The sequence below is a fragment of the Klebsiella ornithinolytica genome, from assembly GCF_030505655.1.
Lineage (GTDB): Bacteria > Pseudomonadota > Gammaproteobacteria > Enterobacterales > Enterobacteriaceae > Klebsiella > Klebsiella ornithinolytica.
The window spans coordinates 4,392,239-5,314,984 of the sequence record NZ_CP130153.1; the positions used below are offsets into that span (position 1 = coordinate 4,392,239).

Here is a 922,746-nt window from a genome sequence, read left to right on the forward strand (position 1 = left end):
TAAAGTGCATAATCAAACGGGGGGTCATTATTTTATATATTCATCAGCTTTTTGGCGGCCGACGTGCGGCCGCTAAAAGGCGATGCAGGACTCAAACGGCGGCAAGCATCCCGCCATCAACAAACAACAGATGTCCATTCACAAAATTAGCCGCCGGGGAGGCCAGATAGACCGCGGCGCCAATTAATTCTTCCGGTTTTCCCCAGCGCGCAGCTGGGGTTCTTTGATACAGCCAGGCAGAAAAATCCCGATCGTTAACTAATGCTGCGGTCATTTCTGTGGCAAAATAACCCGGAGCAATACCATTAACCTGAATATTATATTCGGCCAGCTCCACACACATTCCACGCGTTAGCATTTTGACCGCCCCTTTCGATGCGGCATACGGTGTAATAGTCTTACGACCTAATTCACTCTGCATTGAACAAATATTAATTATTTTCCCTGAGCGGCGCATCATCATATATTTAGCCACCTGCTGAGAAACAAGGAAAACCCCTTTCTGGTTAACCTCAATCACCTGGTCCCATTCATCCTCAGGAAATTCGGTGAAGGGATAACGACGCTGGATCCCGGCGTTGTTAATCAAAATATCAATCGCCCCGATCTGCGCCTCAATCCGCGCAATGGCCTGTTCAACCTCGACGCTGCGGGTAACATCGAAAGCCACGCCCGTCGCACGATAGCCCTGCTCACGCAGCGCCTGCGCCGCGGCGTCTGCTTTCTGCTGCGTGCGGTCATTGATAATAATCTCGGCCCCATACTCCGCCAGACCTTCCGCCAGCAGATAGCCAATACCTCTGGCGGAGCCGGTGATCAGCGCGCGCTTGCCGGATAAATCGAATAAATTTCTCATAAAAACTCTTTTCCATGTACTGTTATGCGTAACTGTATACGCGTAACAGTTGTATTTTAAAGAGGGAAAAGAAGAGAAATGATCAATTTGTGATCAGTGCAACATTTACAGGAGACAGGCAGAAGATGGACATCTGAACGCGGCATTTACGCCCGGGCGTAAATGCCGCGAGAAAGGCGCTAGGCGGCGGTACGGCGACTGCGTTGCAGCATCACGGCCAGCTGCCAAAGGTTAACCAGCACGATAACTGCGGTTGCGATAAAGACCCAGCGAAAACCGGCCATTGCCGATACCGAAGCGCCAATCAGCGGCCCGACCACATTTCCCAGGTACATAAACGACTGGTTATAACCGAAAATACGCCCGGTCACCTTATCACTGCTGTATTTGAGCAGCAGAGTCTGCACCGCCGGCAACATTGCGCCATCGGCAAAGCCCAGCAGAAAACGCAAGACGCCCAGCTGCAGCGGGGTGGTGACGAACGACATGGCGAAAAACATCACCACCGCGCAGCACAAAGTGGCCAGCAGGATGCGCGAGGTTCCGATGCGATCGCCAAGTTTGCCTAAACGCGGCGCGGAGATCAGCGCGGAAACTCCGGGTACCGCGGCAATCATCCCGGCGAGAAAGGCGATATTGTTGCTGTCCGGCGCCATTGACTTGATAAACAACGCCAGTATGGGGCCGATAGAGCCATTGCACAGTTGAATGACCAGGGTTGTGAAAAACAAGCTAATCACCAGCCCAGGATAAGGTAGCGACGCCAGCACTTCCCTGCCGCTTAAGCGATCGGCCTTGCTGGTCTGCGGCCGGACGCCCTCTTTAATCAGAAATAGCGTGACAAGAAAACTGACCGTCAGCAGAATCGCGGTGATAAAAAAGACCGCCCGCAGCCCAACATGGTCGGCCAGGAAGCCGCCCAGTAGCGGCCCGCCGATAACGCCGCTGATTTGCGCCGTCGATAGCGTACTGAGCGCCCAGCCGCTGCGTTCCCGCGGTACCTGAGAGGCCACCAGCGCCATCGCGTTCGGAATATAGCCTGAGGTCAACCCCATTACCGCACGCAGGATAAACAGCTGCCAGACGTTGGTGGCGAAGGCCTGAAGCAGAATGGCAATCGCCATACCCAGCGAGGCGCGCAGCAGCATCAGCTTACGCCCTTTACGATCGGCCAGACTGCCCCACATGGGTGAGACAATAGCCGATACAAGGAAGGTGACGCTGAACGTCAGCCCCGACCACATCGATAACGCCTCGTGAGACGTCACGCCGAGCTGAGAAACATAAAGCGGCAAAAAAGGCAGAATTTGACTGATCGCCAGGCCGGTGAAAAAGCAACCAAACCAGACGGAGATGAGATTGACCTTCCAGGATTCCATAACTACACGTATTCATTAATTTTTTGCGAATTATTACCTAGCTTAGCAATTTCCACTCATCGACGTATTACCAGAGATGCGCTGAGCCTGAGTTTAGTGTTTTATCGCTCGAATAAATTTTTTGTCGAACATTATCAGGACCAACCGCCGCCCCTTCAGCGCGTTCTGCTGACCTGCAGGGTGCGCTGGACGGCAATCGAACAGCTTTTAGCCTGCCGCTTTCCAGGAGCAACATTCTGGCAGCCATGCGCGCATTGCACATGCTATGTTATGTGCTTTGTTGTCATCAGGATGGAAGTTGAAATGGCTAAGATGAGGGTTGGGATCGTTTTTGGCGGTAAGTCGGCAGAACATGAAGTGTCGCTGCAATCGGCGAAAAATATCGTTGAAGCAATTGATAAAACACGCTTTGATGTCGTTCTGCTCGGCATTGATAAACAGGGACTCTGGCATATCAACGATGCCGGTAACTATCTGTTAAACCCGCAGGATCCTGCCCGTATCGCCCTGCGTCCTTCCGACGTCACCCTGGCGCAAATTCCTGGCCGTGACGCGCAACAGCTGATCAACGCCGACAGCGGCCAACCGCTGGCCGCCATCGATGTGATTTTCCCGATTGTTCACGGTACCCTCGGGGAAGACGGATCGCTGCAGGGCATGCTGCGCATGACTAACCTGCCCTTCGTCGGTTCCGACGTCCTCGGGTCCGCCGCCTGTATGGACAAAGACGTCACCAAGCGCCTGCTGCGTGATGCCGGACTGGCGATTGCCCCGTTCATCACCCTGACCCGCGCCAATCGCCAGCAGTTCAGCTTTACGCAGGTGCAAGACAAACTCGGCCTGCCGCTGTTCGTCAAACCGGCCAACCAGGGTTCTTCGGTAGGCGTCAGCAAAGTCAACAGCGAAGAGCAGTACCAGCAGGCGGTCGCGTTGGCCTTTGAATTCGACCATAAAGTGGTGGTGGAACAAGGAATTAAAGGACGGGAAATTGAGTGTGCGGTGCTGGGGAACGATCATCCTCAGGCCAGTACCTGCGGCGAAATCGTCCTCAACAGCGAGTTCTACGCCTACGATACCAAGTACATCGACGATCAGGGGGCGAAAGTGGTAGTTCCTGCGGCCATTGCCAGCGATATCAACGATAAAATTCGCGATATTGCCATTCAGGCCTACCAGACGCTGGGCTGCAGCGGCATGGCCCGCGTTGATGTTTTCCTGACGGAAGAGAACGAAGTTATCATCAACGAAATCAATACGCTGCCAGGTTTTACCAACATCAGTATGTATCCGAAGCTGTGGCAGGCCAGCGGCCTGGACTACACCAGCCTGATCAGCCGCCTGATTGAACTGGCGCTGGAGCGCCATGCGGCAGACCGCGCGCTGAAGACATCCATGAACTGATTGTCTTTTCCCGGGTGACGGCGCGTGGCGCCTTACCCGGGCTATCTGAGACGCAGCGCCGCAATCCCGGCCACCTTCCCGCTACGGAGAACGCGTCCGGCCTAGGCTTCTTCCACCCCGGTCTGGCGGCGGATAATCTTTCCTGCGATCCAGAAGCTAATCACCCAGGTCACCAGCCCGACGGCATAGGATTGCCAGCCTTGCGTTTCAAAGCCCAGCAGCCCCACCACGCCGTTCAGAATAAAAATTAATCCCAGCGCAAACGCGTAGTAATGCCAGTCACGGCGAATTTTTTCAGTGAGTTTCATGGCCCCTCCGACAACAAAAAAAGCATCTTCGCACAGCCGGAATCCGCGGTCTGTAGCCCCGGGGAGAATTATCACACATTGGGATATCGCTCTAAGTTCCGCAAAATGATCCGCCCACCCGCTCCCGGGTAGAAAACAGGAATATTCCTGGTCGTAAATTACCAGCAATCTGATACTGAGAACCCCTTCCCGCTGCCAGAATAATCGCTATGCCGCGATGCACACCAGCAGGTCAGTCAAGTTCGGAGGGTAAGATGGCTGAGTTCGCCTTTTCAAAATCACTTATTGCCGCTAAAAAAAGAAGTGCCATCACCCGCAGCAATATTGCCTATGCCCTGTTTGTGCTGTTCTGTTTCTGGGCCGGCGCGCAGATGTTAAGTATGCTGGTACATGCCCCCGGCGTTTTCGAGCACCTGATGCAAATCCAGGACAACAGCTCGCCCCGAATTAAGATTGGGCTGGCGGTGGGGACCCTGTTTGGTCTGATCCCCTTCCTGTTCGGCGGTCTGTTGATCGGCGTACTGGGGCTTATCCTGCGCTGGAGCGATAATCGCTAGCGACGCGCCATACAGCTGGCCCGCCTCTCATCAACGCGTTTCGCAAACCAGGCCGTGGTCAGATTGCGCGTAATTTTAGGGCTCTCAAGCTGAATCCCCGGCAGTATCTCCCGCGGCAGCGCTTTGCCTGCTTTCTTATCCGCCAGACGGAAAACCTGTTGGTACAGTTCGGTTTTTTCAAACGCCAGGCTGTCGCCTTTTTTCAACTGCCGGTGGATGTCATCATCGCTCATCGCCAGCTGCCCGGCTAAACGGCGTACCGCCAGCTCCGTCGTCCCTGCATCATCGCTATCATAACGAATTAAATCACCGTCCAGCGCCAGCTTCACGCCGCTCGCTTTACTGACGGCATTCTGAAACGCAGCATTGCGGCTGGCGTACCAGCCCGCGTTAAAATCTGCAAAACGGTACAGCGGCACGCTGTAGTTCGCCGGATAGTTGAGCAGGTGCCGGGTACCAAACCACAGGCCGCCGCGCAGGCTGAACACTTCCTGGCGCACGGTGCCGTTGATTTTCCACGGGTAGCCATCGGTATGCTGTTCGGCAAACGCAATGCTCACCTGCATTGGTCCGCCGGTATGCACCGGGTTAAGTGAACCGAATAACTTCTGCCCCATAGGCACCATGCCGATAAAATCGTCAAACACGGCGCTAAGCTGCTTTTCCGTTTTCACGTTATCCAGCCGCTCGCTGTAGCTTTTGCCGTTGGGTGACGGAATTTTCAGCGCCGTGTGCACAAGGAAAACCGGGATATGCATCTTCTCGGCCCGGCGGTCTATCTCTTGCCAGGCGATTTTGCTCAGCCCCGGCACCACCGGATCGGATTGATAGTTGGACTCCTGCTGCGCGACGGCCAGCACCGAACAGACGTTCTCTTCCGTCGGTGCCAGCTTCTGACTTTCGAAGGTTTTGGCAATCGCCTGCGCCCATTCATCCCTGTCCTTCACGCTGGCGGGCATTTTTTGCCGCACCACCGCGGCAACGTCAACGGGCTTTTCGCCCTCTTTCAGTACCGGCGCCGTGTTGCTGGTACAGGCGCTCAGAACAACCCCAGCCAACAGCGTCAGGACGCAGGAAACTCGACGTGGTACCGCGGCTGCCCTGCACTTTCCTTGTCTTTGCATCATCCTTCAATCTGCCTCTGCTATGGGTGGGGATCGGTAATCAGTTTAGCGTCTGGGTAACAGGCTGCAGCTCTTTACCATCCAGTTCGCGTTCAAAACTACGCAGACGTTTGTAGATGGACATCAGTTCCACCAGCGTCGTCCACGAGCTAATCAGGTACTGGAACGAGCCGCGTACCTGGCCGAACACGTTGGTAATCTGCGTCATCAGGCCCAACGTAATCGTACCGGCAACGATCGACGGAAACAGCAGGAACAAACCGAAAACGTTATCCACCTGCAGATAAAGAATGCGGGCGATGTTGAAATACATGTAGTGGAAATAGAGGCGGAAATAGTTGCGACGAACGGCGCTAAACAGCTCGCGCACTGTCGGCGGCGTGGCGCGGGATTCATCATCTTCGCCATACACCAGCTCTTTACGATACGCCGCTTCCACGCGCTGGTTTTTAAATTCCAGCCCCGGCAGTTTGATCCCCACGACCGCCAGCAGGCCGGTCCCCATCAGTGACCACACCACCGCTGCAATCACCAGGCCATACGGCAGGTGACCTACAATCGGCAGATCCGGCACGTGTTCAGACAGCGTGACCAGCACCGGCAGGAAGGCAATCAGCGTCATCACGGCGTTGATAAAGCTCACGCCCATATCCTCAAGGGTAGAGGCAAAGCGCATGGTATCTTCCTGCACACGCTGAGCGGCACCTTCGATGTGGCGCAGGTGATGCCAGTGGGCCATATAGTGTTCGTTCATCGCCGTACGCCAGCGGAAAACGTAGTGGCTGACGAAAAAGTTGTTCATCACGCCAATTATCACCGCGATCACCGCAATGCCGAGGAACACGCCAATTTCCTGATAGAACTGGTTAATACTGACTTTATGCGGCGTGGCCAGCGCGGTCTGGATCAGATCGTAGAACGGCGCATACCAGGCGTTGATCGCGACCCCAACTTCCACCAGAAACCAGGTTACAAAGATGATCAAAGAGGTGCCGAGAATCGACCAGTATTGCCAGCGGTGTGGGCTGTAGGTAAACCAAAACAGCGCAAAAATGCCCACGCAGAAAACGTAGTAGGCATAAAATACCAGATAGTTCAGCGACCAGAATCGCGCAGCGCTGATGGCAACATTTTGTGATGCCCCGGTCAAACGCAGCAGCCAGTCGCCACCGCCCGCCTGCCAAAAGATCACTGCAAGCAGCGACCAGACAAAGGCAGAAAGAAAAAACGGCCCCGGTTTGGGGAAAAAAGATTTAAACATCATCTACTCCTGCTAACTTCTTTATCGTTCTGGCTATGCTGTGTACCACGAAAACGCCCGCCGCATCACTGTAGCAGCCTGGGGAGGGCGGTCGGATGATGAGACCAAATATCAGCAGCTTAGTTCGTCTGCCATTCGGCCAGAATTGTTTCTACGGATTTCACGCGTACGGGATTGCCGGGTACGGTTAGCGTACGCCAGACGTCGTTGTAGTGGTCAATCAGCGTTACGGCCTGCGCAGCCGGACGGTTCGCCGTGGTGTGCGCATCCTCAGCCACGGTGATGGCATAGCCGCGGCTGGCGCCGTTTTTGATGGTGGTATCGACACAGTAATCGGTCGCGCAGCCGCAAATCACGAACTGGTGGATTTGATGCTCGCTCAGTACCTGCTCAAGACGCGTTTTATAGAACGCATCGCAGGCGGTTTTGGTGACATAGAGGGCGTCTGCGGGGGGTTCCAGATCCGCCAGCAGCGCAAAGCCTGCACTCCCCTCTTCCAGACCGCCGTCCTCGGCATGCTGAATAAAAATCACGCGATCCGCGGCGCGAATCAGACGGTTAATATGCGCGACGCAGCGTTCGCGCTCAATACGCGGCGTCGCAAAGACGCCATTTTGCATATCTACTACCATCACCACTCGTTGAGCCGCCATGTTTCTCTCTCGTCACCCGATACATCAAACGCTCATCATACGCGCCCACCGGAGAAAGCGGATATCCGAAAGCATAAAAAAGTCCTTTTTACGCACGGTTACGTTTTTCTGCTAAATATTGTCGTTATTCCACTTCGTTCAGCCGCGCTTCGTAGTATAAATATGCCCTATATCTCTTCTTATCATTATGGATACCCCAGTTGAAACGTAGTCTGCTTATTTTTGCTGCGCTGTGTGCGGCGTCATGGACATCGGTCCAGGCAGCTCAACCGATCGTTGACCCGGAATTTGCCGCCAATGTGGTCGATCGTTACGCCAACCATATCTATTACGGTAGCGGTGCCACCGGCATGGCGCTGGTTGTTATTGATGGCAACCAGCGCGTGTTTCGTAGCTTTGGCGAAACGCGTCCGGGCAACAATGAGCATCCGCAGCTGGATTCGGTTATCCGCATTGCTTCGCTGAGTAAACTGATGACCAGCGAGATGCTGGTAAAAATGCTCGATCAGGGCGTCGTCAAGCTCAACGACCCGCTCAGTAAATACGCGCCGCCGGGTGCCCGGGTACCGACGTATCAGGGCACGCCGATTACGTTGGTCAACCTGGCGACCCACACCAGCGCGCTGCCGCGCGAACAGCCCGGTGGTGCGGCGCATCGTCCGGTCTTCGTCTGGCCAACGCGCCAGGATCGCTGGTCGTGGCTGTCGACAGCATCGCTGAAAGCGGCCCCGGGATCGCAGGCCGCTTACTCTAACCTCGCGTTCGATCTGCTGGCAGACGCCCTTTCTACGGCAGCGGGAAAACCCTATCCGCAGCTATTTGAAGAGCAAATCACCCGGCCGCTGGGTATGAAAGACACCACCTTTACCCCTTCACCGGATCAGTGCCGCCGCCTGATGGTCGCCGAGAAAGGCGCCAGCCCGTGCAACAATACGCTGGCGGCAATCGGCAGCGGCGGCGTCTACTCGACGCCGGGCGATATGATGCGCTGGATGCAGCAGTTCCTTTCCTCCGATTTCTATACCCGCGGGCAGCAGGCTGACCGTATGCAGACGTTGATTTATCAACGTAGCCAGCTAACACGGGTTATCGGTATGGATGTGCCGGGCAAAGCGGACGCTCTGGGTCTTGGCTGGGTCTATATGAAACCGAAAGATGGCCATCCGGGGATTATTCAAAAAACCGGCGGCGGCGGTGGATTCATTACCTATATGGCCATGAACCCGCAGGCAAATATCGGTGCCTTTGTGGTGGTCACCCGCTCATCGCTGACCCGCTTTAGCAATATGAGCAACGGTATTAACGATCTGGTCAGCGAACTCAGCGGCGGACAGCCGGCGCCGATCCCGGAGTCCTGATTTTTTTCGCGACCGTATTAATAGTCAGAAGGCAAATGGTTGATGCTTACCAGTTTGCCTTTATTCATCTCGATATATCCGCCCTTTCGCAGGGCGGCAAGAACTTCGGCAACCACAGAACGTGAAATACGCGTTTTTTGATGAATATAATTCATCACTCCAATACGAAAACGCAATTGTTCATCCCAGTCAATCATCGACAGTAGCGTCGCCCGAATTTGTTCATAAGAGTTATGACCAATCAATTGTAAATCGCGTTGTTCCATAATACGACTATGCCATACCAACCAGCAGAATGCGTTACGCCACAAATTATTCTGTTCAACTATTTTAAGCGCTTGTGAAGAAGAAAGATGGTAACCCTTACATTTTCCCTCAGTTACTAATTGATATCGTGACTCATTTTTCATCATGCCATCAGCCAACCCTATAATAAAAGGGGCCTGGGCAATACCAATGAGTATATTTTCATTTCTACGCAGAGAAATTACACCTTCCAGAATGACAATCGTTTCGCCGCAATGTATATCATTAACAAATACAGGCTTTTTTTCACGACAAAACTCGAAGTGAGTGCCATATTTGGACAAGTACTGATCTAGCTGACCAAATGCAGCAAGCGGTTTACTCAGCGATAACATTGATACGTTCCTGACAATAATGCCCGTCAAATCCTTGACGGGCATAGCCTTTGATTAAATATCTACAATGTTTTTTTCACTGCAAATCATCTTACCAGGTGTATTTAACGCCTACGTTAGCGGCCCAGTCTTGATCAACATCGCCGCCGCCGAGGTAATTCACACCCGTGTAGGCGCTGAAATTACGGGTAAAGCTAAACTGCGTACCCAGCCCAGCACGTACCGCAGAACCTTCGGTACCGTTGTTGATAGAATCACCGTTGACTCTGGTGTGGTTATCCGCGTCGTCATAAACGTAGGCCAGCTTGAAGTAAGGTGTCAGCGCCTGGTCATCGCTGTAAGCGAAGGTATAACCGACATCAATACCCAGTTCGTAACGCAGGCTATCGTAAGACTGGTCGCCAACTTTCATGCCATTGCTCAGGCGATAGTCGTCACCAGACTGGAACAGACCCGATATGCTGCCGTACGGCGTCACATACCCGGCATCACCCAGTTTCGCATCGTACCCCAGCTTCAGACCGAAGCCCCAGGCATCAGAAGAGGTGCTACCATCAACATACTGACCGTTGCTCATACTGGCAGACAGGTCATTGTTGAAATGAGAGTAGTTCAGAGAACCATCAATAAAGACGTTGTTTGCAAAGCGAGCAGAAGTGTAGAGGTAAGCCGTCTGGCTGTCCTGCTCGACCTTACCGGTACGATCGTTGAGCTCGCCTTTCGCAAAGCCTGCGGCCGCCCCGACGATCCACTGGGCATAGTTACCATCAATTTTGCTATCCAGACCGACCATGACGCCGTTAACGTTCTGATCGTAGCCGATGGTGCTGTTGTCGCCGTTGAAGCTACCACCGAAGTAGCTTCCCCAGGCCCCACCGTTATCGGCCAGACCATGACGCGATTGGGTCAGACGAGTCGCCACGGTATCCTGCTGCAGGTTCCAGATATTGCTGTTGGCAGACGGGATGCTCAGCGCCATATTCGCATAGTCGGTCAGCCTGCTCTGCTCCAGAACAACGGTGTTGCCTTCCTGCTTAGCCTGGTAGGTGTAAGCACCGAGATCGGCTTTGTTAGCCGCAGAAAAGGCAGCCGTGCTGTGCTTATCGTTAACATAAACCAGCTCTTTGCCTTTGTAAGCAGCAACTGACCCCTTACCATCCGCATTATCAATACGAACTTTGTAGTTGCCGGACGTAGCCGCCACGGCGTCGCCTGCGTTATCCACTTCGGACTGGTCGAAAGAGGTGTCGGCGTCACCATTGCCATTCACCGTCAGATGACCATCAGAGTTCATCGCGATTGTGCCGTAACCGTAATTAGACTTCGTGGTGTCATGAGTACGATCGTTCGCAAGATCGGCGTTTAGCACAAAGTTATTGCTGTGAACATTCAACACACCAGAATGCACATTGCCGTGTGAATCGGTCACGCTGGTCAGATTCAGCCTGTCAGCCTGCAGCGCATACGTCGTACTGTTGCCCACATCCAACATACCATTGTTAGTGATATTGATGGTGTTGGCATACAGTGCGGCATCATCCACGCCCCAGCCAGCGGAGACATCATCGGCAATCGTTACGTTACTGTTATCAATAGTCAGCGCGTGGGTCGCCACATGACCATCTTCATTGATATTCAGAGCAGAACCGCCGGTCAGGGAGATAGTGTCAGAAACCAGGGTGGAATCCGCGACGCTCACGACTGAACCACTGTTGATGCTCAAGGTATCAATCAGAGAGGTTTTGCTTGTATCCCAGCGCGAGCCGCCGTTCAGCGTCACATTGAACAGACCGCTCTGGTAGACTTCGTTGCCGATAACATGACCGTTTTCATCATAGGCCGTGTCGCCGTTATTGATACCATAAGTCGACCAAGGCCAGAGGCTATTTGCGGCAATATCAAGCAGCGTAGCCGTTGCTTCAGTGCCCACGGCAAAGTCGTCGTAAACGCCATCGCCATCAGAATCCACCTGATGCATGGACATCGCTGCTCCAACCCACTTACTGCCGTTATTCAACGTGACATCCATACGGTCGGTACCATCCCAGCCATTAGTGTCTACCGCGGAATTGGTATCACGATAGCTGTCTGCGCCATTCGGGAAGAAATTGTTGTCAAAATTGCTGGAAAACAGGATATCGCCCATGAGGGTAGAATTAGTGAGGTTAACGGTCGTCTGCATCGCGTTATCCGCATTCGGATTCGCGATAGCGGAGATCGCAACATCATCACTATTAACGCCAGTACCGGTATAATCGCTGGCATTATTGTTGCTGCCGAACCAACCGGAGGTGCCTTCATCTGACCATGACCCTGACGTCACGGTAGAGTCCGTAACATTGATTGTGTTATGAAACACTTCGCTGCTGTCGACGCCAGTGCTGACAGTATTATCGTCAATATCTCTCCACTCATAACCCTGAGTCAGGGCGATACCCGCGACATGGGAGTTATTTTTGATAACCAGATCCACCTCTTGATCCAGCGTAATCGCCGTCCCGAGATCGTAAATGTCAACAATATGGCTATCTACGGTGCCATCAGCATGCGTACCGTTATAGGTATAATGTTCATAGTTATCATCAATGGTTGAGCTATCAACGGTCAGAGCCAGACGGTCATAAACATAACCTGTAGCATCGCGATCTACACAATCGGTAGTCATGCACTCAGAGGTGATCATCCCATGAATTGTGCTGTTTTTAATGGTCAGACTATTACTGTTGGCGTTGGTCGAAATCCCATCATCAAGATAGTAAGTAGAGATCACGCCATTGACGACAGCTTTATTAATTACCGGATAAATATCACCGTTATAAATACTATCAGTCGCGTAATTATTCCAACCGACATAACCATTATAGTAAACATCGTCAGCATAGGCTGAGTCATTATAATGATTAAATGTTGTGTAGGTGGTTCCAGAAATATCAGTAGAAGCACTTGCCTGAGAGGTGACTGCCAAAGTGCAGGCTAATGCTAATTGTGAAACTACAAATTTCTTTTTCCAAGGGTGCATTTGTCATCCCTCCTCGGGGACGTAATATCGTTGATCCATCAATTATTAATGCATAGAAGAATATTATTATGCTTCGCGACAACGATTATGCGGTATCACCCGAGAAAGGTTCAATTATTTTTCATCCAAAGTCCGAAACCGGACAATGATTTTATAACTCAAGCCGGAAGTTTAAAAACAAAGTAAACAATTTCATCTAATTACCTAAAGAAAACACACACCATACAGCAAATAAATATTTATACCTGAAAACAAAAAACCAATGAATAAATAAAAAATCAGATTAAATCCATTTCAGGAGCCAATAAAACCATCAATATTTAACATGTACAAAAATAAAAATATTATCTGCAAATATGTTTAACTCATCACACCGATGAGATTTACACTCTCATTATCGCCATTCCCTGCATGGGCCGTTTTGAGCCACTTTCGTAAAACACCCGTACACAAACTCAGGTATACTGTGCTCTTTCATTTCACAAAATCAGGCAAACCATGACAGATTTAATCACTCGCCCCCGCCGTTTGCGTCAATCCGCTGCGCTGCGCGCCATGTTTGAAGAGACAACACTGAGTTTGAATGACCTGGTGTTGCCGATCTTTGTTGAAGAAGAAATCGACGATTACAAAGCCATCGAAGCCATGCCTGGCGTGATGCGTATTCCGGAAAAATACCTGGCGCGGGAAATCGAGCGTATCGCCAACGCCGGTATCCGCTCGGTGATGACCTTCGGTATTTCGCACCATACCGACGCGACCGGCAGCGATGCCTGGAATGAGAACGGCCTGGTGGCGCGTATGTCACGCATCAGTAAGGACGCAGTACCGGAGATGATTGTTATGTCCGATACCTGCTTCTGTGAATACACTTCACACGGCCACTGCGGCGTATTGTGCGACCACGGCGTCGACAACGACGCTACCCTGGTGAACCTTGGCAAACAGGCGGTGGTTGCCGCTGCGGCAGGCGCCGATTTTATCGCGCCCTCCGCGGCAATGGATGGTCAGGTGCAGGCGATTCGCCAGGCGCTGGACGCCGCCGGTTTTACCCGTACGGCCATCATGTCCTACTCCACCAAGTTTGCCTCTTCATTCTATGGCCCGTTCCGCGAAGCGGCCGGTACCGCGCTGAAAGGCGATCGTAAAACCTACCAGATGAGCCCGATGAACCGCCGTGAAGCTATTCGCGAATCCCTGCTGGATGAAGCCCAGGGCGCAGATTGCCTGATGGTCAAACCGGCCGGCGCCTATCTTGATATTCTGCGCGATATCCGCGAACGCAGCGATCTGCCCCTCGGCGCCTATCAGGTGAGCGGCGAATACGCGATGATCAAATTTGCCGCTCAGGCCGGCGCTATCGACGAAGAAAAAGTGGTGCTGGAAAGCCTCGGTGCCATTAAGCGCGCCGGTGCCGATCTGATCTTCAGCTACTTCGCCCTCGATCTGGCTGAAAAGAAAATCCTGCGTTAATTTCCCGTCATTCCCCCGGTAGCCCTACGCTTACCGGGGCTACGGCCTGCTCCGGTAGCCCCGTTCAGGCGCCAGCCGCAACCCGGGGGAATGAACTCGCGTCAGTCCCAAATCTTCACTCAACTGTAATCTGAGCGACATCTGCACCTTCTACTGTCTGGGCAGGACGGAGGAGGAAGCGCTATGTTTAGTCTCGACAATGTACTCGACGACCTGTGGCCTCAGGCGAGGCCTGCCCCCTGGCAAAAAAAACTACTCAGAAAATTACTCCATGAAGAAGAGTTTCAACAATTTGCCGCTCGCCATCGCCACCTGAAAGGGCTTGATACGGTCGAACAGGTGCTCGAACATCTCAATATCCGCTGCGCCATCCCGGCACACGATCTGGAACAAATCCCTGAACACGGTCCGCTGGTGATCGTCGCTAACCACCCCACCGGCACGCTTGACGGCCTGGCGTTACTCTATGCCGTTTCCCGCGTGCGCCGCGATGTCAAAGTCGTGACTAACCGCCTGTTAACCCATCTTGAACCGCTGAGCTCGCTGTTTATTCCCGTTGACAATATCAACGGCCGTACCGCCAAAACTGCGCTGCAACAGATGGATAACCAGCTGCAGAACGGCGGCGTGCTGATCTTTTTCCCTGCGGGAGAAGTCTCACGCCCGACGCGCCGGGGGATCCGCGATAAAAAATGGCACTCTGGCTTTATCAAACTGGCGACCAGGTACCGCGCCCCGCTGCTGCCGGTATGGATCCGGGCGCACAACAGCGCGCTGTTTTACGCCAGCACTCTGCTCTCCGACAATCTGCCGCTGCTGCTACTGATGCAGCAAATGTTCCGCCGGCGTAACAGCAGCCTGCCGATCGCTATCGGTCAACAGATTGCCTGGTCCTCGTGGTACAGCGCGCAAACGCCTCCGCGCGAACTGGCGGATCGCTTCTATCGCCACGTTGAGCGGCTGGGCAAAGGGATGCCGGGGGTATTTAAAACAGAAAGCGCCATTGCCCGTCCCGAGGATCGCGCCCTGCTTAAGCGCGAGCTCAGCCAGGCGGAGTGCCTCGGGCGCACGGCAGATGGCAAAATCATCTATCTGTGGCAGCGCGACGGTAAGGAAGATGCGCCGCTGCTGCGCGAGCTGGGCCGCCTGCGCGAGATTGCCTTTCGCGCGGTGGGCGAAGGCAGCGGCAAACGCCGCGACGTTGACAGCTATGATGACGATTACCTGCACCTGATTCTGTGGGACGAAGAGGACCTGGAAATCGTCGGCGCCTATCGCTTTATGCCTACCGCCATGCAGCTGGAAAAACGCGGCCTGGAAGGGATCTATAGCTACAGCCTGTTTCACTACGACGCGCGGATGGAGGATATCCTCACCCACGGGATTGAACTGGGTCGGAGCTTTATTCAGCCGCGCTACTGGGGGCGTCGCGGGCTGGATTATCTGTGGTGCGGCATCGGGGCCTGGCTGGCGCGCTACCCGCACTATCGCTATCTGTTCGGCCCGGTCTCCATTTCCGGCGGCCTGCCGCCCGCGGCTCGCGATCTGCTGGTGGCATTCTACCGTCTGTGGTTCCCGGCGACGCATCCGCTGGCGGAATCCCGTCGCCCTTATCCTGCCTCCCTACCGGATGTGCTGACGCAGTTTGGCGGGGAAGATTACAACGACGACCTGGCGCGGTTGAAATCCCTGCTCGGCAACCTCGGCTGCGCGATCCCGCCGCTGTATAAGCAGTATTCGGAAGTCTGCGAGCCTGGCGGCGTGCAGTTTATCGATTTCGGCAGCGACCCGGATTTCAACAACTGCGTGGATGGTCTGGTGCTGGTAGATTTGACCTATCTGAAGGCCAACCGCTATCAGCGCTATATTGGGGTGCATTTAGACGGGCAAAAATCGGCATAAAGACCTCTTCCCGGAGGCGCGCTATCAGCACTAAATCGGCGCGCATTTATCGCGCGTTATCTCCCGGCCTGCGGCGCGTTGCGCCCCAGCCGGGTGACAGAAATTACCCCGCCCGGTAATAGGGCTTATCCCCGAGAATCGTCGCCCGGTGCATAATGCGCCGCTGCGGCAGGTAATCGGCGTTGGCGTAGTGCTGGGTGACGCGGTTATCCCAAATCGCCACGTCGTTCGGCTGCCAGCGCCAGCGTACCTGAAACTCCGGCTTTGTGACGTGGGCGAACAGGAAGCCGAGCAGCGCCTCGCTCTCTCTTTCCGTCACGTCGACAATGCGGGTGGTGAACCCCTCATTGACAAACAGCGCCTGTTTGCCGGTCACCGGGTGGGTGCGCACCACCGGGTGCAGCAGCGGCGGGTTTTTCGCAACCGCCTCCAGCCAGCGCCGATGCTCCTCTTCGGTTTTGCGGTATTTATACTCCTGGAACGATTTACGAAAATCATGCTCCGCCCGCAGGCCGCTTAGCAGCTGGCGCACAGGCTCAGAGAGCGCCTCATACGCCGCAACGCCGCTGGTCCACAGAGTATCGCCGCCGGTTGAAGGCAGCTCTTTTGCCGCCAGGATCGCCCCGGCGGGCGGCGTCGCAATAAAGGTGACATCGGTGTGCCAGTTATCGTTATCCGGCGGATTATCGTCGTGGGTATCGAGAACGATAATCTCATCAACGCCCGGCGCATGGGGATAAACCGGATGAATATGCAGGTCGCCAAAGCGCAGGGCGAGATCCCGCTGCTGCTCGGGCGTAATGTTCTGCTCGCGAAGGAACACGACCTGATGGCGCAATACCGCGTGATACAGCTGCTCAAACTGGTTGTCGCTCAGCGGGCGGGTAATGTCGACGCCGGAAACCTGCGCGCCAATATATGGCCCCAGCGGGGTAATGCTTAAACGTTCGCTCATTGTACTTCTCCATGCCAGGGCGTCAGGCGACGCTGCAACGCGCGCAGCCCCAGTTCCAGTAAAAAGGCGATGATCGCAATCACCGCGATCCCGGCCAGCACCACATCGGTGGCGAGAAACTCACCGGCGGACTGCACCATAAAACCTAATCCGCGGGTGGCGGCAATCAGTTCGGCGGCCACCAGCGTTGACCAGCCCACCCCGAGCCCGATACGCAGGCCGGTGAGAATTTCCGGTAATGCGCCGGGCAAAATCACCAGCCACAGCACCTGCGCCCGGCTGGCGCCTAAAGATTGCGCGGCGCGAATCCGTACCTGCTGGGCGCTTTTCACCCCCGCCAACGTCGACATCACCACTGGCGCAAAAATCGCGAGATAAATCAGTAATATTTTTGGCGTTTCGCCAATGCCGAACCAAATGATCACCAGCGGCAGCCAGGCCAGCGGCGGCACCGGTCGATACAGTTCGATCAGCGGATCGAGAATCCCGCGGATCGTCGGGCTCAGGCCCATGGCGATCCCGACCGGCACGCCAAGGATCGTCGCCGCAACCAGGGCGACCGCGATCCGTGTCAGGCTCGCCGCCAGATGTTGCCAGAGCGTGGCATCCATAAAGCCCTGCGGGCCGGCAATGACGATCAGTTTCTGTAATACCTGCTGCGGCGGCGGAAGAAACAGCGGGCTAATCAGCTGCAGGGCGGTCACGCCCCACCAGATCGCCAGCAGCACCGCCAGCGTGGCGAAACTCAGCGTCAGCTGGCGGGAGAGCGGCCAGCGCCACTTCAGCGTCCGCGGCTGGGGTTTGTCATTAATCACCACGCTCATGAGAAGGCCTCCCGTTGTTCAAATACCCGGCTCAGGACATATTCACGCTGTGCGATAAACTGCGGGTCAGATTTAATGCTGCGGCAGGATTCGCCGGCGATAAAGCGGCGACCAAAATTCAGCGGCAGCCGCTCCAGCACCCGGCCCGGCCCCGGCGACAGCAGCACCAGTTCGGTGGCCATAAATACAGCCTCTTCAATATCATGCGTAATCAGCAGTACCTGTTTGCCGGTCTCGTGCCACAGGCTAAGCAGCAGGGTTTGCATCTGCTCGCGGGTGAAGGCATCCAGCGCGCCAAACGGCTCATCCAGCAACAGCAGCTGCGGGTTTGCCGCCAGCGCTCTGGCAATGCCGACCCGCTGGCGCTGGCCGCCGGAGAGCTGCCAGATAAAGCGCTTTTCCGCTCCTTCGAGGCCCACTTTCTTCAGCATCCGCACCGCGGTTTCCCGGCGAGCAGCTTTGTCCACGCCCGCCAGCTGGAGTCCCAGCGCGACGTTATCCTGTACGTTGCGCCAGGGCAGCAACCCTTCATGCTGAAACACCACGCCGCGCTCGGCGCCCGGCCCTTCTACCCGCTGGCCTTCGAGGGTGATGCTGCCGTGCTGATAAGGCACGAATCCGGCAATCAGGTTCAGCAGCGTGGTTTTACCGCAGCCGGAGGGTCCGAGGACCACCAGCAATTCGCCGCTGTCCAGCGTCAGGTTGATATCCGCCAGCGCCGGTTTACCGCCGTAGTCGGCGGAAAGATGCGAGATTTGCAGCATCGTGGCCTCCTTTACTTCACAAAACGGTCGGTGACGTACTGGCTGTAGTCGGTGCCGGCCGTCGGGACTTTGCCCTGCTCTTTGAGGAACTTCGCGGTGTCGACGATCGCTTGATTCACCGGACCATTCAGCTCCTGGGCCTGCTGCGCGGCGGTGAGATAGGTATTGCCTTTTACCAGCCCCGGCACATCGGCATCCGGCACGCCGCTCAGGCGCGACAGCTTGCTGATATTATCCGGCTGCTTCAGCCACGCATCCGGATTGGCAATGTACGGTTGCTGGGCATCGATCGCGCTTTTCGCAAAAGCTTTCACAATCTCAGGGTGTTTCTCGGCAAAATCTTTGCGTACCACCCAGACATCCAGCGTCGGCGCGCCCCACTCTCCCACCTGGGATGAATCGGTCAGCACTTTGCCCTCTTTTTCCAGTTCGTTCACCGCCGGGGCCCAGACATAGGCGCCGTCAATGTCTCCGCGCTGCCAGGCGGCAATAATCGCCGGCGGCTGCAGGTTGATAATCTGCACCTGGCCCGGCTTAATGCCCCAGTGTTTGAGCGCCGACAGCAGGCTGTAATGGGTTGTGGAGATAAACGGTACCGCAATGCGTTTACCGATCAGGTCTTGCGGTTTGCTGATGCTCTTTTTCACCACCAGCGCTTCAGAGTTTCCGAGCTTTGACGCCAGCAGGAACACTTCAATCGGCACCTGTTGCGTGGCGGCGACCGCCAGCGGGCTGGAACCGAGGTTGCCGATTTGCACATCGCCGGATGCCAGCGCCCGCACGATGCTCGAGCCACTATCGAATTTGCGCCAGTCAACGGTTGCGCCGCTCGCTTTGGCAAAGGTGTTATCCGCCTGGGCGACTTTCGCCGGCTCAGCGGAAGTCTGATACGCGACGGTGACGTTGACCGCCTGCGCCTGGAATGCGGCCAGTGCCAGTGCGGCAATGAGTGTAATACGCGATGATAGTGCCATAGTGTCTGCTTCCCATAGTTGTTATGGGTGCAGTATTTCCGCCGCGATGCATTTGATGAAGTAATTAAAAATTCTTGCTAAGAACAAAGTGTTTTTAGAAAAAAAGCGGCAATGCTTATACACAAAACCATTCAAGATGCGTCGAGGCGGCAAGGGAACGACAAATCCGTCGGGAACGAATTTGTACAGCCGCAGGCTGCCCCCGAAGAGAAGCTGGGATGCCTCTCATACAATCCCTGGAGCATAGATAACGATGTGACCGGGGTTTCTGACAAATCTGCGGGAGCGGATTTGAACGCTGCTCGCAGCGGCCTCGTAAGGGGCGGGCCGAGTAATCTACAGCCCACAAAGCGGCAGCTTGAAGGATGACGTGTATTAAGATTTCGTTACATTCGTTACATATCCGCACCCCGGAGATTGCCAGCGCAGCGGCGGCAGGCATCATACAACCATGATTCGCTATGAGAGTATGAATATGATTCGTGTTGTGCTGGTCGATGACCATGTGGTGGTGCGCTCCGGTTTTGCGCAGCTACTCAGTCTCGAAGAGGATCTCGACATCGTTGGCCAGTTCAGCAGCGCGGCGGAAGCCTGGCCGGCGTTATTACGCGACGACGTCAACGTGGCGGTCATGGATATCGCCATGCCGGATGAAAACGGTCTGAGTCTGCTCAAGCGCCTGCGCGCGCAAAAACCGCAGTTTCGCGCCATTATTCTCAGCATTTATGACACCCCGACTTTTGTACAGAGCGCACTCGATGCGGGCGCCAGCGGCTATCTGACCAAGCGTTGCGGCCCGGAAGAGTTAGTGCAGGCGGTCCGTTCTGTCGGCATGGGCGGACACTACCTGTGCGCCGATGCGCTGCGGGCGCTGCGCGGCGGTGAACAACCGGCGAGGGTGCTGGAGGGACTCACCCCGCGTGAACGTGAAGTGTTTGATTTACTGGTCAAAGGCGATAGCGTAAAAGAAATTGCCTTCAAGCTCGATCTCAGCCACAAAACGGTGCATGTCCATCGCGCCAACGTTCTGGGCAAATTGCACTGCCAAAGCACCATCGAACTGGTGCACTTCGCGCTCGACCACCAGCTGCTGGCAGGGCATTAATGTCGCGCAGCCTTCGCCACGGGGTCATTTCGCTGTTCATTGTGCTGGCCTGGGGAACCGGCTGGCTGATGCTGTGGACGCTCGGGTTTTATCTGACCCATAACGGCCAGCAGGCGGCGCTGTTCCTGCCGCACGGCGTCTATCTGGCGCTGCTGATCCTGCTTTCGCGCCGCTACTGGCCCGCGCTAGTGATCCCCCCTCTGCTGATGCTGCTCTGGCTGCGCAGCGAACAGCTGCTGAACGGTTATATTCTGCTGGCCGCGCCGTTGATTAGCCTGCTCCCTGCCGCTCTCGCTCAACAGTTCTGGCATCGTTTTCCTCTCTACTGGCAGCGGCTGACGCTGCTGCTGGCCACGGTGACCGCCAGCGCATTACTCAACACCGCCCTGCTCTCGTCGTTTGTCAAAAGCCCGGCGATGATGCTCGGTCTGGCCTCGTTTACCGGCGGCGTGCTGCTGACGCCGTTTGTCTATCTGATTTTTGAATTCCTGCGCCAGCAACACCGCTACCACCTGCTGGGGCTGGATACCAACAACCCGCCGTTGCGCACTTCGTTAATCATCTGGTGCAGTCTGTTCTTTATCATCGGCATCGGCACCCAGATGGTGCTGTCGCCGGAAATCGAGCGCCTGCTGTTAATTGTGGTGTTTTTGCCAAACGTGGTGATGGCGTGGAAGTTCGGCTGGCAGGGCGGCGTCCTCTCTGGCCTGCTGGGCAGCATGATGATCACTATCGCCCGCCAGGTTGGCGTCGGATTCAGTAATCTGGTGGAGCTGGAAATTTTTCTGGCGACTCAGGCGCTGCTCGGCATCGGGCTGGGCATTGCCATCAGCCGTCAGCAGCATCTGGCGCAAAACCTGCACCACTACCGCCAGCGGCTGGAAACGGAGCTGGCGGCGCGACGGGCGCTGACCGAAAAGCTGATCCACACCGAAGAGGACACCCGCAAAAGCCTGGCGCGCGAACTGCATGACGAAATAGGCCAGAACATCACCGCCATTCAGATCCAGTCGCAGCTGGTAAAACGGGCGCGCGATCCGGCGCAGAGCCAGGCCGCCGCCAGCCAGATTAACGAGCTCGCCCGGCGTATTCACCACTCCACCCGCCAGCTGCTGCGCCAGCTGCGTCCCCCGGCGCTCGACGAACTGTCGTTTAAAGAGGCGCTGCACCATCTGCTCAATGAGTTTGCCTTTGCCGAGCGCGGTATCCGCTGCCATTTTGACTACCAGCTTACCGCCACCCCGGAGAGCGAAACGGTGCGTTTCACCCTCTATCGGTTGCTGCAGGAGTTGCTCAATAACGTCTGTAAACACGCCGACGCCAGCGAGGTCGCCATTGCCCTGTTTCAGCAGGGGACGCGGCTGCGCCTCGAAGTGAAGGATAACGGCGTCGGTATCAGCCCAGACAAAATTGCCGGATTCGGTATCCAGGGTATGCGCGAGCGGGTCAGCGCCCTGGGCGGCGAGCTGACGCTGGAATCGCAGCGCGGGACGCGGGTAATTGTTAACCTGCCCACAAATTTGCAACAAACAGCCTGCTAACCAGGAAAAAGTCTTAGCCACTGCGGACTTTCTCTCATCCCCTTTCGAATTCACTTTCTTATAGTCAGCAAAACGGAGACGGCTATGCACGCACGCTCAGCAACCGACATCAATCAACATTACCGGACGCTGCGTCCACAGCTGCTGATGTACATGGTGATCGGCTATGCCGCGTTTTACCTGACGCGTAAAAGCGTCAACTACGTACTGCCGGCGCTGCAAACGGATCTGGGGCTGGATAAAGGCGATATCGGCCTGATGGGGTCGCTGTTTTATCTGGCCTACGGCGTGTCGAAGTTTACCGCCGGGCTGTGGCACGACAGCCACGGGCAGCGCTGGTTTATGGGCGTTGGCCTGTTCGCTACCGGCCTGCTGAACGTGGTGTTCGCCTTTGGCGAGTCGCTGACGCTGCTGCTGGCGGTCTGGTCGCTGAACGGATTTTTCCAGGGCTGGGGATGGCCCCCCTGCGCCCGCCTGCTGACCCACTGGTATTCGCGCAACGAACGCGGTTTCTGGTGGGGGTGCTGGAATATGTCGATCAATATCGGTGGGGCGATTATCCCCCTGATTAGCGCCTTTGCCGCCCACTGGTGGGGCTGGCAGGCGGCGATGCTGACACCGGGGATTATCAGCATGGCATTGGGGATCGGGTTAACGCTGCAGCTGAAAGGGACGCCTCAGGAAGAGGGACTGCCGTCAGTGGGCGCCTGGCGCCAGGATCCGCTGGAACTGCGGCAGGAGCAGCAAAGCCCGCCGATGGGGCTATGGCAGATGTTGCGGACCACGATGCTGAAGAACTCCATGATCTGGCTGCTGGGCGTCTCTTACGTGCTGGTCTACCTGATCCGCATTGCGCTCAACGACTGGGGCAACATCTGGCTGACGGAGAGCCACGGCGTCAATTTGCTCAGCGCCAATGCCACGGTCATGTTGTTTGAAGCGGGCGGGCTGCTTGGCGCACTGTTCGCCGGTTGGGGCTCGGATCTGCTGTTCAGCGGCCAGCGGGCGCCGATGATTTTGCTTTTCACGCTGGGGCTGATGGTCTCCGTCGCCGCCCTCTGGCTGGCCCCGGTGCATCACTACGCGCTGCTGGCGGTCTGTTTCTTTACGGTGGGCTTTTTCGTCTTTGGCCCGCAAATGTTGATTGGCCTCGCGGCGGTGGAGTGCGGACACAAAGCGGCGGCGGGTTCGATTACGGGTTTTCTCGGCCTGTTCGCCTATCTGGGGGCAGCGCTGGCGGGCTGGCCTCTGTCGCTGGTCATTGAACGCTACGGCTGGCCGGGCATGTTCAGTTTGCTCTCGGTCGCCGCGGTACTGATGGGTTTATTGCTGATGCCGCTGCTGATGGCGAGCATTACTACCTCTGCTGCTCAAAGGATAAAATAATGAAAAAAACGCTGGTCCCTACCCTGATTGCTTCCGGCATTGCGCTGGCGACGCTAAGCGGCGCGGCGCACGCCAAAGGTCGACTGGTGGTCTACTGCAGCGCCACCAACGAAATGTGTGAAGCCGAAACTAAAGCCTTCGGCGACAAATATGATGTGAAAACCTCGTTTATCCGCAACGGTTCCGGTAGCACGCTGGCGAAGGTCGATGCCGAGAAGAAAAACCCGCAGGCCGATGTCTGGTACGGCGGCACCCTCGATCCGCAGTCCCAGGCCGGTGAAATGGGTCTGCTGCAACCCTATCAGTCGCCGAATCTTACGCAGGTGATGGAGCAGTTCCGCGATCCGGCGAAGCTGAAAGGCAACTACTCTTCGGCGGTGTACGTCGGCATCCTCGGCTTCGGCGTGAATACCCAGCGCCTGAAAGAGAAAAATCTGCCGGTGCCAAAATGCTGGAAGGATCTGACCAAAGCGGAATACAAAGGCGAAATCCAGATCGCCGACCCGCAAAGCTCCGGCACCGCCTATACCGCGCTGGCGACCTTCGCCCAGCTGTGGGGAGAAGATCAGGCCTTTGATTACCTGAAACAGCTCAACGCCAACGTCTCTCAGTACACCAAATCCGGTATCGCCCCGGCGCGTAACGCCGCCCGTGGTGAAACGGCCATCGGCATCGGCTTCCTGCACGACTACTCGCTGGAAAAAGAACAGGGCGCACCGCTGGAGCTGATCTCTCCCTGCGAAGGCACCGGCTATGAAATTGGCGGCGTCAGTATTCTGAAGGGCGCGCGCAACCTCGACAACGCCAGGCTGTTTGTCGACTGGGTATTGTCGAAAGATGCCCAGGAGCTGGCGTGGAAAAAAGGCAAGTCTTATCAGATCCTGACCAACACCACCGCCGAAACCTCGCCGAACTCGCTGAAGCTCGACGACCTGAAGCTTATCAACTACGACATGGATAAATACGGCTCAACCGACGTGCGTAAAGCGCTGATCAATAAATGGGTCAGCGAAGTGAAGATGGGTAAATAAGCCCACTCTTGCGGTTAATGCCGGGCAGCGGCTTCGCCTTGCCCGGCCAATACCTTCCTCAACACCGGAACCGCTATGTCACACACACTTGCACTCCATCCCGTGAAAAAACGGGATGCGATATTCCTTTGGGTTTTGTTTGGCTGGCTGGCGTTCGCCCTGCTGCCAAGCTGGAGCCTGGATTACGGTCTGCTGGAGTCCACGAGCGATGAAATCGTCGCGGCCTACGGCTGGTCACAGTTCAATATCAGCTGGCTGTGGTATCTGTTGCCGAGCCTGCTGCTGATTCGTCCATGGCAGGAAGCGGCGCGGGAGCAGCGCGGCCGCCACTACCTCGACGCGGGCTGGGCGCTGTTATGTATGGCGTTTATCGTCATCAGCGCCACCGTTGAAGGTCGTGGGTTAGGCTACGCCACCATCGTGCTGTTTGTCGCGCTGGGCGCTATCATGACACTGGCGCTCACCCGCCTTGAATGGCTGGGCGGCGACCGCTTTGTGATTGGTTCGCTGGTCACCATCGTCGCGTTAATTGGCGTCTTTATCGTCTGGCCGAGCATCGCCATTTTTATCCCGATGTTCACCAACGACGCCGGCGAGTTCGCGCCGCTGGCGTTTATGGCCGTGCTGTCGCAGGCGCATATTGTCCAGGTGATCCTCAACTCCATCGCCCTGTCGATTGCGGTAGGCATCGGCTGCACCTTCTTCGGGCTGGTACTGGCGATTTACACCACCCGCATCGCCAGACGCAGCGCCGTTATTGGCCGCATCTTCTCGATTCTGCCCATCGTCACCCCGCCGTTCGTCGTCGGCCTCGGCGTAACCCTGATGATGGGCCGTTCCGGCTATGTCACCGAGTTTATGGTGGAGTGGTTCGGCTTAACCAACACCAACTGGCTGTACGGGTTTACCGGTATCTGGTTAGCGCAGGTGCTGGCCTTCACCCCAATGGCGTTTATGATCCTCGACGGCGCGATTAAGACTATCCATCCGTCGCTGGAGGAGGCGTCGTACACCCTGCGCGCCAGCCGCTGGCAGACCTTTAACGGCGTCTTCGTCCCGCTGCTGAAACCGGCGCTGGCGAATGCGTTTTTGATCGTCATCGTCCAGTCGCTGGCCGACTTCAGCAACCCGCTGGTGCTCGGCGGCAACTTCGACGTGCTGGCAACGCAGATCTACTTCTACATCACCGGTTCACAGCTCGATTATCAGGCGGCGAGCACGCTGGGCGCGTTCCTGCTGCTGTTCTCCCTGCTGGTGTTCTGTATTCAGTATATGTGGATCGGCAAGCGCTCCTACGTCACGGTCTCCGGTAAGTCCTATCGCGGCGACGTGCAGCCGCTGCCGGTGACCCTGGTGTGGAGCGTGATCGCCATTCTGGCGGTGTGGGTAGCCTTCAACGCCCTGCTCTACGGCAGCATTTTCTACGGCAGCTTCACCGTCAACTGGGGCGTGGACTACACCCTGACGCTGGATAATTTTATCAAGTTGTTCGGTCAGGGCATGAGCGACGGGGCATGGCCTTCGCTACTCGACACCCTGCTCTACGCCGGGATCGCCGCGCCGATCACCGCCGCCTTCGGCCTGTTGATCGCCTGGGTCGTGGTGCGCCAGCAGTTTAAGGGCAAAAAGACCATCGAGTTCACCACCATGCTGTGCTTCGCGGTACCGGGCACCGTGGCGGGCGTCTCCTATATTCTCGCCTTTAACAGCGCGCCGGTGTACCTCACCGGAACGGCGGCGATTGTGATTATCTCAATGGTGATGCGTAACGTGCCGGTGGGCATTCGGGCGGGCATTGCCGGCCTAGGCCAGATCGATAAATCGCTGGATGAAGCCTCGCTCAGCCTACGCGCCGGAAGCCTGCGCACCATTACGCACATTCTGCTGCCGCTGCTGCGCCCGGCTATTTTGTCGGCGCTGATCTACAGCTTTGTGCGCGCCATTACTACCGTCAGCGCCATTGTGTTCCTCGTGACGCCGGATACCCGCGTGGCGACGGCCTACATTCTGAACCGCGTGGAAGACGGCGAATACGGCGTGGCGATCGCCTACGGTTCGATTCTGATCGTGGTGATGCTGGCGATTATTTTCATCTTTGACTGGCTGATCGGGGAAGCGCGTATCTCCCGTTCAAAAGCCAAAAACCAGGCGTAATGGAGCGCACTATGAGTCAGAAAAATTTTGTTGAGCTGCGCAACGTCACCAAGCGATTCGGCAGCAACATGGTTATCGACACTATCAATCTCACCATTCCGCAGGGGCAAATGGTGACGCTGCTCGGCCCTTCCGGCTGCGGTAAGACGACTATTCTGCGCCTGGTGGCCGGGCTGGAAAAACCGAGCGAAGGACAGATTTTCATTGATGGTGAGGACGTTACCCATCGCTCGATTCAGCAACGCGACATCTGCATGGTGTTTCAGTCTTATGCCTTGTTCCCGCACATGTCGCTGGGGGATAACGTCGGCTACGGTCTGAAGATGCTTGGCGTGTCGCGCAGCGACGTGAAAGCGCGGGTGAAAGAGGCGCTGGCGATGGTGGATCTGGAAGGATTCGAAGACCGCTATGTCGATCAGATCTCCGGCGGTCAGCAGCAGCGCGTGGCGCTGGCGCGCGCCCTGATCCTCAAGCCGAAGGTGCTGCTATTTGATGAGCCGTTGAGTAACCTCGACGCCAACCTCAGGCGCAGCATGCGCGATAAGATCCGCGAACTGCAAAAACAGTTTGATATCACCTCGCTGTACGTGACCCACGATCAGAGCGAAGCCTTTGCGGTTTCCGATACCGTGCTGGTGATGAATAAAGGTCATATCATGCAGATCGGCTCGCCGCAGGATCTTTACCGCCAGCCCGCGTCGCGCTTTATGGCGAGCTTTATGGGCGACGCCAACCTGTTCCCGGCCGCCTTCAGCGAGGATTTTGTCGATATTTATGGCTATCGGCTGCCGAGACCGCTGCATTTTGCCGCCCAGGGCGAAGGCAGCGTCGGCGTACGTCCGGAGGCGATTACCCTGAGCGATCGCGGCGAGGAGAGCCAGCGCTGCACCATCCGCCACGTGGCCTATATGGGACCGCAGTATGAGGTGACGGTGGAGTGGCACGGGCAGGAAATTTTGCTGCAGGTGAACGCGACGCGGCTGCAGCCGGATGTCGGCGAGCAGTATTACCTCGAAATCCACCCGTACGGGATGTTTGTGCTGGCCGATGCGGCGTAACGGATGCCGGGTGGCGGCTTACGCCTTACCCGGCCTACGGTTCGGATACCTTGCCGGTCGGGTAAGCGCAGCGCCGCCTGCGCATGGGGTTCTGCAACCGGATGACCTCGGAATCCACCCGGACCGGATGTTTGTGCTGGCCGATGCGGCGTGACGGATGCCGGGTGGCGGCTTACGCCTTACCCGGCCTACGGTTCGGATACCTTGCCGGTCGGGTAAGCAAAGCGCCACCTGCGCATGGGGTCCTGCAACCGGATGACCTCGAAATCCACCCGGACCGGATGTTTGTGCTGGCCGATGCGGCGTGACGGATGCCGGGTGGCGGCTTACGCCTTACCCGGCCTACGGTTCGGATACCTTGCCGGTCGGGTAAGCAAAGCGCCACCTGCGCATGGGGTCCTGCAACCGGATGACCTCGAAATCCACCCGGACCGGATGTTTGTGCTGGCCGATGCGGCGTGACGGATGCCGGGTGGCGGCTTACGCCTTACCCGGCCTACGGTTCGGATACCTTGCCGGTCGGGTAAGCAAAGCGCCACCTGCGCATGGGGTCCTGCAACCGGATGACCTCGAAATCCACCCGGACCGGATGTTTGTGCTGGCCGATGCGGCGTGACGGATGCCGGGTGGCGGCTTACGCCTTACCCGGCCTACGGTTCGGATACCTTGCCGGTCGGGTAAGCAAAGCGCCGCCTGCGCATGGGGTCCTGCAACCGGATGACCTCGAAATCCACCCGGACCGGATGTTTGTGCTGGCCGATGCGGCGTGACGGATGCCGGGTGGCGGCTTACGCCTTACCCGGCCTACGGTTCGGATACCTTGCCGGTCGGGTAAGCAAAGCGCCACCTGCGCATGGGAGTTCGGATACCTTGTAGACCGGGTAAGCGCAGCGCCATCTGCGCATGGGAGTTCGGATACCTTGTAGGCCGGGTAAGCGCAGCGCCACCCGGCGCCCACTCAGCGCTGCGCGTTCAGCTCAGCAATATCCTTCGGCGTCGTCCGGCAGCAGCCGCCAATCAGTTTCGCCCCTGCGGCCAGCCATCGAGGTAAATATCCCGCCAGCGTTTCACACGCTTCGCCGTGGTGATGCCAGGTTTTGCTCACCGGGTCATAATGCTCGCCGGAGTTGGGGTAGACCACCAGCGGCAGCGCCGTCAGGCTATGCAGATGCTCCAGCGCCGCGGTGGTCTCTTCCAGCGCAATACAGTTAATGCCCAGCGCCACAATCTGCGGGTAGTTTGCCAGTATGGAAATCACTTCCCGCAGCGGCGTCCCGTCGCTGAGATGCTGCGCATCGCGCAGGGTAAACGAGAACCACGCCCGCGCACGAGGATAGGTACTCAACAGCTCAGCCAGCGCCTTAATCTCGGCAAAGCCGGGCATGGTTTCACAGGCCAGCAGATCGGCCCCGGCGTCGAGCAGCGCTTCCACCCGCGGACGGTGGAACGCCTGAAACTCTTCGTGGCTACGGACATAATCGCCACGATACTCCGAACCGTCCGCCAGGAACGCGCCGTACGGCCCGACTGAACCGGCAACCAGCAGCGTGCCCGCCTGCGGGTTCTCCGCCAGATACGCTTCCCGTGCCTTGCGCGCCAGTTCAACGCTTTTACCGATCAGCGCCTTCGACTGCGCTTCATCCAGCCCGCGGGCGGCAAACCCCGCCGGAGTAGCCTGATAGCTGGCGGTAATCGCCACCTGCGCACCGGCGCGAAAGTAGTCCAGATGGACTTCGCGGATAAGTTCCGGGTTGTCGACCAGCACTTTCGCCGACCACAGGCTGTCGGCAAGATTGCAGCCGCGCGCTTCCAGCTCCGTCGCCATCGCGCCGTCCAGCAAAATAAAGGGCTGTGCGTCCAGGATGGCGGTTAACGGATTATTCTGCGACATGTTGAGGCTCCTGGGTCAATGCCCGTGAACGAGTCAGGTAGTACGCACCATAACACAGGGCGACGAACGGAATCCCGCACCACAGCGCAATTCTCTGGCTGGGGTCAAAGGCGAGACCAATACAGGCCACCAGACACAAAATAAAGCCCAGCACCGGCACCAGCGGGTACCACGGAGCGCGATAGTGTAGTTCGCTCAGCGCTTTCCCCTGCTGGAGGTGGCGGCGGCGGAACATAAAGTGCGATGCGCAGATGCTTAGCCAGACCGCCACCACCGCAAAGCCGGAGATAGCCGACAGCGCAACAAAGACCGTATCCGGCGCCACCACGCTGGAAAACAGCGCCAGTACGCCGCCCAGCATACTGACCGACAGGGCGATCAGCGGCACGCCGTTCTTGTTGACTTTGGCAAAACAGGCCGGCAGCGTCTTTTCATTCGCCAGCGACCACAGCATCCGCCCGGAAGCATACAGCCCGGAGTTGGCCGCCGAGAGAATGGCCGTGAGGATCACAAAGTTAAAAATGTCCGCCGCATAGGGGATACCCACCTTCTCGAACACCAGCACAAACGGGCTTTTTTCCACCCCCGCCTGCTGCATCGGGATCAGCGCCGCCAGCACAAAAACGGTGCCGATAAAAAAGATAATCAGCCGCGCGATGGTCGTGCGGATAGCGACCGGGATGACCTGATGCGGGTTTTGCGTCTCGCCGGCGGCAATCCCGATAAGCTCAGTACCGGAGAAGGCGAAATTCACTGCCACCATGGTCATCAGAATCGGCAATCCACCGTGGGGGAACCAGCCTTCGGCGGTGATGTTGTGCAGACCCGGCGCCGATGAACCATCCTGCATAGGAATAAAGCCAAAAATGGCGGCGCCGCCAAGAATAATAAAGGCAATGATGGTGACGACTTTCACCAGCGAAAACCAGAATTCACCTTCGGCGAAGAAGCGTGTGGAGATGACGTTAAGGCCAAAGATCAGCGCGCAAAACAGGACGCACCAGATCCACACCGGCACCTGCGGAAACCAGTACTGCATGCAAAACCCGGCGGCGGTGAAACTTGAACCCAGCGCCACCGTCCAGGTCAGCCAGTAGAGCCACGCCACGGTATAACCGGTCGCCGGACCGAGATAGCGTGCGGCATAGACGTGAAAAGCGCCGGTTTCCGGCATCGCCACCGACAGCTCGCCCAGACACTGCATCACCAGCCAGACCACCAGCGCGCCGATCAGATAGGCCAGCAGCGTACCCGCCGCGCCGGTCGTGGAGATGATATACCCGGTATTAAAGAATAACCCTGTGCCAATGACGCCACCCAGCGACAGCATAATCAGATGACGCGTCTTCATGGTGCGCTTTAACTGCCCACCTTCTTGTTGTGTTGTTTGCATATTACCTTCTAAACGTATGGACATCTAAACATCCAAAGAGGGTCTGTTATACCCTGCCGATGGCTAAAATGCAAAGCGTGCTGCACCATCCCGTCGCGCGATTGCCCCGTCTTTTGCCCCATTTTTGTTCATCTTGTGCCGCCGGGTGAAGCGCAGACGCCAGCCCTGTTCTGGCATCCTCTTTGCAGCGTCCTGCTCATCTTCATCTGGCGAGGCAGCGAATATGACAGGGCACACCACGACATTAAAAAGAACGCTCGGCAGTTTCCGTTTATGGGGGATCGCCGTCGGGCTGGTCATCTCAGGCGAATATTTTGGCTGGAGCTACGGCTGGTCGCAGGCCGGGACCTTGGGTTTTATGATTGTGGCGCTGGCGATTGCCGCCATGTACTGCGCCTTTATCTTTAGCTTTACCGAGCTGACCACCGCCATTCCGCACGCGGGCGGCCCCTTCGCTTACGCCTACCGCGCATTCGGCCCGACCGGCGGTTTTATTGCCGGTTTCGCCACCCTGATTGAGTTTGTCTTTGCCCCGCCGGCGATTGCCATGGCGATCGGCGCCTATCTTAACGTCCAGTTCCCGGCGCTGGACCCTAAATGGGTCGCCTGCGGCGCCTACGTGGTCTTTATGACCCTCAATATTCTCGGCGTCGGTATTGCCGCCACCTTTGAGCTGATCGTCACCCTGCTGGCGATTTTCGAACTGCTGGTGTTTATGGGCGTGGTGGCGCCGGGCTTCTCATGGAGCCACTTTACCGCCAACGGCTGGGCAGGCGCAGAGAGTTTCAGCGGCCTGGCGCTGCCGGGAATGTTTGCTGCGATTCCCTTTGCTATCTGGTTCTTTCTGGCCATTGAAGGCGCATCGATGGCGGCCGAAGAGGCAAAAGATCCGCAGCGTACCATCCCACGCGCGCTGGGGGGCGGGATCCTGACCCTCACCGTGCTGGCCCTTGGCGTGATGGTGTTTGCCGGCGGCGTTGGCGACTGGCGCACCCTGGCCAACATCAACGACCCGCTGCCGCAGGCGATGAAAATGGTGGTCGGCACCAGCAGCGGCTGGCTACATATGCTGGTGTGGCTGGGTCTGTTCGGTCTGGTGGCTTCGTTTCACGGCATCATCATGGGCTATTCCCGGCAGATCTACTCGCTGGCGCGGGCGGGCTATCTCCCTGCCGGTCTTGCCACTCTCAACCGTCGAACCCGCACGCCGCATCTGGCAATCCTCGCCGGCGGCGTGGTTGGCGTGGCCGCGATTTTCTCCGACTCGCTGATTACCATCAGCGGGATGCCTCTGACCGCCTGTATCGTCACCATGTCGGTATTTGGCGCTATTGTTATGTATATCACCTCGATGGCGGCGCTGTTTAAGCTGCGCCGCAGCGAGCCAAATTTGATTCGTCCGTTCCGCGCGCCGCTCTACCCGTGGGCACCGGCGTTCGCCCTGGCGATGGCGGTACTCTGTCTGGTGGCGATGGTCTGGTATAACCCGCTGCTGGCGCTGATTTTCGCGGCGATGATGCTGGGAGGCTATCTGTGGTTTCGCAAAACCGCGTCCTCCCGCGAGCGTGCGCCGGCGGATCCACAGCTGCGCATTGTCTCCTGAGGAGGCGGCATGTATAAAACAACGCTATCGGGCCAGGTCTGGCGCTTTGATAGTCTGAAGACGTTAATGGCGAAGGCCTCTCCGGCGCGCTCCGGCGATGCGCTGGCGGGCGTGATCGCCGAAAGCGCCGAAGAGCGAATGGCGGCAAAAATCGCGCTGGCGGAGGTCCCGCTGACCGAGATTCTGGCCAATCCCCCGATCCCATATGAACAGGATGAGGTCACCCGGCTGATTATCGACACCCACGATAGCGGTGGATTCGCCGCTATTCGCCACCTGACGGTCGGGGATTTTCGCGACTGGTTGCTGGATGACGCGACCGATACCGCCACCCTGCAACGGGTCGCGCGGGCGATAACGCCGGAAATGGCGGCGGCAGTCAGCAAACTGATGCGCAATCAGGATCTGATCCTCGCCGCCAGCAAGTGCCAGGTCATTACCCGTTTTCGCAATACGATCGGGCTGCCGGGTCATCTTAGCGTCCGCCTGCAGCCCAATCACCCGACGGATGACATGAAGGGCATCGCCGCCAGCATGCTTGACGGCCTGCTGTACGGCGCGGGCGATGCGGTGATCGGCATTAACCCGGCAAGCGACAGCCTGCCGGTGCTGGCGCAGCTCAACCAGATGCTCGACGATATTATTCAGCGCTTCGCCATCCCCACTCAGTCCTGCATTCTGACCCACGTCACCAACACCCTGCAGCTGATTGAGCGCGGCGCGCCGGTCGATCTGGTGTTCCAGTCGGTGGCGGGAACCGAGGCGGCCAACAGCGGTTTTGGTATTAATCTGGCCTTACTGCAGGAGGCGCGTGAGGCGGCGCTAAGCCTGAATCGCGGCACCCTCGGCAACAACGTGATGTATTTCGAAACCGGCCAGGGAAGCGCCCTCTCCGCCAATGCGCATCACGGCGTCGATCAGCAGACCTGCGAAGCGCGCGCCTATGCCGTTGCCCGCCATTTTGATCCGCTGCTGGTCAATACGGTGGTCGGTTTTATCGGCCCGGAATATCTCTACGACGGTAAGCAGATCATCCGCGCCGGTCTGGAGGATCACTTCTGCGGCAAGCTGATGGGGCTGCCGATCGGCTGCGACGTCTGCTATACCAACCACGCCGAAGCGGATCAGGATGATATGGATACTCTGCTGACCCTGCTGTGTACCGCCGGGCTGACGTTCTTAATCGGTGTGCCGGGCGCGGACGATATTATGCTCAACTATCAGAGCACCTCCTTTCACGATGCGCTGTACGCCCGTCGCTTACTCGGCCTGAAACACGCCCCGGAGTTTGCCGCCTGGCTGACGAAAATGCGCATTATCGACCCGGATGGCACCCTGCGTCTGACCGATGCCCGCCATCCGCTGCTGTCCGTCCTGCCGCAAGGAGAACCGGTATGAATCCCCCCGACGCCTGGAACCCGCTGCGTGAATTTACCGATGCGCGCATTGCGCTGGGGCGCAGCGGCGCCAGCCTGCCCACGCGCGAAGTGCTCAATTTTGGTCTGGCTCATGCCAGAGCCCGGGACACTATTCACCGGCCGTTTGACAGCGAACAGCTGGCACCGGGGCTGGCGGAAATGGGGCTCTCCTCGCTCACGGTACGCAGCGCCGCCGGCGATCGGCATATTTACCTTAACCGTCCGGATCTCGGGCGCCGACTGGATGAGGCCAGCCGCGCCGATCTCGCCGCCAGCGGCGTGCGCCCGGCGGATCTGCTGCTGGTAATTGGCGACGGGCTCTCCTCGTATGCCGTGCATCGTCAGGCTCTGCCGCTGATCCGCGCGCTGCTGCCCTATCTACACACGCTGGGCATAAGCCTTGCGCCGGTCGTGCTTGCTCATCAGTCCCGGGTGGCGCTGGGGGATGATATTGGCGAAACGCTGAAGGCCAGGGCGGTGGCGATATTAATCGGCGAGCGGCCGGGGCTCTCTTCGCCGGATAGCCTTGGCGTCTATCTCACCTGGCAACCGCATCGTCAACGGCTGGAGTCGGAGCGTAACTGTATTTCGAATATTCGCCCGGAGGGGCTGAGCTATGATGCCGCCGCCTTTAAGCTGGCGTGGCTGCTGGAGCAGGCTTTTTTACGTCGTTTGACCGGCGTGCGTCTTAAGGATGAGAGCGATAACCCGGCGCTGCATGGCAAGGTAAGACCGCTGGGGATGGCACAGATTTAAAGCCGCTGGAGGCTGCGGCATGGCATCCCGCTCGCCGCAACCTCCAGCAGCCTCGCGCTACACAAAGCACACCTCGTTCCAGTAGGCTTCACGCGTCCAGCGTCGCTCAGTATGTCTTATCATGACGGAACCACCGTGTTTCAACATTGCCGATATCCACGCCGTAAAGGCTGGCGACCGGCAATATTGCCTCCATCATTCGTTGGGTATCCTGCTGCCCGGCTTCACCGTTAGATAAAAAAGCCAGCCAGCGCGTTAATCGTTGCCATAGAGCTACTTTCATTTTTCCTCCGTCGGGAAGCGATTTGCCTGACCGTATTTCAACCACAGATGACCCGAGCCTGGAAATATCAATTCCGGGTTTTCAATCCCGGAAGACGCATATCATCCCGCCGGTCACGTCGGCAAATACCCATGCGCTCTCTAAGTTCTTTTTTGCTATAGATAAGAACTTTTTCTTCTTTGCCGGAGACGGTCGGTTTGTGGGAGCGTGATAAGCACAAAACAAAAACAGGGATTCAGGGGAAATAATCATGCGCATTGCAAAAACGAAAATCGCGCTGGCGCTGGGTGTTCTGGCGCTGACCGCACAGGTTCAGGCAGACCAGCTGGCGGATATTAAAGCCGCCGGCGTGGTGAAAGTCGCCACCTTCGACGCCAACCCGCCGTTTGGCTCGGTCGACCCCAAAACTCACCAGCTGGTGGGCTATGACGTCGATTTCGCCCAGGCGTTGGCAAAATCGCTTGGGGTAAAACTGGAGCTGGTCGCCACCAACCCAGCCAACCGGATCCCGCTGCTGCAATCCGGGAAGGCCGACCTGATCGTCGCCGACATTACCATCACGCCGGAACGTGCGCAGGTCATTGATTTTTCGACCCCGTATTTTGTTACCGGCCAGCAGTTCCTCGTGCCGGTCAAATCTGCCGATCGGCTCGACAGCTATAGCAAAGCACGGATCGGCGCGGTTAAAGGCACCACCGGCGAACAGGCGCTGCATCAGCGTTTCCCGCAGTCTCGCGTGCTCTCCTATGACGATATTCCGCTGGCGCTGACCGCCCTGCGTAACGGCAACGTCCAGGCCATCACCCAGGACAGCACCATTCTCGCTGGCCTGCTGGCAGAGGCGCCGGACAAAGCTAACTTTAAAATCATCCCCGATTTGCTGAGCAAAGAGGAGATCGGCGTTGGCGTCAAGAAAGGCGAACCGGCGCTGCTGAAAGCGGTCAACGACGAGCTGGTCAATCTGGAAAAATCGGGCCAGGCCGCCAAAATCTATGATGTCTGGTTTGGCCCTGCCACCAAAACTCCACAGCCGCGTGCGTTTACCATAGAAGCTAAATAATATGTTATCGGGTCTGTTTTCACGCTCCGCGGCTTCGTCCGCGGATTTTTCGCATTTGCAGCGCGCCAGTATTGAATTTCGCCAGGCGGCAAAACGCTACGGCGACCATCAGGTACTCAACGGCATCAATCTGCAGGTAGAACCCGGGGAAGTAGTCGCGATCCTCGGGCCATCAGGATCGGGAAAATCAACGTTGATCCGTCTGATCAATCAGCTCGAATCCCTCAGCGGAGGCGAGATTCTGATCGACGGCAAACCCACTCGCCACCTCACGGACAGCGCGCTGCGTCAGCTACGCAGCCGCGTGGGCTTTGTTTTCCAGCAGTTCAACCTCTATGCCCATCTGACGGCGCAGGAAAATATCACCCTGGCGCTGGAGCGCGTGCACGGCTGGGAAAAAGCCGCCGCGCGCGAACGCGCGCTGGCGCTGCTGCAACAGGTCGGGCTGGAGGATAAAGCCCGCCAGATGCCGGCCCAGCTCTCCGGCGGCCAGCAGCAGCGCGTGGCCATTGCCCGCGCCCTCGCCTCGTCGCCGCAAATTATTCTTTTCGATGAGCCCACCTCGGCGCTCGATCCGGAAATGATCGGCGAAGTGTTGCTGGTCATGAAGAAGCTGGCGCACAGCGGCATTACCATGGTGGTCGTGACGCATGAGATGCAGTTTGCTCGCGAAATTGCCGACCGGGTGGTGTTTATCGACGGCGGCGATATTCTCGAAGTGGCGCCGCCGGCGGACTTTTTCGCCCGGCCACAGCACGCCCGCACGCGGCGTTTTCTGCAAAAGGTGCTCAATCCGCTGCACCAGGAGAGTCTCGAATGAACCCGGTTCTCGACTGGCACGGCGTGCTGAGCGGGCAGCCGCTGCAGTGGATCATCTCCGGCTTTCTGACCACCGTGTGGGTCAGCCTCGCCGGGATGATCCTGGCTACCGTCCTGGCGGTACTGCTGCTGGCGCTGCGCTTAGGCGGCGGCCGCGCCGGACGCGGCCTGGTAGCCTGCTGGGTCTCGCTGTTTCGCAATACGCCGCTGCTGGTACAGCTGCTGTTCTGGTATTTCGCTGCCTGGAACCTGCTGCCGCTGACGGCGCGGGATTTCATCAATGCCGACCACGCCTGGTCCATTCTGCCGGGTAACGTCTGGTGGCTGACCCCGGAGTTTCTCTGCTCGATGTGGGGGCTGGGAGTATTCACCTCGGCATTTCTGGTGGAAGAGATCGCCTCCGGGCTGCGTGCCGTCAGTCACGGTCAGCGGGAAGCCGCTCTTGCGCAAGGTTTTACACCGTGGGGCGAACTGCGTCATATTCTGCTGCCGCAGGGGCTGGCGAACGCCTGGCAACCGATTATCGGCCAGTATCTGAACCTGATGAAGCTCTCGTCGCTGGCCAGCGGCATCGGCTTTGCCGAACTGACCTATCAGGTGCGGCAAATCGAAAGCTATAACGCCCATGCGCTGGAGGCCTTCGCCGTCGGCACGGCGCTGTATCTGGTGCTTGGGGTGGTGATGGGGATGGCGCTGGCGCGTCTGGGTCCGGGCGCCACGCAGCACAGGAGCGCACAGCATGAACGCTAATCTGGCGGTCATCGCCGATAACCTCGATTACCTGCTGTGGGGACGGCTGGCGGACGGCATTCCCGGCGGCGTGGCGCTGACGCTGATGATGGCGATCGGCGCCGCGGCGCTGGCGCTTCCTCTCGGCATTCTGCTGGCAGGCGCCGCCTGGCGCTATGGCGGGCTGGTGCGCCGACTGCTGTTCCTGTGGGCCGAGCTGATTCGCGGCATTCCGCTTATTTTCGTCATTTTTTGGCTCTGGTATCTGCTGCCGATGCTGACCGGGAGCGACCTGCCGGGGGCGGTAACGGTCACCCTGGCGCTGGCGTGGTTTACCGCCGCCTCGGTGATGCATTCGGTGCTGGCGGGGCTGCAGTCATTGTCCGCCGGACAGTTTGAAGCGGCACGAACCCAGGGATTTTCTGCCGGACAAGCGCTGCGTTTAATCCTGCTGCCGCAGGCGCTGCGCAATGTTCAGCCTTCACTGGTGGGGATTTTTATCAACCTGCTGAAAGACACGTCGCTGGCGTTTATTGTTAACGTGCCGGAACTCACCACCGTTGCCGGCCAGGTCAATAACCGGGTGCAGATCTACCCGCTGGCGATTTTTGTCTTCACCGGCGCGGTCTATTACCTGCTGTGCTGCGGCCTGAGCCTGCTGGCTAACCGTCGTTATATCCGGCGCAACGGCGACAGGCGTTACGCCCGCGGATAAGACACGGCGGCGCATTCGTGCGCCGCCGGTCTGGCTTCTCTCCCGGGCAGATAGCGCAACATCGCTCGCGCAATAACCGCACCGTTCACTGTTTTTTCGTCTTACCGTCATATAACGATCACATAAAACGCCATTAATAGTGCCCAGTTTAATGATGAATCTGGACGCTCTTATGAATAGTTCTCTTGCCGCGGTAACCGACACCGATTATCCGCATTTTGGTCAGCCGAATACCGCCCGGCAGCGGAAAGTCTTAAGCGTGCGCAACCTGAATAAGTCTTACAGCGCGCAGCAACCCGTACTCGATAACATCAGTTTTGATCTGCATGCCGGCGAACTGGTGGGCGTGATCGGCCGCTCTGGTGCCGGTAAGTCGACCCTGCTGCATGTGCTGAACGGCACCCACAGCGCCACCGGCGGTGAAATCCTCAGCTACCCGGAAGTGGGCATGCCGCACGATGTGGCGAAGCTAAAAGGCCGCGCGCTGAACGCCTGGCGCAGCGAGTGCGGCATGATTTTCCAGGACTTCTGCCTGGTGCCGCGTCTTGACGTGTTAACCAACGTGCTGCTGGGTCGGCTGAGCCAGACTTCAACGCTGAAATCCCTGTTTAAAATCTTCCCTGATGCCGACCGGGCGCGGGCCATCTCCCTGCTCGAATGGATGAACATGCTGCCGCATGCGCTGCAGCGGGCGGAAAACCTCTCCGGCGGGCAGATGCAGCGCGTGGCGATTTGTCGCGCGCTAATGCAGAACCCCGGTATTTTGCTGGCCGATGAGCCGGTTGCCTCTCTCGATCCGAAAAACACACAGCGCATCATGAACGTACTGCGCGAAATCAGCGAACAGGGCATCAGCGTGATGGTGAACCTGCACTCGGTGGAACTGGTGAAAGAGTATTGCACGCGGGTTATTGGCGTAGCGAAGGGCAACATTATTTTTGACGACCATCCCTTACTGCTGACTCAGGATATTCTGCATCAGCTGTACGGGGATGAAATTAGCCAATTGCATTAATTTCCACTCACACGGACAAGATAATGAAACAATACATCACTGGTGCAGTTCGTATATCCGCCGCGGTCGCGGGAATGATGATGGCATGGCAGGCAGGCGCTGCGGAGCAGCCGAAAGAGTTAAACCTGGGGATCCTGGGGGGCCAGAACGCCACCCAGCAAATTGGTGATAACCAGTGTGTAAAACAGTTTCTCGACAAAGAGCTGAACGTCGATACCAAATTACGCAACTCCTCTGACTATTCCGGCGTTATTCAGGGTCTGCTGGGCGGTAAAGTCGACGTGGTGCTCAGTATGTCGCCTTCCTCTTACGCCTCGGTTTATATCAATAACCCGAAAGCGGTGGATATTGTCGGTATCGCCGTGGATGATAAAGATCAGTCCCGCGGCTACCACTCGGTGGTCGTTGTCAAAGCCGACAGCCCGTATAAATCGTTAGACGATCTGAAAGGCAAAGCCTTCGGCTTCGCCGATCCGGACTCCACTTCCGGCTATTTGATCCCGAACCACGCCTTCAAACAGAAATTCGGCGGTACTTCGGATAACAAATACAACAACTTCTTCTCCAGCGTAACCTTCTCCGGCGGCCACGAGCAGGACATCCTGGGCGTGCTGAACGGCCAGTTCGCGGGTGCGGTCACCTGGACGTCGATGGTCGGCGACTACAACAGCGGCTATAGCGTCGGTGCCTTCAACCGCCTGATTCGTATGGATCACCCGGATCTGATGAAGCAGATCCGTATCATCTGGCAATCGCCGCTGATCCCCAACGGACCGATCCTGGTCAGCAACGCGCTGCCGGCTGACTTTAAAGCCAAAGTCATCAGCGCGATCAAAAAGCTGGATACCGAGGACCACGCCTGCTTTGTGAAAGCCATGGGCGGTACTCAGCATATCGGCCCGGGTAGCGTGGCTGACTTCCAGCAGATTATCGATATGAAACGCGAGCTGGTAAGCGCCCGTTAATCCCGCCCCAACGCCGCCTCCGCGTAGGCCCGCGTGAGGCGGCGGCATACTGAAGACCCATCGACGTATGAATATACCGAATACCGAATTTGAACGTTATTACCAGCAGGTACGCGCGCGACAAAAGCGCGATACCTTTAGCTGGTCGCTGCTCCTGCTGGTGCTTTATTTCGCCGCCGGCAGCGCCGCTGAATTTAATCTCTTCACCATCTGGCGCTCGCTGCCGAATTTTCTCGATTACATGTTTGAGACGCTGCCGACGCTGCACGTCAGCGCTCTGTTCGCCGATGTCCACACCAAAGGCTCGCTGGCCTACTGGGGCTATCGTCTGCCGATTCAGCTACCGCTGATCTGGGAAACATTACAGCTGGCGCTGGCTTCCACTCTGATTGCGGTGGTCATTGCCACTCTGCTGGCGTTCCTCGCCGCCAATAACGCCTGGTCACCGCCGCCGCTGCGTTTTGCCATCCGCGTTGTGGTGGCATTTTTACGCACCATGCCGGAGCTGGCGTGGGCGGTGATTTTCGTGATGGCCTTCGGCATCGGCGCCATTCCCGGATTTCTGGCCCTGATGCTGCACACCATCGGCAGCCTGACCAAGCTGTTTTACGAAGCGGTGGAAAGCGCACAGGACAAACCGGTACGCGGCCTGATGGCCTGCGGGGCTTCACCGATCCAGCGCATTCGCTTCGCGCTGTGGCCGCAGGTCAAACCGATTTTTCTCTCCTACGGCTTTATGCGTCTGGAGATTAACTTTCGCTCGTCAACCATTCTTGGGCTGGTGGGCGCCGGCGGGATCGGTCAGGAGCTGATGACCAACATCAAGCTGGATCGTTACGATCAGGTCAGCATCACGCTGCTGCTGATCATCATCGTGGTGTCGCTGCTGGATATGCTGTCCGGCCGCCTGCGGCAGTGGGTTCTTGAGGGCAAAAAATGAGTCAATGGCAAAGCCAACCGGATGTCGCCGCCAGCCGTCGGCAGCATCGTCAACTGTATCAAGCCCAGGGGCGCTATTTGCGTTTCGTCGCTCTGCTGACGCTGGCAAGCTTACTTTACTACGTCTGGTTTTTTACCCAGTTTGGCATCAGCGGCGAGCAGCTCACCACCGGTCTGCAGCAAATTAGCCGCTATCTGCTGCGGATGTTTGTCTGGCACGACTTTTTCAACTGGCCGTTTGCCTACTACTTCACGCAAATCGGCATCACTCTGGCGATTGTCTTCGTCGGGACCCTGACCGCAACGGTGATTGCGCTGCTGCTCTCTTTCCTCGCGGCACGTAACATTATGCGCGGGTTGATTCCCGGATTTATCGCCCTGCTGATGCGCCGCCTGTTTGACGTGCTGCGCGGTATTGATATGGCTATCTGGGGGCTGATTTTTGTCCGCGCCGTGGGCCTTGGGCCGCTGGCCGGGGTGCTGGCAATTATTATGCAGGATACCGGACTGCTCGGGCGGCTGTATGCGGAAGGACATGAGGCGGTTGACCGCTCACCGGGGCGCGGACTAACCGCCGTGGGCGCAAACGGCTTGCAGAAGCATCGCTTTGGCATTTTTACCCAGTCTTTCCCGACATTTCTGGCGCTGAGCCTGTATCAGATTGAGTCGAATACCCGCTCCGCCGCGGTGTTAGGCTTCGTCGGCGCCGGCGGTATCGGCCTGATTTATGCGGAAAACATGCGGCTGTGGAACTGGGACGTGGTGATGTTTATCACCCTGCTGCTGGTCGTCGTGGTCATGGCGATGGACACGCTCTCGGCGTGGCTACGCCGCCGCTATATTGGCGGCAACGTGGTGCCCTTGTTCAAAGCGGAGTAACCTGCCTCCCCGGCTACCGGGGCAGCAGAGCCGGCAGGGATGATGCCGGGGGCCCGGTAAAAATCGGGCTCAAAGGCTCCACGCCAGCACCGGCCAGTTGTAGCTGGCATTCACCGCCGTCAGCTGCGGACACGGGTTAACCAGTCGGACATGGTCTGCATGCAGACACAGCGGCAGGTCATTGATCGAATCGGTATAGAAGGTCACCTCGCCGCTCTCGTGCGGCCAGGTTTTCTGCCATGCCGCCAGCCGCACCACTTTTCCCTGCTGGTAGCTTGGCGTACCGGCAATCACTCCGCTATAGCCGCCGTCGGCCATCTCCACGTCGATACCTAACGCCTGCTCAATCCCCAACGCCGAGGCCACCGCCTGCACCAACAGGCTAACCGAGGCCGAAATCACCAGCATCTGTTCGCCCTGCGCACGCAGGGTTTGCAGCAGATCCCACGCCTGCGGATAGACGCGCGGCATAATATCCTGCTGCACGCAGCGAGCCACCAGCGCATCGACCTCCGCCTTCGGCACGCCAATGAGCGGTGCCTGGATTAAGGCGACGTAGTCGGCGATATTCATTTCACCGCGATCGTAATCGTCCATCAGCATCGCCTCCCGCGCCAGATACGCCGGATCGCTCACCCACCCTTCCCGCACCAGGAACCGGCTCCATACCGTGCTGCTGTCGCCCTTAATCAAGGTATTATCCAGATCGAAAATCGTCAGATTTTTGGACATTGTTCATTTTCCCTAATCAGCAAAATTGGCTCGCCAGAGCATGCTTAACGAAGATGACAGGAGAATGACTCGCCTGCGCACCGGACAAAGGGTAGCAAAAAGAGAGGAAAAACGGGTCAGATTAGCGGATCGGTGGCGATATGCCGCGAACCATGACGACATTAATGTCGCCCTACGACTATCCCTGAAGGCTCATCACCAGCAGTACCGCTATCAGCAACAGCGGGTAAATCCGCGCGTGCCAGCGATCCGGCAGACGTGTCAGCCAACGGGCGGCTAACCGCAGTCCCAGCCAGCTGCCGGCGACCAGCAATGCCGCGGCCGACAGCCAGATATGCCCCAAAAATCCTACCGGTAGCCCTGTGGGCGATACGCCGGTCATCGCCACCCACGTGGCGGTAGCGCTCGCCGACAGCGGCAGCGTCAGCACATTGGCCGTTGCCGCCGCTTCCGGCATCGTCGCGCCGCGACGACGCATCAACGGAACGGTCATGACGCTGCCACCGACGCCAAGAAACGACGCGATCAGGCCAATTACGCCTCCCGTCGTCAGCTCGCGCGCGGCAACCGGCGCAGAACGTCGGACGCCAGGGGCCATAAAACCCGGACGAAAATAGCAGTCGAGAATGGTCACCAGCAGATAGCTGACGAACAGCCAGCGAATCCACCGCCCGTTCGCCGAGAGCGCCAGCAACGCCCCGGCGATCCCCCCGAGGGCAATGCCCACGAACATCATCCGCAGAGGACGCCAGCACAGCGTTCCACTGCGAAGATGACGCCAGGTTGCCAGCAGCGCCGCGCAGAGCATCACCAGCGCAGAGGTGGCCACCGCAATATGCATCGCCTGCCCGCCGACATCGCTCTGCGCGCCCCACGCCGCGGTCACCAGAAGAGAGATCAGCGGCACGGTGACAAAACCGCCGCCAAAACCAAACAGCCAGGTCGTGACGCCACACGCTACACCGCAGATAAAAAGCCAGCACATCATTCGATTCTCCTCCATTCAGAGTCATCACGATATAGAATAACGACATGGCTGACTTACGATTAAAAGCCATCATCTTACGATTTTCAGCCAGAAGGATGCGTCATGCGCAATATTGCGGTGAACGATGTCGATGACCTCCCGCGCCGGGTGCTGGCGCTGGGTAGCGATTACCCGGCCAATACGCAGCTGGCGCGCCACAGCCATCGCCGGGCGCAGTTTCTCTATGCCATGAACGGGATGATGAAGGTGGAAACGGATGACGGGCAGTGGCTGGTTCCGCCCTACAGCGGCGTGTGGATCCCGGCTACCCGCCCGCACCGGGTGCTGATGCCGGGAGTCAGCACCCACAGCCTGTACATCGAACCGGATGCGGCGCCGCGTGCCGGAGAACGCTGCGAGGTGCTGCAGGTCTCTCCCCTGTTGCATCAGCTGCTGCTGAGCGCCTGCCAGCTACCGCTGCTTTACCACGAAGACGGACACGATGGCGCGTTAATCGAACTGGTTTTGCATGAGTTGAAGGCCGCCACTCCGCTGCCGATGTTTACCCCCCTGCCGCAGAGCGCGCCGCTGGTTGCGCTGTGCAGCGACTTTCTGCGCCAGCCGGATATTCACAGCACCCCGGAACAGTGGGCCGCCAGGCTGAATAAAAGCGCCCGGACTTTTCATCGCCTGTTTCGCCAGCAGACCGGCATGGCATTTCGCGACTGGCGCCAGCAGGCCTGCCTGATGTACGCCCTGACGGCGCTGCGAGAAGGCAGAACGATCACCGACGTGGCGCTCAGCCTGGGATATGAACACCCGGCGGCCTTTACCAGCATGTTTCGTAAAACGATTGGCCAGGCGCCCACCGCGTTTGTCCGCCAGATGAACGGCGGCCCGGTCTGACGCCGCCGCCCTTTCCAGTCGGCGTTACCGCACCGCGCTCTGCAGCCAGTCCAGCAGGCTCGCCACGGAGAGATCCGCCGGGGCCCGCGCCGTCGGTTGACCCGATTTCACCATCAGCAGCGCAGGTAAACCACGAACCCCCAGCGCTGTCGCCAGTTCCTGATGGCGATCGGCATCCAGATAGCGTGTCTCCAGCGCCGCCAGGTGGCTTGCGAGGTTCGCATGACCCAGCAGCTGCCACAGCTTACGGCAGTGGACGCAGCGTTCGGCGCCGACGAACAACAGCAGCGCAGACGCACTATGCAGCTCGCTTTCCGCGCTCAGCGCTGTGAACCGGCTCTCCGCGACGCGGAACAGTTTCGGGCTGCGACGCAGGGTATCGTTATCGGTCGCCACACACAGCGCATCGGCGCTTTTACTGTAGGGCTGCACGCCGGCGACGCGCACCACGCTCTGCGCCGGACCTGCCGCCGCTGCACCGGGCTGGCGTAAAGTCCGCACGTCAACCGCCGCAATCGGGACTTCGGACGGTTGCGCCAGCTGCGGGATCCAGGCATACGGAATACGGTAGGCGCGGTAAACCATATTGTTATTCAACGTCTTGCCCCAGAATGGCGAAATATATTCCCAGACAATTTCATGGTCTCGGGTCACTTCAAAAATGCGGCCGTTGGAACCTTCGTTGATGAGGGTATTGCCGTTTTCCAGGCGCTGCATATTGCTGATATACGGGCTATAGAACCGATACGAATCGGTTGGCTGCGGGAGATCCGCCTCATACGGCGAGTAGCGCCATTCGATATCGAGCGTCACCGGGTTGATCTCAAGGATCCGCGAATAGTCGCGCCAGGCATTTTTCACCCCGTCCGCCGACGCCGGATTGGGGGCGCCGTACCCGGCCCAGCCACCGTTATCGAAGATCAGAATATTGCCCGCCCCCGGCAGTCCCTGGGGGATCATATGCGCATGGTGCTGGCCGATAATCCAGCCGATGTGCTTCAGCTCCGGTTTGCTGTAGTCCGGGCCGAGCTGCCAGACGATCTTGCCGCTCTGTTTATCGATAATGGCGATAATGTTGGATTCGCGCGCGTCCCAGATAATGTTGTCAGGATGGAAACGCGCGTCGCCGGCGTCATACCATTTGTTCGGTCCCAGCGTCGACATGGAGTTGATGTGCATCCAGTCCCCCATCCCGCCGCCGCTGGCGCGCATATTGGGGTTATTACGCAGCGCCGCACGCGCCGCGTCGTCAAAACCCAGCTCGTGGAAATGATCGCTGCAGCGCCATTCCCACACCACATTGCCCTGCCAGTCGACCTCAATGATGGTGTCATCGAGCAGCAGCTTGTCGGAAATCTCTTCGTTCACCAGGTTGGTGTGGGCCAGAATCAAGGTGTTGCCGCCGTCAACCTGCGGCTCCAGCCCCGGAGCGTAATAGCCCACCGGATTCCCGGCGCGCTGATAATCATGGTGCGCGCGCGCCATCCAGCGTGGTGTCTGACCCGGGTCGCTCACCTGCTCATAGCGGTCAAATTTCCAGGTGATATTGCCTTCCCAGTCCACCTGAATCAGGTCGAGCATATCCTGCATACCGTAACGGGGATCGCGTTCGCCGCTGTGGCCCAGAATCGTCCCGCCGGGCAGGATCTTATTCGGAAAGCCGTGCAGCTCGGGCCATTCACGGACCACGTTGCCATTCATATCGACCAGAATCGCCCCGCGTTCGGTGGCCTGAAAAACGGTATAGCCGCTCCATGCGCGCTGCGGATCGTAAAGCGTGGCGCCGGTCGGGTAGACGGAAGGATGTCCCATGTTGTCACTCCTTAAATAGTCAAATCAGGCACAAGTAATCAAGTTACGAATCTGGCGGCAGGCGGCGGAGAACAACTCATCATCGCGCTGTCGCGGATGCGGTAGCGCCAGCGTCACCACCTCACGAATCCGACCCGGACGGGGAGAGAGCACCACGACCCGGTCGGCCAGCGCCACCGCCTCTTCCACATCGTGGGTCACCAGTAGCGTGGTGGTCCCCGCGCTGCGATGAATATGCAGCAGCTCCTGCTGCAGGGTATGGCGCGTCAGGGCATCCAGCGCGCCGAAGGGCTCATCAAGCATCAGAATTTGCGGACTGGCGATCAGCCCACGGGCAATCGCCACCCGCTGGGCCATCCCGCCGGAAAGCCGGGATGGCAGCGCATGGGCGAATTCCTGCAGCTGTACGCGCTCCAGCATCGCCAGCGCGCGCTGGCGCTTCACCCCACGACTCAGCTTTTCATCCGCGAGGCCCAGCATCACGTTGTCGATCACCGTCAGCCACGGAAACAGCCGCGGCTCCTGAAAGACGATACCGCGCTCTTTGCCCACGCCGCGTACCGGCTCGCCGTTGATGCGGATCTCCCCCTGCGTCACCGGCTCAAGGCCAATCAACATCCGTAGCAGCGTAGATTTGCCGCAGCCGCTGCTGCCAACCAGCACCACCAGTTCGCCGGCGGCGATATCGAGGCTGAAGTTCTGGAGTGCCGTCACCTGTTGCCAGGATTTACGCACGTGGCGAAAAGAGACCAGGGTCGAGGCGGTCATAGTTGCTCCTGTTGGCGCCAGCGGGTGGCGCGAGATTCCAGTAAACGTCCGGCTTTATCCAGCGCCGCGCCGGTGATACCAATCAGCACCATGCCGCAGAGAATGGTCGGCATATCCAGCAGCTGCTGGGCGTTGATCATCAGACTGCCGATACCGGTCCCGGAGGACATGAAATATTCCGCGCCGATGTTGCCCAGCCATGCATAAATCAACGCCAGGCGCAGACCGGCAAATATGCCCGGCGCCGCCCCCGGTAAAATCAGCGCCCGCAGACGGGTCAGCGGGGCAAAGCGCAGCACCTTTGCCACTTCATCAAGCTGCGGATCGCGCTGGCTGACGGCCTGCAAGGTGCTGAAAAACATCGGGAATAAAGAAGCCAGGGCGATAAACACGATTTTTCCGCCGTTATCGTTGCCGACCCACGCGGTCAGCAGCGGCAGCCAGGCAAAGAGCGCGATATGGCGCAGGACATTCAGCGTCGGGGTCAATATCTGCCCGGCGCGCGGACGCAGGGCCAGCAGCAATCCGCACAGCAGCCCAATCGCGATCCCCAGCGCGCCGCCGGCAAAGGCCCGTCCCAGACTGGCCAGCATCGCAACAGGCAGTTCCCCGCTGACCGCTCCGGCCATAAAGCGCTGCGCCACCGCCAGCGGCGAAGAGAATAATGTGCTGTCGATCCAGCCGCGATGGCTGGCCAGCTGCCACAGCACCAGCAGGATCAGCGGCAGCTGGAATGCATGCCAGCTGGCCCGCGGCTTCCAGGCCAGCCGTCCGGTAGCGGCCTGCGGCCAGAAGACCAGCCGGGCATAGACCCGGTTGGCCGCCCACTCCATCAACAACCCGCTCAGCCCCACCACCGCGATGGTGACGAAGACAATATCCAGCTGAAACAGCTGGCGGCCCCAGACCATCAGGTAGCCGATCCCTTCCGACGAGGCCAGCAGCTCGACAACAATCAACGACACCCAGGCCTGGGATAGCGCCAGCCGCAGGCCGGTAAACCAGCCCGGCAGGCTCGCGGGAATCACCAGCCAACGCAGCCTCTGCCAGCGGGAAAAATTCATCACCTGCGCCGCTTCCCCCAGCGCTGGCGAGACGCTGGTCACCGCCAGTTGCGTGTGGATAGTCATCGGGACAAGAGTGGTTTTGACGATAACCGCCAGCTTCAGGCCGTTATCGATGCCAAACAGCACCATAAACAGCGGGATCCAGCCGAGGGTGGGGATCTGCGCCAGGGCATAAAATAGCGGTTCTACCCGCTGAGCCGCGGCCGGTACGAGACCAAACAACGCCCCCAGGAGGGTACCCGCCGCTACCCCCAGCAGCAGCCCGACGGCCAGGTGCTGGAGGCTAAACCCCCATTGCGCCAGCAAATCGCCGCTGAGGAGCGACAGCGCGGTATCGGCGACGACCGCCGGGGCGGGCAGGATCTGCTCCGGCATCCAGCGCTCTACGGCGGCGATGTGCCACAGCAGCACGATCAGCGCCGGCAGCAGCAAGGGCCAGCCGTTTAGCCTGATAGCAGGCCAGGAGAGCCTGCGTCTTTTCAAGATCATCTGCGACATAGCGGTCCGTTTTGAGTGAAATCATCACCCTATAAAACCGTCCTCGCCGTCTGGCGTCATTGCGTTTGGTGAATAATCCCGATGCAACAAATGCATCTCAGCCTGGCGGACAGGCGGGCTCTGATTTAGCTTATTTTTGCCTTTGCTCTGCGAATAAAAGCATTTAACAGGACGCGGTGAGCCTCTTTAGGGTGAGAAAAAACTCAGGGAGTCACCACCAATGATGAAAGCTATTTTTACCCGTACGGCGCTGGCGCTGGTTGCCGTAGTTACGCTGATTGCCAGCGCGCAGGCCGAGAGCCTGCGCACCATTCGCATTGGCGTGCCGGATCAAAGCGCCGGCAGCAAACCGTTTATTGAAGGGCCGGTCGGGATGGCCTTTATCCGTCATCAGCTGGAGACGGTGTTTAAACCGCAGGGTGTGGAGGTGCAGTGGCAATTCTTCAAGGGCGCCGGCCCGGCGGTGAATGAAGCGCTGGCCAACCGGCAGCTCGATTTTGTCTATCTCGGCGATCTGGCGGCGATTATCGGCAAAGCCAACGGTCTGCCAACCCGCCTGCTGCTGGGCAGCCGCGGGTCGGAATCCTACCTCGCGGCCACCAGAGCATCGGGAATTAAACAGCTGGCAGACCTGAAAGGGAAACGCGTGGCGGTCTATCGCGGTACCGCAGACCAGCTGGCCTTCGATCGCGCCTTGCAAACCGTCGGGCTTAGCGAACGCAATATGCAGGTCATTAATCTCGACTGGAGCGCCGGGAAAGCCGCGTTGGCCGCCGGTCGCGTGGATGCGGTGTGGGGCGGCGTCTCGCTGCTCGCGCTGCGCGGCGATAAGATTGACGTGGTGGTAAAAAGCGGTGATTCAGGCCGGCAAAATACGACCCAGGCGGCTTTTCTCGGAACTCAGGACTTTATTCAGGCCTGGCCGCAGGCCACCCAGCAAATTATTGACGTGCTGGTGAAAAACGCGGCGGAAATCAGCAACCCGGCGAATCGCGAGACCTGGTCGGCAGAGATGGCGCAGCAGAGCCAAATTCCACAGGCGCTGTTCCTTGAGGATCTGCAGCCGCAGGATCTCAACTTCAGCACTTCGCCGCGCATCGACCCCTTCCTGGCCGACAGCTTCAGCAGCAGCGTCGAGCAGGCCAAAACGGGTCGCCTCATTCGCAACGCCTTTGCGGTAACGCAGTGGGCAGACGGGCAGTTTGTCGAACAGGCGCTAAAGACCCTGCAGCTGGAAAACCACTGGCCGCAGTATGATAGCCAGGGCCAGGCGGCGAACGCCGGCTAAGCCTCCTCTTCCTGCGCCAGCAGCTGGATCTGATGCTGGCGGTCGGTATGCAGGATAATATCGATAAACCTGGCGACCAGCGGCGAAAGCGCGGCATGAACCGGGGAGATCACCGCGAAGCGGGTCTGCATCAGCCGCCACTCTTCCGGAAGGTTGCTGAGCTCCAGCTTCACCAGGCGATGGCTGTGCTGACACAGGGCGAAGCCGTCTTCGCTGGCAAAGCTTATCGCCTGAGTGTGCGCTAGCGTCGACAGCAAGGCGTAGACGTGATCGCATTGAATCGCCGGGGTGAAATCCTGCCGCTGGCTGAGAGTCGCCAGCACTTTTCGCACCCCAGGAGGCAGGTACGGCGCGGCGAAGGGATAGCGCAGCATCTCCTCAATGGCTACCGGGCCGATCTGAGCCAGGGGATGGTCGGCATGACAGATGAAAAAACAGCGCTGCGGGTTGAGCGGCTGTACCCGCAGCTGCGGATCCAGCTCCGCATGCCAGCTGTCGGCCACCACAAAGGGAAACTGCTGGGTCGTCAGCGCGTGATGCAGGGCAAACCAGTTATCGACCTGAAAGCGCACCCTCGCCTGCGGGAGACGGCGATGAAACTCTCCGATGGCCGCCGGGATCAGGCGCGCCGCGGGCGCCGGGCCACAACCGAACGCCACTTCGCCATTTTCACTATCGTCCGTTTCCCCCAGCAGGCTGCTCAATTCAATGTTTAACTCCTGGAAACGGCGGGCGTAGGGCAGCAGCTTTTGCCCGTGTCGCGTCAGCGTCGGCAGCTTATTCTGCCGGTCGAATAAAGGATGGCCGACGCTCTGCTCCAGCGACTGAATACTGCGGCTGAAGGCCGATTGCGACAGGCATACCGCCTCGGCGGCGCGGTGAAAACTACCGTATTCAACCAACGCGACAAAATTGCGCAGCTGGCGAAAATCGAGATGCATAAGCTTGCCTCACAGGGACCTGGAGCGGACAAAGTACTGGACACCGCCCCCAGCGTGCAATGGCCGGATGATGAGGATCTTTCACCTTCGGCAAAGAGAAAAGAGTCATTAACATCAGATGCGTCTTATAGGCGATCGCGAAATAGTGTTTCATGGTGAAATAATTTATTAACAAGCGACACCACAGCTTTTTCTCTTATATTTAACTGGAGCAATGAAAAACGTGAAGTAACAAGTTTACTCTACGTAAGGTTTCGTAAATTTTTCAGCGAACCATTCTGACAATATAGCGGATACGCTATAAATACCCACGGCCCATTCCCCTCACGAAAAATAACGATATGACGCCTAAACTTGCTCACGCTTTATTATTGGTGCCTTTTTTGATTCTGGCAGGATGCTCATCTTCATCTAAACATCCGCCAAAAACCGCCGCCAAACACCAATATGCCCCGATCGATAGCGGATCTGACGATCTGATTCCGGTGGTTGCCGCCCTTCACGATCAAATGCACACCTGGCACGGCACCCCCTATGAATGGGGCGGTACCGAGCAAAGCGGCGTCGACTGTTCCGGCTTCGTCTGGCGAACGCTCAAGGACCGCTTCAATTTGCCCATGGATCGCGTAACAACGGGCGATCTCCTGCATATGGGCGTCCGCGTCAGCAAGCAGCAGCTCCGTCCGGGGGATCTGGTGTTCTTCCGCATTCGTGGCGGGATGCACGTCGGTTTCTATGACACCGAGCACAACTTCCTGCACGCCTCCAGCAGCCAGGGCGTTATGCGCTCCTCGCTGGACAACCCTTACTGGAACTCGGTCTTCTACCAGGCGCGTCGCCTGCCGAAAGAGTATAACGCGCAGATCACCATGAATAGCGACCATCAGCACCTGGCTAAAAATCATTAACCCATTTCAATAAAAAACCGCAGCAATAACGCTGTAATGCCGATCGTTTAAGGGTCGGCAGACCGATTTGGCAGAGGTGTAAGAATCGGTCATCTCACCGAGATGACCGATTCTTATGCGGCGCTGTCAGGTTTTCAACATATCTGCAGGAGTTTCTGGCTCGTGTGTTCTGTGGAATATTCCGTTCACGTGAGGTTCCGCACGCTGCTTTTTCCTGCGCTGCAGGTGAACGGCCCCCTGCGGCATGTCCTGTTATTCCATGCTGACCATTCCGCCGCTGAAAAACCTTCTGCAAGGATATCGCAACGTGACGGCCACGGGAGGACAGCGCGGGAGTTAAGGCGCCTCAGGAAAACGGGCGAGAACGCAGGTGCGCATCGAGAACTGGCCGCCAGATGAAGCCGGAGTGGAGCATACCGCGCAGCGCCCATTTTCAGCGCAATGCCGTTCCCCACAGCGGGTATGAGAAAAGGGGCGGATTCACCGTGAACGGAACATGCCACCGTTCTGGCAACAACAAACGTTCGCACAAACCACCGTTTACCGGCTCGCCCTGGCCTGCGATAAAGCAAAAAAAATGCTGGTCACCTTTAAGTGACCAGCATTACAGCAATAACGCTGCGGTTTTTTGTTCCGCCAGCCAACCGCCTCGGGAGTCTCCTTCGGCGGTCGCGGATTAGAACTGGTAAGTCATACCCAGTGCGACGATGTCGTCATTGTTGATAGCGAGTTTATTATCGCTGTTCAGCTGGTTGATTTTATAATCAACGAAGGCGTTCATGTTTTTGTTGAAGTAATAAGTCAGACCCACGTCAATATAGTTCACCAGGTCCTCGTTACCAACGCCTTCAATATCTTTGCCTTTTGACAGCACATAGCCCAGAGACGGACGCAGACCGAAGTCGAACTGGTACTGAGCAACGGCTTCAAAGTTCTGCGTTTTATTGGCAAAACCACCGCTGATTGGCGTCATTTTGCGGGTTTCAGAATACATAGTGGCCAGGTAAATATTGTTGGCGTCATATTTCAGACCGGTCGCCCAGGCTTCCGCTTTTTTACCCGCGCCGCGCGCCAGCAGGTTCTGATCATTGGTACGGTCAGAGCTGGTATAGGCCGCGCTGATGGCAAAATCGCTGCCGCCGAAGTCATAGCTTAACGAGGTCCCGAAGCCGTCGCCGTTCTGTTTTTTCGCTTCGCGGCCTTCGTTTTTACCCTGATATTGCAGAGTCATATCCAGGCCATCCACCACGCCGAAGAAATCGGTATTGCGGTAGGTTGCCAGACCGCTGGCACGCTTGGTCATGAAGTTGTCGGTCTGAGCGGAAGAGTCACCGCCGAATTCCGGGAACATATCGGTCCAGGCTTCAACGTCATACAGGGCGCCGAGGTTACGACCGTAATCGAAAGAACCGTAGTTTTTCAATTTCAGGCCGGCAAACGCCAGACGGGTTTTCTGGGTGGAGTCGCTTTCCGTTTTGTTGCCGGAGAATTCAGATTCCCAACGACCGTAGCCGGTCAGCTGGTCATTAATCTGCGTCTCGCCTTTGATACCGAAACGGACATAGGTCTGGTCGCCATCTTTACTGTCATAGTCGCTGATGTAGTGCATCGCTTTGACTTTGCCGTAGACGTCCAGTTTGTTGCCGTCTTTATTATAAACTTCTGCTGCCTGTGTAGCTGAAGAAGCGACAAGACCCATCATCATTAATGCCAGTGAGCTCTTTTTCATTATTCAGTCCTGGTGATTTATTTATACGCGCTAATCAATTCCGGGCGAAGGCCCCGTGAAAAACAGGAGGTTTTTTAACGCTCCGATATTAAAAATTTATGACAATGTGGAACTTTTTATAAAAAAGAGTGTTTAGATGTTTCCGTCATAAATTTGTCATCGTGTTACTCCACAATGCCCGATCTCGCGCAATAAAGTGGCTCGTCCAATACGCCAGGTGTTGGCAAGCGGCCTGAGTCCTGTTACAACATCAGCTCGATATCGATATTCCTTTTGAACGGCAGAGAATCATGAGTGATAGCCAGACGCTGGTGGTAAAACTGGGCACCAGTGTTTTAACGGGCGGATCCCGTCGCCTGAACCGCGCCCATATCGTCGAATTAGTGCGTCAGTGCGCACAGCTGCACGCGATGGGCCACCGTATTGTCATTGTGACCTCCGGGGCGATTGCCGCCGGGCGTGAGCACCTCGGCTACCCGGAACTGCCCGCGACCATTGCGTCGAAACAGCTTCTGGCTGCGGTAGGACAGAGTCGTCTGATCCAGCTGTGGGAACAGCTGTTTTCTATTTATGGTATTCACGTTGGCCAGATGCTGCTGACCCGTGCGGATATGGAAGATCGCGAGCGCTTCCTCAATGCCCGCGATACCCTGCGCGCGCTGCTCGATAACAACATCGTGCCGGTCATTAACGAAAATGACGCCGTGGCGACCGCCGAGATTAAAGTCGGCGATAACGACAATCTCTCCGCGCTGGCGGCAATCCTTGCCGGCGCCGATAAGCTGCTGCTGCTGACCGACCAGCCGGGTCTGTTCACCGCCGACCCGCGCAATAACCCGCAGGCGGAACTGATCAAAGATGTCTACGGCATTGATGACGCCCTGCGCGCCATCGCCGGCGATAGCGTTTCCGGCCTCGGCACCGGCGGTATGGGAACCAAGCTGCAGGCCGCCGATGTCGCCTGCCGTGCAGGTATCGACACCATTATTGCCGCCGGCAACCGTCCTGGGGTGATTGCCGATGTGATGGAGAGCGTGTCGGTCGGTACCCGCTTCCACGCGCAGGAATCGCCGCTGGAGAACCGCAAACGCTGGATCTTCGGAGCCCCGCCGGCGGGTGAAATTAGCGTTGATGCCGGCGCCACCCAGGCGATTCTGGAACGCGGCAGCTCCCTGCTGCCAAAAGGCATCAAAACCGTCACGGGTAACTTTTCCCGCGGTGAAGTTATCCGCATCCGCAATAGCGAAGGTCGCGATATTGCCCACGGCGTCAGCCGCTATAACAGCGACGCGCTGCGCCTGATTGCCGGCCAGCACTCGCAGCAGATTGATGCCATTCTGGGTTACGAATACGGCCCGGTTGCCGTGCATCGTGACGATATGATTATCCGTTAAGGAGCTGAAAATGCTGGAACAAATGGGCATTGCTGCCAAGGCGGCCTCGTACAAACTCGCGCAACTCTCCAGCCGTGAAAAAAATCAGGTGCTGGAAAAGATCGCCGATTATCTCGAAGCGCAGAGTGAAGAGATTCTGCGTGCGAACGCCGAAGACCTGACGGAAGCGCGCGCCAATGGCTTAAGCGACGCGCTGCTCGACCGCCTGGCGCTTAACCCGGCGCGTTTAAGCGGCATTGCGAACGATGTTCGCCAGGTGTGCAACCTGGCCGATCCGGTCGGCCAGGTGATCGACGGCGGTCTGCTTGACAGCGGTCTGCGCATCGAACGCCGCCGCGTGCCGCTGGGCGTGGTGGGGGTGATTTATGAAGCCCGTCCTAACGTCACCGTCGATGTGGCTTCCCTGTGCCTGAAAACCGGCAATGCCGCGATTCTGCGCGGTGGGAAAGAGACCTGGCGCACCAATGCCGCCACGGTGAAAGTGATTCAGCGGGCGCTGGAGGAGTGCGGGCTGCCGGCCGCGACGGTCCAGGCGATTGAGAACCCGGATCGCGCGCTGGTTGGCGAGATGCTGAAGATGGATAAGTACATCGATATGCTGATCCCACGCGGCGGTGCCGGTCTGCACAAGTTGTGCCGCGAGCAGTCCACGATTCCGGTGATCACCGGCGGGATTGGCGTGTGTCATATTTATATTGATGATTCGGCCGACATAGCTGAAGCGCTGAAGATTATCGTCAATGCCAAGGTTCAGCGCCCAAGCGCCTGTAACTCGGTAGAAACCTTGTTGGTCAATCAGCATATCGCCGACCGTTTCCTGCCAGCGCTGAGTAAACAGATGGCGGAAAGCGGCGTGACGCTGCATGCTGACGCCACCACCCTGCCGGTATTGCAAAACGGCCCGGCAAACGTCGAGCCGGTGAAGGCGGAGCAGTACAACGATGAGTATCTGTCGCTGGATCTGAATGTCAAAGTGGTCGCCGGCCTCGACGAGGCCATCGCCCATATCCGCGAGCACGGTACCCAGCACTCTGACGCCATCCTGACCCGCACGTTGAGCAATGCCAACCGCTTTATCAACGAAGTGGATTCCTCTGCGGTATACATTAACGCCTCTACCCGCTTTACCGACGGCGGCCAGTTTGGCCTCGGCGCAGAAGTGGCGGTCAGCACCCAGAAGCTGCACGCGCGCGGCCCGATGGGCCTGGAAGCGTTAACGACCTACAAGTGGATTGGTTTCGGCGACGATACGATTCGTGCTTAAGTCAAATCGGCAACGGCAGTGAAATGGGGGCGATTGCCCCCATTTTTATTTACTGGTTAATATCCAGGCTATCACAGGCAGAAGAGCCATTATTATCAATAATCAAGGTAATATCTTTGTTGTGGAAATCACGCATATCGAAAACCACGCTCTCCGCTGTGGCAATATGCTTTTCTACACGATGCGTCGCATCTTTGATAATCGCTTTCACCCCGTCAGTTTTCCCGCAGTTTTTATTGACTGACGTAATACGTAAGGTGTCATATTCCCCGACGAACATCCTGACAACAGTCGGCGTTGTCGCACCAGGGTGGGCGTAGATTCGGCCTTCACGATACATACTAAACTGACCCCAGGTGTCGCCCTTCTCTATCGCCGCGCTGAGATAACTCTCCGTAAGATTGTTTTCATACTCCGCTTTCCATGAGGGGTAGGAACGGGAAAATTCATCAATCATGCTTCGGTATTCATTGATTGTATACGGCCTGATTTTTTCATAGACGTATGCCTGAACACCGCCGCTGAGTATAAATGGCTGACTCACTCTTTTATAAGCGGCACCAATGCCCTTACCTTCCAGGATAAGATTATTTGGCAGATATATAACCTGTTGTCCATGAATCCCAAGGTGCGTTTGAGCAGGGTCGGTCACAATAGCATAACGAGAACTAAAGGCTTCAGTCGCCAGTTTATCACGCAAATCTACCTGCGAGACGTTGGCGATATGGCTGACAAATGATGCCGGTGATATGGCTGAAAACAGATCATTATTAAGTGAACCGCTGGATGCAAAAACAGCCACCTTATCATCTGGTTCAACACGCGCACTCATAAAGGCAATCAGCTCATGATAATGGTCAAAGTTTTCTAATCTGAGAGGATACTCTTTGCCTGGCAGATAGCGGCTAACTAATTCCGGTTTACCGAATGGTTTTGAATACGTGCTAATAAAGACTGCAACCGTAAATAATGAGAATGCGATCGTAAGCGCTATCGCCAGCCCCTTACTTAACCTATCAAAGAATAGTTTCAAAGCCGAAAGCACGAGTATTGCCAACCAAAAACAGAATGGCATTCCATGCTGCATCCCTGGCGTCTGTGTTCGGGTAAATATAATATAGGTGATGATAAAATTAGCTAAGGCAAAAGCACAAAGAATTTTAAGCCGAAAACTGGTTCCAAAAACAATATATAACCCACCCACTAAAATTAATGGCACCAAATATAAACCAGCATAATTCAGGGTTATAAAGAACGTTGCTTGCTCTGTTGCTTTGTATGCGGAATAAATATCAGAATAGTTGGTCGTCAGTATTCTCTCCGCCAGTTCAAACTGAAAAACACAGACTAAGAAAATAACTACCAGCCCAGAAATAGTAAAGAAAATAAAGTATTTTAATATTCTTTCCTTACTAAACCTAGCCGTTTCACCAAACAAAAAAGTATTTAAGAAAGGTAACGTTACAAACAATGAAACTACGCTATAGGCATACCACCGCCGGAATGCAAATGGCAACCATAGTAATACTCCCATTGCGATTGCAAGTAATACAAAGCGGAACCCTCGATAATTTAATATATTAACTTTAAACAGAATCAAGCAGCACAGCGATAATGGAATCATTCCTATAATATCAGGATAGCCACGCAATGTTGGCGTGATAAAAGGAATAAAACTTGCCAGAAAAACAAAGATATACGGCTGGTATTTTTTGTCCACATCTGCAGCAGTCGCAAACAAGCGCATTGCAATATAAGCAAATGGCAACAGATAAAGAATATACACACCCAATATATAAGCTTCCCGGTTTCCTATCGGCAGATAGTTAAACGGGATCAGTGCAATGACTGGCAAAGGATTATAATCAGCTGAATAGACTGAAGATTTTATACTAGCAAGCCATTGACTAAATGAGCCTTGCAGTAAGTCAGTATACTCATTCCATACCACCCAGTAAAATCTGGAATCCCATGTATAAGCCTGATTTTCACTTGCCACAAAGGAATAACAAAGTACTGATAGTATGGCGATGAATGCCACATACAATATTCCTCTGCTTATTTTTTCGTTATTCATCATCAACCTTCTGCTGCGTTGTTTTTTCGATAAAATATTTAGGCCGAGCTTTAGCCTCCATATATATCTTACCTACATACTCACCAATGATGCCTAACGATAGCATCTGTACCCCGCCGAGGAAGAAAATAGCGATCATGACTGAAGCCCACCCTTCAACGGTATTTCCTGAGAATTTCTCAAACAGCGCATAAATTGCTGCAAACACCGAAAGAATACTGATCGCAAACCCTGAGATTGCGATAATCCTTAATGGGGTAATGGTCAGAGAAGTGATGCCTTCAATTGCCAGGGCAAGCATTTTTTTTAATGGATACTTCGACTCACCGGCCAGACGTACTGTTCTCGAATAGGCGACCTGGGTGGAACGGTAACCAATCAGTGGTACTAATCCACGTAAATATAAATTTTGCTCTTTAAAGCTCAGCAGCGCCTTTTTTGCGCGATCGCTCAACAATCGAAAATCGGCATGCTGTGGAACCTGCTGAACGCCCATCCACTTCATACAACTATAAAAGAGACCCGCGGTTTTTCTTTTAAATGGCGAGTCAGATGCCCGATCATTACGTACACCATATACAATCTCATTACCATTGAGGTACTCTTTAACCATTAACGCAATAACAGATGTATCATCCTGAAGATCTGCATCAATGCTCACGGTAATATCCGATTCGGCGGCCTCAAGACCCGCAACCAGGGCTACCTGATGACCACGATTTCTTGAAAGCTTAACTCCTTTAACCGTTGAGTAATCCATCGATGCCTGAGCAATCAACTGCCACGTTGAGTCACGGCTGCCATCATCAACGAATAAAATATAGCTATCAGCGGAAATCAGTGTTGCCGTGACTAATTCCGCCAGAACCGCTTGTAATTCAGATAAGCAGTGACTGAATACTTCTTCCTCGTTGTAACATGGCACAACAATAGCCAACTTTGGTTGTTTCATTATTTCATCACCCAGAGTTTATTAATTAAAAAACCAGCAATTGTATAAACAATCATGCCACATAACTGAGATATATAAGTCAAATCAGGGAATATTAATAAAAATATTTTAACTGTTATAATATTTGCTACCCAGCATATTGCACAAGATGCCAAAAACTTTATAAACCGTTTGCCGCTCAGCGCTTTTGAAAACGTAAATAACGAATTAACGACAAAACTAAACAGAATACCTACCACATACCCCATGGCATTTGATAGATATATCCCAACCCCGGCAGACATTAATAAAAATATCACCACCGCAGTTATTGCTGTGTTCAATAACCCCACCATTACATATTTCAACGCGGGATTAGAAAGTATTTTTTTCACTGCATCACCCTATTATTAACCACCACTGATTTTATCATTCAGGGGAAAGCTGACAACTACTAAGGTTAGCCAGTGGCCTTTAGTTGCATACAGTTAGCATTTTTACAGCTCTGGTAGGCTGTAGTAATGGCGTTTTGAAACGTGTCGCTAAAGAGCAGCTCGCGCCCATCCCCTGAGCAATTCAGGTCAATGATCGTCGTAGAAGTGGACAATTTGATGTGTAATACCGTGCAGATGCTGGAAAAATAGCCATTCGATACAAGAGGGCATTGACGCCCCCTCCACTTAGTTTTAACCTTTTACCCCGTGATTCACGTTCGTGGACGCGTCCTCTTCAGGGCCGATATAGCTCAGTTGGTAGAGCAGCGCATTCGTAATGCGAAGGTCGTAGGTTCGACTCCTATTATCGGCACCATCACTTAAAGATCCTTATAAATCAATATGTTAAACTTAAAGGTCTGCCTTTAATTCATCTATAAGAATCGGTAAATCATCCCTCATAGCTGCCGTTATGGTTGATATGGCAATTGGGATGTTAACTGTAACGGCCTGTCGTTGTACCGCTCGAACAGGTGCAAGCTCAACTCGAAGCTGATGACTTCCAATGTCTCAAAATTGCCCAATAAACGCTTAAAAGTTACGCATTCAGCTCCGATGCCCCTTACAGTGCTTCCTGAGGTATACCTAAATGAATCAGCAAAGGAGGAAGTCAGAGGAGGAGTTAACAGAGAGGCGATGATAACCAACGCCCCTGATAAATTAGCTATTTTGTGCGTTTGCGGCCGCAATTCTCACGCCACAGATAAAATCCCCCATGCCAGCACCAACGCTGTTACCATCGGCTACGTAATCGCCCTGAAAATCTAATCTCCCATCCATACCGAAGAAACTCAGCTTTCCGAAGCCATTGTCACAATCCGCATTTTTGATGCTGACTTTGTAGTATTTGATTGTCTTATCGCTTTTGTTATCGAACATCATAAGGATAGATGACTCGCCTTTGATGTTTTTGAAAGTACCCTTTTTAGCTGAATACTCAGTGGTGTCATTAGATGCAACCGAAATCCAGTTACTTGAATTTTCTGCAATAGCAACCTGTGACAGAAGAAGTACCGACAAGCCCAGCCATGAGATTTTCTTAACCATAAACGCCATTCCATTTATAAGAGTTTTCTTAATTCTATCCACGCTTTCAGTAACGTTCAATGATGCATCACAGACACTGCTATTTATCAGAGGGGGCAGGGATGCTTACATCGGCACCAGATGCCTCCGCCATCATAGAGACATTTCCAACGCTATTTTCCCGTATGCAGGCGCAGCCAGTCGCTGAGGTTAAACCGTCAGTGCGGCTCAACATGTTAAGTAAAATTGCGATGCATGTCGGGGCGGAAAATGCCGGTCCATTTGCAGGCATTGTGGGGTTGAACCGGCACTGATTACAGCTAATGCGAGCTGAAAATCGGGAGGGCAAAAATGCCTGAGCGGATGATTATCAGCGGCTGTAAACCACCGGCCGCGCCGTTGCAATGTGCTTTTTTGGCTGCACGCCTTCCGTTAACCGCGGGCGAGCTCGAATAGCTGGCCTGTCGCCGGGGTCAGACCTGACATATGGATACAGGCATGGACCATCCCCTGCAATCGCTCGCTGCGCACCTTAACGCCAGCTTTCTGAAGCCGTTGCGCATAATCTTCAGCCTCATCGCGTAACGGATCATATTCGCAGCTCAAAATGGTGGCCGGAGGTAAGCCGCTGAGTGAAGCGGCATGCAGCGGTTCGGCGTAGGGATGACGACGCAGGCCAAGATAGTTGTCCCAGCAAAACGCCATCGCATCTCGCGTTAAAAAGTAGCCTTCGGCAAACTCCCGGTAGCTCTCCGTCGCCATATCGCGACTTAACGCTGGATACAACAACAGCTGATGCTCGATATGAGGCCCCCCGCGGTCCCGAGCCAACAATGCCGTAGCCGCAGCCATATTTCCTCCAGCGCTATCGCCGCCCACCGCTAACCGACTGGCATCTATACCCAGACGATGCGCCTGCTCGTAAACCCAGCATAGTGCCTGATAGACATCTTCCAGGGGGCGAGGAAACGGATATTCTGGCGCCAGCCGGTAATCAACCGACAGAATTATCCGGCCCGTCGCGTTAGCCAATGCCTGGCAAGGTTGATCGTACAGCGCCAGAGACCCCAGACACCAACCGCCGCCGTGGGCAAACAGCATTGCTGGCCGGGCGCTCCCGTCATTTGCCGCTACGGGCTTATAGGCGCGAAGCATAATGCGATGGCCGTCATCAGCGACAACGATATAATCCTTAATACCTCCGCTCATTTCCCCTTTGCCCTGCAGCTGGCGCAAACCCGTTTCTGTCGCCATTCTCATATCGGTCAGCGACACGGGCGCCGGTGTTCCCGCCAAAGAGGCCAAAAACTCGGCAATACGCTTATCAAGCGGCATAACAGGTCCCCTCTGACAGAAATGGCACAATCAGCGCGATAAAAACCTCATGGCACTCTTCGGTAATAAAATGTCCGCAGTCGGCCACCGTCTCGCCGCGCAAATCATGCGCGTTGCCTCGTAAGGTGGCCAGCGGCGCATCGCCCGTCGCGTGCTCCGCACCGATTGTTAGTACCGGCATGGTTAATGGCGTTTGCGCGCGTAATTGATTCTGTCGAATGGTTTCCGGGATCGCCCGATAGTACTCAAAGCCCGCTCGCAATCCACCCGGAGTCGAATAAGCGGCAATGTAAACCTCTGCGGCGACCCGATCGCGGCGATGGGACCAGCGGTTGAAAATATAGGTGAGATACTGTGATTCACGCCCGTAGGTCAAGGTTTCAGGTAAATCAGTCAACTGATTGAACATGAAGTGCCACAGAAAAATGTTCTCCTCCGGCGCGACAAAAATCGGCGGTGGCGGAGCAAGACCAGGGATCACCGCTTCTGTCAGCACCAGGCGCTCAACGGCCTGCGGAAAATCGCTCGCCATAGCGTAGCCAATCCACATGCCGACATCGTGCCCCACCAGACGGTAACGCGAATGTCCCAGTTGCGTCATCATCGTATGCAACATCACGGCGATACTTCCGGTGTCGTAACCGTCGCGCGGTTTGTCCGAATCGCCGATGCCGGGCGGGTCTACGGCTATCGCCTGAAAACCAGCCGCGGCCAGCGCACGCATAACATGGCGCCAGGTATACCAGGTCTGCGGCCATCCGGGGATCAGCAGGACTGGCTGCCCTTTCCCTGCGACAACGCAGTGGATACGTTGTCCGTTTACCTTCGTATAGACGTGTTGCGTCCCGGGATCCTGTTCCAGGATCTCGTCATATGGCTGTTTCATGGGGGACTCCCTGTGATATTACGGCTTAGCGAATGCCGAGTAATGTATTGATCTGATGAGGATTAACCTGTGCGCCGGCGAAATCGTCGAACACTTTATCAGTGACGTTAATGATGTGGTCGCGGATGAAGGCAGCACCTTCCCGGGCGCCGTCCTGCGGGTGTTTCAGGCAACATTCCCACTCCAGGGTAGCCCAGCCGGAATAGTCATATTGTGCCAGCTTCGAGAAGATGCCATTAAAATCAACCTGACCATCCCCCAACGAGCGAAAACGGCCTGCACGGTCAATCCACGATTGATAGCCACCATAGATGCCCTGGCGACCGGTGGGATTAAACTCGGCATCCTTGGCGTGAAACATGCCAATAACATCTTTATAAATATCAATAAACTCCAGATAGTTAAGCTGCTGAAGCACCATGTGGCTGGGATCGAAAAGTACCTGACAGCGAGGGTGTTCCCCTACCCGCTGATGAAACATTTCGAACGTCACCCCATCATGCAGATCTTCGCACGGGTGGATTTCATAACACAGGTTAATACCCTGCTCATCGCAGGCATTGAGTACCGGCAGCCAACGTCTGGCCAACTCGTCGAAAGCCGCTTCGATTAACCCTGCCGGACGCTGCGGGAACGGAAACAGATAGGGCCAGGCCAGCGAGCCGGAGAACGTGCCCAGCTCGCTGAGACCAAGCCGTGCTGAGGCTTTGACGGCCAACAGCAGCTGCTGCCGCGCCCATTCACCGCGCGCCTGCGGATCACCATGCAGTGCCGACGGCGCAAAACTGTCGCACATGGCGTCGTAAGCCGGATGTACCGCCATCAGCTGGCCGAAAATATGGCTGGTCAGTTCACTGACGACCAGGCCATGTTCCGCCAGCATTCCGGTGAGGTCATCGCAGTAGGTCTGGCTCTCCGCCACGGTGGCTACATCAAACAGACGCCGATCCCATGCCGGAATTTGCAATGCTTTGAAGCCGGTTTCCGACGCCCATCGGGCAATCGCAGGCAAGCTGTTGAACGGGGCTATCCCATCACTGAATTGGGCGAGATGCAGGCTTGGGCCTTTGATGGTTTTCATCGTAAACTCCTATTGTTTGTCGATTGACAAACAATAGGAGTAAAATCGGAGAACCACAAGAAAAATTTATAAATTCTTTGGTAATAGCGCAGGATTAAGCGATCCTGTGTGACTGAACGGCAGGCAAAATGGAGCAGCACAATGGCAGGCAGACCGCGCGAATTTGATCGCGAACATGCGCTTTTGAAGGCGCGCAATCTCTTCTGGCGACAGGGATATGAAGGTACGTCAATGTCGGATTTAGTGGCAGAACTTGGCATCGCTTCCGCGCGCATTTACAAAGCGTTCGGTTCAAAAGAACAGTTGTTCCGACAGGCCATCGCCCATTATGAAAGCCAGGAAGGCGGGTTTGCAGATCGGGCCTTCGCCGCTGAGAACAACGTGCAGGAGGCGATCAAAAAGATGCTTGTCGACGCCGTGCGCCTGTACAGCCAGGCGGAATTACCGCGAGGATGTATGGTCGTCGCCTCTGCCGCGAGTGTCAGCGCGGAAAATGATGAGATCAAAACCTGGCTGGCCGAACATCGCCTGCAACGCACGCAACAGATCATCGACCGACTGAGACAGGCGGCGGATAACGGCGAGATACCGGATACAACCGATGCCGACAGTCTGGGAGACTATTTCGCCGTCTTTTTGCATGGTCTTTCCGTTCAGGCGCGCGACGGTGTCTCAGAAGCGCGATTGTTAGCGGCAGTTAACGTCGCGCTTAACGCGCTGCCGTGCACAGCGTAACGCATTGTCGCCAGCAATAAATCTTTTAATATCAACGGGTCATTAGTTTACCATCGCAGGTCAGGAAGCCTCACGATGACCACGAGACGCCACCCGTTCTCGTTTGTCTCCTTTCGCACCTCCTCACTGTCTGCATGGATGGCTATGCCGACGGGAAACATCCCCGACGGTGTGTCGGACCGGGTTAAATAAAGGGCCTGCGGTTTCCCGCAGCCTGGGGCGCAGTCGCGTGGCTGACATCACTTGCCGTTTGCAAGCGCATTGACAGCACCAGCTGTAACGTTACACTAAACCGTTATTGTTGATGATCCTCATCAGAAAACGATGCAGGATCAGGCTTGTCGACCCCGTATAAAGCGGCGCGGAGAATCGCTCTCGTCCGCGCCTCGCCCACCGCTGCAAAGGAGATGTATGGCAAACATTCGCGATGTCGCAAAGCATGCTGGCGTGTCCGTCAGCACCGTATCCAACGTGCTCAATGGCCGTACCGACCAGATGCGCGAAGAGACGCTGGCGCGTATCCAGCAAAGCATGCAAACGCTCAATTACTTTCCTAATCGCGTCGCCCAGCAGCTGAAAACGGGCCAGGCCAAAATGATCGGCCTGCTGGTTCCGTCCATCGTCAACCCCAGCTTCGCCTCGCTGGTCCGTGAAGTGGATCTGGCGGCAAAAAAGCGCTTTTATCGCGTGCTGATTGGTAACACCTACCGTCAGATTGAAGAAGAAGAAGCCTTTCTGGAAGATATGTTTGCCCACGGCGTGCGCGGCATTATTGTCGCCGCCGGTGATATTGAAAAACCGCATTTTGTGCGTGCCGCCTCTCAGGGCATGATCATGGTCAACTACGACAGTCGTATGCCGGCCAGCGCCGGTTCCGGCGGTCTGGCGCTCGACAGCGTATCCATGGATAACGTCGAAGCCGGACGTTTAGCCACAGAGCATCTGATTGCGCGCGGGTGCCGACACCTGACCTTCGCCACCGTCGCCGGTATGATCCCGAGCCGCGCCCATAAAATCGAAGGCTTTCTCAGCGCGGTGCAACGCCACGGGCTATTTCGTGAGGGCATGATTGTCGAGGAGAAGACGCAAGCGGCGTACGGTGATGCGGAAATGACCGAACTGGGCCGATCGCTGGCGCAAAAAATCTGCCGCCAGTCGCGCCGTCCTGACGGTATTGTGGCAATTAATGACGCGCTCGGCATTGGGCTGATGGCCGGCCTGCACGAAGCCGGGATTAGCGTGCCGGGAGAGATCTCCATCATCGGCATCGATAACATCCCGCTCTCCGGGCTGGTTTATCCCAGATTAAGTTCGGTGATGCCTCCGCTGAGTGATATGGCGGAGGTCATGGTACAACGCCTGATTGAGCGGACGGACAACCCCTCCCTCCCGCCGCAGGAGTTTTTGTTTACGCCTTCCCTGGTGTGCCGTCAGTCGGTACGCGATGCGCCCGAGGTCTGACTCTCGCGCCGCTGTGTTTGTGCCTGTGACGGGAGAAGAACACGTTGCCCTTCTCCCGCGTCACAGTAGCGTCGGGCCGACGGTGAGCAGAATATTGGCAAAGCGGCGGGTCTCGCCAGAGGCGACAACCAGCAGGGTATCCGACGATTTCGCCAGCGCGTAAAAGGCCTCCCGGGTCACATATTCCACTGCGGTCGACTCAGCAAGCAGAGTGCGATATTCACGCGCAATCGTATTATCAAAATCATCCGGGCAGGACATCAGCACCGCTTTTTCAATATTGATGTAGCCGAGCATTTTTTGCAGGATGACCACGCTGCTAATTAAACCCGGGGAAAAATTGAGATAAATAATCCGCGCCCGCGGAGATGAGTTGGTTAAAAATGAATAATTAGCATCGGCGATAAGAATATTGGCTTTATGGCCACACTGGGCCAACGCCTGGAGCAAATCCGGATGAATAATTTCTGTTTTGATCATGACTACGTTCTCTTAATATGGGCGGGATATAACCCGCCCTGAGATTTATGCCCGATAAATACCGCCGTTAATATCCAGAGTCGCCCCGGAGATAAAGCCATCGTATTCCGAGGCAAGGAAGCAGATCGCGCGTGCGATATCTTCAGGCGTACCGGCTCTTCCCAGCGGAATATCTTCGATAGTCCGATCGGCCGAGGCCTGAGTGGTATGCTGGTTATGAAAACGTGTCCCCAGAATCAGCCCTGGCGCCACCGCATTCACCCGAATACCAAACTCGCCAAGCTCTGCGGCAAGGGAGCGGGTCCACGTCAGCACCGCGCCTTTAGTCATCGAATAGACCAGCGATCCGGAGTGCCCGCCGGAGCGTCCGGCTAACGAGGCGAGATTGACGATACTCGCGCCGTCAGTCGCCTCTTTTAACCACGGCAGCGCCGATTGAGTCACATTGAGCATGGTCGTCATATTGACATCAATGACGGTACGCCAGAACTGCGGGTCAATTTCACCGAGCCATTTGCGGGCAATAATTCCCCCGACGTTATTCACCAGAATATCGATGCCACCTAAGAACGCTGCCCCCTCGGCAACGCAGCGCGCCGCATCCGCCTCGTTGGTCAAATCCGCATAGCCGCAGGCGGCCTTGCCTCCCCGCTGTTGGGCAATCGCGATTAATTCTCTGGGGCCTTCTTCACCGCTGAAATAGTGAATATAGATATCACATCCGGCCTCAATTAATTTTCTCGCAGTCTCTTTACCAATACCTTGCTCAGCGCCAGTAATAAAAACTTTCTTTCCCGTTAATGACCCCATTGCATACTCCTGTTTCAGAATAAATCCGCCATCGGCGCATAATATTTATCAGCGAGAGATTCAGGACGTTGTTATCCCCACCTGCAGGCGTGTTAAATATCAGAACCTGAGCGATACCTGTTGACCTTGCGCCCTGCCGATATTGACAGGACGCCTCTTTTAACCGTGTTTAAATAACGGAATACTGTTGACGACTGGATTCACAATTAATAACCAGCGAGCCCCGGCAACCATGTTGTTAATGGTGGGACCATAGCCACGATAATAATCCCGACGAAGACTACCGCCAGATATTTTGCCATGGGCCGAATAACGTGTTTCATCTCCACGCCGCAAATGGCGCAAGTGGTATAAAGACCGAGTCCGATAGGCGGTGAAAAGAGACCAAAACCCATTGCCATAATCATAATGATGCCGAAATGCAGCGGGCTGAAACCAAGCTGAACGGCGATCGGTACCAGAATCGGCGCAAAGATAATCAGCGCCGGAGCCCCTTCCAGAACGGCGCCAAAAATAACCAGAATAACGATGGTTAATAGCAGAAACAGCCAGGCTCCCTGCTCAACCCCAATGCTGACCAGTAATTCCGCTATTTGCTGCGGGATCATCTGTATCGTCAGCGCATAAGAAAGGCTGGTGGCGCAGGCGACGATAAACAGCAGCACTCCGGACATGGCGGCGATATCGATAAACATTTTTACCGTCGCTTTGAACGTCAGTTCACGAAATGCAAGGCGACCGACGACGATGGCGTAAATCACTGCAAAAGCGGAGATTTCTGTCGAGGTGGCGATCCCCATCATAACGCCGCGGCCAATCATAAAGATCATCACCAGCCCAACGGCGGCACCAAGGTAGAGCTGCGTGCGCGGCCGTAATACCGGATACGCTTCGCTAACGTTGATTTTGCCGCCAAACCGGTTGGCGGCAATCATCAGCAGTACCAGCAGGCAGACGGCGGGCACCAGGCCTGCAATAAACAGCGCGCCAATCGAGATGTTCGCGACAAAGCCCATAACAATCAGATTCACGCAAGGTGGGATTGTTTCGGCCATCACGGCCGAGGCGGCAAACACCCCGGCGGCCTCTTCGCCATCCTGTTTAGCCCGACGCACCGCCGGCATCAGCACGCCGCCAACCGCCGCAACATCTGCCAGTTTGGAGCCGGAGATCCCGGAGAAAAAGGCCATCGACAGTACGGTAGTCATATTGAGGCCGCCGCGAAAGCGCCCCATGCCACGCACGATAAGTTCAACGAGCCGCGTTGACATCCCGTTGATCTCCATGGCGGCACCGGCAAGCAGGAAGAACGGAATAGCCAACAGCACGAAGTGATCTACCCCCGCCGCGACCTGCTGGGAGAAAAAGACAAACGGTAATGACGGATCGCAGATAAAGAACACCATCGCCGACAGACCAAGGGTAAACGCAATCGGTACGCCGGCGAGAATACCGAGCACAAAGCAGATCAGCATTAGCCCGGCAGCAGCGCTGGCGGGATCGGCCATGAGCGAGAGTTTCATATAGCCAATGGCGGCCAGAACCACAATGCCAAGGCCGCTGAACAGCACAACCCGAACACGTTCTCGCAAGGCCAGCTCCAGCGCCGCCACCATCATAACCAGCGAACCAATCAGCACCGGAATGACGTAGATTGTCTGCGGTAAACCGGTCTCCGTGGTTTGCAATCGCGCGGCCTGCACCAGGTCGTAGCTGGAAACGACGAGCCCAACCGAGACCAGAAACAGGATCCAGCGGCTGGCATGAACGACATAGGGTCGAACCCGTTCAGGCAGGAAACGCAGGAACAGATCGACGCCAATATGGCCCCCTTTCGCCGTCGAGGTGGCCACGCCGAAAAACACCAGCGCAATCATCAGCGCGCGAGCCACCTCTTCGGCCCAATGAATGGGCGAGTGCAGCGCATAGCGCCAGATGACGGATGCAAACACCACCAGCACGTTGATAAACAGCACCAGCGCTCCGGCCCAGGCGGTTAAGGTGGTTAAAAAGCGGCTCAGTTTGCCCAATAGCGCAAGGGCAACGCACCCGTCCTTTGCTTTAATAGAGATATCAGCCATGTTGAATCTTCTCCACAAGATTGCCAATCTCACCGCTTAACCACGCCGTGGCACGGGCGGGTTAAGCGGCGCCGATCATGACGGGTCTTTTGCCGCCGCGGTAATTTCATCAACGATGGGCTTCATATCCGGATATTGCTTGAGGAACGACTGCCACACGGGCTGCACCTGCTGATAGAAGAACTGGCGATCGGTTTCGCGGAACGTCACCCCTTTTGCTTCAAGGTTCTTTATTGCTTCCTGTTCTTTTTTACCCGCTTGCATGCGTTCATAGTCCGTCGCCTCTTTCGCCGCCGCCAGCACGTCCGCACGCAGCTCCGGCGGGATTTGTTCGAAACTCTTTTTATTCATCGCAATCATCAGCGGGTTGTAGCTGTGGCGAGTCAGGGTGCCGTTTTTGATGATTTCATAATATTTGCTCGCATAAATCGTCGGGGCATCGTGCTCTACGCCGTCAATAACGCCCATTTGCAGGCTGGAATAGACTTCACCGCCCGGCATCGGGATCGCCACCGCCCCCATATGGTTTAACGTGGCAATGAAATTAGGCACCGGCAGCACGCGAATTTTCAGGTTCTTTAAATCCTCCGGCTTTTCAATTACCTTTTTGGTATAAATATTGCGAGCGCCGAGGTTAAAGCCGTAGCCGAGCACCATCACGTTGGCTTTATCCATCATTAAGGCGGAGAGTTTTTCCCCGGCGCTGCCGTCCAGCGCTTTCCCTACCTGACTGTAATCTTTAAATAAATAACCCAGATCCAAGACGCCCATTTCAGGTACCAGCGTGGCCCAAATGGATGTACCGGAGATCATCATATTAATTGCGCCAATGCGAACCTGCTGCGTCGCATCGGCCTCTTTGCCCAACATGCCATTGGCAAAATAGTTGAGCTTAATTTGCCCTTTCAATTTCGCATTGTTGTTAATGTTTTCCTGAAAACGGCTGAACCAGATGTAGTGCGCCGAGGAGTCGTCCGCGGGGAGAGAAGAATAAACGCGGAAGTTGAGCGCCGCATGGGCTAAGGCGCTCACCGCACTTCCCGCTATCAGGGCCGAGCTCAAACAAGCAAAAGCTAAAAAACGTCTGGCCGAACAAAACTGTGTCATTTTCATCATCGTTATCCTTTCACGTACCGTTGAGGTGTCTGTAGCACCTTCGGGCCTCGCTAAATCGCCAGGGACTTCACTCATAACCGGAGGGTAAATTTCTACTGTAACGTTTTAGTGTAACGTTACAGACCGTATTCGCCTCGCCAGATAAAAGCAAGTTGCTTCCCCCCGTCATCGCGCATGATGTGTGAATTTTGTGGCAGGCGTCGCGAATTCAGACGCTGGTTTTACATCGTGAAAACGTCGTCATCGCTGTTTAGTCACTGTTTAGTCGCTGCTGTCATCTGACTCTGGCGACTACACTAAACAAACACAGGCGTACCTGGCTGGCGTAAAAGAAGAGGGCCGGAAAAGTCTTTACCGGGCATGACGCGGGTTCGCGCCGAGAGACGTTGGTAAACGTGAAGGCTATCGCAAACGCCGCTTTTGATTCTCCGCTACGCTGGAGTACGCCGTTCAACCGTTAACCTTCTGAGACAGGAAATAACCATGCAACTGAATGACCTAACCTTGTTCCGCCAGCAGGCATTTATCAATGGTGAGTGGCGTGATGCCCTCAGCAGCGATGTCATTACGGTGACCAACCCGGCGAACGGAGAGGTGCTGGGCTCAGTCCCTAAAATGGGCGCAGAAGAGACGCGCGATGCGATCCAGGCCGCCCATCGCGCCCTTCCCGCCTGGCGACAGCTAACGGCAAAAGAGCGCGCCGCGATCCTGCGCCGCTGGTTCGATCTGATGATGGCAAACCAGGACGATCTGGCCCGGCTGATGACCCTGGAGCAGGGCAAACCGCTGGCAGAAGCAAAAGGCGAGATTGGCTACGCCGCTTCATTTATCGAATGGTTTGCCGAAGAGGGAAAACGCATTTATGGCGATACCATTCCCGGTCATCAGGCCGATAAGCGCCTGATCGTGATTAAACAGCCGATTGGCGTTACCGCCGCGATCACGCCGTGGAATTTTCCAGCGGCGATGATCACCCGTAAAGCCGGCCCGGCGTTAGCCGCCGGCTGCACAATGGTACTCAAACCCGCCAGCCAGACCCCTTTTTCCGCGCTGGCGCTGGCCGAACTGGCCAGACGCGCCGGGATCCCTGACGGCGTATTTAACGTGGTGACCGGCTCCGCCAGCGCGGTAGGTAATGAACTGACCGGCAACCCGCTGGTGCGTAAGCTGTCGTTTACCGGCTCCACGGAAATCGGCCGCCAGCTGATGGCGCAGTGTGCCCAGGACATCAAAAAAGTTTCGCTCGAACTGGGCGGTAACGCGCCGTTTATCGTGTTTGACGATGCCGATCTGGATAAAGCGGTAGAAGGCGCCATGGCGTCGAAGTTTCGTAACGCCGGGCAGACCTGCGTCTGCGCCAATCGCCTGTACGTGCAGGACGGGGTGTATGCGCGTTTTGCCGAAAAACTGCAGCAGGCGGTGGAGCAGCTGCATCTCGGCGACGGCCTTCAGGCGGGGGTCACAACCGGACCGTTGATTGATGAGAAAGCCATTGCCAAAGTGCAGGAACATATTGCCGATGCCGTCGGGAAAGGCGCCCGGGTCATCACCGGCGGGAAAGTGGATGCCCTCGGCGGCAACTTCTTTCAGCCGACTATTCTGGTCGATGTTCCCGACGGTGCAAAAGTGGCGAAAGAAGAGACGTTCGGCCCGTTGGCTCCTCTGTTCCGCTTCACAGATGAAGCGGATGTCATCCGCCAGGCCAACGATACTGAATTTGGCCTCGCCGCCTACTTCTATGCCCGTGATTTGAGCCGCGTTTTCCGCGTCGGCGAAGCGCTGGAGTATGGGATTGTGGGCATCAATACCGGGCTGATTTCCAACGAAGTCGCCCCGTTTGGTGGCGTGAAGGCTTCCGGTCTGGGCCGCGAAGGCTCGAAGTATGGCATTGAAGACTATTTAGAAATCAAATACATGTGTATTGGCCTTTAATTCACGTCCGTTCCAGGCAGCGGAGTCCCGATGGGATGACCCTTCGGGCTCTGTTTGCGCCGCCGGCTACTCGCTTTTCTTGTAGCGCGGTAGCTCAACAACCGGATAGGAATACGTCTCCTGTACAATGCAGCGGTCAGGTGTCGCCATCCCGGAATAGAAGAAATAATAGTCCTGGCTGTCGGGGAAAAAGACCAGATCGTCGCCATTCTGAAAACGCGTCACGCGAAACGGGACATTGCTTTTGGTTTGCGCCTGTCTTATTCCGGCAGCAACCTGGAAGTGATCGCCCCATTTCATTGTCGACAGCTGGTAATGGAATTTTGAGATCGTCACGCTTTTGCGTAACGAGCAGGACAATTTCACTGCAGTCCCGGCAAATGCCGGAGAAAGAAACAGGCTTAACAGACTCATTAGTAATACAATCTTCATAAATATCTTTATTTTACAGGGCCATGTGGTGACGGTAACACGGATAGCCTGTTCAGGCATTCTCTCGGGACACATTTCCTCGGTACGGCGCGCTTCTAAGAAAAATCCTATAAACAGGGTGATGGAAATAAGTCCGACATCACTCAACGACACCAGTGATTAATGAAAATCTGGCAGTTTGAGGGCGGGTAAAGGAATAAAAAAATCCACGCGCTCGGGCGTGGATTTTTTTCGATATAACCAGATAATCGGCGAGATATCAGGCGCGCAGTCTGAGCGGCTCGCTAAAGTCATCGGCGGGTTCCAGCTTCAGGCTGAATGTCGCCAGCAATGCGTTAGCCCGATCGTGGAAATCACGCAGCGTTTTCTCAAGTTTCTCGCTGACTTCCGGATCGTCAATAGCCACCGGCCGCCAGCTCCCTTCTTTATCGAACAGGCCAAACTGATAGCTGTAAGTGAAGCGTGATGCCTGCGCTTCCATCTCCATCCACCATCCCCAGAACTCTCGTTTTTCCGGGGCGGGTTTTACATTGACGCAAACTGCCAGGCAATCGAAAAAGAAGCGGTTGTCTTCACACTGTTCTTCACGAATATAAGGGCCAAGAGCCGTGAATTTCTTAATCAGCTTACTCTTGAGGTGTCCACTCGGTAACGTCATTGCGATCTCCTTTAGTGATGCAACTGTTTTACCAAATCAATAAAATTTAGCAATATATTAACTAAATCTCTGATTGATCCAGCGGGCAATCTGGCGCAATGCGCGATCGAAATTGTGATAAACGGGCTTAAATGGAATCTCAAGCAGCTTACCATCGGCGGATGACGACGTAATTAAGCGCGATTCCTCTTCCGGGCTGAACGGATCGTTTTTCCAGAAGCCAGAAAGCATCGGCGTCGGACAGCGACGGCCCAGAAGCCCCTGGGTTTTTAATGAGTAGCGGTTCAGCTCTATGCGCAATGCTTCATCAGATGCATCGTGCATGCCCAGCCGCGATGCCAGAACGTCGAGATACATTTCCGGAACCCGGCCCTGGTGCAGCGGATCCACCAGCAGGTTATGCACCACCGGGCCGAGGCAGGCCACGGCTTTTAAGCGCTGCGGCTCCAGATAACCCAGACGGACGGCGACATTCGCCCCAAAACGGAAACCGAACGCTGCAACCCGGGTATGATCGACCCACGGCACATTCGTCAGGTGCCGCAACGCATGCTGATGCAGCAGGCTGGTATCCTGGGTTAGCTTCCATTTTGACGAGAAGCCTATCGAAGGCATATCCAGCGTCAGCATGGCAATCCCCAGCGGCGCAAAATAGTTCTCATACAGGCTGTAGTAGTCCGTCTGCAGCGCATCCAGACCGCCGCACATCAGGACCACCGGGAACGGACCTTCGCTTTTCGGCATATGTAAAAAGCCGGTCACCGGCGCGCCGCCGGGCACAGGAAACTCCAGCTCGCGCAGCTCGCCCGGCAGGCGAAGAGCCGCCTCTTCATAGGCCCGATTAGCCAGCGCCTGCGCCTGCTCCGCCAGCTCATCACCTTTAATATGTGGGTAGGCGGCAATGCTATAGAGATTGGATGCATGCAGCCAGTGGCGCCCGCTGCTCAGCGGATCGGCTTCCTGCCCGGCCTTTTGCTGCCAGATCATCGCCTGTTTGGCCCATTCGAAAATCCAGTTGCCGCCGCGATAGCCCACCACGGTGTCATAAAGCTCCGGATCCGTACGCTCAGCATCGCTCATCACAATGCGCGCCTGCACATCCAGGATCTCCTGTGGCGCCACGCCGCGCCAGATCCACATCAGACGGTTAATCAAGCGATACCAGTGATCGACATTGCTCCCGTCGAGCGCAGAGTGGATCGGCTGTTGCGAACCCGACGCAAACCGGCGCACCAGCGTAGACGTTTCTGGATGTTTGAATCGAGGTTTAAACAGTGTTTCGCTAAGGTTAGCTTGTGACATGTGCAGCCTCCATCGTGTTGCCACTCCGGGCTATTGTAACCTGCATACGGGCAAAAAAAACCACGCCCGGCATAACCGGGCGTGGTAAATAGCACTCACCTTGTAAATTAACGACCTGAGATCGGCGGTACGAACACCACGCCCATATCCCACGGTTGTTCAATCCAGGTATCCTGCGGGATATCAACAACATAATCATCAACCAGCGGACGACCAGCCGGTTTAGCAAAAATGGTAACGAAGTGTGCTTTTGGGTACATTTCGCGAATAGCGACGGCGGTACCGCCGGTATCGACCAGGTCATCGATCACGATGAAACCTTCACCATCACCTTCAGCGCGTTTCAGGACGGTCAGCTCGCGCTGGTTATCGTGGTCGTAGCTGGAAATGCAAACGGTATCAACATGACGAATACCCAGTTCACGCGCCAGTAATGCACCCGGTACCAGACCACCGCGGCTTACGGCAATAATGCCTTTCCATTGTTCAGAAGGCATCAGACGATTGGCCAGTTTGCGGGCGTGAATCTGCAACATGTCCCAGGTGACGACGTATTTTTCGCTCATGTGAAGTGTCCCAGCCTGTGTTATACGGCTTAAATGATGTTCGAGGGGGAAAATGGTTGCGCGAGATTATAGAGATCTGACGCACTAAAAACCAGTGTTAAGCGGCCATCCCAGCGCTTTTTGCGTTGTTTACACTACCAGTCGGCGTGGAAAGTGGTATTCTCAACCCCACCGCGCAAGCCTGCGCCTGTTGTATTTTTTATTGCTAACCCTCGACCTGCAAAAGACTTTTGCAGGCGATCGTAAGGAGACTCATCGTGTCTGAATTGTCTCAATTATCCCCGCAGCCGCTATGGGATATTTTTGCCAAAATCTGCTCCATTCCCCATCCGTCCTATCACGAAGAACAACTCGCTGAACACATCATGGGCTGGGCAAAAGAAAAAGGCTTACACGCAGAACGCGATCAGGTTGGCAACATTCTGATTCGTAAGGCCGCCACGGCCGGTATGGAAAACCGTAAACCGGTTGTTCTGCAGGCGCACCTTGATATGGTGCCGCAGAAAAATAACGACACCGTTCATGACTTCACTAAAGATCCGATTCAGCCATATATCGATGGCGAGTGGGTCAAAGCGCGCGGCACCACCCTGGGCGCGGATAACGGCATCGGTATGGCTTCTGCGCTGGCAGTGCTGGCTGATGACAGCGTCGTACATGGCCCGCTGGAAGTGCTGCTGACCATGACCGAAGAAGCCGGCATGGACGGCGCGTTTGGTCTTCAGGCTAACTGGCTGCAGGCCGATATCCTGATCAATACCGACTCTGAAGAAGAGGGCGAAATCTATATGGGTTGCGCCGGCGGTATCGACTTTACCTCCAACCTGACCTTAACCCGCGAAGCGGTGCCGGCAGGTTTCCAGAGCTTTAAGCTGACCTTAAAAGGGCTGAAAGGCGGTCACTCCGGCGGCGAAATTCACGTCGGTCTGGGGAACGCCAACAAGCTGCTGGCCCGTTTCCTCGCCGGTCACGCGCAAGAGCTGGACCTGCGTCTGGTCGATTTCAACGGCGGCACCCTGCGTAACGCCATTCCGCGTGAAGCTTTCGCTACCGTCGCGGTCGCGGCCGATAAGGTCGATGCGCTGAAAGCGCTGGTCGCCACCTATCAGGACATCCTGAAAAACGAACTGGCGGCAAAAGAGAAAAATCTGGTGCTGCTGCTGGACTCTGTCGTCAACGACAAAGCGGCCCTGACCGTGCAATCCCGTGACGGCTTTGTGCGTCTGCTCAACGCCACGCCAAACGGTGTTATTCGTAACTCTGACGTGGCAAAAGGCGTTGTCGAGACCTCTCTGAACGTCGGCGTCGTGACCATGACCGATGATAATGTTGAGATCCACTGCCTGATTCGTTCGCTGATCGACAGCGGCAAAGATTACGTCGTCAGCATGCTGGATTCACTGGGTAAACTGGCGGGCGCGAAAACCGAAGCCAAAGGCGCATACCCTGGCTGGCAGCCGGACGCGAACTCACCGGTGATGCATCTGGTGCGTGAAACCTATCAGCGTCTGTTCAACAAGACGCCGAACATCCAGATTATCCACGCCGGCCTGGAATGCGGTCTGTTCAAGAAACCGTACCCGAATATGGATATGGTCTCAATCGGGCCTACCATTACCGGCCCGCACTCTCCGGATGAGCAGGTGCATATCGAAAGCGTTGGTCAATACTGGACGCTGCTGACGGAACTGCTGAAAGCGATTCCTGCGAAGTAAGTTACGGCAATAAACGGTCCGGATAGCGGCGCGTGGCGCCTTATCCGGGCCGTCTCACCTTCTCCATACGGTAATTAATAAACGTCTCGCCGCGCACCGCCACCTGCTGTTCTTCCACGACCCTGAAACCATGCCGTTCAAAACACGGTTTTGCCGTAATGCTCGCGTCGACCGTCAGGGAGCCATGCGGTATCTGCGTAAACAGTTCCTGGAGTAGCGCGCTGGCAATACCCCGGCGGCCATACTCCGGCGCTACAAACAGGAGATCGATATAGCGGTCCACGGCGGTGATAAACCCCACAGGACGCTGGTCCATCGCCGCGACCCATACCAGAGACTCCCTCATTTTGTGCCGCCAGCGGGTCTCGTCTATCTGCGCCCAGGCGGCTATCTGGCGGGGTGAATAATCATGGCTGGCGGTCTCTTGTACCGCGCGCAGAAAAATGGCGCACAGCGCAGTAAAATCATCGTCGCGATAAGGTCTGATCTTCAGCATCGTTATAACCCCAGCACCAGCTGCCGCTCCAGTTGAGGATCGAGCAGCGTCACATGCAACCCGACCAGCCGCACTCCGCGACCGCCCCGCCGTTCGTGCCAGGCTTTGTAGGCGGTGGAGAGCAAATCCTCTTTATTCAGGCGCGGCCAGACATGTTCCTGAGTGGTCAGCTGAAAATCATTGAATTTCAGCTTTACCCCCTGACGGGCAATCAGAAGGTCCGGTTTGACCTTCAGCACCCGCCGCTCCAGCTCTGGATAGAGGTGCTCAATGATGCTCTCACAGGCAGACCACTCGTGGATATCCTCCACCAGCGTACGCTCAACGCCAACCGATTTACGCTGTCGGGTGTTGTTGATCTCCCGCTCATCGATTCCCTGGCTACGCTCCCACAGGATCCGACCCAACTTACCAAAACGGCGGAGCAACATCGCCAGGTCGCTTTTCTGCACATCTTCACAGGTACGCAGCCCCATGCTTTCCAGCTTTGCGGCTGAGACTTTCCCCACGCCGGGGATCTTCGCCAGCGGCAGCGTTCGGACAAACTCCGCGACCTGATGCGGCGCAATCACAAACTGACCGTTGGGTTTATTCATATCGGAAGCAATTTTCGCCAGAAATTTTACCGGCGCGATACCGGCAGAGGCGGTCAGTTGAAGCTCGTGAAAAATGGTCTGGCGAATCTCTTCCGCGATCAGCGTCGCAGAGCCCTGGCAGTGAACGCTATCGCTGACGTCGAGATACGCCTCATCCAGAGACAGCGGTTCAATTAACGACGTGTAGCGTGAGAAGATTTCCCGGATATGGGACGAGGCCTCTTTGTAGGCATCAAAGCGGCCGGGTAGCAGGGTTAAATGCGGGCAAAGCTTGAGGGCCATCGCGGTCGGCATCGCGCTGCGTACGCCAAATTTGCGCGCCGGATAGTTGGCCGTGCTGATCACCCCCCGCTGTACCCGGCTACCGCCGATGGCAATGGGGATATCACGCAGGGCTGGATTATCCCGCATTTCCACGGCGGCAAAAAAGCAGTCCATATCGACATGGATAATTTTGCGCATACTCAGCCCTCAACGATTACTGGTTAAGTATACAGTAATAATACAAGGAATGAGAAGCGGGGTTTGTAGGGCTGATAAGCTTGCGCCATCAGGCAATAATGCCCGGCGGCGCAAGCTTGCCGGGCCTACGGAGAGATCAGAGGATCCGATTTTGCTGGCGCTGTGCTTCACGAGCCATGCGCTTTTTACGTGCATCGCACGGCTCCGGGCAGTCGCAGACCTTCTCAAGCCCCAGCGATGAGATACCGCCGCAGCTGCCCTGGAGACTTTTGCGCTTTATCAGATATCCTAAGGACATCCCCAGAATAACCAGCGCGAAAATGACGAAGGTTGCCACAAACACCGTCAACATCATTAACCTCCAAAGTCATCCAACATGATGTTGTCATCCTCAACGCCAAGATCTTTTAGCATCTTGATCACTGCGGCATTCATCACCGGCGGCCCACACATATAAAACTCGCAGTCCTCCGGCGCCGGATGATCGCGCAGGTAGTTTTCATACAGCACATTGTGAATAAAGCCGGTGTGGCCGTTCCAGTTATCTTCCAGCTGCGGATCGGAAAGCGCCACGTGGAAGGTAAAGTTCGGATTTTCACGTGCCAGCTGTTCAAACTCATCGTCATAGAACATTTCACGCAGCGAACGGGCGCCGTACCAGAAGCTGATTTTGCGCTTGCTGTGCAACCGTTTAAGCTGGTCGAAAATATGCGAACGCATGGGCGCCATACCAGCGCCACCGCCGATAAAGACCATCTCGGCGTCCGTCTCTTTCGCGAAGAACTCGCCGAACGGCCCGGAAATCGTCACCTTATCACCGGCTTTCAGCGACCAGATATACGAAGACATGATCCCCGGCGGCGCATCCGGCACTTTCGGCGGTGGCGTCGCAATACGCACGTTGAGCATAATGATGCCCTTCTCATCCGGATAGTTCGCCATCGAATAGGCGCGCAGCGTCGGCTCTTTAACCTCGGAAACATAGCGGAACAGATTAAATTTATCCCAGTCCGCACGGTACTCGTCCGGCACGTCAAAATCGGCATACGCCACTTTATGCGACGGACATTCAATCTGAATATAGCCGCCCGCGCGGAACGGCACGCTTTCGCCTTCCGGGATGGCCAGCTTCAGCTCTTTAATGAAAGTCGCTTTGTTATCATTGGAGATAACTTCACACTCCCATTTTTTGACGCCAAAAATCTCTTCCGGCAGCGCGATCTTCATGTTTTGTTTCACGGCGACCTGACAGGCCAGACGGCAGCCCTCTTTCGCCTCGCGTTTGCTGATATGGGAAAGTTCGGTAGGCAGGATATCACCGCCCCCCTCCTTCACCGTCACCCGGCACTGGCCGCAGGAACCGCCGCCGCCGCAGGCAGAAGAGATAAAGATCCCGTTGCTGGACAGCGTATTCAGCAGCTTATCGCCCGCCGGCGTGCGAATCTGTTTATCCGCTTCATTATTGATTTCAATAACCACATCACCGGCGTTGACCAGCTTCGAGCGCGCCGCCAGGATCAGCCCCGACAGCACCAGCACGATCAGCGTGAACATCACGACGCCAAGAATAATTTCCATACTTTCCGCCCTTATAGCTGCACACCGGAGAATGACATAAAGCCCAGCGCCATCAGACCTGTGGTAATAAAGGTGATCCCTAACCCGCGCAGACCCGCGGGCACATTTGCGTATTTCATTTTTTCGCGGATGCCCGCCATCGCCACAATCGCCAGCATCCAGCCGATACCGGAGCCGAAGCCATACACGATGGATTCCGGGAAGTTATAGTCGCGCTGCACCATAAAGGAGACGCCGCCAAAAATGGCGCAGTTCACGGCAATAAGCGGCAGGAAGATCCCCAGTGCGTTGTACAGCGACGGGAAATACTTATCGAGGATCATCTCCAGAATCTGCACCAGCGCGGCGATCACCCCGATAAAGGTGATGAAGTTGAGGAAGCTCAAATCCACCCCGTCCACCAGCGCACCGTCGCGCAGTACGAGGTTATAAATCAGGTTGTTCACCGGCACGGAAATGCCGAGCACCACCGTCACCGCTACGCCAAGACCAAACGCCGTGGAGACTTTCTTCGACACCGCAAGAAACGTACACATGCCGAGGAAGAAGGCCAGCGCCATGTTTTCAACAAACACCGCGCGGACAAAAAGACTGAGGTAATGAGCCATACTCGGTTACTCCTTCTCCTGCTGTTCCGGCTTCCAGCTGCGCAGCGCCCAGATCAGCAGACCGATGATGAAAAACGCGCTCGGCGCGAGCAGGAACAGGCCGTTCGGCTGATACCAGCCGCCGTTCTGCACGGTTTGCAGCACGGTGACGCCAAACAGTTTGCCGCTGCCGATAAGCTCGCGCAGGAAACCGACAATCATCAGAATGGCGCCGTAGCCCAGACCGTTACCGATACCGTCCATAAAGCTCGCCAGCGGCGGCGACTTCATGGCATACGCTTCCGCGCGCCCCATCACGATACAGTTGGTGATGATAAGCCCGACGAACACCGACAGCTGTTTGGAGACTTCGTAGGCGTAGGCGCGCAGCAGCTGATCGACGACGATCACCAGCGAGGCGATGATCGCCATCTGCACGATAATGCGCACGCTGTTGGGAATATGGTGGCGGATCATCGAGATAAACATGCTGGAAAACGCCGTCACCAGCGTTACCGCGATAGTCATGACGAATGCGGTTTCCAGCTTGGTGGTCACCGCCAGCGCCGAACAGACCCCCAGCACCTGCAGGGCAATAGGGTTGTTGCTAATCAACGGCCCAACCAGCACCCGTTTTACTTCTTTCATCTCATCGAGCTCAGCCATTGTTCAGGCCTCCTTCACGAATCTGCTTGAGGAACGGACCAAAGCCCTGCTCCCCCATCCAGAAATCAAAACTGTGCTGCACGCCGTTGGACGTGAGCGTTGCGCCGGAAAGGCCGTCAACCGCGTAGTCATCACCCTGACGCGCACCGCCTTTCACCACTTTCAGCGCCGGCATGCCGCTGTCGTCGAGCACTTTTTTGCCGATGAACTGTTTACGCCAGGCGGGGTTTTCCACTTCGCCGCCAAGGCCCGGCGTTTCGCCCTGATCGTAATAGGTGATGCCTTTCACGGTACGGCCATCGGTATCAAGCGCCACAAAGGCGTACATCATCGACCACAGGCCGTTGCCGTAAATCGGCAGCACCACTTCCTGAACCTTTTTCTGCTCGTCTTTCACGAGGTAGATTTCCACCACGTTAGTACGACGCTTGATGCCCGCCGGATCCTGGCTGGCCTCCAGCACGGTACTTTGCTCAGGATCTTTCAGCGCCAGCCCCTGATTAAAGGAGTCCGGATCTTTTTCCAGCAGTTCGCCGCTTTTCAAATCCAGCAGCCGCGGGCTGATGCGCTCGGCAAACACCGAGGCAATCTCCTCCTGCTTCATGTCCGGCTGCATAAGCCCGGCAACGGAGAGAATGTTACGCTGTTTATCGAGCGCTTTTTGCTCCTGCTGGCGCGGCTTCAGCCCCACCGCAGAACCGGCAACAATGACCGAGCAGACCAGGCAAAGCACCAGCACCACCAGCAGCGTTTTGCCGATGCTATCGTTACTTTTTTTCTCAGCCACGCGACTTCCTCCGCTTGATATTGGCCTGCACCACCAGGTAATCGAACAGTGGCGCAAAGAGGTTGGCAAACAGAATGGCCAGCATCATCCCTTCCGGATAGGCCGGGTTCACCACGCGGATCAGCACGCACATCGCGCCAATCAGCGCACCGTATGCCCACTTTCCTTTGTCGGTGAACGACGCCGACACCGGGTCGGTCGCCATAAACATCATGCCAAAGGCAAAACCGCCGAGCACCAGATGCCAGTACCACGGCATGGCAAACATCGGGTTGGTATCAGAGCCAACAAAGTTAAACAGCGTTGCCGTGGCAATCATGCCAATCATCACCCCGGCGACAATGCGCCAGGAGGCGACGCGACCGAAAATGATGATGGCGCCGCCAAGCAGAATCATCAGCGTCGAGACCTCGCCGATGGAGCCGGGAATATTGCCGAGGAAGGCATCCATCCAGCTGACCGGCTGGCCGCTGGTGACATTCACCAGCGCTTCACCGCCGCGGCTCGCCCACTGAGAAAGCGGCGTTGCGCCGGAGAAACCGTCCGCCGCCGTCCACACCAGATCGCCGGAAATTTGCGCCGGATAGGCGAAGAACAGAAATGCACGCCCGGCCAGCGCCGGGTTGAGGAAGTTACGCCCGGTGCCGCCGAAGATCTCTTTGCCAATCACCACGCCAAAACTGATGCCCAGCGCCGCCTGCCATAACGGCAGCGTCGGCGGCACAATCAGCGCGAACAGAATGGAGGTAACAAAAAAGCCTTCGTTGATTTCGTGTTTGCGCACGATGGCGAACAGCACTTCCCAAAAGCCGCCGACGATAAACACGGTGAGATAAATGGGCAGGAAGAACACTGCGCCCAGCCCCATCATGCTCAGCCAGCCCGCATCCGGGCCAAAGTTCACCCCCAGCCACTGCGCCACGCTATAGTGCCAGTGGCTGGCGATCACCTGCTGCAGCTGCTCCGCGCCGTAGAGTTTGTGTAGCGCCGGGATAGTTTGCAGCCCGACGTTGTACATGCCCCAGAACATCGCCGGGAACACCGCCAGCCACACCAGGATCATCATCCGCTTGAGGTCGATGGCATCACGGACGTGAGAGGCCCCTTTCGTCACCTGACCCGGGGTATAGAAAATAGTCGCCGCCGCCTCATACAACGGGTAGTACTTTTCCAGTTTGCCGCCGTGGGTGAAGTGCGGCTCAATTTTTTCCAGCAGATTTTTCAAACCCATCACTTATCCTTCCTGCTCAATGCGGGTTAAGACGTCACGCAGCAGCGGGCCGTATTCATATTTTGCCGGGCAGACGTAGGTGCAGAGCGCTAAATCTTCTTCATCCAGCTCCAGGCAGCCCAGCGCCTGCGCGCTGTCGGTGTCTCCCGCCAGCAAATCCCGCAGCAGATGCGTCGGCAGAATATCCAGCGGCATCACGCGCTCGTAGTTGCCGATGGGAACCATCGCACGCTCGCCGCCGTTGGTATCCGTTGAGAAACTGAACAGTTTGTGTTTGAGAAAATGTCCGAGCGTGGTGCGGGTAATCGAAAATTTGTCTTTGCCCGGCATCACCCAACCAAACAGCTCCTTCTCACGCCCTTCCTTCACGACGCTCACCTGCAGGTGATAGCGACCAAGGAACGCATACGGCCCCTGGGCGTGGGTACCGCTCAGCACCGAGCCGGAAATGACCCGGTTTTCCCCCGCCAGCAGCTCACCGGCCAGCAGTTCATCAAGACTGGCGCCGCAGCAGGTTTCGATCAGCCGCGGCTCTTTGACCTGCGGGCCCCCGAGCGCAATCACGCGTTTGCTGTAAAGTTCCCCGTCGAGAAACAGCCGGCCGATGGCGATAACATCTTGATAGTTAAGGTGCCAGACCTGTTTATTCAGGCTGACGGGCTCAAGGAAATGGATATGGGTGCCTGCCAGCCCGGCCGGATGCGGCCCGGCGAACTGGTTAAAGGTCACCTGCCCTGCGGGGTGGCCACCGAGCTTGCCGCCGCTGGCCTGGCAGACATGCACTTTGCCATCCGTCAGGCTGGTGAGCACGGTGAGTCCCGCATCGAAGGCCTCGCGGTGGGCCAGAATAATCGGTTGCGGATCTGCCGCCAGCGGGTTGGTATCAATAGCGGTCACGAAAATCGCCGCCGGTACGCTCCCCGGCACCGGCGTTTTACTAAACGGACGAGTGCGGAATGCCGTCCATTGGCCGGAAGTCAGCAGCAGCTGCTGCACAGTTTCCCGCGCCAATCCAGCCAGGTCGCCCGGTGCATAGCGGGGGAAGGAGACGGCCTCATCGCCGTCGACATCGATAACAATGGATTGCAGAACCCGACGTTCGCCGCGATGGATGGCGCCAATCACCCCAGCCGCAGGTGCGGTAAAGCAGACGCCGGGGTTCTTTTTGTCTTCGAAGAGGATCTGCCCTTTTTGTACCCGGTCACCTTCGCGCACCGCCATTGAGGGGCGCATACCGACGTACTCCTCGCCCAGCAGCGCGACGCGTTTGACGGCAACCTGAGAAGTTTTCTGCTGTGATGGCATGCCAGCTATGGGCAGATTCAGCCCTTTCGTGATTTTAATCATATCGTTAGCAGGTATCCGTAACTTAAACCTCGATATCAGACCGAGGCCAGCAACATTGATGGGAAATCAGAGAAAAGGAAAAGCTGAGTCCTGGCGGTTCACAAGACGGGAGAGAAGCATCCTTTCTTACCCTGATCGTTAAGCGGCGCAAGTGTAACATTTCGTGAGCGGCGTCAGTAGATAAACCACGATTAACTACCTATAAAATGAGATCTATTGCGCAAAGTTCTGACTGCGCTTTGACGTCGGATTCGCTATAAAGGACAACTAAATTGTAAACGCGGTAAGGCCGCGCTTGCGAAAAAATGCCGTGATGCTAATGTGAGCGCTCTAAATCCAGAAAAGTCTGATTTCGGGTATCTCTTGCCGTCCTGGCAATGTGGTTTTTGATTTATCAAGGAACAAGCAGTATGCGCAAAATCGCATTATTTATTGCGATGCTTCTGTTGCCGTGCGTTTCATTTGCTGGGTTACTCAGCAATAGCGGCTCGACGACGCCGGTTAGCAAAGAATACAAGCAACAATTAATGGGTTCCCCGGTTTACATTGAGATCTTCAAAGAAGAGCGTACGCTCGATCTCTACGTCAAAATGGGCGAAACCTACCAGCTACTCGACAGCTACCGGATCTGTAACTATTCCGGCGGTCTGGGGCCGAAGCAGCGTCAGGGCGACTTCAAAAGTCCGGAAGGGTTTTATAGCGTGACGCGCAATCAGCTCAAGCCTGACAGCCGTTTCTATAAAGCCATTAATATCGGCTTCCCGAACGCCTACGATCGCGCCCATGGTTATGAAGGTAAATACCTGATGATTCACGGTGCCTGCGTATCCATCGGCTGCTACGCGATGACCGATACCGGCATTGATGAGATTTTCCAGTTTGTAACCGGCGCGCTCGTGTTCGGCCAGTCCAGCGTGCAGGTCAGCATTTATCCTTTCCGCATGACCAATGCCAATATGGAACGCCACAAATACTCCTACTATGCGGATTTCTGGAAACAGCTGAAGCCAGGCTACGACTATTTCCAGCAAACCCATAAGCCGCCGGTTATCTCAGTGGCCGATGGCCGCTATATCGTCAGCAAGCCGCTCAGTCATGAAGTTATCCAGCCGCAGCTGGCTTCAAACTACACGGTCCCCGAGGCAAAATAACGCCCACTCGCCTGGCATGATTTTATGCCAGGTCTCGTTGCCGGTCAGCGGCTGAGTGGCGATAACGGTGACCACATCGTTAGGTGTGGTCTCCCGTTGAAAATCGATTTCTACGTCCTGATCCAGTAACGTTGCCACGCCAAACGGCGCCCGCCGCGTAATCCAGTGCAGATTCGTCGAGCAAAACGCCATCACGTAACGCCCGTCCGACAACAGCATATTAAAGACGCCTTTTTCCCGTAGCGAGCCCGCGAGGGTGGCGATAAAGCTGAACACTTCAACCATATCGTCCGGCGTCCCCGAATAGCGCTCGGTCAGGCAGTGCAGCAGCCAGCAGAAGGCTTTTTCGCTGTCGGTCTCGCCGATCGGCTGGAGATTTCCGGTATCCAGGGACTCATAGCCCTCTAACTGGCCGTTATGAGCATAGGTCCAGTTGCGTCCCCACAGCTCGCGGGTAAAGGGATGGGTGTTTTCCAGCGCAACGATACCGCGGTTAGCCTGGCGAATATGGGCGATGACCGAGCACGATTTGATGGGATAGTCCTGTACCAGTTTCGCAATCGGCGACTGGAAGCTGGGCTGCGGATCTTTAAATGTGCGACAGCCTTTACCTTCATAAAAGGTAATACCCCAGCCATCTTTATGCGGGCCGGTGCCTCCACCGCGCTGAACCAGCCCGGTAAAGCTAAAACAAATATCTGTTGGCACATTCGCGCTCATCCCGAGCAATTCGCACATACATCACCTCTTCGCACTTTCAGGCAGTGCCGGGTGGCGCGCAGCTTACCCGGCCGACAACTCAGCCCGCAGGTCGGGCAAACACAGTGCCGCCCGACACCATGTCATCAGGCCTTAACCATCTCTTTTTCGATCAGCATAATCAGAATATGAATCACTTTAATGTGAATTTCCTGAATACGATCGGCATAACCAAAATGCGGCACGCGAATTTCAACATCGGCGGAACCGGCCATTTTACCGCCATCTTTGCCGGTCAGCGTGATGACCTTCATCCCCTGCGCGCGGGCAGCCTCAATCGCCTTAATCACGTTGCCGGAGTTGCCGGAGGTGGAGATACCCAGCAGCACATCGCCAGCGCGACCCACGGACTCGACGTAGCGGGAGAAGACGTACTCATAGCCAAAATCGTTACTGACGCAGGACAGGTGGCTGACGTCTGAAATCGCAATCGCCGGATAGCCGGGGCGATTTTCACGATAGCGCCCGGTCAGTTCTTCTGCAAAGTGCATCGCATCGCAGTGGGAACCGCCGTTACCGCAGGAGAGGACTTTACCACCGGCCTTAAAGCTATCAGCCAGCAGCACCGCGGCACGCTGAATCGCGTGAATATTGGCTTCGTCCTGCAGAAAGTTAGCCAGCGTTTCCGCCGCTTCGTTCAGTTCGTTACGAATAAGATCCTGGTACATGAGGATAATCCTTCAGTATGGTTGGAATAACCCTGGCAGTGTACCGGATAGGCGCCGAAGCGAGAAGAAGCAGCCGACGTTATCCGCCGTGGTTTTGATTTTACGTGCCGCATTTACGTACAACAATGTGAGCAAGGTTGTAATTATTTTGTAAACACATTGCTAAAGCCAATAACATCCACTACAACCATATCATCACAAGTGGTCAGACCTCCTACAAGACAGGGAGCATTTCTCTATGATGATTTTGAGTATTGTTGCAACCGTTGTTTTACTCGGTGCGCTCTTCTATCACCGAATTAATCTCCTGCTGAGCAGCGTGATTTTGCTCGTCTGGACCGCGGCGCTCAGCGTTGCCGGGCTGTGGAATATCTGGCTGCTGCTGCCGCTGGCGATTATTCTGCTGCCGTTCAACTTTGCGCCGATGCGCAAGTCAATTTTCTCGGCACCGGCATTCCGCGCATTCCGTAAGGTGATGCCGCCGATGTCGCGTACCGAAAAAGAGGCCATCGATGCGGGCACGACCTGGTGGGAAGGCGACCTGTTTCGCGGGACGCCAGACTGGCAGAAACTGCACAACTATCCGCAGCCGCGCCTGACCGCCGAAGAACAGGCGTTCATCGACGGGCCGGTAGAAGAAGCCTGTCGCATGGCGAACGATTTTGAAATCACCCATGAAATGGCCGATCTGCCGCCGGCGCTGTGGGCCTACCTGAAAGAGCATCGTTTCTTTGCGATGATCATTAAGAAAGAGTACGGCGGCCTGGAGTTCTCCGCTTACGCTCAGTCACGGGTGCTGCAAAAGCTCTCCGGCGTTTCCGGTATCCTGGCGATTACCGTCGGCGTGCCGAACTCCTTAGGCCCGGGCGAACTGCTGCAACATTACGGTACTGAAGAGCAGAAAAACCACTATCTGCCGCGCCTGGCGCGTGGTCAGGAAATTCCGTGCTTTGCGCTGACCAGTCCGGAAGCGGGCTCTGACGCCGGCGCCATCCCGGACAGCGGCGTCGTCTGCATGGGCGAATGGCAAGGCGAGCAGGTACTGGGCATGCGCCTGACCTGGAATAAGCGTTATATCACCCTCGCCCCTATCGCGACCGTATTGGGCCTGGCTTTTAAACTCTCCGATCCCGACCGTCTGCTGGGCGGCGAAGAAGATCTGGGCATCACCTGTGCGCTGATCCCGACCAGCACCCCGGGCGTCGAAATTGGCCGTCGCCACTTCCCGCTGAACGTGCCGTTCCAGAATGGTCCGACCCAGGGGAAAGATATTTTCGTGCCGATCGATTACATCATCGGCGGCCCGTCGATGGCCGGCCAGGGCTGGCGGATGCTGGTGGAATGCCTGTCCGTAGGACGCGGCATCACCCTGCCGTCTAATGCCACCGGCGGACTGAAATCCGTGGCGATGGCGACCGGCGCCTATGCCCATATTCGTCGCCAGTTCAAAATCTCCATCGGTAAAATGGAAGGCATCGAAGAGCCTCTGGCGCGTATTGCCGGTAACGCATACGTGATGGATGCCGCCGCTTCGCTGATTACCTACGGCATCATGCTGGGAGAGAAACCGGCGGTGCTGTCGGCTATCGTCAAGTACCACTGCACCCATCGCGGACAGCGCTCAATCATTGACGCCATGGATATCACCGGCGGAAAAGGCATCATGCTGGGCGAAGGTAACTTCCTCGCCCGCGCCTATCAAGGGGCACCAATCGCTATCACCGTCGAAGGGGCCAATATCCTGACCCGTAGCATGATGATCTTTGGTCAAGGGGCGATTCGCTGCCATCCGTACGTACTGGATGAAATGGCCGCCGCGCAAAGCAACGATGTTAACGCTTTCGACAAACTGCTGTTTAAACACATTGGTCACGTCGGCAGTAACAAAGTCCGCAGCTTCTGGCTGGGCCTGACCCGCGGGCTGACAAGCAGCACGCCGACCCGTGATGGCACTCGTCGCTACTACCAGCACATGAACCGTCTGAGCGCGAACCTGGCGCTGCTGTCCGACGTCTCCATGGCGGTGCTGGGCGGCAGCCTGAAGCGTCGCGAGCGCATCTCCGCGCGTCTCGGCGATGTCCTGAGCCAGCTCTATCTCGCCTCTGCGGTGCTGAAACGCTATGACGATGAAGGGCGCAATGAAGCCGACCTCCCGCTGGTCCATTGGGGCGTCCAGGATGCGCTGTATCAGGCAGAACAGGCGATTGACGATCTGCTGAAGAACTTCCCGAACCGTTTTGTCGCGGGCGCCCTGCGCATTGCTATCTTCCCGACCGGCCGTCACTACAACGCGCCGTCCGATAAGCTGGATCATAAGGTGGCAAAAATCCTGCAGGTTCCGAGCGCGACGCGTTCACGTATCGGTCGCGGCCAGTATCTGACCCCGAGTGAACATAACCCGGTCGGTCTGCTGGAAGAGGCCCTGCTCGATGTCATGGCCGCCGATCCGATTCATCAGCGTATCTGCAAAGAGCTGGGTAAAAACCTGCCGTTTACCCGTCTGGATGAACTGGCCCGCAACGCGCTGGCAAAAGGTTTAATCAATCAGGATGAAGCCGATATTCTGACCCGTGCGGAAACCAGCCGTCTGCGCAGCATTAACGTTGACGATTTCGCAGCCGATGAGCTGGCGACCAAACCGGTAAAGCTCCCGGAGAAAGTCCGCAAGGTTGAAGCCGCATAAAACAATAACAGTTACCACATCACGACCAGGGCGGGGAATTTCCCCGCCTTTCTTTTTTACCCGGCGACCGACATTCAGCTGTCTGCGTTATCATTTTTTTAACAACATATTCCGCTCAGCAGCGAGAGACTGATATGGTGTTAAAATTACCCTGATGCTCTCATGATGATGGAGTTCAACACTGTGCCTGGTTTGAAAATTACGTTGTTGCAACAACCCCTGGTGTGGATGGATGGTCCCGCCAACCTGCGTCACTTCGATCGTCAACTGGAAGGCATTACCGGACGTGACGTCATAGTCTTGCCGGAAATGTTCACGACCGGATTCGCTATGGAGGCCGCAAAGCAGTCGATGTCAGCCGAAAACGTCATTGACTGGATGCAGAGTAAAGCGGTGCAAACAAATGCCCTGATTGCCGGCAGCGCGGCGCTGCAAACCGATCGCGGGCCGGTTAACCGCTTCTTGCTGGTCGAGCCCGATGGCACAACCCACTTCTATGACAAGCGCCATCTGTTCCGCATGGCCGAAGAACATCATCATTATGAGGCGGGTAACGAACGGGTTGTTTTTGAGTGGCGCGGCTGGCGAATTCTGCCGCTGGTGTGTTATGACCTGCGCTTCCCGGTGTGGTCACGTAACCATAACGACTACGATTTAGCGCTCTATGTGGCCAACTGGCCTGCCCCACGCTCACTTCACTGGCAGTCCCTGCTGGTGGCTCGCGCCATCGAGAATCTGGCCTATGTTGCCGGCTGTAACCGCGTCGGCACCGATGGCAACGGCCATCATTACCGCGGCGATAGCCGCATTATCAGCCCGCAGGGAGAAATTCTGGCAACGGCAGAACCCCATCAGGCAACGCGTCTGGATGCAGAGCTGTCGATGACGGCGCTCAAAGAGTATCGTGAGAAGTTTCCGGCCTGGCAGGATGCCGATCCGTTCACCCTGAACTGATCGTCTTCTCTCCCCTCGTTAACCGAGGGGACCCCGTTTTATACCTCGCCGCCGCCTCTTTTTCCCCCACCAGCCCGCAGAATAAGCGGGAGAAATAATATTTTTCCGGCGGGATTATTTCTGTTCTACACTCATTAAGTGGATAAAATTCAACAAGAACGAGCTTCATTTTCAAATAACTTTCAGCTTTTTTAAAACGATTCCATCTCGGTCCTGGTCCGGTTTTATTACCCGACCGGTACGGTTGTGCGCGCATTCTCAGCGAGAACAAACCATCATGGAAAATAATAATCTGCTTGTTGTTGAAAAAAGACTGGTTGCCCGTTTTCTGGATATGTTCATTCGCTTTGGACTTATCCTGGCATTAGCCTCTTTCTGCTATACCGTGTTTTCTCCGTTTCTTAATATGATGCTGTGGGCCGTTATCCTGGCCGTCACCCTCTACCCTCTCCATCAGTATTTTGCGACCAGGCTGGGAGGAAAACAGGGCTGGTCCTCAACCCTGATAGTCCTGCTCGGCATTGTGCTGATCGTGGTCCCCACGGTGCTGATGATTAGCTCTCTCGGCGAAAGCGTCAGCGTGATGATTGATAAGCTCAGCGGTCGTGCTTTCGTCATTCCGCCGCCATCAGCACATATCGCCACCATTCCCATCGTCGGAGAAAAAATTAGCGTCCTGTGGTTAAAAGCGTCCAACGATTTACCGGGGCTGATTAGCAACTATCGCACTCAGATAGGAGACATCGCGAAAGCTACCCTCGGCATTCTTGCCAGTATGGGCGGTGGATTGCTTGGTTTTATCCTCTCCTTCATCGTGGCGGGGATTATCATGACCTGGGGCGCCGCCGGGGCAGACAGCGCCCGGCGCATTGCCATCCGCCTGACGGATGAGAACAAAGGACAATCTTTGGTGAAACTGTGCACCAGCACGATCCGTGCGGTGGCGCAGGGCGTTATCGGCGTCGCGCTTATTCAGGCGCTGCTGGTGGGCGTCATTATGATCGTGGCAGGTATTCCGGCCGTGGGGATCTTCTTTATTCTGGCGCTGATCCTCGGGATCGCGCAGATTCCGGTGATTCTGGTGACCGCACCGGCGATTGCGTTGATGTGGAGCCTCGGCGATCACGGAACGGCTATGAATATCGTCTATACGATCTTGCTGATTGTGGCCGGTATGGCTGACAACGTGCTCAAACCGCTAATGCTCGGGCGCGGTGTCGATGCGCCTATGCCTGTGGTACTGCTTGGTGCATTAGGCGGCATGGCGGCCAGCGGTATTCTCGGTATGTTTATCGGCGCGACCCTACTCTCTATCGGCTATCGTATCTTCATGTCGTGGGTCAACGATGGGCAGGTCGGCGATGGCCAGACTCCCGTCGTTCCGGACGACAAAGATGCTCAATGAGCACCGTGCCTGGCGTCTCCTGTTCACCGCTGGCGCCGGCCTTGTTCTCACCGCATGCACGACGCTGGGGCCAGACTATCATCCGCCGAAAACGCCGGAGCTAAGCCACTGGCAACCGGCTACGCAGCGGATGGCTTCCCGGTCGACGCCTGCCGATTACGCGCGGTGGTGGACGCAGCTTAACGATCCGACCTTAACGGCGCTGATTAACGAAGCGCTGCGAAAAAATCCGGATGTCAAAATCGCCGGTTTGCGTCTGCTGGAATCCCGGGCGCAGCTGGGGATCGCCGAGAGTTTACTGGGACCGCAGGCGACGATCGGCAGCGGCGATCTGCTGCGCACCGGCCAGCAACGTTCGGGAAACTATAGCTCAGGGACCCGCTACAGCGCCGGGGTCAATCTGGGATGGGAGATCGATTTCTGGGGTAAGTTTCAGCGCGGCGTCGAATCCGCCGATGCCAGCTATTTCGCCACGCTAGCGCAGTACGATGATATTCAGGTGCTGATGGCAGCCGAGGTGGCGCAGTGGTACGTCAATATCCGCATGCTGGAAGCCCGCCTGCAAATTACCCGCGGCAATGCGAAGATTCAGCAACGTAGCCTGCAGATCACCGAGCGGTTATTCCTCAGCGGCAACAGCGCAGAGCTGGACGTTCAGCAGGCAAAAACCCAGTACCTCTCCACGCTTTCGACGATCCCCCAACTGGAAACCAGCCTCGCACAGAGCCAGAATGCCCTGAGCGCGCTGCTGGCACGCAAACCCGGCCCCCTGCCGGAAATGGCGAGCCAGACCGGCGATATCCCGTCAGGCGAACTCTCATTAGTGTCTGAACTTCCGGCCAACCTTCTGCGCCGGCGGCCCGACGTCAGGGCTGCTGAACGACAGATGGCCGCACAGTCGGCGCTTATCGGCGTGGCGGAGAGCGAGCTCTACCCGTCCATCTCACTGATCGGCAGCGTCGGAATAAGCGGCAGGAGCGAGAGTAATGGCACGCTCAGCTGGGCGGCGGGCCCGACGTTTAGCTGGAATCTGCTGGATCAGGGGCGGCTCGGGAATCAGGTTCTGGTTCAGGATGCCCGTTTTCTCCAGCTTCACGAACACTATCGCGATACCGTCTTTCAGGCCGCGCGTGAAGTCGACGATGCGGCCATCGCCTACGCCAATGATAAAGATGAAATTGTGTTGCTGACCCAAACGGGTAAGGCCGCCAGCCGCTCCCTCGAAATAGCCAACACACAGTATCGTGAGGGAATGGCTGACTTTCAGCGCGTCCTTGACTCACAGCGGGCGCTGTTCAACCAACAAGAACGGTTGGTCAGCAGCCGCGGTGCGGCGATGCGCGATCTGATCGCGCTTTATAAAGCGCTGGGCGGCGGCTGGGAAAGTGGCCGAACACGCCCGCTGGTCGATGCTGCGACGGAATCGCACCTACGCCAGCGTGATAACTGGCTGCCGCTGCTGAATACCCCGCTTCCTTCCGCCACATCCCCTTCAGAAGGACCTTCGCCATGAATGCCTCCTCCCCTTCACCAGGACAAGCCAGCCGTCGTACGGCCATCGGCCTGGTGGTGCTGATTGTACTGCTGATCTGCTTGTATTTAGTCACGGACAGAGTGACGCCCTATACCTCGCAGGCCAGGGTACAGGCCTTCGTCATTCCGGTCGCAGCGGAAGTAACCGGGCAAATAAAGAAGGTATATGTTCGTGACAATCAGCGTGTCGCTATGGGCGAACCGCTGTTTGAGCTGGATCCGGAACCTTATGATATCGCCCTGGCGCGCGCACGTTCGGATTATGCCACGGTGCTCAGCGCCGTGAAGGCCAACGGTGAAAGCGTGGTGGCGGCAAAGGCTGGCCTGCAGGCCGCCGCCACCGCTTACCAGAATGCCGCGAAAGATGCCGAGCGCCAGGAGCGGCTCTATCGTGAAGATCCCGGTACTATTTCCGTCCGGCGTCTGGAGATTGCCCAGGCCACCCGGGAAACCGCCCGTAGTCAGATGGCCGCCGCCGCCGCCGACGTGCGTCGTGCCATCGAAGCCGCCGGTGCAGCCGGCGACAATAATTCTCAGCTGTTAAGCGCCCGGGCCGCGGTGCGCAAAGCCGAACTGGACCGCAGTAAAAGCACCGTGATTGCCGGCAGCCGCGGGCTGATTACCGATTTACGCACCGAAGTTGGCCAGTTTGTTGGCGCGGGCGCCCCGGTGATGACATTGATTGCCCTGAACGATGTCTGGATCAACGCAGACATGACCGAAAATAACCTCGGTCGTATCCGGCCGGGTAATAAGGTGGCAATTCTTCTCGACAGCATGCCGGGACACATTTTTAGCGGCCAGGTACTCAGCATCGGCTATGGTATCAACGCATCGCAACCCCCGCCGGCCGGCGGCCTCCCTACCGTGGATAACAATCGTGACTGGCTCCGTCAGGCCCAGCGCTTCCCGGTTAAAATCGCCTTTGCAAGAGATGATGCCCCGCCGCCCACCAGCCTGCGGGTTGGCGGGCAGGCGGATGTGCTGGTTTATACCAGCGGCAGTAGCCTGCTGAACGTTGCGGGCTACCTGTATATCCGAGTCATGAGCCTGTTCTCCTGGCTCTATTAGGAGACCTGCGCGATGCATAACGTGGACCGCGCCGTACTGAGAATAAGCTGTGGTAGCGGACTGGCTGCGCTGGTCTGCTACGCCAGCGCGCTGCCGATGCCGCACCTCGGATGCATCATGGCCTGGATTGTGCTGTGCCAGGGGAAACCTTTAGCGCTGAAAAAAGGTCTCGTGATGGGTTCTCTCCTGATAGTCACCATGACGGCTGGCATTCTGATGGTGCCATTACTGACCTATTACGCCCTACCAGGCGTGCTGCTCACGGCGCTGTTGCTGTATCAGCTGATGTTAACGGGTCTTTACGGGAAGACCACGCTGTCGATGCTGCTGGTGGTGGCGATAGCGGTGATTCCCATTGCGGGGCTGATTGAGCAGGCGCTGGCGATGGGACTGGCGCAAATGCTGGGGATCGGTTTTATTACCGGTACGCTGGTCAACGGGCTGGCGGTGGCGTTATTCCCGCCATCGCCGGGCCAGGCGCCCCCGCCCAGGGAGTCGCCGGCGGTCAGCTCTCCCCATCTCAGAGCGCTACGGGCGGTGATCATTGTGCTCCCCGTCTGGCTTCTGGCGCTGAGCCACCCGACGTTCTATATCCCGGCGGTGATGAAAACCGTCACGCTGGCGCAGCAGGCGACGACGCTCACCACGAAAACGTCGGGGAAAGAACTGGTGCTATCGACGCTACTGGGCGCGCTGTTGGCGCTGGGGCTGTGGTTCGGTCTTAGCCTCTGGCCGTCGCTGCTAATGCTGGTTCTCTGGCTGAGTCTGGCCAGTCTGTGGGTGGCCCGGCGACTGGTTCGCCTGGTGGCGGGACGGTTTCCGCCCTCTTTCTGGAGCAATGTCTGGATAACCGCCCTCATTCTGTTCGGGCCGGCGATTCAGGACAGCGATTCCGCAAAAGATGTCTGGACAGCCGCCGCGATGCGCTGCACGTTATATCTCATCATCGCGCTCTATGGCTGGGCCTGCATCGCCCTTCTCGAGCGCTGGCGCCCCCTTGACTCATCCTCAACAGAACTTCACTCAGGAGATTAACATGTTGCTTCCGCTGATTACGGGCATGCCCGTTATCCTGTGTAATATGCTGCTGCAATCTCTGGTGTCCATCTGGTGCATTCGCTTTTATCTCAAGCGTTTCCACAGCAAAGAGGGGCTACTTGCCGGCGTACTGGCGCTGTTTGGCACCATCATCATCATTTTAATGGGTAATTTGCTGCAGATTTTGCTCTGGGGAGTGCTGTTTGTCTGGCTGGGCGAGTTTCCGACGCTGCTGGATGCGGTGTATCACTCCGGGGTTAACTTCGCGACATTGGGGTATGGCGATGTTGTGATGAGCGCCAGATGGAAGCTGCTCGGCCCGCTGGAGGCGGTCAACGGGGCGCTGATGATCGGTCTGTCCGGTGCCTGCATGCTGGCCGTTATGCAACATCATATTCGCAAACAATTGAAATATATGAAATGAACTCGGTGAGTTTGTTTTTACGAGCGCCGAAACGACGAAAGCCTGAATCATTGCTGATTCAGGCTTTCTGAATAGTGGCGGAACGGACGGGACTCGAACCCGCGACCCCCTGCGTGACAGGCAGGTATTCTAACCGACTGAACTACCGCTCCACTTACTGTTCCCTTGGGAACGAGGCGAATATTACGGATTCCCCGTAACGCCGTCAACGCTTTTTCTTCAGTTTTGAATCGTTTGCTGTAAAAATCACCCGTCAGATGATTTTTACAGCATATCTCAGTGGCTCAGGCGCGCCACAGGCAGCTTCCGCCTTTCTTTTGCACCAGATCGAGTCGGGATTCATGGCTCACGATCTCGTCATCAGTCGCATAAACCACGCGTAACTTGCTGGCGGCGCGAACAACCCGCTGTATTCCCATTTCTCCGGCCTGCTGCTGCCCCTCACCTTCCATTGAAAATGCCATCGTCGTCTGACCACCGGTCATCATCAGATAGACATCGGCCAGAATCTGGGCATCGAGTAATGCCCCGTGCAGCGTACGCTTACTGTTGTCTATTTCATAACGTGAGCACAGCGCATCCAGGCTATTACGCTTACCGGGGAACATTTTCCGCGCCAGCGCGAGGCTATCGGTGACTTTGCAGAAAGTATTCGTTTTCGCAATGCCGCGATTCAGCTTGCTGAATTCATAATCCATAAAGCCGATATCAAACGAGGCATTATGGATGACCAGCTCCGCGCCGCGGATATAGTCTATAAACTCGTCGGCCACATCCGCAAACACCGGTTTATCCATCAGGAATTCATCGGCGATCCCGTGAACGCCAAACGCTTCCGGGTCCACCAGCCGGTCCGGTTTCAGATAAACATGGAAGTTGTTCCCGGTGAGGCGGCGGTTGATCACCTCTACCGCACCGATCTCAATGATCTTATGTCCTTCGTAGTGCGCACCGATCTGATTCATACCGGTGGTTTCAGTATCGAGAACAATCTGTCGTGTAATTGCAGTGCTCATATCAGTCATTTATGTCAGACTTGCCGTTTATCTATCGATTTCAATTACAGGAAGTCTACCAGAGATGCTTAAACAGGTAGAAATTTTCACCGATGGTTCATGCCTGGGAAATCCTGGGCCCGGTGGTTATGGGGCAATTTTACGCTATCGCGGAAAAGAAAAAATCTTTAGTCAGGGCTATCACCTCACCACCAACAACCGGATGGAGATGATGGCGGCAATCGTCGCTCTCGAAGCGCTGAAAGAGCAGTGCGAAGTGATCCTCAGCACCGACAGCCAGTACGTGCGTCAGGGGATCACCCAGTGGATCCATAACTGGAAAAAACGCGGCTGGAAAACCGCTGACAAAAAACCGGTTAAAAATGTCGATCTCTGGCAGCGCCTGGATGCCGCGCTCGGTCAGCATCAAATCAAATGGGAATGGGTCAAAGGCCACGCCGGTCACCCGGAAAATGAACGCTGTGATGAGCTGGCACGCGCTGCCGCCTCCAGCCCGACGCAGAGCGACACCGGCTACCAGCCAGAAAGCTAACTCTGCCCGTTGCGCCACTGCCGCGTGGCGCCAACCGTCTGACGCAGCTGCGTTTTTGCTTTTCCTGATTTCATCGGGTTTAGCGTCAGCGGAACCGTCCGTTTTCGGGCAACAATCAGCTGCAGGCAGCCCAGAGCCGGCAGGTGCGCGCTGAGGAGTTTGCCGCCATGCCTGGACCAGGGCAGTACCTGATAGCGGCCATAATGCAGCACCTCAAAATTCAATAACGCCAGCCAGTCCAGCTGGCGCGTCAACGTAAACATCCGGCTGTTGTAGGGGGTCGTCTTACGTAATACCGGCACCAGCTTACGCAGCCCCATCAGACTGACGGGGTTAAAGCCGGTCAAAATCATCCAGCCGTCATCAATCAATACCCGGTCGGCCTCACGCAGCAAACGATGCGGATCGCTGCACCACGGCAAAGTATGCGCCAGCAGGCAGGCATCAACCGATTTTTCCGCAAAAGGAAGATGCAGCGGATCGGCTTTCACCTGAATCGGGTTGCCCTGCAAAGATACATTCACCTGATGAGAGATAGCACAGGCTTCCGTATTGATTTCCGCGCTCAGATTGCCAATCTTAAGCAAATGAAAGCCATATAATTTAGCCAGCCACGGTTTCATCTGCCGTTCCAGCGATTCGCGATAGTATTCGCCCCAGGGCATACTGGACCAGTGCTCGGGCGCTGTGATTGTCTGAGGTATCCTTGCCGGCTTCATCGCAACCTTCCGCTACGCTTTGAGAGGTAATTAATGAATCTTATCAGCATTCCCGCATTTCAGGACAACTACATCTGGGTTCTTAGTGAGGAGAACGGCCGCTGTCTTATCGTCGATCCCGGCGAAGCGGCGCCGGTACTGGCCGCCATCGAGACCAATCACTGGCAACCCGAAGCCATTTTGCTGACCCACCACCACCACGATCATGTTGGCGGCGTAAAACAACTGCGTGAAAAGTTCCCGGATCTTGTGGTTTACGGACCGGCAGAAACCCAGGATAAAGGCACCACTCACCTGGTGGCCGATGGCGATCGGGTGATGATTTTGGGTCACGAATTTTCTATTTTTTCCACGCCCGGTCACACTTTAGGACACATCTGTTTCTACAGCGAACCTTATCTTTTCTGTGGCGATACAATGTTTTCCGGCGGCTGCGGAAGACTTTTCGAAGGAACGGCGGATCAGATGTATCAATCATTTAGGAAAATAAACGCGCTTCCTGAGGATACTCTGATTTGTTGTGCACATGAGTATACTTTAGCAAATATGAAGTTTGCATTGAGTATCCTGCCTCATGACAGGGATATAAATGATTACTACCATAAAGTTAATGAGTTACGTGCAAAAAAACAAAAAACACTCCCCGTAACTCTGAAAAATGAGCGACGTATAAATATTTTTTTACGCACGGATGACAATGATTTAATTAAAGAAATATCCAAAGAAACAAATTTGCAACACTCTGCGCAGAGATTTGCCTGGTTAAGGTCAAAGAAAGATGACTTCTGATATTTAATTCTTGTCATTCGCCGCCTTCACCGTTATTCTTGCTCGTCTTTTAAGCAACTATTGACACACACATGAAGGCACGAGCGATTTTACTCGCCTCTGTCCTGCTGGTGGGGTGCCAGTCGTCGAAAAACGATGGCAACGTCCAACAGCACGCACAGAGCCTTTCTGCAGCTGGTCAAGGGGAAGCAGGTAAGTTCACAAGTCAAGCGCGCTGGTTAGATGATGGAACCTTCTACGCGCAAGACCAGGATCTGTGGACTTCCATAGGCGACGAGCTAAAGATGGGAATACCGGAAAATCCCCGGATTCGCGAACAAAAACAGAAGTATTTAAGTAATAAGAGCTATCTCCACGATGTAACTTTACGGGCAGAGCCGTATATGTACTGGATAGCCGGGCAAGTTAAGAAACGTAACATGCCAATGGAACTGGTATTACTACCCATAGTGGAGAGCGCTTTTGACCCGCACGCAACGTCTGGCGCCAATGCCGCAGGCATCTGGCAGATCATTCCGAGCACCGGGCGCAATTATGGTTTGAAACAGACCCGCAGCTACGATGCGCGTCGTGACGTCGTCGCCTCTACAACGGCGGCGCTGGATATGATGCAGCGTCTGAACAAGATGTTCGACGGCGACTGGTTGTTAACTGTCGCAGCGTACAACAGCGGCGAAGGTCGGGTGCTGAAGGCAATGAAAGCGAACCGTTCGCGTGGTAAACCCACCGATTTCTGGTCACTTCCATTACCGCGGGAAACCAAGGTGTATGTGCCTAAAATGCTGGCGTTGAGTGATATTCTCAAAAACAGCAAACGTTATGGCGTGAAGCTGCCGACGGCAGACGAAAGCCGTGCGCTGGCGCGTGTTCGCCTCGACAGTCCGGTTGAGATTAGCCAGCTCGCAGATATGGCAGGTATACCCGTCGGCAAGCTGAAAACCTTCAACGCCGGCGTCAAGGGATCAACCCTCGGTGCCAGCGGGCCAAAGTACGTTATGGTGCCACAAAAGCACGCCGCTCAGCTGCGTGAATCACTGGCCTCTGGCGACATTGCCGCCGTGCAACCTACGCTGCTGGCGGACAACACGCCGTTGACCAGCCGTAGCTACAAGGTGCGTTCGGGTGATACGGTTTCCGGGATTGCTTCGCGTCTTGGCGTATCGACGAAAGATCTGCAGCAGTGGAATAACCTGCGCGGGTCTGGGTTGAAAGTGGGCCAAAACCTGGTGATTGGCGCCGGTAGCAGCGCGCAGCGTCTTGCCAACAACAGCGATAGCATCACCTATCGCGTGCGTAAAGGCGATTCGTTGTCGAGCATCGCGAAACGTCACGGCGTGAATACACGTGATGTGATGCGCTGGAATAGCGGCACGGGTGATCTGAAGCCTGGCGACCAGCTGACGCTGTACGTGAAGAACAGCGACAGGCCAGACTCCTGATATATCGACTTAATAGAAAAGGCACCGGAATCCGGTGCCTTTTTGTTTTAACGCGTTTTTTGTTTTAAAGCGCTTTATGCGCTTCAAACATAATCGTATCGCTGGTAAATGAGCCGTCCTGCTGCAAAGCGAAATAGGCTTTGACCTCTGCGGATGCGCTCTCCTGATATAAACGGATGGCCTCCACCAGCGGCGCTGGCGTGCGCATGCGGGCGACCCAGGAGGCAAATTCCAGCGGCAAGCGATCGGTCAACAGCTGATTGACGGCCAGCCCGGCCTCATTCGCTAACGCCAGCCATTCTCCGCTCGAGTAGTTACGCACATGGGACGTATCACGCAGCGCTTCAACGGTTTGCAGCCAGATATCGCGTACGGGATGCCCGGGCGACATCACATCCATAATAATCATCACGCCGCCCGGCTTCAGGACGCGCTTAACCTCACGCAGCGCCTGGCCAACATCATGCCAGTGATGGGCAGAATAGCGGCTTATCACCACATCAAAGCTGGCATCGGCAAACGGCAGCGTTTCAGCATACCCCTGTTGGGTAGCAATATTGGTGAAACCTTTATCTTTTGCGGCTTCAGCAACCACCTCCAGCATCTGGCTCGATAAATCATAAGCCGTGACCTGCGCCACCTGCCCCGCTGCGGTAAAGCTGGCGTGCCCTGCCCCGCATCCCATATCCAGCAACGTTGCCTGTGGGAAATCGGCCAGCCGTTCAGCCAGGCGCTGCAGATCGCGCCCGGAAGCGTGCACGGCGCTGGTCAGGTAGGCGCTAGCCTGTGAGCCGAACTGCTTTTCGACATTGTCATGGTGAGAGCGTGTTGTCATTGTGTTGTCCTTCGGTTGTGTGAGTAATTAAGGGCAGCATCATGCTGAGCGCAGACCTGCCCGATGGCAGGCCTGACATACCTTAATTAATCAGGCTTGCCGGGACTGAATTCGACTAGTAGCGGGTTGTGGTCAGAGGCGCGCGTCACCAGCACGGAAGCATCGTGTACGCTTAACCCACGATAGAAGACAAAATCAAGCGGGCGACCAAACGCGCGGCGGCGCTGATCGTCAGGGAAACGGACTTCACGCAGCGACATTTCTCGCGCAAAGTGATAGAGCGCATTCATTCGTGAGCGGCTCCAGGCATTGAAGTCACCGGCCATAATCACCGGTCCACTGTGATGGGCAATTTGATCGCCAATCGGCAGCAGCTGCTTGCTGTAGACATCGACGCCGAGGCTGAAATTTACTGCGTGAATATTCACAACCATCAGTAAACGCGTATCCGGCAGCGGATACACGGTCACTAACGCAGACTTTGCCAGCCGCAGAATCGGCTCACGCTCGCGCAGCGGGCAGCAGTACACCGGATGCGCCGAAGCCAGCGTCATGACACCAGAGGGGTGCTGCGGCAACACCAGAGCCGGAACCTGATCGGCGGCCAGGTAGTTCGTCGTCGCAAATCGCACCATTTCAGGGGTCGTTTGTGCTTCCTGTAACAGCACAAGATGGGCATCTTTACCGAAGTTCTTGAGAACGGACTTCCACTCAGCGCGCTGCTGCTTAAAGATATTCCACACCAGGACGCGGATCTTTTCATCTGTGCTTAATGGCACGCCGGCAGGAAATGCCTGGCCCACGCTTGCGAATGACCCCGGAGGCAAAATTCTCTCCGCGGGCTGTCCGGCAACGTAGCGCATAGCATAAGTGTTCTTTCGCAATTTGGGCATCAAACCTCGATAACAGGAAACCAGCCTGACTGCGGCTGGTTCTTCTGTTATAGGGACTTTCACGGGTACTTTCAATGCAATTCGCGAGAAACCTTTATCCTTCGACGTTCACCGTCTTTGCCGGTCGGTACTTATCCAGACGCCCACTGCGCACTACCAGCAGCAGCGCAGCGAAGACAATGATGGCCCCTATCCACGGCGTCTCGGCCAGACCATAGCGCTCCACCGTTTGCCCACCGATAACGGAACCTAACGCTATGCCAACGTTGAATGCGGCGATATTCAGGCCGGAGGCCACGTCAACCGCACCCGGCGTATACTGCTCGGCTTTTTGCACTACGTAAACCTGCAGCCCCGGCACGTTACCGAAGGCAAAAATCCCCATCACCAGCACCGTTGCCAGCGCAGCATACTGGATACTGGCGGTAAACTGGAACACCAGCAGCAGGACGACCAGGGCGGCAAAGATAAATTTCAGTGCCGCAACGGCCCCATGCTTGTCGGCCAGTTTTCCGCCCCAGACGTTGCCAATGGCCACCGAGATACCATAGCCCAACAGAATCCAGCTCACCGTTGATGGACTAAATCCGGCCAGCTCCTGCATCATGGGGGCCAGGAAAGTAAACGCGGTGAAGACCCCGCCATATCCCAATGCGGTGATGGCATAAATCATCAACAGGCGCGGATGGGTGAGGACTTTTATCTGATCGCGCAGGCTTGCGCTGGCGCGGCCTGGGATGTTGTTCGGTACCAAAATCAGACTGCTCACCAGTGCAATGACGCCGAGAATGGAGACGGCGAGAAAGGTTTCTCGCCAGCCAAAATGCTGACCGATAAAGGTCCCGATCGGCACACCGGTCACCAGGGCGACCGTTAAGCCACCAAACATAATGGCGATGGCCGAAGCGGCTTTCTCTTTCGGTACCAGGCTCGTCGCGATAGTTGAGCCAATTGAGAAAAACACACCGTGTGCCAGGCCCGTCAGCAGACGTGCAAAGACCAGCGTCGCATAGCCAGGAGCCTGCCAGGCCAGCAGGTTACCGGCGGTAAAGAGCACCATCAGCGCCAGAAGCAGCTGTTTACGCGGCATACGTCCGGTTAATGCGGTCAGCACCGGCGCCCCGATGGCGACCCCCAGTGCGTAGATAGAAACCAACAGGCCGGCAGAAGGCAACGAGATCGCCAGTTGTTCCGCAATCGTGGGGACCAGCCCCACAATCACAAATTCCGTGGTACCAATAGCAAAGGCACCGATTGTTAAGGCAAGTAGCGCCAGTGGCATAATTTACTCCATATCATCAGGATTAAGATGACACGTAGTATGAAGCGGTGTTTAAATAACAAAAACTATCAAAGTCTCAATAGAATTTTGCTACAGGTGCAATAATGAGAGCCACTTCAGAAGAGATAGCCATCTTTATCGCCGTCGTTGAAAGCGGGAGCTTTAGCCGGGCGGCCGAACAGCTGGGGCAGGCTAACTCCGCCGTCAGTCGGGCGGTAAAGAAGCTGGAATCAAAGCTTGGCGTTAGCCTGCTGAACCGCACAACCCGTCAGCTCAACCTGACTGAAGAGGGAGAGCGCTATTTTCGTCGCATGCAGATTGTTCTGCAGGAGATGGCAGCGGCGGAGAATGAGCTTCTGGAGACCCGGACGACGCCGAGGGGATTGCTACGCGTTGATGCCGCTACGCCGGTGATGTTGCATTTCCTGATGCCGCTGGTGAAACCTTTCCGCGAGCGTTATCCGGAAATGACCCTGTCGCTGGTGTCATCAGAAACTTTTATCAATCTGATTGAGCGTAAGGTCGACGTCGCGATCCGCGCCGGCACGTTAACAGATTCCAGCCTTCGCGCCCGGCCGCTTTTTAACAGCTACCGTAAAATTATCGCCTCCCCGGACTATCTGGCTCGCCACGGTACGCCGAAAAATGTCGCTGACCTGAAAGATCACCTGTGCCTGGGCTTTACCGAACCGGTCTCGTTGAATACCTGGCCTGTCTCCTGCTGCGATGGCCAACTGCTGGAAGTGAATTGTGAGATCTCGTCGAACAGCGGGGAAACCCTTAAGCAGCTATGTCTGGCGGGGAATGGTATTGCCTGTCTGTCCGATTATATGGTCAACCAGGAAATTGTGCGCGGGGAGTTTGTTGAACTGCTGGCCGAGAAACGCCTGCCGGTTGAAATGCCGTTCAGCGCGGTTTACTACAGTGACAGAGCCGTTAGCACGCGCATCCGGGCATTTATCGACTTTCTTAGCGAGCACGTAAAACAGCTCCCGCAGGAGCTGTGATACGCGCGTTCCCGACCGCTCTTTTCGCGCACTCGGCCAGGCACTGTACTGATTCAGACGATCAATCCCACTCAGGCGCCAGGCCTTCCGGGCTCACCAGACGATCGTTGCAATCCAGCGCGGCGATCGCTTTGCGATCCTCCTCATCCAGCTGAAGATCCTGAGCTTTCAGGTTGCTCGCCAGGTTTTCACGCTTCGTTGAAGATGGGATCACCGCGTAGCCTTCTCCCAAAGCCCAGGCCAGAATCACCTGTGCCGGCGTCGCATTGTGTTTCGCCGCAATGCCCGCAATCACTTCATCTTGCAGCGCCTTACCATAAGCCAGCGTCATGTAAGAGGTGATATGGATACCGTGTTCCGCAGCCCACTCCACCACTTTACGGTTTTGCAGGTACGGAGAGAGCTCAATCTGATTGGTCGCGATATTTTCTGCACCGACGGCGGCAATCGCACGTTCCATTAGCGGGATGGTGAAGTTAGAGATACCAATCTGGCGGGTCAGCCCCTGCTTTTTCGCTTCCAGCAGCGCCGGCATAAATGCTTCGACGGCAACGGTATCGTTCGGCGACGGCCAGTGGATCAGCGTCAGATCGACATAATCTGTACGCAGCTTCTGCAGGCTCTCTTCAAGACTGGCGATAAGCTTTTCCGGGCTCAGGTTTTCAATCCATATTTTGGTGGTGATAAACAGCTCATCACGCGCCACGCCGCTTTCGGCGATAGCCTGGCCAACGGCCGCTTCATTATCATAGATCTGGGCGGTATCTATCGTACGGTAGCCCAGTTCCAGCGCCGTTTTCACTGATGCGATGACAACGTCATCTTTCAGGCGGAAGGTTCCAAGACCAAATGCAGGGATTGCCATAAAATTCCTCTTTTTTACTTAGTGTTAACTCATTGAGAATGATTATGACTGAGGCGATAGAGGGGAAAAAGATCGATAAATGCAGAGGATTTTTGCTGAAACAGCAACAATAGTACGACGGAAAAAGAAAAAGCCCTGAGCAAATGCTCAGGGCTTTTAATAAGTGGCGGAACGGACGGGACTCGAACCCGCGACCCCCTGCGTGACAGGCAGGTATTCTAACCGACTGAACTACCGCTCCACCGAATTTTTCTACAACTACTGATTTTTACATCAGTTTACTGCGTAATTTGATGCCTGGCAGTTTATGAATCACTCTGTGATTCACCCTTCGGGCCGTTGCTTCGCAACGTTCAAAAGCGTTCACTTTTGTCCTACTCTCTTTCGAGTAGTGAACTGCCTCAAAGGTCAGTGCCATACTTCTAATTTGATGCCTGGCAGTTCCCTACTCTCACATGGGGAGACCCCACACTACCATCGGCGCTACGGCGTTTCACTTCTGAGTTCGGCATGGGGTCAGGTGGGACCACCGCGCTATCGCCGCCAGGCAAATTCTGTTTTCACCCCGCATTTCTGCGTGATGATTTAATCTGTAATCAAGCTGAACATTCGTCTCTTCGCCAAAACAGCTTCGGCGTTGTAAGGTTAAGCCTCACGGTTCATTAGTATCGGTTAGCTCAACGTATCGCTACGCTTACACACCCGACCTATCAACGTCGTCGTCTTCAACGTTCCTTCAGGACCCTTAAAGAGTCAGGGAGAACTCATCTCGGGGCAAGTTTCGTGCTTAGATGCTTTCAGCACTTATCTTTTCCGCATTTAGCTACCGGGCAATGCCATTGGCATGACAACCCGAACACCAGTGATGCGTCCACTCCGGTCCTCTCGTACTAGGAGCAGCCCCCCTCAATTCTCCAGCGCCCACGGCAGATAGGGACCGAACTGTCTCACGACGTTCTAAACCCAGCTCGCGTACCACTTTAAATGGCGAACAGCCATACCCTTGGGACCTACTTCAGCCCCAGGATGTGATGAGCCGACATCGAGGTGCCAAACACCGCCGTCGATATGAACTCTTGGGCGGTATCAGCCTGTTATCCCCGGAGTACCTTTTATCCGTTGAGCGATGGCCCTTCCATTCAGAACCACCGGATCACTATGACCTGCTTTCGCACCTGCTCGCGCCGTCACGCTCGCAGTCAAGCTAGCTTATGCCATTGCACTAACCTCCTGATGTCCGACCAGGATTAGCTAACCTTCGTGCTCCTCCGTTACTCTTTGGGAGGAGACCGCCCCAGTCAAACTACCCACCAGACACTGTCCGCAACCCGGATCACGGGTCTACGTTAGAACATCAAACATTAAAGGGTGGTATTTCAAGGTTGGCTCCACGCAGACTGGCGTCCACGCTTCAAAGCCTCCCACCTATCCTACACATCAAGGCTCAATGTTCAGTGTCAAGCTATAGTAAAGGTTCACGGGGTCTTTCCGTCTTGCCGCGGGTACACTGCATCTTCACAGCGAGTTCAATTTCACTGAGTCTCGGGTGGAGACAGCCTGGCCATCATTACGCCATTCGTGCAGGTCGGAACTTACCCGACAAGGAATTTCGCTACCTTAGGACCGTTATAGTTACGGCCGCCGTTTACCGGGGCTTCGATCAAGAGCTTCTCCTTACGGATAACCCCATCAATTAACCTTCCGGCACCGGGCAGGCGTCACACCGTATACGTCCACTTTCGTGTTTGCACAGTGCTGTGTTTTTAATAAACAGTTGCAGCCAGCTGGTATCTTCGACTGATTTCAGCTCCACGAGCAAGTCGCTTCACCTACCATCAGCGTGCCTTCTCCCGAAGTTACGGCACCATTTTGCCTAGTTCCTTCACCCGAGTTCTCTCAAGCGCCTTGGTATTCTCTACCTGACCACCTGTGTCGGTTTGGGGTACGATTCGTTGTTACCTGATGCTTAGAGGCTTTTCCTGGAAGCAGGGCATTTGTTACTTCAGCACCGTAGTGCCTCGTCATCACACCTCAGCGTTAACAGAAGTCCGGATTTACCTAAACTTCCCGCCTACATGCTTAAACCGGGACAACCGTCGCCCGGCTAACATAGCCTTCTCCGTCCCCCCTTCGCAGTAACACCGAGTACAGGAATATTAACCTGTTTCCCATCGACTACGCCTTTCGGCCTCGCCTTAGGGGTCGACTCACCCTGCCCCGATTAACGTTGGACAGGAACCCTTGGTCTTCCGGCGAGCGGGCTTTTCACCCGCTTTATCGTTACTTATGTCAGCATTCGCACTTCTGATACCTCCAGCAACCCTCACAGGCCACCTTCAACGGCTTACAGAACGCTCCCCTACCCAACAACACATAGTGTCGCTGCCGCAGCTTCGGTGCATGGTTTAGCCCCGTTACATCTTCCGCGCAGGCCGACTCGACCAGTGAGCTATTACGCTTTCTTTAAATGATGGCTGCTTCTAAGCCAACATCCTGGCTGTCTGTGCCTTCCCACATCGTTTCCCACTTAACCATGACTTTGGGACCTTAGCTGGCGGTCTGGGTTGTTTCCCTCTTCACGACGGACGTTAGCACCCGCCGTGTGTCTCCCGTGATAACATTCTTCGGTATTCGTAGTTTGCATCGGGTTGGTAAGTCGGGATGACCCCCTAGCCGAAACAGTGCTCTACCCCCGAAGATGAGTTCACGAGGCGCTACCTAAATAGCTTTCGGGGAGAACCAGCTATCTCCCGGTTTGATTGGCCTTTCACCCCCAGCCACAAGTCATCCGCTAATTTTTCAACATTAGTCGGTTCGGTCCTCCAGTTAGTGTTACCCAACCTTCAACCTGCCCATGGCTAGATCACCGGGTTTCGGGTCTATACCCTGCAACTTAACGCCCAGTTAAGACTCGGTTTCCCTGCGGCTCCCCTATACGGTTAACCTTGCTACAGAATATAAGTCGCTGACCCATTATACAAAAGGTACGCAGTCACCTAACAAGTAGGCTCCCACTGCTTGTACGTACACGGTTTCAGGTTCTTTTTCACTCCCCTCGCCGGGGTTCTTTTCGCCTTTCCCTCACGGTACTGGTTCACTATCGGTCAGTCAGGAGTATTTAGCCTTGGAGGATGGTCCCCCCATATTCAGACAGGATACCACGTGTCCCGCCCTACTCTTCGAGTTCACAACGTGTGCATTTTAGTGTACGGGGCTATCACCCTGTACCGCCGGACTTTCCAGACCGTTCCACTAACACACGCGCTGATTCAGACTCTGGGCTCCTCCCCGTTCGCTCGCCGCTACTGGGGGAATCTCGGTTGATTTCTTTTCCTCGGGGTACTTAGATGTTTCAGTTCCCCCGGTTCGCTTCGTTAAGCTATGTATTCACTTAACGATAGTGTGACGAATCACACTGGGTTTCCCCATTCGGAAATCGCCGGTTATAACGGTTCATATCACCTTACCGACGCTTATCGCAGATTAGCACGTCCTTCATCGCCTCTGACTGCCAGGGCATCCACCGTGTACGCTTAGTCGCTTAACCTCACAACCCGAAACTGTTTCGTAAAACAGTCCGCGTTGCGAAAATTTGAGAGACTCGAACACACCGCTTTTTCCTCTCTTATTACGGAGAAAGGAAACAGTGTGTCGTTTCAATTTTCAGCTTGATCCAGATTTTTAAAGAGCAAAACTTCGCAGCATACCTTTTCAGGTACACTCTGAAGTTTTCTTGTTGTGCAGCAGTAAAGGATGGTGGAGCTATGCGGGATCGAACCGCAGACCTCCTGCGTGCAAGGCAGGCGCTCTCCCAGCTGAGCTATAGCCCCATCGTAATGCTAAATCTCTTGTACCGGTAATTCAGACTGAGACAAGGCGTGGAAGGACGAAGCATACTGAAGTATGCGAGTCGTTTCACAACGCAGTATTCAGGATGAATTTGGTAGGCCTGAGTGGACTTGAACCACCGACCTCACCCTTATCAGGGGTGCGCTCTAACCACCTGAGCTACAAGCCTGCAGAGATTTTTTACTGCTTATTTTTCATCAGACAATCTGTGTGGACACTACAAAGGCAGGTTCTTTCAGGTAAGGAGGTGATCCAACCGCAGGTTCCCCTACGGTTACCTTGTTACGACTTCACCCCAGTCATGAATCACAAAGTGGTAAGCGCCCTCCCGAAGGTTAAGCTACCTACTTCTTTTGCAACCCACTCCCATGGTGTGACGGGCGGTGTGTACAAGGCCCGGGAACGTATTCACCGTAGCATTCTGATCTACGATTACTAGCGATTCCGACTTCATGGAGTCGAGTTGCAGACTCCAATCCGGACTACGACATACTTTATGAGGTCCGCTTGCTCTCGCGAGGTCGCTTCTCTTTGTATATGCCATTGTAGCACGTGTGTAGCCCTACTCGTAAGGGCCATGATGACTTGACGTCATCCCCACCTTCCTCCAGTTTATCACTGGCAGTCTCCTTTGAGTTCCCGGCCGAACCGCTGGCAACAAAGGATAAGGGTTGCGCTCGTTGCGGGACTTAACCCAACATTTCACAACACGAGCTGACGACAGCCATGCAGCACCTGTCTCAGAGTTCCCGAAGGCACCAAAGCATCTCTGCTAAGTTCTCTGGATGTCAAGAGTAGGTAAGGTTCTTCGCGTTGCATCGAATTAAACCACATGCTCCACCGCTTGTGCGGGCCCCCGTCAATTCATTTGAGTTTTAACCTTGCGGCCGTACTCCCCAGGCGGTCGACTTAACGCGTTAGCTCCGGAAGCCACTCCTCAAGGGAACAACCTCCAAGTCGACATCGTTTACAGCGTGGACTACCAGGGTATCTAATCCTGTTTGCTCCCCACGCTTTCGCACCTGAGCGTCAGTCTTTGTCCAGGGGGCCGCCTTCGCCACCGGTATTCCTCCAGATCTCTACGCATTTCACCGCTACACCTGGAATTCTACCCCCCTCTACAAGACTCAAGCCTGCCAGTTTCAAATGCAGTTCCCAGGTTGAGCCCGGGGATTTCACATCTGACTTAACAGACCGCCTGCGTGCGCTTTACGCCCAGTAATTCCGATTAACGCTTGCACCCTCCGTATTACCGCGGCTGCTGGCACGGAGTTAGCCGGTGCTTCTTCTGCGAGTAACGTCAATCGCCAAGGTTATTAACCTTAACGCCTTCCTCCTCGCTGAAAGTACTTTACAACCCGAAGGCCTTCTTCATACACGCGGCATGGCTGCATCAGGCTTGCGCCCATTGTGCAATATTCCCCACTGCTGCCTCCCGTAGGAGTCTGGACCGTGTCTCAGTTCCAGTGTGGCTGGTCATCCTCTCAGACCAGCTAGGGATCGTCGCCTAGGTGAGCCATTACCCCACCTACTAGCTAATCCCATCTGGGCACATCTGATGGCATGAGGCCCGAAGGTCCCCCACTTTGGTCTTGCGACGTTATGCGGTATTAGCTACCGTTTCCAGTAGTTATCCCCCTCCATCAGGCAGTTTCCCAGACATTACTCACCCGTCCGCCGCTCGTCACCCGAGAGCAAGCTCTCTGTGCTACCGCTCGACTTGCATGTGTTAGGCCTGCCGCCAGCGTTCAATCTGAGCCATGATCAAACTCTTCAATTTAAGTTTGATGCTCGTGAATTAAACTTCGTAATGAATTACGTGTTCACTCAGAGACTTGGTATTCATTTTTCGTCCGAGGACGTTAAGAATCCATGTCACTTTGAGTGCCCACACAGATTGTCTGATAAATTGTTAAAGAGCAGTGCGACGGCGCTGAGCGCTCTGTCGCGAGGTGGCGTATATTACGCTTTCCTCTTTCAGAGTCAACCTCATTTTTCAGAAGTTTTCTCTTTCAACCCGGCGGCTTGTTTGCCGTTGTTCCGTGTCGATGGAGGCGCATTATAGGGAGCCGAACGGGAATGACAAGCGGAAAAATACATTTTTATTTCAACCGCTCATCTTTTGTACTTAACGCCTATTTTTGCTGCTTTTTGATGGCTTCCGGCAGGTCTGCCAGGCTATTCAGCACCCAGTCTGCGACATTTTCCGCTTCCGGCGTGACCGGCTTACCGGTACGAACCAGGACTTTAGTCCCAATAGATGCGGCGGCGGCGGCCTGCATATCTTCCACTTTATCGCCAACCATATAAGAAGCAGCCATATCTATATGAAGATAGTCGCGCGCCGAGATCAGCATCCCCGGGTGCGGCTTACGGCAATCACAGGTCTGACGGAACTCTTCAACCGTCCCCTGCGGGTGGTGCGGGCAGTAATAAATACCGTCCAGGTCGATACCGCGATCGGCCAGAGACCAGTCCATCCATTCGGTCAGCGTTTCAAACTGCGCTTCCGTGAACTTACCGCGCGCGATGCCGGACTGATTGGTGACCACCACCAGGGCGAATCCCATCTCCTTTAACTGACGCATCGCGTCAATGACGCCATCGATAAATTCAAAGTTGTCGATTTCGTGGACATAGCCATGATCGACATTAATCGTGCCGTCACGGTCGAGAAAAATTGCGGGTACTGACTTTGCCACCGGTTTGCTCCTGATAAAGGCTAGTCTGATTAGTATCGCATGTTTCTGCAGGCAAGAAAGTGCTCATTATACAGAGGCTGATTGATTTAGACGTCTGGATGCCTTAACATCCATTTCATTGACAGGCATCGCCTGGACACGGCAGAAGAAAATGCCACGGCAAACGGCTAAACGATAATAAATAACTGATGATTAAACTTTCGAATATCACCAAAGTGTTCCTGCAGGGGAATCGCACCATACAGGCTCTGGACAATGTCAGCCTGCATGTCCCTGCCGGACAAATTTATGGCGTGATCGGTGCATCCGGCGCCGGTAAAAGCACGCTGATTCGCTGCGTTAACCTACTGGAACGTCCGACCGAAGGCAGTGTCCTGGTTGACGGTCAGGAGCTGACCGCGCTGTCTGAAAAAGAGCTGACCCGCGCACGTCGCCAGATTGGCATGATTTTCCAGCACTTTAACCTGCTGGCCTCGCGCACCGTCTTCGGCAACGTAGCGCTCCCTCTGGAGCTGGATAATACCCCACAGGCGGAAATTAAGCGCCGCGTGACCGAACTGCTGGATCTGGTCGGTCTTGCCGATAAACATGACAGTTACCCGGCAAACCTCTCCGGCGGTCAGAAACAGCGTGTGGCTATTGCTCGCGCGCTGGCAAGCAACCCGAAGGTACTGCTGTGTGACGAAGCCACCAGCGCCCTGGACCCGGCAACCACGCGCTCCATTCTGGAACTGCTGAAAGATATCAACCGTCGCCTGGGCCTGACGATTCTGCTGATTACCCACGAGATGGATGTCGTCAAACGCATCTGTGATTGCGTCGCGGTTATCAGCAATGGCCAGTTGATCGAACAGGATACGGTGAGTGAAGTCTTCTCTCATCCGAAAACTCCGCTGGCCCAGCAGTTTATTCAATCCACGCTGCATCTGGATATTCCGGAAGACTACCAGGCTCGCCTGAAGCCGACCGCGCTACCCGATAGCGTTCCTATGCTGCGCATGGAGTTCACCGGCCATTCCGTCGACGCTCCGCTGCTCTCTGAAACCGCCCGCCGCTTTAATGTGAATAACAACATTATTAGCGCGCAGATGGATTACGCCGGCGGCGTGAAGTTCGGCATTATGCTGACCGAGATGCACGGCACGCAGGAAGATACCCAGGCGGCCATCGCCTGGTTGCAGGAACACCATGTAAAAGTAGAGGTACTGGGATATGTCTGAGGCAATGATTTGGCTGCTGTTGCGCGGCGTGTGGGAAACGCTGGCCATGACGTTCGTCTCCGGCTTTTTCGGTTTCGTCATCGGCCTGCCGGTGGGGGTGCTGCTGTACGTCACCCGCCCGGGACAGATTGTTGCCAACGCAAAACTGTACCGGACGCTGTCCGCGCTGGTTAACATTTTCCGTTCCATCCCTTTCATTATCCTGCTGGTGTGGATGATTCCGTTTACTCGCGTGATTGTCGGTACGTCCATTGGGCTGCAGGCCGCCATTGTGCCGCTGACGGTTGGCGCGGCGCCGTTTATCGCCCGTATGGTGGAAAATGCGCTGCTGGAAATTCCGACCGGGCTTATCGAGGCATCCCGTGCGATGGGCGCCACGCCGATGCAGATCGTGCGTAAGGTGCTGCTGCCTGAAGCACTGCCGGGTCTGGTAAACGCTGCAACCATCACCCTCATTACGCTGGTCGGCTACTCCGCGATGGGCGGGGCGGTGGGTGCCGGCGGTCTGGGGCAGATTGGCTATCAGTACGGCTATATCGGCTACAACGCGACGGTAATGAATACCGTGCTGGTATTACTGGTTATTCTGGTTTATTTAATCCAATTCTCTGGCGATCGTATCGTCCGGGCTGTAACTCACAAATAACATTATCTACACCTCCTCATTCGGGTCGTCTCCGTGCGGCCCAATGACTCGTGTACACACAGACTCTGACAGAAAGGAAATAACATGGCCTTTAATTTCAAAACCTTTGCGGCAGTCGGCGCATTAATCGGTTCTCTGGCTCTGGTGGGTTGTGGCCAGGATGAAAAAGATCCGAACCATATTAAAGTCGGCGTCATCGTTGGTGCCGAGCAGCAGGTTGCCGAAGTGGCACAAAAAGTGGCGAAAGAGAAATACGGTCTCGACGTTGAGCTGGTGACCTTCAACGATTACGTTCTGCCGAACGAAGCATTGAGCAAAGGCGATATCGACGTTAACGCCTTCCAGCATAAACCGTACCTCGATCAGCAAATTAAAGACCGTGGCTACAAACTGGTTGCCGTGGGCAACTCCTTTGTCTATCCGATTGCCGGTTATTCCAAAAAAATCAAATCACTGGATGAGCTACAGCCGGGCTCCCAGATTGCCATTCCTAACGATCCGACCAACCTCGGTCGTTCCCTGCTGCTGCTGCAACAGGTGGGCCTGATCAAACTGAAAGAAGGCGTTGGTCTGCTGCCGACTTCCCTGGATATCATTGAAAACCCGAAAAACCTGAAGATTGTTGAGCTGGAAGCACCGCAGCTGCCGCGCTCCCTCGACGATGCACAGATTGCGCTGGCGGTTATCAACACCACCTACGCCAGCCAGATCGGCCTGACTCCGGCCAAAGATGGTATTTTCGTAGAAGGTAAGGATTCTCCGTACGTGAACCTGATTGTTGCTCGCGAAGACAACAAAGATGCGGAAAATGTTAAGAAATTTGTTCAGGCTTACCAGAGCGATGAAGTTTACGAAGCCGCTAACAAAATCTTTAACGGCGGTGCAGTGAAAGGCTGGTAATCTCTTTTCACCGTAATATCATTCAGGACGGGCTTTATGCCCGTCTTGTCATTTATGCAAGCACCTGATTCAATAGCGCCCTGTTTGATCATTTATTGAGGAAATACTATGCGTGCTTTACCGGTCTGTTTGTTAGCACTCATGTTAAGCGGCTGTTCTATGCTAAGCAGATCTCCCGTCGAACCTGTACAAAGCACCGCAACCGCACCGGCCAAAACGGAGCCTGCCAAACCGAAAGCAGTACGTCCGGCGCCGGTAAGAATTTATACCGATGCCTCCGCACTGGTCGGGAAGCCATTCCGCGATCTTGGTGAAGTGACCGGCGAATCATGCCAGGCCAGCAATCAGGACTCGCCGCCCAATATCCCAACCGCCCGCAAGCGCCTGCAAATCAACGCAGCTAAAATGAAAGCCAACGCGGTCCTTCTGCACAGTTGTGAAGTCACCAGCGGCACACCAGGATGCTATCGCCAGGCCGTTTGCCTGGGTTCAGCGCTTAACGTCTCGGCGCAATGAGTGCTTTTCAGTTTGCGCAGATAGGCGTTATCCGCTCGCCATATAAAGAAAAATTTGCCGTCCCGCGCCAGCCAGGCCTGGTCAAACATGGCGGCGGCGAATTGCATCTGCTGCCACCTTATAACCAGGCTGATGCCGTCCGCGGCCTGGAAGCATTCAGTCATCTGTGGGTGCTGTTTGTTTTCCATCAGACGATGGAAGGCGGCTGGCGCCCCACCGTGCGCCCTCCCCGCCTCGGCGGCAACGCGCGCATGGGCGTGTTCGCCACGCGTTCAACGTTTCGCCCGAATCCCATCGGGATGTCGCTGGTTGAACTGAAAGGCGTTCGCTGTCATAAAGATCAGGTCATCCTTCAGCTTGGCAGTCTGGATCTGGTTGACGGTACGCCGGTCGTCGATATCAAGCCTTACCTGCCGTTTGCCGAAGCCCTGCCGGATGCCAGCGCCAGCTACGCCCAGCAGGCGCCGCAGGCGGAGATGACGGTCAGCTTTACCCCTGAAACGCAGGCGCAGCTCTTCGCCCTGGAAAAGCGCTATCCGCACCTTAAAGCGTTTATTTGCGAGGTGCTGGCGCAGGATCCGCGGCCGGCCTATCGTAAAGAGGAAGAAGCGGGAAAAACCTATGCCGTCTGGCTGCTCGATTTTAACGTACGCTGGCGCGTGATTCCGTCCGGTTTTGAAGTCTTTTCCCTTGAACCGCGCTAATTTTATTTTCCTCTCTTTTGGCATCTTTGCCACACTGGTAAACTAAACCACTTTTTTTGTTTCAGGCTGGTCCCCCAGCCTGTTCCGATCGTCCAAATGGAACCGTAACAACATGCGTACTAGCCAATACCTGCTCTCCACTCAAAAGGAGACACCTGCCGACGCCGAAGTCATCAGCCATCAGTTGATGCTGCGCGCCGGGATGATCCGCAAGCTGGCCTCCGGGTTGTATACCTGGCTGCCGACCGGCCTGCGCGTCCTGAAAAAAGTCGAAAACATCGTGCGTGAGGAGATGAACAACGCCGGTGCCATCGAGGTGTCCATGCCGGTAGTTCAGCCAGCGGACCTGTGGCAGGAGAGCGGTCGCTGGGAGCAGTATGGTCCGGAACTGCTGCGTTTTGTTGATCGTGGCGAACGTCCGTTTGTTCTCGGTCCGACGCATGAAGAGGTCATTACCGACCTGATCCGTAACGAGCTGAACTCTTATAAGCAGCTGCCGCTGAACTTCTTCCAGATTCAGACCAAGTTCCGTGACGAAGTTCGCCCGCGCTTTGGCGTAATGCGTTCTCGTGAGTTCCTGATGAAAGATGCCTACTCTTTCCATACCTCTCAGGAATCGCTGCAAGAGACCTACGATGCGATGTATGCCGCCTACAGCAAAATCTTCACCCGCATGGGTCTTGATTTCCGCGCGGTACAGGCTGACACCGGCTCAATCGGCGGTAGCGCGTCTCATGAGTTCCAGGTTCTGGCGCAGAGCGGCGAAGATGACGTGATCTTCTCTGACAGCTCTGACTTCGCGGCCAACATTGAGTTTGCTGAAGCCGTTGCGCCGAAAGCGCCGCGTGCGGCGGCAACTCAGGAGATGACCCTGGTCGATACGCCGAATGCGAAAACCATCGCTGAGCTGGTCGAGCAGTTCAACCTGCCGGTTGAGAAGACCGTCAAAACGCTGCTGGTTAAAGCCGTTGAAGGTAGCAGCTACCCGCTGGTTGCCCTGCTGGTGCGCGGCGACCACGAGCTGAACGAAGTGAAAGCAGAAAAACTGGCGCAGGTTGCCAGCCCGCTGACCTTCGCCACTGAAGCAGAAATTCGCGCTATCGTTAACGCAGGTCCGGGTTCTCTGGGGCCGGTGAATATGCCGATTCCGGTGGTTATCGACCGTACCGTGGCGGCAATGAGCGATTTCGCTGCCGGCGCCAATATCGATGGTAAACACTACTTCGGCATTAACTGGGATCGCGATGTGGCGACCCCGGAAGTCGCCGATATCCGTAACGTTGTCGCTGGCGATCCGAGCCCGGATGGTCAGGGTACGCTGCTGATTAAACGTGGCATCGAAGTGGGTCACATCTTCCAGCTGGGAACCAAGTACTCCCAGGCGATGAACGCTTCGGTACAAGGTGAAGACGGCCGTAACCAGGTGCTGACGATGGGCTGCTACGGCATCGGGGTAACCCGCGTGGTGGCTGCAGCCATTGAGCAGAACCATGACGACCGCGGTATTATCTGGCCAGACGCGATTGCGCCTTTCCAGGTCGCCATCCTGCCGATGAACATGCACAAATCCTACCGCGTGCAGGAGCTGGCTGAGAAGCTGTATAGCGAGCTGCGCGCCCAGGGTATCGAAGTGCTGATGGATGACCGTAAAGAGCGTCCGGGCGTGATGTTTGCCGATATGGAGCTGATTGGTATTCCGCATACCATCGTGCTCGGCGATCGCAACCTCGACAATGACGATATCGAATATAAATATCGTCGCAACGGCGAGAAGCAGCTGATCAAAACCGGCGATATCGTGAATTACCTGGTTAACGCAATCAAAGGCTGAACCCACCGCTAAACGTAAAAAGGCCCCGCATCTGCGGGGCCTTTTTTATGTTGGCAACCAGGTTCGCCGCGGCCTTTGTTTGCCGCGTTCGCGAGAAAACGGCTTACTGGCTACAGTCTTTGCCCGGCACGAATTTAATATCTTTATCCGCCATCAGCGTTTTCACCATCTCCCCGCTATCGGGGTTGGCTTCCAGCGTAAAGTGCCCTTCTACCACCAGCAGCACCGGGCGCGTTTGCGTCCCGCGAGCGGCGGCATAATCGCGCTCAAGCTGGGCATTGTTAGCCACCGCGATCCGCTTACCGGTCGCGCAGTCGGTGAAGGTGGCCGCATCCGCCATATAGAAATACATCCCGCGCATGGTCATCGGCGTCGTCGGCAGACTGGCTTTGACCGATTTCAGGGTGTAGTTGAGCGTTGACTCAATGGGGTTACCTTCCCGATCGAGCATTTCCAGGGTTTCCCCCTTCGCGCGATAGTAGGACTTCTCACCTTTGCTGTCGGTCAGGACCAGCTTATCGGCGGTCCGCGCCCAGGTCCCGTACGAGGCGAACGATGACGGCTCACGGCTGACGCCCTGGTAACGTTCGTTCATTACCCAGCTGCCATCCTTTTCGAGGAACAGCGAGGTTTCAATCCCTTCACAATCGGCGCAGGGCAAAATACCACGCCAGCTTTGCTGCATCGGCTTCAGTTCTTCCATCGGCGCCGGCTGTAACATCTCGACATCCGAACGATGGTTGCAGCCAAATAGCGCAAAGAGCGAACACGCTACGGCAACAGAGAGTACGATTTTCTTCACTGTTAATTCCTTATAATCCATTCCACCCGTTCGCCATGCCGCCTACTGACGAACTTTCCCACGCAGTGCTTTGACAGAGGACTTTTGCGCCTTCGAGGCAAGACGACGCTCTTTTGACGCCCGGGTCGGCCGGGTCTCACGGCGACTTTTTTGCACTGCGGTTAATTCTTTTATTAACGCAACCAGACGGGAAATGGCCGCTTCACGATTCATTTCCTGGCTGCGATATTCCTGAGCCTTAATGATAACCACACCATCGGCAGAAATTAAGTGGTGACTGGCAGCCAGCAATCGTTCTTTATAATACTCAGGCAGGCTGGATGCTTTTATGTCAAAGCGCAGATGGATGGCGGTAGACGCTTTATTCACGTGCTGACCGCCCGCGCCCTGCGCGCGTATCCCGGACAACGTTATCTCTTCATCCGGAATAACCACGCTGCGGCTAATCGTAATCATGCCGACGGCTGCCACGCCGTTAAATGAATTTCCAGATTATTCTTAGCGTCAGATAGCCAGATTCCGCCGTCCTGTAAAGTGGCCTGTAGCACCATTGAACGATCGGCAAAAGCGCTGAGCCGGGCGAGCTGCTCATCATCCAGATACCAGACCGTCAGTTTGCTAAACTGCGCCATTTTGCTCTTGTTCTGCTGCCACCAGATTTCCGCTGCCCGGCTATTGTAGGCAAACAACACCACCTCCTGCGCCCGTGAACACGCTTTTTTAATCCGCCGCTCATCCGGCAAACCAAGCTCAATCCACAGGTCAACGCCGAGATGATCGTTGAGCAGCCACAGCTCCGCCTCATCATCAGACGAGAGACCACGGGTAAACTGCAGACGTTCGTCGGCGTATTTTATCCACGCCAGCAGGCGTAGCATCATGCGCTCCTGGGTTTCCGACGGATGCTGAGCCAGCGTCAGGCTGGCATCCAGAAACTGGTTGCGATCGAGATCGGCAACGTTCACCGTAGCCTTATAAATTGTCGCTTTCAGCGCCATGAATACTCTCCTGAAATAAATGGCGTACATTGTAGCGAAACTGGCGACAAAAGGCTGCCGGCAATCGGCGGCTCTCTTTTCATCCTGCTGATATTGCTTAAATGACTATGGTATAGTCACCTTGCTAAACAGAGTGTATCTTCGTAGGCTTAAACTTGCATCCCACGGTTGAGTCAGAATACTGACAGGAGGGCATGTGGACCAATATTGTGAGTTAATACGCAAGCGGTATGCGGAAATAGCCAGCGGAGACCTAGGGTATATTCCAGATGCGCTGGGTTGCGTGTTGAAAGTATTGAATGAAATTGCGGCGGATGAGGCCCTTTCGGAGTCAGTCAGGGAAAAAGCCGCCTGTGCGGCAGCAAACTTACTGGTGAGCGATTATGTCAATGAATGATACTTATCAACCCATCAACTGTGATGATTATGACAACCTCGAACTTGCCTGCCAGCATCATCTGGTGCTTGTCCTGACGCTCAAAGATGGTGAGCAGCTGCAAGCGAAGGCGAGCGATCTTATCTCGCGCAAAAATATCGAGTATCTGGTGGTGGAACTGAGCGGAAACATTCGCGAGCTACGCCTGGATAAAATCGCCAGCTTCAGCCACCCGGAAATCGGTACCGTGGTGGTAAGCGAGTCCTGAATAAAAACGGGTGGCTCAGCCGCCCGTTTTCCTCCATATCATCTCTACCCCTTCGCCTTCCCGCGCTTCCCCTTCGCAGGTTACGAACAGCGAATCCGCCGCCGCAATCAGCGTCTCACCGTAGAACAGCAGCGGTGTGGTATCGCGGCGCCAGGGGGCAACGCCCAGCTCCTGCCAGATTTTCTTCAGCTTGCGGCCGCCGTGACGGCCGACAATATGCAGATTTCCGCTGGCGCGAAAGCGCACCGTCACCGGCTCTTCACCACGCGGGGCGCGTAACGGTCCGCCTGACCGCAGCGTCAGTTCGCCCAGACCTTCCGGCAGCCGTAGCGGTCGCCGGTAGTCCGGCCACGGTAGCACCACATCCGTCTGGCCAGGTTGATATCTGACCCACCACAGCCGCTGCTGATAACGACGCACGGAAAAATCGCCAAGTCGCAGGCAGGGAAAAGCATCCTCCCGCGCCAGCGCGACTTCGCGCCAGATACGCTCCGGCATCTCGCGCGAGGGCATCGGCGCAGAGTGCCCGGCCAGCCAGCGCCGCAGCAGCGCAGCGCGGCGCGGCGCGCTCATGGACGCCAGCGCGTCGATAGCTAACGAACCGTCATCCGCCACCAGTTTTGCCAAATCTTCCGCCAGCAGTTCATCCAGCAGCTGCTCCTGTTCGCCGCACAGGCTGGCGCTACGGGCAACCGCCTCGGAAAAATGGGGCCAGCGCGCGTTAAGCTGCGGAACAACGCGCAGACGGAGGAAGTTACGATCGTAGGTATCATCCTGATTGCTCTCGTCCTCAATCCAGCTAAGCTGATGAGCCAGCGCCCACTGGTGCAGCGTTTCACGACGGGTATTCAGCAGAGGGCGCAGCAGTCGCGTAGCGGCAAACCCCGAGGATGCCGCCATCGCCGCCAGCCCGGTTGGGCCGCTGCCGCGTTTGAGCGCCAACAGGAAGGTTTCACACTGATCGTCGAGGTGCTGAGCCGTCACCAGGGCTTCTCCCGGCTGCAGCGCCATCCGGAAAGCCTGGTAGCGAGCCTGCCGTGCGTGCGCCTCCACGCCCAGGCCATCATCCGCGAGGGTAACGCGCTCGACCACCAGCGGAACCTGCCAGTGCTGGCAAACCTGCTGGCAGTGCGTAACCCAGCTATCGGCATTCGCGCTCAGGCCATGGTGAATATGGATGGCCCGCAGCTGCAGCGTCGGGTCCCGTTCACGCCAGCAGACCAGCTGATGTAAAAGCACCGTCGAATCCAGACCACCGCTGAAGGCGACCAAAAACTGACGATAGGGGTGTAGGGTTTGCGCAATATCGGGCGTCATCATCTTGATAGTGTCGCTGGGGAGATAGCCCGGCACATTATCGGGCCGGGCGCGCTCTGGCAAGGGTTACTGCTGATAAATCTCCAGCGGCAGGCCGTCGGGATCGTTAAAAAAGGTGAAGCGTTTGCCGGTAAAAGGATCGATGCGAATCCCCTCACAGGCCACGCCATGCGCTTCCAGATGGGCCACCGCCGCGTCAATATCATCGACGCTAAAGGCCAGGTGGCGCAGCCCACAGGCTTCCGGACGGCTCGGACGGGCGGGAGGAAACGGGAAAGAGAACAGTTCGATGACATACTCGCCATTCAATGCCAGATCGCCCTTCCACGAATCGCGCTCTTCACGATAAAACTCGCTCTGCAACGTAAAGCCCAGAATATCGCAGTAAAAGGCTTTGCTCTGCGCATAATTGGTCGCGATGATAGCAATATGGTGAACCCGTTTTAAACCCAGCATGTCTACTCCTCCAGTTAATGCCATCCAGGTTACTCGCGCCGCTTAGCGCGGCGCAAGCAGTGAGTCATTTTTTAAGACTCGTACCCGGTAGACGCCGTCGTCATCGCGCTTCGCCCCGTGGATATCCGTTTCAAAGCCCGGATAATGGCGCCCAATCGAGCACAGCATCAGCAGGAAATCGAGCACCGCCCGGCTCTCTTCGGTAATCATCTCTCCGGGCATCAACAGCGGTACGCCCGGCGGGTACGGCAGAATCATATTAGCCGAAATGCGCCCGACCAGATTTTCCAGCTCAATGGTTTCGACTTCACCTTTGATTTGCCGCTGCCAGGCCTGATGCGGCGTCATTTTCATTTCCGGCAGCACGTCAAACGCGCTCAGCATCAGCTGCGACAACTGGTGCTGGCGGATCAGGCGATGGATCCCCTGCGCCAGATCCTGAATACGCATATTGCGATAAAAATCGGGATCTTCCGCGTAGAGATCCGGCAGCATGTTCTTCACTCGCAGGTTGAGATCGTAGGCGCGCTTAAACTCGGTTAAGCCACGTAACAACCCCATCGCCCGGGTTTTATCAATACCAATACTGAACAGGAACAGCAGGTTGTAGGGACCCGTTTTCTCCACTACCACGCCGCGCTCATCGAGGAATTTCGCCACCAGCGCCGCCGGGATCCCCTCATCGTCCATATTGCCCTGTTCATCCATTCCCGGCGTCAGGATCGTCACCTTCACCGGGTCGAGGAACATATGGTTATCGTCAGCATCTTTAAAACCGTGCCAGTTCTCACCGCCTGCCACCGGCCAGCACTGCACCTGCTCGATATTCTCCGGCTGCCAGATATCAAAGAACCAGCCGTCAGTCTCTTCGCGCAGACGCTGGACCTCTTTGCGGAAATCCAGCGCTCGCTCAATGGAGCGTTGGATCAAACGCTTGCCAGAATTGCCGCGCAGCATGGCCGCCGCGGTTTCTATCGAAGCAACGATCGGATAGCTCGGCGACGTCGAGGTGTGCATCATAAACGCTTCATTAAAGGTCTCTTCGTCGTAGCTGCCTTTAATGTGGATAAGCGAGGCCTGCGACAGCGCGGCCAGCATTTTGTGCGTTGATTGTGTTTCGAAGACGACCTTACCCGGAATGCGATCGCCGCTCATCCCGCTTTTCCCCTGGTAGATCGGATGGAAATGAGTGTAAGGCACCCAGGCCGAGTCAAAATGGATCGAGGGCACATCGAGCGTCTCTTTGATCCAGGTGGTGTTATACAGCAGCCCGTCATAGGTGGAGTTGGTAATCACCGCATGTACCGGCCACCCGGCGCCACCCGTGGTATTCACCTTCTGCTGAATGCTGTCGCGGGTAAATTCACGCTTCGGGATGCCGCCGAGGATCCCCAGCGCATTACGCGTCGGTTTCAGCCACAGCGGCACGACATCGCTCATCATCAGCAGGTGCGCCAGTGACTTATGGCAGTTACGGTCAATCAGCAGCGTGCTGCCCGCCGGTGCCGAATACATGCCGACAATTTTGTTCGACGTCGAGGTGCCGTTCGTCACCATGTAGCTCTGCTCGGCACCAAAGGCGCGGGCGATATACTCCTCGGCTTCGAGATGCGGGCCGGTGTGGTCGAGGAGCGACCCCAGCTCGGTGACCGAAATCGACACGTCGGCTTTCAGCGTATTGCCACCGAAAAAGTCATAAAACAGGCAGCCAACCGGGCTTTTCTGGTACGCGCTTCCCCCCATATGCCCCGGCGTACAGAAGGTATATTTTCCCTCCTGCACATAGTTGAACAGGGCTTTGGTAAACGGCGGGGTAATGTTATCCAGGTATTCGCGCGTGTACTGGGCGATTCGGGTGGCGATCTCTTCTGCCAGGCCAAGCGCGTATTCAAAGAACCACAGCGTCATACGCAGATCCTGGCTGCTGACATCCATCGTCGAATGCGCGTTGATGAAGGCGTATAGCGGGAGATATTCATTCAGCTGATTGATATCGCTGCACAGATCGGCGTTGTACTCATCCCAGTCAAAGATGACCCCGCAGATCCGCGGATTATGTTCGATAAACTGCAGCAGGTCGGCGCTGTTTTGCGGCCAGATAGTCTGAAAGCCTTGCCGTTGCAGGGCTGCTTCCAGCTCTTTGATCGGTTCGTCTTTGTGGTAGACGCCGTGGGGCCCCATGATGGCGATGATATTCACGCTTTCCTCCTGGAATTGACCTGAGTCAGGCATCATATCAATCGCGCTGGCGTATCGCACATAAAAAAGGGGCCGGAAAGTCCGGCCCCAGGCAATATTGACGCGAGAAATAATCAGGCGTAGCCGTAGCTCATCAGACGCTGGTAGCGACGATTTAACAGCTCCTCTTCACTCAGCGTGTCGAGGTCAGCCAGATCCGCCAGCAGCTGCGCCTTCAGGCTTGCCGCAATGGCTTCCGGGTTGCGATGAGCGCCGCCCAGAGGTTCCGGGATAATTGAGTCAATCAGCTTCAGCTCTTTCAGACGCGGAGCGATGATCCCCATTGCTTCGGCCGCCAGCGGGGCTTTATCCGCGCTTTTCCACAGAATGGAGGCGCAGCCTTCCGGCGAAATGACCGAGTAGGTGCTGTACTGCAGCATGTTGACCTTGTCGCCAACGCCGATCGCCAGCGCGCCGCCGGAACCACCTTCCCCGATAACGGTACAGATGACCGGAACGCTCAGACGCGACATTTCGCGCAGGTTACGGGCAATCGCCTCAGACTGGCCGCGCTCTTCCGCGCCTACGCCCGGGTACGCACCCGGAGTGTCGATAAAGGTGATGATCGGCATTTTGAAACGCTCAGCCATCTCCATCAGGCGCAGCGCTTTACGATAGCCTTCCGGCGCCGGCATCCCGAAGTTGCGGCGAATCTTCTCTTTCGTTTCGCGCCCTTTCTGGTGGCCGATAATCATCACCGGACGCCCGTCCAGACGCGCAATACCGCCAACAATGGCTTTATCGTCAGCGTAAGCGCGGTCGCCAGCCAGTTCGTCAAATTCGTCGAATGCCAGGCGAACATAATCCAGGGTGTACGGGCGACGTGGGTGGCGTGCCAGTTGAGCAACCTGCCATGCACCCAGATCGGCGAAGATTTTACGCGTCAGTTCAACGCTTTTTTCGCGCAGACGATGCACTTCTTCGTCGATGTTAATATCGAGTTTCTCATCCTGACGGCTTACCGCAGTCAGGGAATCGATTTTCGCTTCCAGCTCTGCAATCGGCTGTTCAAAATCAAGGAAATTCAGACTCATAGTATTCCTGTATTAGTCAAACTCCAGTTCCACCTGCTCCGAGCCGATAAGGCCACGCAGATCGTTGAGTAAACGATCGCTCGGAGAGACGCGCCATGTTGCGCCAAAACGCAGCCGCGCGCGCGCATCCGCCCTCTGATAATAGAGGTGTACTGGAATGGTTCCCGAACGGTGGGGTTCCAGAGACTGACGGAGTCGGTTTAAAAGCTGGTCATCAATTTGCCTGTCCGTCAGCGAGATAGCAAGCCCGCGAGCATATTTTTCCCGGGCTTCGTCAATGTCCATGACTTCACGGGCGGTCATTTTAAGCCCCCCGCTGAAGTCATCAAAGCTGACCTGTCCGCTGACGATAAGTATGCGGTCTTTTTCCAGCAATTGCTGATATTTATCCAGCGCGTCGGTAAATAACATCACCTCCAGACGCCCGGAACGGTCATCCAACGTACAGATACCGATACGATTGCCGCGCTTGGTGACCATTACCCGCGCAGCAATAACGAGCCCCGCCGCCGTGGTGACTTTACCACGATCGGTCGGATGCATGTCTTTGAGTCTCACGCCGCCAACATAGCGCTCAATCTCTTTCAAATACTGGTTGATAGGATGGCCCGTCAGGTACAGCCCCAGGGTCTCCCTTTCACCATCCAGCACCACCTGCTCCGGCCACGGCTGGCAGTTGGCATAGGATTGCTCGATTTGCTCCGGCTCTTCCGCCAGCACCCCGAACATATCCGCCTGGCCAATCGCTTCGGCTTTCGCATGCTGATCGGCGGCCTTCAGCGCATCGCCCAGCGAATTCATTAATGCCGCGCGATGCGGCCCGAGACGGTCAAACGCCCCGGACATAATCAGTTTTTCCAGCACCCGGCGGTTCAGCTTTTTGGTATCGGTGCGGGCGCAAAGATCGAACAACTCGCGGAAATAACCACCGTTGTTACGCGCTTCAATAATGGCTTCGATCGGGCCTTCGCCGACCCCTTTAATCGCGCCGATACCATAGACGATTTCACCGTCGTCATTCACGTGGAAATGGTACAGACCGGAGTTAATATCCGGCGGCAGGATTTTCAGGCCCATCCGCCAGCACTCGTCGACCAGCCCCACCACTTTTTCGGTGTTATCCATATCCGCGGTCATCACCGCCGCCATAAACTCGGCCGGATAGTGCGCTTTCAGCCACAGCGTCTGGTAGGAGACCAGTGCATAGGCTGCCGAGTGCGATTTGTTAAATCCGTAGCCGGCGAATTTCTCCACCAGGTCAAAGATTTTGATCGCCAGCTCGCCGTCAATGCCGTTTTTCCTGGCCCCTTCTTCAAAGGTACCGCGCTGCTTGGCCATCTCTTCCGGCTTTTTCTTACCCATCGCACGACGCAGCATATCCGCGCCGCCGAGGGTATAGCCTGAGAGCTCCTGGGCAATCTGCATGACCTGTTCCTGATACAGGATAATGCCATACGTCGGCTCAAGCACCGGTTTCAGACACTCATGCTGCCACTGCACGTCCGGGTAAGAGATCTCTTCGCGGCCGTGTTTACGGTCGATAAAGTTATCTACCATCCCCGATTGCAGCGGCCCCGGACGGAACAGGGCCACCAGCGCGATCATATCTTCGAAGCAGTCGGGCTGCAGGCGTTTAATCAGATCTTTCATGCCGCGCGATTCAAGCTGGAAAACCGCGGTGGTTTCCGAGCGTTGCAGCATATCGAAGCTTTTCTTATCGTCCAGCGGGATCGCCGCGATATCCAGCGGCGGCTCGCCGTGTTTCGCCCGCCGCTTGTTGATCATCTCCAGCGCCCAGTTGATGATGGTCAGCGTACGCAGGCCAAGGAAGTCGAACTTCACCAGCCCGGCGTATTCGACGTCGTTCTTATCAAACTGGGTGACCGGATGGAGACCGGCTTCATCGCAATATAGCGGGGCGAAGTCGGTAATTTTGGTCGGGGCGATAACCACGCCCCCCGCATGCTTACCGGCGTTACGCGTGACGCCTTCCAGCTTACGCGCCATGTCGATCAGCGCTCTGACCTCTTCGTCAGCTTCGTAGATCTCCGGCAGCTGCGGCTCGGCCTCAAACGCTTTCGCCAGCGTCATACCCGGGTCGGGCGGCACCAGTTTTGAGATCCGATCCACGAACCCGTACGGGTGGCCGAGCACGCGGCCCACGTCACGAATAACCGCTTTCGCTGCCATCGTACCGAAGGTGATGATCTGCGATACCGCGTCGCGACCGTACATCTCCGCCACGTGCTCGATAACCTGATCGCGCTTCTCCATGCAGAAGTCGACGTCAAAGTCGGGCATCGATACACGTTCAGGGTTCAGGAAACGTTCAAACAGCAGATCGAATTCCAGCGGATCCAGATCGGTGATTTTTAAGGCGTAGGCGACTAACGACCCGGCGCCGGAACCACGTCCCGGCCCTACCGGTACGCCGTTATCCTTGGACCACTGGATAAACTCCATGACGATCAGGAAGTAGCCGGGGAAGCCCATCTGGTTAATTACCTGAAGTTCGATATCCAGTCGTTCATCGTATTCAGGTCGGCGTTTAAGCCGCTCTTCAGGATCAGGGAACAGGAAAGCCAGACGCTCTTCCAGGCCCTCTTTTGATTTTTTAACCAGATAATCTTCCGTCGTCATATCCCCGGTCGGGAACTGCGGCAGGAAGTATTCGCCAAGACGCACGGTAACGTTGCAGCGCTTGGCGATTTCGACGGTATTTTCCAGCGCCTCCGGAATATCGGAGAACAGCTCGCACATTTCATCTTCGCTGCGCATATATTGCTGCGGCGAGTATTTGCGCGGGCGCTTCGGATCGTCCAGGGTAAAGCCGTCATGGATCGCGACGCGGATCTCATGCGCATCGAAATCACCGGTTTCCAGGAAACGCACATCGTTGGTCGCCACGACCGGTAAACCGCGTTCTTCAGCCAGCTGCACGGCGGCGTGTAAATAGGCCTCTTCATCGGCGCGGCCGGTGCGGATCAGCTCCAGATAGTAGCGATCCGGGAAATGCTGCTGGTAGAAAGAGAGACATTGATCGACCAGCGCCATATTGCCACGCGTCAGGCTGACGCCAACATCGCCTTTACGCGCGCCGGAAAGCAGGATCAGCCCTTCCTGATGTTCGGCCAGCCAGTCCCGGTCAATCCACGGCCCCAGCGCGCCATAGCCGCGTTGATAGGCACGTGAAATCAGCAGCGTCAGGTTTTGATAACCCACATTGTTGGCCGCCAGAACCGTGAGTTCGGTGAACTCATCGCCCATCAGTTCGCTCTGGACGTGAAAATCCGCGCCGACAATAGGCTTCAGGCCCGCGCCATGTCCCGCTCCGTAGAACTTCACCAGTCCGCACAGGTTAGTAAAATCGGTGATCGCCAGCGCAGGCATGCCAAGCGAGGCCGCCTTTTTCACCAGCGGCCCGGTTTTTGCCAGCCCATCGATCATGGAATAGTCGCTATGCACCCGCAGGTGGACGAAACGTGGTTCAGACATCTTCAGATTCCGGTTTACTTATTTCTCGACACAAGAATCAGGACGCAAGGCCCAGCGCGCGTTTTACCGGGCCAAAACTACGCCGATGATGCTCGGTTGCGCCATGTTCGATCAGTTTTTCCAGATGGAAAGCGGTAGGATAGCCTTTATGCTGCGCAAAGCCGTATTGAGGAAATTCAAGGTCCAGCTCAGCCATTTCCGCATCGCGCGCGACTTTAGCCAGAATAGACGCTGCGCTGATTTCTGCCACCCGGCTGTCGCCTTTGACCACCGCCTGTGAAGGCACAGGCAGCGGCGGGCAGCGGTTGCCATCGATCAGCACAAACTCCGGCACAACCGGCAGAGCAGCAACGGCGCGCTGCATCGCCAGCATGGTCGCATGCAGAATATTCAGCTCGTCTATTTCGTGCGGTTCCGCACGGCCGAAACTCCAGGCCAACGCTTTCTCTTTGATTTCATCGAACAGCGCCAGACGACGCTTTTCGCTTAATTTTTTGGAGTCATTCAGACCCACAATTGGCCGTGCCGGGTCAAGGATCACCGCGGCGGTCACGACCGCTCCGACCAGAGGTCCCCGACCGACTTCGTCTACGCCGGCGACCAGGTGAGTATGCGGATACACAAACTCAATCATTTTGCTAACTCCAGTACTGCGTCCGCCGCCTGCTCATCCGCATTACAACGAATTTGTTGATGCAGCGCGCGGAAAGTGTCATGCATGTCATGGCTGGTTTTACCATCGGCCAGCAGCGGCCGCAGCGCCTTCGCCAGCAACGCAGGCTGGCACTCATCCTGCAGCAGCTCTTTGACCAGCTCGCGGCCGGCCAGCAGGTTCGGCAACGAAACGTAGTCGGTTTTCACCAGTCGTTTCGCCAGCCAGAAAGTGAACGGCTTCATACGATAGCCAACCACCATTGGACACTTGGCCAGCATGCACTCCAGCGCCGCGGTTCCGGAAGCCAGCAGGGCCGCATCGCTGGCGATCATGGCATCGCGCGCCTGACCATCCAGCAGATGTACCGTAAGATCCGGCGCCGTTTCCGCTTTAATACGTTCGAACTGCTCCCGCCTTCTGGCATTCACCAGCGGCACCAGGACCTGCAGGTCGGGATAATCTTTGCGCAGAATCTGCGCGGTTTTCAGAAAGTCTGCGCTGAGCATTTCGACTTCAGCGCCGCGACTCCCCGGCAGCAGCGCCAGGCAGTGCACATCCCGGGCAATGCCCAGGCGATCCCGCGCGGCGCCTTTATCCGGATCCAACGGCATGGCATCCGCCATGGTATGGCCGATAAAGCGGCAGGGAACGTTAAATTTGTCGTAAAACGCTTTTTCGAAAGGCAGAAATGCCAGTACCAGATCGGTGGATCTGCCAATTTTGAAAACGCGTTTTTGCCGCCATGCCCAAACTGACGGGCTGACGTAATGGATCGTTTTGATACCCTGCTTCTTCAGATTACCTTCGAGGGTAATATTGAAGTCAGGCGCATCAATCCCGACGAATACGTCTGGTTTAAGCTCGGTAAATCGCCGGGTGAGATCGGCGCGGATATGCAGCAGGCGACGCAGGCGACCGAGCACTTCGACAATGCCCATCACCGCCAGCTCTTCCATCTCATACCAGGCCTCACAGCCTTCGGCCTGCATCAATGGCCCCGCCACGCCGACAAAGCGGGCATCGGGAATACGTGCTTTAAGGGCGCGGATGAGACCTGCACCAAGAATATCGCCGGAGGTTTCTCCGGCGACCAGGGCAATCGTCAGGGGACGCTGTGCAGACATTAACGAATCAGACCGCGCGTGGAGCGGGCGAAGAAATCGACAAATGGCTGAACTTCAGGATACTGAGTCGCCAGCTCGGCGATTTCCGGCTTCGCTTCATCCAGCGTTTTCCCGCTGCGGTACAGCAGTTTGTACGCATTGCGAATCGCGGTGATGGCTTCGCGGCTAAAGCCACGGCGCTTCAGCCCTTCAATATTGACGCCATACGGCGTTGCGTGGTTGCCCTGGGCAATCACGAACGGCGGGACATCCTGCGCGACGCCGGAGCAGCCGCCGACCATGACGTGTGCGCCGATAATGCAGAACTGATGGACTGCCGTCATGCCGCCGATGATAACGAAATCATCCAGCGAGACATGGCCGGCGAGCGTGGCATTGTTGGCCAGAATACAGCGGTTTCCGACCGTACAATCGTGCGCGACGTGAGCGTTGATCATCAGCAGGTTATCGCTGCCCACCTTCGTTAATCCACCACCCTGTACTGTGCCACGATGGATGGTGACGCTTTCGCGGATGCGGTTGCGGTCGCCAATTTCCACACGCGTCGGTTCACCAGCGTATTTCAGGTCCTGGTTAACTTCACCGATGGAAGCGAACTGATAGATCTCGTTATCACGACCAATTCTGGTATGGCCGTTAACAACAACATGAGACTTCAGTACGGTACCTTCGCCAATTTCGACGTTAGCACCAACAATACAAAACGGGCCAATGTGAGCGTTAGCACCGATAACGGCGCCTTCTTCCACGATGGCAGTCGGATGAACAAAGGCGGTTTTATCAATCACGTATCAGGCCTCCCGGCTACGCGCACACATCATCGTTGCTTCGCAAACCACTTTACCATCAACCAGCGCGACGCCTTTAAAACGAGTCAGGCCGCGACGGGTTTTCTCGAAAGTGACTTCCATAATCATCTGATCGCCTGGTACTACCGGACGTTTGAAACGCGCTTCATCAATCCCGGCGAAGTAATAGAGTTCACCCGGTTCGAGCTTACCTACGCTTTTGAATGCCAGAATGCCGGTGGCCTGCGCCATCGCTTCCAGAATCAGCACGCCCGGTAAAATCGGTTTACCAGGGAAGTGCCCCTGGAAAAACGGCTCGTTAACAGAAACATTTTTTACTGCGCGCAGAAAACGACCTTCTTCAAAATCCAGCACACGGTCTACCAGCAGGAACGGGTAGCGGTGAGGGAGAAGTTCCAGAATCTCTTCAATGTGCAGAGTATGAGTTTCAGTAGTCAAAATACTCTTCCTGTCTAAATATACTAAAAGGCAATAATAACACGGCCTGCGGCAATCTTATGAATGCAACAGGCCGAAAATTTTTACACTTCATCTCTCAGGCAGTGTCTTTGTCAGCGGCGGTTGCCGCCCGGATACTGCTTTGCATGATTTTGTGTGTCAACTGATGCGCTAATCTTGCTGATTAACCTTACGCTCAATCGATTTGAGGCGTTTGTTTATCTCATCAATATTCATCACCAGCGCCGCGGTTTTACGCCACACCTTATTCGGTTGCAGCGGAATCCCTGAAGAATAGACGCCAGGCTCGGTGATAGGACGCATGACCATCCCCATACCGGTGACGGTGACTTTGTCGCAGATTTCCATATGTCCGTTGATTACGCTGGCTCCGCCAATCATGCAGTAACGGCCAATTTTCAGGCTGCCTGCCATGATAACGCCACCTGCAACGGCAGTATTGTCACCAATCACAACGTTATGCGCAATCTGACACTGGTTATCAATGATAACGCCATTGCCAATCACGGTATCATCCAGCGCACCACGGTCAATGGTCGTACAGGCGCCGATCTCCACGCGATCGCCAATGATGACGCGACCGAGCTGCGGGATCTTCACCCAGTTGCCGCGGTCGTTGGCATAGCCGAAACCATCGGCACCGATAACGGTGCTGGACTGAATCAGGCAATTCTCACCGATCTCAATCTCGTGGTAAACGGTCACGTTGGCCCACAAACGGGAGCCAGCACCAATTTTGGTCTTTTTCCCAACGAAGCACCCGGCGCCAATCACCACATTGTCACCCAGCACAACATCAGATTCGATCACGGCGTTAGGGCCAATCGAGACGTTTTTACCCAGCGTCGCCGTGGCATCAATCACCGCACTCGGGGCGATATCCTGCGCCGGCTGCGGCGTGGTATCCAAAATTTGAGCCATTCGCGCATAGGTCAGGTAGGGATTACGCACTACCAGCGCGGCGCTTTGGGCAAAAGGTAAATCATCCTGCGTCATGACAACGGCAGAAGCCTGGCAAGCGGCCAGGTGCTCACGGTACTTAGGGTTGACCATGAACGTAATATGACCTGCTTTTGCAGTCTGCATGGACGCAACGCCGGTGATGACGATATCGCCATCACCGTGTAATTCTGCATCCAACTGCTGTGCTAGATCAGCCAGTCGAATAGAAGGCATTACTTATTTAACCTGTTTCAGCACATCAGCGGTGATGTCTTTTACATCGCTGCTGTTGTATGCAACGGCATTAGAATCAACAACCAGGTCGATGCTCTGGCTGCTCGCTACGCTTTTCACAGCAGTCTGGATACGGTTAACCAGTTTGCCGCGCTCTTCGTTGGAGCGACGTGCACGATCCTGCTCAAAAGACTGCGCCTTCTGAGAGAAGGTCTGGCGCTGAGCCATGACGTCTTTTTCCAGCTTGGTACGGTCAGCACCCGGTTTCATGGACTGCAGACGCTGCATTTTGGACTGCAGATCGCCTTCCATACGCTGCAGCTCGCTCGCGCGGCCTTTGAACTCGTTTTCCAGCGTGTTAGAAACGCCTGTTTTCTGGGCAACCTGTTGGAACAGGCTGTTCATGTTAACCATTGCAATTTTATCTGCCGCCTGAGCGGAAGTTACCATTGCTAAACCCAGACCTGCAGCTAATAACCACTTTTTCACAATTAACTCCTTACCATCCCATGAGTACCCAGGGGTACCGTTATTTGCGTGGCCAGGCGATAACCGTGATTATCGCCTAAAGTCAGCGCTATACTGCACTTACATTCCATTGCTGCCCGCAATTACCAGGTTTTACCAATGTTAAACTGGAACTGCTCGGCCTTGTCTCCTTCGTACTTTTTAAACGGTTGGGCGTAGGAGAATACCAACGGCCCCAACGGCGACATCCACTGTACCGCAATACCAGCGGACATACGGATGTTGCTCGGATCACCGTAATCCGGATAACCCGCGTAAGCGCTCGAATCCCAGTGAGTATCCCACACGGTACCCATATCCCAGAAGAAGGAGGTACGGACCGAGTTAGCATATTTGTCGCTGATAAACGGCGTCGGAGTAATCAGCTCCAGGCTGGCCACGGCCATGGCGTTACCGCCCACTGCATCATCCGATTTACACGGTGCAGATTCAGTGCTCTTACAGTTACTGTCATAGTTATCATCGCCATCGTGGCGATTGCTGGCCGGGAAATAAACCGCTTTCGGACCAATGGTGTTCGACTGGAACCCGCGCACGGTGCTTGAACCACCGGCATAGAAGTTCTCGTAGAACGGCATCTCTTTGCTACCAATACCGTCGCCATAGCCGAAGCGAGTACGTCCCAGAACCACCCATTTGTGATCGTTATCGATCGGCACGTAGGTCGCGGTATCCAGCGTAGCTTTGTAGTATTCGTTATCAGAACCTGGAATGGTCACTTTACCATTCAGGTTGACACGCGAACCTTCCGTCGGGAAGAAGCCGCGGTCGAGCTTGTTATAGGTCCAACCGTAGTTGAAGGTGAAGTCGTTGGCGCTGAATGAGTTTTTATCATCGGTATTTTCCGGATATTGACCCATTGAGTTCAGATAACGCCACATCGACACCTGCGGCTGCATATTGGACAGGGAGTTATGGACATACCCTAAGCCCGCGCGCAGCGTATTGTATTCGTTAACCGGGAAGCCCAGCGTAACGTCCGTACCATAGCTTTTGTTGGTATAGTCAGACAGATCCGCATCGTTCGCGTCGAAGTCGTTATAGAAAATACGACCACCGAGACTCACGCCATCAACGGTGAAATACGGGTTAGTGACCGACAGTTCAGTATAGGTCTGGTAATCGTTTTTGGTGCCGTTAATTCCGACGGAATAGCCGGTACCCAACCAGTTGTCCTGCTGAACACCGGCCTGGAAGCTGACGCCACTTTCCGTACCGTAGCCGATACCAAAGTTGAAGCTACCGGTGTTACGTTCTTTGACTTTATAGACTACGTCGACCTGATCCGGGCTGCCCGGTACGCGCTGCGTATCGGTATCGACCGTTTCAAAATAGCCTAAGCGGTTGAGACGATCTTTACCCTGGTCGACCAGATCGCTGCCCAGCCATGCCCCTTCCATCTGACGCATTTCGCGACGCAGAACGGAGTCTTTGGAGGTGTCGTTGCCCTCGAAGCGAATTTTACGTACGTAGTAACGGTTGCCCGCATCGACGTTGACGTGCAGCTTCACGGTCTTATCGCTATCGTTAATTTCCGGCTGAGACTGGACGCGCGGATAAGCGTAGCCATAGCGACCGAGGAGTTTCTTAATATCATTCTCCATTTTGGTCACTTTGGCGCCGTTATACAGCTCGCCCGGCTCGACTTTGGTCAACGCTTCGATTTCTGCCGAATGTCCCGCCAGATCGCCCGTCACCTGAACACCAGAAAGCTTGTACTGCTCGCCTTCAGTGATATTCACAGTGATGTAGATGCCTTTTTTATCCGGCGTCAGGCTCACCTGAGTGGAGTCGATGTTGAAACGTGCGTAACCGCGATCCAGGTAGTAACTGCGCAGGGTTTCGAGATCCCCGGCCAGCTTCTGCTTCTGGTATTTGCGATCGCCGACCACGTTCCACCACGGCACTTCATCGCGCAGCTGGAATGTTGAGATCAGTTCATCGGTACTGAACGCATGGTTACCGACAATGTTAATCTGCTGGATTTTCGCCGAGACGCCTTCCTGGAATACCAGTTTCAGGTCGACGCGGTTACGCGGCAGCGGCGTAACGACAGCTTTTACGCTGGCGCTGTACTTACCGACGCTGTAGTAGAAATCTTCCAGCCCTTTCTCGATATCAGCGAGGGTCGTGCGGTCAAGGGACTCCCCAACGCGAACGCCGGATGCCTCAAGGTTTTGCTTGAGCATGTCATCCTTCACCGACTTATTACCGGAGAAAGTGATGCTGGCAATCGTTGGGCGCTCTTTCACCTGCACCAACAGGGTATCACCATCGCGCAGGACGCGGACGTCCTCAAAGTTGCCAGTGGCAAACAAAGCACGAATGGTGTTACTGATATCATCATCGGTCACCGTATCGCCAGGACGCACGGGCATACTGAGGAGGGCCGCACCAACAGCGACACGCTGCAAGCCTTCGAAATGAATGTCCTTCACCACGAACCCTTCAGCACCGTATACGGTTGCGCTGCTAAACAGCAGCGACGCTATGAGCAACTTTTTCATCGCCATCGTTATTATGCGTTCTTCCTAACAAACTCTCTTACAACCGAGAGAAATCATTGAAAAGTGCAAGCCCCATTAACAACACCAGCAGTATTGAGCCAATGCGATAACTAAAGTCTTGAACTCGCTCGGATACCGGCCCGCCCTTCAGCTTTTCAATCGCCAAAAATAGCAGGTGCCCCCCGTCCAGGACGGGAAGCGGGAACAGATTGATTATTCCGAGGTTCACGCTAATCAGCGCAAGGAACATCAGATAGTAAATCAATCCAAACTCCGCTGACATTCCAGCCCCCTGGGCGATAGAAATCGGCCCGCTGAGGTTGTTCAGTTTGACATCACCGGTTATCAATTTACCCAGCATCCTGACGGTTAATGACATCAGTTGCCAGGTTTTATCCGTGGCTTCAGCAATGGCGGCAAACGGCCCGTACTGACGCACTGTTTTATATTCATCAGGCAGCGGGATGACCTTAGGTACGACCCCTGCAAACCCTTCGGCTTTACCTTTTGCGGATCGGCTATCTGGCGTCAGCGTAACAGACAAGGGACTCCCCTGTCGCTCGATGTCCAGAATCAGCGCCTTACCCGGATTATCACGCACCAGATTTACAAACGTCATCCACTGCGTTAACGGTTGACCATCGACTTTAACGATCCTGTCGCCCGCTTGCAAACCGGCCTTCTGCGCCGCCGAACCAGATTGTACTTCAGCCAGCACCGTATCAATCTGCGCGCTGCGAGGCTGAATACCCAGCGATGTCACCGGATCTTGTTTATCCGGCTCAAACGCCCAGTGCCGCAGATCGAGGATTTTATCCTGGCGCTGACTGCTCCCGAAAGGGGCGACCGTAACTATTGTTTGCTCGTCGCCTATCTTCGAGACCAGCGCCATACGCACTGCATCCCAATCAGGCGTTTCGATGCCATCTATCGCTTTAAGTTCCGTTCCTTTTGCAATTTGTGCGTGTGCGGCAATCGAGTCGGGTACTATTTCACCAACAACCGGACGGACACCAGGGACACCGATGATAAACACCAGCCAGTAGGCAAAGATGGCAAAAATGAAGTTCGCGACAGGACCAGCGGCAATGATGGCCGCACGCTGGCCAACGGTTTTGTTATTGAAAGCGTAGTGGCGCATCTCAGGCGCCACTGGCTCGACGCGTTCGTCGAGCATTTTGACATAGCCGCCGAGTGGAATAAGAGCGATGACGAATTCCGTTCCCTGCTTGTCAAAACGTCGCCATAACGCTTTACCAAAGCCGATGGAAAAGCGTTCAACGCGAACGCCGCAGCGACGAGCCACCCAGAAATGGCCAAACTCATGCACGGTGATCAATACGCCCAGCGCAATGATAAAGGCAGCCAAATTCCAGAGAACGCTTAGCATAAAACCTTCCGTCAAATCGTCCTGAAGACCAACAATAGCAGACAAGCAAACACCGGTACCGCCGCCGTCAGGCTATCGATACGATCCAGTATTCCACCGTGTCCGGGAATCAGATGACCGCTATCCTTAATGCCGGCCTCTCGCTTAAACATACTCTCTGTCAGATCGCCCAGCACCGATGCCAGTGCCGCAACAACGGAACACACCAGTAATACCGTTGGGGTAACATCCAGATTTGCCCACTGACCGTAGGCCCAGGAGATGATCGCTGCCGTCACCAGGCCGCCGAAGAACCCCTGCCAGGTTTTACCCGGAGACACTTTCGGTGCCAGCTTATGCTTGCCGAACATCTTGCCAAACATATAGGCGCCAGAATCCGCGCCCCAGACCAGAATCATCACGTACAGCAGCCACAGCGCGCCGCTGTAATGGTTATCCGCATAATGCCAGGCGCGCAGCGCCAGCATGCCCCAGAAGAACGGGACGATGGTCAGAATACCAAAGATCAGACGCAGCGCTTTCGAGTTGCGCCAGAAAGCAGCGGAGGCCGGGTAAGAAAGCACCAGCAGCAGCGCCACAATCCACCAGCCAAACGACGCCCAGAGCGATCCCTCAACCAACGGTTGATGAACGTCGTAGTGATATTCCGGCATCAGGAAAAGCATCAACGCCAGTAGCAGGCCACACAGCAGCGCCAGCCAGATGCGTTGTGAAGTTGAAGTGAAACCGCTAAATTGCCCCCACTCCCACGCAGCGAGCATACACACCACGAGCGTGACGATGGCAAAACCCGCAGGCGGCAACAGAAAAAGCGCCGCAATCACCACGGGGATTAAAACGAAAGCCGATATCAGGCGATACTTCAGCAAAAGTGACCCCCATCAGGCATGATTGCCACCCGGCTCAGTGCCGCCGAAACGACGCTCTCGATTAACAAAGGCATGGAGTGCACCTTCAAAGTCCTGTTCAGCAAAATCGGGCCAAAGAACATCGGTAAAGTAAAGTTCGGCATACGCAATTTGCCAAATCAAAAAATTACTGATGCGATGCTCTCCCCCGGTCCTAATAACTAAATCTACAGGTGCCAGTTCATGCATACAGACCTGCTGACTCAGCATGTCTTCCGTGATCTGTTCGGGCCGAAGTAACCCGTTCTGAACCTGTTCGGCCAGATTGCGGACACCCTGAATAATATCCCAGCGCCCACCGTAGTTCGCCGCAATATTCAGCGTTAAGCCCGTGTTGTTCTCCGTCAGCGCTTCCGCTTTGCGGATACGCTCCTGCAGGCGAGCATTAAACCGCGTCGTCTCGCCGATGATCCGCAGACGAACGTTATGCCGATGCAAGCTTTTCACTTCGCTATCCAGCGCCCAAACGAACAGCTCCATCAGAGCACTGACTTCCTGCTCGGGGCGGTTCCAGTTCTCGCTGCTGAATGCATATAGCGTCAACGCTTCAATACCATTGTTCGCCGCGAAGGAGACCGCGCGACGAACCGACTTCGCCCCGGCTTTATGGCCGAATGCGCGAATTTTTCCTTGCTGTTTCGCCCAACGACCGTTGCCGTCCATGATAATGGCGACATGACGACAGCCATGCGCAGGCGATATTTCGCTGACAGTGTGATTAGCAGACAACATAACGCGTTTTAAGTCCATAATAAGGATTAGCCAAGCCACTAAACGCGAGCAACCGGTCAGCGCTGTATACGCATTTTTATCCAGTGCCGAAGCTACAGCTAATCGCAGAGAACAACCCAAAGCTTTACGCAAAAAAGCCGTGTTTTTCCACGGCCACCACAATCTTTTACAACAAAATGCAACGATTGGGTGGCGCAGACTATATCACCGAAGCCCAGCGCCCACAAATATCACAACGTGTCGGGAGGTTCAGCCCCGCGTTGTCAGATGTTTTATCTGCTTCTGCGCAACGACCCTGGCCTGAGCATCAATAACCAGCACTTCATCAATGCTTTGCGGCTCATCAAGCGCCAGCTGATCCAGTACCGCCAGGTTGACTCCCGCAATATCGGTAAAGCGAATCTCTTCAGCCAGGAAGGCCGCCACGGAGATTTCGTTGGCCGCATTCAGTGCCGTTGTCGCCGCCTGACCTTGATCAAATGCGTCCATCGCCAGCTTGAGACACGGATAGCGCCCGTAGTCCGGCGCGGAAAAGCTCAGCTGACTCAGCTGGCAGAAGTCTAACGCCGGCACGCCAGAATTCAGGCGGTCTGGCCAGCCCATCGTATGGGCGATAGGCGTACGCATATCCGGTTCGCCGAGCTGTGCAATGACGCTGCCGTCAAGATAACGCACCATCGAGTGAATGACGGACTGCGGATGGATCAGCACTTCCATCTGCCGGGCTGAAGCGTTGAACAACCAGCGGGCTTCGATATATTCCAGCCCTTTGTTCATCATCGTGGCGGAATCGACAGAGATTTTGCGTCCCATTGACCAGTTGGGGTGACGGCAGGCCTGATCCGGCGTCATCGCCGCCAGTTCCGCTATCGCCGTTTCCCGGAAAGGACCACCGGAACCGGTCAGCAGAATCGACGATACGCCGTTCTGCGTTAAGTCAGCGTATCCAAGATTATGCTGTACGGTTACAGGCATACTCTGAAAAATCGCGTTATGTTCGCTGTCCACGGGCAGCAGGTGCGCACCATACTGCTGTACGGCATCCATAAACAGACGTCCGCAGGTGACCAGCGACTCTTTATTCGCCAGCAGCACCGTTTTGCCGGCACGGATGGCGGCCAGCGTTGGCACCAGCCCCGCAGCACCCACAATCGCCGCCATGACCTGGTCAACGTCGTCCAGCGCAGCCACTTCAGCGGCAGCCTGCTGGCCGCTCAATACGTCAGTGCGGCTACCGTTTTCACGCAGGCGGATGCGCAGCGCGTCGGCGCTTTGTACATCGTCCATCACCGCGTAGCGGGGAGAAAATTCCAGACATTGTTCAACCATGCGGTCGACATTTTTCCCTGCGACCAGCGCGGCGATGGAAAAGCGATCGGGGTTATGGCGCACCACATCCAGCGTGCTGCAGCCAATTGAACCGGTCGAACCGAGAACGGTTAATTGCTTCATGAGATGTCCAGAAGAATTGAGACAGGATAAAAAGAAAAACGCCGTCAGAAAGCCCTTACGCCACAATGACCCGGGAGCAGATCGGCGGTCTATCACCTTCAGCAAGCGTGCCAAAGGCTACAGGGCCGACCGTTTTAACACAATCCCAGGAATTGAGCGTTCGGTCTTCTGTACGGCGTTTCAGACTTAACGCCCGCAGCTCATCAATCAAAGTGGGCGGCGAGCGTATCGGCAGAGAATCAGAACTGCATCAGTTCCGCTTCTTTATCGGCCAGCGCCGCATCCACTTTCTTAATGGCGGCGTCAGTCATTTTCTGCACGTCGTCCTGAGAACGGCGATCGTCATCTTCGCTGATCTCTTTGTCTTTCAGCAGCGCTTTAACTTTGTCGTTAGCATCACGACGCACGTTACGGACAGACACGCGAGCCTGTTCGGCTTCGGCACGCACGATCTTAGTCAGATCTTTACGACGTTCTTCGGTCAGCGGCGGCAGCGGAACGCGGATGTCGGTACCCGCAGAGCTCGGGTTCAGACCGAGATCGGAAGCCATGATCGCTTTCTCAACGGCCGGGCTCATCGAGCGATCGAATACGTTGATTTTCAGTGTACGGGAGTCTTCTACCGTGACGCTTGCCAGCTGACGCAGAGGCGTCGGCGTGCCGTAATATTCCACGACAATGCCATCCAGCAGGCTGGGAGAAGCACGACCCGTGCGTATTTTGCTGATTTGGGTTTTGAACGCTTCGACGCATTTTTCCATGCGTACTTCAGCATCTTTTCTGATATCGCTAATCACGTTACGAATCCTTGAAAACTTGTCTCAGACAGACCAGACGGTCGCTCACCGTAAAAGTGAGCTAAGTATAGTCAGGTTTAATGCAAATCACCGGGCAATAAGCCCGCGAAAGTAAGGCGGAATATTACCCGGATTTGGCGCTGACGGGAATTATTCCGTAATCAATGTGCCTTCTTTTTCGCCCATCACCACGCGACGCAGTGCGCCGGGTTTGTTCATGTTGAAGACGCGAATCGGCAATTTATGGTCACGCGCCAGGGTAAAGGCGGCCAAATCCATGACTTTCAGTTCTTTATCGAGCACTTCGCTGTAGGTCAGCTGATCGTACATGGTGGCAGACGGGTCTTTGGCCGGGTCAGCGGTAAACACACCGTCGACTTTGGTGGCTTTCAGCACAACATCGGCTTCGATTTCAATACCGCGCAGACAGGCAGCGGAATCGGTGGTGAAGAACGGGTTACCGGTCCCTGCTGAAAGAATCACGACGCGATTGTTACGCAGCAGGCTGATGGCTTCCGCCCAGCTGTAGTTATCACACACGCCATTCAGCGGAATCGCTGACATCAGGCGAGCGTTCACATAGGCGCGATGAAGTGAGTCACGCATCGCAAGACCGTTCATCACCGTTGCCAGCATGCCCATGTGGTCGCCCACAACGCGGTTCATCCCCGCTTTCGCCAGCCCAGCACCACGGAACAAGTTACCGCCACCAATCACTACGCCAACCTGAATACCCAGTTCAACCAGTTCTTTGATTTCCTGAGCCATACGGTCAAGTATGCTTGCATCAATACCGAAGCCTTCCGAACCCTGCAGAGCTTCGCCACTTAACTTAAGCAGAATACGTTTGTAGACGGGTTTTGCATTGGTAGCCATGTTTCTTTCCTGAGACTGTCAACGAGTGAGATGAGTTAATTCTGGCGACATTGTATGCCGCTTTTCAGCACCGCCACTATAAGCGATGAGCTGAATTTACAAAACGGGCACAAAAAGAAGCCGCCCTCAGGCGGCTCCTTTTGAAAATTAAGACTGCTTGGACATCGCAGCAACTTCTGCTGCAAAGTCAGTCTCAACTTTCTCGATGCCTTCGCCCACTTCAAAGCGGATGAAGCCAGTAACGTCGGCATTGTGCTCTTTCAGCAGCTGAGCAACAGATTTGCTCGGGTCCATAACGAAAGGCTGGCCGGTCAGAGAAACTTCGCCGGTGAATTTCTTCATGCGGCCTTCAACCATTTTCTCTGCGATTTCTTTCGGCTTACCAGACTGCATCGCGATGTCCAGCTGAACCTGGTACTCTTTCTCAACCACTTCAGCAGAAACGTCTTCCGGCTTAACGAATTCCGGCTTGCTTGCTGCGATGTGCATTGCCAGCTGTTTAACCAGCTCCTGGTCAGCGCCTTTAGCCGCAACCAGAACACCGATACGTGCGCCGTGCTGGTATGAACCCAGAACGTCGCCTTCCAGGGAAGCCACGCGACGGATGTTGATGTTCTCACCGATTTTAGCAACCAGCGCAACACGCTCTTCTTCGAACTGTGCTTTCAGAACTTCAACGTCGGTGATTTTGCCAGCGACCGCAGCGTCCAGTACTTTATTAGCAAATGCCTGGAAACCACCATCTTTAGCAACGAAGTCAGTCTGGCAGTTAACTTCCAGAATGATGCCGTAGGTACCGTCGATCTTAGTGATGATCACGCCGTCAGCAGCAACGTTACCTGCTTTTTTCGCCGCTTTGATTGCGCCGGATTTACGCATGTTTTCGATTGCCAGCTCAATGTCGCCGTTCGCTTCGGTCAGCGCTTTTTTGCAATCCATCATGCCTGCGCCAGTACGCTCACGCAGCTCTTTTACCAGGGATGCGGTAATTTCAGCCATTCTTAAATCCTCGGGAGATGTGAACTGCCCGGCCGGGGGCCAAACAGTATAAATTGAAAAAAGGGGCCGAAAATGGGCCCCTATTCATACACGGTACTAATAAGGGGTGAAACCTTATTATTCAGCTTCTACGAAGCTTTCTTCCGCCTGAGAAGCCAGATCCTGAGAACGACCTTCACGCACGGTTGCAGCTACAGCGCCCAGGTACAGGCTAACAGCGCGGATTGCGTCGTCGTTACCCGGGATAACGAAGTCTACGCCGTCCGGATCGGAGTTAGTATCAACGATAGCAAATACCGGGATACCCAGGTTGTTTGCTTCTTTGATAGCGATGTGCTCGTGGTCAGCGTCGATAACAAACAGTGCGTCCGGCAGGCCGCCCATGTCTTTGATACCGCCCAGGCTGTTTTCCAGCTTGTCCAGCTCACGAGTGCGCATCAGCGCTTCTTTCTTGGTCAGCTTCTCGAAAGTACCGTCCTGGGACTGAGTTTCCAGGTCTTTCAGACGTTTGATGGACTGACGAACGGTTTTCCAGTTAGTCAGCATGCCGCCCAACCAGCGATGGTTCACGAAGAACTGGTCGCAGCTGTTAGCAGCTTCTTTTACCGCTTCGCTTGCAGCGCGTTTAGTACCAACGAAAAGGATTTTACCTTTACGAGCAGAGATCTTGTTCAGTTCAGCCAGAGCTTCGTTGAACATCGGTACAGTTTTCTCAAGGTTGATGATGTGAACTTTGTTACGCGCGCCGAAGATGAAAGGCTTCATTTTCGGGTTCCAGTAACGGGTCTGGTGACCAAAGTGAACACCAGCCTTGAGCATGTCGCGCATGGAAACAGTTGCCATGTTTAAAACCTCTATAGATAAAGTTGGGGTTATGCCTCCACGTATCCCATATTACCGACCCTAAAGGGCACCCCGGAATATGTGTCGATACGTGTGTGTTATTTACACAAAGTGAGATTTGTCGCTTCAGTCCATCCTGTGTAGTACGAAATGGAACGGAAGTCCGGCGCGCTTTATACCACAAAACCCGATCGGAAACCAACTGTTGTTGACGCTGAGTGCTGTTAATGATTCTCAATTTGGCACCAGGACACCCGGACTGTTAACATTGGCAGGAATAACTCTATTATTGTCGAAAAAACCGACACAGCTGGACACAATCCATGGCTATATCTATCAAGACATCTGAAGACATCGAAAAAATGCGCGTCGCCGGCCGCCTGGCCGCTGAAGTGCTGGAAATGATCGAACCCTACGTTAAACCGGGCGTCAGCACCGGCGAACTGGACCGCATCTGTAACGATTATATTGTTAACGAACAGAAAGCGATCTCCGCCTGCCTCGGCTACCACGGTTACCCGAAATCCGTGTGCATCTCTATTAACGAAGTCGTCTGTCACGGGATTCCGGACGACGAAAAACTGTTGAAAGACGGCGACATCGTCAACATTGATGTCACGGTAATTAAGGATGATTTCCACGGCGACACCTCCAGGATGTTCATCGTCGGCAAACCGACGATTCTCGGCGAGCGTCTGTGCCGCATCACCCAGGAGAGCCTGTATCTGGCCCTGAAGATGGTTAAGCCGGGAATCAACCTGCGCGCGATCGGCGCAGCTATCCAGAAATTCGTCGAAGCGGAAGGTTTCTCGGTGGTGCGTGAATATTGCGGTCACGGTATCGGTCGCGGTTTCCATGAAGAACCGCAGGTGCTGCACTACGACTCTCCTGAAACCAATGTGGTGCTCAAGCCGGGCATGACCTTTACCATCGAACCGATGGTCAATGCCGGTAAGAAAGAGATCCGCAGCATGAAAGACGGCTGGACGGTGAAAACCAAAGACCGGAGCTTGTCTGCGCAGTACGAGCATACTATTGTGGTGACAGAGAACGGCTGTGAGATTCTGACGTTACGTAAGGATGACACCATCCCGGCGATAATCTCGCACGACGCATAACGAAAAGCCGGCGCCCGCCGGCTTTTTTTATGACGGGCGTCCTGCCCGTCACCCGATGGGCCGCCGCAGGCGACGTTAAAAATCGCTCCCGGCTTTTTTATGACGGGCGTCCTGCCCGTCACCCGATGGGCCGTCGCGGGCGACGTTAAAAATCGCTCCCGGCTTTTTTATGACGGGCGTCCTGCCCGCCACCCGATGGGCCGTCGCGGGCGACGTTAAAAATCGCTCCCGGCTTTTTTATGGGCGATAGTTATTTTCTTATGGTGACGCGATGAGCAACTCTTTACCTGACACTGTCTCCCCTACCCTCTCCGGTCAGCCAGAGAATCCGGGTAGCTGGCCGCAAGGTGATTTGACCTGTGCCACCATCAAGGCACACCTCGATATTTTCCAGCGCTGGCTGGGTGAAGCGTTTGATAGCGGTATCGCCGCCGGTCAGCTAATCGAAGCGCGCACCGAATTTATCGACCAGTTGCTCCAGCGCCTGTGGATTGATTTTGGCTTTGGTCCGGTCAGCGATCTGGCGCTGGTCGCGGTCGGGGGGTATGGCCGCGGCGAGCTGCACCCGCTCTCCGACGTCGACCTGCTGATTCTCAGCCGCAAAAAACTCTCCGATGAGCAGGCGCAGAAGGTGGGCGAACTGCTGACGCTGCTGTGGGATATCAAGCTCGAGGTCGGCCACAGCGTACGCACGCTCGAAGAGTGCCTGCTGGAAGGACTGTCCGATCTTAGCGTCGCGACCAACCTGATTGAATCTCGCCTGCTGATTGGCGATGTGGCCCTGTTTCTTGAACTGCAGAAACATATCTTCAGCGATGGTTTCTGGCCTTCAGAGAAGTTTTTTGCCGCCAAGGTCGAAGAGCAGAACATCCGCCACCAGCGCTACCACGGCACCAGCTATAACCTCGAACCAGATGTGAAAAGCAGCCCTGGCGGCCTGCGAGATATCCACACCCTACAGTGGGTCGCCCGTCGCCACTTCGGCGCCACCTCGCTGGATGAAATGGTTGGCTTCGGCTTTCTCACCGAAGCCGAACGTAACGAGCTTAACGAATGTCTGCACCAGCTGTGGCGGATTCGCTTTGCGCTGCACCTCGAGTTAAACCGCTACGATAACCGCCTGCTATTCGACCGCCAGCTCAGCGTCGCCCGCCGACTGCGCTACGAAGGCGAAGGCAATCAGCCTATCGAATACATGATGAAGGATTTTTTCCGCGTCACCCGGCGGGTCAGCGAACTGAATCACATGCTGCTCCAGCTGTTTGATGAAGCAATCCTCGCCCTCACCGAAGATGAAAAGCCGCGGCCCATCGATGATGATTTTCAGCTGCGCGGCACGCTGATTGACCTGCGCGACGATACGCTGTTTATGCGCGAACCGCAGGCGATCCTGCGCATGTTCTATATTATGGTGCGTAACAGCAACATCACCGGCATCTACTCCACGACGCTTCGCCACCTGCGCCACGCGCGGCGCCATCTGACGCAGCCGCTGTGCTATATCCCGGAAGCGCGCACGATTTTCCTCAGCATGTTGCGCCACCAGGGCGCGGTCAGCCGGGGGCTGTTACCGATGCACCGCCACAGCGTACTGTGGGCCTATATGCCGCAGTGGTCGCATATTGTGGGCCAGATGCAGTTTGACCTGTTTCATGCCTATACGGTCGATGAACATACGATCCGCGTGATGCTGAAGCTGGAAAGCTTCGCCAAAGAAGAGACCCGCAGTCGCCACCCGCTGTGCGTAGAACTGTGGCCTCGCCTGACGCACCCGGAGCTGATTCTGATTGCCGCCCTGTTCCATGATATTGCTAAAGGTCGCGGCGGCGATCATTCTGTCCTCGGTGCCCAGGATGTGCTGAAATTCGCCGAGCTGCACGGGCTTAACTCGCGGGAAACCCAGCTGGTGGCCTGGCTGGTGCGCCATCATCTGTTGATGTCGGTCACCGCTCAGCGCCGTGATATTCAGGATCCGGAGGTCATCAAGCAGTTTGCCGAAGAGGTGCAAACCGAAAACCGCCTGCGCTACCTGGTGTGCCTGACCGTCGCCGATATCTGTGCGACCAACGAAACATTGTGGAACAGCTGGAAGCAGAGCCTGCTGCGCGAGCTCTATTTCGCCACCGAAAAACAGCTGCGTCGCGGGATGCAAAGCACGCCAGATATGCGCGAACGGGTACGCCATCATCAGCTGCAGGCGCTGGCGCTCCTGCGGATGGAAAATATTAATGAAGAGGCGCTGCATCAAATCTGGAATCGCTGCCGCGCCAACTACTTCGTGCGCCATACGCCGAACCAGCTCGCCTGGCACGCCCGCAATTTGCTCAAACACGACCTGAGCAAACCGATGATCCTGCTCAGCTCGCAAGCCACGCGCGGCGGGACCGAAATTTTTATCTGGAGCCCGGACCGCCCGTACCTGTTTGCCGCCGTCTGTGGCGAACTGGATCGCCGCAACCTCAGCGTTCACGATGCCCAGATTTTTACCACCCGCGACGGCATGGCGATGGATACCTTTATTGTACTGGAGCCGGACGGCAGTCCGCTTTCCGCCGATCGCCATGAGATGATCCGCCACGGCCTGGAACAGACCATCACCCAACGCAGCTGGCAGCCGCCGGCCCCGCGCCGTCAGGCGGCGAAACTTCGCCATTTCTCCGTCGTTACCGAAGTCAATTTCCTGCCAACGCACACCGACAGAAAATCGTTTCTTGAGCTGATTGCGCTCGATCAGCCGGGCCTGCTGGCTCGCGTGGGTCAGGTGTTCGCCGACCTCAATATTTCGCTTCACGGGGCCAGAATTACGACAATTGGTGAGCGAGTAGAAGATTTATTTATAATCGCGACGGCGGACCGGCGTGGGCTTAATAATGCGCTCCAACAAGAAGTACAACAACGGTTGACAGAGGCCCTCAATCCAAACGATAAAGGGTGACGAACTTTTAATGTGTAAAGAGAAAGAGTAAAACAATGCAGCAATTACAGAATGTTATTGAGTCCGCTTTTGAGCGTCGCGCCGACATCACGCCGGCAAATGTGGATACCGTAACCCGCGAAGCGGTTAACCAGGTGATTTCTCTGCTTGATTCCGGCGCGCTGCGTGTCGCTGAAAAAATCGATGGCCAGTGGGTCACCCATCAATGGCTGAAGAAGGCGGTTCTGCTCTCTTTCCGTATTAACGATAACCAGGTTATCGACGGTGCGGAAAGCCGCTACTTCGATAAAGTGCCGATGAAATTCGCTGACTATGATGAAGCGCGTTTCCAGAAAGAAGGCTTCCGCGTGGTTCCGCCGGCGGCGGTTCGTCAGGGCGCATTTATTGCCCGCAACACCGTGCTGATGCCGTCCTACGTCAACATTGGCGCCTACGTTGATGAAGGCTCCATGGTAGATACCTGGGCCACCGTGGGTTCCTGCGCGCAGATCGGTAAAAACGTGCACCTGTCCGGCGGCGTCGGCATCGGTGGCGTGCTGGAGCCGCTGCAGGCTAACCCGACAATCATCGAAGACAACTGCTTCATCGGCGCACGCTCTGAAGTGGTTGAAGGCGTGATCGTTGAAGAAGGTTCCGTGATCTCCATGGGCGTGTACCTGGGTCAAAGCACCAAAATTTACGATCGCGAAACCGGCGAAGTCCATTATGGCCGCGTTCCGGCGGGCTCAGTGGTGGTTTCCGGCAACCTGCCGTCGAAAGATGGCAAGTACAGCCTGTACTGCGCCGTTATCGTGAAGAAAGTGGATGCGAAAACTCGCGGCAAGGTCGGCATTAACGAACTGCTGCGTACCATCGACTAAGCAGAATAAAAAGCGGGAGATATCCCGCTTTTTTTATATTTGAAGCTGGCGAAGATGGATCTTTTCGTTAATTATTCAAAGGTTATGATGATATCAAAGGTACCGTTATGTACGATAATCTGAAAAGTCTTGGCATTACCAATCCTGATGAGATCGATCGCTATAGCCTGCGGCAGGAAGCCAACAACGACATTCTGAAAATCTATTTTCAGAAAGACAAAGGCGAGTTCTTCGCCAAAAGCGTCAAGTTTAAATACCCGCGCCAGCGTAAGACCGTTGTCGCAGATGGCGTAGGCCAGGGGTATAAAGAGGTTCAGGAAATTAGCCCGAATCTGCGCTACGTTATCGATGAGCTGGATCAGATCTGCCAGCGCGATCGTACCGAAGTCGACCTCAAACGTAAGATCCTTGACGATCTGCGTCATCTGGAAAGCGTCGTCACTCATAAGATCAGTGAAATTGAAGCCGATCTGGAAAAACTGACGCGGAATAAATAAGTTGGTTTTCACTCCCTGGCCGGCGATGCTTTCCGGGGAGAGACCCACAGCAACCCGGAGAAGACACTGTGTCGCTATCCGGGCTATCTTCTAACGCTGTTCATCCAGCTGCAGCGCAATATAAAGCAGCAAACGATCGTCAAAACTCCCCAGGTCCAGTCCCGTCAGTTCAGCAATACGATTCAGGCGATACTCCAGCGTATTACGATGAATAAACAGCGCCTTTGACGTCGCCAGCGGCTGCACGTTATGGCGAAACCAGGCTTGTAGAGTACGCCGCAACAGACCGTTATTATCCATCGCCTTCAGCCTGACCAGAGGACGGGCGAGTTCATTGGCCTGCCAGCCGCCGCGCAGGCTATCGAGCAGCACCGGTAACATTAAATCCTGATAAAAATAGCTGCGGCTCTCGGGCATCCGCTGTTTGCCGACCATCATCGTGGTACGCGCGGTGCGCCAGGAACGGGCGATGCTGCCGGGGCCGGTAAAGAAGTTCCCCAGCGCCACGCGAAAGCGCAGCTGGCCGTTTTCTTTCATTCGGGCGATCAGCTGATCGATTCGTTTGCGGTGATCCTCCGCGTCCCAGCGACCAAAGGCATTGAATGCCGGTTTGAGCACCACCATCTCGGTCAGTGAGACAATCGCCACCAGATTGTTGCGATCGGGCGTGGTCAGGGCGGTTTGCAGCTGCTGCAGTTCGGCCATGGCGCTGTCTACCCCGAGCTGACCGCTATCCACTTCAATCATCGCGACCACGCGAGGCTGGTTCAGATCGATGCCCAACCGCTGCGCCCACTCGGTTAAGGCGGGCGTATTCTCTTCTGCCTGAATCAGGTTCATGACCAGCTCTTCACGCAGGCGGCTATCCTGGGCCAGAAGATGCATTAACCGCGACTGCTCCAGCATCATCTCGGCGGTCATGCACACCAGCTCGCCATATTTGCGCAGCGTTTCTGGTTCGCCGGTGAGGCCAATCACGCCGACGATCTCCCCCTCCAGACGCAAAGGCAGGTTAATCCCCTGACGCACGCCGTGTAGATGACGAGCAACCGCATCATCAATATCCACGACCCGCCCCTGGGAAAGCACCAGCAGCGCCCCTTCGTGCAATTCCCCAATTCGCTCGCGATCGCCGCTGCCGATAATGCGCCCGCGGGCGTCCATTACGTTGATATTGGTATCAATGATGCGCATCGTTCGCGCAACGATATCCTGCGCCATGTTGGTATCAAGATGCCAGCCAGCCATGTAACCCTCCCGTCAACAGGGGGTCAGCATAAAAGAGTTGGCCGAACGTCGCATTGTGCATATGCATAAAGCCAGGCAGAGAAGTATGGAGTTGCGGGTGGAGTCACAGAAAGGAAAGCGCGGCGGATAGCGGGGCAAAAAAAAGCCCCTTCCCGCAACGAGGAGAAGGGGCTGGTTTAGCCGTTAGCGATTACTGCATCAGCAGATAGATAGTGCTATCGCCACGCTGGATGTTCAGCGCCAGCACCGAAGGTTTGGCATCAAAGATTTTGCGCAGATCGGCGATATTTTTCACCGGCTGCTGGTTAGCGCCGACGATGATGTCGCCTTTCTTGAGGCCAATTTGTGCCGCCGGAGTCCCCGCTTTCACATTATTGACCACCACACCTTTGTCCTGACCTTTGTTGCTCATTTCCGCACCTTCAATACCATTGAAGATGGTGCTGGAGTCAACCTGAGTCTGGTTGCTCTGCTGCAGTTCGACGGTCGCATTGACCGCTTTGCCGTCGCGTACCAGTCCCAGCTGGACTTTGCTACCGATAGGCATAGTACCGACTTGCGCACGCAGCGCCGCGAAGCTGCTGATAGGCTTACCGTTCAGCGAGGTAATCACGTCACCGGCTTTGATACCAGCCTTCGCCGCCGCAGAACCCGGCATAACCTGGCTGACGAAGGCACCGCGCTGCGCATCGACCTTCATCGCTTTCGCCAGTTCAGAGTTCAGCTCGGTCCCCATAATACCCAGCTCGCCGCGTTTCACCTGGCCATACTTAACCATCTGCTCGGTCAGGTTTTTGACCATGTTACTCGGGATGGCAAAACCGATACCGATATTGCCGCCGTCCGGCGCCAGGATCGCGGTATTAATCCCGATCAGTTCGCCGTTCAGGTTAACCAGCGCACCGCCGGAGTTACCGCGGTTGATCGCCGCATCGGTCTGGATAAAGTTTTCGTAGTTTTCAACGTTCAGGCCGCTACGGCCAAGCGCGGAGACAATACCCGAAGTGACGGTTTCACCCAGACCAAACGGGTTACCGATCGCGACGGTGTAGTCACCGACGCGCAGCGCATCGGAATCTGCCAGCTTAATCGCCGTCAGATTTTTCGGATCCTGAATCTGGATCAGCGCAATATCGGAACGCGGATCTTTGCCAACGACTTTGGCATCAAACTTACGTCCGTCGCTCAGCTGTACTTTAATCGTGGTCGCATTATCCACAACGTGGTTATTGGTCACGACATAGCCTTTAGCCGCATCGATGATCACCCCGGAGCCCAGCGCCATAAATTTCTGCTGCTGACCGCCATCACCCGGCGCCCCGCCGCCCTGTCCACCGCCCTGACAGAACGGAGAACTCTGGAACGGCGAACCATCCTGGCAGAACGGTGAATTATCACCAAAGAACTGCTGGAAGTTACGCGGCATCCGCGGAGTGTTGACCGTTGTGCTGCCTTCAACATTAATGCTGACAACCGACGGCATCACTTTTTCCAGCATCGGGGCCAGGCTTGGCATTTGCTGTGTACTTGAGGCCGAAGAGGACGTTTCTGCCGCGCTCGCAGAGAGCGGGGATAACGCCAGACCTAAACTCAGAGCCAGTGCACTCATTGCTAACGTGGTTTTTTTCATATGTCTCAATCTCGATTTTAGATAATGCAAATTGCTATGTATGTGACTATCAGAGTCATTTTATCGCGCTAAGTTCCGGAATTAAGCATCTGGAAAAAGTAAAAATTTATTGTTCGTCTTTACAAAACCTGTACTTATTCCACCGCCATCAAGCGTCGATATTCATCCCAGGCATACAAATCCGTCATCCCACTGATATAGTCCTGTATCAGACGGCAGCGATAATAATATTCCATCACCGGAAATTCTTCAGCATCGCGCGAAACCTTATTTACTGCTTCAACATAGGCCAGCCGATGACGCGTCGAAAGTTTCTGGAACAAGCGCGAGGCGATAGGTAAGCTCCTCACCCGCTCTTTCTCCACTAATAAGCTAAACTCCTCCAGCGATAATTTTAACAGCGGCTCATAGATATCCAGAAGACCGCTAATCACCCGATAGCCTTGTAATTCCAGCTGCTCAACGTCTGGATGACTAAACACATGTTTTATCGCAACGTTTTTATATAGTTCCAGCAGCTGACTGCAGTCGCTATCGTCCTCAAGCAGCGCATGATTAAAATCACCGGCAAAGATCTTCGGTAAATTATCGATAAACCGGCGTGCCGCATACGGCACCAGTTTATTCAGCGTGTTGACCCGTAAATACATAAAGAACTGATCTTCTGTACTTCGACTCAGAGAATTCGCGCGCGATTTATCCCAGGCATTTTCTACCACTTGCGAAAATAAAGAGCCTTTTTCATGCTGCCCCCACGCCTCGTGAAGCAGCTGATAAAGTTGTTCTACGCTGAAAATACGTTTTTCTACCGCATCCTCAAGATCGGCCACACAATATGAGATATCGTCCGCCGCCTCCATAATCCAGGTCAAAGGAAAACGATTGTAAGGAGCCAGCTCCAGTTCTTTACGCAACCTCGCAATATAGCCCTCTTCGGCTAAATAATAACCAGGCTTCTTCATTAAATAACTGTGGCTGGAGGGAAGTTCTCCCCGCCACCACGCCGGGCGCGTATATTTTAGAATGCAGCCAACCTGCGCCCAGGTCAGATTCATCCGCATCAGGGTATGCACTAAGCGAATACCCTGCGCGTTGCCTTCAAACCAGCACAGATCCTGACGAACTTTGCTCCGCAGCACATTCAGTTCGTCAGCGCCCTCCTGCAAACGGAGCGCCTCCACCGTACAACGATCCTGCGCTAACGGCGCGCCGGCGGCATCGTCAGGCGCGAGCCGCTGACGGAACCAGTCATTAATCGCCGCCTCGCCAAAATGGCCGAACGGCGGATTGCCGATGTCATGCATCAGGCAGGCCATTTCCACCACGCTCTCAAACGGTCCGGTGAGTTCATCCAGCCCGTAGGCTTCCAGCAGACGCTGCTCTTTCAGGCGACTGAGGATCTCTTTGGCGATATAGCGTCCCACCTGCTGAACTTCAAGGGAGTGGGTTAAACGAGTCCGCACCGCGGCATTACGTTCCAGCGGGAAGACCTGGGTTTTTTGCTGTAAACGGCGGATTGCCGGCGAGTTGATAATTCGCCCGCGATCGCTTTCAAAAATACGCAGGATCTCACGTTCCGTTTCGACCCCCTGCGGCGAGCGGTAGCGCCGACGCCAGTTAATCTTGTTGCGAAAATCAATCTTTGCCATGGCCTCTCCCGCGCGAGCAATAACGTTTCCCTTTGAGTGCATGATAGACTATGCAACTAAACCTGACACATCGCGAGTAAATCTATGAAAATCGGCATTATTGGCGCTATGGAAGAAGAAGTTACCCTTCTGCGCGACAAAATCGAAAACCGTCAGACTCTGACCCATGGCGGGAGCGAAATCTACACCGGCCAGCTGAACGGTACCGATGTCGCCCTGTTAAAATCAGGCATTGGCAAAGTGGCGGCGGCGATGGGCGCGGCCCTGCTGCTGGAGATTTGCAAGCCGGACGTGATTATCAACACCGGCTCCGCAGGCGGACTGGCGTCGACGCTGAAAGTCGGCGACATCGTCATCTCCGACGAGACCCGCTACCACGATGCCGACGTCACCGCCTTTGGTTATGAGTATGGCCAGCTGCCAGGCTGCCCGGCAGGCTTCAAAGCCGACGATAAGCTGATTGCCGCCGCGCAAAGCTGCATCGAAGCGCTGAATCTGCACGCGGTGCGCGGCCTGATCGTCAGCGGTGACGCCTTCATCAACGGCTCGGTCGGGCTGGCGAAAATCCGCCACAACTTCCCGCAGGCCGTAGCGGTTGAAATGGAAGCAACGGCGATTGCCCATGTTTGCCACAACTTCGGCGTACCGTTCGTGGTGGTACGCGCGATTTCCGACGTGGCGGATCAGCAGTCTCACCTGAGCTTTGATGAGTTCCTCACCGTTGCCGCCAAACAGTCCACGCTGATGGTGGAAAAACTGGTACAGACGCTGGCGCGTGGCTAAGTCGCTAAAACGGGCGCTTGCCGCTCTGCTGCTGCTTACCCCGGCGTGGCTCTTCGCCGCGCCGCGGGTTATCACGCTATCCCCCTCCAATACCGAACTGGCCTTTGCCGCCGGTATTACGCCGGTTGGCGTCAGCAGCCATTCCGATTATCCGCCGCAAGCGGCCGGTATCGAACAGGTTGCCAGCTGGCAAGGGATGAACCTGGAACGCATTGTCGCGTTGCAGCCGGACCTGATTCTGGCATGGCGCGGCGGCAATGCCGAGCGGCAGGTTAATCAACTGAGCGCGCTGGGGATCAAGGTACTCTGGGTCAATACCGCGACGATTGAAGAGATCATTGCGACGCTGCGACAGCTGGCGCAGTGGAGTCCGCAGCCGGAAAAGGCTCGCGCATCCGCACAGCGAATGCAGGACGACTATGATGCCCTCAAAGCCCGCTACGCACATACGCCGAAAAAACGCGTCTTTCTGCAGTTTGGCAGCAATCCCCTTTTTACCAGCAGTCGGGGATCGATTCAGGACCAGGTGCTGACGTTGTGCGGCGGTGACAACATTTTTGCCTCCAGCCCGGTTCCCTGGCCCCAGGTGAGTCGTGAACAGGTCCTGGCAAGGCAGCCTCAGGCCATTGTTATCGCCGGTGATGCCAGCAGACTCCCTGAAGTTGAACGTTACTGGCATAATCAGTTAAAAATTTCCCTGATTGCAGTAGATGGCGACTGGTTTGAACGCGCAAGCCCGCGTATTATCCTCGCCGCAAAACAGCTCTGCGAGGCGCTCGGGCAGGTCAAATAGCGCCGTTTGCGCAGGGTAATAACGACATCCGCTACAGAGAACGCCAGTGTAACCGACATACGTACGGTTGGCGGACGCCGTGCGGATGCAATTTGGTGAGTAAAAATAGCCTAAGGATCCGGGCGCTTAACGAGAACTGACGATGCTTGTCTATTGGCTGGATATTATTGGCACCGCCGTATTTGCTATCTCGGGCGTATTGCTGGCCGGTAAACTCCGGATGGATCCCTTTGGCGTGCTGGTGCTCGGCGTTGTCACCGCCGTGGGCGGTGGGACCATTCGCGATATGGCGCTCGCCAACGGCCCGGTGTTCTGGGTAAAAGACCCCACTGATCTGGTGGTGGCGATGGTCACCAGCATGCTGACCATTCTGCTGGTGCGCCAGCCACGTCGACTGCCGAAATGGATATTGCCGGTGCTTGATGCCGTTGGTCTGGCGGTATTTGTCGGCATCGGAGTGAATAAAGCGTTTCTGGCCCACAGCGGCCCGCTGGTCGCTATCTGTATGGGTGTCGTCACCGGCGTAGGCGGCGGGATCATTCGCGACGTACTGGCGCGCGAAATTCCGATGATTTTACGCACGGAAATCTATGCCACGGCCTGTATTGTCGGCGGTATCGTGCACGCCACGGCCTATGACACTTTTCATGTTTCGCTGCAGAACTCGGCGATGATGGGCATGGTCGTCACGCTGATGATTCGCCTTGCGGCCATCCGTTGGCATCTGAAGCTGCCGACTTTTGCCCTCGATGATCACGGGCGATAGAACGGGGAAATTGCCCCGGCGGAGAAAAACTACCGGGGCGAGAATCCAGTGCGGGGATCAGACGCTGAATGAAGACCCGCAGCCGCAGGTACTTTTCGCATTCGGGTTGGTCACGATAAAACGCGAGCCTTCCAGGCCTTCAGTGTAGTCGACGGCACCGCCGACCAGATACTGCAGGCTCATCGGATCGACCACCAGGCCGACGCCCTGTTTTTCGATGGTCATATCGCCTTCGTTAACCTGATCGTCGAAGGTGAAGCCGTACTGAAAACCACTGCAACCACCACCGGTGATATACACACGCAGTTTCAGGTTTGGATTGTCTTCATCTGCAATCAGGAATTTTACTTTTTTGGCTGCAGCTTCAGTAAACTCCAGCGGCAACGCTACGTCATCACTCATTTTATGCTCCCATTGATACTTCTGACCGGTTAAAGAATAACCCGACCTTATGAGCCATTATCTAATACCCTGGTAAATCGTTCAAGTATTCTCCCCGGCAACCTGCTGCGCTTTTGCCGCCTGTTCTGCGGCCTGTTTCGCCAGCGTGCGCTCCAGGATCGTGGAATACAAAGGCTTACCGCCAAGGAATTGCGCCAGTAGTGTTGCGCCAAGACAGGTAATAATCATTGGCAGAATGAGCTGATAGTTATCGGTCATCTCCAGCACCAGCACAATCCCGGTCAGCGGAGCGCGGATTGACGCCGCCAGCAGGGCCCCCATTCCGGCAATCGCAAAGGTCCCGGCATCCAGATGATAGGCCGGCAGCATCGGCGTGACGGCCATCCCGAAGGCGGTTCCCAGCAAGGTTCCCAGCGCCAGCATCGGCGCAAAAATGCCGCCGGGCGCCCCGGAGGAGAAACAGAGTAACGTGGTTATCACGCGGGCGATAAAGATAAACAGCAGCAGGCCAACGGAAAAGTTGCCCGCCGCAGCAATCGGAATCAGGTTAAAACCGCCTCCTGCCGCCGCCGGTTGAATCAGCCCGAGAACGCCGCACATTCCGCCAATTAGCCCGCCGATCAGTACCCACTTTTTCGTATTGCCGCCATGAATACGCTGGAACATATCCTGGGTGCGCAGCACCAGGCTATTAAACAGCGGGCCAACGCAGCCAAAAATCATCCCCAGGATCAGGTACAGCCACAGCGTATTCACCGGCGCATCGCTCAGCTTGCCGACCTCAATAATCGCCGATTCGCCATTAAAGATACGGAACACAATGCTCGACATAATCACGCCGGTAAAGACGGCTTTAATCGAAATCAGGTTGTAGCGAAACTGCGGGCGCATCTCTTCGATAATGAATAAAATCCCCGCCAGCGGCGCGTTAAATGCCGCAGAGAGCCCCGCCGCGGCCCCGGTGGCCAGCAACGTGTGGCGCGCTTCGGGGCTGCGCATGCGGAAAATATCCAGCACCATTCGCCCGACGTTGCCGCCCAGCTGTACCGTTGGCCCTTCGCGACCGAGCACCATGCCGGCGCCCAGCGTCCCCATCCCGCCGATAAATTTTACCGGCAGCACTCGCCACCAGCGAACCGGACGCAGCTCTTCCAGCGCCCCTTCGATCTCCGGTATACCGGATCCCCCTGCCTCCGGCGCGAAACGACGCACCAGAAAATAGCCCACCATCGCCAGCAACGCAGATAAAATAAAAGCCAGCGGCCAAATCAGGAACCCGTGATCCGCCACCTGCACCAGGGAACCGATGCGCATGTTCTGCACCCAGCTGACGCTCTTTTCAAAGGCGACCCCCACCAGCCCGGCCAGCGTGCCGACCACCGCGGCCATCAGCAGCACCGCCAGCGGCGTTTTGTCACGTTGAACTAATCGACGTACCACATCGCCACGACGCAAGCGCACGATTTGTTTTGCTTCAAAAGTAGAGGCTTCTGTTTTCATACTCTTATCGTCAATAGTCATACAAATACGAAGGGGACATTTTAGCCTTCTGAACGTCCTACGTCGCGGGAAAAATGCACCTGCTGCGCTTTGTTTCAATTGGGCAAAACTTTCATAACTATCCTGGAATAACTTAGAATAACCAGCAAAACATTTATCACGAACCAGGATCATGGCAATGAGCAAATCTGAAACACTCTATAGCGCCGCACGTGAACTCATCCCCGGCGGCGTGAACTCGCCGGTCCGCGCCTTTAGCGGCGTCGGCGGTACACCGCTGTTTATCGAACGCGCCGACGGCGCCAGGCTGTACGATGTCGACGGTAAAGCGTATATCGATTATGTCGGCTCCTGGGGCCCCATGGTACTGGGCCATAACCATCCGGCCATTCGCAATGCGGTGATTGAAGCCGCGGAGCGCGGCCTGAGCTTTGGCGCGCCGACGGAAATGGAAGTCAAAATGGCGGAGCTGGTGACCGAACTGGTCCCAACGATGGATATGGTGCGGATGGTGAACTCCGGTACCGAAGCGACGATGAGCGCCATTCGCCTGGCCCGTGGCTTTACCGGCCGTGACAAAATCATCAAATTTGAAGGGTGCTATCACGGCCACGCCGACTGTCTGCTGGTGAAAGCGGGCTCCGGCGCGCTGACCCTGGGCCAGCCGAACTCACCGGGCGTACCGGCTGATTTTGCTAAACATACCCTGACCTGCACCTATAACGATCTGGCCTCCGTTCGCGCCGCGTTTGAGCAATATCCGCAAGAGATTGCCTGCATCATCGTGGAGCCGGTAGCCGGCAACATGAACTGCATCCCACCGCTACCGGCGTTCCTGCCGGGCCTGCGCGCGCTGTGCGACGAATTTGGCGCGCTGCTGATTATCGATGAAGTGATGACCGGCTTCCGCGTGGCGCTGGCGGGCGCGCAGTCATACTACGACGTGGTTCCGGATCTGACCTGTCTGGGCAAGATCATCGGGGGCGGTATGCCGGTCGGCGCATTTGGCGGTCGTCGCGATGTGATGGATGCCCTGGCCCCGACCGGCCCGGTGTATCAGGCCGGAACCCTGTCTGGTAACCCGATCGCCATGGCAGCCGGTTTTGCCTGCCTGAGCGAAGTCGCCCAGCCGGGCGTCCACGAAACGCTGACCGATTTAACCAATCAGCTCTCTCAAGGGCTGCTGGATGCCGCGCGCGAAGCGGGCATTCCGCTGGTGGTGAATAATGTGGGCGGCATGTTCGGCCTCTTCTTTACCGATGCCGAAACGGTCACCTGCTATCAGGATGTGCTGAAGTGCGACGTTGAACGCTTTAAGCGTTTCTTCCATCTGATGCTGGAAGAAGGCGTCTATCTGGCGCCATCGGCGTTTGAGGCCGGCTTTATGTCGATTGCCCACACCCCTGATGATATCAACGATACCATCGCCGCCGCCCGTAAGGCGTTTGCGAAGCTGTAATTCAAGACCGGGCAGCGCAAGCTTGCCCGGCCTGTGTTTTTGTCGCCCCGGTAAGCGAAGCGCCACCGGGGAAAATTATCGGCTCTGTTTCCTCAGCAGATAAATAAAGTACGGCGCGCCGATAAAGGTCGACAGCAGACCTGCGGGGATCTGATACGGGAACATCATCATTCGCCCGCACCAGTCGGCAAAGACCAGCAGCAACCCGCCGATCAACCCGGCCATCACCATCTGCGGCATCGTCCGGCGGAATCCCATCATGCGCGCAATATGCGGCGCCATCAGGCCAACAAAACTCAGCGGGCCGATAGTCAGCGTGGCGGACGCCGTCAGGCCAGCGGCCAGCAGCAGCAGAGCGACCCGCGACGGCGTCAGCGCCATACCTACCGCGCGTGCGGCTTCACCACCCAGCGGCAGAATCGTCAGCCAGCGCCGACACAGCGGCACCAGAATCAGCAGCAGCACCATCGCCATCCCGCTCCGAACGACCATCTCCGGCGTGGCGCCGTAAGTCGAGCCGGAAATCCACGTCAGAATCTGCGCCATGCGCGGATCGCCGCTGGCCTGCAGCATCATCAACAGCATAGTGAAGGCGGTGCTGAGCGCCATCCCCGCCAGCAGCATCCGGTGCGGCGAGAAACCGCCGCGCCCGGCAGCCACCAGGATCACCAGCAGCGTCGCCGCCGCCCCCAGGCTACCGGCCGGCAGCAGCCAGCCGAAAGCGTTGCCGGGAACGAAAAACAGCATCAGGACAATACCAAAAGCTGCGCCGGAGCTGATGCCCAGCACTTCCGGGCTGGCCATCGGGTTACCGGTCAGGCGCTGGATAATACACCCCGCGACCGCCAGCATCACCCCGGCGAACAGCGCGGCGAACACCCGCGGCCAGCGCCACGGCATCAGTTGATCCAGCAGCGTGCCGCTCGCCCAGTGCCAGCTCTGCGCATCCCGCCCAAAGGCCAGGGCGACGAGGAGCGCCAGCAGCAGGATCAGCAAACCGCCAAACGCAAATCCCCGTACGTTTTGCCGTTCCACCAGCACTTTATCGCCGGCATTCATCACCGGCGCACTGATGCTGCGCAAGCGCGGCAGCAGCCACAGCAGCAGCGGCGCGCCGATCAGCGCCGTCACGGAACCGGTGGACACTTCCCGCCATACCCGGGTCAGCCACAGAATGATCTGGTCTGACAGCCAGAGAATGAGCGCGCCAATCACCGCCGACAGCAGCAGACGCGACAGCAGACGACGCGCGCCGAGCATTTTCGCCAGCAGCGGCGAAAACAGGCCGATAAAACCGATAATCCCCACCGCATTCACCAGCAACGCGCTGATAACGATCGCCAGCGTCAGCGTGGCCAGACGCGCCAGAGAGAGCGCCAGTCCGAGATTACGCGCCACGCCATCATCCAGCCCCATCAGCGTGAGGGGACGCAGCAGCAGCAACGTTAACATGAGGCCGCCGAGCAGCTGCGGCCACAGCCGTTGCACCACGCTCCAGTCGGTTTGCGTCAGCGTACCGGTGCTCCACAGGAACATACTTTGCAGCTGATCGTGATGGAAAATAACCATCAGCTGGTTCAGCGCCCCGCAGTACAGACTGACCACCAGACCGGCAAGAATCAGGGTTACCGGCGACAGCCGTTTTCCCCACGAGACGCCGAAAACCAGCGCCCCGACAAGACAGGCCCCCGCCAGTGCGGCGAATTGCGACGCCAGTACGCCGGGAATCGCCCACAGCGTCGTCACCGTCATCCCCAGCTGAGCGCCGGTCGCGACCCCGAGGGTGGTCGGTTCCGCCAGCGGGTTGCGCAGCACCTGCTGGAACAGCACGCCCACCAGTCCGAGCCCCGCGCCAACCAGCAGCGACACCGCCAGTCTCGGCAGCAGGCTGTAGTGGAACAACATCTGAGCGATATTGTCGATATCCGGCTGCCACAGCGCCTGGCGCCACTCGTGCTGCGGCAACGCCGCCTGGAGATTCAAGAAGCTGAGCGCAAATGCGGTCATCGCCAGCACCGTCAGCAGCAGTGCCGCCAGAGGAGACAGTCGCGATCTCATGCCTCACCTCCCTGGACATCCGCCAGCACGCGGGCAAAATGCATTGCCGACAGCGTCGCACCGTAGAACCAGACAGCCGGCACGCGCTGGAAGCGCCCTTCGCGGACAAACGGCATCGCCTGCCAGAGCGGCGTACTCATCAGTTGGCTCATTTCGGCACGATTACCGTGGTCGAAGCAGATAACATCGGTCTCTTTGTAGGCGGCCAGTCGATCGATTCCCACGCTGACGCTGCCCCAGAAGGCGGTTTCACCGCGCCAGGCATTTTTAATCCCCAGGCGATCGAGCACCTCCTGAAACAGGCAATTATTGCCGAAAACCAGGACATGGCGGGGATCGAGCAAGGTGATCATCAGCAGCGGACGATCGCCACGGCGGGCGAAACGCGGGCGCAGATTCTCCATCAGCGCGTCAAATTCCGCCAGATGGCGCTTCGCCGCCTGCTGCCGGCCAATCAGCTCGGCCATCTCGTTGAGAGATTGCTGCGCCATCTGCAGCGGTCGTTTACCGTCGCTGAAGGTGAATCCCCGCCCCGGGGCAATGCGCGCCAGCTTCTCTGGCGACGGCCCATATCCGGCCGACCAGACGATAAACGACGGTTTCATCTGCGTCAGCAGCTCAAGATTCGGCTCCGTACGCAGCCCGACATCAATCACCGAGGAAGGCAGCGCCGGTTCATTCACCCACAGGTTATAGTTCGGGATATCGGCCACGCCATAGGGCGTCACGCCAAGCGCCAGCAGGAGTTCTGCCGGCAGCCACTCCAGCGCCACAATACGCTGCGGATCGAAGCTTGCGGCCTGGGCGCCGCGCATCTGCCACAGCAGGGGCGACAGGGCCATCGCCGCCAGCAGACGGCGACGGGTAATGAAAGGGGTCTTTTCCATCAATAGACAAAGCTTACCGGCGCGCTACCCGCCGGATGCGGCAGAATACCCATCGGAATACCGTAAATTTGCTCCAGCGTTTCGCTGCGCATCAGCTGCGCGGGCGTGCCCTGAGCAATCATCTCCCCACCACGTAACGCGACCAGATAATCACAGTAACGGGCAGCCATGTTGATATCGTGCAGAACGGCGATCACCGTTAACCCGCGCTGTTGACTCAAACGATGCACCAGCGCCAGGACATCCACCTGATGGGCAATATCCAGCGCCGAGGTAGGTTCATCCAGCAATAAACAGCGGCTGTCCTGCGCCACCAGCATGGCAATCCACGCCCGCTGGCGCTCACCGCCTGACAGGCTGTCAACCAGCCGGTGCGCCAGCGGCTTAAGGCCGACCAACGCAATCGCCTCTTCAACTTTTTCCCGGTCGGCGGCACCGAAACGCCCCAGCGCGCCGTGCCACGGATAGCGGCCGATGGCCACCAGCTCGCGCACGGTCATCCCTTCCGCCGGCGGCAGCTGCTGCGGCAGATAGGCCACTTTACGGGCAAAGGCCTTGCTGCTCCAGCTGTCCAGAGGCTGCCCGTCCAGCAGCACATCGCCTTCCGACGGCGGCTGATGACGGCCGAGCATTTTCAGCAGTGTGGATTTGCCGGAGCCATTATGGCCAATCAGCCCCGTCACTTTTCCCGCCGGGAAAGTTAAGGAGAGAGGATGCAGCAGCGTACGGCCAGGTACGCGAAAGGTAACGCGATTCAACGAAAACGTGGTATCAGAGTGCGGAGAGTTTTCCTGCATAGCGGCGACCTGGTGAACGGCGCGGCGAACCGCGCCCGGTAAGTGATTAGAAGCGGAAGGTTCCGGTCGCAATAACCTGACGTCCTGCGCCCCAGTAGCACGCGTATTCGCTGTAGCAGCTGGATACGTACTCACGATCGAACAGGTTGTTCACGTTGATCCCCACAGACGATCCTGGCAGACCAAAACGCGCCAGATCGTATTTCACCGTGGCATCCATCAATGCATAGCCGGCCACGTTGAAGGAGTCGTTTTTCTTCCCGGTGTCGGTATCATTTTTGTAGTAGCTCACCGTCGAGCCGATATAACGCGCCCCGGCCCCGACCGTCAGACCGCTCAGCGCGCTCTCGTGGAAGGTATAATCCGCCCACAGCGACGCCATGTTGCGCGGAACTTCCGCCGGACGTTTGCCTTTGAATACGGTGTCTTCGGTGTACTCCGCATCGGTATAGCTATAGGCCGCCGTCAGGTTGATATTGGCATTGACCGCTGCTTTTGCTTCCAGCTCAAAGCCGCGTGAGCGAATTTCACCTGTTTGAATGCTATAAATTCCGTACGGATCGTTGGGATCCGCGGTCAGGTTTTTGTCTTTGGTCAGCTGATAGACTGCCGCGGTCACCACCACCGGCATATCTTTCGGGACGTATTTCACGCCCGCTTCATACTGCTCGCCGCGAGAAGGATCGAACGGCTTGCCTTCGCGGGAAGAGCCGGAAACCGGTTCGAAGGACTGGCTATAGCTGAAGTACGGAGAGATGCCGTTATCGAACAGATAGTTAATACCACCACGCCAGGTAAACTGCTGATCGTGGTTTTCCGCGAGATCGTTAGAAGAGCGCGTCAGGGTCGAAGCCATGGCGTAATCATAGCGGCCGCCCAGCGTCATTACCCATTTGTCCCACTCCATCTGGTCCTGAGCATACAGGCCGGTCTGCTCCATGCGGTTCAGCACCGCGTAGGGGAAGTTCACGTTGACGTTCGCATTACCGTATTGCGGATTGTTCATGCTGATTGAATCGGCAGAACCGTATTCCGCATTCACATCGTTACGCATGCGCGAATAATCAACGCCGGTCAGCAACGTATGGTTAACCGCGCCGGTGGCAAAATCAGACTGCAGCTGCGTATCAACGGTGAACGTATTGAGATGTTCATCAGAACGCACATAGGCGCGGTTGATTTGGCCCGGAGCCGAATAGCCGTTACCGTAAACGGAGCGATACAGCGTCTTCACGTCGGTATAGCGCAGGTTCTGACGCACCGTGAAGGTGTCATCGAACTGATGCGAGAAGCTGTAGCCGACCATCTGCTGACGGCGGGACATCTTGTTATCCGGCTCGCCTTCGTTGTAATCAGTCGGCAGCTTATGGGCATTGCCGTTGGCATCGTAATACGGCACCACGGTCCCTTCGCGAGGCAGCCAGCCGTAGTAACCGGCATACGGATCGTTCTGGAAGTTGCTCAGGAAAGTGAAGTCGGTTTTATCATCCGGACGCCAGCTGAAGGAGGGCGCGACCGCGTAGCGAGTCGATTTCGCCATCTGCTGCTGCGCATCCTGACTGCGGCCTAAACCGGTCAGTCGATACGACCATACGCCGTTATCATCGATGGCATCACTGAAGTCAAAACCGGTCTGCCACAGATTATCGGTACCCATTTTGAACTGAATTTCTTTCAGCGGTTCGGTCGTCGGACGCTTGCTCACCATACTGACGATGCCGCCAGGGTTGCTGTTGCCGTACAGCACCGATGTTGGCCCACGCATCACTTCCACACGTTCAAGGAAATAAGGGTCCATCGACACTTCTGAATAGTTATTCCCCTGCAGCTTCATGCCGTCCAGATACTGGTTGGTATTGACCGTTGTGGAGGTCGTGAAGCCGCGAATGGTCACCACATCATAGGTGGTAGAGCTGCCGCGGGTGGAGAAGACGCTCGGCGTATAGGACAGCGCCTCTTTCACCGTCGTCGGCTGCTTCATGTCCATCTCGGCACGGGTGACGACGGAGACAGACTGCGGTGTTTTTTCAATCGGGGTATCGGTTTTGGTCGCAGTTGCCGAATGTTTCGCCGCGATCGTGGGCGACGGGCCCCAGGCACTCTCTTGCGCGGCAGGTGCCGCGATAACGGTGATGGTTTCTTCTTGTTTCGGTTCAACTGCTGCCTGCGCATAGACAGACATGCCGCTAACCGCCGTGGCTACTACGACTGCGATTTTACGCAGCGAGTGATTTGGCTGAGCAGTTTTTGGACGCGCCATGGGTATATCTCTGATGAAAGTGAATGATAACGTAAACGAGAATTATTATTATGACCGTTGACATAATAGGCGAAACGCAGAATACAAGGCAAGTGGTATGCCCCGCGCTGAAGACTGAAGGATGAAATAATAACCAGGCAGTTATTGTGGGGTTAAGTGACTGTTAAGTAATGTGCAGAAAAAAAAAAGCCCTCTGATACATCTGTATCAGAGGGCCTGGTGACGACGATCAGTTACCGCCGAACATATCCTTAATCCAGCCTGCTACGCCATCGCTCTTTTCCTGCTTCGCGGGCTGTTGCTGTTGCTGCTGTTGTTGCGCCGGCTGCTGCTGTCCGGACTGATTGAACGGATTGTTCTGCTGCTGCTGCTCCAGCTGCTGCTGTTGCATCTGCTCGCCCTGGCGACACAGCGCATCCGGCGTGGTTGTCCAGACCGGAAGCGAACGCATCCCCCCGCTACACACGAAGTTGCCATTGCTGTCCACGCCCATATCCACCACGTCTTCCGGTGCCGTCAACACCAGCGGCGTCGGCGTCTGGTTAGCCAGATAGCGCTGGTAAATAGACATGGCGCCGCTGGCACCGTAGAGTTTCGTCGGCTGGTTGTTATCGCGACCCACCCAGGTAATGGTCACCTGACCGCCGTCAATACCGGCAAACCAGGTATCGACGTTATTGTTGGTGGTCCCGGTTTTCCCTGCCAGATGCAGGCCCGGATACTTCGCGCCAAGCTGACGGCCGGTACCGCGCTGCACAACCTGCTGCATGGTCCACAGCGTCATGTACGCCGCCTGCGCCGGCACCGCACGCTCTGCCTGCGGATAGCTCTGATACAGCACGGTACCATCTTCGGCGATGACCGAACGCAGCGCCGAAAGCGTCGCGCGGTTACCGCCGCTGGCGATGGTCTGGAACGCCTGCGCGACTTCGATCGGCGTCAGGTTCAACGCCCCGAGAATCATCGCCGGTACCGGGTGCAGCTGATCTTTCGGCACGCCCAGTTTGACCCAGGTGTCGGTTATCGCCGGCAGGCCCAGCGCCATCCCGAGGTTAACGGTCGGCACGTTCATCGAGCGCGTCAACGCATCCACCAGCATCACCTGACCACTAAAGCGACGATCGTCGTTCTGCGGGGACCAGGTCTGACCGTTTGGCAGACGGATGGAGATCGGTGCATCGGCAATCGAGGTGTTCAGGCGATACTGGTTCGGCAAGCTCAGCGCCGTCAGATAGGTCGCTGGCTTCGCCAGAGAACCGATTGAACGGCGGGCCTGCATCGCGCGGTTGTAACCGGCAAACTGCGGTTCCGCACCGCCGACCATCGCCCGCACTTCGCCCGTAAAGCGGTCAACGACCACCATCGCGGTTTCCAGATCCGGCAGCTTACGCTGTTTCTTCAAGGCCGGAATGCCGTCGGTCGCCGCTTTTTCTGCCGCATCCTGCGCAACGGAGTCAAAGGTAGTAAAGATCTTCACGCCGGAGAGATCTTTCACCTTATCGCCCAGTTTCGCCTGCAGCTCCTGACGAACCATCTGCATAAATGCCGGCTGTGGAGAGATCACGCCGCCGCGCGGCTGCACGCCCAGCGGACGCGCGCTCAGCATGTCATACAGCTCCTGATCGATCACGTTCTGCTGCTGCAGCAGACGCAGCACCAGGTTGCGTCGTTCCAGCGCCAGCTTCGGATTACGCCACGGGTTGTAAATCGATGCCCCTTTCACCATCCCGACCAGCAGCGCCTGCTGGTCGAGGCTGAGTTCTTCGACCGGGCGGCCAAAGTAATAGAGGCTCGCCAGCGGGAAGCCGCGAATTTCGTTGTCGCCGCTCTGACCGAGGTATACCTCGTTCATATACAGCTCAAGGATACGATCCTTGCTGTAACGCGCATCAACGATCAGCGCCATATAGGCTTCGTTCGCTTTACGCCAGTAAGAACGCTCGCTGGAAAGGAACAGGTTTTTCACCAGCTGCTGGGTCAGCGTACTGGCCCCTTGCACCGTGCGCCCGGCCGTCAGGTTCGCCAGCACCGCACGACCAATCGAGTACAGGCTGATCCCGTCGTGTTCATAGAAGTGACGGTCTTCGGTCGCCAGCAGCGTATCCACCAGCAGGTCCGGGAAACCGCTGCGCTTGACAAACAGACGCTGTTCGCCATTTGCCGACTGCAGCATCGTGATCAGCCGCGGATCGAGACGGAAGAAGCCGAACTGGCGGTTGTTCTCCATATTCTCAATCGTTTCCAGATGATCGCCGTCAAAGGTCAGGCGTGCACGCACCTGCCCTTCTTTACTATCAGGGAAATCAAACGGACGACGGATCATCTCAATGCTGTTGGCCTGCACGGTGTACTCGCCCGGACGCGTCATCGCGCTGACCTGGCGGTACTGCGTGGCATTCAGCAGACGCACCATCTCATTTTTGCTGATCTGCATATCCGGTTCGAGGTTAACCATCCGGCCATAGACCGCCGCCGGAAGCTCCCAGACTTTGCCGTCGATACGGCTACGGATTTTCTGATCGAGGTAGACACCGTAAGCGGCAACCAGCACCGCGACCACGATCCCTAGCTTGAACAGTAGCCATAGCCAGGTACGTTTACGGCGAGGCTTGTTACCTTTGCCTTTTGCTTTCTTCGGCATCGGCTCTTGATCCTCATAATCATCATCGTCGTAATCATCGTCGTAGTCCTCATCCCGGACCCGACGACGAGTCACTTTTTGTTTTGCCGGACGCGAGGGCTTTCCCTTACGTCCGATAGGCTCGCGGTCATCTCCCGCCATGCTTTTTCTCCGCAACTTTCAGGCGTAAAAGCCTGATTCTCAATACTTCCTCTTGAAAGAGGAAGAAGATATCTCTCAAATTCACGCCCGGAGGTCTCAACCCGCAGGCCACGACCTCGGTATCACAGCACTTCGCGTCTCAGGGCGCGGTCATGATGTATGTTTATGTACTCCTGGAGAATTCATAATATAAATCATCATGTTATACGCATCGCCTGACGAGAATTTTGGGACATAGCACAAATAGTCCAGGTGACACAGGATAGCACTAAACCGGGACAGGCTTAACCAGCATTTTACTCCCTCACGACGTAACAAAAGCGAAAATATTATGTTTTTTAATAACATAAAAAATATTCTCCGCCGTTCATCGTCTCAGCGGTCTGTCTGAGGACCTCTGTCACGATAAAAAACAAAAACCTCAGCGCGGATTGAATATTATATTCTGAGTGTGACAAGAAATATTCTGGCAAGAAGTAAAGAGAAACATTAAGCCATTTGACGATAAAAACGGGAGCGCCTTAACAAATATCTATAATAATATTTCCTGATGACAGCATGAAAATATTTGTTAAACTGTCCTTCAGTTAACCCGATCCCTTTAATATATTATGCGAACTTCCGTTATATTTCCGCTGCTCATGATTGCCGTTCTCGCGGGTTGCCAGCAGAACCGTTCGTCTACGCTCAGCCCCGCCATCAGCAACGAAGCGCAGCTGGAACAGCTCTCTTCCGTGGCCGCCGGCGCGCGTTATCTGAAAAATAAATGCAGCCGTAGCGATCTTCCTTCCGATGACGCTATCGACCGCGCGGCATGGAATGTTGGCAAAAAGAGAGGATGGAGTAATATTGATTACGCCACGCTCAACCAGCGCAGCACGCAAATGTATCAGCAACTGCAGCAGGACAGTACGCCGGAAACCACCAAATGCAGCCAGTTTAATCGCCAGCTGGCGCCCTTTATTGATAGCTTACGCAGTCAATAAAATGACGAAATAGCTCTGCTGTTTATTATTTCGCACCGCTTTATTCCCCTTGAGGGCTATCTTCAATAATGCCTCCCGGCCAGTCGTCGAGAGCCGCAAGGGTAAATGTCTTACCGTTAAAACTGAATAGCGTGACATCCTGCTGAATTTGCTCAATCACCAGATTCGGCAGCGGCGACTCCCCCTCTTTCCAGGACTGACCATTTAACACGATGCTGCGTTTCTCCGCCGAGGACGCGTAGACATGCGCGCTATAGCGCAGCGCCGGCAGATTATCGTCATCGACGATAGCCTCGGGTTTCGCTTTCTCAGGTTCCGGGGCGGCGACCGGCTTAACCTTTTTTTGCGCCGAGGAAGCCATTGGCACCAGTGCCGCATGCGCCGCCGGCACAACCAATGCTGATGTTACAGGGGGATTGCGCCACTGCTCGCCCGCAAACCAGCCGAGGGCAATCAGCAGCGCGGCATAGAGTGGCACAATCGGATACGGCACCTGCACCATGCGTCCAACCACCACCGGCGGTTCGCCCTCATGCGCAATTGACGCGGGCAAACGGCACGCTTTGTCATCAGAAACGATCACGCTCTCTCCTTTCCCCATAAAACAATAGCCCGGCAATGTCTGCCGGGCTATCAGGCCCCCTTCTCAGGGAGCGGCAAAAGCCCCGGCGTTACTTACTGCTCACCGGCAGCCCCGTCCCCTGGGCATCGCCCTGAGGTTTTTCCAGTACCGCCACGGACCAGGCTGGCAGGGTAATCGCGCCATTGGCCGCAATCTCCACGCCGCTCGCCAGCGATCCGTCACCGGCAGCCTGCTGGATGGTGCTCAGCTGCAGATTGTCGCCGATGAAATCATTGAGGGTCCGGCTCTCGGATGCGGCGTTGATCGCCACCACCAGCCCATCAACCCGGCTATCGAGACTCGCCCCTGCCTGCACGCCATCATCGATGGTCATGATCAGCAGACCGGCCTGCTGATCTGGCCCGGTATTACGGAAATCCACGCGCTTCATCACCGCGCTGCCGTCGCCTAAGGTGAACAGCGGGGAGGATTTACGCAGCCCGGTCAGCTCCTGGTAGAATGCGGTCATCTGCTTCAGCTCCGCTTCGCCAGGCGTGGCAACCATCTCTTTAACGCGAGAAATCACCTCATAGTTGCTGCCGTCATCGCTGATGCGCGGCATCCCGACATTAAAGTTATTGTCCTGCATGGCATAGTCCACGCGGTTAAACCAGTCGCCGGAGTCGTAGGAGTCGCGGGTAAAGGATTTCGAGCGCAGCAGTTCAGAACCCTGCTGGTCGAAAGCAATCCCCTGCCCCAGCATCACCGTCGCCAGCGACACCGCCTGCATCCGCACGCGCGTATTCAGGTCAGCCTGCTGCGCGGCTTTGTAGGTAATCATGTCCCACAGCGTCTGGTTGTCGTGCTTCGAAACATAGTTGACGACTTCCGTCGGGTCAGCGGCATAGCCGCCAGGTGCGCCGTTATAGTCAATTTCGCTGCCTTTCTTCACCGCGCCGTCTTTATCGATCAGGATAAAATCGGCAAGGTTACCGGCCATCCCCAGACGAGTCAGGTCGGCCAGGTGATGAACCTGGTCATCGTTCAGACGGGTCAGCTCGTTGGGCAACACGCCCGCGCCGCTGCCAACCCCCTGGTTTTCACGCAGCGCATCGCCGGAATCGAACGGGCCGCCGCCGCGGACGGCGTCGCGCAGACGATCGGAGAACGTACCGATGCCAGTGCCTTTCAGGTTGATCTGCGAGGCAATTTCAAAGCGATCGCTCTGGTTAGAGTCCCAGCCTTCGCCGAAGAAGTAGATATCCGGGTTCAGGGCCTTAATGCGATCCCACGCCGAAAGAATTTGCGCTTTCGGGTGATAGCCCATCAGGTCGAAGCGGAAACCATCGATTTTATAATCCGTGGTCCACACCGCCAGCGAATCGGCAATAAGCTTCGCGAACATCCGATGCTCAGGCGCTGAATCCGAACAACAGGTGGCTGACTCAACGCTGCCGGTGCTTTCATTCAGACGCTGATAGTACCAGGGCACTATTTTATCCAGCACCGACGTACGGTCAGTTGGTCCGGCGGCATTAGTATGGTTGTACACGACATCCATAATGACGTTCATGCCCAGATCCTGCTTGATCGTCTGAATCATGGTGCGAAACTCTTTGATGCGCGTCGTCCCCTCCGGATTGGTCGCGTACGAACCTTCCGGCACCGTATAGTGGAACGGATCGTAACCCCAGTTATAGGAGTCGGTCTGCGCCACCAGGGTGTTCAGCGCCTGAACCTGCGGATTGTCCTGGCTATCGCCCTGCTTCAGCTGATTGAGCACCTCTTCAACGGTGGAGCCGCTGGAGCAATACCCGGCAAATTCGCTGCTCTTCACCGCGCTGTTAACGTCGCACAGGTGGCTGAACGACTGCTGGATATCGGCGACTTTATCGCTGAACTCGTTGACCGTTGCCAGATCGAAGACCGGCAGCAGCTCAACGTGCGTGACGCCTGAAGCGGAGAGCTTCTTCAGATGCTGCACCATATTGCTGTCGCCGGCGGTCAGCGCAAGGTATTTACCGCGCAGTTCGGCCGGAACGGTCTGATCCCAGGCGGAGAGATCGCGAATGTGCGATTCATGAATCGTCATTTTCGCCAGATCGGCTTTGGTTTTCTGAGCATGCGGCATTGTCAGACTATCCCAGCCTTCTGGCTTAAGATCGCTGTCGTTGAGGTCAACGACCTGACTGTATTCCGAGTTAGTGGATAAGCTATGGGAGTACGGGTCAGTCACTTCATACTGTTCAACCTGGCGCGACTGCGGATGGTAAACCGTCAGCGCGTAGCGATAGAACGCCCCTTTCAGGTCGCTACCGCCCTGCCATGTCCAGGAACCCGATGCGCTGTCACGGGTCATCGGATGGCTGGCCACCACTTTTTTATCCGCGCTGTAGAGCACCAGATCGACCTGCTGCGCGGTGGGCGCCCACAGACGGAAATTGACCCCGCCGTCGCTCATCTGAGCCCCGTAATTCAGCGCTTCCGCCGCCGGCGCATAGGTATCATCCAGTACGCCCGCCGTCTGCACCTGGGTGGCGGAAATCAGGATCCCGTCCTCTGCGGCGGCAATGGCTACCGTTTCCCCCTGCAGCAACTCATCCGTTTTGGCATCATCCGGCAGTTTAAACGCCGCATAGCCTGAAAGCTGCGGGAAACGCATGCTGACCTGCTGGCTGATGGTGGTTGGCGTCAGCTTCAGGTAACGGTCGGTAAATTTTCCTTCGCTATCGGCCGCCACTTTGCTGCTGTGGCTGTAGTACAACCGGACGATTGGCTTGTCTTCGCCAGCCGGCCACAGCAGCGTCGTTTTATCAACCCAGTGCGCTTCGGCAAGCGCCACGCCGAAAGCGGCGCGGAAGGCGTCAGCGCGAGAGTCATAGATCGCGCTGTTACCCGCGATCACCGATACCGTGCGATCGGTGAAGTCGCCAAAGGACACGCGCAGGTCGCTGTCGATCAACTTGTTGGTGCCATCTCTGACGATGACGTTGATACAACCGCTCTCTTTATTCAGTGGAATGACCCAGTACGGGCCGTATTTATCGCTACCGGCCGGCGTCGTGCTGACGTCATTCCAGTCGGCTACCGGCGCGCTTAAAGCATCGCAGGTTTCATTATTCCAGAGATACAGGTTCTTACTGCTGTAATCCGCCGGGCTGGTACCGGTGATCCCGGCAATATCGACCAGATGGATGACGGCCTGATTCGCCGTCGCCATCACGGCCTCACCAGGAACCGCCACATCGGGTAAACGAACAACGACATCCTGGTTATCAGGATTGCCAGGGTTATCAGGTGAACCAGAGGAAGAAGATGAAGAACTATTATCGCAGCCGCTAAGTAAAATCAACGAGCCAAGGAATAGGGCATTACAGGTATATCTGAGCATTCGATAGTCCCTAATATGCTTAATAATTTATGAAAGGTAAGAAAAGATGTTTATCTGTAAAGCGTCGCAATTAGATATTTTTGTTTTCTCCGGTTCAATCATCCATTAACAATTAATGGGGGGGCGTAGGTGGCCGGGGGAGTAAAAATAAAAAGGGAATGACGACCCGGATCGCGAAACTCATTATGATTCGCGACGACAAATCCGGTTTCTCGCAATAAAAGCTCGCAATATAAAAAAACCACCCACCAATATAGGTAGGGGTACTGTATCGCCTCGAGGGAAATAAAATGAGCAACGGAATAAAAAGATATATTTCTGTGATGCAGTTAACACTAATAAATAAAAAATACATGCATTACGCACCGCATATTGCCATGCTCGTCACCTTATTACTGATTGGCCAACAGCTGGCAAAATTAAGCTGGCGAATGATACTCCCTGCTTCCTCTACGGGTATTGAGATGAATGACGCGCCGGAGATCGCCGCGCTCATCCCGGCACCAAAAGCTGAATTACCGGTATTCACACTGTTCGGTCGCGCAGAAAAAAAACCGCCGTCATCAGCGCATGACGGCGGCCTCGAACAGGCCCCGATCTCTTCCCTTAAGCTGCGGATTACCGGCCTGCTCGCCAGCAGCGACGCGGCCCGCTCGATTGTCATCATGGCAAAAGGAAATCAACAGGTTAGTCTGATGACCGGCGACAGTACACCGGGTAATGAAGCCCGGATTATCGCCATTCTGCGCGATCGCATTATTGTCAGCTACCGGGGCAGAAATGAAGCAATTTTACTCGCGGATGCCCCCACGGCGAAAACCGCTGGCGCCCCTGGCACCGCGCTTAATTCATCACTCAGCCAGATTCGCCAGCAGCCGCAAAATATTCTTAATTACCTCAATATTTCCCCGGTCATGGTCAATCAACAGCTCAGCGGATATCGGCTTAATCCCGGCAAAGACCCCACGCTTTTCCGTGAATCTGGTTTACATGAAAACGATCTGGCGGTCGCTTTAAACGGACTTGATCTTCGCGATCGGCAACAGGCTCAGCAGGCATTAAAACAGCTCCCGGAGCTCAGTGAAATAACCCTAACCGTCGAACGCGAAGGCCAGCGACAAGATATCTATTTAGCATTGAGGGATGAATAATTGGCAAAGACAACGATTTTCCGCCTGATTTTCACCACTCTGATGATATTCAGCTCGCTGTTATTCAGGCCGCTGCACGCGGAAGAATTCTCCGCCAGCTTTAAGGGAACCGACATTCAGGAATTTATTAATACCGTGAGTAAAAACCTGAATAAAACGGTCATCATTGACCCCAGCGTACGCGGCACCATTACCGTCCGTAGTTACGATATGCTCAACGAAGAGCAATATTATCAGTTTTTCCTCAGCGTACTGGATGTCTATGGTTTTGCCGTTATCAATATGAATAACGGCGTGCTCAAAGTGGTACGTTCGAAAGATGCCAAAACCGCCGCGGTCCCGGTCGCCAGCGATGCCGCCCCCGGCGAAGGGGATGAAGTCGTGACCCGCGTGGTTCCGCTGACCAACGTGGCCGCCCGCGATCTGGCGCCGCTGCTGCGCCAGCTCAACGATAACGCCGGGGCCGGCAGCGTGGTGCACTACGAGCCGTCCAACGTGCTGCTGATGACCGGGCGCGCGGCGGTGATCAAACGTCTGCTGACCATCGTCGAGCGCGTTGATAACGCGGGCGATCGCAGCGTAGTCACGGTTCCGCTCTCCTGGGCCTCCGCCGCCGACGTCGTCAAACTGGTCACCGAGTTAAACAAAGACACCAGTAAATCTGCGCTTCCCGGTTCGATGGTCGCGAACGTGGTCGCCGACGAGCGTACCAATTCGGTACTGGTGAGCGGCGAGCCGAATTCACGGCAGCGAATTATCACCATGATTAAACAGCTCGACCGCCAACAGGCGGTACAGGGCAACACCAAAGTTATCTACCTCAAGTACGCCAAAGCCGCCGATCTGGTGGAGGTGTTAACCGGCATCAGCAGCACCCTGCAGAGCGACAAGCAGAACGCGAAACCGGTGGACGCGCTGGATAAAAATATCATTATCAAGGCCCACGGCCAGACCAACGCCCTGATTGTCACCGCCGCGCCGGACGTGATGAACGATCTTGAGCGAGTGATCGCCCAGCTGGATATACGCCGTCCGCAGGTGCTGGTGGAAGCAATCATTGCCGAAGTTCAGGACGCCGACGGCCTCAACCTCGGCGTCCAGTGGGCCAACAAAAATGCCGGGATGACCCAGTTCAACAACAGCGGTCTGCCGATGTCGACGGTGATTGCCGGCGCCAATCAATACAACAAAGACGGCACGGTCACCACTTCGCTTGCCAGCGCGTTAAGCTCGTTTAACGGCATCGCCGCCGGGTTTTACCAGGGCAACTGGGCGATGCTGCTGACCGCGCTCTCCAGCAGCAGCAAAAACGATATTCTCGCCACCCCCAGCATTGTCACTCTCGACAACATGGAAGCCACCTTTAACGTCGGCCAGGAAGTCCCGGTGCTCAGCGGTTCGCAAACCACCTCCGGGGATAACATCTTCAACACCGTTGAACGTAAAACCGTCGGTATCAAGCTCAAGGTCAAACCGCAGATCAACGAAGGCGATTCGGTGCTGCTGGAGATCGAACAGGAGGTCTCCAGCGTCGCCGACTCCGCCTCCAGCACCAGCGCTGATTTAGGGGCCACCTTCAACACCCGCACGGTGAATAATGCGGTGCTGGTGGGCAGCGGCGAAACGGTGGTGGTCGGTGGACTGCTGGACAAAAGCGTCACCGATACCGCGGATAAAGTGCCTCTGCTCGGGGATATTCCGGTTATCGGCGCCCTTTTCCGCTCCAGCAGTAAGAAAGTCTCCAAACGGAACCTGATGCTGTTTATCCGCCCGACCATCATCCGCGATCGCGATAGCTACCGTCAGGCCTCTTCGGGCCAGTACAACGCTTTTAACGAAGCCCAGACTAAACAGCGCGGCAAAGAGAACAACGAGGCGTTGCTGAGTGACGATCGGCTGCATATCTACCCGCAGCAGGACACCGTGGCTTTTCGCCAGATAAGCGCCGCCATCGATGCCTTCAACCTCGGAGGCAAACTATGACGCCAGCAACCGAGGCTCGCCCGCTACTGCCCTTTGTCTACGCCCGCGCCCACAATATCGTGCTGCTCAGCGATGGCGCGACGTCTCTGGTCCGCTGCCTGCGCAGCACGTCCGCTCAGGCGTTGCTGGAGGCGCGGCGGGTCGCGGATGGCCCGATCGCCGTTGAACATCTCTCCGCTGAAGAGTTTGAAAAGCTGTTGCTGCTGAGCTACCAGCGGGACTCAGCAGAAGCCCGGCGCATGATGGCCGATATCGGTAACGAGCTGGATTTATACACCCTGGCCGAAGAGCTGCCGGACACCGACGACCTGCTGGACAGCGAGGACGATGCGCCAATCATTCGCCTGATTAACGCCATGCTCACCGAGGCCATCAAAGAAAAAGCCTCTGATATTCATATCGAAACCTACGAACGCCATCTGCAAATTCGCTTTCGGGTGGATGGCGTCCTGCGCGAAATCCTGCGCCCACAGCGCCGTCTCGCCGCCCTGCTGATCTCACGCATTAAGGTCATGGCAAGCCTCGACATCGCGGAGAAACGCATTCCGCAGGACGGGCGCATGGCGCTGCGCATTGGCGGGCGCGCCGTCGATGTTCGCGTCTCAACGCTGCCTTCCAGCTACGGCGAACGCGTGGTGTTGCGTCTGCTGGACAAAAACAGCGTCAACCTCGATCTGCTCACTCTGGGGATGCCGCCCGCGCTGTTGCAGCAGGTCGACGATCTGATGGCTCGTCCGCACGGCATTATTCTGGTTACCGGCCCCACCGGGTCAGGAAAAAGTACCACCCTGTACGCCGCCCTCAGCCGGCTCGACGCCCGGGAGCGCAATATCATGACCATTGAGGACCCGGTCGAATATGAGCTGGAGGGTATCGGCCAGACCCAGGTCAACGCCAAAGTGGAGATGACCTTTGCCCGCGGGCTGCGCGCGATTTTGCGCCAGGATCCGGATGTGGTGCTGGTGGGGGAAATTCGCGATGGCGAGACGGCGCAGATCGCCGTGCAGGCCTCGCTGACCGGACATCTGGTGCTCTCCACGCTCCATACCAACAGCGCGCTGGGGGCCATTTCACGTCTGCAGGATATGGGCGTCGAGCCGTTTTTGCTCTCCACTTCGCTGCTGGCCGTCATGTCACAGCGTCTGGTGCGCCGCCTTTGCCCGCACTGCCGCCAGTCGCAGCCGGCCGATGCGCAAACCGCCGGCCAAATGGCCATCGCCCGCGGAACGCCGCTGTGGCGGGCGGTCGGCTGCGCAGAGTGTAGTTTTACCGGTTATCGCGGACGCACCGGGATCCATGAACTGCTGCGGATTGACGATCGGGTGCGCATGGCCATCCACCGGGGAGAAAATGAATTAACGCTGATTCAGCAGCTGGGGTCGGACTACACCACTCTACGGGATGCCGGGCGGGAAAAGGTGCTGGCCGGAATCACCAGTTGGCAAGAGGTGGTCAGAGTGACCGAACAGCGCGCGGGAGAAGCAGACTAAAATGGCTATCTTCCGTTATCAGGCGCTCGATGAGCATGGCAAAACCCAGCGCGGCGTGCAGCAGGCCGACTCCGCCCGTCACGCCCGCCAGCTGCTGCGGGAAAAAGGCTGGCTGCTCCTGGAGATTCACGCCGTTGCGCAGGCCACGCCGGGCTCCCCTCGATCGCTGCTGACGCGGCGCACCAGTGCCAGCGATCTGGCCTTGCTGACCCGCCAGCTGGCCACGCTGGTGGCGGCCGCCATCCCGCTAGAGAAAGCGCTGGATGCCGTGGCGCAGCAGTGCGAAAAAGCCCATCTCAAGACCCTGATGGCGGGCGTGCGTGGCAAGGTGCTTGAAGGCCATTCGCTGGCGGAATCCATGCGCGGTTATCCGGGCTGTTTCGACCAGCTGTACTGCGCCATGGTGGCCGCCGGGGAAACCTCCGGCCATCTTGACGGCGTCCTGAACCGGCTGGCGGACTATACCGAACAGCGCCAGCAGCTGCGCGCCCGTCTGCTGCAGGCGATGATCTACCCTATCGTCCTGACGCTGGTCGCTATCAGCGTGATCGCCATTTTGCTCTCCACGGTGGTGCCCAAAGTCGTCGACCAGTTTGTCCATATGAAACAGGCGCTGCCGTTCTCCACCCGCCTGTTGATGGCCCTCAGCGATCTCGTCCGTACCGCCGGCCCCTGGCTGTTGCTGACGCTGATCGGCGGAGGCCTGCTGCTGCACTACGCCCTACGTCAGCCCGCGCGGCGCCTGCTGTGGCACAAACAGCTGCTGCGCCTGCCGCTGATCGGTCGGGTCGCCCGCAGCATCAACAGCGCCCGCTATGCCCGAACCTTAAGCATTCTGAACGCCAGCGCCGTTCCGCTGCTGCTGTCGATGCGCATCAGCGCGGAAGTGCTGAGCAACGCGTGGGCACGCCGCCAGCTGGAGGCGGCCACGGAGTCGGTACGCGAAGGCATTAGTCTGCATCGCGCCCTGGAAATGACCGCCCTCTTCCCGCCGATGATGCGCTACATGGTGGCCAGCGGCGAACAGAGCGGAGAACTCAACGGCATGCTCGAACGTGCCGCCGACAACCAGGACCGCGAACTGAGCGCGCAAATTCAGATGGCGCTCAGCCTGTTTGAACCTCTGCTGGTGGTGGCGATGGCTGGAATGGTGCTGTTTATCGTTCTGGCGATCCTGCAACCGATCCTGCAACTCAACACCCTTATGAGTATGTAATTGTCTTAATGGAGAAAAATATGCAACGGCAGCGCGGCTTCACGTTACTGGAAATTATGGTGGTGATTGTCATCCTCGGCATTCTCGCCAGCCTGGTGGTGCCCAACTTAATGGGCAACAAAGAAAAAGCGGATCGCCAGAAGGTGGTCAGCGATCTGGTGGCGCTGGAGGGGGCGCTGGATATGTACAAACTGGACAACAGTCGTTACCCCAATAGCGAACAGGGTCTGCAGGCGCTAGTCAGCCGACCGACCGCCGAGCCGCAGGCGCGTAACTACCCGGAGGGCGGCTATATCCGCCGTCTGCCTCAGGATCCGTGGGGCAACGACTATCAGCTGCTCAGCCCGGGACAGCATGGTCAAATCGACGTGTTTAGCGTTGGCCCTGACGGAATGCCGGACACCAACGACGATATTGGCAACTGGAATATCGGGAAAAAATAGTGCGACAGCGCGGCTTCACGTTACTGGAAATGATGCTCATTTTGCTGTTGATGGGCGTCAGCGCGGGCATGGTGATGCTGGCGTTTCCGACATCGCGCGAGGATGACGCGGCACAAACTCTTGCGCGCTTTCAGACGCAGCTGCGCTTTATCCGCGAACGCGGGCTACAGACCGGCCAGTTCTTTGGCATCTCGATTCACCCCGATCGCTGGCAGTTTATGCTGCTGCAACCGCGCGATGACGCTGAGGCGAATCCCGGCACGGAGGAGAGCTGGTACGGTTATCGCTGGCTGCCGTTACCGCCGGGTCGCGTCGCCACCGCAGGCGAGGTCGCATCGGGAAAACTGACCCTGAGCTTCCCGCATGATGCCCAATGGACCCCGGGGGAACAGCCCGATGTTCTGCTGTTTCCCGGCGGCGAGGTCACGCCGTTTCAGCTGCAGATCGGCAGCGCCGAAGGGATCGCCGTCGATGCCCGCGGCACAATCCGCTCAGCCCGACAGGATGATGGACGATGAAAGCACAATCCGGAATGACGCTCATCGAAGTCATGGTCGCCCTGGTGGTCTTTGCCCTGGCCGGGCTCTCCGTCATGCAGGCGACTCTCCAGCAGACCCGCCATATGGGGCGGATGGAGGAGAAAACCCTCGCCGGCTGGCTCGCCGATAACCAGCTGGTACAGCTGAAGCTGGAAAATCGCTGGCCGGCGCTGAGCAGCTCGGAAACCACGGTACAGGCGGCGGGAAGCCGCTGGTATATCCGCTGGCAAGGCGTGGAAACGGAAATCCCGCAGCTGCGGGCGCTGGATGTCGAGGTCCGTCACGATAAGCGTGATAAGACGCCGATCGCGTCCCTGCGCACCTACGTGACTCAGCCATGACCAGAGGCAAGATGCACGGCTTCACCCTCGTGGAAATGCTGCTGGCGCTGGCTATTCTGGCGGCGCTGAGCATCGCCGCGATGGCGATTCTGCAAAACGTCCTCCGCGCGGATAGCCTGACCCGGGAAAAAACGCTGCACGTTGAGGCGCTGCAACGCACCTTCAGCCAGATGGCCGCCGACTTCAATCAGATTATCCCGCGCCGCAGTCGCGAGAGCGCCAGCCTCTTTTTTGCCGGACGTTTTCAGCTCCACAGCGATGACTGGGCGATAGCCTTCAGCCGCAACGGCTGGCCGAATCCATTGGGGATGCTGCCGCGCTCCGAGATCCAGAACGTCAGCTACCGCCTGCGCCAGCAGCAGCTGGAGCGGCTGAGTTATGATCAGCAGGATCCGCTCACCGGCGTCGAACCGACGGTGGACGTCCTGCAAGAGGGCATCCAGGCCTTCCGTCTGCGCTTCTATGCCAATGGCCGCTGGCAGGAGCGCTGGGACAGCACACAAAGCCTGCCCCAGGGGCTCGAAGTCACCCTGACGCTGGACGGCTACGGGGATATCACGCGCCTGTTTCTGATAACGCCCGGAGTCAGCCAATGAACCAGCGACAGCGCGGCGTCGCGCTCCTGATGGTGCTGCTGATCCTGGCCCTGATGATGGTGCTGGCAAGCGCGATGACCGAGCGCACGGCGCGCCTCTATCAGCAAACCGCCACCACCCTCGATAACCTGCAGGCAAAATGGTATGCGCTAGGGGCGGAAACCATGGCCGCCGCGCTGCTCCAGCGCGATGCGCTGGACTCTCCGAACCAAACTCATCTGGCGCAAAACTGGGCGCAGGAGGGGCGCCGCTTCACGGTCAACGACGGCGAGATTAACGCGACCATCACCGATGGCCAGGCCTGCTTTAACCTCAATGCGATCAACCGCGGCAGCGGCGAAGAGAGCGAAGAGATCCCCTGGCCGGCGCGCGCCTTTACCCGCCTGCTGGAAAACCTCGGCACAGAGCCGCTACGGGCGCTCCAGCTCACCGCCGCGCTACGCGACTGGATCGATGGCGACCGGGCGCCGCGCCTCAACGGCGGCGAAGATGAGGTATACATGGCGCGCTCGCCGGGATACCTCACCGCGAATCAGAAGATCCAGGACGTCAGCGAACTGCGGCTGATTGCCGGAATGGACGCCGCGCTGTATCTACGCCTGCTGCCCTTTGTTTGCGCCCTGCCGGACGACGCCCTGCAGCTCAACGTGAATACGCTCAGGCCAGACCAGGCCCCGCTGCTGATGGCGCTCTTTCCCACCGGCGTCAATCTCCAGCAGGCGCGCCAGCTGCTGCAGGATCGCCCGCGCAGCGGCTGGAACAGCGTTGCCGCTTTCCTGGCTCTGCCGGCTTTACAGCAAAGCGATACCGCCGCCGCCCGCCCGTGGCTGACGGTTCACAGCGAGCGGTTTGTGGCCGCCTTCACCGTGGTCATGGGCAGCACGCGTTATCAGCAGCGGAGTGTCCTGCAAAAAGAGGGACGGACTTTCCGTATTATCCAGCGGCGTTATGGACTCTATAGGGTGGCCGATGAATCACGATAAAACAGCGCAGCGGGAGATGCTCATTGTGCGTCTTGCTGCCCCCGAGCGCCCCATCGCCTGGCGACTGACCTGCCCGGGTGACCCGCAACGGGAAGCCTGCGGCGAGTGGTCCGCCACCGGCGCTGACTCCACGCTCCCCGATCTGGCGCAACGCTATCCCGCCTGGGTACTGGTCCCGGCCAGCGACTGCGCCTTCCACCACGTCACGCTCCCGGCGGGCCTGCGCAAAGCGCCGCAACAGGTGGTGCCGTTTTTACTGGAAGAGCAGCTGGCCACCGACGTCGACGAGACCCACTTCGCCCTGCTCCACCGTCAGCGCGAGCACTGTGCCGTCGCGGCGATAGCACGGCAGAAGATGGCCGCCTGGCTCACCCGCTGCGACGAGCCAGGGCTCAATATTCTTGCGCTGACGCCGGATGTATTGACGCTGCCCTGCCACCCCGATCGCTGGAGCGCGGTACAGGCCGATGACCAATGGCTGATTCGCCAGGACGCCTGGCGCGGGATGGCGGTAGAAACCCCGTGGCTTGCGGAATTACTCGCGGCCTGGGAAACGCTGCCGCCGATCGATTGCTATTCCCCGCCGCCTGCCACCTTCGTCCCCTGGCGCGCGCTCGCGCCGCAGGATGTGCTCGCCCTGGCGGCGGCGAACCCGGCGGCCCGGCGGATCTGTTTACGTCAGGGGGCCTTTGCGCCAAAGCGTCGCTGGCAGCCGGCCGGCCGGCGCTGGCGCCCGACGCTCGCCGCGGCGGCAGCGCTGGCGCTGCTATGGAGCACCAATACCGTGCTTGACCACCTTGCCCTGAGCCGCCAGGCGGATGCGGCCCGGGAGGCCAGCCAGGCGTTTTATCGCCACTGGTTCAAAAACGATAAAAACGTTATCAACCCGCGGCTGCAGATGCAGCAGCACCTGCGCCAGCTGGAGGCAACAACCGCCACCTCACCGCTGGTCGCCCATATTCGCACCTTGCAAAATATGGTCTCCGATACCCCGGGGATTCAGCTGCGGGCGTTGACCTGGGATGCTGCCCGCAATGCGCTTCAGCTCGATATTTCGGCGGTTTCTTCACGGGCGCTGGAGCAGTTCACCGCCCGCGCGCAGGCCGGTTTTCGCGTGCGTACAGGAGAAATGAAGCCCCGCCCCGACGGAATTGAAGGGCGTCTGACGCTGGAGGGCAACGATGGCTAACTGGCTTATGTTATGGCAACAGCGCACCCGTCGGGAACAGCGTCTGTTAATCGGCATGGGGCTGCTGCTGGCGGTGGGCATCATCTGGTACGCGCTCTGGCAGCCGTGGCTCAGTCGGGAAGCCCGCTGGCAACAAATGCTGGTCAGAGAGCAGGCAACCCTGCGCTGGATGCAGCAGCAAACGCCCCGGCTCCAGCAGCTAGCCCGCCACACGCCGGAGGCCGCGACCGCGACGAAGGAGGATCTCTCCGCGGTCATCATGCGTGAAGCCACCCGCCTGGAGCTGGCGATTGTCCGGCTACAGCCGCAGGGCACCCGGATAAACGTGACGTTGCCGGCCTGCACTTTTCAGGCGCTGATGACCTGGCTGGACGCCCTCGCCCGCCAGGGGATCCTCGCCTCTTCTCTGGCCGTCAGCGCTCAACCGACGCAACCCGGTTGGGTGACGGTGACAACCCTGGTGCTGGAGCGTCCGCATGCCCCGTAAAGTCGCGTTCGGCCTGCTGATCGCGGGGATCTATCTGTTCTGGCTGCTGTTGACCGCGCCGGCCCGTCTGCTGACTTTCGCCCTGCCGGACGGCGTCAGGGTCGGTGAGCTCACCGGAACCGTATGGCAAGGTGAGGCCCGACAGTTAGCCTGGCGCGGCGTCCGCCTTGACCACCTTCGCTGGACGCTGACCTTCTCGTCCGGCCTTCCCGGCTGGCGGGTCACGCTTGACGACCCCGACGGCTTACGCGGACACGTCTCGCTACAGGGCATGACCACGCTCCGCTTGCAGAACGGCCTTTTTACCATCCCCGCTAACCTTGCCAGGCTCTGGCTGACGCCGGCGCTGCCAGCCGAAGCCCGCGGCCAGATCACCCTGAATCTGTCGGAAGGTCGCTTTAACCAAACCGGCTGCCAGCAGGTGTCCGGCGGTCGCGTGCAGTGGCGGGAAGCGCAGCTAAGTTCTCCGGCCGGTTCCCTTGAGCTGGCCGACGTAAGCGGCAAATTTAGCTGCACGCCGGCAGGGGCGCTGGCGCTCACCCTCAGCCAGGACTCTCATCAGCTCAGCCTCACCGGCGAAGGCACCTTGAGCCCCGATGGTCGCTACGCCTTTCGCGGCAAGCTCCAGACACGTCAATCAACCCCAGCCCTCCTCACCCTGCTTGTTGCCCAACATCAGCGCCAGGATGAGCAGGGACGCATTCCCTGGCAGCTGCAGGGAAAATGGTAATCACAGGAGACATCATGACGCTACTGAGCGCATTTTCGTTGCAGTTCCCCCTGTTATGGGGCGGATTGTTGTTTATTTTCGGCCTGACGTTTGGCAGCTTTTTTAACGTGGTTATCTACCGTTTGCCGCTGATGATGCAGCAGGAAGAGTCCGCACGATTCAACCTGTGCGTTCCCGCCTCCTTCTGCCCCCAGTGCCAGCGGCCCATCATCTGGCGGGATAATATTCCGCTGCTCAGCTATCTCTCACTCAAAGGGCGCGCCCGCTGCTGCCAGGCGCCCATTTCTCAGCGCTATCCGCTGACGGAACTGGCCAGCGGACTGCTCTTTGTGTTGGCCGGCTATCTGCTGACGCCGGGATTATCGCTGCTGGGGGGCCTGATCCTGCTCTCCACGCTGCTGGTACTGGCGATCATCGACGGCCAGACTCAGCTCCTGCCGGATCGGCTGACTCTGCCGCTGCTGTGGGCCGGTCTGCTGTTTAATCTCAACGGCACGTTTGTCCCGCTCAGCGAAGCGGTGATCGGCGCCATGACGGGCTATTTATCACTGTGGACGGTTTACTGGCTGTTTCGCCTGCTGACCGGCAAAGAGGCGCTAGGATACGGCGATTTTAAGCTGCTGGCGGCACTCGGCGCATGGTCCGGCTGGCAGATCCTGCCGCAGACGCTGCTGTGCGCCTCGGCCAGCGGCCTGATCTGGACCTTGCTGCAACGGCGGATCACGCTCCAGTCGCTGGATCAGCCGCTGGCCTTCGGCCCCTGGCTGGCGCTGGCGGGCAGCGGCCTGTTTCTGTGGACTCAGACGCTGTAACCGCGGCTCGACAAGCCCGGCTACGAATACTTTTTGGTGCGCCGCGTCGGCGCGGTATTGGCCGGGTCGTCCGGCCAGACATGTTTGGGATAACGTCCCTTCATCTCTTTTTGCACCTCGCGATAGGTCCCCTGCCAGAAAGCGCTGAGGTCACGGGTAATCTGCAGCGGACGCTGCGCAGGCGACAGCAGCTCCAGCACCAGCGCGATCCGCCCCTGAGCTATCGTCGGCGTGGTGGCTTCGCCAAACATCTCCTGCATACGTACCGCCAGCGCGGGCGGATTGTCGGCATGGTAGCGGATCGCTATCCGGCTTCCGGTCGGCACCGTGTAATGGGTTGGCAGTTCGCTGTCCAGCTTCTGGCGCAATGACCACGGCAACCCGTTTTGTAGCGCCTGGCGCACATCCAACGCTTTCAGCGCGCGCAGCGAGTGCACTCCGCTCATCTGCGGTAGCAGCCAGGCTTCAAGCGAGTCCAGCAGCGAAGCATCGTCGACGGCCGGCCACGCCTCTTCTGGCAGCCATTGTGCCGCGCAGAGCAGGCGCAGACGCAGCTGTTCGGCTTCCGGCGTCCAGTTAAGCACGCCGAGGCCCTTATCGCGGATGCCGTTGAGCATCGCCTGATGCAGCTCCTCTTCCGAGGGTTTCGCCAGCGGCTGGGTTTTTAACACCAGTTGACCGATGCAGGTGCGTCGCCAGGCCTTCAGCGTCCCCTGCGTTTCATCCCATTCGACGGTATCGGAACGCTGCGCCAACCCGGGGCACTGCGCCAGCAGCGCATTGACATCCAGCGGCAGCGCCAGCAGAATCCGCGCGTCCGGCGAGGTGCTTCCCTGCAGGAGCAGAGGCGCAATCAGCCATTCGTGGCGCCCGAGCGCATCATCGGCGTCCAGCATCGCCCCCATCCCGTTGGCGAGCTGATAGCGCCCTTCCTGACCGCGGCGACGGGCAATCCGGTCGACAAATGCCGGTGCCAGCAGCGGCGCCAGGCGTTGCGCATCGGGCTGACCATCGCGGCTGCCCAGTCGCTTCAGAAGCTGTTGCGCCCGCTGCTGCCAGTTCGGCTGCTGGCGGGCAAACGCCGCGCCGAGATCGCTGTTTCCGCCGCGCGGAGGCTCTTCGAGGATCGCCGCCAGTTTCGCCGCAGTCGCCGCATCATCCGCATCAACTGCCGCTGTCAACATGGCCGCGAGCCGCGGGTCATTACCCAGGGTGGCCATTTTGCGCCCGCGTGCCGATAACCTGTCGCCCTCCAGCGCCGATAGCGCCGTCAGCAAACGTCGGGCCGCGGCCAGGTTTGCTTCCGGCGGCAAATCGAGCCAGTTCAGCTGCGCCGGATCGTGGCATCCCCACTGGAAGAGCTCCAGCAGCAGCGCCGAGAGATCGCTGTGCAGTATCTCAGGATCGCTCTGTACCGCCGCGCGTTCCGCCTGCTCTTTGCCGATCAAATGCAAACAAATCCCCGGCTCCAGACGGCCGGCGCGACCGGCGCGTTGGGTCATTGACGCCTGGCTGATGCGTTGCGTCACCAGTCGGGTTAAACCGGTACGGGCGTCAAAGCGAGCGACGCGCTCCTGGGCGCTATCGACCACCAGCCGGATACCTTCGATGGTTAAGCTAGTCTCGGCGATATTGGTTGCCAGCACCACTTTGCGCTGACCTTCGGCGGCCGGGAGAATCGCTTTACGCTGCTCGCTTAGCGGCAGCGCCCCGTACAGCGGGCAAAGCACCACATCGTCGGCCACCCGCTCAGCCAGCTGCGCCTGGACCCGCTGAATTTCCCCCACGCCCGGGAGGAACAGCAGCATCGAGCCGCGCTCCTGGCGCAGCAGCTCCGCAGCGGCGATAGCGACCGCTTCATCGAAACGCTGATGAGCGGCAAGCGCCTGAAAACGTTTTTCCACCGGGAACGCACGCCCTTCAGAGGAGAGGGTCGGAGCCGAGGGCAGCAGCCGCTGCAGACGATCGTTATCCAGCGTCGCTGACATAATCAGCAGTTTAAGATCATCGCGTAGCCCCTGTTGGACATCCAGCAGCAGCGCCAGCGCCAGATCCGCCTGCAGACTGCGCTCGTGGAACTCATCGAGGATCACCAGTCCGACGCCGCTCAGTTCGGGATCGTGCTGGATCATCCGCGTCAGAATGCCTTCAGTCACCACCTCCAGCCGCGTATTCGCTCCGACGCAGGTTTCCGCGCGCATCCGGTAGCCGACGGTCGCCCCCGGTTTCTCACCCAGCAGCTCCGCCAGACGTTGTGCCACGTTGCGGGCGGCTAATCGCCGCGGCTCCAGCAGGATAATGCGCCCGTCGATATGGCCATCGGCGAGTATTTGCAGCGGCAGCCAGGTCGATTTCCCGGCGCCGGTTGGCGCAGTGAGCAATACCTGCGGCGCCTGCTGGAGTGCAGAAAGAAGTTCAGGGAGGATGGCGGCAACCGGCAATTGGGACACGAATGGCTCCGGAGGTTAACATTTGAGGGCAAGCATTGTAGCATCCTGATAATTCATTACCGAGTCTCTATCATGTCCGAGCCGAAAAGGCTGTTTTTCGCCCTTGAGCTGCCTGCTGAAGCCCAGCGGCAAATCGTTCACTGGCGCGCGGCGAACTTTGCGGAAGATGCCGGACGGCCGGTGGCCGCAGATAACCTGCACCTGACGCTGGCCTTTCTTGGCGAAGTCAGCGCGGACAAGCAGCGTGCGCTGGCGGCGCTGGCCGGACGCATCCGCCAGCCCGGATTTACGCTCACCCTCGACGATGCCGGCCAGTGGCTGCGTTCCCGCGTGGTGTGGCTCGGCACCCGCCGGCCTCCGCGCGGCCTGCTACAGCTGGCCAGCATGCTGCGCGCCCAGGCGGCACGCAGCGGTTGCTATCAAAGCCCGCAGCCGTTTCATCCGCATATCACCCTGCTGCGCGAGGCCCGCCACGCGGTGCCCATTCCGCCCCCGGGCTTCAGCTGGACTTTTGCCGTCAGTGAGTTTGTGCTTTATGAATCCCGTTTTTCCCGCGGACGCACCCGCTATACCGCGCTGGAACGTTATCCCTTCAACAAGGAAAGCTGATGCTGTTCAATCCACCTTTACAATCCGCCATCCTGATTAAGCGTTACAAACGGTTTTTGGCGGATGTGGTCACCCCCGACGGTCGGGAACTTACGCTACACTGCCCGAATACCGGCGCGATGACCGGCTGCGCGACACCCGGCGACACTGTCTGGTACTCCACGTCGGATAACCCGAAACGCAAATACGCCCATACCTGGGAATTAACGCAAACCCAACGGGGCGCGATAATTTGTGTTAATACTTTACGCGCGAATATACTGGCAAAAGAGGCGATACTGGCGGGGAACATTGTCGAACTTTCTGGCTATAACACGCTGAAAAGTGAAGTAAAATACGGCGAGGAAAAGAGTCGTATCGATATTATGTTACAGGCAGAAGAGCGACAAAACTGCTATATTGAAGTGAAATCGGTTACGTTGGCGGAAAATGACAGCGGTTATTTCCCCGATGCTGTTACCGAGCGCGGTCAAAAGCACCTTCGGGAGCTGATGAGCGTGGCGGCGGCAGGTGACCGGGCCGTAATCTTGTTCGCCGTGCTCCATTCGGCGATTGACCGTTTCTCACCCGCGCATCATATTGATGCCAGATACGCACAGCTGTTGATTGAGGCGCAAACCAAGGGGGTAGAAATTCTCGTTTATAAAGCGGAACTTTCTACCGAAATGATGACTCTGAATAAGCCGATTACCGCGGTGTTAACCCCCGGTAAATAAACGGCTAAATTGTGTCCGGGTCGCGAGCGCAAATACGCTTTTCTTCACAGGGTTGTCAAGTGTAACGTTTAGATAATTGCTATCCGGAAAAGCATCTGCTATTTATAGCGGCCTGATTTTTCCCCCAACATGGGGATCGATAGTGCGTGTTAAGGAGAAGCAACATGCAAGAAGGGCAAAACCGTAAAACATCGTCCCTGAGTATTCTCGCCATCGCTGGGGTGGAGCCATATCAAGAGAAGCCGGGCGAAGAGTATATGAACGAAGCCCAGCTGGCGCACTTCAAGCGTATTCTTGAAGCATGGCGTAATCAACTCAGGGATGAAGTGGATCGCACCGTATCGCACATGCAGGATGAAGCAGCTAACTTCCCGGATCCGGTCGACCGTGCCGCTCAGGAAGAAGAATTCAGCCTGGAACTGCGTAACCGCGACCGCGAACGTAAACTGATCAAAAAGATCGAGAAAACGCTGAAGAAAGTCGAAGACGAGGATTTCGGCTTCTGCGAATCCTGTGGCGTTGAGATTGGCATTCGCCGTCTGGAAGCGCGTCCGACCGCTGACCTGTGCATCGACTGCAAAACGCTGGCGGAAATTCGCGAAAAGCAGATGGCTGGCTAATCCGCTTCGCTATCGTATCTCCGGCGGGAGTCTCTCCCGCCTACATGTTTTATTAGTCACCCATGAATGACTCACACTATATTGGCCGCTTTGCCCCCTCACCTTCCGGCGAACTTCATTTCGGCTCTTTGATTGCCGCTCTCGGCAGCTATCTTCAGGCCCGTGCGCAAAACGGTATCTGGCGCGTACGCATTGAAGATATCGATCCGCCGCGGGAAGTCCCCGGCGCCGCCAGTACGATTCTGCGCCAGCTAGAGCACTACGGCCTGCACTGGGACGGCGAAGTGCTGTGGCAGTCGCAGCGTCACGAAGCCTACCGCGAACGGTTGGCCTGGCTGCACGAACAGGGGCTTTGCTATTACTGCACCTGTACCCGGGCCCGTATTCATGCCGTCGGCGGCGTGTATGACGGCCACTGCCGCGATTTACGACTTAGCGCAAACGACGCCGCCCTGCGCTTACGTCAGACGCGCCCGGTCCTCGCGTTTTATGACCGTCTGCGCGGCACCCTCGTCGCCGATGAAGCGCTGGCGCGGGAAGATTTCATTATCCATCGCCGCGACGGTCTGTTCGCCTATAATCTGGCGGTGGTGGTGGACGATCATTTCCAGGGGGTCAGCGAAATCGTCCGCGGGGCGGATCTTATCGAACCGACGGTGCGCCAGATTTCGCTGTATCAGCATTTTGGCTGGCAGGCTCCGGACTATGTCCATCTGCCGCTGGCAGTGAATGCCCAGGGGAATAAACTCTCCAAACAAAACCACGCCCCGGCGCTGCCGGAGGGCGATCCGCGTCCCGAAATTATGCGGGCGTTAATGTTTCTTAATCAGGATATTGAGCAGGAATGGCGAGCGTTAAGTATTGAGGATTTACTGAAGAATGCGGTAGCCAACTGGGACCCGCAAAAAATCCAGCATTCTCAAATGACTCTCGCTGAGCTATGATTAGCCGCTATTTTTCTCGTCGCCTTTCAAGTTGCTCCTGCGTTGGTGCACTTGTTCACCCCGGTCACATAGCGATCTATGCGCCTGGGACTCACAAGTTTGCCGCCTTGCTGCAACCCGAAATGCATAGAGTAATATTTTGATCTGAAGTCCGTCTGACACTACGAGGTGCAACATTTTTACCCGAGTCGCTAATTTTTGCCGTAAGGTGCTAAGCCGTGAAGAGCGCGACGCAGAAGCCGCCGTTGAACAAACGCATATGACGGTTATCCCGCGTGAACAGCATGCAATTTCCCGCAAAGATATCAGTGATAATGCCCTCAAGGTGCTCTATCGACTGAACAAGGCGGGCTATGAAGCCTATCTCGTCGGCGGTGGCGTACGTGACCTCCTGCTCGGTAAAAAACCGAAAGATTTTGACGTGACAACCAGCGCGACGCCGGATCAGGTTCGTAAACTGTTCCGCAACTGTCGTCTGGTGGGCCGTCGTTTCCGCCTGGCGCACGTGATGTTCGGGCCGGAAATCATCGAAGTCGCCACCTTCCGCGGCCACCATGAAGGACACACCACCGATCGTGTGACTTCACAGCGCGGCCAGAACGGGATGCTGCTGCGCGACAACATCTTCGGTTCGATCGAAGAAGATGCCCAGCGTCGCGACTTCACCATTAACAGCCTGTATTACAGCGTGGCTGATTTTACCGTGCGCGACTACGTCGGCGGCATGAAAGATCTGCAGGAGGGCATGATTCGCCTGATTGGCGATCCGGAAACCCGCTACCGCGAAGATCCGGTCCGCATGCTGCGCGCTGTGCGCTTTGCCGCCAAGCTCAATATGAACATCAGCGCGGAAACCGCCGAGCCGATTCCGCGTCTTGCCGCACTGCTCCATGACGTTCCTCCGGCGCGTCTGTTCGAAGAAGTCCTGAAGCTGCTGCAGGCGGGCTACGGCTATGATACCTACATGCTGCTGCGCGAATATAACCTGTTCCAGCCGCTGTTCCCGACCATCACCCGCTACTTTACCGAGCGCGGCGATAGCCCGATGGAACACATCATTACCCAGGTGCTGAAGAATACCGATAACCGCATCCATAACGATATGCGCGTTAACCCGGCGTTCCTGTTCGCGGTCATGTTCTGGTATCCGCTGCTGGAAATGGCGCAGAAAATCACCCAGGAGAGCGGTCTGGCCTATAACGACGCTTTCGCCCTGGCAATGAACGATGTGCTGGATGAAGCCTGCCGTACGCTGGCCATTCCGAAGCGTATTACCACGCTGGTACGCGATATCTGGCAGCTGCAGCTGCGCATGTCCCGCCGCCAGGGCAAACGCGCGTGGAAGCTGATGGAACATCCGAAATTCCGCGCCGCCTACGATCTGCTGGAGCTGCGTGCCGGCGCCGAGAAAAATGGCGAACTGCAGCGTCTGACCAAATGGTGGGGCGAGTTCCAGGTTGCCGCGCCGCCAGATCAAAAAGAGATGCTTAACGAGCTCGATGACGAACCCGCGCCGCGCCGCCGTCATCGTCGCCCGCGCAAACGCACCCCGCGTCAGGGTGGTGCATGACCCGCGTCTACATCGCAATCGGCAGCAATCTGGCCTCTCCTCTGGAGCAGGTCAATGCTGCCGTGACGGCGCTGGCTGCCATTCCGGACAGCCGGATGGTCGCCGTCTCCTCTTTTTACCGCACGCCGCCGCTGGGACCGCAGGATCAGCCTGACTACCTCAACGCCACCGTCGCCCTGGACACGCATCTGCAGGCGGAAGCCCTGCTGGATCATACCCAGCGCATCGAGCTGCAGCAGGGCCGTCAACGCAAAGCCGAACGCTGGGGCCCCCGTACGCTGGATCTCGATATCATGCTGTTTGGCGATGCGGTGATAAACAGCGAGCGCCTGACGGTACCGCACTACGATATGAAAAACCGCGGTTTTATGCTGTGGCCGCTGTACGAGATTGCCCCGACGCTCCATTTCCCCGATGGCACCGCTTTGCGTGACGTGCTGGAAAACCTCGGTGCCGAAAAGCCGGCAATCTGGTAGAGCCCCCTTCCCCATTGTTAGCCATTACGGCGATCGTCGTTATCGATTGCCTAAAACCATTGCCCCTCTGAATGCTGCTGTTAGAATGCCGGTTAATATGACTTTCATCATCAGGAAACGTTATGAAACCGACCACTATCGCCCTGCTGCAGAAATGCAAACAGGAGAAGCAGCGCTTCGCCACCATCACCGCCTATGACTACAGCTTTGCGAAGCTGTTTGCCGATGAAGGGATCAACGTGATGCTGGTAGGGGATTCGCTGGGCATGACGGTGCAGGGGCACGACTCGACCTTGCCGGTGACCGTGGAAGATATCGCCTATCACACCCAGGCGGTACGTCGCGGCGCCCCCCTTTGCCTGCTGCTCGCCGACCTGCCGTTTATGGCCTATGCCACCCCGGAACAGACTTTTGCTAACGCCGCCATCGTGATGCGCGCGGGCGCTAACATGGTCAAGCTTGAAGGCGGCGCCTGGCTTGCGGAAACGGTGAAAATGCTGGCGGAACGCGCGGTGCCGGTTTGTGGCCACCTTGGCCTGACCCCACAGTCGGTCAATATTTTCGGCGGCTATAAAGTGCAGGGCCGCGGCGATGCGGCGCAGGCGCTGTTCGACGACGCGCTGGCACTGGAAGCGGCAGGCGCACAGCTGCTGGTCCTTGAGTGCGTCCCGGTCGAGCTGGCTCAGCGTATTACCGAGGCGTTAACCATTCCGGTTATCGGCATTGGTGCAGGCAACGTCACCGATGGTCAAATTCTGGTGATGCACGACGCTTTCGGGATCACCGGCGGCCATATTCCTAAATTTGCTAAAAATTTCCTGGCTGAAGCGGGCGACATGCGCGCCGCAGTGCGGCAGTATATTGCCGACGTGGAGTCCGGCGTTTATCCGGGCGAAGAACACAGTTTCCATTAAGGAGTCTTGTTGTGCTGATTATTGAATCCCTGCCGCTGCTGCGCCAGCATATCCGCCGTTTGCGCCAGGAAGGTAAGCGTATCGCGCTGGTTCCCACTATGGGCAACCTGCACGACGGCCATATGCAGCTGGTGGATACCGCAAAAGCCAGCGCCGATGTCGTGGTGGTCACTATTTTCGTCAACCCGATGCAGTTCGACCGCCCTGACGATCTGTCGCGCTACCCGCGTACGCTGCAGGATGATTGCGAAAAGCTGAACAAACGTAAGGTGGATTTTGTTTTCGCCCCCGCGCCGGCAGAGATCTATCCGCACGGTACCGAAAACCAGACCTATGTGGATGTCCCGGGGCTGTCGACCATGCTCGAGGGTGCCAGTCGTCCAGGCCACTTCCGCGGCGTATCGACCATCGTCAGCAAGCTGTTTAACCTGGTCCAGCCGGATGTCGCCTGCTTTGGCGAGAAGGACTTCCAGCAGCTGGCGCTGATTCGTAAAATGGTTGCCGACATGGGTTACGATATTGAGATAATCGGCGTGCCGATTATTCGTGCTAAAGATGGTTTGGCGCTGAGCTCACGCAACGGCTACCTCACCGCAGAGCAGCGTAAAATTGCGCCGGGCCTGTATAAAGTGCTGAGCGCCGTCGCCGGTAAGCTTGCCGCCGGTGAACGTAACCTGGATGAAATCATTACCCTTGCCGGGCAGGAGCTGAACGAGAAAGGCTTCCGCGCCGACGATATCCAGATCCGGGATGCGGATACGCTGCTGGAGCTGACGGAAACCAGTAAACGTGCGGTGATCCTGATGGCCGCATGGTTGGGACAGGCGCGGTTGATCGATAACCACATCGTCGAGCTGGGTCAGTAGACAAGGGTTAAAAATCTGGCAATATTGCCGGACATTTACTCAAAGCGGATGTCATGTCCGCTTCGTATCATTAAGGTATAGACCCTGACTAATCCGGTTGCAGACCGGCGGCAGGCAAGAGCACTACCGTCCCCCATCAGGGGAAAGTCGCTCGCCCGCCACGGCCCTGCACTCTGAAGCAGGAGGGGAAGAAAGGTAGACATCATGATTCGTAATATGCTGCAGGGTAAACTCCACCGCGTTAAAGTCACGCAGGCCGACCTGCACTATGAAGGTTCCTGCGCCATTGACCAGGATTTTCTGGATGCGTCCGGTATTCTTGAAAACGAAGCGATCCACATCTGGAACGTGACCAACGGCAACCGTTTCTCCACCTATGCCATTGCCGCCGAACGTGGCTCGCGAATCATTTCGGTGAACGGCGCTGCCGCGCACTGCGCCAGCGTGGGTGACATTCTGATTATTGCCAGCTTCGTCACCATGCCTGATGAAGAAGCCCGCCGCTGGCAGCCGAAAGTGGCCTATTTTGAAGGCGACAACGAAATGAAGCGCCAGGCAAAAGCCATTCCGGTACAGGTTGCCTGATAGCCGATAGCTGACGGTGCGTCGCCCAGGCGGGGCACCGTTTATCACGGTATAAATATTACCTCATCATCACACTCTTCCCACCTCCATCAAGACCATTGGTGCGATACCACACCGGATGGCCGGTCAAAGTAAGAAGCACCTTTCTGAAGTAAACCTGTGCCAGGGGACCGGGCCAACTTTTACGCTACCACCTTAGCGTAATGCTTCATCCACTCACTGGTGGCAGAATATTCACAGGTGGATTTTTATCAGCCAGATCTTCTCCGCGGTGAATCATATCGAACGTCTGTGGTAAGTATTGCACGGCACAACCCCCATATCCTTTGATGCCGGGCGATGTGGCGCGATTGAAAAAATTTCGCCAGGAAAGTGACCAGCCTACACTCTCGAGGCGGACCCGGTCTGATAAAGGTGTAGTTGTATTCACAGCAGCTATTCCGGAAAGTAAAAAATTATATTGATTCTGATACTTTTCCGCGTCCTAATTTAACTGGCTGATTCTCATCTCCTCACTGTTCACTACCTTTCCCATTAAGGAAAAGATCTATGCGATAAAATCATGGCATGGGTATTCTGAAATCGGAGATGATCCACATTTACACTTTAATTTCTTCATCATAAAAAACCCTTAACCATAATTAACAGCAACATCCCAACCAAATTAAATAGATCTCATGAATATTTATAAATTTATATTACCATAAAAATTTTGGTGCTATTCAATTGAATGCACTCACGAATAATAACTAATCAGCACGTAATGCCTTTATATTTTTATTTTATGGTTAATCACACTCTTAAATTTACTGACTTATCAATTTTTTTGTTTTTTTAAATTGCTGACCTATGTTTGATCTTAGTCAATCTTTGAGTATGTAAAAATATCTACATTAAAACGGTAACAACAAAAATTAATAACTAAGTGCGAAAGACCTTTGACTTTATGATGGCCATCTTTTTATTTAGAACATCTGAATTAGTCATTCCCTCACGATCCACTGAAATTATAATCAGTATCTATAGTCTGGAGGGGTAATGACCTAAGGTTAATGTATAAAAAGACTGTGGTGTTTTGTTGTCTGAATGATGTGCCTTATTGTTCTCAAGATGATAACCCTGGCATTGTATCTGTTAATCAGTTATCTCTACTTCGACTTTTATCGTAATAGGTAAAATATTACATTAAAGAATACATTACTGGCCCCAGTGTTTATTTTGATTCTAAAATCATTTATTTGGTGGCCAAATATCCTTGGCTATTGGGATGAAGTGCGGTAACTGACGGAGTTATCAGCGGTGTTCTGGGAGGAGTGAGGCGCTGTTGTTGGTAATTTGATAATTATCTGACTTGCAACCTTACAGATAAATTACACGCCGAGAAAACCTAATTAAAATGCGATCAATTGAATTAGTTCAAATTTCTCATTTTTTTTGGAAAAAAAATATGAACAGATATAAAAAAATTGAAGCTTTCTCATATGCGTTATTATCACCAATTATTGCCATGAATATTTTATGGAAGGCCGATGTATATTCAGAGAAAAACATTTATTTGGGAATGTTGATCATAGTTCAGAGTTTCATTGGCACCAGAGTAATCCTGGAGTTTATCTATAGAAATATACTCTCACATAAACCATGGCGTTATAAAAGAGGAGGCATGTTTAAGTATCCCTATTGCCTTGAAAAAAGCGTTGTGAATTTGTGGTTCTTTTTGGTTTTTATAGAGATAATCCTTATAGCTGAATACCCAACGGAACCAAAATTATTTTTATTTAAAACAATCACAGCACTAATGGTGTTATTAGGAAGCATTGAATCGGGGGATTATATTCGTAAGATAGTTAACTATGTATATAATTACTATACTCTTCATCATCACAAAAGGAAACAGTGAACTGATATAATAGTTCAGCAGTTGCTTATCATTCCATCCGGGAAGAAATTATGCGACAGTTTAGAAATGAAAATAACCAAAACATTATATATATAATGCACAAACTATTCACTATCAAGATGCGATGTTACATCAGGTACGCATCTGAAAATCCCCGCCAGACACGCACAGAGTTTATTAGGCGTTAATCTGTTCAGGATTAACGCCTTTTAATTAAAACCGTTATATAAACCACTATTGCCACGATGAGCAGGGAAGCAACGCAAAGAGCCAAAAAATAATACTTATCCCATGTAAAATCAGACATAAATCCTGTTGATTCCGTAATCAGTCTGTACATCTTTATTTCTGGTATCAGCACGTATAACAGGACAAACACAACTGTAAACAGCAATGCTTGCCCAAACCATAATAGTACGTATTGTATTGGTTTCATTAGTACACCTGTACGGTACCGAAAGCAGTTAATGGCGCTGTTACTTGTATTGTGGGCGTATTAAATCAAATAACCATAAATAAAAAATGGACTTCATGCCAGACAACAAATTCTGAAAATAAATAAGATGATCTCTGAAACACCTTGTCAGGAATTTATTCGCGGGGTGGCCGGTTTCGTATCACCGACACCATTTATCCCTGCGGCTGATTGCTGATCAATCGCGACATCGTCTCCAGCGAATCGGTCCGCAGAATATAGAGTCTTTTTAGTAAGAACGGGTTATCGCCCGGCTTCACCTTCCCTCTCACCGTGGTCACCGCCATATGAAAACCGGCGTCGTTCGCCGCCCTGACCGCCGTCGCGTTATAGCCGCCAAACGGATAAGAGAGATACAGCACGTGCGGATTAAACTGGGCAAGCGCGCGCCGCGAACGCTCAAAATCGAACAGCACATTATGGTAGCTGCGACTCAACAGAATCGGATGATGCAGGGCATCAACCCGGTGCAGGAAGTGGGTATGGGACTGTATATCAAAAACGTCCTGAATCTGCTTCAGCTCGGAAACACTCATAAACTGCAGCGATTTCGGCTCCCATTTCTGCGGGTGGCGTTTGATACGCGATGAGATAATAAATGCCGTCGCGTGAAAGCCATACTGCTTCAGAATCGGGTACGCGTAGCGGTTAACCGACTTCAGACCATCGTCAAAGGTAATCACCACCGAGCGGGCCGGCAGATTGATTTTATTACGCAGATAGCCTTCCAGCTGATACATCGTCAGCGTAGTGTAGCCCCGGTCGCGGAGCCAGGTCATCTGGTTGCTGAAGGCGCGTACCGAAGTCGTGGTAGAGGTGTGGCGAAAACGGGTGTTCTCTTCATCGCGCAGAATGTGATGGTAGGTCAGCATCGGGATACCGCGATCTTCCTGAGCATCCAGGCTGCTGACCCACGCCAGCCGGTTACCAATGCGAATTTGAAACCAGGTCTGGTTGAGACGGTCTTTCAGCTTGCTGATAATGGGATAGCGCAGATTATTCGCCAGGGTGCCAAACGGCGCGCTACCGACGGAAGGCGCATCGTACACCGGCGTATCTTTCCAGGTGAGCAGATTCTGGTTGCTCAGCGGTTTATGCAAATCGCCGAGATTGTCTTCAACCCGCTGCTTGCCTTGCACCGGTTCGAGGTGGCCTTTATCGATAAAGCCGGTGCCGAAACCGAAGCTGAATTCATAATAATCGGCGGACGTCGGCACCACGGCGATAATTTGCCCGGCCCGAATGTTCCCCACGCTCACCACGTCATTTCCGACCTGCGCCCAGATAACCGCATCTTCCGTGGTCTGCATATAGCGGGCGGGGGTACCCTGCTGGCTAAGCAGGCTGGCTGAAGCGCTGAGCGATGTCAGTAAAAGGAACAGGGCAACAATTCGGACAAACATGCAGGTCGGACCGCTAAAGAAATCAGCCGCCATTGTAACAAAAGCGGCATCAATACCAATGCTTAATTCCCGAACGCATCATGGCGCAGGCGGAAAGGCGGATTTTTTTGCTGTTGGTGCCAGAGGCTGCTGACGACCGGGCCTCCGCTGCTTACGATCGCCTCGCGAAACGCTTCGCTGCTCAGGGTGTAGCGCAGGAGATACATACGCTCCAGTAATGGATAGTTGATACCGGAGATCACTTCACAATGGGTATGTTTATGGCTCATCAGGGCCGCCACGCGATAGGGAGGTGCTCCGGTGTGGTCGGTCAAAAAAATCACGCCATCGCCGCTGTCCGTGGCGTGCAGCGCATCGCACATCATCCGGCTCAACATATTGCTGCTAAGATTACGCCAGTAATTTACCGCCCGGCATTGCGCCAGCGGACCAAACTTTTTTTCCAGACGATCCAGCAGTTCCTCCGCCTTCTCATCATGACAGGTAATCACCCAACCCAACATAGACAGCCTCCTTAGCAGAGAAACACTGTAACAAAGGGGATGACGCAGATGAGTGATGGCAGTCAAGATTAGCGGATAGCGCCTCGCCTGGCGGCCAGGCGCTATTTGCCGATGCGCGGTTAGCTGCGCAGACCGCGTCCACGCTGGATCAGATACCAGCACAGGGCGTAGAACAGAACAATAAACACCACCAGCACGCCAAAAGTCGTCATCAGCGGAACATCGTTGATACCGAGGAATCCGTAGCGGAAGCCGCTGATCATGTAAACAATCGGGTTAAGGTGCGACAGCGCCTGCCAGAATGGCGGCAGCAGAGTCAGGGAGTAAAACACCCCGCCGAGGTAGGTCAGCGGCGTCAGCACGAAGGTGGGGATCAGGCTGATATCATCAAAGGTTTTGGCAAAAACCGCGTTTAGCAATCCCGCCAGCGAGAAGAGGACCGCGGTCAGCATCAGCGTCAGCCCAACGAACAGCCAGGAATGCACCTGGAACGGCACGAAGAACAACGATATCGCGGTAACCAGAATCCCTACGCACAGCCCGCGCGCCACCCCACCACCAACATAGCCGGCGATGACCACGTGCGTCGGCACCGGCGCCACCAGCAGCTCTTCGATGTTGCGCTGAAATTTCGCGCTGAAGAACGAGGAGGCCACGTTGGCATAGGCGTTGGTGATGACCGCCATCATGATCAGACCCGGCACAATAAACTGCATATAGGTAAAGCCATGCATTTCACCGATCCGCGAGCCGATCAAATTGCCAAAGATGACAAAATAGAGGGTCATGGTGATCACCGGCGGTACCAGCGTCTGGATCCAGATACGCATAAAGCGGTGAATTTCCTTGGCCCAGATGCTTTTCAGCGCGACCCAATAAAGCTGCATCATGCTGATTCTCCTTTTCTGTCATGCACCAGCGTGACAAACAGCTCTTCCAGCCGGTTGGCTTTGTTACGCATACTTAACACCTGAACTCCCTGAGCACTCAGCTGGGCAAATACGCTGTTAATCCCCTGCTCGCGCAGCACTTCGACTTCCAGCGTGGAGGTATCCACCAGGCGATACTGGTAACCTTCCAGCGTCGGCAGCGGGCTTTTCGGCGCCAGATCAAGGATGAACGTTTCTGATTTCAACTTGGCAAGCAGCGCCTTCATCGAGGTGTTTTCCACCAGCTCTCCGCGTTGAATAATCCCGATATTGCGGCACAGCATCTCCGCCTCTTCCAGGTAATGGGTGGTCAGGATGATGGTGGTGCCTTTATCGTTCAAATCCTTGAGAAAACCCCACATCGAGCGGCGAAGTTCGATATCCACCCCTGCGGTGGGTTCATCAAGGATCAGCAGTTTGGGTTCATGCATCAACGCGCGGGCAATCATCAGGCGTCGTTTCATCCCGCCGGAGAGCATCCGTGCACGTTCGTTGCGCTTTTCCCACAGATCGAGCTGTTTTAAGTACTTTTCGCTGCGCAGAAGCGCTTCTTTATACTCCACGCCGTAGTAGCCGGCCTGGTGAACGACGATCTGCTGGACGGTTTCAAACGGGTTGAAGTTGAACTCCTGCGGCACCAGCCCGAGCTGACGCTTGGCGTTCACCACGTCCTTTTGCAGGTCGTAGCCAAAGACGTTGACCTCACCGGAGGTTTTATTTACCAGCGAACTGATAATGCCAATCGTGGTGGATTTCCCCGCCCCGTTAGGGCCGAGCAGCGCATAAAAATCCCCTGCTTCCACCTGCAGATCGATTCCCCGAAGCGCCTGAACCCCGCCGGGGTAGGTCTTGGTGAGCTGTTTTAATTCCAGAGCAATGGTCATTAAATATCTCTTCTCGTGTCATGACACGCGATGGGTTGTTTTAAATAAAGTGAGGTTAACCTATATTAGCCCAACGCACTTACTTGGTTACAGGCCGTAAACGTCCATGAATGATATAGATACACTCATCAGCAATAATGCACTATGGTCAAAAATGCTGGTGGAAGAAGACCCCGGCTTTTTCGCAAAATTGTCACAAGCGCAGAAGCCACGCTTTCTGTGGATTGGATGTTCTGATAGCCGTGTTCCTGCGGAACGGTTAACCGGCCTTGAGCCCGGTGAACTGTTTGTCCATCGTAACGTCGCTAATCTGGTGATTCATACCGACCTGAACTGTCTTTCCGTGGTGCAGTATGCCGTTGACGTGCTGGAAGTCGAGCATATCATCATCTGCGGCCACTACGGCTGCGGCGGCGTGCAGGCGGCAGTAGAAAACACCGAGCTGGGGCTTATCGACAACTGGCTGCTGCATATTCGCGATATCTGGTTCAAACACAGTTCGCTGCTGGGCGAAATGCCTGAAGAGCGTCGACTGGATACATTATGTGAACTGAACGTGATGGAGCAGGTTTATAACCTGGGCCACTCGACCATTATGCAGTCGGCGTGGAAGCGGGGTCAGAAGGTCACCATCCACGGCTGGGCCTACGGTATCCATGACGGGCTGTTACGCGATCTTGATGTGACTGCCGTCAGCCGCGAAACCCTTGAACAGCGCTACCGCCACGGAATTTCCAACCTCAAGAGCAAACACGTCAACCACAAGTAAGCCGCCCGCTTCAGAAAACCCCGGCAGCGCGGTGCGCCATCGTCCGGGGTTGCATGAAACCTTACTCGTCCAGCAGCACCACTTTGCCGACGTACGGCAGATGGCGATAGCGCTGAGCGTAATCAATCCCGTAGCCGACCACGAACTCATCCGGGATAGCAAAGCCAACAAACTCTACCGGCACGTTCACTTCACGGCGGCTAGGCTTGTCCAGCAGCGTACAAATAGCCAGAGATTTCGGCTCACGCAGGCTGAGAATTTCACGCACTTTAGACAGCGTGTTGCCGGAATCGATAATGTCTTCCACAATCAATACGTCTTTACCGCGAATGTCTTCATCCAGATCTTTCAGGATTTTAACGTCACGGGTCGTCGACATGCCGCTGCCGTAGCTGGAGGCGGTCATAAAATCGACTTCATGCGGCACCTGTACTTCACGACACAGATCGGCCATAAACATAAATGAGCCGCGCAGCAGCCCCACCAGCACCATCTCGCTGCCGCTGTCTTTGTAGCATTCGTTGATTTGACGACCCAGTTCGGCGATACGCGCTTTGATCTCGGCTTCCGGGATCATCACTTCTACAGTATGTTTCATTAAACTAACCATTTGATTCTTAAGATAAATCATCAACACCGCTGCGAATGCACCGACATTGACCGGCAAGCTATGCAGTATACCAGTAAAAAGAAATATGCGATGCAGGGAATAATAAAGCCCATTTTGTGATTCCGATCACACTTGTTAAATCCTATAATTAATTGCAATTAAAAAATTAACAAACAACCGAGTGTCTTTCTATGGCAGAAACAAAGTCTCAACAATCACGGCTTCTCGTGACGCTGACAGCTCTCTTTGCAGCGTTCTGCGGCCTGTATCTTCTTATTGGTGGGGTATGGCTGGCGGCCATTGGCGGCTCCTGGTATTACCCTATTGCTGGCCTCGTCATGCTGGCCGTCACCGTGATGCTGTTGCGGGGCAAACGCGCAGCGCTCTGGCTCTATGCCGCGCTGCTTCTCGCCACCATGATCTGGGGCGTCTGGGAAGTCGGCTTTGACTTCTGGGCGCTTACGCCGCGTAGCGATATTCTGGTCTTCTTCGGCATCTGGCTCATTTTGCCTTTTGTCTGGCGTCGTCTGCCGATCCCATCGGCCGGCGCGGTCGCCGGTCTGGTTGTGGCCCTGCTGATCAGCGGCGGTATCCTGACCTGGGCCGGTTTTAACGATCCGCAGGAAGTGAACGGTACCCTGAATGCCGATGCGACGCCTGCGGCGCCGATCTCCGCGGTTGCCGATGGCGACTGGCCGGCGTACGGCCGTAACCAGGAAGGCCAACGTTATTCACCGCTAAAGCAAATCAACGCCGATAACGTGAAAAACCTGAAGGAAGCCTGGGTATTCCGCACCGGCGACCTGAAGCAGCCCAACGATCCGGGTGAAATCACCAACGAAGTGACGCCGATTAAAGTGGGGAACATGCTGTACCTGTGTACCGCCCACCAGCGTCTGTTTGCCCTTGATGCGGCTACCGGGAAAGAAAAATGGCACTTTGACCCGCAGCTGAACGCGGATCCGTCCTTCCAGCACGTCACCTGCCGCGGCGTCTCTTATCACGAAGCGAAAGCAGACAACGCGCCGGCAGATGTCGTCGCCAACTGTCCGCGCCGGATTATCCTGCCGGTCAACGATGGTCGCCTGTTCGCCATTAACGCCGACAACGGCCAGCTGTGCGAATCCTTTGCCAACAAAGGGATTCTCAACCTGCAGACCAACATGCCGGTCACCACGCCGGGGATGTACGAACCGACGTCGCCACCGATCGTGACCGATACCACCATTATCATTGCCGGTGCCGTGACCGATAACTTCTCGACGCGCGAACCGTCGGGCGTCATTCGCGGCTTTGATGTCAACACCGGTAAACTGCTGTGGGTCTTCGATCCGGGCGCGAAAGATCCGAACGCCATTCCGGATGATGAACATCACTTCACGCTGAACTCCCCGAACTCCTGGGCGCCTGCGGCCTATGATGCGAAGCTGGACCTCGTGTACCTGCCGATGGGCGTGACCACTCCGGACATCTGGGGCGGTAACCGTACGCCGGAGCAGGAACGCTACGCCAGCTCTATCGTGGCGCTGAACGCGACCACCGGTAAACTGGTATGGAGCTATCAGACCGTTCACCACGATCTGTGGGACATGGATATGCCGTCTCAGCCTACGCTGGCGGATATCGACGTTAACGGTAAAACCGTTCCGGTCATCTACGCACCGGCCAAAACCGGTAATATCTTCGTCCTTGACCGTCGTAACGGCGAACTGGTCGTCCCGGCACCGGAAAAACCGGTTCCTCAGGGGGCAGCGAAAGGCGATTATGTCTCTAAAACTCAGCCATTCTCCGACCTGAGCTTCCGTCCGAAGAAAGATTTGACCGGCGCGGATATGTGGGGCGCCACCATGTTCGATCAGCTGGTGTGCCGCGTGATCTTCCACCAGCTGCGTTATGAAGGCATCTTCACCCCGCCGTCAGAACAAGGCACGCTGGTCTTCCCGGGTAACCTGGGGATGTTTGAATGGGGCGGGATTTCCGTTGACCCTAACCGCCAGGTGGCCATCGCCAACCCAATGGCGCTGCCGTTTGTATCGAAACTGATCCCACGCGGCCCGGGCAATCCGATGGAGCCGCCGAAAGACGCGAAAGGTTCCGGTACCGAATCCGGTATCCAGCCGCAGTATGGCGTACCGTTCGGCGTGACCCTCAACGCCTTCCTGTCGCCGTTTGGCCTGCCGTGCAAACAGCCGGCCTGGGGTTACATCTCCGCGTTGGATCTGAAGACCAACGAAGTGGTATGGAAAAAACGTATCGGTACGCCGCAGGATAGCCTGCCGTTCCCGATGCCGGTCCAGCTGCCGTTTAACCTTGGTATGCCGATGCTTGGCGGCCCGATCTCCACCGCGGGCAACGTGCTGTTTATTGGCGCTACCGCCGATAACTACCTGCGCGCATACAACATGAGCAACGGTGAAAAACTGTGGCAGGCCCGTCTGCCGGCAGGCGGCCAGGCGACGCCAATGACCTATGAAGTGAATGGCAAACAGTATGTGGTCATCGCCGCAGGCGGCCACGGCTCGTTTGGCACGAAGATGGGGGACTATATCGTCGCCTATGCGCTGCCTGATGAGGCGAAATAAGCCCCAGGCAAAAACGCAGTAACAAAACAGAAGGCCCGGTGAACACCGGGCCTTTTTTTACGCGTGCATAATATCCCCTGCGAAGGGGAACTAGACCGTAAAGCCGAGCATCATGCCGGTATCTTCATGTTCCAGCAGATGGCAGTGCGCCATATAGGCATGCTCTTTCGACGCCTCGTGATCGAACTTCACCAGCACTTCACTGACGCCCCCCTCAACCCGTACGGTATCTTTCCAGCCGGAACGATGCGCGGCAGGCGCAGCGCCATTCTCCGACAGAATACGGAACTGGGTACCGTGAATATGGAACGGGTGCAGCATCATGTCGCCTTTGCCGGAAATCACCCAACGCTCATATTGCCCTTTTGCCGCGGCAAACATCGGGAGATTCATATCAAAGGCTTTGCCATTGATCCGGTTAGCATTATGGAAATCGAAACCGTCGGCACCGTGGTTCATCTGTCCCATGCCGCCGTGGTTCATGTTCCCCATATCGCCATGATTCATCTGCCCCTTGTCGCTCATATTGCCCATCATGCCGTGACCCATATTGCCGTGATCCATCATGCTACCGTGGTTCATGCCGGACATCGCCTGATCGCCATATTTTTGCATCAGCGCCTGCATTCCCATCATGTCCAGCATCGGATCCATCGACAGCTGGAGCGTGCGCTGTGTCAGCCCCTCCAGCGACGGCAGCGCCGGCATGCTGACCAAAGAATCCGGCAGTGTGCCGGATGCCTGGATCGTCAGCGGCTGGATGCGCAAGACCGGCTGCGGCTTGTCGAACGGCGCGATCGCCATCCCCATCTGGCTCACCGGCAAGGTGATCAGATCGAAGGCTTTACCATCGCGGGTATCCACCAGAACTTCAAAGCGCTCACCCATTAATACCGGCAGCCCGGTGACCTTCACCGGCTCGGCAAGCAGTCCACCGTCGCTGGCGATAACGTACATCGGCCGGTTATCGCTGGTGGAGAAATTCAGCGAGCGGGCGTTACAACCGTTCAGTAAACGCAAGCGAAGCCAGCCGCGCGGCGCGGCGTGTTCAGGATAGAGTGCCCCGTTCGCCAGTAAGGTATCGCCAAACCAGCCGACCGCCGCGCTCATCATGTCGAGCTGATAATCAATCTCCCCGGCAGCGGTAAAACGCTTATCCTGCACAATCACCGGTACGTCATCGATCCCCCACTGCTTCGGCAGCAGCAGCTGCTCGCTTTCTTCATCAGAAATCAGTACCAGCCCCGCCAGCCCCATCGCCACCTGGCGACCGGTTTTTCCATGCTGGTGCGGGTGGAACCAGCAGGTGGCGGCCCGCTGGCTGGGAGTAAAATTCACGCTGCGGGAGGCGCCTGGCGCAATGATCCCCTGTGGACCGCCGTCGACCTCACCCGGCACCTCCAGCCCATGCCAGTGAACGGTCGTCTCTTCGGCCAGGCGGTTGTGAATATCCACGGTCACCGCCTCCCCTTTTTTGAGCTTCAGCGCCGGCCCCAGCAGATTGCCGTTATAACCCCAGGTGGTCGCCTGATGCGGACCAAACTGCGTTTTTCCGGCCTGGATCGTTAATGTGATGCGATTACGTGCGTCGGCGGTCAGCAGATTAGGCACCGGCAGAGCCGGGCGGCTGGCGGCGAAAACCGAACGGCTCCAGAGCGGCAGCGCGCTGAATACGCCGGCCGCTGCGGTTAATTTGATAAATTCACGACGTTGCATTTTCACATCCTTTTTATTCTGCTGGTGAACTTTTGAGCTTAAACCTTCCACCAACAGGAAGGTCAAGCAGAAGAGTAAGAATAAAGCTCTACGTAGTGTAAAGAAGTATGCTAACTTTGAGCGTCCGTGATTCAATGGTAGAGAAAATGAAGACGCTTTTCAGAACAATAGTGCTCGGCAGCCTGCTTGCTCTATCCGCCAATAGCTATGCGTTAAGCGAGTCCGAAGCGGAAGATATGGCTGATTTAACGGCGGTATTTGTCTTCCTGAAAAACGACTGCGGTTACCAGAATCTGCCGAATACCCAAATTCGTCGCGCGCTGGTCTTTTTTGCTCAACAGAACCAATGGGATCTGAGCAACTATGACAGCTTCAATATGAAGGCGCTCGGTGAAGACAGCTACCGCGATCTCAGCGGTATCAAAATCCCCACCACGAAAAAATGCAAGGCGCTGGCCCGCGATTCGCTGAGCCTGCTCGCTTACGTTAAATAGGCCACCCGTCGGGCCCGGTCGCAATCCCGCCGCCTGTACAAGGTGGCCTGCTCCCCCCATCCCGCAGCCCGGCAATATTCCTGCTATTCAGCCCTGCGCCATGCGAACGGCTGAAATATCCGCCGTGCATCATCATCTATAGTTGGCTATGATGTTGCGCTCGTTTTTTCGAGTGTACCGGATGTTCACAATGGAGGAATCCGCCCGTGGCTGATAACAATCTGTGGCATGAAACACTGCACGACCATTTCGGTCAGTATTTTGCGGTTGATAATGTGCTGTATCACGAAAAGACCGATCACCAGGATTTGATCATTTTTGAGAACGCAGCCTTTGGCCGCGTGATGGCGCTGGACGGCGTGGTACAAACCACCGAACGCGATGAGTTTATCTATCATGAGATGATGACCCATGTCCCGCTGATGGCCCACGGCCAGGCAAAACACGTGCTGATCATCGGCGGCGGTGACGGCGCAATGCTGCGAGAAGTCTCTCGTCACAGCACCATCGAAACCATCACCATGGTCGAAATCGACGCTGGCGTGGTCTCGTTCTGCCGCCAGTATCTGCCAAATCACAATGCGGGCGCCTATGACGATCCGCGCTTTACGCTGGTGATTGACGATGGCGTCAATTTTGTTAACCAGACGACGCAAACGTTTGATGTGATCATCTCCGACTGCACCGACCCTATCGGTCCCGGCGAGAGCCTGTTCACCTCGGCCTTTTACGAAGGTTGCAAACGCTGCCTGAATCCCGGCGGTATTTTTGTTGCCCAAAACGGCGTCTGCTTCCTGCAGCAGGATGAAGCGATCGACAGCCACCGCAAGCTCGGCCACTATTTCAGCGATGTCAGCTTCTATCAGGCCGCGATTCCGACCTACTATGGCGGCATTATGACCTTCGCATGGGCGACCGATAATGATGCCCTGCGCGACCTGTCCAATGAAATTATCCAGGCGCGTTTTCACAAAGCGAACCTGAAGTGCCGTTACTATAATCCGGCTATTCACAAGGCGGCATTTGCCCTACCGCAATATTTACAGGATGCGCTGTCCGCCAGCGATCCTCAGTAAGGGGGTGAACTAAATTGAAAAAACTGAAGCTGCATGGCTTTAACAACCTGACCAAGAGCCTGAGTTTTTGTATTTACGATATCTGCTATGTCAAAACGGCAGAGGAGCGCGATGGCTACATCGCCTATATCGATGAACTCTATAACGCCAACCGTCTGACCGAGATTTTGTCAGAGACCTGCTCGATCATCGGCGCCAATATTCTGAACATTGCTCGCCAGGATTATGAACCTCAGGGCGCCAGCGTGACGATCCTGGTCAGTGAAGAACCCGTTGACCCACAGCTTATCGACCAGAGCGAACACCCGGGCCCGCTCCCGGAAGCCGTAGTCGCCCACCTCGACAAAAGCCATATCTGCGTGCATACCTACCCGGAAAGCCATCCGGAGGGCGGACTGTGCACCTTCCGTGCCGACATCGAAGTCTCCACCTGCGGGGTTATCTCACCGCTTAACGCGCTGAATTATCTTATCCACCAGCTGGAATCTGACATTGTCACTATTGATTATCGCGTCCGCGGTTTTACCCGTGATATCAATGGTATGAAGCACTTCATTGACCATGAAATCAATTCCATTCAGAACTTTATGTCCGAGGACATGAAAGCGCTGTATGACATGGTGGACGTCAATGTCTACCAGGAAAATATCTTCCACACCAAGATGCTGCTGAAAGAGTTCGATCTGAAGCACTACATGTTCCACACCAGACCCGAAGATCTCAGCGCAGAAGAGCGCAAGTCCATCACCGATCTTCTGTGGAAAGAGATGCGGGAAATTTACTACGCCAGAAATATCCCTGCCATCTGAACATTCGACGGCGCCTGCGGGCGCCGTGACTCGGGCTGAACCCGTCTGAGGGTAACGTTCTGCTCTTTGAGCGCGTTCTGTACCGTCTGCGAGCGATCGACGTCGGTTGCCACTTCACTAACACCAGCAAGCGGCGCCCGGTCAATAGCGGCCGCATAGCGCGCGATCGCAGTGGCAAAATGATTATAATCAGTCAGGGCAAAAAAAAGCCGGGAGTTCGGCTCCCGGCGTGAATGCATGAAGGGGGTCAGGCTTTGCTGACAAACTCGCGGTACGCGGCCACCACCTGTAAAAAATCCTCAACGCCGCACAGAGAGAGGCTTTCTTCGTCGTAGTAGCTCATCCCCTCTTCGATTTCATCACCTGAAATCTCCAGCTGATTGGCGCGAATCATCACCTCTTCGCCATCCAGCCATAGCGTGTATTCATGTCCGGCACGCTGCCAGGAACGCTCGCTGCCTTTTACAGTGCGCGCGGCCTGTTCCACTTCATCCAGCAGGGCGAGGTTATCTTTCACCTCTTCGTTAAACCAGTGCCCCACCACCTCGTGGCCCATCGACATTCGCACCTTTACCACTCCGGTAATATCGCGCAGAAATTCGTAATCCATAGTGTCTTCCTCTGCAAGGGCAATGCGTCACCGCTACATTGTACCCATAGGGTAATTATCGCAGCACCCGGGCAGAAAAAAAGTGGACCAGATAGAGCAACAGCAAATAAAAGCGCCTCGGTCAGTTAACCGGTCATCTTACCGCCAACCGGCGGGCATTATTCCCCCCTTTCTTTACCCAATGCAGCTCTGCCGGCGTCAAATCCCTGCGCCTTTGCCCGATGCCGACGGCAATCGGCGTGCGTTTAGCGCAGCAATAAAAAAGCCACTCCGAAGAGTGGCTTTGAGCAGCAAGATTCGCTTATACCGCGGTCTGGAAAATCACACCATCCGCTTTATCAGTGTACTGTTCCAGCTGGTTGAAGTTCAGATAGCGATAGGTATCCGCCGCGGTCTTATCGACCTGAGCGACGAAGGTCTGGTACTCTTCCGGCGTCGGCAGTTTGCCGAGCAGGGAAGCGACCGCAGCCAGCTCCGCAGAGGCCAGATAGACGTTAGCGCCGGTGCCTAAACGGTTCGGGAAGTTACGGGTTGAAGTGGAAACCACCGTCGCACCGTCCGCCACGCGCGCCTGGTTACCCATACACAGGGAACAGCCAGGGATTTCGATACGCGCACCGCTCTTACCAAACACGCTGTAGTAGCCTTCTTCAGTCAGCTGTGCCGCATCCATACGGGTTGGCGGAGCCACCCACAGGCGAGTTGGCAGCTGGCCTTTGTGACTGTCCAGCAGCTTACCGGCGGCACGGAAGTGGCCGATGTTGGTCATGCAGGAACCGATGAAGACTTCGTCAATCTTCTCACCCTGCACGTCGGACAGCAGACGCGCATCGTCCGGATCGTTCGGCGCACACAGGATAGGCTCTTTGATATCCGCCAGATCGATATCGATCACCGCGGCATACTCGGCATCGGCATCCGCTTCCAGCAGCTGCGGATCCGCCAGCCATTTTTCCATCCCCTGGATGCGACGCTCCAGCGTACGGCGATCGCCGTAGCCTTCTGCGATCATCCACTTCAGCAGGACGATGTTGGAGTTCAGATACTCAACGATCGGTTCCTGATTCAGCTTAATGGTACAGCCGGCAGCAGAACGTTCTGCGGAAGCATCGGTCAGCTCAAACGCCTGCTCAACTTTCAGATCCGGCAGACCTTCAATTTCCAGAATGCGTCCGGAGAAGATGTTTTTCTTCCCTTTCTTCTCAACGGTCAGCAGCCCCTGCTTAATCGCGTACAGCGGGATCGCATGGACCAGATCGCGCAGGGTGATCCCCGGCTGCATCTTGCCTTTGAAGCGAACCAGCACCGATTCCGGCATATCCAGCGGCATGACGCCGGTCGCGGCGGCAAAAGCCACCAGACCAGAGCCCGCCGGGAAGGAGATACCAATCGGGAAACGGGTATGAGAGTCACCACCGGTACCGACGGTATCCGGCAGCAGCATACGGTTCAGCCAGGAGTGGATAACGCCATCGCCCGGGCGCAGAGAAACACCGCCACGGTTCATAATGAAGTCTGGCAGCGTATGGTGCGTGGTGACGTCAACCGGCTTCGGATAGGCCGCCGTGTGGCAGAAGGACTGCATCACCAGGTCGGCAGAGAAACCAAGGCACGCCAGGTCTTTCAGTTCATCACGGGTCATCGGACCGGTGGTATCCTGGGAACCAACGGAGGTCATCTTCGGTTCACAGTAAGCGCCCGGACGAATACCGGCAACGCCGCAGGCGCGGCCAACCATTTTCTGCGCCAGCGAGTAGCCGCGGCTGCTTTCCGCCACGTCTTTTGCCTGACGGAATACGTCGCTGTGCGACAGACCCAGCGCCTCACGCGCTTTCGTGGTCAGGCCGCGACCGATGATCAGCGGAATACGGCCGCCGGCGCGGACTTCATCAACCAGCACATCGGTTTTCAGCTCGAAGCTTGCCAGCAGTTCGTTGGTTTCGTGGTTACGCACTTCGCCTTTGAACGGGTAAACGTCAATCACGTCGCCCATATTCAGGTTGTTCACGTCCACTTCAATTGGCAGCGCGCCCGCATCTTCCATGGTATTGAAGAAGATAGGTGCAATTTTGCCGCCGAGGCAGAGACCGCCGCCGCGCTTGTTCGGCACATTCGGGATATCGTCGCCCATAAACCACAGCACCGAGTTGGTGGCGGATTTACGCGAAGAGCCTGTCCCCACCACGTCACCGACGTAGGCCAGCGGGAAGCCTTTTTGCTGAAGCGCTTCAATTTGCTTAATCGGGCCAACGGAACCCGGCTGGTCCGGCTCGATACCTTCACGGGCGTTTTTCAGCATCGCCAGCGCGTGCAGCGGGATATCCGGGCGGGACCAGGCATCTGGTGCCGGAGACAGGTCATCGGTGTTGGTTTCGCCGGTAACCTTGAATACGGTAACGGTGATTTTCTCAGCCAGCTGCGGACGGTTCAGGAACCACTCGGCGTCAGCCCAGGATTTCATAACCTGTTTAGCGTACTCGTTACCCGCTTTGGCTTTCTCTTCTACGTCGTAGAAGTTATCGAACATCAGCAGGGTATGGGACAGCGCTTTGGCGGCGATCGGCGCCAGTTTAGCATCGTCCAGTGCATCAATCAGCGGGTGAATATTGTAACCGCCCTGCATGGTGCCCAGCAGTTCAACGGCTTTTTCAGGGGTAACCAGTGGGGAGGTCGCTTCGCCTTTGGCGATAGCGGCAAGGAATCCGGCTTTAACATAGGCGGCTTCGTCGACGCCCGGCGGTACACGGTTGATTAACAGGTCTAACAGGAATTCTTCTTCACCCGCAGGCGGGCTCTTCAGCAGTTCTACCAGCGCGGCCATTTGGGTTGCATCTAAGGGTTTGGCAACAATCCCAACGGCTGCACGCTCAGCTACGTGCTTACGGTATTCTTCTAGCACGACGGTTCTCCTCGCTCTCATTGTAAAATGCGGTAGGCGATTCTCTTCACGCTCCTGTGAGACAGCAGTTTGTAGGGTAAATGCCCGATACCGCGTCGGCAGCATAGCAGGATTTTGGCGAGGTGTTAATCTGTTTACAAAAAAGCAACATTAAAATTTAGCTGAATCGTTAAGGGCAGGATTTTACAGGCTTTACGTACATTTCCCGGGATATAAATTTAATTCTGTTACAGAAAACTGAGCAAAATCCCAACAATCATCAAAAATCAAAAATAGACCTGCTTATACTCCGTCGCGAGCGCTATTTTCGGCGATACTCAGTGGAAACGGGCCCACTATAGCGCCGGGAGCTAACATGATACGACCTTTGAAACCCCACGTGATTGCCCTGGTGTGCAGTGCAGGGCTATTAGCCGCCTCTGGCGCTCTGTACGTCACAAGCCGCGCCGCAGAAACGCCGCCCGCGCCCGCTCCTGCCGCCCAACCCGCCGCTCCCGCTGCCGTTGAGCCCGCTGCTCCGACGGCGCAACCGGTCGCTGCCACCTACACGGCGGCGCAAATCGATCGGTGGGTCGCCCCCGTCGCCCTTTACCCGGATAACCTGCTGTCGCAGGTGTTAATGGCGTCGACCTATCCGAGCAACGTCCTGCAGGCCGTCCAGTGGTCGCAGGATAACCCAACGATGCAGGGAGACGCCGCCGTGCAGGCCGTGGCGAACCAGCCGTGGGATCCCAGCGTGAAATCGCTGGTCGCCTTTCCGGCGCTGCTGTCGCTGATGGGTGAAAATCCGCAGTGGGTGCAGGACCTGGGTAACGCGTTTCTCGCGCAGCCACAGGACGTAATGAATTCGGTGCAGAAACTGCGTGCCATCGCCCAGCAAACCGGGACGCTGAAATCGTCGCCGCAGCAGAAGGTGACCACGAGCAAAGTGACGCCGCCACCGACGACTTCCGCCGCCACGACAACGGTGAAAACCACCACGGTAGTCGAGCCTGCGCCCACCACCGAAATCATCAAGATTGAATCTACCGATCCGAACGTGGTGTATGTGCCAACCTACAACCCCAATACGGTTTATGGCACCTGGCCGAACACGACTTACCCGCCGGTCTATCTGCCGCCAACACCGGGCGAACAGTTTACCGATAGCTTCGTCAACGGTCTTGGTTTCAGCCTGGGGGTAGCCACCACCTATGCGCTGTTCAGCAGCATCGACTGGGATGATGACTATCATCACGACGATGACTGGGATCACGGCGGCTACCATGGCGGCGGGAACAACAATATCAATATCGACGTCGATAACTACAACCATTTCAACAAGCAGCGCTTTGACGGCAACAACGCCGGCTGGCAGCACAACCCGGCGTTCCGCAACAACGTGCCGTACCCGAACAATAACGTGGCGCAGCGTTTCCACCAGACCAACGTTCCCGGCGGCCTGAGCGCCACGCAACGCACTCCGGCGAACCTGACCAACCAACGTCAGGCGGCGCTCGACCAGTTCCAGCACAGCACTCACAACGGCGCGGCCAAAGGTCTGACCGCGGGTGGAGTGGCGACGGCAGGCAACAGGGATTCCCAGCGCCAGGCGGCCTCACAACAGCTCAACAAAATTACCCAGCGCAGCAACTACCGGGGCTACGACACCCCGGAAAACCGCGCAGCGGCGAAGCAGAAGCAACAAAATTCGGCGGCCCAACAGCAGCGGCGGGAAAAGGCAAAATCGCACGTCCAGAACCCGACGGCGCAGCAGCAACAGCATCGCGATACGGCGAAGTCGCAGGTTCAACAACGCCGCACCAACGCAACGCCGCCGCAGCGCCAACAGAGAGTGCAGAATGTTCGTTCGAATGCGTTCAGCGGCAACGACAGCCGGTCGCCATCGTGGGAGGCCCAGCGCCAGCGGGGCACCCAGAGCCGGAATACGGCGCACCTCAACACTAACCAGCGTGCGGCGGCGCAACAGCGCACCGGTCAACATCGCGAACTGCGTCATCGCTAAGGAGCGGTCATGAAAAAAGTCCTGATTTCTGGCTGGCTGGCGCTTTTTGCCCTGCCCGTTTTTGGCCAACAGTATTTTGCCACCCCGGAGAAGGCCGCCACCGCGCTGGCGGATGCCGTTTCGACACAAAACGAGACGGCGCTCAACGACCTGCTGGGGGAGGACTGGCGTCAGTACCTGCCGCAGCGAGAGGCCGATCCGGAAGCCGTCGCCCGTTTTCTTCGCGACTGGAAAGTCGGCCATAAGATTGTCGAGCAGGGGGACATGGCACACCTCAACGTAGGCCGGGAAGCGTGGCAGCTGCCGATACCGATGCTGAAAACAGCCGAGGGTTGGCACTTCGATATGGCGCAGGCGGCGGATGAGATCCAGACGCGGGAAATCGGCCGTAACGAGCTGTCGGCAATTCAGGCGATGCACGCCTACGTTGACGCGCAAAATGAGTATTACCAGCACTTCCAGCGCTACGCCAAAAAGCTGTTCAGTACTCCGGGGAAAAAAGACGGTCTGTACTGGCCAACTGAACCCGGCGAAGAGCCGAGCCCGTTGGGGCCAGCCTTTAGCCCCGTCGAACCGGGCGAAGGCTATCACGGCTACCGTTTCCGCCTTATCCACGACGGTGACAAGCAGACGGCCGCCCTGTTGGCGTGGCCCGTTGCATGGGGTGAAACCGGCGTGATGAGCTTTATGATCGATCGACGCGATCGCGTTTATCAGGCAAATCTGGGTCAGGATACGGCGACGTTAGTGCAGGCGATTACCCGCTTTACGCCAGACGAAAAGTGGCAGGCTATCGAGCAATAACCCCCTGCCCGGCGCATCCGTATGCCGCCGGGCGGGTTCCTCATCTGACGACGTTTAGCCCTGATGCGGCATCAGCTGTGGATAGCCGCTGAAGGCTGGTTTACTGCTGCTTAAGGCCGCCTCATCACTGTGAATACTGCCCGAGTTCGCCGCCCATACGCCTTCCGTGGTTTTGCTGATCGCCTGATGCTGTGCATTCAGGTTCTGACCCATGGCTGCGATATGGGTGTTTTCCGTACCACCGCTATTGTCGGCCCAGGGAATGGCAGGATCTGCGGCGCAAGCCGCAGCAGAAGCCAGGGTGGCGGCAAACATGGCTGCTGTTAAAACGAGTCTCATAATACACCTCACCATATAGTTAACTGCCTATAAGTTTATGGCGTAATTATTTTCAATGTATCTATAAGATGTGCCGATTTATTAACGCAGACACAGTTCTAAACATCGGGCATAAAAAAAGCGGCTCTCAGAGCCGCTTTTGCATTTTGCCGGAAAGAAAAACTTACTTTTTCTTCGCTTTCGCATTCGGCAGGTCGGTGATGCTACCTTCGAACACTTCTGCCGCCAGGCCAACGGACTCGTGCAGAGTCGGGTGCGCGTGGATGGTCAGCGCGATGTCTTCTGCGTCACAACCCATTTCGATAGCCAGACCGATTTCACCCAGCAGCTCGCCACCGTTGGTGCCGACAATCGCGCCGCCGATAACCCGGTGGGTCTCTTTGTCGAAGATCAGTTTGGTCATACCGTCTGCGCAATCAGAAGCGATCGCACGGCCAGATGCTGCCCACGGGAAGGTGGCAGTTTCGTAGCTGATGCCTTTCTCTTTCGCTTCTTTCTCGGTCAGGCCAACCCAGGCAACTTCTGGCTCGGTGTAGGCGATTGACGGGATCACTTTCGGGTCGAAGTAGTGCTTCAGACCGGAGATAACTTCGGCGGCAACGTGACCTTCGTGAACGCCTTTGTGCGCCAGCATCGGCTGACCGACGATATCGCCGATAGCGAAGATGTGCGGCACGTTGGTACGCAGCTGCTTGTCAACGCGGATAAAGCCGCGTTCGTCAACTTCAACGCCCGCTTTGCCTGCGTCAAGGTTTTTACCGTTCGGTACGCGACCGATAGCGACCAGCACCGCGTCATAACGCTGTGCTTCAGCCGGGGCTTTTTTGCCTTCCATGGAAACATAGATACCGTCTTCTTTTGCTTCAACGGCAGTCACTTTGGTTTCCAGCATCAGGTTGAATTTCTTGCTGATGCGTTTGGTGAAGACTTTAACCACGTCTTTGTCGGCAGCCGGGATCACCTGGTCGAACATTTCAACCACGTCGATCTCTGAACCCAGCGCATGGTACACGGTACCCATTTCCAGACCGATGATACCGCCACCCATAACCAGCATACGCTTCGGTACGGATTTCAGCTCCAGCGCATCGGTGGAGTCCCATACGCGCGGATCTTCGTGCGGAATGAACGGCAGCTGAATCGGACGGGAGCCCGCTGCGATGATCGCATTGTCGAAGTTAATCACGGTTTTACCGTTTTCACCTTCCACTTCCAGGGTGTTAGCGCCGGTGAATTTACCCAGACCGTTAACCACCTTCACTTTACGACCTTTGGCCATGCCAGCCAGACCACCGGTCAGCTGAGTGATGACTTTTTCTTTCCAGGTGCGGATCTTGTCAATGTCGGTTTTCGGTTCGCCGAAAACGATGCCGTGCTCGGCCAGCGCTTTCGCTTCTTCGATAACTTTAGCAACGTGCAGCAGTGCTTTAGAAGGGATACAGCCGACGTTCAGGCAAACACCGCCGAGGGTGCTGTAACGTTCTACGATGACGGTCTCCAGACCTAAATCAGCGCAACGGAAGGCAGCAGAATAGCCTGCAGGACCTGCCCCAAGTACCACGACCTGAGTTTTAATTTCAGTACTCATCATGACCTCTGTAGTTTGTATCCGGCGGGTCTGACGCTATTGTTATACACTTCATCCTTCAAGCCGCCTCTGCGTTGGCTGCGCTCGCTCACCCCGGTCACGTACCGCTTGTACGCTCCAGGGATTCACTCCCTTGCCGCCTTGACGCAACTCGAATTTTTTTGTGTAAATTACGCCCATGTCCACCGGGACGTTCTATCCGCCTGCATTTTACAAAATTGTTAACAATTTTGAAACAACAAACGGCAAACGATTTTGTCCTTTATTGCTGATAACCCCGAAACGAAGACAAGATTACCAGAAAAAAGCCGGCCGTCAGGCCGGCTTTTCGCTTACATCACCAGGCGGCGAATATCGCTCAGCATGTTGTTGATGATGGTGATAAAGCGCGCACCATCAGCACCATCGATCACGCGGTGGTCGAAGGACAGAGAGATAGGCATCATCAGACGCGGTACAAACTCTTTACCATTCCACACCGGTTCCATCGCGGATTTGGACACCCCGAGGATAGCCACTTCCGGCGCGTTAACAATCGGCGCGAAGTGGGTTGTCCCCAGGCCACCGATGCTGGAGATGGTGAAGCAACCGCCCTGCATTTCGCCAGCCGTCAGCTTACCATCACGCGCTTTCTTAGAGATAACCGTCAGTTCACGAGACAGCTCGGTAATGCTCTTCTTGTTCACATCTTTAAAGACCGGAACAACCAGACCATTCGGCGTATCAACCGCCACCCCGATGTTGATGTATTTCTTCAGCGTCAGACGCTGTGCATCTTCGGACAGCGAGCTGTTGAAGCGTGGCATCTGCTCAAGCGCAGCGGCAACCGCTTTCATGATGAAGACAACCGGGGTGAATTTCACGTCCAGTTTGCGCTTCTCAGCTTCAGCATTCTGCTGCTTACGGAAGGCTTCCAGATCGGTGATATCGGTTTTGTCGAAGTGCGTAACGTGCGGGATCATGACCCAGTTACGGCTCAGGTTAGCACCAGAGATTTTCTGGATACGGCCCAGCTCAACTTCTTCCACTTCACCAAACTTGCTGAAGTCCACTTTCGGCCACGGCAGCATGCCCGGCAGACCACCACCGGCGGCAGCGGCAGGCGCAGCTTCAGCGCGTTTCACCGCGTCTTTCACGTAAGCCTGAACGTCTTCGCGCAGGATACGGCCTTTACGACCGGAGCCTTTCACTTTCGCCAGGTTGACGCCGAATTCGCGCGCCAGGCGACGAATCAGCGGTGTCGCATGAACGTAAGCGTCGTTTTCAGCAAACTCAGATTTGCCTTCCGCTTTCGCCGCAGGAGCAGCAGCCGGTTTAGCCGCCGGAGCCGGGGCAGCAGCTGCCGGAGCAGCAGCCTGAGCCGGAGCTGCGGCAGGCGCGGCGCCTTCCACTTCGAAGACCATAATCAGCGAACCGGTAGAGACTTTGTCGCCGGTGCTGATTTTGATTTCTTTGACGGTGCCTGCAAACGGTGCCGGCACTTCCATAGAAGCCTTGTCGCCTTCTACGGTGATCAGAGACTGTTCAGCGGCAACTTTGTCGCCCACTTTCACCATCACTTCGGTGACTTCGACTTCATCACCGCCGATGTCCGGTACGTGAACGTCTTTCGCGCCAGCAGCGGCTGCTGGTGCTGCGGCAGCGGCCGGAGCGGCTGCCTGTGCCGGAGCTGCAGCAGGTGCCGCGCCAGCAACTTCGAAGACCATGATCAGCGAGCCGGTAGACACTTTGTCGCCGGTGTTGATTTTGATCTCTTTCACGGTACCCGCGAACGGCGCCGGAACTTCCATAGAGGCTTTATCGCCTTCTACGGTGATCAGGGACTGCTCAGCCGCAACGGTATCGCCCACTTTAACCATGATCTCGGTGACTTCAACTTCGTCGCCGCCGATGTCCGGCACGTGAACGTCTTTTGCCGCCGCTGCAGCAGGTGCTGCTGCCGGGGCCGCTTCTTTCTTCTCTTCTGCCTTGGCAGGTGCAGCATCAGCTGCACCGTCGGCGGAATCGAAAATCATGATCAGTTTGCCGGTCTCAGTTTTGTCGCCGACAGAGACTTTGATCTCTTTTACGACGCCAGCCTGCGGAGACGGGACTTCCATAGAGGCTTTATCGCCTTCTACAGTGATCAGCGACTGTTCAGCTTCAACTTTGTCGCCTACTTTGACCAGGATCTCGGTGATTTCAACTTCATCAGCCCCGATGTCCGGTACATTGATTTCGATAGCCATTATTCTTTTACCTCTTACGCCAGACGCGGGTTAACTTTTTCTGCATCGATGTTGAATTTGATGATGGCATCCGCCACCACTTTCTTATCGATTTCGCCACGTTTAGCCAGTTCGCCCAGTGCTGCTACAACCACATAAGAAGCATCTACTTCGAAGTGGTGACGCAGGTTCTCACGGCTGTCGGAACGTCCGAAGCCATCAGTACCCAGCACGCGGTAGTCGTCAGCCGGTACATAAGTACGGACCTGCTCGGCGAACAGTTTCATATAGTCGGTTGATGCTACAGCCGGAGCGTCGTTCATCACCTGAGCGATGTACGGAACGCGCGGAGTTTCCAGCGGGTGCAGCATGTTCCAGCGCTCACAGTCCTGACCGTCACGGGCCAGTTCGGTGAAGGAGGTGACGGAGTAAACGTCAGAGCCCACGCCGTAGTCTTTCGCCAGGATCTGCGCTGCTTCACGAACGTGACGCAGGATAGAACCGGAGCCCAGCAGCTGAACTTTACCTTTGCTACCTTCAACGGTTTCGAGTTTATAGATACCTTTACGGATACCTTCCTCGGCACCTGCTGGCATGGCCGGCATGTGGTAGTTTTCGTTCAGCGTGGTGATGTAGTAGTAAACGTTCTCTTGTTTCTCACCGTACATACGCTCCAGACCATCGTGCATGATGACCGCAACTTCGTACGCGTAAGACGGATCGTAAGAGATACAGTTCGGGATAGTCAGAGACTGAATATGGCTGTGACCATCTTCGTGCTGCAGACCTTCGCCGTTCAGCGTGGTACGACCGGAAGTCCCGCCGACCAGGAAGCCGCGAGCCTGCTGGTCGCCTGCCTGCCAGCACAGGTCGCCGATACGCTGGAACCCGAACATGGAGTAGTAGATGTAGAACGGGATCATCGGCAGGTTGTTGGTGCTGTAAGACGTTGCCGCCGCCAGCCAGGATGCGCCTGCGCCCAGTTCGTTGATCCCTTCCTGCAGGATCTGACCTTTTTCGTCTTCTTTGTAGTAAGCAACCTGCTCACGGTCCTGCGGGGTGTACTGCTGGCCGTTCGGGCTGTAGATACCAATCTGACGGAACAGGCCTTCCATACCAAAGGTACGCGCTTCATCGGCGATGATCGGCACGAGGCGGTCTTTGATGGACTTGTTCTTCAGCATCACGTTCAGGGCACGAACGAACGCGATAGTGGTAGAAATTTCTTTGTTCTGCTCTTCCAGCAGCGGCGCGAAATCTTCCAGGGTCGGCAGCTCCAGCTTCTCATCGAAGTTCGGCTGACGGCTCGGCAGATAGCCGTGCAGTTTCTGACGCTGAGCGTGCAGATAGGTATGCTCTTCGGAGCCTTCCGGGAAGGTCACGTACGGCAGTTTTTCGATATCCGCATCGGCAACCGGCACATTGAAACGATCGCGGACATAGCGAACGCCGTCCATGTTCATTTTCTTCACCTGGTGAGCGATGTTTTTACCTTCAGCGGTATCGCCCATGCCATACCCTTTAATGGTATGAGCCAGGATAACGGTCGCTTTGCCTTTGGTCTCCTGCGCTTTTTTCAGGGCAGCAAAGACTTTCTTCGGATCGTGACCACCGCGGTTCAGAGCCCAGATCTGCTCGTCAGTCCAGTCGGCAACCAGCGCTGCGGTTTCCGGATATTTACCGAAGAAGTGCTCACGAACGTACGCGCCATCTTTGGATTTGAAGGTCTGGTAGTCACCGTCAACGGTTTCGTTCATCAGCTGAATCAGCTTACCGCTGGTGTCTTTACGCAGCAGCTCATCCCAACGACCGCCCCAGATAACCTTGATAACGTTCCAGCCGGCACCGGCGAAGATACCTTCCAGCTCGTTAATGATTTTACCGTTACCGGTGACCGGGCCGTCCAGACGCTGCAGGTTGCAGTTAATGACGAAGACCAGGTTATCCAGTTTTTCACGGGTGGCGATGGTGATAGCGCCTTTAGATTCCGGCTCGTCCATCTCGCCGTCGCCCAGGAAGGCATAAACGGTTTGTTTGGAGGTATCTTTCAGACCACGGTGTTCCAGATACTTGAGGAATTTCGCCTGATAGATAGCACCGATTGGGCCCAGACCCATGGAGACGGTCGGGAACTGCCAGAATTCCGGCATCAGTTTCGGGTGCGGATAAGAAGACAGACCGTTACCGTGAACTTCCTGACGGAAGTTATTCATCTGCTCTTCGGTCAGACGGCCTTCGAGGAACGCACGTGCGTATACGCCCGGAGAAATGTGGCCCTGGAAGTAAACCAGGTCGCCGCCATCCTGCTCGTTGCGCGCACGGAAGAAGTGGTTAAAGCACACTTCATAGAACGTTGCGGAGGACTGGAAGGAAGCCATGTGGCCACCCAGTTCCAGATCTTTTTTCGATGCGCGCAGAACGGTCATGATGGCGTTCCAACGAATCGCAGAACGAATTCGACGTTCCAGATCCAGATTCCCCGGATATTCCGGTTCATCTTCAACGGCAATAGTGTTGACGTAACTGCCTGTAGATGTGCCAGCAGCAACCTTCACCCCGCCTTTGCGGGCTTCAGAAAGGAGTTGGTCAATCAGATACTGAGCACGCTCAACACCTTCTTCACGGATGACCGATTCGATCGCCTGTAGCCAGTCGCGAGTTTCGATCGGATCCACGTCATTTGGTAAACGTTCTGACATGGGGGGTATTCCTTATCTATCTAATCGTTGATTAATCTGGAACCTGTCCCATTGCACTCTTTGTTCTTCATATTTCAGGTTATCTCTTTGTTGGCTGCGCTTCCTCACCCTGGCCACATAGTTAGCTATGCTCCCGGGGATTCACGCGCTTGCCGCCGCGATATAACCCGAACTATTTGAACAACCAAAAGCACAATAAGACAGGTTCTGCGTTTAGTTGCCGCGCTCTAAAAAATGGCGCTTAAGAACCGGAGTTCTCATCTTTCCGTTGCTGTAAACGACGCAGTGAGCGTTCTCGACGACTCTCCTCACGGCTACGATCCAGCAAAATTTCTTCAATGAACGCCAGGTGTCGATGCGACGCTTCACGCGCCTGCTCCGGCTCTCCGGCGATTATCGCCTCGAAAATACGAGTGCGATGGTTGCTGACCTGCGGAAGCATCTCCCGACGGGCATACAGCAATTCAAAGTTCTGACGAACGTTTTGCGCGAGCATCGGCTCCATGCAGCGTAGCAGATGGAGAAGCACGACATTGTGCGCCGCTTCGGTGACGGCAATTTGATACTGGACGACGGCGTCAGATTCGGCGTCAAGATCGCCGGACTGCTGAGCCCGTTCGATAGCCTGATGCAGCTCGCGAATACGTTCGCGGTCAGCATCATTGCTGCGCAGCGCCGCGTAATAAGCCGCGATGCCTTCCAGCGCGTGGCGGGTTTCCAGCAGATCAAATTGGGATTCAGGGTGATCGGACAGTAGCTCGACCAGCGGGTCGCTGAAGCTCTGCCACAGGCTGCTCTGTACAAAAGTTCCACCGCCCTGGCGACGAAGCAACAAGCCCTTGGCTTCGAGGCGTTGAATCGCCTCACGCAGCGAGGGGCGGGAAACGTCGAACTGTTTGGCCAGTTCGCGTTCAGGCGGGAGTTTTTCACCGGGGCGTAAGGTCCCCTCAAGGATTAAAAACTCAAGCTGCTGCTCTATCACATCAGATAGTTTTGGTTGGCGGATTTTGCTGTAGGCCATATTCCCTGTCTCTGCCATTAGCCCGTAGTCAATTGGTCTTACCAATTCGCAGTTCGTAGCGGTAAAGTAACAAAGTATTCACCTTCTGTCCATACAGGTTTTGATTGAAATCAGGAAACCACGCACATTTTAACAACCTTACAGAAATAACATTTCAGAATTGTAACTTCACACAAATGATGTGTTTACCCCATAAGAGGTAGCGTTAACGTTTATGAAACGAAAAATTAGGCTATCTGAACCGATTCAACTCCGTAAAACTCAATTATTTATTCATAAGGAGTGAATATTCAGCCACCTCAAGCGGATCGCGTTCACCGGCCTGCTATTTACAAATGGTTTCTTTTTGCTCGCTTCGTCATCATCCCTTCATAAAGCAGGTGCATTCACTCGCGCTTATCACTATTCTCGGTGAGACGAAAGGCCTTTTGGTGTTTTTATGTTTCGCCTTCCGTAAAGAAATCAATACGAAAACGGAATTTCGGAATTACACCACACAACAATATGTAAGCTGAATCAATCAGGACCGAGCTGACCAAAACGCCCTTGAATTTAGATAGCTATGCTATCTGGCAGGGACAGACAACGAAGCAGTAGCCTGAAGGACGACGCGTATAAACATAATAACCACACACGAGGTTTCATGATGGAAGGTCAACAGCATGGCGATCGGCTCAAGCGCGGCCTGAAAAACCGCCATATTCAGCTTATTGCTCTGGGCGGCGCTATCGGCACCGGCCTGTTTCTGGGCAGTGCATCCGTTATTCAGTCCGCCGGCCCCGGGATTATTCTGGGCTATGCGATCGCCGGTTTTATCGCCTTCCTGATCATGCGTCAGCTGGGTGAGATGGTCGTAGAAGAGCCGGTAGCAGGTTCATTCAGTCATTTTGCGTATAAATACTGGGGCGGTTTTGCCGGCTTTGCTTCCGGTTGGAACTACTGGGTACTGTACGTTCTGGTGGCCATGGCCGAGCTGACTGCGGTCGGGAAATATATTCAGTTCTGGTGGCCCGAGATCCCAACCTGGGTGTCCGCTGCGGTGTTCTTTATCGCCATCAATGCCATTAACCTGACCAACGTGAAAGTGTTTGGTGAAATGGAGTTCTGGTTCGCCATTATTAAAGTAGTGGCCGTTGTGGCGATGATTCTGTTTGGCGGCTGGCTGCTGTTCAGCGGCAACGGCGGCCCACAGGCAACCGTACGCAACCTGTGGGACCAGGGCGGGTTCCTGCCGCATGGCTTTACCGGACTGGTGATGATGATGGCGATTATCATGTTCTCGTTTGGTGGTCTGGAGCTGGTCGGGATCACGGCAGCTGAAGCGGACAATCCGGAACAGAGCATCCCGAAAGCCACCAACCAGGTTATCTACCGTATCCTGATTTTCTATGTGGGCTCGCTGGCCGTTCTGCTTTCACTGCTGCCGTGGACGCGCGTCACCGCAGATACCAGCCCGTTCGTGCTGATCTTCCACGAGCTGGGCGATACCTTTGTGGCCAACGCCCTCAACGTCGTGGTGCTGACCGCTGCGCTGTCCGTGTATAACAGCTGCGTATACTGCAACAGCCGCATGTTGTTCGGTCTGGCCCAGCAAGGGAACGCCCCGAAAGCGCTGATGAGCGTCGATAAGCGCGGCGTGCCGGTCAATACCATTCTGGTCTCTGCCGTGGTCACCGCGCTGTGCGTCCTGATTAACTACTTCGCACCGGAGTCGGCCTTTGGCCTGCTGATGGCGCTGGTGGTTTCCGCGCTGGTCATTAACTGGGCGATGATTAGCCTGGCGCATATGAAGTTCCGTCGCGCCAAGCAGCAGCAGGGCGTGGTTTCGCGTTTCCCGGCGCTGTTCTACCCGGTCGGCAACTGGGTCTGCCTGCTGTTCATGGTGGCGGTACTGGTGATTATGCTGATGACACCGGGCATGGCGATTTCCGTTTACCTGATCCCGGTATGGATTGCGATTCTGGGCGTCGGCTATCTGTTTAAACAGAAAAGCGCCAGCGCACTAAAAGCACAATAATACATCTCTGGATTCTGTGCCCGTCCCGTCATGGCGGGCACAGAGCATTGTTATCTGCTTCACACTTTCCCTCCAACAGTCGTTTTATCCATATCGTTGACCTGATACTGCAACGCATTTATCGGCAATTCCGCAAATAATTCTCTCCATACCGCAACGGGGAGATCTCCAGATGGCAGGCAATAAACTTTCAGTGAGAGAAAAGATTGGCTATGGGATGGGCGATGCCGGATGCAACATCATATTTGGCGCCATCATGCTGTTTGTTAACTACTTTTACACCGATATTTTTGGCCTCGCGCCCGCGTTAGTGGGCGTTTTGTTGCTCTCCGTACGCGTCATCGATGCCGTGACAGACCCGATCATGGGCGCCATGGCCGACCGTACTCGCAGTCAATATGGCCGCTTCCGTCCGTGGCTGCTGTGGATGGCCTTCCCCTACGCGCTGTTCAGCGTCCTGATGTTCACCACGCCGGAATGGACCTATCACAGCAAAGTTATCTATGCCTTCGTCACCTACTTCCTGCTCTCACTGACCTATACCGCGATTAATATTCCCTACTGCTCGTTAGGCAGCGTGATTACTAACGATCCGCAGGAGCGCGTAGCCTGCCAGTCGTATCGTTTTGTGCTGGTCGGTATTGCCACGCTGCTGCTGTCGCTGACGCTGCTGCCGATGGCCGACTGGTTCGGTGGCGCCGATAAAGCCAAAGGTTATCAGATGGCGATGACCGTGCTGGCAGCAATTGGTATGTGTATGTTTTTATTCTGCTTCGCCACCGTTCGTGAACGCGTGCGTCCGGCGGTACAGACCCACGATGAACTGAAGCAAGACTTTAAGGACGTCTGGAAAAACGATCAGTGGGTTCGCATCCTGCTGTTAACGCTTTGCAACGTCTGTCCCGGGTTTATCCGCATGGCCGCCACCATGTACTACGTGACCTGGGTCATGCAGCAAAGCACCCACTTTGCGACGCTGTTTATCAGCCTCGGCGTGGTCGGGATGATGATCGGCAGTATGCTGGCAAAAGTGCTGACCGATCGCTGGTGCAAGCTGCAGGTTTTCTTCTGGACCAATATCGCCCTGGCGATTTTCTCCTGCGCGTTCTACTTCTTCGACCCACATGCCACCATGATGATTATGGTGCTCTACTTCCTGCTCAACATCCTGCATCAGATCCCGTCGCCGCTGCACTGGTCCCTGATGGCTGACGTCGATGATTACGGCGAGTGGAAAACCGGCAAACGCATCACCGGGATCAGCTTCTCCGGTAATCTTTTCTTCCTGAAAGTCGGGCTGGCGGTAGCCGGCGCGATGGTCGGTTTCCTGCTCTCATGGTACGGCTACGATGCCGGCGCCAAAGAGCAGAGCGCCTCGGCGGTAAACGGTATCGTGCTGCTGTTCAGCGTCATTCCGGGTGTTGGCTACCTGATTACCGCAGGCGTCGTGCGGATGCTGAAGGTCAACCGCGAGTTTATGTGCCAAATCCAGTCGGACCTGGAAAAGCGTCGCGCTAACTACGAGGAACTCAATACCTGGCAGGATCTCAAAACCAGTGAACACATAAGGAAAGCTTGATGAGCAACTGGCCTAATCCGTTTATTGAACAACGCGCGGACCCCTATATTCTGCGCCATCAGGATCACTACTATTTTATCGCCTCGGTTCCGGAATATGACCGGCTGGAGATTCGTCGCGCGGCGACGCTGGAAGGTCTACGCGAAGCGCCGCCGGTGGTGGTCTGGCGTAAAGCGGAGAGCGGCCCAATGAGCCAGCTCATCTGGGCACCGGAACTGCATGAAATTGACGGGAAATGGTATATCTATTTTGCCGCTGCTCACACGCAAGACCTGGACCAACTCGGGATGTTCCAGCACCGGATGTTTGTCCTCGAATGTGCCGACAGCGACCCGCTCAGCGGTCAGTGGGTTGAAAAAGGCCAGGTAAAAACGCCCTTCGATACCTTTGCGCTGGATGCCACCACCTTTCAACATCAGGGCAGGCAGTGGTATCTGTGGGCGCAGAAAGCCCCACATATTGCAGGCAACTCCAACCTCTACCTGGCGGAGCTGGCAAACCCGTGGACGCTAAAAGGTGATCCCGTGATGTTGAGTAAACCGGAGTTTGACTGGGAATGTCGCGGTTTTCGGGTCAATGAAGGCCCGGCGGTTCTGGTCCACGGCGAGCGGCTGTTTGTCAGCTATTCCGCCAGCGCAACCGATGAAAACTACTGCATGGGACTCTTGTGGATAGACCTGCTGGCCGACCCGCTGCGCCCGGAGAACTGGCATAAATCACCGGAGCCCGTATTTCGTACCAGCGATGAGAACCGTCAGTATGGCCCCGGTCACAACGGTTTTACGCAAACGCCGGAAGGGGAAGATGTGCTGGTCTACCATGCGCGGAACTATACCGAAATTGAAGGCGATCCGCTGTACGATCCGAATCGCCATACGCGGCTCAAGCGGGTTCGCTGGCAAGAAAACGGGATGCCTGACTTCGGCATCCCGCCCGCCGATACGTATTGATCGCCTCCCCTGCCCGGCAGCGGGCGGGGCTTAAATCAAGGTACCGTAAATGGTGAGTAGCGCCATGATAACGACCACCACCAGCGACGTTTTTTTGGCCATTGAGACCGCCGCTTTAGGTGTCTCGACCTTATCCACATGCGGTTCGCGCGCCAGCGAAAACTGAGCCAGTCGGGTCAGAACCTGGTACTGCGACGAGTGACGGTCGCCCAAAGAAGCAAACCAGGCCGGCAAGGCTCTTTCCCCGTGTCCCACCAACGCATAGACCACGCCGACCAGACGTACCGGCAGCCAGTCCACCACGTGCAGAATGGCATCAATCCCCGACTGTAAGCGATGGCGCGGCGTCTGATAACGCGCCAGCCACGTCTGCCAGGCGCGCAGCACGCAGTAGCCAATCAGCGTAATAGGTCCCCATGGCCCGCCAACCACAAACCAGAACAGCGGAGCCAGGTAGTAGCGGTAGTTAATCCACAGCAGCGCATTTTGCAGTTCGCTCAGAAACTCGCGATCGTCACAGCCTGGCGGCACGCCGTGAATCAGCGTCAGCTCGCTGGCCATCGCGTCACAAGCATGACGATCGTTGCGTGATGCGGCTTTCAGATACGCATGATAGTGCAGCCGTACCCTGCCCGCGCCAATACACAGCAGGCCGAGCAAGATCCAGAAGACCAGAAGAGGGACGTTAAACAGCACCCCGTGCAGCAGGCGCTGAATAAGATAAACCACCGCCATGGCCAGCGCCGTCATCAGCAGAGTCGCAGGGAGTGAAAAGTGTTTTACCCGGCGAAACAGCACTTCCAGGCGGTGATCGAGCTGCCAGTGCTCACCCAGCTTAAACAGCCGCTCAGCGATGAGAACCAGCAGCGTAGTCAACAACGTCATGGCATCTCCTTTTCTGACGAAGCGGCCAGCAGGCCGCGAAATTTTGCCCAGTCAAAAGCCGGACCGGGATCCGTTTTTCGGACTGGCGCAATATCGCTGTGGCCAGTCATATGGCGTGCGATGGCCGGGTACAACGCGATCAGCTGTCGCATCACCGCCACCAGCTGCTGGTACTGCGCATCGGTATAAGCCAGCGTGTCGGTTCCTTCCAGCTCAATGCCGATAGAAAAGTCATTGCAGCGTTCACGCCCGTGATAGCTGGATACGCCCGCGTGCCACGCTCGCTTATCAAAAGGAACATACTGCACAATTTCACCATCGCGACGAATAAGACAATGCGCTGAAACGCGCAGGTGCGCGATTTCCGCAAAGAAAGGATGAGCGCTGGGATCGAGCGTTCCGGTGAATAAAGCATCGATCCACGGGCCGCCAAACTCCCCCGGCGGCAGACTAATATTATGCACCACCAGTAAGGAAGGGGCTTCATCATCCGGGCGGCAATCATGGTGCGGCGAAGGAACCCGACGCGCATCCACCAGCCATCCCCCATTCAACTGCATGCGGAATCTCCTTTCGCTAACTCATGCTCCCGGGCCGCCCGTGGCCCAAAGGATGCTGATTATCATACACAAAATCGTTCAGCCTGCGGTCCAGCAACCCACAAATCATCGCTGAAAAGCAGAGACATAGCCGATACAGAGGCGCCCCGAAGCGCGAAGTCTGTATGGTGTAGAAACGCTGTTCAGGTTAGCATGTTTCCCACTGCTGAATCTTATCTATCTGGAGCTTTATCATGTCGCCTCGTCGCTACAATCCCGACCGCCGCCGTGACGCGCTGCTGGAACGCATTAACCTGGATATCACCGATGCCGTCGCCCAATCCCTGCGGGAAGATCTGGGTGGCGAGGTCAATGCCAACAACGATATTAGCGCCCAATTATTGCCGGAAGACGCACGCTCACATGCGGTCATTATTACGCGCGAAGACGGCGTATTTTGCGGTAAGCGCTGGGTGGAAGAGGTCTTCATTCAACTGGCTGGCGACGATGTCAGCATCACCTGGCATGTCGAAGATGGCGATCTCATCAAAGCGGACCAGCCGCTGTTCGAGCTGGAGGGGCCTTCCCGGCTGCTGCTGACCGGTGAACGCACCGCGCTGAATTTCGTGCAGACCCTGTCCGGCGTCTCCAGCGAAGTACATCGCTACGTCGAGCTGCTGGCCGGAACCAAAACCCAGCTGCTCGACACGCGTAAAACGCTGCCAGGCCTGCGCACCGCACTGAAGTATGCCGTGCTGTGCGGCGGCGGCGCCAACCACCGTCTGGGTTTATTCGACGCCTTCCTGATTAAAGAAAACCACATTATTGCCTCAGGCTCAGTGCGTCAGGCGGTGGAAAAAGCTTTCTGGCTGCATCCGGACGTTCCGGTTGAAGTGGAAGTGGAATCGCTTGATGAACTGGATGAAGCGCTTAAAGCCGGCGCGGATATCATTATGCTCGATAATTTCACCACCGACCTGATGCGTGAAGCGGTGAAGCGGACCAACGGCAAGGCGGCGCTGGAAGTATCCGGCAACGTGACGTTTAAAACCATCCGCGAATTTGCCGAAACCGGCGTTGATTACATCTCCGTGGGCGCCCTGACCAAGCACGTACACGCCCTGGACCTCTCCATGCGTTTTCGCTAATCGCCCGCCCCGGAGCGACAACGCGCCGGGGCTTTTTTTGCGAGACAGCGAGCATCTCTGACTCCCCCACCTGCAAGAACACCAGAAAACCTGGAAAGTCGTTTCCCACCCCATCATTTGTCATTCGCCGCGGCGCCGCCAGCGCGTCACAGTGCTTCCTTCACCACAAGGAGCATATATGGACAGACAACGCGGATTTACCCTGATCGAACTGATGGTGGTCATCGGCATTATCGCCATTCTGAGCGCTATCGGCATTCCGGCTTATCAGAACTACCTGCGCAAGGCGGCCCTGACCGACATGCTGCAAACCTTTGTCCCCTACCGCACGGCAGTTGAACTATGCGCGCTCGAACACGGCGGACTGACAAGCTGTGACGCCGGCGCCAACGGCATCCCTTCTCCAGCGACCACGCGCTACGTCGCCACCATGAGCGTCGCGAAAGGTATTGTCACGCTGAACGGACAAGAAAGCCTGAACGGACTGAGCGTCACCCTGACGCCGTCCTGGGACAATGCAAGCGGTATCACCGGCTGGGGGCGCGTCTGCAACATAGCCAGCAACAGCGCACTCCAGCAGGCCTGCGAAGATGTGTTCCGCATAAACTGAGGCCGCCACGATGAAAACCGATCGGTTAATCTCCCTTTGTCAGCGCCATCAGGCGCTGCTGTTGAACAGCGATGAGCAAACCATCGCTATCGCGGTTGTCGATGCTCCGACGCCTGAACTGATGGAGGCGCTGCGTTTCGCTACTCAGAAGCGAATCGATATCGAATGCTGGAGCCAGGCGCAGATGGATAAGCGTCAGCAGACGGCAACCCACCCCTCGCCCCCTGCCCACAGCGATACCGCGGCCGATGTAATCGGCCAGGTCCAGCAGATCCTCGAGCAAGCGCTACGCCAGCGGGCTTCCGATATTCATTTTGAGCCCGAAGAAAATCACCTGCGCATTCGTCTGCGTGTCGATGGCGTGCTCCATGCACTTTCGCCCCTTCCCCCCGAACGCGCAGCCCCGGTCGCCGCGCGGCTTAAAGTGCTCGGCAACCTGGACATCGCCGAGCATCGCCTGCCGCAGGATGGCCAGTTTACCCTGCCCCTTGCCGGTCGCCCGGTCTCTTTCCGTATAGCCACACTGCCCTGTCGCCACGGGGAGAAAATCGTGCTGCGTTTACTGCATCAGGTCGAGCAGGCACTCGAGCTGGGGGCGCTGGGACTTTCGTCAGACCAGCTTAATGCGTTTCGCTCGGCCCTCGAACAGCCGCAGGGACTGCTGCTGGTTACCGGCCCAACCGGTAGCGGTAAAACCGTTACCCTTTATAGCGCGCTGCAAACCAGAAACCACGATGCGGTCAATATTTGTAGCGTGGAAGATCCGCTGGAGATGCCGATAGCCGGAATGAACCAGACACAAATTAACCCCCGCGCCGGACTGACTTTTCAAAACGTTCTGCGCGCGCTGTTACGCCAGGATCCTGATATTGTGATGGTCGGGGAAATTCGCGATGCGGAGACCGCAGAGATTGCGATTAAAGCGGCGCAAACCGGGCATCTGGTCCTTTCGACGCTGCACACCAACTCCACCAGTGAAACCCTCACTCGCCTACAGCAAATGGGCGTTGCCGGCTGGATGCTCTCTTCTGCACTGTCGCTGGTTATCGCTCAACGCCTGGTGCGTAAACTGTGCGTACACTGCCGCCGTGAAACCGGGAAGACGATGGATATACCGCGCCGCCTGTGGCCCCGACCTCTCCCGCGCTGGCAGGCCGTAGGCTGTCAGCACTGCTATCACGGCTACTATGGTCGCCAGGCATTATTTGAGCTATTGCCGGTGAATGCCCCGCTACGTCAAGCGATCGCCCGTGGCCCGAGCGCGCTGGAAATCGAATCTCTGGCACGCGAAGCGGGAATGATGACGCTGTTTGAAAGCGGCTGTCTGGCGGTCGAGCAAGGGCTGACCAACCTTGAAGAAATCGTCCGCGTACTGGGGATCCCTCATGACCGCTAACCGTCTCTGGCGCTGGCAAGGCGTGGATATGCAGGGCCAATTTTGTCAGGGAACACAGTGGAACCCTGGCCGACTGGAAGTATTCCAGGCGCTTCAGCATGAACGCATTATTCCACTGGCCATTCGCCGCTGTGCGGTCAAAAACACGCTCTGGCATCCGCGCTATGGCAGTCAAGTTGTTCGCCAACTGGCGGTGCTCCTTCAGGCCGGACTTTCTTTATCTGAAGGACTCGAGCTGCTGGCGCAACAGCAACCGAGCGCGCAGTGGCAGGCGCTGCTGCGCACACTGGCTCAGGATCTGGCGCAAGGCATCTCGCTTTCTGCCGCGCTGGAAAAGTGGCCTCAGGCCTTTGCACCGCTTAGCCTGGCGATGATCCGTACCGGCGAGCTCACCGGTAAACTGGATTTTTGTTGTCTTCAGCTGGCGCGTCAACAGCAGGAACAGCAGCAGCTGGCAGAAAAAGTGAAGAAAGCGGTGCGCTACCCGGCCGTTATTCTGGGTCTGGCCCTGATGGTGGTGGTGGCGATGCTGTGCTTCGTTCTGCCGGAGTTTGCGGCGATCTACCAAACCTTCAACACACCGCTACCGCTGCTGACGCGCCTGGTTATTCACGCCAGCGAGAGCCTTAGCTATGGCTGGCCACTGCTGATTGTGCCGATTGTGCTGCCCGCCGTCCTTAATCTGATAGCCAGTCGCCGCCCGCACTGGCTGCTGCAGCGACAAAAAATGCTCCACGCGCTCCCGGTTGTGGGAAAACTCAAACGCGGGCAGCGGCTTAGCCAGATCTTTACCGTACTCGCACTGACCCAAAGTGCAGGTATTAGCTTTCTGCAAGGTCTGGAAAGCGTCGAGGATACGCTGAACTGCCCGCTATGGCGCCAGCGGATCCAGCAGGTGCATCTGCACATTAGCCACGGAGCTCCCATCTGGCAGGCTCTTGAGCGAAGCGGCGGTTTTACCACGCTATGCCTGCAGCTGATCCGCACCGGTGAAGCATCCGGATCGCTGGATACAATGCTGGAAAACCTCGCCCGTCATCATAGTGAGCAGACGCATTATCAGGCAGAAAATCTGGCAACGTTACTGGAGCCGGCCCTGCTGTTGATAACCGGAACGATTGTCGGTGTGCTGGTGGTGGCGATGTATTTACCCATCTTTCATCTGGGTGACGCCATTAGCGGAATGGGCGGATAAGTGCTGGCGCAAAACGCGCCAGCATCAGGCATTACAGGCTGTTGAACACGCGGTTCTCTTGTTCCTGCACGCGAATGAAGGTCGTACGCTTGGTCAGCTCTTTCAGGCGAGAGGCGCCCACATAGGTACAGGCAGAACGCAGGCCACCGAGGATATCGCGAGCCGTGTTCTCTACCGGTCCACGCAGAGGCAGCTTAACGGTTTTGCCTTCCGCGGCGCGATACTGCGCAACGCCGCCAACGTGGCGCGTCATGGCGGATTCGGAGCTCATGCCGTAGAACAGCATGAATTTCTCGCCGTTTTCTTCAACGACGGTACCGCCGCTCTCTTCATGGCCAGCCAGCATTCCCCCCAGCATGACAAAATCTGCACCGCCGCCGAAGGCTTTCGCCACGTCACCTGGCATCGTGCAACCGCCATCGCTGACGATCTGGCCGCCCAGGCCATGCGCCGCATCGGCACACTCGATAACGGCAGACAGCTGCGGATAACCGACGCCGGTCTTCACGCGAGTGGTACATACGGAGCCCGGGCCGATGCCCACTTTCACAATATCAGCACCGGACAGAATCAGCTCTTCGCACATTTCGCCCGTCACAACGTTACCCGCAATAATGGTTTTTTGCGGCCAGGCTGCACGCGCTTTGGCGACGAACTGAACAAAATGTTCAGAATAACCATTCGCCACATCGATGCAGACGAAGCTAAGCTGCGGGTTCTGAGAAAGGATCTGCTGGGTTTTTTCGAAATCGACATCCGAGGTGCCGGTGGACACCATGACGTACTTCAGCACATCTGCGGACACCGACTGGACAAACTCCTGCCATTGTTCAACGGTATAGTGCTTGTGAACCGCGGTCAGAATACCGAAAGAGGCCAGCGCTTTCGCCATGCCAAACGTCCCGACGGTATCCATGTTAGCGGCAATGATCGGCACGCCAGACCAGGACAGACCAGAATGTTTAAAAGTGAATTCACGTTCCAGCTGAACATCAGAACGGCTTTTGAGGGTAGAGCGTTTTGGGCGGATAAGAACGTCTTTAAAACCAAGCTTCAGATCTTCTTCGATACGCATGTACGAATTCCTGGGGTTAATTGCATTATTGTGAGAGCACAACTCCAGTGACGTTATCATACGCACGAATCATGGCTGCGCAAGACTGCGATTTTCACTTTTTTTACGCTACAATCGTATAAATTTACCTGGTGAACAGTGAATGGCGCGAACGCAATAATCGACGCCCGGCGTATCATTTTTAACCACTTGATTTATATATACAAAACAATCCAGTATATACTGTGATGGCCTTTTATTGGCCTGCAGCCACCTTGATGGGGATAGCGTTCACCGGGGCGTGGTGCGCAGCAAAACGAGCGCCTCTGAAGAGTAATGTGTATATGGTCAGTTCAGGATCGGAGCGTATGAGGTATACGGTAGCGTTAACAGGCGGCATTGGCAGTGGCAAAAGTACCGTGGCCGATGCATTTTCCCGGCTTGGGATTAACGTTATTGACGCTGACATTATTGCCCGTCAGGTAGTAGAACCCGGAACCACCGCGCTTCAGGCCATCGCCGCTCACTTTGGTTCACCGATGCTCAATGATGACGGCACGCTGAACCGCCGCGCTCTGCGTGAAAAAATCTTTGCTCACCCTGAAGATAAAACCTGGCTTAACGGGCTATTGCATCCGCTCATCCAGCAGGAAACTCGCCGGCAGATGCAGGCCGCGAGCTCTCCTTATATTCTTTGGGTCGTCCCCTTACTGGTAGAAAACCGGCTGGCTACGCAGGCCGATCGCGTGCTGGTCGTTGATGTTCCAAAAGAGACGCAGATCGCGCGTACGATGCTTCGCGATCGGGTCAGTCGTGAACATGCAGAACATATTCTTGCCGCCCAGGCGACGCGCGAACAGCGCCTTGCCGTTGCGGATGATGTCATTGAAAACATGGGCTCTCCGGATGCCGTCGCATCGGATGTTGCCCGCCTGCACGAAAAGTATCTAATGCTGGCATCGCAGGCCGCCTCACAGGAAAAACCGTAATGCACACCCCCGTTCTGTTTGAACATCCACTCAACGAGAAAATGCGCACCTGGCTGCGTATTGAATTTTTGACTCAGCAATTGTCCGTTCATCCGACAATCGCCAGCTACGCCGATGCACTCCATTTTTTCCGCAACGCGGGCGATCTTTTAGATGTACTGGAACGTGGAGAGGTCAGGACGGACCTGCTAAAAGAGCTGGAGCGCCAGCAGCGGAAATTACAGTCATGGGTAGATATTCCCGGCGTCGATGGCGAACGTATTGACGCCTTGCGTCAGCAGTTGAAGCAGTGCGGCGCCACGCTGATGTCCGCGCCGCGCATCGGCCAGTTCCTGCGTGAAGATCGTTTGATTGCGCTGGTACGCCAGCGTCTGAGCATTCCCGGCGGCTGCTGCAGCTTTGATTTGCCCACGCTGCATATCTGGCTGCACATGCCGCAGGCATACCGTGACGAACAGATCGGCGTCTGGATAGCCAGCCTTGATCCGCTGACTCAATCTCTGGTGCTGATCCTCGATCTGATTCGTAATGCCGCCCCTTTCCGTAAGCAGACCAGCCTCAACGGCTTTTATCAGGATAATGGCGAAGATGCCGACCTGCTACGTCTGCGGCTGGATATTGCCAGCCAGCTCTATCCTCAAATCTCCGGGCATAAGAGCCGTTTCGCTATCCGCTTCCTGCCGCTGGATAGCGAGTTCGGGGTCGTACCTGAGCGTTTTGATTTTGAACTGGCCTGTTGTTAAGGAGAAATAATGTCAGAAGAGACGATCGTCAATTGCCCCACCTGCGGTAAACCCGTGGTCTGGAACGCACAGAGCCTGTACCGCCCCTTTTGCTCTAAACGCTGCCAGCTGATTGATCTAGGCGAATGGGCTGCGGAAGAAAAACGTATTCCCAGCGCGAGCGATCTGTCCGATAGCGATGGCTGGAGCGAGGAACAGCAACCGTGACCGGTTCCCGGGCAAGGCAACATCGCGCCTTGTCCGGGAAACGCGGGTTCAGGAAGCCGCCTGCACTAATTTGGTAATAATGGGTTCATTCGCCGGCGGAAACGCCTCAGAGTCTAATGCCCGTTGCGCAATCCACTGCCCGGGCTGTCCCTCTTTCCCCCACGGCTCGCCGGACCACTCTTCCACCAGCCAGAACCACAGGGTAATGTGGCGGTCCGGAAACTGATACTCCAGCTTATCAAACAGGCGGGATGAGCTTACCGTAATCCCCACTTCTTCCTGCAGTTCACGCACCAGCGCCTGTTCCGCAGATTCTCCGGCTTCAATTTTACCGCCGGGAAACTCGAGTTTGTTGGCCATATGGGCATCGGCGGCGCGCTGGGTGATAAAGATCTCCCCCTGCGGATTGCGGATAATACCCACGGAAATTTGCAGTTGTTTCATCGTGATCATTCCATAAAAAAGGCGCAGATATCTGCGCCTTTATTTTTCATGCTCTGAGCTTAGCTCAGACGGCCATGGCACTGCTTATATTTTTTACCGGAACCACATGGGCACGGATCGTTGCGCCCCACTTTACGCTCGCCGGTCTCCTCAGCCAGCGCAGCCGCGGCGGCAGTATCGTCGTCCTGATGGCTAAGCTGTTGCATCTGCGCCAGACGTTCGGCTTCCTCGCGGCGCTGCTGCTCCATTGCTTCAACTTCTTCCGGCATGCGGACCTGAACCTTGCTCAGGGTGCTGATCACTTCATACTTCAGCGATTCCAGCATCGCGGCAAACATAGAGAAGGACTCACGCTTGTACTCCTGCTTAGGATCTTTCTGCGCATAGCCGCGCAGGTGAATACCCTGACGCAGGTAATCCATCGCCGCGAGGTGCTCTTTCCACAGCGAGTCCAGAGTCTGCAGCATGACGCCTTTCTCGAAATGACGCATCATTTCGGCGCCCACAACTTCTTCTTTACGCTGATAGGTCTCAATCGCGCTCTGCAGAATACGCTCGCGCAGCGTCTCTTCATGCAGCTCCGGCTCTTTATCCAGCCACTCTTTCAGCGGCAGCTCGAGGTCGAAGTCATTTTTCAGACGTTCCTGCAGACCTTCAACATCCCACATTTCTTCCAGAGACTGCGGCGGGATATGGGCATCGATGGTCGCTTTGAACACATCTTCGCGGATGCTGTTAATGGTTTCGCTAACATCAGAAACGTCCAGCAATTCGTTACGCTGACTGTAGATTGCCCGGCGCTGATCGTTAGCAACATCATCATATTCCAGCAGCTGCTTACGAATATCAAAGTTGCGGCTTTCGACTTTACGCTGTGCGTTAGCGATAGCCTTGGTGACCCACGGGTGCTCAATCGCTTCGCCTGGTTTCATCCCCAGCTTGCGCATCATGCCGGAGACACGGTCGGAGGCAAAGATACGCATCAGAGCATCTTCCATCGACAGGTAGAAGCGGGAAGAACCGGCATCCCCCTGACGACCAGAACGGCCGCGCAGCTGGTTATCGATACGACGGGATTCATGACGCTCGGTACCGATAATATGCAGGCCGCCTGCTGCCAGAACGGCATCGTGACGAACCTGCCAGTCGGCTTTAATCTGCGCGATTTGCTCCGGTGTCGGATCTTCCAGCGCAGCGACTTCGGCTTGCCAGCTCCCGCCGAGCATAATATCCGTACCACGACCCGCCATGTTGGTTGCGATGGTTACCGCTGACGGGTAACCCGCCTGGGCAACGATATCCGCTTCGCTGGCGTGGAACTTCGCGTTCAGAACATTGTGCTTGATACCGGCTTTGGTCAGTTCATGGGAAACCACTTCTGATTTTTCAATCGAAATGGTACCAACCAGAACCGGCTGGCCAGCGGCGGTGCGCTCTTTGATATCTTCGATGATCGCCTGAATTTTTTCCGCTTCGGTCATATAGACCAGATCCGCCATATCTTTACGGATCATCGGGCGGTTAGTCGGCACCACTACGGTATCCAGCTTGTAGATAGAGCTGAATTCAAAGGCTTCAGTATCTGCCGTACCGGTCATCCCCGCCAGTTTCTCATACAGACGGAAATAGTTCTGGAAGGTGATGGAGGCCAGCGTCTGGTTTTCATTCTGGATATCCACGCCTTCTTTCGCTTCAACGGCCTGGTGGAGACCATCAGACCAGCGACGTCCTTGCATCGTACGACCGGTATGCTCATCGACGATAATCACTTCGCCATCTTTGACGATATAGTCAACGTCGCGGGTGAACAGCACGTGCGCGCGCAGCGCTGCCGTCACGTGATGCATCAGCATAATATTGGACGGTGAATACAGCGATTCGCCTTCGTCCATGATCCCTTCCTGCACCAGCAGCTCTTCGATCAGCACCAGACCGCGTTCGGTCAGGTTAACCTGGCGCGCCTTTTCATCAACGGAGAAGTGGCCTTCACCGGTGAAGGTGTCGGAATCTTCTTTATCCTGACGAACCAGGTGCGGGATGATCTTGTTCACGCGCTTGTACATTTCCGAGCTGTCTTCCGCCGGACCGGAAATGATCAGCGGAGTACGCGCTTCATCGATCAGAATGGAGTCCACCTCATCCACCAGCGCATAGTGCAGTTTACGCTGAACGCGCTCTTCCGGGCTGAACGCCATATTGTCGCGCAGGTAGTCAAAGCCGTATTCGTTGTTGGTACCGTAGGTAATATCCGCACCGTACGCTTCACGTTTGGCTGGCGCCGGTAAACCGGACATGTTGATCCCGACGGTCATACCGAGGAACTCAAACAGCGGGCGGTTGTTTTCAGCATCACGCTGTGCCAGATAGTCGTTGACGGTAACCACGTGAACGCCTTTACCGGATAATGCATTCAGGTACGCAGGCAGCGTTGCGGTCAACGTTTTACCTTCACCGGTACGCATTTCCGCGATGCAACGCTGGTTAAGCACCATACCGCCCAGCAGCTGGACGTCGAAGTGGCGCATACCGAATACACGTTTACTGGCTTCACGAACCACGGCAAAGGCTTCCGGGATCAGGCTCTCCAGGCTTTCGCCCTTTTCCAGGCGAGCACGGAACTCGGCGGTTTTGCCTTTCAGCTCGTCATCGGAGAGCTTTTCCATCTCCGGTTCCATGGCATTGATGAGGCCAACGGTTTTGCGCATACGGCGCAGGGTACGATCGTTACGACTACCGAAAACTTTAGTTAATAATTTGATTAGCATAATAAAATCTCAAACGCCCCGCGATGCGGAGTCACAAAAAAGAATCATCCGTTTTTAGTTCAGCTGAGACGTTGAGGTCCTGCGCGAATCCCTGCCACCTGGCTAATCCAGGCCGAGACAGAAAATGCAGAATGGGACGGGGTATAAGCCGCCTGGCGAACGATTACCGGCGGTTTACTCTCCTGCGTCAGCAGTGCGCTGAGCGTGTCAAGTAAAGCCAGATGCTGCGCCTGGAAGGGCGAAGACTCTTCGGCAACCGGCAGCGCTTGCGGCGCCATCGCAAATGAGAGATGACGAATAACCGTGCGGATAGCATGCTGATGCCAGTAATCGACGGTAAAATTCGGTCGACGGCTGGCGTCAAGCAGCGCCAGCTGGGAGAAATTAACTTTATTCGGGCTGTGGTTGCTGGCCGTGGTTTTCGTCGGCGAAGCCGTTTCGTGGCTGTTGCTAAGCGCAGGCAGGCCAAAGCTAGCCGCGACCATCCCCAACAGGAGATGCGGCCAGAAATACCGTCTGCCAAACTGTCGCCAGCGCGTCAGCAATCCACTCACGTACGTTACCTTTAGTTGAAGCAACCCCAGGAAATATTTTTTGCGCCCAAATACTACCATTAATACTGCACGACAGCAGCAGGAATGACGGTTGCGACAAGGCAAAAACGTTCAATAAATCAGCGAACGAACAATGAACAGCGCCGCAGAATCAGGGCAGAACCAGCAGAGGAAGGCAAAAAAAGAAAAAAGACTGGCTCCCTGGTCGGAGAGAGTACCAGGTTACCAGTCTGTTTTACTGAATGGTCAGGCTTATGCCATAACCATTGACGGTGCGCGGAATGCCAGCGGCAGTTCTGCTTCGTCTTCGAAAGTCACATACTCCCAGGCTTCCTGTTTTGCCAGAACAGCCTGCAGCAGTTTGTTATTCAACGCGTGACCTGATTTGAACGCCGTGAATGCACCGATGATATTGTGACCACACATAAACAGGTCACCGATCGCATCCAGCATTTTGTGGCGGACAAACTCATCTTCAAAGCGAAGACCGTCTTCGTTCAATACGCGATAATCGTCAACAACGATGGCACAATCGAAGCTGCCGCCCAGGCACAGACCGCGGGACTGCAGATATTCGATATCACGCATAAAACCAAAAGTACGAGCGCGACTAATCTGGCGCATAAATGCATCAGCAGAGAAGTTCATCGCATAGCGCTGGCTGCTTGCATCAATCGCCGGGTGGTTAAAATCGATGGTAAAATCCAACGAAAAACCATTGTACGGTTTGAATTCAGCCCATTTGTCGCCATCTTCGACCCGAACGGTCTCTTTGATGCGTACAAATTTCTTGGCACAGTTCAGCTCATCGATGCCGGCATCCAGCAGCAGATAAACGAACGGCGCAGCGCTACCATCCATAATTGGAATTTCCGGCGCATCGACTTCAACAACGATGTTGTCAATGCCGAGACCTGCCAGTGCGGCATTCAGGTGCTCGACAGTCGAAATCCGCACGTCATGCTCGTTCACCAGGCAAGTACAGAGCATGGTATCACGCACAGATTTGGCATCAGCCGGAAAATCAACCGGTGGATTCAAGTCGGTGCGACGATAGATGACCCCGGTATTTGCCGGCGCAGGGCGTAACGTCAGGGTGACTTTCTTGCCGGTATGCAAACCGACGCCAGTCGCCTGAACGATACGTTTAAGAGTCCTTTGTTTGATCATCGTATAATCTCGCCAAGTTACCTATCCAACCGAAGTGTACAATACATTCGGATGGGCAGTTTAGCACAAAGAGCGCTGATGCCCAACTTCCAGCCAATTCTTAATCAGCTTGCTTACGCAGGAACGCTGGGATATCCAGATAATCCGGCTCTTTCGCAGTTTGCGGTGTATTGTCGTTCACCACCTTCGCAACCGGTTTCTGCTCTTGAGTTAACGGAGCCATACCGTGCTGCTGGTAGCGATCCATGACCGGCTGCTGAACCTGCTTGTTGGTCACCAGGGTAATTTCCGGACGCTTGTCCATACCGATACCGGTGGCCACAACGGTCACACGCAGTTCGTCGTTCATATCCGGGTCAAGGGAAGTACCGATAACCACGGTCGCATTATCCGAAGCGAAAGCACGGATAGTGTTACCCACGGTTTCGAACTCATCCAGACGCAGGTCGAAGCCGGCCGTAATGTTGACCAGAACGCCGCGCGCGCCGGACAGATCGATATCTTCCAGCAGCGGAGAAGAGATAGCCATTTCAGCCGCTTCTTCCGCACGGTCTTCACCGCTCGCCACGCCGGAGCCCATCATCGCATAGCCCATTTCGGACATTACGGTACGCACATCCGCAAAGTCGACGTTCATCAGACCCGGACGGGTAATCAGTTCGGCGATACCCTGTACTGCGCCTTTCAGCACGTCGTTTGCTGCGCCGAAAGCGTCCAGCAGAGAGATACCGCGGCCGAGAACTTTCAGCAGCTTGTCGTTCGGAATGGTGATCAGCGAGTCCACATGCTTGGACAGCTCGGTGATCCCCTGCTCGGCGAACGCCATGCGCTTTTTGCCTTCAAAATTAAACGGTTTAGTGACCACCGCAACGGTCAGGATGCCCAGATCCTTCGCCACTTCAGCGACGACTGGCGCTGCACCGGTACCGGTGCCGCCACCCATACCTGCCGCGATAAACACCATGTCTGCACCATCAAGAGCAGCACGCAGCGCTTCACGGTCTTCATCAGCCGCATTGCGACCGACTTCCGGGTTTGCACCGGCACCCAGACCTTTGGTAATACCGCTACCGATCTGAATGGTCTGGCCAACAGCCGTTTTACGCAGCGCCTGCGCGTCGGTGTTCACCGCAAAGAATTCAACACCTTCGATACGCTCGCGCACCATGTGCTCGACGGCATTGCCACCGCCGCCACCGACGCCGATGACTTTAATCACCGCGTCGTTGGTCAGTTCCATAGGTTCAAACATAGTTTCTCTCCGTTTTGTGCCTGTCGCCTGAGAACGCTAATTTTCTGCGTTCTCTTAAAAAATTAAAACTCTTTTCGCAGCCAGCTATTAAGTCGCTTAATCCACGAGCCAACTGATGCAGTTACGCGTTTTTCCACTTCTGCTTCACCACTGAGATGCGATTCCTTCCCGTAGTGCAGCAACCCAACCGCCGTCGAATAATACGGCTCCTGGGCATAATCCGTTAAACCGGTAATATTCAGCGGCGCGCCAATACGAACCTGCGTATGAAACACGCGCTGAGCACAGGCGGCAAGGCCTTCAATTTGCGCGGCGCCGCCCGTTAAAACAATCCCTGCCGCCAGATGGTGCTTCACCCCTTGCTGGCGCAGCTGCTCTTGCAGTTGCAGAATCTCTTCATTCACCAGGTTGAGCAGCTCGGTATAACGCGGCTCAATTACCTCTGCCAGCGTCTGGCGCTGCAGACTACGCGGCGGACGCCCGCCCACGCTCGGTACTTCGACGTTTTCGTCTTTACCGACAATGGAACCCAGCGCACAACCGTGGCGAACTTTAATCGCTTCGGCATCGCTCGGCGGCGTTCCGAAAGCGTAGGCGATGTCGCTGGTGACCACGTTGCCCGCGTACGGGATCACTTTGGTATGGCGCAGCGCGCCGCCGGTATACACGGCGATATCCATTGTACCACCGCCGATGTCCACGACGCAGACACCCAGCTCACGTTCATCTTCCGTCAACACGGAATAACTGGCCGCTAAACCGGCGAAAATGAGTTGGTCCACTTTCAGACCGCAACGTTCCACCGCTTTAACAATATTTTTCGCCATATCGTTATGGCAGGTAATCAGATGGACTTTTGCCTGCATACGTACGCCGGACAGACCGACCGGGTTTTTAATCCCTTCCTGGTAGTCGATAGCGTATTCCTGCGGGATAACGTGCAGAACACGATGCTCATCGCGTACGCGGACCGATTTCGCGGTATGCACCACGTTCTCAACGTCGTCCAACGTGACTTCTTCTTCTGAAATCGGCACCATGCCAATTTCATTTTGACAGCTAATATGTTTACCTGAAAGCGCCAGATACACTGACGAAATCTGGCAATCCGCCATCAGCTCGGCCTGATCAATGGCGCGCTGAACGCATTTCACCACGGATTCCAGGTCGTTAACCCCGCCTTTATCCATACCACGCGATGGGCAGCTGCCCACGCCAATGATATTGACCACGCCGTCGGGCAGAACTTCCCCTACTAAAGCGGCAACCTTCGCGGTGCCAATCTCCAGTCCAACTACCAGTTTTCTGTCCGTCGCCTTGATCATTGTTGTTCTGCCTGTGCCTGATTCTGTTGTTGATTAGTTTCCTCTGCGGGAGCAGGTACCCAACCTACCGCCGCGCCCGAGTCATAACGCAAATCAACGTAGCTTATCCGTTTGCCGTCGGTCTGCGCTTGCTGCTGTAGAACCGGGTAGAGTTCCATAAAGCGCTGAAGCCGTTTCATGGTATCGCCTCGGCCAAGGTTGAGCTTAATATCGTTATTCAGCGTCAACTGCCAGGAACGACGAGCGGTCATCGCCGCCACTTTCAACGTGAACTTATCCTTTGCCAGCACCTGCCCCATGTCGCGATACCCCTGCAACACTTCGTTCTCACTGCCTTCCGGGCCATACAACATCGGTAAATTCTGCTTATTGGTCCGATCCGCCGGGACGCTGAAGGAATTCCCTTCTACGTCGACCATATGTTGATCATTCCAACGCGCAATCGGCACATATTCAACCAGATGAATCTTCAATTCGTCCGGCCACTGCTTTCTGACGCTCGCCTGCTTAATCCACGGCAGGCGCTCAATCTGACTCTGGATGATGTTGACATCCTGCGTCATAAAGGTCCCCGGGGAACCCAGCGCCAGAATTGCCTGGCGGATATCATCGTTACGCGTGTAGTGACGCTCACCGGTAACAACCATCCTGGACAGAGGCAAACGCTGTGCATCCTCCATCCAGCCCAGAACCATCCACCCGCTGACCAACACGGTACATAGCACCGTCAGCAGGAAGACAATCCCGGCCAGACGAGTTCCATTACTCCGACGCGAAGAAGAGGCTTCCTCTTCTTCGTGGTTCCGCGTATTCAGCGCAGCCTGCGACATATCACCCCGCCAGGTCCAGAATTCGAACAACAAGCTGCGAGAAGCTCATCCCGGCCTGACGCGCCGCCATCGGCACCAGGCTGTGGCTGGTCATGCCAGGGGAAGTATTTGCTTCCAGCAAATAAAACTGGCCATCGCTGTCCAGCATCACATCAATACGCCCCCAACCTTTACAACCGAGAACATTCCAGGCTTTAACTACCAGGGCCTGAATTTCTGACTCGCGGGCAGGATCTTCACAACCTGGGCAGAAATATTGCGTCTCATCAGAGAGATACTTCGCCTCATAATCATAGAAGGTTCCAGCCACCTGGATACGAATTGACGGTAAAATTTCTTCACCGACGATAGCGACGGTGAATTCAGGCCCACTAAGCCATTTCTCAATCAGAACATCTTCATCATGCTGAAAAGCCAGCGCCAATGCATTATGTAATGCACAACTTTCGCTGACTTTCGACATGCCGACGCTCGAGCCTTCGCAAGCCGGTTTAACAATCAGCGGCAGACCCAGTGCGGCAATCTGCTGTTCAACTTCAGCAGACAGACCAGCATTGAACTGCGCACGCGTCAGCGCGACCCATGGAGCGACCGGTAATCCCGCGCCCTGCCACAACAATTTGCTGCGAACTTTGTCCATGGAAATCGCCGACGCCATCACGCCGCTGCCGGTGTAAGGCAGCTGAATCAGCTCCAGCAGCCCCTGCAACGTCCCATCTTCGCCACCGCGACCATGCAACGCAATAAACGCTTTCTTAAAGCCCAGCGCTTTCAACCGGGTAACATCCACGTCGCGCGGATCGACAGGGTGCGCATCCACGCCAGCTTCACGCAGGCCCGCCAGTACCGCAGTCCCTGAATTGAGCGACACTTCGCGCTCAGCAGAGGTACCGCCGAAAAGAACCGCGATTTTATCAGCCATGGCGCTCCTCCTCCGCTTTTTGCGGCACGAGTTTGATTTCAGCCAGGTGGCGTGCGATTTTTCCTATGTTTCCCGCGCCCTGCACCAGGATCAGGTCATTCCCGGTCAGCACCGATGCCAGCATCTGTGCCGCCTGGGCCGGATCGGAAAGCAGAATCGGATCCACCTTGCCGCGACCGCGAATCGTACGGCACAGCGAACGGCTGTCGGCGCCAGGAATCGGCGCTTCACCGGCGGAATAAACGTCCAGCATCAGCAGGGCATCAACCTGAGTCAGCACGTTAGCGAAATCGTCATACAGATCGCGCGTACGCGTAAAACGGTGCGGCTGGAATAACATCACCAGATTTTTATCCGGCCAGCCGGCGCGTGCCGCTTTGATCGTGGCATCCACTTCAGTCGGGTGATGACCATAGTCATCGATCAGCATCGCGCTGCCGCTTTTGCCATTGACCTCAGCCAACGGATATTCACCGAGAAAATCAAAGCGACGGCCGGTTCCCTGGAAACTTTCCAGCGCCCGCAGGATCGCGCTGTCATCAATTCCCTCTTCCGTCGCGACCGCAACCGCCGCCGCCGCGTTCAGCGCGTTATGGCGACCGGGCGCATTCAGCGTCACCTGAAGCACTTCTTTATCCTGACGAACCAGGCGGAAGTGGCCCTGGGCGCCGACCTGACGATAATCTTCTACGCGCACGTCGGCATCTTCGCTAAAACCGTAGGTGGTGATCTGACGGCCAACGCGCGGCAGCAGTTCACGAATCACCGGATCATCGACACACATCACCGCGCGACCATAGAACGGCAGGTTGTGCAGAAAGTTAATAAAGGTCTGCTTCAGATTCTCAAAGTCGCCATGATAGGTATCCATGTGATCGGCTTCGATATTGGTCACAATCGCGACCATCGGCTGCAGATGCAGGAACGACGCATCGCTCTCATCCGCTTCCGCAATCAGATAGCGGCTATGGCCGAGGCGGGCGTGAACGCCTGCTGCTTTAACCAGTCCACCGTTGACAAAGGTGGGGTCAAGACCTGCTTCCGCGTAAATACTGGAAACCATTGCCGTGGTCGTAGTTTTACCGTGAGTGCCGGCAATCGCAATGCCATGACGAAAACGCATCAGCTCTGCCAGCATTTCCGCGCGGCGAATGACCGGAATACGCGCTTCATGCGCGGCAACAATCTCCGGGTTTTCCGCAGAGATTGCGCTGGAAACGACAACCACGCTCGCATCGCGAACGTTTTCCGGGCGATGGTTGAAATAGATCGTGGCGCCAAGTTGCGACAGCTGTTGCGTAACCGGATTCGGCGCCAGGTCGGAACCGCTAATCTGGTAGCCTTCGTTAGCCAGAACTTCGGCAATACCGCCCATACCGGCACCACCGATGCCAACAAAGTGAATATGCCGGACGCGACGCATCTCGGGCACTATGGAACGCAGTTTCGCCAGATCTTGTGTATTCATTCTTTACGCCATCAACTTCTTTATACGGGCGGTGAGATTCACCGCGATTAGCGCGCCAGTGCTGCAGCGCTCACTTCTTCTGCTACCCGTTCGGTAGCATCCGGAATCGAGGCTCTGCGCGCTCGTTCCGCCATATCCAGCAGCGTTTCCCGATCCCAGCCAGCCAGCGTCTGCACGACGGCATCAACGGTGAACTGAGGTTGTTCGAGAATTTTCGCTGCGCCCGCTTTCTCCAGCGGCAGTGCATTCCAGTACTGCTGACGATCCTTGTGCTGAAACGGCACAAATAACGCCGGTAAACCTGCTGCGGCAATTTCACTCACCGTCAGCGCACCGGAACGACACACAACAACATCGGCCCAGGCATACGCTGCCGCCATGTCATCAATAAATTCAGTCACTTTATGCTGCGGCTGCCCGGCATCCGCGTAGGCCTGCTGCACCGTCTGCTGGCCGCCTTTCCCGCTTTGATGCCAGATAGTGACCGCCGGGCCCAGTTTCCCCGCCACCTGCGGCATCGTCTGGTTCAGCACGCGAGCGCCCTGCGAGCCCCCCACCACTAGCACGCGAATCGCTCCCTGGCGCCCGACCAGACGCTGTTCCGGTAACGGCAGCGCCAGCACATCAGTACGCACCGGGTTGCCCACCACGTCAGCATGCGGAAACGCACCTGGGAACGCCTGCAGCACCTTCTTCGCGATCTTTGCCAGCCATTTGTTTGTCAGGCCAGCAATGCCGTTTTGCTCATGCAGCACCACCGGGATACCCAGCGACCAGGCCGCCAGGCCGCCAGGGCCGGAAACGTAACCGCCCATCCCCAGTACGACGTCCGGCTGGAAACGCTTCATGATCTCCCGCGCCTGACGCCAGGCGTTGAAGATACGTACCGGCGCTAACAGCAGCGCTTTCAGCCCTTTACCGCGCAGGCCGGATATACGGATAAAATCAATCTCAATGCCGTGTTTCGGCACTAAATCCGCTTCCATACGATCGGCGGTGCCGAGCCAGCGAACCTGCCAGCCCTGGTCCATTAAATGGTGCGCGACCGCCAGCCCAGGGAACACATGCCCACCGGTACCGCCCGCCATCACCATTAACCGCTTTTCCTGACCGCTCATCGAACACCCCGTGTAAACGCCTGGGCTTTTTCCAGACGCGTTTCATAATCAATTCGCAACAGCAACATGATGGCCGTCGACATAATCAGCAAACTGGAACCGCCGTAACTGATAAGCGGCAGCGTCAGGCCTTTAGTGGGCAGCATGCCTGCCGCCGCCCCGACGTTAACCAGCGCCTGGAAGCTAAACCAGATTCCAATGGCGCAGGCCAGGAAGCCGGAAAAGCGATGATCAATCTCCAGCGCCTTACGCCCAATCGACATGGCGCGAAAGGCGACGAAGAATACCATTAATAGGGCCAGTACCACACCGATATAACCGAGTTCTTCGCCGATAATGGCGAAGATGAAATCGGTATGCGCTTCCGGTAAATACTCCAGTTTCTGTACCGAGTTGCCTAAGCCCTGCCCCCACATTTCACCGCGGCCGAAAGCCATCAGCGACTGAGTCAGCTGGTAACCACTGCCAAACGGGTCTTCCCACGGGTTCCAGAAAGAGGTTACGCGGCGAATACGATACGGTTCGGCAAGGATCAGCAGCACCACCGCCGAAATCCCCATGCCGATAATGGCGATGAACTGCCACAGCTTGGCGCCGCCGAGAAACAGCATCGCCAGGGTGGTGACGAACAACACCACTACCGTACCGAGGTCCGGCTGCGCCAGCAGCAGAATCGCCAGCACGAAAATGACGCCCATCGGCTTTAAGAAGCCGCGCAGGTTATTCCGCACCTCATCGCCTTTACGCACCAGGTAGTTGGCGATGTAGCAGAACAGCGACAGCTTGGTAAACTCCGCAGGCTGAATACGCAGCGGACCCAATGCAATCCAGCGCGATGCCCCGTTTACCGAGCTACCGACGACCAGGACGATCAGCAACATAACGATCGAAGCAATCAACATCGCCGTACTGTGCCGCTGCCAGAACTCCATCGGCAGACGCAGCGTCACGAGAGCCAGGCCCAGCGCCAGAAGAATGTATAACCCGTCGCGCTTGGCGAACAAGAAAGGATCGTTAGCCAGGCGCTGCCCTACCGGCATAGAAGCCGAGGTCACCATAATGAAACCCACGGCGGCCAGGCCAAGCGTCAACCACAACAGCATCCGGTCATACATCACCAGGCTATCGTTATCTTTCTGCCGCGAGCCCATCACCCAGCCTTTCAGCGCCGCAAACAGCCAGGCGAAGATAAACATCCCCGGCAGGCGCGGCAGTCTCCACTGAGGCATTTTCAGGCGCGGGAGGGATAAACGCATCAACCTAACTCCTTCGCCAGGCGGGCAAAGACATCGCCCCGTTGTTCGAAACTCTTAAACTGATCGAGGCTGGCACAAGCTGGCGATAACAGCACCATATCGCCCGACTTCAGCAGCGGGGCAATCTGGCGCATCGCCTCTTCCATCGTCCCGGTTTGCGTCGCCACTTCCGGACGCAGTGCCGCCAGCTGCTCGCCATCGCGACCGAAGCAGTACAGGCGGATATTGTCGCCCGCCAGATAACGCTTCAGCGGCGTGAAATCAGCGGATTTCCCATCGCCACCCAGCAGCAGATACAGAGTACCGTCCAGATGCAGCCCGTTCAGCGCCGCTTCGGTACTGCCGACGTTGGTGGCTTTGGAATCGTTGATCCAACGCACGCCGTTATGATCCAGCACCAGCTGAAAACGATGTGCCAGGCCGGTAAAGGTGGTCAGCGCCTTGAGACTGCTGGCCCGCGGCAGACCGGCGGCATCAGCCAGCGCCAATGCCGCCAGCGCGTTGCTGTAGTTGTGCTGCCCGGTGATGTGCATCTCTTTGACGTTCAGGATCTTCTCACCTTTCACCCGCAGCCAGGTTTCTCCCTGCTGGCGGTTAAGGTGATAGTCGCCGACATCAACGCCGAAGCTGATGCAGCGCTCATCGGCGCCGCGTACCGGCATCGTCAGCCCATCATCGGCATTCACGATGCAGGTTTTCGCATTTTCATACACCCGCAGTTTGGCCGCACGATACTGCTGCAGGCCCAGCGGATAGCGGTCCATATGATCCTCGGTCACATTGAGGATCGTCGCGGCCACCGCCCGCAGACTGGAGGTAGTTTCCAGCTGGAAGCTGGAGAGCTCCAGAACGTACAGTTCGCGGTCCGCATCGAGTAACATCAGGGCCGGCAGGCCGATATTGCCGCCGACGCCAACATTCATGCCGGCCGCTTTTGCCATCTCGCCTACCAGCGTCGTCACGGTGCTTTTCCCGTTAGAACCGGTAATAGCGATAACCGGCGCCTGCGCTTCGCGGCAGAACAGCTCAATGTCACCGACGATTTCCACGCCGGCATCCGCTGCCGCGCTCAGCGCAGGGTGTGCCAGCGCGATACCAGGGCTTGCCACAATCAGATCCGCTGCCAGCAGCCAGTCTTCATTCAGGCCCCCCACGTAGCGTTCCACTTCTTCCGGCAGCTTCTCCAGCCCGGAAGGCGCGACGCGGGTATCCATCACGCGCGGCGTCACGCCGCGCGCCATGAAAAAGTCCACGCAAGACAGCCCGGTCATTCCCAGGCCAATAATGACGACTTTTTTACCCTGATAATCTGCCATGATTAACGTACCTTCAGCGTCGCCAGGCCAATCAGCACCAGCATCAGCGAAATAATCCAGAAGCGCACGATAACGCGCGGCTCCGGCCAGCCCTTCAGTTCATAGTGGTGGTGAATCGGCGCCATACGGAAGATGCGCTGACCGCGCAGCTTGAAGGAACCGACCTGCAAAATAACCGACAGAGTCTCCACCACGAATACGCCACCCATAATCACCAGCAGGAACTCCTGACGCAGCAGCACGGCAATGATGCCCAGCGCGCCGCCGAGAGCCAGGGAACCGACATCGCCCATAAAGACCTGCGCCGGATAGGTGTTGAACCACAGAAAACCGAGACCCGCGCCCACGATCGCCGTACAGACGATGACCAGTTCCCCGGCGTGGCGCAGATAAGGGATATGCAGATAGTTGGCAAAGTTCATGTTGCCCGTTGCCCATGCCACCAGCGCGAAGCCCGCCGCCACAAATACGGTCGGCATAATCGCCAGGCCATCAAGACCATCGGTCAGGTTGACCGCATTGCCGGTACCGACAATCACGAAGTAGGCCAGCAGAATGTACAAGAGCCCCAGCTGAGGCATGATGTCTTTAAAGAACGGTACAACCAGCTGAGTCGCTGGCGTATCTTTACCGGCCATATACAGCGCAAACGCAACGCCCAGCGCAATCACCGACATCCAGAAGTACTTCCAGCGGGCGATCAACCCTTTGGTGTCTTTACGCACGACCTTACGGTAGTCATCGACGAAACCGATGATGCCGTAGCCTATCAGCACGGTCAGCACACACCATACGTACGGGTTGGACGGATAGGCCCACAGCAGGACAGAGACCACAATGGCGGTCAGGATCATGATCCCGCCCATGGTTGGGGTACCTTTCTTGCTGAAATGCGATTCCGGGCCGTCGCTACGTACGACCTGACCGAAGGAGAGTTTTTGCAGACGGGCGATCATGCGCGGACCCATCCACAAAGAGATGAACAGCGCGGTCAGCAGGCTGACGATGGCGCGAAACGTCAGATAGGAAAAGACGTTAAAGCCGGAATAATATTTGACCAGATGTTCGGCCAGCCATACTAACATGTTCCATTCTCCTGTAATGCGCGTACTACCTCTTCCATGGCGGCACTACGTGAACCCTTCACTAAAATGGTGATGATCTTGTGTTCCGCCGTCAGCTCGCGTAGTCGGGCCACCAGCGATGCTTTATCGCTGAGATGCTCGCCCACGCCGCTGGCGCGGCTAATTTCTGCGCTCAGCACGCCGGTGCTGAGTACCCGATCAAGCCCTGCCGCTTTTGCCGCTTCGCCAACCTGACGATGGCATGCCTCGCTTTCCGTACCCAGCTCGGCCATATCACCCACGACCAGCACCCGGTAGCCCGGCATCTCGGACAGCACCTGCACTGCGGCAGTCATTGAACCGACGTTGGCATTGTAGGAATCATCAAGCAGCAGCTGGTTTTCGGCGAGCGTAATGGGAAACAGCCGTCCCGGCACCGCTTTCAGCTGCGCCAGACCGGCTTTCACCGCATTTAAGTCGGCGCCCACCGCCATCGCCAGCGAGGCAGCAGCCAGCGCGTTGGCGATATTGTGGCGACCCGGCAGCGGCAGCAGAACATCCACGCTTCCCATCGGGGTTTGCAGCGTAAATTCTGTCCCGTGGCTGGTAATATGAATCTGGCTAGCCGCAAAATCGCTGTTGGCCGCATTCGGCGAGAAACGCCATACCTTGCGTGCGCCAATCACGCTTTGCCAGTTCAGCCAGTCGTTATTGTCAGCATTCAGGATGGCAATGCCATTTTCCGGCAGACCGGTAAATATTTCGCCCTTCGCTTTCGCCACGCCCGCCAGGGAGCCGAAGCCTTCAAGGTGAGCGGCGGCCAGATTGTTGACCAGGGCAGCTTCCGGGCGCGTCAGGCTGACGGTCCAGGCAATTTCGCCCTGATGGTTAGCGCCTAATTCGATTACCGCATAGCGATGCTCTGGAGTCAGGCGCAGCAGCGTCATCGGGACGCCAATGTCATTATTCAGGTTGCCGGCGGTATAGAGCGTATTGCCGCACTGACCGAGAATCGCCGCCGTCATCTCTTTCACCGACGTTTTCCCGGAAGAGCCGGTCAGCGCCACAACGCGGGCCGGCACCTGCTGACGAACCCACGCCGCCAGCTCGCCAAAGGCCAGGCGGGTATCTTTCACCACCACCTGAGGTAAATCACACTCCAGCTGACGGCTGACCAACAGCGCGCCGGCGCCGGCTTCTTTCGCCTGCTCCGCGAAATCGTGAGCATCAAAACGCTCGCCCTTTAAGGCAACGAACAGGCAGCCTGCCGTAATCTTACGGGTATCCGACGTGACCTCATCGACGGCCAGATCGCGACCATGCAGTTCACCGCGCGTCACGTCGGCGAGCTGGCTTAACATCAAGCGAATCATGCTACCGCTCCCAGCAGACGGGCTACGGTGACGCGATCGGAGTAGTCAAGACGACGGTTGCCAACAATCTGGTAATCCTCATGACCTTTGCCAGCGACCAGTACGACATCCCCCTCGGCAGCCTGCATCACGGCGTTTGTCACCGCTTCAGCCCGGCCTTCTTTCACCTTCGCGTGTCCGGCGTCAACCATACCAGCGAGGATATCGTTGATGATGGCGCGAGGCTCTTCGGTGCGCGGGTTGTCATCGGTCACCACAACAATATCGGCAAACTCTTCGGCGATGGCGCCCATCAGCGGACGTTTGCCCTTATCGCGATCGCCGCCGCAGCCGAAGACGCACCACAGCTTGCCGTTACAATGCAGACGCGCCGCCTGGAGCGCTTTTTCCAGCGCATCCGGGGTATGGGCATAATCCACCACCACGGTCGGTTTACCCGGCGCGCTGAACACTTCCATACGGCCACAGACCGGCTGCAGACGAGCCGCGGTTTTCAGCAGCTCAGCCAGCGGATAGCCCAGGGCCAGCAGCGTGGCCAGCGCCAGCAGTAGGTTGCTGACGTTAAAGGCGCCCATCAGGCGGCTTTCAACTTCGCCCTTGCCCCAGCTGGAATCAAACTGGATGGTGGCCCCGCTATCGTGATAGTTCACCGCCGTAGCCTTCAGCCAGCGGCCGTGACAGTCCGGGTTAATACGATCTTCCATCGATACGGCAACCGCGTCCGGCAGCTTCGCCAGCCAGCGGCGGCCCACTTCATCATCGGCGTTGACGATAGCCTGTCCGCAATGATGGGTGGAATAAAGCAGCCATTTTGCCGCTTCGTAATGTTCCATATCACCGTGATAATCCAGGTGATCGCGGCTCAGGTTTGTAAAGACCGATGCGGCAAACTGCAGCGCCGCCACGCGGTGCTGAACCAGACCGTGGGAAGAGACTTCCATGGCCGCGAAGGTAGCGCCCTGCCCTGCCAGGCCTGAAAGCACGTGCTGAACATCGACTGCTGAACCGGTGGTATTTTCCGTCGGAATTACCTTGTCCAGCAGACCGTTGCCAACTGTTCCCATCACCGCACTGGTTTCGCCAAGCAAGCTGGCCCACTGCGCCAGCAGCTGCGTGGTGGTGGTTTTACCGTTGGTACCGGTGACGCCAATCAGGCGCAGTTGCTCTGAAGGCTGATGGTAAAAACGCCCGGCCAGCGCGGATAAGCGCTCGTTGAGCTGGCTGAGATAAATGACCGGCACGCCGTGCATTTCACGGATTTCGCCGTCAGCAGCCTCATCTTTGGCCTCTGCAATAATGGCAGCAACACCTTGCGCTATCGCCTGCGGGATATAACGACGCCCGTCCGCCTGATGACCTAATACCGCGACAAAGAGATCGCCGGAAGCAGCCACCCGGCTGTCCAGCGTCATCTCTCGCAGAATTCGCTCCGGCGCATTTGGCACCCACGGAGCGAGAAGGTCGCGCAAATTACGATCTGCCACCTGTTCCCTCGCCTTGATTAATCACAAATTCACTTTTTTCGCCCGTTGCCAACGCATCCGGCTCGATGTTCATGGTGCGCAGTACGCCGCCCATGATGGCACCGAAGACCGGCGCGGAAACGGCGCCGCCGTAGTATTTACCCGCCTGCGGGTCGTTGATCACCACCACCAGCGCAAAACGCGGGTGGCTGGCGGGCGCAACGCCTGCGGTGTAAGCAATATATTTGTTGATGTAGCGGCCATCTGGCCCCACTTTCTTCGCCGTACCGGTTTTGATCGCAATGCGGTAGCCTTTAATGGCCGCCTTCACGCCGCCGCCACCGGGCAGCGCCACGCTTTCCATCATATGCACGACGGTACGAACGAGAGGTTCCGGGAACACGCGCTCACCGGGAACCGGTGGATCAACTTTGGTAATCGACAGCGGGCGATAGATGCCATAGCTGCCGATCGTTGCATAGACTCGCGCTAACTGTAACGGCGTTACCATTAGCCCGTAGCCGAAAGAAAAGGTGGCCCTCTCTATGTCAGACCACCGTTGTTTTTGAGGATATAAGCCACTGCGTTCTCCGACCAACCCCAAATTGGTCGCTTTTCCGAGTCCAAAACGTGAGTAAGTATCTACTAACGCTGAGGACGGCATCGCTAACGCCAGTTTGGAGACACCGACGTTACTCGACTTCTGTAATACCCCGGTCAGGGTCAATTCGCTATAGCGCGCCACGTCTTTGATCTCGTGGCCGTTAATCCGGTAAGGAATGGTATTCAGCACGGTATTTTCGTTCACAATGCCGCGCTGTAGTGCCGTCATCACCACCATTGGCTTGACCGTCGAACCCGGTTCAAACACGTCGGTGATGGCGCGGTTACGCATGATGTCTTTCGCCGTACCGGAGAAATTATTCGGGTTATAAGAGGGGCTGTTCGCCATCGCCAGCACTTCGCCAGTGCTGACATCGACCAGAACCGCACTCCCCGATTCGGCTTTGTTAAACGCCACGGCATTATTCAGTTCACGATAAACTAACGCCTGCAGACGCTCATCGATACTCAACGCCAGATTGTGCGCGGCCTGGCTGTCGGTAGAGGAGATATCTTCAATAACGCGGCCGTAGCGGTCTTTACGCACGATGCGTTCCCCGGGTTGACCCGTCAGCCATTTATCAAAGCTCTTCTCGACGCCTTCAATCCCCTGGCTATCCACGTTGGTGAAGCCAATGAGGTGAGCGGTAACTTCACCTGACGGGTAGTAACGGCGCGACTCTTCGCGCATGTGAATCCCTGGCAGCTTCAGCTTCTTGATGTAATCCGCCATATCAGGATTAACCTGACGCGCCAGATAGATAAAACGCATTCTCGGATTGGTGTTGATGCGCGATGCCAGCTGATCCAGCGGCATGTTTAACGCATCGGCCAACGCCTTCCAGCGGTTATCGAGAGTGACACCGCCGGCATCGTGCAGCTCTTTCGGATCCGCCCAGATAGCCTTCACCGGCACGCTCACCGCCAGCGGGCGGCCGGAGCGGTCGGTAATCATTCCGCGGGCGGTGGAGACTTCCTGCACGCGTAAAGAACGCATATCACCCTGACGAACCAGCATGTCCGGGCTGATCACCTGTAGCCAGGCCACGCGACCCAGCAGGAAACCCAGCGCGATTAAAATACACCCGCACAGCAACGCAAAACGCCAGCTAATAAAGCTGGCCTGTTCTTCCTGACGTTTTGGTTTTAGCGTTTTCGGCGCTGCTTTCATGCGTCGCAATAATCCTTATTTTTGTACAACGATATTTTCTTGTGATGGATCAACGTGTTGCATCTGCAACTTCTCGGTCGCGATCCGCTCAACCCGACTATGATCGCCGAGCGCGTTCTCTTCGAGGATCAGGTTTCGCCATTCAATATCCAGCGCGTCACGTTCCAGAACCAGTTGTTCACGCTGCGCGGTTAGCAGACGGGTATGGTGAGCCGTCGTCACCACGGTAATCGCCGTAATGATGATGCAAATGAACAGGCAGAGTGGCAGCTTCCCAAACCGCAGAAGATCGTCCCCGATAACGCCAGGCAAGGCATGGCGCTCGTTGCTTCCTAACGATCCTTTAACTTTGCTTAAGGCTTCTGTCACTCTGCCGATCATGCGTTCGTCCTCTCTGCAATGCGCAGAACTGAACTACGGGCCCGTGGATTCTCTGCCACCTCTTCTTCGCCCGGCATCAACTTGCCTAGTGCTCGCAACTCACGGCCACCCAGTTTTTTGAGCTGCTCTTCGGTCATTGGTAACCCGGCCGGAACCTGCGGACCGCGGCTTTGCTCACGCATGAAGCGCTTCACAATACGGTCTTCCAGCGAGTGGAAACTGATGATCGAAAGCCGCCCGCCCGGGGCCAGCACGCTGAGCGAGCTTTTTAGCGCCTGCTCTATCTCCTCCAGTTCACTGTTCACCCAGATGCGCACCGCCTGGAAGGTACGGGTCGCGGGATGTTTGAATTTGTCCTTCACCGGCGTCGCCGCCGTCACCACTTCCGCCAGCTCTTTCGTACGGGTCATGGGCTCGATACGGTTACGCTCAACGATGGCGCGCGCGATGCGCTTACCGAAGCGCTCTTCGCCAAAGGTTTTAATCACCCAGGCGATATCCGCTTCGTCCGCCGTCTGCAACCACTCGGCGGCAGACTGGCCGCGAGTGGGGTCCATACGCATATCCAGCGGACCATCGCGCATAAACGAGAAGCCACGCTCGGCATCATCAAGCTGAGGTGAAGAGACACCAAGATCGAGAAGAATACCGTCGATCTTGCCAGTTAGTCCGCGCTCACTCACATAATCAGCCAGCGCAGAGAAAGGTCCATGTACGATGGAAAAGCGAGGGTCATCGATGGTCTTCGCCACGGCGATAGCCTGCGGATCGCGATCGATAGCCAGCAAGCGTCCTTCCGCTCCCAGTTGGGAAAGGATCAGGCGCGAGTGTCCACCGCGACCAAAGGTCCCATCAATGTAGATACCATCCGGACGAATATTCAGGCCGTTAACCGCTTCATCCAGAAGTACCGTCGTGTGTTTAAAATTTTCCATCATGTTATAGAGACAAATCCTGCAGACGCTCCGACAACGCGTCGGTCGACGACTGCTCAGCGTCGATATCTTCCTTGACCCGTTGATACCAGGTCGTTTCATCCCACAGTTCAAACTTATTGAACTGTCCGACCAGCATCACTTCTTTTGTCAGCCCGGCATGCTGCCGTAACACCGGCGCAATCAGGAGACGCCCGGCATTATCCATCTGACATTCGCTGGCATGACCCAAAAGCAGGCGCTGGACGCGCCGCTCAACGGGATTCATGCTCGATAAACGCGACAATTTTTGCTCGATGATTTCCCATTCAGGCAAGGGGTAAAGCAGCAGGCACGGGTGATGAATGTCAATGGTACAAACCAGTTGACCGGAAGCGTCTTCGATCAGCCCGTCGCGGTAACGCGTCGGTACGGCCAGACGGCCTTTGCTGTCGAGATTGACTAACGTTGCCCCACGGAACATGCCAGCCTCACCCCTTTTCGCCACTTTAACCCACAAATTCCCACCAGAAGGAGTTTACGGAGCGGAGGAAAAGCTTGTCAAGCCAGCACGAATACCAACGAAGCTCAAAAACCCATTATTTGCAGCCGATATTAGGCCTGATGAAATAATCATCAACAAACGAGGCAAATTAACGCTATGAATACGTGTAAGAAAACAACCAACAAATTCGTAACAGTTAAAAGCAACAAAATATCTTCGGTGGGAAAATATAAAGTGTCAGTTTGCGACGCGAGCGGCATTTTAGGCGATTATGATGTCCGTTAACAGTGCCTGTTACCGTCAGAGAAGCACTCTTGTCGCGGGTTGCGGGGAGATGAGCGGGTGATGAGCCGTAAAATGAGTGTTAATTCAGCGATTAACTTAATGAATGTAACAAAATAATACAAATAAAGACTGATTTAACTTTTTTTTATCGCTAACGGGGGCCGGAAAGCGGTAACTCCAGAATAAAACAAAATAATGCGTAAAGAAGTTTAGGGATTTGTCTGAAAGCGATTCAAATTTACTTTTTTATGGTAATTTGTACGGATTATCGCCAGACGACTTTCGTCTGGCGAGTCACGCCACTCTTTTCCGGGTTTTTGACACACGCAGAGGCCGGCGATCGAAAGCCTGGCGCATCAGCGACGGTTCAAACTTCCCCGGCGATACAAATTACGACGGATACGGCTTAATCCTGGTTTTGGCTTACGCGGCTCATCAAGGCTGGCGAGGACAATTTCCAGCACGCGTTCCGCCACATCGCGGTGGCGCTGGGCCACGGCCAGTACCGGACACTGCAGGAAGTCGAGCAGCTCATTGTCGCCGAAGGTCGCAATAGCCAGTTCGGACGGCAGCTTCCCTTCCCGACGCAGCGTCACATCCATCACCCCCTGCAACAGCGGAAATGAGGTGGTGAACAGCGCCTGCGGCATGGGATGCGTTTCCAGCCATTTATCAAACAACTGCCCTGCCGCTTCGCGTTCAAAGCTGTTGGCGTACAGATACTGCACTTCACGCGGATCGTCATTCCACGCGGTACGGAAGCCCTGTTCACGCAGGAAACTGACCGACAGCTCCGGTAGCGCACCAAGATACAGGACGTTTTCCCCCGGGAATTTGCGCAGTTCAGCGGCCAGCATTTCGGCGTCATCCTGATCGGCGCCAACAACGCTGGTGAAGTGCTCGCGATCGAGCGCGCGATCCAGGGCGACAATCGGGAAAGGATCGTTGGCCCAGCGTTGATAGAACGGGTGCTCAGGCGGTAATGACGTCGAGACGATAATGGCATCCACCTGGCGCTGTAGCAGATGCTCAATGCAGCGCATCTCGTTGTCAGGCTGATCTTCCGAACAGGCGATCAGCAGCTGATAGCCGCGCTGGCGCGCCTGACGCTCAAGATAGTTAGCAATACGGGTATAGCTGGTATTTTCCAGATCGGGAATCACCAGACCAATAGAACGCGTGCGTCCTGCACGCAAGCCAGCAGCGACCGCATTCGGATGGTAGTTGTGCTCACGAACGACGGCCATCACCTTTTCGACCGTTTTGTCGCTGACGCGGTACTGTTTCGCTTTACCGTTAATCACATAGCTAGCGGTGGTACGCGAGACACCGGCCAGCCGGGCGATTTCATCCAGTTTCACAATTGCCCCTTGGGTAATGAGTACAGAACATAACCTTTCTTCAGCTATGGATTCATTTTCATAACATCTAAACGCAGAATAGTTAGCGCAGCAACCGGTTTTGTCTACAGTTCCCACCGATTTCGCAAAAAAATAACCCGACAGATTGTGTCGGGCTATTTTTACGTCAGTTTCAGGGACTCAGCGCATGATTTTGTCGCCGCGCGAGAGTCCTACCACACCGGAGCGTGCCACTTCAACAATCCGCGCAACGTCGCGTAACGAAGCAATAAAGGCATCCAGTTTATCGCTGGTCCCTACCAGCTGGACGGTATACAGTGACGGCGTGACATCGATGATTTGCCCGCGGAAAATCTCCGTGTTGCGCTTCACCTCTTCACGGCCAAAACCGCTCGCCTGGACTTTCACCAGCATAATTTCACGCTCAACGTGCGAATTCTGCCCCAGCTCGCTGACACGCAGTACATCCACCAGCTTATGCAGCTGTTTTTCAATTTGCTCGATCGCTTTCTCATCGCCAACGGTCTGGATAGTCATTCTCGAAAGCGTTGGATCGTCGGTGGGGGCCACCGTCAGGCTTTCAATGTTATACCCGCGCTGTGCGAAAAGGCCGATGACGCGTGATAAGGCGCCTGATTCGTTTTCCAGTAAGACAGATAATATCCGGCGCATAATCAGGTTCTCTCCGTTTTGCTCAACCACATCTCATCCATGCCGCCGCCGCGGATCTGCATGGGATACACATGCTCGCTGCCGTCCACCGTCACATCAACGAACACCAGACGATGATTACGCACCTGTTCCAGCGCTTCGGCCAGCTTAGACTCCAGCTCCTGCGGCTCGCTGATGCGAATCCCTACGTGCCCATAGGCTTCCGCAAGCCGGACGAAATCCGGGAGCGACTCCATATAAGATTGTGAATGGCGACCGGAATAGATCATATCCTGCCACTGCTTCACCATTCCGAGGTAGCGGTTGTTCAGATTCAACACCAGCACCGGCAGCTCATACTGCAGCGCGGTGGAAAGCTCCTGAATATTCATCTGAATACTGCCATCGCCGGTCACGCAAACGACCGTTTCTTCCGGTAAGGCCATCTTCACGCCGAGTGCAGCGGGCAAACCGAAACCCATCGTGCCGAGACCACCTGAGTTAATCCAACGTCTTGGCTTGTCGAAAGGATAGTAAAGGGCGGCAAACATCTGGTGCTGACCAACATCGGAGGTCACATAGGCATCGCCGTTGGTCAGGCGCCAGATGGTCTCGATGACGGCCTGCGGTTTGATCTTGCCGCTTTGGGTGTCGTATTGCAGACAATAGCGCGCGCGCCACTGCGCTATCTGCTGCCACCAGTCGCGGATCTCATCCAGCGGCTGCTGCGCTTCTTCCTGCTCAAGTAGCTCAAGCATCTGCTCCAGGACCTGACGCGCATCGCCAACGATCGGCACATCTGCCGGAACCGTCTTCGAAATGGACGTCGGATCGATATCAATATGCAGCACCGTCGCATTCGGGCAGTACTTCGCCAGATTGTTGGTCGTGCGATCGTCAAAACGCACGCCGACGGCAAAGATGACATCGGAGTGATGCATCGTCATGTTGGCTTCATACGTTCCATGCATCCCCAGCATACCTAACGCCTGGGAATGGCTGGCCGGAAAGGCACCGAGTCCCATCAGCGATGAAGCAACCGGCAGATTCAGTTTTTCTACCAGGGTACGCAGCTGTTCTTCACATCCGGCGTTAATCGCCCCGCCGCCGACGTAGACAACCGGATGTTTTGCCGCCACCAGCGTCTGCAGAGCGCGTTTAATTTGCCCTTTATGACCGCTGGTCGTCGGGTTGTAAGAACGCATGCTGACGCTATCCGGCCACGCGTACGGCAGCTTGTTCGCCGGATTGAGGATATCTTTTGGTAAATCAACGACCACCGGACCAGGACGCCCGCTGGCAGCCAGCCAGAACGCTTTTTTCAGCACGCCGGGAATATCTTCCGTCTGCTTGACCAGAAAGCTGTGTTTCACCACCGGCCGGGAGATGCCGACCATATCGCACTCCTGGAAGGCATCATAACCAATCAAGGAAGTCGCGACCTGCCCGGAGAGAATCACCAGCGGAACAGAATCCATGTATGCCGTGGCAATACCGGTAATGGCATTCGTCGCGCCCGGGCCCGAAGTCACCAGCACAACCCCTACTTCACCGGTCGCTCGGGCAAGGCCATCCGCCATATGCACTGCCGCCTGCTCGTGGCGCACCAGAATATGGTCAATACCCCCCAGGGTATGTAATGCATCATAGATATCGAGGACCGCGCCTCCGGGGTAGCCGAATACTTGCTTGACGCCCTGATCGACAAGCGATTGGACGACCATCTCGGCTCCTGACAACATCTCCATGGTTTGCCTCCAGGCTTATTGTTTCTAACGACAGCAGAATTCAATTTCCGCGCGTTCGCACAATGCCAGGAATCGGCTCCTGGCCATTGAGGTGAATGGACTGCGTGCTCTTACCATAACTGCTCGCCAACGGGCAGGCAATTAGCGACCTCAGGCGCATGTCAGCCGCCAAAAGAATAAAAGATAAGAATTTGATATGAAATGTGGTTGAAAGCTTCATAAATAAGAAACGAGCGCTGAAATTACTCGGACAAATTGTCTGATGACAGAAATTCATCCATTTTTCACTTGCTGCACGCCCTGGCAAAGAGCGGCAAACAGGATAAAATTCTATATTTTGTGGTTTTGATCACATAAAGCGAGAGCGAGCGCTCCCGCTCAGGCACAGCTATATTTAGCGCTGGCAAATTCGCACCAGCAGATCCTGCATCCACTGATGACCTTTATCTCTACCGGCGGCCTCATGCCAGGAAAGAAAACAGGTGCGGTTATTCACTTTTAGCGGTAACGGCAATAATTGCAGGTTCAGCTTTTCTGCATACTCCCTCGCCAGCCAGCTCGGGGCAATGGCCACCATGTGGGTTTGTGATACCACATTAAGCACGCTGACCATAGCATTCCCTTGATATGCAATTTGCGTCTGTTTATTGACAGAGCTATACCAGGGAAGGCTAAACGAAGCATAGCGATCCAAAGCCACAACCGCATGTTCTTCGCGATAAATATCCGCTTCCGTCACCGGTCCGGAAATACGCGGGTGTTTACAGCTGGCTACTAATATCATTTCATCTTTAAACAAGGGCACACAGGCAAACTCGGGGCGGCGAAACTCCTCATAGCCAACCACAAACTCTATTTCCTGATAACGTAATTGATGCTCGGTGTTTTGATTAAGAGATGCTTTAAAAATCAAATGAATATTTGGTGCAACTTCGTTAACTTTGTTAAATATAATCGAAGTAAGATAGTTATCTAACGGGCTGCAAATGCAGAGATTAAATACGCGCTCACTGCTTATCGGCTCAAAATCGGAACCCGGCAACTCATTTTGCACCAGCTGCAGCGCCTGGCGTATTGAGCCAAATAGCTGAAATGCACGAGCCGTCGGCTGAATACCCCGCCCATACCGTACAAACAGCTCATCGTTAAACATTACTTTTAGTCGCGCTACGGCATTACTCACCGCAGGCTGAGACATCCCCAGCGAATGCGCCGCCCGCGTAATATTTTGTTCCTGCATGACCGCATCAAAAACGGTAAGCAGATTAAGATCGACCGTTCTAAGCTGAGGTTTAATCATTCCTCTTTCGAGGGCGGGTTCAGGTTCAGAGGTTTCAATTATCATATCTAACTCCACCATCAGATAAATTCCCTTTATTAAAATGCGGCAATGAGCAAAGGAAATATCATTTACCATACATATGTCACATACAAAAGAGCAAGAATGCATTTTAGGAATATATCAAAACCATTAGTTGCACGGACCTCCGTTAAATTATCAGAAAAAATCCTAAAGGCCTGAAAGCCCATTGATGAGTGGATAGCGTTAAAGGAATACATAACTGGCAGAAAAAACGCTACACTCCCCATCGCCAACGTTAATTTAAGCGTTTTTCAATGCATTGACTCAGCGTCAACCTGCACTATCTGCTTATTATCATTGACGTTCTCACAATACTTAAATCAATATATTCATAAGACCGATAAACCAATGGTTGTAATTAAGATAATTCCAACCCATGTCGGGCGGTGACGCGGCAAGAAGGGAAAAGTCAATCGCAGCGGCAGCGTTAACTGAGAGTCTGCCAGAGTGAATTGGAAAATAATTCTCGGCAAATAAGGCCATTTCTCAGAACAATACACTAATTCCATTGTGAGGTAAAAAGCGGTTTTTATTGCCCAGGGGTTGACATCAAAACGCGTATCCAGTAACTCTAAAAGCATATCGATTTCATCTGGAGCATGACGCAATGATTCGCACCACTCGTTTCACCGGCCTACTACTACTAAACGCACCCACTATGCGCGGTAGGCTGTTGGGCGACGTTCAGCGTTAAGTCATCTTCCAGCAAGACTATAAAACCCGCGCCGTTGCGCGGGTTTTTTTATGCTCGTAAGCAAGGCGCCCAGGACACCGATTAAGGATCTAAACCATGAGCCAGCAAGTCATTATTTTCGATACGACCTTACGTGACGGGGAGCAAGCGTTACAGGCCAGCCTGAGCGTGAAAGAGAAGCTGCAGATTGCGATGGCCCTGGAGCGGATGGGCGTTGATGTGATGGAAGTCGGCTTCCCGGTCTCATCTCCTGGCGACTTCGAGTCCGTACAAACCATCGCACGCACCATCAAAAACAGCCGCGTCTGCGCCCTGGCTCGTTGCGTCGAGAAAGACATTGATGTGGCGGCAGAATCCTTAAAAGTCGCCGAAGCGTTCCGAATTCATACCTTTATCGCCACCTCGCCGATGCACATCGCCACCAAGCTGCGTAGCACCCTGGATGAGGTCATTGAGCGCGCAATCTATATGATCAAACGCGCACGCAACTATACCGACGACGTCGAATTCTCCTGTGAAGATGCGGGCCGTACGCCGATCGCCGATCTGGCGCGCGTGGTCGAAGCCGCCATCAACGCCGGCGCCACCACGATTAATATCCCGGACACCGTCGGCTATACCATGCCGTTTGAGTTCTCCAGTATCATTACCGGCCTGTACGATCGCGTCCCGAATATCGACAAAGCCATCATCTCCGTGCACACCCATGACGATTTAGGCCTGGCCGTCGGTAACGCGATTGCCGCGGTCCACGCCGGTGCTCGCCAGGTTGAAGGCGCCATGAACGGTATCGGCGAGCGCGCGGGCAACTGTTCGCTGGAAGAAGTGATTATGGCCATCAAGGTGCGCAAAGACATTATGGATGTCCGCACCGGCATTAATCACAACGAAATCTGGCGTACCAGCCAGACCGTCAGCCAGATTTGCAATATGCCCATTCCGGCCAACAAAGCCATCGTCGGTACCGGCGCCTTCGCCCACTCCTCCGGCATCCACCAGGACGGCGTGCTGAAGAACCGCGAAAACTACGAAATCATGACCCCGGAATCGATCGGTCTGAATCAGGTGCAGCTGAACCTGACTTCCCGCTCCGGCCGTGCGGCAGTGAAACACCGTATGGAAGAGATGGGCTACAAAGATACCGACTACAACATGGATCACCTCTACGACGCCTTCCTGAAGCTGGCAGACAAAAAAGGCCAGGTCTTTGATTACGATCTGGAAGCGCTGGCGTTCATCAACAAACAGCAGGAAGAGCCGGAGCATTTCCGCCTGGATTACTTCAGCGTGCAGTCAGGCTCCAGCGATATCGCCACGGCCTCCGTAAAACTGGTCTGCGGTGAAGAGACCAAAGCAGAAGCCGCTAACGGCAACGGCCCGGTCGACGCTATTTATCAGGCTATCAACCGTATCACCGGCTATGACGTGGAGCTGGTCAAATATGACCTGAACGCCAAAGGTCAGGGCAAAGACGCGCTGGGTCAGGTAGATATCGTCGTAACCTACAACGGTCGCCGCTTCCACGGCGTCGGTCTGGCGACGGATATCGTTGAATCCTCTGCGAAAGCCATGGTCCACGTGCTGAACAATATCTGGCGCGCAGCAGAAGTCGAAAAAGAGTTGCAACGCAAAGCTCAAAATAACGAGAACAAGAAGGAAACCGTGTAATGTCGAAGAATTACCATATTGCTGTTTTGCCAGGTGATGGCATTGGCCCGGAAGTCATGAACCAGGCGATGAAAGTACTGGAAGCCGTTCGTCACCGTTTTGATATGCGCATTACCACCAGTCAGTATGACGTCGGCGGCATCGCTATCGACCGTCAGGGTACCCCGCTGCCGCAGGCGACGGTAGAAGGCTGTGAGCAGGCCGATGCGATTCTGTTCGGCTCCGTAGGCGGCCCGAAATGGGAACATCTGCCGCCGGCCGGTCAGCCGGAGCGCGGCGCGCTGCTGCCGCTGCGTAAACATTTCAAACTGTTCAGCAACCTGCGTCCGGCGAAGCTGTACCAGGGGCTGGAAGAGTTTTGCCCGCTGCGTGCGGATATCGCGGCAAACGGCTTCGACATTCTGTGCGTCCGCGAATTAACCGGCGGGATCTACTTCGGCCAGCCGAAAGGCCGCGAGGGCAGCGGTCAACACGAAAAAGCATTTGATACCGAGGTCTATCATCGCTTTGAAATCGAGCGCATCGCGCATATCGCGTTTCAGTCCGCACGCAAACGGCGTAATAAAGTGACTTCTATCGATAAAGCGAACGTTCTGCAGTCATCTATTCTGTGGCGCGAAGTGGTCAGCGAGATCGCCAAAGAATACCCGGACGTTGAGCTGGCGCATATGTACATCGACAACGCCACCATGCAGCTGATTAAAGACCCGTCCCAGTTTGACGTTTTGCTGTGTTCCAACCTGTTCGGCGACATCCTGTCTGACGAATGCGCCATGATCACCGGCTCAATGGGCATGCTGCCGTCGGCCAGCCTCAATGAACAAGGTTTTGGTCTGTATGAACCGGCAGGCGGCTCAGCTCCGGATATCGCTGGTAAAAATATCGCCAACCCTATCGCGCAGATCCTCTCTCTGGCGCTTTTGCTGCGCTACAGCCTGGATGCCGATAACGCGGCAACAGCGATTGAGAGTGCGATCAACCGTGCATTAGAAGAAGGCGTGCGTACCGGCGATTTAGCGCGCGGCACGGCGGCGGTCAGTACCGATGAAATGGGCGATATCATTGCCCGCTATGTCGCTGAAGGGGTGTAATCATGGCGAAGACCTTATACGAAAAGTTGTTTGATGCGCATGTTGTTTATGAAGCGCAAAACGAAACCCCGCTGCTGTATATCGACCGTCATCTGGTGCATGAAGTGACCTCACCACAGGCCTTTGACGGCCTGCGCGCGCACAACCGTCAGGTTCGTCAGCCGGGTAAAACCTTCGCCACCATGGACCATAACGTTTCTACCCAGACGAAAGATATCAACGCGTCCGGCGAAATGGCGCGCATTCAGATGCAGGAGCTGATCAAAAACTGCCAGGAGTTCGGCGTTGAGCTGTACGATCTGAACCACCCGTATCAGGGTATCGTCCACGTGATGGGGCCGGAACAGGGCGTGACCCTGCCGGGGATGACCATCGTCTGCGGCGATTCCCACACCGCCACTCACGGCGCATTTGGCGCGCTGGCTTTTGGTATCGGCACCTCCGAAGTTGAGCACGTCCTGGCGACTCAGACCCTGAAGCAGGGCCGTGCCAGGACCATGAAGATTGAAGTGAATGGCAAAGCAGCGCCGGGCATCACCGCTAAAGATATCGTGCTGGCCATTATTGGCAAAACCGGTAGCGCCGGCGGCACCGGCCACGTGGTGGAGTTCTGCGGTGAAGCCATTCGCGATCTGAGCATGGAAGGTCGTATGACGCTGTGCAATATGGCCATCGAAATGGGTGCGAAAGCAGGTCTGGTCGCGCCGGATGAAACCACCTTTAACTATGTGAAGGGTCGTTTGCACGCGCCAAAAGGCCAGGACTTCGACGCGGCTGTTGAATACTGGAAAACCCTGAAAACAGACGCTGACGCCACCTTTGACACCGTCGTGACCCTGCAGGCAGAAGAGATTGCCCCGCAGGTTACCTGGGGTACAAACCCAGGTCAGGTCATTTCCGTTAACGAGATGATTCCCGACCCGGCCTCTTTCGCCGATCCGGTCGAGCGGGCGAGCGCGGAAAAAGCGCTGGCCTATATGGGCCTGAAACCGGGTATCCCGTTAACCGACGTGGCTATCGATAAAGTGTTCATCGGCTCCTGTACCAACTCGCGTATTGAAGATTTGCGCGCCGCGGCCGAAGTCGCTAAAGGCCGCAAAGTCGCGCCGGGCGTGCAGGCATTGGTGGTCCCGGGTTCTGGCCCGGTGAAAGCTCAGGCGGAAGCCGAAGGTCTGGATAAGATCTTTATCGAAGCCGGTTTTGAATGGCGTCTGCCGGGCTGCTCCATGTGCCTGGCCATGAACAACGATCGCCTGAATCCTGGCGAGCGCTGCGCATCAACCAGCAACCGTAACTTTGAAGGCCGTCAGGGCCGCGGCGGACGTACCCACTTAGTCAGCCCGGCTATGGCCGCAGCGGCAGCCGTGACCGGCCATTTCGCCGATATTCGCGACATCAAATAAGGAGACCATCATGGCAGAGAAATTTACCCAACATACGGGCCTGGTGGTTCCGCTGGATGCCGCAAACGTCGATACCGATGCGATCATTCCTAAGCAGTTCCTGCAGAAAGTGACGCGCACCGGTTTTGGCGCGCATCTGTTCAACGACTGGCGTTTTCTTGACGATCGTGGACAACAGCCAAACCCGGAATTCGTCCTTAACTTCCCGGAGTATAAAGGCGCATCGATCCTGCTGGCGCGGGAAAACTTCGGCTGCGGCTCCTCCCGTGAGCACGCGCCGTGGGCATTGACCGATTACGGTTTTAAAGTGGTTATCGCCCCCAGCTTCGCCGATATCTTTTACGGTAACAGCTTTAACAACCAGCTGCTGCCGGTGACGCTGAGCGATGAACAGGTCGACGAGATGTTCAAGCTGGTTCAGGCGAACCCCGGTATGACGTTCGAAGTGGATCTGGAATCCGAAGTGGTGAAAGCGGGCGACAAAACCTACAGCTTTAAAATTGATGCCTTCCGTCGCCACTGTATGCTCAACGGACTTGATAGCATCGGTCTGACGCTGCAGCACGAAGAGGCGATTTCAGCCTACGAAAACAAACTGCCGGCCTTTATGAACTAACCACGCCGTTGATCCCCGAGCCCGGTCCTTGTGACCGGGCATTTTTTTAGGTTTTTCGCGCGGCTTACGGCAAGAAAAGAGCCCGCCCTGACCGATGGACCCTCACATGACGACAGCTGTCACCATTAAAAATATCACCTTCCAGGAAGGCACCACGTTAATTTGCGTGCCGCTAATCGGCCAGACGCTCGACGAGCTGAAAGCCCATGCCCGCACGCTGGCGGAGGCCGGAGCCGATCTTATCGAATGGCGTGTCGACCATTTTACCTCTGTCGGCGATCGGGATCAGGTCCTGCTGGCGCTGACGGAGATTCGCCGGCTGCTCGCCGATATACCGCTGCTGTTCACCTTCCGCAGCCACAAAGAGGGAGGTGAAACGGAGATCGGCGATGACGCGTACTTCGCACTCAACCGTCTGGCCGTTGCCAGCGGGCTGGTGGACATCATTGATATTGAGCTCTTCAATGACGAAATGCCGATCCGGGCGCTGATCGATGAAGCTCATGCCGCCGGGGTAAAAGTGATTATGAGCAATCATGATTTCCAAACAACACCGGCGCAGGAAGAGATTATCGCCCGGCTACGCCGCATGCAGGAGCTGGGCGCCGATCTGCCGAAAATCGCGGTCATGCCTCAGTCGCCGCAAGACGTGCTGACATTACTGTCTGCCACTCTGGTCATGAAAGAACGGTACGCCACCCGCCCGTTAATCACGATGTCGATGGGCAAACTGGGCGGCGTCAGCCGGGTCACCGGACGCCTGTTCGGCTCAGCGATGACGTTTGGCAGCGTGGGCCAGGCATCGGCACCCGGACAAATTGCCGTGCGTCAGCTGCGGGAAATGATGAATATTCTGTCCTGAAAGCACGCCGCATCGCAGCAATCTGCGGTGCGGCGCCTGGCTAAATATCTTTGACTTTGCTGGTCAGAAACAGCGTCAGCAGCGAGATGGCGGCAATGACCCAGTACACGCTGGCGTGGCCATAGTTTTGCGATAGCGCTCCCTGCAGCACGCCGGCGAGAATCACTCCGGTGGAAATACTGTTGGTAAACAGCGTGGTGGCGGCCCCGGCCCGTCCAGGCATCAGGTCCTGGAACCACAGCATGCCAATCCCGGCGACAATACCGATAAAAATGGCGTTGAACAGCTGCAGCGCCAGCAGCGCGGTACGTTCGTGGAACACAATCAGGCCAAGATAGAACAGCACGCCGGCAGCCACCGCGGCGACCATCATTTTACGTTTGCCCCAGCGCTTGACGTAATACCCCGCCAGGATCATCGCCGGGATTTCCAGCCCGGCCGCCGTGCCCATCAGGATCCCGGCCAGGCTATCCGGCAAGCCAAGATCGCTACTGATCCACAGCGGCATATCGATGATATACATGGTGTTGCAGGTCCACATCAGCGTCGACGCGATAAACAACATACGTACGTTTTTATCTTGCCAGCCGCCGGCCTGCACTACGACGCCCGCCGCTTCCGCAGGCTGCTCCACTCGGGCAACCGACGGCAGCTTGACGGCAATTAACGCCAGGCTAATGACGAAAATACCGGCCGCAATCGAGAACATGGTGGTAAAGCCATAGTTCAGCGCCAGCATGAAGGCCAGCGGCGGTCCGATCACCCACGCCAGCGACAGCTGCGCACGCATCACCGAGCTGAACATCACCACTTCCCGCGCCGAACTATCGGCATATTCCCGCGCCAGGGCGAACAGCTGGGGCATCGCGGCATTGGCAATCGACGCCAGCATCACACCGCAGGTGATCAATGTTAAGTAGTGACGGTTAAAAGCAAACAGTAGCGCGTTGCCCACCGCCATCAGACAGCAGAACATGATCAGCCGGCGGCGATCCCCCTGGCTATCGGAACGTTTCGCCAGCGCCAGGCTCACCAGAATACCGGCGATCGCGTTAACGGTATAAAACAGGCCGACCCAGAAAGGCTGTGCGCCCACTTCGCGGCTGAGGAACAAGCTGAGGGTTGGCGCCTGCAGCGCGCCCGCAATACCCATCATAAAAGCGACCAGCATAAACGCCGCGTATACACCGTTAAGCCGCCGTCCCATCGTCATCAACCAGAGCATGTCATGTCCTTAAAGCACGCGAAGAAAACGAAAAAAGCCAGCAGAAGTCATCTGCTGGCGGGTGATTTTATACTCTATCTGTTTCAAGTGACAGGCTGGCGACCGAAACGTTATGGTTCAGTCAACTGGCCTGGGTCTGAAAGAGGATAAGTACACACCAATACTCAGTCACACATGATGTGGGCAAGTCAATGATCAGAGGTCTGTGACGTAACTCCCCACTGCATCAGCTCGCCAAGAATCTTCTGCTGTCTCCCTGCCATCAGGCGGGCCAGCCATGACGCGTCCTGCGTCGCAGAAAAGTAGCGTTGGTAGAACTGTTTCGCGGTAGACCTCATCATATTCACCTCCTCGCTTCATCGGAATGCATTATTGGCCTAATATAGGGATTAATAAATTGCTGAGTTTTCATCAGGAGTTCCCCTTTTATGTCTTCTGCTCGTCTGCAACAACAGTTCATCCGCTTATGGCAGTGCTGCGAAGGTAAATCGCAGGAGACAACCCTTAACGAACTGGCGGAAATGCTCTGCTGCTCGCGCCGCCATATGCGTACGTTGCTGAATATGATGGAAGAACGCGGCTGGTTAACCTGGGAAGCGGAGGCCGGGCGCGGCAAGCGTTCAAAGCTGGCTTTCCTCTATACCGGCCTGGCGCTGCAGCAGCAGCGGGCCGAGGATCTGCTGGAACAGGATCGTATCGATCAACTGGTCCAGCTGGTGGGCGACAAGGCCGCGGTGCGTCAGATGCTGGTCTCGCATCTGGGCCGCAGCTTCCGTCAGGGGCGGCATATTCTGCGCGTACTCTACTACCGACCGATGAAAAACCTGCTCCCCGGCAGCGCGCTGCGCCGCTCGGAAAATCATATCGCCAGGCAGATCTTCAGCGCATTAACGCGGGTAAATGAGGAAAACGGGGAACTGGAAGCCGACATTGCGCACCACTGGCAGCAGCTTTCGCCCACCCACTGGCGCTTTTTTCTCCGCCCCGGCATTCATTTTCACCACGGGAGAGAGCTGGAGATGGAGGATGTCATTGCTTCGTTGCAGCGCAGCAACAGTCTGCCGCTCTACTCACATATCGAACGTATTGCCTCCCCCACCGCCTGGACGCTGGATGTACATCTGACGCAACCCGATCGCTGGCTACCGTGGCTGCTCGGCCAGGTGTCGGCTGTCGTATTGCCGCGTGAATGGCAGTCGATGGAGAATTTCTCTGCAATGCCGGTAGGTACCGGGCCTTATGCGGTGGTTCGCAACAATCAAAACCAGCTGAAGATCCATGCTTTTGACGATTATTTCGGCTACCGGGCGTTAATTGATGAAGTTAACGTCTGGGTCCTGCCAGAGATTAGCGAAGAGCCCAACGGCGGCCTGACGCTACAGGGGACCACGCAAAGTGAGAAAGCGGTTGAGAGCCGGCTGGAAGAAGGGTGCTACTATCTGCTGTTTGATGCCCGCAGCCCCCTCGGCAGCAACCTCGCGGTTCGTCAGTGGCTCAGCTATCTGTTACAGCCCGCCAATCTGCTTTATCACGCCGGTGAACAGTATCAGGGCAACTGGTTCCCGGCCTACGGTCTGCTGCCCCGCTGGCACCATGCCCGCAGTCATGCCTGTGAAAAACCGCCGGGACTGGAGTCTGTCACCCTCACCTACTACCGGGATCACGTCGAACACCGCGTGATGGGCGGGATCATGGCAACACTGCTGGCGGAGCATCAGGTCAAGCTGGAGATTCAGGAGCTGGACTACGAAGAGTGGCACCGCGGCGAGGTGGTCAGCGATGTCTGGTTGAACAGCGCCAACTTTACCCTGCCGATTGATTTTTCTCTGTTTGCCTTGCTGTATGAGGTCCCGCTGATACGGCATTGTATTCCTGTCGACTGGGAGCAGGATGCCCGTCGCTGGCACGCAGGCGAGCTAAACCCGGCCACCTGGAGCCAGCAGCAGCTGGCCAATCAAACCATCGTGCCGCTGATCCACCACTGGCTGATGATCCAGGGGCAGCGCAGTATGCGCGGCGTAAGAATGAATACGCTCGGCTGGTTTGATTTCAAATCCGCATGGTTCGCGCCGCCGGATCCCTGATAGCACTCCCGGCAGGCGCTGAAGCGCTTTCCGTCAGTTCACAAAATCATTACACTATCGCCGTTCTCAACGGGGTGCTGATATACGTACACAAAATCATTCGGGTTGCATCAAGGCGGCAAGCGGGTGAATCCCCAGGAGCATAGATAACTATGTGACCGGGGTGAACACGCGATGCTAACGCAGAGGCAGCGCGAAGGATGAAGCGTGTATACACAAAATCATTCGGGTTGCATCAAGGCGGCAAGCGGGTGAATCCCCGGGAGCATAGATAACTATGTGACCGGGGTGAACACGCGATGCTAACGCAGAGGCAGCGCGAAGGATGAAGTGTATTGGCTGAGAAAATACCCGTCGAACCTGATCCGGATAACGCCGGCGAAGGGATTTGAGGCCTACTCAAAATCCTTTGCCCCCCCTTGTTTATGAGGTGCAAAGTGTTGAAAAAATTACTCCCGCTGCTGGCGCTGGTCGCCGTTCCCGCGTTTGCTAAACCTGTACTCACCGTCTACACCTATGACTCCTTTTCGGCAGACTGGGGTCCTGGACCGGTCGTGAAAAAAGCCTTTGAAGCCGACTGCAACTGTGAACTGAAGTTCGTGGCGCTGGAAGATGGCGTTTCGCTGCTTAATCGTCTGCGGATGGAAGGCAAGAATAGCAAAGCCGATGTGGTGCTCGGGCTGGACAACAACCTGCTGGAAGCGGCTACGCAGAGCAAATTGTTCGCCAAAAGCCAGGTACCGGCCAGCGCAGTCACGGTACCGGGCGGCTGGGATAACGACACGTTTGTGCCGTTTGATTACGGCTATTTCGCCTTTGTCTACGACAAAAACAAGCTGAAAAACCCGCCGAAAAGCCTGAAAGAACTGGTGGAAAGCGATCAAAAATGGCGCGTGATCTACGAAGATCCCCGCACCAGTACCCCGGGCCTGGGGCTGCTGCTGTGGATGCAAAAAGTGTATGGCGAGAAGTCGCCGGAAGCCTGGCAAAAACTGGCGGCGAAAACCGTCACCGTCACCAAAGGCTGGAGCGAGGCTTACGGTCTGTTCCTGAAAGGGGAAAGCGATCTGGTTCTCAGCTACACCACATCGCCGGCCTACCACATCATTGAAGAGAAAAAAGACCAGTACGCGGCCGCCAGTTTCGCCGAAGGCCACTATTTGCAGGTTGAAGTCGCCGCGCGTACCGCCGCCAGCAAACAACCGGAGCTGGCGGAGAAATTCCTCAAGTTTATGGTGTCTCCCGCCTTCCAGAATGCCATCCCGACCGGCAACTGGATGTATCCGGTCACCCAGGTTGCGCTTCCCGCGGGCTTTGAGACGTTGCCGAAACCTCAAACCACGCTGGAATATACTCCGCAGCAGGTCGCCGCAGAACGTCAAAACTGGATTAATGCATGGCAACGCGCCGTCAGCCGCTAAACATCGGCTGGCTGGCGCCGGGTCTGACGGCCGCCGCGCTGCTGGTCGCCGTCGCACTGGCCGCATTCCTGGCGCTCTGGAGCAGTGCGCCGGAGGCGGCGTGGCGCTCGGTTTTCAGCGACAGCTATCTGTGGCACGTTATCCGTTTCTCTTTCTGGCAAGCGTTTCTCTCCGCGCTCTTCTCCGTTGTACCGGCGATTTTTCTCGCCCGCGCGCTGTATCGTCGCCGCTTCCCGGGGCGTACGCTGCTGCTGCGCCTGTGCGCCATGACGCTGATTCTGCCGGTATTAGTGGCCGTCTTTGGCATTCTCAGCGTCTATGGCCGTCAGGGCTGGCTGGCGACACTGTTTAACGCCATCGGCTGGCAGTGGGATTTCTCGCCGTATGGACTGCAAGGCATTCTGCTGGCGCACGTTTTTTTCAATATGCCGATGGCAACCCGGCTGCTGCTGCAGGCGCTGGAGAATATCCCCGGAGAGCAGCGGCAGATCGCTGCCCAGCTGGGCATGCGCGGCTACCCTTTTTTCCGTCTGGTGGAGTGGCCCTGGCTACGGCGGCAAATTCCCCCGGTTGCGGCACTGATCTTTATGCTCTGCTTCGCCAGCTTTGCCACCGTGCTGTCGCTGGGCGGCGGCCCACGGGCCACAACGATTGAGCTGGCGATCTACCAGGCGCTGAACTTTGATTATGACCCGGCCCGTGCGGCGATGCTGGCGCTGATCCAGATGGTCTGCTGCCTCGGGCTGGTGCTCCTCGCCCAGCGTCTGAGCAAGGCCGTTGCTATCGGCACCACGCAAGTTCACGGCTGGCGCGATCCGGACGATCGCCTGCACAGCCGCCTGAGCGATACCGCGCTGATCGTTTTCACGCTACTGTTACTGCTGCCTCCGCTGCTGGCGGTGGTGGTCGACGGTCTGAATAACAATCTGCTCAGCGTCCTGGCGCAGCCCGCGCTGTGGCAGGCATTCTGCACTTCGTTACGCATCGCGCTTTCCGCCGGTCTGCTCAGCGTGATGTTAACGATGATGCTGCTGTGGAGCAGCCGTGAACTGCGCCTTCGCAACCGACTGCTGGCGGGCCAGACGCTGGAACTCAGCGGTATGCTGATTCTGGCGATGCCGGGAATCGTGCTGGCGACCGGCTTCTTTTTACTGCTCAATAACAGTATTGGACTGCCGGCTTCCGCCGACGGTATTGTGATCTTCACCAACGCGCTGATGGCTATCCCCTATGCCCTGAAGGTGCTGGAAAACCCGATGCGCGATATTGCCGTACGCTACGGTATGCTCTGCCACTCTTTGGGCATGAGCGGTTTTACCCGCCTGAGGGTCGTGGAGCTGCGCGCATTAAAGCGTCCGCTGGCCCAGGCGCTGGCGTTTGCCTGCGTCCTGTCCATCGGCGATTTCGGCGCCGTCGCGCTGTTCGGTAATGAACAATTCCGTACGCTGCCGTTCTATCTGTACCAGCAAATAGGCTCTTATCGTAGCCAGGACGGTGCCGTCACTGCCCTGCTGCTACTGCTGCTGTGCTTTTTACTCTTTACCGTGATTGAGAAACTTCCGGGACATGATGTTAAAACTGAATGATGTGACCTGGCTTTACCAGCATCTGCCGATGCGCTTCACGCTCTCCGTCGAGCAGGGTGAACGCCTCGCCGTGCTCGGCCCGAGCGGCGCGGGCAAAAGCACGCTGCTCAATCTGATCGCCGGCTTTCTGCCGCCGGTGAGCGGCACGATTTTGATTAACGGCCAGCCGCATACCACGACGCCGCCGGCCCGGCGCCCGGTATCAATGCTGTTTCAGGAAAACAATCTCTTTCATCATCTTACCGTCCGCCAGAATATCGCGCTCGGGATGCATCCGGGGCTGAAGCTTAACCCGACGCAGACCGCCAGCCTGCAGACGATAGCCGGGCAAATGAGCATCGATTCACTGCTGGACAGATTGCCGGGCGAGCTCTCAGGCGGCCAGCGCCAACGCGTGGCGCTGGCGCGCTGTCTGGTCCGGGAACAGCCGGTCCTGCTGCTGGACGAACCTTTTTCCGCACTCGACCCCGCACTGCGCCAGGAGATGCTGACGCTGGTGAACGATGTCTGCCAGCGTCAACATCTGACGCTGCTGATGGTGTCTCATAGCGTGGAAGATGCCGCCCGTATCGCGCCGCGCTCGCTGGTGGTGGCCGACGGGCGGATCGCCTGGGACGGCGCGACCGAAACGTTGCTCAGCGGCAACAGCAGCGCCTCTCACCTGTTAGGCATTAGCGCGCGATAACCTTGTGCAGAATATCGAGATAGACGGGCATCAGAGGATGGCGAATCACCAGGGTTAGCGCTGCGCCGGCCAGCACCACCGTCACCGGCGTCAGCCACAGCAGACGCGCGCGGGGTAAGAGTCGCGTCAGGCGATCGCGCATTTTTGCGCTGCGCCACAAGCGCCAGCACAGCCAGCCCGCCAGCCAAACCAGCAGCGCGGCAGCCAGCAGCAGCCACTTGAAGCTGGCGCTGTGCTCATTGGTGGGGATATCAATCGCCGCGCCGGCCAGAATACCTGGCAAGAAGTACAGCGGCGGCCACAGCAGGCAACCAATAATATTGGGCAGAATAAACTTCGCCACCGGGAGATCGAGCATGCCGGCGACCATCGGCACCAGCGGCCGCGTCGGACCAACAAAGCGGCCGATAAGAATCGTGATCATGCTGTGCTGATGCAGCGCATGCTCGGTTTTATCCAACAGCGCCTTGTTTTTCTTCATAAAAGACCAGCGATGGAGCGGTTTTTTAAACCGCCAGCCGAGCCAGAAAGAGATCCAGTCGCCGAGTAAACACCCGATAATCCCCGCCAGCCACGCCTGCCAGAAATTCACGTCTCCGCTGCCAATCAGCGCCCCCAGCCCGGCCATCATCACCGTTCCCGGTAATATCAGCCCCACCAGCGCCAGTGATTCAAGGAAGGCGACCAGCATCACGGCTATCAGGGAATAGACCGTAGACTGGGTGATAAAATGTTCCAGCAATGCTTGCATAATGTGCCCGGTATCAAAACGAAGCACGGATTCTCCGGAGCCGTCGCGCCTTCGTCAAGTCATCAATTGTCAGAATAAACCCGTCATACTTCAAGTTGCATGAGCGTTGGCTTTCCTCGCTCACCCCAGTCACTTACTTGAGTAAGCTCCTGGGGATTCCCTGCGTTGCCGCCTTCCTGCAACTCGAATTATTTAGGGTTTAGTTTACTGGTTGTGACAATTATCCGGCGCAACATTTCATTTTCTTTACGTTTTATTCACACCCCGCACGGAATTCACTGGGGCTGGCGCCGGTGCATTTCTTAAATACCCGCGAAAAGTAGAGCTGGTCTTCGAACCCGACGTTGCGCCCTACCGTGGCGATGGGCATACGCGTGGTACTGAGCAGCAGCTTCGCCTGGCTGATGCGCTGGTCTTCCCGCCACCCCAGCACGCTGATACCCAGCTGCTGGCGGAACAGATGGGACAGGCGCGAAGGAGACAGACAGACATGCTGGGCGACGCTGGCGATATCGAAATGGCTATCCGCGAGGTGATCGCTGATGTACTGGCAGGCATCGCGCACGCGATTGTCCAGCGGCGGATGCAGAGACTCATTAATCGCCTCCATGCGCCGTAACAGCAGCTGCTCGAGCAAATTGATCGCCAGCAGCTCCGAATAGCGTCCGGCCCCCTGACCAGCCTCAACGATCTGCCCAAACAGCTCGCAAAAACGCGCCTGCCACTGCTCATCAGGACGGAAAAAGCCGGTCTGGGCGAAGATCGTCGGCCAGTTCAGCCATTCATGCCAGTAGGCGCGCGGCCGGAAGTAGACCCACTGGTGATACCATTCACGGGCATCGGGATGGCGGCCATAGTGATGAATTTCTCCCGGCGGAAAAAGCAAAATATCTCCCGGCCGGCAGATAAACTGCTCATCGTGATTGTTAATCACCCCTTCACCGCGCACCGTCAGGTTCAGAATATATCCCTTCATACCGAGCGGACGATCAATAAAGAAATCCAGATAGCCATCGGCATCAATCGGCGTCAGCCCCGTCACCAGATGGGCATTAAACGAGTAGCCCGGCAGCAGCGGATCGTTTTGTGTTTCAGCCATAGGCTCAGCTCTCCTGGATATATTATGGAAACCAATTGTCCATATTCAACATTGTACTGCTAACGCAGCTCGCCGTACTGGGACGCCGGTTGAAATTTCGATCAAAACCCGCCTCGTCACAGCAAAAATCGATGGCAGCGCACAATTAAAGCACTTTTTCCGCATAACAGAAGTGTCTATAAATACGGCAGAAATGTCCACATTGAATATTTGCACGGCGTCACACTTTGCGATGCAATAGCAACATAGTCCATAAGATTAGCGAATACGGCCTGACGGTTTTTGGCGTGAATATCTACTGTTTCACCATGAATGGTTTTCTGCATGGAGTAACAGCATGGCAATTGCGATTGGCCTCGATTTTGGTAGTGATTCCGTACGCGCACTGGCAGTGGAATGCGCCACCGGCGAGGAGCTGGCCACCAGCGTAGAGTGGTATCCGCGCTGGCAGGAGGGGCTGTTTTGCGATGGCCCGAATAACCGGTTTCGCCACCATCCGCGCGACTACATTGAATCGATGGAAGCCGCGCTGAAAAGTGTGTTGGCATTGTTAAGCCCCGAACAGCGCGCCGGGGTGGTGGGCATCGGCGTCGATAGCACCGGCTCAACGCCGGCGCCGATCGATGCCGACGGCAACGTGCTGGCGCTGCGCGAAGAGTTTGCCGATAACCCCAATGCCATGTTCGTGCTGTGGAAGGACCACACGGCGGTCGAAGAGGCGGAAGCCATTACTCGCCTGTGCCATCAGCCGGGCAAAGAGGACTACTCCCGCTACATTGGCGGCATCTACTCCAGCGAGTGGTTCTGGGCCAAAATACTCCACGTCACCCGTCAGGACAGCGCCGTCGCCGAGGCAGCCGCTTCGTGGATTGAGCTGTGCGACTGGGTGCCCGCCCTGCTTTCCGGCACCACCCGCCCGCAGGATATTCGTCGCGGACGCTGCAGCGCCGGGCATAAATCATTGTGGCACGAAAGCTGGGGCGGACTGCCGCCGGCCAGCTTCTTCGATGAGCTCGATCCGATTATCAACCGGCACCTGAGCTGGCCGCTGTTTAGCGACACCTGGACCGCCGATGTCCCTGTCGGCACGCTCTGTGCCGAATGGGCGCAGCGCCTGGGCCTGCCGGAAACCGTCATTCTGTCCGGCGGCGCCTTCGACTGCCATATGGGTGCAGTCGGCGCCGGCGCGCAGCCTAACGCCCTGGTCAAAGTCATTGGCACCTCCACCTGCGACATTCTGATCGCCGATAAACAGAACGTGGGCAATCGCACGGTCAAGGGGATCTGCGGCCAGGTCGATGGCAGCGTGGTCCCTGACTTTATTGGTATGGAGGCCGGACAATCTGCCTTCGGCGATATTTACGCCTGGTTTGGCCGTATTCTCGGCTGGCCGCTGGAACAGCTGGCGCAGCAGCATCCGGAGCTGAAAACGCAGATTGCTGCCCAGCAAAAACAGCTGCTGCCATCGCTGACCGAAGCCTGGGCCAAAAATCCGTCGCTGGAACATCTGCCGGTGGTTCTGGACTGGTTTAACGGCCGTCGCACCCCCAATGCCAACCAGCGACTGAAGGGGGTCATTACCGATCTGAATCTCGCCACCGATGCGCCGGCGCTCTTTGGCGGCCTGGTGGCGGCCACCGCCTTCGGCGCGCGCGCCATTATGGAGTGCTTCACCGACCAGGGAATCCCGGTCAACAACGTGATGGCCCTGGGCGGTATTGCCCGTAAAAACCCGGTCATTATGCAGGCCTGCTGTGACGTGCTGAACCGGCCGCTGCAAATCGTCGCCTCCGATCAGTGCTGCGCGCTCGGCGCGGCGATCTTCGCCGCCGTCGCCGCAGGCGTGCATCAGGATATCCCCACCGCCCAGCGCAGCATGGCAAGTGAGGTCGAAAGCACCCTGCAGCCGCGTCCTGCCCAGGCTCAACGCTTTGAACAACTTTATCAGCGCTACCAGCAGTGGTCGGTCAGCGCAGAACAACAGTATCTCCCTTCGGCTGCGAAGGCGGAAAAAGCCCCGCTTTCTCAGGCAGCTCTCACCCATTAAGGACACGAAAATGACGATTTTTGATAACTACGAAGTATGGTTCGTGATTGGCAGCCAGCATCTGTATGGCCCGGAAGCGCTGCGTCAGGTCACGAAACATGCCGAACATGTGGTGAACAGCCTGAATGCGGAAGCAAAGCTGCCGTGCAAGCTGGTGTTAAAGCCGCTGGGCACCACGCCGGATGAGATTACCCATATCTGCCGCGACGCTAACTATGATGATAAATGTGCCGGCATGATGGTGTGGCTGCACACCTTTTCTCCGGCCAAAATGTGGATTAACGGCCTGACTATCCTCAATAAGCCGCTGCTGCAGTTCCACACGCAATACAACGCGTCGCTGCCGTGGGACAGCATCGATATGGACTTTATGAACCTGAATCAGACCGCGCACGGCGGCCGCGAGTTCGGCTTTATCGGCGCGCGCATGCGCCAGCAGCACAGCGTGGTTACCGGCCACTGGCAGGATCAGAGCGCCCATCAGCGCATCGGCTCCTGGATGCGCCAGGCGGTTTCTAAGCAGGATACCCGTCATCTGAAAGTCTGCCGTTTCGGCGACAACATGCGTGAAGTCGCGGTCACCGATGGCGATAAAGTTGCCGCCCAGATCAAATTCGGCTTTTCGGTCAATACCTGGGCGGTGGGCGATCTGGTTCAGGTGGTCAACAGCATCAGCGAGGGGGATATCAGCGCGCTGGTTGATGAGTATGAAAGCAGCTATCGCCTGACCCCGGCGGCGCAGATCCACGGTGATAAGCGGCAGAATGTGCTCGACGCCGCGCGCATTGAGCTGGGGATGAAACGTTTCCTTGAGCAGGGCGGCTTCCATGCTTTCACCACTACCTTTGAAGATTTGCACGGCCTGAAGCAGCTCCCGGGCCTCGCCGTACAGCGTCTGATGCAGCAGGGCTATGGCTTTGCCGGCGAAGGCGACTGGAAAACCGCCGCCCTGCTTCGCATCATGAAGGTGATGTCAACCGGTCTGCAGGGCGGCACCTCCTTTATGGAGGACTACACCTACCACTTCGATAACGGAGACGATCTGGTTCTGGGCTCGCATATGCTGGAAGTCTGCCCGACCATCGCCACGGCAGACAAACCGATCCTCGACGTTCAGCCGTTGGGCATCGGCGGTAAAGCCGATCCGGCCCGCCTGATCTTCAATACGCAGACCGGTCCGGCCCTCGTCGCCAGCCTGATCGATCTTGGCGATCGTTTCCGCCTGCTGGTTAACACCGTGGAAACAGTCCCGACGCCGCACGATCTGCCGAAGCTGCCGGTTGCCAATGCATTGTGGAAAGCCCAGCCGGATCTGTGCACCGCGTCTGAAGCCTGGATCATCGCCGGCGGCGCACACCACACCGTCTTCAGCCACGCGCTGACGCTCGATGATATGCGTCAATTTGCCGAGCTACAGGATATCGAACTGGCGGTAATCGATAACGAAACCCGTCTGCCGTCCTTTAAAGACGCGCTGCGCTGGAACGAAGTCTATTACGCTTCAAAACGTTAACCACGGCAGCCAATTGCCCGACGACACGTGGTTTGCCCGGCCTACACACTGCGGTTTTGTAGGCCAGGTCAACGAAGCGCCGCCGGCAAGGAGAACCCAATGCTCGAAGCATTAAAGCAGCAGGTGCTAGAAGCTAACCTGGCCCTGCCGAAAAACAATCTCGTCACCCTCACCTGGGGCAACGTCAGCGCCGTCGATCGCGAACGCGGTGTGCTGGTGATTAAGCCGTCGGGCGTCGACTACAGCGCAATGGGCGCCGACGATATGGTGGTGGTGAGTCTTGAAAGCGGCGAAGTGGTCGAAGGGAAAAAGAAACCCTCTTCGGATACAGCAACCCATCGCCTGCTCTACCAGGCCTTCCCGTCATTGGGCGGGATTGTCCATACCCATTCGCGCCACGCCACCATCTGGGCGCAGGCCGGGCAAGCTATTCCGGCGACCGGTACCACCCATGCCGATTATTTCTATGGCCCGGTGCCCTGCACCCGCCTGATGACCGATGAGGAAATCAACGGCGAATATGAGTGGGAAACCGGGCGCGTTATCGTCGAAACGTTCCGCGAACAGGGTATCGATCCGGCGCAAATGCCCGGCGTGCTGGTGCATTCGCACGGCCCGTTCGCCTGGGGGAAAAACGCCGAAGATGCGGTACATAATGCAATCGTGCTGGAAGAGATCGCCTATATGGGGATTTTCTGCCGCCAGCTAGCGCCGCAGCTGCCCGCGATGCAGCAAACGCTGCTGGACAAGCACTACCTGCGCAAACACGGGGCAAAAGCCTACTACGGGCAGTAGCGCCGCGGCTTTCCCCGTCGACAGCCGTTAGCGAACCGCCAGCCCGGATAGCGGCGTCGGCACGACAAGCCCATACCTGTATAAAACCCCAGCATCATTGATTGAACCAGGCTATAATCAGGCCTGGTTTTATTTGATGAGAGCACGGCGTGACCCAGCCACGAGAAGGTTTCCTCCTGACCCGTCACTGGCGGGATACCCCGCAAGGCACCGAGCTGTCCTTCTGGCTTGCCACCGACGACGGCCCGCTTGAGATCACCCTGCCGCCGCAGGAGTCGGTCGCCTTCATTCCTGAAGCACAGCGCGCCCAGGTCGAACGTCTGTTGCAGGGCGAAAACGGCCTGCGTCTCGCTCCGCTCACCTTAAAAGACTTTCATCGCCAGCCGGTCTTTGGCCTCTATTGTCGCGCTCATCGCCAGCTGATGCGCCTGGAAAAGAAGCTGCGTGAAAACGGCATCACCGTTTACGAAGCCGATATCCGCCCACCGGAGCGCTATCTGATGGAGCGCTTCATTACCGCTCCGGTTTGGGTCGAAGGTGACGCGCGCGGCGGGCGGCTGATCAACGCCCGCATGAAGCCCAACCCGCACTACCGGTCGCCGCTGAAGTGGGTGTCGCTGGATATTGAAACCAGCCGCCACGGTGAGCTGTACTGCATCGGGCTGGAAGGCTGCGGGCAGCGGGTGGTCTACATGCTTGGGCCGCAACCGGCGACCTCTCCCGCCGTCGATTTCCAGCTGGAGTACGTCTCCAGCCGTCCGCAGCTACTGGAAAAACTCAATGCCTGGTTTGCCTTGCACGATCCGGATGTCCTGATCGGCTGGAACGTTATCCAGTTCGACCTGCGGGTCCTGCAAAAGCATGCCGAACGCTATCGCATTCCGCTGATGCTCGGCCGTGGGAATACGGAACTGGAGTGGCGCGAGCACGGATTTAAGCAGGGCGTCTTCTTTGCCCAGGCCAACGGCCGGCTGATTATTGACGGTATCGAGGCGCTGAAATCCGCCTTCTGGAACTTCTCCTCTTTTTCCCTTGAAGCGGTGGCGCGTGAGCTGCTCGGCGAGGGGAAAGCGATTGATAATCCCTGGGATCGGATGGACGAAATCGACCGCCGTTTCAACGAAGATAAACCGGCGCTGGCGACCTATAATCTGCAGGACTGCGAGCTGGTCACGCGTATCTTCCATAAAACGGAGATCATGCCGTTTCTGCTCGAACGAGCCACGGTCAACGGTCTGCCCGCCGACCGCCACGGTGGTTCCGTCGCCGCCTTTAGCCATCTCTATTTTCCACGCATGCACCGGCTGGGTTACGTCGCCCCTAACCTGGGCGAAGTGCCGCCGCAGGCCAGTCCCGGCGGTTACGTCATGGACTCGCGCCCCGGTCTCTATGATTCGGTGCTGGTTCTGGATTATAAAAGCCTTTACCCTTCGATTATCCGCACTTTTTTGATCGACCCGGTCGGGCTTATCGAAGGGATGGCGCAGCCGGACAATGCGCACAGTACCGAGGGTTTTCTCGGCGCCCGTTTCTCGCGTCAGAACCACTGTTTGCCGGGGATTGTCGGCCAAATCTGGCACGGCCGCGATGATGCCAAACGGCACAAGAACAAACCCCTGTCTCAGGCGCTGAAGATTATCATGAACGCCTTCTATGGCGTGCTCGGCACCAGCGCCTGTCGTTTTTTCGATCCCCGTCTGGCCTCTTCTATCACCATGCGCGGGCATGCGATTATGCGCCAGACCAAAGCGCTGATTGAGTCGCAGGGCTATGACGTTATCTACGGCGATACCGACTCTACCTTCGTCTGGCTTAAGCGACCTCATTGCGAAGAAGAGGCGACGCAAATCGGGCGCTCGCTGGTCGCTTTCGTCAACGACTGGTGGGCCGCTGAGCTGAGTAAAGACCAGCTCACCAGCACCCTCGAGCTGGAGTTTGAAACCCACTTCAGCCGCTTTTTAATGCCGACCATTCGCGGAGCCGACACCGGCAGCAAAAAACGCTACGCCGGGATGATTCAGGAGGGAGAGGCGCAGCGGATGGTCTTCAAAGGACTGGAGACGGTGCGCACCGACTGGACGCCGCTGGCCCAGCAGTTCCAGCAGGAGCTGTATCTGCGCATTTTCCGCCACCAGCCCTATCGCGACTATATTCTGGAAACCATTGCTAAGCTGATGAGCGGTGAGCTCGACGATCGCTTGATCTACCGTAAGCGCCTGCGCCGCCCGCTGGCCGAATACCAGCGCAACGTGCCGCCGCACGTGCGCGCCGCACGGCTGGCCGATGAGCAAAACGTCAGGCTGGGCAGGCCGCAGCAGTACCAGCAGCGCGGCAGCATCCAGTATGTCTGGACCACCAGCGGCCCGGAACCGGTGGATTATCAACTGTCGCCGCTCGATTATGAGCACTATTTGTCAAAGCAACTTCAGCCGGTCGCGGAAGGAATACTTCCCTTTGTCGACGATGATTTTGCTACAATAGTAACAGGGCAACTGGGGCTATTTTGATTTCCTCGCCATTGCAATTTCCAGCCAACATATCTGCAAATTGAAGGACGAGGAGGACGTGACGAACGAGCTGCCATCCAGTAATATAGCGCCCTTTCCATTCCTGGACCCAATCTTGATCTCTCTCTGGCTTGCCTGGAGAAGATTAACTATTGCCTGCAATTTAAGAACACAAGAGCTGAACATATATGCCTTTTACACTTGGTCAACGCTGGATTAGCGACACAGAGAGCGAACTGGGATTAGGGACGGTAGTTGCGCTGGATGCGCGCATGGTGACCCTGCTTTTCCCCGCCATCGGCGAAAACCGTCTGTACGCACGCAATGATTCCCCGATCACCCGCGTGATGTTTAACCCGGGTGATACCATCACCAGCCACGAAGGCTGGCAGCTCCAGGTTGACGAAGTTAATGAAGAAAACGGCCTGCTGGCCTACACCGGTACCCGTCTTGATACCGAAGAAGCCAACGTCACGCTGCGCGAAGTGCTGCTCGACAGCAAACTGGTGTTCAGCAAACCGCAGGACCGCCTGTTCGCCGGCCAGATCGACAGAATGGACCGTTTTGCGCTGCGCTACCGCGCCCGCAAATACCAGAGCGAGCAGTACCGGATGCCGTGGAGCGGCCTGCGCGGACAGCGCACCAGCCTGATTCCCCACCAGTTGCATATCGCCCATGACGTCGGCCGCCGCCACGCGCCGCGCGTTCTGCTGGCCGATGAAGTCGGTCTGGGTAAAACCATCGAAGCCGGGATGATTCTGCATCAGCAGCTGCTTGCTGGCGCCGCCGAACGCGTGCTGATCATCGTTCCGGAAACCCTGCAGCATCAGTGGCTGGTCGAGATGCTGCGCCGCTTCAACCTGCGCTTCTCGCTGTTTGACGATGAGCGTTATGCCGAAGCCCAGCACGATGCCTACAACCCGTTCGAGACCGAACAGCTGGTGATCTGCTCGCTGGATTTCGTGCGCCGCAGCAAACAGCGTCTGGAACATCTGTGCGACGCCGAATGGGATCTGATGATCGTCGATGAAGCGCACCACCTGGTGTGGAGCGAAGAGGCGCCGAGCCGCGAATATCAGGCAATCGAGCAGCTGGCAGAACGTGTGCCGGGCGTGCTGCTGCTGACCGCTACGCCGGAACAGCTGGGCATGGAAAGCCACTTCGCCCGTCTGCGCCTGCTGGATCCCAACCGCTTCCACGACTTCGAGCAGTTCGTTGAAGAACAACAGAATTATCGTCCGGTGGCCGATGCTGTCGCGCTGCTGCTGGCCGGCAACAAGCTGAACGATACCGAGCTGAACACCCTCGGCGATCTGATCGGCGAACAGGATATCGAACCGCTGCTGCAGGCCGCTAACAGCGATCGCGACGACGCCCAGGCCGCCCGCCAGGAGCTGGTCTCAATGCTGATGGATCGCCACGGCACCAGCCGCGTGCTGTTCCGTAATACCCGTAACGGCGTTAAAGGCTTCCCGAAACGCGAGCTGCACACCATTCGTCTGCCGCTGCCCACCCAATATCAGACGGCGATTAAAGTCTCCGGCATTATGGGTGCGCGTAAAACCGCAGAAGAGCGCGCGCGCGATATGCTCTACCCGGAACAGATTTATCAGGAATTTGAAGGCGATACCGGTACATGGTGGAACTTCGACCCGCGCGTCGAGTGGCTGATGGGCTATCTCACCAGCCACCGTTCGCAGAAAGTGCTGGTGATCTGTGCAAAAGCGGCCACCGCCCTTCAGCTGGAGCAGGTTCTGCGCGAGCGCGAAGGGATCCGCGCCGCGGTCTTCCATGAAGGTATGTCCATCATTGAGCGCGACCGTGCCGCCGCATGGTTCGCCGAAGAAGACACCGGCGCCCAGGTGCTGCTGTGTTCTGAAATTGGCTCCGAAGGCCGTAACTTCCAGTTTGCCAGCAACCTGGTAATGTTCGATCTGCCGTTCAACCCGGATCTGCTGGAGCAGCGTATTGGCCGTCTCGACCGTATCGGTCAGGCGCACGATATCCAGATCCACGTTCCGTATCTGGAAAGAACCGCGCAGTCCGTGCTGGTTCGCTGGTACCACGAAGGGCTTGATGCGTTTGAACATACCTGCCCGACCGGTCGCACCGTGTATGACAGCGTGCATAACGAACTGATTAATTATCTTGCCGCCCCGGAAACCACCGAAGGCTTCGATGAGCTGATCAAAGCCTGCCGTCAGCAGCACGATGCGCTGAAAGCGCAGCTGGAACAGGGTCGCGATCGCCTGCTGGAGATTCACTCCAACGGCGGCGAACAGGCGCAGAAGCTGGCCGAAAGCATTGAAGAGCAGGATGACGATACCAACCTGATCGCCTTTGCCATGAACCTGTTCGATATTGTCGGCATCAATCAGGACGATCGCGGTGAAAACCTGATCGTGCTCACGCCGTCCGATCATATGCTGGTTCCGGACTTCCCGGGCCTGCCGGAAGACGGCTGCACCATCACCTTTGAACGTGATGTCGCGCTGTCCCGCGAAGACGCTCAGTTCGTCACCTGGGAGCATCCGCTGATTATCAACGGTCTGGATCTTATCCTCTCCGGCGATACCGGCAGCAGCACCCTCTCCCTGCTGAAGAACAAAGCGCTGCCAGTCGGTACGCTGCTGCTGGAGCTGATTTACGTGGTGGAAGCGCAGGCGCCGAAGCAGCTGCAGCTTAACCGCTTCCTGCCGGCGACACCGGTGCGCATGCTGCTGGATAAAAACGGCAATAACCTCGCCGGTCAGGTGGAGTTTGAAAGCTTCAACCGCCAGCTGAGCGCCGTCAACCGCCATACCGGCAGCAAACTGGTCAACGCGGTGCAGCAGGACGTGCATGCGATCCTCCAGCTCGGTGAGGCGCAGGTTGCCAAAGCCGCTCAGGCGCTGATCGACGCGGCCCGTGATGAAGCCAACGACAAGCTGTCGGCGGAACTCTCTCGTCTGGAAGCATTAAAAGCGGTTAACCCGAACATCCGTGACGACGAGCTTTCCGCTATCGAGAGCAACCGTCAGCAGGTGATGGACGCGCTGGCGCAGGCAGGCTGGCGTCTCGACGCGCTGCGCTTAATCGTGGTCACCCACCAGTAACGGAACGCGAATATGGCGATGGAAAACTACAATCCGCCACAGGATCCCTGGCTGGTTATCCTCTATCAGGATGAGCACATCATGGTGGTCAACAAGCCGAGCGGCTTGTTGTCCGTCCCGGGGAGACTGGAGGAGCATAAAGACAGCGTGATGACGCGCGTACAGCGCGACTTCCCGCAGGCTGAGTCGGTGCACCGCCTCGACATGGCTACCAGCGGCGTGATTGTGGTGGCGCTGACCAAAGCGGCGGAACGCGAGCTGAAGCGTCAGTTTCGCGAGCGTGAGCCGAAGAAGCAGTACGTCGCCCGCGTGTGGGGACATCCGGAAAAAGCGGAAGGGCTGGTAGATTTACCGCTGATCTGCGACTGGCCGAACCGGCCAAAGCAGAAGGTGTGTTACGAAACGGGCAAAGCGGCGCAAACTGAGTATGAAGTGCTGGAGTACGCGGATGATAACAGCGCCCGCGTGCGCCTGAAGCCGATTACCGGACGTTCACATCAGCTGCGCGTGCATATGCTGGCGCTGGGTCATCCGATTCTTGGCGATCGCTTTTATGCGACGCCAGAGGCGCTGGCGATGGCGCCGCGGCTGCTGCTGCACGCCGAAACGCTGACCATTACCCATCCGGCCTTCGGCAACGCGATGACCTTTCGCGCGCCCGTCGATTTCTGAATGCCGGTATTCCCGGCACAGCATAACCCGTAAGCCCCGGAAGCCACGTGCGACCGGGATATGGCCCCGGATGATGCCTTAACGGCCTATCCGGGCGACATATTCACGATATCATCCGTTAATCGCGGGCAAACCACGCATCGATCATCTGCTCAACGCGGGCGACAACCTCTTCGCCATCATGGCGATGCAGGCTCTCGCAGGTCTGCGCGACATCATCGCACAGCAGGCAACGACGGGTGCGGTCATCCTGCGCCTGCCGTCCTTGCTGCGGACAAATCACCTCGATATTCCATAAGCGGCCAAGCGGATGAGTCTGTAGCAGCTCCGTGCATAGCGCATTGATTTCGCTGGCAGAATGCTCAACGCACCACAGCGCCTCCGGCCCGGTTGGCAACCACAGCACCTGACGGTCCAGCGTTTTCCAGCGGCGTTTCCACAGCAGCTGGTCGCAGGCCTGCAGCGCCACGCCCATCATATTGCGATAGCGGATGCTGTCTTTTACCGCGCCCGGTGTCACCAGCGTCAGCGCAATGACCGGTTGTTGATAATGGCCAAGCCACTCGGCCTGGCGGGCTGCACGCTGCGCTTTCGTCGCCAGCTCGGTTTCTACGCTGGCGCCCGCACGGGCGGGAGTATCCACAGACATTAATTCCTCTCCTTCACTTGATAAAATGACGACGGCAAAGCCGCCGCCGCGATAGCGGATTACGCTGCTGATTGTATCGCTAAACGAACAGAATTTAGGACACAGGACAAAGAAATTTTCTTCGTCCTGTGGAGGAAAATTGCAGATTTTCCTGTTAGCACAGAGCTAAATCATGCAAGGAAATGACTGAGGAACAGCAGACCCAATGAAACATTAATCGCGCCGCCAATGCGGGTCGCGATTTGGGCGAACGGCATCAGGCTCATGCGGTTGCCGGACGTCAGAATCGCCACATCGCCGGTGCCTCCCTGACCACTCTGGCAGCAGGAGACAATCGCCACATCAATCGGGTGCATCCCTATCTTTTTACCGACCAGGAACCCGGTCGCCACCAACGCCGAGACGGTGCTGACGATCACCAGCAGATTCGTTATCGTAAAAGCGTTCACCAGCTCCTGCCACGGCGTAATGGCGACGCCTACGGCAAACAGAATCGGGTAGGTCACCGCGGTGCGGAAGAATTTGTAGACCATCTGCGACCCTTCCTGCAGGCGCGGCGAGACGCCGTTAACCAGCTTGAGCAGTACCGCCAGAAACAGCATGCCTACCGGCGCCGGTAAACCGGTCATTTTCTGTCCCAGCATCCCCAGCATATACAGCAGCACGGCCAGCAGAGCGCCGGATGCCAGCGTCGTTACGTCGGTTTTGCCGGTGGAAGTCTCAACTTCGTCTGCACGATGCGTTTCGTTGCTGCGGTTCGGCATCAGCTGACCTTCACCGGTCAGATGCGGGAAGCGCTTGCCCAGTTGGTTCAGGCAACCGGCAATCACTATCGCCGTCAGGCTGCCCAGCATCACCATCGGCAACACGCGGCCTAATGCCACGCCCTGATCCATATGCATCAGGGCGGCATAGCCGATTGACAGTGGAATCGCCCCCTCTCCTACGCCACCGGCCATAATCGGCAGCACGATAAAGAAGAACACCTGAAACGGCTCCATCCCCAGGGCGGTACCGACGCCGATGCCCACCAGCATGCCAACGATTTCACCGCACAACATCGGGAAGAAGATGCGCAGAAAGCCCTGAATCAGAGTCGTGCGGTTCATGCTCATAATGCTGCCGACGATAATGCAGCAGATATAGAGATAAAGAATATTGGTCGATTTATAGAATTTGGTCGTGGATTCCACCACCACCTCCGGCAGCAGGCCGTAGTGCACCAGCGCGGAAGGGATAAAGGTGGCGCAGATCGCGGCCGCCCCCAGTTTACCGAGGATCGGCAGACGCTTGCCAAACTCACCGCAGGCAAAACCAAAAAAGGCCAGCGTCGCGACCATGACCACGATATCGCTCGGCAACTTTCCGCCCAGACAGTCGAGGGCGATTAAGCCGCCGGCCAGCAGGAACAAAGGCAGCGGGATAATCCCGACTTTCATATTATCCATCACGTGCCACCAGCGTTGTTTCAGGGTGGCTTTCGGGGTGTCGATGGGATCGAGGGTCGCAGAGAATGCATTGTCAGTGGTGCTCATAGGTTTGGCCCTTTCGTTATTATTCATTTTTGAGATTAGGGGGCCTGATGCAGACTTAATGTGAGGCGTGACGAATTAGAAATGAAGTTTTAATGGTCATTATGGTTTTTATGGTTTCTATTCCGGGGCGTGATATCTCTCTGATTTATTAGCGTGGTTTTTATGGTTTTTATCGCCGAGCCAGTGCGCAATCGACCGAAGGGCGGATCGGCGATGCCTCGTCATCACCGACCACAGCGGGCTCCGGCGGATTGAGTGACCTCCGGCGCGCTCGTCCACGGGCGATCTGGCGGAATGGGCGGCCCGCAGTGGCATCTTGATAAATCATCGCCGGTAGATGATGCTGGTTTCTCATCGCTGCGGTAACGCTCACCCCGTTGCCGCCTAACCCATGCCGGCACCAGGAAATATTACCGTGCCGGTATCGTAGAGACGCTGCGCACGACTTATGAAGGTTTCCTTTCAATTTAAGCTGTTTATTTCGCTGGTCGCCTTTTTCTCCGTATTATTCGCGCTGCTGGGCGTCTATTACTACATCGATGCCAGCCATCAGCTTTATCAGGAAATGAGTACCCGCGCCAAAATACAGGCTGAAGAGATCGCGCTGATGCCCGATTTACGCCGGCAGGTTATCCAGGAAGATCCGCAGTCGCTAACGTCATTTATGCAAAAAATCGCCGCCCGCAGCGACGCGAGCTTTATTGTCATTGGCAATGCGCAGGGCGTACATCTGTTTCATTCCGTCCACCCGGAGTGGGTCGGTACCCGGCTGGTGGGCGGGGATAACCAGGCGGTGCTGGAAGGGAAAAGTATCACCACCATCCGTAAAGGAGGGCTCGGGGTATCGCTGCGCAGCAAAGCGCCGATCTTCGACACCTCCGGCCGGGTTGTGGGCATCGTCTCCGTGGGCTACCTGACCAGTTATCTCGATAGCATCACGCTGACAAAGGTAATTAATATCTTCATCGCCGCCGTACTGCTGCTGATCGCGCTGTTTATTTTTTCCTGGTATTTTACCCGCAGCATTAAAAAACAGATTTTTTCGCTGGAACCACGAGAAATCGGCCTGCTGGTGCGTCAACAAAAGGCGATGATGGAATCAATCTATGAAGGGGTTATCGTTATCGATCGCCACCGACGTATCGAGGTGATCAACCACGCAGCGCGCAGCCTGCTGGGACTGAGCCAGCCCGCGCGGCTGCTACGCGGCCAATCGATCGACAGCGTCATCGCCCCGCAACCCTTTTTCGCCAGCGGTGAAATGCTGGAAAACGACACTCACGATGAGCTGTGTCGCTTCAACCAGCTAACCGTACTCGCCAGCCGGGTGCGTATCATGCTGGAGGAGTCGCTGCAGGGCTGGGTAATTACTTTCCGCGATCGTGACGAAATCAACTCCCTCAGCGCCCAGCTAAGCCAGGTTAAACGCTATGTTGATAACCTGCGCATCATGCGCCATGAACAGCTGAACCGAATGACCACGCTCTCGGGTCTGCTGCATATGGGTCACTATGACGAAGCGATTCGCTATATTCAGGCTCAGTCGGAACATGCGCAGGAGCTGCTGGACTTTATCTCTTCCCGCTTCAGCTCGCCAACGCTCTGCGGCCTGCTGCTGGGTAAGGCTGCCCGCGCCCGCGAAAAAGGGGTGGCGCTCAGCTTTGACCCCGCCTGTCAGCTCGACCGGCCGCTGCCTTCATTAATTGAATCGGAGCTAATTTCGATTATCGGCAACCTGCTGGATAATGCGATTGAAGCCACGCAGCGCGCCGAACTGCCGCACGAACCGGTGGAAGTGCTGATTCAGCTGAATGCCCGCGAGCTGATGATTGAAGTTGCCGACCGCGGCATCGGTATTGACCCGGCTATCCGCGATCATATCTTTGAACGCGGCATTACCACCAAAACCCGTGGCGATCATGGTATCGGCCTGTATCTTATTGAACATTATGTGACACAGGCGGGCGGCACCATTGAAGTCGCCGATAACTCACCGCGCGGCGCGATCTTTACTCTGTTTATCCCCGCCGACGGCCCTGTTCATTCCCGACACGAGGCGAACTATGCATCATGATCTGGTCGATGTGTTGATCATCGAAGATGAAAGCGAACTGGCGAGGCTGCATGCCGAGCTGATTCAGAAGCATCCGCGTATGCGGCTGACGGGCATGGCCGCCTCCCTCTCCCAGGCGCGGCAGATGCTCAATAGCCAACCGCCGCAACTGATACTGCTCGATAACTATTTACCTGACGGTAAAGGGGTCACATTGATGACCGACCCGATTCTGGCAGAGGCCAACTGCTCGGTGATTTTTATTACCGCCGCCAGCGATATGGAAACCTGTAGCCAGGCGATTCGCAACGGCGCTTTCGACTACATTCTTAAGCCCGTCTCCTGGAAGCGCCTGAGCCAGTCGCTGGAGCGTTTTGTTCAGTTTTACGATCAGCAGCGAGAATGGAAAATCGTCGATCAGCAAAACGTTGATTCGCTGTACCAGCTGCAGGCGAAGAACTATCGCGCCGATAGCGGCAGTAAAGGGATCGAGGAGAAGACGCTGGCGCTGGTGCAGAATCTGTTCAACGGCCGGGAGGAGCACAGTTTTTCCGTGGATGAGGTGGTGAATGATGCCGGGTTAAGTAAAACCACCGCCCGCCGTTACCTGGAACACTGTGTGGAAATCGGTTATCTGGAAGTCGAAATGTTGTACGGAAAGATTGGTCACCCGCGACGGATGTACCGACGCGCGCAAGGCGCATCATGAGGCCTCTCCCGCCAGGGAGAGGCCTGCGGCTCAGAACCCGCGCTGCTCTTTGATCAGCTCCCAGGCCTTCTGAATATCCTGTGCTTTCTGCTTCGCCATCTCCATCATTTCCGGCGGTAACCCTTTTGCCACCAGCTTATCCGGATGGTGCTCACTCATCAGCTTGCGATAGGCGCGTTTCACGGTCGCGGCATCATCGGTAGGCTTCACCCCCAGCACGTTGCACGCATCCTCCAGCGTTGGTCCACGCTGCGCCTGCTGCCAGCCGGCATTTCCGCCGCCCTGCCCGTAAGAGCTCTGCTGAGAACCGCCGCCAAACTGAGCGCCGCCCTGCATCATTCGCAGGAACTGCTCGAACTGCGCGCGGGAAATCCCCAGCTCATCGGCAATCACAAACAGAACTTCACGTTCATTAGGATGTAATTCGCCATCGGCGAAGGCCGTCTGCAGCTGAATTTCCAGAAACATCCGAATCAAATCGAAGCGCCCGAAACAGACGCTGCGCAGCTGGCGCATTTTTTCACGCAGCGGATAATCATCGGATTTCCCTACGCGAAAAGCCTGCTGTGCCGCCGTACGCGACTCGCCATGCAAATTCATGCGATCCATCAGGATGCTGGCGACATGAATATCGGCTTCGGTGACGCGACCTTTGGATTTGGTTAAATGGCCCATGACCTCAAAGGTGGTGGAGAAAAACAGCGCCTGCCGCTCCTGCTGATTGGCAAACACATTGATACGGCGGCTTCGCGCCCGGTCAAATATATGGCCGACCAGCAGGCCCAGCACCAGTCCCCAAAAGCCTGCGCCCATCATCAGCGCGACCGCAACCCCAATTATTTTTCCCAAATACTGCATAGACTCCCCAATCTTTCCGCCGCCAGTTAAGCTATATATGACCGCACGTTACAAAGCACTGACGCTTAGGTCAATTGTGGGACATAGCCTATATTTTGCTTTATCATACTCGTCATTCTACACGGTGCCTAACGCTCGGGATCCAAACCGGCAGGATTAACACTAGCGCGATGAAGATGAGTACGTTAGGCTCTGACCGTTTGCAAGCCGCTGCCACAAGATGACGGAACAACAAATACAACGTATGAAAAAACGTATTCCCAGCCTCCTGGCCACCATGATCGCCAGCGCCTTGTATAGCCAACAAGGCCTCGCCGCCGATCTCGCCACGCAATGTATGCTTGGCGTACCAAGCTATAATCGTCCCCTCGTTGAAGGTCAAACTAACGAGCTGCCGGTGACGATCAACGCCGATCATGCGAAGGGCAATTATCCTGATAACGCCGTATTTACCGGTAATGTTGACATTAACCAGGGTAATAGCCGTCTCCAGGCGGATGAGGTCCAGCTTCATCAGCAGCAGGCTGCTGGCCAGCCGCAGCCCGTTCGCACGGTTGATGCGCTCGGCAACGTTCACTATGACGATAATCAGGTTATCCTGAAAGGCCCGAAAGGCTGGTCAAACCTGAACACCAAAGATACCAATATCTGGCAGGGCGATTACCAGATGGTTGGTCGCCAGGGCCGCGGTACCGCCGACCTGATGAAACAGCGCGGCGAAAACCGCTATACCATTCTGGAAAACGGCAGCTTTACCTCCTGTCTGCCGGGTTCTGACACCTGGAGCGTCGTCGGTAGCGAAGTGATCCACGACCGCGAAGAACAGGTCGCCGAAATCTGGAACGCCCGTTTCAAACTCGGTTCGGTCCCTGTTTTCTATAGTCCTTACCTGCAGCTGCCGGTAGGCGACAAACGTCGTTCAGGCTTCCTGATTCCTAACGCCAAATACAGCACCAAAAATGGCGTAGAGTTTTCGCTGCCGTACTACTGGAATATCGCGCCGAACTTCGACGCCACCCTGACGCCGCACTACATGAGCAAGCGTGGCGGCGTGATGTGGGAAAACGAATTCCGCTATCTGACCAAAGCGGGGGCGGGGCTGTTCGAGTTTGACTACCTGCCGTCCGATAAAGTCTACCAGGACGATCACTCCAGCGACAGCAACAGCCGCCGCTGGTTGTTCTACTGGAATCATTCGGGTGTCATTGACCAGGTATGGCGTCTTAACGCCGACTACACCAAAGTCAGCGATCCGGACTACTTTAACGATTTCAGCTCGAAATACGGCTCCAGTACCGACGGCTACGCCACGCAGAAATTCAGCGCGGGCTACGTTAACCAGAACTTCGACGCCACCGTATCAACCAAACAGTTCCAGGTCTTCAACCGTGAGTCGAGCAACTCCTACGCCGCTCAACCGCAGCTGGACGTGAACTATTACCAGAACGATGTCGGTCCGTTCGATACCCATCTCTATGGTCAGGCGGTGCACTTCGTTAACACCAACGGCAACATGCCGGAAGCCACGCGTGTTCACTTCGAGCCGACGATCAACCTGCCGCTGTCTAACGGCTGGGGCAGTATTAATACCGAAGCCAAACTGCTGGCGACCCACTACCAGCAAAGCAACCTCGACAATTACAATTCGACCAATAATGCGGACTTAAAAGAGTCTGTTAACCGCGTCATGCCGCAGTTTAAAGTCGACGGTAAAATGGTCTTCGAGCGCGATCTGCAGGAGGGGTTCACCCAAACCCTCGAGCCGCGCATGCAGTATCTGTATATCCCGTATCGCGATCAGAGCCAAATCGGTTCCTATGACTCCACGCTGCTGCAGTCAGACTACAGCGGCCTGTTCCGCGACCGTACCTACAGCGGCCTGGACCGTATTGCTTCCGCGAACCAGCTCACTACCGGCGTGACTTCGCGCGTATATGATTCCGCCGCCGTTGAACGTTTTAATATTTCCGTTGGTCAAATCTATTATTTCACCGAGTCCCGGACCGGTGATGACAACATCAACTGGGAGAACAACGACACAACGGGTTCACTGGTATGGGCCGGCGATACTTACTGGCGCATCGCTGATAACTGGGGTTTACGCGGGGGAATTCAGTACGATACGCGTCTGGATAACGTCGCTACCGGTAACGGCACCGTGGAATACCGTCGCGATGAAAACCGTTTAATACAGCTTAACTATCGTTATGCCAGCCCGGAATACATTCAGGCCACGCTGCCGTCGTACTCCACCGCTGAGCAGTACAAAAATGGTATTTCTCAGGTGGGCATGACCGCCAGCTGGCCGGTTGTCGATCGCTGGTCGGTGGTGGGCGCATACTACTTTGATACCAATACCAGAAAGAGCGCCGACCAGATGTTAGGGGTCCAGTATAACTCCTGCTGCTACGCGATTCGCCTCGGCTATGAACGTAAGATCAACGGCTGGGATAGTAACGGCAACGGCGAGAGCAAATACGATAATACCTTTGGCATCAACATTGAGCTACGTGGCCTGAGCTCCAACTACGGTCTCGGCACTCAGCAGATGCTGCGTTCGAACATTTTACCGTACCAGAACTCCCTGTGATGTGGCTGGTTTAAAACGTAATCCGCATTTGCGGTTAATTGAAATGGAAAAAGTATGAAGAACTGGAAAACGCTGCTTCTCGGTATCGCCATGATCGCGAATACCAGTTTCGCTGCCCCACAGGTTGTCGATAAAGTAGCGGCTGTCGTCAATAATGGCGTTGTTCTTGAAAGCGACGTCGATGGCTTATTGCAATCGGTTAAGCTCAATGCTGGCCAGGCCGGTCAACAGCTGCCGGATGACGCGACCTTACGTCATCAGATCCTCGAAAGACTGATCATGGACCAGATCGTTCTGCAGATGGGCCAGAAGATGGGCATGAAAATCACTGACGATCAGGTCGATCAGGCGATTGCCAACATCGCGAAACAGAACAACATGACCATGGATCAGATGCGCAGCCGTCTGGCCTATGACGGTCTTAACTACAACACCTACCGTAATCAGATTCGTAAAGAGATGCTGATTGCGGAAGTGCGTAACAACGAAGTCCGTCGTCGCATCACCGTGCTGCCGCAGGAAGTCGAATCGCTGGCGAAACAGATTGGCGATCAGAACGATGCCAGCACCGAGCTGAACCTCAGCCACATCCTGATTCCGCTGACAGAAAACCCGACCTCTGACGACGTAGCGAAAGCGCAGGAACAGGCTAACGCGATCGTTGAGCAGGCGCGCAGCGGCGCTGACTTCGGCAAACTGGCTATCACCTACTCTGCCGACCAGCAGGCGCTGAAAGGCGGCCAGATGGGCTGGGGTCGTATTCAGGAACTGCCGGGGATCTTCGCCCAGGCGCTGAGCACCGCGAAGAAAGGTGATATTGTCGGCCCGATTCGCTCTGGCGTCGGCTTCCATATCCTGAAAGTGAACGATATGCGCGGCGGCAGCAAGAACATCTCCGTCACCGAAGTTCACGCGCGTCACATTCTGCTGAAGCCGTCGCCGATCATGAATGACGATCAGGCGCGGGCTAAGCTGGAGCAGATCGCCGCGGATATTAAGAGCGGAAAAACCACTTTCGCCAAAGCAGCAAAAGAGTTCTCCGAAGATCCGGGTTCCGCAAACCAGGGCGGCGATTTAGGCTGGGCAACGCCTGATATCTTCGATCCGGCGTTCCGCGATGCGCTGATGCGTCTGAACAAAGGCCAGACCAGCGCACCGGTGCACTCCTCCTTCGGCTGGCACCTGATTGAACTGATGGACAGCCGTCAGGTAGACAGAACCGACGCCGCGCAGAAAGACCGCGCGTACCGGATGCTGATGAACCGTAAGTTCTCTGAAGAAGCGGCAACCTGGATGCAGGAACAACGCGCCAGCGCTTACGTCAAAATTCTGAGCAACTAATATCACGGCCTCATACACAACAGCACTCGGGGTGTATTGAGGCGGCAAGCCGTCGAGCCCGGATAACTCACGATGTGAGCGGACCCGACGGCGTTGCCAACAGAAAGACGTCCTGAAGGATGAAGTGTATGAATCGAGTTGTTATCACTCCCGGTGAACCTGCCGGAATCGGCCCCGACCTTGTTGTACAGCTTGCGCAGCGCGACTGGCCGGTAGAGCTGGTGATTTGCGCCGACGGCGCCCTGTTATCTGACCGAGCTCAACAGCTCGGTCTTCCTTTATCTCTCCTGCCCTACGATCCTTCTCTTCCCGCAGCGGCCCAGCGCGCTGGCACTCTGACGCTCCTCCCGGTCGCGCTGAACGCCCCCGTCGAACCCGGCGTGCTGAACGTGCGCAACGGGAGCTATGTGGTTGAGACGTTGGCTCGCGCCTGTGACGGCTGTCTGAGCGGCGAATTTGCGGCATTGATTACCGGGCCGGTCCATAAGGGCAATATCAACGACGCGGGTATCGCCTTTACCGGCCATACCGAGTTCTTTGAAGAGCGCGCCCACGCCAGCAAAGTGGTCATGATGCTGGCGACGGAAGAACTGCGCGTCGCCCTGGCAACCACGCACCTGCCGCTGAAAGCGATCAGCGACGCGATTACGCCGGATTTGCTCCGTGAAGTGATAACGATTCTGGACCACGATCTGCGCCATAAATTTGGCATCGCCCGGCCGCACGTGCTGGTCTGCGGTCTGAACCCGCACGCCGGCGAAGGTGGGCATATGGGGACGGAAGAGATTGATACGATTATTCCCGTGCTGGAAGAGATGCGCGCCCGGGGGATGAATCTGAGCGGCCCGCTGCCGGCAGATACCCTTTTCCAGCCCAAATATCTCGACAATGCCGATGCGGTACTCGCGATGTACCACGATCAGGGCCTTCCCGTGCTAAAATACCAGGGCTTTGGCCGTGGCGTGAACATTACGCTCGGTTTACCTTTTATTCGCACCTCTGTTGACCACGGTACCGCGCTTGAACTGGCGGGCCAGGGAAAAGCGGATGTCGGCAGTTTTATCACGGCGCTTAATCTCGCCATCAAAATGATTGTTAATACGCAATGAATAATCGAGTCCATCAGGGCCACTTAGCCCGTAAACGCTTCGGGCAAAACTTCCTCAACGATCAGTTCGTGATCGACAGCATTGTCTCGGCCATTAACCCCCAGAAAGGGCAGGCAATTGTCGAGATCGGTCCGGGCCTGGCGGCGCTGACCGAACCGGTCGGTGAACGCCTGGACGCACTTACCGTTATCGAGCTGGATCGCGATCTGGCCGCTCGTCTGCAGACGCATCCGTTCCTCGGGCCGAAGCTGACCATTTATCAGCAAGATGCCATGACCATGAACTTCGGCGAACTGTCGCAGACCATGGGCCAGCCGCTGCGCGTGTTCGGCAACCTGCCGTACAACATCTCAACGCCGCTGATGTTCCATCTGTTCAGCTATACTGATGCCATCGCCGACATGCACTTTATGCTGCAAAAAGAGGTCGTCAATCGTCTGGTTGCCGGACCGAACAGCAAGGCGTATGGTCGACTGAGCGTTATGGCGCAGTATTACTGCCAGATTATCCCGGTACTCGAAGTGCCGCCGGGTGCCTTTACGCCGCCGCCTAAAGTGGATTCCGCCGTTGTGCGCCTGGTGCCTTACCGCACGCTGCCGCATCCGGTGAAAGAGGTTCGCGTGCTGAGCCGAATCACTACCGAGGCCTTCAACCAGCGTCGTAAAACGATTCGTAACAGCCTCGGCAACCTGTTCAGCGTTGAGGTACTGACCGAGCTGGGCATCGACCCGGCAAAACGTGCAGAGAATATTTCCGTGGCGCAATACTGTCAGCTGGCTAACTGGCTATCTGACAACTCGCCCACCAAGGAGAGCTAACCATGATTAATTCGCCTCGAGTTTGCGTGCAGGTGCAAAGCGTCTATATCGAATCGCAGTCTTCCCCGGAAGAAGAGCGCTACGTTTTCGCTTATACCGTCACGATTCGCAATCTGGGGCGGACTCAGGTTCAGCTTCTTGGCCGCTACTGGCTTATCACCAACGGCCACGGTCGTGAGACTGAAGTGCAGGGTGAAGGGGTTGTCGGCGAACAGCCGCATATTCCCGCAGGCGGTGAATTCCAGTATACCAGCGGAGCCGTCATTGAAACGCCGCTGGGCACCATGCAGGGACATTATGAAATGATCGACGTGAACGGCGCGCCGTTCTCGATCGATATCCCTGTTTTCCGTCTCGCAGTACCAACGCTCATTCACTAAAACAATGTCTACATACCTTATTGGCGACGTTCACGGTTGCTACGATGAACTGCTCGCGTTATTAAAGCAGGTGGCGTTTACCCCAGGGAGCGATACGCTGTGGCTCACGGGCGATTTAGTCGCACGCGGCCCGGGTTCGCTGGAGGTTTTACGCTACGTTAAATCCCTTGGCGATAATGTGCGCCTTGTTCTCGGCAATCACGATCTGCACCTGCTGGCCGTCTTCGCCGGCATCAGCCGCAACAAACCCAAAGATCGCCTGAAATCGCTGCTCGAAGCCCCGGATGCCGACGAGCTGCTCAACTGGCTGCGCCGTCAGCCGCTGATGCAGATTGATGAAGAGAAAAAGCTGGTGATGGCCCATGCGGGCATTACGCCGCAGTGGGATCTGGAAACGGCAAAACAGTGCGCGCGCGATGTTGAAGCCGTGCTCGCCAGCGACTCCTATCCGTTCTTCCTCGACGCGATGTATGGCGATATGCCGAATAACTGGAGCCCTGAGCTGAGCGGTCTCGCCCGCCTGCGCTTTATCTCCAATGCCTTTACCCGTATGCGCTACTGTTTCCCGAACGGGCAGCTGGATATGTATGCCAAAGAAGCGCCGGAAAACGCCCCTGCGCCGTTAAAACCGTGGTTTGCCATTCCCGGTCCGGTGAGCAACGAGTACAGCATTGCGTTTGGTCACTGGGCTTCGCTGGAAGGTCGCGGTACGCCGGAGGGGATATACGCCCTCGATACCGGCTGCTGCTGGGGCGGGGATCTCACCTGCCTGCGCTGGGAAGACAAGCAGTACTTTACTCAGCCCTCAAACCGGCAGAAAGAGCCGGACGAAGGCGAGGCGGTAGCCTCCTGAAAAAAATCCCGGATAGCGGTAAGCGGTATCCGGGATATCATCATCTTGCCTCGGCCAACGCTACGCGCTGCCCGGCATACCCTCAGCGACGTTCGAGAATCTCGAAGCAGTAGCTATGCGAGTTCTGCGCATCGGCATCGTGAAATTCGCTGAAGACCGACTCCCACTGATCCGGATCGTAGTCCGGGAAATGGGTATCCCCTTCCACTTCGGCGTCAATGTGCGTCAGATAAAGCTTCCGGGCCTTCGGCAGGAACTGCTCATAGACACGACCGCCGCCGATCACCATTATCTCTTCAACGTCGCCGCAGGCGGCGATCGCTTCATCAACCGACTTCACCCACTGCACGCGATCGTCGGTGCCCGGCTGGCTGCTGATAACGATATTCTTACGCCCCGGCAGCGGGCGACCAATAGACTCCCAGGTCAGACGCCCCATCACCACCGGCTTGTTTAAGGTATTGCGTTTAAACCAGGCGAGATCGGCAGGCAGGTCCCATGGCATGGCGTTTTCCATACCAATGACGCGATCTACCGCTAACGCCGCAATCAGACTGATCATTGAAAATTTCCCGAATGCAAAAAATTGCCGCCACTATACGTAAAGCGTAATACTTCGTCGACTGCGCGGAGAGTAAAGAATAAGAAAATTTTCGGATTTGCAGGCGGGCCCACGTAAGCTACGTGAGCCGCCTGCTGAGGAACTAAACTGAAAACAAAATGTTAACTGTAAACAAAACGTAACGGCCGCCGCACGACTCAGGCAGAAGGTTTACTCTCCGGTTCATCGGCAATATCTCCGGTGTGTCGACCCTCTTCCGTTCCCTGCCAGCCATGCCGCTGAACCAACGACAGATGGTTACGATCCTCGTTAATTATGGTGGTCAGCATGTCGCTGGTGCGTTTAAAGACCGCCACGCGGGAAGCCGCGTCGTTTTCCGCCATCGCCACCATCTCCTCGACCATTTTCTGGTTGAAGCGACGGAACAGGTCGGCGCGCTCGCGCGCTTCATAAGCGCCCAGGCCCAGGGCCTCCAGCGCCGTTCGCCCGGATTTCAGCGCCGCCTCGAAGGTTTCACGCTCCGGGGCCTCCACGCCAGCCTGACGCAGCTGGATATAGTGATCCACATCGCGGGCGCGGGAGATAATCTGCAGATGCGGGAAATGCTCTTTTGCCAGCTCAACCAGCTGCAGGCTGACCTGCGGATCGTCAATCGCATTGATCAGCACCTCGGCTTTTGCCGCCCCCGCTGACTCCAGCATATCGACGCGCGTGGCATCGCCATAAAACACTTTCATATCAAATTTACGCAGCGTATCAACGTGGTCAGGATCGTGATCGAGGATCACCATCTTCACCCCGCCGGAGAGCAATACACGACCGGCGATCTGCCCGTAGCGGCCGAAGCCGGCAATAATCACCCGCGGCTGCTCTTCATCAATCTCATCCGCTTCGCGTTCCTCGCCGCGGGATGATTTCTCCAGGCGGGTCAACAGTACCAGCAGGATCGGCGTTGCCGCCATTGACAGCGCCACCGCCAGCGTCAACGCTTTCGCCCAGTCGCTATCCAGTACGTCGGCCATCTGCGCCGCGCCGAATACCACAAAGGCAAACTCACTCCCCTGCCCCAGCAGAACCGCAAACCAGCGGCGCTGGGCGCGCGGCACCCCGAGCGGCTTCGCAATCAGCCACAGCATCGCGCCTTTAATGATCAGGAAACCAACCAGCAAAACCAGAATGCGCAGCGGATGGCTCATCAGGGTACCGAAATCAATCGACATCCCGACGCCAATGAAGAACAGCCCCAGCAGCAGCCCCTTAAACGGCTCGATGTCGCTTTCCAGCGCGTGGCGATATTCCGAGCTCGCCAGCAACACGCCGGCGAGGAAGGCCCCCATCGCCATCGACAGTCCGACCTCCTCCAGCAGCAGGCCAAAGCCGAAGACCAGGAACAGGGCTACGGCGCTGAACACTTCGCGCAGACCGGAACGGGCCACGAAGCGTAATACCGGACGGGTCACATAGCGCCCCAGCGCCACCACCAGGACCAGCGCGCCAGCCACCTTGAGCGCGGACAGGGCAAATGCCGCCAGCGTCGTAGAGCCACCGCTGGCGGCCAGCAGCGGGATCATCGCCACCAGCGGGATCGCCGCAATATCCTGAAACAGCAGGACGGCAAATGCGCTCCGCCCCATCTGTGAGACCGTCAGATTACGTTCGTTCATCGCCTGCATCGCGATCGCCGTCGACGACAGCGCCAGCGTCATGCCGATCAGCTCCGCCACCTGCCAGCGCATCCCCAGCAACATGCAAAACAGGCCAATCAGTACGCCGCACACCACCATCTGCAAGGCGCCGCCGCCAAACACCGACGCGCGTAGCTTCCACAGACGCTGCGGGTCGAGTTCCAGACCAATCACAAACAGCATCAGCACCACGCCGATTTCAGCAAAGTGCAAAATCGCCTCGGCGTCGGTCACCAGCCTCAGCCCCCACGGCCCGATAATACAGCCGGCAATCAGATAGCCGAGTACCGACCCCAACCCAAGGCGCACGGCGATCGGCACAATCAGCGCGGCGGATCCCAGATAAATCAGCGCCTGTATCAGCGTATGGCTATCCATGATGCGTCTCCTGCCATTCGATAAGGCGTTGTCGGTAGCGGCGTGCCTGCGCCTGAAGGGTTTCATCGTCGCAGATAAATGTGCAGTGCATGGCGAAAGGCGGCAGCCACTTCATTCCACAGTAGAGACCGGTCGCCTGGAGCGGTTGGGAAAGCACATCAAACCCGGGAAATGCACCGATATCAAAGTGGCTCTCGCCGCCGCCGGTGGTCACCGCCCACATCAGCGATTTACCGCGCAGGGCGATGCCGTTATGTCCGTAAGCCCAGCCGTGCGATAACACTTTATCCATCCACAGTTTCATTAGCGGCGGCACACTGTACCACTGCATCGGATGCTGCCAGATAATCAGCTCGGCGCGTGCCAGCGCCGCCTGTTCGGCGGCGACGTCGATATTAAAATCGGGGTAAAGTTGATAGAGGGAGCGTATTTCTACGCCATCCAGCGTCCTTGCCTGCTCAAGCATCCGCTTATTCGCATGCGAGTGATGCGGATAGGGATGGGCATAAATTATCAGAATCATTGATTAGCCTGCGTTAACTCTCGTTGTAATCAGCAAGAGTGTAGTCAGTTAATCGAAGTGCTTACAATCACAACCTGTTTTTATCTCAACACCCTTCAGGCATTTCGCGGCTGCTTGCTGACGGCGACAGCGGGCTCGCCGATCTCAAGATCGCAGCGTTTCGGCAGCAGGAAGGTCATGGTCCCGGCAATGAGGAGCGATCCTGCCAACGCGCAGACCGCCACGTTCTGGCCATACAGATAGATCATCACCCCAACCAGATAAGGACCGCAGAAGCCGCCGAGATTGCCCAGGCCGTTAATCACCCCCCGTGCGCTACCGGCAACTTCCGCGGAAGCGATACGCCCCGGCATCGACCAGAACGGGCTGGTAGCCGATTTAAGGAAGAAACCGCAAATCACCAGCGCAATATAGGCCGCCACCACGTGCTCACGCAGTACCACCGAGGCCACCAGCGCCGCAGCGAAGCTGTAGAGCGAGAAGCGTACCCACAGACGACGTTTGCCGCTGCGATCGCTGAATAGCGAAATCACATAAATACCCGCCAGCGTGGCCACAAACGGCAGCACCGCCAGAAACCCGACGCTGGCCATACTGCCGCCGGTCAGCCCCTTCAGAATAGTCGGCAGCCACAGGGTATAACCGTAATCGCCGGTCTGATAAAAGAAGTTGAGGATCACCAGCTTCATCAGCCCGCTATTGCGGAAAACATCTTTGACCGGCGCGTTGCTGACCGCATCTTCCGCCAGCTTTGCCGCCCGCTCTGCGGCCAGCGTGGTAACCAGATAGTGACGCTCTGCCTCCGGCAGCCAGCGCGCCTCTTCCGGGCGGTCGCTGATCATAAACCACCACACCGCCAGCACTACCACGGATAGCAGGCCTTCGATAATAAACAGCCAGCGCCAGTCAAGCGCGGCAATAATCGCCCCGGAGACCGGCGCGGTCAGCATGCCGCCCAGCGGAGCAAACATCATGACGAAGGCATTGGCGCGTCCCAGCTCTTTTTCCGGGAACCAGTTGCTGACCATCGTCAGCACTACCGGTAGCATCCCGCCCTCGGATACGCCGAGAATAAAGCGTAGAACCAGCAGTTGATATTCATGGGTCACAAAACCGGTGGCAATCGACACCACCGCCCAGGCCATCAGCGACCACGCAATAAAGCGTTTACCGCTGCCGTTTACCGCAATACGCCCGCCGGGTATTTGCAGAAATAAATAACCAATAAAAAATATTCCGCTGGCCACACCGGCCATTTGACTGGTAATACCTAAATCAGCTTCCATGCCACCGGGCAAAGCAAAACTAATATTTACCCGATCCATAAACGAAATAATACAGGCAATCAACACCGGCGTGATAATACGCAGCCAGCGGGTGCTGGGAATTTTATCATTCATATTTCGTACTCTCTATGCAGAGGTTATTGTTGTCATTAAATTAGAGCCGGGCACAGAAATAAGAGATGAGAATTAATTAATGGCGTTCGGCAATACGTTACCGGAGAAATAAGCCGTGACGTTTGCCAAAACCACTTCGCTCATTTTCTGTCGGGTTTCATGGGTGGCGCTGGCCACGTGCGGCTGCAACACCACATTATCGAGCGCGATCAATTCTGCCGGGACATGAGGCTCATCTTCAAAAACATCGAGGGCAGCACCGGCGATAACACCGTTTTGTAACGCCTGAATCAACGCCTTTTCATCCACCAGCGAACCGCGGGCGATATTAATCAGCCACGCATGTTTCGGCATGACGTTGAAGACCGAAAAATCGATCAGCCCGCGATTTGCCTCACCGCCGGAGGCGGCAAGCACCAGAAAATCACTCTCATGGGCCAGCGTATGCAGATCGGCGCACCACTGGTAATCCAGCCCCGGGACCGGTTTACGGTCGTGATAAAGCACCTGCATATCAAAACCGCGGGCGCGGCGGGCAATCGCCTGACCAATATTCCCCATCCCCAGCAGGCCGATACGTTTCCCGCTCACCTGAGTAGCCAGCGGCATGCCTCCCTTCTCCCAGCGGCCTTCACGTACAAAACGATCGCCCTGACACAGATTGCGGGAACCGGCCAGCAGCAGTCCCATCGCCAGGTCCGCCACGTCGTTGGTCAGCACGCCGGAAGTGATGGAGACCTGAATCTGCCGGGAGCGAACGTACTCTAAATCCACCGCATCGGTGCCAACGCCGAAAATGGCAATCAGACCCACGTGCGGCAGCAGTTCAAGGACGCTGTTCTGTACCCCGATATCCCCTCGGGTGACAACGGCTGCAATATTCTCTCCCTGCTCACGCAGGAAGGCGATGGGATCCTCCTGCTCGTACAGACGCAGCAGCGGGAAGTCGGCCGCCAGCTGTTCCTGCAAAGCATCAATAACGGGGGCCACTAAGAGGATGGCGCGGGTAATAGTACTCTTCATCAGATCACCTGTTTGACGGTTCATTACGACGGTAGCCACTATCAAACGGTTTTTTAGCCGAACGTTTTGCGATCTACATCACGCTGAATCGTGTTAAAAATTACTGTTACCGCGTCCGTGATCGCTAAGACAAAAACCCGGTTTTAAGCGGGGACAAGCGACGAGGCGTTAACGTTCTGCTAACACGACTGCGCCGCCGTTCAGGCAGGATTAAATGGTTTCGCCCATCGACAGGCGGTAGTGCAGATCGACTTTCTCTATGGTTGGCAGCCCTTTGATTTTCTTAATTAAAATCTCAGTAGCTACCTTACCCATTTCATAGCGTGGGGTCAGGACGCTTGCCAGCCGCGGGGTGACGATCTGGCCAATCTCCAGGCCATGAAAACCGGCGATCGCCAGCTCCTGCGGCACTGCGATACCCGATGCAAGGCACTCCTGTAACACGCCTACCGCCAGGTCATCATTAGTACAGAGGATCCCGTCCATCGCGGCGTACATCTGCCGCGCCAGATTCATCATGCCGGTGCCAATCGACACCGACGACACCTTATTGGGGGCAATGCGCCCCGTCGGCAGTCCGGCATTCTCCATCGCCTGACAGTAGCCGGCGTAGCGCTGTTCATCGCGGACATCGGACATTGACCCAAAATAGATAATGCGCCGCTTGCCGCTCGCCAGCAGCATCGTGGTCATGTCAAAACCGGCTTTGAAGTTGTCAAAACCGACATTGATTCGCCCCGGGTTCTCCGCCAGCCCCATTACCTCCGCGATCGGAATCTTTGCCGCATTGAGGTATTTGTCCGCCCGCAGCGTATGGAGCGACTCAGTCAGCAGCAGTCCTTTGACATGAAAGGCCAGTACGGCGGCAATCTGCTCCTCTTCACGCTGACGGTCGTAATCGTAATTGACCACCAGCGTCTGGTAGCCGTGGGCCGCGGTCACTGACTCGATGCCGGCCAGCAGGTCGGCGAAGATTTGATTATGAAAAGAGGGAATCAGCACGCCGATGCGTGGGACGGCGACGCTGGTCATCGCCGGATTATCGGGATCTGGCTCGTAACCAATTTCTGCAATCACGCTGGCGATACGCTCCGCCGTCTCCGGTTTCACTTTATCCGGCGTACGTAAATAGCGGCTGACGGTCATTTTGGTTACGCCAGCCAGCGCTGCAATATCATTGAGCGTAATGCGTTGTGCTTTCATCTATCGACCCGTCAAATACATCCACTGCATCAGGCCATTATGCCTGCCGCTGAAGAAAAAGAGAATCGAACCCTTCCAGCGTTAACCCCTTGAGCAGCGGTAATTTCCACGCGGCTTCACGTTTAACGTAACCCCTTTTCGTAACACTGTTTTGAGTGATCTCTGTCACAGATTTAAGCGGCAAAAATCCGTGATATAGAGCACAGGTTCTTCCGCTTCACCTTTTTGTGGATCAGGAATAAAAGCGCACACCGTCATTTATATTCAGCCGTTAATCAGGATATCAAGATGAAAGATCTTTTCAGCTTACAAGGCAAACGTATTTTAATTACTGGCGCAGGACAAGGCATTGGTTTTGTCATGGCGCAGGGCCTTGCACAATATGGCGCCGAAATCATTATCAACGATATTTCAGCGTCCCGGGCAGATGATGCGGTGATGAAATTACGTGATGAAGGCGCGATTGCTCATTCGGCCGTATTTAATGTGACCGATGCCGATGCTGTCGAAAATGCGATTGCTAAAATCGAAGAAGAAATCGGCGCGATTGATGTGTTATTCAATAATGCGGGTATTCAGCGTCGCCATCCGTTTACCGAGTTTCCGGTACAGGAATGGAACGATGTTATTTCCGTGAACCAAACCGCGGTATTTCTGGTCTCGCAGGCCGTGGCTAAACGCATGGTGAGCCGCCAGCGCGGAAAAATCGTCAATATCTGTTCCATGCAGAGCGAGCTGGGACGCGACACCATTACGCCTTATGCCGCCGCCAAAGGGGCGGTCAAAATGCTGACCCGCGGCATGTGCGTCGAGCTGGCGCGCTATAACATTCAGGTCAACGGTATCGCACCGGGCTACTTTAAAACCGCCATGACCCAGGCGTTGGTGGACGATCGCGCCTTTACCGACTGGTTGTGCAAACGCACGCCAGCCAACCGCTGGGGCGATCCGCAAGAGCTGGTCGGTGCGGCGGTGTTCCTCTCCTCCAGAGCATCCGATTTCGTCAATGGTCATCTGTTGTTTGTCGACGGCGGCATGCTGGTTGCCGTCTGATTAAGGAGCGCATTATGGCAGGGCAATGCATTATTTTGATGGGCGTTTCAGGCACCGGCAAAACCACCGTTGGTCAGGCGCTGGCCCAGGCGCTTGGCGCAAAGTTTATTGACGGCGACGACCTTCATCCACGGCAGAACATCATCAAAATGGCCGCCAGCCAGCCGCTTGATGATGACGATCGCCAGCCCTGGCTGGAGCGCATCGCCGACGTGATTTTCAGCCTCGAGCAAAAGAATGAATCTGGCGTACTGGTCTGCTCGGCGTTGAAAAAACGCTATCGCGATCGCCTGCGTGAAGGCAGCGGTAATCTGCGTTTTCTGTGGCTGACCGGGGAGTATGAGTGCATTCTCCAGCGCATGCAGCGACGTCAGGGCCACTTTATGCCGGAAGCGCTGCTGCGCAGCCAGTTTGCCGCCCTGGAAACACCGGATGCCAGCGAGGGTGATATCGTCGCCGTTGATATCGCCCCCGACGTCGCCACCATCGTGGCGCAATCGCTCACATTACTTACCCCTCAACCAGCACAGGGAGTTCCGGCATGATTATCGATACCTTAAGCGCCGCCGCCAAAAATGCGTTCTATCCGGCGGTCATTAAAAAAGCGCTCCAGGCCGTTGCGCAGCAGGATCCCCACACCCTGCCTCCGGGCAAATATACCGTCGATGGCGATAACCTGTTCTTTACCGTCGTTGAGGGTCAGACGCGTCCGCTGTCGGAGCAGCGCCCGGAATTTCATCGTCAGTATATTGATATTCATATTGTACTGGCGGGCGTTGAGATAATCGGCGCCGGCAACAAAGGTCTGCCGATCGCGCCGGACGGACCGTTCAAAGAGGCCCATGATATTGGCTTTTGTGAGGCAATCAGCAGCGAAACGCTGATTCATCTGCACCCGGAAGAGCTGGCCATTTTATTCCCGGGCGAACTGCACCGCCCGATGGGCGCGATGGATGCCGGCGCGCCGCTGCGCAAAATTATCGTTAAGATAGATAACGCTCTGCTGTAGCGGTCCCGCCGTAATCAGCCCCACGAGATCCTTCGCGGGGCCCCGGATAACCCTTAGTTATCCAGTTCATCCATCGACTTCACCTGATCGCGATTGATCTGTTCAGTCCGGCCGGTTTCCGCATTTTTGTACGACACCATACCAGTATCATCATCCACCTGCGGCTTGCCATCAGTCACGATCGTTTTACCGTCGGTCGTTTTCAGCGACTGGTTCGATGAACAGCCCGCCACAAACAACATTGCCGTCGCCGCCAGCGCGGATGCCATCAGAATTTTGTTCCGCATTGTATCCTCCTGTCTTTCCGTCAATTGATATCGTTATGATGCTAACTATAGTTAGCCTCACCGGACGGACCGTGAAAAGCAGAACTCTCCGAAGATGGCGCGGATAAAAAAAGGGCCGACGATTTCTCGTCAACCCTTGTTGTTCCGCGACCCGATATTATCGAGGCAGCTTACTTTTTAATTTGCGCGTGCATTTCCTGAACCGAGGTCACTTTCTCGATGGCGTTGGCGTTGAGCGCCATCGCCGTCGCGAAACCGCCGTTCAGGGTGGTGTCGTAATGCACTTTGTACTGCAGGGCGCTGCGGCGAATCAGCTTGGAGTCTTCAATCGCCTGACGACCTTCGGTGGTGTTGATGATGTAGGTGTATTCGCCATTCTTAATACGGTCCTGAATGTGCGGACGACCTTCATGCACCTTATTCACCAGACGTGGGTTGATCCCCGCCTCACCCAGCACAATCGCGGTACCGTGAGTCGCATCCAGTTCGAAACCAAACTTCAGCAGTTTCGCCGCCAGGTCTACAACACGCTCTTTGTCGCCTTCGCGAACGGAGAGCAGCGCGCGGCCCTGTTTTTTCATCGTTGAGCTGCTGCCCAGCTGCGCTTTAGCGAACGCTTCGGCGAAAGTACGGCCCACGCCCATCACTTCCCCGGTAGAGCGCATTTCTGGCCCTAACAGCGGGTCAACGCCCGGGAATTTGTTGAACGGCAGCACCACTTCTTTCACCGAGTAGTACGGCGGGATAATTTCTTTGGTGACGCCCTGCTGGGCCAGGGTCTGGCCAGCCATCACTCGCGCCGCCACTTTGGCCAGCGGGATACCGGTGGCTTTAGAGACGAACGGTACGGTACGCGCCGCACGCGGGTTCACTTCAATCAGGTACACTTCATTGTTTTTCACCGCGAACTGGACGTTCATCAGGCCACGGACCTGCAGTTCAAAGGCCAGCTTCTGTACCTGCTCACGCATCACATCCTGAATTTCCTTGCTCAGGGTGTAGGCCGGCAGAGAACATGCGGAGTCGCCCGAGTGCACGCCCGCCTGTTCGATGTGCTCCATGATGCCGCCAATCAGCACCATTTCGCCGTCGCAGATAGCGTCAACGTCGACTTCGACCGCATCGTCAAGGAAGCGGTCCAGCAGAACCGGCGCGTCGTTCGAGACGCTGACCGCGGTCTGGAAGTAGCGCTTCAGGTCGGCTTCGTCGTAGACGATTTCCATCGCCCGACCGCCCAGGACGTAGGACGGACGCACCACCAGCGGGTAGCCAATCTCTTTCGCCTTCTCAACGGCCATCTCAATGGTGGTCACGGTGGCGTTCGCCGGCTGTTTCAGCTTCAGACGGTCAACCGCCTGCTGGAAACGTTCACGGTCTTCGGCACGGTCAATCGCATCCGGGCTGGTTCCGATAACCGGTACGCCGGCCGCTTCCAGCGCACGCGCCAGTTTCAGCGGCGTCTGGCCGCCGTACTGGACGATAACGCCCTTCGGCTTCTCGATACGCACGATTTCCAGCACGTCTTCCAGCGTCACCGGCTCAAAGTACAGACGGTCGGAGGTGTCGTAGTCGGTAGACACGGTTTCCGGGTTACAGTTAACCATAATGGTCTCGTAACCATCTTCACGCAGCGCCAGTGAAGCATGTACGCAGCAGTAGTCAAATTCGATACCCTGACCGATACGGTTCGGGCCGCCGCCAAGGACCATGATTTTATCGCGGTCAACGGACGGGTTCGCTTCACACTCGTCTTCATAGGTGGAGTACATGTAGGCGGTATCGGTAGCGAATTCCGCCGCGCAGGTATCCACGCGCTTGTAGACCGGGTGCAGGTCGTACTGGTCACGCAGCTTACGGATTTCACCTTCACGAACGCCGGCCAGTTTTGCCAGACGGGCATCGGCAAAGCCTTTACGCTTCAGCTGACGCAGGAAGTCAGGCGTCAGACCGGTGATGCCAAGGTCAGCCACTTTCTCTTCCAGACGTACCAGCTCTTCAATTTGTACCAGGAACCAGCGGTCGATGTTGGTCAGGTTGAAGACGCCGTCCACGGACAGCCCCGCGCGGAACGCATCGGCGATGTACCAGATACGCTCGGCGCCGGCATCTTTCAGCTCACGGCGAATTTTGGTCAGCGCTTCCGGGTCGTCGAGGCTGACTTTCGGATCGAAACCGGTGGCCCCTACTTCCAGGCCGCGCAGCGCTTTCTGCAGGGATTCCTGCTGGGTGCGGCCAATCGCCATCACTTCACCCACGGATTTCATCTGGGTGGTCAGGCGGTCATTAGCGCCAACGAATTTTTCAAAGTTGAAGCGGGGAATCTTGGTCACGACATAGTCGATGGACGGTTCGAACGAGGCCGGCGTACGGCCGCCGGTGATGTCGTTCATCAGCTCATCCAGGGTGTAGCCGACCGCCAGTTTGGCCGCCACTTTGGCAATCGGGAAACCGGTCGCTTTGGATGCCAGCGCGGAGGAGCGTGATACGCGCGGGTTCATTTCGATAACAATCAGGCGGCCGTCTTTCGGGTTAACGGAGAACTGCACGTTAGAGCCGCCGGTTTCGACGCCAATTTCGCGCAGCACCGCCATCGATGCATTACGCATCACCTGGTATTCTTTATCGGTCAGGGTTTGCGCCGGGGCGACGGTGATGGAGTCACCGGTATGGATGCCCATGGCGTCGAAGTTTTCGATGGAGCAGACGATGATGCAGTTGTCGTTCTTATCGCGCACCACTTCCATCTCGTACTCTTTCCAGCCGATCAGCGATTCATCAATCAGCAGTTCGTTGGTCGGAGAGAGATCCAGCCCGCGGGCACAAATTTCTTCGAACTCTTCACGGTTGTAAGCGATACCGCCGCCGGTGCCGCCCATAGTGAAGGAGGGACGGATGATACACGGGTAGCCCACGTCAGCGGCCACCGCCAGCGCTTCTTCCATGGTGTGCGCAATACCGGAACGTGCGGTATCCAGACCGATTTTCTTCATTGCCACATCGAAGCGACGGCGGTCTTCCGCTTTATCAATCGCGTCGGCGGTGGCGCCGATCATGGTGACGCCGAATTCGGCCAGCACGCCCTGACGTTCCAGCTCCAGCGCGCAGTTCAGCGCCGTCTGGCCGCCCATAGTCGGCAGTACCGCATCCGGACGCTCTTTTTCGATAATTTTGCGCACCACTTCCCAGTGGATCGGCTCAATATAGGTCGCATCGGCCATTTCCGGGTCGGTCATGATGGTGGCCGGGTTGGAGTTCACCAGAATGACACGGTAACCTTCTTCACGCAGGGCCTTACAGGCCTGGGCGCCAGAGTAGTCAAATTCGCAAGCCTGGCCGATAACGATCGGGCCAGCGCCAAGAATCAGGATGCTTTTTATGTCTGTACGTTTTGGCATGGCTCTTTTCTCCTGATTATTTCGCGGACTGGCGGTACTGCTCAATTAATGCAATAAAATGGTCGAACAACGGCGCGGCATCGTGCGGGCCTGGGCTCGCTTCCGGGTGGCCCTGGAAGCTAAACGCTGGTTTGTCAGTGCGGTGGATGCCCTGCAGCGTTCCGTCGAACAGCGACTTGTGGGTCACGCGCAGGTTAGACGGCATGGAGGCTTCGTCTACCGCAAAACCGTGGTTCTGGGCGGTAATCATCACCACATTATTATCGATATCTTTAACCGGGTGGTTGCCGCCGTGGTGGCCGAACTTCATCTTAACGGTCTTCGCACCGCTCGCCAGCGCCAGCAGCTGATGGCCGAGGCAGATGCCGAATACCGGAATATCGGTCTCGAGGAATTTCTCAATCGCGGCAATGGCGTAATCGCACGGCGCCGGGTCGCCAGGGCCGTTGGACAGGAAGATACCGTCCGGATTCATCTTCAGCACCTCTTCGGCAGAGGTTTTCGCCGGCACAACCGTCAGGCGGCAGCCGCGGTCAACCAGCATGCGCAGGATGTTGCGTTTGGCGCCAAAATCGTAGGCTACAACGTGGAACGGCAGCTCGCTTTCCGCTTTCGCTTCCGGCAGGTCGCCCGCCAGCGTCCAGCTTCCTTGCGTCCAGCTGTAGGTTTCTGAAGTGGTGACTTCTTTCGCCAGGTCCATGCCGTTCAGGCCCGGGAACGCTTTGGCTTTTTCCAGCGCCAGCTGCGCATCCAGGTTATCACCCACGATGATGCAGCCGTTCTGTGCGCCTTTTTCACGCAGCAAACGCGTCAGCTTACGGGTATCGATATCGGCAATCGCCACGATGTTATGGCGCTTGAGGTAAGAAGAGAGGTCTTCGGTATTGCGGAAGTTGCTGGCAATCAGCGGCAGGTCGCGAATGACCAGACCCTGCGCATGTACCTGAGAAGATTCTTCATCGGCGGCGTTGGTGCCGACATTACCAATATGGGGATAAGTAAGAGTGACAATTTGGCGGGAATAGGAAGGATCAGTGAGGATTTCTTGATAACCGGTCATTGAAGTATTGAAAACGACTTCCCCAACCGCCGTGCCCGTTGCCCCGATGGCCCGACCGTGAAACTGGGTTCCGTCTTCCAGAACCAATAGCGCTGACTTAATCAAAACACCCTCCAGAGAATATTCACTCACTTTATTTGCATATTAATGCATGTGTATGACATGAATCAATGCAAATTTGCTTACCTATGGATTTCTGGCAAACGGCGGCATTCTGGAGAGATGTCGGGTAAAAGTCAACTTAAAGCCGATATTTTTTATCTCTTTTCACGTCACTGACCTCTCAGCACTGCGTTAGCAGGCAAAAAGATCAACAAACTATGCAGAGAAAACGCTTGCGGACCTGGAAGATTGCAAAACAGAGCGTGCAAGAGCAAAAAAGTAGACCAGATGGTCAAAATTTACAATAACACAACAAAAAACGAAGAGATAAGTTAATATTATAGCCACTTCATCATATTTTATTGATAAAGAAGCAAAAAATAAAAAGGGCAATAAAATATTGCCCTTTGCAATCAATTACATATTGAATGCAATAACCACATCACGATGGGTAATAAACCTTATAAAGCATTGAGATCAAGCACGTCACGCATATCGAAAAGGCCTGATTTCTTATCTTTTAACCACAATGCGGAACGAACGGCACCATTGGCAAAAGTCATCCGGCTGGATGCCTTGTGGCTGATTTCAATACGCTCACCAATATCGGCAAACATAGCGGTATGCTCGCCAACGATATCCCCGGCGCGCACGGTGGCAAAGCCGATGGTCCCAGGGACGCGTTCGCCGGTATGCCCTTCACGGCTGTAGACCGCGCAATCCTTCAGATCTTTGTTCAGCGCGCCGGCAATCGCCTCGCCCATCGCCAGTGCGGTGCCCGACGGTGCGTCCACTTTGTGGCGGTGGTGCGCTTCAATAATTTCGATATCGGTGTAGTCGCCCATCACCTTCGCCGCTTTCTCCAGCAGCTTTAACAGCACGTTGACGCCGACGCTGAAGTTGGCCGCGAAAACGATGGCAATATCCTGCGCCGCATCGCGAATGGCCTGTTTCCCGGCCTCATCAAAACCGGTGGTACCAATCACCATCCCTTTGCCGTGTTCGCGGCAGAAAGCAAGGTGGTTTAACGTACCTTCCGGACGGGTGAAATCGATTAGCACATCAAAATCATCTTTGACCGCCGCAAGACTGCTTTGCACCGCGACACCCGCTTTACCGGCCCCGGCCAGTTCACCGGCATCGCTCCCAAGGAGGGAAGAACCTTCGCGCTCCAACGCAGCGCCCAGCGCCACGCCGTCCATCTGCTGTACTGCCTGAATTAACTGGCGTCCCATCCGGCCGCCCGCGCCTGCGATGGCCACGCGGATTTGTGCATCATGCATAGCTATTCTCTTTTGTTAACTTAACGTAAATTGTTTCCAGATTAACCAGCCCGTCGATGAGCCGCTACTGTAAAACACCGATAATTAGAAATTTATGACAAACGGCGTTCGATATCAGTAAAAACTATACGCCGGCGTCGTTTCTCACTCGTCCGGAGCGTTAATCCTGTGCCGAAAACCGCAGGATTCGCGAACCACCAGCGCCGGCGGCAAAATAATGCGCTTCGGCGGTTCATCATTGCCCTGAATACGGCTATACAGCAGCTCGCCGGCTTTGCGGCCAATCTCCTTCGCCGCCACCGAAACGGTCGTCAACGCCGGTTGAACCAGCGCGGCTTCGGTAATATCGTCAAATCCCACCAGCGCAAAATCACGGCCCGGCTCACGCCCGGTTTTACGCAGCGCCTGCATCACGCCCAGCGCAACAATATCCTGGTAACAAACTGCGGCCGTGATTTGCGGATAGCGGGTCAGCAGCGCTTCGGCCACTTTCGCGCCGTCGATCTGGCTGGCCTGAGCCGTGACGATCCACTCCGGACGCGGCGAGATCCCGCTCTCCAGGAGCGTGCTGGTGAACCCGCCAATACGCTGTGCGCGGGTACCGGAACTCAGGCTACCGCCGATAAAGGCAATCTGTCGGTGCCCCATTTTCAGCAAGTGTGCCGTGGCCATCTGCGTGCCGAGAAAGTTATCGGTCCCGACAAAATCAAAATCCGGATCGCTGAGCGGGCGCACCACCATAATGGCGGGAATATTGCGTCTTTTCAGCGCCTCAAAAAATGAGGCCGGAGTTTCCCGCGCCGCGCACAGCACCATGCCGCAGGCGCTATTGCGCATCAGCGAGTCGACAAACTTTTGCTGCCGCTCGCCTGACTCTTCGCTGTTGGCCAGAAATAACAGCAAATCATGCCGCTCCATTTCATGGCTTAAGCCTGCCGTCATCTCACCGTAAAACGGGTTGGTGATGTCATGCAGCAGCAGCCCAACCTGGTTGCTGCTGCGATTACGCAGATTGGCGGCGGTCTGATTGTAGACATAGCCAGTTTCATCCAGCGCCTTCAGCACACGTTCGCGCGTAGCCTGCGAAATCCGCCCGCGGTTACGCAACACCATCGAAACGGTGGCCGTGGATACCCCTGCCCGTTCAGCCACCTGTGCCAGCGTCACTGTTGTCATGATCTCTCCCGTTCGTTTAGCGAAGGTTAATCGAATAACCTAAAAATTGCATTTTTCCTTGTGACAGGACTCACAATAACGCCCATCTTGCCGCTTTACTTGCTCATTATGGCGGGTTAATCGCGTTAACCATACTGTCAAAACAAGGTTAATCGATTAATCTTCATTTAGCCAATACGGAGACAGATAATGCAAACGACCTATGATAAATTCCCTGAAGTTACGGTTCAGGGTTATGACGACCAGGCCTGGCAGGGCTGGGAATCCATCGAAGCGACGCTTAACCTCAGGGCTTCAGCCTCCTCCAGAACCGTACTGGTTGTGGACTGCTATCCCGGCGTCCGGCTTGACGAACTGGAGCAGCGTCTGCTGCCGTCACTGAACGCGACGCGGGTGCTGAACGTCGAATCCGCCCGCCGCGATCAGCAGGCGCTCCACGATTTGCTGGCGCGTAACCTGACCGATGACCGTGTTTTCGGGGTCCTCTCCTGTCATCACCTGGAGGAGTTTTTTAACGCCGACAAGTTACAACAGTTGCGTCAGCAGGTCGATGCCGTGACCGAAGGCCTCATCGTTATTTATGGTCCCGGCGCCGCGCTCGTTCATCCGGGCGATGTGCTGGTCTATGCCGATATGCCGCGCTGGGAAATTCAGCAGCGCATGCGCCATGACGGCCTCGGGAACTGGGGGGCGGACAACCAGGACGAGGACATCCTCCGTCGCTATAAGCGCGCCTTTTTTATCGAATGGCGCGTCTTCGATCGCCACAAAACGCCGCTGCTCAAACGCGCCGACTATCTGCTTGATACCACGCAAAAAGAGGCGCCGACGCTGGTCAGCGGCGAAGCGCTACGCGCCGGCCTCCGGCAAACCACCACCCGTCCGTTCCGCGTCGCCCCGTTCTTCGATCCCGGCGTCTGGGGCGGTCAGTGGATGAAACAGCAATTCGATCTCGATCCCTCCGCGCCCAATTACGCATGGTGTTTTGATTGCGTGCCCGAGGAAAACAGCCTGTTACTGCGCTTTGGTCAGGTGCGGATCGAGATCCCCTCACAAAACCTGGTTTTACTTCACCCTCGCGCGCTGCTGGGTGAGAAGGTTCACGCCCGGTTTGGCGCTGAATTTCCCATCCGCTTTGATTTTCTCGACACTATCGGCGGCCAGAACCTGAGCTTCCAGGTTCATCCCGTCACCGAGTACATCCAGCAACAGTTTGGGATGCACTATACCCAGGATGAAAGCTATTACATTCTCGAAGCGCAACCGCACGCGGTGGTCTATCTCGGAACCAAAACCGGAATCGAGCCGCAGGCGATGCTGGACGATCTCAAGGCCGCCGCGTGCGGGGAGAAAACCTTCGACGATGCCCGCTTTGTTAACCAGATCCCGGCACGCAAGCACGATCACTTCCTGATCCCTGCCGGCACGGTTCACTGTTCGGGCAGCGGCACGATGGTCCTCGAAATCAGCGCCACGCCGTACATTTTTACTTTCAAGCTGTGGGACTGGGGGCGTTTAGGTTTAGATGGTCTGCCGCGCCCCGTCCATCTGGAGCACGGGGAGCAGGTTATCGACTGGCAGCGTGACACCCGCTGGGTTGCCGACAACCTGGTAAACCAGGTCGAACCCGTGGCCGAAGGCGAAGGCTGGCGTGAAGAACGAACCGGGATGCACGAGCGTGAATTTATCGAAACCCGCCGCCACTGGTTCACCGCGCCGGTCACTCATCATACTCAGGGTGGAGTGAACGTTCTCAACCTGGTCGAAGGTGATGAGGCCATCGTCGACAGCCCGAGCGGCGCCTTCGCGCCTTTCGTCGTCCACTATGCCGAGACCTTTATTATTCCCGCCGCAGTGGGCGAGTATCGCATTTCACCGTCGGGCAAAGGCTCAGGACAGCCGCTCGCCACCATTAAAGCCTGGGTAAGAGGATAAGCGCATGATCAACGTTATTGTTGCCACCCACGGCCCGCTGGCGAACGCCCTGCTTGCAAGCGGCCGCATGGTTTACGGCGAATTACCTCATGTCTTCGCCGTGACGCTCGGCGAGCAGGCCGGCATTGAAGGCTTCAGAGAGGATTTCGCCCGCACGCTGGCCAGCGCCGGACAAAACGCCGATGGCGTGCTGGTGCTGTGCGATATGCAAAGCGGTACGCCGTGGAACATCGCCTGCCAGCACGCGTTTTCCTCTCAGACGATCCCCCCGGTCGCCGTCGTGGCGGGGGTCAATTTTCCGATGCTGCTGCAAAGCGACGAGGTTCACCATTTAACGGATGTGCACGATGCTGCCGCACAGCTGCTGGCGTTAACCGTACCGACACTGGTCATGGCTGCCCCGACGATATCCGTTCAGTCCGATGATTTTTAAAGGAAACCGCTATGAGTATCTCTTTTGTACGTATCGACGACCGCGTTATTCATGGGCAGCTCGTGACACGCTGGGCCAAAGAGCTGCCCTGCGACGGCATCGTCGCCATTGACGATGCCGTCGCGGCCGATCCGCTGCTCTCATCCGTGATGAAAGGCGCGGTTCAGGACACCAAAGTCTGGCTGTTCGACACCGCGACAGCTATCGAAAAATTGCCCAAAGTGATCGCCAGCGATAAGCGTTACTTCGTGATCGGCAAATCCCCCGTCACGCTCCAGCGCATCGAAGCAGCCGGTATCAGCCTGAAAAATTCCAACGGCAAAATTAACGTTGGCCCAATGAGCGCCCGCGCCGATACCCGAACCATTGGCCCGAACCAATCGGTCAACGCGGAGGAGATAGCCGCCTTTGACTGGCTGGTGCAGCACGGACATCTTGTTGAATTCCGCCTGGTCCCGGATGCCGGCTGTTACAGCTGGCAGGACGCCCGGCAGAAGCTGAAATAAGGAGCGGATGATGATTATCGAAGCGACATTGATAGGCTTTCTTTGCTATCTGGGCGCCCTCAGTAGCCCCTGGCTTTTGGGGCTGACCGGCGGCTGGTATCTGATCACCCGGCCGCTGGTTTCCGGCATGCTGGTCGGGCTTATTCTCGGCGATGTCAAAACCGGCATTATGATCGGCGTGGCGGTCCAGGCCGTCTATATCGCCATGGTGACACCGGGCGGGTCGATGCCGGCCGACCTTAACTTTGTCGCTTACCCGGCCATCGCCCTCGGGATCCTGTCAGGGAAAGGACCGGAAGTAGCGGTGGCGCTGGCGGCCACCATCGGTATCGCCGGAACCATTCTGTTTAACGCCATGATGGTACTGAACTCTTTCTGGAACCATCGGGCCGATGTTGCGCTGGATCGTGGCGACGAACGCGGAATTTATCTCAACAGCGCCATCTGGCCCCAGGCGACGAACTTCGTTTTACGCTTCGTACCGACTTTTATCGCCGTCTATTTCGGTGCGCAGTACATCAGTAGTTTTATGGACAGTTTGCCCAAAATCATTCTGTCGACGATGAACGTGCTGGGCGGCATTCTGCCTGCGGTGGGGATCGCTATCCTGCTCAAACAGATCATCAAAAACTACACCATGCTAATCTATTTTCTCGTCGGTTTCGTCTGCATCGTCTTTTTAAAGCTCAATATGGTCGCGCTGGTGATCGTGGGCTCGCTGCTGGCGTTAATCCATTACAACTACAAACCGGAGCCGCAGCAGAGCACTGGCGCAAAACCGGTCATCGATGATGAGGATGAATTCTGATGGAAGAACGTACCCTGACCCGCAAAGACCTGCGCCGCTGCTGGCGCGCGTGGATGATGCACAACCTCTCTTCAATGAGCTTTGAACGCCTGGAATCCTTCGGCTTTTGCCTGAGCATGCTGCCGGTGGCGAAAAAACTCTATCCCGATGCCGCCCAGCGCACCGAAATGCTGCGCCGTCACGCATCGTTCTATAACACCGAGCCGCAGATCGGCGCGATCGTCAACGGTATGGCGCTGGGGCTGGAGGAGAAAAAAGCCAACGGCGAACCGATCGATGGTGAAACGATCAACACCCTGAAAGTCGGCCTGATGGGGCCGATCGCCGGGATCGGTGATTCAATGATCCCCGGCATGCTTATCCCGATTTTGCTGAGTATCGGTATGGCGCTGGCGGCCGGCGGCAGCATTCTCGGGCCGCTGTTCTATACCGTCGCCTGGCTGGGCATCATTATTCCCGGCTCCTGGTTTCTGTTTCTCAAAGGCTACAAAATGGGTTCCGGATCGGTAGAGATGCTGGTCAGCAGTAAGTCTACCCGCCTGCGTGAAGCCTTGTCGTTGCTGGGCGTTTTCGTCATGGGTGGCGTTGCGGCAAGCTACGTTAAACTCGGAACCGGGCTGGAATTCGTCACCAAAGACGGGGTCAATATTCACGTTCAGCAGATGCTGGATGGCATCTTCCCGCAGCTGCTGCCGCTTGTGGTGGTGCTGGGGACGTGGTATTTGATGGCCAAACGCGGGGTTTCACCGGTAAAAGCGATGGTGCTGCTGCTGGTACTGGCCGCACTCGGCGTGGTGAGCGGTCTGTTTGCCGGCTGATATCGGATGGTGTTGTGAAAATGTCCCGGTCGCGTCGCGCGGGCCGGGACAAACGCAGCGGATAGCGTGAATATCCGCCCAACGTCAAAAAACCGGGGCGATGCCCTAATGCGGGTCACTTAAAGGTGACCCGCATTTTTTGGGTTTATCGCAGGCCAGCGCGATGCCGGTAAACGGTGGTTTGTGCGAACGACGGGACAGAAACTCCTGCAGATATGTTGAAAACCTGACAGCGCCCATAAAAAATCGGCAATCTCTTTGAGATGGCTGACTCTTACACCTCTGCCGGATCGGTCAGCCGCCCCTTAAACGATCGGCATTAGGGCATGCCCCGGTTTTGCTATGGATGGAAATTCCGCCATAATTCCGCTGTCTTATCCGGGCGGGAGATAAACTGGAAGCGGGCAGGATCGTCAATAAACTGCTGATAAACTGGCGCGGAGGTAATGCCAAACTCCGTATACTGCCGGGGGGTAATAGCCTGTAAGCGCCCGGGAATATAGTGCGAATTATGCAACCAGATAATCTGTTCATCCTGCAGCAGCGGATACCAGGCCAGCCCTTTTCGGGCGCGCACGGCATCATATTCAAAGCCGTACTCGCGATCGCACCATGCGCCAAAAGTTAAGGGTTCATCCGGGCTCGCCGAAATGGTGGCATGGCCCCAGCCGGGCGGCACCAGTACCTTTTCTCCCGGCCCGGCGATGACCGCAAAGCAGCGACCGGGGTCGTCCTCCACATACTCTTGCATGTAGATAATGGCTTTCCCCTGCCAGATTTCATACAGCTCCGGCGGCGACCAGCCGCTGTGCTGGCTGATGCGATGGACATGTCCCTGACTGCGAACCGGTTCATCCCCCAGTCGCCCGGCGGCATAGGTCACCACGCCAAACAGCAGCATCCGTTTTTTCAGCTCTTCACGATCCTGCATCCGCGCCACATCCATGGCGATGGCATACACCTCCTCCGGCCCTTCGCAGTGGGGATCGCGCAGCGAAGCGCGAATCTGATCGAGACGACGGATTTCCGGCATCGGCCCGGTGACATCATTGCCGTAGCTAAAACCCAGCGGTCGATGATGAATCGCCATATCCAGCCCGTAACAACAGTCAGATTTCGTCATTCTGCACCGCCTTTACCTGGAGAGTCCGATGCTCTTCAAAGACCCGCAGCGCAAAGCCGTTTGCCAGCGCTGCGTAATCGTGCCCCGCGACGCCGGGCCAGACCGCCAGCGCGGAAAGCGTATCGCCCCCGGTATTAATCAGCCTGTGCGCGGTGAACCCTGGAATAATATGTACTGACCCGGCAAAAACCTGCTCAAAGCGCGCTTGCCCTTGCTCATCTTGCAGGAGCAGTAGACCACTTCCCCGCAGACCAAAGTAGACTTCGCCTTGTTCACGACGGGCATGAAAATGCCCGCGGGTCATAAAATACTCGTTGCCCACTTTTCCGGGATAAAGATGGGTGACGCCGGTATACAGCGCCCCTTCCGCTGAAGAGGTATCAAGCATTTCCACATCATAAACGACCAGCTCGCCCACCATTCCCTGACGCGCGCGCTCATCGGCGAACACCTGCGCAAGATCCGCAATGCGCGTTGATTTACGTAACAACGGGCCATCGGCAAGTGCGCCGCTGGCCCAGACCACCTGCGGTGGCTGAATAAAGGAAGGATTCATATTTGTCTCCGGCCCGAGGAGAACAACAGAATAAGATTAGCAGATTAATCGATTAACCTCAGATGAGTCGGGCGACTTTGCAACTGATATCACACAAAAATCCGCCAGCGTCGCCGCTCACTCCAGCGTATAACTCACGATCAGCTGACCTTTTTTGATTTTTACCTGGCTAATCGTCACCATCCCCAGTTCAGACAGGCTGGCAACATGCGTTCCGCCGCAGGGATAGGCCGGTAATGACCCAAATCCGACCTGACGCCGCCCATCCTCAAAAGTCAGATGCCGCGGCAGATTTTCCGCCTGCCAGCCCGCGATCGTCGCCAGCAGTGCACTGGCCTCCGGCACGATGGCGGACCCGATAGCGGTGAACGTTATCCGCCCTTCTCCGGGCCAGTGGTGCGCCTTGACCGGGCGCCAGCCGGCCCGCTCGCCCGCCAGGCCTATCAGATGTCCCGCTGAGTGCAGCCGCGAGTGCAGACGCCTGGCAGCCTCATCCACCCGAATCTCCACCTCTCCAGGCGGCAGCGGTTGCGCGACAATGTGCAGGACGCTGTCGCCTCGCGCCACCACGCCTTCAACAGCAATACCGCCAATCCAGCCGCGATCGGCCGGCTGCCCGCCGCCCTGCGGGTGAAACAAGGTCTGGTTCAGCTCAATAGCGTAACGGCCATCGGCCTCACTCTGGCAACTCACGACCAGAGCTCGCATCTCGGTCTCATCGCAGGTGTAATAAAGACGTTCAGTCATGGTTGTCCTCCTCTCAGTCAGGACAGTATATTGATATTATCCATGACGATAATCCCGTCATTCATCAATGCACTTTTGCCTCAAGAGCACAAATGAATCTCAATTTACTCCCCGACCTTGCCCTGTTCGTGCAAATTGTCGATCAGGGCAGTTTTTCTGCCGTCGCCCGTATTTCCGGAGCAACGCCTTCGGCGATCAGCCGCAGCGTCTCGCGGCTGGAACAGCAAATGGGCTGTAAGCTGCTGCACCGCAGCACGCGTAAATTACGCTTGAGCGATGCCGGAAAAACGGTGTATGCGCACGCACAGGAGATGCTGGAATCGGCTCGCCAGGCGATGGATTCCGCCAGCAGTGCGCAGGAAGTGGCGCAGGGCAAACTGACGCTCAGCGTGCCGAAGGCCGTCGGGCGGTTTGTGATTCATCCGTTAATGATGGAGTTTCTCACCCGCTATCCCGGCGTGGACGTCTGTCTGCGGCTTGAGGACCGCTATCTGGATCTGATTGATGATGGTATTGATCTGGCGCTGCGGATTACCCACAGCCCCTCTCCCGGGCTACACGGCAAGCCGCTGATGCCGGTGACCCACGTGATCTGCGCCACACCGGATTATTTGCAGCAGCATGGCACGCCGCAAACGCCGGCGGAGCTGCGCGCTCACAGCTGCATCAGCCTGGGCGAAACGCCGGCCGACTCACGCTGGAAATTCCGACGGGCGGGTAAAACGGAAACTATCCAGACTCACGGACGCTACGCTGCCAACCATACTGCCGTGCGCCTTGATGCGGTGCAGCAGCATTTAGGTATCGGCAGCCTGCCGCTGTTTACCGCCCGCGACGCGCTGGCCCGGGGCGATATCGTCCAGGTTCTGGCAGAATGGGAGTTTATCAGTAGCTATACCGGACAGCTGTGGCTGCTGTGGTCGGGCAATAAACATATGCCCGCCAGAATGCGGGCCATGATTGATTATCTGAGCGAGAAAATTGACGGTCGTCTGGCTGCTTACGGCGCCAGGGCCAACACTTCCGCCACCCAGCGCTGAAAACCGTCCACATCCAGCGCCAGCGCAACGTTCGCGTTCGCCGGCTGCCCCAGTCGCCCTTCGATATCGACGACGGTGGTGCCGGATGTCCAGGTCCCCTGCGTTTCCACCGCCACAAAGCACGGTTGCAGGGTAAACAGTTCAGGGCGCACCAGCCAGGCAATGGCGCACAGGTCATGCATGCGCAGCCCGCTGCTCATGCTGCCGCTGCGATAATGGCTGAACAGCGCGTGGAGCATCTTTCCGGTCTTGTTCAACGCGGGCAGCGTGGCAAGGTACTCCGGCGTCAGCATTGCCCGGTTCGTCACGTCGAGCCCGCACATCACGATCTCCAGACCGCTGCGAAATACGCTGGCCGCGGCTTCCGGATCGATAGCAATATTGAACTCCGCATTAGGCGTAAAGTTACCGCGCCCGGCGGAACCGCCCATGATCACCAGCCGGCGAATATTAAAGCGACATTCCGGGTACTGCGTCAGGAGCAGCGCAATATTGGTCAACGGACCAATCGCCACCAGCGTAATCGGCTCCTGAGCATGCATCAGCGCATCGCGAATGGCCTGAAAGGCCGGTTTCGGCAATGGCTGACAGTCATGCTCGACAAAATCATACCCTTCCATGCCGGACTCGCCGTGCACGGAGGCCGCATCGCGCAGCGGGCGCAAGAGCGGCATCGACGCTCCCTGAGCCAGAGGAACCTTCGCCTGCCAGAAATGCAGCAGCTGCAGGGCGTTACGCGTGGTTTTTTCCACCGACACGTTCCCCGCCACCGTCGTCATCAGCTGCAGATCGAGCTCGGGGGCGAATAGCGCGGCGGCGATCGCCGCCGTGTCGTCAATGCCGGGATCGGTATCAAGAATGATCGGTAAGCGCATCGTTTCTCCCAAAAAAAATGCCAGACGTTAAGTCTGGCATCTTCTCACATCCGCCGGCGAAAGAACTTAGTCTACTTCACGGACATCAACCCGCAGCTCTTTCGGTACTTCGAAAACGATATTCTCTTCACGCCCTTCCAGCGGGACGGCTTCTCCACCGCCCAGCGCCTGCAGACGCGCAATCACGTTCTGCACCAGGATATCCGGGGCCGATGCGCCTGCGGTCACGCCAACGCACGCGGCCTCTTTGACCCACGCTTCCAGAATATCCGTCGCGTCGTCAATCAGATAGGCTGCTTTCCCCATCCGCTGAGCGAGCTCCGCCAGGCGGTTGGAGTTAGAGGAGTTTTTCGACCCCACCACCAGCACGACATCGGCCTGTTCCGCCAGCGCGCGAACCGCTTCCTGACGGTTGGTCGTTGCGTAACAGATATCGTCTTTACGCGGCCCGACGATTTTCGGGAAACGTTCGCGCAGCGCGTCGATCACATCCGAAGTGTCATCTACCGAGAGGGTGGTCTGCGTCATAAACGACAGCCGGGCGTCGTTTTTCACATCCAGCGTCCAGACATCATCGGGTGATTCCACCAGATACATTCCCCCTTCCGGGTTGCTGTACTGGCCCATCGTCCCTTCCACTTCCGGGTGACCGGCATGGCCAATCAGGATCGACTCTTCGCCGCGACGGCTGGCGCGGGCGACTTCCATATGTACTTTGGTCACCAGCGGACAGGTCGCGTCAAAGACCGTCAGATCGCGGTTTTTCGCTTCATTACGTACCGCCTGAGAGACGCCGTGCGCGGAGAAAATCAGGATCGCGCCATCAGGCACTTCGCTAATCTGTTCGATAAAAATGGCGCCGCGCTTGCGCAGGCTATCGACCACATAGCGGTTATGCACCACTTCATGACGCACATAGATCGGCGCGCCGTAGAGCGTCAGCGCGTTTTCGACAATGCTGATAGCGCGGTCAACGCCGGCGCAAAAGCCGCGCGGGTTAGCCAACAGGATCTGCATTTCACTCCTCCAGCGCCGGATCGATTTCCAGCACTTCAATATCAAAATGGACGGTGCGCCCGGCCAGCGGGTGGTTGAAATCCACGGTGATCGAATCGCCGTTCACTTCACGAATCACGCCGGGCATTTCGCTGCCATCCATTGCGGTAAAGAGCATAATCGCGCCGATTTCCGGCTCGCCCGCATCGATAAATTCGCGGCGGGAAAAATACTGGATAAGATCCGGGCTTGGTATGCCAAACGCAGCATCGGGCTCCAGCGAGAATACCTTTTTCTCCCCCTCTTTCAGACCAAGAAGCTGTTGTTCCAGACCTTCAGATAGGGAGGTGTCGCCAAGGCGAAACAGGGCAGGTTTGCCGTTATTGCGGGTGGATTCAGCCGTTGAGCCATCATCCAGTTTCAGCGTGAAGTGAACGAGGATCGCGCTGTTGCTCTGTACGGATTTAGACATGCAGGTTTGCTCTTTAAAATTTCAGCCGCCTGTTTGCCCGGTGGCGCTACGCTTACCGGGCCGACAAGGAGCGCAGTACATTATAGGCCAGATAAGCGCCAGCGCCATCCGGCAATGTTTATGCGGCTTTTTTCTCTTTAGAAGGCAGGAAGCCTTCCAGCACAATCAGCGCTGCGCCGATACAAATTGCGGTATCAGCGAGGTTGAAGGTGGCGAAATGCCAGTCCCCGACGTAGAAATCAATCATATCGACGACGAAACCATGCCATAGCCGATCAAACAAATTCCCCAGCGCACCGCCAATAATCAGCGCGTAGGCAATGTTGTTCAGCTTTTGCGTGGCTTTTGAGCGATACATCAAGACCGCCAGAATCACGCAGATACCGATGGCAATGCCGGCAAAGAACCAGCGCTGCCAGCCGCCGCTATCGGCAAGGAAACTAAAAGCTGCGCCATAGTTACGCGCATAGTGCAGATTAAGCGACGGAAACAGCGATACCGTATCCCCCAGAGCAAAGTTCTGGAGGATCAGGAATTTACTGCCCAGGTCAATAATCAGCACGGCTACGACGACCCAAAGCCAGCGTAGCCCCGTTGAACAGACAGATTTACTCATCAGGCAAACTTACGTTTTTCGCCGTCTCCGGCGACGTTGCTGACACAGCGACCGCAGATTTCCGCGTGTTCCGCCACCTTGCCGACATCGCTGGTATAGTGCCAGCAGCGTGGGCATTTCTCGCCTTCGGCTTTACTCAGCACGACTTTCAGACCTTTCAGCAGTTCACTCTGCCAGGCATCAACCGGCGCCTGTGCATGATCGGCAACCGTCGCCCCGGAGGTCAACAGGACAAATCGTAATTCGCTGCCCAGCGCGTTCAGCTTCGCGGCCAGATCGGCATCGGCATACAGCGTGACCGCCGCTTCCAGAGAACCGCCCACCCGCTTGTCAGCACGCGCCTGCTCGATGACCTTATTGACTTCGCCACGTACCTGCAGCAGATCGTCCCAGAAGCCGTCGTTCATCGCTTCGTCGTCGGCCAAGCCAAACAGACCTTCATACCACTCACCGGTGAAGACGTATTTTTCGCGGGAACCCGGCAGGTAGCCCCAGATTTCGTCTGCGGTGAAGGACATGATCGGCGCCATCCAGCGAACCAGCGCTTCCACAATATGGAACAGCGCGGTCTGGCAGCTGCGACGCGCCACGCTGTCCGCTTTCGCGGTGTACTGGCGATCTTTGATGATGTCGAGGTAGAACGAGCCCATCTCAATGGAGCAGAAGCGCATCAGGCGCTGCACCACTTCGTGGAAGTCGTAAGACTCATAGGCCTTCAGGATATCTTCCTGCGCCGCTTTCGCGCAGCCTACCGCCCAACGATCGAGCACCACCATCTCTTCCGGTTTCACCATGTCTTTAACCGGATCGAAACCGTTAAGGTTCGCCAGCAGGAAGCGCGCGGTGTTACGGATACGACGATAGCTGTCGGCGGCGCGTTTAAGGATCTCGTCAGAGACCGCCATTTCGCCGGTGTAATCGGTCGACGCGACCCACAGACGCAGGATATCCGCGCCCAGCTTGTTCATCACATCCTGCGGAGAGACGGTGTTACCGATGGATTTGGACATTTTACGTCCCTGACCATCAACGGTGAAACCGTGCGTCAGCACCTGGCGGTACGGCGCTTTGCCCTTCATCGCCGTGGAGATCATCAGCGAGGACATGAACCAGCCGCGATGCTGGTCGGAACCTTCCAGATACATATCGGCGGCGTGACCGGAGAATTCCGGGCGTACGTCAACCACGGAAGAGTGGGTAGAACCGGAGTCGAACCATACGTCCAGAGTATCCGGCACTTTCTCGTAGCTGTCGGCATCGGCACCGAGGATGTCGCGGGAGTCGAGATCCCACCACGCCTGAATACCGTCCACCTCAACGCGCTTCGCCACTTCTTCCATCAGTTCCAGGGTGTTCGGGTGCAGTTCCTGGGTCTCTTTGTGCACAAACAGAGACATCGGCACGCCCCAGGTACGCTGACGGGAGATACACCAGTCAGGACGGTTGGCCACCATCGATTCGATACGCGCCTGGCCCCAGTCCGGGATCCACTGCACGCCTTTGATCTCTTTCAGCGACTGCGCGCGCAGGCCTTTCTGATCCATGCTGACGAACCACTGTGGGGTCGCACGGAAGATGATCGGCGACTTGTGACGCCAGCAGCATGGATAGCTGTGCTGCATTTTCTCAACGTGTAGCAGCGCGCCGCTTTCGCGCAGCATCTCGACGATGATGTCGTTCGCTTTAAAGACGTTAATACCGTCCAGCGCCGGCCAGGTCCCTGGCAGGTAGGAACCGTCCGGGCCGACCGGGTTAGCAATTTCCAGACCGTATTTCTGGCTGATGGTGTAGTCGTCCGGACCGTGGCCGCCGGCGGTATGCACCGCACCGGTACCCGCATCGAGGGTAACGTGGTCGCCGAGGATCGCCGGAACGTCGAAGTCGAGGAACGGATGCTTAAAGCGCATCAGCTCCAGTTCATCACCTTTCACCGCCGCCAGGATGGTGTAATCCGCCATACCCGCGCGTTTCATCACGCTTTCAACCAGATCTTTCGCCAGGATCAGCGCCTGACCTGCAACCTGCACCAGCGCATAGTCGAATTCCGGCGACAGGGAGATAGCGCGGTTCGCAGGCAGGGTCCACGGGGTGGTGGTCCAGATAACCAGGGATACCGGGCCGGTAACATTGGCAACGCCGAATTTCGCCAGCACCGCGGCTTTGTCTACCGCGTGGAACGCGACGTCGATAGAAGGAGACGTTTTGTCGTAATACTCGACTTCTGCTTCCGCCAGCGCAGAACGGCAGTCAACGCACCAGTGCACCGGCTTCGCGCCTTTGTGCAGGTGGCCGTTGCCAATGATTTTACCCAGCGCACGGATGATGTTGGCTTCGGTTTTGAAGTCCATGGTCAGGTACGGACGCGACCAGTCGCCCAGCACGCCCAGGCGGATAAAGTCTTTACGCTGGCCGTCAACCTGGGTCGCGGCATATTCGCGGCACTTGGCGCGGAATTCAGCGGCGGTGAATTTCTCACCCGGCTTGCCATATTCCTGCTCCACTTTCAGCTCGATCGGCAGACCGTGGCAGTCCCAACCTGGAACGTAAGGCGAGTCATAGCCCGTCAGTCCTTTGGACTTAACGATAATGTCTTTCAGAATCTTGTTAACCGAGTGACCAATATGAATGCTGCCATTCGCATAAGGAGGGCCATCATGCAGAATGAAGGTTTTTTTGCCTTTTTTCGCTGCACGGATGATGCCGTACAGGTCATCATCGGTCCAACGCGCCAGCATTCCCGGTTCGCGCTTGGCGAGATCGCCACGCATCGGGAACCCTGTTTCCGGCAAATTCAGGGTGGATTTATAGTCACTCATCAGATTCTCGGTTCCGTATTTCGGTTTGATAAACACCAACAGACTTATGCCTGCCTGGCCAGCCCAAAGAACTCGCGGGCCGTTAACTCATCACGTGCAATTTGCGCTTTCAGCTCATCAAGCGACGCAAATCGCTGCTCGTTACGTATTTTTTTACGCAGTATTACGTCTATATGGCGACCATAAAGGTCCATTACAACGTCCAGCAAATGCACTTCCAGCTGCTGGCGAACGCCAGCAACCGTTGGACGGGTGCCAATGTTGGCGACGCCCACCAGCGGTTTGTCGCCCAGTCCTGTTACTTCCACCGCATAGACCCCTTTTACCGGGGAAACCTGACGGCGTAGCGGTAAGTTCGCCGTCGGAAAACCAATAGTGCGCCCCAGCTCATCGCCGTGGACCACGCGTCCGGAGATCGTAAAGGGATGACCCAGCAGGTTTTCCGCCTGCACAAGGTCGTCATCCGCCAGCGCCTGGCGCACCGCCGTGCTGCTGATACGTACGCCGCCTTCGCAGAAAGTTTGGGTGCTGGTTACGTCAAAACCATATTCCGCCCCGGCTTTCTGTAATAACAAGAAATCCCCCTGGCGACCAGCGCCAAAGCGGAAATCATCCCCCACAGCGAGGAACTGCACGCCTAACCGGCGCACCAGCAGTTCGCTGATAAAATCCTGGGCGGTCAGGGCGGCGAAGCGGCGGTCAAAGCGCACGCACAGCACATAGTCGACGCCGCTTTCAGCCAGATAGCTCAGCTTTTCCCGCAGACGCGTCAAACGGGCGGGCGCCTTATCGGCGGCAAACAGCTCCAGCGGCTGTGGTTCGAAAATCATCACCACCACCGGTAAACCACGCTGGCGGCCCTCGGCGCGCAAACGCTGCAGCAGCGCCTGATGCCCGCGATGCACACCGTCAAAATTACCAATGGTCAGCACGCACCCGTGCGGCGCCTGACTGAGATTATGTATGCCGCGTATCAGCTTCATGTCTGGCTCAAAACAGTGAAAATCGTCCGAGTATACCTTGTACAACTGACGACGTTAACCAGCGATTGCACCTCTTAACCGAAAGATCCCGGGAATTCATCAACTCAGCGCGGGAATGCGGCAAAAACTACCCGAGCCCAGCGATTTTTATGGTGGAAAGGCTGTATTCGCCAGCAACAAGCTGGTAGAATCTTGCGCCATCACTACGTAATAAAGCGTCGTTGTTTTAAGCGGCGCTTATTTGCACAAATCCATTGACAAAAGAAGGCTAAACGGGCATATTCCTCGGCCTTTGAATTGTCCATATAGAACACATTTGGGAGTTGGACCTTGGCTAATATCAAATCAGCTAAGAAGCGCGCCGTTCAGTCTGAAAAGGCCCGCAAGCACAACGCTAGCCGTCGCTCTATGATGCGTACTTTCATCAAGAAAGTATACGCAGCTATCGAAGCTGGCGACAAAGCTACTGCACTGAAAGCATTTAACGAAATGCAACCAATCGTGGACCGTCAGGCTGCTAAAGGTCTGATCCACAAAAACAAAGCTGCGCGTCATAAAGCAAACCTGACCGCTCAGATCAACAAACTGGCTTAATCGTCTGCTTGTTATCGCTTTGTAAAAAAACCCGCGAAAGCGGGTTTTTTTATGCCTGTCAGTTACGGCTGCGGCGTCGTGAAGAGTGACGAATAGTCGCGATTGCAAATCCGTTGCACCGCCGGATGCTGAATCATCCTTTCGGCAAAAATGGCGTGATACTCCTCCATCACATTCTCCATCCGTCCGATCTCAATAATCGTCTCGTCCTGATAGAAGTCATGCGCGTAAAGCGTCGGCGCGACAAAAATCGCATTATGCGCCGCACCGAACGCCTTCATCAGCGCCGCATCGTCAAACTCACCGAGAATCTCGACCTTCAGCCCCTGGGAGTTGAACCAGTTCAGAAGCTTGCGTCCCAGCATTGAGCGCCGACCGGGGATCAGCAGACGACGCTCCTCCAGACAGGCGGGGAACGGTTTTTCCGGCGGCGGGTTCATACACCAGAAGCTCACGCTGCACTCGCCGATACGTACGGAGAACAGCCCTTCCTGCTGGGTGGAATCGATGGGGCAGTCTGAGATGATCATATCGAGCTTGTGCTGGCTGAGCTGCTCAAGCAGCATTTCGTGAGTCGATTCAAAGCAACGCAGATGAATCTGTTCATTATCCACTACCGCCGCATCCAGCACCCCGCTCACCAGTCGTTTCGACAAAGCATCGGCAACGCCGACATCGAACAGTAGGTTAGACTCTTTGCGGTAGTTCACAATATCGAGCATCTCCTGGCTCAGCGTGAACATGCGGTCCGCATAGCGGAATACCAGCTCGCCCAGTTCACTCGGCTCCAGCCCCCGCCCCTTGCGTTTAAACAATTTCCCCTGCAAACGCTCTTCGAGCGCTTTGATTTGCCCGGTAATGGTCTGCGGCGTCAGAAACAAAGCCTCCGCGGCGCCGACAACAGAACCTTCTTTGTAAACGTGCCAGAAGTAATACAGGTGGTTGTAATTAATATGCGACATGTTTCTCTCCCTGATAATGCCAGGGGAGCCCTTACAGGCTCCCCGTCGAATGTTAAGCCGTCGTGGTATCCGCAATACGCCTGCGTAGTATCATATACCCGGTCACGGCCGACAGGACCGATCCAATCAGGATGCCCAGCTTGGCCCAGTTGATTAAGCCAGGGTTAACGCTGCTGAAGGCCAGACTGGCGATGAAAATCGACATCGTGAAGCCAATCCCGCACAGAATGCCGACCGCCACAATCTGCTTGCAGGTCGTCCCTTCCGGCAGCGATGCCCATTTCAGTTTTAACGCCAGCCAGCAGAACAGGCTGATACCCAGCGGTTTGCCGATAAACAGCCCGGCAATAATCCCCAGCGGCAGCAGTGACGTCAGTCCTTCAATCGTTACCCCTTGCAGCGAGACGCCTGCGTTAGCGAAGGCGAAAAGCGGCAGAATCAGGTAAGCCACCCACGGATGCAGGACATGCTCAAGCTGCTTAGCCGGTGATTTACCGCCCAGCTCCTTCAGCGGGATCATAAAGCCAACGATCACCCCGGCTAACGTCGCATGAACCCCGGACTTCAGGACCGCAGTCCATAGCACCGCGCCGACCAGGATATAGATACCGGTGCGTCGGACGCCGCAAAGATTGAGCGCGACCAGCACGGCAATCGCCCCAGCCGCCACGCCCAGCGACAGGACGGAAAGGTCACTGGTATAAAACAGGGCAATGATGATAATGGCGCCCAGGTCGTCGATAATCGCCAGCGCCATCAGGAAGATTTTCAACGCCGGCGGTACGCGACTGCCCAGCAGCGCCAGCACGCCCAGCGCAAAAGCGATATCGGTCGCCGCCGGAATCGCCCACCCCTCCCGGGTAATCGGATCCTGAGCATTAAACGCCAGGTAGATCAGCGCCGGGACAATCATCCCACCCAAGGCAGCCACGACCGGGAAAACGGCCTGACGGCGGCTGGCCAGCGCCCCCTGAATCATCTCTCGCTTCACTTCCAGGCCAATCAGTAAGAAGAAGACGGCCATCAGCGCATCGTTAATCCACAGCAGCATGTTCTTATTGATTTCTAACGCACCAACACGCAGCTGAACGGGTGTTTCCAGAAAGGAATGGTAAATACCGCTGGTCGCGTCAGTATTAGCCAACAGCATGGCCAACGCGGCCGCAAAAATGAGGATAATGCCCCCTGAAGCATCGCTACTGAAAAAACGCTGCAGATGTTTCACTTTTACTCTCTCTATAAGGCTAATTCATCGATGAAACTATTCTAGTCGCCATAACACTTCGAAAAAATAAGATTATTATTGCGTTATAGCTCGATTTTTACGATATAAGACAGACGGCAAAGTGCGACTCTGACCGGAGGGATTCAGCCATCATTAACAGATAGCGGGCTGGAAACAAAAAAGCCACTTTAACAATAAAGTGGCTTTTCAGAATCGCAGTAGATTAGCGCGTCAGGTCGTCGAAGAATTTCTTCACGCCATCAAAGAAACTTTTGGAGCGCGGGCTGTTTTTTTCACCCGTTGGGCCGCCAAAACTTTCCTGAAGATCCTTCAGCAGCTGTTTCTGTTTTTCATTAAGCCCTACCGGCGTTTCAACCACCACGCGGCACAGCAGATCGCCCTGCGCGCCACCGCGTACGGATTTCACGCCTTTGCCACGCATGCGGAATAGCTTACCGGTCTGCGTTTCGCCAGGCACCTTCAGATTGACGCGGCCATCCAGCGTCGGGACTTCAATCTCGCCGCCGAGGGCAGCCATGGTGAAGTTGATCGGCACTTCGCAGTACAGGTTATTGCCTTCGCGCTCAAAGATAGCGTGCTGCTTAACCTGGACCTGAACGTACAGATCGCCAGCCGGAGCGCCGTGCTCGCCCGCTTCGCCTTCGCCTGAAAGACGAATACGATCGCCGGTATCAACACCAGCCGGGATTTTGACCGACAGGGTTTTAGTCTTCTCGACACGGCCGTGACCGTGGCATTTGTTGCACGGATCCTTAATCAGCGTACCGCGTCCCTGGCAATGCGGACAGGTTTGCTGAACGGCGAAGAAGCCCTGGCGCATCTGCACCTGACCGGCACCGTGACAGGTTGGACAGGTTTGCGGTTTGCTACCGGCTTTCGCGCCGCTGCCGTGGCAGACGTCACACTCTTCCAGCGTCGGGATGCGAATCTCTTTAGTCACGCCGCGAACGGCTTCTTCCAGCGTCAGGTCCATGTTGTAGCGCAGGTCAGCGCCACGCGCCGCACGCTGACGGCCACGACCGCCGCCGAAGATATCGCCAAACACGTCGCCAAAGATATCGCTGAAATCGGCACCGCCGCCAAAACCACCGCCGCCGCCGCCCATGCCACCTTGTTCAAAGGCGGCGTGGCCGTACTGATCGTAGGCCGCACGCTTCTGGTCATCAGTCAGGATTTCATACGCTTCTTTAATTTCTTTAAACTTCGCTTCGGCTTCTTTATCACCCTGGTTACGGTCCGGGTGGTATTTCATGGCCAGGCGCTTGTAAGCCTTTTTGATTTCACGCTCTTCCGCTGTTTTGGAAACGCCCAAAATCTCGTAATAATCTTGCTTTGCCATTGGTGTTTTTCAGCCCCTTAACATGCGTGCACGGGCGGAGAGGAAACCTCTTCGCCCGTGCCAGTGTTTTACCCGTTCAAAGGGCGATTATTTTTTGTCTTTCACTTCTTCAAACTCGGCGTCAACGACATCGTCGTCTTTCGCGTTGCTTTCAGAAGCTTCAGCACCGCCAGCCTGCTGCTGAGCGTGTTGCTGCTGAGCAATTTCCATCAGCTTCTGGGAAGCCTGAGCCAGCGCCTGCATTTTCGCTTCGATGTCCGCTTTGTCTTCACCTTTCAGTGAAGTTTCCAGCGCGGTCAGCGCAGACTCGATGGCAGTTTTGTCGTCAGCCGGCAGTTTGTCGCCCGCTTCTTCAACCTGCTTACGCGTGCTGTGCAGCAGATGGTCGCCCTGGTTACGGGTCTGAACCAGTTCTTCGAACTTACGGTCAGATTCAGCGTTCGCTTCCGCATCACGAACCATTTTGGCAATTTCTTCTTCGTTCAGACCAGAAGAGGCCTTAATGGTGATTTTCTGCTCTTTACCGCTGTTTTTGTCTTTGGCGGACACATGCAGGATACCATCAGCATCGATGTCGAAGGTGACTTCGATCTGCGGCATACCGCGCGGTGCCGGGTTAATCCCATCCAGGTTGAACTGACCCAGTGATTTGTTATCGGAAGCGCGTTTACGCTCACCCTGAATCACGTGGATGGTTACCGCAGACTGGTTGTCTTCTGCAGTAGAGAACACCTGGCTGTGCTTGGTCGGGATAGTGGTGTTCTTGTTGATCAGCGCAGTCATCACGCCGCCCATGGTTTCGATACCCAGCGACAGCGGGGTAACGTCCAGCAGCAGAACGTCTTTGACTTCACCAGTCAGTACACCACCCTGAACCGCAGCACCGATCGCCACAGCTTCATCCGGGTTAACGTCTTTACGCGGCTCTTTACCAAAGAACTCAGCCACTTTCTTCTGCACCATTGGCATACGAGTCTGACCACCAACCAGGATAACGTCCTGGATGTCAGACACGGACAGACCCGCGTCCTGCAGCGCAACCTTCAGCGGCTCGATAGAACGGTTCACCAGATCTTCAACCAGGCTTTCCAGTTTCGCACGAGTCACTTTGATGTTCATGTGTTTCGGACCGGTGGCATCTGCAGTGATGTACGGCAGGTTCACGTCGGTCTGCTGAGCGGAAGAAAGCTCGATTTTCGCTTTTTCAGCCGCTTCTTTCAGACGCTGCATGGCCAGCGGATCGTTACGCAGGTCAATGCCCTGATCTTTCTTAAACTCATCAACGAGGTAGTTGATCATACGGCTATCGAAGTCTTCACCACCCAGGTGGGTATCACCGTTGGTTGCCAGAACTTCGAAGGTTTTTTCGCCGTCAACTTCGTCGATTTCGATAATAGAGATATCGAAGGTACCACCACCGAGGTCGTAAACCGCGATAGTACGGTTGCCGACTTCTTTATCCAGACCGTAAGCCAGTGCAGCGGCGGTCGGTTCGTTGATGATACGTTTGACTTCCAGACCTGCGATACGGCCGGCATCTTTCGTTGCCTGACGCTGAGCATCGTTGAAGTATGCAGGTACGGTGATAACCGCTTCAGTTACCGGCTCACCCAGGTAATCTTCAGCCGTTTTCTTCATTTTTTTCAGCACTTCAGCAGAAATCTGCGGCGGCGCCATTTTCTGACCTTTCACATCAAGCCATGCGTCGCCGTTGTCGGCGCCGATGATTTTGTACGGCATGATGGATACGTCACGCTGAACTTCTTCGTCCTGGAAGCGGCGACCAATCAGGCGTTTAATCGCAAACAGGGTGTTTTGCGGGTTTGTCACTGCCTGACGTTTAGCCGGCTGACCAACCAGAGTTTCACCATCCTGGGTATAAGCAATGATAGAAGGCGTGGTGCGATCGCCTTCGGCGTTCTCCAGCACACGTGCAGTAGTGCCATCCATAATCGCTACACAAGAGTTGGTAGTACCCAGGTCGATACCAATAATTTTACCCATCTAAACGTCTCCACTAAAAATTCGATCAACATGTGGTTGTAAACCTGTAATAAGGGCGAAACCTATGGTTTCAACTGCCCAGACATCATTTTTTTCAGGTTCATTCACTGCGGTTGACTACAAGATGGGGTCGCCCACCGCTTCCTCAAGGGGGCAAGCAAAAAAATTTTTCACTTTCTTGCCGGGTAAAGAGACGAATAAACAAGGCCGACTGAATAAACCGGTAAAAAAGCGGCTTTTATCGATAACACGCGTCCCGCCAGACGCCTCCGCACCCGGCTGCCGATAGCGAACGATCGCCATTTATCCGCGCCAGCGTAAATTGGCGAAAAATACCCCGCCAGATCATAGACAGTTACCCTGCGCCTCATTATGATGCCGCGCCCCGTCACCGAGTGGCGGGGTAATGCTTCCCTTTCTAATCATTATTCTGAGGAATTATGGGCAACACTAAGTTGGCTAATCCGGCACCGCTGGGCCTTATGGGCTTCGGCATGACCACTATTCTGCTTAATCTGGCAAATAGCGGCCTGTTCGCGTTTGATGTAGCTATCCTGGCGATGGGCATTTTTTACGGCGGTATTGCGCAGATTTTCGCAGGCCTGCTGGAATTTAAAAAAGGCAATACCTTTGGTTTAACCGCTTTTACGTCCTACGGCGCCTTCTGGCTGACGTTGGTCGCTATTCTTCTCATGCCGAAAATGGGCCTGGCAGAAGCACCTGATGCGCACTTCCTCGGCATGTATCTCGGTCTGTGGGGAGTCTTCACGTTGTTTATGTTCTTCGGTACCCTGAAAGCCGCACGAATGCTGCAATTCGTTTTCCTCAGCCTGACCGTTCTGTTTGCGCTGCTGGCAATCGGTCACCTGGCAGATAATGAAGGTCTCGTAAAAATCGCGGGCTGGATTGGTTTAGTCTGCGGCGGTAGCGCTATTTATCTGGCGATGGGTGAAGTACTGAACGAACAGTTTGGTCGCACCGTACTGCCGATCGGCGCACCTCATTGATAAAAAATACCCTCGTCCCGACGGGCGAGGGTATTGCTCGCAGAACGTTGCAGAACGTTAAGGCAGGCGCTGCAACTCCCCGCCGGCGGCAGCCACATCACGGTTCATCCCCTGGCGCAGCCAGATCCCTAATCCCAGCCCCATCAGCGAAAGCGCCAGCACGTACCATGCAGGTGCCATCGGCGAAACGCCCATCAGCATGGTCACGGCAATCGGCGTCAGACCGCCAAAAATGGCGTAAGAGACGTTATATGAGAAGGAAATGCCGGTAAAGCGAACCTCCGCCGGGAAAGCGCGCACCATGACGTAAGGTACGGCGCCCACAACCCCGACGCATAATCCCACCGTGCCATACAGCAGGAACAGCTGCTGTGGACTGCTGCCGGAAAGGTGATAGAACGCCCAGCTGGAGAGCGCCAGTAGCAAACTGCCGACGATGAACGTGCGGCTGGCGCCAAAACGATCCGCCGCCAGCCCTGCCAGCAGACAGCCGATGCAGAGCATAATGGTGGCAATACTGTTGGCCTGCAGGGTGATGGCCGGGGCAAAACCGTAGTGCTTTTGTAGCCAGACCGGTGACATCAGGATCACCACCACCACGCCGGCGGATAACAGCCAGGTCAGCAGCATGGAAACCACAACCGCTTTCTGGTGTTTCAGCACCACCGATTTGACCGGCAGCTCCTGTGCTAACGCCTTACGCTGCTGCATTTCGAGAAATATCGGCGTCTCCTGCAGCCAACGACGCAGATACATGGCCACCAGACCAAATACGCCGCCTAACAGGAAGGGAATACGCCAGCCGCCGTCGTGAATCCCCTGCGGCGTCAGGCTGGTATTAATCAGCGTCGCGACCACCGATCCCAGTAGAATGCCAACCGTCAGGCCCGCAGTGAGGGTGCCGCAGGCGATACCAATGCGCTTTTCCGGCACGTGTTCGGCGACAAAAACCCAGGCGCCGGGCACTTCCCCTCCGATAGCCGCCCCCTGCAGAATGCGCATCAGCAACAGCAGCAGCGGCGCGGCAATGCCTGTCGACGCGTAGGTCGGCAGCAGGCCAATCGCCAGCGTCGGCAATGCCATCAGCAGAATGCTCAGGGTGAACATCTTCTTGCGCCCGACCAGATCGCCGAAGTGGGCCATAATAATGCCGCCCAGTGGACGCGCCAGGTAGCCCGCGGCAAAGATGCCGAAGGTCTGCACCTGACGCAGCCATTCCGGGATATCCGCCGGGAAGAACAGTTCGCCAACGACGGCGGCGAAGAAGACAAAGATAATGAAATCATAAAACTCCAGCGCGCCGCCAAGGGCGGCCAGCGTCAGGGTTTTATAATCTTGTCGATTCAGAGGTCGGGTATGTTGTGACATAACGAGCGATTCATCCAGAGGTGTGTAGGTGTCATCACGAAATGTGTAAAGTAAAAAACACTATATCGTAAATAAAACGGCACACCACCGACAATGCAGGTTATGTCAGGAAAGTATTAAATTCAGGATAAAGTTTCGCGCCTCGCGCTTTTTGGGCGAAAAGCCGCTACAACTTCCGCGTCTGTCTCCACATACGGCCCCTCCAGCAACTGTACACAATAAGGTACACTTGCGAAGATCCCGTGCACCAGAACCTTGCCGTCAGCATCTTTAACGCCTTCAAGGGTTTCCTGAATGGCTTTCGGCTGGCCCGGCAGATTCAAAATCAACGCCTGCTTGCGGATAACGCCAACCTGACGAGAAAGGATAGCCGTCGGAACGAAGTGTAGGCTAACCTGGCGCATTTGCTCACCAAATCCTGGCATAACGCGGTCGGCGACGGCCAGAGTGGCATCCGGCGTCACGTCGCGTCGGGCCGGACCGGTCCCGCCGGTAGTTAACACCAGATGGCAGGCCATCTCGTCAACCAGCTCACACAGCGTTTGTTCGATAATCACCTGTTCGTCAGGGATCAGACGGGTCTCGAGCTCAAAGGGGGTCGTCAGCGCACGCGCCAGCCACTCTTCAAGTGCCGGGATGCCTTTATCCTGATAGACGCCGCTGGAGGCGCGATCGGAAATGGAAACTAAGCCGATTCGTAAGGTATTCATCGTTATTCCGTTCAAACAGTACAATTAGACGGAATGATACACGCTGGAAGGAAATACAGACAGAGTTCAGGAGAAGTAGCGTGACCGGGAGCCCGGCCACGCCCAAATGATTACAGCAGGTCGCCGATCATTTTTTCCAGTTTTTCCTGGTCGATCGCAAACTTACGGATACCTTCCGCCAGCTTGTCCACCGCCATCGGATCCTGGTTGTGCTGCCACAGGAACTGGGCTTCGGTGATGCGTTCCGGACGCGCTTTTACTTCGCCGCTGAACGCCAGTTTACGCTCGATAGCCCCTTCGCTTTCCGCCAGCTCTTTCAGCAGAGCCGGAGCGATAGTCAGGCGATCGCAGCCGGCCAGCTCAAGGATTTCACCGACGTTACGGAAGCTTGCGCCCATCACGACAGTTTCATAACCGTGCTGCTTGTAGTACTCGTAGATCTCACTGACGGAAACGACGCCCGGATCTTCAGCCGGCGCGTACTCTTTCTTATCGGTGTTCGCTTTGTACCAGTCGAGAATACGGCCAACGAACGGAGAGATCAGGAATACACCCGCTTCAGCACAAGCGCGAGCCTGAGCGAAGGAGAACAGCAGAGTCAGGTTACAGTTGATGCCTTCTTTTTCCAGCTGCTCGGCAGCGCAAATACCCTGCCAGGTGGAAGCCAGTTTAATCAGAATGCGATCGTTGCCGATGCCCGCATCGTTATACAGTTTGATGATGCGTTTCGCTTTCGCGATAGATGCCTGGGTGTCATACGAGAGGCGCGCATCAACTTCGGTCGAAATACGGCCTGGAATCAGCTTAAGAATTTCGAGACCAATGTTCACCGCCAGCTTATCGGAAGCATCGATAATCTGCTGAGCGCGATCGCTGCTCTGGCCGCGGGCCCACTCGACAGCGTCATCAATCAGCTTACGGTACTCAGGAATCTGAGCCGCGCCGAGGATCAAAGAAGGGTTAGTCGTGGCATCCTGAGGCTGATACAGCTTCATTGCCGCAATATCTCCGGTATCAGCTACGACAGTGGTGTACTGACGCAGAGAAGTCAATTTATCCGTCATGATAGTGTTTCTCTTAAACAGCAGTTAAGGGGATGTAACCGGTCTGCCAAGATGATAACACGCTGCATGTTCAGCGCAACTGCGGACCATGCAAGAGCGCAGAGTGTGATAAACTGGATGAATTAATTCTCTGAAAGCTAAGGGATTGTCACTGAATTGGTAACGCTTACACTAGCGTTCCGGCATGGACAAGAGGATGGTTAATGCCTGATTTTTTCTCTTTTATCAATGAAATACTCTGGGGCTCCGTAATGATTTATCTGTTACTGGGCGCCGGCATCTGGTTTACCTGGCGAACAAAATTCATTCAGTTTCGTTATGTTCGCCAGTTTGGGAAAAGTCTAAAGAAAAGCCTCCAGCCTCAGCCCGGCGGATTAACCTCTTTCCAGGCCCTGTGCACCAGCCTCGCGGCGCGCGTGGGCAGCGGCAACCTGGTCGGCGTCGCGCTGGCTATCTCCGCCGGCGGACCCGGCGCCGTCTTCTGGATGTGGGTTTCTGCGCTGCTCGGCATGGCCAGCAGCTTTGCCGAATGTTCTCTTGCCCAGCTCTACAAAGAACGCGATGCCCACGGGCAATTTCGCGGTGGCCCGGCCTGGTATATGTCCCGGGGTTTAGGAATGCGCTGGATGGGCATCGTGTTTTCTATCCTGCTCCTGCTGGCTTATGGGGTTATTTTTAACACCGTGCAGGCCAACTCCATCGCGAATGCGATGACCTATGCCTTTGACCTTCCCGCTATCGTTACCGGTTGCGCGCTGGCACTGGTGATCCTGCTGGTTATCGTGCGGGGTTTGCGGGGCGTGGCGAAGCTATTGCAGTGGATTGTGCCGCTGATGGCTCTGCTTTGGGTGACCACCAGCCTGCTGATTGGCCTCTGGCACATTACGGCGCTGCCGGCCATTTTCGAGTCCATTTTCCGCAGCGCGTTCGGCTGGCAGGAAGCCGCTGCCGGCGCAGTGGGCTATACCATCAGCCAGGCGCTGACCAGTGGTTTTCAGCGCGGTATGTTCTCGAACGAAGCGGGGATGGGGTCAACGCCTAACGCCGCGGCGGCAGCGGCTTCCTGGCCTCCGCATCCGGCGGCGCAGGGGATCGTGCAAATGATTGGCGTCCTCATCGATACGATAGTTATCTGTACCGCCAGCGCCGTCATTATCATGCTGGCGCCGCTGGACGACGCGGAAGATGCCGCGAACGGTATCCAGAGCATCCAGCACGCCATGACATCACTGGTCGGCGGCTGGGGGGCGGGATTCGTGGCGATCGTCGTGCTGCTCTTTGCCTTCAGTTCTATCGTCGCAAACTACATCTACGCTGAAAATAACCTGATATTTCTGCGCATTAACAGCCCTCGTCATATCTGGGCGCTGCGGATCCTCACCCTGGTCATGGTTATCGCCGGCACGCTGGTCGGTTTGCCGGTTGTCTGGCAGCTGGCGGATACCATTATGGCGCTGATGGCCATCACTAACCTGACCGCTATTTTACTGCTGTCGCCTACGGTACGGATCCTGGCCAGTGATTATCTCACCCAGCGACGACTGGGCGTACGACCGACCTTTGACGCCACGCGCTACCCGGAAATTAACCAGCAGCTGGCGCCTGGAGCCTGGGATGAAGTGCCGCGTGAATAGCGCGGCAATCGCAGCTATCGATCCCACCGCGCTCTTTTTTTGTTAAAGTCACGGAAAATTCCCTGCAAGGACCGGATATGCTGATTCTTATTTCACCTGCCAAAACGCTCGACTACCAAAGCCCGCTGGCCACAGCACGCTACACCCAGCCTGAACTTCTGGAGTATTCCCAGGAGCTGATCGGCGTCGCGCGCCGGCTCTCGGCGCCACAGATCGGCAAACTGATGAGCATCAGCGATAAGCTGGCGGATCTGAATGCGACCCGCTTTCATGACTGGCAGCCGGACTTCACGCCGCAAAACGCGCGCCAGGCCATTCTGGCTTTTAAAGGCGACGTTTATACCGGACTGCAGGCAGAAACCCTCAGCGAAGACGATTTCGATTTTGCCCAGCGACATTTGCGTATGCTTTCCGGCCTCTACGGCGTGCTGCGCCCGCTGGATCTGATGCAGCCCTATCGTCTGGAAATGGGCATTAAGCTGGAAAATAGCAAAGGCAAAGATCTCTACCAGTTCTGGGGCGAGGTGATTACCGATAAACTCAATCAGGCGCTGAAAGCTCAGGGAGACGATATCGTGATTAACCTGGCTTCTGACGAATACTTCCGGTCGGTGAAGACAAAACAGTTGCAGGGAAGAATCATTAAGCCCGTGTTCCTCGATGAGAAAAACGGCCAGTTTAAAGTGATCAGTTTCTATGCCAAAAAGGCGCGCGGGTTAATGAGCCGCTATATCATTGAAAACCGCTTAACCCAGCCTGAACAGCTAACCCGTTTCAACAGCGAAGGCTATTTCTTCGACGCCGAAGCCTCCGGTCAGAAAGATGAGATGGTCTTTAAACGCCACGAACGCTAATTCCCTTCCCGGCCGCCCTCATGGCGACCGGGAGGGAAGACTTAGTGATGGCGCCAGTCACGATCCGGGCCGCGGCCGCGATCGTGGTCATCATGATGATCATGGCGATGCTCATCGTGCGCGCGCCAGTGGTTATCGCGCCAGTCATAATGACGGCCCCACCATTCGTGGTCGCGCCAGCGACCGCCGTCCCAGTAGTTACCGTAATTGTCGCGATCGCCAATTTGCAGTTTGACTGCCGGCACCAGCGTGATCTCCGATGCGTGAACCACAGCAGGAGCCACCAGCGACATCGAAAGCGCAAGGATCACAGACTTCAGCGTTGACATAGGTTTCCCCTTCATTAACAGTCCCCGCATGGGGCGATAACCAAAGATTACCCCTGAGCAACGGCGCGGGTTATTCTCCGCAATCCTAATCTTTGTCCCCCGGCATTTATTGGTAATTCATCCATTTTCCCTGCCTTTTTTCTGCATAATTCCTCCTTTTTCGCCAATAAAAAAGCCGGGCGTAGAGGCCCGGCCTGAGAACATCGTGCGGCGAAAAAAGGCCGTTATGCTTTGCCCATCATCAGCTGGCGCAGCGCGGCGAAATCCGCCGGCAGATTATGCGACAGCAGCGGCAGGTCGGCGCGATCGGCCAGCTCTTTCGGCAGCGGCAGCGTCTCCTGGAGGATCTCTTCGACGCTCTCCTTGAATTTCGCCGGGTGCGCGGTACCGAGGAACAGACCGTATTCGCCCGGCTGCAGCTGGTCGCGCAGCGCGCGCCAGGCGATGGCGGCGTGCGGCTCTGAGGTGTAACCAATAGCTTTTAGCTCGCGCATCGCCTGTTTGGTGGTTTCATCGTCCACGGCGGCATAGCCCAGCTCGTTCAGACGCCAGATTTTGCGACGGAACAGCTCTTCCACGCGCGGCCAGTTGTTCGGCTGGCTGACGTCCATGGCGTTAGACAGCGTCGCCTGAGTCGCTTTCGGCGCCCAGTTGCCGTCCTGCAGGAAGCGCGGCACGGTGTCATTGGCGTTGGTGGCGGCAATAAAGCGCTTAATCGGCAGCCCTAAAGACTTCGCCAGCAGACCGGCGGTCAGATCGCCAAAGTTACCGCTCGGTACGGAGATGACCAGCTGGTTGCGGGCTTCCTGCGGCAGCTGTGCGACCGCTTCGAAGTAGTAGCAAATCTGCGCCAGCAGACGACTGATATTGATGGAGTTCGCCGAGTTCAGGCCCAGAGCAACCTTCAGCTCTTCGTCGTCAAACGCCTGTTTCACCAGCGCCTGGCAGGCGTCGAAATCGCCATCAATCGCCACGGTTTCAATGTTGCCGCCCAGGGTGCAGAACAGTTTTTCCTGCAGCGGGCTGATCTTGCCGCGCGGATACAGAATAACGACTTTGACATTCGGCAGGCCGTAAAACGCATGCGCAACTGCCGCGCCGGTATCACCGGAGGTGGCGGTCAGAATCGTCACCGGTTTGTCGCCGGCGATATGGGTCAACATCTGCGCCATAAAGCGGCCGCCGAAATCTTTAAACGCCAGCGTCGGGCCGTGGAACAGCTCCAGGCAGCCAATATCATCCTGCACCTTGCTGACCGGAGCCGGGAAGGTGAAAGCGGCGGCGATGCGCTCTTTGAGGATCTCCTGCGGGATCTCGTCGCCAATAAAGGCCGACAGAATTCTGGCGCTGCGGGAGGCCAAATCCATCTCCAGCATGTCGTCAATTTCAGTCAGGCTAAATTCCGGCAGATCGTGCGGAAAGAACAGCCCCTGTTGCTTGCCAAGCCCCTGCGTAACGGCCTGCGCAAAGCTGACCTGTTCGTTATGATCTTTTAAATTATAGAGTTTCATTGGTTATCCCACTACTCGTGCGCCCGCCGTATCCAGCCGGCAAATATGAACGAAGCCTTCCTGATTCTGCAGATAATGCGTGCCCAGCCAGTCCGCGACGCGCTGCGCGGTTTCCGGCTTATCGCATAGCGCAAACAGCGTCGGGCCGGAGCCTGAGATGCCGCACGCCTGCGCACCGATCTCCATCGCCGCCTGACGCGCTTCGCTGAAGCCCGGCAGCAGTTTGGTGCGATACGGTTCGGCAATTACATCTTTCATCAATTTCGCTGCCAGCTGCGGCTGGCGGGTGTAGCAGGCATGAATAAAGCCCGCCAGGTGACGACCGTGAGCGATACAGTCCTGGCGGCGATACTGCGCCGGGAGGATGGCACGCGCTTCCGCCGTCGAAACTTTAATTCCCGGATAAGCCAGCACCCACAGCCATTCGTCAAAACCCGGAACCTGCTGGCTGATGATGCCATTCTCTTCAATCATCAGCTGCATGCCGCCCAGGTAGCAGGGCGCAACGTTGTCATAGTGGATGCTGCCGGAAATGCGCCCTTCCATCTCCCCCATCAGCGCCAGCATGCGCATCTCATTCAGCGGCTTACCGCAGAATTCATTCATCGCCACCAGCGCGGCGACGACAGAACAGGCGCTGGAGCCGAGACCGGAGCCAATCGGCATGTTTTTTTCCAGTACCATCGACACCGGAACTTTTTTGCCGATTTCCTGACAGAAACGCTCCCAGCACTGGTAAACAATGTTTTCCTGCGGCGCTGAGGGCAGCTTGCTGGCAAAGCGGCCAACGTTTTGCAGGCTGAAACTGTCCGCCGCCTCGACCGAAACGTTGTCCCCCAGCAGGGTGCCATCGACCGGCGTCACCGCCGCGCCCAGCACATCAAACCCGACGCTCATATTGGCACTGGAAGCCGGGGCATATACTTTGACCATCTTAAACTCCTAACTTCCATGACAGGGTGCGCAACAGGTCAGCAAACACACCGGCCGCCGTAACGTCGTTACCTGCACCATAGCCGCGTAGCACCAGCGGCAGCGGCTGATAATAATGGCTGTAAAAGGCCAGGGCGTTTTCACCATTTTTCACTTTGAACAGCGGATCGTTACCGTCAACGGCGGCAATTTTCACGCGACAGGTTCCATCCTCTTCGATGTTACCGACGTAACGCAAGACTTTACCTTCATCACGAGCCTGGGCAACCCGGGAAGCAAACTCGTTATCCAGCGAAGGCAAGCGTGCCATAAAGCTCTCAACGTCGCCGCTGGCATCAAATTGTGCAGGCAGTACCGGTTCGACGACAATGTCAGACAGCTCAAGCTCACGGCCGGTTTCACGAGCCAGAATCAGCAGCTTGCGCGCAACATCGACGCCTGAAAGATCGTCTCGCGGATCCGGTTCGGTATACCCCATCTCGCGCGCCAGCGTTGTTGCCTCGGAGAGATTCATGCCCTCATCCAGCTTACCGAAAATAAACGACAGAGATCCGGAAAGAATACCGGAGAAGTGCAGCAGCTCATCGCCAGCGTTGAGCAGGTTTTGCAGGTTTTCAATTACCGGCAGACCGGCGCCAACGTTGGTGTCGTAGAGGAATTTGCGTCGCGAGCTGCTGGCGGCATGGCGCAGCTGATGGTAGTAATCCAGCGAGGAGGTATTGGCCTTTTTGTTCGGCGTCACCACGTGGAAACCCTCGCGCAGGAAATCGGCGTACTGATCGGCGACCGCCTGACTGGAGGTACAGTCGACGATAACCGGGTTCAGCAAATGGTACTCTTTGACCAGACGAATCAGGCGGCCCAGGTTCAGCGACTCTTTCGCTTCGGCCAGCTCCGCGCGCCAGTTCTCGAGATTCAGCCCGTGCACGTTAGTCAGCAAGGCCTGTGAATTAGCCACGCCGCAGACGCGCAGGTCGATATGTTTGTTCTTCAGCCAGCCCTGCTGACGCTTGATCTGTTCAATCAGCGCGCCGCCGACGCCGCCGACGCCGATAACAAAGACCTCAATCACCTGATCGGTGTTGAACAGCATCTGGTGAGTTACGCGTACTCCGGTGGTCGCATCATCATTGCTGACCACCACGGAAATAGAACGCTCGGAAGAGCCCTGGGCAATCGCCACGATATTGATATTAGCGCGGGCCAGCGCGGCGAAGAACTTCGCCGAGATCCCGCGCAGCGTACGCATACCGTCGCCCACCACGGAGATGATCGCCAGACGATCCATGATCGACAGCGGCTCCAGCTGGCCCTCTTTCAGCTCCAGATAGAACTCATCTTCCATCACCCGTTTTGCGCGTGCACAGTCGCTCTGCGGTACGCAGAAACTGATGCTGTATTCCGATGACGACTGGGTAATCAGCACGACTGAAATTCCGGCGCGGGACATGGTGGCAAACACGCGGGCGGCCATACCGACCATGCCTTTCATCCCCGGACCGGAGACGTTAAACATCGCCATATTATTGAGGTTAGAAATGCCTTTGACCGGCAGACCGTCTTCATCAAGGCTGGCGCCGATCAGCGTGCCTGGCGCCTGTGGATTACCGGTATTCTTGATCAGGCAGGGAATCTGGAACTGAGCGATAGGAGCAATGGTGCGCGGATGCAGAACTTTCGCCCCGAAGTAGGAGAGCTCCATCGCTTCCTGATATGACATCGACTTCAGCAGACGCGCATCGGGAACCTGACGCGGGTCGCAGGTATATACCCCATCGACGTCGGTCCAGATTTCACAACAGTCGGCGCGCAGGCAGGCGGCCAGCACGGCAGCAGAGTAGTCTGAGCCATTGCGTCCCAGCACCACCAACTCCCCTTTTTCGTTCCCGGCGGTAAACCCGGCCATCAGCACCATATGGTCGGCCGGAATTTGGCTGGCGGTAATGCGGCGAGTCGATTCAGCGATATCGACAGTGGATTCGAGGTAATGGCCAACGGCCAGCAGTTTTTCGACGGGATTTATCACGCTAACTTTGTGCCCGCGAGCTTCCAGCAGGCCCGCCATGACGGCGATAGATAGCTTCTCACCGCGGCAAATCAGCGCGGCGTTGACGCTATCCGGGCACTGACCAAGCAGGCTGATACCGTGCAGCACGTGTTTAATCTGGGCAAACTCTTGCGCGACAACGGCTTTCAGCTGTGCCAGCGGGAACCCCGGTTGCGCGTCGGCGAGGCCCTGCAGCAGTTCAGCAAAAATGCGTTCAGCGTCGGAGATATTGGTGAGCGCGTCCTGGCCGCCGATGGTTTTTTCAATCATCGCAACCAGATGGTTGGTAATTTTCGCCGGGGCAGACAGGACGGTTGCTACCTGCCCCTGCCTGGCATTGCTCTCCAGAATATCGGCAACCCGCAGAAAACGTTCTGCATTTGCCACTGATGTACCGCCGAACTTCAACACGCGCATGGTTGTTACCCCTAGATTTTTTGTCGAAAAAAAAGCCCGCACTGTTCAGGTGCGGGCTTTTTTCTGTGTTTCCTGTACGCGTCAGCCCGCACCGTTACCTGTGGTAATGGTGATGGTGATAATGGTTGTCATCATGCTGATGCGTTTCATGGATGTTGTGTACTCTGTAATTTTTATCTGTCTGTGTCCTGTGCCTATATTGGTTAAAGTATCTGCCGGTTTAAGTCAACGAATTTTTACATTTCACCCGCTACGCTGCAGCGGGCCAATGCGCCACAATGACCTGACAATTCACCTGAATTTGCGATACGCAGCGCTTGATGCTGGCAGATATAACCATATTTAAAACTTATAGCAGAACTTTACTCTGGCAGGTTTTTTTCAATATCGTGTAGTAATCGGTGCAACATTGCGGTGTCTCGCTGCTCTAAAAGCCCAATTCGCTGCTGGAGCCAGTCGGTCAGTTTGAGGTCTTCAGCCACGCCCAGTCGGGTCAATAAATCGAGCGCCCGCAGACGTAATGCCTGCAGCTGATTTTCATCGACGCCGGCAGAAACGGCCGACGTCTGCTGAACCAACGCGCTCAATTGATAGCAATAAACCATCACCGACTGCCCTAAGTTAAGCGAAGGATAGTCGGCCACCATCGGCACGCCGGTCAGCACATCAGCCAGAGCCAGCTCTTCGTTAGTCAGCCCGGAATCTTCCCGACCAAATACCAGCGCCGCATGGTTCATCCACCCGGCTTTCTCCGCCATCAGCGGCAGCAGCTGCTGCGGCGTGGCGTAGTAATGGAAGCGCGCCCGGCTGCGGGCCGTTGTCGCAACGGTAAAGTCAACGTCATGCAGCGCCTGTTCCAGCGTTGGATAAGTGCTTATGTTATCGAGAATATCTCCGGATCCATGCGCAACCCAACGCGCCGCAGGCTGAAGGTGGGCATCGCTGTCAACGATACGCAGGTCGCGAAAACCCATTGTTTTCATCGCGCGTGCCGCCGCGCCAACGTTTTCTGCCCTGGCCGGGGCGACTAATACAATAGATACGTGCATGGTGGCTCTCTTCTACTCTCTCACGCGGCGAAAATGAAAAGCATCCCCATTTTACGCGGCGAAAATTTACAAATTTGCAACAAAAATCACTAAAATTGCGCGTTATTACCCATAAAAAAGCCTAAACTGTTTCCAACGAACCACGGGACGGAGTATGTTAACAGAACGCATTTATCCATATGTTTGCCAATGATATTTGTCGCAACCGCGCTGAACGGTCATTGGATTCAACATGTTTATCAATTTACCAGCGCAACCATTTGAGCTGTGTAAGATTTGTGACTATAAATAGCATTTTAATGCAATGATTTCACAAGACTGTTAACGTGCTACAATTGAATTTGATATATGTCAACGAAGCGTAGTTTTATGGGGTGTTCAGCCTCTCTTAGCCTGTTATATTGCTGTTAAAATGGTTAGGATGACAGCCGTTTTTGACACCGTCGGGTCCAGAGGGAAAGTACCCACGACCAAGCTAATGATGTTGTTGACGTTGATGGAAAGTGCATCAAGAACGCAATTACGTACTTTAGTCATGTTACGCCGGGCATGTTAATTTGCGACATGTACCAGGCAGGTCAGGGACTTTGGTACTTCCTGTTTCGATTTAGTTGGCAATTTAGGTAGCAAACATGCAGACCCCGCACATTCTTATCGTTGAAGACGAGTTGGTAACACGCAACACGTTAAAAAGTATTTTCGAAGCAGAAGGTTATGATGTGTTCGAAGCGACCGATGGCGCGGAAATGCATCAGATCCTGTCTGAAAATGATATCAACCTGGTGATCATGGATATCAACCTGCCAGGTAAAAATGGTCTCCTGTTAGCGCGTGAACTGCGTGAACAGGCTGACGTCGCGCTGATGTTCCTTACCGGCCGCGATAACGAAGTTGATAAGATTCTGGGCCTCGAAATCGGCGCTGATGACTATATCACTAAACCGTTCAACCCTCGTGAACTGACTATTCGCGCACGCAACCTCCTCTCCCGTACCATGAATCTGGGTACCGTGAGCGAAGAGCGTCGCAGCGTAGAAAGCTACAAGTTCAACGGCTGGGAACTGGATATCAATAGCCGTTCGCTGGTCAGCCCAAATGGTGAGCAGTACAAGCTGCCGCGCAGTGAATTCCGCGCGATGCTGCACTTCTGCGAGAACCCGGGCAAGATCCAGTCACGTGCTGAACTGCTGAAGAAAATGACCGGCCGTGAGCTTAAGCCGCACGACCGTACCGTTGACGTGACCATCCGTCGCATTCGTAAGCATTTCGAATCTACTCCGGATACGCCGGAAATCATCGCCACGATTCACGGCGAAGGTTATCGCTTCTGCGGTGACCTGCAGGAATAGCATTCGTTTTCCTGCTCCCGCAACGTAAAAACGGCGCTTAATGCGCCGTTTTTTTATGTGCGAATCAGATGCCACGGTGCGCCGCGTTATTTATTCCACGGCATGATAGGCACGGCGCTGAGCGCATTCTTCGGCGAACCGTCAACGACTTTATCCGAATAGCTGAGGTAGATCAGCGCATTACGTTTGCTATCGTAAAAACGGACCACCTGCAGCTTTTTAAACACCAGCGAAGTACGTTTCTGGAAAACCACGTCGCCCTGCGACTTACCGTTTTTGATTTTATCGTTCAGTTCGATCGGCCCTACCTGCTGGCAAGAAATTGCCGCATCTGACGTATCTTCCGCCAGACCCAGACCGCCCTTAATCCCGCCGGTTTTCGCCCGGCTGATATAGCACGTCACGTTCTGAACATCCGGATCGTCGAAAGCCTCAACGACGATTTTATGATCCGGACCAAAGAATTTGAATACGGTATCGACGGAGCCAATTTGTTCCGCCTGCGCAACCTGACATCCCGCCAGTAAAAGCAGCCCCGCAACTAACCTCTTGTATTTCATATTGTTACCATTTTCTTAAAATTTTGCTAAGTGATGATTATAGACTCAGCGGAAAAGGTTTATAGATCACAGCGTTACCAAAACAGCTAAAAAACTTGCTGACAAATCGCATTTATAAGCAAAAAAAACACTGAATGCTAAAACATCAAAAAATGCTATTATCCGCTACCTTAGTAGCAGGCACCTGAGTTTAAGGATGAGGACATTTTATGGATCAAGCAGGGATTATTCGCGATCTCCTTAGCTGGCTGGAAGGTCACCTGGATCAACCGCTCTCACTAGATAATGTGGCAGCCAAGGCGGGTTATTCCAAGTGGCATTTGCAAAGAATGTTTAAAGACGTGACCGGCCAAGCCATCGGTGCCTATATTCGCGCTCGCCGTTTATCCAAATCAGCGGTCGCCCTGCGCCTGACCGCCCGCCCGATTCTCGACATTGCGCTACAGTATCGTTTCGACTCGCAGCAGACCTTCACCCGCGCGTTTAAAAAGCAGTTTTCGTTAACGCCGGCGCTGTACCGCCGCTCTCCTGACTGGAGCTCTTACGGGATGCGTCCCCCGCTGCGCCTGGGTGAATTCACAATGCCGCAGCATGAGTTTGTCACCCTGAGCAATACCCAGCTGATTGGCATCACTCAGAGCTACACCTGCAAGCTGGAGGAGATCTCCGACTTCCGTAACCAGATGCGCGTTCAGTTCTGGCGTGATTTCCTCGGCAATTCGCCGTCGATTCCGCCTACGCTGTACGGCCTGCATGAACCGCGTCCTAGTCTCGAGAAAGATGACGAGCAAGAGGTCTTCTACACCACTGCGCTGACGCCGGAGATGGCCAACGGCCACCTGCACAACTCCCATCCGATAATTCTGGAAGGCGGCGAGTATGTGATGTTCACTTATGAAGGGTTAGGAAGCGGACTGCAGGAGTTTATCCTGACGGTGTATGGCACCTGCATGCCAATGCTGAACCTTACCCGCCGCAAGGGTCTGGATATCGAACGCTTCTTCCCTGAGGATGAAAGCCGGGATCAAGAAACGCCGATTCAGCTGCGCTGCGAATACCTGATCCCGATTCGTCGTTAACGCTGCAGTTCATCCATCGCGGGGGCGTCAAGATGCGACACATCCCCCGCGGTTTCCACGACCCAGCCCGATGCCAGCCACAGACTCTGCTGATAATCAACGCGAGAAATTGAGCAGTTACGCAGACGCAGGCGGCGTTCCGCGTGTGCCGGCAGCCCCAGAATCGTACTGACCAGACAGCCCAGCGCAATACCGTGACTCACCAGCAGCGGCCGGCTTCCGGCAGGCAGTTCCAGGCAGGACGCCAGCGCCGCGTGCATACGCTCGCTCAGCTCCAGCATCGACTCCCCCTGCGGGATACGGCCGTCCGGGGTCCCATCAACCAACCGGCGACGCCACTCTTCTTCTTCCTCGCTTAACGAGTCGATATGACGTTTCTCAAGAACCCCCATATCCAGCTCACGCAGCCGTGAATCAAGGATGACATCGCAACCGCAGGCTTCCGCGATAATCTCTGCCGTCCGGCGCGTACGCCCCAAATCGCTGGCAATGATATGCGTAATGCCTAACGTTCTGGCGCGTTCGCCGACCTGCCAGGCCTGGCGCTCGCCGTGAGGGGTTAACGGGCTGTCTGACTGGCCCTGAATGCGCCGCTCGGCGTTCCACTGCGTTTCGCCATGGCGAACAAGGTGTACCTGTAACATGCTATTTTTCCGTTCTGTGCTCTTCACAATTTCGGTTGCCGGCGTCGCGCGCTGCAACGAAAACGATTTGGAGTATACTGCGATGACGTAAATTTATTCTGAGTTGTTTGATTATGCACCATGTTGTCTCAGCTACCACTAATCCCGCCAAAATTCAGGCAATTCTACAGGCTTTTAACGAGATCTTCGGCGAAGGATCCTGCCACATTGAGTCCATCTCCGTCGAGAGTGGTGTGCCGGAACAACCGTTTGGTAACGAGGAAACGCGTGCTGGCGCACGAAACAGGGTCGCCAATGCGCGCGCCGTGCAGCCAAATGCCGACTTCTGGGTGGCCATTGAAGCCGGGATCGATGAGGGCAGCACCTTTAGCTGGGTAGTGATCGAGGATCGTCATCAGCGCGGCGAAGCGCGCTCGGCGACGCTGCCGCTGCCGGCGGTGATTCTGGAAAAAGTGCGTGCCGGGGAAGCGCTAGGGCCGGTGATGTCACAACATACCGGCATCGATGAAATTGGTCGTAAAGAAGGGGCTATCGGCGTCTTTACCGCCGGGAAGCTCACGCGCAGCAGCGTCTACCACCAGGCGGTAGTACTGGCATTAAGCCCGTTCCATAACCTTATTTACCGTTAAGCAGCGCCTGCTCCAGCCACTGTCGTAGCTCGGGTGGCGCTGATTTCAGACTGTTAGAGCCACGGGTAATGGTGGCAATTCCGGCGCCGAGCTCGCTTTTCAGCTCGCGCTGGCTCATCTCGCCACGCAGCAACTCTTCAATAATCCGTACGCGCGTGCCCAGCGCCTCGCGCTCGTCGGGCGTCAACATTAATTGCAGCAATGGCAGATGCAGATCGTCGGCGTACGCCTGCTGGAGTAACGCCACAAAGCGAAGCCATTCCTGATGACGCTGTTCGGCTACAGCCGCTGAATAAGGGGATTGTTGGGTCATGTTACGCCGCCATGTTGAGACAGGCGACCAAGGCCGCCTGTCGGATGTACTCATTAACGAGTACAAAGCATAACATACTCCGGTCAATACTCTATGGCTTTCGCATAACAGCACGGCGTTCAGCCCGTTTTGTCACGCGTAATCTGCTGAGCATCAGTAACGCTGCTGCCACTCCGCATCGCTCAGCATGGACGCTTTCTGTCCCATAAAGTAACGGTAATAGGCATCGTAGGAGAGTACGTTCTTCACATAACCCCGCGTTTCCGAGAACGGAATACTCTCGATAAACGCCACCGCATCGATGCGCCCGGCGCTATTACCCTGCCAGGTTCGCACCCGCCCCGGACCGGCGTTGTAGGCCGCGGAAGCATAAATGCGGTTATTGCCAAACTGCTGGTATACATACTGCAGATAGCTAGTGCCAATATTGATATTGGTCTCGGGATCCAGCAGTTGCGACGGACTGCTGTAGCCTGGGATACTGAACATACTCACCGTATGGGTCGCCGTACCCGGCATGATTTGCATCAGGCCGCTGGCGCCAACCGGAGAACGGACTTTCGGGTTCCACGCGCTCTCCTGGCGAGCAATCGCCATCGCATAGCTCTGCGGAATGGCTTTGCCGCTGATATAACGCGCGAAGAGATCGTTGTAGGCCAGCGGGAAACGTTCCTCCAGCTGATCCCACAGCTTCCCGGCGATGGTTGCCTGTACGCTGAGATCCCACCAGTGCTGGTTGAAGGCATAGCGCGCCAGCTGCGCCTGCTGCTCTTTCGTCCGGCTGGTCACCAGATTTGCCCATTCGCTGCGGGCGGTGTTGTCCATATTCCAGTACATCAGCTCGCGTACCCGAGCCATTTCCGGCCCGGAGGTCAGCGCAGGATCGAGATTCTCTGGCGCTTTATCGATCCGGAAGGTGAAATCCTCTCCCAGACGCTGGGCGGCAATCATCGGGTAGAAACCACGCTGCTGCATCAACGAACGGAGAATCGCTTTTGCTTCGTCATCGCGCCCGCGCTCCAGCAGCAGATCCGCCTGCCAATAGCGCCACTCATCTTTCTCTTTCGCCTCCATCGGCAGGCGGGCCAGCCAGGTATTCAACCCGTGGCGATCCCCGGCGCCCAGCGCCATTCGCACCCGGCGCTCTACTAGCGCGGTGGATTGCGAACGCATAATAGCGTCATCGCGCCAGACGGCCTGCTCTTCGGTCACATCGTTGCCCATCAGGCGCCAGGCAACGATATCCCGCAGCTCCTGGGTTTGATCTTCATTCAGCTTCTGTGCCTGCACCAATGACGGAATCATCAGCCGGGCGTTTTCGACGTCCTGGCGCGCCACGCTGGCGAAGGCCACCGCCGCCATCTGGCGGGTAAAGTCCGTCGCGCCAGTAGTACGGGCAAAGGTCATGACGGTATTCGGATCGTTTGCCAGCGCCACAACCGCTGACGAAATCGTCTGGTATTCAGGCGGCATCTGCTGGGCCAGCACGCTGACCAGACCGGTGTTACCCGCCTTCATTGCCAGGCGAATACGCTCAAGATATGCCAACGGATCCTGCTTGCCGGAAGAACGCCAGGCGCTAAACAGCGCGTCGCAGGCATTAGGCTGGCTTTTACCGGTCAGCCACAGCGCTTTCGCGCCGTCCCAGGCTTCCTGCGCCTGGCCCACGCTCAGCTTCGCGTAGTAGTAATTACATTGCGCTTCGGTGCTGGTGGGTTTTTCCGGGCTGAACGCCAGCAGTCCGCTCCAGTCGGTACGGCGCGCCAGCTCGTTAACAAAGCGCGATTTCAGGGTGCGCGCCGGCGGCAGCGTCGGGTTCGCTTCAATGAAGTTTTTCACCACCAGCGCCGGCTGGTTCATCAGATCGTCGGTGATCTGCCGGTACTGAAGGTAGGGGTACAGCGGATAGGTGGTCAGCGTTGGCATAAGCTGTTCGACAACGGACATCTGTCGGCTATCCCATGCCTGCTTAATTTGAGCGTAGCGGCTGCGCTGTTCATCCAGTGAATCCGCATGTGCCAACTGGCTGAGCGTCAGCAGACTCACGCTGGCCGCCAGAAGACGCCATGCCATCGTTTTGGCTTTTTCCACAAGCTCTTCCTCTGTTAAAAGTACATCTCACTACATCAGAGCAGCATCATGCCGCTTTTTAAATGTCCCGGTGTCGCTATAGATATGCTAACCAGACAACGCCAAACGTGCCACGTCCTGGACATTTTTTTACTCTTCTGTGAATCCCATCGCCTCTCTGGGCTTAACGCGTGAAAAAGGCTACACTTCGCCTTTGAAAACTATTCATCAAAATAAAAGAGGCGAAGTCCACCGTGGCTCAATTCGTTTATACCATGCATCGTGTCGGCAAAGTGGTTCCGCCGAAACGTCATATTTTGAAAAATATCTCCCTGAGCTTCTTCCCTGGCGCGAAGATCGGCGTTCTCGGTCTTAACGGTGCCGGTAAATCTACCCTGTTACGTATTATGGCCGGCATCGATACCGACATCGAAGGCGAAGCCCGTCCGCAGCCTGGCCTGAAAATTGGCTATCTGCCGCAGGAGCCGCAGCTCAACCCGGAGCAGACCGTACGTGAGTCGGTAGAAGAAGCGGTAGCCGAAGTGGTTAACGCGCTGAAAGGCCTGGATGAGGTGTATGCCAAATACGCTGAGCCAGATGCCGACTTCGATAAACTCGCGGCGCAGCAGGGCAAGTTTGAAGAGATCATTCAGGCTCACGACGGTCATAACCTGAACGTGCAGCTGGAACGTGCGGCCGATGCCCTGCGTCTGCCGGACTGGGAGGCGAAAATCGCCAACCTGTCCGGTGGTGAACGCCGCCGCGTGGCGCTGTGCCGCCTGCTGCTGGAAAAACCAGACATGCTGCTGCTCGACGAACCGACCAACCACCTGGATGCTGAATCCGTGGCCTGGCTGGAACGCTTCCTGCATGACTTCGAAGGGACCGTCGTGGCGATTACCCACGACCGTTACTTCCTCGATAACGTGGCTGGCTGGATCCTCGAACTGGACCGCGGCGAAGGGATTCCGTGGGAAGGGAACTACTCCTCCTGGCTGGAGCAGAAAGATCAGCGTCTGGCGCAGGAAGCTTCTCAGGAAGCGGCGCGCCGTAAATCCATCGAGAAAGAGCTGGAGTGGGTACGCCAGGGCGCGAAAGGCCGTCAGTCTAAGGGCAAGGCCCGTCTGGCGCGCTTTGAAGAGCTTAATAACGTCGAATACCAGAAGCGTAACGAAACCAACGAACTGTTTATTCCGCCTGGAGCCCGTCTGGGAGATAAAGTTGTTGAAGTCAGCAACCTGCGTAAGTCTTACGGCGATCGCGTGCTGATTGACGATCTGACCTTCTCGGTACCGAAAGGGGCAATCGTCGGGATTATCGGCCCTAACGGCGCCGGTAAATCGACCCTGTTCCGCATGATGTCCGGTCAGGAACAGCCTGATGCCGGTTCCATCACCCTGGGTGAAACCGTGAAGCTGGCTTCCGTCGATCAGTTCCGCGACGCGATGGATAACAGCAAAACCGTCTGGGAAGAAGTCTCCGGCGGGCTGGATATCATGAAGATCGGCAACACCGAAATGCCTAGCCGCGCCTACGTCGGTCGCTTTAACTTTAAAGGCGTCGACCAGGGTAAACGCGTGGGCGAACTCTCCGGCGGTGAGCGCGGTCGTCTGCACCTCGCGAAGCTGCTGCAGGTTGGCGGTAACGTGCTGCTGCTCGATGAACCGACCAACGACCTGGATATCGAAACCCTGCGCGCGTTAGAAAACGCCCTGCTGGAGTTCCCGGGCTGCGCGATGGTTATCTCGCACGACCGTTGGTTCCTCGACCGTATCGCGACCCACATTCTGGATTACCAGGATGAAGGTAAAGTCGAATTCTTCGAAGGTAACTTCACCGAGTACGAAGAGTATAAGAAACGCACCCTCGGCGCCGATGCGCTGGAGCCAAAGCGTATCAAGTACAAGCGTATTGCGAAGTAATAAAAACGGGTGGCCCAGGCCACCCGTTTTTTTATGCTCAGCGCACGCCAGAACTCTCCAGGCAGTAGTTAGCCCGGTTCACCCATCAGCTGCTTGACCAGATCAACGCAGCGCAGAAAGCGCGTGTCGTAATCCGACTCTTTCACATGCACAAAGTCGATCTCATTCTCTTTGAGCAGCGACACCAGCAGCGTCTGGAACTCCTTGCGATCCACCGAGCTACCGAGGCTACGTAAGCCGTCGGCAACCCACGGCGTATTGTTCTCCAGCAGAATCACCAGGTCAAAACGGTACTCGTCGATCAGCGCCTGAACGAAGGGGTGCTCGCGCCCTTCATACTTCAGGCAAAATGCCTGGGTGCTGACGAAATCGGTGTCGATAAACGCCACCTTATTGGCATATTTAACCGCGAAATCAATATACTGCGCGTGGCCAAGCGCAATTTTGTCATAGTCGGAATACTGCAGCGCCATCTCATCGCCGCCGAGGTGCGAGAAGACGTAATCGCGACCATACTCCCAGGCGCTGGTGGTGTTAAAGATATTCGCGAGCTTATTGACCAGCGTCGATTTCCCGCTCGATTCGCCGCCCAGAATCGCCACCGTACGTACAAAGAACGGTTTCACTTCCGTCGGGATGTACTCCCAGTAGCGGAACGGGTTTTCACGGATCTGCCCGCCGCTGATGCTCATAAAGGTGCGTTTCGGATCGATCAGCACGGTTTCGATCGCCAGATGCTGCCGATATTGCTGCGCATCGGCCTCTTCCGAGGTGTAGATCCAGTTCGGCTGGATCCCTTTATCGCTCATAAATGCGCGGATCCCGCGGCTCCAGACGTCCCAGCCGTGGGGATAAGGTTCCATCCCCTCTTCATTAAACGCATGGATACGGATATTTTTCTGATATTTGAAGGTTTGCAGCAGCCAGCGCAGACGATCGGATACCGTCGGCTGTTGCGACATCGCGCTGTCTTCAAACAGCTGACGATCGCGCGTATCGTCGTAACCCATGATGATATGCAGCTCATCCACCTGGCTACAGGCGCGCTGAATCAGATAGATATGCCCGGTGTGCAGCGGATAGAACTTACCAAATACCACGCCGACGCTCTTTTGCCGACGCGGGAATTCCAGGCCAAGAAAACGGTGCAGGGCTTCCAGCTTCTGCGCGCTTGGGCTTTTGATTTTGGCATTCAGCAGCTGGCTCAAATAGCCTTTGGTCATTCCGCTGGCTTCCGCGACCTGTTGCAGCGTACAGCCCTTTTGCTTAATCGCGGTTTTGAGATAGTCGAAAGATGACACAAGAGCCTCCTGCTTTAGCAAAACTGAAGAAATACCCTGTTGCGGCCGGCAGACGGACGAAGCACGATGAACCGAGGCAACTCAGTCGTTCATACGGACCTACGCAGCCAGCCCCTCTGCCGCCGGACAGGCGGCGGGTATTTAATTATAAGTCGTCAAACACGCTTAGCGCGTCTGAAAGCTTTTTCACACCAAAGATTTGCATCCCTTCTGGTGCTTTTTTCGGCACGTTGGCCGCCGGGACGATGGCGCGACGAAAACCATGTTTCGCCGCCTCGGAGATGCGCTCCTGGCCGCTGGGCACCGGGCGGATTTCGCCGGACAGCCCCACTTCACCAAATACCACCAGATCGTGCGGCAGCGGACGATCGCGCAGGCTGGAAACCATGGCCAGCAGCAGCGCCAGGTCAGCGCTGGTTTCCGCCACCTTCACCCCGCCGACAACGTTAACAAAAACATCCTGATCGGCCATCTGCAGACCGCCGTGACGGTGCAGAACCGCCAGCAGAATCGCCAGGCGGTTCTGCTCCAGCCCTACCGCAACGCGACGCGGGTTAGACATCATTGAATGGTCGACCAGCGCCTGAATCTCCACCAGCAGAGGACGAGTGCCCTCCCAGACCACCATCACCGAGCTGCCGGAAGTCACTTCATCGCCGCGGCTGAGAAAAATCGCCGAAGGGTTGCTGATTTCACGCAGCCCCTGCTCGGTCATCGCGAACACCCCCAGCTCATTCACCGCGCCAAAGCGGTTTTTATGGCTGCGCAGGGTACGAAAGCGAGAATCGGCATCGCCATCCAGCAGCACCGAGCAGTCAATACAGTGCTCCAGCACCTTCGGCCCGGCCAGCGAGCCATCTTTGGTCACATGACCTACCATGATGATCGCTACATCGCGCGTTTTCGCAAAACGCGTCAGATAGGCCGCCGTTTCGCGTACCTGGGCGACGCTGCCCGGCGACGACTGAACGTCAGCCATATGCATCACCTGGATCGAGTCGATAACCATCAGCTGCGGCTTTTCGTCATCGGCTATCTGGCAGATTTGTTCAATGCTGGTCTCGGAGAGCATATTGAGATTAGCGGTCGGCAACCCCAGGCGGTGAGCGCGCATCGCTACCTGCTGCAACGACTCTTCCCCGGTGACGTACAGCGTTTTCATGTTTTCCGACAGTCGGCACAGCGTCTGCAGCAGCAGCGTCGATTTACCCGCCCCCGGACTGCCGCCAATCAGAATTGCGCTGCCCGGCACCACGCCACCGCCGAGCACGCGGTCAAACTCTTTAAAACCGGTGGAGAAACGCGGTAGCGCCTCGAGGCTAATCTCCGACAGTTTTTGTACCTTCGACGCACCGGCATTCCCGGCATAGCCCGTCAGACGCTCGTTTCTCGCCACCTGCGGCGAAGCGGCAATACGCACCTCGGTGATGGTATTCCAGGCATGACAGGCGCTGCACTGCCCCTGCCAGCGCGGGTAATCCGCACCACATTCATTACAGACAAATGCGCGTTTTGGAGCTTTCGCCACGTGTTACCTCTTACTTTTGATTCATGCTGCCTGAGAGAATACAGAAGACGCCCATCAGATCAGCGTGACGGATTGTCACTTCCGCCTGTTCATTCACTTTTGGCTTAGCATGATACGCGATCCCCAGCCCCGCCGCTTTGATCATCGGTAGATCGTTGGCGCCATCGCCGATCGCCACGGTCTGCGCCGGCGGGATTGCATATTTTTCCGCCAGTTTTCTCAGCGTGGCGGCTTTATATTTGGCATCGACAATATCGCCGATGACGTTCCCGGTCAGCTTGCCGTCCATAATCTCCAGCTCATTAGCGACCACGGCGTCAAGATGCAGCTTGTCGCGCAGGTATTCGGCGAAGAAGGTGAATCCGCCGGAGGCAATCGCGACTTTCCAGCCCAGGGTCTCCAGCTTCAGCACCAGCTGCGCCAGCCCCGGCATCAGCGGGAGCGATTCGCGCACCTGCAGCAAAATATTGGCATCGGCATCTTTCAATGTCGCCACCCGCTGACGCAGGCTGGCGGTGAAATCCAGCTCGCCGCGCATCGCACGTTCGGTCACTTCCGACACCATTTCGCCGGTTCCGGCCAGTTTGGCGATTTCGTCAATGCACTCGATTTGAATCGCCGTGGAGTCCATATCCATCACCAGCAGCCCAGGCGTACGCAGATGCGGAATTTTCCCCAGCGGGGCGACATCCAGCCCCGCTTCGTGCGCCAGCCGGGTTGCCCGCAGCGTCAGAGAGCCCGCCAGACGAATAACCTGATAATCTTCGACAACCCAGGAGGCAACGATAACCAGCGCGGCACCCAGCTCACGCTGCCAGGCGGTCAGCCGGCGTTTATCAAGGCCGCGTCCGTAGAGCAGCCAGCCGCTGCGTCCGGCATGGTAATCCAGCGGCATGACCTCATCACCGCTCAGCGAAAGCGGTAATCCAGGCCACAGGGAAACATCTTCGGGCAGATCGCACCAGGTCAAACTGTTTGGCATTACGGCTCCACATTTCTTTATTCAGGCCAGGAAAATAACGCATGAGGCTACCTTGTAACCAGCGCTTCTGGCAACATTAAGCTGTAAATATTAAAGGTGGAATATGGTACGCGCAAAACTGAAATTCCGACTGCATCGCGCCGTCATTGTTCTTATCTGCCTCGCGCTTCTCGTTGCCCTGATGCAGGGAGCGTCGTGGTTCAGCCAGAACAGCCAAAAGCAACGTAATCCACAGTTAGAAGAACTGGCTCGCACCCTTGCGCAGCAGGTTACGCTGAATCTGGCGCCAATGATGCGCAGCGAGACCCCTGATGAAAAACGGATCGGTGAGCTGCTGGAGCTGCTCACCCGCCAGAGCCGGGTCCTCGATGCCGGAGTCTATGATGACCAGGGCGATCTGGTCGCCCGCTCGGGCGAAGGGGTCAACGTGCGCGACAGGCTGGCGCTGGACGGCAAAAAAGCGGGGGGTTACTTCAATCAGCAGATCGTGGAGCCGATTCAGGGTAAAAACGGGCCGCTGGGCTACCTGCGCCTGACGCTGGATACCCATACGTTAGCCACCGAGGCGAAACAGGTGGATAATACCACCAATATTTTACGTCTGATGCTACTGCTGTCGCTGGCCATCGGCGTGGTGCTGACCCGCACGCTGCTGCAGGGCAAGCGCACCCGCTGGCAGCAATCGCCCTTCCTGCTCACTGCCAATAAGCCGGTGCAGGACGAAGACAAAGATGAATAAGAATAAGGAAATCGCTGATGTCGACGCTACGCCTGCTGCTCTCAGACTCCACGGATCCCTGGTTCAACCTTGCGGTTGAAGAGTGTATTTTCCGCCAGATGCCCGCCACCCAGCGCGTGCTGTTTCTGTGGCGCAACGCCGATACGGTGGTCATTGGCCGGGCGCAAAACCCGTGGAAAGAGTGCAACACCCGCCGGATGGAAGAAGATAACGTGCGCCTGGCCCGCCGCAGCAGCGGCGGCGGCGCGGTATTCCACGATCTCGGCAATACCTGCTTTACTTTCATGGCGGGTAAACCCGAGTACGATAAAACCGTCTCCACCCGGATTGTGCTGGCTGCGCTGGCGGCGCTGGGCGTCGCGGCTGAAGCCTCCGGGCGCAATGACCTGGTCGTCAAAACAGCCGAAGGCGATCGTAAAATCTCCGGTTCAGCCTATCGCGAAACCCTTGACCGCGGTTTTCACCACGGAACGCTGCTGTTGAATGCCGATTTAAGTCGTCTGGCAAACTATCTCAACCCGGATAAAAAGAAGCTGCAGGCGAAAGGTATCACCTCGGTGCGCGGCCGGGTGGCCAATCTGGTTGAGCTGCTGCCGGGTATTACGCACCAGCAGGTCTGCTCGGCGATTGAAGAGGCCTTTTTCGCCTACTACGGCGAGCGCGTCGCCGCGGAAGTGATTTCGCCCGATAAGACGCCGGATCTGCCGAACTTTGCCGAGACCTTCGCCCGCCAGAGCAGCTGGGCATGGAATTTTGGTCAGGCGCCGGCCTTCTCCCACCTGCTGGATGAGCGCTTTGTCTGGGGTGGGGTTGAGCTGCACTTCGACGTTGAGAAAGGCCATATCACCCGTACGCAGGTCTTTACCGATAGTCTCAATCCGGCACCGCTGGAAGCGCTGGCTACGCGATTGCAGGGCTGCCCGTATCGGGCTGACGTGCTGCAGCAGGCGTGTGAAGCATTAATAGTGGATTTCCCGGAGCAGGAGAAAGAGCTGCGGGAGCTGTCGGGGTGGATTGCCGGCGCGGTGCGCTGATAAAAAAGCCGGATGGCGGCTACGCCTTATCCGGCCTACAGATTCGGCACCATTTTGTTGGCCCGGTAAGCACGAGAATAGCGGTTACGCCCTATCCGGCCTACAGATTCTACGCGGTTTGCCAGGCCCGGTAAGCGCAGCGCCACCGGGCAATAGCCATACAACTTTTACTCTTTATCGCCCAGCAGAACGGATTCCAGCGCGATTTTGATCATATCGTTGAACGTCGTCTGACGCTCAGCCGCAGTCGTCTGTTCATGCGTGCGAATATGATCGGAAACGGTGCAGATAGTCAGCGCTTTCGCCCCGAACTCCGCGGCTACGCCGTAGATACCGGCGGCTTCCATTTCCACGCCCAGGATGCCGTATTTTTCCATCACGTCGAACATGGACGGATCCGGGGTATAGAACAGGTCTGCGGAGAAGATGTTACCGACGCGGGCATCAACGCCCAGCGCTTTTGCAGCATCAACCGCGTTACGCACCATGCCGAAGTCAGCGATAGCGGCGAAATCATGGTCTTTAAAGCGCAGACGGTTGACTTTGGAGTCGGTGCACGCGCCCATGCCAATCACCACATCACGCAGTTTCACATCAGCACGTACCGCACCGCAGGAGCCCACGCGAATAATCTTCTTCACGCCGAAATCGGTGATCAGCTCTTTGGTGTAGATGGAGCAGGACGGGATACCCATACCGTGGCCCATGACGGAGATCTTGCGGCCTTTATAGGTACCGGTAAAGCCCAGCATGCCGCGCACGTTGTTCACTTCGCGCACGTCTTCAAGGAAAGTTTCCGCGATGTGCTTCGCGCGCAGCGGGTCGCCCGGCATCAACACGACGTCAGCGAAATCACCCATTTCTGCATTAATATGAGGAGTTGCCATCTTCAGTTCCTTTTATATTGTTGTTTTTGCCGGGCGGCGCCTGCGCCTTGCCCGGCCTACAAAACCGTAGGCCCGGTCAGCATAGCGCCACCGGGCAATGACCTTAGAACATGGCCTTGCCATATTCCATGTCGGACGTACCAAAGTATTTCGCCAGGGTCTGGCCGATATCGGCGAAGGTTTCACGGTGGCCCAGCGAGCCCGGTTTAACTTTCGGGCCGTAGACCAGTACCGGGATGTGCTCACGCGTATGGTCAGTACCCTGCCAGCTCGGGTCACAGCCGTGGTCAGCGGTCAGGATCAGAATGTCATCTTCACCCACCAGCTCCATCAGCTCCGGTAGACGACGGTCAAACAGTTCCAGACCCGCCGCATAACCGGCGATATCGCGACGGTGGCCCCAGGAAGAGTCGAAGTCCACGAAGTTAGTGAAGACGATGGTCTTATCACCCGCTTCTTTCATCTCTTTGATGGTCGCGTCAAACAGTGCATCGAGGCCGGTCGCTTTCACCTTTTTGGTGATCCCGCAGTTGGCATAGATGTCTGCGATTTTCCCAACGGAAACCACGTGGCCGCCTTTCTCGTCAACCAGCTTTTGCAACACGGTCGGCGCAGGCGGTTCAACGGCCAGATCGTGACGGTTGCCGGTACGCTGGAAGTGGCCCGGTTTATCACCCACGAACGGACGCGCGATAACGCGGCCAATGTTGTAGCCACCTTCAGTCAGTTCCTCACGGGCGATTTCGCACAGCTCGTAGAGTTTATCCAGACCAAAAGTCTCTTCGTGGCAGGCAATCTGGAACACGGAGTCAGCGGAGGTATAGAAAATCGGCTTGCCGGTTTTCATATGTTCTTCGCCAAGCTCATCCAGAATCACCGTCCCGGAGGAGTGACAGTTACCGAGATAGCCCGGCAGGTTTGCACGTTTAACCAGTTTATCCAGCAGCTCCTGCGGGAAGCTGTTCTGATGGTCACTGAAGTAGCCCCATTCGAACAGAACCGGTACACCGGCGATTTCCCAGTGGCCGGACGGCGTATCTTTACCGGAAGAGAGCTCATGCGCCCAGGCGTATGCGCCAATGACGTCCGCACTGGCGTCCATCCCGGCAGCGATTTTGCCGGTCGAGCCCTCGTGAGCTTTGACCAGCCCCAGACGGGTCAGATTAGGCAGATTCAGCGGGCCTTTGCGACCATGGTCAGCCTCGCCCTTAGCGCAGGCTTCAGCAATGTGGCCCATAGTGTCTGAGCCGACGTCGCCAAAGCGAGCGGCATCTTCAGTCGCACCGATGCCGAAAGAGTCCAGCACCATGATAAATGCACGTTTCATATTATTCTCCGTACCTTTTGCGCTGCAAAAAAGCGATCAGATCAGTATACCGTTATTCGGTGATTCGGCGATAGACCGTCAGGGTTTCTTTCGGCGCCTTATCGTCCAGTTTAATTGCCGCTTTGACGGCTTTCGCCGCTTCCTGCCAGCTGGCTTCGTCTTTAGCGTGGATAACCGCGAGCGGACGCTGTCCGTCAACGCTGTCACCCAGGCGCGCCATGTCGGTAAAGCCGACGCTATAGTCAATCGGATCGGACGCCTGGCGACGACCGCCGCCCATCGACACCACCGCCATACCCAGCGCCCGGGTGTCCATTTCAGCGACAAATCCTTCACCATCAGCGTAGACCGCTTTGCTCAGCATCGCGGTAGGCAGATAGTTATCGTAGTTCTCGACGAAATCGGTCGGCCCTTTTTGGGCGGCAACCATGCGGCCAAAGAGTTCCGCCGCTTTGCCGTTATCCAGCACCGCCTGCAGTTTCGCCCGTGCGTCGGCGTCATCCTGGGCCAGCTTGCCGGAAATCAGCATTTCCACGCACAGCGCCATGGTCACATCAAACAGACGCGGATTGCGGTATTCGCCGGTCAGGAAGCGAACCGCTTCACGGACTTCGACGGCGTTCCCGGCGCTGGATGCCAGCACCTGGTTCATATCGGTCAGCAGCGCGGTAGTCCGCACGCCGGCACCGTTGGAAACGCCAACGATCGCTTCGGCAAGCGCTGCGGAGAGTTCGTAGGTCGGCATAAAGGCGCCGCTGCCTACTTTAACGTCCATCACCAGCGCATCCAGGCCTTCCGCCAGTTTTTTCGCCAGAATCGAGGCGGTGATGAGCGGGATGGAATCCACCGTCGCGGTAATATCGCGGGTGGCATAGAAACGTTTGTCGGCAGGGGCCAGCGAACTGGTCTGCCCGATGATGGCGACGCCAACATCTTTAATAATGCCGCGGAAACGGGCGTCATCCGGGAAAATATCGAAACCCGGAATGGCTTCCAGTTTGTCGAGGGTGCCGCCGGTATGACCGAGGCCGCGCCCGGAGATCATCGGCACATAGCCGCCGCAGGCGGCAACCATCGGGCCAAGCATCAGCGAAGTCACATCGCCCACGCCGCCGGTAGAGTGTTTATCGACAATCGGGCCGTTCAGATTGAGGCTTTTCCAGTCCAGAACGGTTCCTGAATCCCGCATTGCCATGGTTAACGAGACGCGTTCTGGCATAGACATATCGTGGAAAAAGATGGTCATCGCCAGCGCCGCGATCTGCCCTTCAGAAACGGTGTTATCACGGATCCCGTTGATGAAAAAGCGAATTTCGTCATCGCTCAGCGCATGGCCGTCACGTTTTTTACGAATAATTTCTTGTGCGAGAAACAAGGTAACCCCCTGAGGAATAAGGTCAAATTCGGCGGGCGGCGTTATCTGCGCCCGCGCTAAGTTCCTGTAGCCCGGCCGAGCGTCGCGACGCCGGGAATCTCCCGGCGTCGGCGCAGCTGCGCCTCATCCGGGCTACGGTTTTGTCACCGTGACGCCTTAGTAGCTGCTGGCGCTCTTACCGTCGCCGTGCCCCAGCGCTTTCAGCAGGCTTGCCAGCAGGCTGGATGCGCCGAAACGATAGTGGCGAGAATCCGCCCAGTCGGCACCGAACAGTTCATCGGCAATGGCCAGGAACTGCTGCGCATCTTCAGCGCTGCGGACGCCGCCCGCAGGCTTAAAGCCAACGGTTTTCTGTACGCCCATATCGCGGATCACTTCCAGCATGATACGTGCGCTTTCCGGCGTCGCGTTTACCGGGACTTTACCGGTCGAGGTTTTGATGAAATCCGCCCCGGCTTTAATAGAAATTTCAGAAGCTTTACGAATTAACGCTTCTTCTTTCAGCTCACCGGTTTCGATGATCACTTTCAACAGCACGTTGGCCGCCGCGCAAGCCTCTTTACAGGCCTTCACCAGATCGAATCCGACCTGCTCGTTACCCGCGATCAGCGCGCGGTACGGGAATACCACGTCAACTTCGTCCGCGCCATAAGCGATAGCCGCACGGGTTTCCGCCAGCGCGATATCGATATCATCGTTACCATGCGGGAAGTTGGTGACCGTGGCGATACGGATATCCGGGGTGCCTTGCGCGTTCAGCGTTTTACGCGCGATCGGGATAAAGCGCGGATAGATGCAGATAGCCGCTGTATTCCCTACCGGCGTTTTTGCCTGATGGCACAGAGCGATCACCTTTTCATTGGTGTCATCGTCATTCAGCGTGGTCAGGTCCATCAGTTTCAACGCGCGCAGGCTGCTTGCAGATAAATCAGTCATTTTACACTCCGACGGCTTATTGCCGGTTCAATAGTTTGTTCACCTTGCGAGTCTGTTACTATTGTAACATCACCTCGCCGTTACACTTCGACATTCATCACAGTTAATGAAAACTCATAGAGAATTTGCATTACTGTAATGTGACGCAAGTCACCTTTACGAGTGCAGTATTGCGCTGCAAAACGCCATGTTTACTTTAAGCATAATCAAAATCCGCAGACGCAACTGAATGTTAATATAATAACATAAAACCACAGGACACCTCGACAGCAGCGAGTGCATTTTGTGCTAAAAATTGAAAAACAGGCAATAATCACTGAAAAATAAGTAAGTTACTAAAAACAGGAAATGATGGAATTATAACATCCACAGAGGAGTGAGAAAGGGAGGTATCCGGGAATACCGGCGATGAAGCCGCAGCCTCTTCACCGCGGCTGACGCACGAGCGTCATCACTGAGAGTGGGACGTCACAGGGCACAGAACAACGCTTTCGTATTGTGAATCAACGTATTGGCAATGACATCCGCAGGTTCCTGTCGCAGTTCACATAGCGAGGCAAAGACACGGGCCACCTGCTCGGGCCGATTTGGCTGCCCCTGAAAACCATTGAGCGGCATATCCGGCGCATCCGTCTCCAGCAGCAGTGCCGATAGCGGTAGACGCGCCATGACATCACGCGTTTTACTGGCGCGTGGGTAGGTTATGGTTCCGCCGACGCCAATTTTATAACCTGCCTGAACGAAACGTTCCGCTTGCTGCAGGCTTCCCGCGAAACCATGCACCACGCCGGTTCTCGGCAGGGCATGTTTTTTCAGCAGCATCGCCAGCTTATCGTGAGTACGTCGGGAGTGCAGAATCACCGGCAGATCGTAACGCTTCGCCAGCCGCAGCTGCGCTTCCAGCATGACCTGCTGGCGCTCAAACTGCGGATCGTCACGATACAGATCGAGCCCCGTCTCCCCCACCGCGACCAGCTTTCGGTGGCGTTGGCGCAGGCACTCCTCCAGGCGCTCAAGACTGCGCTCATCATGCCGCTCGATCGCAATGGGATGCAGTCCCACGGCGGCATAAATCGCTTCATGCTGCTCCGCCAGCGCTAATACGCGGGGGAAATTTTCCGCTTCAATGGCCGGAACAATTATCTGCGTCACCCCGGCTTGCGCCGCCCGGGCAAGACTCTCGGCGGCATGGCCGGCGAAGGGCGGGAAATCAAAATGACAATGCGTATCGATAAACGTCCACGTCATGCCAGATCCTCGTTATCAAAGCTGGCATCATTAGCCTGCGGGGCGGTCACGAAAGTGGCCGGGTGAGAATCGTTGGCGACGGAAGCCGCCGGCACCACAACCGAGGCCGGCTGCGTGACTCGCGGCAGATGACGCACCAGCGGTGGACGGTCGGCCAGCATTTTGCCGACCGTCGCGAGGAAATAACGTCCGCACTGTCGCCCGGTCTTGTAGTCTTCCAGCAGCGCCGGTAAACGGCTTCCCAGCGCCATACTTTTAAGCGGTTTCTGCGGATAAATTTCCAGGATGCGCAGCTTACCCGGCGGCTTCTCAATAAACTGTTGGGTAGTGCGATAGGTGGCCTCGTGATGCTGGACCAGGTTCACAAACGGCTGCAGGCTGCTTTCCCCCAGCCAGCGCTCCATTCGCTTAAACCACTGCGGGGTATAGAACATCTGCGAAGGCACCGTACGGATAACCACGATGGTTTGCGCCCCGCGTCGGGCCGCCTCCTGTACGGGAATCGCATCGCTGACGCCGCCATCCAGATAGCTGATGCCGTCCAGCATGACGCCGCTGCGATAGAAACCGGGGATCGCGCTGGAGGCGCGGATCAGATCGAGCCACGTGGTCTGGGTGGGAGCAAAATAGTCTGGCGTATAATCATCGCCCCGGCAGGCGCACATCCACAGCTCTTTCCCCAGGGCGAACTGCTCCTCCGCATAGCTCATCGCCAGCGGCATTTTTTGCGCCGTGGTCTCCACCAGCCAGTCAAGATCGATGAGATTACCGCCGCGGACAAAACGCATAGGATCGAAAAATTCCCGGGCCGTGGTGTAACGGGTGATGACCTTGCGGGCGTAGCCCTGCTGGTTACACATGTAGGCCGACAGGTTCTGCGCCCCGGCGGATGTCCCCAGCATAATGTCAAAGGGGTTGAATCCCGCGCGCATAAACTCATCCAGTACTCCGGCGGTAAAAATACCTCGCTGACCGCCACCCTCGCACACCAGGCCAAGCTTGCCCGGAAGAAATGGTTTGACAGACAACGGCGCAATGTTGCCAAGCGTTACGGGAATTCGATGTCCCACCCTGCTTTCCTGTTATGTTTTATTGTACCAGCCCAAAATCATTCGGTAGGGTCTCCCCCCGGCGCTCCCGGCCCGTCGGGCGGCATTCACCGCCCGCAAGGGATCTGAAATCCTGACGTCCATCGCCGCGCCGTCCTGCAATTATTACCCCCCTGAAACCACGAAAGCCAGTCCTGAGGACTGGCTTTATGTAAAACGCTATGTCATTAAAACGCCTTTCGCGTCTTGCGCGGCAGGGAAAGACCGCTTTCTATGGGCGCCGGCGCCCGGTAAACAGGCTAACCAGGAACAGAATAATACCGACGACAAAGACGATTTTTGCAGCCCAGGCAGCCGTACCCGCCAGGCTACCAAATCCTAACGCGGCGGCAATCAGTGCAATGACCAGAAAAATAATGCCCCATCGAAACATAATGTGCTCCTTACCATAGTGGATAACGGTCGCTTTTCTGCGCGCTCAGGCCGCGCATAAATCAACCCTGTCATGCTCTTTTTCTTCACTCGTCATACGTCGAATTGCTGGTGGTCGGGCGATGCCCGTGTTCCTCGATAAAATGACCTGAATAAGCGCCAGAGGATTCATTTGTTTACCTCCCGCATGTCATTCAACGCATAATTCAAAGAGTTGAATAGTTAGCGGGAAATAACGTTATTAAATGAATGGGTTTATTTAACGCTGAGATTATTTTCTACGTTTTTAACACCAGAAACGGCTTTGGCAATGTCTGCCGCGCGATCCGCCTGCTGACGTGAATCAACGGTTCCGGATAAATGTACGGTCCCGCCACGGGTCTCAACCGTTACCTTTCGCGACGGCACAATGTCATCCGCCAACAGTTTGGCTTTAACTTGACTGGTAATGGCCGTATCGCCCGCGTACCCTTCCAGGCTGGCAGACTTCTCTGCGACCACGTTCAACTGGTCATTCACGGTGGTGACGCCTTTGACCGTTTTCGCGGCGTTCACCGCCAGATCTTTTTGCTCCGCGCTGTCAACCGAGCCGCTCAGTGTCACCACTTTATTCTCAGTTTTCACAGAGATATCGCTGCTGCGAATATTTTTATCGTCAATCAGCGCCGCTTTCACTCTGGCGGTGATGGTGCTGTCATCCATAAAATCGCCGACTTTATTCAGCGAGCTGTCGACGGCCTGACCGGCGCTGGTGGCAACCGATTGTGCGCTGTTCGTCGGCGGATTTTCTGCATATGCCGAGGCGCTTATCATGGCTGAGCCTAAGAAGAGAGCCAGCAACGTCCCGGCATCCTTTAGTCTTGTCATCTCTCTGTCCTCGTTATTTCTATATCGCTAAAGCAAAATAAGTAGCTTATTAAGCCAGAATCTTAAAAATTACTTATTAAATATAGTAGAAGGTCATGAAAGAGACGGAAAATATGTACAAAAAGTCACGCTGACGGGGATCTTTAAGAACTTTCTATAACGCGGGAAACGACGAAAAAATAGCGTGGAGCGCGGTGAGAGCCGCGCTCCGGAAGGGATTAGTGCTCGCGAGTTTTACGGAACAGAACGTCAGGATAGCGTTCCTGCGTCAGGTTCAGGTTAACCATAGTTGGCGCGATATATGTCAGATTATCACCGCCATCGAGGGCCAGCTGAATTTCGTTTTTACGCTTAAATTCCTCAAATTTTTTCACGTCGGTGGATTCCACCCAACGCGCGGTCGCCACGTTCACCGATTCGTAAATCGCTTCAACGTTGTATTCACTCTTCAGACGAGCCACGACCACATCAAACTGCAGCACACCGACCGCGCCGACAATAAGATCGTTATTGGCGATCGGACGGAAGACCTGTACCGCGCCCTCTTCAGAAAGCTGTACCAGCCCTTTCAGCAGCTGTTTCTGCTTCAGCGGATCCTTCAGGCGAATACGGCGGAATAGCTCCGGTGCGAAGTTCGGGATACCGGTGAACTTCATCATCTCGCCCTGGGTGAAGGTGTCGCCGATCTGAATCGTGCCGTGGTTGTGCAGACCGATAATATCGCCCGGCCAGGCCTCTTCCACATGAGAACGGTCGCCGGCCATAAAGGTCAGCGCATCGGAAATCACCACGTCTTTGCCCGTACGGACCTGACGCAGCTTCATGCCCTTCTCATACTTACCGGACACCACGCGCATAAAGGCCACGCGGTCACGGTGTTTCGGATCCATGTTGGCCTGAATTTTAAAGACGAAACCGGTAAATTTCTCTTCTTCCGCCGTCACTTCACGGGTATCGGTTTTACGCGGCATCGGCGCCGGCGCCCACTCAACCAGGCCATCCAGCATATGATCCACGCCGAAGTTACCTAAGGCCGTACCAAAGAAGACCGGGGTGATTTCGCCGGCGAGGAACAGATCTTTATCAAACTCGTTTGAAGCGCCCTGTACCAGCTCCAGCTCATCGCGCAGCTGCTGCGCCAGATCTTCGCCGACGGCCAGATCGAGATCCGGGTTATTCAACCCTTTCACGATCCGCACTTCCTGAATCGTGTGGCCCTTACCGGTCTGATAGAGATAGGTCTCATCTTTGTAGAGATGGTACACGCCCTTAAACAGCTTACCGCAGCCAATCGGCCAGGTGATCGGCGCGCAGGCAATACGCAGTTCGTTCTCCACCTCATCCAGCAGCTCCATCGGATCGCGGATATCACGGTCGAGTTTGTTCATGAACGTCAGGATCGGCGTATCGCGCAGACGGGTAACTTCCATCAGCTTACGGGTACGATCTTCAACGCCTTTTGCCGCATCGATGACCATCAGACAGCAGTCCACCGCCGTCAGGGTACGGTAGGTATCTTCGGAGAAGTCTTCGTGGCCCGGGGTATCCAGCAGGTTAACCAGGCTGTTGTGATACGGGAACTGCATCACCGACGTGGTAATGGAGATACCACGCTGTTTTTCCATCTCCATCCAGTCTGATTTTGCATGCTGGCTGGAACCACGGCCTTTAACGGTACCGGCGGTCTGAATCGCCTGTCCGAACAGTAATACCTTCTCGGTGATGGTCGTTTTACCGGCATCCGGGTGAGAGATAATGGCAAAAGTGCGGCGTTTGGCCACCTCTTGCAGATAAGGAGACAACGTCATAATTGATTCTTCTTAGTAAACGCGGCAACCGGCCACGCATGTGGAATACGAAAAATTGCGGCTATTTTACCCATCAATGGGGGGGAGGCAATCAGTGTTTACACAGGAGCTGCTCCAGGTCGCTTAAAGAGGTCACCGTCCAGTCGGGGTGAAGATCGGCAGGCAATTCACGCTGATGGGCATTCAGCCAGCAGGTGGCAAGGCCGGCATTCACCCCGCCGCGGATATCGGACTCTGCCGTATCGCCGACCATCAGCACGCGGGAACGATCGGGATGACCCGCCTGCGCCAGCGCGTATTCAAAAATGCGCGCGTCCGGCTTCGCCACGCCGACCTCTTCAGAAATAATCAATAAATCAAAGTGATCGCGTAAGCCGGTGCGTTCCAGACGAATCTGCTGCAGCGAGGTAAACCCGTTGGTGATGATCCCCATCTTCACCTTCCCCTGCAGCGCATTCAGCAGCGATATCGCCCCAGGCAGCGGCGAGCAGATCTCGGCCATCGCATTCATAAAGGCGTCGTTGAGTTCGCCCGGCGGCACGCTGAGGCGCTCCGCCCAGCTATTAAAACGCTGATGTTGCAGCTGCAGCGCAGTGATCGTGCCGTTTTGATAGTCCACCCACAGGGGTTTGTTCACGGCCTGATAGTCCTGAAAATCTTCAGCGCTAAAGGTCACGCTATAGTCGAGAAACATTCGCTGCAGACCGGTAAAAGAATCAAATGTAAACAGCGTTTCATCGGCATCAAAGAAAATCCAGTCCCACTTCATCGTATCACCCTGTCATTGCCCGCCACACAGGCGTCTTGTTACAGCAGGTCTGAACAGCACAGCGTCAGACTTACCCTTAAAAAAGCCTGGCGAACAGGCCGTTACATACTGACTGGCAACGCCATTATGATCGCATCCTCACGCCCGTCGGCCGTGGGATAATAGTTGCGACGAATGGTTGCCTCGTTAAAACCTAAGCTCTCGTAAAGTGCGATAGCGGCTACGTTCGACGCACGCACTTCCAGCCACAGCGTTGCGACCCCGCGTTTCTCGACCTCATCAATCACCTGCTCCAGCAGCGCTCGCCCAAGGCCACGCCGCTGAAAAGCCGGGTCGACGGCGATGTTAAACAGCGTCGCTTCATCGAGGATAATTTGCGTAATCGCGAAGGCCGCCATCTCGCCATCAACCGTTAGTTGAAGGTTGAGATAACGTTCCCCCTGATTGCTGGCAAAGGTTTGTTCGCTCCACGGAAAAGCGTGGGCGCGTTGTTCTATTTGCCAGGCACGGGGCAAATCAGCCGTGTTGAGGGTAGAAATCGTGTTCATGAGCGCAGATTTGTTGCCAGAGCGCCATACGGGCAGGCGCGCTGGTCTGGAGTTCATCAAAAGCGGGCGTCGAAACCTGCGCGCCCGCCAGCAGTAACGGTGCGTCAGTACCCAGCCGCCAGCTGTTGCAGCGGCTATCCTGCGGCAACATAGCCACGCGATCCGGCGTGAGTTGCAGTACCTGATCCGGCGACAGCGCCAAAGCACGTAGAATATCGCTGATGAGCGGTTCAGTCAGCGACGGCGGGTTTTCTGCCACCATCACCAAACGAATATGCCCTGGAAGCGAGATAGCGATTTCACCCTGTAACGCCCCGGGGCGACGCAGCGACCACCGGGTGATACCCAGCTGCTGTAATTGCCACTCTCGTCGGGAAGTCATAGCAAAACACTCCTGTTAATTAAGCGCGCAATATAGCAAATCCCGCTTATCTGCGCCAACAAACTACGAACGACGCGCCCGCCGCTCGCTCAGAGGTGAGGCGTATAGCGTTATCCGCGCGCAGGCGGCGCCAGCAGCGCCAACAAAGAGGCAGCATTCTGGATAACGTGTATAATCGGCGCCAGTCTTAATGAAGGAGTGTTTCATGTCTGCTTTTACCCCGGCAAGTGAAGTCTTGCTGCGCCACAGTGATGATTTCGAACCCGCACGCGTTCTGTTTGCCGGTGACCTGCAGGATGACCTGCCCGCACGTCTGGACACCGCGGCCAGCCGCGCCCACACCCAGCAGTTTCACCACTGGCAAGTCCTGAACGGCCAGATGGGCGAAAACGTACGTTTTAGTCTGGTCGCCGAAGCCAGCGACGTTGCCGATTGCGACACGCTGATTTACTACTGGCCCAAGAACAAACCGGAAGCGCAGTTTCAACTGATGAACCTGCTGTCGCTGCTACCGGTCGGCATTGACGTTTTCGTCGTCGGGGAAAACCGCAGCGGCGTTCGCAGCGCCGAACAGATGCTGGCCGAATATGTCCCTCTGACGAAAGTGGACAGCGCACGTCGCTGCGGGCTGTATCACGGGCGTCTGGAAAAACAGCCGACGTTCGATCCGCAGCAGTACTGGGGCGAATACCCGCTGGAAAATCTGACCATTAAAACGCTGCCAGGCGTATTCAGCCGTGACGGACTGGATATTGGCAGCCAGCTGCTGCTCTCAACGCTGACGCCGCACACCAAAGGTAAAGTGCTCGATGTCGGCTGCGGCGCAGGCGTGCTGGCGACCGTCCTGGCCAGCCACTCGCCGAAGGTCCGCCTGACGCTCTGCGACGTCAGCGCGCCGGCGGTCGAAGCGAGCCGCGCAACGCTCGCTGCCAACGGCATTGAAGGTGACGTGTTCGCCAGCAATGTGTTCTCCGAGGTGAACGGTCGTTTCGACATGATTATCTCCAACCCACCGTTCCACGATGGCCTGCAGACCAGCCAGGAAGCTGCGCAAACGCTGATTCGCGGCGCGGTCCGTCATCTGAACAGCGGCGGGGAGCTGCGTATTGTCGCCAACGCCTTCCTGCCGTATCCGGATGTGCTGGATGAAGTCTTCGGCTTCCATGAAGTGATTGCCCAAACCGGTCGCTTTAAAGTTTACCGTACCGTCATGACCCGCCAGGCGAAAAAATAATTTTCATCTTCTCCGGCGGCAGGGCAACCCCGCCGCCGGTTCCCCCCTCAAATTCGACCATTTTTGCAACAATCAATCCAGGCCACACAATTAACTATTGACGTATAGCTGAAAACCACTAGAATGCGCCTCCGTGGTAACGATACTTTCATAGTGTCGATGGTATGCGAAGGTGGCGGAATTGGTAGACGCGCTAGCTTCAGGTGTTAGTGTCCTTACGGACGTGGGGGTTCAAGTCCCCCCCCTCGCACCATAAACCACGCAGATATCGCTCGCACTGTGCGAAGGTGGCGGAATTGGTAGACGCGCTAGCTTCAGGTGTTAGTGTTCTTACGGACGTGGGGGTTCAAGTCCCCCCCCTCGCACCAACGAGGCGATATCAAAAATTAAGAATACTGTGCGAAGGTGGCGGAATTGGTAGACGCGCTAGCTTCAGGTGTTAGTGTCCTTACGGACGTGGGGGTTCAAGTCCCCCCCCTCGCACCAATATTCTTACCCTTCTCTGTATTACCCCATCAGCTTCAAATTCAACGCCATCAGCATCATTCCACTGATTAACGCTACGCATGACGGCAACAGTACGAAATGCCGTAAACGCCGGTGCCAGATCATCAATGCCGTCATCAATAGACCGACCGCGATCAGCCCACGCCAGGCATCTACCGACAGGCCAGCCCCTCCCAGTACAGCAACCAGTATCCCAGGCAACAGCACTGCCCATCCACTGCCCAAAGCTCGCTGCAACATGTTCTCACCTTTCCAATCGATAATGATAACCAATATCATATGATAGCGTTTATCATTTGTCATGTTTTGCCCATCAGGATATTTCGTTCTTTACGTTCGGCCTGATGACATAGATTGGTGAAGGTGATAAATTAAACGCGCCGTAGTAATGTATTAAAATATTTGATTATTTCGCAAAAAACCGCACTGTGTGCAGTGCTTTTTATCGTTCATTTTTGGCAGCCATCATTTTGAAATTTAATGACTAATAACGACACGCCCAATATGACTGCACAATCCTGGCAAAAACATTATGATAAAAAATATCAATATTCCTTACGGCTCTTTTTGCTGCTGAATTTTATTTCTGCGGTTTTCTCGCTAATCAGTCCGCTCTATACCCCCGTCAGCTTTACCTTTCCCTGCGCCCTGATCGTTATACTCAGCGCCGCCCTGGCGCTATGGCACTGGAAATTTTCACGGCGTAAAATAAGTATTCCTTTTATTTCTCTGATATTTGGTGTGCTGTGGGCGTCGCATATAACGGAAAAAGCATTGTTACTGCCGGTGCCTCATTTTAACTTTCTGGTCATTGCGTTATTAAGCATATTGTTTATTGGCGCTATCGCATTCCCCAATAATATCATTGCCTTTACCCTGCACTCTTTACCCACGTTTATTGCCTGTCTGTTTCTTGCCGAAGGTGAACAGTGGTTACGTATGTTGTATTGCCTCACGCTCCCCATTGCCGGCATTATGTTGCAGAGCATCATTCAAAAACGCAGCGATGCCTTCACCCAGGGGCTGATGGATAAATTACTGCAGGAACGCAACACCCTGAACGATCTGAGTATGCTGGACCCTCTCACCGGTTTATATAACCGGCGCGGCCTGCAGAACCGCCTGGATACCCTTCTGGCGGTGAGTGACAGTGACCATCATGTGCTGCTGCTGGATATTGACCACTTTAAAGCCTACAACGACCACTATGGTCATATGATGGGCGATCAGGCATTGATTCAGGTCTCCGCTGCGATTCGCAATGCCGTACGATCGCGTGATATCGTCGCGCGCTTTGGCGGTGAAGAGTTTATGGTGCTGTTAACAAACAGCACGGCGGAAGCGGCTTCGCTGGCCGCCGAGCGTATCCGCCAGCAGGTTTACGATTTGAAAATTCCCCATATGTTTAATGAAAGCGTCGCCACCAATGTCACCATTAGTATTGGCATGACGCCCCTCATGGACTCCGATATTGATGGCGCCCTGAAAAGAGCCGATACGGCGCTCTATGAAGCAAAGGGCCAGGGACGCAACATTATCCTCGCCAGCTGATCCCGCCGCCGCGTGGTACAGCGCACGCGACGCAGACAAATATCTTGCCATCGCCCGGACAACTAACTAGTATCACTAATCATTATCATTTAGATTCATATCTGGCGATTTGATGGCTTACCGTTCTGTTTCATTCCGCAATGACATCATCTGGCAGGCTCCGTTGCTGCCGGCCGAAGATGCGTTGGCGAATGCGATTCGGGAAAAAATCACCACCCTTCGTCCCCATCTGCTGGATTTTCTTCGCCTTGATGAAGAGGCCCCGTCTTGCGCATTGACGCTCGCAGAATGGTCAACGCCCACGGTACTCAGCTCTCTGCTGGCAACCTGGTCCGATCATATCTATCGCAACCAGCCGACGATGCCACGTGAACAGAAACCGCTGCTCTCACTTTGGGCGCAATGGTATATCGGCCTGCTAGTGCCACCGCTGATGCTGGCGCTGCTGAGTGAAGAGACCGCCATCAGTGTTGCCCCGGAGCGTTTTCGCGTTGAATTTCATGAAACGGGCCGCGCGGCCTGCTTCTGGATCGATGTCAAAGCAGACTCCTCCGCCAGACCCCATTCGCCGCAAACGCGTATGGAAACGCTGGTGACCCACGCCCTGCTGCCGGTGGTACAGGCGCTGGAAGCGACCGGTGATATCAATGGCAAGCTTATCTGGAGTAATACCGGCTATCTGATCAACTGGTATCTGGGAGAAATGAAAGCGCTGCTGGGGGACGAACAGGTTGCCGCCCTGCGTCAACACTGCTTCTTTGAAAAGCAGTTTGCTGATGGCCAGGACAATCCGCTGTGGCGAACGGTGATTTTGCGGGAAGGATTGCTGGTGCGCCGCACCTGCTGTCAACGTAATCGTCTGCCAGACGTTCTTCAGTGCGGAGACTGCACGCTGAAATAATGCCATTCACGGCGGGCGGCATTCGGGCCGCCCGCCGGTTATCTTATGCTGTCTGCTGACTCTCTTCTTCCAGACGCTGAGCCTCTTCAGCCTCCTGCGCCAACAGCTGTTTCTCATACACCTTAAAGAACGGGAAGTAGATAATCGCGGAGACGCAGGCCAGAATAACCACCAGAATTGCCGCCCGGAAATCCCAGCCCAATGCCCACGCGCCGCCAATGGGCGCCGGAGCCGTCCACGGTACAACTGAAATCACTCGTCCAATCAGATCCAGCTTCATCGCCGCCCAGGCCAATACGGCGTTAACCATCGGTGCCAGCAGGAACGGAATAAAGAAGACCGGGTTCATGACGATAGGCGTGCCGAAAATAACCGGCTCGTTAATATTAAACAGGCTTGGCACGACGCTCAGCCGACCGATTGAACGCAGATGCGCCGACCGGCTGCGCAGATAGCAGAAGACCAGGCCCATTGTGGCGCCAGACCCCCCGATAACAATAAAGAAGGTCCAGAACGCCTCCATAAAGATATGCGGCAGCGGCGCGCCCTGAGCCAGCGCCTGCTGGTTCATCCCGAGGTTAGTCAGCCAGAACATTTGCAGCATGCCAGAGACAATCGCCGCGCCGTGGATCCCGGCGAACCACAGCAGATGGCCGATCAGCACCGCCAGTAAAATCGCCGGCAGCGAGTCCGCTGCGGATACCAGGGGTTTAAAGATGGCCATGATGGCCTGCGGAATAAGCATGTCAAAATGGTGCTGAATAAACAGGCTGAGCGGATAGAGCGTCAACACCACCACCAGCACCGGAATGAGCAGATCAAAGGAGTTTTTGATCATCGGCGGCACCTGATCCGGCAGGCGAATACCGATATTGTGCGCCTTCAGGAAACGCATCATTTCAACGCAGTACACGGCCACCAGAATCGCCGTAAAAATCCCCGTACCGCCGAGGCTATCGACCGGCAGGGTGCCGTTCGTTTTTGGCGCCGCCACCAGCAGAAAAGCCATAATGGACAACATGCTGCACATGAAGGGATCGAGCTGATGGGTCTTCTCATAATGCTTGCCGAGGTTATAAGAGATCGCGGCGCAAATGTAGATAGACATAATGCCCATCGTCATATCAAACGGCGTCAGAATCCGCCCTTCAAACTCTTTCGCCAAATCCAGCCAGGCGCGTGCAAACCCCCAGGTGGTATCAGGCGAAAACGGCGGGTAGGCAAAGACCAGCAGGAATGACCCGACAATCATAAACGGCATTGCCGAGATGAAACCGTCACGGATAGCCATCACGTGGCGCTGCGACGAGATTCGCCCGGCGACAGGGCTTATATAATTTTCTACAAAGCGAAATATCAGATTAAACGCAGCATGGTTAGCAGACATAGCAGCCCTCCTGACAGGCTTTAGATACTGGCCCAACAACGATTATTCTGCCGTTGTGATGAAAGATGTTCTGTGAACGGACAGCCACGCCGGCCATTCCATTCTCTATACTGTTCAAGTCAGCACGATTCATACACGGCTCTTTGTTATATGTGATACAGGGAAGTTACCCATCCAGTATTCATCTGAGCGAGCAGAACAGCAACCGGTTACAGTAACCGGTTACGGTGATTGTGAAGAAGATCCAGAAATTGGAATAATTCCTGATTCTCAATCAACAATATTTACACTCCTCCGGCCTTGTGACAGATTAAATCGGTCATTAATCAGGAGATCCCAATGAGCCTGCAGTCCGTGCGGCAGTTTTTTGCCGAACATGCCCCCGATATCGACATCATCGAGCTAAATCAAAGTACGGCCACCGTTGCCCTGGCAGCCGCCGCGCATCATGTCGAACCCGGGCAAATCGCCAAGACCCTTTCGTTAAAAGTGAAAGAACAGGTCATCCTTGTTGTCGCCAGCGGCAACGCCCGGCTGGATAATAAAAAACTGAAGGACGCATTTGGCGCGAAAGCTCGCATGCTCAGCAGTGATGAGGTCGTGATGTTGACCGGGCATCCGGTGGGCGGCGTGTGTCCTTTCGGGCTGGAAAATCCGCTGGCGATCTACTGCGATATTTCGCTAAAACAGTACCCGGAAGTCTTACCGGCAGCAGGCGCTATCCATAGCGCAGTGCGCATTTCACCGGACAGAATGGCGCAGTTGACCGAAGCGACCTGGATTGATGTTTGCCAGTAGCATACCTGGAGCACGGCTACGCTATCCCTTCCCCCGCAGCGTCCTGGCAGCATGGCGGCGGGAAATGAATCAGAATATCGGCTGCGCTCAGCAGCCCGAGATCGGAGCTGATACCCAGCCTGGCCATCGCATTGCACTTGTGGGCGCGAATGGTTTTGATATTCCGCTCCATCTGCACCGCTATCTCTGACAATGAATAGCCACAGGCTATATAGCGAAGAATTGTTTGCTCCATAGAACTGAGGCGATGACCGTAGAGCGCCTTGCGGCTGGCAGGTTCATTACGGGGGGCTATTTGTTGCTCAAGTAGCCGAAATAGCTGCTCCTGCAGCGTTTCACGGCCGCAGGCTTTATTTAAAACGCCGTGCAGCTGGAATGGCACCAGCTGAGTAATTAAGTCACGCTCTGCTCCGCTATTCGCCAGAATAATTCGCAGAATATTTGGATGGGTATAAGCAGCCTCCTGAAAAAAAAGCAAACTTTCCAGTCGCAGCTGACGATGACCGGAAAGCGAAAAAATAATCGCAGTGACCTGCCTGATATTCATCGTTTGCGTCAATGACTGAACATCTTTGAAAAAATGAATGCTACTATTTTCGTTATAACGATCGTTTAAGATAAAACGAAGCGCCGTCTCCGTCATTACGCACGGTTCGATGACAGCAATGCGTTGCGCTTCGCTACGCTTCTCCATTCCTGCAGCTCTCCATGTTCTGAGTATATATTCAACTCTTTCATCCCTTGTTCACTATTAATCCAGGCATACATCTGCGCATTGCCATTCAAAGATAAACGGCGCATAGCGCTATTTTTTTGCGCGCTAATCGTCTTATTACTTTTTTTCAATAACGAGGCTATTTGATTAATTCCCCAGCCCTTTGCCAGAAGCCGTAAAACCTTGCGCTCAGATAAAGTCAGCGTGCTTATCATCTCCGGGCTCATCGATACCGTATCGGTTGGCGTATTGAGAAAAGTCGCTTTATCATTCGTGACAGACACATCCTCCGGGCGCCTCGCTTCTGCCGCGCATATCGCTGCGCCTAAACGTACCACCGGCGCCATGTCGGAAACTAATGTACTGTTATCACGGACTAAAAATATCTGGGCCGCGCGATCGCTGGCGCGCCCGACAATATAAACCCAGTGAATATCTTTATACTGACTCATTAAAAAACAATAATATTCACAAACTTCCTGAGGCTGGCTGAGGTCACCGGACAGGTCGACAATAACCTGCCGGGTTCGACCCAGTTCGGTTAGCGTGAGCTCCTCCGGCGAACGGCAGCAGCTGAATATATAGTCGGGGAGACATTCACTGGTGATGGTTTTTAAGCCGGACTGCATAACCGGTATTTTGCTGATGATGATGCCGCACTGATCATGTCCTGGTAACATAAACCCTCCGTTTTCTGTAGAAGATTCACGTCTGGCATAAAACAGATGGCCCCCTGGCAACCATAATATTATTTTGCCAGGTGAATCCGTGTCACCCCTGGCGAACGTTTCGGCCTTACGCTCTGTACCAATTTTAGTGTGGGGAATTGCATTGCTGGCCTTAGCAATAAACGACATTAGCATACATAAAGAGCAACAATAAATTAGAAAAAATGAAAGCAGACTTTAGAAAGAATTACGCAAAACCTGTCACATCATATTTTATTTAATTTCATTCCTGAATGTTTTTGGCGATACGCCGCTATAGCGACGAAAAAAACGGGAAAAATAAGTCGCATCTGAAAACCCCAAATAATCAGAAAGTTGAGTCACAGTCATCGTGGTATATTGCAAATTACGCCGCGCCTCCAGCATCAGTCTTTGGTGCAAAACCCCTAAGGCACTGCAGCCATGAAATTCACGACACAAATAATTGAGGTGCGTCGCCGACAGCCCAACCTGGCGGGCGTATTCCGCCAGCGGCAGATGTTCGCGGTAATGACTTTCAATAAGACGAGAGAAATGGCGCATGACGCTGCGCTTTCGTTCCGCTTTCCCTTCGGCGACCGACGTCGGGCGGCACTGCCGGTTCAGCCAAACCAGCAGCGCCCCTAAAAGCGAGTGCAGCATCATTTCCCGGGCATCCAGCTCTTCGCAATACTCTTCCCGTAATGCCGTAAACAGCGCACGGATATGCCCGCGGGAGTGCTTAACGGGCACGCACTGCGGCTGGCCGAGGACATCAAGCTGGCGGCCAAACTGGCGTTCAAAATGGCTGAGCAACGGCAGCGCCAGCGACAGAACATAGCCCTGCGTGCCGGGTGAAAAACGAAACCCATGAATGCACAACGCCGGCACCACCTGAATACAGGATTCGGTCATCACGGTGGTAGTCCCCTCAATTTCGATCTCCGCCCTGCCTTTATGCAAATAGAGCAGCTGCACCATCTCCGCATGCTGATGCATGCGGATATGCCACTCATACAGGCTGCTGCGCTGCAAAATCGACTCGCAGTGCAGGAGATCGGGCGTAGGCCAGTCGCGCTCTTCGCCATACAATTTAAAAACGGGAACGGTATTGGTGGCCTGCATGACAACTCCAGCTGTTGATTCCCTACGCCACAGGCTCCATGGGCAAACCCACATAGTTTTCCGCTATGGTGGTCAACCCGGCGCGCGATCCGAGGTAATAGCGACGGTCCGCCGCCTGCATTTTTTTATCAAACTCGCTTTGCTGCGGAAAATCATGCAGCAGGCGGGTCATAAACCAGCTGAACCGTTCCCCCTTCCACACCCGATCAAGAGCAAAACGAGAATAGCTCGCCAGCAGATCGGTGCGACCGCGGTGATAATACTCCCGCAGAATGCGCCACAAATAGTTCACATCGGAAGCGGCCAGATTCAGCCCTTTTGCTCCGGTCGGCGGCACGATATGCGCCGCATCGCCCACCAGGAACAGCCGCCCGTACTGCATCGGCTCCACCACGTAGCTACGCAGCGGTGCAATGCTTTTCTCAAGTGAGTGACCAGTCACTAACTTGTCAGACAGCTCATCCGGCAGACGGCGTTTCAGCTCATCCCAGAAACGTTGGTCCGACCATGCCTCAACCTTGTCGCTCAGCGGGACCTGCAGATAGTAGCGGCTTCTTGTTAGTGAGCGCTGACTACACAAAACAAATCCCCGCTCATGGTGAGCATAAATCAGCTCCGGGTTGACCGGCGGCGTGTCCGACAGCAGCCCCAGCCAGCCAAACGGCCAGATGCTTTCATACTCTTTAAGAATGTCACGCGGGATGCTTTGTCGCGAGACACCGTGAAAACCATCGCAACCGGCAATAAAATCACACTCTAGGCGGCAGGTTTCCCCGCCGCTGACGAAGGAGACTGACGGCCGATCGCTCTTCGCATCCTGAATCGTCACGTCGCTGACGCCATAAATAACCGGCGCTCCGCAGTCAGCACGCGCCGCCATTAAATCCCGGGTCACTTCGGTCTGGCCGTATACCATCACGCTTTTGCCACCGGTCAGCTCTGTCAGCGCAACCGGTACCCGCTGCCCCTCAAATAAAAACTCAACCCCATGATGCACCAGCCCCTCCGCATCCATGCGCTGCGATACTCCGGCCTCTCGCAGCAGGTCGACGGTACCGCTTTCCAGAATCCCCGCCCGGATGCGCCCCAGCACATATTCCGGCGTTTGCCGCTCGAGAATAACGGTTTCGATCCCGGCTCGATGCAACAGTTGTCCCAGCAGCAGCCCGGAGGGGCCCGCCCCGATAATCGCGACCTGTGTTTTCATAGAATTGCCTCACGCTCGATGGTTAATTATTTGTTTGTTTTTTGTTTAATAAAAGTTCTCTCCTGCATTTTTGATAACCCGGACGAGAAAAAGAAGGCAAAAATCCGTACAAAAAATGCACTTTTCAACAGTTTTAAGAAAGTGTGGCGGAGTTCAAATTCTATTTCGGCCGCCTGCGGCGACTTTTTGCACATTGTTTGATCCGGTCCCCCTCAGAGAAAGCGCGAGTTCAGGTTAAAGTAACAACAGACATGACGGCATCGGATGTGACGGACAGCGGGTATTTATGCAAGCAGATCGGGCAGTTCAGCGCACAATTACGCGACTATGTATTCAGTGTGGACTTTTCTTGTTACAGCATGGCGCAGAGAGCGCGCTGGTTGAGGAGCTCTCGACTCGTCTGGGGCGGGCGCTCGGCATGGACAGCGTTGAAAGCGCCATCTCCTCGAATGCGATTGTGCTCACCACGATTAAAGACGGCGAGTGCCTGACCTCTACGCGTAAAAACATCGATCGCGGCATTAACATGCACGTGGTGACGGAAGTGCAGCATATTGTGATTATGGCCGAGCATAAGCTGCTGGATTATAAAGATGTGGAGAAGCGCTTTACGCAGATTAAGCCGCTGCGCTATCCGCGCTGGCTGGTGGTTCTGATGGTGGGGCTCTCCTGCGCCTGTTTCTGCAAGCTCAACAACGGTGGCTGGGACGGTGCGCTGGTCACCTTCTGCGCCAGCACTATCGCCATGTATATTCGCCAGCTCCTGACCCATCGCTCGATGCATCCGCAGATAAACTTCTGTATCACCGCCTTTGTCGCCACCACCATCTCCGGGCTGATGCTGCGCCTTCCCGCCTTTACCAACACGTCAACGGTGGCGATGGCCGCCAGCGTACTGCTGCTGGTGCCCGGCTTCCCGCTGATTAACGCCGTTGCGGATATGTTTAAAGGGCATATCAATACCGGCCTGGCGCGCTGGGCGCTGGCCAGTCTGCTGACGCTGGCCACCTGCATTGGCGTGGTGATGGCAATGACCATGTGGGGGCTACGCGGATGGGCATAATCTCGTATCTGTGCGCGCTGCTTCAGGATATGGCGCTGTCGGCCATTCCGGCCGCCGGGTTTGCCATGGTGTTTAACGTACCGCAGCGCGCGCTGCGCTGGTGTGCGCTGCTGGGAGCGATCGGCCACGGTTCACGTATGGTGATGATGACCGCAGGATTCAATATTGAATGGGCGACGTTCCTCGCCGCTCTGCTGGTTGGCAGCATCGGCATTCAATGGTCCCGCTGGTACCTGGCGCATCCCAAAATATTCACCGTCGCAGCCGTGATCCCGATGTTCCCCGGTATTTCCGCCTATACGGCGATGATCTCGGCGGTGAAAATCAGCCATTTTGGCTACTCGGAAGAGATGATGATCATGCTGCTGAGTAATTTCCTCAAGGCTTCCTCCATCGTTGGCGCCCTCTCTATCGGTCTTTCCATTCCGGGTCTCTGGCTGTACCGTAAGCGCCCGCGGGTATAGCAGGGATTTGGCCTGACGCTGTGCTACTATAGCCAATGGATTTCAGTTTGCTTTACTGCGACAGTCGCGGGGATCCCGATACGCTGCCTGAAACCAGCGGGTCGGATTAACGCCCGTAGTCAGCAATGAAGCACCTGAAAAACGACAGGTATCCGGGGGCGATTACCCCTCTCTATTGTTGTTCAGAATTGAGATAGTGTTATGTCTTCGCGAATATTAACCACCGATTTTAGCGGCCTGGATGATTTTATTCAGGACCATGCGGCCGTTCTCGCAAAATCGGCCAGCGGCGCGGTTGCCGTTTTTGCTAACAATGCCCCAGCGTTCTACGCGCTCACGCCGGAACGTCTGGCGCAGCTGCTGGAGCTGGAAGCAAAACTGGCTCGCCCCGGCAGCGATGTTGCGCTCGATACGCAGTTTTTCGACGAACCCGGCGCAGCGCCAACCGCTATCCCCGTGGGGAAATTCGCCATGTATGCCGACTGGCAGCCGGACGCTGATTTCCAGCGCATGGCCGCGCTGTGGGGCATCGCCCTCAGCCAACCGGTGACGCCGGAAGAGCTGGCGGCGTTTGTCGCCTACTGGCAGGCGGAAAGCAAAGTCTTTCATCATGTGCAATGGCAGCAAAAGCTGGCGCGCAGCGTACAGATCGGCCGGGCCAGCAACGGCGGCCAGCCGCGGCGCGATGTGAATACGGTCAGCGAACCAGATAGCCATATTCCACGAGGTTTCAGAGGATGAGCATGAAAAACGTTGGCGACCTGATGAAGCGTCTGCAAAAAATGATGCCAGCCCATGTCGAACCGGCGTTTAAAACCGGCGAAGAGCTGCTGGCCTGGCAAAAAGAGCAGGGCAAACTGCGTTCTGAAGCGCTGGAGCGCGAAAACCGCGCCATGAAAATGCAGCGGACGTTTAACCGCTCCGGCATCCGTCCGCTGCACCAGAACTGTTCGTTTGAAAATTATCGGGTCGAGTGCGAAGGCCAGATGAACGCGCTGTCCAGAGCACGCCAGTACGTTGAAGAGTTTGACGGCAACATCGCCAGCTTTATCTTTTCCGGCAAACCCGGCACCGGCAAAAACCATCTGGCTGCCGCCATTTGCAACGAGCTGCTGCTCCGCGGGAAATCGGTATTGATCATCACCGTCGCTGATATTATGTCGGCGATGAAAGAGACGTTTGGCAATCGGGAAACCAGCGAAGAACAGCTCCTTAACGATCTGAGCAAGGTCGATCTGCTGGTGATCGATGAGATCGGGATGCAGACGGAGTCGCGCTACGAGAAAGTGATCATCAACCAGATAGTCGATCGCCGCTCCTCATCAAAGCGCCCGACCGGGATGCTGACCAACAGCAACATGGACGAGATGAACAAGCTGCTCGGCGAGCGCGTCATGGATCGTATGCGTCTTGGCAACAGCCTGTGGGTCATCTTCAACTGGGACAGCTATCGTCATCGGGTCACCGGTAAAGAGTATTAAGATATTTCCGAACTCTGCCGGGGTTATACTGCAGAAATGCTTAAGTAACCATGATGAGTACACTGATGAAATCTGCAAAATTCTTATTCCGCACCGCCTTGATTGCCGGCGTTTTTTTTGCCGCCGGCGCCCACGCAGCCTCCTGGCAGGACTCTCTTTCCAGCGCCGCCAGCCAGCTTAGCAGCCAGAGCGGCTCTCAGGAAAGCGGCGCCCTGTCGATGTCTTCGCTGACCAGCCTGCTGAACGGTGGCAGTCAGTCCCTGACCGCCAGCAGCATGAACAATGCCGCCGGGATTATGTCCTACTGCGCCAAACAAAAACTGGCCTCGGTCACCAACACGGAAAACGTCAAAAATCAGGTTCTGGATAAACTCGGCCTCAGCACGCCGGAAAAACAGAAAGAGGACACCAGCTATCTGGAAGGGTTGCAGGGGCTTCTGAGCAATAATAGCGGTCAGCAGCTGAACCTCAACACGCTCGGCAGCAGCCCGCTGGCGGAGAAAGTGAAAACCAAAGCCTGCGATCTGGTTTTAAAACAGGGCGTTAACTTCCTCTCCTGATTTTTTTCACTGACGCCGCGTTTAACGCCTTAGCGCTGTTAACGCGGCTCCAGCCATGATTTTCGTCATTCTTCAGCACACGATCCTCGTTGTTCAGGGATGTGACCCCGATCAAAAACGACCATTTCTAAACCAATTCTGAACTACTGCACAGTTTCATGACTCTACAATTGCAGCCATATGGCACTGCAATTACAGTGTAGCGTGGAAAATAGTCTATCCTGCCAGCGGTCAACTGGCGCTAATGAGGATGAATTGTGTCAGAGTTGTTATCCATCGCCTTGTTCCTCACCTCGGTGGTGATTTATGCCTTAAAAGCCGGTCGTAACACCTGGTGGTTTGCCGCCACATTAACGGTGCTGGGGCTGTTTGTGGTGCTTAATATTACCCTCTATGCCAGCGACTACTTCACCGGGGACGGTATTAACGACGCGGTCCTCTATACGTTGACCAACAGCCTGACCGGGGCCGGCGTCAGTAAATACATTCTTCCCGGCGTCGGGCTGGTAGCGGCGCTGGTGACCGTATTCAGCGCGCTGGGATGGGTGTTGCGCCGTCGCCGCCACCATCCTCATCATTTCGGCTACAGCCTGCTGGCGCTGGTTCTGGCGCTGGCCTCCGTGGATGCCAGCCCGGCGTTTCGTCAAATCAGCGAACTGGTCAAATCGCAGTCCCGCGACGGCGATCCCGATTTTATCGCCTATTACAAAGAGCCGGCGAAGAGCATTCCGAACCCGAAGCTGAACCTGGTCTATATCTACGGGGAAAGCCTCGAACGTACCTATTTTGATAACGACGCCTTTCCCGATCTGACGCCCGAACTCGGCAAACTAAAAAACGAAGGCCTCGATTTCAGCAACACCACCCAGCTTCCGGGTACCGATTACACCATCGCTGGCATGGTGGCTTCCCAGTGCGGTATTCCTCTGTTTGCGCCGTTTGAAGGCAACGCCTCCGCCTCGGTCTCCAGCTTCTTCCCGCAGAATATCTGCCTCGGCGACATTCTGAAAAACTCCGGCTATGAAAACTATTTCGTACAGGGCGCCAACCTGCGTTTCGCCGGCAAAGATGTGTTCCTGAAATCACACGGTTTTGACTACCTGTACGGCGCTGAAGAGCTGAAAACCACGGTTGCCGACCCCGCTTACCGCAATGACTGGGGCTTCTACGATGACACCGTTCTGGATGAAACCTGGAAAAAATTCGAAGAACTTTCTCAATCCGGCAAACGCTTCTCGCTCTTTGCGCTGACGGTCGACACCCATCATCCGGACGGTTTTATCTCCCGCACCTGCCAGCGTAAAAGCTATGATATCGGCGGGAAAAAGAATCTCTCCTTTAGCGCGGTCACCTGTAGTCAGGAGCATATCGCGGCATTGATTGAGAAAATCAAAGCCTCTCCGTATTTCAAAAATACGGTCATCGTGGTCTCTTCCGATCATCTGGCGATGAAAAACACCGCCTGGGACTATCTCAACAAACAGGATCGCAGCAACCTGTTCTTTGTTCTGCGCGGCGACCAGCCGCAGCAGGAGACGCTGGCCGTGAAGCGCAACACCATGGACAACGGCGCCACGGTGCTGGACATCCTTGGCGGCGATAACTTTATTGGTCTGGGCCGCAGCAGCCTGTCCGGGCAATCGCTGTCCGGTATTTTCATGAATATGAAAGAGAAAGTGCTGGCCTGGAAACCGGATATCATCCGCCTGTGGAACTTCCCGAAAGAGATGAAAAACTTCACCATCGACAGCCAAAAGAACACGATCTCATTCTCCGGCAGCCATTTCCGCCTCCCGCTGCTGCTGCGGGTATCCGATAAACGCGTTGAGCCGCTGCCGGAGAGTGAATATTCCGCCCCGCTGCGCTTCCAGCTGGCCGATTTTGCCCCACGGGATAACTTCGTGTGGATCGATCGCTGCTACAAAATGGGCCAGCTGTGGTCCTCTGAGCTGGCGCTCTCCACCGACTGGTGCGTTTCCCAGGGCCAGCTCGGCGGCGAACAGAAGGTGCAGCATGTTGATAAGCCCCGGTGGCAGGGAAAAACGGCGTTTAAAGATACCGTTATCGATATGCAGCGCTACAAAGGCAACGTCGATACCCTGAAGATCGTCGATAACGATATTCGTTACAAAGCCGACAGCTTTGTCTTTAACGTTGCCGGCGCGCCGGAAGAGGTCAGGCAGTTCAGCGGGATCTCCCGCCCGGAATCGTGGGGCCGCTGGTCTAACGCCCAGCTCGGCAGCGAGGTGAAGATTGAATATAAAGAGCCGCTACCGGAAAAATTCGATCTGGTGATTACCGCCAAAGCCTACGGGCCGAACGCCAATAAACCGATCCCGGTCCGCGTGGGCAACAGCGAACAAATCCTCACCCTGGCCAACGAGGTTTCCACCACCACTCTGCATTTCGACAATCCGTCGCGCAGCGATACGTTGATTATCGTTCCGCCGGATCCGCAGTCCACCAACGAAGGGAATATCCTTGGCCACGCGCCGCGTCAGCTGGGAATCGGCATGGTGGATCTTAAAGTGGTAAAAAGCGACGGTTAACGCTGCCGCGCCCCGGCTCATGACCTGAACCGGGGCGCCTTCACGCATTCGCTAGCATTCGGCAGGCGGTAACCCGCTGAACTCCACGCACATCTCATACTGCTTCAGCGCCAGGGTCGCATACCCTGCTGCGCTAAACAGCGGCGTAAATGATTCGGGAATGATCACCGAAGTACTCAGGCCAGGGAACTGGCGGGCCAGCGCCCTCAGCATCTCATGCGCCAGCCCGCGGCCGCGAACGGAGGGCTCAACCCACAAAAACTGTAGCTGCGGCGTGGAGGTTAAGGTTGCCAGCACGGCAAAAGCCTGCTGGTTCAGAGTGAGCGCCCGGCATGGCAGCGTGGCGAAGGTCAACGGATCCATCAGCCACGGCAGACGACCGTTGATCTCCGCTCCGGCTCTGCGCAACAGAGGGAGCACATCCCCCTCTTCCAGCACCGCCGCGGTATCCTCCGCCCGGGTACTGACAAATCCGCACAGCCCATGATGTACAACAAAGCCTAAAGACTGGTACAGCGCCACCGCCGCATAGTTTTCGCGGATCACCTCCAGCCACATTCGCCGCACGCCCTGCTTCCGCAGCGAGGCCATGAGCGGCGTCATCAGCCGACGGCCCATGCCTTTGCCGCGCCAGGCCGGACGCACCGCAAAAGCCGCCAGTCTCGCCTCATCGCCGCGCCGGGCCACGATGGCGATTGCCGCCGGCGTCCCGCCATCCAGCCAGACGCAGGAGTCGAGCAGGCTCAGTCCCTCGGAACCGAAGCGCTGAACGAACACCGCCACCGGCAGTGAAACCGGCACCAGGTAATCTTCAAAACAGTCGCTGAGGATCGTGCTTAACTGCTCGCTGCTAAAACCGGTAGCTGGGACGGCTATCAATGCCATGCATTTCTCCCGAAAATTGCTATGCTGAAGCGATGAAAAATAACACTATAACCGCCGCAACGACTTTTCGCCTGACTCAGGAGAACGACATTCCTCTCCTGCCCGCGATTGAGCGCTCGGCGGCCCAGTCTTTTCGCCAGATTCCGGCGCTGGCCTGGCTGGCGGAAAGCGAAGTCATAAGCCCCGAGCGCCACCGCCTGTTTCTTGAAACTGACCATAGCCTGCTGGCCGTGGCCGATAAACGACCGATAGGCTTCCTGCTGACCGAACCGCTGGACGATGCCCTGTTTATCGTCGAGATCGCCGTTCATCAGGCGTGGCAGGGGCGAGGCATTGGCCGCATGATGCTGGAGCAGGTCATTGAGAGCGCCCGGCAGGCGGCGTATCCGGCGGTCACCCTCACCACCTTTCGCGACGTGCCGTGGAATGCGCCGTTTTATACTCGCCTGGGGTTTTCAATGCTGAGCGAGCTAAGGCTGCCGGCGGGACTGGCGGCAAAAAGGGCGCTGGAAACGGAACACGGTCTGCCGCCGGAAACGCGCTGCGCCATGCGCCTGACGCTGTAAGTCGTCTCCGGCCAGGGCTGTGTTTATGGGGTGAATATGGTACAAAGTATCATGCTAATTTTACCGTCTGGTACTCCCTATGGCCTACTCGATCGATATCATTTCCTGCATCACCGATCGCTTTCTCGAACTGACCGTCACCGAAAAGCGCATCGCCCAGTTTATCCTCGATGATGTCGCCGCGGCGGCAGAGTTACCCATCGCCGAAATCGCCCGTTTGACCAACACCAGCCAGGCTTCGGTGACCCGTTTCGCCCGGGCGTTGGGGTGCAAAGATGTCCGTGAGCTGAAGATGAAGCTCGCGCAGTCTCTGGCTGTCGGTCAGCGCTTTATTCTCGATGTGCCGGATCTCGAAGGCGTGCAGGGCATTTACGAATCCATCATCGGCGTGCTGGAAACCAACCGCCGGGCGCTGGATATTGAGGCGCTGAAGCGCGCCGTCTCCTGGCTGAGCGACGCGCGGCAAATTCTGGCCATCGGCATGGGCGGCGGTTCAACCATCTGCGCCCAGGAGATCCAGTACCGCCTGTTCCGCCTCGGCCTGCCGGTCGTCAGTCAGAACGACGGCCTGCTGGTACGGATGATGAGCTCCGCCGTGACGCCAAAAGACGTGGTGATCGTCCTGTCGCTCGGAGGATATACCAAAGAGATGATTGAAAGCGCGGCTATCGCCAGGCAGTACGGCGCGAAAGTGATTGCAATTACGCCAGCGGGAACGCCGCTGGCCGATCAGGCGGACCTCGTCTTACCGCTGCTGGTACGCGAAAACGACTATATCTTCAAACCCAGCACGTCCCGTTATGCCATGCTGGCGATGGTGGATGTGCTGGCCACCGAACTGGCGATGGCCAACAAACCGCAGGCGAAAGATCGGCTGCGCCGTATCAAGCTGGCGCTCGACAGCCACCGCGGCGGCGTCGACCGTCAGCCGCTGGGTGATTAAACCAGGCTTGCAGCGATAAAGCGTCTGGCCTGCTCCCGGGTCTGTTCCGGCGGCTGCCCGGGGCGATAGAGATCGCTGCCTAATCCCGCCCCCGAACAGCCGGCCTGCACCCAGGTTGCCAGGTTTTCCGGCGTCACGCCGCCAACCGCCAGCACCGGCACGTCAGGCGGCAGCACCGCCTTAAGAGCACGAATATAGTCCGGGCCAAAGCTGGATGAAGGGAAAATCTTCAGCCACTGTGCCCCGGCCTCCAGCGCGCTAAAGGCCTCTGTCGCGGTGGCGCAGCCGGCACAAACCAGCATCCCCTGCTCGACCGCCCGGCAAATCACCGCCGGCTGCGTATTGGGCGTCACGATCAGCTTCGCCCCGGCCTGCGCCAGGATATCAACCTGCCCGACGTTAAGCACCGTCCCTGCGCCAATCACCGCCCGGGCGCCGAACTGCGCCACCATCTGCGGAATACTGCGCTGCCACTCCGGCGAGTTGAGCGGGATTTCGATATAGCGAAAGCCGGCGTCAATCAGTATCTCAATATGCTCCGCCGCCTCTTGCGGACCAATGCCGCGCAAAATCGCGACCAGTTTAAACGTGTTCATGGATAATCCTCGCGATGCCGCGCAGAAATGCCTCATCCCCGCGACAGCTGTTGACCGTCACTCCGTGGGCCGCCATCGCCCGACGATAGCGTTCATTTAGCGCCGGTTCCCCCACCAGCGTGATGTGCGTCGCGCGGTAGCGTTCGCGGAGCGCCGCCACCTCCGCGCCAATCAGGAGACCTGAGAGATAGTCGCTGACCGATGCCGGCGACAGCGCGCCCAGTATCCGCGCGGCGCGGGCGCCGAACAGGTCAACCACCAGCGACGGCGCCTCCCTCCCCTTTTCCAGCCCAAGGGTAAATGCCGCCTCATCCGCCTGCTGGTCGGGAAGCTGTTTACCGATCAGCGACTGGCTAAGCAGCAGATGATGCAGCTCTCCGGTCATCGCGGTGGCGAAGTGGCGCACCACGCCCTGTTCAACCTGCACCCATTTACAGTGCGTACCCGGCATCACGTAGCACGTCGCCGGCGCTATCTGCGATGCGCCAAGCAGCTGCGTCTCCTCCCCGCGCATCACGTTGTAATCCCCGCGCTGTTCTACCTTAAGGCCGGGAACAATCCACACGCCGTCAGCAACGGCAAACAGCTGACGCCCCGGTTCATCAATCGCCGCCGGGCAGGCCAGGTAGGGCACCGCCTGCCAGCCCGCATCGCTACCGATCATTCCGGCCATGACTACCGGTAGCTCCGCGGCTGCGCGCCACGGCGTCAGATACCGGTGGAAAACCTCCGCCGGCGATTGTCCGTTGAGCCGCGAGACCCCGAGAGGAAGCTGCATTGTCTCCACGCATTTTCCGTCGCGAACCAGCCAGCCGCGCAGCTGTGTCGAGCCCCAGTCGACGGCAATATAGCTCTTCATTACGCCTCCCTTAGCTCTGCGACGGATGGCGTTTGCCAATCGGCAGCGACGGTGCCGCCGGACGGCTTTCACGTTCGCGGGTAATCATCTCCAGCGCCTCTTCCCGGCTCATGCTGCTGGCCGGCGTGATCAACGTCACCACCACCGACGCGACCAGGCTGGTGAGCACCGACGGGATACACGGATTGCCCCAGAAGGCCAGCCAGTCGCTGTTCATCAGCACTGCCACCGATGCCCCAGCCCCACCAGCCAGAGCGGCTACCGCCCCCTGCCAGTTAAAGCGCGTCCAGAAACGGCCGAGCATGGTGCAGATGAACATGCCGGACATGATCATCGAGATCATTTTGGTGATGTAGCTGATGATGTCGTTAGAGGTCAGCGCAAACACCAGCGCCAGGGCAATAACCAGCACGAGGAACATTCGCGACAGACGAATCGCTTTCTCCGGCGCGGGCATATGGCCGGTCACAAGGGTATAGAGGTCGCGCAGCATAATAGACACCGCGGCAATCGCATCAGAGCTGCCGGAGGACATATTGGCCGACATCCCGGCAATCAGGATCGCCATCGCCAGCACCGGCGGCAGCACCTGAGTGGCAAACAGGAAGGCAAAACCGCTGTTTTCGAGGTTCGCATTCATGGTCCACACCGCCATGCCGATAATCGCCGGCAGGAAGGAGAAACCGAGGTATAGCAGTCCGGTGATGGTGAAGGACTGGCGCACGGAGGAGACGGTTTTCGCCGAGTAGATACGCTGACGATAGGACGGCGTCGCCAGGACGCCCACGCCAATGACGATCGCCAGCGAGAGCGCGGGCAGCACCCCGAGTTTATCGACGGCAAACAGGCTCTGTGCTGCCGGGTCGACGGCCTGCTGAATATGGCTCCAGCCGCCCACGTGCTGGACGGCAAAAATCGCCATCAAAATAAAACCCACGAACAGCACAATCGATTGAACCGTATCGATCCAGACGACCGCGGAATAGCCGCCAATACCGACATAAACCACAAATGCCAGCGCGATAATGACTTTGGCGACATTAATATCAATACCGCTGGCCCATGCCAGATAGAGCCCGCCACCTAATATATGCGCGCCAAGCCAGCCAATTGAGGCAATAAAAATAAGGATCGCTACCAGGTTTTTAATAATTTTACTGCCACCGGTATAATAGGACATCTCTTCGCTCATAGTCATAAAGCGAAATTTACGTACCGGCGCAAATAACCACGCGACCAGTAAAATGCCCACCGCGCCGCCGAGGCCATACAGCATCCCCGCCCAGCCGTTGCTGTAGCCAAAGCCCACTGCACCCACGCTCGAACCGGTGCCGACCATGGTGCCCACCGTCGAACCCAGCGTCAGAAACATCGGCAGAGAGCGGCCGCCCAGTAAAAAATCATCACCGTTTTTTTGCTTGCGAGAAACATACCAACCTAAGGTAATCATGGCGCAGGCATAAACAGAAAACCAAATCAGGAATGACATATTATTCATTGCTCACATCCAGGCGTAATAAATAATATTCGTACCGCTGAATATTATGAGTTAATCGTAACGATGCCAGAAAAAAGGCAAAGCAACCCTGCTCGCGCCGATTGATGGAGTCAATTTGGCACGATTGTCACATTTTTATGGGTCACTCCCCACCCGGCGGTGGGGAATTCTTATTTACACGCGAGCGACGTTATAGCAGGTCACATCCACTTCGACTTTACAATCCACCACCAGATCGGCAACGCAACAAATGCGTGCGGGGGGATTCTCAGCAAAGAACTCGCGGAACACTTTATTGAATGACTGGAAATAGCGTGAGTCGGTCAGAATCACTTTCACATGCACCACATCCGCCAGGCTGTAGCCTGCTTCGGTCATGATATCGACGCAGTTCTGAATCGCCAGCCGCGACTGCTCAACAATGCCGCCTTCTACCACTTCTCCGTTTTTCATCGGCGTCTGGCCGGAGACATACAGCCAGCCCCCGGCTTCAACCGCCCGCGCGAAGGGCAGATGCTGCCCGCCGGTTCCGGTCCCGCCTTCAACGCCATAACGTTTGATACTCATATTCCGCTCCTTAGTCCATCTGGCGACGCAGGAAACGCCCTGCCCGCCCGGTAATTTTTTTATCGCTGCCGTAGCTCATGATGCCGTTCACCATCACCGCCTCGATCCCTTCCGCAGGCTGTTTCGGATCGGAGAAGCTGGCCACATCACGCACCGTCAGCGGATCGAACAGCACCAGATCGGCAAAATAACCGACTTTCACCAGCCCGCGCTGCGCCAGCCGGAAGCGCGCTGCCGACAGGCCGGTCATTTTGTGAATCGCCGTGGTCAGCGGAAACAGCTGCTCATCACGGCTGTAATGGCCAAGCACCCGGGGAAAAGCGCCCCATAAACGCGGATGCGGCATCGGGTCGTTGGGCAACCCATCGGAGCCGATCATCGTGACGGGATAACGCATCACCCGCCGGACATCCTGCTCATCCATGTTGTAGTAGATAGCCCCGGCAGGCATCAGCTGCGCCGCCGCCTCATGCAGGCTCATCTGCCACGCATCGGCAATCTGCTTAAGCGTTTTTCCCGCCTGTTCCGGCCGGGATTCCGACCAGGTGATCACAATATCGAACTCATCGGTGACCTGTTTCATATCCAGCGTTGAGGAGCTGGCGGAATACGGGTAGCAGTCGCAGGCAATCTCCTGGCGCTGGCGCATCTCATCGAAGAAGGCCAGCGTCTCCCGCGTGCGTCCCCAGTTCTTTGCCCCGGCGCATTTATGATGTGAAACCACCACCGGGACGTTGCCGTGACGCCCGATGCGGAACGCTTCGTCGAGAGCATCCAGAATAGGTTCAAATTCAGAACGCAGATGGGTCGTATAAATGCCCTTCTCCGCCGCCAGCTCTTCCGCCAGCGCCATCACCTCTTCGGTGGTGGACTGGAAAGCGCTGGCATAGGCCAACCCGGTGCTCAGGCCAAGCGCTCCCTGGCGTAACGCATCGCGCAGCTGGACGCGCATCCCGGCAATCTCGCTCTCCGTTGCCGGACGGAACAGATCGTCCATATGGTTATTACGCAGCGCGGTATGACCAATCAGCGTCCCGACGTTGAGCGACGGCCGGGCCGCTTCCACAGCGTGCGCGTATGCTTCAACGGTGGGATAGATAAACTGCGCCTGTTCACCCAGCAGGTTCATCGGATCAGGAACGTCGCCGCGCATTGTCGCCATCGCCGCGCTGATCCCGCAATTCCCGACAATAACCGTCGTCACGCCCTGGCTCAGTTTTGGCAGATACTCCGGAATACGAATGACGTTGATATCGTCATGGGTATGCACATCAATAAACCCCGGCGCCAGCACGCGCCCCTCGCCGTCAATCTCGCGGTCAGCCGCCACATTCAACGCCGGCGCGATGTCGACAATACGATCGCCCTTCACCGCCACGTCGCCGCGATACTGCGGTCCGCCGCTTCCATCAATCACCGTGACGTTCTTGAAAAGCCAGTCAACCTTCATTTGCAATTACTCCCTTTCGACTATGCCGACAAGTTAACCATTTACAAGGTGGAAAAACAGTGGAAAACTACGCAAAACCCAGATCATTTTGTGATACTTTTATTCACAACGGATAATATTTAAGTATTAAAACAATTAATATCAACAAGTTATATATGATACCCATCTGAAACCCGTACCTGAACCTTTAAAGGATAGTGTTATGAAATACCACTCCGATACGCTTGTCCCGCATAAATCCGCCGTCATGGCCTGCCCGGCCAACCTGCTGGCTGAAGAGGTCTGCCTGCCCGCGGCGCTGGTGAAAAAAACAGCGCTGGAAAATAACATTGCCTGGATGCAGCGCTATGCCGATACCCGCGGCGTCTCGCTGGCGCCGCACGGGAAAACGACGATGACGCCATGGATTTTTCAGGCCCAGCAGCGGGCGGGAGCATGGGGTATCGGGGTGGGAAGCGCCTGGCAGGCCAGCGCAGCGATGGCCAGCGGAATTGAGCGCGTCTTAATGGTCAATCAGCTGGTCGGTCAGGCCAACATGCAGGTGGTTTCACAACTGAAGGCCCATTACCGGGCGGTGGATTTTATCTGCTGCGTGGATAGCCTGGCGAATGCCCGCACTCTGTCGGCGTTCTTCAGCGCGCGCCAGCAAACGCTGGACGTTCTCATTGAGCTGGGCGTTCCCGGCGGGCGCTGCGGCTGCCGGAGCGTGGACGCGGCGCTGGCGCTGGCCCAGGAGGTCGCCACGCTACCGGGCCTGACGCTTCGCGGGCTGGAACTGTACGAAGGGGTGCTGCACGGCGACGATCCGCAGCCGCAGGTTGAAGCGCTGCTGCGTCAGGCCGCCGGGCTCGCCTGCCAGATGGCGCCGTTGGTTGAGGGTGAGTTTATTCTGACCGGCGCGGGGACCGTCTGGTATGACGTGGTGTGCAACGTGTGGCTGGCCGCACAGAAGCCGGATCGCTGCCGGGTGGTGATCCGACCGGGCTGTTACATCACTCATGATGTGGGGATCTATGAGATTGCCCGGCAGGAGCTGATCGCCCGCGATCCGATCGCCTGCGATCTCGGCGGCGACCTGACCTCTGCGCTGGAGCTGATGGCGATGGTGCAGTCGGTCCCGGAGGCGGATCGCGCGGTGGTCAATTTCGGCAAGCGCGACTGCGCCTTCGATGCCGGACTCCCACAGCCTGTCGCCCACTATCGCCACGGCAAAGCATTACCTCTGCAGGCCGACGAGATAGTCAGCGTCGGGATTATGGATCAGCACTGCATGCTGCGCCTGGCGCCGGGCTGCGATGTGCAGGTCGGCGATATTGTGCTGTTTGGCACCTCTCATCCGTGTCTGACCTTCGATAAGTGGAAAACCCTGCTGCTGGTGGATGACGAGTACCACGTGCTCGAGGAGCTGGACACCTTGTTCTGATGACGTTTACGGTTAGCGGCTGACGTCTTATTCGGTTGCCAGAAACCGCCGCTCTCTGTCGCCCCGTCAAGCACAACGCCGCCGGGGAAACCGCCGCTCTCCTGTCGCCCCGGCAAGCACAACGCCGCCGGGGAAACCGCCGCTCTCCTGTCCCCCGGTAAGCACAACGCCGCCGGGGAAACCGCCGCTCTCCTGTCGCCCCGGTAAGCGTAGCGCCACCGGGGAAACCGCCACTCTCTGTCGCCCCGGCAAGCACAACGCCGCCGGGGAAACCGCCGCTCTCCTGTCGCCCCGGTAAGCACAACGCCACCGGGGAAACCGCCGCTCTCCTGTCCCCCGGTAAGCACAACGCCGCCGGGGAAACCGCCGCTCTCCTGTAGCCCCGGTAAGCGTAGCGCCACCGGGGAAACCGCCGCTCTCCTGTCGCCCCGGCAAGCACAACGCCGCCGGGGAAACCGCCGCTCTCCTGTCGCCCAAGGCCCCGATAACTCCGCGGGCGGTTCAACTACTCGCTCAACGCGGAAATCTCATCAAACAACGAACGGCTAATGGTGACGCCCTGGCATTCACTCTCCTGGCGGCAGAGATAGCGCCGTTCGCCCGGGAGTCTCGCCCCTTGCGCCTGCATGCTGTTAAACAGCGTCTCCGCGCGAGCCAGATGTGCATCAGCCTCCGCACCGAGGAACCGCTGCGGATCCAGCGCCAGAATCAGCTCGCCGCCGTAGGGTAGCCCGCCCGCGCCACCGTCCCACGCCAGCGATTCCGCGCTGGTCATGTCGCCAATCAGCGGCCCGGCAAGCAGCTCGACCATCGCCGCCAGCGCCGATCCTTTATAGCCACCAAAGGTCAGCATCGCCCCGGCCAGCACCGCTCCGGCGTCCGTAGTCGGCTGGCCCTGACGATCAATCCCCCATCCTTCCGGTAACGCTTTCCCGGCACGTTGATGCAGTTGAATCTCGCCGCGCGCCGCCACGCTGGTGGCCATATCAAAAATAAACGGCGGCTTATCCCCCCGCGGCCAGCCAAAGGCGACAGGATTGGTGCCAAACAGCGGCAGGCTGCCGCCTGCAGGCGCCACCCATGCATGGCCCGGCGTGCAGGCCAGCCCGACCAGGCCGGCATCCGTCAACGGTTCGATATCGGCAAACAGCGCCGAAAAATGCACGCAGCGGTTGATGGCCAGCGCGGCGATACCGCTGCGGCGCGCCTTCTCCACCAGCAGCGGCAGCGCCCGCTCAAACGCCAGCAGCGAAAACGCGCCGCCGGCATCGACGCGCACAATCCCCGGCGCCCGATCGTCAATCTGCGGTTCGGCATCCGGGGAGACCTTACCTTTACGCAGGGTGTCCACGATCCCCAGTAGCCGCCACAGGCCGTGGGAAGCGCAGCCATCACGCTCCCCGCCGGTGACGTTGCGCGCTACCGCCGCCGCGTGATCCTCGCTGAATCCATTAGCGCTCAGCGCCCGCATCGCCAGCGCATAAGCTTCGGGTAACGACAGGGTTACCGTTTCCATGACCTTCTCCTCTACTCTTCTTCGTCTCCGCTAAAATTAGCCTGGGGGAGACAGCTGCGCGCGCCCCAGTAATAAATTCCCAGCGACATCACCGCTACCAGCACCGTATCCCAGGGGTGAGCTATCTCATTAGTACCACCAAAACTGCCCAACCAGGAAAAGAGCATGATCAGCGCATAGAAGACGATCAGCCACAGCGAGGATTTCACCTGTTGCGCCAGGCTGACGGTATGTACCGGCACTTTGCCTTTGCACAGGATGTAGACCACAAACATGACGATTTGCAGCCCCAGCAGCCAGGAGAGCGTGGTCCAGCCGGACCAGTAGACGATCAGCGCGGAGATCATAAACGACACCGGCCCAATAATCGCGAACGCCCGCACGCGGAAGGGACGCGGCAGATCCGGCGCGTTACGGCGCAGCCCTGCGGCGGTCACCGGCGCGATCGCATAGCTCAACACCAGCGCGGCCGAGACCACGCTGATCAGCTGCTCCCAGGAGGGGAACGGCAGCGTCCAGAAGATGGACAGACCGAAGGTCAACCACAGGGCCGGACGCGGAATGCCGGACTCTTTATCAATGTGGGTAAAGGCTTTAAAAAAGGTTCCGGCTTTCGCCCAGCCGTAGATAACGCGCGGCGTGGCGTTCATGTAAATATTGCCGGTGCCGCTCGGGGAGATGATCGCGTCGCTAATCACCATAAAGGCCAGCCAGCCCATACCGAGAGTGATAGCGATATCGCGATACGGCAGCGAGAACTGTTTACTCACTTCCGCCCAGCCGCCGCTTAACATTTCCGTCGGAATGCTGCCGAGAAACGCCAGCTGCAGCAGCACATAGATAATGGTCGATAGCACCACCGACAGAATCAGCGCCACCGGGATCGTGCGCTGCGGATGCTGAACCTCGCTGGCAACGGAAATAATCGGCGTCAGCCCCAGATAGGCAAAGATAATCCCGCCGGCGCTGATCGCCGCTTCCACCCCGGACATCCCAAACGGCGCAATCCCCTGAGTATGCAGGTTTTCCGGCTTAAAGAAGGTGAACAGGGTAATCACTACCAGCAGCGGCACCAGAAACTTCAGCACGCTGATAAAGTTATTCGAGCGGGCAAAGGTTTTGACGCTGTAGTAGTTAAGCGCAAAGAAAAAGCACAGCAGCAGGAACTGCACCACCCAGCCCAGCAGAGTCGGCGAGCTGGATCCCGGCTGGGTCAGCGCCGGGAACCAGGCGGCGGCATACTGACGGGCGGCGACAATTTCGATAGAAATCAGGCTTGAGAAGGCAATCAGCGTAATAAAGCCGAGCAGATACCCCATCAGCTCACCGTGCGAAAAGACCGGATAACGGATAATCCCCCCTGCGCGCGGCAGCGCCGCCCCCAGTTCGCAGTAAACGATGCCCAGCAGCAAAACCGCAAAGCCGCCGATCACCCAGGAGGCGATCCCGGCGGGCCCGGCAATCGACGCGACGTGGCTGGCGGCAAAGAGCCAGCCGGAACCAAAAATCGCCCCCAGGCCAATAAACGTCAGATCGGTTAAGGTCAGCTGCTTTTTAAACTTACCCGACTCAGCAACGCGGGTTTGACTGTTATGCGTAGTGTGAATAGTCATCGTGATGCCCTTCCGTCAACATGAGGGGGAAATCGCTTCCCGGGTCCACTGGCCGTTCACCAGGCGCAGCAGGTTTAAAGGGTTAGCATCCTGCAAGGCCGGCGGCAGCAACGCGGCAGGGGCGTTCTGCAGACAAACCGGCCGCAGAAAACGTTCGATCGCCCGGGTCCCAACCGATGTGCCGCGCGCGTCGGTGGTGGCCGGCCAGGGGCCGCCGTGCACCATCGCATCGCACACTTCCACGCCGGTAGGATAGCCGTTGAACAGCACCCGTCCGGCTTTATCGCTGAGCAGCGGCAGCAGACGCGCCGCCAGGGGACGATCGTCCGTATCGGCATGCAGCGTCGCCGTCAGCTGTCCCTGCAGCGTACTGACCAGCGCCATCATCTGCGTCTCGTCCGCCACTTCCACCAGTACCGACAGCGGGCCAAACACCTCGGTTTGCAGCACGCTATCCGGCGCCATGAACGCCTCCGCCGTCGCCAGGTACAACAACGCCTGCGCCCGCTGGCCGCAGGCCGCTTCACCGCTGGCCAGCCGCTGCACACCCGGACAGGCGTCGAGCGTCTCGACACCGGCGCGATAGTGTTGCAGGGTCGGCGCATTGAGCAGAACCTGAGCGGGCGCGGCCTGAACCTGTTCACATAACGCGGCAGTAAAGCGCGTCAGCCCTTCGCCCTTGAGCGCCAGAATCAACCCTGGGCGAGTACAAAATTGCCCGCCGCCGAGGGTAAACGACGCCACCAGATCTTTGGCCAGCGACGCCGCGCGCGCGGCGAGCGCCTGGGGCAGAATAATCAGCGGATTAATCGCCGACATTTCCGCAAACAGCGGGATTGGTTGCGGGCGCTGCTGCGCCAGCTGGAGTAGTGCTTTCCCCCCCGTCAGCGAGCCGGTGAATCCCACCGCCTGAATCGCCGGATGGCGCACCAGTTCGACCCCGATATCGGTACCAAAAATCATGTTGAACACCCCGCCGGGCAAGGCGCATTTCTCCACCGCCCGCACAATGGCCTGCGCCGTCTGCTCTGCGGTTGCCATATGTCCGGGATGAGCCTTAACCACCACCGGGCAACCGGCCGCCAGCGCCGAGGCGGTATCGCCGCCGGCGGTAGAAAAGGCCAACGGAAAGTTGCTGGCGCCGAATACCGCAACCGGGCCAAGCGCCACCTGATACTGGCGCAGATCCGCTCGCGGTAAGGGTTGACGCGCCGGCAGCGCCGTATCAATGCGCGCCCCCAGAACATCGCCGCGGCGTAACAGACCGGCAAACATCCGCAGCTGACCGCTGGTGCGTGCCCGCTCGCCCTGTAAACGCGCCAGCGGCAGCGCGGTCTCAGCATGGGCAATGGCAAAAAAGCTCTCGCCCAGCCCGTCCAGTTCATCGGCAATGGTCTCCAGAAAGCGCGCGCGCGTCTCTGGCGAGGTTCCGGAATAGGCGGCAAAAGCCTGCGCCGCCGCCTGCGCCGCCAGTGCGGCCTCCTCCCGGGAGGCCGGATAAAAACGGTGGCCGGTGGCCTCGCCGTCCGCAGCCTTCAGGCTGAGGAGCGTGGCTTCGCCGCTGGCGACGCGGCGCCCGGCGATAAACTGCCGACCCGCCGTCATTTCTGTTTCGCTCATCGTCGCTCCCCGCCTCACAGGCCCACGTCCGGCAGCACAGGACGCGTCGCCAGCGCCTGTTCCACGATGTTCACCACCTGCTGACGGGTCTCCCCTTCCAGCGCCAGACGCGGCGGACGGGTGACGGCGCTGCCGCGTCCCAGCAGCTCTTCGCACAGCTTGATGCACTGCACCAGATCCGGACGCGCATCGAGGTGCAGCAGCGGCATAAACCAGCGATACAGCGCCATGGCTTCGTCATAGCGTTTCTGTGCGGCAAGACGGAACAGGGTTTCGCCTTCGCGCGGGAAAGCGTTCGACATGCCGGAAATCCACCCTTCCGCGCCCACGGCGATGCTCTCCACCACCACATCATCCAGCCCGGCGAACAGCACGAAGCGGTCGCCGACGGTGTTACGCAGATCGACGAAACGACGGGTGTCCCCGGATGAGTCTTTGAAGCAGACGATATTGTCGCAATCGGTGAGGGTGGCGAGGATATCTGGCGTGACGTCGTTCTTGTAAATCGGCGGGTTGTTATAAACCATAATCGGCAGGTCGGTGGCGGTGGCCACGCTGCGGAAGTGGGCGGCGGTTTCGTGCGGCTTCGAGGAGTAGACCAGCGCCGGCATCACCATAATCCCGTCGACGCCAACGCGCTCGGCCTCTTTCGCCATCTTCTGCGCAAACGCGGTAGTGAACTCGGCGACCCCGGCGATCACCGGAATTTTGCCGCCCTCCGCATCCTTCGCCACTTCAATAATCTGCAGTTTTTCCTCGGTTGTCAGCGAGGTGTTTTCCCCGACGCTGCCGCACACCACCAGCCCGGAGACGCCGTCTCTGACCAGGTTTTTCATCACCGCATGGGTGGCATCTAAATCGAGGGAGTAATCTTGACGAAACTGCGTGCTGACTGCCGGAAATACGCCGCTCCAGTGAATCGCTTTTTTGCTCATGCTCGGTTCCTTGTCGTCATTTTGTTAAGTCAAAGTGAATGAATGGTGAATTTTCACTGACAGATTGACGTTTCATGGACCCGGCGGCTTGTCGGTTTTCTTCCAATACGATGACGAAATTAGCACAGTCGCAAAAAGTGTGAGCCGACGATTATCCCGCCAGCGTCAGGCGAAAATCGCGCGGCGTGGAGCCGGTCATCGCTTTAAATTGACGGCTGAAGGCGCTGTGATCGGTATAGCCGCACTGCAGCGCAATATCGGTAATCGGCGTCTCTCCCGCCAGCAGCTCGGTGGCTTTTTCGAGGCGGACCTTGTGGATCATTTGCCGCGGCGTGAGGTGAAAGATCCGTTTGCAATAGCGTTCGATCTGCGCCACGGACATGCCGCTTAACCCGGTCAGCTCTTCCATGGTGATCGGGCGATGGTAGTGGCGACGAATATGATCATCGACGATCGCCAGCCGCTGCCAGGCAGGATGTCGGGCATGCGCCTCCTGAAGATCGTGCGAGATCCCTGCCATGCCGATCACCTGGCCGTGAACATCGCGCAGCGCCAGCTTTTGCGTCAGACACCAGCCGCGTTCACGCCCGTTATAGAGGTGCATTTCGAGCTGGTCGCGCAGGGTCACCCCCTCTCTCAACACCCGCAGATCCTGTTCGGTATAGCCCTGCCCCAGCGCCGATGGAAAGACGTCGGCCGAGGTTTTGCCTAACAGCAAGGAGACGCTTTTAAAGCCGCAGCGACGAGCCAGCGTCAGGTTCGCCAGCAGGTAGCGCGCCTGGGCATCTTTGATAAAAAAAACCACATGGGGAATCGCGTTCAGCAGCGGCGCGATGAGCGCCAGCGCATTGAGCAACGATGGCATGTTTTCCGGGCGCTGGCGCGCCAGCCCTTCGCAAATCTGGCTCAGCTCATCCACGGCCAGATCCGTATCCTCAACCGGAGCGTGCTCCGAAGCAGCAGCAGTAACACAGAACATAAGGCTTCCTCATGGCGGGTGACGGGAGGATATTTATTCACCTTTTGGTAACACATCAAGCGGCAATACCGCGTTTTGCGATCCTGACTCCGGTTTATATTTTCCCCTGAGTACGCCGCTGGCGCGATCGCGACTTTCGGTTTACCACAGCAATAAGCGAATGATTAATAAGAAATAACTATGTCATTCATAAACAGGCGCCGCCGTTTATTGTGCCGATTTCGTCATTTTCTCTGGCGAAAGCGTTCAAGCCGGAGGCGGTCTGTTGCGCCAGCATGATGAAACAAATCGTTAACCTCCGGAGATAGCCATGACTGCGCCACGTCACCCCATTGAACTCAGAGCCATTGATTCTCATACCGGCGGCGAACCGACCCGCCTGATTGTGGACGGTTTTCCGGATCTCGGTAACGGCAGCATGGCGGAGCGCCGCGAACGTTTCGCCCGCGAATTCGATCTCTGGCGCCAGGCGGTTATCCTGGAGCCGCGCGGCAACGATGTGCTGGTGGGGGCGCTGCTGTGCAAGCCGGTCTCACCGCAGGCAACCGCCGGGGTGATTTTCTTCAACAATGCCGGCTTTCTGAACATGTGTGGGCATGGCACCATCGGGCTTATCGCTTCGCTGGCATGGCTTGGTCGCATCAAGCCTGGCACCCATCTGATTGAAACGCCGGTGGGCAACGTCAGCGCAACGCTACATGAAGATGGCAGCGTCTCGGTGGAGAATGTTCCGGCCCGGCGCGGTAAAAAACAGCTCAGCGTCAGCACATCGGTGGGAACCGTCACCGGTGATATTGCCTGGGGAGGCAACTGGTTTTTCCTCATCAACGATCATCCCTTCACCCTCGAACCCGCCCAAATTCCGCAGCTTACCGAGTATGCGTGGGCCGTACGTGCAGGGCTGGAAGCCGCCGGGATCCGCGGCGATGACGGCGGCGAAATCGACCATATCGAACTCTTTGCCGACGCCGCCGATGCCGACAGCCGCAGTTTCGTACTGTGCCCGGGGAAAGCCTGGGATCGCTCGCCGTGCGGCACCGGAACCAGCGCCAAACTGGCCTGTCTGGCCGAAGATGGCAAGCTGCAGCCCGGCGAACTCTGGCGCCAGGCCAGTATTATCGGCAGTCAGTTTACCGCCAGCTATACGCGCAGCGACGCCGGTATCATTCCGACGATCCGCGGCGAAGCCTGGGTTTGCGGCGATACCCGGCTGATCCTCAACCCGGACGATCCCTTCTGCTGGGGGATCGTGTCGTGAACCACGGCGATGTCATCGTGATCGGTGCCGGGATCGTCGGCGCCGCCTGCGCATGGCAGCTGGCGAAACGCGGGCAAAAAGTGATTTTGCTCGACGATCGCCAGCCGGGCGCCACCGCAGCCGGCATGGGCCATCTGGTGTGTATGGATGACGATCCCGCCGAACTCGCGCTCTCCGCCTGGTCACTGGCATGCTGGCGCACCCTCACGCCGCGGATGCCCGAGCGCTGCGCCTGGCGCGGCTGCGGCACTCTGTGGCTGGCGGAAACTCCCCAGGAGCTGGAGATTGCCCGGGAGAAGCAGCGGCGAATGGCCGCATATCAGGTCTCCAGCGAGATGCAGACCCCCACACAGTTGACGCAGCGAGAACCGCTGCTGCGTGCCGGCCTGCAGGGTGGGCTGTGGGTGCCCGGCGACGGTATCGTCTATGCCCCTGAAGTCGCGCGCTGGTTTATCGCCGACGCGGGAGACAACCTGACCTGTCTCAGCGAAGGCGCCACGGAAATCGCCGAGCCGGCGGTGACGCTGACCAGCGGAAAACGGCTGCGGGCGCCGGCTATCGTGGTCGCCTGCGGCCTCGGCGCCAATGGGCTGCTGGGGGAAAACTGGCTGCGGCCCAAGAAAGGTCAGCTGGCGATCACCGACCGCTACGGCCCGTTACTCCATCATCAGCTTGTCGAACTGGGCTACGGCGCCAGCGCCCACGGCGGCGGTACCTCGGTGGCGTTTAACGTGCAGCCGCGCCCCACCGGACAGCTGCTGATCGGCTCTTCGCGGCAGTTTGATCACTCAGAACGCCAGCTGGATTTGCCGCTGCTGGCACAGATGCTCGACCGTGCCCGGCACTTCCTGCCCCCCCTCGCCGGGCTGAATATTATCCGCTGCTGGAGCGGCTTTCGCGCCGCATCAGAGGACGGAAATCCCCTGATTGGTCCCCACCCGTCACGTCCCGGTCTGTGGCTGGCGCTGGGTCATGAAGGGCTCGGCGTCACCACCGCCCCCGCCAGCGCGGCGCTACTCGTCGCCCAGCTATTGGGCGAACGCAGTCCGTTAGCCCCCGACGCGTGGCTCCCGGCCCGCCTGCTGAAAAAAGAGGCTATCGCATGAGCCAGACTATCCCGGTGATGATTGAAGGTGAAAAACGCGATGTGCCGGTGGGAATCAGCGTCGCGGCAGCGCTGTCATTGACGGCGAATCCCACCACACGCATAGCCGTCGGCGGCCAGCCCCGCGCCCCTTTTTGCGGCATGGGCATTTGCCAGGAGTGTCGGGTGGCCGTCAACGGACGGCGGGTACTGGCCTGCCAGACGCTGTGCCAGCCCGGAATGACGATTGAAAGGAGCTGCCATGCAAACCCTGCGTTGTGACATTCTGATTCTCGGCTCCGGCCCGGCGGGTCTCGCCGCCGCGCTGGCGGCCGCATCCTGCGGTAAGCAGGTCGTGATCCTCGACGATAATCCGCGCCCCGGCGGGCAGATCTGGCGCGAGGGTCCGCAGGTGCAGCTCCCTGCTCTGGCACGCCGCTACCGGGAAGCCGTTGCCGCGGAGAAAAACATCACCTCGCTGAACGGCGCCCGGCTTATCGCCCGCCCTTCGGCACATCGCGTCCTGTTCGAAACCGCCGACGACAGCGGGGTTGTCGAATGGCAAAAACTGATCCTCTGCTGCGGCGCACGCGAACTCTCGCTGCCTTTCCCCGGCTGGACGCTGCCCGGCGTCACCGGCGCCGGGGGGTTACAGGCGCAAATTAAACACGGTCTGACGCTGCGGGGGCAAAAGGTGGTGATTGCCGGCAGCGGTCCGCTGCTGCTGGCGGTGGCCGCAACGGTGAAAAAAAGCGGAGGTGAAGTACGACAGATTGTTGAGCAGGCCCCGCTCAGCGCCTTACTGCGTTTTGGCAGCAGCCTGTGGCGTTGGCCGGAAAAACTTCGCCAGTTGGCCACCCTCGCCCCGCGACGCTATCTCAGCGGTAGTCAGGTGATTCGCGCCCATGGCGAGACGCAGCTTGAAGCCATTACGCTGCGCGATGCTCGCGGCGTAGAGCGGACAATCGCCTGCCAGCGGCTGGCTATCGGTTACGGCCTGGTACCCAATATTGAAACCGCGCTGCACTTCGGCTGCACGATAGCTGACGAGGCAATAGCGGTGAATCGCTGGCAGCAGACCAGCGTCGCCAACATCTACGCCGCGGGCGAATGCACCGGCTTCGGTGGCAGCGAACTGGCGCTGGCAGAGGGTGAAATTGCCGGCTTTGCGGCAGCTGACGCCGAGGCTTGCGCCCAGGCCCACTTTGCCCGTCGCGAGCGCTGGCAGACATTTGCTCAGGCGGTCAACCGCACATTCACCCTGGCAGAGAGCCTGAAAAACGCCGCCACGCCGGATAGCCTGCTGTGCCGCTGTGAAGATGTGCGCTGCGGCGAAGTAGCCGATGCCGATAGCTGGCACCAGGCAAAACTGACCCGCCGCTGCGGAATGGGCGCCTGTCAGGGGAAAACCTGCGCGACCACCGCCCGCTGGCTGTACGGCTGGCCGCTACCGCAGCCGCGCGAACCGCTCTCTCCCGCCAGAACCGAAACCCTTATCGCGCTGGCCGACCCCCGAACAATGCGCTGATCTACTCTTCCTCATCACTTTCATCACTGCGCCCGGTGCCCTGACGGTTGCCGAGCGCAATAAACTCTTCCAGCAGCGCGGTCAGCTGCTGCATCTTTTCACTGGTGAACTGCGCTTCAATCAGGCGATAGGCCTCTTCCACCTGCGCCTGCGCGCTTTCATACAGCGTGTAGCCCGCCGGCGTCAGCGAAATATACAACTTGCGCTGATCGTTGACCGGCTTGAGACGCAGCACCAGACCGTCGCGCTCCATACGGGTCAGAATACCGGTCAGGCTGGGGCGCAGGATACAGGCGCGGAACGCCAGATCGTGAAAGTCCATCGACGGATTTTCCGCAAGGATGCGCACAATACGCCACTGCTGCTCGGTGAGATTATGGCGTTTAACGATCGGTCGGAAATGGCCCATCGCCGCTTCCCGCGCCTGCAACAACGCAATGGTTAACGAATCATGCATCACATACCCTCAACATCGCACTCTTATGTTTATTAATAAGTTAATAATTAGCGCCTATCCTGCCATGACGCAACCGGTTTCTGCACCTGAAAAGTACCAGCCGAGACAACAAAAAACCATAACAAACTGATTAATAACATATAAAATTTTATACTGTAAATTTATTGTTAATCAGATCACAAAACATTCACTTCTGTTTGCCAAACTCCGCCACAAGGAATAAAAGATGATCATTAACATATTAATGAATATCCCTTAGCATCCGACATCAGTACCAGAGGAGTGGTGAATGAAAGGTACCATCTTCGCCGTTGCGCTCAACCATCGCAGCCAGCTTGACGCCTGGCGCGATGCGTTCCAACAGGCCCCTTACAAAACGCCGCCGAAAACCGCGGTCTGGTTTATCAAACCCCGCAATACCGTCATCGGTGCCGGCGAGGCAATTCCCTATCCGCAGGGTGAAACCGTGCAGAGCGGCGCAACCGTCGCGCTGATTGTCGGCAAAACCGCGCGTAAGGTTTCCGCCGACGCCGCCGCCTCTTTTATCGCCGGCTATGCGCTGGCCAATGACGTCAGCCTGCCGGAAGAGAGCTTTTACCGCCCGGCGATTAAGGCCAAATGCCGCGATGGCTTCTGCCCGATCGGTTCCCTCGCCCCGGTGGATAGCGTGGACAATCTGACCATCATCACTGAAATCAACGGCCGCGAGGCCGACAGCTGGAATACCGGCGATCTACAGCGCAATGCCGCCGAACTGTTAAGCGCGCTGAGCGAGTTTGCCACCCTGAATCCCGGCGATGCCATTCTGATCGGCACCCCTCACGCCCGCGTCACGCTGCAGCCCGGCGATCGCGTGCGGATCCTCGCCGAAGGTTTCCCGGCGCTGGAAAACCCGGTTGTTGCAGAAGGAGAGCTGGCATGAAACAGGCACGTATTGAATGGCAAGGCGCTCGCTACGACGTACAGGTCGATGAACGCGACCAGGTTCGCCTCGCCGATGGCACCCTGCTTCAAGCAGGCGACTTTCGCTGGCTGCCTCCCGCCGACGGAACGCTGTTCGCGCTGGGTCTGAACTATGCCGACCACGCCAGCGAGCTGGAGTTTAAGCCGCCGGAAGAGCCGCTGGTCTTTATCAAAGCGCCGAACACCTTTATCGGTCATGAACAAGAGTCGGTACGCCCGGACAACGTGGAGTACATGCATTACGAAGCCGAACTGGTGGTGGTGATAGGCAAAACCGCGCGCCGCGTCGCCGAAGCCGATGCCATGGACTATGTCGCCGGCTACACCGTCTGTAATGACTACGCCATTCGCGACTATCTGGAAAATTACTACCGGCCGAATCTGCGGGTAAAAAGCCGCGACACCCTGACCCCTATCGGGCCGTGGATCGTGAGCAAAGAGGCGATCCCGGATCCGCATAACCTGACTCTGCGCACCTGGGTCAACGGCGAGCTGCGCCAGCAGGGCACGACGGCCGATCTGATCTTCAGCATCCCGTTCCTGATCGCTTACCTGAGTGAATTCATGACCCTGCAACCGGGCGACATGATCGCCACCGGCACGCCGAAAGGGCTGTCCGACGTGGTGCCGGGTGACGAAGCGATCGTCGAAGTCGAAGGCGTCGGCCGCCTGGTCAACCGCATCATCAGCCAGCAAGCGTATGAGGAGAAGCTGTCATGAAAAAAATTAACCATTGGATCAACGGCAAAAACGTCGCGGGCGCAGAATATTTCCATACCACCAACCCGGCCACCGGCGAAGTGCTGGCGGAAGTCGCCTCCGGCGGTGAAGCCGAAGTGAATCAGGCCGTTGCCGCCGCGAAAGAAGCGTTCCCGAAATGGGCCAACCTGCCGATGAAAGAGCGCGCGCGCCTGATGCGCCGCCTGGGCGATCTGATTGACCAGAACGTCCCGGAGATCGCGGCGATGGAAACCGCCGATACCGGCCTGCCGATTCATCAGACCAAAAATGTGCTGATCCCGCGCGCTTCGCACAATTTCGAGTTTTTCGCCGAAGTGTGCCAGCAGATGAACGGCAAGACCTATCCGGTTGACGACAAGATGCTCAACTACACCCTCGTGCAGCCGGTCGGCGTATGCGCGCTGGTGTCGCCGTGGAACGTGCCGTTTATGACCGCCACCTGGAAGGTCGCGCCGTGCCTGGCGCTGGGCAATACCGCGGTGCTGAAGATGTCTGAGCTGTCGCCGTTGACCGCCGATCGTCTGGGCGAACTGGCGCTGGAAGCCGGTATTCCGGCCGGCGTACTCAACGTGGTGCAGGGCTACGGCGCCAGCGCCGGCGATGCCCTGGTGCGTCATCACGACGTCCGCGCAGTGTCGTTTACCGGTGGTACCGCCACCGGGCGCAACATCATGAAAAATGCCGGTCTGAAGAAGTACTCCATGGAGCTGGGCGGTAAATCACCGGTGCTGATTTTTGAAGATGCCGATATCGAGCGCGCGCTGGATGCCGCCCTGTTCACCATCTTCTCAATCAACGGCGAACGCTGTACCGCCGGGTCGCGCATCTTCATTCAGCAGAGCATCTACCCGGAATTCGTTAAACGCTTTGCCGAACGCGCTAACCGCCTGCGCGTCGGCGATCCGACCGATCCGAATACCCAGGTCGGGGCGCTGATCAGCAAGCAGCACTGGGAAAAAGTCTCCGGCTATATTCGCCTCGGCATCGAGGAAGGCGCCACCCTGCTGGCCGGCGGCCCGGACAAGCCGTCCGATCTGCCTGCGCATCTGCAAGGCGGCAACTTCCTGCGTCCGACGGTGCTGGCGGACGTCGATAACCGCATGCGCGTTGCGCAAGAAGAGATTTTTGGCCCGGTGGCCTGCCTGCTGCCGTTTAAAGACGAAGCGGAAGGGCTGCGCCTGGCGAACGACATCGAGTATGGCCTGGCGTCCTACATCTGGACCCAGGACATCAGCAAAGTGCTGCGTCTGGCGCGCGGTATTGAAGCCGGCATGGTGTTCGTCAATACCCAGAACGTCCGCGACCTGCGCCAGCCGTTTGGCGGCGTGAAAGCCTCCGGCACCGGCCGCGAAGGCGGCGAGTACAGCTTTGAAGTGTTCGCCGAAATGAAAAACGTCTGTATTTCCATGGGTGACCATCCGATCCCGAAATGGGGCGTATAACCGTCATCCGTCGAGCCGCACCCTGGCGGGCTGCGGCTCATACTATTCAGGTTATGTAAGGAGAACACCGCATGGGCAAATTAGCGTTAGCCGCCAAAATCACTCACGTGCCGTCAATGTATCTCTCTGAACTGCCGGGGAAAAATCATGGTTGTCGTCAGGCTGCCATCGACGGCCATAAAGAAATTGGCAAGCGCTGCCGAGAAATGGGCGTCGATACCATTATCGTTTTCGATACCCACTGGCTGGTCAACAGCGCCTACCACATTAACTGCGCCGACCATTTCAAAGGCGTCTATACCAGCAACGAACTGCCGCACTTTATCCGCGATATGACCTACGACTACGACGGCAACCCGGAGCTGGGTCAGATGATTGCCGACGAAGCGGTCAAACTGGGCGTGCGGGCGAAAGCGCACAACATCCCCAGCCTGAAGCTGGAGTACGGCACGCTGGTGCCGATGCGCTACATGAACAGCGATAAGCATTTCAAAGTGGTGTCGATTTCCGCGTTCTGCACCGTTCACGATTTTGCCGACAGCCGCAAGCTGGGCGAAGCCATCGTTAAAGCCATTGAAAAGTATGACGGTACCGTGGCGGTCTTCGCCAGCGGCTCACTGTCGCACCGCTTTATCGACGACCAGCGCGCCGAAGAGGGGATGAACAGCTACACCCGCGAGTTTGATCATCAGATGGATGAACGCGTGGTCAAGCTGTGGCGTGAAGGCAAGTTCAAAGAGTTCTGCACCATGCTGCCGGAATATGCCGACTACTGCTACGGCGAAGGCAATATGCACGACACGGTGATGCTGCTCGGCGTGCTCGGCTGGGATAAATATGACGGCAAGGTGGAGTTTATTACCGACCTGTTCGCCAGTTCCGGCACCGGCCAGGTCAACGCTGTGTTCCCGCTTCCGGCCCAGGCGTAAGGAGCCACCATGCCGCATTTTATCGCTGAGTGTACCGACAACATCCGCGAACAGGCTGATTTACCCGGCCTGTTCGCCCAGGTCAATCAGGCGCTGGCCGCCACCGGCATCTTCCCGCTGGGTGGCATCCGCAGCCGCGCCATCTGGCTGGACACCTGGCAGATGGCCGACGGCAAGCAGGATTACGCCTTCGTGCATATGACGCTGAAAATCGGCAGCGGGCGTAGCCTGGAGAGCCGTGAAGAGGTCGGCGAAATGCTGTTTGGGCTGATAAAAAGCCACTTCGCCGCTCTGATGGAGAGCCGCTATCTGGCGCTGTCATTTGAGATTGAAGAACTGCACCCGACGCTGAACTACAAACAGAATAATGTCCACGCCTTGTTTAAATAGCGCGCCACCGGGTCGACAACGGCCAGAACAATGCACCAACCGTAGGCCGGGTAAGCGTAGCGCCACCCGGCGCCGCGACACCGCGACACCGAACGAGGTAACAGGAAGCCACTATGCTCGATAAACAAACCCGCACCCTGATCGCCCAGCGACTGAATCAGGCCGAAAAACAACGTGAGCAGATCCGCGCGATCTCGCTGGATTATCCGTCGATCACCATTGAGGACGCCTACGCCGTCCAGCGCGAGTGGGTTGAGATGAAGATCGCCGAAGGGCGGGTGCTGAAGGGCCATAAGATCGGCCTGACCTCAAAAGCGATGCAGGCCAGTTCGCAAATTAGCGAGCCGGACTACGGCGCGCTGCTCGATGATATGTTTTTTCACGACGGTAGCGACATTCCGACCGACCGTTTTATCGTGCCGCGGATTGAAGTCGAGCTGGCTTTCGTGCTGGCGAAACCACTGCGTGGCCCGAACTGCACCCTGTTCGACGTCTATAACGCCACCGACTATGTGATCCCGGCGCTGGAGCTGATCGACGCCCGCTGCCACAACATCGATCCGCAAACCCAGCGCCCGCGCAAAGTCTTCGACACCATCTCCGATAACGCCGCCAACGCCGGGGTGATCCTCGGCGGGCGGCCGATTAAGCCCGACGAGCTGGATCTGCGTTGGATCTCCGCCCTGCTGTACCGCAACGGGGTGATCGAAGAGACCGGCGTTGCCGCCGGGGTGCTCAACCATCCGGCAAACGGCGTCGCCTGGCTGGCGAATAAGCTGGCGCCATACGATGTCCAGCTGGAAGCCGGGCAGATCATCCTCGGCGGCTCGTTTACCCGCCCGGTACCGGCGCGTAAGGGTGATACCTTCCACGTCGATTACGGCAACATGGGCGCAATCAGCTGCCGCTTTGTGTAAGGGGAAGATGATGAATAACACGTTTAAAGAGGCGCTGCAGGCCGGACGGCCACAAATCGGCCTGTGGCTGGGGCTGTGCAGCAGCTACAGCGCCGAACTGCTGGCCGGCGCCGGGTTTGACTGGCTGCTGATTGACGGCGAACACGCGCCGAATAATGTACAAACGGTGTTGACCCAACTGCAGGCGATCGCCCCCTACTCCAGCCAGCCGGTGGTTCGCCCGTCGTGGAATGACCCGGTGCAGATTAAGCAATTGCTGGATATCGGCGCACAGACGCTGCTGGTGCCGATGGTACAAAACGCCGAAGAAGCGCAGCTGGCGGTGAAAGCCACCCGCTATCCGCCGGCCGGTATTCGCGGCGTCGGCAGCGCCCTGGCGCGCGCTTCTCGCTGGAACCGCGTTCCGGACTATATCCATCAGGCCAACGATGCCATGTGCGTGCTGGTGCAGATTGAAACTCGCGAGGCGTTGAAAAATCTACCGCAGATTCTCGCGGTAGAAGGCGTCGACGGCGTGTTTATCGGCCCGGCGGATCTGAGCGCGGATATGGGCTTCGGCGGTAATCCGCAGCATCCTGAGGTGCAGGCGGCCATTGAAAGCGCCATCGTCCTGATTCGCGAGGCGGGTAAAGCCCCGGGCATTCTGATGGCCAATGAACAGCTGGCGAAACGCTACCTCGAGCTGGGGGCGCTGTTCGTCGCCGTCGGTGTCGATACCACCCTGCTGGCCCGCGGCGCAGAAGCGCTGGCAGCACGGTTTACCGACGCAATCACCACCACAACTGATAACAATAAATCCGTCTACTGAACGGATAATGTGGAGTGCATCATGACAACCTCTACCCTGCAACACAATGAAAATAAAGTCGTTGAAGTAGAAAATCGGGTGATCAAAAAGCTGTTCCGCCGCCTTATCACCTTCCTGTTCGTGCTTTTTGTTTTCTCATTTCTGGACCGCATTAATATCGGCTTCGCCGGGCTGACGATGGGCAAAGATCTCGGTCTGACCTCCACCATGTTTGGCCTGGCGGCGACGCTGTTTTACGTCACCTACGTGATGTGCGGGATCCCCAGCAATATCATGCTGGCGAAGGTCGGAGCCCGCCGCTGGATCGCCGGGATCATGGTGGTGTGGGGGATCGCGTCAACCTGTACGATGTTTGCCACCAACCCGCATACGCTGTATATCCTGCGCATGCTGGTTGGTATCGCTGAAGCCGGCTTCCTGCCAGGGATCCTGGTCTACCTGACCTGGTGGTTCCCGGCCTATCACCGCGCCCGCGCCAACGCCCTGTTTATGATAGCGATGCCGGTGACCATGATGCTTGGCTCTATCCTCTCCGGCTATATTCTGGCGCTTGATGGCCTGTGGAACCTGAAGGGCTGGCAGTGGCTTTTCCTGCTGGAAGGGCTGCCGTCGGTGGTGCTCGGCGTGGTGACCTGGTTCTTCCTCAACGATACCCCGGATCAGGCCAGCTGGCTGGATAAGGAGGAGAAGCAGGCGCTGAAAACGATGATTGCACGCGAGCGCGAAAGCGCCACCGTGATTCCAGCCTCCGGACGCTCTACCCTGCGGGAAGTGCTGACGCCGGCGGTGCTGATGTACACGCTCGCCTACTTCTGTCTGACCAATACCCTGAGCGCTATCAATATCTGGACTCCGCAGATCCTGCAAAGCTTCAACACCGGCAGTAGCAACATTGTGATCGGGATGCTGGCGGCGATTCCGCAGTTCTGTACGATTTTCGGGATGATCTGGTGGAGCCGGCGATCCGATCGGCGAAAAGAGCGCAAGATGCATACCATCCTGCCCTATCTGTTCGCCGCTGCCGGATGGCTGCTGGCCTCCGCCACCCACCACGCGCTGATCCAGCTGATCGGCATCATTATGGCCTCCGTGGGCTCTTTTACCGCCATGGCGATTTTCTGGACCACCCCGGATCGGGTGATCAGCCTGCAATCGCGGGCGGTGGCGCTGGCGGTCATCAACGCTATCGGCAATATCGGATCCGCCGTCAGCCCGCTGCTGATCGGTATTTTGCGTGATGCTACCGGCAGCTTTAGCTCCGGACTGTGGTTTGTCGCCGGACTGCTGGTCGTCGGCGCGCTGGTGCTGACCCGAATTCCGATGAGTGCGCGGGAAGACGCCGCCGCTGAGGCAGGACTCGCCGCCCAGAAAAGTCATTAAGGAGTGCCCATGTGTCAGCCCTCAATCGCTAATATCGATATCAACAAAGATTACGATGAGAGTCTGGGGACCGAGGATGTGCACTATCAGTCGTTTGCCCGCATGGCGGCCTTTTTTGGCCGCGACATGCAGGCGCATCGACACGACCAGTACTTTCAGATGCACTTTCTCGATACCGGGCAGATTGAACTGCAGCTCGACGATCACCGCTATTCGGTGCAGGCGCCGCTGTTTGTCCTGACGCCGCCGTCGGTGCCGCACGCTTTTATCACCGAGTCCGACAGCGACGGGCACGTGTTGACCGTGCACGAAGATCTGATCTGGCCGCTGCTGGAAGTCCTCTATCCCGGAACGCGGGAAGCGTTCGGGCTGCCGGGTATGTGTCTGTCGCTGGCGGATAAACCCGATGAACTGACGGCGCTGGCGCACTACTGGCAGCTGATTAAACGCGAATCGACCGCGCAGCTGCCGGGGCGCGAACATACCCTGGCGCTGCTGGCGCAGGCGGTGTTCACTCTGCTGCTGCGTAACGCCAGGCTCGACGATCATGCCGCCAGCGGTATGCGCGGCGAGCTGAAGCTGTTTCAGCGCTTTAACCAGATGATCGACAGTCACTACCACCAGCACTGGGCGGTACCGGACTATGCCAACGAGCTGCACGTTACCGAATCACGGCTGACCGACATCTGCCGCCGCTTTGCCAACCGACCGCCGAAGCGGTTGATCTTCGACCGCCAGCTACGTGAGGCCAAACGGCTGCTGCTGTTTTCCGATAGCGCGGTCAACGAGATAGCCTGGCAATTGGGGTTTAAAGACCCCGCCTATTTCGCTCGTTTTTTTAATCGCCAGGTCGGCTGTTCGCCCAGCAGCTACCGTGCGCAAAAAGTACCGGTGTCTTAATTCCCCGCTGGCGCTACGCTTAGCGAGGCGACGGCCCGCAGGTCGGATAAGCGCAGCGCCAGCGGCCGAAATACCGCCAGGGACATCACCCGGCCAGCGTAGCTACGCCGGGAAAAAGGCTGGCCTCTGCAGCGAAAACACCACCTCGATCACAGAACCACACTCCCCCTGAAAAGTACCTGCCGTTGTCGCAAACGTCCCTTCACGAATGACGCAATAACCGCTTCAATTGAACAACAAAAACAAAACATAAATTTAACATTAATGCCCGAAATCATTCGCAGGCAGCCACCAGACAGGCAGCCCGAAGCAGGACGGGATATTCCGATAAATACTGAAGAGGCCCCTATGAAACCTGAAGATTTCCGCACAGACGCGAAACGCCCGTTAACCGGTGAAGAGTACCTGAAGAGCCTGCAGGATGGCCGCGAGATTTACATCTACGGCGAACGCGTCAAAGACGTCACCACGCATCCGGCCTTCCGCAACGCCGCCGCCTCCGTCGCCCAGCTGTACGATGCGCTGCATAAACCGGAAATGCAGGACTCCCTGTGCTGGAACACCGATACCGGCAGCGGCGGCTATACCCATAAATTCTTCCGCGTGGCGAAAAGCGCCGACGATCTGCGCCAGCAGCGCGATGCGATTGCCGAGTGGTCGCGCCTGAGCTACGGCTGGATGGGCCGTACCCCGGATTACAAAGCCGCCTTCGGCTGCGCGCTGGGTGCGAACCCGGCTTTCTACGGCCAGTTCGAACAGAACGCCCGCAACTGGTACACCCGCATTCAGGAAACCGGCCTGTACTTTAACCACGCCATCGTCAACCCGCCGATTGACCGTCATAAACCGGCCGACGAAGTGAAAGACGTCTACATCAAGCTGGAAAAAGAGACCGATGCCGGGATCATCGTCAGCGGCGCGAAAGTTGTCGCCACCAACTCGGCGCTGACCCACTACAACATGATCGGTTTTGGTTCTGCGCAGGTGATGGGGGAAAACCCGGACTTCGCCCTGATGTTCGTCGCGCCAATGGATGCCGAAGGCGTCAAACTGATCTCCCGCGCCTCCTATGAGATGGTTGCCGGGGTCACCGGATCGCCGTACGACTATCCGCTCTCCAGCCGCTTTGATGAAAACGATGCGATCCTGGTGATGGATAAGGTACTGATTCCGTGGGAAAACGTATTGATCTATCGCGATTTCGATCGCTGTCGTCGCTGGACGATGGAAGGCGGCTTTGCGCGTATGTATCCGCTGCAGGCCTGCGTACGCCTGGCGGTCAAACTCGACTTCATCACCGCCCTGCTCAAACGCTCGCTGGAATGTACCGGCACCATGGAGTTCCGCGGTGTACAGGCCGATCTCGGCGAAGTGGTCGCCTGGCGCAATATGTTCTGGGCGCTGAGCGACTCCATGTGTTCCGAAGCGACGCCGTGGGTGAATGGCGCCTGGCTGCCGGATCACGCCGCGCTGCAGACCTACCGCGTGATGGCGCCGATGGCCTATGCCAAGATCAAAAATATTATCGAACGTAACGTGACCAGCGGCCTGATCTACCTGCCATCCAGCGCACGCGATTTGAACAACCCGCAGATCGACCAGTATCTGGCGAAATACGTTCGCGGCTCCAACGGCATGGACCACGTTGAACGTATCAAGATCCTCAAGCTGATGTGGGACGCGATCGGCAGCGAATTCGGCGGCCGCCACGAGCTGTATGAAATCAACTATTCCGGAAGCCAGGACGAAATCCGCCTGCAGTGTCTGCGTCAGGCGCAAAGCTCCGGCAACATGGACAAAATGATGGCGATGGTCGACCGCTGCCTGTCCGAGTACGACCAGAACGGCTGGACGGTGCCACACCTGCACAACAACTCTGATATCAATATGTTGGATAAGCTGCTGAAGTAATTCGCAGCGGGAGGTCACAATGCAATTAGATGAACAACGACTGCGTTTTCGCGATGCCATGTCCAGCCTGTCGGCTGCGGTCAACGTCATTACTACCGAGGGTGACGCCGGCCGCTGCGGCATCACCGCCACCGCCGTGTGCTCGGTCACCGATACGCCGCCGTCGGTCATGGTGTGCATCAATGCCAACAGCGCGATGAACCCGGTATTCCAGGGCAACGGCAAACTGTGCGTTAACGTGCTGAACCATGAGCAGGAAGTGATGGCCCGCCATTTCGCCGGCATGACCGGGATGGCCATGGAAGACCGCTTTAGCCTCTCCTGCTGGCAAAAAGGGGCCCTGGGACAGCCGGTTCTGAAAGGGTCGCTGGCCAGCCTTGAAGGGGAGATAAGCCAGGTGCAGACCATCGGTAGCCACCTGGTCTATCTGGTCGAGATCAAGAACATCACCCTGAGCCAGGAAGGCCATGGGCTGATTTACTTTAAGCGCCGTTTCCATCCGGTGATGATGGAAATCGAGGTCGCGGTATAACGTTCTGCCACCTTCGCTTCTGACATTCTCTTTTCTGTGCCCTGTTCTCTGTTCTCCTCTCTTTTTCCTCTCCCCTGCGGGGAGGAAAAAGAGGTGGAAAAAATCTTGTGATCTCAATCACATGTTTACCCGCTGCTCATTTCCTGCCCAACCGCTTATCCCGCCTGGCAACCGCTTAACCCCACATATAACCACTCACAGATTTACCCAACTTTACGCGCGCGGAGTTCTGGCAAGATCGTCCCCAGCATAGCTAACCAATACCTCCTCAAACCCTAACTTAAACCCAGACGGCTTCGGCCCATTATTCATCTTATTAACGCCAGGTTTTACTATGGATACTAAAAAGTTATTCAAGCACATACCCTGGGTGATTCTTGGAATCATCGGGGCATTTTGCCTCTCAGTCGTCGCTCTGCGCCGCGGTGAGCACGTCAGTGCGCTGTGGATCGTGGTGGCGTCAGTTTCCGTCTACCTCGTCGCCTACCGTTATTACAGCCTGTATATCGCGCAAAAGGTGATGAAGCTCGATCCTACGCGTTCTACGCCGGCGGTGATTAACAACGATGGTCTGAACTACGTCCCGACCAACCGCTACGTGCTGTTCGGCCACCACTTTGCCGCTATCGCCGGTGCCGGTCCGCTGGTGGGTCCGGTTCTCGCCGCGCAGATGGGCTACCTGCCGGGTACCCTGTGGCTGCTGGCGGGGGTGGTACTGGCCGGGGCGGTACAGGACTTTATGGTGCTGTTTATCTCCTCGCGTCGTAACGGTGCCTCGCTGGGTGAGATGATCAAGCAAGAGATGGGGCCGGTTCCGGGTTCCATTGCGCTATTCGGCTGCTTCCTGATTATGATCATCATCCTCGCGGTGCTGGCGCTGATCGTGGTAAAAGCGCTGGCAGAAAGCCCGTGGGGCGTCTTCACCGTCTGTTCGACCGTCCCGATCGCCCTGTTTATGGGGATCTATATGCGCTTCCTGCGCCCGGGTCGCGTGGGTGAAGTGTCGGTGATTGGTATCGTCCTGCTGGTGGCTTCCATTTACTTCGGCGGCATCATTGCCCACGACCCGTACTGGGGTCCGGCGCTGACCTTTAAAGACACCACCATCACCTTTACCCTGATCGGCTACGCGTTTATCTCCGCGCTGCTGCCGGTGTGGCTGATTCTGGCGCCGCGTGATTACCTCGCGACCTTCCTGAAAATCGGCGTTATCGTTGGCCTGGCGCTGGGCATCGTGATCCTCAACCCGGATCTGAAAATGCCGGCGGTCACCCAGTACATCGATGGTACCGGTCCGCTGTGGAAAGGTGCGCTGTTCCCGTTCCTGTTTATCACTATCGCCTGTGGCGCGGTATCTGGCTTCCACGCGCTGATCGCCTCCGGCACCACGCCGAAGCTGCTGGCTAATGAAACCGACGCCCGCTTTATCGGCTACGGCGCGATGCTGATGGAGTCCTTCGTGGCGGTGATGGCGCTGGTTGCGGCGTCGATCATCGAGCCGGGCCTCTACTTCGCGATGAACACCCCGCCGGCAGGCCTGGGCATCACCATGCCGAACCTGCACGAAATGGGCGGTGAAAACGCCGCGTTGATTGCCGCACAGCTGAAAGATGTGACCGTCCACGCCGCGGCGACCGTCAGCTCCTGGGGCTTTGTGATTTCACCTGAGCAGATCCTGCAAACGGCGAAAGATATCGGCGAGCCGTCGGTACTGAACCGCGCGGGCGGCGCGCCGACTCTGGCCGTTGGTATCGCTCACGTGTTCCACAAAATCATGCCGATGGCGGATATGGGCTTCTGGTACCACTTCGGTATTCTGTTTGAAGCGCTGTTTATCCTTACCGCGCTGGATGCCGGTACCCGTGCAGGCCGCTTTATGCTGCAGGATCTGCTGGGCAACTTCGTGCCGTTCCTCAAGAAAACCGACTCGCTGGTGGCCGGCATTATCGGCACCGCGGGCTGCGTCGGACTGTGGGGCTACCTGCTGTATCAGGGCGTGGTCGACCCGCTGGGCGGCGTGAAGAGCCTGTGGCCGCTGTTCGGTATCTCTAACCAGATGCTGGCCGCCGTGGCGCTGGTGCTTGGTACCGTGGTACTGGTCAAAATGCAGCGTACTAAATACATCTGGGTTACGGTGATCCCGGCCGCATGGCTGCTGCTGTGCACCACCTGGGCGCTGGGTCTGAAACTGTTCAGCACCAACCCGCAGATGGAAGGCTTCTTCTTCATGGCTCAGCAGTATAAAGAGAAGATTGCTTCCGGCGGCGAACTGACCGCGCAGCAGATTGCTAACATGAACCATATCGTAGTGAACAACTACACTAACGCCGGTCTGAGTATTCTGTTCCTGGTGGTGGTTTACAGCATCATCTTCTACGGCATCAAAACGTGGCTCAACGTGCGTAACAACAAAGTCCGCACCGACAAAGAGACCCCGTACGTGCCGGTACCGGAAGGCGGCGTGAAAACCTCTTCCCATCACTAAGCCTTAATACCGGATAGCGCTACGTTTATCCGGTCTGCAAAGGTCCTGTAGGCCCGGTCAGCGTAGCGCCACCGGGCTTTTTCTATCTGGAACTCACGATGTTTGGTAACTTAGGCGAAGCAAAAAAATACCTGGGTCAGGCAGCCAAAATGCTGATTGGCATTCCGGACTACGACAATTACGTCGAGCATATGAAAGCCAACCATCCGGATAAGCCTTACATGACCTATAACGAATTCTTCCGCGAACGCCAGCAGGCCCGCTACGGCGGCGACGGCAAAGGCGGCGTACGCTGCTGTTAATGGAGGCAAACATGGCACCGATTGCAGTCACCCTGTTGACCGGGTTTCTTGGCGCGGGTAAAACCACCCTGCTGCGCCATATTCTTAACGAACAGCACGGCTTTAAAATCGCCGTTATCGAAAATGAATTTGGCGAAGTCGCCGTTGACGATCAGCTGATTGGCGACCGCGCCACGCAGATCAAAACCCTGACCAACGGCTGCATCTGCTGCACCCGTTCCAACGAGCTGGAAGACGCGCTGCTCGACCTGCTCGACAGCCGCGATCGCGGCGACATTGATTTTGACCGGCTGGTGATTGAGTGCACCGGCATGGCCGACCCTGGCCCGATTATTCAGACCTTCTTCTCTCATGAGATTCTCTGCGAACGCTATCTGCTCGACGGGGTGATTGCGCTGGTGGATGCGGTCCATGCCGACCAACAGATGAACCAGTTCACCATCGCCCAGTCGCAGGTGGGCTACGCCGATCGTATCCTGCTGACAAAAACGGACGTGGCGGGCGACAGCGACAAGCTGCGCGAACGGCTGGCGCGGATCAACGCCCGGGCGCCGGTTTATACCGTAGTCCACGGTGATATCGACCTGAGCCAGCTGTTTAATACCAGCGGCTTTATGCTGGAAGAGAATGTCGTGAGCAGCGTGCCGCGCTTCCACTTTATCGCCGATAAGCAAAACGACGTCGCGTCTATCGTGGTCGAGCTGGATTACCCGGTCGATATCAGCGAAGTGTCGCGGGTGATGGAAAACCTGCTGCTCTCTTTCGCCGAACAGCTGATGCGCTACAAAGGGATGCTGTGGATTGACGGCGAGCCAAATCGCCTGCTGTTCCAGGGCGTCCAGCGCTTATACAGCGCCGACTGGGATCGCCCGTGGGGCGATGAAGCGCCTCACAGCACGCTGGTGTTTATCGGCATTAATTTGCCGGAAGAGGAGATTCGCGCGGCGTTTGCCGGCTTGCGCAAATAACGGTTTGGGCGTTCCCTCTTCCTGGGGGAGAGGGGCAACGCGAGGGCATCAGGCGGTACAAAATTCCTTTCGGGTATCACGATAAATAATGTTCCCTTCGGTGTACTTCCAGACGATGGCTTCATGATGCAATTCAGGCTTTCACTTAAGATATTAGAGTCAGTTTTAATCACAAAAATGTAAATTTAAGTATTTACTTATAACTATAGAAATATTTCTGGAAATTATTAGAAAGCAAATTAGTTCAGCCCCAATCAATATCTCCCCTCTGTTCAATTGCTGTTTAGGCAAAAAATTAAACTGACCCTAAACGGCAAAACGTTAATCGTTGACGCGGCGACAAGGTAACGCATTCACAACATCAAAAAAGTTTTTCGATAACATTTACGGTATAAAACATCGATTAACATCACATTTGCAGCCGTAAATATCACCTGTTAGGGTATCTGCAGATTAATTTGATGACGAGGCATAAACCATGAAAAAGCTCAATATCCTTATCCTTTCTGCGCTGACCGCAGTTTCCGGCTCCGCAATGGCGATGGGCTTTACCGTCGAGCAGGGGAAAAACTTTACCAACCTTAATATGGAACTGGGTAAATCCTCCTCCGGTCTTTATGCCGAAAGTCACTGGCTCAAAAATACCGACGATGGTACTCAGACCGGCGGCGTTGGCGCAGGTTATAACCTGGAAGTTGGCCCGGTGATGCTGAATGCCGGCGCGAAAGCCATCTACCTTGGGCCGAAAAAAGGCGATAACGGCGTGGCGTTCCCAATCGGTGGCGGCGTTAACGTTGCGCTGACCGACAGCATCCACGTATTTGGCGAAGGTTATGCCGCGCCGGAAGGCCTGAATAACAGCGTGAAAAACTACGTTGAAGCCAACGGCGGCGTGAGCTGGACTCCGATTACCCCGGTAACGCTGAAAGTGGGTTACCGTCACGTGAGCGTCGACGGGAAAGACGGCCGTCCAAACCACACCCTGATTGACGGCGCCTATATTGGCGGTGGTGTCACCTTCTGACCCGCCGATAAGCGTAAAAAAACCTGCCATCCGGCAGGTTTTTTCTTTTAGCATCCTAATCTTACCGGCGAATCACCACCAGCTTCTGGTTCACAAACTCTTTAATCCCCAGATCGGACAGCTCGCGGCCAAAGCCAGAGCGCTTCACGCCGCCGAACGGCAGCTCCGGCGCGGTATCGGTTAACCAGTTGATATAGACCATCCCGGTTTCGATCCGCGACGCCATCCGTTTCGCCCGTTCGATATCCTGGCTGAACACGGCGCCCCCCAGACCATAGTGCGAATCGTTCGCCAGCTTCACCGCCTCGTCGTCGTCCTTCACTACGTAGATTTGCGCCACCGGGCCGAAAAACTCTTCAAAGTACGCCGGGTTATCGCGAGTAATGCCGGTCAGTATGGTTGGCTCGAAAAAGCTGCCTTCCCGCGGCGCCGGTTTGCCGCCCAGATGCACTCTGGCGCCGTTTTTCACCGCCTCATCCACCTGTCTGGTCAGCGTTTCCAGCGCATCTTTCGAGGAGAGCGGACCCAGCGTCGTACTCTCGTCCAGCGGATCGCCGATTTTCACCTGGCGGAAGGCTTCAGTAAATTGGCTCAAGAACTGGTCGGCAATTTTTTCGTGCAGGATAAAACGTTTCGCCGCAGTGCACACCTGACCGGCATTGTTGAGCCGTGCCTGTACGCCAGTCTTCACCGCCTTCTCCAGACTAGCATCGTCCAGTACCACAAACACATCGTTGCCGCCCAGTTCGAGGGTTGCCTTTTTGATGTATTTTGCCGCCTGGGACGCCACCACGCTGCCGGCCTTTTCCGAACCGGTCAGCGCCGCCCCCTGGACGCGATCGTCGGCAATAATTTTCGCCACCTGCTCCTGGGAGATAAAGAGGTTGGTCCACGCGCCGTCCGGCGCTCCCGCCTCACGCACCAGATGGGCGAAGGTCTCCGCACAATGCGGAACGATGCTGGCATGTTTGGCGATAACCGGGTTCCCCGCCGCCAGATTTGGCGCCAGTACCCGCATCAGCTGGTAGTAAGGAAAGTTCCAGGGTTCCACGGCCATCAGCACGCCGATGGGATGGTGTTCAACCCAGGCCTCGCCGATGGCGGAAGGATATTTCACCGGAGCCAGAAACGATTTCGCATTATCGGCATAGTAGCGGGCGATTTGCGCACAGAGCTTCACCTCGCCGCGGCTTTGCGCAATCAGTTTCCCCATCTCCTGACTGGCGATTTTCGCCAGTTCTTCAACCCGGCTGTCGATCAGATCCGCCAGCCTGTGCAGAACGGGTAAACGCCGGTCGATATCCCCCTTCGACCACGCGGAATGGTAGAGCGCATCCGCCTTCTGCAGCGCCGCTTCGACGTCCGCATCGCTGTGCGCAGCATACTGTTTAATCAGCTGATTATTTGCAGGATTCACCGTCTGATAAGCCATATCGTATGTCTCCTTGTTATCGCTATTTACGTAGTCATAAAAACTACTCAGGGTATTAAGGTTAGTAGAGATGGCTGGGCATGAAGGTAAAGTTAGGTATTTACGGAGGATTCTGGCCGGAGATCGTCAGACGATATCCGGCGCGGAACAGGCTTAACGAGGAAGTCAGTAATAGCGGCCAGGCCGCCTGATCAGGCCATGTGGCGACACAATTAACGCTTAGCGGCGGTAATCTCCTCTTCTGACAGGCCGGTGATACGCAGCACCGTCTCCAGAGCGATGCCATTCGCCAGCATCGTACGGGCAATGCGTAGCCCTTCGGCTCGCTGGCCTTCGCGGCGCCCTTCAAGCTTACCTTTTCTACGCCCAACTTCCTGGAGTCTTTCCGCAATAGTCATCAGCCCCTCCTTATGATGCTGCGGCGCCCGCCGGGCAAGCTCACGAATAAACCTGCCAAAACGGGGGGCATCGCCGGAATATACCAGGTAATTAAACAACGTTTTTAGCTGGCCGTCATTAGTATATTCCTTAACCAAAATGACAATTAGCTGCTCAACCAGCCCCGTCAAATCGCGCTGGCGGATATGCTTTTGCATGAACTCCAGCAACGCTACGCGTCGGTGCTGGACGATCTCGTCATCCGGGATCACCGTAATATCCACCAGCGGAAAAGCGGTCGCATATAATCCGCGGGCATGAGCCGGGTGGGTAAAGCCATCCAGCCAGCACAACGAATAAGGGTAAGGCGTGGCGATACCGTGATAGAACAGCATGGGTATCACCAGCGGCAGGCGTTTATGTCCGGCATCCAGATGACGCTGCATCGCCGCAATGGCATAGCGCATCAGCCTGAAGGCCATATGGGCATCCGGCGAGCTTTGGTGCTCAATAACGACATAAATATAGCCCTCGCCGGCGGTGGTTTTTAGCGACCAAAGCACATCGGAGTAGCAAGCACGCAGGTCCTCCTCAATAAAACTTGCGGATTCAAGCCGTAGCGTCTCCAGCTCGCAAAGCTGGCGTAGCGAGGACGGCAGATGGATATCCAAAAAATCTCGCGCGGTATCCGTATGCCGGAGAAACTTTTTGAAAACCGCATCATGCGGCGTCGACGTTGAGCCTTTTTGCATGGTCAATAGCCTGCGCGGAGGGACACTAAAACGACTCTACCCGCCGCTAGCCCAGCGCACACGCCGCCGCTTATCTCTTTGCGCGCCGGGACGGAAGATATTTTTATCCGGCGGTAACAACGACAATTTTTTTCCTGCCCGCTCGCAGAACGCCCCGCAGACAGGCGTCAGCGGGCGTGCTATAAACCCCTATCCCCTTCGCTAAGGAGTCTTTCGTGAACCATACGCGCGATATCCTACAAACCTTCTGGCGCGACGAGCAGCTGCCCTGGCTGGAACTACGCAGCACCCGGCAAAGCCGCCAGGCCTATAAACGGCACCGCCATTCGCAGCTCTCTGTGGGGGCGATTATCGAAGGGGAAACGTGCTGTCTGTGCAACGGGCGGGAATATCTGCTGCGTCCCGGCGATCTGATCATTATCCCCGCTCAAGCGCCGCACAGCTGTAACCCGCGCGATGGCCGGCCGCGCAGCTACCATATGCTGTACCTCGATATGACGTGGTGCCGGCAACAGCTGCCGCTTTTCCCGAGTCAGGCGCAGGTGCACGCGCCGCAGCCCGTGATCCGCGATCCTGAGCTTTTCAAACGATATCAGCAGATTGTGGCGCTGATGGAGCGGCAGAAAACGGCAGCGCTCCCCGAACAGGTCGCGCAACTGCTGCGGGCGCTCCCGCTATCCGCCGCCCCGCCACTACCGCTGCGCGCGACCAGTTCACGGATCTTCAGTCGCCTGGCGGCCGATTTACAAGAACCGCCCTCTCTTGATGCGCTGGCCCACGAGTTCGCCCTGCGCAAAGAGACGTTGATTCGCACCTTTAAGCAGGACACTGGCCTGACGCCCGCCAGCTTTATGAATATGGCACGCATCGAATTTGCCAAAACGCGCCTGCGCGCCGGAGATGAGATCGCCGACGTCGGCTACCAGGCCGGGTTTGCCGACCAGAGTCATTTCCACAAAACCTTTGTCAGCTACACCGCCGCTACGCCGCGCCAGTATGCACTTGGCCGATCAATATCAGACAATAATTAGCGCCCCGCTTGCCATAGGCTGATCTCAGGTTCTTTGTGAGGTCGCTATGGACATGCTTACGTCGTTTTTCCCGCCCGCGTTTCCGGCGCTGGCGCTCTCCCACTTCGTTGCTCTGCTTAGCCCGGGGCCAGATTTCTTTTTACTGATGGGCTACGCCATTCGCTATCGCCTGCGCGGCAGCGTCGGCCTGTGCGTCGGTATTGCCGCCGGGAACGGGCTGTACATTATGCTGGCGATTATCGGCTGGGGCGTACTGCGTCAGGCGCCGCTACTGTTCACCGTCGTCGAGCTGCTGGGCGCCGCATATCTGCTGTGGATTGGCAGCCTGCTGCTGAGAAGCCGCCCGACGACGCTGGATGTCCGCAGCGCCTCGGCTTCACGCCCGTCGCGGGTAAAACAGCTTCTTCTCGGGCTGGGTTCTTCGCTACTCAATCCTAAAAACGCCCTGTTTTATCTGGCGCTGATGACCTCGTTGCTGGGTCCGGACGTCACGCTGGTGCAGCAGGCCGTCAGCGGAGTCTGGATGACCAGTATCGTGCTGCTGTGGGATCTCTTACTGGTGACGATGATTGCCCTGCCGGCGGTGCAGCGTCGACTTTCCACCGTCGTCTGGCGCGTTGAGCGGGCGGCCGGCGGCGTACTGATGGCTTTTGGCTGCTGGATTGTGTGGCAGTTTTTGCACGAGTCCGCCGTCAGGCTATATGCTTAAGCCTATGGAAAAAATCGCTGAACTGAAACGCGCCAAACTGCTGGCGCTGTCGCTACTGCTGATTGCGGTCGCCATTTTTATCACCACCCTGCTGCTGCCGCCGACGCCGTGGGTCAGCGCACTCAAAGCCATCTCCGAAGCGGCGATGGTCGGGGCGCTGGCCGACTGGTTCGCGGTGGTGGCTCTGTTTCGCCGTATCCCGCTGCCGTTTATCTCCCGACATACGGCGATTATTCCCCGCAATAAGGACAGGATCGCCGATAATCTTGGTTATTTCGTGCAGGAAAAATTTCTCGATACGCCCTCGCTGGTGGCGCTCATCCGTCGCTATGAACCTGCCCTGATGCTCGGCAACTGGTTCAGCCAGCCGGAAAACGCCCGCCGAGTGGGCCATCATCTGCTGCAGGTCATGAGCGGTTTTCTGGAACTGACCGACGACGCCCGTATCCAGCGTCTGCTGCGCCGGGCGGTACATAAGGCGATTGATAAGGTCGATCTGACGCAGACCAGCGCCATGATGCTGGAGGGATTAACCCGCAACAATCGCCATCAGAAGCTGCTGGACTCGCTCATTACCCAGCTCATTGCGTTGCTGCAGCGCGACAGTTCGCGCGCGTTTATTGCCCGCGGTATTGTCCACTGGCTGGAGACCGAGCATCCGCTGAAGGCCAAAATTCTGCCCACCGAATGGCTGGGCGAGCACAGCGCCGACATGGTGACCGACGCGGTGAATACGCTGCTCGACGAAGTCACCCAGGATCGCAGCCATCAGATCCGCCAGGCGTTCGATCGCGCCACCTTAAAACTGATCGATAACCTGAAAACCGATCCGCTGCTGGCGGAAAAAGCGGAGGGCATCAAGGCGTACCTGAAAAATGATGAGGCCTTTAACCGCTATCTCAGCGAGGTATGGGCCGACCTGCGGGCGTGGATCAAGAACGATGTCACCCGCGACGACTCGCGGATTCAACAGCGGATTGCCGATGCCGGGCAGTGGTTTGGCGAAACGCTGCTCCACGATGACGCGCTGCGCGAGTCGCTAAACGAACACCTGGAGCAGGCGGCCCATCGGGTGGCGCCAGAGTTTGCCGCCTTCCTGACTCGTCATATCAGCGATACGGTCAAAAGCTGGGATGCGCGGGATATGTCGCGGCAAATTGAACTCAATATCGGCAAAGACCTGCAGTTTATCCGTATCAACGGCACCCTGGTCGGCGGCTCTATCGGCCTGATACTGTGGCTGTTCTCGCAGATCCCGACCCTGTTTCTGCATTAAGCGAGCGCAAAACAGCGGCCCCGCGCGCTGGCGGGGCCCTGTGTTTAGCCGATGCGGGTAAACCCGGCCTCCAGATCGGCAATCAAATCGCCGACATCCTCCAGCCCGATATGTACCCTGACCAGCGTCCCGCTGAAATCCACCTCGCCGGCCGGACGAATACTGTTCAGCTCTTCCGGCTGGTTTGCCAGAATCAACGACTCGAACCCGCCCCACGAGTAGGCCATATGGAACAATGAGAAGTTATCGAGGAACGTCGACATTTGCTCATCCGTCAGGCGCTTTTTCAATACGAAGGAGAACAGGCCCGAGCTGCCGGTAAAATCCCGCTGAAAATATTCGTGGCCCGGACACTCTGCTAAAGCCGGATGATTCACCCGCGCCACTTCCGGCCTCGCCGACAGCCAGCGAGCAATGTGGATACTGCTCTCTTGATGCTGTCTGAGGCGCACCGCCAGCGTGCGCAGCCCGCGGCTGCCGTTATAGGCGGTATCCGCATCCAGCGTCTGGCCCATCAGATAGGAGTTTTCGCGCAGACGATCCCAGCAGCGGGCGTTGGAGACCGCCGTGCCCAGCATGGCGTCGGAATGGCCAATGGTGTACTTGGTGCCAGCCTGAATCGAAATATCCACCCCGTAGTCCAGCGCCTTAAACAGCACTCCCGCCGCCCAGGTGTTATCGATCATGATAACGATCTGCGGATTTACCGCGCGGATCGCGTTGACCATTCCCGGCACATCCTGGACTTCCATGGTGATTGAGCTGGGGGACTCGAGAAAGACCACTTTCGTCTCCGGGCGGATCAATTCGGCAATCCCGGCGCCGATCAGCGGATCGTAATAGGTGGTTTCAACGTTGAATTTGCTGAGGATCTTATTGCAGAAGTCCTGGGTTGGCTCATAGGCCGCGCCGGTCATCAGGATATGGTCGCCGCTTTGCACGAACGCCAGAATCGCATTGGTCACCGCCGCTGCCCCGCACGGATAGAGCGCGCAGCCCGCGCCGCCTTCCAGTTCACTCATCGCTTTCTGAAATGCGAAATGGGTGTAGGTCCCGCGGCGGCCATAGAACAGCTCGCCGTTGGCGCGATTGGCGGTAGCAAACTTTTTATCTTTTACCGTCTCAAAGACCAGCGAAGAGGCGCGCTGGATAACCGGGTTTACCGCCCCCTGAGTGTAGCGTTTGTCGCGTCCGGCGATAATTAACTGCGTGTCGAGCTTGAGTGAGTTCTTCATAACGTCTCCTGTAACATCCTTATATCCGTGCGAAAGCTTATACGGCGGCAGCCGTGGATTTCAGTTCAGCCTGTGCCGGCTTTTTTCCGGCGAAGCGTTCCACAATCTGCGCGGCGTTCAAATCATGAATCACGTTGATCAGGGTCGCCGGAGCATCGGTGATGGTGCCCAATACCACCAGCATCGGGATCGCCTCCATCGGCAGCCCCAGCGTGGTGACGATAAAAATTTCACCGAGGAATGCGCCGCCCGGTACGCCGCCGACGATAATGGCGGAGAGCACGGCGATCAGCATGGTCAGGAAGAAGGTCTCGGTGGTGAATTCCATCCCCAGCACCGAATAGATAAAAACAATCTTCAGTGCGGCGATCATGGCCACGCCGCCCTTATTCAGGTTAACCAGCAGCGGAATAGAGACATCGACGATTTCCGGGTTAATGCCCATCGCTTTACCGGCGCGCAGGGTGACGGGCAGCGTCCCTAATGAGGAGCAGGTCCCGAGCGCGGTCGCCGATGGTTCAACCGCATTACGCCAGAATGCTTTCACCGCCGGCATGCCGCCGCCGATCCAGGAATAGAGAATCGAACCGAAGATAAAATAGGCCAGCGTGGCAACCATAAACAGGCCGATCGCCCGGGCAAAGGTCAGCAGCAGCCCCGAGTCCTGGCTGGCCATCGTCGCGGCAAAATAGCAGCCCAGACCTATCGGCGCGACTTTCATAATGATCGAGACGATCTTCATGATGACGGTATTGGCATCTTCCAGCAGCGAGGCAATGCGTTTACCCGCCTGTTCCGATTGCCCGATGGCCACACCGGCAATAATCGCCATCACGATCAGCGCCAGAATATTGGACTTCGAGAACAGCCCGAGAAAATCGCTGGTGGTGATCATACTGACAAAATCCATCTTCCCGCTGCCCGCCTGCACCGACTGCGACAGATCGATGGTGACTCCCTGCGCCGGGTTGTACCATAAGGCGAGCGCGACGATGCCGGCCGCGGGAATAAAGGCCATCGCAATCGAGACAATAAAGATAATCGCCATAATGCGTCCCAGCCTTTTCAGGTCGGTCATACTGGCGATCGATGACATCACGCTGATTCCCACCAGCGGAACAATAATCATGAATAGCAGGTTAAGGAATATCTGACCTATCGGCTGTAATTTACCCGCCAGTCCCGGGGCGTAAATACCTGTCAGGCCGCCGATCACCAGGGCAATTAATAAAATAATAGAGGATTTGTAGGGTTCGAGTCGTGACCACATAACCGGTACCTTTTAATTAAAATTATATTAAATGAGATTAAATTCACAATTTAATGACTTTATGCGACGCCTCCTTTTATTTTGTGATGCAACTCACTTAAGTTGTTATTTTTTCATTTTGCCAGCAAGTTGTTTCCTGTGATTCAATAGTTGCATGTTTCAGATACGAATGTAACGGCTCATTCGTACCGTTTTTGCAAATCACTTGTGAATTAAAGGAAAAAATGAGCACGCCAATTTCACTCAAGCATCTGGAGTTTTTTATCAAAATTGTCGACTGCGGGGGATTATCTGAAGCCGCCGTACAGCTTAACGTCTCGCCCTCCGCGGTCAGTAAAAGCCTCTCGGCAATGGAAGATACGCTGGGCACAACATTAATTAAGCGTACCACCCGCAGTATTACGCTGACCGATGCCGGGCAATATCTCTTTAATCGCGCCAATAAGTTACTAAAAGAGTTTGATGATACGTTAAATACCACGTCCGGCTATTATCACAACCCGCAGGGTGAATTACGAATTACCTGCTCCATTGCCTTTGGCTACTCCCGGTTAGTCAACCTGGTGGATAAATATCGCCAGCAATACCCGGATGTGAATCTGTATATCGATTTGAACGATAATTTCGTCAACCTCAATGAAACCGACTTCGATATCGCTCTGCGTATCTCCACCGCACCGCCGCAAAACTACGCCATGCGCAAACTGGTTTCGATTCGCTGGGCCTATTGTGCATCCCCCGGCTATCTGGCTAAAAAAGGGATGCCGGTACGGCGCAGCGATCTGGTGAATCATGATTGCCTGGTTTATCCCGGTTTAACGCCGGTGCTGAAGGTGACCGACGAACACGATCGCCCGCATCAGCTCAAGCTGCACATGCCTATCCAGGCCAACAGCAGCCTGGTGCTGTTAAAATCGGTGCTGGAAGATCAGGGCGTTGCCTACCTGCCGACCTACCTGATCGGCGATCATATTCAGAAAGAGGAGATCACGCCGCTGATCCTCGATGGGACGATCGCCTGCGAAACCCACGCACTGTATGCGCTCTATTTCCCCAGCAAATACAGCAATCCTAAAGTACGATCGTTTATCGATTTCCTGGTGGCAGAACTCGGCCCGGTGCCCACGTGGGATAGCTGGATCCCCAGCTAGCCTTATCTCCTCTGCCATTTGATTTATTCAGAGTCCATTTAAGGAGCAAAAATGGCTGATATTACCCTGACGACCGGCGAGCGCGATCTGCTGCGCGAAAAGCTATGCGCATACTGCGAACAGAATTTTGACCTTGAACTGGAGCAGTTTGACGCCGAGTTCTTTGTCGATTTTATCGCGAAAGAGCTCGGCCCTATGTTCTATAACGCCGGGATTGAGGAGGCGATCCGCACCCACGTGGCTTACAGCGAGCGCATTCAGGAAGAGATGGATTTGAAGAAGGTCTACTAACGCCGCGGGATGGGTGGAAGATCAACAAATACACACAAACAACATGGTTATAATGGCGACTCTTTCATCATCTCCCGTGTACGGGGAAGGAAAATCATGTCGCTCATCACCGATCTACCCGCCATCTTCGACCAATTCTCGGACGCTCGTCAGAAGGGTTTTCTCACAGTCATGGACCTTAAAGAACAGAATGTGCCGCTAGTCGGCACCTACTGTACCTTTATGCCACAGGAGATAGCCATGGCGGCGGGCGCTGTCGTCGTCTCGCTGTGTTCCACTTCCGATGAGACCATCGAAGAGGCGGAGAAAGACCTGCCGCGCAACCTCTGCCCGCTGATTAAAAGCAGCTACGGCTTCGGCAAAACCGATAAATGCCCCTACTTTTATTTCTCTGACCTGGTGGTTGGCGAAACCACCTGCGATGGCAAAAAAAAGATGTACGAATACATGGCCGAGTTCAAGCCGGTGCACGTGATGCAGCTACCGAACAGCGCCAGCGACGCCGCCTCCCGGGCGTTGTGGAAAGCGGAGATCAAGCGTCTGCAGCAGGTGATTGAAACGCGTTTCGCAACACCAATCAGCGAAACGGCGCTGCGTGAAGCCATCGTGTTGAAAAATCGCGAACGCCGGGCGCTGGCCAATTTCTATCGCCTCGGGCAGTTAAATCCACCGGCGCTCAGCGGCGGCGAGATACTGAAAGTGGTTTACGGCGCGACCTTCCGTTTCGACAAAACCGCGCTGATTGATGAACTCAACGCGATGGCAGAACGTATCCATCAACAATGGCGGGAAGGTCGACGACTGGAGGCCCGCCCGCGTATTCTGATCACCGGCTGCCCGATCGGCGGGGCGGCGGAAAAAGTGGTCCGCGCCATCGAGGACAACGGCGGCTGGGTGGTGGGTTATGAGAACTGCACCGGCGCGAAAGCTACCGAGCACTGTGTGGCGGAAGATGGCGACGTCTACGATGCCTTAACCGATAAATATCTCGCTATTGGCTGCTCCTGCATTTCGCCCAACGATCGGCGCCTGCAGTTGCTGAGCCAGATGGTCGAGGAGTATCAGGCCGATGGCGTGGTCGACGTCATCCTGCAGGCCTGCCATACCTACGCCGTTGAATCGCTGGCGATTAAGCGTCACGTACGTCAGCGGCACGACATCCCCTATATCGCGATTGAAACCGACTATTCGACGGCAGATCTCGGCCAGCTCAGTACCCGCGTCGCCGCATTTATCGAAATGCTGTAAGGAGCGCGCGTGATCTACACGGTAGGTATTGACTCTGGTTCCACCGCGACAAAAGGCATCCTGCTGGCAGACGGCGTCATTACGCGCCGTTTCCTCTGCCCGACCCCTTTTCGCCCCGCCGACGCCATCAACGACGCCTGGGAGACCCTGTGCGCGGGCCTCGCGGAACCCCCTTTTTTAACCCTCACCGGCTATGGTCGCCAACTGGTCGATTTTGCCGATAAACAGGTGACGGAGATTTCCTGTCACGGGCTCGGCGCACGTCTGCTGGCGCCGGAAACCCGCACGGTTATTGATATCGGCGGCCAGGACAGCAAAGTCATCCAGCTGGATGCGCAGGGCAACCTCAGCGACTTTCTGATGAATGACAAATGCGCGGCCGGCACCGGTCGCTTTCTGGAGGTGATTTCGCGAACCCTCGGCACCAGCGTCGAGCAGCTGGACGCCATTACCGAAGGCGTTGAAGCGCACGCCATCACCAGCATGTGCACGGTATTCGCCGAATCGGAAGTTATCAGCCTGCGTTCAGCCGGAGTCGCGCCGGAGGCGATTCTGGCCGGGGTGATCAACGCCATGGCCCGGCGCAGCGCAAACTTTATCGGCCGCTTGTCCGCGCAGGGGCCATTGCTGTTTACCGGCGGCGTCAGCCACTGCGCCGCCTTCGCCCGCATGCTGGAGACGCATGTCGGTATGCCGGTCGCCACCCATCCCGACGCCCAGTTCGCCGGGGCGCTCGGCGCGGCGCTAATCGGCCAGCGTCTACGGAGGCGCGAATGAGCAGTTGGCTGTATCTGTTTCATTCAACCGTTGGCGTGGTACAGACCCGCAAGGCGCTGCAGGCCGCCGGGGTTGCCTTTCAAATCAAAGATATTCCGCGCCAGCTGCGCAGCGGCTGCGGTCTGTGCGTGTTGATTGAGGGAACGGAAGACGCGGCGCGAAGCTGGATAATCGCGGGGCATACGGCGGCGCTGTATCAGCAGAGTGGGGAAGCGTGGCAGTGCATCGCCAGCTTCCCGCAGAAGGATTAATCGGTAATCACGAACCGCGTCGGCGCAAAACAGTTCAGAATCCGGTGCACGAGGAAAACCAGCGTCAGCGTGACGATAAGCGAGGTGGTCACCGAGGTAATCCGGTACAGATCGCTGAAGATCAGATCCTGGTCCGGATGCAGGTTCTGGCCGAACATGATCCCGATGGTGGTGATGCTGGCGAAACCCACCCCGGCGCCTACCTTTTCCATCACGTGCAGGCGAGCGCTAAAGGCCAGACCCAGGCCAATCAACGGCATCATCAATACCATATGATTGCTGAAATCGTAGATAAGCAGCTGCACCACCAGAATATACAGGCAGGACAGCACCACCCCCGCGACGCGCCACACCGAGCTTATCACCGCGCCGCGGTAGTGCATCGGGAACAGGATCAGGATCCCCGCCATCAGCGCCGAAAGGGAATCGCTGAGATCGCAGATCTGGAAGACCACGAAAATCAGGGTGGCAACGGTGCCGGAGAGCAGCGATTCATGCCGCACCCTGGCGGCGTCTTTCTCGATTCGCGGCGGCGGCTTACGCGGTTCGACGTCCGGAATCAGGTAATTCATTAACGCGCTGAGCGCCACCGCCATCACGCAGGCTTCCATATTAGAGAACAGCAGCGTGTGCCAGTTGCTGGTGGGGTAGCTCATAAAGTTGAGCATCGTGCTCTGACAGACCACCCCCATCGATCCCAGCAGAAACAGCGGTCCCTGACTCATGAAGCGAAAACGCATCACGTAGAGGCCAAAAACCACCAGCGTCATCACAATCGGCCATTGCGACAGATAGCCGACGATCAATACCATTTCAACGCAGTTTACTGCCGCACTAAAGATAAACTGCCTGGCGACGTGACGATTAAAAACCGGCACCAGCGACAGCAGCATCAGCGGATAGACTACAAAGAAGACGCCGTACTGCACATCGTAGAAGGTCGAGATACTCAGCGCTATCATCCCGGCAAAGGCGATCCGCAGCGTCTGACGAAAGTCATTCGCCGTGTAAACGATATTACCGTGCGGGGTGAAAACGCGAGCCAGCGTATTAATAGACATAGTGCAGCAGGCTCACCAGATGGATCTGCAGGCCGGCAAAGGTGCGGGCAAACGGACCCTCGCTGTTATAGAGCTGAACCGTGGCACGGGCGCCGGTCGGCAGCGGTTTGTCCAGCGGTTCATCAAGCGCGACGTGGATCCGCATCCGCTGGGCATCGCGCACCCAGCGGGTGGACTGCTCCGGCTGCGACAGCTGGCCGTTAACCTCTTCCTGGCCGGCTAAAATCCCGGCGTCGCTGCTGGTCACGTGCGCCGGAAATACTCTCCCCGGCAGCGCATCGAAAACCACCGCAGCGTCGGTATTCACCCCGGTGTGGCGCAGGCTCTTCTCACGAAAATCAGCGACGATATCGGTATGGTTGCTGACCAGCGCCAGCAGCGGCGTGGCGGCGGTAGCATACAGACCCGGATTGAGCTGCAGGTTGCTCACCATTCCGTCCGTTTCGGCATAGACTTTGCTCCAGCCAAGGTTGAGCTGCGCCTCTTCCAGCGCGTTGCGGTATTTTTGCAGCGTCACGTTACGGTTATCGTCGCGCTCTCCGCGCTGGATCAGCAGATTCTGGATGCTGGCATTCAGCGCGCTGACCGACTGTTCACTGGTCTGCCAGGTTGTGCGCACCTTATCGAGATCCGATTGCGAAACGTTCTGCATGGTGCTCAGCCGCTGATAGCGATCCAGAGTCACTTTATCGTTGCGGGCGGTGAACTGCGCGGTGCGCAGGTTGGCGCGTGCGGCGGCAAGCTGGGCATCAAGCTGCTGATTGCTCAGTTTTGCTTGCTCATAGGCGATCTGCGCGGCCTGGACTTTGTTGATAAACGGCGTCGGATCCAGCTCATAGAGCAGATCCCCTTTCTTCACCTGGCTATTGTTGTGCACATAGACCTGCGACACATAGCCGGAGACACGCGGTGAAACGGGCGTCACGACCCGCATGACGGTCGAGTCCGGCGTCAGCGGGATCCAGATATCGGCAACGATAAACCAGGCGAATATCGTCAGGAACGCGACAATACTTACCCTTACCCAGCGGGCAAATTTTTGTTCAGGGGTCATCATAGTTTTTTAGATCTTGTTATCTTCTTCGCGGATTGTCCGCAAATTGCAGGCGATGTGATTTAAGGTGGCGCTGAAGGTGGCGAGATCCGCCGCAGGAATGGTCCGGGTGACGCGGGATTGATAGGTCTCAATCACACGATTCAGTTCTTCCAGTATCGACCGGCCTTCCGCCGTCAGCGTCAGCAGGCGTATGCGTTTGTCATATGGCGATGTGGAACGCACCAGATAGCCCTGGTTTTCCAGCTGCGTGAGGGTGCGCATCAGCGGCGGCAGTTCAATACCCTGCACCTCCGCCAGTTCGCTGACCGAGACGTTATCCCCCAGCTGATGCAGCTGCATCAGCACCGTCCAGCTTGACTGGGTCAGGCCGGTATCGGTGATAGCAGAGTCAATAGTCGCGCGCCACTGGCGTACCACCATCGCCATCCGCATTCCCATCGGGCGGCGGGCGAACAGTTCGTCTTCGGTCATGTTTCTTTCCTCAGTTAGCTGAGAAGAAAATAATACTTATCAGGATAAGTATCAAGAAACGGTGGACGCAGAAGCATTAATTGATAAATATTGTGAATGTAATAACCCTGGCGGACATTTCCCCGGTCGCGTTACCGCTTACCGGGGCTATGAATTGGTCGCCCGGATAGCACGTTTACGCCGTCATCCGGGGAAAAGCGCATTTTTTAATTGAGCTGATCTCGCCTCAGCCCGACATCCTTGAGCTGTTCATCGCTCATTCGCTGCAAAATCCGTCGCGTTTGCTGCCGTAACCACCATTTTCTTATCATTCGGCCCAGTAATACGAAGCCGATAAACGGCTGTTTTGCCCGGTTCTCGTGAAATTCCATCCTCTACCTCCTCGCCTTGCCAGAGGCTTTATCTTCGCGGATCTGAAGCCCAACAATACAGATGCACAAAATACTTTTCTTTAACATACAGATTGATTAAAACGGTATCTGCGTGGCTTTTTTTTCATCCATCTGTACTGGTTTATCTATCTGTATGGCGGCAATAAAGGATACAGCATGACGCGTTACCAACATCTGGCCAGTCTGCTGGCAGAACGTATTGAGCAAGGGCTGTATCGCGACGGCGAAAAACTGCCGTCGGTACGCAGCCTGAGTCAGGAGCACGGTGTCAGCATCAGTACCGTCCAGCAGGCCTACCAGACGCTGGAACAGCAGCGGCTGATCACCCCGCAGCCGCGTTCCGGCTATTTTGTCGCCCCGCGTAAAGCCCAGCCGCCGGTACCGCCGATGTCGCGCCCGGTTCAGCGCCCGGTGGAGATCACCCAGTGGGATCAGGTGCTGACCATGCTCGACGCGCGCAATGATAAAACCATCATCCCCTTCGGCGGCGGCTCGCCGGACGTCACTCAGCCCAGCCTGAAACCGTTGTGGCGTGAGCTTAGCCGGGTGATTCAGCATAACCTCAGCGAGGTGCTGAACTACGACGAGCTGGCCGGGCGCCGCGAACTGCGTGAACAAATTGCCCGCCTGATGCTCGACGGCGGTTCCGTGGTGACCGCCGATGATTTAGTGATCACCAGCGGCTGCCATAGCGCCCTGTCGCTGGCCCTGCTGTCGGTGTGCCAGCCCGGCGATATCGTTGCCGTCGAATCTCCGTCCTATTACGGCACTATGCAGCTGCTGCGCGGTCTGGGGATCAAAGCCATTGAGATCCCTACCGATCCGGACAGCGGGATCAGTATCGAAGCGCTGGAGCTGGCGCTGGAGCAGTGGCCGATCAAAGGCGTTATCCTGGTGCCGAACTGCAATAACCCGCAGGGTTTTATCATGCCGGATGCCCGCAAGCGCGCGGTGCTGACCCTCGCCCAGCGTCACGATATTGTCATTTTCGAAGATGATATTTACGGCGAGCTGGCCACCGACTACCCGCGTCCGCGCACCATTCACTCGTGGGATATCGACGGCCGGGTGATGCTCTGCAGCTCGTTTACCAAAACTATCGCGCCGGGCCTGCGCATCGGCTGGATCGCGCCAGGCCGCTACTACGATCGTCTGCTGCAGATGAAATACGCCGCCAGCGGGACCAACGTTCCTTCAACCCAGCTGGCCGCCTGTAACTTCATCCGCGAAGGCCACTACCATCGCCACGTGCGGCGGATGCGGCAGATCTACCAGCGCAATATGGAGATCTACACCTGCTGGCTGCGGGAATACTTCCCCTGCGGCATCTGCGTTACCCGGCCGAAGGGCGGCTATATGCTGTGGGTTGAGCTCCCCGAGCACGTCGATATGGTCTGCGTCGCGAAGCAGCTGTGCCGCCTGAAAATCCAGGTCGCGCCGGGCTCGCTGTTCTCGGCGTCCGGGAAATACCGCAACTGTTTAAGGATCAACTGCGCCCTGCCGCCGATCGATAAGCACCGGGAGGTGATGGTGAAGCTGGGGGAGGCGGTGAAGGTGGCGATGGAGTGAGTTTTTCACCGTAGAGAACCGGCTTGTCCTCCGGCGGCGCTGCGCTGACCGGGGCTGCGGGTTCCCGGCCGCCTGCGGACTCGTCGCTCCAACAAGACGCGGCAAGCAAAGCACCAGCGGGACAACCTCTATCGCGCGCCGCACGCCGGGAACAGCTACGATTTCTTATTCTGCTCGCGAATCATCGCTTCTCTTAAAATCGCATTCAGCCGCGTTTGATAGCCTTTTCCCGGGCGTTTAAGCCACTCCATCACATCTGCATCGATGCGCACAGAGGCCTGCGTTTTTAATGGCCGATAAAATTTACCACGAACCGCCTCTGACCACGGCTCATCGTCCGAAGAGGGGATATCGCTGTAATCAATGTCATCATCTGATTTTTTCGCCAGCGCTTTGAGTTCGTCTTCACGCTGAGCGGTAAGCGCTGTCGGGTTATCGCGTTTATGTTTAACCATGCTCATAACGACTCCTCTCTTTTTTGTCCGCCTTCCGGGCGCTGATGATACGAATCACCTCAGCCCCGCTTTCAAAACGGACCGAATGCGCCACAAGAATAACGATAATTCCATGAACGAGGCCGATGGTTTGCCATCGATACTCACCGTTTTCATAACGATCCTGGCGGGAAAGGTGCTGCGGATCGTCAAAAACCAGTACCGCCTCCTCGAACCGAATCCCATGTTTTCTTAGATTGCTTGCTGCCTTGTTTGCATCCCATTCAAACTCCATTGGCATAGCATTCATCCCGATTGTATATACAAAAAAGTATAGACAATTATCAGGCAAGTATACTATCAATGTTGGAAAAAACCTCACATTTCCAGAGGCTAATTTGTAAAGGTTATGCCCATTCACTCGTCATAAAACACCATCCCCTTATACGGCTGCTCGCGACATGCCGCCAGGCGCAGGGCGAGGCTGCCGACGTGCAGCTCCAGCTTGTGGCCGTCCGGGTCGAGGAAATAATACGACGCCCCTTCGCTGCGGTTCACCTTCCACACCGCCACCCCGGCCGTTTCCAGCCGCGCGCTGAACCCGGCGAAGTCGGCTTCGGCGACGCTAAAGGCGTAGTGGGTATAGTCGCTCTCTTCCGGCGGAGTGACGCGCCGCTGCGGATCCAGCGACAGGCACAGCCACAGATCGCCGCAGGAGAGATAGGCCCCGCCGTCCCAGCGCGCGTGCAGCGTCATCCCCAGCAGCTGGTGATAAAACGCCACGCTCGGCGCCAGGCTGCTGACCGCCAGGGTCAGATGATTCAATCCGCTTAACATGACTTATCCTCCAATGACATCACGATTTGCTGACGCAGCCATTGGTGGGCCGGGTCGCGATGCCAGCGCTCGTGCCACAGCATCAGCATATCAAACCCGGCCACCGCCAGCGGCGGCTCGACGACCATCAGGCCACTTACCCCACGCGCCAGCCGTTCCGGTACCACCGCCACCAGATCGCTATTGCGCAGCGTCTCCAGCATAAACAGGAAATGTGGCACCGAAAGGACAACCCGCCGCGAAAGCCCAAGGTTGGCCAGCGCAGTATCGGTTGCGGCGCTGAAACCGCCGCCGTCAGGGGAGACAATAACCTGATCCAGCTGGCAAAACTGCGCCAGGCTCAACGGCGCCCGCAGCGCCGGATGCCCCGCTCTGCCCGCCAGCACGTAGCGCTCGCTGAACAGCAGCCGCTGATGCAGCTCCGCCGGTGCGCCATCCCGGGTATGGAAAAACAGATCCACTTCGTCACGCTCTGCCTGCGACACCAACCGCGAGGGCTGCAGCTCAAAGACCGCCAGGCGGCTGCCCGGGGAAGCCCGACGCAGCGTGTGCAGCGCCGGGAGCAAAATCGCCGAGGCCATATAATCCGTGGCGGCCACCCGCCAGGTCTGCGCCGCCGTCGCCGGATCAAAATGGCTGGCAGGCGCCACCGCCAGTTCGAGCGCGGTGAGCGCATCGCGCAGCGGTCCGCGCAGTTCATCGGCGCGGGCGGTCGGCAGCATCCCGCGCGGCCCGGGCAGCAGCAGCGGGTCGGCAAAAATGTCCCGCAGGCGCGCCAGCTGGATGCTGACCGACGGCTGCGACAGGTTGAGCCGCTGCGCCGCTCGCGTAACGTTATGCTCACTCAGCAACACGTCGAGGGTGCGCAGCAGGTTGAGATCCAGACGATGTAAATTAATCACGGCTATACCTGAGATTTAAGCAATTAATTTCTACTATAGCGGCCAGCCGCTTACTCTGCAGCTCTCCATGACTCAGAGGTGATTTCCATGAAAGTACTGCTGATTTACGCCCATCCGGAACCGCGCTCGTTGAACGGCGCGCTAAAAGATTTTGCCGTCCGGCATCTACAAAATGCCGGTCATGAGGTGCAGGTTTCCGATCTCTACGCCATGCGCTGGAAAGCAGGTTTTGATGCCGACGACAGCAGCGCCCCGCTGGTCGGCGAGTTCTGGCGCTCGACGCTCGATTCAAAGCAGGCTTTTGAACAGGGCACCCAAAGCGCGGATATCGTTGCCGAGCAGGAGAAGTTGCTGTGGGCGGATACGGTGATTTTCCAGTTCCCGCTGTGGTGGTTCTCGATGCCCGCCATTATGAAAGGCTGGATCGACCGGGTTTACGCCTACGGTTTCGCCTACGGCCTCGGCGAGCACAGCGACCGCCACTGGGGCGACCGCTATGGCGAAGGCACCCTGGCGGGCAAACGAGCGATGCTGGTTGTCACCACCGGCGGCTGGGAGGAGCACTACGCCCCGCGCGGCATTAACGGGCCGATTAACGATATCCTGTTTCCGATCCAGCACGGGATGCTGTTTTATCCCGGCTTCGAGGTGCTGCCGCCGCTGGTATTCTACCGCACCGAGAAAACGGACGAACAGCGCTTTGCGCAGCAGTGCCGTGAGCTCGGGCAACGGCTGGATACGCTGGCGAGCACTGCGCCAATTCCCTTCCGCCGGCAAAATCACGGCGACTATCTGATCCCGTCCCTGATGCTGCACCCGGATTTGGCGCCTGGCGAACGCGGGTTTGCGCTGCATCAGACGACAAAGTAATGCCTTTCCGGTGGTCGCTGAGATGCCGCAGATACCACCGGAATTCATATGACGAATTGTGACCCCCCGCGCAATAACGACAATTCACTGCGCGACACCGCCCCGCATCTTGATCGCTATCAAAAATAATCATACCGTCTGGTCGGTATGATTCGGGCCATGAATATGGAAGCCCAGCACCGAAAAAAAGATCCTGCACGCCTGCATCAGCAGCTGCTGGAGTCGGCGGCAATGATTGCCGGCCGGGATGGCATCGCGTCGCTCTCGCTGAATGCCGTCGCGCGTGAAGCAGGCGTCAGTAAAGGCGGGTTGCTGCACCATTTCCCCAACAAGCAGGCGCTCATTTTTGCGCTGTTCGCCCGTCTGCTGGCCATTATGGAAGAGGCCATCTCGGGGCTGATGGCGGCCGATAATGTCTCTTATGGCCGTTTTACCCGCGCCTACCTGCACTATCTCTCTGACCTGACGGATACCCACGAAAGCCGGCAGCTGATGGTGTTGTCCCTGGCGATGCCGGATGAGCCGGTGCTGAGAAAATGCTGGCGAGACTGGATGCTGGGGCATCTGGCACAGGGTGATGCGCTGGATAATAGCCATACCGGCACCCTGGTGCGCTATGCGGCGGACGGTATCTGGCTGTCGGAACTGACGGAGGGACGCACCATGGGCGCCGACCACCGCCGATCGCTGGTGCGCGATCTGACGCGGATGACGCTGCCGGCGTGATGCCGGAAAAGCCTGCCCCGTCAGGCGTTATGGATGGTTGCAGGCCGTCTGGAGCACCCGGGCATACGTGAAATACGTAGACGCTCCCTGGACCAGACTGACAAATAAAATAGCCTCATGTAGGCTCTTAGATTGAGGCCGCGATGCGCTACAACATCAATGCCCGTCTCATTTATGATGCAACGGACGGCACACTCACCCTACCGGGAAGCACCGAACCTGACAGCCAGCTGTCTATCACTGCCAGCGCGCTGCTCTACTATTTCCTGCGCCATACCGATGTTATCAGCCGCGATGAGGTACTAAAAAAAGTGTGGGATGACAACGGATTAACGTCATCCAACAGCAACCTCAACCAGTATCTGAGCATGCTGCGCAAAACCTTCCGTCATTACGACATTGAGAACATCATCGTCACGGTGTCGCGCGGTATGCTGCAGCTCAACCCCGAATTAACCATCGCCATTATTGACGACATAGCGGAGGCGCCGTCTGAGCCCGCGGCGGAAGTCGCGCCGATGCAGGAGTCCGGGGCCCCCTTCACCCGCACCGAGGAAGATCCCGCCCCCTCCCGGCATGCGCGAGGCACCTGCTGGTATATGGCCGGCGCCAGTCTGCTGGCCATCGCGCTGCTGTTGCTGGCGTTTGCTTTCGTCGGCGGCGGCGAATCCCGTCCCATCACCCTGACGCAGATGACCCACAGCCAGTGCGAACTGCTGGCCAGTGACGAGATGCTGCGTTCGGTCTCCGCCACCGCCTACGCCAGGAATTTTGATGAGGTACGCCAGCGGCTGAAGCTGGAGTGCAAACCCGGCGAGCGCTTCGTCTTCTTCTATGGCGACAGGCTGGAAACCAACGGGCTGGGCCGGGTGTTCCTCGCCCACTGCGCCATGCATGAAGACAACCCGTTCAGCTACTGCGATAACTATTTCTACTACTCCTGGAAGCCGCAATGAGACTCGCTCCTCGCCCCTTTTTCGCCCTCTCTACGCTGGTATTTATCGTCGCGGCCGGGGTCAGCGCCTGGAAACTGCTGCCCGTTGAAAAAGACGGGGTGATGAGCTGCTCGACCAAAGCCATCATGCGTTTTGAGAACATGGAGAAGGAGAACGTCAACGGCAATATTCATTTTAATTTTGCCGCCAACGGCAAGGGCTCGATGGTCGTCGAGGGCTATACCGACTCCGCGGCCGGCTGGCTCTATCTGCAGCGCTACGTCAAGTTTAACTGGACCAGCCAACGCATCTCATCGACCGAACGCCACTACCGCATCAGCAAGTGGGAATCCAGCGCCTCGTCAATCGATGAGTCACCGGACGTTATCTTTGCCTACTTTATGCGAGAAATGTCCGACAGCCATGATGGCCTGTTTCTCAACGCCCAGAAGCTCAACGAGAAAGCAATTCTGCTGAGCTCCATTAACTCCCCGCTCTATGTCTGCACCCTGAAATCCGGCAGTCAGTTCGATTAATCTCCCTCCCCTGCTTTCCCGGTATCGCCCTCGCCGCGAAAGCGCACTTTTTGCATTTATCTGGCGCTAAAAAACATGACCATACCCACATTTAAACGAGGGATATATTACCCCGCGTCCGCAATAAATTAGCACCCCGTTAACATTCCCCGCGGCGCGTCTCAATGCGCAAAAAACCGCGCGAGGTAACGCCAAATCCCTTACGTCACATCAGCACAAACAGATAAATAAGCGGCAACAAAAGGCTAAATCACAGAGTAAAAACCTAAAAACAAACATTTAACGGATTTAAATTTCACTCCATCTTCATTTCCCTATAGTGGACGTCGAACGCCGCTGCCGCGTGTTGACGCCGTTACGCGGACGGTTTTCCCGAATCACAAAACCTGTTCTGGAGGAGATCACAATGGGTGATGCATTGGGGCTTATTGAAACCAAAGGCCTGGTGGCCTGCATTGAAGCAGCGGATGCCATGTGCAAATCCGCCAACGTCGAGCTGATTAGCTATGAAAACATCGGCTCCGGCCTGGTCACCGTCATGGTGAAAGGCGATGTCGGCGCGGTGAAAGCAGCGGTGGATTCCGGCGTGGAATCGGCGCAGCGCATCGGAGAAGTGGTGACCTCGCTGGTGATTGCACGTCCGCATAACGACATCAACAAAATCGTCATTAAACACAAGGCTTAAGGCCAGGAGAACGCAAATGGGTGATGCATTAGGTCTGATTGAAACCAAAGGTCTGGTGGCTTGTATCGAAGCGGCGGATGCGATGTGTAAAGCCGCCAACGTCGAGCTGATCGGCTATGAAAACGTCGGTTCCGGCCTGGTCACCGCGATGGTGAAAGGCGACGTCGGCGCGGTGAAAGCGGCGGTGGATTCCGGCGTGGAATCGGCACAACGCATTGGGGAAGTGGTGACCTCGCTGGTTATCGCCCGTCCGCATAACGACATCAACAAGATCGTCGCACATTACAAAGTGACGGAATAACGGGAGACAACATGATGAAAGAAGCGCTTGGTCTGATCGAAACCAAAGGTCTGGTGGCCTGTATTGAAGCCGCCGATGCGATGTGTAAAGCCGCCAACGTCGAGCTGATTGGCTATGAAAACGTCGGCTCCGGGCTGGTCACCGCGATGGTAAAAGGCGACGTCGGTGCGGTCAATGCGGCCGTTGACTCCGGCGTGGAGGCGGCAAAACGCATCGGTGAAGTGGTCACCTCTCGCGTCATTGCGCGTCCGCATAACGATATCGAAAAAATCGCGTCGCAGCATAAAGCATGACCTGACAGGGCGCGCCCCGTCTCCACTCTTTTAGTCTGATGAAGGATAGACTCATGATTGAACTGGATAACGATTTGCAGTCCCGCCAGAACGCGCGGGAACTGGTGCGCAGCGCCAAAAAGGCTCAGGCGATTCTGGCCACCTTTTCGCAGCAACAAATCGACGCCATCGTGAAAAACGTGGCCCAGGAAGCCGCGCACCACGCCGAAGCGCTGGCGAAAATGGCTGCGGAAGAGACCGGATTTGGCAACTGGCAGGATAAAGTGCTGAAGAACCGTTTCGCTTCGCTGCGCGTTTACGACGCCATCAAAGATATGAAGACCGTCGGCATCATTCATGACGATCCGCTAAAAAAAGTGATGGACGTGGGCGTGCCGCTGGGCGTGATTTGTGCGCTGGTCCCGTCAACAAACCCAACCTCTACCGTGATCTACAAAACGCTGATTGCCCTGAAAGCCGGCAACGCGATTATCTTCTCCCCACATCCTGGCGCACGTCAGTGTAGCTGGAAGGCGATCGAGATCGTCAAGCGCGCCGCCGAAGCCGCAGGCGCACCGGCAGGCAGCGTTGACGCCATTAGCCAACTGACCCTCGAAGCCACTTCAGAACTGATGCACAGCAAAGACGTCTCGCTGATTCTGGCGACCGGCGGCGAAGGCATGGTTCGCGCGGCCTACGCTTCCGGCACCCCGACCATTAGCGGCGGCCCGGGAAACGGACCGGCCTTTATCGAGCGCAGCGCCGATATTCATCACGCGGTGAAAGATATTATCACCAGCAAAACCTTCGATAATGGCGTGATCTGCGCCTCCGAGCAGTCAATCATCGTCGAACGCTGCATTTATAACGATGTGCATCGTGAACTCGAAGCCCAGGGCGCCTACTTCATGAATGAAGGTGAAGCGGCCAAAATGGCGGCTCTGCTTCTGCGCCCGAACGGCACCATCAATCCGAAAGTGGTGGGTAAAACCGCGCTGTATCTCAGCCAGCTTGCCGGTTTCAGCGTTCCGGCCAGCACCAAAGTGCTGATCGCCGAACAGACCACCGTCTCTCACCAGAACCCTTACTCCCGCGAAAAACTGTGTCCCATTCTCGGCCTGTACGTGGAAGAGGACTGGAAAGCGGCCTGCCACCGGGTGATGGAACTGCTGACCAACGAAGGCCTCGGCCATACGCTGGTTATCCATACCCGCAATCAGGATGTGATTCGCCAGTTCTGCCTCGAAAAACCGGTTAACCGCATTTTGATTAACACCCCGGCGGCGCTGGGAGGCATCGGTGCCACCACCAATATCACGCCGGCGCTGACGCTCGGCTGCGGCGCAGTTGGCGGCGGTTCCAGCTCCGATAACGTCGGACCGATGAACCTGCTCAACATCCGCCGGGTCGGCTACGGCGTACGCTCCATCGATGAACTGCGCGCCCCGGGCAGCCGCCCTGAACCGCAGCCGACCATCGTCACGCCGACAGATAACCCGCAGCGCAGCATTCTCGACGACGTGCGCTTCACCTCTCCAGGCGCCGCGACCCCGGTCGCTACCGCCGGCGATACAGGGGCTGATAACCGCTTTGCTGTCGCCGCCGCCGTCGAAGCGGAAGGCGAGATCAACGAGCAGAACGTGGAACGCATCATCCGCCAGGTGCTTGAGCGCTTAGGCCAGTAATGCATTGAAATAAGGCGATAAAAACAATGATTCTCGCAAAGGTAGTCGGACATGTCGTCGCCACGCAGAAATGCGCAGAGCTACGCGGCAGTAACCTGCTGCTGATCGTCAAACTGGACGATGACCAGCAGCCCATGAAGGACCAGACCTGGGTCGCCGTCGATAGCGTCGGCGCCGGCATGCACGACATCGTCCTGGCTGAAGAGTATTTCGCGCTCAACGCCGAGCGCTACAAAGCCATGTCGGTGGTCGCCATTGTCGAGAACGTGTTTCGGGACGCTTAAGGAGTGAATAACCCAATGAGTGAATTTTTGCTGAAACCCCGGATCCGCTTTGGTCAGGACGCGCTAGCGGTTCTGGACGAGCTCCCCGCCCGCAACGTCCTGCTGGTGACCGACAAGGCGATGGTCAAATTTGGCCTCGCCGATCGCGTGACTGGCCCCTGGCGCCAGCGCGGCATCGCTTTCCAGGTCTGGGATGACGTGGTGGCGGATCCGGATATCGCCACCATCGTACGCGGGATGAAGTTGATGGATGCCAGCTATCCGGATCTGGTGGTGGCGCTGGGCGGCGGGTCGGTCATTGACGCGGCCAAAGCGGTTATTTTCGCCCTTGCGCAGACCCGTCCGCAGGCCGGGCGCCAGCGTCCCTGCTTCGTGGCGATCCCGACCACCAGCGGTACCGGCTCAGAAGTGACCGCCTTTTCGGTCGTCAAGGCCCATGCTGAAAAACTGGTGCTGGTGGATCCGACGCTGCTGCCGGATATCGCCATTCTCGACCCGGCGCTGGTGGCCTCGGTCCCGCCGTCCATCACCGCCGATACCGGGATGGACGTCCTGTGCCACGCGCTGGAAGCCTACGTCTCCCGCGCCGCCAGCGACTTTTCCGATGCGCTGGCGGAAAAAGTGGTGCAGCAGGTTTTCCGCTATCTGCCCACCTGCTGGCGCAGCGGCGACAACCTGCTGGCCCGCGAAAAGATGCACAACGCCTCCTGTATGGCGGGCATGGCGTTTACCAACGCTTCGCTGGGTATCACCCACAGCCTGGCCCATGCGCTTGGCGGCGTCTTTCGCGTCCCCCACGGCCGCGCGAACGCGCTGTTAATGGCCGAGGTGGTGGCCTGGAACGCCGATTATCACGGGCAGTGCGCGACCGATGCCGCGCGCAAATATGCGCGCTTAGCCCATCTGCTGGATCTGCCGGCGGCCAATACCCGCCAGGGCGTCGCCAGCTTACTGGTCGCGATTCAGACATTAAAAGACGAAATGACGATGCCGGCCGGCATTAGTGATACCGGCATTTCCAGCGCTGAGTTTGAGCAACGCCTGGCGGAGATGGTTGGCCAGGCGCTACGCGACAGCTGTACACCGACCAACCCACGTACGCCGGACGCTCACGCTTTAAGCGAACTCTATCGCCGGGCGTGGACCGGTCACCTGGAATCGACCGGCGTCGCTCCGCTTGCGCGGGCCTGCGGGTAACAGATAACCGGTTGATCATTGAGTGATTTGTAGGCCGGGTCAGGCGACAGCCGCCCCCCGGCAAGCAGGCGGACACAGCATCCACAGCCGGGTTGTTAATCAGCCGCGGAACAGAACATCTGGAGAATACTACATGGCACACTACAGCTTAACGCCGCGCGTCCACGTGCTGGCTGAACGTTTACTCTCACATAAAAGCACCCTGTGCACCGAGCATGCCGCCACGTTGAACGCCCTTGATGGCGATATCGCGGGCATTCCCGCCGCCGTCAAGCCGGCGCGTCGTTTCTATGAGTTGATGCGCCAGCTGCCGCTGTGCATCAGCCCCGATGAGCTCATTGTCGGCGACCAGACCCGCAAACCGCACGGGGCAATTTTTCACGATGAAAGCGCCGCGCAGCGTCCGTCGGCGTTCCGTTTCCTGAATCTCAGCAGCGACCTGGACTCCCCGGATTACCGGCTGATTGTTGAAAAAGGCGCGCTGGCGATTAAACACCAGCTGGAAGAGAAAACCCGCAGCCTGGGTAGCGCCGTCAGCCGCAGCGGTATGGATGAAGTCAACGGCTGCCGGGCCGCCATTTACGCCTGCGACGCCCTCCTCGCCCTGGCGCAGAATCTGGCCACCAGCGCCGAAACGCTCGCGGCGGCGGAAAGCAACCCGTACCGCCAGGCCGAGCTGCTGGAGAGCGCGGCGATTCTGCATCACGTTCCGGCCCACCCGGCACGTAACTTCAAAGAGGCCTGCCAGGCATTTTATCTGTTTCAGCTGGCGCTGCAGCTGGACAACGGCAGCTATGCGGTAAACCCGGAAGGTGCCGATAAGGCTCTGCTGCCGTGGTATCAGCGCGACATCGCCAACGGCACCCTGACGCCGCAACGGGCCTATGAAATCGTTGAGTGCCTGTGGTTCAAACTGGCGCAGCTGAGCGAAGTCCGCGCCGCCTGCGCTATCGACGGCTACCCGATGTTCGACGCCCTGCGCCACGGCGCCAGCCTCGATGACCCCAGCACAATCATCAACGAACTTTCCGCGCTGTTCCTCTGCGCACAGCGGAATCTGAGCGCGCTCAATCTGCCGGTGCGTCTGTTCCACGGCGAACAAAAGGTCTCCGCCGCGCCGTTTGCCGCCTGTAGCGAAACGACAACAGCAGAAGGGCTGACTCCGCGCATGCAGCGCCTGCGCAACCACTACCTGACGGTACGCCCGAGCGTCTCTATCTATCGCGCGCTGGCCTTTACCGAGGTGGTGAAAGCAAATCCGGGTATGCCGACCATTCTGCTGCGCGCCAAAGCTTTCCGTCACGCCTGCGAAACCGCGCCGATCCTGATTCAGGACGATGAGCTGATCGTCGGCCATCCGTGCGGCAAGCCGCGCGCCGGGGCCTTCTCGCCGGATATCGCCTGGCGCTGGGTGCGCGACGAACTCGATACCATGAGCACCCGACCGCAGGATCCGTTTGAGATCAGCGAAGAAGATAAGAAAACCATCCGCGAAGAGATCGTCCCGTTCTGGGAAGGCCGCTCGCTGGATGAGATCTGTGAAGCCCAGTACCGCGAAGCGGGCGTGTGGGCGTTCAGCGGCGAAACCTTCGTCAGCGACCTCTCCTACCATCAGATCAACGGCGGCGGCGATACCTGCCCGGGCTATGACGTGCTGCTGTTCACCAAAGGGATGAACGGCATTAAAGCCGACGCGGAGGCGCATCTTGCCAGCCTGAGCATGGAAAACCCGGAAGATATCGACCGCATCTACTACTACAAGGCGGCGATTGAAACCTGCGAAGGGGTGATTAACTATGCGCATCGCATCGCCGCGCGCGCCCGTGAGCTGGCCGCTATTGAGCAAAACGCCCAGCGTCGCGCCGAGCTGCTGACCATTGCCGAAGTGAACCAGAACGTCCCGGCGAACCCGCCGAAGACTCTGCAGGAAGCGCTGCAAAGTATCTGGACCGTGGAGTCGCTGTTTGAAATTGAAGAGAACCAGACCGGCCTGTCGCTGGGCCGCGTGGACCAGTACTGCTACCCGATGTTTGAAGCCGATATTCGCGAAGGCCGCCTGACTCACGAAGCTGCGCTGGAGCTGCTGCAGGCTTTTATTATCAAATGCGCCGAGCTGATGTGGATGTCGAGCGAGCTGGGGGCGAAATACTTCGCCGGTTATCAGCCGTTTATCAACCTGACCGTTGGCGGTCAGAAACGCTCCGGCGGCGATGCCTGTAACGACCTGACTTATCTGATTATGGATGCCGTGCGCTTTGTGAAGGTTTACCAGCCGTCGTTGGCCTGCCGTATTCACAACCAGTCGCCGCAGAAGTACATGGAAAAAATCGTCGACGTCGTCAAGGCGGGGATGGGCTTCCCGGCCTGCCACTTCGATGACTCCCATATCAAGATGATGCTGCGTAAGGGCTTCGATTTCGAAGATGCCCGCGACTACTGCCTGATGGGCTGCGTCGAACCGCAGAAATCCGGCCGCATCTATCAGTGGACCTCCACCGGCTACACCCAGTGGCCTATCGCCATCGAGTTCGTCTTAAACCGCGGCCGGATGGTGCTGTTCGATAGCTATCAGGGGCTGGATACCGGCGACCTGCGTGAGCTGCGCACCTTCGAAGAGTTTGACGCGGCGGTGAAACAGCAGATTGCCCATATCGTCCGTCTGTCGGCAATTGGCACGGTGATCAGCCAGCGCGTGCACCGCGACGTGGCGCCGAAACCGCTGATGTCGCTGCTGGTGGAAGGCTGCATGGAGAGCGGCAAAGACGTCGCCGCCGGCGGCGCGATGATCAACCACGGCCCGGGGCTGATCTTCTCCGGTCTGGCGACCTACGTCGATTCGATGGCGGCGATTCGTAAGCTGGTGTTCGAAGATAAGAAGTACACCCTCGAACAGATGCGCGATGCGATGCTGGCGAACTTTGAAGGCTTTGAGGCCCTGCGCCGCGACTGCCTGAACGCGCCGAAATACGGTAACGACGATAACTACGTTGACCAGTACGCGCTGGATATTACCGAGTGGACCGAGCGCGAGTGCCGCAAGTACAAAATGCTCTACTCCACGCTGAGCCACGGCACCCTCTCTATCTCCAACAACACGCCGATTGGCGAGCTGACCAACGCCACGCCGAACGGCCGTCTGGCATGGATGCCGCTTTCCGATGGTATCAGCCCGACGCAGGGGGCGGATAAGCAGGGTCCAACCGCCATCATCAAGTCAGTCAGCAAGATGAACGTGGAGACCATGAATATCGGCATGGTGCATAACTTCAAGTTCCTCAAAGGGTTGCTGGACACACCTGAGGGTCGCCATGGCCTGATTACCCTGCTGCGCACGGCATCGATTCTCGGCAACGGTCAGATGCAGTTCAGCTACGTCGATAACGAAGTGCTGAAAAAAGCCCAGCAGGAGCCGGAAAAATATCGCGACCTGATCGTCCGCGTCGCCGGCTACAGCGCCTACTTCGTTGAGCTGTGCAAAGAGGTACAGGACGAAATCATCAGCCGTACGGTGATTGAGAAGTTCTGATAAACACGGACGTTTTTGGACACGGATGTCCCGATCGTTTTACTGGAGGTATGTGTGAGCGCAAAACAAGAATTAACCGGACGAATATTCAATATTCAGAAATATTCGATCTACGACGGCGATGGCATTCGCACGCTGGTTTTTTTCAAAGGCTGCAATATACGCTGCCCATGGTGCGCTAACCCGGAGGGGCTGAATAGCCAGTTCCAGGTCATGTTCTCGCACGACAAATGCATTAACTGCGGCGACTGCGTCAATGTCTGCCCGGCCGGCATTCACTATCGGGCAGAAGAAAACGGCGAGATGAAGCATTTTGTCGACCGTAATAAAGACTGTATTGGCTGCCGCAAATGCGAAGAGATTTGTACCCAGAACGCGCTGGATATTATGGGTAAAGACGTCACCGTCAGCGAGCTGATGGACATCATCATGCAAGATTATGACTTCTACATTGCTTCCGGCGGCGGCGTGACCATCGGCGGCGGTGAAATGAGCCTGCAAACCGATTTTGCCGTGGCGCTGTTCAGCGAATGCAAAAAGATGATGCTCAATACCGCCATCGAAACCCAGGGCACGACCCCGCTGGCCAATTATCAAAAGCTGGCGCCGGTGACCGATACCTTCTTATTCGATATTAAGCAAATAAACAGCGAACACCATAAAGCGTTATTTGGCATCGGCAATGAAGGTATTCGCCGCAATCTGGAATGGCTGGTGGACTCCGGCGCTAACGTGATTATTCGCATGCCGCTGGTTCGCGGATATAACGACTCATTTGATGCCATTACCGGGGCTATTGATTACGTGCAGAAACTGGCGAAGCGCGGAAATATCCGCCGCATCGACATGCTGCCGTACCACCAGCTGGGCCGCAAAAAATACGAGCGCCTGGATATGCCCTACCCCATTACCCAGGACCCGTCTTATTCGTCCGAAGAGCTGAACCAGCTGGAGACGTTCTTCACGCAGTTTGATTTTGATATTCGCTTAGTCCGCCATTAACAGGAGCCGACAATGAAAAGTTTAGGCGTAATTGAAACGCGAGGGCTGGTCACCGCCATTCAGGCCGTAGATGCCGCCTGTAAAGCCGCAGGCGTGACCTGCATTGGCTATCGCAAAATCGGATCGGGGCTGGTCAGCGTCTGCTTCGAAGGCGAGATCAGCGCCATCCACACCGCCATTGAGCGCGGCGTCGAGGTGGCGGGCGCTGCGCAGCACGTCAAGTCGCTGGTCATCGCCCGTCCGGAACCCAGCGTGGTGGCGGCGCTGAGTCATCTGAAAGGCCGCCCGGAGGCAAAACCGGTCGCGAACCACGCCGACATGAAAAACGAGGACCTGAAAAACGCAGTGCCGGCAGCGATGGAAAAAGTCGAGCCGCAGACGCCTCCTTCCCCGCCAGCGCCGGGGGAGCCGGAAGATAAAAATGCCGCGATGAAGAAAGGGAAGAAGGCATGATCGACACCCTGCTACATGAAAAAATCACCGCCCGACTGACGCGCTGCGCGCCCGATATCCCGGTCGGTATCTCTAACCGTCACGTTCATCTGTCTCAGCAGGATGTCGAGGCGCTGTTTGGCCAGGGTTATACGCTGACGCCGTTTAAACCCCTACGCCAGCCGGGGCAGTTTGCCGCCCAGGAGTGCGTGACCGTCGTCGGCCCGAAGGGCTCGCTCGCTCAGGTTCGCGTCCTCGGGCCAACCCGCCCGGTGACTCAACTGGAAATCTCCCGCGCCGACTGCTTTACCCTCGGCATCAAAGCGCCGGTTCGCGAATCTGGTCAGCTGGAGAACGCGGGTAACGCGCTGCTGATCGGCCCGGCCGGCCACGTCGAACTGCGCTCTCAGGTGATCTGCGCCTGGCGGCATATCCATATGTCGCCGCAGGATGCGCAGCAGTTGAATGTCGCCAATGGCCAGAAGGTGAGCGTCCGCAGCAACGGCGAACGCCAGCTGACCTTCGACGAAGTGGTGGTGCGGGTGCGCGATGACTTCGCGCTGGAGTTTCATATTGATACCGAAGAAGCCAACGCCGCCGGACTGAAAAACGGCGCGCAGGTCACGCTCATCGCTTAACGGAGGCCAGCCATGACCGACGAACAGATGGAATACCTGGTGGAACGCATTATCCAGCGTCTGCGGCCGCCGGTGCTGGTGATGGTTGGTCCGGCCGCGGGCTATCGCCAGGCCATCCGCAGCCGTCTGGCGGGATGCGGACAGCGTCTGCAGCTGGCGCTGGACGAAAGTGTGACGGATGCCGCGCTGTGGCAGGCGGTCGGTGAAACGCTGCCGTCCAACGCCTGGCAGGAAGCGCTGCCGTCGACAGCCTGGCGGGCCGTAGTGGTGCCGTTTCTCGACTATCCGCTGGCGGCCGATCTGGTTAACGGCACCTTGCAAAACCCGCAAGCCAGACGATTGCATGCTGCTCTGCTTACCGGCATGCCGGTACTGGCGCTGCGCTATCACTGCGATCCGGCCAGCGAGTTAAACCAGCTGCGCGGAGCAGATAGCACGACGCCCTACGCCGGACATATGCAGTCCACGTTGACGCGGCTGACGGCATGCGGTGTCACGCTGTGCACCATGAATGAGCTACTGGCGAAGCTGGCAGCAGGAACGGAGGCGCCCGCTCAGGCACCGACCGCCGGCGCGCGGCGTTATCTCACTGTCACAGACATCGTGAATAATCCGGCGCTGGCCTGTGCACCCGCAGCGCAGTTAACCGATGCCGCTATCGATTTTTTGAAAAACAGAAAAAAAGAACCCTACCTTAATAAATAGATCCGGAGTTTATTATGTCTTCAAAAACAAAATGTTGGCTATGGATGCTGTTGGTTATCCTTTCGGAAACCTCGGCCACTTCCACCCTGAAAATGTTCGGTAGCAGCGAAGGGACCACCAAAATGCTGCTGCTCGGGCTGCTGGTGCTGCTGTACTGCACCTGCTACTACTCCCTTTCCCGCGCGGTGAAAGATATTCCCGTTGGCCTGGCGTACGCCACCTGGTCCGGTACCGGGATTCTGGTGGTTTCGACGCTGGGGATGGCATTTTACGGTCAGCATCCGGACACCGCGGCGATTATCGGCATGGCCGTTATCGCCAGCGGCATCGTTATCATGAATCTGTTTTCCAAAATGGGTAGCGAAGAGAGCGAAGATACGCCAGTTAAACCGGTTGCTTCACCCTCATCCCTGGACAAAAAAGTCGCCAACTAACGAAAAAGGAATCGCATATGTTTAATCTCGGATTTTTATGGTTGGCGCTGTCTATCGGCTCCGAAATCACCGGTACCTCGATGATCAAAAAGACCAACGGCTTTAGTAAACTGGCGCCGTCGGTACTGGTGGTCTGCGCCTACGGCCTGTGCTACTTCGCCCTCACTCGCGCGATGAGCACCATTCCGGTGGGCGTCGCCTACTCGCTATGGTGCGGCTTTGGCATCGTCGGCGTCACCATCTGCTCGATGATCCTCTACAAGCAAAAACCGGATCTGCCGGCGATCCTCGCCATGGTGCTGATTATTTCCGGCGGCATCATCATGAACGTCTTCTCCAGCATGTAAGTTTCGCCTGCGCCTTCATTGAGTTCGATGAGGGCGCAAAAACCGCACTCAATAACATGTTATTGCCGCAATAAAAAAAACAAAAAACCATCGCCTGCTAATCAAATAATCAATAACGCTAAAAACACGACCAACGTCAAATTTTGCTGCTCCGTTTAGCCATAAATAACTTTTTGTGATTTTAATCGTAGTTATTTTCTCATTTTGCCTTATTTTTATCACATCCCTTCACCTACAGAGGACGATGTAATGACGCAAAAATCGATTTATCGCCTCATTGCCCAGGGCGGCCTGGACGACTGGTATAATTTGGATCACCGTATCTCCAACGACTTCCCTCGTTAATTCTCCGCTGCTGTTTACCCTCTAAATAAAATTAATTTAGCACTGCGTTTAGTCGCTATTTGTTGCGCCTGTTATTTGTCGCCGAATAGCCAAACGCGGCACAGCATTCCCATGGAGAAAATAAATGAAACGCATCCCTGAGCCGTTCCGCATTAAAATGGTCGAAAACATTCGCATGACCACCTTTGACGATCGCGTCAAAGCCCTGGCAGAAGCAGGCTATAACCCGTTTTTGCTCAATAGTCAGGACGTTTATATCGACCTGCTGACCGACTCCGGCACCGGCGCGATGAGCGACCATCAGTGGGCCGGGCTGATGATGGGCGATGAGGCTTACGCCGGGTCGCGTAACTATCAGCACCTGTGCGAGAAGGTCAAAGAGATTATCGGCTATCCGTACACCATTCCGACCCACCAGGGGCGCGGCGCAGAGCAGATTCTGTTCCCGAGCCTGATTGCCCGCCGCAAGTCGGCGCATCCGGTGTTTATTTCTAACTTCCATTTCGATACCACCGCCGCCCACGTCGAACTCAACGGCGCGAAAGCGATTAACGTAGTGACGCCAAAAGCCTTCGACACCACGTCGTGGTACGACTGGAAGGGCAATTTCGACATTGATTTGCTGAAAGCGACCATCGCCGAACATGGCGCAGAAAATGTGGCGGCCATCATTACCACCGTCACCTGTAACAGCTCTGGCGGCCAGCCGGTATCGCTGGCGAATATGCGCGAGGTATATCAGATTGCCCGCCAGAATAATATTCCGGTGGTGATCGACTCCGCCCGCTTCTGCGAAAACGCCTGGTTTATCAAACAGCGCGAAGAGGGTTACGCCGATAAATCGGTGAAAGAGATTATTCTCGAGATGTACCAGTACGGCGATATGCTGACCATGTCTGCCAAGAAAGACCCGATGGTGAATATCGGCGGCCTGTGCTGTTTCCGCGATGACGAAGAGCTATTCAACGAAGTGCGTATTCGCTGCGTACCGATGGAAGGCTTTGTCACCTACGGTGGTCTGGCGGGACGCGATATGGAGGCGCTGGCTATTGGTCTGGAAGAAGGCACCAACGAGGATTACCTCGCTTATCGTATCAATCAGGTGGAATACCTTGGCGAACGCCTGCGCGAAGGCGGCATTCCGATTCAATATCCGACCGGCGGTCATGCGGTATTCGTTGATGCGAAACTGCTGCTGCCGCATATCCCGGCGGAGCAGTTCCCGGCGCACGCGTTAAACAACGAGCTGTATCTGGAGGCGGGTATCCGCAGCGTGGAAATCGGCTCCCTGCTGCTCGGCCGCGACCCGGAAACCGGCAAGCAGAAGGCCTCGCCGATGGAGCTGCTGCGCCTGACCATTCCGCGCCGCGTTTATACTAACGATCATATGGACTATATCGCTGATGCGCTGATTGCCGTTAAGGCCCGCGCCGCCACGATTAAGGGCCTGACCTTTACCTATGAGCCGCCGGTATTACGCCACTTCGTCGCCAGACTGAAACCGGTGAAATAACCCCCCGGGCGCTCTCGCAACGGGAGCGCCTTTAATTTCGCATACAGAAAAATAAGCTCAATCGCTCGGGTTGCGTCTCGGTAGCCGTTTTTCCGCAACCTGTTACTTAATATATAGCCACGTGAGGAATAACCTTATGGCTACATTATCGGTCGCAAAAGCGGTCTCAACAAATACGCCATCGCTTATTGGCGGGGCGATGATTATCGGCGGCACTATTATTGGCGCAGGCATGTTCTCATTACCAGTGGTCATGTCCGGCGCCTGGTTTTTCTGGTCTCTGCTGGCATTGGTATTTACCTGGTTTTGTATGTTGCATTCGGGGTTAATGATCCTCGAGGCGAATCTGAATTATCATATTGGCGCCAGCTTCGACACTATTACGAAAGATTTACTGGGCACCGGCTGGAATATTATTAACGGCCTGACCGTGGCCTTCGTATTATATATTTTAACCTATGCCTATATATCCGCCAGCGGTTCGGTTATTCAGCATACTTTTGCGCAAATGCATCTCGCGGTTCCCGCGCGCTCAGGCGGCCTGGCGTTCGCGCTGGTCGTCGCCTTTATCGTCTGGCTGAGCACTAAAGCGGTCAGCCGGATGACCACCATCGTACTGGGCGCCAAAATTCTCACCTTCTTTATGACCTTTGGCGGCCTGATGTGGCACGTGGAGCCCGCGATTCTGTTCAATCGCGCGGAAGCGAATGCGTCGTATCTGCCCTACGTGCTGATGACGCTGCCGTTCTGTCTGGCGTCCTTTGGCTATCACGGCAATGTCCCCAGCCTGATGAAGTACTACGGTAAAGACCCGCAGATCATTCGCCGCTGCCTGCTGCTCGGCACGCTGATGGCACTGGTGCTGTATATTATCTGGCTGGTCGGTACGATGGGCAATATTCCGCGTCCGGCGTTTATCGATATCGCCGGGAAAGGCGGCAATATCGACGTGCTGGTGCAGACGCTAAGCGGCCTGCTGAACAGTTCAAGCCTGGATTTACTGCTAACCGTCTTTTCCAACTTCGCCGTCGCCAGTTCGTTCCTTGGCGTCACGCTCGGCCTGTTTGATTATCTGGCGGATCTGTTTAAGTTCGACGATAGCCGTCAGGGGCGCTTTAAAACCGCGCTGGTCACCTTCCTGCCGCCCATTGTCGGCGGGCTGCTGTGGCCCAACGGTTTTATCTATGCCATCGGTTTCGCCGGTCTCGCCGCCACCGTCTGGGCCGCTATTGTTCCCGCCCTGCTGGCGCGCGCCTCGCGCAGGCGTTTTGGTAGCCCTGCCTATCGGGTCTGGGGCGGCAATGCCATGATTATCCTGATTTTATGTTTCGGTGGCGCCAACGCGATCATTCATATTTTATCCAGCTTTAACCTGCTGCCGGTGTATCGCTAACTAAAAACCGCTTTCACTGCCGCCGCGTTTCGTGGCAGGATAATCCGATGAACAGAATCGTCGTCATTGTCCGCCCATATCGTTGGTGGCTGCCTGCATAACAGGCGGCACGATTCACATATCCATTTTAAAGCCGCCGGAAGGCGGCTTTATCGTTTCTCAGCGACGTCTTTCGGCTTAACAGCATCGTAAGGAGTCTCTGATGAATACCAACCCGACCATTCTTACCGGCGATCGCCCCACCGGCCAGCTGCATCTCGGCCACTACGTGGGATCGCTCCGCCAGCGCGTACAGCTGCAGCACGATCATCAACAGTTTATCCTGATCGCCGATCTGCAGGGATTAACCGATAACGGCAGCGACCCGCAGAAAATCAGCAGCAATATCTTTGAAGTGATGGCCGATTATCTGGCGGTAGGTATCGATCCGCACAAAACCACGATTTGCCTGCAATCAGCGCTGCCTGCCCTGGCGGAACTGAGTGCGCTGTATATGAATATCGTCACCGTCGCCCGCGTCGAGCGTAACCCGACGGTCAAAAGTGAAATCGCCCAGAAGGGATTCTCCCGTTCACTACCGGTCGGTTTTCTGGCCTATCCCATTAGTCAGGCGGCCGATATCACCGCGTTTAAGGCCGGTCTGGTACCGGTTGGCGACGATCAGCTGCCGATGATCGAACAGACCAATGAGATCGTCCACAAAATGAATAGCCTGACCACGACGCCGGTACTGCAGCACTGCCGGGCGCTGCTCAGCGATGTCAGCCGCCTGCCGGGCATTGACGGCGGCGCCAAGATGTCAAAATCGCTGGGCAATACGCTCACGCTCTCGGCCAGTGAAGAGCAGATTCATCGTGCGGTCGGCGCCATGTATACCGACCCGACCCATCTGCGGGTCAGCGATCCAGGCCGAATCGAAGGCAATGTTGTCTTTACTTACCTTGATGCTTTCCATCCCAATCCTGCCTTTGTCACCGAGATGAAGGCGCATTATCAACGCGGCGGGCTGGGTGACCGACAGTGCAAAAACGCGCTGGAGGAGTGTCTGCAGACGCTGCTGGCGCCCATTCGCCAACGCCGGGCAACGTATATTGCGGATAAAGGAATGTTGCTGGAGCTGCTGCGTCAGGGGAGCGAGCGGGCGCATCGCCTCACGCAGCAAACGTTGCATGAGGTAATGCGCGGATTAGGATTGCCGGTTCTGTTCTGAGCGCCGGGGGGGGTGACGCTTTAATGCTGCGGGTCCTGCTCAACCTGGTGCATCTTCACGCAGTCGCGTCCGCTGCGCTTGGCCACGTACAGCGCACTGTCAGCGTCGCGCAGCAGCCGATTATAGTCCGGATGGCCGGTATGCACGGCGAAGCCGGCGCTGGTGGTAATGGCGATATTCGTCTCGCCGCCGACATTAAACGGGAGCTGGCTGATGCTTTTACGTAAGCGCTCAAGGAGCGCAAAAGCCTCGGCCGCGCCGGTTTCCACCAGAACCAGCAGAAACTCTTCGCCGCCGTAGCGAAAGATATAATCGCTGGAGCGGATGTTATTGCTGAGCAGATCGGCAACGTGCTTGATTGCCCGGTCGCCCACCATATGACCCCAGTTATCATTAATCTCTTTAAAATGATCGATATCGACAATCGCCACCGTCATCGGCAGTTCATGCTCCATGGCGAGCGTGACCTCATGCTTGAGGACGACCGGCAGATAGCGGCGGTTGAGCAGGCTGGTCAGGGAGTCTTTACCGTTCTGCATCTGCGACAGACTGCTGAAGATGACCCCGAGCTGGCTGCTGATTTTCTGGCAAAGGATGTGGATGCTCTGGAGCAAAGTTTGCGTATTTTTATATTCAGCGCCGCTGTCTGAGGATTTCCAGCCGATGATCAAATTGTCTACCTGCGTAATCAAGTCGGCGATCTCTTCCATCTGCGCGTTCTTGTTAAAATAACGCACGCATTTATGACGGAACCACAGGCCAAACTCAGATTCAGATAATAACGTCCCGTTAATATCGTTCTTATTTTCACTGACAATATTAAAAATCGCGCTATTTTCCCAGCCGGAGAGCGAGGCCTGCTGTTTGCCATATTCCATTGGCACATTATCCATCAGGCTATACAGACGATAGGCTTCTTCATTTTTCGTCGCCCGATAGTGCGATAAGGTGTAGGCATGGCACATCATCTCGATCGCCATATTAATCGCCATCACCGCGTAGTGGATGGTCGCAAGGCCGGTCTGGTGGTCAATCTTATCGTTATCCCGCACATATTCAATCAGCCCGGCCTTAAGCTGGCGTGCGCCGCGCAGTACGGCCTCAGCGGGGATGCCGATGCGCGCATGAATACTGCCGATATGATATTGCCTTTCTGCCAGCGCCTGCAGCTGATCTTTCTCGCTGGTCAAAATGTCGTTGACCCACACGGCCAGTGAACGGCTAAGACGTTCCTGAACCAGATCGTAAGTCAGGTGGCGGGCGATATCGGGATCCTGAAAAATGAAGTCATAAAAACGAGCGGCCAGAGCTTCAGACTGCTCAGCGGCAATATTTTTAAGAATCGCCTTCACTTCCGGCTTCAGGCCGTCATACAACGGCAACCACTCCTTAAAAATAACTGAGATATATTTTTTGCTTTCATCGCTCATGAAATAAAGCACTCGCCGACATAGGTCTATTTTCAAGGCCGCAAATCATACAACAGTTCGCCCAGGTCAACCAGATTAAAAATGCAGCAGCCGGGCTTTCCCCTCTCCTGTCCGACCGTTTGCGGTGATTGGCGCTGCGACATCAATAACCCATGTTTATCGTATGGACATACTCACGGTAAATGCTAGTATCCCATAGACAGTAGCTATATTTATGCGTGTTTCATTTAAGGCCAGGATTGCTGATGATGACCACATTCGTAGCACATCTATTTCACCGGGTAGTCGCGCAGCTGGACGTGCGTGCCGGTCGGCCTTGCCCCTCCCCACCTCTGCCTTACAAAGGGATAACGCTCCGTACAACGGAGAGAAGAGACGCGCATCACTCAGCAATATGGAACAGAGCGAGTAGCGTATGGACAAAATCAAACAGCACTGGGCCTGGTGCCTTATCGGCCTGCTGGCGGTTATCGCCGCCCTGATATGGTGGGCATTACGTCCGCCGGGACTTCCGCAGGGCTTTGCCAGCAGCAACGGCAGAATAGAAGCCACTGAGGTGGATATCGCCACCAAAACTGCCGGACGCATCGACGCCATTCTGGTCAAAGAGGGGCAGTTTGTTCACAAGGGCGAGGTGCTGGCGCGGATGGATATTCGGGTGCTGAACGAACAGCGCCTCGAAGCGGCCGCCCAGATTAAAGAGGCGCAAAGCGCGGTCGCCGCCGCCAAAGCGCTGCTCGATCAGCGACAAAGCGAAATGCGCGCCACCGAAGCGGTGGTGAAACAGCGGCAGGCGGAGCTGAACTCCACCGCGAAACGCCACGTGCGCTCCAGCGCGCTGTCGCAGCGCGGCGCGGTGTCAGCCCAGCAGCTTGACGACGATCGGGCGGCAGCGGAAAGCGCCCGGGCAGCGCTCGAATCCGCCAGAGCCCAGGTCTCAGCGGCAAAAGCGGCAATTGAAGCCGCCCGTACCAGCATTATTCAGGCCCAGACCCGCGTTGATGCCGCTCAGGCAACCGAACGGCGCATCCTTGCCGATATTGACGATAGTGAACTCAAAGCGCCACGCGACGGCCGCATTCAGTATCGCGTCGCCGAACCGGGCGAAGTGCTGGCCGCCGGCGGTCGGGTGCTGAATATGGTTGACCTCTCCGATGTCTATATGACCTTCTTCCTGCCTACCGAGCAGGCAGGCTTGCTGGCACTGGGTAGCGAAGCACGCATCGTGCTCGACGCGGCCCCGGGCCTGGTGGTGCCTGCTCATATCAGCTTTGTCGCCAGCGTCGCGCAGTTTACGCCAAAGACGGTAGAAACCAGCGATGAACGCCTGAAGCTGATGTTCCGCGTGAAGGCCCGCATCCCGCCGGAGCTGCTGGAGCAGCACCTGGAGTATGTGAAAACCGGTCTGCCCGGCATGGCGTATGTTCGCCTGGATAGCCAGCGGGCGTGGCCCGATACGCTCACGGTGAGGTTACCGCAATGAGAGGCGTTCAGCAGGATACTCACCCACCGGTCGCCCTGCTGGAACACGTCGGCCAGCGCTTTGGTGCCACCGTCGCGCTGCGGGATATCACGCTAAGCATCCCCGCTCGTCAGATGGTCGGTCTGATCGGCCCTGATGGCGTCGGTAAATCCAGCTTACTGTCGCTGATTTCCGGTGCGCGGGTCATTGAACAGGGTAACGTGATGGTGCTCGGTGGCGATATGCGCGATGCGCGTCACCGCCGGGATGTTTGCCCCAAAATCGCCTGGATGCCGCAGGGGCTGGGCAAAAACCTCTATCACACCCTGTCGGTATATGAAAACGTCGATTTCTTTGCCCGTCTGTTTGGTCATGACAAAGCCGAACGCGAGAACCGCATCGATGAACTCCTGCGCAGCACCGGACTGGCCCCTTTCCGCGATCGCCCTGCCGGGAAATTATCCGGCGGGATGAAGCAGAAGCTCGGCCTGTGCTGCGCGCTGATCCATGATCCGCAGCTGTTGATCCTTGATGAACCGACGACCGGCGTTGACCCGCTTTCTCGCGCCCAGTTCTGGGAGCTGATTAACAGCATCCGCCAGCGCCAGCCGGAGATGAGCGTACTGGTCGCTACGGCCTATATGGAAGAGGCGGAACGCTTCGACTGGCTGGTAGCCATGAACGCGGGGGAAGTACTGGCAACCGGCAGTGCCGAAGAACTTAAAGCGCAAACCCACAGTCAGACCCTGGAGCAGGCGTTTATCGCCCTGCTGCCGGAAGCCCAGCGCAAGGCGCATAAAGAGGTGATCATTGCGCCGCGTAACGCCCAGGAAAATGACATCGCGATTGAAGCCCGCGGCCTGACCATGCGCTTCGGCAACTTCGTGGCGGTCGATCACGTGAACTTCCGCATCGCGCGCGGCGAGATTTTTGGTTTCCTCGGTTCGAACGGTTGCGGTAAATCAACCACCATGAAAATGCTGACCGGCCTGCTGCCCGCCAGCGAAGGCGAGGCCTGGCTATTCGGTCAGCCGGTCGATCCAAAGGATATCGAAACCCGCCGCCGCGTCGGCTATATGTCGCAGGCCTTCTCCCTCTACAGCGAATTGACCGTCAGGCAGAACCTCGAACTGCACGCCCGTTTATTTCACATTCCGTATGCCGAGATCCCCGCTCGGGTGGCGGAAATGAGCCAGCGTTTTATGTTAACGGAGGTCGAAGATGCGCTGCCCGCCTCTCTGCCGTTAGGCATTCGTCAGCGCCTTTCGCTTGCCGTGGCGGTGATCCATCGTCCGGAAATGCTGATCCTTGATGAACCGACTTCCGGCGTCGATCCGGTCGCCAGGGATATGTTCTGGCAGCTGATGGTCGATCTCGCCCGTCAGGATCGGGTAACGATTTTTATCTCGACCCACTTTATGAATGAAGCCGAGCGCTGCGATCGCATTTCGCTAATGCACGCCGGGAAGGTACTGGCCAGCGACACGCCGCAGGCGCTGGTTGCGCAGCGCGGCGCGGCGAACCTTGAAGAGGCGTTTATCGCCTGGCTGCAGGATGCCCAGCGGGCCGTCGAACAAATACCGCCCGCCCCGCCGGTTAACTCTCCCGCCGGAACGACGGCCCCGCGCCAGGCGTTCAGCCTGCGACGACTGTTTAGCTACAGCCGACGTGAAGCGCTGGAGCTGCGGCGCGATCCGGTACGTTCGACTCTGGCGTTGCTGGGTACCGTGATTCTGATGTTCATCATGGGATATGGCATTAGCATGGATGTGGAAGATCTGCGCTTCGCGGTCCTCGATCGCGATCAGACTCTCAGCAGTCAGGCCTGGTCGCAGAATATCGCCGGTTCGCGCTACTTCATTGAGCAACCGCCGCTGCAGAGCTATGACCAACTGGACAGGCGGATGCGCAACGGCGAACTGGCCGTCGCCATTGAAATTCCACCTGATTTCGGCCGCAATATTGCCCGCGGTACGCCGGTAAAAATTGGCGTCTGGGTGGACGGCGCGATGCCTAACCGGGCTGAGACGGTACGCGGCTACGTCCAGGCGATGCATCTGGCCTGGCTGCAGGAGATGGCCGGACGGCAGGCGACGCCCGGTCGCGATACGTCGCTGATATCCATTGAGACGCGCTATCGCTATAACCCGGACGTGAAAAGCCTGCCGGCCATTGTTCCGGCGGTGATCCCGCTGCTGTTGATGATGATCCCGGCGATGCTCAGCGCGCTGAGCGTGGTCCGTGAAAAAGAGCTTGGTTCAATCATCAATCTGTACGTCACGCCGACGACCCGCAGCGAGTTTTTACTGGGCAAGCAGCTGCCGTATATCGCGCTGGGTATGTTTAACTTCCTCCTGCTGTGCGCGCTGTCAGTCGTGGTGTTTGGCGTGGCGCATAAGGGCAGTTTTCTGACCCTGACGCTGGCGGCGCTGCTCTATGTCACCATCGCCACCGGGTTGGGGCTGCTGATCTCGACCTTTATGAAAAGCCAGATTGCGGCCATCTTCGGCACCGCCATTATTACGCTGATACCGGCCACGCAGTTTTCCGGCATGATTGACCCGGTCGCTTCGCTGGAGGGGCCAGGGCGCTGGATTGGGCAGATTTACCCGACCAGCCACTTCCTGACCATTGCCCGCGGCACATTCTCAAAAGCCCTGAGCCTGACCGATCTGTGGGCGTCCTTTATACCGCTGCTGATTGCCATCCCGCTGGTGCTCGGCCTCAGCGTGTGGCTGCTGAAAAAACAGGAGGGATGATGCGCGGATTACGCAATATTTATAATCTCGGCGTCAAAGAGCTGCGCAGCCTGCTCGGCGATAAGGCGATGCTGACCTTAATCCTGTTCGCCTTTACCGTGTCGGTCTATTCCTCAGCGACCGTGATGCCGGGGTCGCTGCATCTGGCGCCTGTCGCGATTGCCGATATGGATAAATCGCAGCTCTCTTCGCGTATTATCAACGGCTTTTATCGGCCGTGGTTTTTACCGCCTGAGCTGATCAATGAAGATGAGATGGATGCCGGGCTGGATGCCGGGAACTATACTTTTGCCATTAATATTCCGCCCAACTTTCAGCGTGATGTGCTCGCCGGACGGCAGCCGGAAATTCAGGTGAACGTCGATGCCACGCGTATGAGTCAGGCGTTTACCGGCAATGGCTATATCCAGAATATCATTAGCGGGGAGGTGAACAGCTTCGTGGCTCGCTACCGGGGTAATGATACCCTGCCGGTCGAGCTGGCGGTGCGCATGCGCTTTAACCCCAATCTCGAACAGGAGCGTTTTGGCGCGGTCATGGCCATCATCAATAACATCACCCTGCTGGCCATCGTGCTGACCGGCTCGGCGCTGATCCGCGAGCGCGAGCACGGGACAATCGAACACCTGCTGGTCATGCCGGTCACGCCATTCGAAATTATGCTGGCAAAAATCTGGTCGATGGGACTGGTGGTCCTGGTTGTTTCCGGGCTGTCGCTGCTGCTCATGGTCCAGGGGGTGCTACAGGTGCCGATTGAAGGCTCCATCCCGCTGTTTATGCTGGGCGTGGCCCTGAGCCTGTTTGCCACCACCTCAATCGGTATCTTTATGGGAACGCTGGCTCGCTCGATGCCGCAGCTGGGGCTGCTGATGATTCTGGTGCTGCTGCCGCTGCAGATGCTGTCTGGTGGGTCGACCCCGCGGGAAAGCATGCCGCAGGCGGTGCAGGATATTATGTTAACCATGCCGACCACGCATTTTGTCAGCCTGGCGCAGGCGATTCTGTATCGGGGAGCTGACTTTGCTATCGTCTGGCCGCAGTTTTTAACCCTGATGGCCATCGGCGGCGTGTTCTTTACTATTGCACTGCTACGTTTTCGTAAAACGATTGGCACAATGGCATGAGTGATGCGCGGTGGCCGTACGTCAGGTGACGGCCACCGGCGATAAGGGACGAGGTTAGTGCTTGCGGTTTATCACGCGACGTAGCAGCCAGGTAAAACCCATCGCCATGCTGAACAGGATAAAGAGCAGAACCACCCAGCTCAGCGAAATACGCACTAACGCGCTGAACGTCATCAGCGGCTGCAGGTAGACGGTAAAGGATTCGCTTACCGGTTTCCCCATCAGCAGCATTGCGCTGTCAACGGCCCAGACGCACACCCGGCAAGCAACCCAGATAATCGCCGGCCAGCACAGCAGAACCAAAAAGGTGAAGCGTTCCTGCAGGTAACGGATGAACCGTCGCAAAGGCGACCATTTTAAAAGGATCTTCATTTATATTCTCATCGTGTCGCTCGATAACATTGATGCCACACCCATGAGACTGCGTGGAGTAGAGGAGGATCTCAGCGACATCGGGATAGCATTAATACTGATCGTACGCGCTACATTATATCGATATTACAGTGACACGAACTCGATCGAGTTAACAAACTGTTAATGACACTAAAACATTTTCCCTCGAAAGTCCAGTTACAACAGCACATGTCGTTAAATACAAACAAACTATTTTAATATATTGATAAATAATGATTAAAATTAAAAATATAAATCAATCAAATACTTTTAAATATAAATATGGATTTTTGGCTTTATTTATTACGACAATAACAAACTCAGGAAATAATATTTAATATTAATAAATAAAGCGTCATAAAGAGAAGCGGGATATATTCTGCACCACGAGAGATGAAAAGCAGTATTTTCGCAGAATAAAAGATGAGCGTTGCAGTGAATCTCTCGTTGCGCAGTGCCTGAGTGAGGTATGACGCCTGTTTCACCATCCTGAAGGGGGGTTACGCGTGACATCTGTCCGGGATGCCCGATCGCACCTGTCTGTCAGGCCAGATTGTGTACCGACAAAAACGCAAAAAGCCCGTCGGTGAGGACGGGCTTCTGACTGATTTGGTGCCTGGCCGTTTATGGCGGGCTTTCCTGCCCGCCACCCTTCGGGCCGTTGCTTCGCAACGTTCAAATCCGCTCCCGGCGGATTTGTCCTGCTCAAAGAGTCACTCTCCGACAAACAACAGATAAAACAAAAGGCCCAGTCTTCCGACTGAGCCTTTTGTTTTATTTGATGCCTGGCAGTTCCCTACTCTCACATGGGGAGACCCCACACTACCATCGGCGCTACGGCGTTTCACTTCTGAGTTCGGCATGGGGTCAGGTGGGACCACCGCGCTATCGCCGCCAGGCAAATTCTGTTTTCACCCCGCATTCCTGCGTGATGATTTAATCTGTAATCAAGCTGAACATTCGTCTCTTCGCCAAAACAGCTTCGGCGTTGTAAGGTTAAGCCTCACGGTTCATTAGTATCGGTTAGCTCAACGTATCGCTACGCTTACACACCCGACCTATCAACGTCGTCGTCTTCAACGTTCCTTCAGGACTCTCAAGGAGTCAGGGAGAACTCATCTCGGGGCAAGTTTCGTGCTTAGATGCTTTCAGCACTTATCTTTTCCGCATTTAGCTACCGGGCAATGCCATTGGCATGACAACCCGAACACCAGTGATGCGTCCACTCCGGTCCTCTCGTACTAGGAGCAGCCCCCCTCAATTCTCCAGCGCCCACGGCAGATAGGGACCGAACTGTCTCACGACGTTCTAAACCCAGCTCGCGTACCACTTTAAATGGCGAACAGCCATACCCTTGGGACCTACTTCAGCCCCAGGATGTGATGAGCCGACATCGAGGTGCCAAACACCGCCGTCGATATGAACTCTTGGGCGGTATCAGCCTGTTATCCCCGGAGTACCTTTTATCCGTTGAGCGATGGCCCTTCCATTCAGAACCACCGGATCACTATGACCTGCTTTCGCACCTGCTCGCGCCGTCACGCTCGCAGTCAAGCTAGCTTATGCCATTGCACTAACCTCCTGATGTCCGACCAGGATTAGCTAACCTTCGTGCTCCTCCGTTACTCTTTGGGAGGAGACCGCCCCAGTCAAACTACCCACCAGACACTGTCCGCAACCCGGATCACGGGTCTACGTTAGAACATCAAACATTAAAGGGTGGTATTTCAAGGTTGGCTCCACGCAGACTGGCGTCCACGCTTCAAAGCCTCCCACCTATCCTACACATCAAGGCTCAATGTTCAGTGTCAAGCTATAGTAAAGGTTCACGGGGTCTTTCCGTCTTGCCGCGGGTACACTGCATCTTCACAGCGAGTTCAATTTCACTGAGTCTCGGGTGGAGACAGCCTGGCCATCATTACGCCATTCGTGCAGGTCGGAACTTACCCGACAAGGAATTTCGCTACCTTAGGACCGTTATAGTTACGGCCGCCGTTTACCGGGGCTTCGATCAAGAGCTTCTCCTTACGGATAACCCCATCAATTAACCTTCCGGCACCGGGCAGGCGTCACACCGTATACGTCCACTTTCGTGTTTGCACAGTGCTGTGTTTTTAATAAACAGTTGCAGCCAGCTGGTATCTTCGACTGATTTCAGCTCCACGAGCAAGTCGCTTCACCTACCATCAGCGTGCCTTCTCCCGAAGTTACGGCACCATTTTGCCTAGTTCCTTCACCCGAGTTCTCTCAAGCGCCTTGGTATTCTCTACCTGACCACCTGTGTCGGTTTGGGGTACGATTCGTTGTTACCTGATGCTTAGAGGCTTTTCCTGGAAGCAGGGCATTTGTTACTTCAGCACCGTAGTGCCTCGTCATCACACCTCAGCGTTAACAGAAGTCCGGATTTACCTAAACTTCCCGCCTACATGCTTAAACCGGGACAACCGTCGCCCGGCTAACATAGCCTTCTCCGTCCCCCCTTCGCAGTAACACCGAGTACAGGAATATTAACCTGTTTCCCATCGACTACGCCTTTCGGCCTCGCCTTAGGGGTCGACTCACCCTGCCCCGATTAACGTTGGACAGGAACCCTTGGTCTTCCGGCGAGCGGGCTTTTCACCCGCTTTATCGTTACTTATGTCAGCATTCGCACTTCTGATACCTCCAGCAACCCTCACAGGCCACCTTCAACGGCTTACAGAACGCTCCCCTACCCAACAACACATAGTGTCGCTGCCGCAGCTTCGGTGCATGGTTTAGCCCCGTTACATCTTCCGCGCAGGCCGACTCGACCAGTGAGCTATTACGCTTTCTTTAAATGATGGCTGCTTCTAAGCCAACATCCTGGCTGTCTGTGCCTTCCCACATCGTTTCCCACTTAACCATGACTTTGGGACCTTAGCTGGCGGTCTGGGTTGTTTCCCTCTTCACGACGGACGTTAGCACCCGCCGTGTGTCTCCCGTGATAACATTCTTCGGTATTCGTAGTTTGCATCGGGTTGGTAAGTCGGGATGACCCCCTAGCCGAAACAGTGCTCTACCCCCGAAGATGAGTTCACGAGGCGCTACCTAAATAGCTTTCGGGGAGAACCAGCTATCTCCCGGTTTGATTGGCCTTTCACCCCCAGCCACAAGTCATCCGCTAATTTTTCAACATTAGTCGGTTCGGTCCTCCAGTTAGTGTTACCCAACCTTCAACCTGCCCATGGCTAGATCACCGGGTTTCGGGTCTATACCCTGCAACTTAACGCCCAGTTAAGACTCGGTTTCCCTGCGGCTCCCCTATACGGTTAACCTTGCTACAGAATATAAGTCGCTGACCCATTATACAAAAGGTACGCAGTCACCTAACAAGTAGGCTCCCACTGCTTGTACGTACACGGTTTCAGGTTCTTTTTCACTCCCCTCGCCGGGGTTCTTTTCGCCTTTCCCTCACGGTACTGGTTCACTATCGGTCAGTCAGGAGTATTTAGCCTTGGAGGATGGTCCCCCCATATTCAGACAGGATACCACGTGTCCCGCCCTACTCTTCGAGTTCACAACGTGTGCATTTTAGTGTACGGGGCTATCACCCTGTACCGCCGGACTTTCCAGACCGTTCCACTAACACACGCGCTGATTCAGACTCTGGGCTCCTCCCCGTTCGCTCGCCGCTACTGGGGGAATCTCGGTTGATTTCTTTTCCTCGGGGTACTTAGATGTTTCAGTTCCCCCGGTTCGCTTCGTTAAGCTATGTATTCACTTAACGATAGTGTGACGAATCACACTGGGTTTCCCCATTCGGAAATCGCCGGTTATAACGGTTCATATCACCTTACCGACGCTTATCGCAGATTAGCACGTCCTTCATCGCCTCTGACTGCCAGGGCATCCACCGTGTACGCTTAGTCGCTTAACCTCACAACCCGAAACTGTTTCGTAAAACAGTCCGCGTTGCGAAAATTTGAGAGACTCGAACACACCGCTTTTTCCTTTCTTATTACGGAGAAAGGAAACAGTGTGTCGTTTCAATTTTCAGCTTGATCCAGATTTTTAAAGAGCAAATATCTCAAACGTGATTCCTGAGAATCAGTTTTGAGATATAGAGGTCGGCGACTTTCACTCACGAACCAGCAAGTGGCGTCCCCTAGGGGATTCGAACCCCTGTTACCGCCGTGAAAGGGCGGTGTCCTGGGCCTCTAGACGAAGGGGACACTGAAGTCTCAATCGCAAGACGCCTTGCTATTTACTTTTCATCAGACAATCTGTGTGAGCACTACAAAGGCAGGTTCTTTCAGGTAAGGAGGTGATCCAACCGCAGGTTCCCCTACGGTTACCTTGTTACGACTTCACCCCAGTCATGAATCACAAAGTGGTAAGCGCCCTCCCGAAGGTTAAGCTACCTACTTCTTTTGCAACCCACTCCCATGGTGTGACGGGCGGTGTGTACAAGGCCCGGGAACGTATTCACCGTAGCATTCTGATCTACGATTACTAGCGATTCCGACTTCATGGAGTCGAGTTGCAGACTCCAATCCGGACTACGACATACTTTATGAGGTCCGCTTGCTCTCGCGAGGTCGCTTCTCTTTGTATATGCCATTGTAGCACGTGTGTAGCCCTACTCGTAAGGGCCATGATGACTTGACGTCATCCCCACCTTCCTCCAGTTTATCACTGGCAGTCTCCTTTGAGTTCCCGACCGAACCGCTGGCAACAAAGGATAAGGGTTGCGCTCGTTGCGGGACTTAACCCAACATTTCACAACACGAGCTGACGACAGCCATGCAGCACCTGTCTCAGAGTTCCCGAAGGCACCAAAGCATCTCTGCTAAGTTCTCTGGATGTCAAGAGTAGGTAAGGTTCTTCGCGTTGCATCGAATTAAACCACATGCTCCACCGCTTGTGCGGGCCCCCGTCAATTCATTTGAGTTTTAACCTTGCGGCCGTACTCCCCAGGCGGTCGACTTAACGCGTTAGCTCCGGAAGCCACTCCTCAAGGGAACAACCTCCAAGTCGACATCGTTTACAGCGTGGACTACCAGGGTATCTAATCCTGTTTGCTCCCCACGCTTTCGCACCTGAGCGTCAGTCTTTGTCCAGGGGGCCGCCTTCGCCACCGGTATTCCTCCAGATCTCTACGCATTTCACCGCTACACCTGGAATTCTACCCCCCTCTACAAGACTCAAGCCTGCCAGTTTCAAATGCAGTTCCCAGGTTGAGCCCGGGGATTTCACATCTGACTTAACAGACCGCCTGCGTGCGCTTTACGCCCAGTAATTCCGATTAACGCTTGCACCCTCCGTATTACCGCGGCTGCTGGCACGGAGTTAGCCGGTGCTTCTTCTGCGAGTAACGTCAATCGCCAAGGTTATTAACCTTAACGCCTTCCTCCTCGCTGAAAGTACTTTACAACCCGAAGGCCTTCTTCATACACGCGGCATGGCTGCATCAGGCTTGCGCCCATTGTGCAATATTCCCCACTGCTGCCTCCCGTAGGAGTCTGGACCGTGTCTCAGTTCCAGTGTGGCTGGTCATCCTCTCAGACCAGCTAGGGATCGTCGCCTAGGTGAGCCATTACCCCACCTACTAGCTAATCCCATCTGGGCACATCTGATGGCATGAGGCCCGAAGGTCCCCCACTTTGGTCTTGCGACGTTATGCGGTATTAGCTACCGTTTCCAGTAGTTATCCCCCTCCATCAGGCAGTTTCCCAGACATTACTCACCCGTCCGCCGCTCGTCACCCGAGAGCAAGCTCTCTGTGCTACCGCTCGACTTGCATGTGTTAGGCCTGCCGCCAGCGTTCAATCTGAGCCATGATCAAACTCTTCAATTTAAGTTTGATGCTCGTGAATTAAACTTCGTAATGAATTACGTGTTCACTCAGAGACTTGGTATTCATTTTTCGTCCGAGGACGTTAAGAATCCATGTCACTTTGAGTGCCCACACAGATTGTCTGATAAATTGTTAAAGAGCAGTGCGACGGCGCTGAGCGCTCTGTCGCGAGGTGGCGTATATTACGCTTTCCTCTTTCAGAGTCAACCCTGAATTTCAGAATTTTTTCTCTGCCGACCCGGCTTAATCTGTGAACTCGTTCACGTTTGCCGTGTCAGTGGGAGCGCATTATAGGGAGTTTTGTTTGCATGGCAAGCCTTAAAATACAAAAAACTTATCAAACGCTCATTATTTGAACTTTCCCGTTTTCTCCCCGGTGGCCCCGAAACGGAGAAACCCAGTATCCACGCGGCTTACAGCGGTAACAAGGCCAAATCCTGCTCGGTGTAAAAAAGCGCGCGCGGTATGGGTCATCGCCATTTTTCCACCTCTCTTTCTTTACTCCTCTCACCGCGTACCGTCGCAGATGGCGAATTAAGCGGCTGTATTGACTCATGACAAAGCGCCGCTGGCCGACTCCTTTCTATAATCAGGCCCGTTTCTACATTACTGGTGTGAACCTATGGCTTATCAACTGAACATCAACTGGCCCGAGTTTTTAGAGAAGTACTGGCAAAAGCAGCCGGTGGTATTAAAGAATGCTTTCCCGGACTTCGTCGATCCGATTACGCCGGATGAGCTGGCCGGTCTGGCCATGGAACCAGAAGTCGACAGTCGCCTGGTGAGCCTGGTTAACGACCGTTGGCAGGCGAGCAACGGACCGTTTGAACATTTTGACGGCCTGGGCGAGAGCGGCTGGTCTCTGCTGGCACAGGCGGTAAACCACTGGCATATGCCGGCTGCTGAGTTGGTACGTCCCTTCCGCGTTCTGCCGGACTGGCGCCTCGACGATCTGATGATCTCCTTCTCCGTCCCCGGCGGCGGCGTTGGCCCGCATATCGATCAGTATGATGTCTTTATTATTCAGGGAATGGGCAGCCGTCGCTGGCGCGTGGGCGACAAGCTGCCAATGCGCCAGTTCTGTCCGCACCCGGCGCTGCTGCATGTCGATCCTTTCCCGCCAATCATTGATGAAGATCTGGCGCCAGGCGATATCCTCTATATCCCGCCGGGATTCCCGCACGATGGCGTTACCCACGAAACCGCGCTGAACTACTCCGTCGGCTTCCGGGGTCCTAATGGTCGCGATCTCATCAGTAGCTTTGCCGATTACGCGCTGGAAAACGATCTCGGCGGCGAGCACTACAGCGATCCGGACCTCACCTGCCGTGAGCATCCCGGCCGCGTGGAAGAGTATGAGCTCGAGCGCTTGCAGTCGATGATGATCGACATGATTAAGCAACCGGAAGACTTTAAGCAGTGGTTCGGCCGCTTTGCGACCACCCCGCGTCATGAGCTGGACATTGCCCCGGCCGAACCGCCGTATACTGAAGAGGACGTTGTGGATGCGCTGACGGGGGGTGAAAAGCTGTGCCGCCTGAGCGGACTACGAGTTCTGCATATCGGCGACAGCTTCTTTGTCAACAGCGAGCAGCTGGAAACAACCGACGCGAATGCGCTGGACGCTCTGTGCCGGTATACCACTGTGGGTCAGGGCGAGCTGGGCGAAGCGCTACAGAATCCGGCATTTGTGGCGGAACTCGTCCGCCTGATCAATCAAGGCTACTGGTACTTCGAAGAGTAATCCCGCTGCCCCGCACGGGTCTACCCGAAAGCCTGGTTTTGCCAGGCTTTCGCCGTTTATGGCATCTGTTTTGGCAAGGTCAGGATAAAGCGCGTTGAGCGGCTATCGGACTCCACCACCACGCTGCCGTGATGCGCGGTGACAATAGACTTCACGATCGCGAGGCCAATACCGCTCCCCTCACCTTTACGCTGCCGGGAAGGATCGACGCGATAAAAACGGTCGAACAGCCGAGGCAAGTGCTCAGGCGCAATCGGCGCCCCCGGATTTTCCACCACCAGCTTCGCCTGCCCGGCGCTTTCGCTGACCTGAATCGTCACCGCCTGCTGACCCGGCGTGTAGCGAATGGCGTTCGACAGCAGGTTGCTGATTGCCCGCCGCAGCATCAGCGGGTCGCCGTTCACCCAGCATGCATTTCCCGTAAAACGCAGCGTCACCTCTTTCTCCTCCGCCCAGGCTTCAAAGAAGTCGAACACTTTGTTGACCTCATCGGCCAGGTTCAGGGTTTTCTGCTCGGGGATCAGCTGATTATTATCAGCCTGCGCCAGAAACAGCATATCGCTCACCATCCGCGACATCCGCGAAAACTCTTCCAGGCTGGAGTACAGCACATCTTCCAGCTCTTTCTGGCTGCGGGTCTGACTGAGGGCGATTTCCGTTTGCGTCACCAGGTTGGTAATCGGCGTGCGGATCTCATGGGCAATATCGGCAGAAAAGTTGGACTGGCGAGTGAAGACATCTTCAATACGTTCCAGCATATGGTTAAACGAAATCACCAGCCGCTCCAGCTCCACCGGAACACTCCCGGGATTTAACCGTACGTCGAGATCTTTGGACGTGATGTTTTGGATCTGCCGGCTGACCTGGCGGATCGGTTTGTGTCCTTGATAAACCACGAACAGCACAATAAAGATGATAAGAATGCTGATCACCGACGCCGCCGAAATCAGTTTCGCCTTCAGTTCGTTAATATAGTGCAGGTGGAAATCAATCGATAACGCCATCAGCAGGTAATAAGCCGGTTTGCCCTCCGCCGTTTTGCCGAGCGGCAGCATAATCAGCCGCCAGGCGCTGCTTTGCAGTTGATGGTTATCATGCGTCATCGCCCGCGGATGTGGATCGCTCCACGAGATCACACTCCCGTCCTGCAGGCGAGCCACCAGCCCGGGGGTGTTCATGATATGGCTCAGATCCGGGCCATTCGGCGACTGGAAAAGCGTCTGTCCGTTAGCATCATCGAGGCAGATAAAGACGTTGGCGTAGCCATCAATGACGTTTTTCACGATGTCCAGGCGCTGGGCCTGCGGATAGTCGCCGTGGTTTAGCACCGTTTCAAGCGTTGTCGCGAGCTGCTTTAAGTCGTGAACGTCACGCTCCTCAAAGTGCGCTTTTACCGAATGGATCATTATCCAGGTGAAGGCAAAGAACGCCACGATCGTGGCCAGGCTGATAAAAAAAGTCAGCCGCGAAGCCAGCGAAAAGGGCCGCGGAAACCACTTACTCAACATCCGGGACCTCGAGCATATAGCCCACGCCGCGCACGGTCTGGATAAGCTTCGGTTCAAAGTCATTATCGATTTTAGCCCGCAGCCGTTTGACCGCCACGTCGATGGCATTGGTATCGCTATCAAAGTTCATGTCCCAGACCTGGGATGCAATCAGCGACCGGGGCAGGACTTCTCCCTGATGACGCAGAAAGAACTCCAGCAGCGTGAACTCTTTGCTGGTCAGGGTGATACGCGTTCCGCCGCGGGTCACTTTACGGCTCACCAGATCGACGAACAGATCCGCCGCCTGAAACTGGCTTTCAACCATGGTCGACGCACCGCGGCGCAGCAAGGTTCTGACCCGCGCCAGCAGCTCGGCAAAGGCAAAGGGCTTCACCAGATAGTCGTCCGCGCCCAGCTCCAGTCCCTTGACCCGATGCTCAACGGTGCCCAGAGCCGTCAGCAGCAGGACGGGCACCCCTTTATTGGCGGCGCGCAGCATTCTGACAATATCCCAGCCATTCACATCGGGCAGCATAATATCGAGAATCAACAGGTCATAATCGCCGGTCATCGCCAGGTGATAGCCGTTCAGACCATTATCGGCCAGGTCGACGACAAAACCGGACTCCGTTAGCCCTTTGGTCAGGTACTCCCCGGTTTTTTTCTCATCTTCGACGATCAAAATCTTCATGACATGCTCCTTCACGCGCCTTTTGTGCGGGTTTCCAATTCTAGTGGAGCCAAACCGGATAGCAATGAATTCTCAGGTAAATGACAGCTTTGTCATTTTCCTGTCACGCATCGAACAGAGGCCGTTTTGTACAGTACCCGTCATTCATTCGTCGTCGAAAACGTCCTGCCCTATGCGCAAATTAAAGCTCATCACGCTCAGCGTGACTTTTGTTCTGACCGGCTGCCTCTCTTTAGCACCGGAGTACCAGCAGCCAACCTCGCCGGTGCCGCAGCAGTTCTCACGCAGCCAGAACAAACTGGTCACGATGCCGGTAAATTATCAGGATAGCGGCTGGCGGACATTTTTCGTCGACCCGCAGGTGAAGTCGCTAATTGGCGAAGCGCTGCTGAACAACCGGGATTTGCGCATGGCAACGCTCAAAGTCCAGGAGGCAAGAGCGCAATATGGCGTCACCGACGCCGATCGCTACCCGCAGCTTGATAGCGCCGCCAGCACCACCTGGAGCGGCAAACTCAAAGGTGACACCACCACCGCCAGCGACTATCAGGCCGGGCTTAACCTCAGCTTTGATCTCGATTTCTTCGGCCGTCTGAAAAACTTAAGCGAGGCGGACAGGCAAAACTATTTCGCCAGCGAGGAAGCCCGCCGGGCGGTTCATATTCTATTAGTCTCGAATGTCTCGCAGAGCTATTTCAACCAGCGCCTGGCCTGGGCTCAGCTGCAGGTGGCGAAGGAGACGTTGCAGAACTACCAGCGTTCCTACGCCTTTGTCGAGAAACAGCTGCTGACCGGCAGCACCAATGTCCTGGCGCTGGAGCAGGCCCGCGGGGTCATCGAAAGCACCCGTGCCGATATTGCCAAACGTGAAGGCGAACTGGCGCAGGCCAACAACGCTCTGCAGCTGCTGCTGGGGAGCTACCAGCATCTGCCTGATGACGCGGCCAGCAGCCTCCTTGATATCAACGGCGTCGCCTTGCCGCCGGCGCTCTCTTCGCAGATCCTGCTGCAGCGCCCGGACATTTTAGAAGCCGAGCACGGTTTACGCGCCGCGAACGCCAATATCGGCGCCGCGCGCGCGGCCTTTTTCCCGTCGATAACCTTAACCAGCTCGCTGTCCGGCAGCAGCGCGGATTTGTCACGCTTGTTTAACCCCGCCAGCGGGATGTGGAATTTCGTCCCCAAAATCGAACTGCCGATTTTTAATGCCGGGCGCAATCAGGCCAACCTCGATTTAGCGGAAATCCGCCAGCAGCAGTCGGTGGTGAATTATGAGCAAAAAATTCAGGCCGCCTTCAAAGAGGTCGCCGATGCGCTGGCCCTGCGCCAGAGCCTGGCAGACCAAATCAGCGCTCAGCAACGCTACCTCGCTTCGCTGCAGACGACCCGGCAGCGAGCCAGAGCGCTCTATCAGCACGGCGCGGTGAGCTATATCGAAGTGCTGGATGCCGAGCGTTCGCTCTTCACCACGCAACAAACCCTGCTGGACCTCAACTACGCCCGTCAGGTCAACGAAATCAAGCTATTCACCGCCCTGGGTGGCGGCTGGATGGAATAACCCCTCATTTACTTTCAGGAGCATGAATGATGAATCACCTTACTAAAACCCTCATTTTCGGCCTGCTTTCTACGGTGATGTTCGGCGCGCAGGCCAACGAACATCAGCATGGCGAAATGATGAACGCCGCGCCCGCCGTGCAACAAACGCCGGCCATCAGCGCCACCGGCGAGGTTAAATCCATTGATATGGAAAGCAAAAAAGTCACCATCGCCCATGATGCGATTCCGGCGGTGAACTGGCCACCGATGACCATGCGTTTCACCTTTACCCCGCAAACGCCGCTCAACGACATTAAAGCCGGCAGCAAAGTCGCCTTTACCTTTATTCAGCAGGGCAATCTCTCCTTATTACAGGATATCCATCTCGCACAGTAACGCCCACGGAGATAGCTTCCCAATAACACCGGAATGGACACAGATATGGCCTCGTTAACCCTCAAAAACAGCGCGCTGATTATCGGCAGTATGCTTATTGGCGGCATGATCTCCGCAAGCCTGTACGCCTGGTTCTCGCCACCAACCGCCGCGGACAGCGCGGCACCGACCGGTACAAAAGAGGCCCGTAAAGTGCTGTTCTGGTATGACCCGATGTACCCTAATACGCGCTTTGATAAACCGGGAAAATCACCGTTTATGGATATGGACCTGGTGGCGAAGTATGCCGACGAAGAGGGAGCCTCCCCGTCTACACCCGGCGTGCGTATCGATCCCACGCAGACCCAAAACCTGGGGCTGAAAACCGAACCCGTTCGCCGTGGCCCGCTGCATTTCGAGCAGCTGCTGCCGGCGAGCGTCAGTTTTAACGAATATCAGTTTGTGATTGTGCAGGCGCGCTCGGCGGGATTTATCGAGAAAGTATATCCCCTGACCGTTGGCGATAAAATTCGCCAGGGCACGCCGCTGGTCGATCTGACCATTCCGGACTGGGTCGAAGCCCAGAGCGAATATCTGCTGCTGCGGGATACCGGCGGAACCGCCACCCAGGTGGAGGGGATCCTCGAGCGTCTGCGCCTCGCCGGTATGCCGGAAGAGGATATTCGCCGCTTAAAAGCGACGCGTAAAATTCAGACCCGCTTCACCCTCAAAGCCCCGATCGATGGCGTTATCACCGCCTTTGATTTGCGCAGCGGGATGAACATCACCAAGGATAACGTGGTGGCGAAAATTCAGGGAATGGATCCGGTGTGGATCGGCGCCGCGGTACCGGAATCTATTGCCTGGCTGCTTAAAGACAGCTCGCAGTTGACGATTTCCGTTCCCGCCTGGCCGGGGAAAACCTTCACCATCAGCAAATGGACGATTCTGCCCAGCGCCGATGCCACGACCCGCACGCTACAGCTGCGCCTGCAGGTGGATAACCCCGACGAGATGCTCAAACCGGGGATGAACGCCTGGCTGCGGTTGAACACCCAAAGCCAGCCGATGCTCTTGATTCCGTCAAAAGCGCTGATCGATACCGGTACGGAGCAGCGGGTGATCACGGTTGACAACGACGGGCGTTTTGTCCCGAAACGTATCGACGTATTCCAGCAATCCGGCGACGTCACGGCGGTCAGCGCCGGCCTCAGCGAAGGCGAAAAGGTGGTCTCCAGCGGTCTGTTCCTGATTGATTCGGAAGCCAATATTTCCGGCGCGCTGGACAGGATGCGCGCGCAGACGCCTGCCGCGATACCGACACCCGCAGCGCACGCCCACTGAGGAGATGACAAATGATTGAATGGATAATCCGTCGCTCGGTGGCCAACCGCTTTCTGGTGATGATGGGCGCGCTGTTTCTCAGCCTCTGGGGCGCGTGGACCATCGTCCATACGCCGGTCGATGCTCTGCCGGATCTCTCGGATGTACAGGTTATCGTTAAAACCAGCTATCCGGGGCAGGCGCCGCAAATCGTCGAAAATCAGGTCACCTGGCCGCTGACCACCACCATGCTGTCGGTGCCAGGAGCCAAAACGGTACGCGGCTTCTCGCAGTTTGGCGACTCCTATGTGTACGTCATTTTTGAGGATGGCACCGACCCCTACTGGGCGCGCTCCCGGGTACTGGAATATCTCAATCAGGTGCAGGGTAAACTGCCGGCGGGCGTCAGCGCCGAAATGGGACCGGATGCAACCGGCGTGGGCTGGATCTTCGAATATGCGCTGGTCGATCGCAGCGGTAAACACGACCTCGCCGAACTGCGCTCGCTGCAAGACTGGTTTTTAAAATATGAGCTGAAAACCATCCCCAATGTCTCGGAAGTGGCATCGGTCGGCGGCGTGGTCAAAGAGTATCAGATTGTCGTCGACCCGCAGAAACTGACCCAGTATGGCATCAGCCTGTCGACGGTGAAATCCGCGCTGGATGCCTCCAACCAGGAGGCGGGCGGTTCTTCCGTCGAGCTGTCGGAAGCTGAGTATATGGTGCGCGCCAGCGGCTACCTGCAGACGCTGGATGACTTTAATAATATCGTGCTGAGAACCGGCGACAACGGCGTGCCGGTCTTTTTGCGCGATGTGGCGCGGGTACAAATGGGCCCGGAAATGCGCCGCGGCATTGCCGAACTGAACGGTGAAGGCGAAGTGGCCGGCGGCGTGGTGATCCTGCGCTCCGGCAAAAACGCCCGCGAAGTGATTTCCGCCGTTAAAGACAAGCTCGAGACCCTGAAAAGCAGCCTGCCGGAAGGGGTGGAAATCGTGACGACCTACGATCGCAGCCAGCTGATCGACCGGGCGATCGACAACCTCAGCAGCAAGCTGCTGGAGGAGTTTATCGTCGTAGCACTGGTCTGCGCGCTGTTCCTGTGGCACATCCGCTCCGCGCTGGTCGCGATTATCTCTCTGCCGCTTGGTCTCTGTATCGCCTTTATCGTCATGCATTTTCAGGGACTGAACGCCAACATCATGTCGCTGGGCGGTATCGCCATTGCCGTAGGGGCGATGGTTGACGCCGCCATCGTGATGATCGAAAACGCCCATAAGCGGCTGGAAGAGTGGGAGCACCATAACCCGGGGCAGAAACTGGCCAACGACACGCGCTGGAAAATCATCACCGACGCTTCGGTGGAGGTCGGCCCGGCGCTGTTTATCAGCCTGCTGATTATTACCCTGTCGTTTATCCCGATTTTTACCCTCGAAGGACAAGAAGGGAAGCTATTTGGTCCTCTCGCCTTTACCAAAACCTGGTCGATGGCGGGTGCGGCGCTGCTGGCGATCGTGGTGATCCCGATCCTGATGGGCTTCTGGATCCGCGGTAAGATCCCGGCGGAAACCAGTAATCCGCTCAACCGTTTTCTGATCCGCATTTATCACCCGCTGTTGCTGAAGGTGCTGCACTGGCCGAAAACCACGCTACTGGTTGCACTGCTGTCGATCCTGACGATCATCTGGCCGCTTAACCGGGTCGGCGGCGAGTTCTTACCGCAGATCAACGAAGGCGATCTGCTGTATATGCCCTCGACGCTGCCGGGGATCTCAGCCGCGCAGGCAGCGGATATGCTGCAAAAAACCGATAAGCTGATCATGACCGTGCCGGAAGTGGCCCGCGTGTTTGGCAAGACCGGAAAGGCAGAAACCGCCACCGACTCCGCGCCGCTGGAAATGGTCGAAACCACTATTCAGCTCAAGCCGCAGGCGCAGTGGCGGCCGGGGATGACCATGGAGAAGATTATTGAGGAGCTGGATAAGACCGTGCGGCTGCCGGGGCTGGCCAATCTGTGGGTACCGCCGATTCGTAACCGCATCGATATGCTCTCCACCGGGATCAAAAGCCCGATCGGCATTAAGGTTTCCGGCACGGTGCTCTCCGATATCGACGAGGTCGCCGAGCGGATCGAAGTGGTCGCCAGAACCGTGCCGGGCGTCACCTCGGCGCTGGCAGAACGCCTGGTGGGCGGGCGCTATCTGAATATCGATATCAACCGCGAAAAAGCGGCCCGCTATGGCATGACCGTAGGCGACGTTCAGCTGTTTGTGTCGTCGGCCATCGGCGGCGCCATGGTGGGTGAAACGGTAGAAGGCGTTGAGCGTTATCCGATCAACATCCGCTACCCGCAAAGCTATCGCGACAGCCCGGACGCCCTGCGCCAGCTGCCAGTCCTGACCCCGATGAAGCAGCAAATCACCCTCGGTGACGTCGCTGAAGTGAAGGTGGTGACCGGTCCTTCGATGCTGAAAACCGAGAATGCCCGCCCGGCCAGCTGGATCTACATCGACGCCCGCGATCGCGACATGGTCTCCGTGGTTCATGACCTGCAAAAAACCATCGCCGAACAGGTGCAGATGAAACCGGGGATCAGCGTGTCGTACTCCGGGCAGTTTGAGCTGCTCGAACGCGCCAATCAGAAGCTGAAGCTGATGGTGCCGATGACGCTGATGATCATCTTCGTCCTGCTCTACCTGGCGTTCCGCCGCTTTGGCGAGGCACTGCTGATCATTACCAGCGTACCGTTCGCCCTCGTTGGCGGTATCTGGTTCCTGTACGGGATGGGGTTCCATCTGTCGGTTGCCACCGGCACCGGGTTTATTGCGCTGGCCGGGGTGGCGGCGGAGTTTGGCGTGGTGATGCTAATGTACCTGCGCCACGCGATTGAAGCTCACCCGTCGCTGGAAAATCCGCAGACCTTTAGCGTCGAAAAGCTCGACGAGGCGCTGTATCAGGGGGCGGTGCTGCGCGTGCGGCCAAAGGCGATGACCGTGGCGGTGATTATCGCCGGCCTGCTGCCCATCTTATGGGGCACCGGCGCAGGATCGGAGGTAATGAGTCGCATCGCCGCCCCGATGATCGGCGGGATGATCACCGCCCCGCTGCTGTCGCTGTTTATCATCCCGGCAGCGTATAAACTGATGTGGCTGTACCGGCACCGGCAGACGCGGAAAGCGATATCGGCTTGATACCAGGCGGGGGCCAGAACGGCTCCCGCTTTTATCACTTCAGCGCCGTATTAACGGCCCAGTAATTTCTCATACTGCGCCTGGAACTGCGGCGCATTCCACGAACCGTCAAACAGGGTGTAAGTGATGTAGCCCTTATTTAACCAGCCGCTGTCGGTATCCTCCGTCGTTGGCGTCAGCGACGCCGGGTTCATGCCCTGCTTCGCCGTGCCGTCAGCCTGTAGCTCATAGCTAATCTGCGGGACAGGGAACTGCTCATTGTCGATGTAATGGACGCCTTTAATCTCCGTTGTCGGCAGCGGCGGATAGTTGATACTCAACCCCGAGCCTTTGGGTAATAAGGCGGCACCCGGCTCGCGGGTGGCGTTCAGCTTATCCACCACGGTCACGACGTAATCCACCGCATCGGGCCAGTATTTATGCGTGCTGGGCCATTTGTTTTTCATCTCCTCTTCCGTGAAGCGATAGCCGATGCTGGCCGCAATAGCCGGGAAACCGTAGCGCAGCGCGCGGGCCGCGGCGCTAACGGTGCCCGAGTTCACCTGCGCCATGCCGGTATTGGGGCCATCATTCACCCCAGAAATGACCAGGTCCGGCGCCGCCTCTTTCATCACCCCCCACAGGCCAAAATCCACGGCATCCGCCGGCGTGCCCGGGAAGCAGTAGCGCTTGTCAGCCACTTTCTTAACATCGAACGTTTTACCCGGTTTGAAGGTTATCGCTGAGCCGATGCCGCTCTGGTTGGTCGCAGGCGCCACCATCCACACGTCATACCCTTTGGCGGCCAGCTTTTCCTGTAACGACGTTGTGCCAACCGACTGGCAGCCATCGTCGTTAACCAGCAGGATTCTGAGCGGTTTTTCCGCCGCCTGAGTCGAGGCGGTCAGCATGGTGAGCAGCGCAGCGGCGAGGATGTTGATTTTCACGATCACTCCTTAGTCAGTATCAAGATATTTATCTGGCGCAAAAAAAAACCTAAGGGACCTGCACGCAAATTGACTTGCGCCAGGTCCCTTAGGTTTTGCCGTTATTCCGTTACAATCCCAGGACGTTGGAAAAATACTCCGTATCGGCAGAATAATCCAGAGGCAGCAGGCTTATTATGTGACTACGGTCAATAACAACAAACTATTCCCACTAAAAACAAAGGCTGAAAAATGATATTTCACCTGAATCCGAACAGCTAATCATTGCGAATTATCCCTGCTGCTTTTTGACGATATTGGCGGGGGGTTGGAATGTTATTGGTAACAAACCACAGGGCATGCGAACGATCACATTTATTAATATAAAAACAAATTCCGCCTGTTTTTCCATCGCTAACATGATAAAGTCGGCCACATTGGATTGTTACTGTTTTCAACACAGGCAAAACCTACGTCATATACTCTGGCGGCATCGTGCAACACATGCCCAACCCGAGTCGCTGACGTAGGTTTTTTTTTGGCTTTAAAATAATAAAAAGGAGAACAAAATGAACAAATGGCTAACCGCAATCATCATGATCGCCAGTGCCGCAACCTGTTCAGCAGCGGAAATGAAAGACGATGGCAGCATTAATATTTATTTTGCCCGACACGGGAAAACGCTATTAAATACCTTTGACCGCGTGCAGGGATGGGCCGATTCTCCGCTGACGGAAGACGGTATCCGCGTCGCCCGTTATCTCGGCGAAGGTTTAAAAGAGGTGAAGTTCGACCGTTTTTATTCCAGTGATGCCGGGCGACAGCGGGAAACCCTGGCGGTGATTCTGAAACAGGCCGGGATCGCCGATTATCACCCGATCGAGCTGCCTGGCCTGCGCGAAGCCTTTTTTGGCAGCTTTGAAGGCGGCTTCAACAAGGATATGGCCGCAGCCGGCGCAAAACAGCTGGGGTTAAAAGACAGCGCCGCCCTGTTCAGCAAAATGAAAGCAGGCACTCTGCCGGTGGCGGAAAGCCAGAACGCGCTGGCCGCTGCCGACCCGCAAGGTATGGCAGAAAATTATCAGCAGGTGAAGAGCCGTACTCAGGCGGCGTTGCATACCATCGTTGAAAATGCCGAGTCCCAGGGTGACAAAAATATCCTCGCCATTTCGTCCGGCACCTCGATGCAAATTATGATTTCCGACCTGACCGACGACACGGCGAAAAATAAACCGCTGGCCAACGCTGCGGTGGTGAAAATTGTCTATAAAAATGGCATCTATTCGGTTCCAGAAATCGGCACCATGAAATATGTCGAAGCCGGCAAGCAGGCTCTCAATAACAATAACTGATCGCTTAATTATATTATTGCAGATGACTGTTGAAGCCAGCCCCAGCTGGCTCGCAGCATCTCGCCTCGGGGTTTATAATGAAAAATAATATTATTACTATGATGCTGTTGACGCTTCCTGCCTGTGCCTGGTCAGCGAATGACGTTGCGCAAGCGGATATGATTGATACGGTATTTGCCGATCCTTTTTTTAGCCAGTCCCATATGACGCTGTCGCTTAAAAACTACTGGAAATATCTTAAGGAAGAAGAGACAGAACCCAAGAAAGTTCACAATGCCTGGGGCCAGGGCGTTGCCGTGGATTACCAGTCAGGTTATTTCGCCGATATCATCGGTTTCGATGCAACTTATTACGGTGCCATCAAGCTGGGTGCCAGCGACTATTTTAACTCGCGCGGCGTGCTCTATAATAACGGGACCGGTAATAAAAAGAGCAATGCCGAAGGTTTCTCCAAGTTTGGTCAGCGCAGCATGAAGCTGAAATATCAACTCGCCGATCTCAATCTGAACGCCCGCTGGGGCTGGCAGATGATTAAAAACACTGGCGTCATCTCCACCTCTACCCGTCTGTCGCCCACCACCTATCTCGGCTGGACCGGCGGCGTCAACTACGGTGACGTGACCCTGCGCGGCGCCTATATCGAAAGTTCGATGGACCGTAACTCGCCGGATAAGAAGCGCTTCCAGACCAACACCGGACGCTATCTTAACCATATCGCCAGCGGCGATATTCTGTGGCAGAGCGACCGGCTGAATTTACAGTACGGCTATGGTGAAAGCGATAACTACCTGCGCCGCCATGTGCTGTTCACGCAACTCAAACCGCTGAAGCAGTTAAATATTGGTACGCAGATTTATGCCACTCATGCTTTGGATGAATATAAAGCGATGCCGGCCAATAAGCGCGATTTCGACAGCAATGCCCGGCATTATGCGATTGATGTCAAATGGCAGGCGGATAACTGGAGCACGAAGTGGGGGCTGGGCTATACCGATGCCGAAAAAGCCCACGAAATCGGCTTTTTCCCCCGGCATATGAGCAAGAACTCACGCGGCACCTTTATTTCGATGGCCTACGCCGGCAGCGACTACATGCGTGACGGGGAGCTGGTGCTGGCAAATATTTCAGACTACAACCTGACGCCAGAGCTGGCGATAGGTCTGGCGGGCAACATTGCGCAGTTCAACTACAAGGGCAACCACGTGCGTACGGGTGAAATCAACGCGTTTAGCCGCTGGGTACCAACGCATCCGAAGCTGAAAAATCTGACCGTCTGGGCGATGTTCGGGCCAGGATGGTCCTATCGTATGAACGGAAAAACGCCGGTGCTGAACGATGGACACTATATCCGGGCTAATTCCCTCTCTTCCGAGGTCATCATCGAGTATCGCTTTAGTCTGTTCTGATCATTCATCCTGCCGTAAAAGAACAACTCTCGCTGCAGACCATCAGCGCCGATAAATAGCAAGAGGCGCTGTTGAGTCTGCACTCAACAATCATGACCGCAAAAAGCGTTTTGCCGGCGCGTGTGAACGAAAAAATGTGATGTGTGGCCGCGTCGCTGACAGGCCCGATTTCCGGGCTCTGTTGCTGGCTTGCCTGGCGATGGATTGACTCTAGCGGGCTGATAAATCTATCTTTGCCTGCCGATGTTTAATATGCGCCTTTAGCAGACTCTCTCTCTCCTCTACTGTCGCGGCGGGATCCATCTTTTCATACTCAAAGGTCATGGTGTGCTGCCGATAGGGTATGAGTAACGAGTTATTGTTGAGCAACAGCTCACCAATCGCGTTTACCCGGCTCGGTTCAATTCCCGGTACCGCTTTAATAATAACCCCGCACGGAATATCACCATTATCCTGCACGATAAGCAGTGAATAAAAATCGTCCAACGCGGCGGATTTCCAGGCGGGAACATCAAATTGATTATATTTAATGCCCTCGCCATTCGCAGGCATAAAGTCAACGGTATAGAAAGGTATAAAATCGTTTTCCCGTAATGCCAGCGAAATAAAGTCCCGATCTTCTGTCTTTTGGATCGTGGTTAATAATAGCCCCAGTAGATACTCCATCTGAGTCAATGCCAGATCGATAGCGACCACGCTATCATTTTGCAAAAAGAACAAAAACGTGACCCGTTCCTGATACGGCTTCATCACAAAATCGATCGTCCGCAGAGCGACATCGGGCTGCTGGACCTCATCAAGCGTGACGACAGGGATCCGGCTATTTAACGCTTCAGACTGGGCAATCACCTGCTCTCTGACGCCCTCAGCATCCTCCCGGAACATCATCTGCAGCCTGCGATAACCGCTAAAGACGGCAAAAAGCAAGGACTGTAGCCGATCGGGCGGCAGATAAATGAGACTTTCGGAGCCCGATGCACTGTGTGCTTTCAGCGCCAACGCTAGTACGCCTGCCGCTGATTTAATAATCCCGGTATTAATACCCATTAGTTTGTTCATAAAATGATTCTCTTAATAAAATATGACGTCACGGTGTGATTTTTGCCAAATCAATAATCCTGTCGGCACAGGCAATAGTCGAAGGACGATGAGCAATAATAATCCGGGTAATATTTAAGGATTCAATCGCTGCATTAATTATCTTTTCATTATTGATATCGAGATGACTGGTCGCTTCATCCATAAATAATATTCGTGGTTTTTGATAAAGCGCGCGAGCTATCAGCAGGCGCTGCTTCTGGCCGCCAGAAATCCCGGCACCCAGTTCCCCGATAATCGTTTCATAGCCCATCGGCATGCGTAAAATCTCTTCATGGATATTACATTGCATCGCACACTCGATGACCAGCGCCTCATCTACCTCATCGTCAAACCCCGAAATATTATCGGTAATGGATCCGGAAAAAAGACGATCTTCCTGTAAGACGCAGGCGATATTGCTACGGAAATTATTAATGCCAATTTTGTTAATATCGAAACCACCGATAAATATCTCGCCTCGTTCAGGCGTGAGCAGACCCGACATGACTTTTAATAGTGTCGTCTTACCAATGCCCGACACGCCGACCAGCGCGACGGACTCTCCTGCGGCCACGCTAATATTGACGTTAGAAAAAACAGGTTTTGACAATAAATCATACTGATAGGCTAAGTCCCGAACCTCCAGAGAGACGCCAACATTCTCTTCGAAAACGTTTCTTAACGGGGAGTCGACCTCCGGCTCACTATAGACAATTTCAGAAATACGTTCGTTGTGCAGCGACAGCATTTTCAGCTGCATCGTCAAATCGATTAACGAGGCGGCACGTTGAGTAAACTGGCCGCGATAGGCATTAAACGCCATAAACATACCAATGGTCATAGTATTATCCATCACCATCTGCGCGCCCAGCCATAAAATCACAACCTGATCGGCTGAATTAATGAACGTGTTTATGCCGCCGAACAGCATATCAAAACGCGTCTGTTTCAGACCGGCATTGCTGACATCAATATTGGTGTTCAGCCAATGTTGCGAGCGTCTGTTTTTGAGATTAAGCGATTTTATCGTCGCAATACCGTACAACGACTCCATAAAATGCGAGCCAGAACGCGCACGTTTGACGATTAACTCCTCGCTGACGGTACGATAAAACTTATAGGTCAGCGCTCGCATGATGGCGTAGCAAACGGTAAAACCTAATACTACCCAGACCAGCCAACCGCCATACAAACTCAGCATGATAAGCAGGCCAATAGTCATGATCGAGTCGATCATTCCTGTCACGATGCTGTTGGTAAACGTTGCGCGAATGATATCCAGAGAAGCAAACCGCGACTGTATATCCCCTAACTGGCGCTTTTCAAAAAATGCCAGCGGCAGGCTCATCAGATGATCAAAAAAGCTGGTCTTCCACTGCACGTCGGTCAGCGTATTCAACTTGAGAGAGACCCACGCGCGGATCATGCTGACCCAGGTTTTAAAAATGGTAAAAAACATTAACCCGACGCAGATGACCAGCAGCAGGTTTTCGTCATGTGCGGTAATGACATGGTCAGTCACGATCTGCGTCCCCATCGGCAACAGCAAATTCACCGTTTCAATCACCACGGACAGCATGAATATTTTGATCAGTGCCGACTTGAGGCCAACCATGTTGTGCATTAAGTCCAGTAGCTTAAGTCGGGAGCGCTGCTTTTCCTGGCGAAAGTCGCTATCAGGCCATGCCTCCAGCGCAATACCGCTGAAGTTTTCTGATAATTCCTGAAGATGCACCACGCGTCTTCCCAGCGCCGGATCGTGAATAATGAAACGCTTCCCTTTTATCGCCACCAGAACGACAAAATGGTTTAACGACCAGTGCAGGATGCACGGCAGCCGGAGTTCCTTGATCTCGGCAATATCCAGCGACAGGGCTCGCGTCTTGAGTCCAGCCTTCTGCGCAATCGCCGCCAGAACGTTTAATGTCGCCCCTTGTGAAGTGGAACCGTAGCGGTTACGAAAATTAAACAGATCGATATCTTTCCCGTAGAAACCGCAAATCATTGATAAACAAGCATTACCGCATTCCGTTGACTCAGACTGGATAATAACCGGAACTTTGTTTTTCATGGAAAAATTGATTCTTTTAAAAATAGAATCAAGCACATCTTTATTCATCTCCGGGTCCCTTCAGACTCTGAACGACTTTATATACTGGCGAGAATAGCCACTGGTACAGCGGTCTTTCCTCAGTAAAAACGATACTTTTCGCCTTGAGGCCATTCGCCAGAACCAGCCTGCGATCTTTATAGATAAATTCTTTGTCTTTAATATTGATGATTGCTTTATATAACGTAGGCGCTGGCGCATTGCTCATCTGGTTATTACTATATTCAGCCAACTCCCGTCGGGTCGCCGGCATCGATGATATCGACAGCACTTTCCCCGAAAACTGACCAAATTTATCGGAAGGAAATGCATCGTAGCGAATATTAACGATATCGCCGATTTTGACATAGGGTAAACTGTTGTCGGGTAACCACAGCAATAAATAGTACTCAATACCGGTAAGTTGTTTTACCTGAGCCAGGCTGCTCCCGGCTTCCACCATTTGACCGCGGGTAACCGCAATCGATTCGACCCGGCCATCAATAGTCGACTTCACTACAATTTTACCGTTGGCGCTATTTTCAATGAGCTGCGTCTGCAGATCTCTCAGCTGAGAATATTGCGAGGTAATCTGGTTATCAAGTTCTGCCGTCTTGACGGTTAAATCACTCCGCGTCTGCGTGAGCTGTAATTCCAGCTGCATTTTTTGCGATGATAATGACTGAAACGCATTTTGCTGTTGCACAAAAAGAGAGTGCTGATTATTGTACTGATCTTTATTGATTAACCCTCTCTTAAGATAGTCGCTATAGTTTTGTAGCGATTTCTCTATGTGGGTGAGCCCCTTTTGCGCCGTAGTCAGCATCTTTTCAGTTTCATTCAGGGAATGTTCATAACGCAGAATCTGACGGTGCGTTGTCTCAATGAAACCATCTTTGTTTACCTTAAGCTTCGCGATGATATCTTCAGCATTAACTATCTTTGCTTTCACCATTGCAACATTAGTATCACTGACGTTCCCACCATCGGTACTTTTAGATACATCAAGTTCAAATAATACCTCACCCTTCTTAACCACATCCCCGACCTGAATAGACTGCCTGGAGACTGAACCAGGCTGCGGTGAAGATATGTTAAGAGGATGCGGTAACGTGATAACCTCACCAACAACATCGATTCTTTTGGTATATTTAAACAGACAAAGCATCGCAATAATCATCACTAGAAAAGCAACGCAGCATGCGGAAATGATTAATGGTGAAACGCCTCTGAGCAGAATGACTCTTCCTTTCCAGTAGCTTCTCTGATGCTCTATCGCTTCCCGCCTGAACAATCTTTTACCCATGAGTACCCGGCCTGATATTAAAAGGCCCGACGCATCGGGCCAAACTAGATGCTACTTTAAAATCAAGGTTTGAAAGTACCGTCAAGGAAACCGTCAAGCAGCGTTTTGGTATACTTCCAGGTCTCCTCGTAACCCACAATCGCCCCACCGACACCGCAGGTAATGCCACCAATAATACCGCCAACGATCATGCCAACGCCCTGACCAATAGTACCAAAGCCAAGGACCCCACCACCGTCACCGCCGTGTTTACCGCCAATAACTGCTCCGGCGGCAAAGCCCGCCACCGCGCCCAGCGTCGCACTAACCACCGCTTCGCCGATATTACCAAAGATATCCCACGGACTGCTCCAGGAGTACGCCCCGGAAACCACATTCATTTCTTCAAAAGAAAGTTCTTTCATCAATTTAGTCCTTATATAAACTTGTATATTCCAGATGGTATAAATTTATCAATCACATATGCTGTGCTGATGGGTGGCTATTTTCAGGTCTTCCGCTAAAAAAACAACTTTAGTTTCATGAATGTTCTACAGTGCAAAATGAAATAAGAAATAAGAAATATAATTCAGGCCCAACATGATATCAGCGGTAATAAACATCAGACGTTAAACAGCCTGCGATGACCGGTACGCCCTTTCATGTATATCGTAGTGTTGGCAGAAGAAAGAGCCGGACTGGTCAGTCGCAGAAAGAGAAGCGAGAGAAATGATTAAGTTTTCTGAATCACAAAAAATTAGATTCACCCGGGTAATATTAAAAGCAATATAGCTGGTGACGTCAGATACAAGTCAGCGTAACAGATAACAGAAAAACCACAGAACCGATACGACAAATGTTTCCCGCGTTAGCCACAGCAAGTTTAAATCTGTACATATCTCTACCCTATCCTCATTTTACCTGTTGCACCACAAGATGTTTCAAGGTATCGCAGAGACCAGTAAAGACGATAATACAACAGTCATTAATAATAAACCTAAAGTTATTAACAACATCGCCATTATTATAAACGTTCCACTAATGTGCTGTCGTAATAAAAGCAAACTATATGCCATCATCAAGATTAAACCCAATCATTTAAGCACTTAACGGCTATTAACTTTGTTTAACTTTATAATTTTTCTCTGCGCATCATTTTTTACGCCTGAGCTCCCGGTTATGGCGGCCGGCGCATCCTGTTCCACTTAAATCAGCAAACCACATCCAGAGGTTAATCGACAGTTATTCACCCCCTTCAGCTTTATTAAAGAAAAATCAGATGAGTATTTGTGCGAGCCGCGATTAATATAGCACCGCTTACCCACACAAACCGTTAAATGGTTAAAGAGTAAGTATATACGGATACATACGGGATCAGTTTCTGAAGTCTAATTTCGGCACCTTTTCCGGTATTAATAATTTAACTTTAAATGAATGGATTAAACGGATGAAAAAAACAATTCTGGCTATGGTTATTACTGCCTCTGCGGCTTTCAGTGCTCAGGCTTTGGCAACAAACCAGGCTGAAGTGACTATCCTGGGCGAAGTGGCAGACTCCCAAACCTCTTGCGTCGTCACGCCAACCGGTACGCTTAACAACGGTATTGTTAAGCTGATGACGGTGACCACTGCTGAAGCTACTGGTCAATCAGCGAATACCTTATTTAAACACCAGCAGTTTGGTTTCCAGGTGACTGATTGCGCTATTGGCGGCCCGGATGAAAACAACGTAACCGGCCTGAGCGTTAAAGTTACCGGTACGACCTCTTCATCACCTGAAATTCTGGATAACGTGGCAGCTAACGGTGCCGGAAACATCGGTATCGGTATTCAGAAAAAGAGCAACAGCGCGCGTATCCAGTTTGATGGCACTCCGCTTGCCGAATCCTATACCCCACACCAGGCAACTAACCTGGAGTACCTGGCAGGTTATGTGAAAGTCAATGCCGCTAACCCGGTCACTGAAGGTCCGGTGAAAGGCATTGCGACCTTTACCATTGATTACACCATCTAATTAATTTTTAAAGGGTCTGTCATTCCGGCAGACCTTTTTAATTAAATGCTGAAGGAATCTAATGTACCAGATGATGATCAAGGCAACCCTTGCCTTCGCCATGATGCTGAGTGGTTTTGCGCATGCAGGAATTGTTATCGAATCAACCCGCTATCTTTATAAAGAAGGCGCTCGTGAGATATCTGCGCAAATTGATAATAAAGACGAAATGCCTTATCTGATCAAATCATGGGTTGAAGCGCCAGAAGGGAAAACGCCAGCCTTCATAGTGACACCTCCGCTTTTTCGCCTGGAGATGAAGCAGAAGAATACTGTCCGTATATTCTCTGTAGCTAGCATCAATGCTCCCACTGACCGCGAATCATCCTATTTTTTTAACATCATGGCGATACCGCCGTCTGATGATACCTATGCGAACAGCAATACTATACAGCTCGCCGTCAGGCATCGCATGCGATTAATCTATCGGCCCAAAGCGTTAGCTGAGTTATCCAATAATACCGAAGCCCAAAAAATAGAGTGGCGCAAAGCGGGTAAACAGCTCACCATTAAAAACCCGACGCCTTTCTTTTACTATTTTAGAAACGTACAAATTGGCGCCAATGAATATCAGGCAAAAATTAAATTCATTGAACCCTTTTCATCAAAAGTTATAACACTAAAAGATAACGGTAATGCTACCAAAGTCACGTGGAAAATAGTGAATGATTATGGAGGAGCAGGTTCCCTCTATTCATCGCAACTGCCATAAACAGTTCGCATTTATAAATGGATGTTTTTATGCCTATAGAACACAACAATACCTTCAGGCTATCTACGATCTGCATAGCTATTATTACTATAATGACGGCGAGTATTCACACTAAAGTGAACGCCCGTGAATTCTTTGACCCGGCATTCATTTCATCAGTCAATGGAGGTGACACATCCAACATTCCCGACCTGTCAGTTTATCAGTCGGTCAATGCCCAGGCTCCGGGAGACTATCGGGTTGATGTTGTTTTTAATGGCCGTTACCTGGAAACCAAAAATGTTAAATTTATCACGGACACACGGAGCAATAAACTCGATAAAAAGCTCAATCTTATTCCCTGCTTTACGTTAGATGTACTCTCGCAATATGGTGTCAGAGTCAAGTCATTCCCTGAGCTCAAGGAGAGTGAACAAGGGTGTAGCAATTTCGATATCATCCCGGACAGCAAAACCATTTTCGATTTTGCCGCTCAGCGCTTAGATATTTCCGTGCCTCAGGCCGCGATAAGTACCGTGGCCAATGACTACATCCCGCCGGAAAAATTTGATGACGGCATCAACGCCATGTTTGTAAACTATCAATTCAATGGTTCTCAGGATTATAAAAGCGATAATGAATACTATAGCCTGAACCTGGAATCCGGGATAAATATCGGCCCGTGGCGGGTCAGAAACCTGAGCATGTGGAATAAAAGCAAGGGTGAATCAGACCATTTTGATTCCGCTTATCTTTATCTCCAACGCAGCTTACGCTCTATCAGCAGCAATCTGATCATCGGTGAAAGCTCTTCCCTGTCCGGCATATTTGACAGCGTCCCCTTTTCCGGGGTACAGCTGGCGACGGATACCAGCATGCTGCCAGAAAGTATGCGCGGCTATGCTCCGGTAATCCGTGGTATTGCTAAAACCAACGCCCGCGTTGTCATCAAGCAGAACGGCTATCAGGTTTACCAGACCTACGTCGCCCCAGGCGCCTTTGAAATTACCGACATGTATCCGAGCGGCGGCAGCGGCGATCTGTACGTGACAGTTGAAGAGTCCGACGGCTCAAGACAGAACTTCATCGTGCCGTTCGCGGTCCTGCCGGTGATGCTGCGCGAGAAGCAATTCGAATATGAAATCACCTCCGGGAAGTACCGCCCGTATGTGGGCACCATTGACGACACGCCCTTTACGCAGGCCACTGCCAAGTATGGATTGACATCCAGCGCCACGATTTTTGGCGGCGTACAGGCATCGGCCAAATATCAGGCTCTTTCAAGCGGGATTGGCTATAACCTTGCCAGTCTTGGCGCCCTCTCGGCAGATGTGACCCAGGCATGGTCTAAAAAACGCTATGACGATAAAACGTCCGGCCAGTCGTGGCGTTTACGCTACGGTAAAAATATTATTGAAACCGGGACCAACTTTACCATTGCCGGCTATCGCTACTCGACAAAAGGGTTTAACACGCTCTCGGAGGTGCTTAACACCTATGCTCATGACGGGTATTACTACTCCGGCCGTTCTTTACGTAATCGCACTAACTTCACACTGAACCAAAGTCTGGGAAGAGCGCATGGCAGCGTATCCATCAGCGCGCTTGTAGAAGATTACTGGGATAACAAGCGTACGAATAAATCATTGAGCCTGGGTTACAACGGCGGCTGGCGGGGAATTAACTACTATCTCGGCTACAGCTATAGCCGCTATACCTGGGGGATTCACAGTTCCAGCCGCGAATCGCGAAACGATCAGCGCGTTGCCCTCACCATCTCTATACCGCTGAGCAACTGGTTGCCCAATACCTATGCCAGCTATCAAATCACCGAAAGTAGCCCAGGCTCCACGGATCAGTACGTCTCTGTAGGCGGTATAGCGTTGGAAGACAACAACCTCGACTGGAACATCCAGCAGGGCTATAGCAATCGTGAATACTATAGCGGCGACATTCGGGGAGCATACAACGGCTCTCGCGGCAGCGTAAGCGCTGGCTACAGCTACGACAACAACAGCCGACGGTTCGACTACGCCGCCAATGGCAGTCTGATTGCACACGCGGACGGCATAACGCTTGGGCAGAATATCAGCAACGCAGCGGTCCTGATCAAGGCCCCTGGTTTAGACAACGTCAGGCTCAGCTCGGACTCCACTATCGTCACGGACGGTCGCGGCTATGCCATCGTTCCCTATATTACCCCCTACCGCAGTACCGACATCACTCTGGATAGCACGTCCTTTGGCGAAGAGATGGAGCTGATGCAGACCACCCAGCGGGTTGTCCCTACGCGAGGCGCCATTGTTCGCACAAACTATGCCGGGAATATTGGGCTGCGGGCATTTATTCATCTTAAAACGCCTTCAGGCCGCGAAGTGCCTTTTGGCGCCATGGTCACGCTTTCCGGTGCCGCCAAATCTCAAGCCAGTATCGTGAGCGACGCCGGTATGGTCTATATGACCGGCCTTCAGCCAACTGGCGTACTGACGGTAAGCTGGGGGAAAAAAGCAGGCCAGCAATGTACCGCCATATATACCTTGTCCGCCGGCCAGAAGAAAAATTCCGGAGTCAGTCAGGCTGAAGCCTTGTGTCGATAATCATCATAACGAGATGAGTGAAATGAAAAAAATGATTGTACTGCTGGCCGCCGTCTTTTTCAGTAGCGGGGTTTCAGCTGCACGGCTATGCACTTATACGGATGCTGCCGGCAACGATGGTGGTGTGGAAGAGCGCCAGGGTATGACGTTATATCCTAAGATATCGGCCGATCCTGCGCTTCCGGTTGGGGCAATTCTTTATTCCAGGACCATAGGCGGCATGGATTTGCACCACAGGCTGTTCCGGTGCAATCCCGGCGCAGAATATGTCGTCGAAGTGAGCACTTCGCAGGTTCCAGGAGTGACTCTCCGCGGTATGCCCGTTTATGAAACGGGCGTACCCGGTATTGGTATTCAATTTAGCGATATATTTGCCAGCCGGATCGGCAAACAGGTTCCCGGCGAGGCCGGGTCCTGGCCGACGCCTTTTGACAAATCGGTACAGTTTCCCGCAGTGCCGCACTTCTCTGCATGGCTGGTTAAAACGGGTCCCATCGATACCAGCGGGGCGACCAACATCAATGTCGAAATTACGTTTCGCGTGAGAGACCCGGCCTATCCAACGTATGAAAGGGGGGGCGCGATCTACTGGGTAAATCCCAAAACAACAAGAAAAATTTCCTTTCGTAATGAGAGCTGTAATATTTCGGTGAAGGGTCCCAGCACGGTCAATCTGCAAAGAATTAATAAAAGCGAGTTGTTAGCGCTTTCCTCCGGCGCGGCAACCGGCAAAGGCAAAACCATTGACATGAATATTACCTGCCCCAGTGAATTGCAAGGCCAGAAGCTCACCTACTAGTTTAACCCAAAAAGTTCGGTGACCGGCGATATTGGGGTAATGGAAAATGCTATCCTCCCAGCGCCGGGAGGTAGCGGCGCCAAAAATGTCGGGATCATCCTGAAAAAAGAGGGTAATCCAGTGAAATTTTATGATACCGATGCGTACAATATTACGTCCCTTAGCCTCGATCAGGATATCAGCTTAACCGCTGATTATTTCAAGATGAATAATGATATTTCAGATGGTCTGGTCAAAGCGGTGATAGAGGTTGTGATCCAGGAAGATTGATCCCCGGGCCCGGAATATATAATGCCCTCCGCAAGGGGGCATTATTCATCGGGCTGGTACAACTATTATAAATATCATTAGACAATTTATCCCACATGCACTCTTGCATCCTGAGTTTCACAAACTGCCCGCGATACACAGCAGACTCATGCAGCACAAAAACCTTTTGCCGCAAATCGTTATCACTTAAATAATCTGAGTAGCAGAAAACGGCAACGCCGGGAGCCCGTACCAGCTGTACCCCAGTAAATGACCGGGGTGAGCAACAAATCTGTCCAGAACAGATTCACATGCGTCGACGCGGCGACACGTAAGGGCGAGGTTCCCGGATGAGCCGGGTAATAAAACCAACGCCCATGCGCATAAAGTATGGCGGCGCCACGGCGGGCGTTCGTGGTGATCCAGTGTGGAGACAGGCAGCGCGCAGAAACCAGCGCGTACGCGTAGTACCTGAGAATTTCGGCACTGCTCAGGTCCAAAGTGGCAAGTAAAATAGCCATGATGGGACAGGCGCTTAGTCAGACCTGAAGTTCAGCACAGCATATCGCCCCCAGCCTGGCTGCTATTAACGCAGAGATGAGCTCTTTCTACGCTTTCGTTTGACACGTCCAACCTCCTCAACAGGCTGCAGCCCTTCAGCCGGCATCACGATGAGGTAATATCTCTACGGTCACATAAAACAAAAATAATAACAAAGATTCATTATGTAGCTTTCCTGTTTACGTGATTATGTATCCCTTTTCGCCAGGAGATAAATACAATGAAAAATGGCAGCAATGAACGATATAAATGGTTAGCAGATGCGCATACGTATTATGTTATTAACGACTGCGTGACGTTTCAACCCGCGACCAATATGTTATGCAATATCCATAACCCGGCGTTGAAGGTAACGCTGAGTGTCCCCGCAGGTCGCTGTTTGCAGTTACTCATTAATAATATCGGTAATATCGTGACACAGCAGGATTTTATGGATATTGCCTGGAAACAGAGTGGTATGAAGGTGACCAGCAACACCTACTATCAAAATATCTCAATTCTCCGCAGAAGCCTTATCCACGCCGGGCTGGAGGATAATACCATTATCACCCTTCCCCGTATTGGGCTTACTCTGGCTACAGGTACCCAGATTCGGAAATTAGTCACGGAAACCACTCCTGAAGTCGAAACTGGGGCTGGCCAATCCGACGAAAACACGGTGGTGGAAGAATATAGCCATCGGCCCCCCGCCACCACCCTGCCGACTACCTGTGAATATGCGGAACAAGTTTCCCCATCTCCTGCAGCAGAGCACCGTTTCCTTCCCCCCCCGCTTACCAGAACAAATATATACCGGATGGGCTTTAGCGTAAAAAATGGCGTTCTGCTGGCGATAAGCCTGGCATTCATCACGCTGCTTTTCTCATATCTGACAGCGATAAAAGACAACTATTTCTCTGACTATGTAAAGATTGCTACAGCTCAGCGCTGCCACGTGCTATCGGCAAAAGCGGTATCCGAGAGTGTGAAAATGGAGGTACTCAATAAATATGACCAACATATCACCGGTGATTGTGTGAACTACCCCTGGGTATACGTAACAACGCTGGCTGACTTTCCCCGAACGTCGATCATCCGCTGTAATAAACCATTCACGCAATCTACTTTATGTATTTCAGAATACTTCATTGAATAACAGCTTAAGCACTACGCGATCATTTTCCACTTTTCCGGTTTACAGGCGCAGGAAAAAGCAATATCGGCCGTGGATTGTTACTTAAACGGTGCCGGCCAGTCAGCTATCCGCTCTGCGGCAGACTCCCTCTCCCTCACATAACTCCGCTTACCCTTTCAGGGCTTACGAAAGCAGCTCATACACCCCGAGCGCATCGGCAGATCGCCCGACGACCACGCTGTGACGCCAGATCAACAGTGGCTTTCCTTACTTACGTTAAGACGACAGACATGAACTCCAGGAGAGGTAGCGCCCTCTGCCGTACAGTCAGAAATTATCTTGATGAACAGAATACCCCTCCCACATGGCTGGCGAGCAATCATGGTGATTCACCGTAACGGTATAAATAAGAATTTTCGCCAGGCGCCATAATATGCAGAGCTTAATCTATCATTTATAATTTTTTTGAATGTGAAAAGTTCTTAATTTTTATCTGCATCCGCCGAGATAAAGCCCTCCTGTTCCTGAAAGAGTTTTATATAATCCATGCATAGATATTACATTATTAACAACATTGTTGAATTTCACCCCACGACTCGCCAGTTAAGGAACCTTATCAATCCCACGCAAATGGTGGTCTTAAACTCTCCTGCAAGTCGTTGTTTATTACTATTAATTGAGAGTTCAAATACGATAGTTACACAGCAGGAATTTATGTATAACGTCTGGGAGAAACTCGGGCTCGTCGTTTCTGCAAATACCTACTATCAGAATATTTGTCTACTCCGAAAGGGTCTGAAAGAAGTTGGATTTCCCGCCGATCCTATTACCACGATACCGCGTATCGGTTTAACGTTGGCCCGTGAAACGCAGGTTCAGGTTATTGAATCCGCCGATGTCCTGCCGATCGCTAATGTTGAGGAGTCAAAAACCGAGGAGGGTGCCCGGCCTGTCCACCACGATACGCCTGACTCAGCGGACTCAGACCATATCGGCAGTTTACGGGCGTCGGAACCGGTATCAGGAATAGTCGCAGCGGTTCCCGACATACCTGCCGAACAAAGTCTGAATAAAGCAGGTATCAGGAAATTCAGTAAGCTTTTTTTTTTAATCACCGCGCTTATTTTTTCTATCCTGCTGGCCGATATCAAAGTCATACTCGCTCAGTTCCAGGGAAGTCGATACTTCGAAAACTACATGCTTGCCGTAAACACCAACGGCTGCCACTTTTTTCTTAATAAAGAGATTCATAACACCGATGAGAAAGCGGCGGCGCTCACCTATGGCAATCAATTCAAACCTGACTGTAAAAAATTCCCATGGGTATACATCAGCCGTTATGCCATGCTACCCAGGGCTTCCGTTATTCGGTGTAACAAACCTATGACCCGTCCCAACTACTGTATTTCAGATTATTTTATTGAGGATCATTAAAATGATACATTACCGAACTTCGGTGTATGTGCTTTGCGTATGCCTGTTTTTTACCTTAATCCTGGCAGGCTATTCATTATGGAAACGCTCTCAGCCTCCTGAATTTACATGCAAAGCTAACTTTGTACAGCATAATACTGATGAACAACTCAATATTTCACTCACTTACAGGATAAACAAAGATAGCGGCCTGCTCAGTATGAATGGCTACTCCGTTAACGACAAAACGAAAAGATTTAACCGCAAGATATTCTTCAACATTCAAAGGAAGAATAACACCTACCATTTGACCTCAGTGACCAATGTGATATTTCCTGATGAAAGCATCAGCAGCAGTTGGTTGGAAAAATATGAGCCATTATTTTTCATCTATCCCCAAAAAGACATTTACGTAAAAATGATTGAACAGCAGCATAGCTATTTATTTATCTTCTCTACGTTACCGGCCTATGTATGTCATAAACAAGACGATATCTGAGGCGTATTATTAATCAGACTCATCGTTCTCGCCGCTCTCGTCTAAGGAAAACCGCAAAAGCGAAGCAGATGCGCAGCAGTAAACGACTCAGATACACCAGTGATACGCAACAGCATACGCTATCCTGATGGCGAGATAATCCATAACACCAACGTATCATATTGTCCGCAAGGCGGCCTGTCGGTAACGGCAGTTAAGCCAATAGCAGATAGCGTGAATCATTGCCGACAGCAGGCGGCATTTTTCTTCGTATTTAAATGTCTCGATATTTTTTACAATAGAATGTTGGCATGCTGTGCAAATAAATCACTGGGTTATGATATTCATCATATTCAATTTTAAACGTAATCTCTTTCCCTGGTTCATAAAAGAAAGCCGGAAAATGGTCATCCGCATTGCTGTCGCTACTGCTATCGGTGCTAAGATGCTCAACATATTGATTTTTAAGAACATAGATATCATCATGATTAACATAGGTAAAATTAATCACTCTACTGATCTGCGATCGTCTGCCGTTCTCCTCGGCGATGCCATAAATCGTGAGTTCACCTTTATGGTTTCCTAGCGTAAAGCCAATGTTTGAATCCAGACGAAAATCATCATGAATCAGAGTGTGGCGGCTCTAACATACTATTATTTTATTTGGAATAAATGGTTCAAAATAATAAAAAATGATAAACAGCACCACGACCAATAACGCAGAAAGACAATATATTTTAACGCGCATTAGTGTACCTTCATGGTTTTCATTATTGTCAGGGAGCGACAGTTTTGATTCTTTTTAGTGTAAACAGAACAATACATAAAATTTAAGCGGGTATTCATAGGGGAAGCGGTAAAATAGACAATAGTTTTGTCAGAACACGGCAGGCCTAGCGTATTGAGGATTTTCTTAATTTCAGTGACAGCGTATTTTTGGTCTGCCACAAAGACAGTGCAGCCCTCAAAAGAGAGTTTGCTATAGTCCGAAAAGGCTTCACCTCCCGGTTTATGAAGAAATGTCATGATGCTGAATAAAACAATAGCGGATATAGTGACAATGCCTGCATTTCTTAGCCACTTAATATGCCGCTTGCTACCTTCATGAATCCCCCCTTCTGCTGCTGAACTTTCAAAAAAATCGGCCTCTTGTGGCGCGTTTCCTGAATCATCTGACTCGACATCGTCAGCCTCAACACGCTCAGACCTGTCAATGACAATACCCACAATATCACTATGGACACATCCTTCCATGTCCTGATTTATATTGTTGTCAGTTTGTTGCTCATTATTCTTCTCAGGATACAGATATGTTACTTTGAGCCTGTTATTAAACCGCAAACCATGTCTGGGCACCGTATCAATAACATCCAGACATCCTATGGCGGCCAGCGACTTTCTGAGATGTAAAATACATTGATAGTAGGTGTTTGGACTCACCCCGGCATTACGTTTCTCCCCCCAGCCACAAAGAATCAATTGATCCTGAGAAACAATCTTTCCCTGGTTGTTGAGTAAAATTTCAAGGCAGCAGCTCGCAGGTACATGAAGCTTAACTTCTTTTGAATTCAGCCTGTCCACAATCATTCTTTGGGATGGCGTGAATACAACATCCTCGCCAATAATATAGCTTTGGATGTTATCTGAGCGATCCATATTGCGACACCCTTTGTTGCATGCATTTTTAAAATCAAATAGTTAGTCGTTAGACTAAAGAAAGTTCAAAATAGTTAAGAAGATATAAACCTATCAACTTAAATTTAACGCTATCCAATGGCAAAAAATCCATATTAAAACATTAAAAATGCGATAGGTATCGATTTATTTCATCAACGCTCACCAACTGATGACTAATTTGTTTCCAAATTGATATTGATGTAACTGATTATAAATTACAACAAGTCGTTACAGGATAAGAAATTTGTTACCCGTAAAGCCACGACATTAATTACCAATTCCCGTTAAATGTTTCGAACTTTTCATCCAAAAATTTAACGTATTGGTAACCAATGCTATATTCAACTGATATTTGGCGTTCAATAAAATAGAGCGGGTCCCTGTTTAGATCTTTTATGCATGGACAGGCTTATTCGATAACGCCACTCTTTTTTTTGCTGAACGTCATGGATAACGCGCACAGCGCTCGGTGGCAACAATAATCGCTATCTGGATTTAAGAGGGGGAGTGCAGATTTGTCAGCAGGCGACATAAATGGACGGGAACGGGTGCTGGCCTCGGTAATTCGCGGCCATTATCAGGTCGGCAGACTGTATATCATGCTGGATGCCTCCTTCCATCGCCGGGGGCTGCACGCCAGGCACAACTGAGTGGCGGCAAGGGGCTGGGAATAAGGTGGCACACAGGCAGCAAATCACGCTGTACCATAGGTATTTTTCATCGCCATATCCCCAATAACACCCAGGCAACGGCAGGGATTGCCGGTTGCTGAGAAACCACGGAGGAAGCAGATGATTCATCTGGCCGGTGCTACGCTTTAGCCGGCGCGGTGAACCTGCGCCGGCGACGAGAAATGCGACCAGACAACTATTCGGTGGGCAATACGCCTCCTTTAGCCCAGTGCGTTTTGGGTATTTCGACAATGACCACATCCACGCTCCCCGCTTTGCATTTCAGCGTTTCAACCGCGACCCGGGTCACTTCACGGGCAAAATCGCGCTTCTGTTCAGGCGAGCGGCCAGGCTGTAATTCTAAACGTAAAACAGGCATATTTTTTCTCTCCGGTTGAGACCCCGTCTGAGGGTCGATGAATTAATCTTTACCGAAAGGTGAGGACCAATAAATGTGTGTTAGGTTGAGTGAATCAGAACCTACAGGTTGTTAATCATGGATAAACTTGCCGGAATGGAGATGTTTGTCAGAGTTGTCGAGTGCGGCAGCTTTGCCTCAGCGGCCGATGTCAGCGACGTATCGGCCACGATGGTTGCCAAACAGATCCGGGCGATTGAACAACGGCTTGGCGCACGTTTGCTGCACCGAACCACGCGTCGCCAACAGTTAACCGAAGTCGGGCAGCTCTACTATGAGCGTTGTCGCCGCGTACTGGCAGAATTCTCTCTCGCCGAGCATAGCGCCATGGAACTGCAATCGACTGCCAAAGGGCTGGTTCATATGGTCGCGCCGGTCAGCTTCGGCTGTCAGATACTGGTCCCGGCGTTGAGCCTCTACATGGCGCAAAACCCGGAGGTCAACGTCATGCTGACGCTGGATAACCAGACGCCAAACTTGAGTAGCGGGAATGCTGAGTTAGCTATTCATATTGGTGAGATTCAGCAGAAGGATATCGTTGCCCGGCCGCTGCACGCCTATCGTCGGATCCTTGCCGCCTCTCCCGACTACCTCCGTCAGCACGGGACACCGACGCATCCGGATCAGCTGAGTCACATGAGCTGTCTGGGGATGTCCTACTGGATACATCAGGATCGCTGGGAGCTGATGGGGCCCGATGGCGAGATCGTTAAAGCGGTAGTGAAAGGCCGGTTTATGTCTAACCAGGGCCATGCGCTGAGGATTGCCGCACTGAACGGCTGCGGTATCGTGCTGCAACCGGAATCACTGCTAAAGGAAGATATCGCCGAGGGACGTCTGGTGCCAGTGCTTCCCGAGTGGTCCTATAAGCCAACGCCGATGTATCTTATTTATCAACAGGATACCCGTCCATCAGCCAAGCTGCGCAGCGTGATTGATTTTCTGATACAGCGCTTTGGCGCGCAGTAATAATGGATGAAACGACTGCAGACCGATGCCTGCACCGCCCCGTCGGGTCAACACGCCCGTTTTAACGGCGGCAAAAAACACGCGGCCGGAGGCCCTGGCCTCCGGCAGACAGATTTATGACGACGTCTTCTCCAGCGCCTCCCACAGCCCCAGCAGGTAGGTTACCCCCAGCGCGCGATCGTAAAGGCCGTATCCGGGACGCCCGGTTTCACCCCAGATAAACCGGCCGTGATCCGGGCGGATGTAGCCGTCAAAACCGTTATCATGGAGGGCCTGCATAACGCGATACATATCCAGCGAGCCATACTGCGACGGATGAGCGGATTCGTAGAAATCTTTATCCTTAATCAGCTTAATATTGCGCACATGGGCAAAATGGAGGCGCTTACGACGCGTGAATTCGGCAAGAATTTCATAGACGTTATTATCCGGATCTTCCGCAATTGACCCGGTGCACAGCGTGATGCCATTCGCCGGTGAATCCACGGCATCACAAATCTTCGCCAGGTCATCGCGATTCTTCACCACCCGCGGGAGGCCAAAAATAGAGTACGGCGGATCGTCCGGGTGAATCGCCATTTTCACCCCCACTTCCTCGCACACCGGGATAATTTCTCTGAGGAAATAAAACAGATTTTCCCGCAGCTTAGTATCATCGACACCGCTATAACGGGCGAACAGCTCCTGCACTTTCGCCAGCCGCTCGGGCTCCCATCCCGGTAACGCAAAACCGTTGGCGTTATCGAGAACCTCTTTGACGACCTCTTCCAGACTCTTATCGATACCGCTTTTTTCGAAGGCCATCGTCAGTGAACCATCCGGCAGGACGTAGTTCATGTCGGTCTTCATCCAGTCGAAGACCGGCATGAAGTTATAACAGATGACCTTGACGCCAAAACCCGCCAGATTACGGATCGTCTGTTTATAGTTTTCAATGTAGCGATCGCGTGCCGGGGTGCCTATTTTGATGTCATCGTGAATGTTAACACTTTCAATCACTTCCATTGTCAGGCCCGCGGCATGGGCCTGATCAACCAGGGCTTTAATCTTTTCGACTGGCCAGACTTCTCCGGGAGCAACGTCATACAGTGCCCCGACAACACCTTCCACACCCGGCACCTGTCGGATGTATTCCAGTGGGATTTTGTCTTCCTGTGGCCCAAACCAGCGCATTGTCATCTGCATTTTTTATCCGCCTTAATCGTTGCTGCTATGCATTTTACGAGATGTACCATACTAGTATTTAGTAGCATATGCAGTAATTATCGTTTGATCAACCACCTCGTTAAAAAAGAGTGACGACGCGATAAAAAGACTCATGGGCTGAACGGATCTTCATTATCTCTGTTGCGGTTAATTGTTTTTATATTGTAAAAAAATAACAAATTCAGTTTAAATTAATCATCCTCTATAACACGATTTTATTTTTAGCCATTTAATTCATCCCGGTTTTTATTTCAGGTTATGAATATCGACGACGGAATACATGCGTTAAGTCACAATTTTATCATTACATCTTGTATGGTAGTAGACAATCAATGAAAAGGAAGCTTACCCTCAACGCCATTATGTTCCCGTCATACACCGGCCCCGGCTTAACGCTGGGGATGCGTAGTAAAAGCGACATCGTGTACGGAGTTTTTATGTCACTGATAAACAATAGTTTTATGATAACCAACGCGCCAGGTCAGCGGCTGTATTCTGAGATAGCAAAAGCGTTACCGATTATTGATTACCACTGTCATCTTGATGCCAGAGCCATTTGGGAAAATAAACCGTTCACGGATATTACTCAGCTCTGGCTGGAGGGCGATCATTACAAATGGCGGGCAATGCGGGCGAATGGAATATCTGAACAAAAAATTACCGGCAATGCTTCCGCCGAAGAAAAATTTGCAGCCTGGGCGCAAACTGTCGAAGCCAGTTTTGGCAATCCCCTTTATCACTGGACCCACCTTGAGCTGAAACATTATTTTGCGATCGACGAAACGCTTAATAGTAAAAACTGGCGCGATATTATGGCACGGTGTAATGCGCAATTACGCCACGACGACTTTTTACCCCAGGCGCTCATCCGCCGTTCAAACGTTGAAGCGCTGTGCACGACCGACGGGCCGCTCGACGACCTGGAATACCATCAGCTGCTGGCAGCAAAAAGCGATTTTTCCCCTCGCGTTTTGCCAACATTTCGTCCTGATGAGCTGTTCGACGCCTGCCCCGATCGCTTCCTGACGTTCGTCTCCCGACTGGCGCAGAAAACCCAGCGGGCGATAACCTCGCTGGATCGGTTCCTGGCCGCTCTCGAAGCGCGTGTTGATTTTTTCCACAGCACGGGCTGTCGCGTATCGGACCACGGTCCGCTGGCGATCCGGTTTTGCCCGCTTGATGAGGCCGGGCAGGCCGCGCTGTTTCAGCGTCGGCTGGCAGGAGAGACGCTGGATGAGCATGCCCTTCAGGCCTGGGAAAGTATGATTTTTGTCGCGCTGGCCAAAATGTACAAACAGCGCGACTGGGCCATGCAGATTCACTTTGGCGCCATTCGTAACAACAACGCGACCATGTTCAACAAGGTCGGCATCAACTGCGGCTTTGACTCGATTGGCGATCAAACTCACCTTGCGCAGAGTCTGAACGCGTTGCTTAACGCCATGGTGGAGAATGACGGTCTACCGAAAACCATTCTTTATAACCTCAATGCCAGCTATAACGACGTGGTCGCCTCGACTCTCGCCAACTTCCAGAGCGGCGAGGATGGCATGAAATCACCGCTGCAGTTCGGCTCCGGATGGTGGTTTAACGATACCCGACGCGGCATGGTTAACCAGCTCAATACACTGGCCGATCAGGGGCTGCTGGCCAACTTTATCGGCATGCTGACTGATTCGCGCAGCTTTGTCTCCTACACCCGACATGATTATTTCCGCCGGATCCTCTGCGACCTGGTTGGTGGTTGGGTAGAGAAAGGTGAAGTGCCGGAAGATCGCGCCATCCTCGACGCCATGATCCGCGGTATTTGCGTGGACAACGCCCGTCGTTATTTTCGTTTTTGACCCGTCAGATACAGGGATAAACTATGACTCGTAAGAACAGAAAAGTGACCATCCCCGTCAGTATCGGCTACGGTCTGACGGATATTATGGGCGGCGGCGCATTTACCGTCATTGGCGCATGGCTGCTTTTCTTCTATACCACGTTTGTCGGCCTGTCGCCGATTGAAGCGGCGTCGATTGTCGCGATCGCGCGTATCGTGGATGCTATTGTCAGCCTGTTTATGGGCAGCTTCACGGACCATTTCTATAAAAACTATTTGGGTAAGAAATTTGGCCGGCGGCGCTTTTTCCTGTTGATCGGCGCACCGCTCATGCTGGTTTACACCCTGCTGTGGCTAAACGGCATGAACTACTGGTTCTATCTCGCGGTGTATCTTGCTTTTGAGATCATTGCCGCCATGGTATTGATCCCGTGGGAAACGCTGCCCTCCGAGATGACCAAAGATTTTAATGGCCGCACCAAGCTTTCCACATGCCGGATGTTCCTCTCGGCATCCGGGACCTTTCTCGCCACCTTTATCCCCGGCCTGCTGATTGGCGCACTGGGTGAAAATAATGCCGACGCCTATCTAGTTAACGGCGTGGTGTTTGCCGTGATGTTCATGGTCTGCGTCTTTATCTCGTGGAAAGTGACCTGGGAACGCGAGCTGACGCCGGAAATGCTGGCGGAAATGGAAAAAGAGCGCAAGTCCACCACGGCGGCCGAGAAGTTTGTCGCCTTTGGCAACCTGTTTAAGGAGTATGCCTCTACTCTGAAGGTGCGGGCGTTCCGTAAGCACCTGGCGATTTATCTCTTTTCCTTTACGGCGAAGGACGTCTACAACACCGTGTTCGTCTTTTTCTGCGTCTACTGCCTGAACGTCTCGTCCTCTCTGGCGGGCACGCTGCTGTCGATGAGTATCGTCGGGCTGCCGGTTACGCTGGCGGCGGGCGTAGCGATCATTAAGTATGGTCCCTCTCGCCTCTATGTCTTCGCCTATAGCCTGATGCTGCTGTGCCTCGGCGGATTCTTCCTGGTGTATCAGTTCCCGACCGACAACAAGGTGATGCTGCTGGTGATCATCGCCGGTATCTATCAGGTTGGCCGCTGCGTGCTGGAATTTACGCCGTGGAACGTCTTTCCGTTTATTCCCGATATTGACGAAATGATTACCCGCCAGCGCCGTGAAGGCCTGTTTGCCGCGGTGATGACGTTCTCGCGTAAAACGACGGTCGCCATCGCTACCTTTGCCGTGGGCCTGCTGTTGCAAAGCGGCGGTTTCGTGAAAGGGAGCCAGACTCAGCCTCAGGAAGCGATTAATACCATCGCGACGCTGCTGTTTGCCGGCACCGCCGTGCTGCTGCTGATTGCTCTGTGGCAGGCGCTGACCTTCCATCTGAACAAACGTACGCACAAGATTTTTGTCGATGAGATTGAGCGCCTGAAGGCGAACGGTCTTCAGCAGGACGTCACGCCTGAAGCGCGCCATGTGGTTGAAGACCTGACGGGTTATCGCTATGACACGCTCTGGCGCGATACCCCGCCCGAGCGAGCAAAGGCGGGCGAACCCACCTCGGTACTGAACTGACAGATACCGCCGGCAGCGGCATCACGCCCGCTGCCGCGCGGTTGCCCTGCCCGGCTGACCCGATTAAGGTCAGCCGAACCATCGCCGTCTCTTATCCGCCAGACATGCTCCTGATTTGATCATTCGACGACGACAGACGCATAAGCCGCGCAAGTGAAGCCGGAGCAGTGCAAAGAGGTGGATTTAAGGCACATTCTCGCGATGGGGCAAGCGGATTACTTCACCATCTTCTGCGTTTTCTCGACATCCTTCAGTCCGCCTTCGTTGACGGCATTCTTATAGCCCATACTTTGCAGCATTTTTTCAGCTTTGCCGGACTGGTTCCCCGTATTGCAGTACAGGTGCAGCGTGTCATTCTTATCTTTTGCCACTTCGCCGATGCGCGCATCCAGCTGTTTCAGGGGAATATTCACCGCTCCTTCTACATGCGTTTCCTGAAACTGGTCTGGAGTGCGGACATCAATCCAGTGCTCAGCCGCCCACAGTGAGGTGGACGCCATCAGCATGGCGCCGGTCAAGATCGTTTTTTTCATTACCCGGGTCAGATTAAACATGACGATAGTTCTCCTTATTTGTTTTTCCTGGTCACCAGGAATGATACTAGCGAAGGCATCCCGGGCAATCTTTGACCTGATCAGGAAAATGGGCAGAAAGCGGATACTCGATGATATGCGCGCAGAGGCAACACGGCAGGCAAACTGGCGGTCCCCGTTAAAATTACTATGCTTAAAGACAGCGTCACCTGTTTCAACGTTGATTTTTATAGGGAGTATGTATGGGGTTCTGGAGAATTGTTTTAACGATTATTTTGCCGCCACTTGGCGTATTACTGGGTAAAGGATTCGGCTGGGCATTTATTCTGAATATTGTACTGACCTTGCTGGGTTATATCCCCGGCCTGATTCACGCATTCTGGGTGCAAACGCGCGATTAACCAATATCATCATGACGGCGCAACGGCGCCGTTTATTTTCTCAGGTATTTTTCATCTGAATCTTATTTTATTTTTACGCGATTACCTGCCGCTACCGAATGGCGAATGGATTTTAATTCGGCAAACTAAATGCAACAAAAAACCCGCACAGGGCGGGTTCATTTTATTATCAGCGGAGCTTATCTGCTCAGGCTATCGCCTTCATCGCTATTGTAAACGTCGCTGATAATGAGCGCGGCTTACAGCGGAGTGACGTTGCCGGCTGCCGGGCCTTTCGCGCCATTTTCAATGGTGAAAGAGACCTGCTGGCCTTCATCAAGGGTCTTGAAGTTGTCACTCTGGATAGCAGAGAAATGTACGAATACATCTTTGCTGCCGTCGTTCGGAGTGATAAAGCCAAAACCTTTATCTGCGTTAAACCATTTTACTAAACCAGTCATTTTATTAGACATAGATACTTCCTTAATTAATGAGCCACTAAGCGCGGCGATGATGGCCTGTATTTAGAGTTACTTATTTGGCACTTAGGAGGAGGCTCATGAAGAAGGGTATCTGTGGATAGCTCTTGAACTGAGGACTGCTTTACTAAAACTGCTTTCATAAGGTCTGTGTTCCAAACCGATGACGTTATTAAGACATAGAGAAATTATTATAGCAAGGTTTATGTTTTTTTATTTTGACCGCTTAAACACCCGGATGGCCATATGTCTGTAAAAGGTAGCCGCTATCAACAATCGCTATCTCAATTTCGCACAAGAGTAATACGTCCGGTATTTCACGAATTCGTTTTCGTTTTCGTTTTTGCACTCATGAAGCATCTCTGTGCCGCGGGCATAGATATCCTGAGAGAAAACTGGAACCAATGAGCAAATGAACCGGCGCTACACGCAGGCCGGACTGGCTAAACATGGATAAAAACCGGCTGAACGGAGAGGCGTGAGGCCAACTTAAATGGCGGTGGAAACAGGAATGAGCCCTTCTCCCCGCTCACGCTATCCCGCTATCCCGCTATCCCGCCGGTGATCACCGCCAGCCGGTAGCCGGATCGACTGCCTTGCGCAGGGGCATCCGCTCCTGCCGTCACACGCGGATTATTCACCCTTTTACACGAATCCGTTTCTTTCTGTCGATCGGGTTGCCCTGCCGATCGAAGTAGCGACTCGGCCATATTTCCGCAGGATCGATACCCAGCGCCTGCGCGATTAAAAACTCCCCCTTAGGCCAGGGACGAGACAGCGTGTTGGCTAACGTTGACGAGCTTAGCCCCGCCTGGCGGGAGACCGCCGCCAGAGACAGGTTGCGCTTTTTTAATTGCGCAATGATATCAGCCGGATGCATATCAGTTCTGTTCATCTCATTCATTCCTTTGCGTTAGTGAAGCCGTTCATATTATCGCCACAACACTAAGTAATACTTAGTACATTTTCAACTAACAGCTACCAGAATCGTGATTCTGTTTCCAGTCTTTCAGGATCATCATGCTGCCGCACCGTCTAAAAGAAGCGCGCCTCAGAACGGGACTCTCCCAACAAAAGCTGGGTATCCTCGCGGGTATTGATGAGGCGACGGCGAGCGCGCGGATGAACCAGTATGAACGCGGCATCCACACCCCTGACTTCGCGCTGGCCTGTCGGCTGGCAGACGTGCTGAAGATCCCGGCCTGTTATTTCTATACCGTTGAAGACGATCTGGCGGAAGTGGTCGCCGGCTGGTATCAGCGCTGAGCGTCAGGCGAGTTTATCCGGATCACACTTTTTAACCCGGGCTATTCCCTGATAAAAAACAGGTGTTATCATTCACCCCGTAAATACCTATCTACTCAACCCGAGGCTTTGATGCTGGAGAATGTCATCATCGGATAATCAGTTCCCCGACCTTTTCAGGCCGGACTGATTATCAATGCGCCGAAATCGAATGCGGACACCGCTGTGTGTTTGCACGTTTTGCACATGATGATTAAACAGGTTTTCCAGTATGAATTTATCCCGTCAGGAACAACGTACCTTACACGTTCTCGCCAAAGGTGGACGTATTGCGCACGTCCGCGATGCATCTGGCCGCGTCACTTCCGTGGAATGCTACAGCCGCGAAGGGCTTCTGCTCGCCGACTGCACGCTCGCCGTCTTCAAAAAACTCAAAACCAAAAAACTGATCAAATCCGTCAACGGCCACCCCTACCGCATTAATACCACCGGGCTGAACAACGTTCGCGCCCAGCTCGATAACCGCTAAGGAGAGCATGATGGATATCAGCACCCTTATTTTCGCCCCCCGGCACATCCAGCTGTCAGCGGAAGAAAGCTGTTTGCTCTGCTGGCTGAAAAAGCAAAAACCTCACAGGAACGCCCTCTTCATACTCAACGCTATATAAGGAATTTAACATTGGATATCCCACGTATTTTTACGATTAGCGAAAGCGAGCACCGCATTCATAATCCGTTCACCCCGGAAAAGTACGCCACGTTGGGTCGCGTGTTACGCATGAAGCCGGACACCGGCATACTTGACCTCGGCAGCGGCTCGGGGGAGATGCTCTGCACCTGGGCCCGCGATTATGCCGTGACCGGCACCGGCATCGATATGAGCCTGCTGTTCACCGCGCAGGCCAGGCGGCGCGCGGAAGAGCTCGGCGTCAGCAGTAAGGTGCATTTCATTCATGACGATGCCGCAGGGTATGTTGCAGAAGAGAAATACGATGTGGCCGCCTGCGTCGGCGCGACATGGATTGCCGGTGGGTTTGCCGGGACAGTCGGGCTGCTGGCGCAGAGCCTGAAACCGGGCGGGATCATGCTTATTGGCGAACCCTACTGGCGTCAGCTACCTGCGTCGGAAGAGATAGCTCAGGCCTGCGGAGTCTCCTCGGTGGCTGATTTTCTCCCCCTTCCCGACCTTGTGGCCTCTTTCGACAACCTCGGCTATGACGTGGTGGAAATGGTGCTGGCGGATCAGGAGGGCTGGGACCGCTACGAAGCCGCGAAGTGGCTCACGATGCGCCGCTGGCTGGAGGAAAACCCTGACGATGACATGGCCCCCGAGGTTCGAAATGAGCTGACGACAGCCCCCCAACGTCATGTCACCTGGACCCGGGAATACTTTGGCTGGGGCGTGTTTGCATTAATCGCCCGATGAAATGAAGCTGGCGGTATAGCTCAAACCGGCTATACCGCCATGACCTCCCGCGATGGCGCCCCCTGCGACAGATTGCGCTTTTGCAATTGCGCAATAATCTCCGCTGGGTGCCAGGGTCGTCGCCCACTAAAACTGGCTACCGTGTTCGCGTTTTTCAGTATCGATGCGACTCACCAGAAGGATAGCGTCTTAACGTGACATCAGAACCACGCTTCAAACATGCCACCGACGTTCAGGGAGTCCAGCTGCTCGTCGCGGGTGCCGTTCACCTTCGCGGTATGGTTATTATCGACCTGACCGCCGGTGACGTAGAAGCGCAGCATCGGACGGAACTCCGGCCCCATCCCGATGGCGATGTTCTGCGACAGCGTCAGCTTCCAGCCGTGGTTATCCCCGCCCTGATCGTAGTCAACGCGCTGGTAGCCCGCTTCCAGCCAGGTGGAGTGCACATCGTTCCAGAAGTACATCGGACGGACGATGGCGCCGTAGTTCTTGCGGTTGTCGGTGTTGTCCTTGCTGTTGTCATAGTCATGGAAGGCCAACAGGTATTCGACCTGCGCCTGCCGGGTGAACTTATAGTTACCTTCGAAGCTGGCGTAGACGGTGGTCAACCCGTCCGTTTTGTTGTAAACGCTGTTATCGGCGTTATCGGAATAGCGCAGGATAACTTTGTTCACGCCGCTGTCGTCGCTGTTGGCGTGGCTCAACAGCAGGCCGCCCTGCCAGGCATCAATCTGCGCGTCGTTGTCCACCGCTTTGGAGTCAAAGCCGTAGTTGGCGTAGACCTCGACATCGATGGGGCCGGCCTTAATGTTGTGGGTTTTGGTGGTCAGCGCATAGTGACCGTCGTCGCCGGTCCCGGAGCCGCCGGTACAGGTGATGCGCGACGGGTTAGACTCATCGGCCATGACTTCCGGACTACAGGACTCGACCTGCGAAACCGCGGCGACATCGAACTGAACGCCGCCGATATCGAAGTTTTTCACCCCGGCGCCCTGGCCGTCGTGGTTCATCCAGAAGTAGTCGTTGATCCCCTGCTGTGGACGCTGGTGGAAGTCACGACCGGCCCAGATATAGGCGCCGGGATTGGATGCCAGCACGTTGGTGACGCCAACGTAGGCTTTCTTGAGGTTAACTTCGTCGCTCCAGTGGTCGAACATCACGTTGATATCCCAGATGGCGCCCTGGCTGCTCTTAAAGGCTTTGGTAATCTGGAACTCGCCGCCGTTGCCTTCGTTACCCAGACGACCAATCGCCGAGGCGCCGTTATAGGAACCATCGACGCCGATGTACTTCTGATCGCCGGTCTGGAAATGGGCGCCGTAGCGGGCGTAGCCGCTAAACTTCAGACCAAACGGAATCGCCATATCCGGCGAAGCGGCGGTGGTTTGCGGGTTGGTTTCCAGATCCACCTTCCTGGCGGCGGCGGCGTCCATTTTCGCCTGGCGGTCAGCCAGCGCCTTATCGACGGCTTTCGCCACAATGGCGTCAATTTGTTCCTGAGTAAATTCTTGGGCCATAACAGAGGAAAAAGGGCAAAGCGCGGCGATAACCGCCATCGTTAATGGAAGTTTTTTTATCATGTTCATGTCTATCTCAATATAGTTTAATTGTATTCAGATAATAACAATCCCATTCTGGGTGACAGAATATGTCGCTATCATAAGAACAATATCATTGTTATTTTTACGGTCGCAGAGGCTTTACGCTATTATCGTGATAATGTCTCCATGAGTGATATTTGCTGATGCGCGCTGATGCAGATGAATCATATCTTCGGATAATTCACCAACCAGCATTATCGATGATTGCCATTACAGCGGTCTTTGGCCCTCCTTCTCAGTTTGTCGTAGACAACAGGTGCTGCCCCGGCAGAGGTTGTCGGCAAAGGCAGGTTTCATCAATGGTTCTCTTTAACTTTATTCCCCGCAATTTCTGTGGCCCGAGGATTCTCTGTATTTTTTGCTCTTCGGTAGTGCTGAGAGTGTATTTATCAGTACACAGAAGTCGTCTATATATCAGTACCGCCTCGGGTTCACAGCGAATGCGCCGAAATAAATTCCAGTCACGATAAATAACACCGGCAATAAATGCCCCCGCAGGGGCATGCAAGCAGGATTCAGTCGAAGAGATACGCGTTAACCAGGTTTTCGAGTAATTCCTGATGTCCGCTTTGATGCTGAGGATTAAGGTTATGCTGTTCAGCGTAGCGAGCAGTTTGCGCCAGCGACATTTTCCCTTGCAGAATTTGCTGACCCACTTCATCGCTCCAGCCGGCATAGCGTTTTGCAACACGTTGCTCCAGCTGGCCGTCTTCAATCATGCGAGCGGCCTTTTTGAGTGCCAGCGCCATCACATCCATCGCGCCAATATGGCCATGGAACAGGTCATATTTATCGGTGCTTTGGCGACGGACTTTGGCATCAAAGTTCAGGCCACCGGTGGTAAAGCCGCCGGCTTTAAGGATCTCGTACATGACCAGCGTGTTTTCTTCTACGCTGTTCGGGAACTGATCCGTATCCCAGCCGAGCTGGGCATCACCTCGGTTGGCATCAACGGAGCCGAAAATATCCAGGGCAATGGCGCTGGCGATTTCATGGTGGAACGAGTGCCCGGCAAGCGTTGCGTGGTTGGCCTCAATGTTCACCTTGATCTCTTTTTCCAGGCCAAATTGCTTGAGGAAGCCATAGACCGTCGCGACATCGTAATCATATTGATGCTTCGTGGGTTCCTGCGGTTTAGGTTCGATAAGCAGCGTGCCACGGAAACCCGTTTTGTGTTTGTGCTCAACCACCATCTGCAGGAAGCGGCCAATTTGCTCGCGCTCCTGGCGCAAATCCGTATTCAGCAGGGATTCGTAGCCTTCGCGACCGCCCCATAGCACATAGTTTTCGCCGCCCAACTGGTGGGTGGCATTCATGGCGGCAACGACCTGGGCTGCCGCCCAGGCAAAGACGTCCGGATCGGGGTTGGTTGCCGCCCCGGCGGCGTAGCGCGGGTTGGTAAAACAGTTAGCAGTCCCCCACAGCAATTTCACCCCGCTTTCCTGCTGTTTTTGCGCCAGCACTTCGGTCATTCTGGCGAAGTTATTCAGATATTCTTTTAACGATGCGCCTTCTGGCGAGACGTCCACATCGTGGAAGCAGTAATACGGCACATTGAGCTTATGGAAGAATTCGAAAGCGACGTCAGCTTTATATTTTGCCTGGCTCAGCGCGTCCCCCGCTTGTTGCCAGGGTCGTTCAAAAGAACCGCTGCCAAACATATCGGCGCCATTCCAGCAGAAGTTGTGCCAGTAGCAGGCAGCAAAGCGCAGGTGGTCTGCCATCCTTTTTCCCAGCACGATTTCATCCGGGTTGTAGTGGCGAAAAGCCAGCGGGTTTGCTGTTTTTGGACCTTCAAAACGTATGCGGTCAAGCTGTTCGAAATAAACTGGCATAATGAACTCCGTCATTCAGGAAGCGAGAAATAAATAATTTTGACCTATCCTGTATTTTCCTGGCAGGTGGCTCAATTACGTTATTTCATTCGGCAATTAAGAAAATGCGCAAATGTGAACCATCTCGCAAATAATAACGTCATATATTAAATACATTGATAACCATACTTCCCCTTCCCTTCCCGAGGGTTTCAGGTGACAATCACTAAAATAAAAATCAGCTGTTGCCGGGGGACATTTACCTGCCGCAGATATTGCCTGTCAGCGGCGCGTCAACAGGCGGGATACGCGGCCTCGAGAGAGCCTGAGTTTCGATGATCACAGAAGTAAAAAAACATAATTACTTAATGTAAAATCGTAATGGATTCCCGGAGGTCATCTGTGTCAGAAAGTGTTTCACATTCTCAAAAGAAACCGGAGACTTGATTAGAATGAGCAAAAACATAATGCAAAGTCGGCATGATGAATATCATAAATTAACTCGTGGGGAACGCATTGGTTATGGGATGGGTGATTTTGCGCAAAACCTTGTTTTTGGTACGATAGGCGGTTTTCTTGCTCTTCACATGTTGACGGTAAATACCATCAGCACCGCGACGGCGGGGTTTATATTTCTGTTTGTGCGCATCGTTAATGTTTTCTGGGATCCGATGGTCGGCACCTATGTTGACAAAAGAAGTTCAAGTGCGGGCAAATATCGTCCCTGGCTTTTAAGAGCGGGCATTCCCCTCGTGATTCTTTCTGCGTTGCTTTTTGCGCCTATTCCCGGAATAAGAGGTTCGGTTCCATTTGCGTTTATCATTTATCTGGCGCTGGATTTAGTTTATTCATTGGTGAATATTCCTTATGGTTCGCTTAATGCATCATTGACGAGAGATCCTGAATCGATTGATAAACTGACCAGTACCCGCATGATGCTGGCAAACAGCGCCAACCTGCTTGTTTATACCCTGTTCCCGATGTTTGTGCAGATGGCCTCCCCCAAAGATCGCAGCCTCAAGGATACGGGTTTTTTTGGCCTTCAGCTGAATATGGGTAACTATACCGACCCGTCGGCTAACTATGCGTGGTTTGGCGTTTACTCAATTTATATGTTAATCGGCGCAGCGGCACTTTTCTTCTGCTATAAATTCACCAAAGAGCGTGTGGTTGCGACGGCAGAACAGACGGCTAACGTAAAAGCGACAGATTTATTCCTTGAACTCAAAAATAACCGGCCGCTTGTCATTCTCGGATTCTTTTTCATGTTAGCTTTTACCTTCATGTTTTTCATGAACACGGTAAATGGCTTTTTCAATCAGTTTGTTGTCGGTCATTCTGAATGGATGGGAGCGATTGGTCTTGTCGCCTCAATTCCCGGCATCATCTTCCCTATTTTCTGGTCCAGACTGAAGAAAATCTTCGGTAAAAAAGGCTTCTTCCATCTTTTCCTTGGCATGTTTATTGTGGGTGAATTACTGACCTACGTGTGGTCACGCGAAGGCATGCACGATGCCCTGTGGCTTGCTTACGTCGCAACCTTCATTAAACAATGGGGCTTAACCTCGGCGACTGGCTTCATGTGGGCGCTTGTTCCAGAAGTGATTGCCTATGGCGAATTAAAATCAGGCAAACGCAATGCCGCAATCATTAATGCGATTATGGGACTGTTCTTCAAGATTGGTTTCACGATTGGCGGCGCGATTCCACTTTGGTTACTGGCCGCCTATGGCTTTAGCGAAACCGGCGCGCAACAAAGTGCCAATGCGATCGACGGAATCATTATGACCGCGGTGTGGATGCCCATTGTGTTAGCCGCTATTTCGATGATCATTATTCAACTCTATCCAATCTCAGACAAAAATGTCACCGAGATCAACCGTCAGCTGGATGAGATCCGGGTATAGTTAAAAATTAATAAAAATTCAGAAATATAAATTTGGAAATTTTAAAAAGGTAGAATGATATGTCACTTATTCAAAACCCTGTATTACCCGGATTTAATGCAGACCCCAGTATTATCCGTGTTGGGGACACCTACTATATCGCCAACTCGACATTTGAGTGGTTCCCTGGCGTTCGTTTGCATGAGTCAAAGGACCTGCAACACTGGAATCTGCTCCCCAGTCCCTTGTCGACGACGACCCTTTTAGATATGAAAGGCAATCCTTCATCAGGTGGGATTTGGGCGCCGGCGCTCTCGTATGCCGATGGCCAATTCTGGTTAGTGTATACCGATGTGAAAATCACCGAAGGCGCCTTTAAAGACATGACCAACTATCTGACCACCGCGACCGATATCCGTGGTCCGTGGACAGATCCTGTCAAACTGAATGGCGTCGGTTTTGATGCCTCGCTTTTCCATGACGATGACGGGCGTAAATATATCGTGCAGCAAACCTGGGACCATCGAGAGTACCATCACCCCTTCGATGGCATCACGTTAACTGAGCTTGATACCAGGACACTGAAATTAAAACCGGCAACCGCGCGGACCATCTATCGGGGCACCGCAGTTGCACTCGTCGAGGGGCCACACCTCTACAAACTGAACGGCTATTATTATCTTTTCGCCGCGCAGGGGGGGACCGTCTTTACCCACCAGGAGGTTGTTGCACGCTCCAGAACCTTAGAGGCCAACAGCTTTGAAACCGAGCCAGGGGAAGTCTTCTTAACGAACGTCGATACCCCGGACAGCTATATCCAGAAACAAGGGCATGGCGCTTTGGTCTCCACCCCGAAAGGTGAGTGGTATTATGCCTCGCTCTGCGCCCGTCCGTGGAATCGTCCAGGTGAGTCGGCCTATGATCCTCGTGGCTGGTCAACTCTGGGCAGAGAAACCGCGATCCAGAAAGTGTATTGGGATGCGGACGGCTGGCCGCGTATCGAAGGGGGCCACGGCGGAAAAACCTTTGTCGAAGGACCAACCGATGCCATTTACACCGAAAGTGCCAAAGACCATAGCCAGTACGATGCGTTTAAAACAGCAACGCTCGATCCTAACTGGAATACGCTGCGGGTTCCGTTCACAGAAAAAATGGGGACCACCGGCGATGGCAAGCTGACGTTAATCGGCCAGGGTTCATTAGCCAATACGCATAACCTGTCGCTTATTGCCCGACGCTGGCAAGCCTTCTATTTTAATGCCCAGGTTAAAGTGAAATTTAATCCGTTCAATTATCAACAGATGGCAGGATTAACGAATTATTACAACGATCGCCACTGGAGCTTTGTGTTCATCACCTGGAATGAGATTAATGGCTCAGTCATTGAGATCGGTGAAAATAATCGTGGGAAATACACGTCATATTTGAAAGATGATGCCATCAAGATCCCCGAAGGGACCGAGTTCGTCTGGTTCCGCAGCAAAGTTCGCAAACAAACGTATAGCTATGAATACAGTTTTGATGGGGTCAATTTCACGGAAATCCCCGTTAAATTAGATGCCGCCATTCTTTCCGACGATTACGTGCTGCAAAGCTATGGCGGATTCTTTACCGGGGCGTTCGTTGGCCTTGCGGCTGTAGACTACTCAGGTTATGACGCCAGCGCAGAGTTTTACGATTTCCATTATCAGGAGCTGGGCGATGCGTTAATGGCCGATGGTACGTATAGCTGGCAAGCCAGCGAATCACGGTTTAATTAAATAATAATGAACCTACGTTATCTTAACGATAACGTAGGTTTTTGTTGCTGTTTTTCAGCCTTCACGTTATTCATGGCATTGTCATCCCACGCGGTTAAGTCCTTTCATTGCCACACAGAAATAAGCCTATCCAGGTGCTTTACTTTCGCAGCGTAAATATCCACATCAAATATTATTCTCTGGTTCTTAAAGCAAGCCAGAACGCGTCTATTAAGTTTTATTATCCGCTGGACTTTGTCTTTTTCACTGGTTAAATTTACAGGTGTTATTTAGCGCGATGCGGATATGCGCCAACACATCCGCACCGCTCATCACAATCACTATTTGTAGGGAATAGCAATTATGACTGAAGTCGATTGTATTGCAGATTCATTCGATGCAGAAGCGCCAGTGAAAAATAAGCGCCAGCTTACCGTGAGCTATGCGAGCCGTTTTCCGGATTACCGCCCTATTCCGGCGTTAACGATGAAGGGTCAGTGGCTGGAAGCCGCGGGGTTCGCGACGGGTACAAAGGTGGAAGTACGGGCAATGGCAGGCTGTATCGTGCTGACGGCAGTAGAGCCGGAACCGGAGCTGGAAGCAGCGATGCGTCGGGTTGAGAAGCTGTCGGCAAGGAAGCAGAAACAGGTAAGAGAGTTTATCGGGGTGATTGCGGGGAAACGTGTACGAAGCTAATAAATATCGCTCCTGATGCGTCAGGAGCGGTTCACCTATATTGGAGTATCTTGCTATTATTCACAATTTTCTTGGCTAGAAATGAGTTGAAGGCACAATACCAAAGCTTACGGATAGAAAACTGGAAAACACAAATCCGAAGGTAACAATGTTACAGCTATATGTAATGATATAATCCCCATGGTCGCAACAATGGCAGCACTGATTAACTTCCATAATAGTAACATCCTTGTATAAAAGCCGCGTAATTCTAAGTCTATTCAATAGACTAGAATATCCTATCCACCATCAAAACACATATAAAAAATTATGATATTTTTAGAGACAAATATTTTAGCTGCACAAAATACTTGCCTCATTCCAAAATATAACATTACAGTTAGTAACTTCAGAACCTCATTGTTTTATTATCTTATTAATAGCGTTAGCAATCTCCGGTAGACTTGCACCATTATTCCAGGAAATATAGCGGTAAGCTTTCATCATTGCTAACATATTTTTAGGTGACACACCTGCATCCAACATAAGCACTTTTTTGTTTGACTTCATCAGATCCGTGAAAAAGGTGGAGAATTCAGCTAAGGGCCAACCACTTTCACTATTAAAAAAATTATCAGTCAGGACAAACAAGCCCACAGCTGACTCTTCAATCCCTTCATTAACCTTGATAAAAATATTATCTCCATAATCAATTTCATAACTATCTAGCCATGTTGCTATATCATTAGCCTGTAAATAAGCATTTAATGGATTGACAATATTAAGTTTATCTTTTGATGAATGACTAATAAATACCTTGGATTTCTTTTCATTAATATTTTTATATTGTGGGTGTTGCTTTTCAAACAATTCACGCTCAGGCCAAAGAAATAAATGACCACCGCCTTCAGGTGTTATAGCAAAATCGACCATGTCGGCATTAATAAAAGTTTGAACATTATACTGAGGGATATCTTTTGTGAAAATATTATATCTTTTCAGTTTTCCTGGATAATTATCTTTCAACCATAACTCAAAAAAAATAGGATCTTTTTGTAAATTAACTGCAATATGAAATGCTAAACAGTATGGATTGTTATTTACAACAACACCTACCATTGTCGCATAATCTTTATCAAAATTATTTAAAATATCCTTCAGAAATTTTTTTTCGCGCGTACGAGATGCATAGTCACACTCAAACATATATAGATAATTTTTCTCCATCATTTATCTCCCTTAGCATTTTAAGCAACAAATAACAATCCAATATACAACCAATATAAATTAAATCAAGCATTTCCAGTTGATTAAAGAGGTGGAATCGCGGAGCTGAAATAGCGAAAAGGAGGCCTATTGCGGTGCCAGGCAATCTAACATCAATTAAAATCCTGATTTATGATAAAACGCACATTCATAACTCATTAAAATATTATATAATTTATATAAAAATAAACATGTGTGTGAATAAAAGATGAAGAACAAAAACATCGGATTCATTGTTATTGTATTACTTGTATGGTTTTTTTCTAAGGGTAATAAAGCACCCAGCTATCCTGCAGCTAAACCTGCCCAAGAATCAGGCATGTATGAACAAGCGAAGATTGTCTATGTTAATGCTAATACGCTAAAAGTGCGTTCTACGCCTAATGGTTCACCTTTGGAATCGTTACAAAGAGGGGCTCAGGTCAAAGTATATGAGCAACAAAATGACTGGAGCAGAATAAGTACCGCCAATGAAAAAGAGCGTTGGGTATCATCATCTTATTTATGTGAATCAACCAATTGTTATGTCAAAAAAGTCACGCCACCTTCCCCCGAAAAATTACGAACGGAACATCGAACAACCCCCTCCCGGCAACACTCAGCCCCACAAAACTATGGTTCATCGTGCTCCTGCTCTTCAGGCACAGTATGCATAGGGCCTCGGGGAGGACGTTACTGCATTACTTCTGGCGGAAATAAACGTTATGGCGTTTAGATAAAAGGCGCTTCTCGCAGGCCCATCAACTTGATCGGGTTGTGTTTTGCGAGCATCATCGCAATTATTTAGCAGATGACGTAACGCAATGCCTTCCAGTAAAACTCTACAACAAGCAATTGCCGACATCACTCTCTGGCGTAAAGGGGAACAACGCGCGCCTCATAAGCCGCTGTTGCTACTCCACGTACTGGCCCAGTATCAGCGCGGACATTCACGGATGTTCGATTACGCCTCAGAAGTTCGCGATCAGCTACATAGCTTACTGGAACGCTTTGGCCCACAGCGAGCCCGGTACCGACCCGATATGCCCTTCTGGCGGCTGAAGGGCGACGGCTTCTGGGAACTACAAAACGCTGAGCACTGCTCGACCACGGGCAGCAAACAGCCTCCTGCTAAAGAGCTGGAGTCCTGTCATGTGGCAGGCGGTTTTGATGAAGAGCATTACTCACTACTCGCCGCAAACAAAAAGCTGATCAATACGCTGGCGCATCAGATATTAGCAGCCCACTTCCCTGAGAGTATTCAGGAAGAGATCGCTGACGAGATGGGTTTTGATATCCAAAAAATTCGCAGAGAACGCGATCCGCTTTTCCGCCAGCAGATCCTGCGCGCCTATAACTACGAGTGTGCTATCTGCGGTTTTAACATGCGCCACGATAACACCTCAGTCGCGCTGGAAGCAGCGCATATCAAATGGAAGCAGCACGGAGGGCCATGTGAGATACCCAATGGTCTGGCCCTCTGCGCCATTCACCATAAAGCGTTTGATAAAGGATCTATTGGCCTGGATGAGAGCATGCGGGTACAGATTTCGCCAGCGGTGAACGGCGGCGGTATAGTCGGCAAGCTGTTCTGGGATTTTGATGGGAAGCTGATTGGGTTACCGCAGGGGAAAGAGAACTACCCGAGAGGCAGCTTTATTGAGTGGCATAAGCGAGAAGTTTTCAGAACATAACAATAGAGAATTTAACTAATCATTGGTGATAAATATGCCCTTTCCAAGTTATAAAGAGATAGAAATCCCCCTGCTTTTATATATCTACTGTGGAGGGGGAGAAGTCAGTTCTTCCTCATGTTATGAGCCGTTGGGCAAGGAGTTCGGCCTGACCAACGAAGAAATGAACATGTTACTCCCTGATGATACTAATCGCCCTCAATGGAACAACATGGTCCAATGGGCGAGAAAAAAGCTTGTTGACTACAAGTATCTCCACAATGCAAAAGAATCAGGCCTTGGTATCTGGAAGCTCACGCCAGATGGCATCAAAAAGGCAGAATCGCTTTCCACCCGAGTAAATATCGATTATCCAGATGATGTTCCGGAAACCTTTTACGAAGGTGCCGTAAAGCAAATCAAAGTTAACAAATACGAACGTAGTAAAACGGCAAGAGACAAATGCATAGATCATTACGGCTGTCAGTGCAGCGTGTGCAATATGGATTTTGAGGAAACGTATGGTGAAACCGGGAAGGATTATATCCACGTCCACCATATTACACCGCTGTCTGATATTGGAGAGCGTTACAAACTGGATCCCGTAAAAGACCTTCGTCCTGTCTGCCCCAATTGCCATGCCATGATCCACAGACAAAAACCCTCACTCACTATTGAGGCATTAAAAACCTTAATGAAAAAGCACAAAAACAGGAACAAGTGAGTACTGCCTGTGAAACACAGAACAAAAGCGGAACAGAAAATCGAGAACATACTTACAAAATAGTGAGTTACATTAAACTCTGACGATTGAATGTACAACTGGAGAGAGGTAGCATGCACTGATGCCTCATCCATTAACGGATTATCCTAATACGTCAGCATTCCGAAGGCTGGCCTGAACGCGGAACGTGCATGAACAAATCCAACTTCGATTTCCTGAAAGGCGTAAACGATTTCACGTACGCCATTGCCTGCGCGGCGGAAAACAACTACCCCGGCGACCCGAATACGACACTGGTAAAAATGCGCATGTTTGGCGAAGCGACGGCCAAACACCTGGGACTATTACTGGATATCCCTCCCTGCGAAAACCAGCACGACCTGCTGCGTGAGCTGGGCAAAATTGCCTTCATTGACGACAGCATTCTGTCCGTTTTCCATAAGCTACGCCGTATCGGCAATCAGGCCGTTCACGAATACCATAACGATCTCGATGATGCCCAGATGTGTCTGCGCCTCGGATTCCGTCTTGCCGTTTGGTACTACCGGCTGGTGACCAAAGATTACGATTTCCCGGTGCCGGCTTTTGTGATGCCTGAGCACGGTGAGGATCGCTACCACGCCGAAGTTCTCACCCTCAAACAGCAGCTGGAACAACAGGCACAGGAAAAAGTACACAGCCAGGCAGAGCTGGAAGCTCAGCAGCAACGCTTAATTGCACTCAATGGCTACATCGCCGTTCTCGAAGGAAAGCAGCAGGAAACAGAAGCCCAGACCAAAGCCCGCGTGGCCGCTTTGGAAGCGCAGCTCGCTGCCAAAAACGCTGAATTAGCAAAACAGACCGAACAGGAACGTAAGGCCTATCATAAAGAAATCACCGACCAGGCGATCAAGCGCACGCTGAATCTCAGCGAAGAAGAGAGTCGCTTCCTGATTGACGCCCAGTTGCGTAAAGCGGGCTGGCAGGCCGATAGCAAAACATTACGCTTTGCCAAAGGCGCTCGCCCGGAACCCGGCGTCAACAAAGCGATAGCCGAATGGCCGACGGGTGCAGATGAAACGGGTAAAACCGGCTTTGCCGATTACGTACTGTTCGTTGGCCTTAAGCCCATCGCCGTCGTTGAAGCGAAACGCAAAAATACCGATGTGCCCAGTAAGCTCAACGAATCTTACCGCTACAGCAAATACTTCGATAACGGCTTCTTACGCGACACGCTGCTGGAGCACTACGCTCCCGACGAAGTACACGAAGCAGTGCCGGAGTATGAAATCAGCTGGCAGGACACCTGCGGTAAACAGCGCTTTAAAATCCCCTTCTGCTACTCCACCAACGGACGCGAATACCGCGCGGCGATGAAGACCAAAAGCGGCATCTGGTATCGCGACGTCCGCCACACCACCAACATGTCAAAAGCGCTGCCGGAATGGCATCGCCCGGAAGAGCTGCTGGGTATGCTGGGCAGCGATCCGCAGAAACAAAATCAGTGGTTTGATGAAAACCCTGGTATGAGCGAACTCGGCCTGCGCTATTACCAGGAAGATGCCGTCCGCGCGGTGGAAAAGGCTATCGTTAACGGCCAGCAAGAAATCCTGCTGGCGATGGCGACCGGTACCGGCAAAACCCGTACCGCCATCGCCCTGATGTTCCGTCTGATCCAGTCGCAGCGTTTCAAACGCGTCTTGTTCCTGGTCGACCGTCGCTCGCTCGGCGAACAGGCGCTGGGATCGTTTGAAGACACGCGAATTAACGGCGACACCTTTAACAGCATTTTCGATATCAAAGGCTTAACCGACAAATTCCCGGAAGACAGCACCAAAATTCACGTCGCCACGGTTCAGTCACTGGTCAAGCGTACGCTGCAATCCGATGAGCCGATGCCGGTTGGCCGCTACGACTGTATCGTGGTCGATGAAGCGCACCGCGGCTACATTCTCGATAAAGAGCAGACCGAAGGCGAGCTGCAGTTCCGTAGCCAGCTGGATTACGTTTCCGCCTATCGTCGCATTCTCGATCATTTCGACGCGGTAAAAATCGCCCTGACCGCCACGCCAGCCCTGCACACGGTAGATATTTTCGGCGAGCCGGTTTATCGCTACACCTACCGTACGGCGGTGATCGACGGCTACCTGATCGACCAGGATCCCCCGATTCAGATCGTCACCCGCAACGCGCAGGATGGGGTCTATCTTTCCGAAGGCGAACAGGTGGAACGCCTGAACCCACAGGGCGAGCTGATCAACGACACGCTGGCCGACGATCAGGATTTTGAGGTCGCCGACTTTAACCGCAGTCTGGTGATCCCGGGGTTTAACCACGCGGTATGCGCCGAGCTCACCAACTACCTGGATCCCACCGGGCAGCAAAAAACGCTGGTGTTCTGCGTCACCAACGCCCATGCCGACATGGTGGTTGACGAACTGCGCAGCGCGTTTAAGAAAAAGTACCCACAGCTGGAACACGACGCGATTATCAAGATCACCGGTGATGCCGATAAAGACGCGAAGAAAGTGCAAAGCATGATCGTCCGCTTCAACAAAGAGCGGCTGCCCAATATCGTGGTCACCGTCGATCTGCTGACCACCGGCGTAGATATTCCGTCTATCTGTAATATTGTGTTCCTGCGCAAAGTCAAAAGCCGCATTCTCTACGAGCAGATGAAGGGGCGCGCCACACGTCTATGTCCGTCGGTGGGGAAAACCAGCTTTAAGATTTTCGACTGCGTGGATATCTACAGCTCGCTGGAAAGCGTCGACACCATGCGTCCGGTAGTTGTGCGTCCGCAGGTGGAACTGCAAACGCTGGTCAATGAAATTACCGACTCAGAAACGTATAAAACCATTGAAGCGGATGGCCGCAGCTTTGCCGAACACAGCCATGAACAGCTGGTCGCCAAGCTGCAGCGGATTATCGGTCTTGCCATCTATAACCGCGATCGCAGCGAAACGGTGGATAAGCAAGTACGTCGCCTGGACGAACTGTGCCTGGATGCAGCAGGCGTCAACTTCGGAGGCCTGGCTTCGCGCCTGCGGGAAAAAGGGCCGCACTGGAGCGCCGAGATTTTCAATAAGCTTCCCGGCTTTATCGCCCGCCTCGAAAGGCTTAAAACCGATATCAACGCCCTGCGCGAGGCCCCTATTTTCCTCGATATCGACGATGAGGTGGTGAGCGTCAAATCGCTGTACGGCGATTACGACACGCCGCAGGATTTCCTCGAAGCCTTCGATGCGCTGGTGCAGCACGCTCCTAACGCCCAGCCGGCGCTGCAGGCGGTGATCAATCGCCCGCGCGACCTCACCCGTAAAGGGCTGGTGGAATTGCAGGAGTGGTTTGACCGCCAGCATTTTGAAGAGTCCTCCCTGCGCAGCGCGTGGAAAGCGACGCGCAATCAGGATATCGCCGCCAGGCTGATTGGCCATATCCGTCGTGCGGCGGTGGGCGATGCGCTCAAACCGTTCGACGAGCGTGTCGACCACGCGCTGACACGTATCAAAGGTGAGAACGACTGGAGCGATGAGCAGATAAACTGGCTTGACCGTTTAGCACAGGCGCTGAAAGAGAAAGTGGTGCTCGACGACGACGTTTTCAAAACCGGCAATTTCCACCGCCGCGGCGGTAAGCCAATGTTACAGCGCACCTTTGACGACAACCTCGACAGCGTGCTGGATAAGTTCAGTGATTACATCTGGGACGAGCTGGCTTAAGAGGGTATCATCCCCGTTTTCGCCGGATGGCGGCGATGCCTTATCCGGCCTACAGGGTTACGCGTAGGCCGGATAAGCGAAGCGCCATCAGGCATCTGAAACGCTCAATCACTTTTGCGACCCACAATGGTGGTCGCCATGTCAAATGGGATCTTCAATGAACAATAACGATCTGGTCGCCAAGCTGTGGAAACTGTGCGACAACCTGCGCGACGGCGGCGTCTCCTATCAAAACTACGTCAATGAACTCGCCTCGCTGCTGTTTTTGAAAATGTGCAAAGAGACCGGCCAGGAAGCGGACTACCTGCCGGAAGGCTATCGCTGGGATGACCTGAAATCGCGCATTGGCCAGGATCAAATGCAGTTCTACCGCAACCTGCTGGTTCAGCTAGGAGCAGACGACAAAAAGCTGGTGCAGGCGGTATTCCATAATGTCAGCACCACCATTGAGCAACCCAAACAGCTGACGGAACTGGTCAGCTATATGGATGCGCTGGACTGGTACAATGGCAACCATGGTAAGTCCCGTGATGACTTCGGCGATATGTACGAAGGGCTGCTGCAAAAGAATGCCAACGAAACCAAATCCGGCGCGGGCCAGTATTTCACCCCGCGTCCACTGATCAAAACCATTATCCATCTGCTGAAGCCGCAGCCGCGCGAAGTGGTGCAGGATCCGGCTGCGGGTACGGCGGGCTTCCTGATTGAAGCGGATCGCTACGTGAAGTCGCAGACTCACGATCTGGACGATCTCGACGGCGACACCCAGGATTTCCAGATCCACCGCGCGTTTATCGGCCTCGAACTGGTGCCCGGCACCCGCCGTCTGGCGCTGATGAACTGCCTGCTGCACGATATTGAAGGCAACCTCGACCACGGCGGCGCCATCCGTCTGGGCAACACGCTGGGCAGCGACGGCGAGAATTTACCGCAGGCCGATATCGTCGCCACCAACCCGCCGTTTGGCAGCGCCGCGGGCACTAACATTACCCGTACCTTCGTGCACCCGACCAGCAACAAACAGCTGTGCTTTATGCAGCATATTATCGAAACCCTGCGTCCCGGCGGCCGTGCAGCGGTAGTCGTGCCGGATAACGTGCTGTTTGAAGGCGGCAAGGGTACCGATATTCGTCGCGACCTGATGGACAAATGCCATCTGCACACCATCCTGCGTCTGCCGACCGGCATCTTTTACGCCCAGGGCGTCAAAACCAACGTGCTGTTCTTTACCAAAGGCACGGCGGCCAATCCAAATCAGGATAAAAACTGCACCGACGACGTGTGGGTGTATGACCTGCGGACCAATATGCCGAGCTTCGGCAAGCGTACGCCGTTTACCGAACAGCATCTGCAGCCGTTTGAAACCGTCTACGGTAAAGATCCGCACGGCTTAAGCCCGCGTACCGAAGGCGAGTGGAGCTTTAACGCCGAAGAGAGCGAAATCGCCGACAGCGCAGAGAACAAGAACACCGACCAGCACCAGGCCACCAGCCGCTGGCGTAAGTTCACCCGCGAGTGGATCCGCAGCGCAAAATCCGATTCGCTGGATATCTCCTGGCTGAAGGATAAGGACAGCATTGACGCCGACAGCCTGCCGGAACCGGATGTGTTAGCCGCAGAAGCGATGGGCGAGCTGGTGCAGGCGCTGGGCGAGCTGGATGCGCTGATGCGCGAGCTGGGCGCGGGCGATGAAGCGGATGCGCAGCGTCAGTTGCTTGATGAAGCGTTTGGTGAGGTGAAGGCATGACCTGTTTTACATTTCCATCTAAGTGGGAAAAAGTAGAGCTTAGCGATATTGCAATTTTTCAGAATGGTTATGCATTCAAAAGCTCAACATATATTGATTCAGGAGATTTTGTTATCCGTATCGGTAACGTACACGATACAGGTATCAATTTGAATAATCCTGCATATGTTAATGCTACAGAGCTAAATGCAGAAAAATTCAGATTAAGCCAAGGCGATATTCTCATGTCGCTAACTGGGAATGTAGGTAGAACGGCATTTATAAAAGAAGAACATCTTCCTGCAGTCTTAAACCAACGCGTAGCAAAAGTTGTTTTTTCTTCGTTGATAGAAAAAAAATTCAGCTTTTATCTATTGCGTTCGAATATTGTTCAATCAGAACTGTTAAAATGTGCAAAAGGTGCAGCTCAGTTAAATATTAGTACAAAAGATTTAGATAAAATAGTCGTTGGTATCCCATCAATCCGCGAACAAAAAATCATCGCCGAAAAACTCGATACGCTACTGGCGCAGGTAGACAGCACCAAAGCACGTCTTGAGCAAATCTCGCAAATCCTGAAACGTTTTCGTCAGGCGGTGCTGGCTGCCGCTATGAATGGAAAATTAACCACTCAATGGAGATTGGAGAATAACGAATTAGATAGAATAAATTTATCAGATATTGATTTTTTTTGGAGAAGATTACGAAACTCAAAGAAAAATAAAAATCAGCATGAAGAAACACTAAACAATGCATGTTCAAGCAATTTACCTGAAACATGGTTAAATACAAAAATTGGAAATGTATTTGATGTGCATGTTGGATCGACGCCTAGACGAAATCAGCCCGAATTTTGGAACGGAGACATACCTTGGGTTAGTAGTTCAGAAGTTGCATTCTGCCGGATATATGCAACAAAGGAAATGATTACTAAAAAGGGGTTAGCTAGTTCATCGACTAAAATCCATCCCGCAGGAACCGTTATGTTGGCGATGATTGGGCAAGGAAAAACTAGAGGGCAAGTAGCAATACTTAATATTGATGCCTGTCATAATCAAAACACTGCAGCTATAAGAGTTCCAGGCGATTTCGCATCATCAGAATTTTTATACTTTTATTTGAGTCAGCAATATAACGACAATAGAGAAATTGGTGCTGGGAATAATCAAAAAGCAATGAATAAAAGTATTGTCGAATCATTAATATTTCCGCTGCCACCATTAAAAGAACAACTCGAAATCGTCCGCCGCGTCGAACAACTCTTCGCCTACGCCGACACCATTGAAAAACAGGTCAACAGTGCACTGGCCCGCGTCAACAGCCTCACCCAGTCGGTCCTGGCAAAAGCCTTCCGCGGCGAGCTTACCGCCCAGTGGCGTGCTGAAAACCCCGACCTCATCAGCGGTGAAAACAGCGCCGCCGCCCTGCTGGAAAAAATCAAGGCCGAACGCGCCGCCAGCGGCGGTAAAAAAACCTCGCGTAAAAAAAACTGATACTTATTTTCAAGCGCATCTGACCGGTGCGCTTTTTTACACTTCATCCTTCAAGCTGCTTCGGCGTTGGCTGCGTTCGCTCCCCCCAGTCACGTATTTATATACGCTCCTGGGGACTCGTTCTCTTGCCGCCTTGATGCAACTCGAATGATTTTGTGTATATTATCTTTCGTAACTATAACCATCAAAAATATATCCAGCTCCTTCCCGTTCATTCCCATTAAATTCTATTTTCAGCTGGACTTTTCTTTTATTTACTGATGTTATGTACAGGTATTTAGCGCGATATGGCCGTGCGGGAACACGGCCATATCGCTCATCACAATCACTATTTTCAAGGAATAGCCATCATGACTACCGTCCATTCTATTGCAGATCCGTGCGATCCAGAAGTCTCCCCAGCAAATAACCGTCACCTTACCGTGAGTTATGCGAGTCGTTATCCGGATTACACCCGCATTCCCGCGCTCACCATGAAGGGTCAGTGGCTGGAAGCCGCCGGTTTCGCCACCTGTACCGAGGTGGATGTGAGGGTGATGAACGGCTGTATTGTGCTAACGGCGAAGCCGCAGGAGCCGGAAGACTCTACGCTGCTTCAGTCTTTTCATCGGGTGGGCAAGCTGTCCGCCCGTAAGCAGCGGCAGGTGTAGGACTTTATCGACGTGATTTCAGGTAAACGTTCCGCCTGATGCTAACCGCTCCCGACCGTGAGTCGGGAGCGGTTCCTGATTAAGGTGCGATAACCTGCACCAGCACATCGGTTGCCCAACTTTCCTCGCTATTCACTACCAGGCCTTCTGCGCAGGCTTGTGCCATATTCCCCAGCTGGAAAGAGACGTCGTCATTAAAGTTAAAATCACGCCAGGCTCGCGCAAAGTTAATACGCCAGTACCCCATCCCCTGATCAAAGCGGATTTTCAGCGCCTGGCCATTATCAAAACTCACCATCAACTTACGGTGGTGCGGAATGTCGCGGCCAGAGTTGAACGCCTGAATCTCCACGGCTCGTCCCATGGATGCCGCAAACCACTGGTCGGCGAAATCCTGGAAGTCTGCTTCACTCATCCAGTCATGGAACGGTTTGTTCCCCGGGCGCTCTTTACTCCTGAACAGCGTATCAATCGTCACTTCTGCCTCTTGTGTCAGCATCGGTTTCAACGTCTTCAACAACCCGCCTAACAACGCCAGCGCTACGGGGTTTTGCAGATAGCGATCGCTGTAGTGGATACGCGTCACCCGGCATTCCGTCAGCAGGCGCTGAATATCATCCTGAGACTCGGTCAACAGGTTCCAGAAGCGCTGGCCAAACTGAGAAACCGGGCCGTTAAGCTGCTTATGGATTTCAATATCGTTAACCAGGCCTTTGCTGCCCGCATCCTCGGATGGCAACTCGGTTTTATAAAGCGCTATCGGCGCCTGCAAATGGCTGCGAATAACCATCTGGCTATTCAGATGCCAGTTCGGCCCGGGGATGGTTGCTTCATGGCTGCGAGAAATTAACGTCATCAGGCGATCGTCAAACGTCACCTGCGCAACGAGCGGCGTATCCGTATCATGCTCAGACTGGCACAGCTGCACGCCTATCGCAGTAAACTGCGCGAGTTCCAGAAGGATCTCCGGATCGTCAATGTTTCGCGGGATAACCAGCACCACCTCAACATCATCTTTTAGCCGGTAGTTCTGGATCGCGGTGCGGAACTGACGGGCATACAGGTCCCACTCATTCAACGGCCCACTCATCCACAGCGTGAGCTTTCGGCCACCATCGTTGATGGCCCGCCGCAGAGTATCTTCAATGCTCCCTGGACAATATTGCGCATCAGCCAGAGAGAATTTCTCCTCATCCGGCAAGCCAATATAGTGGCTGAAATCCGCCCCCAGCCAGGCTAGCGCCGCTTTACGATCCAGTAGATCGTGATCGTGGCGGGTCTGTGAATCGAGCAGGCACTCGCTACAGGCGGTATCGCAGTGGTGGCAGCCCAGTTGCTTCACCATTCCCTTCAGCACGGCCTCAATATGCAATGGCGCGCTGGAAGCAAAGCCCGCACCGCCGCTGATAATATCGTACAGCTGTACCGCCAGAACGGATTGCTCGTTCTCCAGCCTGACCGGGCGCACCGCGTAGCCCAGCTCCGCTGCGGAAACGCCCAGCACGCTCGCCAGCGAGCGCCGCAGCGCCACGGCCAGCGTCATTGCAACAATACGCCCTTCTTCCGTGTTATCAGCAATATACTCTCCGTTCTGCGGGCGACGGACAATCAGCTCGAAGACATCCGTTCTGGCCAGCGCTCCCAGCGTGACATTTTTATTCAGCGCCGTTGAACCCGGGCAGATAATCCGCTGATTCTGACTATCCCGGTCGGCCTTTCCAGGACGAGGCGGATAGTGTGCTTCCATGGATTTCGGTGCATCCGTAAGGTTGAGCATCGACTCCGCGCGACCGCAGCTCAGGCACAGCGCATAGCCGTGGCCGCCTTCCCCCATACTTTGCTGGAACACATTACCGTCCGCCCCGGAAGCCATAAAGCCCATCAACGGGTTCGGCAGCGGTACACGCTCGGCCTTAACAAATACCCAGGCCGGTACAACCGGAATGAATTTCATGGTCTCAATGTTATTGGTCACCGGATCGTGCGCATCCGTTACAAAACCCGCAGGCTGTAAAACCTGACGTCGGTTTTCCGGCGTGATGCGCTCACCGCACGCATCATTGCTACAGAATAAATCTCCCGAACCGCCAATACCTTCCTCATAGCCTAACGTACCGCATTTGTGACAACGCCAGGCGCTATCCAGGCGCTGAGCTTCATTGGTATCAGCATTGAGATTATGCCAGTGCAGAGACACCCCAGCGGAGCGGAAGACCCGTCCATCAAGGATAATCTCCGCGCCCGGCGCATACTCACGGATCGCCACGGAAAGGTTGCGTGAAGGCAAGCCTTTATAACGCGAGACGTTATCTTCACGATCGCTCTTATCACGGACTTTGTACGTTTTCTCGCGGATATAATCTTCCATGGTGAAGTTATCAAAAGTGACAACATCCGTTGGGAAGCCATATCCAGGCAGGAAGGTTCTGGCCGCCAAATCGCGCAGCAGATACTCGCCGCAGTGCCGTTTTTTCTCTAGCTCCAGACGTTTGCGATACGGCGTATTGGGCTGCGATTCACTTTCCTGCTTAACAAGATCGCGATAAATTCCCAGCCAGCGCTTCTGCAGCGCCGCAATCGCGTCGCACGTTTTATCCCGCAGCTTTTCTGCCGCAACGCCATGAAGCGCGGTGCCTTTAACCAAGCGAACCAAAGCCGCATCAATACTCAGCGTCGGACGCTCCAGCCAGGCTTTGAAACGGTTACACACCGACTGTTCAAGCTCTTCACCAAAGAACCACTGACTATTAAGGCTGGTGCGTTCTTTTTCTGTTTCACCGATGACATGGCACAAATAATCTGACAGCAGCAGAGAATTGACGTGGCGCTGTACCAGGCGCTCAGAATTCATTGCCACCATCGGCGCAGGGATCACCGTTTCAAAAGGCCAGAGAGGGTTAGCAAAAACCTGCCGATCGTGCGGGTTGCCTTTGCACAACGTGTAAGAAATAGCGCGGGACTCTTTGCTACGCCCTGCACGCCCGGCACGCTGCAAATAGTTAGCGGGGTGCGGCGGGACGTTATTCATCACCACAGCAGAAATCCCGCCAATATCCACGCCCATTTCCATGGTGGTTGAACAGTTAAGAACGTTGAGCTGTCCGTTTTTAAACATACGTTCATAACTTTGCAGACGTTCGGATGATTGCTGGGCGGAATGCTCTGCCGTGCGGTAGTAAAATCCACCTTCAACGACGCGATCGTTAATATCCGTCCAGAGGTTTTGCGAACGTAATTGCGCCACCAGAGGGTCCTGCCCCAGCCAGTCACGAACTTTTCTTAACCCATCGACATAATCATCCTGAGAACGATCGTGCTGCCAAATCTCAGGCAGCGTCACCGCCTGGGCGACAAAGGCGTCATATTGTGCACTGGTCAGCCGTTCAAACTGAATATGCATTGGCAGATAAGGCGTCAGACCTCTGAAAGCCGTCGCCAGTAATTTATTGGTTACCGGGCAAATGTAGGCTTTTTGTACCAGAGAGAATGTCAGATGCTCTTTAGGTAAATAAAAACGGTTGCCGTCGGATTTCAATACCGCTAATGACCCCGTCAACTGAAGCCAGGCCTCTTTTAGCCACGCATTAACGATATCGATTGTGACCGTATTTACGCTGCTGAATTTAGCGCCGAGGATCAAAAGTTTGACCAGGCGCTGCGTGACGTTACCGTGACGAATTTGCGGCCAGCGTTTAACCTGGTTGTCATCAGGTTCTTTCGAATCGGGGTTACGGACAAATTTTGAAGAGAAACGGCTACCGATCCAGTTTTTCAGATCTTCGTCCAGCTGGGTGTAGTTGCTTTCCCTGACATAGAAATCCAGCGTGACCTTAAGAAAATCACGCCAGTCATCCAGGGTTAACCCTTTATCTTGCCAATGGGCAGGAATGCTATGGGCCTTCTCCAGCCCCTGATAACCCACCTGAACCAGCCCTTGTGTCTCCAGGCTATTGGTGCGTTTAGGGCGCCGCATAAATTCACGGAAAAGCAGCATTTCAGCGAGTTTTAAAGGGCCACCATTTTCAGTGAATATTTCAGGCTTGAGATAGTGGTTATACTGCAGGATAGGACCTTTGATATCCGCCTTATCTTTCAATTCCTTAACCATTTCGGACCAGGAAAGAGAAATCAAAACCGCATCAACTTTTCCACCAGTGGCGACCTGGATAGCGTGCTCTAAGCGCTCAGCTTGTTCTTCACGACGGATCGCTTCTTCCGGCATCCCCCAGTCATGAAGATTTTTCGCTTCTTCACGTGCCTGTGCTGCCATCTCAGTCAACTTCGTTACGTCAGCCTGGGCATTTGGCGCATGTGTTGACTGTTTACGTTGGTGCCATCCAAGAATATCCACCACGCTACCGCGCAAACGGCTGCGCTCCGCTTCCTGCTGCATACGCACCGCCATCCGTGCCGTTCCCTGACGGCTATCAGTGAAGGTGATCAATCGACGCCCTCGTCCAGGCAAAGAAAGTGGGCCAACGCCCTCTTTACCTTCATCACTGATAAAGTCCTGACAATATTCCAGCACGGTAGGCACGATATTCGTCACATAAAAAGGCCCGCCTAACAGTGCCCGCCGGAAGGGTTGTTTACCTTTACCCCCTCTATAACCGCAGTTGCTGGCACTACAGACCTGCTCAATATCATTCATCGCCAGCGGAATACTATCCGGGTTGACTACGCCAATACTTCGAGTTTGGCGATCGAGGCGCTGCACGATATAGCCCATTTCGGTATTACATTCCGCGGCAATAATATGGGGTGGCTGGAATATCTGCTCTTTTTGGACTTTTTCACTCGAAGAGTCAAAATCATCAGGTGCTTCATCCTGCAGCGAAAACTCATCCCCGCCTTTATTATCCCACTGTACAAGCTTTCCTTTTTTGTCCCGGGCAAGTAAATGCGGTTCATTACACTCATTGCAGAACGCGAGTTCATAAACAGGGCTACCACACTCGCAGTTCTGCCGCTGATTCACATACACATTGCCAAAAGGCCACCCCTTCTCCAGCGCAGTATTGTGTTTAGCGGAGCAATGTTTATCTACGCAGGCCCATATCCCCTGGGTATTACGCTGGAAAATATGCGCTCTGACTTTCAGAAATGCCGGTTCCTGCGCATTGGGAAGCGTACCGGTACAGAGATCGAGCCAGCGCAAAATATCCTGCTGAGTGTATTGATGTTTTGTTAGCTCATTCAAACGCCGGGTGAGCGCATCAAGCTTCATCGGTCTGGGTTGACTCACAAGCATCTCACGGAGATGACGCGCTTGCGGAGAGTGAGTCAGCGCGGTATAGCGCTCAAGGCTAATACCCGCCCCATCAGAATCAGGAATACGCTCAAGCTCATCCAGGGATAGAGAAAGATGCTGGCACGGCGCCAGGTCAGGAATGACACGGCTACCGCCCAGAACATCAATACGTTCCTGTGGCACACCGGACAACTCAGATAAGAATTTTTTCAGCTGCTTTTCAGCATCACTTCCGGCAATAGTCGCCGATGTTGCAACAAAGCGAACATCATCAGGCGTAACGCCAAACGCCGTCATGACACGACGGAGTTGTAAAGCCAGTTCAGCAGCCTGGGATCCTACGTAGGTATGGGCTTCGTCCAGAACGATCCAGCGTAATGATTTTTCCGCTTTTGATTTCTGAATGATAGGTGCATCAACCTGACGCACCATCATGTATTCCAGCATGGTACCGTTTGTGACCAGAACAGGGGCAGGTTCCTCACGCATTTTCTCACGCGAAAGCACCTCGTTTGGCCGGTTTGCCTGCTCACTTTTTACTGAGGCATGCAGCTCTTCAGTATTGCCGTTATACAGACAGTACCGAATTCCGGTTCCAAAGCCTCGGGTCCAGGCATCTAAACGTTCACGCTGTGAATTGATCAGGGCATTCAGGGGATAAAGGAAAAGGGCTCTAACGCCTATTAGTGGTTTTCCCCCGTTGTCCCGTAGCTCGCGATAAAGATCTTCAAGCACCGGAACCATGAAGCACTCTGTTTTCCCCGAGCCCGTGCCACTGGTCACAACCACCGAATGTTTTTTATCAAGTAATGCTTGCCAGCTGGCTAACTGATGTGTGAACGGTTTCCAGGTTGAGCCAAAACGATAACGTCCGTTTTCTTCGTTATCGAGAGAATCAACAACCTCTTTACTCAGTAACGTTTGCTTTGTGGCAAGCTCCCTCATCGTGAAATTTGACTCTTTCCAGCCAAATGTTTGTTCAAACACGGGAGAAGCCAGAAATGTTCCATCCTTTCCACATTCAGCCGCCATCTGCTGCGTAAGGTGCTCACGAAGATACGGGTTGGTTACGCCCATAATGCTCAGCGTAGCTTCCGTCGAACGAGATAACGACTGTTCAATCAGCGAAGAAAAATAGCGTGTAGTCATTCTTATTCCTTTTTATTTCGTAGCCACATTACGCAATAAGCAATACTGGAAAATGGCATTAAACCATCGCGAGTCAAAATCTCTGACTTGTCTTAAGAAAAATACGGCACCAGGTTTATTTTCAAAAACGCTGTCAAATGTTGTTTTACCACATGCAACAGCGGCAGCAAATATGGGGAGCAAAGTGACGGAATATCGATAACTGGTATCGGGCGAAACCTCTATAATGGGATCCTTTTGCGATGTGTACCAACGAAAAAGACTCGGCCCGCCAAACTCTGGCCAACGAGATTCACCATGTTCGCGTAAGAGCTCCTGATACCACTCATGAATGATGCCTTTTATCATTTGTGCCGGAAAAGTCGGTGGTAATTTCCCTTGGTCTAACCATAATTGCACTTCGCTGGCATAGGTTGGAAATACAGTCCCTAATTGCTGGAACATTCGACCCAGTAACTTTGTCTGCATTTCCTCCGGAGCACCTTTATGAGTCAGAAACGCGCGAAAACGCATTGAGGCATGTTTAACCTCAGTAATAGGCAAAAATTCCCAGAAAACAGGAAACTCGCTTTCAATACGGCTGAGATAATCAATGGACATCTCAAATTTAAACAGTGACATTGCCAATGCCTGTGGATGCTGGACCAAGGCACGCCATACCTCAAAGGTAGCCAGCGGTAAATATCCAAACTGATCGTATAAGTTACGTAAGAACTGCCATCCCGAATGTGCAGGGTCGCTCGCCATTTGTTCCAAAACTAACGTAATAGTATTTACATCCGACCGGGGATTAAAAAGCTGCGTTGCCTTTTGCAGGGACTGTATTGCCGAAGTATCGCTTTGGATTACCGGCTCGCCTGCAATGTAGCAAGGCCGAAATGAAGCTTCTTCACCTTGTTTGGGAACAACTAGCCATGGGCCATTATTTTGTATCGTCGAACTTAATTCGAATTCACCAACCGGTACACCTTCGCTCATTCTCGATACAAGCGGTATTGCCTTTCTTTCGGGCTCACTGAGTAACATAATAACGGGTGAAGGGATCTGCCCCGTACGATTGCTCACTGAATTAGCAAGAAGCAGCTGCATTTCCCGATTATACTCAAGGCTATATTTATAGCGTCTGATTTGCCAGGTAAAGGAACTACCTCCGCCTTCAATACGCATATCCACCGTTTGATCGATCCCTTTCTCCAGGGAAAGTAAATTGTCAATATGCTCCCTTAAGCTGTATAAAGTAAGCTCTACCGGGCTTTCTCCCGCACTATAGCGCCACTCATACCATGCCTGCATTCCGCTACGAGAGCGTAAACGTAGTTCAAGTTGGTATCGCGTAGGTTCGCCATTTTTACCGAAAAGGTATGCTCTGGCTCCCAGAAGGTCGTTAATCGTTATATTTTTTGGGAGAGGCTTTTCATCTTTATCAAAGGCAAGACAACCTCGGGCAGGGAAAGGGAGAGAAACAATAATGGGGTTTGCAGCAAGGTTTGGCGTTATTTGTAATAAAATCGATGCTGGGGGAATCCCCTCAGTTTTCATTATTATTTCTGTGCCACCGGGGAATCGCTTCCTATCAATCTCCAGTGATTTTTCTTTCAAACTATACAAACAAGGATGTTTGGTATTAATAATGACAGACCCTTCGTTTGCTTGTTCTCCATTTTTTATTTCTAGGCAAAAATCATTGGGAAGAATACCTATTTTCTTGCGCAGTAGCGTTTCATTATTCTCGTTACGCACTGAAATAAACTGAGCACCCATTTTCTCTTGCACATCACAATTATCTATAAATGTGCCGTTGAAAAAAAGTTTATAATGATGAGTTAATAGATTCTCAGAATTTTGGGAAATACCAGGAACACCAAGGAAGAGCTCATCTGGGTAGCTTGTCCAGTTTAATCGCCTCCCCTGGAAAGAGAACCCAGTCTGGATAATCTGCTCTCTTCCTGTCTTTATCCGGTACGTTTCATCGCCTTCAATCAGAATATCCTGGCGCCCTTTGACAATCAGAGCACGGTATCCCAAAGGCGAAAAATCGGTTTCGCAATCCTCGAGATCTGAGGCCAGACAACCATCCTTTGGCAATACAATGAGCACATGACTGCCACGTACGCTGCAAGATGCTTGTCCTTGTAGCAACCATTCACTTTTATCAAAAACAAAAACTAATGGCACATCGCCAACGGCAACCTCACTTCCCTCCAACAGCCTGGAGCCGATAAGCATCCCTCCTGCTCTCGCCACAATAAACAAGCTGGCAGCGGGCTTTTTCCGAAAAAACTTAATTTCACGCTTGCGAACTCTCATTTTTGCCTGTGAATTGCTCAGCGTTGCATAGGCAGGTCCCAGGCTCGTAATTTCGCTACCATCTTCATAGATGGCAAGCTCGAAACGCGTTGTAGAAGGTTCACTGTCAATCGAAAAACTCAGCTCTTCCGGAAGAGAAATGAGCGACTGTAAAGCCTCAGGATGATTTTCTGACCATAAGAACTGGCATAGGGTTGTTCTATTTTTTTGCAGGCGAGGTTTGGATTCAGTAGAAGCTGTTCGTAAAAGTCCATTAAGGAAACTGGTCCCTGTATCGTCATCGAGAGGAACAGGGAAACTGTCCCGCCACTTAGGATGAACACGGTCAAGTTCTTTTACGGGTTCGGTGTGGTTACTCAGGTCATAAATTTGAACAAGAGACACTAACTGTTCAGCCATACGACTAATAAGCTCGACTGAAGTATCCTCTTTAAAAACGACTGGCAGAAATGATTTTTCTACCGCTGCATGAACTAACGCAAACGTGGAAATGTTAGCAGACTGGACCTGATCGTATTGATTGAGAATGAGAGAGAACATCGACTGAAAACGGCTATTGGACTCCTTCAACAATCTGAAAGGTAGACCGCCTTCACTGAATAAGGACCCTAAAAAATTCCGCCTTTCTGTATCATAGAACCGCACGGGGCGCCCCCAGTACTCGTCCAGGCCTCTAGGGATTATTTTCCCCATTTCCGAGGAAGATGCTGATACGCCTATCGTTTTACAAATTGGCTCCCATGCCCATCCACACTCCCTTTCATAATCTCTTCGATACCACTCTGAGCAGAACAATGTGAAGCAGGCTGCGTACCCTTTATCACTTTTGTAACCATCGGGTAACCCTATCGCCCTCAACAACCACTTCAATTCGCCATATTCATCACTCGTTGCATGGTACTCATAAAGAGGGCGATTATCAGGTTTTCTTAAACTTCTACGATTTAGAAATTTGACTAACCACGGAGTACACTTAAGTATTGATATATGTTCTGTATGACTCAAAGTATGCTCCTTTTATTTTCATAGTGAATAAATACGATAGGAAGATATTTTTATATGGTGAAATAAAACTCAAAACCGATCAGCATACATCCTTTCTGCATGGACACCACCTCCAAATTTAAGTAGGTTCCTTAATGAAGGATAGATAGTGTCACTTATTCCAATTATTTGATTTAATAGAAAAATACACTAAGAAGATGTTAAACTTTTATCTATAATTGAAAATGTAAATATCACATACAACTATAGCAATGAATAGGCCCAGAGAGTTCAGAAAATCGAGAAACAGGAAACTAGTGAGTTATTTTAATGGAAAACACACAAAAAGTCCGCTCTTGAGCGACATGATTGTATCTTTTGGTGTGAAGATCAACTCTCAATTCCCATACATACCTTTGATCTTTTCCAAAATACCTAAAGCCTGACGCGATAAGGGAACAAGATGAGGAGTCCGCATCTTTGAACCACGCTGTGAATGTTTAACACCGTCCAGCGCTTCACGCTCACCGGGGATCGTCCACATGGCCGTTTCAAAATCTACTTCTGACCAGCGGGCAAAATGCCGCTCACTTGAACGGATGAAGACCAACAAAGTGAGTTCAACAGCCAATCGAGTTAACGGCCTGCCGGAGTAGTGATCAATGCGATGAAGTAATTCAGGTATGCGGTTAAGCTCCAGAGCAGCGCGGTGCTGTCTTTTTGCCGTAGCAACCGCACCGGCAATCTCTTGTGCTGGGTTGTAATCGATTAAACCACTCTGCACAGCAAAGCGCATAATCGCGGTAGTACGCTGCTGTAAACGGGCGGCGACTTCAAGTCGCCCGGATGACTCGACAGCTTTAATGGGTACAAGAAGATCCCGAGTCTTAAGCTCCGCAATATTCCGCTTACCGATGGCAGCAAAGAGATTATCTTCAAGGCTTTTCAAAACACGGGCACTGTGTGATGTAGACCACTTCTGATTGCTGGCATGCCAGTCTCTGGCAACCACTTCAAACGTTATCGCCTCTTGCTCCTGCTCTACCTTAACGGCTTTCTTGTTTTCACTGGGATCGACGCCATTAGCTAATAGCTTACGGGCCTCATCCCTGCGTGCCCTGGCATCTGCTAGCGAAACCTCAGGGTATTTCCCCAGCGCCAGCATCTTCTCTTTACCGCCGAAGCGGTAACGAAGACGCCAATATTTGGAACCGTTAGGGTGAACCAGCAAAACCATGCCTTCACCGTCAGTTAGTTTATAGGCTTTTGCTTCAGGCTTTGCCGAAAGAACCTTCACATCACTCAGATCCATAATGAGAATCCTTTCAAGGGTTCTGTGTGGGTACAAACATTATCGAACCGGGATATACCCGCAGTTGTACCCGCATCAGTAAGTTGATGTAGATTGAATCAGGTTGACTTAGGTTGAGTGAAAAAGCACAGAAAACCTTGCGATTACTGAATTTCAGACACAAAAAAAGCCGCTCTTGAGCGACTTGATTGTATCTTTTGGTGCCGAAGGCCGGACTCGAACCGGCACGTATTTCTACGGTTGATTTTGAATCAACTGCGTCTACCGATTTCGCCACTTCGGCACTGAAGGGATACGGAAACGTTGTGGATTATACCTGTCGATGGCCGCCATGCAAGCAGCAGCGTGTCTCCGCCACGCTAAGTGTCGAAAAAAACAGCGCCCGGCCTGCTCAGGAGCGTCTCAGGTCACATTTTCCCCTTCGCCTGCCCGGCAAGCTTACCCCGCTCGACCTCCCCTTCCCCTTCCCCTTCCCCTTCCCCTTCCCCTTCCCCTTCCCCTTCCCCTTCCCCTTCCCCTTCCCCTTCCCCTTCCCCTTCCCCTTCCCCTTCCCTCTTCGATTGCCCCGTCTGCCTGCCTCCTTCTGCCAAGCGTCGCCCCGCCCCATGCTCTACACTTTCTGTTTATCTACGCCAAACCAAGGAAATCGTGATGAGCACAATTAAAAGCTACGCCGCCAAAGAAGCGGGCGCCGATCTGTCGCTGTGGGAGTACGACGCGGGCGAACTCCTGCCGCAGGATGTCGAAGTACAGGTTGAATACTGCGGCATCTGCCACTCCGACCTGTCGATGATCGACAACGAATGGGGCATGTCGAGCTATCCGCTGGTTGCCGGCCATGAGGTGATTGGCCGCGTGGCGGCGCTGGGCAGCGCGGCGCAGGATAAAGGGCTGAAAGTCGGCCAGAAAGTGGGCATCGGCTGGACGGCCCGCAGCTGCGGGCACTGCGATGCCTGTATCAGCGGCAACCAGATCAACTGCCTCGAAGGCTCGGTGCCGACCATCATCAACCGCGGCGGCTTTGCCGATAAGCTGCGCGCCGACTGGCAATGGGTGATCCCGCTGCCGGAGAGTATCGATATCGAATCCGCCGGCCCGATGCTGTGCGGCGGGATCACCGTCTTTAAACCGCTGCTGATGCACCACGTCACCGCCACCAGCCGCGTGGGCGTCATTGGTATCGGCGGCCTCGGCCATATCGCCATTAAGCTGCTGCGCGCCATGGGCGCCGAAGTGACTGCCTTCAGCTCCAGTCCGGCAAAAGAGCAGGAAGTGCTGGCGATGGGCGCCGATCGGGTGGTGAACAGCCGCGATCCTGAAGCCCTAAAAGCGCTGGCCGGCCAGTTCGATCTGATCATCAACACCGTGGCGGTGGATCTCGAATGGCAACCGTACTTCGAAGCGCTGGCGTACGGCGGCAACTTCCATACCGTCGGCGCGGTGATGAAGCCGCTACAGGTTCCCGCCTTTACCCTGATTGGCGGCGACCGCAGCATTTCTGGTTCAGCTACCGGCAACCCGTCCGAACTACGTAAGCTGATGAAGTTTGCAGGACGCAGCAAAGTGGCCCCGACTACCGAGCTGTTCCCGATGTCGCAGATCAACGAGGCGCTGAAACACGTGCGCGAGGGTAAAGCCCGCTATCGCGTGGTGCTGAAAGCCGACTTCTAGCCCCCCTTATCCGCCGGGCGGCGCGTCTGCCCGGCCTGTTCCCTCAGCCGGCGCCCGCTGAAGGTTCATTAAACGGTCATCTCCCCGCCATCCCCTTGCAGTCATTCGTTCTCACAATCCGGGCTTCCATAAACGCCTGAACGAGACGTCTGCCACCATGAGAAAAACCTGGCTCCCCTGGCTGATACTGTCGCCCTCCCTGCTGTTTTTACTGCTGTTTACCTGGTTCCCGTTGGGCCGTTCGGTGTACGACAGCCTGTTCGATACCCGCATGGCCAGCGACAACGCGCCGTTCGTCGGGCTGGATAACTTCGTCCGCCTGTTCGCCGATAACGTCTTCTGGCAGTCGCTGCTCAACAACCTGCTCTATATCCTGCTGACCGTGGTCCCCGGCGTGACGCTGGCCCTGCTGCTGGCCGTCGCGCTGAGCGAAAACCACCGCGTTAACCGCTGGCTGCGCACCGCCTTTTTCTTCCCGATGATTATCCCGATGGTCAGCGCCGCCGCGCTGTGGCTGTTTATCTTTATGCCCGGGCTCGGCCTGCTCGACCACTATCTGGCGAAGCTGTTCGGGCCGATGAACAACAACTGGCTGGGGCGCAGCAACAGCGCCCTGCTGGCGCTGGCGTTGATCGGCGTATGGAAGTTCGCCGGCTACTACATGCTGTTTTTCCTCGCCGGGTTGCAGAGCATCCCGGCCTCAACGCGTGAAGCGGCGATCATGGAAGGCGCCACCCGCAGCCAGGTGTTCTTTAAGGTGACGCTACCGCTGCTGCGCCCGACCCTGAGCTTCGTGATCACCACCGCGCTGATCTACTCCATCACCCAGATTGACCACGTGGCGGTGATGACCCGCGGCGGGCCGGATAATGCCACCACCGTGCTGCTCTACTACATCCAGAATCTGGCGTGGGATACCCACGACCTCGGCAAAGCCTCCGCCGCCACCTTCCTGACCCTGGCCGGGCTGTTCGCCTTCTCGCTGCTTAACCTCAAACTGCTGGAGAAAGGAGCCCACTATGAGCGCTGAAGCCTCGCCGCTGGTTGTTCGTTCGCCGGTCGCCTCACTACCGCTGTGGCTGCGCCTGCGTCGCTCGCAGCCGTTCACCCTCAGCGTGCTGATGTGCTGCCTGGCTCTGCTGTGGGTCAGCCCGTTTATCTGGATGCTGGCTACCGCGTTCAGCGCCACCACCTTCGGCGAGGATATGGCCTCCCTGCTGCCGCGCCTGCCGCTGACGCTGGATAACTTCCGCGACGCCTGGGCCAGCGCCGACTGGCTAAGCCTCTACGCCAACACCCTTATTTTTACCTTCGGCACCTTCTTCGTGCAGCTGTTGACCATCACCACCGCCGGCTATGTCTTCGCCTGCCACCAGTTCCGCGGCAAGCAGACCCTGTTCCTGCTGTTCCTGGTCCAGCTGATGATCATGCCGGTGGTAATGATGGTGCCGAACATGCTGACTCTGAAGACCTTCGGCCTGCTCAACACCCTCACCGGGGTGATGATGCCCTACTTCACCTCGGCGTTTGGCGTGTTCCTGATGCGCCAGGCGTTCCTCGCCATCCCCAAAGAGCTGGAAGAAGCCGCGCTGATGGAGGGCTGCCGCTGGTGGCAGGTGCTGTTCCGCGTGCTGCTGCCGATGTCCTGGCCGTCGGTTCTGGCCTTCGCCACCGTCAGCATTACCTACCACTGGAACGAGTATCTGTGGCCGCTAATGATGCTCAACGATCCCGATAAGCAGGTGCTGACCGTGGGGCTGGTCTCCTTCGCCATGGGCGCCGAATCCGGCGGCCAGTGGGGCACCATCGGCGCCGGGACGCTGATGGTCTGCCTGCCGCTGATGCTGGCGTTCATCCTTTTCCAGAAACAGTTCCTGCGAAGCTTCGGCTTCTCCGGGATCAAATAAGGAGTTATCTATGCTGTTAGCCCAGATTTCCGATACCCATTTCCGCAGCCGCGGGCAGAAGCTGTACGGCTTTATCGACGTCAACGCCGACAATGCCGACGTGGTCTCCCAGCTCAACGCCCTGCAGGAGCGTCCGGACGCGGTGGTGGTCAGCGGCGATATCGTCAACTGCGGCCGCCCGCAGGAGTACGAGGTTGCCCGCCAGATCCTCGGCAGCCTGAACTATCCGCTGTATCTGATCCCCGGCAATCACGACGATAAAGCCCTGTTTCTCGAATACCTGCATCCGCTGTGCCCGCAACTCGGCAGCGACCCGCAGAACATGCATTACGCGGTGGACGACTTCGCCACCCGCCTGCTGTTTATCGACTCCAGCCGCGCCGGCACCTCCAGCGGCTGGCTGACCGACGAAACCATCAAATGGCTGGAGGCCCAGCTGTTCGACGGCGGCGATAAGCCGGCGACGGTGTTTATGCACCACCCGCCGCTGCCGCTGGGCAATGCCCAGATGGACCCCATCGCCTGCGAAAACGGCCATCGTCTGCTGGCGCTGGTGGAGCGCTTCCCTTCCCTGACGCGCATCTTCTGCGGTCATAACCATAGTCTGACCCTGACCCAGTATCGCCAGGCGATCATCTCCACCATCCCGGGAACGGTCCATCAGGTGCCCTATTTCCACGAAGACCGTCGCCCGTACTACGACCTGTCGCCGGCGTCGTGCCTGATGCACCGCCAGGTCGGCGAGCAGTGGGTCAGCTACCAGCACCCGCTGACCCACCACGCCGGGCCGTGGCTGTATGACGAAAACATCAGTTGCCCAACGGAAGAGCGTTAATTCTCATGCTTAGTTTGCAAAACATCAGTAAGCGTTTCGACGGTAAACCGGCCCTCGACGCCCTCTCCCTCGATATTCACGAAGGCGAATTCGTGGTGCTGGTCGGCCCCTCCGGCTGCGGCAAAAGCACCCTGCTGCGCCTGCTGGCCGGGCTGGAGCCGGTGAGCGAAGGCGAGATCTGGCTGCACGACCAGAACATCACCGCCCTGTCGCCGCGCGAGCGCAACTTCGCGATGATCTTCCAGAACTACGCCCTGTTCCCGCACCTGTCGGTGCAGGACAACATCACCTTCGGCATGAAGGTGCGGAAAGAAGATAAGGCCAGCTGGCAGCCGCGGGTCGATAAAGTGGCGCAGATGCTACAGCTGGAAACGCTGCTGGACCGCAAGCCGGCGAAGCTCTCCGGCGGCCAGCGCCAGCGGGTAGCGATGGCCCGCGCCATCGTGCGCAACCCGCGCCTGTTCCTGATGGACGAACCGCTCTCCAACCTCGACGCGCGTCTGCGCAGCGAAGTACGCGACAGCATCATGGATCTCCACCAGCAGCTAAAAACCAGCACCGTCTACGTCACCCACGATCAGACCGAGGCGATGTCGATGGCCGATCGCATCGTGGTGATGAACGGCGGCCACGTCCAGCAGGTCGGGCGGCCGGAGTATCTCTACGCCCATCCGGCCAACCTGTTCGTTGCCGGGTTTATCGGCTCACCGGCGATGAATCTGCTGTCGCTGCCCTGCGCCGACGGCGAGGTGCAGCTCGGCGACCTGCGCCATCCGCTGCCGCCGCGCTACCGTGACGAGTCCCGGGTCTGGTTCGGCATTCGTCCGGAACATATCAGCGATCGCGTGGAGGAGGGGCATCTGCGCCTCTGTGCCACCGTCCTGCAACGAGAACTGATGGGAGCCGATTATCTGCTTCACGTCAGCACCCCCATCGGCACCCTGCGCTTTAGCCGCCGCCATCGCGGCGCGGTGCCGGAGAAAGGCGACACGCTGATCCTCGGCTTCTCGCCTGCCGATATTCATCTTTTTCATGCTGAGCAACAGCACAATTTACTCCAGGAGATTGACCATGCTTAAACCTCTGACGGCTCTCGCGGTTGGGTTAAGCCTCGCGCTGAGCGGCGCGGCGCTGGCAAAAGAGAAGATCGATTTCATGTTCCCGGCGCCGGTAGACGGCAAGCTGACCATGGAGATGACCCGCGTCATCAAAGCCTTTAACGATTCACAGCAGGATGTCGAAGTGCGCGGGATCTTCACCGGCAACTACGACACCACCAAGATCAAAGCGGAATCGGCGCAGAAGGCCGGACAGCCGCCGGCATTGGTGATCATGTCCGCCAACTTCACCACCGATCTGGCGCTGAAGGATGAGATCCTGCCGATGGACGATCTGTTCCAGTATGGCGATCAAAAAGCGGGGGACTTCCTGGTCAAGGAGTTCTGGCCGGCAATGCATAAGAACGCCCAGGTGATGGGCACCACCTACGCAATTCCGTTCCATAACTCGACGCCGATCCTCTACTACAACAAAACGATGTTCGATCGGGCCGGGATCGCGCAGCCGCCGCAGACCTGGGCCGAGCTGCTGGCGGATGCCAAAAAGCTAACCGACGAGAGCAAAGGCCAATGGGGGATCATGCTGCCGTCGACCAACGATGACTACGGCGGCTGGATCTTCTCGGCGCTGGTACGCGCCAACGGCGGAAAATACTTTAACGAAGACTATCCGGGCGAGGTCTACTACAACGCGCCGACCACCATCGGGGCGCTGCGCTTCTGGCAGGATCTGATCTACAAAGACAAAGTGATGCCCTCCGGCGTGCTCAACTCGAAGCAGATCAGCGCCAGCTTCTTCTCCGGCAAGGTCGGGATGGCGATGCTCAGCACCGGCGCGCTGGGCTTTATGCGCGAGAACAGCAAAGATTTTGAGCTCGGGGTGGCGATGCTGCCGGCGAAAGAGCAGCGTGCGGTACCGATCGGCGGCGCCAGCCTAGTGAGCTTTAAAGGTATCAATGACGCGCAGAAGAAAGCGGCCTATCAGTTCCTGACTTATCTGGTGAGCCCGCAGGTCAACGGCGCGTGGAGCCGCTTCACCGGCTACTTCTCGCCGCGCAAAGCCTCGTACGATACGCCGGAGATGAAGGCCTATCTGCAGCAGGATCCGCGCGCGGCGATTGCTCTGGAGCAGCTGAAGTACGCCCATCCGTGGTACTCCACCTGGGAGACCGTCGCCGTGCGTAAAGCGATGGAGAACCAGCTGGCGGCGGTGGTTAACGATGCCAAAGTGACACCGGAAGCGGCGGTGCAGGCGGCGCAGAAAGAGGCCGATAGCCTGATGAAGCCGTACGTCGACAAAACCGCCCTCGCTGAGGTGAAGTAAGCCCCTTGTCGCTCCGGCGCCTCTCCCCGGTGGCGCGCTGCTTACCGGGGCTACTGACCAGCGCCGTACCGTAACCTCCCGCTGGCGTGACGCTTACCGGAGTTACTGACCAGCGCCGTACCGTAACCTCCCGCTGGCGCGACGCTTACCGGGGATACAGACCAGCGCCGTACCGTAACCTCCCGCTGGCGCGACGCTTACCGGGGATACAGACCAGCGCCGTACCGTAGCCCGGGCAAGGGGTTTACCCCGCCGCCCGGGAACCTGCTCCCCGAGGTGATATTGCTCGCCCTTTCCACGCCAGCCGTTTGATTTTTCAGCGTAAAAAGGGTACGTTTTCACCTTCCCCCCAGCGTGAGCAGTCGTGCATTATGCCTATTATTCAGTCTGTTGAACGAGCCCTGACGATCCTCGACCTGTTTAACGAACAAGCCACGGAACTGAAGATCACCGATATCAGCAAACAGATGGGCCTCAGTAAAAGCACCCTCCATTCGCTGCTCAAAACCTTACAGCTGCACGGCTATATCGATCAGAATCCGGAAAACGACAAATACCGCCTGGGCATGAAGCTGGTTGAACGCGGCCATTTTGTCGTAGGGACGATGGATATTCGCCAGAAGGCGAAAAGCTGGCTGACGGATCTCTCGCAGCGCACCGGGCAGACCACTCACCTCGGCATTCTTGACGGCCACGAAGGCGTCTACATCGAGAAAATCGAAGGCAGGCTCGCCGCCATCGCCTACTCGCGCATCGGCCGTCGGCTCCCCATCCACGCAACGGCGATCGGTAAGGTCCTGATCGCCTGGCTGAGCGAGGCGGAGCAAAATACTCTGCTGGAAGGCTATCAGTACACGCCGTTTACCCCCGCAACGCTGACCTCCCGCGAGGCGCTGCTGGCGGCGCTGGCGCAAACCCGCGCCCAGGGCTATGCGCAGGACAGCGAAGAGAATGAGCAGGGCGTGCGCTGCGTGGCGGTACCGGTGTGGAACCATGAATCGCGGGTCATTGCCGCACTGAGTCTGTCAACGCTCACCTCTCGCGTCGATGAGGCTGAGCTCGCGCGCTATCGCGCCTTGCTGGAAGAGGCCGGGCGCCAGCTATCGAAAGCGCTGGGCTACCCGGCCTGAGGGGTTATCCGACTACCGGCTCATAGCTGAAGTAGTCAAAGTCCGCATAGCAGCCGTCGCCGCTGATATCCTCGCAGTGCAGGCCGACAAAGGCGCCGGTAAAGAACCCGCGCCCGCCGATGTAATCGTCCGATAGCTTCCAGGCGGCATATTCCACCGGCACGGTGTGCCACTGCTCGCCGTCAAACGAGTAGCTGTAGCGATAGACGAGATGGTCGACGTCGACCCGGAGCCATATGCTCTGCGCGGCATCCGGTACCGCGATCGGGTGTTCATGCAGCGGCCACGACGGCACGTTATGATCGAGCTGCAACACCTTAATGGTTCTGCCCTGTCCCTCTTCATAGTCAACGAAGCAGTAGCTCCAGTTTTTGCTGTTGTAATAGCAGGTTAATCCGGCGCTCTGTTGAAAATTCTGCGGGGCAAACTCCATTCGCGTTTCGGCGCGGAAGGCAAAGTGCTGCCAGCGCCGGGCGACGGTGGACTGGGTGAACGTCGAGTTGAGCGAATCGTTGCCGTACAGGCGCAGAAAGCCGGGACGGGCATTCAGCGACCCTAAGGTGTCATCGAAGGGAATACGCAGCGTTTGCAGCTCCGGGTTGAGCGTCGGGCGGTTGAACTCTTCTCGCCAGCGCTCATCAGCCACGACACGACTTTCAGCCATTTGCGGCCCCGGCACGTTTAGCTGCGCGTGTTTTCCCCCTTCCACCGACGGCCAGCCGTCGTGCCAGGCGATGCGCGCGATGCCGGTTTCCCGCCCCAGCGAGCAGTAGCCGCGCCCGCCGGAGGCCAGCAGCGGCACACCGGGCAAGCGCTGCGGACGGCTGGTGAGATAGGCCATATACCATTCGCCGGTGTGGGTCTCCAGCAGCGAACCGTGGCCGCTTTTCTGCAGCGGATTTTCCGGCAGATGCCAGCTGGTCATCAGCGTCCCGTCCGGATGCAGTTCGTACGGCCCGTCGATATTTTTCGCTCTGAGCACCACCACCGCATGTTCATAACTGGTGCCGCCTTCGGCCACCAGCAGATAGTACCAGCCCTCTTTATGGTACAGATGGGCCCCTTCGGTATAGCGCAGCGCTGTGCCGGTAAACAGGGTTTTTCGCGTCTTCGACAGGGTCTGCGTCTGCGGGAAATACTCCTGCAGGACGATCGTACAGTGCGGGTCACTGTGGTGACGCGGCCCCCACGGGCGGTAAATATAATATTTACGCCCGTCCGAATCGTGAAACAGCGACGGGTCAAAGCCGCCGTTACCCATCGCGATCGGTTCACTCCACGGCCCCTCAATAGAGGGGGCGGTGACCAGATAGTTGCGACCGTTTTTCCACGGCGAGTCGACGATTTTCACATCGGTATACAGCAGCCAGAACAGCCCGTCGGCGTAGCTCAGACACGGCGCCCAGATCCCGCCGGAGTCGGGGTTGCCTTTCATATCCAGCATCGACACGCGATCCAGCGGCGTGCTCACCAGCGACCAGTTTTTCAAATCCCGTGAGTGGTAAATCCGCACTCCCGGAAACCACTCGAAGGTGGAGGTGGCGATGTAGTAATCCTCGCCCTGGCGACACATTGACGGATCCGGGTTAAAACCGGTCAGAATCGGGTTAGTTATCGTGTACATATTGCCTCCTGCTTAATGGGATGTCGCGGCAGCGGCAGCAGGGACGCCCTCTTCCTGCGCCGCGCGATGTTGACGTAACTGCTGGCTGATGGCCTCCACCCGGGCATCGGTCAGCTTGTAGAGTGAGAGCATGGTGAACATGCCGATATAGAGCACCACCGGCACCACACAGAACAGGATTTTGATGGTGGTTAGCACCTCAACCGGCTGCACGCTGCTGCTGGCGGAGTAGTTCACGTAGGCCAGAATCCAGCCCACCACCGCGCCGCCAATGGCCAGGCCAATCTTCAGACTGAACAGGTAGGTGGAAAAAACCAGTCCGTCGAGACGGCGGCCGCTGCGGCTTTCTTCGTAATCCACTACGTCAGAGGCCATCAGCCACTGCAGCGGCGTGGTGGTGTTGAAAACGAACAGGAAGACGATGTTGAGCGCGAAAATCAGCGCGATATAGTCAGCCGGGGTAACGAAAATCAGCAGGCTAATCAGGGAATAGACCACGATAATCCCTTTAAAGGCCTTCACCCGATCGAAGCGCCCGAGCAGGCGCGAAGAGGCCAGCGAACCGAACATGGTGGCGATGCTGCCGTAGAGCAGAAACTGCATCGCCAGCTCCGGGTGGTCCATCACGTATTTCACGAAGTAGAGCGTTGCCCCGCCGCGAACCACGTTGGAGCAGGTCGCCATCATTTTGAAAGCACACATGATTCGCCACTGGGTGTTGCCGAACAGCAGCTTAAGATCTTTCGCCACCGATGCGCCCGGCTGCACGTCGAAGGTATAGCGCTCTCTGGTCGTGAAGAAGCACACATACAGCAGCACGACGCCGGTCAGCCCGAGCACGCACATGGCGCCAAAGTAACCCACCTGCTCGTTGCCTTTGCCAATGATGCTCACCAGCGGCAGCGCAATCCCGCTAATCGCCAGCGATCCCGCGGCCGCGAGGAAAAAACGCCACGACTGCAGGGCATGGCGCTCTTTCGGATCCGCCGTAATCACCCCCGGCATCGCGCAATAGGGGACGTTAACGAAGGTGTAGACCAGCGTCAGCAGAATATAGGTCACGCAGGCATAGATAATTTTACCCTGCGCGGAAAAGTCCGGCGTGTAGAAGGTCAGCATACAGACGATGCCGAACGGAATGGCGCCCCACAACAGGAACGGGCGGAACTGGCCGTAGCGGGTACGGGTGCGGTCCACCAGCAGCCCCATCAGCGGATCGGTGACGGCATCCAGCACGCGGGAAACCAAAAACAGCGTGCCCATAATACCGGCGGAGAGGCCAAACACATCGGTGTAGAAATAGGCCAGCAGAAACATCGTCGCCTGCCAGACGAAACCGCACGCGGTATCGCCCAGCCCGTAGCCGATTTTATCTTTCATGGTTAATTGCATATTTATCCCCAACCCCAATGAGTGGAATGGCGCAAACGTCAGGGACCTGAAAAGGGAATACATACCCGCTGCAACGTCAGGAAATCACCCATTATACGTGTGCTTACTGTTCACGTTTTCGTGTTAATAGAGTGTAAGAAGATGTGCATTTTTACGGCAATGGTCATTTTTAATTTATGAATTATGTTTTTTGGTTTTTGTGATTGCCATCGTTATAAAAAAGGGAAGGCCATAATATTTTTTCGTCTTAATTTTTAAATGGTTACAAAAAACAAAAAATAAGCATAATGGTATTTAATGCAGACGAAAAAAAGCCGTCCGCGGACTATTTCCGCAGACGACATTGCAGCTGAATTTAATTAAATACCGAGCGCTTTTTTACCGGCGTTTATAACCTCGATAATTTTATCTGTATCGTATATACAGCCTTTCCATGTCCCGCCGCTGACCGATTGCAGCGCCGCCCACAGGCGGGTATCGTCCGGTAAAAAATCATGGGCGTGCAAATCGGGATGCGGCGTTCTTGCCGCCAACTCTGCCGCCCCCTCTTCCGGCGTCAGCCGCTGGTGCGCCGTACCGATAAAATTGACGTGACCGGTGAGCGCCAGCCTGTCGACGACGATCTCAATCACATCGTCATCGCGCAGCTTGCCGATGGGCCCGCCCGCCAGCGCTTCCGGGGCGACGTGGCCGAAGCAGGCGCCGGTCGACACGCCGGAGAAACGGGCATCGGTGATCAGCGACACCGTCTTCCCCCACGAGACATGTTTCAGCGCCGAGGTGAGCTGATAGGTCTCTTCCATGCCGGTCCCGGACGGCCCGCCGCCGATCACCACCATAATATCGCCCTGCTCGATCTCGCCGTTTTTGATCGCCTTGATCGCCCGGGCTTCCGAAACAAATACCCGCGCCCGTCCGGTGTGGCGATACACGCCGTCGTCATCCACCACCGACGGATCGATCGCCGTGGCTTTGATCACCGAACCTTCCGGCGCAATATTGCCTACCGGGAAGGCCACCGTGGAAGTGAGGCCTTTGGCTTTCGCCCGCGCCGGCGGGAGGATCACATCATCCGGATCGACGCCGTCCTGTTCGCGCAGACACTGCCGGAATTTCTCACGCCGCTCGGAAGTCTGCCACCAGTCGAGGTTTTCTCCCACCGTCTGACCGGTGACCGTCATCGCATCCAGATGCAGCAGACCAAGATCGCGCAGGTGCAGCATCACTTCCGGTACTCCGCCGGCGAGGAAAGCCCGCACCGTGGGGTGGTAGTCCGGCCCGTTCGGCAACACGCTGACCAGACGCGGGACGCTGCGGTTGATCCGCGTCCAGTGTGCGACATCAGGAATGGTGCACCCCGCCGCATGGGCGATGGCGGGAATGTGCAGCAGAAGGTTGGTCGAGCCGCCGAACGCCGCGTGGATAACCATCGCGTTTTCGATCGCCTTATCGGTCAGAATATCGCGCGTGGTAATGCCGCGATTATCCAGCTCACTCACCGCCCGCGCCGACTGGCGAGAGATTTCCAGCCAGACGTCCTGCCCCGACGGCGCCAGCGCCGAGTGCGGCAGCGCCAGGCCGAGCGCTTCCGCAACGACCTGCGAGGTCCCCGCCGTGCCCAGGAACTGGCAGCCGCCCCCTGGCGAAGCGCAGGCGCGACAGCCTAATTCCGCCGCTTCCTGCAGCGACAGCTCGTGGTTGGCGTAGCGTGCGCCGATGGTCTGGACTTTACCGGCATCTTCGCCAAAGGTCGGCGGCAGCGTCGCCCCGCCGGGCACCAGAATCGTCGGCAGGTCATGCATTGCCGCCAGGGCGATCATGGTCGCCGGCAGGCCTTTGTCGCAGGTCGCCACGCCGATCACCGCCCGACGCGTCGGCAGCGAACGGATCAGACGACGAAACACGATCGCCGCATCGTTGCGGTACGGCAGGGAGTCGAACATGCCGTGCGTACCCTGAGAGCGCCCGTCGCACGGGTCGCTGACGAAGGCGGCGAAAGGAATCCCGCCATTGCGGGTAATCTCCCTGGCCGCCGCCTGCATCTGCAGGCCAATTTCCCAGTGGCCGGTGTGGTAACCCAGCGCCACCGGGCGGCCGTCCCCGGCGCGAATCCCACCCTGAGTGCCGATAATCAGCACCTCTTTGCCGGTGAGTTTGTTGGCGTCCCAGCCCATGCCGGCGTTTTGCGTCATCCCGAACAGATTGCCGCTCGGCGACTCCATCAGCATTTGCGGCGTCAGCGGCAGCGCACCCTGCGGGCCGGCAGCATGGGTGATGACCGCATAAAACGCATCATTCTGGGGCGTGAAAATCGTCTCTATTGCCATCTTAATTTTCCGGTTCAGCAGAGTCTGAGCTGTTGTAGTAGCGTTTTGAGCTGCCGCTTTTTCGCCTCGTCCAGCGGAGAGGACGGGGGCAGCACATGCGTGGAGATCGGCCGCCCGCACAGCACGATCGCCTCTTTAATCACATTCACAAACGGCGTATCCAGCTGGTACAGCTGCGGGATTTGCAGCAGCGTCTGATGGTAGCGCGCGGCTTCCGCCAGGTTGCCGTCGCGGAAGGCCAGCAGCAGCTTTACCGAGATCTGCGGGGCAAAGTTACCGCTGGCCGAGATGGCCCCGTCGCCGCCCAGCAACAGGGTGTTAAACAGGTGGTCATCGTAACCGCACAGCACCGAGAAGTGCGGGTGCGCCGATTTCACCGTCTCAATCATGCTACGCAGATGAGCCACCGAGTCGATGGTGTCTTTGATGCCGACAATATTGCTGCGCGAGTCGGCGAGAGTTTTGACCAACGCGGGCGTCAGATCCTGACCGCTCAATGCCGGGAAGTTATACAGCAGCACCGGCAGCGTGACGCTCTCGGCTACCTGCTGGAAGTAGCGAATCAGGTTGGGCTCAGAGACTTTCCAGTAATAGGGGTTAATGACCACGATCCCGTCGGCGCCGGCCTGCTGCGCGTGCTGGCTGAGTTCGATGGTCTCCCGGGCGTTGGTGCCGCCGGTACCAATCAGTACCGGTACCCGGCGATCGACGTGGGCGATGGCGAAGGCGGCAATGGCTTTGCGCTCATCGGCATTAAGCTGCGAGAACTCCCCGCCGCTGCCGAGGAAGAACAGGCCGTCGACGCCCGCGGCGATCATGTCGTCGATCAGCGCGGCGGTACCCGGTTTATCGAACTGGCCATCGGCGGTAAAAATGGTGGAGACAGGCGGAATAATCCCCGAGAACTGCACGGTTTGCGGCATGAGATCTCCTTGCTGAATCATTTTGTTCTACATTATAGAACAGCGTTCGTTTATTTAACGACCATACTATGTCGCCTGCAAAGAGAAGGTAAATGGGGTGACGGACGTAAGTGCACGTTTTTCAGACTGGATCACAAAATGCTGCAACGCCTTATGCGTGCGACAAACCGGCCTCTCTTGCCCGGGCTACGCACCGACACCCACCGTACCGCGGTAAACATAGCGCCAGCGGGGAGGTTCCCGGACAGCGGGATAACCCCCTGGCCCGGGCTACGCACCGACACCCACCGTACCCCGGTAAACACAGCGCCAGCGGGGAGGTTCCCGGACAGCGGGATAAACCCCTGGCCCGGGCTACGCACCGGCCCCCACCGTACCGCGGTAAACATAGCGCCAGCGGGGAGGTTCCCGGACAGCGGGATAAACCCCTGGCCCGGGCTACGCACCGGCCCCAGCCGTAGCCCCGGTAAGCGTCGCGCCACCGGGGAGTGTTCCTGGATTACAGAAGATAAACTGTTCGCTGTGCGGCCCGTTCGGCAGCAGCAGCGCGGTGCGAGGGGGATTATCGGGGCGTTAACCTGCCATGGACGGGTATTGTGGTGCGGCCCGTAAAGCGGAAAAAAAGCAGGCCACAACGCTGTGTGGCCTGAAAGTGGATCAACGATTAGATTCCTGCCGTTTCACGAATGTATTTACGCGCTTTGAGGGCGTATTCGAAGGGGTTAGCCAGCGCCGGATCCTGCTCGGCTTCAACCACCATCCAGCCTTTATAGCCGCGATCGTCCAGTAGTTTGAACACCGGACGGAAGTCGATCACGCCATCGCCAGGCACGGTGAAGGTGCCTTTCTTCACGCCATCAAGGAATGACAGCCCTTCACGACGAACCTGCTCAATGACCGACGGGCGCACGTCTTTCAGGTGCACGTGGTTAATACGCGGCAGGTATTTCTCGAGGATCGCCAGCATCGGCGCTTCGCCCCCTTCGGAATACCAGGCATGTCCGGTGTCGTACAGCAGGAAGACTTTGTCATCGACCAGCGACATAAATTTGTCGATCTCTTCGGTGGTCTGAATACCGGTTCCCATATGGTGGTGCAGACACACCTGCATGCCCTTCTCGGCGGCCAGGCGCCCCAGCGTGTTGTAGCCTTCGGCAACACGCTGCCACTCTTCCTCGCTGAAGCAAGGTTTTGCCTCGCCGAGAATCGGTTTTTCCAGCCCCTGAATGCTGCCGCTTTGCTCGGAGCAGCCAATCACTTTCGCCCCCATCGCCTGCAGGAAATTCATGTGATTCACAAACTCGTCAATGGTCTTTTCCCGCTGCCCGTTGGCAAAAAAGGTGCTGAACCAGGCATTGCAGATCTGAATGCCGCGAATATCCAGCATCGGCTTGAGCACCGCCGGATCGCGCGGGTATTTGCTGCCCACTTCGCTGCCGCTAAACCCCGCCAGCGCCATTTCGCTGACTATCTGCTGAAAGGTATTTTCGCTGCCCAGTTCAGGCATATCATCGTTGGTCCAGCCAATAGGGGCGATCGCCAGTTTTACATTATCTTTGTTCATAAAAATGCTCCTGTTGCCGCGCTTTAGCGACGCAGCAATTCACGTTCGATGAGTTCACGGGTTTCCACTGCCTGGTATTTCATTTTTTCCGGGTAGCCAAATAGCGAGGCGGCCACAATCGGCGCGCCGCCGACTTTGAAGGTCTGCTCAGCAAAGTTCATTTCGCGCAGCGTGCGGAACAGCGCGTCGAAATCCACGTCCCCCTCGCCAACGCCAACGTGCTGGTGGACCGCGGCATCCACGCCCGGCGGATTAACGATATAGCGGCAGTGCTTTGTATGATTTCGGGTATCGGCAATCAGCACGTGTGAGAGATCGCCGCCGGCATAGCGCAGCATTTTCTCGACCTCACCTTTCCCTTTGTCATAAAAGAAAGTGTGCGGAACGCTGTATACGTACTTCACATTCTCGCTACGGAACGACTTCACGATATCGACGGTTTCGTTATGTTCTTCGCAGAAGTCCCACGGATGCGCCTGAATCTCCACGCGAATACCTTCGCGCTCGAAAATGGGCAGCAGCTCGTCCATCGAGCGATAGAACATCTCTTCACAGATCTCCGGCTGATTCGGATCGCCGGAAAACTCGGTGTTGATCACCTGCACACCCATTTCTACCGCCACTTCGATCAACCGTTTCCAGTTTTTTACCGCCGCCTGACGGCGCAGTTCATCCGGGCCGGACCAGCGGTAAACGCAGATAAACGAAGAGATCTCCACGCCAGTTTCACGCAGCGCCTGTTTGTACTCGGCAATCACTTCCCGACCAGCGCGCGGGTGTTTGTAGAACGGGTTAATCTGCGGATGGGGCGATTGCTCAATGTACTTGTAACCCCATTCCGCAACCTGGTGGACCATCCGGGTAATCCCGAGATCGCGAATCACATCAACGTCGAAAGCAATTTTCATCGTCGTTACCTGTTCAAAGAAGTTCCGTAAGCGGGAGACGGATTAGCGCTGATAGAACGCCGGGCACTCGGGCAGCGTCACTGCGACCGGTTCGCTGCTCTCCTGCGCCTGCAGGCAGGCATCGGCCGCAACGGAGGCCGCATAGCCGTCCCATGCCGACGGTCCCTGCAGCTGGCCGGCTTTCACATCATTGATAAAGGCCTGCAGCTCCACGTCGTAGGCTTTGATAAAACGATCTTTCCAGTCGGTCAGGATCGCGGTCGACAGGTTGGCGCTTTTACGCATCTGGATTGCAGATGGCTCCGGCAGACGGGCAATCCCCGTTTCCCCGACTACTTCGCACTGGATGTCGTAGCCGTACTGGCAGTTGACGAACACTTCGACGTCGATCAGGGTGCCTTTACGCGTTTCGAAGGAGACGATCTGCGGATCTCTCAGGCGCGGATGGGTGTGAGAGGTCGAGCGCGGGAAACGCACCTGTACCGAACGGTAGTCATCGTTGAGCAGCCAGCGCAGCACGTCCAGCTCGTGGATCAGGGTGTTGGTGATCGCCATGTCGGTGGTGTAGTTCTCGCCGACCGACTGGTTACGGTGCGCGCAATGCAGCATCAGCGGCGCGCCAATATCGCCATCATCAATGACTTTTTTCAGCGCCAGGTAGCCTTCATCGTAAGGGCGCATAAAGCCGACCTGCACCAGGCGGCGGCCCGCTTTCATTTCCGCATCGACAATGCGTCGGCAGCCTTCCGCACTCATCGCCAGCGGCTTCTCGCAGAACACCGGTTTGCCGGCGGCGATCGCCGCGAGGGTATACTCTTCGTGCGTCGGATCCCACGAGGTGACAAGGATAGCGTCGACATCGCCGGAGCGGATAACATCGTGGCCGTCGGTGTAGATTTCCGCCTGCACGCCCGGCAGCGCTACCGCCGCACGTGCGCTCTCCGCATTGATATCCGACACCGCCACCACGGTGGCTCCCTGTAAGACCTGGGTGCAACGACGGATATGTTCTTTACCGATGGCGCCAGCGCCGATGACACCTAATTTGAGTGACATAGTGGTTTTCTCCGTGATTCTGTAGGGTTCAAGGTGAGCGTTCTGTTCTAGTAATCCCGCGCTTCGGCGCGTTTTTCATTAATCATTTCAGCAACTTTGCGAATACGTTCTGACAAGGCCGTTTGGGCGACGCCGACGTTCCACCAGCTGCCGTAGGAATGCACCATGGTCTTCGGCAGCACTTTAATATCAATCAGCGTGCTGATCGTCTCGCGACGCGCGGCATCCAGCGCCTGACGCAGCTCATTCAGGGTAGTGACGCGCCAGGTTTTGCAGCCGTAGCCCGCCGCAATAGTGGCGAAATCGACCGGCACCAGGCCGCCCTGCAGCTGCCCGTTCTCCGCTGAGCGATAGCGAAACTCGGTGCCGAAGCTGCCCATACCGTGGCCAATCTGCAGGTTGTTGATGCAGCCGTTGGCCATATTGTCGAGCAGTACAACGTTGATCTTCGCCCGCTCCTGCAACGAGGTCACCAGCTCAGAGTGCAGCATCATGAAAGAGCCGTCTCCGACCAGGGAATAGACTTCGGTTTGCGGCTGCGCCAGCTTCACGCCCAGCGCGGCATTCACTTCATAGCCCATGCAGGAGTAGCCGTACTCTACGTGATAAGTGTTGGGTGCCCGGTTACGCCAGACGCGCTGCAGATCCCCGGGCAAGCTGCCCGCCGCCGCCACAATCACCGCATCCGCCGGAAGCGTTTCATTGAGTACGCCCAGCACGCTACTCTGGGTCAGCGTGGAGTCGGTTATCTGGCGAAATTCCCGATACACCGACTCGCGATCGAGAGCATCATCGACTTCCGGGACAAAAGCCTTTTCCTGCCAGACGGCCTGATAGACGCGCTGGGTCTCTTTCAGCTGGCGGCTCTGGACGCTGTCGATCTGCGCGCCCCAGCTCGCCTGCCAGCCTTCGCCGGCCAGCGCGCTGTCCAGTGACGTCAGGGCTTCGCGGGCATCGGCCAGCAGCGGAATGCCGTCAAGCTTCCAGGCATCGAAGTTGCTGACGTTCACATTCAGAAAACGCACGCCTGGGTGCTGGAACAGCCATTTTGAGGAGGTGGTGAAATCGCTAAAGCGGGTGCCGATACCGATAACCAAATCGGCCTCTTTCGCCAGCAGGTTGGCGGCCAGGCAGCCGGTTTCACCGACGCCGCCGACGTTCAGCGGATGGGAGGAGACTACCGTCCCTTTCCCGGCCTGGGTTTCTGCGAACGGAATGCCGTAGCGTTCCGCGAAGCGGGACAGCGCTTCCCCGGCACCGGCATATTTCACACCGCCGCCGCAAATAATCAGCGGCTTGCGGCTGGCCTTAATGGCCGCGACCGCATCCGCCAGCTGGGCGGCGCTGGCCGGGCGGCGATCGAGACGATGCACGCGGCGCACAAAGAACGACTCCGGGTAATCCCAGGCTTCGCCCTGCACATCCTGCGGCAGACAGAGAGTGACGGCACCGGTTTCCGCCGGATCGGTCAGGACGCGCATCGCATTAATGCAGGCGCTCATCAGCTGTTCCGGACGCGTAATGCGGTCCCAGTATTTGCTGACGGCCCGGAAGGCGTCGTTGGTGCTGATGCTCAGGTCATAGCTCTGCTCAACCTGCTGCAGCACCGGGTCCGGCTGACGGGTAGCAAACACATCGCCGGGCAGCAGCAGCAGAGGAATGCGGTTGGCGGTGGCCGTCGCGGCGGCGGTAATCATATTGGCCGCGCCCGGACCGACGGAAGAGGTGCAGGCGATGATCTGGCGGCGCAGAGACTGGCGGGCAAAACCGGTGGCGACGTGCGCCATGCCTTGTTCGTTACGCCCCTGGAAGACCCGCATGTCGCCGCTGTCTTGTTCCAGCGCCTGGCCCAGCCCCAGCACGTTGCCGTGGCCAAAGATGGCGAAGATACCTTTTACGAATTTATGCTCTTCGCTATCGACGTCGAGAAACTGGTTATCAAGGAACTTCACCAGCGCCTGCGCCATTGTCAGTCTCAGTTTGCCCATCTTGCACAATCCTTATTGTTCAGTATTTGTGTGTGGGTTAGCGCGTTTTCCCCGTGCTACACGCTTGTCACAGCCGTGGGAAATCGTTAACGTCCACTGGAATACTTTTGGATTATAGGCAAACATTTTTTTCATTAAATAGAAATACAGAAAAAATATTTCATTTTGCGAGAGGGATCAAACTCTCTCCCTGTTTCACCCGTTTCACCCAGCCCGGTCACCCCGCCATCGGCCGTTCAAGGCGCGCCGCCGCTTAATTATCCCTTTTAAAATCATGCATAAAGCACTCACCTACTGAACCATGCCACACCAGGCGTCACCCGCGCCCTTGATCCTGTGCAGAATGGGGCCTGGCGCGGCAGAGTGGTAGATCCCTCACACTTTTGGTTTTTTAATTTCGATCTCATTTGCAAATGAAATATTTATTTCTCAAACTAGGGATAACCGTTCACCCTCAGGCTGTGTGTGGAGACCTTGTCGGCATCCCGACCCTTCCGTACAGCAGATATGCAAAAGGAAAACCTAGCTATGAATGCAGCAGTAAAGCGGCTCGACGTCATCTGTATTGGCCGGGTGGCTGTCGACCTCTATGCCCAGCAGATTGGTGCAAGGCTAGAAGATGTTGCCAGTTTCTCTAAATATCTGGGCGGATCTTCCGGCAACGTAGCCTTTGGTACCGCCATTCAGGGATTAAAATCAGCCATGCTGGCGCGCGTCGGCGATGAGCACAATGGTCGTTTTCTACGCGAAACGCTCGCTCGGGCCGGGGTCGACACCGAATACCTGATCACGGATAAACAGCGTCTTACCGCGCTGGTGATGCTGGGCATTAAAGATCAGGAGACCTTCCCGCTCATTTTTTACCGTGATAATTGTGCCGATATGGCGCTGGTGCCTGAGGATATTAACGAAGAGTACATCGCCTCTTCCCGTGCGCTGGCGGTAACGGGCACGCACCTCTCTCATGCCAGCACCCGCGCGGCCGTCCTGAAGGCGCTGGAATACGCCCGCCGTCACGGTCTGCGCACCGCGCTGGATATCGATTACCGTCCGGTGCTGTGGGGATTGACCTCGCTGGGAGACGGTGAAACGCGTTTCATCGAATCCGGTCCGGTCACCAGCCAGCTTCAGGAAGTGCTCCATCTGTTCGATTTAGTGGTCGGTACAGAAGAGGAGTTCCATATTGCCGGCGGCAGCACCGATACGCTGACGGCGCTGAAAAATGTCCGCCATGCGACTAAAGCGACGCTGGTCTGTAAACGGGGTCCGATGGGCTGCGTGGTACTGGAAGGCGACATTCCCGATAGCTGGGACAGCATTCCGCTCCAGCAGGGCGTGCGGGTTGACGTACTCAACGTGCTGGGCGCGGGCGATGCCTTTATGTCCGGTCTGCTGCGCGGCTGGCTGAATGATGAAGGCTGGGAGCAGGCGTGTCGCTACGCCAATGCCTGCGGCGCGCTGGTAGTCTCACGCCACGGCTGCGCGCCGGCGATGCCGACCAAAGTCGAGCTGGATGATTATCTGCTGCGGGCGGAATCCGTCCCGCGTCCGGATATCGACGCGCGATTAAACCATTTACACCGCGTCACCAGCCGCCGTCAGCAGTGGCCGGAGCTGTGCATTTTCGCTTTTGATCATCGTAAACAGTTGGCGGATCTGGCCCATGAAACCGGATGCGATCCGGCCTCTATTCCCCAACTCAAGCTGCTGCTGCTGGCTGCCGCCGAAGCGGCCGCCAAAGAGGCGGGGCTGGAACAGCGGAGCGGTATTCTCGCTGACGGCACCTACGGTCAGAGCTCGCTGAATGCCATTACCGGTAAAGGCTGGTGGATTGGTCGCCCTATCGAGCTGCCGGGTTCGCGCCCGCTGCGTCTGGAACACGGCAACATTGGTTCCCAGCTGATCGACTGGCCGCTGGAGCATGTGGTCAAATGCCTGGTCTTCTACCACCCGGCAGATCCGGCACCGCTGCGGGCTGAGCAGGATGCGCTGCTGCTGGAAGTCTGGCAGGCCTGCAACAAGTCCGGACACGAGCTGCTGCTGGAGGTGATCCTCCCGGAAAATGGCCCGGATAAAGACGAGCGCCACTACCGCACGATGCTGGAACATTTTTACCAGCTTGGCATTCAGCCGGACTGGTGGAAGCTACCGCCGCTCTCCAGCGTCAGCTGGGAGAAGATCGCGGGTCTGATCGCACGCGAAGATCCCTGGTGTCGCGGGATCCTGCTGCTGGGCCTCGATGCGCCGTCAGATCGACTGCGCGCCGGGTTTGCCGAGGCCGCCGGCCACCCGATCATCAAAGGTTTCGCCGTCGGACGTACCATCTTTGGTCAGCCTTCACGACGCTGGATGGCGGGCGAACTGAGCGATGAGGCGCTGATTGGCGAGGTGAAACAAAACTACCTGAGGCTCATCGACTACTGGCGTGAAGCCCGCGGTTAACCGCGATAAAACCCGCCCGCACCTCCCGGTGCGGGTTTTTTTTCTGTTTCTTCGTGAAATGAATCGCGTATTTCATCGCAAAAAATGAAAAATTCGCTTCATTTGGTACACTGGAAGTTATATTCCTTTCATTTTCTCAGAGCGCAATCTATGGCCAATAATCCGACCCAACTGACCATCCTGCAGGATGAAATCCGGCGTCGCTACGACACATTAAGCAAACGCTTAAAACAGGTGGCACGCTATATTCTGGATAACAGTAATAGCGTCGCTTTCGATACCGTCGCTTCTATCGCCCAGCAGGCGGATGTCCCGCCATCGACGTTAATCCGTTTCGCCAATGCGTTCGGTTTTAGCGGCTTTAACGAAATGAAGCAGATGTTCAGACAGCATCTGATGGAAGAGACCGCCAACTACACCGAACGCGCGCGCCTGTTCCGCCAGACGACCAACGATGAAACGTCGCCGCCGGAAACGCCAACGGAAATTCTCAATATGTTCACCATGGTGAATACCCAGGCGCTGCAGCAGCTAGCGATGCAGACCTCTGGCGATGATCTCGAGCGCGCGGTCGGCCTGCTGGCGGAGGCGGAGAATATCTATGTGATTGGCCTGCGCCGCTCGTTTAGCGTCGCTTCCTATTTGACCTATGCGCTGCGTCATCTTGATCGTAAAGCGTTCCTGATCGATGGTCTCGGCGGCATGTTCACCGAGCAGCTGAGCCTGGTGGGGCCGAAAGACGTGGTGGTCGCCGTGAGCTTCTCGCCCTACGCGCGTGAAGTGGTCGAGCTGGTTGAACTTGGCGCCCAGCGCAAAGCGCGACAGATTGCAATAACCGACAGCCAGGTCAGTCCGCTCGCGGCCTTCAGCGATGTCTGCTTTGTAGTACGTGAAGCGCAGGTTGACGGTTTCCGCTCCCAGGTAGCTTCTCTGTGCCTGGCCCAGACGCTGGCCGTTTCACTGGCGCTGAACAGCAGCAAAGAACCGCAAACCCAGCAGAACCTCGCCTGACCCTGCCCCCTCTCCCGATGTAGCCCCGGTAAGCGCAGCGCCACCGGGGAAGATCACCGGCGCCGTCGCGAAACCTCCCGGATTGCCGCACCAGCACCTGATCCGGGCGCCCCTCTCCCGATGTAGCCCCGGTAAGCGCAGCGCCACCGGGGAATACCTCCGGAAGGCCACCGGGGAACAACAGAAGACAAAAAGGGCCGCTAAGCAAAACTTAGCGGCCCTTTTAACTCTTGCGATCCGTCAGTCGTGACGAGGATAGTCAGGACTATTGATCCACGCGTGGTCCTCTTCCCAGGTAAACAACCACTTGCGCTCCGGCCCGGCCATCACGTTCAGATAATAACTGTCATACCCGGCAATCGTCGCGACCGGATGATAGCCGCGCGGCACCATCACCACATCGTGGTTGTACGGTGCCATGCAGGCATCCAGGCTGCGGTCATCGGTATACACTCGCTGGAGTGCGAAGCCCTGCGGCGGATCGAAACGGTGATAGTAGGTCTCTTCCAGCTGGGTCTCTTTGCCCGGCTGCGCGGTATCGTGTTTATGCGACGGCCAGGAGCTGGTGGCGCCTTCGTCGGTATACACCTCCACCACCAGCAGACAGTCGGCCTGCGCATTATCCGGCAGGATATTGTGCACCAGACGCTGATTACGCCCTTTGCCACGATGCTCAACGCCCACATCCTGCGGACGAATCACCCGCGCCGGCAGCGTACCTTTACCCGGCGCGCTGCACACCGCCAGTTCAAGGTCAGAATCCGCCGTCACTTCCACCTTGTCCTGCGTCGGGACGTACACCGCCCACGGCGGGGTACGTTCAAACGGCGACATGCGCTGTCCCAACCCTGGGAAGTCGGCCTTCGTCGTTTTGACCGACGCCAGCCCGGCAACCAGCACCAGACACAGCTCGCGTTCGCCGCTTTCCAGCGTAATGCTCTGCCCTTTTTTCAGCATCCACACATCAAAACCGATATAGCGCCAGCCGGCGCTTTGCGGCGTGATGTGCTGGATCTGCCCCTCTTTTCGTGATTTAGCCAGTAACGACATGGCGTTCTCCTTCGCCGATTAACCTAAGGTCGGCATGCTGAATTCAGATACGGTTTGCTGCCCTTGCGGCCAACGCACGGTGGCGGTTTTCATGCGGGTGTAGAAGCGCACGCCGTCAGGACCATGGACGTTGAGGGCGCCAAATACCGAGCGCTTCCAGCCGCCGAAGCTGTGGAAAGCCATCGGTACCGGAACCGGCACGTTCACCCCGACCATCCCGGCCTGGACATCATGCACGAATTCACGGGCGGTGTGTCCATTGCTGGTAAAGACGGCGCTGCCGTTGCCAAATTCGTGGCTGTTCACCAGCTCCAGCGCGCTGTGATAGTCCGCCACGCGGACAATACCCAGTACCGGTCCAAAAATCTCTTCCCGCCAGATGGTCATATCCGGCGTCACGTTGTCGAACAGCGTACCGCCGACATAGTACCCGTCATCATAGCCTGACACGCGCAGCTTACGCCCGTCGACGACCAGTTTCGCCCCTTCGCTGGCGCCTTTATCGATATAGCCCAGCACTTTCTTCTGATGGGTATCGGAAACCACCGGGCCCATTTCGTTCTCTTCTTTGCCGCGCATACATCCCGGCCCGACTTTCAGCGCTTCCACCAGCGGCTTCAGACGTGCAATCAGCTTATCCGCCGTTTCATCGCCTACCGCGACCACGACCGGCAGCGCCATGCAGCGCTCGCCCGCAGAACCAAACGCCCCGCCCATAATCGCATTCACCGTGGCATCCAGATCCGCATCCGGCATCACAATCGCGTGGTTTTTCGCTGCGCCAAAGGCCTGCACGCGTTTGCCGTGGGCGCTGGCAGTTTTGTAGATATATTCGGCAACACCGGAAGAGCCCACGAAGCTGACCGCCGCAATACGCGGATCGGTATACAGCTGCTCGGCATCGTCGTTGCTGCAGTGCACAACGTTAAAGACGCCATCCGGCAGGCCTGCTTCCTTCAGCAGTTCAGCCAGGCGTACCGCGGCCGTCGGGGCCAGCGCCGGTGGCTTGAGGACGAAGCTGTTGCCGCAGGCCAGCGCCAGCGGGAACATCCACATCGGCACCATCGCCGGGAAGTTAAACGGCGTAATCCCCGCCACAACACCCAGCGGCTGCATCAGCGAATAGCTGTCCACGCCGGTGCCGACATCAGAGGAGTATTCACCTTTAATCAGATGTGGAATACCGCAAGCAAATTCAACCACTTCCAGACCACGTGTCAGCTCGCCCAGTGCGTCCGACCAGACTTTACCGTGCTCGCTAACGATGATTCCCGCCAGTTCTTCAGCATGTTGCTCAAGCAGCATTTTAAAGTTGAACAGGACGCGGGCGCGGCGTAGCGGCGTGGTGCGCGACCAGCTTTCAAACGCATCACGGGCAACCTGAATGGCATCAGAGACTTCCTGAGCGGTCGACAAAGTGACTTCGCGCACCACCTTGCCCGTCGCCGGGTCATACACCGGCATCGTTTCATTGCTGCTGCTGGTGACGGTTTTCCCGCCAATAAAGTTTCCTGTGATCGTCATCTTCTCGCCTCATGATGTGGGAAGGCCAACGCTGCGGCCCCGTTCCGATTTTGCTGTGCTATAACCGTAGTAAAATGAAACTTATATTTCAATGTTGACGTAGAATGAAATTCTATTTTGGTGATGACCGTCGCATTTCCCGGCCGCGGTTCGCGAGTTTCGTCAAGAAAGCGCCCCCGATAAGATTCAGCTGCGACGCCATCTGTACCCGATGTGACTTAGAGCGGGAAAGTACGATTATTTGCGAAGCAGCTCAAAGATCCACCATTTCATCCATTGCTAATTATGAAATAAATGTTTTGACTTACAGTCGATCGAATAAACCCAATCTATCGTCATTCAGGAGAGCCACATGGCTATCGCACTGCAACGTTTCTGTCTTAATCGCAAGATCGCCCCATCCCTGAGCATCGAGGCCTTTTTCCGTCTGGTGAACAGTCTTGGGCTGAATAAGGTCGAGCTGCGTAATGATTTGCCCACAGGAAAAGTGACCGACGATCTGAGTCATCAGCAGGTGCGCGAGCTGGCCGACCGCTACCATATTGAGATTTTGACCATCAATGCGGTATACCCATTTAACCGCCGCACGGAGCAGGTTCGCGGCCTGGCCGAATCTTTGTTGCAAGAGGCCAGAGCCATTGGCGCCAAATCGCTGGTCCTGTGTCCGCTCAACGATGGCAGCGAGGTGCCGGCCAGCGAAACCCTGAGTGCGCTGCGCGATCTGTCGCCGCTGTTTTCGTTTTACGGCGTGCGGGGCCTGGTTGAACCGCTGGGTTTCCCGCAGAGCTCACTGCGATCTGCGGCACAGGCGCAGACGCTCATCCGCGATGCGAAGGTACCGTTTAAGCTACTGATTGATACCTTCCACCACCATCTCTATCCGCAGGCGGATGCCGAGTTTAGCCAGGTGGATATCGCTGACATCGGGCTGGTGCACCTTTCCGGCGTGGAAGACGCCCGCCCACGGGAAAACCTGACCGACGACGAACGAATCATGCTGACGGAAAAAGATCGGCTGCAAACCTGTGAGCAAATCAAACACCTTGAAGCCCGGGGTTATCAGGGGGTGTATGCGTTCGAACCGTTTGCGCCGGAGCTGGCATCCTGGAGCGAAGAGGATATCCGCCGCGAGACGGAACGGAGCATCGCGCTCATTCAACACCATTGCGCCTGAGAGAAATCAACGTCACGCCAGGCGAATATAGCGATTTCTCACATCGGTTTACGGCCAGTTTGCCTATAATCGACGCAGGATAAATGGAGGAATCGATCATGAGCGCACCCCTGCTGATTGCCCGCACGCGGGAAAAACAGCTGCATTTACTGCCGGGAATGGCTAACCGTCACGGCCTGATTACCGGTGCGACCGGCACCGGTAAAACCGTCACCCTGCAAAAGCTGGCGGAGTCTTTTTCAGAAATCGGCGTGCCGGTCTTTATGGCCGATGTGAAGGGCGACCTGACCGGGATCGCCGCAGCGGGCCAAAATTCGGAGAAACTGCAGGCGCGGCTGGAAAAAATCGGCGTCACCGACTGGCAGCCCCACGCTAACCCGGTGGTGACATGGGATATTTTCGGCGAGAAAGGCCACCCGGTCCGGGCGACGGTGTCCGATCTCGGGCCGCTGCTCTTGTCGCGATTACTGAATCTTAACGAAGTCCAGTCCGGGGTGCTGAATATTATCTTCCGCATCGCCGACGACCGCGGTCTGCTGCTCCTCGACTTTAAGGATTTGCGCGCCATCACCCGGTATATCGGCGACAACGCCAAAGCTTTTCAAAACCAGTATGGCAACATCAGCAGCGCCTCGGTCGGCGCCATCCAGCGCGGCCTGCTGACTCTGGAACAGCAAGGAGCGGAGCACTTTTTCGGCGAGCCGATGCTCGACATCCAGGACTGGATGCGTCTCGACGAGAACGGCAAAGGGGTGATTAATATCCTCAGCGCCGAAAAGCTGTATCAGATGCCGAAACTCTACGCCGCCAGCCTGCTGTGGATGCTCTCGGAGCTCTACGAGCGCCTGCCGGAAGCCGGAGATCTGGAAAAGCCGAAGCTGGTCTTTTTCTTCGATGAAGCGCATCTGCTGTTTAACGATGCGCCTCAGGTGCTGCTGGATAAAATCGAGCAGGTTATCCGCCTGATTCGTTCCAAAGCCGTGGGGGTTTACTTCGTATCGCAGAACCCGTCGGATATTCCCGATGCGGTTCTCGGCCAGTTGGGCAACCGCGTTCAGCACGCCCTGCGCGCCTTTACACCAAAAGATCAGAAAGCGGTGAAAACCGCGGCGCAGACCATGCGCGCCAACCCGGCTTTCAGCACCGAGCAGGCTATCCAGGAGCTGGGCACCGGTGAAGCGCTGATCTCCTTCCTCGATGAAAAAGGCAGCCCTTCGGTGGTCGAGCGCGCGATGGTAATTGCCCCCTGCTCACGAATGGGGCCAGTGACCGATGATGAACGCAACGGGCTCATCAATCACTCCCCGCTGTATGGCAAATATGAGGATGAAGTGGATCGGGAGTCCGCCTTCGAGAAATTGCAGCAGGGCGTGCAGGCCACCAGCGAACAGCAAAATGCGCCGCCGGCAAAAGGGGCCACCGCTGACCTCGACGACGGCATTTTAGGCGGCCTGAAAGATATTCTGTTCGGCACGACCGGCCCGCGCGGCGGCAAGCGCGACGGTCTGGTACAAACGGCAGCGAAAAGCGCCACGCGGCAAATCACCAATCAGATTGTGCGTGGCATGCTCGGAAGTTTGCTGGGCGGCAGACGGCGCTAGTCAGACGCACACCGCTGCCGGGGCGATAAGGGTGCCTTTTTCGCCCCGCAGGATGGCTGGGGCATCGCGCAGCGCGCCGATGTACGCCGGGTGACCAGTCATCTCAACAAACTGGATCGCGGCTTCCGCTTTCGGCCCCATTGCACCATCCGGCACGGCCAGCGGCCGAAGATCGTCCACGGTGGCCGTGCGCAATGCGCGCGCTTTTGGGGTACCCCAGTCAAGATAAACGGCGTCAGCCTCGGTGAGGATCAGCAGCGCTTCTGCCTGCAGCGACTGAGCCAAAACCGACGCCGCCAGATCTTTATCCACCACCGCCTCCATGCCCTGATAACTGCCGTTTTCCTCCACCACCGGCGTGCCGCCGCCGCCCGCACAAATCACCACGTTGCCGTCGGCCAGCAGCTGACTAATGGCCTGCCGCTCAAGGATTTTTTGTGGTCTTGGCGACGGCACGACCCGGCGAACATAGTCGCCGTCTTTTTTCATCTGCCAGCCATAGCGGGCCTCCAGCGCACTTTGCTCCTCCGCAGCCCACACCGGACCGATATATTTCCCGGGCTGGCGAAACGCCGGGTCGGCGGCGTCCACTTCCACTCGGGTCAACAGGGTGACGACCGGTGGGATCCCGGCCCGGCTGCCCAGCACCTGAGCAATCATGTAGCCCAGCATCCCCTGGGTCTCGGCCACCAGCACATCCAGCGGCCACGCCGGGCTGTCGCTGTAAGCCTGATTTTGCAATGCCAGCAGCCCCACCTGCGGGCCATTACCGTGCACAATCACCACCTGATACTCCTGGCTCAGACTGGCCACCACATCGGCAATTTGCGCAATATTACGGTACTGATTTTCGGCGCTTAACGCTTCACCGCGTGCCAGCAGAGCATTCCCCCCCAGCGCAATGACGATGGTCTTTTTCATGTTATTCTCCGGTTAATAATATTGCCTGAAAACATAACGAAATAATCATCATAAAATGTGAGCAATATCATTATTGACCGACTCGAAAGAACAATTTAAAAATTAAACCTCAGTCCACCATGGTTATTAAATTAATTCTAACAATGGCTTCTTTTAAATATTTTTAATAATCCAGACGGCGTGAAGAAAAAAAATCTCACAATCAGGTGAGTGTGATCTGCTTCACCAGAATACCCCTGTTTCTACTGTAGGTTTAGCCACAGAACACCCGCCGGGACTGGCGGCGGCAACATTATCTACAGGAGACAAACCATGTCTGCACAACTCAACGATGCGGTGGCCCCGCACAAAAGAGGGATCCCCGCCTGGTGGGTGACTATCTTTTTATTCTGGCTCGGCTGGATATTTATGTATGCCGACCGCACGGTATTAAACCCGGTCATGGGGGAACTGGAAAAAGAATTTGGTTTATCAGGCACCCAGCTCGGATTAATGAATTCGGTCTTTTATTTCTCTTACGCTTTATTACAGGTTCCGGCCGGGATCCTCGGAGATAAAATAGGCAAGAAAAAAGTCCTTATTCCTGGATTTTTACTGTTCGGGGCCTTTACCGCCGTCACCGGCTGGGCCAAAAGCTGGAGCACCCTGCTGTTCGCCAGGGTCGTCACCGGCGCTGGCGAAGGCACCTACTACGGCCCGCAGTACGGCCTCTCCTCAGAGCAAATCCCCAAAAAATACCGTTCGCTCGGCAGCGCCATCATCAACAGCGGCATGGCTTTTGGTATTGCGCTGGGGCTGATGGCCTCCAGCTGGCTGGTGTATGACCAGGGCTACAGCTGGCGTACACCGTTCTTTGTCATGTCGATCCCTACTCTGCTGACCGGGCTGGCTATCTGGCTGTTTGTCAAAGAGAAAAAGCGCCAGCCCGTCGAGGCAGGCGGGGTGGCGAAACCGAAAAGCAAATTCACCGATTTGTTCAAAAACCGCAATCTGCTGCTGGTCTATCTGATGGTGTTTTGCAGCCTGTTTGGCTTCTTCGTGATCCTCACCTGGCTGCCCTATTACCTGCAAAGCGAGCGCGGCATTGCGGGCAGCGAAACCGGCTTTATCACCTCGCTGGTCGCCTGGATCTCAATCCCTGGCGCGCTGCTCTTCTCCTCGCTCTCCGACCGTCTGGGTAAACGTAAGCCGCTGATTCTGGTACTGGTGCCGGTGGCCATTCTCAGCATGCTCTCCATCATCTGGATGCCGAATATGACCGGGGTAATCGTCGCCCTGTGCGTTTACGGCCTGGTCGGCAAGCTGGCGCTGGATCCGGTTCTGGTGGCGCTGGTCGCCGACAGCGTCGATGAGAACAACTACAGCTCCGCCTTCGGCCTGTTCAATTTTATCGGTATGAGCTCCTCCATACTGGCTCCGGTGATTGCCGGCGCCGCTCGCGATATGACCGGCAGTCTTGCCTCCAGCTTCTACGTCTCCGCGGCGTTACTGGTCGTGGGTCTGGTCGGCATGCTGTTCCTGAAAGAGAAGAAATAACCCGAGGTCTGTGATGATTTACGCATTCGTAAAAAAAGGCAGTTTTCAGGACTCCGTCAGCCTGATGCTTATCTCCCGTAAGCTGAGCGCCATTGACGATGTCGAAGAAGTCTCGGTGATGATGGGCACCCCCGCTAACAAAGCGCTGCTGGAGTCGACGGGCTTCTGGCATGAAGAATTTGCCCAGGCAACGCCGAACGATATCTGCGCGGCAATCCGCACCCGTCAGCCGGTCGCCGATATTCTCACCCTGATCCAGCAGCGACTGGACGCCGAGCTAAACGCCATTGCCCAGGGGCAAAGCAGCGGCCTGCGTCTGCAAAAGGCGCGCCGCTGGGAGAGCGCCTGCGCGAAGCTGCCGGAGGCAAACCTGGTGCTGATCTCCGTCGCCGGGGAGTACGCGGCGGGCGTGGCCCGTCAGGGGCTGGAGAGCGGTAAAAATGTGATGCTGTTTTCTGACAACGTGCCGCTGGAGCAGGAGCGGGCCCTGAAACAATACGCCCGCGAGCGCGGTCTGCTGGTGATGGGGCCCGACTGCGGCACCGCCGCCATCGCCGGAGCGCCGCTGGCCTTCGCCAACATTCTGCCTGCGGGCTGTATCGGGGTGATTGGCGCTTCGGGCACCGGCATCCAGGAGCTGACCTCACAGGTAGCGCTGCTCGGCCAGGGCGTGACTCATGCGATGGGTTTAGGGGGACGCGATCTGAATCAGCAGATCGGGGGCCTCAGCGCCCTGACGGCGCTGGAGATGCTGGCGGCAGACGAGCAAAGCAAGGTGATCGCTTTCGTCTCCAAGCCCCCTGCTGAATCAGTCAGGCAGACCATTATCAGCGCCATGAAAAAGCTGTCTAAGCCCGTCGTCGCCTTGTTTCTCGGCAGCAAACCCGCCCGGGCGCAGGAGGGCAATATCTGGTTCGCCAGCTCACTGGCTGAAGCCGCGCGCCTGGCCGCTATGCTGGCGAGCGTCGAGCAGATAGCGGCTTCGCAGGCACCACAACGTGGTAAGCAGATCCTTGGCCTGTATGCAGGCGGTACGCTCGCCGCTGAGGCGGCGATGCTACTGGCGGAGCATCTGGGGGTGGAAACTGATGCTCATCACCCGGACGGCGTGATGCTGGAAGCCCAGGGTCATCGCCTGATCGATCTTGGCGACGACGCCTGGACGGTGGGACGCCCGCACCCGATGATCGACCCAACCACCCGTTCACAGGAGATCGAGAAACTCAGCCAGCAGCCGGAAACCGGGGTGCTGCTGGTAGACATCGTGCTCGGCTATGGCGCCTGTGACGATCCGGCGGGCGCGCTGCTGGAGGCCATTAACACCGTCCGCAGCGCCCGTGGCCCTGAGCAACCGCTGACGGTTATCGCCACCGTCACCGGCACCGAACAGGATCCCCAGCCTCGCTCCCAACAAATCGACGCCCTGCTCAACGGCGACGTCATCGTAATGAACACCTTGCAGGAGGCGGTGCTGCTGGCGCATTACCTGGTGGCTCCCCGTCAACACCCGGCGCCTGTCGCTCCCCCGGCGCTGCTCAACGGCGTGCAGGTGATCAACGTTGGCCTGCGCAGCTTTGCCCGTGATTTGCAGCAGGCCGGTTGCCCGGTGGTGCATTTCCAGTGGGCGCCGATAGCCGGCGGCAATCCGCATCTGGCGGCCCTGCTTAAGCAACTGAACTTTTGACTCTATTTTTGTAAGAGGTAGCTATGTACACCAGCATTAATCAAGCAAACGACGCGGTGATCGCCCGTATTAAAGCCGCCCGCCCGCACTGGCTCGACGTTAAACCCGCCGCCAGCGTTATCCCCGAACTGCGTGAAGGCCGCGTGCTGCTGCATGCCGGGCCGCCAATCCGCTGGCAGGAGATGACCGGCCCGATGCGCGGGGCCTGTCTCGGGGCCTGTCTGTTTGAAGGCTGGGCTGATGATGAAGCCCATGCTTTGCAGCTGCTGGAGCAAGGAGAGGTCGCCTTTGTCCCCTGTCATCACGTCCGGGCAGTGGGTCCGATGGGCGGTATTACCTCCGCCAGCATGCCGGTGATTGTGGTGCGCGATGCGGTGCACGGCAATGAAGCCTATTGCAACCTCAACGAAGGAATCGGCAAAGTGATGCGCTTTGGCGCTTACGGCCCTGACGTGCAAACCCGTCTGCGCTGGATGCGCGATACCCTCGCCCCGGTACTCAGCGACGCGCTAAGCACCTTCGAAGAGGGCCTTGACCTGTCGGCGCTGATGGCGCAGGCCATCACCATGGGCGACGAGTTCCACCAGCGCAACATCGCCGCCTCGGCGCTGCTGATGCGTACCCTTGCCCCGCGCATCGCCGGACAGGAACGAGATAAAACCCAGACCGGTGAAGTGCTGGAGTTCCTCAGCGTCACCGATCAGTTCTTCCTCAACCTGGCAATGGCCTACTGTAAAGCCGCCATGGATGCCGCCGCAGAAATTAAAGCAGGCTCGGTGGTCACCGCCATGACCCGCAACGGCCAGATGTTCGGCATCCGCGTCAGCGGCCTCGGCGACCGCTGGTTTACCGCGCCGGTGAATACCCCGCAGGGGCTGTTCTTTACCGGCTACAGCCAGGCAGATGCCAACCCGGACATCGGCGACAGCGCAATAACGGAAACCTACGGCATCGGCGGCGCGGCGATGATTGCTGCCCCAGGCGTTACCCGCTTCGTTGGCGCAGGCGGGATGGAGGCGGCCCAGGAAACATCAGAGGAGATGGGCGAGATTTATCTTCAGCATAACCCGCTGTTGCAGATCCCGTCGTGGAACTTCCAGGGGGCCTGCCTGGGGCTCGATATTCGTCGGGTCGTGGAAACCGGCATCACGCCAATCATTAATACCGGCATTGCCCACAAGGAGGCCGGGATTGGCCAGGTGGGTGCCGGAACCGTCCGCGCCCCGCTGGCCTGCTTCGAGCAGGCGCTGGAAGCGCTGGCCCAGGCGATGAATATCCAGGCAGCCTGATATGATCCTGACGCCGCTTGCCTCTGGCTGCAGCCATCCGCTCCCGGACGGCGAGTGGCGTTGTCATAGCCTGTTTAGCCAGGCCATTAATCTGCAGCATGAGGATGGCACGCTGTTGACCCTGCTGCGCGGCGGAACAAACCTGCCCCCCATGGGCTGGCTGCTGCGCTGTCAGGAGTATGATTATCTGCGCAGCATCCTCTCTCCTGGCACCGTGCTCACTCTGTTTGCCGGCGTTTTACACTGGCGGGCGCTGCGATTGCGCGCTCCTCGTCGGCATATTACCCCCTCACTCCCTACTCATCCCTTGCAGCCACTGGCGGCTTTTTTATCCGCTTATCCTCAGAATACCGGGCTTTGCGGCAGCCTCTCAGAAGCGGTGAACCGTGCAGATGCGCCACAGCAGCGCCTGTTCAGGCTGCTGAACAACGGCTTTGCCGACGCAGAAACGCTGATCGGACTCGGCCCCGGACTGACCCCCTCCATGGACGATATGCTGGTCGGTGCGCTGGCCGTTCTGTACTGCGCCGCGCCACTTCGCGAGTTGCCTCGCAAAATCGAGCAATTCCCCCCGGCCCGGACGCTGCAACAGCTGACAACGACGGTAAGCGCTTGTTATCTTCTGCACGCCAGTCAAGGGCGCTTTTCGACCACGCTTATCCATCTCCTGCGTCACCTGGCTGTCGGTGCTCATCGCACAAGGACTCACCACGCCATTCGTCACCTGCTGGCACACGGACACACCTCTGGCGCAGACACTCTGCTGGGAGTGCATGTTGCGCAGCAGTGTCTGGTAACGCATGTATCAGGGGGACACTGTAATGATGGACCATGAAACGATCCGCACCTTTATTCGCGTGGCGGAAACCCGGAGTTTTTCCCGCGCCGCCGAGAGCCTGTTCAAAACCCCGGCCGCCATCAGCTACCGCATCAAAATGCTGGAAGAATCGTTGGGTACACCGCTGTTTCTGCGAACCACACGCTCGGTCAGTCTGACCCCCGCCGGCACCCATCTGCTTGAGCGCTGCCTGCAGTGGCTAAGCTGGCTGGAGGCGATGCCCGATGAGCTAAGCCAGGTCAATGACGGCGTCGAACGCCAGGTGAATCTGGTTATCAACAATCTGCTGTACGACAACCTCGCCGTGGCCCTGCTGCTCAGCCATCTGCATCAGCGATTCCCGTTTACCCAGTTTCAGGTCTCCCGCCAGGTCTATATGGGGGTCTGGGATGCCATGCTGTATGGCGACTACCACCTGGCGATTGGCGTCACCGGTTCGGAATCGCTCTCCAACTCAATTAATCTGTTGCCGCTCGGGGAAATCAGCTGGGTCTTTGTGGTGGCGCCGCATCATCCGCTGGCGGCCGTCGAAGGGGTGATTAACGATGCACCGCTGCGCGCTTTCCCGGCTATTAATATCGAAGATACCTCCCGCAATCTCACCAAGCGCGTGGCCTGGCTGCTCTCCGGACAGAAGGAAATAAAAGTCCCGGACATGCAGACTAAATTACAGTGCCATATTACCGGGGTGGGCGTCGGCTTTCTGCCGCGCAATGTCTGTCAGCCGTGGCTTGATAACGGCAGTCTGATAGCCAAAGAGGTGGAGAATCGTCGACAGCCTTCACCGCTGTCGCTGGCATGGAGTAAAGAACGGGACGGTAAGGCGGTGAGTGAGATAGTGACGCTGTTCCGTCATCAGGAAAGCTGCGTGAAAGGGTTTTTAAACAATATTGACAGGCCGCCCGCGCTGTAACGACTCCTCCCGACGGGAGGAGTCGCGGGTCGTTTACGCCTTACGCATCATCAGCCAGAGGCTGATCAGGAAGAAGCTGGCGCTTGGCAGCAGCGCGCCGATAATCGGCGGGATGCCGTAGACCAGCGTCAGCGGGCCAAAAATCTGGTCCAGCACGTAGAAGATAAAGCCAAAGCTGATCCCGGTGACAACCCTTACCCCCATCGCCACGCTGCGCAGCGGGCCGAAGATAAACGACAGCGCCATCAGCATCATCACCGCCACCGACAGCGGCTGGAAGATTTTGCTCCACATGTTGAGCTGATAGCGTCCCGGGTCCTGTCCGCTGGATTTCAGATAGGTCACGTAGTTATGCAGGCCGCTGATCGACAACGCATCCGGATCCAGCGCCACCACGCCCAGCTTGTCGGGCGTCAGCTTAGTTTTCCAGGTGCCGCTGACCATCTGCGAGCCGGTGATCTGTTTCGGGTCGGTCAGGTCAGACTCATCAACCTGCGACAGGCGCCAGACTTTATTATCGTTGTCGAATTTCGCCGAGGCGGCGTAGCGAACGGTCTGCAAACGACGCTGGTCGTTAAAGGCGTAAATACTCACGCCGCCCAGTTCATCGTTTCCTTTCACCCGTTCGATATACACGAAGTTATGGCCGTCTTTCGCCCACAGCCCCTGCTGGGTCGACAGCAGCGAACCGCCGTACATCTGCTGGGCGCGATAATTACGCGCCATCTGCTCGCCCTGCGGCGCCACCCACTCCCCGATCGCCATAGTCAGCAGAACCAGCGGAATCGCGGTTTTCATCACCGCCAGCGCTACCTGTAACCGGGTGAAGCCGGAGGCCTGCATCACCACCAGTTCGCTGCGCTGCGCCAGCATCCCCAGGCCAAGCAGTGCGCCAAGCAGCGCTGCCATCGGGAAGAAAATCTGCACATCTTTTGGCACGCTGAGGATGGTATACAGCCCGGCACCGAGCGCGTCGTAGCTGCCCTGGCCGGCTTTTTTCAACTGGTCGACAAACTTGATAATGCCCGAGAGCGAAACCAGCATGAACAGCGTCATCATGATGGTGTTGAAAATCGTCCTACCGATATAACGGTCGAGTACGCCAAACGCCTGCATCACACCGCTCCTTTGTTAAAACGGGCACGGAAGCGGCGCATCGGCACCGTATCCCACAGGTTCAGCAGCACGGCCAGCGCGAAATAGAGCAGGTTAATCCCCCACATCCAGATCATCGGGTCGATTTTACCTTTACCGCCGTTTGACTTAATCGAGGTTTGCAGCAGGAAGAAGACCAGATACAGCAGCATCGCCGGCAGCATCGACAGCACGCGGCCCTGACGCGGGTTCACCACGCTCAGCGGAACGACCATCAACGCCATAATAAACACCGTTGCCACCAGCGTGAAGCGCCAGTGCAGCTCAGCGCGCGCGCGGTCGGTATCGGTGCGCCACAGCGCGCGCATGCCCATCTGTTCGGTGTCGTCAGGATCCGAAGCCACCGCCTGATGGCCAATAATGGCCTGGTAATTTTTAAAATCAGTAATGCGGAAATCGCGCAGCATCGCCGTACCTTCAAAGCGGGTACCCTGATTCATGGTCACCACCTGCGAGCCGTCTTTCTTCTGCGTCAGTTCGCCGGAATCGGCCACCACGACGGAAGGTCGCGCGTTACCTTTTGGCTTCAGCTGCGCCAGGAAGACATCATGGAAGCGCTTGCCGTTGACGTTTTCAATAAACAGCACGGCGCTGCCGTCGCTGGCCTGCTGAAACTGGCCCTGGGCCAGCGCCGCCATACCGGGGTTGGCTTTCGCCTCCGCCAGCACTTCATCCTGATGGCGAGACGACCAGGGGCCGGCCCACATCACGTTGACCGCCGCCACCGCGCCGGTAAACAGCGCGAGGATCATCGCCGCTTTCACCAGCACGGCCTTACTCAGGCCGCAGGCATGCATCACCGTGATTTCACTTTCGGTATACAGTTTGCCCAGCGTCATCAGCAGCCCGAGGAATAAACTCAGGGGCAGAATGAGCTGCGCCATTTCCGGTACGCCCAGCCCTAACAGCGAGAGCACCAGATTTGTCGGGATATCGCCATCCACCGCGGCGCCAAGGATCCTGACCAGTTTCTGGCAAAAGAAGATCAGTAACAGGATGAACAGGATCGCCAACTGGCTTTTCAGCGTCTCACGAACCAGATATCTTATGATTATCACTATAAATACGCCCGTAAAAACCCGTCTTATTGCAGGAAAATTGCTTGTTTCATGGCTTAAACGTCATTTATTCTCTTTGGTCTTCGAAATCATCGCTAAGATTAAATGACTCACTGGTTCCGCGTATCAGGTTTTTTTCTGACGAACCAAAGCCGTAATAACGTTAAGATTAACACGAAGTCACCGCAACAGCGGACATGAGTTACGAAAGCTTTCAATTCTATCCGTAGCCACCGTCGTTGTCTTTAAGATTCAGGAGCGTAGTGCATGGAGTTCAGTGTAAAAAGCGGTAGCCCGGAGAAACAGCGGAGTGCCTGTATCGTAGTCGGCGTCTTTGAACCGCGTCGCCTCTCCCCGATTGCCGAACAACTCGATAAAATCAGTGACGGCTATATCAGCGCGCTGCTGCGTCGCGGTGAACTGGAAGGTAAGCCTGGCCAGACGCTGCTGCTGCACCACGTGCCAAATATTCTGTCAGAACGTATTCTGCTGATTGGCTGTGGCAAAGAGCGTGAGCTGGACGAGCGTCAGTACAAGCAGGTCATTCAGAAAACCATTAATACTTTGAATGATACCGGTTCAATGGAAGCCGTCTGCTTCCTGACCGAACTGCACGTGAAAGGCCGTAACAACTACTGGAAAGTTCGCCAGGCCGTTGAGACCGCCAAAGAGACGCTGTACAGCTTCGATCAGTTGAAAACCAACAAAAGCGAGCCGCGTCGCCCGCTGCGTAAAATGGTCTTCAACGTCCCGACCCGTCGCGAGCTGACCAGCGGCGAACGCGCCATCCAGCACGGACTGGCCATTGCCGCCGGTATCAAAGCGGCCAAAGATCTCGGCAATATGCCGCCAAACATCTGTAACGCCGCCTATCTGGCCTCTCAGGCCCGTCAGCTGGCCGATACCTACAGTAAGAATGTGATCACCCGCGTCATCGGCGAACAGCAGATGAAAGAGCTGGGTATGAACTCTTACCTGGCGGTTGGCAACGGTTCGCAGAATGAATCGCTGATGTCGGTGATTGAATACAAAGGCAACCCGGCGGAAGACGCGCGTCCGATCGTTCTGGTCGGCAAAGGGCTGACCTTTGACTCCGGCGGTATCTCCATCAAGCCTGCCGAAGGCATGGATGAGATGAAGTACGACATGTGCGGCGCGGCGGCGGTCTACGGCGTGATGCGTATGGTTGCTGAACTGCAACTGCCGCTGAACGTGATCGGCGTCCTCGCCGGCTGTGAAAACATGCCTGGCGGCCGCGCCTATCGTCCGGGCGACGTCCTGACGACCATGTCCGGTCAAACCGTTGAAGTACTGAATACCGACGCCGAAGGCCGTCTGGTGCTGTGCGATGTGCTGACCTATGTTGAGCGTTTCGAACCGGAAGCGGTGATTGACGTCGCCACGCTGACCGGCGCGTGCGTGATTGCCCTGGGCCATCACATCACCGGCCTGATGTCGAACCACAACCCGCTGGCTCACGAGCTGATCGGCGCATCCGAACTGGCGGGCGACCGCGCATGGCGCTTACCGCTGGGCGACGAATTCCAGGATCAGCTGGAGTCTAACTTCGCGGATATGGCCAACATCGGCGGACGTCCTGGCGGCGCGATCACCGCCGGCTGCTTCCTGTCGCGCTTTGCCCGTAAGTACAACTGGGCACACCTGGATATCGCCGGCACCGCCTGGCGTTCCGGGAAAGCGAAAGGCGCCACCGGCCGCCCGGTCGCCCTGCTGTCGCAGTTCCTGCTCAATCGCGCCGGGTTTACTGGCGAAGAGTAATTGCCGTCTGATGCCCGGCGGCGCTACGCTTGCCGGGCCTACGCAAAGATACCGTTTGTAGGCCGGGTCAGCGCAGCGCCACCCGGCTTAAGCATTTAAAGTCACCACAAGAAGCCCCATATATGAAAAACGCAACGTTCTACCTTCTGGACAACGACACACAACAAGACGGTTTAAGCGCCGTTGAACAACTGGTGTGTGACATTGCCGCAGAACGTTGGCGTAGCGGCAAACGCGTGCTTATCGCCTGTGAAGACGAACAGCAGGCCATCCGTCTGGATGAAGCGCTGTGGGCCCGCCCTCCGGAAAGCTTCGTCCCGCATAATCTGGCGGGAGAAGGCCCCAGAGGCGGAGCGCCGGTGGAGATCGCCTGGCCGCAAAAACGCAACAGCAGCCCGCGGGATATTCTGATCAGTCTGCGGCTAAACTTTGCAGATTTTGCCACCGCTTTCACAGAAGTGATAGACTTTGTCCCTTACGAAGATTCTCTGAAACAACTGGCGCGCGAACGCTACAAAGCGTACCGCATGGCTGGTTTCAACCTGAATACGGCAACCTGGAAATAATGGAAAAGACATACAACCCACAAGATATCGAACAGCCGCTCTACGAGCATTGGGAAAAGCAGGGCTATTTCAAACCGAATGGTGATGAAAGCCAGGAGAGCTTCTGCATCATGATCCCGCCGCCGAACGTCACCGGCAGTTTGCATATGGGTCATGCCTTCCAGCAAACCATCATGGATACCATGATTCGCTACCAGCGCATGCAGGGTAAAAATACTCTGTGGCAGGCCGGTACCGACCACGCGGGTATCGCGACCCAGATGGTGGTTGAGCGTAAGATTGCCGCAGAAGAAGGGAAAACTCGCCACGACTACGGTCGCGATGCCTTTATCGATAAAATCTGGCAGTGGAAAGCGGAATCCGGCGGCACCATTACCCGTCAGATGCGTCGCCTGGGCAACTCCGTGGACTGGGAGCGCGAGCGCTTCACCATGGATGAAGGCCTCTCCAATGCCGTAAAAGAAGTCTTTGTTCGTCTGTACAAAGAAGACCTGATTTACCGCGGCAAGCGCCTGGTTAACTGGGATCCGAAACTGCGTACCGCGATTTCCGACCTGGAAGTGGAAAACCGCGAGTCTAAAGGCTCGATGTGGCACATCCGCTACCCGCTGGCCGACGGCGCGAAAACCGCTGACGGTAAAGATTATCTGGTCGTGGCGACCACCCGTCCGGAAACCCTGCTGGGCGACACCGGCGTGGCCGTTAACCCGGAAGATCCGCGTTATAAAGATCTGATCGGTAAATTCGTGGTGCTGCCGCTGGTTAACCGCCGCATTCCGATCGTCGGCGATGAACACGCCGATATGGAAAAAGGCACCGGCTGCGTGAAAATCACTCCGGCGCACGACTTTAACGACTATGAAGTCGGGAAACGTCACGCCCTGCCGATGATCAACATCCTGACCTTTGACGGCGACATCCGCGAAAGCGCGCAGGTGTACGATACCAAAGGCGAAGAGTCCGACGTTTACTCCGCAGAGATCCCGGCGGAATTCCAGAATCTGGAGCGTTTCGCTGCGCGTAAAGCCGTGGTGGCAGCCATCGATGCGCTCGGCCTGCTTGAAGAGATCAAACCTCACGATCTGACCGTGCCGTACGGCGACCGTGGCGGCGTGGTGATCGAGCCGATGCTGACCGACCAGTGGTACGTGCGTGCCGACGTGCTGGCGAAGCCTGCCGTAGAAGCGGTTGAAAACGGCGACATTCAGTTCGTGCCGAAGCAGTACGAAAACATGTACTTCTCCTGGATGCGCGATATTCAGGACTGGTGTATCTCCCGTCAGCTGTGGTGGGGTCACCGTATCCCGGCGTGGTATGACAACGAAGGCAACGTCTACGTAGGCCGCACCGAAGACGAAGTGCGTCAGGAGAACAACCTCTCCGCTGACGTCGCGCTGCGCCAGGACGAAGACGTGCTCGACACCTGGTTCTCCTCCGCGCTGTGGACCTTCTCCACCCTCGGCTGGCCGGAAAACACCGATGCGCTGCGTCAGTTCCACCCGACCAGCGTGATGGTTTCCGGTTTCGACATCATCTTCTTCTGGATTGCCCGCATGATCATGATGACCATGCACTTCATCAAAGATGAAAACGGCAAACCGCAGGTACCGTTCCATACCGTCTACATGACCGGTCTGATTCGTGACGACGAAGGCCAGAAGATGTCCAAATCCAAGGGCAACGTTATTGACCCGCTGGATATGGTTGACGGCATCTCCCTGCCAGAGCTGCTGGAGAAACGCACCGGTAACATGATGCAGCCGCAGCTGGCGGAGAAAATCGCCAAACGCACCGAGAAACAGTTCCCGAACGGTATCGAGCCGCACGGTACCGACGCCCTGCGCTTCACCCTGGCGGCGCTGGCCTCCACCGGCCGCGACATCAACTGGGACATGAAGCGTCTGGAAGGTTACCGTAACTTCTGTAACAAGCTGTGGAACGCCAGCCGTTTCGTGCTGATGAACACCGAAGATCAGGACTGCGGCTTCAACGGCGGCGAGAAAGTCCTGTCGCTGGCGGACCGCTGGATCCTTGCCGAATTCAACCAGACCGTAAAAGCGTACCGCGAAGCGCTGGATAACTTCCGCTTCGACATCGCCGCGGGCATCCTGTATGAGTTCACCTGGAACCAGTTCTGCGACTGGTACCTGGAGCTGACCAAACCGGTCATGACCGGCGGATCTGAAGCCGAGCTGCGCGGCACCCGCAACACGCTGGTCACCGTGCTGGAAGGTCTGCTGCGTCTGGCGCATCCGATCATTCCGTTCATCACCGAAACCATCTGGCAGCGTGTGAAAACTATCGTCGGTATCGATGCGGATACCATCATGCTGCAGCCGTTCCCGGCTTACGATGCGGCGCAGGTTGATGAAGCGGCGCTGGCCGATACCGAATGGTTGAAGCAGGCGATCGTTGCCGTACGTAACATCCGTGCGGAAATGAACATCGCCCCGGGCAAACCGCTCGAACTGCTGCTGCGCGGTTGCAGCGCTGACGCTCAGCGTCGCGTGACCGACAACCAGAGCTTCCTGCAGTCCATGGCGCGTCTGGAAAGCATCATCGTACTGCCAGCCGACGACAAAGGTCCGGTTTCCGTGACCAAAATCATCGACGGCGCCGAGCTGCTGATCCCGATGGCGGGTCTCATCAACAAAGAAGATGAGCTGGCGCGTCTGGCGAAAGAAGTGGCGAAGATCGACGGTGAAATCAGCCGCATCGAAAGCAAACTGGCCAACGAAGGCTTTGTCGCTCGCGCACCGGAAGCGGTGATCGCCAAAGAGCGTGAGAAGCTGGACGGTTATGCCGAAGCGAAAAGCAAACTGATCGAACAGCAGGCGGTCATCGCCGCGCTGTAATCCTCCCGCCCCTTGCCTGCTCAGGCAGGGGGCGTTTTAATCCGCGATCCCCGCTTGCGCTCCCCCCGCTCCCGATGTTATTAACAACACCATCCGTCATTTTTTTGCTATGAGTAATCGTATGAATACGATCGCGACCGTTACGGCGTCGCTGCGCCGCATCACCGCTGAAGACAATGCTGCTATCGCCAACGTTATCCGCCAGGTTTCTGCGGAATACGGGCTGACGGCCGATAAGGGCTACACCGTAGCCGACCCCAACCTCGATGAGCTGTTTGAACTCTACAGCCAGCCGGGCTCCGCCTATTGGGTGGTTGAGCAGGATGGTCGGGTGGTCGGTGGCGGCGGCATTGCTCCGCTGGCACATAGCGAACCGGATATTTGCGAACTGCAGAAAATGTATTTTATGACCTCTGCCCGTGGGCAGGGACTGGCGAAAAAGCTGGCGCTGCTGGCGTTAGATTATGCCCGCGAGCAGGGTTTCAAACGCTGCTATCTGGAAACCACCGCCTTCCTGAAAGAAGCCGTCGGGCTGTATGAGCGCCTGGGTTTCGAACATATCGACGGCCCGCTGGGCTGCACCGGTCATGTAGATTGCGAAGTGCGGATGCTGAAAACGCTGTAAGCGCTCGTGCCCGTCAGCCGCGCGTCCCCGGTCTTACCGGGGCGACGGGCTCTCCCCCTCAGATACCCCGAATAAGGCGTGCAGCGCCGTTAGCCGGGCCTCGTCAGGTTTGGTCGTCCGGACCCGCCTCCGGGGAAAGGCACTTTACGCCGCGACCATCGGTACGCCGCTGTGGAAGCGGAACTCCGCCTCAGGTCGGAGAATTAACGCCGCCTCCGCCTCGCCAAGCTGGTGAATACGTTCACTGATATCCTCTTCGGCAATCTGCTGCGCCAAATCCAGATAGTCCTGATAGTGCCGCGCTTCGGAGCGCAGCAGCGACAGATAGAACTTCTGCAGATCGTCATTCAGCCACGGCGCCAGCGCGGCAAAGCGCTCGCAGGAGCGCGCTTCAATGTAGGCTCCGCAAATCAGCTTATCGATGAGCATCACCGGTTCGTGGGAGCGTACCTCTCTGCGCAACCCGCGGGCATAATTACTGGCGGTGATTTTGACGTACGGGATAGCGTGAGCCTGCATCATCTCCCGCACCTGCCAGAAATGGTGCAGCTCTTCTTTAATCAGCAGTACCATGCTGTCCACCAGCTGACGGCTCCAGGGATCGTCGGTTTGCGGCATGGCGCTCTTATTAATCCGTTTATGCAGCGCGACGAAATCCGGCTCGGGCCCCCGGCGATAGGTAAAGTCCTCATACGGCTTCAGGCAGGCCAGCAGCTCGTCGGCCCCTTCTTTATCAGCAACATATTTACGCACCAGTAGCAGCGCGTTTTGCGCCGCTTTTAGCTCACAAACCATATGATCGGTCAGCAGCAGCGGGAGATTTTCCGGCTTACGGGCTTCATCAATCCACGCCTGTGGCGTCGGGCAGTGCAGAAAGTGACGTACGGGGGCGAGTATTTGCGGGTAGTCCATTGAGGTTCCTTGCTATACGGTAACGACTGCCGGCCGTTATCGCATCCAAACAGACACAATATTATTGTTCAGGGTATAACGAGACGAAAACCCCGACAACATAGAGAACGATGTCGCCGGGGTTCCTGTGCGTAGCCAGCAAAGACGCGGCCTGAAGGATGACGTGCAGATTTACTTAGTGGCGAACGCCGTCATCGTCTTCATCGACGAGATCGTCGTCATCTTCTTCATCGCCCTCTTCACCGTTCGGGTCTTCATAGTAAGTACCCCAACCGTCATATTCGACGCCGAATTTTTCCGCCAGAGTCATCAGTTGTTCAACCTGGGCATCAATCAGCTCCACCTTCAGGGCGCTTTCGCTCAGGATGTCACAGCAGATAACCACTTCGCCTTCTTCCACTTCCAGCTCTTCCGGCTCGGTCACTTCGTAACCCAGCTTGAAGGCCTCGACAGCCACTTTCTCCAGCGTTTCAAAGTCGTCGGCAGAGAGATGGTGTTCAATCGTGTACAGCGCGTCCGGATCGCTGCCGTCTTCGAGCAGCTCTTCGATAATCAGACGCGTTTCTTCACGCTGTTCTTCCAGTAGTTCCGGGTTTGCCATGGCTCGTTCCTCATAATGTGCGGCAGATACTTCTATTGTCACATACCGCCGTGATTGCCTCCACCTTTGTGCGAAAGATTTGTGTCACGGGGTTGCAAATGAATATTCATACATATAAATTGAATTTTAATTCAATAAGGGGCTTAAGCCATGTGAGGGAATCATGTCCGCGTTTTACCAGAAGCATTTTTTAAAGTTACTCGATTTTACCCCTGCAGAAATCACCGCTCTGCTGAAGCTGGCGGCCAGACTGAAAACCGATAAAAAAAACGGTATTGAAATCCAGCATCTGGCTGGAAAAAACATCGCGCTCATCTTCGAAAAAGACTCTACCCGGACACGATGCTCTTTCGAAGTTGCCGCATTTGATCAGGGTGCCCGCGTCACTTATCTCGGGCCAAGCGGCAGCCAGATCGGCCATAAAGAATCCATTAAAGATACCGCCCGCGTGCTGGGCCGGATGTATGACGGTATTCAGTACCGCGGTCATGGTCAGGAAGTGGTCGAAACGCTGGCCAAATATGCCGGTGTTCCGGTATGGAACGGTCTGACCAACGAGTTTCATCCCACCCAGCTGCTGGCAGATCTATTGACCATGCAGGAACATCTGCCGGGGAAAGCCTTTAACGAAATGACCCTGGTCTATACAGGCGACGCCCGCAACAATATGGGCAACTCCATGCTCGAAGCCGCGGCGTTGACCGGTCTGGATCTGCGCCTGGTGGCTCCGAAGGCCTGCTGGCCCGAAGAAAATCTGGTGGCAGAATGCCGGGCGCTGGCACAGAAAAACGGCGGCAACATCACTCTGACCGAAGATATCGCGGCGGGCGTGCAAGGGGCGGACTTTATCTACACCGACGTGTGGGTCTCGATGGGCGAAGCCAAAGAGAAATGGGCGGAACGCATTGCGTTACTGCGCGCTTATCAGGTGAATAGCAACATGATGGCGCTGACCGGTAATCCGCAGGTGAAATTTCTGCACTGCCTGCCCGCGTTCCATGACGATCAAACGACCCTTGGTCAGCAGATGGCGGAGGAATACGGCCTGCATGGCGGCATGGAAGTGACTGACGAGGTCTTTGAGTCGCCGGCAAGCATCGTCTTCGATCAGGCGGAAAACCGGATGCACACCATCAAAGCGGTGATGGTGGCAACGCTGAGTAAATAGCGCATCTGGTACGGATCATCCCGGAGCGGTGCTATCGCGCCTGACCGGCTAGCGGATGATCTCCCCGGATTGCGGCACAAGAGCCTTCATCCGGATGACCTCCCCCGTAAGCGTAGCGCCTGCGGGGGATTTTTTACGCCATCAGGATCTTCACTACCGCCTTACGCACTTTGGCCGGTTCTCCCACGGCACACAGCGGCTTATGCACTTCTCCAGGGTAAAAGACCACAAAATCCCCCTCGTTCAGAATGACGGTTTTCTCCTGTTCGCCGGCCGACAGAAACGCAATATCTCTCTCCGCCAGCCCGTCGATGTCCGCTGCGCCGGCGGCAGGTCGGGTGCTGAAGGTCATGGCCTCCTGGCCGCGCAGCACAATCTGGATATCCAGATAGCGCGCATGGTATTCCGCGCGGCGGACGGCAAGAGGTTCGGTCGTATCTTCTGAAATCATATAAAACACGTTGTTACCGTCAATATCGTATTTGCCGGGCGACGTCTCTTCGCTCACGTGGGCTTTAACGTGCTCAATCGCCTGACGCAACGCATCCGGTAGCCAGGCCTGCAGATGGTGAATGTGACCAACGATCATAGTACCCCTCAAAGATAAAACAGCTTTTCATTTTTGTTTTTATACGCCCCTTCACACTGCCATACCACCTCTTTTTTACGGTTTTTTGCGCTGGCGCAGCCTTATCGAAGCAATCGTTTTCTTGTTTGTGTACTAATCGCTTGATCCGAAATTTGAGCTGCGTATAATGCCGGTCGATTTGCCGGGAGGAAGCATGGTCTACTGCGTACGACATTCTGTCTTACCGCGTCTGAACACAGGCGCTGGCGTAGCGTTTTTCTTTCCGTTGCTCAATGAATTCTCGAAGCCCCTTATTTAAGGGGCTTTTTTTTTGCCCAGGCGTCAGGAGATAAACATGGCTAACCCGCTATATCAAAAACATATCATTTCCATAAACGATCTCAGCCGAGAAGACCTCGAACTGGTCCTGGCGACCGCTGCAAAACTGAAAGCGAATCCACAGCCGGAACTGCTGAAGCATAAGGTTATCGCCAGCTGTTTCTTTGAAGCCTCCACCCGTACCCGCCTGTCGTTTGAAACCTCGATGCACCGCCTCGGCGCCAGCGTGGTGGGCTTTTCCGACAGCAGCAACACCTCGCTGGGCAAAAAAGGGGAAACCCTGGCCGACACCATTTCGGTCATCAGCACCTACGTCGACGCCATCGTGATGCGCCATCCGCAGGAAGGGGCTTCGCGTCTGGCGACCGAGTTTTCCGGCGGTATCCCGGTCCTCAACGCCGGCGATGGCGCTAACCAGCACCCGACGCAGACCCTGCTGGATCTCTTCACCATTCAGGAAACTCAGGGCCGCCTGGAAAACCTCAACGTCGCGATGGTTGGCGACCTCAAATATGGCCGCACCGTCCATTCGCTGACCCAGGCGCTGGCGAAATTCAACGGCAACCGCTTCTACTTTATCGCCCCGGATGCGCTGGCGATGCCGCAGTACATCCTCGATATGCTGGATGAGAAAGGGATTGCCTGGAGCGTGCACAGCGCCATTGATGAAGTGATGGGAGAGCTGGATATTCTGTACATGACCCGCGTGCAGAAAGAGCGTCTTGACCCGTCGGAATACGCCAACGTGAAAGCGCAGTTTGTCCTGCGTGCCGCCGACCTCGACGGCGCCCGTCACAATATGAAAGTGCTGCACCCGCTGCCGCGCATTGATGAAATCACCACCGATGTCGATAAAACGCCGCACGCCTGGTACTTCCAGCAGGCCGGCAACGGCATCTTCGCACGCCAGGCGTTACTGGCACTGGTACTGAATAGCGAGCTGGCTCTGTAAGGGGAAACGACCATGACACACGATAATAAACTGCAGGTAGAAGCCATTAAACGTGGCACCGTTATCGACCACATCCCTGCGCAGGTGGGCTTTAAACTGCTGACGTTGTTCAAACTGACCGAAACGGATCAGCGGATCACCATCGGCCTGAACCTGCCGTCAGGTGAAATGGGCCGCAAGGACCTGGTAAAAATCGAGAATACGTTCCTGACCGACGAGCAGGTAAACCAGCTGGCGCTGTATGCCCCGCATGCGACGGTCAACCGCATCGATGATTATGAAGTAGTCGGTAAGTCACGCCCGAATCTGCCGGATCGGATTAACAGCGTGCTGGTCTGCCCGAACAGCAACTGTATCAGCCATGCCGAGCCGGTTTCCTCCAGCTTTGCGGTGAAAAAGCGGGAAAACGATATCGCGCTGAAGTGCAAATATTGTGAAAAAGAGTTTTCGCATTATGTGGTTCTGGCCAACTAATTGAGGTTGGTATTGGCAACCCGGCTCCCTATAATGGCCGGGTTCCATACGCGCTATCCTTCAAGCTGCTTCTTTGTCGGCCGTGCGGGCGGTTCGCCCCTTGCCGCGTCGCTGCAACTCGAAGGATTTTGCGTCACTACTTAATAATGCTGTTATTCAGGAGAACTCATGTCTAAAACTATCGCGACGGAAAATGCACCAGCAGCAATCGGCCCGTATGTTCAGGGTGTTGATCTGGGCAGCATGATCATCACTTCCGGCCAGATCCCCGTCGATCCGAAAACTGGTAGCGTGCCGGAAGATGTCGCCGCTCAGGCGCGTCAGTCTCTGGACAACGTCAAAGCTATCGTTGAAGCCGCAGGCCTGAAAGTCGGCGACATTGTTAAAACGACCGTATTCGTTAAAGATCTGAACGACTTCGCCACCGTGAATGCCGCTTATGAAGCGTTCTTCACCGAACATCACGCGACCTTCCCGGCGCGCTCCTGCGTGGAAGTGGCTCGCCTGCCGAAAGATGTGAAAATCGAGATCGAAGCGATCGCCATTCGTCGCTAAGCCTCGCATCCCCTCACCCATGCGCCTTTATTACCGCGCCGGGTGAGGGAGTTTCACTACTCGACCTTCGTCGCCCGCAGCAGTTTCTCCAGCGGATAAACCGCCGCAATCACCAGCTCATCCTGCGTTTTCGCCGCCTCGTCCAGCTGCGCCTGAACCGACGCATACTCTTTATCATCCAGCGTGCCCTGCCGCGCCACCAGATCGGTCAACCGTATCCCCAGCGTCGCCAGCTTATCCACCTGCGCCACCACCGGCTTTATCGCCGCCAGCTGATAGCTGTTTTCCGTCAGCGCCTGCGCATCGGCGATATTATTTTGCCAGAGGGTAAAAATATGGCGCAGCGCATCCGCGCTTTCGCTGTCTTCCGCATCGCTGATCAAACGCGACGCCCAACGATCGAGGTTGCGCACGGTCGTACTTTCTGCCGGTAACGCATCGGCGAGGCGGTTCAGCGGCTCAAACAGATGATAATGATTAGCCTGGAATTTCAGATGCTGGCGGGTGTAGTAGTGCGCCGGCTCCAGCGCCTGGGCGAGAATTTGCAGCGGCAGCGTGCTGCCGCCGTTGGCTAAGCGCGTGAACTGCACCAGCTGCTGGGTATGTTGCTGCAGGCCAACCGACACCGTAGACCAGCTGTCCATCGCCTGTAGCCGCTGATACATGTTATCGCTGTCGTTGACATCCTGCGCCGACCACAACCGCTCCGCCACCGCAAAGGCCCGCGGCCAGAGTTTAATATCCAGCACCGGCGCCGCCACGTTTTCCGCCCATAGCGCCGCCTCGCCGCCGAGCAGGTTCTTCTGCTGGTCCGCCTCCGGGACCACCGGCGGCGTGCCCTGGGGCACCGCTTCCAGCCTTTGCCCGCTGACAGGATAGCGGGTGTTGCCCAGCAGGAAATAGCCGCCCAGCTTATCGTCGTTCACGGTCAGCACCGGTCGGGTTTCCCCCATCCAGGTGTCGACGCGAAAGGTCAGCCGATCGTCGCCGCCCCATTCAATATCCTGCACCGCACGACGAGATTTGCCTTTGAAATCAATAAACCCGCGCCAGCCGCCCTCGCCTTTAATCAGTGTAAAGCTTCCTTCCACCGCGCTGCCCTTCAGCCGTGGCATCGAGAAACTCCAGCTCTGCGCGCTGTCGTTATCACTTATCGTATCCACGCCGTTCAGCCCCTGGGGCACAATTTCATTACGATAGTGATAGGCAGTGTACTGCGGCTGGTCGAGATAGAAACCGGTGGAGAGGATCCCCCGATAGCCCTGCTTTACCACCTCGCCCAGCGCGTCCTGTCCCTGCCAGGACTGAATCAGAATGCTTTTCGGCAGGTCCGGGTGATAAATCTCATCCCAGCCGACCATCTGCCGGTGGTATTTTTCGAGGATCGCCTCCAGCCTGCGGTTGAAGTACGCCTGCAGCGCGTGGCTATCGGCCAGCCCCTTCTCGCGCATAAACGCCTGGATAGTCGGGTTCGCTTTCCACTGACTGTCGTCCACTTCATCCCCGCCGATATGCAGATACGGGTCGGGGAAAATAGCCGCCAGCTCGGCGATCATCGCCTCGGCAAAGGCGTAGGTGGTCTCTTTGCTGGGATCGAGCACGGGTTTCAGTACGCCCCAATGGCGCTCCATGTCGTAGGGCCCCGGGGCGCTCATCAGCTCCGGGTAGGCCACCGCAATCGCCGACGCGTGGCCGGGCATATCGATTTCCGGCACCACGCGAATGCCGCGGTCCGCCGCGTAGCGCACCACCTCTTTCATCTGCGCCTGAGTATAAAACAGCCCGTCGCTGGCCTTCTGTTGCAGTTTCGGATACCGCGTGGAGGCGAAGCGCCAGCCCTGATCATCGGTCAGATGCCAGTGGAAGACGTTGAGCTTGGCCGCCGCCATGCCGTCAATCTGGCGTTTGATCGCCTCCAGCGGCATGAAGTGGCGAGCGGAATCCAGCAGCAGCCCGCGCCACGGAAAGCGCGGCGCATCATCAATCGTGACGTAAGGAATTGCCGTGTTCTCGGCGCCGTTCTGCATCAGCTGGAGCAGCGTCTCCATCCCGCGCATCGCGCCAAACCGGGTATTCGCCTTGAGGGTAACGCCCTCGGCAGTCACCTTCAGCTGGTAGCTTTCATCACTGTCAGGACGAGGAATCGCCGGCACTTTTTTGGCCACCACCACGTTAATTGTCGGCGTGGTAACCGGCGCCATTTGCGGTTGTAACGTCCAGCCGGTCTGGCGGGCAATGCGCTCGCGCCAGCGGCCCACGGCGTCGCCGGGCACGTCGCCGGTCACGTTCAGCGTCAGCGCGTTATTCACCACCAACGCCCCCGGCGACTGCGGGCGTTCGACCTGAGCCGGCCACGGCATCAGCGGCAGATCGCCGGCCGGAGCGGCATGTGCCATCGCGCCAAATAATAATCCGCTGGTCAGCAGGCCATTGCGCACAGAGTTAAGCATGAGTTTTCCTTTTGATGACGGGCCAAAAAAAAGCAAAACATTGGGTTAACATGCGCGCAAAAGAGCGTCAAGCAAACGGGATGACGGGGTTCACAACTTTCTGAGATTTAAGAGAAATGCCAAAAAGACCGTCCTCCCCTGAGGGAGAACGGTCGGCACAAAGACGGGTTATTGCCAGCCGTAGCGACGGCTGTAGAAGCCTTTTACCATCTGCGTCAGCGTCATGTAGCCTGCCAGAATAGCAATCAGCCACGGGAAGTAGCTCAGCGGCAGGGCCTGCAGCTGCAGATAGCCCGCCAGCGGCGAGAACGGCAGAGCGATGCCAACCAGCATCACCACCAGCGTCATGGCAAACAGCGGCCATGCGGCGCGGCTCTGAACAAACGGAATCCGCCGCGTACGGATCATATGCACAATCAGCGTTTGCGACAGCAGCCCTTCAATAAACCAGCCCGACTGGAACAGCGTCTGGGCTTCCGGCACGTTGGCCTGGAACACCCACCACATCAGGCAGAAGGTCAGGATATCGAAAATCGAGCTTATCGGGCCAAAGAAGACCATGAAGCGCCCCAGTTCCGAGGGATTCCAGCGCTGCGGTTTTTGAATCTGCTCGTCGTCGACGTTATCAAACGGGATCGCCACCTGGGATACATCGTACAGCAGGTTCTGGATCAGCAAGTGCAGTGGCAGCATCGGCAGGAACGGCAAAAAGGCGCTCGCCACCAGCACGCTGAAGACATTACCAAAGTTCGAACTGGCGGTCATTTTGATGTATTTCAGCATGTTGGCGAAAGTACGGCGACCTTCGATCACCCCCTCTTCCAGCACCATCAGGCTTTTTTCCAGCAGAATAATATCCGCAGCTTCGCGCGCAATATCCACCGCGCCATCCACGGAGATACCGATATCCGCCGCGCGCAGCGCCGGAGCATCGTTGATGCCGTCGCCCATAAAGCCGACCACATGGCCTTCGCGTTTAAGCAGCGTGACGATGCGCTCTTTATGTAACGGCGCAAGACGTGCAAACAGGGTCGTGCGTTTGGCCAGCGCCGCCAGCTCGTCATCGCTCATGTCTTCAATCTGGCTACCGGTGACCACCTCGCCGGCGTCCAGCCCCACTTCATGGCACACCTTCGCCGCCACCAGCTCGCTATCGCCGGTGAGGATTTTGACGGTAATGCCGCTGGCCTTCAGCGCTTTCAGCGCCGGGGCGGTGGTCTCTTTCGGAGGGTCGAGGAAGGCGATATAGCCTTCAAGGATCAGATCGGACTCGTCAATGCGCTGATAGTCACCTTCGCGGGCGGGCAGATATTTAGTCGCCACCGCCACCACGCGCAGCCCCTGGCGATTCAGGGTATCGGTGACGCGTTTGATACGGCGCAGCATGGTATCGTCCAGCGGCACGATTTCACCATTGTGGCGCACCTGGGTCGAGACGTTGAGGATCTCCTGGAGCGCACCTTTGCAGATCAGCTGATGCACGCCGTCTTGTTCACTCACCACCACCGACATACGGCGACGTTCGAAGTCGAAGGGAATTTCATCGACTTTCTGCCAGCGTTCAGAAAGCTGGCGCGCCGCATCCAGATCCACGCCTTCCAGCACGGCCTTATCGAGCAGGTTTTTCAACCCGGTCTGATAGTGGCTGTTCAGCCATGCGCAATGCAGAACCCGCTCGCTGACCTTACCGGAAATATCGGTATGGTTTTCCAGCACGATTTTATCCTGAGTCAGGGTGCCGGTTTTATCCGTGCACAGGATGTCCATCGCGCCAAAGTTCTGAATCGCGTCGAGGTGCTTCACAATGACTTTCTGTTTCGACAGCTTCACCGCCCCGCGTGCCAGGGTCGAGGTGACAATCATGGGCAGCATCTCCGGCGTCAGGCCCACCGCCACCGACAGGGCAAACAGCGCCGCTTCCCACCAGTCGCCTTTGGTGTAGCCGTTGATCAGCAGCACCACCGGCGCCATCACCAGCATAAAGCGGATCAACAGCATGCTGACGCGGCTGATGCCTTTCTGGAAGGCATTGGGTTCGCTCTCCTGCTCGCTTACCCGCCCGGCCAGCTGACCAAACCAGGTGTTGCCGCCGGTGGCGAAGACCATCGCCTGCGCCGTTCCGCTCACCACGTTGGTGCCCATAAAGCACAGGGTATCGCACTCAAGCGGGTTGCCCTGCTGCGGGTCGCGGCTGCTCGCCACTTTTTCGACCGGCAGCGATTCACCGGTCAGCGACGCCTGGGCCACGAACAGATCCCGCGCCTGAAGAATACGCAGGTCTGCCGGGATCATATCCCCGGCCGACAGCTTCACGATATCGCCAGGCACCAGCCGATCAATCGGCAGTTCGCACCAGCGGCTTTCGCCCTGTTCGTTGACCACCCGCAGCACCGTCGCGGTGTTGCTGACCATCGCCTTCAGCGCATCCGCCGCTTTGGTCGAGCGGGCTTCCTGAATGAAATTGAGCAGCGTGGAGATCCCCACCATCAGCGCAATCACGCCTGCGGCAAACAGGTCTTCCGTCGCATACGAGACGATACCCAGCACGGTCAGCAGCAGGTTGAACGGGTTGCGGTAGCAGGTCCAGAGGTGCACCCACCACGGCGCCGGTTTTTGTGCCGGAATTTGGTTATCGCCGTAGCGGGCAATTTTCCGCGCAACGTCGGCGTCGTTAAGCCCTTCCGGGTGGCTTTCGAAGGCGCGCCAGATTTCATTTTCGTCCATTGCCGCCACGTTCAGGCAGTGTTTACCCAACGAATCCGGAATCGGCGCAGTGGCCAGATTGCGGGCATCAGGTAACGGATCGCGCTGAACCAGTCGGCGCGGCAAATGGCGGCTGAGCTGTGCAAACAGCTGCCGGGTGATATTTTTCAGCATAAACAGTCCCTCCACGCTCGTACAGACGAACGCGGCAAAACAGACAGGCACGATAGAACCTTACCTGTCAGGTATTATTTTTTTATGGCAGGGACATCAAGGACGTCACTGCTTTACGCTTCCGGTAAAGCAGTGCTAAGCAGGCTTACCGGAAAAGGATGTAACTCCATCGAGGATGAGGAGTGGGATCGGGGTCCATATAATCTCCGGTAAGTGAGTAAAAGCGGCGCGAGAGTACCGCGAGCAACAGGCAATTTATAGCCACTGTCTTAATGATAACCCCGCGTAACTAAACAAGACGTAAACCAGACTTTGCTCATTGCGGTTTGGTTGAGTAGCATTAGGCTCACTTTTATCGGACCACGACGAGACCTCTGCATGCAAAACCGGCTGACCATCAAAGATATCGCGCGCTTAAGCGGCGTCGGGAAATCGACGGTATCCCGCGTGCTTAATAACGAAAGCGGCGTCAATGAGCGCACCCGTGAACGGGTCGAGGCGGTGATGCAACAGCACGGCTTCTCGCCCTCCCGCTCAGCGCGGGCGATGCGTGGTCAGAGCGATAAAGTGGTGGCGATTATCGTCACCCGTCTGGACTCGCTGTCGGAAAACCTTGCCGTACAGACCATGCTGCCCGCCTTTTACGAGCAAGGTTACGATCCGATTATGATGGAAAGCCAGTTCTCTCCCGCGCTGGTCGGCGAGCACCTGGGGATCCTCGCCCGCCGCAATATCGACGGCGTGGTACTGTTTGGCTTTACCGGCATTAGCGAAGAGATGCTGACGCCGTGGCGGGAATCGATGGTGCTGCTGGCCCGCGACGCGCCGGGATTCGCCTCCGTCTGCTACGACGACAACGGCGCGGTAAACATGCTGATGCAGCGTCTGTACGATGGCGGTCATCGGCATATCAGCTTCCTCGGGGTACCGCATAGCGACGTCACCACCGGGCAGCGCCGCCATCAGGCCTACCTCAATTTTTGCGAGCAGCATCAGTTGATCCCGTCCGCCGCCCTGCCGGGCCTGGCCATGAAACAGGGTTATGAAAATGTCGCCGGCGTATTGACCCCCGATACCAGCGCGCTGGTGTGCGCGACCGATACCCTCGCCCTCGGCGCCAGCAAGTATTTGCAGGAGCAACGCATTGGACATCTGCAGGTCGCCAGCGTCGGCAGTACGCCGCTGATGAAGTTTCTCCATCCGGAAATCCTGACCGTGAATCCCGGTTACGCCGAGGCCGGTCGCCAGGCGGCCCAACAGCTGATCGCCCAGATCGGCGGCCAGGCAGAACCTCGTCAAATCGTCATTCCCGCCGCGCTGATTTAAGCCCGTTTGTTGGATTTATGTGATCGTTGCTGCGTTTCGGGAACGTTCCCATTTTGAAAGTTGAACGGAGCGGTTAGGATTCGTCTCAGGTCATTACGCAATCTCTTCCCTCTGTTTTGAGGCCTCATAATGAGCAAAGTAAATCAGCAGGACATCGATAAATTAATCGAACTGGTCGGCGGGCGCGATAACATTGCGACCGTCAGTCACTGTATTACCCGTCTACGCTTTGTGCTGAACAATCCGGCCATCGCCAAACCGAAAGAAATTGAGCAGCTGCGCATGGTGAAAGGCTGCTTTACCAACGCCGGGCAGTTCCAGGTCGTGATCGGCACAGAAGTCGGCGATTACTACAAAGCCCTGCTGGCGACCACCGGCAAAGCGTCTGCCGATAAGGAACAGGCCAAGCAGGCGGCGCGGCAAAATATGAAGTGGCACGAGCAGCTGATCTCGCACTTTGCCGAGATCTTCTTCCCGCTGCTACCGGCGTTGATCAGCGGCGGTCTGATCCTCGGTTTCCGCAACGTGATCGGCGATCTGCCGATGAGCAACGGCCAGACGCTGGCGCAGATGCACCCGTCGCTGAAAACCATTTATGACTTCCTGTGGCTAATTGGCGAAGCCATCTTCTTCTATCTGCCGGTGGGTATCTGCTGGTCAGCGGTGAAGAAAATGGGCGGCACGCCGATCCTCGGCATCGTGCTCGGCGTTACGCTGGTCTCTCCACAGCTGATGAACGCCTATCTACTGGGCCAGCAGGTGCCGGAAGTGTGGAACTTCGGCCTGTTTACGATTGCGAAGGTCGGCTACCAGGCGCAGGTCATCCCGGCGCTGCTGGCGGGTCTGGCGCTCGGCTTTATCGAAACGCGCCTGAAACGCATCGTGCCTGACTACCTCTATCTGGTGGTGGTACCGGTCTGCTCCCTGATTCTGGCGGTGTTCCTCGCTCACGCCTTTATCGGTCCGTTTGGCCGCATGATCGGCGACGGCGTCGCCTTTGCCGTGCGCCACCTGATGACCGGTAGCTTTGCGCCGATTGGCGCCGCGCTGTTCGGCTTCCTCTACGCGCCATTGGTCATTACCGGGGTCCATCAGACCACGCTGGCTATCGATATGCAGATGATTCAGAGCATGGGCGGTACGCCGGTATGGCCGCTGATTGCGCTGTCCAACATCGCTCAGGCGTCGGCAGTGGTGGGGATTATTATCGCCAGCCGCAAGCAGAATGAGCGTGAAATCTCCGTCCCGGCGGCGATCTCCGCCTACCTGGGCGTCACAGAGCCGGCAATGTACGGCATCAACCTCAAGTACCGCTTCCCGATGCTCTGCGCGATGATCGGCTCCGGTCTTGCCGGGTTGCTGTGCGGCCTGAATGGCGTCATGGCGAACGGGATCGGCGTCGGCGGCCTGCCGGGCATCCTCTCCATTCAGCCAACTTACTGGCAGGTATTCGGCTTAGCGATGGTCATTGCGGTGGTGGTGCCGATTGTTCTCACCACCGTCATCTATCAGCGTAAGTTCCGTCAGGGCACATTACAGATTGTCTGATTTTTTCTTCCGGGGCGCGCTGGCGCCCCTTCGTTGTAGCAGGAAAGCGATATGAATACCCTCCCCCAGTGGTGGCAAAACGGCGTTATTTATCAAATTTATCCGAAGAGTTTCCAGGACACGACCGGCAGCGGTACCGGCGATCTGCGTGGGGTCACCTCGCGCCTCGACTACCTGCAAAAACTTGGCGTGGACGCCATCTGGCTGACGCCTTTCTACGTCTCACCGCAGGTCGATAACGGCTACGATGTGGCGAACTATACCGCCATCGACCCCACTTACGGCACGCTGGATGATTTCGACGAGCTGGTCGCCCAGGCAAAAGCGCGCGGGATCCGTATCGTGCTGGATATGGTTTTCAACCATACCTCTACCGCCCACGCCTGGTTTCGCGAGTCGTTGAATAAAGCGAGTCCGTACCGCCAGTTTTATATCTGGCGCGATGGCGAACCGACGACGCCGCCCAATAACTGGCGTTCGAAGTTTGGCGGCAACGCCTGGCAGTGGCACGCGGAGAGCGGGCAGTACTATCTGCATCTGTTCGCCGCGGAGCAGGCAGATCTCAACTGGGAAAACCCGACGGTCCGTGCGGAACTCAAAAAGGTGTGCGAGTTCTGGGCCGACCGCGGCGTCGACGGCCTGCGCCTCGATGTGGTCAACCTGATTTCGAAAGATCAAACCTTCCCGTCGGATACCCAGGGGGATGGCCGCCGTTTTTATACCGACGGTCCGCGGGTCCACGAATTCCTGCAGGAGATGAGCCGCGATGTCTTCACGCCGCGTAATCTGATGACGGTCGGCGAGATGTCCTCTACCTCGCTGGAACATTGCCAGCAATATGCCGCACAGGACGGCCGCGAGCTGTCGATGACCTTTAACTTCCACCATCTGAAGGTGGACTATCCCGGCGGCGAAAAATGGACCCTTGCGCGCCCGGACTACGTGGCGCTGAAAGCGCTGTTCACTCACTGGCAGCAGGGCATGCACAACCGGGCGTGGAATGCGCTGTTCTGGTGTAACCACGATCAGCCACGTATCGTGTCGCGTTTTGGCGATGAAGGGGAATACCGGGTACCGGCGGCGAAAATGCTGGCGATGGTCCTGCACGGCATGCAGGGCACTCCCTATATTTATCAGGGCGAAGAGATTGGCATGACCAATCCGCACTTCTCGCAGATCGGCGATTATCGCGACGTCGAGAGTCATAACATGTTTATTGAGCGCTCGGCGCAGGGACAGGCTCCCGATGAGCTGCTGGCGATTCTGGCCAGTAAATCGCGCGATAACAGCCGCACGCCGATGCAGTGGGACGCTCGCGACCAGGGCGGGTTTACCGCCGGTGAACCGTGGATTGCGCTGTGCGATAACTATCAGACGATCAACGTCGAGGCGGCGCTGGCGGATGCGGATTCCGTCTTTTACACCTACCAGCGGCTGATTGCGCTGCGTAAAACCACGCCGGTGCTGACCTGGGGCGACTATCTGGACCTGCTGCCTGATCATCCGTCGCTGTGGTGTTATCGCCGCCAGTGGCAAGGGAAAACGCTGGTCGTCGCGGCGAACCTGAGCCGCGAGTTCCAGAGCTGGCAGCCGGAGGAGGTGGACGGCGACTGGCAGGTATTGATGAGCAATTACGCGGAAGCGGCGAATCGCCCGGCCGCCATGACCCTACGGCCGTTTGAAGCGGTATGGTGGCTGCAGGAGTAACCCCTGGAGCGCTGCCTGTAACCGGGCTACGGGTTCGCCAACTTCGGCGAGCCGGTAGCCCGGACAGCGGCGCTGCCGCGCCGGAGTGAGCAGACGTTACGTGCGGTCAGCCGCAGACAGCGTAGCGCTCACTTCCGACTGCGTCGCCGCATGTTCCTCTTTCGCTTTCAGACGATCCCACGCCCGGAAGAACGGGTAATAGACCACCAGCGAAATACTCAGGTTAACGACCTGCAGAATAGTCCCGGAAATATGCCCGCCCGTCGCCAGGTAGCCGCTGATAAAAATCGGCGTGGTAAACGGTAGCGCAATCCCCGCCGGCGGCGCCACCAGCCCGGTGGCCATCGCGGTATACGAAACAATCACCAGCAGCACCGGCGTCAAAATAAACGGCAGGAAGAACCAGGGGTTCATCACCAGCGGAATGCCGAATACCATCGGTTCGCTGATGTTGAACAACGCGCCCGGCGCGGCGATTTTCCCTAACTGCTTCATCTGCTGGCTACGGCTTCTGAACAGCATAAAAATCACCAGCCCAAGCAGCGCTCCGGTACCGCCCGGGGCGATCCACAGGTCGTAAAACTGCTGCGTAATAATGTGCGGAATCGGCTGGCCGTTCTGAAACGCCGTCAGGTTTTCGGACATATTCGACAGCCACACCGGCTGGATAAACACCAGCACGATAGCATCACCGTGCAGGCCCAGCGTCCACAGGATACCGATCAGGATAACCGAGATAATCATCCCCGGTAGCGTACCGCCGATATGGTGCATCGGAATACCGATAATGGTCGCGATCATGCTGTTGATATCGCCGAACGAGGAGGCTTCCACGGCCAGACGCAGCGCCAGCACCACCGCCAGCACGCAGAATCCGGGGATCAGCGCGAGGAAGGATTTCGCCACCGCCGGCGGTACACCGTCCGGCATGCGAATAACCAGATTACGCCCGGCGACAAAGCGGTAAATCTCAGTAGAGAGCAGCGAAATCACGATCGCCACAAACAGCCCCTGGCTACCGACCAGCCCGACCGGAATCACCCCTTTCACCACCTCCGCCGCCCCGTGGACCGGGGTGAACAGCGTGTGCTGTGGAATGGTCATCACAAAAGCGACCAGCGACAGGGCGCCTGCGGTCAGCGGATCCAGCGTACGGTATTTCTCTGCCAGCCGGTAAGCGATGCCGAAGCTGGAGATCAGCGCCATGATGTCGTAGGTCGCTTTCACCGGATAGAGAATTTTATCGCGCCAGACATCGCCGAACAGGCCGCTCATCATATCGGCATAGCCCGGAATCGGCAGATAGGCAAAAATCAGGAAAAACGAACCAATCAGCATAAACGGCATATTAAGAATAATGCCGTCGCGTACGGACAGAACATGTTTTTGCCCGGCGAATTTCAGCGCCGCAGGCATGACGTAACGTTCAATGAAGGTAGTGTTCGACATTTGCGATCCCCGAAGGAAATAATGGTCAGTTAAATTGCGTCAGCCACTGACGGTTGATAGTTAACACTTCATCCAGTAACGCCTGCGCATCGGTGACGTTCCCCACCAGCGGGTTGGTCACCAGCGCCAGCAGCGCGCTGTCGCGACAGCCGTGGACCGCGGCTTCAATGGTCAGCCGTTCGAACGCTTTCACCTGTTGCGTCAGGCCATTCATCGCCGGAGGCAATGCGCCAAAGGTGAGCGGCCGTGCCCCCTGGGCATCAATAATGCTGTTGGTCTCCACCACCGCGTCATCATCCAGCCCGTGAATCGCGCCGTTGTTGCGGGTGTTGACCACCATCTCCTTACCGAGATTGTTGTGGATGGCGGTAATCAGTTCCACGGCAACTTCGGAGTAGTAGGCCCCGCCGCGGAAGCTGAGCTGCGCCGGTTTCTCAGCCAGCGCCGGATCGGCGTACAGCGCGAACAGCTCCTGTTCGACCTTCATCACCTGCTCGGCGCGGGTGCCTTTGCTTTTCGCCGCGGCGATCTCTTCCGTCAGCATCGCCGGCGTCAGCCAGAAGTAGCGGTGATACGGGCAGGGAATCGCGTTCAGCGCCCGCAGGAATTCCGCCGGCCACGGCAGCTCCTTGATGTTATTCATCGACAGCGCCTGGCCATCACACAGCATGTCGATCGCCTTGCGGGTGACATCTTCGCCCCCGCGCATGACCTTATGCACCCAGACCATATGGTTGAGGCCGGCAAAACGCAGTTTGACCTCCTCCTCTCTGGCGCCCAGCATGCCGGCGATCATGTGCTGCATATTAATGGGCACGTTGCACAGGCCAATGATCTTTGCCTTGCTGTAGCGGCTCACCGCTTCAGTGACGATCCCCGCCGGGTTGGTGAAGTTGAGAATAAACGCCTCCGGCGCCAGCGCTTCCACTTTGCGCGCCACCTCAAGGATCACCGGAATGGTCCTCAGTGCCTTAGCGAATCCGCCGACGCCGGTAGTCTCCTGCCCCAGCAGATGATACTTCAGCCCAAGGCGTTCATCCGCCGCGCGCGCTGCCAGCTGGCCGACGCGCAGCTGGGTTAAGACAAAGCTGGCGCCGCGAATCGCCTCATCAAGCGTAAAATGGACGCTGACGGTAACGTGCTCCAGCCCTTTGTGTTTCAACATCCGTTGCGTCAGCGCGGCGATAATCCCGACCTTCTCCCTGCCGGATTCAACATCGACCAGCGCCAGCTCGGTGACCGGAAGCTGCTCATAACGAACGATAATTCCTTCAATAAGCTCCGGCGTGTAGCTACTGCCGCCGCCAATCACGGCGATTTTCAGTGTTTGCATAGAGGCCCCTTTCGGCATGCAGAGAGCCGCACGCAACCGGCATGATTGCGCGTGGTGGTTCAGATTTAAGAGAGAAAAAATCAGTGATTAAGCAGCGAAAGCGCCTTATCGAGCACGGCCGCGCCGCGCATCATGCCGTAGTCGGCCATATCGATCACCGCCACCGCTTTACCGTGCGGAGCGGCCAGTGCGCTCAGGCGCCCGGCTTCATACTTCACCTGCGGACCCAGCAGGATCACATCGGCATTGGCCAGCTCGCGCTCAAACTCCGCCACCGCAACGGCGTAAATATCCAGCGCCAGCGCGCGCTGCTGCGCTTCCGCCTTCATTTTGTTGACCAGCATGCTGGTCGACATGCCCGCCGCACAACACAGAACGATTCGTTGCATCGCGTTTTCCTCTTGTGGTTTCGTGATCTGGCCCGTCAAGGCATACATGAATATATTGTTAAGATTGTGTAAGAGTGAAGGCTATATGAAAATAATTTTCACCGATGTGATCGGGGATGAATTTTTCAGCATTATTATTGCGTTTTTTCAGCGCTGACTTCGCCTGTCATTAGGAAAAACTCTGTACTGGTGCTATAAATGGCAGAAAGCGATAAGTGAAAAATATTTTCAAATCATCTTCCGGAGAAAGGGACAGTCAGGATGGATATCGTAGGTCAGTTACAGGAAGGGTTAGTTCGTTTTAGCGCTCAGGAGTCGCGAGTCGCCGCGTTTATCCTGAAAAACTTAAGCTTTACCGCCAGCGCTTCTATCGACGAACTGGCCGCCAGCGCCGGCGTCAGCCCGGCGACGATCACCCGCTTTGCCCGCTCCGTCGGCTGCGAGGATATTCGCGATCTGCGCAAACAGCTGGCGCAGGCCAGCGAGCGCCGCGCCAGCTGGCTGGCGCCGGACAGCAATGCCCTGCCCGCCGCCTGGCGGGACGCGCTGAGCTATCTTGGCTCCACCCTCGCCCAGCAGCTGGCGAATACCTCGGAAACGGCGGTGGAAAAGCTCAAATCCCGGCTGCGCGAGGCCCGCGCCGTCCACTGCTTTGCCCTCGGCGCCCAGGATACGGCGCTGGCATCGCTACTCCAGCATCAGCTGCTGCCCGCCGGCATTGCCATTAACCTGTGTCAGGATGCCTCGCTGATGCGCATGACCGCCAGCACCCTCAGCGACGATCATCTGCTGCTGGTGCTGGTGACCGCCGAGGCCGATACGGTTTTACAAAGCGCAACGCTCCAGGCGCGAACCCAGGGCGTCACCATCATCGCGCTAACGCCGCCACAGCATGCGCTGGCCAATATGGCCGCCGATATTATTCCCCTTCCCGATAGTCCGCAGCTGGCACGCTATGCCCTGCTGCTGCTGGTCGATCTGCTCAATGACACCCTGATGGCCTGACGCAGGGCATTTCCGGCCTGAATACTTCCCCCCTTCAGGCCATTTTTTGCTTATTTTACAGTCAGATAAATTTACATAACGCCCAGCGCCCACCATCCGTACTCTCGTCTTTTTACTTTGTTCTGCGTCAATAAAATCGCAAACATCTTTGATGCAAATCACTACATATAGAACTTAGAATGCATCCCGGCCCTACATCTTGTATTAATCGTCTATTATGTCAGCACATCCCATCGTTCTGTGGCGGTGGTGGGATGTGGATAAAAAGGGCCGGAACCGACGCAAAACGGCGGCAGCTAAAGCCCCCGCGACGCCGGCGATACTTCCGCCTCTGTGGATAACCTGTTTTATAAAGTATGGAGTGATCATGACACCGCATGTGATGAAACGTGATGGCTGTAAAGTGCCGTTCAAATCTGAGCGCATTAAAGAAGCAATTCTGCGTGCAGCTAAAGCAGCGGGAGTCGATGACGCAGACTATTGCGCCACCGTCGCAGAAGTCGTTAGCCAGCAAATGCAGGACCGTAGCCAGGTTGATATCAACGAGATTCAGACTGCCGTTGAGAACCAGCTGATGTCAGGGCCGTGGAAACAGCTGGCCCGGGCCTATATCGAATATCGCCACGACCGCGATATCGAGCGTGAAAAACGCGGCCGCCTGAACCAGGAAATTCGCGGTCTGGTTGAGCAAACCAACTCGTCCCTGCTTAACGAAAATGCCAACAAAGACAGTAAAGTCATCCCGACCCAGCGCGACCTGCTGGCCGGTATCGTCGCCAAACATTACGCCCGCCAGCATCTGCTGCCGCGCGATGTGGTGCTTGCCCACGAGCGCGGTGAGATTCACTACCACGATCTCGACTATTCGCCGTTCTTCCCGATGTTCAACTGCATGCTGATCGATCTGAAAGGGATGCTGACGCACGGGTTTAAAATGGGCAACGCGGAGATTGAACCACCGAAATCGATCTCCACCGCCACGGCGGTAACGGCGCAGATTATCGCCCAGGTCGCCAGCCATATTTATGGCGGCACCACCATTAACCGCATCGATGAAGTGCTGGCGCCGTTCGTCAAAGAAAGCTTCAACAAGCACCGTAAAATTGCCGAAGAGTGGCAGATCCCTGATGCGGAAGGCTATGCCCGCTCGCGTACCGAGAAAGAGTGCTACGACGCCTTCCAGTCGCTGGAATACGAAGTCAATACTCTGCATACCGCCAACGGGCAGACGCCGTTCGTCACCTTTGGCTTTGGTCTCGGCACCAGCTGGGAATCCCGCCTGATTCAGCAGTCTATCCTGCGTAACCGCATCGCCGGCCTGGGCAAAAACCGCAAAACTGCGGTATTCCCGAAACTGGTATTCGCCATTCGCGACGGCCTGAACCACAAGTTCGGCGACGCGAACTATGACATCAAGCAGCTGGCGCTGGAGTGCGCGAGCAAGCGCATGTACCCGGACATTCTCAACTACGATCAGGTGGTGAAAGTCACCGGTTCGTTTAAAACGCCAATGGGCTGTCGCAGCTTCCTCGGCGTCTATGAAGAAAACGGCGAGCAGATCCACGACGGCCGCAACAATATCGGCGTGATCAGCCTCAACCTGCCGCGCATTGCGCTGGAAGCGAAAGGTGATGAAGCGACATTCTGGAAGCTGCTGGATAACCGTCTGGAGCTGGCTTACAAAGCGCTGATGACGCGCATTGCCCGCCTGGAAGGAGTGAAAGCGCGCGTGGCACCGATCCTGTACATGGAAGGCGCCTGCGGCGTACGCCTGAAGGCCGACGACGATGTATCAGAGATCTTTAAAAACGGTCGCGCCTCTATTTCGCTGGGCTATATCGGTATCCACGAAACCATCAACGCGCTGTCTGGCAACCAGCATATGTACGATAGCGACGCGCTGCGTGAAAAAGGCGTCGCCATCGTCCGACGTCTGCGTGACGCCGTCGACCGCTGGAAAGAAGAGACCGGCTACGGCTTCAGCCTGTACAGCACGCCGAGCGAAAACCTCTGCGATCGCTTCTGCCGTCTTGATACTGCCGAATTCGGCGTCATTGAGGGGGTGACCGATAAGGGCTACTACACCAACAGCTTCCACCTCGATGTCGAGAAAAAGGTTAACCCGTACGACAAGATCGACTTCGAAGCGCCGTATCCGCCGCTGGCCAACGGGGGCTTCATTTGCTACGGCGAATACCCGAATATCCAGCACAACCTGAAAGCGCTGGAAGATGTCTGGGATTACAGCTACCAGCATGTCCCCTATTACGGTACCAACACGCCGATCGATGAGTGCTATGAGTGCGGCTTTACCGGCGAGTTCGAATGTACCAGTAAAGGCTTTACCTGCCCGAAATGTGGCAACCACGATGCCGCCCGGGTGTCGGTCACCCGACGGGTCTGCGGCTATCTCGGCAGCCCGGACGCCCGTCCGTTCAACGCCGGCAAGCAGGAAGAAGTTAAACGCCGCGTTAAGCATTTGGGTAACGGGCAGATCGGCTAATTTCGCCACCGTCATCCCGGATAGCGACGCCAGCGGCCTGTCCGGGCTACAACGCTAATCTCACCATCGTCCCCCCGGAGGCGCCGCCAGCGGCTTATCCGGGCTACAACGCACCAGCGTAGGTTTCCTCAAATCAGTTGGCGTTGTAGCAAGGCGGCAAACGAGTCAGTCCCGGGGAGCTTACTGTAGTAAGTGACCCGGGCGAGCGAGCGCAGCCAACGCCGCTGCAGCGTCAAATGAGAAGAGGAAACAATGAATTACCATCAGTATTACCCTGTCGACATCGTCAACGGCCCCGGCACTCGCTGCACCCTGTTCGTCTCCGGCTGCGTCCACGAATGCCCCGGCTGTTATAACAAGAGCACCTGGCGACTCAACTCCGGGTTGCCGTTCACGACCGAGATGGCCGACCGTATCATCGCCGACCTCAACGACACGCGGATCAAACGCCAGGGGATCTCCCTTTCCGGCGGCGATCCCCTGCATCCGCAGAACGTGCCGGAGATCCTCGCGCTGGTGCGCCGCATCCTCGCCGAATGCCCCGGCAAGGACATCTGGGTCTGGACCGGTTATAAGCTCGACGAGCTGAACGACGCGCAGCGGGAAGTGGTTGATCTGATTAACGTACTGGTCGACGGCAAGTTTGTCGAAGATTTAAAAGATCCGGCGCTGATCTGGCGCGGCAGCAGCAATCAGGTCGTCCACCGCTTGAGATAGTGACGTTCAAAAACGGCTGACGCACTCCACCGCCACCGCTTTGAACTCATCGAAACTGCGTGTCTCGGCAAGCCGGGCCATCGCGCGCTCGCGCAGGAAAGTGACAAAAATATCGTAGATCGCCATCGCCTCTTCATACTCGCTTTTGCTGATCGCCAGCAGGAAGATGATATGGGCCGTTTCATCACCCCAGGCGATACCATTCGGCGCAATGACGGTATAGACCACGGTTTTTTGCGCCAGCAGGCCAAGGGCGTGAGGCAGCGCAATACCGTCGCCCAGCATGGTGCTGACGATGGCCTCGCGTTCGACCACCGAGTCATGGAACCCGGCATCGACAAATCCTTCCTGCTGCAGCTGCTGGCACAGCCCGGCAAACAGCGTCTGCCGATCGATCGGCGCATCGATCACCTGGAAATGGGCCGCATCGAAATATTTATTCAGCACCCACGGACGGGTCCTGTCCACCAGCACCAGCTTGCCGATTTGATCCAGCTGATAATCGGTCGGAAATGGCGCAATGGTCACCACCGGCTTGTCTTTTTCACCAATCCGCACGGTCGAGATGACAAAATCTTCAGCGACCGCCGCCAGCTGTTCATACTCCCGCTGCGACAGGGTGGCGGCGATTTCTAACTGCGGATATTTACGCTGCAAAATGGCTTCGATCATCCGCACCATCGCATTGCTGGTATCGCATACCAACAGCACCCGCGGCTGCCGCTGATAGCCAATGTTGTAATGACGTTCCAGTCCGACGCCAATATGCAATACCAGGAAACCAATCTCGTTTTCACTGATGGCATAGGGCGTGTATTTCCCCCAGCTGGTCACCGCCGCGAGAGTCATGTCCCACGCCATCGGGTAGTGCTGCTTAATATTATCGAGCAGAGGATTGGGGATCATGATCTGGTAGCGGACCCGGGTGATCATGGTCTTAACGTGGGTCAGCAGATCGGCATGTAGCTGAGTGTCGTCCAGCAGGTTGTAGTTATACTGGCTGTTGATGTAGCGCAGAATGTAGTTTACCAGCGCTTCGCCATCGTCGGCGCTGATGGTACCCGGATCGATGTCCTGAACCTGACGGGCGGCAAGATGTACGCACAGCCACGCTTCCTCTGCCGGAGAGAGGGCCTTTCCCGCCAGCTGCTGCAGCACGGCAGCCAGATCCCGCGCGGCATCCCGCACGTTTTGCGCGACATCCTCCGCGCTGAATTCCGCCAGCGGATAACCCTGGCTGACGCGACGCACCGTCACTGCGCTGTACATCCGGATAAAGCGCTCGCCTTCATCGGTGAGGCGCACGTGGTGCCGGGTCAGGATCTCCTGCAGCATGTCCCCAAGCTGCTCCTGCACATCCGAATTCAGCGCTTCCTCATCGATCAGCGGGTTTATCCCCCCCTGCTGCGCCTGTTGCCATAACAGATCGGTCAGGCAGGCGCGAATCGATACTTCGCTGCCAAACAGCCTCATACCGTGCCGTGGGCGGGTCTCGAGAGTCAGCTGGTAGCGCTGAAAGCGCTCGCGCACTTCGGCCATATCGCTTTGTAACGTCGCCCGGCTGACAAACCACTCGTCCGCCAGATCTTCGAGCTTAATGGAGAACGCAGAGGTCAAAAAGCGCACCAGCAGAAAGTTGATGCGATCCGCCGCCGTACGCGGAATCTGCTGCGGCTTCGGCGCATGCTCTTGCAGAGTCTGGTAGCGGGCCGGGTCGTCGATTTTCAACTGATAGCCGCTGCCGCGAGTGAGTATGAATTGCGCGCCATACTCCACTAACAACGCGTTAAGCGCGGTAATGTCGGCGCGCACGGTACGAGTAGAAACCGACAGCCGCTGCGCCAGCTCATCCTGCGGCAGCGTTTCGTTTTGCAGCAAAGTAAACAGTTGCGCTAAACGTTGGTTGGGAAATCGCATGTCAGTTCCTTCATCTTACGGCTCAAGGTTGAGCGGATATCACCATCTGTGATGGGCTGCCTACCGGGGTGTAGTCCGGGGCAAAGGTCAGCTTACCGCTCTGAGGCGCCACGCTAAAACGGGTAATATTATCGCTACGCTGGTTCATGACGTACAGCCACTGCCCCTGATTATCCAGCGTCAGCGTGCGGGGGTAGTCGCCGCGGGTCCAGATATCTTCCTGGTGACTCAGGCTGCCGTCGGCCATCACGCTAAAGTGCGCAATGCTGTTATGTAAACGGTTGGCGACATACAGCTGTTTTCCGTCGGCGCTCAGCGCCAGCCCCGCCGCGAAACTGGTGCCTTTATACGCTTGCGGTAACGCGGAGACCGTTTTGCCCTCGCGCAACAGCCCACTTTTCTTATCAAGATGATAGAACGTCAGCGTCGAGGATTCTTCATTAATCAGCCACAGACCATCCCCTTTCGGCGTAAAGACAAAATGCCGCGGTCCGGCGCCGGCAGAAGAGGCGGCGATAAACGGCGGATCGTTCGGCGTGAGCTTGCCGCTGCCGTTGTCCAGCCGGTACTGATAGATCCGATCCAGCCCCAGATCGGTAGAATAAACATATTTCCCGCTCGGATCGGCGGCGATCATATGGGCATGGGGACCGTTATGATCGCTGATAGCAAAGCTCCCCTCGGCGGCCGCAGCCGGCCGTTCTGCGCCGGCAGGGCCCTGATCCTGATGGCTATCAACCGCCTCGCCGAGGCTGCCATCGTCTTTGATCGGCAGCACCGCCACCGTTCCGCTGACATAGTTTGCCACCAGCAGATGACGACCGTCCGGTGTCAGCGACAGATAGACCGGCCCGGCCCCCGCCGAAGAGACCTGATTGAGAGCGGTTAGCTCACCGTTGGCTTCAATCCGCCACGCCTGTACCACCCCTTTTTCCACTTCGCTGGCGGCATACAGGGTTTTACCATCATGCGATACGGTGAGCTGGGCCACATTCGGCAGCGAGCTGACCAGGGCCTTATCGCGCAGCGCGCCGGTTTTACCGTCGACGGTAAACCGGTAGAGGCCTTCGCCATTCGGGTTGTAGGTACCGACCCAGGCATAATGCGTTTGCGCGGAGGCGGTGGCAGCCAACAGAGAAAGTGAAGCAACAAGCAGGTGACGAGCGGTGGGCATAGTGACTCCTTGATGGTTCGATGGGGGGTTTCCGCACGCGTCTCTCACAAAGCAACGCGTGCGGCGGGACAGCAAACCTATTTGACGAGAGCTTTGGTCATCTCCAGCAGCTGGCGAACGTCCGCCGGACGGGTATTGCCACTGGCTTTATCAATAATCGAGCTATAAATGTGCGGAATAATTTTGCTGACGCCCGCGTCCAGCGCGATCTGCAAAATTTCACTGTAGTTTTCCAGATCGATGCCGCCGGTCGGCTCCAGCCAGAAATCATGGCGGGCGCAGGCCTGTGCCACTGCGACGAACTCATCGCGGTGTTTCAGGCCCCCCATCGGGAAGTATTTGATTGAGCTGCCGCCCATATCCTTCAGCAGGGCGATGGCGGTTTCCAGCGGCACAATGCCGTCCGCTGCGCCGCTGCTCAGCGGCCCGGTCGAGATCTTAACCTTACCCGGTGTGCCGGTCGGCGACACCAGGCCGTTGACCACGGTCTGGTTCTGCCCGAGCAGCGCACGGCTGGCGCCGACGCCGGTGAACACCTGATTGACGTGCTGCGGCTGTACCTGACGCGAGATTTCGCTGACCATAGCCGACTGGTTCGGATCGCCCGCTCCCAGCCCTACTGAGAGTGCGTTATCGATGAGCTGCGCATATTCACGCATATCCGCCACCGCGCTCGCCACGTCCGGGTAGTTTTTGGAGAGCACGCCAACCAGAACGTGACCTTCCGCCGCCTCGTAGATCTCGCGGGCGTTGTCTTTGCTACCCGCCAGAACGTTCAGACATACCCGATCGCGGTAAAAGTTGGGGGTCAGTTTCATGCGTTTTTCTCCTTGTTCAGAACCTCGGCGATGCGACGAGAGACAATCTCCAGCTGCTGTGCGTTCACGCTGCGAACATCGGCTTCAATAATCCCTTCGTTGGCCTTATAGCCGCGGAAATAGATGGCGTATTCGCCCTGTTTCAGCGCGTCCACCAGTTCGCCGGTGGCGATGCCGGTAACGGCTTCATCAAATTTGATTTCGCTACGGGCGATATCACGGCCGGCGCTGTCCCAGACAACACGGGCGGTGACGCCATTAAGCGTGTTCAGCTGGTTAATGAACGGCGTCATTTTGGCAACCATCTCATCACCGCTCTCTTTACGCGCCAGCAGATAGTGTTCAATCGCGCAGGTCAGACCGAGGATCCCCTCTTTACCTACCTTCATCGCCCGACCAATACCCGCCGACTGGCGTTTCACCCACTCAACGTACTGAGTTTTCCCCACCACCAGACCGCTGGTCGGCCCTTCAATCGCTTTCGCGCCGCTGTAAATCACCAGGTCAGCCCCGGCCCGGTAGTAGCATTGCAGGTCTTCTTCTGCCGCCGCATCGACGATCAGCGGCAGGTTATGTTTGCGCGCCACGACCACCGCCTGCTCTACGCTGAGCATGCTTTTCTGCACGCAGTGGTGAGATTTGATATACAGAATCGCCGCGGTGCGCGGGGTAATCGCTGCCGCCAGCTGGTCAGCGGAACATTCGTTGGCGTAGCCCGCCTCCACCAGCTTACCGCCGCCCAGCGCGACCATCGAACCCACCGGCGCGCCAAAGTTGACGTTGTGGCCTTTCGGCAGCACGATTTCATTGTTCTCAATCGGCGTAACGTGCAGATTCTCCAGCAGCCAGCTGCTGTCTTTCACCAGCACCGCCGCGACCGACTGCGCGATCCCCGCCGAGGCGCAGGAGACGACGGTCGCCCCCTCCACATCCAGCAGCTGCGCAATGTATTCCCCGGTTTTATTCACCAGGTCTTTGATTTCGAAATAGTGATTCATGCCGCTCATCACCGCCTCCACCACTTCCGGACGCGGAGTGGAGACACCCAGCGCCGTCATGCGGCCGGAGGTATTGATGACTTGCTTGAGATGGTATTTTTCAAAAATCGAAGGCATTTTCCGCGCTCCCTTGTTCGGTCAGATAGCCCTTGCCTGCGCGAATCGCGGCAAGCGGCACCAGAATATTGTCAGCCTGCAGGCTCTCTTTTTCCGCGTCGACCAGTAACGTCGGCGCATGCTGCACGGTAAACAGCGTTAAATCGGCATCATAGCCCACGGCCAGCTGCCCTTTGCTCTTCAGGCGCAGCCCACTCGCGGCATTCACGGTGACACAATCAATGACCTGCGGCAGCGTCATGCCGATGGCGAGGAACTTCGACATCACCAGCGCCAGCGAGCGAACCGGGCCGTCAATACGGTTGCGGCAGTAAATATCGGAACTGATGCTGTGCGGCAGAATGCCCATCGCAATGGCCCGTCGGGCCACTTCGAAGCTGAAGCTGGCGGTACCGTGGCCGACATCAAGCCGCACGCCGCGCTGCAGCGCGCGGGTAATCGCGCTGCGCAGCTCACCTTCTGGCGTCAGGATGCGGTTCGGTTTGCCGTTATAGCAGTGGGTAATGATGTCGCCTGCGCTGAGCCGTTCGGCGATTTCGTCGAGGTTCGGCGGGTTGTTGCCGATATGCACCATCAGCGGCAGATCGCCGTTTTCCCGCTGGATGGCTTTCGCCCGCTCCAGCGGCGTAATTCCGTTCTCGCCGACAACGCTGCTGCTCATGCGCGCCTTCAGGCCGACGATAAAATCCGGGTGGCGTGCGACCGCCTGCTTCACCGCATCCGCGTCAATGTTGGCCATATTGGCCAGCTCGTTCTGGGCAATCAGCCCGACGCGGGAGATATTGAGCAGCGCATAAACGTCGGTAGCCGCTTCGCGGGTCAGCTGATAAAAGTCATCGACATCGTCTGCACCGGTGCTCCCGGCATCAATCACGGTGGTGACGCCGGTAGCAATACCGATGCTGTCCGGCTGGTCATGATAAATCGGTGACTTCGGGTAGCAGTGAACGTGGGAATCAATCCAGCCGGCGCTGACATAATAATTACCATGCAGATCGACGGTTTTGCGCGCAGACGCGCTAATCTCGCCCAGCGCGGCAATTTTTCCGTCCTGGATGGCGATATCGGTCAGGGTATCGTCGACGAGGCGCGCACGGCGCAGGAGTAAATCAAACATACGTATCTCCTGTTAAGGCGGGCGCATAGGCGCCCGTTGGTGTCACAGCGCTACCGGGAATAGCGAACCTAAAATCATTGCGCCGAGGATGGCGCCGCCGGTGATCGGCTTCTGCCAGATGTAGAACAGCAGCGCGCCGACCAAAGAACCGATACCGATAGGAATTGAGGCGGTCATGGCGCTGAGGATAATCAACGGCCCGAGGAAACGGCCCGAGGCGTTACCGGCCCCCATCATCACATCGGCACCGTAGGTGGAGTCGCTCTGATTGATGGTGAACTTACGCGCCAGAATAATGATGTAGCCAATCGCCAGGCCCAGCGCGAGACCGGTCGCCAGCGAGGCGGCAAAGTTCGCCACCGGGAAGACAATACCAGCCCCGAGCAGCAGCGCCGGAACGCCAAGACCGACGCCGGTCTGAATCGCGCCGCCGATATCGAGGATCCCGACCAGCGAACCTTCGATAATACGGGCGAAGAGGAAGCTGGCGCCGAACGCGGCTACCGCGCCATAAGCGCCGGTATCAATACCCGCTTTCAGCATGGCCACGAAGGCCACTTCGTTAAATGCGCCGATGCCGTAGAGGTAATACATGTGGGTCCCGGCGAAAACACCGGACGAAAGCAGACCAACAAAAATCGGAAACGACCAGTCGGCATACCAAAAACCTTTATTCTGTTCCATTTAGAGGCTCCTGTTATTTGCCGCTGAGCGAGTTGTGGATCAGATCCAACCAGTTCGGCACGGTCAGATGGAAGGATTGCAGTGTCTTAATGTCAAAGCCGCGGAAGAAGGCGCTCAGGACAAACAGCGCAATAATGGCGGACATCATCACTTTGGTGACGCGGTTCCAGCCGCTCTCTTCTACGCCTTTACCGATCAGGATCCCCAGTACCAGGCCCGGTACGGCGTTGCCCATAATCAGCTGCGCCGCGCCGCCGAAAATAGTGGCCCAGAAGCCCGATTTTTTACCGGCGTCGATGGCTGCCAGCCAGAAGATAACCGGCATTACGGTGTTAACCAGCAGGTTGGCCGCCGGGACCAGCACCTTCACCGCGGTGACCTGCAGCGCTTCCGGTACGGAAGAGGCGGTCAGGTTTAAGAAGGCGACCACCAGCATGCCGATGATGCCGCAGGCAATCGCCATTTTCTTCGGATCGTGCAGCGTTTCGCCGACGTTACGATTTTTCAACATCAATGCCGCCGCGCCCCAGTTCGGGATAATGCGGTGATCGACGTCCTGGGTGAATGAGCCTGCTGCAACGGAAGAGGCCCAGGCGTTAAAGAAGAATCCCAGACCAAAGGAGAAGTGAGAAGCCGGATCGCCTTCGCAGGAATTCAGCTCGCCCAAGGTACGAAACGCCCCCATCCCCTGGGTGGTAGGCGCATGAAACATGCGTGCCGCTCCGGCGCCCACTCCGACGCCGACCAGGCCGCCGATAATGAGCGATTTTATTAAAATTATCAGGAACATAGTTTAACCCTATGATGAAATTCAGGTTTGCGTGACGAAATCCACTTTATCGACATTAATGGCCGTCACGTTGACGGTGACATCCAGCTCCACGCTGTAGGTCCGTCGTTCACGACGCAAAAAGAAGAACAGAAACGCTTCTTTGCGCGTCGCTTCATGCGCACGAACAACCTTCACATCCTGTGGCTCAATACGCAGTAAGATATGCGGCGAGGTTTTCATCACCGCTGCCTGTACATGGCTCAGGGCGTCGGCGAAGGCCCGTGCTTTGCTTTCGCCTTTACCCTTCACGCTCACCGTCGTGGTGAATTGCTCTTTCATGCTCACGCGCCGTATTTCTTTTTCCAGGCTTCCACCAGGCGCTCGCCCAGCTCTTCTTTATCCATAAAGCCGAAACCCAGTACGTTGTAGCCTTCGTTGATCGCAGTCACGCCTTCATCAACGGAGCGCATGCCATATTTTGCCTTGTAGCCGTGCTTGTTCTGCGCAGTGATGGCGCCTGCGCCGCCGCTGCCGCAGAAGGAGATGCCGAAGGTGGCGTTTTCTGCTTTCATCATGTCGCCGAGCTTCATATCGGCGGCAACACCCGGTACAACAACAGCACGAGCACCGGCTTTTTCCGCGCCAGCGGCCACTTTTTGCCCTTTACCCAGGCGGTCGCCAATTACCACAGTAATCTGTTCCATTTTATTGCTCCTTACAGGTTGTCTTTTGCTACTTCGAAGTGGACGGACAGCAGCCAGGACTCTTCTTCTGGCAGGTTGCCGAATTCCGCGACCACTTCGCGGGCCAGCATCATTGAATCTTCTGAAATTTCTTCAAACAGGCTGGCATCCACTTCCGGCAGCGGCTCGCCGCTAATCGACCGGTGGGCCATCGCCCGCACGTGGGAAGTCAGCATCTGCTCCTGGACGGCGTTGGGGATGATATTGCGACGGCTTAACAGTGCATAAACCCGTGGCAGCATCTTCTCAGCCAACTGCTCCGTTTGCTTTGCCTGTTCCCCTACGTCGTTTATTACCGCTCCGTTATTCACTTGTGTTACCCCGTTGATGTCTCTGGGGATAAAACTAGCGCCGGGGGGAAGGAGTTTGTAGCGAGTTGTTTTCCACTTCGAAGTGGAAAGGCGGACGGCATGCGTGATCTATTGCACATAATCGACGTGAAACTGTCGCGGAGAGGACGTTTTGGGCGAAATCACGTGATGAGCATCACAAGAAAATCATTGCGTTGGCGGTTGCCGTTGCCTGAATAAGCGGAAAAGAAAAAGGGAAAAGTGTGATGCCAGCAGGGTTTTATCGCGGGAGACAAGCAGGAGGTCTCGACAGAAACCTCCTGTAACAGACGTTAACGGTATTTCTGATGGTAGGTATTACGGGTTGTTTTGAACCCTTCAGCGGCAGCCTGCGCCTCTTTTACTTTACCTTCCTCCGCCAGCTTCAGCGCACCGTCAATCTGACCAATCAGAATATCCAGACCGTGACGATAGTCTTTCATTTCCGCACTGTCCGCCGCTTTGCCTTCCAGCTTCTGCGGGGTGGCTTGCTGCGCATCCACGGCGGCACCGCGCATCTTCGTCAATGCCGCTTTCAGTTCGCCCGCATCGGAGGTCTTCTGCACCACCTGCAGGTTTTGCGCGATAGTATCCATATCTTCGCCCAGTTCAGCGGCGAATGCCGAAACAGACCCCATCGTAAGGGCGGAGACGGCCAGCATTGCTAACAGTTTTTTACGCATTGCTCACATCCTTTTTTATTATTTAAGCAAACGGGCGCCGCAGGGAGCGCCCTTCTGTACAGATTATTCTGCAAACTGGATGGTGAATAGTGGGGATAATCCGCTATTACTGTCCGGCGATTTTCATCTCAGGCAACAGCACGGAACCGCACTGGATATTGCTACGCGTTTCAATATCGTCACCCACGGTCACGATATTACGCCACATATCTTTCAAATTGCCGGCGATGGTAATTTCGCTTACCGGATACTGAATTTCACCATTCTCAACCCAGAAGCCAGAAGCGCCGCGCGAATAATCGCCGGTCACGCCACTGACACCCTGCCCCATCAATTCGGTGACGACAAGTCCGGTGCCCATCTCTTTAAGCAACTTTTCAAAACTCAAACCGCGGCCGTTAATCCGCCAGTTATGAATGCCGCCCGCGTGTCCGGTGCTCTTCATGCCCAGCTTGCGCGCCGAGTAGTTGGTCAGTAGCCACTGCGTCAGCACGCCGTCTTTAATAATGTCACGACGTTCCGTGCGCACGCCTTCGCTGTCGAACGGCGTCGAGGCCAGTCCTTTCAGCAGATGCGGATGCTCTTCAATCGTCAGCCACTCCGGCAGAATCTGCTGGCCGAGGGAGTCGAGCAGGAAAGTGGATTTGCGATAGACCGCGCCGCCGGCGATAGCACCGACCAGGTGACCAAACAGCCCGGTGGCGACTTCGTTGGCAAAGATAACCGGTGCTTTCATCGTCGAGAGTTTACGCGGCGCCAGGCGCGACAGGGTGCGGCGGGCGCATTCGTCACCGACCCACTCCGGGGTATGCAAATCTTCGAGCGCACGGCCAATGGTGTAAGCGTAATCGCGCTCCATATCGCCGTTCTCTTCCGCGATAACGCAGCTGGAGAGCGAATGGCGAGTTGAGCAGTAGCTCTGCAACATGCCGTGGCTGTTGCCGAACACTTTAATGCCGTAATGGCTATTGAAGCTGCCGCCTTCGGTATTGGTAATGCGTTTATCCGCCTGCAGAGCGACCTGTTCCGCGCGCGCGGCCAGCTCGATTGCCTGATCCGGAGTCACTTCCGCCGGATGGAACAGGTCAAGATCCGGGGCGTCAAAGGCCAGCAGCTCTTTATCCGCCACGCCGGCAAACGGATCCGGGGAGGTATAGCGGGCAATATCCAGTGCCGCCTGTACCGTGCGGGCTATCGCCTGCGGGCTCAGATCGGTTGAAGAGGCGCTTCCCTTGCGGTTCTGATGATAAACGGTGATGCCTAACGCACCATCGCTATTAAATTCTACGTTCTCCACCTCGCCGTAGCGGGTGCTGACGCTGATGCCGGTGGTTTTGCTGACGGAGACTTCCGCACCGTCTGATTTGCCTGCCGCCAGTTCCAGCGCCGTGGTCACGGCCTCTTCCAGCGTCTTGCGCTGTTGTGCAACTTGAGAGATGACTTTCATCGCTAATGCCATAATGTAGGAAGGTGTTAAGTGAAGTCTAACAGAGAACCGTTTTTCAGTGCGCGCCTTAACTGGTAACATTAGCCTCTTTTTTTAAGGAGCCTGAGATGACTAAGCAGCCCGATGACTGGCTCGACGACGTGCCCGGTGATGACGTTGAAGATGAAGACGATGAAATTATCTGGGTCAGTAAAAGTGAAATTAAACGTGACGCGGAAGAACTGAAGCGTCTTGGCGCTGAAATGGTTGAGCTGGGAAAAAACGCGCTGGATAAAATCCCGCTCGATAGCGACCTGCGCGACGCCATTGAACTCGCCCAACGTATCAAGAAAGAGGGTCGCCGCCGCCAGATGCAGCTGATTGGTAAAATGCTGCGCAGCCGCGATGTCGATCCGATTCGCCAGGCGTTGGACAAGCTGAAGAACCGTCACAACCAGCAGGTTGCGCTGTTCCATAAGCTGGAAATGATTCGCGATCGCCTGATTGAAGAGGGTGATGATGCGGTCCCGGAAGTGTTAAACCTGTGGCCTGACGCCGATCGTCAGCAGCTGCGTTCGCTTATCCGTAACGCCAAAAAAGAGAAAGAAGGCAACAAGCCGCCGAAATCCGCGCGCCTGATCTTCCAGTATCTGCGTGAACTGGCTGAAGGCGAAAGCTAACTCCGCGTTTGCCCGTCAGATTTTCCCGGAGGCGGCGCTTTGCGCCTGTCCGGGCTACCGGATAACGCTGTACCTGTAGCCCGGCAAGCGATAGCCTCGCCGGGAATATCCGCTCTCTACGCGCGCCCTCACCTTCATTCCTGATTCCTCATTCCTGATTCCTCATTCCTGTTTCCTGTTTCCTGTTTCCTGATTACCGCCCTGGCGTTCGCCCGGTTTTTACCATTCCCCAAAAAGCTGAATCGTTAAAGCTAATGATGCTTAAATTCACATATTTAAAGTCGAATTAATTTCATGTTGCTTATAAAAAGCGATATTTATCGCATTTAAAAATTTAAAAATGCGCATTTACTCACCAGGTGAGGCACTTCACGTTTTAATCGGCCACTTGCAATTAGATTTCCTTCATCGGAAACACAATCGATTCAGCAAAAGGGATGAAAAATGAAAAAAACTCTGATTTTGACGGCCATTTCCATGCTTATTTCTGGTCAGGTAGCGGCGAAAACGTGGGTGCTGACAAGCGCTGAAAGCGGCACTGACAAAGGAAACTGGCAGATAACAAGCGATCAGCTGAAGATAAAAGATCGCGATTTCAGCATTGAGCAAAAAGTCCTCCACGGCGGCAAACAGGAAGGCAGTAAAATTCTGGTCATCCGCAGTAAAGATGGCCTGACTATCGCCCTCAGCCCGACCCGGGGCATGAACCTGCTGAAAATTGAAGGTTTCGGCACGCGAATGGGCTGGGATTCACCGGTGAAAGAGGTCGTCAATCCGGCCTTTATCAACCTCGAAAGCCGGAACGGGCTGGGCTGGCTGGAAGGTTTCAATGAGATGATGGTGCGCTGCGGCTATGAGTGGACCGGCCACCCGGTCGCTGCTGACGGGCAAATTTATACCCTGCACGGTAAAGCCGGGAATACGCCGGCATCGCAGGTGGAAGTCGAAGTGGCGGATACCGCCCCGTATGAGATCCGCATTCGCGGGCTGGTGAAAGAGAGCACCTTCAAAAAAGCCGATTTGCAGACCATGACCGAACTGCGCTATGTCCCCGGCAGCAACAGCTTCAGCCTGCATGATGTCTTAACCAACCACGCGGATTACCCGCATGATTACCAGATCATTTATCACAGCAACTTCGGTACGCCGATTCTGGAAGAGGGAGCGCGTTTTCTGGCACCTATGTCCAGCATCAGTCCGTTCAACGACTATGCCAAAGCGGGCCTGAAGACCTGGCAAACCTACGCCGGGCCGACCAAAGGGTTCGACGAGATGGTATTCAATATTCAGCCGCTGGCGGATGACAACCACCAGACCCTGGCCGCGGTGGTTAACAAGGCGGGAGATAAAGGGGCGTCAATTCAGTTTGATACCCGCCAGCTACCGGTGCTGACGCTGTGGAAAAACACCGACAGCGTAAAACAGGGCTACGTCACCGGTATTGAGCCGGGCACCAGCTATGCCTATCCGGTCACCATTGAGCGCGAACAGAAACGCGTGAAACAGCTTCAGCCAGGAGCCAGCACGCAGTTTGACCTGACCTATACACTGCTGCACAGCAGCGAACAGGTTGCCGACGTTGAGAAGAAAATTGCCGCAATTCAGGGTGATACCAAAGTGGCAGAAGACGAAACGCCTATCGCGAAGGAGTAATTTAACACCTGAAGCATGCCCCGGGTTGCGGCCAACGCGTCGGACCCGGGCAGCCTGCCTACGCCATCACCACCTGACGTAAATCCTCAGCAAAACGCCGATACTGCGCTTCATCAACCGCCTGAGGGTAGCCCAGCACCAGCAATGCATGATCGGCGATGCCGGCATGATAGCTTGGGTGAGAATGCGGCCACGAACTGGCGCGAAAACCCATCGTTTCATAAAAACGCAGCCGCTTATGGGCAATGTCGCTGGTTAACGGGTCGATTTCCAGAATGGTCAACGGCGCGCGTTCAAGGATCCCGGCCAGCAGGCGTTTGCCATAGCCGCGAGAGCGCAGCGTATCGTCAATCGCCAGATGTTCAATATAGCTGTAGCCGCTAAACTGCCAGCAGCCGCTCAGGCCAATAAAGAGTTCCCCGTCAAACCACGCTTCCAGCGCATAGCGCGGATCGCGCAGCGCCTGCTGCTTTGCCGCCGGTTCTCGCTGTTCATGCCACGGAAACGCTTTGACGTACAGCGCATCAACGGCAGAAAAATAAACCGAGTCGATAGCGGTGATTTTTTTCGCTGTGAGCATGACAAATCCAGAGTCACAAAAGGAGATCTGCCCTCGCGCGGAGGGCAGAACGGGACAGGCCGCGCAGTTATTCCGCTGCGGCGGCTTTGCTGGCCAGCTTATCGAGCAGCTTCTGATGAATGCCGCCAAAACCACCGTTGCTCATCACCAGAATATGATCGCCCGGGTGCGCGGTTTTGACCACCATATCGGCCAGGACATCGACATCGGCGCTCCAGTGCGCAGGCTGCACGCAGGCGTCCGCCACTTCCGCAACCTGCCACGGAATGTGCTGCGGCTGCAGCAGGAACACTTCGTCGGCACGGCCCAAGGACGGCGCCAGATCGTCTTTGCACACCCCCATTTTCATGGTGTTGGAGCGCGGCTCCAGTACCGCGAGGATTCGCGCGGTTCCGCCGACTTTACCGCGCAGCGCCTGCAGCGTCGCCAGGATCGCCGTCGGATGATGGGCGAAATCGTCATACACGGTCACGCCGTTGGCTTCGCCGCGCAGCTCAAGGCGGCGACGTGCGTTGATAAAACCGCCCAGCGCATTGGCGGCATCGGCCGGCAGCACGCCAACATGACGAGCCGCGGCAATCGCCATCAGGCCGTTATGCATGTTGTGTTCACCGACCAGATCCCACTTCACTTCCCCGGCTTTCTCGCCGTCCAGCCAGACTTCCCACTGCGAAGCATCGGCGTTGAGCTTCTTCGCCTGCCAGTGGCCCTGCTCGCCCACCAGCTCCTGCTCGCTCCAGCAGCCCATCGCCATCGTCTGTTTCAGATTGATGTCGTTTTCCGGCAGGATAATTTTGCCTTTACCCGGCACAATTCGCACCAGATGATGGAACTGTTTCTGAATCGCTTTCAGGTCGTCAAAGATATCCGCATGATCGAATTCAAGGTTATTGAGGATCAGCGTACGCGGGCAGTAGTGGACAAATTTGGAACGTTTATCGAAGAAGGCACAGTCATACTCATCGGCTTCGATAACGAAGAACGGGCTGTCGCCCAGACGGGCGGAAACATCGAAGTTACCCGGTACGCCGCCGATCACGAAACCAGGCTTATAGCCACAGGCTTCAAGGATCCATGTCGCCATTCCCGCGGTGGTGGTTTTCCCGTGGGTACCGGCAACCGCCAGAACCCAGCGATCGCGCAGGACGAAATCATGCAGCCACTGCGGGCCGGACATATACGGAATGTTATTTTCCAGTACCGCTTCGACGCACGGATTGCCGCGGGTCATTGCATTACCGATGATCACCAGGTCCGGCCGGGGCTCCAGCTGGCTGGCATCATAGCCTTGAATCAAATCGATGCCCTGGTTTTCCAGCAGGGTACTCATTGGCGGATAGACGTTAGCATCCGACCCCGTTACCTCATGACCGAGAGAACGAGCCAGCATCGCCAGTCCTCCCATAAACGTGCCACAGATACCTAAAATATGAATGCGCATTCGTCGTTTCCCTTTTTAATCTGGGGCACATTTTACCCATATGTACGGCATCAGAGAAATGCATTTCAGGCGAATCCGTTTTTTGCTGGCGCGATTCACCTGTGCGTATTTTTTTTATTCTTTGTTAAGATTGTTGCGTTCGTTTTACTTCACATAAACATGCAGGGAACGGGTTATGAAAACGTTAGGTGAATTTATTGTCGAAAAGCAACACGAGTTCTCCCACGCAACCGGCGAGCTTACTGCTTTGTTGTCGGCGATAAAGTTAGGCGCCAAGATCATCCACCGCGATATCAACAAGGCCGGTCTGGTCGATATCCTGGGTGCCAGCGGTGCTGAAAACGTCCAGGGTGAGGTACAGCAAAAACTCGACCTGTTCGCCAATGAAAAATTGAAAGCTGCACTGCGAGCGCGCGATATCGTGGCAGGGATTGCCTCCGAAGAAGAAGATGAGATCGTCGTCTTTGAAGGCTGTGAACACGCGAAATACGTGGTGCTCATGGACCCTCTGGATGGCTCCTCTAACATCGACGTTAACGTCTCCGTCGGGACTATCTTCTCCATCTACCGTCGCATAACTCCGGTTGGAACACCGGTCACCGTTGAAGATTTCCTGCAGCCGGGCAGCAAGCAAGTCGCGGCAGGCTATGTGGTTTACGGCTCTTCCACCATGCTGGTCTATACAACCGGCTGCGGCGTACATGCCTTCACCTACGATCCTTCTCTTGGCGTATTCTGCCTCTCTCAGGAGCGCATGCGCTTCCCGGAGAAAGGCAACACCTACTCCATTAACGAAGGTAACTACATCAAGTTCCCGATGGGCGTGAAGAAGTACATCAAGTTCTGTCAGGAAGAAGATAGCGCAACCCAGCGCCCCTACACCTCGCGCTATATCGGCTCGCTGGTGGCGGATTTTCACCGCAACCTGCTGAAAGGCGGCATCTATCTGTATCCGAGCACCGCCAGCCACCCGGACGGTAAGCTGCGCCTGCTGTACGAATGCAACCCGATGGCGTTCCTCGCGGAACAGGCGGGCGGTAAAGCCAGCGATGGTAAAGAACGTATTCTCGATATCATCCCAACCAGCCTGCACCAGCGTCGTTCTTTCTTCGTCGGCAACAACCATATGGTTGAAGACGTCGAGAACTTCATTAAAGAGTTCCCGGACGCGTAACGCTTCCCTTCCCCTCCCGTTCGGGAGGGGAGTTTTCCGCTAACGATGCGCCGTTCCGCTCACCCGGGTAACCGGGGAGTTCTGCCGGTTTTCCCACAGCACCGTCAGACCACGCTGCAAGGCGATAAAAACAAACAGCAAAATCCCGATGGCAATTTTTGTCCACCATGAGCTCAGGGTGCCGTCGAAGTTAATGTAGGTCTGAATCAGCCCCTGAATCGCCACCCCGAACAGCGTTCCCAGCACCGTCCCGACGCCGCCGCTCAACAGCGTGCCGCCAATCACCACCGATGCGATCGCATCCAGCTCAACGCCAACGCCGGCGAGAGCATACCCGGCCTGGGTATAGACAGAAAACACGATCCCCGCCAGCGTCGCCAGCCCGGTGGACAGCATATAAATTCGAATGGTCGTACTGCGGGTCGAAATGCCCATCAGGTTCGCCGAGACCGCGCTACCGCCGATGGCGTAAACCTGGTTACCGAAGCGGGTGCGATGGGCCATAAAGATACCCGCCACCACCACCAGCAGCATCAGCAGCCCCATTGCGCTCAGACGTCCGCCGCCGGGAATCGTCCACGCCAGCCCGGACAGGGTGTCATACAGCGGATGATCGATAGGAATCGACTCTTCGGACACCAGATAGCTGACGCCGCGCAGAAAGAACATCCCGGCGAGGGTAATAATAAACGCCGGGATTTTCAGCGCATCGATCAGCCAGCCCATCAGCGCACCAAACCCGCAGCCCATCGCCAGCACCAGCGGGAATGCCAGCAGCGGATCGACGCCCCAGGCACCAATGGCCTTCGCCAGAAACACGCCGGTGAAGGCGATAACCGACCCGACCGAAAGATCGATCCCGCCGGAGAGGATCACGAAGGTCATGCCGACGGCAATGATGCCCAGAAAGGCGTTGTCAGTCAGGATGTTGCAGATAACCCGCGTCGAAGCAAAGCCGGGAAACTGGGTCAGGCAGTACAGATAGCCCAGCACAAAGACGGCCAGGGTGATCATCAACGGTAAATTACGTTTTATCATGGCCGCGTACTCCTTTCAGTAAGCCAATAAAGCGCGGCGACTGGACGATCAATACGCACAGAACCACCACCGCCTTCACCACCTGATTCATCTCCGGCGGGAAGCCCGACAGCAGGATCCCGGTATTCATTCCCTGGATGATCAGGGCTCCGACCACCGAAAGTAGCAGGTTAAAGCGCCCGCCCATCAGCGATCCGCCGCCGATCACCACCGCCAGGATGGCATCCAGCTCCAGCCACAGCCCGGCGTTATTGGCATCGGCACCGCGAATGTCTGCCGCCACGATTATTCCGGCAATCGCCGCGCAGATACCGCTCAGCACATAGGCCAGCATCACCACAATCCGGGTATTCACGCCGGCGTTTTTCGCTGCCCGAATGTTGATCCCCACCGCTTCGATAAACATCCCCAGCGCCGTTTTACGGGTGAACAGCCAAAACAGCAGCAGCGTCGCGGCCGCGATCAGGACCGGCGTCGGCAACAGCAGCAGCGAACCGCTCCCGAGCCAGGCCAGGTGCGGTGAATCGAAGGTCACGATCTGCCCGGAGGTAATCAGCTGCGCGACGCCGCGCCCGGCAACCATCAGAATCAGCGTGGCCACGAAAGGCTGGATCTTCAGGATCGCGACCAGAATACCGTTCCATAAGCCCGCCAGCGCCCCCGCCGCCACGGAGGCCAGCAGCACCACCGGCAGACTGTGTCCGGCAACGGTCATCGAGGCCGCTGTCGCGCCGGCAATCGCCATCACCGCGCCAACCGACAGATCGATTCCGCCGGTAGCAATCACCAGCGTCATACCTATCGCCAGCAGCGCCACCGGCGCCGCGCGGTTGAGAATATCAATCGGGCTGCCGAACAGGCGCCCGTCCTGTAACACAATCTGAAAGAAGTGCGGCGCCACGAAGCTATCCACCACCAGCACGAGGATCAGGGCGATAATTTGCGGCATACCTTTCGGCCAGCTGAAGCGCCGCTTTGGCTGGCCGGTTTGTGGAACTGATCGAGGCATCATGGGTTACTCCTTATGCCGCAATAGCGTTCATGATCGCCGGGACAGAAAGCTCGGCTAGCGGGATCTCCGCTACCTGCTTACGATCGCGCATAATAATCACCCGATCGGCATAGCCCACCAGCTCTTCCAGCTCCGAGGAGATGACCAGCAGCGCCAGACCATCGGCGCACAGGGTTTCGATCAGGCGGATGATCTCCGCATGGGCGCCAACATCGATCCCGCGCGTCGGCTCATCGAGGATCAGGAACTGCGGTTTGGTCAGCAGCCAACGGGAAAGCAGCACCTTCTGCTGATTGCCGCCGGAGAGAAATTCGATCGGCTGTTCGGCGCTGGGGGTGCGAATACCGAGCTGGCGGATAAAGCGTTCGGCAATGTCATTTTGCTCGCGTCGCGGAATCGGCCGCAGCCAGCCGCGCTGCGCCTGCAGCGCCAGGACTATATTTTCCCGCACCGATGCCGCGGCAATAATCCCGTCGGTTTTACGATCCTCAGGACAGAAGCCGATGCCCAGGCTTGACGCCTGGTGCGGCGAACGCAGCCCCTGCGCTTTACCTTTGATCCACGCGGTGCCGCTGTCTGCCGGTTTGATGCCGAAAATAACCTCGGCAGTTTCCGTGCGTCCGGATCCGAGCAGTCCCGCCAGACCGACGATCTCGCCGGGACGAACCTGAAGGTCAAACGGCGCAATAACGCCTTTCTTGCCAAAGCCCTCAAAGGCGGCGACCGGTTTGTCGCTCAGTAAAGTACGACCCGCGCGATGCAGGGCATCGTGCTCAAGCTCGCGGCCAAGCATCATCTTCACTAACTCGATCTGCGGCAATTCGCGGGTTTCCCGGCAGCCGACAAAACCGCCGTTGCGCAGAACGGTAATCCGGTCGCTGACGGCATACACCTGATCGAGGAAGTGGGTGACGAAAATCAGGCTGACGCCATCGTCGCGCAGCTGGCGCATCAGGGTGAAGAGCATCTCCACTTCCTGGGTGTCCAGACTGGCGGTCGGTTCATCGAGGATCAGCACTCTGGCCGACAGGTCGATGGCCCGACAAATCGCGACGATCTGCTGCATCGCTACCGAAAAGCGGTTCAGCGGTTCGCGAACGTCGAGGGAAAAACCGTAGGAGGCCATCAGCGCGGTGGCGCGCTTTTCCATCTCTTTGCGCCGTAGCAGGCCAAAACGACGGGGTTCACGTCCGAGGAACAGATTGTCCGCCACCGACATGTTTGGCAGCAGGTTAACCTCCTGATAAACCGTCCCGATGCCCAGTTGCTGGGCATGAGCGGTATTTTTCGGCGATATTTCCTGCCCCTCCAGCCAGATCGCCCCGCGATCGGCGTGGTACACGCCGGTGAGGGCTTTAATCAATGTGGATTTACCCGCCCCGTTTTCGCCCAGCAGCGCCATGATTTCACCGCGCCGCAGACTGAAATTGACATTATCCAGCGCTTTGACGCCGGGGAAAAACTTGCTAAGCCCTTCCGTGCGAAGGATTTCCTGGCTTACCTCGGCGTTCATATTCAGTCTCACCTTCAGAGGATGAAAGACGGCTCCCGGTCGCACAACGCTGACCGGGCTACCGACAGGCGCGGATCGATGGACCGCCAGCATTAGCCGGGGAGCCATTCAGGCGATGCGGCACATCGCCTGGTTATTGCTTCTCCCGACGGACTCAGTAGCCCATGTTTTTCTTCTTCTCGAGCTCTTCTTTCGCCGTATCCGGCAGATAAAGCGTCGATTTGGTGATGGTCAGCTTCTCTGGCAGCGTGCCGTCCTTTTTATATTTCTCCAGCGCATCAAATGCGGGGCCGGCCATATTTGGCGTCAGCTCGACGCTGGCGTTCGCTTCCCCCGCCATCATCGCTTTATAAATATCCGGGACGCCGTCAATTGAGCCGGTGAGGATATCTTTACCCGGTTTCAGCCCGGCTTCTTTAATGGCCTGAATCGCGCCAATAACCATGTCATCGTTATGGGCAAAGACCATGCAGATGTTCTTGCCGTTATTTTCCGCTTTAATAAAGCTCTCCATCACCTCTTTGCCTTTGCTGCGGGTAAAGTCGCCGGACTGAGAGCGAATGATTTTGATGTTTGGCGTTTTGGCGATAACGTCAGCAAACCCTTTCTTACGATCGATCGCTACGCTGGCACCAACGGTGCCCTGCAGCTCAACCACGTTACACGGCTTGCCGTCGACCGTTTTCACCAGCCAGTCACCAATCAGCTGACCTTCAAGCACGTTATTGGCGGTGACGGTGGTCATGTAGAGATCTTTGTCTTTGACATCAATCGAGCGGTCGAGCAGGAATACCGGAATTTTGGCCTCTTTGGCCTCTTTCAACACCGGTTCCCAGCCGGTCGCCACGACTGGCGCGATAAAGATGGCGTCAACGCCCTGGGCGATAAAGGAGCGAACGGCTTTAATCTGGTTTTCCTGTTTTTGCTGGCCGTCGGCAATCTTCAGAGTGATTCCGCGTTTGGCGGCCTCCTCTTTCGCAACGTTGGTTTCGGCCGCACGCCAGCCGGATTCAGATCCGACCTGCGAAAATCCTACGGTCAGAGGGGCAGCCATTGCCATAGACGACATAGCTGCGGAAACTGCTGTGACAAGAAGTAAGCGCTTCCACATAAAAAGGTCCTCATCGGGTTACTTTGGGTTAAACCGTCATCTGCGGACAAACTATAGACAACTCGTGATGTAACTGAATGCGTTACATCACACTTCGAAAAAGTAAATTAAATGTTAATTCCCGTGATTTAATCCAGCTGAGAGCGGATAAGGCTTCCCGCAGCTCGCATCTGCCGACGCATGAGGTGAAATTTTGCGCACGTTGAGAAATCAAACAGATGCAATGTAAACGGTTACATTGTTTTATTCAGGATGCGGCTATGTTTATGGATTTTCAGGTTGTTTTTCAGGGGGAAATTCAGACTGATTACCGGCGGGCAAAATAAAAAGAAGCCAAGACATTCGATGTGAGTTGGCTATAATACCAGGCACTTGTTTGCCATACATTTTAAAGGAAACAGACATGAGCTTACTCAACGTACCTGCGGGTAAAGATCTGCCGGAAGACATCTACGTCGTGATCGAGATCCCGGCTAACGCAGACCCAATCAAATACGAAGTCGACAAAGAGAGCGGCGCGCTGTTCGTTGATCGCTTCATGTCCACTGCGATGTTCTATCCGTGCAACTACGGCTATATCAACCACACCCTGTCTCTGGACGGCGACCCGGTTGACGTACTGGTCCCGACGCCGTACCCGCTGGAGCCAGGCTCTGTGATCCGCTGCCGTCCGGTTGGCGTACTGAAGATGACCGACGAATCTGGTGAAGATGCGAAACTGGTTGCCGTACCGCACACCAAGCTGAGCAAAGAGTACGATCACATCAAAGATGTGAACGACCTGCCGGAACTGCTGAAAGCACAGATCACCCACTTCTTCGAGCACTACAAAGACCTGGAAAAAGGCAAATGGGTGAAAGTTGACGGTTGGGACAATGCTGAAGCGGCTAAAGCTGAAATCATTGCTTCCTTCGAGCGCGCTAAGAAGTAATTCTGCCGCACTCAGATTGTCGAAAACACCGCCTCAGGGCGGTGTTTTTGTTTCTGACACGGAGCCATTTCCCGGGTGGCGGCTCACGCCTTACCCGGGCTACAAATACTCGCAGACATCATTCCGGGCAACCAACCCAAACACCGCACTTACCCGTAGCCCCGGTAAGCGCAGCGCCACCGGGGAACAAACGGTGCCAGTGCCGCAGCCTGCCACAGCCTCCAGGGCATCACTCCGGGCAACCAACCCAAACACCGGCCCTTACCCGTAGCCCCGGTAAGCGCAGCGCCACCGGGGAACAAACGGTGCCAGTGCCGCAGCCTGCCACAGCCTCCAGGGCATTACTCCGGGCAACCAACCCAAACACCGCCCTTACCCGTAGCCCCGCTAAGCGCAGCGCCACCGGGGAATAAACGATGCCAGTGCCACAGCCTCCAGGGCATCACTCCGGGCAACCAACCCAAACACCGGCCCTTACCCGTAGCCCCGGCAAGCGCAGCGCCACCGGGGAACAAACGGTGCCAGTGCCACAGCCTCCAGGGCACCACTCCGGGCAACCAACCCAAACACCGCCCTTACCCGTAGCCCCGGTAAGCGCAGCGCCACCGGGGAATAAACGGTGCCAGTGCCACAGCCTCCAGGGCACCACTCCGGGCAACCAACCCCAAACACCGCACTTACCCGTAGCCCCGGTAAGCGCAGCGCCACCGGGGAACAAACGGTGCCAGTGCCACAGCCTCCAGGGCATCACTCCGGGCAACCAACCCAAACACCGCACTTACCCGTAGCCCCGGTAAGCGCAGCGCCACCGGGGAACAAACGGTGCCAGTGCCGAAGACCTTTCCGCCGGTCGGTTAATAAGGTTTTTTATGTCTGCCATTGTCCTGTGCCAGGTGAATGGCAGACATAAAAAAACAACGCCACCCGAAGGTGGCGTTGTCGTGGTTAATACTGGTCTCTGTCTAACCAGTTGCCGTTCTCTATCAGCGTAAAGCCCTCTACGGGGCGCTGATAGACATACATCCATGCGCTGCCATAAGGCGTCTGGATCAGGTGACGTGCGTACTCACCGCCCTTGGTGCGCAGCGCGTCCAGTTCGGCCAGCGTTGATGCGTCAATACGATACACTTCACCATGTACTGTGCCTTCGCCAGGCACCGCGCCTGGATAGTGGCCCAGGCTGTACAGCTGATAATCGTTGACACTATGATCGCCCAGCCACTGAGCGTTGGTCATCCAGTGGCTGTTGCCTTGTTTGCGTCGTAAACTGCCGTAAACAAATATTCGCATTGCTAAAACTCAAACTGATAGAGCAAATCGAGAGCCTGGTCTACGCCAGACACCGCTTCCATATATAGCTTAGGCATCAGGCGATAGCGTAACGTCAACGTCGCCAGGGAATCAAAGATCCCTACCCCATATTTTACCTGCAGACCTGGCAGTACATAGCCGCTGACCACCACCTGGGAGGAGTCGCCCACTCCCTCGGTATCCAGCGCCAGATTGCTTACGCCAAACGTCTCGCCGATTTTACCCACAACCTGACCACTTTGTGCAACCCCCATACCAATAAGCATTGAAGTCATTGCGGCACTATCGCTCTGTCCGCTGCTTAAACCCTGTCCTCTCAGCAGGTAAGAAAGCGCTTCTTGCTGCGACATGACCGGGTCAGAGAAAATCTCTGCTTTCGGCTGATCGGCCGAACCAGTGACGCGAACGCCAGCGATCACGTCGTCTTCTGTGGCATCCGGGTTACGAATGGCTTCGATATTCAACAGCGGCTGATCCGGCGGACCGGAGAACAGCAGCTCGCCTTTACGTACGATCAGGTCCTGACCGTAGGCATGGAAGCGACCTTCCGGGATATTAATCTGCCCGTTCAGTCCCAGCCCCTGTTTATCCTGAGCCACTTTCAAATCGCCGGTCAGACGCGCTTTCAGGCCGAAGGCGCTCAGACGGACGTTGTTACCAACGTGAATCGTCAGGTTGCTGTTGATGGGAATACCGGCGCTCTGCTGCTGAATCGGCTGCAGATTTTTATCCAGCATCACTTCATCAGAAGAGACCCCAACGGCACTTTCCGGCACATCGTTGACGACGATACGCGCCCACGGAACATCAACGCTGCCATCAAGGCTAAACAAACTCGGGGTGGCGGTAAAGACCACATCCGGCGAAACATCCAGCCTTACCATCGGCGGCACGGTAATACGAACCCGGCTGCCTTTGGCCGCTACCTGCGCACGCCAGTTGTCAATCTGGGTCCAGTCGGCGTTACCGCTCAGACTGATTTGGCCCTGTTTGGTATTCACGGTGCCCTGCAGCGTTGAGCGGGTGCCGTTGAAATTCATCGCCAGCTGGCTCGGCTGCATATCAAACGGCATAAAGTTACCGTCGATGTCGATACCGCCCAACTGCATCTGGCCAAACAGCTGCGGGTTTTGCAGATCGCCGCCGAGGCGCAGGTTCGCATTGAGCTTCCCTTCCGCCTTCTCTCCGCGGGCGAAGATCGGGTTAATCATCGCCAGCGAGAAGTTATTGATATTCACATTACCGCCGAGGTTACGGCGCCCCTGCGGGTCGGTAATCTGCACCTGGCCATCCAGCTGACCGTTGTTGGTCAGGCGAATCAGCCAGCCGAGCTGCGCACGGTTGTTATGCAGTTCGGCCGTCAGGTTCAACGTATCGAAGGCCACCGGCAGCGGCGCATCGTTGACCATCTGGGTGACTTTGACATTGCGACCGTTCAGCGTCACTTTGCCCTGCGGCAGCCCCTCTTTGGTGGTGTCCCAGCTGACATCCGCATTGCCGCTGAATACGCCGCTGGCCTGGGTCGCCTCCGGCATAAACGGCTTCAGCATCGCCAGATCAAAGCGGTTCAGATTCACCACCGCCCGTCCGCTGGCACCGGCGTCGATGGTCTGCGGCACGCACAGCTCGGCGTTCGGGTTAGCCCAGCAGTGCGGCCCGATACTGATTTTTTGTTCGCGATTACGGTAATCCAGCGCGATGTTGCGCGTCAGGGAAACCGGCCCTACCGGCGTCTGGAAGCGGGTATTGCTCAGCGTCCCTTTCCAGCGTTCCTCTTTACGATCGAAACTCCCCGCCAGCGACAGCTGCCCGGAAACCGGATCGCCCTGCACTTTCAGCTGCAGATCGTGTTGCTTTTCGTTCCCTTTGGCATTCAGCTGCACGAGGCTGATATTAACCCCCGGCTGGCTGATCCGGTCGACGCGCACATCAAGATTGCCGCCGATCTGGTCGCTGGACTTTACGTCGCCCTTGACGTTGACCTGAGCAACGGTCAGCTCCTGCCAGCGCAGCGCACGCGCGGTGATATCCGCCAGCAGCTGCGGCGCATCAACGGTACCGCGCACCTTCAACAGCCCCTTCGCCGTGCCGCCCAGCCCCGGCAGCGCATTATCCAGATTGGGCGCATCGATGGTGGCATCCAGGTTGAGGTCTTTCACCCCCAGCTCTCCCTTCACCTCGGCGCTGTTCTTACCCAACGCCAGGTGCAGACCGGGGATTTTCCACTGCATGTAGCTGTTACCCTGCAGTGAACCGCTGACATCGACCTTGTTCTGCTTAACGTTACCGGTGATTTTCAGCTCCGGTACCGACATCTGCCAGCTCCCGCCGTACAGGCTGCCCTGCGTTTTAATCATCCCGTTCAGCTTCGACGGCCAGTCCGGTACCTCTTTGGCGGTGTTGATGCCGTCGAGCGTCAGCTCGCCGCGCCAGCTGATAGCCTGCTGCCAGTCCAGCAGCGCTTTCAGTTCGGTTTTCCCCTCCAGCGCCGCAACGGTCAGCTTATCGAGGTTCACCTGCTGTTCGTTCCCTTTGGCATTGAGGGTGATTTTCGCCGGCGGCAGCGATTGCCCCTTCACCGCGGTGCTGAACGCCATGGTGTAGTCGGTCATCTTGCCATTAAATTTCAGCAGCACATCGTCGGCCTGGAACTGTTTTTCTCCGCTGAACGGCCAGTACAGCTGTTTACTCTTCAGTTCCATATTCAGCGGCAGTCCGGCTTCCGCCAGCTGCGCGTCGGCACGCAGCGTCATCGCCACGGAACCGGCTAAATCCACGCCGATCTGCAGCGTTTTACGCATTTCGCCGCCGACAGTCAGCTTCACCTTTTCGCCTTTCAGCGGATCGATATTCAGCGTACTGTTGAGGGTGATGTCTACCGGCCAGTTATCCTGCAGTTGTGCGGTGCCCGCGGCATTGATCTTGCCCTGATCGGAATCGATATCCAGCGTATCCAGCTTCATGTGTCCGTCGATGCTGCTGACTTTCAGCAGCATACTGTAGACGGTCATGTCGGTATCGCCGGTGACGCGCAGCTGCTCGCCGCGGAACGACTGGATATTCAGGTTCAGCGGCAGATGAACGTCGGTCATTGCCGGCAGCACCGGCTGGGAGAACAGCGCTTTCATCGTCTCGCCGAGCGGTTTTTCTTCCGGCTTCGGATTGTCGATCTTCGGTTCAACCACCTGCTCCTGCGCCACTTTCGCCACTTTCGGCAAGGCGATAAGCAGCCCCTGCAGCGAGGTTGGCGTCAGGGTCAGATTCTTCTCCTGCCAGTTCAGGCCGGTGGAAAAGTCCCGCACCGAAACGGCGGTATTATCAATTTTGACGTTCACGTTTTGCAGCGCGATGCGGCTCAGCGTCACAGGATACGGCGTCGAAAGATTCAGCGGCCCCGTCTCCTCCTCTTCTACCGGCGCAGAAGGCGGCATCTTGCTGGTGTCGATCGCCACGTAGATATCGCGCAGCGAAATATCGTTCACGCACAGGCTGCTGTCCCACAGGCACTGTAATTTGACCGCCAGATGGAACTGACCGGCCGTGACCGCGACGCCCGGCTGCGCAAAACGGACGTTTTGCAGCGTCAGGTCACGCCAGCCGCCGGTCACCTTGCCGATTTCCAGACCGGGGACCCAGCGGTCCGCCGCCTTCAGCACCAGGTGCAGGCCGCTGGTCGTGCCGACCAGGAACGCGACCGTCCCCAGCAGCAGAACCAAAAAGATCAGTACCCCGAGGCTTATCTTCTTCCATAAACTCATAATTCAGGCCCCAGACCGATGTAAAACTGTAAACCGTGTTCGTCTTTGTCGCCGACCGGCGCGGCAATATCCAACTTGATCGGGCCAACCGGCGACTGCCAGCGCACGCCGACGCCGGCGCCGGTTTTAAAATCGCTTTTGCGGATATCGCTCACCGCTTCGCCGCTGTCGACGAAGACTGCGCCCCACCATTTTCCGCTGACGTTGTACTGATACTCCAGCGAACCTGTCGCCAGCTTCGAGGCACCAATCAGTTTGCCATCGTCATCCTTCGGCGAGATCGATTTGTATTTATAGCCGCGAATACTGCGGTCGCCACCGGCGAAGAAACGCAGATCCGGCGGGACTTTGTTGAAGTCATCGGCTTCAATCCAGCCGAGGTTGCCGCGCACCACAAAACGGTGGCGGTCGTAGAGCGTGCGGATCCACACATCCTGCGCCTGGGCGACGATGAAGTTAATATCCGAGCCCCACATGGTGTTGGAGTAGTCCACCGAATAGCGCTGGGAGTCACCCCAGGTCGGCATCAGGCCACCGCGGGAGCGGGTACGGTTTACCGACACCCCGGGATAGATAAGCATCGTGGTGTTGGTGACGTTGGCCTGGGTAAAGTGGTCAAGGCTCCAGCGCAGGTTAAGCGCGCGCTGCCAGCCGCTCGACATCTCCCAAAAACGTGATACCCCGAGGGTCGTTGAGTCGGCTTTCGTATCGTTGAGGTCCGTACGTTTAAAGCCGCCCTGCACCAGGTAGTATTGCTCCAGCGGGCTTTTTAGCAGCGGCACCTTATAGCTGAAATCAAGCTGCTGTTCAGGAGCGGAAAGGCTGAGGCTGGAAGTCAGGCTATGTCCGTAGGAGTTCATCCACGGCTTTTTCCACGTTCCTTTGACCCGCGGCCCGACGTCGGTTGAGTAGCCGACACCGGTTTCCACGGTATTCTCTTTACGCGGGGAGACCACGCCCTGCAAAGGCAGAACTTTAGTCTTGCGGGACTTTTCAAACTGCGGCGCCACAACGACGGAGCTGAACCAGCCGGTTGCCGCCAGGCGGCGGTTGAGTTCGGCGAGATCCTGCGAGGTGTAGTAGTCGCCCTGCTTGAACGGCACCAGGTTTTGCAGATATTCGTCGCGAATTTGCGAGCCTTCAAAAGTGACCGGACCAAAGCGGTAGCGCTCGCCGCTGTTGTAGTCGATATCCCAGAAGGCCTGATGACGGTCGAGAGAAACCCCGAGTTGGCTTTTGATGAATTCGCTGTCAAAGTAGCCCTTACGCAGCGCAACGTGAGTGAGCGAGCTCTTGAAGCTATCATAATCGCCATGATCCAGGACGGTGCCGATAGCCGGGCGCTTTTTTAACAAATCCAGATAGTCACGGTCGGTGCGCGCCCCGCCTCGCAGGATGACTTCCGTGCCGCCAATACGTACCGGTTCACCTGGCGTGACTTTGGCAATCAGCACCTGCCGGCCTTTTTTCGGCGGCGGACGGAGGTCGAAAACGATTGTCGGTTCGTAGTATCCCAGGGCCTTCAACCCTTCGCGAATCGCATCATCGACGCGCGCACGAAAGCGGCGATCCGGCGTCACTTCGTCGCTCTGGATCGTAGAAAGTTGAGCTCGGACGTTTTTTTCCAGCTCTCCGGATAACCCCTCAACCTGCAAACGCACGCTCGCGGCGCTAGCGACCCCGCTGACCAGCAAAAGGCTGGTGATACATAACTGGCGGATTTGTAGCACGTTTTCTCCTGAATATCCTTGTTTCCCCCCGAAGGAAACGAAAGCGCCGTTCCACGGCTTAATAAAACCCCAACGACATAGGGTTGAAAAAGAAACGCTAAACCAAATAATTCTTATGTTTAAATCTAGACGTATCGGGCATGTTTATTGTGTAAAAAGACACGCTTCGTTACAACCTTAACCACGACTTATGTTTTGAGAGGCCAACCGTGAGTCTATTTGATAAAACGCATCTTGTCGCCCAGGCGGATGCGCTGCCAGGACGCAACACCCCTATGCCAGTGGCAACACTCCACGCTGTCAATGGCCACTCCATGACCAATGTCCCGGACGGAATGGAAGTTGCCCTGTTCGCGATGGGCTGTTTCTGGGGCGTGGAGCGTCTGTTCTGGCAGTTGCCTGGCGTCTACAGCACCGCCGCGGGCTATACCGGCGGCTATACGCCGAACCCGACCTACCGTGAAGTCTGTACCGGTGACACCGGCCATGCCGAAGCCGTACGCATTGTGTACGATCCGCAGGTCATCAGCTACGCGCAGCTGCTGCAGGTTTTCTGGGAGAACCACGATCCGGCCCAGGGCATGCAGCAGGGTAATGACCATGGCACCCAGTATCGTTCCGCCATCTATCCGCTGACTCCAGAGCAGGATGAAGCGGCGAAGGCCAGTCTGGCACGTTTCCAGGCCGCCATGCGTGATGCCAACGACACGCGTACAATCACCACGGAAATTGCCACGGCGAAGCCGTTTTACTACGCTGAGGACGATCATCAGCAGTACCTGCACAAAAACCCGTACGGCTACTGCGGTATCGGAGGCATTGGCGTCTGTCTGCCCCCGCAGGCATAATACCGTTTATCACTGAGGTGAATAATTAACGCTCTGGCGGCTTTACAGTCGCTTACGCTATACTACCCTGTGTTATAGCCGGTCCAGAGCCTTCGGACCGGTTTTTTATGTATTCCACTATAGAGTTATCAACTTCCCTTCCGAGGATCTGGCCTCAACGGCTGGATAAACTATGTTAAATAGTATTTTAGTTATTCTTTGTCTGATCGCTGTCAGTGCGTTTTTTTCGATATCGGAGATCTCGCTGGCAGCTTCACGTAAGATCAAACTCAAACTGCTGGCCGATGACGGCAACGTGAACGCCCAACGCGTTCTCAAAATGCAGGAAAATCCGGGCACTTTCTTTACCGTCGTACAGATCGGCCTCAACGCCGTCGCCATTCTTGGTGGTATCGTCGGTGATGCGGCATTCTCGCCGGCGTTTCACAGCCTGCTGAGCCAGTACATGTCGGCTGAGCTTTCAGAGCAATTGAGCTTTATCATCTCCTTTACCCTGGTCACCAGCCTGTTCATTCTGTTCGCTGACCTGACCCCGAAACGCATCGGTATGATTGCGCCAGAAGCCGTTGCTTTGCGTATCATCAACCCGATGCGCTTCTGCCTGCTGGTCTTCCGCCCGCTGGTGTGGTTGTTCAACGGCATGGCTAACAACATCTTCCGCCTGTTCAAAATACCGATGGTGCGTAAAGACGATATTACTTCCGACGACATCTACGCCGTGGTAGAAGCCGGCGCGCTGGCCGGGGTGCTACGTAAGCAGGAACATGAGCTGATTGAGAACGTTTTCGAGCTGGAATCGCGTACCGTTCCGTCGTCCATGACCTCGCGTGAAAATATCATCTGGTTCGATCTGCACGAAGACGAGCAGAGCCTGAAGAACAAGGTGGCGGAACATCCGCACTCCAAATTCCTGGTCTGTAACGAAGATATCGACCACATCATCGGCTACGTGGACTCTAAAGATCTGCTTAATCGCGTGCTGGCGAACCAAAGCCTGGTGCTGACCGGCGGCGTACAGATTCGCAATACGTTGATTGTCCCGGATACGCTGACGCTCTCTGAAGCGCTGGAAAGCTTTAAAACCGCCGGTGAAGACTTCGCGGTGATCATGAACGAATATGCGCTGGTAGTAGGGATTATCACCCTCAACGACGTGATGACCACGCTGATGGGCGATCTGGTCGGTCAGGGACTGGAGGAGCAAATTGTCGCTCGCGATGAGAACTCATGGCTGATTGATGGCGGTACACCGATTGACGACGTCATGCGCGTGCTGGATATCGACGAATTCCCGCAGTCCGGCAACTACGAGACCATCGGCGGTTTTATGATGTTTATGCTGCGTAAGATCCCGAAACGCACCGATGCGGTGAAATTCTCCGGCTATAAATTCGAGGTGGTGGATATCGACAACTACCGAATTGACCAGCTGCTGGTAACGCGCATCGACAACAAACCGACCGTGCTGGTACCGAAACAGCCGGACGCCGCCAATAGCGATAAAGAGCCGGCGTAAGATATTGGGTCGAACATAAAAGGCGGATGAAAACTCCGCCTTTTTTATTGCCCGAATGTGAAGCGGCTCACGCCTCTCAGCCGATAGCAGATTTTTACTACTCCATAGCGAAACTTTCATGACTCCCCTCCGCGCAAAAAGGTAACTTTGCTCGCGTCTACACGATCATATTCCTGTTCAACGGGAGCGAGGATTACCATGATTGAATCAAATAAAAATTACTATATAAGCTGTCTGTTCTTCCTGTTCTTCTTTATTGGCTGGGGATGCTGCTATCCTTATTTATCATTGTGGTTAACGGAAACCATCGGTATTAATTACACTGATGTCGGTCTGGTTTATTCCTTTACTGCGATTATTGCCGTTTGTGTCCAGCCACTATTCGGATTCATCTCCGACAAACTTGTCTATCGTAAAAACCTTATGTGGATGCTGGCAATCATTATCACTTTATTTGCCCCCTACTGGATTTACGTCTTTGCGCCATTATTAAAAATTAATGTTTTTCTCGGAGCGCTGGCGGGCGGTATCTATATTGGTATGGCCTATGGCGCTGGCTGCGGTATTTGCGAAGCCTATATTGATAAAGTCAGCCGCGCGTCCGGGTTTGAGTTTGGTCGCGCCCGAATGTTTGGCGGTATTGGCGCGGCTATCGGCACCTTTGCGGCAGGTAAACTCTACGGGATCGACCAGAATATGATTTTCTGGCTGGCCAGCTGTGCGGGAGTTTGCCTGCTGGTGATTGTCTGGAAAATGCAGATTAGCGCGGATAAACAGGGCGCGATGCCGAGCGGGAAAGCCTCGCCGGTCACCTTGAGCGACGCCGCATCGCTGCTGAAAATGAAGAAATTCTGGTTCTTCGCCATCTATATGATTGGCGTCGGCGCGGTATATGAAACCTACGACCAGCAGTTCGCTATCTATTACAGCCACTTCTTTGAGAGCAAAGCGCGCGGCGCGGAGGTCTTCGGCTATTTAACCACCGGTCAGATTTTCCTGGATGCCGTCGTGATGTTCTTTGCCCCATGGTTCGTAAATAAAATCGGCCCGAAAAATGCCCTGCTGTACTGCGGGATGATTATGAGCCTGCGCATTATCGGTTCGGCCTGGGCTATTGGCCCGGTGTCCATTAGCCTGATTAAACTGCTGCACGGCTTTGAAAGCTCGGTGCTGCTGGTTGCGGCATTAAAATATATCTTCGCCAATTTCAACCCAATGCTGTCCGCCACCGTTTACTTAATTGGCTTCCAGTTCTCTAAAAGCTTTAGCTCTATTTTTCTTTCTACCGGCATCGGCCATATGTATCAGAGCATGGGCTTTACCAGCAGCTATATCGTACTCGGCGGTATCGCCCTGTGCTTTACGCTGATTTCATTTATTACGCTGGACAAAGCGCGCGTTTTTTCCCCGCAGCCGGCACCCGTGCATTAATTTAAGGAGGTAACCTGTATGTCTGATTTATTTTATGGCGTAGCGTATTACGATGAATATATGCCGGAAGATCGGTTAGCGAAAGATATCGCCTTAATGCGCGAAACGGGCATTAACGTGGTGCGGATTGCCGAATCAACCTGGAGTACGCTGGAGCCTCAGGAAGGCGAGTATAACTTCTACCATATCGACCGGGTGCTGGACGCCATGCATGAAGCGGGGATCGCGGTGATTATCGGTACGCCGACCTACGCCGTCCCGGCCTGGCTGGCGGCTAAACATCCGGACATTCTGGTCACCACCGTCGACGGACAGCAAAAATATGGCCCGCGACAGATCATGGATATCGTTAACCCGACTTTTCGCCGCTATGCCGAAAAGATTATCCGTACTCTGATGGCGCACGTGCAGCATCATCCGGCGATTATTGGCTGGCAGCTGGATAACGAAACCAAGCATTACGATAATATCGGCCGCTATATGCAGGAAGGATTTGTGCGCAGTCTGCGGGAACACTATCCCGATCTCGCCAGGTTGAATAAAGATTTTGGTCTGGACTACTGGAGCAACCGCATCGATAGCTGGCAGGATTTTCCGCCGGTCGAAAATACCATTAACGCCAGCCTCGCCTGCGCGTTCTCCCGCTACCAGCGCCAGCAGGTAACCGGGTACCTCGCCTGGCAGGCGGACATCGTGCGTGAATATGCCCAGCCGCATCAGTTCGTCACCCACAACTTCGATTTTGAATGGCGCGGCTACTCCTATGGCGTGCAGCCGCGAGTCGACCACTTTGCGGCGGCGCAGGCGCTGGATATTGCCGGTGTCGACATCTATCACCCGAGCCAGAAGCACCTGACCGGGCGGGAAATCGCGTTTGGCGGCGCCATTACCCGTTCACTCAAGCAGGGTAAAAACTACTTCGTACTGGAAACCCAGGCGCAGGGCTTCGCCCAGTGGACCCCTTTCCCGGGGCAGCTGCGCCTGCAGGCCTTTAGCCACGTGGCCTCAGGTGCGGCGATGGTCTCCTACTGGCACTGGCATTCGATTCATAACTCGTTTGAGACCTACTGGAAAGGGCTGTTAAGCCACGACTTCTCGCGCAATGCCACCTGGCAGGAAGCGACCACTATCGGGGCTGACTTCGCCCGCCTGTCGCCGCAGCTGGCGGAGCTGAAAGCAGAAAACGACGTCGCGCTGCTGGTGAGCAATGAAGCCATGGACGCCCTCAATCAGTTCCGCCCCGGCGATACGCAGGGCAATATTTATAACGATATTTTTCGCCGCTTCCACGATGCGCTATACGACCACAATATCAGTGTCGACATTATCCATGATGTTAATGAGGAGACCTCGCGCTACCGCGTGCTGATCGTGCCCGGACTTTACGCCGCAGATGACGGCCTGCTTACGCGCATCAATCGCTATATTGAACAAGGCGGCAGAGCGCTGATCGGCTTTAAATCAGGCTTTAGCGATGAAAACGTCAAGGTGCGAACCGGCGCGCAGCCGGGGATTTTGCGCGAGAGCTGCGGCGTGAGCTACAGCCAGTTTACCCTGCCGGAAGAGACCACGGTGTGTTCATGCTGCGCAGACATTGATTGCAGTAAAGACAATCAGGCCGAACTGTGGATGGAGCTGCTGACGCCGGACTCCGGTACCCGCACGCTACTGCGCTATCAGCATCCGGCATGGGGCGAATATGCCGCCGCCACCGACGCGGATTACGGCCAGGGTCGGGCGATTTACGTGGGCTTCCTGCCGCAGAAAACGCTGATTAGTCAGCTGTTTGACCTCCTCACCTCCGGCCTGGATCTGCGCTCGCGCACGTCGGCGTACCGCTATCCGCTGGTGGTTAAACAGATGCGCAACCGCAACGGCAACCGCATCCACTTCCTGTTCAACTACTCCGGCGAGCCGCTGGAGTTTATCAGCGAAACATCGGGCAACGCGCTGTTGAGCGGGGATGAGGTCAGCTGCGGCCAGCCGTTGCGTCTCAAGGCATGGGAATTTAGTATCATCGAAAGTTAAGCGGCAGCGGCGTTCAGGCGGGAGAAACGATGGAACTGGATATCAATGAGCTACTGAATTTCTCGCCATTGATGAAGACTTTTACCTTCAACGCCTGGGTCGTCGCCGGCTTTACCCCCATCACCCGCGGGTCAAAGCTGGACTACTACATTAACCGCCCGCAGGGGATGAAAGGTTACATCATCAATCTGACCCTGCGCGGCCAGGCGCGCGCGAAAGCGGGCGACGGCTCCCTGCTGTTTCGTGCAAACGATCTGCTGCTCTTCCCGCCCGGTGTTCCCCACCATTACGGACGGGATGAACACAGCGAGCACTGGGATCATTTATGGATCTACTTTATCCCCCGGCCCTACTGGATAGACTGGCTGAAATGGGATCAAACGACCCACGGCATCGGCAAAACAACGGTCAACGATCCTGAGCAGCTGCAAAATCTGCGCGATCTTTTCTATGAAGTTATCCGCCATCATTCCGCTTCCGCCCCGCTTTCTGAAGCGCTGGCGATGAATGCGCTGGAGCGCCTGATCCTGAGCTGCTTTCAGCGACAGCCGATCAGCAATCGCCACGCTCACGATCCGCGGATTAACGCCGTGTGTGACTATCTTAACGAGCATATTGCACAGGAGATTAAGATTGAGACCCTGGCAGCGATGGTTTTTATCTCGCCTTCACGACTGGCGCACCTGTTCAAAAATGAGCTGGGGCAAACGGTATACGCCTGGCGCGAGGCGCAACGCATTAACCGCGCGCGATGGCTGATCCAGAGTACTTCCCTGCCGCTTAACAAAATCGCCCTGTCGGTCGGTTACGGAGACCCGGTCTATTTCACGCGCATTTTCCGCAAACACAACGGCATTCCGCCGGGCGAGTACCGTAAACGCTATGCGGAAATGAAGGGATAGGCCAGAAACATCAACGGCTCCATCAGGAGCCGTTTTTTTACCGCATAGCTATATCGTTATTCAGGTTAAGCCATCTCTGTTTGCAGACGCAGAACCTGACGATTGACTTCAGACATCACAGACAAATGCTGCTTGTCTTTAACCTTCGGGATAAGGATTTTGCCCTTATCAAACTCAAAAGCGCCAACATCCTTGATGTATAACCGTCCACGGAACAGGATCTTCACGTACTTCGCCACTTGCAGCGGATTGTAGCGTTGGAAAATTTTCATTGTTGTCTCCTGCCAGGGTTACGCTCTTGTGGTGCCACACTTGGCCCACGATTCGGGAGCGCAAATTTTAATGCCCTGAAACTATAGTCCAGAACTTCTGTAATACCCAGCATGCATAAGTTTATTTACCTTTTGATGACAATAATTAAGAACTTTCTTTTCAAACATACGTAGAAGTTAGTATAAGTCGCCGATTTCCTTCGAATATGTGCGTTAACACGCAAACTGGCACCCTGATTGCGTGTAATGCCGGGAAATCGCATTTATGCTTAAACGAGACCAAGTGGTCGGATCACCTGCATAAAAATAAGGACTCATCATGACCCTACGTAAGCTACTGGCGGTTTCCTGCCTCCTGTTACCGCTGATGGCCTCAGCGCATAATTTTGTCGATGGCCAGCGCGTCGCGCCGGTTGGCATTGCCGACCGGGGAGAATTAATTCTGGATAATGATAAGTTTAGCTATAAAAACTGGAATAGCTCGCTGCTGGCAGGAAAAGTTCGCGTGGTGCAGCACATCGCCGGACGCACGTCGGCAAAAGAGAAAAATGCCACTCTGATAGAGGCGATTAAGGCGGCCAAATTCCCGCACGACCGCTACCAGACCACCACCATCGTCAATACCGATGACGCCATTCCAGGCTCCGGCATGTTCGTACGTAGCAGCATTGAGAGCAACAAACAGCTCTACCCGTGGTCGCAGTTTATTGTCGACAGCAACGGCCTGGCCCGTAAAGCCTGGCAGCTGCAGGAGGAGAGCTCAGCGATTGTGGTACTGGATAAAGACGGTCGCGTGCAGTGGGCCAAAGACGGCGCGCTCACGCAGGATGAAGTGCAGCAGGTGGTCGCCCTGCTGCACAAACTGCTTAGTAAATAGAGACCCGGAAGCCGGGGTTCAGGAAGGATTCACGCGGGGTATAGTCCAGAGTGCGCCCCTGCCAGTCGTGAACGTGCGCCCCGGCAGCCACCGCCACGGCATGGCCAGCGGCGGTATCCCAGGTACTGGTTGGCCCAAAGCGCGGATAAAGCTGGGCCTGACCTTCCGCTACCAGGCAGAATTTCAGCGACGAACCGATCGACGTGGTCTGATGCTCGCCAATATGTTCCAGGTACTCCTGCAGTTCCGGATCGTTACCGTGGGAGCGGCTGATCACCACCAGCGGCGGCCGGGCATCCCGCACCTGAATCTGCTTGCGCATGCCGCATTCGTCTTTCCACGCCTTGCCGCCTTCCGCGCTGTACAGCACTTTTAAGACCGGCGCGTAAACCACGCCAAGAACCGGTTTTCCTTTTTCAATCAAGGCAATATTGACGGTAAATTCACCGTTACGTTTAATAAATTCTTTGGTGCCGTCCAGCGGATCCACCAGCCAGTAGCGCTGCCAGTGCTGCCGCACCTCCCATCCGGGGGGATCTTCTTCAGAGAGCACCGGGATATCGGGCGTCAGCGCCAGCAGGCCATGCATAATCACCTTGTGCGCGGCGAGATCTGCCGCGGTGACCGGAGAATCGTCCTTCTTGCTGGCAACGTCCATCGGCTGCTTTCCATCATAGACTTCCATGATGGCATCACCTGCAATCCGTGCAAGTTGACATACTTGTTCTAACATTCTCCACCTCATCTGGTTACAGTGGCGTTAACTCGTTGTTTTAGTTATATCGCATCGGTGCGAGTTCCGCTATCTGTGATAACGATGGCGGTTTCATGAGCCAGTTTTCGGCATGATTCACATTTCTGTAAGCAACAGGATGTACATACATTTTCTTCTGTGCCATTGCTCATAAAAAGGACGCCTCTGATGATTAAGTTTAGCGCAACGTTACTGGCCACGCTGATTGCCGCCAGCGTGAACGCCGCGACGGTCGATTTGCGAATTATGGAAACCACCGATTTGCATAGCAATATGATGGATTTCGACTACTACAAAGACGCCGCAACGGAAAAATTTGGCCTCGTGCGCACCGCTACGCTGATTGAAAAGGCCCGCCAGGAAGTCAAAAACAGCGTGCTGGTCGATAACGGCGATGTTATTCAGGGAAGTCCGCTGGGTGACTACATGGCCGCCAAAGGGCTCAACAGCGGTGATGTCCACCCGGTATATAAGGCAATGAATACGCTGGACTACGCGGTAGGTAACCTCGGCAATCACGAGTTCAACTACGGCCTTGATTTCCTGCACAAGGCGCTCGCCGGGGCGAAATTTCCCTACGTAAACGCCAATATTATCGATACCAAAACCGGTCAACCGATGTTTACGCCGTACCTGATTAAAGAAACGGCGGTGCAGGATCGCGACGGCAAAACGCAGACGCTGCGTATCGGCTATATCGGTTTTGTGCCGCCGCAAATCATGACCTGGGATAAAGCCAATCTCAGCGGCAAAGTGACCGTCAACGATATCACCGAAACCGCGCGTCAGTATGTGCCGGAAATGCGTAAAAAAGGCGCAGATGTGGTGGTGGTCGTCGCACATTCGGGACTATCTGCCGATCCTTACCACGCGATGGCGGAAAATTCGGTGTACTACCTCAGCCAGGTGCCCGGCGTGGATGCCATTATGTTCGGCCACGCCCATGCGGTGTTCCCGGGGAAAGATTTTGCCGCCATTCAGGGGGCAGATATCGACAAAGGTACCCTGAACGGCATCCCGGCCGTGATGCCCGGGATGTGGGGTGACCACCTTGGCGTCGTCGATCTGGTGCTGAACAACGATGCCGGTCAATGGCGGGTCGCTCAGGCCAAAGCCGAGGCGCGCCCTGTCTATGACGCCGTGGCGAAAAAATCCCTGGCGGCGGAAGACGCGAACATGGTGAAGGTACTAAAAGCCGATCATGACGCCACCCGCGAGTTCGTCAGCAAACCCATCGGCCAGTCTTCAGACAACATGTACAGCTATCTGGCGCTGGTGCAGGACGATCCTACCGTGCAGGTGGTCAATATGGCGCAGAAAGCCTATGTCGAACACGCTATTCAGGGCGACCCGGACCTGGCAACGCTACCGGTACTTTCTGCCGCCGCGCCGTTTAAAGTCGGCGGCCGCAAAAACGACCCGACCAGCTTCGTCGAGGTGGAGAAAGGCCAGCTCACCTTCCGCAATGCCGCCGACCTCTATCTCTACCCGAATACTCTGGTGGTGATGAAGGTCAGTGGTAAAGAGGTGAAAGAGTGGCTGGAGTGCTCCACCGGGCAGTTTAACCAGATTGACCCCACCAGCAGCAAACCGCAGTCGTTAATCAACTGGGACGGTTTCCGCACCTACAACTTTGATGTGATTGACGGCGTAAACTACCAGATTGATGTTACCCAGCCGGCGCGATACGACGGCGAGTGTCAGATGATTCACCCGCAGGCGGAACGCATTAAGGATCTGACCTTTAACGGTAAACCGATTGACCCGACGGCCACCTTCCTGGTGGCCACCAATAACTACCGCGCCTACGGCGGTAAATTTGCCGGAACCGGCGATAGCCACATTGCTTTTGCCTCGCCTGACGAGAACCGTTCGGTGCTGGCGGCATGGATCGGCGCAGAGTCGAAAAAAGCGGGCGCTATCCACCCGGCGGCCGACAACAACTGGCGTCTGGCCCCGGTCCACAGCAAGGTGCCGCTGGACATCCGCTTTGAAACCTCTCCGGGTGCAAAAGCCGCGGCATTTATTAAAGAGAAAGCGCAGTACCCGATGCATCAGGTCGCAACCGACGATATCGGTTTTGCGATTTACCAGCTGGATTTGCGGCCGTAATGCCGCTTCCCCGCTGGCGTGATGCTTTACCCGGCGGGAAACCGCCCGGGTAAAGCCTCGGCCGCTGCCCGGGCATTCGCCGTGGTTATGCCATCTGCTCGTGGTTCGCCAGAACCGCGGGCAGATTAAGCTCAATCCAGTCCGCCAGCGCCGCCACTTTCGCGCTAACCTGCTCGCCAAGCGGTGTCAGGCTATACTCTACGTGCGGCGGGACGACCGGTCGCGAGACCCGATTGATAAAGCCATCCTGCTCCAGCGCCTGCAGCGACTGAGCCAGCATCTTTTCGCTGACCCCGCCCATTTTACGGCGTAGCTCGCTGAAGCGATGGGTTCCTCCGCGCAGCGCCACCAGGATTAATACCCCCCAGCGACTGGTCACGTGCTTCAGCACATCGCGTGACGGGCACTGCTCGGCAAACAGATTCCCGTCGCGCATTTTTTCGCTCAGCGTCGGATTCGCCATTTTCATACTTACCTTTTTGTACGTACTTACTAAAAGTTAGTTAAGGTGTTAGCTTACCACAACTGTCACGCAACACGAAGGAGAAGACTGATGATCGCTATTACCGGCGCGACCGGCCAGCTTGGCCACCTCGTCCTACAGAATCTGTTAAAAACCACGGCCGCCAGCAAGATTGTGGCCATTGTGCGTAACCCGGCAAAAGCCGAAGCGCTGAGCCAGCAGGGTATTGTGGTCCGCCAGGCCGATTATACCGACGAAGCGGCATTCACCGCGGCGCTGCAGGGCGTCGATAAACTGCTGCTGATCTCCTCCAGCGAAGTCGGTCAGCGTACCCCGCAACACCGTAACGTCATTCATGCCGCCAAAGCCGCCGGGGTAAAATTTATCGCTTACACCAGCCTGCTGCATGCCGATAAATCGCCGCTTGGCCTGCACGTTGAGCATGTTGAAACCGAGAAAATGCTCGCCGACTCCGGTATCCCTTATGCTCTGCTGCGCAACGGCTGGTACACCGAGAACTATCTCGCCAGCGCGCCGCCGGCGCTTGAGCATGGGGTGTTTATCGGTGCTGCGGGCGACGGAAAAATCGCCTCGGCGACCCGCGCCGATTATGCCGAGGCCGCCGCACGCGTTATCGCTGAAGAGGGCCATGCCGGGAAAGTGTACGAGCTGGCCGGCGATGAAGCCTGGACCCTGAGCGAACTGGCTGCCGCACTGAGCAAGCAGAGCGGTAAAAACGTGGTGTATCAGAACCTGAGCGAAGCCGACTTCGCCGCTGCGCTGAAGAGCGTTGGCCTGCCGGCAGGGCTGGCGGACATGCTCGCTGACTCCGATGTCGGCGCCGCCAAAGGCGGCCTGTTTGACGACAGCCGCACCCTGAGCGCGTTGATTGGTCGCCCGACGACACCGCTGGCTGAGAGCATCAAAGGCATTCTGTAACGGTTACAAAAAGGTTAATTTTTGTAGCTTCCCGGCGGGTCATCCCCAATAATAAAAGGATATCCGTCGGGAGAAACACAATGCAGGGCGTACCGGAACAGTTCAACGATGAGAGAGACAGCGCGCGCTTTCGCCATCCGGCGCAGCTGCCTGGCGTTGAGTTGTACCATGCCCATATCTCCCGCTACGCCTTCGAACCACATACCCATGAAGCCTTCGGCATCGGTGCAATTGAGCTCGGCGCCGAGCGTTTTCGCTATCGCGGCAGCCAGTACGTCGCTCCGGTTAACTCCATCGTTACCATGAACCCTGACGAACTGCACACCGGAGAAGCGGCCACCGCCGACGGCTGGCGCTACCGTATGGTCTATCTGGAACCGCAGATGCTGGAAGAGGTCACCGGCGTGCGCCACTGGTGGTTCCGTGAGGTGGTTCGTCAGGATCCGCAGCGCTCGCAGCGGCTCTGTCAGCTTATTTATGGCTTATGGCATACCGACGATCCGCTGGCTCAACAGGGTCTGTTGCTCGACGTGATTGATACCTTCCGCCCGCTGGCCCATCACGCCCCGGTTATCGCGGAAGCCACCCACCGTTTCGAGCGCGTGCGCGATTATCTGCATGACAACTATATGCACGCCGTCTCCCTTGATGAGCTGGCGCAGGTTGCCTCCCTGAGCCCGTACCACTTTCAGCGCCAGTTTAAGGCGCATTTCCACGTCACGCCCCATCAGATGCTGATGGCCATTCGCCTGTGGCGCGCCAAAGCCTTCCTCACCCACGGAATGCCCGCTGCCGAAGTGGCCGCCGCCAGCGGTCTGACCGATCAGTCACACCTGACCCGCGCCTTTACCCGCCGCTATGGCATCACCCCGGTGCGCTATCAAAAGCAGGTCGCCCGGCGCTAATGCGCAATCTCATACAATATTCCCGACGCGGCCTCTTCTACACTTTAGCCAACTGAAACCGGTACGGATGGCGTGATGATTAGTGGTGTGTTGTATGCCCTGCTGGCGGGGATGATGTGGGGGTTAATATTCGTCGGCCCGGTGCTGGTGCCGGAATACCCGGCGGTACTGCAATCCATGGGACGCTATCTGGCGCTGGGGTTGATTGCCCTACCGCTGGCGTGGCTCGGTCGCGCGCGACTGCGGCAGCTTTCCGGGCAAGACTGGTGGACGGCGCTAGGGCTGACCATGATGGGCAACCTGATCTATTACGTTTGTCTCGCCAGCGCCATTCAGCGCACCGGCGCGCCGGTATCGACGATGATTATCGGCACGCTTCCGGTCGTGCTGCCGGTGATGGCTAACCTGCTCTACAGCCAGCGTGACGGTAAGCTACCGTGGCGACGTCTCTTTCCTGCACTCTCCTGTATCGCTGTCGGCCTGGTGTGCGTCAATGTTGCCGAACTGCGCCAGGGACTGCCCAATTTCAGTATCTGGCGCTACGGTTCCGGTATTGGTCTGGCGCTGGTATCGGTGGCCTGCTGGGCCTGGTACGCGTTGCGCAATGCGCGCTGGCTGCGGGAAAACCCGGATAAGCATCCGATGATGTGGGCGACGGCGCAGGCGCTGGTGACGCTACCGGTCTCGCTGGCCGGTTATCTGATTGCCTGCGGATGGCTGCATGCTCAGCAGGTCGACTTCCCGCTTCCCTTTGGCCCGCGCCCCCTGCTCTTCGTAACGCTGATGCTGGCCATTGCCGTCCTCTGCTCCTGGGTCGGCGCATTGTGCTGGAATATCGCCAGCCAGAAGCTGCCAACGGTCATTCTCGGGCCGCTCATCGTCTTCGAAACGCTGGCGGGCCTGCTGTATACCTTCCTGTTACGACAAAGCATGCCACCGCTGCTGACGCTCAGCGGCATCCTGCTACTGGTTGTTGGCGTGGTCTACGCGGTCTGTTCCCGACCACAAAAACCGGTGGTCGTGGAGCGGGTCTGCGAGAATAAAAAATAGCCTGGTATCCGAAAGGGGTATTCCCTTGCCTATAAGATGCATTTAATATACATCTTATATTTTTAAAGACGAGGTATTCGCTATGGCTTTTCGTGACCAACCTTTAGGCGAGCTGGCGCTGACGATTCCGCGCGCCTCCGCGCTGTTCCGTAAATACGATATGGACTACTGCTGCGGCGGCAAACAGACGCTGGAACGCGCCGCATCGCGCAAGGAGCTGGACGTCGCGGCGATCGAAGCCGAACTGGCCAGACTGGCGGAAGAGCCGGTAGAGAAAGACTGGCGTAGCGCACCGTATGCCGAAATCATCGACCATATCATCGTTCGCTACCACGATCGCCATCGCGAACAGCTGCCGGAGCTTATCCTGCAGGCGACCAAAGTTGAACGAGTGCATGCCGATAAGCCCAACGTGCCGAACGGCTTAGCCAAATACCTGACCATGCTGCATCAGGAGCTCTCCAGCCACATGATGAAAGAGGAGCAGATCCTGTTCCCGATGATCAAACAGGGCATGGGGACTCAGGCCGCCGGCCCTATCAGCGTCATGGAAAGCGAACACGACGAAGCGGGCGAGCTGCTGGAAGTGATTAAGCATGTCACCAACAATGTCACCCCGCCGCCGGAAGCCTGCACCACGTGGAAAGCGATGTACAACGGCATTAACCAACTGATCGACGATCTGATGGAACATATCAGCCTGGAGAACAACGTTCTGTTTCCGCGTGCCCTCGCCGGAAAATAAAAAAGGCGCCCGCAGGCGCCCTCGACATTGTCAGTCTTATTGGCCACCCCGGTGGCCTTTTTTTATGACGGGCCGTTGCAAGCAACGTTAAAAATCTTTGCCGAAGATTTTTTTATTTCGCCAGACGCTTCTTACCGGCAAAGAACCAACCTGCCGCCAGCAGAACAAACCACAGCGGGGTGACGATCAGCGCTTCGCGCGTGTCGGCTTCCAGCGTCAACAGCACCAGCACGAAGACGAAGAACGCCATACAGACCCAGCACATCAGCTTACCCAGCGGCATCTTATATTTGGACTGCTCATGCAGATGCGGACGCTTTTTACGGTAGACCAGGTACGAGCACAGAATAATGGTCCAGACGAACATAAACAGGATCGCCGATACCGTGGTAATCATGGTGAAGGCGGCAATCACGCTCGGGTTCACCATCAGCATCACCACGCCGCCCAGCAGGCACATACAGGAGAAGGTCAGCCCTTTCGCCGGTACCGCACGTTTCGACAGCTTGGCAAACATCGACGGCGCCTGACCATCCTGCGCCAGACCGAACAGCATACGGCTGGTTGAGAACACGCCGCTGTTAGCCGAAGAGGCGGCCGAAGTCAGCACCACAAAGTTAATCAGGCTGGCCGCCGCCGGCAGGCCCACCAGGACAAACAGTTCGACGAACGGACTCTTGGTCGGCACCACGGAGCTCCACGGCGTCACCGACATAATCACGATCAGGGCGAAGACGTAGAACATAATAATACGCAGCGGGATGGAGTTAATCGCGCGCGGCAGGGATTTTTCCGGATCTTTGGTTTCTGCAGCGGTGGTCCCTACCAGCTCAATACCGACGAATGCGAAGACCGCGATCTGGAAGCCGGCAAAGAATCCGCTGATACCTTTCGGGAACCAGCCGCCGTCATTCCACAGATGGGCAAAAGACGCCTCCACGCCGGTCGGCGATTTGAAATGCATCATCACCATCACCAGGCCGACCACAATCAGCGCCACAATGGCGACGATTTTGATCATTGCGAACCAGAACTCCATCTCACCGAACATTTTCACGGTGGCAAGGTTAAGGCTCAGCAGCAGCAGGATCACCGCCAGCGAGGCCACCCAATCGGAAAGTCCAGGGAACCAGAACTGGGCGTAGGCGGTAATCGCCACCACGTCGGCCATCCCGGTCACAACCCAGCAGAACCAGTAGGTCCAACCGGTAAAATAGCCGGCCCACGGCCCCAGAAGGTCGGCGGCAAAATCACTGAACGATTTATATTCCAGATTCGACAGCAGTAATTCGCCCATCGCGCGCATCACGAAAAACAGCATAAAGCCGATAATCATATAAACAAAAATAATGGATGGCCCGGCGAGGCTGATGGTTTTGCCGGATCCCATAAACAGCCCCGTCCCGATGGCGCCACCAATGGCAATGAGCTGAATATGTCGATTCGTGAGATTTCGCCGTAGCGATTGTTCAGTCGGAGCCTGCTCTTCGGCAGCGACTTTAACCTGATCTACCATGTGATTTTCTTCCTGTTGTACCTGTCTGTGTTGTTCAGGCTCTGATGGCCCGTCATTTGTCATTACCCTGAAAAAGGGTTTATCGATATTAGGTAAGAATCAGAGGGATGAATACTATGATTTAGATATAATGTTAATTTTATGTTTAAAGTGAGTGTTATATCACTCCTGCAGCGCGAAACAGCTCACAAAAATACACCTAAAAAGCCTGAGGGCAACATAAAATTCCAACAAATTCCTAACTTAAGTATTTTGCGCTATTTTTAGTCGCTCCCTCCCCCTTAAGGGAGAGGAAGCACCTGCTGATTAGATAATATCCAGCAGTTCGACTTCAAAGATCAGGGTGCTGAACGGAGGAATAGAAGCACCGGCGCCGCGCTCACCATAGGCCAGGTTGTGCGGAATAGTCAGTTCCCATTTGGAACCCACCGGCATCAGGGTCAGCGCTTCAATCCAGCCGCCGATCACGCCGGTCACCGGGAACTCAGCCGGTTCGCCACGGGCCACGGAGCTGTCAAATACGGTACCGTCGATCAGTTTACCGGTGTAATGCACGCGGACGCGGTCGGTACGCGCCGGGATCGCGCCTTCACCCTGGGTCAGAACGCGGAACTGCAGACCGGATTCGGTGCTGTTCACGCCTTCACGCTCGCGGTTTTCATCCAGGTATTTCTGGCCATCGGCCGCCATCTCCTGGAAACGCTCGCGACGTACCGCGTCAGCGCGTTCGTGGATTTCACGCAGCGCGCGGTGAACGGCTTCCACCGGCACCTGCGGCTGATTGCCTTCCAGCGCATCGGCAATGCCGGCAACCAGTGCTTCAGGCAGCAGCCCCTGCAGGCCGGATTCGCTCAGCTGTTGTCCAACCTGCAAGCCGATGCCGTAACTTGCCTGCGCTTCAATAGTGTCAAAAGTCGGGGTTGCCATCTTCTTTCCTTATTTTTCGGGGGGGAAATTTCATACTCGACGGATTCCAGATAGCAAGAAGGCGGCATGCGGATGATTCACCGGCAGGACAGGCCACAGTGTGGTCAGTGCAGGCAGGCGCAGCCAGCGCATCAGCAACTCGAAGCGCGACGAGCATAAAGTGGTGGGCAGCATATCAGCCATCGTCCGATGGGTAAAACTTTGTCGCGGAGATGATGACAAATCTGAGGGAAACAGAAACAATAGGAGATATCAGGTTAACCTCACGAAACATATCTTTGTCTCGGCCATCAGGAAGTTAGCCATCTATACTCTACGGAGAGCAGGATAAAAATATGCGGAGCAGGAGGAAAGCCATGCCCGGGCGCTTTGACATCACACCTACCCTGGCGAAGATCTGGCACGCCCCGGATCATATTCGCATTATGGATCCGCTGCCGCCCATGCATCGCCGGGGCATCATTGCCGGCGCGTTGCTGGTGATTATCGGCATACTGCTCCCGTCAGAGGAGAGCAGCAGCCCGGTACAAAGTGGCCGCGAAGCCAATATCGACCTGCAATCGCAGTCCCAGCCGCAATCTTCCCAACAGGCCATGCCGCTGCCACCGATTACCACTACGCCGACGGTGAATGACGCCGATCAGATGGCGCCGGTGGCGCCGGAGCCGGTTCAGGACGAACCGGTGGATCAGGGACAAAGCCAGGCCTACTCTCAGCCGCAGCAACAGCAGCAGCAGTCGGCACCGGGAATTGAGCAGCAGTGGCGTACCTATCGCATAGAAGCGGGTAAAACCCTGGCCCAGCTGTTCCGCGATCATAATCTGCCGCCAACCGACGTCTATGCGATGGCCCAGGTAGAAGGTCCGGGCAAACCGCTCAGTTCGCTGCAAACCGGGCAGACGGTGCAAATTCGCCAGAACGCGAATGGCGTGGTGACCGGCCTGACAATTGATACCGGCGGCGGACAGCAGGTGCTGTTTACCCGTCAGGCGAACGGCAGTTTTATTCGCGCGCGCTAATCGCCGTAAAGAATCCACGGGTCATGCCGGGTATCACGCCCGGCCTGCGCAAAGGCGCCCCGTCTCCTTCCCGTGCCCTTTTTCCCGCTTCATTTGGTACCGCGTCGCGTCCGCTCATACCAACGCCTCCCACTCAAAGGATTGGTCATTGACGGCCTGATATTGCAATTGTGTCAGGAGAGAACCACAGAAGGGGAATGCAGAAAAGCAAAACGCCGGCACAAGGCCGGCGTCTCGACGCGAACTGAGTAAAAAATTACTCAGCTACAACGTTAACAACCAGTTTCGCGAAGACTTCGCTGTGAACCTGGAAGTCCACTTCGTGCTCACCGGTGGTGCGCAGAACGCCGTTCGGCAGACGAACTTCGCTCTTAGCAACAGCAACGCCAGCTGCAGTTACAGCGTCAGCGATGTCGCGGGTACCGATGGAACCGAACAGTTTACCTTCGTCGCCAGATTTAGACGCGATGGTAACGGTGCCCAGTGCGTTGATTGCTTCAGCACGTGCGTTAGCAGCGGCCAGAACGTCAGCCAGTTTGGCTTCCAGTTCAGCGCGGCGCGCTTCGAAGAACTCAACGTTTTTCTTGGTAGCAGGAACAGCTTTGCCCTGTGGTACCAGGAAGTTACGAGCATAGCCCGCTTTAACGTTAACCTGATCACCCAGGCTACCGAGGTTTGCTACTTTATCAAGCAGAATAACTTGCATTACCTTATCCTCTCAAAGTCGTATTAATGGACCGTGACCGATTACTGATGACGATCAGTGTACGGCAGCAGGGACAGGTAGCGTGCGCGTTTGATAGCGCGAGCCAGCTGACGCTGATATTTTGCACGGGTACCGGTGATACGGCTTGGGACAATCTTACCGCTTTCGGTGATGTAGTTTTTCAGCGTTGCGATATCTTTATAGTCGATCTCTTGAACGCCTTCCGCGGTGAAACGGCAGAACTTGCGACGACGGAAATAACGTGCCATTTGGCTAGTCTCCAGAATCTATCAATTCAATCTGCTCGGCATGCAGAACCATTTTGCTCAGGCCGTTCTTTGCCTTGTGGCAAGAGATGAACCCCTGAACGGTCACTGCGCTACCGACCGTTATACTGTGAGTAATGGCCTGGTTCTCGTGTCCGCTAATAATCACGGGCATTTGACACCATGCCTGCCGGTGAAAACCGGCTTCCTCCTGCACTGAACGATGCTCAAGCACGAACTGGCAGTGTGGAATTCCTGACGGGCTGACCTTACGAAGTGGCGTCCTGCAAACAATGCCGGACAGCTCCAGACGATTGGTCATCAGGATTACTCTTCAGAATCCCCAGCTTCAGAATCATCTGCGGTTTCGTTTGCGAAATCTTCGCGACGCTCACGGCGCTCGTCTTTCGCTTTAACCATCGGAGATGCTTCGGTAACAGCGTGCTTAGTACGCATTACCATGCTGCGGATAACGGCGTCGTTGAAGCGGAAGTTAGTTTCCAGCTCATCGATCGCTTCCTGCGGAGCTTCAACGTTCAGCAGAACGTAGTGAGCTTTGTGCAGTTTGTTGATCGGGTAAGCCAGCTGACGGCGGCCCCAGTCTTCCAGACGGTGGATCGTACCTTCTGCTGCAGTGATTGCACCAGTGTAACGTTCGATCATACCCGGAACCTGTTCGCTCTGGTCAGGATGGACCATAAAAACGATTTCGTAATGACGCATCGAATTGCTCCTTACGGATTATTCAGCCTCCTGTCTGGGTCAGCCGCGGCCCATGGAGGCAAGGAACGTGTTAAAGGGCGGCCGAAAAATTGACGCGTCATTCTACTTTCGCCGCCCCTTTAAGACAAGCAAATTGCGCAAATAATTCGCACTAACGGTAAAGCCGCGCTAAGTCAGTGATTTAAAATTAATCAACGGCACCAGCGACACTTTTTTGAACAACTTCATCAGAAATGGTCGCGATACCCACGGTAGCCAGAGATTACACTTATATCAGAGCTATCGGTAACCCAGGAGGATCCCGGATTTAACGCCAGCATGGCCGACAGAACGTCAGGAGCGTAGAGTATGAAATACATCATCATTGCCGCTTTGGCTGCGCTTTTACTGAGCGCCAACGCGCTCGCAGCCATCAAAATCGATGGGCGCCAGGCACGCAACATGGACGATGTGCAGAGCCTGGGCGTTATCTATATCAACCATAATATGGCGACTGAGCAAGAGGCCGATCGGGCACTTAATCAGCTGAGCGATGCGCAAGGCGCAAAATATTTTCAGCCGATCCTGATTCACGAACCGGAAAGCAACGGCGTGATTCATGCCAGCGCAGCCATTTATCGCTAATAGCCGACTCTTTGACTTCGCCCCGTCACGGGGTGAAGTCTTAATGCCATCGCCTCGACGTTTTCGCCGAAGCGATAGTTTGTGAACGGACGCTTGCTGGCATGCGTTTGCCAACGATACGAAAATGGCTCCGGAGCAGACCGGTTAATTCATCATCAAGATGAATGGCTCCGGAGCACATGACTTACTTTTGCCCGTAATAGGCATTTGGTCCGTGCTTTCGCATAAAGTGTTTGTCCATCAGCCAGCTATCGATCGGCTTGAGCAGCGGATTGATTCCGCGAGCAATCCACGCCATCCGCGCCACTTCTTCCATCACCACCGCGTTATGCACCGCATCGTGCGCATCTTTACCCCAGGTAAAAGGTCCGTGTTGATACACCACAATCCCCGGCGTAAGGAGCGGGTCTATCTCGCCCAGCGTTTCGATGATCACGAGCCCGGTGTTCAGTTCATAAGCCTCTTCGACTTCCCGCGGGCTCAACGCCCTGGTGCAGGGGATATCGCCAAAGAAGTAGTCTGCGTGGGTCGTTCCCAGCGCGGGAATGGCCAGCCCGGCCTGCGCCCAGGCCGTCGCGTGTGTCGAGTGGGTATGCACCACGCCGCCAAGGCTCGGATAGCGGCGATAGAGCGCAAGATGGGTGGCGGTATCGGAAGAAGGACGATACCGTCCTTCCACCACGTTACCCTGCAGATCCACAACCACCATATCGTTCACTTTCATCGTCTCATAGGCCACACCGCCAGGCTTAATTACCACCAGCCCGCGTTCGCGATCGATCGCGCTAACGTTACCCCAGGTAAAGGTCACCAGGCCGTAGCGCGGTAAATCCATGTTGGCTTCAAAAACCTGCTGCTTAATTTTTTGCATTATGCCGCCTCCACCAGCCCGGCACTGGCCATCCGCGCCATCACCCAATCGCGGGCTTTCGCCACCTCCGCTGCCGGATCGTCGGTCGTTTCGCTCCACATTTCAATCAGGTAGGGTCCGCAGTAGCCGGTTTGTTTGAGCGTTTCAAAGCAACGCTCGAAATCAACGACCCCTTCACCAAACGGGACGTTTTTAAAGACGCCGGGTTTAGTATCCTTCACATGTACCGCCACGATATGACCCATCCCGGCCTGTAGCTCCATCTGCACATCGTTATCCCATGCTGACAGGTTGCCGATATCCGGATAGAGCTGGAACCACGGATTATTCAGGTAGTGTGCGTAGCCCAGCGCCTTACTGATCGAGTTCATCAGCGGGTAATCCATAATCTCCATCGCCAGCGTCACCTGCGCGCGGCTCGCCATTTCGACGCTCTCTTTCAGGCCATCCCGGAAACGACGGCGCGTCTCGTTGTTGGCTTCCTGGTAGTAAACGTCATAACCCGCAAGCTGAATCACCCGAATGCCTACATCCTGCGCCAGCTGAATGGCTTTGCGCATGATCTCCAGCCCCTGCGCCCGTACCGCGTCATCTTCGCTACCAAGCGGGAAGCGCCGGTGGGCGCTGAGGCACATAGAGGGCACCCGTACCCCGGTTTCAGCAATCGCATTGACTAGCTCCAGGCGCTGCTCCCGGCTCCAGTCAAGCCGTTCCAGCCGAGCGTCAGTTTCATCCACCGACATTTCGACAAAGTCAAAACCGAGTTTTTTCGCCAGTCGCAAACGATCCAGCCAGCGTCCCCCGGCAGGGAGCGCCTTTTCATAGATGCCGAGCGGAATTTTTTTCGACAACATAACCGCTCCTTAGCCCCATAGCTGGGCAATAGAACGTTTAAACTGCCGTGCAGCTTCTACCGGGGAAGCAGCGTCGCGAATGCTGCGACCGGCAATAAAGACGTGAATCGGAATACCCTGGAACAGCGGCAGATCTTCCAGCGCCAGGCCGCCGGTAACGGTGACTTTAAAGCCCATGTCGGACAAGCGCTTGATGGCGCTGATATCCGCCTCCCCCCACGCTACGCCAGCGGCCTGCGCATCGCGGCTACGGTGATAAACCACTTGTTGAATGCCCGCATCGCGCCATTCCTGCGCCTGCTCCCAGGTCCAGTAGCCGGTTAGTTCGATCTGTACATCACCGTTAAATTCTTTCGCCACATCCAGCGCACCTTTGGTGGTGTTGATATCTGCACAGCAGATAACAGTCACCCAGTCGGCATGCGCTTCAAAGCACATCCGAGAGAGAATTTTGCCGGCATCGGCAATTTTGGCGTCCGCCAGCACGATTTTGTGGGGATAGAGTGCTTTCAGGTCGCGCACGGCGCGTACGCCCTCGGCAATACAAAGAATGGTGCCAACTTCAATAATATCCACTTCATCGGCAATCAGGCGTGTCGTTTCATACGCGGAAGACATTGATTGATTATCCAGCGCAACCTGCAACATAGGTAATGACATTTGATGCTCCTTTTAGAAGGCCGCCGTCGTGGCGTTATCAATTAAATTCAGTACTTCCTGCACGGTGCGGCAGGCACGTAAACGGTCGAAATTCGCTTCATCGTCAAACAGATTGACGATCTGCATGATGCCTACCTCCTGATGGGTATTGGCATCAACGGCCGCCATGGTGATCAGGATGTCGACCGGGTCGTTATCCTCATGGTTGAAAGCCAGCGGCTTCCTCAGCGTCACCAGCGCAAAGCCCGTTTTCTTAACCCCCTCTTCCGGGCGTCCGTGCGGCATCGCCAGACCGGGCGCAATCACAAAGTAGGGCCCATGCTGAGCAACGCCATCCAGAATGGCCTGGTAGTAGCGCGGCTCAACCACGTCAGCCTTCACCAATAAATCAACGCTTAGCTTTACGGCTTCCTGCCAGGTACTGGCATCTGCCTGCAAAAGAATGGAGTTATTCTCGACAAGCGAATCACGTAATTTCATTTGGCGTCCTTACTTCACATCCTGTGGGAAATGTTCTTTGATCACTTCCAGCAGTTTTGGGCCAAAATCCGCAGGCGATAGCATGTTGCGCACGCCGACCACGTATTTGTTGCCGGAGACAGTAATCTCCCCGGCAATATGAGTAGAGGCGATGATGATATCCGCGCCGCTTAATTCACTTTTGTATTCACCCACCGCGCAACTGTTCACTGAGTGATCAATATTTGATTGAGTCAAAAACTGGTCCACTTTCATCTTCATGATCATGGAACTTCCTTGCCCGTTGCCACATACAGCCAGAATACGTACGGTCATAGTCAAAACTCCTTATTGAGCAGAAGCATCTGCCAGTTGTTTTTCCGCGTCCTCTTCAGCACGCAGCGTGCGTCCTGCGAAGAACATATAGGCCAGTGCAATAATGATGATGACGGCCATAAACGCGATACCGATAGAGGCAAAGCCCTGCATCATCGGCGGCGCCAGAATTGACCAGTCCGCCATGCCCATCCAGGCGCTCATACCGGTGAGCTTCACCGCCCAGACGCAGCCGAAAATTTCAATCATCCCCATCACCAGACAAATCTTGAGCGCCGCGCGCCAGCCGCCAAAGTGGTTCGCAAAGACGCCGATAGTCGCGTTCGAGAAGAACATCGGAATAAAGCCCGGAATAATCAGGATGGAAGAGCCGAAGCCCACCAGGATAGCGACAGCGATAAGCTGGCCAATGGTGCCCCACATAAAGCCCCAGACAACGGCGTTCGGCGCAAAGCTATAAATCGCCGCACAGTCAATCGCCAGCACGGCACCGGGGATCAGGCGTTGGGAGATCCCGTTGAACGCCTCGGAAAGTTCGGCGACGAACATACGCACGCCCTGAGTGATAATAAAAATAGCGACGGCGAACGAAAAACCAGTTTGCAGGATATACACCGTCCAGTGAGTTTTTCCCGCCATCGCCTGGACGGTGTCGATGCCGAAGGAGAGCAGGATCGCACCAAAGAAAATGGTCATTACAATAGCCGTGGAAACGATGTTGTCGTGGAAAATATTCAGCCAGCCTGGCAGCTTAAGATCTTCAACGCTCTCTTCTTTTTTCCCCAGATAAGGTGCGACCTTATAAGCAATCCATGAGGCGAACTGCTGCTGATGTCCGATGGAGAATCCGCAGCCGTCGGTAACTTCCTGGGTCGGCTTGTACATCATGTTGGAGGTAATGCCCCAATAGAGAGACACCAGTACCGCCGTGCAGATAATAGTCGTCCACATCGGATACCCGAAGATATAGAAAGAGACGGCAATCAGCCCCGCCTGCTGGAACATGATGTGCCCGGTCAGCATGATGGTGCGAATACCGGTAATGCGCCGCAGCAATACGTAACAAATATTCAGCGCCAGAGCTAACAGCACGGCATAGCCCACCCAGCTGTAGGCCTCCCCCATCCGCTCAATGGTCGCCATCATAGAGGCATAGGTATCGGAGATAGCACCGTTGATGCCGTAAACCTCAGACATTTTCGCGACGACGGGTTTAAAGGTACTGGTCAGAATGCCGGACCCTGCCTGCAACAACATAAAACCGATAATCGTTTTAATCGTACCTTTTACAATCACGCTGGCGCTTTTACGCAGCAGGATATAGCCCAGGCACGTCACGATCCCCAGCAGCAGAGGGGCGTTGGTCATCACCTGATTAAAGAAAACGGTAAAGATGTTGTAGAGAATCTCCATAACACACTCCAGAAGGTGGAATCTCTGAACGCACGCTACGCCCAGGGTTTGTTGTTGCAATCACTCTAATAATCAAAAGTAATCACAACAAGATTATATTTGATTAAGTGTGACACACGCCGCAAATAATCATTCAAACCGTTACCGTATTAATTCTCATTTTCTAAAATCACAAAATAATCAATATAAATCAATTAAATGATGACATGAAGGCATCATGAAACAAGCATTTACCTCCCATTCACCTACCAAAAACATCTCGTAGATGGCGAAATGCAGGATTGCAATCCTGAAAAAATGGTGCCAGTATTTATCAAAATGAATCAACAAATGATTTCTTTTGACAAAACGTGAGGTAAAAATCAATGAGTAAAGTACAAACCATCACCCGCGAGTCATGGATCCTGAATACTTTTCCAGAGTGGGGCAGCTGGCTGAATGAAGAAATTGAACAAGAGCAGGTTGCGCCAGGCACTTTTGCTATGTGGTGGTTGGGTTGTACGGGCATCTGGCTGAAATCCGAAGGCGGAGCCAATATCTGCGTCGATTTCTGGTGCGGTACCGGCAAACAAAGCCACGGGAACCCACTGATGAAAGCAGGCCATCAGATGCAGCGTATGGCAGGCGTTAAGAAGCTCCAGCCAAACCTGCGTACCACTCCGTTTGTACTGGATCCCTTCGCTATTCGCCAGATTGATGCGGTGCTGTCCACACACGATCATAACGATCACATTGATGTAAACGTTGCTGCCGCCGTCATGCAAAACTGTGCGGATGACGTGCCGTTTATCGGCCCGCAAACCTGCGTCGATCTGTGGATTGGCTGGGGCGTCCCGAAAGAGCGCTGCATCGTGATGAAACCGGGCGATGTCGTAAAAATAAAAGATGTTGAAATCCACGCGCTCGACGCTTTTGACCGTACCGCCCTGATAACCTTACCTGCGGCTCAAAAAGCGGCTGGCGTGCTGCCGGACGGAATGGATGAGCGCGCGGTAAACTACTTGTTCAAAACGCCGGGCGGTAATCTGTATCATAGCGGCGATTCTCACTACTCCAACTACTATGCGAAACACGGTAACGAACACCAGATCGACGTGGCGCTGGGGTCCTATGGCGAGAACCCGCGTGGTATCACCGACAAAATGACCAGCGCCGATATCCTGCGCATGGCCGAGTCTCTGAACACCAAAGTAGTCATCCCGTTCCACCACGATATCTGGTCAAATTTCCAGGCTGATCCGCAGGAAATACGCGTTCTGTGGGAGATGAAGAAAGACCGCCTGAAGTATGGCTTTAAGCCTTTCATCTGGCAGGTGGGTGGGAAATTCACCTGGCCACTGGATAAAGACAACTTCGAATACCACTATCCGCGCGGATTCGACGACTGCTTTACCATGGAACCGGACCTGCCTTTCAAGTCATTCCTGTAAGATTCATCCGGCGAGCGGAAGTCCTTGCCCCCTCGCCGGAAATTATCCCGTCAGCATTAGTATTTTCACCTGATTTCAAATATCATCTTTGCTTATCACTTTTAATCGGATTTGCTCATGACGGAAGCGCAAAGACATCAAATTTTACTGGATTTGCTGGCACAAACGGGATTTGTCACCGTGGAGCAGGTGATTTCCCGGCTGGGAATTTCTCCGGCAACGGCACGACGCGATATCAATAAACTCGACGAAAGCGGTAAGCTGAAAAAAGTCCGCAATGGCGCTGAAGCCATCAGCGAGCAGCGCCCGCGCTGGTCGCCGATGAACATTCACCAGGCCCAAAACCACGACGAGAAAGTACGCATTGCGCGGGCGGCTTCGCAACTGGTTAACCCGGGCGAAAGCATCGTCATCAACTGCGGCTCTACCGCATTCCTGCTGGGGCAAGAGCTGTGCGGTAAGCCAGTACAGATCATTACTAACTATCTGCCGCTGGCCAATTACCTGATCGACCAGGAACACGACAGCGTCATCATTATGGGTGGACAGTATAACCGTAGCCACTCCATCACCTTGAGCCCGCAGGGCAGTGAAAATAGCCTGTATGCCGGGCACTGGATGTTCACCAGCGGCAAAGGGCTGACCGCCGAAGGGCTATATAAAACCGATATGCTTACCGCGATGGCCGAGCAAAAAATGCTTAACGTCGTTGGCAAACTCGCGGTGCTGGTAGATAGCAGCAAAGTTGGCGAACGCGCCGGAATGCTGTTCAGCCAGGCCGGGCAAATCGACCTGGTGATTACCGGAAAACAGGCGGATGAAGCGATCCTCAAGCAGCTTGAGGATCAGGGTGTTCAGGTCATTCGCGTTTAAAGGCTGCGCTGAAAAAATGCCACCGTCGCCGCTAACGCCTCCGGCGTTATCCGGTGGCGAACCCCTTTTTGCCAGATGCAGGTCAGGTGAGTATCCAGATCGTTTTGCCGCAGCGCCTGCTGGAGCCTGAAGGTACCTTCAGGCGGCACCACGTCATCTTCCTCGCCGTGCCAGAGCAATAGCGGTCTGTTGGCCAGCGTGCTGAGCTGCTGAGTGACATCCCACTCAGCCAACCGTTCGGCACTGACGGCAGGCGAAGGGAACAGGCTCTGCGAGAGCCGGGTAAAATAGCCGGAGCCCATCAGACAAGCCACGCTTTTTAGTTCCGGATGGTGGGTCATTATTCCCAGCGCCGTCATGCCGCCCATTGATGCCCCGGCGACCGCCAGACGATCCCCTTCAACCCAGCCCTGCCCGATAACCGCCTCGCGCAAGGCCGGAAACTCGGCAAAATTTTGCAGTAAAATCGGCCAGAAGCGCTGCATTCGTCCGCGATCATCGCCATCGTAACGTGCGCCATGCTCTGGCGCATCGGGCATAATGACCCGAAAACCGGCTTCCGCCAGCGCTACGGCGAAGTAGCTGTACACCAGCTTTGAGGAGGTAAAGCCGTGATAAAAGATGATGCAGGGCAATGGCTTATCCAGTGCATACTGCGGGCAGGCATGTAGCACTTCGCCCCCCGCCAGACGACGTATTTCGAGAGCAATCATTGACCATCTCCTTTCACTAAAATGAGGGTATGTCATAGGCTGACATATTCAGCAAGAAACCAGGTTCGCCATGATTCATAATGTTGAGAACTCGGTTACGCTTTCACGATATTTTCATTCGAAAATCGCGTCAGAGATAACACTTCGGGAACATTCCCCGGAAATGACATTCAGGCTACCACTACACTATGACTATCAGGAAACGAGATATGGTTATGCGCAGGTTAACACCGTGGTTTCTGGCTATCGCACTGAGCGGTTGTAGTGCCCTGCAAGGGACGCCAGAAGCGCCACCACCCGCAACCGACCATCCGCAAGAGATTCACCGTAACCAGACGACAGGGCTACAAAAAATGGGGACGGTGAGCGTGTTGATGTACGGTTCGCCGATGGATGTCGAAGCGGCGTTGAAAGCGAAGGCAGAAACGGCTAAAGCGGATTACTACGTCATCATCATGATTGATGACACCATGGTTCCCGGCCAGTGGTATTCGCAAGCGATTCTGTACCGTAAATAGCGGTACACCGTCTTTTAGCCAGCTTTACACTGCTTTGCGTCCATTCACGTTCTCCTGTGCATAATAACGTTCGGCCAGCCAACCTGGCAGGACGTTAGCAACGGACTGCCCTCGGGACTACGTGAAATGGAGCTGACGACGATGAAACGATCTTTTACCCTACCCGCTCTGCTGCTGACCACAGCGACAGCAAACACCTGCGCACAGTCAGCGGAATTCGCCAGCGCGGACTGCGTCACCGGCCTCAATGAAATTGGCCTGATCTCGGTCAATAATATTGCCGGCAGCCAGCAGGACGTCGAGCATGCCATCGCCGTAAAGGCCGATGAACAAGGCGCATCGTGGTATCGCATCGTACAGATGTACGAGGAGCAGCAGCCGGATAACTGGCGAGTCCAGGCCATTCTTTACGCCTGAGGCGCCTGACGTCCACGCCCCATCGCACGTAGCAGTAAATCCTCCAGCGTCGGCTCATCCAGCCGCATACCGCCGCGCGTGTCGAGCATCATGCGACACCAGGCCTCCGCCAGCGGCGGCGAGGCGTAGCGTAGCATCTGCGCACCGACGCCGAGCATATAAACCCGGCGGGCTATCTCTCTACCCTGCTCTTCCGCAGGCCGCCGTAGCAGCTGGTGCAACTGCCGCCACGTACGGTCGAAATGGCGATTCTGCCCCTTCACCTCTGCGCACTCCGCCGCCAGCAGCTCCAGCGCCGCCGGATGTTTACCGAGTACCCGCATCACGTCCAGACACATGATATTGCCTGAGCCTTCCCAGATACTATTGACCGGCATCTCACGATACAGGCGCGGCAGCTCGCTCTCTTCACAGTAGCCAATCCCGCCCAGCACCTCCATCGCCTCTGCGACGAACGGAATCCCGGATTTGCAGATGGCAAACTTCGCCGCCGGCGTAAATAAGCGTGCCCAGAGGACCTCTCTGGCGTCATCACGGCTATCCCACGCCCGCGCCAGACGGAATAGAAAGGCGGTCTGCCCTTCAAGGCGCAGCGCCATCTGGCCCAGCACCTGACGCATCATCGGCTGATCGACCAGATTCTTACCGAATGCCTGGCGCTGCAGCGCGTGATAGAGCGCCACCGAATAGGCCCGACGCATTAAGGCGTGGCTGCCGAGCGCGCAGTCGAAACGGGTGAGCCCGCCCATTTTGAGGATTTGCCGAACGCCATCGCCCTCTTCACCCACCAGCCAGCCGCAGGCTTCAACGAATTCGACTTCGCTGCTGGCATTCGAGCGGTTGCCGAGCTTATCTTTCAGCCGCTCCAGATGCAGCGCATTGCGCTGACCGTCGGGAAGCAGACGGGGCACGAAAAAGCAGGAGAGACCTTCCGGCGCCTGAGCGAGAACCAGGTGCGCATCGCTTTGCGGAACCGAGAAAAACCATTTGTGACCGACCAGATGATAAAAGCCTTCGGCAGTTTTTTCCGCCCGGGTGGTATTGATCAGGACATCAGATCCCCCCTGCTTTTCCGTCATCCCCATGCCAATTAGCACCCCACGTTTCTGAGCGCCCGGCGCCAGATGCGGATCGTAGCGGTCGCTCAGCAAGGGGGGCAGCCAGTCGCTAAAAGGTGTGGGTAGCGCCTGCTGTAACAGTGGCGTAGCCGCAAAGGTCATGGTGACCGGACACAGCGTCCCCGCTTCCACCTGCGCATGCAGCATAAAGCGGGCGGCGCGCGCGACAAAGGCGCCTGCGCGGGCTTCCTCCTGCCAGGCAAGGTTATGCACCCGGTTGGCACACAGCCCCTGCATCAACAAGTGCCAGGCAGGGTGAAACCGGACATCATCAAGCCGGCTACCGGTCGCATCGTAGCGCAGCAGCTCCGGCGGATTACTGTTCGCCAGTCTCCCCAGCTCCAGCGACTCCGCCGCCCCCAGCTGTTGGCCGATACTGGCCAGTAAATCACTGTCCCATCCGGCCCCTTCGCGCGTTACGGCTTCACGCAGCGCACTATCCGACAGAAATAAATTGCTGTTCATCAGCGGCGCAGGCTGATTGAACACGGTATGCGTTTGCCAGGCCATACTGTCTCCTTGCGTCATTGGCATTACTATTCAGTATGGCTACCCTCACCGGACATCGCCCGCGAGTCCGGTCACAAATAAACCATCTGCCCCTTCGTGAAGCCCATCACAGCCACAAGAATTTTAAATTTCATAATAGGAAATGTATGGAATAGTTTATTCATTTGTAACTTTTTTGCTCATATCAGGATGATTTATGCAGACCGTAACAACCACAATGGGCGCGCATAAACGCGCGCTGATCGCCGGCTCTATCGGCAACTTTATTGAATGGTACGAGTTCGCGGTATATGGCTTCCTGGCGACGGTTATCGCCCGCAACTTCTTTCAGCTTGCAGGGGAAGCGCCGCTGACCGGCCTGATTCTGACCTACGCGTCGTTCGCGATCGCTTTCTTCTTCCGCCCGTTAGGCGCCATTATTTTTGGTCGGATCGGCGATCGTATTGGCCGTAAGCCCACGCTGATTATCGTGCTGGTAATGATGACCCTGGCGACGACAGCCATTGGCCTGGTGCCGGTTTATGCCAGTATCGGGATTGCCGCACCGCTGATTCTGACGGGACTGCGCATTCTTCAGGGCCTGTTTGCCGGCGGTGAGTATGGCGGCGCGGTATCGCTGATGACCGAGTTCGCCCCACGCGGCAAACGCGGGCTGTATGGCGCCTGGCAATCCTTTACCGTGGCATTAGGGCTGCTGGCGGGGGCGGGCATCGTGGCGTTGATTTCAGTCGTTCTGAGCCCGGAGGAGCTGTACGCCTGGGGCTGGCGCCTGCCCTTCTTCCTCGCCATACCGATGGGTGGCGTGGCGCTCTGGCTACGGGTGAAGATGGAAGAGACGCCGGGCTTTCTCCGTCAGCAGAAGCAGCAACAACAGTATCCGCAGCCCACGGCGAACGTCGGCCAGACGCTGAAGGCCATTCTGACCGGCATTGGCCGCCTGATGGTCTGGTCCGCTGCGGGGTACACCTATCTGGTGATTATGCCCGCCTATCTGCAATCCTCGCTGCATACCGGTTTTAATCAGGCATTGCTGATTGCGGTGATCTCCAATATTGGTTTCGCCATGACGATTCTGCCCGCCGGGATACTTAGCGATAAATGGGGACGCCGCAACGTGATGGTGGTTGCCGCCGTGCTGCTGCTCATTCTGGCGCTCCCGCTGCTGAAAATTCTGCAGGCGGAATCCAGCACGCTGCTGGTAAAAGCGCTGGTCGTGTTGGTGGCCGGGGGATTAGTCGGCATGCTGGCGGGCCCAGGACCCGCGATGCTGTCAGAGATGTTCCCGACCAAAGTACGTTACACCGGGCTTGGGCTGGCGTATTCACTGTCGAACGCGATTTTCTCGGGATGCGCAGGGCTGATTATCACCGGTCTGATTAAGCAGACGGGGAACCTCGATATTCCGGCTTATTACGTGATGGCAACGGCGGTGGTGAGTATTTTCGCGCTGATGACGCTGAAGAAAAACGACCATTTGCGGTCGCTGGATGAGTGACAAAATTGCCCGGCGGCGCAAGCTTGCCGGGCCTACGGTTCTGGAGGCCGGGTAAGGCGCAGTCGCCACCCGGCAAACATATCAGCTACGCTGGCGCACCGCTTCAAACAGGCAAATCCCGGTCGCGACAGAAACGTTCAATGAAGAGACGCTGCCCGCCATCGGGATACTGATTAACTCATCGCAATGTTCACGGGTCAGACGACGCATCCCTTCCCCTTCCGCCCCCATGACCAGCGCCATCGGGCCGGTCATTTTGCTCTGGAACAGGGTATGGTCCGCTTCACCCGCGGTGCCGACGATCCAGACATTCTCTTCCTGCAGCAGGCGCATGGTGCGCGCGAGGTTGGTGACGCGGATCAGCGGGACATTTTCCGCCGCGCCGCAGGCCACTTTTTTCGCGGTCGCGTTCAGCTGGGCGGAACGGTCGCGCGGTACAATCACCGCGTGTACTCCGGCGGCATCGGCGCTACGCAGGCAGGCGCCGAGGTTGTGCGGATCGGTGACGCCATCGAGGATCAGCAGGAACGGCTGCTCAAGCGAGGCAAGCAGGTCCGGGAGATCGTTCTCCTGATACTGACGTCCCGGCTTCACCCGGGCAATAATCCCCTGATGCACGGCACCTTCGCTTTTCTCGTCAAGAAACTGACGGTTAGCCACCTGAATCACCACGCCCTGCGCTTCCAGCGCATGGATCAGCGGCAGCAGGCGTTTATCCTCGCGGCCTTTCAGAATATAAACTTCCTGAAAACGCTCTGGAGCGCGCTCGAGCAGGGCCTGCACCGCGTGGATGCCGTAAATCATTTCACTCATTAAAGGTACTCATCTGGGGCGGTATGCGCCGGGTTAATTGGGCCGTGAACCACTTCACTTGCGCCTATTATAACCGACATAGCGTTCAAATCGACTCTTGTCCGATTAAACTGCCCGCCGCCGGACGTCGCGTTTAACCTAAATGCCGTTTTGCCTCCTGGCGCACCCGGTGCAAAACGTGATGCTTAATCTCGCTGTAGCGCGGGTGTTCCGCCAGTGTTTCGATATCCCGTTCGCGGTCGAAGGGCAGGATAATCTCTTCGACAATTTTTCCCGGTTTCGCTGACATAATCAGAATGCGGTCGGCGAGAAACAGCGCCTCTTCGACATCGTGCGTCACGAACAGCAGCGTGGTGCCGGTCGAAAGCCAGGCCTCGCGCAGCAGCTCCTGCATCATCAGCCGGGTTTGCGCATCCAGCGCGCCGAATGGCTCATCCAGCAGCAGCACCTCCGGGCCGGGTAGCCAGGCGCGCGCCAGCGCCACGCGCTGTTTCATGCCGCCGGAGAGCTGCCAGGGGGCATGATGCTCAAACCCTTTCAGGCCCACGCGCCCCAGCCAGTCCAGCGCCCGCGCGTTGACCTCCTGTTTGCGGTATTTGCCCAGCCGCGGGCCAAAGGTGACGTTATCCAGCACCGACAGCCACGGGAACAGATTCGGCTGCTGGAAAATCATGCCGCGATCCGGCCCCGGCGCGCGTACCGGTTTGCCGCCCGCCGCCACACGCCCCCGGTCCGGTTGGGTAAACCCGGCCACCAGGTTGAGAATGGTAGATTTCCCGCAGCCCGAAGGGCCGAGCAGAACGACAAACTCCCCTTTATTCAGCGACAGGCTGATATCCTCAAGCACCGTGAACGGCTGCGGCCTGGCCGCAAAAGAGAGCGAGACATTTTCCAGCGTGATGGCGCTCATTATTCTTTCCCCGCCCAGGGCACAAACAGGCGCTGTAGCCCCAGCAACAATAAATCCAGCAGATAGCCAATGCCGCCCAGCAGCAGAATGCCAAGCATGACGATGTCGGTACGCAGATAGGAGCTGGCGTTAATCACCATCCAGCCCAGGCCCGAACTGGCCGCCACCATCTCCGCCGCAATCAGCGAGGTCCAGCCGATACCAATTGACAGCCTGACGGTGGTGAAGAGATCGGGGAGCGCATCCGGCAATACCACCCGCAGGAAAATTTGCTTACGCGAAGCGCCGAGGGTTTGCGCCACGCGAATGCGCGAGCGGCCAATCCGCTCGACGGCGGCAGAGGCTCCGACCACCACGCTTAAAAAGGTGGCGATAAATATCAGGAAGAATTTAGAGGCTTCGCCGATCCCCAGCCAGACCACGGCCAGCGGGATCAGGGCGATTTTAGGCAATGGACGCAGGAACTGCACAAACGGGTTTAACACGGCGGCGAGGCCATCCGACAGCCCCATCAGCAGCCCCAGCGGAATGCCGATGATAATTGCGACCGCAAAGGCGCTGAGGGCGCGCGCGAGGCTCACCGCGATATGCTCCCACAGCGGCACCTGACGATAGCCATCCGCCAGCAGCTCTTCGGTGGTGAGGCCGATATCCGTCAGGGAAGGCAGCAGCAGCGGGTCGACCCACTGCCGCGTCGCCGCCACCTGCCAGACGATAAAAAAAACCGCCACCGAGACGATGCTGATAGCGATATGTTGGCTCAATCTCATTGCGCGGCTACCGCCGCTTCGCGGATATAGCGTGAATCAATCGCAGCATCCCAGTTCGCCGGAATATCGCGTTTGCGGATTTCACCAATCCCCGCGAGGAAGCCGGAGGTTTTACTCAGCGCTTTGCCGATCCCGCTATCGGAGGTTTGCGTCCCGTTACCCAGCCATGCCGCCGTCCCTTGTTGGCTCAGCGTGGGGTATTCCAGGCCGCCAAGCGTATTCGCCGCGGTGGTCACCGGGGCACCAACTTCTTTCGCCACGATAGCCGCTGCGCGCTCCGGGTCTTGCTTAAATTCGTCAACCTTTTGCTGGTGAACGCGCAGGAAGGCGGTCACCACCTGGGGATATTGCTCGGCAAAGGCTTTACGCACCACGTAGTTGTTGTAAATCAGGTAGCCATCTTTTTGCAGATCTTTGGTGGCGAAGACCTGGTGTCCGCCGGAGGACTCCAGCTCCTGGGCAAACGGCGCCCAGACGTAGCCGGCATCGATATCGCCGCGCTTCCAGGCCGCGACCATATCGGCCGGACGCAGCGGCAGCAGGGTGATCTTACTGCGATCCAGTTTGTTGACCTCGATAGCGGCTTCCAGGGCGTACTGCGCCGTCGAGTTCGGTGGATAGGCCACGCGCTTGCCTTCGATATCTTTAAGGCTGCTGATGCCCTGTTTGCCAATCAGCCGCTCATAGCTGGCAATGACGCCGGAGACGCCAATAATCTCCACCGGCAGTTTTCTGACAATCCCCGCCGCTGCCGGGCTGGATCCAAAATTAGCAATATCGATCGCATTGCTGGCGAAATAATTTAACGCATCGGCGCCAGAGGCAAACTGCACCCACTTCACTTTACTGTTTAACGCTTTATCCAGAGAGCCGTCGGCCTTCGCCAACATTAATACCTGAGAGCCGCCGCTATAAGCCACCCGGACTTCGGCCGGGGTATCGGCAAAGCTGACATTGACCCATAAACTACCCGCTGCAAGGAATAAGCAGAGAATTTTTTTCATTATATTTACCCTTCGAAAGTTCGGAAATTTCACGCCCGGATAAAGAACCGGACTCAATCATATTCAGTGAGATTTTAACGGGCTTGCCATAATTGCGAACATCGCTCGGCCAGCGCCTGGGCCGGATCGAACGTCAGGTCATTAAACGGCGCCTTCACCGCCGCAAGCGCGACGGGAACCTCGGTGCAGGCCAGAATCAGCTTTTGCGCGCCGCGTGTGAACAGCGCGTTGGCCTAGCGCACCAGCAGCTCGCCCCCCTCTTCCAGCGCACCGCGTTTGACCGCGTAACAGCCGGGGACAAACCAACGGGCCAGCTCCTGCTCCGTCGGTTCAACCACCTCCACCCCCTGCGCCGCCAGCTGGCGCTGATACCAGCCCGCCTCCAGCGTGCCTTGCGTGGCGATAATCCCCACACGCTGGGGTTTATCCGCCTGCTGCGCCAGCGCGGCTATTGCCGCATCAACGATGTGCAGAATCGGGGCATCGCTCACCTGACTGAGGGCGTCATACCAGTGATGCGCCGTATTACAAGGGATGGCGATATGGCTGGCCCCGGCCTGATTGAGTTTTTCAATACCATGGATAAGCTGCGGCAACGGCGATGGCCCGCTTCCCGCCAGCGCCTTTTGTCGGTCCGCGATCTGCGGGACGTTCCACACCACCGAAGGGATCTGCTGCCGATCGTTCTGCGCCGGCGTGGCGTCCAGCAGGCGCCGCTGAAAGTCCAGGGTGGCGAGCGGCCCCATCCCTCCCAGCACACCAAGCAGAAACGGTTTAGTCATGGCGGGTCTGCGCCTCTAACAGCTGGCGGTAGCCGAACAGTCCGGCAGAGCCGCCGGTATGGATAAAGACCACGTTCTCATCCTGACGAAAGTGGCCCTGACGAATCAGATCGATAAGCCCGGCCATCCCTTTCGCGGAGTAGACCGGATCCAGCAGAATGCCCTCGTGGCGTGCCAGCAGCGTCAGCGCTTCCAGCGTTCCCGCGGTGGGCAGACCGTAGCCCTCGCCGACATAATCGCTATTAGCTACCACGGCGCTGCGCGGTAGCTCGCCCGCCACGCCCAGCAGGTTGAGCGTTCTCACCGCCAGATGCCAGACGTTCTCTTCCTGCTTCGCCTTCGGCGCACGCACGCTGATGCCCAGCACCGGAACGTGGCTGTTGGTCGCCGTAAAGCCCGCCACCAGCCCTGCCTGAGTACCGGTGCTGCCCGTGGCGTGAACCACGTGATCGATGCGCAGGCGTAGCTGAGATGACTGATACAACAGCTCTTCGGCGCAGGCGACATACCCCAGCGCGCCGATAGGGTTAGAGCCGCCGCCGGGGATGATATACGGTGTGTGTCCTTGTTCACGCAGCGTGGCGGCATACTCCTCCATCGCCTGCTGCATATCGCTGCCGCCCGGCAGATGAGCAACGATCTCCCCACCCAGCAGCTCATCCAGCAACACATTGCCGGAGCGTTGATAATCCTCGCCAAAATCCGTCACCCGCTGTTCCAGCAGCGCTTTAGCCTGCAGGCCAAGACGCGCCGCGCCGGCAATGGTCTGACGGACATGGTTAGACTGCGTGGCTCCCTGGGTAATCACCACGTCCGCGTTTTTCGCCAGCGCATCCGCCAGTAAAAATTCCAGCTTGCGGGTTTTATTTCCCCCGCTCGCCAGGCCGGTCGCATCATCGCGCTTTATCCATATTTTTGGCCCGCCTAATAATTTCGACAAATTATCCAGCGGCTCAAGCGGAGTCGGGAAATGACCAAGTGACACACGGGGAAAACGGGCCAGATGCATATAGATTCCTTGCACATAAAAAGGGGGTGATGCGAAAGTAAAATCCACTATACACAGTGAGAAAATATGGCTAATCAAAAAGAATAAATAACGATTGCTGAAAACAGACTAAGCAGGAAACAGGCGGGGAAAGGAACAATATCTATTCTGTTGTGGAATGACTTACGGCAAAAAAGAATAACCCCCTCCGGCTGGAAGGGGTTATATACCCGTCATACTTCGGGCTGTCAGGACGCTGGCGCCAGGCATTTCCCCGGCCACATTGTTATCGATGTGGCCGGAGCTTCCCGGCACCCCAAATGATTGAGGGGCCGGAGGCGCTTACTCAGCGACTTTTTTCTTCGCCGCGCGCTTCGCCTTCGTCGCCGCCGCTATTTTTTGCGTCTTGGCCGACGGTTTTTTCGCGCCCTTCTCTTTCTTCGCTTTCGCTGGTTTCGGTTTGCCCTTATCACCACGGAACGCGCTGTCTGGCTCGAAGTTCACCTGTTTGCCGGCCTGACGGCGACGGCCGGACGGTTTGCCGGCATTATTGCTGGCGCCGTTAGCCTTCTTCGTCTTCTCCCGGGCGGTCTTGCCGACGTTACGCGGTCCACGCTCGCTGGAGATCAGCGAGAAGTCGATTTTACGTTCGTCCATGTTGACCGCTTCCACGCGGACTTCCACGCGATCGCCCAGACGATAAGTCTGGCCGCCCGACTCACCGATCAGACGTTGCCCGACCTGGTCGAAACGATAGTAGTCGTTATCCAGCGAGGAGACGTGCACCAGACCATCGATAAACAGTTCATCGAGACGCACGAAGAAACCAAAGCCGGTCACGCTGGCAATCACACCTTTAAAGACGTTACCCACCTGATCCAGCATAAAGTCACACTTCAGCCAGTCGGAGACTTCGCGGGTAGCTTCGTCGGCACGACGTTCGGTCATCGAACAGTGTGCCCCCAGCTGCAGCATTTCATCCATGCTGTAGTGCCAGCCGCCGGTTTCGGTACTGTTGCCTTTATGGCCCTGCTCTTTCGCCAGCAGGTACTTAATCGCACGGTGCAGCGACAGGTCCGGGTAACGACGAATCGGCGAAGTGAAGTGCGCGTAAGATTGCAGCGCCAGACCAAAGTGGCCGCGGTTTTCCGGGTCGTATATCGCCTGCTTCATCGAACGCAGCAGCATCGTTTGCAGCATTTCATGATCCGGACGATCGGCAATCGAGATCAGCAGCTCAGCGTAATCACGCGGCTCTGGTTTATTGCCGCCAGGCAGCTCCAGCCCCAGCTCCGCCAGTACGGAACGGAATGCGGTAATCGCTTCGGTGCTCGGCTTATCGTGGATCCGGAACAGCGCCGGCTCCAGCGCCTTCTCAACGAAGCGTGCGGCGGAGATGTTCGCCAGAATCATGCATTCTTCGATCAGTTTGTGCGCATCGTTACGCTGCGTCTGCTCAATGCGCTCAATACGACGTTCAGCGTTAAAGATAAACTTCGCTTCTTCGCTCTCAAAGGAGATCCCGCCGCGTTCTTCACGGGCGCTATCCAGCACTTTATAAAGCGCATGCAGCTCTTCAATATGCTTCACCAGCGGCGCATAGTGCTCACGCAGCTCCTGGTCACCCTGCAGCATATGCCACACTTTGGTGTAGGTCAGACGCGCGTGTGAGCTCATCACCGCTTCATAGAACTTGTAGCCGGTCAGACGTCCCTTGGACGAAATGGTCATCTCGCAGACCATGCACAGGCGATCGACCTGCGGGTTCAGGGAACATAAGCCGTTGGAGAGGACTTCCGGCAGCATCGGTACGACCTGAGACGGGAAGTAGACCGAAGTACCGCGGCTGCGTGCTTCAGCGTCCAGCGGCGTACCAGGACGGACATAGTAGCTGACGTCGGCAATCGCCACCCACAGACGCCAGCCGCCGCCGCGTTTTTTCTCGCAGTAAACGGCGTCATCAAAGTCGCGGGCATCTTCACCATCGATAGTCACCAGCGGCAGGTCGCGCAAATCCACGCGGCCCGCTTTCGCCTCTTCCGGCACCTGCTCTTTCAGCACCGAAACCTGTTTCTCTACCGCCGGCGGCCAGGTGTAAGGGATTTCATGGGTGCGCAGCGCCATGTCAACCGCCATGCCGGTGCCCATATTGTCACCCAGCACTTCGACGATTTTACCGATCGCTTTAGTACGTCGGGTCGGGCGTTGGGTCAGCTCCACGACCACTACGAAGCCCATTCGCGCGCCCATCACCTCTTCCGGTGGGATCAGGATGTCAAAGCTCAGACGGCTGTCGTCCGGTACGACAAAGCCCACGCCGGCATCGGTGAAATAGCGGCCGACAATCTGGCTGGTTTTAGGCACCAGAATGCGCACGACGCGCGCTTCGCGGCGGCCTTTACGGTCCGCGCCCAGCGGCTGCGCGAGGATCTGATCGCCATGGATGCACATTTTCATCTGCTCGGAAGAGAGATAAAGGTCATCTTTACGCCCTTCGACCCGCAGGAAGCCATAGCCGTCGCGGTGGCCGATAACGGTGCCTTTGAGCAGGTCGAGACGCTCCGGCAATGCGTAGCACTGGCGGCGGGTAAAGACCAGCTGCCCGTCACGCTCCATGGCGCGCAGGCGGCGTCGCAGCCCCTCGAGTTGTTCTTCTCCTTCGATATTCAGTTCTGTCGCCAGCTCGTCGCGACTGGCCGGTTTTTCACGTTTTGCTAAATGATCGAGGATAAATTCCCGGCTTGGGATTGGATTCGCATACTTTTCAGCTTCGCGTTCCTGGAAAGGATCTTGTGACATGTCGGTTCCTCCGTTGTCATCTCTGATGAGAGTTTATGTCACTCCACCAGTAATAATTTATAAAGCGGTTGATTTTCTTCAACCAAATCAGCCAGCGTGTAGTTATCTAGTTCCTTGAGAAAACTTTGCGCCGCTTCAGCCAGCGCCTTTTTCAGGCGACAGGCGGGTGTAATATGGCAAAATTCGCTGCTGCAGTTGACCAGCGACAGCGGTTCCAGATCGCGGACGACATCGCCAACCCGAATGGTTTTCGCCGGCTTACCCAGGCGAATCCCCCCGTTCTTACCCCGCACGGCCATGACATAGCCAGCACGACTTAACTGATTGATTATTTTTACCATATGATTACGGGAAACGCCGTAAACCTCCGTCACTTCGGAGATACTCGTCATTCTTCCATCCGGCAACGAGGCCATATAAATCAGCGCCCGTAATCCGTAATCAGTGAAACTCGTTAACTGCACATCAACCTCAGGGTAAGGGGGAAAGCGGCATACACTCATCATTCAGGTCACTGCTGCGTTGTGCGATCGGACGCATCCTGAAAGCTTGTGTGTATTAATCCTCGGGTAAGACCGTATTGATACTGTATTGATGATAAACCAGCCAGCGCTCAGGCCGCTAATTTATTTGAAATGGGGCGGGTGAACAGCAAAAACAAGGGGCGCCTTAGCGGCGCCCCAGGAGATGATTATGCGTCAAACGGATCGCGCAGAATCATCGTCTCAGAACGGTCGGGACCGGTAGAGATGATATCAACCGGCACGCCGGTCAGCTCTTCAATGCGCGCGATATAGTTCAGCGCTGCCTGCGGCAGACCGCTGCGCGTTTTCACGCCGAAGGTGGTTTCAGACCAGCCCGGCATGGTTTCATAAATCGGCTCAATGCCTTCCCAGTTGTCAGCAGCCAGCGGAGTGGTCGTCACTTCGCGGCCGTCCGGCAGACGGTAGGCAACGCAGAGTTTCACTTCTTTCAGGCCGTCCAGAACATCCAGCTTAGTCAGGCAGAAGCCAGACAGGGAGTTGATCTGCACCGCGCGACGGATCGCAACGATATCCAGCCAGCCGGTACGACGACGACGGCCGGTAGTGGCGCCGAACTCGTTACCCTGCTTGCACAGGAACTCGCCGATATCATCAAACAGTTCAGTCGGGAACGGACCTGCACCGACGCGAGTCGAGTAGGCTTTGATGATTCCCAGAACGTAATCCACGTAACGCGGCCCCAAACCGGAACCGGTCGCCACGCCACCCGCGGTGGTGTTCGACGAGGTCACGTACGGATAGGTACCGTGGTCGATATCCAGCAGCGTCCCCTGCGCGCCTTCGAACATCACGAAGTCGCCGCGCTTACGCGCCTGGTCCAGCAGATCGGAAACATCAACAACCATCGCCGTCAGAATGTCGGCAATCGCCATGACATCATCCAGCACTTTCTGATAGTCAACCGCTTCTGCTTTATAGAAGTTCACCAGCTGGAAGTTGTGATATTCCATCACTTCTTTCAGTTTGACAGCGAAGGTTGCTTTATCAAACAGGTCACCAACGCGCAGACCGCGGCGTGCGACTTTATCTTCGTAAGCAGGGCCGATGCCGCGACCGGTGGTACCGATAGCTTTCGCACCACGTGCTTTTTCACGCGCAACGTCCAGCGCGACATGATAATCGAGGATAAGCGGACAGGCTTCGGACAGCAGCAGACGCTCACGAACAGGGATACCACGGTCTTCCAGACCTTTCATCTCTTTCATCAGCGCAGCCGGAGACAGCACAACACCGTTACCGATGATGCTGGTGACATTCTCGCGAAGAATACCTGATGGAATAAGATGGAGGACGGTTTTTTCACCGTTGATTACGAGAGTATGGCCTGCGTTGTGACCACCCTGGTAGCGCACAACATATTTAGCCCGTTCAGTCAGGAGATCGACGATCTTCCCTTTACCTTCGTCACCCCATTGGGTGCCCAGTACGACGACGTTGTTACCCATTTTTCAAAATCACCGTTTGCTTAAAAATGGATTCTACCATCGCTTTTTCAGAGTTACAGCACTTTTTGCAGGCAATTCCAGGCAAGTCTGACCACTTTTTGATCAAGTCATCGATTTCGTCAACATGTAGTAGATGACAAACCCGGCAACCACAAGACCACCGCCAAAACGGCGTAATAAATTATCCGGCAGCTGGCTCATTGTCGCGACCATCCGACGCCAGGCGCGCGGATAAAGCAGCGGCCCGAGCCCTTCGAGTACTAAAACCAGCGCCAGTGCCAGCCAGATTGTTGCGTTCATTATTGACCCTTAGAAAGAAAGCGTCCCCACCCACAAGAGGCATCGACGGGAGAGCAATGCGGAAACAGACCTTTTGCGGCATTGTCCGGTATTTCACGTTCATTATGAACTGGTATCGTACAAAAAAGCCCATAACTTATTGTGTTACAAGTTATTTATAAACCCGCACCTATAAAAAAGGCGCCTTTCTCAAGGCGCCTTTTTACTCACAATATAACTTACTTGCGAACCGAATCCGGCGATTTCATATAGCGGAAGAAATCGCTGTCCGGGCTGAGAACCATCACGTCCTGATTGCTCTGGAAGCTATTCTCATAGGCGCGCAGACTACGGATAAAGGCATAGAAGCCCGGATCCTGGCTAAACGCATCGGCAAACAGCTTCGCGGCATCCGCATCACCTTCACCACGCATGATACGGCCCTGACGTTCCGCTTCAGCCAGCGTTTTGGTGACTTCATAGTCCGCCGTTGCGCGCAGCTTCTCAGCCTCTTCCTGGCCCTGTGAACGATGGCGACGGGCAACCGCTTCACGTTCGGCGCGCATACGGTTGTAAATCGCTTCGGACACTTCAGCCGGCAGGTTGATCTGCTTGATGCGTACGTCGACAACTTCAATACCCAGCGCCGCCATACTGTTCGGGTTAATAACCGGCACCTTACCGTTGGTTTCTGCCGATACGCGCTCCGCCGCTTTAGCGATAGCATCGTCGGCCGCCGGCGTACTGACTTCGTCTTCTGTGCCCGCTGAACCGGAGTTCAACGCATCACGCACTTCCAGCGTCAGACGACCGCGGGAATCGGTCACGATATCCTTCACGTCCAGGCGACCAATTTCAGAACGCAGACGGTCAGAGAACTTACGCTTCAGCAGTACTTCGGCCTGGGAGACGTCGCCGCCGCCGGTTGCCAGGTAGTAGCGGCTGAAGTCGCTGATACGCCATTTGATGTAGGAGTCAACGATCAGGTCTTTCTTCTCTTTGGTGACAAAGCGATCGGCCTGGTTGTCCATGGTCTGAATGCGCGCATCCAGCGTTTTCACTGATTCAATAAACGGGAGCTTGAAGTGCAGACCCGGAGAATAGACCAGCGGTTTGTTTTCACTATCGCGGAGAACTTTACCAAAGCGCAGCGTAATCCCACGCTCGCCTTCTTTGACGACAAAGATCGACATGTAAAGCACTACCAGCACGATGACAATTATCGCAATAACAGATTTACGCATCGTTATTCCCCCTGACGCTGGTAGTCGTTACGCTGCGCGTTAGCGCGGCGTTGGTCCATAATGTTGCCGTCCGTGGTGGTCGGCGTGGTGCTGGCACTGCTTGAGCTGGATGCAGGCGGCAGACGCAGCAGATCGCTCGCGCCACTGCTACCGCTCTTTGCCGCCGGGGCTCCGGCGCCTTTCAGCATCTGGTCCAGAGGCAGAACCATCAGATTGCCACCCTTATCGTTCACCAGCACTTTACGGGTATGGCTCAGCACTTTTTCCATGCTTTCGATATACAGACGTTCACGGGTGATTTCCGGTGCAGCTTTATACTCAGGCAGAATCTTCGCAAAGCGCGCAACTTCACCCTGCGCTTCAAGAACGGTCTGAGTTTTGTACGCACGCGCCTCTTCAAGGATACGCTGCGCCTGACCATTGGCTCGCGGCTGAACTTCGTTGGTATAAGCTTCGGCTTCACGGATGTATTGCTGCTCGTTCTCACGCGCCGCAATTGCATCATCAAATGCCGCCTTCACTTCTTCCGGCGGACGCGCCGTCTGGAAGTTGACGTCCAGCAGGGTGATCCCCATGTTGTACGGACGAATCGTCTCTTCCAGCTCACGCTGGGTATCGCTACGAATAACGGTACGACCTTCGGTCAAAATGCGGTCCATCGTGTACTTGCCGATCACGCCGCGCAGGGCGCTGTCAGTGGCCTGACGCAGGCTATCGTCCGCGCTGGCCACGCTAAACAGGTAGCGCTCAGGATCGGTCACACGATACTGGACGTTCATCTCAACGCGCACGACGTTTTCATCGGACGTCAGCATGACGCCAGAAGCCGCCAGTTCACGTACCGACTCAACGTTAACGGCCTGAACGTTATCGATAAAGGTTGGCTTCCAGTTAAGACCAGGCTCAACCAGATGGCTGAATTTACCAAAGCGAGTGACCACACCACGTTCAGCTTCCTTGATGGTATAGAAACCGCTGGCAGCCCAGATAATAACCGCGGCAGCCGCCACGATGCCGACAATGCGTCCGCCCATCGGGCCGCGTGGTCCCTGAGAGCTGCTACCGCTCCCCTGGCCCCCTTTGCCGCCACCGAGACCGCCAAGTTTTTTACTTAACTTGCGGAAGATATCATCCAGATCGGGCGGCCCCTGCTCGCGACCACCTTTATTGCCATTTCCCCCGGAGTTGCCGCCTTGGTTATTGCTGCTCCCCCACGGGTCGCGGTCCTGTCCGTTATTACCGGGCTGATTCCACGCCATGTATATGCTCCATATTTGTTTTTGATATCCCCACAGGGGTTAATATCTTCAGGCAAGCTGCAAGGTCAAATCACGTAATCAACCAGCGCTGGCTCTTGTTTACAGAGGCGACGCCAGTCAACGATCGGCATGCGCACCTGCAGACCCACGCTGCCGTCATCCTCCAGCCACTCTTTTTCTATCGCCTGAAGCTGATAGAACCGACTTCTCAGTCGCCCTTCCTGTGGCGGTAGACGCAACGTGTGCTGCGCTACTTCACCGGAAAGCCGTTCCGTCAAAGCCTGAAAAAGCAGTGGTACGCCAACCCCGGTCTGGGCGGAGAGCCAGACCCGAATCGGTTTATTCTCTTCATCTCTATCGATACGCGGTTCAAAATCATCCAGCATGTCGATTTTGTTCATCACCAGCAGCATCGGGATCTCATCGGCCTCAATTTCCGCGAGGACCGTATTGACTGCATCAATGTTTTCCTGCACCCGAACATCGGCTGCATCAATCACGTGCAGCAGCAGCGTCGCCTGACGCGTCTCCTGCAAAGTGGCTTTAAACGCCGCGACCAGGTCGTGCGGCAGATGGCGAATAAAGCCCACGGTATCCGCAAGCACGGTCTCGCCGACATCGGTAACATCAATGCGGCGCAGCGTCGGATCCAGCGTCGCGAACAGCTGGTTCGCAGCGTAGACCTCGGCTTCCGTTATCTGGTTAAACAGCGTTGATTTTCCGGCGTTGGTGTACCCCACCAGCGAGACGGTTGGAATATCGGCTTTGGCTCGTGACCGCCGTCCTTGCTCACGCTGTTTTGACACTTTCTCCAGTCGCGACAGGATCTGCATTATCCGATTGCGCAGGAGTCGACGGTCAGTTTCGAGCTGGGTTTCACCCGGGCCGCGCAAACCAATCCCGCCTTTCTGTCTTTCAAGGTGGGTCCAGCCGCGAACCAGGCGCGTGGCCATATGGCGCAGCTGTGCCAGCTCAACCTGCAGTTTCCCTTCATGGGTACGCGCGCGCTGGGCAAAAATATCTAAGATAAGACCTGTGCGATCGATAACCCGGCATTCGCATAAGCGTTCCAGATTTCGTTCCTGAGCCGGGCTCAGGGCATGATCGAACAGCACGACTGACGCGCCGGTCGCTTTTACGGCTTCCGCAATTTCGACAGCCTTACCTTCACCAACAAAATATTTTGGGTGCGGTGCTTTACGGCTACCGGTAATCACCTGCATTGCTTCGACACCGGCAGAGGAGACCAGGGATTCAAACTCCTGAAGGTCTTCCATATCTTTGTCTTGCGAAAAATAGATGTGTACCAGCACCGCCTGCTCACCGGCATCATAACGGTCAAACAAGCGTAAACCCCTTATAAAATACCAGCGGGGAACACAGTTACCCGTTGTCTTTCAGGCCGCATGGACGTTGGCTTTCTTGCCCGACTCTGGCCGGGCCGCCACACGCGTCGTTCAAATCTGCCCCTGGCAAATTTGTTATTCACCCCAGTCATCTACTTACGCAAATGGCTGGGGAGTCACTACGCGCCGCCTTTCTGCAACCTGAAACGCATCGAATAAACCTGGCTCCCCGGCATGGAAAAACAGCATCAACCTTATTCGGTGTCTTCGCTGTCTTGCTGCGGCGCAGATGAACCCTGCGCGCTACCACCGTGGTGATAGTTGCTTGTACCGCCGCCAGCATTATTGCTGTGGTGAGACACCGGGCGAGACGGGACAACAGTAGAAATTGCGTGCTTGTAGACCATCTGGCTGACCGTGTTTTTCAACAGGATCACGAACTGATCGAAAGACTCAATTTGCCCTTGCAGCTTAATACCATTCACCAAATAAATAGAAACCGGAACGCGTTCCCGACGCAAAGCGTTCAGGAACGGATCTTGTAAAGATTGCCCCTTAGCCATTCTCTCTTTTCCTTATATGTATGCTTGTTTTGTACTCAGAACCTTACGATTCTTAAAAAAAATTACGCACGATACCGTTTAATTGTACACGTTCAGTCCTGGCTCGCACCAACTACCTGTAATACTTTGTTGAGCGCCTGTTCAGGATGTTCACTATCTAACCAGTGAATATCTTCCCAGCCACGTAACCAGGTCATCTGACGTTTCGCTAACTGTCTCGTGGCGCAAACACCTCGATAAACCATTTCATCATACGGGATCTCGCCATCAAGATATGACCACATCTGGCGGTATCCGACACAACGAATGGAAGGCATATCCGTATGCAAATCTCCGCGGGCAAAAAGCGCCCGTACTTCTGCTTCAAAACCCGAAGCTAACATCTGATGAAAACGCTGCTCTATGCGTTGATGGAGCAGTTCACGGCTCGCCGGGGCGATGGCGAACTGATGCACCTGGTACGGCAGAGCGTCTCCTGACGTTTGCGTCAGTTCCGTTAAAGTTTTACCCGAAATGAAAAAAACTTCCAGTGCCCGGGAAAGTCTTTGCGGATCATTTGGATGAATACGCGCGGCGGCAACGGGATCGATCTCCTGTAGCTGCCGGTGCAACGCGTGCCACCCCTGCTCTGCTGCCTGCTGCTCAATTTTAGCCCTGACCTGTGGATCCGCCGACGGTAACGGCGACAATCCTTCCAGCAACGCTTTGAAATACAACATTGTTCCGCCAACCAGTAGCGGAATACGCCCGGCTGCGACGATCTCCGCCATTTCAGCCAGCGCATCGCGGCGAAAATCCGCCGCGGAATAAGCCTCTGCCGGATCGCGAATATCCAGCAGCCGATGCGGCGCAGCGCTCAGCTCCGCGGCATCTGGCTTGGCAGTGCCAATGTCCATTCCTCGATAGATAAGGGCGGAATCAACACTAATCAACTCTACCGGTAAAATTTTACGCAAAGCAATCGCTAAGGCGGTTTTACCGGAGGCCGTCGGGCCCATTAAAAATATTGCCTTAGGCAGGCTCGCCGTGGTGGTATCACTCATCTTTCAGGGCAGTCATCGCCGAATGTAAATCAACAGGTTGTAACAGACCACCCGGCGGCGCTTTTACCAGCTGCGGGCACAAACGTTCAACGTCGGCCAGCACGGTAATCGCCTGCGCCATATTCCACTGCGCATGTTCGCTCGCCAGATTACGCGCAATCCACTGCGCGATGTTGCCGACGTCGAATGCCTTTTGCTGCGCCAGGTAGCCTATCAGTTCAGGAATCAAGATTTGTAAATTTTGTTGTCTTAAGGGTAAAGGCACGGCGCGAACCGTCAAATGTTGCGCGTCAGACTGCAGATCGATACCCAGTAACGCCAGCGCCGACTGCGCTTTATCCAGCGCCGCTTTCTCCGCGGCGGACGCTTTCAGCCGCAGCGGGATCAGCAGCGGCTGAGCGCACACCGGCTCAACCTCCGGCGTCAGCTGCGCCTGCCGCAGCCAGCGTTCAGCAACCGGCAACGACAGCAGCGCCAGCTTGCCGTCTCGCTCCAGCAGGGCGCAATCACCAGCCACGATAGTCAGTACGCGGCCAAAGCTTTGGCTGTGCCCGGAGAGGCCGTCCGCTGCAGGCGCCGGCGCGCTGCTTTTGCGTTCCACCGCCGGTGTTTCCAGCAGCTGGCGATAGAGCGCCCCCTGCTGTTTCTGATAGCCGGGCTGCGCATGCGGCCAGCTGGCTGCGCCCGCAGCCGCGGCTCCCGGCGACGGGCGCGGCGCCTCGCTGCTATAGCGTGGTGCGGCGGGCTCACGAGCCGCCGCCGGCTGGGCAAAGTGGTTGCCGCCCGCCGCCACCCGGTTTTCCGGGACCGTCGGGCGCACCGGCTCAGCTTCGTGTTCTTCTGCCAGCGGGGCGTTAAGCTGCTGCTGGAGCACGCTCAATACGCCCTGATAGATAAAATCATGCACCAGACGCGACTGGTGGAAACGGACTTCATGCTTCGCCGGGTGGACGTTAACATCCACCTGGTGCGGATCGATCTCCAGGTAAAGCACAAATGCCGGCTGCTGGTCGGCCCCCAGCTTATCTTCGCAGGCCTGACGAATCGCATGATTGATTAAACGATCGCGCATCATGCGGCCATTGACGTAGCAATACTGAATTTCCGCCAGCGTCGGGTTGGTATGTAAAGGATCGGCCACCCAGCCGCGCAGAGTCAGATCGCCATGCTGCCACTCGATCGCCAGGGCATGTTCGAGAAACGGCATGCCGCAGATCGCGCCCAGCCGTCGTTCGCGCTGGCCGCCCTCAGGCACCGCACGATACTGGCGCACCGCTTTGCCGTTATGGCTGAGGTTAATGGTGACGTCAAAACGCGCCAGCGCAATGCGTCTGACAATTTCATCGATGTGACCAAACTCGGTCTTTTCGGTGCGCATAAACTTGCGGCGCGCCGGGGTATTGTAAAACAGATCCAGCACTTCCAGCGTGGTACCAACCGGATGCGCCGCCGGTTTGACGGTCACCTCCTGATCGCGCCCCTCGGCGTAGGCCTGCCAGGCCTCCTGCTGCTCCGCTGTGCGGGAAGTCAGCGTCAGTCGGGCAACCGAGCTGATGCTGGCCAGCGCCTCGCCGCGAAAACCGAGGCTGATAATCGCTTCCAGGTCATCGAGCGTGGCAATTTTACTGGTGGCATGACGGGCCAGCGCCAGCGCCAGCTCGTCCTTTTTGATCCCGCAGCCGTTATCGCGAATGCGGATAAGCTTTGCGCCACCGCGCTCAATATCAATATCAATGCGCGTCGCGCCAGCGTCGAGACTGTTTTCGACCAGCTCCTTCACCACCGACGCCGGACGTTCCACCACCTCACCTGCGGCAATCTGGTTGGCGAGCTGCGGCGGTAGAACCTGAATCGGCATGACTGACTCCTTAATTGATCAACGTCCTGCCAGGCGAAGTGGCGCTGGCGGTTTGGGCTGTCTCTCCGCGCGGTGCCGACTGAAGCGGATGTTGCATAAAGTAGTTACGCAGGCCGTTATAAATGGCTTCGGCAATCTGCTGCTGATAATTGTCGCTGCCCAACAGGCGCTCTTCCCCGGTGTTACTGATAAAACCGGTTTCCACCAGGATCGACGGGATATCCGGCGAGCGCAATACGCCAAGGCTGGCATGCTCAGGACGGCGTTTATGCAGATCGCCTACCCGCTGCAGCTGGCTTAATACGTTGGTTGCCACATCATAGCCAACGCGCTGGGAATGGCCGAACTGTAAATCCAGTACCGCCTGGCTGAGGTAGGGATCGGACTGGCTGTTCGCCAGCACATCGCCCGCCCCGCCAAGCAGTTCAGACTGCTTCTCATGCTGCTCGAGCCAGCCGGCCATCTCGCTGTTCGCGCGACGGTTGGATAGCACCCATACCGACGCGCCGGTAGCATCGCGATTCGGTGCCGCATCGGCATGAATGGATACCAGGAAGTTAGCGTTCTGCTTACGCGCCACGTCCGAACGCCCCATCACCGAAATAAAGTAATCCCCATCGCGAGTCAATACCGGCTTAAAGAGTGGATCGGCATTTAACAGCGCGCGCAGTTTGCGGGCAATAGCAATCGTGACATTCTTCTCTTTGGTGCCGTTCGGTCCAATCGCACCGGGGTCCTGCCCACCGTGACCGGCATCAATAGCGATAATCACCTTATCATCCGACGCCACCGCACGGCTCACCGGGCGCGTCACGCTCTGGCTGCTGGTCATCGCCGTTTGTCGCTCGCTGCCCGACGATTTGAACGGATTCCGTGCGGGCTCGGCCGGGCGTACAGGCTGCAGCGGGGCTTCGACCCGTTTAGCTACCACCGGCGGCGACGGAGGTGGCGGAGGCGGCGCATCGGCATTAATCGTGAAAACCACGGTGTAGTTTGAGCCATTCTGCTGCTTCACCGCGCGGGTTTTACCATCTTCCGTCAGGTCCACCAGCAGGCGCAGAGTCTGAGTATCCTGCGGCGTTCCCGCCCGAATGCTTTTCACCAGGTTGTTGCCGCTAAACTGCAGCGGTAGCCCCTGAAGCACACCGCTCTGCTTAATATCCAGCGCCACGGTACGCTTGCCCTGTGGACTGAACGAATATTCTGGATCGCCGATAAAGCTAATCGTAATACGGGCCTGCTGATCTCCATTTGCGACCTGGATATCGGATAAACTTGCCGCAGTGGCCTGAATGCTAAACAGCATCAGCGTCGCGGCCAGCCAACTGGTTATGCGATAGATCATCCCGTTATCCTTCAGGCTAAACGCGTCAATATAGACTCACCCAATGCAGAGACCGCCGTTACGCGCGCCTCACGCCCTTGTGCCTGATAGGCAAGATGGATTTCGACATCCGGCTCAGGCAATACACCCGCACCTTGTTGGGGCCACTCCACCAGGCAGATGGCATCGTTAGCAAAATAATCACGGATCCCCATAAATTCGAGTTCTTCAGGGTCCGCCAGACGATACAGGTCAAAGTGGTACACCATCAGATTGTCGAGCGTGTAGGGCTCCACCAGCGTATAGGTCGGGCTTTTGACATTCCCGCGATGGCCGAGCGCGTGTAAAAAGCCGCGGCTGAAGGTCGTTTTCCCCGCCCCTAAATCGCCATACAGATAGATAACCGTCGCGCCAGTACAGGCCTGCGCAATACGGTCACCAAGGTCTAAAGTTGCCTGCTCATCGGCTAAAGGAATCACTCGGTTCATCATGGTTCAGGTCAATCACATCCGGGTTAACAACACGCCTGAGCGTGGAAAAGAGATCGGTCGCCAGCATCCCGCGGCTGCCATAGCGGGCAGCCAGTCGGTCAGCGGCTTCGCCATGCGCCACGCAGCCGGCGCAGGCAGCATCATACGGCGTCAGCCGTTGTCCTGACAGTGCGGCGATAATACCGGTCAGTACATCGCCCATTCCGCCGCTGGCCATCCCGGCGTTGCCGGCATCGATAATAGCCATCTCGCCTGCTTCGCTGGCCACCACCGTGCCCGCGCCTTTCAGCACCACCACGCCTCCGTAACGTTTTACCAGACGTTGCGCAGAAAGTAAGCGATCGCTTTCAATTTCTGCTACGTTACAGTTCAGCATACGGGCGGCTTCACCGGGGTGCGGCGTCAACACACGATTGTGACGTTTATCGGGATTGATTGCCAGCAGGTTCAACGCATCCGCATCCCATACCATCGGCTTGCGGCAATCCCACACCTGGCGCAGGGCCTGGGCTCCCCATTCGTTTTGCCCAAGGCCGGGGCCAATCGCCACCACATCGGCCCATTGCAGGCTGTCATCAATACTTTGCGTGGTCAGCTCGTGGACCATTAATTCAGGCCTGGCGGCGACGACAGGGGCAATGTTTTCTTTGTGAGTGAGCACTCGCACCAAACCCGCCCCCGCCCGTAACGCCGCTTCACCGGCCATGCGGATAGCGCCAGCGGTACCGCGATCGCCACCGATAATCACCAGCTTCCCGTGATCGCCTTTATGCGACGTCGGACGTCTTGGCGGGAGCCAGTCGGCCAGCTGTGACGCATCGAATCGCCGCAGCGGCACCGTCTGCGCAGCCAACCAGCTTTCGAGTCCCAGCGCGTGGTAGTGCAGACGGCCAACCACATCCCGGGCTTTGCCCGTCAGCAGCCCGGGCTTGAGGCCAATAAAGGTGATCGTGCAGGCCGCATCTATCACCGCCCCGGGGGTGGTCCCGGTTTGCGCATTGAGTCCCGAGGGGATATCCAGCGCCACAACCGGCGCAGGATGCGCATTCGCTCGCTGGATTAAGGTCGCGATGTTCTCCCGCGGAGCGCTATGCAGCCCGGTGCCAAGAAGCCCGTCGATAATGAGAGAAATATCCTGTGGCCAGGGAATATCTGCGGCGTGGATGGTTCCACCGGCGTTCAGCCACGCATCACGGGCGGCGCTGGCTTCTTCCGGCAGCGGTTTCTCGCTCTCGAGGGCCAGCAGCGTGACCGCGATACCGTCGGCCTGCGCCAGGCGCGCCACCACGTAGCCATCACCACCGTTATTGCCATGACCACAGAGGATCAGCCAGTGCTTGCTGGCAGGGTAGTCGGCTCGCGCCCGCTGAAAAGCCGCTTCCCCGGCCCGCATCATCAGCTCAAACAGCGTCAGCCCCAGACTGTCCGCCGCCGCTTTTTCCGCGCGCCGCAGCGCATCTGCAGGCCAGATGAAGTGTGGTATACTCACAGGGTTTTTCGTCATCGTATGGTCCATCATGTCTCAGCCCCTCGATCTCAATAAGTTAGCGCAGCAAATCAAGCAGTGGGGCACTGAACTGGGGTTCCAGCAGGTCGGGATTACCGATACCGATCTCAGCGCCAGCGAACCTAAACTGCAGGCATGGCTGGATAAACAATACCACGGCGAGATGGAATGGATGGCGCGTCACGGAATGATGCGCGCCCGTCCCCATGAGCTTCAGCCCGGTACGTTACGCGTGATCAGCGTGCGGATGAACTATCTTCCCGCCAACGCCGCTTTTGCCCGCACCCTGAAAGATCCCTCGCTGGGTTACGTCAGCCGCTACGCCCTCGGGCGTGATTATCATAAGCTATTGCGTAACCGCCTGAAAAAACTCGGAGAGATGATTCAGGAACAGTGTGCTTCGCTCAATTTTAGACCGTTTGTCGATTCTGCGCCCATTCTGGAGCGCCCTTTGGCGGAAAAAGCCGGGCTTGGCTGGACCGGCAAGCACTCGCTTATTCTCAACCGCGATGCCGGATCGTTCTTTTTTCTCGGCGAACTGCTCGTTGATATTCCGCTCCCTATCGACAGCCCGGTGACGGAAGAGTGCGGCCGTTGCGTGGCCTGCATGACTATCTGCCCCACCGGCGCGATCGTCGAACCCTATACCGTGGATGCCCGTCGCTGTATCTCTTATCTGACCATTGAGCTGGAAGGCGCCATTCCCGAGGCGTTTCGCCCGCTTATCGGCAACCGCATCTACGGCTGCGATGACTGCCAGCTGATTTGCCCGTGGAACCGCTTCTCGCAGTTAACGGACGAAGCGGATTTCAGCCCTCGCAAAGCGCTGCATGCGCCGCCGCTGATAGAACTGTTTGCCTGGAGCGAAGCGCATTTTCTGAAGGTGACGGAGGGTTCTGCCATTCGCCGGATTGGCCATCTGCGCTGGCTACGGAATATTGCCGTTGCATTGGGCAATGCACCCTGGGATGAAGCGCATCTGATGGCACTGGAAAGTCGCCGAGGTGAGCACCCACTACTCGATGAACACATTGAGTGGGCGGTCGCGCAACAAATTGAGAAACGTAATGCCAACGTCATTGAAGTGCAGTTGCCGAAGAAACAGCGTCTGGTCCGGGTGATTGAGAAAGGGTTACCGAGGGATGCCTGATTCATTCACAGGCTGTGAATAAAAACAAAAATACATTGCGTTTCAACACGCAGACGTTCGTCAAGTGATCGGATTAACACTTTGAAATGAAATTTATTTATTAAATATCAGATAGATAGAGAGATATCATTCAAGAAGTGAAGTTTTTCGACGTCAGGCGGCGAGCGTTTAACCTGTGGATAACTCTGTTTACAGTATTTTTCTTGCGACGGCGGAAAGCATCCCCGGTGCGATTTTGCACTGTGGATAAACTGGAGATGAGAAGAAATTTTGGAGCGGGAAACGAGACTCGAACTCGCGACCCCGACCTTGGCAAGGTCGTGCTCTACCAACTGAGCTATTCCCGCTTGGGTATGGTGACTTTCAAATTTTGGAGCGGGAAACGAGACTCGAACTCGCGACCCCGACCTTGGCAAGGTCGTGCTCTACCAACTGAGCTATTCCCGCTTGGGTATGGTGCTTTCAAATTTTGGAGCGGGAAACGAGACTCGAACTCGCGACCCCGACCTTGGCAAGGTCGTGCTCTACCAACTGAGCTATTCCCGCGTACTTCTTGCCATATTTCTATGGCGCCGTGATGTGCATTTCTGCTTCGTCACGGGAGGCGCATTATACGAGAATTCGATTTACCTGCAACCCCCCTGCGAACACTTTTTTGTGTTTTTTGTCTGAATGGACATTTTATCGCCAGACACACCGCCAAATTGTACAAATAAGCATCGGACAAGGCAAAATAACTTTTTCCAACCGTGCTAAAGGCGCAAAATCGCTCAGATTTCCGGGTCGCGATACCCGCTAACGGTCAACAACCATGACAAACAGGGAAATTCAGATGACAAGAGCGCTTTCCGTCCTGCTGCTGACCACGCTGCTTGCTGCAGGGACAGCATCTGCGACGACGCTGCATTTCGGCACCACGACGGCCAATCCGCCCTTTGAAACCGTGAATGCGAAAAACCAGCCCTCGGGGTTTGATATCGATCTGGCCAAAGCGCTGTGCAAACAGATGCAGGCCGAATGCAAATTTACCCCGCAGGACTTCAATACGCTGATTCCCGCGCTGCGCTTTAAAAAATTCGATGCCATCATTGCCGGTATTGAAGTCATTCCCATGCGCGAAAAGCAGGTTGCCTTTACCCAGCCCTATCGTCAAACGCTCTCCGGCGTGGTGGTGACGACAAAAGGGGCCGCCCACCGCTTCGCCGATCTGAAGGGCAAGAAGCTCGGCGTCGTTAAAGGCACCGTCCACCAGCGTTATTTGCACGATAAACAAAAAGGGGTCAACGTCATCGAGTATGACAATGACGCCAGCGCTCTGGCCGCGCTGAAAGAGGGGAACGTGAATGCCGTGATGGGCGACCAGACAACCCTCGACCCGTGGCTGCAGGAGAATCCTGACTACGCCATGATGGATGAGCGAGCGACCGACCCGAAATATTACGGCAAGCAATATGCCATTGCGCTACGTAAAGACGATCCGGAGCTGCTCAATGCCATGAATGCCGCGCTGGAGGTGGTTAAGGCGTCGCCTGACTTCCAGGCGATGGAACAGAAGTGGTTTAAATAAGATAGCAACGCCGGGGCCAGCTGACCCCGGCGCCGGCATTACAGCTTGATAAAGTTCTCGCGATAGTAAGCCAGTTCCGCTACCGACTCGCGAATATCATCCATCGCCTGATGGGTACCCTGCTTTTTAAAACCATCAAGGATTTCCGGCTTCCAGCGGCGCGCCAGCTCTTTCAGCGTGCTGACGTCGAGGTAGCGGTAGTGGAAATAAGCTTCCAGCTCAGGCATATATTTGAACAGGAAACGGCGATCCTGACCAATGCTGTTGCCGCAGATCGGTGATTTGCCCGCCGGCACCCACTGTTTAAGAAATTCGAGGGTGGCCAGTTCCGCTTCGCGATCGCCCAGGGTGCTGGCCTTAACGCGTTCGACCAGCCCGCTCCCGGTATGGGTGCGCACGTTCCACTCATCCATCAGCGCCAGCTGCGCATCGGACTGGTGAACCGCAATCGTCGGCCCTTCCGCCAGAATATTCAGGTGCGCATCGGTCACCAGAGTGGCGATTTCAATAATGCGATCGCGCTCAGGATCCAGCCCGGTCATTTCGAGATCGATCCAAATCAGGTTGTTTTCATCTGCACTCATGCTATTTTCCACCCATAATTTTACAATTCTGGCCCGTAAAGCTTCAGGATGCAGGCAAAGCAACGTACCAGCATCTTGCAAGATGACGGGTCGATATTCATCTTAGATAGCGTGTATCATAGAGGTTTTGCCCACTTAGGGCGACCAGGAGCCAGTCCGATTGAGTAAAAATAAACTCTCCAAAGGCCAACAGCGCCGCGTGAAGGCCAACCACCAGCGCCGCCTGAAAACGACTTCGGAGAAGGCCGATTACGATGACAACCTGTTTGGTGAAACCTCTGAAGGGATCGTCATCAGCCGCTTTGGCATGCATGCCGATGTCGAATCCGCCGACGGTAGCGTTCACCGCTGCAACATTCGCCGCACAATCCGTTCGCTGGTTACCGGCGATCGCGTCGTCTGGAGACCAGGTAAAGATGCCGCCGACGGCGTCAATGTGAAAGGGATTGTCGAAGCGGTACATGACCGCACCTCCGTCCTGACCCGTCCAGACTTTTACGATGGCGTCAAACCCATCGCCGCCAATATCGATCAAATCGTCATTGTTTCCGCGATCCTGCCCGAACTGTCTCTGAACATTATCGACCGCTATCTGGTCGCCTGCGAGACGCTGGACGTTGAACCGCTGATTGTGCTCAATAAGACCGATCTGCTGGATGCCGACGGCATGGCCTTCGTGAACGAGCAGATGGATATCTACCGCGGCATCGGCTATCGCGTGCTGATGGTGTCCAGCCGTACTCAGGATGGCCTCAAGCCGCTTGAGGAAGCGCTCACTGACCGTATCAGTATCTTTGCCGGGCAGTCCGGGGTAGGGAAATCCAGCCTGCTGAATGCGCTGCTGGGTCTGCATGAGGATCAGATCCTGACCAATGACGTGTCTGACAACTCGGGACTTGGCCAGCACACCACCACCGCCGCGCGCCTCTATCACTTCCCGCACGGCGGCGATGTCATTGACTCCCCCGGCGTTCGCGAATTCGGTCTGTGGCACCTGGAGGCGGAACAAATTACCCACGGCTTTGTCGAATTCCATGATTATTTAGGCCGTTGTAAATATCGCGACTGCAAGCACGATACCGATCCGGGCTGCGCCATTCGTGAAGCGGTAGAAAATGGCCACATCGCCGAGAGCCGTTTTGCAAACTATCACCGCATTCTGGAAAGCATGACTCAGGTACAGGTAAAAACGCGTAAAAGCTTTTCATCATCCGATGACTGACATTTAAGCTGAGCATCGTTAGAATCGTCCCCTTTTTTCAGGACCCCGCACGTTGACGGGGTCAGGAACGACAAATCATGGCCTGGAGGCTACCTTGTTAAACGATCTTAAACTTTCACTGCAATACATTCTGCCTAAACTGTGGCTCACCCGCCTCGCAGGCTGGGGTGCGAGCAAACGAGCGGGTTGGCTGACAAAGCTGGTCATCGATCTGTTCGTGAAATGCTACAAGGTCGATATGAAAGAGGCGCAAAAGCCTGATACCGCCAGCTACCGCACCTTTAACGATTTCTTCGTGCGCCCGCTGCGCGAAGACGCCCGTCCGCTGAATACCGACCCTAACGTGCTGGTCATGCCTGCCGATGGCGTAATCAGCCAGCTGGGCGCCATCGAAGACGACAAAATTTTGCAGGCCAAAGGCCACAACTACACGCTGGAAGCGCTGCTGGCAGGGAACTATCAGATGGCCGATCTGTTCCGCAACGGCACCTTCGCCACCACCTACCTGTCGCCGCGTGACTATCACCGTGTACACATGCCGTGCAACGGTATCCTGCGTGAAATGATCTACGTCCCGGGGGATCTGTTCTCCGTTAACCACCTGACCGCACAGAACGTTCCGAATCTGTTTGCCCGTAACGAGCGCGTTATCTGCCTGTTTGATACTGAATTTGGCCCGATGGTGCAAATTCTGGTGGGGGCCACGATTGTTGGCAGCATTGAAACCGTCTGGTCCGGTACGGTGACCCCGCCCCGGGAAGGCGTTATCAAACGCTGGACCTGGCCGGCGGGCGACAGCGAAGGTTCCGTCGCGCTGCTGAAGGGCCAGGAGATGGGCCGCTTTAAGCTCGGTTCTACGGTAATCAACCTGTTTGCTCCGGGTAAAGTAAAGCTGGTTGAACAGCTGCAAAGCCTCTCCGCCACCCGACTCGGCCAGCCGCTGGCGACTGCCGTAGAGACGATGTCCGCGACCGCAGATGGCGTCAGCCCACTGAGCGACGCGACGCAAGACGAAGGTTAATTCCTGACAAAAAAGGGTTATGCCGTGCGCCTGATATATATTTTCCTGCTGGCCTGGAGCCTCAGTCTGGGGGCGTACGCAGCGACAGCCCCCGATGCGAAACAGATCGCTCAGGAACTGGAACAGGCGAAGGCGGCAAAACCCGCTCAGCCTGGTACCGTTGAAGCCTTACAATCTGCACTGAACGCGCTCGAGGAACGCAGCGCCTCCCTTGAGCGCGCGCGCCAGTACCAGCAGGTTATCGATAATTTCCCCAAACTTTTCCAGACGCTGCGTTCGCAGATCGGCAATCTGCCCGATGAGCCGCGCCAGGCCGCAACCAACCTCTCCACGGATGCGCTGAACCAGGAAATCCTGCAGGTCAGCAGTCAGCTGCTCGAAGCCAGTCGCCAGGCCCAGCAGGAGCAGGAACGCGCCCGCGATATCGCCGACTCGCTTAACCAGCTTCCGCAGCAGCAGAGCGACGCGCGTCGCCAGCTCAATGAAGTTGAGCGCCGCGTCGGCACGCAAACCAGCAATACGCCGCTGGCGCAGGCACAGAATCTTGGTCTGCAGGCGGAATCTGCGCGCCTGAAAGCGCTGGTGAACGAACTGGATCTGGCCCAGCTCTCGGCGAACAATCGTCAGGAGCTGTCGCGGATGCGCGGCGATCTGGCGCAGAAACAGGGCAAGCTGCTCGACGGCTATCTGCAGGCGCTGCGTAATCAGCTCAACAGCCAGCGTCAACGTGAAGCGGAGAAAGCGCTGGAAAGCACCGAGCTGCTGGCAGAGAACAGTGAAAACCTGCCGCCGGAGCTCGTGGCCCAGTTTAAAGTCAACCGTGAGCTGTCACAGGCGCTGAACCAGCAGGCCCAGCGTATGGATCTGGTGGCCTCGCAGCAGCGTCAGGCGGCCAACCAGACGCTGCAGGTGCGCCAGGCGCTGAATACCCTGCGCGAACAGTCGCAATGGCTGGGATCCTCCAACCTGCTGGGCGAAGCCCTGCGTGCCCAGGTAGCCCGTCTGCCGGAAACGCCGAAGCCGCAGCAGCTGGATACCGAGATGGCGCAGCTACGGGTGCAGCGTCTGCATTATGAGGATCTGCTCAGCAGCCAGCCGCAGCTGCGTCTGATTCGCCAGGCGGACGGCGAGCCGCTCACCAGCGAACAAAGCCGCATTCTGGAAGCGCAGCTGCGCACGCAAACTGAGTTGCTTAATTCGCTGCTCCAGGGCGGCGATACGCTGATTCTGGAGCTAACCAAGCTGAAAGTCTCCAACGGTCAGCTGGAAGATGCGCTGAAAGAGATCAATGAAGCAACGCACCGCTATCTGTTCTGGACGTCAGACGTCAGCCCGATCGGTTTTTCGTGGCCGCTGGAAATCGTCCACGACCTGCGCCGCCTGGTCTCTCTCGATACCGTCAGCCAGCTTGGCAAAGCCAGCGCCATGATGTTAACCAGCAAGGAGACGCTGCTGCCGCTGTTTGGCGCGCTGATCCTGGTGGGCTTCAGCATCAGCTCGCGCCGTCACTTTACCCGTTTCCTCGAACGCTCCAGCGCCCGCGTCGGCAAAGTCACGCAGGATCATTTCTGGCTCACGCTGCGCACGGTGTTCTGGTCGATTCTGGTGGCCTCTCCCCTCCCCGTACTGTGGATGACGCTGGGCTACGGTCTGCAATCGGCTTGGCCCTTCCCGCTGGCGGTGGCGATCGGCGAAAGCGTCACTGCCACGGTACCGCTGCTGTGGGTGGTGATGGTTTGCGCCACCTTTGCACGTCCGAACGGCCTGTTTATCGCGCATTTCGGCTGGCCGCGCAGTCGCGTCAGCAAAGCCATGCGCTACTACCTGATGAGCATCGGCCTGATCGTGCCGCTGATTATCGCGCTGATCATGTTTGATAATCTTAATGACCGGGAGTTTTCCGCTTCGCTCGGCCGCCTCTGCTTCCTGCTGATTTGCGGGGCGCTGGCGCTGGTCACCCTGAGCCTGAAGCACGCCGGGATCCCGCTTTATCTCGATAAAGCCGGGAACGGCGATAATATGGTTAACCGCATGCTGTGGAACCTGCTGCTCGGCGCGCCGTTAATCGCCATGCTGGCGGCGGCGATCGGCTATCTGGCCACCGCCCAGGCGCTGCTGGCAAGGCTGGAAACCTCCGTTGCTATCTGGTTCCTGCTGCTGGTGGTCTACCACATCATTCGCCGCTGGATGCTGATCCAGCGCCGCCGGCTGGCCTTCGACCGCGCGAAACATCGACGGGCGGAAATTCTCGCTCAGCGTGCTCGCGGGGAAGATGACGTCGCCCACTCCAGCAGTCCTGAGGGTTCCGCAGAGAACGAAGTGAGTGAAATCGATCTCGATGCGATCAGTACGCAGTCCCTGCGCCTGGTCCGTTCGCTGCTGATGCTGATCGCGCTGGTCTCGGTCATCGTCCTGTGGTCAGAAATTCACTCCGCCTTCGGCTTCCTCGAAAATATCTCGTTGTGGGATGTCACCTCGACGGTGCAGGGCGTTGAAAGTCTGGAGCCGATTACCCTCGGCGCCGTGCTGATTGCCATTCTGGTGCTGATTATCACCACCCAGCTGGTGCGAAACTTACCGGCGCTGCTGGAGCTGGCGATTCTGCAGCACCTCGATCTCACCCCGGGGACCGGGTATGCCATCACCACCATCACCAAATATCTGCTGATGCTGATTGGCGGCCTGATGGGCTTCTCGATGATTGGGATTGAATGGGCCAAGCTGCAGTGGCTGGTCGCCGCCCTCGGCGTGGGGCTGGGCTTTGGTCTCCAGGAGATCTTCGCCAACTTTATCTCCGGCCTGATCATCCTGTTTGAAAAGCCGATACGTATTGGCGATACGGTCACGATCCGCGATCTGACCGGCAGCGTCACCCGCATCAATACCCGCGCAACCACCATCAGCGACTGGGACCGTAAAGAGATTATCGTGCCTAACAAGGCCTTCATCACCGAGCAGTTTATCAACTGGTCGCTCTCTGACTCGGTCACCCGCGTGGTGTTAACCATCCCGGCACCGGCGGATGCCAACACCGAAGAGGTCACGCAGATCCTGATCGCCGCCGCCCACCGCTGTTCGCTGGTAATCGATACGCCGGCACCGGAAGCGTTCCTCGTCGACCTGCAGCAGGGGATTCAGATTTTCGAGCTGCGTATCTACGCCGCCGAAATGGGGCATCGCATGCCGCTGCGTCACGAACTCCACCAGCTGATTCTGGCCGGCTACCGCGAACACGGTATCGATATGCCGTTCCCGCCGTTCCAGATGCGTCTGGAAAGCATTGATGGCAGAAAAAGCAGTCGGGCGCTGACGTCGGCCGGGAAATCCAGCCGCACGGCGGGGAGTCTGTAAGACCCATCGCGCCGGTACGGCGCGATATCCGTTCCCCCATCACCACGCTTCCCTTAGCCCGTTCGGTAAGGGAAGCGGCCGGGCAAATCAGGCGCGATCGACGGTAAAGGCAATCACTTCGCCGATGCTTTCGGCGCCCAGCGCCAGCATCACCACGCGATCGACCCCCAGCGCCACGCCGGAACAGTCCGGCAGTCCGGCGGCCAGCGCATCAAGCAGATTCCGATCGATAGGCTGCTGCGGCAGGCCGCGAGCCGCTCGTTTGCGGTTATCCTGCTCGAAACGCTGCTGCTGTTCACGCGCGTCGGTCAGCTCGTGGAAACCATTCGCCAGCTCAATACCCTTGTAATAGACCTCAAAGCGCTCCGCCACGCGATGATCTTCAGTGCTGATTTGCGCCAGAGACGCCTGACTGGCCGGGAAGTGATAGACAAAGGTCGGGCGATCTTTACCAATATGCGGCTCGACGCCCATGGTAAACAGCAGCTGCAGCAAGGTATCCCGGTCTTCTTCCGTATCGGCAATGTTGCTCAGATCGAGCTTCGCCGCCGCTTCACGCAGCTGCGTCTTATCGGCCGACAGCGGATCAAGCTCAAGATGACGCAGGAACGCCTGCTGATACGAGAGGCTTTCCGCCGGCTGGCACTCCAGCACCTGCTGAAGCAAGTCATCGACTTCGTTAATCAGCCGATACATGTCATAGCACGGACGATACCACTCCAGCATCGTGAATTCCGGATTGTGGTGACGCCCCATCTCTTCATTGCGGAAGCTACGACACAGCTGGAACACAGGGCCACAGCCCGCGGCCAGCAGGCGCTTCATATGGTATTCCGGGCTGGTCATCAGATAGAGATCCATCCCCTGCGAATAGCCAGGGCCGACGAAACGGGTCTGGAACGGAAACATGTGAATATCCGTCACGGTTGCCTGACTCATGCAAGGCGTCTCCACCTCCAGCACGCCGCGATCGCTAAAGAAACGGCGAATTTCCGCCATTATCGCCGCGCGTTTCAACAGGTTTGGAATGGACGCGCTCGGCTGCCAGGTTGCCGTCTCGCTCATGTTACTTTCTCCGATTTCATACAAGGGCACGAAGTCTACTCGTAACCGTCGGGTGAAACAAATTTTGTGCGAACCGGCCCCCCTGTGACCGACGGGAAAGGTGTTGCCGAAGAGAATTCATCACCAGAACTGATAAACCGGCGCACATATTGACAAAAAAATCGAACACATCAATTTTCCCCATCAACCCTACGGCTATACTCCTTTACCTATAAAGGAGCAGTGATACTTTTTCGCCAGTCCGGCGGCGAAATATACAAAAACTGGAGGAATGTCGTGCAAACTTTTCAAGCCGATCTTGCTGTTATTGGCGCTGGCGGAGCTGGTCTTCGCGCCGCTATTGCCGCGGCGCAGGCAAATCCACATGCCAAAATCGCACTGATTTCAAAAGTCTATCCCATGCGCAGCCATACCGTTGCGGCCGAGGGAGGTTCTGCTGCCGTTGCACAGGATCATGACAGCTTTGAGTACCATTTTCACGACACCGTCGCCGGTGGCGACTGGCTCTGCGAGCAGGATGTCGTCGATTACTTTGTCCACCACTGCCCCACGGAAATGACCCAGCTTGAGCAGTGGGGATGTCCGTGGAGCCGCCGTCCGGACGGTAGCGTCAACGTGCGCCGCTTCGGGGGGATGAAAATCGAACGTACGTGGTTTGCCGCCGATAAGACCGGCTTCCATATGCTGCATACCCTGTTCCAGACCTCCCTCCAGTTCCCCCAAATCCAACGCTTCGATGAACACTTCGTCCTCGACATTCTGGTCGACGATGGTCAGGCCCGTGGCCTGGTGGCGATGAATATGATGGAAGGTTCGCTGGTCCAAATCCGCGCAAATGCGGTGGTTATGGCGACCGGCGGCGCGGGACGTGTTTATCGCTACAACACCAACGGCGGCATCGTTACCGGCGACGGGATGGGCATGGCGCTGAGCCACGGCGTACCGCTGCGCGATATGGAGTTTGTTCAGTATCACCCAACCGGCCTGCCCGGCTCCGGCATTCTGATGACGGAAGGCTGTCGCGGTGAAGGCGGTATTCTGGTTAACAAAAATGGCTACCGCTATCTGCAGGATTACGGCATGGGTCCGGAAACGCCGCTGGGTGAGCCTAAAAACAAATATATGGAGCTCGGTCCGCGCGACAAAGTCTCCCAGGCCTTCTGGCACGAATGGCGTAAAGGTAACACCATCCCGACACCGCGCGGCGACGTGGTCTATCTCGACCTGCGGCATCTCGGTGAGAAAAAGCTGCTTGAACGCCTGCCGTTTATCTGCGAGCTGGCCAAAGCCTATGTCGGCGTTGACCCGGTGAAAGAGCCGATTCCGGTCCGTCCGACCGCCCACTACACGATGGGCGGCATTGAAACCGACCAGCAGTGTGAAACGCGGATTAAAGGCCTGTTTGCGGTTGGCGAATGTTCTTCCGTCGGTCTGCATGGCGCCAACCGCCTCGGCTCCAACTCGCTGGCAGAGCTGGTGGTATTTGGCCGCCTCGCCGGTGAACAAGCGATGAAGCGCGCCGCACAAGCCGGTGAAATGAACGTTGCGGCGCTGGACGCGCAGGCCGCCGATGTAGAAAAACGGCTGAAAGATCTCGTTAATCAGGAAGGTAACGAGAACTGGGCGAAAATTCGCGATGAAATGGGGCTGTCGATGGAAGAAGGCTGCGGTATCTATCGCACGCCGGAACTGATGCAGAAAACCATCGATAAGCTGGCGGAGTTGCAGGAGCGCTTTAAGCGCGTGCGCATTACCGACAACTCCAGCGTCTTCAACACCGACCTGCTCTACACCATCGAACTGGGCCATGGCCTGAACGTTGCCGAATGTATGGCGCACTCCGCTATTGCACGTAAAGAGTCACGCGGCGCGCACCAGCGCCTGGATGAAGGCTGCACCGAACGTGATGATGTCAATTTCCTCAAACATACGCTGGCTTTCCGCGATGCAGATGGCACCACACGCCTGGAGTACGGCGAGGTGAAAATCACCACTCTGCCGCCGGCGAAACGCGTATATGGCGCAGAAGCGGAAGCAGCCGAGAAGAAGGAGACGGCAAATGGCTGAGATGAAGAACCTCAAAATTGAAGTGGTGCGCTACAACCCGGAAGTGGACGCCGCACCGCACAGCGCGTTCTATGAAGTGCCTTATGATGAGCAAACCTCGCTGCTCGACGCGCTGGGTTACATCAAAGATAACCTTGCGCCGGACCTCAGCTATCGCTGGTCCTGCCGCATGGCGATCTGCGGTTCCTGTGGGATGATGGTCAATAAAGTGCCGAAACTGGCCTGTAAAACTTTCCTGCGCGAATACACCAAGGGCATTAAGGTTGAGGCGCTGGCCAACTTCCCGATTGAGCGCGATCTGGTGGTCGATATGACCCACTTTATCGAGAGCCTGGAGGCCATTAAGCCCTATATTATTGGCAACCCGCGCACACCGGATCAGGGGCCAAACAAGCAAACTCCGGCGCAAATGGCCAAATACCATCAGTTCTCCGGCTGTATCAACTGCGGCCTGTGCTACGCCGCCTGCCCGCAGTTTGGTCTTAATCCGGAGTTTATCGGCCCGGCGGCCATCACCCTCGCCCATCGCTACAACGAAGACAGTCGCGACCACGGCAAGAAGGAGCGCATGGCGCAGCTTAACGGTCAGAACGGCGTCTGGACCTGTACCTTCGTGGGCTATTGCTCGGAAGTCTGTCCGAAGCATGTCGATCCGGCAGCCGCCATTCAGCAGGGCAAGGTAGAAAGCTCGAAAGACTTTCTTATCGCGACCCTGAAACCACGCTAAGGAGTGCATGATGACGACTAAACGCAAACCCTACGTGCGGCCGATGACGTCCACCTGGTGGAAAAAACTGCCGTTTTATCGCTTCTATATGGTGCGTGAAGGAACCGCAGTGCCAACGGTATGGTTCAGTATCGTGCTGATTTACGGTCTGTTTGCCCTGAAGCATGGCGCAGAAAGCTGGGCTGGCTATGTGGGCTTCCTGCAAAACCCGGTGGTGGTGGTCCTGAACCTTATCACCCTGTGTGCCGCCCTGCTGCACACAAAAACCTGGTTTGAGCTGGCGCCGAAAGCCGCCAATATCATTATTAAGGGTGAAAAAATGGGGCCAGAGCCGGTGATTAAAGGGCTTTGGGTGGTGACCGCGCTGGTGACCGTGGTGATCCTGTTTGTTGCCCTGTTCTGGTAAGGAGGCTGAAATGATCAATCCCAACCCGAAACGTTCCGATGAACCGGTATTCTGGGGGCTGTTTGGCGCAGGTGGCATGTGGGGCGCGATTGTCGCTCCGGTCATGGTGCTACTGGTCGGTATTCTGCTGCCGCTAGGCCTGGCGCCAGGCGATGCATTCAGCTACGAACGCGTGCTGGGCTTTGCCCAGAGCTTTGTGGGCCGCGCCTTTATCTTCCTGATGATCGTCCTGCCGCTGTGGTGCGGGCTACACCGCATCCATCACGCCATGCACGATCTGAAAATTCACGTTCCGAATGGTAAGTGGGTCTTCTACGGCCTGGCCGCGATCCTGACCGTTGTGACGCTGATTGGCGTGTTATTCATTTAACCTCCCTGAAGCCCGGTAGCATTCTGTTATCGGGCTCTCTTTTGCAGAAAATATCCCCACTTTTCTCCAGACAGAATCTACACTTAGCTAAAAAGCCAGCAAGGAAAATGCTATGCATGTGCTGCCTGTTATTGCGGTTGTTGCCGCCTCGTTTCTGCTTGTTGCCTGTAGCACGCCAACGCCGCCACCAGGCGTAACGGTGGTCAGTCCATTTGATACCCAGCGCTATCTCGGCACCTGGTATGAAATAGCCCGCTTCGACCATCAGTTTGAAAGTGGTCTTGAAAAAGTGACCGCCACCTACAGCCTGCGCGATGATGGCGGACTAGATGTGGTAAACAAAGGCTACAACCCCGACCGGGGCATGTGGCAGAAAACCGATGGCGTGGCCTACTTCACCGGCCAGCCGACCCGAGCAGCGCTGAAAGTCTCCTTTTTCGGCCCTTTCTACGGCGGCTACAACGTGATCGCCCTGGATAAAGATTATCGCTACGCGCTGGTCTGTGGGCCAGACCGCGATTATCTCTGGCTACTGGCCCGCTCGCCGAAAGTCTCACCGGAAGTGAAACAGCAGATGCTGGACATCGCCACCCGACAGGGCTTCGACGTCAGCAAACTTATCTGGGTTAACCAGCGCTATTAGTCAGTGCGCGCTGATTTTCAGCCCGATAATACCGACAACGATACACGCCAGGCTGGCAATACGCATGGCGCTGGCGGACTCGCCCAGCAGGACGATCCCGGTGATCGCCGCGCCTACTGCGCCAATTCCCGTCCACACCGCATAGGCGGTGCCGACAGGCAGCGTTTTCATCGCCCATGACAGCAGCGCCATGCTAAGTACCATAGCCACAATCGTGATCACGCTTGGCACCAGGCGACTAAAACCGTGGGTGTATTTCAGACCAACCGCCCAGACCACTTCCAGCAGACCGGCGATAAACAAGATAAACCAGGACACAAAACCCCCTTGATGGGGCCGTCCCCGAATGCGATACGCTTACAGGTCGTCCCGTAAGGTGTGGATGAAAGCACGGAGATTATAACCAGCAGCAGGGACGATGGAAAGAACGGTACGGCCAGTCACCGTACCGTCAGGGTCTATTGCTGAGCTTTTGTCGCAGCCCCAGAAATGGCACTGCCGCCTTCTGAAATATCCTGACCCACACCACGTGTTGTATTACATGCGGTCAGCACAGAAGAGAGGGCCAAAACCGTAAAGAACGCTGCAATTGCTTTTTTCACCATAATGTCATCCTTATTACCAGTTTTAGTTATCGTGCCCTATAAGCATAGACAACCTGACCCAGGATGGCGGAATCTCAGCGTTTTTTAAGAGAAAAGGAGAGAATTAGCGGAAGGTGTAAGCGAAACGGTACAGCGAAGCGGTGATCAAAGCAAAAGATCGGCCAAAAAGGCGCTTAGCTGACCGCACGCGAAATCGCATGCCCCAGCCCCTGGATGTCTTCGCCAACGCCGCGGGCGGTATTGCATCCGGTAAGCAACGTTGCGCTCAGAGAGAGCACCAGCAGAAGTTTTATCGCGTTGTTCATCTTCCCTGCCTGCGGTTAATGACCTGCGGTTTCCCTAACGGCTATTTCCTTAACGGCTATAGCAGGCGCAGCACGCTGCTGCGCCAACCCTCTATGGCATGAATTACTTCACGCGGGATACGTATTCGCCAGAGCGGGTATCCACTTTGATGACTTCGCCAATCTGAACGAACAGCGGAACTTTAACCACTGCGCCAGTAGACAGCGTCGCCGGTTTACCGCCGGTACCTGCGGTATCGCCTTTCAGGCCTGGATCGGTTTCCACGATTTCCAGCTCAACGAAGTTCGGCGGGGTGACGGAGATAGGCTGGCCGTTCCACAGGGTCACGATGCACTCAGCCTGATCCAGCAGCCATTTTGCGTTATCGCCTACGGCTTTCGCATCGGCAGCCAGCTGCTCGAAAGTGGAGTTGTTCATGAAGTGATAGAACTCACCGTCGTTGTACAGGTAGGTCAGGTTCATATCAACAACGTCTGCGCCTTCGGCGGAATCGGTAGATTTGAAGGTTTTCTCTACGCGAGTCCCGGTCAGCAGACGGCGCAGCTTAACGCGGGCAAAAGCCTGGCCTTTGCCTGGTTTTACGAATTCACTGGCTTCAACGGCATAAGGTTCGCCGTCCATCATGATTTTAAGACCGGCACGAAAATCGTTGCTATAGTAAGTCGCCATAAGGCCCTCTAAATTTGTTAATTGGTAGCTAAGCCACAAAATGGCGCATATTGTAACCCTAAATACCCCATCCAGAGAAGATTGGTTAACGCAACTTGCAGATGTTGTGACCAGTCCCGATGAACTGCTGCATCTTTTAAATGTAGACGCTGACGCGAACCTGCTGGCGGGACGCGAGGCAAAACGCCTCTTCGCCCTGCGCGTGCCGCGGGCATTTATCGCCCGTATGGAGCCGGGAAATCCCAACGATCCCCTGCTTCGTCAGGTACTTACCTCGCAAGATGAGTTTATTTCAGCACCGGGTTTTTCCACCGATCCGCTGGAAGAACAGCACAGCGTGGTACCCGGTCTGCTGCATAAATACCGCAACCGGGCGCTGCTGCTGGTCAAGGGCGGCTGCGCGGTAAATTGCCGCTATTGCTTCCGCAGACACTTCCCTTATGCCGAAAATCAAGGCAATAAGCGTAACTGGCAGGCGGCGCTGGAGTACATTGCCGCGCATCCGCAGCTCGATGAAATTATTTTTTCCGGCGGCGACCCGCTGATGGCGAAAGACCATGAGCTGGACTGGCTGCTCACCCAGCTGGAAGCTATCCCGCATATTAAGCGTCTGCGCATTCACAGCCGCCTGCCTGTCGTCATCCCGGCGCGGATTACCGATGCGCTGGCCGCACGCTTTGCCAGCTCATCGCTGCAGGTGCTGCTGGTCAATCATATTAACCACGCCAATGAAATTGATGCAGATTTCCGCGCTGCGATGGCGCGCTTGCGTCAAGCCGGTGTCACGCTGTTGAATCAAAGCGTTCTGCTGCGCGGCGTCAACGACAATGCACACACGCTGGCCGCTCTGAGCAATGCCCTGTTCGATGCTGGCGTCATGCCTTATTACCTGCACGTGCTGGATAAAGTCCAGGGCGCGGCCCATTTTATGGTCGAAGATGAAGAGGCCCGGGCCATTATGCGCGAACTGCTGACGTTGGTTTCAGGTTATATGGTACCAAGACTGGCACGGGAAATCGGCGGTGAGCCAAGTAAGACGCCGCTGGATTTGGGCTTAAAACAACATTCGTGAAAAGGTCTGCCGGGGAAAAGCTGGCAGACCTCCGATTCACAGCCTGACTGAACGCGCGGAGATCGCCCGAGCCTCTCTTACCCTCGTCGGAGGAGGCCCGGAATCACATCAGTTCGGGCACTTATAGACCTGGCCGTTCATTTCGCTATCGGTTGGCACAAAGCTCGACAGCAGGTTCTGCGTCGGGCTGCTCACGCCATAAATCACGTTGCCGCCCATCGCCGCGGCCTGGTTGCGCAGCGCGTTAGCTGCACCACGCATGGAGCCGCCTTCATCACCGTTCTGCCCGGACAGCCAGTTGCTCTGCTTGCCCGTCGCGGTCCCCAACAGCTGGCAATCCGCACCCGGCTTATCTTCAACAAAGCGTACGCTCTGTCCGCCTGAGCTCAGTTCGTTGCTGGAACTGCAACCCGCTAACAATAATGCTGCGCCGACAATCCCTGCTAAATATCTTACCTGCATGTTATTCCCCATGATCAATGAGCTGGACGCGCTGGCCCGGATGTACACCTTATACTAAAAAGATGAGAAAAAGAAAAACCCCCGAGCATTTCTGCCCGGGGGTTTCTTTGTTTCTAAGGGGTATAGCGCACGATTACATCATGCCGCCCATACCGCCCATGCCACCCATGCCGCCAGCAGCGCCTAAATCGGCTGCGTCGCTTTTCGGCAGGTCGGTCACCATGCACTCGGTGGTGATCATCAGACCAGCAACGGATGCAGCGTACTGCAGAGCAGAACGAGTCACTTTAGTCGGGTCCAGGATACCGAAGTCGATCATGTTGCCGTATTCTTCAGTTGCCGCGTTATAACCGTAGTTGCCTTCACCCGCTTTCACGTTGTTAGCAACAACAGACGGCTCTTCGCCGGCGTTGGACACGATCTGACGCAGCGGAGCTTCCATCGCGCGCAGCGCAACTTTGATACCGACGTTCTGATCTTCGTTCTGAGCGGTCAGGCCAGCCAGTTTAGCGGCAACGCGAACCAGCGCAACACCACCACCAGCAACAACACCTTCTTCTACCGCAGCACGGGTTGCGTGCAGAGCATCGTCAACGCGCGCTTTTTTCTCTTTCATTTCAACTTCGGTAGCTGCACCGACTTTGATTACCGCAACGCCGCCAGCCAGTTTCGCTACGCGCTCCTGCAGTTTTTCACGGTCGTAGTCAGAAGTCGCTTCTTCGATCTGCTTACGGATCTGAGCAACGCGGCCCTGAATTGCGCCTTCTTCACCCACGCCATCGATGATGGTGGTGGTGTCTTTGTTGATCACAACGCGTTTTGCCTGACCCAGGTCTTCCAGAGTCGCTTTTTCCAGCTCCATACCGATCTCTTCAGAGATAACGGTACCGCCAGTCAGGGTAGCGATGTCCTGCAGCATAGCTTTACGACGGTCGCCGAAGCCCGGTGCTTTAACAGCAGCGACTTTCACGATACCGCGCATGGTGTTGACCACCAGAGTTGCCAGCGCTTCGCCTTCAACGTCTTCAGCGATGATAACCAGCGGCTTGCCTGCTTTCGCAACGGCTTCCAGAACCGGCAGCATTTCGCGGATGTTGGAGACTTTTTTGTCAGCCAGCAGGATGAACGGGCTTTCCAGTTCAACAGCGCCAGTTTCCGGCTTGTTGATGAAGTACGGGGAGAGGTAGCCGCGGTCGAACTGCATACCTTCAACGACGTCCAGTTCGTCTTCCAGACCGGTACCGTCTTCAACGGTGATAACGCCTTCTTTACCGACTTTGTCCATCGCTTCCGCGATCAGTTTACCTACGGTTTCATCGGAGTTAGCGGAGATGGTACCAACCTGAGCAATAGCTTTAGAGTCGGAGCACGGTACGGAGAGCGTTTTCAGTTCTTCAACGGCAGCCACGACAGCTTTGTCGATACCGCGTTTCAGATCCATCGGGTTCATGCCAGCAGCAACGGCTTTCAGGCCTTCTGCGATGATAGCCTGAGCCAGTACGGTTGCGGTGGTGGTACCGTCGCCTGCAGCGTCGTTCGCTTTAGAGGCAACTTCTTTCACCATCTGCGCACCCATGTTTTCGAACTTGTCTTCCAGCTCGATTTCACGCGCTACGGAAACACCATCTTTGGTGATGGTCGGTGCACCGAAAGATTTATCCAGAACCACGTTACGGCCTTTCGGGCCCAGGGTCACTTTCACTGCATCTGCCAGTACGTTCACGCCGCGCAGCATTTTTACACGAGCGTCGTTACCGAATTTTACGTCTTTAGCTGCCATTTTTTCTATTCCTCAAATTCGTTCAGTTTCGCGCGCGAATTACGCTTCAACAATTGCCAGAATGTCGCTTTCAGACATGATCAGCACTTCTTCATTGTCGATTTTTTCAGATTTCACACCGTAGCCGTCGTTGAAAATAACGATGTCGCCAACTTTAACGTCCAGCGGCTGCACAGTTCCGTTTTCCAGGATGCGGCCCTTACCGACAGCGATGATTTCGCCACGAGTTGATTTGGCTGCCGCAGAACCGGTCAGAACGATGCCGCCTGCAGATTTGGTTTCAACTTCTTTACGTTTGACGATCACACGATCATGTAACGGACGAATACTCATTGATAGCTCTCCTTTGAGAAAGTCATTATCAGTTATGGGTGACACCGGCCCGTATACGGTTTTCCGGCTAGTGCCTGAGAGATGGGGGTGGGTTTTCGCGCTTCAAGGGGGGAAGTTAAAAAAAAATTTTCCGCGTGCGCTAACGCACAGAAACAGATGCAGGTCTGCCACCGTCATAAGCAAAAACGATTGTGATACCATCGATCTTTTGTCACGGCAGGATGGCATCATGAGTGGTTTAAAACAGGAGTTAGGTCTGGCTCAGGGAGTGGGGCTGCTTTCTACGTCTCTACTTGGCACCGGCGTTTTCGCCGTTCCCGCTCTTGCCGCGCTGGTTGCGGGAGATAACAGCCTGTGGGCGTGGCCCGCGCTCATTCTGCTGGTCTTCCCGATCGCTATCGTCTTTGCCGTTCTTGGTCGCCACTTCCCCAGCGCGGGCGGCGTGGCGCACTTCGTCAATATGGCGTTTGGTGGCCATATGGAACGCGTCACCGGCTGGCTGTTCCTGTCGGTCATTCCGGTTGGGCTACCGGCGGCGCTGCATATCGCCACCGGCTTCGGTCAGGCGTTGTTTGGCTGGCACGACAGCCAGCTGCTGCTCGCGGAGCTGGGTACGCTGGCCATCGTCTGGTGGGTCGGGTCGCGGGGCGCAAGCTCCAGCGCGAATCTACAAACGCTGGTAGCGGTTCTGATCGTCGCGCTGATCGCCGCTATCTGGTGGCGCGGCGGGATTAGCCCGGCGCAAATTCCCTTTCCGGCGCCGGAAGATATCGATCGCTCCCGGCTTTTTGCCGCCCTGTCGGTGATGTTCTGGTGTTTCGTCGGCCTTGAAGCCTTCGCCCACCTGGCATCGGAATTTAAACGCCCGGAGCGCGATTTCCCCCGTGCGCTAATGATCGGTCTGCTGCTGGCGGGCTCCGTTTACTGGGCCTGTACCGTACTGGTCCTGCATTTTCACGCCTTCGGCAGCGATATGGCCGCCGCCGCATCGCTGCCCAATATCGTGGTGCGTCTGTTTGGCGTGCAGGCGCTGTGGATCGCCTGCGTCATTGGCTATCTTGCCTGCTTCGCCAGCCTCAATATCTATATTCAGAGCTTTGCCCGTCTGGTCTGGTCGCAGGCGCAATACAAGCCAGAAAGCTACCTCGCCCGCCTCTCGCCGCAGCAAATCCCACGCAATGCACTCAACGTGGTGCTGGGCTGCTGTGTCATCAGCACGCTAGGCATCTACTGGCTGGATATCGACCTTGATGCGCTGATCGTCTATGCCAACGGCATCTTTATTATGATTTATCTGCTGTGCATGCTGGCGGGCTGCCGGTTGCTGCGGGGGCGCTATCGGGTTCTGGCGTTCATCGGGAGCCTGCTCTGCCTGTTGTTACTGGCGATGGTCGGCTGGAAAAGCCTGTACGCCCTGCTGGTTATGGCCGCGCTGTGGCTGTGGCTGCCAAAGCGCCGTGCGGCAGCACTGCCCTCCCCTCATCGGAAATGAAACATCGCATAAAAAAAGCCGGATAGCGCAACGCATATCCGGCTCATCATCTTTATTACCGTATCAGACCGGCCATGCCGGGGCTGATGGCTTAGCGGTCGTCTTTGTGATCCAGACGGTCACGCTCTTCATCTTTGCGCTGGTACTCCCCGTCAAAGGTCTCACCGCCTCCGGTTCCGGCGCTAAAACCACCGCCGGGCATCCGGCTAAAGCGCAGGTGCGGCATCAGCTTCAGGGTCAGGTGTTTTTGCACCGGCGGCAGCAGGAGCAGCAGGCCGAGGAAATCGGTAAAGAACCCCGGCAGCAAGAGCAGCAGACCGGCAATAATCAGCGATACGCTTTTAATCATTTCTGCAGCCGGGCTTTCACCAGCCGCCATTTTCTGCTGCATCAGCATAAAGTTTTTAAAGCCCTGGTTGCGCACCAGCGACATACCGACCACCGAGCTAAAGATCACCAGAATCAGCGTCAACAGAACGCCAAGCACGTGAGCCACCTGGATAAAGATCGATATCTCAATGTAAACGTATAAAAAAATGGCAATAAACGGAATCCAACGCACTGGCGTCTCCTTCATTAGCGGGGTTCACTATCGGCCCCCGCAGTCATCGGTGTGCTTTTCGCATCACATCAATATTGGGCTAAAACAGCGCATTTCAATCGGCAGAAGCGCTTATTTTTTTTTCAAGAACGGCAAAGCGGTGACTCATTTCACAGATTAATAATTCTTATACCCTTCTCGACATAATAAGTGATCAAGGTTGCTGACATTCGCTATCATCAGCATATGATCGTGGGCACCGGGCCGATTAAGGAAATAATCTTCGGCAAGAAAATGCGCAAAATCCCATAAATTCTGCGTATTTGGTGAATTCATTGGCAGCTTGAAAAAGAAGGTTCACATGTTAAACAACATTCGTATCGAAGAAGACCTGTTGGGTACCAGGGAAGTTCCAGCTGACGCCTACTATGGTGTTCATACTCTGAGAGCGATTGAAAACTTCTACATCAGCAATAGCAAAATCAGCGATATCCCTGAGTTCGTGCGCGGCATGGTGATGGTCAAAAAGGCCGCCGCGATGGCCAACAAGGAACTGCAAACCATTCCTAAAAGCGTCGCGAACACCATTATTGCCGCATGCGATGAAGTTCTGAATAACGGTAAATGCATGGACCAGTTCCCGGTTGATGTGTTCCAGGGCGGTGCAGGCACTTCCGTCAACATGAACACCAACGAAGTGCTGGCCAACATTGGCCTTGAGCTGATGGGTCATCAGAAAGGTGAATACCAGTACCTGAACCCGAACGACCACGTTAACAAATGCCAGTCCACCAACGATGCCTACCCGACCGGTTTCCGTATCGCGGTTTATGCGTCCCTGCTGAAATTAACCGACGCCATCAACCAGCTGGGTGACGGTTTCCAGAATAAAGCCGTCGAATTCCAGGATGTCCTGAAAATGGGGCGTACCCAGCTGCAGGACGCCGTGCCGATGACGCTCGGCCAGGAGTTCCACGCGTTTAATGTGCTGCTGAATGAAGAAATCAAAAGCATTCTGCGTACCGGAGAACTGCTGCTCGAAGTTAACCTCGGCGCCACCGCCATCGGTACGCGCCTGAATACACCGGATGGCTACCAGCAGCTGGCGGTACAAAAACTGGCGGAAGTCAGCGGCCTGCCGGTGGTTCCGGCGGAAGATCTGATTGAAGCCACCTCCGACTGCGGCGCCTACGTGATGGTACACAGCTCGCTGAAGCGTCTGGCGGTGAAACTGTCCAAAATCTGTAACGACCTGCGCCTGCTCTCTTCCGGCCCACGCGCGGGTCTGAACGAAATCAACCTGCCAGAGCTGCAGGCGGGTTCATCGATCATGCCGGCGAAAGTTAACCCGGTCGTCCCGGAAGTGGTCAACCAGGTCTGCTTCAAGGTCATTGGCAACGACACCACGGTGACCATGGCCTCGGAAGCCGGTCAGCTGCAGCTGAACGTCATGGAGCCGGTTATTGGCCAGGCGATGTTTGAATCTATCCACATCCTGACTAACGCCTGCTACAACCTGCTGGAAAAATGCATTAACGGCATTACCGCCAACAAAGCGGTGTGCGAAGGCTATGTGTATAACTCCATCGGTATCGTCACCTATCTCAACCCGTTTATCGGCCACCACAATGGCGATATTGTCGGCAAGATTTGCGCCGAAACCGGCAAGAGCGTAAGGGAAGTGGTTCTGGAGCGTGGATTACTGACCGAAGCGGAACTGGACGATATTTTCTCGCCACAAAACCTGATGCATCCGGCCTATAAAGCGAAGCGTTATACCGATGAAAGCGAACAGTAAGCTTTCAGGTTAAACTACCCAGAGGCATGTCAGCAATGACATGCCTTTTTTGCATTTTTAGGTTTACTAAATCACAACAATTCAATATCAACTTGTTAAAAAACAAGGAAGGCGTATATGTTTGGTGCAGAACTCGTGATTGTCCTGCTGGCGATTTACCTGGGAGCCAGGCTCGGCGGTATCGGCATCGGCTTTGCCGGTGGTCTGGGCGTCCTCGTCCTGACGCTCCTCTTTCAAATCAAACCTGGCGCGATTCCCTTCGACGTCATTGAAATCATCATGGCGGTTATCGCCGCTATTGCCGCAATGCAGGTGGCCGGAGGCATGGATTATCTGGTCAGCCTTGCCGAGCGTATGCTCAGACGCCATCCGAAATACATTACCTTCCTTGCTCCGCTGGTCACCTGGTTTATGACCGTGCTGGCGGGAACCGGTCATACCGCGTTCTCTACCCTGCCGGTCATTACCGAGGTCGCCAAAGAACAGGGCATTCGCCCGTCCCGTCCGCTTTCTATCGCCGTCGTCGCCTCGCAGATTGCCATTACCGCCTCGCCGATTTCCGCTGCGGTGGTCTTTTTTGCCGGGATCCTCGAGCCGCTGGGCGTGAGCTATCTGACGCTGCTGGCCATCTGTATTCCGGTGACGCTGATTGCGGTAATGATCACCGCGGTGGTCTGTAACTTCCTCGGCTGCGAACTAAAAGACGATCCGATTTATCAGGAACGTCTGGCAAAAGGTGAAGTGAAGCTGCGCGGGAGTCAGGTTTTCGAGCTGAAACCTCATGCAAAGCGTTCGGTGCTGCTGTTTCTGATCGGCATCGTGGCGGTCATGTTCTACGCGACCGCCATCAGCGATACCGTCGGGCTGATTCAGAACCCGGTGCTGCCGCGTAACGAAGCGATCGTGGTGTTCATGCTGACCATCGCCACGTTGATTAGCGTCACCTGCAAAATCGACACCAGCGAAGTGCTCAACGCCAGCACCTTTAAATCCGGGATGAGCGCCTGCGTCTGCGTCCTGGGCGTCGCCTGGCTGGGCGATACCTTCGTCAAAGCGCATATCACCGACATCCAGACCGTAGCCGGCGACCTGCTGCACAACTATCCGTGGCTGCTGGCGGTAGTGCTGTTCTTCGCCGCGACCCTGCTCTACTCCCAGGCCGCAACCACCAAAGCGCTGATGCCGGCTGCGCTGCTGCTTGGCGTCACCCCGCTGACCGCCATCGCCTCGTTTGCTGCCGTCTCCGCGCTGTTCGTGCTGCCAACCTATCCTACGCTGCTGGCGGCGGTCGAAATGGACGACACCGGGTCAACGCGTATCGGCAAGTATGTCTTTAACCATGCGTTCCTGATCCCAGGGGTGATTGCCATCACCCTGTGCGTCATTCTGGGTTTCATTATCGGCGGCATCATGCTGTAAATCTGCTTAAATTCGGGCCAGTTTCCTGGCCCGTTTCATTATTCCCCTCATCGTGCGTGCTATAGTGCCTCTTTTCGCTGATACGAGGTTCACGATGACTACGCCTGATGCTGTTGTTGTTCTCTGTACCGCGCCGGATGAAGCCACCGCCCAGGATCTGGCGGCCAAAGTGCTGGCCGAAAAGCTCGCCGCCTGTGCCACACTTCTGCCTGGAGCGACATCGCTCTACTACTGGGAAGGCAAGCTGGAGCAGGAGTATGAAGTGCAAATGCTGCTGAAAACCGACCGGGCTCACCAGCAGGCGTTACTGGATTGCCTGAAGTCCCATCACCCGTATCAAACCCCCGAATTACTGGTTTTACCCGTCACTCACGGAGACACTGATTACCTCTCATGGCTCAACGCATCATTACGCTGATTCTGCTGCTCTGCAGCACATCCGCTTTCGCCGGCTTATTTGACGCCCCCGGGCGCTCTGACTTTGTTCCCGCAGACCAGGCTTTTGCCTTTGATTTCCAGCAGAGCCAGCGGGACGTCAACCTGACCTGGCAAATCAAAGAGGGTTACTACCTCTACCGCCAGCAGATAAAACTGACGCCGGCGAATGCCACCCTCGCCGCATCGGCGCTACCGCCCGGCACGTGGCATGAGGATGAGTTTTACGGCAAGAGTGAGATTTACCGCCAGCGGCTCACCATCCCGGTCACGCTGAGCGAGGCGGAACAAGGCGCGACGCTCACCGTGACATATCAGGGCTGCGCCGATGCGGGTTTCTGCTATCCGCCGGAGACAAAAGTGGTGCCGCTTCGCACGGTACTGGCCGTATCCAACGGCGAGTCGGTCCCCGCCCATCCGGCGCTCCCCTCGTCCGGGCAACCCAAATTTAATCCGCCGCTGCCGGTTGAAAAGCGTCCTGAGCTGGCGACCAAACCCGAGCAGCCTGCCCGGCAGGAGAAGAGCGACGCCGGCGAGAATGCGCCAGCCAGCCTGCCCTTCTCCGCGCTATGGGCGCTGCTGATAGGTATCGGTATCGCCTTCACGCCGTGCGTGCTGCCGATGTATCCGCTGATCTCGGGTATTGTCCTCGGCGGAAAACAGCGACTCTCTACCGGGCGAGCGCTGCTGCTGGCCTTTATCTACGTGCAGGGGATGGCGCTCACCTATACCGCGCTGGGACTGGTGGTCGCCGCCGCCGGTTTGCAGTTTCAGGCGGCGTTGCAGCATCCGTACGTACTGATTGGCCTGTCTGCGGTCTTTATCCTGCTGGCGCTGTCGATGTTTGGTCTGTTCACGCTGCAGCTGCCCTCATCGCTGCAAACCCGCCTGACGCTGATGAGCAACAAACGCCAGGGCGGTTCACCCGGCGGCGTCTTTGCGATGGGAGCCATTGCCGGACTGATCTGTTCGCCCTGCACCACCGCGCCGCTGAGCGCCATCCTGCTGTATATTGCCCAGAGCGGCAACCTGTGGCTCGGCGGCGGCACGCTGTATTTGTATGCGCTGGGCATGGGGCTGCCGCTGATCCTGGTCACCGTATTTGGCAACCGTCTGTTGCCGAAGAGCGGCCCGTGGATGAGCCATGTGAAGACCGCATTCGGTTTTGTGATCCTGGCGCTTCCGGTCTTTTTGCTGGAGCGTATCGTCGGCGAACCCTGGGGCCTGCGCCTGTGGTCGCTGCTGGGCGTGGCCTTCTTTAGCTGGGCTTTTATTACCGCGCTCGGCGCATCCCGCCCCTGGCTGCGCCTCGTGCAAATCATCATGCTCGGTGCGGCGCTGGTCAGCGCACGTCCGCTGCAGGACTGGGCTTTTGGCGAGCCGGTAGCCCGGCAGCAGTCACCGCTGTCCTTTACGCAGATCGGTAACATCGCGGAGCTCGACCAGGCGCTGGCGCAGGCAAAGGGTAAACCGGTTATGCTCGACCTGTACGCCGACTGGTGCGTCGCCTGCAAAGAGTTCGAAAAATACACCTTTAGCACGACCGAAGTACAACAGGCCCTGAAAGAGACCGTTCTGTTGCAGATAGACGTGACGAAGAACAGCGCCGAGGATGTGGCTCTGCTGAAACACCTGAAGGTGCTCGGCTTGCCGACCATTCTGTTCTTTAACAGGCAGGGCGAAGAGCAGCCCGCGCAGCGCGTCACCGGGTTTATGGATGCGGCGACATTCAGCGCCCATTTGCACGATTGGCAACCGTGAACGACACTTTAGGAGGAAAAATGGAGGAGAAGACCGTGCAACGTGAAGATGTCCTGGGTGAAGCCATACAAATTCTCGAAATTGAAGGTATTGCCAACACCACGCTGGAAATGGTCGCCGAACGCGTCTCTTACCCGCTCGCTGACCTCAAGCGTTTCTGGCCCGATCGTGAAGCGCTGCTGTACGATGCGCTGCGTTACCTCAGTCATCAGGTTGATGCCTGGCGCCGTCAGCTGCTGCTCGACGACACGCTCACGCCGGAGCAAAAGCTGCTGGCGCGCTACGGCGCATTAACCCAATGCGTGAGCAACCATCGCTATCCCGGCTGCCTGTTTATCGCCGCCTGCACCTTTTATCCGGATGCCCAGCACCCTATCCATCAGCTGGCGGAGCAACAAAAGCAGGCTTCTCTGGCCAATACCCACGAACTGCTGACCCAGCTGGAAGTGGACGACCCGGCAATGGTGGCCAAACAGATGGAGCTGATTGTTGAAGGCTGCCTGAGCCGTCTGCTGATAAAACGCAGTCAGGCCGATGTCGATACCGCCCAACGCCTGGCAGAAGATATTCTGCGCTTTGCCCAATGTCGGGCGGGTGGCGCCTTAACCTGATTGCGCTTTTACCGACGTTAAGCCGCCCATCTCTCCCCGGAAGAGGACGCGTCAGGGCAGCCGTGTCCTCATGACCTACGGCAGGTCATGAGGTACCGCACCCGTTGTCAACAAAGATGCAACTTGAAGTGCGAAGGGTATAATTCCCCCTACATCGATATGTCTACAGGGATTTATATGCGTCCTCTCCTATGGGCTGCCATCATGGGGCTATGCCCTGCATCGCTCCTGGCCGCGCCTGTTCAGGGTTTTTCTTTCGCGCATAAAGACTGGGAAGTCGCCTGCGATAATACCGGCACCTGTCGGGCCGCAGGTTATGGCGTCAACATGGGGGAAATCAGCGTCCTGTTGACCCGTAATGCGGGCGCCGGACAGCGCGTAAGCGCTCAGGTGACCTTCGCCCAGACCGATCATGATATTCCCCAGGACGCCACGGTTAACCTGCTGATCGACAACCAGGATCGCGGTACGCTGGAGGCCAAAGACGACAGCCATTTTCGCTTCGACAGCAGCCAAACCGCCGCCCTGATTCAGGCGCTGGAGCATGATAATCGTATCGAAATTGCCCTTAACGGCCAGCGTAAACCGCTCTCCAGCGCGGGCAGCAGCGCGGTGTTTCTGAAGATTGATGAGTTTCAGCAGCGTCTGGGCAGCGCAGATGCGCTGGTGCGAAAAGGCGATGCCGACGATGACAACACGCTCAGCGCCGTTCCGGCTCCGGAAATTATCGCCGCCCCGACGCTCCGCAACGCCCAGAGCGAACCGCTGACGGCAAAACAGCGGCAGAAGCTGCTGCCAGAACTGACCCCGTTGCTGAACAGCCGCTGTGATGACTGGCAAAATAAAGATATTCCGCCTCAGGAACGGCAGATAACCACAACCCCTCTCGATAAAACCCATTCACTCATCGAGGCCCTGTGCTGGCGCGCCGCATATAACGACGGGTACGCAATGTGGGTGGTGGAAAATACCCCTCTCGCTAAACCACAGCCGATCACCACCGATGCATCCAGCTATGCCGATGGCGTGATCACCTTTTTCACCAAAGGGCGCGGCATCGCCGACTGCGTCAACGGTGAAGAGCGGGTGTGGGACGGCAGAACCTTCGTGCAGAGTCTGAAATACACGACCGGTATGTGTCGTGAAATCACGCCTGGCGGCACCTGGATGCTGCCCACGTTCGTCAGTCAGGTGCGGCCAAAACAGCAGAAGGATGCCGATAATCTGGCGCTCAAGGCGCTGTATAACGCGGTGCTGAAAGAGCAAAAGAGCAACCCGGAACTGGCGTTGGAAAAAGTTGCCGGGCAGTTCCCGCTCACCGGGCACGTCACGAATTTTACGCTGACCTACGCGGATGACTCTCTGGTATCGACCAACAAACCCGCGGTCGATATCAGCGACGATGAGTGGCAGGCTTTTCTTCACTCCGATATCAGCGCCGACTCAGAAAACGGTAAGGTCAGCTTCACGCTGGTCGATCTTGATAATGACGGTAAGCGCGATTTAATCATCGACAGCTATATCGGCGGGACCGGGCTCTTCAGCTACACCGGCGTGCTGAGGCGGGGGGATAATACGTTTGATACCGTAGATCATAGCGATACCGATGACGACGATGATTTCGATGCTGGCGTACCCGGGGCGCTGTTTTCCCTCAACGGCCGCGGCGCCAATCAGTGGAACCAGTGGGTCAGAATCAACGGCCAGGTGTATGCACTGTGGTACAATGGCCAGTTCGGCGAAGACAACCTGTATCTGCTGCGCCCCTTCAGCCCGACGGACAGGAGTCCTGCCGTGACGATTCGCTATCGCTACAGGCTGGAGACGCTAAGTTCACCGGAAAAAGATCGGCCGCTGACTCCGGCGCTCACGGCACAGGAGCGGGACGATTTACTCAAATCGCTGGAACTGATGCAAAGCAACCTGCTGAAAGATAAAAAAGGTCACGCGGAAGACGGGCCCATCTGCCCTATCCCGCCCGGTACATCATCAGATGAAGCGGATAACTACTACAGCGGCGTCGCCTCTTACTACGTCTATGAAACGGTGGCCTATATCCCCGTCTGGCTCGGTGGGAAATGCTTTATTGGTACCGTCATCAGCCATCATGGCGCCTACCGCCACGGCGTCGATGCGGAAATTATGATCGGCTCGCCGCGGGAAGACGAAGACCTCATCGGCGGTTACTCCGTATCCGGATTGCGCCGCGTTATCTCTGCCGTCAGCGGCTGGAAAATCCGCGAAGGTGACAACGGGATGATGTGATGAACCAGCAAAATGCCCCTTTCGCGGCAAAACTGCCGCAAAGTTAAGCAATCAGCAGGGAAATCAAGAAATTTGGTTGACGCACAGGATGGATTACGGTTTAATGCGCCCCGTTGCCCGGATAGCTCAGTCGGTAGAGCAGGGGATTGAAAATCCCCGTGTCCTTGGTTCGATTCCGAGTCCGGGCACCACTTATTTAAAGAAACCAGCCTAAGGGCTGGTTTTTTGCTTTCTGCAATACGGACTCTCCATCGAACTCCGTTCGATTATTCGCGGCACGCCGCTCACCCCTTCGGGGCCAGCGCGACAAGCGCGCTGTTCAACGCCTGCGGCGTTAGTCCGGGTCCGGGCACCACTTATTTTTTGCACGACCTATGCAGTTGCTCCATCTCGTCATTGCCGACAACCAGCATGTTACAGTCCCAGAAAGTTATTTGCTTCACACCGCCCCTGCAGTCTGGGCCCTTCTCATAGCCAGTTACCGCTTAATGTGCCTTCCCGGTTGGAAACCCGCGATTGCGGTATATGATGGGTAATCCTCAATAGCGATCGAGACCGTAGCGGTAGCTTCCATTTTAGAATTTTAACTTTACCATCTAAGGTTTCATTCTCACAGATGACAGAAAACTTACTCTAAAAATAGCAATTACAATGCCAGAATAAATACTCTTTTTATTAGCAAGCCGACTCATCCCATAAAATAGTGAGATAAGCCGATCTTAATATCATGAGATGAATTACTTTCCCCTGATAAATTAAAGTTTGCCAAAAGTAAAAAACTATTTTGCGGAGCCCTTTAGAGCTCCGCAGATTATTTTATTTTAGCATTGACTTTACTTTCCTGGCCACCCGGCGAATCAGATTGGTACCTCTTCTTGCACCCTGGACATGAATTGCTTCATAAAGAGCATTAAAACGGTCATGAGCCCAACCATCTCTTTGCTGAGAAATAAGACCATCAATTTTATTATTTAAAAGCTGTAACTCATTACTGACAGAGTGACCGCCATTGATGCTACGCAAGCGACTCACTTCGCTCTCAAGCTCATGAATTTTTTCGAGGTAGGAAGGCATCAACCCCATTGCATAGTTATATTTAACATTTTCGTCCATAAATGGGCGGAAACTACGGTAATTATTTTTACTCTTATTTCCACTTAGCAGCATTCCGGAGTTTGCCACTCGATACCAAAATAATGGTTCAGGGACGACTTGCAATTTATAGCCTTGTAAAGATATTTTAGCAAAAAACTCCCAGTCTTCATGACCTAAGCCATAATCCTCAGTAAATCCACCAATTTTCTCGAAAACTTCTTTTCTGATAAGCGCATTTGCATCACCAAAACAGTTACTAAAGCTGGCGATATTTAAATCAGGCCCTAACGGAAGCCAGCAGTGCGTCATTTTACGGAACGGAGAAGGGAATTCCTCACCAAAAATAAGATCGCTTGGGGTGGTTAACACATCAGCACCGGAGTTTAATGCTGCTGTGACAAACGTTTCAACCTCAAAAGGCTTAGCAACATTGTCATCGTCCATAAACATCAGATACTCACCGGACGCGTGTCGAGCAGCCAAATTTCTTGCAGCGCCCAGGTAGTTATTAGAACTACGGATGATTTTCCAGCCTCGAGAGTTAAAATCATTCTCGATGAGATTCAAATAGCGATGAGATTCTTCTTTCGTACTTCCATCATCGACCAGGATGACTTCAATGTTTTGGTACGTCTGAGATTTTATTGAGGCAAGCGCTTGTTGGAGCAAATGATGACGCTCGAAGTGAGTGATACACACACTAACTAACGGACTATTAGATTCGTCAATTTTCTTGAATACGCAGTTATTTTTTCGTTCAATTGCAGCAAACCAGGCTTCTTTAATATTCTCTTGTGATTCAACAAGCCCGGGTTTGATATTTATATTCTTTAAGCGATAGTGAATTTTACCGTATAAATCGACAGGTGTGGGTGTAAACAGAATCTCTGCATGATGTTCCTGTGGAATAAGCTCTGGGATTCCGCCAACGTTTGAAGCGAGGAAATTGACATTATTAATCAAGCATTCATAAACGGTATATGGTGAGTTTTCTACCAGCGATGGGATAATGACTAAGACATTTTTTCTTTTTATATATTCATTAGCATTGGTACGATCATAATCGCTGATAACGTTAACTGCGAGTCCCAAATTTTTGGTCTGATTCATGATGTAGGTAAATGAATCAGTTTTCCCCATAGCGACATTTTTTCCGAGGAAGGTTACGCCAGAGATAGTCTCTTTATCTTCGTCAGAAAGTTTTCTTAATGCACGGAGGAATGTGTCGAGCCCCTTACGGGTTTCAAGCCGGCCGAAAAATACAAGCTCAACGCCAGAAGCTGGTGTTTCATTTTTTTTAACTACAACATCACTTCTTGTTTCAAACCCTTGAAATGGCTCACAATTTAAAATTACATGACGTTCTTCAGGAACCTTCCAGTGTTTACTCAACATCCAGTCAATTAAATACTGAGACGGACTAATGACTTCATCAGCCATCTCAACCACCATTTTCTCCATATAATAGAGCTCAAGATGATTCTGATCATATGGGAGCTGGTAATTACCTTCATCGGCCCATAACGTTGAGCTGTGAGTATTTACAATGAACTTCGTGTTTTCAAAATCAGTACCATTCTTTTTACTTAATAAAGCATAATAAAGATCTGCCTGCCATTCACAAGAAATAATCGTGTCATAGATATTATTTTCTTTCAGCCAAAGTAAAATTGAATAGCTTTTCCTTCTAAAATAAGGGGCGTCAATATTAATCTCTTTTACCAGACCAGTGCTTAGCAGATTAATACCAAAGGTGCTATAAATACGTGACCAATCGCTAAATTTTGATACAGATGACTCAGAATAGTCACCACATGTATACAATACATCGACATCATACCCCTTTTTTGCCAAAGTAGTGGCAAGGGCAGTAAAAGCAGTACCAATGCCGCCGTTACGGACAGGCCCCTCAATGTCCGGCGTCATTATAAGAACTTTCTTCATTGTGATCTTTCCTTAATAATCTAGACTTTTCTATAATAATGAGTGAGTTGAAGTAGTATAAGATAGCAATCAATAGCTTCTGTTAAATAGGATAAAAAATGACCAGCGCAGAGTTAAAATTTGATTTATTCTTAAAATCCTATCATCCATCTCACCGATTTGTCTATAAGGCAAACCCTGGCAATGCGGGTGATGGCGTGATTGCATCTGCAACGTATGATTTTTTCGAACGAAATGCTCTTACCTATGTACCTTACAGGGATGATGAGCACTACAGCGCTGATACGGATATTTTAATTTTTGGCGGCGGAGGAAACCTGATAGAAGGATTGTATTCAGAGGGTCGTGACTTCATCCAAAATAATATTAAAAAATTTCATAAAGTAATAATTATGCCTTCAACAATTAGAGGGTATAACGATTTATTCACTAACAACATTGATAAACTAGTTGTTTTTTGCCGTGAAAATATTACTTTCAATTATATAAAGTCTCTCAACTATGAACCGAACAAGAACGTATTCATTGCCGATGACATGGCATTTTACCTCGATCTTAGTAAATATCTGTCACTTAAACCGGTCTATAAAAAACAGGCGAATTGCTTCAGGACAGACTCAGAATCTCTCACTGGAGATTATAAAGAAAACAACCATGATATTTCGCTAACCTGGAATGGCGACTATTGGGATAATGAATTTCTGGCGCGAAACTCTACACGCTGCATGATCAACTTTCTAGAAGAGTTTAAAATTGTAAATACCGACAGACTGCATGTGGCAATTTTAGCATCCCTGCTTGGAAAAGAGGTAAACTTCTATCCTAACTCATACTACAAAAATGAAGCCGTTTATAATTATTCGCTTTTGAATCATTATCCAAAAACATGTTTTATTACTACAAACTGAAAAATGCAGCGTATAATAAATAATACGCTGCCCAAAAATCACATAACCGCTACAGCATTATTAATTATTGCCTGCCAGCCTGCACGTGAGTACTCATTTGCACGACTATAGTCTGAAAATCTATCGATGGCCGCAGTAAAAAAGTTATCAGTGACTTTAGTTATTTCACCAACTTTTGAATTATCTGCATCGCTTTTAACGTACAGTATTTTACTGTTACCGTGCTTCTTAAACTCTTTTGAGAGCGCCAATGCAATATCATCAAGATTATTGCCATTGCTTTTCACAACAAAAATTTTATTCTCATCAGCAAGGCTTTTTTTGAATTTATCTATTAAATAATTAATCTTATCCATTTCTTTTTTATAGATAAGATTGTTTTCCTGTTCTGAATAACGCCAGGACCAGCGCTCATCTTTATTGTCACTATACATTTCAGTATGAAAACAAATGTCATGTTTTTGGTCAAGCACCATATCCTGCCAGGAAGGTGTCAAGTTTTCATAAATATAAAAATCCGCAAAATCAGATTTTATTAATCTCAGAAGAGAATGATAGTTTTTTATTAATGCCCAGCGAAACAAGCTGCCTTCATCATAACCCGACTCTCTTAGAAAGAAAGCAAACTCACAATTATCGCCGAGACTTTCGAAACGCTGTAAATTATTCATCATTGTTTTCCAAAGGGGGGATTAAATGATTATACAATAAGGTGCGTCTCGCTAACACCAAAAAAATATCGCCAGAAGCATTCCATTCAAAGCTGCGCAACGCGACGAGATAGCTAAATGTGCATCAGCTAACCACCGCTCTACCAAGCTTACGCCCCGCCTCCAGATAGGCTTCCGCTGTTTCCAGCTCCGGCAACAGCAGCATTTGTGAAATGGCTACCGTAGCCCCGCAGTAATCAAAAATACCGTGGACAATTTGCGCATTAAAAGCATCGGTAAACCCGCGCTTATTATACGTTTTCTGGCTCGCTGCGCCTAACTCAACCAGATGTACCCGCAGGTGGCCCAGCTTCTTCACCACTTTACCATCGGCGGTCTCCTCATAGGCCCAACCGTTGGAAAACACGCGATCGATCCAGCCTTTTAGCAGGCCAGGCATCGACCACCAGTAAACGGGAAAGACCAGTAACAGCGCATCGGTCTTATCAATTCTGACCTGCTCAGCAATCACATCGGACGGCGTGGCGCCAGTTTGCAGAAATGCGGCGATATCCGGCTTAGTAAAACCGGGTTAAAACCTTCCTGCGTTAAATCAGCTATTTCAACGGTATTATGCGGGCTGGATTCGTTAATCCCTTGTGCAATTGCCGTCATAACGCTGTGGGTCAGAGAACTATTAACAGGATGAGAAACTACGATTAATGCATGCATGACGGAGACTCCAGTTGCCATCGAACAATATTGGACGTAGTCTTACATACCAACAGTAACTTACCATTGGTAAGTTACTGTTGGTATGTAAGTATGTCAATGGGAGAATGCTTCTATGTCTGAACCACTCGTACGGCAGCGTTTATCGCGAGAAGAGCGGCAAAAACAGTTGATGGATGTCGCCTGGCATATTATTCGTGAAGAAGGGACTGATGCTCTGACGCTAGGTTATCTCGCAACGCAGGCCGGTGTCACTAAACCGGTAGTTTATGACCATTTTGGCAGCCGTTCGGGGCTTTTTGCTACGCTATATACCGAATACGACCAACGTCAGACGGCGAAAATGGATGAAATACTGCGCAATACCGAACCCAATGCGGAGAAACTGGCTTCGGCGATCGGCAACGCATATATTGAGTGCGTGCTGCTACAGGGGCGCGAGATGCCAAACGTCATGGCCGCGCTGGCCGGAACGCCTGAGCTGGAGAAGATCAAACGGGAGTGTATCGCCACATTTAACGTCAAATGCCGGGAATATTTTTCGCCACTTTGCAAAAGTGAAAACCTCAGCGAAGCGACAATTCTTGCGATGCTCGGTTCCGCCGATGGGTTATCCGCCGCGGTAGTGAATGGCGTCATCACAGAGAAGCAGGCTAAAGATGAACTGTTTCAGGTGATTATGTCAATGCTACAGCGCTGCTGCCCTCGTTAACAAGCAGCGCCCACCGCCCGACGGGCGCTGAATGATCAACCGCCGGCCTTCTTAATCGCCGCATCCAGCGAATCTTTATCAGCCAGTCCCGGGAAGACGGTGATCGTGGCTTCGGTCGCGCCGGTGGTCGGCATCACGATCACGCCCGGCGTTCCGCTTAAGCCAATCTCCTGCGCCAGCTGGTTGGTGCTCTCGAGGACAGCTTCAACATCCGGCGCTTTCTTCGCGTCGAAATTCACCTTCTTCGCCTGCTGCTGTACATCCGCGGCCGTCAGCTTCCCTTCGTTATGCCCGGTGGCATAAATCCCGTTATGGTAGGTCAGGTAAGCTTCTGCGCCCTTCTGCTGGTAAATTTGCAGGCCGGTCTTCGCCGCCGTCAGCGAGCTTTCCCAACGGCTGCCGAAAATAGGCCACTCTTTAAATGCAAACCGGGTCTGCGGATTTTCTTTAATCACCTGCTCCATCACCGGTGCCAGACGGCTACAGTAAATGCACTGATAATCAAAGAATTCGATCACGGTTACCTTGCCATTCGCCGGTCCGTAGGTCGGGGTATTTTTATCCTGGGTCAGCGCAGCCTGGTTTTTAATCACGGCCTGAGTTGCCGCGCTCGCCTGCTGTTCCTGCTGAATCTGCTGAAGCTTCTGGCTCGCCTGCAGCAGCACCTCCGGATGCGCGACTAAGTAATCCGCGGCAATCTTGCCAATGCGGGCTTCCTGCTCCGGGGTAAAGGTTGCTGCGGGCGCCGGCGCGGCCATGGCCAACGCCGGAAGAAGCGTGGTGCCCAGCAACGCGCCAGTCAATATTTTTTTCATACCAGCCATGAGGATAATCCTTGCGATGAGTAAACGGCAGGTGGATCTGACAAAACAAAGTACCATCCTTTTGCGGTGAATCATCCCGACACGATGCATTGATTCGTAACTATATTTTTCAATATCGCGCACGGGCAACTCCCGCGCTCTTTTTCCGGGCGGTGGTCAATGCGCCAGAACAGAGGTACGCTTGCTGCGGTTTTTCCCTTGGGGATACATTTTTTAAAATGATATGAGTCAGGCATGAACGCGCTATTTAATCAGTGGGATGTTGTTGTTATTTTGCTACAAATCATTGCAATCGATCTGCTGCTGGGCGGCGATAATGCGGTGGTGATCGCCATGGCGTGCCGCAAGCTGCCGCCCGAACAGCGTACAAAAGCGATTGTTATTGGCACCTTCGGCGCCATTCTGGCCCGCGTTCTGCTGCTGGCCATTGCCGTCTACCTGCTCTCTCTGCCGTGGCTAAAAATTGTCGGGGCGCTCCTGCTGCTGTGGATCGGTATCAAGCTGGTTGCCCATCAGGATGAAGATGAAGAGATCGGCAGCTCAGGCAGCCTATGGCGGACCGCCGTCACCATCACGGTGGCCGATGTTATTATGTCGATGGATAACGTGCTGGCGGTCGCCGCCGCCGGGAAAGGCCACCTGCTGCTGGTCGCGCTGGGCGTATTGATCAGCATTCCGATTATCGTGGCAGGCAGTAAACTGGTGCTGGCTATCCTTAACCGCTTCCCGGTTGTTATCCTGCTGGGAGGTGCCCTTATCGGCTGGATAGCCGGCTCGATGTGGGTTACGGACCCCACCATCGTACGCCTGTTTCCCCAGGCACCCGATGCGCTACCGCTTATCGCCGGCGCTCTCGGCGCGGCGCTGGTGCTGCTGGAAGGACTTCGTCGCAACGGCCGGGCACGCCCGGCCAGCTGAACGCCCGCCGCTGACAGACGCCGTCAATCCCGACGGCGTCAAGTTTCCGCCAGATTCCTTCCCCACCTGCACTCATTTGCCCTAAGCTTATGACTGAAAGTCGTGACCACTGCAGTAAGTCAAATGAGATAACGCCATGGAATTAAAGGATTATTATGCCATTCTAGGGGTTAAGCCAACAGACGATCTAAAAACAATTAAGACCGCCTACCGCCGCCTGGCTCGTAAATATCACCCCGATGTCAGCAAAGAAACTGATGCCGAAGCGCAATTTAAAGATCTCGCCGAAGCCTGGGAAGTCCTGAAAGATGAACAGCGCCGCGCAGAGTATGACCAGCTCTGGCAGCACCGCAACGACCCGCAATTTGGCCGTCAACAGCACTCCCGTGAACAAAGCTACAGCCAGCAGGATTTTGACGACATCTTCTCGTCGATGTTTGGCCAGCAGGCGCACCAGTCCCGCCGCCAGCATGCCGCACGCGGCCATGATTTAGAAATTGAAGTCGCGGTGTTCCTTGAGGAGACGCTGGCCGAGCAGACGCGCACCATCAGCTACAAACTGCCGGTCTATAACGTCTTCGGAATGGTCGAAAGCGAAACGCCGAAGACCCTGAATGTGAAAATCCCCGCCGGCGTCAGCGACGGGCAGCGTATTCGCCTGAAAGGCCAGGGAACGCCGGGAGAAAACGGCGGGCCGAATGGCGACCTGTGGCTGGTTATCCACATCGCTCCGCATCCGCTGTTCGATATTGTGGGCCATAACCTGGAAATCGTTCTGCCGCTCGCACCGTGGGAAGCGGCGCTTGGCGCCAAAGTGACCATCCCGACGCTCAAAGAGAGCATCCTGCTGACCATCCCGCCGGGTAGCCAGGCGGGACAGCGTTTACGAATTAAAGGGAAAGGGCTGGCCAGCAAAACGGCCACCGGCGATTTATATGCCGTGATTAAAATCGTCATGCCGCCCAAACCGAATGAGAAAGCCAGCGCGCTCTGGCAACAGCTGGCCGATGCAGAGGCCGGCTTCGAGCCGCGTCAAGCATGGGGGAAAGCATAATGGCTAAAATGGCAGTGACTTTTACGATAACGGAGTTTTGTCTGCATACCGGCGTTTCTGAAGAAGATCTTCGCGAGATCGTCGGCCTGGGCGTGATTGAGCCACGTCAGCCGCAGACGGAGGTCTGGTTGTTCGATGATAGCGCGGTAATGATTGTCCACCGTGCGATGCGCCTGCGTCGGGAGCTGGAGCTGGACTGGCCGGGTATCGCAGTGGCATTAACGCTGCTGGATGAGAATGCGCGGCTGACCCGCGAAAACCGGCTGCTGCAGCAGCAGCTCGCCCGCTTTCTGGCACATAGTTAAGCCTGTAGCACAGCAGGCTCTTCTGCCATGGCCCGCCTGCGCGGGCCGGCAAGGTCGATACAAGACGCGACATTCTTTGATGACATAGAGCCTGTCGGCCGGGCAAGGCGCTAGCCGCTGCCCGGCTGAAATGCAGCACCCTGCCGCATACAGAACCGACTAACGATGTACCCACTCCGGTAGCCAGTCGCCATGGCTGGCAATCAAATCGTCCACCAGCGCATAAATCTCTTCGATGCCCAGCGCCGCGGACGTATGCGGATCCATCATCGTGGCATAATAGATGTAGTCCCGGTTCTCGGTAAGAATGGCCTCGGTCAGCAGAGTCTGGACGTTAATGTTGGTCTGCATCAGCGCCGCCAGGTGCGCAGGCAGCTTCCCGACTTTGGTGGGCTGAATACCGTTCGCATCCACCAGACAGGCCACTTCCACGCAGCACCCTTGCGGCAGGTTGTCGATGAGCCCTTCGTTGCGCACGTTACCGTACACGACGCTCGGCTCACCGGTCCAGATGGCGTTCATAATAGTGCTGGCATACTCGCGGGAGGGTTTAATCTCAATCCGCTCGCGGGTTTTATACTGTTCCAGCTCTTTGTGCCAGTTGGCCACCTGCTCCACGCAGCGTTTGGGATATTCATCCAGCGGCACCTGATAGCGTTCAATCAGATCTTCGCGCCCCGGCTTGATAAACCACGGCGTATATTCCGCGAAGTGCTCTGACGACTCCGTCACGAAGTAACCCAGCTTTTTGAACATCTCATAGCGAACAATATTCTGGCAGCGCGAGTTCTCCCGATGCTTCGGCGCCCGTCCCTCGGCAAAGGCCTGCAGCATATCCGGATAAATGCTGACGTAGCTGCCGTCTGCGCGTTTTTTCTCCAGCGACAGATAGAACGCCATATGGTTGATGCCCGCGCAGCGATAGCGTAAATCCGCCGGGTCGAGATCGAGATCGTGCGCCAGCTCTTCCGCCGTTCCCTGCACCGAATGGCACAACCCAACCTGTTTAATATGCGGATAGCGCGCATACATCGCCCAGGTATTCATCGCCATCGGATTAACATAGTTCAGCATGGTCGCCTGCGGGCACACCTCCGTCATGTCCTCGCAAATGCGCCACAGGTGCGGAATGGTGCGTAATGCGCGCATGATTCCGCCCGGGCCGAGCGTATCGGCAATGGTTTGTTCCAGGCCATGCAGCTTACAGACTTCAAAATCGGTGACGGTACAGGGCTGATAGCCGCCAATCTGAAAAGCCACCACCACAAAATCCGCATCCTTCAGCGCAGTTCTCTGCTCGCGATGGCAGCTAATTTCACCGTCGGCGCCGACGGAATCCATCAGCTTACGCACCACAATATGCGACTCTTCCAGGCGGGTCGCATCGATATCCATCAGCGCAACGTGCGCCGATTTCAACGCCGGGCGCTGAAAAACGTCACCGAGAATATTTTTGACGAAAACCGTTGAGCCAGCGCCGATAAACGTAATTTTTGGGGCAGACATAGTGCTCTCTCCATCAGGTCATTGAACCCCTGCAGAGTGGCATGTCCGCGCCGCCTCCCGCTGCCCTCTTCCCGACAGAGCCTTCCCGGAAACTCAGATCGACGGCGGGATAACACGAAATCTGAGTTTATGGGAACGAATCGGCGAAAAAGTAGAGAAAACGGGCCGTTTATTCCGCTAAGATAACGGCATACCGGTGCAAAAAACCAGCACGTGTGATGATTCAGGAACCCACGCCGTCATGGAACCAAACCGCCCGCCTTCACGCCACGACCCGCATATGAGCAGCAGCGATGAGAAACAGCCCCGCAGCCCGCTGGCGCTCTATTCCGAATATCAGCGGATGGATATTGAGCTGCGCCCGCCCCACGCGATGGCCACCAGCCACTGGCACGGCCAGGTGGAGGTCAACGTGCCGTTCGACGGCGATGTGGAGTATCTGATTAACAATGAAACGGTGCTCATCAAACAGGGCTATATCAGCCTGTTCTGGGCCTGTACGCCGCACCAGCTGACTCGCCCCGGCAATTGCCGGCAAATGGCTATCTTTAATCTGCCGATGCATCTGTTTTTATCCTGGCCGCTGGATCGCGAACTGATCAATAACGTCACCCACGGAATGGTGATTAAATCGCTCTCCGCCCAGCAGCTCAGCGTCTTTGAAGTCCAGCGCTGGCAGCAGGAGCTCAACCACGACAACGAACAGATTCGCCAGCTGGCGATCGATGAAATCGCGCTGATGCTTAAGCGCTTTAGCCTTTCCGGCTGGCAGCCGATCCTGGTGAATAAAACCTCACGCACCCACAAACACAGCGTCTCACGGCATGCGCAGTTTTACGTCAGCCAGATGCTTGAATTTATCGCCGCCCACTACGATCGGGCGCTGACCGTCGATGCCGTCGCCGAGCATGTCAAACTGAACCCCAACTACGCCATGGGCATTTTCCAGCGGGTGATGCAGCAAACCATGAAGCAGTACATTACCGCGATGCGCATCAACCACGTGCGCGCCCTGCTCAGCGACACCGATAAGACGATCCTCGACATTGCCCTGACCGCCGGTTTTCGCTCCAGTAGCCGCTTCTACAGTACCTTTAGCAAGTACGTTGGTATGCCGCCGCAGCAGTATCGTAAGCTCAGCCAGCAGCGCCGGCAGGGCCTGCCGCCCGCTCAGCCATAAACGGGCATAAAAAATGCCGCCGGGGAAGCCCACGGCGGCATGATTTAACGCAAGAACCGATTATTCGTTAATACGCGGGTGCTGCTGCACCAGTCGGGAGCGTTTTTCCTGCAAATCGGCAATCTCCTGATCGAGATCTTCGATTTTGTGTTCGATGTTATCGTAGTGCTCGCCGAGAATTTCTTTCGCTTCCTGGATATCCGAAGCCGCAGGCGTCGCCCCTTTCAGCGGGCGGTTTGCCGTCTCTTTCATCGTCAGACCGGTCATCAGCCCGATAACCGCAATCACCATCAGATAGTAAGCCGGCATCATCAGGTTCTGCGAGGTTTCCACCAGCCAGGCCGCCAGAGTCGGCGTCAGACCGGCAATCAGCACCGAAATATTAAAGGCGCTGGCCAGGGCGCTAAAACGAATATGGGTCGGGAACATCGCCGGCAGGGAGGACGCCATCACCCCGATGAAGCAGTTGAGCACCACCGCCAGCAGCAGCAGACCCGCGAAAATCAGGCCAATAATGTTGCTGTTAATCATGATAAAGGCCGGAATCGACAGGGTAAACAGCGCCACGCTACCGATCAGAATAAACGGACGACGGCCGAAGCGGTCGCTGAGCATGCCGATAATCGGCTGGACGAACAGCATACCAACCATGATCGCAATAATAATCAGCACCCCGTGATCTTCCGAGTAGTGCAGGTTATGCGACAGGTAGCTCGGCATGTAGGTGAGCAGCATGTAGTAGGTCACGTTGGTAGAAATCACCAGACCGATACAGGTCAGCAGGCTGCGCCAGTGTTTGGTCGCAATCTCTCTGAACGATACCTTCGGCCCTTCCTGCAGCCCTTCGCGATCGCCCTGCTCAAGGGTATCAACGTGCTGCTGGAACGCCGGAGTCTCTTCCAGCGCATGACGAAGATAGAGACCAATCAGCCCTAACGGCAGAGCCAGGAAGAACGGTAAACGCCATCCCCAGCTGAGGAAGTTCTCTTCACCCACCACGCTAGAAATAAGCACCACCACGCCGGCGCCCAGGACAAAGCCGGCTATCGAACCAAAGTCCAGCCAGCTGCCCATAAAGCCGCGCTTGCGGTCGGGAGAGTATTCAGCGACAAAGATGGATGCACCGGTATACTCGCCGCCCACCGAGAAGCCCTGCGCCATTTTACACAGCAGCAGCAGAATCGGCGCCCAGATACCAATCGAGGCGTAAGACGGAATCAGACCGATACAGAAGGTACTGATCGACATGATGACAATCGTGATGGCCAGTATCTTTTGCCGACCATATTTATCGCCCAGCATGCCGAAGAACAGGCCGCCTAGCGGACGGATTAAGAACGGAACGGAGAAGGTCCCTAACGCGGCAATCATCTGCACGCTGGGATCGGCATCGGGGAAGAAGACTTTACCTAAGGCATACGCCACAAAACCATACACACCAAAATCGAACCACTCCATCGCATTACCCAGCGATGCTGCGGTAATCGCTTTCTTCAGTTTGCTATCATCAATGATGGTCACATCCCGAAGCGTGATGGGTTTTACTTTTTTCCTTTTAAGCATAATTATCCTCTTTTGCTCTCGCCTTGAGCGCACGAATCTCCGCCGAATGACAAAGTCATTCGCGTCATGCGTTGGGAGCGGCGAATTGCTGTGCTCCACATTTCAAGCGTAGCAGGTTTGCCTGCACTGTCTGCTGACAGTCCGTACAACCGAACCTGTTGACGCCTGCTCTGGCCATAATGAATATGCGGTGCCGCTAAATAAGTGTAGTGAATTTGCGATCTCGCCTTTTTACCCTAACAGCGTTTAAATTTGGGATCAACTTCACAAAAATTTACCTACCCTTAAACAGAGTCGGCTAAAACCAATAAGTTCAATGAATATTGGAACTTAGCAATACATTTCCGGAAATATCTGGCGGTTTTGATGGAAATAATCCCGTCACTCTTCACGTGATATATTCATTTTCTTCCCGGCGGTAACTCATAAAAAAGGCCCGACAAAAGTGCGGGATTGCGCTATAATCACTTACACTTTCGGCTATCAGCCACCATTTAATGGACCAACGTCCTGTTTTACCCTGTAATCACGAGGAACGTCATGCAACTCCCACACTGCCCGAAATGCCAGTCTGAGTACACCTATGAAGATAATGGCATGTTTATCTGCCCGGAATGCGCCCATGAATGGAACAATGCCGAGCCCGCTGACGATAATGACGCCCTGGTGGTAAAAGATGCTAACGGCAATTTACTCGCCGATGGCGACAGCGTGACCGTCATTAAAGATCTGAAGGTAAAAGGCAGCTCTTCAATGCTGAAAATCGGCACCAAAGTGAAGAATATCCGACTGGTGGAAGGCGATCATAACATCGACTGTAAAATTGATGGTTTTGGTCCGATGAAGTTGAAATCTGAGTTCGTCAAAAAGAACTAATTCTATTTCCTCAGCAGCGGAGATTTATTTTCCCGCGCCTGAAACGGCCGCCGGGATAAATGAACGGATATATTTCCGCCGCGCCGCCTGATTATTTCCCGCGTGCCGCAGCATCCAGACCCGGCTCTACCGCCTGGTCTGGATGACTCATCACCTTCTACACTTAATGGGTCTTCGTTACCTGAGGTAATGGTTATGCCCTTAAGTCCTTACATCACCTTTAGCGGCAACTGCGCAGCGGCGATAGCGTTCTATCGACAAACGCTGGGCGCCGAACTTGTCCACCAAATCACCTACGGCGAAATGCCGCAGAATGCCCAGGATGCCCAGGATGGCTGCCCTTCCGGCCAGCATTTATCCGCCGACTGTATTGCTCACGCCAGTCTGCGCGTCGCGGGCAGCGAGCTCATGCTCGGCGACAGCCCGGGCGGCGAGAGCGATCGCTACGCCGGCTTTACGCTGGTACTCGATACGCAGGACCTGGCCGAGGGCAAGCGCTGGTTCGATAGCCTCGCCGACGGCGGGAACATCGAGATGGACTGGCAGGAAACCTTCTGGGCCCACGGCTTTGGCAAAACCATCGACCGCTTTGGCGTCCCGTGGATGGTGAACGTCGTCAAACAAGCTTAACACTTCCCCCTTCGGGCGGGTTCTCCCGCCCTGTCACTCAGCTGGCACCAACTCTTCATCCTCCGGTCATTGTGTGTTAACCGGAATGTAACAAAAACGCGTCAGGATCGGGCCACTCTCAGAGGGAAATCCCTTCTTCTGCTTAGTGAGGCTTGACTGACATGTACTTATCCAGACATCCGACCAGTTATCCGACCCGGTATCAGGAAATTGCCGCCAGACTTGAGCAGGAACTACGCCATCACTATCGCTGCGGCGACTACCTTCCGGCTGAACAACAGCTGGCCACGCGCTTTGAAGTCAACCGTCATACCCTGCGCCGGGCGATCGATCAGCTGGTTGAACGCGGCTGGGTCCAACGCCGTCAGGGGGTTGGCGTGCTGGTGCTGATGCGCCCAATCGACTATCCGCTCAATGCCCAGGCGCGCTTCAGCCAGAATCTGCTCGATCAGGGCAGCCACCCGACCAGCGAAAAGCTGCTGTCGGTACTGCGCCCGGCCAGCAGCCACGTCGCCGAAGCCTTTGGCATTGAGGAAGGCGACAACGTCATTCATCTCCGGACCCTGCGCCGCGTCAACGGCGTCGCGCTGTGCCTGATAGACCACTACTTCACCGACCTGCGCTTCTGGCCGGCGCTGCAAACCTTCACCCAGGGGTCACTGCACGATTTCCTGCGCCAACGGCTGGATGTCGAACTGACCCGCGCGCGCACCAAAATCAGCGCCCGTCGCGCCCAGGCCAAAGAGAGCAATATTCTTGGGATCCCCAACATGGCGCCGCTGCTGTGCGTGAGAACCCTGAACCACCGCGCGGGCGAACCGCAGGCTACGGAGTACTCCGTCAGCCTGACCCGGGCGGACATGATTGAATTCACCATGGAGCACTGAATGCACTTTGATACCGCAACCCGCCAGCGCTGGATGTCCGTGCTGGCCCACAGTGACCCCGAGGAGCTGCTGGCACGGATGCAGACCCTGCAGCTGGCGCCGGACTATGAACTGATTCGCGCGCCGGAAACCGGCCTGGTACAGCTCCAGGCGCGGATGGGCGGGATTGGCGATCGTTTCTTCGCCGGAGACGCGACGTTGACCCGCGCCGCCATTCGCCTGACCGACGGCACCCTCGGCTACAGCTGGATACTGGGCCGCGACCGGCCGCACGCAGAACGCTGCGCAACCATCGACGCGCTGATGCAATCGCCCCACCATTTTCACACCTTAATGGAAACCCTGATTACCCCGCTGGAAGCACAACGAAGCGCACGCATTGAAGCCCGACGCGCCGAAGTCAACGCCAGCCGGGTGGACTTCTTTACTCTGGTTCGCGGAGATAACGCATGACCTTACAAACCGCTTTTACCCTACCGGTGCAGGATGCCCAGCACAGTTTTCGTCGCCTGCTCAAAGCCATGAGCGAGCCGGGCGTCATTGTCGCACTGCAGCAGCTCCAGCACGGCTGGCAGCCGTTGAATATCGCCTCCACCAGCCTGCTGCTGACCCTGGCGGACCACGAAACGCCGGTCTGGCTCTCATCGGCGCTGCATAACGATCTCGTCGGCCAGAACTTACGTTTTCATACCGGCGCACCGCTGGTGGAACTGCCGCAGCAGGCGGTCTTCGCCGTCACCGATGAACGTATCAGCAGCGAACAGCTTAACGTCCTGTCCGCCGGTACCGTCGCCGCGCCGGAAACCGGCGTCACGCTGATTGTCCAGCTCGCCAGCCTCAGCGGCGGGCGCATGCTGCGCCTGACCGGGGCCGGTATCGCCGAAGAGCGCATGATCGCCCCGCAGCTGCCGGACTGCATCATTGATGAGCTGACCGAACGCCCGCACCCGTTCCCGCTGGGCATTGACCTGATCCTCACCTGCGGCGAGCGCCTGCTGGCTATCCCGCGCACCACCCACGTGGAGGTTTGCTGATGTACGTTGCCGTCAAAGGCGGAGAGCGGGCGATCGAAGCCGCTCACGCCTTACAGGAACATAAACGACGAGGCGATGGACGGCTTCCCGAACTGAGCATTGAACAGATTACCCAACAGCTACACCTGGCGGTCGATCGGGTGATGACCGAAGGCGGCATCGCCGATCGTGAACTGGCGGCGCTGGCGCTCAAACAGGCCAGCGGCGACAACGTCGAAGCCATTTTTCTACTGCGCGCCTACCGCACCACCCTGCAGCGGCTGGCGGTGAGCGAACCTGTCGATACCGCCAGCATGCGCCTGGAGCGCCGTATTTCGGCGGTGTATAAGGATATTCCCGGCGGCCAGATGCTCGGCCCGACCTACGATTACACCCACCGCCTGCTTGATTTCACTCTGCTGGCCAACGGCGAAACGCCGACGCTGAATACCGCCGAACGGCCGCCGGAAGCCACACCGCACGTTTTCAATCTGCTGGTACAGCAGGGGCTGGCGAAAGCGGAACAGGAGTCCCACGCCCGGCCCGACGACATCACCCGCAATCCGCCGGTCTATCCCTGTTCACGCTCGTCACGCCTGCAACAGCTGGTGCGCAGCGATGAAGGCTATCTGCTGGCGCTGGCCTACTCCACGCAGCGCGGCTATGGCCGCAACCACCCTTTTGCCGGTGAAATTCGCAGCGGCTACGTCGCCATTGAGATCGTCCCCGAAGAGCTGGGTTTTGCGGTCAATATCGGCGAACTGCTAATGACTGAATGCGAGATGGTCAACGGTTTCGTGGCGCCGGAAAGCGAGCCCCCGCACTTCACCCGCGGCTACGGCCTGACCTTCGGCATGAGCGAGCGCAAAGCGATGGCGATGGCGCTGGTAGACCGGGCGCTCCAGGCGCCGGACTACGGCGAGGAGATAGCCGGGCCAGCGCAGGATGAAGAGTTTGTCCTCGCCCACGCCGATAACGTCGAGGCGGCCGGTTTCGTCTCGCATCTCAAGCTGCCCCACTATGTCGATTTCCAGGCCGAACTGGCGCTGCTGAAACGCCTGCAACGGGAGAACGAACGTGGCTAACCCACTCACTGGCTACAACTTTGCTTATCTTGATGAGCAGACCAAGCGCATGATCCGCCGGGCAATTCTCAAAGCGGTGGCGATTCCCGGCTACCAGGTACCGTTCGGCGGCCGCGAGATGCCGATGCCCTACGGCTGGGGAACCGGCGGTATTCAGCTGACCGCCAGTATCATCGGTGAGCATGATGTGCTGAAGGTGATTGACCAGGGCGCCGATGACACGACCAATGCGGTGTCGATACGGCAGTTTTTTAAGCGCGTCACCGGCGTCGCGACCACCGAGGCGACCTGCGATGCCACGCTGATCCAGACCCGTCACCGGATCCCGGAAACGCCGCTCAGCGAAGATCAGATCCTCATCTTCCAGGTGCCGATCCCGGAGCCGCTGCGCTTTATTGAGCCGCGCGAGACCGAAACCCGCACCATGCATGCGCTGGAAGAGTACGGCGTGATGCAGGTGAAACTGTATGAAGACATTGCCCGCTTCGGTCATATCGCCACCACCTATGCCTACCCGGTAAAAGTGAACGGCCGCTATGTGATGGACCCGTCGCCCATTCCTAAATTCGACAACCCGAAAATGCACATGATGCCCGCGCTACAGCTGTTCGGCGCCGGACGGGAAAAGCGCATTTACGCCGTGCCGCCGTTTACCCCGGTGGAAAGTCTCGATTTCGACGACCACCCCTTTACCGTCCAGGAGTGGGATGAACCCTGCGCCATTTGCGGGTCTCGCCACAGCTACCTTGATGAAGTGGTACTCGATGACAGCGGCAAACGGATGTTTGTCTGCTCCGATACCGACTATTGCCGTCAACAGAGCGAGGCGCTGAACAAATGAGCCATCCGTTACTCGCGGTCAATCATTTGACCCATCTTTATGCGCCGGGCAAAGGCTTCAGCGACGTCTCTTTTGAACTGTGGCCTGGTGAAGTGCTGGGCATCGTGGGTGAGTCCGGATCGGGGAAAACCACCCTGCTGAAAGCCCTCTCGGCGCGCCTGGCGCCGCAGGAAGGTGAAGTGCGGTATGAAAACCGCTCGCTGTATGCGATGAGCGAAGCGGATCGCCGCCGTCTGCTGCGCACCGAATGGGGCGTGGTACATCAGCATCCGATGGATGGTCTGCGCCGTCAGGTGTCGGCGGGCGGCAACATCGGTGAGCGCCTGATGGCCACCGGCGCACGCCACTACGGAAATATTCGCGCGACCGCCGAACAGTGGCTGAACGATGTCGAAATTCCACCGTCGCGTATTGACGATCTGCCCACCACTTTTTCCGGCGGAATGCAGCAGCGTTTGCAAATCGCCCGCAACCTTGTGACCCAGCCGAAGCTGGTATTTATGGACGAGCCGACCGGCGGTCTGGATGTATCGGTGCAGGCGCGTCTGCTCGATCTGCTGCGTGGCCTGGTGGTAGAACTGAACCTGGCCGTGGTAATTGTCACCCATGACCTGGGGGTGGCGCGCCTGCTGGCTAACCGTCTGCTGGTCATGAAACAGGGTCAGGTGGTGGAAAGTGGCTTAACCGACCGGGTGCTGGACGATCCTCATCACCCGTATACCCAGCTGCTGGTGTCATCGGTATTGCAGAACTGAGGTTGCTGTCGCCGGGTGGCGCTGCGCTTACCCGGCCTACGAACACAGCACCCAAAGGCCGGGTGAGGCCCACGAACGCAGTACCCAAAGGCCAGGTAAGGCCCACGAACACAGCACCCGTAGGCCGGGTAAGGCGAAGCCGCCACCCGGCACCCAAACCACGAGGCTAAAATGATCCACGTTGAAAATGTCAGTAAGACCTTTGTACTTCACCAGCAAAACGGCGTGCGCCTGCCGGTGCTGCAGAATGCCTCTCTGGAGGTCAGCCATGGCGAATGTGTGGTGCTGCACGGCCGTTCCGGTAGCGGCAAATCCACCCTGCTGCGTTCGCTGTACGCCAACTACCAGCCGGACACCGGTCATATCCATATCCGCCACGGCGACGAATGGGTTGACCTGGTCAACGCCTCGCCGCGTAAAGTGCTGGAAGTCCGCAAGCGCACCATCGGCTGGGTCAGCCAGTTTCTGCGCGTCATCCCGCGAATCTCGGCCCTCGAAGTGGTGATGCAACCGCTGCTCGACCTCGGCATTGCGCGCGATACCTGCGCTTCGCAGGCTGCCCGCCTGCTGACGCGCCTGAACGTTCCGCAACGGTTATGGCATCTGGCGCCCTCCACATTTTCCGGCGGGGAACAGCAGCGGGTCAATATCGCCCGCGGTTTCGCGGTGGACTACCCGATTTTACTGCTTGATGAGCCGACCGCCTCGCTGGACGCCACAAACAGCGCCGCCGTAGTGGAACTGATTAACGAAGCCAAAGCGCGCGGCGCGGCTATCGTCGGTATTTTCCATGATGAAACGGTCCGCAATCAGGTCGCCGACCGACTGCACCCGATGGGAATAACAGCATGATTATCAATAATGTAAACCTGGTTCTCGAGGATGAAGTGGTGCACGGGTCGCTGGAAGTGCAGGAAGGCAGAATTTACGCCTTTGCCGAAAGCCAGAGCCAGCTACCGCAGGCGCTCGACGGTGAAGGCGGCTGGCTGCTGCCCGGGCTGATTGAGCTGCATACCGATAATCTGGACAAATTCTTTACTCCGCGCCCGAAAGTCGACTGGCCCGCCCACTCGGCGATGAGCAGCCATGATGCGCTGATGATCGCCAGCGGGATCACCACCGTGCTGGATGCGGTGGCCATTGGCGACGTCCGCGACGGCGGCGACCGGCTGGAGAATCTGGAAAAGATGATCAACGCCATCGAAGAGACGCAAAAGCGCGGCGTTAACCGCGCCGAGCACCGCCTGCATCTGCGCTGCGAGCTGCCGCACCACACCACCCTGCCGCTGTTTGAGAAGCTGGTTGGCCGCGAGCCGGTGAGCATGGTCTCCCTGATGGACCACTCTCCAGGACAGCGCCAGTACGCCGATCGCAGCAAGTACCGCGATTACTATCAGGGAAAATATCATCTGACCAACGAAGAGATGGACCGCTTCGAGGAGGAGCAGATGGCGCTGGCGGCGACCTGGTCGCAGCCGAACCGCGAGACCATCGCCGCCATCTGCCGCGAGCGTAAGATCGCCCTCGCCAGCCACGATGACGCCACCCGTGAACATGTCGTCGAATCACACCAGCTTGGTAGCGTGATCGCCGAATTTCCTACCACCTTAGCCGCCGCAGAGGCCTCGCGTCAGCACGGCATGAACGTGCTGATGGGGGCGCCGAATATCGTGCGCGGCGGTTCGCACTCCGGCAACGTCGCGGCCCACCAGCTGGCGGCCAGCAACCTGCTCGATATTCTGTCGTCAGACTACTATCCCGCCAGCTTGCTCGATGCGGCCTTCCGCATCGCGGACGACCACGACAACGCCTTCTCGCTACCGCAGGCCATTCGTCTGGTCAGTAAAAATCCGGCCCAGGCTCTGGGATTAGGCGACCGCGGCGTGATTGCGGAAGGTAAGCGTGCCGATATGGTGCTGGCGCACCGTCGCGGCGAACATGTCCATATTGACCACGTCTGGCGTCAAGGAAAGAGGGTCTTCTGATGAGCGGAAAATTGATTTGGCTGGTGGGCGCCTCAGGCTCCGGAAAAGATAGCCTGCTGGCGGCCTTACGCCAGCGCGAAAATGCCCGGCTGCTGGTGGCGCATCGCTATATTACGCGCCCGTTCAACGCCGGCAGCGAAAATCATATTGCGCTCAGCAAGCAGGAGTTTTTCAACCGCGCCGAGCGCCAGCTGTTCGCCCTGAGCTGGCATGCCAATAACAATTACTACGGAATTGGCATCGAAATTGACCTGTGGCTGCACGCCGGTTTTGACGTGGTGGCCAATGGCTCTCGCGCCCATCTGCCTCAGGCCCGGGCGCGCTACGCTGACGCCCTGCTGCCCATCTGCCTGCAGGTCACGCCGGAGGTGCTGCGCCAGCGCCTGGAACAGCGCGGGCGAGAGAGCGAAGCAGAGATCGCCCTGCGCCTGGAGCGCGCGGCGCGCTATACCCCCTCCGACTGTCTGACGTTGAACAACAACGGCAGCCTCGGGCAATCCGTCGACCAGTTCCTCACGCTGCTGCGTCGCCACTACGCCCGACAAGAGAATCAACATGCCTACCTGTGAACTCCGGGCCCCGACCCTGGACGATGTCGATGCCGTATATGCATTAATTTGCGAATTAAAGCAGAAAGCGTACGATCGCCACCATTTCACCGCCGGGTTTGCCATGAACCTGCAAAATCCAACCCTGCGCTATCAGCTGGCGCAGGTGGAGGGGGAGACGGTCGGGTTGATTGGGCTACAGTTGCAGTTCCCGCTTAATTTCAACGCCTGGATCGGGGAAGTGCAGGAACTGGTGGTGCTGCCGCAGAGACGCGGCCTGCACGTCGGTCAGGCGCTGCTGGCCTGGGCGGAGCAGGAAGCCCGCGAACACGGTGCACAAATGGTGGAGCTCTCCAGCGGAAAATCCCGTCCCGACGCCCACCGTTTCTATCTCCGTGAAGGGTATACGCAAAGCCATCTGCGTTTTAAAAAAGCGCTGTGAGGAGGAAGTATGGGCCTGACTATTCGCTTAACCGGCACCGGCGGCGCCCAGCTGGTTCCGGTCTTCGGCTGCGACTGCGCAGCCTGTCAGCGTGCGCGCAGCGATGAGGCGCATCGTCGTCGCCCCTGTAGCGCGGTCGTGACCTTCAATGACGCCGTCACACTTCTGGATGCCGGGCTACCCGACCTGATGGACCGGTGGCCCGCCGGCCAGTTTCAGCAGTTTTTACTTACCCACTATCATATGGATCATGTTCAGGGATTATTCCCGCTGCGCTGGGGCGTCGGTGCGCCGATCCCGGTGTTTGGGCCGCCGGATCCTGAAGGCTGCGATGACCTGTTTAAGCACCCCGGCCTGCTGGATTTCAGCCATACCGTTGAACCGTTTGTGGTGTTTAACTTACAGGGATTGCGGGTGACGCCGCTACCGCTGAATCACTCGAAGCTGACGTATGGCTATCTGCTGGAGTCGGCGCACAGCCGGGTCGCCTGGTTGTCGGATACCGCCGGATTACCGGAAAAGACGCTCAAATTCTTACTGAATAACCAGCCGCAGGCGATCGTGATCGACTGCAGCCATGAGCCGCGCCCGCAGCCGCCGCGCAACCACTGCGATTTGAATACGGTACGCGCTATCAATCAGGTGCTGGCCTGCCCGCGGGTCATTCTGACCCATATCAGCCATCAGTTTGATCTCTGGATGATGGACCATCCGTTGCCGCCGGGGTTTGAGGCCGGCTATGACGGTATGGAGATCGTGCTGGATTAATCTGTAACCCGATTAGGGCTATCGTCACTCCGGTGAGCGCCATGTCACCACGACCAGAAACGACGGCGCGGTTAATAATCGTCATCCAGCCGCCGCTGGTCGTTCTCCAGCTGCCGGCGATCCTGATCCAGCTGGCGCTGGCGATCGTCGAGCTGACGGCGACGATCCTCTAACTGTCGCTGCCGATCGTCATACTGCCGCTGACGATCGGTGCTTTGTTGGCGGCTGCCCTGGTAACGTCCGTCATCATAGCGGTCGTTATCATCATCAGAGCGGCTATTGCCGGGGTTGTAGGCATCACTAATCGCCTGCTGAATATTACCGATTGCGTCGTCAATAATGTCAGCGTGCGCCAGCTGGCTGCTCAGCGACAGCGTGCAGAGGATTAAAGCGGTAAAGTAACGTTTCATAGAGCCAGTCTCTTCAGGGGGCTGGCCCTACGTTAATCAACGGTCGTTGCGGCGAGTAGCGGAGGAATCTCAAATCCGCGGCTGTTCAAGCGCGGTAATCGCATCAATTCGCGTCTGATGACGTCCGCCTTCATAATCGCTCCCCAACCAGGCATCGACAATCATTTTTGCCAGTTCAAGACCTATCACGCGCGCGCCGAAGGCCAGCACATTGGTATTATTATGTTGCCGCGATAGCTGGGCCGAATAGGGTTCACTGCACACCACCGCGCGAATGCCGGGGTATTTATTGGCGGTTATGGAGATCCCGACGCCGGTGCCGCAGATCAGGATCCCGCCCTCAGCTTCACCTGTCAGAATGGCCTGCGCGACAGCGCTGGCATAACGGGGATAATCGGTACGCTCAGGTGACCATGTTCCCTTATCCAGCACCTCGATTCCCCGCTGTCGGAGATGCGTTACAATATCGTTTTTAAGGATAAACCCGACGTGATCGCAGCCAATTGCAATCCTTTTCATACTTAACCTCGCCTGTTTTTACTTTACGAACATAGATAGAGTTGTGATTTAAACCGCAAAACCCGGCCAGAAAATCGGCACAAATCCGGCCTGACGTGCCATTTCTACCTCTCTAAAATTCACAAATCAAGCGAGAAAAATAGACGACTCATATTAACTATCGTTTTAAATTTTACAGATAAATCTAAAAAAACCTTGTTTTATAAAGAGTTAATTAAAAATACTCCGACGCAAAACCACCCCTGAACTTTACAAAAGGCAAAACTTTATAAAACTTATAATTTTGTGAAGTTGATTGTATCTTTTCTGTTTTGACTGTGGTGATATAGTGACGTCTTCACTTTATGGACAAGAGAAAGCGATGAGTCAGTCAGAATCCAGTTCGCTCCCCAACGGTATCGGTCTCGCCCCCTGGCTACGCATGAAGCAGGAAGGAATGACCGAAAACGAAAGCCGAATCGTCGAATGGTTGCTTAAACCCGGCAATCTGAGCGACGCTCCCGCTATTAAAGATGTGGCGGAAGCGCTGTCGGTTTCTGAAGCGATGATCGTTAAGGTCTCCAAACTGCTCGGTTTTAGCGGTTTTCGTAACCTGCGTAGCGCCCTGGTGGAGTATTTTTCGCAATCTGAACAGGTCCTTCCGGCAGAGCTCTCCTTTGATGAAGCACCTCAGGACGTGGTGAATAAGGTTTTTAACATTACTCTGCGTACCATTATGGAAGGTCAGTCGATCGTTAATGTCGATGAAATTCATCGCGCGGCGCGTTTCTTCGCCCAGGCCAACCAGCGCGATCTGTACGGAGCCGGTGGATCAAATGCCATCTGCGCCGATGTGCAGCATAAGTTTTTACGGATCGGCGTGCGCTGCCAGACATATCCGGATGCGCATATCATGATGATGTCGGCCTCATTGTTGAAAAAAGGCGACGTCGTGCTGGTCGTCACCCATTCCGGGCGCACCAGCGATATTAAATCGGCAGTAGAGCTGGCCAAGAAGAATGATGCTAAAATTATCTGTATTACCCATAGCTACCATTCACCGATTGCTAAATTAGCTGATTTTATTATTTGCTCGCCAGCACCAGAAACTCCTTTATTAGGGAGAAACGCCTCAGCGCGTATTTTACAACTTACCTTATTAGATGCTTTTTTCGTTTCGGTAGCCCAACAAAATATTGAACAGGCCACTTTAAACATGCAAAAAACCGGCGCCATTGTTGATTTCTTTTCACCAGGAGCGCTGAAGTAAATAATAAACGCCGATCCCACCACGGTGGGATCAATATTACTGTATCCTACACCGAGAATACTGTCATGAATAAATACCTGAAAATTTTCAGCGGCGCGGCTATGGGCGTAATGTTATCTACCAGCGCTTTTGCCGCGGCCGATTACGCGGTGGTATTAAAAACACTATCAAATCCTTTCTGGGTTGATATGAAAAAAGGTATTGAAGATGAGGCCAAAACGCTGGGAGTCAGCGTCGATATTTTTGCCTCGCCTTCGGAAGGGGATTTTCAATCACAGCTGCAGCTATTCGAAGACTTAAGCAATAAGAACTATAAAGGCATCGCTTTCGCGCCTCTCTCGTCGGTCAACCTGGTGATGCCCGTGGCGAAAGCCTGGAAGAAAGGGATTTATCTGGTCAATCTCGATGAAAAAATCGATATGGATAACCTGAAGAAAGCGGGCGGTAACGTTGAAGGTTTCGTCACCACGGACAACGTCGCGGTGGGGGCAAAAGGGGCCGATTTTATTATCGAGAAACTGGGTGCTGAAGGCGGCGACGTTGCCATCATCGAAGGAAAAGCGGGTAACGCGTCAGGCGAAGCCCGTCGTAACGGTGCAACGGAGGCATTCAAAAAAGCCAGTCAGATCAAGCTTGTTGCCAGCCAACCAGCCGACTGGGATCGCATTAAGGCGCTTGATGTTGCCACTAACGTGCTACAGCGGAACCCTAACCTGAAAGCCTTTTACTGCGCGAATGACACAATGGCAATGGGCGTTGCCCAGGCCGTAGCCAACGCCGGTAAAAGCCAGACGGTTCTGGTGGTCGGCACTGACGGTATCCCTGAAGCGCGTAAAATGGTGGAAGCCGGTCAGATGACCGCAACGATTGCGCAAAATCCGGGCAATATCGGCGCGACGGGACTGAAGATGATGGTTGATGCCGAAAAAACCGGCAAGGTGATTCCACTGGATAAAACACCAGAATTCAAACTGGTGGATTCTATTCTGGTCACAAAATAATTTTCCAGCAACGAGTCCGATGCTCTCCCCTTACCCTCCTGAACTCAGGAGGGTAAAAATAAGTAAGGAGTTATTATGCTCACGCCATATATTTCAATGGCGGGGATCGGCAAATCCTTTGGCCCGGTTCACGCATTAAAATCGGTCGATTTAACCGTTTACCCGCACGAAATACATGCATTACTCGGGGAAAACGGTGCGGGTAAATCAACGTTAATGAAAGTTTTGTCGGGAATACATGAACCGACCAAAGGTACCATCACGGTTAATAACGTTAATTATGACAAGCTCGACCATAAATTAGCGGCCAGACTCGGCATCGGCATTATTTATCAAGAGCTCAGCGTCATTGATGAATTAACCGTAATGGAAAATTTATATATCGGCCGCCATCTGACGAAAAAAATCTGCGGCGTCAATATTATCGACTGGAAAGAGATGCGCATCAGAGCGGCAATGATGCTGCTACGCATCGGATTAAAGGTCGATTTAGACGAGAAAGTCGCGAATCTGTCGATCAGCCATAAACAGATGCTGGAAATCGCTAAGACACTGATGCTCGACGCCAAAGTGCTGATCATGGATGAACCCACCTCTTCGCTGACCAACAAAGAGGTGGACTACCTGTTCCTGATCATGAACCAGCTGCGTAAAGAGGGAACCGCCATCGTCTATATCTCGCACAAGCTGGCGGAGATACGCCGGATCTGCGACCGCTACACGGTGATGAAGGACGGTAGCAGCGTATGCAGTGGCATGGTCAGCGAGGTCAATAACGACGATATCGTACGTCTGATGGTCGGCCGTGAGTTGCAAAACCGCTTTAACGCGATGAAAGAGAACAGCGGAAATATCGCGCGCGAAACGGTATTCGAAGTAAAAAATGTCACCAGCCGGGATAAGAAAAAGGTCCGTGATATCTCCTTTAGCGTCAATCGCGGTGAAATTCTCGGCTTTGCCGGCCTGGTGGGCTCCGGGCGTACCGAACTGATGGATTGTCTGTTTGGTGTTGATAAGCGGAGCAGCGGCGAAATCATCCTCAACGGTAAAGCCATTACCCCGCGCTCGCCGCTCGATGCCTTAAAGAAAGGAATGGGCTACATCACGGAGAGTCGCCGGGACAACGGTTTCTTCGGCAATTTCTCTATAGCGCAAAACATGGCTGTCAGCCTGAGCCTGAAACACGGCGGCTATAAAGGGGCGATGGGGCTGTTCCATGAAGAGAACGAGCGTAAAACGGCGGAGGCACAGCGCAAATTACTGGCGCTGAAGTGCCATTCTGTCGATCAGAGCATCACCGAACTTTCCGGCGGTAACCAACAAAAGGTCCTGATATCCAAATGGTTATGCTGCAACCCCGACGTCATTATTTTCGATGAACCGACGCGCGGAATCGACGTCGGCGCGAAAGCCGAAATTTATAAAGTGATGCGCCAGTTGGCGGATGACGGAAAAGTCATTCTGATGGTGTCATCCGAGCTTCCTGAAATTATCGCCGTCTGTGACCGCATCGCCGTGTTCTGCGAGGGGCGGCTGACGCAAATTCTGACCAATCGCGACGACATGAGCGAAGAGGAGATTATGGTATGGGCACTGCCGCAAGAGTAAAAGGGGAGTCTGATGGCAAAAAGCCGTTCAACTTCGCACTGTTCTGGGATAAATACGGCACCTTTTTTATCCTCGCGATTATTGTCGCGATCTTCGGCTCGCTGTCGTCGGAATACTTTCTGACGACCAATAATATCACCCAAATATTTGTTCAGAGCTCGGTGACGGTGCTTATCGGAATGGGGGAGTTCTTCGCTATTCTGGTAGCAGGCATCGACCTGTCCGTGGGGGCGATTCTGGCGCTTTCCGGCATGGTGACCGCCAAACTCATGCTGGCAGGCGTCGATCCGTTCCTCGCAGCGCTGATTGGCGGCGTGCTGGTCGGCGGCGCGCTAGGCGCGATTAACGGCTGCCTGGTCAACTGGACCGGCCTGCACCCGTTCATTATTACCCTCGGTACCAACGCGATTTTTCGCGGCATCACCCTGGTTATCTCCGACGCCAACTCGGTCTATGGCTTCTCTTTCGAGTTCGTCAATTTCTTTGCCGCCAGCGTATTGGGGATCCCGGTACCGGTCATCTTCTCGCTTATTGTGGCCGTGATTCTCTGGTTCCTGACCACCCGGATGCGGTTGGGCCGCAATATCTACGCCCTCGGCGGCAATAAAAACTCCGCCTTCTACTCTGGCATCGATGTGAAGTTCCATATGTTGCTGGTGTTCATTATATCCGGCATCTGCGCCGGGCTGGCGGGAGTGGTCTCGACGGCACGTCTCGGCGCCGCGGAGCCTCTGGCCGGAATGGGCTTTGAAACCTACGCCATCGCCAGCGCCATTATCGGCGGTACCAGCTTCTTTGGTGGTAAGGGACGCATTTTTTCAGTGGTGATTGGCGGCCTGATCATCGGCACCATCAACAACGGGCTGAATATTCTCCAGGTACAAACCTACTACCAGCTGGTGGTGATGGGTGGATTAATTATCGCGGCTGTCGCCCTCGATCGTCTTATCAGTAAGTAAGGAATTTATGATGAAAATTGCCCCCTCTTTAATGTGTATGGACCTGCTGAAATTCAAAGAACAGATCGAGTTTATCGATCGGCATGCAGATTACTTCCACATCGACATCATGGACGGTCATTTTGTCCCTAACCTGACGCTATCGCCGTTTTTCGTCAGCCAGGTGAAGAAGCTGGCCAGTAAACCACTGGACTGCCATCTGATGGTCACCCGGCCACAGGATTACATCAGCCAGCTGGCGCAGGCGGGCGCAGACTTTATCACCCTGCATCCGGAAACTATTAACGGTCAGGCTTTCCGCCTGATAGAGGAGATTCGTCGCCATGGCATGAAGGTCGGCCTCATTCTCAATCCGGAAACGCCGGTTGAGACGATGAAATATTACCTCCACAAGGCGGACAAAATTACGGTGATGACCGTCGATCCGGGTTTCGCGGGCCAACCCTTTATTCCTGAAATGCTGGAGAAGATCGGCGAGCTAAAAGCGTGGCGAGAACGTGAAGGGCTGGCCTACGAAATTGAGATCGACGGTTCGTGCAATAAAGCGACCTATCAAAAACTGATGGCGGCAGGCGCGGACGTCTTTATCGTCGGGACCTCCGGTCTGTTTAACCACGGCGACAATATTCACGACGCGTGGCAGGTCATGGCAGAGCAGATTCTGGCGGCCAAAAACGAGGTATTCCCTCATGCAAAAACAGCGTAAGGTCGTCGCAGGAGTGGACATGGGCGCAACCCATATCCGCTTTTGCCTGCAAACCGCACAGGGCGAGACTCTGCATTGCGAGAAGCTGCGCACCGCTGAAGCGATCGCCCCTGACGGTCTGGTGAGCGGGATCACGATGTTGATTCAGCAACAGCTTGACCGCTTTCAGGCACATTGCTGCGGCCTGGTGATGGGCTTTCCGGCATTGGTCAGCAGAGATAAACGGACGATTATCTCCACCCCCAACCTATCGTTACCGCCAGAAACCCTGCGTACGCTAGCCGATGAGCTGGAGCATTCGCTGGCCTGTCCGGTCGAATTTTCCCGCGATGTGAATCTCCAGCTCTCATTTGACGTGCAGGAAAATGGTTTGCAGGCTCAACAGGTGTTAGCCGCTTATCTCGGCACCGGCATGGGCTTCGCCATCTGGTTAAACGGCGGGCCGTGGACAGGTGCACATGGCGTGGCGGGAGAGCTGGGTCATATCCCGCAGGGCGACAACGCGCTCATCTGCGGTTGCGGTAATCCCGGTTGTCTGGAAACCGTCTGTTCCGGCATCGCGCTCAAACGCTGGTATGAACAACAGCCGCGCGGCTATGCGCTTGGTGAACTGTTTTTACACGCCGCTGAGGAACCGTTTGTACAGGCCCTCCTGCACCACGCCGCCCGCGCCATCGCCACCAGCATCAACCTGTTCGACCCCGATGCGGTGATCCTCGGCGGTGGCGTGATGGACATGTCCGGGTTTCCACGCGAGGCGCTGCTCGCCATGATAAAAGCGCATATTCGCCGCCCGTTGCCTTATCAGGCGGTGCAGTTTCTTGCCGCATCGTCCTCAACATTTAATGGTGCTCAAGGGGCTGCGGCGCTGGCCCGCAGCCGCTATTTGCCACAACCTGTCGCAGCGCCTGCATCAGCTGTGTCCGACTGAAGGGTTTACGCAGCAGCTCAACGTCCGGCAGCGCAGGATTGTGCGCCGGACGCAGATCCTGGCCGCTGATCAGCAGCACCGCCACCATCGGGAAACGGCGCTGGGTTTCGTTGATCACCTCGGCTCCGCTCAATCGGCCCGGCAGCATCAGGTCGCTAATCAGCAGCGCAATTTCCGTCGAAGCCTCAAGTAACTGCAGCGCCTGCTCTCCGTTCCCGGCCTCCAGGGTTAACCAGCCGAGCTGGTGAAGCTGTTCACAAAGGGTCTGGCGCACATCGGCCTCATCCTCGAGCACCAGCGCCAGCCGCTCACCGCTCACCGTCTGCTCGACTTCCGGCAGCGGGCCACCGCTCGGCGCCTGTACCGCCGCGCGCGGCAGCTGTAAACGCACCGTTGTCCCCTGGCCCGGCGCGCTCTCAATGGCCACCCTCCCGCCGGACTGGCGGACAAAACCATAGACCATCGACAGCCCCAGACCGCTGCCGCTGCCGGTTTGTTTGGTGGTAAAGAACGGTTCGAACACCTGGGCTTTGACCTCCTGCGACATCCCGCTGCCGTGATCGATCACCTCCAGCGCCACCATATCCTGCCGCCGCCCGTCGCTGCGAGCCACCCGCTGGTTCCAGGTGCGCAGCCTAATTACCCCTGAACGCCCTTCCATTGCATCGCGAGCGTTCATCACCAGATTGATAATGGCGTTTTCCAGCTGGCCGACGTCAATCCACGCCGGCCACGCGGGTGACTGTGCCTCAATCTCCAGACTCAGCGTCGTCGGCAGAGAATGGCGCATCAGTTCGCCCAGATTCTCCAGCAGCGGTTTCATCGCCACGGCATTGGGGTGTAGCGACTGCTTACGCGAGAAGGCCAGCAGCCGCTGGGTAAGCAGCGCGCCGCGTTCTGCGGCTTTTCGCGCCCGGGAGATCCGCGGCACGTCCGCGTCCTGCGGCTGAACCAGTTCAAGACTGCCGATAATCACCGCCAGCAGGTTATTAAAATCATGCGCCAGGCCGCCGGTCAGCTGGCCGACCGCTTTCATTTTCTGGCTGTGTACCAGCGCCTGCTCCAGCCCTTTGCGTTCGGTCCTGTCGAGAACCACGTTCACCAGCCCCCGCCCGGGAACCGGGCTGAAGCGCAGCTCAATGGTGCGGTCGCTCGCCAGCTGTAGCTCCTGGGGTTTGGGTAGAGGACGGGACAGGTTGTCACGAATATGTTCCGCCAGAGGGGCGGCCTGACCCAGCAGCTGCTGATAGTGAATACCGCGCTGCAGGTCATTGGCTGCCAGCCCTAACAGCAGCGGATACTGCGGATTCCACACCACCAGCAGCCCCTGATTATCAAACAGCGCGAAGCCGTCGCGCATGGCATGAAAGGTGGTCTCCAGCAGGGTACTTTTTTCTTTCAGCAGCTGAGAGGTATGGGCCAATGACGCGGTATTGCGGGCAAAGACGTTGAAGGCGCGCGCCAGCTCTCCCAGTTCATCGCGTCGCTGGAGCCCCGGGACAGACACATCCTGCTCGCCGTGGGCCAGGCGCGACATCGCCCGGGAGATAGCGGTCAAACTGGAGCCAAGGTTACGGTAGATATACCAGCCGGCGAAGCCGGTTATCACCAGCGCCAGCAGCGCCGACAGCAAAATAAACATGCTGATAGAGCGCAGCTCCTGATGGCTCTGTGCCGCCCGCAGTTCAGACGCCTGCGCCACGCGGGCAACGTACTGATTAATATCGCTGTTGAGCAGCGCCACCAGCGCCTTAATGTGAAACATATACCAGCCGATGGCCAAATCGCTCTCCTCCAGCTGCGCCGAGAGCGGCTCCAGCCTGGCCAGCTCGCCGTTGAAATCCTGCAGAATCGCGGCCAGCGTAGGATCGCGGCTGGTTGTCGGTAGAAAACCTCTCACCTTATCCAGCTGCTGGACGATCGATCGCGGCGTCGAAGTATGGATGGCCGCAACGATCAGCCGATCCATCTCGGCCAGCGGCCGGGGATCGATCGCGTCTGCGCCATGCCGATCGTTAAGATCCTGAATATGCCGGAGATAGCTCTGGTTCTGATACAGCGAGCTGAGCAGTTCATTACGCTGCAGGTGACGACGCTGACCGCGTTCCAGCATGCCGCCCACGCTCTGCTGCAGTTCATTGCTGCGGCGAATAATACTGGCCACCAGCGTCAGTTCCTGTTGCGCCAGCGGCGCGGCGGCGAGGTGCGAGAGTGAATATTTCAGGGCCTGCTGGGTCGCCAGCAGGCGTTCAGCTTCGCTTTTATACTCCAGCGCACCGACCACCTGGGAGAGGCGAACCGCCGCAGTGGCGACGTTCGCGGTGTCGCGCGCCAGATTCATACTGCCGGTCATATCATCCAGCGTCTGCCGCTGCACCTGTTCTTGTAGCAGGCTGGCATGGCGAAACCCCAGCAGCGCTACGCCGGCCACCATCAGCGTGACCGCAACCATCAGCAAATTAAACGACAGCAGACGCCCGCGAGCGCTGGTGAAAAACGGGTAGCGATGGGATGGCATGGTCAGCTCCACGATCTTTTTATTTATCCTGGCGGTTGCTGACCCTGACCGGGAGAGCCGCATCGCGTAATTGTGAGCCAGGTTAACTATTCATCAATATGACAAATATGAACGGCGTCTGACATTTTGTATTTATCGTCGTGTGGTGCACTGCGATTCTCGATCACACTCGCAGGAGAGCCGCCATGCAGGGGACACCGGTACTATCCATGCGCAATATTGCCAAAGCCTTTGGCAAGTTTTATGCGCTGAAAGGCGTCGATCTGACGGTCTGGCCCGGTGAGATCCACGCCTTAATGGGGGAGAACGGCGCCGGCAAAAGCACGTTGATGAAGATCCTCGCGGGGGCATATACCGCCACCAGCGGCGAGATCCTGATCGACGGACGGCCGCACGCCATTAAAGGGCCAAAAGATGCGCTGGCCGCCGGGATCACCCTGATTTACCAGGAGATGCAGCTGGCGCCGAATTTAACCGTCGCCGAGAACATTTTCCTCGGCAGCGAGCTGGCGCGCGGCGGGCTGGTACAGCGCAAAGAGATGATTAATCAGGCCCAGGCGGTGATAGATCGTCTCGGCGCTCAGTTTAAGGCCAGCGACCGGGTGATGACCCTGACCATTGCCGAACAGCAGCAGGTGGAGATCGCCCGCGCCCTGCATCGCAACAGCCGGGTCCTGGTGATGGATGAACCCACCGCCGCCCTCTCCTCCCGTGAGACCCAGCGCCTGTTTGAGCTGATTCTGCGCCTGCGCGATGAAGGGATGGCCATTATCTATATCAGCCACCGCATGGCGGAGGTTTATGAACTCTCCGACCGCGTCAGCGTATTGCGCGATGGCCAGTACGTCGGCAGCCTGACCCGCGACAACCTCAACGCCTCCGAACTGGTGCGAATGATGGTCGGCCGTCCGTTAAGCGACCTGTTCAATAAAGAGCGCGATATTCCGCCCGGTCAGCCGCGCCTGCGGGTAGAGGATTTGACCGACGGCGGTAAAGTGAAAGCCAGCAGTCTGGTGGTACGGGCCGGGGAAATCGTCGGTCTGGCCGGTCTGGTCGGCGCCGGCCGCTCGGAGCTGGCGCAGCTGATTTTCGGCGTGCGTCGGGCCACCGGCGGCGTCATCGAGATCGACGGCGAACCGGTGGTCATTCACTCTCCGCGTGCAGCCATCGAGCTGGGTATCGGCTTTCTCACCGAAAACCGCAAGGAGCAGGGGCTGTTCCTCGAAATGGCGGCGCAGGAGAACATCACCATGGCCACCCTCGAACGGGATGCCCGCTGGGGTATGCTCAATCGCAAAAAGGCGCAGACCCTCTCCGACGATGCGATCTCCCTGCTTAATATTCGCGTGCCGCACGCACAGGTGCGGGCCGGCGGCCTTTCCGGCGGCAATCAGCAAAAGCTGCTGATCTCCCGCTGGGTCGCCATCGGTCCGCGCATTTTGCTGCTTGATGAACCGACGCGCGGCGTCGACGTCGGCGCCAAAAGCGAGATTTACCGCATCATGACCCAGATGGCGCGCCAGGGGGTGGCCATCCTGATGATCTCCAGCGAACTCCCCGAAGTGGTCGGCATGAGCGACCGGGTCTACGTCATGCGCGAAGGCAGCATCGCCGGCGAACTCCAGGCCGGCGACATCAGCCAGGAAAGCATTATGACGCTGGCCACCGGCGTAAACGACTCTCACCTTAAGGCGGTATCACCATGACAACACAGAAAGAGACCGCCGCGCAGCCGGTGGCAAAATCGGTATCAGCGAAGAAAATCCTGATGGGCGATCTGGTACAAACGGTCGGTATCCTGCCGATTTTAATCCTGATTGTCGCGGTATTTGGCTTTATCGCCCCCAACTTCTTTACCGAAAGCAACCTGCTGAATATTACCCGGCAGGCGTCGATCAACATCGTGCTCGCCGCCGGGATGACTTTCATCATTCTGACCGGGGGGATCGATCTGTCCGTCGGCTCGATTCTCGGCACCACCGCGGTGGCGGCGATGGTGGTCTCGCTGATGCCGGAGCTCTCCCTGCTCTCCATTCCGGCGGCGCTGATGCTCGGCCTGCTGCTCGGTTTGTTTAACGGCGCGCTGGTGGCCTTCGCCGGGCTACCGCCGTTTATCGTGACGCTCGGGACCTATACAGCCCTACGCGGGGCCGCCTATCTGCTGGCCAACGGCACCACGGTGATTAACTCCGATATCAGCTTCGAATGGATCGGCAACGATTACCTCGGGCCGGTTCCGTGGCTGGTGGTGATCGCGCTGATGGTGGTAGCGGTGTGCTGGTTCATTCTGCGCCGCACCACCCTTGGCGTTCATATCTACGCCGTAGGCGGCAATATGCAGGCGGCAAGGCTCACGGGGATCAAAGTGTGGCTGGTGCTGCTGTTCGTTTACGGCATGAGCGGCCTGCTCTCCGGGCTGGGCGGCGTCATGAGCGCCTCGCGGCTGTACAGCGCGAACGGCAACCTCGGCGTAGGTTATGAGCTGGATGCCATCGCCGCCGTTATTCTCGGCGGGACCAGCTTCGTCGGCGGCATCGGCACTATCACCGGCACGCTGGTGGGGGCGTTGATTATCGCCACGCTCAATAACGGCATGACGCTGATGGGCGTCTCCTATTTCTGGCAACTGGTGATCAAAGGGGCGGTGATCATCATTGCGGTGCTGATCGACAAATACCGTACCCGACACCATCAAAGTGCATAACAACAATACCAATACCCTACGAGTGAGGAAGACAATATGCGTTTGAAACCGTTAGCGATCGCGCTCTGTGCCGGCACGCTGCTGGCCGCAGCGCCGTTCACCCAGGCTAAAGAACTCAAATCCATCGGCGTGACGGTCGGCGATCTGGCCAACCCGTTCTTCGTGCAGATAACCAAAGGCGCCGAGCTGGAAGCCCGCAAGCTGGCCGGGGATGGCGTCAAAGTGACGCTGGTTTCCAGCGGCTACGATCTCGGTCAGCAGGTGGCGCAGATCGATAACTTTATTGCCGCCAAAGTCGACATGATTATCCTCAACGCCGCCGACTCAAAAGGGATTGGCCCTGCGGTAAAACGCGCGAAAGATGCCGGGATCGTGGTGGTTGCGGTGGACGTGGCCGCCGAAGGCGCCAATGCCACCATCACCTCTGATAACACTCAGGCGGGAGAAATGGCCTGTAAATACATCACCGACCGCCTGAAAGGCAAAGGGAATGTCGTGATTATCAACGGGCCGCCGGTTTCCGCTGTGCAGAACCGCGTCGAAGGCTGCCAGGCCGAGTTTGCACGCCACCCGGATATCAAAGTGCTCTCCTACAACCAGAACGCGAAAGGCAGCCGTGAAGGTGGTCTGGAAATTATGACCTCATTGCTGGCGGCGAATCCGAAGATCGATGGCGTCTTTGCCATCAACGATCCGACCGCGATCGGCGCCGATCTGGCGGCAAAACAGGCGCAGCGTCATGAGTTCTTTATCGTTGGCGTCGACGGAAGTCCGGACGGTGAAGAGGCGTTGAAACGTAAAAACTCGCTGTTTGTGGCGACGCCGGCGCAGGACCCGCAGGTCATGGCGGCGAAAGCGGTAGAGATCGGTTATGACATTCTGCAGGGGAAACCGGCACCGGCCGCACCGGTGCTGATCCCGGTGACCCTGATCGATAAAAACAATATCGGCAGTTACAAAGGCTGGACCGTGAAGTAAGAGTCCTGTCTCCCTGCTGGCCCCGCGTCTGCCGGGGCTACGCCGCCCTGTCGCCGTGGATAACATCCGCGGCGAACACATAGCCCAGACCGCGTAGGGTTTTGATCAGCGTCGGCTGATGCGGATTCGGTTCGATTTTGCGCCGCAGGCGCATGATCAGCACGTCAATCGTCCGGTCAAAGACTTCGGTGCTTTCGCTATGGGTCAGGGCCAACAGCTGCTCGCGATTGAGCACCCGGCGGGCGTTTTGCGCCAGCGCCAGCAGCAGGCTGTACTCTCCCTGGGTCAGCGGCACCGCTTGCTGTTGCGAGTTAAACAACTCGCAGCGAAACGTATCCAGCCGCCAGCCGTTAAAGAGCAATCCCGTGCCGCCGCTCGCGCCTTCGGCACCCAGCGCACCGCTACGCCTGAGCACCGCTTTCACCCGCGCCACCACCACCCGGGAGTTGAACGGCTTGGCAATATAATCATCGGCGCCCATTTCCAGCCCGACTACGACGTCGGATTCGCTGCCGAGGCCGGTCAGCATCACCACCGGTAAATCAGGTCGGCTACGCTGAAGCTGTTGCAGCACCAGCAGCCCGTTGGTGTCGGGGAGAATCATATCCAGCAACACCAGCGAGATATCCGTCCGCTGGGCCGCTACCGCCAGCGCATCGCTGCCGGTCTGGCACAGCAGCACGTCAAAAACATGCGCACTGAGCACATCGCTAAGCAGTTCGCCAATCGCGCTGTCGTCATCCACAACCAAAATGACCGGTTTCATTACTTGCCTCTGCCCGCACGGAACGATCTCTGTCTGATTAATTCAGCAAAGCCCCCTCGACAAATCCATTACCGGATCGCGTTTCTTCAATCCATGTCACATCTCACCGCCCTTCGACACGTCAAAACTGACGACGCCCTGCTTTTCGTCAGCATTTAGCCCAAAAAATCGACGTATCATCAGTCAATACCCACAATGAAAACATGGCATAGAAGATGCATATTGACGGCGTGATAGCGCATATGCGCCCATTGATGAACTGGAGCAAGACCGATGAAAAAAGTCGTCACGGTTTGCCCGTATTGCGCATCAGGTTGCAAAATCAACCTGGTGGTCGATAACGGCAAAATCGTCCGGGCTGAGGCGGCACAGGGGAAAACCAACCAGGGAACCCTGTGCCTGAAAGGCTATTATGGCTGGGATTTCATTAACGATACCCAAATCCTCACCCCGCGCCTGAAAACCCCTATGATCCGCCGTCAGCGTGGCGGAAAACTGGAATCCGTCTCCTGGGAGGAGGCGCTCGACTACGTCGCGACCCGTCTCAGCGCCATTAAGGCGAAGTACGGTCCGGACGCCATTCAGACCACCGGTTCGTCCCGCGGGACGGGGAACGAAACCAACTATGTGATGCAAAAGTTCGCGCGCGCCGTTATTGGTACCAATAACGTCGACTGCTGCGCTCGCGTCTGACACGGCCCTTCGGTTGCAGGTCTGCACCAGTCGGTCGGTAATGGCGCCATGAGTAATGCCATCACGGAGATTGATAACACCGATCTCGTCTTTATCTTCGGCTACAATCCGGCCGACTCACACCCTATTGTGGCGAATCACGTGATTAACGCCAAACGCAACGGGGCGAAGATTATCGTCTGCGATCCGCGCAAGATTGAAACCGCGCGCATTGCCGATATGCATATTGCCTTGAAAAACGGCTCCAACATCGCACTGCTCAACGCCATCGGCCACGTCATTATCGAAGAGGATCTCTACGATAAATCCTTCGTCGCCAGCCGTTCTGAGGGCTTCGAGGAGTATCGTAAAATCGTCGAAGGCTATACGCCGGAGTCGGTGGAAGCCATCACCGGCGTCAGCGCACAGGAGATCCGCGCCTGTGCCCGGATGTATGCCGGCGCGAAATCCGCCGCCATCCTGTGGGGCATGGGCGTGACCCAGTTCTATCAGGGCGTGGAGACCGTGCGCTCGCTGACCAGCCTGGCGATCCTCACCGGCAACCTCGGCAAGCCGAGCGCCGGCGTCAACCCGGTGCGCGGCCAGAACAACGTGCAGGGCGCCTGCGATATGGGGGCGCTGCCGGACACCTATCCGGGCTATCAATACGTGAAATTCCCGGAGAACCGCGAGAAGTTCGCCAGAGCCTGGGGCGTCGGGAGCCTGCCGGCGCATACCGGCTATCGCATCAGCGAGCTGCCGCACCGCGCGGCGCACGGTGAAGTACGGGCAGCGTACATTATGGGCGAAGATCCGCTGCAGACCGACGCCGAGCTCTCTGCCGTGCGTAAAGCGTTTGAAGAGCTGGAGCTGGTGATTGTCCAGGATATTTTCATGACCAAAACCGCCGCGGCGGCCGACGTTATCCTGCCGTCCACCTCGTGGGGCGAGCACGAAGGCGTCTATACCGCAGCGGACCGCGGCTTCCAGCGCTTCTTTAAGGCGGTAGAGCCGAAGTGGGACCTGAAAACCGACTGGCAGATCATCAGCGAAATCGCCACCCGGATGGGCTATCCGATGCACTACAACAACACCCAGGAGATCTGGGACGAGTTGCGGCATCTGTGCCCGGACTTTTACGGCGCCACCTACGAGAAAATGGGCGAGCTGGGCTACGTGATGTGGCCGTGCCGCGATGAGTCCGACGCCGACCAGGGGACCTCTTATCTGTTTAAAGAGAAGTTCGACACCCCGAACGGCCTGGCGCAGTTCTTCACCTGCGACTGGGTTGCGCCGATCGATAAGCTCACCGACGAGTATCCAATGGTGCTCTCCACCGTGCGGGAAGTAGGCCACTATTCGTGCCGCTCCATGACCGGCAACTGCGCGGCGCTGGCCGCGCTGGCGGATGAACCGGGCTATGCGCAAATCAATACCGCCGATGCCGCGCGACTGGGTATTGAGGATGAGGCGCTGGTGTGGGTGAACTCACGTAAAGGCCGCATTATCACCCGCGCGCAGGTCAGCGACCGGCCGAATAAAGGGGCGGTCTATATGACCTATCAGTGGTGGATTGGCGCCTGTAATGAGCTGGTAGCGGAGAACTTAAGCCCGATAACCAAAACGCCGGAGTACAAGTACTGTGCCGTGAACGTTGAGCGCATCGCCGACCAGCGCGCCGCCGAGCAGTATGTGATTGATGAGTACACCAGGCTGAAAGCCCGCCTGCGCGAAAGCGCAATGGGTTAAGGCAGACGGCGCCCCCGGCCACATAATGCTGGCGGGGGGCGCATTTTCGCCATCCGGGTTGCGGGATAGCTGGCGCAGCCCACTTTTATCGAACCTGGCAGCCGCCGCCATTTTCTTCTTTTTCACCTCCCTTTATACTGCGCGCTGTGTTCCTGACCGATAATAAAAAATGAAATACCTCTATTTACTTCTGATGCTGTTCTCTCTTGCCGCGGGTGCCACGGATCCCGGCAGCCAGTACAAACACCAGGCGGAAGCCGGCGATCCGCGGGCGCAGTACTATCTTGCCGATACCTACGTCAGTTACGGTGATTATCAGCAGGCCGAATACTGGGCGCAGAAATCGGCCGATAACGGTGACGGGGATGCGCTGGCGCTACTGGCCCAGCTGAAAATCCGCAACCCGCAGCAGGCCGATTACAAACAGGCCAGAGAGCTGGCGGAGAAGGCGGTGCAGGTTGGCAGCAAGGCTGGCGAAATTATCCTGGCCCGCGTGCTGGTCAACCATCAGGCCGGGCCGACGGACTATTCACATGCCATCACCCTGCTACAGGATGCCGCCCAGGATCCGGAAAGCGACTCCGCCGTCGACGCCCAGATGCTGTTAGGTCTGATTTACGCCAGCGGCGTCCAGATGACAGAGGATGACGCCAGGGCAACGGACTATTTTAAACGCAGCTCCTCGCTGTCCCGTACCGGTTATGCCGAATACTGGGCCGGGATGATGTTCCTGCAGGGAGAACAAGGCTTTATCGAACCCAACCAGCAGAAAGCGCTGCACTGGCTCAATGTCAGCTGTCAGGAGGGATTTGATACCGGCTGCGAAGAGTTCGACAGGATAAGTAAAAGATAAGAAAAAGCCCGGCGGTCGCGCCGGGCTTTGAGACGGTTGATAAACCTGTTGGAACCCGGTGCCCGCGTTTTGCCGGGTGGCGGCTGACGCCTGACCCGGCCTACAACACCCGCAGTCTCAACACTTGCACACGCTCTGTCGGCCCGCGCAAGCGCAGCGCCGCCGGGCAATTTAAGCACGCTTTGTCAACACGCTGAGCCCGACGCGGTCGCGCCGGGCTTTGCATTTTATTGCGCCGTTTTATCAAATTTGCCCAGCACTTCACGCTCATAGGCCAGCGCTTTCTTGCGGTCAAACTTGTGCTCCCACTTGGCAATCACCAGCACCGCCAGCGCATTGCCCACCACGTTCAGCGCGGTACGCGCCATATCGAGGATACGGTCAACGCCGGCAATAAAGGCCAGCCCTTCCAGCGGAATCCCTACGCTCCCCAGCGTCGCCAGCAGCACCACGAAGGAGACGCCCGGCACGCCGGCAATCCCTTTCGAAGTTACCATCAGCGTCAGTACCAGGGTGATTTCCTGCCACAGCGACAGGTCAATACCGTACAGCTGGGCAATAAAGATCGCCGCGATACTCTGATACAGCGTTGAGCCATCGAGGTTAAACGAGTAGCCGGTCGGCACGACAAAGCTGGTAATAGAAGCCGGTGCGCCATAGGCTTCCATCTTCTCAATAATACGCGGTAGTACGCTCTCGGAGCTGGCGGTGGAGTAGGCCAGAATCAGCTCGTCTTTCAGAATACGGATCAGAATCCAGATACTTAATCCGCATACCCGCGCCACGATCCCCAGCACCACCAGCGCGAAGAACAGAATCGCGAAGTAGACCAGGATAACCAGTTTGGCCAGCGGCCACAGCGAGGCGAAGCCAAAGGTGGCAACGGTCACCGAAATCAGCGCAAACACCCCGACCGGCGCATAGCGCATCACCATGTGGGTCACTTTGAACATGGTTTCGGAAATGGAGCGGAAAACGGTCACCAGCGGTTCACGATGGGTCGCCGGCAGCGAAGAGAGTCCCAGACCGAACAGTACCGAGAAGAAGATAATCGGCAGCATATCGCCTTTCGCCATCGACGCGACAATGTTGGTCGGCACCAGTGACAGTATCGTTCCCATCAGGCCATGAGCGTGGCTTTGCACCTCTGCCGTTGTACTTTGATATTTCGAAATATCCACCGCGGCCAGCTGCGACATATCAATGCCGCTACCCGGCTGGAAGACGTTGGCCAGGGTAATCCCCAGCACGATCGCCACGGTGGTGATCACTTCAAAATAGATAATGGTTTTCGCGCCGATTCGGCCCAGCTGCTTCGCGTCGCCAACGCCGGCAATCCCGACAACCAGCGTCGAGATAACAATCGGAACGACGATCATCTTGATCAGGTGGATAAAGATATCGCCCGCCGGCGTCAGGAAATTCGCAATTAACCAATCACGACCGTCGGCATGGTAATGCAGATAGCTGCCCAGCAGAATACCCAGCACCAGGGCCAGCAAAATCTGCCAGGCCAGGCTGACTTTTGTTTTTTTCTTCACTACTGACTTCCTCAATGAGAGGCACCATTCCCGGAAGTCATGATGCCCACTGAAAGGGATATGAATTGTGTTGCGTTGCTCTATGGGGTTTTTTAACGCGCGGTATCAGTATCATCTGCACGGCATGCTACGCAAGCGTTTAAGAACAGGGCTTTTCTCTGGGTTTCTGCATAAATTCGCTAACTTTCCCCACTTCCGTTGCATAAGTATCTGTTATAAAAAAAATTTCATAGCTTCCATTTCTATAAATACATTTCTGAAATTATTTCACTTCAAAGTTTCATTTGATTGATTTTCATTCAGTTGAATCAATGCGTGATCTGTCCCCCAAATAGCAAACAAAGCCGTGAAAGACCCTACTCTTAACGTTTACTTGACATATATTTAACAACCTACAGGAGAAAAAAAGCCATGAGCCAAATACATAAGCACTCTATTCCCGCTAACATTGCGGACAGCTGCCTGATTAACCCGGAACAGTACAAGGCGCAGTATCACCAATCTGTCACCGACCCGGATGCGTTCTGGGGTGAGCAAGGCAAAATCCTTGACTGGATGCGGCCCTATACGCGCGTGAAGAACACCTCATTCGCTCCGGGCAACGTCTCTATTAAATGGTATGAAGACGGCACGCTGAATCTTGCCGCTAACTGCCTCGATCGCCACCTGGCCGAACGCGGCGACCAGACCGCGATTATCTGGGAAGGCGACGACGCCAGCCAGAGCAAACACATCACTTATCGCGAGCTCCATCACGACGTCTGCCGCTTTGCTAACGTCCTGCTCGACCTCGGCATTAAAAAGGGCGATGTCGTCGCTATCTATATGCCAATGGTGCCGGAAGCCGCCGTCGCCATGCTGGCCTGCGCCCGTATCGGCGCGATTCACTCGGTGATCTTCGGCGGTTTTTCTCCCGAAGCGGTTGCCGGACGTATCATTGACTCGAACTCGCGTCTGGTCATTACTTCCGATGAAGGGCTGCGCGCCGGACGCGCAATTCCGTTGAAGAAGAACGTCGACGACGCGTTAAAAAATCCGAACGTCAAAAGCATCGAGCACGTGGTTGTGCTTAAACGCACCGGCGGCAAAATCGACTGGCAGGAAGGACGCGACCTGTGGTGGAGCGACCTGATTGCGCAAGCCAGCGACCAGCACCAGCCGGAAGAAATGAATGCGGAAGACCCGCTGTTCATCCTCTATACCTCCGGTTCAACCGGTAAGCCCAAAGGGGTGCTGCACACCACCGGCGGCTACCTGGTCTATGCCGCCACCACCTTCAAATATGTCTTCGACTACCATCCGGGCGACATCTACTGGTGTACTGCCGACGTAGGCTGGGTGACCGGCCACAGCTATCTGCTGTACGGCCCGCTGGCCTGCGGCGCCACCACGCTGATGTTTGAAGGGGTGCCGAACTGGCCGACGCCGGCGCGGATGTGTCAGGTCGTCGATAAGCACAAGGTCAATATTCTCTACACCGCGCCGACGGCGATCCGTGCGCTGATGGCGGAAGGCGATAAGGCCATCGAAGGCACCGACCGCTCTTCTCTGCGTATTCTGGGCTCGGTCGGCGAGCCGATTAACCCGGAAGCCTGGGAGTGGTACTGGAAGAAGATTGGCAACGAGAAATGCCCGGTGATGGATACCTGGTGGCAAACTGAAACCGGTGGCTTCATGATTACTCCGCTGCCGGGCGCCATTGAGCTGAAAGCGGGTTCCGCCACGCGTCCGTTCTTCGGCGTGCAGCCGGTGCTGGTCGACAATGAAGGCACTCCGCTGGAGGGCGCGACCGAAGGTAACCTGGCCATCGCCGACTCCTGGCCGGGACAGGCGCGAACCCTGTTCGGCGACCACGAGCGCTTTGAACAGACCTACTTCTCCACCTTCAAAAATATGTATTTCAGCGGCGACGGCGCTCGTCGCGATGAAGATGGCTACTTCTGGATCACCGGCCGCGTGGACGACGTTCTGAACGTATCTGGCCATCGTCTGGGGACCGCAGAGATCGAATCGGCGCTGGTATCGCATCCGAAAATCGCCGAAGCGGCCGTGGTCGGTATTCCGCATAACATCAAAGGTCAGGCGATTTACGCTTACGTCACGCTCAATCACGGTGAAGAGCCGACGCCGGAGCTGTATGCGGAGGTGCGCAACTGGGTACGCAAAGAGATTGGCCCGCTGGCCACGCCGGACGTGCTCCACTGGACCGATTCATTACCGAAAACCCGCTCGGGCAAGATCATGCGTCGTATCCTGCGCAAGATTGCCGCGGGCGATACCAGCAACCTCGGCGATACGTCAACACTGGCGGATCCGGGCGTCGTGGAAAAACTGCTCGAAGAGAAGCAGGCTATTGCGATGCCGTCGTAAACGGACTCATTCCCTACACCCTCTCCCCGTCAGGGGAGAGGACATAAATCATACGCCCTAAGGATTCCACGTAGCAGGACAGCAGGAAGCACCCTCTCTTCCCGACAGCACATTGCCGGGCGGATAAGTGCTGCCGACGGTCAGCGCGCGGATGACAAAAAGGGTACCTCTGGAGACGCTGTAATGAATGAGCAACTTTGTCAGCGGATAGAAGATAGTGCGCATTTCAGGGAGTTAGTTGCAACCCGGCAAAGGTTTGCCGCCATCCTGTCACTGATTATGTTGGTGATCTACGTGGGCTTTATTCTACTCATCGCTTTCGCCCCTGGCTGGCTGGGCACGCCGCTGCATGCCGGCACCAGCGTCACCCGAGGCATCCCGATCGGCATCGGCGTTATCGTTATCTCTTTTGTCCTCACCGGGATTTATGTCTGGCGGGCTAACGGAGACTTTGACCGTCTGACCAAAAGCGTTATCAACGAGGTGCACGCATCATGAAGAAAGTCCTGACGGCGATTGCCGCCACGCTCCCTTTTACCGCGAGTGCCGCTGACGCCATCACCGGCGCGGTACAACGCCAGCCGACGAACTGGCAGGCGATCGTCATGTTCCTGATCTTTGTCGCCCTGACGCTGTATATCACCTACTGGGCGTCAAAACGCGTTCGCTCACGCAGCGATTACTATACCGCGGGCGGAAATATCACCGGTTTTCAGAACGGGCTGGCGATTGCCGGCGACTTTATGTCGGCCGCCTCTTTCCTCGGTATTTCCGCGCTGGTCTACACCTCCGGCTACGACGGGCTGATTTACTCCCTCGGTTTCCTGGTCGGCTGGCCGATAATTCTGTTCCTGATCGCCGAGCGCCTGCGTAACCTCGGGCGCTACACCTTCGCTGACGTCGCCTCCTATCGCCTTAAGCAGGGGCCGATACGTACCCTCTCCGCCTGCGGTTCGCTGGTGGTGGTGGCGCTGTATTTGATTGCTCAGATGGTCGGCGCAGGCAAGCTGATTCAGCTGCTGTTCGGCCTGAACTACCACGTCGCGGTGGTACTGGTCGGCGTGCTGATGGTGCTCTACGTCCTCTTCGGCGGCATGCTCGCCACCACCTGGGTGCAGATTATCAAGGCCGTCCTGCTGCTGTGCGGCGCCAGCTTTATGGCCTTCATGGTCATGAAGCACGTCGGTTTCAGCTTCAACAACCTGTTCAGTGAAGCGATGGCGGTGCATCCGAAAGGGGCGGCGATTATGAGCCCAGGCGGACTGGTGAAAGACCCGATATCGGCGCTGTCGCTCGGTCTCGGTCTGATGTTCGGTACCGCCGGTCTGCCGCATATTCTGATGCGTTTCTTCACCGTGAGCGATGCGAAAGAAGCGCGTAAGAGCGTGTTCTACGCCACCGGGTTTATGGGCTACTTCTATATCCTGACCTTTATCATCGGCTTCGGCGCGATCATGCTGGTGGGCGCAAATCCCGCGTTCAAAGATTCCGCGGGCGTGCTGATCGGCGGCAATAATATGGCGGCGGTACACCTGGCCGATGCGGTAGGCGGCAACCTGTTCCTCGGCTTTATTTCAGCGGTCGCCTTCGCCACTATTCTGGCGGTGGTCGCCGGCTTGACGCTGGCGGGCGCATCGGCGGTTTCTCACGACCTGTATGCTAACGTCTTCCGCAAAGGCGCCAGCGAGCGCGATGAGCTGCGGGTTTCGAAAATCACCGTTCTGGTGCTGGGCGTCGTGGCGATTCTGCTGGGGATTTTGTTTGAAAATCAGAACATCGCCTTCATGGTGGGTCTGGCCTTCTCCATCGCCGCCAGCTGTAACTTCCCGATCATACTGCTGTCGATGTACTGGTCGAAGCTGACCACTCGCGGGGCCATGGTGGGCGGCTGGCTTGGGCTGCTGACCGCCGTGGTTCTGATGATCCTTGGCCCGACGATTTGGGTCCAGATCCTCGGCCACGAAAAGGCGATATTCCCGTATGAGTATCCGGCGCTGTTCTCTATCGCTATCGCCTTTATCGGTATCTGGATTTTCTCCGCCACCGACAACTCGGCGGAAGGGATGCGCGAGCGCGAGCAGTTCCGCGCTCAGTTTATCCGTTCGCAAACCGGGATCGGTATCGAACGCGGCCAGGCGCACTAACCTGACCCTCCCCGGCCGCCCGGCCGGGGAACATTAAAACATCAGCAGGCGCACCAGCGGTGCCGCCAGTACCATCACCACGCCAGACAACATCATCACCAGACTAGCCACCACCCCTTCCTGCGGCCCCAGCTCATATGAACGGGCGGTGCCTGCGCCGTGCGAGGCGGCGCCAAATCCAGCGCCTTTTGCCATCCCTTCACGAATGGCGAGCCGCATAAACAGCGCATCGCCCACCGCCATGCCAAACACGCCGGTGATCACCACAAACAGCGCCACCAGCTCCGGCTGACCGCCGATCGGTTTTGCCGCGGCCAGCGCAAACGGCGTCGTGATCGAACGCACCGCCAGGCTACGCTGAATCTCATCCGGCAGCGTAAACAGTCGCGCCAGCCACACGGAGCTGGTCACCGCGACCACCACTGCCGTCGTCACCCCTGCGGTCAGCGACATCCAGTGCCGTTTAATGACCGCGAGGTTGTCATATACCGGGACGGCAAACGCGATAGTTGCAGGCCCCAACAGCCATAACAACCAGTGGGCCTCGCCCATATAGTTCTGATAGGAAATGTGGCCAAACACCAGAATCAGCACCAGCAGTATCGGGGTAAACACCAGCGGCATCAGCGGCAGCCTGTGGAAGCGGCGATACAGGCGCTTATTGGCGAAATAGAGTGCCAGCGTCACAACCAGGCACAGGACGCTCAGTTGAAAATCACTCATGCTTCATCCGGCTGACTTCATAGCGATACACTTTATCCACCACCCATGCCGTAGCCCCCAGCACCATCAGGGTACTCAGCGCAATCACCAGCATGATCCGCCAGCCATCGACCATCAGCAGCTGGGTATAGTTGACCACCGCCACCACTGCCGGAACAAAGAACAGCAGCATTTCCGCCAGCAGCCAGCGCGCGCCCGCCCGCACCCATTTTAGCGGGATAACCCGACAGACAATCAGCGCCAATAGCATCAACATACCGACCAGGTTCGCCGGCAGCGGTAGATGCAGCCAGTTAACCAAATATTCAGCGCAAACGAACAATCCGGCATAAATCAGCACCTGAACCGGGACCTGGAGGCGCTGTACAACGAAGGGGGTCACACGAGCTGGCGCGAAGGCCATGAGCGAAATTCCTGAAAAAGAAGCGAGGTGTGCAGTATAGAGAGCCGCCTGAGCGGACAGAAATGAATTAAAATCATCACAGGTATAGTCTCTGGGAATAATTATGGATATCCGAACGCTGCGCTATTTTGTCGAAGTGGTGCGTCAGCAGAGTTTTACGCGCGCCGCGGAAAAACTTTTCGTCACACAGCCCACGATCAGCAAAATGCTCAAAAATCTGGAAGATGAGCTGAACTGCACCCTGTTGATTCGCGATGGCCGCCGGCTCCTGTTGACCGATACCGGTCGGGTTGTTTTTGAGCGTGGGCAGGCGATTCTGGGGGAATTTCATCAGCTGGAATCGGAGCTGAGCGATATTAATCACCTGCACAAAGGGATCCTGAGACTGGGGATTCCGCCGATGGTCGGGATGCTGATGGCAGAACCGATCGGCCTGTTTCGCCAGCGCTACCCGGGCGTGGAGCTGAAAATTGCTGAGTTCGGCGGACTGACGGTTCAGCAGGCGGTGAGCAACGGCGAACTGGATCTCGCCATGACGGCGCTGCCGGTAGACGAAGACAGCGGCCTGAGCACGCTGCCGCTCTTCAACCATCCGCTGTGCGTGCTGACGCCGAGAACCGAGGCGTGGGAAAACGTTCAGTCACTCTCGCCGGAAGCCCTCGCCGCCCATCCCCTGGTCATTTATAACGAAGATTTCGCGCTGAGCCGGCAGCTGATGGCGCTGTTTACCTGTCATGATGTGAAGCCCCGCATCGCGGTGCGCAGCGGACAGTGGGACTTCCTCGCGGCCATGGTGCAGGCGGGCATCGGCGTGGCCATACTGCCGCAACCGATCTGCGAACGTCTCGACGCGCAGAATTTTTGCTGGATACCGCTGCAGAGTGAGTTGCACTGGGAACTGGGGATGATCTGGCGGGAAGGCGTTTATCTGTCGCACAGCGCGCAGGCGTGGCTGGAATGCAGTAAGGCGTTCTGGCTGGAGTGAGTGCCCGGAGGCGGCGCGTTGCGCCTGGCCGGGCGACAAAAACAGTCATACTGAATTCATCGCCCGGCCAGCGTAGCGCCGCCGGGGAAGCGGTACGCTGCTACTGATCTTCGATTAGCAGCGCTTCCAGCAGGTCAAGGTCGTGGAGCAGCTTCTGCAGCGTTTCATTGCTGATCTGCCGGGTCGCACGAAGATGATACAGCTCTCCGCGTTCTGAACGCAGCGCCGCCAGGCGGAACCGACGCTCAAGCTGCTCTTCGAGGATGGAGGTTTCGACATCGTTGCGTCCGTCGACGCGGCGGCGCAGATTACCAATCACCCGCGAACTGACCTCGGTCAGCAGCTGGTTATCAATATTCTCTTTGGTGTCAGCCGCCAGACGCTCCTCCATTTTCTGAATCGCGACAATCGCCACATCTGCCGTCGCCGCGCGCGCCAGCCGCTCTTCTTTACGCTGCTGAACATGGTCGCTCGACTCAATGTGGCGGAGCAAAATCGGTAGCGCAATCACCCCGACAAACAGCGAGAACAGAATCACCCCGGCGGCCAAAAAGATCAGCTCATAGCGGGCCGGGAAGACGTTACCGTCAGGCAGCAGCAGCGGAATCGACAGCACACCGGCGAGGGTTATCGCCCCGCGTACCCCGGCAACGGAGGAGATCAGCAGTTCACGAGTGGTCCACGAGCCAAATTCCATCGGTTTCCTCTTCAGGAAACGCTGGCTTAATTTGCGCATCGTCCACAGCCAGCCAAAACGCACCAGCATCAGCGCGGCGTAGATCAGAATAATGTCGGTAAACAGCATCCAGGTTTCAACATTAGGATCCGCTTCCGCCGCCACCAGCGACGTTGACAGAATGTCCGGCAGCTGCAGACCCAACAGCAGGAAGACCATGCCGTTAAAGACAAATTCCAGCATCGCCCAGGTACTGTTCGCACGCAGACGCATGGCCAGCGGCGCGGTGCGCATCACGCCGGAACGGGTGATGGTCATCCCCGCCGCCACCGCCGCCAGGATCCCGGATACACCGATATGTTCCGCGATCAGGTAGGAGGCAAACGGCAGCAGGAACAGCAGAACAATCTGCGTCGCCGGCTCGTCGCCGCCCCAGCGGCTGAGGAAGCGCATCGAACGACCATACAGCCAGCTCACGACAAACCCGGCGAGGATACCGCCGATGGCGACCTTGAGGAACTCGACCGTGGCACCGCCGACGGTAAAGACCATCGTGCCCATCGCCACGGCGACGGCAAACTTCAGCGAGACCAGGCCGGAGGCATCGTTCATCAACGCCTCGCCCTGCAAAATTCCCATAATTTTTTTCGGAATGCGCCCTTCGCCCACGATACCTGACAGCGCCACGGCATCGGTCGGTGACAGCACCGCCGCCAGGGCAAAGGCGGGAATCAGCGGAATACCCGGCACGATCCAGTAAATGAGAAAGCCAATACCTACCACCGTCACCAGCACCAGCGCCAGCGCCAGCCCGAGGATTTCTCGTCCGTGCTCAATAAATTCACGGGTCGGCGTCTTCCAGCCGTCGGCAAAAAGCAGCGGCGGGATAAACAGGACCAGGAACAGCTCGGGGTCGAATTCAACATGCAAACCAAACGTCGGCCACGCCAACAGCGCGCCAATGGCGATTTGCATCAGTGGTAGTGGAACCTGAAAGGGCAGTACGCGTGTAACCACCCCGGAGAGAGAGACCACGAGGGTCATAATGAGTATGGTGAAGAATATTTCCATGTGTTCCCTGTTTGCTGGGTTTTCTTATTTTATACCCTCAATAATTCGAGTTGCAGGCAGGCGGCGACGCAGGGAATCCCCAGGAGCTTACTGAAGTAAGTGGCTGGGGTGAGCGAGGACAGCCAACGCTCATGCAACTTGAAGTATGACGGGTATACACCGGAGGCGTCATGTCTCTGGATAATACGCTACTCAGATTAACGCAAAAGGAAACAGGATGTGGCTTAAAAATAAAACGGGCGGCCTGAGCCGCCCGCTATTCGCAAGAAAAGCTTAAATAGCCCACCCACCGGCGTAGAAGATCACCAGCGCGGCCGCGATGATAACGGTTCCCAGATTCAGCTTGCGCCACTCGCCGGACACCAGACGGCCAATGACCAGGGCGGCAAAGCCGATCATGATGCCGGTTACGATGTTACAGGTCAGCACAATAAAGACCGCGGTGATAAGCCCGGCCATCGCATCGACGAAATCATTAAAATCGATTTTCGCCACGTTGCTCAGCATCAGCAGACCGACGTACATCAGCGCTGGCGCCGTGGCATACGCAGGTACCAGATAAGAGAGCGGGGAGAGGAACAGAATCAGCAGGAACAGCACGCCAACGGTCACCGCGGTGAGGCCGGTTTTGCCGCCCGCCGCAGTACCTGCCGCGGATTCGATATACACCGCCGCCGGCGCCGCCCCGACCACGCCGGAGAAGACGCTGCTCAGGGAGTCGGTGGTCAAGGCTTTACCGCCGTTGATAATCTGCCCGTCTTTATCCAGCAGGTTTGCCTGCCCCGCCACGGCGCGAATAGTGCCGGTGGCATCAAATACCGCCGTCATCACCAGCGCCAGAACGCTTGGCAGAACTACCGGGTTCAGCGCGCCGATGATATCGAGGCTGCCAATCAGCGAGTTGCCTTTGTCGTCGCTCAGCGACGGCATCGCGAAAATACCGGAGAAATGAACGCTCGGGTCAAAAATCAGCCCGACGATCGAAATGCCGATAATGGTCAGCAGAATACCGCCCGGCACTTTCATTTTTTCGAGACCAATAATCACCGCCAGCCCCACCAGCGACATAATCACCGGGAAGCTGTTGAAGTGACCCAGCGCCACCGGCAAACCGTCCAGCGGGTTTTTAATCACCAGGCCCACGCCGTTGGCGGCGATCAGCAGCAGAAACAGGCCGATACCTATCCCGGTGCCGTGCGCAACGCCCTGCGGTAAATTGCGCAGGATCCAGCTACGAATACCGGTGGCGGAGATAATGGTAAACAGCACGCCCATCAGGAACACGGCGCCCAGCGCAACCGGAATACTGATGTGCTGCCCCAGCACCAGGCTGAAGGCGGTGAACGCGGTCAGCGAAATAGCACAGCCGATGGCCAGCGGCAGGTTTGCCCACAGCCCCATCACCAGAGAGCCTACGCCGGCGACCAGACAAGTGGAGACGAACACGGCTGCCGGAGGAAACCCGGCTTTACCCAACATGCCCGGGACAACAATGACCGAGTACACCATCGCCAGGAAGGTGGTTAAACCGGCAACAATCTCCTGACGAACGGAGCTGCCACGAGCTGAAATTTTAAACCAGGCGTCTAATGAACCGCCGGTACGCGCTGAAGGCGTAGACATAGAAAACTTCCCCTGAAAATTTTAATCGTTCGTCCGTATGCGTGGTGGACCATCCACTGCCAGCTAAACGCGATCTCCTTGTGCGACCTCGCAGCGCCAGGGGGGCTGCAAAAAAGCAAACGTTTAACTCCGCGCATACAATAACGGTGGTCAGAATGTATTTGCTCCCCCCAGAACAGGGATAAATAGCGAGCAAAATACAAAGGCAAACGATTATCCAGCCTTTAGACGGGCCTTTTCAACTGAAGTTTGTGTTAATTCGCTAAATTTTGCTTATGGCGTTCATGAAATAACCAGCCGATGCGCAAACGTTGTCGTCTATGCGCAATCCGGTAACATTTTTGTATTGCGCTGATAGCAATTCACCGCGGTCATCACAAAAATCACTACCTCATTCCGGCAGGGTGAACGGGCCGCCGCGTTCAATCGCTTTCTGCCAGGCCGGACGCTGCTCTATACGCTGCACCCACTGTCCGATCCGCGGCAGATCCTTGATGCCGCCGCGCGCCAGCAGCGCCATGACCGGAAAGCTCATCTGGATATCGGCCATGCTGAGCTGCGCGCCGGCAAACCACGGCTGACAGGAGAGATGATCCTCAATATAGCGAGCGTGCGTGGCGATTTGCCGGTCCAGCCAGGCCTTCTGTACCCCTTTGCCCAGGGCATTGCCCAGCGTGCGCATCCCGAGCGGAATGGGCGGTTTACCGAGGCTGGCAAACACCAGTTTCATCAACATCAGCGGCATCAGTGAACCCTCGGCATAGTGCAGCCAGAAACGGTATTGCAGCTTATCCGCCATCGCCTGCGGTCTGAACCGTTGGTCGCTATCGTAGGTTTCCTGCAGGTACTCCAGGATGGCGCCCGATTCCGCCAGCACGTAGCCGTTATCTTCCACTACCGGGGATTTTCCGAGCGGGTGGATCTGCTTTAACGCCGGCGGCGCCAGCATATTTTTTTCCCGCTGGTAGCTGACAATGCGATAAGGCAACTGGAGTTCTTCAAGCGCCCACAGCACGCGCTGGGATCGCGATTGATTGAGATGATGTACCGTCAGCATGGAGGTTCTCCCGTAATTCGTTCAAATTAACTATAGGAACTGACGGCGATTGGCGGAAAAATTTCGCCGAAATAAACGGGTGAAAAAGCCGGGCTGTGCCACAATTAAGTTGTCGGCGCAATCCGGAACCTCCATCAACATCTTGCGCAATACCGAGGTGAGCCGACGTCGGGGGAAACCCTCCTGCGAACGACCAGGATAGTATTAAAGACAAAGACCGGAAAACAACTAAAGCGCCCTGTTGTGGCGCTTTAGTTTTATACGTCATCCTCCAGTAGCCGCGCGCCGGTCCCCTCTTCACCCAGCTTATCTCCCGGGTTGCGCAGCGGGCAGTCGCGTCGCGACAGACAGCCGCAGCCGATACAGCCATCCAGCTGGTCGCGCAGCGCGGTCAGGGTATGAATACGCCGATCAAGCTCCTCCCGCCACTGCGATGAGAGCTGTTTCCACTCCTTCGCGCTGAGGTTATGCCCTTCCGGCAACACGCCGAACGCATCACCAATGGTCGACAGCGGAATGCCGATTCGTTGGGCAATCTTGATGATTGCCACCGCGCGCAGTACATCGCGGCGATAGCGCCGCTGATTACCGGCATTACGCTGGCTGTGAATTAACCCTTTGCTTTCATAGAAATGCAGGGCGGAGACGGCAACGCCGGTACGCTTTGCCACCTCACCGGGGGTCAACAGCATTTTAATACGGGGGGATTTCTTTTCCATAAAAGCGCTTTACCTCAAGTTAACTTGAGGAATTATACTCGCCCGCAGACAAAACGACGAATCGAGAATTGAGAGAGGCCGCTTTATGTCCCATCAGGATATTATCCAAACGCTTATTGAATGGATTGATGAACATATCGATCAACCACTTAACATTGATGTAGTCGCCAGAAAATCCGGGTATTCAAAATGGTACCTCCAGCGGATGTTCCGCGCCGTGATGCATCAAACGCTGGGCGATTACATCCGCCAGCGCCGGCTGTTGCTGGCCGCAGAGGCGCTTCGGACAACCCAGCGACCGATCTTTGATATTGCGATGGATCTGGGCTACGTGTCGCAGCAGACGTTCTCACGGGTATTTCGCCGGGAGTTCGATCGTACCCCCAGCGATTATCGTCATCAAATTTCCGCCTGAGCGTTCACATGCAAGGGCTGAGCAGCCCGGGAGCGTTGGCCAGCCACTGCCTGAACTCCTGTGGCGGCATCGCTTTCGCAAAGTGCCAGCCCTGACAATACCGGACCCCGCGTTTTCGCAGCCAGTTAACCTGGTCCGCCGTTTCGACGCCTTCGGCAACGGTCTTTAAATGCAGGCTGCGGGCCATTTCAATAATATGCTCGGCGATCGTGTAGCTGGTGCTATTGGTAGTGAGCGTATCGATAAACGATTTATCGATCTTCAGGATATCCACGTTAAGCGAGTGGAGATTATACAGATTGGAATAGCCGGTGCCGAAGTCATCAATGGCAATTTCATACCCGGCTTCGCGGAATGCCTGGATGACCGGCATCGTTTTCTGCACGTCAATAAATCCGCGCTCGGTGACTTCAATTTTAATTTGATCGATATTCACCGCATAGCTCCGCGCCTTTTCACCGATTTGGGCAATGAGCCGCGAAGAGTGGAAATCGGTGGCCGACAGGTTAATCGCAATATACAGATGCGGATGCCCGGCCAAAAACTCCCCGAGTTCGGAAAATAACTCATCCACCACGTAATCGGTAACCTGCGCAATCATCCCTTCGTTTTCCGCCAGAGGGATAAACTCCGCCGGCGTCATCACCGGCCCTTCAAATCCCGGCCAGCGCAGCAGCGCTTCGGCTCCGACGCAGCGGTTGTTTTCGATATCGATTATCGGCTGATAATGCAGGCACAGCTGACGCCGATTGAGCGCGCGTTGCAGCATATTTCGCGGCGAATGGTATTGCTGCCGGGTGCGCCACCACACCAGTAAGATCAAAATGCTGCAAATCCCCCCCAGCGGCAGGGTGAGCGTCACCTGATCATAAAAGCTCTGGTAATAACTGGCGTATGAGGTAGACATAATCACGGCGATCGGGCGGATGGCGGAATGAGCCACGGTGTACACCCGGTTACCGTGCCGAAAAAAGGCATCTTCCTGACGAATCAGACCATGCAGTACCGCGGGGTCGGCATTTTTACTGGTGGAAAAAAACTGATTCGTTTTTGTATCGTACAAACCGTAGGATAAATCTTTATCACTCGATATTAACGAACTGTAGGAGAGCGGATTAATAACCGCAATGTAGTGCCCTCGCTGCATATAGTTCATCGCAAAACCGGGATAGAAAGGCGTATCCCGATAGTAGTAGATAGCGATATCCGGCTTTTTTGTATAATTCGCCGGCGGAATACGCCATGCGGTATCGGGGCGGACAGCAGTCGAGCAAAACAAACGCGTACCGTCGGCATAAATTAAATCATCGACATAAAGCAGGCTGCGAACAACCGACAACATATATTGCTGATGTGCGAAAGAGCATATTGTCCCCTTAAACTGCAAGGCTTTTTCACGCGCGCGATCGGCTTCATAAACAACCATTTCCGTTTTCTGTAGCGCCAGTTGTGAAAATGCATGAAGCCGGTCGGAGGTTTCGGCTTTGGCTCTGATTTGCGCAAACCACAGCGCCAGCACGACGGGGAGCAGAACCACCAGCGTCACTCCCAATATTCTCAACACGTTGTGCAATGTGCGACGATTCATTTCCGTTTTTTATCCATACGATATGCCTTATCACGGTAAAAGATCACACTCGTTGTTATACAACAGAGACTATTTTCAGCAACCAGTCATTTGATGTAAAAACCCCACCCTCAATAATGATGAATAATACTAATTTCGCAGAGAATCGAGAAACACTCTCGGCATTATAAAAACAGTGTCGTTCGCTGATTCGGTTTATCCGTCCGATCGGCAAGAATATGTAATAAAAGCCGTAGATAACGAGCACAAAAAAAGAAACCGGACGCCGCGAAAATCAGGTTGCCTGTTTGAGGTCGCGGTAAAATGCCCCACCCTCATTATCCACAATAAAAGCGCGGCTTTAAAAACCACCAAAAACGCGCATTTTGGGCTGGTGAATAAAACAGCAAATGTGATATAGTTCACACAACTTGATGAAACAAGAACAATGTTTCATTATTCTCCTGATTGCCCGTAGATAGCCAGAGCGCCACGTCATCGTCAGTCTCGCCAGGTTGTCAAAGGCAGCCGATTTTCTTTGAGGATGAGGTTGATGGCTTCCATAACTACCAGTGTCATACTTTTGCGCTGGCCGCTGGTGAGCGCGGTTCTGATGTTTTTAGCCAGCTCGATGAACATTCAGCTACGCAAAAGTGACTATGCCGGTTTAGCCGTTATTTGTAGCTGCATCGGCCTGGTGGCGGCCTGCTGGTTCGCCACCGGCTTGTTGGGGATCACGCTGCTGGATATCGCGAAAATCTGGGGCAATATCAAAGACGTCATGATCGAAGTCATGAGTCAGACGCCCCCCCAATGGCCGATGGTCATGACCTGATAATAAAAAAGCTTCCTGCGGGAGGCTTTTTTATTTATCGGCAAAGCCTACTCGCAATCCTTTGATATTTTAATAAATTTATCATTATAGATAATGTATTTATTCCCAGGCTGGCGCAGCGCCGCCTGGCGAACCACATCTCCTGGCCGTAAGTACCAGGCCTCACCCTCTTCTTCCGTTGCATCGCATCCCGGCTTGATCAGCAGTTTAAACCAGGTATTGCCGCTGTTGCTGACGCTTCCCGCCTGCCGATCGAAGGCCCATTTGAACTGCACCTGCCGCGGGCGTACCACCATAATAGTTTCCATCACCACCACCGGATCAATACCTACCGATCCACCGGCCGCAGTACGGCCAATGCGGTTTCGGGTGGGAATTTCGCGAAACGAAACCCGGTAATAACGTTCACGATTATCCTGCGGGCCATGATAATAAAATTTAAAATATTCCCCTTGCCCGGCCTGCAAGGTGAGCTGACGCGGGGCAAAGAGCAGTTCGCCATCTGCCGGACGAGAGCGAACCTCATTACCTCCCGGCCGGTCTATCCCGACGACGGAAATCTGATAGAGCCGCGCGCTCGGGTTGTTATTCAGTACCCGTTTGGCGACAAAGCTCTCCTCTGCGCCCAGCGAAAAGGTTAAATTACCGACGGAAATCGCCAGGCCCGCCGTTGGTAGGCCCAGGAGCAGCAACCACGCGACGGTCTGGAGCAGGTTAATTAATATTGCGCCATGTCGCCTGAACATGAATCTCTCCTGAAGCACTCACTTCACCAAACCAGCCATCGTCATCTACCGTTCTCAACGAAATACTGTCGTTCATCGGGATGGAAAATTTCACCGTCGTCTTGTTCATCACGCCAATATCGCCGGAAGCATCTGTCCACGGCGTCGTCAGCCACAGCGCATCCGTCATATCGCGCCAGCTGTCATCACAGCCGGCATCATAATTTTTGGTCGTTCCGGTCTGGGTGGTAAACGTCAGCAGCCCGGGGAAAGGCACCTTTGTCACCCCGTCCGCAGAACTGAACAGGCAATATGAACGCCCGGCGATCGACTGCGACGGGCCGGTCACTTTGATCAGGACTTCATCGGCGGCGGTTTTTCCGCTGGTGGTGACGATATAACCAAAATCCAGTGACGGCTGCCCCGCCCCGACATACCCTTCGCGCGACGGCGAACTGCTGTACTCATCGGAAATAATGCTGATGCTGAAATCACGCGGTTTGATAATCAGCGAGTTGGAGGTAGAAAACTCATACCAGCCGGACTCCGGCGAAGTGGTGTTCTGGAAGCGGAAATTAAACAGATCCTTGGTATTAATATCACTGATACCCAGCGCCACCATCTGCTTAAAGAAGTTGCTGGAAAAGAAGATGTAGACCGAATCCGAGGATTTCATCTCGTTAAACGTATAGTAGTAGGCATTGCTGCTGACCGGTTTCCAGCTGTTACCATCGAGGCTGAACTGCATATCATAGATATTCACCGCCGAGGTCAGCGACGTGTTGTTAATCGCCGGGAAAATATGAATCGAAGTGTTGCTCAGCCCATTATGCTGCAACGCATAGTTGACCATCTTGCAGCTCAGACCGCTACGGGTACCAATCGTCTGCGCGCGACAGTTCGAGCTGCCCTCGCCCAGCGTCGGGATCCCATCGCTATTGATAAAGACTTCGGTCAGAGAATGGGTGTTAATCAGCTTTAAGTTTGCCGCTTTAGTATGGGTCACTTTACGCACGTACCAGGCGCCGGAGGCCTGATCTTTGCAGCGCGCTCCGCTGCTTGCATCGTAGGAGACGGAAGTCTGGCAGGCGTTGATCGTCATCGACATGCTGCCGCCTACCGGCATCTGCTGCAGATACTGGTAGAAAGCGTCCGACATCATGCCGTGCATCCATTTTTGTCCACCGGAGGTCACCGTCACACCGTAAAAGCCGTTCGCATCGGTGACCTGAGGCAAAATCAGACTGGTCGCCATATCGCAACCGGCGTACCAGTTGATGCAGCGCAGCCCGCTCAGGGGATTCGACACCGGCGAGTTTTCCAGCCACATGTCAAACTTCCAGTTGGCATTCAGCCCGGTGTTATAGCCGTTATCGATATAGCCCAGACTCTGCTGGTAGATAGTGCCGCTACCGGTATATTTCAGCCCGGTCCAACGACTGGCGCCGGTCATGCGCGGATCCAGCACGCCGCCCGGCGTGGCGAAAAAGTTATCATCGGAGTTGTTTTCCACAAAAACAAACTGCACCGCTGCCGCGTCTGCCCAGGTTGTTTTCGTTACCGCCGCCTCTGCCCGCACCGCGCACAGCGCGACGATAAACAGGCTTACCAACGGGAACCACTTAGCTTTCATGACCTTCTCCTGCCTGCTGCGCGCTGGCGTAAGTTTTCAGACCCGTGCAGACGACATCGCCGACCCACACCGCCCCGCGCGCCTGACTTATCTCAAGCCCGACTTCACAGCTTTGGTTATTGCCGTAGGTGAAATCGATGGTGGGGTATTTTTTATCCACGTCCATAACGAATCCTCCGGTGTTATCGGTACGGGTCCGGCCAATATGGTTATTGATGTGTGCATTGGCCAGCAGCGTTCCATCTTCGGCGCGGATGCGCCCGGAAACGGTCACCATCTGTTTCACTTCCGGCTCGATCACCGCCACGTTGCCCGGGTAGAGCGTCAGACTGCTCTTGCGGTTGCTGACAATGTCGTAGCTGTCGATTGAGTTCTTACTGTTTTGCAGCTCGACTTCGTAACGGCTGTACGGCGAAAGCGGCAGATAATTGCGTTTGCCGGTCAGCTGGATGACCCGTCCGTTGACCCTGGCGCTCAGCTTGCCGTCATCATCGAGATCGGTGTTAAAAATCACGCCGGCGTTGCCATCGGTGCGTCCGCTGGCGGCAATATTTCGCCCCTGCCAGCCGACGCTACCGCTGGCGGTCAGGTTGGTATTCACATAGCCGTCAGCGCCGCTGTTAATATTGAGGGTGCCATTGGCATAGCGGGTATCGAACTGGGCATAGCCGCCGCCGCTCAGCGTTTTGTCATCGCCGGTATCACCGGAGATCGCCCGCGAAATATTGGCCCCAAGGGTACGTACCACGCCCTCATCAAACTGTTTACGGGCGGAAAGGTTTGCCATCGTATAGCCGTTCTGGTGGGTCATACCGGCGCTGAACCAGTTCCCCAGGGGGAGTGAGAAGTCGAGCGCGATATATTTCCCGGTACTGCTACTGCTACCGCCGCCGCCATTATTGAAGCGCTGAATACCGGCACGCAGGCCCAGCGAACCGAAGGCCCCGCTAAAGAGAGTCTGATAATAATCCGCCGTGTAGTAATGGCTGTTGTAGCGACGGTCATCGTTGTAGCTAATGCTAAAGGTCCCCAGCTTTGACCACAGCGGGTTCAGGTTAAGGGTTCCGCCAATCGCCCGGTTATCGGCATCGCTGCGCCGCAACCTGTCGCCAATAATGGTTTTTTCCTGGTTAACCCAGACGGTGCTAAAACCGCCGGGCAACGCGGCGCTGATGCTGCCAATGCTGCTCCAGGAGCTATCGCTGGCCAGCATATTTTGCAGGTTAACGTTGACAGACTCCGTCAGTGGTACGGTCAGACGCGTCTCGGCGACGGCATTGCTATCATAACCGTAGCCGGTTGCCGCCCAGCTGAGCGTGCCCACGGAGCCGGATGTCGACGCCCCTGCCAGCCAGCTCTCTTTTGCCGGTTTGCTCTTCTTGCCGCTCTCTGACCAGCGATCCATATGGAAGCTGCCGCCCCACACCTGCCAGGCCAGCGGTGCGCCCGCTCCGCGCCCGCGACTGAAGAGTTTATTCACCCGCTGAGTACGCTTGCTGACCACCCGGCCATTGACGATCACCTCAACGTCCACATCATAAATGCCGTATGGCAGGCCCCGGGTGTCCACTTCGTGGTTACCCATCACGAAGTTCTGTACGCTCAGCAGACGCCCGTCGCGCGACAAATGCACTTCACCCGCGGCAGGCAAGAAAGCCACGATCGGCGTGACCGATTGTGAATTATCAAACACCGTTGAGCTGGCCTGGTTTCCCCAGGATGCGCCGTAGATTTTCCCGGCAGAAATGGCGGTCATCGGTCCAAGCGACTGTAAATTCCACGTATCCAGCATCCCGCCGGCAAAGCGATGCCCGGCGAAATCACGCTCATACATGGCCTTATAAATTTCGCTATCCTGATTGCTGGTTCCGGTGCCGTAGAGCGACCCGTCCAACACAATATGGTGCTCGCGCAGGGAGCTGACGCTGTTTAACGACAGATAGCTGGACGTACTGTTGCCCGCGTTACGCATCTGGTTGTTATAGACGCCGAGGTTATAGTTCAGACTGCTGCTGATGCTGTTAACGCTGGACTGGCCGATATCTTCACTGCGCGAGCGCAGGACGGTTCCCAGCGCTTCTCGTTTCACGACCAGTTGCAGCAGCAGTTGCCGCAGGCTGAGCTGCAGCTGCGCATCGCGGGTGAGCGCGATGTGTAAATCGCTGTTGAAGGGTTCATTCGCCAGTTCAGTCAGCGTTTTTCGGGTTTGTTCGCTCACGCTGGCGTTGTCACCGCGCTCTTCCAGCTGAATATGACGGACGCGAAGCGTGCCGGCATCCAGCCAGATAAACGCACTGCCAAGCCGCTGGTCGTCCTGCGTCCCCGCACTGCCTTCCAGGTGAAGAAACAGTGGAATACTCATTCCATCCTGTAGCGCCTGGCTGAATGCCTGGGGAATCACCACGCCGCCAATTTGCTGCACCTGCTGCGGAGCAGCATTCACACTAAGCGGAAGAGTAAAAATGGCCATACCACAGGCAATGAGCGTTTTCAGCTCAGGTGAAATCCGTCGTAAAGGCATAACCTGATTCCGTCAGCACAATTGTTATTTTACGGGAACAAACTGCTCGCCTTGCCAGAGTGCGACCCGCCCTTTTTTATCGGCAACATTCACGCGGGTGAAACGGCGCTCTTTGCCGGGCATGAGGTAATAGTTTTCTTTGCATTCTTTGCCATCTGCGGGCTTCAGGCAGGGGCCGTAAGCCAGGATACGTAGCGTGGCATTGCCGGTATTCACCAGCGTTCCGTTGGCATACTGATAGCGGTAATCCGCCTTGCGTGGGGCAACGACCAGGATGGTGCCGATACGGGCCGATGCGGTAGCAACCGCACTGCGCCTGGCACTATCGCGCTGCGCATCGCTCAACGCCTGATCGAACCAGACGATGCGGTAGTAGCGCTCTTTACTATCCGCCGGGCCTTTGTAGAAAAAGCGAATGACATCACGACTCTTCGCGGGCAGTAGCAGGCTGGCGGGTGTCAGCAGCACTTCATCCTGAGTGTCCATCGGAATCACGCTGCCGCCTTCAAGCGGTGAGGAAAGACGTTCAACATGGATATTGATTAAACGTCCACTCTCGGTGGTATTTTTAATCTCTTTACTGAGCACGCTGGCGTCGCTGTTCATAAATGAAGAAATATCGCCAACATCCAGTGCCAGGGCCGGCATGATGGCGCAAAAATACAGGCTGATAGCCAGAATGCGGTTTTTCATATGAATTCGGTCCGTGGAAGAAAGCAGGGGGAATCCCCCCTGCTCGTGCTACAGAGAAATCAGCTGGTCCAGGTCGCGTCGAACTGGACGCTGACGTCACCGCTCCAGATCCCTTCCGGCAGCGTGCTGTAATCGTTGACTGCATTCGTACCATCGGCGGTGCCGCTGATGATTGAGAAGTTGAAACCATCCTGTGCGGTAGCGCGGCCAGCCTGGTTGTAACCGTTAGACAGCGCGCTAAGGTTGCCGCCCAGAACGCCATTCGCCGTATCGATCATGACGGTATCAGCCGCTTTTTCGACGGCAACGCCGTTATAATCCACACCGACATTCAGCGTCGAACCGGAGGTATCCAGCTGAGTCAGGGTGTTGGTAATCAGACGGGAGGTCAGTTTAAATGCTGTCGCAGTCGCATCCCCTTCAATCGCAACATCGAACAGACCTTTCTGGGTGTTAAAGCCTTTAATTCCTTCTGCATACTGGAAAGCCAGGCTACCCAGAGGTGTCACAACCAGTTTGCTGGTGGTGTCTTTTTTTGCCGTTGCCGACCAGGTTGCGACGGCCTGAGCCGTAACGTCTGCTGCCTGAACAGCGCCCACACAGAAAGTCGTCACAAGAGCTGCTGCTAACATTTTCAATTTCATATTCATCACCTGAGAAAAATAAAAGGCTTTATATCGCCCGTGCTGTTCCATAGTTATTTATGGAGCCATTACCCTTAAGAACAGGATGTTCTTAAATGCAAAAATTGAATACAATCGATAAAACTTAATAGATTTCCGTGAAAATAAAACGCAATAACACTGCAGTAATACAACATTAAATAAGAATCATGTCGGTCCCTGATGCCGGCAAGATAAAACGCATTAAGGCAAGCATGGTAATGTTGTTGTTATTCAACAAGCCGACCTTATTGCTGGTATTACTTTTATGTAAACTCACTGTCTTGATACTCAGACCAAGTGTTTTAGAAATGTCATTAATTAAGTTACCAATAATCAGCAATGACATAATCTTCTCTTCACGAACCGTGAGGTTTCTTTTTCTGACTTTAAACTTCTTCAGCTTAAGGATGCTTTCAACCGTTTTAACGCTCGCATCAGCAGACAGAAAGCAGATATTGTTGATGTCAGAAACATCAGTGACAAATTTGGCATCTGGAGCCACAATCACTTTCGCCGGACTGTTCATCAAATAATACTGATACGAGCAAAGCATTTTATCTATCTGTGCAAAATGGATAATGACGTAATCATCGGCGCTCAGTGCCTGGCACTGCTGGTGCGCATACTCATTGTCAATGTTATCGACCCAGGTGATGTTGCACTCATCGTCAGCCATGCTGACCAGACCCTGCATATAGAAATAATTATCTGTTACGATCAATACAGCCATGATAACAGAACCTCCATTCCATTGAGCCTGTTGACCCCATCCGTCGGCAGACGCCAACATCCATGATGACGTTGGCCCCTGCTTTTTTACTTTTCTTTTATGAAAGGTGACAAAACATCACTATTATTTTTGTTACGGTAGCACCGCCACATTTCATACACAAATAGTAAGCTTAATAAGCAAAATTTATTACTCATAAAGTTATGAAGGGCAAAAAAATCACATCTGTTGAGCATTTGTTAAAACTCAAGCCATTGATAAATATCAGAATAGTTAGTAAATTTAACAAATAAAAAGCAATTCAGAAAAACTCTCACCCGGGGATTAAGATTATTCTTAGTTATGAGTGAATGTCAGGTTTACTCTTTGGTGCTAGTATCGCGGCATCAAACCCCAGATAAATGACACAGTGGTAACTATTCTCACAATAAGAAATCATATATGGCTACTATTTACGTTATCGAGAACACGCTGCGATTTAACTCAGAAGCGCATACTCTCCATTCCATAAAAAGTAATGAACGCATGGCCCTGGCAATACCCGCAAGCCTTTGCTTTGATTTGTTAATAAGAAATCAGGGACGAATTGTCACCCAGGCAGAGCTGCTGCAAAATGCGTGGGGAGAAAGAGGGATGAGTGTTACGCCAAATACTCTATATCAAAACATCTCTTTGCTGCGTAAATCTTTAAATCGCTTCAATGTGAATGGCACACTTATTCAAACAATCCCTAAACGGGGTTTCATGATTGCGGATGAAGCGAATATCCGGATTGAGGCTCCCGGGACCCCTGCGGAGAAGGCTAATGATATCGCCGCTGCAGAAATAAATCAGATAAACAGAGCGGTGACGGAAGGACATGGCGCTCATGATGAAGGGAGCCAGCAACTTCACGCCGACCCACCGACGGCGCAAGACAAAGGTGACGTCCTGTCGAGGACAATCATCGGGGCCGTGAGAAAAAGAAAGACAGGATGTCTTGTCGCCGGTATTACAAGTTTGTTGATTATTCTGTTGCATATCTTCATTAATCAGTCAGCAACAACCGATTCACCTTTCGCGTCGTATACACTGATCACGACAATCAATAGCTGCAAGATTTTCAGAAACGATGACCTAAGATTTGATGAGTACTATATTAATTTTCTCAAAGAGCATAATATCAGCTGCTCAAATGGACGGACTATTTATATAACGAATCATTACCCATCGAGCAGGACATCACTGATCTCCTGTCGATATCCAATAAAATCTAATAAAAAATCATTCTGTACCTCATTTTATTACTTAAAATAACACAACATGAAAACACGAAAGATAAATAAAGCTCTTGCATATACAGTCATTATTATCACAATAAGCCTTGCTTTTTATTACATCAGCTCATCTGATGACGGTGAAAGCATTAACTGCACGTCCGCTTTTTCAATAGTTAATGATGGTAAAGAATTTGCTTTCTCTGTCACTTTCTTTGCCAGCGATGGTGATGGATTAATTACATTCACCGGTAGCTCAGGAAATTCAATGGATAATATCAGCATCAGAAAATATATAACCTATGTAAAAAATAAAAATAACATTTATATTTTCAGAAGTAGCGACACGAATATTCGCTCGAATGCCACTGCGCTTCCTGAAAAATTCGATGAGATTCTACCGCCGTTCTTTACGGAGATCAGAAAAGAAGATCGGTTCATTATCAAAATATTAAAGATAAAACATGACTCATGGGTCTTTATGTCAACAAACACCCCTTATTTTATTTGTGAAAATACAAATAGTTAGCATGGGTTTCGTTAGCACAACGCGTGGTGCTTGAAACTGCCAGGGCAACGTTTAATCGCACAATGCGGCTGATAACAGCAACCCTCTATCGTGGTAGCCCCGAAATCATAGGGGCAGGATGGCCTTTCCCTTAAGGCTTCCCATTGTGCATGGCTGTAGGTTGAAATATTATAGACCTTAATATAATGATATTTTCCATTAACTAATACTTTCGAGGAATACAGTTTCATGGATTCCCCGGGAAGCAACAGAATATCGGCTTCATACCATATGATAAATTTTAAAAAGCGCAATCTCGAGATGCTTGAAAATGCCACACCAGAATGTGGGCAGATAATTGTATTCTGAATTGTCCATTTCATGTCGCGTCCTTGTGCTTTCCGGGAAATAGCCACGTAGATAGTCATAGCAAAGATTATAATTATCCGCAAGCCCTCCCGGCAACATTATGATGTAAAATCACGATGAGCTGTCAATGAACAGATAAATAGTCAGCGGAGAACTAATATAAAATACGTAGGCATTAAGAATATAAATACATAATTCTACATTGCGCCGGGTATAAATTTACAATACGCGGATGAGCGATGTGCCGGCTACAGTTAAAAAGGACGCGACGGGTTATCATCAACCCATCGCGTTATTTGTGGATATTTACCAGGTTTTCCCGATATTAAACTGAAACTGCTCCGCTTTATCGCCATCATATTTTTTAAATGGTTCGGCCCAGGAAAAGACCAGCGGCCCCAGCGGCGACATCCATTGCACGGCAATCCCTGCCGACATACGAATATGCAGCGGGTCGCCGTAGTCAGGGATCCCGGCAGCCTGCGTCTGAGCGGTATTTTGCCATGACGTACTCCATACCGTCCCCGCATCGACGAACAGCGAGGTACGTAAACTGTCGGCATATTTATCATTAATAAACGGCGTCGGAATAATAAATTCGCTATTCACAACCGCCATGGCATTTCCGCCTACCGCATCCGAAGAGCTTTCAACCGGGCAGTGACTGTAGCTGCTTTCAGTCCCGTTACAGCGATAGTAGGCTGCTTTTGGACCAATCGTATTGGAAGAGAACCCCCGCACTGACGACGACCCTCCGGCATAGAAGTTATCGTAAAACGGAACCGAACTCCCGTTCAGACCACCGGCATAACCTGCTTTCAGATGCTCCATCCAGACCCAGCTTTTCCCTTCATTCAGAGGGAGATACTGCGTGGTATCGAGGGTGAGTTTGTAGTAGCTGTTGTCTGATCCCGGCACGGTCACTTTACCGCTCAGACTGCTTTTATTGCCGGAACGAGGGAAAAAACCGCGATCGAGATTGTTGTAGCTCCAGCCCAGACTGGCAAAAATGTCGTTGGCGCTATACTTCGCCCCGCTGTCACCATCTTTGGTGACCACGTTCGGATAAATACCTCGCGAATTAAGGTAATTCCACGTCGTCAGCTCCGGATCCATGTTCGTCAGGTAGTTATGGACGTAATCAATACCCACATTCAGCGAGTTATTCTCGCTAATCGGGAAGCCAAGATTACTCCCCAGCCCGTAACTTTGCTGGTTATAGCTCCCGGCATCTGCATCGGCGGCATCGTAGCTGTTGTAGAAAATTTTCCCGCCCAGGCTGACGCCATCAACGGTAAAATAGGGATCGGTGGCGCCCAGTTCAACATAGGACTGGTAGCTGTTACGCGTGCCGTTAAAACTCACGCTGTTGCCGGTGCCTAACCAGTTATCCTGAGTGACGCCAAGCTGATAGCTGATGCCGCTGTCTGTCCCAAATCCCAGGCCCACGTTAAACGAACCGGTGTTACGTTCTTTCACTTTATAGATCACGTCGACCTGATCCTGGCTCCCGGCAACCGGGGTGATTTCTTTATCCACCGTTCCAAAAAAGCCCGTACGATCCAGCCGCTCTTTCCCTTGCTGTACTTTTTCGTCGTTGAGCCACGCCCCCTCCATTTGCCGCATTTCACGACGCAAGACGGCGTCACGCGAAGTATCATTGCCGGCAAAACGGATCTGGCGCACGGAATAACGACGTCCGGCATCAACATTGATATGTAGAGTCACACTTTTGTTGGCCTCATCAATTTCCGTACGGGTATTCACCTGGGGCCAGGCATAGCCATATTTACCAAAGCGCTTTTTGATGCTGTTTTCAACGGCGGTAATGTCGGCTCCACTGTACCATTTGCCCGACAGAGGCTGCGCCAGCGCTTCTGTCTCTTGCGTGTGCCCGGCCATCTCACCGCTCACCCGCGTACTGGTGACTTTATAGCGCTCGCCTTCAGAGAGATTGACCGTAAGATACAGCGACTTTTTATCCGGTGTGATGCTGACCTGACTGGAGTTAATAGCAAAGCGCGCATAGCCACGATCGAGATAATAACTACGCAGGGTTTCCAGGTCTGCTTCCATTTTTTGTTTCTGATATTTCTTGTCGCCAATCACGTTCCACCACGGAACATGATCACGCAGCTGCAGCTGGTCCAGTAGCGTTTCCTCGCGGAAGGCTTTATTGCCGATAATATTAATCTGGGCAATCGTCGCGGCGATACCTTCCTGAAAAACAAACTTTAAATCGACGCGGTTTCGCGGCAGCGGCGTGACCACAGCATGAACCTGCGCGCTGTATTTCCCGACGCTATAATAGAAATCCTGTAATCCTTTTTCTATTTCACTGAGAGCATTACGATCTAATGCACTTCCTTCTTCGACGCCGCTGGCTGCCAGATTGTCCTTCAGGGCATCATCCTTCACCGCTTTATTCCCCGAAAAACTTAATTTGGCGATCGTCGGACGCTCTTTAAGTTGTACCACCAGCGTCGTGCCATCGCGCAGGATCTGGACATTTTCAAAATTACCGCTGGCATATAAAGCGCGTAGCGACTCGCTAATATCATCATTAGATACCGGTTCTCCGGCATGGATGGGCATGCTTAATAGCGCGGCCCCTACCGTCACGCGCTGCAACCCTTCAAAACGAATATCATCAATTGTGTACGTTGTTGATGCATAAAGTGTTAAGGGAGACATTAATAACCCGGCAATGATATTTATTTTCTTTAGCATGGACGTTTTCGTCTAAGAGATATTTGGCGATAGCAGAATTCTGCTGGGATTTGCGTAAGCAACGCGCAGAATTACACTTCATTATGGCGAAACAATGGAGAAAAAATGGATGTTATTGGCTGGAGAAAAAATAAAACTTAACGGAACTTCGTTCGAATAAATTAGTCTGAGCAGCAATCTGATAACCGAATGAGAGCGCACAATGACTGTAAGGTATAAAACAAAAAGCCCCCTTTCTAATGGGGTGAAAGGGGGAATGATCTTGTCAGGAATGATGCTCTCTGGGATAAACCAGGAACACCGGAAATTTACCCTGAAATACCGAACTTAAAATGAAGAGATATTGAATAAATTATGCAGTAACGCTCCGTAGTACCTGCAAGGGTTGCGGGTGTCAATTTGTATGCATTCTTCATATTTTCCTCAAAATAGCAGAATAGAGTATGAGAGGCTTATGGGAACATCAAAGCACATCAAGCGTTATATCAAAAAAGTAAAGTAGTGGCGCCTTACCATGGAGGGTGAGGCATTTACCTGGCCGCCTGCAGCCCTCCCGCCACGTGATGGAGGGGCCCGGTCCTGGAATGAGCATGAATCATGCGTAGAAATGAGATCCAGCAGTCCGTTCTCAACGAACTGGTGCGCTGGATAAAAAACAACCTCGAGAAAAAACTCACGGTCAATGCACTCAGCGCGTTTTCCGGGTATTCCGAGTGGCACCTCTTTCGTTTGTTCCGCCATCATTTTAATATGTCGCCGATGGAATATATCAGGCAACAGCGCATGTCGCTATGCCGTGATTTATTACAGGTGCAGCCGGCTTTCCGTATCGTCGATATTTGTATTATGGCCGGATATGAAGACATCAGCGCATTTAACCGGACATTTAAGAGGTATTATTCGGTCACTCCCACGCAGTTTCGCCAGCGCATCAATGAACAATCTGGATAATGTTTCCTGGCGATAAAAATAAAAGGCCGGGAACAGCGCAATGTTCCCGGCCAGGCAGAACAGGATCAGAAATGTGTATTTACACTGACATAGAAGGTCCGCCCTGACTCATTATAGGTCTCCGCCCCGGCACCGTATAAATAGGCGCCGGTGGTCGCGTTCCCGGTCGTTTGTGCATTCCCGGCACGATAGTGGCGTATATCAAAGAGGTTATCCACGCCGCTGGTCAGGCTCAGATTTTTGTTCACATCCCAGGTCGCGCTCAGCCCGACGATGCTGTACGGACTCACTTCGTTCAGCTCACTACCGGATACCGCCTCACCTTTGTAATTGAAACGCTTAGGTTTCTGCCGCCCGTACCAGGTAAAAGTGCTTTGCAACGAGAGATCGTCGCGGACCTGCCAGCCGAGCGTAGAGTTAAGGGTAAACTGCGGAATCACCGACAGGCGATCGCCGGTCGTCTTGTTCTTACTTTGCAACATCCAGGTCAGGTTATTACTCCAGTTGACCGTTTCACTCACCGGCAGGTTAAGCGAACCTTCCAGCCCCTCCACCAGCGCTTTGGGTACGTTCTCCCACTGATAAATATTCGTTGTTCCATTGCTCGCCGTACCGACGGCTGAATACCCGGACTCAATTTTATTGTGGTAGTCGTTACGGAACCAGGTTATCCCCGCCTGATAGCCTTCGTGCTTGTATTCCAGACCAATCTCTTTGTTAACGCTGGTTTCCGCCTTCAGATCGCTATTTCCCATCAGATAACAAGCCGAACTGCTGGCGTAGCACCCCTGGCCGTTACTATAGAGAATATAGTTGGGGTTAAGCTGATAGAGGTTCGGCGCTTTATAGGCGCGGGCAATGCCGAGCTTCAGGGTCCAGTCGTCGCTCAGTCCCTGCGACAGATTAAGCGACGGGCTCCAGTTATTACCGACGAGGCTGTGATGGTCAAAACGCAGAGCCGGCGTCAGCATCGTACTCTCGGTTAGCGCGATATTATCTTCCGTAAACAGCGAGAAAATTTCGGCGCTGCTGTAAGGAGTGCGGCCGGAGGTCGAAATACCGTCGATGGCGCCGTAAGAGAGCGCCTGGGTGGTCGACACGCCATCTTTCATACGCTGCTGATTCCACTCGGTGCCCAGCGTCAGGTTCTGCTCAACGCCCAGGGTAAACGGAATATTGACCTCGCTGTGCAGCAGAACGTCCGCCAGATCGATATCCGAGAATTCGCTGCTGGAGAAGATGCCCTCGGTCCCGCCCGCCAGACCTTCATTCATACGGGAGTTACGGGTATGTTCATACTGCGCATAGCTGTTGCTGGTGACGCCGTTGTCCCAGCCTCCGGTCCAGGTAAGGCCGTAGGTCTGACGGTAAATTCGGTTGGTCTCTTTACCGTACATGCTTTTCACTAGCGTACTGGTATTGGTATTCTGCGTATCACCCGCGTAGAGGTTGCCCTGGCGGCTATAGCCAGTTTCAAACTCCAGCGCCTGCATAGGGGCAAATTCCCAGCGCAGCTTACCGTGGATATCTTTGTTCACCACCCCTTCACGCCCGGCAGGATAAGATCCGGCATAGCTGCCGGTCCGCTCCGCCTCGTGGCCGGCGTTAATATCCTGGGCATCAGCCTGGGTTTTACTCAGATTGCCCCATAAATTAAAACTCACGCTGTCCGACATCGGCCCCTCAAGGCTGAAGTTCGTCCGCTTCGTCGCCCCCTCTTTTCGGTGCTGAGGCGCATTCATGTAGGTATTCCAGGAGCCATGCCATTCGTTATTCACAGGCTTAGTGATGATATTCACGACGCCACCCATTGCACCGTTGCCATAGCGCGCCGCCGCAGGGCCGCGAATCACATCAATGTGGTCGATCATCTCCGCGGGAACCCAACCGGTGTCGCCACGCGTATCGCGATCGCCGCGCCAGCCATAGCGTACCGAATTGCGACTGGTCACCGGCTTACCATCGATCAGGATCAGCGTATTCTCTGGTCCCATACCGCGGATATCGATCTGCCGGTTATTCCCGCGCTGGCCGCTGGTCGAGTTGCCGGTGAGGTTCACCCCCGGCTGAGTACGAATCAGTTCGGAGATATCGCGTGCCGGCGGGTGTTTGCGTATTTCGTCAGCCGTGAGCGTTGAAACGCCCGGCGCCTGTAAGGTCTGTCTGGCAGCGGTCACGACCATCGTCTCTTCGTTTTTGGCCGCAGCGCTGTCGGCGTCCTTTGCCTCTTCCGGTATGCTGCTATCGGCGGCCTGCGCGGGTAGCGCCGCGCCCCAGATAGCCAGATGAATTAGCACGGCCAGCGAGTAGTGTGAGTTTCGTTTCATGGAGTATGCCCTGTTTTCTTTTTTTGCTGTCGGGGCGCGCCTCCTTCATCCTGAGATAAACAGCGGCAATCATTTTCATGCGAACAACTTCATGCCTGGTTTTGGCATAGCAAGGCCCTCCCGGAGAATGAACGGGATATAACTAGCCTGTGGCCAAAATATAAAATCTCACCCTGTCAAAAATGAAAAATACGCGCCTGCACTATTCTTAGATAGCGTCTTTCGATCAGCCTTAGAGATGATTATTGTGCGTTATCACGTTATTAGAAATGAGATTCATTATCAAGTTGATAATGTAAAACAGCGGAAACAGATTGAAATATAACAAATAAAACAACAGGATAAATTACAAACAATATTCTCAAGACACTCAAATAATTAATAACAACACTTACAACAACATAAAAAAAACATTATTCAATCATATTATCTCCATAATCATTTATGGCTGCTGATCCCTTTATAAAAATAAAATGAATACCCCACAACAGAGAGCATAGCCCGCCCAGCAATATGCCTGCCAGAATCGAGGCAAAGAGTCTCTCTTTTTGCAGCACAAAAGTCGCGCTCGCCTCTGACACAACCGGCGATGTCTCCCCGCGCGGTCGGGAAAACGAACAGGCTAACCCCCCAGAGTTGACTAAAATAAAGGGATGCACCTGCGGAGCCTCTCTCCATGAACATCCTCTCATTTCAACGACCCGCTATCGCCAGCTTTGCCTGCCTTATTGCCCTGCTGTTTGCCGGTTCTGTTTATGCGGCAGTTGGGGAAAAGAAACCACCGCCTCAGGAAAAACGAGAGGCGCTGGAACTCAATACGCAAGAGATGCAGAAGCCCTGGCAAGGCGATCTCCCCGGTATGCTCGACAGACGCGTCATCAGAGTGTTAACCACTTACAGCAAAACCTTTTTCTTTATCGACAAAGGCACCCAGCGCGGGGCAACGCATGACATCTTTATTGAGTACGAACGCAGCCTTAATCAACAGTTGATGAAGGAGAAAAAGCTCAAACATCGCCATCTCAAGGTACGGATCATTTTCGTCCCGGTGGCCCGCGACCAGCTTTTCAGCGCACTCGTTGCCGGCAAAGGAGATATCGTCGCCGCAAATCTTACGGTTACCGAGGAGCGGCAGCAGCAGGCTGACTTCACGATACCGCTCTATTCCAATGTTCAGGAGCTCCTGCTCTCCGGGCCAGGTTCACCGGAAGTCGCCAACCTGGAACAACTTTCTGGCAAAGAGGTATTTGTTCGTCAGTCATCAAGCTATTACCAAAGCCTGGTCGCCCTGAATGCCCACTTTGCGAAAGAATCTCGTCCGCCGGTTATTATCGCAGCCGCTCCGGAATCGCTCGAAGATGAGGACCTGATAGAAATGCTCAGCGCTGGCCTTATTCCGTTGACGGTCGTCGATCGTCATAAGGCTCTGTTCTGGAAACAAGTATTTCCCAAAATTGAGGTGCATCAGGACATTGTCCTGCGTAAAGATGCCAGCATCGGCTGGGCGGTACGTAAAAACAGCCCGCAGCTTCTCGCCTCGCTAAACCACTTTGTGAAGGCTAACGGTCAGGGCAGCAAGCTGGGAAATACCATCCTGTTGCGCTATCTGAAGAACGCGAAATATGTCAAAAATGCCGCCGCGCAGAAGGAACGGCAGAAATTTCTGGCGATGGTGGATATCTTCCGTAAATACGGCGATCGATATGACGTTGACTGGCTGTTAATGGCGGCCCAGGGTTATCAGGAATCGCGTCTCAATCAGTCGGTTCGTAGCCACGTGGGCGCCATCGGCGTTATGCAGGTGATGCCGCGGACCGGCAAAGAGCTGAAGGTCGGAGATATCAGCAAGCTGGATCCGAATATCCATGCCGGGGTGAAATATATGCGCTGGATGATCGACCATTACTATGGCGACGAGCCGATGACCCGACTCGACAAAGCGCTCTTTTCATTCGCATCCTATAACGCCGGGCCAGCCCGTATCGCCCGCCTGCGGACAGAAACCAGCAAGCGCGGTTTTAACCCTGATATCTGGTTTGGCAATGTGGAATATCTGGCCGCGGAGAAGATCGGTTCCGAGACCGTCACTTACGTCAGCAATATCTATAAGTACTACATTGCCTATCGGCTGATCGTCGATGAGATGGCGCGGAAGCAAAAAGCCACGGCCCACTCCAGCGGCGCGGCAGCGCCCGCCGCGGAACAGAGCGCTCCCGCCACGCCGTGAGGCGGTCGCATCGCTGGATACGCGGAGAGAGCAGACATAAAAAAGCCCCAAAACGGGGCTTTTTCTTATGCTTTAACGGCAGTGTCTAAGGATGGTCTTAGAACGGGATATCGTCATCGAAATCCATCGGGGGTTCGTTAGAAGGTGCTGCCGGTGCCTGCTGCTGCGGACGAGACTGTGCGCCGCCGCTAAACTGGTTGCCGCCCTGCGGCTGCTGAGGCTGACCCCAACCGCCCTGCTGCTGACCGCCGCCTGCCGGAGCGCCTGCGCCCTGCTGACGACCGCCGAGCATTTGCATCGTGCCGCCAACGTTAACCACGATCTCGGTGGTGTATTTTTCCTGACCAGATTGGTCAGTCCATTTACGGGTACGCAGCTGGCCTTCAATATAGACCTGAGAACCTTTACGCAGATACTCGCCGGCCACTTCCGCCAGTTTGCCGAACAGCACAACGCGGTGCCATTCAGTCTGCTCTTTCATCTCACCGGTCGCTTTATCACGCCAGGATTCGGAAGTAGCCAGCGTAATGTTGGCAACTGCGCCACCACTCGGCATGTAGCGTACTTCCGGGTCCTGGCCCAGATTACCGACGAGAATCACCTTGTTTACGCCTCTGCTGGCCATGTTTGTGTCTCCTGAATGCGTTTCTTAATAGTGTAAACGCGCGAGTGTACCATTTCCAGGCGCTATGTTGATAGCTGGGAAGTATGTTCCAGATAACTCTCGCGGTAAGACATTTTTGCACACCCCGCAGGAAAATGCATTCCGATACTGTATATTCAAACAGGTTAAATTGTGTCATAATTAGCCGTTTCTGCCGTTTGTCCTTCTAACAAACCAGGCAATCCGCGTATCTACCGGGAAAGGTGAATGGATAAGATCGAAGTTCGGGGCGCCCGCACCCATAATCTCAAAAACATCAACCTCGTCATCCCACGCGACAAACTGATTGTCGTCACCGGGCTGTCAGGGTCAGGCAAATCCTCATTGGCTTTCGACACACTGTATGCCGAAGGGCAACGTCGCTACGTTGAATCACTCTCTGCCTATGCGCGCCAGTTCCTGTCGCTAATGGAGAAGCCGGACGTCGATCATATCGAAGGGCTGTCGCCGGCGATTTCCATTGAACAGAAATCAACGTCCCATAACCCTCGCTCTACGGTGGGGACCATTACCGAAATTCACGACTATCTGCGCCTGCTGTACGCGCGCGTCGGCGAGCCGCGCTGCCCGGACCATGATGTTCCTCTGGCCGCACAGACCGTCAGCCAGATGGTCGACAACGTGCTCTCGCAACCGGAAGGCCAGCGCCTGATGCTGCTGGCGCCAATCATTAAAGAACGTAAAGGCGAGCACACCAAAACGCTGGAGAACCTGGCCAGCCAGGGCTATATCCGCGCCAGGATCGACGGCGAGGTCTGCGATCTTTCCGATCCGCCGAAGCTGGAACTGCAAAAGAAACACACCATTGAGGTGGTGATCGATCGCTTCAAAGTGCGTGACGATCTGTCCCAGCGTCTGGCCGAATCCTTTGAAACCGCTCTGGATCTTTCCGGCGGTACCGCCGTTGTCGCCAATATGGACGATGAAAAAGCGGAAGAGCTGCTGTTCTCCGCCAATTTTGCCTGCCCGATTTGCGGCTACAGCATGCGTGAACTGGAACCTCGTCTGTTCTCGTTCAACAACCCGGCAGGCGCCTGCCCGACCTGTGATGGTCTGGGCGTTCAGCAGTACTTCGATCCCGACAGGGTTATCCAGAATGCGGAGCTGTCGCTGGCGGGCGGCGCCATTCGCGGCTGGGATCGCCGTAACTTCTACTACTTCCAGATGCTGAAGTCGCTGGCAGAGCATTATCAGTTCGATATCGAGGCGCCGTGGGGCACCCTGAACGCCGACGTACAGAAGGTCATTTTGTACGGTTCAGGCAAAGAGAATATTGAATTCAAATACATGAACGACCGTGGCGATACTTCAGTACGCCGTCACCCGTTCGAAGGCGTGCTGCATAATATGGAACGCCGCTACAAAGAGACGGAATCCAGCGCGGTGCGCGAAGAGCTGGCGAAATTTATCAGCAATCGCCCGTGCGCCAGCTGTGACGGTACCCGTCTGCGCCGCGAAGCTCGCCACGTCTTTGTCGAAAATACGCCGCTGCCCACCATCTCTGACATGAGCATTGGCCACGCGATGGATTTCTTCACCAATCTGAAGCTGTCCGGCCAGCGGGCGCAAATTGCGGAGAAAGTGCTGAAAGAGATTGGCGATCGCCTGAAATTCCTCGTCAACGTCGGCCTGAACTACCTGACGCTCTCCCGTTCGGCAGAAACGCTCTCCGGCGGTGAAGCCCAGCGTATTCGCCTGGCAAGCCAGATTGGCGCCGGCCTGGTCGGCGTGATGTATGTGCTGGATGAGCCGTCCATCGGCCTGCATCAGCGCGATAACGAACGTCTGCTCGGCACGCTGGTTCATCTGCGTAATCTGGGCAATACGGTGATTGTCGTCGAGCATGATGAAGACGCCATCCGCGCCGCCGACCACGTCATCGATATCGGCCCAGGGGCCGGGGTACACGGCGGCCAGGTCGTGGCTGAAGGAACGCTGGACGCGATCATGGCGGTGCCTGAATCCCTGACCGGGCAGTACATGAGCGGCAAACGCAAGATTGAAGTACCGAAGCAGCGCGTGCCTGCCGACGCGGAAAAAGTGCTCAGGCTCACCGGTGCGCGCGGTAACAACCTGAAGGATGTGACGCTGACGCTGCCGGTCGGCCTGTTTACCTGTATCACCGGGGTCTCCGGTTCAGGTAAATCAACGCTGATTAACGATACGCTGTTCCCGATTGCCCAGCGTCAGCTCAACGGCGCCACCATCGTCGAACCTGCGCCATATCGCGATGTGCAGGGGCTGGAACACTTCGATAAGGTCATCGATATCGACCAGAGCCCGATCGGCCGTACGCCGCGCTCAAACCCGGCAACCTATACCGGCGTCTTCACACCGGTACGTGAACTGTTTGCCGGCGTGCCGGAATCGCGCTCACGCGGCTATACGCCTGGGCGCTTCAGTTTTAACGTCCGCGGCGGGCGCTGTGAAGCCTGCCAGGGTGATGGCGTGATTAAAGTCGAAATGCACTTCCTGCCGGATATTTATGTGCCGTGTGACCAGTGCAAAGGCAAGCGCTATAACCGCGAAACGCTGGAGATTAAGTACAAAGGCAAGACCATTCATGAAGTGCTGGATATGACCATTGAAGAAGCGCGTGAGTTCTTTGATGCCGTTCCGGCGCTGGCGCGTAAGCTGCAAACGCTGATGGACGTCGGCCTGACCTATATTCGTCTCGGCCAGTCCGCTACGACGCTGTCCGGCGGCGAGGCCCAGCGCGTGAAGCTGGCGCGCGAGCTGTCAAAACGCGGTACCGGCCAGACGCTGTATATTCTCGATGAGCCGACGACGGGGCTGCACTTTGCCGATATCCAGCAGCTGCTGGACGTTCTGCACCAGCTGCGCGATCAGGGCAACACCATCGTGGTCATTGAGCACAACCTGGATGTCATCAAAACGGCGGACTGGATCGTTGATCTTGGGCCGGAAGGCGGCAGCGGCGGCGGTGAAATCCTCGTCTCCGGTACGCCAGAGACCGTTGCAGAGTGCGAAGCCTCGCACACCGCGCGCTTCCTCAAACCCTTGCTGAGCTAATCACCGTGAAAGCTGCTGTCGGGTTGGTTCCGACAGCAGCCGTACCGCCTGCTGGTAGGAGGCATCCACCAGGTAGTAAATCTGCGAATCCGGCAAAGACCCATCAAGAAAGACCGTACTCCAGTGGGCTTTATTCAGATGTCTGCTGGGGCGGATATCCACATGCTGTTCCCGCAGCAGTTCGGCAAGCTCCGGACTGGCTTTCAGCGACACGGCTGGCCGCTTATCTTCCACTTCTTTCACTAATGCAAAGAGCACGTCCGACACTTTAATCTGCGTGGCCTTCCAGTCGCTGTGCACGCTTTGCTCTGCGCCCGGTTTTGCCATGCAGTACAGCAATAACTCCGAAATTGTCATCTGTTATTCCCCCGTGAGCGTCGCAACGATATGCCGCGAACCGCCGTGAATACGATGTTCCCCTAACCAGATCCCTTGCCAGGTCCCGAGACTGACGCGCCCGTCCTGCACCGGCAGCAACAGGGAGACGCCAAGCATCGACGACTTGATATGCGACGGCATATCATCAGGACCTTCATAATCATGTTCGTACGGCGCATTATCCGGCACCGCGTTGAGAAAATACTGCTCCATGTCGTAGCGGACGGTCGGATCGCAGTTTTCGTTAAGCGTCAGGGAAGCGGAAGTGTGCTGGAGCAGCAGATGCAACATACCGACTTTGACGCGCGACAGCGCGTGGAGCTGGCCGAGGATCTCGTCAGTTACCAGATGAAAACCGCGAGATTTTGCGCCTAACGTCAAAGTTTGTTGATGCCACATAAACGACCCCTGTTGCGAATGAATCTCTCTAAGTGTGCAGCAATAAGCGAAAAGGTAAAACCTCCCCACGCGCTTTTTCGTACAAAAAAGCGGCAGCCCGGAGGCTGCCGCTTTCGCTTCTGACACATTTGCGCAGAAGGTGAAATTAGTATTCTGAATTGACGATCACTTCTTCACCCTGCGCTCCGGCCATCGGCAGAGGTTTATATGACGAGTTTGACGCGCGCAGTACGCGAATGCCGCGAGCCCCGGCATCACGCGCGGCAGAGATGTCGTTATCGGAATCCCCGTAGAAGACCTTAATATTCTTCTCTTTCAGCCATTGGACTTTCGTATTCTGCCCCGGCTTGTCGCCGGCAAAAATAACCGGGTTCATGTTTGCCGCCGGTATCAGGAAATCATCCTGCAGCGTTTTCGAGACCGTTTCAGTTTTGGTCTGACTGCGCCCGGTAACGAAATAAATGCTATCGCCGCGCTTCACATGCATCGCAATCAGATGGCGCGCCACCTCTTTTGGCATGCTGAATTCGTCCCAACCGTTATTCATTTTTTCCCAGAATTCCGGGTTTTTCAGGTAAGCATCGCTGCCGGGAGAGAAAGTTTTTTGGCCGCGCCAGAAACCTGGGCTGGAAAACAGAACGGTGTCATCGATATCAAAACCCACGGCAAACGGCTGACGACCCAACAGGCTGTTTTCAATCTGTGCGACGGAAACCCAGTGAACAGGCGCCTGCTCAGCCAGTCTGGCGACGTTGGTACCTGGATTTAATTGTGACGGAGAAGACTCCAGGGCGATTGCCGAGTGATTTAACGTGAAAAGTAAACAGAAGGCGCTAAAGGCCAAAGTTATCTTGCGCATAGTTATCCCTTTTAAGCGTCACCCTGCCAACTGCCGCTTTGCTGGCCGCAAGGCGCCTGAGGCAGCCGTCGCGATACAGCGCGGATGACGGTGCGTATGAGTCGTCGAATCGTTATAATTTTCAATAATGTGGCTGCTTATTACTGGACCCTGACCTTAACCCCGGCCTTCGCCGATGAAAAGAATTTTCTGCTCAGATGTCATAGAAAAAGAGAATGATCACACTTCGGAAGGGAGTAGTCCTTTCCCGCAGACGGGAAAGGACATGATATTCGCGGAAAATTAGATAACGGCGGAAAATGCCTGCGCGACGCGCTGGACGTTACGTGAATTGAGACCCGCCACGCACATCCGGCCGCTGGAAATCAGATACACGCCAAACTCTTCACGCAGACGATCAACCTGTGCCGCACTCAGGCCGGTGTAGCTGAACATCCCACGTTGTTTGAGCAGGTAGTCAAAATTGACGCCCGGTAGCGCTTCTTTCAGGACATTCACCAGCTCCTGACGCATCGCCAGAATACGCGAACGCATCTCTTCGACTTCCGCCAGCCAGCAGGCTTTCAGCTCCGCATCATTCAATACGGTCGCGACAACCTGAGCGCCAAAGTTCGGCGGGCTGGAGTAATTGCGACGGACGGTCGCCTTCAGTTGCCCCAGCACGCGGTTTGCGGTTTCTGTGTCTTCGCAAACGATCGACAGGCCGCCCACGCGCTCACCGTACAGCGAGAAAATTTTCGAGAAGGAGTTGCTGACCAGCATCGGTATGCCGGCGTGGGCGATCGCGCGAATCGCGTAAGCATCATCATCCATTCCCGCCCCAAAGCCCTGATAGGCGATATCGAGGAAAGGAATCAGGTTGCGCGCTTTCAGCACCTCGGCGATTTGATCCCACTGGGCATGATTCAGATCGGCGCCCGTCGGGTTATGGCAGCACGGATGTAGCAGCACAATATCGCGCTCAGGCAGGGTCTGCAGTTTCGCCAGCAGCGCATCAAAACGCACGCCGTTGGTCTCGTTATCAAACCAAGGGTAAGTGCTTACTTCGAAGCCAGCCCCTTCGAATATGGCGATATGGTTCTCCCAGGTCGGGTCGCTGACCCAAACGCGAGAACCCGGGAAGTAGCGTTTTAGAAAATCGGCACCCACTTTCAATGCGCCGGAACCGCCCAGCGTCTGAATAGAGGCGACGCGCTTTTGCACCAGCACCGGGTGTTCTGCACCGAACAACAGCGGGGCAATCGCGTTGCGATAAGCGTTCAGCCCTTCCATCGGTAGATACAACGAGGCGCCGTGCGGCTGAGCGTTAAGACGCGCTTCCGCTTCAGCAACCGCCTGTAGCTGCGGGATAATCCCGTCTTCGTTGTAATAGAGGCCGATGCTAAGGTTTACTTTGTCACTACGCGGATCTTCTTTGAAACGCTCCATCAAGGAGAGAATGGGATCGCCAGCGTAGGCGTCAACTTTTTGAAACACGTGATGTTTCTCCGGGTTTACGAGAGGCAGGTCATAACACAATAAACCGGAAGCAGAAGAAGATCGAGAGGATGTTGGCGGATAGTTGGCGGAAAGTCGGCGAAGATCGCACGCATCTCGTTCGCCCTCAGGGGAATCTCCCGACTCGCAGCGTAAAGCCTGCGTCGGTTCCTGACGACACCCCCGGTCAGCGCAGCCCTGCCGGAGATGTCACAACCGCGATGTATCGACCCGACGTACGCTTAATCCACGTACTTCATCGAGACTCTGGAAGTCAGGCGGGTAATAAGTTCGTAAGCACTCACATTCGTCAGTGCGGCAATACGCTCGACGGGCAGGCCTTCCCCCCAGAGCACCACCGGGTCGCCGGACCTATCCTGCGCCTCAGGCCCAAGATCGACGCAAATCATATCCATCGCCACACGACCAACAATCGGCACTTCCCGGCCGTTAACCAGCACCGGTGTACCGGTGGGCGCCGCGCGCGGGTAGCCGTCGCCGTAGCCCATCGCCACCACGCCTAGCCGGGTATCTCGTTCGCTCACCCAGGTACCGCCATAGCCTACCGGTTCACCCGCTTTATGTTCGCGTACGGCAATCAGGCTCGACGTCAGCGACATCACCGGCTGACAACCAAAATCTGCGCCGGTGGAAGGGCTATCCAGCGGCGATACGCCGTACAGGATGATGCCCGGGCGGACCCAGTCAAAATGCGACTGCGGCCACAGCAAAATTCCGCCCGATGCCGCGATGGAACGCAGGCCAGGCTTGCCTTCACTGAAGGTGGTGAAAATATCCAGCTGGCGTTCGGTGGCGCCGCATTCGGGCTCATCCGCCCGCGCGAAGTGGCTGACGATATTGACCGGCTGGCGCACGTTTTTACACTGGCTTAAACGCTGCCAGAAGGCACCCGCCTGCTCCGGCAGGACGCCCAGACGATGCATCCCGGTGTCCAGTTTCATCCAGACGGTGACGGGCTCAGGCAGCTCAGCCTGCTCCAGCGCTTCCAGCTGCTCCGGGCTGTGTACCGCCGTATGCAGTTGCTGCGCGGAAATAACCGGCAGATCGGCCGCATCAAAGAAACCTTCCAGCAGCAGGACCGGTTTCGTGATACCGCCAGCGCGCAGGCGCAGGGCTTCTTCGAGACGGGCGACGCCAAAGGCATCGGCATCAGGGAGCGTTCGCGCGGTCTCGAGAAGACCGTGTCCGTAAGCGTTCGCTTTCACCACTGCAACCAGTTTACTGGCAGGCGCCAGTTCACGCAGACGTTGCAGGTTGTGTCGCAGAGCGCGGCGGTTAATGACAACAGTTGCCGCTTGCATTTAAATTCCTTGATAAAAAGATCGCCTAAATCATGCGTGTTCGCGCAGGCGTTTCTGAACAGCGCCTGCGCTGGCCCGAAGGGGCGAGGACGCAGTCCGGGTCACGCAACAAACCTGAGAGTCTCCGGGAGCTTAGTACACTAACTGACCGGAGCGAGCCGGTGCTGTCAACGCACCGGCGGCGCGAAGGATGACGGCGATTTATTCGTCGTCGTACTGTGGTCCCGCATAATTATCAAAGCGCGACCACTGCCCGTTAAAGGTCAGACGTACCGTCCCGATGGGCCCGTTACGCTGTTTACCAATAATAATTTCCGCGATGCCTTTTAAATCACTGTTCTCGTGATAGACCTCGTCACGATAGATAAACATGATTAAGTCGGCGTCCTGCTCAATGGAGCCTGATTCACGCAAGTCGGAGTTCACCGGGCGCTTATCGGCACGTTGTTCCAGCGAGCGGTTAAGCTGCGACAGCGCAACCACCGGCACCTGAAGCTCTTTCGCCAGCGCTTTTAACGAACGGGAAATTTCCGCAATTTCCAACGTACGGTTATCGGAGAGCGACGGTACGCGCATCAGCTGCAGGTAGTCGATCATGATAAGACCGATGCCGCCGTGTTCACGGGCAATACGTCGTGCGCGGGAACGAACTTCCGTCGGCGTCAGGCCGGAGGAGTCATCGATGTAGATATTGCGTTTTTCCAGCAGGATACCCATGGTGCCGGAAATGCGCGCCCAGTCTTCATCGTCCAGCTGGCCGGTACGGATACGGGTCTGATCGACCCGTGACAGCGATGCAAGGGAACGCATCATAATCTGTTCTGATGGCATCTCAAGGCTGAAGATAAGTACCGGCTTATCCTGCAACATCGCCGCATTCTCGACGAGGTTCATCGCAAATGTTGTCTTACCCATCGATGGACGCGCGGCGACAATAATCAGATCCGACGGCTGCAGGCCGGCGGTCTTTTTGTTCAGATCGTCATAGCCGGTATTGACCCCGGTGACGCCGTCATGCGGCTGCTGGAACAGCTGCTCGATACGCGCAACGGTCGCATCGAGGACGTCGGCGATATTTTTCGGGCCTTCATCTTTGTTGGCACGGCTTTCCGCAATCTTGAACACCCGGGATTCGGCCAGGTCGAGCAGGTCTTCGCTGGTACGCCCCTGCGGGTCGAAGCCCGCCTCGGCGATTTCATTCGCCACCGAAATCATCTCACGGACAACGGCGCGTTCACGTACGATGTCCGCATAGGCGCTGATGTTCGCCGCACTTGGCGTGTTTTTTGACAGCTCAGCCAGATACGCGAATCCGCCAACGCTGTCCAGCTGCCCCTGTCGCTCCAGTGATTCCGCCAGCGTAATCAGGTCGATCGGGCTACCCGTCTCCTGCAGACGCGCCATTTCCACAAAGATATGGCGGTGCGGACGCGTATAAAAATCTTCCGCCACAACGCGCTCGGCGACGTCGTCCCAGCGTTCGTTGTCCAGCATTAAACCGCCCAACACCGACTGTTCCGCTTCAATCGAGTGCGGAGGAACTTTTAGCCCGGCGACCTGCGGATCGCGCTCACGGGGTTCAGTCTGCGGTTTGTTGAAGGGTTTATTTCCTGCCATATTGAATACAGATACCGGGATAGAGATGGGGTCGAAATATTAGCACAGGTCTCTGTTTTGACCCACCCAAATGAAACTGGAGATAATCATGGCAACACGAATAGAATTTCATCAACACGGTGGGCCGGATGTACTCAAGGCCGTAGAATTTACCCCTGCGGAACCGCAAGAAAACGAGATCCAGGTAGAGAACAAGGCCATCGGCATTAACTATATCGACACCTACATCCGCAGCGGCCTCTACCCGCCGCCCTCTCTGCCAAGCGGCCTGGGTACCGAAGCCGCGGGCGTGGTGACGAAAGTCGGACGCAGCGTGCAGCACATTAAAGCTGGCGACCGCGTCGTCTACGCTCAGTCAGCGCTGGGCGCCTACAGCTCAGTCCATAACGTGATTGCCGATAAGGCCGCTCTTTTGCCGGACGGTATCTCCTTTGAACAGGCTGCCGCATCGTTCCTGAAAGGGCTGACGGTCTATTACCTGCTGCGGAAAACCTACGAAATCAAGCCCGGTGAACCGTTCCTGTTTCATGCGGCGGCCGGTGGCGTCGGGCTGATTGCCTGCCAGTGGGCGAAGGCGCTGGGCGCTAAACTGATCGGTACCGTCGGCAGCGCGCAAAAAGCGCAGCGGGCAAAACAGGCCGGCGCCTGGCAGGTCATCAACTATCGCGAAGAGAATATCGTTGAACGCCTGAAAGAGATAACCGAAGGGAAAAAAGTCCATGTGGTCTATGATTCCGTGGGCAAAGATACCTGGGAAGCATCGCTGGATTGCCTGCAGCGCCGGGGGCTGATGGTCAGCTTCGGGAACTCTTCCGGCCCGGTAACCGGCGTCAACCTGGGGATCCTCAACCAGAAAGGATCGCTGTACGTCACCCGCCCTTCACTGCAGGGCTATATCACCAACCGTCAAGAGCTGGCGGAAGCCAGCAGCGAACTGTTTTCGTTGATTGCCAGCGGCGCGATTAACGTTGACGTGGCGGACAGCCAGAAATATGCCCTGACCGATGCCCGGCGCGCGCATGAAGTGCTGGAGAGCCGCGCCACCGAAGGCTCAAGCCTGCTGCTGCCGTAACGAGTAAATCGAGCAAGGTTAACGCTGCCAACGTTTCGGTCTCTTAATCGCGTATTTATGGAGGCTCTGCCTAAATAATTCGGGCGACAGGAAGGCGGCAAGAGAGCGAATCCTCGGGAGCTTACTCCAGTAAGTGACCGGGGTGAGCTAACGTAGCCAACGCCCCTGTAGTCTGAAGTATGACGGGAGGGACGGGAGAGCAGAAAAGTTTAGGGCTTCCATAAGGAAGCCCTGACTTTTTTTAGTTCGGCTGTATGTAGGGTACAGCGCGATGAATTCGTTAACGCGCTAATAGTGACAGATTTAATAAGCAAAACCTACGCTGTTCTATGCAAAATTCTTCAGGTTGTGACAGACCGCTCACTCCCTTAATAACGCCAGCGGTTGTTACTACGGTAGCCTGTCGTTTTTGGCGTATTTATCGACCGAATCACCCACACGACCGCAATGGCTAACAGCAGCCACGGCAGCAGCTTAATCATCATCGCAAACAGCCCGCCGACAAACATCAGCACCGTCGCAACGACAATCGCGGCAAGAATCCCCAGAATCGACACGCCGGTGACCAGCAACATGACAAAAAATCCAATGACAAATAAGAGTTCCAGCATCGTCTTCTCCCCAAAGAAATAACCGAATGACTCTCCGGGTATTACAAGAAACGTGCCAAAATTAACGTATTGAATTTAAAGGAAAACGCCCTGACGATTAAATCAGGGCGTGGCGTATTTGACTAAATTTTAGCGCAAGATTAACGCTTATCGGCAACCAGCTTCAGCGCATGTTCCAGCACGTTAATATCCGCCCCCGCCTTGTGCGCATTTTCACTCAGGTAGCGACGCCACTGCCGTGCGCCTGGGATACCCTGGAACAGGCCCAGCATATGACGCGTGATATGGCCCAGATAGGTGCCGTTGGACAGCTCACGCTCGATATACGGGTACATCGCGCGCACCACGGCGACCGGGTCGCTGTCGGCACCATCCACCGCAAAGATCTCCCGGTCGACCGCGGTCAGGATCCCCGGATTCTGATAGGCCTCGCGCCCCACCATCACGCCGTCCATATGCTGCAGATGCAATTTCGCCTCTTCCAGCGACTTAATCCCGCCGTTGATCGCCATCGTCAGGTGCGGGAAGTCGCGTTTCAGCTGATAAACGCGCGGATAATCCAGCGGTGGAATTTCACGATTCTCTTTTGGACTCAGGCCGGAGAGCCAGGCTTTGCGGGCGTGGATGATAAACATCTCGCACTCACCGTTTCCGGAGACGGTATTGATGAAATCACACAGGAATTCATAGCTATCCTGGTCATCGATGCCGATACGGGTTTTTACCGTGACCGGGATGGACACCACGTCGCGCATCGCTTTGATACAGTCCGCTACCAGCTGCGCATTGCCCATCAGGCAGGCGCCGAACATCCCGTTTTGCACGCGGTCGGACGGACAGCCGACGTTGAGGTTGATCTCATCGTAGCCGCGCGCTTCCGCCAGTTTCGCACACTGCGCGAGTGCAGCAGGATCGCTGCCGCCCAGCTGCAGGGCCAGCGGATGCTCTTCTTCGCTATAGGCCAGATAGTCGCCTTTGCCATGAATAATCGCCCCGGTCGTCACCATTTCGGTATACAGCAGCGTATGGCGCGACAGCAGGCGCAGGAAATAGCGACAGTGCCTGTCTGTCCAGTCGAGCATCGGCGCGATGGAAAAACGATGGGCGGCAAAAGCGTGAGATGTTGATTCTGGCATCATGGCGATAAACAGGCATCCGGGTAAAAAGGGGCGCTACTATAGCACAAAGATAAATCACAGAGGCATAGCACCGCGACGGGTGCTGTGCATCTGCTGGACGGGCTAGCGCCTGCGCGGTTTACCATCGTGCGGGCCGAAAAATTGCGGCGGATGATCGACCCAGCGATCCTGACGCGTAGCGGCATATTCCGGGTTCAGCGGATAGTAGATGCGGTTAAATTTCTTGTTCGACTCCCCCACCACTAACAAGCGAACTTCCTGGTCGGTATTATTCAAAAAGGTGTGACACACTCCGGTTCCGGCCGGAAAACCGACGCTGTCGCCCGGCTCAAGCTTCCACAGATAGCCGTTAATCCAGACTTCGGGGTAGCCATCCAGCACATAGATAAACTCCTCCTCATCACTTTCAGCATGGGGATAAGAGGTTCGACGGCCCGGAGGCAAACGTTCATGATGAATACCCAGCCGGTTGAGCCTTAATCCTCGCGCCAGCGGCGCGCCGATGGAAAAACGCTCCGGGTTATTGGGATAAGTGGCATCATCTGGGCCTTCCAGTTCGCGCCAATGTCGAATGCAATCAGGTCTTTTCATCGTTTTCTCCCGAAAATGAGATGCATCAGGTATAGCACAAGCCGCCGGTTCTCGGCGTTTTGCCTGGATCGTGATAAAGTAACAACTTCAGACTCACGCAACCAGAGGATGCTCATGAATAAGACCACTTCGCAAGAAATGTTAGCGCATGCTGAAAAGCTCTGCGCACAGCGCGGCGTGCGCCTGACTCCGCAGCGCCTGGAAGTGTTGCGTTTGATGAGCCTCCAGCAAGGGGCGATTAGCGCGTATGACCTGCTCGACCTGCTGCGCGAGAAAGAGCCGCAGGCGAAACCGCCGACGGTCTACCGGGCGCTGGAGTTTCTGCTGGAACAGGGATTCGTGCACAAGGTGGAATCGACCAACAGCTACGTGCTGTGCCATCTTTTCGATCAGCCGACCCATAGCTCAGCCATGTTTATCTGCGACCGCTGCGGCGTGGTCAAAGAAGAGTGTGCCGAAGGCGTTGAAGACATTATGCATACGCTGGCGGCCAGAATGGGTTTTGCGCTACGCCACAATGTGATTGAAGCACACGGCCTGTGCGCGGGTTGTGTCGAGGTCGAAGCCTGTAGCACCCCGGGACACTGCCATCACGACCATACCATTCAGATTAAAAAGAAAGCCCGCTGAGGCTATCGCCGCAGCGGGAATCCAGGTTGCCGGTACCTCCATGTACCATCGGGCAGGCAATAACAAAGGGTTAATTCGTTAACACTCACCGCTACCAGCGGTGATCGTTTTTTCGTTCCCAGTCAGACACTTCTTTCTCCGCCTGATCTTTAGCGTATCCATAACGCTCCTGGATTTTCCCGACCAGCTGGTCACGCTTACCTTCAATGACGGTCATATCGTCATCGGTCAGCTTGCCCCATTTTTCTTTCGCTTTACCTTTCAACTGTTTCCAGTTACCGCCGATTTCGTCTTTGTTCATAATTCAATCCTCATCGTTCGGTGAGTTAACAGCCCGCTGTGTGCCGGACATAGTATTAACTATAGATAAGAATTCTGAGTTGAATTTATTATTCGGAATCTTTAACCAATTACATATCAAAAATCGCTACGAAAACCAGGTGCCACGCCGCCAGTGTCGCCGCCAGATGACCGCCAGCGACAGACCGCGCAGCGCGAGGAAGACCGCCAGCGCCAGCCATAGCGCGTGGTTGCCAAGGACCGGCAGCGTCAGCAGCGTCAGGGCAAACCCCGCCGCCGCCACCGCCATGCTGTTGCGCATCTCAGCCCCGCGCGTCGCGCCGATGAACATGCCATCCAGCAAATAACACCACACGCCAATCACCGGCAAAACGATCTGCCAGATCAGATAGCGATCGGCAAGCAGCTGAAGCGAGGGTAGCGAAGTCAACAGGGCGATAATCTGCTGCCCGGCTACGGCATAGGTTGCCGCAAAGGCCAGCGCCACCATTCCCGACTGGCGGCAGGCCGCCCGCCAGACATCAAGCAACTGGCTACCGTCACGCGCGCCGTACGCCTGTCCGGAGTGCGCTTCCACGGCATAAGCAAAACCATCCAGGGCATAGGCGGTGAAGGTCAACATGGTCATCAGGAGCGCGTTGACGGCAACGATCTCACCGCCAAGACGAGCGCCGAAAACGGTCACCGCACCAAAGCACAACTGAAGCAGCAGAGAGCGCAGCATGATATCGCGATTGAGCGCCAGCAAGCGGCGCACATCTCCGCGCCACGCGCGCTTGAGCAGGGCAAATGACACGCCGCGTAGCGCCAGCACGCGCCTTGCCATCAGCAGCCCGATGATAAAGGTGACATATTCGGCGGTGACCGTCGCCAGCGCGGCCCCCTGCACGTTCAGGTGCAGGCCCATCACCAGCCACAGATCGAGCACAATATTCAGCAGGTTGCCAACGATCAGCAAAATCACCGGCGCCCGGGCGTACTGTACGCCCAACAGCCAACCGAGCAGCACCAGGTTTGCCAGCGATGCCGGCGCACTCAGCCAGCGGATGTCGAGAAAGCGCCGCGCCTGCTCCAGCACCGCGTCATTGCCGCCAACAATATGCAACGCCAGATCGATAAGCGGGGTTCGGAAAATCACAATCAGCAGGCCGGCGCCTGTTGCCAGCCCCAGCGGCTGCACCAGTGCCCGCGCCAGGCGGAGAGGATCTTTGGCGCCAAAGGCCTGCGCCGTCAGTCCGGTGGTGCTCATCCGCAGGAAAAGCAGCAGCATGAAGAGAAAACTGGTGGCCGTCGCGCCGACCGCGACACCGCCGAGGTAAACCGGGCTGTCGAGATGGCCAATCACGGCGGTATCCACCAGTCCCAGCAGCGGAACGGTGATATTGGAGAAAATCATGGGTAGCGCCAGGCGCCACAGGGCCTTATCAGCGGCGTTAAAGAACATGAGAAAGAGCCTGACCGGGAGGAGACAGCGCAGCATCATGCATCAGACGATGCTGCGTGGGGAAGGTGTTACAGCCACTCGCCGTTGCGAATCACGCCAACGGCCAGCCCTTCGATAGTGAAATTTTGTTCGCGTAGATTCACCACGATAGGGGAAAACTCGCTGTTTTCTGGCAGAAGTTCGACGATATTGCCCTGTTTTTTAAGACGCTTAACGGTGACCTCTTCGTCAATACGCGCCACGACAACCTGGCCGTTGCGTACATCCTGAGTTTTATGGACCGCCAGCAGATCGCCATCGAGAATACCGATATCTTTCATTGACATGCCGCTTACCCGCAGCAAAAAGTCGGCGTTCGGCTTGAACATCGCCGGATCGACCTGGAAGTGGCCTTCGATATGCTGCTGAGCCAGCAGCGGCTCACCGGCCGCCACGCGGCCAATCAACGGTAAACCCGGTTCTTCTTCCGTAAGCAGGCGAATCCCCCGGGAGGCGCCGGAGATAATCTCGATCGCGCCCTTACGCGCCAGCGCTTTCAGGTGTTCTTCCGCCGCGTTTGGGGAACGGAACCCCAAGCGCTGAGCAATTTCCGCACGCGTCGGCGGCATGCCCGTCTGGCTGATGTGATCCCGAATGAGATCAAACACCTCTTGCTGCCTGGTCGTTAACGCTTTCATCCCGCCCCCTGGGTGTATATACAGTTATGCTGTGAGTATATACAGCTAACGGTGATTTTGGAATCAAATTTCACACAAAAATCAGGAGATTCTTTCCATTTTGCGTCCCCGATAGCCCATTGCGCCAGGGGTGATTGTCGCCAGCCGGGCAAAACCCATCGGGGGCCGGCCGATCGCCGGGAGGACATCGCCAGGCGGGGGCATCTCACAAAGTGGTCACTCAGTGATAGCGGGCCCACAGCAAGAGGCCCCAGGTGATCAGCGCGATCACAATGGCCAGCAGCACCGCCGCAGAACCCATATCTTTCGCCCGACCGGACAGCTCATGATGTTCCGGGCCAATACGGTCCACCACCGCCTCAATCGCGCTATTAAGAATTTCGACTATCATCACTATCAGGACCGAGCCTATCAGCAGCACACGCGTGATGGCGTCAACGTCCAGCCAGCAGGCGATCGCGACAGCAACAATGGCGGCGATGCCTTCTTGACGAAATGCGGCCTCATTTATCCATGCCGCACGGAACCCTTTCCAGGAATAACCTGCCGCTTTAATGATTCGGGTTAACCCAGTGGTATTATTGGCCATCAAAAGAACCTTTTTATGTAAATGACGTCAATGAGTGTACGCGTTTGCCGCGTGGCAACGGAAATTTTGCGCGCTTTCTGTTATTCTTGCCGCGCATTTGCATGATTAACCAGAGGCTTCACATCGTTTATGTCCGGCTGGCAACGAATTTACTATAAATTACTGAATTTACCATTACGGGTGCTGGTAAAAAGCAAGTCTATTCCCGCAGAACCTGCTCAGGAATTAGGGCTGGATACCTCGCGTCCGATCATGTACGTCCTGCCTTATAATTCCAAGGCGGACCTGCTGACCCTGCGCGCCCAGTGCCTGGAGCACGATTTACCCGATCCGCTTGAACCGCTGGAAATCGATGGCGCGCTGCTGCCGCGCTACGTATTTATCCACGGTGGCCCGCGCGTCTTTACCTACTACGCGCCGAAAGAAGAGTCGATTAAGCTGTTCCACGACTACCTGGATCTGCACCGCAACCATCCTGACCTGGACGTGCAAATGGTGCCAGTCTCGGTGATGTTTGGTCGTGCGCCAGGGCGCGAAAAAGGCGAAGTAAACCCGCCGCTGCGCATGCTGAATGGCATTCAGAAGTTCTTCGCCGTTCTGTGGCTGGGCCGCGACAGCTTTGTCCGTTTCTCGCCGCCGGTTTCTCTGCGCAGAATGGCCACCGAACACGGCACCGATAAAATTATCGCCCAGAAGCTGGCCCGCGTCGCGCGTATGCACTTCGCCCGCCAACGTCTGGCCGCCGTCGGCCCACGTCTGCCGGCACGTCAGGATCTGTTCAATAAGCTGCTGGCCTCCAAAGCCATCGCCCGCGCGGTGGAAGATGAAGCGCGCAGCAAGAAAATTTCCCATGAGAAGGCGCAGCAAAACGCCATCGCGCTGATGGAAGAGATCGCCGCGAATTTCTCTTATGAGATGATTCGCCTGACCGACCGCGTTCTCGGCTTTACCTGGAACCGTCTCTATCAGGGGATCAACGTCCACAACGCCGAGCGCGTACGTCAGCTGGCCCATGAAGGGCACGAAATTGTGTACGTACCGTGCCATCGTAGCCATATGGACTATCTGCTGCTCTCCTACGTGCTGTATCACCAGGGGCTAGTGCCGCCGCATATTGCCGCCGGTATCAACCTGAACTTCTGGCCAGCAGGCCCCATTTTCCGCCGCGGTGGCGCATTCTTTATTCGCCGTACCTTTAAGGGCAATAAGCTCTATTCCACGGTGTTCCGCGAATATCTCGGCGAGTTGTTCAGCCGGGGTTACTCCGTGGAGTACTTCGTTGAAGGGGGCCGCTCGCGTACCGGCCGTCTGCTGGATCCGAAAACCGGCACCCTGTCGATGACCATCCAGGCCATGCTGCGCGGCGGGACCCGACCGATCACGCTGGTGCCTATCTACATCGGTTACGAGCACGTGATGGAAGTGGGCACCTACGCCAAAGAGCTGCGCGGTGCGACGAAAGAAAAAGAGAGTCTGCCGCAGATGCTGCGCGGCCTGAGCAAGCTGCGTAACCTCGGTCAGGGCTATGTTAACTTTGGCGAACCACTGCCGCTGATGACTTACCTGAACCAGCATGTTCCGGAATGGCGTGAGTCAATCGATCCGATCGAAGCGGTGCGCCCATCGTGGCTGACACCGACGGTCAACAACATTGCTTCCGATCTGATGGTGCGCATCAACAACGCCGGCGCGGCCAACGCCATGAACCTGTGCTGCACCGCGCTGCTGGCCTCTCGTCAACGCTCGTTGACCCGCGAACAGCTGACGCAACAGCTGGAGTGCTACCTCGATCTGCTGCGCAACGTACCGTACTCCCCGGATGCGACCACGCCGGCGGCCTCCGCCAGCGAGCTAATTGACCACGCGCTGAAGATGAATAAGTTCGAGGTCGAGAAAGATACCATCGGCGATATCATCATTCTGCCGCGCGAGCAGGCGGTGCTGATGACCTACTATCGCAACAACATCGCCCATATGTTGATGCTGCCGTCGCTGCTGGCGGCGATCATTACCCAGCATCGTCGTATCACCCGCGCGGAAGTGCTGCGTCACGTTGAGATGTTCTATCCGCTGCTGAAGGCCGAGCTGTTCCTGCGCTGGGAAAAAGCAGAGCTGGCTGGCGTCATCGATGCCCTGGCGGCGGAAATGCAGCGTCAGGGACTGATTGTCCTGAGCGATGATGCCATCAGCATCAATCCATCCCACTCCCGTTCCTTGCAGCTGCTGGCCGCAGGCGCGCGTGAAACGCTCCAGCGCTACGCCATTACCTTCTGGCTGCTGAGCGCGAACCCGTCTATCAACCGCAGTTCGCTGGAGAAAGAGAGCCGCACGGTGGCGCAGCGTCTGTCGGTGCTGCACGGTATCAACGCGCCGGAGTTCTTCGATAAAGCGGTATTCAGTACGTTAGTGCTGACGCTGCGCGATGAGGGCTATATCAGCGATACCGGCGATGCTGAGCCGGCAGAGACGCTGAAGGTCTACCAGATGCTGGCCGATCTGATTACGTCGGATGTGCGCTTGACGATTGAAAGCGTCACGCAGGATGAAGCGTAACGGCTGAGGCGGGCCTTCCTCTCCCCCGGCCATGGCGTTCGCGCCGCACGCCGGGGGAAGGAAGAGACTACTGCAGATAGCTCATTGCCAGACCGAGAAACACCACCAGTCCAACGTAGTTATTATTTAAAAACGCTTTAAAGCAGTCGTCCCGTTCGCGCCGGAAAATCAGCTTCTGCTGCCAGAAAAACAGCCCTGCGGCGATAAACAGCGACCAGTAATATTCCCAGTGCAGCCCGTTCAGCCAGCCGATGGCAGCCAATAGTATCAGCACCCCAATCTGCAACATACCGATAATGGTACGGTCATGTTCGCCGAACAAGATCGCCGTTGATTTAATCCCAATTTTGACGTCATCGTCCCTGTCGACCATCGCGTACTGGGTATCGTAAGCCACCGCCCACAGAATATTCGCGAGGAACATCAGCCAGCAGCTCAGCGGCAACGCTTCGCTCACCGCCGAGAAGGCCATCGGAATCGACCAGCCGAACGCTGCGCCCAGCACCACCTGCGGCAGATGAGTGTAGCGCTTCATAAACGGATACACCCACGCCAGCGCCAGCCCGGCAACCGAAAGCAGGATAGTCATGGTGTTTAAGGTCAGCACCAGCAGGAACGAAAGCAAAACCAGCACGGCAAACAGAATCCGGGCCTCTTTCTCCGAGACATCGCCGCTGGGTAACGGACGGCGGGCGGTGCGTTTGACATGGCCGTCAAACTTTCGGTCGGCGTAATCATTCACCACGCAGCCGGCGGCGCGCATCAGCCAGACACCGGCGACAAAAACGGCCAGAATCCACAGCGGTGGAATCCCCGGCGTCGCCACCCACAGTGCCCACAGCGTCGGCCACAGCAGCAGCAGCGCGCCAATGGGTTTGTCAGTACGCATCAGGCGATGAAACGCCAACAGCTTATTCTGCGCCAGACTCCTCTCCATTTTCTTTTCCTCTTAATACAGCGGCGACGCAGGCAGAAAAAGTTCTGTCAGCAGCAGCGGTTTGCCGCTCAGCCGAAGGCGAGAACGACGCCCCCACAGCTCTGCCGTGCGCCCAATTTCAATAAAATCGCGGGTTAATGTGGATGACGTGAACAAATAACGCCCCAGCGGCGTCTGCCCCAGCTGCTGCAGAGCCAGCTCCGGGCCGCACAGCGTCGACTCAGGCACCACCGTTCGGCCAGCGAGCCAGGGTTCACCATTGGCGCAAAGGATGATTTCCCGCAGCCAGTAACGCGCTTCATCCGGCAGCAACGCCTCTTCACCCACCAGCGCTTCCCGGCCGACGAAACCTTCGTTGACTCGATTAACACTGACCTTTTTCCCTTGTTGCTCAAAGCGTTGAGTCATTGAGTCTTCCAGCAACAGCCAGTCGCGCAGGTGCGGTTCCAGCGGGGGTATCGCGGCAAAATAGCGCAGCGCACGCAGTTGCGTAAGCGCAGGATGTGACATGCCTGGTTCTCCGTTACATAACGTAGCAGCATTGTATCGCAGAATAAGCCAGTCAGGGCGGGCAAAGCGTCAAGATACGATCATCGGCGTAACAGCCATGCAACAGCAGCCGCCACGCGATAAAAAAAGGTGCGTCCAGGCGGACGCACCTAAAGGCTGTGCCTAAACATCAGCATTGTGGGGAGACGATCACCCCTTGCCTTTTACACTGCTGATAAAGGTGGAACGAGCAGATTTCGAACCGAGGCGTTCGGCTTCGTTCATCAATTTGAGGGCTTTATCGATATCACCTTTCGCAACCGCCTGTTTGATGCCGTTGTTAAAGTAGGTTTCCGTATCGTCAAGCATCGGTTCGCTCTTCGCAGCCGGCGCTGGCGCCGCAACTGGAGCAACAACCGGCGCGGCGGCTGGCGCGTTGTAGACCGGTGCCGCCGTATTGCCGACGGTCACTGGCCCTGGACCGGAGGAGCCAAACAGCGGCCCAACCAGCACGCTGGAACCGGAAGAGGTTTTCACCTTCAGACCCAGGGTACCTTCGGTGGTATGTTTGGCGATCGGATCCGGAATATCCGGCACCGCATTACCGGTACCTTTGGCGTAGGCCTTCGCCGGATCGATTAATTTGGTGGTCTGCTGCAAATCCTGCGGGGTAGTAAAGACCAGCACATAGATTTTTTGCTGACCTAAAGCCGGCGTCAGGCGCATCACCCCTTCCAGGCGATCCGAGCTCATCACGCCCGGCTCCAGATAGGTGAAGTAGCTGCTTGGGAAAAACGCCGATGGCGTCATATTCTGGTCAAGAATCAGCACATTTGGCGCATAAACGCTGGTTTGCTTATTGACTTCACTGGTCAGAGTCAGGGTCAGCTCACCGATATTTGCCGGGACGCTGTAGGCCGCCACGGGGCCGACGATGCCGGGGATGTTCAGCGACTGGCCTGCCGTCGCTAACTTCGTGGTTTGCGTTTTCGATTGGTCGACCGGCGTCCAGGTTAGCTGTTGTAACGCGGAAGCAGGGATGGTCGGTGCGGCAGAGGTATTCTGCGGCACAAAATTCACATCAGCAAAACTGACTGCGGGTACGCTGGCCAGCAGGCCGGCGGACAGGCAGAGGGCAACGAGACTTTTCTTCATTTTCATTGTTATCACCTCAATTCCGATGGCCAAGCGGTAGCCAGGCAATAGCCCGCTGAGCCGAAGATAGAGGGGCTTGCGCCCCTCTTTTGGTCATCACACGTCAGGTTGGATTACCACCAGATTTCCATCTGGGCACCGAAGGTCCACTCGTCGCTATCGCCACGGCTGAAGGTCTTCGCAGAAGTGTCGTTGTACGCCACGCCGGAGGTGTAGCCCGCACCGGAATCACCGTTCGCGTAGCCCCATTTCTCATCCCACTTGGCGTAGGTTGCGAACAGACGAATTGCCGGACGGGACCAGATGCTGTCGCCCGCCTGCCACTGTTGCGCCAGGGTAATTTTGTACTGGTTGTTGCTGTCGCCAGTTTTCTGCGACTTCACGTTGTCGTAGCCGACTTCCAGCAGGGTGCTCATGATCGGCGTCCATTTGTACATAGGACGTACGCCGACGGTCCACCATTTGGTGCCGTTGTTGTTGTCGAGGTTGATATCCTGGTACATCGCCACGTACATCATGTCCCAATCGTCAGCCAGAGAGACTGCACCGTGGTCAAGCACGCGCCACATGGAACCGTCGTTGTTGATGCTGCCGCCCTGCGGAACGCCTTTACCGTTAGAGGTCATCGCGTCGGTGGCGTACTGCAGAACAAACTTGTTGTAGCCTTTCAGGATGCTCTGGGTGTGTTCAGCGGTGAACATCCAGCCATCTTTAGACGCGTCTGGCTGCAGGTAGTAATTATCCGGAACGTTGGTATGACCGTAGTCAACACCCAGCTCCAGAGTACCGCCCGGGTTGATTTCCATCTGTGCTAAACGCACGTCGAAGACGTCGTTCGGAACGATGTTGTCATATACGCGGTTACCCAGCGCATCACGATCGGCGAAGGTCGCAGAGCCGCCGGATTCAGAAGAACGGGTCGCCGCCAGAGAGAGTTTACCGAAGCCAACATCGATGTTTTCAAGACCCGCACCAGGACCGGAGATATCCCAGTAGTAGAAGTCGATCATGTGGACGTCATGACGCTGGTAGAAGCGCTTACCGGCCCAGATGGTGGAGCCTGGCAGCCAGTCGATCAGGTTTTTACCCTGCACGTTGGCTTCACGGAATGCCGGGCTGGTGGATTCCCAGTCATTTTGCTGCGATACGGAGTAGGCAACGTTAGTATCGAAGTAGAAGCTCTTATCACCTTCTTTCCATACTTCCTGGCCCAGTTTTAATTCCGCATAGGTTTCACATTCGTTACCAAGACGGTATTTACTTTGAGCACCGGTTGCCTGGAAGCACTGTTGTTCACCGCCGCTACCGGTCCAGCCGATACCGGAACGAGCATAACCGTGGAAATCAACGGCCAGCGCCTGAGCAGACATAACGCCTGCCGCGACGGCGACCGCCAGTGGAAGTTTGCGCAGAGTAATCATCATTCTATCTCCTGAGATCATTGCTTTTCTTTGAACACTTCGCCCGTCGTTATGCCTGGTTGCAGCGCCCTATGGGGTTCGTGTTTTTTTTTAATGGGAAGCCTTACACGCCCGGCTCTTTATGCAACCGACGACACGCCGTACCATCCTCACGGAATAAATGGCAGCGCTCTGGTGGCAAACCGATAGCGAATGTGGCTCCCTCTTCTACCAACACCACGTCGTTCTGGCGGTAAACCAGGTTTTGACGGATGGCGGGGATCTGGATATGAATTTGTGTTTCGTGACCAAGCTGCTCAACCACCTGAACGACCCCTTCAAGGGTGACGTCGGCGATATCGCTGGGCAGCAGGTGTTCCGGACGGATACCTAAGGACATGTTGGCGCCAACCTGAACGCGGGCGCTGTCCACCGGCAGCCAGACGTGCTGGCGGTTCGGCAGTTCGACCTGAACCTGCTCAATGGCGGTTGCGGTGACTTTTACCGGCAGGAAGTTCATCTTTGGCGAACCAATAAAGCCCGCAACAAAGCGATCGGCCGGGTAGTGATACAGTTCCAGCGGTTTCCCGACCTGCGCCACGCGGCCGGCGTCCAGCACCACAATTTTGTCGGCCAGCGTCATCGCTTCGACCTGATCGTGGGTAACGTAGATCATCGTGCGCCCAAGGCGCTTATGCAGACGGGAGATTTCGATACGCATCTGCACACGCAGCGCGGCGTCGAGGTTAGAAAGTGGTTCGTCGAGCAGGAACACGCGGGGTTCAGCAACCAGGGTACGGCCAATCGCCACACGCTGACGCTGTCCACCGGATAATGCCTTCGGCTTACGCTCCAGCAAATGCGCCAGCTGCAGCACTTCCGCTACCTGGGTGACGCGCTGGTTAATTAACTCTTTTTTAGCACCGGCCAGCTTGAGGCCGAAGGACATGTTTTCCGCAACGGAAAGATGAGGGTAAAGCGCATACGACTGGAACACCATCCCGATACCGCGTTCGGCAGGAGGGATATCGTTCATTCGCGCATCACCAATAAATAAATCACCACTGGTTATGGTTTCCAGCCCGGCAATCATACGCAGCAGGGTTGATTTGCCGCAGCCCGATGGCCCGACAAACACCACGAACTCCCCTTCCTGGATGTCGAGATTGATATCTTTCGACACCACCACGTCACCCCAGGCTTTCGTTATATTTCGCAGCTGTACGCTCGCCATCCCCATCTCCCTTCGTTACAACCTGTCACTAAAAGACACATTCAAGATGGGCTGACTATGCGGCATTCATTCACCTGGTGAATCCTCCACCCCCGCCTTTTTTATGGGGGAGGAGACGGGAGGATGAGAGATTGCCCCTCGCTGCGGGGGATGGCGTGGCAAAGCCATTTTCGTGATGCAAGTAGCAAAAATGGCCCCGTTTTTATGTGCTCCAGACCCCAATACGGGCATTTCTGCAATGCAGATCACACAAACCACGGGTGGGGCGTAGACATAGGGAGGATGGAAAGGGGTTGTTAAAAAAGGAAACTCATCACCGTTAAGCCACCTAAGTGTATCCACGAGCACATCACCAAAAAGGACTGGTATATGAAAATCAAAACCGGCGCTCGCATCCTCGCGTTGTCTGCATTGACCACGATGATGTTTTCCGCCTCTGCCCTCGCCAAAATTGAAGAAGGTAAGCTGGTTATCTGGATTAACGGCGACAAAGGCTATAACGGTCTCGCCGAAGTGGGTAAGAAGTTTGAAAAAGATACCGGCATTAAAGTTTCCATCGAACACCCGGATAAGCTGGAAGAGAAATTCCCGCAGGTCGCGGCGACTGGCGACGGCCCGGACATCATCTTCTGGGCTCATGACCGTTTCGGTGGCTATGCGCAATCTGGCCTGCTGGCTGAAATCTCCCCGGACAAAGCTTTCCAGGACAAACTCTATCCGTTTACCTGGGACGCCGTACGCTATAACGGCAAACTGATCGCCTACCCTATCGCGGTTGAAGCGCTGTCGCTGATTTACAACAAAGACCTGGTCCCGAATCCGCCGAAAACCTGGGAAGAGATCCCGGCGCTGGATAAAGAACTGAAAGCGAAAGGTAAGAGCGCGCTGATGTTCAACCTGCAAGAACCGTACTTCACCTGGCCGCTGATTGCCGCTGACGGCGGATATGCGTTCAAATTTGAAAACGGCAAGTATGACGTCAAAAACGTAGGCGTGGACAGCGCTGGCGCGAAAGCCGGTCTGACCTTCCTGGTTGACCTCATCAAGAATAAACACATGAATGCCGATACCGATTACTCCATCGCTGAAGCCGCCTTCAACAAAGGCGAAACCGCGATGACCATCAACGGTCCGTGGGCATGGTCGAATATCGATAAGAGCAAGGTCAACTATGGCGTCGCGCTGCTGCCAACCTTCAAAGGCAAAGCGTCTAAACCGTTTGTCGGCGTACTGAGCGCCGGTATCAACGCCGCCAGCCCGAACAAAGAACTGGCGAAAGAGTTCCTCGAAAACTATCTGCTGACCGACCAGGGTCTGGACGAAGTGAACAAGGACAAACCGCTGGGCGCCGTTGCGCTGAAATCCTTCCAGGAAAAACTGGAGAAAGATCCGCGTATCGCTGCAACCATGGCGAACGCCCAGAAAGGCGAAATTATGCCGAACATCCCGCAGATGTCCGCCTTCTGGTATGCCGTACGTACCGCGGTTATCAACGCAGCTAGCGGTCGTCAGACCGTCGATGCCGCGCTGAAAGACGCACAGTCTCGTATCACTAAATAAGAAAATGGCGGGTGGCGCTTACGCTTACCCGCCTTACAACTACGGCCTGGGCCGTAGGTCAGGCGAGCATAAGCGCGGCCTGACAAATAAGTTTTCACCGCTGTAGAGGATGATCCCCATGGATGTCGTTAAAAAGAAACACTGGTGGCAAAGCCCGCAGCTGACATGGTCTGTGATTGGCTTGCTGTGCCTGCTGGTGGGTTACCTTGTCGTTTTGATGTACGCCCAGGGGGAGTACCTGTTTGCCATCCTGACGCTGATTTTAAGCTCAGCTGGCCTGTATATCTTTACCAACCGCAAGGCCTATGCCTGGCGCTATGTCTACCCGGGGCTCGCCGGGATGGGGCTGTTCGTCCTGTTCCCGCTGGTCTGTACCATCGCCATCGCCTTCACCAACTACAGCAGCACCAACCAGCTAACCTTTGAGCGCGCTCAGGAAGTGCTGATGGATCGCTCGTTCCAGGCCGGTAAATCCTACAACTTCTCGCTGTTCCCGGCGGGAGATGAGTGGAAACTGGCGCTGACCGATGGCGACAGCGGCAAAAATTACGTCTCCGATGCCTTTAAACTCGGCGGCGAGCAGAAACTGGCCTTAAAAGAAGCTGAAGCGCTGCCGGAAGGTGAACGCGCAAACCTGCGGATCATCACCCAAAACCGCACCGCGCTGAACCAGCTGACCGCCATCCTGCCTGACGACAGCAAAGTGATCATGAGCTCACTGCGCCAGTTCTCCGGTACCCAGCCGCTGTATACGCTGGCCAATGATGGCACGCTGGCCAACAACCAGAGCGGCGTAAAATATCGTCCGAACAATGACGTCGGTTTCTACCAGTCCATCAACGCCGACGGTAGCTGGGGCGCTGAGAAGCTGAGCCCGGGCTACACCGTCGGGATCGGCTGGGATAACTTCACCCGCGTCTTTACCGACGAAGGGATTCAGAAACCGTTCTTCGCTATCTTCGTCTGGACGGTGGTCTTCTCAGTCCTGACCGTGATTCTGACCGTGGCCGTGGGCATGATCCTCGCCTGCCTCGTACAGTGGGAATCCTTGAAAGGTAAAGCGATTTACCGTGTTCTGCTGATTCTGCCTTACGCCGTACCGTCGTTTATCTCGATTCTGATTTTCAAAGGGCTGTTCAACCAGAGCTTTGGTGAAATCAACATGATGCTCAGCGCGCTGTTCGGCATCAAACCGGCCTGGTTCAGCGACCCGACCACCGCGCGTTCGATGATCGTCATCGTCAACACCTGGCTGGGCTACCCGTACATGATGATTCTGTGCATGGGCCTGCTGAAAGCGATTCCTGACGACCTGTACGAAGCATCGGCAATGGACGGCGCCGGTCCGTTCCAGAACTTCTTTAAGATTACGCTGCCGCTGCTGATTAAGCCGCTGACGCCGCTGATGATCGCCAGCTTCGCCTTTAACTTTAACAACTTCGTGTTGATTCAGCTGTTAACCAACGGTGGTCCGGACCGTCTCGGCACCACCACGCCGGCCGGTTATACCGACCTGCTGGTCAGCTACACCTACCGTATCGCCTTCGAAGGCGGCGGCGGTCAGGACTTCGGTCTGGCGGCAGCGATTGCCACCCTGATCTTCCTGCTGGTGGGCGTACTGGCGATTGTTAACCTGAAAGCCACACGAATGAAATTCGACTAACTGGAATAACCAGGCGTCATTGACGCAGCCAGTTTGGGCCCGGCCAGCGCGCAAGAACCGGAGCGTACACGTAGTACGTGAGGATGATGAGCACTGCCCGGGTTCAAAATGGCAAGTGAGATAGCCTGGAGCGGTATCAAGGGGAATAAAAATATTATGGCTATGGTACAACCCAAATCTCAGAAGCTGCGTCTGCTCACCACGCACCTCCTGCTGCTGGTTTTCATCGCGGCGATTATGTTCCCGCTGCTGATGGTTATTGCTATCTCTCTGCGCGAGGGTAACTTCGCCACCGGCAGCCTGATCCCGGACCAAATCTCCTGGGAGCACTGGCGGCTGGCGCTGGGCTTCAGCGTCGAACACGCTGACGGCCGCGTCACCCCGCCACCTTTCCCGGTTCTGCTATGGTTGTGGAACTCGGTGAAAGTGGCCGGGATCACCGCCATCGGTATCGTGGCGCTGTCCACGACCTGCGCCTACGCCTTTGCCCGTATGCGCTTCCCGGGCAAAGCGACCCTGCTGAAAGGGATGCTGATTTTCCAGATGTTCCCGGCGGTGCTGTCGCTGGTGGCGCTATACGCCTTGTTTGACCGCCTCGGCCAGTATTTACCGTTCGTCGGCCTGAACACCCACGGCGGCGTCATCTTCGCCTATATGGGCGGCATCGCGCTGCACGTCTGGACGATTAAGGGCTACTTCGAAACCATCGACGGCTCGCTGGAAGAAGCGGCGGCGCTGGATGGCGCGACGCCGTGGCAGGCCTTCCGTCTGGTCCTGTTGCCGCTGTCGGTACCGATTCTGGCCGTCGTATTTATTCTGTCGTTCATTGCTGCGATTACCGAAGTCCCGGTAGCCTCGCTGCTGCTGCGCGATGTGAACAGCTATACCCTGGCCGTAGGTATGCAACAGTATCTCAACCCGCAGAACTACCTGTGGGGTGACTTTGCCGCTGCGGCGGTGCTCTCCGCCATTCCGATTACGGTTGTCTTCCTGCTGGCCCAGCGCTGGCTGGTTAACGGCCTGACGGCAGGCGGGGTGAAAGGTTAAGTTTCATCGTTATACCCGCCCCAAATTTCAGAGGAGGGACGGTGACTTAGTTGCTGTACACGAACCCCAACCGGGTACGGCAACTACCGCCCTCAGCTGAAAAAGTAAGGCAAATGCCACTGCTATCCTCAACTGGACCCTACATAAATTAAGTTTTGTGACTGTTGGTCAGCGGCCTCTGGAGGCCGCTTTTTTTTATTCACGTTTCAGGCGGTTGGAGTTACACAGCCACAGCGTAATCACCAGAATCAGGATCGCTGCCGAATAGATAAGCACCGCCATCGGCGATTCGTGATCGACAATAATCAGACGCACAATCGCCGTAATGCCGATATAGACAAAATAGCGCAGCGGAAAGTGAAAGCCCGACTCAAAGTACTTCACAATCAGCGCGATAAACTCGAAATAGAGAAAATAAACCACCAGCCCTTCGACCAGCTTGTACTTACTCACCGGCTCCGGAGTAAACAGGACATGCGCCAGATGGAACGTCTCTTTCCCCAGAAAAACCACCAGGATGACCCCCAGACACAGCAGCGCCAGATTCAAAACTGCCTGCATGGCGGTCGCCACAAAATTGACCAACGGACGATAGACCGACGGCATATGCGTACCTCTTATATTCGTTATTCCTGCCGATCTGTATAACGCAAAAACGTGATCCAGATCGATATTATTCGTTAACTTTTTGCGTCTGTTGCGTCAAATGTAACAATCACTTGCCAGACTGGCGGGTTAAAAAGGATACAGCAATGCTGACAATACGTACGGCGCACCGGGAAGACGCTCCCCTGCTGAGTGAAATGGGGAACGCCAGCTATCGCCACCACTTCGCCCACCTCTGGCACAGCGCCAGCGAGCTGGCGCACTTCCTCCAGCAGGAGTACTCCCTGCCCGCCCTTCACCGCAGCCTCGCCGATGAGCGCAGCTGCTGGCTGATTGCCGAAGCCCGGCATCCTGTCGGCTTCGCGAAATACAGCTGCCATCAGCCGATAGCGTCCGATGGTCCGCGCGGCACGTTACTGCATAAGCTCTATTTACTGCCGACTGAAACAGGGCATGGCTACGGTGAGCAGATTTTTAGCGCCGTTGAAGCGCGGGCAAAGGCGGCGGGTGACGACTGGCTGTGGCTGGAAGTCCTCGCCAGCAACCCCGGCGCCAGGCGTTTTTATGAGCGTTCAGGTATGCAATATGTGAAAGACAGCGTATTCCGCTCCGCAACCCAGACGAGCACGCTACATATTCTGGCCAAACCTATCTGAGAGGCGCTATGCACACTCTTCGTGAAACCGGCATCCGCAACGTCACCAGCGGCGAGAACGTGGTGATTTATCAACCTGCCAATCTCTATGACTGCACGCTTGGCGATAACGTCTTTGTCGGGCCATTCGTCGAAATTCAGGGCAATACGCGCATCGGTGCCGACAGTAAAATCCAGTCCCATACCTTTATCTGCGAGTATGTCACGATCGGCGAGCGTTGCTTTATCGGCCACGGCGTGATGTTTGCCAACGATATGTTTCGCGAGGGCCGCCCCGATGCCAACCGGGAAAACTGGGGGCGAATTACGCTTGGCAACGATGTTTCTATCGGCAGCGGCGCGGCCATTCTGGCGGTCAGCATCTGCGATGGCGCGGTGATTGGCGCCGGGAGCGTGGTCACGAAATCGATAACAGAAAAAGGCGTCTGGGCGGGTAACCCGGCGAAACTGCTGCGGCGGCTATAAACAAAAATGCCGCCCCGGAAGGTCGGCATTGAGATCGGTTCGCTGGACGTCTGCTGGGCGGCGGCTGACGCCTTGCACGGCCTACAAAACACAGTCGTCGGCCCGCGCAAGCAACGCGCCGCCGGGTGAATGCAGAAAGCACATAGCCTGAATACCGATCGCCCTGACCGGTATTCAGGCACCGGCGCCTTATGCGCGCCAGGCTTTGTAACGGTTAATCAGGCCGTTCGTCGAGCTGTCGTGGCTGCTGATTTCTTCGCCATCTTTCAGCTCTGGCAGAATGCGGTTTGCCAGCTGTTTACCTAACTCAACGCCCCACTGGTCGAAGGTGAAGATGTTGAGGATCGCGCCCTGGGTGAAGATCTTATGTTCATACAGGGCAATCAGCGCGCCGAGGCTGAACGGGGTGATTTCACGCAGCAGGATGGAGTTGGTCGGGCGGTTGCCTTCGAACACTTTGAACGGCACCACGTGATCCAGGGTTGCCGGATCTTTACCCTGGTCACGATACTCCTGCTCAACCACTTCACGGGATTTACCGAACGCCAGCGCTTCGGTCTGCGCAAAGAAGTTAGACAGCAGCTTCGGATGGTGATCGGAGAGCGGGTTATGGGTAATGGCCGGGGCGATAAAATCGCACGGTACCATTTTGGTCCCCTGGTGAATCAGCTGATAGAACGCGTGCTGACCGTTGGTGCCCGGCTCACCCCAGATGATCGGGCCGGTCTGGTAATCTACGGCGTTGCCGTTACGGTCAACGTATTTGCCGTTAGATTCCATGTTGCCCTGCTGGAAATACGCCGGGAAGCGGTGCATGTACTGGTCGTACGGCAGAATGGCTTCGGTTTCAGCACCGAAGAAGTTGTTGTACCAGATGCCGATCAGCGCCAGCAGCACCGGCAGGTTTTTTTCTGGCGCGGCGGTGGAGAAGTGTTTGTCCATCGCATGCGCGCCGGAGAGCAGCTCAACAAAGTTGTCGAAGCCCACGGACAGGATAATGGACAGGCCGATGGCTGACCACAGGGAGTAACGGCCGCCAACCCAGTCCCAGAACTCAAACATATTGGCAGTATCAATCCCGAACTCGCCCACCGCTTTGCCATTGGTGGAGAGTGCGGCGAAGTGTTTCGCCACGTGCTTCTCATCGCCCGCGGTCGCCAGGAACCAGTCGCGCGCGCTGTGGGCGTTAGTCATGGTTTCCTGGGTGGTGAAGGTTTTCGACGCAACCAGGAACAGGGTGGTTTCCGGGTTCACCGTTTTCAGCACTTCGGCGATGTGGGTGCCATCGACGTTAGATACAAAGTGCATATTGAGATGGTTTTTATACGGGCGCAGCGCTTCGGTCACCATGAACGGGCCGAGGTCAGAGCCACCGATACCGATATTCACTACATCGGTAATCGCTTTACCGGTATAGCCTTTCCAGCTGCCGGAGATGATCGCTTCAGAGAAATGCTTCATCTTTTCGAGAACAGCATTCACTTCCGGCATCACATCTTTGCCATCAACAATAATCGGGGTATTGCTACGGTTGCGCAGAGCAACGTGCAGAACAGCGCGATCTTCAGTGCGGTTGATCTTCTCACCGGAGAACATGGACTTGATCGCCCCTGCCAGATCGGTCTCTTTCGCCAGATCCTGCAGTTTGGTCAGCGTCTCTTCAGTGATGCGGTTTTTGGAGAAATCCACCAGCATCAGATCGTCGAACGTTGCGGAAAACTTAGAAAAACGGTCGCTATCTTGCGCGAAAAGCTCGCTGATAGTGACATCTTTCATTTCATCAAAGTGTTTCTGTAATGCCTGCCAGGCAGAGGTCTGCGTTGGGTTGATGTTTTTCATTAGCAATACTCTTCTGATTTGAGAATTGTGACTGCGGTCGATTGTAGCGCCGGCGGCAAAAAATTGTGATGATTTTTATGTTATGCCTATGACACGTGTCAGGAATAGGGTCAGTTCGGGGCAAAAAGCCTCTACTAGTATAGCCATCATAAGGCTTTTTTCTGTTAATCACCCCCGCATGAAAAATCCGCATAACCGCAACGTTGACATACCTACTCCGAAGCCTTTATATAACTGCACTGCCTGCATTTATGCAGGTTTGTATTGCTCGCGCATTTCACGCTACAGCGAAAGGGTATTGCAGGGGGATCATCACCAGCGCCCCCAGGCAAAGTGAAAGACGTCGGTAATTGCCAGAAGAGGTGCGTTGCCCAGGTAACCGTATTGGAGGAACCAGTCCGGCGAAAATACGTGAGGGGGAGCAACGCCGAGGTGATAAAGCGTCTGGTACGCACATCACCGGCCACAGGGGCTGAATCCCCTGGGTTGTCACCAGAAACGTTCGCAGTCGGGCGTTTCATACCCAGGAACTGACGCAAGGCGTTGGGGAGCGGGTCTACAAGGTGGAGCACTTCTGGGTGACATCGTAGCTGTTTATTGCTCTGCGCCCACCCTGTTTTTCGCTCTTCCCTTGTGCCATGGCTGAATAATTTGGCCTGGCTTATTAAGACATTTTATTACTGTAAGTTGGTGTCCAGCCCAGCCCCACTCAGGAATCGTTTTAATAAGTCAGGCCCCCCTGACACGAGGTTGTTATGACAGATTTAGTTGTAGCCAAATTCGGCGGCACCAGCGTTGCCGATTTCGATGCCATGAATCGCAGCGTTGATGTTGCGCGACTTGATGAGAACACGCGCGTCGTGGTGTTATCGGCCTCTGCGGGTGTGACCAATCTTCTGGTTGCTTTGGCTGAAGGGCTGGAACCCGCTGAGCGTTTTGAAAAGCTCGAATCGCTGCGCCAGATTCAATTCAATATCCTGGAGCGTCTGCGCTATCCCAACGTGATTCGCGAAGAGATCGAGCGTCTGCTGGAAAATATCACCACCCTGGCAGAAGCCGCTGCGCTGGCAAGTTCCGCTGCGCTGACCGACGAGCTGGTCAGCCATGGCGAACTGATGTCCACCCTGCTGTTTGTCGAAATTCTCCGCGAGCGCGGTATTGCGTCACAGTGGTTCGATGTACGTAAGATTATGCGCACCAACGATCGCTTCGGCCGCGCCGAGCCAGACATTGCCGCACTCGCCGAGCTGACGCAGCTGCAGCTGACTCCGCGGCTGGCTGAAGGTCTGGTGGTCACTCAGGGCTTTATCGGCAGCGAAGCCAAAGGCCGTACCACAACGCTGGGCCGCGGCGGCAGCGACTATACCGCCGCTCTGCTGGGCGAAGCGCTGAACGCCAGCCGTGTCGATATCTGGACCGATGTCCCGGGTATCTACACCACCGACCCGCGCGTCGCGCCGGCGGCAAAACGCATTGATGTCATCGCATTTGCCGAAGCGGCAGAAATGGCCACCTTTGGTGCCAAAGTGCTTCATCCGGCCACCCTGCTGCCCGCCGTGCGTAGCGATATTCCGGTGTTCGTGGGATCCAGCAAAGAACCCACCGCCGGCGGAACGCTGGTGTGTAATAAAACCGAAAATCCGCCGCTGTTCCGCGCGCTGGCCCTGCGCCGCCGCCAGACGCTGCTGACGCTGCATAGCCTGAATATGCTGCACTCTCGCGGCTTCCTGGCGGAAGTATTCGGGATCCTCGCGCGCCACAATATTTCCGTGGATCTGATCACCACGTCCGAAGTCAGCATCGCGTTGACTATGGATACCACCGGTTCAACCTCCGCCACCGATACTCTGCTGACGCAGGCGCTGCTGACCGAACTCTCCTCCCTGTGCCGCGTAGAAGTGGAGCAGGATCTGGCGCTGGTGGCGTTAATCGGTAACGAGTTGTCGCGCGCCTGTGGCGTGGGCAAAGAAGTTTTCGGTGTCCTGGAGCCGTTCAATATTCGTATGATTTGCTACGGCGCATCCAGCCATAACCTCTGCTTCCTGGTGCCTGGGGCGGATGCCGAGAAAGTCGTGCAGAAATTGCATCATAATTTGTTTGAATAATATTTCTTCACGCGATAAAAATTACCTATAGCCGGGCTCGAACCCGGCTTTTTTATAACTATATCAACACAACATCCCCTCAATCGTTCGGGCGACGGGCCGGTGCGACGCCCCCTGATGCACAGCAGACAACGTGCCCGGGGAAACAGACACCGCCTGCGCACGCGTTGCCCGAAGGATGAGGCGTTAATCGCAAGGAAAACAACATGCTCGCTACTCTGACGAGGCTGTTCCCGTTATGGGCGCTGCTGCTCTCTGTTCTGGCTTATTATACCCCGTCGACCTTTACGCCCGTCGGGCCGTGGGTCACCACGCTGCTGATGCTCATCATGTTCGGAATGGGGGTGCATCTGAAACTGGATGACTTTAAGCGCGTGCTGTCGCGCCCGGCGCCGGTTGCTGCAGGTATTTTTCTTCACTATCTGGTGATGCCTCTCGCCGCCTGGGCGCTGGCGCTGCTGTTCCATATGCCGCCTGAGCTGTCAGCCGGCATGGTACTGGTCGGGAGCGTCGCCAGCGGGACAGCATCGAACGTGATGATCTATCTCGCGAAAGGCGATGTGGCGCTGTCTGTCACCATCTCATCTGTTTCTACGCTGGTCGGCGTGGTTGCCACGCCGCTGCTGACGCGGCTGTATGTGGATGCGCACATTCAGGTCGACGTAATGGGGATGCTGCTCAGCATCCTGCAGATCGTCGTGATCCCGATTGCGCTGGGCCTGGTGATTCACCATACGCTGCCCAAAGTGGTGAAAGCGGTTGAACCTTTTCTGCCCGCCTTCTCGATGATCTGCATCCTGGCGATTATCAGCGCCGTCGTCGCCGGCTCCGCCTCCCATATCGCTTCGGTGGGCCTGGTGGTGATTGTCGCGGTGATCCTGCATAACGCCATCGGTCTGCTCGGCGGCTACTGGGGCGGGCGGCTGTTTGGCTTTGACGAGTCAACCTGCCGGACGCTGGCGATTGAAGTAGGGATGCAAAACTCTGGTCTGGCTGCCGCGCTGGGGAAAATCTACTTCGGCCCGCTCGCCGCGCTGCCCGGTGCGCTGTTTTCAGTCTGGCACAACCTGTCCGGTTCGCTGCTGGCGGGCTACTGGTCCGGGAAACCTACCGCCAAAACGTGAACAAACGCTAATATTCACTCACCCGGGCCAACGGCCCGGGTAATTTCCCCGTTTACGCGTTCCTCAACGGGACTAACGCGCTGTCCGTCGGCCCGCGATTACCGTACACTGGGTTATCCGGCAGACTGAGGGCACCACTATGGCACTTCCCCGCATTACGCAAAAAGAGATGACAGAGCGCGAGCAACGCGAACTCAAAACGCTGCTTGACCGGGCCCGAATTGCGCACGGCCGTCCGCTGACCAACGCGGAGACCAACGCCGTCAAGAAAGAGTACATCGACAAGCTGATGGTGCTGCGAGAAGCCGAAGCGAAAAAGGCCCGCCAGTTAAAGAAAAAGCAGGCCTACAAACCCGATAGCGAAGCATCATTTTCGTGGTCGGCGAGCACGCCAACGCGCGGCAGGCGTTAACGCCCTTTCTTTTTACGCCCCGGCTGAGTAAAACGTTTTCCGTTAGACGCCGGGCGCCCTTTCTCGTTTTTCTCACTGCTCTTTTCAATCTTCACCACCGGACGTTTGATCCCGGCGGTTTTCGGTTTGGCTTTCGCCTTCGGTTTGGCCTCAGAGGATGAATTCTCAATCAGCTTAAACAGCGCCACCAGCTCATCATCCGTCAGGTCGCGCCACTCACCAAGCGGCAGTCCCGACAGCCCGACGTTCATGATCCGCGTCCGTTCCAGCTTCGTGACCTCATAGCCAAAGTGCTCGCACATCCGGCGAATCTGCCGGTTCAGGCCCTGAACCAAGGTAATACGGAACACGAACGGCGCTTCCTTCCTGACTTTACACTTCTTCGTCACCGTGCCAAGAATCGGGACGCCAGCGCCCATACCGCGGATAAACTCCTCGGTCACCGGCTTGTCCACCGTCACCAGATACTCTTTCTCGTGATCGTTGCCGGCACGCAGGATCTTATTCACCAGATCGCCGTGGTTGGTCAGAAAGATCAGCCCCTGAGAGTCTTTGTCCAGTCGACCAATCGGGAAGACACGCTTGCTGTGGTTAACAAAGTCCACAATGTTATCGCGCTCGCTGTCTTCCGTTGTGCTGACAATACCGACCGGTTTATTCAGGGCGATGAAGACCAGATCTTCGGCCTCGCGCGGCTCGATCAATTGACCGTTGACCTTCACGACATCGCCAGGATTAACCTGATCGCCAATGGTCGCACGCTTGCCATTGATAAAAACATTGCCTTGTTCAATGTAGCGATCGGCTTCGCGACGCGAGCAAATTCCGCTTTCACTGATGTATTTATTGAGTCGGGTTGATGAGTCGGGCAGCATAAATTCTCCTGTAAAAGCGAAATATACCTCAGGCCGCGGACAATCAAAAATAATCGCGTCTCCACGACTCGCCGCTAAATGTGATCCGTCACACCTTTCTACACAAAAGTGTTCCACCCCGTGCCGTGCAATTCTGCCCGGCGAAAATAAGCAGAATCAAACCATTAGCTCATCACGCACAAACGTGCCATCTCCAGGCAGGCCAGCAATCAAATGTGCAAAACAAATCGCCACCTTATGGTGATGATATAGCGGAAAATTGCTTTGTCGCCGGCGATAGTTGGGGTTATATCAGATCAAGAGAGCAAGAATACCGTTTGCACAAATGTGCAGGAGCCCAAAGATGGCGATCGAAAATAGCGATGATATCCGCTTAATCGTTAAAGTTGCCCAGCTCTATTATGAGCAGGAGATGACCCAGGCGCAGATTGCCCGTGAGCTGGGTATTTACCGCACCACGATCAGCCGCCTGCTAAAACGCGGTCGTGAGCAGGGTATTGTCACCATCGCCATCAACTACGACTACAACGAAAATCTGTGGCTGGAACAGCAGCTGAAGCAAAAGTTCGCTCTCAAAGAGGCGGTGGTCGCCTCCTGCGAGTCATCACAGGAAGAGGACCAGCTGAGCACCATCGGGCAGCATGGCGCTCAGCTGGTCGACCGCCTGCTTGAACCTGGCGATATTATCGGCTTTTCCTGGGGGCGGGCGGTTCGTGCGCTGGTCGAAACGCTACCGCAGGCCAGTCAGTCGCGGCAGGTGATTTGCGTACCGATTATCGGCGGCCCCTCGGGCAAGCTGGAGAGCCGGTATCATGTGAACACGCTGACCTACGGTGCCGCCGCCAGGCTGAAAGCCGAATCGCATCTTGCTGACTTCCCGGCGCTGCTGGAAAACACATTGATTCGCAACGGTATTATGCAGTCCCAACATTTTAAAACGATTTCATCCTACTGGGAGAATCTCGATGTGGCGCTGGTGGGTATCGGTTCCCCGGCGATTCGCGATGGCGCCAACTGGCATGCGTTCTATGGTAGCGAAGAGAGCGATGATCTTAACGCGCGACACGTCGCCGGCGATATTTGTTCACGCTTTTATGATATCAACGGTATCGCCGTTGAAACCAATATGAATGAAAAAACGCTCTCCATCGATATTGCCAGATTAAAACAGGTGCGTTATTCCGTGGGTATCGCCATCGGCGAAGAAAAATATACCGGAATTATTGGCGCATTGCGCGGGGGTTATATTAACTGTCTGGTGACGAATCGAGAAACCGCAGAACGGTTACTGAAATAAAAGACGTTTTCTTTTGACGCAGCTCGCGCTGCGTGGGATCCCTTTACCTGAAAATGAGATGACGATTATGCAAACATGGCTAAATCTGCAAGATAAAACAATTATTGTTACCGGTGGCGCGTCGGGAATTGGTCTGGCAATTGTTGACGAGTTATTAAGTCTCGGTGCAAATGTCCAGATGATCGATATTCACGGCGGTGACAAGCATCACCACCATGACCATTACAGGTTCTGGCCTACGGATATTTCCAGCGCCAGCGAGGTGAATCACACCGTCGAACAGATTATTCAACAATATGGTCGTATCGATGGTCTGGTGAATAATGCCGGGGTGAATTTTCCGCGTCTCCTCGTCGATGAGAAAGCCCCGGCAGGACGCTATGAACTCAATGAGGCCGCCTTTGAAAAGATGGTGAACATCAACCAAAAAGGGGTCTTTCTGATGTCGCAGGCGGTGGCCCGGCAGATGGTGAAACAGCGCGCAGGCGTCATTGTTAACGTCTCGTCAGAAAGCGGGCTGGAAGGCTCTGAAGGTCAGAGCTGCTATGCCGCGACCAAAGCCGCGCTGAATAGCTTCACGCGTTCATGGTCCAAAGAGCTGGGGAAACACGGTATCCGCGTTGTGGGCGTGGCGCCTGGCATCCTCGAAAAAACCGGGTTGCGCACGCCGGAATACGAAGAAGCGCTGGCCTGGACGCGCAATATCACCGTCGAGCAGCTGCGCGCGGGCTATAGCAAAAACGCGATACCGATTGGTCGCTCCGGTCGTCTGAGCGAAGTAGCCGACTATGTCTGCTACCTGCTGTCAGAGCGGGCAAGCTATATAACCGGAGTAACCACTAACATCGCCGGCGGAAAAACCCGCGGATAAGGAGTCGATATGGTGAATGTGATTTTCTGCGCCCACGGTCAGCTGGCCTGCGCCATGCTGGATTCGGTGCGCATGGTCTATGGTGACGTGCAGGCCAGCGCCGTGGCATTTATGCCCGGCGAAAACGCCAGCGACATCGCCACCAGGCTGGATGAGTTAGTAAGCACTCACAATGACAGTGAGTGGCTGATCGCCGTCGATTTACAGTGCGGCAGCCCGTGGAATGCCGCTGCCGGGCTGGCGATGAAAAACCCGCGGCTGCGGGTCATCAGCGGCCTCTCATTACCGCTGGCGCTGGAACTGGTGGATAACCAGCAGACCCTGACCGCAGACGCCCTGTGTGCACATCTGACGACCATTGCCAGCCAGTGCTGCGTGGTCTGGCGACAGCCGGAAACCATTGAGGAGGATTTTTGATGAACATTACGCTTGCCCGTATTGATGACCGCCTGATCCATGGCCAGGTGACCACCGTGTGGTCAAAAGTCGCCAACGCCCGGCGCATTATTATCTGCAACGACGAGGTCTATAACGATGAGGTACGTCGGACCTTACTCCGCCAGGCCGCGCCTCCGGGCATGAAGGTCAATGTCGTTAACCTCGAAAAAGCAGTCGCCGTTTATCACAACCCGCAATATCAGAACGAGACCGTTTTTTATTTATTTACCAACCCTCAGGATGTTTTAACGATGGTCAAACAGGGGGTCAATATTGCCACCTTAAATATTGGCGGAATGGCCTGGCGACCGGGTAAAAAACAATTAACCAAGGCAGTCTCTTTAGACGACGAGGATATTCATGCATTTCGTCAACTGGATAAGCTGGGCGTAAAACTGGATTTGCGTGTGGTGGCATCAGATCCGTCCATTAATATCCTCGACAAAATAGCCGAGCACACTGCCACAGAATAAAACAGCGCCTGTATTTTGCACATCGTTATTCTGCATGGCACACCCTGGAAATAGACTTAGCACAATCTTTGGTGACAGGTTTAAAAATATAAAAGCCATACCGTGACCGTCAGAGTAATACCGTGTTAATGCCGTAACAGGCAGGGATTTGCATACCCTCAAGGTGACATATTATGGAAATCAGTACCCTACAAATAATCGCCATATTTCTTTTTTCCTGTATTGCCGGAATGGGCAGCGTACTGGATGAATTTCAGACGCATCGCCCGTTAATTGCCTGCACGGTCATTGGCTTAATTCTCGGTGATTTAAAAACCGGGATTATGCTCGGCGGCACGCTGGAACTGATCGCACTCGGCTGGATGAACGTCGGCGCCGCGCAATCGCCGGATTCGGCGCTGGCCAGCATTATCTCCGCGATTCTGGTTATCGTCGGCCATCAAAGTATCGCCACAGGGATCGCCATCGCGCTGCCGGTGGCCGCAGCAGGCCAGGTGCTCACCGTTTTCGCCCGCACCATCACGGTGGTCTTTCAACACGCAGCGGACAAGGCGGCGGAGGACGCGCGTTTTCGCACTATTGACATGCTGCATATCTCGGCGCTGGGCGTACAGGCGCTCCGCGTCGCGATTCCGGCACTGGTGGTCTCGCTGTTTGTCAGCGCCGACATGGTCAGCAACATGCTGAACGCCATTCCGGAATTTGTCACCCGCGGCCTGCAAATCGCCGGTGGTTTTATTGTGGTGGTGGGCTACGCCATGGTGCTGCGCATGATGGGCGTCAAATACCTGATGCCGTTCTTTTTCCTCGGTTTTCTGGCGGGAGGCTATCTCGATTTCAGCCTGCTGGCCTTCGGCGGCGTGGGCGTCATTATCGCGCTGATTTATATCCAGCTGAACCCGCAATGGCGTAAGGCTGAGGCCCCGCAGGCCTCCGCCTCTTCCGCCGCCCTTGACCAACTTGACGACTGATGGAGCCCGTTATGGAACCGAAAAAACTCACCCAAGGCGACCTGGTTAACATCTTTCTGCGCTCCAACCTGCAGCAGGCCTCCTTCAACTTTGAACGCATTCATGGCCTCGGCTTTTGCTACGACATGATCCCGGCGATCAAGCGTCTCTATCCGCTAAAAGAGGATCAGGTGGCGGCGCTAAAACGCCATCTGGTGTTCTTCAACACCACTCCCGCCGTCTGCGGCCCGGTGCTGGGCGTCACCGCGGCGATGGAAGAAGCGCGCGCCAACGGCGCGGCCATCGACGATGGGGCGATCAACGGCATCAAAGTTGGCCTGATGGGGCCGCTGGCCGGGGTCGGCGATCCGCTGGTCTGGGGCACGTTACGCCCGATTACCGCGGCACTCGGCGCGTCGCTGGCACTCTCGGGAAACATACTAGGCCCATTACTCTTTTTCTTCATTTTCAATGCAGTACGCCTGGCAATGAAATGGTACGGCCTGCAGCTTGGTTTCCGTAAGGGGGTCAATATCGTCAGCGATATGGGCGGTAACCTGCTGCAAAAACTGACCGAAGGGGCCTCTATTTTAGGTCTGTTCGTGATGGGCGTGCTGGTCACCAAGTGGACCTCCATCCACGTGCCGTTGGTAGTGTCGCAAACGCCAGGGGCCGACGGCACCACCGTCACCATGACCGTACAAAACATCCTCGACCAGCTTTGTCCCGGCCTGCTGGCGCTGGGCCTGACGCTGTTGATGGTGCGCCTGCTCAATAAAAAAGTTAACCCGGTATGGCTGATCTTTGCCCTGTTTGGTCTGGGGATTATCGGTAACGCACTGGGCTTCTTGTCCTGATTATTCGGCCCCGGTCGCGCCGGGGCCACTTCAATAAGCTAACCCCGTAGTAAAAGGGGATGAGGTGGTAAACATGAAAACGACAGCTCTACGCCTTTACGGTAAACGCGACCTGCGTCTGGAAACCTTTGCACTCCCGGAAATGCAGGAGGACGAGATCCTCGCCCGCGTGGTCACCGACAGCCTGTGCCTCTCTTCCTGGAAGGAGGCCAACCAGGGGGAAAACCATAAAAAGGTGCCGGACGACGTGGCGGTGAATCCGATTATCATCGGCCATGAATTCTGTGGCGAAATCCTCGCGGTCGGGAAAAAGTGGCAGCATAAATTCCAGGCCGGCCAGCGCTATGTGATTCAGGCCAACCTGCAGCTGCCGGATCGCCCCGATTGCCCCGGCTACTCCTTCCCATGGATCGGTGGCGAAGCGACTCACGTGGTGATCCCGGATGAGGTCATGACGCAAGATTGTCTGCTCACCTGGGAAGGCGATACCTGGTTTGAAGGCTCGCTGGTCGAACCGCTCTCCTGCGTGATCGGTGCATTCAACGCCAACTATCATCTGCAGGAAGGGAGCTATAACCATGTGATGGGCATCCGGCCTCAGGGCCGCACGCTGATCCTCGGCGGTACCGGCCCAATGGGGCTGCTGGCGATCGACTATGCGCTGCATGGACCGGTTAACCCTGCCCTGCTGGTCGTGACCGACACCAATAAGCCAAAGCTGAGCTACGCCCGTCAGCATTATCCGTCAGAGCCGCAAACGTTGATCCATTACCTCGACGGCCACGATGCCGGACGCGAAACGCTGATGGCGCTGACCGGCGGCCACGGCTTCGATGATATTTTTGTGTTCGTGCCGAATGAGCAGCTGATTACCATGGCGTCTTCGCTGCTGGCCCCGGACGGCTGCCTGAACTTCTTTGCCGGTCCGCAGGATAAGCAGTTCAGCGCCCCGATAAACTTTTACGACGTGCATTATGCCTTTACGCATTACGTCGGGACTTCCGGCGGCAATACTGACGATATGCGGGCCGCCGTGGCGCTGATGCAGGCGAAAAAAGTCCAGGCGGCGAAAGTGGTGACCCATATTCTCGGACTGAATGCGGCGGGTGAAACAACCCTCGATTTGCCGGCCGTCGGCGGTGGTAAAAAGCTGGTGTATACCGAAAAATCGCTTCCCCTGACCCCTCTTGGCGCTATTGCTGACCCTGAGCTGGCGGCCATTATGGCGCGTAATCACGGGATCTGGTCCGCCGAAGCGGAACGGTACCTGCTGGCCCACGCACCGGACATTGCTCATGATTAATCGCGAAACACAGCTCTGCATGTCGCTGGCCGGCCGGCCAGGCAACTTCGGCACCCGCTTTCATAACTATCTGTATGAGAAGCTGGGGCTAAATTTTATCTATAAAGCCTTTACCACGCAGGATATCGCCGCCGCGGTGGGAGGAGTACGGGCGCTGGGGATTCGCGGTTGCGCGGTCTCGATGCCGTTTAAAGAGAGCTGTATGCCTTTCCTTGACGCTATCGACCCTTCGGCCAGGGTGATTGATTCCGTCAATACCATCGTGAACGACAACGGCAGATTGACCGGGCTCAACACCGACTATATCGCGGTGAAGAGCCTGATCGACAGCCACCAGCTGGATACCCGTGCCAGCGTGATGATTCAGGGCAGCGGCGGCATGGGGAAAGCGGTTATCGCCGCCTTTCGCGACGCCGGCTTCCGCGATGTGGTTATCGCCGCCCGCAATCGCGATAGCGGCCTGGCGCTGGCGAAACAGTACGGTTTTCAGTGGCAGCCGCAGCCTGAAGGGATCAGGGTCGATATTCTGGTCAACGTCACGCCGCTCGGCATGGCCGGCGGCACGCATAGCGACACTCTGGCGTTCAGCCAGTCGATGGTTGGGCAGGCTCAGGTGGTGTTCGACGTGGTGGCGCTGCCGTCGGAAACACCGCTGATTCGTCTGGCGCAGAAGCTGGATAAACAGATTATCAGCGGCGCAGAGGTGATTGCGCTGCAGGCGGTGGAACAATTCGTGCTTTATACCGGCGTCCGTCCGGATGCCGCTCTCGTCAACGAGGCGGCGGCATTTGCGCGGGCGGGGTAAGCCTGAGCGCCAGGGAGGGCGCTCTTTCCCCGGTTTCCTACTCCGGTTCCATACGCTTTGCCTTCCGTTAACCGTCCCCCTCTTCTCACGCGTCACCGCAGCAAGAGGCCCGATGACGCGCCGCCACCTTGCAACATCGTGAGCCATATCAGTGAGCCTGCGGGCAAGCGGTGGTAGGATCCTCTGCGACTCTGTAACCTGGCTAAATGGAGAAAAGATGGAACTGCTGTTATTGAGTAACTAGTCGCTGCCTGGCAAAGCATGGCTGGAACATGCGCTGCCGCTAATTGCCGGACAGCTAAACGGACGCCGTTCCGCGGTGTTTATCCCCTTTGCCGGAGTGACGCAAACCTGGGATGACTACACGGCCAAAGCCGCCGCGGTGCTCGCCCCGCTCGGCGTTTCCGTCACCGGTATTCACAGCGTCGCCGACCCCGTGGCGGCGATTGCAGCCGCTGAAGTGGTGATTGTCGGCGGCGGCAATACTTTTCAGCTGCTTAAAGAGTGCCGCGGACGCGGGCTTCTGGCGCCCATTGTGGACGTTGTGCAGCGTGGCGCGTTGTACATTGGCTGGAGCGCGGGCGCAAACCTCGCCTGCCCGACCATCCGCACCACCAACGATATGCCGATTGTCGATCCGCAGGGGTTTGACGCGCTGGGGCTGTTCCCGCTGCAGATTAACCCGCACTTTACCAACGCGCTGCCGGCAGGACATCAGGGCGAAACCCGTGAGCAACGTATTCGCGAACTGCTGGTCGTGGCCCCGGAGCTGACGATCATCGGCCTGCCGGAGGGCAACTGGATTCAGGTGACACAGGGGCAGGCCACCCTCGGCGGCCCGAATCCGACGCTGCTGTTTAAAGCCGGTGAGGAAGCGCTGCCTCTGCAGGCTGGTCACCGCTTTTAAAATGACGGTTCCCGGCTTGCGGCGTCAGCGTCGCCGCCGGGATATCGCCCCCGTGACCGGTTAATCCGCCGACGGGGGAAACGACTTAGTATTCATCCCGATCGTCATCTTCATCCGGCTGCTCCATCACGCTATAAGCCACCGAGCAGAACAACGAGTTCAGGCGTTTCATATCCCCCAGTAACCCCAGATGCAGCGAGCTGGTCTCGATACTCTGCACGTTCTGCTGGTGCAGACGGTCGACGTGCGCGTGCGAGTAGCGGCGGTTCAGGATGCGGAAACGATGCTTGTTGCGGCGCAGGCGTCGGGCGCTCGGGACATCGCTGGAGAAAAAGACCGACATCGCCAGCTGCAGGTTGCTGAGCAGCTGCTCGTACAGCCCGTCCAGCTCCTTCAGCCCTTCCACTGAAAAGGCGCGGCGCGCCGCCAGCGATTTATCGGCGATTTCGCTGCCCATTCTCTCAACGATATCGGAAGCCTGCTCGAGATTGAGCGCCATTTCGATGATCTCCGCCCAGCGGCGGGACTCTTCTTCGGCCAGCTCGTCTTTCGGCATGCGGGCCAGATAGAGCTTGATCGCGGTGTAGAGCACGTTGATATCGTCCGCCAGCCTGCGCAGCTCTTTCTCCTCCCGCGGCTCGCCGTGCATCACCTTGTGCAGCCCCTCGAGCATCTGCTCCATCGCGTCGCCAATGCGCAACGTTTCGCGCGCGGCATTGGCCAACGCCAGCGCCGGCGTATCCAGCGCCGTAGTATCCAGATGTTTTGGTTTGAGATGGAGGTCCTGCTCGGGATCTTCATGAATCATCCGTTTGCAGAGTCTGGCCATGGGCTCGGCAAAGGGCACCATCGCCACGCAGCGAATCAGGTTGTAGAAGACGTGGAAGTAGATAACCAGTTCCGATTCCGGCAGCGGCATACGATGCATCGCATCGGCCAGCACATGCACAAACGGCAGAATAATCAGGCTGCCCACCAGCTTGAACAACAGACTGCCGAGCGCCACGCGGCGCGCAGAAGCGTTGGCGGCGCTGTTGTTGATCATCGCCAGAATCCCCGAGCCGAGGTTGGCGCCAATCACCAGGCACAGCGCAACCGGAAATGAAATCACCCCGGTTGAAGTCAGCGTTGCCGTTAGCAGCACGGCCGCCAGGCTGGAGTAGCTGATAATGGCAAACATGGCACCAATCAGCGCGTCGAGCATAATGTCGCCGGTCAGCGAGGCGAAAATCACCTGCACGCCATTTGCCTGGGTGATGGGATGAACCGCCTGCACAATCAGTTCCAGCGCTAACAGAATCAGCCCCAGGCCGATCCCCACCCGTCCGAGCTGGCCGGCACGCGTTTGTTTGCGCCCGAGGAAAAAAATCACGCCGATAAAAATCAGCAGCGGCGACAGCCACGACAGATCGAAGGTCAGCACCCTCGCCATCAATGCGGTCCCCACATCGGCCCCCAGCACAATCACCAGCGCAGGCGTCAGCGCGACCAGATCCTGAGCGACGAATGAGGTCACCAACATGGTGGTGGCATTGCTGCTCTGGACCAGAGCCGTGACGCCAATCCCCGCGCAGAAGGCGAGCGGTTTTTTCTCAACGCTACTACTGAGGACGGAACGCAGGCGCGCGCCAAATACGCGCATCACGCCGGTACGAACAATGTGGGTGCCCCAGACCAGCAGGGCAACAGCAGACAGCAGATGCAGCAGAGTTAACACGGATTCTTATTCTCCTTATTACCCGACGGACAGATACCGATAACCCGTCCTGAACGCACCGGGCTTATCCGGGAGATATCGTCCGGGGCGATATCAGTCGATGCCGGCCGTTGTGGATCAATACACCAGTATAAGGGTTTAACCACAATAAAGAGACAGGGCGCCATAATGGCGCCCTGTAAGTTGTAAGCTAAGTTGTCAGCTAAGTTGTCAGCTAAGATGACGGATTGGTGACTGCTCGCCTTCTAGTCCGCGTCATATCCCAGGTTTGGCGCCAGCCAGCGTTCAACTTCCGCAGGCGTCATCCCTTTACGCCGGGCATAATCTTCCACCTGATCGCGCTGAATTTGCGCCACCGCGTAATACTTACTGTCAGGATGGCTGAAGTACCAGCCGGAAACCGATGCGCCCGGCCACATGGCGAACGACTCGGTCAGCTTCATGCCGGTATGCGCCTCGACATCCAGCAGTTCCCAGATCACCGCTTTTTCGGTGTGCTCCGGACAGGCCGGGTAGCCCGGCGCAGGGCGAATCCCCTGGTAGTTTTCGCGGATCAGCTCCTCGTTACTGAGGTTCTCATTCGCCGCGTAGCCCCAGTAGACCTTACGCACACGTTCATGCAGGTATTCGGCAAACGCTTCCGCCAGACGGTCGGCGATGGCTTTGACCATGATCTTGTTGTAATCATCGTGCTGCGCATCAAACGCTTCCGCCAGCGCGTCCTCTTCCAGCCCGCCGGTCACCGCAAACGCGCCGAGGTAGTCAGCTTTGCCGCTGAGCTTCGGCGCCACAAAATCGGCAAGGCAGTAGTTGGCAAAGCCGACTTTCTCCGTCTGCTGACGCAGATGGTGGCTGACCGTCAGCACATGGGTGCGGGTTTCATCGCGGTAGATTTCAATATCATCCCCCACCCGGTTGGCCGGGAATAACCCCACCACGCCGCGCGGATTCAGCGTCTTCTCTGCGCTCAGTTTATCCAGCATCTCGTTCGCATCGTGGAACAACCGCTTCGCTTCTTCGCCCACCACCTCGTCTTCGAGGATACGCGGGTATTTGCCGGCCAGCGACCAGGTCATAAAGAATGGCGTCCAGTCGATGTAGTTACGCAGGGTTTCGATGCTCGCTTCCACGCTCTGCACGCCCAGACGATGGGCAACCGGCGGCGTGTAGCTGGCCCAGTCAAAGGCCAGATCGTTATCACGAGCGGCAGCCAGGGTCACCGGCGGCGTGCGCGGTTTCTTGCGAGCGTGCTGGATACGCACGGTTTCGTACTCGCGACGCGTGCGCGCAACAAAATCATCGTGCTGCGTGTCGGAGAGCAGAGCCGAGACCACGCCCACGGTGCGCGAGGCATTCTGAACGTAGACCGTCGGGCCGCTGTAGTTCTGCTCGATTTTGACCGCCGTATGGGCCTTCGACGTCGTGGCTCCGCCAATCAGCAGAGGAATCGTAAAGCCCTGGCGTTCCATCTCTTTCGCCACATTGACCATTTCGTCCAGCGACGGGGTAATCAGCCCGGAGAGGCCAATCAGGTCGGCATTCACTTCGCGGGCGGTTTTGAGGATTTTGTCCGCCGGCACCATCACGCCAAGATCGATAATTTCGTAGTTATTGCACTGCAGCACCACGCCAACGATATTTTTACCGATGTCGTGGACGTCGCCTTTCACGGTCGCAATGACCATCTTGCCGTTGCTGGAACCCTTTTCCTTGCTGGCTTCAATATACGGTTCCAGATAGGCGACCGCCTGTTTCATCACGCGGGCCGACTTTACCACCTGCGGCAGGAACATTTTGCCTTCGCCGAACAGATCGCCGACCACGTTCATGCCGTCCATCAGCGGGCCTTCAATCACTTCTATCGGACGAGCGGCCTGCTGGCGCGCCTCTTCGGTATCCAGCTCGATAAACTCGGTAATGCCTTTTACCAGCGAGTATTCAAGCCGTTTTTTCACGTCCCAGCTACGCCATTCCGCCTGCTGGGCGTTGGCGGAGTCGTCCGTTTTGCTACCGCGGTATTTTTCCGCCAGCTCCAGCAGACGCTCGGTGCCGTCAGCATGACGGTTGAGGATCACGTCTTCAACGGCATCGCGCAGTTCCACCGGCAGATCGTCATAAATCGCCAGCTGGCCGGCGTTAACGATCCCCATATCCATGCCGTTACGGATGGCGTAGAACAGGAAGACGGCGTGAATCGCTTCGCGAACCGGATCGTTGCCGCGGAACGAGAAGGAGACGTTCGAGACGCCGCCGGAAATCAGCGCGTGAGGCAGCTCGCGTTTAATGTCTTCACAGGCGCCGATAAAGTCCTGCGCATAGTTGTTGTGCTCTTCAATGCCGGTGGCGACGGCGAAGATATTGGGGTCAAAAATAATATCTTCCGGCGGGAAGCCCACCTCTTCGGTCAGAATCTTGTACGCCCGGCGGCAAATTTCGATTTTCCGCGCGCGGGTATCGGCCTGGCCAATTTCATCAAAGGCCATCACCACCACGGCAGCGCCGTAGCGACGCACCTTCTTCGCATGCTCAACGAAGGCCTCTACGCCCTCTTTCATCGAGATGGAGTTGACGATACCTTTGCCCTGAATACATTTCAGACCCTTTTCGATGACCTCCCATTTCGAGGAGTCGATCATAATCGGTACCCGGGCGATATCAGGCTCGCCGGCGATCAGATTAAGGAAACGCACCATCGCCGCTTCAGCGTCGAGCATCCCCTCATCCATGTTGATATCGATAATCTGCGCGCCGCTTTCCACCTGTTGACGGGCAACGTCCAGCGCTTCGTTATATTTTTCTTCTTTAATCAGGCGCTTGAATTTAGCTGAACCGGTCACGTTGGTCCGCTCGCCGACGTTAACAAACAGGCTGTCGTCGCCGATATTCAGCGGTTCCAGGCCGGCCAGACGGCAGGCGACCGGGATCTCCGGCAGCACGCGCGGCGCGAGGCCCGTAACGGCGCGCGTCATGGCGGCGATATGTTCCGGCGTGGTGCCGCAGCAGCCGCCGACGATGTTCAGGAAGCCCGATTCCGCCCATTCGCGAATCTGCGCCGCCATGGTGTCAGCGTCCAGATCGTATTCCCCAAAGGCGTTCGGCAGCCCGGCATTGGGGTGTGCAGTGACATAGCATTCGGCAATGCGCGACAGCTCCTGCACGTACTGGCGCAGCTCATCTGGCCCCAGCGCGCAGTTCAGGCCGAAGGTGAGCGCATCGGCGTGGCGCAGCGAGTTGTAAAAGGCTTCGGTCGTTTGCCCGGAGAGCGTACGCCCGGAGGCGTCGGTGATGGTACCGGAGATCATGATCGGCAGTTCAACGCCCAGCGCCTCAAACTCCTCTTTCACGGCGAAGATTGCCGCTTTGGCGTTCAGGGTATCGAACACGGTCTCGATCAGAATCAGGTCAACGCCCCCTTCCACCAGCGCTTTGGTGGACTCGCGGTAAGCCTCCACCAGCCCATCAAAGGTAATATTGCGGTAGGCCGGGTCGTTAACATCAGGGGAAATAGAAGCGGTGCGGTTGGTCGGGCCGAGCACGCCCGCGACGTAGCGCGGTTTTTCCGGCGTGCGGGAAGTCCACTCATCGGCGCAGGCGCGCGCCAGCTTTGCCGCGACAAAGTTGATTTCCGCCGACAGGGATTCCATCTGGTAATCCGCCATCGCGATAGTCGTCGAGTTAAAGGTGTTGGTTTCAATGATATCCGCCCCCGCCTCAAAGTAGGCGTCATGGATAGCGGTTATCACCTCCGGCTTACTGAGCACCAGCAGATCGTTATTGCCTTTCAGATCGCACGGCCAGTCGGCAAAGCGTTCGCCGCGGAAGTCCTCTTCACTCAGACGATAGCCCTGGATCATGGTGCCCATGCCCCCATCCAGAACCAGAATACGTTTTTTTAACTGCTGATGCAGTTGTTCAACTTTGCTGCTCACACTCGCTCCCGACAACGCTCAACCAGACCGAAAAAACTCAACGGACCATACTGGCATAAAGCACCAGAGCGGAAAAGAGAACGACGGGCAATATGAGACATGTTCAGCTTCACTCCTCCGATCAGTCCGGTTGTGATTGCAAATCCGGCAAATAAAATGAAAACTATTTCCACGATACAGAAAAAAGGAATCTGCGATGGCTACTCCCGTTCCCGCTAAGCGCGGCAGAAAACCCGCGACGCCCGCCGCCCCTCAGGCTGGCGGCCAGGTTCAGTCGCTCACCCGTGGATTAAAATTGCTTGAATGGATTGCTGAGTCTCACAGCAGCGTGGCACTGACCGAACTGGCCCAGCAGGCCGGGCTGCCGAACTCCACCACCCATCGTCTGCTGACGACCATGCAGCAGCTGGGCTTTGTCCGCCAGGTTGGTGAGTTGGGCCACTGGTCCGTGGGCGCACATGCCTTTGTGGTCGGCAGCAGCTTTCTGCAAAGCCGCAATCTGCTGGCGATCGTCCACCCGATCCTGCGCCAGCTGATGGAAGATTCCGGTGAAACCGTCAATCTGGCGGTGCTCGATCAAAGCGATCACCAGGCAATTATTATTGATCAGGTGCAGTGTACGCAGCTGATGCGCATGTCGGCGCCGATTGGCGGTAAGCTCCCGATGCACGCCTCCGGCGCGGGTAAAGCGTTCCTGTCACAGCTCAGCGAAGAGCAGGTCACCGGTCTGCTGCATCGCAAAGGACTGCATGCTTATACTCACGCCACGCTGGTCTCTCCGGTCCATCTGAAAGAGGATTTAGCCCAGACGCGCAAGCGCGGCTATTCATTTGACGATGAAGAACATGCCCTCGGTTTACGCTGCGTCGCCTCCTGTATTTATGACGAACACCGCGAACCGTTTGCCGCAATCTCTATTTCCGGGCCGATTTCCCGGATGACCGACGATCGCGTCACCGAACTGGGGGCGCTGGTTATTAAAGCGGCGAAAGAGGTAACCCAGGCCTACGGCGGTATGCGCTAACCTCCGGCAATAAAGCAATAAAAGGATCCTATGATGAGCAAGCCGCTCGCGTTCTGGCAGGAAAAGTACCCGCAGGCCTTCTGCTGGTCTTTTGGCGATTCACCAGAAATGGCCGATGAACTGGCCTCTCTGGTCATTGCCGGGAAAAAACGTGCCACCTGCGGCTCTTTCGCCAGCTATCAGGCTGAGGAGCGCCCGGTGACGCCTGGTGCGGTACATATTGTGCTTAACGGCGCGGGCGAAGCAGTCTGCGTCATACGCACGCTGTCGCTACGCCTCATCCGCTTTAATGAAATGAGCGCGGAACTGGCCGCGCTGGAAGGGGAAGGCGATCTCAGTCTGGCGTACTGGCAGCAGGCTCATCAGGCATTTTTTGCCCGGGAAGGCAGCTGGTCGCCCGATATGGAGCTGGTCTTTGAAGAGTTCGCCGTGATCGAGGTGGCCTGAGAAGCACGCCTACCCCGCCTGCTGCAACGCGGCGTAGCGAACGCAAAAACGCTGACGGCGACGGTAGGCATAGACATCCTCCACATGGCCGTGACGAATGCGCGTCTGCAGCGCTCGCCAGTAGTCCGCCCGCAGCAGATCGGCATGCATCTCTTCAAACAGCGGCCCGATGCGCGGGTCAGCGCACAGCCAGTGTCGAAACTCTTCCGGGAAAACATCGCCCGGCGACACGCTGTACCACGGTTCGCTCGCCAGCTCATCTTCCGGGTAGCGCGGCGGCGGAATATCGCGGAAATTCACTTCGGTCATGTAGCAAATTTCATCGTAATCATAGAACACCACCCGGCCATGACGGGTCACGCCGAAATTTTTAAACAGCATATCGCCGGGGAAAATATTGGCGGCGGCAAGCTGGCGAATCGCGTTGCCATACTCCTCCACCGCATCGCGCAGCGCCTGGCCATTCACCTGCTCCAGCCAGATATTCAGCGGGACCATCCGGCGTTCGATATAGAGATGGCTGATGGCAATGCGATCGCCTAGATCGGTGATTTTTGCGCCGGCTTCCGTCTGCAGTAACGCCATCAGCGCCGGGGCAATCTGCCGTTTTTCCAGCACGAAGTTTTCAAACTCCTGGGTATCGGCCATTCTCCCGACGCGGTCATGTTCTTTTACCAGCTGATAGCAGGCGCGAACGTGGGCGGCGGTCATCTCCTTTTGCGGCGCAAAGCGGTCTTTGATCACCTTAAATACCCGGTCAAATCCCGGCAGAGTAAAGACCAGCATCACCATGCCGCGGATGCCCGGCGCCTCAATAAACTGCTCATCGCTGCGGGCAATATACTGCAGGTATTCGCGATAGCTTTCCGTCTTCGCATGCTTCTGGCAGCCAATCGCCATATACAGTTCGGCGGTGGTTTTACCCGGCAGAATATCGCGCAGCCATTCAACCAGCGCACCGGGCAGCGGCGCGTAGACCATAAAATAGGAGCGGGCGAAGCCAAACACGATGCTCGCTTCGGCATGAGTCGTCAGACAGGTATCAATAAACAGTTCGCCCTCCTCGCTGCGATGGAGTGGCAGCAAAAACGGCAGGGTTGCCACCGGCGTAACCAGTTTACCCACCAGCCAGGCGGCTTTATTGCGGTAAAAGAGTTCGTTCGCGATCTGCAGGTGGGAGCGGGATAACATCTCGCTTCCCAGCGCCTCCTGCAGGCTGGCGCTAATGTAGCCGATGTCGCGCGCCTTGTTTTGCCACGGCAGGCGCAGGGGTAAGTCGGTGAGAACTTTGCTTAACAGCACCTCCCAGCCGCGATCGGGAAAGAAGTTTTTTGCCAGTGGCCGTGGCAGGGAACGAAAGCTGCGTTCCGGCTGAGAAGTGAAAATAAAAAGCCGCTCGGGTGTCAGCGAGCGGTGGTCAAACAACCGGCAATAGACAGAATTAAAAAAGCTCTCCGCAATCTCAAAGCGAGGGTAATCCGGCAGCAGGTGCGTGTACTGCTCTTTCACCCGCAGTAAAAAATCCACGTCGGTGCTTTTGCCTTCGGTAATACAGCGCAGCTGTTCCACCACCAGCCCGACGTGATGATCATAAAGGTGAATTCGCTGCTTCATGGCCTGCTGAACCGCATGCCAGTCGGCATGTTCAAAACGCTGCTGCGCGCCTGAAGTGACTTCCAGAAAACGCCCGTACTGCGCGTCGAAGCCCTGTAAAATCGTTTGTGCAATCAATAATTCCAGGCCACGCGTCATCGCTTTTCCCCATCCGGCATCCGCTCATGCCGGATGGCGCGTTCGCTTATCCGGCCTACCGCTTTCGTAGGCCCGGTAAGCGCAGCGCCACCGGGCGGCAATCAGAACTGCTCTTCTTCCGTCGAACCGGTCAACGCCGTGACCGAGGAAGCCCCGCCCTGGATAATCGTGGTGACTTTATCAAAGTAGCCAGTCCCCACTTCCTGCTGGTGAGAAACGAAGGTGTACCCTTGCGACGCGGCGGCAAACTCTGGCTGCTGCACTTTCTCAACATAGTGTTTCATGCCTTCACCCTGTGCGTAGGCATGGGCCAGGTCGAACATGTTGAACCACATGCTGTGGATCCCCGCCAGCGTGATGAACTGGTATTTGTAACCCATATCAGACAGCGACTGCTGGAAATGGGCGATGGTATTGTCATCAAGATTTTTCTTCCAGTTGAACGACGGCGAACAGTTGTAGGCCAGCAGTTTGCCCGGGAAACGCGCGTGAATCGCCTCGGCAAAGCGGCGAGCCTGCTCCAGATCGGGTTTCGAGGTTTCACACCACACCAGGTCCGCGTACGGCGCATAGGCCAGACCGCGACTGATCGCTTGTTCGATACCGGCATGGGTACGGAAAAATCCTTCGCTGGTGCGTTCGCCGGTGACAAACTCGCGATCGTACGGATCGCAGTCAGACGTAATCAGATCGGCTGCATCGGCATCCGTTCGCGCAATCACCAGCGTCGGTACGCCCATCACGTCCGCAGCCAGACGCGCCGCGACCAGCTTCTGAATGGCTTCCTGCGTCGGCACCAGCACTTTGCCGCCCATATGGCCGCACTTCTTCACCGATGCCAGCTGATCTTCAAAATGAACGGCCGCTGCACCGGCCTCAATCATCGATTTCATCAGCTCGAACGCGTTAAGCACACCGCCAAAACCCGCTTCGGCATCCGCCACGATCGGCAGGAAATAGTCGGTATAGCGCGGATCGCCCGGCTCAACCCCCGCCGACCACTGGATCTGATCCGCGCGACGGAAGGTGTTGTTGATCCGATCGACCACCGCAGGTACCGAGTTTGCCGGATACAGCGATTGATCCGGGTACATGCTGGAGGCGAGGTTGGCATCCGCCGCCACCTGCCAGCCGGAGAGATAAATCGCCTCGATCCCGGCCTTCGCCTGCTGCAATGCCTGCCCGCCCGTCAATGCGCCGAGGCTGTTGATGTAGCCTTTTTTCGCTTCGCCATGCAGCAGTCGCCACATTTTGGCCGCCCCCAGCTGCGCCAGCGTGCATTCCGGATTGACCGAGCCGCGCAATTTCACCACGTCCTCAGCGCTATAGGGGCGGGTAATGCCTTCCCAACGCGGTTGTGTCCACTCTTTGTTTAATTCTTCGATTTGTTGGGTACGGGTTTTCATGTGCAGATGCTCCATTATTTTCTCCTGGCTTCCCAGGCGTTATCGGTGAAAGCAGTTTGGCCGCGGCCAAAAAGACAAACAAAATTGCCCGCTGATTACGCCAGCAGGCGGTAGCCCGGCAGCGTCAGGAAGTCGATTAACTCCTCTGAGGTGGTGATCTGTTCCATCAGGCGAGCGGCATCGTCAAAACGTCCGCTGCTGTAGCGGTGTTCGCCGAGCTCCTCCTGAATGACCATCAGCTCTTCCGCCAACCACTGACGGAACAGCGTCTTGGTAACCGGCGTACCGTCACTGAGGGTTTTCTGATGGTGAATCCATTGCCAGATGGAGGTCCGCGAAATTTCGGCGGTCGCCGCATCTTCCATCAGACCGTAAATCGGGACGCAGCCGTTGCCGGAGATCCAGGCTTCGATATACTGCACCGCGACGCGAATATTGGCGCGCATCCCCGCTTCCGTACGTTCGCCCTCACAGGGCGCCAGCAGCTGGTCGGCGGCGATCGGCGCATCTTCTTCCCGGCTGACGAACAGCTGGTTAGGACGTTCGCCCAAGACCTGGTTGAAGACCGCCATGGCGGTATCCGCCAGCCCCGGATGGGCGATCCAGGTGCCGTCGTGGCCATTTTTCGCTTCCAGCTCTTTATCTGCGGTAACTTTGGCAAGGACCTGGCGGTTACGGTCAGCATCTTTGCTGGGGATAAACGCCGCCATTCCCCCCATCGCGAACGCGCCGCGTTTATGGCAGGTCTTAATCAACAGACGCGAATAGGCGCTGAGGAACGGCTTATCCATCGTGACAACCTGACGGTCGGGTAAGACGCGGTCGCCATGGTTTTTTAATGTTTTGATATAGCTGAAAATGTAATCCCAGCGTCCGCAGTTCAGACCGACGATATGGTCCCGCAGCGCATGCAGAATTTCATCCATCTGGAACACCGCCGGCAGGGTTTCAATTAACAGCGTGGCCTTGATCGTGCCGCGCGGCAGTGCAAAACGATCTTCGGTGTAGCTGAAGACATCGCTCCACCATGCCGCTTCCTGCCAGGCCTGGGTTTTCGGCAGATAGAAGTAAGGACCGCTGCCTTTTGCCAGCAGGTTTTTGTAGTTGTGGAAAAAATAGAGCGCGAAATCAAACAGGCTGCCGGGAATCGACTCACCGCGCCACGTAACATGCTTTTCCGGCAGATGCAGGCCGCGCACGCGGCATACCAGTACCGCCGGATCGGGTTTCAGCTGGTAAATCTTGCCGGCTTCATTGGTGTAGCTGATGGTGCCATTTACCGCATCGCGCAGGTTAATCTGGCCATCAATGACTTTGTTCCAGTCCGGTGCCAGCGAGTCCTCAAAATCTGCCATAAAGACTTTCACGTTGGCATTGAGGGCGTTAATCACCATTTTGCGCTCTACCGGTCCGGTGATTTCCACCCGACGATCCTGTAAATCGGCGGGAATACCGCGGATCGTCCACTCACCATTTCTAATGGAAGCTGTTTCCGAAATAAAATCAGGCAGTCTTCCTGCGTCAATCGCCTGCTGTTGCTGAATACGCGCCGCCAGTAGTTTATTGCGCTCAGGCGTAAACCGGCTCACCAGTTCCGTCAGAAACTCCACCGCCTCAGGCGTTAAAATCTGCTTTTCCTGCTCGCCATATGGCCGGCCGAAGGCCAGTTCGTCAGTTATTGTCGCCTGTTGCGTCATTTTGTAGCTCCTATTGGTTGATCCAGTTGGCGCGAGTGAACGATCGTTGTCTGGTTTTCGCTCAACACAATTAAGACTACTCAATAAAATTACAAAATCAAAAACAATTTCCATTTTTAATTTAATTAACACACAACATACTGATAACATTAAAATTAAAGTTATTCTTTATCGTGAGTTGAATTTCGGAAACAAAAAAGGCACCCGAAGGTGCCAGAGGCAAAATGCTGAAACGCTTTAGGATCGCGTTATCTGGAGGATTAATCCAAAGTCGGATTCATATTCCGCAGATCGTATGGAGTGATCTGGTAGACGTAATAGTTAAGCCAGTTTGCAAACAGCAGATTTCCATGGCTGCGCCAGGTGGCTCGCGGTTTGTTTTGCGGATCGTTTTGCGGGAAATAATTATACGGGATGTCCGGACTCAGGCCGGCTTCCACATCGCGGAAATATTCGCTGGCCAGAGTGTTGGCATCGTATTCCGGGTGGCCGGTCACAAAGGCAATTCGCTTATCTTTGCTGGCAAACAGGTAGGCATCACCCTCTTCCGTTTCTGCCAGGATCTCTAAATCGGTGTAGTCGCGAATCAGCGCCGCCGGGAAATCCGCGTAGCGAGAGTGTGGGGCGAGGAAAGAGTCATCAAAACCGCGGGTCAGCAGCGCGTGAGGATGCAGAATATGATGCTCATAAACGCCGGAAATTTTTTCTGCGCGGGTCTGCTTAGGAATGCCATACAGAATATTGAGTGCAGCCTGTACCGCCCAACAGACAAAAAGCGTAGAAGTGACGTGATCTTTCGCCCACTCCAGCACCTGTTTGATCTGCGGCCAGTAGGCAACATCATTAAATTCAACCAGCCCCAGCGGGGCGCCGGTGACGATCAGGCCGTCAAAGTTCTGGTCGCAAATATCGTCGAAGTTACAGTAGAAGTTATTCAGGTGTTCACTTGGCGTATTGCGGGATTCACGCGCATCGATGCGCAGAAGCTGGATATCAAGCTGCAGCGGAGAGTTCGAAAGCAGGCGCAGGAACTGATTCTCCGTCTCGATTTTTTTCGGCATCAGGTTAAGGATAAGTACCTTCAGCGGACGAATTTCCTGAGTTGTTGCACGCGTAGTCGTCATCACAAAGACGTTCTCACTACGCAAGAAATTGACGGCTGGTAGCTCGTCCTGCACCCGAATCGGCATAACTTGATTACCTCATAGCATACGTATAAACGTTTAGACATCCAGACAGCTAACAATAACCAGGAATAATGAAAATGTCGAGTCTGCAAGCGGAAGGTGAGAAAGTTTCAACCATCTCCAGGATAGAATACAGCGGTTAATCGCAAGGAAATATCATGAATATAGTGATTCGACGTTCGCGCAGCGATGAGAGCGAACAACTGATTGAAATCTGGCGCCGTTCCGTTGATGCAACGCATCACTTTCTTTCAGCGCAGGACCGAAGGGAAATTGAGCGGCAGGTGTGCGTATTTTTTCCTCAGGCGCCGCTATGGGTTGCGGTCACGCATGAGGACAGGCCCTGCGCATTGATGCTGCTGTCCGAACAGCATCTGGAAGCCCTTTTTGTTGATCCTGACTTTCGCGGTATGGGCGTGGGTCGCCAGTTAGTCATGTATGCTCTGGGATTGATGCCCCGACTCACAACCGACGTGAATGAGCAGAACGCGCAGGCGGTAGGATTTTACGCGAATATGGGGTTTGTGGTTAGCGGGCGATCCGATCATGACGACCATGGCCGACCCTATCCGCTGCTTCATTTGCGTTATGACGCGCGTTAAAACGCAAAAAGCCCGTCGGTGAGGACGGGCTTCTGACTGATTTGATGCCTGGCCGTTTATGGCGGGCTTTCCTGCCCGCCACCCTTCGGGCCGTTGCTTCGCAACGTTCAAATCCGCTCCCGGCGGATTTGTCCTGCTCAAAGAGTCACTCACCGACAAACAACAGATAAAACAAAAGGCCCAGTCTTTCGACTGAGCCTTTTGTTCTATTTGATGCCTGGCAGTTCCCTACTCTCACATGGGGAGACCCCACACTACCATCGGCGCTACGGCGTTTCACTTCTGAGTTCGGCATGGGGTCAGGTGGGACCACCGCGCTATCGCCGCCAGGCAAATTCTGTTTTCACCCCGCATTCCTGCGTGATGATGAATCTGTAATCAAGCTGAACATTTCGTCTCTTCGCCAAAACAGCTTCGGCGTTGTAAGGTTAAGCCTCACGGTTCATTAGTATCGGTTAGCTCAACGTATCGCTACGCTTACACACCCGACCTATCAACGTCGTCGTCTTCAACGTTCCTTCAGGACCCTTAAAGGGTCAGGGAGAACTCATCTCGGGGCAAGTTTCGTGCTTAGATGCTTTCAGCACTTATCTTTTCCGCATTTAGCTACCGGGCAATGCCATTGGCATGACAACCCGAACACCAGTGATGCGTCCACTCCGGTCCTCTCGTACTAGGAGCAGCCCCCCTCAATTCTCCAGCGCCCACGGCAGATAGGGACCGAACTGTCTCACGACGTTCTAAACCCAGCTCGCGTACCACTTTAAATGGCGAACAGCCATACCCTTGGGACCTACTTCAGCCCCAGGATGTGATGAGCCGACATCGAGGTGCCAAACACCGCCGTCGATATGAACTCTTGGGCGGTATCAGCCTGTTATCCCCGGAGTACCTTTTATCCGTTGAGCGATGGCCCTTCCATTCAGAACCACCGGATCACTATGACCTGCTTTCGCACCTGCTCGCGCCGTCACGCTCGCAGTCAAGCTAGCTTATGCCATTGCACTAACCTCCTGATGTCCGACCAGGATTAGCTAACCTTCGTGCTCCTCCGTTACTCTTTGGGAGGAGACCGCCCCAGTCAAACTACCCACCAGACACTGTCCGCAACCCGGATCACGGGTCTACGTTAGAACATCAAACATTAAAGGGTGGTATTTCAAGGTTGGCTCCACGCAGACTGGCGTCCACGCTTCAAAGCCTCCCACCTATCCTACACATCAAGGCTCAATGTTCAGTGTCAAGCTATAGTAAAGGTTCACGGGGTCTTTCCGTCTTGCCGCGGGTACACTGCATCTTCACAGCGAGTTCAATTTCACTGAGTCTCGGGTGGAGACAGCCTGGCCATCATTACGCCATTCGTGCAGGTCGGAACTTACCCGACAAGGAATTTCGCTACCTTAGGACCGTTATAGTTACGGCCGCCGTTTACCGGGGCTTCGATCAAGAGCTTCTCCTTACGGATAACCCCATCAATTAACCTTCCGGCACCGGGCAGGCGTCACACCGTATACGTCCACTTTCGTGTTTGCACAGTGCTGTGTTTTTAATAAACAGTTGCAGCCAGCTGGTATCTTCGACTGATTTCAGCTCCACGAGCAAGTCGCTTCACCTACCATCAGCGTGCCTTCTCCCGAAGTTACGGCACCATTTTGCCTAGTTCCTTCACCCGAGTTCTCTCAAGCGCCTTGGTATTCTCTACCTGACCACCTGTGTCGGTTTGGGGTACGATTCGTTGTTACCTGATGCTTAGAGGCTTTTCCTGGAAGCAGGGCATTTGTTACTTCAGCACCGTAGTGCCTCGTCATCACACCTCAGCGTTAACAGAAGTCCGGATTTACCTAAACTTCCCGCCTACATGCTTAAACCGGGACAACCGTCGCCCGGCTAACATAGCCTTCTCCGTCCCCCCTTCGCAGTAACACCGAGTACAGGAATATTAACCTGTTTCCCATCGACTACGCCTTTCGGCCTCGCCTTAGGGGTCGACTCACCCTGCCCCGATTAACGTTGGACAGGAACCCTTGGTCTTCCGGCGAGCGGGCTTTTCACCCGCTTTATCGTTACTTATGTCAGCATTCGCACTTCTGATACCTCCAGCAACCCTCACAGGCCACCTTCAACGGCTTACAGAACGCTCCCCTACCCAACAACACATAGTGTCGCTGCCGCAGCTTCGGTGCATGGTTTAGCCCCGTTACATCTTCCGCGCAGGCCGACTCGACCAGTGAGCTATTACGCTTTCTTTAAATGATGGCTGCTTCTAAGCCAACATCCTGGCTGTCTGTGCCTTCCCACATCGTTTCCCACTTAACCATGACTTTGGGACCTTAGCTGGCGGTCTGGGTTGTTTCCCTCTTCACGACGGACGTTAGCACCCGCCGTGTGTCTCCCGTGATAACATTCTTCGGTATTCGTAGTTTGCATCGGGTTGGTAAGTCGGGATGACCCCCTAGCCGAAACAGTGCTCTACCCCCGAAGATGAGTTCACGAGGCGCTACCTAAATAGCTTTCGGGGAGAACCAGCTATCTCCCGGTTTGATTGGCCTTTCACCCCCAGCCACAAGTCATCCGCTAATTTTTCAACATTAGTCGGTTCGGTCCTCCAGTTAGTGTTACCCAACCTTCAACCTGCCCATGGCTAGATCACCGGGTTTCGGGTCTATACCCTGCAACTTAACGCCCAGTTAAGACTCGGTTTCCCTGCGGCTCCCCTATACGGTTAACCTTGCTACAGAATATAAGTCGCTGACCCATTATACAAAAGGTACGCAGTCACCTAACAAGTAGGCTCCCACTGCTTGTACGTACACGGTTTCAGGTTCTTTTTCACTCCCCTCGCCGGGGTTCTTTTCGCCTTTCCCTCACGGTACTGGTTCACTATCGGTCAGTCAGGAGTATTTAGCCTTGGAGGATGGTCCCCCCATATTCAGACAGGATACCACGTGTCCCGCCCTACTCTTCGAGTTCACAACGTGTGCATTTTAGTGTACGGGGCTATCACCCTGTACCGCCGGACTTTCCAGACCGTTCCACTAACACACGCGCTGATTCAGACTCTGGGCTCCTCCCCGTTCGCTCGCCGCTACTGGGGGAATCTCGGTTGATTTCTTTTCCTCGGGGTACTTAGATGTTTCAGTTCCCCCGGTTCGCTTCGTTAAGCTATGTATTCACTTAACGATAGTGTGACGAATCACACTGGGTTTCCCCATTCGGAAATCGCCGGTTATAACGGTTCATATCACCTTACCGACGCTTATCGCAGATTAGCACGTCCTTCATCGCCTCTGACTGCCAGGGCATCCACCGTGTACGCTTAGTCGCTTAACCTCACAACCCGAAACTGTTTCGTAAAACAGTCCGCGTTGCGAAAATTTGAGAGACTCGAACACACCGCTTTTTCCTTTCTTATTACGGAGAAAGGAAACAGTGTGTCGTTTCAATTTTCAGCTTGATCCAGATTTTTAAAGAGCAAATATCTCAAACGTGATTCCTGAGAATCAGTTTTGAGATATAGAGGTCGGCGACTTTCACTCACGAACCAGCAAGTGGCGTCCCCTAGGGGATTCGAACCCCTGTTACCGCCGTGAAAGGGCGGTGTCCTGGGCCTCTAGACGAAGGGGACACTGAAGTCTCAATCGCAAGACGCCTTGCTATTTACTTTTCATCAGACAATCTGTGTGAGCACTACAAAGGCAGGTTCTTTCAGGTAAGGAGGTGATCCAACCGCAGGTTCCCCTACGGTTACCTTGTTACGACTTCACCCCAGTCATGAATCACAAAGTGGTAAGCGCCCTCCCGAAGGTTAAGCTACCTACTTCTTTTGCAACCCACTCCCATGGTGTGACGGGCGGTGTGTACAAGGCCCGGGAACGTATTCACCGTAGCATTCTGATCTACGATTACTAGCGATTCCGACTTCATGGAGTCGAGTTGCAGACTCCAATCCGGACTACGACATACTTTATGAGGTCCGCTTGCTCTCGCGAGGTCGCTTCTCTTTGTATATGCCATTGTAGCACGTGTGTAGCCCTACTCGTAAGGGCCATGATGACTTGACGTCATCCCCACCTTCCTCCAGTTTATCACTGGCAGTCTCCTTTGAGTTCCCGGCCGAACCGCTGGCAACAAAGGATAAGGGTTGCGCTCGTTGCGGGACTTAACCCAACATTTCACAACACGAGCTGACGACAGCCATGCAGCACCTGTCTCAGAGTTCCCGAAGGCACCAAAGCATCTCTGCTAAGTTCTCTGGATGTCAAGAGTAGGTAAGGTTCTTCGCGTTGCATCGAATTAAACCACATGCTCCACCGCTTGTGCGGGCCCCCGTCAATTCATTTGAGTTTTAACCTTGCGGCCGTACTCCCCAGGCGGTCGACTTAACGCGTTAGCTCCGGAAGCCACTCCTCAAGGGAACAACCTCCAAGTCGACATCGTTTACAGCGTGGACTACCAGGGTATCTAATCCTGTTTGCTCCCCACGCTTTCGCACCTGAGCGTCAGTCTTTGTCCAGGGGGCCGCCTTCGCCACCGGTATTCCTCCAGATCTCTACGCATTTCACCGCTACACCTGGAATTCTACCCCCCTCTACAAGACTCAAGCCTGCCAGTTTCAAATGCAGTTCCCAGGTTGAGCCCGGGGATTTCACATCTGACTTAACAGACCGCCTGCGTGCGCTTTACGCCCAGTAATTCCGATTAACGCTTGCACCCTCCGTATTACCGCGGCTGCTGGCACGGAGTTAGCCGGTGCTTCTTCTGCGAGTAACGTCAATCGCCAAGGTTATTAACCTTAACGCCTTCCTCCTCGCTGAAAGTACTTTACAACCCGAAGGCCTTCTTCATACACGCGGCATGGCTGCATCAGGCTTGCGCCCATTGTGCAATATTCCCCACTGCTGCCTCCCGTAGGAGTCTGGACCGTGTCTCAGTTCCAGTGTGGCTGGTCATCCTCTCAGACCAGCTAGGGATCGTCGCCTAGGTGAGCCATTACCCCACCTACTAGCTAATCCCATCTGGGCACATCTGATGGCATGAGGCCCGAAGGTCCCCCACTTTGGTCTTGCGACGTTATGCGGTATTAGCTACCGTTTCCAGTAGTTATCCCCCTCCATCAGGCAGTTTCCCAGACATTACTCACCCGTCCGCCGCTCGTCACCCGAGAGCAAGCTCTCTGTGCTACCGCTCGACTTGCATGTGTTAGGCCTGCCGCCAGCGTTCAATCTGAGCCATGATCAAACTCTTCAATTTAAGTTTGATGCTCGTGAATTAAACTTCGTAATGAATTACGTGTTCACTCAGAGACTTGGTATTCATTTTTCGTCCGAGGACGTTAAGAATCCATGTCACTTTGAGTGCCCACACAGATTGTCTGATAAATTGTTAAAGAGCAGTGCGACGGCGCTGAACGCTCTGTCGCGAGGTGGCGTATATTACGCTTTCCTCTTTCAGAGTCAACCTCGTTTTTCAGAAGTTTTCTCTTTCAACCCGGCGGCTTGTTTGCCGTTGTTCCGTGTCGATGGAGGCGCATTATAGGGAGTTCTCGAGCGCCCGCAATAGAAAAATTGCAGAAAAATGACTGACTGCTGCATTCCCCAGCAAAACCCCGCTTTATACCCTGTTACACACAGAATTATCCACAGATTGCGCCCCTTCTTACCTGATAAAGTCCGTCAAAAGCCCCTTCTATATAGAGAAGAGAGCGGCAAAAAAGAGAAAGATAAAAATTCGCGAGCGTTGCGCAAACGTTTTCGTTACAATGCCGCGCTATGACAAGGATGCCCGGTTGGGTGCGTTAGGTGAGTTTTTCGACAAAAACTCACCTAACGCTCTCTGTAATGTTCAAATCCTGGGGATTTAATACCATGCAACAACGTCGTCCAGTCCGCCGCGCTCTGCTCAGTGTTTCTGACAAGGCCGGTATCGTCGAATTCGCGCAGGCTCTTTCCGCTCGTGGTGTTGAGCTACTGTCTACGGGTGGTACCGCACGCCTGCTGGCTGAGAAAGGTCTGCCGGTAACCGAAGTCTCTGACTACACCGGTTTCCCGGAAATGATGGATGGACGCGTTAAGACCCTGCATCCAAAAGTACACGGCGGTATTCTCGGCCGTCGCGGCCAGGATGATGAGATCATGGCCCAGCACGCGATCTCTCCTATCGATATGGTTGTTGTTAACCTTTATCCGTTTGCCCAGACCGTCGCCCGCGAAGGGTGTTCGCTGGAAGATGCGGTAGAAAATATCGATATCGGCGGCCCGACCATGGTGCGCTCCGCGGCCAAGAACCATAAAGACGTGGCTATCGTCGTGAAGAGCCATGACTACCACGCCATTATTAAAGAGATGGATGCTAACGACGGTTCCCTGACTCTGGAAACCCGCTTCGATCTCGCCATTAAAGCTTTCGAACACACCGCTGCCTACGACAGCATGATTGCCAACTACTTCGGCAGCATGGTTCCGGCCTATCATGGTGAGACTCAGGAAGCCTCCGGCCGCTTCCCGCGTACGCTGAACCTGAACTTCATTAAGAAGCAGGATATGCGCTACGGCGAGAACAGCCATCAGCAGGCTGCCTTCTATATAGAAGAAGATATTAAAGAGGCGTCGGTTGCGACCGCCACTCAGGTTCAAGGCAAAGCCCTTTCTTATAACAACATCGCCGATACCGATGCGGCGCTGGAGTGCGTGAAAGAGTTCAGCGAACCGGCCTGCGTGATTGTCAAACACGCCAACCCGTGCGGCGTCGCAGTCAGCACTTCAATTCTGGATGCTTACGATCGCGCCTACAAAACCGACCCGACCTCCGCATTCGGCGGCATTATCGCCTTCAACCGTGAACTGGATGCGGAAACCGCACAGGCCATCATTTCTCGCCAGTTTGTTGAAGTGATCATTGCCCCATCCGCCAGCGAAGAGGCCCTGAAGGTGACGGCGGCCAAGCAGAACGTCCGCGTTCTGACCTGCGGCGAGTGGGCGGCACGCGTCCCGGGTCTCGATTTCAAACGCGTTAACGGCGGCCTGCTGGTTCAGGATCGCGACCTGGGCATGGTCACCGAGAGCGATCTGCGCGTCGTGACGAAACGCCAGCCTACCGAGCAGGAACTGCGCGACGCGCTGTTCTGCTGGAAAGTGGCGAAGTTCGTGAAATCCAACGCGATTGTCTATGCAAAAGAGAACATGACCATCGGGATAGGTGCAGGCCAGATGAGCCGCGTTTACTCGGCGAAAATTGCCGGTATCAAAGCGGGCGATGAAGGTCTGGAAGTGAAAGGCTCGGCAATGGCTTCTGACGCCTTCTTCCCGTTCCGTGACGGTATCGACGCTGCTGCTGCAGTGGGCATTACCTGTGTTATCCAGCCTGGCGGCTCTATCCGTGATGATGAAGTCATTGCCGCAGCTGACGAACACGGCATTGCGATGATCTTCACCGACATGCGTCACTTCCGCCATTAATTCACGGAGCAGAACATGAAAGTATTAGTGATTGGCAACGGCGGCCGCGAGCACGCGCTGGGATGGAAGGCGGCACAGTCTCCGCTGGTCGACACCGTCTACGTGGCGCCGGGTAACGCCGGCACCGCCCTGGAGCCTGCGCTGCAAAACGTGAATATCGGCGTGACCGATATTCCGGCGCTGCTGGACTTTGCACAGCGCGAAAAGATCGATCTGACCATCGTCGGCCCGGAAGCGCCGCTGGTGATTGGCATTGTCGATGCGTTCCGCGCTGCGGGCCTGAAAATCTTCGGCCCGACCGAAGGCGCCGCCCAGCTGGAAGGCTCAAAAGCCTTTACCAAAGATTTCCTCGCGCGGCATAACATTCCGACCGCGGAATATCAGAACTTCACCGAAGTCGAACCGGCACTGGCCTATCTGCGCGAAAAAGGCGCCCCGATTGTTATCAAGGCGGACGGTCTGGCGGCCGGTAAAGGCGTGATTGTCGCGATGACGCTACAAGAAGCGGAAGAGGCGGTTCAGGATATGCTGGCCGGCAACGCATTTGGCGACGCGGGTCATCGGATCGTGATCGAAGAGTTCCTCGATGGTGAAGAAGCCAGCTTTATCGTCATGGTCGACGGCGAGCACGTCCTGCCGATGGCCACCAGCCAGGACCACAAACGCGTAGGCAATGGCGATACCGGTCCGAATACCGGCGGTATGGGCGCCTACTCACCCGCCCCGGTGGTCACGGATGAGGTGCATCAGCGCACGATGGATCGCATCATTTGGCCAACGGTCAAAGGCATGGCGGCGGAAGGCAATACCTATACCGGTTTCCTGTACGCCGGTCTGATGATCGACAAACAGGGCAATCCAAAAGTCATCGAGTTCAACTGCCGTTTCGGCGATCCGGAAACGCAGCCCATTATGCTGCGTATGAAATCCGATATGGTGGAGCTGTGCCTCGCCGCCTGTGACGGTAAGCTGGATGAGAAAACCTCCGAGTGGGACGATCGCGCCTCGCTTGGCGTGGTGGTTGCCGCAGGCGGCTATCCGGGCAACTACGCCACCGGCGACGAAATCTTCGGCCTGCCGCAGGAAGAAGCGGTGGATGGCAAGGTCTTCCATGCCGGGACGAAGCTTGCCGACGATCAGCGCGTGGTGACTAACGGCGGCCGCGTACTGTGCGTGACGGCATTGGGCGACACCGTAGCCCAGGCGCAGCAGCGTGCCTACGAACTCCTGACCGGTATTCATTGGGAAGGAAGCTTCAGCCGTAGCGATATCGGCTGGCGCGCTATTGCCCGCGAGCAACGCTAGCGTCTGAGCGTAACCTCATAACAGGCCTCATTAACGGGCGGCTTCATTCTGGAGTCGCCCGTTTTTTATCGTCAGCCCGCCAACCTGTCACGGAGGATGTGCGGCTACCCGCCTCAGAGAAGCGTATGGTGGAGGAGGACAGAGGGAATGGTAACCACGCCGATAGCGCAAAGCGTCTCTGACAGGAGGTCAGAAGGTTTTTTCCTGCGGCTGCCAGGTACAGAAGTCTTCGTTGGCCACCAGCAAAAGCTGAGCGCCGTCTGAGGCTTCCAGCCACGCCACGCTCACCTCAACGGAGGAGTGATTCTGGCGGCGTTCAATATGGGCTAAGGCCCGCGCATCCAGATCCGGCTTCACGGTTTGCCCTTCACAGGTCGTCACCGTCTGGTTGGCATGCCAGCGCCCCTGACGCAGAACAACGCGCCCTTGTCGCAATGCGTCGCTGGTCCGGCGAATCTGCGTTGCCCGGTAGCGGTAAAGCGCCACCTGATCGCTGGAAAGCTGCTGTTTTTGTCCGTCCACTTCGCGCTGCATAAAGCTCAGTTCGCCCTGATCATCAAAACGGGCGCGAATGTGTTCCGTCGGTTTGCCGTAGACGTTGAGTTCGATAAGCGTGAGCCGGTCGCCCTGCCAGCGGTATTCGCTGGTTGAAGTGTTGCCGTGACGCCACGGGCTGAAGGCCGCAAGCAGATGCACTTCGCCGTTGGAGTCCAGACGCCAGATACGCATCGCGCCCTGGTTGTCCGCATACCCGCTGGCGGTAAAAGGTGGGACAGAAGAATCATGGCTACAGGCAGAGATCAGCGCGACGCCTGCCAGCATCAATGCGCGACGCCAGATAGACAAAAGGGGCTTTAAGGCCCCTTCGTTAAAACTGTACACTGCCACGCGGTCTTACTTAACTGCGTCTTTCAGTGCTTTACCAGAAACAAACGCCGGCACGTTAGCAGCGGCAATTTTGATTTCGTTACCGGTCTGCGGGTTGCGGCCAGTACGCTCAGCGCGGTGGTTCACTTTGAAGGTACCGAAACCAACCAGTTGAACAGCATCACCTTCTTTCAGAGACTCAGTAATTGCAGCCAGGGTAGATTCCAGGGCAGCTTTTGCCTGTGCTTTGGACAGGTCAGCTTTGTCCGCAATTACATCAATCAGTTGAGTCTTGTTCATAAGTTATCCTTACAATGTGTTTATCGCTTGCTAAGCACCGAGTGCGACGGAAATGCCTGAAAAGCACTCTCCTGCATACACGCACCGATAGCCACTTTTTTTCGCCCTCCAAATGTAGACCAGACGGGGGGCGGAATGGAAGCCTTCAGACGCTACAATTCAGGCGGTAAATCACGTTTTCTGGTCTCACTGCTGAAAATTTATACCGATATTGCTCTCACCGGCTTCACGAAGGTCTGCACGCAGCCCTTTGATCAGTTCAATATCGCGTTCTTCACAGTCGGCCAGCAGGCGGAAAATTTCCCACTGAATATCCCATTCTTGCTCAACCGCCGGGTTCTCTTTGAGCTCTTCATCGGTCATTTCACGACCTGCCTGGGTCATTTCCAGCATCGCGACGGTCGTAATCGAACTCTTGCTCACCTCAATGGCGTGCTCAAGCGTTTCTCCGCTCAGACGCGAATGAATCAGTTCACTCAGAGCAACGCAGGCATCGATAGCCGGGTACACGCCGTACAGATCATAGTCGTCGGCCACCGGAATCGCCTCTTCCAGTTTTTCCAGCTGGCTATCGAAATTCACCTTCGCATCTTTGACGGTCAGAGTTTCCCAAATCAGATCGAGGATACGACGATACAGCTGGCCGTCGGCAAATCCGGTTTGCTGGCAGAACATCGCGTAATTGGGGTACATGCGCTCGCACAAACAGGCCATAAAGGTGACGTGCTGCCAGCTTTCCAGCTTCTCCAGGCGCAGATGAATCGGGTTTTGTAACATGATGAATTCTCGAAGTCAGAAATTAGCCGCAGTGTACCTGAATCAGCGGTGATTTGCTTGCCAACGCACAAATGCCGGACGCCGCGAGGCAACCGCATCGGCCCAGCGCGTAGGCTCCGGCAGGCGGTAGCCCTTGATGCAGCGCTGAACCCATGTCAACGCACTATCGAGCGCCACCCGGTGACCGGTGCTGACAAACAGCGGGTTGCAACGCGCTTTGCTGCGCCAGACCCACGCCAGCTGCTCGTTTTTATCCATCAGCGGCGCCAGCGCTCCCGGCTCATCGCCGGGCAGCATAAACTGACCGCACAGGCGCTTTTTTGCCACGCCAATGGTCGGAACATCCACCAGCAGGCCAAAATGGCTGGCGACGCCCAGGCGCCGGGGATGAGAAATCCCGTGGCCATCGACAAAGAGCAGATCTGGTTTTTGTGCGAGCTGCTGCCATGCCGCCAGCAGCGCGGGCGTTTCACGAAAGGAGAGAAAACCGGGGATATACGGCATGGTGGTGGCAACGCGCGCCACCTGATACTCAACCAGTTCCAGAGATGGATAAGCGAGCAGCACAATAGCCGCCCGCGTCACTTCACCTTCTTGCTCGAAGCCAACGTCCGCACCGCCGATCAGCCGGGGAGGATCCCGATCCAGTCGATCCTCACGAATGACCAACGCGGCCAGCTCCTGCTGCCGTTCGCGTAGCGACGCCAGATCCATATTCGCTCCTTAGCGATGGTATTGCGCCGACAGCCGGTGCACCGCTTCTACAAATACGCCGGCGTGTTCAGGATTCACATCCTGATGGATGCCATGACCGAGGTTGAAGACATGGCCCTCTCCCTGACCAAAGCCGGCCAGTATGGTCGCGACTTCTTCTTCAATACGGCCCGCAGGCGCATAGAGCATGGAAGGGTCCATATTGCCCTGCAGCGCCACTTTGTGACCGACGCGGCGGCGCGCATCGGCGATATCAGTGGTCCAGTCGAGACCCAGCGCATCACAGCCGGTTTCGGCCATCGCTTCCAGCCACTGTCCGCCGCCTTTGGTGAATAAGGTCACCGGTACGCGGCGGCCTTCGTTTTCACGCAGCAGGCCATCAACGATTTTGTGCATGTAATAGAGCGAGAACTGCTGATAATCGCGGCCGGTCAGCACGCCACCCCAGGTATCAAAAATCATCACCGACTGGGCGCCCGCTTTGATTTGCGCGTTCAGGTACAGCGTGACGCTTTTGGCCAGCTTTTCGAGCAGCGCATGCAGCGCCTGCGGGTCGGCATACATCATTTTCTTGATCACAGTGAAGGCCTTGCTACTGCCCCCTTCAACCATATAGGTCGCCAGCGTCCACGGGCTACCGGAGAAACCAATCAGCGGAACCTCGCCTTTTAGTTCGCGGCGAATCGTCCGCACGGCGTTCATCACGTAACCGAGCTCATCTTCCGGATCGGGCACCGGCAGTTTGTCGACATCGGCTTTGCAGGTAATCGTCGAGGTGAAACGTGGGCCTTCGCCGGTTTCGAAATAGAGCCCCAGCCCCATTGCGTCAGGGATGGTCAAAATGTCCGAGAAGAGGATCGCCGCATCCAGCGCATAGCGGCGCAGCGGCTGCAATGTGACTTCGCAGGCCAGCTCGGCGTTTTTACACAGCGACATAAAGTCGCCCGCCTGGGCACGAGTGGCTTTGTACTCCGGTAAATAGCGGCCCGCCTGGCGCATCATCCACACCGGGGTCACATCAACGGGTTGGCGCAGCAGCGCACGCAGATAACGATCGTTCTTCAGTTCGGTCATTTTGCAGTTCCTTAAGCGTCAGGCCGTTATTGTATCACGTCATTCCTCGTCGGCCCGACACATTGCCACGGTGTCTTCTATCAGGCGGCGCGCTACGGTACCCGGCGGCGGCAGCAGCGGTAAATCGTCATAGCGATACCAGCCAGCCTGCAGCAGCTCTTTCTTGTCGATCACAATCTCGCCGCTGTCATATTCCGCCATAAATGCGGTCATCAGCGACTGCGGGAACGGCCACGGCTGTGAGGTCACGTAGCGCAGATTTTTCACCTTCAGACCGCACTCTTCCATCACCTCGCGGGCAACCGCCTGCTCCAGCGTCTCTCCCACTTCGACAAACCCGGCCAGCACCGTATGTACGCCATTGCGATGGCGGGTATGCTGTGCCAGCAAGATAGAATCGTCCCGGCGAATCGCCACGATCATGCAGGGCGCAATTTGCGGGTAATAACGTTCGCGGCAGTGGCTGCATAGCATCGCCCATTCGGTTTTGCTGGGATGCATAGGATGCCCGCAGTAGCCGCAGAATTTATGCGAGCGGTAAAATTCGGCCAGCTGGATCCCGCGTCCCGCCAGTTGAAACAGCCCCGGATCCTGATCCAATAACTGACGCAACGATCCCATATCATGCCGACGATCCTGGCGCACCATCCACACCGCGTCGCCTTGCCATTCGCCAATATGCAGTGCGTGCTGGCCGACAAGATTGAAATTTACCGCTTCGCCATGTGGTAATTCCCCGTCGGGTAACCATAATTTTTGTTCGTGACTGACGATCCACCAGCCGCGATCTAATTTTTCAATAATACGATCCATATCTATTGCACTACCTTCGTTTTACTGGCACTTTTAACATTATATTTACATTTTGGTGAGCAACGTTATTTTCTTAATCTTGCGGAGTCAACCATGTTAAACCAGCTGGAAAACCTAACGGAACGTGTTGGAGGCAGTAATGAACTGGTCGATCGCTGGCTGCATGTACGTAAGCATTTGCTCGTCGCTTACTACAAGCTGGTTGGCCTGAAACCAGGAAAAGAATCCTTTATGCGGCTTAACGAAAAGGCGCTGGATAGCTTTTGCCAAAGCCTGGTGGATTACCTCTCCTCCGGCCATTTTAGTATTTATGAACGTATTCTTGGCGAAATGGAAGGTGATACGCCACTTTTGGCGGCCACCAGACTCTATCCGCAGCTGGAAGCCAATACCCAGCAAATTATGGATTACTACGACTCCTGCCTCGAAAATGCTATCGATCATGATAATTATCTTGAGTTCCAGCAGGCGTTGTCCGATATCGGCGAAGCGCTGGAAGCCCGCTTTGCGCTGGAAGATAAGCTGATCGCCCTCGCCATTTCGTACAACCTGCGGGACAACGTCAGCGACAATATCGCGCCGACTGCTTGAGTTGTGAACCGTTAACGAGTAATTTACAGACATTCTCCCTCTGCGGAGGGAGCGTTATCTTGTCGGAGTGCCTATTTTCCACACTGGAAAAGGCTGAGACCGTTAATTCGGGATCCGCGGAACCTGATCAGGCTAATACCTGCGAAGGGAACAAGAGTAAACTGCAAAGAGCGGCCGTCCCTCAGGGACCAAACGCATCTGTTACTCCATCCGTCGTCTGACAAGCCATCTCCTTTTCATCTGGAATGAGCTATGTCTACAGAAAAACTGACCCGCCGACAGCAGCGCGAACGCGCTCAGCGTTTTATCGACACGCTTGAAGGCTCGGCCTTCCCCAACTCGCAGCGTATCTACATTCAGGGTTCGCAGGATGATATTCGCGTCCCGATGCGTGAAATCCAGCTTAGCCCCACGCTTATCGGCGGCGGCAAAGAAAATCCGCGCTATGAAGATAACGAAGCGATCCCGGTGTACGATACCTCCGGTCCCTACGGCGACCCCAATATCCCGATCGATGTCCACCAGGGTCTGGCAAAGCTGCGCCAGCCGTGGATTGACGCGCGTAACGATAGCGAACCGCTGAGCCATCGCAGCTCCGCTTACTCCCAGCAACGCCTGGCTGATGACGGCCTTGACGGGCTGCGCTTCAGCCGCCTGCTGACGCCAAAGCGGGCCAGAGCCGGCCGCCGCGTGACTCAGCTCCACTACGCCCGCCGGGGCCTCGTCACGCCGGAGATGGAGTTTATCGCCCTCCGCGAAAATATGGGCCGCGAGCGCATTCGTAGCGAAGTGCTGCGCCACCAGCACCCGGGAGAAGGGTTCGGCGCCCATCTGCCGGACAACATCACGCCGGAGTTTGTCCGCGACGAGGTGGCTGCCGGGCGCGCCATTATTCCCGCCAATATTAACCATCCCGAGTCGGAGCCGATGATCATCGGCCGTAATTTTCTGGTCAAAGTTAACGCCAATATCGGCAACTCCGCCGTCACCTCGTCCATTGAGGAGGAGGTCGAAAAGCTGGTGTGGTCAACCCGCTGGGGAGCGGATACGGTGATGGATCTCTCCACCGGCCGCTATATCCACGAAACCCGCGAGTGGATCCTGCGCAACAGTCCGGTGCCTATCGGTACGGTGCCGATCTATCAGGCGCTGGAAAAGGTCAACGGCATTGCCGAAGACCTGAGCTGGGAAGCCTTTCGCGACACCCTGCTGGAACAGGCGGAGCAAGGCGTTGACTACTTCACCATCCACGCCGGCGTCCTGTTGCGCTACGTGCCGCTGACCGCCAGACGCCTCACCGGTATTGTCTCCCGCGGCGGTTCGATCATGGCGAAATGGTGCCTGTCTCACCATCAGGAAAACTTCCTCTATCAGCACTTCCGCGAAATTTGTGAAATCTGCGCCGCCTATGACGTTTCGCTTTCGCTCGGCGACGGTCTGCGCCCGGGTTCGATCCAGGACGCCAACGATGAAGCGCAGTTTGCCGAGCTGCGAACCTTAGGCGAGCTGACGAAAATCGCCTGGGAGTACGACGTGCAGGTGATGATTGAAGGCCCGGGTCACGTGCCGATGCAGATGATCCGCCGCAACATGACCGAAGAGCTGGAGCACTGTCACGAAGCGCCGTTCTATACCCTCGGGCCGTTAACCACCGATATCGCTCCCGGCTACGATCACTTCACCTCCGGCATTGGCGCCGCGATGATCGGCTGGTTTGGCTGCGCGATGCTCTGCTACGTCACGCCGAAAGAGCACCTCGGGCTGCCGAATAAAGAGGACGTGAAGCAGGGGCTGATTACCTACAAAATCGCCGCCCACGCCGCCGACCTCGCCAAAGGCCATCCCGGGGCGCAGATCCGCGATAACGCCATGTCCAAAGCGCGTTTTGAGTTCCGCTGGGAGGATCAGTTCAACCTCGCCCTCGACCCGTTCACCGCCCGCGCCTGGCACGATGAAACCCTGCCGCAGGAGTCGGGAAAAGTCGCCCACTTCTGCTCCATGTGCGGACCCAAATTCTGTTCAATGAAAATCAGCCAGGAAGTGCGCGACTACGCCGCCCGCCAGGATATCGAAAGCGGAATGGCCGATATGTCGCAGAACTTCCGCGCTCGCGGCGGCGAAATCTATTTACGTAAGGAGCAAGCCTGATGTATCAACCCGATTTTCCGTCCGTCCCGTTCCGTTTAGGCCTCTATCCGGTTGTTGATAGCGTGGTATGGATTGAGCGCCTGCTGAAAGCCGGCGTGCGTACCCTTCAGCTGCGCATCAAAGATAAGCGCGACAGCGACGTTGAGGACGATGTGATCGCCGCTATCGCGCTCGGTCGTCAATATCATGCCCGGCTGTTTATCAACGACTACTGGCAGCTGGCCATTAAGCATCAGGCCTACGGCGTGCATCTGGGCCAGGAGGACCTGGAAACGACGGACCTGAGCGCGATCCGCAACGCCGGCCTGCGTCTTGGGGTCTCGACCCATGACGATATGGAGATCGACGTTGCGCTGGCCGCACGCCCCTCCTATATCGCCCTGGGCCACGTTTTTCCTACGCAAACCAAACAGATGCCTTCCGCCCCTCAGGGGCTGGAACAGCTTGCCCGCCATATCCAGCGTCTGGAAGATTATCCGACGGTGGCGATCGGCGGCATCAGCCTCGAACGCGCGCCGGCGGTACTGGGTACCGGCGTTGGCAGCATTGCCGTGGTCAGCGCAATCACCCAGGCGGCGGACTGGCAGCAGGCTACCGCGCAACTGCTGACGATCGCGGGAGCCGGTGATGAATGACAATGATTTTATGCGCTATAGCCGCCAGCTGCTGCTGGAGGATATCGCCATCGAAGGGCAGCAAAAGCTGCTGGCCAGCCGGGTATTGATCGTCGGTCTCGGCGGGCTGGGCTCGCCTGCTGCGCTGTACCTGGCCGGGGCCGGTGTCGGCACGCTGGTGCTGGCCGATGACGACGACGTGCACGTCAGCAACCTACAGCGGCAAATTCTGTTCACCAGCGATGATATCGCGCAACCCAAAACCACGGCCGCCAGAGCAAGGCTCGCTCGTCTCAACCCGCAAATTGGACTGATTGCGCTGAAGCAGCGGTTAGGCGGAAAGGCCCTGCTGGATGAAGTGGCGAAGGCCGATGTGGTACTGGATTGCACCGATAATATGGTGACCCGCCAGGCGATCAATGCCGCCTGCGTCGCCCTTGCAACACCGTTGATTACCGCCAGCGCCGTCGGGCTGGGAGGCCAGCTGATGGTACTGACGCCGCCGTGGGAACAGGGCTGCTATCGCTGCCTGTGGCCGGATGCTAACGAACCCGAACGCAACTGTCGTACGGCGGGCATTATCGGCCCGGTAGTCGGCATGATGGGTACCCTGCAGGCGCTGGAGGCTATCAAGCTGCTCAGCGGCATGGCAACGCCGCGTAATACTTTGCGGTTGTTCGATGCCCGCACCAGCAGCTGGCGCGCACTTGCATTACAGCGGGCTCAGGGTTGTCCAGTATGTGGAGGGCAGCATGCAGGTGTGGTTTAACGATGAACCGTTGCAGTGCGCCGAAGCGACATCCGTCGCCGCCCTGCTCACTCAGCTGGAACAGCATCAGCCGGGCGTCGCGCTGGCGCTCAATCAACACATCCTGCCGCGCGAGCGGTGGGAACACCATCTTCTGCAGGAAGGCGACCAAATCCTGCTTTTTCAGGTTATCGCCGGAGGCTGACATGTTACGTATTGCGGATAAAACATTTGAATCACATCTTTTCACCGGTACCGGTAAATTCGCCGCTCCCGACGTGATGGTGGAGGCCATTCGCGCCTCCGGCAGTCAGCTGGTGACGCTGGCAATGAAGCGCGTCGATTTACGTCAGCATAATGACGCTATCCTCGCACCGCTACTGGCGGCTGGCGTGAGCCTGCTGCCCAATACCTCCGGGGCCAAAACGGCAGAAGAAGCCGTATTTGCCGCCCGTCTGGCGCGGGAAGCGCTGGGTACCCACTGGCTGAAGCTGGAAATCCATCCGGACGCGCGCTGGCTGCTCCCCGATCCGATTGAAACGCTGAAAGCGGCAGAAATTCTGGTACGGGAAGGCTTTGTGGTGCTGCCCTACTGCGGCGCCGATCCGGTACTGTGCAAGCGTCTGGAAGAGGCGGGCTGCGCGGCGGTGATGCCACTCGGCGCGCCGATCGGTTCCAACCAGGGGCTGGAAACCAGAGCGATGCTGGAAATTATTATCGAGCAGGCCACGGTACCTGTGGTGGTTGATGCCGGTATTGGCGTGCCGAGCCATGCAGCTCAGGCGCTGGAAATGGGTGCCGACGCGGTACTGGTGAATACCGCCATCGCCGTCGCCGACGACCCGGTCACCATGGCCCGGGCTTTCCGCCTGGCGATTGATGCCGGATTGCTGGCGCGACAGGCTGGCCCGGGGACGCGCAGCGCGCAGGCGCAGGCCACCAGCCCACTGACCGGCTTTCTGGAGGCGCTGGTATGAATACCTTCACTGACCGCTGGCGGCAGCTGGACTGGGACGATATTCGCCTGCGTATCAACAGTAAAACCCCCGCCGACGTTGAACGCGCCCTGGCGGCAAAACAGCTCAGCCGCGACGATATGATGGCCCTGCTCTCTCCTGCCGCCGCGGGTTATCTGGAGCCGCTGGCGCAGCGTGCGCAGCGCCTGACTCGCCAGCGTTTTGGTAATACCGTCAGCTTTTATGTCCCGCTGTATCTCTCTAATCTGTGCGCCAACGATTGTACCTACTGCGGTTTCTCAATGAGTAACCGTATCAAGCGCAAGACTCTGGATGAGGTGGAAATTGCCCGTGAATGCGCGGCGATCCGCGAAATGGGCTTTGAGCATCTGCTGCTGGTGACCGGCGAACATCAAAGCAAAGTCGGCATGGACTATTTTCGCCAGCATCTGCCCGCGATTCGCCGCCAGTTCGCCTCGCTGCATATGGAGGTCCAGCCGCTGGCGATGGCGGAGTATGCCGAGCTGAAAACCCTCGGGCTGGACGGCGTGATGGTCTATCAGGAGACCTATCATGAAAGTATGTATGCGAAACATCATCTGAAAGGCAAAAAGCAGGATTTTTTCTGGCGACTGGATACGCCGGACAGGCTTGGAGAGGCGGGAATTGATAAGATTGGCCTTGGCGCATTAATTGGCCTCTCCGACAGCTGGCGCGTGGATTGCTTTATGGTGGCGGAACATCTGCTGTGGCTCCAGCAACGCTACTGGCGCAGCCGCTACTCCATCTCCTTTCCGCGATTACGCCCTTGCGCCGGGGGCATCGAGCCCGCCTCATTAATGGATGAACGGCAGCTGGTGCAAACCATTTGCGCCTTCCGCCTGCTGGCCCCGGAAGTGGAGCTCTCGCTCTCCACCCGTGAATCCCCCTGGTTCCGCGATCGGGTGATCCCGCTGGCCATCAACAACGTCAGTGCATTTTCGAAAACGCAGCCCGGCGGGTATGCCGATAACCATCCGGAGCTGGAGCAGTTCGCGCCTCACGATGACCGTCGCCCGGAAGAGGTTGCCAGCGCGCTGGTAGCCAGCGGACTGCAGCCGGTATGGAAAGACTGGGATAGCTGGCTGGGACGCGCTTCCCGCTCATCATGATGAGGAATGTAACGTCGTAAACGTTCTTCGTGGACGATCGTAATGAGAGAAACGGGAGATTGTGGTCATATTTCCGTTTCTCTATTCTGCCCTGGTCAGCAGCGGATGCTGACCAGGGCGAAACTTCTCTTCCTCATTTCCGCCCTGCTTCATCGCATTCATAGCTCTCACGATCGAAGATAAATCCCATCCTCCCGCTGGCCACAGTTATAATTAACCAGGCAACATCTGATTCGCTTGCCAGGCATTGCGACTAATCCTGCGCTTCTTCCCATGGAAAAAACCTTCTGGAACGATTTAAAACACATGGCTCGTCACAGTAGAAAGCTCTCTTTTACTATGCCAATTCTTATTGGCTTTGCCGGGATTTTACTCAGCTTTTTGCTGATCGCCGTATTCGTCACCACGACGCAGAGACAGAACTTTCTCGAGGACTATCACCACGTTAATCGCAATTTCACCCATAACCTGGCCGTGAACTATACGGAATCGCTGCTGCGTGGAAATGATTATATCCTCGCCAGGGCAACCAAGTTCTTTGCGAACAACGATAAGTTAAATCAGGCCATTAATATCGATCCGCAAGGTGGGTTGCAGGAATTAATGCAGCTGCAGGAGCTGATGCCAACCGTCTCTTCTATTTCGCTGGCGGATACCCAGGGCCATTACCTCCGGGCGCCTGAAGTGCTGGAAAATGATAACAGCCGCGCCTTCGATCCGAAGTCCAGACCGTGGTTTATCAAACAGGCGGAGGCCAGCACGTTCAGCCACTATACCAGTCCCTATCTGGATTTCTTTACACAGCATCCGACCATTACGCTCTACAAACCGGTCATCTCACCGGAAGGCCGGCTCAAAGGCAGCCTCGCATTTCATCTGGATCTGACCTCAATGGGATACGCTTTACGCCAGATGGTCGCACCTGTTCAGGGCGAGTTTTTCGTCGTGCAGCGCGACGGGAAAGTCGTACTCCATCCGGATACCGGCGCGCTTTTTAAACCCTATGTCCGCGACGATCTCATGGACAAAATGACCAGCGCCGAGGGTCAGCTGTATGACGAGAAAAAGGGCATCTGGTATTACTATTATTCGTTCACCAATCCAGACTGGTTTGTCATCTACCGCGTGGATAACACCACGCTGGTCGATTTAACCCGGTATGAAACCGATATCGTGCTTTGGGGGTTTGCCCTGGCCGCCATTGTGATTATTCTCTTTGGCCTCTATCTGCGCCACGCATCCCACACGGTGCTGATGAATATCATCAACGCGATTAAAACCGGCGACGTTAACCGTGCTCCGCGGCTGGAAGCGATGCTGAGTAAAGCCATCGAAAGTAATAAACAGCGCGAACTGATCTATGTCCGCCAGGCTACCATCGATGCGCTCACCGGCTGTAAAAACCGCCGCGCCTTCGACAGCGATACCGCCGCGCTAATGAACGATCATCAACCTTTCGCGCTGGCCCTGGTCGATATCGATAACTTCAAATCGATTAACGACACCTGGGGTCACCTCAACGGCGATATTGTTTTACGCAACGTCGCACGTGAAGGACTGCAAATCCTGCAACCTCAGAATATTTCACTCTACCGCTATGGCGGCGAAGAGTTTGCCGTGATTTTCACCGGCGAGCATATTGCCAATGCGCCGGCGATACTGGAAAGCTGGCGACTCAACATTGCCCAACGCACCTGGCGTGAAGAAGGACTGATGGTAACCTTCAGCGCGGGCCTGGGCGAATGGAATATGGAGCCTCTGGAGCAGCTAGTGGTGAGCGTTGATGAAGCGCTTTATAAAGCCAAGCAGCAGGGCAAAAACCGTATCGTCCGCGCTTAAAACCACCTGCATCTGCAGGCCCGTCAGCCCGGATTTTACTGTTTTCAACCCTAAAACCGAAACCGGTTTCATTATTTTGTGATGCCTTACACACAATCACGGCAAAGCGGTTGTCGTGTCTGTCGGCCCGCGATAAAGATGATGCATCAAGGGAACATAAGGGCCATCAACTATGAAGAATATCGTTTTATGCTGCGCCGCTGGAATGTCCACCAGCATGCTGGTTCAACGCATGCAGGCCGCGGCACAACAGAAAGGTGTGGAAGTCTCCATCAAAGCCGTACCGGTTGCCGAGTTTAAAGATAATCTTGCTACTGCCGATATTATCCTGCTCGGTCCTCAGGTGAAGTACGAGCAAGCTAAGCTCCAGGCGCTGGCCGACCCGTTTGGTAAAAAAGTCGCCGTTATCGATATGATGGATTACGGCATGATGAAAGGCGATGCTGTTCTCGATAAAGCCCTGAAGTTGATGGAGTAAGTCATGGAAGATTTAGAAACGATCATTATGGAGCTGTTGGTGAATGCGGGTTCTGCCCGCAGTTCGGCATTAACGGCTCTGCAGCTGGCCCGCAAAGGTGATTTTGCGGCTTCTGAGCAGGCAATGGCAGAATCACATGAGTTTGTGAAGCATGCGCATAAAATCCAGACCCAGCTCATCGGTCTCGATGAAGGCACAGGTAAGCTGCCGGTGAACCTGATTACCGTTCACTCCCAGGATCATCTGATGAATGCCATGGTGATACAGGATCTGGCAACCGATATGATTGAACTGTATCGTCGCACCGCGTAGTCAATAAACGCAGTGAATAGCAGGTGCCCGCCAGGCACCTGCTTTTTTTATTACAAGAAGCCGTAAAGCGCGGCGAAGACCCAGCCAAACACGCACGAAACGCTGACGCCAATGAGCCCCGGCAGAATAAAGCTATGGTTAATCACAAAGCGGCCGATATGCGTCGTCCCTGAGCGATCGAACTGAATCGCCGCCAGGTCGCTCGGGTAGGTTGGCAGAATATAATAGCCATAGCAGGCTGGCGCGGAGGCGACAATGTAGGCCGGATCGACGCCAATCGCCAGCGCCACCGGGACAATCGCCGCCAGCGCTGCGGCCTGGGAATTGACAAACTTGGAGACCAGCAGCAGTACGATGGCATAGGCCCACGGATACTCCTTCACCATTTCGCCGAGCACGCCTTTAATCTCCGTCATGTGCGCGCCGAACATCGTTTCCGCCATCCAGGCAATACCGTACACAGCCACAATGGCGATCATCCCCGAGCGGAAAACCTCATTCTTAGAAATCGACGCCGGGTTAGTTTTGGTGATGATGATGATGAGTGCGCCGGAGAGCAGCATGAACATCTGAATCACCAGTACCATCGACAGCGGCTTGCCGTTGAATGCCGGGCGCAGTTCGGAGAAGGCCCCCAGAACGGCAACCACGGCAATCGACGCCAGGAAGATCCACATGGCGACCCAGTTACTGGTCGGCAGTTTTCGATCCAGCAGCGTTGCCGTATCGCCATAAACATAATGACGGTTTTCCGGCGTTGAGATGAAAGCCTGAAACGCGTCGTCTTTATCTAAGTCTTTACCGCGAAACCAGCTAAAAATACCGATTGCCAGAATCCCCAGCAGCGTAGAGGGAATGGTAATAGCCAGCAGATCGAGAAATTCGAGATGCTTACCGTTGAAGGTAAAGTTGCCCAGCATCGCCACCAGTGACACCACCGCTACGGACACCGGACTGGCGATAATCCCCATCTGTGCGCCAATGGAGCTGGCCGCCATCGGGCGCTCGGGACGAATATTGTTCTTGATAGCGACGTCATAAATAATCGGCAAAATCGTATAAACCACGTGGCCGGTGCCGCAAAGAATGGTCAGCGTACAGGTGACGAAAGGAGCCACAATGGAGACATATTTTGGATTGCGCCGCAGAAGTTTCTCAGCGATCTGCAGCATCACATCTAACCCGCCGGAAGCCTGAAGCGTCGCCGAAGCGGCAACAACCGCAATAATCACCAGCATCACATCAACCGGTGGCTTACCCGGCTGAAGATGAAAGACAAAGACCAAAATAACCAGCCCGATACCGCCTAAAAGACCCAGTGCGATACCGCCCTTTCTGGCACCATAAAAGAGACAAATTAAGATAATGATGAGTTGTATTGCGAATTCCATGCATCCCCCAGCCCCTGGCTATAAAATCAAAAGACTTATCTTCTGCTGCCGTATTATTTAGCCATCTCCCGCATCGCGTTTTACGGGTATAAACCGCCCTCCTCGGCTTTATGAACCCGAAGATAAAAGAAAAAGTAATCACATGATTAATTGGACTTTTTGACTATATCGCCTTTGATTTGCTGATTTTTTGATACGTGTAGAATTTTTACCCATCAATAAGTGTGGGTATTAAGAAAAAACAGCCAGCCAACTTTTATATGAATTGTTTGCTGCTTAATTGAGGGGGAAATATTAATGGAATGTAATTCATTATGAGGGGACGGAAGCGGATATTATCGTGGCAGATGTCGGGATAATAAAAAAGCCAGTCAGGAGACCTGACTGGCTTTTTAAGCGTAGCGTCAACGATTAATCGTTGTCGGAACCGCCCAGACCTGCGTTCAGCAGTTCTGCCAGGTTAGCAGAAGCTTCTTCCACGCTCACCTGAGGTGCTGCAGGCTGTTCGCCCGCGGCGCGGCGGCGCATACGATCCTGGTGGTACGCATAGCCGGTACCCGCCGGGATCAAACGACCGACGATAACGTTCTCTTTCAGGCCGCGCAGTTCGTCGCGTTTGCCCGCAACGGCTGCTTCGGTCAGGACACGCGTGGTCTCCTGGAACGATGCGGCAGAGATGAACGACTCGGTTGCCAGAGACGCTTTGGTGATACCCAGCAGGTCGCGGGAGTAAGTCGCCGCCACTTTGCCGTTCGCTTCCAGATCGCGGTTAGCAATCTTGACGCGGGAGTATTCAACCTGTTCGCCTTCCAGGAAGTCGGAGCTACCTGCGCTTTCGATGGTCGCTTTGCGCAGCATCTGACGAACGATAACTTCGATGTGCTTATCGTTAATCTTAACGCCTTGCAGACGGTAAACGTCCTGTACTTCGTTGGTGATATAACGCGTTACCGCGTGTACGCCACGAAGACGCAGAATGTCGTGCGGTGCTTCCGGACCGTCGGAAACCACATCACCACGTTCTACACGTTCACCTTCGAACACGTTCAGCTGACGCCATTTCGGAATCATCTCTTCGTACGGATCGCTGCCGTCTAACGGAGTGATAACCAGACGACGTTTGCCTTTGGTTTCTTTACCGAAGGAAATGATACCGCTGATTTCCGCCAGGATCGCCGGCTCTTTCGGACGACGTGCTTCGAACAGGTCCGCAACGCGCGGCAGACCACCGGTGATGTCCTTGGTACCGCTGGATTCCTGAGGAATACGCGCCAGAGCGTCACCCGCACTGATCTGTACGCCATCTTCCAGCTGGACAATCGCTTTGCCCGGCAGGAAGTACTGAGCAGGCATATCGGTACCTGGGATCAGAACGTCGTTGCCCTGAGCATCAACAATTTTCAGCGCTGGACGCAGATCTTTACCGCCCGCGGTACGTTCTGCAGAATCCAGAACAACCAGGGATGACAGACCGGTTAATTCGTCGGTCTGACGGGTAATGGTCTGGCCGTCAATCATGTCAGTAAAGCGGATGAAACCACTAACTTCAGAGATAACCGGCATGGTGTGCGGATCCCAGTTTGCCACGGTTTCACCGCCGGCAACCTGCTCGCCATCGCCTTTCGCCATAACGGCGCCGTAAGGCACTTTATAGCTTTCTTTAGTACGACCGAATTCGTCGATCAGCTTCAGTTCGGTGTTACGCGAGGTCACAACCAGCTTGCCAGCGGAGTTCACAACCGACTTGGCATTAGACAGCTTGATGCTACCCTTGTTTTTCACCTGAATGCTGGATTCAGCAGCCGCACGAGATGCCGCACCACCGATGTGGAACGTACGCATCGTCAGCTGTGTACCCGGCTCACCGATGGACTGTGCCGCGATAACGCCGATTGCTTCACCTTTGTTGATGATGTGGCCACGCGCCAGGTCACGACCGTAGCAGTGCGCACATACACCAAAGTCGGTGTCACAGGATACAACGGAACGCACTTTGACGGAGTCAACGGAGTTCTCTTCCAGCAGGTCACACCAGTGCTCGTGCAGCAGCGTGTTGCGTGGAACCAGAATGTCCGCGGTACCCGGCTTCAGAACGTCTTCAGCGGTCACACGACCCAGTACGCGATCGCGCAGCGGCTCTTTAACATCGCCACCCTCGATAACCGGGGTCATGGTGATGCCTTCCAGGGTGCCACAGTCATCTTCAGTAACAACCAGATCCTGGGCAACGTCAACCAGACGACGGGTCAGGTAACCGGAGTTCGCTGTTTTCAGTGCGGTATCCGCCAGACCTTTACGCGCACCGTGAGTAGAGATGAAGTACTGGAGTACGTTCAGACCTTCACGGAAGTTCGCGGTGATTGGCGTTTCGATGATGGAGCCATCCGGCTTCGCCATCAGACCACGCATACCCGCCAGCTGACGAATCTGTGCCGCAGAACCACGCGCACCGGAGTCGGCCATCATGTAGATGCTGTTGAAGGAAACCTGCTGCTCTTCGACGCCGTCACGGTTAATCACGGTTTCGGTTTGCAGGTTATCCATCATCGCTTTGGATACACGATCGTTCGCCGCAGCCCAGATATCGATAACTTTGTTATAGCGTTCGCCCGCGGTAACCAGACCGGACTGGAACTGTTCCTGGATCTCAGCAACTTCGGCTTCCGCCTCAGAGATGATCTCGTGTTTTTTCTCCGGGATGACCATGTCATCAATACCAACGGATGCACCTGAACGCGCTGCATAAGCAAAGCCGGTGTACATCGTCTGGTCCGCAAAAATAACGGTCGGTTTCAGGCCCAGAATACGGTAGCAGGTATTCAGCATCTTAGAGATGGCTTTCTTACCCAGCGCCTGGTTCACGATAGAGAACGGCAGACCTTTCGGCACGATCATCCACAGAATCGCACGGCCAACGGTCGTGTCTTTCAGGCTGGTTTTCGCAACGAACTGGCCGTTTTCATCTTTTTCGTATTCGGTGATACGCACTTTAACGCGCGCATGCAGAGAGGCCAGACCGGCGCGATAAATACGCTCCGCTTCTTTCGGGCCAGTCAGCACCATGCCTTCGCCTTTGGCGTTAACACAGTCACGGGTCATGTAGTACAGACCCAGTACAACGTCCTGAGACGGAACGATGATTGGTTCGCCGTTCGCCGGGGACAGGATGTTGTTGGTAGACATCATCAGCGCACGCGCTTCCAGCTGGGCTTCCAGCGTCAGCGGTACGTGAACAGCCATCTGGTCACCATCGAAGTCGGCGTTATAGGCCGCACAAACCAGCGGGTGCAGCTGGATAGCTTTACCTTCGATCAGTACCGGTTCAAATGCCTGGATACCCAAACGGTGCAGGGTTGGTGCACGGTTCAGCAGTACCGGGTGTTCGCGGATAACTTCGTCCAGGATATCCCAGACAACCGCTTCTTCGCGCTCAACCATTTTCTTCGCGGCTTTGATGGTGGTGGCCAGGCCACGCAGTTCCAGCTTGCCGTAAATGAACGGTTTGAACAGCTCCAGCGCCATTTTCTTCGGCAGACCGCACTGATGCAGACGCAGGTATGGACCTACGGTGATAACAGAACGACCGGAGTAGTCAACACGCTTACCGAGCAGGTTCTGACGGAAACGACCCTGTTTACCTTTGATCATGTCGGCCAAAGATTTCAGAGGACGCTTGTTAGAACCGGTGATCGCACGACCGCGACGACCGTTATCCAGCAGGGCATCAACCGCTTCCTGCAGCATACGTTTTTCGTTGCGTACGATGATATCCGGCGCAGCCAGATCCAGCAGACGTTTCAGACGGTTGTTACGGTTAATGACGCGACGATACAGATCGTTCAGGTCAGAAGTCGCGAAACGACCACCATCCAGCGGTACCAGCGGACGCAGATCTGGCGGCAGAACCGGCAGAACGGTCAGGATCATCCACTCCGGCTTGTTGCCAGACTGAACGAACGCTTCCAGCAGCTTGATACGCTTGGTCAGCTTTTTACGTTTGGTTTCGGAGTTAGTTTCGTTCAGCTCTTCACGCAGCTGCTCGCACTCTTGCTCCAGATCCATGCTTTTCAGCAGGGCCTGAATAGCTTCCGCACCCATCTTCGCATCGAATTCGTCACCAAACTCTTCCAGCGCATCCAGATACTGCTCTTCAGTCAGGATCTGATTACGTTCCAGGTTGGTCATCCCGCCTTCGATAACCACATAGGATTCGAAGTACAGAACACGTTCGATATCGCGCAGCGGCATATCCAGCAGCAGGCCGATACGGGACGGCAGCGATTTCAGGAACCAAATGTGGGCGGTCGGAGAGGCCAGTTCGATGTGGCCCATGCGCTCACGACGCACTTTGGTCTGGGTCACTTCAACGCCGCACTTCTCACAGATAACACCACGGTGTTTCAGGCGCTTGTACTTACCGCACAGGCACTCGTAATCTTTTACCGGCCCAAAGATACGGGCGCAGAAAAGGCCGTCACGCTCTGGTTTGAACGTACGGTAGTTAATGGTTTCCGGCTTTTTAACTTCACCAAAAGACCATGAACGGATCATGTCTGGCGATGCCAGAGCAATTTTGATCGCATCAAACTCTTCGGTTTTAGTTTGCGCTTTCAGAAACTTTAATAAGTCTTTCACGGATTTGCTCCCGTCGGAGTTAGCACAATCTGGCGCCGGGGGTTACCCCGGCACCAGTGACCTGTTTGAGCGAGAGTTACTCGTCTTCCAGTTCGATGTTGATGCCCAGCGAGCGAATCTCTTTCAACAGTACGTTGAAGGATTCCGGCATGCCCGGTTCCATCTGATGGTTGCCGTCCACGATGTTTTTATACATCTTGGTACGACCGTTGACGTCATCAGACTTAACGGTGAGCATTTCCTGCAGGGTGTATGCCGCGCCATAAGCTTCCAGCGCCCACACTTCCATCTCACCGAAGCGCTGACCACCGAACTGAGCCTTACCACCCAGCGGCTGCTGAGTAACCAGGCTGTAAGAACCGGTAGAACGCGCATGCATTTTGTCATCAACCAGGTGGTTCAGTTTCAGCATGTACATGTAGCCAACGGTAACCTGGCGCTCGAATTGCTCACCGGTACGACCGTCGAACAGAGTGATCTGACCGGAAGTCGGCAGGCCACCCAGCTGTAACAGTTCCTTGATTTCAGACTCTTTCGCACCGTCGAAGACCGGCGTTGCGATCGGCATACCTTTTTTCAGGTTTTCAGCAAGACGCAGAACTTCATCATCGGTGAAGGTATTCAGATCGACCTTCTGACGAACATCGGTACCCAGGTCATACGCTTTCTGGATGAACTCGCGCAGTTTGGCGACTTCCTGCTGCTGTTTGAGCATCGCGTTGATTTTCTCACCGATACCTTTCGCAGCCATACCCAGGTGGGTTTCCAGAATCTGACCGATGTTCATACGAGATGGTACGCCCAGCGGGTTCAGTACGATGTCGACCGGCGTACCGTTTTCATCGTAAGGCATATCTTCGATCGGGTTGATCTTAGAAATAACACCCTTGTTACCGTGACGACCTGCCATTTTGTCACCCGGCTGAATCTGACGTTTAACGGCCAGATACACTTTAACAATCTTCAGCACGCCCGGTGCCAGATCGTCGCCCTGAGTGATTTTGCGGCGTTTCGCTTCGAGTTTTTTCTCGAACTCGTGTTTCAGTTCGTCGTACTGCTCAGCCAGCTGTTCCAGCTGATTTTGTTTCTCTTCGTCGGTCAGGCCCAGTTCCAGCCAGCGATCGCGCGGCAGCTTGTCGAGCTTCTCAGCTTCAACACCACCGGCAACCAGCACCGCGTAGATACGACCAAACAGGCCAGCTTCGAGGATCTGCAGTTCTTCAGACAGGTCTTTTTTGGCCTGCTTCAGCTGCATCTCTTCGATTTCCAGCGCACGTTTGTCTTTTTCCACGCCATCGCGGGTGAAGACCTGAACGTCGATAACAGTACCGGAAACACCGTTTGGTACGCGCAGAGAAGAGTCTTTAACGTCAGACGCTTTCTCGCCGAAGATCGCACGCAGCAGTTTCTCTTCTGGCGTCAGCTGGGTTTCACCTTTCGGCGTGACCTTACCAACCAGAATGTCGCCGCCGGTCACTTCTGCACCGATGTAAACAATACCGGATTCATCCAGTTTAGAGAGCGCAGCTTCACCCACGTTCGGGATATCAGCGGTGATCTCTTCCGGCCCCAGCTTGGTGTCACGTGACACACAGGCCAGTTCCTGAATATGAATCGTGGTGAAACGATCTTCCTGAACCACACGCTCGGAGACGAGGATGGAGTCTTCGAAGTTGTAGCCGTTCCACGGCATGAACGCTACGCGCATGTTCTGACCGAGAGCCAGTTCACCGAGGTCGGTGGACGGACCGTCTGCCAGCACGTCGCCGCGCTCAATTGGCTCACCCAGGGACACGCAAGGCATCTGGTTGATGCAGGTGTTCTGGTTAGAACGGGTGTACTTGGTCAGGTTATAGATGTCGATACCTGCTTCGCCCGGGTACATCTCGTCTTCGTTAACTTTGATAACGATACGGGATGCATCGACGTACTGTACGGTACCGCCACGCTTAGCAACTGCAGTAACACCGGAGTCGACGGCAACAGCACGTTCCATACCGGTACCCACCAGCGGCTTATCAGCGCGCAGAGTCGGAACCGCCTGACGTTGCATGTTCGCACCCATCAATGCACGGTTGGCGTCATCGTGTTCCAGGAACGGGATCAGTGACGCACCGACAGAAACCACCTGCTGGGTGGAAACGTCCATGTAGTCAACCTGATCGCGGCTGAACAAGCTGGATTCGCCTTTGCTACGGCAGGTAACCAGGTCTTCTACAAAGTGGCCTTCGTCATCCAGGTTGGAGTTCGCCTGAGCGATAACGTAGTTGCCTTCTTCGATAGCAGACAGGTAGTGAATTTCGTCGGTCACAACACCGTCGGTCACTTTACGATACGGAGTCTCGAGGAAGCCGTATTCGTTAGTCTGTGCGTACACGGACAGGGAGTTGATCAGACCGATGTTCGGACCTTCAGGCGTTTCGATTGGACATACGCGACCGTAGTGAGTCGGGTGTACGTCTCGAACTTCAAAGCCCGCACGTTCGCGGGTCAGGCCGCCTGGGCCGAGTGCGGAGATACGACGTTTGTGCGTAATCTCGGACAGCGGGTTGTTCTGGTCCATAAACTGAGACAGCTGGCTGGAACCAAAGAACTCTTTCACTGCCGCAGAAATCGGCTTGGCGTTGATCATATCCTGAGGCATCAGGGTATCCAGATCGCCCAGAGACAGACGCTCTTTCACCGCACGCTCAACACGTACCAGGCCAACGCGGAACTGGTTTTCCGCCATTTCGCCTACGGAACGGATACGACGGTTGCCGAGGTGGTCGATATCATCGACTTCGCCTTTACCGTTACGGATATCGATGAGCTTCTTCATCACTTCGATGATGTCGTCTTTGCTCAGGATACCGGAACCTTCGATTTCGTCACGCAGCAGAGAACGGTTGAACTTCATACGACCTACCGCAGACAGATCGTAGCGGTCTTCGGAGAAGAACAGGTTCTCAAACAGGCTTTCAGCCGCTTCACGAGTCGGCGGCTCACCCGGGCGCATCATGCGGTAGATTTCAACCAGCGCGCTCAGACGATCGTTAGTTGGGTCGACGCGTACAGTTTCAGAAATGTACGGACCGTGGTCCAGATCGTTGGTGAACAGAGTCTCGATGCGCTTGTGACCGGACTGGCTCAGCTTCGCCAGCAGATCCAGGCTCAGCTCCATGTTCGCCGGGCAGATCAGTTCGCCAGTAGCTTCATCGATATAATCTTTGGCCGCAACTTTACCCGCAATATATTCCACCGGAACTTCGATATGCTTGATATCGTCTTTTTCCAGCTGACGGATATGGCGAGCGGTAATGCGACGGGCTTTCTCGACGTAGACTTTGCCGTTCGCTTCGATGTCGAAGGAAGCCGTTTCACCGCGCAGACGCTCCGGAACCAGTTCCATCTGCAGCTTGTTGTCGCGAATTTCAAAGACCACTTTCTCGAAGAACAGGTCAAGGATCTGCTCAGTGGTGTAATTCAGCGCGCGCAGGATGATGGTGGCCGGCAGCTTACGACGACGGTCGATACGGACAAACAGGTTGTCTTTCGGATCGAACTCGAAGTCCAGCCAGGAACCGCGGTAAGGAATAATACGTGCGTTATACAGGACCTTACCGGAAGAGTGAGTCTTACCTTTGTCAGAGTCAAAGAAGACGCCCGGGCTACGGTGCAGCTGAGAAACGATAACACGTTCAGTACCGTTGATAACAAAGGTACCGTTGTCGGTCATGAGCGGAATTTCGCCCATGTAGACTTCTTGTTCTTTAATGTCTTTAACGGTGCCTTCCGGCGCTTCACGCTCGTAGATCACCAGACGCAGTTTAACGCGCAGCGGTGCCGAGTAGGTCACGCCACGGATCTGACATTCTTTAACATCAAAAACAGGTTCGCCCAGACGGTAGCTGACGTATTGCAGCTCAGAGTTACCGCTGTAGCTTTTAATCGGGAACACGGAACGGAAAGCTGCTTCCAGACCGTACTGCCCTTCAGGATCTTGCTCGATAAACTTCTGAAACGAGTCAAGCTGGATGGAAAGGAGATAAGGTATGTCCAGAACCTGCGGACGTTTACCAAAATCCTTACGAATACGTTTTTTCTCGGTATAGGAGTAAACCATAGGGTTCCTCAGCTCGCTGACAAGTCGACCCGTCTGCCCAAATAAGGCAGTTTTTTATGCAACACTATTTTGTGGACCGGAAAATGGAACACTTTCCGCAATGCCTGTTTCTATCACGCTTAAACCATTTCGTTGCGATTTACACAGCTCAGGGGCCCTGACCTGTCGCAGTATATTAAGTCGTCTATAGAAACAAGCATTGAAAGGACAACCCAGTAGTCAAACAGCGTGAAACGCTACTGGTGCCTTACAGCGCAAAAAGGCTGGTGACCAAAAAGTCACCAGCCTCAGCCTGATTTCTCAGGCTGCAACCGGAAGGGTTGGCTTATTTGACTTCAACTTCAGCGCCAGCTTCTTCCAGAGATTTTTTCAGAGCTTCAGCGTCGTCTTTGCTGATGCCTTCTTTCAGTGCAGCCGGTGCAGATTCTACCAGGTCTTTAGCTTCTTTCAGACCCAGGCCAGTTGCGCTACGTACTGCTTTGATAACAGCAACTTTGTTAGCGCCTGCAGCTTTCAGAATTACGTCGAATTCAGTTTTTTCTTCAGCAGCTTCAGCCGGGCCAGCAGCTACAGCTACAGCAGCAGCAGCGGAAACACCGAATTTTTCTTCCATTGCAGAGATCAGCTCAACAACGTCCATTACGGACATAGCGGATACTGCTTCAATGATTTGATCTTTAGTGATAGACATTTAAATTGTTCCTGAATATCAGAATAAGTTTATACGTAAGCGAGCGCTTTATAAAGATAACTGCGATTAAGCAGCTTCTTTCGCATCGCGTACAGCAGCCAGAGTGCGAACCAGTTTGCCAGCCGAAGCTTCTTTCATGGTTGCCATCAGGCGTGCAATTGCTTCTTCGTAGGTCGGCAGAGTTGCCAGGCGGTCGATTTGCGACGCCGGGATCAGCTCACCTTCAAAGGCTGCAGCTTTGACCTCAAATTTTGCATTCGCTTTCGCGAACTCTTTGAACAGACGAGCAGCAGCGCCCGGGTGTTCCATAGAGTATGCAATCAGGGTCGGACCAACAAACGTGTCTTTCAGGCACTCAAACTGAGTACCTTCAACGACGCGGCGCAGCAGGGTGTTACGAACAACACGCATGTAAACGCCAGCTTCACGACCTGCTTTACGCAGTTCAGTCATTTTATCCACAGTAACGCCACGGGAATCCGCAACTACTGCAGACAGCGCACCTTTGGCTACTTCGCTGACTTCAGCAACAATCGCTTGTTTGTCTTGAAGATTTAAAGCCATTAGCTTTGCTCCTGGATGTTTGCCAGAGCTTATGCTCTGGAACTCACTTCACTCTTTCCAACGAAAGAGCGTCTTTAATACGGTGAGCAGAAACAAGCCAGAGTATCCAAAAAATAATCTTAGCGTTCTGTCACCGTCTACGCAGGGGATTAAGTTTCTGACGAAACACCTGCGGTCTTCGACGGAGGCCTGGATAGGCCAGGCTCCAACGAACAAATTCTTCCTATGACTTCGTCCTTCGAACCGCAGCGGCGTTAGCTGCTCTCGCTCACACCGGTCATGTAGTTAACTACACTCCCGGTGATTCACTCGATTGCTGCCTTGCTACAATTCAAATGACTCGCATAGCGTCTGTCTTATTGACAGAATCGTGGGGGTAGAATTGTAGACAAATCCACCGCCCACGTAAAGCTAATCTTAGTTCGCAGAAGCGCTCAGACCAGCCTGATCAACGGCAACACCAGCACCCATGGTGGTGGAGATGCTAACTTTCTTGATGTACACGCCTTTAGCCTGAGTCGGTTTTGCTTTTTTCAGCGCAACCAGCAGAGCTTCCAGGTTTTCTTTCAGTTTGTCAGCGTCAAAGTCCACTTTACCGATGGTGGTGTGGATGATGCCGTTTTTGTCGTTACGATAACGAACCTGACCTGCTTTAGCGTTCTTAACAGCTTCAGCAACGTTCGGAGTAACGGTACCCACTTTCGGGTTTGGCATCAGGCCGCGTGGACCCAGAACCTGGCCCAGCTGGCCAACAACGCGCATTGCATCCGGAGAAGCAATAACAACGTCAAAGTTCATTTCGCCTTTTTTGATCTGGTCAGCCAGATCTTCCATACCTACCAGCTCGGCGCCTGCAGCTTTAGCAGCTTCAGCGTTCGGGCCCTGGGCAAATACGGCTACGCGAACGGAACGGCCAGTACCGTGCGGCAGTACAGTCGCGCCACGGACGTTCTGGTCAGATTTACGCGCGTCGATGCCGAGGTTAACGGCAACGTCTACGCTTTCAACGAACTTAGCAGTAGCCAGTTCTTTCAGCAGAGAGATGGCTTCGTTGATGTCGTACTGTTTGGTCGCATCAACTTTGTCACGAATCACGGACATGCGCTTGGTCAGTTTAGCCATTTCTTAGTCCTCCACTACCAGGCCCATGGAACGTGCAGTACCTTCAATGGAGCGAGTCATCGCTTCAATGTCGGAACCAGTCATGTCGGCAGCTTTGGTCTGCGCGATTTCCTGCAGCTGAGCGCGGGAAATTTTACCAACTTTGTCTTTGTTCGGTTTACCGGAACCAGACTTGATACCAGCCGCTTTTTTCAGCAGAACTGCTGCCGGCGGAGTTTTGGTAACGAAAGTGAAAGAACGGTCAGCGTAAACGGTAATAACAACCGGAATCGGCAGACCTTTTTCCATGGATTCAGTTTTGGCGTTGAACGCTTTGCAGAATTCCATGATGTTCACACCCTGCTGACCCAGTGCTGGACCAACCGGCGGACTCGGGTTTGCCATACCAGCTGCAACCTGCAGCTTGACGTAGGCTTGTACTTTCTTAGCCATTTAAATTTCCTCGTTTGGGTGTAGCGCCTGAAAAGGCTCCCCGTGATAAATATCGCTTTATGGGAATCAGACCCATAAAAACAAAAGGCGCGAAATTGTATGTCAATTTCGCGCCTCATGCAACGATTAAATCGCTGCTTTTTTGATCGCCGGTTAGGCTTTCTCTACCTGAGCAAAGTCCAGTTCAACCGGAGTCGCACGACCGAAGATAGAAACAGAGACCTTCAGACGAGACTTCTCGTAGTCAACTTCTTCAACCACGCCGTTAAAGTCAGCAAACGGACCATCGCTGACGCGAACCATTTCGCCCGGCTCGAACAGCGTTTTCGGACGCGGCTTATCGCCAACCTGCTGCAGGCGATTCATGATCGCATCAACTTCTTTGTCGCTGATCGGTGCCGGACGGTCAGAAGTACCGCCGATAAAGCCCATCACGCGCGGTACGCTGCGCACCAGGTGCCAGCTTGCGTCGTTCATTACCATCTGGACCAGAACGTAACCCGGGAAGAATTTGCGCTCGCTCTTGCGGCGCTGGCCACCACGGATCTCGACCACTTCTTCGGTCGGCACCATGACTTCGCCAAACAACTCTTCCATATTGTGTAATTTGATATGTTCACGCAACGAGGTAGCTACGCGACCTTCAAAACCGGAAAACGCCTGAACGACGTACCAACGTTTTTTAGGAGCTTCAGACATCTCAGAACCTCAGGCCAGTGATAAAGGATACCAGGCGAACCAGAATACCATCCAGTCCCCACAGGATCAGTGACATTACCGCAGTAACCGCAGCAACAATCAGCGTGGTGTGCAGCGTTTCCTGGCGAGTTGGCCAGATAACCTTGCGGACTTCGGTTCTCGCTTCGCGGGCGAAGGCGACGGTCGCCTTACCTTTAGTGGTTAACAGCGCGACGCCACCGGCAGCAGCGATCAGAATCACTACAGCCAGCGCACGCACCGCCAGCATAATGTCACGATAAAGGAAGTTGCCTACGATGGCCACAATCAGCAGCGCAGCAACGATCACCCACTTCATCGCTTCCAGGCCGCGCCCGCTCCCTTGAGCTTCGGTATTCGCACTCATAAACCAACCTGTCACAAGAATTCAGACAAATAATTTTGCCCCGCGAGAGCGAGGCAACCAAACCGAAATGCTCTGCTGCGTTTCGGACTTAACGCCCTCTACAGAGCCTGTCTCAGCAATGATTATGGCAAAAAAAATCACTGATGAGCCAGGTTCTGGTTCGAAAGCGTGCAAAAAGGGCATCAAATGATGCCCTTTTATTGCGCATTGCGTCAAATGTTATCAGCGATTAGCCGAGAACTTTTGCTACCACGCCAGCGCCAACGGTACGGCCGCCTTCACGGATTGCGAAACGCAGACCGTCGTCCATCGCGATCGGGTGAATCAGGGTAACAACCATTTTGATGTTGTCGCCCGGCATGACCATCTCTACGCCTTCCGGCAGTTCGATGGTGCCAGTCACGTCAGTTGTACGGAAGTAGAACTGCGGACGGTAGCCTTTGAAGAACGGAGTATGACGGCCGCCTTCGTCTTTGGACAGAATGTACACTTCAGATTCGAACTTGGTGTGCGGCTTGATAGAGCCCGGCTTAGCCAGTACCTGACCACGTTCGATTTCTTCACGTTTGATACCACGCAGCAGAACACCAACGTTCTCACCAGCACGGCCTTCGTCCAGCAGTTTGCGGAACATTTCAACGCCAGTACAGGTAGACTTCGCAGTCTCTTTGATACCAACGATTTCAACTTCTTCGCCCACTTTGATGATACCGCGCTCTACACGACCGGTAACAACGGTACCACGACCGGAGATGGAGAATACGTCTTCGATCGGCAGCAGGAACGGCTTGTCAATCGCACGCTCTGGTTCCGGGATGTAAGAATCCAGGTAGCCAGCCAGTTCGATGATTTTCGCTTCCCAGTCTGCTTCGCCTTCCAGCGCTTTCAGAGCGGAACCACGAACGATCGGCGTGTCGTCGCCCGGGAAGTCGTACTGAGACAGCAGCTCACGGACTTCCATTTCAACCAGTTCCAGCAGCTCTTCGTCATCAACCATGTCGCATTTGTTCAGGAACACGATGATGTACGGAACGCCTACCTGACGACCCAGCAGGATGTGCTCACGAGTCTGCGGCATCGGGCCGTCAGTCGCAGCAACAACCAGGATCGCACCATCCATCTGAGCAGCACCGGTGATCATGTTTTTAACATAGTCGGCGTGGCCCGGGCAGTCTACGTGTGCGTAGTGGCGAGTCGGGGTGTCATATTCAACGTGAGAAGTGTTGATGGTGATACCACGAGCTTTCTCTTCCGGCGCGTTATCGATCTGGTCGAATGCGCGAGCAGAACCACCGTAGGTTTTAGCCAGAACGGTAGTGATTGCAGCAGTCAGCGTTGTTTTACCATGGTCAACGTGGCCGATAGTACCGACGTTAACGTGCGGTTTTGTACGTTCAAACTTTTCTTTAGACATCGATTGTCCCTCTAAGACACGGATAAATCGGTGATATCACCACATCAACCGGGCAACATGCCCGACTTGTTGAATGCAATAAACAGAGAGAAACAGGGAAGGAGAGATAAAGAAGTGGTGCTGATACCCAGAGTCGAACTGGGGACCTCACCCTTACCAAGGGTGCGCTCTACCAACTGAGCCATATCAGCACGTCTGGAGCGGGCAGCGGGAATCGAACCCGCATCATCAGCTTGGAAGGCTGAGGTAATAGCCATTATACGATGCCCGCATCCTGAAACTCGGCTACCCAGTTCTTTCTATAACAAAAAAAAGAGACTTATCTCTTTTTCTGTTTGAGTTGATTAGTTTAACCAAGCAACTCTGGCTCCGCAAAGCGTTGCCGAAAGATGGTGGTGGGGGAAGGATTCGAACCTTCGAAGTCGATGACGGCAGATTTACAGTCTGCTCCCTTTGGCCGCTCGGGAACCCCACCAGGCACTTGATGGTGCCGACTACCGGAATCGAACTGGTGACCTACTGATTACAAGTCAGTTGCTCTACCTACTGAGCTAAGTCGGCATCAAGTAGCGCGCATTTTAGGGAGACCTGCGAGTTCATGCAACTAAAAAATTGCATAAAATGTTCCATTGCTCATATTTTGTGCTCAAACAAGGAAAATCGTTGCAATTTCAAACAACGGAGCACAAAAAAACGGCATTTACCTAAGCGTAAATCGTACGCTGACCCGGGATATTTTGTTCAAGACCGGCATTTTTGATCTCCCGGGCGATTTCCTGAGCACCTCTGCATACGATAATCGATCTTTTAGCCCGCAAAGCAGATATTCCAGCTTCGCCTGGCTGCATCGCTGACGACTCCCTTTCGCGGCATTTATCGCTCACGTAACCTGGGCGCTCTATTCACCTGTTTAGTAATTACCTGCGCACCCCGCTCTTGTGATGTCTGCATTAGAAAGCACTATCCGATGAGTTTTTTTCTTATTATTCCTCGCAATCTGGTGTTACCCTCCTGCCCATTGTCCTGATTAACTTGTGTGAAGCATCCCTCGCTGCATTTGATTCGGCGATGCTAAGAACATGCTTATGAGCAAAAAAGAGCAGACGTTAATGACACCCTATCTACAATTTAACCGCAACCAATGGGCTGCACTTCGTGATTCCGTTCCGATGACGCTGACAGAGGAAGAAATCACGCGGTTAAAAGGCATCAACGAAGATCTTTCTCTTGAAGAAGTTGCCGAGATCTATTTGCCGCTGTCGCGTTTGCTTAATTTCTATATCAGTTCTAACTTGCGCCGTCAGGCCGTGCTGGAACAATTCCTCGGAACTAACGGGCAACGCATTCCCTATATCATCAGTATTGCCGGGAGCGTTGCGGTAGGGAAAAGCACAACGGCGCGCGTATTACAGGCGCTGCTCAGCCGCTGGCCGGAACATCGTCATGTTGAATTGATAACGACCGATGGCTTCTTGCATCCTAACGCCGTATTGAAAGAACGCGGGCTGATGAAGAAGAAAGGCTTCCCGCAATCCTATGATATGCATCGTCTGGTCAAGTTCGTCTCCGACCTGAAATCCGGTATCCCTAACGCTACCGCTCCGGTTTATTCGCATCTGATTTATGATGTGATCCCCGATGGAGATAAAACCGTCGCGCAGCCGGACATTTTGATTCTGGAAGGATTAAATGTTTTACAAAGCGGGATGGATTATCCTCATGATCCGCACCACGTATTTGTATCTGACTTCGTTGACTTTTCGATATATGTTGATGCGCCCGAAGAATTGCTAAAAACATGGTATATCAACCGCTTCTTAAAATTCCGTGAAGGGGCTTTTACTGACCCGGACTCTTATTTCCATAATTACGCAAAGCTTTCCAAAGACGAAGCTGTGAACATTGCCACCTCATTATGGAATGAGATTAACCTGCTGAATTTAAAAGAAAACATATTACCAACTCGTGAACGAGCCAGTCTTATCATGACGAAAAGTGCTAATCACTCCGTTGATCAGGTTCGGTTACGGAAATAACGATTACAGAAAATAAAAAGGGAGCCTGGGCTCCCTTTTTATTCAGTTTATTCTGCACTGCGCAATGATATCTCACCACCAACCCAGGGTTTTATCACGCCATCCTGCTCAAGCAATAACGCGCCCTGAGTATCGATACCGCGCGAAATACCAAATATTTCTTTATCGCCAATAATAAGCTTCACCGGGCGGTTGAGGAAGTTATCTAATTTCTCCCAACGCGTCAGATAAGGCGCCAGGCCATCCTGCTCAAAGAGCTGCAGGCCCGCACGAAGCTCTTTAATCAGGCGCGCGGCCAGCGTATTACGATCGATAGATACGCCAGCTTCCTGCAAGCTAATCCATCCCTGGTTTACGACATCTGACTCGACGTGACGCATGGCCAGGTTGATCCCCGCCCCGCTGACTATCTGTGCCGCATCGCCGGTTTTTCCCGTCAGCTCAACCAAAATACCTGACAGTTTACGATCCTGAAGATAGAGGTCATTTGGCCACTTCACCCGAACTTTATCAGCCCCCAGGCTCTGGAGCACTTCTGCAATAACAATCCCGATGACCAGACTCAATCCCACTGCGGCAGCGGGCCCTTGCTCAAGCCGCCAGTACATCGAGAGATAGAGGTTTGCGCCAAAGGGAGAAAACCACTTGCGCCCTCGACGACCGCGGCCGGCCTGCTGATATTCAGCAACACAGGCATCGCCGGATTGCAATTCATTAAGACGATCCAGCAAATACTGGTTCGTCGAGTCAATAACGGGAAGCACTGTTACCCGTCCATGTTCGATCTGTGCAGCGATTCGCTGTTCATCTAATAGCTGGATCGGCTCTGGCAGGCTGTAACCTTTTCCTGGGACGGTGAACACATCAACTCCCCAGTCGCGGAGAGTCTGAATATGTTTATTGATTGCCGCCCGACTCATTCCCAGACGCTCGCCAAGTTGCTCTCCGGAATGAAATTCGCCATCCGCTAAAATTGATATCAATGTCAGGGGGATTGTATTATCTCTCATGCAATAGCCTCCTCGGCATTCACTTCACCGGTTGCGCCAATAAAGCGGACTTCCGGCTGGAGCCAGACATTGAACTTCTCGCCTACCTGCTGACGGACATAATGCGCCAGCTTAATGACATCGTCGCTGGTTGCCTGATTAGCATTGATTAATACTAAAGCCTGCTGACGATGCACCGCGGCCCCGCCGATGGTTTTCCCTTTCAGCTGGCATTGATCGATTAGCCAGCCTGCGGCCAGTTTTATACGCCCATCTGCCTGCGGGTAGTGCGGAGCATTCGGGAACATGGCCAGTAGCGTCTGCCCTTTCCCGGCATCAATCACCGGATTTTTAAAGAAACTGCCGGCATTTCCACTCACCTTCGGATCAGGGAGCTTAGTCATTCGCATATGACAAACGGCGTCAAACACCTGACGCGGAGTCACGGTCTGTCGGTCAAGGCGGGTCAGGTCACCGTAGGTTAATATCGGATCCCAGACCTTTGTCAGGCGGAGACCTACCGCAACGATGGCAAAGCGATCCTGGTATTCATGTTTGAAAATACTGTCACGATAGCCAAAACGGCATTCACTCGCAGAAAGACGCTGCTTATGGCCAGTTGCCAGCTCGATACAATCAACATACTGGCAAACACGCTGCAGCTCGACGCCATATGCGCCGATATTCTGAATCGGGGAAGAGCCTGCACACCCTGGAATCAAGGCGAGGTTTTCCAGACCCGGCATGTCATTATCCAGCGTAAACTGCACCAGTTGATGCCAGTTTTCTCCGGCGCCAACGTGTAGATGCCAGGCATCAGGCGTTTCCGTGACCTCAATTCCCATAATGCGGTTGATTATCACCGTACCGGCATAATCCTTCAGGAAGAGTACGTTGCTCCCTTCACCAAGGATCAAAACGGGCTGATCCTCTGCAGTGGCCTGTTGCCATGCGGACAATAGCTGCTGTTCATTTTCAGCACGTACAATCGCTTTGGCCATGCGGTCAATGCCAAAGGTGTTCCAGGGTTTGAGGGAGTGATTCATAGTGGCTTCCTGATGCAAAATCTGCACTAGTTTACCGTATCTGCTGGGGGAAGGCTTGCTTGATTGCGGCCAGGCGGCTATTCAGGATGTTTTAGTTTTTCATGGATAAAGACGCAAAAAGCCCGTCCGTGAGGACGGGCTTCTGACTGATTTGATGCCTGGCCGTTTATGGCGGACATCCTGCCCCGGTGAGTGTTTCCCGGCAAACAGCAGGCAAACAAAAAAACCCCATGCTTTCGCATGAGGTTTCTTCGCGTGTTTGATGCCTGGCAGTTCCCTACTCTCACATGGGGAGACCCCACACTACCATCGGCGCTACGGCGTTTCACTTCTGAGTTCGGCATGGGGTCAGGTGGGACCACCGCGCTATCGCCGCCAGGCAAATTCTGTTTTCACCCCGCATTCCTGCGCGATGATTTAATCTGTAATCAAGCTGAACATTCGTCTCTTCGCCAAAACAGCTTCGGCGTTGTAAGGTTAAGCCTCACGGTTCATTAGTATCGGTTAGCTCAACGTATCGCTACGCTTACACACCCGACCTATCAACGTCGTCGTCTTCAACGTTCCTTCAGGACTCTCAAGGAGTCAGGGAGAACTCATCTCGGGGCAAGTTTCGTGCTTAGATGCTTTCAGCACTTATCTTTTCCGCATTTAGCTACCGGGCAATGCCATTGGCATGACAACCCGAACACCAGTGATGCGTCCACTCCGGTCCTCTCGTACTAGGAGCAGCCCCCCTCAATTCTCCAGCGCCCACGGCAGATAGGGACCGAACTGTCTCACGACGTTCTAAACCCAGCTCGCGTACCACTTTAAATGGCGAACAGCCATACCCTTGGGACCTACTTCAGCCCCAGGATGTGATGAGCCGACATCGAGGTGCCAAACACCGCCGTCGATATGAACTCTTGGGCGGTATCAGCCTGTTATCCCCGGAGTACCTTTTATCCGTTGAGCGATGGCCCTTCCATTCAGAACCACCGGATCACTATGACCTGCTTTCGCACCTGCTCGCGCCGTCACGCTCGCAGTCAAGCTAGCTTATGCCATTGCACTAACCTCCTGATGTCCGACCAGGATTAGCTAACCTTCGTGCTCCTCCGTTACTCTTTGGGAGGAGACCGCCCCAGTCAAACTACCCACCAGACACTGTCCGCAACCCGGATCACGGGTCTACGTTAGAACATCAAACATTAAAGGGTGGTATTTCAAGGTTGGCTCCACGCAGACTGGCGTCCACGCTTCAAAGCCTCCCACCTATCCTACACATCAAGGCTCAATGTTCAGTGTCAAGCTATAGTAAAGGTTCACGGGGTCTTTCCGTCTTGCCGCGGGTACACTGCATCTTCACAGCGAGTTCAATTTCACTGAGTCTCGGGTGGAGACAGCCTGGCCATCATTACGCCATTCGTGCAGGTCGGAACTTACCCGACAAGGAATTTCGCTACCTTAGGACCGTTATAGTTACGGCCGCCGTTTACCGGGGCTTCGATCAAGAGCTTCTCCTTACGGATAACCCCATCAATTAACCTTCCGGCACCGGGCAGGCGTCACACCGTATACGTCCACTTTCGTGTTTGCACAGTGCTGTGTTTTTAATAAACAGTTGCAGCCAGCTGGTATCTTCGACTGATTTCAGCTCCACGAGCAAGTCGCTTCACCTACCATCAGCGTGCCTTCTCCCGAAGTTACGGCACCATTTTGCCTAGTTCCTTCACCCGAGTTCTCTCAAGCGCCTTGGTATTCTCTACCTGACCACCTGTGTCGGTTTGGGGTACGATTCGTTGTTACCTGATGCTTAGAGGCTTTTCCTGGAAGCAGGGCATTTGTTACTTCAGCACCGTAGTGCCTCGTCATCACACCTCAGCGTTAACAGAAGTCCGGATTTACCTAAACTTCCCGCCTACATGCTTAAACCGGGACAACCGTCGCCCGGCTAACATAGCCTTCTCCGTCCCCCCTTCGCAGTAACACCGAGTACAGGAATATTAACCTGTTTCCCATCGACTACGCCTTTCGGCCTCGCCTTAGGGGTCGACTCACCCTGCCCCGATTAACGTTGGACAGGAACCCTTGGTCTTCCGGCGAGCGGGCTTTTCACCCGCTTTATCGTTACTTATGTCAGCATTCGCACTTCTGATACCTCCAGCAACCCTCACAGGCCACCTTCAACGGCTTACAGAACGCTCCCCTACCCAACAACACATAGTGTCGCTGCCGCAGCTTCGGTGCATGGTTTAGCCCCGTTACATCTTCCGCGCAGGCCGACTCGACCAGTGAGCTATTACGCTTTCTTTAAATGATGGCTGCTTCTAAGCCAACATCCTGGCTGTCTGTGCCTTCCCACATCGTTTCCCACTTAACCATGACTTTGGGACCTTAGCTGGCGGTCTGGGTTGTTTCCCTCTTCACGACGGACGTTAGCACCCGCCGTGTGTCTCCCGTGATAACATTCTTCGGTATTCGTAGTTTGCATCGGGTTGGTAAGTCGGGATGACCCCCTAGCCGAAACAGTGCTCTACCCCCGAAGATGAGTTCACGAGGCGCTACCTAAATAGCTTTCGGGGAGAACCAGCTATCTCCCGGTTTGATTGGCCTTTCACCCCCAGCCACAAGTCATCCGCTAATTTTTCAACATTAGTCGGTTCGGTCCTCCAGTTAGTGTTACCCAACCTTCAACCTGCCCATGGCTAGATCACCGGGTTTCGGGTCTATACCCTGCAACTTAACGCCCAGTTAAGACTCGGTTTCCCTGCGGCTCCCCTATACGGTTAACCTTGCTACAGAATATAAGTCGCTGACCCATTATACAAAAGGTACGCAGTCACCTAACAAGTAGGCTCCCACTGCTTGTACGTACACGGTTTCAGGTTCTTTTTCACTCCCCTCGCCGGGGTTCTTTTCGCCTTTCCCTCACGGTACTGGTTCACTATCGGTCAGTCAGGAGTATTTAGCCTTGGAGGATGGTCCCCCCATATTCAGACAGGATACCACGTGTCCCGCCCTACTCTTCGAGTTCACAACGTGTGCATTTTAGTGTACGGGGCTATCACCCTGTACCGCCGGACTTTCCAGACCGTTCCACTAACACACGCGCTGATTCAGACTCTGGGCTCCTCCCCGTTCGCTCGCCGCTACTGGGGGAATCTCGGTTGATTTCTTTTCCTCGGGGTACTTAGATGTTTCAGTTCCCCCGGTTCGCTTCGTTAAGCTATGTATTCACTTAACGATAGTGTGACGAATCACACTGGGTTTCCCCATTCGGAAATCGCCGGTTATAACGGTTCATATCACCTTACCGACGCTTATCGCAGATTAGCACGTCCTTCATCGCCTCTGACTGCCAGGGCATCCACCGTGTACGCTTAGTCGCTTAACCTCACAACCCGAAGCTGTTTCGTAAAACAGTCCGCGTTGCGAAAATTTGAGAGACTCGAACACACCGCTTTTCCTTTCTTATTACGGAGAAAGGAAACAGTGTGTCGTTTCAATTTTCAGCTTGATCCAGATTTTTAAAGAGCAAAACTTCGCAGCATACCTTTTCAGGTACACTCTGAAGTTTTCTTGTTGTGCAGCAGTAAAGGATGGTGGAGCTATGCGGGATCGAACCGCAGACCTCCTGCGTGCAAGGCAGGCGCTCTCCCAGCTGAGCTATAACCCCATCGTAATGCTAAATCTCTTGTACCGGTAATTCAGACTGAGACAAGGCGTGGAAGGACGAAGCATACTGAAGTATGCGAGTCGTTTCACAACGCAGTATTCAGGATGAATTTGGTAGGCCTGAGTGGACTTGAACCACCGACCTCACCCTTATCAGGGGTGCGCTCTAACCACCTGAGCTACAAGCCTGCAGAGATTTTTTACTGCTTATTTTTCATCAGACAATCTGTGTGGACACTACAAAGGCAGGTTCTTTCAGGTAAGGAGGTGATCCAACCGCAGGTTCCCCTACGGTTACCTTGTTACGACTTCACCCCAGTCATGAATCACAAAGTGGTAAGCGCCCTCCCGAAGGTTAAGCTACCTACTTCTTTTGCAACCCACTCCCATGGTGTGACGGGCGGTGTGTACAAGGCCCGGGAACGTATTCACCGTAGCATTCTGATCTACGATTACTAGCGATTCCGACTTCATGGAGTCGAGTTGCAGACTCCAATCCGGACTACGACATACTTTATGAGGTCCGCTTGCTCTCGCGAGGTCGCTTCTCTTTGTATATGCCATTGTAGCACGTGTGTAGCCCTACTCGTAAGGGCCATGATGACTTGACGTCATCCCCACCTTCCTCCAGTTTATCACTGGCAGTCTCCTTTGAGTTCCCGGCCGAACCGCTGGCAACAAAGGATAAGGGTTGCGCTCGTTGCGGGACTTAACCCAACATTTCACAACACGAGCTGACGACAGCCATGCAGCACCTGTCTCAGAGTTCCCGAAGGCACCAAAGCATCTCTGCTAAGTTCTCTGGATGTCAAGAGTAGGTAAGGTTCTTCGCGTTGCATCGAATTAAACCACATGCTCCACCGCTTGTGCGGGCCCCCGTCAATTCATTTGAGTTTTAACCTTGCGGCCGTACTCCCCAGGCGGTCGACTTAACGCGTTAGCTCCGGAAGCCACTCCTCAAGGGAACAACCTCCAAGTCGACATCGTTTACAGCGTGGACTACCAGGGTATCTAATCCTGTTTGCTCCCCACGCTTTCGCACCTGAGCGTCAGTCTTTGTCCAGGGGGCCGCCTTCGCCACCGGTATTCCTCCAGATCTCTACGCATTTCACCGCTACACCTGGAATTCTACCCCCCTCTACAAGACTCAAGCCTGCCAGTTTCAAATGCAGTTCCCAGGTTGAGCCCGGGGATTTCACATCTGACTTAACAGACCGCCTGCGTGCGCTTTACGCCCAGTAATTCCGATTAACGCTTGCACCCTCCGTATTACCGCGGCTGCTGGCACGGAGTTAGCCGGTGCTTCTTCTGCGAGTAACGTCAATCGCCAAGGTTATTAACCTTAACGCCTTCCTCCTCGCTGAAAGTACTTTACAACCCGAAGGCCTTCTTCATACACGCGGCATGGCTGCATCAGGCTTGCGCCCATTGTGCAATATTCCCCACTGCTGCCTCCCGTAGGAGTCTGGACCGTGTCTCAGTTCCAGTGTGGCTGGTCATCCTCTCAGACCAGCTAGGGATCGTCGCCTAGGTGAGCCATTACCCCACCTACTAGCTAATCCCATCTGGGCACATCTGATGGCATGAGGCCCGAAGGTCCCCCACTTTGGTCTTGCGACGTTATGCGGTATTAGCTACCGTTTCCAGTAGTTATCCCCCTCCATCAGGCAGTTTCCCAGACATTACTCACCCGTCCGCCGCTCGTCACCCGAGAGCAAGCTCTCTGTGCTACCGCTCGACTTGCATGTGTTAGGCCTGCCGCCAGCGTTCAATCTGAGCCATGATCAAACTCTTCAATTTAAGTTTGATGCTCGTGAATTAAACTTCGTAATGAATTACGTGTTCACTCAGAGACTTGGTATTCATTTTTCGTCCGAGGACGTTAAGAATCCATGTCACTTTGAGTGCCCACACAGATTGTCTGATAAATTGTTAAAGAGCAGTGCGACGGCGCTGAGCGCTCTGTCGCGAGGTCCCGTATAATACGTTTTCCTCATTCAGAGTCAAGCATTTATTTTTGCTTTTCTCTGCCGGTGTTCATCGCTGAACCCCGCTAACCCGGCGGCCTGTAAGCCGTTGTTCCGTGTCAGTGGAGGCGCATTATAGGGAGTTCTGAGACGTTGACAAGCCCTGTTTTAAAAAAACTTTTCAACCGCTCAAATTCCCGCCATCACGCCCATTTTATGGGCTATTTGCTCGTCATTTGTGCGACTTCCCGCGCAAAATTGGCAACCTGCTTCCAGTCGGTATAGACAACTTCTTTACTGGTATCCGTTTCACCGCCGGTCATCTTCATTATCAGACGAATCATGACGCGATCGTACCAACTATAGCGCGGGTAGCGCAGCGCGCCGGCAAACACCGCGCTGCGCTGCGGTTGCCATGGTGAATTGAGCAGAAACTTACGCGTATAGCTATTTGTCTGCGGCGTGCGCTTCTCCGGCTTACGCGCCACGAGGTTCACCGAGAAAAACGCCCCCGGCAGCGCATTCAACGACTGCAGGTGTTTCTTCACGAAACGGTCCAGCGCCGGATGAAAGTGTCCGTAACGAATCGATGCACCAATCACCACGCGATCGTAGTGGCGCCATTCAACCTCTTCAGTACGGTTGAGATTAACCGTATCCGCATCGATACCCAGCTCTTTCAGCTCAGAGGCCAGGAAGGAGGCAATTTCACGCGTCTGCCCGTCGCGGGTAGAGAATAATATCAACGTTTTCACAAGCACTCCTGTTATTCGCGCCAGAAAGTGGGGGTAAAGAGCACCAGTAAGGTGAACACTTCCAGACGACCAAACAGCATATTAGCAATCAAGATCCATTTCGCGACCGGGTTCATTGTCGCGAAGTTGTCCGCCACTACGCCAAGTCCTGGCCCGAGGTTGTTTAACGTTGCCACAACCGAGGCGAAAGCAGAAAAGTCATCCACTCCGGTCGCGATGATCGCCAGCATGCTAATAATGAACACCAGCGCATAGGCAGAAAAGAATCCCCACACCGCCTCCAGAATACGTTCCGGCAGCGCACGGTTACCTAACTTAATACTGTATACCGCATTCGGATGCACCAGACGCTTGAGTTCCCGGTTCCCCTGTTTGAACAACAGCAGTATACGGATAACCTTCAGCCCGCCGCCCGTCGACCCGGCACAACCGCCAATAAATGCCGAGCACAATAGCAGCACCGGCAGGAATAACGGCCAGCGCGCGATACTGTCGGTGGTAAAGCCCGCGGTCGTCGCCATTGAGACGACCTGGAAGAAGGCCTGATTCAGCGTCGTCAGCGCCGAGCTATACACATCATGCAACCACAACACCAGCGTACAAATCACCACCAGCGTCAGTTGGACACCAATAAACATGCGGAATTCAGGATCGCGCCAGTACACCTTCAGACTGCGCCCGCTGAGCAATGAAAAATGGAGGCCATAGTTACAGCCTGAGATCAGCAGGAAAACCGCAATAATCGTGTTAATGGTTGGACTGTTAAAATACCCTACGCTGGCGTCATGCGTAGAAAAGCCGCCAATCGCGATAGTCGAAAAGCTGTGACCGATAGCATCAAATGCCGGCATACCCGCGAACCAGAGCGCAAGCGCACAGGCGACCGTCAACAGCACGTAGATAAGCCACAGCGTTTTGGCCGTCTCGGCGATACGCGGGCGCATCTTATTGTCCTTCAGTGGCCCCGGCATTTCCGCCCGATACAACTGCATCCCACCGACGCCCAGTATCGGCAGTATTGCTACTGCCAACACAATGATCCCCATACCGCCAAACCACTGCAGCATCTGTCGATAGAAGAGGATGGCATGTGGTAAAGAGTCCAACCCCACCAGCGTGGTGGCGCCGGTCGTAGTCAGGCCTGAGAATGACTCAAAAAACGCATCTGTTATCGTCAGATTCGGTTGTTCGGCGAAAATAAACGGTAGCGCACCGACGCTGCCCAGCACGGTCCAGAAGAGGACGACAATCAGAAAACCCTCGCGGGATTTCAGTTCGCCCTTTTCACGGCGGTTCGGCCACCATAATAAAGAGCCTATCGCCAGCGCGACAAAAAAGGTCTGGGTAAACGCCCGCCCCGCGCCATCGCGGTATATCAGGGCCACTAATCCCGGAAGGATCATCGTCCCCGAAAACAAAATGACCAACAGTCCAACGATTCGGGTTATGGCGCGAAAATGCATCTCTGGCGCTTCCTTTGGTATGCAAAAAATCAGGTGGGGATTATTCGTCAATCTTCAGTAATTGCAACGAACCACGACTAAAATCAGCCAGTTTTGTCGAAAAAGACGCCACTTCAGCTTGCGGAAGCGCCACACGAAGCTGGACGGAGGCCTGATAGTCACTGGCGACAATTTGTCCTGAGAACTGAGCCAACAGCGTTTCAACTCCGGCTAACTGCCCGTACTCACACTGCAAAGTATATGCGGTCAACGGCGTCTTGCGCTGCGTTGTCAGCCCGGCAAGCGCCTGATGGACGCCGCCGCCATACGCTTTAACCAGACCGCCGGTACCAAGTAAAATACCGCCGTAGTAGCGTACCACGACGGCCGTTATTTCGCCGACGCCGCTGCCCATCAGCTGCGCCAGCATAGGTTTACCCGCGGTGCCTGCCGGTTCGCCATCGTCAGAAAAACCCAGCTGTTGAGAGTCATTGGGTGGCCCGGCCACCCACGCCACACAATGATGACGGGCGTCAGGGTGCTCCGCCCTGACGGACTCAACAAACGCCTTTGCCGCTACCACGCCGTCAGTATGTGCCAACAGCGTGATAAAACGACTTTTTTTGATCTCTTCGACAAAGGTCACCGGCGCGGCCGGTATCAACCAGCTTTCCATTACGCCAGTTTCAGGTCACGCGTCATATTTTCAACACTGTTTTCGTGGATGACGACGTTATCTTCAATACGGATGCCGCCAAACGGCTTCAATGCTTCAATTTTTTGCCAGTTGAAGTGTTTGCTAAACTGCCCTTCACGCCACGGCGCCAGCAGAGATTCAATAAAGTAGATGCCCGGCTCGATGGTCAGCACCATACGCGGCTGCAAAATACGCGTGCAGCGCAGATAGGGATACTTCGACGGCGCCGCCAGATGGGTACCGGTATCATCCTGCATGAAACCGGCCACATCATGGACCTGCAGGCCCAGCGGATGGCCAATACCGTGCGGCATAAACGGTCCGGTCAGATCGTTTTCAACCATGGCCTCTTCGCTCATGTCGGTCACGATCTGGTGCTTACGCAACAGTTTAGCAATGCGTTGGTGGAACTGGATGTGGTAATCCACATAGCTTTTTCCAGCCTTCATCGTGCTAATCAGAGCCAGCTGCTCATCGTTAACGTCTTTAATCAAATGGGCAAAGTCATTATCGCCGTGTGCCGCCCAGGTACGCGTCAAGTCTGCCGCATAGCCGTTATATTCCGCTCCGGCATCCAGTAAGAAGCTGCGCGCTTCTGCCGGCGCACGATGATCCAGTTTGGTGTAATGCAGTACAGAGGCATGTTCGTTAAGCGCCACGATATTGCTGTAAGGCACATCGGTGTCGCGATGACCGGTAGCCGTCAGATACGCCTGGTTGATATCGAATTCGCTCATTCCTGAGAGGAATGCTTCATGGGCCGCGCGATGCCCGTTAACCGCCGACTTCTGCGCTTCGCGCATGCAGGCCAACTCATAATCGGTCTTAAAGGAACGATAGTAGTGCAGGAAATCAATCACCCCTTTCGGGTTGATATGGCTGGCAGCGATCTCCAGACCAAGCGCCCGCTCCGGCACCGGCCCGATATAGGCGATATTGCCGCGCGCCGCAGGCAGCTGGCTGCCAATACCGTCGGCTTTCGGCAGGGCAATCACTTCAACCTCTTCCGTCCAGAACGAGGTCGGCAGCGGTTCAACGTTATGCCAGTAATCAACCGGCAGGTAGAACCACAGTTTCGGTTTGTTGACGCCATCAACCAGCAGCCAGCAGTTGGGTACCTGCGTCACCGGGACCCAGGATTTAAATTGCGGGTTGACCTTAAACGGGTACGGATGATCGTCCAGGAAGACATTGACCAGCTCACCGGAGTGAATCAGCAACGCATCAAGGTTAAAACGAGCTAAAGCATCACGGGTACGTTCTTGTAGGGTAACGATATGATTTTTATAGAGCGCGGCTAGTGATTCCATCTTTCATCCTTTGCTTTTATTCGATCGTAATTCCCCGCATCTTAGCACATCGGCCCCGGGCAGGGTGATTTCCGCCAGGTGTGATCAGACCAGCATTTATTTAAAGACTCATTTGCAATTCTTTAACATAAATCCCACACTCCGTTGCATCTGGTACGACCAGATCACATTGCTGGATTCAGGAGACTGACATGCTCTACAAAGGCGACAACCTGTACCTCGACTGGCTGGAAGATGGCATTGCCGAACTGGTGTTCGATGCTCCCGGCTCGGTGAACAAGCTCGATACCGCAACCGTAGCCAGCCTCGGTGAGGCGCTGGACGTACTCGAAAAACAACACGATCTTAAGGGGCTGTTGCTGCGCTCCGGGAAAGCGGCCTTCATTGTCGGCGCTGACATCACCGAATTTCTGTCCCTGTTCCTGGTACCACAGGAGCAGTTGAGCCAGTGGCTCCATTTTGCCAACAGCGTCTTTAACCGCCTGGAAGATTTACCGGTACCGACTATTTCTGCGGTGAACGGCTATGCGCTGGGCGGCGGCTGCGAGTGCGTGCTGGCGACGGACTACCGTCTGGCTACGCCGGATCTGCGTATCGGCCTGCCGGAAACCAAACTGGGTATCATGCCGGGCTTTGGCGGCTCAGTACGAATGCCGCGTCTGCTCGGCGCCGATAGCGCGCTGGAAATTATTGCCGCCGGGAAAGATGTCAGTGCCGATCAGGCGCTGAAAATCGGCCTCGTCGACGGTATCGTTAAACCAGAGAAACTGCGCGATGGCGCACTCGCCATTCTGCGTCAGGCCATTAACGGCGACCTGGACTGGAAAGCGAAGCGCCAGCCGAAGCTGGAGCCATTGAAGCTCAGTAAAATTGAAGCGGCCATGAGCTTCACTATCGCCAAAGGCATGGTGGCGCAGACCGCCGGGAAACACTATCCGGCGCCGATAACAGCGGTAAAAACCATCGAAGCGGCCGCTCGTTTCGGCCGCGAAGAGGCGCTGAATCTGGAAAACCAAAGTTTTGTCCCGCTGGCGCACACCAAAGAGGCCCGCGCACTGGTCGGTATCTTCCTTAACGATCAGTATGTCAAAGCCAAAGCGAAGAAGCTGACCAAAAACGTTGAGACGCCGAAACAGGCCGCCGTGCTGGGGGCCGGGATCATGGGTGGCGGTATCGCGTATCAGTCCGCCTGGAAAGGCGTGCCGGTGATCATGAAGGACATTAACGACAAATCGCTGACGCTCGGCATGAACGAAGCCGCTAAGCTGCTCAACAAGCAGCTTGAGCGCGGCAAAATCGATGGGCTGAAGCTGGCCGGCGTTATTGGCACGATTCACCCGACCCTCGATTATGCTGGTTTTGAGCGCGTAGATGTCGTGGTCGAAGCCGTCGTCGAGAATCCGAAAGTGAAAAAGGCCGTGCTGGCGGAAACCGAAGAGAAAGTCCGCCCGGATACGGTTCTGGCTTCTAACACTTCAACGATTCCAATCGGTGAGCTGGCCAGCGTCCTGAAACGTCCGGAAAACTTCTGCGGTATGCACTTCTTTAACCCGGTGCATCGCATGCCGCTGGTAGAAGTGATTCGCGGGGAAAAAACCTCAGATGACACCATCGCAAAAGTCGTGGCCTGGGCGAGCAAAATGGGCAAAACGCCGATCGTGGTTAACGATTGCCCCGGCTTCTTCGTCAACCGCGTGCTGTTCCCCTACTTTGCGGGATTCAGCCAACTGCTTCGCGACGGCGCGGACTTCCGCAAAGTCGATAAGGTGATGGAGAAACTGTTCGGCTGGCCAATGGGCCCGGCATACCTGCTCGACGTGGTCGGCATCGACACCGCACACCACGCGCAGGCGGTGATGGCCGCCGGCTTCCCGCAGCGCATGCAGAAAGATTATCGCGACGCGATCGACGCGCTGTTCGACGCCAGCCGTTTCGGCCAGAAAAACGGTCTCGGCTTCTGGCGGTATAAAGAAGACAGTAAAGGCAAACCGAAGAAAGAAGAAGACCCGGCCGTCGACGCCCTGCTGGCGGAAGTCAGTCAGCCAAAACATGACTTCAGCGACGATGAGATTATCGCCCGGATGATGATTCCGATGGTCAACGAAGTGGTCCGCTGCCTGGAGGAAGGCATTATCGCCAGCCCGGCGGAAGCGGATATGGCGCTGGTTTATGGTCTCGGCTTCCCTCCGTTCCACGGCGGCGCATTCCGCTGGCTGGATACCCTGGGCAGCGCAAAATATCTCGATATGGCGCAGCAGTACCAGCACCTCGGTCCGCTGTATGAAGTGCCGGAAGGACTGCGTAATAAAGCACGCCATAACGAACCCTATTATCCCCCGGTAGAACCAGCCCGCCCGGCGGGCGTTCTGAAAACGGCTTAAGGAGTCACAATGGAACAGGTTGTCATTGTTGATGCAGTTCGCACCCCGATGGGCCGTTCGAAGGGCGGCGCCTTTCGCCACGTGCGCGCGGAAGACCTCTCTGCGCACCTGATGCGTAGCCTGCTGTCGCGTAACCCGTCGCTTGATCCGGCCGCGATTGACGATATTTACTGGGGCTGCGTACAGCAAACGCTGGAGCAAGGTTTCAACATTGCGCGTAACGCCGCGCTGCTGGCCGAGATTCCGCATTCGGTACCGGCCACGACGGTCAACCGCCTGTGCGGTTCATCGATGCAGGCGCTGCACGATGCGGCGCGCATGATCATGACCGGCGACGCCAGCGTCTGCCTGATTGGCGGCGTGGAGCATATGGGCCACGTCCCGATGAGCCATGGCGTGGATTTTCACCCGGGTCTGAGTCGTAACGTGGCAAAAGCGGCCGGTATGATGGGGTTGACCGCCGAAATGCTGGCGCGTCTGCACGGCATCAGCCGGGAAATGCAGGACCAGTTCGCCGCGCGTTCCCACGCTCGCGCATGGGCGGCAACGCAGTCCGGCGCATTTAAAGCGGAAATCATTCCGACAGGCGGCCATGATGCCGACGGCGTGCTGAAGTCATTTAACTATGACGAAGTGATCCGCCCGGAAACGACCGTGGAAGCGCTGGCTGCATTAAGACCCGCATTCGACCCGGTGACCGGCACCGTCACGGCAGGAACTTCATCCGCGCTCTCCGACGGCGCAGCCGCCATGTTATTAATGAGCGAAAGCCGTGCCCGCGAACTGGGGCTGAAACCGCGCGCTCGCGTGCGCTCCATGGCGGTGGTCGGCTGTGACCCATCGATTATGGGTTATGGTCCGGTACCGGCATCAAAGCTGGCGCTGAAAAAGGCCGGACTGGCTACCAGCGATATCGACGTTTTTGAAATGAATGAGGCCTTTGCCGCGCAGATCCTGCCGTGCATTAAAGATCTTGGCCTGATGGAGCAGATCGACGAGAAGATCAATCTCAACGGCGGCGCGATTGCCCTGGGTCACCCGCTCGGCTGCTCCGGCGCACGTATCAGTACAACCTTGATTAACCAGATGGAGCGTAAAGACGCACAGTTCGGTCTGGCTACCATGTGTATTGGTTTAGGTCAGGGCATTGCGACGGTATTCGAGCGTGTTTGATTAAAGAGTTATCTCAAAACCATGGGTGCCAGAACAAGGCGGCAAGCGAATGGCCAATTCGTCAGGAACGAATTTGAACAGCCGAAGGCTGCCTTTGGTGAGGGACGTGGATGTCCCTTATTCATCCCGATGAACTTACCCACCGTCAGTGATTCGGGTGAATAAGCGCAGCCAACGCAGTTATGGTGACCATGGCGAAGAGAGGGGGTTTAGTTGCCGTTTTTCCCGCCTGTCAGGGGCGGGTTTTTTATTTCTGCCGTTCTCTTCCCTCTCCCTGAAGAAGAGGGCATGAGAATCAGATAAAGGCAAACGCATCGCCAAACAGGCGATCTTCGCGGGCATTGCGCTCATTGCAGAACAGCTCACGGGCAATTTTTGCCATTTCGAAGCGGCCGGCAATATAAATATCATGCTCTGCCAGAGTGCCATAGTCCTGCAGTACCGCGGTCAACACGGTGCCAGAGCGCCCACGCCACTCTTCTTCCGGCTGTTCCACCACCGGCTCAACACGCAGACCCGGGTGCTCCACGCTCAGCGCTTCCAGCTCTGCCAGATCGTAGAGATGTTTCGCTTCGCGACCGCCCCAGTACACTGCGATATCGCGGTTCGGGTTACGAGCCAGCGCCGTGAGCAGAATGGAACGCACATAGGAGAACCCGGTTCCTCCGGCGATGAGAATGAGCGGACGATCTTCGTCCTCACGCAGCCAGGCCTCACCATGCGGAATATCAACCTCGATCTCGCGCTCTTTCAGAATGCGATCCATCACCGCCATCGCATACAGGTTGAGCTCAGAGGCGCCGATATGCAGTTCAATACATTCCTGCTCCGCCGGAGTGGAAGCCATGGAGAACGGACGCTTGTCACGCTCGTCCATTACCACCATCAAATATTGACCAGCGCGGAAAGAAAACGCCGCTTCCGGCACTAATCGAACGCGATACACGGTATCGGTAATTGCCTCCACCGAGGTCACTTTACAGCTTAAGGTTGTCATGCGTCCCCTCTGTCGGGTCTATAGAGCAAAACAGCGGCGTTAGCCCCGCTTACTGTTATTTAAAGATAGCCAGCTCATCCCAGATGGCGTCAACGCGCGCCGTCACCTCAGGATCCTTCTTAATAGGACGACCCCATTCACGCTGGGTTTCGCCTGGCCATTTATTTGTGGCATCCAGCCCCATTTTTGAACCCAGGCCGGAAACCGGCGAGGCAAAATCCAGATAATCGATCGGCGTATTTTCTACCAGTACCGTATCACGAGCCGGGTCCATTCGGGTAGTAATCGCCCAGATCACGTCGTTCCAGTCGCGTGCATTAACGTCATCATCGCAGACGATCACGAACTTGGTGTACATAAACTGGCGCAGGAATGACCACACGCCCATCATGACGCGCTTGGCATGTCCGGCGTACTGTTTCTTCATCGTGACCACGGCCAGACGATAAGAGCAACCTTCCGGCGGCAGGTAGAAATCAACAATTTCAGGGAACTGCTTTTGCAGAATCGGCACGAAGACTTCGTTCAGCGCGACGCCCAGGACCGCAGGTTCATCCGGCGGGCGTCCGGTATACGTTGAATGATAAATCGCATCTTCACGCTGAGTGATATGCGTAACCGTAAATACCGGGAAATTATCCACTTCATTGTAGTAGCCGGTATGATCGCCGTACGGCCCTTCCGGTGCCATTTCACCTGGCTCAATATACCCTTCCAGCACAATTTCCGCGCTGGCCGGTACTTCAAGATCGTTGGAAATGCACTTGACCACTTCCGTTTTGGTGCCGCGTAGCAGGCCGGCAAACGCATACTCTGACAGCGTATCGGGAACCGGAGTGACGGCCCCAAGGATGGTCGCCGGGTCAGCGCCCAGCGCCACGGAAACCGGAAAACGTTCGTCCGGATGAGCCGCACACCACTCCTGAAAATCCAGCGCGCCGCCGCGATGGGAGAGCCAGCGCATGATCAGCTTGTTCTTACCAATGAGCTGCTGGCGATAGATGCCCAGGTTCTGCCGTTCCTTATGCGGACCACGAGTAACCGTCAGTCCCCAGGTAATCAGCGGGGCAGCATCTTCTGGCCAGCAGGTCATGATCGGGATACGCGTCAAATCAACGTTGTCGCCTTCAATGATCTTTTGCTGGCAGGGTGCTCCGCGCAGGCGCTTTGTCGGCATATTCAAGACCTGCCTGAACTGCGGCAGCTTATCGAACAGATCGCGAAAGCCTTTCGGCGGTTCCGGCTCTTTCAGAAAAGCCAGCAGCTTACCCACTTCACGCAACGAGCTGACATCCTCCTGCCCCATTCCCATGGCGACGCGGCGCGGAGTGCCAAACAGATTGCACAACACGGGCATGGTGTAGCCTTTGGGGTTTTCAAAAAGCAGGGCCGGGCCGCCGGCACGTAAAGTGCGATCGGCAATTTCGGTGATCTCAAGGTGCGGATCGACCGGCAGGGATATTCTTTTCAGTTCGCCCTGCTGCTCCAGTAATGTCAGAAAGTCGCGTAGATCGTGGTATTTCATGGAGTTATTATTAACCTCTATACAGGCGGCTGATTATACGGTGTTCGCCAGCGCCATGCTGTACTTTTGTTAAATTAGAGTGAAAGAACATAGAATTTTTGATTTCACTTATATTGGCTTTCGCGATCGCCCCAGGCTTTTGTTATGCTTGCAGCTAATAGAGTGGAAAGAGTTATTATGCAAGCCTGGTATTTACTGTATTGCAAACGTGGGCAGCTTCAGCGCGCCCAGGAACACCTCGAACGACAGGCAGTGAATTGCCTGATGCCGACGATCGCACTGGAAAAAATCATCCGCGGCAAACGCACTACGGTCAGTGAACCTTTGTTCCCCAATTACCTGTTTGTCGAATTCGATCCGGAAATTATCCACACTACAACTATCAGCGCCACGCGAGGTGTGAATAACTTCGTGCGCTTTGGCGCCCAGCCAGCCACGGTACCGTCCGCGGTCATTCACCAGCTCTCTATCTATAAGCCGGAAGGCATCACCGACCCGGAAACGCCGCACGAAGGTGACTTCGTCTTGATTACCGACGGCGCGTTTGAAGGCCTGCAGGCTATCTTTAGCGAACCGGATGGTGAAGCGCGCTCCATGCTGCTGCTGAATCTGCTTAACAAACAGGTACTGCAAAGCATCAAAAATACCGACTTTCATAAAATCTGACGGTACGCTTAAAAACGGATGCCAAAGAGCGTTCTGACATTCGTGTCAGCGATCTCTTCCAGCCGCTGAGCCTCCTCCCCGCGCCATCCCGCAATACTGGCCAGAATATGCGGCAGATATACCGGTTCATTGCGCCGGGAAGCGGGCTTCGGGCTAAGGTCGCGGGGCAGCAAATACGGGGCATCCGTTTCAATCAACAGGCGTTCTGCCGGGATATCCGGCAACAGCGCGCGCAGCTCCAGTCCGCGTCGCTCGTCGCAGACCCAGCCTGTAATGCCAATATACAAACCGTGGTTCACACAGGCACGCATTTCTTCGCGGGTTCCGGTAAAGCAGTGCAGCACCGCACCAGGCAGTTTATCCAGCCAGGGCGTCAGGAGCGTCAGAAAACGTTCATGGGCATCGCGGCAGTGCAAAAAAACCGGCATAGACAGCTCGGCTGCCAGCGCCAGCTGTGCGCTGAAGGCGGCCTCTTGCTCCTGAGGAGTAGAAAAGTTGCGGTTGAAGTCCAGCCCACATTCGCCGATAGCGATGACCTCCGGCTGGCGCGCCAGCTGAAAGATGGAGTCGGCCACCGCTGCCGTCCAGCTGCTGCTGTCATGCGGATGCACGCCGGCGGTTGACCAGCAGCGGGTATAGCGATGTGCCAGCTGCCGGGCCTGCTCGCTTTCATGCAGGTTAGTCCCGGTGAACAGCATGCCGGTCACGCCCGCCGCCTGAGCGCGGGCCACGACCTCATCGCGATCGCGGGAAAACTGTGGACTGGTCAGATTGACGCCGATATCAAACATCGCTTCTCCAATATGACAACCGCCCTGACGGGCGGCTGGTTACTCTTCTTTGCTCCCCGCTTCTTCAGCGGCGGCATCCTCGTCACGCGTCAGACGTTTTCCGG

804 protein-coding genes, 21 tRNA genes, 12 rRNA genes, 6 pseudogenes, 2 riboswitches and 1 other annotated feature (1 of these 846 running past the window's edge) are annotated in these 922,746 nt (G+C 55.7%); of the genes and pseudogenes, 398 read left to right on the forward strand and 445 right to left on the reverse strand.

Features of this window, described 5'->3' with window-relative positions; translation table 11 throughout:
• Positions 1 to 91: 91 nt before the first annotated feature.
• Positions 92 to 856: a gluconate 5-dehydrogenase gene (idnO, locus tag Q1L34_RS20930; RefSeq protein ID WP_032716738.1), complete on the reverse strand. Its 765-nt coding sequence runs from the start codon at positions 854 to 856 to the stop codon at positions 92 to 94.
• 179 nt (positions 857 to 1,035) lie between these two features.
• Positions 1,036 to 2,235 carry a multidrug efflux MFS transporter gene (locus tag Q1L34_RS20935; RefSeq protein WP_064359853.1) on the reverse strand — a complete coding sequence of 400 codons (1,200 nt, stop codon included), beginning with the start codon at positions 2,233 to 2,235 and terminating at the stop codon, positions 1,036 to 1,038.
• A gap of 303 nt (positions 2,236 to 2,538) precedes the next feature.
• Here Q1L34_RS20935 and ddlA point away from each other — a divergent pair, with 303 nt between their 5' ends.
• Entirely contained in the window at positions 2,539 to 3,636 is a 1,098-nt protein-coding gene (ddlA, locus tag Q1L34_RS20940) for a D-alanine--D-alanine ligase (protein WP_327204266.1), read from the forward strand.
• 101 nt (positions 3,637 to 3,737) lie between these two features.
• Here ddlA and Q1L34_RS20945 read toward each other — a convergent pair whose 3' ends face one another.
• Positions 3,738 to 3,944, reverse strand: a complete 207-nt coding sequence (locus tag Q1L34_RS20945; RefSeq protein WP_044347132.1) for a DUF2754 family protein — start codon at positions 3,942 to 3,944, stop codon at positions 3,738 to 3,740.
• Positions 3,945 to 4,198: 254 nt separating this feature from the next.
• Here Q1L34_RS20945 and Q1L34_RS20950 point away from each other — a divergent pair, with 254 nt between their 5' ends.
• On the forward strand, positions 4,199 to 4,501 hold the full coding sequence (locus Q1L34_RS20950) for a DUF2755 family protein (protein WP_004858469.1): 303 nt from the start codon (positions 4,199 to 4,201) through the stop codon (positions 4,499 to 4,501).
• On the opposite strand, the gene Q1L34_RS20955 is transcribed toward Q1L34_RS20950, so the two are convergent.
• The 3 genes from Q1L34_RS20955 to Q1L34_RS20965 form a co-directional block, all read right to left on the reverse strand.
• Positions 4,498 to 5,625, reverse strand: coding sequence for a DUF1615 domain-containing protein (locus Q1L34_RS20955; RefSeq protein ID WP_097357545.1), 1,128 nt, complete (start codon positions 5,623 to 5,625; stop codon positions 4,498 to 4,500). The genes Q1L34_RS20950 and Q1L34_RS20955 overlap by 4 nt on opposite strands.
• A gap of 40 nt (positions 5,626 to 5,665) precedes the next feature.
• Positions 5,666 to 6,886 carry a peptide antibiotic transporter SbmA gene (sbmA, locus tag Q1L34_RS20960; RefSeq protein WP_004858462.1) on the reverse strand — a complete coding sequence of 407 codons (1,221 nt, stop codon included), beginning with the start codon at positions 6,884 to 6,886 and terminating at the stop codon, positions 5,666 to 5,668.
• Between the two features lie 119 nt (positions 6,887 to 7,005).
• Positions 7,006 to 7,518: an isochorismatase family protein gene (locus Q1L34_RS20965; protein ID WP_463667031.1), complete on the reverse strand. Its 513-nt coding sequence runs from the start codon at positions 7,516 to 7,518 to the stop codon at positions 7,006 to 7,008.
• A 221-nt stretch (positions 7,519 to 7,739) separates the two neighbouring features.
• Here Q1L34_RS20965 and ampH point away from each other — a divergent pair, with 221 nt between their 5' ends.
• Positions 7,740 to 8,897 carry a D-alanyl-D-alanine-carboxypeptidase/endopeptidase AmpH gene (gene ampH, locus Q1L34_RS20970; protein WP_004858455.1) on the forward strand — a complete coding sequence of 386 codons (1,158 nt, stop codon included), beginning with the start codon at positions 7,740 to 7,742 and terminating at the stop codon, positions 8,895 to 8,897.
• A gap of 17 nt (positions 8,898 to 8,914) precedes the next feature.
• Here the strand turns inward: ampH and iprA are convergent, their stop codons facing one another.
• Both iprA and ehaB read right to left on the reverse strand, forming a co-directional pair.
• Positions 8,915 to 9,538: a hydrogen peroxide resistance inhibitor IprA gene (iprA, locus tag Q1L34_RS20975; RefSeq protein WP_327204267.1), complete on the reverse strand. Its 624-nt coding sequence runs from the start codon at positions 9,536 to 9,538 to the stop codon at positions 8,915 to 8,917.
• Positions 9,539 to 9,629: 91 nt separating this feature from the next.
• Complete coding sequence (gene ehaB / locus Q1L34_RS20980; protein ID WP_327204268.1) at positions 9,630 to 12,557, reverse strand: autotransporter adhesin EhaB; 2,928 nt, start codon at positions 12,555 to 12,557, stop codon at positions 9,630 to 9,632.
• A gap of 498 nt (positions 12,558 to 13,055) precedes the next feature.
• On the opposite strand from ehaB, the gene hemB reads away from it, so the two are divergent.
• Together hemB and olsF are read left to right on the forward strand one after the other, a co-directional pair.
• On the forward strand, positions 13,056 to 14,030 hold the full coding sequence (gene hemB / locus Q1L34_RS20985; protein WP_004858446.1) for a porphobilinogen synthase: 975 nt from the start codon (positions 13,056 to 13,058) through the stop codon (positions 14,028 to 14,030).
• Positions 14,031 to 14,213: 183 nt separating this feature from the next.
• Entirely contained in the window at positions 14,214 to 15,932 is a 1,719-nt protein-coding gene (gene olsF / locus Q1L34_RS20990) for a bifunctional ornithine lipid synthase OlsF (RefSeq protein WP_327204269.1), read from the forward strand.
• Between the two features lie 103 nt (positions 15,933 to 16,035).
• Here olsF and tauD read toward each other — a convergent pair whose 3' ends face one another.
• From tauD to tauA, 4 genes are read right to left on the reverse strand one after another with little or no spacing between them, the layout of a single operon-like run.
• A complete protein-coding gene (tauD, locus tag Q1L34_RS20995; RefSeq protein WP_048022718.1) occupies positions 16,036 to 16,887 on the reverse strand; it encodes a taurine dioxygenase in 852 nt (283 codons plus the stop codon).
• The gene (gene tauC, locus Q1L34_RS21000) at positions 16,884 to 17,711 is read right to left on the reverse strand and encodes a taurine ABC transporter permease TauC (protein ID WP_004858438.1); all 828 of its coding nucleotides are present in this window, start codon (positions 17,709 to 17,711) and stop codon (positions 16,884 to 16,886) included. Before tauC ends, tauD begins: the two co-directional genes overlap by 4 nt.
• A complete protein-coding gene (gene tauB / locus Q1L34_RS21005) occupies positions 17,708 to 18,475 on the reverse strand; it encodes a taurine ABC transporter ATP-binding subunit (RefSeq protein WP_004858436.1) in 768 nt (255 codons plus the stop codon). Before tauB ends, tauC begins: the two co-directional genes overlap by 4 nt.
• 11 nt (positions 18,476 to 18,486) lie before the next feature.
• A complete protein-coding gene (gene tauA, locus Q1L34_RS21010) occupies positions 18,487 to 19,449 on the reverse strand; it encodes a taurine ABC transporter substrate-binding protein (protein ID WP_004858433.1) in 963 nt (320 codons plus the stop codon).
• Between the two features lie 475 nt (positions 19,450 to 19,924).
• On the opposite strand from tauA, the gene Q1L34_RS21015 reads away from it, so the two are divergent.
• From Q1L34_RS21015 to fbpC, 6 genes are all read left to right on the forward strand, one after another.
• Positions 19,925 to 20,554 (forward strand): response regulator transcription factor, encoded by a 630-nt coding sequence (locus Q1L34_RS21015; protein ID WP_015585060.1) that lies wholly within the window; start codon positions 19,925 to 19,927, stop codon positions 20,552 to 20,554.
• Positions 20,554 to 22,095: an MASE1 domain-containing sensor histidine kinase gene (locus Q1L34_RS21020; RefSeq protein WP_015585061.1), complete on the forward strand. Its 1,542-nt coding sequence runs from the start codon at positions 20,554 to 20,556 to the stop codon at positions 22,093 to 22,095. The genes Q1L34_RS21015 and Q1L34_RS21020 overlap by 1 nt, the downstream gene beginning before the upstream one ends.
• 84 nt (positions 22,096 to 22,179) lie before the next feature.
• The gene (uhpC, locus tag Q1L34_RS21025) at positions 22,180 to 23,481 is read left to right on the forward strand and encodes an MFS transporter family glucose-6-phosphate receptor UhpC (protein WP_152308874.1); all 1,302 of its coding nucleotides are present in this window, start codon (positions 22,180 to 22,182) and stop codon (positions 23,479 to 23,481) included.
• On the forward strand, positions 23,481 to 24,512 hold the full coding sequence (locus Q1L34_RS21030; protein WP_103072968.1) for an ABC transporter substrate-binding protein: 1,032 nt from the start codon (positions 23,481 to 23,483) through the stop codon (positions 24,510 to 24,512). The genes uhpC and Q1L34_RS21030 overlap by 1 nt, the downstream gene beginning before the upstream one ends.
• 75 nt (positions 24,513 to 24,587) lie before the next feature.
• The gene (locus Q1L34_RS21035) at positions 24,588 to 26,666 is read left to right on the forward strand and encodes an ABC transporter permease (RefSeq protein ID WP_099842824.1); all 2,079 of its coding nucleotides are present in this window, start codon (positions 24,588 to 24,590) and stop codon (positions 26,664 to 26,666) included.
• A gap of 11 nt (positions 26,667 to 26,677) precedes the next feature.
• Complete coding sequence (gene fbpC / locus Q1L34_RS21040) at positions 26,678 to 27,724, forward strand: ferric ABC transporter ATP-binding protein (protein ID WP_004858415.1); 1,047 nt, start codon at positions 26,678 to 26,680, stop codon at positions 27,722 to 27,724.
• A 958-nt stretch (positions 27,725 to 28,682) separates the two neighbouring features.
• Here fbpC and mmuM read toward each other — a convergent pair.
• Together mmuM and mmuP are read right to left on the reverse strand one after the other, a co-directional pair.
• Positions 28,683 to 29,615 carry a homocysteine S-methyltransferase gene (mmuM, locus tag Q1L34_RS21045; protein ID WP_004858411.1) on the reverse strand — a complete coding sequence of 311 codons (933 nt, stop codon included), beginning with the start codon at positions 29,613 to 29,615 and terminating at the stop codon, positions 28,683 to 28,685.
• On the reverse strand, positions 29,602 to 31,008 hold the full coding sequence (gene mmuP / locus Q1L34_RS21050) for an S-methylmethionine permease (protein WP_104895435.1): 1,407 nt from the start codon (positions 31,006 to 31,008) through the stop codon (positions 29,602 to 29,604). Before mmuP ends, mmuM begins: the two co-directional genes overlap by 14 nt.
• Positions 31,009 to 31,231: 223 nt before the next feature.
• Here mmuP and eat point away from each other — a divergent pair, with 223 nt between their 5' ends.
• Genes eat through eutC form a run of 3 tightly spaced genes read left to right on the forward strand, consistent with a single transcriptional unit; the run spans position 31,232 to position 34,785 of the window.
• Positions 31,232 to 32,611 carry an ethanolamine permease gene (gene eat, locus Q1L34_RS21055; RefSeq protein ID WP_004858404.1) on the forward strand — a complete coding sequence of 460 codons (1,380 nt, stop codon included), beginning with the start codon at positions 31,232 to 31,234 and terminating at the stop codon, positions 32,609 to 32,611.
• A gap of 9 nt (positions 32,612 to 32,620) precedes the next feature.
• Complete coding sequence (locus tag Q1L34_RS21060) at positions 32,621 to 34,009, forward strand: ethanolamine ammonia-lyase subunit EutB (protein WP_015585064.1); 1,389 nt, start codon at positions 32,621 to 32,623, stop codon at positions 34,007 to 34,009.
• Positions 34,006 to 34,785, forward strand: coding sequence for an ethanolamine ammonia-lyase subunit EutC (gene eutC / locus Q1L34_RS21065; protein ID WP_316094679.1), 780 nt, complete (start codon positions 34,006 to 34,008; stop codon positions 34,783 to 34,785). Before Q1L34_RS21060 ends, eutC begins: the two co-directional genes overlap by 4 nt.
• Before the next feature lie 106 nt (positions 34,786 to 34,891).
• Here eutC and Q1L34_RS21070 read toward each other — a convergent pair whose 3' ends face one another.
• Positions 34,892 to 35,068, reverse strand: coding sequence for a hypothetical protein (locus Q1L34_RS21070; protein WP_015585065.1), 177 nt, complete (start codon positions 35,066 to 35,068; stop codon positions 34,892 to 34,894).
• A 250-nt stretch (positions 35,069 to 35,318) separates the two neighbouring features.
• Between Q1L34_RS21070 and Q1L34_RS21075 the strand changes: the two genes are divergently transcribed.
• The 8 genes from Q1L34_RS21075 to phnE (Q1L34_RS21110) all read left to right on the forward strand — a co-directional run bounded on the left by Q1L34_RS21075 (position 35,319) and on the right by phnE (Q1L34_RS21110) (position 42,189).
• Positions 35,319 to 36,128 carry an ABC transporter substrate-binding protein gene (locus Q1L34_RS21075; protein ID WP_004858392.1) on the forward strand — a complete coding sequence of 270 codons (810 nt, stop codon included), beginning with the start codon at positions 35,319 to 35,321 and terminating at the stop codon, positions 36,126 to 36,128.
• 1 nt (position 36,129) lies between these two features.
• Complete coding sequence (locus tag Q1L34_RS21080) at positions 36,130 to 36,948, forward strand: amino acid ABC transporter ATP-binding protein (RefSeq protein ID WP_064357462.1); 819 nt, start codon at positions 36,130 to 36,132, stop codon at positions 36,946 to 36,948.
• Positions 36,945 to 37,697 carry an amino acid ABC transporter permease gene (locus Q1L34_RS21085; RefSeq protein WP_004858385.1) on the forward strand — a complete coding sequence of 251 codons (753 nt, stop codon included), beginning with the start codon at positions 36,945 to 36,947 and terminating at the stop codon, positions 37,695 to 37,697. Before Q1L34_RS21080 ends, Q1L34_RS21085 begins: the two co-directional genes overlap by 4 nt.
• Complete coding sequence (locus tag Q1L34_RS21090) at positions 37,687 to 38,391, forward strand: amino acid ABC transporter permease (protein ID WP_004858383.1); 705 nt, start codon at positions 37,687 to 37,689, stop codon at positions 38,389 to 38,391. The genes Q1L34_RS21085 and Q1L34_RS21090 overlap by 11 nt, the downstream gene beginning before the upstream one ends.
• Before the next feature lie 172 nt (positions 38,392 to 38,563).
• Complete coding sequence (phnC, locus tag Q1L34_RS21095) at positions 38,564 to 39,406, forward strand: phosphonate ABC transporter ATP-binding protein (RefSeq protein WP_004858380.1); 843 nt, start codon at positions 38,564 to 38,566, stop codon at positions 39,404 to 39,406.
• A gap of 23 nt (positions 39,407 to 39,429) precedes the next feature.
• Positions 39,430 to 40,371 carry a phosphonate ABC transporter substrate-binding protein gene (gene phnD / locus Q1L34_RS21100; protein ID WP_004858378.1) on the forward strand — a complete coding sequence of 314 codons (942 nt, stop codon included), beginning with the start codon at positions 39,430 to 39,432 and terminating at the stop codon, positions 40,369 to 40,371.
• 67 nt (positions 40,372 to 40,438) lie between these two features.
• Entirely contained in the window at positions 40,439 to 41,311 is an 873-nt protein-coding gene (gene phnE / locus Q1L34_RS21105; RefSeq protein WP_004858375.1) for a phosphonate ABC transporter, permease protein PhnE, read from the forward strand.
• A complete protein-coding gene (gene phnE, locus Q1L34_RS21110) occupies positions 41,308 to 42,189 on the forward strand; it encodes a phosphonate ABC transporter, permease protein PhnE (protein ID WP_004858372.1) in 882 nt (293 codons plus the stop codon). The genes phnE (Q1L34_RS21105) and phnE (Q1L34_RS21110) overlap by 4 nt, the downstream gene beginning before the upstream one ends.
• A 69-nt stretch (positions 42,190 to 42,258) precedes the next feature.
• On the opposite strand, the gene Q1L34_RS21115 is transcribed toward phnE (Q1L34_RS21110), so the two are convergent.
• Together Q1L34_RS21115 and Q1L34_RS21120 are read right to left on the reverse strand one after the other, a co-directional pair.
• A complete protein-coding gene (locus tag Q1L34_RS21115) occupies positions 42,259 to 42,921 on the reverse strand; it encodes an HAD family hydrolase (protein WP_004858368.1) in 663 nt (220 codons plus the stop codon).
• Positions 42,922 to 43,099: 178 nt separating this feature from the next.
• Positions 43,100 to 43,909: a sulfite exporter TauE/SafE family protein gene (locus tag Q1L34_RS21120; protein ID WP_118859880.1), complete on the reverse strand. Its 810-nt coding sequence runs from the start codon at positions 43,907 to 43,909 to the stop codon at positions 43,100 to 43,102.
• Between the two features lie 102 nt (positions 43,910 to 44,011).
• On the opposite strand from Q1L34_RS21120, the gene Q1L34_RS21125 reads away from it, so the two are divergent.
• A complete protein-coding gene (locus tag Q1L34_RS21125; RefSeq protein ID WP_004858362.1) occupies positions 44,012 to 44,794 on the forward strand; it encodes an AraC family transcriptional regulator in 783 nt (260 codons plus the stop codon).
• A gap of 24 nt (positions 44,795 to 44,818) precedes the next feature.
• Here Q1L34_RS21125 and Q1L34_RS21130 read toward each other — a convergent pair whose 3' ends face one another.
• The 3 genes from Q1L34_RS21130 to Q1L34_RS21140 are packed head-to-tail and all read right to left on the reverse strand — an operon-like array spanning position 44,819 to position 48,939.
• Complete coding sequence (locus tag Q1L34_RS21130) at positions 44,819 to 46,606, reverse strand: aryl-sulfate sulfotransferase (protein ID WP_327204270.1); 1,788 nt, start codon at positions 46,604 to 46,606, stop codon at positions 44,819 to 44,821.
• A 24-nt stretch (positions 46,607 to 46,630) separates the two neighbouring features.
• Positions 46,631 to 47,374: an ABC transporter ATP-binding protein gene (locus tag Q1L34_RS21135; RefSeq protein WP_064359945.1), complete on the reverse strand. Its 744-nt coding sequence runs from the start codon at positions 47,372 to 47,374 to the stop codon at positions 46,631 to 46,633.
• Positions 47,371 to 48,939 carry an ABC transporter permease gene (locus tag Q1L34_RS21140; RefSeq protein WP_327204271.1) on the reverse strand — a complete coding sequence of 523 codons (1,569 nt, stop codon included), beginning with the start codon at positions 48,937 to 48,939 and terminating at the stop codon, positions 47,371 to 47,373. The genes Q1L34_RS21135 and Q1L34_RS21140 overlap by 4 nt, the downstream gene beginning before the upstream one ends.
• Before the next feature lie 220 nt (positions 48,940 to 49,159).
• Between Q1L34_RS21140 and Q1L34_RS21145 the strand changes: the two genes are divergently transcribed.
• A complete protein-coding gene (locus Q1L34_RS21145; protein ID WP_015585073.1) occupies positions 49,160 to 50,227 on the forward strand; it encodes an ABC transporter substrate-binding protein in 1,068 nt (355 codons plus the stop codon).
• On the opposite strand, the gene Q1L34_RS21150 is transcribed toward Q1L34_RS21145, so the two are convergent.
• Positions 50,224 to 51,168, reverse strand: a complete 945-nt coding sequence (locus tag Q1L34_RS21150; RefSeq protein ID WP_032716725.1) for a LysR family transcriptional regulator — start codon at positions 51,166 to 51,168, stop codon at positions 50,224 to 50,226. The genes Q1L34_RS21145 and Q1L34_RS21150 overlap by 4 nt on opposite strands.
• Positions 51,169 to 51,509: 341 nt before the next feature.
• Here Q1L34_RS21150 and Q1L34_RS21155 point away from each other — a divergent pair, with 341 nt between their 5' ends.
• A complete protein-coding gene (locus Q1L34_RS21155; protein ID WP_004858341.1) occupies positions 51,510 to 52,076 on the forward strand; it encodes a C40 family peptidase in 567 nt (188 codons plus the stop codon).
• A gap of 676 nt (positions 52,077 to 52,752) precedes the next feature.
• Here the strand turns inward: Q1L34_RS21155 and phoE are convergent.
• On the reverse strand, positions 52,753 to 53,805 hold the full coding sequence (phoE, locus tag Q1L34_RS21160) for a phosphoporin PhoE (protein ID WP_004858338.1): 1,053 nt from the start codon (positions 53,803 to 53,805) through the stop codon (positions 52,753 to 52,755).
• A gap of 290 nt (positions 53,806 to 54,095) precedes the next feature.
• Here phoE and proB point away from each other — a divergent pair, with 290 nt between their 5' ends.
• Both proB and proA read left to right on the forward strand, forming a co-directional pair.
• Positions 54,096 to 55,199, forward strand: coding sequence for a glutamate 5-kinase (proB, locus tag Q1L34_RS21165; protein ID WP_004858334.1), 1,104 nt, complete (start codon positions 54,096 to 54,098; stop codon positions 55,197 to 55,199).
• Between the two features lie 10 nt (positions 55,200 to 55,209).
• On the forward strand, positions 55,210 to 56,463 hold the full coding sequence (proA, locus tag Q1L34_RS21170; protein ID WP_064368288.1) for a glutamate-5-semialdehyde dehydrogenase: 1,254 nt from the start codon (positions 55,210 to 55,212) through the stop codon (positions 56,461 to 56,463).
• Positions 56,464 to 56,512: 49 nt separating this feature from the next.
• Here proA and Q1L34_RS21175 read toward each other — a convergent pair whose 3' ends face one another.
• The 3 genes from Q1L34_RS21175 to Q1L34_RS21185 are packed head-to-tail and all read right to left on the reverse strand — an operon-like array spanning position 56,513 to position 59,866.
• The gene (locus Q1L34_RS21175; RefSeq protein WP_327204272.1) at positions 56,513 to 58,543 is read right to left on the reverse strand and encodes a glycosyltransferase family protein; all 2,031 of its coding nucleotides are present in this window, start codon (positions 58,541 to 58,543) and stop codon (positions 56,513 to 56,515) included.
• Positions 58,533 to 59,492, reverse strand: coding sequence for a glycosyltransferase family 2 protein (locus tag Q1L34_RS21180; RefSeq protein ID WP_015585076.1), 960 nt, complete (start codon positions 59,490 to 59,492; stop codon positions 58,533 to 58,535). Before Q1L34_RS21180 ends, Q1L34_RS21175 begins: the two co-directional genes overlap by 11 nt.
• A complete protein-coding gene (locus Q1L34_RS21185; RefSeq protein ID WP_032716723.1) occupies positions 59,492 to 59,866 on the reverse strand; it encodes a GtrA family protein in 375 nt (124 codons plus the stop codon). The genes Q1L34_RS21180 and Q1L34_RS21185 overlap by 1 nt, the downstream gene beginning before the upstream one ends.
• 339 nt (positions 59,867 to 60,205) lie before the next feature.
• Between Q1L34_RS21185 and Q1L34_RS21190 the strand changes: the two genes are divergently transcribed.
• Positions 60,206 to 60,281: transfer RNA gene (locus tag Q1L34_RS21190), tRNA-Thr, on the forward strand.
• A gap of 344 nt (positions 60,282 to 60,625) precedes the next feature.
• Here the strand turns inward: Q1L34_RS21190 and Q1L34_RS21195 are convergent.
• From Q1L34_RS21195 to Q1L34_RS21210, 4 genes are all read right to left on the reverse strand, one after another.
• Positions 60,626 to 61,012 carry a hypothetical protein gene (locus tag Q1L34_RS21195; RefSeq protein ID WP_004858320.1) on the reverse strand — a complete coding sequence of 129 codons (387 nt, stop codon included), beginning with the start codon at positions 61,010 to 61,012 and terminating at the stop codon, positions 60,626 to 60,628.
• Positions 61,013 to 61,423: 411 nt separating this feature from the next.
• Entirely contained in the window at positions 61,424 to 62,326 is a 903-nt protein-coding gene (locus Q1L34_RS21200) for an alpha/beta hydrolase (protein ID WP_064357469.1), read from the reverse strand.
• Positions 62,316 to 63,212, reverse strand: a complete 897-nt coding sequence (locus Q1L34_RS21205) for an alpha/beta fold hydrolase (RefSeq protein WP_015585080.1) — start codon at positions 63,210 to 63,212, stop codon at positions 62,316 to 62,318. Before Q1L34_RS21205 ends, Q1L34_RS21200 begins: the two co-directional genes overlap by 11 nt.
• A 25-nt stretch (positions 63,213 to 63,237) precedes the next feature.
• Entirely contained in the window at positions 63,238 to 64,293 is a 1,056-nt protein-coding gene (locus tag Q1L34_RS21210; RefSeq protein WP_327204273.1) for a sugar phosphate isomerase/epimerase family protein, read from the reverse strand.
• A 141-nt stretch (positions 64,294 to 64,434) separates the two neighbouring features.
• On the opposite strand from Q1L34_RS21210, the gene Q1L34_RS21215 reads away from it, so the two are divergent.
• Complete coding sequence (locus tag Q1L34_RS21215) at positions 64,435 to 65,028, forward strand: TetR/AcrR family transcriptional regulator (protein ID WP_064357473.1); 594 nt, start codon at positions 64,435 to 64,437, stop codon at positions 65,026 to 65,028.
• Between the two features lie 411 nt (positions 65,029 to 65,439).
• Positions 65,440 to 66,489, forward strand: coding sequence for a LacI family DNA-binding transcriptional regulator (locus Q1L34_RS21220; protein ID WP_004858294.1), 1,050 nt, complete (start codon positions 65,440 to 65,442; stop codon positions 66,487 to 66,489).
• Positions 66,490 to 66,549: 60 nt separating this feature from the next.
• On the opposite strand, the gene Q1L34_RS21225 is transcribed toward Q1L34_RS21220, so the two are convergent.
• The 4 genes from Q1L34_RS21225 to Q1L34_RS21240 all read right to left on the reverse strand — a co-directional run bounded on the left by Q1L34_RS21225 (position 66,550) and on the right by Q1L34_RS21240 (position 70,892).
• The gene (locus Q1L34_RS21225; protein WP_015585082.1) at positions 66,550 to 66,969 is read right to left on the reverse strand and encodes an RbsD/FucU family protein; all 420 of its coding nucleotides are present in this window, start codon (positions 66,967 to 66,969) and stop codon (positions 66,550 to 66,552) included.
• A 45-nt stretch (positions 66,970 to 67,014) separates the two neighbouring features.
• The gene (locus tag Q1L34_RS21230) at positions 67,015 to 67,779 is read right to left on the reverse strand and encodes an SDR family NAD(P)-dependent oxidoreductase (RefSeq protein WP_015585083.1); all 765 of its coding nucleotides are present in this window, start codon (positions 67,777 to 67,779) and stop codon (positions 67,015 to 67,017) included.
• A gap of 206 nt (positions 67,780 to 67,985) precedes the next feature.
• Complete coding sequence (locus tag Q1L34_RS21235; RefSeq protein ID WP_004858284.1) at positions 67,986 to 69,860, reverse strand: TRAP transporter large permease; 1,875 nt, start codon at positions 69,858 to 69,860, stop codon at positions 67,986 to 67,988.
• A 75-nt stretch (positions 69,861 to 69,935) separates the two neighbouring features.
• The gene (locus Q1L34_RS21240) at positions 69,936 to 70,892 is read right to left on the reverse strand and encodes a TRAP transporter substrate-binding protein (RefSeq protein ID WP_224050084.1); all 957 of its coding nucleotides are present in this window, start codon (positions 70,890 to 70,892) and stop codon (positions 69,936 to 69,938) included.
• A gap of 567 nt (positions 70,893 to 71,459) precedes the next feature.
• Between Q1L34_RS21240 and gabD the strand changes: the two genes are divergently transcribed.
• Positions 71,460 to 72,908, forward strand: a complete 1,449-nt coding sequence (gene gabD / locus Q1L34_RS21245; RefSeq protein WP_004858280.1) for an NADP-dependent succinate-semialdehyde dehydrogenase — start codon at positions 71,460 to 71,462, stop codon at positions 72,906 to 72,908.
• 66 nt (positions 72,909 to 72,974) lie between these two features.
• Here the strand turns inward: gabD and Q1L34_RS21250 are convergent, their stop codons facing one another.
• The 4 genes from Q1L34_RS21250 to gpt all read right to left on the reverse strand — a co-directional run bounded on the left by Q1L34_RS21250 (position 72,975) and on the right by gpt (position 75,866).
• Entirely contained in the window at positions 72,975 to 73,340 is a 366-nt protein-coding gene (locus Q1L34_RS21250) for a hypothetical protein (protein ID WP_032717161.1), read from the reverse strand.
• Positions 73,341 to 73,599: 259 nt separating this feature from the next.
• Entirely contained in the window at positions 73,600 to 73,998 is a 399-nt protein-coding gene (gene crl / locus Q1L34_RS21255; RefSeq protein ID WP_004858274.1) for a sigma factor-binding protein Crl, read from the reverse strand.
• A gap of 57 nt (positions 73,999 to 74,055) precedes the next feature.
• Positions 74,056 to 75,300 carry an esterase FrsA gene (frsA, locus tag Q1L34_RS21260; protein ID WP_004858270.1) on the reverse strand — a complete coding sequence of 415 codons (1,245 nt, stop codon included), beginning with the start codon at positions 75,298 to 75,300 and terminating at the stop codon, positions 74,056 to 74,058.
• Between the two features lie 107 nt (positions 75,301 to 75,407).
• Positions 75,408 to 75,866 (reverse strand): xanthine phosphoribosyltransferase, encoded by a 459-nt coding sequence (gpt, locus tag Q1L34_RS21265; RefSeq protein ID WP_004858267.1) that lies wholly within the window; start codon positions 75,864 to 75,866, stop codon positions 75,408 to 75,410.
• A 257-nt stretch (positions 75,867 to 76,123) separates the two neighbouring features.
• Between gpt and pepD the strand changes: the two genes are divergently transcribed.
• On the forward strand, positions 76,124 to 77,581 hold the full coding sequence (gene pepD, locus Q1L34_RS21270; protein WP_004858263.1) for a cytosol nonspecific dipeptidase: 1,458 nt from the start codon (positions 76,124 to 76,126) through the stop codon (positions 77,579 to 77,581).
• Between the two features lie 40 nt (positions 77,582 to 77,621).
• Here the strand turns inward: pepD and Q1L34_RS21275 are convergent, their stop codons facing one another.
• The 9 genes from Q1L34_RS21275 to Q1L34_RS21315 all read right to left on the reverse strand — a co-directional run bounded on the left by Q1L34_RS21275 (position 77,622) and on the right by Q1L34_RS21315 (position 85,331).
• Positions 77,622 to 78,074 carry a GNAT family N-acetyltransferase gene (locus Q1L34_RS21275; protein ID WP_032724333.1) on the reverse strand — a complete coding sequence of 151 codons (453 nt, stop codon included), beginning with the start codon at positions 78,072 to 78,074 and terminating at the stop codon, positions 77,622 to 77,624.
• 5 nt (positions 78,075 to 78,079) lie between these two features.
• Positions 78,080 to 79,135 carry a DNA polymerase IV gene (gene dinB, locus Q1L34_RS21280; protein WP_327204274.1) on the reverse strand — a complete coding sequence of 352 codons (1,056 nt, stop codon included), beginning with the start codon at positions 79,133 to 79,135 and terminating at the stop codon, positions 78,080 to 78,082.
• A 136-nt stretch (positions 79,136 to 79,271) separates the two neighbouring features.
• Positions 79,272 to 79,487: a (Na+)-NQR maturation NqrM gene (gene nqrM / locus Q1L34_RS21285; protein WP_004858255.1), complete on the reverse strand. Its 216-nt coding sequence runs from the start codon at positions 79,485 to 79,487 to the stop codon at positions 79,272 to 79,274.
• Positions 79,488 to 79,489: 2 nt separating this feature from the next.
• Positions 79,490 to 80,713, reverse strand: a complete 1,224-nt coding sequence (nqrF, locus tag Q1L34_RS21290; protein ID WP_015585087.1) for an NADH:ubiquinone reductase (Na(+)-transporting) subunit F — start codon at positions 80,711 to 80,713, stop codon at positions 79,490 to 79,492.
• Between the two features lie 11 nt (positions 80,714 to 80,724).
• A complete protein-coding gene (gene nqrE / locus Q1L34_RS21295; protein WP_004858248.1) occupies positions 80,725 to 81,321 on the reverse strand; it encodes an NADH:ubiquinone reductase (Na(+)-transporting) subunit E in 597 nt (198 codons plus the stop codon).
• 6 nt (positions 81,322 to 81,327) lie between these two features.
• The gene (locus tag Q1L34_RS21300; protein ID WP_004858245.1) at positions 81,328 to 81,966 is read right to left on the reverse strand and encodes an NADH:ubiquinone reductase (Na(+)-transporting) subunit D; all 639 of its coding nucleotides are present in this window, start codon (positions 81,964 to 81,966) and stop codon (positions 81,328 to 81,330) included.
• On the reverse strand, positions 81,959 to 82,753 hold the full coding sequence (locus Q1L34_RS21305; RefSeq protein WP_004858241.1) for a Na(+)-translocating NADH-quinone reductase subunit C: 795 nt from the start codon (positions 82,751 to 82,753) through the stop codon (positions 81,959 to 81,961). The genes Q1L34_RS21300 and Q1L34_RS21305 overlap by 8 nt, the downstream gene beginning before the upstream one ends.
• Positions 82,746 to 83,984: an NADH:ubiquinone reductase (Na(+)-transporting) subunit B gene (locus tag Q1L34_RS21310; protein ID WP_004858236.1), complete on the reverse strand. Its 1,239-nt coding sequence runs from the start codon at positions 83,982 to 83,984 to the stop codon at positions 82,746 to 82,748. The genes Q1L34_RS21305 and Q1L34_RS21310 overlap by 8 nt, the downstream gene beginning before the upstream one ends.
• 3 nt (positions 83,985 to 83,987) lie before the next feature.
• Positions 83,988 to 85,331 (reverse strand): Na(+)-translocating NADH-quinone reductase subunit A, encoded by a 1,344-nt coding sequence (locus Q1L34_RS21315; RefSeq protein ID WP_327204275.1) that lies wholly within the window; start codon positions 85,329 to 85,331, stop codon positions 83,988 to 83,990.
• A gap of 410 nt (positions 85,332 to 85,741) precedes the next feature.
• Between Q1L34_RS21315 and dpaA the strand changes: the two genes are divergently transcribed.
• Complete coding sequence (gene dpaA, locus Q1L34_RS21320; protein ID WP_015585090.1) at positions 85,742 to 86,482, forward strand: peptidoglycan meso-diaminopimelic acid protein amidase; 741 nt, start codon at positions 85,742 to 85,744, stop codon at positions 86,480 to 86,482.
• Here the strand turns inward: dpaA and Q1L34_RS21325 are convergent.
• Positions 86,453 to 87,220, reverse strand: coding sequence for a class II glutamine amidotransferase (locus tag Q1L34_RS21325; protein ID WP_004858226.1), 768 nt, complete (start codon positions 87,218 to 87,220; stop codon positions 86,453 to 86,455). The genes dpaA and Q1L34_RS21325 overlap by 30 nt on opposite strands.
• A 107-nt stretch (positions 87,221 to 87,327) precedes the next feature.
• On the reverse strand, positions 87,328 to 87,909 hold the full coding sequence (gene lpcA / locus Q1L34_RS21330; protein WP_004099149.1) for a D-sedoheptulose 7-phosphate isomerase: 582 nt from the start codon (positions 87,907 to 87,909) through the stop codon (positions 87,328 to 87,330).
• Between the two features lie 238 nt (positions 87,910 to 88,147).
• On the opposite strand from lpcA, the gene fadE reads away from it, so the two are divergent.
• The 7 genes from fadE (at position 88,148) to Q1L34_RS21365 (ending at position 97,017) form a co-directional block, all read left to right on the forward strand.
• A complete protein-coding gene (fadE, locus tag Q1L34_RS21335; protein ID WP_069476227.1) occupies positions 88,148 to 90,592 on the forward strand; it encodes an acyl-CoA dehydrogenase FadE in 2,445 nt (814 codons plus the stop codon).
• A gap of 183 nt (positions 90,593 to 90,775) precedes the next feature.
• Complete coding sequence (locus tag Q1L34_RS21340; RefSeq protein WP_015585091.1) at positions 90,776 to 91,546, forward strand: amidohydrolase; 771 nt, start codon at positions 90,776 to 90,778, stop codon at positions 91,544 to 91,546.
• A gap of 277 nt (positions 91,547 to 91,823) precedes the next feature.
• Positions 91,824 to 92,951, forward strand: a complete 1,128-nt coding sequence (locus Q1L34_RS21345; protein WP_004858217.1) for an AI-2E family transporter — start codon at positions 91,824 to 91,826, stop codon at positions 92,949 to 92,951.
• On the forward strand, positions 92,941 to 94,464 hold the full coding sequence (locus Q1L34_RS21350; protein ID WP_088883426.1) for an efflux transporter outer membrane subunit: 1,524 nt from the start codon (positions 92,941 to 92,943) through the stop codon (positions 94,462 to 94,464). The genes Q1L34_RS21345 and Q1L34_RS21350 overlap by 11 nt, the downstream gene beginning before the upstream one ends.
• Positions 94,461 to 95,555: an HlyD family secretion protein gene (locus Q1L34_RS21355; protein WP_015585094.1), complete on the forward strand. Its 1,095-nt coding sequence runs from the start codon at positions 94,461 to 94,463 to the stop codon at positions 95,553 to 95,555. Before Q1L34_RS21350 ends, Q1L34_RS21355 begins: the two co-directional genes overlap by 4 nt.
• A gap of 12 nt (positions 95,556 to 95,567) precedes the next feature.
• Positions 95,568 to 96,590 carry a DUF2955 domain-containing protein gene (locus Q1L34_RS21360; RefSeq protein ID WP_048024246.1) on the forward strand — a complete coding sequence of 341 codons (1,023 nt, stop codon included), beginning with the start codon at positions 95,568 to 95,570 and terminating at the stop codon, positions 96,588 to 96,590.
• Between the two features lies 1 nt (position 96,591).
• Positions 96,592 to 97,017 (forward strand): ion channel, encoded by a 426-nt coding sequence (locus tag Q1L34_RS21365; protein WP_004858204.1) that lies wholly within the window; start codon positions 96,592 to 96,594, stop codon positions 97,015 to 97,017.
• A 75-nt stretch (positions 97,018 to 97,092) separates the two neighbouring features.
• Here Q1L34_RS21365 and Q1L34_RS21370 read toward each other — a convergent pair.
• Together Q1L34_RS21370 and dnaQ are read right to left on the reverse strand one after the other, a co-directional pair.
• Positions 97,093 to 97,169: transfer RNA gene (locus Q1L34_RS21370), tRNA-Asp, on the reverse strand.
• A gap of 132 nt (positions 97,170 to 97,301) precedes the next feature.
• Positions 97,302 to 98,033 (reverse strand): DNA polymerase III subunit epsilon, encoded by a 732-nt coding sequence (gene dnaQ / locus Q1L34_RS21375; RefSeq protein WP_015585096.1) that lies wholly within the window; start codon positions 98,031 to 98,033, stop codon positions 97,302 to 97,304.
• Between the two features lie 64 nt (positions 98,034 to 98,097).
• On the opposite strand from dnaQ, the gene rnhA reads away from it, so the two are divergent.
• Positions 98,098 to 98,565, forward strand: a complete 468-nt coding sequence (rnhA, locus tag Q1L34_RS21380) for a ribonuclease HI (RefSeq protein WP_004858198.1) — start codon at positions 98,098 to 98,100, stop codon at positions 98,563 to 98,565.
• Here rnhA and Q1L34_RS21385 read toward each other — a convergent pair.
• Entirely contained in the window at positions 98,562 to 99,284 is a 723-nt protein-coding gene (locus tag Q1L34_RS21385) for a class I SAM-dependent methyltransferase (protein WP_004858196.1), read from the reverse strand. The genes rnhA and Q1L34_RS21385 overlap by 4 nt on opposite strands.
• Positions 99,285 to 99,317: 33 nt before the next feature.
• Between Q1L34_RS21385 and gloB the strand changes: the two genes are divergently transcribed.
• Together gloB and mltD are read left to right on the forward strand one after the other, a co-directional pair.
• A complete protein-coding gene (gene gloB, locus Q1L34_RS21390; RefSeq protein WP_004858194.1) occupies positions 99,318 to 100,073 on the forward strand; it encodes a hydroxyacylglutathione hydrolase in 756 nt (251 codons plus the stop codon).
• A 71-nt stretch (positions 100,074 to 100,144) separates the two neighbouring features.
• Positions 100,145 to 101,512: a murein transglycosylase D gene (gene mltD / locus Q1L34_RS21395; protein WP_004858192.1), complete on the forward strand. Its 1,368-nt coding sequence runs from the start codon at positions 100,145 to 100,147 to the stop codon at positions 101,510 to 101,512.
• A gap of 64 nt (positions 101,513 to 101,576) precedes the next feature.
• On the opposite strand, the gene Q1L34_RS21400 is transcribed toward mltD, so the two are convergent.
• The 3 genes from Q1L34_RS21400 to Q1L34_RS21410 form a co-directional block, all read right to left on the reverse strand.
• Positions 101,577 to 102,347 carry a class I SAM-dependent methyltransferase gene (locus Q1L34_RS21400; RefSeq protein ID WP_004858189.1) on the reverse strand — a complete coding sequence of 257 codons (771 nt, stop codon included), beginning with the start codon at positions 102,345 to 102,347 and terminating at the stop codon, positions 101,577 to 101,579.
• An 86-nt stretch (positions 102,348 to 102,433) separates the two neighbouring features.
• Positions 102,434 to 103,231, reverse strand: a complete 798-nt coding sequence (locus tag Q1L34_RS21405) for an endonuclease/exonuclease/phosphatase family protein (RefSeq protein WP_015585098.1) — start codon at positions 103,229 to 103,231, stop codon at positions 102,434 to 102,436.
• Positions 103,232 to 103,334: 103 nt separating this feature from the next.
• Positions 103,335 to 104,522, reverse strand: a complete 1,188-nt coding sequence (locus Q1L34_RS21410; RefSeq protein ID WP_004858184.1) for an MFS transporter — start codon at positions 104,520 to 104,522, stop codon at positions 103,335 to 103,337.
• Between the two features lie 104 nt (positions 104,523 to 104,626).
• Between Q1L34_RS21410 and yafC the strand changes: the two genes are divergently transcribed.
• On the forward strand, positions 104,627 to 105,529 hold the full coding sequence (gene yafC, locus Q1L34_RS21415; RefSeq protein ID WP_004858181.1) for a DNA-binding transcriptional regulator YafC: 903 nt from the start codon (positions 104,627 to 104,629) through the stop codon (positions 105,527 to 105,529).
• 61 nt (positions 105,530 to 105,590) lie between these two features.
• Here the strand turns inward: yafC and dkgB are convergent, their stop codons facing one another.
• The 8 genes from dkgB to gmhB form a co-directional block, all read right to left on the reverse strand.
• Positions 105,591 to 106,394 (reverse strand): 2,5-didehydrogluconate reductase DkgB, encoded by an 804-nt coding sequence (gene dkgB / locus Q1L34_RS21420; protein WP_004858179.1) that lies wholly within the window; start codon positions 106,392 to 106,394, stop codon positions 105,591 to 105,593.
• A gap of 164 nt (positions 106,395 to 106,558) precedes the next feature.
• Positions 106,559 to 106,635, reverse strand: a tRNA-Asp gene (locus Q1L34_RS21425).
• Between the two features lie 191 nt (positions 106,636 to 106,826).
• Positions 106,827 to 106,942, reverse strand: a 5S ribosomal RNA gene (rrf, locus tag Q1L34_RS21430).
• A 93-nt stretch (positions 106,943 to 107,035) separates the two neighbouring features.
• Positions 107,036 to 109,941: ribosomal RNA gene (locus tag Q1L34_RS21435) — 23S ribosomal RNA — on the reverse strand.
• A 207-nt stretch (positions 109,942 to 110,148) separates the two neighbouring features.
• Positions 110,149 to 110,224: transfer RNA gene (locus Q1L34_RS21440), tRNA-Ala, on the reverse strand.
• A gap of 111 nt (positions 110,225 to 110,335) precedes the next feature.
• A tRNA-Ile gene (locus Q1L34_RS21445) sits at positions 110,336 to 110,412 on the reverse strand.
• A 71-nt stretch (positions 110,413 to 110,483) separates the two neighbouring features.
• Positions 110,484 to 112,023: ribosomal RNA gene (locus Q1L34_RS21450) — 16S ribosomal RNA — on the reverse strand.
• The 16S, 23S and 5S rRNA genes sit together here with 3 tRNA genes alongside, the layout of an rRNA operon.
• A gap of 355 nt (positions 112,024 to 112,378) precedes the next feature.
• Positions 112,379 to 112,945, reverse strand: coding sequence for a D-glycero-beta-D-manno-heptose 1,7-bisphosphate 7-phosphatase (gene gmhB, locus Q1L34_RS21455; protein WP_327204276.1), 567 nt, complete (start codon positions 112,943 to 112,945; stop codon positions 112,379 to 112,381).
• Between the two features lie 188 nt (positions 112,946 to 113,133).
• Here gmhB and metN point away from each other — a divergent pair, with 188 nt between their 5' ends.
• The 6 genes from metN to proS all read left to right on the forward strand — a co-directional run bounded on the left by metN (position 113,134) and on the right by proS (position 118,762).
• Complete coding sequence (gene metN / locus Q1L34_RS21460) at positions 113,134 to 114,165, forward strand: methionine ABC transporter ATP-binding protein MetN (protein ID WP_004858173.1); 1,032 nt, start codon at positions 113,134 to 113,136, stop codon at positions 114,163 to 114,165.
• Entirely contained in the window at positions 114,158 to 114,811 is a 654-nt protein-coding gene (locus Q1L34_RS21465) for a methionine ABC transporter permease MetI (protein ID WP_004858171.1), read from the forward strand. Before metN ends, Q1L34_RS21465 begins: the two co-directional genes overlap by 8 nt.
• 84 nt (positions 114,812 to 114,895) lie before the next feature.
• Positions 114,896 to 115,711 carry a MetQ/NlpA family lipoprotein gene (locus tag Q1L34_RS21470; protein ID WP_004858169.1) on the forward strand — a complete coding sequence of 272 codons (816 nt, stop codon included), beginning with the start codon at positions 114,896 to 114,898 and terminating at the stop codon, positions 115,709 to 115,711.
• Positions 115,712 to 115,819: 108 nt separating this feature from the next.
• Positions 115,820 to 116,227 (forward strand): Rcs stress response system protein RcsF, encoded by a 408-nt coding sequence (gene rcsF, locus Q1L34_RS21475; protein ID WP_004858168.1) that lies wholly within the window; start codon positions 115,820 to 115,822, stop codon positions 116,225 to 116,227.
• Complete coding sequence (gene tsaA / locus Q1L34_RS21480) at positions 116,224 to 116,931, forward strand: tRNA (N6-threonylcarbamoyladenosine(37)-N6)-methyltransferase TrmO (RefSeq protein WP_004858166.1); 708 nt, start codon at positions 116,224 to 116,226, stop codon at positions 116,929 to 116,931. Before rcsF ends, tsaA begins: the two co-directional genes overlap by 4 nt.
• A gap of 112 nt (positions 116,932 to 117,043) precedes the next feature.
• Positions 117,044 to 118,762 carry a proline--tRNA ligase gene (proS, locus tag Q1L34_RS21485; RefSeq protein WP_004858164.1) on the forward strand — a complete coding sequence of 573 codons (1,719 nt, stop codon included), beginning with the start codon at positions 117,044 to 117,046 and terminating at the stop codon, positions 118,760 to 118,762.
• 103 nt (positions 118,763 to 118,865) lie between these two features.
• Here proS and nlpE read toward each other — a convergent pair whose 3' ends face one another.
• Genes nlpE through Q1L34_RS21500 form a run of 3 tightly spaced genes read right to left on the reverse strand, consistent with a single transcriptional unit; the run spans position 118,866 to position 120,562 of the window.
• Positions 118,866 to 119,564: an envelope stress response activation lipoprotein NlpE gene (gene nlpE, locus Q1L34_RS21490; RefSeq protein ID WP_004858161.1), complete on the reverse strand. Its 699-nt coding sequence runs from the start codon at positions 119,562 to 119,564 to the stop codon at positions 118,866 to 118,868.
• A 42-nt stretch (positions 119,565 to 119,606) separates the two neighbouring features.
• Positions 119,607 to 120,020, reverse strand: coding sequence for an alternative ribosome rescue aminoacyl-tRNA hydrolase ArfB (gene arfB / locus Q1L34_RS21495; protein WP_004858159.1), 414 nt, complete (start codon positions 120,018 to 120,020; stop codon positions 119,607 to 119,609).
• Positions 120,017 to 120,562: a YaeQ family protein gene (locus Q1L34_RS21500; RefSeq protein ID WP_004858157.1), complete on the reverse strand. Its 546-nt coding sequence runs from the start codon at positions 120,560 to 120,562 to the stop codon at positions 120,017 to 120,019. Before Q1L34_RS21500 ends, arfB begins: the two co-directional genes overlap by 4 nt.
• Before the next feature lie 196 nt (positions 120,563 to 120,758).
• Between Q1L34_RS21500 and Q1L34_RS21505 the strand changes: the two genes are divergently transcribed.
• Positions 120,759 to 120,959 carry a YaeP family protein gene (locus Q1L34_RS21505; protein WP_004858155.1) on the forward strand — a complete coding sequence of 67 codons (201 nt, stop codon included), beginning with the start codon at positions 120,759 to 120,761 and terminating at the stop codon, positions 120,957 to 120,959.
• On the forward strand, positions 120,946 to 121,206 hold the full coding sequence (rof, locus tag Q1L34_RS21510; RefSeq protein WP_004858152.1) for a Rho-binding antiterminator: 261 nt from the start codon (positions 120,946 to 120,948) through the stop codon (positions 121,204 to 121,206). Before Q1L34_RS21505 ends, rof begins: the two co-directional genes overlap by 14 nt.
• A gap of 15 nt (positions 121,207 to 121,221) precedes the next feature.
• Here the strand turns inward: rof and tilS are convergent, their stop codons facing one another.
• The 20 genes from tilS to rpsB form a co-directional block, all read right to left on the reverse strand.
• Positions 121,222 to 122,523 carry a tRNA lysidine(34) synthetase TilS gene (tilS, locus tag Q1L34_RS21515; RefSeq protein WP_032716610.1) on the reverse strand — a complete coding sequence of 434 codons (1,302 nt, stop codon included), beginning with the start codon at positions 122,521 to 122,523 and terminating at the stop codon, positions 121,222 to 121,224.
• 66 nt (positions 122,524 to 122,589) lie between these two features.
• Complete coding sequence (locus tag Q1L34_RS21520; protein WP_004858147.1) at positions 122,590 to 122,979, reverse strand: VOC family protein; 390 nt, start codon at positions 122,977 to 122,979, stop codon at positions 122,590 to 122,592.
• Positions 122,980 to 123,021: 42 nt separating this feature from the next.
• Complete coding sequence (locus Q1L34_RS21525; protein WP_015585100.1) at positions 123,022 to 125,178, reverse strand: lysine decarboxylase LdcC; 2,157 nt, start codon at positions 125,176 to 125,178, stop codon at positions 123,022 to 123,024.
• Between the two features lie 113 nt (positions 125,179 to 125,291).
• A complete protein-coding gene (gene accA, locus Q1L34_RS21530; protein WP_015585101.1) occupies positions 125,292 to 126,251 on the reverse strand; it encodes an acetyl-CoA carboxylase carboxyl transferase subunit alpha in 960 nt (319 codons plus the stop codon).
• A gap of 12 nt (positions 126,252 to 126,263) precedes the next feature.
• On the reverse strand, positions 126,264 to 129,746 hold the full coding sequence (gene dnaE, locus Q1L34_RS21535; protein ID WP_004858140.1) for a DNA polymerase III subunit alpha: 3,483 nt from the start codon (positions 129,744 to 129,746) through the stop codon (positions 126,264 to 126,266).
• A gap of 37 nt (positions 129,747 to 129,783) precedes the next feature.
• Positions 129,784 to 130,380: a ribonuclease HII gene (rnhB, locus tag Q1L34_RS21540; RefSeq protein WP_004858138.1), complete on the reverse strand. Its 597-nt coding sequence runs from the start codon at positions 130,378 to 130,380 to the stop codon at positions 129,784 to 129,786.
• Entirely contained in the window at positions 130,377 to 131,525 is a 1,149-nt protein-coding gene (gene lpxB / locus Q1L34_RS21545; protein WP_327204277.1) for a lipid-A-disaccharide synthase, read from the reverse strand. Before lpxB ends, rnhB begins: the two co-directional genes overlap by 4 nt.
• Positions 131,525 to 132,313 (reverse strand): acyl-ACP--UDP-N-acetylglucosamine O-acyltransferase, encoded by a 789-nt coding sequence (lpxA, locus tag Q1L34_RS21550; protein ID WP_004858134.1) that lies wholly within the window; start codon positions 132,311 to 132,313, stop codon positions 131,525 to 131,527. The genes lpxB and lpxA overlap by 1 nt, the downstream gene beginning before the upstream one ends.
• Positions 132,314 to 132,316: 3 nt before the next feature.
• Positions 132,317 to 132,772, reverse strand: coding sequence for a 3-hydroxyacyl-ACP dehydratase FabZ (gene fabZ, locus Q1L34_RS21555; RefSeq protein ID WP_004858132.1), 456 nt, complete (start codon positions 132,770 to 132,772; stop codon positions 132,317 to 132,319).
• Positions 132,773 to 132,943: 171 nt separating this feature from the next.
• The gene (lpxD, locus tag Q1L34_RS21560) at positions 132,944 to 133,969 is read right to left on the reverse strand and encodes a UDP-3-O-(3-hydroxymyristoyl)glucosamine N-acyltransferase (protein WP_004858130.1); all 1,026 of its coding nucleotides are present in this window, start codon (positions 133,967 to 133,969) and stop codon (positions 132,944 to 132,946) included.
• 3 nt (positions 133,970 to 133,972) lie between these two features.
• Entirely contained in the window at positions 133,973 to 134,458 is a 486-nt protein-coding gene (gene skp, locus Q1L34_RS21565) for a molecular chaperone Skp (RefSeq protein ID WP_004858127.1), read from the reverse strand.
• 122 nt (positions 134,459 to 134,580) lie between these two features.
• Positions 134,581 to 137,010: an outer membrane protein assembly factor BamA gene (gene bamA / locus Q1L34_RS21570; RefSeq protein WP_004858125.1), complete on the reverse strand. Its 2,430-nt coding sequence runs from the start codon at positions 137,008 to 137,010 to the stop codon at positions 134,581 to 134,583.
• A gap of 31 nt (positions 137,011 to 137,041) precedes the next feature.
• Positions 137,042 to 138,394, reverse strand: coding sequence for a sigma E protease regulator RseP (rseP, locus tag Q1L34_RS21575; protein ID WP_004858123.1), 1,353 nt, complete (start codon positions 138,392 to 138,394; stop codon positions 137,042 to 137,044).
• Positions 138,395 to 138,405: 11 nt separating this feature from the next.
• A complete protein-coding gene (gene cdsA, locus Q1L34_RS21580) occupies positions 138,406 to 139,263 on the reverse strand; it encodes a phosphatidate cytidylyltransferase (protein ID WP_032716598.1) in 858 nt (285 codons plus the stop codon).
• Positions 139,264 to 139,275: 12 nt separating this feature from the next.
• Complete coding sequence (ispU, locus tag Q1L34_RS21585) at positions 139,276 to 140,034, reverse strand: (2E,6E)-farnesyl-diphosphate-specific ditrans,polycis-undecaprenyl-diphosphate synthase (RefSeq protein ID WP_004858119.1); 759 nt, start codon at positions 140,032 to 140,034, stop codon at positions 139,276 to 139,278.
• Between the two features lie 249 nt (positions 140,035 to 140,283).
• Positions 140,284 to 141,486: a 1-deoxy-D-xylulose-5-phosphate reductoisomerase gene (ispC, locus tag Q1L34_RS21590; RefSeq protein ID WP_004858116.1), complete on the reverse strand. Its 1,203-nt coding sequence runs from the start codon at positions 141,484 to 141,486 to the stop codon at positions 140,284 to 140,286.
• Positions 141,487 to 141,725: 239 nt separating this feature from the next.
• A complete protein-coding gene (gene frr, locus Q1L34_RS21595) occupies positions 141,726 to 142,283 on the reverse strand; it encodes a ribosome recycling factor (RefSeq protein WP_004858114.1) in 558 nt (185 codons plus the stop codon).
• Between the two features lie 150 nt (positions 142,284 to 142,433).
• Positions 142,434 to 143,159: a UMP kinase gene (gene pyrH / locus Q1L34_RS21600; protein ID WP_004858112.1), complete on the reverse strand. Its 726-nt coding sequence runs from the start codon at positions 143,157 to 143,159 to the stop codon at positions 142,434 to 142,436.
• 147 nt (positions 143,160 to 143,306) lie between these two features.
• A complete protein-coding gene (gene tsf, locus Q1L34_RS21605; RefSeq protein WP_015585106.1) occupies positions 143,307 to 144,158 on the reverse strand; it encodes a translation elongation factor Ts in 852 nt (283 codons plus the stop codon).
• Positions 144,159 to 144,275: 117 nt separating this feature from the next.
• Positions 144,276 to 145,001, reverse strand: a complete 726-nt coding sequence (rpsB, locus tag Q1L34_RS21610) for a 30S ribosomal protein S2 (RefSeq protein ID WP_004858107.1) — start codon at positions 144,999 to 145,001, stop codon at positions 144,276 to 144,278.
• A gap of 323 nt (positions 145,002 to 145,324) precedes the next feature.
• On the opposite strand from rpsB, the gene map reads away from it, so the two are divergent.
• From map to Q1L34_RS21630, 4 genes are all read left to right on the forward strand, one after another.
• The gene (map, locus tag Q1L34_RS21615) at positions 145,325 to 146,119 is read left to right on the forward strand and encodes a type I methionyl aminopeptidase (RefSeq protein ID WP_004858106.1); all 795 of its coding nucleotides are present in this window, start codon (positions 145,325 to 145,327) and stop codon (positions 146,117 to 146,119) included.
• A 271-nt stretch (positions 146,120 to 146,390) separates the two neighbouring features.
• Positions 146,391 to 149,054, forward strand: a complete 2,664-nt coding sequence (glnD, locus tag Q1L34_RS21620) for a bifunctional uridylyltransferase/uridylyl-removing protein GlnD (protein WP_004858104.1) — start codon at positions 146,391 to 146,393, stop codon at positions 149,052 to 149,054.
• A gap of 35 nt (positions 149,055 to 149,089) precedes the next feature.
• Positions 149,090 to 149,914: a 2,3,4,5-tetrahydropyridine-2,6-dicarboxylate N-succinyltransferase gene (dapD, locus tag Q1L34_RS21625; RefSeq protein ID WP_004858103.1), complete on the forward strand. Its 825-nt coding sequence runs from the start codon at positions 149,090 to 149,092 to the stop codon at positions 149,912 to 149,914.
• Positions 149,915 to 150,021: 107 nt separating this feature from the next.
• On the forward strand, positions 150,022 to 150,411 hold the full coding sequence (locus tag Q1L34_RS21630) for a DUF3461 family protein (protein WP_004858100.1): 390 nt from the start codon (positions 150,022 to 150,024) through the stop codon (positions 150,409 to 150,411).
• 90 nt (positions 150,412 to 150,501) lie between these two features.
• Here Q1L34_RS21630 and Q1L34_RS21635 read toward each other — a convergent pair whose 3' ends face one another.
• The 3 genes from Q1L34_RS21635 to dgt form a co-directional block, all read right to left on the reverse strand.
• A complete protein-coding gene (locus Q1L34_RS21635; protein ID WP_004858098.1) occupies positions 150,502 to 151,659 on the reverse strand; it encodes a CdaR family transcriptional regulator in 1,158 nt (385 codons plus the stop codon).
• Positions 151,660 to 151,849: 190 nt separating this feature from the next.
• Complete coding sequence (degP, locus tag Q1L34_RS21640) at positions 151,850 to 153,289, reverse strand: serine endoprotease DegP (protein WP_004858096.1); 1,440 nt, start codon at positions 153,287 to 153,289, stop codon at positions 151,850 to 151,852.
• Positions 153,290 to 153,423: 134 nt separating this feature from the next.
• Positions 153,424 to 154,938 (reverse strand): dGTPase, encoded by a 1,515-nt coding sequence (gene dgt / locus Q1L34_RS21645; protein WP_048024042.1) that lies wholly within the window; start codon positions 154,936 to 154,938, stop codon positions 153,424 to 153,426.
• 84 nt (positions 154,939 to 155,022) lie between these two features.
• Here dgt and mtnN point away from each other — a divergent pair, with 84 nt between their 5' ends.
• The 3 genes from mtnN to Q1L34_RS21660 all read left to right on the forward strand — a co-directional run bounded on the left by mtnN (position 155,023) and on the right by Q1L34_RS21660 (position 157,280).
• Entirely contained in the window at positions 155,023 to 155,721 is a 699-nt protein-coding gene (mtnN, locus tag Q1L34_RS21650) for a 5'-methylthioadenosine/S-adenosylhomocysteine nucleosidase (protein ID WP_004858091.1), read from the forward strand.
• The gene (gene btuF / locus Q1L34_RS21655; protein WP_004858089.1) at positions 155,714 to 156,514 is read left to right on the forward strand and encodes a vitamin B12 ABC transporter substrate-binding protein BtuF; all 801 of its coding nucleotides are present in this window, start codon (positions 155,714 to 155,716) and stop codon (positions 156,512 to 156,514) included. The genes mtnN and btuF overlap by 8 nt, the downstream gene beginning before the upstream one ends.
• Positions 156,515 to 156,656: 142 nt before the next feature.
• On the forward strand, positions 156,657 to 157,280 hold the full coding sequence (locus Q1L34_RS21660) for a TRIC cation channel family protein (RefSeq protein ID WP_015585110.1): 624 nt from the start codon (positions 156,657 to 156,659) through the stop codon (positions 157,278 to 157,280).
• 57 nt (positions 157,281 to 157,337) lie between these two features.
• Here Q1L34_RS21660 and erpA read toward each other — a convergent pair whose 3' ends face one another.
• Entirely contained in the window at positions 157,338 to 157,682 is a 345-nt protein-coding gene (gene erpA, locus Q1L34_RS21665; protein WP_004858085.1) for an iron-sulfur cluster insertion protein ErpA, read from the reverse strand.
• Between the two features lie 81 nt (positions 157,683 to 157,763).
• The gene (gene clcA, locus Q1L34_RS21670; protein WP_015585111.1) at positions 157,764 to 159,182 is read right to left on the reverse strand and encodes a H(+)/Cl(-) exchange transporter ClcA; all 1,419 of its coding nucleotides are present in this window, start codon (positions 159,180 to 159,182) and stop codon (positions 157,764 to 157,766) included.
• A gap of 178 nt (positions 159,183 to 159,360) precedes the next feature.
• On the opposite strand from clcA, the gene hemL reads away from it, so the two are divergent.
• On the forward strand, positions 159,361 to 160,641 hold the full coding sequence (hemL, locus tag Q1L34_RS21675) for a glutamate-1-semialdehyde 2,1-aminomutase (RefSeq protein ID WP_004858082.1): 1,281 nt from the start codon (positions 159,361 to 159,363) through the stop codon (positions 160,639 to 160,641).
• A gap of 75 nt (positions 160,642 to 160,716) precedes the next feature.
• On the opposite strand, the gene fhuB is transcribed toward hemL, so the two are convergent.
• The 5 genes from fhuB to mrcB all read right to left on the reverse strand — a co-directional run bounded on the left by fhuB (position 160,717) and on the right by mrcB (position 169,425).
• On the reverse strand, positions 160,717 to 162,699 hold the full coding sequence (fhuB, locus tag Q1L34_RS21680) for a Fe(3+)-hydroxamate ABC transporter permease FhuB (protein WP_327204278.1): 1,983 nt from the start codon (positions 162,697 to 162,699) through the stop codon (positions 160,717 to 160,719).
• Positions 162,696 to 163,586: a Fe(3+)-hydroxamate ABC transporter substrate-binding protein FhuD gene (gene fhuD, locus Q1L34_RS21685; RefSeq protein ID WP_004858076.1), complete on the reverse strand. Its 891-nt coding sequence runs from the start codon at positions 163,584 to 163,586 to the stop codon at positions 162,696 to 162,698. Before fhuD ends, fhuB begins: the two co-directional genes overlap by 4 nt.
• Positions 163,586 to 164,383 (reverse strand): Fe3+-hydroxamate ABC transporter ATP-binding protein FhuC, encoded by a 798-nt coding sequence (fhuC, locus tag Q1L34_RS21690; protein ID WP_004858074.1) that lies wholly within the window; start codon positions 164,381 to 164,383, stop codon positions 163,586 to 163,588. The genes fhuD and fhuC overlap by 1 nt, the downstream gene beginning before the upstream one ends.
• Positions 164,384 to 164,429: 46 nt before the next feature.
• Positions 164,430 to 166,643, reverse strand: coding sequence for a ferrichrome porin FhuA (gene fhuA / locus Q1L34_RS21695; protein ID WP_015585113.1), 2,214 nt, complete (start codon positions 166,641 to 166,643; stop codon positions 164,430 to 164,432).
• A gap of 229 nt (positions 166,644 to 166,872) precedes the next feature.
• Positions 166,873 to 169,425, reverse strand: a complete 2,553-nt coding sequence (gene mrcB, locus Q1L34_RS21700) for a bifunctional glycosyl transferase/transpeptidase (RefSeq protein WP_004858069.1) — start codon at positions 169,423 to 169,425, stop codon at positions 166,873 to 166,875.
• A gap of 611 nt (positions 169,426 to 170,036) precedes the next feature.
• On the opposite strand from mrcB, the gene gspS reads away from it, so the two are divergent.
• Complete coding sequence (gspS, locus tag Q1L34_RS21705) at positions 170,037 to 170,411, forward strand: type II secretion system pilot lipoprotein GspS (protein ID WP_032716589.1); 375 nt, start codon at positions 170,037 to 170,039, stop codon at positions 170,409 to 170,411.
• 40 nt (positions 170,412 to 170,451) lie between these two features.
• On the opposite strand, the gene gspB is transcribed toward gspS, so the two are convergent.
• Both gspB and pulA read right to left on the reverse strand, forming a co-directional pair.
• Complete coding sequence (gene gspB / locus Q1L34_RS21710) at positions 170,452 to 170,994, reverse strand: type II secretion system assembly factor GspB (RefSeq protein WP_048024048.1); 543 nt, start codon at positions 170,992 to 170,994, stop codon at positions 170,452 to 170,454.
• An 88-nt stretch (positions 170,995 to 171,082) separates the two neighbouring features.
• Entirely contained in the window at positions 171,083 to 174,364 is a 3,282-nt protein-coding gene (gene pulA, locus Q1L34_RS21715; protein WP_004858060.1) for a pullulanase-type alpha-1,6-glucosidase, read from the reverse strand.
• A 290-nt stretch (positions 174,365 to 174,654) separates the two neighbouring features.
• On the opposite strand from pulA, the gene gspC reads away from it, so the two are divergent.
• Genes gspC through Q1L34_RS21780 form a run of 13 tightly spaced genes read left to right on the forward strand, consistent with a single transcriptional unit; the run spans position 174,655 to position 186,324 of the window.
• Entirely contained in the window at positions 174,655 to 175,515 is an 861-nt protein-coding gene (gene gspC / locus Q1L34_RS21720) for a type II secretion system protein GspC (RefSeq protein WP_327204279.1), read from the forward strand.
• Between the two features lie 42 nt (positions 175,516 to 175,557).
• Positions 175,558 to 177,498, forward strand: a complete 1,941-nt coding sequence (gene pulD / locus Q1L34_RS21725) for a GspD family T2SS secretin variant PulD (protein WP_327204588.1) — start codon at positions 175,558 to 175,560, stop codon at positions 177,496 to 177,498.
• Entirely contained in the window at positions 177,495 to 178,988 is a 1,494-nt protein-coding gene (gene gspE / locus Q1L34_RS21730; protein ID WP_099842793.1) for a type II secretion system ATPase GspE, read from the forward strand. The genes pulD and gspE (Q1L34_RS21730) overlap by 4 nt, the downstream gene beginning before the upstream one ends.
• 1 nt (position 178,989) lies before the next feature.
• Positions 178,990 to 180,204, forward strand: coding sequence for a type II secretion system inner membrane protein GspF (gspF, locus tag Q1L34_RS21735; RefSeq protein WP_004858051.1), 1,215 nt, complete (start codon positions 178,990 to 178,992; stop codon positions 180,202 to 180,204).
• Positions 180,205 to 180,224: 20 nt separating this feature from the next.
• Positions 180,225 to 180,647: a type II secretion system major pseudopilin GspG gene (gene gspG / locus Q1L34_RS21740; protein WP_004858049.1), complete on the forward strand. Its 423-nt coding sequence runs from the start codon at positions 180,225 to 180,227 to the stop codon at positions 180,645 to 180,647.
• Between the two features lie 32 nt (positions 180,648 to 180,679).
• Positions 180,680 to 181,165: a type II secretion system minor pseudopilin GspH gene (gene gspH / locus Q1L34_RS21745; protein ID WP_233470822.1), complete on the forward strand. Its 486-nt coding sequence runs from the start codon at positions 180,680 to 180,682 to the stop codon at positions 181,163 to 181,165.
• Positions 181,162 to 181,527, forward strand: coding sequence for a type II secretion system minor pseudopilin GspI (gspI, locus tag Q1L34_RS21750; RefSeq protein WP_004858044.1), 366 nt, complete (start codon positions 181,162 to 181,164; stop codon positions 181,525 to 181,527). The genes gspH and gspI overlap by 4 nt, the downstream gene beginning before the upstream one ends.
• Before the next feature lie 11 nt (positions 181,528 to 181,538).
• A complete protein-coding gene (gene gspJ / locus Q1L34_RS21755) occupies positions 181,539 to 182,123 on the forward strand; it encodes a type II secretion system minor pseudopilin GspJ (RefSeq protein ID WP_004858042.1) in 585 nt (194 codons plus the stop codon).
• Positions 182,120 to 183,106: a type II secretion system minor pseudopilin GspK gene (gene gspK / locus Q1L34_RS21760; RefSeq protein WP_054829280.1), complete on the forward strand. Its 987-nt coding sequence runs from the start codon at positions 182,120 to 182,122 to the stop codon at positions 183,104 to 183,106. The genes gspJ and gspK overlap by 4 nt, the downstream gene beginning before the upstream one ends.
• A complete protein-coding gene (gspL, locus tag Q1L34_RS21765; RefSeq protein WP_327204280.1) occupies positions 183,093 to 184,295 on the forward strand; it encodes a type II secretion system protein GspL in 1,203 nt (400 codons plus the stop codon). The genes gspK and gspL overlap by 14 nt, the downstream gene beginning before the upstream one ends.
• Entirely contained in the window at positions 184,288 to 184,782 is a 495-nt protein-coding gene (locus Q1L34_RS21770; protein WP_032716581.1) for a type II secretion system protein M, read from the forward strand. Before gspL ends, Q1L34_RS21770 begins: the two co-directional genes overlap by 8 nt.
• Entirely contained in the window at positions 184,772 to 185,512 is a 741-nt protein-coding gene (locus tag Q1L34_RS21775) for a type II secretion system protein N (protein WP_097357756.1), read from the forward strand. The genes Q1L34_RS21770 and Q1L34_RS21775 overlap by 11 nt, the downstream gene beginning before the upstream one ends.
• A gap of 14 nt (positions 185,513 to 185,526) precedes the next feature.
• Positions 185,527 to 186,324: a prepilin peptidase gene (locus tag Q1L34_RS21780; protein WP_327204281.1), complete on the forward strand. Its 798-nt coding sequence runs from the start codon at positions 185,527 to 185,529 to the stop codon at positions 186,322 to 186,324.
• A gap of 20 nt (positions 186,325 to 186,344) precedes the next feature.
• Here Q1L34_RS21780 and hrpB read toward each other — a convergent pair whose 3' ends face one another.
• The gene (hrpB, locus tag Q1L34_RS21785) at positions 186,345 to 188,774 is read right to left on the reverse strand and encodes an ATP-dependent helicase HrpB (protein WP_064359573.1); all 2,430 of its coding nucleotides are present in this window, start codon (positions 188,772 to 188,774) and stop codon (positions 186,345 to 186,347) included.
• A 72-nt stretch (positions 188,775 to 188,846) separates the two neighbouring features.
• On the opposite strand from hrpB, the gene thpR reads away from it, so the two are divergent.
• From thpR to panD, 9 genes are all read left to right on the forward strand, one after another.
• Positions 188,847 to 189,383 (forward strand): RNA 2',3'-cyclic phosphodiesterase, encoded by a 537-nt coding sequence (gene thpR / locus Q1L34_RS21790; RefSeq protein WP_004858022.1) that lies wholly within the window; start codon positions 188,847 to 188,849, stop codon positions 189,381 to 189,383.
• Complete coding sequence (sfsA, locus tag Q1L34_RS21795) at positions 189,383 to 190,099, forward strand: DNA/RNA nuclease SfsA (RefSeq protein ID WP_071359157.1); 717 nt, start codon at positions 189,383 to 189,385, stop codon at positions 190,097 to 190,099. The genes thpR and sfsA overlap by 1 nt, the downstream gene beginning before the upstream one ends.
• 164 nt (positions 190,100 to 190,263) lie before the next feature.
• A complete protein-coding gene (gene dksA, locus Q1L34_RS21800; protein ID WP_004858018.1) occupies positions 190,264 to 190,719 on the forward strand; it encodes an RNA polymerase-binding protein DksA in 456 nt (151 codons plus the stop codon).
• 62 nt (positions 190,720 to 190,781) lie between these two features.
• The gene (gene gluQRS, locus Q1L34_RS21805) at positions 190,782 to 191,663 is read left to right on the forward strand and encodes a tRNA glutamyl-Q(34) synthetase GluQRS (RefSeq protein ID WP_004858016.1); all 882 of its coding nucleotides are present in this window, start codon (positions 190,782 to 190,784) and stop codon (positions 191,661 to 191,663) included.
• A 175-nt stretch (positions 191,664 to 191,838) separates the two neighbouring features.
• The gene (gene pcnB, locus Q1L34_RS21810) at positions 191,839 to 193,233 is read left to right on the forward strand and encodes a polynucleotide adenylyltransferase PcnB (RefSeq protein ID WP_071824645.1); all 1,395 of its coding nucleotides are present in this window, start codon (positions 191,839 to 191,841) and stop codon (positions 193,231 to 193,233) included.
• Entirely contained in the window at positions 193,230 to 193,709 is a 480-nt protein-coding gene (gene folK, locus Q1L34_RS21815) for a 2-amino-4-hydroxy-6-hydroxymethyldihydropteridine diphosphokinase (RefSeq protein WP_327204282.1), read from the forward strand. Before pcnB ends, folK begins: the two co-directional genes overlap by 4 nt.
• Before the next feature lie 122 nt (positions 193,710 to 193,831).
• Positions 193,832 to 194,623, forward strand: a complete 792-nt coding sequence (gene panB / locus Q1L34_RS21820) for a 3-methyl-2-oxobutanoate hydroxymethyltransferase (protein WP_192226604.1) — start codon at positions 193,832 to 193,834, stop codon at positions 194,621 to 194,623.
• Between the two features lie 11 nt (positions 194,624 to 194,634).
• Entirely contained in the window at positions 194,635 to 195,489 is an 855-nt protein-coding gene (gene panC, locus Q1L34_RS21825) for a pantoate--beta-alanine ligase (protein ID WP_004858005.1), read from the forward strand.
• Between the two features lie 204 nt (positions 195,490 to 195,693).
• Positions 195,694 to 196,074 carry an aspartate 1-decarboxylase gene (gene panD, locus Q1L34_RS21830; protein ID WP_004858002.1) on the forward strand — a complete coding sequence of 127 codons (381 nt, stop codon included), beginning with the start codon at positions 195,694 to 195,696 and terminating at the stop codon, positions 196,072 to 196,074.
• Positions 196,075 to 198,604: 2,530 nt separating this feature from the next.
• Here panD and Q1L34_RS21835 read toward each other — a convergent pair.
• The 4 genes from Q1L34_RS21835 to Q1L34_RS21850 all read right to left on the reverse strand — a co-directional run bounded on the left by Q1L34_RS21835 (position 198,605) and on the right by Q1L34_RS21850 (position 202,168).
• The gene (locus Q1L34_RS21835) at positions 198,605 to 199,852 is read right to left on the reverse strand and encodes a polysaccharide deacetylase family protein (protein WP_015585133.1); all 1,248 of its coding nucleotides are present in this window, start codon (positions 199,850 to 199,852) and stop codon (positions 198,605 to 198,607) included.
• 62 nt (positions 199,853 to 199,914) lie between these two features.
• Positions 199,915 to 200,355, reverse strand: a complete 441-nt coding sequence (locus Q1L34_RS21840) for a PTS sugar transporter subunit IIA (RefSeq protein WP_071359155.1) — start codon at positions 200,353 to 200,355, stop codon at positions 199,915 to 199,917.
• A gap of 119 nt (positions 200,356 to 200,474) precedes the next feature.
• Complete coding sequence (locus Q1L34_RS21845; protein WP_015585134.1) at positions 200,475 to 201,245, reverse strand: ABC transporter permease; 771 nt, start codon at positions 201,243 to 201,245, stop codon at positions 200,475 to 200,477.
• Positions 201,242 to 202,168, reverse strand: coding sequence for an ABC transporter ATP-binding protein (locus tag Q1L34_RS21850; RefSeq protein ID WP_097357764.1), 927 nt, complete (start codon positions 202,166 to 202,168; stop codon positions 201,242 to 201,244). The genes Q1L34_RS21845 and Q1L34_RS21850 overlap by 4 nt, the downstream gene beginning before the upstream one ends.
• Before the next feature lie 106 nt (positions 202,169 to 202,274).
• Between Q1L34_RS21850 and can the strand changes: the two genes are divergently transcribed.
• Entirely contained in the window at positions 202,275 to 202,937 is a 663-nt protein-coding gene (gene can / locus Q1L34_RS21855) for a carbonate dehydratase (RefSeq protein ID WP_004857991.1), read from the forward strand.
• A gap of 61 nt (positions 202,938 to 202,998) precedes the next feature.
• Here can and hpt read toward each other — a convergent pair whose 3' ends face one another.
• The gene (hpt, locus tag Q1L34_RS21860) at positions 202,999 to 203,535 is read right to left on the reverse strand and encodes a hypoxanthine phosphoribosyltransferase (protein WP_015585135.1); all 537 of its coding nucleotides are present in this window, start codon (positions 203,533 to 203,535) and stop codon (positions 202,999 to 203,001) included.
• 203 nt (positions 203,536 to 203,738) lie between these two features.
• Between hpt and Q1L34_RS21865 the strand changes: the two genes are divergently transcribed.
• Positions 203,739 to 206,129, forward strand: a complete 2,391-nt coding sequence (locus tag Q1L34_RS21865; RefSeq protein WP_004857943.1) for a glucose/quinate/shikimate family membrane-bound PQQ-dependent dehydrogenase — start codon at positions 203,739 to 203,741, stop codon at positions 206,127 to 206,129.
• A 90-nt stretch (positions 206,130 to 206,219) separates the two neighbouring features.
• On the opposite strand, the gene cueO is transcribed toward Q1L34_RS21865, so the two are convergent.
• The gene (gene cueO / locus Q1L34_RS21870; protein ID WP_015585137.1) at positions 206,220 to 207,845 is read right to left on the reverse strand and encodes a multicopper oxidase CueO; all 1,626 of its coding nucleotides are present in this window, start codon (positions 207,843 to 207,845) and stop codon (positions 206,220 to 206,222) included.
• A 146-nt stretch (positions 207,846 to 207,991) separates the two neighbouring features.
• Here cueO and Q1L34_RS21875 point away from each other — a divergent pair, with 146 nt between their 5' ends.
• The 3 genes from Q1L34_RS21875 (at position 207,992) to speD (ending at position 210,224) form a co-directional block, all read left to right on the forward strand.
• Positions 207,992 to 208,339, forward strand: coding sequence for a YacC family pilotin-like protein (locus tag Q1L34_RS21875; RefSeq protein ID WP_015585138.1), 348 nt, complete (start codon positions 207,992 to 207,994; stop codon positions 208,337 to 208,339).
• A 206-nt stretch (positions 208,340 to 208,545) separates the two neighbouring features.
• Positions 208,546 to 209,415 (forward strand): polyamine aminopropyltransferase, encoded by an 870-nt coding sequence (gene speE, locus Q1L34_RS21880; RefSeq protein WP_004857937.1) that lies wholly within the window; start codon positions 208,546 to 208,548, stop codon positions 209,413 to 209,415.
• Positions 209,416 to 209,429: 14 nt separating this feature from the next.
• Positions 209,430 to 210,224 (forward strand): adenosylmethionine decarboxylase, encoded by a 795-nt coding sequence (speD, locus tag Q1L34_RS21885; RefSeq protein ID WP_004857935.1) that lies wholly within the window; start codon positions 209,430 to 209,432, stop codon positions 210,222 to 210,224.
• A gap of 247 nt (positions 210,225 to 210,471) precedes the next feature.
• On the opposite strand, the gene yacL is transcribed toward speD, so the two are convergent.
• Together yacL and acnB are read right to left on the reverse strand one after the other, a co-directional pair.
• The gene (yacL, locus tag Q1L34_RS21890; RefSeq protein ID WP_004857933.1) at positions 210,472 to 210,834 is read right to left on the reverse strand and encodes a protein YacL; all 363 of its coding nucleotides are present in this window, start codon (positions 210,832 to 210,834) and stop codon (positions 210,472 to 210,474) included.
• A gap of 301 nt (positions 210,835 to 211,135) precedes the next feature.
• Complete coding sequence (gene acnB / locus Q1L34_RS21895; RefSeq protein ID WP_305840451.1) at positions 211,136 to 213,733, reverse strand: bifunctional aconitate hydratase 2/2-methylisocitrate dehydratase; 2,598 nt, start codon at positions 213,731 to 213,733, stop codon at positions 211,136 to 211,138.
• 355 nt (positions 213,734 to 214,088) lie between these two features.
• Between acnB and Q1L34_RS21900 the strand changes: the two genes are divergently transcribed.
• Positions 214,089 to 215,738 carry a DUF3300 domain-containing protein gene (locus Q1L34_RS21900; protein ID WP_004857930.1) on the forward strand — a complete coding sequence of 550 codons (1,650 nt, stop codon included), beginning with the start codon at positions 214,089 to 214,091 and terminating at the stop codon, positions 215,736 to 215,738.
• 9 nt (positions 215,739 to 215,747) lie between these two features.
• On the forward strand, positions 215,748 to 216,542 hold the full coding sequence (locus Q1L34_RS21905; RefSeq protein ID WP_100663296.1) for a DUF2950 family protein: 795 nt from the start codon (positions 215,748 to 215,750) through the stop codon (positions 216,540 to 216,542).
• Positions 216,543 to 216,596: 54 nt separating this feature from the next.
• On the opposite strand, the gene Q1L34_RS21910 is transcribed toward Q1L34_RS21905, so the two are convergent.
• From Q1L34_RS21910 to pdhR, 5 genes are all read right to left on the reverse strand, one after another.
• On the reverse strand, positions 216,597 to 216,881 hold the full coding sequence (locus Q1L34_RS21910) for a hypothetical protein (protein ID WP_305840450.1): 285 nt from the start codon (positions 216,879 to 216,881) through the stop codon (positions 216,597 to 216,599).
• Positions 216,882 to 217,044: 163 nt separating this feature from the next.
• Positions 217,045 to 218,469, reverse strand: coding sequence for a dihydrolipoyl dehydrogenase (gene lpdA / locus Q1L34_RS21915; protein WP_004857924.1), 1,425 nt, complete (start codon positions 218,467 to 218,469; stop codon positions 217,045 to 217,047).
• A gap of 332 nt (positions 218,470 to 218,801) precedes the next feature.
• A complete protein-coding gene (gene aceF / locus Q1L34_RS21920; protein WP_015585142.1) occupies positions 218,802 to 220,697 on the reverse strand; it encodes a pyruvate dehydrogenase complex dihydrolipoyllysine-residue acetyltransferase in 1,896 nt (631 codons plus the stop codon).
• A 14-nt stretch (positions 220,698 to 220,711) separates the two neighbouring features.
• Positions 220,712 to 223,375 (reverse strand): pyruvate dehydrogenase (acetyl-transferring), homodimeric type, encoded by a 2,664-nt coding sequence (gene aceE, locus Q1L34_RS21925; RefSeq protein WP_032689465.1) that lies wholly within the window; start codon positions 223,373 to 223,375, stop codon positions 220,712 to 220,714.
• Between the two features lie 241 nt (positions 223,376 to 223,616).
• On the reverse strand, positions 223,617 to 224,396 hold the full coding sequence (gene pdhR / locus Q1L34_RS21930) for a pyruvate dehydrogenase complex transcriptional repressor PdhR (protein ID WP_004857919.1): 780 nt from the start codon (positions 224,394 to 224,396) through the stop codon (positions 223,617 to 223,619).
• A gap of 643 nt (positions 224,397 to 225,039) precedes the next feature.
• Here pdhR and aroP point away from each other — a divergent pair.
• The 3 genes from aroP (at position 225,040) to Q1L34_RS21945 (ending at position 228,942) form a co-directional block, all read left to right on the forward strand.
• Positions 225,040 to 226,413, forward strand: coding sequence for an aromatic amino acid transporter AroP (gene aroP, locus Q1L34_RS21935; RefSeq protein ID WP_162098158.1), 1,374 nt, complete (start codon positions 225,040 to 225,042; stop codon positions 226,411 to 226,413).
• A gap of 172 nt (positions 226,414 to 226,585) precedes the next feature.
• Positions 226,586 to 227,992, forward strand: a complete 1,407-nt coding sequence (locus tag Q1L34_RS21940) for a glycoside-pentoside-hexuronide (GPH):cation symporter (protein WP_004857915.1) — start codon at positions 226,586 to 226,588, stop codon at positions 227,990 to 227,992.
• A complete protein-coding gene (locus tag Q1L34_RS21945) occupies positions 227,992 to 228,942 on the forward strand; it encodes a glycoside hydrolase family 43 protein (protein ID WP_065905821.1) in 951 nt (316 codons plus the stop codon). Before Q1L34_RS21940 ends, Q1L34_RS21945 begins: the two co-directional genes overlap by 1 nt.
• Before the next feature lie 30 nt (positions 228,943 to 228,972).
• Here the strand turns inward: Q1L34_RS21945 and ampE are convergent, their stop codons facing one another.
• Complete coding sequence (gene ampE / locus Q1L34_RS21950) at positions 228,973 to 229,827, reverse strand: beta-lactamase regulator AmpE (RefSeq protein ID WP_044349247.1); 855 nt, start codon at positions 229,825 to 229,827, stop codon at positions 228,973 to 228,975.
• Positions 229,824 to 230,387, reverse strand: a complete 564-nt coding sequence (gene ampD, locus Q1L34_RS21955; protein WP_327204283.1) for a 1,6-anhydro-N-acetylmuramyl-L-alanine amidase AmpD — start codon at positions 230,385 to 230,387, stop codon at positions 229,824 to 229,826. Before ampD ends, ampE begins: the two co-directional genes overlap by 4 nt.
• Positions 230,388 to 230,620: 233 nt before the next feature.
• Here ampD and nadC point away from each other — a divergent pair, with 233 nt between their 5' ends.
• The 4 genes from nadC to hofC all read left to right on the forward strand — a co-directional run bounded on the left by nadC (position 230,621) and on the right by hofC (position 234,715).
• A complete protein-coding gene (gene nadC, locus Q1L34_RS21960) occupies positions 230,621 to 231,514 on the forward strand; it encodes a carboxylating nicotinate-nucleotide diphosphorylase (protein ID WP_004857908.1) in 894 nt (297 codons plus the stop codon).
• A gap of 178 nt (positions 231,515 to 231,692) precedes the next feature.
• The gene (ppdD, locus tag Q1L34_RS21965; protein ID WP_032716568.1) at positions 231,693 to 232,124 is read left to right on the forward strand and encodes a prepilin peptidase-dependent pilin; all 432 of its coding nucleotides are present in this window, start codon (positions 231,693 to 231,695) and stop codon (positions 232,122 to 232,124) included.
• A 10-nt stretch (positions 232,125 to 232,134) separates the two neighbouring features.
• Positions 232,135 to 233,520 carry a type II secretion system protein GspE gene (gspE, locus tag Q1L34_RS21970; RefSeq protein WP_004857904.1) on the forward strand — a complete coding sequence of 462 codons (1,386 nt, stop codon included), beginning with the start codon at positions 232,135 to 232,137 and terminating at the stop codon, positions 233,518 to 233,520.
• Positions 233,510 to 234,715 carry a protein transport protein HofC gene (hofC, locus tag Q1L34_RS21975; protein ID WP_015585158.1) on the forward strand — a complete coding sequence of 402 codons (1,206 nt, stop codon included), beginning with the start codon at positions 233,510 to 233,512 and terminating at the stop codon, positions 234,713 to 234,715. Before gspE (Q1L34_RS21970) ends, hofC begins: the two co-directional genes overlap by 11 nt.
• A gap of 31 nt (positions 234,716 to 234,746) precedes the next feature.
• Here hofC and Q1L34_RS21980 read toward each other — a convergent pair whose 3' ends face one another.
• Complete coding sequence (locus tag Q1L34_RS21980) at positions 234,747 to 235,790, reverse strand: GMP reductase (protein WP_015585159.1); 1,044 nt, start codon at positions 235,788 to 235,790, stop codon at positions 234,747 to 234,749.
• 347 nt (positions 235,791 to 236,137) lie between these two features.
• On the opposite strand from Q1L34_RS21980, the gene coaE reads away from it, so the two are divergent.
• The 3 genes from coaE to yacG are packed head-to-tail and all read left to right on the forward strand — an operon-like array spanning position 236,138 to position 237,708.
• Positions 236,138 to 236,758 (forward strand): dephospho-CoA kinase, encoded by a 621-nt coding sequence (gene coaE, locus Q1L34_RS21985; protein WP_004857896.1) that lies wholly within the window; start codon positions 236,138 to 236,140, stop codon positions 236,756 to 236,758.
• The gene (gene zapD / locus Q1L34_RS21990; protein WP_004857894.1) at positions 236,758 to 237,501 is read left to right on the forward strand and encodes a cell division protein ZapD; all 744 of its coding nucleotides are present in this window, start codon (positions 236,758 to 236,760) and stop codon (positions 237,499 to 237,501) included. The genes coaE and zapD overlap by 1 nt, the downstream gene beginning before the upstream one ends.
• Positions 237,502 to 237,510: 9 nt before the next feature.
• A complete protein-coding gene (yacG, locus tag Q1L34_RS21995) occupies positions 237,511 to 237,708 on the forward strand; it encodes a DNA gyrase inhibitor YacG (RefSeq protein ID WP_004857893.1) in 198 nt (65 codons plus the stop codon).
• A gap of 48 nt (positions 237,709 to 237,756) precedes the next feature.
• Here the strand turns inward: yacG and mutT are convergent, their stop codons facing one another.
• The 23 genes from mutT to leuO form a co-directional block, all read right to left on the reverse strand.
• Positions 237,757 to 238,152: an 8-oxo-dGTP diphosphatase MutT gene (gene mutT / locus Q1L34_RS22000; RefSeq protein WP_004857891.1), complete on the reverse strand. Its 396-nt coding sequence runs from the start codon at positions 238,150 to 238,152 to the stop codon at positions 237,757 to 237,759.
• 59 nt (positions 238,153 to 238,211) lie between these two features.
• Positions 238,212 to 240,917, reverse strand: coding sequence for a preprotein translocase subunit SecA (gene secA / locus Q1L34_RS22005; protein WP_004857889.1), 2,706 nt, complete (start codon positions 240,915 to 240,917; stop codon positions 238,212 to 238,214).
• A gap of 59 nt (positions 240,918 to 240,976) precedes the next feature.
• Positions 240,977 to 241,471, reverse strand: a complete 495-nt coding sequence (secM, locus tag Q1L34_RS22010) for a secA translation cis-regulator SecM (protein WP_015585160.1) — start codon at positions 241,469 to 241,471, stop codon at positions 240,977 to 240,979.
• Positions 241,472 to 241,723: 252 nt separating this feature from the next.
• Positions 241,724 to 242,641, reverse strand: coding sequence for a UDP-3-O-acyl-N-acetylglucosamine deacetylase (gene lpxC, locus Q1L34_RS22015; protein WP_004857886.1), 918 nt, complete (start codon positions 242,639 to 242,641; stop codon positions 241,724 to 241,726).
• Positions 242,642 to 242,741: 100 nt separating this feature from the next.
• On the reverse strand, positions 242,742 to 243,893 hold the full coding sequence (gene ftsZ / locus Q1L34_RS22020) for a cell division protein FtsZ (RefSeq protein ID WP_004857884.1): 1,152 nt from the start codon (positions 243,891 to 243,893) through the stop codon (positions 242,742 to 242,744).
• A gap of 62 nt (positions 243,894 to 243,955) precedes the next feature.
• Positions 243,956 to 245,218, reverse strand: a complete 1,263-nt coding sequence (gene ftsA / locus Q1L34_RS22025) for a cell division protein FtsA (RefSeq protein ID WP_004857881.1) — start codon at positions 245,216 to 245,218, stop codon at positions 243,956 to 243,958.
• Positions 245,215 to 246,048, reverse strand: a complete 834-nt coding sequence (ftsQ, locus tag Q1L34_RS22030; protein WP_004857878.1) for a cell division protein FtsQ — start codon at positions 246,046 to 246,048, stop codon at positions 245,215 to 245,217. Before ftsQ ends, ftsA begins: the two co-directional genes overlap by 4 nt.
• A 1-nt stretch (position 246,049) precedes the next feature.
• The gene (locus Q1L34_RS22035; RefSeq protein ID WP_004857876.1) at positions 246,050 to 246,970 is read right to left on the reverse strand and encodes a D-alanine--D-alanine ligase; all 921 of its coding nucleotides are present in this window, start codon (positions 246,968 to 246,970) and stop codon (positions 246,050 to 246,052) included.
• The gene (murC, locus tag Q1L34_RS22040; RefSeq protein ID WP_004857874.1) at positions 246,963 to 248,438 is read right to left on the reverse strand and encodes a UDP-N-acetylmuramate--L-alanine ligase; all 1,476 of its coding nucleotides are present in this window, start codon (positions 248,436 to 248,438) and stop codon (positions 246,963 to 246,965) included. Before murC ends, Q1L34_RS22035 begins: the two co-directional genes overlap by 8 nt.
• Positions 248,439 to 248,485: 47 nt before the next feature.
• Positions 248,486 to 249,556 carry an undecaprenyldiphospho-muramoylpentapeptide beta-N-acetylglucosaminyltransferase gene (gene murG / locus Q1L34_RS22045; RefSeq protein ID WP_015585162.1) on the reverse strand — a complete coding sequence of 357 codons (1,071 nt, stop codon included), beginning with the start codon at positions 249,554 to 249,556 and terminating at the stop codon, positions 248,486 to 248,488.
• Positions 249,553 to 250,812, reverse strand: a complete 1,260-nt coding sequence (gene ftsW / locus Q1L34_RS22050; protein WP_004857870.1) for a cell division protein FtsW — start codon at positions 250,810 to 250,812, stop codon at positions 249,553 to 249,555. The genes murG and ftsW overlap by 4 nt, the downstream gene beginning before the upstream one ends.
• Positions 250,812 to 252,128, reverse strand: coding sequence for a UDP-N-acetylmuramoyl-L-alanine--D-glutamate ligase (gene murD / locus Q1L34_RS22055; protein WP_004857868.1), 1,317 nt, complete (start codon positions 252,126 to 252,128; stop codon positions 250,812 to 250,814). The genes ftsW and murD overlap by 1 nt, the downstream gene beginning before the upstream one ends.
• 2 nt (positions 252,129 to 252,130) lie before the next feature.
• Entirely contained in the window at positions 252,131 to 253,213 is a 1,083-nt protein-coding gene (gene mraY / locus Q1L34_RS22060; protein WP_004857865.1) for a phospho-N-acetylmuramoyl-pentapeptide-transferase, read from the reverse strand.
• On the reverse strand, positions 253,207 to 254,565 hold the full coding sequence (gene murF, locus Q1L34_RS22065) for a UDP-N-acetylmuramoyl-tripeptide--D-alanyl-D-alanine ligase (RefSeq protein ID WP_069476245.1): 1,359 nt from the start codon (positions 254,563 to 254,565) through the stop codon (positions 253,207 to 253,209). The genes mraY and murF overlap by 7 nt, the downstream gene beginning before the upstream one ends.
• Positions 254,562 to 256,049, reverse strand: a complete 1,488-nt coding sequence (murE, locus tag Q1L34_RS22070; protein WP_015585164.1) for a UDP-N-acetylmuramoyl-L-alanyl-D-glutamate--2,6-diaminopimelate ligase — start codon at positions 256,047 to 256,049, stop codon at positions 254,562 to 254,564. Before murE ends, murF begins: the two co-directional genes overlap by 4 nt.
• A complete protein-coding gene (locus tag Q1L34_RS22075; RefSeq protein ID WP_004857856.1) occupies positions 256,036 to 257,802 on the reverse strand; it encodes a peptidoglycan glycosyltransferase FtsI in 1,767 nt (588 codons plus the stop codon). Before Q1L34_RS22075 ends, murE begins: the two co-directional genes overlap by 14 nt.
• A 15-nt stretch (positions 257,803 to 257,817) precedes the next feature.
• Positions 257,818 to 258,183, reverse strand: a complete 366-nt coding sequence (gene ftsL, locus Q1L34_RS22080; protein WP_004857854.1) for a cell division protein FtsL — start codon at positions 258,181 to 258,183, stop codon at positions 257,818 to 257,820.
• Positions 258,180 to 259,121: a 16S rRNA (cytosine(1402)-N(4))-methyltransferase RsmH gene (gene rsmH / locus Q1L34_RS22085; RefSeq protein ID WP_004857852.1), complete on the reverse strand. Its 942-nt coding sequence runs from the start codon at positions 259,119 to 259,121 to the stop codon at positions 258,180 to 258,182. The genes ftsL and rsmH overlap by 4 nt, the downstream gene beginning before the upstream one ends.
• A 1-nt stretch (position 259,122) precedes the next feature.
• Positions 259,123 to 259,581, reverse strand: coding sequence for a division/cell wall cluster transcriptional repressor MraZ (mraZ, locus tag Q1L34_RS22090; protein WP_004857850.1), 459 nt, complete (start codon positions 259,579 to 259,581; stop codon positions 259,123 to 259,125).
• 662 nt (positions 259,582 to 260,243) lie between these two features.
• A complete protein-coding gene (cra, locus tag Q1L34_RS22095) occupies positions 260,244 to 261,248 on the reverse strand; it encodes a catabolite repressor/activator (RefSeq protein WP_128318773.1) in 1,005 nt (334 codons plus the stop codon).
• A gap of 180 nt (positions 261,249 to 261,428) precedes the next feature.
• Positions 261,429 to 261,920: an acetolactate synthase small subunit gene (gene ilvN / locus Q1L34_RS22100; RefSeq protein ID WP_004857843.1), complete on the reverse strand. Its 492-nt coding sequence runs from the start codon at positions 261,918 to 261,920 to the stop codon at positions 261,429 to 261,431.
• Positions 261,921 to 261,922: 2 nt separating this feature from the next.
• Complete coding sequence (gene ilvI / locus Q1L34_RS22105) at positions 261,923 to 263,647, reverse strand: acetolactate synthase 3 large subunit (protein WP_327204284.1); 1,725 nt, start codon at positions 263,645 to 263,647, stop codon at positions 261,923 to 261,925.
• Positions 263,648 to 264,041: 394 nt separating this feature from the next.
• A complete protein-coding gene (gene leuO, locus Q1L34_RS22110) occupies positions 264,042 to 265,010 on the reverse strand; it encodes a transcriptional regulator LeuO (RefSeq protein WP_086817614.1) in 969 nt (322 codons plus the stop codon).
• 607 nt (positions 265,011 to 265,617) lie between these two features.
• On the opposite strand from leuO, the gene leuL reads away from it, so the two are divergent.
• The 6 genes from leuL (at position 265,618) to aroD (ending at position 271,344) form a co-directional block, all read left to right on the forward strand.
• Positions 265,618 to 265,704 carry a leu operon leader peptide gene (gene leuL, locus Q1L34_RS22115; RefSeq protein ID WP_327204589.1) on the forward strand — a complete coding sequence of 29 codons (87 nt, stop codon included), beginning with the start codon at positions 265,618 to 265,620 and terminating at the stop codon, positions 265,702 to 265,704.
• A 96-nt stretch (positions 265,705 to 265,800) separates the two neighbouring features.
• Positions 265,801 to 267,372: a 2-isopropylmalate synthase gene (leuA, locus tag Q1L34_RS22120; protein ID WP_004857836.1), complete on the forward strand. Its 1,572-nt coding sequence runs from the start codon at positions 265,801 to 265,803 to the stop codon at positions 267,370 to 267,372.
• Positions 267,372 to 268,463 carry a 3-isopropylmalate dehydrogenase gene (gene leuB / locus Q1L34_RS22125; protein ID WP_004857834.1) on the forward strand — a complete coding sequence of 364 codons (1,092 nt, stop codon included), beginning with the start codon at positions 267,372 to 267,374 and terminating at the stop codon, positions 268,461 to 268,463. The genes leuA and leuB overlap by 1 nt, the downstream gene beginning before the upstream one ends.
• A gap of 2 nt (positions 268,464 to 268,465) precedes the next feature.
• Entirely contained in the window at positions 268,466 to 269,866 is a 1,401-nt protein-coding gene (gene leuC / locus Q1L34_RS22130) for a 3-isopropylmalate dehydratase large subunit (RefSeq protein WP_004857832.1), read from the forward strand.
• 10 nt (positions 269,867 to 269,876) lie between these two features.
• Complete coding sequence (leuD, locus tag Q1L34_RS22135) at positions 269,877 to 270,482, forward strand: 3-isopropylmalate dehydratase small subunit (RefSeq protein WP_004857830.1); 606 nt, start codon at positions 269,877 to 269,879, stop codon at positions 270,480 to 270,482.
• Between the two features lie 106 nt (positions 270,483 to 270,588).
• Positions 270,589 to 271,344, forward strand: a complete 756-nt coding sequence (gene aroD / locus Q1L34_RS22140; protein ID WP_044023567.1) for a type I 3-dehydroquinate dehydratase — start codon at positions 270,589 to 270,591, stop codon at positions 271,342 to 271,344.
• A gap of 40 nt (positions 271,345 to 271,384) precedes the next feature.
• On the opposite strand, the gene Q1L34_RS22145 is transcribed toward aroD, so the two are convergent.
• Entirely contained in the window at positions 271,385 to 272,569 is a 1,185-nt protein-coding gene (locus Q1L34_RS22145; RefSeq protein ID WP_004857826.1) for a sugar efflux transporter, read from the reverse strand.
• Between the two features lie 188 nt (positions 272,570 to 272,757).
• Positions 272,758 to 272,910, reverse strand: a complete 153-nt coding sequence (gene sgrT / locus Q1L34_RS22150) for a glucose uptake inhibitor SgrT (protein ID WP_004857824.1) — start codon at positions 272,908 to 272,910, stop codon at positions 272,758 to 272,760.
• An 87-nt stretch (positions 272,911 to 272,997) separates the two neighbouring features.
• On the opposite strand from sgrT, the gene sgrR reads away from it, so the two are divergent.
• The 4 genes from sgrR to thiQ all read left to right on the forward strand — a co-directional run bounded on the left by sgrR (position 272,998) and on the right by thiQ (position 278,345).
• The gene (sgrR, locus tag Q1L34_RS22155; protein WP_327204285.1) at positions 272,998 to 274,653 is read left to right on the forward strand and encodes an HTH-type transcriptional regulator SgrR; all 1,656 of its coding nucleotides are present in this window, start codon (positions 272,998 to 273,000) and stop codon (positions 274,651 to 274,653) included.
• A gap of 437 nt (positions 274,654 to 275,090) precedes the next feature.
• Complete coding sequence (thiB, locus tag Q1L34_RS22160) at positions 275,091 to 276,074, forward strand: thiamine ABC transporter substrate binding subunit (protein WP_015585168.1); 984 nt, start codon at positions 275,091 to 275,093, stop codon at positions 276,072 to 276,074.
• Positions 276,050 to 277,660 (forward strand): thiamine/thiamine pyrophosphate ABC transporter permease ThiP, encoded by a 1,611-nt coding sequence (gene thiP, locus Q1L34_RS22165; protein ID WP_165458648.1) that lies wholly within the window; start codon positions 276,050 to 276,052, stop codon positions 277,658 to 277,660. Before thiB ends, thiP begins: the two co-directional genes overlap by 25 nt.
• The gene (gene thiQ / locus Q1L34_RS22170; RefSeq protein WP_004857817.1) at positions 277,644 to 278,345 is read left to right on the forward strand and encodes a thiamine ABC transporter ATP-binding protein ThiQ; all 702 of its coding nucleotides are present in this window, start codon (positions 277,644 to 277,646) and stop codon (positions 278,343 to 278,345) included. Before thiP ends, thiQ begins: the two co-directional genes overlap by 17 nt.
• On the opposite strand, the gene Q1L34_RS22175 is transcribed toward thiQ, so the two are convergent.
• Together Q1L34_RS22175 and araC (Q1L34_RS22180) are read right to left on the reverse strand one after the other, a co-directional pair.
• Positions 278,332 to 279,096, reverse strand: a complete 765-nt coding sequence (locus tag Q1L34_RS22175; RefSeq protein ID WP_015585169.1) for a DedA family protein — start codon at positions 279,094 to 279,096, stop codon at positions 278,332 to 278,334. The two genes, thiQ and Q1L34_RS22175, sit on opposite strands and share 14 nt — an antisense overlap.
• Positions 279,097 to 279,349: 253 nt before the next feature.
• Positions 279,350 to 280,195, reverse strand: a complete 846-nt coding sequence (gene araC, locus Q1L34_RS22180; protein ID WP_004857813.1) for an arabinose operon transcriptional regulator AraC — start codon at positions 280,193 to 280,195, stop codon at positions 279,350 to 279,352.
• A gap of 337 nt (positions 280,196 to 280,532) precedes the next feature.
• On the opposite strand from araC (Q1L34_RS22180), the gene araB reads away from it, so the two are divergent.
• From araB to rluA, 6 genes are all read left to right on the forward strand, one after another.
• The gene (gene araB / locus Q1L34_RS22185) at positions 280,533 to 282,242 is read left to right on the forward strand and encodes a ribulokinase (protein WP_048024082.1); all 1,710 of its coding nucleotides are present in this window, start codon (positions 280,533 to 280,535) and stop codon (positions 282,240 to 282,242) included.
• Between the two features lie 10 nt (positions 282,243 to 282,252).
• On the forward strand, positions 282,253 to 283,755 hold the full coding sequence (gene araA / locus Q1L34_RS22190; protein ID WP_004857809.1) for an L-arabinose isomerase: 1,503 nt from the start codon (positions 282,253 to 282,255) through the stop codon (positions 283,753 to 283,755).
• A 99-nt stretch (positions 283,756 to 283,854) separates the two neighbouring features.
• A complete protein-coding gene (gene araD, locus Q1L34_RS22195) occupies positions 283,855 to 284,550 on the forward strand; it encodes an L-ribulose-5-phosphate 4-epimerase (RefSeq protein ID WP_015585171.1) in 696 nt (231 codons plus the stop codon).
• Between the two features lie 149 nt (positions 284,551 to 284,699).
• Positions 284,700 to 287,057 (forward strand): DNA polymerase II, encoded by a 2,358-nt coding sequence (gene polB, locus Q1L34_RS22200; protein ID WP_165458647.1) that lies wholly within the window; start codon positions 284,700 to 284,702, stop codon positions 287,055 to 287,057.
• A gap of 188 nt (positions 287,058 to 287,245) precedes the next feature.
• Positions 287,246 to 290,152, forward strand: coding sequence for an RNA polymerase-associated protein RapA (gene rapA, locus Q1L34_RS22205; RefSeq protein ID WP_165458646.1), 2,907 nt, complete (start codon positions 287,246 to 287,248; stop codon positions 290,150 to 290,152).
• Between the two features lie 12 nt (positions 290,153 to 290,164).
• Positions 290,165 to 290,824 carry a bifunctional tRNA pseudouridine(32) synthase/23S rRNA pseudouridine(746) synthase RluA gene (gene rluA, locus Q1L34_RS22210; RefSeq protein WP_004857802.1) on the forward strand — a complete coding sequence of 220 codons (660 nt, stop codon included), beginning with the start codon at positions 290,165 to 290,167 and terminating at the stop codon, positions 290,822 to 290,824.
• Positions 290,825 to 290,942: 118 nt separating this feature from the next.
• Here rluA and citX read toward each other — a convergent pair whose 3' ends face one another.
• Positions 290,943 to 291,473 carry a citrate lyase holo-[acyl-carrier protein] synthase gene (gene citX, locus Q1L34_RS22215; protein WP_004857799.1) on the reverse strand — a complete coding sequence of 177 codons (531 nt, stop codon included), beginning with the start codon at positions 291,471 to 291,473 and terminating at the stop codon, positions 290,943 to 290,945.
• Between the two features lie 170 nt (positions 291,474 to 291,643).
• Positions 291,644 to 293,008: a 2-hydroxycarboxylate transporter family protein gene (locus Q1L34_RS22220; RefSeq protein ID WP_004857797.1), complete on the reverse strand. Its 1,365-nt coding sequence runs from the start codon at positions 293,006 to 293,008 to the stop codon at positions 291,644 to 291,646.
• Positions 293,009 to 293,456: 448 nt separating this feature from the next.
• Between Q1L34_RS22220 and Q1L34_RS22225 the strand changes: the two genes are divergently transcribed.
• Entirely contained in the window at positions 293,457 to 295,082 is a 1,626-nt protein-coding gene (locus Q1L34_RS22225) for an ATP-binding protein (protein ID WP_004857795.1), read from the forward strand.
• Positions 295,072 to 295,770 carry a response regulator gene (locus Q1L34_RS22230; protein ID WP_004857793.1) on the forward strand — a complete coding sequence of 233 codons (699 nt, stop codon included), beginning with the start codon at positions 295,072 to 295,074 and terminating at the stop codon, positions 295,768 to 295,770. The genes Q1L34_RS22225 and Q1L34_RS22230 overlap by 11 nt, the downstream gene beginning before the upstream one ends.
• 30 nt (positions 295,771 to 295,800) lie before the next feature.
• Here Q1L34_RS22230 and djlA read toward each other — a convergent pair whose 3' ends face one another.
• Positions 295,801 to 296,628: a co-chaperone DjlA gene (gene djlA, locus Q1L34_RS22235; RefSeq protein ID WP_004857791.1), complete on the reverse strand. Its 828-nt coding sequence runs from the start codon at positions 296,626 to 296,628 to the stop codon at positions 295,801 to 295,803.
• A 244-nt stretch (positions 296,629 to 296,872) separates the two neighbouring features.
• Between djlA and lptD the strand changes: the two genes are divergently transcribed.
• From lptD to apaH, 6 genes are all read left to right on the forward strand, one after another.
• Positions 296,873 to 299,218, forward strand: coding sequence for an LPS assembly protein LptD (lptD, locus tag Q1L34_RS22240; RefSeq protein WP_015585172.1), 2,346 nt, complete (start codon positions 296,873 to 296,875; stop codon positions 299,216 to 299,218).
• A 54-nt stretch (positions 299,219 to 299,272) separates the two neighbouring features.
• Complete coding sequence (surA, locus tag Q1L34_RS22245) at positions 299,273 to 300,559, forward strand: peptidylprolyl isomerase SurA (RefSeq protein WP_004857788.1); 1,287 nt, start codon at positions 299,273 to 299,275, stop codon at positions 300,557 to 300,559.
• A gap of 119 nt (positions 300,560 to 300,678) precedes the next feature.
• Positions 300,679 to 301,668, forward strand: a complete 990-nt coding sequence (gene pdxA / locus Q1L34_RS22250; protein WP_015585173.1) for a 4-hydroxythreonine-4-phosphate dehydrogenase PdxA — start codon at positions 300,679 to 300,681, stop codon at positions 301,666 to 301,668.
• Positions 301,665 to 302,486 carry a 16S rRNA (adenine(1518)-N(6)/adenine(1519)-N(6))-dimethyltransferase RsmA gene (gene rsmA / locus Q1L34_RS22255; protein ID WP_004857784.1) on the forward strand — a complete coding sequence of 274 codons (822 nt, stop codon included), beginning with the start codon at positions 301,665 to 301,667 and terminating at the stop codon, positions 302,484 to 302,486. Before pdxA ends, rsmA begins: the two co-directional genes overlap by 4 nt.
• Before the next feature lie 2 nt (positions 302,487 to 302,488).
• Positions 302,489 to 302,866, forward strand: coding sequence for a Co2+/Mg2+ efflux protein ApaG (apaG, locus tag Q1L34_RS22260; RefSeq protein ID WP_004857782.1), 378 nt, complete (start codon positions 302,489 to 302,491; stop codon positions 302,864 to 302,866).
• Between the two features lie 4 nt (positions 302,867 to 302,870).
• On the forward strand, positions 302,871 to 303,719 hold the full coding sequence (gene apaH, locus Q1L34_RS22265) for a bis(5'-nucleosyl)-tetraphosphatase (symmetrical) ApaH (RefSeq protein WP_004857780.1): 849 nt from the start codon (positions 302,871 to 302,873) through the stop codon (positions 303,717 to 303,719).
• A gap of 82 nt (positions 303,720 to 303,801) precedes the next feature.
• Here the strand turns inward: apaH and folA are convergent, their stop codons facing one another.
• The 6 genes from folA to Q1L34_RS22295 form a co-directional block, all read right to left on the reverse strand.
• Positions 303,802 to 304,281 (reverse strand): type 3 dihydrofolate reductase, encoded by a 480-nt coding sequence (gene folA / locus Q1L34_RS22270; RefSeq protein ID WP_004857778.1) that lies wholly within the window; start codon positions 304,279 to 304,281, stop codon positions 303,802 to 303,804.
• A gap of 197 nt (positions 304,282 to 304,478) precedes the next feature.
• Positions 304,479 to 306,344, reverse strand: coding sequence for a glutathione-regulated potassium-efflux system protein KefC (gene kefC / locus Q1L34_RS22275; RefSeq protein WP_004857776.1), 1,866 nt, complete (start codon positions 306,342 to 306,344; stop codon positions 304,479 to 304,481).
• Entirely contained in the window at positions 306,337 to 306,867 is a 531-nt protein-coding gene (gene kefF / locus Q1L34_RS22280) for a glutathione-regulated potassium-efflux system oxidoreductase KefF (protein ID WP_004857773.1), read from the reverse strand. Before kefF ends, kefC begins: the two co-directional genes overlap by 8 nt.
• A gap of 95 nt (positions 306,868 to 306,962) precedes the next feature.
• The gene (locus Q1L34_RS22285; protein ID WP_004857771.1) at positions 306,963 to 308,267 is read right to left on the reverse strand and encodes an MFS transporter; all 1,305 of its coding nucleotides are present in this window, start codon (positions 308,265 to 308,267) and stop codon (positions 306,963 to 306,965) included.
• A 72-nt stretch (positions 308,268 to 308,339) separates the two neighbouring features.
• Positions 308,340 to 309,290, reverse strand: a complete 951-nt coding sequence (locus Q1L34_RS22290; protein ID WP_004857769.1) for a 2-hydroxyacid dehydrogenase — start codon at positions 309,288 to 309,290, stop codon at positions 308,340 to 308,342.
• A gap of 210 nt (positions 309,291 to 309,500) precedes the next feature.
• Positions 309,501 to 310,493: a LacI family DNA-binding transcriptional regulator gene (locus Q1L34_RS22295; RefSeq protein ID WP_015585175.1), complete on the reverse strand. Its 993-nt coding sequence runs from the start codon at positions 310,491 to 310,493 to the stop codon at positions 309,501 to 309,503.
• A gap of 288 nt (positions 310,494 to 310,781) precedes the next feature.
• Between Q1L34_RS22295 and idnO (Q1L34_RS22300) the strand changes: the two genes are divergently transcribed.
• The 3 genes from idnO (Q1L34_RS22300) to Q1L34_RS22310 are packed head-to-tail and all read left to right on the forward strand — an operon-like array spanning position 310,782 to position 312,555.
• Positions 310,782 to 311,546, forward strand: a complete 765-nt coding sequence (gene idnO, locus Q1L34_RS22300; RefSeq protein WP_004857765.1) for a gluconate 5-dehydrogenase — start codon at positions 310,782 to 310,784, stop codon at positions 311,544 to 311,546.
• Between the two features lie 14 nt (positions 311,547 to 311,560).
• Positions 311,561 to 312,091 (forward strand): gluconokinase, encoded by a 531-nt coding sequence (locus Q1L34_RS22305; RefSeq protein ID WP_044349188.1) that lies wholly within the window; start codon positions 311,561 to 311,563, stop codon positions 312,089 to 312,091.
• Positions 312,088 to 312,555, forward strand: a complete 468-nt coding sequence (locus tag Q1L34_RS22310) for a NanQ anomerase/TabA/YiaL family protein (RefSeq protein WP_004857760.1) — start codon at positions 312,088 to 312,090, stop codon at positions 312,553 to 312,555. The genes Q1L34_RS22305 and Q1L34_RS22310 overlap by 4 nt, the downstream gene beginning before the upstream one ends.
• Before the next feature lie 53 nt (positions 312,556 to 312,608).
• Here Q1L34_RS22310 and Q1L34_RS22315 read toward each other — a convergent pair whose 3' ends face one another.
• The 5 genes from Q1L34_RS22315 to Q1L34_RS22335 form a co-directional block, all read right to left on the reverse strand.
• Complete coding sequence (locus tag Q1L34_RS22315) at positions 312,609 to 312,842, reverse strand: YgdI/YgdR family lipoprotein (protein ID WP_004857757.1); 234 nt, start codon at positions 312,840 to 312,842, stop codon at positions 312,609 to 312,611.
• Positions 312,843 to 313,012: 170 nt separating this feature from the next.
• Positions 313,013 to 316,237: a carbamoyl-phosphate synthase large subunit gene (carB, locus tag Q1L34_RS22320; protein WP_004857755.1), complete on the reverse strand. Its 3,225-nt coding sequence runs from the start codon at positions 316,235 to 316,237 to the stop codon at positions 313,013 to 313,015.
• A gap of 16 nt (positions 316,238 to 316,253) precedes the next feature.
• Positions 316,254 to 317,402, reverse strand: a complete 1,149-nt coding sequence (carA, locus tag Q1L34_RS22325; RefSeq protein WP_004857753.1) for a glutamine-hydrolyzing carbamoyl-phosphate synthase small subunit — start codon at positions 317,400 to 317,402, stop codon at positions 316,254 to 316,256.
• A 458-nt stretch (positions 317,403 to 317,860) separates the two neighbouring features.
• Positions 317,861 to 318,682 (reverse strand): 4-hydroxy-tetrahydrodipicolinate reductase, encoded by an 822-nt coding sequence (dapB, locus tag Q1L34_RS22330; RefSeq protein ID WP_004857752.1) that lies wholly within the window; start codon positions 318,680 to 318,682, stop codon positions 317,861 to 317,863.
• Between the two features lie 144 nt (positions 318,683 to 318,826).
• Positions 318,827 to 319,858, reverse strand: coding sequence for a LacI family DNA-binding transcriptional regulator (locus Q1L34_RS22335; RefSeq protein ID WP_004857750.1), 1,032 nt, complete (start codon positions 319,856 to 319,858; stop codon positions 318,827 to 318,829).
• Between the two features lie 189 nt (positions 319,859 to 320,047).
• On the opposite strand from Q1L34_RS22335, the gene Q1L34_RS22340 reads away from it, so the two are divergent.
• The 5 genes from Q1L34_RS22340 to Q1L34_RS22360 are packed head-to-tail and all read left to right on the forward strand — an operon-like array spanning position 320,048 to position 324,358.
• Positions 320,048 to 321,793, forward strand: coding sequence for a class I mannose-6-phosphate isomerase (locus tag Q1L34_RS22340; RefSeq protein ID WP_069476250.1), 1,746 nt, complete (start codon positions 320,048 to 320,050; stop codon positions 321,791 to 321,793).
• A gap of 4 nt (positions 321,794 to 321,797) precedes the next feature.
• Entirely contained in the window at positions 321,798 to 322,226 is a 429-nt protein-coding gene (locus tag Q1L34_RS22345) for a PTS sugar transporter subunit IIA (protein WP_004857747.1), read from the forward strand.
• Between the two features lie 11 nt (positions 322,227 to 322,237).
• Positions 322,238 to 322,732: a PTS sugar transporter subunit IIB gene (locus tag Q1L34_RS22350; protein WP_044349194.1), complete on the forward strand. Its 495-nt coding sequence runs from the start codon at positions 322,238 to 322,240 to the stop codon at positions 322,730 to 322,732.
• Between the two features lie 10 nt (positions 322,733 to 322,742).
• Entirely contained in the window at positions 322,743 to 323,540 is a 798-nt protein-coding gene (locus Q1L34_RS22355) for a PTS mannose/fructose/sorbose/N-acetylgalactosamine transporter subunit IIC (protein ID WP_086817286.1), read from the forward strand.
• Complete coding sequence (locus Q1L34_RS22360) at positions 323,540 to 324,358, forward strand: PTS system mannose/fructose/sorbose family transporter subunit IID (protein WP_004857740.1); 819 nt, start codon at positions 323,540 to 323,542, stop codon at positions 324,356 to 324,358. The genes Q1L34_RS22355 and Q1L34_RS22360 overlap by 1 nt, the downstream gene beginning before the upstream one ends.
• Before the next feature lie 340 nt (positions 324,359 to 324,698).
• Here the strand turns inward: Q1L34_RS22360 and Q1L34_RS22365 are convergent, their stop codons facing one another.
• From Q1L34_RS22365 to Q1L34_RS22375, 3 genes are all read right to left on the reverse strand, one after another.
• Positions 324,699 to 325,481 (reverse strand): glucose-6-phosphate isomerase family protein, encoded by a 783-nt coding sequence (locus Q1L34_RS22365; protein WP_004857738.1) that lies wholly within the window; start codon positions 325,479 to 325,481, stop codon positions 324,699 to 324,701.
• Positions 325,468 to 326,037 (reverse strand): glucose-6-phosphate isomerase family protein, encoded by a 570-nt coding sequence (locus Q1L34_RS22370; RefSeq protein ID WP_004857736.1) that lies wholly within the window; start codon positions 326,035 to 326,037, stop codon positions 325,468 to 325,470. The genes Q1L34_RS22365 and Q1L34_RS22370 overlap by 14 nt, the downstream gene beginning before the upstream one ends.
• A 117-nt stretch (positions 326,038 to 326,154) precedes the next feature.
• Positions 326,155 to 326,784, reverse strand: coding sequence for an alanyl-tRNA editing protein (locus Q1L34_RS22375; RefSeq protein WP_015585179.1), 630 nt, complete (start codon positions 326,782 to 326,784; stop codon positions 326,155 to 326,157).
• A 92-nt stretch (positions 326,785 to 326,876) separates the two neighbouring features.
• Between Q1L34_RS22375 and Q1L34_RS22380 the strand changes: the two genes are divergently transcribed.
• Positions 326,877 to 327,824, forward strand: a complete 948-nt coding sequence (locus Q1L34_RS22380) for a LysR family transcriptional regulator (RefSeq protein WP_071359143.1) — start codon at positions 326,877 to 326,879, stop codon at positions 327,822 to 327,824.
• Here Q1L34_RS22380 and rihC read toward each other — a convergent pair.
• From rihC to Q1L34_RS22415, 7 genes and pseudogenes are all read right to left on the reverse strand, one after another.
• Positions 327,785 to 328,699 carry a ribonucleoside hydrolase RihC gene (rihC, locus tag Q1L34_RS22385; RefSeq protein ID WP_327204286.1) on the reverse strand — a complete coding sequence of 305 codons (915 nt, stop codon included), beginning with the start codon at positions 328,697 to 328,699 and terminating at the stop codon, positions 327,785 to 327,787. The two genes, Q1L34_RS22380 and rihC, sit on opposite strands and share 40 nt — an antisense overlap.
• A 66-nt stretch (positions 328,700 to 328,765) precedes the next feature.
• Positions 328,766 to 329,716 carry a 4-hydroxy-3-methylbut-2-enyl diphosphate reductase gene (gene ispH, locus Q1L34_RS22390; protein WP_327204287.1) on the reverse strand — a complete coding sequence of 317 codons (951 nt, stop codon included), beginning with the start codon at positions 329,714 to 329,716 and terminating at the stop codon, positions 328,766 to 328,768.
• Between the two features lies 1 nt (position 329,717).
• Positions 329,718 to 330,167: an FKBP-type peptidyl-prolyl cis-trans isomerase gene (gene fkpB / locus Q1L34_RS22395; protein WP_004857725.1), complete on the reverse strand. Its 450-nt coding sequence runs from the start codon at positions 330,165 to 330,167 to the stop codon at positions 329,718 to 329,720.
• A gap of 118 nt (positions 330,168 to 330,285) precedes the next feature.
• Positions 330,286 to 330,783 carry a signal peptidase II gene (lspA, locus tag Q1L34_RS22400; protein ID WP_004857723.1) on the reverse strand — a complete coding sequence of 166 codons (498 nt, stop codon included), beginning with the start codon at positions 330,781 to 330,783 and terminating at the stop codon, positions 330,286 to 330,288.
• Entirely contained in the window at positions 330,783 to 333,599 is a 2,817-nt protein-coding gene (gene ileS, locus Q1L34_RS22405) for an isoleucine--tRNA ligase (RefSeq protein WP_327204288.1), read from the reverse strand. The genes lspA and ileS overlap by 1 nt, the downstream gene beginning before the upstream one ends.
• A gap of 44 nt (positions 333,600 to 333,643) precedes the next feature.
• Complete coding sequence (gene ribF, locus Q1L34_RS22410; protein ID WP_004857719.1) at positions 333,644 to 334,582, reverse strand: bifunctional riboflavin kinase/FAD synthetase; 939 nt, start codon at positions 334,580 to 334,582, stop codon at positions 333,644 to 333,646.
• Between the two features lie 7 nt (positions 334,583 to 334,589).
• A pseudogene (locus tag Q1L34_RS22415) lies at positions 334,590 to 334,793 on the reverse strand (DUF2575 domain-containing protein); the annotation flags it as partial.
• Between the two features lie 119 nt (positions 334,794 to 334,912).
• Here Q1L34_RS22415 and rpsT point away from each other — a divergent pair.
• Entirely contained in the window at positions 334,913 to 335,176 is a 264-nt protein-coding gene (gene rpsT, locus Q1L34_RS22420) for a 30S ribosomal protein S20 (RefSeq protein ID WP_003018940.1), read from the forward strand.
• Positions 335,177 to 335,238: 62 nt separating this feature from the next.
• Here the strand turns inward: rpsT and nhaR are convergent, their stop codons facing one another.
• From nhaR to Q1L34_RS22445, 5 genes are all read right to left on the reverse strand, one after another.
• Positions 335,239 to 336,138: a transcriptional activator NhaR gene (gene nhaR, locus Q1L34_RS22425; RefSeq protein ID WP_004857714.1), complete on the reverse strand. Its 900-nt coding sequence runs from the start codon at positions 336,136 to 336,138 to the stop codon at positions 335,239 to 335,241.
• Between the two features lie 52 nt (positions 336,139 to 336,190).
• Positions 336,191 to 337,363, reverse strand: a complete 1,173-nt coding sequence (gene nhaA / locus Q1L34_RS22430; protein ID WP_032716550.1) for a Na+/H+ antiporter NhaA — start codon at positions 337,361 to 337,363, stop codon at positions 336,191 to 336,193.
• 223 nt (positions 337,364 to 337,586) lie between these two features.
• Positions 337,587 to 338,723: a molecular chaperone DnaJ gene (dnaJ, locus tag Q1L34_RS22435; RefSeq protein WP_004857710.1), complete on the reverse strand. Its 1,137-nt coding sequence runs from the start codon at positions 338,721 to 338,723 to the stop codon at positions 337,587 to 337,589.
• An 87-nt stretch (positions 338,724 to 338,810) separates the two neighbouring features.
• Complete coding sequence (gene dnaK / locus Q1L34_RS22440; RefSeq protein WP_004857708.1) at positions 338,811 to 340,727, reverse strand: molecular chaperone DnaK; 1,917 nt, start codon at positions 340,725 to 340,727, stop codon at positions 338,811 to 338,813.
• Positions 340,728 to 340,844: 117 nt separating this feature from the next.
• Positions 340,845 to 341,030, reverse strand: a complete 186-nt coding sequence (locus Q1L34_RS22445) for a hypothetical protein (protein ID WP_069476253.1) — start codon at positions 341,028 to 341,030, stop codon at positions 340,845 to 340,847.
• Between the two features lie 137 nt (positions 341,031 to 341,167).
• Here Q1L34_RS22445 and satP point away from each other — a divergent pair, with 137 nt between their 5' ends.
• Positions 341,168 to 341,734: an acetate uptake transporter gene (satP, locus tag Q1L34_RS22450; protein ID WP_004857706.1), complete on the forward strand. Its 567-nt coding sequence runs from the start codon at positions 341,168 to 341,170 to the stop codon at positions 341,732 to 341,734.
• A 57-nt stretch (positions 341,735 to 341,791) separates the two neighbouring features.
• On the opposite strand, the gene Q1L34_RS22455 is transcribed toward satP, so the two are convergent.
• From Q1L34_RS22455 to tal, 3 genes are all read right to left on the reverse strand, one after another.
• Positions 341,792 to 343,102, reverse strand: a complete 1,311-nt coding sequence (locus Q1L34_RS22455; RefSeq protein WP_004857704.1) for an MFS transporter — start codon at positions 343,100 to 343,102, stop codon at positions 341,792 to 341,794.
• Positions 343,103 to 343,224: 122 nt separating this feature from the next.
• Positions 343,225 to 343,812, reverse strand: coding sequence for a molybdopterin adenylyltransferase (gene mog / locus Q1L34_RS22460; protein WP_015585183.1), 588 nt, complete (start codon positions 343,810 to 343,812; stop codon positions 343,225 to 343,227).
• A gap of 110 nt (positions 343,813 to 343,922) precedes the next feature.
• Positions 343,923 to 344,876 carry a transaldolase gene (tal, locus tag Q1L34_RS22465; protein WP_004857701.1) on the reverse strand — a complete coding sequence of 318 codons (954 nt, stop codon included), beginning with the start codon at positions 344,874 to 344,876 and terminating at the stop codon, positions 343,923 to 343,925.
• A 203-nt stretch (positions 344,877 to 345,079) separates the two neighbouring features.
• Between tal and Q1L34_RS22470 the strand changes: the two genes are divergently transcribed.
• Both Q1L34_RS22470 and yaaA read left to right on the forward strand, forming a co-directional pair.
• On the forward strand, positions 345,080 to 346,510 hold the full coding sequence (locus tag Q1L34_RS22470) for an alanine/glycine:cation symporter family protein (protein ID WP_015585184.1): 1,431 nt from the start codon (positions 345,080 to 345,082) through the stop codon (positions 346,508 to 346,510).
• Positions 346,511 to 346,587: 77 nt separating this feature from the next.
• The gene (gene yaaA, locus Q1L34_RS22475) at positions 346,588 to 347,364 is read left to right on the forward strand and encodes a peroxide stress protein YaaA (protein WP_004857698.1); all 777 of its coding nucleotides are present in this window, start codon (positions 346,588 to 346,590) and stop codon (positions 347,362 to 347,364) included.
• Positions 347,365 to 347,405: 41 nt separating this feature from the next.
• Here the strand turns inward: yaaA and Q1L34_RS22480 are convergent, their stop codons facing one another.
• The 7 genes from Q1L34_RS22480 to yjjY all read right to left on the reverse strand — a co-directional run bounded on the left by Q1L34_RS22480 (position 347,406) and on the right by yjjY (position 354,187).
• Complete coding sequence (locus Q1L34_RS22480; protein ID WP_032716546.1) at positions 347,406 to 347,693, reverse strand: DUF2502 domain-containing protein; 288 nt, start codon at positions 347,691 to 347,693, stop codon at positions 347,406 to 347,408.
• A gap of 224 nt (positions 347,694 to 347,917) precedes the next feature.
• Complete coding sequence (thrC, locus tag Q1L34_RS22485) at positions 347,918 to 349,204, reverse strand: threonine synthase (RefSeq protein ID WP_004857695.1); 1,287 nt, start codon at positions 349,202 to 349,204, stop codon at positions 347,918 to 347,920.
• A 3-nt stretch (positions 349,205 to 349,207) separates the two neighbouring features.
• Positions 349,208 to 350,137 carry a homoserine kinase gene (gene thrB, locus Q1L34_RS22490; RefSeq protein WP_004857693.1) on the reverse strand — a complete coding sequence of 310 codons (930 nt, stop codon included), beginning with the start codon at positions 350,135 to 350,137 and terminating at the stop codon, positions 349,208 to 349,210.
• 1 nt (position 350,138) lies between these two features.
• Complete coding sequence (thrA, locus tag Q1L34_RS22495) at positions 350,139 to 352,601, reverse strand: bifunctional aspartate kinase/homoserine dehydrogenase I (protein WP_004857691.1); 2,463 nt, start codon at positions 352,599 to 352,601, stop codon at positions 350,139 to 350,141.
• A 25-nt stretch (positions 352,602 to 352,626) separates the two neighbouring features.
• Positions 352,627 to 352,744: a sequence feature (Thr leader region), on the reverse strand.
• Positions 352,683 to 352,751 (reverse strand): thr operon leader peptide, encoded by a 69-nt coding sequence (thrL, locus tag Q1L34_RS22500; RefSeq protein WP_071824685.1) that lies wholly within the window; start codon positions 352,749 to 352,751, stop codon positions 352,683 to 352,685. (Overlaps the previous feature by 62 nt.)
• Positions 352,752 to 352,963: 212 nt before the next feature.
• The gene (locus Q1L34_RS22505) at positions 352,964 to 353,650 is read right to left on the reverse strand and encodes a tRNA/rRNA methyltransferase (RefSeq protein ID WP_004857688.1); all 687 of its coding nucleotides are present in this window, start codon (positions 353,648 to 353,650) and stop codon (positions 352,964 to 352,966) included.
• Between the two features lie 396 nt (positions 353,651 to 354,046).
• On the reverse strand, positions 354,047 to 354,187 hold the full coding sequence (gene yjjY, locus Q1L34_RS22510) for a YjjY family protein (RefSeq protein ID WP_049268126.1): 141 nt from the start codon (positions 354,185 to 354,187) through the stop codon (positions 354,047 to 354,049).
• Positions 354,188 to 354,282: 95 nt separating this feature from the next.
• On the opposite strand from yjjY, the gene arcA reads away from it, so the two are divergent.
• On the forward strand, positions 354,283 to 354,999 hold the full coding sequence (gene arcA, locus Q1L34_RS22515) for a two-component system response regulator ArcA (RefSeq protein ID WP_002887843.1): 717 nt from the start codon (positions 354,283 to 354,285) through the stop codon (positions 354,997 to 354,999).
• Between the two features lie 86 nt (positions 355,000 to 355,085).
• On the opposite strand, the gene creA is transcribed toward arcA, so the two are convergent.
• Complete coding sequence (gene creA, locus Q1L34_RS22520; RefSeq protein WP_004857687.1) at positions 355,086 to 355,559, reverse strand: protein CreA; 474 nt, start codon at positions 355,557 to 355,559, stop codon at positions 355,086 to 355,088.
• Positions 355,560 to 355,768: 209 nt separating this feature from the next.
• Here creA and robA point away from each other — a divergent pair, with 209 nt between their 5' ends.
• A complete protein-coding gene (gene robA, locus Q1L34_RS22525) occupies positions 355,769 to 356,638 on the forward strand; it encodes an MDR efflux pump AcrAB transcriptional activator RobA (protein WP_004857685.1) in 870 nt (289 codons plus the stop codon).
• On the opposite strand, the gene gpmB is transcribed toward robA, so the two are convergent.
• Positions 356,635 to 357,282, reverse strand: coding sequence for a 2,3-diphosphoglycerate-dependent phosphoglycerate mutase GpmB (gene gpmB, locus Q1L34_RS22530; protein WP_004857683.1), 648 nt, complete (start codon positions 357,280 to 357,282; stop codon positions 356,635 to 356,637). The two genes, robA and gpmB, sit on opposite strands and share 4 nt — an antisense overlap.
• 113 nt (positions 357,283 to 357,395) lie before the next feature.
• Between gpmB and yjjX the strand changes: the two genes are divergently transcribed.
• A complete protein-coding gene (gene yjjX, locus Q1L34_RS22535) occupies positions 357,396 to 357,911 on the forward strand; it encodes an inosine/xanthosine triphosphatase (RefSeq protein ID WP_004857681.1) in 516 nt (171 codons plus the stop codon).
• On the opposite strand, the gene trpR is transcribed toward yjjX, so the two are convergent.
• Both trpR and sltY read right to left on the reverse strand, forming a co-directional pair.
• A complete protein-coding gene (trpR, locus tag Q1L34_RS22540; RefSeq protein ID WP_015585187.1) occupies positions 357,898 to 358,224 on the reverse strand; it encodes a trp operon repressor in 327 nt (108 codons plus the stop codon). The two genes, yjjX and trpR, sit on opposite strands and share 14 nt — an antisense overlap.
• A gap of 153 nt (positions 358,225 to 358,377) precedes the next feature.
• The gene (gene sltY / locus Q1L34_RS22545) at positions 358,378 to 360,315 is read right to left on the reverse strand and encodes a murein transglycosylase (protein WP_004857677.1); all 1,938 of its coding nucleotides are present in this window, start codon (positions 360,313 to 360,315) and stop codon (positions 358,378 to 358,380) included.
• Positions 360,316 to 360,548: 233 nt separating this feature from the next.
• On the opposite strand from sltY, the gene ettA reads away from it, so the two are divergent.
• Positions 360,549 to 362,216, forward strand: coding sequence for an energy-dependent translational throttle protein EttA (gene ettA, locus Q1L34_RS22550; RefSeq protein WP_004857675.1), 1,668 nt, complete (start codon positions 360,549 to 360,551; stop codon positions 362,214 to 362,216).
• A gap of 68 nt (positions 362,217 to 362,284) precedes the next feature.
• On the opposite strand, the gene nadR is transcribed toward ettA, so the two are convergent.
• The 3 genes from nadR to serB form a co-directional block, all read right to left on the reverse strand.
• Positions 362,285 to 363,517, reverse strand: coding sequence for a multifunctional transcriptional regulator/nicotinamide-nucleotide adenylyltransferase/ribosylnicotinamide kinase NadR (nadR, locus tag Q1L34_RS22555; RefSeq protein WP_004857673.1), 1,233 nt, complete (start codon positions 363,515 to 363,517; stop codon positions 362,285 to 362,287).
• Positions 363,518 to 363,662: 145 nt separating this feature from the next.
• The gene (gene radA / locus Q1L34_RS22560) at positions 363,663 to 365,045 is read right to left on the reverse strand and encodes a DNA repair protein RadA (protein WP_004857671.1); all 1,383 of its coding nucleotides are present in this window, start codon (positions 365,043 to 365,045) and stop codon (positions 363,663 to 363,665) included.
• Positions 365,046 to 365,055: 10 nt separating this feature from the next.
• Positions 365,056 to 366,027, reverse strand: a complete 972-nt coding sequence (serB, locus tag Q1L34_RS22565; protein ID WP_004857669.1) for a phosphoserine phosphatase — start codon at positions 366,025 to 366,027, stop codon at positions 365,056 to 365,058.
• Between the two features lie 103 nt (positions 366,028 to 366,130).
• Here serB and Q1L34_RS22570 point away from each other — a divergent pair, with 103 nt between their 5' ends.
• Complete coding sequence (locus Q1L34_RS22570; RefSeq protein ID WP_004857667.1) at positions 366,131 to 366,766, forward strand: YtjB family periplasmic protein; 636 nt, start codon at positions 366,131 to 366,133, stop codon at positions 366,764 to 366,766.
• Between the two features lie 17 nt (positions 366,767 to 366,783).
• On the forward strand, positions 366,784 to 367,800 hold the full coding sequence (gene lplA / locus Q1L34_RS22575; RefSeq protein WP_004857664.1) for a lipoate--protein ligase: 1,017 nt from the start codon (positions 366,784 to 366,786) through the stop codon (positions 367,798 to 367,800).
• A 167-nt stretch (positions 367,801 to 367,967) separates the two neighbouring features.
• Here the strand turns inward: lplA and deoD are convergent, their stop codons facing one another.
• The 12 genes from deoD to Q1L34_RS22635 form a co-directional block, all read right to left on the reverse strand.
• Positions 367,968 to 368,687 (reverse strand): purine-nucleoside phosphorylase, encoded by a 720-nt coding sequence (gene deoD / locus Q1L34_RS22580; protein ID WP_004857662.1) that lies wholly within the window; start codon positions 368,685 to 368,687, stop codon positions 367,968 to 367,970.
• 103 nt (positions 368,688 to 368,790) lie between these two features.
• Entirely contained in the window at positions 368,791 to 370,014 is a 1,224-nt protein-coding gene (gene deoB / locus Q1L34_RS22585) for a phosphopentomutase (RefSeq protein WP_004857660.1), read from the reverse strand.
• 52 nt (positions 370,015 to 370,066) lie between these two features.
• Positions 370,067 to 371,389 (reverse strand): thymidine phosphorylase, encoded by a 1,323-nt coding sequence (gene deoA / locus Q1L34_RS22590; RefSeq protein WP_327204289.1) that lies wholly within the window; start codon positions 371,387 to 371,389, stop codon positions 370,067 to 370,069.
• 156 nt (positions 371,390 to 371,545) lie between these two features.
• Positions 371,546 to 372,325, reverse strand: coding sequence for a deoxyribose-phosphate aldolase (gene deoC, locus Q1L34_RS22595; RefSeq protein WP_004857657.1), 780 nt, complete (start codon positions 372,323 to 372,325; stop codon positions 371,546 to 371,548).
• A 468-nt stretch (positions 372,326 to 372,793) separates the two neighbouring features.
• Positions 372,794 to 373,573, reverse strand: coding sequence for a TatD family hydrolase (locus tag Q1L34_RS22600; protein ID WP_327204290.1), 780 nt, complete (start codon positions 373,571 to 373,573; stop codon positions 372,794 to 372,796).
• Positions 373,570 to 374,643, reverse strand: coding sequence for a patatin-like phospholipase family protein (locus tag Q1L34_RS22605; protein WP_004857652.1), 1,074 nt, complete (start codon positions 374,641 to 374,643; stop codon positions 373,570 to 373,572). The genes Q1L34_RS22600 and Q1L34_RS22605 overlap by 4 nt, the downstream gene beginning before the upstream one ends.
• A gap of 250 nt (positions 374,644 to 374,893) precedes the next feature.
• Positions 374,894 to 375,055 carry a DUF1328 domain-containing protein gene (locus Q1L34_RS22610; RefSeq protein ID WP_004857650.1) on the reverse strand — a complete coding sequence of 54 codons (162 nt, stop codon included), beginning with the start codon at positions 375,053 to 375,055 and terminating at the stop codon, positions 374,894 to 374,896.
• Positions 375,056 to 375,309: 254 nt separating this feature from the next.
• Positions 375,310 to 375,921, reverse strand: coding sequence for a molecular chaperone OsmY (gene osmY, locus Q1L34_RS22615; protein WP_327204291.1), 612 nt, complete (start codon positions 375,919 to 375,921; stop codon positions 375,310 to 375,312).
• A 218-nt stretch (positions 375,922 to 376,139) separates the two neighbouring features.
• Complete coding sequence (gene prfC, locus Q1L34_RS22620) at positions 376,140 to 377,729, reverse strand: peptide chain release factor 3 (protein WP_004857644.1); 1,590 nt, start codon at positions 377,727 to 377,729, stop codon at positions 376,140 to 376,142.
• A 91-nt stretch (positions 377,730 to 377,820) separates the two neighbouring features.
• On the reverse strand, positions 377,821 to 378,498 hold the full coding sequence (yjjG, locus tag Q1L34_RS22625; protein ID WP_004857643.1) for a pyrimidine 5'-nucleotidase: 678 nt from the start codon (positions 378,496 to 378,498) through the stop codon (positions 377,821 to 377,823).
• Between the two features lie 101 nt (positions 378,499 to 378,599).
• A complete protein-coding gene (gene rimI, locus Q1L34_RS22630; protein ID WP_054829012.1) occupies positions 378,600 to 379,046 on the reverse strand; it encodes a ribosomal protein S18-alanine N-acetyltransferase in 447 nt (148 codons plus the stop codon).
• A complete protein-coding gene (locus Q1L34_RS22635) occupies positions 379,015 to 379,428 on the reverse strand; it encodes a DNA polymerase III subunit psi (protein WP_004857639.1) in 414 nt (137 codons plus the stop codon). Before Q1L34_RS22635 ends, rimI begins: the two co-directional genes overlap by 32 nt.
• 205 nt (positions 379,429 to 379,633) lie before the next feature.
• Here Q1L34_RS22635 and rsmC point away from each other — a divergent pair, with 205 nt between their 5' ends.
• From rsmC to Q1L34_RS22655, 4 genes are all read left to right on the forward strand, one after another.
• Positions 379,634 to 380,662, forward strand: coding sequence for a 16S rRNA (guanine(1207)-N(2))-methyltransferase RsmC (rsmC, locus tag Q1L34_RS22640; protein WP_032716531.1), 1,029 nt, complete (start codon positions 379,634 to 379,636; stop codon positions 380,660 to 380,662).
• Positions 380,663 to 380,828: 166 nt separating this feature from the next.
• Positions 380,829 to 380,915: transfer RNA gene (locus Q1L34_RS22645), tRNA-Leu, on the forward strand.
• Between the two features lie 28 nt (positions 380,916 to 380,943).
• Positions 380,944 to 381,030, forward strand: a tRNA-Leu gene (locus tag Q1L34_RS22650).
• 31 nt (positions 381,031 to 381,061) lie between these two features.
• Positions 381,062 to 381,148: transfer RNA gene (locus tag Q1L34_RS22655), tRNA-Leu, on the forward strand.
• 21 nt (positions 381,149 to 381,169) lie between these two features.
• Here the strand turns inward: Q1L34_RS22655 and Q1L34_RS22660 are convergent.
• The gene (locus tag Q1L34_RS22660; RefSeq protein WP_032716607.1) at positions 381,170 to 381,409 is read right to left on the reverse strand and encodes a DUF1435 domain-containing protein; all 240 of its coding nucleotides are present in this window, start codon (positions 381,407 to 381,409) and stop codon (positions 381,170 to 381,172) included.
• A gap of 264 nt (positions 381,410 to 381,673) precedes the next feature.
• Between Q1L34_RS22660 and Q1L34_RS22665 the strand changes: the two genes are divergently transcribed.
• Both Q1L34_RS22665 and fhuF read left to right on the forward strand, forming a co-directional pair.
• Entirely contained in the window at positions 381,674 to 382,720 is a 1,047-nt protein-coding gene (locus Q1L34_RS22665) for a GGDEF domain-containing protein (protein WP_015585190.1), read from the forward strand.
• Between the two features lie 112 nt (positions 382,721 to 382,832).
• The gene (gene fhuF, locus Q1L34_RS22670; protein ID WP_004857631.1) at positions 382,833 to 383,621 is read left to right on the forward strand and encodes a siderophore-iron reductase FhuF; all 789 of its coding nucleotides are present in this window, start codon (positions 382,833 to 382,835) and stop codon (positions 383,619 to 383,621) included.
• Between the two features lie 43 nt (positions 383,622 to 383,664).
• Here the strand turns inward: fhuF and Q1L34_RS22675 are convergent, their stop codons facing one another.
• Positions 383,665 to 385,008, reverse strand: a complete 1,344-nt coding sequence (locus Q1L34_RS22675; protein WP_004857629.1) for a PTS cellobiose transporter subunit IIC — start codon at positions 385,006 to 385,008, stop codon at positions 383,665 to 383,667.
• Positions 385,009 to 385,347: 339 nt separating this feature from the next.
• On the opposite strand from Q1L34_RS22675, the gene Q1L34_RS22680 reads away from it, so the two are divergent.
• Positions 385,348 to 385,806, forward strand: a complete 459-nt coding sequence (locus Q1L34_RS22680) for a YbaK/EbsC family protein (RefSeq protein WP_004857627.1) — start codon at positions 385,348 to 385,350, stop codon at positions 385,804 to 385,806.
• 16 nt (positions 385,807 to 385,822) lie between these two features.
• On the opposite strand, the gene bglJ is transcribed toward Q1L34_RS22680, so the two are convergent.
• The 4 genes from bglJ to pobA form a co-directional block, all read right to left on the reverse strand.
• A complete protein-coding gene (gene bglJ, locus Q1L34_RS22685; RefSeq protein ID WP_048024233.1) occupies positions 385,823 to 386,500 on the reverse strand; it encodes a DNA-binding transcriptional activator BglJ in 678 nt (225 codons plus the stop codon).
• On the reverse strand, positions 386,449 to 387,201 hold the full coding sequence (locus Q1L34_RS22690) for a helix-turn-helix transcriptional regulator (RefSeq protein WP_004857623.1): 753 nt from the start codon (positions 387,199 to 387,201) through the stop codon (positions 386,449 to 386,451). The genes bglJ and Q1L34_RS22690 overlap by 52 nt, the downstream gene beginning before the upstream one ends.
• Positions 387,202 to 387,462: 261 nt before the next feature.
• Positions 387,463 to 388,332 carry a helix-turn-helix domain-containing protein gene (locus tag Q1L34_RS22695; protein ID WP_004857621.1) on the reverse strand — a complete coding sequence of 290 codons (870 nt, stop codon included), beginning with the start codon at positions 388,330 to 388,332 and terminating at the stop codon, positions 387,463 to 387,465.
• 22 nt (positions 388,333 to 388,354) lie between these two features.
• Positions 388,355 to 389,539, reverse strand: a complete 1,185-nt coding sequence (pobA, locus tag Q1L34_RS22700) for a 4-hydroxybenzoate 3-monooxygenase (RefSeq protein WP_327204292.1) — start codon at positions 389,537 to 389,539, stop codon at positions 388,355 to 388,357.
• A gap of 286 nt (positions 389,540 to 389,825) precedes the next feature.
• On the opposite strand from pobA, the gene Q1L34_RS22705 reads away from it, so the two are divergent.
• The 6 genes from Q1L34_RS22705 (at position 389,826) to opgB (ending at position 395,656) form a co-directional block, all read left to right on the forward strand.
• A complete protein-coding gene (locus tag Q1L34_RS22705) occupies positions 389,826 to 390,602 on the forward strand; it encodes a threonine/serine exporter family protein (protein WP_015585194.1) in 777 nt (258 codons plus the stop codon).
• The gene (locus tag Q1L34_RS22710) at positions 390,593 to 391,066 is read left to right on the forward strand and encodes a threonine/serine exporter (protein WP_004857614.1); all 474 of its coding nucleotides are present in this window, start codon (positions 390,593 to 390,595) and stop codon (positions 391,064 to 391,066) included. The genes Q1L34_RS22705 and Q1L34_RS22710 overlap by 10 nt, the downstream gene beginning before the upstream one ends.
• Before the next feature lie 201 nt (positions 391,067 to 391,267).
• Positions 391,268 to 391,807 (forward strand): primosomal protein DnaT, encoded by a 540-nt coding sequence (dnaT, locus tag Q1L34_RS22715; RefSeq protein ID WP_327204293.1) that lies wholly within the window; start codon positions 391,268 to 391,270, stop codon positions 391,805 to 391,807.
• Between the two features lie 2 nt (positions 391,808 to 391,809).
• The gene (gene dnaC / locus Q1L34_RS22720; protein ID WP_015585195.1) at positions 391,810 to 392,547 is read left to right on the forward strand and encodes a replicative helicase loader DnaC; all 738 of its coding nucleotides are present in this window, start codon (positions 391,810 to 391,812) and stop codon (positions 392,545 to 392,547) included.
• A 65-nt stretch (positions 392,548 to 392,612) separates the two neighbouring features.
• Entirely contained in the window at positions 392,613 to 393,107 is a 495-nt protein-coding gene (locus Q1L34_RS22725; protein ID WP_004857608.1) for a YjjA family protein, read from the forward strand.
• Between the two features lie 257 nt (positions 393,108 to 393,364).
• Complete coding sequence (gene opgB / locus Q1L34_RS22730) at positions 393,365 to 395,656, forward strand: phosphatidylglycerol--membrane-oligosaccharide glycerophosphotransferase (RefSeq protein ID WP_015585196.1); 2,292 nt, start codon at positions 393,365 to 393,367, stop codon at positions 395,654 to 395,656.
• Positions 395,657 to 395,707: 51 nt separating this feature from the next.
• On the opposite strand, the gene Q1L34_RS22735 is transcribed toward opgB, so the two are convergent.
• Positions 395,708 to 396,541, reverse strand: a complete 834-nt coding sequence (locus tag Q1L34_RS22735) for a GNAT family N-acetyltransferase (protein WP_048024231.1) — start codon at positions 396,539 to 396,541, stop codon at positions 395,708 to 395,710.
• A 32-nt stretch (positions 396,542 to 396,573) separates the two neighbouring features.
• Between Q1L34_RS22735 and Q1L34_RS22740 the strand changes: the two genes are divergently transcribed.
• Both Q1L34_RS22740 and Q1L34_RS22745 read left to right on the forward strand, forming a co-directional pair.
• A complete protein-coding gene (locus Q1L34_RS22740; RefSeq protein WP_004857601.1) occupies positions 396,574 to 397,107 on the forward strand; it encodes a GNAT family N-acetyltransferase in 534 nt (177 codons plus the stop codon).
• Positions 397,108 to 397,186: 79 nt separating this feature from the next.
• Complete coding sequence (locus Q1L34_RS22745; RefSeq protein ID WP_004857599.1) at positions 397,187 to 398,050, forward strand: MurR/RpiR family transcriptional regulator; 864 nt, start codon at positions 397,187 to 397,189, stop codon at positions 398,048 to 398,050.
• Here the strand turns inward: Q1L34_RS22745 and Q1L34_RS22750 are convergent.
• From Q1L34_RS22750 to Q1L34_RS22770, 5 genes are all read right to left on the reverse strand, one after another.
• Positions 398,047 to 398,646 carry a 2-dehydro-3-deoxy-6-phosphogalactonate aldolase gene (locus tag Q1L34_RS22750; protein ID WP_165458635.1) on the reverse strand — a complete coding sequence of 200 codons (600 nt, stop codon included), beginning with the start codon at positions 398,644 to 398,646 and terminating at the stop codon, positions 398,047 to 398,049. The genes Q1L34_RS22745 and Q1L34_RS22750 overlap by 4 nt on opposite strands.
• Positions 398,633 to 399,505 carry a 2-dehydro-3-deoxygalactonokinase gene (locus tag Q1L34_RS22755; RefSeq protein WP_004857596.1) on the reverse strand — a complete coding sequence of 291 codons (873 nt, stop codon included), beginning with the start codon at positions 399,503 to 399,505 and terminating at the stop codon, positions 398,633 to 398,635. The genes Q1L34_RS22750 and Q1L34_RS22755 overlap by 14 nt, the downstream gene beginning before the upstream one ends.
• A 10-nt stretch (positions 399,506 to 399,515) precedes the next feature.
• The gene (locus Q1L34_RS22760; protein ID WP_065905786.1) at positions 399,516 to 401,003 is read right to left on the reverse strand and encodes a sodium:solute symporter family protein; all 1,488 of its coding nucleotides are present in this window, start codon (positions 401,001 to 401,003) and stop codon (positions 399,516 to 399,518) included.
• Positions 401,004 to 401,177: 174 nt separating this feature from the next.
• Entirely contained in the window at positions 401,178 to 401,570 is a 393-nt protein-coding gene (locus Q1L34_RS22765) for a RidA family protein (RefSeq protein WP_004857591.1), read from the reverse strand.
• 10 nt (positions 401,571 to 401,580) lie between these two features.
• Entirely contained in the window at positions 401,581 to 403,020 is a 1,440-nt protein-coding gene (locus Q1L34_RS22770) for an N-acyl-D-amino-acid deacylase family protein (protein WP_044351321.1), read from the reverse strand.
• A 202-nt stretch (positions 403,021 to 403,222) separates the two neighbouring features.
• Between Q1L34_RS22770 and Q1L34_RS22775 the strand changes: the two genes are divergently transcribed.
• Entirely contained in the window at positions 403,223 to 404,443 is a 1,221-nt protein-coding gene (locus Q1L34_RS22775) for an amino acid deaminase (RefSeq protein WP_088883460.1), read from the forward strand.
• A 66-nt stretch (positions 404,444 to 404,509) separates the two neighbouring features.
• On the opposite strand, the gene Q1L34_RS22780 is transcribed toward Q1L34_RS22775, so the two are convergent.
• The 6 genes from Q1L34_RS22780 to Q1L34_RS22805 form a co-directional block, all read right to left on the reverse strand.
• A complete protein-coding gene (locus Q1L34_RS22780; RefSeq protein ID WP_157721027.1) occupies positions 404,510 to 404,677 on the reverse strand; it encodes a hypothetical protein in 168 nt (55 codons plus the stop codon).
• Positions 404,678 to 404,948: 271 nt separating this feature from the next.
• Positions 404,949 to 405,959, reverse strand: coding sequence for an Ldh family oxidoreductase (locus Q1L34_RS22785; RefSeq protein WP_004857585.1), 1,011 nt, complete (start codon positions 405,957 to 405,959; stop codon positions 404,949 to 404,951).
• An 11-nt stretch (positions 405,960 to 405,970) separates the two neighbouring features.
• The gene (locus tag Q1L34_RS22790; RefSeq protein WP_004857583.1) at positions 405,971 to 407,572 is read right to left on the reverse strand and encodes an APC family permease; all 1,602 of its coding nucleotides are present in this window, start codon (positions 407,570 to 407,572) and stop codon (positions 405,971 to 405,973) included.
• A 15-nt stretch (positions 407,573 to 407,587) separates the two neighbouring features.
• Entirely contained in the window at positions 407,588 to 409,192 is a 1,605-nt protein-coding gene (locus Q1L34_RS22795; protein ID WP_143722786.1) for an aldehyde dehydrogenase (NADP(+)), read from the reverse strand.
• A 14-nt stretch (positions 409,193 to 409,206) separates the two neighbouring features.
• Entirely contained in the window at positions 409,207 to 410,127 is a 921-nt protein-coding gene (locus tag Q1L34_RS22800; protein ID WP_327204294.1) for a dihydrodipicolinate synthase family protein, read from the reverse strand.
• 151 nt (positions 410,128 to 410,278) lie between these two features.
• Complete coding sequence (locus Q1L34_RS22805; RefSeq protein WP_327204295.1) at positions 410,279 to 411,106, reverse strand: AraC family transcriptional regulator; 828 nt, start codon at positions 411,104 to 411,106, stop codon at positions 410,279 to 410,281.
• 310 nt (positions 411,107 to 411,416) lie between these two features.
• On the opposite strand from Q1L34_RS22805, the gene Q1L34_RS22810 reads away from it, so the two are divergent.
• Genes Q1L34_RS22810 through Q1L34_RS22825 form a run of 4 tightly spaced genes read left to right on the forward strand, consistent with a single transcriptional unit; the run spans position 411,417 to position 414,976 of the window.
• A complete protein-coding gene (locus tag Q1L34_RS22810; RefSeq protein ID WP_327204296.1) occupies positions 411,417 to 412,364 on the forward strand; it encodes a 4-hydroxyproline epimerase in 948 nt (315 codons plus the stop codon).
• A complete protein-coding gene (locus tag Q1L34_RS22815) occupies positions 412,361 to 413,470 on the forward strand; it encodes an NAD(P)/FAD-dependent oxidoreductase (protein ID WP_015585205.1) in 1,110 nt (369 codons plus the stop codon). Before Q1L34_RS22810 ends, Q1L34_RS22815 begins: the two co-directional genes overlap by 4 nt.
• The gene (locus Q1L34_RS22820; protein WP_054829458.1) at positions 413,467 to 413,730 is read left to right on the forward strand and encodes a 2Fe-2S iron-sulfur cluster-binding protein; all 264 of its coding nucleotides are present in this window, start codon (positions 413,467 to 413,469) and stop codon (positions 413,728 to 413,730) included. Before Q1L34_RS22815 ends, Q1L34_RS22820 begins: the two co-directional genes overlap by 4 nt.
• The gene (locus Q1L34_RS22825) at positions 413,711 to 414,976 is read left to right on the forward strand and encodes an FAD-dependent oxidoreductase (RefSeq protein ID WP_004857573.1); all 1,266 of its coding nucleotides are present in this window, start codon (positions 413,711 to 413,713) and stop codon (positions 414,974 to 414,976) included. Before Q1L34_RS22820 ends, Q1L34_RS22825 begins: the two co-directional genes overlap by 20 nt.
• A gap of 1 nt (position 414,977) precedes the next feature.
• Here Q1L34_RS22825 and hpaR read toward each other — a convergent pair whose 3' ends face one another.
• On the reverse strand, positions 414,978 to 415,433 hold the full coding sequence (hpaR, locus tag Q1L34_RS22830; protein WP_204111677.1) for a homoprotocatechuate degradation operon regulator HpaR: 456 nt from the start codon (positions 415,431 to 415,433) through the stop codon (positions 414,978 to 414,980).
• 289 nt (positions 415,434 to 415,722) lie between these two features.
• Here hpaR and Q1L34_RS22835 point away from each other — a divergent pair, with 289 nt between their 5' ends.
• The 15 genes from Q1L34_RS22835 (at position 415,723) to Q1L34_RS22905 (ending at position 431,125) form a co-directional block, all read left to right on the forward strand.
• A complete protein-coding gene (locus Q1L34_RS22835; protein WP_015585208.1) occupies positions 415,723 to 416,355 on the forward strand; it encodes a fumarylacetoacetate hydrolase family protein in 633 nt (210 codons plus the stop codon).
• Entirely contained in the window at positions 416,352 to 417,116 is a 765-nt protein-coding gene (locus Q1L34_RS22840; RefSeq protein ID WP_004857570.1) for a fumarylacetoacetate hydrolase family protein, read from the forward strand. The genes Q1L34_RS22835 and Q1L34_RS22840 overlap by 4 nt, the downstream gene beginning before the upstream one ends.
• Positions 417,113 to 418,579: a 5-carboxymethyl-2-hydroxymuconate semialdehyde dehydrogenase gene (hpaE, locus tag Q1L34_RS22845; protein ID WP_015585210.1), complete on the forward strand. Its 1,467-nt coding sequence runs from the start codon at positions 417,113 to 417,115 to the stop codon at positions 418,577 to 418,579. The genes Q1L34_RS22840 and hpaE overlap by 4 nt, the downstream gene beginning before the upstream one ends.
• Positions 418,580 to 418,650: 71 nt before the next feature.
• Positions 418,651 to 419,508, forward strand: coding sequence for a 3,4-dihydroxyphenylacetate 2,3-dioxygenase (gene hpaD, locus Q1L34_RS22850; protein ID WP_004857568.1), 858 nt, complete (start codon positions 418,651 to 418,653; stop codon positions 419,506 to 419,508).
• A 9-nt stretch (positions 419,509 to 419,517) separates the two neighbouring features.
• Positions 419,518 to 419,898, forward strand: coding sequence for a 5-carboxymethyl-2-hydroxymuconate Delta-isomerase (locus Q1L34_RS22855; RefSeq protein WP_004857567.1), 381 nt, complete (start codon positions 419,518 to 419,520; stop codon positions 419,896 to 419,898).
• 113 nt (positions 419,899 to 420,011) lie between these two features.
• Positions 420,012 to 420,815 (forward strand): 2-oxo-hept-4-ene-1,7-dioate hydratase, encoded by an 804-nt coding sequence (gene hpaH / locus Q1L34_RS22860; RefSeq protein WP_004857566.1) that lies wholly within the window; start codon positions 420,012 to 420,014, stop codon positions 420,813 to 420,815.
• A gap of 10 nt (positions 420,816 to 420,825) precedes the next feature.
• Positions 420,826 to 421,623, forward strand: a complete 798-nt coding sequence (gene hpaI / locus Q1L34_RS22865) for a 4-hydroxy-2-oxoheptanedioate aldolase (protein WP_004857565.1) — start codon at positions 420,826 to 420,828, stop codon at positions 421,621 to 421,623.
• Positions 421,624 to 421,644: 21 nt separating this feature from the next.
• Complete coding sequence (hpaX, locus tag Q1L34_RS22870; protein ID WP_004857564.1) at positions 421,645 to 423,003, forward strand: 4-hydroxyphenylacetate permease; 1,359 nt, start codon at positions 421,645 to 421,647, stop codon at positions 423,001 to 423,003.
• A gap of 9 nt (positions 423,004 to 423,012) precedes the next feature.
• On the forward strand, positions 423,013 to 423,903 hold the full coding sequence (gene hpaA / locus Q1L34_RS22875) for a 4-hydroxyphenylacetate catabolism regulatory protein HpaA (RefSeq protein ID WP_004857563.1): 891 nt from the start codon (positions 423,013 to 423,015) through the stop codon (positions 423,901 to 423,903).
• A 348-nt stretch (positions 423,904 to 424,251) separates the two neighbouring features.
• A complete protein-coding gene (gene hpaB, locus Q1L34_RS22880) occupies positions 424,252 to 425,814 on the forward strand; it encodes a 4-hydroxyphenylacetate 3-monooxygenase, oxygenase component (RefSeq protein WP_004857561.1) in 1,563 nt (520 codons plus the stop codon).
• A 19-nt stretch (positions 425,815 to 425,833) separates the two neighbouring features.
• Positions 425,834 to 426,346 (forward strand): 4-hydroxyphenylacetate 3-monooxygenase reductase subunit, encoded by a 513-nt coding sequence (locus Q1L34_RS22885; RefSeq protein ID WP_004857559.1) that lies wholly within the window; start codon positions 425,834 to 425,836, stop codon positions 426,344 to 426,346.
• Between the two features lie 334 nt (positions 426,347 to 426,680).
• A complete protein-coding gene (gene btsT, locus Q1L34_RS22890; protein ID WP_004857557.1) occupies positions 426,681 to 428,831 on the forward strand; it encodes a pyruvate/proton symporter BtsT in 2,151 nt (716 codons plus the stop codon).
• 98 nt (positions 428,832 to 428,929) lie between these two features.
• Positions 428,930 to 429,133 (forward strand): YbdD/YjiX family protein, encoded by a 204-nt coding sequence (locus Q1L34_RS22895; RefSeq protein ID WP_004857555.1) that lies wholly within the window; start codon positions 428,930 to 428,932, stop codon positions 429,131 to 429,133.
• 11 nt (positions 429,134 to 429,144) lie between these two features.
• Positions 429,145 to 430,101, forward strand: coding sequence for a GTPase (gene yjiA / locus Q1L34_RS22900; RefSeq protein WP_004857553.1), 957 nt, complete (start codon positions 429,145 to 429,147; stop codon positions 430,099 to 430,101).
• A 478-nt stretch (positions 430,102 to 430,579) separates the two neighbouring features.
• Complete coding sequence (locus tag Q1L34_RS22905; protein WP_004857551.1) at positions 430,580 to 431,125, forward strand: YfaZ family outer membrane protein; 546 nt, start codon at positions 430,580 to 430,582, stop codon at positions 431,123 to 431,125.
• A 61-nt stretch (positions 431,126 to 431,186) separates the two neighbouring features.
• On the opposite strand, the gene Q1L34_RS22910 is transcribed toward Q1L34_RS22905, so the two are convergent.
• Together Q1L34_RS22910 and Q1L34_RS22915 are read right to left on the reverse strand one after the other, a co-directional pair.
• Positions 431,187 to 432,557 carry an NAD-dependent succinate-semialdehyde dehydrogenase gene (locus Q1L34_RS22910; RefSeq protein WP_004857549.1) on the reverse strand — a complete coding sequence of 457 codons (1,371 nt, stop codon included), beginning with the start codon at positions 432,555 to 432,557 and terminating at the stop codon, positions 431,187 to 431,189.
• Between the two features lie 212 nt (positions 432,558 to 432,769).
• Positions 432,770 to 433,687: an Rpn family recombination-promoting nuclease/putative transposase gene (locus Q1L34_RS22915; RefSeq protein ID WP_044350018.1), complete on the reverse strand. Its 918-nt coding sequence runs from the start codon at positions 433,685 to 433,687 to the stop codon at positions 432,770 to 432,772.
• 215 nt (positions 433,688 to 433,902) lie between these two features.
• Between Q1L34_RS22915 and Q1L34_RS22920 the strand changes: the two genes are divergently transcribed.
• The 3 genes from Q1L34_RS22920 to Q1L34_RS22930 are packed head-to-tail and all read left to right on the forward strand — an operon-like array spanning position 433,903 to position 436,703.
• On the forward strand, positions 433,903 to 434,718 hold the full coding sequence (locus tag Q1L34_RS22920) for an AraC family transcriptional regulator (RefSeq protein ID WP_015585215.1): 816 nt from the start codon (positions 433,903 to 433,905) through the stop codon (positions 434,716 to 434,718).
• 46 nt (positions 434,719 to 434,764) lie between these two features.
• Positions 434,765 to 435,427 carry a LysE family translocator gene (locus Q1L34_RS22925; RefSeq protein WP_004857544.1) on the forward strand — a complete coding sequence of 221 codons (663 nt, stop codon included), beginning with the start codon at positions 434,765 to 434,767 and terminating at the stop codon, positions 435,425 to 435,427.
• Positions 435,420 to 436,703: a DUF445 domain-containing protein gene (locus tag Q1L34_RS22930; RefSeq protein WP_004857542.1), complete on the forward strand. Its 1,284-nt coding sequence runs from the start codon at positions 435,420 to 435,422 to the stop codon at positions 436,701 to 436,703. The genes Q1L34_RS22925 and Q1L34_RS22930 overlap by 8 nt, the downstream gene beginning before the upstream one ends.
• A gap of 44 nt (positions 436,704 to 436,747) precedes the next feature.
• Here the strand turns inward: Q1L34_RS22930 and metC are convergent, their stop codons facing one another.
• Both metC and Q1L34_RS22940 read right to left on the reverse strand, forming a co-directional pair.
• Complete coding sequence (metC, locus tag Q1L34_RS22935) at positions 436,748 to 437,938, reverse strand: cystathionine beta-lyase (RefSeq protein ID WP_015585218.1); 1,191 nt, start codon at positions 437,936 to 437,938, stop codon at positions 436,748 to 436,750.
• 37 nt (positions 437,939 to 437,975) lie between these two features.
• Positions 437,976 to 439,208, reverse strand: coding sequence for a dicarboxylate/amino acid:cation symporter (locus tag Q1L34_RS22940; protein WP_004857539.1), 1,233 nt, complete (start codon positions 439,206 to 439,208; stop codon positions 437,976 to 437,978).
• Positions 439,209 to 439,432: 224 nt separating this feature from the next.
• Here Q1L34_RS22940 and Q1L34_RS22945 point away from each other — a divergent pair, with 224 nt between their 5' ends.
• The 5 genes from Q1L34_RS22945 to Q1L34_RS22965 all read left to right on the forward strand — a co-directional run bounded on the left by Q1L34_RS22945 (position 439,433) and on the right by Q1L34_RS22965 (position 442,926).
• Positions 439,433 to 440,359 (forward strand): LysR family transcriptional regulator, encoded by a 927-nt coding sequence (locus Q1L34_RS22945; RefSeq protein WP_004857536.1) that lies wholly within the window; start codon positions 439,433 to 439,435, stop codon positions 440,357 to 440,359.
• 51 nt (positions 440,360 to 440,410) lie between these two features.
• Positions 440,411 to 440,650, forward strand: a complete 240-nt coding sequence (locus Q1L34_RS22950) for a DUF2164 domain-containing protein (protein WP_004857534.1) — start codon at positions 440,411 to 440,413, stop codon at positions 440,648 to 440,650.
• Between the two features lie 96 nt (positions 440,651 to 440,746).
• Positions 440,747 to 441,898, forward strand: coding sequence for a double-cubane-cluster-containing anaerobic reductase (locus tag Q1L34_RS22955; protein ID WP_327204297.1), 1,152 nt, complete (start codon positions 440,747 to 440,749; stop codon positions 441,896 to 441,898).
• 9 nt (positions 441,899 to 441,907) lie between these two features.
• Positions 441,908 to 442,675 (forward strand): putative 2-hydroxyacyl-CoA dehydratase activator YjiL, encoded by a 768-nt coding sequence (gene yjiL / locus Q1L34_RS22960; protein ID WP_099842715.1) that lies wholly within the window; start codon positions 441,908 to 441,910, stop codon positions 442,673 to 442,675.
• Positions 442,672 to 442,926, forward strand: coding sequence for a putative Se/S carrier protein (locus Q1L34_RS22965; protein WP_004857528.1), 255 nt, complete (start codon positions 442,672 to 442,674; stop codon positions 442,924 to 442,926). Before yjiL ends, Q1L34_RS22965 begins: the two co-directional genes overlap by 4 nt.
• Here Q1L34_RS22965 and Q1L34_RS22970 read toward each other — a convergent pair.
• The 4 genes from Q1L34_RS22970 to Q1L34_RS22985 all read right to left on the reverse strand — a co-directional run bounded on the left by Q1L34_RS22970 (position 442,923) and on the right by Q1L34_RS22985 (position 445,886).
• Complete coding sequence (locus Q1L34_RS22970) at positions 442,923 to 443,987, reverse strand: DUF2955 domain-containing protein (protein WP_004857527.1); 1,065 nt, start codon at positions 443,985 to 443,987, stop codon at positions 442,923 to 442,925. The genes Q1L34_RS22965 and Q1L34_RS22970 overlap by 4 nt on opposite strands.
• On the reverse strand, positions 443,977 to 445,044 hold the full coding sequence (locus tag Q1L34_RS22975) for an HlyD family secretion protein (RefSeq protein WP_004857525.1): 1,068 nt from the start codon (positions 445,042 to 445,044) through the stop codon (positions 443,977 to 443,979). Before Q1L34_RS22975 ends, Q1L34_RS22970 begins: the two co-directional genes overlap by 11 nt.
• A gap of 6 nt (positions 445,045 to 445,050) precedes the next feature.
• Entirely contained in the window at positions 445,051 to 445,515 is a 465-nt protein-coding gene (locus Q1L34_RS22980; protein WP_004857523.1) for a MarR family winged helix-turn-helix transcriptional regulator, read from the reverse strand.
• Between the two features lie 206 nt (positions 445,516 to 445,721).
• Positions 445,722 to 445,886: a DUF1127 domain-containing protein gene (locus tag Q1L34_RS22985; protein WP_004857521.1), complete on the reverse strand. Its 165-nt coding sequence runs from the start codon at positions 445,884 to 445,886 to the stop codon at positions 445,722 to 445,724.
• Positions 445,887 to 446,063: 177 nt separating this feature from the next.
• On the opposite strand from Q1L34_RS22985, the gene Q1L34_RS22990 reads away from it, so the two are divergent.
• The gene (locus Q1L34_RS22990) at positions 446,064 to 447,476 is read left to right on the forward strand and encodes an aminotransferase-like domain-containing protein (protein WP_015585221.1); all 1,413 of its coding nucleotides are present in this window, start codon (positions 446,064 to 446,066) and stop codon (positions 447,474 to 447,476) included.
• Between the two features lie 155 nt (positions 447,477 to 447,631).
• Here Q1L34_RS22990 and Q1L34_RS22995 read toward each other — a convergent pair whose 3' ends face one another.
• The 4 genes from Q1L34_RS22995 to Q1L34_RS23010 form a co-directional block, all read right to left on the reverse strand.
• Positions 447,632 to 447,937, reverse strand: coding sequence for a BrnA antitoxin family protein (locus Q1L34_RS22995; protein WP_004857518.1), 306 nt, complete (start codon positions 447,935 to 447,937; stop codon positions 447,632 to 447,634).
• On the reverse strand, positions 447,924 to 448,211 hold the full coding sequence (locus tag Q1L34_RS23000; RefSeq protein ID WP_004857517.1) for a BrnT family toxin: 288 nt from the start codon (positions 448,209 to 448,211) through the stop codon (positions 447,924 to 447,926). The genes Q1L34_RS22995 and Q1L34_RS23000 overlap by 14 nt, the downstream gene beginning before the upstream one ends.
• A gap of 116 nt (positions 448,212 to 448,327) precedes the next feature.
• Positions 448,328 to 448,747, reverse strand: coding sequence for a FosA family fosfomycin resistance glutathione transferase (locus Q1L34_RS23005; RefSeq protein ID WP_004857515.1), 420 nt, complete (start codon positions 448,745 to 448,747; stop codon positions 448,328 to 448,330).
• On the reverse strand, positions 448,741 to 449,649 hold the full coding sequence (locus Q1L34_RS23010) for a LysR family transcriptional regulator (RefSeq protein WP_048024653.1): 909 nt from the start codon (positions 449,647 to 449,649) through the stop codon (positions 448,741 to 448,743). Before Q1L34_RS23010 ends, Q1L34_RS23005 begins: the two co-directional genes overlap by 7 nt.
• An 87-nt stretch (positions 449,650 to 449,736) precedes the next feature.
• Here Q1L34_RS23010 and Q1L34_RS23015 point away from each other — a divergent pair, with 87 nt between their 5' ends.
• From Q1L34_RS23015 to trpS, 21 genes are all read left to right on the forward strand, one after another.
• A complete protein-coding gene (locus Q1L34_RS23015) occupies positions 449,737 to 450,519 on the forward strand; it encodes an NAD(P)H-dependent oxidoreductase (protein ID WP_327204298.1) in 783 nt (260 codons plus the stop codon).
• Positions 450,520 to 450,666: 147 nt separating this feature from the next.
• Positions 450,667 to 451,245: a TetR/AcrR family transcriptional regulator gene (locus tag Q1L34_RS23020; RefSeq protein WP_004857495.1), complete on the forward strand. Its 579-nt coding sequence runs from the start codon at positions 450,667 to 450,669 to the stop codon at positions 451,243 to 451,245.
• Between the two features lie 143 nt (positions 451,246 to 451,388).
• On the forward strand, positions 451,389 to 452,201 hold the full coding sequence (locus tag Q1L34_RS23025) for a winged helix-turn-helix domain-containing protein (RefSeq protein ID WP_104896991.1): 813 nt from the start codon (positions 451,389 to 451,391) through the stop codon (positions 452,199 to 452,201).
• Positions 452,198 to 452,716, forward strand: coding sequence for a FidL-like protein (locus tag Q1L34_RS23030; RefSeq protein WP_015585229.1), 519 nt, complete (start codon positions 452,198 to 452,200; stop codon positions 452,714 to 452,716). Before Q1L34_RS23025 ends, Q1L34_RS23030 begins: the two co-directional genes overlap by 4 nt.
• Before the next feature lie 406 nt (positions 452,717 to 453,122).
• Positions 453,123 to 453,401: a BMC domain-containing protein gene (locus tag Q1L34_RS23035; protein ID WP_010634659.1), complete on the forward strand. Its 279-nt coding sequence runs from the start codon at positions 453,123 to 453,125 to the stop codon at positions 453,399 to 453,401.
• Positions 453,402 to 453,417: 16 nt separating this feature from the next.
• Positions 453,418 to 453,702 carry a BMC domain-containing protein gene (locus tag Q1L34_RS23040; protein ID WP_004857488.1) on the forward strand — a complete coding sequence of 95 codons (285 nt, stop codon included), beginning with the start codon at positions 453,418 to 453,420 and terminating at the stop codon, positions 453,700 to 453,702.
• Between the two features lie 14 nt (positions 453,703 to 453,716).
• Positions 453,717 to 453,995: a BMC domain-containing protein gene (locus tag Q1L34_RS23045; protein WP_015585230.1), complete on the forward strand. Its 279-nt coding sequence runs from the start codon at positions 453,717 to 453,719 to the stop codon at positions 453,993 to 453,995.
• A gap of 53 nt (positions 453,996 to 454,048) precedes the next feature.
• Positions 454,049 to 455,659, forward strand: coding sequence for an acetaldehyde dehydrogenase (acetylating) (locus Q1L34_RS23050; protein WP_004857485.1), 1,611 nt, complete (start codon positions 454,049 to 454,051; stop codon positions 455,657 to 455,659).
• 26 nt (positions 455,660 to 455,685) lie between these two features.
• Complete coding sequence (locus Q1L34_RS23055; RefSeq protein ID WP_004857483.1) at positions 455,686 to 455,943, forward strand: EutN/CcmL family microcompartment protein; 258 nt, start codon at positions 455,686 to 455,688, stop codon at positions 455,941 to 455,943.
• A gap of 15 nt (positions 455,944 to 455,958) precedes the next feature.
• A complete protein-coding gene (locus Q1L34_RS23060) occupies positions 455,959 to 457,140 on the forward strand; it encodes a 1-propanol dehydrogenase PduQ (protein ID WP_004857481.1) in 1,182 nt (393 codons plus the stop codon).
• A gap of 133 nt (positions 457,141 to 457,273) precedes the next feature.
• A complete protein-coding gene (gene cutC / locus Q1L34_RS23065) occupies positions 457,274 to 460,666 on the forward strand; it encodes a choline trimethylamine-lyase (protein WP_004857480.1) in 3,393 nt (1,130 codons plus the stop codon).
• 54 nt (positions 460,667 to 460,720) lie between these two features.
• A complete protein-coding gene (gene cutD, locus Q1L34_RS23070; protein ID WP_004857478.1) occupies positions 460,721 to 461,668 on the forward strand; it encodes a choline TMA-lyase-activating enzyme in 948 nt (315 codons plus the stop codon).
• A gap of 12 nt (positions 461,669 to 461,680) precedes the next feature.
• Positions 461,681 to 462,121, forward strand: a complete 441-nt coding sequence (locus Q1L34_RS23075) for a BMC domain-containing protein (protein ID WP_004857475.1) — start codon at positions 461,681 to 461,683, stop codon at positions 462,119 to 462,121.
• Positions 462,118 to 462,738, forward strand: coding sequence for a phosphate propanoyltransferase (locus Q1L34_RS23080; protein WP_032716498.1), 621 nt, complete (start codon positions 462,118 to 462,120; stop codon positions 462,736 to 462,738). Before Q1L34_RS23075 ends, Q1L34_RS23080 begins: the two co-directional genes overlap by 4 nt.
• Before the next feature lie 12 nt (positions 462,739 to 462,750).
• Complete coding sequence (locus tag Q1L34_RS23085) at positions 462,751 to 463,443, forward strand: hypothetical protein (RefSeq protein WP_004857470.1); 693 nt, start codon at positions 462,751 to 462,753, stop codon at positions 463,441 to 463,443.
• A gap of 14 nt (positions 463,444 to 463,457) precedes the next feature.
• Positions 463,458 to 463,877, forward strand: coding sequence for a DMT family transporter (locus tag Q1L34_RS23090; protein ID WP_004857468.1), 420 nt, complete (start codon positions 463,458 to 463,460; stop codon positions 463,875 to 463,877).
• A 17-nt stretch (positions 463,878 to 463,894) separates the two neighbouring features.
• Positions 463,895 to 464,224 (forward strand): DMT family transporter, encoded by a 330-nt coding sequence (locus Q1L34_RS23095; RefSeq protein ID WP_004857466.1) that lies wholly within the window; start codon positions 463,895 to 463,897, stop codon positions 464,222 to 464,224.
• A 249-nt stretch (positions 464,225 to 464,473) separates the two neighbouring features.
• Positions 464,474 to 464,569 (forward strand): tryptophanase leader peptide, encoded by a 96-nt coding sequence (gene tnaC / locus Q1L34_RS23100; protein WP_004098218.1) that lies wholly within the window; start codon positions 464,474 to 464,476, stop codon positions 464,567 to 464,569.
• 124 nt (positions 464,570 to 464,693) lie between these two features.
• Entirely contained in the window at positions 464,694 to 466,082 is a 1,389-nt protein-coding gene (gene tnaA / locus Q1L34_RS23105; RefSeq protein WP_004857462.1) for a tryptophanase, read from the forward strand.
• 136 nt (positions 466,083 to 466,218) lie between these two features.
• Positions 466,219 to 467,475, forward strand: a complete 1,257-nt coding sequence (mtr, locus tag Q1L34_RS23110) for a tryptophan permease (protein WP_126509937.1) — start codon at positions 466,219 to 466,221, stop codon at positions 467,473 to 467,475.
• Positions 467,476 to 467,677: 202 nt separating this feature from the next.
• Positions 467,678 to 468,685 carry a tryptophan--tRNA ligase gene (gene trpS / locus Q1L34_RS23115; RefSeq protein WP_004857455.1) on the forward strand — a complete coding sequence of 336 codons (1,008 nt, stop codon included), beginning with the start codon at positions 467,678 to 467,680 and terminating at the stop codon, positions 468,683 to 468,685.
• 20 nt (positions 468,686 to 468,705) lie between these two features.
• Here trpS and Q1L34_RS23120 read toward each other — a convergent pair whose 3' ends face one another.
• Positions 468,706 to 470,115 (reverse strand): diguanylate cyclase, encoded by a 1,410-nt coding sequence (locus Q1L34_RS23120; protein ID WP_015585235.1) that lies wholly within the window; start codon positions 470,113 to 470,115, stop codon positions 468,706 to 468,708.
• Positions 470,116 to 470,530: 415 nt separating this feature from the next.
• On the opposite strand from Q1L34_RS23120, the gene Q1L34_RS23125 reads away from it, so the two are divergent.
• Genes Q1L34_RS23125 through Q1L34_RS23135 form a run of 3 tightly spaced genes read left to right on the forward strand, consistent with a single transcriptional unit; the run spans position 470,531 to position 475,460 of the window.
• The gene (locus Q1L34_RS23125) at positions 470,531 to 471,598 is read left to right on the forward strand and encodes an HlyD family secretion protein (RefSeq protein ID WP_004857450.1); all 1,068 of its coding nucleotides are present in this window, start codon (positions 470,531 to 470,533) and stop codon (positions 471,596 to 471,598) included.
• The gene (rbbA, locus tag Q1L34_RS23130; RefSeq protein ID WP_327204299.1) at positions 471,595 to 474,336 is read left to right on the forward strand and encodes a ribosome-associated ATPase/putative transporter RbbA; all 2,742 of its coding nucleotides are present in this window, start codon (positions 471,595 to 471,597) and stop codon (positions 474,334 to 474,336) included. Before Q1L34_RS23125 ends, rbbA begins: the two co-directional genes overlap by 4 nt.
• Positions 474,336 to 475,460 carry an ABC transporter permease gene (locus Q1L34_RS23135; protein ID WP_004857446.1) on the forward strand — a complete coding sequence of 375 codons (1,125 nt, stop codon included), beginning with the start codon at positions 474,336 to 474,338 and terminating at the stop codon, positions 475,458 to 475,460. Before rbbA ends, Q1L34_RS23135 begins: the two co-directional genes overlap by 1 nt.
• A gap of 54 nt (positions 475,461 to 475,514) precedes the next feature.
• On the opposite strand, the gene Q1L34_RS23140 is transcribed toward Q1L34_RS23135, so the two are convergent.
• The 5 genes from Q1L34_RS23140 to Q1L34_RS23160 all read right to left on the reverse strand — a co-directional run bounded on the left by Q1L34_RS23140 (position 475,515) and on the right by Q1L34_RS23160 (position 481,671).
• On the reverse strand, positions 475,515 to 475,832 hold the full coding sequence (locus Q1L34_RS23140; RefSeq protein WP_004857445.1) for a hypothetical protein: 318 nt from the start codon (positions 475,830 to 475,832) through the stop codon (positions 475,515 to 475,517).
• A gap of 804 nt (positions 475,833 to 476,636) precedes the next feature.
• A 5S ribosomal RNA gene (gene rrf / locus Q1L34_RS23145) occupies positions 476,637 to 476,752 on the reverse strand.
• 93 nt (positions 476,753 to 476,845) lie between these two features.
• A 23S ribosomal RNA gene (locus Q1L34_RS23150) occupies positions 476,846 to 479,751 on the reverse strand.
• Positions 479,752 to 479,970: 219 nt separating this feature from the next.
• Positions 479,971 to 480,046 (reverse strand) — tRNA-Glu (locus tag Q1L34_RS23155).
• An 85-nt stretch (positions 480,047 to 480,131) separates the two neighbouring features.
• Positions 480,132 to 481,671, reverse strand: a 16S ribosomal RNA gene (locus tag Q1L34_RS23160).
• A 622-nt stretch (positions 481,672 to 482,293) separates the two neighbouring features.
• On the opposite strand from Q1L34_RS23160, the gene Q1L34_RS23165 reads away from it, so the two are divergent.
• Positions 482,294 to 483,415 (forward strand): ribosomal protein uL16 3-hydroxylase, encoded by a 1,122-nt coding sequence (locus tag Q1L34_RS23165; protein ID WP_004857441.1) that lies wholly within the window; start codon positions 482,294 to 482,296, stop codon positions 483,413 to 483,415.
• Between the two features lie 56 nt (positions 483,416 to 483,471).
• Here the strand turns inward: Q1L34_RS23165 and Q1L34_RS23170 are convergent, their stop codons facing one another.
• The gene (locus Q1L34_RS23170) at positions 483,472 to 484,923 is read right to left on the reverse strand and encodes a Cu(+)/Ag(+) sensor histidine kinase (protein ID WP_004857437.1); all 1,452 of its coding nucleotides are present in this window, start codon (positions 484,921 to 484,923) and stop codon (positions 483,472 to 483,474) included.
• Positions 484,913 to 485,596, reverse strand: a complete 684-nt coding sequence (locus tag Q1L34_RS23175) for a copper/silver response regulator transcription factor (RefSeq protein ID WP_004857434.1) — start codon at positions 485,594 to 485,596, stop codon at positions 484,913 to 484,915. Before Q1L34_RS23175 ends, Q1L34_RS23170 begins: the two co-directional genes overlap by 11 nt.
• A gap of 172 nt (positions 485,597 to 485,768) precedes the next feature.
• Here Q1L34_RS23175 and Q1L34_RS23180 point away from each other — a divergent pair, with 172 nt between their 5' ends.
• The 4 genes from Q1L34_RS23180 to Q1L34_RS23195 are packed head-to-tail and all read left to right on the forward strand — an operon-like array spanning position 485,769 to position 492,024.
• The gene (locus tag Q1L34_RS23180; RefSeq protein WP_044348419.1) at positions 485,769 to 487,154 is read left to right on the forward strand and encodes an efflux transporter outer membrane subunit; all 1,386 of its coding nucleotides are present in this window, start codon (positions 485,769 to 485,771) and stop codon (positions 487,152 to 487,154) included.
• Between the two features lie 29 nt (positions 487,155 to 487,183).
• On the forward strand, positions 487,184 to 487,531 hold the full coding sequence (cusF, locus tag Q1L34_RS23185) for a cation efflux system protein CusF (protein WP_100663520.1): 348 nt from the start codon (positions 487,184 to 487,186) through the stop codon (positions 487,529 to 487,531).
• A gap of 45 nt (positions 487,532 to 487,576) precedes the next feature.
• Positions 487,577 to 488,854 carry an efflux RND transporter periplasmic adaptor subunit gene (locus tag Q1L34_RS23190; protein WP_048025016.1) on the forward strand — a complete coding sequence of 426 codons (1,278 nt, stop codon included), beginning with the start codon at positions 487,577 to 487,579 and terminating at the stop codon, positions 488,852 to 488,854.
• 11 nt (positions 488,855 to 488,865) lie between these two features.
• A complete protein-coding gene (locus tag Q1L34_RS23195) occupies positions 488,866 to 492,024 on the forward strand; it encodes a CusA/CzcA family heavy metal efflux RND transporter (protein WP_032716448.1) in 3,159 nt (1,052 codons plus the stop codon).
• A gap of 50 nt (positions 492,025 to 492,074) precedes the next feature.
• Here Q1L34_RS23195 and surE read toward each other — a convergent pair whose 3' ends face one another.
• Entirely contained in the window at positions 492,075 to 492,914 is an 840-nt protein-coding gene (surE, locus tag Q1L34_RS23200) for a 5'/3'-nucleotidase SurE (protein ID WP_155075448.1), read from the reverse strand.
• Positions 492,915 to 493,498: 584 nt separating this feature from the next.
• Between surE and Q1L34_RS23205 the strand changes: the two genes are divergently transcribed.
• Positions 493,499 to 494,281, forward strand: coding sequence for a histidine phosphatase family protein (locus tag Q1L34_RS23205; RefSeq protein WP_015585243.1), 783 nt, complete (start codon positions 493,499 to 493,501; stop codon positions 494,279 to 494,281).
• A gap of 77 nt (positions 494,282 to 494,358) precedes the next feature.
• On the forward strand, positions 494,359 to 495,687 hold the full coding sequence (locus Q1L34_RS23210; protein WP_032716444.1) for an OprD family outer membrane porin: 1,329 nt from the start codon (positions 494,359 to 494,361) through the stop codon (positions 495,685 to 495,687).
• Between the two features lie 210 nt (positions 495,688 to 495,897).
• On the opposite strand, the gene yjeJ is transcribed toward Q1L34_RS23210, so the two are convergent.
• The 4 genes from yjeJ to Q1L34_RS23230 form a co-directional block, all read right to left on the reverse strand.
• A complete protein-coding gene (gene yjeJ, locus Q1L34_RS23215; protein WP_015585245.1) occupies positions 495,898 to 496,746 on the reverse strand; it encodes a YjeJ family protein in 849 nt (282 codons plus the stop codon).
• Between the two features lie 28 nt (positions 496,747 to 496,774).
• Entirely contained in the window at positions 496,775 to 498,886 is a 2,112-nt protein-coding gene (locus Q1L34_RS23220; RefSeq protein ID WP_032716442.1) for a peptidase domain-containing ABC transporter, read from the reverse strand.
• Positions 498,879 to 500,162 carry an HlyD family secretion protein gene (locus Q1L34_RS23225; protein ID WP_032716441.1) on the reverse strand — a complete coding sequence of 428 codons (1,284 nt, stop codon included), beginning with the start codon at positions 500,160 to 500,162 and terminating at the stop codon, positions 498,879 to 498,881. Before Q1L34_RS23225 ends, Q1L34_RS23220 begins: the two co-directional genes overlap by 8 nt.
• 62 nt (positions 500,163 to 500,224) lie before the next feature.
• Positions 500,225 to 500,566, reverse strand: a complete 342-nt coding sequence (locus Q1L34_RS23230) for a hypothetical protein (protein WP_015585248.1) — start codon at positions 500,564 to 500,566, stop codon at positions 500,225 to 500,227.
• A gap of 1,022 nt (positions 500,567 to 501,588) precedes the next feature.
• On the opposite strand from Q1L34_RS23230, the gene Q1L34_RS23235 reads away from it, so the two are divergent.
• From Q1L34_RS23235 to Q1L34_RS23270, 8 genes are all read left to right on the forward strand, one after another.
• Positions 501,589 to 502,155, forward strand: coding sequence for a fimbrial protein (locus Q1L34_RS23235; RefSeq protein WP_032716440.1), 567 nt, complete (start codon positions 501,589 to 501,591; stop codon positions 502,153 to 502,155).
• Positions 502,156 to 502,216: 61 nt separating this feature from the next.
• Positions 502,217 to 502,906 carry a fimbrial biogenesis chaperone gene (locus tag Q1L34_RS23240; protein ID WP_071359119.1) on the forward strand — a complete coding sequence of 230 codons (690 nt, stop codon included), beginning with the start codon at positions 502,217 to 502,219 and terminating at the stop codon, positions 502,904 to 502,906.
• Between the two features lie 29 nt (positions 502,907 to 502,935).
• Complete coding sequence (locus Q1L34_RS23245) at positions 502,936 to 505,482, forward strand: fimbria/pilus outer membrane usher protein (RefSeq protein ID WP_327204300.1); 2,547 nt, start codon at positions 502,936 to 502,938, stop codon at positions 505,480 to 505,482.
• A 22-nt stretch (positions 505,483 to 505,504) separates the two neighbouring features.
• The gene (locus Q1L34_RS23250; RefSeq protein WP_327204301.1) at positions 505,505 to 506,281 is read left to right on the forward strand and encodes a fimbrial protein; all 777 of its coding nucleotides are present in this window, start codon (positions 505,505 to 505,507) and stop codon (positions 506,279 to 506,281) included.
• Between the two features lie 18 nt (positions 506,282 to 506,299).
• A complete protein-coding gene (locus tag Q1L34_RS23255) occupies positions 506,300 to 506,551 on the forward strand; it encodes a hypothetical protein (protein WP_327204302.1) in 252 nt (83 codons plus the stop codon).
• 760 nt (positions 506,552 to 507,311) lie between these two features.
• The gene (locus Q1L34_RS23260; protein ID WP_327204303.1) at positions 507,312 to 508,226 is read left to right on the forward strand and encodes a winged helix-turn-helix domain-containing protein; all 915 of its coding nucleotides are present in this window, start codon (positions 507,312 to 507,314) and stop codon (positions 508,224 to 508,226) included.
• A gap of 525 nt (positions 508,227 to 508,751) precedes the next feature.
• On the forward strand, positions 508,752 to 509,639 hold the full coding sequence (locus Q1L34_RS23265; protein WP_032725073.1) for a winged helix-turn-helix domain-containing protein: 888 nt from the start codon (positions 508,752 to 508,754) through the stop codon (positions 509,637 to 509,639).
• A 1-nt stretch (position 509,640) separates the two neighbouring features.
• Positions 509,641 to 510,117: a YqeJ family protein gene (locus Q1L34_RS23270; RefSeq protein ID WP_015585256.1), complete on the forward strand. Its 477-nt coding sequence runs from the start codon at positions 509,641 to 509,643 to the stop codon at positions 510,115 to 510,117.
• 253 nt (positions 510,118 to 510,370) lie between these two features.
• Here the strand turns inward: Q1L34_RS23270 and Q1L34_RS28540 are convergent, their stop codons facing one another.
• The 3 genes from Q1L34_RS28540 to Q1L34_RS23280 all read right to left on the reverse strand — a co-directional run bounded on the left by Q1L34_RS28540 (position 510,371) and on the right by Q1L34_RS23280 (position 512,823).
• Positions 510,371 to 510,727, reverse strand: coding sequence for a YqeJ family protein (locus Q1L34_RS28540; RefSeq protein ID WP_491546670.1), 357 nt, complete (start codon positions 510,725 to 510,727; stop codon positions 510,371 to 510,373).
• 116 nt (positions 510,728 to 510,843) lie between these two features.
• Complete coding sequence (locus tag Q1L34_RS23275) at positions 510,844 to 511,752, reverse strand: winged helix-turn-helix domain-containing protein (protein ID WP_052626755.1); 909 nt, start codon at positions 511,750 to 511,752, stop codon at positions 510,844 to 510,846.
• Between the two features lie 888 nt (positions 511,753 to 512,640).
• Complete coding sequence (locus Q1L34_RS23280) at positions 512,641 to 512,823, reverse strand: 4-oxalocrotonate tautomerase (RefSeq protein ID WP_327204304.1); 183 nt, start codon at positions 512,821 to 512,823, stop codon at positions 512,641 to 512,643.
• A gap of 117 nt (positions 512,824 to 512,940) precedes the next feature.
• On the opposite strand from Q1L34_RS23280, the gene Q1L34_RS23285 reads away from it, so the two are divergent.
• Positions 512,941 to 513,831 carry a LysR family transcriptional regulator gene (locus Q1L34_RS23285; protein WP_015585260.1) on the forward strand — a complete coding sequence of 297 codons (891 nt, stop codon included), beginning with the start codon at positions 512,941 to 512,943 and terminating at the stop codon, positions 513,829 to 513,831.
• Positions 513,832 to 513,945: 114 nt separating this feature from the next.
• On the opposite strand, the gene uxuA is transcribed toward Q1L34_RS23285, so the two are convergent.
• Positions 513,946 to 515,016: a mannonate dehydratase gene (uxuA, locus tag Q1L34_RS23290; RefSeq protein WP_015585261.1), complete on the reverse strand. Its 1,071-nt coding sequence runs from the start codon at positions 515,014 to 515,016 to the stop codon at positions 513,946 to 513,948.
• A gap of 458 nt (positions 515,017 to 515,474) precedes the next feature.
• Here uxuA and uxaC point away from each other — a divergent pair, with 458 nt between their 5' ends.
• Positions 515,475 to 516,881, forward strand: a complete 1,407-nt coding sequence (gene uxaC, locus Q1L34_RS23295; RefSeq protein ID WP_048025017.1) for a glucuronate isomerase — start codon at positions 515,475 to 515,477, stop codon at positions 516,879 to 516,881.
• 23 nt (positions 516,882 to 516,904) lie between these two features.
• A complete protein-coding gene (locus tag Q1L34_RS23300) occupies positions 516,905 to 518,449 on the forward strand; it encodes an MFS transporter (protein ID WP_044348404.1) in 1,545 nt (514 codons plus the stop codon).
• A 215-nt stretch (positions 518,450 to 518,664) separates the two neighbouring features.
• Here Q1L34_RS23300 and pspE read toward each other — a convergent pair whose 3' ends face one another.
• Positions 518,665 to 519,003, reverse strand: a complete 339-nt coding sequence (gene pspE / locus Q1L34_RS23305) for a thiosulfate sulfurtransferase PspE (protein WP_015585264.1) — start codon at positions 519,001 to 519,003, stop codon at positions 518,665 to 518,667.
• Between the two features lie 221 nt (positions 519,004 to 519,224).
• On the opposite strand from pspE, the gene Q1L34_RS23310 reads away from it, so the two are divergent.
• Positions 519,225 to 519,383, forward strand: a complete 159-nt coding sequence (locus Q1L34_RS23310; protein ID WP_015585265.1) for a YqaE/Pmp3 family membrane protein — start codon at positions 519,225 to 519,227, stop codon at positions 519,381 to 519,383.
• 239 nt (positions 519,384 to 519,622) lie between these two features.
• Here the strand turns inward: Q1L34_RS23310 and cspE are convergent, their stop codons facing one another.
• Positions 519,623 to 519,835 (reverse strand): transcription antiterminator/RNA stability regulator CspE, encoded by a 213-nt coding sequence (gene cspE / locus Q1L34_RS23315; RefSeq protein ID WP_007720208.1) that lies wholly within the window; start codon positions 519,833 to 519,835, stop codon positions 519,623 to 519,625.
• A gap of 643 nt (positions 519,836 to 520,478) precedes the next feature.
• The gene (locus Q1L34_RS23320) at positions 520,479 to 520,745 is read right to left on the reverse strand and encodes a helix-turn-helix domain-containing protein (protein ID WP_071824652.1); all 267 of its coding nucleotides are present in this window, start codon (positions 520,743 to 520,745) and stop codon (positions 520,479 to 520,481) included.
• A 116-nt stretch (positions 520,746 to 520,861) separates the two neighbouring features.
• On the opposite strand from Q1L34_RS23320, the gene Q1L34_RS23325 reads away from it, so the two are divergent.
• The 3 genes from Q1L34_RS23325 (at position 520,862) to Q1L34_RS23335 (ending at position 522,512) form a co-directional block, all read left to right on the forward strand.
• Complete coding sequence (locus Q1L34_RS23325) at positions 520,862 to 521,107, forward strand: helix-turn-helix transcriptional regulator (protein WP_015585267.1); 246 nt, start codon at positions 520,862 to 520,864, stop codon at positions 521,105 to 521,107.
• Positions 521,108 to 521,357: 250 nt separating this feature from the next.
• Complete coding sequence (locus Q1L34_RS23330; protein WP_015585268.1) at positions 521,358 to 521,615, forward strand: YjhX family toxin; 258 nt, start codon at positions 521,358 to 521,360, stop codon at positions 521,613 to 521,615.
• Positions 521,616 to 521,765: 150 nt separating this feature from the next.
• The gene (locus Q1L34_RS23335) at positions 521,766 to 522,512 is read left to right on the forward strand and encodes an SAM-dependent methyltransferase (protein ID WP_015585269.1); all 747 of its coding nucleotides are present in this window, start codon (positions 521,766 to 521,768) and stop codon (positions 522,510 to 522,512) included.
• Between the two features lie 200 nt (positions 522,513 to 522,712).
• Here the strand turns inward: Q1L34_RS23335 and Q1L34_RS23340 are convergent, their stop codons facing one another.
• Together Q1L34_RS23340 and xylA are read right to left on the reverse strand one after the other, a co-directional pair.
• On the reverse strand, positions 522,713 to 524,101 hold the full coding sequence (locus Q1L34_RS23340; protein WP_069476284.1) for a carbohydrate porin: 1,389 nt from the start codon (positions 524,099 to 524,101) through the stop codon (positions 522,713 to 522,715).
• Between the two features lie 530 nt (positions 524,102 to 524,631).
• Complete coding sequence (xylA, locus tag Q1L34_RS23345; RefSeq protein WP_044348745.1) at positions 524,632 to 525,951, reverse strand: xylose isomerase; 1,320 nt, start codon at positions 525,949 to 525,951, stop codon at positions 524,632 to 524,634.
• Positions 525,952 to 526,397: 446 nt separating this feature from the next.
• On the opposite strand from xylA, the gene Q1L34_RS23350 reads away from it, so the two are divergent.
• The 3 genes from Q1L34_RS23350 (at position 526,398) to symE (Q1L34_RS23360) (ending at position 530,251) form a co-directional block, all read left to right on the forward strand.
• Positions 526,398 to 527,837: an MFS transporter gene (locus tag Q1L34_RS23350; protein ID WP_160873654.1), complete on the forward strand. Its 1,440-nt coding sequence runs from the start codon at positions 526,398 to 526,400 to the stop codon at positions 527,835 to 527,837.
• 59 nt (positions 527,838 to 527,896) lie between these two features.
• Positions 527,897 to 529,576 carry a glycoside hydrolase family 43 protein gene (locus Q1L34_RS23355; protein WP_327204305.1) on the forward strand — a complete coding sequence of 560 codons (1,680 nt, stop codon included), beginning with the start codon at positions 527,897 to 527,899 and terminating at the stop codon, positions 529,574 to 529,576.
• A gap of 342 nt (positions 529,577 to 529,918) precedes the next feature.
• Positions 529,919 to 530,251, forward strand: a complete 333-nt coding sequence (gene symE, locus Q1L34_RS23360; protein ID WP_086817340.1) for an endoribonuclease SymE — start codon at positions 529,919 to 529,921, stop codon at positions 530,249 to 530,251.
• Positions 530,252 to 530,647: 396 nt separating this feature from the next.
• Here symE (Q1L34_RS23360) and Q1L34_RS23365 read toward each other — a convergent pair whose 3' ends face one another.
• Positions 530,648 to 531,460 carry a toll/interleukin-1 receptor domain-containing protein gene (locus Q1L34_RS23365; RefSeq protein WP_071359111.1) on the reverse strand — a complete coding sequence of 271 codons (813 nt, stop codon included), beginning with the start codon at positions 531,458 to 531,460 and terminating at the stop codon, positions 530,648 to 530,650.
• Positions 531,461 to 531,704: 244 nt separating this feature from the next.
• Between Q1L34_RS23365 and Q1L34_RS23370 the strand changes: the two genes are divergently transcribed.
• The 8 genes and pseudogenes from Q1L34_RS23370 (at position 531,705) to symE (Q1L34_RS23405) (ending at position 541,442) form a co-directional block, all read left to right on the forward strand.
• Positions 531,705 to 532,211, forward strand: coding sequence for an SH3 domain-containing protein (locus tag Q1L34_RS23370; protein WP_081351901.1), 507 nt, complete (start codon positions 531,705 to 531,707; stop codon positions 532,209 to 532,211).
• A gap of 88 nt (positions 532,212 to 532,299) precedes the next feature.
• Entirely contained in the window at positions 532,300 to 533,169 is an 870-nt protein-coding gene (locus Q1L34_RS23375) for a phosphorothioated DNA-binding restriction endonuclease (protein ID WP_071359110.1), read from the forward strand.
• A gap of 34 nt (positions 533,170 to 533,203) precedes the next feature.
• The gene (locus tag Q1L34_RS23380) at positions 533,204 to 533,872 is read left to right on the forward strand and encodes a winged helix-turn-helix domain-containing protein (protein ID WP_081351900.1); all 669 of its coding nucleotides are present in this window, start codon (positions 533,204 to 533,206) and stop codon (positions 533,870 to 533,872) included.
• 191 nt (positions 533,873 to 534,063) lie between these two features.
• Entirely contained in the window at positions 534,064 to 537,573 is a 3,510-nt protein-coding gene (gene hsdR / locus Q1L34_RS23385; protein WP_071359108.1) for a type I restriction-modification system endonuclease, read from the forward strand.
• A gap of 157 nt (positions 537,574 to 537,730) precedes the next feature.
• Entirely contained in the window at positions 537,731 to 539,320 is a 1,590-nt protein-coding gene (locus Q1L34_RS23390) for a type I restriction-modification system subunit M (RefSeq protein WP_071359107.1), read from the forward strand.
• A pseudogene (locus Q1L34_RS23395) lies at positions 539,317 to 539,808 on the forward strand (restriction endonuclease subunit S); the annotation flags it as partial. The gene Q1L34_RS23390 and the pseudogene Q1L34_RS23395, both read left to right, overlap by 4 nt.
• Positions 539,800 to 540,792 (forward strand): annotated as a pseudogene (locus tag Q1L34_RS23400) (restriction endonuclease subunit S); the annotation flags it as partial. The pseudogenes Q1L34_RS23395 and Q1L34_RS23400, both read left to right, overlap by 9 nt.
• A 350-nt stretch (positions 540,793 to 541,142) precedes the next feature.
• Positions 541,143 to 541,442 carry an endoribonuclease SymE gene (gene symE / locus Q1L34_RS23405; RefSeq protein WP_071359105.1) on the forward strand — a complete coding sequence of 100 codons (300 nt, stop codon included), beginning with the start codon at positions 541,143 to 541,145 and terminating at the stop codon, positions 541,440 to 541,442.
• 79 nt (positions 541,443 to 541,521) lie between these two features.
• Here symE (Q1L34_RS23405) and Q1L34_RS23410 read toward each other — a convergent pair whose 3' ends face one another.
• The 5 genes and pseudogenes from Q1L34_RS23410 to Q1L34_RS23430 all read right to left on the reverse strand — a co-directional run bounded on the left by Q1L34_RS23410 (position 541,522) and on the right by Q1L34_RS23430 (position 553,035).
• The gene (locus tag Q1L34_RS23410) at positions 541,522 to 547,842 is read right to left on the reverse strand and encodes a DEAD/DEAH box helicase (protein WP_071359104.1); all 6,321 of its coding nucleotides are present in this window, start codon (positions 547,840 to 547,842) and stop codon (positions 541,522 to 541,524) included.
• Between the two features lie 12 nt (positions 547,843 to 547,854).
• Positions 547,855 to 551,154 (reverse strand): STY4851/ECs_5259 family protein, encoded by a 3,300-nt coding sequence (locus Q1L34_RS23415; RefSeq protein ID WP_260091897.1) that lies wholly within the window; start codon positions 551,152 to 551,154, stop codon positions 547,855 to 547,857.
• Between the two features lie 379 nt (positions 551,155 to 551,533).
• Positions 551,534 to 552,445 (reverse strand): annotated as a pseudogene (locus Q1L34_RS23420) (tyrosine-type recombinase/integrase); the annotation flags it as partial.
• A gap of 198 nt (positions 552,446 to 552,643) precedes the next feature.
• A tRNA-Leu gene (locus Q1L34_RS23425) sits at positions 552,644 to 552,728 on the reverse strand.
• Between the two features lie 124 nt (positions 552,729 to 552,852).
• On the reverse strand, positions 552,853 to 553,035 hold the full coding sequence (locus Q1L34_RS23430; protein ID WP_327204306.1) for a hypothetical protein: 183 nt from the start codon (positions 553,033 to 553,035) through the stop codon (positions 552,853 to 552,855).
• 61 nt (positions 553,036 to 553,096) lie between these two features.
• Between Q1L34_RS23430 and ahr the strand changes: the two genes are divergently transcribed.
• From ahr to Q1L34_RS23465, 7 genes are all read left to right on the forward strand, one after another.
• Positions 553,097 to 554,116, forward strand: a complete 1,020-nt coding sequence (ahr, locus tag Q1L34_RS23435) for an NADPH-dependent aldehyde reductase Ahr (protein WP_015585286.1) — start codon at positions 553,097 to 553,099, stop codon at positions 554,114 to 554,116.
• Between the two features lie 157 nt (positions 554,117 to 554,273).
• Positions 554,274 to 555,146: a carbohydrate ABC transporter permease gene (locus Q1L34_RS23440; RefSeq protein WP_004857408.1), complete on the forward strand. Its 873-nt coding sequence runs from the start codon at positions 554,274 to 554,276 to the stop codon at positions 555,144 to 555,146.
• A complete protein-coding gene (locus Q1L34_RS23445; RefSeq protein ID WP_004857406.1) occupies positions 555,136 to 556,023 on the forward strand; it encodes a carbohydrate ABC transporter permease in 888 nt (295 codons plus the stop codon). Before Q1L34_RS23440 ends, Q1L34_RS23445 begins: the two co-directional genes overlap by 11 nt.
• A 10-nt stretch (positions 556,024 to 556,033) precedes the next feature.
• Positions 556,034 to 556,858, forward strand: coding sequence for a phosphodiesterase (locus Q1L34_RS23450; protein ID WP_064357606.1), 825 nt, complete (start codon positions 556,034 to 556,036; stop codon positions 556,856 to 556,858).
• 5 nt (positions 556,859 to 556,863) lie between these two features.
• Positions 556,864 to 557,937, forward strand: coding sequence for an ABC transporter ATP-binding protein (locus Q1L34_RS23455; protein ID WP_048022985.1), 1,074 nt, complete (start codon positions 556,864 to 556,866; stop codon positions 557,935 to 557,937).
• The gene (locus Q1L34_RS23460; RefSeq protein WP_064368252.1) at positions 557,930 to 559,240 is read left to right on the forward strand and encodes an ABC transporter substrate-binding protein; all 1,311 of its coding nucleotides are present in this window, start codon (positions 557,930 to 557,932) and stop codon (positions 559,238 to 559,240) included. The genes Q1L34_RS23455 and Q1L34_RS23460 overlap by 8 nt, the downstream gene beginning before the upstream one ends.
• A gap of 371 nt (positions 559,241 to 559,611) precedes the next feature.
• Positions 559,612 to 560,370, forward strand: coding sequence for an IclR family transcriptional regulator (locus Q1L34_RS23465; protein WP_004857393.1), 759 nt, complete (start codon positions 559,612 to 559,614; stop codon positions 560,368 to 560,370).
• 4 nt (positions 560,371 to 560,374) lie between these two features.
• Here the strand turns inward: Q1L34_RS23465 and Q1L34_RS23470 are convergent, their stop codons facing one another.
• The 9 genes from Q1L34_RS23470 to iolD form a co-directional block, all read right to left on the reverse strand.
• Entirely contained in the window at positions 560,375 to 561,994 is a 1,620-nt protein-coding gene (locus Q1L34_RS23470) for a glycoside hydrolase family 43 protein (RefSeq protein ID WP_015585289.1), read from the reverse strand.
• A gap of 12 nt (positions 561,995 to 562,006) precedes the next feature.
• Positions 562,007 to 563,386, reverse strand: a complete 1,380-nt coding sequence (locus Q1L34_RS23475; RefSeq protein ID WP_004857385.1) for a glycoside-pentoside-hexuronide (GPH):cation symporter — start codon at positions 563,384 to 563,386, stop codon at positions 562,007 to 562,009.
• A 359-nt stretch (positions 563,387 to 563,745) separates the two neighbouring features.
• Positions 563,746 to 565,713, reverse strand: a complete 1,968-nt coding sequence (locus Q1L34_RS23480) for a YjhG/YagF family D-xylonate dehydratase (protein WP_004857383.1) — start codon at positions 565,711 to 565,713, stop codon at positions 563,746 to 563,748.
• A gap of 14 nt (positions 565,714 to 565,727) precedes the next feature.
• Positions 565,728 to 566,636 (reverse strand): dihydrodipicolinate synthase family protein, encoded by a 909-nt coding sequence (locus tag Q1L34_RS23485; RefSeq protein WP_220668115.1) that lies wholly within the window; start codon positions 566,634 to 566,636, stop codon positions 565,728 to 565,730.
• Positions 566,637 to 566,767: 131 nt separating this feature from the next.
• Complete coding sequence (locus tag Q1L34_RS23490) at positions 566,768 to 567,118, reverse strand: hypothetical protein (RefSeq protein ID WP_327204307.1); 351 nt, start codon at positions 567,116 to 567,118, stop codon at positions 566,768 to 566,770.
• Positions 567,119 to 567,300: 182 nt separating this feature from the next.
• Complete coding sequence (gene iolE, locus Q1L34_RS23495; RefSeq protein ID WP_004857371.1) at positions 567,301 to 568,200, reverse strand: myo-inosose-2 dehydratase; 900 nt, start codon at positions 568,198 to 568,200, stop codon at positions 567,301 to 567,303.
• A 23-nt stretch (positions 568,201 to 568,223) separates the two neighbouring features.
• Complete coding sequence (locus tag Q1L34_RS23500) at positions 568,224 to 569,108, reverse strand: sugar phosphate isomerase/epimerase family protein (protein ID WP_004857366.1); 885 nt, start codon at positions 569,106 to 569,108, stop codon at positions 568,224 to 568,226.
• A gap of 42 nt (positions 569,109 to 569,150) precedes the next feature.
• Positions 569,151 to 570,164, reverse strand: coding sequence for a bifunctional inositol 2-dehydrogenase/D-chiro-inositol 1-dehydrogenase (gene iolG / locus Q1L34_RS23505; protein ID WP_004857363.1), 1,014 nt, complete (start codon positions 570,162 to 570,164; stop codon positions 569,151 to 569,153).
• 47 nt (positions 570,165 to 570,211) lie between these two features.
• A complete protein-coding gene (gene iolD, locus Q1L34_RS23510) occupies positions 570,212 to 572,152 on the reverse strand; it encodes a 3D-(3,5/4)-trihydroxycyclohexane-1,2-dione acylhydrolase (decyclizing) (RefSeq protein ID WP_327204308.1) in 1,941 nt (646 codons plus the stop codon).
• A gap of 528 nt (positions 572,153 to 572,680) precedes the next feature.
• On the opposite strand from iolD, the gene Q1L34_RS23515 reads away from it, so the two are divergent.
• Both Q1L34_RS23515 and Q1L34_RS23520 read left to right on the forward strand, forming a co-directional pair.
• Positions 572,681 to 574,594, forward strand: coding sequence for a bifunctional 5-dehydro-2-deoxygluconokinase/5-dehydro-2-deoxyphosphogluconate aldolase (locus tag Q1L34_RS23515; protein WP_326008063.1), 1,914 nt, complete (start codon positions 572,681 to 572,683; stop codon positions 574,592 to 574,594).
• A gap of 150 nt (positions 574,595 to 574,744) precedes the next feature.
• Positions 574,745 to 575,605, forward strand: a complete 861-nt coding sequence (locus Q1L34_RS23520; RefSeq protein WP_004857352.1) for a MurR/RpiR family transcriptional regulator — start codon at positions 574,745 to 574,747, stop codon at positions 575,603 to 575,605.
• A 240-nt stretch (positions 575,606 to 575,845) separates the two neighbouring features.
• Here the strand turns inward: Q1L34_RS23520 and iolB are convergent, their stop codons facing one another.
• Together iolB and Q1L34_RS23530 are read right to left on the reverse strand one after the other, a co-directional pair.
• On the reverse strand, positions 575,846 to 576,655 hold the full coding sequence (gene iolB, locus Q1L34_RS23525) for a 5-deoxy-glucuronate isomerase (protein WP_015585291.1): 810 nt from the start codon (positions 576,653 to 576,655) through the stop codon (positions 575,846 to 575,848).
• A gap of 18 nt (positions 576,656 to 576,673) precedes the next feature.
• A complete protein-coding gene (locus Q1L34_RS23530) occupies positions 576,674 to 578,179 on the reverse strand; it encodes a CoA-acylating methylmalonate-semialdehyde dehydrogenase (protein WP_004857345.1) in 1,506 nt (501 codons plus the stop codon).
• Between the two features lie 352 nt (positions 578,180 to 578,531).
• Between Q1L34_RS23530 and Q1L34_RS23535 the strand changes: the two genes are divergently transcribed.
• Both Q1L34_RS23535 and Q1L34_RS23540 read left to right on the forward strand, forming a co-directional pair.
• The gene (locus Q1L34_RS23535) at positions 578,532 to 579,353 is read left to right on the forward strand and encodes a TIM barrel protein (RefSeq protein WP_004857340.1); all 822 of its coding nucleotides are present in this window, start codon (positions 578,532 to 578,534) and stop codon (positions 579,351 to 579,353) included.
• 98 nt (positions 579,354 to 579,451) lie between these two features.
• Complete coding sequence (locus Q1L34_RS23540) at positions 579,452 to 580,954, forward strand: helicase HerA-like C-terminal domain-containing protein (RefSeq protein WP_044348390.1); 1,503 nt, start codon at positions 579,452 to 579,454, stop codon at positions 580,952 to 580,954.
• On the opposite strand, the gene Q1L34_RS23545 is transcribed toward Q1L34_RS23540, so the two are convergent.
• Positions 580,955 to 581,875 (reverse strand): carbamate kinase, encoded by a 921-nt coding sequence (locus Q1L34_RS23545; RefSeq protein WP_032718605.1) that lies wholly within the window; start codon positions 581,873 to 581,875, stop codon positions 580,955 to 580,957.
• A gap of 312 nt (positions 581,876 to 582,187) precedes the next feature.
• Here Q1L34_RS23545 and Q1L34_RS23550 point away from each other — a divergent pair, with 312 nt between their 5' ends.
• Genes Q1L34_RS23550 through allS form a run of 5 tightly spaced genes read left to right on the forward strand, consistent with a single transcriptional unit; the run spans position 582,188 to position 588,135 of the window.
• A complete protein-coding gene (locus Q1L34_RS23550) occupies positions 582,188 to 583,411 on the forward strand; it encodes an MFS transporter (RefSeq protein ID WP_004857332.1) in 1,224 nt (407 codons plus the stop codon).
• A gap of 13 nt (positions 583,412 to 583,424) precedes the next feature.
• Positions 583,425 to 585,095, forward strand: a complete 1,671-nt coding sequence (gene fdrA / locus Q1L34_RS23555) for an acyl-CoA synthetase FdrA (RefSeq protein WP_104896659.1) — start codon at positions 583,425 to 583,427, stop codon at positions 585,093 to 585,095.
• 23 nt (positions 585,096 to 585,118) lie between these two features.
• Positions 585,119 to 586,384: a YlbE family protein gene (locus Q1L34_RS23560; protein WP_004857327.1), complete on the forward strand. Its 1,266-nt coding sequence runs from the start codon at positions 585,119 to 585,121 to the stop codon at positions 586,382 to 586,384.
• A gap of 1 nt (position 586,385) precedes the next feature.
• Entirely contained in the window at positions 586,386 to 587,219 is an 834-nt protein-coding gene (locus tag Q1L34_RS23565; RefSeq protein WP_104896660.1) for an oxamate carbamoyltransferase subunit AllH family protein, read from the forward strand.
• A complete protein-coding gene (allS, locus tag Q1L34_RS23570; RefSeq protein ID WP_004857321.1) occupies positions 587,206 to 588,135 on the forward strand; it encodes an HTH-type transcriptional activator AllS in 930 nt (309 codons plus the stop codon). The genes Q1L34_RS23565 and allS overlap by 14 nt, the downstream gene beginning before the upstream one ends.
• Before the next feature lie 33 nt (positions 588,136 to 588,168).
• On the opposite strand, the gene lptG is transcribed toward allS, so the two are convergent.
• A complete protein-coding gene (gene lptG / locus Q1L34_RS23575; RefSeq protein WP_004857316.1) occupies positions 588,169 to 589,251 on the reverse strand; it encodes an LPS export ABC transporter permease LptG in 1,083 nt (360 codons plus the stop codon).
• Entirely contained in the window at positions 589,251 to 590,348 is a 1,098-nt protein-coding gene (lptF, locus tag Q1L34_RS23580; RefSeq protein ID WP_004857311.1) for an LPS export ABC transporter permease LptF, read from the reverse strand. The genes lptG and lptF overlap by 1 nt, the downstream gene beginning before the upstream one ends.
• A 267-nt stretch (positions 590,349 to 590,615) precedes the next feature.
• Here lptF and pepA point away from each other — a divergent pair, with 267 nt between their 5' ends.
• The 4 genes from pepA (at position 590,616) to Q1L34_RS23600 (ending at position 596,173) form a co-directional block, all read left to right on the forward strand.
• Complete coding sequence (gene pepA, locus Q1L34_RS23585) at positions 590,616 to 592,127, forward strand: leucyl aminopeptidase (RefSeq protein WP_004857309.1); 1,512 nt, start codon at positions 590,616 to 590,618, stop codon at positions 592,125 to 592,127.
• A 122-nt stretch (positions 592,128 to 592,249) separates the two neighbouring features.
• Positions 592,250 to 592,693: a DNA polymerase III subunit chi gene (gene holC, locus Q1L34_RS23590; protein ID WP_004857306.1), complete on the forward strand. Its 444-nt coding sequence runs from the start codon at positions 592,250 to 592,252 to the stop codon at positions 592,691 to 592,693.
• Complete coding sequence (locus Q1L34_RS23595; RefSeq protein ID WP_064359467.1) at positions 592,693 to 595,548, forward strand: valine--tRNA ligase; 2,856 nt, start codon at positions 592,693 to 592,695, stop codon at positions 595,546 to 595,548. The genes holC and Q1L34_RS23595 overlap by 1 nt, the downstream gene beginning before the upstream one ends.
• Positions 595,549 to 595,669: 121 nt before the next feature.
• Entirely contained in the window at positions 595,670 to 596,173 is a 504-nt protein-coding gene (locus tag Q1L34_RS23600; protein ID WP_004857300.1) for a GNAT family N-acetyltransferase, read from the forward strand.
• Between the two features lie 144 nt (positions 596,174 to 596,317).
• On the opposite strand, the gene miaE is transcribed toward Q1L34_RS23600, so the two are convergent.
• Complete coding sequence (gene miaE, locus Q1L34_RS23605) at positions 596,318 to 597,085, reverse strand: tRNA isopentenyl-2-thiomethyl-A-37 hydroxylase MiaE (protein ID WP_032718597.1); 768 nt, start codon at positions 597,083 to 597,085, stop codon at positions 596,318 to 596,320.
• A gap of 175 nt (positions 597,086 to 597,260) precedes the next feature.
• Positions 597,261 to 597,686, reverse strand: a complete 426-nt coding sequence (gene rraB / locus Q1L34_RS23610; protein ID WP_004857292.1) for a ribonuclease E inhibitor RraB — start codon at positions 597,684 to 597,686, stop codon at positions 597,261 to 597,263.
• Positions 597,687 to 597,784: 98 nt separating this feature from the next.
• On the opposite strand from rraB, the gene argL reads away from it, so the two are divergent.
• Together argL and argF are read left to right on the forward strand one after the other, a co-directional pair.
• A complete protein-coding gene (argL, locus tag Q1L34_RS28510) occupies positions 597,785 to 597,880 on the forward strand; it encodes a putative translational regulatory protein ArgL (RefSeq protein ID WP_371033352.1) in 96 nt (31 codons plus the stop codon).
• Positions 597,850 to 598,854, forward strand: coding sequence for an ornithine carbamoyltransferase (gene argF, locus Q1L34_RS23615; protein WP_192226643.1), 1,005 nt, complete (start codon positions 597,850 to 597,852; stop codon positions 598,852 to 598,854). The genes argL and argF overlap by 31 nt, the downstream gene beginning before the upstream one ends.
• A 133-nt stretch (positions 598,855 to 598,987) precedes the next feature.
• On the opposite strand, the gene Q1L34_RS23620 is transcribed toward argF, so the two are convergent.
• A complete protein-coding gene (locus tag Q1L34_RS23620) occupies positions 598,988 to 599,443 on the reverse strand; it encodes a YhcH/YjgK/YiaL family protein (RefSeq protein WP_044348129.1) in 456 nt (151 codons plus the stop codon).
• Between the two features lie 193 nt (positions 599,444 to 599,636).
• On the opposite strand from Q1L34_RS23620, the gene Q1L34_RS23625 reads away from it, so the two are divergent.
• The 5 genes from Q1L34_RS23625 (at position 599,637) to ridA (ending at position 601,742) form a co-directional block, all read left to right on the forward strand.
• Positions 599,637 to 599,741, forward strand: a complete 105-nt coding sequence (locus Q1L34_RS23625; protein WP_015585298.1) for a pyrBI operon leader peptide — start codon at positions 599,637 to 599,639, stop codon at positions 599,739 to 599,741.
• Entirely contained in the window at positions 599,716 to 599,775 is a 60-nt protein-coding gene (locus Q1L34_RS23630) for a pyrBI operon leader peptide (RefSeq protein ID WP_112150686.1), read from the forward strand. The genes Q1L34_RS23625 and Q1L34_RS23630 overlap by 26 nt, the downstream gene beginning before the upstream one ends.
• 2 nt (positions 599,776 to 599,777) lie before the next feature.
• Positions 599,778 to 600,713 carry an aspartate carbamoyltransferase gene (pyrB, locus tag Q1L34_RS23635; RefSeq protein ID WP_004857285.1) on the forward strand — a complete coding sequence of 312 codons (936 nt, stop codon included), beginning with the start codon at positions 599,778 to 599,780 and terminating at the stop codon, positions 600,711 to 600,713.
• A gap of 12 nt (positions 600,714 to 600,725) precedes the next feature.
• Positions 600,726 to 601,187, forward strand: coding sequence for an aspartate carbamoyltransferase regulatory subunit (gene pyrI / locus Q1L34_RS23640; protein ID WP_004857283.1), 462 nt, complete (start codon positions 600,726 to 600,728; stop codon positions 601,185 to 601,187).
• A gap of 168 nt (positions 601,188 to 601,355) precedes the next feature.
• Positions 601,356 to 601,742 carry a 2-iminobutanoate/2-iminopropanoate deaminase gene (gene ridA / locus Q1L34_RS23645; RefSeq protein WP_004857278.1) on the forward strand — a complete coding sequence of 129 codons (387 nt, stop codon included), beginning with the start codon at positions 601,356 to 601,358 and terminating at the stop codon, positions 601,740 to 601,742.
• A 56-nt stretch (positions 601,743 to 601,798) separates the two neighbouring features.
• Here ridA and Q1L34_RS23650 read toward each other — a convergent pair whose 3' ends face one another.
• The 3 genes from Q1L34_RS23650 to mgtL all read right to left on the reverse strand — a co-directional run bounded on the left by Q1L34_RS23650 (position 601,799) and on the right by mgtL (position 607,268).
• On the reverse strand, positions 601,799 to 604,192 hold the full coding sequence (locus Q1L34_RS23650) for a beta-N-acetylhexosaminidase (protein ID WP_163980559.1): 2,394 nt from the start codon (positions 604,190 to 604,192) through the stop codon (positions 601,799 to 601,801).
• A gap of 168 nt (positions 604,193 to 604,360) precedes the next feature.
• On the reverse strand, positions 604,361 to 607,069 hold the full coding sequence (gene mgtA, locus Q1L34_RS23655) for a magnesium-translocating P-type ATPase (RefSeq protein WP_015585300.1): 2,709 nt from the start codon (positions 607,067 to 607,069) through the stop codon (positions 604,361 to 604,363).
• 145 nt (positions 607,070 to 607,214) lie between these two features.
• A complete protein-coding gene (gene mgtL, locus Q1L34_RS28440; RefSeq protein WP_155417144.1) occupies positions 607,215 to 607,268 on the reverse strand; it encodes a mgtA regulatory leader peptide MgtL in 54 nt (17 codons plus the stop codon).
• A gap of 179 nt (positions 607,269 to 607,447) precedes the next feature.
• On the opposite strand from mgtL, the gene treR reads away from it, so the two are divergent.
• The 3 genes from treR to treC all read left to right on the forward strand — a co-directional run bounded on the left by treR (position 607,448) and on the right by treC (position 611,650).
• Positions 607,448 to 608,395 carry a trehalose operon repressor TreR gene (gene treR / locus Q1L34_RS23660; protein ID WP_004857268.1) on the forward strand — a complete coding sequence of 316 codons (948 nt, stop codon included), beginning with the start codon at positions 607,448 to 607,450 and terminating at the stop codon, positions 608,393 to 608,395.
• A 129-nt stretch (positions 608,396 to 608,524) separates the two neighbouring features.
• Positions 608,525 to 609,943, forward strand: coding sequence for a PTS trehalose transporter subunit IIBC (gene treB, locus Q1L34_RS23665; protein WP_004857263.1), 1,419 nt, complete (start codon positions 608,525 to 608,527; stop codon positions 609,941 to 609,943).
• Between the two features lie 51 nt (positions 609,944 to 609,994).
• Positions 609,995 to 611,650, forward strand: a complete 1,656-nt coding sequence (gene treC / locus Q1L34_RS23670; protein ID WP_103073337.1) for an alpha,alpha-phosphotrehalase — start codon at positions 609,995 to 609,997, stop codon at positions 611,648 to 611,650.
• Positions 611,651 to 611,746: 96 nt separating this feature from the next.
• On the opposite strand, the gene celB is transcribed toward treC, so the two are convergent.
• From celB to Q1L34_RS23685, 3 genes are all read right to left on the reverse strand, one after another.
• A complete protein-coding gene (gene celB / locus Q1L34_RS23675; protein WP_004857251.1) occupies positions 611,747 to 613,099 on the reverse strand; it encodes a PTS cellobiose transporter subunit IIC in 1,353 nt (450 codons plus the stop codon).
• A gap of 25 nt (positions 613,100 to 613,124) precedes the next feature.
• Positions 613,125 to 614,432, reverse strand: a complete 1,308-nt coding sequence (locus Q1L34_RS23680; RefSeq protein WP_071359092.1) for a 6-phospho-beta-glucosidase — start codon at positions 614,430 to 614,432, stop codon at positions 613,125 to 613,127.
• A gap of 80 nt (positions 614,433 to 614,512) precedes the next feature.
• Complete coding sequence (locus Q1L34_RS23685) at positions 614,513 to 614,776, reverse strand: PTS sugar transporter subunit IIB (RefSeq protein ID WP_230132549.1); 264 nt, start codon at positions 614,774 to 614,776, stop codon at positions 614,513 to 614,515.
• Positions 614,777 to 615,082: 306 nt separating this feature from the next.
• On the opposite strand from Q1L34_RS23685, the gene Q1L34_RS23690 reads away from it, so the two are divergent.
• The 3 genes from Q1L34_RS23690 to nrdG all read left to right on the forward strand — a co-directional run bounded on the left by Q1L34_RS23690 (position 615,083) and on the right by nrdG (position 619,046).
• The gene (locus Q1L34_RS23690; protein ID WP_015585302.1) at positions 615,083 to 615,826 is read left to right on the forward strand and encodes a MurR/RpiR family transcriptional regulator; all 744 of its coding nucleotides are present in this window, start codon (positions 615,083 to 615,085) and stop codon (positions 615,824 to 615,826) included.
• Between the two features lie 367 nt (positions 615,827 to 616,193).
• Complete coding sequence (gene nrdD, locus Q1L34_RS23695; protein ID WP_004857238.1) at positions 616,194 to 618,329, forward strand: anaerobic ribonucleoside-triphosphate reductase; 2,136 nt, start codon at positions 616,194 to 616,196, stop codon at positions 618,327 to 618,329.
• Between the two features lie 252 nt (positions 618,330 to 618,581).
• Positions 618,582 to 619,046: an anaerobic ribonucleoside-triphosphate reductase-activating protein gene (gene nrdG / locus Q1L34_RS23700; RefSeq protein WP_004857235.1), complete on the forward strand. Its 465-nt coding sequence runs from the start codon at positions 618,582 to 618,584 to the stop codon at positions 619,044 to 619,046.
• 6 nt (positions 619,047 to 619,052) lie between these two features.
• Here the strand turns inward: nrdG and Q1L34_RS23705 are convergent, their stop codons facing one another.
• From Q1L34_RS23705 to pmbA, 12 genes are all read right to left on the reverse strand, one after another.
• Entirely contained in the window at positions 619,053 to 620,963 is a 1,911-nt protein-coding gene (locus Q1L34_RS23705) for a BglG family transcription antiterminator (RefSeq protein ID WP_015585303.1), read from the reverse strand.
• Between the two features lie 22 nt (positions 620,964 to 620,985).
• Positions 620,986 to 622,137: a lactonase family protein gene (locus Q1L34_RS23710; protein WP_004857227.1), complete on the reverse strand. Its 1,152-nt coding sequence runs from the start codon at positions 622,135 to 622,137 to the stop codon at positions 620,986 to 620,988.
• Positions 622,138 to 622,214: 77 nt separating this feature from the next.
• Positions 622,215 to 622,955 (reverse strand): 2-dehydro-3-deoxy-phosphogluconate aldolase, encoded by a 741-nt coding sequence (gene dagF, locus Q1L34_RS23715; protein WP_004857224.1) that lies wholly within the window; start codon positions 622,953 to 622,955, stop codon positions 622,215 to 622,217.
• The gene (locus tag Q1L34_RS23720) at positions 622,952 to 624,070 is read right to left on the reverse strand and encodes a DgaE family pyridoxal phosphate-dependent ammonia lyase (protein ID WP_004857221.1); all 1,119 of its coding nucleotides are present in this window, start codon (positions 624,068 to 624,070) and stop codon (positions 622,952 to 622,954) included. Before Q1L34_RS23720 ends, dagF begins: the two co-directional genes overlap by 4 nt.
• A complete protein-coding gene (locus tag Q1L34_RS23725) occupies positions 624,054 to 625,187 on the reverse strand; it encodes an amidohydrolase/deacetylase family metallohydrolase (RefSeq protein ID WP_004857218.1) in 1,134 nt (377 codons plus the stop codon). The genes Q1L34_RS23720 and Q1L34_RS23725 overlap by 17 nt, the downstream gene beginning before the upstream one ends.
• A gap of 42 nt (positions 625,188 to 625,229) precedes the next feature.
• The gene (locus Q1L34_RS23730) at positions 625,230 to 625,871 is read right to left on the reverse strand and encodes a DUF4310 family protein (RefSeq protein ID WP_004857216.1); all 642 of its coding nucleotides are present in this window, start codon (positions 625,869 to 625,871) and stop codon (positions 625,230 to 625,232) included.
• A gap of 13 nt (positions 625,872 to 625,884) precedes the next feature.
• On the reverse strand, positions 625,885 to 626,661 hold the full coding sequence (locus Q1L34_RS23735; RefSeq protein ID WP_004857213.1) for a DUF4311 domain-containing protein: 777 nt from the start codon (positions 626,659 to 626,661) through the stop codon (positions 625,885 to 625,887).
• A gap of 21 nt (positions 626,662 to 626,682) precedes the next feature.
• On the reverse strand, positions 626,683 to 626,982 hold the full coding sequence (locus Q1L34_RS23740; RefSeq protein ID WP_004857212.1) for a DUF4312 family protein: 300 nt from the start codon (positions 626,980 to 626,982) through the stop codon (positions 626,683 to 626,685).
• Positions 626,983 to 626,984: 2 nt separating this feature from the next.
• Positions 626,985 to 627,347 carry an SFCGS family glycine-rich protein gene (locus Q1L34_RS23745; protein WP_004098072.1) on the reverse strand — a complete coding sequence of 121 codons (363 nt, stop codon included), beginning with the start codon at positions 627,345 to 627,347 and terminating at the stop codon, positions 626,985 to 626,987.
• Between the two features lie 11 nt (positions 627,348 to 627,358).
• Complete coding sequence (locus Q1L34_RS23750; RefSeq protein WP_015585305.1) at positions 627,359 to 627,697, reverse strand: hypothetical protein; 339 nt, start codon at positions 627,695 to 627,697, stop codon at positions 627,359 to 627,361.
• A gap of 311 nt (positions 627,698 to 628,008) precedes the next feature.
• The gene (gene cybC, locus Q1L34_RS23755; protein ID WP_004857204.1) at positions 628,009 to 628,398 is read right to left on the reverse strand and encodes a cytochrome b562; all 390 of its coding nucleotides are present in this window, start codon (positions 628,396 to 628,398) and stop codon (positions 628,009 to 628,011) included.
• A 106-nt stretch (positions 628,399 to 628,504) separates the two neighbouring features.
• Positions 628,505 to 629,857, reverse strand: coding sequence for a metalloprotease PmbA (gene pmbA / locus Q1L34_RS23760; RefSeq protein WP_004857202.1), 1,353 nt, complete (start codon positions 629,855 to 629,857; stop codon positions 628,505 to 628,507).
• Positions 629,858 to 629,952: 95 nt separating this feature from the next.
• Between pmbA and yjgA the strand changes: the two genes are divergently transcribed.
• Together yjgA and Q1L34_RS23770 are read left to right on the forward strand one after the other, a co-directional pair.
• Positions 629,953 to 630,504 (forward strand): ribosome biogenesis factor YjgA, encoded by a 552-nt coding sequence (yjgA, locus tag Q1L34_RS23765; protein ID WP_004857200.1) that lies wholly within the window; start codon positions 629,953 to 629,955, stop codon positions 630,502 to 630,504.
• A gap of 444 nt (positions 630,505 to 630,948) precedes the next feature.
• Positions 630,949 to 632,157, forward strand: coding sequence for an aldose 1-epimerase family protein (locus tag Q1L34_RS23770; RefSeq protein WP_044350421.1), 1,209 nt, complete (start codon positions 630,949 to 630,951; stop codon positions 632,155 to 632,157).
• A gap of 58 nt (positions 632,158 to 632,215) precedes the next feature.
• Here Q1L34_RS23770 and Q1L34_RS23775 read toward each other — a convergent pair whose 3' ends face one another.
• Together Q1L34_RS23775 and mpl are read right to left on the reverse strand one after the other, a co-directional pair.
• Complete coding sequence (locus tag Q1L34_RS23775) at positions 632,216 to 632,737, reverse strand: GNAT family N-acetyltransferase (RefSeq protein ID WP_134936960.1); 522 nt, start codon at positions 632,735 to 632,737, stop codon at positions 632,216 to 632,218.
• 67 nt (positions 632,738 to 632,804) lie between these two features.
• Positions 632,805 to 634,178, reverse strand: a complete 1,374-nt coding sequence (mpl, locus tag Q1L34_RS23780; RefSeq protein ID WP_004857194.1) for a UDP-N-acetylmuramate:L-alanyl-gamma-D-glutamyl-meso-diaminopimelate ligase — start codon at positions 634,176 to 634,178, stop codon at positions 632,805 to 632,807.
• Between the two features lie 175 nt (positions 634,179 to 634,353).
• On the opposite strand from mpl, the gene fbp reads away from it, so the two are divergent.
• Complete coding sequence (gene fbp / locus Q1L34_RS23785; RefSeq protein WP_004857193.1) at positions 634,354 to 635,352, forward strand: class 1 fructose-bisphosphatase; 999 nt, start codon at positions 634,354 to 634,356, stop codon at positions 635,350 to 635,352.
• Between the two features lie 39 nt (positions 635,353 to 635,391).
• Here the strand turns inward: fbp and yjfF are convergent, their stop codons facing one another.
• From yjfF to ytfQ, 4 genes are all read right to left on the reverse strand, one after another.
• Positions 635,392 to 636,390 (reverse strand): galactofuranose ABC transporter, permease protein YjfF, encoded by a 999-nt coding sequence (gene yjfF, locus Q1L34_RS23790; protein ID WP_004857190.1) that lies wholly within the window; start codon positions 636,388 to 636,390, stop codon positions 635,392 to 635,394.
• Entirely contained in the window at positions 636,377 to 637,402 is a 1,026-nt protein-coding gene (gene ytfT / locus Q1L34_RS23795; RefSeq protein ID WP_088402677.1) for a galactofuranose ABC transporter, ATP-binding protein YtfT, read from the reverse strand. The genes yjfF and ytfT overlap by 14 nt, the downstream gene beginning before the upstream one ends.
• Before the next feature lie 10 nt (positions 637,403 to 637,412).
• Positions 637,413 to 638,915 (reverse strand): galactofuranose ABC transporter, ATP-binding protein YtfR, encoded by a 1,503-nt coding sequence (gene ytfR, locus Q1L34_RS23800; protein WP_004857182.1) that lies wholly within the window; start codon positions 638,913 to 638,915, stop codon positions 637,413 to 637,415.
• A gap of 154 nt (positions 638,916 to 639,069) precedes the next feature.
• The gene (gene ytfQ, locus Q1L34_RS23805; RefSeq protein ID WP_004857179.1) at positions 639,070 to 640,026 is read right to left on the reverse strand and encodes a galactofuranose ABC transporter, galactofuranose-binding protein YtfQ; all 957 of its coding nucleotides are present in this window, start codon (positions 640,024 to 640,026) and stop codon (positions 639,070 to 639,072) included.
• Between the two features lie 403 nt (positions 640,027 to 640,429).
• On the opposite strand from ytfQ, the gene ppa reads away from it, so the two are divergent.
• On the forward strand, positions 640,430 to 640,957 hold the full coding sequence (gene ppa, locus Q1L34_RS23810; RefSeq protein WP_004857176.1) for an inorganic diphosphatase: 528 nt from the start codon (positions 640,430 to 640,432) through the stop codon (positions 640,955 to 640,957).
• A gap of 945 nt (positions 640,958 to 641,902) precedes the next feature.
• On the opposite strand, the gene Q1L34_RS23815 is transcribed toward ppa, so the two are convergent.
• From Q1L34_RS23815 to tamA, 3 genes are read right to left on the reverse strand one after another with little or no spacing between them, the layout of a single operon-like run.
• A complete protein-coding gene (locus tag Q1L34_RS23815) occupies positions 641,903 to 642,247 on the reverse strand; it encodes a gamma-glutamylcyclotransferase family protein (protein WP_004857174.1) in 345 nt (114 codons plus the stop codon).
• A gap of 2 nt (positions 642,248 to 642,249) precedes the next feature.
• A complete protein-coding gene (gene tamB / locus Q1L34_RS23820) occupies positions 642,250 to 646,026 on the reverse strand; it encodes an autotransporter assembly complex protein TamB (RefSeq protein ID WP_044348256.1) in 3,777 nt (1,258 codons plus the stop codon).
• The gene (gene tamA, locus Q1L34_RS23825) at positions 646,023 to 647,756 is read right to left on the reverse strand and encodes an autotransporter assembly complex protein TamA (RefSeq protein ID WP_004857170.1); all 1,734 of its coding nucleotides are present in this window, start codon (positions 647,754 to 647,756) and stop codon (positions 646,023 to 646,025) included. The genes tamB and tamA overlap by 4 nt, the downstream gene beginning before the upstream one ends.
• Before the next feature lie 209 nt (positions 647,757 to 647,965).
• Here tamA and msrA point away from each other — a divergent pair, with 209 nt between their 5' ends.
• The 5 genes from msrA (at position 647,966) to araC (Q1L34_RS23850) (ending at position 654,481) form a co-directional block, all read left to right on the forward strand.
• Complete coding sequence (gene msrA / locus Q1L34_RS23830) at positions 647,966 to 648,604, forward strand: peptide-methionine (S)-S-oxide reductase MsrA (protein ID WP_004857168.1); 639 nt, start codon at positions 647,966 to 647,968, stop codon at positions 648,602 to 648,604.
• Between the two features lie 172 nt (positions 648,605 to 648,776).
• Positions 648,777 to 650,120 carry a polyamine export protein PaeA gene (gene paeA, locus Q1L34_RS23835; RefSeq protein WP_004857167.1) on the forward strand — a complete coding sequence of 448 codons (1,344 nt, stop codon included), beginning with the start codon at positions 648,777 to 648,779 and terminating at the stop codon, positions 650,118 to 650,120.
• Positions 650,121 to 650,318: 198 nt separating this feature from the next.
• A complete protein-coding gene (locus Q1L34_RS23840; RefSeq protein ID WP_015585310.1) occupies positions 650,319 to 651,551 on the forward strand; it encodes an oligosaccharide MFS transporter in 1,233 nt (410 codons plus the stop codon).
• Positions 651,552 to 651,569: 18 nt separating this feature from the next.
• A complete protein-coding gene (locus Q1L34_RS23845) occupies positions 651,570 to 653,579 on the forward strand; it encodes a beta-galactosidase (RefSeq protein WP_015585311.1) in 2,010 nt (669 codons plus the stop codon).
• 29 nt (positions 653,580 to 653,608) lie between these two features.
• Positions 653,609 to 654,481: an arabinose operon transcriptional regulator AraC gene (gene araC / locus Q1L34_RS23850; RefSeq protein ID WP_032718585.1), complete on the forward strand. Its 873-nt coding sequence runs from the start codon at positions 653,609 to 653,611 to the stop codon at positions 654,479 to 654,481.
• A gap of 65 nt (positions 654,482 to 654,546) precedes the next feature.
• Here the strand turns inward: araC (Q1L34_RS23850) and Q1L34_RS23855 are convergent, their stop codons facing one another.
• Entirely contained in the window at positions 654,547 to 654,753 is a 207-nt protein-coding gene (locus Q1L34_RS23855; RefSeq protein ID WP_004857160.1) for a DUF1107 domain-containing protein, read from the reverse strand.
• A gap of 319 nt (positions 654,754 to 655,072) precedes the next feature.
• Between Q1L34_RS23855 and Q1L34_RS23860 the strand changes: the two genes are divergently transcribed.
• On the forward strand, positions 655,073 to 655,630 hold the full coding sequence (locus Q1L34_RS23860; RefSeq protein ID WP_004857159.1) for a YtfJ family protein: 558 nt from the start codon (positions 655,073 to 655,075) through the stop codon (positions 655,628 to 655,630).
• Here the strand turns inward: Q1L34_RS23860 and cysQ are convergent.
• Complete coding sequence (gene cysQ, locus Q1L34_RS23865; RefSeq protein WP_004857157.1) at positions 655,620 to 656,363, reverse strand: 3'(2'),5'-bisphosphate nucleotidase CysQ; 744 nt, start codon at positions 656,361 to 656,363, stop codon at positions 655,620 to 655,622. The genes Q1L34_RS23860 and cysQ overlap by 11 nt on opposite strands.
• 189 nt (positions 656,364 to 656,552) lie before the next feature.
• Here cysQ and Q1L34_RS23870 point away from each other — a divergent pair, with 189 nt between their 5' ends.
• Positions 656,553 to 658,496, forward strand: coding sequence for a bifunctional 2',3'-cyclic-nucleotide 2'-phosphodiesterase/3'-nucleotidase (locus tag Q1L34_RS23870; protein WP_327204309.1), 1,944 nt, complete (start codon positions 656,553 to 656,555; stop codon positions 658,494 to 658,496).
• 85 nt (positions 658,497 to 658,581) lie between these two features.
• Here the strand turns inward: Q1L34_RS23870 and Q1L34_RS23875 are convergent, their stop codons facing one another.
• Complete coding sequence (locus tag Q1L34_RS23875; RefSeq protein WP_015585314.1) at positions 658,582 to 658,959, reverse strand: winged helix-turn-helix transcriptional regulator; 378 nt, start codon at positions 658,957 to 658,959, stop codon at positions 658,582 to 658,584.
• 90 nt (positions 658,960 to 659,049) lie between these two features.
• Between Q1L34_RS23875 and Q1L34_RS23880 the strand changes: the two genes are divergently transcribed.
• The 4 genes from Q1L34_RS23880 to ytfE all read left to right on the forward strand — a co-directional run bounded on the left by Q1L34_RS23880 (position 659,050) and on the right by ytfE (position 662,598).
• Positions 659,050 to 659,898 (forward strand): SDR family oxidoreductase, encoded by an 849-nt coding sequence (locus tag Q1L34_RS23880; RefSeq protein ID WP_071359087.1) that lies wholly within the window; start codon positions 659,050 to 659,052, stop codon positions 659,896 to 659,898.
• Positions 659,899 to 659,978: 80 nt separating this feature from the next.
• Positions 659,979 to 660,803, forward strand: a complete 825-nt coding sequence (locus Q1L34_RS23885) for an AraC family transcriptional regulator (protein WP_044348250.1) — start codon at positions 659,979 to 659,981, stop codon at positions 660,801 to 660,803.
• A gap of 75 nt (positions 660,804 to 660,878) precedes the next feature.
• Complete coding sequence (locus Q1L34_RS23890; protein WP_071359086.1) at positions 660,879 to 661,853, forward strand: DMT family transporter; 975 nt, start codon at positions 660,879 to 660,881, stop codon at positions 661,851 to 661,853.
• Between the two features lie 82 nt (positions 661,854 to 661,935).
• Positions 661,936 to 662,598, forward strand: coding sequence for an iron-sulfur cluster repair protein YtfE (gene ytfE / locus Q1L34_RS23895; protein ID WP_004857139.1), 663 nt, complete (start codon positions 661,936 to 661,938; stop codon positions 662,596 to 662,598).
• A gap of 112 nt (positions 662,599 to 662,710) precedes the next feature.
• Here the strand turns inward: ytfE and cycA are convergent, their stop codons facing one another.
• Together cycA and bamJ are read right to left on the reverse strand one after the other, a co-directional pair.
• Positions 662,711 to 664,114 carry a D-serine/D-alanine/glycine transporter gene (gene cycA, locus Q1L34_RS23900; protein WP_004857136.1) on the reverse strand — a complete coding sequence of 468 codons (1,404 nt, stop codon included), beginning with the start codon at positions 664,112 to 664,114 and terminating at the stop codon, positions 662,711 to 662,713.
• A gap of 306 nt (positions 664,115 to 664,420) precedes the next feature.
• Entirely contained in the window at positions 664,421 to 665,041 is a 621-nt protein-coding gene (gene bamJ, locus Q1L34_RS23905; RefSeq protein ID WP_015585317.1) for a BamJ family beta-barrel-assembly machinery protein, read from the reverse strand.
• Positions 665,042 to 665,397: 356 nt separating this feature from the next.
• Between bamJ and Q1L34_RS23910 the strand changes: the two genes are divergently transcribed.
• A complete protein-coding gene (locus Q1L34_RS23910) occupies positions 665,398 to 666,060 on the forward strand; it encodes a LysM-like peptidoglycan-binding domain-containing protein (protein WP_004857130.1) in 663 nt (220 codons plus the stop codon).
• A 256-nt stretch (positions 666,061 to 666,316) separates the two neighbouring features.
• Here the strand turns inward: Q1L34_RS23910 and rplI are convergent, their stop codons facing one another.
• Genes rplI through rpsF form a run of 4 tightly spaced genes read right to left on the reverse strand, consistent with a single transcriptional unit; the run spans position 666,317 to position 667,755 of the window.
• Positions 666,317 to 666,766: a 50S ribosomal protein L9 gene (gene rplI, locus Q1L34_RS23915; RefSeq protein WP_004857125.1), complete on the reverse strand. Its 450-nt coding sequence runs from the start codon at positions 666,764 to 666,766 to the stop codon at positions 666,317 to 666,319.
• A gap of 41 nt (positions 666,767 to 666,807) precedes the next feature.
• Positions 666,808 to 667,035, reverse strand: coding sequence for a 30S ribosomal protein S18 (rpsR, locus tag Q1L34_RS23920; protein WP_000135199.1), 228 nt, complete (start codon positions 667,033 to 667,035; stop codon positions 666,808 to 666,810).
• Between the two features lie 4 nt (positions 667,036 to 667,039).
• Positions 667,040 to 667,354 (reverse strand): primosomal replication protein N, encoded by a 315-nt coding sequence (gene priB / locus Q1L34_RS23925; protein ID WP_004857121.1) that lies wholly within the window; start codon positions 667,352 to 667,354, stop codon positions 667,040 to 667,042.
• A gap of 5 nt (positions 667,355 to 667,359) precedes the next feature.
• Complete coding sequence (gene rpsF / locus Q1L34_RS23930) at positions 667,360 to 667,755, reverse strand: 30S ribosomal protein S6 (protein WP_004098001.1); 396 nt, start codon at positions 667,753 to 667,755, stop codon at positions 667,360 to 667,362.
• Between the two features lie 348 nt (positions 667,756 to 668,103).
• Here rpsF and Q1L34_RS23935 point away from each other — a divergent pair, with 348 nt between their 5' ends.
• Positions 668,104 to 668,379: a YdgH/BhsA/McbA family protein gene (locus Q1L34_RS23935; RefSeq protein ID WP_015585318.1), complete on the forward strand. Its 276-nt coding sequence runs from the start codon at positions 668,104 to 668,106 to the stop codon at positions 668,377 to 668,379.
• 184 nt (positions 668,380 to 668,563) lie between these two features.
• Here Q1L34_RS23935 and Q1L34_RS23940 read toward each other — a convergent pair whose 3' ends face one another.
• The 6 genes from Q1L34_RS23940 to ulaA are packed head-to-tail and all read right to left on the reverse strand — an operon-like array spanning position 668,564 to position 672,972.
• Complete coding sequence (locus Q1L34_RS23940; RefSeq protein ID WP_004857111.1) at positions 668,564 to 669,250, reverse strand: L-ribulose-5-phosphate 4-epimerase; 687 nt, start codon at positions 669,248 to 669,250, stop codon at positions 668,564 to 668,566.
• Entirely contained in the window at positions 669,250 to 670,104 is an 855-nt protein-coding gene (locus tag Q1L34_RS23945; RefSeq protein WP_044349736.1) for an L-ribulose-5-phosphate 3-epimerase, read from the reverse strand. The genes Q1L34_RS23940 and Q1L34_RS23945 overlap by 1 nt, the downstream gene beginning before the upstream one ends.
• Before the next feature lie 9 nt (positions 670,105 to 670,113).
• Positions 670,114 to 670,764, reverse strand: coding sequence for a 3-keto-L-gulonate-6-phosphate decarboxylase UlaD (gene ulaD, locus Q1L34_RS23950; protein ID WP_015585320.1), 651 nt, complete (start codon positions 670,762 to 670,764; stop codon positions 670,114 to 670,116).
• 12 nt (positions 670,765 to 670,776) lie between these two features.
• Positions 670,777 to 671,244, reverse strand: coding sequence for a PTS ascorbate transporter subunit IIA (ulaC, locus tag Q1L34_RS23955; protein WP_015585321.1), 468 nt, complete (start codon positions 671,242 to 671,244; stop codon positions 670,777 to 670,779).
• A 9-nt stretch (positions 671,245 to 671,253) separates the two neighbouring features.
• A complete protein-coding gene (ulaB, locus tag Q1L34_RS23960; protein ID WP_004857097.1) occupies positions 671,254 to 671,559 on the reverse strand; it encodes a PTS ascorbate transporter subunit IIB in 306 nt (101 codons plus the stop codon).
• A 12-nt stretch (positions 671,560 to 671,571) separates the two neighbouring features.
• Entirely contained in the window at positions 671,572 to 672,972 is a 1,401-nt protein-coding gene (gene ulaA / locus Q1L34_RS23965; RefSeq protein ID WP_004857096.1) for a PTS ascorbate transporter subunit IIC, read from the reverse strand.
• 365 nt (positions 672,973 to 673,337) lie between these two features.
• Between ulaA and ulaG the strand changes: the two genes are divergently transcribed.
• Both ulaG and ulaR read left to right on the forward strand, forming a co-directional pair.
• A complete protein-coding gene (gene ulaG / locus Q1L34_RS23970; RefSeq protein WP_015585323.1) occupies positions 673,338 to 674,402 on the forward strand; it encodes an L-ascorbate 6-phosphate lactonase in 1,065 nt (354 codons plus the stop codon).
• Between the two features lie 117 nt (positions 674,403 to 674,519).
• A complete protein-coding gene (ulaR, locus tag Q1L34_RS23975) occupies positions 674,520 to 675,275 on the forward strand; it encodes an HTH-type transcriptional regulator UlaR (RefSeq protein ID WP_004128109.1) in 756 nt (251 codons plus the stop codon).
• On the opposite strand, the gene yjfP is transcribed toward ulaR, so the two are convergent.
• On the reverse strand, positions 675,272 to 675,988 hold the full coding sequence (gene yjfP, locus Q1L34_RS23980) for an esterase (protein WP_064359455.1): 717 nt from the start codon (positions 675,986 to 675,988) through the stop codon (positions 675,272 to 675,274). The two genes, ulaR and yjfP, sit on opposite strands and share 4 nt — an antisense overlap.
• Positions 675,989 to 676,197: 209 nt before the next feature.
• Here yjfP and bsmA point away from each other — a divergent pair, with 209 nt between their 5' ends.
• Both bsmA and yjfN read left to right on the forward strand, forming a co-directional pair.
• Complete coding sequence (gene bsmA, locus Q1L34_RS23985; RefSeq protein ID WP_004857084.1) at positions 676,198 to 676,506, forward strand: biofilm peroxide resistance protein BsmA; 309 nt, start codon at positions 676,198 to 676,200, stop codon at positions 676,504 to 676,506.
• 141 nt (positions 676,507 to 676,647) lie between these two features.
• On the forward strand, positions 676,648 to 676,923 hold the full coding sequence (gene yjfN / locus Q1L34_RS23990; RefSeq protein WP_004857081.1) for a DUF1471 family protease activator YjfN: 276 nt from the start codon (positions 676,648 to 676,650) through the stop codon (positions 676,921 to 676,923).
• On the opposite strand, the gene Q1L34_RS23995 is transcribed toward yjfN, so the two are convergent.
• Complete coding sequence (locus Q1L34_RS23995) at positions 676,914 to 678,551, reverse strand: isovaleryl-CoA dehydrogenase (protein WP_004857079.1); 1,638 nt, start codon at positions 678,549 to 678,551, stop codon at positions 676,914 to 676,916. The two genes, yjfN and Q1L34_RS23995, sit on opposite strands and share 10 nt — an antisense overlap.
• Before the next feature lie 196 nt (positions 678,552 to 678,747).
• Between Q1L34_RS23995 and Q1L34_RS24000 the strand changes: the two genes are divergently transcribed.
• A complete protein-coding gene (locus tag Q1L34_RS24000) occupies positions 678,748 to 680,046 on the forward strand; it encodes an MFS transporter (RefSeq protein WP_004857076.1) in 1,299 nt (432 codons plus the stop codon).
• A gap of 81 nt (positions 680,047 to 680,127) precedes the next feature.
• Here Q1L34_RS24000 and rlmB read toward each other — a convergent pair whose 3' ends face one another.
• From rlmB to nnr, 19 genes and pseudogenes are all read right to left on the reverse strand, one after another.
• Positions 680,128 to 680,859: a 23S rRNA (guanosine(2251)-2'-O)-methyltransferase RlmB gene (rlmB, locus tag Q1L34_RS24005; RefSeq protein ID WP_004857074.1), complete on the reverse strand. Its 732-nt coding sequence runs from the start codon at positions 680,857 to 680,859 to the stop codon at positions 680,128 to 680,130.
• Positions 680,860 to 680,992: 133 nt separating this feature from the next.
• Entirely contained in the window at positions 680,993 to 681,769 is a 777-nt protein-coding gene (locus Q1L34_RS24010; RefSeq protein ID WP_004857070.1) for an ABC transporter ATP-binding protein, read from the reverse strand.
• On the reverse strand, positions 681,769 to 682,539 hold the full coding sequence (locus Q1L34_RS24015; protein WP_004857068.1) for an ABC transporter permease: 771 nt from the start codon (positions 682,537 to 682,539) through the stop codon (positions 681,769 to 681,771). Before Q1L34_RS24015 ends, Q1L34_RS24010 begins: the two co-directional genes overlap by 1 nt.
• Complete coding sequence (locus Q1L34_RS24020) at positions 682,536 to 683,543, reverse strand: taurine ABC transporter substrate-binding protein (protein ID WP_077266794.1); 1,008 nt, start codon at positions 683,541 to 683,543, stop codon at positions 682,536 to 682,538. Before Q1L34_RS24020 ends, Q1L34_RS24015 begins: the two co-directional genes overlap by 4 nt.
• Before the next feature lie 74 nt (positions 683,544 to 683,617).
• Positions 683,618 to 684,325 (reverse strand): annotated as a pseudogene (gene cuyB / locus Q1L34_RS24025) (cysteate racemase).
• A complete protein-coding gene (cuyA, locus tag Q1L34_RS24030) occupies positions 684,318 to 685,334 on the reverse strand; it encodes a D-cysteate sulfo-lyase (RefSeq protein ID WP_004857057.1) in 1,017 nt (338 codons plus the stop codon). The pseudogene cuyB and the gene cuyA overlap by 8 nt, the downstream one beginning before the upstream one ends.
• Before the next feature lie 321 nt (positions 685,335 to 685,655).
• Complete coding sequence (rnr, locus tag Q1L34_RS24035; protein WP_004857054.1) at positions 685,656 to 688,112, reverse strand: ribonuclease R; 2,457 nt, start codon at positions 688,110 to 688,112, stop codon at positions 685,656 to 685,658.
• A 38-nt stretch (positions 688,113 to 688,150) separates the two neighbouring features.
• Complete coding sequence (gene nsrR / locus Q1L34_RS24040) at positions 688,151 to 688,576, reverse strand: nitric oxide-sensing transcriptional repressor NsrR (protein WP_004857051.1); 426 nt, start codon at positions 688,574 to 688,576, stop codon at positions 688,151 to 688,153.
• A gap of 227 nt (positions 688,577 to 688,803) precedes the next feature.
• Entirely contained in the window at positions 688,804 to 690,102 is a 1,299-nt protein-coding gene (locus Q1L34_RS24045; protein ID WP_004857049.1) for an adenylosuccinate synthase, read from the reverse strand.
• A 102-nt stretch (positions 690,103 to 690,204) separates the two neighbouring features.
• Positions 690,205 to 690,402: a DUF2065 domain-containing protein gene (locus Q1L34_RS24050; protein WP_004857046.1), complete on the reverse strand. Its 198-nt coding sequence runs from the start codon at positions 690,400 to 690,402 to the stop codon at positions 690,205 to 690,207.
• 218 nt (positions 690,403 to 690,620) lie between these two features.
• Positions 690,621 to 691,625 carry a protease modulator HflC gene (gene hflC / locus Q1L34_RS24055; protein WP_004857043.1) on the reverse strand — a complete coding sequence of 335 codons (1,005 nt, stop codon included), beginning with the start codon at positions 691,623 to 691,625 and terminating at the stop codon, positions 690,621 to 690,623.
• 2 nt (positions 691,626 to 691,627) lie between these two features.
• Complete coding sequence (gene hflK, locus Q1L34_RS24060; protein ID WP_004857040.1) at positions 691,628 to 692,884, reverse strand: FtsH protease activity modulator HflK; 1,257 nt, start codon at positions 692,882 to 692,884, stop codon at positions 691,628 to 691,630.
• Positions 692,885 to 692,949: 65 nt separating this feature from the next.
• Positions 692,950 to 694,230, reverse strand: coding sequence for a ribosome rescue GTPase HflX (gene hflX, locus Q1L34_RS24065; RefSeq protein ID WP_004857038.1), 1,281 nt, complete (start codon positions 694,228 to 694,230; stop codon positions 692,950 to 692,952).
• Positions 694,231 to 694,484: 254 nt separating this feature from the next.
• On the reverse strand, positions 694,485 to 694,793 hold the full coding sequence (hfq, locus tag Q1L34_RS24070; RefSeq protein WP_004857035.1) for an RNA chaperone Hfq: 309 nt from the start codon (positions 694,791 to 694,793) through the stop codon (positions 694,485 to 694,487).
• Between the two features lie 92 nt (positions 694,794 to 694,885).
• Entirely contained in the window at positions 694,886 to 695,836 is a 951-nt protein-coding gene (miaA, locus tag Q1L34_RS24075; protein ID WP_004857032.1) for a tRNA (adenosine(37)-N6)-dimethylallyltransferase MiaA, read from the reverse strand.
• Positions 695,829 to 697,694 carry a DNA mismatch repair endonuclease MutL gene (mutL, locus tag Q1L34_RS24080; RefSeq protein ID WP_015585327.1) on the reverse strand — a complete coding sequence of 622 codons (1,866 nt, stop codon included), beginning with the start codon at positions 697,692 to 697,694 and terminating at the stop codon, positions 695,829 to 695,831. The genes miaA and mutL overlap by 8 nt, the downstream gene beginning before the upstream one ends.
• Before the next feature lie 10 nt (positions 697,695 to 697,704).
• Positions 697,705 to 699,039, reverse strand: a complete 1,335-nt coding sequence (amiB, locus tag Q1L34_RS24085) for an N-acetylmuramoyl-L-alanine amidase AmiB (protein ID WP_306124654.1) — start codon at positions 699,037 to 699,039, stop codon at positions 697,705 to 697,707.
• Positions 699,040 to 699,050: 11 nt separating this feature from the next.
• Positions 699,051 to 699,509: a tRNA (adenosine(37)-N6)-threonylcarbamoyltransferase complex ATPase subunit type 1 TsaE gene (tsaE, locus tag Q1L34_RS24090; protein WP_004857020.1), complete on the reverse strand. Its 459-nt coding sequence runs from the start codon at positions 699,507 to 699,509 to the stop codon at positions 699,051 to 699,053.
• Positions 699,478 to 701,013, reverse strand: a complete 1,536-nt coding sequence (gene nnr, locus Q1L34_RS24095) for a bifunctional ADP-dependent NAD(P)H-hydrate dehydratase/NAD(P)H-hydrate epimerase (protein WP_160873630.1) — start codon at positions 701,011 to 701,013, stop codon at positions 699,478 to 699,480. The genes tsaE and nnr overlap by 32 nt, the downstream gene beginning before the upstream one ends.
• 13 nt (positions 701,014 to 701,026) lie before the next feature.
• Here nnr and queG point away from each other — a divergent pair, with 13 nt between their 5' ends.
• A complete protein-coding gene (gene queG, locus Q1L34_RS24100; protein ID WP_048022993.1) occupies positions 701,027 to 702,166 on the forward strand; it encodes a tRNA epoxyqueuosine(34) reductase QueG in 1,140 nt (379 codons plus the stop codon).
• 271 nt (positions 702,167 to 702,437) lie between these two features.
• On the opposite strand, the gene Q1L34_RS24105 is transcribed toward queG, so the two are convergent.
• The 3 genes from Q1L34_RS24105 to Q1L34_RS24115 form a co-directional block, all read right to left on the reverse strand.
• Positions 702,438 to 702,513 (reverse strand) — tRNA-Gly (locus tag Q1L34_RS24105).
• A gap of 24 nt (positions 702,514 to 702,537) precedes the next feature.
• A tRNA-Gly gene (locus Q1L34_RS24110) sits at positions 702,538 to 702,613 on the reverse strand.
• Positions 702,614 to 702,636: 23 nt separating this feature from the next.
• Positions 702,637 to 702,712 (reverse strand) — tRNA-Gly (locus Q1L34_RS24115).
• A gap of 286 nt (positions 702,713 to 702,998) precedes the next feature.
• Between Q1L34_RS24115 and Q1L34_RS24120 the strand changes: the two genes are divergently transcribed.
• The gene (locus Q1L34_RS24120) at positions 702,999 to 703,733 is read left to right on the forward strand and encodes an arginine ABC transporter substrate-binding protein (protein ID WP_004857012.1); all 735 of its coding nucleotides are present in this window, start codon (positions 702,999 to 703,001) and stop codon (positions 703,731 to 703,733) included.
• 38 nt (positions 703,734 to 703,771) lie between these two features.
• On the opposite strand, the gene orn is transcribed toward Q1L34_RS24120, so the two are convergent.
• A complete protein-coding gene (gene orn / locus Q1L34_RS24125) occupies positions 703,772 to 704,317 on the reverse strand; it encodes an oligoribonuclease (RefSeq protein ID WP_004857009.1) in 546 nt (181 codons plus the stop codon).
• A 160-nt stretch (positions 704,318 to 704,477) separates the two neighbouring features.
• Between orn and rsgA the strand changes: the two genes are divergently transcribed.
• The 3 genes from rsgA to mscM all read left to right on the forward strand — a co-directional run bounded on the left by rsgA (position 704,478) and on the right by mscM (position 709,911).
• Entirely contained in the window at positions 704,478 to 705,539 is a 1,062-nt protein-coding gene (gene rsgA, locus Q1L34_RS24130) for a small ribosomal subunit biogenesis GTPase RsgA (protein ID WP_004857004.1), read from the forward strand.
• Positions 705,540 to 705,633: 94 nt separating this feature from the next.
• Entirely contained in the window at positions 705,634 to 706,560 is a 927-nt protein-coding gene (asd, locus tag Q1L34_RS24135; RefSeq protein ID WP_015585331.1) for an archaetidylserine decarboxylase, read from the forward strand.
• A 24-nt stretch (positions 706,561 to 706,584) separates the two neighbouring features.
• On the forward strand, positions 706,585 to 709,911 hold the full coding sequence (gene mscM / locus Q1L34_RS24140; RefSeq protein ID WP_182952091.1) for a miniconductance mechanosensitive channel MscM: 3,327 nt from the start codon (positions 706,585 to 706,587) through the stop codon (positions 709,909 to 709,911).
• 87 nt (positions 709,912 to 709,998) lie between these two features.
• On the opposite strand, the gene epmA is transcribed toward mscM, so the two are convergent.
• Complete coding sequence (epmA, locus tag Q1L34_RS24145) at positions 709,999 to 710,976, reverse strand: elongation factor P--(R)-beta-lysine ligase (RefSeq protein ID WP_004856995.1); 978 nt, start codon at positions 710,974 to 710,976, stop codon at positions 709,999 to 710,001.
• A 276-nt stretch (positions 710,977 to 711,252) separates the two neighbouring features.
• On the opposite strand from epmA, the gene frdA reads away from it, so the two are divergent.
• The 5 genes from frdA to Q1L34_RS24170 all read left to right on the forward strand — a co-directional run bounded on the left by frdA (position 711,253) and on the right by Q1L34_RS24170 (position 715,189).
• Positions 711,253 to 713,043, forward strand: a complete 1,791-nt coding sequence (frdA, locus tag Q1L34_RS24150) for a fumarate reductase (quinol) flavoprotein subunit (RefSeq protein WP_004856991.1) — start codon at positions 711,253 to 711,255, stop codon at positions 713,041 to 713,043.
• Complete coding sequence (gene frdB, locus Q1L34_RS24155) at positions 713,036 to 713,770, forward strand: fumarate reductase iron-sulfur protein (protein ID WP_004856988.1); 735 nt, start codon at positions 713,036 to 713,038, stop codon at positions 713,768 to 713,770. The genes frdA and frdB overlap by 8 nt, the downstream gene beginning before the upstream one ends.
• A 10-nt stretch (positions 713,771 to 713,780) precedes the next feature.
• Positions 713,781 to 714,176, forward strand: coding sequence for a fumarate reductase subunit FrdC (frdC, locus tag Q1L34_RS24160; protein WP_004856985.1), 396 nt, complete (start codon positions 713,781 to 713,783; stop codon positions 714,174 to 714,176).
• A 10-nt stretch (positions 714,177 to 714,186) separates the two neighbouring features.
• Positions 714,187 to 714,546, forward strand: coding sequence for a fumarate reductase subunit FrdD (gene frdD / locus Q1L34_RS24165; RefSeq protein ID WP_004856982.1), 360 nt, complete (start codon positions 714,187 to 714,189; stop codon positions 714,544 to 714,546).
• 112 nt (positions 714,547 to 714,658) lie between these two features.
• Positions 714,659 to 715,189 (forward strand): lipocalin family protein, encoded by a 531-nt coding sequence (locus Q1L34_RS24170; RefSeq protein WP_327204310.1) that lies wholly within the window; start codon positions 714,659 to 714,661, stop codon positions 715,187 to 715,189.
• On the opposite strand, the gene sugE is transcribed toward Q1L34_RS24170, so the two are convergent.
• From sugE to efp, 4 genes are all read right to left on the reverse strand, one after another.
• Positions 715,190 to 715,507, reverse strand: coding sequence for a quaternary ammonium compound efflux SMR transporter SugE (gene sugE / locus Q1L34_RS24175; protein WP_004856976.1), 318 nt, complete (start codon positions 715,505 to 715,507; stop codon positions 715,190 to 715,192).
• 140 nt (positions 715,508 to 715,647) lie between these two features.
• Positions 715,648 to 715,794 (reverse strand): lipoprotein toxin entericidin B, encoded by a 147-nt coding sequence (gene ecnB, locus Q1L34_RS24180; protein ID WP_004097935.1) that lies wholly within the window; start codon positions 715,792 to 715,794, stop codon positions 715,648 to 715,650.
• Positions 715,795 to 715,967: 173 nt separating this feature from the next.
• The gene (locus tag Q1L34_RS24185; RefSeq protein ID WP_004856972.1) at positions 715,968 to 716,099 is read right to left on the reverse strand and encodes an entericidin A/B family lipoprotein; all 132 of its coding nucleotides are present in this window, start codon (positions 716,097 to 716,099) and stop codon (positions 715,968 to 715,970) included.
• A 103-nt stretch (positions 716,100 to 716,202) separates the two neighbouring features.
• Positions 716,203 to 716,769, reverse strand: a complete 567-nt coding sequence (efp, locus tag Q1L34_RS24190) for an elongation factor P (protein WP_004856970.1) — start codon at positions 716,767 to 716,769, stop codon at positions 716,203 to 716,205.
• Positions 716,770 to 716,809: 40 nt separating this feature from the next.
• Here efp and epmB point away from each other — a divergent pair, with 40 nt between their 5' ends.
• A complete protein-coding gene (gene epmB / locus Q1L34_RS24195; protein WP_004856965.1) occupies positions 716,810 to 717,841 on the forward strand; it encodes an EF-P beta-lysylation protein EpmB in 1,032 nt (343 codons plus the stop codon).
• Positions 717,842 to 717,949: 108 nt separating this feature from the next.
• Here epmB and Q1L34_RS24200 read toward each other — a convergent pair whose 3' ends face one another.
• The 3 genes from Q1L34_RS24200 to Q1L34_RS24210 form a co-directional block, all read right to left on the reverse strand.
• Positions 717,950 to 718,303 (reverse strand): DUF4156 domain-containing protein, encoded by a 354-nt coding sequence (locus Q1L34_RS24200; RefSeq protein WP_004856962.1) that lies wholly within the window; start codon positions 718,301 to 718,303, stop codon positions 717,950 to 717,952.
• 133 nt (positions 718,304 to 718,436) lie between these two features.
• A complete protein-coding gene (gene groL, locus Q1L34_RS24205; protein ID WP_004856960.1) occupies positions 718,437 to 720,083 on the reverse strand; it encodes a chaperonin GroEL in 1,647 nt (548 codons plus the stop codon).
• 39 nt (positions 720,084 to 720,122) lie between these two features.
• Positions 720,123 to 720,416 carry a co-chaperone GroES gene (locus Q1L34_RS24210; RefSeq protein ID WP_003855929.1) on the reverse strand — a complete coding sequence of 98 codons (294 nt, stop codon included), beginning with the start codon at positions 720,414 to 720,416 and terminating at the stop codon, positions 720,123 to 720,125.
• 229 nt (positions 720,417 to 720,645) lie between these two features.
• On the opposite strand from Q1L34_RS24210, the gene yjeH reads away from it, so the two are divergent.
• Positions 720,646 to 721,908 (forward strand): L-methionine/branched-chain amino acid transporter, encoded by a 1,263-nt coding sequence (gene yjeH / locus Q1L34_RS24215; RefSeq protein WP_004856950.1) that lies wholly within the window; start codon positions 720,646 to 720,648, stop codon positions 721,906 to 721,908.
• Positions 721,909 to 721,999: 91 nt separating this feature from the next.
• Here the strand turns inward: yjeH and Q1L34_RS24220 are convergent, their stop codons facing one another.
• Complete coding sequence (locus Q1L34_RS24220; protein WP_004856948.1) at positions 722,000 to 722,470, reverse strand: FxsA family protein; 471 nt, start codon at positions 722,468 to 722,470, stop codon at positions 722,000 to 722,002.
• 340 nt (positions 722,471 to 722,810) lie between these two features.
• Here Q1L34_RS24220 and aspA point away from each other — a divergent pair, with 340 nt between their 5' ends.
• The 7 genes from aspA (at position 722,811) to Q1L34_RS24255 (ending at position 730,929) form a co-directional block, all read left to right on the forward strand.
• The gene (gene aspA / locus Q1L34_RS24225) at positions 722,811 to 724,247 is read left to right on the forward strand and encodes an aspartate ammonia-lyase (protein WP_004856946.1); all 1,437 of its coding nucleotides are present in this window, start codon (positions 722,811 to 722,813) and stop codon (positions 724,245 to 724,247) included.
• Between the two features lie 117 nt (positions 724,248 to 724,364).
• A complete protein-coding gene (locus Q1L34_RS24230) occupies positions 724,365 to 725,666 on the forward strand; it encodes an anaerobic C4-dicarboxylate transporter (RefSeq protein WP_004856943.1) in 1,302 nt (433 codons plus the stop codon).
• A gap of 94 nt (positions 725,667 to 725,760) precedes the next feature.
• A complete protein-coding gene (cutA, locus tag Q1L34_RS24235) occupies positions 725,761 to 726,084 on the forward strand; it encodes a divalent cation tolerance protein CutA (protein WP_004856939.1) in 324 nt (107 codons plus the stop codon).
• Entirely contained in the window at positions 726,060 to 727,862 is a 1,803-nt protein-coding gene (locus Q1L34_RS24240; RefSeq protein WP_044347792.1) for a protein-disulfide reductase DsbD, read from the forward strand. Before cutA ends, Q1L34_RS24240 begins: the two co-directional genes overlap by 25 nt.
• Before the next feature lie 35 nt (positions 727,863 to 727,897).
• On the forward strand, positions 727,898 to 728,473 hold the full coding sequence (locus Q1L34_RS24245; RefSeq protein WP_015585335.1) for a transcriptional regulator: 576 nt from the start codon (positions 727,898 to 727,900) through the stop codon (positions 728,471 to 728,473).
• Between the two features lie 177 nt (positions 728,474 to 728,650).
• A complete protein-coding gene (locus Q1L34_RS24250) occupies positions 728,651 to 730,738 on the forward strand; it encodes a DUF1176 domain-containing protein (protein WP_086817413.1) in 2,088 nt (695 codons plus the stop codon).
• A 115-nt stretch (positions 730,739 to 730,853) separates the two neighbouring features.
• Positions 730,854 to 730,929 (forward strand) — tRNA-Phe (locus tag Q1L34_RS24255).
• A 625-nt stretch (positions 730,930 to 731,554) separates the two neighbouring features.
• On the opposite strand, the gene Q1L34_RS24260 is transcribed toward Q1L34_RS24255, so the two are convergent.
• Entirely contained in the window at positions 731,555 to 733,777 is a 2,223-nt protein-coding gene (locus Q1L34_RS24260) for a glycosyltransferase (RefSeq protein ID WP_165458897.1), read from the reverse strand.
• A 98-nt stretch (positions 733,778 to 733,875) separates the two neighbouring features.
• Between Q1L34_RS24260 and Q1L34_RS24265 the strand changes: the two genes are divergently transcribed.
• Positions 733,876 to 734,685 (forward strand): polysaccharide pyruvyl transferase family protein, encoded by an 810-nt coding sequence (locus tag Q1L34_RS24265; protein WP_165458898.1) that lies wholly within the window; start codon positions 733,876 to 733,878, stop codon positions 734,683 to 734,685.
• A gap of 38 nt (positions 734,686 to 734,723) precedes the next feature.
• Here Q1L34_RS24265 and Q1L34_RS24270 read toward each other — a convergent pair whose 3' ends face one another.
• Both Q1L34_RS24270 and Q1L34_RS24275 read right to left on the reverse strand, forming a co-directional pair.
• The gene (locus Q1L34_RS24270; RefSeq protein WP_227699663.1) at positions 734,724 to 735,359 is read right to left on the reverse strand and encodes a hypothetical protein; all 636 of its coding nucleotides are present in this window, start codon (positions 735,357 to 735,359) and stop codon (positions 734,724 to 734,726) included.
• A 121-nt stretch (positions 735,360 to 735,480) separates the two neighbouring features.
• Positions 735,481 to 736,067, reverse strand: a pseudogene (locus Q1L34_RS24275) (NAD(P)H-dependent oxidoreductase).
• 115 nt (positions 736,068 to 736,182) lie between these two features.
• Here Q1L34_RS24275 and Q1L34_RS24280 point away from each other — a divergent pair.
• On the forward strand, positions 736,183 to 736,779 hold the full coding sequence (locus Q1L34_RS24280; protein ID WP_165458899.1) for a TetR/AcrR family transcriptional regulator: 597 nt from the start codon (positions 736,183 to 736,185) through the stop codon (positions 736,777 to 736,779).
• Between the two features lie 35 nt (positions 736,780 to 736,814).
• On the opposite strand, the gene Q1L34_RS24285 is transcribed toward Q1L34_RS24280, so the two are convergent.
• Entirely contained in the window at positions 736,815 to 737,603 is a 789-nt protein-coding gene (locus tag Q1L34_RS24285; RefSeq protein WP_165458900.1) for a DsbA family protein, read from the reverse strand.
• 234 nt (positions 737,604 to 737,837) lie between these two features.
• On the opposite strand from Q1L34_RS24285, the gene Q1L34_RS24290 reads away from it, so the two are divergent.
• From Q1L34_RS24290 to cbpM, 3 genes are all read left to right on the forward strand, one after another.
• Positions 737,838 to 738,521 (forward strand): TerC family protein, encoded by a 684-nt coding sequence (locus Q1L34_RS24290; RefSeq protein ID WP_004856611.1) that lies wholly within the window; start codon positions 737,838 to 737,840, stop codon positions 738,519 to 738,521.
• A 136-nt stretch (positions 738,522 to 738,657) separates the two neighbouring features.
• On the forward strand, positions 738,658 to 739,575 hold the full coding sequence (cbpA, locus tag Q1L34_RS24295) for a curved DNA-binding protein (protein ID WP_004856609.1): 918 nt from the start codon (positions 738,658 to 738,660) through the stop codon (positions 739,573 to 739,575).
• Positions 739,575 to 739,880: a chaperone modulator CbpM gene (cbpM, locus tag Q1L34_RS24300; protein ID WP_004856606.1), complete on the forward strand. Its 306-nt coding sequence runs from the start codon at positions 739,575 to 739,577 to the stop codon at positions 739,878 to 739,880. The genes cbpA and cbpM overlap by 1 nt, the downstream gene beginning before the upstream one ends.
• A 159-nt stretch (positions 739,881 to 740,039) precedes the next feature.
• Here the strand turns inward: cbpM and Q1L34_RS24305 are convergent, their stop codons facing one another.
• Positions 740,040 to 741,386 carry an alpha-glucosidase/alpha-galactosidase gene (locus Q1L34_RS24305; protein ID WP_004856603.1) on the reverse strand — a complete coding sequence of 449 codons (1,347 nt, stop codon included), beginning with the start codon at positions 741,384 to 741,386 and terminating at the stop codon, positions 740,040 to 740,042.
• 241 nt (positions 741,387 to 741,627) lie between these two features.
• Between Q1L34_RS24305 and melR the strand changes: the two genes are divergently transcribed.
• A complete protein-coding gene (melR, locus tag Q1L34_RS24310) occupies positions 741,628 to 742,566 on the forward strand; it encodes a transcriptional regulator MelR (protein ID WP_004856602.1) in 939 nt (312 codons plus the stop codon).
• A gap of 60 nt (positions 742,567 to 742,626) precedes the next feature.
• On the opposite strand, the gene proP is transcribed toward melR, so the two are convergent.
• Positions 742,627 to 744,129, reverse strand: a complete 1,503-nt coding sequence (gene proP / locus Q1L34_RS24315; protein WP_004856599.1) for a glycine betaine/L-proline transporter ProP — start codon at positions 744,127 to 744,129, stop codon at positions 742,627 to 742,629.
• A 540-nt stretch (positions 744,130 to 744,669) separates the two neighbouring features.
• Between proP and Q1L34_RS24320 the strand changes: the two genes are divergently transcribed.
• The 13 genes from Q1L34_RS24320 to phnP all read left to right on the forward strand — a co-directional run bounded on the left by Q1L34_RS24320 (position 744,670) and on the right by phnP (position 753,959).
• On the forward strand, positions 744,670 to 745,005 hold the full coding sequence (locus tag Q1L34_RS24320; RefSeq protein WP_004856597.1) for a zinc ribbon domain-containing protein YjdM: 336 nt from the start codon (positions 744,670 to 744,672) through the stop codon (positions 745,003 to 745,005).
• Between the two features lie 195 nt (positions 745,006 to 745,200).
• The gene (gene yjdN, locus Q1L34_RS24325) at positions 745,201 to 745,635 is read left to right on the forward strand and encodes a VOC family metalloprotein YjdN (RefSeq protein WP_004856595.1); all 435 of its coding nucleotides are present in this window, start codon (positions 745,201 to 745,203) and stop codon (positions 745,633 to 745,635) included.
• A gap of 161 nt (positions 745,636 to 745,796) precedes the next feature.
• The gene (gene phnF, locus Q1L34_RS24330; RefSeq protein WP_004856594.1) at positions 745,797 to 746,522 is read left to right on the forward strand and encodes a phosphonate metabolism transcriptional regulator PhnF; all 726 of its coding nucleotides are present in this window, start codon (positions 745,797 to 745,799) and stop codon (positions 746,520 to 746,522) included.
• Positions 746,523 to 746,975 (forward strand): phosphonate C-P lyase system protein PhnG, encoded by a 453-nt coding sequence (gene phnG, locus Q1L34_RS24335; RefSeq protein ID WP_004856591.1) that lies wholly within the window; start codon positions 746,523 to 746,525, stop codon positions 746,973 to 746,975. It abuts the gene before it with no gap.
• Positions 746,972 to 747,556 carry a phosphonate C-P lyase system protein PhnH gene (gene phnH, locus Q1L34_RS24340; protein WP_004856589.1) on the forward strand — a complete coding sequence of 195 codons (585 nt, stop codon included), beginning with the start codon at positions 746,972 to 746,974 and terminating at the stop codon, positions 747,554 to 747,556. Before phnG ends, phnH begins: the two co-directional genes overlap by 4 nt.
• Entirely contained in the window at positions 747,556 to 748,620 is a 1,065-nt protein-coding gene (locus tag Q1L34_RS24345; RefSeq protein WP_004856587.1) for a carbon-phosphorus lyase complex subunit, read from the forward strand. The genes phnH and Q1L34_RS24345 overlap by 1 nt, the downstream gene beginning before the upstream one ends.
• Entirely contained in the window at positions 748,613 to 749,461 is an 849-nt protein-coding gene (locus Q1L34_RS24350; protein WP_004856584.1) for an alpha-D-ribose 1-methylphosphonate 5-phosphate C-P-lyase PhnJ, read from the forward strand. The genes Q1L34_RS24345 and Q1L34_RS24350 overlap by 8 nt, the downstream gene beginning before the upstream one ends.
• Complete coding sequence (gene phnK, locus Q1L34_RS24355) at positions 749,458 to 750,216, forward strand: phosphonate C-P lyase system protein PhnK (RefSeq protein ID WP_004856583.1); 759 nt, start codon at positions 749,458 to 749,460, stop codon at positions 750,214 to 750,216. The genes Q1L34_RS24350 and phnK overlap by 4 nt, the downstream gene beginning before the upstream one ends.
• Before the next feature lie 171 nt (positions 750,217 to 750,387).
• A complete protein-coding gene (gene phnL / locus Q1L34_RS24360; protein ID WP_327204311.1) occupies positions 750,388 to 751,068 on the forward strand; it encodes a phosphonate C-P lyase system protein PhnL in 681 nt (226 codons plus the stop codon).
• Entirely contained in the window at positions 751,065 to 752,201 is a 1,137-nt protein-coding gene (phnM, locus tag Q1L34_RS24365) for an alpha-D-ribose 1-methylphosphonate 5-triphosphate diphosphatase (RefSeq protein ID WP_004856579.1), read from the forward strand. Before phnL ends, phnM begins: the two co-directional genes overlap by 4 nt.
• Positions 752,201 to 752,770, forward strand: coding sequence for a ribose 1,5-bisphosphokinase (gene phnN, locus Q1L34_RS24370; RefSeq protein WP_004856577.1), 570 nt, complete (start codon positions 752,201 to 752,203; stop codon positions 752,768 to 752,770). The genes phnM and phnN overlap by 1 nt, the downstream gene beginning before the upstream one ends.
• Entirely contained in the window at positions 752,757 to 753,191 is a 435-nt protein-coding gene (gene phnO, locus Q1L34_RS24375; RefSeq protein WP_004856576.1) for an aminoalkylphosphonate N-acetyltransferase, read from the forward strand. Before phnN ends, phnO begins: the two co-directional genes overlap by 14 nt.
• A 9-nt stretch (positions 753,192 to 753,200) precedes the next feature.
• Complete coding sequence (gene phnP / locus Q1L34_RS24380; protein WP_015585348.1) at positions 753,201 to 753,959, forward strand: phosphonate metabolism protein PhnP; 759 nt, start codon at positions 753,201 to 753,203, stop codon at positions 753,957 to 753,959.
• Positions 753,960 to 754,030: 71 nt separating this feature from the next.
• Here phnP and yjdP read toward each other — a convergent pair whose 3' ends face one another.
• Complete coding sequence (gene yjdP / locus Q1L34_RS24385) at positions 754,031 to 754,369, reverse strand: DDRRRQL repeat protein YjdP (RefSeq protein WP_004856572.1); 339 nt, start codon at positions 754,367 to 754,369, stop codon at positions 754,031 to 754,033.
• Positions 754,370 to 754,438: 69 nt separating this feature from the next.
• The gene (rpiB, locus tag Q1L34_RS24390) at positions 754,439 to 754,888 is read right to left on the reverse strand and encodes a bifunctional allose-6-phosphate isomerase/ribose-5-phosphate isomerase RpiB (RefSeq protein WP_004856568.1); all 450 of its coding nucleotides are present in this window, start codon (positions 754,886 to 754,888) and stop codon (positions 754,439 to 754,441) included.
• A gap of 361 nt (positions 754,889 to 755,249) precedes the next feature.
• Between rpiB and Q1L34_RS24395 the strand changes: the two genes are divergently transcribed.
• The 6 genes from Q1L34_RS24395 to alsK all read left to right on the forward strand — a co-directional run bounded on the left by Q1L34_RS24395 (position 755,250) and on the right by alsK (position 761,342).
• Entirely contained in the window at positions 755,250 to 756,137 is an 888-nt protein-coding gene (locus Q1L34_RS24395; RefSeq protein WP_160873664.1) for a MurR/RpiR family transcriptional regulator, read from the forward strand.
• 65 nt (positions 756,138 to 756,202) lie between these two features.
• A complete protein-coding gene (gene alsB, locus Q1L34_RS24400) occupies positions 756,203 to 757,138 on the forward strand; it encodes a D-allose transporter substrate-binding protein (RefSeq protein WP_004856564.1) in 936 nt (311 codons plus the stop codon).
• Positions 757,139 to 757,213: 75 nt separating this feature from the next.
• Positions 757,214 to 758,746: a D-allose ABC transporter ATP-binding protein AlsA gene (gene alsA / locus Q1L34_RS24405; RefSeq protein ID WP_004856562.1), complete on the forward strand. Its 1,533-nt coding sequence runs from the start codon at positions 757,214 to 757,216 to the stop codon at positions 758,744 to 758,746.
• Complete coding sequence (alsC, locus tag Q1L34_RS24410) at positions 758,725 to 759,705, forward strand: D-allose ABC transporter permease (RefSeq protein ID WP_004856559.1); 981 nt, start codon at positions 758,725 to 758,727, stop codon at positions 759,703 to 759,705. The genes alsA and alsC overlap by 22 nt, the downstream gene beginning before the upstream one ends.
• Before the next feature lie 10 nt (positions 759,706 to 759,715).
• On the forward strand, positions 759,716 to 760,411 hold the full coding sequence (alsE, locus tag Q1L34_RS24415; RefSeq protein ID WP_004856557.1) for a D-allulose 6-phosphate 3-epimerase: 696 nt from the start codon (positions 759,716 to 759,718) through the stop codon (positions 760,409 to 760,411).
• Positions 760,395 to 761,342: an allose kinase gene (gene alsK, locus Q1L34_RS24420; RefSeq protein ID WP_004856554.1), complete on the forward strand. Its 948-nt coding sequence runs from the start codon at positions 760,395 to 760,397 to the stop codon at positions 761,340 to 761,342. Before alsE ends, alsK begins: the two co-directional genes overlap by 17 nt.
• Here the strand turns inward: alsK and Q1L34_RS24425 are convergent.
• Positions 761,254 to 763,860 carry an ATP-binding protein gene (locus Q1L34_RS24425; RefSeq protein ID WP_327204312.1) on the reverse strand — a complete coding sequence of 869 codons (2,607 nt, stop codon included), beginning with the start codon at positions 763,858 to 763,860 and terminating at the stop codon, positions 761,254 to 761,256. The two genes, alsK and Q1L34_RS24425, sit on opposite strands and share 89 nt — an antisense overlap.
• A gap of 185 nt (positions 763,861 to 764,045) precedes the next feature.
• Here Q1L34_RS24425 and Q1L34_RS24430 point away from each other — a divergent pair, with 185 nt between their 5' ends.
• From Q1L34_RS24430 to Q1L34_RS24440, 3 genes are read left to right on the forward strand one after another with little or no spacing between them, the layout of a single operon-like run.
• Positions 764,046 to 765,566 (forward strand): sugar ABC transporter ATP-binding protein, encoded by a 1,521-nt coding sequence (locus tag Q1L34_RS24430; protein ID WP_015585351.1) that lies wholly within the window; start codon positions 764,046 to 764,048, stop codon positions 765,564 to 765,566.
• Positions 765,563 to 766,564, forward strand: coding sequence for an ABC transporter permease subunit (locus Q1L34_RS24435; RefSeq protein ID WP_004856549.1), 1,002 nt, complete (start codon positions 765,563 to 765,565; stop codon positions 766,562 to 766,564). Before Q1L34_RS24430 ends, Q1L34_RS24435 begins: the two co-directional genes overlap by 4 nt.
• A 36-nt stretch (positions 766,565 to 766,600) precedes the next feature.
• Positions 766,601 to 767,542 carry an ABC transporter substrate-binding protein gene (locus Q1L34_RS24440; RefSeq protein WP_064368208.1) on the forward strand — a complete coding sequence of 314 codons (942 nt, stop codon included), beginning with the start codon at positions 766,601 to 766,603 and terminating at the stop codon, positions 767,540 to 767,542.
• Between the two features lie 37 nt (positions 767,543 to 767,579).
• Here the strand turns inward: Q1L34_RS24440 and Q1L34_RS24445 are convergent, their stop codons facing one another.
• Complete coding sequence (locus Q1L34_RS24445; RefSeq protein WP_015585352.1) at positions 767,580 to 768,308, reverse strand: response regulator; 729 nt, start codon at positions 768,306 to 768,308, stop codon at positions 767,580 to 767,582.
• Positions 768,309 to 768,581: 273 nt separating this feature from the next.
• Between Q1L34_RS24445 and fdhF the strand changes: the two genes are divergently transcribed.
• Entirely contained in the window at positions 768,582 to 770,729 is a 2,148-nt protein-coding gene (gene fdhF / locus Q1L34_RS24450) for a formate dehydrogenase subunit alpha (RefSeq protein ID WP_080636366.1), read from the forward strand.
• Between the two features lie 169 nt (positions 770,730 to 770,898).
• Positions 770,899 to 771,582 carry a tetratricopeptide repeat protein gene (locus tag Q1L34_RS24455; protein ID WP_004856540.1) on the forward strand — a complete coding sequence of 228 codons (684 nt, stop codon included), beginning with the start codon at positions 770,899 to 770,901 and terminating at the stop codon, positions 771,580 to 771,582.
• A 227-nt stretch (positions 771,583 to 771,809) separates the two neighbouring features.
• On the opposite strand, the gene gltP is transcribed toward Q1L34_RS24455, so the two are convergent.
• On the reverse strand, positions 771,810 to 773,123 hold the full coding sequence (gltP, locus tag Q1L34_RS24460) for a glutamate/aspartate:proton symporter GltP (protein ID WP_004856537.1): 1,314 nt from the start codon (positions 773,121 to 773,123) through the stop codon (positions 771,810 to 771,812).
• A gap of 411 nt (positions 773,124 to 773,534) precedes the next feature.
• Here gltP and acs point away from each other — a divergent pair, with 411 nt between their 5' ends.
• The 3 genes from acs to actP all read left to right on the forward strand — a co-directional run bounded on the left by acs (position 773,535) and on the right by actP (position 777,637).
• Positions 773,535 to 775,493 carry an acetate--CoA ligase gene (acs, locus tag Q1L34_RS24465; protein WP_004856536.1) on the forward strand — a complete coding sequence of 653 codons (1,959 nt, stop codon included), beginning with the start codon at positions 773,535 to 773,537 and terminating at the stop codon, positions 775,491 to 775,493.
• Positions 775,494 to 775,676: 183 nt separating this feature from the next.
• Positions 775,677 to 775,991, forward strand: coding sequence for a DUF485 domain-containing protein (locus Q1L34_RS24470; protein WP_004856533.1), 315 nt, complete (start codon positions 775,677 to 775,679; stop codon positions 775,989 to 775,991).
• Complete coding sequence (gene actP / locus Q1L34_RS24475) at positions 775,988 to 777,637, forward strand: cation/acetate symporter ActP (RefSeq protein ID WP_015585355.1); 1,650 nt, start codon at positions 775,988 to 775,990, stop codon at positions 777,635 to 777,637. Before Q1L34_RS24470 ends, actP begins: the two co-directional genes overlap by 4 nt.
• A 33-nt stretch (positions 777,638 to 777,670) precedes the next feature.
• Here the strand turns inward: actP and Q1L34_RS24480 are convergent, their stop codons facing one another.
• The gene (locus Q1L34_RS24480; RefSeq protein ID WP_004856530.1) at positions 777,671 to 778,360 is read right to left on the reverse strand and encodes an LrgB family protein; all 690 of its coding nucleotides are present in this window, start codon (positions 778,358 to 778,360) and stop codon (positions 777,671 to 777,673) included.
• On the reverse strand, positions 778,353 to 778,763 hold the full coding sequence (locus Q1L34_RS24485) for a CidA/LrgA family protein (protein ID WP_004856528.1): 411 nt from the start codon (positions 778,761 to 778,763) through the stop codon (positions 778,353 to 778,355). Before Q1L34_RS24485 ends, Q1L34_RS24480 begins: the two co-directional genes overlap by 8 nt.
• A 103-nt stretch (positions 778,764 to 778,866) precedes the next feature.
• Between Q1L34_RS24485 and Q1L34_RS24490 the strand changes: the two genes are divergently transcribed.
• Entirely contained in the window at positions 778,867 to 779,748 is an 882-nt protein-coding gene (locus Q1L34_RS24490; protein ID WP_004856526.1) for a LysR family transcriptional regulator, read from the forward strand.
• 100 nt (positions 779,749 to 779,848) lie between these two features.
• Here the strand turns inward: Q1L34_RS24490 and Q1L34_RS24495 are convergent, their stop codons facing one another.
• The 4 genes from Q1L34_RS24495 to soxR form a co-directional block, all read right to left on the reverse strand.
• A complete protein-coding gene (locus Q1L34_RS24495) occupies positions 779,849 to 781,495 on the reverse strand; it encodes a Na+/H+ antiporter (RefSeq protein WP_004856523.1) in 1,647 nt (548 codons plus the stop codon).
• Positions 781,496 to 781,768: 273 nt separating this feature from the next.
• The gene (locus Q1L34_RS24500) at positions 781,769 to 783,118 is read right to left on the reverse strand and encodes an NCS2 family permease (protein WP_004856522.1); all 1,350 of its coding nucleotides are present in this window, start codon (positions 783,116 to 783,118) and stop codon (positions 781,769 to 781,771) included.
• Between the two features lie 391 nt (positions 783,119 to 783,509).
• Positions 783,510 to 784,175: a glutathione S-transferase family protein gene (locus tag Q1L34_RS24505; RefSeq protein ID WP_044350303.1), complete on the reverse strand. Its 666-nt coding sequence runs from the start codon at positions 784,173 to 784,175 to the stop codon at positions 783,510 to 783,512.
• Between the two features lie 257 nt (positions 784,176 to 784,432).
• A complete protein-coding gene (gene soxR, locus Q1L34_RS24510) occupies positions 784,433 to 784,894 on the reverse strand; it encodes a redox-sensitive transcriptional activator SoxR (RefSeq protein WP_004856518.1) in 462 nt (153 codons plus the stop codon).
• Positions 784,895 to 784,979: 85 nt separating this feature from the next.
• Between soxR and soxS the strand changes: the two genes are divergently transcribed.
• Complete coding sequence (gene soxS, locus Q1L34_RS24515; RefSeq protein WP_004856516.1) at positions 784,980 to 785,309, forward strand: superoxide response transcriptional regulator SoxS; 330 nt, start codon at positions 784,980 to 784,982, stop codon at positions 785,307 to 785,309.
• Positions 785,310 to 785,313: 4 nt separating this feature from the next.
• Here the strand turns inward: soxS and Q1L34_RS24520 are convergent, their stop codons facing one another.
• Positions 785,314 to 786,897: an EAL domain-containing protein gene (locus tag Q1L34_RS24520; protein ID WP_327204313.1), complete on the reverse strand. Its 1,584-nt coding sequence runs from the start codon at positions 786,895 to 786,897 to the stop codon at positions 785,314 to 785,316.
• A gap of 532 nt (positions 786,898 to 787,429) precedes the next feature.
• Between Q1L34_RS24520 and Q1L34_RS24525 the strand changes: the two genes are divergently transcribed.
• Positions 787,430 to 787,711 (forward strand): YjcB family protein, encoded by a 282-nt coding sequence (locus Q1L34_RS24525; protein ID WP_004856511.1) that lies wholly within the window; start codon positions 787,430 to 787,432, stop codon positions 787,709 to 787,711.
• Between the two features lie 47 nt (positions 787,712 to 787,758).
• On the opposite strand, the gene Q1L34_RS24530 is transcribed toward Q1L34_RS24525, so the two are convergent.
• The 6 genes from Q1L34_RS24530 to Q1L34_RS24555 form a co-directional block, all read right to left on the reverse strand.
• The gene (locus tag Q1L34_RS24530; RefSeq protein ID WP_004856509.1) at positions 787,759 to 788,457 is read right to left on the reverse strand and encodes a fimbrial biogenesis chaperone; all 699 of its coding nucleotides are present in this window, start codon (positions 788,455 to 788,457) and stop codon (positions 787,759 to 787,761) included.
• Positions 788,426 to 790,069, reverse strand: a complete 1,644-nt coding sequence (ecpD, locus tag Q1L34_RS24535; RefSeq protein ID WP_004856507.1) for a fimbrial adhesin EcpD — start codon at positions 790,067 to 790,069, stop codon at positions 788,426 to 788,428. The genes Q1L34_RS24530 and ecpD overlap by 32 nt, the downstream gene beginning before the upstream one ends.
• Positions 790,059 to 792,590, reverse strand: a complete 2,532-nt coding sequence (locus tag Q1L34_RS24540) for a fimbrial biogenesis outer membrane usher protein (protein ID WP_004856505.1) — start codon at positions 792,588 to 792,590, stop codon at positions 790,059 to 790,061. Before Q1L34_RS24540 ends, ecpD begins: the two co-directional genes overlap by 11 nt.
• Before the next feature lie 24 nt (positions 792,591 to 792,614).
• The gene (locus tag Q1L34_RS24545) at positions 792,615 to 793,283 is read right to left on the reverse strand and encodes an EcpB family pilus assembly chaperone (RefSeq protein WP_004856504.1); all 669 of its coding nucleotides are present in this window, start codon (positions 793,281 to 793,283) and stop codon (positions 792,615 to 792,617) included.
• 59 nt (positions 793,284 to 793,342) lie between these two features.
• A complete protein-coding gene (gene ecpA, locus Q1L34_RS24550; protein WP_004856503.1) occupies positions 793,343 to 793,927 on the reverse strand; it encodes a common pilus major fimbrillin subunit EcpA in 585 nt (194 codons plus the stop codon).
• 175 nt (positions 793,928 to 794,102) lie between these two features.
• Entirely contained in the window at positions 794,103 to 794,678 is a 576-nt protein-coding gene (locus Q1L34_RS24555; protein WP_004856502.1) for a LuxR C-terminal-related transcriptional regulator, read from the reverse strand.
• 441 nt (positions 794,679 to 795,119) lie between these two features.
• On the opposite strand from Q1L34_RS24555, the gene Q1L34_RS24560 reads away from it, so the two are divergent.
• Complete coding sequence (locus tag Q1L34_RS24560; protein WP_015585358.1) at positions 795,120 to 795,974, forward strand: winged helix-turn-helix domain-containing protein; 855 nt, start codon at positions 795,120 to 795,122, stop codon at positions 795,972 to 795,974.
• A 6-nt stretch (positions 795,975 to 795,980) separates the two neighbouring features.
• Complete coding sequence (locus tag Q1L34_RS24565; protein ID WP_224050099.1) at positions 795,981 to 796,463, forward strand: YqeJ family protein; 483 nt, start codon at positions 795,981 to 795,983, stop codon at positions 796,461 to 796,463.
• An 11-nt stretch (positions 796,464 to 796,474) separates the two neighbouring features.
• On the opposite strand, the gene iraM is transcribed toward Q1L34_RS24565, so the two are convergent.
• Positions 796,475 to 796,825: an anti-adapter protein IraM gene (iraM, locus tag Q1L34_RS24570; protein ID WP_004856494.1), complete on the reverse strand. Its 351-nt coding sequence runs from the start codon at positions 796,823 to 796,825 to the stop codon at positions 796,475 to 796,477.
• A 292-nt stretch (positions 796,826 to 797,117) separates the two neighbouring features.
• Positions 797,118 to 799,541, reverse strand: coding sequence for an outer membrane protein assembly factor BamA (gene bamA / locus Q1L34_RS24575; RefSeq protein WP_327204314.1), 2,424 nt, complete (start codon positions 799,539 to 799,541; stop codon positions 797,118 to 797,120).
• A gap of 597 nt (positions 799,542 to 800,138) precedes the next feature.
• Between bamA (Q1L34_RS24575) and Q1L34_RS24580 the strand changes: the two genes are divergently transcribed.
• A complete protein-coding gene (locus Q1L34_RS24580; RefSeq protein WP_004856490.1) occupies positions 800,139 to 800,492 on the forward strand; it encodes a helix-turn-helix transcriptional regulator in 354 nt (117 codons plus the stop codon).
• Between the two features lie 65 nt (positions 800,493 to 800,557).
• Here the strand turns inward: Q1L34_RS24580 and Q1L34_RS24585 are convergent, their stop codons facing one another.
• On the reverse strand, positions 800,558 to 802,819 hold the full coding sequence (locus tag Q1L34_RS24585; RefSeq protein ID WP_015585362.1) for a TonB-dependent siderophore receptor: 2,262 nt from the start codon (positions 802,817 to 802,819) through the stop codon (positions 800,558 to 800,560).
• Positions 802,820 to 803,495: 676 nt separating this feature from the next.
• Here Q1L34_RS24585 and Q1L34_RS24590 point away from each other — a divergent pair.
• On the forward strand, positions 803,496 to 805,046 hold the full coding sequence (locus Q1L34_RS24590; protein ID WP_015585363.1) for an MltF family protein: 1,551 nt from the start codon (positions 803,496 to 803,498) through the stop codon (positions 805,044 to 805,046).
• Positions 805,047 to 805,143: 97 nt separating this feature from the next.
• Here the strand turns inward: Q1L34_RS24590 and ssb1 are convergent, their stop codons facing one another.
• The gene (ssb1, locus tag Q1L34_RS24595; protein ID WP_004856483.1) at positions 805,144 to 805,671 is read right to left on the reverse strand and encodes a single-stranded DNA-binding protein SSB1; all 528 of its coding nucleotides are present in this window, start codon (positions 805,669 to 805,671) and stop codon (positions 805,144 to 805,146) included.
• Between the two features lie 246 nt (positions 805,672 to 805,917).
• Between ssb1 and uvrA the strand changes: the two genes are divergently transcribed.
• Positions 805,918 to 808,743, forward strand: a complete 2,826-nt coding sequence (gene uvrA, locus Q1L34_RS24600) for an excinuclease ABC subunit UvrA (RefSeq protein ID WP_004856481.1) — start codon at positions 805,918 to 805,920, stop codon at positions 808,741 to 808,743.
• Here the strand turns inward: uvrA and Q1L34_RS24605 are convergent, their stop codons facing one another.
• The 6 genes from Q1L34_RS24605 to dnaB form a co-directional block, all read right to left on the reverse strand.
• The gene (locus tag Q1L34_RS24605) at positions 808,744 to 809,100 is read right to left on the reverse strand and encodes an MmcQ/YjbR family DNA-binding protein (RefSeq protein ID WP_004856479.1); all 357 of its coding nucleotides are present in this window, start codon (positions 809,098 to 809,100) and stop codon (positions 808,744 to 808,746) included.
• A gap of 3 nt (positions 809,101 to 809,103) precedes the next feature.
• Complete coding sequence (locus Q1L34_RS24610) at positions 809,104 to 809,520, reverse strand: secondary thiamine-phosphate synthase enzyme YjbQ (RefSeq protein WP_004856477.1); 417 nt, start codon at positions 809,518 to 809,520, stop codon at positions 809,104 to 809,106.
• Between the two features lie 145 nt (positions 809,521 to 809,665).
• A complete protein-coding gene (gene aphA, locus Q1L34_RS24615; RefSeq protein WP_004856476.1) occupies positions 809,666 to 810,379 on the reverse strand; it encodes an acid phosphatase AphA in 714 nt (237 codons plus the stop codon).
• A gap of 282 nt (positions 810,380 to 810,661) precedes the next feature.
• Positions 810,662 to 811,855 carry an aromatic amino acid transaminase gene (tyrB, locus tag Q1L34_RS24620; protein ID WP_065905666.1) on the reverse strand — a complete coding sequence of 398 codons (1,194 nt, stop codon included), beginning with the start codon at positions 811,853 to 811,855 and terminating at the stop codon, positions 810,662 to 810,664.
• Between the two features lie 242 nt (positions 811,856 to 812,097).
• Positions 812,098 to 813,177, reverse strand: coding sequence for an alanine racemase (gene alr, locus Q1L34_RS24625; protein ID WP_004856473.1), 1,080 nt, complete (start codon positions 813,175 to 813,177; stop codon positions 812,098 to 812,100).
• 201 nt (positions 813,178 to 813,378) lie between these two features.
• Positions 813,379 to 814,794, reverse strand: coding sequence for a replicative DNA helicase (dnaB, locus tag Q1L34_RS24630; protein WP_004856470.1), 1,416 nt, complete (start codon positions 814,792 to 814,794; stop codon positions 813,379 to 813,381).
• Between the two features lie 88 nt (positions 814,795 to 814,882).
• On the opposite strand from dnaB, the gene Q1L34_RS24635 reads away from it, so the two are divergent.
• Complete coding sequence (locus tag Q1L34_RS24635; RefSeq protein ID WP_004856468.1) at positions 814,883 to 815,866, forward strand: quinone oxidoreductase; 984 nt, start codon at positions 814,883 to 814,885, stop codon at positions 815,864 to 815,866.
• 368 nt (positions 815,867 to 816,234) lie between these two features.
• Here Q1L34_RS24635 and pspG read toward each other — a convergent pair whose 3' ends face one another.
• The 3 genes from pspG to Q1L34_RS24650 form a co-directional block, all read right to left on the reverse strand.
• Positions 816,235 to 816,477 (reverse strand): envelope stress response protein PspG, encoded by a 243-nt coding sequence (gene pspG, locus Q1L34_RS24640; RefSeq protein ID WP_004856466.1) that lies wholly within the window; start codon positions 816,475 to 816,477, stop codon positions 816,235 to 816,237.
• Between the two features lie 140 nt (positions 816,478 to 816,617).
• Entirely contained in the window at positions 816,618 to 817,616 is a 999-nt protein-coding gene (gene dusA, locus Q1L34_RS24645; RefSeq protein WP_004856463.1) for a tRNA dihydrouridine(20/20a) synthase DusA, read from the reverse strand.
• Positions 817,617 to 817,718: 102 nt separating this feature from the next.
• Positions 817,719 to 818,207, reverse strand: a complete 489-nt coding sequence (locus tag Q1L34_RS24650; protein WP_004856461.1) for a cupin domain-containing protein — start codon at positions 818,205 to 818,207, stop codon at positions 817,719 to 817,721.
• Positions 818,208 to 818,321: 114 nt separating this feature from the next.
• Between Q1L34_RS24650 and zur the strand changes: the two genes are divergently transcribed.
• Positions 818,322 to 818,837: a zinc uptake transcriptional repressor Zur gene (gene zur / locus Q1L34_RS24655; protein ID WP_004856459.1), complete on the forward strand. Its 516-nt coding sequence runs from the start codon at positions 818,322 to 818,324 to the stop codon at positions 818,835 to 818,837.
• Between the two features lie 91 nt (positions 818,838 to 818,928).
• Here zur and Q1L34_RS24660 read toward each other — a convergent pair whose 3' ends face one another.
• From Q1L34_RS24660 to Q1L34_RS24675, 4 genes are all read right to left on the reverse strand, one after another.
• Positions 818,929 to 819,138 carry a CsbD family protein gene (locus tag Q1L34_RS24660; RefSeq protein WP_004856456.1) on the reverse strand — a complete coding sequence of 70 codons (210 nt, stop codon included), beginning with the start codon at positions 819,136 to 819,138 and terminating at the stop codon, positions 818,929 to 818,931.
• 126 nt (positions 819,139 to 819,264) lie between these two features.
• Complete coding sequence (dinF, locus tag Q1L34_RS24665; RefSeq protein ID WP_004856454.1) at positions 819,265 to 820,581, reverse strand: MATE family efflux transporter DinF; 1,317 nt, start codon at positions 820,579 to 820,581, stop codon at positions 819,265 to 819,267.
• Between the two features lie 68 nt (positions 820,582 to 820,649).
• Positions 820,650 to 821,258, reverse strand: coding sequence for a transcriptional repressor LexA (gene lexA / locus Q1L34_RS24670; protein WP_004856448.1), 609 nt, complete (start codon positions 821,256 to 821,258; stop codon positions 820,650 to 820,652).
• 220 nt (positions 821,259 to 821,478) lie between these two features.
• Positions 821,479 to 821,847: a diacylglycerol kinase gene (locus tag Q1L34_RS24675; RefSeq protein WP_004856446.1), complete on the reverse strand. Its 369-nt coding sequence runs from the start codon at positions 821,845 to 821,847 to the stop codon at positions 821,479 to 821,481.
• A 129-nt stretch (positions 821,848 to 821,976) separates the two neighbouring features.
• Here Q1L34_RS24675 and plsB point away from each other — a divergent pair, with 129 nt between their 5' ends.
• Complete coding sequence (gene plsB / locus Q1L34_RS24680; RefSeq protein ID WP_004856443.1) at positions 821,977 to 824,400, forward strand: glycerol-3-phosphate 1-O-acyltransferase PlsB; 2,424 nt, start codon at positions 821,977 to 821,979, stop codon at positions 824,398 to 824,400.
• Between the two features lie 67 nt (positions 824,401 to 824,467).
• Here the strand turns inward: plsB and ubiA are convergent, their stop codons facing one another.
• The 5 genes from ubiA to malK form a co-directional block, all read right to left on the reverse strand.
• Positions 824,468 to 825,337 (reverse strand): 4-hydroxybenzoate octaprenyltransferase, encoded by an 870-nt coding sequence (gene ubiA, locus Q1L34_RS24685; protein ID WP_004856440.1) that lies wholly within the window; start codon positions 825,335 to 825,337, stop codon positions 824,468 to 824,470.
• 12 nt (positions 825,338 to 825,349) lie between these two features.
• Positions 825,350 to 825,847, reverse strand: a complete 498-nt coding sequence (ubiC, locus tag Q1L34_RS24690; protein WP_004856438.1) for a chorismate lyase — start codon at positions 825,845 to 825,847, stop codon at positions 825,350 to 825,352.
• Positions 825,848 to 826,036: 189 nt separating this feature from the next.
• The gene (gene malM / locus Q1L34_RS24695; protein ID WP_015585368.1) at positions 826,037 to 826,987 is read right to left on the reverse strand and encodes a maltose operon protein MalM; all 951 of its coding nucleotides are present in this window, start codon (positions 826,985 to 826,987) and stop codon (positions 826,037 to 826,039) included.
• A gap of 107 nt (positions 826,988 to 827,094) precedes the next feature.
• Positions 827,095 to 828,405 carry a maltoporin gene (locus Q1L34_RS24700; RefSeq protein WP_004856433.1) on the reverse strand — a complete coding sequence of 437 codons (1,311 nt, stop codon included), beginning with the start codon at positions 828,403 to 828,405 and terminating at the stop codon, positions 827,095 to 827,097.
• A 100-nt stretch (positions 828,406 to 828,505) separates the two neighbouring features.
• Positions 828,506 to 829,615 (reverse strand): maltose/maltodextrin ABC transporter ATP-binding protein MalK, encoded by a 1,110-nt coding sequence (malK, locus tag Q1L34_RS24705; protein ID WP_004856431.1) that lies wholly within the window; start codon positions 829,613 to 829,615, stop codon positions 828,506 to 828,508.
• Between the two features lie 369 nt (positions 829,616 to 829,984).
• On the opposite strand from malK, the gene malE reads away from it, so the two are divergent.
• From malE to malG, 3 genes are all read left to right on the forward strand, one after another.
• Positions 829,985 to 831,175: a maltose/maltodextrin ABC transporter substrate-binding protein MalE gene (malE, locus tag Q1L34_RS24710; RefSeq protein ID WP_015585369.1), complete on the forward strand. Its 1,191-nt coding sequence runs from the start codon at positions 829,985 to 829,987 to the stop codon at positions 831,173 to 831,175.
• 118 nt (positions 831,176 to 831,293) lie between these two features.
• Positions 831,294 to 832,838, forward strand: coding sequence for a maltose ABC transporter permease MalF (gene malF, locus Q1L34_RS24715; RefSeq protein ID WP_004856427.1), 1,545 nt, complete (start codon positions 831,294 to 831,296; stop codon positions 832,836 to 832,838).
• Between the two features lie 156 nt (positions 832,839 to 832,994).
• On the forward strand, positions 832,995 to 833,885 hold the full coding sequence (gene malG, locus Q1L34_RS24720; RefSeq protein ID WP_015585370.1) for a maltose ABC transporter permease MalG: 891 nt from the start codon (positions 832,995 to 832,997) through the stop codon (positions 833,883 to 833,885).
• A gap of 195 nt (positions 833,886 to 834,080) precedes the next feature.
• Here malG and psiE read toward each other — a convergent pair whose 3' ends face one another.
• The gene (gene psiE, locus Q1L34_RS24725; RefSeq protein ID WP_004856423.1) at positions 834,081 to 834,491 is read right to left on the reverse strand and encodes a phosphate-starvation-inducible protein PsiE; all 411 of its coding nucleotides are present in this window, start codon (positions 834,489 to 834,491) and stop codon (positions 834,081 to 834,083) included.
• A gap of 146 nt (positions 834,492 to 834,637) precedes the next feature.
• On the opposite strand from psiE, the gene Q1L34_RS24730 reads away from it, so the two are divergent.
• Both Q1L34_RS24730 and Q1L34_RS24735 read left to right on the forward strand, forming a co-directional pair.
• The gene (locus tag Q1L34_RS24730; protein WP_015585371.1) at positions 834,638 to 835,147 is read left to right on the forward strand and encodes a GNAT family N-acetyltransferase; all 510 of its coding nucleotides are present in this window, start codon (positions 834,638 to 834,640) and stop codon (positions 835,145 to 835,147) included.
• Between the two features lie 8 nt (positions 835,148 to 835,155).
• Positions 835,156 to 835,611 carry an acyltransferase gene (locus tag Q1L34_RS24735; protein WP_032718538.1) on the forward strand — a complete coding sequence of 152 codons (456 nt, stop codon included), beginning with the start codon at positions 835,156 to 835,158 and terminating at the stop codon, positions 835,609 to 835,611.
• Positions 835,612 to 835,800: 189 nt separating this feature from the next.
• Here Q1L34_RS24735 and pgi read toward each other — a convergent pair whose 3' ends face one another.
• The gene (gene pgi / locus Q1L34_RS24740) at positions 835,801 to 837,450 is read right to left on the reverse strand and encodes a glucose-6-phosphate isomerase (protein ID WP_004856418.1); all 1,650 of its coding nucleotides are present in this window, start codon (positions 837,448 to 837,450) and stop codon (positions 835,801 to 835,803) included.
• A 349-nt stretch (positions 837,451 to 837,799) separates the two neighbouring features.
• A riboswitch (Lysine riboswitch) is annotated at positions 837,800 to 838,032 on the forward strand.
• Between the two features lie 173 nt (positions 838,033 to 838,205).
• Here pgi and lysC point away from each other — a divergent pair.
• The 3 genes from lysC (at position 838,206) to Q1L34_RS24755 (ending at position 841,091) form a co-directional block, all read left to right on the forward strand.
• Complete coding sequence (lysC, locus tag Q1L34_RS24745; RefSeq protein ID WP_004856417.1) at positions 838,206 to 839,555, forward strand: lysine-sensitive aspartokinase 3; 1,350 nt, start codon at positions 838,206 to 838,208, stop codon at positions 839,553 to 839,555.
• Positions 839,556 to 839,761: 206 nt separating this feature from the next.
• Positions 839,762 to 840,679 carry a ketopantoate/pantoate/pantothenate transporter PanS gene (panS, locus tag Q1L34_RS24750; RefSeq protein ID WP_327204315.1) on the forward strand — a complete coding sequence of 306 codons (918 nt, stop codon included), beginning with the start codon at positions 839,762 to 839,764 and terminating at the stop codon, positions 840,677 to 840,679.
• A gap of 139 nt (positions 840,680 to 840,818) precedes the next feature.
• Entirely contained in the window at positions 840,819 to 841,091 is a 273-nt protein-coding gene (locus Q1L34_RS24755) for a YjbD family protein (RefSeq protein WP_004856415.1), read from the forward strand.
• Here Q1L34_RS24755 and rluF read toward each other — a convergent pair.
• Positions 841,088 to 841,966 carry a 23S rRNA pseudouridine(2604) synthase RluF gene (rluF, locus tag Q1L34_RS24760; RefSeq protein WP_015585373.1) on the reverse strand — a complete coding sequence of 293 codons (879 nt, stop codon included), beginning with the start codon at positions 841,964 to 841,966 and terminating at the stop codon, positions 841,088 to 841,090. The two genes, Q1L34_RS24755 and rluF, sit on opposite strands and share 4 nt — an antisense overlap.
• A gap of 343 nt (positions 841,967 to 842,309) precedes the next feature.
• Here rluF and Q1L34_RS24765 point away from each other — a divergent pair, with 343 nt between their 5' ends.
• The 9 genes from Q1L34_RS24765 (at position 842,310) to pepE (ending at position 849,867) form a co-directional block, all read left to right on the forward strand.
• Positions 842,310 to 843,263: a sugar-binding transcriptional regulator gene (locus Q1L34_RS24765; RefSeq protein ID WP_004856410.1), complete on the forward strand. Its 954-nt coding sequence runs from the start codon at positions 842,310 to 842,312 to the stop codon at positions 843,261 to 843,263.
• Positions 843,264 to 843,330: 67 nt separating this feature from the next.
• Positions 843,331 to 844,134: an SDR family oxidoreductase gene (locus tag Q1L34_RS24770; RefSeq protein ID WP_004856408.1), complete on the forward strand. Its 804-nt coding sequence runs from the start codon at positions 843,331 to 843,333 to the stop codon at positions 844,132 to 844,134.
• 9 nt (positions 844,135 to 844,143) lie between these two features.
• Positions 844,144 to 844,551 (forward strand): mannose/fructose/sorbose PTS transporter subunit IIA, encoded by a 408-nt coding sequence (locus Q1L34_RS24775; RefSeq protein ID WP_015585374.1) that lies wholly within the window; start codon positions 844,144 to 844,146, stop codon positions 844,549 to 844,551.
• On the forward strand, positions 844,551 to 845,045 hold the full coding sequence (locus Q1L34_RS24780) for a PTS sugar transporter subunit IIB (protein WP_032718537.1): 495 nt from the start codon (positions 844,551 to 844,553) through the stop codon (positions 845,043 to 845,045). Before Q1L34_RS24775 ends, Q1L34_RS24780 begins: the two co-directional genes overlap by 1 nt.
• Before the next feature lie 173 nt (positions 845,046 to 845,218).
• Entirely contained in the window at positions 845,219 to 846,016 is a 798-nt protein-coding gene (locus tag Q1L34_RS24785) for a PTS mannose/fructose/sorbose transporter subunit IIC (protein WP_004856402.1), read from the forward strand.
• Between the two features lie 11 nt (positions 846,017 to 846,027).
• Entirely contained in the window at positions 846,028 to 846,852 is an 825-nt protein-coding gene (locus Q1L34_RS24790) for a PTS system mannose/fructose/sorbose family transporter subunit IID (protein WP_004856400.1), read from the forward strand.
• Positions 846,853 to 846,925: 73 nt separating this feature from the next.
• Positions 846,926 to 848,155 carry an L-sorbose 1-phosphate reductase gene (gene sorE / locus Q1L34_RS24795; protein ID WP_004856399.1) on the forward strand — a complete coding sequence of 410 codons (1,230 nt, stop codon included), beginning with the start codon at positions 846,926 to 846,928 and terminating at the stop codon, positions 848,153 to 848,155.
• Entirely contained in the window at positions 848,148 to 848,960 is an 813-nt protein-coding gene (locus Q1L34_RS24800; RefSeq protein ID WP_004856397.1) for a shikimate 5-dehydrogenase, read from the forward strand. Before sorE ends, Q1L34_RS24800 begins: the two co-directional genes overlap by 8 nt.
• A 247-nt stretch (positions 848,961 to 849,207) precedes the next feature.
• A complete protein-coding gene (pepE, locus tag Q1L34_RS24805) occupies positions 849,208 to 849,867 on the forward strand; it encodes a dipeptidase PepE (RefSeq protein WP_327204590.1) in 660 nt (219 codons plus the stop codon).
• 85 nt (positions 849,868 to 849,952) lie between these two features.
• Here pepE and Q1L34_RS24810 read toward each other — a convergent pair whose 3' ends face one another.
• Positions 849,953 to 851,584, reverse strand: coding sequence for a Na/Pi cotransporter family protein (locus Q1L34_RS24810; protein WP_004856393.1), 1,632 nt, complete (start codon positions 851,582 to 851,584; stop codon positions 849,953 to 849,955).
• A gap of 245 nt (positions 851,585 to 851,829) precedes the next feature.
• Positions 851,830 to 855,513, reverse strand: a complete 3,684-nt coding sequence (gene metH, locus Q1L34_RS24815; protein WP_160873605.1) for a methionine synthase — start codon at positions 855,511 to 855,513, stop codon at positions 851,830 to 851,832.
• A gap of 196 nt (positions 855,514 to 855,709) precedes the next feature.
• Between metH and iclR the strand changes: the two genes are divergently transcribed.
• Both iclR and Q1L34_RS24825 read left to right on the forward strand, forming a co-directional pair.
• Entirely contained in the window at positions 855,710 to 856,537 is an 828-nt protein-coding gene (gene iclR / locus Q1L34_RS24820) for a glyoxylate bypass operon transcriptional repressor IclR (RefSeq protein WP_004856386.1), read from the forward strand.
• Positions 856,538 to 856,570: 33 nt separating this feature from the next.
• The gene (locus Q1L34_RS24825; protein WP_004856384.1) at positions 856,571 to 856,984 is read left to right on the forward strand and encodes an ASCH domain-containing protein; all 414 of its coding nucleotides are present in this window, start codon (positions 856,571 to 856,573) and stop codon (positions 856,982 to 856,984) included.
• Positions 856,985 to 856,993: 9 nt separating this feature from the next.
• On the opposite strand, the gene aceK is transcribed toward Q1L34_RS24825, so the two are convergent.
• The 4 genes from aceK to metA all read right to left on the reverse strand — a co-directional run bounded on the left by aceK (position 856,994) and on the right by metA (position 863,029).
• On the reverse strand, positions 856,994 to 858,736 hold the full coding sequence (gene aceK / locus Q1L34_RS24830; protein WP_004856382.1) for a bifunctional isocitrate dehydrogenase kinase/phosphatase: 1,743 nt from the start codon (positions 858,734 to 858,736) through the stop codon (positions 856,994 to 856,996).
• A 101-nt stretch (positions 858,737 to 858,837) separates the two neighbouring features.
• The gene (gene aceA, locus Q1L34_RS24835; protein WP_032718554.1) at positions 858,838 to 860,142 is read right to left on the reverse strand and encodes an isocitrate lyase; all 1,305 of its coding nucleotides are present in this window, start codon (positions 860,140 to 860,142) and stop codon (positions 858,838 to 858,840) included.
• Positions 860,143 to 860,237: 95 nt separating this feature from the next.
• Positions 860,238 to 861,839: a malate synthase A gene (gene aceB, locus Q1L34_RS24840; protein WP_152309107.1), complete on the reverse strand. Its 1,602-nt coding sequence runs from the start codon at positions 861,837 to 861,839 to the stop codon at positions 860,238 to 860,240.
• Between the two features lie 260 nt (positions 861,840 to 862,099).
• Entirely contained in the window at positions 862,100 to 863,029 is a 930-nt protein-coding gene (metA, locus tag Q1L34_RS24845) for a homoserine O-acetyltransferase MetA (protein ID WP_004856375.1), read from the reverse strand.
• 155 nt (positions 863,030 to 863,184) lie between these two features.
• On the opposite strand from metA, the gene Q1L34_RS24850 reads away from it, so the two are divergent.
• The gene (locus Q1L34_RS24850) at positions 863,185 to 863,628 is read left to right on the forward strand and encodes an acetyltransferase (RefSeq protein ID WP_128319064.1); all 444 of its coding nucleotides are present in this window, start codon (positions 863,185 to 863,187) and stop codon (positions 863,626 to 863,628) included.
• Positions 863,629 to 863,843: 215 nt separating this feature from the next.
• Here the strand turns inward: Q1L34_RS24850 and rrf (Q1L34_RS24855) are convergent.
• From rrf (Q1L34_RS24855) to Q1L34_RS24870, 4 genes are all read right to left on the reverse strand, one after another.
• Positions 863,844 to 863,959, reverse strand: a 5S ribosomal RNA gene (rrf, locus tag Q1L34_RS24855).
• Between the two features lie 93 nt (positions 863,960 to 864,052).
• Positions 864,053 to 866,958, reverse strand: a 23S ribosomal RNA gene (locus tag Q1L34_RS24860).
• 219 nt (positions 866,959 to 867,177) lie between these two features.
• A tRNA-Glu gene (locus Q1L34_RS24865) sits at positions 867,178 to 867,253 on the reverse strand.
• 85 nt (positions 867,254 to 867,338) lie between these two features.
• A 16S ribosomal RNA gene (locus Q1L34_RS24870) occupies positions 867,339 to 868,878 on the reverse strand.
• A gap of 614 nt (positions 868,879 to 869,492) precedes the next feature.
• Between Q1L34_RS24870 and purH the strand changes: the two genes are divergently transcribed.
• Positions 869,493 to 871,082 (forward strand): bifunctional phosphoribosylaminoimidazolecarboxamide formyltransferase/IMP cyclohydrolase, encoded by a 1,590-nt coding sequence (gene purH / locus Q1L34_RS24875; RefSeq protein ID WP_015585382.1) that lies wholly within the window; start codon positions 869,493 to 869,495, stop codon positions 871,080 to 871,082.
• Positions 871,083 to 871,097: 15 nt separating this feature from the next.
• Positions 871,098 to 872,387: a phosphoribosylamine--glycine ligase gene (purD, locus tag Q1L34_RS24880; RefSeq protein ID WP_015585383.1), complete on the forward strand. Its 1,290-nt coding sequence runs from the start codon at positions 871,098 to 871,100 to the stop codon at positions 872,385 to 872,387.
• Positions 872,388 to 872,576: 189 nt separating this feature from the next.
• On the opposite strand, the gene Q1L34_RS24885 is transcribed toward purD, so the two are convergent.
• From Q1L34_RS24885 to nudC, 6 genes are all read right to left on the reverse strand, one after another.
• Positions 872,577 to 873,269 (reverse strand): DUF1481 domain-containing protein, encoded by a 693-nt coding sequence (locus Q1L34_RS24885; protein ID WP_088912190.1) that lies wholly within the window; start codon positions 873,267 to 873,269, stop codon positions 872,577 to 872,579.
• A 12-nt stretch (positions 873,270 to 873,281) separates the two neighbouring features.
• Positions 873,282 to 873,554, reverse strand: coding sequence for a nucleoid-associated protein HU-alpha (hupA, locus tag Q1L34_RS24890; RefSeq protein WP_004097675.1), 273 nt, complete (start codon positions 873,552 to 873,554; stop codon positions 873,282 to 873,284).
• A 186-nt stretch (positions 873,555 to 873,740) separates the two neighbouring features.
• Positions 873,741 to 874,331 (reverse strand): YjaG family protein, encoded by a 591-nt coding sequence (locus Q1L34_RS24895; protein ID WP_004118446.1) that lies wholly within the window; start codon positions 874,329 to 874,331, stop codon positions 873,741 to 873,743.
• Between the two features lie 42 nt (positions 874,332 to 874,373).
• Positions 874,374 to 875,045 (reverse strand): deoxyribonuclease V, encoded by a 672-nt coding sequence (gene nfi / locus Q1L34_RS24900; RefSeq protein WP_086817456.1) that lies wholly within the window; start codon positions 875,043 to 875,045, stop codon positions 874,374 to 874,376.
• A 9-nt stretch (positions 875,046 to 875,054) separates the two neighbouring features.
• Positions 875,055 to 876,119, reverse strand: a complete 1,065-nt coding sequence (gene hemE, locus Q1L34_RS24905; RefSeq protein ID WP_004118444.1) for a uroporphyrinogen decarboxylase — start codon at positions 876,117 to 876,119, stop codon at positions 875,055 to 875,057.
• Positions 876,120 to 876,158: 39 nt separating this feature from the next.
• Positions 876,159 to 876,932 (reverse strand): NAD(+) diphosphatase, encoded by a 774-nt coding sequence (gene nudC, locus Q1L34_RS24910; RefSeq protein ID WP_004118443.1) that lies wholly within the window; start codon positions 876,930 to 876,932, stop codon positions 876,159 to 876,161.
• Positions 876,933 to 877,025: 93 nt separating this feature from the next.
• Between nudC and Q1L34_RS24915 the strand changes: the two genes are divergently transcribed.
• From Q1L34_RS24915 to Q1L34_RS24960, 10 genes are all read left to right on the forward strand, one after another.
• Complete coding sequence (locus Q1L34_RS24915; protein WP_004118442.1) at positions 877,026 to 877,523, forward strand: Rsd/AlgQ family anti-sigma factor; 498 nt, start codon at positions 877,026 to 877,028, stop codon at positions 877,521 to 877,523.
• Between the two features lie 53 nt (positions 877,524 to 877,576).
• Positions 877,577 to 877,690, forward strand: a riboswitch (TPP riboswitch).
• 85 nt (positions 877,691 to 877,775) lie between these two features.
• Positions 877,776 to 879,671: a phosphomethylpyrimidine synthase ThiC gene (gene thiC / locus Q1L34_RS24920; RefSeq protein WP_004118441.1), complete on the forward strand. Its 1,896-nt coding sequence runs from the start codon at positions 877,776 to 877,778 to the stop codon at positions 879,669 to 879,671.
• Positions 879,671 to 880,306: a thiamine phosphate synthase gene (thiE, locus tag Q1L34_RS24925; protein ID WP_015585385.1), complete on the forward strand. Its 636-nt coding sequence runs from the start codon at positions 879,671 to 879,673 to the stop codon at positions 880,304 to 880,306. Before thiC ends, thiE begins: the two co-directional genes overlap by 1 nt.
• Complete coding sequence (locus tag Q1L34_RS24930) at positions 880,299 to 881,054, forward strand: HesA/MoeB/ThiF family protein (RefSeq protein WP_044346568.1); 756 nt, start codon at positions 880,299 to 880,301, stop codon at positions 881,052 to 881,054. The genes thiE and Q1L34_RS24930 overlap by 8 nt, the downstream gene beginning before the upstream one ends.
• Entirely contained in the window at positions 881,038 to 881,238 is a 201-nt protein-coding gene (thiS, locus tag Q1L34_RS24935; RefSeq protein WP_004118436.1) for a sulfur carrier protein ThiS, read from the forward strand. The genes Q1L34_RS24930 and thiS overlap by 17 nt, the downstream gene beginning before the upstream one ends.
• A gap of 1 nt (position 881,239) precedes the next feature.
• Positions 881,240 to 882,010, forward strand: a complete 771-nt coding sequence (thiG, locus tag Q1L34_RS24940; protein ID WP_004118434.1) for a thiazole synthase — start codon at positions 881,240 to 881,242, stop codon at positions 882,008 to 882,010.
• A complete protein-coding gene (gene thiH / locus Q1L34_RS24945) occupies positions 882,007 to 883,140 on the forward strand; it encodes a 2-iminoacetate synthase ThiH (protein ID WP_137056261.1) in 1,134 nt (377 codons plus the stop codon). Before thiG ends, thiH begins: the two co-directional genes overlap by 4 nt.
• 306 nt (positions 883,141 to 883,446) lie before the next feature.
• Positions 883,447 to 884,979, forward strand: coding sequence for a sensor domain-containing diguanylate cyclase (locus Q1L34_RS24950; RefSeq protein ID WP_162661779.1), 1,533 nt, complete (start codon positions 883,447 to 883,449; stop codon positions 884,977 to 884,979).
• Positions 884,980 to 885,196: 217 nt separating this feature from the next.
• A complete protein-coding gene (locus Q1L34_RS24955; RefSeq protein ID WP_472387572.1) occupies positions 885,197 to 885,457 on the forward strand; it encodes a PTS sugar transporter subunit IIB in 261 nt (86 codons plus the stop codon).
• Between the two features lie 3 nt (positions 885,458 to 885,460).
• Entirely contained in the window at positions 885,461 to 885,769 is a 309-nt protein-coding gene (locus tag Q1L34_RS24960; protein ID WP_004118423.1) for a PTS lactose/cellobiose transporter subunit IIA, read from the forward strand.
• Positions 885,770 to 885,819: 50 nt separating this feature from the next.
• On the opposite strand, the gene Q1L34_RS24965 is transcribed toward Q1L34_RS24960, so the two are convergent.
• The 14 genes from Q1L34_RS24965 to Q1L34_RS25030 form a co-directional block, all read right to left on the reverse strand.
• Positions 885,820 to 887,160 (reverse strand): anaerobic C4-dicarboxylate transporter, encoded by a 1,341-nt coding sequence (locus Q1L34_RS24965; RefSeq protein ID WP_004118421.1) that lies wholly within the window; start codon positions 887,158 to 887,160, stop codon positions 885,820 to 885,822.
• Positions 887,161 to 887,571: 411 nt separating this feature from the next.
• Complete coding sequence (rpoC, locus tag Q1L34_RS24970) at positions 887,572 to 891,795, reverse strand: DNA-directed RNA polymerase subunit beta' (protein WP_015585387.1); 4,224 nt, start codon at positions 891,793 to 891,795, stop codon at positions 887,572 to 887,574.
• 76 nt (positions 891,796 to 891,871) lie between these two features.
• Positions 891,872 to 895,900 (reverse strand): DNA-directed RNA polymerase subunit beta, encoded by a 4,029-nt coding sequence (gene rpoB / locus Q1L34_RS24975; RefSeq protein WP_004118418.1) that lies wholly within the window; start codon positions 895,898 to 895,900, stop codon positions 891,872 to 891,874.
• A 325-nt stretch (positions 895,901 to 896,225) separates the two neighbouring features.
• Positions 896,226 to 896,591, reverse strand: a complete 366-nt coding sequence (gene rplL / locus Q1L34_RS24980) for a 50S ribosomal protein L7/L12 (RefSeq protein WP_004118416.1) — start codon at positions 896,589 to 896,591, stop codon at positions 896,226 to 896,228.
• A gap of 66 nt (positions 896,592 to 896,657) precedes the next feature.
• Positions 896,658 to 897,155: a 50S ribosomal protein L10 gene (gene rplJ, locus Q1L34_RS24985; RefSeq protein WP_001207203.1), complete on the reverse strand. Its 498-nt coding sequence runs from the start codon at positions 897,153 to 897,155 to the stop codon at positions 896,658 to 896,660.
• A 417-nt stretch (positions 897,156 to 897,572) separates the two neighbouring features.
• Complete coding sequence (gene rplA / locus Q1L34_RS24990; protein ID WP_004118413.1) at positions 897,573 to 898,277, reverse strand: 50S ribosomal protein L1; 705 nt, start codon at positions 898,275 to 898,277, stop codon at positions 897,573 to 897,575.
• Between the two features lie 3 nt (positions 898,278 to 898,280).
• Entirely contained in the window at positions 898,281 to 898,709 is a 429-nt protein-coding gene (gene rplK, locus Q1L34_RS24995) for a 50S ribosomal protein L11 (RefSeq protein WP_003862340.1), read from the reverse strand.
• A 153-nt stretch (positions 898,710 to 898,862) separates the two neighbouring features.
• Complete coding sequence (gene nusG, locus Q1L34_RS25000) at positions 898,863 to 899,408, reverse strand: transcription termination/antitermination protein NusG (protein WP_002438628.1); 546 nt, start codon at positions 899,406 to 899,408, stop codon at positions 898,863 to 898,865.
• Position 899,409: 1 nt separating this feature from the next.
• Complete coding sequence (gene secE / locus Q1L34_RS25005) at positions 899,410 to 899,793, reverse strand: preprotein translocase subunit SecE (protein WP_004118411.1); 384 nt, start codon at positions 899,791 to 899,793, stop codon at positions 899,410 to 899,412.
• A gap of 229 nt (positions 899,794 to 900,022) precedes the next feature.
• On the reverse strand, positions 900,023 to 901,207 hold the full coding sequence (tuf, locus tag Q1L34_RS25010; RefSeq protein WP_004118409.1) for an elongation factor Tu: 1,185 nt from the start codon (positions 901,205 to 901,207) through the stop codon (positions 900,023 to 900,025).
• Positions 901,208 to 901,322: 115 nt separating this feature from the next.
• A tRNA-Thr gene (locus Q1L34_RS25015) sits at positions 901,323 to 901,398 on the reverse strand.
• A gap of 5 nt (positions 901,399 to 901,403) precedes the next feature.
• Positions 901,404 to 901,478, reverse strand: a tRNA-Gly gene (locus tag Q1L34_RS25020).
• A 119-nt stretch (positions 901,479 to 901,597) separates the two neighbouring features.
• Positions 901,598 to 901,682, reverse strand: a tRNA-Tyr gene (locus Q1L34_RS25025).
• 10 nt (positions 901,683 to 901,692) lie between these two features.
• Positions 901,693 to 901,768 (reverse strand) — tRNA-Thr (locus tag Q1L34_RS25030).
• Positions 901,769 to 902,292: 524 nt separating this feature from the next.
• Between Q1L34_RS25030 and coaA the strand changes: the two genes are divergently transcribed.
• A complete protein-coding gene (gene coaA / locus Q1L34_RS25035) occupies positions 902,293 to 903,243 on the forward strand; it encodes a type I pantothenate kinase (RefSeq protein WP_015585388.1) in 951 nt (316 codons plus the stop codon).
• Positions 903,244 to 903,290: 47 nt separating this feature from the next.
• Here coaA and birA read toward each other — a convergent pair whose 3' ends face one another.
• From birA to pepQ, 11 genes are all read right to left on the reverse strand, one after another.
• The gene (gene birA / locus Q1L34_RS25040; protein WP_004118405.1) at positions 903,291 to 904,253 is read right to left on the reverse strand and encodes a bifunctional biotin--[acetyl-CoA-carboxylase] ligase/biotin operon repressor BirA; all 963 of its coding nucleotides are present in this window, start codon (positions 904,251 to 904,253) and stop codon (positions 903,291 to 903,293) included.
• Positions 904,250 to 905,278: a UDP-N-acetylmuramate dehydrogenase gene (gene murB / locus Q1L34_RS25045; protein ID WP_015585389.1), complete on the reverse strand. Its 1,029-nt coding sequence runs from the start codon at positions 905,276 to 905,278 to the stop codon at positions 904,250 to 904,252. The genes birA and murB overlap by 4 nt, the downstream gene beginning before the upstream one ends.
• 264 nt (positions 905,279 to 905,542) lie before the next feature.
• A 5S ribosomal RNA gene (gene rrf / locus Q1L34_RS25050) occupies positions 905,543 to 905,658 on the reverse strand.
• 93 nt (positions 905,659 to 905,751) lie between these two features.
• Positions 905,752 to 908,657: ribosomal RNA gene (locus Q1L34_RS25055) — 23S ribosomal RNA — on the reverse strand.
• 206 nt (positions 908,658 to 908,863) lie between these two features.
• Positions 908,864 to 908,939: transfer RNA gene (locus tag Q1L34_RS25060), tRNA-Ala, on the reverse strand.
• A gap of 111 nt (positions 908,940 to 909,050) precedes the next feature.
• A tRNA-Ile gene (locus Q1L34_RS25065) sits at positions 909,051 to 909,127 on the reverse strand.
• Between the two features lie 71 nt (positions 909,128 to 909,198).
• Positions 909,199 to 910,738: ribosomal RNA gene (locus Q1L34_RS25070) — 16S ribosomal RNA — on the reverse strand.
• Between the two features lie 388 nt (positions 910,739 to 911,126).
• The gene (hemG, locus tag Q1L34_RS25075; protein ID WP_032718488.1) at positions 911,127 to 911,660 is read right to left on the reverse strand and encodes a menaquinone-dependent protoporphyrinogen IX dehydrogenase; all 534 of its coding nucleotides are present in this window, start codon (positions 911,658 to 911,660) and stop codon (positions 911,127 to 911,129) included.
• A gap of 11 nt (positions 911,661 to 911,671) precedes the next feature.
• The gene (trkH, locus tag Q1L34_RS25080; RefSeq protein WP_004119068.1) at positions 911,672 to 913,123 is read right to left on the reverse strand and encodes a Trk system potassium transporter TrkH; all 1,452 of its coding nucleotides are present in this window, start codon (positions 913,121 to 913,123) and stop codon (positions 911,672 to 911,674) included.
• Between the two features lie 40 nt (positions 913,124 to 913,163).
• Complete coding sequence (locus tag Q1L34_RS25085) at positions 913,164 to 913,778, reverse strand: IMPACT family protein (RefSeq protein WP_015585390.1); 615 nt, start codon at positions 913,776 to 913,778, stop codon at positions 913,164 to 913,166.
• Positions 913,778 to 915,109 (reverse strand): Xaa-Pro dipeptidase, encoded by a 1,332-nt coding sequence (gene pepQ / locus Q1L34_RS25090; protein ID WP_004869689.1) that lies wholly within the window; start codon positions 915,107 to 915,109, stop codon positions 913,778 to 913,780. The genes Q1L34_RS25085 and pepQ overlap by 1 nt, the downstream gene beginning before the upstream one ends.
• A 191-nt stretch (positions 915,110 to 915,300) precedes the next feature.
• Here pepQ and fadB point away from each other — a divergent pair, with 191 nt between their 5' ends.
• Together fadB and fadA are read left to right on the forward strand one after the other, a co-directional pair.
• The gene (gene fadB / locus Q1L34_RS25095; protein WP_004869686.1) at positions 915,301 to 917,490 is read left to right on the forward strand and encodes a fatty acid oxidation complex subunit alpha FadB; all 2,190 of its coding nucleotides are present in this window, start codon (positions 915,301 to 915,303) and stop codon (positions 917,488 to 917,490) included.
• A 9-nt stretch (positions 917,491 to 917,499) separates the two neighbouring features.
• Positions 917,500 to 918,663: an acetyl-CoA C-acyltransferase FadA gene (gene fadA, locus Q1L34_RS25100; RefSeq protein WP_004869684.1), complete on the forward strand. Its 1,164-nt coding sequence runs from the start codon at positions 917,500 to 917,502 to the stop codon at positions 918,661 to 918,663.
• Between the two features lie 295 nt (positions 918,664 to 918,958).
• Here the strand turns inward: fadA and fre are convergent, their stop codons facing one another.
• Both fre and ubiD read right to left on the reverse strand, forming a co-directional pair.
• Positions 918,959 to 919,660 carry an NAD(P)H-flavin reductase gene (gene fre / locus Q1L34_RS25105; RefSeq protein ID WP_004869682.1) on the reverse strand — a complete coding sequence of 234 codons (702 nt, stop codon included), beginning with the start codon at positions 919,658 to 919,660 and terminating at the stop codon, positions 918,959 to 918,961.
• Positions 919,661 to 919,715: 55 nt separating this feature from the next.
• Complete coding sequence (gene ubiD / locus Q1L34_RS25110) at positions 919,716 to 921,185, reverse strand: 4-hydroxy-3-polyprenylbenzoate decarboxylase (protein ID WP_004869680.1); 1,470 nt, start codon at positions 921,183 to 921,185, stop codon at positions 919,716 to 919,718.
• A gap of 177 nt (positions 921,186 to 921,362) precedes the next feature.
• Between ubiD and rfaH the strand changes: the two genes are divergently transcribed.
• Positions 921,363 to 921,851, forward strand: a complete 489-nt coding sequence (gene rfaH, locus Q1L34_RS25115; protein WP_004869678.1) for a transcription/translation regulatory transformer protein RfaH — start codon at positions 921,363 to 921,365, stop codon at positions 921,849 to 921,851.
• An 8-nt stretch (positions 921,852 to 921,859) separates the two neighbouring features.
• On the opposite strand, the gene tatD is transcribed toward rfaH, so the two are convergent.
• Together tatD and tatC are read right to left on the reverse strand one after the other, a co-directional pair.
• Positions 921,860 to 922,654: a 3'-5' ssDNA/RNA exonuclease TatD gene (tatD, locus tag Q1L34_RS25120; protein ID WP_160873640.1), complete on the reverse strand. Its 795-nt coding sequence runs from the start codon at positions 922,652 to 922,654 to the stop codon at positions 921,860 to 921,862.
• Between the two features lie 27 nt (positions 922,655 to 922,681).
• A protein-coding gene (tatC, locus tag Q1L34_RS25125) for a Sec-independent protein translocase subunit TatC (RefSeq protein WP_004869672.1) crosses the window boundary here: on the reverse strand, positions 922,682 to 922,746 show its 3' end. 709 nt of this gene lie beyond the right edge of the window; 65 of the gene's 774 nt are visible here — the last part of the coding sequence; its start codon lies beyond the right edge, outside the window; it ends in the stop codon at positions 922,682 to 922,684.

Coding starts and splice junctions, on each gene's coding strand:
- Q1L34_RS24285 (WP_165458900.1), bottom strand. CDS start 737,603: ATGGCTGGTATGAAAAAAATATTGACTGGCGCGTTGCTGGGCACCACG.
- Q1L34_RS22705 (WP_015585194.1), top strand. CDS start 389,826: ATGCAAGCAGATCGGGCAGTTCAGCGCACAATTACGCGACTATGTATT.
- frdD (WP_004856982.1), top strand. CDS start 714,187: ATGATCAATCCCAACCCGAAACGTTCCGATGAACCGGTATTCTGGGGG.
- Q1L34_RS23270 (WP_015585256.1), top strand. CDS start 509,641: ATGATACATTACCGAACTTCGGTGTATGTGCTTTGCGTATGCCTGTTT.
- Q1L34_RS23120 (WP_015585235.1), bottom strand. CDS start 470,115: ATGAGCGATGAAAGCAAAAAATATATCTCAGTTATTTTTAAGGAGTGG.
- Q1L34_RS24320 (WP_004856597.1), top strand. CDS start 744,670: ATGCAACTCCCACACTGCCCGAAATGCCAGTCTGAGTACACCTATGAA.
- phnF (WP_004856594.1), top strand. CDS start 745,797: ATGTACTTATCCAGACATCCGACCAGTTATCCGACCCGGTATCAGGAA.
- sfsA (WP_071359157.1), top strand. CDS start 189,383: ATGCTGTTCAATCCACCTTTACAATCCGCCATCCTGATTAAGCGTTAC.
- dapD (WP_004858103.1), top strand. CDS start 149,090: ATGCAGCAATTACAGAATGTTATTGAGTCCGCTTTTGAGCGTCGCGCC.
- Q1L34_RS21145 (WP_015585073.1), top strand. CDS start 49,160: ATGATGAAAGCTATTTTTACCCGTACGGCGCTGGCGCTGGTTGCCGTA.
- pspE (WP_015585264.1), bottom strand. CDS start 519,003: ATGTTTAATCTGACCCGGGTAATGAAAAAAACGATCTTGACCGGCGCC.
- Q1L34_RS24530 (WP_004856509.1), bottom strand. CDS start 788,457: ATGTTCAGGCGACATGGCGCAATATTAATTAACCTGCTCCAGACCGTC.
- ampD (WP_327204283.1), bottom strand. CDS start 230,387: ATGCAGTTGAATGGGGGATGGCTGGTGGATGCGCGTCGGGTTCCTTCG.
- Q1L34_RS22665 (WP_015585190.1), top strand. CDS start 381,674: ATGACTGCACAATCCTGGCAAAAACATTATGATAAAAAATATCAATAT.
- Q1L34_RS23690 (WP_015585302.1), top strand. CDS start 615,083: ATGGATATCGTAGGTCAGTTACAGGAAGGGTTAGTTCGTTTTAGCGCT.
- araB (WP_048024082.1), top strand. CDS start 280,533: ATGGCAATTGCGATTGGCCTCGATTTTGGTAGTGATTCCGTACGCGCA.
- Q1L34_RS24560 (WP_015585358.1), top strand. CDS start 795,120: ATGGCTACTATTTACGTTATCGAGAACACGCTGCGATTTAACTCAGAA.
- hpaB (WP_004857561.1), top strand. CDS start 424,252: ATGAAACCTGAAGATTTCCGCACAGACGCGAAACGCCCGTTAACCGGT.
- Q1L34_RS24790 (WP_004856400.1), top strand. CDS start 846,028: ATGGAACCGAAAAAACTCACCCAAGGCGACCTGGTTAACATCTTTCTG.
- araC (WP_032718585.1), top strand. CDS start 653,609: ATGGAACTGGATATCAATGAGCTACTGAATTTCTCGCCATTGATGAAG.
- cutC (WP_004857480.1), top strand. CDS start 457,274: ATGGCACACTACAGCTTAACGCCGCGCGTCCACGTGCTGGCTGAACGT.
- hpaI (WP_004857565.1), top strand. CDS start 420,826: ATGAATAACACGTTTAAAGAGGCGCTGCAGGCCGGACGGCCACAAATC.
- Q1L34_RS23140 (WP_004857445.1), bottom strand. CDS start 475,832: ATGAAGATCCTTTTAAAATGGTCGCCTTTGCGACGGTTCATCCGTTAC.
- Q1L34_RS24770 (WP_004856408.1), top strand. CDS start 843,331: ATGCAAACATGGCTAAATCTGCAAGATAAAACAATTATTGTTACCGGT.
- rplI (WP_004857125.1), bottom strand. CDS start 666,766: ATGCAAGTTATTCTGCTTGATAAAGTAGCAAACCTCGGTAGCCTGGGT.
- Q1L34_RS22955 (WP_327204297.1), top strand. CDS start 440,747: ATGTCGCTCATCACCGATCTACCCGCCATCTTCGACCAATTCTCGGAC.
- Q1L34_RS24265 (WP_165458898.1), top strand. CDS start 733,876: ATGACCAGCGCAGAGTTAAAATTTGATTTATTCTTAAAATCCTATCAT.
- Q1L34_RS23500 (WP_004857366.1), bottom strand. CDS start 569,108: ATGAAAATTGCTTTCGACGTTGATGTGATTCGCGATCTCGGGATTACC.
- Q1L34_RS23005 (WP_004857515.1), bottom strand. CDS start 448,747: ATGTTAAGCGGATTGAATCATCTGACCCTGGCGGTCAGCAGCCTGGCG.
- hupA (WP_004097675.1), bottom strand. CDS start 873,554: ATGAACAAGACTCAACTGATTGATGTAATTGCGGACAAAGCTGACCTG.
- Q1L34_RS23530 (WP_004857345.1), bottom strand. CDS start 578,179: ATGACGATCACAGGAAACTTTATTGGCGGGAAAACCGTCACCAGCAGC.
- Q1L34_RS23330 (WP_015585268.1), top strand. CDS start 521,358: ATGAATTTATCCCGTCAGGAACAACGTACCTTACACGTTCTCGCCAAA.
- Q1L34_RS23390 (WP_071359107.1), top strand. CDS start 537,731: ATGAACAATAACGATCTGGTCGCCAAGCTGTGGAAACTGTGCGACAAC.
- rihC (WP_327204286.1), bottom strand. CDS start 328,699: ATGCGCTTACCGATCATTCTTGATACCGATCCCGGCATTGACGACACG.
- Q1L34_RS21080 (WP_064357462.1), top strand. CDS start 36,130: ATGTTATCGGGTCTGTTTTCACGCTCCGCGGCTTCGTCCGCGGATTTT.
- hemB (WP_004858446.1), top strand. CDS start 13,056: ATGACAGATTTAATCACTCGCCCCCGCCGTTTGCGTCAATCCGCTGCG.
- tsaA (WP_004858166.1), top strand. CDS start 116,224: ATGAGTGCTTTTCAGTTTGCGCAGATAGGCGTTATCCGCTCGCCATAT.
- olsF (WP_327204269.1), top strand. CDS start 14,214: ATGTTTAGTCTCGACAATGTACTCGACGACCTGTGGCCTCAGGCGAGG.
- Q1L34_RS23275 (WP_052626755.1), bottom strand. CDS start 511,752: ATGGATCGCTCAGATAACATCCAAAGCTATATTATTGGCGAGGATGTT.
- sgrR (WP_327204285.1), top strand. CDS start 272,998: ATGTCTTCTGCTCGTCTGCAACAACAGTTCATCCGCTTATGGCAGTGC.
- actP (WP_015585355.1), top strand. CDS start 775,988: ATGAAGAAAGTCCTGACGGCGATTGCCGCCACGCTCCCTTTTACCGCG.
- yjdN (WP_004856595.1), top strand. CDS start 745,201: ATGCCCTTAAGTCCTTACATCACCTTTAGCGGCAACTGCGCAGCGGCG.
- yjjX (WP_004857681.1), top strand. CDS start 357,396: ATGCACCATGTTGTCTCAGCTACCACTAATCCCGCCAAAATTCAGGCA.
- Q1L34_RS23125 (WP_004857450.1), top strand. CDS start 470,531: ATGGACAAAATCAAACAGCACTGGGCCTGGTGCCTTATCGGCCTGCTG.
- mrcB (WP_004858069.1), bottom strand. CDS start 169,425: ATGGCGGGAGATGACCGCGAGCCTATCGGACGTAAGGGAAAGCCCTCG.
- aphA (WP_004856476.1), bottom strand. CDS start 810,379: ATGCGCAAGATAACTTTGGCCTTTAGCGCCTTCTGTTTACTTTTCACG.
- phnL (WP_327204311.1), top strand. CDS start 750,388: ATGATCCACGTTGAAAATGTCAGTAAGACCTTTGTACTTCACCAGCAA.
- tuf (WP_004118409.1), bottom strand. CDS start 901,207: ATGTCTAAAGAAAAGTTTGAACGTACAAAACCGCACGTTAACGTCGGT.
- Q1L34_RS23705 (WP_015585303.1), bottom strand. CDS start 620,963: ATGCGATTTCCCAACCAACGTTTAGCGCAACTGTTTACTTTGCTGCAA.
- thiC (WP_004118441.1), top strand. CDS start 877,776: ATGTCTACAGAAAAACTGACCCGCCGACAGCAGCGCGAACGCGCTCAG.
- mraY (WP_004857865.1), bottom strand. CDS start 253,213: ATGTTAGTATGGCTGGCCGAACATCTGGTCAAATATTATTCCGGCTTT.
- Q1L34_RS24590 (WP_015585363.1), top strand. CDS start 803,496: ATGAACATCCTCTCATTTCAACGACCCGCTATCGCCAGCTTTGCCTGC.
- mmuP (WP_104895435.1), bottom strand. CDS start 31,008: ATGCAAACAACACAACAAGAAGGTGGGCAGTTAAAGCGCACCATGAAG.
- thrB (WP_004857693.1), bottom strand. CDS start 350,137: ATGGTCAAAGTATATGCCCCGGCTTCCAGTGCCAATATGAGCGTCGGG.
- Q1L34_RS24520 (WP_327204313.1), bottom strand. CDS start 786,897: ATGAATCGTCGCACATTGCACAACGTGTTGAGAATATTGGGAGTGACG.
- alsA (WP_004856562.1), top strand. CDS start 757,214: ATGCTCACGCCATATATTTCAATGGCGGGGATCGGCAAATCCTTTGGC.
- mtnN (WP_004858091.1), top strand. CDS start 155,023: ATGAAAATCGGCATTATTGGCGCTATGGAAGAAGAAGTTACCCTTCTG.
- phnM (WP_004856579.1), top strand. CDS start 751,065: ATGATTATCAATAATGTAAACCTGGTTCTCGAGGATGAAGTGGTGCAC.
- epmB (WP_004856965.1), top strand. CDS start 716,810: ATGGCGCATATTGTAACCCTAAATACCCCATCCAGAGAAGATTGGTTA.
- Q1L34_RS24435 (WP_004856549.1), top strand. CDS start 765,563: ATGACAACACAGAAAGAGACCGCCGCGCAGCCGGTGGCAAAATCGGTA.
- surE (WP_155075448.1), bottom strand. CDS start 492,914: ATGCTGACCGCCTCGACTCAGGCGGCGGAAAAACCGCTCAGAATCCTG.
- eat (WP_004858404.1), top strand. CDS start 31,232: ATGACAGGGCACACCACGACATTAAAAAGAACGCTCGGCAGTTTCCGT.
- amiB (WP_306124654.1), bottom strand. CDS start 699,039: ATGATCTATCGCATAACCAGTTGGCTGGCCGCGACGCTGATGCTGTTT.
- Q1L34_RS21360 (WP_048024246.1), top strand. CDS start 95,568: ATGCATAACGTGGACCGCGCCGTACTGAGAATAAGCTGTGGTAGCGGA.
- Q1L34_RS22795 (WP_143722786.1), bottom strand. CDS start 409,192: ATGAGCGAAACAGAAATGACGGCGGGTCGGCAGTTTATCGCCGGGCGC.
- Q1L34_RS24260 (WP_165458897.1), bottom strand. CDS start 733,777: ATGAAGAAAGTTCTTATAATGACGCCGGACATTGAGGGGCCTGTCCGT.
- nusG (WP_002438628.1), bottom strand. CDS start 899,408: ATGTCTGAAGCTCCTAAAAAACGTTGGTACGTCGTTCAGGCGTTTTCC.
- gspC (WP_327204279.1), top strand. CDS start 174,655: ATGAGCAACGGAATAAAAAGATATATTTCTGTGATGCAGTTAACACTA.
- idnO (WP_004857765.1), top strand. CDS start 310,782: ATGAAAGATCTTTTCAGCTTACAAGGCAAACGTATTTTAATTACTGGC.
- Q1L34_RS23230 (WP_015585248.1), bottom strand. CDS start 500,566: ATGAAAGAACTTTCTTTTGAAGAAATGAATGTGGTTTCCGGGGCGTAC.
- Q1L34_RS22335 (WP_004857750.1), bottom strand. CDS start 319,858: ATGACAACAGTGACGCTGGCACAGGTGGCTGAACGGGCAGGGGTATCC.
- Q1L34_RS23470 (WP_015585289.1), bottom strand. CDS start 561,994: ATGTACACGATAACTAACCCGATTCTGACCGGTTTTAACCCGGATCCG.
- Q1L34_RS24495 (WP_004856523.1), bottom strand. CDS start 781,495: ATGGAAATATTCTTCACCATACTCATTATGACCCTCGTGGTCTCTCTC.
- bamA (WP_327204314.1), bottom strand. CDS start 799,541: ATGCTAAAGAAAATAAATATCATTGCCGGGTTATTAATGTCTCCCTTA.
- nrdG (WP_004857235.1), top strand. CDS start 618,582: ATGAATTACCATCAGTATTACCCTGTCGACATCGTCAACGGCCCCGGC.
- djlA (WP_004857791.1), bottom strand. CDS start 296,628: ATGCAGTATTTGGGAAAAATAATTGGGGTTGCGGTCGCGCTGATGATG.
- thiH (WP_137056261.1), top strand. CDS start 882,007: ATGAATACCTTCACTGACCGCTGGCGGCAGCTGGACTGGGACGATATT.
- Q1L34_RS21850 (WP_097357764.1), bottom strand. CDS start 202,168: ATGACCATTGCTCTGGAATTAAAACAGCTCACCAAGACCTACCCCGGC.
- murD (WP_004857868.1), bottom strand. CDS start 252,128: ATGGCAGATTATCAGGGTAAAAAAGTCGTCATTATTGGCCTGGGAATG.
- Q1L34_RS21775 (WP_097357756.1), top strand. CDS start 184,772: ATGCCCCGTAAAGTCGCGTTCGGCCTGCTGATCGCGGGGATCTATCTG.
- uhpC (WP_152308874.1), top strand. CDS start 22,180: ATGCACGCACGCTCAGCAACCGACATCAATCAACATTACCGGACGCTG.
- rpsF (WP_004098001.1), bottom strand. CDS start 667,755: ATGCGTCATTACGAAATCGTTTTTATGGTCCATCCTGACCAGAGCGAA.
- hpaA (WP_004857563.1), top strand. CDS start 423,013: ATGTGTCAGCCCTCAATCGCTAATATCGATATCAACAAAGATTACGAT.
- Q1L34_RS23875 (WP_015585314.1), bottom strand. CDS start 658,959: ATGGCGAATCCGACGCTGAGCGAAAAAATGCGCGACGGGAATCTGTTT.
- nhaR (WP_004857714.1), bottom strand. CDS start 336,138: ATGTCGCATATTAATTACAACCACCTGTATTACTTCTGGCACGTTTAC.
- Q1L34_RS21115 (WP_004858368.1), bottom strand. CDS start 42,921: ATGTCCAAAAATCTGACGATTTTCGATCTGGATAATACCTTGATTAAG.
- Q1L34_RS22985 (WP_004857521.1), bottom strand. CDS start 445,886: ATGGAATTTCACGAGAACCGGGCAAAACAGCCGTTTATCGGCTTCGTA.
- Q1L34_RS21900 (WP_004857930.1), top strand. CDS start 214,089: ATGATACGACCTTTGAAACCCCACGTGATTGCCCTGGTGTGCAGTGCA.
- Q1L34_RS22350 (WP_044349194.1), top strand. CDS start 322,238: ATGAGTATCTCTTTTGTACGTATCGACGACCGCGTTATTCATGGGCAG.
- Q1L34_RS22225 (WP_004857795.1), top strand. CDS start 293,457: ATGAAGGTTTCCTTTCAATTTAAGCTGTTTATTTCGCTGGTCGCCTTT.
- trkH (WP_004119068.1), bottom strand. CDS start 913,123: ATGCATTTTCGCGCCATAACCCGAATCGTTGGACTGTTGGTCATTTTG.
- Q1L34_RS22975 (WP_004857525.1), bottom strand. CDS start 445,044: ATGATGACCCCTGAACAAAAATTTGCCCGCTGGGTAAGGGTAAGTATT.
- Q1L34_RS21345 (WP_004858217.1), top strand. CDS start 91,824: ATGGAAAATAATAATCTGCTTGTTGTTGAAAAAAGACTGGTTGCCCGT.
- Q1L34_RS22910 (WP_004857549.1), bottom strand. CDS start 432,557: ATGGCTTATCAGACGGTGAATCCTGCAAATAATCAGCTGATTAAACAG.
- acs (WP_004856536.1), top strand. CDS start 773,535: ATGAGCCAAATACATAAGCACTCTATTCCCGCTAACATTGCGGACAGC.
- Q1L34_RS24565 (WP_224050099.1), top strand. CDS start 795,981: ATGAAAACACGAAAGATAAATAAAGCTCTTGCATATACAGTCATTATT.
- Q1L34_RS22600 (WP_327204290.1), bottom strand. CDS start 373,573: ATGACGTGGACGTTTATCGATACGCATTGTCATTTTGATTTCCCGCCC.
- bamJ (WP_015585317.1), bottom strand. CDS start 665,041: ATGGCAACCCCGACTTTTGACACTATTGAAGCGCAGGCAAGTTACGGC.
- arfB (WP_004858159.1), bottom strand. CDS start 120,020: ATGATTACGATTAGCCGCAGCGTGGTTATTCCGGATGAAGAGATAACG.
- Q1L34_RS21070 (WP_015585065.1), bottom strand. CDS start 35,068: ATGAAAGTAGCTCTATGGCAACGATTAACGCGCTGGCTGGCTTTTTTA.
- alsE (WP_004856557.1), top strand. CDS start 759,716: ATGAAAATTGCCCCCTCTTTAATGTGTATGGACCTGCTGAAATTCAAA.
- Q1L34_RS23245 (WP_327204300.1), top strand. CDS start 502,936: ATGCCTATAGAACACAACAATACCTTCAGGCTATCTACGATCTGCATA.
- proP (WP_004856599.1), bottom strand. CDS start 744,129: ATGCTTAAAAGGAAAAAAGTAAAACCCATCACGCTTCGGGATGTGACC.
- mutL (WP_015585327.1), bottom strand. CDS start 697,694: ATGCCGATTCAGGTTCTACCGCCGCAGCTCGCCAACCAGATTGCCGCA.
- lpxD (WP_004858130.1), bottom strand. CDS start 133,969: ATGCCTTCTATTCGACTGGCTGATCTAGCACAGCAGTTGGATGCAGAA.
- panB (WP_192226604.1), top strand. CDS start 193,832: ATGAAACCGACCACTATCGCCCTGCTGCAGAAATGCAAACAGGAGAAG.
- gloB (WP_004858194.1), top strand. CDS start 99,318: ATGAATCTTATCAGCATTCCCGCATTTCAGGACAACTACATCTGGGTT.
- Q1L34_RS21120 (WP_118859880.1), bottom strand. CDS start 43,909: ATGATGTGCTGGCTTTTTATCTGCGGTGTAGCGTGTGGCGTCACGACC.
- gspG (WP_004858049.1), top strand. CDS start 180,225: ATGCAACGGCAGCGCGGCTTCACGTTACTGGAAATTATGGTGGTGATT.
- Q1L34_RS23040 (WP_004857488.1), top strand. CDS start 453,418: ATGGGTGATGCATTAGGTCTGATTGAAACCAAAGGTCTGGTGGCTTGT.
- treR (WP_004857268.1), top strand. CDS start 607,448: ATGCAAAACCGGCTGACCATCAAAGATATCGCGCGCTTAAGCGGCGTC.
- Q1L34_RS24780 (WP_032718537.1), top strand. CDS start 844,551: ATGAACATTACGCTTGCCCGTATTGATGACCGCCTGATCCATGGCCAG.
- Q1L34_RS23565 (WP_104896660.1), top strand. CDS start 586,386: ATGATCCTGACGCCGCTTGCCTCTGGCTGCAGCCATCCGCTCCCGGAC.
- tal (WP_004857701.1), bottom strand. CDS start 344,876: ATGACGGATAAATTGACTTCTCTGCGTCAGTACACCACTGTCGTAGCT.
- pobA (WP_327204292.1), bottom strand. CDS start 389,539: ATGAAAACACAGGTCGCGATTATCGGGGCGGGCCCCTCCGGGCTGCTG.
- Q1L34_RS24440 (WP_064368208.1), top strand. CDS start 766,601: ATGCGTTTGAAACCGTTAGCGATCGCGCTCTGTGCCGGCACGCTGCTG.
- dpaA (WP_015585090.1), top strand. CDS start 85,742: ATGCGCAAAATCGCATTATTTATTGCGATGCTTCTGTTGCCGTGCGTT.
- Q1L34_RS21225 (WP_015585082.1), bottom strand. CDS start 66,969: ATGATCAAAACAGAAATTATTCATCCGGATTTGCTCCAGGCGTTGGCC.
- Q1L34_RS24955 (WP_472387572.1), top strand. CDS start 885,197: ATGCTGGTTCAACGCATGCAGGCCGCGGCACAACAGAAAGGTGTGGAA.
- Q1L34_RS21155 (WP_004858341.1), top strand. CDS start 51,510: ATGACGCCTAAACTTGCTCACGCTTTATTATTGGTGCCTTTTTTGATT.
- ampE (WP_044349247.1), bottom strand. CDS start 229,827: ATGACGTTGTTGACTACGCTGCTGGTTCTCATCGCTGAGCGGCTGTTT.
- cusF (WP_100663520.1), top strand. CDS start 487,184: ATGAATCACCTTACTAAAACCCTCATTTTCGGCCTGCTTTCTACGGTG.
- Q1L34_RS24185 (WP_004856972.1), bottom strand. CDS start 716,099: ATGAACAACGCGATAAAACTTCTGCTGGTGCTCTCTCTGAGCGCAACG.
- Q1L34_RS24020 (WP_077266794.1), bottom strand. CDS start 683,543: ATGAAAAAAATTCTCTGCTTATTCCTTGCAGCGGGTAGTTTATGGGTC.
- yafC (WP_004858181.1), top strand. CDS start 104,627: ATGAGAGCCACTTCAGAAGAGATAGCCATCTTTATCGCCGTCGTTGAA.
- aceE (WP_032689465.1), bottom strand. CDS start 223,375: ATGTCAGAACGTTTACCAAATGACGTGGATCCGATCGAAACTCGCGAC.
- metC (WP_015585218.1), bottom strand. CDS start 437,938: ATGAAGAACTCACTCAAGCTCGACACGCAGTTAATTATCGCCGGACGC.
- arcA (WP_002887843.1), top strand. CDS start 354,283: ATGCAGACCCCGCACATTCTTATCGTTGAAGACGAGTTGGTAACACGC.
- Q1L34_RS21945 (WP_065905821.1), top strand. CDS start 227,992: ATGAGCAACTGGCCTAATCCGTTTATTGAACAACGCGCGGACCCCTAT.
- Q1L34_RS24445 (WP_015585352.1), bottom strand. CDS start 768,308: ATGAAACCGGTCATTTTGGTTGTGGATGACGACAGCGCGATTGGCGAA.
- Q1L34_RS23845 (WP_015585311.1), top strand. CDS start 651,570: ATGTCTGATTTATTTTATGGCGTAGCGTATTACGATGAATATATGCCG.
- hpaE (WP_015585210.1), top strand. CDS start 417,113: ATGAAAAAAATTAACCATTGGATCAACGGCAAAAACGTCGCGGGCGCA.
- dksA (WP_004858018.1), top strand. CDS start 190,264: ATGCAAGAAGGGCAAAACCGTAAAACATCGTCCCTGAGTATTCTCGCC.
- erpA (WP_004858085.1), bottom strand. CDS start 157,682: ATGAGTGATGACGTAGCGTTGCCGCTGGAGTTTACTGAAGCTGCAGCC.
- secE (WP_004118411.1), bottom strand. CDS start 899,793: ATGAGTGCGAATACCGAAGCTCAAGGGAGCGGGCGCGGCCTGGAAGCG.
- rfaH (WP_004869678.1), top strand. CDS start 921,363: ATGCAAGCCTGGTATTTACTGTATTGCAAACGTGGGCAGCTTCAGCGC.
- Q1L34_RS22220 (WP_004857797.1), bottom strand. CDS start 293,008: ATGAGCACCACTGACAATGCATTCTCTGCGACCCTCGATCCCATCGAC.
- nudC (WP_004118443.1), bottom strand. CDS start 876,932: ATGGATCGTATTATTGAAAAATTAGATCGCGGCTGGTGGATCGTCAGT.
- Q1L34_RS22470 (WP_015585184.1), top strand. CDS start 345,080: ATGCCTGATTTTTTCTCTTTTATCAATGAAATACTCTGGGGCTCCGTA.
- ulaC (WP_015585321.1), bottom strand. CDS start 671,244: ATGAAATTACGTGATTCGCTTGTCGAGAATAACTCCATTCTTTTGCAG.
- ulaA (WP_004857096.1), bottom strand. CDS start 672,972: ATGGAGATTCTCTACAACATCTTTACCGTTTTCTTTAATCAGGTGATG.
- hpt (WP_015585135.1), bottom strand. CDS start 203,535: ATGAAACATACTGTAGAAGTGATGATCCCGGAAGCCGAGATCAAAGCG.
- Q1L34_RS23475 (WP_004857385.1), bottom strand. CDS start 563,386: ATGCAATTAACCATGAAAGATAAAATCGGCTACGGGCTGGGCGATACC.
- lpcA (WP_004099149.1), bottom strand. CDS start 87,909: ATGTACCAGGATCTTATTCGTAACGAACTGAACGAAGCGGCGGAAACG.
- Q1L34_RS23225 (WP_032716441.1), bottom strand. CDS start 500,162: ATGGGTAAAAGATTGTTCAGGCGGGAAGCGATAGAGCATCAGAGAAGC.
- fbpC (WP_004858415.1), top strand. CDS start 26,678: ATGAGTCAGAAAAATTTTGTTGAGCTGCGCAACGTCACCAAGCGATTC.
- hpaD (WP_004857568.1), top strand. CDS start 418,651: ATGGGCAAATTAGCGTTAGCCGCCAAAATCACTCACGTGCCGTCAATG.
- rpiB (WP_004856568.1), bottom strand. CDS start 754,888: ATGAAAAGGATTGCAATTGGCTGCGATCACGTCGGGTTTATCCTTAAA.
- Q1L34_RS24825 (WP_004856384.1), top strand. CDS start 856,571: ATGAGCAAGCCGCTCGCGTTCTGGCAGGAAAAGTACCCGCAGGCCTTC.
- lplA (WP_004857664.1), top strand. CDS start 366,784: ATGTCGACGCTACGCCTGCTGCTCTCAGACTCCACGGATCCCTGGTTC.
- Q1L34_RS22885 (WP_004857559.1), top strand. CDS start 425,834: ATGCAATTAGATGAACAACGACTGCGTTTTCGCGATGCCATGTCCAGC.
- hsdR (WP_071359108.1), top strand. CDS start 534,064: ATGAACAAATCCAACTTCGATTTCCTGAAAGGCGTAAACGATTTCACG.
- metN (WP_004858173.1), top strand. CDS start 113,134: ATGATTAAACTTTCGAATATCACCAAAGTGTTCCTGCAGGGGAATCGC.
- rnhB (WP_004858138.1), bottom strand. CDS start 130,380: ATGATTGAGTTTGTGTATCCGCATACTCACCTGGTCGCCGGCGTAGAC.
- Q1L34_RS21465 (WP_004858171.1), top strand. CDS start 114,158: ATGTCTGAGGCAATGATTTGGCTGCTGTTGCGCGGCGTGTGGGAAACG.
- Q1L34_RS23720 (WP_004857221.1), bottom strand. CDS start 624,070: ATGCCTTCGATTTTTGAAAAATACCATCTCAAGCAAGTCATCAATACC.
- fkpB (WP_004857725.1), bottom strand. CDS start 330,167: ATGTCTAAATCCGTACAGAGCAACAGCGCGATCCTCGTTCACTTCACG.
- Q1L34_RS24500 (WP_004856522.1), bottom strand. CDS start 783,118: ATGTCTACGCCTTCAGCGCGTACCGGCGGTTCATTAGACGCCTGGTTT.
- Q1L34_RS24960 (WP_004118423.1), top strand. CDS start 885,461: ATGGAAGATTTAGAAACGATCATTATGGAGCTGTTGGTGAATGCGGGT.
- Q1L34_RS24675 (WP_004856446.1), bottom strand. CDS start 821,847: ATGGCCAATAATACCACTGGGTTAACCCGAATCATTAAAGCGGCAGGT.
- Q1L34_RS24800 (WP_004856397.1), top strand. CDS start 848,148: ATGATTAATCGCGAAACACAGCTCTGCATGTCGCTGGCCGGCCGGCCA.
- Q1L34_RS23600 (WP_004857300.1), top strand. CDS start 595,670: ATGAATACGATCGCGACCGTTACGGCGTCGCTGCGCCGCATCACCGCT.
- Q1L34_RS22840 (WP_004857570.1), top strand. CDS start 416,352: ATGAAACAGGCACGTATTGAATGGCAAGGCGCTCGCTACGACGTACAG.
- cspE (WP_007720208.1), bottom strand. CDS start 519,835: ATGTCTAATAAAATGACTGGTTTAGTAAAATGGTTTAACGCAGATAAA.
- Q1L34_RS24915 (WP_004118442.1), top strand. CDS start 877,026: ATGTTAAACCAGCTGGAAAACCTAACGGAACGTGTTGGAGGCAGTAAT.
- cbpA (WP_004856609.1), top strand. CDS start 738,658: ATGGAATTAAAGGATTATTATGCCATTCTAGGGGTTAAGCCAACAGAC.
- Q1L34_RS23260 (WP_327204303.1), top strand. CDS start 507,312: ATGAAAAATGGCAGCAATGAACGATATAAATGGTTAGCAGATGCGCAT.
- Q1L34_RS21355 (WP_015585094.1), top strand. CDS start 94,461: ATGAATGCCTCCTCCCCTTCACCAGGACAAGCCAGCCGTCGTACGGCC.
- Q1L34_RS23075 (WP_004857475.1), top strand. CDS start 461,681: ATGAAAAGTTTAGGCGTAATTGAAACGCGAGGGCTGGTCACCGCCATT.
- Q1L34_RS22905 (WP_004857551.1), top strand. CDS start 430,580: ATGAAAAAGCTCAATATCCTTATCCTTTCTGCGCTGACCGCAGTTTCC.
- nfi (WP_086817456.1), bottom strand. CDS start 875,045: ATGGATCTGGCGTCGCTACGCGAACGGCAGCAGGAGCTGGCCGCGTTG.
- Q1L34_RS23285 (WP_015585260.1), top strand. CDS start 512,941: ATGGATAAACTTGCCGGAATGGAGATGTTTGTCAGAGTTGTCGAGTGC.
- Q1L34_RS22610 (WP_004857650.1), bottom strand. CDS start 375,055: ATGTTTCGATGGGGCATTATTTTTCTGGTCATTGCACTGATTGCCGCC.
- Q1L34_RS21020 (WP_015585061.1), top strand. CDS start 20,554: ATGTCGCGCAGCCTTCGCCACGGGGTCATTTCGCTGTTCATTGTGCTG.
- Q1L34_RS24850 (WP_128319064.1), top strand. CDS start 863,185: ATGAATATAGTGATTCGACGTTCGCGCAGCGATGAGAGCGAACAACTG.
- yacL (WP_004857933.1), bottom strand. CDS start 210,834: ATGGATTACGAATTTCTGCGCGATATTACCGGAGTGGTAAAGGTGCGA.
- lysC (WP_004856417.1), top strand. CDS start 838,206: ATGACAGATTTAGTTGTAGCCAAATTCGGCGGCACCAGCGTTGCCGAT.
- Q1L34_RS23015 (WP_327204298.1), top strand. CDS start 449,737: ATGAAAGTACTGCTGATTTACGCCCATCCGGAACCGCGCTCGTTGAAC.
- Q1L34_RS21470 (WP_004858169.1), top strand. CDS start 114,896: ATGGCCTTTAATTTCAAAACCTTTGCGGCAGTCGGCGCATTAATCGGT.
- Q1L34_RS23535 (WP_004857340.1), top strand. CDS start 578,532: ATGGCTATCGCACTGCAACGTTTCTGTCTTAATCGCAAGATCGCCCCA.
- Q1L34_RS23840 (WP_015585310.1), top strand. CDS start 650,319: ATGATTGAATCAAATAAAAATTACTATATAAGCTGTCTGTTCTTCCTG.
- Q1L34_RS23205 (WP_015585243.1), top strand. CDS start 493,499: ATGAACAAATGGCTAACCGCAATCATCATGATCGCCAGTGCCGCAACC.
- phnN (WP_004856577.1), top strand. CDS start 752,201: ATGAGCGGAAAATTGATTTGGCTGGTGGGCGCCTCAGGCTCCGGAAAA.
- orn (WP_004857009.1), bottom strand. CDS start 704,317: ATGAGTGCAGATGAAAACAACCTGATTTGGATCGATCTCGAAATGACC.
- clcA (WP_015585111.1), bottom strand. CDS start 159,182: ATGAAAACAGAAGCCTCTACTTTTGAAGCAAAACAAATCGTGCGCTTG.
- Q1L34_RS22945 (WP_004857536.1), top strand. CDS start 439,433: ATGAGCACGCCAATTTCACTCAAGCATCTGGAGTTTTTTATCAAAATT.
- Q1L34_RS22855 (WP_004857567.1), top strand. CDS start 419,518: ATGCCGCATTTTATCGCTGAGTGTACCGACAACATCCGCGAACAGGCT.
- Q1L34_RS21635 (WP_004858098.1), bottom strand. CDS start 151,659: ATGGCTGGCTGGCATCTTGATACCAACATGGCGCAGGATATCGTTGCG.
- Q1L34_RS23650 (WP_163980559.1), bottom strand. CDS start 604,192: ATGCTTAACTCTGTGCGCAATGGCCTGCTGACCAGCGGATTATTATTT.
- Q1L34_RS24015 (WP_004857068.1), bottom strand. CDS start 682,539: ATGAGATTGAGCCAACATATCGCTATCAGCATCGTCTCGGTGGCGGTT.
- gspF (WP_004858051.1), top strand. CDS start 178,990: ATGGCTATCTTCCGTTATCAGGCGCTCGATGAGCATGGCAAAACCCAG.
- tamB (WP_044348256.1), bottom strand. CDS start 646,026: ATGAGTTTATGGAAGAAGATAAGCCTCGGGGTACTGATCTTTTTGGTT.
- yjeJ (WP_015585245.1), bottom strand. CDS start 496,746: ATGAACAAACTAATGGGTATTAATACCGGGATTATTAAATCAGCGGCA.
- ubiA (WP_004856440.1), bottom strand. CDS start 825,337: ATGGAGAGGAGTCTGGCGCAGAATAAGCTGTTGGCGTTTCATCGCCTG.
- dnaK (WP_004857708.1), bottom strand. CDS start 340,727: ATGGGTAAAATTATTGGTATCGACCTGGGTACTACCAACTCTTGTGTA.
- Q1L34_RS24610 (WP_004856477.1), bottom strand. CDS start 809,520: ATGTGGCATCAACAAACTTTGACGTTAGGCGCAAAATCTCGCGGTTTT.
- Q1L34_RS21085 (WP_004858385.1), top strand. CDS start 36,945: ATGAACCCGGTTCTCGACTGGCACGGCGTGCTGAGCGGGCAGCCGCTG.
- ahr (WP_015585286.1), top strand. CDS start 553,097: ATGAGCACAATTAAAAGCTACGCCGCCAAAGAAGCGGGCGCCGATCTG.
- dinF (WP_004856454.1), bottom strand. CDS start 820,581: ATGTTCTTTAACGCCGCTGATAAGGCCCTGTGGCGCCTGGCGCTACCC.
- rapA (WP_165458646.1), top strand. CDS start 287,246: ATGCCTTTTACACTTGGTCAACGCTGGATTAGCGACACAGAGAGCGAA.
- deoC (WP_004857657.1), bottom strand. CDS start 372,325: ATGACTGATTTATCTGCAAGCAGCCTGCGCGCGTTGAAACTGATGGAC.
- fhuA (WP_015585113.1), bottom strand. CDS start 166,643: ATGGCGCGTCCAAAAACTGCTCAGCCAAATCACTCGCTGCGTAAAATC.
- miaA (WP_004857032.1), bottom strand. CDS start 695,836: ATGAGTGATACCACCACGGCGAGCCTGCCTAAGGCAATATTTTTAATG.
- Q1L34_RS21910 (WP_305840450.1), bottom strand. CDS start 216,881: ATGAGACTCGTTTTAACAGCAGCCATGTTTGCCGCCACCCTGGCTTCT.
- Q1L34_RS23055 (WP_004857483.1), top strand. CDS start 455,686: ATGATTCTCGCAAAGGTAGTCGGACATGTCGTCGCCACGCAGAAATGC.
- Q1L34_RS22365 (WP_004857738.1), bottom strand. CDS start 325,481: ATGACGAAATCTGACTGTTGTTACGGGCTGGATATGGCGATTCATCAT.
- Q1L34_RS22770 (WP_044351321.1), bottom strand. CDS start 403,020: ATGAAGGTTGACTGGCTTTTCAAGAACGTCACGGTGATTGATGGAAGC.
- Q1L34_RS23910 (WP_004857130.1), top strand. CDS start 665,398: ATGCCCGGGCGCTTTGACATCACACCTACCCTGGCGAAGATCTGGCAC.
- Q1L34_RS24480 (WP_004856530.1), bottom strand. CDS start 778,360: ATGAGTGATTTTCAACTGAGCGTCCTGTGCCTGGTTGTGACGCTGGCA.
- Q1L34_RS21940 (WP_004857915.1), top strand. CDS start 226,586: ATGGCAGGCAATAAACTTTCAGTGAGAGAAAAGATTGGCTATGGGATG.
- Q1L34_RS22800 (WP_327204294.1), bottom strand. CDS start 410,127: ATGAGCAAAAAAGCGATTCACTGGAGCGGCGTATTTCCGGCAGTCAGC.
- yjiA (WP_004857553.1), top strand. CDS start 429,145: ATGGCACCGATTGCAGTCACCCTGTTGACCGGGTTTCTTGGCGCGGGT.
- Q1L34_RS21235 (WP_004858284.1), bottom strand. CDS start 69,860: ATGGCTGATATCTCTATTAAAGCAAAGGACGGGTGCGTTGCCCTTGCG.
- Q1L34_RS21215 (WP_064357473.1), top strand. CDS start 64,435: ATGGCAGGCAGACCGCGCGAATTTGATCGCGAACATGCGCTTTTGAAG.
- Q1L34_RS24540 (WP_004856505.1), bottom strand. CDS start 792,590: ATGCCTTTACGACGGATTTCACCTGAGCTGAAAACGCTCATTGCCTGT.
- iolE (WP_004857371.1), bottom strand. CDS start 568,200: ATGAACAAAGATAATGTAAAACTGGCGATCGCCCCTATTGGCTGGACC.
- Q1L34_RS24505 (WP_044350303.1), bottom strand. CDS start 784,175: ATGCTGACGGTACATCATCTCAATCAATCGCGATCCCAGCGCGTGCTG.
- rbbA (WP_327204299.1), top strand. CDS start 471,595: ATGAGAGGCGTTCAGCAGGATACTCACCCACCGGTCGCCCTGCTGGAA.
- ulaR (WP_004128109.1), top strand. CDS start 674,520: ATGACGGAAGCGCAAAGACATCAAATTTTACTGGATTTGCTGGCACAA.
- Q1L34_RS23455 (WP_048022985.1), top strand. CDS start 556,864: ATGCTTAGTTTGCAAAACATCAGTAAGCGTTTCGACGGTAAACCGGCC.
- Q1L34_RS23880 (WP_071359087.1), top strand. CDS start 659,050: ATGATCGCTATTACCGGCGCGACCGGCCAGCTTGGCCACCTCGTCCTA.
- folA (WP_004857778.1), bottom strand. CDS start 304,281: ATGATCAGTCTGATTGCGGCGTTAGCGGTAGATCGCGTCATTGGTATG.
- tnaA (WP_004857462.1), top strand. CDS start 464,694: ATGAAACGCATCCCTGAGCCGTTCCGCATTAAAATGGTCGAAAACATT.
- rplL (WP_004118416.1), bottom strand. CDS start 896,591: ATGTCTATCACTAAAGATCAAATCATTGAAGCAGTATCCGCTATGTCC.
- Q1L34_RS22775 (WP_088883460.1), top strand. CDS start 403,223: ATGAAATACCACTCCGATACGCTTGTCCCGCATAAATCCGCCGTCATG.
- cueO (WP_015585137.1), bottom strand. CDS start 207,845: ATGCAACGTCGTGAATTTATCAAATTAACCGCAGCGGCCGGCGTATTC.
- Q1L34_RS23325 (WP_015585267.1), top strand. CDS start 520,862: ATGCTGCCGCACCGTCTAAAAGAAGCGCGCCTCAGAACGGGACTCTCC.
- Q1L34_RS22915 (WP_044350018.1), bottom strand. CDS start 433,687: ATGCAAAAAGGCTCAACGTCGACGCCGCATGATGCGGTTTTCAAAAAG.
- cycA (WP_004857136.1), bottom strand. CDS start 664,114: ATGGTAGATCAGGTTAAAGTCGCTGCCGAAGAGCAGGCTCCGACTGAA.
- ytfQ (WP_004857179.1), bottom strand. CDS start 640,026: ATGTGGAAGCGCTTACTTCTTGTCACAGCAGTTTCCGCAGCTATGTCG.
- ssb1 (WP_004856483.1), bottom strand. CDS start 805,671: ATGGCCAGCAGAGGCGTAAACAAGGTGATTCTCGTCGGTAATCTGGGC.
- lptG (WP_004857316.1), bottom strand. CDS start 589,251: ATGCAGGCGTTTGGCGTACTCGACCGTTATATCGGTAGGACGATTTTC.
- Q1L34_RS21175 (WP_327204272.1), bottom strand. CDS start 58,543: ATGATGAATAACGAAAAAATAAGCAGAGGAATATTGTATGTGGCATTC.
- Q1L34_RS23445 (WP_004857406.1), top strand. CDS start 555,136: ATGAGCGCTGAAGCCTCGCCGCTGGTTGTTCGTTCGCCGGTCGCCTCA.
- ubiC (WP_004856438.1), bottom strand. CDS start 825,847: ATGTCACATCCTGCGCTTACGCAACTGCGTGCGCTGCGCTATTTTGCC.
- leuA (WP_004857836.1), top strand. CDS start 265,801: ATGAGCCAGCAAGTCATTATTTTCGATACGACCTTACGTGACGGGGAG.
- Q1L34_RS21500 (WP_004858157.1), bottom strand. CDS start 120,562: ATGGCGCTGAAAGCGACAATTTATAAGGCTACGGTGAACGTTGCCGAT.
- sgrT (WP_004857824.1), bottom strand. CDS start 272,910: ATGATGAGGTCTACCGCGAAACAGTTCTACCAACGCTACTTTTCTGCG.
- gpmB (WP_004857683.1), bottom strand. CDS start 357,282: ATGTTACAGGTACACCTTGTTCGCCATGGCGAAACGCAGTGGAACGCC.
- yjgA (WP_004857200.1), top strand. CDS start 629,953: ATGACTAAGCAGCCCGATGACTGGCTCGACGACGTGCCCGGTGATGAC.
- proS (WP_004858164.1), top strand. CDS start 117,044: ATGCGTACTAGCCAATACCTGCTCTCCACTCAAAAGGAGACACCTGCC.
- trpS (WP_004857455.1), top strand. CDS start 467,678: ATGAATACCAACCCGACCATTCTTACCGGCGATCGCCCCACCGGCCAG.
- rpsB (WP_004858107.1), bottom strand. CDS start 145,001: ATGGCAACTGTTTCCATGCGCGACATGCTCAAGGCTGGTGTTCACTTT.
- Q1L34_RS21875 (WP_015585138.1), top strand. CDS start 207,992: ATGAAGACGCTTTTCAGAACAATAGTGCTCGGCAGCCTGCTTGCTCTA.
- nadC (WP_004857908.1), top strand. CDS start 230,621: ATGTCGCCTCGTCGCTACAATCCCGACCGCCGCCGTGACGCGCTGCTG.
- alr (WP_004856473.1), bottom strand. CDS start 813,177: ATGCAAGCGGCAACTGTTGTCATTAACCGCCGCGCTCTGCGACACAAC.
- Q1L34_RS22980 (WP_004857523.1), bottom strand. CDS start 445,515: ATGACCGAAGACGAACTGTTCGCCCGCCGCCCGATGGGAATGCGGATG.
- hflK (WP_004857040.1), bottom strand. CDS start 692,884: ATGGCGTGGAATCAGCCCGGTAATAACGGACAGGACCGCGACCCGTGG.
- Q1L34_RS23090 (WP_004857468.1), top strand. CDS start 463,458: ATGTCTTCAAAAACAAAATGTTGGCTATGGATGCTGTTGGTTATCCTT.
- Q1L34_RS23410 (WP_071359104.1), bottom strand. CDS start 547,842: ATGACTACACGCTATTTTTCTTCGCTGATTGAACAGTCGTTATCTCGT.
- Q1L34_RS22690 (WP_004857623.1), bottom strand. CDS start 387,201: ATGTTACCAGGACATGATCAGTGCGGCATCATCATCAGCAAAATACCG.
- ulaD (WP_015585320.1), bottom strand. CDS start 670,764: ATGTCATTACCTATGTTGCAGGTTGCGCTGGATAATCAATCAATGTCT.
- Q1L34_RS21075 (WP_004858392.1), top strand. CDS start 35,319: ATGCGCATTGCAAAAACGAAAATCGCGCTGGCGCTGGGTGTTCTGGCG.
- rsmC (WP_032716531.1), top strand. CDS start 379,634: ATGTCTGCTTTTACCCCGGCAAGTGAAGTCTTGCTGCGCCACAGTGAT.
- sorE (WP_004856399.1), top strand. CDS start 846,926: ATGAAAACGACAGCTCTACGCCTTTACGGTAAACGCGACCTGCGTCTG.
- Q1L34_RS22635 (WP_004857639.1), bottom strand. CDS start 379,428: ATGACTTCCCGACGAGAGTGGCAATTACAGCAGCTGGGTATCACCCGG.
- gpt (WP_004858267.1), bottom strand. CDS start 75,866: ATGAGCGAAAAATACGTCGTCACCTGGGACATGTTGCAGATTCACGCC.
- dkgB (WP_004858179.1), bottom strand. CDS start 106,394: ATGGCAATCCCTGCATTTGGTCTTGGAACCTTCCGCCTGAAAGATGAC.
- lptD (WP_015585172.1), top strand. CDS start 296,873: ATGAAAAAACGTATTCCCAGCCTCCTGGCCACCATGATCGCCAGCGCC.
- Q1L34_RS23060 (WP_004857481.1), top strand. CDS start 455,959: ATGAGTGAATTTTTGCTGAAACCCCGGATCCGCTTTGGTCAGGACGCG.
- phnE (WP_004858372.1), top strand. CDS start 41,308: ATGAGTCAATGGCAAAGCCAACCGGATGTCGCCGCCAGCCGTCGGCAG.
- kefF (WP_004857773.1), bottom strand. CDS start 306,867: ATGATTCTGATAATTTATGCCCATCCCTATCCGCATCACTCGCATGCG.
- Q1L34_RS23680 (WP_071359092.1), bottom strand. CDS start 614,432: ATGCAAACACTGAAAATCGCCGTGATTGGCGGCGGCAGTAGCTACACG.
- Q1L34_RS23085 (WP_004857470.1), top strand. CDS start 462,751: ATGACCGACGAACAGATGGAATACCTGGTGGAACGCATTATCCAGCGT.
- tauC (WP_004858438.1), bottom strand. CDS start 17,711: ATGAGCGTGGTGATTAATGACAAACCCCAGCCGCGGACGCTGAAGTGG.
- phnD (WP_004858378.1), top strand. CDS start 39,430: ATGAAACAATACATCACTGGTGCAGTTCGTATATCCGCCGCGGTCGCG.
- fdrA (WP_104896659.1), top strand. CDS start 583,425: ATGATTTACGCATTCGTAAAAAAAGGCAGTTTTCAGGACTCCGTCAGC.
- Q1L34_RS23620 (WP_044348129.1), bottom strand. CDS start 599,443: ATGATCGTTGGTCACATTCACCATCTGCAGGCCTGGCTACCGGATGCG.
- Q1L34_RS22925 (WP_004857544.1), top strand. CDS start 434,765: ATGGACATGCTTACGTCGTTTTTCCCGCCCGCGTTTCCGGCGCTGGCG.
- trpR (WP_015585187.1), bottom strand. CDS start 358,224: ATGACCCAACAATCCCCTTATTCAGCGGCTGTAGCCGAACAGCGTCAT.
- Q1L34_RS24485 (WP_004856528.1), bottom strand. CDS start 778,763: ATGGCCTTCGCGCCAGCTCGTGTGACCCCCTTCGTTGTACAGCGCCTC.
- Q1L34_RS23035 (WP_010634659.1), top strand. CDS start 453,123: ATGGGTGATGCATTGGGGCTTATTGAAACCAAAGGCCTGGTGGCCTGC.
- hflC (WP_004857043.1), bottom strand. CDS start 691,625: ATGCGTAAATCTGTTATTGCGATAATTGTCATCGTGCTGGTAGTGCTT.
- Q1L34_RS24230 (WP_004856943.1), top strand. CDS start 724,365: ATGTTTGGTGCAGAACTCGTGATTGTCCTGCTGGCGATTTACCTGGGA.
- ecpD (WP_004856507.1), bottom strand. CDS start 790,069: ATGAAAGCTAAGTGGTTCCCGTTGGTAAGCCTGTTTATCGTCGCGCTG.
- lpxC (WP_004857886.1), bottom strand. CDS start 242,641: ATGATCAAACAAAGGACTCTTAAACGTATCGTTCAGGCGACTGGCGTC.
- Q1L34_RS22735 (WP_048024231.1), bottom strand. CDS start 396,541: ATGGCATTGATAGCCGTCCCAGCTACCGGTTTTAGCAGCGAGCAGTTA.
- fhuC (WP_004858074.1), bottom strand. CDS start 164,383: ATGCAGGAAAACTCTCCGCACTCTGATACCACGTTTTCGTTGAATCGC.
- frsA (WP_004858270.1), bottom strand. CDS start 75,300: ATGTCACAAGCTAACCTTAGCGAAACACTGTTTAAACCTCGATTCAAA.
- Q1L34_RS23855 (WP_004857160.1), bottom strand. CDS start 654,753: ATGAAAATTTTCCAACGCTACAATCCGCTGCAAGTGGCGAAGTACGTG.
- Q1L34_RS20945 (WP_044347132.1), bottom strand. CDS start 3,944: ATGAAACTCACTGAAAAAATTCGCCGTGACTGGCATTACTACGCGTTT.
- Q1L34_RS21125 (WP_004858362.1), top strand. CDS start 44,012: ATGCGCAATATTGCGGTGAACGATGTCGATGACCTCCCGCGCCGGGTG.
- ileS (WP_327204288.1), bottom strand. CDS start 333,599: ATGAGTGACTATAAATCCACCCTGAATTTGCCGGAAACAGGGTTCCCG.
- Q1L34_RS22380 (WP_071359143.1), top strand. CDS start 326,877: ATGAATCTCAATTTACTCCCCGACCTTGCCCTGTTCGTGCAAATTGTC.
- Q1L34_RS22810 (WP_327204296.1), top strand. CDS start 411,417: ATGACTGCGCCACGTCACCCCATTGAACTCAGAGCCATTGATTCTCAT.
- Q1L34_RS21060 (WP_015585064.1), top strand. CDS start 32,621: ATGTATAAAACAACGCTATCGGGCCAGGTCTGGCGCTTTGATAGTCTG.
- symE (WP_086817340.1), top strand. CDS start 529,919: ATGACTGAAGTCGATTGTATTGCAGATTCATTCGATGCAGAAGCGCCA.
- ispU (WP_004858119.1), bottom strand. CDS start 140,034: ATGTTGTCTGCTAATCACACTGTCAGCGAAATATCGCCTGCGCATGGC.
- thiG (WP_004118434.1), top strand. CDS start 881,240: ATGTTACGTATTGCGGATAAAACATTTGAATCACATCTTTTCACCGGT.
- Q1L34_RS21150 (WP_032716725.1), bottom strand. CDS start 51,168: ATGCATCTCGATTTTCGCCAGCTGCGCAATTTTGTCGCGTTGGTTGAA.
- Q1L34_RS23710 (WP_004857227.1), bottom strand. CDS start 622,137: ATGCCCACCGCTCGTCACCTGCTTGTTGCTTCACTTTCTCTGTTGGCT.
- Q1L34_RS21015 (WP_015585060.1), top strand. CDS start 19,925: ATGATTCGTGTTGTGCTGGTCGATGACCATGTGGTGGTGCGCTCCGGT.
- tauB (WP_004858436.1), bottom strand. CDS start 18,475: ATGCTGCAAATCTCGCATCTTTCCGCCGACTACGGCGGTAAACCGGCG.
- Q1L34_RS22230 (WP_004857793.1), top strand. CDS start 295,072: ATGCATCATGATCTGGTCGATGTGTTGATCATCGAAGATGAAAGCGAA.
- Q1L34_RS23320 (WP_071824652.1), bottom strand. CDS start 520,745: ATGAATGAGATGAACAGAACTGATATGCATCCGGCTGATATCATTGCG.
- dnaB (WP_004856470.1), bottom strand. CDS start 814,794: ATGGCAGGAAATAAACCCTTCAACAAACCGCAGACTGAACCCCGTGAG.
- thrC (WP_004857695.1), bottom strand. CDS start 349,204: ATGAAACTCTATAATTTAAAAGATCATAACGAACAGGTCAGCTTTGCG.
- Q1L34_RS22660 (WP_032716607.1), bottom strand. CDS start 381,409: ATGTTGCAGCGAGCTTTGGGCAGTGGATGGGCAGTGCTGTTGCCTGGG.
- Q1L34_RS21220 (WP_004858294.1), top strand. CDS start 65,440: ATGGCAAACATTCGCGATGTCGCAAAGCATGCTGGCGTGTCCGTCAGC.
- pdxA (WP_015585173.1), top strand. CDS start 300,679: ATGAAGTGTATGAATCGAGTTGTTATCACTCCCGGTGAACCTGCCGGA.
- deoD (WP_004857662.1), bottom strand. CDS start 368,687: ATGGCAACTCCTCATATTAATGCAGAAATGGGTGATTTCGCTGACGTC.
- melR (WP_004856602.1), top strand. CDS start 741,628: ATGGAACCAAACCGCCCGCCTTCACGCCACGACCCGCATATGAGCAGC.
- pyrI (WP_004857283.1), top strand. CDS start 600,726: ATGACACACGATAATAAACTGCAGGTAGAAGCCATTAAACGTGGCACC.
- Q1L34_RS21365 (WP_004858204.1), top strand. CDS start 96,592: ATGTTGCTTCCGCTGATTACGGGCATGCCCGTTATCCTGTGTAATATG.
- prfC (WP_004857644.1), bottom strand. CDS start 377,729: ATGACGTTGTCTCCTTATCTGCAAGAGGTGGCCAAACGCCGCACTTTT.
- dusA (WP_004856463.1), bottom strand. CDS start 817,616: ATGATGCCAGAATCAACATCTCACGCTTTTGCCGCCCATCGTTTTTCC.
- Q1L34_RS24730 (WP_015585371.1), top strand. CDS start 834,638: ATGCTGACAATACGTACGGCGCACCGGGAAGACGCTCCCCTGCTGAGT.
- yjjG (WP_004857643.1), bottom strand. CDS start 378,498: ATGAAGTGGGACTGGATTTTCTTTGATGCCGATGAAACGCTGTTTACA.
- queG (WP_048022993.1), top strand. CDS start 701,027: ATGTCTCAGCCCCTCGATCTCAATAAGTTAGCGCAGCAAATCAAGCAG.
- uxuA (WP_015585261.1), bottom strand. CDS start 515,016: ATGCAGATGACAATGCGCTGGTTTGGGCCACAGGAAGACAAAATCCCA.
- Q1L34_RS23860 (WP_004857159.1), top strand. CDS start 655,073: ATGACCCTACGTAAGCTACTGGCGGTTTCCTGCCTCCTGTTACCGCTG.
- Q1L34_RS23775 (WP_134936960.1), bottom strand. CDS start 632,737: ATGCTCACAGCGAAAAAAATCACCGCTATCGACTCGGTTTATTTTTCT.
- fre (WP_004869682.1), bottom strand. CDS start 919,660: ATGACAACCTTAAGCTGTAAAGTGACCTCGGTGGAGGCAATTACCGAT.
- gspE (WP_004857904.1), top strand. CDS start 232,135: ATGAAAACCGATCGGTTAATCTCCCTTTGTCAGCGCCATCAGGCGCTG.
- Q1L34_RS24470 (WP_004856533.1), top strand. CDS start 775,677: ATGAATGAGCAACTTTGTCAGCGGATAGAAGATAGTGCGCATTTCAGG.
- Q1L34_RS21905 (WP_100663296.1), top strand. CDS start 215,748: ATGAAAAAAGTCCTGATTTCTGGCTGGCTGGCGCTTTTTGCCCTGCCC.
- yjfN (WP_004857081.1), top strand. CDS start 676,648: ATGAAACGATCTTTTACCCTACCCGCTCTGCTGCTGACCACAGCGACA.
- Q1L34_RS21770 (WP_032716581.1), top strand. CDS start 184,288: ATGGCTAACTGGCTTATGTTATGGCAACAGCGCACCCGTCGGGAACAG.
- Q1L34_RS22570 (WP_004857667.1), top strand. CDS start 366,131: ATGGTACGCGCAAAACTGAAATTCCGACTGCATCGCGCCGTCATTGTT.
- Q1L34_RS21090 (WP_004858383.1), top strand. CDS start 37,687: ATGAACGCTAATCTGGCGGTCATCGCCGATAACCTCGATTACCTGCTG.
- frdB (WP_004856988.1), top strand. CDS start 713,036: ATGGCTGAGATGAAGAACCTCAAAATTGAAGTGGTGCGCTACAACCCG.
- Q1L34_RS24200 (WP_004856962.1), bottom strand. CDS start 718,303: ATGCAGGTAAGATATTTAGCAGGGATTGTCGGCGCAGCATTATTGTTA.
- Q1L34_RS23625 (WP_015585298.1), top strand. CDS start 599,637: ATGGTCTACTGCGTACGACATTCTGTCTTACCGCGTCTGAACACAGGC.
- araC (WP_004857813.1), bottom strand. CDS start 280,195: ATGGCTGAAACACAAAACGATCCGCTGCTGCCGGGCTACTCGTTTAAT.
- alsC (WP_004856559.1), top strand. CDS start 758,725: ATGGGCACTGCCGCAAGAGTAAAAGGGGAGTCTGATGGCAAAAAGCCG.
- iclR (WP_004856386.1), top strand. CDS start 855,710: ATGGCTACTCCCGTTCCCGCTAAGCGCGGCAGAAAACCCGCGACGCCC.
- Q1L34_RS22035 (WP_004857876.1), bottom strand. CDS start 246,970: ATGGCTGATAAAATCGCGGTTCTTTTCGGCGGTACCTCTGCTGAGCGC.
- Q1L34_RS24525 (WP_004856511.1), top strand. CDS start 787,430: ATGGCTTCCATAACTACCAGTGTCATACTTTTGCGCTGGCCGCTGGTG.
- ulaB (WP_004857097.1), bottom strand. CDS start 671,559: ATGACCGTACGTATTCTGGCTGTATGTGGCAACGGGCAAGGAAGTTCC.
- phnH (WP_004856589.1), top strand. CDS start 746,972: ATGACCTTACAAACCGCTTTTACCCTACCGGTGCAGGATGCCCAGCAC.
- ftsZ (WP_004857884.1), bottom strand. CDS start 243,893: ATGTTTGAACCTATGGAACTGACCAACGACGCGGTGATTAAAGTCATC.
- Q1L34_RS23365 (WP_071359111.1), bottom strand. CDS start 531,460: ATGATGGAGAAAAATTATCTATATATGTTTGAGTGTGACTATGCATCT.
- Q1L34_RS23935 (WP_015585318.1), top strand. CDS start 668,104: ATGAAATACATCATCATTGCCGCTTTGGCTGCGCTTTTACTGAGCGCC.
- mraZ (WP_004857850.1), bottom strand. CDS start 259,581: ATGTTCCGTGGGGCAACGTTAGTCAATCTCGACAGCAAAGGCCGTCTG.
- Q1L34_RS23485 (WP_220668115.1), bottom strand. CDS start 566,636: ATGCCGCAAACCGTGCAGTTCTCGGGGATTATTCCGCCTGTCTCCACC.
- Q1L34_RS21130 (WP_327204270.1), bottom strand. CDS start 46,606: ATGGGACATCCTTCCGTCTACCCGACCGGCGCCACGCTTTACGATCCG.
- phnO (WP_004856576.1), top strand. CDS start 752,757: ATGCCTACCTGTGAACTCCGGGCCCCGACCCTGGACGATGTCGATGCC.
- Q1L34_RS23210 (WP_032716444.1), top strand. CDS start 494,359: ATGAAAAATAATATTATTACTATGATGCTGTTGACGCTTCCTGCCTGT.
- Q1L34_RS23265 (WP_032725073.1), top strand. CDS start 508,752: ATGCATAGATATTACATTATTAACAACATTGTTGAATTTCACCCCACG.
- Q1L34_RS23450 (WP_064357606.1), top strand. CDS start 556,034: ATGCTGTTAGCCCAGATTTCCGATACCCATTTCCGCAGCCGCGGGCAG.
- Q1L34_RS21300 (WP_004858245.1), bottom strand. CDS start 81,966: ATGGCTGAGCTCGATGAGATGAAAGAAGTAAAACGGGTGCTGGTTGGG.
- mmuM (WP_004858411.1), bottom strand. CDS start 29,615: ATGTCGCAGAATAATCCGTTAACCGCCATCCTGGACGCACAGCCCTTT.
- Q1L34_RS24170 (WP_327204310.1), top strand. CDS start 714,659: ATGCATGTGCTGCCTGTTATTGCGGTTGTTGCCGCCTCGTTTCTGCTT.
- argF (WP_192226643.1), top strand. CDS start 597,850: ATGTCCGCGTTTTACCAGAAGCATTTTTTAAAGTTACTCGATTTTACC.
- accA (WP_015585101.1), bottom strand. CDS start 126,251: ATGAGTCTGAATTTCCTTGATTTTGAACAGCCGATTGCAGAGCTGGAA.
- Q1L34_RS24270 (WP_227699663.1), bottom strand. CDS start 735,359: ATGATGAATAATTTACAGCGTTTCGAAAGTCTCGGCGATAATTGTGAG.
- nrdD (WP_004857238.1), top strand. CDS start 616,194: ATGACACCGCATGTGATGAAACGTGATGGCTGTAAAGTGCCGTTCAAA.
- Q1L34_RS23815 (WP_004857174.1), bottom strand. CDS start 642,247: ATGCGAATATTTGTTTACGGCAGTTTACGACGCAAACAAGGCAACAGC.
- Q1L34_RS23545 (WP_032718605.1), bottom strand. CDS start 581,875: ATGAAAAAGACCATCGTCATTGCGCTGGGGGGGAATGCTCTGCTGGCA.
- hemL (WP_004858082.1), top strand. CDS start 159,361: ATGAGCAAATCTGAAACACTCTATAGCGCCGCACGTGAACTCATCCCC.
- Q1L34_RS22745 (WP_004857599.1), top strand. CDS start 397,187: ATGGCCTACTCGATCGATATCATTTCCTGCATCACCGATCGCTTTCTC.
- Q1L34_RS23745 (WP_004098072.1), bottom strand. CDS start 627,347: ATGGAACAGATTACTGTGGTAATTGGCGACCGCCTGGGTAAAGGGCAA.
- ecpA (WP_004856503.1), bottom strand. CDS start 793,927: ATGAAATTGAAAATGTTAGCAGCAGCTCTTGTGACGACTTTCTGTGTG.
- Q1L34_RS23995 (WP_004857079.1), bottom strand. CDS start 678,551: ATGGCCTGGCAAACGCATACCGTGTTCAATCAGCCTGCGCCGCTGATG.
- Q1L34_RS24395 (WP_160873664.1), top strand. CDS start 755,250: ATGAGTCAGTCAGAATCCAGTTCGCTCCCCAACGGTATCGGTCTCGCC.
- gspI (WP_004858044.1), top strand. CDS start 181,162: ATGAAAGCACAATCCGGAATGACGCTCATCGAAGTCATGGTCGCCCTG.
- Q1L34_RS22820 (WP_054829458.1), top strand. CDS start 413,467: ATGAGCCAGACTATCCCGGTGATGATTGAAGGTGAAAAACGCGATGTG.
- gspJ (WP_004858042.1), top strand. CDS start 181,539: ATGCACGGCTTCACCCTCGTGGAAATGCTGCTGGCGCTGGCTATTCTG.
- cutA (WP_004856939.1), top strand. CDS start 725,761: ATGACTACGCCTGATGCTGTTGTTGTTCTCTGTACCGCGCCGGATGAA.
- leuL (WP_327204589.1), top strand. CDS start 265,618: ATGATTCGCACCACTCGTTTCACCGGCCTACTACTACTAAACGCACCC.
- argL (WP_371033352.1), top strand. CDS start 597,785: ATGAATATTCATACATATAAATTGAATTTTAATTCAATAAGGGGCTTA.
- Q1L34_RS24430 (WP_015585351.1), top strand. CDS start 764,046: ATGCAGGGGACACCGGTACTATCCATGCGCAATATTGCCAAAGCCTTT.
- ispC (WP_004858116.1), bottom strand. CDS start 141,486: ATGAAGCAATTAACCGTTCTCGGTTCGACCGGTTCAATTGGCTGCAGC.
- Q1L34_RS23940 (WP_004857111.1), bottom strand. CDS start 669,250: ATGCAAAAAATTAAGCAGCAGGTTTTTGAAGCCAACATGGATTTACCG.
- Q1L34_RS21200 (WP_064357469.1), bottom strand. CDS start 62,326: ATGCCGCTTGATAAGCGTATTGCCGAGTTTTTGGCCTCTTTGGCGGGA.
- dgt (WP_048024042.1), bottom strand. CDS start 154,938: ATGGCAAAGATTGATTTTCGCAACAAGATTAACTGGCGTCGGCGCTAC.
- murF (WP_069476245.1), bottom strand. CDS start 254,565: ATGATTCGCTTGATGTTAAGCCAGCTCGCCGACGTGACGCGCGGTGAA.
- rplJ (WP_001207203.1), bottom strand. CDS start 897,155: ATGGCTTTAAATCTTCAAGACAAACAAGCGATTGTTGCTGAAGTCAGC.
- coaA (WP_015585388.1), top strand. CDS start 902,293: ATGAGCAAAAAAGAGCAGACGTTAATGACACCCTATCTACAATTTAAC.
- Q1L34_RS23310 (WP_015585265.1), top strand. CDS start 519,225: ATGGGGTTCTGGAGAATTGTTTTAACGATTATTTTGCCGCCACTTGGC.
- tnaC (WP_004098218.1), top strand. CDS start 464,474: ATGACGCAAAAATCGATTTATCGCCTCATTGCCCAGGGCGGCCTGGAC.
- Q1L34_RS24895 (WP_004118446.1), bottom strand. CDS start 874,331: ATGTTACAAAACCCGATTCATCTGCGCCTGGAGAAGCTGGAAAGCTGG.
- Q1L34_RS21195 (WP_004858320.1), bottom strand. CDS start 61,012: ATGGTTAAGAAAATCTCATGGCTGGGCTTGTCGGTACTTCTTCTGTCA.
- phoE (WP_004858338.1), bottom strand. CDS start 53,805: ATGAAAAAGAGCTCACTGGCATTAATGATGATGGGTCTTGTCGCTTCT.
- osmY (WP_327204291.1), bottom strand. CDS start 375,921: ATGACAAGACTAAAGGATGCCGGGACGTTGCTGGCTCTCTTCTTAGGC.
- Q1L34_RS24425 (WP_327204312.1), bottom strand. CDS start 763,860: ATGCCATCCCATCGCTACCCGTTTTTCACCAGCGCTCGCGGGCGTCTG.
- Q1L34_RS21310 (WP_004858236.1), bottom strand. CDS start 83,984: ATGGGTTTGAAAAATCTGCTGGAAAAAATTGAGCCGCACTTCACCCAC.
- Q1L34_RS21035 (WP_099842824.1), top strand. CDS start 24,588: ATGTCACACACACTTGCACTCCATCCCGTGAAAAAACGGGATGCGATA.
- Q1L34_RS22315 (WP_004857757.1), bottom strand. CDS start 312,842: ATGCGGAACAAAATTCTGATGGCATCCGCGCTGGCGGCGACGGCAATG.
- Q1L34_RS21140 (WP_327204271.1), bottom strand. CDS start 48,939: ATGTCGCAGATGATCTTGAAAAGACGCAGGCTCTCCTGGCCTGCTATC.
- can (WP_004857991.1), top strand. CDS start 202,275: ATGAATGATATAGATACACTCATCAGCAATAATGCACTATGGTCAAAA.
- Q1L34_RS23465 (WP_004857393.1), top strand. CDS start 559,612: ATGCCTATTATTCAGTCTGTTGAACGAGCCCTGACGATCCTCGACCTG.
- gspK (WP_054829280.1), top strand. CDS start 182,120: ATGAACCAGCGACAGCGCGGCGTCGCGCTCCTGATGGTGCTGCTGATC.
- Q1L34_RS20955 (WP_097357545.1), bottom strand. CDS start 5,625: ATGCAAAGACAAGGAAAGTGCAGGGCAGCCGCGGTACCACGTCGAGTT.
- treC (WP_103073337.1), top strand. CDS start 609,995: ATGAATACCCTCCCCCAGTGGTGGCAAAACGGCGTTATTTATCAAATT.
- tauA (WP_004858433.1), bottom strand. CDS start 19,449: ATGGCACTATCATCGCGTATTACACTCATTGCCGCACTGGCACTGGCC.
- Q1L34_RS23095 (WP_004857466.1), top strand. CDS start 463,895: ATGTTTAATCTCGGATTTTTATGGTTGGCGCTGTCTATCGGCTCCGAA.
- Q1L34_RS25085 (WP_015585390.1), bottom strand. CDS start 913,778: ATGGAAAGCTGGTTGATACCGGCCGCGCCGGTGACCTTTGTCGAAGAG.
- celB (WP_004857251.1), bottom strand. CDS start 613,099: ATGTCGAACACTACCTTCATTGAACGTTACGTCATGCCTGCGGCGCTG.
- yjfP (WP_064359455.1), bottom strand. CDS start 675,988: ATGATTGCTCTCGAAATACGTCGTCTGGCGGGGGGCGAAGTGCTACAT.
- serB (WP_004857669.1), bottom strand. CDS start 366,027: ATGCCAAACAGTTTGACCTGGTGCGATCTGCCCGAAGATGTTTCCCTG.
- Q1L34_RS23540 (WP_044348390.1), top strand. CDS start 579,452: ATGAGCGCACCCCTGCTGATTGCCCGCACGCGGGAAAAACAGCTGCAT.
- Q1L34_RS23300 (WP_044348404.1), top strand. CDS start 516,905: ATGACTCGTAAGAACAGAAAAGTGACCATCCCCGTCAGTATCGGCTAC.
- yacG (WP_004857893.1), top strand. CDS start 237,511: ATGTCAGAAGAGACGATCGTCAATTGCCCCACCTGCGGTAAACCCGTG.
- rplK (WP_003862340.1), bottom strand. CDS start 898,709: ATGGCTAAGAAAGTACAAGCCTACGTCAAGCTGCAGGTTGCAGCTGGT.
- yjjY (WP_049268126.1), bottom strand. CDS start 354,187: ATGACTAAAGTACGTAATTGCGTTCTTGATGCACTTTCCATCAACGTC.
- fhuF (WP_004857631.1), top strand. CDS start 382,833: ATGGCTTACCGTTCTGTTTCATTCCGCAATGACATCATCTGGCAGGCT.
- ulaG (WP_015585323.1), top strand. CDS start 673,338: ATGAGTAAAGTACAAACCATCACCCGCGAGTCATGGATCCTGAATACT.
- Q1L34_RS21325 (WP_004858226.1), bottom strand. CDS start 87,220: ATGTGCGAATTGCTCGGGATGAGCGCGAATGTGCCAACAGATATTTGT.
- mpl (WP_004857194.1), bottom strand. CDS start 634,178: ATGCGCATTCATATTTTAGGTATCTGTGGCACGTTTATGGGAGGACTG.
- Q1L34_RS21030 (WP_103072968.1), top strand. CDS start 23,481: ATGAAAAAAACGCTGGTCCCTACCCTGATTGCTTCCGGCATTGCGCTG.
- Q1L34_RS23770 (WP_044350421.1), top strand. CDS start 630,949: ATGAAAAAAACTCTGATTTTGACGGCCATTTCCATGCTTATTTCTGGT.
- Q1L34_RS24045 (WP_004857049.1), bottom strand. CDS start 690,102: ATGGGTAACAACGTCGTCGTACTGGGCACCCAATGGGGTGACGAAGGT.
- Q1L34_RS21180 (WP_015585076.1), bottom strand. CDS start 59,492: ATGAAACAACCAAAGTTGGCTATTGTTGTGCCATGTTACAACGAGGAA.
- hemE (WP_004118444.1), bottom strand. CDS start 876,119: ATGACCGAACTGAAGAACGATCGTTATCTGCGTGCGCTGCTGCGCCAA.
- Q1L34_RS22995 (WP_004857518.1), bottom strand. CDS start 447,937: ATGAGCATGGTTAAACATAAACGCGATAACCCGACAGCGCTTACCGCT.
- pepQ (WP_004869689.1), bottom strand. CDS start 915,109: ATGGAATCACTAGCCGCGCTCTATAAAAATCATATCGTTACCCTACAA.
- ilvI (WP_327204284.1), bottom strand. CDS start 263,647: ATGGAGATGTTGTCAGGAGCCGAGATGGTCGTCCAATCGCTTGTCGAT.
- Q1L34_RS24755 (WP_004856415.1), top strand. CDS start 840,819: ATGGCACTTCCCCGCATTACGCAAAAAGAGATGACAGAGCGCGAGCAA.
- tilS (WP_032716610.1), bottom strand. CDS start 122,523: ATGACGCCCGATATTGCGCAAACCCTACACCCCTATCGTCAGTTTTTG.
- pspG (WP_004856466.1), bottom strand. CDS start 816,477: ATGCTGGAACTCTTATTTGTCATTGGATTTTTTGTCATGTTGCTGGTC.
- gabD (WP_004858280.1), top strand. CDS start 71,460: ATGCAACTGAATGACCTAACCTTGTTCCGCCAGCAGGCATTTATCAAT.
- Q1L34_RS23020 (WP_004857495.1), top strand. CDS start 450,667: ATGATTCGGGCCATGAATATGGAAGCCCAGCACCGAAAAAAAGATCCT.
- Q1L34_RS22375 (WP_015585179.1), bottom strand. CDS start 326,784: ATGACTGAACGTCTTTATTACACCTGCGATGAGACCGAGATGCGAGCT.
- Q1L34_RS22805 (WP_327204295.1), bottom strand. CDS start 411,106: ATGTTCTGTGTTACTGCTGCTGCTTCGGAGCACGCTCCGGTTGAGGAT.
- Q1L34_RS23735 (WP_004857213.1), bottom strand. CDS start 626,661: ATGTTCCTGATAATTTTAATAAAATCGCTCATTATCGGCGGCCTGGTC.
- Q1L34_RS23135 (WP_004857446.1), top strand. CDS start 474,336: ATGCGCGGATTACGCAATATTTATAATCTCGGCGTCAAAGAGCTGCGC.
- dagF (WP_004857224.1), bottom strand. CDS start 622,955: ATGAAACTGACCCCCAACTTTTACCGCGATCGGGTATGTCTGAACGTT.
- phnG (WP_004856591.1), top strand. CDS start 746,523: ATGCACTTTGATACCGCAACCCGCCAGCGCTGGATGTCCGTGCTGGCC.
- ytfE (WP_004857139.1), top strand. CDS start 661,936: ATGGCTTTTCGTGACCAACCTTTAGGCGAGCTGGCGCTGACGATTCCG.
- aspA (WP_004856946.1), top strand. CDS start 722,811: ATGTTAAACAACATTCGTATCGAAGAAGACCTGTTGGGTACCAGGGAA.
- thiS (WP_004118436.1), top strand. CDS start 881,038: ATGCAGGTGTGGTTTAACGATGAACCGTTGCAGTGCGCCGAAGCGACA.
- Q1L34_RS23050 (WP_004857485.1), top strand. CDS start 454,049: ATGATTGAACTGGATAACGATTTGCAGTCCCGCCAGAACGCGCGGGAA.
- aceB (WP_152309107.1), bottom strand. CDS start 861,839: ATGACGCAACAGGCGACAATAACTGACGAACTGGCCTTCGGCCGGCCA.
- Q1L34_RS23740 (WP_004857212.1), bottom strand. CDS start 626,982: ATGAAAGAGCAATTCACCACGACGGTGAGCGTGAAGGGTAAAGGCGAA.
- Q1L34_RS21980 (WP_015585159.1), bottom strand. CDS start 235,790: ATGCGTATCGAAGAAGATCTGAAGCTTGGTTTTAAAGACGTTCTTATC.
- phnC (WP_004858380.1), top strand. CDS start 38,564: ATGAATAGTTCTCTTGCCGCGGTAACCGACACCGATTATCCGCATTTT.
- robA (WP_004857685.1), top strand. CDS start 355,769: ATGGATCAAGCAGGGATTATTCGCGATCTCCTTAGCTGGCTGGAAGGT.
- murB (WP_015585389.1), bottom strand. CDS start 905,278: ATGAATCACTCCCTCAAACCCTGGAACACCTTTGGCATTGACCGCATG.
- cbpM (WP_004856606.1), top strand. CDS start 739,575: ATGGCTAAAATGGCAGTGACTTTTACGATAACGGAGTTTTGTCTGCAT.
- Q1L34_RS22145 (WP_004857826.1), bottom strand. CDS start 272,569: ATGCTCTGGTTGATGACGATGGGACGGCGGCTTAACGGTGTATACGCG.
- lspA (WP_004857723.1), bottom strand. CDS start 330,783: ATGAGTAAATCTGTCTGTTCAACGGGGCTACGCTGGCTTTGGGTCGTC.
- Q1L34_RS22680 (WP_004857627.1), top strand. CDS start 385,348: ATGAGCCTGCAGTCCGTGCGGCAGTTTTTTGCCGAACATGCCCCCGAT.
- Q1L34_RS22310 (WP_004857760.1), top strand. CDS start 312,088: ATGATTATCGATACCTTAAGCGCCGCCGCCAAAAATGCGTTCTATCCG.
- Q1L34_RS24930 (WP_044346568.1), top strand. CDS start 880,299: ATGAATGACAATGATTTTATGCGCTATAGCCGCCAGCTGCTGCTGGAG.
- Q1L34_RS21660 (WP_015585110.1), top strand. CDS start 156,657: ATGCTTGTCTATTGGCTGGATATTATTGGCACCGCCGTATTTGCTATC.
- Q1L34_RS23550 (WP_004857332.1), top strand. CDS start 582,188: ATGTCTGCACAACTCAACGATGCGGTGGCCCCGCACAAAAGAGGGATC.
- pmbA (WP_004857202.1), bottom strand. CDS start 629,857: ATGGCATTAGCGATGAAAGTCATCTCTCAAGTTGCACAACAGCGCAAG.
- Q1L34_RS21350 (WP_088883426.1), top strand. CDS start 92,941: ATGCTCAATGAGCACCGTGCCTGGCGTCTCCTGTTCACCGCTGGCGCC.
- treB (WP_004857263.1), top strand. CDS start 608,525: ATGAGCAAAGTAAATCAGCAGGACATCGATAAATTAATCGAACTGGTC.
- phnK (WP_004856583.1), top strand. CDS start 749,458: ATGAGCCATCCGTTACTCGCGGTCAATCATTTGACCCATCTTTATGCG.
- Q1L34_RS24345 (WP_004856587.1), top strand. CDS start 747,556: ATGTACGTTGCCGTCAAAGGCGGAGAGCGGGCGATCGAAGCCGCTCAC.
- Q1L34_RS22075 (WP_004857856.1), bottom strand. CDS start 257,802: ATGAAAGCAGCGCCGAAAACGCTAAAACCAAAACGTCAGGAAGAACAG.
- Q1L34_RS21230 (WP_015585083.1), bottom strand. CDS start 67,779: ATGGGGTCATTAACGGGAAAGAAAGTTTTTATTACTGGCGCTGAGCAA.
- Q1L34_RS22505 (WP_004857688.1), bottom strand. CDS start 353,650: ATGCACGTATCTATTGTATTAGTCGCCCCGGCCAGGGCAGAAAACGTT.
- xylA (WP_044348745.1), bottom strand. CDS start 525,951: ATGCCAGTTTATTTCGAACAGCTTGACCGCATACGTTTTGAAGGTCCA.
- nqrM (WP_004858255.1), bottom strand. CDS start 79,487: ATGTTGACGGTGTTTGTGGCAACCTTCGTCATTTTCGCGCTGGTTATT.
- btsT (WP_004857557.1), top strand. CDS start 426,681: ATGGATACTAAAAAGTTATTCAAGCACATACCCTGGGTGATTCTTGGA.
- yjfF (WP_004857190.1), bottom strand. CDS start 636,390: ATGATAAAACGTAATTTACCGTTGATGATCACCCTGGCCGTCTTTGTG.
- dnaC (WP_015585195.1), top strand. CDS start 391,810: ATGAAAAACGTTGGCGACCTGATGAAGCGTCTGCAAAAAATGATGCCA.
- Q1L34_RS21315 (WP_327204275.1), bottom strand. CDS start 85,331: ATGATTAAAATCACGAAAGGGCTGAATCTGCCCATAGCTGGCATGCCA.
- fadE (WP_069476227.1), top strand. CDS start 88,148: ATGATGATTTTGAGTATTGTTGCAACCGTTGTTTTACTCGGTGCGCTC.
- creA (WP_004857687.1), bottom strand. CDS start 355,559: ATGAAATACAAGAGGTTAGTTGCGGGGCTGCTTTTACTGGCGGGATGT.
- Q1L34_RS22285 (WP_004857771.1), bottom strand. CDS start 308,267: ATGAATGATAAAATTCCCAGCACCCGCTGGCTGCGTATTATCACGCCG.
- aceA (WP_032718554.1), bottom strand. CDS start 860,142: ATGAAAACCCGTACCCAACAAATCGAAGAATTAAACAAAGAGTGGACA.
- secA (WP_004857889.1), bottom strand. CDS start 240,917: ATGCTAATCAAATTATTAACTAAAGTTTTCGGTAGTCGTAACGATCGT.
- Q1L34_RS21400 (WP_004858189.1), bottom strand. CDS start 102,347: ATGACAACACGCTCTCACCATGACAATGTCGAAAAGCAGTTCGGCTCA.
- Q1L34_RS24965 (WP_004118421.1), bottom strand. CDS start 887,160: ATGGAATTCGCAATACAACTCATCATTATCTTAATTTGTCTCTTTTAT.
- cuyA (WP_004857057.1), bottom strand. CDS start 685,334: ATGCATCTGGCCCGTTTTCCCCGTGTGTCACTTGGTCATTTCCCGACT.
- gspL (WP_327204280.1), top strand. CDS start 183,093: ATGAATCACGATAAAACAGCGCAGCGGGAGATGCTCATTGTGCGTCTT.
- Q1L34_RS23945 (WP_044349736.1), bottom strand. CDS start 670,104: ATGTTGTCGAAAAAAATTCCGCTCGGCATCTATGAAAAGGCGCTCCCT.
- malM (WP_015585368.1), bottom strand. CDS start 826,987: ATGAAAATGAAGAAAAGTCTCGTTGCCCTCTGCCTGTCCGCCGGCCTG.
- Q1L34_RS23370 (WP_081351901.1), top strand. CDS start 531,705: ATGAAGAACAAAAACATCGGATTCATTGTTATTGTATTACTTGTATGG.
- rpsR (WP_000135199.1), bottom strand. CDS start 667,035: ATGGCACGTTATTTCCGTCGTCGCAAGTTCTGCCGTTTCACCGCGGAA.
- Q1L34_RS21865 (WP_004857943.1), top strand. CDS start 203,739: ATGGCAGAAACAAAGTCTCAACAATCACGGCTTCTCGTGACGCTGACA.
- nqrF (WP_015585087.1), bottom strand. CDS start 80,713: ATGGAAATTATTCTTGGCGTCGTGATGTTCACGCTGATCGTGCTGGTG.
- Q1L34_RS22710 (WP_004857614.1), top strand. CDS start 390,593: ATGGGCATAATCTCGTATCTGTGCGCGCTGCTTCAGGATATGGCGCTG.
- yaaA (WP_004857698.1), top strand. CDS start 346,588: ATGCTGATTCTTATTTCACCTGCCAAAACGCTCGACTACCAAAGCCCG.
- pepA (WP_004857309.1), top strand. CDS start 590,616: ATGGAGTTCAGTGTAAAAAGCGGTAGCCCGGAGAAACAGCGGAGTGCC.
- frdC (WP_004856985.1), top strand. CDS start 713,781: ATGACGACTAAACGCAAACCCTACGTGCGGCCGATGACGTCCACCTGG.
- Q1L34_RS23725 (WP_004857218.1), bottom strand. CDS start 625,187: ATGTTTGATTTACTCCTGCGCCGTGCGCGCCTCGTCGACGATACCCTG.
- ecnB (WP_004097935.1), bottom strand. CDS start 715,794: ATGGTGAAAAAAGCAATTGCAGCGTTCTTTACGGTTTTGGCCCTCTCT.
- alsB (WP_004856564.1), top strand. CDS start 756,203: ATGAATAAATACCTGAAAATTTTCAGCGGCGCGGCTATGGGCGTAATG.
- fhuB (WP_327204278.1), bottom strand. CDS start 162,699: ATGAGATCGCGACTGTCTCCTCTGGCGGCACTGCTGCTGACGGTGCTG.
- cybC (WP_004857204.1), bottom strand. CDS start 628,398: ATGCGTAAAAAACTGTTAGCAATGCTGGCCGTCTCCGCCCTTACGATG.
- Q1L34_RS21135 (WP_064359945.1), bottom strand. CDS start 47,374: ATGACCGCCTCGACCCTGGTCTCTTTTCGCCACGTGCGTAAATCCTGG.
- rimI (WP_054829012.1), bottom strand. CDS start 379,046: ATGAACACGATTTCTACCCTCAACACGGCTGATTTGCCCCGTGCCTGG.
- Q1L34_RS23045 (WP_015585230.1), top strand. CDS start 453,717: ATGAAAGAAGCGCTTGGTCTGATCGAAACCAAAGGTCTGGTGGCCTGT.
- Q1L34_RS24240 (WP_044347792.1), top strand. CDS start 726,060: ATGGCTCAACGCATCATTACGCTGATTCTGCTGCTCTGCAGCACATCC.
- Q1L34_RS24250 (WP_086817413.1), top strand. CDS start 728,651: ATGCGTCCTCTCCTATGGGCTGCCATCATGGGGCTATGCCCTGCATCG.
- sbmA (WP_004858462.1), bottom strand. CDS start 6,886: ATGTTTAAATCTTTTTTCCCCAAACCGGGGCCGTTTTTTCTTTCTGCC.
- malE (WP_015585369.1), top strand. CDS start 829,985: ATGAAAATCAAAACCGGCGCTCGCATCCTCGCGTTGTCTGCATTGACC.
- Q1L34_RS23165 (WP_004857441.1), top strand. CDS start 482,294: ATGGCTTATCAACTGAACATCAACTGGCCCGAGTTTTTAGAGAAGTAC.
- Q1L34_RS22990 (WP_015585221.1), top strand. CDS start 446,064: ATGACGCGTTACCAACATCTGGCCAGTCTGCTGGCAGAACGTATTGAG.
- rplA (WP_004118413.1), bottom strand. CDS start 898,277: ATGGCTAAACTGACCAAGCGCATGTCCGTGATTCGTGACAAAGTTGAT.
- epmA (WP_004856995.1), bottom strand. CDS start 710,976: ATGAGCGAGACGGCAACCTGGCAGCCGAGCGCGTCCATTCCAAACCTG.
- Q1L34_RS24555 (WP_004856502.1), bottom strand. CDS start 794,678: ATGGCTGTATTGATCGTAACAGATAATTATTTCTATATGCAGGGTCTG.
- leuC (WP_004857832.1), top strand. CDS start 268,466: ATGGCGAAGACCTTATACGAAAAGTTGTTTGATGCGCATGTTGTTTAT.
- ftsA (WP_004857881.1), bottom strand. CDS start 245,218: ATGATCAAGGCGACGGACAGAAAACTGGTAGTTGGACTGGAGATTGGC.
- purH (WP_015585382.1), top strand. CDS start 869,493: ATGCAACAACGTCGTCCAGTCCGCCGCGCTCTGCTCAGTGTTTCTGAC.
- rluA (WP_004857802.1), top strand. CDS start 290,165: ATGGCGATGGAAAACTACAATCCGCCACAGGATCCCTGGCTGGTTATC.
- pyrH (WP_004858112.1), bottom strand. CDS start 143,159: ATGGCTACCAATGCAAAACCCGTCTACAAACGTATTCTGCTTAAGTTA.
- lexA (WP_004856448.1), bottom strand. CDS start 821,258: ATGAAAGCGTTAACGACCAGGCAGCAAGAGGTGTTTGATCTCATTCGG.
- Q1L34_RS24950 (WP_162661779.1), top strand. CDS start 883,447: ATGGCTCGTCACAGTAGAAAGCTCTCTTTTACTATGCCAATTCTTATT.
- Q1L34_RS23685 (WP_230132549.1), bottom strand. CDS start 614,776: ATGCTGGTCAACAAAATGAAGGCGGAAGCGCAGCAGCGCGCGCTGGCG.
- rnhA (WP_004858198.1), top strand. CDS start 98,098: ATGCTTAAACAGGTAGAAATTTTCACCGATGGTTCATGCCTGGGAAAT.
- rlmB (WP_004857074.1), bottom strand. CDS start 680,859: ATGAGTGAAATGATTTACGGCATCCACGCGGTGCAGGCCCTGCTCGAG.
- dnaT (WP_327204293.1), top strand. CDS start 391,268: ATGTCTTCGCGAATATTAACCACCGATTTTAGCGGCCTGGATGATTTT.
- bglJ (WP_048024233.1), bottom strand. CDS start 386,500: ATGGAGAAGCGTAGCGAAGCGCAACGCATTGCTGTCATCGAACCGTGC.
- Q1L34_RS23280 (WP_327204304.1), bottom strand. CDS start 512,823: ATGCCTGTTTTACGTTTAGAATTACAGCCTGGCCGCTCGCCTGAACAG.
- dnaE (WP_004858140.1), bottom strand. CDS start 129,746: ATGTCTGAACCACGTTTCGTCCACCTGCGGGTGCATAGCGACTATTCC.
- lpdA (WP_004857924.1), bottom strand. CDS start 218,469: ATGAGTACTGAAATTAAAACTCAGGTCGTGGTACTTGGGGCAGGTCCT.
- murC (WP_004857874.1), bottom strand. CDS start 248,438: ATGAATACACAAGATCTGGCGAAACTGCGTTCCATAGTGCCCGAGATG.
- yjdP (WP_004856572.1), bottom strand. CDS start 754,369: ATGAAACGTTACTTTACCGCTTTAATCCTCTGCACGCTGTCGCTGAGC.
- hpaX (WP_004857564.1), top strand. CDS start 421,645: ATGACAACCTCTACCCTGCAACACAATGAAAATAAAGTCGTTGAAGTA.
- hpaH (WP_004857566.1), top strand. CDS start 420,012: ATGCTCGATAAACAAACCCGCACCCTGATCGCCCAGCGACTGAATCAG.
- Q1L34_RS22455 (WP_004857704.1), bottom strand. CDS start 343,102: ATGTCACAACATACCCGACCTCTGAATCGACAAGATTATAAAACCCTG.
- hfq (WP_004857035.1), bottom strand. CDS start 694,793: ATGGCTAAGGGGCAATCTTTACAAGATCCGTTCCTGAACGCTTTGCGT.
- gspH (WP_233470822.1), top strand. CDS start 180,680: ATGCTCATTTTGCTGTTGATGGGCGTCAGCGCGGGCATGGTGATGCTG.
- surA (WP_004857788.1), top strand. CDS start 299,273: ATGAAGAACTGGAAAACGCTGCTTCTCGGTATCGCCATGATCGCGAAT.
- crl (WP_004858274.1), bottom strand. CDS start 73,998: ATGACGTTACCGAGTGGACACCTCAAGAGTAAGCTGATTAAGAAATTC.
- deoB (WP_004857660.1), bottom strand. CDS start 370,014: ATGAAACGTGCATTTATCATGGTGCTGGACTCTTTCGGCATCGGTGCG.
- Q1L34_RS24050 (WP_004857046.1), bottom strand. CDS start 690,402: ATGAACGCAACAATCTGGCTGGCACTGGCGCTGGTTTTAGTACTCGAA.
- ddlA (WP_327204266.1), top strand. CDS start 2,539: ATGGCTAAGATGAGGGTTGGGATCGTTTTTGGCGGTAAGTCGGCAGAA.
- Q1L34_RS23560 (WP_004857327.1), top strand. CDS start 585,119: ATGTACACCAGCATTAATCAAGCAAACGACGCGGTGATCGCCCGTATT.
- priB (WP_004857121.1), bottom strand. CDS start 667,354: ATGACCAATCGTCTGGAGCTGTCCGGCATTGTTTGCAGGACGCCACTT.
- thrA (WP_004857691.1), bottom strand. CDS start 352,601: ATGCGCGTGTTGAAGTTCGGCGGTACATCAGTGGCAAATGCAGAACGT.
- Q1L34_RS22895 (WP_004857555.1), top strand. CDS start 428,930: ATGTTTGGTAACTTAGGCGAAGCAAAAAAATACCTGGGTCAGGCAGCC.
- zapD (WP_004857894.1), top strand. CDS start 236,758: ATGCACACCCCCGTTCTGTTTGAACATCCACTCAACGAGAAAATGCGC.
- dnaJ (WP_004857710.1), bottom strand. CDS start 338,723: ATGGCAAAGCAAGATTATTACGAGATTTTGGGCGTTTCCAAAACAGCG.
- ribF (WP_004857719.1), bottom strand. CDS start 334,582: ATGAAGCTGATACGCGGCATACATAATCTCAGTCAGGCGCCGCACGGG.
- araA (WP_004857809.1), top strand. CDS start 282,253: ATGACGATTTTTGATAACTACGAAGTATGGTTCGTGATTGGCAGCCAG.
- Q1L34_RS22825 (WP_004857573.1), top strand. CDS start 413,711: ATGCAAACCCTGCGTTGTGACATTCTGATTCTCGGCTCCGGCCCGGCG.
- ytfT (WP_088402677.1), bottom strand. CDS start 637,402: ATGATGCCTCGATCAGTTCCACAAACCGGCCAGCCAAAGCGGCGCTTC.
- ppdD (WP_032716568.1), top strand. CDS start 231,693: ATGGACAGACAACGCGGATTTACCCTGATCGAACTGATGGTGGTCATC.
- Q1L34_RS22480 (WP_032716546.1), bottom strand. CDS start 347,693: ATGTCAACGCTGAAGTCTGTGATCCTTGCGCTTTCGATGTCGCTGGTG.
- symE (WP_071359105.1), top strand. CDS start 541,143: ATGACTACCGTCCATTCTATTGCAGATCCGTGCGATCCAGAAGTCTCC.
- Q1L34_RS21845 (WP_015585134.1), bottom strand. CDS start 201,245: ATGATGCAGCTTTATTGGGTCGCGCTGAAAAGCATCTGGGCCAAGGAA.
- Q1L34_RS22370 (WP_004857736.1), bottom strand. CDS start 326,037: ATGAATCCTTCCTTTATTCAGCCACCGCAGGTGGTCTGGGCCAGCGGC.
- gluQRS (WP_004858016.1), top strand. CDS start 190,782: ATGAATGACTCACACTATATTGGCCGCTTTGCCCCCTCACCTTCCGGC.
- iolB (WP_015585291.1), bottom strand. CDS start 576,655: ATGTCGTTACTGGCTAAATCACGAAAAGAGGGGCAGATCCAGCACATC.
- Q1L34_RS24305 (WP_004856603.1), bottom strand. CDS start 741,386: ATGTCTGCCCCAAAAATTACGTTTATCGGCGCTGGCTCAACGGTTTTC.
- rsmA (WP_004857784.1), top strand. CDS start 301,665: ATGAATAATCGAGTCCATCAGGGCCACTTAGCCCGTAAACGCTTCGGG.
- eutC (WP_316094679.1), top strand. CDS start 34,006: ATGAATCCCCCCGACGCCTGGAACCCGCTGCGTGAATTTACCGATGCG.
- folK (WP_327204282.1), top strand. CDS start 193,230: ATGACCCGCGTCTACATCGCAATCGGCAGCAATCTGGCCTCTCCTCTG.
- Q1L34_RS23380 (WP_081351900.1), top strand. CDS start 533,204: ATGCCCTTTCCAAGTTATAAAGAGATAGAAATCCCCCTGCTTTTATAT.
- Q1L34_RS24210 (WP_003855929.1), bottom strand. CDS start 720,416: ATGAGTATTCGTCCGTTACATGATCGTGTGATCGTCAAACGTAAAGAA.
- Q1L34_RS21250 (WP_032717161.1), bottom strand. CDS start 73,340: ATGAAGATTGTATTACTAATGAGTCTGTTAAGCCTGTTTCTTTCTCCG.
- mtr (WP_126509937.1), top strand. CDS start 466,219: ATGGCTACATTATCGGTCGCAAAAGCGGTCTCAACAAATACGCCATCG.
- nqrE (WP_004858248.1), bottom strand. CDS start 81,321: ATGGCTCATTACCTCAGTCTTTTTGTCCGCGCGGTGTTTGTTGAAAAC.
- panD (WP_004858002.1), top strand. CDS start 195,694: ATGATTCGTAATATGCTGCAGGGTAAACTCCACCGCGTTAAAGTCACG.
- rcsF (WP_004858168.1), top strand. CDS start 115,820: ATGCGTGCTTTACCGGTCTGTTTGTTAGCACTCATGTTAAGCGGCTGT.
- Q1L34_RS22740 (WP_004857601.1), top strand. CDS start 396,574: ATGAAAAATAACACTATAACCGCCGCAACGACTTTTCGCCTGACTCAG.
- tsf (WP_015585106.1), bottom strand. CDS start 144,158: ATGGCTGAAATTACCGCATCCCTGGTAAAAGAGCTGCGTGAGCGTACT.
- murG (WP_015585162.1), bottom strand. CDS start 249,556: ATGAGCGGTCAGGAAAAGCGGTTAATGGTGATGGCGGGCGGTACCGGT.
- metA (WP_004856375.1), bottom strand. CDS start 863,029: ATGCCGATTCGGGTGCAGGACGAGCTACCAGCCGTCAATTTCTTGCGT.
- Q1L34_RS23595 (WP_064359467.1), top strand. CDS start 592,693: ATGGAAAAGACATACAACCCACAAGATATCGAACAGCCGCTCTACGAG.
- gspS (WP_032716589.1), top strand. CDS start 170,037: ATGCGAACTTCCGTTATATTTCCGCTGCTCATGATTGCCGTTCTCGCG.
- Q1L34_RS24120 (WP_004857012.1), top strand. CDS start 702,999: ATGACAAGAGCGCTTTCCGTCCTGCTGCTGACCACGCTGCTTGCTGCA.
- zur (WP_004856459.1), top strand. CDS start 818,322: ATGAATAAGACCACTTCGCAAGAAATGTTAGCGCATGCTGAAAAGCTC.
- phnP (WP_015585348.1), top strand. CDS start 753,201: ATGGGCCTGACTATTCGCTTAACCGGCACCGGCGGCGCCCAGCTGGTT.
- ppa (WP_004857176.1), top strand. CDS start 640,430: ATGAGCTTACTCAACGTACCTGCGGGTAAAGATCTGCCGGAAGACATC.
- miaE (WP_032718597.1), bottom strand. CDS start 597,085: ATGGACTACCCGCAAATACTCGCCCCCGTACGTCACTTTCTGCACTGC.
- Q1L34_RS23885 (WP_044348250.1), top strand. CDS start 659,979: ATGCAGGGCGTACCGGAACAGTTCAACGATGAGAGAGACAGCGCGCGC.
- yjeH (WP_004856950.1), top strand. CDS start 720,646: ATGAGTGGTTTAAAACAGGAGTTAGGTCTGGCTCAGGGAGTGGGGCTG.
- Q1L34_RS23440 (WP_004857408.1), top strand. CDS start 554,274: ATGAGAAAAACCTGGCTCCCCTGGCTGATACTGTCGCCCTCCCTGCTG.
- plsB (WP_004856443.1), top strand. CDS start 821,977: ATGTCCGGCTGGCAACGAATTTACTATAAATTACTGAATTTACCATTA.
- panS (WP_327204315.1), top strand. CDS start 839,762: ATGCTCGCTACTCTGACGAGGCTGTTCCCGTTATGGGCGCTGCTGCTC.
- kefC (WP_004857776.1), bottom strand. CDS start 306,344: ATGGATAGCCATACGCTGATACAGGCGCTGATTTATCTGGGATCCGCC.
- mog (WP_015585183.1), bottom strand. CDS start 343,812: ATGAATACCTTACGAATCGGCTTAGTTTCCATTTCCGATCGCGCCTCC.
- Q1L34_RS23240 (WP_071359119.1), top strand. CDS start 502,217: ATGTACCAGATGATGATCAAGGCAACCCTTGCCTTCGCCATGATGCTG.
- ftsQ (WP_004857878.1), bottom strand. CDS start 246,048: ATGTCGCAGGCTGCGCTGAATACGCGGAACCACGAAGAAGAGGAAGCC.
- phnE (WP_004858375.1), top strand. CDS start 40,439: ATGAATATACCGAATACCGAATTTGAACGTTATTACCAGCAGGTACGC.
- tsaE (WP_004857020.1), bottom strand. CDS start 699,509: ATGATGAACCGAGTGATTCCTTTAGCCGATGAGCAGGCAACTTTAGAC.
- Q1L34_RS23355 (WP_327204305.1), top strand. CDS start 527,897: ATGTCACTTATTCAAAACCCTGTATTACCCGGATTTAATGCAGACCCC.
- thiE (WP_015585385.1), top strand. CDS start 879,671: ATGTATCAACCCGATTTTCCGTCCGTCCCGTTCCGTTTAGGCCTCTAT.
- citX (WP_004857799.1), bottom strand. CDS start 291,473: ATGTCTGTGGATACTCCCGCCCGTGCGGGCGCCAGCGTAGAAACCGAG.
- Q1L34_RS21385 (WP_004858196.1), bottom strand. CDS start 99,284: ATGAAGCCGGCAAGGATACCTCAGACAATCACAGCGCCCGAGCACTGG.
- Q1L34_RS24585 (WP_015585362.1), bottom strand. CDS start 802,819: ATGAAACGAAACTCACACTACTCGCTGGCCGTGCTAATTCATCTGGCT.
- Q1L34_RS23730 (WP_004857216.1), bottom strand. CDS start 625,871: ATGGAACAGAATAAAGGTTTTTGGTATGCCGACTGGTCGTTTCCGATT.
- Q1L34_RS23480 (WP_004857383.1), bottom strand. CDS start 565,713: ATGGCAATAGAGACGATTTTCACGCCCCAGAATGATGCGTTTTATGCG.
- idnO (WP_032716738.1), bottom strand. CDS start 856: ATGAGAAATTTATTCGATTTATCCGGCAAGCGCGCGCTGATCACCGGC.
- Q1L34_RS21410 (WP_004858184.1), bottom strand. CDS start 104,522: ATGCCACTGGCGCTACTTGCCTTAACAATCGGTGCCTTTGCTATTGGT.
- Q1L34_RS24545 (WP_004856504.1), bottom strand. CDS start 793,283: ATGAAAAACCGCATTCTGGCTATCAGCCTGTATTTTTGCGCCATCATG.
- leuD (WP_004857830.1), top strand. CDS start 269,877: ATGGCAGAGAAATTTACCCAACATACGGGCCTGGTGGTTCCGCTGGAT.
- tauD (WP_048022718.1), bottom strand. CDS start 16,887: ATGAGCGAACGTTTAAGCATTACCCCGCTGGGGCCATATATTGGCGCG.
- Q1L34_RS22355 (WP_086817286.1), top strand. CDS start 322,743: ATGATTATCGAAGCGACATTGATAGGCTTTCTTTGCTATCTGGGCGCC.
- Q1L34_RS23190 (WP_048025016.1), top strand. CDS start 487,577: ATGGCCTCGTTAACCCTCAAAAACAGCGCGCTGATTATCGGCAGTATG.
- Q1L34_RS22305 (WP_044349188.1), top strand. CDS start 311,561: ATGGCAGGGCAATGCATTATTTTGATGGGCGTTTCAGGCACCGGCAAA.
- Q1L34_RS22940 (WP_004857539.1), bottom strand. CDS start 439,208: ATGTGGTCACGACTCGAACCCTACAAATCCTCTATTATTTTATTAATT.
- Q1L34_RS24010 (WP_004857070.1), bottom strand. CDS start 681,769: ATGAGCGCCATCACGCTGGAAAATGTCTCGCTCTCTTTTGCGGCCAGG.
- Q1L34_RS21840 (WP_071359155.1), bottom strand. CDS start 200,355: ATGTTGGGTTGGGTGATTACCTGTCATGATGAGAAGGCGGAGGAACTG.
- map (WP_004858106.1), top strand. CDS start 145,325: ATGGCTATATCTATCAAGACATCTGAAGACATCGAAAAAATGCGCGTC.
- proA (WP_064368288.1), top strand. CDS start 55,210: ATGCTGGAACAAATGGGCATTGCTGCCAAGGCGGCCTCGTACAAACTC.
- leuB (WP_004857834.1), top strand. CDS start 267,372: ATGTCGAAGAATTACCATATTGCTGTTTTGCCAGGTGATGGCATTGGC.
- Q1L34_RS22290 (WP_004857769.1), bottom strand. CDS start 309,290: ATGAAGAGTACTATTACCCGCGCCATCCTCTTAGTGGCCCCCGTTATT.
- Q1L34_RS23220 (WP_032716442.1), bottom strand. CDS start 498,886: ATGAATAAAGATGTGCTTGATTCTATTTTTAAAAGAATCAATTTTTCC.
- Q1L34_RS24765 (WP_004856410.1), top strand. CDS start 842,310: ATGGCGATCGAAAATAGCGATGATATCCGCTTAATCGTTAAAGTTGCC.
- rseP (WP_004858123.1), bottom strand. CDS start 138,394: ATGCTAAGCGTTCTCTGGAATTTGGCTGCCTTTATCATTGCGCTGGGC.
- nnr (WP_160873630.1), bottom strand. CDS start 701,013: ATGACGAAAAACCCTGTGAGTATACCACACTTCATCTGGCCTGCAGAT.
- Q1L34_RS22340 (WP_069476250.1), top strand. CDS start 320,048: ATGCAAACGACCTATGATAAATTCCCTGAAGTTACGGTTCAGGGTTAT.
- cysQ (WP_004857157.1), bottom strand. CDS start 656,363: ATGTTAGAACAAGTATGTCAACTTGCACGGATTGCAGGTGATGCCATC.
- gspE (WP_099842793.1), top strand. CDS start 177,495: ATGACGCCAGCAACCGAGGCTCGCCCGCTACTGCCCTTTGTCTACGCC.
- Q1L34_RS23375 (WP_071359110.1), top strand. CDS start 532,300: ATGCCTTCCAGTAAAACTCTACAACAAGCAATTGCCGACATCACTCTC.
- Q1L34_RS20935 (WP_064359853.1), bottom strand. CDS start 2,235: ATGGAATCCTGGAAGGTCAATCTCATCTCCGTCTGGTTTGGTTGCTTT.
- malG (WP_015585370.1), top strand. CDS start 832,995: ATGGCTATGGTACAACCCAAATCTCAGAAGCTGCGTCTGCTCACCACG.
- carB (WP_004857755.1), bottom strand. CDS start 316,237: ATGCCAAAACGTACAGACATAAAAAGCATCCTGATTCTTGGCGCTGGC.
- mltD (WP_004858192.1), top strand. CDS start 100,145: ATGAAGGCACGAGCGATTTTACTCGCCTCTGTCCTGCTGGTGGGGTGC.
- thiQ (WP_004857817.1), top strand. CDS start 277,644: ATGTTAAAACTGAATGATGTGACCTGGCTTTACCAGCATCTGCCGATG.
- apaH (WP_004857780.1), top strand. CDS start 302,871: ATGTCTACATACCTTATTGGCGACGTTCACGGTTGCTACGATGAACTG.
- Q1L34_RS22930 (WP_004857542.1), top strand. CDS start 435,420: ATGCTTAAGCCTATGGAAAAAATCGCTGAACTGAAACGCGCCAAACTG.
- soxR (WP_004856518.1), bottom strand. CDS start 784,894: ATGGAAAAGAAATCCCCCCGTATTAAAATGCTGTTGACCCCCGGTGAG.
- rsmH (WP_004857852.1), bottom strand. CDS start 259,121: ATGATGGAAAATTTTAAACACACGACGGTACTTCTGGATGAAGCGGTT.
- purD (WP_015585383.1), top strand. CDS start 871,098: ATGAAAGTATTAGTGATTGGCAACGGCGGCCGCGAGCACGCGCTGGGA.
- coaE (WP_004857896.1), top strand. CDS start 236,138: ATGAGGTATACGGTAGCGTTAACAGGCGGCATTGGCAGTGGCAAAAGT.
- Q1L34_RS22445 (WP_069476253.1), bottom strand. CDS start 341,030: ATGGCGATCGTTCGCTATCGGCAGCCGGGTGCGGAGGCGTCTGGCGGG.
- Q1L34_RS22675 (WP_004857629.1), bottom strand. CDS start 385,008: ATGTCTGCTAACCATGCTGCGTTTAATCTGATATTTCGCTTTGTAGAA.
- efp (WP_004856970.1), bottom strand. CDS start 716,769: ATGGCGACTTACTATAGCAACGATTTTCGTGCCGGTCTTAAAATCATG.
- alsK (WP_004856554.1), top strand. CDS start 760,395: ATGCAAAAACAGCGTAAGGTCGTCGCAGGAGTGGACATGGGCGCAACC.
- aroP (WP_162098158.1), top strand. CDS start 225,040: ATGATGGAAGGTCAACAGCATGGCGATCGGCTCAAGCGCGGCCTGAAA.
- Q1L34_RS23195 (WP_032716448.1), top strand. CDS start 488,866: ATGATTGAATGGATAATCCGTCGCTCGGTGGCCAACCGCTTTCTGGTG.
- iolG (WP_004857363.1), bottom strand. CDS start 570,164: ATGTCACTCAAATTAGGTGTCATCGGCGCTGGCGCCATCGGTAAAGAA.
- Q1L34_RS21780 (WP_327204281.1), top strand. CDS start 185,527: ATGACGCTACTGAGCGCATTTTCGTTGCAGTTCCCCCTGTTATGGGGC.
- Q1L34_RS23170 (WP_004857437.1), bottom strand. CDS start 484,923: ATGTTGAGTAAGTGGTTTCCGCGGCCCTTTTCGCTGGCTTCGCGGCTG.
- dinB (WP_327204274.1), bottom strand. CDS start 79,135: ATGCGCAAAATTATCCATGTCGATATGGACTGCTTTTTTGCCGCCGTG.
- Q1L34_RS22175 (WP_015585169.1), bottom strand. CDS start 279,096: ATGCAAGCATTGCTGGAACATTTTATCACCCAGTCTACGGTCTATTCC.
- Q1L34_RS23870 (WP_327204309.1), top strand. CDS start 656,553: ATGATTAAGTTTAGCGCAACGTTACTGGCCACGCTGATTGCCGCCAGC.
- groL (WP_004856960.1), bottom strand. CDS start 720,083: ATGGCAGCTAAAGACGTAAAATTCGGTAACGACGCTCGTGTAAAAATG.
- satP (WP_004857706.1), top strand. CDS start 341,168: ATGGGCAACACTAAGTTGGCTAATCCGGCACCGCTGGGCCTTATGGGC.
- fbp (WP_004857193.1), top strand. CDS start 634,354: ATGAAAACGTTAGGTGAATTTATTGTCGAAAAGCAACACGAGTTCTCC.
- uxaC (WP_048025017.1), top strand. CDS start 515,475: ATGTCACTGATAAACAATAGTTTTATGATAACCAACGCGCCAGGTCAG.
- ilvN (WP_004857843.1), bottom strand. CDS start 261,920: ATGCGCCGGATATTATCTGTCTTACTGGAAAACGAATCAGGCGCCTTA.
- Q1L34_RS24775 (WP_015585374.1), top strand. CDS start 844,144: ATGGTGAATGTGATTTTCTGCGCCCACGGTCAGCTGGCCTGCGCCATG.
- aroD (WP_044023567.1), top strand. CDS start 270,589: ATGACGACAGCTGTCACCATTAAAAATATCACCTTCCAGGAAGGCACC.
- pgi (WP_004856418.1), bottom strand. CDS start 837,450: ATGAAAAACATCAACCCAACGCAGACCTCTGCCTGGCAGGCATTACAG.
- rraB (WP_004857292.1), bottom strand. CDS start 597,686: ATGGCAAACCCGGAACTACTGGAAGAACAGCGTGAAGAAACGCGTCTG.
- hpaR (WP_204111677.1), bottom strand. CDS start 415,433: ATGCATGATTCGTTAACCATTGCGTTGTTGCAGGCGCGGGAAGCGGCG.
- rpoB (WP_004118418.1), bottom strand. CDS start 895,900: ATGGTTTACTCCTATACCGAGAAAAAACGTATTCGTAAGGATTTTGGT.
- ispH (WP_327204287.1), bottom strand. CDS start 329,716: ATGCAGATCCTGTTGGCTAACCCGCGCGGCTTTTGCGCCGGCGTTGAC.
- dnaQ (WP_015585096.1), bottom strand. CDS start 98,033: ATGAGCACTGCAATTACACGACAGATTGTTCTCGATACTGAAACCACC.
- Q1L34_RS24650 (WP_004856461.1), bottom strand. CDS start 818,207: ATGAAAAGACCTGATTGCATTCGACATTGGCGCGAACTGGAAGGCCCA.
- pulD (WP_327204588.1), top strand. CDS start 175,558: ATGATATTCAGCTCGCTGTTATTCAGGCCGCTGCACGCGGAAGAATTC.
- araD (WP_015585171.1), top strand. CDS start 283,855: ATGCTCGAAGCATTAAAGCAGCAGGTGCTAGAAGCTAACCTGGCCCTG.
- Q1L34_RS24660 (WP_004856456.1), bottom strand. CDS start 819,138: ATGAACAAAGACGAAATCGGCGGTAACTGGAAACAGTTGAAAGGTAAA.
- mutT (WP_004857891.1), bottom strand. CDS start 238,152: ATGAAACAACTGCAAATTTCCGTGGGTATTATCCGCAATCCGCAGGGG.
- Q1L34_RS22790 (WP_004857583.1), bottom strand. CDS start 407,572: ATGACTATTCACACTACGCATAACAGTCAAACCCGCGTTGCTGAGTCG.
- pulA (WP_004858060.1), bottom strand. CDS start 174,364: ATGCTCAGATATACCTGTAATGCCCTATTCCTTGGCTCGTTGATTTTA.
- Q1L34_RS21205 (WP_015585080.1), bottom strand. CDS start 63,212: ATGAAACAGCCATATGACGAGATCCTGGAACAGGATCCCGGGACGCAA.
- Q1L34_RS24700 (WP_004856433.1), bottom strand. CDS start 828,405: ATGATGATTACTCTGCGCAAACTTCCACTGGCGGTCGCCGTCGCGGCA.
- mgtA (WP_015585300.1), bottom strand. CDS start 607,069: ATGCTGAAAAATATCACCCGGCAGCTGTTTGCACAGCTCAGCCGCCAT.
- aceF (WP_015585142.1), bottom strand. CDS start 220,697: ATGGCTATCGAAATCAATGTACCGGACATCGGGGCTGATGAAGTTGAA.
- Q1L34_RS22345 (WP_004857747.1), top strand. CDS start 321,798: ATGATCAACGTTATTGTTGCCACCCACGGCCCGCTGGCGAACGCCCTG.
- Q1L34_RS22725 (WP_004857608.1), top strand. CDS start 392,613: ATGAAATCTGCAAAATTCTTATTCCGCACCGCCTTGATTGCCGGCGTT.
- Q1L34_RS21520 (WP_004858147.1), bottom strand. CDS start 122,979: ATGCTGGGTTTAAAACGGGTTCACCATATTGCTATCATCGCGACCAAT.
- ubiD (WP_004869680.1), bottom strand. CDS start 921,185: ATGAAATACCACGATCTACGCGACTTTCTGACATTACTGGAGCAGCAG.
- Q1L34_RS24280 (WP_165458899.1), top strand. CDS start 736,183: ATGTCTGAACCACTCGTACGGCAGCGTTTATCGCGAGAAGAGCGGCAA.
- Q1L34_RS22750 (WP_165458635.1), bottom strand. CDS start 398,646: ATGAACACGTTTAAACTGGTCGCGATTTTGCGCGGCATTGGTCCGCAA.
- Q1L34_RS23025 (WP_104896991.1), top strand. CDS start 451,389: ATGCGCTACAACATCAATGCCCGTCTCATTTATGATGCAACGGACGGC.
- Q1L34_RS23175 (WP_004857434.1), bottom strand. CDS start 485,596: ATGAAGATTTTGATCGTCGAAGATGAGAAAAAAACCGGGGAGTACCTG.
- Q1L34_RS22695 (WP_004857621.1), bottom strand. CDS start 388,332: ATGCAGGCCACCAATACCGTTCCCGTTTTTAAATTGTATGGCGAAGAG.
- Q1L34_RS22950 (WP_004857534.1), top strand. CDS start 440,411: ATGGCTGATATTACCCTGACGACCGGCGAGCGCGATCTGCTGCGCGAA.
- Q1L34_RS24735 (WP_032718538.1), top strand. CDS start 835,156: ATGCACACTCTTCGTGAAACCGGCATCCGCAACGTCACCAGCGGCGAG.
- Q1L34_RS22755 (WP_004857596.1), bottom strand. CDS start 399,505: ATGAAGAGCTATATTGCCGTCGACTGGGGCTCGACACAGCTGCGCGGC.
- malF (WP_004856427.1), top strand. CDS start 831,294: ATGGATGTCGTTAAAAAGAAACACTGGTGGCAAAGCCCGCAGCTGACA.
- iolD (WP_327204308.1), bottom strand. CDS start 572,152: ATGGGCAAACTGAGACTGACAATGGCGCAGGCGCTGGTGAAGTTCCTT.
- thpR (WP_004858022.1), top strand. CDS start 188,847: ATGTCCGAGCCGAAAAGGCTGTTTTTCGCCCTTGAGCTGCCTGCTGAA.
- hofC (WP_015585158.1), top strand. CDS start 233,510: ATGACCGCTAACCGTCTCTGGCGCTGGCAAGGCGTGGATATGCAGGGC.
- Q1L34_RS22785 (WP_004857585.1), bottom strand. CDS start 405,959: ATGGAAACGGTAACCCTGTCGTTACCCGAAGCTTATGCGCTGGCGATG.
- glnD (WP_004858104.1), top strand. CDS start 146,391: ATGAGCAACTCTTTACCTGACACTGTCTCCCCTACCCTCTCCGGTCAG.
- Q1L34_RS23080 (WP_032716498.1), top strand. CDS start 462,118: ATGATCGACACCCTGCTACATGAAAAAATCACCGCCCGACTGACGCGC.
- Q1L34_RS20950 (WP_004858469.1), top strand. CDS start 4,199: ATGGCTGAGTTCGCCTTTTCAAAATCACTTATTGCCGCTAAAAAAAGA.
- lpxB (WP_327204277.1), bottom strand. CDS start 131,525: ATGTCTGCACAGCGTCCCCTGACGATTGCCCTGGTCGCCGGAGAAACC.
- Q1L34_RS24785 (WP_004856402.1), top strand. CDS start 845,219: ATGGAAATCAGTACCCTACAAATAATCGCCATATTTCTTTTTTCCTGT.
- aceK (WP_004856382.1), bottom strand. CDS start 858,736: ATGACGCGTGGCCTGGAATTATTGATTGCACAAACGATTTTACAGGGC.
- bamA (WP_004858125.1), bottom strand. CDS start 137,010: ATGGCGATGAAAAAGTTGCTCATAGCGTCGCTGCTGTTTAGCAGCGCA.
- ftsL (WP_004857854.1), bottom strand. CDS start 258,183: ATGATCGGCAGAGTGACAGAAGCCTTAAGCAAAGTTAAAGGATCGTTA.
- iraM (WP_004856494.1), bottom strand. CDS start 796,825: ATGAAATGGACAATTCAGAATACAATTATCTGCCCACATTCTGGTGTG.
- proB (WP_004858334.1), top strand. CDS start 54,096: ATGAGTGATAGCCAGACGCTGGTGGTAAAACTGGGCACCAGTGTTTTA.
- Q1L34_RS24455 (WP_004856540.1), top strand. CDS start 770,899: ATGAAATACCTCTATTTACTTCTGATGCTGTTCTCTCTTGCCGCGGGT.
- Q1L34_RS23890 (WP_071359086.1), top strand. CDS start 660,879: ATGATTAGTGGTGTGTTGTATGCCCTGCTGGCGGGGATGATGTGGGGG.
- Q1L34_RS24290 (WP_004856611.1), top strand. CDS start 737,838: ATGAACGCGCTATTTAATCAGTGGGATGTTGTTGTTATTTTGCTACAA.
- ridA (WP_004857278.1), top strand. CDS start 601,356: ATGTCTAAAACTATCGCGACGGAAAATGCACCAGCAGCAATCGGCCCG.
- Q1L34_RS22970 (WP_004857527.1), bottom strand. CDS start 443,987: ATGTCTATTAATACGCTGGCTCGCGTTTTCACCCCGCACGGTAATATC.
- Q1L34_RS23515 (WP_326008063.1), top strand. CDS start 572,681: ATGAATGCAGCAGTAAAGCGGCTCGACGTCATCTGTATTGGCCGGGTG.
- holC (WP_004857306.1), top strand. CDS start 592,250: ATGAAAAACGCAACGTTCTACCTTCTGGACAACGACACACAACAAGAC.
- Q1L34_RS23350 (WP_160873654.1), top strand. CDS start 526,398: ATGCAAAGTCGGCATGATGAATATCATAAATTAACTCGTGGGGAACGC.
- ehaB (WP_327204268.1), bottom strand. CDS start 12,557: ATGCACCCTTGGAAAAAGAAATTTGTAGTTTCACAATTAGCATTAGCC.
- fadB (WP_004869686.1), top strand. CDS start 915,301: ATGCTCTACAAAGGCGACAACCTGTACCTCGACTGGCTGGAAGATGGC.
- Q1L34_RS23250 (WP_327204301.1), top strand. CDS start 505,505: ATGAAAAAAATGATTGTACTGCTGGCCGCCGTCTTTTTCAGTAGCGGG.
- Q1L34_RS24000 (WP_004857076.1), top strand. CDS start 678,748: ATGCAGACCGTAACAACCACAATGGGCGCGCATAAACGCGCGCTGATC.
- fhuD (WP_004858076.1), bottom strand. CDS start 163,586: ATGGAAAAGACCCCTTTCATTACCCGTCGCCGTCTGCTGGCGGCGATG.
- dapB (WP_004857752.1), bottom strand. CDS start 318,682: ATGCATGATGCACAAATCCGCGTGGCCATCGCAGGCGCGGGCGGCCGG.
- birA (WP_004118405.1), bottom strand. CDS start 904,253: ATGAGAGATAATACAATCCCCCTGACATTGATATCAATTTTAGCGGAT.
- Q1L34_RS23030 (WP_015585229.1), top strand. CDS start 452,198: ATGAGACTCGCTCCTCGCCCCTTTTTCGCCCTCTCTACGCTGGTATTT.
- malK (WP_004856431.1), bottom strand. CDS start 829,615: ATGGCGAGCGTACAGCTGCGAAATATAACGAAAGCCTGGGGTGACGTG.
- Q1L34_RS24635 (WP_004856468.1), top strand. CDS start 814,883: ATGGCAACACGAATAGAATTTCATCAACACGGTGGGCCGGATGTACTC.
- Q1L34_RS22835 (WP_015585208.1), top strand. CDS start 415,723: ATGAAAGGTACCATCTTCGCCGTTGCGCTCAACCATCGCAGCCAGCTT.
- Q1L34_RS23340 (WP_069476284.1), bottom strand. CDS start 524,101: ATGAACATGATAAAAAAACTTCCATTAACGATGGCGGTTATCGCCGCG.
- Q1L34_RS22760 (WP_065905786.1), bottom strand. CDS start 401,003: ATGAATAATATGTCATTCCTGATTTGGTTTTCTGTTTATGCCTGCGCC.
- Q1L34_RS23180 (WP_044348419.1), top strand. CDS start 485,769: ATGCGCAAATTAAAGCTCATCACGCTCAGCGTGACTTTTGTTCTGACC.
- Q1L34_RS21630 (WP_004858100.1), top strand. CDS start 150,022: ATGTACGATAATCTGAAAAGTCTTGGCATTACCAATCCTGATGAGATC.
- pdhR (WP_004857919.1), bottom strand. CDS start 224,396: ATGGCCTACAGCAAAATCCGCCAACCAAAACTATCTGATGTGATAGAG.
- paeA (WP_004857167.1), top strand. CDS start 648,777: ATGTTAAATAGTATTTTAGTTATTCTTTGTCTGATCGCTGTCAGTGCG.
- Q1L34_RS24605 (WP_004856479.1), bottom strand. CDS start 809,100: ATGACAATTTCGGAGTTATTGCTGTACTGCATGGCAAAACCGGGCGCA.
- rnr (WP_004857054.1), bottom strand. CDS start 688,112: ATGTCACAAGATCCTTTCCAGGAACGCGAAGCTGAAAAGTATGCGAAT.
- Q1L34_RS21835 (WP_015585133.1), bottom strand. CDS start 199,852: ATGTTTGTCCGAATTGTTGCCCTGTTCCTTTTACTGACATCGCTCAGC.
- allS (WP_004857321.1), top strand. CDS start 587,206: ATGATGGACCATGAAACGATCCGCACCTTTATTCGCGTGGCGGAAACC.
- ytfR (WP_004857182.1), bottom strand. CDS start 638,915: ATGAACGCCGAGGTAAGCCAGGAAATCCTTCGCACGGAAGGGCTTAGC.
- Q1L34_RS24580 (WP_004856490.1), top strand. CDS start 800,139: ATGCGTAGAAATGAGATCCAGCAGTCCGTTCTCAACGAACTGGTGCGC.
- Q1L34_RS23520 (WP_004857352.1), top strand. CDS start 574,745: ATGGCCAATAATCCGACCCAACTGACCATCCTGCAGGATGAAATCCGG.
- thiP (WP_165458648.1), top strand. CDS start 276,050: ATGGCAACGCGCCGTCAGCCGCTAAACATCGGCTGGCTGGCGCCGGGT.
- Q1L34_RS20965 (WP_463667031.1), bottom strand. CDS start 7,518: ATGGTAGTAGATATGCAAAATGGCGTCTTTGCGACGCCGCGTATTGAG.
- ftsW (WP_004857870.1), bottom strand. CDS start 250,812: ATGCGTTTATCCCTCCCGCGCCTGAAAATGCCTCAGTGGAGACTGCCG.
- iprA (WP_327204267.1), bottom strand. CDS start 9,538: ATGTTATCGCTGAGTAAACCGCTTGCTGCATTTGGTCAGCTAGATCAG.
- Q1L34_RS23460 (WP_064368252.1), top strand. CDS start 557,930: ATGCTTAAACCTCTGACGGCTCTCGCGGTTGGGTTAAGCCTCGCGCTG.
- apaG (WP_004857782.1), top strand. CDS start 302,489: ATGATTAATTCGCCTCGAGTTTGCGTGCAGGTGCAAAGCGTCTATATC.
- degP (WP_004858096.1), bottom strand. CDS start 153,289: ATGAAAAAAACCACGTTAGCAATGAGTGCACTGGCTCTGAGTTTAGGT.
- bsmA (WP_004857084.1), top strand. CDS start 676,198: ATGGTTATGCGCAGGTTAACACCGTGGTTTCTGGCTATCGCACTGAGC.
- Q1L34_RS22965 (WP_004857528.1), top strand. CDS start 442,672: ATGAGCAGTTGGCTGTATCTGTTTCATTCAACCGTTGGCGTGGTACAG.
- soxS (WP_004856516.1), top strand. CDS start 784,980: ATGTCCCATCAGGATATTATCCAAACGCTTATTGAATGGATTGATGAA.
- pyrB (WP_004857285.1), top strand. CDS start 599,778: ATGGCTAACCCGCTATATCAAAAACATATCATTTCCATAAACGATCTC.
- Q1L34_RS21210 (WP_327204273.1), bottom strand. CDS start 64,293: ATGAAAACCATCAAAGGCCCAAGCCTGCATCTCGCCCAATTCAGTGAT.
- Q1L34_RS23000 (WP_004857517.1), bottom strand. CDS start 448,211: ATGCCAATGGAGTTTGAATGGGATGCAAACAAGGCAGCAAGCAATCTA.
- rluF (WP_015585373.1), bottom strand. CDS start 841,966: ATGCTGCCCGACTCATCAACCCGACTCAATAAATACATCAGTGAAAGC.
- Q1L34_RS22765 (WP_004857591.1), bottom strand. CDS start 401,570: ATGAGTATCAAACGTTATGGCGTTGAAGGCGGGACCGGAACCGGCGGG.
- Q1L34_RS23235 (WP_032716440.1), top strand. CDS start 501,589: ATGAAAAAAACAATTCTGGCTATGGTTATTACTGCCTCTGCGGCTTTC.
- psiE (WP_004856423.1), bottom strand. CDS start 834,491: ATGCCGTCGGTCTATCGTCCGTTGGTCAATTTTGTGGCGACCGCCATG.
- Q1L34_RS24490 (WP_004856526.1), top strand. CDS start 778,867: ATGGATATCCGAACGCTGCGCTATTTTGTCGAAGTGGTGCGTCAGCAG.
- rof (WP_004858152.1), top strand. CDS start 120,946: ATGTCAATGAATGATACTTATCAACCCATCAACTGTGATGATTATGAC.
- uvrA (WP_004856481.1), top strand. CDS start 805,918: ATGGATAAGATCGAAGTTCGGGGCGCCCGCACCCATAATCTCAAAAAC.
- Q1L34_RS22360 (WP_004857740.1), top strand. CDS start 323,540: ATGGAAGAACGTACCCTGACCCGCAAAGACCTGCGCCGCTGCTGGCGC.
- Q1L34_RS22295 (WP_015585175.1), bottom strand. CDS start 310,493: ATGAAAGCACAACGCATTACGCTCAATGATATTGCAGCGCTGGCTGGC.
- fadA (WP_004869684.1), top strand. CDS start 917,500: ATGGAACAGGTTGTCATTGTTGATGCAGTTCGCACCCCGATGGGCCGT.